General features: G+C 43.1%; 823 protein-coding genes, 10 tRNA genes, 4 pseudogenes and 1 riboswitch (2 of these 838 only partly in view). Of the genes and pseudogenes, 271 read left to right on the forward strand and 566 right to left on the reverse strand.

What is annotated here, in order from left to right:
* The 10 genes from B9A91_RS01630 to B9A91_RS01675 form a co-directional block, all read left to right on the forward strand.
* Nucleotides 1–1,113 carry the 3' portion of a choice-of-anchor I family protein gene (locus tag B9A91_RS01630; RefSeq protein WP_084236681.1) on the forward strand. The gene continues 432 nt to the left of window position 1, outside the view, so 1,113 of the gene's 1,545 nt are visible here — the last part of the coding sequence; its start codon lies beyond the left edge, outside the window; it ends in the stop codon at nucleotides 1,111–1,113.
* Nucleotides 1,114–1,239: 126 nt separating this feature from the next.
* On the forward strand, nucleotides 1,240–1,977 hold the full coding sequence (locus B9A91_RS01635; RefSeq protein WP_084236682.1) for a FadR/GntR family transcriptional regulator: 738 nt from the start codon (nucleotides 1,240–1,242) through the stop codon (nucleotides 1,975–1,977).
* A gap of 31 nt (nucleotides 1,978–2,008) precedes the next feature.
* Entirely contained in the window at nucleotides 2,009–4,144 is a 2,136-nt protein-coding gene (locus tag B9A91_RS01640; protein ID WP_084236683.1) for a heparinase II/III domain-containing protein, read from the forward strand.
* Between the two features lie 6 nt (nucleotides 4,145–4,150).
* The gene (locus tag B9A91_RS01645; protein ID WP_084236684.1) at nucleotides 4,151–4,492 is read left to right on the forward strand and encodes a cupin domain-containing protein; all 342 of its coding nucleotides are present in this window, start codon (nucleotides 4,151–4,153) and stop codon (nucleotides 4,490–4,492) included.
* A 19-nt stretch (nucleotides 4,493–4,511) separates the two neighbouring features.
* Nucleotides 4,512–5,396 carry an alpha/beta hydrolase gene (locus tag B9A91_RS01650; RefSeq protein ID WP_084236685.1) on the forward strand — a complete coding sequence of 295 codons (885 nt, stop codon included), beginning with the start codon at nucleotides 4,512–4,514 and terminating at the stop codon, nucleotides 5,394–5,396.
* The gene (locus B9A91_RS01655) at nucleotides 5,393–6,679 is read left to right on the forward strand and encodes an MFS transporter (protein WP_084236686.1); all 1,287 of its coding nucleotides are present in this window, start codon (nucleotides 5,393–5,395) and stop codon (nucleotides 6,677–6,679) included. The genes B9A91_RS01650 and B9A91_RS01655 overlap by 4 nt, the downstream gene beginning before the upstream one ends.
* 11 nt (nucleotides 6,680–6,690) lie before the next feature.
* Nucleotides 6,691–7,443 carry an SDR family NAD(P)-dependent oxidoreductase gene (locus tag B9A91_RS01660; protein ID WP_084236687.1) on the forward strand — a complete coding sequence of 251 codons (753 nt, stop codon included), beginning with the start codon at nucleotides 6,691–6,693 and terminating at the stop codon, nucleotides 7,441–7,443.
* A gap of 61 nt (nucleotides 7,444–7,504) precedes the next feature.
* Nucleotides 7,505–10,552: a SusC/RagA family TonB-linked outer membrane protein gene (locus B9A91_RS01665; protein ID WP_084236688.1), complete on the forward strand. Its 3,048-nt coding sequence runs from the start codon at nucleotides 7,505–7,507 to the stop codon at nucleotides 10,550–10,552.
* 10 nt (nucleotides 10,553–10,562) lie between these two features.
* Nucleotides 10,563–11,957 (forward strand): RagB/SusD family nutrient uptake outer membrane protein, encoded by a 1,395-nt coding sequence (locus B9A91_RS01670; protein ID WP_159451609.1) that lies wholly within the window; start codon nucleotides 10,563–10,565, stop codon nucleotides 11,955–11,957.
* On the forward strand, nucleotides 11,957–14,185 hold the full coding sequence (locus tag B9A91_RS01675) for a chondroitinase-B domain-containing protein (RefSeq protein ID WP_084236690.1): 2,229 nt from the start codon (nucleotides 11,957–11,959) through the stop codon (nucleotides 14,183–14,185). The genes B9A91_RS01670 and B9A91_RS01675 overlap by 1 nt, the downstream gene beginning before the upstream one ends.
* A 31-nt stretch (nucleotides 14,186–14,216) precedes the next feature.
* Here the strand turns inward: B9A91_RS01675 and B9A91_RS01680 are convergent, their stop codons facing one another.
* Nucleotides 14,217–16,427 carry a beta-N-acetylhexosaminidase gene (locus tag B9A91_RS01680; protein ID WP_084236691.1) on the reverse strand — a complete coding sequence of 737 codons (2,211 nt, stop codon included), beginning with the start codon at nucleotides 16,425–16,427 and terminating at the stop codon, nucleotides 14,217–14,219.
* A 124-nt stretch (nucleotides 16,428–16,551) separates the two neighbouring features.
* On the reverse strand, nucleotides 16,552–18,684 hold the full coding sequence (locus tag B9A91_RS01685) for an ATP-binding protein (protein ID WP_084236692.1): 2,133 nt from the start codon (nucleotides 18,682–18,684) through the stop codon (nucleotides 16,552–16,554).
* 194 nt (nucleotides 18,685–18,878) lie between these two features.
* On the opposite strand from B9A91_RS01685, the gene B9A91_RS01690 reads away from it, so the two are divergent.
* Entirely contained in the window at nucleotides 18,879–20,144 is a 1,266-nt protein-coding gene (locus B9A91_RS01690) for a dicarboxylate/amino acid:cation symporter (RefSeq protein ID WP_084236693.1), read from the forward strand.
* Here the strand turns inward: B9A91_RS01690 and B9A91_RS01695 are convergent.
* The 17 genes from B9A91_RS01695 to B9A91_RS01775 all read right to left on the reverse strand — a co-directional run bounded on the left by B9A91_RS01695 (nucleotide 20,062) and on the right by B9A91_RS01775 (nucleotide 34,881).
* Nucleotides 20,062–20,628: a GNAT family N-acetyltransferase gene (locus B9A91_RS01695; RefSeq protein ID WP_084236694.1), complete on the reverse strand. Its 567-nt coding sequence runs from the start codon at nucleotides 20,626–20,628 to the stop codon at nucleotides 20,062–20,064. The two genes, B9A91_RS01690 and B9A91_RS01695, sit on opposite strands and share 83 nt — an antisense overlap.
* 115 nt (nucleotides 20,629–20,743) lie before the next feature.
* Nucleotides 20,744–21,367 (reverse strand): peroxiredoxin-like family protein, encoded by a 624-nt coding sequence (locus B9A91_RS01700; RefSeq protein WP_084236695.1) that lies wholly within the window; start codon nucleotides 21,365–21,367, stop codon nucleotides 20,744–20,746.
* 2 nt (nucleotides 21,368–21,369) lie between these two features.
* Nucleotides 21,370–22,221, reverse strand: coding sequence for a helix-turn-helix domain-containing protein (locus B9A91_RS01705; protein ID WP_084236696.1), 852 nt, complete (start codon nucleotides 22,219–22,221; stop codon nucleotides 21,370–21,372).
* Between the two features lie 168 nt (nucleotides 22,222–22,389).
* Nucleotides 22,390–23,685, reverse strand: a complete 1,296-nt coding sequence (locus B9A91_RS01710) for a spondin domain-containing protein (protein WP_084236697.1) — start codon at nucleotides 23,683–23,685, stop codon at nucleotides 22,390–22,392.
* Nucleotides 23,686–23,907: 222 nt separating this feature from the next.
* Nucleotides 23,908–24,381 (reverse strand): VOC family protein, encoded by a 474-nt coding sequence (locus B9A91_RS01715; RefSeq protein ID WP_235012391.1) that lies wholly within the window; start codon nucleotides 24,379–24,381, stop codon nucleotides 23,908–23,910.
* A gap of 72 nt (nucleotides 24,382–24,453) precedes the next feature.
* On the reverse strand, nucleotides 24,454–24,750 hold the full coding sequence (locus B9A91_RS01720; RefSeq protein WP_084236698.1) for a hypothetical protein: 297 nt from the start codon (nucleotides 24,748–24,750) through the stop codon (nucleotides 24,454–24,456).
* A gap of 90 nt (nucleotides 24,751–24,840) precedes the next feature.
* A complete protein-coding gene (locus B9A91_RS01725; protein ID WP_084236699.1) occupies nucleotides 24,841–25,236 on the reverse strand; it encodes an SET domain-containing protein-lysine N-methyltransferase in 396 nt (131 codons plus the stop codon).
* Nucleotides 25,233–25,646, reverse strand: a complete 414-nt coding sequence (locus B9A91_RS01730; RefSeq protein ID WP_084236700.1) for an SET domain-containing protein-lysine N-methyltransferase — start codon at nucleotides 25,644–25,646, stop codon at nucleotides 25,233–25,235. The genes B9A91_RS01725 and B9A91_RS01730 overlap by 4 nt, the downstream gene beginning before the upstream one ends.
* Entirely contained in the window at nucleotides 25,646–26,158 is a 513-nt protein-coding gene (locus tag B9A91_RS01735) for a hypothetical protein (protein ID WP_144008824.1), read from the reverse strand. The genes B9A91_RS01730 and B9A91_RS01735 overlap by 1 nt, the downstream gene beginning before the upstream one ends.
* Before the next feature lie 2 nt (nucleotides 26,159–26,160).
* On the reverse strand, nucleotides 26,161–27,447 hold the full coding sequence (locus B9A91_RS01740) for a hypothetical protein (protein ID WP_084236702.1): 1,287 nt from the start codon (nucleotides 27,445–27,447) through the stop codon (nucleotides 26,161–26,163).
* Between the two features lie 23 nt (nucleotides 27,448–27,470).
* Nucleotides 27,471–28,772: a hypothetical protein gene (locus B9A91_RS01745; RefSeq protein ID WP_084236703.1), complete on the reverse strand. Its 1,302-nt coding sequence runs from the start codon at nucleotides 28,770–28,772 to the stop codon at nucleotides 27,471–27,473.
* A 10-nt stretch (nucleotides 28,773–28,782) separates the two neighbouring features.
* A complete protein-coding gene (locus tag B9A91_RS01750) occupies nucleotides 28,783–30,867 on the reverse strand; it encodes a tetratricopeptide repeat protein (RefSeq protein WP_144008825.1) in 2,085 nt (694 codons plus the stop codon).
* An 8-nt stretch (nucleotides 30,868–30,875) separates the two neighbouring features.
* A complete protein-coding gene (locus B9A91_RS01755; RefSeq protein WP_084236705.1) occupies nucleotides 30,876–31,328 on the reverse strand; it encodes a lipocalin family protein in 453 nt (150 codons plus the stop codon).
* Nucleotides 31,325–31,906, reverse strand: a complete 582-nt coding sequence (locus tag B9A91_RS01760; protein WP_084236706.1) for a hypothetical protein — start codon at nucleotides 31,904–31,906, stop codon at nucleotides 31,325–31,327. The genes B9A91_RS01755 and B9A91_RS01760 overlap by 4 nt, the downstream gene beginning before the upstream one ends.
* A gap of 47 nt (nucleotides 31,907–31,953) precedes the next feature.
* A complete protein-coding gene (locus tag B9A91_RS01765) occupies nucleotides 31,954–32,727 on the reverse strand; it encodes a hypothetical protein (protein WP_144008826.1) in 774 nt (257 codons plus the stop codon).
* Between the two features lie 186 nt (nucleotides 32,728–32,913).
* On the reverse strand, nucleotides 32,914–34,149 hold the full coding sequence (locus tag B9A91_RS01770; protein ID WP_084236708.1) for a hypothetical protein: 1,236 nt from the start codon (nucleotides 34,147–34,149) through the stop codon (nucleotides 32,914–32,916).
* Between the two features lie 12 nt (nucleotides 34,150–34,161).
* A complete protein-coding gene (locus B9A91_RS01775; protein ID WP_235012402.1) occupies nucleotides 34,162–34,881 on the reverse strand; it encodes a M48 family metallopeptidase in 720 nt (239 codons plus the stop codon).
* 248 nt (nucleotides 34,882–35,129) lie between these two features.
* Here B9A91_RS01775 and B9A91_RS01780 point away from each other — a divergent pair, with 248 nt between their 5' ends.
* Together B9A91_RS01780 and B9A91_RS01785 are read left to right on the forward strand one after the other, a co-directional pair.
* Nucleotides 35,130–37,070: a tetratricopeptide repeat-containing sensor histidine kinase gene (locus B9A91_RS01780; RefSeq protein ID WP_084236710.1), complete on the forward strand. Its 1,941-nt coding sequence runs from the start codon at nucleotides 35,130–35,132 to the stop codon at nucleotides 37,068–37,070.
* 9 nt (nucleotides 37,071–37,079) lie between these two features.
* Entirely contained in the window at nucleotides 37,080–37,694 is a 615-nt protein-coding gene (locus B9A91_RS01785; protein WP_084236711.1) for a response regulator, read from the forward strand.
* A 313-nt stretch (nucleotides 37,695–38,007) separates the two neighbouring features.
* On the opposite strand, the gene B9A91_RS01790 is transcribed toward B9A91_RS01785, so the two are convergent.
* The 4 genes from B9A91_RS01790 to B9A91_RS01810 all read right to left on the reverse strand — a co-directional run bounded on the left by B9A91_RS01790 (nucleotide 38,008) and on the right by B9A91_RS01810 (nucleotide 40,155).
* Nucleotides 38,008–38,199: an SRPBCC family protein gene (locus B9A91_RS01790; protein WP_084236712.1), complete on the reverse strand. Its 192-nt coding sequence runs from the start codon at nucleotides 38,197–38,199 to the stop codon at nucleotides 38,008–38,010.
* A 19-nt stretch (nucleotides 38,200–38,218) separates the two neighbouring features.
* Nucleotides 38,219–39,064 (reverse strand): SRPBCC family protein, encoded by an 846-nt coding sequence (locus B9A91_RS01795; RefSeq protein ID WP_084236713.1) that lies wholly within the window; start codon nucleotides 39,062–39,064, stop codon nucleotides 38,219–38,221.
* A gap of 5 nt (nucleotides 39,065–39,069) precedes the next feature.
* On the reverse strand, nucleotides 39,070–39,426 hold the full coding sequence (locus B9A91_RS01800) for an ArsR/SmtB family transcription factor (protein WP_200815594.1): 357 nt from the start codon (nucleotides 39,424–39,426) through the stop codon (nucleotides 39,070–39,072).
* A gap of 653 nt (nucleotides 39,427–40,079) precedes the next feature.
* Nucleotides 40,080–40,155 (reverse strand) — tRNA-His (locus B9A91_RS01810).
* A gap of 177 nt (nucleotides 40,156–40,332) precedes the next feature.
* On the opposite strand from B9A91_RS01810, the gene rnhA reads away from it, so the two are divergent.
* Nucleotides 40,333–40,806: a ribonuclease HI gene (gene rnhA / locus B9A91_RS01815; RefSeq protein WP_084236715.1), complete on the forward strand. Its 474-nt coding sequence runs from the start codon at nucleotides 40,333–40,335 to the stop codon at nucleotides 40,804–40,806.
* On the opposite strand, the gene fbp is transcribed toward rnhA, so the two are convergent.
* From fbp to B9A91_RS01830, 3 genes are read right to left on the reverse strand one after another with little or no spacing between them, the layout of a single operon-like run.
* The gene (gene fbp / locus B9A91_RS01820; protein WP_084236716.1) at nucleotides 40,803–41,852 is read right to left on the reverse strand and encodes a class 1 fructose-bisphosphatase; all 1,050 of its coding nucleotides are present in this window, start codon (nucleotides 41,850–41,852) and stop codon (nucleotides 40,803–40,805) included. The two genes, rnhA and fbp, sit on opposite strands and share 4 nt — an antisense overlap.
* Before the next feature lie 22 nt (nucleotides 41,853–41,874).
* Nucleotides 41,875–42,366, reverse strand: a complete 492-nt coding sequence (locus B9A91_RS01825; RefSeq protein WP_084236717.1) for a metallophosphoesterase family protein — start codon at nucleotides 42,364–42,366, stop codon at nucleotides 41,875–41,877.
* A gap of 9 nt (nucleotides 42,367–42,375) precedes the next feature.
* Complete coding sequence (locus B9A91_RS01830; RefSeq protein WP_084236718.1) at nucleotides 42,376–43,080, reverse strand: tRNA1(Val) (adenine(37)-N6)-methyltransferase; 705 nt, start codon at nucleotides 43,078–43,080, stop codon at nucleotides 42,376–42,378.
* A gap of 135 nt (nucleotides 43,081–43,215) precedes the next feature.
* Here B9A91_RS01830 and purL point away from each other — a divergent pair, with 135 nt between their 5' ends.
* The gene (gene purL, locus B9A91_RS01835) at nucleotides 43,216–46,878 is read left to right on the forward strand and encodes a phosphoribosylformylglycinamidine synthase (RefSeq protein ID WP_084236719.1); all 3,663 of its coding nucleotides are present in this window, start codon (nucleotides 43,216–43,218) and stop codon (nucleotides 46,876–46,878) included.
* A 12-nt stretch (nucleotides 46,879–46,890) separates the two neighbouring features.
* Here the strand turns inward: purL and B9A91_RS01840 are convergent, their stop codons facing one another.
* From B9A91_RS01840 to B9A91_RS01860, 5 genes are all read right to left on the reverse strand, one after another.
* Nucleotides 46,891–48,210 (reverse strand): M56 family metallopeptidase, encoded by a 1,320-nt coding sequence (locus B9A91_RS01840; protein ID WP_084236720.1) that lies wholly within the window; start codon nucleotides 48,208–48,210, stop codon nucleotides 46,891–46,893.
* Between the two features lie 7 nt (nucleotides 48,211–48,217).
* Complete coding sequence (locus tag B9A91_RS01845) at nucleotides 48,218–48,589, reverse strand: BlaI/MecI/CopY family transcriptional regulator (RefSeq protein WP_084236721.1); 372 nt, start codon at nucleotides 48,587–48,589, stop codon at nucleotides 48,218–48,220.
* 41 nt (nucleotides 48,590–48,630) lie between these two features.
* Nucleotides 48,631–51,273, reverse strand: coding sequence for a peptidase associated/transthyretin-like domain-containing protein (locus B9A91_RS01850; RefSeq protein ID WP_084236722.1), 2,643 nt, complete (start codon nucleotides 51,271–51,273; stop codon nucleotides 48,631–48,633).
* 41 nt (nucleotides 51,274–51,314) lie between these two features.
* Complete coding sequence (locus B9A91_RS01855; RefSeq protein WP_159451610.1) at nucleotides 51,315–52,193, reverse strand: GLPGLI family protein; 879 nt, start codon at nucleotides 52,191–52,193, stop codon at nucleotides 51,315–51,317.
* A 177-nt stretch (nucleotides 52,194–52,370) separates the two neighbouring features.
* Nucleotides 52,371–53,642 (reverse strand): NUMOD1 domain-containing DNA-binding protein, encoded by a 1,272-nt coding sequence (locus B9A91_RS01860; protein ID WP_084236724.1) that lies wholly within the window; start codon nucleotides 53,640–53,642, stop codon nucleotides 52,371–52,373.
* A gap of 293 nt (nucleotides 53,643–53,935) precedes the next feature.
* Between B9A91_RS01860 and B9A91_RS01865 the strand changes: the two genes are divergently transcribed.
* The 5 genes from B9A91_RS01865 (at nucleotide 53,936) to B9A91_RS01885 (ending at nucleotide 61,663) form a co-directional block, all read left to right on the forward strand.
* Complete coding sequence (locus tag B9A91_RS01865) at nucleotides 53,936–54,598, forward strand: head GIN domain-containing protein (RefSeq protein ID WP_235012404.1); 663 nt, start codon at nucleotides 53,936–53,938, stop codon at nucleotides 54,596–54,598.
* Between the two features lie 52 nt (nucleotides 54,599–54,650).
* Nucleotides 54,651–57,158 carry a DUF2339 domain-containing protein gene (locus B9A91_RS01870; RefSeq protein WP_084236726.1) on the forward strand — a complete coding sequence of 836 codons (2,508 nt, stop codon included), beginning with the start codon at nucleotides 54,651–54,653 and terminating at the stop codon, nucleotides 57,156–57,158.
* Nucleotides 57,148–58,050: a hypothetical protein gene (locus tag B9A91_RS01875; protein WP_084236727.1), complete on the forward strand. Its 903-nt coding sequence runs from the start codon at nucleotides 57,148–57,150 to the stop codon at nucleotides 58,048–58,050. The genes B9A91_RS01870 and B9A91_RS01875 overlap by 11 nt, the downstream gene beginning before the upstream one ends.
* A gap of 158 nt (nucleotides 58,051–58,208) precedes the next feature.
* Nucleotides 58,209–60,395, forward strand: a complete 2,187-nt coding sequence (locus tag B9A91_RS01880; RefSeq protein ID WP_084236728.1) for a glutamine synthetase III family protein — start codon at nucleotides 58,209–58,211, stop codon at nucleotides 60,393–60,395.
* 86 nt (nucleotides 60,396–60,481) lie between these two features.
* Nucleotides 60,482–61,663: an AIR synthase related protein gene (locus tag B9A91_RS01885; protein WP_084236729.1), complete on the forward strand. Its 1,182-nt coding sequence runs from the start codon at nucleotides 60,482–60,484 to the stop codon at nucleotides 61,661–61,663.
* Nucleotides 61,664–61,722: 59 nt separating this feature from the next.
* Here B9A91_RS01885 and B9A91_RS01890 read toward each other — a convergent pair whose 3' ends face one another.
* The 16 genes from B9A91_RS01890 to B9A91_RS01965 form a co-directional block, all read right to left on the reverse strand.
* The gene (locus B9A91_RS01890) at nucleotides 61,723–63,156 is read right to left on the reverse strand and encodes a Gfo/Idh/MocA family oxidoreductase (protein ID WP_084236730.1); all 1,434 of its coding nucleotides are present in this window, start codon (nucleotides 63,154–63,156) and stop codon (nucleotides 61,723–61,725) included.
* Complete coding sequence (locus tag B9A91_RS01895; RefSeq protein ID WP_200815595.1) at nucleotides 63,153–64,037, reverse strand: SGNH/GDSL hydrolase family protein; 885 nt, start codon at nucleotides 64,035–64,037, stop codon at nucleotides 63,153–63,155. The genes B9A91_RS01890 and B9A91_RS01895 overlap by 4 nt, the downstream gene beginning before the upstream one ends.
* 346 nt (nucleotides 64,038–64,383) lie before the next feature.
* Nucleotides 64,384–66,567 carry a S46 family peptidase gene (locus B9A91_RS01900; protein ID WP_144008828.1) on the reverse strand — a complete coding sequence of 728 codons (2,184 nt, stop codon included), beginning with the start codon at nucleotides 66,565–66,567 and terminating at the stop codon, nucleotides 64,384–64,386.
* A 46-nt stretch (nucleotides 66,568–66,613) separates the two neighbouring features.
* Nucleotides 66,614–67,504, reverse strand: coding sequence for a hypothetical protein (locus B9A91_RS01905; RefSeq protein WP_144008829.1), 891 nt, complete (start codon nucleotides 67,502–67,504; stop codon nucleotides 66,614–66,616).
* A 104-nt stretch (nucleotides 67,505–67,608) separates the two neighbouring features.
* Nucleotides 67,609–68,835, reverse strand: a complete 1,227-nt coding sequence (locus tag B9A91_RS01910; protein WP_084236733.1) for a n-acyl-d-glucosamine 2-epimerase — start codon at nucleotides 68,833–68,835, stop codon at nucleotides 67,609–67,611.
* Nucleotides 68,836–68,842: 7 nt separating this feature from the next.
* Nucleotides 68,843–69,781 (reverse strand): DUF4434 domain-containing protein, encoded by a 939-nt coding sequence (locus tag B9A91_RS01915; RefSeq protein WP_084236734.1) that lies wholly within the window; start codon nucleotides 69,779–69,781, stop codon nucleotides 68,843–68,845.
* The gene (locus B9A91_RS01920; RefSeq protein ID WP_235012417.1) at nucleotides 69,778–70,482 is read right to left on the reverse strand and encodes a GDSL-type esterase/lipase family protein; all 705 of its coding nucleotides are present in this window, start codon (nucleotides 70,480–70,482) and stop codon (nucleotides 69,778–69,780) included. The genes B9A91_RS01915 and B9A91_RS01920 overlap by 4 nt, the downstream gene beginning before the upstream one ends.
* Nucleotides 70,472–71,173 carry an SGNH/GDSL hydrolase family protein gene (locus tag B9A91_RS01925; RefSeq protein ID WP_235012424.1) on the reverse strand — a complete coding sequence of 234 codons (702 nt, stop codon included), beginning with the start codon at nucleotides 71,171–71,173 and terminating at the stop codon, nucleotides 70,472–70,474. The genes B9A91_RS01920 and B9A91_RS01925 overlap by 11 nt, the downstream gene beginning before the upstream one ends.
* Nucleotides 71,170–72,459: an MFS transporter gene (locus B9A91_RS01930; RefSeq protein WP_235012428.1), complete on the reverse strand. Its 1,290-nt coding sequence runs from the start codon at nucleotides 72,457–72,459 to the stop codon at nucleotides 71,170–71,172. The genes B9A91_RS01925 and B9A91_RS01930 overlap by 4 nt, the downstream gene beginning before the upstream one ends.
* A 17-nt stretch (nucleotides 72,460–72,476) precedes the next feature.
* Entirely contained in the window at nucleotides 72,477–73,865 is a 1,389-nt protein-coding gene (locus B9A91_RS01935) for a DUF5009 domain-containing protein (RefSeq protein ID WP_084236736.1), read from the reverse strand.
* Between the two features lie 10 nt (nucleotides 73,866–73,875).
* Nucleotides 73,876–74,802, reverse strand: a complete 927-nt coding sequence (locus tag B9A91_RS01940) for a DUF5017 domain-containing protein (protein WP_084236737.1) — start codon at nucleotides 74,800–74,802, stop codon at nucleotides 73,876–73,878.
* Nucleotides 74,803–74,825: 23 nt separating this feature from the next.
* Nucleotides 74,826–76,637 carry a RagB/SusD family nutrient uptake outer membrane protein gene (locus tag B9A91_RS01945; protein WP_084236738.1) on the reverse strand — a complete coding sequence of 604 codons (1,812 nt, stop codon included), beginning with the start codon at nucleotides 76,635–76,637 and terminating at the stop codon, nucleotides 74,826–74,828.
* An 11-nt stretch (nucleotides 76,638–76,648) separates the two neighbouring features.
* On the reverse strand, nucleotides 76,649–79,834 hold the full coding sequence (locus B9A91_RS01950; RefSeq protein WP_084236739.1) for a SusC/RagA family TonB-linked outer membrane protein: 3,186 nt from the start codon (nucleotides 79,832–79,834) through the stop codon (nucleotides 76,649–76,651).
* A gap of 36 nt (nucleotides 79,835–79,870) precedes the next feature.
* Complete coding sequence (locus B9A91_RS01955; RefSeq protein ID WP_084236740.1) at nucleotides 79,871–81,730, reverse strand: FAD-dependent oxidoreductase; 1,860 nt, start codon at nucleotides 81,728–81,730, stop codon at nucleotides 79,871–79,873.
* A gap of 5 nt (nucleotides 81,731–81,735) precedes the next feature.
* Nucleotides 81,736–82,755 carry a phosphodiester glycosidase family protein gene (locus B9A91_RS01960; protein WP_084236741.1) on the reverse strand — a complete coding sequence of 340 codons (1,020 nt, stop codon included), beginning with the start codon at nucleotides 82,753–82,755 and terminating at the stop codon, nucleotides 81,736–81,738.
* Nucleotides 82,756–82,870: 115 nt separating this feature from the next.
* Nucleotides 82,871–84,802, reverse strand: a complete 1,932-nt coding sequence (locus B9A91_RS01965) for a beta-N-acetylhexosaminidase (RefSeq protein WP_159451611.1) — start codon at nucleotides 84,800–84,802, stop codon at nucleotides 82,871–82,873.
* A 157-nt stretch (nucleotides 84,803–84,959) separates the two neighbouring features.
* Between B9A91_RS01965 and B9A91_RS01970 the strand changes: the two genes are divergently transcribed.
* Nucleotides 84,960–86,180 (forward strand): ROK family transcriptional regulator, encoded by a 1,221-nt coding sequence (locus B9A91_RS01970; RefSeq protein ID WP_084236743.1) that lies wholly within the window; start codon nucleotides 84,960–84,962, stop codon nucleotides 86,178–86,180.
* A 23-nt stretch (nucleotides 86,181–86,203) separates the two neighbouring features.
* Here the strand turns inward: B9A91_RS01970 and B9A91_RS01975 are convergent, their stop codons facing one another.
* On the reverse strand, nucleotides 86,204–87,397 hold the full coding sequence (locus B9A91_RS01975) for a copper amine oxidase (protein ID WP_084236744.1): 1,194 nt from the start codon (nucleotides 87,395–87,397) through the stop codon (nucleotides 86,204–86,206).
* Between the two features lie 20 nt (nucleotides 87,398–87,417).
* Nucleotides 87,418–88,245 carry an alpha/beta hydrolase gene (locus B9A91_RS01980; RefSeq protein ID WP_084236745.1) on the reverse strand — a complete coding sequence of 276 codons (828 nt, stop codon included), beginning with the start codon at nucleotides 88,243–88,245 and terminating at the stop codon, nucleotides 87,418–87,420.
* A 293-nt stretch (nucleotides 88,246–88,538) separates the two neighbouring features.
* Between B9A91_RS01980 and B9A91_RS01985 the strand changes: the two genes are divergently transcribed.
* On the forward strand, nucleotides 88,539–89,765 hold the full coding sequence (locus B9A91_RS01985; RefSeq protein WP_084236746.1) for an ROK family transcriptional regulator: 1,227 nt from the start codon (nucleotides 88,539–88,541) through the stop codon (nucleotides 89,763–89,765).
* Nucleotides 89,766–89,866: 101 nt separating this feature from the next.
* Here the strand turns inward: B9A91_RS01985 and B9A91_RS01990 are convergent, their stop codons facing one another.
* The 14 genes from B9A91_RS01990 to B9A91_RS02055 form a co-directional block, all read right to left on the reverse strand.
* A complete protein-coding gene (locus B9A91_RS01990; protein ID WP_235012430.1) occupies nucleotides 89,867–90,415 on the reverse strand; it encodes a C40 family peptidase in 549 nt (182 codons plus the stop codon).
* 12 nt (nucleotides 90,416–90,427) lie between these two features.
* Entirely contained in the window at nucleotides 90,428–90,703 is a 276-nt protein-coding gene (locus B9A91_RS01995) for a hypothetical protein (RefSeq protein ID WP_084236747.1), read from the reverse strand.
* 147 nt (nucleotides 90,704–90,850) lie between these two features.
* Nucleotides 90,851–91,492, reverse strand: a complete 642-nt coding sequence (locus tag B9A91_RS02000) for a DUF6266 family protein (protein WP_084236748.1) — start codon at nucleotides 91,490–91,492, stop codon at nucleotides 90,851–90,853.
* Nucleotides 91,493–91,607: 115 nt separating this feature from the next.
* Entirely contained in the window at nucleotides 91,608–91,967 is a 360-nt protein-coding gene (locus B9A91_RS02005) for a hypothetical protein (protein WP_084236749.1), read from the reverse strand.
* Nucleotides 91,968–92,043: 76 nt separating this feature from the next.
* Entirely contained in the window at nucleotides 92,044–92,886 is an 843-nt protein-coding gene (locus B9A91_RS02010) for a hypothetical protein (protein WP_084236750.1), read from the reverse strand.
* Nucleotides 92,887–92,961: 75 nt separating this feature from the next.
* Nucleotides 92,962–93,228: a hypothetical protein gene (locus B9A91_RS02015; protein ID WP_084236751.1), complete on the reverse strand. Its 267-nt coding sequence runs from the start codon at nucleotides 93,226–93,228 to the stop codon at nucleotides 92,962–92,964.
* Nucleotides 93,229–93,403: 175 nt separating this feature from the next.
* The gene (locus B9A91_RS02020; protein WP_084236752.1) at nucleotides 93,404–93,844 is read right to left on the reverse strand and encodes a MauE/DoxX family redox-associated membrane protein; all 441 of its coding nucleotides are present in this window, start codon (nucleotides 93,842–93,844) and stop codon (nucleotides 93,404–93,406) included.
* Nucleotides 93,813–94,109 carry a hypothetical protein gene (locus B9A91_RS02025; protein ID WP_084236753.1) on the reverse strand — a complete coding sequence of 99 codons (297 nt, stop codon included), beginning with the start codon at nucleotides 94,107–94,109 and terminating at the stop codon, nucleotides 93,813–93,815. Before B9A91_RS02025 ends, B9A91_RS02020 begins: the two co-directional genes overlap by 32 nt.
* A gap of 3 nt (nucleotides 94,110–94,112) precedes the next feature.
* On the reverse strand, nucleotides 94,113–94,718 hold the full coding sequence (locus B9A91_RS02030) for a hypothetical protein (RefSeq protein ID WP_084236754.1): 606 nt from the start codon (nucleotides 94,716–94,718) through the stop codon (nucleotides 94,113–94,115).
* A gap of 21 nt (nucleotides 94,719–94,739) precedes the next feature.
* Nucleotides 94,740–96,008: an aminotransferase class I/II-fold pyridoxal phosphate-dependent enzyme gene (locus B9A91_RS02035; RefSeq protein ID WP_084236755.1), complete on the reverse strand. Its 1,269-nt coding sequence runs from the start codon at nucleotides 96,006–96,008 to the stop codon at nucleotides 94,740–94,742.
* Nucleotides 96,009–96,318: 310 nt separating this feature from the next.
* Nucleotides 96,319–96,612: a hypothetical protein gene (locus B9A91_RS02040; protein WP_084236756.1), complete on the reverse strand. Its 294-nt coding sequence runs from the start codon at nucleotides 96,610–96,612 to the stop codon at nucleotides 96,319–96,321.
* Nucleotides 96,613–96,851: 239 nt separating this feature from the next.
* Nucleotides 96,852–97,064: a helix-turn-helix transcriptional regulator gene (locus tag B9A91_RS02045; protein WP_144008830.1), complete on the reverse strand. Its 213-nt coding sequence runs from the start codon at nucleotides 97,062–97,064 to the stop codon at nucleotides 96,852–96,854.
* Nucleotides 97,065–97,091: 27 nt separating this feature from the next.
* Complete coding sequence (locus B9A91_RS02050) at nucleotides 97,092–97,301, reverse strand: hypothetical protein (RefSeq protein WP_084236758.1); 210 nt, start codon at nucleotides 97,299–97,301, stop codon at nucleotides 97,092–97,094.
* Between the two features lie 224 nt (nucleotides 97,302–97,525).
* Entirely contained in the window at nucleotides 97,526–99,496 is a 1,971-nt protein-coding gene (locus B9A91_RS02055; RefSeq protein ID WP_084236759.1) for an alpha-L-arabinofuranosidase C-terminal domain-containing protein, read from the reverse strand.
* Between the two features lie 314 nt (nucleotides 99,497–99,810).
* On the opposite strand from B9A91_RS02055, the gene B9A91_RS02060 reads away from it, so the two are divergent.
* Complete coding sequence (locus B9A91_RS02060) at nucleotides 99,811–100,284, forward strand: hypothetical protein (protein WP_084236760.1); 474 nt, start codon at nucleotides 99,811–99,813, stop codon at nucleotides 100,282–100,284.
* Complete coding sequence (locus B9A91_RS02065; protein ID WP_084236761.1) at nucleotides 100,274–100,801, forward strand: helix-turn-helix domain-containing protein; 528 nt, start codon at nucleotides 100,274–100,276, stop codon at nucleotides 100,799–100,801. Before B9A91_RS02060 ends, B9A91_RS02065 begins: the two co-directional genes overlap by 11 nt.
* Nucleotides 100,802–100,808: 7 nt before the next feature.
* Here the strand turns inward: B9A91_RS02065 and B9A91_RS02070 are convergent, their stop codons facing one another.
* From B9A91_RS02070 to B9A91_RS02140, 15 genes are all read right to left on the reverse strand, one after another.
* Nucleotides 100,809–102,335, reverse strand: a complete 1,527-nt coding sequence (locus tag B9A91_RS02070) for a P-loop NTPase fold protein (RefSeq protein ID WP_084236762.1) — start codon at nucleotides 102,333–102,335, stop codon at nucleotides 100,809–100,811.
* A gap of 28 nt (nucleotides 102,336–102,363) precedes the next feature.
* The gene (locus B9A91_RS02075; protein WP_084236763.1) at nucleotides 102,364–103,968 is read right to left on the reverse strand and encodes an AAA family ATPase; all 1,605 of its coding nucleotides are present in this window, start codon (nucleotides 103,966–103,968) and stop codon (nucleotides 102,364–102,366) included.
* A 30-nt stretch (nucleotides 103,969–103,998) separates the two neighbouring features.
* On the reverse strand, nucleotides 103,999–106,623 hold the full coding sequence (locus B9A91_RS02080; protein ID WP_084236764.1) for a KAP family P-loop NTPase fold protein: 2,625 nt from the start codon (nucleotides 106,621–106,623) through the stop codon (nucleotides 103,999–104,001).
* A 46-nt stretch (nucleotides 106,624–106,669) separates the two neighbouring features.
* On the reverse strand, nucleotides 106,670–107,059 hold the full coding sequence (locus tag B9A91_RS02085; RefSeq protein WP_084236765.1) for a helix-turn-helix domain-containing protein: 390 nt from the start codon (nucleotides 107,057–107,059) through the stop codon (nucleotides 106,670–106,672).
* A 135-nt stretch (nucleotides 107,060–107,194) separates the two neighbouring features.
* Entirely contained in the window at nucleotides 107,195–107,641 is a 447-nt protein-coding gene (locus B9A91_RS02090) for a hypothetical protein (RefSeq protein WP_084236766.1), read from the reverse strand.
* 4 nt (nucleotides 107,642–107,645) lie between these two features.
* Nucleotides 107,646–110,543: an alpha/beta hydrolase family protein gene (locus tag B9A91_RS02095; RefSeq protein ID WP_235012558.1), complete on the reverse strand. Its 2,898-nt coding sequence runs from the start codon at nucleotides 110,541–110,543 to the stop codon at nucleotides 107,646–107,648.
* Nucleotides 110,544–110,633: 90 nt separating this feature from the next.
* Nucleotides 110,634–112,031, reverse strand: coding sequence for a DUF255 domain-containing protein (locus B9A91_RS02100; RefSeq protein ID WP_084236768.1), 1,398 nt, complete (start codon nucleotides 112,029–112,031; stop codon nucleotides 110,634–110,636).
* Nucleotides 112,032–112,054: 23 nt separating this feature from the next.
* Nucleotides 112,055–112,732: a DUF4397 domain-containing protein gene (locus B9A91_RS02105; RefSeq protein WP_084236769.1), complete on the reverse strand. Its 678-nt coding sequence runs from the start codon at nucleotides 112,730–112,732 to the stop codon at nucleotides 112,055–112,057.
* A gap of 46 nt (nucleotides 112,733–112,778) precedes the next feature.
* Nucleotides 112,779–114,245: a RagB/SusD family nutrient uptake outer membrane protein gene (locus B9A91_RS02110; protein ID WP_084236770.1), complete on the reverse strand. Its 1,467-nt coding sequence runs from the start codon at nucleotides 114,243–114,245 to the stop codon at nucleotides 112,779–112,781.
* A gap of 35 nt (nucleotides 114,246–114,280) precedes the next feature.
* The gene (locus B9A91_RS02115; RefSeq protein ID WP_159451613.1) at nucleotides 114,281–117,592 is read right to left on the reverse strand and encodes a SusC/RagA family TonB-linked outer membrane protein; all 3,312 of its coding nucleotides are present in this window, start codon (nucleotides 117,590–117,592) and stop codon (nucleotides 114,281–114,283) included.
* 331 nt (nucleotides 117,593–117,923) lie between these two features.
* Nucleotides 117,924–119,066: a FecR family protein gene (locus B9A91_RS02120; RefSeq protein WP_159451614.1), complete on the reverse strand. Its 1,143-nt coding sequence runs from the start codon at nucleotides 119,064–119,066 to the stop codon at nucleotides 117,924–117,926.
* A gap of 95 nt (nucleotides 119,067–119,161) precedes the next feature.
* On the reverse strand, nucleotides 119,162–119,746 hold the full coding sequence (locus tag B9A91_RS02125) for an RNA polymerase sigma factor (RefSeq protein ID WP_084236773.1): 585 nt from the start codon (nucleotides 119,744–119,746) through the stop codon (nucleotides 119,162–119,164).
* Nucleotides 119,747–119,924: 178 nt separating this feature from the next.
* Entirely contained in the window at nucleotides 119,925–120,215 is a 291-nt protein-coding gene (locus B9A91_RS02130; protein ID WP_084236774.1) for an HU family DNA-binding protein, read from the reverse strand.
* 61 nt (nucleotides 120,216–120,276) lie between these two features.
* Nucleotides 120,277–120,711 carry a hypothetical protein gene (locus B9A91_RS02135; RefSeq protein WP_084236775.1) on the reverse strand — a complete coding sequence of 145 codons (435 nt, stop codon included), beginning with the start codon at nucleotides 120,709–120,711 and terminating at the stop codon, nucleotides 120,277–120,279.
* Nucleotides 120,712–120,862: 151 nt separating this feature from the next.
* Nucleotides 120,863–121,258 (reverse strand): hypothetical protein, encoded by a 396-nt coding sequence (locus B9A91_RS02140; RefSeq protein WP_084236776.1) that lies wholly within the window; start codon nucleotides 121,256–121,258, stop codon nucleotides 120,863–120,865.
* A 330-nt stretch (nucleotides 121,259–121,588) separates the two neighbouring features.
* Here B9A91_RS02140 and B9A91_RS02150 point away from each other — a divergent pair, with 330 nt between their 5' ends.
* Together B9A91_RS02150 and B9A91_RS02155 are read left to right on the forward strand one after the other, a co-directional pair.
* Nucleotides 121,589–121,891, forward strand: coding sequence for a JAB domain-containing protein (locus tag B9A91_RS02150; protein WP_159451615.1), 303 nt, complete (start codon nucleotides 121,589–121,591; stop codon nucleotides 121,889–121,891).
* 603 nt (nucleotides 121,892–122,494) lie between these two features.
* Nucleotides 122,495–125,287 carry a PIN domain-containing protein gene (locus B9A91_RS02155; protein ID WP_084236779.1) on the forward strand — a complete coding sequence of 931 codons (2,793 nt, stop codon included), beginning with the start codon at nucleotides 122,495–122,497 and terminating at the stop codon, nucleotides 125,285–125,287.
* A gap of 177 nt (nucleotides 125,288–125,464) precedes the next feature.
* On the opposite strand, the gene B9A91_RS02160 is transcribed toward B9A91_RS02155, so the two are convergent.
* From B9A91_RS02160 to B9A91_RS02185, 6 genes are all read right to left on the reverse strand, one after another.
* The gene (locus B9A91_RS02160; protein WP_084236780.1) at nucleotides 125,465–126,709 is read right to left on the reverse strand and encodes a TlpA disulfide reductase family protein; all 1,245 of its coding nucleotides are present in this window, start codon (nucleotides 126,707–126,709) and stop codon (nucleotides 125,465–125,467) included.
* Between the two features lie 11 nt (nucleotides 126,710–126,720).
* Nucleotides 126,721–127,989, reverse strand: a complete 1,269-nt coding sequence (locus tag B9A91_RS02165) for a TlpA family protein disulfide reductase (protein ID WP_084236781.1) — start codon at nucleotides 127,987–127,989, stop codon at nucleotides 126,721–126,723.
* 46 nt (nucleotides 127,990–128,035) lie between these two features.
* Entirely contained in the window at nucleotides 128,036–129,475 is a 1,440-nt protein-coding gene (locus tag B9A91_RS02170; RefSeq protein WP_084236782.1) for a RagB/SusD family nutrient uptake outer membrane protein, read from the reverse strand.
* Nucleotides 129,476–129,485: 10 nt separating this feature from the next.
* Nucleotides 129,486–133,154 (reverse strand): SusC/RagA family TonB-linked outer membrane protein, encoded by a 3,669-nt coding sequence (locus tag B9A91_RS02175; RefSeq protein WP_084236783.1) that lies wholly within the window; start codon nucleotides 133,152–133,154, stop codon nucleotides 129,486–129,488.
* Between the two features lie 118 nt (nucleotides 133,155–133,272).
* Nucleotides 133,273–134,445 (reverse strand): FecR family protein, encoded by a 1,173-nt coding sequence (locus tag B9A91_RS02180; protein WP_084236784.1) that lies wholly within the window; start codon nucleotides 134,443–134,445, stop codon nucleotides 133,273–133,275.
* A gap of 75 nt (nucleotides 134,446–134,520) precedes the next feature.
* The gene (locus B9A91_RS02185) at nucleotides 134,521–135,081 is read right to left on the reverse strand and encodes an RNA polymerase sigma factor (protein WP_084236785.1); all 561 of its coding nucleotides are present in this window, start codon (nucleotides 135,079–135,081) and stop codon (nucleotides 134,521–134,523) included.
* Between the two features lie 200 nt (nucleotides 135,082–135,281).
* Between B9A91_RS02185 and B9A91_RS02190 the strand changes: the two genes are divergently transcribed.
* The 4 genes from B9A91_RS02190 to B9A91_RS02205 all read left to right on the forward strand — a co-directional run bounded on the left by B9A91_RS02190 (nucleotide 135,282) and on the right by B9A91_RS02205 (nucleotide 142,348).
* A complete protein-coding gene (locus tag B9A91_RS02190; protein ID WP_159451616.1) occupies nucleotides 135,282–135,890 on the forward strand; it encodes an RNA polymerase sigma factor in 609 nt (202 codons plus the stop codon).
* A gap of 62 nt (nucleotides 135,891–135,952) precedes the next feature.
* Nucleotides 135,953–137,158 carry a FecR family protein gene (locus tag B9A91_RS02195; protein ID WP_084236787.1) on the forward strand — a complete coding sequence of 402 codons (1,206 nt, stop codon included), beginning with the start codon at nucleotides 135,953–135,955 and terminating at the stop codon, nucleotides 137,156–137,158.
* 131 nt (nucleotides 137,159–137,289) lie between these two features.
* The gene (locus tag B9A91_RS02200; RefSeq protein ID WP_084236788.1) at nucleotides 137,290–140,934 is read left to right on the forward strand and encodes a SusC/RagA family TonB-linked outer membrane protein; all 3,645 of its coding nucleotides are present in this window, start codon (nucleotides 137,290–137,292) and stop codon (nucleotides 140,932–140,934) included.
* A 10-nt stretch (nucleotides 140,935–140,944) separates the two neighbouring features.
* Nucleotides 140,945–142,348: a RagB/SusD family nutrient uptake outer membrane protein gene (locus B9A91_RS02205; RefSeq protein WP_159451617.1), complete on the forward strand. Its 1,404-nt coding sequence runs from the start codon at nucleotides 140,945–140,947 to the stop codon at nucleotides 142,346–142,348.
* Nucleotides 142,349–142,431: 83 nt separating this feature from the next.
* On the opposite strand, the gene B9A91_RS24510 is transcribed toward B9A91_RS02205, so the two are convergent.
* The 5 genes from B9A91_RS24510 to B9A91_RS02230 all read right to left on the reverse strand — a co-directional run bounded on the left by B9A91_RS24510 (nucleotide 142,432) and on the right by B9A91_RS02230 (nucleotide 150,868).
* Nucleotides 142,432–143,550: a redoxin domain-containing protein gene (locus B9A91_RS24510; RefSeq protein ID WP_084236790.1), complete on the reverse strand. Its 1,119-nt coding sequence runs from the start codon at nucleotides 143,548–143,550 to the stop codon at nucleotides 142,432–142,434.
* A 26-nt stretch (nucleotides 143,551–143,576) separates the two neighbouring features.
* Entirely contained in the window at nucleotides 143,577–145,112 is a 1,536-nt protein-coding gene (locus B9A91_RS02215; RefSeq protein WP_084236791.1) for a RagB/SusD family nutrient uptake outer membrane protein, read from the reverse strand.
* An 11-nt stretch (nucleotides 145,113–145,123) separates the two neighbouring features.
* On the reverse strand, nucleotides 145,124–148,726 hold the full coding sequence (locus B9A91_RS02220; protein WP_084236792.1) for a SusC/RagA family TonB-linked outer membrane protein: 3,603 nt from the start codon (nucleotides 148,724–148,726) through the stop codon (nucleotides 145,124–145,126).
* Between the two features lie 131 nt (nucleotides 148,727–148,857).
* Nucleotides 148,858–150,033: a FecR family protein gene (locus B9A91_RS02225; RefSeq protein WP_159451618.1), complete on the reverse strand. Its 1,176-nt coding sequence runs from the start codon at nucleotides 150,031–150,033 to the stop codon at nucleotides 148,858–148,860.
* A gap of 244 nt (nucleotides 150,034–150,277) precedes the next feature.
* Nucleotides 150,278–150,868, reverse strand: a complete 591-nt coding sequence (locus tag B9A91_RS02230; protein WP_084236794.1) for an RNA polymerase sigma factor — start codon at nucleotides 150,866–150,868, stop codon at nucleotides 150,278–150,280.
* Between the two features lie 437 nt (nucleotides 150,869–151,305).
* On the opposite strand from B9A91_RS02230, the gene B9A91_RS02235 reads away from it, so the two are divergent.
* From B9A91_RS02235 to B9A91_RS02250, 4 genes are all read left to right on the forward strand, one after another.
* Nucleotides 151,306–152,214, forward strand: a complete 909-nt coding sequence (locus tag B9A91_RS02235; protein WP_084236795.1) for an Rpn family recombination-promoting nuclease/putative transposase — start codon at nucleotides 151,306–151,308, stop codon at nucleotides 152,212–152,214.
* A gap of 389 nt (nucleotides 152,215–152,603) precedes the next feature.
* Nucleotides 152,604–152,939, forward strand: coding sequence for a cupin domain-containing protein (locus B9A91_RS02240; protein ID WP_084236796.1), 336 nt, complete (start codon nucleotides 152,604–152,606; stop codon nucleotides 152,937–152,939).
* Between the two features lie 107 nt (nucleotides 152,940–153,046).
* A complete protein-coding gene (locus tag B9A91_RS02245; protein WP_084236797.1) occupies nucleotides 153,047–154,627 on the forward strand; it encodes a tetratricopeptide repeat protein in 1,581 nt (526 codons plus the stop codon).
* Nucleotides 154,628–154,637: 10 nt separating this feature from the next.
* On the forward strand, nucleotides 154,638–154,874 hold the full coding sequence (locus tag B9A91_RS02250; RefSeq protein ID WP_262497607.1) for an Rpn family recombination-promoting nuclease/putative transposase: 237 nt from the start codon (nucleotides 154,638–154,640) through the stop codon (nucleotides 154,872–154,874).
* On the opposite strand, the gene B9A91_RS02255 is transcribed toward B9A91_RS02250, so the two are convergent.
* Nucleotides 154,860–156,008, reverse strand: a complete 1,149-nt coding sequence (locus tag B9A91_RS02255; RefSeq protein WP_084236799.1) for a DUF3095 domain-containing protein — start codon at nucleotides 156,006–156,008, stop codon at nucleotides 154,860–154,862. The genes B9A91_RS02250 and B9A91_RS02255 overlap by 15 nt on opposite strands.
* A gap of 92 nt (nucleotides 156,009–156,100) precedes the next feature.
* Between B9A91_RS02255 and B9A91_RS24550 the strand changes: the two genes are divergently transcribed.
* Both B9A91_RS24550 and rhuM read left to right on the forward strand, forming a co-directional pair.
* Entirely contained in the window at nucleotides 156,101–156,256 is a 156-nt protein-coding gene (locus B9A91_RS24550) for an RNA-binding protein (protein ID WP_394334671.1), read from the forward strand.
* A 117-nt stretch (nucleotides 156,257–156,373) separates the two neighbouring features.
* Nucleotides 156,374–157,348, forward strand: coding sequence for a virulence RhuM family protein/type II toxin-antitoxin system death-on-curing family toxin (rhuM, locus tag B9A91_RS02260; RefSeq protein ID WP_084236800.1), 975 nt, complete (start codon nucleotides 156,374–156,376; stop codon nucleotides 157,346–157,348).
* A gap of 157 nt (nucleotides 157,349–157,505) precedes the next feature.
* Here rhuM and B9A91_RS02265 read toward each other — a convergent pair whose 3' ends face one another.
* Entirely contained in the window at nucleotides 157,506–158,285 is a 780-nt protein-coding gene (locus B9A91_RS02265; RefSeq protein ID WP_084236801.1) for a MerR family transcriptional regulator, read from the reverse strand.
* Between the two features lie 201 nt (nucleotides 158,286–158,486).
* On the opposite strand from B9A91_RS02265, the gene B9A91_RS02270 reads away from it, so the two are divergent.
* The 4 genes from B9A91_RS02270 to B9A91_RS02285 are packed head-to-tail and all read left to right on the forward strand — an operon-like array spanning nucleotide 158,487 to nucleotide 161,647.
* A complete protein-coding gene (locus B9A91_RS02270; RefSeq protein WP_144008831.1) occupies nucleotides 158,487–158,852 on the forward strand; it encodes a hypothetical protein in 366 nt (121 codons plus the stop codon).
* 1 nt (nucleotide 158,853) lies between these two features.
* Nucleotides 158,854–159,777: a CE1 family esterase gene (locus B9A91_RS02275; RefSeq protein WP_084236803.1), complete on the forward strand. Its 924-nt coding sequence runs from the start codon at nucleotides 158,854–158,856 to the stop codon at nucleotides 159,775–159,777.
* A gap of 42 nt (nucleotides 159,778–159,819) precedes the next feature.
* Nucleotides 159,820–160,878 carry a sensor histidine kinase gene (locus tag B9A91_RS02280; RefSeq protein WP_084236804.1) on the forward strand — a complete coding sequence of 353 codons (1,059 nt, stop codon included), beginning with the start codon at nucleotides 159,820–159,822 and terminating at the stop codon, nucleotides 160,876–160,878.
* A gap of 1 nt (nucleotide 160,879) precedes the next feature.
* Nucleotides 160,880–161,647: a LytR/AlgR family response regulator transcription factor gene (locus B9A91_RS02285; RefSeq protein ID WP_084236805.1), complete on the forward strand. Its 768-nt coding sequence runs from the start codon at nucleotides 160,880–160,882 to the stop codon at nucleotides 161,645–161,647.
* Between the two features lie 616 nt (nucleotides 161,648–162,263).
* On the opposite strand, the gene B9A91_RS02290 is transcribed toward B9A91_RS02285, so the two are convergent.
* Both B9A91_RS02290 and B9A91_RS02295 read right to left on the reverse strand, forming a co-directional pair.
* Nucleotides 162,264–163,253: a serine hydrolase domain-containing protein gene (locus B9A91_RS02290; protein ID WP_159451619.1), complete on the reverse strand. Its 990-nt coding sequence runs from the start codon at nucleotides 163,251–163,253 to the stop codon at nucleotides 162,264–162,266.
* 49 nt (nucleotides 163,254–163,302) lie between these two features.
* A complete protein-coding gene (locus B9A91_RS02295) occupies nucleotides 163,303–164,247 on the reverse strand; it encodes a PDDEXK nuclease domain-containing protein (RefSeq protein ID WP_084236807.1) in 945 nt (314 codons plus the stop codon).
* A 201-nt stretch (nucleotides 164,248–164,448) separates the two neighbouring features.
* Between B9A91_RS02295 and B9A91_RS02300 the strand changes: the two genes are divergently transcribed.
* The 4 genes from B9A91_RS02300 (at nucleotide 164,449) to B9A91_RS02315 (ending at nucleotide 167,291) form a co-directional block, all read left to right on the forward strand.
* Nucleotides 164,449–165,609, forward strand: a complete 1,161-nt coding sequence (locus B9A91_RS02300; RefSeq protein ID WP_262497578.1) for a serine hydrolase domain-containing protein — start codon at nucleotides 164,449–164,451, stop codon at nucleotides 165,607–165,609.
* 172 nt (nucleotides 165,610–165,781) lie between these two features.
* On the forward strand, nucleotides 165,782–166,237 hold the full coding sequence (locus tag B9A91_RS02305; protein ID WP_084236809.1) for a response regulator transcription factor: 456 nt from the start codon (nucleotides 165,782–165,784) through the stop codon (nucleotides 166,235–166,237).
* 143 nt (nucleotides 166,238–166,380) lie between these two features.
* Nucleotides 166,381–166,890 carry a DUF4199 domain-containing protein gene (locus tag B9A91_RS02310; protein ID WP_084236810.1) on the forward strand — a complete coding sequence of 170 codons (510 nt, stop codon included), beginning with the start codon at nucleotides 166,381–166,383 and terminating at the stop codon, nucleotides 166,888–166,890.
* Between the two features lie 2 nt (nucleotides 166,891–166,892).
* Nucleotides 166,893–167,291, forward strand: a complete 399-nt coding sequence (locus B9A91_RS02315; protein ID WP_084236811.1) for a VOC family protein — start codon at nucleotides 166,893–166,895, stop codon at nucleotides 167,289–167,291.
* Between the two features lie 252 nt (nucleotides 167,292–167,543).
* Here B9A91_RS02315 and B9A91_RS02320 read toward each other — a convergent pair whose 3' ends face one another.
* From B9A91_RS02320 to B9A91_RS02395, 16 genes are all read right to left on the reverse strand, one after another.
* A complete protein-coding gene (locus tag B9A91_RS02320; protein WP_159451620.1) occupies nucleotides 167,544–168,095 on the reverse strand; it encodes an RNA polymerase sigma-70 factor in 552 nt (183 codons plus the stop codon).
* Nucleotides 168,096–168,278: 183 nt separating this feature from the next.
* Nucleotides 168,279–169,922 (reverse strand): FAD-dependent oxidoreductase, encoded by a 1,644-nt coding sequence (locus B9A91_RS02325; RefSeq protein WP_084236813.1) that lies wholly within the window; start codon nucleotides 169,920–169,922, stop codon nucleotides 168,279–168,281.
* 54 nt (nucleotides 169,923–169,976) lie between these two features.
* Nucleotides 169,977–170,291, reverse strand: a complete 315-nt coding sequence (rhaM, locus tag B9A91_RS02330; protein ID WP_084239544.1) for an L-rhamnose mutarotase — start codon at nucleotides 170,289–170,291, stop codon at nucleotides 169,977–169,979.
* Nucleotides 170,292–170,315: 24 nt separating this feature from the next.
* Nucleotides 170,316–172,628 carry an alpha-L-rhamnosidase-related protein gene (locus B9A91_RS02335; RefSeq protein ID WP_084236814.1) on the reverse strand — a complete coding sequence of 771 codons (2,313 nt, stop codon included), beginning with the start codon at nucleotides 172,626–172,628 and terminating at the stop codon, nucleotides 170,316–170,318.
* 4 nt (nucleotides 172,629–172,632) lie between these two features.
* Entirely contained in the window at nucleotides 172,633–174,762 is a 2,130-nt protein-coding gene (locus B9A91_RS02340; RefSeq protein WP_084236815.1) for a hypothetical protein, read from the reverse strand.
* Complete coding sequence (locus B9A91_RS02345; RefSeq protein WP_084236816.1) at nucleotides 174,763–175,995, reverse strand: right-handed parallel beta-helix repeat-containing protein; 1,233 nt, start codon at nucleotides 175,993–175,995, stop codon at nucleotides 174,763–174,765.
* A gap of 37 nt (nucleotides 175,996–176,032) precedes the next feature.
* Nucleotides 176,033–178,006 (reverse strand): heparinase II/III domain-containing protein, encoded by a 1,974-nt coding sequence (locus B9A91_RS02350; protein ID WP_084236817.1) that lies wholly within the window; start codon nucleotides 178,004–178,006, stop codon nucleotides 176,033–176,035.
* A 22-nt stretch (nucleotides 178,007–178,028) separates the two neighbouring features.
* Nucleotides 178,029–179,447, reverse strand: a complete 1,419-nt coding sequence (locus B9A91_RS02355) for a sialate O-acetylesterase (RefSeq protein ID WP_084236818.1) — start codon at nucleotides 179,445–179,447, stop codon at nucleotides 178,029–178,031.
* Nucleotides 179,448–179,454: 7 nt separating this feature from the next.
* Nucleotides 179,455–180,615: a glycoside hydrolase family 88 protein gene (locus B9A91_RS02360; RefSeq protein WP_235012432.1), complete on the reverse strand. Its 1,161-nt coding sequence runs from the start codon at nucleotides 180,613–180,615 to the stop codon at nucleotides 179,455–179,457.
* 72 nt (nucleotides 180,616–180,687) lie between these two features.
* A complete protein-coding gene (locus B9A91_RS02365; protein ID WP_200815598.1) occupies nucleotides 180,688–182,445 on the reverse strand; it encodes an alpha-L-rhamnosidase-related protein in 1,758 nt (585 codons plus the stop codon).
* 24 nt (nucleotides 182,446–182,469) lie between these two features.
* Nucleotides 182,470–183,627: a right-handed parallel beta-helix repeat-containing protein gene (locus B9A91_RS02370; protein ID WP_159451621.1), complete on the reverse strand. Its 1,158-nt coding sequence runs from the start codon at nucleotides 183,625–183,627 to the stop codon at nucleotides 182,470–182,472.
* Nucleotides 183,628–183,721: 94 nt separating this feature from the next.
* Nucleotides 183,722–184,666 carry a DUF5017 domain-containing protein gene (locus B9A91_RS02375; RefSeq protein WP_144008832.1) on the reverse strand — a complete coding sequence of 315 codons (945 nt, stop codon included), beginning with the start codon at nucleotides 184,664–184,666 and terminating at the stop codon, nucleotides 183,722–183,724.
* 41 nt (nucleotides 184,667–184,707) lie between these two features.
* Nucleotides 184,708–186,588, reverse strand: a complete 1,881-nt coding sequence (locus B9A91_RS02380; RefSeq protein ID WP_084236821.1) for a RagB/SusD family nutrient uptake outer membrane protein — start codon at nucleotides 186,586–186,588, stop codon at nucleotides 184,708–184,710.
* Nucleotides 186,589–186,598: 10 nt separating this feature from the next.
* On the reverse strand, nucleotides 186,599–189,994 hold the full coding sequence (locus B9A91_RS02385; RefSeq protein WP_159451622.1) for a TonB-dependent receptor: 3,396 nt from the start codon (nucleotides 189,992–189,994) through the stop codon (nucleotides 186,599–186,601).
* A 184-nt stretch (nucleotides 189,995–190,178) separates the two neighbouring features.
* Entirely contained in the window at nucleotides 190,179–191,330 is a 1,152-nt protein-coding gene (locus B9A91_RS02390) for a FecR family protein (RefSeq protein WP_084236823.1), read from the reverse strand.
* A gap of 126 nt (nucleotides 191,331–191,456) precedes the next feature.
* On the reverse strand, nucleotides 191,457–192,875 hold the full coding sequence (locus B9A91_RS02395; protein ID WP_159451623.1) for a BNR repeat-containing protein: 1,419 nt from the start codon (nucleotides 192,873–192,875) through the stop codon (nucleotides 191,457–191,459).
* A 276-nt stretch (nucleotides 192,876–193,151) separates the two neighbouring features.
* Here B9A91_RS02395 and rsgA point away from each other — a divergent pair, with 276 nt between their 5' ends.
* Nucleotides 193,152–194,081, forward strand: coding sequence for a GTPase RsgA (gene rsgA / locus B9A91_RS02400; protein WP_144008833.1), 930 nt, complete (start codon nucleotides 193,152–193,154; stop codon nucleotides 194,079–194,081).
* On the opposite strand, the pseudogene B9A91_RS24555 reads toward rsgA, so the two are convergent.
* The 3 genes and pseudogenes from B9A91_RS24555 to B9A91_RS02415 all read right to left on the reverse strand — a co-directional run.
* A pseudogene (locus B9A91_RS24555) lies at nucleotides 194,026–194,595 on the reverse strand (M949_RS01915 family surface polysaccharide biosynthesis protein); the annotation flags it as partial. The gene rsgA and the pseudogene B9A91_RS24555 overlap by 56 nt on opposite strands.
* Nucleotides 194,585–195,187: a tetratricopeptide repeat protein gene (locus B9A91_RS02410; protein WP_084236827.1), complete on the reverse strand. Its 603-nt coding sequence runs from the start codon at nucleotides 195,185–195,187 to the stop codon at nucleotides 194,585–194,587. The pseudogene B9A91_RS24555 and the gene B9A91_RS02410, both read right to left, overlap by 11 nt.
* A gap of 117 nt (nucleotides 195,188–195,304) precedes the next feature.
* Nucleotides 195,305–195,679, reverse strand: coding sequence for a hypothetical protein (locus tag B9A91_RS02415; protein ID WP_084236828.1), 375 nt, complete (start codon nucleotides 195,677–195,679; stop codon nucleotides 195,305–195,307).
* Between the two features lie 427 nt (nucleotides 195,680–196,106).
* Between B9A91_RS02415 and B9A91_RS02420 the strand changes: the two genes are divergently transcribed.
* Together B9A91_RS02420 and B9A91_RS02425 are read left to right on the forward strand one after the other, a co-directional pair.
* Nucleotides 196,107–196,742, forward strand: coding sequence for a DUF6266 family protein (locus B9A91_RS02420; protein WP_144008834.1), 636 nt, complete (start codon nucleotides 196,107–196,109; stop codon nucleotides 196,740–196,742).
* A gap of 318 nt (nucleotides 196,743–197,060) precedes the next feature.
* Nucleotides 197,061–197,951 (forward strand): RpnC/YadD family protein, encoded by an 891-nt coding sequence (locus B9A91_RS02425; RefSeq protein WP_084236830.1) that lies wholly within the window; start codon nucleotides 197,061–197,063, stop codon nucleotides 197,949–197,951.
* Between the two features lie 69 nt (nucleotides 197,952–198,020).
* Here B9A91_RS02425 and B9A91_RS02430 read toward each other — a convergent pair whose 3' ends face one another.
* Nucleotides 198,021–199,175: a hypothetical protein gene (locus B9A91_RS02430; RefSeq protein ID WP_144008835.1), complete on the reverse strand. Its 1,155-nt coding sequence runs from the start codon at nucleotides 199,173–199,175 to the stop codon at nucleotides 198,021–198,023.
* Nucleotides 199,176–199,185: 10 nt separating this feature from the next.
* The gene (locus B9A91_RS02435) at nucleotides 199,186–201,771 is read right to left on the reverse strand and encodes a TonB-dependent receptor (protein ID WP_084236832.1); all 2,586 of its coding nucleotides are present in this window, start codon (nucleotides 201,769–201,771) and stop codon (nucleotides 199,186–199,188) included.
* A gap of 327 nt (nucleotides 201,772–202,098) precedes the next feature.
* Here B9A91_RS02435 and lpdA point away from each other — a divergent pair, with 327 nt between their 5' ends.
* From lpdA to B9A91_RS02460, 5 genes are all read left to right on the forward strand, one after another.
* A complete protein-coding gene (gene lpdA, locus B9A91_RS02440) occupies nucleotides 202,099–203,487 on the forward strand; it encodes a dihydrolipoyl dehydrogenase (RefSeq protein ID WP_084236833.1) in 1,389 nt (462 codons plus the stop codon).
* 191 nt (nucleotides 203,488–203,678) lie between these two features.
* Nucleotides 203,679–204,518 (forward strand): MBL fold metallo-hydrolase, encoded by an 840-nt coding sequence (locus B9A91_RS02445; protein WP_084236834.1) that lies wholly within the window; start codon nucleotides 203,679–203,681, stop codon nucleotides 204,516–204,518.
* A gap of 95 nt (nucleotides 204,519–204,613) precedes the next feature.
* Nucleotides 204,614–204,943, forward strand: coding sequence for a YegP family protein (locus tag B9A91_RS02450; protein WP_084236835.1), 330 nt, complete (start codon nucleotides 204,614–204,616; stop codon nucleotides 204,941–204,943).
* A gap of 368 nt (nucleotides 204,944–205,311) precedes the next feature.
* Nucleotides 205,312–206,172, forward strand: a complete 861-nt coding sequence (locus B9A91_RS02455) for a sigma-70 family RNA polymerase sigma factor (RefSeq protein ID WP_008242129.1) — start codon at nucleotides 205,312–205,314, stop codon at nucleotides 206,170–206,172.
* A 138-nt stretch (nucleotides 206,173–206,310) separates the two neighbouring features.
* Nucleotides 206,311–207,759: a glyceraldehyde-3-phosphate dehydrogenase gene (locus B9A91_RS02460; RefSeq protein ID WP_084236836.1), complete on the forward strand. Its 1,449-nt coding sequence runs from the start codon at nucleotides 206,311–206,313 to the stop codon at nucleotides 207,757–207,759.
* Nucleotides 207,760–207,834: 75 nt separating this feature from the next.
* Here the strand turns inward: B9A91_RS02460 and B9A91_RS02465 are convergent, their stop codons facing one another.
* Nucleotides 207,835–208,818 carry a potassium channel beta subunit family protein gene (locus tag B9A91_RS02465; RefSeq protein ID WP_084236837.1) on the reverse strand — a complete coding sequence of 328 codons (984 nt, stop codon included), beginning with the start codon at nucleotides 208,816–208,818 and terminating at the stop codon, nucleotides 207,835–207,837.
* Between the two features lie 126 nt (nucleotides 208,819–208,944).
* Here B9A91_RS02465 and B9A91_RS02470 point away from each other — a divergent pair, with 126 nt between their 5' ends.
* A complete protein-coding gene (locus tag B9A91_RS02470) occupies nucleotides 208,945–209,904 on the forward strand; it encodes a M28 family peptidase (RefSeq protein WP_084236838.1) in 960 nt (319 codons plus the stop codon).
* Between the two features lie 3 nt (nucleotides 209,905–209,907).
* Here the strand turns inward: B9A91_RS02470 and B9A91_RS02475 are convergent, their stop codons facing one another.
* The 5 genes from B9A91_RS02475 to B9A91_RS02495 all read right to left on the reverse strand — a co-directional run bounded on the left by B9A91_RS02475 (nucleotide 209,908) and on the right by B9A91_RS02495 (nucleotide 213,566).
* Nucleotides 209,908–210,174, reverse strand: coding sequence for a hypothetical protein (locus B9A91_RS02475; protein WP_200815599.1), 267 nt, complete (start codon nucleotides 210,172–210,174; stop codon nucleotides 209,908–209,910).
* Between the two features lie 139 nt (nucleotides 210,175–210,313).
* A complete protein-coding gene (locus B9A91_RS02480) occupies nucleotides 210,314–211,945 on the reverse strand; it encodes a S41 family peptidase (RefSeq protein WP_084236840.1) in 1,632 nt (543 codons plus the stop codon).
* A 33-nt stretch (nucleotides 211,946–211,978) separates the two neighbouring features.
* Complete coding sequence (locus tag B9A91_RS02485; protein WP_084236841.1) at nucleotides 211,979–212,587, reverse strand: HAD family hydrolase; 609 nt, start codon at nucleotides 212,585–212,587, stop codon at nucleotides 211,979–211,981.
* An 11-nt stretch (nucleotides 212,588–212,598) separates the two neighbouring features.
* Nucleotides 212,599–212,913, reverse strand: a complete 315-nt coding sequence (locus B9A91_RS02490) for a hypothetical protein (RefSeq protein WP_084236842.1) — start codon at nucleotides 212,911–212,913, stop codon at nucleotides 212,599–212,601.
* Nucleotides 212,913–213,566 (reverse strand): ABC transporter ATP-binding protein, encoded by a 654-nt coding sequence (locus B9A91_RS02495; protein WP_084239547.1) that lies wholly within the window; start codon nucleotides 213,564–213,566, stop codon nucleotides 212,913–212,915. Before B9A91_RS02495 ends, B9A91_RS02490 begins: the two co-directional genes overlap by 1 nt.
* 111 nt (nucleotides 213,567–213,677) lie before the next feature.
* Here B9A91_RS02495 and B9A91_RS02500 point away from each other — a divergent pair, with 111 nt between their 5' ends.
* From B9A91_RS02500 to asnS, 6 genes are all read left to right on the forward strand, one after another.
* Entirely contained in the window at nucleotides 213,678–214,322 is a 645-nt protein-coding gene (locus B9A91_RS02500; RefSeq protein ID WP_084236843.1) for a hypothetical protein, read from the forward strand.
* Nucleotides 214,322–214,618 carry a winged helix-turn-helix domain-containing protein gene (locus B9A91_RS02505; protein ID WP_084236844.1) on the forward strand — a complete coding sequence of 99 codons (297 nt, stop codon included), beginning with the start codon at nucleotides 214,322–214,324 and terminating at the stop codon, nucleotides 214,616–214,618. The genes B9A91_RS02500 and B9A91_RS02505 overlap by 1 nt, the downstream gene beginning before the upstream one ends.
* A gap of 181 nt (nucleotides 214,619–214,799) precedes the next feature.
* Nucleotides 214,800–216,410, forward strand: a complete 1,611-nt coding sequence (locus tag B9A91_RS02510; protein WP_084236845.1) for a DUF4153 domain-containing protein — start codon at nucleotides 214,800–214,802, stop codon at nucleotides 216,408–216,410.
* A gap of 19 nt (nucleotides 216,411–216,429) precedes the next feature.
* A complete protein-coding gene (locus B9A91_RS02515) occupies nucleotides 216,430–217,185 on the forward strand; it encodes a ferritin-like domain-containing protein (protein WP_084239548.1) in 756 nt (251 codons plus the stop codon).
* A gap of 40 nt (nucleotides 217,186–217,225) precedes the next feature.
* On the forward strand, nucleotides 217,226–218,416 hold the full coding sequence (sucC, locus tag B9A91_RS02520; protein WP_084239549.1) for an ADP-forming succinate--CoA ligase subunit beta: 1,191 nt from the start codon (nucleotides 217,226–217,228) through the stop codon (nucleotides 218,414–218,416).
* A 504-nt stretch (nucleotides 218,417–218,920) separates the two neighbouring features.
* Entirely contained in the window at nucleotides 218,921–220,369 is a 1,449-nt protein-coding gene (gene asnS, locus B9A91_RS02525; protein WP_084236846.1) for an asparagine--tRNA ligase, read from the forward strand.
* Nucleotides 220,370–220,442: 73 nt separating this feature from the next.
* Here the strand turns inward: asnS and B9A91_RS02530 are convergent, their stop codons facing one another.
* Entirely contained in the window at nucleotides 220,443–222,113 is a 1,671-nt protein-coding gene (locus tag B9A91_RS02530; protein ID WP_084236847.1) for an FMN-binding glutamate synthase family protein, read from the reverse strand.
* Nucleotides 222,114–222,191: 78 nt separating this feature from the next.
* Between B9A91_RS02530 and B9A91_RS02535 the strand changes: the two genes are divergently transcribed.
* Nucleotides 222,192–222,812, forward strand: a complete 621-nt coding sequence (locus B9A91_RS02535) for an L-threonylcarbamoyladenylate synthase (RefSeq protein ID WP_084236848.1) — start codon at nucleotides 222,192–222,194, stop codon at nucleotides 222,810–222,812.
* Between the two features lie 29 nt (nucleotides 222,813–222,841).
* On the forward strand, nucleotides 222,842–224,026 hold the full coding sequence (gene nhaA / locus B9A91_RS02540; protein WP_084239550.1) for a Na+/H+ antiporter NhaA: 1,185 nt from the start codon (nucleotides 222,842–222,844) through the stop codon (nucleotides 224,024–224,026).
* Here the strand turns inward: nhaA and trpA are convergent.
* From trpA to recR, 6 genes are all read right to left on the reverse strand, one after another.
* Entirely contained in the window at nucleotides 224,016–224,783 is a 768-nt protein-coding gene (gene trpA, locus B9A91_RS02545) for a tryptophan synthase subunit alpha (RefSeq protein ID WP_084236849.1), read from the reverse strand. The genes nhaA and trpA overlap by 11 nt on opposite strands.
* Nucleotide 224,784: 1 nt before the next feature.
* Complete coding sequence (gene trpB, locus B9A91_RS02550) at nucleotides 224,785–225,966, reverse strand: tryptophan synthase subunit beta (protein WP_084236850.1); 1,182 nt, start codon at nucleotides 225,964–225,966, stop codon at nucleotides 224,785–224,787.
* A complete protein-coding gene (locus tag B9A91_RS02555) occupies nucleotides 225,963–226,595 on the reverse strand; it encodes a phosphoribosylanthranilate isomerase (RefSeq protein WP_084236851.1) in 633 nt (210 codons plus the stop codon). Before B9A91_RS02555 ends, trpB begins: the two co-directional genes overlap by 4 nt.
* A 27-nt stretch (nucleotides 226,596–226,622) precedes the next feature.
* Entirely contained in the window at nucleotides 226,623–227,612 is a 990-nt protein-coding gene (gene trpD, locus B9A91_RS02560; RefSeq protein WP_084239551.1) for an anthranilate phosphoribosyltransferase, read from the reverse strand.
* A 217-nt stretch (nucleotides 227,613–227,829) separates the two neighbouring features.
* Entirely contained in the window at nucleotides 227,830–228,645 is an 816-nt protein-coding gene (locus B9A91_RS02565) for an SDR family oxidoreductase (RefSeq protein WP_084236852.1), read from the reverse strand.
* Nucleotides 228,646–228,650: 5 nt separating this feature from the next.
* Complete coding sequence (gene recR, locus B9A91_RS02570) at nucleotides 228,651–229,268, reverse strand: recombination mediator RecR (RefSeq protein WP_084236853.1); 618 nt, start codon at nucleotides 229,266–229,268, stop codon at nucleotides 228,651–228,653.
* 86 nt (nucleotides 229,269–229,354) lie between these two features.
* Between recR and B9A91_RS02575 the strand changes: the two genes are divergently transcribed.
* Nucleotides 229,355–230,833 (forward strand): sodium:solute symporter, encoded by a 1,479-nt coding sequence (locus B9A91_RS02575; RefSeq protein ID WP_084236854.1) that lies wholly within the window; start codon nucleotides 229,355–229,357, stop codon nucleotides 230,831–230,833.
* An 18-nt stretch (nucleotides 230,834–230,851) separates the two neighbouring features.
* Nucleotides 230,852–231,559: an LOG family protein gene (locus B9A91_RS02580; RefSeq protein WP_084236855.1), complete on the forward strand. Its 708-nt coding sequence runs from the start codon at nucleotides 230,852–230,854 to the stop codon at nucleotides 231,557–231,559.
* A 199-nt stretch (nucleotides 231,560–231,758) separates the two neighbouring features.
* Here the strand turns inward: B9A91_RS02580 and arsC are convergent, their stop codons facing one another.
* From arsC to B9A91_RS02595, 3 genes are all read right to left on the reverse strand, one after another.
* Nucleotides 231,759–232,106 (reverse strand): arsenate reductase (glutaredoxin), encoded by a 348-nt coding sequence (gene arsC / locus B9A91_RS02585; RefSeq protein ID WP_084236856.1) that lies wholly within the window; start codon nucleotides 232,104–232,106, stop codon nucleotides 231,759–231,761.
* Nucleotides 232,107–232,316: 210 nt separating this feature from the next.
* Nucleotides 232,317–232,910: a DUF502 domain-containing protein gene (locus B9A91_RS02590; RefSeq protein WP_084236857.1), complete on the reverse strand. Its 594-nt coding sequence runs from the start codon at nucleotides 232,908–232,910 to the stop codon at nucleotides 232,317–232,319.
* Between the two features lie 20 nt (nucleotides 232,911–232,930).
* Nucleotides 232,931–235,384 (reverse strand): bifunctional UDP-N-acetylmuramoyl-tripeptide:D-alanyl-D-alanine ligase/alanine racemase, encoded by a 2,454-nt coding sequence (locus B9A91_RS02595; RefSeq protein WP_084236858.1) that lies wholly within the window; start codon nucleotides 235,382–235,384, stop codon nucleotides 232,931–232,933.
* Nucleotides 235,385–235,700: 316 nt separating this feature from the next.
* Here B9A91_RS02595 and B9A91_RS02600 point away from each other — a divergent pair, with 316 nt between their 5' ends.
* The gene (locus tag B9A91_RS02600; RefSeq protein ID WP_159451624.1) at nucleotides 235,701–236,468 is read left to right on the forward strand and encodes a GNAT family N-acetyltransferase; all 768 of its coding nucleotides are present in this window, start codon (nucleotides 235,701–235,703) and stop codon (nucleotides 236,466–236,468) included.
* Here the strand turns inward: B9A91_RS02600 and B9A91_RS02605 are convergent.
* The 7 genes from B9A91_RS02605 to sufB are packed head-to-tail and all read right to left on the reverse strand — an operon-like array spanning nucleotide 236,454 to nucleotide 242,490.
* Nucleotides 236,454–236,930 (reverse strand): RrF2 family transcriptional regulator, encoded by a 477-nt coding sequence (locus tag B9A91_RS02605; RefSeq protein WP_084236860.1) that lies wholly within the window; start codon nucleotides 236,928–236,930, stop codon nucleotides 236,454–236,456. The two genes, B9A91_RS02600 and B9A91_RS02605, sit on opposite strands and share 15 nt — an antisense overlap.
* A gap of 16 nt (nucleotides 236,931–236,946) precedes the next feature.
* Nucleotides 236,947–237,261 (reverse strand): iron-sulfur cluster assembly protein, encoded by a 315-nt coding sequence (locus B9A91_RS02610; RefSeq protein WP_084236861.1) that lies wholly within the window; start codon nucleotides 237,259–237,261, stop codon nucleotides 236,947–236,949.
* On the reverse strand, nucleotides 237,254–237,709 hold the full coding sequence (locus tag B9A91_RS02615) for a SufE family protein (RefSeq protein ID WP_084236862.1): 456 nt from the start codon (nucleotides 237,707–237,709) through the stop codon (nucleotides 237,254–237,256). The genes B9A91_RS02610 and B9A91_RS02615 overlap by 8 nt, the downstream gene beginning before the upstream one ends.
* A complete protein-coding gene (locus tag B9A91_RS02620) occupies nucleotides 237,709–238,923 on the reverse strand; it encodes an aminotransferase class V-fold PLP-dependent enzyme (protein WP_084236863.1) in 1,215 nt (404 codons plus the stop codon). Before B9A91_RS02620 ends, B9A91_RS02615 begins: the two co-directional genes overlap by 1 nt.
* Nucleotides 238,923–240,227, reverse strand: a complete 1,305-nt coding sequence (sufD, locus tag B9A91_RS02625; protein ID WP_084236864.1) for a Fe-S cluster assembly protein SufD — start codon at nucleotides 240,225–240,227, stop codon at nucleotides 238,923–238,925. The genes B9A91_RS02620 and sufD overlap by 1 nt, the downstream gene beginning before the upstream one ends.
* Before the next feature lie 12 nt (nucleotides 240,228–240,239).
* Complete coding sequence (gene sufC, locus B9A91_RS02630) at nucleotides 240,240–241,010, reverse strand: Fe-S cluster assembly ATPase SufC (RefSeq protein ID WP_084236865.1); 771 nt, start codon at nucleotides 241,008–241,010, stop codon at nucleotides 240,240–240,242.
* 34 nt (nucleotides 241,011–241,044) lie between these two features.
* The gene (sufB, locus tag B9A91_RS02635) at nucleotides 241,045–242,490 is read right to left on the reverse strand and encodes a Fe-S cluster assembly protein SufB (protein ID WP_084236866.1); all 1,446 of its coding nucleotides are present in this window, start codon (nucleotides 242,488–242,490) and stop codon (nucleotides 241,045–241,047) included.
* Between the two features lie 118 nt (nucleotides 242,491–242,608).
* On the opposite strand from sufB, the gene B9A91_RS02640 reads away from it, so the two are divergent.
* Genes B9A91_RS02640 through B9A91_RS02650 form a run of 3 tightly spaced genes read left to right on the forward strand, consistent with a single transcriptional unit; the run spans nucleotide 242,609 to nucleotide 245,378 of the window.
* The gene (locus B9A91_RS02640) at nucleotides 242,609–243,946 is read left to right on the forward strand and encodes a GntP family permease (RefSeq protein WP_084236867.1); all 1,338 of its coding nucleotides are present in this window, start codon (nucleotides 242,609–242,611) and stop codon (nucleotides 243,944–243,946) included.
* Nucleotides 243,946–245,082, forward strand: coding sequence for a glycerate kinase (locus B9A91_RS02645; protein WP_235012435.1), 1,137 nt, complete (start codon nucleotides 243,946–243,948; stop codon nucleotides 245,080–245,082). The genes B9A91_RS02640 and B9A91_RS02645 overlap by 1 nt, the downstream gene beginning before the upstream one ends.
* Before the next feature lie 47 nt (nucleotides 245,083–245,129).
* Complete coding sequence (locus tag B9A91_RS02650) at nucleotides 245,130–245,378, forward strand: hypothetical protein (protein ID WP_084236869.1); 249 nt, start codon at nucleotides 245,130–245,132, stop codon at nucleotides 245,376–245,378.
* Nucleotides 245,379–245,895: 517 nt separating this feature from the next.
* Here the strand turns inward: B9A91_RS02650 and B9A91_RS02660 are convergent.
* The 7 genes from B9A91_RS02660 to B9A91_RS02690 all read right to left on the reverse strand — a co-directional run bounded on the left by B9A91_RS02660 (nucleotide 245,896) and on the right by B9A91_RS02690 (nucleotide 256,094).
* Nucleotides 245,896–246,600 carry a hypothetical protein gene (locus B9A91_RS02660; protein ID WP_144008837.1) on the reverse strand — a complete coding sequence of 235 codons (705 nt, stop codon included), beginning with the start codon at nucleotides 246,598–246,600 and terminating at the stop codon, nucleotides 245,896–245,898.
* A gap of 34 nt (nucleotides 246,601–246,634) precedes the next feature.
* Nucleotides 246,635–247,726: a TlpA disulfide reductase family protein gene (locus B9A91_RS02665; protein WP_084236872.1), complete on the reverse strand. Its 1,092-nt coding sequence runs from the start codon at nucleotides 247,724–247,726 to the stop codon at nucleotides 246,635–246,637.
* Nucleotides 247,727–247,753: 27 nt separating this feature from the next.
* Nucleotides 247,754–248,887: a TlpA disulfide reductase family protein gene (locus B9A91_RS02670; RefSeq protein WP_084236873.1), complete on the reverse strand. Its 1,134-nt coding sequence runs from the start codon at nucleotides 248,885–248,887 to the stop codon at nucleotides 247,754–247,756.
* A 40-nt stretch (nucleotides 248,888–248,927) separates the two neighbouring features.
* Nucleotides 248,928–249,821 carry a BT_3987 domain-containing protein gene (locus B9A91_RS02675; RefSeq protein WP_235012436.1) on the reverse strand — a complete coding sequence of 298 codons (894 nt, stop codon included), beginning with the start codon at nucleotides 249,819–249,821 and terminating at the stop codon, nucleotides 248,928–248,930.
* 58 nt (nucleotides 249,822–249,879) lie between these two features.
* Nucleotides 249,880–251,241, reverse strand: a complete 1,362-nt coding sequence (locus B9A91_RS02680) for a RagB/SusD family nutrient uptake outer membrane protein (RefSeq protein WP_084236874.1) — start codon at nucleotides 251,239–251,241, stop codon at nucleotides 249,880–249,882.
* 11 nt (nucleotides 251,242–251,252) lie between these two features.
* A complete protein-coding gene (locus B9A91_RS02685; RefSeq protein WP_235012443.1) occupies nucleotides 251,253–254,771 on the reverse strand; it encodes a SusC/RagA family TonB-linked outer membrane protein in 3,519 nt (1,172 codons plus the stop codon).
* 195 nt (nucleotides 254,772–254,966) lie between these two features.
* Nucleotides 254,967–256,094 carry a FecR family protein gene (locus tag B9A91_RS02690; protein WP_084236876.1) on the reverse strand — a complete coding sequence of 376 codons (1,128 nt, stop codon included), beginning with the start codon at nucleotides 256,092–256,094 and terminating at the stop codon, nucleotides 254,967–254,969.
* 112 nt (nucleotides 256,095–256,206) lie between these two features.
* Between B9A91_RS02690 and B9A91_RS02695 the strand changes: the two genes are divergently transcribed.
* On the forward strand, nucleotides 256,207–256,800 hold the full coding sequence (locus tag B9A91_RS02695; protein ID WP_084236877.1) for an RNA polymerase sigma factor: 594 nt from the start codon (nucleotides 256,207–256,209) through the stop codon (nucleotides 256,798–256,800).
* 66 nt (nucleotides 256,801–256,866) lie between these two features.
* Here B9A91_RS02695 and B9A91_RS02700 read toward each other — a convergent pair.
* The 20 genes from B9A91_RS02700 to B9A91_RS02805 all read right to left on the reverse strand — a co-directional run bounded on the left by B9A91_RS02700 (nucleotide 256,867) and on the right by B9A91_RS02805 (nucleotide 275,702).
* Nucleotides 256,867–256,939 (reverse strand) — tRNA-Gly (locus tag B9A91_RS02700).
* A gap of 557 nt (nucleotides 256,940–257,496) precedes the next feature.
* A complete protein-coding gene (locus B9A91_RS02710) occupies nucleotides 257,497–257,898 on the reverse strand; it encodes a hypothetical protein (protein ID WP_084236879.1) in 402 nt (133 codons plus the stop codon).
* Nucleotides 257,899–257,917: 19 nt separating this feature from the next.
* Complete coding sequence (locus tag B9A91_RS02715) at nucleotides 257,918–258,145, reverse strand: hypothetical protein (RefSeq protein WP_084236880.1); 228 nt, start codon at nucleotides 258,143–258,145, stop codon at nucleotides 257,918–257,920.
* A gap of 1 nt (nucleotide 258,146) precedes the next feature.
* Complete coding sequence (locus B9A91_RS02720; RefSeq protein ID WP_084236881.1) at nucleotides 258,147–258,746, reverse strand: glycoside hydrolase family 19 protein; 600 nt, start codon at nucleotides 258,744–258,746, stop codon at nucleotides 258,147–258,149.
* A gap of 218 nt (nucleotides 258,747–258,964) precedes the next feature.
* Nucleotides 258,965–261,067, reverse strand: a complete 2,103-nt coding sequence (locus B9A91_RS02725; RefSeq protein ID WP_084236882.1) for a hypothetical protein — start codon at nucleotides 261,065–261,067, stop codon at nucleotides 258,965–258,967.
* 2 nt (nucleotides 261,068–261,069) lie between these two features.
* Nucleotides 261,070–262,278, reverse strand: a complete 1,209-nt coding sequence (locus B9A91_RS02730; protein ID WP_144008838.1) for a hypothetical protein — start codon at nucleotides 262,276–262,278, stop codon at nucleotides 261,070–261,072.
* A 4-nt stretch (nucleotides 262,279–262,282) separates the two neighbouring features.
* The gene (locus tag B9A91_RS02735) at nucleotides 262,283–262,801 is read right to left on the reverse strand and encodes a hypothetical protein (protein ID WP_084236884.1); all 519 of its coding nucleotides are present in this window, start codon (nucleotides 262,799–262,801) and stop codon (nucleotides 262,283–262,285) included.
* The gene (locus B9A91_RS02740; RefSeq protein ID WP_084236885.1) at nucleotides 262,798–265,218 is read right to left on the reverse strand and encodes a hypothetical protein; all 2,421 of its coding nucleotides are present in this window, start codon (nucleotides 265,216–265,218) and stop codon (nucleotides 262,798–262,800) included. Before B9A91_RS02740 ends, B9A91_RS02735 begins: the two co-directional genes overlap by 4 nt.
* Before the next feature lie 3 nt (nucleotides 265,219–265,221).
* Entirely contained in the window at nucleotides 265,222–267,087 is a 1,866-nt protein-coding gene (locus B9A91_RS02745) for a SprB repeat-containing protein (protein WP_084236886.1), read from the reverse strand.
* Complete coding sequence (locus B9A91_RS02750; RefSeq protein ID WP_084236887.1) at nucleotides 267,084–268,229, reverse strand: hypothetical protein; 1,146 nt, start codon at nucleotides 268,227–268,229, stop codon at nucleotides 267,084–267,086. Before B9A91_RS02750 ends, B9A91_RS02745 begins: the two co-directional genes overlap by 4 nt.
* Entirely contained in the window at nucleotides 268,229–270,253 is a 2,025-nt protein-coding gene (locus tag B9A91_RS02755) for an ANIS5 family metal-binding protein (protein ID WP_084236888.1), read from the reverse strand. The genes B9A91_RS02750 and B9A91_RS02755 overlap by 1 nt, the downstream gene beginning before the upstream one ends.
* A gap of 288 nt (nucleotides 270,254–270,541) precedes the next feature.
* A complete protein-coding gene (locus B9A91_RS02765) occupies nucleotides 270,542–270,919 on the reverse strand; it encodes a hypothetical protein (protein WP_084236890.1) in 378 nt (125 codons plus the stop codon).
* 2 nt (nucleotides 270,920–270,921) lie between these two features.
* On the reverse strand, nucleotides 270,922–271,404 hold the full coding sequence (locus B9A91_RS02770) for a phage tail tube protein (RefSeq protein WP_084236891.1): 483 nt from the start codon (nucleotides 271,402–271,404) through the stop codon (nucleotides 270,922–270,924).
* A gap of 199 nt (nucleotides 271,405–271,603) precedes the next feature.
* On the reverse strand, nucleotides 271,604–272,038 hold the full coding sequence (locus B9A91_RS02775; protein WP_084236892.1) for a hypothetical protein: 435 nt from the start codon (nucleotides 272,036–272,038) through the stop codon (nucleotides 271,604–271,606).
* Nucleotides 272,035–272,454, reverse strand: coding sequence for a hypothetical protein (locus B9A91_RS02780; RefSeq protein ID WP_084236893.1), 420 nt, complete (start codon nucleotides 272,452–272,454; stop codon nucleotides 272,035–272,037). Before B9A91_RS02780 ends, B9A91_RS02775 begins: the two co-directional genes overlap by 4 nt.
* A complete protein-coding gene (locus tag B9A91_RS02785) occupies nucleotides 272,451–272,822 on the reverse strand; it encodes a phage head completion protein (protein ID WP_084236894.1) in 372 nt (123 codons plus the stop codon). Before B9A91_RS02785 ends, B9A91_RS02780 begins: the two co-directional genes overlap by 4 nt.
* Nucleotides 272,823–273,299: a head-tail connector protein gene (locus tag B9A91_RS02790; protein ID WP_084236895.1), complete on the reverse strand. Its 477-nt coding sequence runs from the start codon at nucleotides 273,297–273,299 to the stop codon at nucleotides 272,823–272,825.
* A gap of 3 nt (nucleotides 273,300–273,302) precedes the next feature.
* Nucleotides 273,303–273,482 (reverse strand): hypothetical protein, encoded by a 180-nt coding sequence (locus B9A91_RS02795; RefSeq protein WP_084236896.1) that lies wholly within the window; start codon nucleotides 273,480–273,482, stop codon nucleotides 273,303–273,305.
* 107 nt (nucleotides 273,483–273,589) lie between these two features.
* Nucleotides 273,590–274,801, reverse strand: a complete 1,212-nt coding sequence (locus tag B9A91_RS02800) for a phage major capsid protein (protein ID WP_084236897.1) — start codon at nucleotides 274,799–274,801, stop codon at nucleotides 273,590–273,592.
* Nucleotides 274,802–274,808: 7 nt separating this feature from the next.
* Nucleotides 274,809–275,702, reverse strand: a complete 894-nt coding sequence (locus B9A91_RS02805; RefSeq protein ID WP_084236898.1) for an HK97 family phage prohead protease — start codon at nucleotides 275,700–275,702, stop codon at nucleotides 274,809–274,811.
* A gap of 83 nt (nucleotides 275,703–275,785) precedes the next feature.
* Here B9A91_RS02805 and B9A91_RS02810 point away from each other — a divergent pair, with 83 nt between their 5' ends.
* Together B9A91_RS02810 and B9A91_RS02815 are read left to right on the forward strand one after the other, a co-directional pair.
* On the forward strand, nucleotides 275,786–277,138 hold the full coding sequence (locus B9A91_RS02810; RefSeq protein ID WP_084236899.1) for a glycosyltransferase family 2 protein: 1,353 nt from the start codon (nucleotides 275,786–275,788) through the stop codon (nucleotides 277,136–277,138).
* On the forward strand, nucleotides 277,138–277,692 hold the full coding sequence (locus tag B9A91_RS02815; protein ID WP_084236900.1) for a glycosyltransferase family 2 protein: 555 nt from the start codon (nucleotides 277,138–277,140) through the stop codon (nucleotides 277,690–277,692). Before B9A91_RS02810 ends, B9A91_RS02815 begins: the two co-directional genes overlap by 1 nt.
* Here B9A91_RS02815 and B9A91_RS02820 read toward each other — a convergent pair.
* The 25 genes from B9A91_RS02820 to B9A91_RS02935 all read right to left on the reverse strand — a co-directional run bounded on the left by B9A91_RS02820 (nucleotide 277,685) and on the right by B9A91_RS02935 (nucleotide 290,392).
* The gene (locus tag B9A91_RS02820) at nucleotides 277,685–278,071 is read right to left on the reverse strand and encodes a hypothetical protein (protein ID WP_084236901.1); all 387 of its coding nucleotides are present in this window, start codon (nucleotides 278,069–278,071) and stop codon (nucleotides 277,685–277,687) included. The genes B9A91_RS02815 and B9A91_RS02820 overlap by 8 nt on opposite strands.
* 16 nt (nucleotides 278,072–278,087) lie before the next feature.
* The gene (locus tag B9A91_RS02825; protein WP_084236902.1) at nucleotides 278,088–278,897 is read right to left on the reverse strand and encodes a structural protein; all 810 of its coding nucleotides are present in this window, start codon (nucleotides 278,895–278,897) and stop codon (nucleotides 278,088–278,090) included.
* On the reverse strand, nucleotides 278,897–280,306 hold the full coding sequence (locus B9A91_RS02830; RefSeq protein ID WP_084236903.1) for a phage portal protein: 1,410 nt from the start codon (nucleotides 280,304–280,306) through the stop codon (nucleotides 278,897–278,899). Before B9A91_RS02830 ends, B9A91_RS02825 begins: the two co-directional genes overlap by 1 nt.
* A 46-nt stretch (nucleotides 280,307–280,352) precedes the next feature.
* Nucleotides 280,353–281,666 (reverse strand): phage terminase large subunit, encoded by a 1,314-nt coding sequence (locus tag B9A91_RS02835; protein WP_084236904.1) that lies wholly within the window; start codon nucleotides 281,664–281,666, stop codon nucleotides 280,353–280,355.
* Nucleotides 281,632–282,144: a terminase gene (locus B9A91_RS02840; protein WP_084236905.1), complete on the reverse strand. Its 513-nt coding sequence runs from the start codon at nucleotides 282,142–282,144 to the stop codon at nucleotides 281,632–281,634. Before B9A91_RS02840 ends, B9A91_RS02835 begins: the two co-directional genes overlap by 35 nt.
* 213 nt (nucleotides 282,145–282,357) lie before the next feature.
* A complete protein-coding gene (locus B9A91_RS02845) occupies nucleotides 282,358–282,909 on the reverse strand; it encodes a recombination protein NinG (protein WP_084236906.1) in 552 nt (183 codons plus the stop codon).
* Nucleotides 282,906–283,277, reverse strand: a complete 372-nt coding sequence (locus B9A91_RS02850; RefSeq protein WP_084236907.1) for a hypothetical protein — start codon at nucleotides 283,275–283,277, stop codon at nucleotides 282,906–282,908. Before B9A91_RS02850 ends, B9A91_RS02845 begins: the two co-directional genes overlap by 4 nt.
* A 51-nt stretch (nucleotides 283,278–283,328) precedes the next feature.
* Entirely contained in the window at nucleotides 283,329–283,712 is a 384-nt protein-coding gene (locus B9A91_RS02855) for a DUF7694 domain-containing protein (RefSeq protein WP_084236908.1), read from the reverse strand.
* Nucleotides 283,713–283,865: 153 nt separating this feature from the next.
* Nucleotides 283,866–284,087, reverse strand: coding sequence for a hypothetical protein (locus B9A91_RS02860; RefSeq protein ID WP_084236909.1), 222 nt, complete (start codon nucleotides 284,085–284,087; stop codon nucleotides 283,866–283,868).
* A complete protein-coding gene (locus B9A91_RS02865) occupies nucleotides 284,084–284,560 on the reverse strand; it encodes a hypothetical protein (protein WP_084236910.1) in 477 nt (158 codons plus the stop codon). The genes B9A91_RS02860 and B9A91_RS02865 overlap by 4 nt, the downstream gene beginning before the upstream one ends.
* Before the next feature lies 1 nt (nucleotide 284,561).
* Entirely contained in the window at nucleotides 284,562–284,987 is a 426-nt protein-coding gene (locus tag B9A91_RS02870) for a hypothetical protein (protein WP_084236911.1), read from the reverse strand.
* Nucleotides 284,988–285,005: 18 nt separating this feature from the next.
* Nucleotides 285,006–285,236, reverse strand: coding sequence for a hypothetical protein (locus B9A91_RS02875; protein ID WP_084236912.1), 231 nt, complete (start codon nucleotides 285,234–285,236; stop codon nucleotides 285,006–285,008).
* A 209-nt stretch (nucleotides 285,237–285,445) separates the two neighbouring features.
* Nucleotides 285,446–285,709 carry a hypothetical protein gene (locus B9A91_RS02880; RefSeq protein ID WP_084236913.1) on the reverse strand — a complete coding sequence of 88 codons (264 nt, stop codon included), beginning with the start codon at nucleotides 285,707–285,709 and terminating at the stop codon, nucleotides 285,446–285,448.
* The gene (locus tag B9A91_RS02885) at nucleotides 285,709–286,119 is read right to left on the reverse strand and encodes a hypothetical protein (RefSeq protein ID WP_084236914.1); all 411 of its coding nucleotides are present in this window, start codon (nucleotides 286,117–286,119) and stop codon (nucleotides 285,709–285,711) included. The genes B9A91_RS02880 and B9A91_RS02885 overlap by 1 nt, the downstream gene beginning before the upstream one ends.
* A complete protein-coding gene (locus tag B9A91_RS24560) occupies nucleotides 286,112–286,366 on the reverse strand; it encodes a helix-turn-helix domain-containing protein (protein WP_084236915.1) in 255 nt (84 codons plus the stop codon). The genes B9A91_RS02885 and B9A91_RS24560 overlap by 8 nt, the downstream gene beginning before the upstream one ends.
* Before the next feature lie 198 nt (nucleotides 286,367–286,564).
* The gene (locus B9A91_RS24060; RefSeq protein ID WP_159451626.1) at nucleotides 286,565–286,717 is read right to left on the reverse strand and encodes a hypothetical protein; all 153 of its coding nucleotides are present in this window, start codon (nucleotides 286,715–286,717) and stop codon (nucleotides 286,565–286,567) included.
* 130 nt (nucleotides 286,718–286,847) lie between these two features.
* Complete coding sequence (locus B9A91_RS02900) at nucleotides 286,848–287,342, reverse strand: hypothetical protein (protein WP_084236917.1); 495 nt, start codon at nucleotides 287,340–287,342, stop codon at nucleotides 286,848–286,850.
* Nucleotides 287,339–287,578 (reverse strand): hypothetical protein, encoded by a 240-nt coding sequence (locus B9A91_RS02905; RefSeq protein ID WP_084236918.1) that lies wholly within the window; start codon nucleotides 287,576–287,578, stop codon nucleotides 287,339–287,341. The genes B9A91_RS02900 and B9A91_RS02905 overlap by 4 nt, the downstream gene beginning before the upstream one ends.
* Before the next feature lie 3 nt (nucleotides 287,579–287,581).
* Entirely contained in the window at nucleotides 287,582–288,016 is a 435-nt protein-coding gene (locus tag B9A91_RS02910; protein WP_084236919.1) for a hypothetical protein, read from the reverse strand.
* The gene (locus B9A91_RS02915) at nucleotides 288,013–288,447 is read right to left on the reverse strand and encodes a hypothetical protein (protein WP_084236920.1); all 435 of its coding nucleotides are present in this window, start codon (nucleotides 288,445–288,447) and stop codon (nucleotides 288,013–288,015) included. The genes B9A91_RS02910 and B9A91_RS02915 overlap by 4 nt, the downstream gene beginning before the upstream one ends.
* Before the next feature lie 37 nt (nucleotides 288,448–288,484).
* Entirely contained in the window at nucleotides 288,485–289,141 is a 657-nt protein-coding gene (locus B9A91_RS02920) for a Dcm methylase (protein WP_144008839.1), read from the reverse strand.
* A gap of 44 nt (nucleotides 289,142–289,185) precedes the next feature.
* The gene (locus B9A91_RS02925; protein ID WP_144008840.1) at nucleotides 289,186–289,491 is read right to left on the reverse strand and encodes a hypothetical protein; all 306 of its coding nucleotides are present in this window, start codon (nucleotides 289,489–289,491) and stop codon (nucleotides 289,186–289,188) included.
* 254 nt (nucleotides 289,492–289,745) lie between these two features.
* A complete protein-coding gene (locus tag B9A91_RS24445) occupies nucleotides 289,746–289,880 on the reverse strand; it encodes a hypothetical protein (protein ID WP_262497579.1) in 135 nt (44 codons plus the stop codon).
* A gap of 72 nt (nucleotides 289,881–289,952) precedes the next feature.
* Nucleotides 289,953–290,159 carry a hypothetical protein gene (locus B9A91_RS02930; RefSeq protein ID WP_084236923.1) on the reverse strand — a complete coding sequence of 69 codons (207 nt, stop codon included), beginning with the start codon at nucleotides 290,157–290,159 and terminating at the stop codon, nucleotides 289,953–289,955.
* Nucleotides 290,159–290,392: a hypothetical protein gene (locus B9A91_RS02935; protein ID WP_084236924.1), complete on the reverse strand. Its 234-nt coding sequence runs from the start codon at nucleotides 290,390–290,392 to the stop codon at nucleotides 290,159–290,161. The genes B9A91_RS02930 and B9A91_RS02935 overlap by 1 nt, the downstream gene beginning before the upstream one ends.
* Nucleotides 290,393–290,536: 144 nt before the next feature.
* On the opposite strand from B9A91_RS02935, the gene B9A91_RS02940 reads away from it, so the two are divergent.
* Nucleotides 290,537–290,749, forward strand: coding sequence for a hypothetical protein (locus B9A91_RS02940; RefSeq protein WP_084236925.1), 213 nt, complete (start codon nucleotides 290,537–290,539; stop codon nucleotides 290,747–290,749).
* 1 nt (nucleotide 290,750) lies between these two features.
* On the opposite strand, the gene B9A91_RS24450 is transcribed toward B9A91_RS02940, so the two are convergent.
* The 12 genes from B9A91_RS24450 to B9A91_RS24330 all read right to left on the reverse strand — a co-directional run bounded on the left by B9A91_RS24450 (nucleotide 290,751) and on the right by B9A91_RS24330 (nucleotide 296,324).
* On the reverse strand, nucleotides 290,751–290,876 hold the full coding sequence (locus B9A91_RS24450; RefSeq protein WP_262497580.1) for a hypothetical protein: 126 nt from the start codon (nucleotides 290,874–290,876) through the stop codon (nucleotides 290,751–290,753).
* 82 nt (nucleotides 290,877–290,958) lie between these two features.
* Entirely contained in the window at nucleotides 290,959–291,228 is a 270-nt protein-coding gene (locus B9A91_RS02950) for a hypothetical protein (RefSeq protein ID WP_084236927.1), read from the reverse strand.
* A 5-nt stretch (nucleotides 291,229–291,233) separates the two neighbouring features.
* The gene (locus B9A91_RS02955; RefSeq protein WP_144008841.1) at nucleotides 291,234–291,506 is read right to left on the reverse strand and encodes a hypothetical protein; all 273 of its coding nucleotides are present in this window, start codon (nucleotides 291,504–291,506) and stop codon (nucleotides 291,234–291,236) included.
* Between the two features lie 19 nt (nucleotides 291,507–291,525).
* Nucleotides 291,526–292,323, reverse strand: a complete 798-nt coding sequence (locus B9A91_RS02960; RefSeq protein ID WP_084236929.1) for a hypothetical protein — start codon at nucleotides 292,321–292,323, stop codon at nucleotides 291,526–291,528.
* Nucleotides 292,304–293,155 (reverse strand): DUF6291 domain-containing protein, encoded by an 852-nt coding sequence (locus B9A91_RS02965; protein ID WP_084236930.1) that lies wholly within the window; start codon nucleotides 293,153–293,155, stop codon nucleotides 292,304–292,306. Before B9A91_RS02965 ends, B9A91_RS02960 begins: the two co-directional genes overlap by 20 nt.
* 6 nt (nucleotides 293,156–293,161) lie before the next feature.
* Nucleotides 293,162–293,914, reverse strand: a complete 753-nt coding sequence (locus tag B9A91_RS02970) for a hypothetical protein (protein WP_144008842.1) — start codon at nucleotides 293,912–293,914, stop codon at nucleotides 293,162–293,164.
* Entirely contained in the window at nucleotides 293,914–294,786 is an 873-nt protein-coding gene (locus B9A91_RS02975) for a hypothetical protein (protein ID WP_084236932.1), read from the reverse strand. The genes B9A91_RS02970 and B9A91_RS02975 overlap by 1 nt, the downstream gene beginning before the upstream one ends.
* A 136-nt stretch (nucleotides 294,787–294,922) precedes the next feature.
* Nucleotides 294,923–295,132: a hypothetical protein gene (locus tag B9A91_RS02980; protein WP_084236933.1), complete on the reverse strand. Its 210-nt coding sequence runs from the start codon at nucleotides 295,130–295,132 to the stop codon at nucleotides 294,923–294,925.
* Between the two features lie 117 nt (nucleotides 295,133–295,249).
* On the reverse strand, nucleotides 295,250–295,408 hold the full coding sequence (locus B9A91_RS24065; RefSeq protein ID WP_159451627.1) for a hypothetical protein: 159 nt from the start codon (nucleotides 295,406–295,408) through the stop codon (nucleotides 295,250–295,252).
* A 59-nt stretch (nucleotides 295,409–295,467) separates the two neighbouring features.
* Nucleotides 295,468–295,695, reverse strand: a complete 228-nt coding sequence (locus B9A91_RS02990; protein WP_084236935.1) for a hypothetical protein — start codon at nucleotides 295,693–295,695, stop codon at nucleotides 295,468–295,470.
* Nucleotides 295,696–295,884: 189 nt separating this feature from the next.
* Nucleotides 295,885–296,100 carry a hypothetical protein gene (locus B9A91_RS02995; RefSeq protein ID WP_084236936.1) on the reverse strand — a complete coding sequence of 72 codons (216 nt, stop codon included), beginning with the start codon at nucleotides 296,098–296,100 and terminating at the stop codon, nucleotides 295,885–295,887.
* A gap of 2 nt (nucleotides 296,101–296,102) precedes the next feature.
* Nucleotides 296,103–296,324: a hypothetical protein gene (locus tag B9A91_RS24330; RefSeq protein ID WP_084236937.1), complete on the reverse strand. Its 222-nt coding sequence runs from the start codon at nucleotides 296,322–296,324 to the stop codon at nucleotides 296,103–296,105.
* Between the two features lie 102 nt (nucleotides 296,325–296,426).
* On the opposite strand from B9A91_RS24330, the gene B9A91_RS03005 reads away from it, so the two are divergent.
* The 5 genes from B9A91_RS03005 (at nucleotide 296,427) to B9A91_RS03025 (ending at nucleotide 299,048) form a co-directional block, all read left to right on the forward strand.
* Nucleotides 296,427–297,194, forward strand: a complete 768-nt coding sequence (locus B9A91_RS03005; RefSeq protein WP_084236938.1) for a S24 family peptidase — start codon at nucleotides 296,427–296,429, stop codon at nucleotides 297,192–297,194.
* Between the two features lie 16 nt (nucleotides 297,195–297,210).
* A complete protein-coding gene (locus tag B9A91_RS03010) occupies nucleotides 297,211–297,594 on the forward strand; it encodes a hypothetical protein (RefSeq protein ID WP_084236939.1) in 384 nt (127 codons plus the stop codon).
* Nucleotides 297,595–297,603: 9 nt separating this feature from the next.
* Nucleotides 297,604–298,158 (forward strand): DUF4468 domain-containing protein, encoded by a 555-nt coding sequence (locus B9A91_RS03015; RefSeq protein WP_084236940.1) that lies wholly within the window; start codon nucleotides 297,604–297,606, stop codon nucleotides 298,156–298,158.
* A gap of 6 nt (nucleotides 298,159–298,164) precedes the next feature.
* Complete coding sequence (locus tag B9A91_RS03020; RefSeq protein ID WP_084236941.1) at nucleotides 298,165–298,359, forward strand: helix-turn-helix domain-containing protein; 195 nt, start codon at nucleotides 298,165–298,167, stop codon at nucleotides 298,357–298,359.
* Nucleotides 298,360–298,421: 62 nt separating this feature from the next.
* A complete protein-coding gene (locus tag B9A91_RS03025; protein ID WP_084236942.1) occupies nucleotides 298,422–299,048 on the forward strand; it encodes an NUMOD4 domain-containing protein in 627 nt (208 codons plus the stop codon).
* Here the strand turns inward: B9A91_RS03025 and B9A91_RS03030 are convergent.
* From B9A91_RS03030 to B9A91_RS03060, 7 genes are all read right to left on the reverse strand, one after another.
* Nucleotides 299,001–300,209 carry a tyrosine-type recombinase/integrase gene (locus tag B9A91_RS03030; protein ID WP_084236943.1) on the reverse strand — a complete coding sequence of 403 codons (1,209 nt, stop codon included), beginning with the start codon at nucleotides 300,207–300,209 and terminating at the stop codon, nucleotides 299,001–299,003. The two genes, B9A91_RS03025 and B9A91_RS03030, sit on opposite strands and share 48 nt — an antisense overlap.
* A 95-nt stretch (nucleotides 300,210–300,304) precedes the next feature.
* Nucleotides 300,305–300,377 (reverse strand) — tRNA-Gly (locus tag B9A91_RS03035).
* Between the two features lie 37 nt (nucleotides 300,378–300,414).
* Nucleotides 300,415–300,499, reverse strand: a tRNA-Leu gene (locus tag B9A91_RS03040).
* A 66-nt stretch (nucleotides 300,500–300,565) separates the two neighbouring features.
* Nucleotides 300,566–300,638 (reverse strand) — tRNA-Gly (locus B9A91_RS03045).
* Nucleotides 300,639–300,766: 128 nt separating this feature from the next.
* Complete coding sequence (locus B9A91_RS03050; protein WP_394334665.1) at nucleotides 300,767–301,273, reverse strand: regulatory protein RecX; 507 nt, start codon at nucleotides 301,271–301,273, stop codon at nucleotides 300,767–300,769.
* 24 nt (nucleotides 301,274–301,297) lie between these two features.
* Nucleotides 301,298–302,053, reverse strand: a complete 756-nt coding sequence (locus B9A91_RS03055; protein ID WP_084236944.1) for a hypothetical protein — start codon at nucleotides 302,051–302,053, stop codon at nucleotides 301,298–301,300.
* Nucleotides 302,054–302,055: 2 nt separating this feature from the next.
* Nucleotides 302,056–303,039, reverse strand: coding sequence for a hypothetical protein (locus B9A91_RS03060; RefSeq protein WP_084236945.1), 984 nt, complete (start codon nucleotides 303,037–303,039; stop codon nucleotides 302,056–302,058).
* A 123-nt stretch (nucleotides 303,040–303,162) separates the two neighbouring features.
* On the opposite strand from B9A91_RS03060, the gene B9A91_RS03065 reads away from it, so the two are divergent.
* The 3 genes from B9A91_RS03065 to B9A91_RS03075 all read left to right on the forward strand — a co-directional run bounded on the left by B9A91_RS03065 (nucleotide 303,163) and on the right by B9A91_RS03075 (nucleotide 304,271).
* A complete protein-coding gene (locus B9A91_RS03065; RefSeq protein WP_235012446.1) occupies nucleotides 303,163–303,465 on the forward strand; it encodes a hypothetical protein in 303 nt (100 codons plus the stop codon).
* 151 nt (nucleotides 303,466–303,616) lie between these two features.
* Nucleotides 303,617–303,687, forward strand: a tRNA-Cys gene (locus B9A91_RS03070).
* Nucleotides 303,688–303,878: 191 nt separating this feature from the next.
* Nucleotides 303,879–304,271: a VOC family protein gene (locus B9A91_RS03075; protein WP_084239555.1), complete on the forward strand. Its 393-nt coding sequence runs from the start codon at nucleotides 303,879–303,881 to the stop codon at nucleotides 304,269–304,271.
* On the opposite strand, the gene B9A91_RS03080 is transcribed toward B9A91_RS03075, so the two are convergent.
* From B9A91_RS03080 to B9A91_RS03150, 15 genes are all read right to left on the reverse strand, one after another.
* Entirely contained in the window at nucleotides 304,261–305,277 is a 1,017-nt protein-coding gene (locus B9A91_RS03080; protein WP_084236946.1) for a WD40/YVTN/BNR-like repeat-containing protein, read from the reverse strand. The genes B9A91_RS03075 and B9A91_RS03080 overlap by 11 nt on opposite strands.
* On the reverse strand, nucleotides 305,277–305,708 hold the full coding sequence (locus B9A91_RS03085; RefSeq protein ID WP_084236947.1) for a DUF2147 domain-containing protein: 432 nt from the start codon (nucleotides 305,706–305,708) through the stop codon (nucleotides 305,277–305,279). The genes B9A91_RS03080 and B9A91_RS03085 overlap by 1 nt, the downstream gene beginning before the upstream one ends.
* A 59-nt stretch (nucleotides 305,709–305,767) precedes the next feature.
* Nucleotides 305,768–306,331 (reverse strand): DUF3347 domain-containing protein, encoded by a 564-nt coding sequence (locus B9A91_RS03090; protein ID WP_084236948.1) that lies wholly within the window; start codon nucleotides 306,329–306,331, stop codon nucleotides 305,768–305,770.
* Nucleotides 306,332–306,352: 21 nt separating this feature from the next.
* Nucleotides 306,353–307,585 carry an efflux RND transporter periplasmic adaptor subunit gene (locus B9A91_RS03095; RefSeq protein WP_084236949.1) on the reverse strand — a complete coding sequence of 411 codons (1,233 nt, stop codon included), beginning with the start codon at nucleotides 307,583–307,585 and terminating at the stop codon, nucleotides 306,353–306,355.
* A 13-nt stretch (nucleotides 307,586–307,598) separates the two neighbouring features.
* A complete protein-coding gene (locus B9A91_RS03100; RefSeq protein WP_084236950.1) occupies nucleotides 307,599–308,810 on the reverse strand; it encodes an efflux RND transporter periplasmic adaptor subunit in 1,212 nt (403 codons plus the stop codon).
* A complete protein-coding gene (locus B9A91_RS03105; protein ID WP_235012447.1) occupies nucleotides 308,788–310,056 on the reverse strand; it encodes a TolC family protein in 1,269 nt (422 codons plus the stop codon). Before B9A91_RS03105 ends, B9A91_RS03100 begins: the two co-directional genes overlap by 23 nt.
* Complete coding sequence (locus B9A91_RS03110) at nucleotides 310,022–311,959, reverse strand: efflux RND transporter permease subunit (RefSeq protein ID WP_084236952.1); 1,938 nt, start codon at nucleotides 311,957–311,959, stop codon at nucleotides 310,022–310,024. The genes B9A91_RS03105 and B9A91_RS03110 overlap by 35 nt, the downstream gene beginning before the upstream one ends.
* Nucleotides 311,956–313,254: an efflux RND transporter permease subunit gene (locus tag B9A91_RS03115; RefSeq protein ID WP_084236953.1), complete on the reverse strand. Its 1,299-nt coding sequence runs from the start codon at nucleotides 313,252–313,254 to the stop codon at nucleotides 311,956–311,958. The genes B9A91_RS03110 and B9A91_RS03115 overlap by 4 nt, the downstream gene beginning before the upstream one ends.
* Before the next feature lie 29 nt (nucleotides 313,255–313,283).
* Nucleotides 313,284–313,634 carry a heavy-metal-associated domain-containing protein gene (locus tag B9A91_RS03120; protein ID WP_084239556.1) on the reverse strand — a complete coding sequence of 117 codons (351 nt, stop codon included), beginning with the start codon at nucleotides 313,632–313,634 and terminating at the stop codon, nucleotides 313,284–313,286.
* 160 nt (nucleotides 313,635–313,794) lie between these two features.
* Nucleotides 313,795–314,193: an HYC_CC_PP family protein gene (locus B9A91_RS03125; protein WP_084239557.1), complete on the reverse strand. Its 399-nt coding sequence runs from the start codon at nucleotides 314,191–314,193 to the stop codon at nucleotides 313,795–313,797.
* A 76-nt stretch (nucleotides 314,194–314,269) separates the two neighbouring features.
* Nucleotides 314,270–314,482 (reverse strand): heavy-metal-associated domain-containing protein, encoded by a 213-nt coding sequence (locus tag B9A91_RS03130; protein WP_084236954.1) that lies wholly within the window; start codon nucleotides 314,480–314,482, stop codon nucleotides 314,270–314,272.
* Between the two features lie 30 nt (nucleotides 314,483–314,512).
* Nucleotides 314,513–316,735, reverse strand: a complete 2,223-nt coding sequence (locus B9A91_RS03135) for a heavy metal translocating P-type ATPase (RefSeq protein ID WP_084236955.1) — start codon at nucleotides 316,733–316,735, stop codon at nucleotides 314,513–314,515.
* Between the two features lie 111 nt (nucleotides 316,736–316,846).
* Nucleotides 316,847–317,452: an ankyrin repeat domain-containing protein gene (locus B9A91_RS03140; protein ID WP_235012448.1), complete on the reverse strand. Its 606-nt coding sequence runs from the start codon at nucleotides 317,450–317,452 to the stop codon at nucleotides 316,847–316,849.
* A gap of 148 nt (nucleotides 317,453–317,600) precedes the next feature.
* A complete protein-coding gene (locus tag B9A91_RS03145) occupies nucleotides 317,601–318,437 on the reverse strand; it encodes an AraC family transcriptional regulator (protein ID WP_084236957.1) in 837 nt (278 codons plus the stop codon).
* Nucleotides 318,438–318,460: 23 nt separating this feature from the next.
* Nucleotides 318,461–319,342: an NAD(P)H-binding protein gene (locus tag B9A91_RS03150; RefSeq protein ID WP_084236958.1), complete on the reverse strand. Its 882-nt coding sequence runs from the start codon at nucleotides 319,340–319,342 to the stop codon at nucleotides 318,461–318,463.
* Nucleotides 319,343–319,424: 82 nt separating this feature from the next.
* Between B9A91_RS03150 and B9A91_RS03155 the strand changes: the two genes are divergently transcribed.
* From B9A91_RS03155 to B9A91_RS03170, 4 genes are read left to right on the forward strand one after another with little or no spacing between them, the layout of a single operon-like run.
* The gene (locus B9A91_RS03155; protein ID WP_084236959.1) at nucleotides 319,425–319,781 is read left to right on the forward strand and encodes a winged helix-turn-helix transcriptional regulator; all 357 of its coding nucleotides are present in this window, start codon (nucleotides 319,425–319,427) and stop codon (nucleotides 319,779–319,781) included.
* The gene (mnmH, locus tag B9A91_RS03160; protein WP_084236960.1) at nucleotides 319,778–320,809 is read left to right on the forward strand and encodes a tRNA 2-selenouridine(34) synthase MnmH; all 1,032 of its coding nucleotides are present in this window, start codon (nucleotides 319,778–319,780) and stop codon (nucleotides 320,807–320,809) included. The genes B9A91_RS03155 and mnmH overlap by 4 nt, the downstream gene beginning before the upstream one ends.
* Nucleotide 320,810: 1 nt before the next feature.
* A complete protein-coding gene (gene selD / locus B9A91_RS03165) occupies nucleotides 320,811–321,860 on the forward strand; it encodes a selenide, water dikinase SelD (protein ID WP_084236961.1) in 1,050 nt (349 codons plus the stop codon).
* A 31-nt stretch (nucleotides 321,861–321,891) separates the two neighbouring features.
* Nucleotides 321,892–322,257: a DUF2200 domain-containing protein gene (locus B9A91_RS03170; RefSeq protein WP_084236962.1), complete on the forward strand. Its 366-nt coding sequence runs from the start codon at nucleotides 321,892–321,894 to the stop codon at nucleotides 322,255–322,257.
* Here the strand turns inward: B9A91_RS03170 and B9A91_RS03175 are convergent, their stop codons facing one another.
* From B9A91_RS03175 to B9A91_RS03215, 9 genes are all read right to left on the reverse strand, one after another.
* A complete protein-coding gene (locus B9A91_RS03175) occupies nucleotides 322,258–323,745 on the reverse strand; it encodes an arylsulfatase (protein ID WP_084236963.1) in 1,488 nt (495 codons plus the stop codon).
* Between the two features lie 4 nt (nucleotides 323,746–323,749).
* The gene (locus tag B9A91_RS03180) at nucleotides 323,750–325,252 is read right to left on the reverse strand and encodes a sulfatase family protein (protein WP_084236964.1); all 1,503 of its coding nucleotides are present in this window, start codon (nucleotides 325,250–325,252) and stop codon (nucleotides 323,750–323,752) included.
* A gap of 41 nt (nucleotides 325,253–325,293) precedes the next feature.
* Nucleotides 325,294–326,670 (reverse strand): sulfatase-like hydrolase/transferase, encoded by a 1,377-nt coding sequence (locus B9A91_RS03185; protein ID WP_084236965.1) that lies wholly within the window; start codon nucleotides 326,668–326,670, stop codon nucleotides 325,294–325,296.
* 4 nt (nucleotides 326,671–326,674) lie between these two features.
* Nucleotides 326,675–328,333, reverse strand: coding sequence for a RagB/SusD family nutrient uptake outer membrane protein (locus tag B9A91_RS03190; RefSeq protein WP_084236966.1), 1,659 nt, complete (start codon nucleotides 328,331–328,333; stop codon nucleotides 326,675–326,677).
* Between the two features lie 17 nt (nucleotides 328,334–328,350).
* Nucleotides 328,351–328,854, reverse strand: a complete 504-nt coding sequence (locus B9A91_RS03195; protein WP_144008843.1) for a hypothetical protein — start codon at nucleotides 328,852–328,854, stop codon at nucleotides 328,351–328,353.
* Between the two features lie 137 nt (nucleotides 328,855–328,991).
* A complete protein-coding gene (locus B9A91_RS03200; protein ID WP_084236968.1) occupies nucleotides 328,992–331,727 on the reverse strand; it encodes a TonB-dependent receptor in 2,736 nt (911 codons plus the stop codon).
* Nucleotides 331,728–331,938: 211 nt separating this feature from the next.
* Nucleotides 331,939–332,814, reverse strand: coding sequence for a FecR family protein (locus tag B9A91_RS03205; protein WP_159451628.1), 876 nt, complete (start codon nucleotides 332,812–332,814; stop codon nucleotides 331,939–331,941).
* Nucleotides 332,801–333,109 (reverse strand): hypothetical protein, encoded by a 309-nt coding sequence (locus B9A91_RS03210; protein WP_084236970.1) that lies wholly within the window; start codon nucleotides 333,107–333,109, stop codon nucleotides 332,801–332,803. The genes B9A91_RS03205 and B9A91_RS03210 overlap by 14 nt, the downstream gene beginning before the upstream one ends.
* A gap of 52 nt (nucleotides 333,110–333,161) precedes the next feature.
* Complete coding sequence (locus tag B9A91_RS03215) at nucleotides 333,162–333,731, reverse strand: RNA polymerase sigma-70 factor (RefSeq protein ID WP_084236971.1); 570 nt, start codon at nucleotides 333,729–333,731, stop codon at nucleotides 333,162–333,164.
* A gap of 82 nt (nucleotides 333,732–333,813) precedes the next feature.
* Between B9A91_RS03215 and B9A91_RS03220 the strand changes: the two genes are divergently transcribed.
* Nucleotides 333,814–334,791 carry a GlxA family transcriptional regulator gene (locus tag B9A91_RS03220; RefSeq protein ID WP_084236972.1) on the forward strand — a complete coding sequence of 326 codons (978 nt, stop codon included), beginning with the start codon at nucleotides 333,814–333,816 and terminating at the stop codon, nucleotides 334,789–334,791.
* A gap of 14 nt (nucleotides 334,792–334,805) precedes the next feature.
* Here the strand turns inward: B9A91_RS03220 and B9A91_RS03225 are convergent, their stop codons facing one another.
* On the reverse strand, nucleotides 334,806–335,096 hold the full coding sequence (locus B9A91_RS03225; RefSeq protein ID WP_084236973.1) for a hypothetical protein: 291 nt from the start codon (nucleotides 335,094–335,096) through the stop codon (nucleotides 334,806–334,808).
* Between the two features lie 77 nt (nucleotides 335,097–335,173).
* Here B9A91_RS03225 and B9A91_RS03230 point away from each other — a divergent pair, with 77 nt between their 5' ends.
* The 3 genes from B9A91_RS03230 to B9A91_RS03235 all read left to right on the forward strand — a co-directional run bounded on the left by B9A91_RS03230 (nucleotide 335,174) and on the right by B9A91_RS03235 (nucleotide 337,286).
* Entirely contained in the window at nucleotides 335,174–336,475 is a 1,302-nt protein-coding gene (locus tag B9A91_RS03230; protein ID WP_084236974.1) for a TlpA family protein disulfide reductase, read from the forward strand.
* 206 nt (nucleotides 336,476–336,681) lie between these two features.
* Nucleotides 336,682–336,834: a lmo0937 family membrane protein gene (locus B9A91_RS23930; protein ID WP_015808438.1), complete on the forward strand. Its 153-nt coding sequence runs from the start codon at nucleotides 336,682–336,684 to the stop codon at nucleotides 336,832–336,834.
* A gap of 131 nt (nucleotides 336,835–336,965) precedes the next feature.
* On the forward strand, nucleotides 336,966–337,286 hold the full coding sequence (locus B9A91_RS03235) for a YtxH domain-containing protein (protein ID WP_159451629.1): 321 nt from the start codon (nucleotides 336,966–336,968) through the stop codon (nucleotides 337,284–337,286).
* Between the two features lie 16 nt (nucleotides 337,287–337,302).
* On the opposite strand, the gene B9A91_RS03240 is transcribed toward B9A91_RS03235, so the two are convergent.
* From B9A91_RS03240 to B9A91_RS03270, 7 genes are all read right to left on the reverse strand, one after another.
* Entirely contained in the window at nucleotides 337,303–337,599 is a 297-nt protein-coding gene (locus tag B9A91_RS03240) for a hypothetical protein (protein ID WP_144008844.1), read from the reverse strand.
* 66 nt (nucleotides 337,600–337,665) lie between these two features.
* Nucleotides 337,666–338,103 (reverse strand): Hsp20/alpha crystallin family protein, encoded by a 438-nt coding sequence (locus B9A91_RS03245; protein WP_084236977.1) that lies wholly within the window; start codon nucleotides 338,101–338,103, stop codon nucleotides 337,666–337,668.
* 252 nt (nucleotides 338,104–338,355) lie between these two features.
* Nucleotides 338,356–338,679 (reverse strand): low molecular weight protein tyrosine phosphatase family protein, encoded by a 324-nt coding sequence (locus B9A91_RS03250; protein WP_084236978.1) that lies wholly within the window; start codon nucleotides 338,677–338,679, stop codon nucleotides 338,356–338,358.
* Between the two features lie 44 nt (nucleotides 338,680–338,723).
* Nucleotides 338,724–339,167 carry a GNAT family N-acetyltransferase gene (locus B9A91_RS03255; RefSeq protein ID WP_084236979.1) on the reverse strand — a complete coding sequence of 148 codons (444 nt, stop codon included), beginning with the start codon at nucleotides 339,165–339,167 and terminating at the stop codon, nucleotides 338,724–338,726.
* Nucleotides 339,168–339,173: 6 nt separating this feature from the next.
* A complete protein-coding gene (locus tag B9A91_RS03260; RefSeq protein WP_084236980.1) occupies nucleotides 339,174–339,713 on the reverse strand; it encodes a YfiT family bacillithiol transferase in 540 nt (179 codons plus the stop codon).
* A 92-nt stretch (nucleotides 339,714–339,805) separates the two neighbouring features.
* Nucleotides 339,806–340,348, reverse strand: a complete 543-nt coding sequence (locus B9A91_RS03265; RefSeq protein ID WP_084236981.1) for an NADPH-dependent FMN reductase — start codon at nucleotides 340,346–340,348, stop codon at nucleotides 339,806–339,808.
* Between the two features lie 41 nt (nucleotides 340,349–340,389).
* The gene (locus B9A91_RS03270) at nucleotides 340,390–340,689 is read right to left on the reverse strand and encodes a hypothetical protein (protein ID WP_084236982.1); all 300 of its coding nucleotides are present in this window, start codon (nucleotides 340,687–340,689) and stop codon (nucleotides 340,390–340,392) included.
* Between the two features lie 371 nt (nucleotides 340,690–341,060).
* Here B9A91_RS03270 and B9A91_RS03275 point away from each other — a divergent pair, with 371 nt between their 5' ends.
* Nucleotides 341,061–342,344, forward strand: coding sequence for a TlpA family protein disulfide reductase (locus B9A91_RS03275; RefSeq protein WP_084236983.1), 1,284 nt, complete (start codon nucleotides 341,061–341,063; stop codon nucleotides 342,342–342,344).
* Nucleotides 342,345–342,428: 84 nt separating this feature from the next.
* Here B9A91_RS03275 and B9A91_RS03280 read toward each other — a convergent pair whose 3' ends face one another.
* Nucleotides 342,429–343,127, reverse strand: a complete 699-nt coding sequence (locus tag B9A91_RS03280; protein WP_159451630.1) for an energy transducer TonB — start codon at nucleotides 343,125–343,127, stop codon at nucleotides 342,429–342,431.
* A 186-nt stretch (nucleotides 343,128–343,313) separates the two neighbouring features.
* Between B9A91_RS03280 and B9A91_RS03285 the strand changes: the two genes are divergently transcribed.
* Both B9A91_RS03285 and B9A91_RS03290 read left to right on the forward strand, forming a co-directional pair.
* Nucleotides 343,314–346,409, forward strand: a complete 3,096-nt coding sequence (locus B9A91_RS03285; RefSeq protein WP_084236985.1) for a DUF6493 family protein — start codon at nucleotides 343,314–343,316, stop codon at nucleotides 346,407–346,409.
* A gap of 3 nt (nucleotides 346,410–346,412) precedes the next feature.
* Nucleotides 346,413–347,738: an SWIM zinc finger family protein gene (locus tag B9A91_RS03290; RefSeq protein WP_084236986.1), complete on the forward strand. Its 1,326-nt coding sequence runs from the start codon at nucleotides 346,413–346,415 to the stop codon at nucleotides 347,736–347,738.
* 150 nt (nucleotides 347,739–347,888) lie between these two features.
* Here the strand turns inward: B9A91_RS03290 and B9A91_RS24070 are convergent, their stop codons facing one another.
* From B9A91_RS24070 to B9A91_RS24460, 4 genes and pseudogenes are all read right to left on the reverse strand, one after another.
* The gene (locus tag B9A91_RS24070; RefSeq protein ID WP_159451631.1) at nucleotides 347,889–348,062 is read right to left on the reverse strand and encodes a hypothetical protein; all 174 of its coding nucleotides are present in this window, start codon (nucleotides 348,060–348,062) and stop codon (nucleotides 347,889–347,891) included.
* Between the two features lie 578 nt (nucleotides 348,063–348,640).
* Entirely contained in the window at nucleotides 348,641–348,850 is a 210-nt protein-coding gene (locus tag B9A91_RS03295; protein ID WP_084236987.1) for a hypothetical protein, read from the reverse strand.
* On the reverse strand, nucleotides 348,838–349,551 hold the full coding sequence (locus tag B9A91_RS24515; protein WP_317043332.1) for an ATP-binding protein: 714 nt from the start codon (nucleotides 349,549–349,551) through the stop codon (nucleotides 348,838–348,840). The genes B9A91_RS03295 and B9A91_RS24515 overlap by 13 nt, the downstream gene beginning before the upstream one ends.
* A gap of 174 nt (nucleotides 349,552–349,725) precedes the next feature.
* Nucleotides 349,726–349,884: pseudogene (locus B9A91_RS24460) on the reverse strand (AlbA family DNA-binding domain-containing protein); the annotation flags it as partial.
* A gap of 318 nt (nucleotides 349,885–350,202) precedes the next feature.
* On the opposite strand from B9A91_RS24460, the gene B9A91_RS03305 reads away from it, so the two are divergent.
* Nucleotides 350,203–350,673, forward strand: coding sequence for an SRPBCC family protein (locus tag B9A91_RS03305; RefSeq protein ID WP_084236989.1), 471 nt, complete (start codon nucleotides 350,203–350,205; stop codon nucleotides 350,671–350,673).
* Here B9A91_RS03305 and B9A91_RS03310 read toward each other — a convergent pair.
* On the reverse strand, nucleotides 350,665–351,033 hold the full coding sequence (locus B9A91_RS03310) for a hypothetical protein (RefSeq protein WP_144008845.1): 369 nt from the start codon (nucleotides 351,031–351,033) through the stop codon (nucleotides 350,665–350,667). The genes B9A91_RS03305 and B9A91_RS03310 overlap by 9 nt on opposite strands.
* A gap of 215 nt (nucleotides 351,034–351,248) precedes the next feature.
* Between B9A91_RS03310 and B9A91_RS03315 the strand changes: the two genes are divergently transcribed.
* Nucleotides 351,249–351,707: a JAB domain-containing protein gene (locus B9A91_RS03315; RefSeq protein WP_159451632.1), complete on the forward strand. Its 459-nt coding sequence runs from the start codon at nucleotides 351,249–351,251 to the stop codon at nucleotides 351,705–351,707.
* Between the two features lie 132 nt (nucleotides 351,708–351,839).
* Here the strand turns inward: B9A91_RS03315 and B9A91_RS03320 are convergent, their stop codons facing one another.
* From B9A91_RS03320 to B9A91_RS03375, 12 genes are all read right to left on the reverse strand, one after another.
* The gene (locus B9A91_RS03320) at nucleotides 351,840–352,961 is read right to left on the reverse strand and encodes a TlpA family protein disulfide reductase (RefSeq protein WP_159451633.1); all 1,122 of its coding nucleotides are present in this window, start codon (nucleotides 352,959–352,961) and stop codon (nucleotides 351,840–351,842) included.
* 8 nt (nucleotides 352,962–352,969) lie between these two features.
* Nucleotides 352,970–354,379: a RagB/SusD family nutrient uptake outer membrane protein gene (locus B9A91_RS03325; RefSeq protein WP_159451634.1), complete on the reverse strand. Its 1,410-nt coding sequence runs from the start codon at nucleotides 354,377–354,379 to the stop codon at nucleotides 352,970–352,972.
* 11 nt (nucleotides 354,380–354,390) lie between these two features.
* Complete coding sequence (locus tag B9A91_RS03330) at nucleotides 354,391–357,975, reverse strand: SusC/RagA family TonB-linked outer membrane protein (protein ID WP_084236994.1); 3,585 nt, start codon at nucleotides 357,973–357,975, stop codon at nucleotides 354,391–354,393.
* Nucleotides 357,976–358,103: 128 nt separating this feature from the next.
* The gene (locus B9A91_RS03335) at nucleotides 358,104–359,309 is read right to left on the reverse strand and encodes a FecR family protein (protein ID WP_084236995.1); all 1,206 of its coding nucleotides are present in this window, start codon (nucleotides 359,307–359,309) and stop codon (nucleotides 358,104–358,106) included.
* Nucleotides 359,310–359,357: 48 nt separating this feature from the next.
* A complete protein-coding gene (locus B9A91_RS03340; protein WP_084236996.1) occupies nucleotides 359,358–359,927 on the reverse strand; it encodes an RNA polymerase sigma factor in 570 nt (189 codons plus the stop codon).
* A gap of 103 nt (nucleotides 359,928–360,030) precedes the next feature.
* Nucleotides 360,031–361,461 (reverse strand): sialate O-acetylesterase, encoded by a 1,431-nt coding sequence (locus B9A91_RS03345; RefSeq protein ID WP_084236997.1) that lies wholly within the window; start codon nucleotides 361,459–361,461, stop codon nucleotides 360,031–360,033.
* A gap of 13 nt (nucleotides 361,462–361,474) precedes the next feature.
* Nucleotides 361,475–362,869 (reverse strand): alpha amylase family protein, encoded by a 1,395-nt coding sequence (locus tag B9A91_RS03350; RefSeq protein WP_084236998.1) that lies wholly within the window; start codon nucleotides 362,867–362,869, stop codon nucleotides 361,475–361,477.
* Nucleotides 362,870–362,891: 22 nt separating this feature from the next.
* Entirely contained in the window at nucleotides 362,892–364,568 is a 1,677-nt protein-coding gene (locus B9A91_RS03355) for a DUF5018 domain-containing protein (protein WP_084236999.1), read from the reverse strand.
* Between the two features lie 23 nt (nucleotides 364,569–364,591).
* Nucleotides 364,592–366,223 carry a RagB/SusD family nutrient uptake outer membrane protein gene (locus tag B9A91_RS03360; RefSeq protein WP_084237000.1) on the reverse strand — a complete coding sequence of 544 codons (1,632 nt, stop codon included), beginning with the start codon at nucleotides 366,221–366,223 and terminating at the stop codon, nucleotides 364,592–364,594.
* Between the two features lie 18 nt (nucleotides 366,224–366,241).
* Nucleotides 366,242–369,739: a TonB-dependent receptor gene (locus B9A91_RS03365; RefSeq protein WP_200815600.1), complete on the reverse strand. Its 3,498-nt coding sequence runs from the start codon at nucleotides 369,737–369,739 to the stop codon at nucleotides 366,242–366,244.
* A gap of 156 nt (nucleotides 369,740–369,895) precedes the next feature.
* The gene (locus B9A91_RS03370; protein ID WP_084237001.1) at nucleotides 369,896–371,062 is read right to left on the reverse strand and encodes a FecR family protein; all 1,167 of its coding nucleotides are present in this window, start codon (nucleotides 371,060–371,062) and stop codon (nucleotides 369,896–369,898) included.
* 85 nt (nucleotides 371,063–371,147) lie between these two features.
* Nucleotides 371,148–371,726: an RNA polymerase sigma-70 factor gene (locus B9A91_RS03375; RefSeq protein WP_084237002.1), complete on the reverse strand. Its 579-nt coding sequence runs from the start codon at nucleotides 371,724–371,726 to the stop codon at nucleotides 371,148–371,150.
* 538 nt (nucleotides 371,727–372,264) lie between these two features.
* Between B9A91_RS03375 and B9A91_RS03385 the strand changes: the two genes are divergently transcribed.
* Nucleotides 372,265–372,996: an SRPBCC family protein gene (locus tag B9A91_RS03385; protein ID WP_084237004.1), complete on the forward strand. Its 732-nt coding sequence runs from the start codon at nucleotides 372,265–372,267 to the stop codon at nucleotides 372,994–372,996.
* A 17-nt stretch (nucleotides 372,997–373,013) separates the two neighbouring features.
* Nucleotides 373,014–373,748: a DNA-formamidopyrimidine glycosylase family protein gene (locus B9A91_RS03390; RefSeq protein WP_084237005.1), complete on the forward strand. Its 735-nt coding sequence runs from the start codon at nucleotides 373,014–373,016 to the stop codon at nucleotides 373,746–373,748.
* Nucleotides 373,749–373,752: 4 nt separating this feature from the next.
* On the opposite strand, the gene B9A91_RS03395 is transcribed toward B9A91_RS03390, so the two are convergent.
* The 10 genes from B9A91_RS03395 to B9A91_RS03440 form a co-directional block, all read right to left on the reverse strand.
* Nucleotides 373,753–374,502 (reverse strand): LytR/AlgR family response regulator transcription factor, encoded by a 750-nt coding sequence (locus B9A91_RS03395; protein WP_084237006.1) that lies wholly within the window; start codon nucleotides 374,500–374,502, stop codon nucleotides 373,753–373,755.
* A gap of 1 nt (nucleotide 374,503) precedes the next feature.
* Nucleotides 374,504–376,120 (reverse strand): sensor histidine kinase, encoded by a 1,617-nt coding sequence (locus B9A91_RS03400; protein WP_084237007.1) that lies wholly within the window; start codon nucleotides 376,118–376,120, stop codon nucleotides 374,504–374,506.
* Nucleotides 376,121–376,310: 190 nt separating this feature from the next.
* The gene (locus B9A91_RS03405; RefSeq protein WP_084237008.1) at nucleotides 376,311–376,805 is read right to left on the reverse strand and encodes a DUF6691 family protein; all 495 of its coding nucleotides are present in this window, start codon (nucleotides 376,803–376,805) and stop codon (nucleotides 376,311–376,313) included.
* A 7-nt stretch (nucleotides 376,806–376,812) separates the two neighbouring features.
* Entirely contained in the window at nucleotides 376,813–377,376 is a 564-nt protein-coding gene (locus tag B9A91_RS03410; protein WP_084237009.1) for a YeeE/YedE family protein, read from the reverse strand.
* 1 nt (nucleotide 377,377) lies between these two features.
* Nucleotides 377,378–377,689, reverse strand: coding sequence for a thioredoxin (trxA, locus tag B9A91_RS03415; protein ID WP_262497581.1), 312 nt, complete (start codon nucleotides 377,687–377,689; stop codon nucleotides 377,378–377,380).
* A gap of 47 nt (nucleotides 377,690–377,736) precedes the next feature.
* The gene (locus B9A91_RS24335) at nucleotides 377,737–377,964 is read right to left on the reverse strand and encodes a rhodanese-like domain-containing protein (RefSeq protein ID WP_317043333.1); all 228 of its coding nucleotides are present in this window, start codon (nucleotides 377,962–377,964) and stop codon (nucleotides 377,737–377,739) included.
* A 376-nt stretch (nucleotides 377,965–378,340) separates the two neighbouring features.
* Nucleotides 378,341–378,424, reverse strand: a tRNA-Leu gene (locus tag B9A91_RS03425).
* A gap of 21 nt (nucleotides 378,425–378,445) precedes the next feature.
* Nucleotides 378,446–379,210 carry an MBL fold metallo-hydrolase gene (locus B9A91_RS03430; protein WP_084237011.1) on the reverse strand — a complete coding sequence of 255 codons (765 nt, stop codon included), beginning with the start codon at nucleotides 379,208–379,210 and terminating at the stop codon, nucleotides 378,446–378,448.
* Nucleotides 379,211–379,249: 39 nt separating this feature from the next.
* Nucleotides 379,250–379,900: an outer membrane lipoprotein periplasmic chaperone LolA1 gene (locus B9A91_RS03435; protein ID WP_084237012.1), complete on the reverse strand. Its 651-nt coding sequence runs from the start codon at nucleotides 379,898–379,900 to the stop codon at nucleotides 379,250–379,252.
* Nucleotides 379,901–379,918: 18 nt separating this feature from the next.
* On the reverse strand, nucleotides 379,919–382,465 hold the full coding sequence (locus B9A91_RS03440; protein ID WP_084237013.1) for an FtsK/SpoIIIE family DNA translocase: 2,547 nt from the start codon (nucleotides 382,463–382,465) through the stop codon (nucleotides 379,919–379,921).
* A 113-nt stretch (nucleotides 382,466–382,578) separates the two neighbouring features.
* On the opposite strand from B9A91_RS03440, the gene B9A91_RS03445 reads away from it, so the two are divergent.
* Nucleotides 382,579–383,223, forward strand: coding sequence for an ankyrin repeat domain-containing protein (locus tag B9A91_RS03445; protein WP_084237014.1), 645 nt, complete (start codon nucleotides 382,579–382,581; stop codon nucleotides 383,221–383,223).
* On the opposite strand, the gene B9A91_RS03450 is transcribed toward B9A91_RS03445, so the two are convergent.
* The 3 genes from B9A91_RS03450 to pyrF form a co-directional block, all read right to left on the reverse strand.
* Complete coding sequence (locus tag B9A91_RS03450) at nucleotides 383,224–383,445, reverse strand: PspC domain-containing protein (RefSeq protein WP_084237015.1); 222 nt, start codon at nucleotides 383,443–383,445, stop codon at nucleotides 383,224–383,226. It lies immediately after the preceding gene.
* 65 nt (nucleotides 383,446–383,510) lie between these two features.
* Complete coding sequence (locus B9A91_RS03455) at nucleotides 383,511–384,410, reverse strand: DMT family transporter (protein WP_084237016.1); 900 nt, start codon at nucleotides 384,408–384,410, stop codon at nucleotides 383,511–383,513.
* Nucleotides 384,407–385,237 (reverse strand): orotidine-5'-phosphate decarboxylase, encoded by an 831-nt coding sequence (gene pyrF / locus B9A91_RS03460; protein ID WP_084239559.1) that lies wholly within the window; start codon nucleotides 385,235–385,237, stop codon nucleotides 384,407–384,409. Before pyrF ends, B9A91_RS03455 begins: the two co-directional genes overlap by 4 nt.
* A 261-nt stretch (nucleotides 385,238–385,498) precedes the next feature.
* Between pyrF and rho the strand changes: the two genes are divergently transcribed.
* Entirely contained in the window at nucleotides 385,499–387,313 is a 1,815-nt protein-coding gene (gene rho / locus B9A91_RS03465) for a transcription termination factor Rho (protein ID WP_084237017.1), read from the forward strand.
* A 24-nt stretch (nucleotides 387,314–387,337) separates the two neighbouring features.
* On the forward strand, nucleotides 387,338–388,021 hold the full coding sequence (gene pssA, locus B9A91_RS03470; protein WP_084237018.1) for a CDP-diacylglycerol--serine O-phosphatidyltransferase: 684 nt from the start codon (nucleotides 387,338–387,340) through the stop codon (nucleotides 388,019–388,021).
* An 8-nt stretch (nucleotides 388,022–388,029) separates the two neighbouring features.
* On the opposite strand, the gene B9A91_RS03475 is transcribed toward pssA, so the two are convergent.
* Together B9A91_RS03475 and folK are read right to left on the reverse strand one after the other, a co-directional pair.
* On the reverse strand, nucleotides 388,030–388,410 hold the full coding sequence (locus tag B9A91_RS03475) for an Hpt domain-containing protein (RefSeq protein WP_084237019.1): 381 nt from the start codon (nucleotides 388,408–388,410) through the stop codon (nucleotides 388,030–388,032).
* Nucleotides 388,411–388,427: 17 nt separating this feature from the next.
* Entirely contained in the window at nucleotides 388,428–388,922 is a 495-nt protein-coding gene (folK, locus tag B9A91_RS03480) for a 2-amino-4-hydroxy-6-hydroxymethyldihydropteridine diphosphokinase (protein WP_084237020.1), read from the reverse strand.
* A 30-nt stretch (nucleotides 388,923–388,952) separates the two neighbouring features.
* Here folK and sppA point away from each other — a divergent pair, with 30 nt between their 5' ends.
* The 5 genes from sppA to B9A91_RS03505 are packed head-to-tail and all read left to right on the forward strand — an operon-like array spanning nucleotide 388,953 to nucleotide 394,580.
* Nucleotides 388,953–390,725 (forward strand): signal peptide peptidase SppA, encoded by a 1,773-nt coding sequence (sppA, locus tag B9A91_RS03485; RefSeq protein ID WP_084237021.1) that lies wholly within the window; start codon nucleotides 388,953–388,955, stop codon nucleotides 390,723–390,725.
* A 17-nt stretch (nucleotides 390,726–390,742) separates the two neighbouring features.
* Nucleotides 390,743–392,419, forward strand: a complete 1,677-nt coding sequence (locus B9A91_RS03490) for a DNA polymerase/3'-5' exonuclease PolX (protein ID WP_084237022.1) — start codon at nucleotides 390,743–390,745, stop codon at nucleotides 392,417–392,419.
* A gap of 19 nt (nucleotides 392,420–392,438) precedes the next feature.
* On the forward strand, nucleotides 392,439–393,047 hold the full coding sequence (locus B9A91_RS03495) for a DUF4254 domain-containing protein (RefSeq protein ID WP_084237023.1): 609 nt from the start codon (nucleotides 392,439–392,441) through the stop codon (nucleotides 393,045–393,047).
* Nucleotides 393,044–394,084 carry a glycosyltransferase family 9 protein gene (locus tag B9A91_RS03500; RefSeq protein ID WP_084237024.1) on the forward strand — a complete coding sequence of 347 codons (1,041 nt, stop codon included), beginning with the start codon at nucleotides 393,044–393,046 and terminating at the stop codon, nucleotides 394,082–394,084. Before B9A91_RS03495 ends, B9A91_RS03500 begins: the two co-directional genes overlap by 4 nt.
* Nucleotides 394,077–394,580, forward strand: a complete 504-nt coding sequence (locus B9A91_RS03505; RefSeq protein WP_084237025.1) for a SixA phosphatase family protein — start codon at nucleotides 394,077–394,079, stop codon at nucleotides 394,578–394,580. The genes B9A91_RS03500 and B9A91_RS03505 overlap by 8 nt, the downstream gene beginning before the upstream one ends.
* Here B9A91_RS03505 and B9A91_RS03510 read toward each other — a convergent pair.
* The 5 genes from B9A91_RS03510 to B9A91_RS03530 form a co-directional block, all read right to left on the reverse strand.
* Entirely contained in the window at nucleotides 394,577–395,440 is an 864-nt protein-coding gene (locus B9A91_RS03510; RefSeq protein ID WP_084237026.1) for an AMP nucleosidase, read from the reverse strand. The two genes, B9A91_RS03505 and B9A91_RS03510, sit on opposite strands and share 4 nt — an antisense overlap.
* A 60-nt stretch (nucleotides 395,441–395,500) precedes the next feature.
* Nucleotides 395,501–396,742, reverse strand: a complete 1,242-nt coding sequence (gene clpX / locus B9A91_RS03515) for an ATP-dependent Clp protease ATP-binding subunit ClpX (RefSeq protein WP_084237027.1) — start codon at nucleotides 396,740–396,742, stop codon at nucleotides 395,501–395,503.
* A 3-nt stretch (nucleotides 396,743–396,745) separates the two neighbouring features.
* A complete protein-coding gene (clpP, locus tag B9A91_RS03520; protein WP_084237028.1) occupies nucleotides 396,746–397,438 on the reverse strand; it encodes an ATP-dependent Clp endopeptidase proteolytic subunit ClpP in 693 nt (230 codons plus the stop codon).
* A gap of 210 nt (nucleotides 397,439–397,648) precedes the next feature.
* Nucleotides 397,649–398,995 carry a trigger factor gene (tig, locus tag B9A91_RS03525; RefSeq protein WP_084237029.1) on the reverse strand — a complete coding sequence of 449 codons (1,347 nt, stop codon included), beginning with the start codon at nucleotides 398,993–398,995 and terminating at the stop codon, nucleotides 397,649–397,651.
* Nucleotides 398,996–399,066: 71 nt separating this feature from the next.
* Nucleotides 399,067–399,148, reverse strand: a tRNA-Leu gene (locus tag B9A91_RS03530).
* Between the two features lie 358 nt (nucleotides 399,149–399,506).
* Between B9A91_RS03530 and B9A91_RS03535 the strand changes: the two genes are divergently transcribed.
* Both B9A91_RS03535 and map read left to right on the forward strand, forming a co-directional pair.
* A complete protein-coding gene (locus B9A91_RS03535) occupies nucleotides 399,507–399,761 on the forward strand; it encodes a hypothetical protein (protein WP_144008846.1) in 255 nt (84 codons plus the stop codon).
* A 66-nt stretch (nucleotides 399,762–399,827) separates the two neighbouring features.
* Complete coding sequence (map, locus tag B9A91_RS03540; RefSeq protein ID WP_084237031.1) at nucleotides 399,828–400,592, forward strand: type I methionyl aminopeptidase; 765 nt, start codon at nucleotides 399,828–399,830, stop codon at nucleotides 400,590–400,592.
* Here the strand turns inward: map and B9A91_RS03545 are convergent.
* From B9A91_RS03545 to B9A91_RS03585, 9 genes are all read right to left on the reverse strand, one after another.
* On the reverse strand, nucleotides 400,589–401,386 hold the full coding sequence (locus B9A91_RS03545; protein ID WP_084237032.1) for an ABC transporter substrate-binding protein: 798 nt from the start codon (nucleotides 401,384–401,386) through the stop codon (nucleotides 400,589–400,591). The genes map and B9A91_RS03545 overlap by 4 nt on opposite strands.
* 49 nt (nucleotides 401,387–401,435) lie before the next feature.
* Nucleotides 401,436–402,704, reverse strand: coding sequence for a glucose-1-phosphate adenylyltransferase (locus B9A91_RS03550; protein WP_084237033.1), 1,269 nt, complete (start codon nucleotides 402,702–402,704; stop codon nucleotides 401,436–401,438).
* 11 nt (nucleotides 402,705–402,715) lie between these two features.
* Nucleotides 402,716–404,122: a glycogen synthase gene (locus B9A91_RS03555; RefSeq protein WP_084237034.1), complete on the reverse strand. Its 1,407-nt coding sequence runs from the start codon at nucleotides 404,120–404,122 to the stop codon at nucleotides 402,716–402,718.
* 369 nt (nucleotides 404,123–404,491) lie between these two features.
* A complete protein-coding gene (locus B9A91_RS03560; RefSeq protein WP_084237035.1) occupies nucleotides 404,492–405,739 on the reverse strand; it encodes a sulfate adenylyltransferase subunit 1 in 1,248 nt (415 codons plus the stop codon).
* Nucleotides 405,739–406,644 carry a sulfate adenylyltransferase subunit CysD gene (gene cysD, locus B9A91_RS03565; RefSeq protein ID WP_084237036.1) on the reverse strand — a complete coding sequence of 302 codons (906 nt, stop codon included), beginning with the start codon at nucleotides 406,642–406,644 and terminating at the stop codon, nucleotides 405,739–405,741. The genes B9A91_RS03560 and cysD overlap by 1 nt, the downstream gene beginning before the upstream one ends.
* Nucleotides 406,645–406,656: 12 nt before the next feature.
* Entirely contained in the window at nucleotides 406,657–407,361 is a 705-nt protein-coding gene (locus B9A91_RS03570; RefSeq protein WP_084237037.1) for a phosphoadenylyl-sulfate reductase, read from the reverse strand.
* Nucleotides 407,358–407,954: a precorrin-2 dehydrogenase/sirohydrochlorin ferrochelatase family protein gene (locus B9A91_RS03575; protein ID WP_084237038.1), complete on the reverse strand. Its 597-nt coding sequence runs from the start codon at nucleotides 407,952–407,954 to the stop codon at nucleotides 407,358–407,360. The genes B9A91_RS03570 and B9A91_RS03575 overlap by 4 nt, the downstream gene beginning before the upstream one ends.
* A 4-nt stretch (nucleotides 407,955–407,958) precedes the next feature.
* Nucleotides 407,959–408,729, reverse strand: coding sequence for a uroporphyrinogen-III C-methyltransferase (gene cobA, locus B9A91_RS03580; protein ID WP_235012450.1), 771 nt, complete (start codon nucleotides 408,727–408,729; stop codon nucleotides 407,959–407,961).
* 17 nt (nucleotides 408,730–408,746) lie between these two features.
* Nucleotides 408,747–410,837 (reverse strand): HEPN domain-containing protein, encoded by a 2,091-nt coding sequence (locus tag B9A91_RS03585; protein WP_084237040.1) that lies wholly within the window; start codon nucleotides 410,835–410,837, stop codon nucleotides 408,747–408,749.
* Between the two features lie 436 nt (nucleotides 410,838–411,273).
* On the opposite strand from B9A91_RS03585, the gene B9A91_RS03590 reads away from it, so the two are divergent.
* From B9A91_RS03590 to B9A91_RS03600, 3 genes are all read left to right on the forward strand, one after another.
* A complete protein-coding gene (locus B9A91_RS03590) occupies nucleotides 411,274–412,464 on the forward strand; it encodes a metallophosphoesterase (RefSeq protein WP_084237041.1) in 1,191 nt (396 codons plus the stop codon).
* A 100-nt stretch (nucleotides 412,465–412,564) separates the two neighbouring features.
* Entirely contained in the window at nucleotides 412,565–413,293 is a 729-nt protein-coding gene (locus B9A91_RS03595) for a CDP-alcohol phosphatidyltransferase family protein (RefSeq protein WP_084237042.1), read from the forward strand.
* Nucleotides 413,293–413,727 carry a GtrA family protein gene (locus B9A91_RS03600; RefSeq protein ID WP_084237043.1) on the forward strand — a complete coding sequence of 145 codons (435 nt, stop codon included), beginning with the start codon at nucleotides 413,293–413,295 and terminating at the stop codon, nucleotides 413,725–413,727. Before B9A91_RS03595 ends, B9A91_RS03600 begins: the two co-directional genes overlap by 1 nt.
* On the opposite strand, the gene B9A91_RS03605 is transcribed toward B9A91_RS03600, so the two are convergent.
* Nucleotides 413,724–414,233, reverse strand: coding sequence for an ExbD/TolR family protein (locus B9A91_RS03605; protein WP_084237044.1), 510 nt, complete (start codon nucleotides 414,231–414,233; stop codon nucleotides 413,724–413,726). The genes B9A91_RS03600 and B9A91_RS03605 overlap by 4 nt on opposite strands.
* Nucleotides 414,234–414,368: 135 nt before the next feature.
* On the opposite strand from B9A91_RS03605, the gene B9A91_RS03610 reads away from it, so the two are divergent.
* A complete protein-coding gene (locus B9A91_RS03610) occupies nucleotides 414,369–414,983 on the forward strand; it encodes a Crp/Fnr family transcriptional regulator (protein WP_084237045.1) in 615 nt (204 codons plus the stop codon).
* Between the two features lie 244 nt (nucleotides 414,984–415,227).
* Nucleotides 415,228–416,163 (forward strand): NAD-dependent epimerase/dehydratase family protein, encoded by a 936-nt coding sequence (locus B9A91_RS03615; RefSeq protein WP_084237046.1) that lies wholly within the window; start codon nucleotides 415,228–415,230, stop codon nucleotides 416,161–416,163.
* A gap of 12 nt (nucleotides 416,164–416,175) precedes the next feature.
* Here B9A91_RS03615 and B9A91_RS03620 read toward each other — a convergent pair whose 3' ends face one another.
* The 13 genes from B9A91_RS03620 to B9A91_RS03680 form a co-directional block, all read right to left on the reverse strand.
* Nucleotides 416,176–418,062 carry an ulvan lysase-like protein gene (locus B9A91_RS03620; RefSeq protein WP_084237047.1) on the reverse strand — a complete coding sequence of 629 codons (1,887 nt, stop codon included), beginning with the start codon at nucleotides 418,060–418,062 and terminating at the stop codon, nucleotides 416,176–416,178.
* Between the two features lie 13 nt (nucleotides 418,063–418,075).
* Nucleotides 418,076–420,829, reverse strand: a complete 2,754-nt coding sequence (locus B9A91_RS03625; RefSeq protein WP_144008847.1) for a tetratricopeptide repeat protein — start codon at nucleotides 420,827–420,829, stop codon at nucleotides 418,076–418,078.
* Nucleotides 420,830–420,834: 5 nt separating this feature from the next.
* Nucleotides 420,835–422,556: a glycoside hydrolase family 88/105 protein gene (locus B9A91_RS03630; RefSeq protein WP_084237049.1), complete on the reverse strand. Its 1,722-nt coding sequence runs from the start codon at nucleotides 422,554–422,556 to the stop codon at nucleotides 420,835–420,837.
* Between the two features lie 12 nt (nucleotides 422,557–422,568).
* On the reverse strand, nucleotides 422,569–423,336 hold the full coding sequence (locus tag B9A91_RS03635; RefSeq protein ID WP_317043317.1) for a glucosamine-6-phosphate deaminase: 768 nt from the start codon (nucleotides 423,334–423,336) through the stop codon (nucleotides 422,569–422,571).
* 2 nt (nucleotides 423,337–423,338) lie between these two features.
* Complete coding sequence (locus tag B9A91_RS03640) at nucleotides 423,339–426,170, reverse strand: TonB-dependent receptor (RefSeq protein ID WP_084237050.1); 2,832 nt, start codon at nucleotides 426,168–426,170, stop codon at nucleotides 423,339–423,341.
* 39 nt (nucleotides 426,171–426,209) lie between these two features.
* A complete protein-coding gene (locus B9A91_RS03645) occupies nucleotides 426,210–427,463 on the reverse strand; it encodes a pectate lyase (protein ID WP_084237051.1) in 1,254 nt (417 codons plus the stop codon).
* On the reverse strand, nucleotides 427,450–429,954 hold the full coding sequence (locus B9A91_RS03650) for a beta-N-acetylhexosaminidase (protein ID WP_084237052.1): 2,505 nt from the start codon (nucleotides 429,952–429,954) through the stop codon (nucleotides 427,450–427,452). Before B9A91_RS03650 ends, B9A91_RS03645 begins: the two co-directional genes overlap by 14 nt.
* A complete protein-coding gene (locus tag B9A91_RS03655) occupies nucleotides 429,951–431,504 on the reverse strand; it encodes a glycoside hydrolase family 28 protein (protein ID WP_235012451.1) in 1,554 nt (517 codons plus the stop codon). Before B9A91_RS03655 ends, B9A91_RS03650 begins: the two co-directional genes overlap by 4 nt.
* 13 nt (nucleotides 431,505–431,517) lie before the next feature.
* Nucleotides 431,518–432,810 (reverse strand): glucose/galactose MFS transporter, encoded by a 1,293-nt coding sequence (gene gluP / locus B9A91_RS03660; RefSeq protein WP_084237053.1) that lies wholly within the window; start codon nucleotides 432,808–432,810, stop codon nucleotides 431,518–431,520.
* Nucleotides 432,811–432,813: 3 nt separating this feature from the next.
* Nucleotides 432,814–433,629, reverse strand: coding sequence for an N-acetylmuramic acid 6-phosphate etherase (murQ, locus tag B9A91_RS03665; RefSeq protein ID WP_084237054.1), 816 nt, complete (start codon nucleotides 433,627–433,629; stop codon nucleotides 432,814–432,816).
* A 35-nt stretch (nucleotides 433,630–433,664) separates the two neighbouring features.
* On the reverse strand, nucleotides 433,665–434,957 hold the full coding sequence (locus B9A91_RS03670) for an MFS transporter (protein ID WP_084237055.1): 1,293 nt from the start codon (nucleotides 434,955–434,957) through the stop codon (nucleotides 433,665–433,667).
* Nucleotides 434,954–435,754 carry a sugar phosphate isomerase/epimerase family protein gene (locus B9A91_RS03675; protein WP_084237056.1) on the reverse strand — a complete coding sequence of 267 codons (801 nt, stop codon included), beginning with the start codon at nucleotides 435,752–435,754 and terminating at the stop codon, nucleotides 434,954–434,956. The genes B9A91_RS03670 and B9A91_RS03675 overlap by 4 nt, the downstream gene beginning before the upstream one ends.
* 154 nt (nucleotides 435,755–435,908) lie before the next feature.
* Nucleotides 435,909–436,682 (reverse strand): phytanoyl-CoA dioxygenase family protein, encoded by a 774-nt coding sequence (locus B9A91_RS03680; RefSeq protein ID WP_084239562.1) that lies wholly within the window; start codon nucleotides 436,680–436,682, stop codon nucleotides 435,909–435,911.
* Between the two features lie 131 nt (nucleotides 436,683–436,813).
* On the opposite strand from B9A91_RS03680, the gene B9A91_RS03685 reads away from it, so the two are divergent.
* Entirely contained in the window at nucleotides 436,814–437,686 is an 873-nt protein-coding gene (locus B9A91_RS03685) for an AraC family transcriptional regulator (protein WP_084237057.1), read from the forward strand.
* Nucleotides 437,687–437,751: 65 nt separating this feature from the next.
* Nucleotides 437,752–438,768 (forward strand): GntR family transcriptional regulator, encoded by a 1,017-nt coding sequence (locus B9A91_RS03690; RefSeq protein WP_084237058.1) that lies wholly within the window; start codon nucleotides 437,752–437,754, stop codon nucleotides 438,766–438,768.
* A 6-nt stretch (nucleotides 438,769–438,774) separates the two neighbouring features.
* Here the strand turns inward: B9A91_RS03690 and B9A91_RS03695 are convergent, their stop codons facing one another.
* The gene (locus B9A91_RS03695) at nucleotides 438,775–439,092 is read right to left on the reverse strand and encodes a helix-turn-helix domain-containing protein (RefSeq protein ID WP_084237059.1); all 318 of its coding nucleotides are present in this window, start codon (nucleotides 439,090–439,092) and stop codon (nucleotides 438,775–438,777) included.
* 192 nt (nucleotides 439,093–439,284) lie between these two features.
* Here B9A91_RS03695 and B9A91_RS03700 point away from each other — a divergent pair, with 192 nt between their 5' ends.
* Nucleotides 439,285–440,244 carry an energy transducer TonB gene (locus B9A91_RS03700; RefSeq protein ID WP_084237060.1) on the forward strand — a complete coding sequence of 320 codons (960 nt, stop codon included), beginning with the start codon at nucleotides 439,285–439,287 and terminating at the stop codon, nucleotides 440,242–440,244.
* 13 nt (nucleotides 440,245–440,257) lie between these two features.
* On the opposite strand, the gene B9A91_RS03705 is transcribed toward B9A91_RS03700, so the two are convergent.
* Entirely contained in the window at nucleotides 440,258–442,633 is a 2,376-nt protein-coding gene (locus tag B9A91_RS03705; protein ID WP_084237061.1) for a PDZ domain-containing protein, read from the reverse strand.
* A 184-nt stretch (nucleotides 442,634–442,817) separates the two neighbouring features.
* A complete protein-coding gene (locus tag B9A91_RS03710) occupies nucleotides 442,818–443,579 on the reverse strand; it encodes a hypothetical protein (RefSeq protein WP_084239563.1) in 762 nt (253 codons plus the stop codon).
* 115 nt (nucleotides 443,580–443,694) lie between these two features.
* Here B9A91_RS03710 and B9A91_RS03715 point away from each other — a divergent pair, with 115 nt between their 5' ends.
* Nucleotides 443,695–444,114: an OsmC family protein gene (locus tag B9A91_RS03715; RefSeq protein WP_084237062.1), complete on the forward strand. Its 420-nt coding sequence runs from the start codon at nucleotides 443,695–443,697 to the stop codon at nucleotides 444,112–444,114.
* Nucleotides 444,115–444,193: 79 nt separating this feature from the next.
* Here the strand turns inward: B9A91_RS03715 and B9A91_RS03720 are convergent, their stop codons facing one another.
* Both B9A91_RS03720 and B9A91_RS03725 read right to left on the reverse strand, forming a co-directional pair.
* A complete protein-coding gene (locus tag B9A91_RS03720; protein WP_084237063.1) occupies nucleotides 444,194–444,841 on the reverse strand; it encodes a peptidase M16 family protein in 648 nt (215 codons plus the stop codon).
* A gap of 223 nt (nucleotides 444,842–445,064) precedes the next feature.
* On the reverse strand, nucleotides 445,065–445,493 hold the full coding sequence (locus B9A91_RS03725) for an SRPBCC family protein (RefSeq protein WP_084237064.1): 429 nt from the start codon (nucleotides 445,491–445,493) through the stop codon (nucleotides 445,065–445,067).
* A 140-nt stretch (nucleotides 445,494–445,633) separates the two neighbouring features.
* Between B9A91_RS03725 and B9A91_RS03730 the strand changes: the two genes are divergently transcribed.
* Nucleotides 445,634–446,122, forward strand: a complete 489-nt coding sequence (locus B9A91_RS03730) for a DinB family protein (protein WP_084237065.1) — start codon at nucleotides 445,634–445,636, stop codon at nucleotides 446,120–446,122.
* On the opposite strand, the gene B9A91_RS03735 is transcribed toward B9A91_RS03730, so the two are convergent.
* Nucleotides 446,098–447,255: a cysteine desulfurase family protein gene (locus B9A91_RS03735; protein WP_084237066.1), complete on the reverse strand. Its 1,158-nt coding sequence runs from the start codon at nucleotides 447,253–447,255 to the stop codon at nucleotides 446,098–446,100. The genes B9A91_RS03730 and B9A91_RS03735 overlap by 25 nt on opposite strands.
* Nucleotides 447,256–447,313: 58 nt before the next feature.
* A riboswitch (SAM riboswitch) is annotated at nucleotides 447,314–447,414 on the reverse strand.
* Nucleotides 447,415–447,627: 213 nt separating this feature from the next.
* Here B9A91_RS03735 and B9A91_RS03740 point away from each other — a divergent pair.
* Genes B9A91_RS03740 through B9A91_RS03750 form a run of 3 tightly spaced genes read left to right on the forward strand, consistent with a single transcriptional unit; the run spans nucleotide 447,628 to nucleotide 449,836 of the window.
* Nucleotides 447,628–448,863: a sterol desaturase family protein gene (locus B9A91_RS03740; RefSeq protein ID WP_235012453.1), complete on the forward strand. Its 1,236-nt coding sequence runs from the start codon at nucleotides 447,628–447,630 to the stop codon at nucleotides 448,861–448,863.
* Nucleotides 448,864–448,906: 43 nt separating this feature from the next.
* Nucleotides 448,907–449,566: an HAD family hydrolase gene (locus B9A91_RS03745; protein WP_084237068.1), complete on the forward strand. Its 660-nt coding sequence runs from the start codon at nucleotides 448,907–448,909 to the stop codon at nucleotides 449,564–449,566.
* A 3-nt stretch (nucleotides 449,567–449,569) separates the two neighbouring features.
* A complete protein-coding gene (locus B9A91_RS03750) occupies nucleotides 449,570–449,836 on the forward strand; it encodes a hypothetical protein (protein WP_084237069.1) in 267 nt (88 codons plus the stop codon).
* Between the two features lie 7 nt (nucleotides 449,837–449,843).
* Here B9A91_RS03750 and B9A91_RS03755 read toward each other — a convergent pair whose 3' ends face one another.
* A complete protein-coding gene (locus B9A91_RS03755) occupies nucleotides 449,844–450,323 on the reverse strand; it encodes an SRPBCC family protein (RefSeq protein WP_084237070.1) in 480 nt (159 codons plus the stop codon).
* Nucleotides 450,310–450,651 (reverse strand): ArsR/SmtB family transcription factor, encoded by a 342-nt coding sequence (locus B9A91_RS03760; RefSeq protein ID WP_084237071.1) that lies wholly within the window; start codon nucleotides 450,649–450,651, stop codon nucleotides 450,310–450,312. The genes B9A91_RS03755 and B9A91_RS03760 overlap by 14 nt, the downstream gene beginning before the upstream one ends.
* A gap of 137 nt (nucleotides 450,652–450,788) precedes the next feature.
* On the opposite strand from B9A91_RS03760, the gene B9A91_RS03765 reads away from it, so the two are divergent.
* Nucleotides 450,789–451,661: a pirin family protein gene (locus tag B9A91_RS03765; RefSeq protein WP_084237072.1), complete on the forward strand. Its 873-nt coding sequence runs from the start codon at nucleotides 450,789–450,791 to the stop codon at nucleotides 451,659–451,661.
* Between the two features lie 8 nt (nucleotides 451,662–451,669).
* Here B9A91_RS03765 and B9A91_RS03770 read toward each other — a convergent pair whose 3' ends face one another.
* Entirely contained in the window at nucleotides 451,670–452,608 is a 939-nt protein-coding gene (locus B9A91_RS03770) for an oxidoreductase (RefSeq protein ID WP_144008848.1), read from the reverse strand.
* A 79-nt stretch (nucleotides 452,609–452,687) separates the two neighbouring features.
* Between B9A91_RS03770 and B9A91_RS03775 the strand changes: the two genes are divergently transcribed.
* The 8 genes from B9A91_RS03775 (at nucleotide 452,688) to B9A91_RS03810 (ending at nucleotide 463,437) form a co-directional block, all read left to right on the forward strand.
* The gene (locus tag B9A91_RS03775) at nucleotides 452,688–453,287 is read left to right on the forward strand and encodes an RNA polymerase sigma factor (protein WP_159451635.1); all 600 of its coding nucleotides are present in this window, start codon (nucleotides 452,688–452,690) and stop codon (nucleotides 453,285–453,287) included.
* Nucleotides 453,288–453,378: 91 nt separating this feature from the next.
* Complete coding sequence (locus tag B9A91_RS03780) at nucleotides 453,379–454,581, forward strand: FecR family protein (protein ID WP_084237075.1); 1,203 nt, start codon at nucleotides 453,379–453,381, stop codon at nucleotides 454,579–454,581.
* Between the two features lie 115 nt (nucleotides 454,582–454,696).
* Nucleotides 454,697–458,056 (forward strand): TonB-dependent receptor, encoded by a 3,360-nt coding sequence (locus B9A91_RS03785; RefSeq protein ID WP_084237076.1) that lies wholly within the window; start codon nucleotides 454,697–454,699, stop codon nucleotides 458,054–458,056.
* Nucleotides 458,057–458,067: 11 nt separating this feature from the next.
* Entirely contained in the window at nucleotides 458,068–459,792 is a 1,725-nt protein-coding gene (locus B9A91_RS03790; protein WP_084237077.1) for a RagB/SusD family nutrient uptake outer membrane protein, read from the forward strand.
* 123 nt (nucleotides 459,793–459,915) lie between these two features.
* Entirely contained in the window at nucleotides 459,916–460,215 is a 300-nt protein-coding gene (locus B9A91_RS03795) for a DUF3817 domain-containing protein (protein ID WP_084237078.1), read from the forward strand.
* A gap of 44 nt (nucleotides 460,216–460,259) precedes the next feature.
* Nucleotides 460,260–460,339: transfer RNA gene (locus B9A91_RS03800), tRNA-Leu, on the forward strand.
* Nucleotides 460,340–460,590: 251 nt separating this feature from the next.
* Nucleotides 460,591–462,018, forward strand: a complete 1,428-nt coding sequence (locus tag B9A91_RS03805; protein WP_144008849.1) for a sulfatase family protein — start codon at nucleotides 460,591–460,593, stop codon at nucleotides 462,016–462,018.
* A gap of 93 nt (nucleotides 462,019–462,111) precedes the next feature.
* Nucleotides 462,112–463,437, forward strand: a complete 1,326-nt coding sequence (locus tag B9A91_RS03810; RefSeq protein ID WP_084237080.1) for a sensor histidine kinase — start codon at nucleotides 462,112–462,114, stop codon at nucleotides 463,435–463,437.
* Between the two features lie 201 nt (nucleotides 463,438–463,638).
* Here B9A91_RS03810 and B9A91_RS24075 read toward each other — a convergent pair whose 3' ends face one another.
* The 7 genes and pseudogenes from B9A91_RS24075 to B9A91_RS24470 all read right to left on the reverse strand — a co-directional run.
* Nucleotides 463,639–463,800 (reverse strand): hypothetical protein, encoded by a 162-nt coding sequence (locus B9A91_RS24075; protein ID WP_159451636.1) that lies wholly within the window; start codon nucleotides 463,798–463,800, stop codon nucleotides 463,639–463,641.
* A gap of 223 nt (nucleotides 463,801–464,023) precedes the next feature.
* On the reverse strand, nucleotides 464,024–465,457 hold the full coding sequence (locus tag B9A91_RS03820) for an AAA family ATPase (protein ID WP_084239564.1): 1,434 nt from the start codon (nucleotides 465,455–465,457) through the stop codon (nucleotides 464,024–464,026).
* Nucleotides 465,458–465,703: 246 nt separating this feature from the next.
* The gene (locus tag B9A91_RS03825; RefSeq protein ID WP_084237082.1) at nucleotides 465,704–466,591 is read right to left on the reverse strand and encodes a PorP/SprF family type IX secretion system membrane protein; all 888 of its coding nucleotides are present in this window, start codon (nucleotides 466,589–466,591) and stop codon (nucleotides 465,704–465,706) included.
* An 11-nt stretch (nucleotides 466,592–466,602) separates the two neighbouring features.
* Nucleotides 466,603–468,573: an MBG domain-containing protein gene (locus B9A91_RS03830; RefSeq protein WP_084237083.1), complete on the reverse strand. Its 1,971-nt coding sequence runs from the start codon at nucleotides 468,571–468,573 to the stop codon at nucleotides 466,603–466,605.
* A gap of 8 nt (nucleotides 468,574–468,581) precedes the next feature.
* A complete protein-coding gene (locus B9A91_RS03835; protein ID WP_084237084.1) occupies nucleotides 468,582–468,983 on the reverse strand; it encodes a putative Ig domain-containing protein in 402 nt (133 codons plus the stop codon).
* Nucleotides 468,984–468,992: 9 nt separating this feature from the next.
* On the reverse strand, nucleotides 468,993–469,523 hold the full coding sequence (locus B9A91_RS24465; RefSeq protein WP_262497609.1) for an Ig domain-containing protein: 531 nt from the start codon (nucleotides 469,521–469,523) through the stop codon (nucleotides 468,993–468,995).
* Nucleotides 469,524–469,547: 24 nt separating this feature from the next.
* Nucleotides 469,548–469,955, reverse strand: a pseudogene (locus B9A91_RS24470) (putative Ig domain-containing protein); the annotation flags it as partial.
* Here B9A91_RS24470 and B9A91_RS24565 point away from each other — a divergent pair.
* Nucleotides 469,939–470,118, forward strand: coding sequence for a DUF6266 family protein (locus B9A91_RS24565; protein ID WP_394334672.1), 180 nt, complete (start codon nucleotides 469,939–469,941; stop codon nucleotides 470,116–470,118). The pseudogene B9A91_RS24470 and the gene B9A91_RS24565 sit on opposite strands and share 17 nt — an antisense overlap.
* A 94-nt stretch (nucleotides 470,119–470,212) precedes the next feature.
* Here B9A91_RS24565 and B9A91_RS03845 read toward each other — a convergent pair whose 3' ends face one another.
* From B9A91_RS03845 to B9A91_RS03865, 5 genes are all read right to left on the reverse strand, one after another.
* Nucleotides 470,213–471,769, reverse strand: coding sequence for a RagB/SusD family nutrient uptake outer membrane protein (locus tag B9A91_RS03845; protein WP_084237086.1), 1,557 nt, complete (start codon nucleotides 471,767–471,769; stop codon nucleotides 470,213–470,215).
* A 9-nt stretch (nucleotides 471,770–471,778) separates the two neighbouring features.
* Complete coding sequence (locus tag B9A91_RS03850) at nucleotides 471,779–475,369, reverse strand: SusC/RagA family TonB-linked outer membrane protein (protein ID WP_159451637.1); 3,591 nt, start codon at nucleotides 475,367–475,369, stop codon at nucleotides 471,779–471,781.
* Nucleotides 475,370–475,548: 179 nt separating this feature from the next.
* On the reverse strand, nucleotides 475,549–476,673 hold the full coding sequence (locus B9A91_RS03855) for a redoxin family protein (RefSeq protein ID WP_084237088.1): 1,125 nt from the start codon (nucleotides 476,671–476,673) through the stop codon (nucleotides 475,549–475,551).
* Between the two features lie 44 nt (nucleotides 476,674–476,717).
* Nucleotides 476,718–477,956 (reverse strand): FecR family protein, encoded by a 1,239-nt coding sequence (locus B9A91_RS03860; protein WP_084237089.1) that lies wholly within the window; start codon nucleotides 477,954–477,956, stop codon nucleotides 476,718–476,720.
* 74 nt (nucleotides 477,957–478,030) lie between these two features.
* Entirely contained in the window at nucleotides 478,031–478,609 is a 579-nt protein-coding gene (locus B9A91_RS03865; protein ID WP_144008850.1) for an RNA polymerase sigma-70 factor, read from the reverse strand.
* A gap of 243 nt (nucleotides 478,610–478,852) precedes the next feature.
* On the opposite strand from B9A91_RS03865, the gene B9A91_RS03870 reads away from it, so the two are divergent.
* The 8 genes from B9A91_RS03870 (at nucleotide 478,853) to msrA (ending at nucleotide 490,146) form a co-directional block, all read left to right on the forward strand.
* Nucleotides 478,853–480,007, forward strand: coding sequence for a heparin lyase I family protein (locus tag B9A91_RS03870; protein WP_084237090.1), 1,155 nt, complete (start codon nucleotides 478,853–478,855; stop codon nucleotides 480,005–480,007).
* A gap of 71 nt (nucleotides 480,008–480,078) precedes the next feature.
* The gene (locus tag B9A91_RS03875) at nucleotides 480,079–480,684 is read left to right on the forward strand and encodes an RNA polymerase sigma factor (protein WP_084237091.1); all 606 of its coding nucleotides are present in this window, start codon (nucleotides 480,079–480,081) and stop codon (nucleotides 480,682–480,684) included.
* A gap of 80 nt (nucleotides 480,685–480,764) precedes the next feature.
* Complete coding sequence (locus tag B9A91_RS03880; RefSeq protein WP_084237092.1) at nucleotides 480,765–481,949, forward strand: FecR family protein; 1,185 nt, start codon at nucleotides 480,765–480,767, stop codon at nucleotides 481,947–481,949.
* A gap of 214 nt (nucleotides 481,950–482,163) precedes the next feature.
* Nucleotides 482,164–485,637 carry a SusC/RagA family TonB-linked outer membrane protein gene (locus B9A91_RS03885; RefSeq protein WP_084237093.1) on the forward strand — a complete coding sequence of 1,158 codons (3,474 nt, stop codon included), beginning with the start codon at nucleotides 482,164–482,166 and terminating at the stop codon, nucleotides 485,635–485,637.
* 7 nt (nucleotides 485,638–485,644) lie between these two features.
* The gene (locus B9A91_RS03890) at nucleotides 485,645–487,201 is read left to right on the forward strand and encodes a SusD/RagB family nutrient-binding outer membrane lipoprotein (RefSeq protein ID WP_084237094.1); all 1,557 of its coding nucleotides are present in this window, start codon (nucleotides 485,645–485,647) and stop codon (nucleotides 487,199–487,201) included.
* Nucleotides 487,202–487,238: 37 nt separating this feature from the next.
* Nucleotides 487,239–488,798 (forward strand): DUF5689 domain-containing protein, encoded by a 1,560-nt coding sequence (locus B9A91_RS03895; RefSeq protein ID WP_144008851.1) that lies wholly within the window; start codon nucleotides 487,239–487,241, stop codon nucleotides 488,796–488,798.
* 24 nt (nucleotides 488,799–488,822) lie between these two features.
* A complete protein-coding gene (locus B9A91_RS03900; RefSeq protein WP_084237096.1) occupies nucleotides 488,823–489,623 on the forward strand; it encodes an endonuclease/exonuclease/phosphatase family protein in 801 nt (266 codons plus the stop codon).
* A 31-nt stretch (nucleotides 489,624–489,654) separates the two neighbouring features.
* Nucleotides 489,655–490,146 (forward strand): peptide-methionine (S)-S-oxide reductase MsrA, encoded by a 492-nt coding sequence (gene msrA / locus B9A91_RS03905; RefSeq protein ID WP_084237097.1) that lies wholly within the window; start codon nucleotides 489,655–489,657, stop codon nucleotides 490,144–490,146.
* On the opposite strand, the gene hscB is transcribed toward msrA, so the two are convergent.
* From hscB to B9A91_RS03960, 11 genes are all read right to left on the reverse strand, one after another.
* A complete protein-coding gene (gene hscB / locus B9A91_RS03910; RefSeq protein WP_084237098.1) occupies nucleotides 490,138–490,665 on the reverse strand; it encodes a Fe-S protein assembly co-chaperone HscB in 528 nt (175 codons plus the stop codon). The two genes, msrA and hscB, sit on opposite strands and share 9 nt — an antisense overlap.
* 5 nt (nucleotides 490,666–490,670) lie before the next feature.
* Nucleotides 490,671–492,005 (reverse strand): RIP metalloprotease RseP, encoded by a 1,335-nt coding sequence (gene rseP, locus B9A91_RS03915; RefSeq protein WP_084237099.1) that lies wholly within the window; start codon nucleotides 492,003–492,005, stop codon nucleotides 490,671–490,673.
* A gap of 36 nt (nucleotides 492,006–492,041) precedes the next feature.
* A complete protein-coding gene (locus B9A91_RS03920) occupies nucleotides 492,042–493,193 on the reverse strand; it encodes a 1-deoxy-D-xylulose-5-phosphate reductoisomerase (protein WP_084237100.1) in 1,152 nt (383 codons plus the stop codon).
* Nucleotides 493,190–494,722: a GH3 auxin-responsive promoter family protein gene (locus B9A91_RS03925; RefSeq protein ID WP_084237101.1), complete on the reverse strand. Its 1,533-nt coding sequence runs from the start codon at nucleotides 494,720–494,722 to the stop codon at nucleotides 493,190–493,192. The genes B9A91_RS03920 and B9A91_RS03925 overlap by 4 nt, the downstream gene beginning before the upstream one ends.
* Before the next feature lie 5 nt (nucleotides 494,723–494,727).
* On the reverse strand, nucleotides 494,728–495,513 hold the full coding sequence (locus B9A91_RS03930) for a hypothetical protein (RefSeq protein WP_084237102.1): 786 nt from the start codon (nucleotides 495,511–495,513) through the stop codon (nucleotides 494,728–494,730).
* Nucleotides 495,510–496,478: a glycosyltransferase family 2 protein gene (locus tag B9A91_RS03935; RefSeq protein ID WP_084237103.1), complete on the reverse strand. Its 969-nt coding sequence runs from the start codon at nucleotides 496,476–496,478 to the stop codon at nucleotides 495,510–495,512. Before B9A91_RS03935 ends, B9A91_RS03930 begins: the two co-directional genes overlap by 4 nt.
* 3 nt (nucleotides 496,479–496,481) lie before the next feature.
* On the reverse strand, nucleotides 496,482–497,435 hold the full coding sequence (locus B9A91_RS03940) for a glycosyltransferase family 2 protein (RefSeq protein WP_084237104.1): 954 nt from the start codon (nucleotides 497,433–497,435) through the stop codon (nucleotides 496,482–496,484).
* Between the two features lie 111 nt (nucleotides 497,436–497,546).
* Nucleotides 497,547–498,794 (reverse strand): TlpA family protein disulfide reductase, encoded by a 1,248-nt coding sequence (locus tag B9A91_RS03945; RefSeq protein WP_200815601.1) that lies wholly within the window; start codon nucleotides 498,792–498,794, stop codon nucleotides 497,547–497,549.
* A 27-nt stretch (nucleotides 498,795–498,821) separates the two neighbouring features.
* Complete coding sequence (locus tag B9A91_RS03950) at nucleotides 498,822–500,156, reverse strand: RagB/SusD family nutrient uptake outer membrane protein (protein ID WP_159451638.1); 1,335 nt, start codon at nucleotides 500,154–500,156, stop codon at nucleotides 498,822–498,824.
* Nucleotides 500,157–500,167: 11 nt separating this feature from the next.
* Nucleotides 500,168–503,695 carry a SusC/RagA family TonB-linked outer membrane protein gene (locus tag B9A91_RS03955; protein ID WP_159451639.1) on the reverse strand — a complete coding sequence of 1,176 codons (3,528 nt, stop codon included), beginning with the start codon at nucleotides 503,693–503,695 and terminating at the stop codon, nucleotides 500,168–500,170.
* Between the two features lie 199 nt (nucleotides 503,696–503,894).
* Nucleotides 503,895–505,076, reverse strand: a complete 1,182-nt coding sequence (locus tag B9A91_RS03960; RefSeq protein WP_084237107.1) for a FecR family protein — start codon at nucleotides 505,074–505,076, stop codon at nucleotides 503,895–503,897.
* Between the two features lie 149 nt (nucleotides 505,077–505,225).
* On the opposite strand from B9A91_RS03960, the gene B9A91_RS03965 reads away from it, so the two are divergent.
* Complete coding sequence (locus B9A91_RS03965; protein WP_144008852.1) at nucleotides 505,226–505,474, forward strand: hypothetical protein; 249 nt, start codon at nucleotides 505,226–505,228, stop codon at nucleotides 505,472–505,474.
* 6 nt (nucleotides 505,475–505,480) lie between these two features.
* On the opposite strand, the gene B9A91_RS03970 is transcribed toward B9A91_RS03965, so the two are convergent.
* On the reverse strand, nucleotides 505,481–506,107 hold the full coding sequence (locus B9A91_RS03970; RefSeq protein WP_235012454.1) for an RNA polymerase sigma factor: 627 nt from the start codon (nucleotides 506,105–506,107) through the stop codon (nucleotides 505,481–505,483).
* A 1,057-nt stretch (nucleotides 506,108–507,164) separates the two neighbouring features.
* Here B9A91_RS03970 and B9A91_RS24570 point away from each other — a divergent pair.
* Nucleotides 507,165–507,836, forward strand: a complete 672-nt coding sequence (locus tag B9A91_RS24570) for a sensor histidine kinase (protein ID WP_394334673.1) — start codon at nucleotides 507,165–507,167, stop codon at nucleotides 507,834–507,836.
* Nucleotides 507,837–507,893: 57 nt separating this feature from the next.
* A complete protein-coding gene (locus B9A91_RS03980; protein WP_084237110.1) occupies nucleotides 507,894–508,517 on the forward strand; it encodes a GyrI-like domain-containing protein in 624 nt (207 codons plus the stop codon).
* A gap of 50 nt (nucleotides 508,518–508,567) precedes the next feature.
* On the opposite strand, the gene B9A91_RS03985 is transcribed toward B9A91_RS03980, so the two are convergent.
* Genes B9A91_RS03985 through B9A91_RS04005 form a run of 5 tightly spaced genes read right to left on the reverse strand, consistent with a single transcriptional unit; the run spans nucleotide 508,568 to nucleotide 514,715 of the window.
* Entirely contained in the window at nucleotides 508,568–509,143 is a 576-nt protein-coding gene (locus B9A91_RS03985) for a DUF4199 domain-containing protein (protein ID WP_084237111.1), read from the reverse strand.
* A gap of 14 nt (nucleotides 509,144–509,157) precedes the next feature.
* The gene (locus B9A91_RS03990) at nucleotides 509,158–509,829 is read right to left on the reverse strand and encodes a hypothetical protein (RefSeq protein WP_084237112.1); all 672 of its coding nucleotides are present in this window, start codon (nucleotides 509,827–509,829) and stop codon (nucleotides 509,158–509,160) included.
* Nucleotides 509,822–511,081: a dihydroorotase gene (locus tag B9A91_RS03995; protein WP_084237113.1), complete on the reverse strand. Its 1,260-nt coding sequence runs from the start codon at nucleotides 511,079–511,081 to the stop codon at nucleotides 509,822–509,824. The genes B9A91_RS03990 and B9A91_RS03995 overlap by 8 nt, the downstream gene beginning before the upstream one ends.
* Nucleotides 511,078–513,123, reverse strand: a complete 2,046-nt coding sequence (locus tag B9A91_RS04000; RefSeq protein ID WP_084237114.1) for a BatA domain-containing protein — start codon at nucleotides 513,121–513,123, stop codon at nucleotides 511,078–511,080. The genes B9A91_RS03995 and B9A91_RS04000 overlap by 4 nt, the downstream gene beginning before the upstream one ends.
* Nucleotides 513,124–513,143: 20 nt before the next feature.
* The gene (locus B9A91_RS04005; RefSeq protein WP_235012455.1) at nucleotides 513,144–514,715 is read right to left on the reverse strand and encodes a L,D-transpeptidase family protein; all 1,572 of its coding nucleotides are present in this window, start codon (nucleotides 514,713–514,715) and stop codon (nucleotides 513,144–513,146) included.
* Between the two features lie 303 nt (nucleotides 514,716–515,018).
* Between B9A91_RS04005 and hisG the strand changes: the two genes are divergently transcribed.
* Genes hisG through B9A91_RS04050 form a run of 9 tightly spaced genes read left to right on the forward strand, consistent with a single transcriptional unit; the run spans nucleotide 515,019 to nucleotide 522,998 of the window.
* Nucleotides 515,019–515,870 (forward strand): ATP phosphoribosyltransferase, encoded by an 852-nt coding sequence (gene hisG, locus B9A91_RS04010; RefSeq protein WP_084237115.1) that lies wholly within the window; start codon nucleotides 515,019–515,021, stop codon nucleotides 515,868–515,870.
* Between the two features lie 57 nt (nucleotides 515,871–515,927).
* Nucleotides 515,928–517,226: a histidinol dehydrogenase gene (gene hisD, locus B9A91_RS04015; protein ID WP_084237116.1), complete on the forward strand. Its 1,299-nt coding sequence runs from the start codon at nucleotides 515,928–515,930 to the stop codon at nucleotides 517,224–517,226.
* Entirely contained in the window at nucleotides 517,213–518,274 is a 1,062-nt protein-coding gene (gene hisC, locus B9A91_RS04020; protein ID WP_084237117.1) for a histidinol-phosphate transaminase, read from the forward strand. The genes hisD and hisC overlap by 14 nt, the downstream gene beginning before the upstream one ends.
* Nucleotides 518,271–519,404, forward strand: a complete 1,134-nt coding sequence (gene hisB, locus B9A91_RS04025) for a bifunctional histidinol-phosphatase/imidazoleglycerol-phosphate dehydratase HisB (RefSeq protein ID WP_084237118.1) — start codon at nucleotides 518,271–518,273, stop codon at nucleotides 519,402–519,404. The genes hisC and hisB overlap by 4 nt, the downstream gene beginning before the upstream one ends.
* Nucleotides 519,404–519,997, forward strand: coding sequence for an imidazole glycerol phosphate synthase subunit HisH (gene hisH / locus B9A91_RS04030; protein WP_084237119.1), 594 nt, complete (start codon nucleotides 519,404–519,406; stop codon nucleotides 519,995–519,997). Before hisB ends, hisH begins: the two co-directional genes overlap by 1 nt.
* Before the next feature lies 1 nt (nucleotide 519,998).
* Nucleotides 519,999–520,748 carry a 1-(5-phosphoribosyl)-5-[(5-phosphoribosylamino)methylideneamino]imidazole-4-carboxamide isomerase gene (hisA, locus tag B9A91_RS04035; RefSeq protein WP_084237120.1) on the forward strand — a complete coding sequence of 250 codons (750 nt, stop codon included), beginning with the start codon at nucleotides 519,999–520,001 and terminating at the stop codon, nucleotides 520,746–520,748.
* Between the two features lie 4 nt (nucleotides 520,749–520,752).
* Nucleotides 520,753–521,508: an imidazole glycerol phosphate synthase subunit HisF gene (hisF, locus tag B9A91_RS04040; protein WP_084237121.1), complete on the forward strand. Its 756-nt coding sequence runs from the start codon at nucleotides 520,753–520,755 to the stop codon at nucleotides 521,506–521,508.
* Entirely contained in the window at nucleotides 521,505–522,095 is a 591-nt protein-coding gene (hisIE, locus tag B9A91_RS04045) for a bifunctional phosphoribosyl-AMP cyclohydrolase/phosphoribosyl-ATP diphosphatase HisIE (RefSeq protein WP_084237122.1), read from the forward strand. The genes hisF and hisIE overlap by 4 nt, the downstream gene beginning before the upstream one ends.
* A 3-nt stretch (nucleotides 522,096–522,098) precedes the next feature.
* The gene (locus tag B9A91_RS04050) at nucleotides 522,099–522,998 is read left to right on the forward strand and encodes a WD40 repeat domain-containing protein (RefSeq protein ID WP_084237123.1); all 900 of its coding nucleotides are present in this window, start codon (nucleotides 522,099–522,101) and stop codon (nucleotides 522,996–522,998) included.
* Here the strand turns inward: B9A91_RS04050 and B9A91_RS04055 are convergent.
* Both B9A91_RS04055 and B9A91_RS04060 read right to left on the reverse strand, forming a co-directional pair.
* Nucleotides 522,988–528,834 carry an alpha-2-macroglobulin family protein gene (locus B9A91_RS04055; protein ID WP_084237124.1) on the reverse strand — a complete coding sequence of 1,949 codons (5,847 nt, stop codon included), beginning with the start codon at nucleotides 528,832–528,834 and terminating at the stop codon, nucleotides 522,988–522,990. The genes B9A91_RS04050 and B9A91_RS04055 overlap by 11 nt on opposite strands.
* Before the next feature lie 37 nt (nucleotides 528,835–528,871).
* Nucleotides 528,872–529,654, reverse strand: a complete 783-nt coding sequence (locus B9A91_RS04060; protein WP_084237125.1) for a C40 family peptidase — start codon at nucleotides 529,652–529,654, stop codon at nucleotides 528,872–528,874.
* Nucleotides 529,655–529,761: 107 nt separating this feature from the next.
* On the opposite strand from B9A91_RS04060, the gene B9A91_RS04065 reads away from it, so the two are divergent.
* A complete protein-coding gene (locus tag B9A91_RS04065; protein ID WP_084237126.1) occupies nucleotides 529,762–530,217 on the forward strand; it encodes a universal stress protein in 456 nt (151 codons plus the stop codon).
* Between the two features lie 55 nt (nucleotides 530,218–530,272).
* Here B9A91_RS04065 and B9A91_RS04070 read toward each other — a convergent pair whose 3' ends face one another.
* Nucleotides 530,273–530,623: a 4Fe-4S dicluster domain-containing protein gene (locus B9A91_RS04070; RefSeq protein WP_084237127.1), complete on the reverse strand. Its 351-nt coding sequence runs from the start codon at nucleotides 530,621–530,623 to the stop codon at nucleotides 530,273–530,275.
* A 77-nt stretch (nucleotides 530,624–530,700) separates the two neighbouring features.
* Between B9A91_RS04070 and B9A91_RS04075 the strand changes: the two genes are divergently transcribed.
* From B9A91_RS04075 to B9A91_RS04100, 6 genes are all read left to right on the forward strand, one after another.
* Entirely contained in the window at nucleotides 530,701–531,720 is a 1,020-nt protein-coding gene (locus tag B9A91_RS04075) for an acyl-CoA reductase (RefSeq protein ID WP_084237128.1), read from the forward strand.
* Between the two features lie 41 nt (nucleotides 531,721–531,761).
* Complete coding sequence (locus tag B9A91_RS04080; protein WP_084237129.1) at nucleotides 531,762–531,965, forward strand: fructose-6-phosphate aldolase; 204 nt, start codon at nucleotides 531,762–531,764, stop codon at nucleotides 531,963–531,965.
* A 2-nt stretch (nucleotides 531,966–531,967) separates the two neighbouring features.
* The gene (locus tag B9A91_RS04085) at nucleotides 531,968–532,651 is read left to right on the forward strand and encodes a cell division ATP-binding protein FtsE (RefSeq protein ID WP_084237130.1); all 684 of its coding nucleotides are present in this window, start codon (nucleotides 531,968–531,970) and stop codon (nucleotides 532,649–532,651) included.
* Nucleotides 532,652–532,779: 128 nt separating this feature from the next.
* Nucleotides 532,780–533,376, forward strand: a complete 597-nt coding sequence (locus tag B9A91_RS04090) for a nucleotide exchange factor GrpE (RefSeq protein ID WP_084237131.1) — start codon at nucleotides 532,780–532,782, stop codon at nucleotides 533,374–533,376.
* A 7-nt stretch (nucleotides 533,377–533,383) separates the two neighbouring features.
* On the forward strand, nucleotides 533,384–534,541 hold the full coding sequence (gene dnaJ, locus B9A91_RS04095; protein ID WP_084237132.1) for a molecular chaperone DnaJ: 1,158 nt from the start codon (nucleotides 533,384–533,386) through the stop codon (nucleotides 534,539–534,541).
* Between the two features lie 95 nt (nucleotides 534,542–534,636).
* Nucleotides 534,637–535,554, forward strand: coding sequence for a Ppx/GppA phosphatase family protein (locus B9A91_RS04100; protein WP_084237133.1), 918 nt, complete (start codon nucleotides 534,637–534,639; stop codon nucleotides 535,552–535,554).
* On the opposite strand, the gene B9A91_RS04105 is transcribed toward B9A91_RS04100, so the two are convergent.
* The 13 genes from B9A91_RS04105 to B9A91_RS04165 form a co-directional block, all read right to left on the reverse strand.
* Nucleotides 535,540–536,109, reverse strand: coding sequence for a Maf family nucleotide pyrophosphatase (locus tag B9A91_RS04105; protein WP_084237134.1), 570 nt, complete (start codon nucleotides 536,107–536,109; stop codon nucleotides 535,540–535,542). The two genes, B9A91_RS04100 and B9A91_RS04105, sit on opposite strands and share 15 nt — an antisense overlap.
* Before the next feature lie 78 nt (nucleotides 536,110–536,187).
* A complete protein-coding gene (locus B9A91_RS04110) occupies nucleotides 536,188–536,592 on the reverse strand; it encodes a hypothetical protein (RefSeq protein ID WP_084239569.1) in 405 nt (134 codons plus the stop codon).
* 124 nt (nucleotides 536,593–536,716) lie between these two features.
* Nucleotides 536,717–537,244, reverse strand: coding sequence for a KdsC family phosphatase (locus B9A91_RS04115; protein WP_084237135.1), 528 nt, complete (start codon nucleotides 537,242–537,244; stop codon nucleotides 536,717–536,719).
* Nucleotides 537,245–537,250: 6 nt separating this feature from the next.
* On the reverse strand, nucleotides 537,251–537,493 hold the full coding sequence (iscX, locus tag B9A91_RS04120; protein WP_084237136.1) for a Fe-S cluster assembly protein IscX: 243 nt from the start codon (nucleotides 537,491–537,493) through the stop codon (nucleotides 537,251–537,253).
* Nucleotides 537,494–537,517: 24 nt separating this feature from the next.
* Nucleotides 537,518–537,850 (reverse strand): 2Fe-2S iron-sulfur cluster-binding protein, encoded by a 333-nt coding sequence (locus B9A91_RS04125; protein ID WP_084237137.1) that lies wholly within the window; start codon nucleotides 537,848–537,850, stop codon nucleotides 537,518–537,520.
* A gap of 41 nt (nucleotides 537,851–537,891) precedes the next feature.
* On the reverse strand, nucleotides 537,892–538,650 hold the full coding sequence (locus B9A91_RS04130) for a Rossmann-like and DUF2520 domain-containing protein (protein WP_084237138.1): 759 nt from the start codon (nucleotides 538,648–538,650) through the stop codon (nucleotides 537,892–537,894).
* A 38-nt stretch (nucleotides 538,651–538,688) separates the two neighbouring features.
* Complete coding sequence (locus B9A91_RS04135) at nucleotides 538,689–541,154, reverse strand: heme lyase CcmF/NrfE family subunit (RefSeq protein WP_084237139.1); 2,466 nt, start codon at nucleotides 541,152–541,154, stop codon at nucleotides 538,689–538,691.
* Between the two features lie 5 nt (nucleotides 541,155–541,159).
* Nucleotides 541,160–541,570, reverse strand: coding sequence for a cytochrome c maturation protein CcmE domain-containing protein (locus tag B9A91_RS04140; protein WP_084237140.1), 411 nt, complete (start codon nucleotides 541,568–541,570; stop codon nucleotides 541,160–541,162).
* A 264-nt stretch (nucleotides 541,571–541,834) separates the two neighbouring features.
* Nucleotides 541,835–543,256 (reverse strand): Glu/Leu/Phe/Val family dehydrogenase, encoded by a 1,422-nt coding sequence (locus tag B9A91_RS04145; RefSeq protein WP_084237141.1) that lies wholly within the window; start codon nucleotides 543,254–543,256, stop codon nucleotides 541,835–541,837.
* Between the two features lie 149 nt (nucleotides 543,257–543,405).
* Complete coding sequence (locus B9A91_RS04150) at nucleotides 543,406–543,624, reverse strand: CcmD family protein (RefSeq protein WP_084237142.1); 219 nt, start codon at nucleotides 543,622–543,624, stop codon at nucleotides 543,406–543,408.
* A gap of 2 nt (nucleotides 543,625–543,626) precedes the next feature.
* Nucleotides 543,627–544,286, reverse strand: a complete 660-nt coding sequence (gene ccsA / locus B9A91_RS04155) for a cytochrome c biogenesis protein CcsA (RefSeq protein ID WP_084237143.1) — start codon at nucleotides 544,284–544,286, stop codon at nucleotides 543,627–543,629.
* A 68-nt stretch (nucleotides 544,287–544,354) separates the two neighbouring features.
* A complete protein-coding gene (locus tag B9A91_RS04160; protein ID WP_084237144.1) occupies nucleotides 544,355–545,017 on the reverse strand; it encodes a heme exporter protein CcmB in 663 nt (220 codons plus the stop codon).
* Nucleotides 545,018–545,045: 28 nt separating this feature from the next.
* Complete coding sequence (locus B9A91_RS04165) at nucleotides 545,046–546,431, reverse strand: polysaccharide lyase 6 family protein (protein ID WP_084237145.1); 1,386 nt, start codon at nucleotides 546,429–546,431, stop codon at nucleotides 545,046–545,048.
* 102 nt (nucleotides 546,432–546,533) lie between these two features.
* Between B9A91_RS04165 and B9A91_RS04170 the strand changes: the two genes are divergently transcribed.
* On the forward strand, nucleotides 546,534–547,031 hold the full coding sequence (locus tag B9A91_RS04170) for a methylated-DNA--[protein]-cysteine S-methyltransferase (RefSeq protein WP_084237146.1): 498 nt from the start codon (nucleotides 546,534–546,536) through the stop codon (nucleotides 547,029–547,031).
* Nucleotides 547,032–547,034: 3 nt separating this feature from the next.
* Nucleotides 547,035–547,550 carry a DUF421 domain-containing protein gene (locus B9A91_RS04175; RefSeq protein ID WP_084237147.1) on the forward strand — a complete coding sequence of 172 codons (516 nt, stop codon included), beginning with the start codon at nucleotides 547,035–547,037 and terminating at the stop codon, nucleotides 547,548–547,550.
* Between the two features lie 3 nt (nucleotides 547,551–547,553).
* Here B9A91_RS04175 and B9A91_RS04180 read toward each other — a convergent pair whose 3' ends face one another.
* The 4 genes from B9A91_RS04180 to B9A91_RS04195 are packed head-to-tail and all read right to left on the reverse strand — an operon-like array spanning nucleotide 547,554 to nucleotide 549,931.
* On the reverse strand, nucleotides 547,554–547,967 hold the full coding sequence (locus B9A91_RS04180; RefSeq protein ID WP_084237148.1) for a hypothetical protein: 414 nt from the start codon (nucleotides 547,965–547,967) through the stop codon (nucleotides 547,554–547,556).
* A gap of 3 nt (nucleotides 547,968–547,970) precedes the next feature.
* Nucleotides 547,971–548,306, reverse strand: a complete 336-nt coding sequence (gldC, locus tag B9A91_RS04185; protein ID WP_084237149.1) for a gliding motility protein GldC — start codon at nucleotides 548,304–548,306, stop codon at nucleotides 547,971–547,973.
* Nucleotides 548,306–548,584, reverse strand: a complete 279-nt coding sequence (locus tag B9A91_RS04190; RefSeq protein WP_084237150.1) for a hypothetical protein — start codon at nucleotides 548,582–548,584, stop codon at nucleotides 548,306–548,308. Before B9A91_RS04190 ends, gldC begins: the two co-directional genes overlap by 1 nt.
* A 15-nt stretch (nucleotides 548,585–548,599) precedes the next feature.
* Nucleotides 548,600–549,931 (reverse strand): DEAD/DEAH box helicase, encoded by a 1,332-nt coding sequence (locus B9A91_RS04195; protein ID WP_084237151.1) that lies wholly within the window; start codon nucleotides 549,929–549,931, stop codon nucleotides 548,600–548,602.
* A gap of 73 nt (nucleotides 549,932–550,004) precedes the next feature.
* On the opposite strand from B9A91_RS04195, the gene B9A91_RS04200 reads away from it, so the two are divergent.
* From B9A91_RS04200 to B9A91_RS04215, 4 genes are read left to right on the forward strand one after another with little or no spacing between them, the layout of a single operon-like run.
* Nucleotides 550,005–551,339, forward strand: coding sequence for a dihydroorotase (locus B9A91_RS04200; RefSeq protein ID WP_084237152.1), 1,335 nt, complete (start codon nucleotides 550,005–550,007; stop codon nucleotides 551,337–551,339).
* Complete coding sequence (locus B9A91_RS04205) at nucleotides 551,339–552,406, forward strand: DUF3810 domain-containing protein (protein ID WP_084237153.1); 1,068 nt, start codon at nucleotides 551,339–551,341, stop codon at nucleotides 552,404–552,406. Before B9A91_RS04200 ends, B9A91_RS04205 begins: the two co-directional genes overlap by 1 nt.
* Before the next feature lie 12 nt (nucleotides 552,407–552,418).
* Nucleotides 552,419–554,269, forward strand: a complete 1,851-nt coding sequence (gene hscA / locus B9A91_RS04210) for a Fe-S protein assembly chaperone HscA (RefSeq protein ID WP_084237154.1) — start codon at nucleotides 552,419–552,421, stop codon at nucleotides 554,267–554,269.
* Nucleotides 554,270–554,308: 39 nt separating this feature from the next.
* Nucleotides 554,309–555,178, forward strand: coding sequence for a zinc dependent phospholipase C family protein (locus tag B9A91_RS04215; RefSeq protein WP_084237155.1), 870 nt, complete (start codon nucleotides 554,309–554,311; stop codon nucleotides 555,176–555,178).
* On the opposite strand, the gene B9A91_RS04220 is transcribed toward B9A91_RS04215, so the two are convergent.
* The 7 genes from B9A91_RS04220 to B9A91_RS04250 all read right to left on the reverse strand — a co-directional run bounded on the left by B9A91_RS04220 (nucleotide 555,175) and on the right by B9A91_RS04250 (nucleotide 562,325).
* Nucleotides 555,175–555,867 (reverse strand): DedA family protein, encoded by a 693-nt coding sequence (locus B9A91_RS04220; protein ID WP_084237156.1) that lies wholly within the window; start codon nucleotides 555,865–555,867, stop codon nucleotides 555,175–555,177. The genes B9A91_RS04215 and B9A91_RS04220 overlap by 4 nt on opposite strands.
* Nucleotides 555,868–555,962: 95 nt before the next feature.
* Nucleotides 555,963–556,655 carry a DUF4397 domain-containing protein gene (locus tag B9A91_RS04225; RefSeq protein ID WP_084237157.1) on the reverse strand — a complete coding sequence of 231 codons (693 nt, stop codon included), beginning with the start codon at nucleotides 556,653–556,655 and terminating at the stop codon, nucleotides 555,963–555,965.
* Between the two features lie 80 nt (nucleotides 556,656–556,735).
* Entirely contained in the window at nucleotides 556,736–557,860 is a 1,125-nt protein-coding gene (gene dnaN, locus B9A91_RS04230) for a DNA polymerase III subunit beta (protein ID WP_084237158.1), read from the reverse strand.
* A gap of 35 nt (nucleotides 557,861–557,895) precedes the next feature.
* Entirely contained in the window at nucleotides 557,896–559,575 is a 1,680-nt protein-coding gene (gene gldG / locus B9A91_RS04235; RefSeq protein WP_084237159.1) for a gliding motility-associated ABC transporter substrate-binding protein GldG, read from the reverse strand.
* The gene (gldF, locus tag B9A91_RS04240; protein WP_084237160.1) at nucleotides 559,569–560,297 is read right to left on the reverse strand and encodes a gliding motility-associated ABC transporter permease subunit GldF; all 729 of its coding nucleotides are present in this window, start codon (nucleotides 560,295–560,297) and stop codon (nucleotides 559,569–559,571) included. The genes gldG and gldF overlap by 7 nt, the downstream gene beginning before the upstream one ends.
* Nucleotides 560,298–560,304: 7 nt before the next feature.
* A complete protein-coding gene (locus tag B9A91_RS04245) occupies nucleotides 560,305–560,826 on the reverse strand; it encodes a hypothetical protein (protein WP_200815602.1) in 522 nt (173 codons plus the stop codon).
* 8 nt (nucleotides 560,827–560,834) lie between these two features.
* Nucleotides 560,835–562,325, reverse strand: coding sequence for a glycine--tRNA ligase (locus tag B9A91_RS04250; protein WP_084237161.1), 1,491 nt, complete (start codon nucleotides 562,323–562,325; stop codon nucleotides 560,835–560,837).
* Nucleotides 562,326–562,430: 105 nt separating this feature from the next.
* On the opposite strand from B9A91_RS04250, the gene B9A91_RS04255 reads away from it, so the two are divergent.
* The 3 genes from B9A91_RS04255 to B9A91_RS04265 all read left to right on the forward strand — a co-directional run bounded on the left by B9A91_RS04255 (nucleotide 562,431) and on the right by B9A91_RS04265 (nucleotide 564,732).
* On the forward strand, nucleotides 562,431–563,141 hold the full coding sequence (locus B9A91_RS04255) for an ATP-binding cassette domain-containing protein (RefSeq protein WP_084237162.1): 711 nt from the start codon (nucleotides 562,431–562,433) through the stop codon (nucleotides 563,139–563,141).
* A 132-nt stretch (nucleotides 563,142–563,273) separates the two neighbouring features.
* Complete coding sequence (locus B9A91_RS04260) at nucleotides 563,274–563,807, forward strand: outer membrane beta-barrel protein (protein ID WP_084237163.1); 534 nt, start codon at nucleotides 563,274–563,276, stop codon at nucleotides 563,805–563,807.
* Between the two features lie 307 nt (nucleotides 563,808–564,114).
* Nucleotides 564,115–564,732: a porin family protein gene (locus tag B9A91_RS04265; RefSeq protein ID WP_084237164.1), complete on the forward strand. Its 618-nt coding sequence runs from the start codon at nucleotides 564,115–564,117 to the stop codon at nucleotides 564,730–564,732.
* 4 nt (nucleotides 564,733–564,736) lie between these two features.
* Here the strand turns inward: B9A91_RS04265 and B9A91_RS04270 are convergent, their stop codons facing one another.
* The 5 genes from B9A91_RS04270 to B9A91_RS04290 are packed head-to-tail and all read right to left on the reverse strand — an operon-like array spanning nucleotide 564,737 to nucleotide 570,680.
* Nucleotides 564,737–565,483 (reverse strand): succinate dehydrogenase/fumarate reductase iron-sulfur subunit, encoded by a 747-nt coding sequence (locus tag B9A91_RS04270; protein WP_084237165.1) that lies wholly within the window; start codon nucleotides 565,481–565,483, stop codon nucleotides 564,737–564,739.
* Nucleotides 565,484–565,493: 10 nt separating this feature from the next.
* Nucleotides 565,494–567,410 carry a fumarate reductase/succinate dehydrogenase flavoprotein subunit gene (locus B9A91_RS04275; protein WP_084237166.1) on the reverse strand — a complete coding sequence of 639 codons (1,917 nt, stop codon included), beginning with the start codon at nucleotides 567,408–567,410 and terminating at the stop codon, nucleotides 565,494–565,496.
* On the reverse strand, nucleotides 567,401–568,084 hold the full coding sequence (locus B9A91_RS04280) for a succinate dehydrogenase cytochrome b subunit (protein ID WP_084237167.1): 684 nt from the start codon (nucleotides 568,082–568,084) through the stop codon (nucleotides 567,401–567,403). The genes B9A91_RS04275 and B9A91_RS04280 overlap by 10 nt, the downstream gene beginning before the upstream one ends.
* An 11-nt stretch (nucleotides 568,085–568,095) precedes the next feature.
* Nucleotides 568,096–569,526: an anion permease gene (locus B9A91_RS04285; protein WP_084237168.1), complete on the reverse strand. Its 1,431-nt coding sequence runs from the start codon at nucleotides 569,524–569,526 to the stop codon at nucleotides 568,096–568,098.
* 29 nt (nucleotides 569,527–569,555) lie between these two features.
* Nucleotides 569,556–570,680: a porin gene (locus B9A91_RS04290; protein WP_084237169.1), complete on the reverse strand. Its 1,125-nt coding sequence runs from the start codon at nucleotides 570,678–570,680 to the stop codon at nucleotides 569,556–569,558.
* A 137-nt stretch (nucleotides 570,681–570,817) separates the two neighbouring features.
* On the opposite strand from B9A91_RS04290, the gene B9A91_RS23940 reads away from it, so the two are divergent.
* The 8 genes from B9A91_RS23940 to B9A91_RS04325 all read left to right on the forward strand — a co-directional run bounded on the left by B9A91_RS23940 (nucleotide 570,818) and on the right by B9A91_RS04325 (nucleotide 579,056).
* A complete protein-coding gene (locus tag B9A91_RS23940) occupies nucleotides 570,818–571,012 on the forward strand; it encodes a hypothetical protein (RefSeq protein WP_144008853.1) in 195 nt (64 codons plus the stop codon).
* A gap of 19 nt (nucleotides 571,013–571,031) precedes the next feature.
* On the forward strand, nucleotides 571,032–571,709 hold the full coding sequence (locus tag B9A91_RS04295; RefSeq protein ID WP_084237170.1) for a CAP domain-containing protein: 678 nt from the start codon (nucleotides 571,032–571,034) through the stop codon (nucleotides 571,707–571,709).
* A gap of 178 nt (nucleotides 571,710–571,887) precedes the next feature.
* On the forward strand, nucleotides 571,888–573,423 hold the full coding sequence (locus B9A91_RS04300) for an FMN-binding glutamate synthase family protein (protein WP_084237171.1): 1,536 nt from the start codon (nucleotides 571,888–571,890) through the stop codon (nucleotides 573,421–573,423).
* 57 nt (nucleotides 573,424–573,480) lie between these two features.
* Nucleotides 573,481–575,409, forward strand: a complete 1,929-nt coding sequence (locus tag B9A91_RS04305; protein ID WP_084237172.1) for an LTA synthase family protein — start codon at nucleotides 573,481–573,483, stop codon at nucleotides 575,407–575,409.
* A 3-nt stretch (nucleotides 575,410–575,412) separates the two neighbouring features.
* Nucleotides 575,413–575,898 carry a GtrA family protein gene (locus B9A91_RS04310; RefSeq protein WP_084237173.1) on the forward strand — a complete coding sequence of 162 codons (486 nt, stop codon included), beginning with the start codon at nucleotides 575,413–575,415 and terminating at the stop codon, nucleotides 575,896–575,898.
* A 63-nt stretch (nucleotides 575,899–575,961) separates the two neighbouring features.
* Nucleotides 575,962–577,752, forward strand: a complete 1,791-nt coding sequence (locus B9A91_RS04315) for an aromatic amino acid hydroxylase (protein ID WP_084237174.1) — start codon at nucleotides 575,962–575,964, stop codon at nucleotides 577,750–577,752.
* Nucleotides 577,753–578,454, forward strand: coding sequence for an SDR family oxidoreductase (locus B9A91_RS04320; protein WP_084237175.1), 702 nt, complete (start codon nucleotides 577,753–577,755; stop codon nucleotides 578,452–578,454). It abuts the gene before it with no gap.
* A gap of 62 nt (nucleotides 578,455–578,516) precedes the next feature.
* Nucleotides 578,517–579,056 (forward strand): C40 family peptidase, encoded by a 540-nt coding sequence (locus B9A91_RS04325; RefSeq protein ID WP_084237176.1) that lies wholly within the window; start codon nucleotides 578,517–578,519, stop codon nucleotides 579,054–579,056.
* A gap of 17 nt (nucleotides 579,057–579,073) precedes the next feature.
* Here the strand turns inward: B9A91_RS04325 and B9A91_RS04330 are convergent, their stop codons facing one another.
* The 3 genes from B9A91_RS04330 to B9A91_RS04340 all read right to left on the reverse strand — a co-directional run bounded on the left by B9A91_RS04330 (nucleotide 579,074) and on the right by B9A91_RS04340 (nucleotide 582,364).
* The gene (locus B9A91_RS04330; RefSeq protein ID WP_084237177.1) at nucleotides 579,074–579,961 is read right to left on the reverse strand and encodes a flavin reductase family protein; all 888 of its coding nucleotides are present in this window, start codon (nucleotides 579,959–579,961) and stop codon (nucleotides 579,074–579,076) included.
* Between the two features lie 3 nt (nucleotides 579,962–579,964).
* Entirely contained in the window at nucleotides 579,965–580,963 is a 999-nt protein-coding gene (locus B9A91_RS04335; RefSeq protein WP_084237178.1) for a fumarylacetoacetate hydrolase family protein, read from the reverse strand.
* Nucleotides 580,964–581,032: 69 nt separating this feature from the next.
* A complete protein-coding gene (locus B9A91_RS04340; protein WP_084237179.1) occupies nucleotides 581,033–582,364 on the reverse strand; it encodes an anaerobic C4-dicarboxylate transporter family protein in 1,332 nt (443 codons plus the stop codon).
* Between the two features lie 394 nt (nucleotides 582,365–582,758).
* Here B9A91_RS04340 and B9A91_RS04345 point away from each other — a divergent pair, with 394 nt between their 5' ends.
* From B9A91_RS04345 to B9A91_RS04355, 3 genes are all read left to right on the forward strand, one after another.
* Complete coding sequence (locus B9A91_RS04345; protein ID WP_084237180.1) at nucleotides 582,759–583,925, forward strand: homogentisate 1,2-dioxygenase; 1,167 nt, start codon at nucleotides 582,759–582,761, stop codon at nucleotides 583,923–583,925.
* Nucleotides 583,926–584,115: 190 nt separating this feature from the next.
* A complete protein-coding gene (hppD, locus tag B9A91_RS04350; protein WP_084237181.1) occupies nucleotides 584,116–585,246 on the forward strand; it encodes a 4-hydroxyphenylpyruvate dioxygenase in 1,131 nt (376 codons plus the stop codon).
* Between the two features lie 116 nt (nucleotides 585,247–585,362).
* Complete coding sequence (locus B9A91_RS04355; protein ID WP_084237182.1) at nucleotides 585,363–586,283, forward strand: YihY/virulence factor BrkB family protein; 921 nt, start codon at nucleotides 585,363–585,365, stop codon at nucleotides 586,281–586,283.
* A 3-nt stretch (nucleotides 586,284–586,286) separates the two neighbouring features.
* On the opposite strand, the gene B9A91_RS04360 is transcribed toward B9A91_RS04355, so the two are convergent.
* Nucleotides 586,287–586,562 carry a hypothetical protein gene (locus B9A91_RS04360; protein WP_084237183.1) on the reverse strand — a complete coding sequence of 92 codons (276 nt, stop codon included), beginning with the start codon at nucleotides 586,560–586,562 and terminating at the stop codon, nucleotides 586,287–586,289.
* Between the two features lie 113 nt (nucleotides 586,563–586,675).
* Nucleotides 586,676–587,263 (reverse strand): porin family protein, encoded by a 588-nt coding sequence (locus B9A91_RS04365; RefSeq protein WP_084237184.1) that lies wholly within the window; start codon nucleotides 587,261–587,263, stop codon nucleotides 586,676–586,678.
* A 137-nt stretch (nucleotides 587,264–587,400) separates the two neighbouring features.
* Between B9A91_RS04365 and B9A91_RS04370 the strand changes: the two genes are divergently transcribed.
* The gene (locus B9A91_RS04370; protein WP_084237185.1) at nucleotides 587,401–589,167 is read left to right on the forward strand and encodes a sensor histidine kinase; all 1,767 of its coding nucleotides are present in this window, start codon (nucleotides 587,401–587,403) and stop codon (nucleotides 589,165–589,167) included.
* Between the two features lie 30 nt (nucleotides 589,168–589,197).
* On the opposite strand, the gene B9A91_RS04375 is transcribed toward B9A91_RS04370, so the two are convergent.
* Nucleotides 589,198–589,497, reverse strand: coding sequence for a hypothetical protein (locus tag B9A91_RS04375; protein ID WP_084237186.1), 300 nt, complete (start codon nucleotides 589,495–589,497; stop codon nucleotides 589,198–589,200).
* Nucleotides 589,498–589,679: 182 nt separating this feature from the next.
* Between B9A91_RS04375 and B9A91_RS04380 the strand changes: the two genes are divergently transcribed.
* The gene (locus tag B9A91_RS04380; protein ID WP_084237187.1) at nucleotides 589,680–590,825 is read left to right on the forward strand and encodes a tetratricopeptide repeat protein; all 1,146 of its coding nucleotides are present in this window, start codon (nucleotides 589,680–589,682) and stop codon (nucleotides 590,823–590,825) included.
* Here the strand turns inward: B9A91_RS04380 and B9A91_RS04385 are convergent.
* From B9A91_RS04385 to B9A91_RS04395, 3 genes are read right to left on the reverse strand one after another with little or no spacing between them, the layout of a single operon-like run.
* Nucleotides 590,822–591,406 (reverse strand): riboflavin synthase, encoded by a 585-nt coding sequence (locus B9A91_RS04385; protein WP_084237188.1) that lies wholly within the window; start codon nucleotides 591,404–591,406, stop codon nucleotides 590,822–590,824. The genes B9A91_RS04380 and B9A91_RS04385 overlap by 4 nt on opposite strands.
* A 10-nt stretch (nucleotides 591,407–591,416) precedes the next feature.
* Nucleotides 591,417–592,907 (reverse strand): acetyl-CoA carboxylase biotin carboxylase subunit, encoded by a 1,491-nt coding sequence (accC, locus tag B9A91_RS04390; RefSeq protein ID WP_084237189.1) that lies wholly within the window; start codon nucleotides 592,905–592,907, stop codon nucleotides 591,417–591,419.
* An 11-nt stretch (nucleotides 592,908–592,918) separates the two neighbouring features.
* On the reverse strand, nucleotides 592,919–593,953 hold the full coding sequence (locus B9A91_RS04395) for a threonine aldolase family protein (RefSeq protein WP_084237190.1): 1,035 nt from the start codon (nucleotides 593,951–593,953) through the stop codon (nucleotides 592,919–592,921).
* Nucleotides 593,954–594,273: 320 nt separating this feature from the next.
* Between B9A91_RS04395 and B9A91_RS04400 the strand changes: the two genes are divergently transcribed.
* Entirely contained in the window at nucleotides 594,274–595,131 is an 858-nt protein-coding gene (locus B9A91_RS04400) for an N-acetylglucosamine kinase (protein WP_084237191.1), read from the forward strand.
* An 84-nt stretch (nucleotides 595,132–595,215) separates the two neighbouring features.
* Here the strand turns inward: B9A91_RS04400 and B9A91_RS04405 are convergent, their stop codons facing one another.
* Nucleotides 595,216–595,905: an NUDIX hydrolase gene (locus tag B9A91_RS04405; protein ID WP_084237192.1), complete on the reverse strand. Its 690-nt coding sequence runs from the start codon at nucleotides 595,903–595,905 to the stop codon at nucleotides 595,216–595,218.
* 117 nt (nucleotides 595,906–596,022) lie between these two features.
* On the opposite strand from B9A91_RS04405, the gene pfkA reads away from it, so the two are divergent.
* The 5 genes from pfkA (at nucleotide 596,023) to dcp (ending at nucleotide 601,979) form a co-directional block, all read left to right on the forward strand.
* A complete protein-coding gene (gene pfkA, locus B9A91_RS04410) occupies nucleotides 596,023–597,009 on the forward strand; it encodes a 6-phosphofructokinase (RefSeq protein WP_084237193.1) in 987 nt (328 codons plus the stop codon).
* Nucleotides 597,006–597,848, forward strand: a complete 843-nt coding sequence (locus tag B9A91_RS04415; protein ID WP_084237194.1) for a hypothetical protein — start codon at nucleotides 597,006–597,008, stop codon at nucleotides 597,846–597,848. The genes pfkA and B9A91_RS04415 overlap by 4 nt, the downstream gene beginning before the upstream one ends.
* A gap of 9 nt (nucleotides 597,849–597,857) precedes the next feature.
* Nucleotides 597,858–598,859 carry a type I glyceraldehyde-3-phosphate dehydrogenase gene (gene gap / locus B9A91_RS04420; protein WP_084237195.1) on the forward strand — a complete coding sequence of 334 codons (1,002 nt, stop codon included), beginning with the start codon at nucleotides 597,858–597,860 and terminating at the stop codon, nucleotides 598,857–598,859.
* Between the two features lie 128 nt (nucleotides 598,860–598,987).
* Nucleotides 598,988–599,788, forward strand: a complete 801-nt coding sequence (locus B9A91_RS04425) for a hypothetical protein (RefSeq protein ID WP_084237196.1) — start codon at nucleotides 598,988–598,990, stop codon at nucleotides 599,786–599,788.
* Nucleotides 599,789–599,834: 46 nt separating this feature from the next.
* A complete protein-coding gene (gene dcp / locus B9A91_RS04430; RefSeq protein ID WP_084237197.1) occupies nucleotides 599,835–601,979 on the forward strand; it encodes a peptidyl-dipeptidase Dcp in 2,145 nt (714 codons plus the stop codon).
* A gap of 51 nt (nucleotides 601,980–602,030) precedes the next feature.
* Here the strand turns inward: dcp and B9A91_RS04435 are convergent, their stop codons facing one another.
* The 7 genes from B9A91_RS04435 to B9A91_RS04465 form a co-directional block, all read right to left on the reverse strand.
* Nucleotides 602,031–602,498 (reverse strand): QcrA and Rieske domain-containing protein, encoded by a 468-nt coding sequence (locus tag B9A91_RS04435; protein ID WP_084237198.1) that lies wholly within the window; start codon nucleotides 602,496–602,498, stop codon nucleotides 602,031–602,033.
* Between the two features lie 18 nt (nucleotides 602,499–602,516).
* Nucleotides 602,517–603,455 carry a DUF5777 family beta-barrel protein gene (locus tag B9A91_RS04440; protein WP_084237199.1) on the reverse strand — a complete coding sequence of 313 codons (939 nt, stop codon included), beginning with the start codon at nucleotides 603,453–603,455 and terminating at the stop codon, nucleotides 602,517–602,519.
* 7 nt (nucleotides 603,456–603,462) lie between these two features.
* Nucleotides 603,463–604,023: a YceI family protein gene (locus B9A91_RS04445; protein ID WP_084237200.1), complete on the reverse strand. Its 561-nt coding sequence runs from the start codon at nucleotides 604,021–604,023 to the stop codon at nucleotides 603,463–603,465.
* Nucleotides 603,998–605,194: an outer membrane beta-barrel protein gene (locus B9A91_RS04450; RefSeq protein WP_084237201.1), complete on the reverse strand. Its 1,197-nt coding sequence runs from the start codon at nucleotides 605,192–605,194 to the stop codon at nucleotides 603,998–604,000. The genes B9A91_RS04445 and B9A91_RS04450 overlap by 26 nt, the downstream gene beginning before the upstream one ends.
* On the reverse strand, nucleotides 605,191–605,724 hold the full coding sequence (locus B9A91_RS04455) for an RNA polymerase sigma factor (RefSeq protein ID WP_084237202.1): 534 nt from the start codon (nucleotides 605,722–605,724) through the stop codon (nucleotides 605,191–605,193). Before B9A91_RS04455 ends, B9A91_RS04450 begins: the two co-directional genes overlap by 4 nt.
* A gap of 161 nt (nucleotides 605,725–605,885) precedes the next feature.
* Nucleotides 605,886–606,635, reverse strand: coding sequence for a tetratricopeptide repeat protein (locus tag B9A91_RS04460; RefSeq protein ID WP_084237203.1), 750 nt, complete (start codon nucleotides 606,633–606,635; stop codon nucleotides 605,886–605,888).
* Nucleotides 606,632–607,204 (reverse strand): RNA polymerase sigma factor, encoded by a 573-nt coding sequence (locus B9A91_RS04465; protein WP_084237204.1) that lies wholly within the window; start codon nucleotides 607,202–607,204, stop codon nucleotides 606,632–606,634. Before B9A91_RS04465 ends, B9A91_RS04460 begins: the two co-directional genes overlap by 4 nt.
* Nucleotides 607,205–607,378: 174 nt before the next feature.
* On the opposite strand from B9A91_RS04465, the gene B9A91_RS04470 reads away from it, so the two are divergent.
* The 3 genes from B9A91_RS04470 to B9A91_RS04480 all read left to right on the forward strand — a co-directional run bounded on the left by B9A91_RS04470 (nucleotide 607,379) and on the right by B9A91_RS04480 (nucleotide 613,287).
* Nucleotides 607,379–608,368, forward strand: coding sequence for a hypothetical protein (locus tag B9A91_RS04470; protein WP_084237205.1), 990 nt, complete (start codon nucleotides 607,379–607,381; stop codon nucleotides 608,366–608,368).
* A 126-nt stretch (nucleotides 608,369–608,494) separates the two neighbouring features.
* Nucleotides 608,495–610,579: a PKD domain-containing protein gene (locus tag B9A91_RS04475; RefSeq protein ID WP_084237206.1), complete on the forward strand. Its 2,085-nt coding sequence runs from the start codon at nucleotides 608,495–608,497 to the stop codon at nucleotides 610,577–610,579.
* Complete coding sequence (locus tag B9A91_RS04480; RefSeq protein ID WP_084237207.1) at nucleotides 610,567–613,287, forward strand: CHAT domain-containing protein; 2,721 nt, start codon at nucleotides 610,567–610,569, stop codon at nucleotides 613,285–613,287. The genes B9A91_RS04475 and B9A91_RS04480 overlap by 13 nt, the downstream gene beginning before the upstream one ends.
* Here B9A91_RS04480 and glgB read toward each other — a convergent pair.
* The 3 genes from glgB to B9A91_RS04495 all read right to left on the reverse strand — a co-directional run bounded on the left by glgB (nucleotide 613,265) and on the right by B9A91_RS04495 (nucleotide 620,727).
* A complete protein-coding gene (gene glgB, locus B9A91_RS04485) occupies nucleotides 613,265–615,175 on the reverse strand; it encodes a 1,4-alpha-glucan branching protein GlgB (protein ID WP_084237208.1) in 1,911 nt (636 codons plus the stop codon). The two genes, B9A91_RS04480 and glgB, sit on opposite strands and share 23 nt — an antisense overlap.
* The gene (locus B9A91_RS04490) at nucleotides 615,175–617,637 is read right to left on the reverse strand and encodes a glycoside hydrolase family 31 protein (RefSeq protein WP_084237209.1); all 2,463 of its coding nucleotides are present in this window, start codon (nucleotides 617,635–617,637) and stop codon (nucleotides 615,175–615,177) included. The genes glgB and B9A91_RS04490 overlap by 1 nt, the downstream gene beginning before the upstream one ends.
* A 165-nt stretch (nucleotides 617,638–617,802) precedes the next feature.
* On the reverse strand, nucleotides 617,803–620,727 hold the full coding sequence (locus B9A91_RS04495) for a TonB-dependent receptor (RefSeq protein ID WP_235012456.1): 2,925 nt from the start codon (nucleotides 620,725–620,727) through the stop codon (nucleotides 617,803–617,805).
* A 188-nt stretch (nucleotides 620,728–620,915) separates the two neighbouring features.
* On the opposite strand from B9A91_RS04495, the gene B9A91_RS04500 reads away from it, so the two are divergent.
* Genes B9A91_RS04500 through B9A91_RS04510 form a run of 3 tightly spaced genes read left to right on the forward strand, consistent with a single transcriptional unit; the run spans nucleotide 620,916 to nucleotide 624,718 of the window.
* On the forward strand, nucleotides 620,916–623,351 hold the full coding sequence (locus tag B9A91_RS04500) for a penicillin acylase family protein (RefSeq protein WP_084237210.1): 2,436 nt from the start codon (nucleotides 620,916–620,918) through the stop codon (nucleotides 623,349–623,351).
* Between the two features lie 4 nt (nucleotides 623,352–623,355).
* The gene (locus B9A91_RS04505; RefSeq protein ID WP_084237211.1) at nucleotides 623,356–623,706 is read left to right on the forward strand and encodes a hypothetical protein; all 351 of its coding nucleotides are present in this window, start codon (nucleotides 623,356–623,358) and stop codon (nucleotides 623,704–623,706) included.
* Between the two features lie 28 nt (nucleotides 623,707–623,734).
* Nucleotides 623,735–624,718 carry a LuxE/PaaK family acyltransferase gene (locus B9A91_RS04510; protein ID WP_084237212.1) on the forward strand — a complete coding sequence of 328 codons (984 nt, stop codon included), beginning with the start codon at nucleotides 623,735–623,737 and terminating at the stop codon, nucleotides 624,716–624,718.
* Between the two features lie 14 nt (nucleotides 624,719–624,732).
* Here B9A91_RS04510 and tyrS read toward each other — a convergent pair whose 3' ends face one another.
* The gene (gene tyrS, locus B9A91_RS04515) at nucleotides 624,733–626,019 is read right to left on the reverse strand and encodes a tyrosine--tRNA ligase (protein ID WP_084237213.1); all 1,287 of its coding nucleotides are present in this window, start codon (nucleotides 626,017–626,019) and stop codon (nucleotides 624,733–624,735) included.
* Between the two features lie 103 nt (nucleotides 626,020–626,122).
* On the opposite strand from tyrS, the gene B9A91_RS04520 reads away from it, so the two are divergent.
* From B9A91_RS04520 to dapA, 3 genes are read left to right on the forward strand one after another with little or no spacing between them, the layout of a single operon-like run.
* Nucleotides 626,123–626,800, forward strand: a complete 678-nt coding sequence (locus B9A91_RS04520) for an ACP phosphodiesterase (protein ID WP_084237214.1) — start codon at nucleotides 626,123–626,125, stop codon at nucleotides 626,798–626,800.
* A gap of 17 nt (nucleotides 626,801–626,817) precedes the next feature.
* Nucleotides 626,818–628,830 carry an NAD-dependent DNA ligase LigA gene (ligA, locus tag B9A91_RS04525; protein WP_084237215.1) on the forward strand — a complete coding sequence of 671 codons (2,013 nt, stop codon included), beginning with the start codon at nucleotides 626,818–626,820 and terminating at the stop codon, nucleotides 628,828–628,830.
* Between the two features lie 10 nt (nucleotides 628,831–628,840).
* Nucleotides 628,841–629,722 (forward strand): 4-hydroxy-tetrahydrodipicolinate synthase, encoded by an 882-nt coding sequence (dapA, locus tag B9A91_RS04530; RefSeq protein WP_084237216.1) that lies wholly within the window; start codon nucleotides 628,841–628,843, stop codon nucleotides 629,720–629,722.
* 52 nt (nucleotides 629,723–629,774) lie between these two features.
* Here dapA and B9A91_RS04535 read toward each other — a convergent pair whose 3' ends face one another.
* The 19 genes from B9A91_RS04535 to B9A91_RS04625 form a co-directional block, all read right to left on the reverse strand.
* Nucleotides 629,775–629,951, reverse strand: coding sequence for a hypothetical protein (locus B9A91_RS04535; RefSeq protein WP_015809123.1), 177 nt, complete (start codon nucleotides 629,949–629,951; stop codon nucleotides 629,775–629,777).
* A gap of 258 nt (nucleotides 629,952–630,209) precedes the next feature.
* The gene (locus B9A91_RS04540; protein WP_084237217.1) at nucleotides 630,210–631,451 is read right to left on the reverse strand and encodes an aminotransferase class I/II-fold pyridoxal phosphate-dependent enzyme; all 1,242 of its coding nucleotides are present in this window, start codon (nucleotides 631,449–631,451) and stop codon (nucleotides 630,210–630,212) included.
* A 165-nt stretch (nucleotides 631,452–631,616) separates the two neighbouring features.
* Nucleotides 631,617–633,275: a cell division protein FtsZ gene (gene ftsZ, locus B9A91_RS04545; RefSeq protein WP_084237218.1), complete on the reverse strand. Its 1,659-nt coding sequence runs from the start codon at nucleotides 633,273–633,275 to the stop codon at nucleotides 631,617–631,619.
* Nucleotides 633,276–633,404: 129 nt separating this feature from the next.
* Nucleotides 633,405–634,766, reverse strand: coding sequence for a cell division protein FtsA (ftsA, locus tag B9A91_RS04550; RefSeq protein WP_084237219.1), 1,362 nt, complete (start codon nucleotides 634,764–634,766; stop codon nucleotides 633,405–633,407).
* A gap of 24 nt (nucleotides 634,767–634,790) precedes the next feature.
* Nucleotides 634,791–635,705: a cell division protein FtsQ/DivIB gene (locus tag B9A91_RS04555; protein ID WP_084237220.1), complete on the reverse strand. Its 915-nt coding sequence runs from the start codon at nucleotides 635,703–635,705 to the stop codon at nucleotides 634,791–634,793.
* Nucleotides 635,698–637,053, reverse strand: coding sequence for a UDP-N-acetylmuramate--L-alanine ligase (gene murC, locus B9A91_RS04560; protein WP_084237221.1), 1,356 nt, complete (start codon nucleotides 637,051–637,053; stop codon nucleotides 635,698–635,700). Before murC ends, B9A91_RS04555 begins: the two co-directional genes overlap by 8 nt.
* Entirely contained in the window at nucleotides 637,053–638,168 is a 1,116-nt protein-coding gene (murG, locus tag B9A91_RS04565; protein ID WP_084237222.1) for an undecaprenyldiphospho-muramoylpentapeptide beta-N-acetylglucosaminyltransferase, read from the reverse strand. The genes murC and murG overlap by 1 nt, the downstream gene beginning before the upstream one ends.
* A gap of 38 nt (nucleotides 638,169–638,206) precedes the next feature.
* Nucleotides 638,207–639,373: an FtsW/RodA/SpoVE family cell cycle protein gene (locus B9A91_RS04570; RefSeq protein WP_200815603.1), complete on the reverse strand. Its 1,167-nt coding sequence runs from the start codon at nucleotides 639,371–639,373 to the stop codon at nucleotides 638,207–638,209.
* A gap of 2 nt (nucleotides 639,374–639,375) precedes the next feature.
* On the reverse strand, nucleotides 639,376–640,719 hold the full coding sequence (murD, locus tag B9A91_RS04575) for a UDP-N-acetylmuramoyl-L-alanine--D-glutamate ligase (protein WP_084237223.1): 1,344 nt from the start codon (nucleotides 640,717–640,719) through the stop codon (nucleotides 639,376–639,378).
* Nucleotides 640,719–641,966: a phospho-N-acetylmuramoyl-pentapeptide-transferase gene (gene mraY, locus B9A91_RS04580; RefSeq protein WP_084237224.1), complete on the reverse strand. Its 1,248-nt coding sequence runs from the start codon at nucleotides 641,964–641,966 to the stop codon at nucleotides 640,719–640,721. The genes murD and mraY overlap by 1 nt, the downstream gene beginning before the upstream one ends.
* On the reverse strand, nucleotides 641,966–643,423 hold the full coding sequence (locus tag B9A91_RS04585; RefSeq protein ID WP_084237225.1) for a UDP-N-acetylmuramoyl-L-alanyl-D-glutamate--2,6-diaminopimelate ligase: 1,458 nt from the start codon (nucleotides 643,421–643,423) through the stop codon (nucleotides 641,966–641,968). The genes mraY and B9A91_RS04585 overlap by 1 nt, the downstream gene beginning before the upstream one ends.
* A 1-nt stretch (nucleotide 643,424) precedes the next feature.
* Nucleotides 643,425–645,527, reverse strand: a complete 2,103-nt coding sequence (locus tag B9A91_RS04590; RefSeq protein WP_084237226.1) for a penicillin-binding protein — start codon at nucleotides 645,525–645,527, stop codon at nucleotides 643,425–643,427.
* The gene (locus B9A91_RS04595; RefSeq protein ID WP_084237227.1) at nucleotides 645,517–645,936 is read right to left on the reverse strand and encodes an FtsL-like putative cell division protein; all 420 of its coding nucleotides are present in this window, start codon (nucleotides 645,934–645,936) and stop codon (nucleotides 645,517–645,519) included. The genes B9A91_RS04590 and B9A91_RS04595 overlap by 11 nt, the downstream gene beginning before the upstream one ends.
* Complete coding sequence (gene rsmH, locus B9A91_RS04600; RefSeq protein WP_084237228.1) at nucleotides 645,933–646,838, reverse strand: 16S rRNA (cytosine(1402)-N(4))-methyltransferase RsmH; 906 nt, start codon at nucleotides 646,836–646,838, stop codon at nucleotides 645,933–645,935. The genes B9A91_RS04595 and rsmH overlap by 4 nt, the downstream gene beginning before the upstream one ends.
* Nucleotides 646,828–647,301, reverse strand: coding sequence for a division/cell wall cluster transcriptional repressor MraZ (gene mraZ / locus B9A91_RS04605; protein ID WP_084237229.1), 474 nt, complete (start codon nucleotides 647,299–647,301; stop codon nucleotides 646,828–646,830). The genes rsmH and mraZ overlap by 11 nt, the downstream gene beginning before the upstream one ends.
* A gap of 201 nt (nucleotides 647,302–647,502) precedes the next feature.
* Nucleotides 647,503–648,696: a phosphoglycerate kinase gene (locus B9A91_RS04610; RefSeq protein WP_084237230.1), complete on the reverse strand. Its 1,194-nt coding sequence runs from the start codon at nucleotides 648,694–648,696 to the stop codon at nucleotides 647,503–647,505.
* 42 nt (nucleotides 648,697–648,738) lie between these two features.
* Nucleotides 648,739–649,170, reverse strand: coding sequence for a GNAT family N-acetyltransferase (locus B9A91_RS04615; protein WP_084237231.1), 432 nt, complete (start codon nucleotides 649,168–649,170; stop codon nucleotides 648,739–648,741).
* Nucleotides 649,163–650,158: a type I glyceraldehyde-3-phosphate dehydrogenase gene (gap, locus tag B9A91_RS04620; protein WP_084239573.1), complete on the reverse strand. Its 996-nt coding sequence runs from the start codon at nucleotides 650,156–650,158 to the stop codon at nucleotides 649,163–649,165. The genes B9A91_RS04615 and gap (B9A91_RS04620) overlap by 8 nt, the downstream gene beginning before the upstream one ends.
* A gap of 123 nt (nucleotides 650,159–650,281) precedes the next feature.
* Nucleotides 650,282–651,862 (reverse strand): M1 family metallopeptidase, encoded by a 1,581-nt coding sequence (locus B9A91_RS04625; protein ID WP_084237232.1) that lies wholly within the window; start codon nucleotides 651,860–651,862, stop codon nucleotides 650,282–650,284.
* 93 nt (nucleotides 651,863–651,955) lie between these two features.
* Between B9A91_RS04625 and B9A91_RS24475 the strand changes: the two genes are divergently transcribed.
* Together B9A91_RS24475 and B9A91_RS04630 are read left to right on the forward strand one after the other, a co-directional pair.
* Nucleotides 651,956–652,081, forward strand: coding sequence for a hypothetical protein (locus tag B9A91_RS24475; RefSeq protein ID WP_262497582.1), 126 nt, complete (start codon nucleotides 651,956–651,958; stop codon nucleotides 652,079–652,081).
* Between the two features lie 7 nt (nucleotides 652,082–652,088).
* Entirely contained in the window at nucleotides 652,089–652,301 is a 213-nt protein-coding gene (locus tag B9A91_RS04630; RefSeq protein ID WP_084237233.1) for a hypothetical protein, read from the forward strand.
* Here the strand turns inward: B9A91_RS04630 and B9A91_RS04635 are convergent.
* From B9A91_RS04635 to B9A91_RS04650, 4 genes are read right to left on the reverse strand one after another with little or no spacing between them, the layout of a single operon-like run.
* A complete protein-coding gene (locus tag B9A91_RS04635; protein ID WP_084237234.1) occupies nucleotides 652,298–654,208 on the reverse strand; it encodes an AAA domain-containing protein in 1,911 nt (636 codons plus the stop codon). The genes B9A91_RS04630 and B9A91_RS04635 overlap by 4 nt on opposite strands.
* Nucleotides 654,208–657,030 carry an FAD-binding and (Fe-S)-binding domain-containing protein gene (locus tag B9A91_RS04640; RefSeq protein ID WP_084237235.1) on the reverse strand — a complete coding sequence of 941 codons (2,823 nt, stop codon included), beginning with the start codon at nucleotides 657,028–657,030 and terminating at the stop codon, nucleotides 654,208–654,210. The genes B9A91_RS04635 and B9A91_RS04640 overlap by 1 nt, the downstream gene beginning before the upstream one ends.
* 26 nt (nucleotides 657,031–657,056) lie before the next feature.
* On the reverse strand, nucleotides 657,057–658,040 hold the full coding sequence (locus B9A91_RS04645) for a GlxA family transcriptional regulator (RefSeq protein WP_084237236.1): 984 nt from the start codon (nucleotides 658,038–658,040) through the stop codon (nucleotides 657,057–657,059).
* A 59-nt stretch (nucleotides 658,041–658,099) separates the two neighbouring features.
* On the reverse strand, nucleotides 658,100–658,396 hold the full coding sequence (locus B9A91_RS04650; protein WP_084237237.1) for a hypothetical protein: 297 nt from the start codon (nucleotides 658,394–658,396) through the stop codon (nucleotides 658,100–658,102).
* Between the two features lie 237 nt (nucleotides 658,397–658,633).
* Between B9A91_RS04650 and B9A91_RS04655 the strand changes: the two genes are divergently transcribed.
* The 5 genes from B9A91_RS04655 (at nucleotide 658,634) to B9A91_RS04675 (ending at nucleotide 663,643) form a co-directional block, all read left to right on the forward strand.
* The gene (locus B9A91_RS04655) at nucleotides 658,634–658,888 is read left to right on the forward strand and encodes a hypothetical protein (RefSeq protein ID WP_084237238.1); all 255 of its coding nucleotides are present in this window, start codon (nucleotides 658,634–658,636) and stop codon (nucleotides 658,886–658,888) included.
* Between the two features lie 61 nt (nucleotides 658,889–658,949).
* Nucleotides 658,950–660,122, forward strand: coding sequence for an HlyD family secretion protein (locus B9A91_RS04660; RefSeq protein ID WP_084239574.1), 1,173 nt, complete (start codon nucleotides 658,950–658,952; stop codon nucleotides 660,120–660,122).
* 7 nt (nucleotides 660,123–660,129) lie between these two features.
* Nucleotides 660,130–662,295: a peptidase domain-containing ABC transporter gene (locus tag B9A91_RS04665; protein WP_084237239.1), complete on the forward strand. Its 2,166-nt coding sequence runs from the start codon at nucleotides 660,130–660,132 to the stop codon at nucleotides 662,293–662,295.
* A 197-nt stretch (nucleotides 662,296–662,492) separates the two neighbouring features.
* Complete coding sequence (locus B9A91_RS04670; protein ID WP_084237240.1) at nucleotides 662,493–663,131, forward strand: DUF6266 family protein; 639 nt, start codon at nucleotides 662,493–662,495, stop codon at nucleotides 663,129–663,131.
* Between the two features lie 86 nt (nucleotides 663,132–663,217).
* Entirely contained in the window at nucleotides 663,218–663,643 is a 426-nt protein-coding gene (locus tag B9A91_RS04675; RefSeq protein ID WP_084237241.1) for an SRPBCC family protein, read from the forward strand.
* Nucleotides 663,644–663,648: 5 nt separating this feature from the next.
* Here the strand turns inward: B9A91_RS04675 and obgE are convergent, their stop codons facing one another.
* The 3 genes from obgE to B9A91_RS04690 all read right to left on the reverse strand — a co-directional run bounded on the left by obgE (nucleotide 663,649) and on the right by B9A91_RS04690 (nucleotide 666,525).
* Nucleotides 663,649–664,653, reverse strand: a complete 1,005-nt coding sequence (gene obgE, locus B9A91_RS04680) for a GTPase ObgE (protein WP_084237242.1) — start codon at nucleotides 664,651–664,653, stop codon at nucleotides 663,649–663,651.
* Nucleotides 664,654–664,661: 8 nt separating this feature from the next.
* A complete protein-coding gene (locus B9A91_RS04685) occupies nucleotides 664,662–665,231 on the reverse strand; it encodes an adenylate kinase (protein ID WP_084239575.1) in 570 nt (189 codons plus the stop codon).
* A gap of 211 nt (nucleotides 665,232–665,442) precedes the next feature.
* A complete protein-coding gene (locus tag B9A91_RS04690) occupies nucleotides 665,443–666,525 on the reverse strand; it encodes a calcium:cation antiporter (protein WP_084237243.1) in 1,083 nt (360 codons plus the stop codon).
* 125 nt (nucleotides 666,526–666,650) lie between these two features.
* On the opposite strand from B9A91_RS04690, the gene B9A91_RS04695 reads away from it, so the two are divergent.
* Entirely contained in the window at nucleotides 666,651–667,070 is a 420-nt protein-coding gene (locus B9A91_RS04695) for a hypothetical protein (RefSeq protein WP_144008855.1), read from the forward strand.
* Between the two features lie 4 nt (nucleotides 667,071–667,074).
* Here B9A91_RS04695 and B9A91_RS04700 read toward each other — a convergent pair whose 3' ends face one another.
* The 11 genes from B9A91_RS04700 to B9A91_RS23945 all read right to left on the reverse strand — a co-directional run bounded on the left by B9A91_RS04700 (nucleotide 667,075) and on the right by B9A91_RS23945 (nucleotide 683,892).
* Nucleotides 667,075–667,719 carry a peptidylprolyl isomerase gene (locus B9A91_RS04700; RefSeq protein WP_084237245.1) on the reverse strand — a complete coding sequence of 215 codons (645 nt, stop codon included), beginning with the start codon at nucleotides 667,717–667,719 and terminating at the stop codon, nucleotides 667,075–667,077.
* A complete protein-coding gene (locus B9A91_RS04705) occupies nucleotides 667,716–668,180 on the reverse strand; it encodes an Lrp/AsnC family transcriptional regulator (RefSeq protein ID WP_084237246.1) in 465 nt (154 codons plus the stop codon). The genes B9A91_RS04700 and B9A91_RS04705 overlap by 4 nt, the downstream gene beginning before the upstream one ends.
* An 80-nt stretch (nucleotides 668,181–668,260) precedes the next feature.
* Nucleotides 668,261–669,415, reverse strand: coding sequence for a cysteine desulfurase family protein (locus tag B9A91_RS04710; RefSeq protein ID WP_084239576.1), 1,155 nt, complete (start codon nucleotides 669,413–669,415; stop codon nucleotides 668,261–668,263).
* A 189-nt stretch (nucleotides 669,416–669,604) separates the two neighbouring features.
* Complete coding sequence (locus tag B9A91_RS04715) at nucleotides 669,605–672,064, reverse strand: glutaminase family protein (RefSeq protein ID WP_084237247.1); 2,460 nt, start codon at nucleotides 672,062–672,064, stop codon at nucleotides 669,605–669,607.
* A 35-nt stretch (nucleotides 672,065–672,099) separates the two neighbouring features.
* Nucleotides 672,100–673,101 (reverse strand): DUF4973 domain-containing protein, encoded by a 1,002-nt coding sequence (locus B9A91_RS04720; RefSeq protein WP_084237248.1) that lies wholly within the window; start codon nucleotides 673,099–673,101, stop codon nucleotides 672,100–672,102.
* 15 nt (nucleotides 673,102–673,116) lie between these two features.
* Nucleotides 673,117–675,195, reverse strand: a complete 2,079-nt coding sequence (locus B9A91_RS04725; RefSeq protein WP_084237249.1) for a RagB/SusD family nutrient uptake outer membrane protein — start codon at nucleotides 675,193–675,195, stop codon at nucleotides 673,117–673,119.
* Between the two features lie 10 nt (nucleotides 675,196–675,205).
* Nucleotides 675,206–678,268: a SusC/RagA family TonB-linked outer membrane protein gene (locus B9A91_RS04730; RefSeq protein ID WP_084237250.1), complete on the reverse strand. Its 3,063-nt coding sequence runs from the start codon at nucleotides 678,266–678,268 to the stop codon at nucleotides 675,206–675,208.
* A gap of 20 nt (nucleotides 678,269–678,288) precedes the next feature.
* Nucleotides 678,289–679,668 carry an IPT/TIG domain-containing protein gene (locus tag B9A91_RS04735; protein ID WP_084237251.1) on the reverse strand — a complete coding sequence of 460 codons (1,380 nt, stop codon included), beginning with the start codon at nucleotides 679,666–679,668 and terminating at the stop codon, nucleotides 678,289–678,291.
* 345 nt (nucleotides 679,669–680,013) lie between these two features.
* Nucleotides 680,014–681,171, reverse strand: coding sequence for an aldose epimerase family protein (locus tag B9A91_RS04740; protein ID WP_084237252.1), 1,158 nt, complete (start codon nucleotides 681,169–681,171; stop codon nucleotides 680,014–680,016).
* Nucleotides 681,172–681,192: 21 nt separating this feature from the next.
* Nucleotides 681,193–682,326: a glycoside hydrolase family 130 protein gene (locus B9A91_RS04745; protein WP_084237253.1), complete on the reverse strand. Its 1,134-nt coding sequence runs from the start codon at nucleotides 682,324–682,326 to the stop codon at nucleotides 681,193–681,195.
* A 3-nt stretch (nucleotides 682,327–682,329) separates the two neighbouring features.
* Nucleotides 682,330–683,892 carry a family 43 glycosylhydrolase gene (locus tag B9A91_RS23945; protein WP_159451640.1) on the reverse strand — a complete coding sequence of 521 codons (1,563 nt, stop codon included), beginning with the start codon at nucleotides 683,890–683,892 and terminating at the stop codon, nucleotides 682,330–682,332.
* A gap of 287 nt (nucleotides 683,893–684,179) precedes the next feature.
* Between B9A91_RS23945 and B9A91_RS04755 the strand changes: the two genes are divergently transcribed.
* The gene (locus B9A91_RS04755) at nucleotides 684,180–687,368 is read left to right on the forward strand and encodes a ligand-binding sensor domain-containing protein (RefSeq protein WP_084237254.1); all 3,189 of its coding nucleotides are present in this window, start codon (nucleotides 684,180–684,182) and stop codon (nucleotides 687,366–687,368) included.
* 2 nt (nucleotides 687,369–687,370) lie between these two features.
* Nucleotides 687,371–688,144, forward strand: a complete 774-nt coding sequence (locus B9A91_RS04760) for a response regulator transcription factor (RefSeq protein ID WP_084239578.1) — start codon at nucleotides 687,371–687,373, stop codon at nucleotides 688,142–688,144.
* 51 nt (nucleotides 688,145–688,195) lie between these two features.
* Here B9A91_RS04760 and B9A91_RS04765 read toward each other — a convergent pair whose 3' ends face one another.
* Genes B9A91_RS04765 through B9A91_RS04775 form a run of 3 tightly spaced genes read right to left on the reverse strand, consistent with a single transcriptional unit; the run spans nucleotide 688,196 to nucleotide 692,559 of the window.
* Nucleotides 688,196–689,278 carry a glycoside hydrolase 5 family protein gene (locus B9A91_RS04765; RefSeq protein WP_084239579.1) on the reverse strand — a complete coding sequence of 361 codons (1,083 nt, stop codon included), beginning with the start codon at nucleotides 689,276–689,278 and terminating at the stop codon, nucleotides 688,196–688,198.
* Between the two features lie 22 nt (nucleotides 689,279–689,300).
* Nucleotides 689,301–690,917 carry a glycoside hydrolase family 43 protein gene (locus B9A91_RS04770; RefSeq protein WP_084237255.1) on the reverse strand — a complete coding sequence of 539 codons (1,617 nt, stop codon included), beginning with the start codon at nucleotides 690,915–690,917 and terminating at the stop codon, nucleotides 689,301–689,303.
* Nucleotides 690,907–692,559: an FAD-dependent oxidoreductase gene (locus B9A91_RS04775; RefSeq protein ID WP_084237256.1), complete on the reverse strand. Its 1,653-nt coding sequence runs from the start codon at nucleotides 692,557–692,559 to the stop codon at nucleotides 690,907–690,909. Before B9A91_RS04775 ends, B9A91_RS04770 begins: the two co-directional genes overlap by 11 nt.
* A 167-nt stretch (nucleotides 692,560–692,726) precedes the next feature.
* Here B9A91_RS04775 and B9A91_RS04780 point away from each other — a divergent pair, with 167 nt between their 5' ends.
* Entirely contained in the window at nucleotides 692,727–693,089 is a 363-nt protein-coding gene (locus tag B9A91_RS04780) for a DUF1304 domain-containing protein (RefSeq protein ID WP_084237257.1), read from the forward strand.
* Here B9A91_RS04780 and B9A91_RS04785 read toward each other — a convergent pair.
* From B9A91_RS04785 to B9A91_RS04805, 5 genes are all read right to left on the reverse strand, one after another.
* Nucleotides 693,082–694,236, reverse strand: a complete 1,155-nt coding sequence (locus B9A91_RS04785) for a TlpA disulfide reductase family protein (RefSeq protein ID WP_235012457.1) — start codon at nucleotides 694,234–694,236, stop codon at nucleotides 693,082–693,084. The genes B9A91_RS04780 and B9A91_RS04785 overlap by 8 nt on opposite strands.
* Nucleotides 694,237–694,244: 8 nt before the next feature.
* Nucleotides 694,245–695,678 carry a RagB/SusD family nutrient uptake outer membrane protein gene (locus B9A91_RS04790; RefSeq protein ID WP_084237259.1) on the reverse strand — a complete coding sequence of 478 codons (1,434 nt, stop codon included), beginning with the start codon at nucleotides 695,676–695,678 and terminating at the stop codon, nucleotides 694,245–694,247.
* A 22-nt stretch (nucleotides 695,679–695,700) separates the two neighbouring features.
* The gene (locus B9A91_RS04795) at nucleotides 695,701–699,174 is read right to left on the reverse strand and encodes a TonB-dependent receptor (RefSeq protein ID WP_084239580.1); all 3,474 of its coding nucleotides are present in this window, start codon (nucleotides 699,172–699,174) and stop codon (nucleotides 695,701–695,703) included.
* A 210-nt stretch (nucleotides 699,175–699,384) separates the two neighbouring features.
* A complete protein-coding gene (locus B9A91_RS04800) occupies nucleotides 699,385–700,467 on the reverse strand; it encodes a FecR family protein (RefSeq protein ID WP_084237260.1) in 1,083 nt (360 codons plus the stop codon).
* A gap of 76 nt (nucleotides 700,468–700,543) precedes the next feature.
* A complete protein-coding gene (locus B9A91_RS04805; RefSeq protein WP_084237261.1) occupies nucleotides 700,544–701,113 on the reverse strand; it encodes an RNA polymerase sigma-70 factor in 570 nt (189 codons plus the stop codon).
* 206 nt (nucleotides 701,114–701,319) lie between these two features.
* Here B9A91_RS04805 and B9A91_RS04810 point away from each other — a divergent pair, with 206 nt between their 5' ends.
* Nucleotides 701,320–701,577 (forward strand): hypothetical protein, encoded by a 258-nt coding sequence (locus B9A91_RS04810; protein WP_084237262.1) that lies wholly within the window; start codon nucleotides 701,320–701,322, stop codon nucleotides 701,575–701,577.
* A 40-nt stretch (nucleotides 701,578–701,617) separates the two neighbouring features.
* Nucleotides 701,618–704,776: a beta-galactosidase, LacZ type gene (locus B9A91_RS04815; protein ID WP_084239581.1), complete on the forward strand. Its 3,159-nt coding sequence runs from the start codon at nucleotides 701,618–701,620 to the stop codon at nucleotides 704,774–704,776.
* Here B9A91_RS04815 and B9A91_RS04820 read toward each other — a convergent pair.
* From B9A91_RS04820 to B9A91_RS04875, 12 genes are all read right to left on the reverse strand, one after another.
* Nucleotides 704,752–705,942, reverse strand: coding sequence for an NRAMP family divalent metal transporter (locus B9A91_RS04820; RefSeq protein WP_084237263.1), 1,191 nt, complete (start codon nucleotides 705,940–705,942; stop codon nucleotides 704,752–704,754). The two genes, B9A91_RS04815 and B9A91_RS04820, sit on opposite strands and share 25 nt — an antisense overlap.
* A complete protein-coding gene (locus tag B9A91_RS04825; protein ID WP_084237264.1) occupies nucleotides 705,939–706,697 on the reverse strand; it encodes a LamB/YcsF family protein in 759 nt (252 codons plus the stop codon). Before B9A91_RS04825 ends, B9A91_RS04820 begins: the two co-directional genes overlap by 4 nt.
* Nucleotides 706,690–707,646 carry a 5-oxoprolinase subunit C family protein gene (locus B9A91_RS04830; protein ID WP_084237265.1) on the reverse strand — a complete coding sequence of 319 codons (957 nt, stop codon included), beginning with the start codon at nucleotides 707,644–707,646 and terminating at the stop codon, nucleotides 706,690–706,692. Before B9A91_RS04830 ends, B9A91_RS04825 begins: the two co-directional genes overlap by 8 nt.
* Entirely contained in the window at nucleotides 707,636–708,349 is a 714-nt protein-coding gene (gene pxpB / locus B9A91_RS04835) for a 5-oxoprolinase subunit PxpB (RefSeq protein ID WP_084237266.1), read from the reverse strand. The genes B9A91_RS04830 and pxpB overlap by 11 nt, the downstream gene beginning before the upstream one ends.
* Before the next feature lie 48 nt (nucleotides 708,350–708,397).
* On the reverse strand, nucleotides 708,398–710,635 hold the full coding sequence (locus tag B9A91_RS04840) for a GH92 family glycosyl hydrolase (RefSeq protein ID WP_235012458.1): 2,238 nt from the start codon (nucleotides 710,633–710,635) through the stop codon (nucleotides 708,398–708,400).
* Between the two features lie 3 nt (nucleotides 710,636–710,638).
* Nucleotides 710,639–713,251, reverse strand: a complete 2,613-nt coding sequence (locus B9A91_RS04845; protein ID WP_084237267.1) for a glycoside hydrolase family 2 protein — start codon at nucleotides 713,249–713,251, stop codon at nucleotides 710,639–710,641.
* Nucleotides 713,252–713,253: 2 nt separating this feature from the next.
* Complete coding sequence (locus B9A91_RS04850; protein ID WP_235012459.1) at nucleotides 713,254–714,957, reverse strand: alpha-L-fucosidase; 1,704 nt, start codon at nucleotides 714,955–714,957, stop codon at nucleotides 713,254–713,256.
* 19 nt (nucleotides 714,958–714,976) lie between these two features.
* Nucleotides 714,977–716,422 carry an alpha-L-fucosidase gene (locus B9A91_RS04855; RefSeq protein WP_084237268.1) on the reverse strand — a complete coding sequence of 482 codons (1,446 nt, stop codon included), beginning with the start codon at nucleotides 716,420–716,422 and terminating at the stop codon, nucleotides 714,977–714,979.
* Nucleotides 716,423–716,483: 61 nt separating this feature from the next.
* Nucleotides 716,484–718,394: a SusD/RagB family nutrient-binding outer membrane lipoprotein gene (locus B9A91_RS04860; RefSeq protein ID WP_084237269.1), complete on the reverse strand. Its 1,911-nt coding sequence runs from the start codon at nucleotides 718,392–718,394 to the stop codon at nucleotides 716,484–716,486.
* A 44-nt stretch (nucleotides 718,395–718,438) separates the two neighbouring features.
* Nucleotides 718,439–721,558 carry a SusC/RagA family TonB-linked outer membrane protein gene (locus tag B9A91_RS04865; protein ID WP_084237270.1) on the reverse strand — a complete coding sequence of 1,040 codons (3,120 nt, stop codon included), beginning with the start codon at nucleotides 721,556–721,558 and terminating at the stop codon, nucleotides 718,439–718,441.
* A gap of 42 nt (nucleotides 721,559–721,600) precedes the next feature.
* Nucleotides 721,601–722,785, reverse strand: coding sequence for an ROK family protein (locus B9A91_RS04870; RefSeq protein WP_084237271.1), 1,185 nt, complete (start codon nucleotides 722,783–722,785; stop codon nucleotides 721,601–721,603).
* A gap of 170 nt (nucleotides 722,786–722,955) precedes the next feature.
* Nucleotides 722,956–723,594 carry a hypothetical protein gene (locus tag B9A91_RS04875; protein WP_084237272.1) on the reverse strand — a complete coding sequence of 213 codons (639 nt, stop codon included), beginning with the start codon at nucleotides 723,592–723,594 and terminating at the stop codon, nucleotides 722,956–722,958.
* 137 nt (nucleotides 723,595–723,731) lie between these two features.
* Between B9A91_RS04875 and B9A91_RS04880 the strand changes: the two genes are divergently transcribed.
* Both B9A91_RS04880 and B9A91_RS04885 read left to right on the forward strand, forming a co-directional pair.
* Nucleotides 723,732–724,313, forward strand: coding sequence for a YceI family protein (locus tag B9A91_RS04880; RefSeq protein WP_084237273.1), 582 nt, complete (start codon nucleotides 723,732–723,734; stop codon nucleotides 724,311–724,313).
* A gap of 120 nt (nucleotides 724,314–724,433) precedes the next feature.
* Nucleotides 724,434–725,678 (forward strand): TCR/Tet family MFS transporter, encoded by a 1,245-nt coding sequence (locus tag B9A91_RS04885; RefSeq protein ID WP_084237274.1) that lies wholly within the window; start codon nucleotides 724,434–724,436, stop codon nucleotides 725,676–725,678.
* A 7-nt stretch (nucleotides 725,679–725,685) separates the two neighbouring features.
* Here B9A91_RS04885 and B9A91_RS04890 read toward each other — a convergent pair whose 3' ends face one another.
* Both B9A91_RS04890 and B9A91_RS04895 read right to left on the reverse strand, forming a co-directional pair.
* Entirely contained in the window at nucleotides 725,686–726,159 is a 474-nt protein-coding gene (locus B9A91_RS04890) for a YdeI/OmpD-associated family protein (protein WP_084237275.1), read from the reverse strand.
* 40 nt (nucleotides 726,160–726,199) lie between these two features.
* Nucleotides 726,200–726,958 (reverse strand): HEAT repeat domain-containing protein, encoded by a 759-nt coding sequence (locus B9A91_RS04895; protein WP_084237276.1) that lies wholly within the window; start codon nucleotides 726,956–726,958, stop codon nucleotides 726,200–726,202.
* Between the two features lie 86 nt (nucleotides 726,959–727,044).
* Here B9A91_RS04895 and B9A91_RS04900 point away from each other — a divergent pair, with 86 nt between their 5' ends.
* From B9A91_RS04900 to B9A91_RS04940, 9 genes are all read left to right on the forward strand, one after another.
* The gene (locus B9A91_RS04900; protein ID WP_144008857.1) at nucleotides 727,045–727,920 is read left to right on the forward strand and encodes a class I SAM-dependent methyltransferase; all 876 of its coding nucleotides are present in this window, start codon (nucleotides 727,045–727,047) and stop codon (nucleotides 727,918–727,920) included.
* Nucleotides 727,921–727,946: 26 nt separating this feature from the next.
* Entirely contained in the window at nucleotides 727,947–728,747 is an 801-nt protein-coding gene (locus B9A91_RS04905; protein WP_084237278.1) for a GNAT family N-acetyltransferase, read from the forward strand.
* Between the two features lie 64 nt (nucleotides 728,748–728,811).
* On the forward strand, nucleotides 728,812–729,402 hold the full coding sequence (locus tag B9A91_RS04910; protein ID WP_084237279.1) for an RNA polymerase sigma factor: 591 nt from the start codon (nucleotides 728,812–728,814) through the stop codon (nucleotides 729,400–729,402).
* A 48-nt stretch (nucleotides 729,403–729,450) separates the two neighbouring features.
* On the forward strand, nucleotides 729,451–730,608 hold the full coding sequence (locus tag B9A91_RS04915; protein ID WP_084237280.1) for a FecR family protein: 1,158 nt from the start codon (nucleotides 729,451–729,453) through the stop codon (nucleotides 730,606–730,608).
* Nucleotides 730,609–730,767: 159 nt separating this feature from the next.
* Complete coding sequence (locus B9A91_RS04920) at nucleotides 730,768–734,106, forward strand: SusC/RagA family TonB-linked outer membrane protein (RefSeq protein ID WP_235012460.1); 3,339 nt, start codon at nucleotides 730,768–730,770, stop codon at nucleotides 734,104–734,106.
* 17 nt (nucleotides 734,107–734,123) lie between these two features.
* Nucleotides 734,124–735,596 carry a RagB/SusD family nutrient uptake outer membrane protein gene (locus tag B9A91_RS04925; RefSeq protein WP_084237281.1) on the forward strand — a complete coding sequence of 491 codons (1,473 nt, stop codon included), beginning with the start codon at nucleotides 734,124–734,126 and terminating at the stop codon, nucleotides 735,594–735,596.
* Nucleotides 735,597–735,608: 12 nt separating this feature from the next.
* Nucleotides 735,609–736,454 carry a DUF4843 domain-containing protein gene (locus B9A91_RS04930; RefSeq protein WP_084237282.1) on the forward strand — a complete coding sequence of 282 codons (846 nt, stop codon included), beginning with the start codon at nucleotides 735,609–735,611 and terminating at the stop codon, nucleotides 736,452–736,454.
* Nucleotides 736,455–736,478: 24 nt separating this feature from the next.
* Nucleotides 736,479–738,023: a PKD-like family lipoprotein gene (locus tag B9A91_RS04935; RefSeq protein ID WP_084237283.1), complete on the forward strand. Its 1,545-nt coding sequence runs from the start codon at nucleotides 736,479–736,481 to the stop codon at nucleotides 738,021–738,023.
* Between the two features lie 25 nt (nucleotides 738,024–738,048).
* Nucleotides 738,049–739,167 (forward strand): TlpA disulfide reductase family protein, encoded by a 1,119-nt coding sequence (locus tag B9A91_RS04940; protein WP_084237284.1) that lies wholly within the window; start codon nucleotides 738,049–738,051, stop codon nucleotides 739,165–739,167.
* Between the two features lie 85 nt (nucleotides 739,168–739,252).
* Here B9A91_RS04940 and B9A91_RS04945 read toward each other — a convergent pair whose 3' ends face one another.
* Together B9A91_RS04945 and B9A91_RS04950 are read right to left on the reverse strand one after the other, a co-directional pair.
* On the reverse strand, nucleotides 739,253–739,543 hold the full coding sequence (locus B9A91_RS04945; RefSeq protein ID WP_084237285.1) for a hypothetical protein: 291 nt from the start codon (nucleotides 739,541–739,543) through the stop codon (nucleotides 739,253–739,255).
* A 76-nt stretch (nucleotides 739,544–739,619) separates the two neighbouring features.
* Nucleotides 739,620–739,823 carry a hypothetical protein gene (locus B9A91_RS04950; protein ID WP_084237286.1) on the reverse strand — a complete coding sequence of 68 codons (204 nt, stop codon included), beginning with the start codon at nucleotides 739,821–739,823 and terminating at the stop codon, nucleotides 739,620–739,622.
* Between the two features lie 241 nt (nucleotides 739,824–740,064).
* Between B9A91_RS04950 and B9A91_RS04955 the strand changes: the two genes are divergently transcribed.
* Nucleotides 740,065–740,271, forward strand: coding sequence for a hypothetical protein (locus B9A91_RS04955; protein WP_084237287.1), 207 nt, complete (start codon nucleotides 740,065–740,067; stop codon nucleotides 740,269–740,271).
* A 56-nt stretch (nucleotides 740,272–740,327) separates the two neighbouring features.
* Here B9A91_RS04955 and B9A91_RS04960 read toward each other — a convergent pair.
* Nucleotides 740,328–740,516 (reverse strand): annotated as a pseudogene (locus B9A91_RS04960) (sigma factor); the annotation flags it as partial.
* Between the two features lie 121 nt (nucleotides 740,517–740,637).
* On the opposite strand from B9A91_RS04960, the gene B9A91_RS04965 reads away from it, so the two are divergent.
* On the forward strand, nucleotides 740,638–741,147 hold the full coding sequence (locus tag B9A91_RS04965; protein WP_084239585.1) for an anthrone oxygenase family protein: 510 nt from the start codon (nucleotides 740,638–740,640) through the stop codon (nucleotides 741,145–741,147).
* A 62-nt stretch (nucleotides 741,148–741,209) separates the two neighbouring features.
* Here the strand turns inward: B9A91_RS04965 and B9A91_RS04970 are convergent, their stop codons facing one another.
* The 17 genes from B9A91_RS04970 to B9A91_RS05050 all read right to left on the reverse strand — a co-directional run bounded on the left by B9A91_RS04970 (nucleotide 741,210) and on the right by B9A91_RS05050 (nucleotide 766,180).
* Entirely contained in the window at nucleotides 741,210–741,506 is a 297-nt protein-coding gene (locus B9A91_RS04970) for a hypothetical protein (protein WP_144008859.1), read from the reverse strand.
* 93 nt (nucleotides 741,507–741,599) lie between these two features.
* Nucleotides 741,600–742,742, reverse strand: coding sequence for an SGNH/GDSL hydrolase family protein (locus B9A91_RS04975; RefSeq protein ID WP_084237290.1), 1,143 nt, complete (start codon nucleotides 742,740–742,742; stop codon nucleotides 741,600–741,602).
* A 22-nt stretch (nucleotides 742,743–742,764) separates the two neighbouring features.
* Nucleotides 742,765–744,105: an MGH1-like glycoside hydrolase domain-containing protein gene (locus tag B9A91_RS04980; protein ID WP_084237291.1), complete on the reverse strand. Its 1,341-nt coding sequence runs from the start codon at nucleotides 744,103–744,105 to the stop codon at nucleotides 742,765–742,767.
* Nucleotides 744,106–744,130: 25 nt separating this feature from the next.
* Nucleotides 744,131–745,087, reverse strand: a complete 957-nt coding sequence (locus tag B9A91_RS04985) for a hypothetical protein (protein WP_144008860.1) — start codon at nucleotides 745,085–745,087, stop codon at nucleotides 744,131–744,133.
* 15 nt (nucleotides 745,088–745,102) lie between these two features.
* Nucleotides 745,103–747,523, reverse strand: a complete 2,421-nt coding sequence (locus B9A91_RS04990; RefSeq protein WP_084237293.1) for an alpha-L-rhamnosidase-related protein — start codon at nucleotides 747,521–747,523, stop codon at nucleotides 745,103–745,105.
* Nucleotides 747,524–747,526: 3 nt separating this feature from the next.
* Complete coding sequence (locus B9A91_RS04995; protein WP_144008861.1) at nucleotides 747,527–748,555, reverse strand: hypothetical protein; 1,029 nt, start codon at nucleotides 748,553–748,555, stop codon at nucleotides 747,527–747,529.
* A 35-nt stretch (nucleotides 748,556–748,590) separates the two neighbouring features.
* Nucleotides 748,591–750,210, reverse strand: a complete 1,620-nt coding sequence (locus tag B9A91_RS05000) for a RagB/SusD family nutrient uptake outer membrane protein (RefSeq protein WP_084237295.1) — start codon at nucleotides 750,208–750,210, stop codon at nucleotides 748,591–748,593.
* A gap of 10 nt (nucleotides 750,211–750,220) precedes the next feature.
* Nucleotides 750,221–753,679, reverse strand: coding sequence for a TonB-dependent receptor (locus B9A91_RS05005; protein WP_084237296.1), 3,459 nt, complete (start codon nucleotides 753,677–753,679; stop codon nucleotides 750,221–750,223).
* 136 nt (nucleotides 753,680–753,815) lie between these two features.
* Nucleotides 753,816–754,916: a FecR family protein gene (locus tag B9A91_RS05010; RefSeq protein WP_159451641.1), complete on the reverse strand. Its 1,101-nt coding sequence runs from the start codon at nucleotides 754,914–754,916 to the stop codon at nucleotides 753,816–753,818.
* 144 nt (nucleotides 754,917–755,060) lie between these two features.
* Nucleotides 755,061–755,660 (reverse strand): RNA polymerase sigma factor, encoded by a 600-nt coding sequence (locus tag B9A91_RS05015; protein WP_159451642.1) that lies wholly within the window; start codon nucleotides 755,658–755,660, stop codon nucleotides 755,061–755,063.
* Nucleotides 755,661–755,923: 263 nt separating this feature from the next.
* The gene (locus B9A91_RS05020) at nucleotides 755,924–756,292 is read right to left on the reverse strand and encodes a nuclear transport factor 2 family protein (RefSeq protein WP_084237299.1); all 369 of its coding nucleotides are present in this window, start codon (nucleotides 756,290–756,292) and stop codon (nucleotides 755,924–755,926) included.
* A gap of 51 nt (nucleotides 756,293–756,343) precedes the next feature.
* Nucleotides 756,344–757,546: a PQQ-dependent sugar dehydrogenase gene (locus tag B9A91_RS05025; RefSeq protein ID WP_235012461.1), complete on the reverse strand. Its 1,203-nt coding sequence runs from the start codon at nucleotides 757,544–757,546 to the stop codon at nucleotides 756,344–756,346.
* A gap of 17 nt (nucleotides 757,547–757,563) precedes the next feature.
* Entirely contained in the window at nucleotides 757,564–758,433 is an 870-nt protein-coding gene (locus tag B9A91_RS05030) for a sugar phosphate isomerase/epimerase family protein (protein WP_084237300.1), read from the reverse strand.
* 31 nt (nucleotides 758,434–758,464) lie between these two features.
* Nucleotides 758,465–759,811, reverse strand: a complete 1,347-nt coding sequence (locus B9A91_RS05035; protein ID WP_084237301.1) for a Gfo/Idh/MocA family protein — start codon at nucleotides 759,809–759,811, stop codon at nucleotides 758,465–758,467.
* A gap of 25 nt (nucleotides 759,812–759,836) precedes the next feature.
* Nucleotides 759,837–761,486, reverse strand: a complete 1,650-nt coding sequence (locus tag B9A91_RS05040; RefSeq protein WP_084237302.1) for a RagB/SusD family nutrient uptake outer membrane protein — start codon at nucleotides 761,484–761,486, stop codon at nucleotides 759,837–759,839.
* 11 nt (nucleotides 761,487–761,497) lie between these two features.
* Nucleotides 761,498–764,830: a TonB-dependent receptor gene (locus B9A91_RS05045; protein ID WP_159451643.1), complete on the reverse strand. Its 3,333-nt coding sequence runs from the start codon at nucleotides 764,828–764,830 to the stop codon at nucleotides 761,498–761,500.
* A 207-nt stretch (nucleotides 764,831–765,037) separates the two neighbouring features.
* Complete coding sequence (locus B9A91_RS05050; RefSeq protein WP_084237304.1) at nucleotides 765,038–766,180, reverse strand: FecR family protein; 1,143 nt, start codon at nucleotides 766,178–766,180, stop codon at nucleotides 765,038–765,040.
* Nucleotides 766,181–766,436: 256 nt separating this feature from the next.
* Here B9A91_RS05050 and B9A91_RS05055 point away from each other — a divergent pair, with 256 nt between their 5' ends.
* Complete coding sequence (locus B9A91_RS05055) at nucleotides 766,437–767,027, forward strand: RNA polymerase sigma factor (protein ID WP_084237305.1); 591 nt, start codon at nucleotides 766,437–766,439, stop codon at nucleotides 767,025–767,027.
* Nucleotides 767,028–767,052: 25 nt separating this feature from the next.
* On the opposite strand, the gene B9A91_RS05060 is transcribed toward B9A91_RS05055, so the two are convergent.
* From B9A91_RS05060 to B9A91_RS05110, 11 genes are all read right to left on the reverse strand, one after another.
* Entirely contained in the window at nucleotides 767,053–768,774 is a 1,722-nt protein-coding gene (locus tag B9A91_RS05060; RefSeq protein ID WP_084237306.1) for a TlpA disulfide reductase family protein, read from the reverse strand.
* Nucleotides 768,771–770,042 carry a TlpA disulfide reductase family protein gene (locus tag B9A91_RS05065; protein WP_084237307.1) on the reverse strand — a complete coding sequence of 424 codons (1,272 nt, stop codon included), beginning with the start codon at nucleotides 770,040–770,042 and terminating at the stop codon, nucleotides 768,771–768,773. Before B9A91_RS05065 ends, B9A91_RS05060 begins: the two co-directional genes overlap by 4 nt.
* 61 nt (nucleotides 770,043–770,103) lie before the next feature.
* Nucleotides 770,104–771,582 carry a RagB/SusD family nutrient uptake outer membrane protein gene (locus B9A91_RS05070; RefSeq protein ID WP_084237308.1) on the reverse strand — a complete coding sequence of 493 codons (1,479 nt, stop codon included), beginning with the start codon at nucleotides 771,580–771,582 and terminating at the stop codon, nucleotides 770,104–770,106.
* Between the two features lie 24 nt (nucleotides 771,583–771,606).
* The gene (locus B9A91_RS05075; RefSeq protein WP_159451644.1) at nucleotides 771,607–775,137 is read right to left on the reverse strand and encodes a SusC/RagA family TonB-linked outer membrane protein; all 3,531 of its coding nucleotides are present in this window, start codon (nucleotides 775,135–775,137) and stop codon (nucleotides 771,607–771,609) included.
* 261 nt (nucleotides 775,138–775,398) lie between these two features.
* Nucleotides 775,399–776,538, reverse strand: a complete 1,140-nt coding sequence (locus B9A91_RS05080) for a FecR family protein (protein ID WP_084237310.1) — start codon at nucleotides 776,536–776,538, stop codon at nucleotides 775,399–775,401.
* Nucleotides 776,539–776,599: 61 nt separating this feature from the next.
* Nucleotides 776,600–777,175, reverse strand: a complete 576-nt coding sequence (locus tag B9A91_RS05085; protein WP_084237311.1) for an RNA polymerase sigma factor — start codon at nucleotides 777,173–777,175, stop codon at nucleotides 776,600–776,602.
* Between the two features lie 55 nt (nucleotides 777,176–777,230).
* Nucleotides 777,231–777,488 carry a DUF6266 family protein gene (locus B9A91_RS05090; RefSeq protein WP_084237312.1) on the reverse strand — a complete coding sequence of 86 codons (258 nt, stop codon included), beginning with the start codon at nucleotides 777,486–777,488 and terminating at the stop codon, nucleotides 777,231–777,233.
* Nucleotides 777,489–777,558: 70 nt separating this feature from the next.
* On the reverse strand, nucleotides 777,559–777,837 hold the full coding sequence (locus tag B9A91_RS05095; protein WP_144008862.1) for a hypothetical protein: 279 nt from the start codon (nucleotides 777,835–777,837) through the stop codon (nucleotides 777,559–777,561).
* Between the two features lie 209 nt (nucleotides 777,838–778,046).
* Nucleotides 778,047–778,120, reverse strand: a tRNA-Arg gene (locus tag B9A91_RS05100).
* Between the two features lie 108 nt (nucleotides 778,121–778,228).
* Nucleotides 778,229–778,693, reverse strand: coding sequence for a redoxin domain-containing protein (locus B9A91_RS05105; RefSeq protein ID WP_084237314.1), 465 nt, complete (start codon nucleotides 778,691–778,693; stop codon nucleotides 778,229–778,231).
* 20 nt (nucleotides 778,694–778,713) lie between these two features.
* On the reverse strand, nucleotides 778,714–779,619 hold the full coding sequence (locus tag B9A91_RS05110; RefSeq protein WP_084237315.1) for an SDR family oxidoreductase: 906 nt from the start codon (nucleotides 779,617–779,619) through the stop codon (nucleotides 778,714–778,716).
* Between the two features lie 219 nt (nucleotides 779,620–779,838).
* Between B9A91_RS05110 and atpD the strand changes: the two genes are divergently transcribed.
* From atpD to ilvA, 15 genes are all read left to right on the forward strand, one after another.
* Nucleotides 779,839–781,344, forward strand: a complete 1,506-nt coding sequence (atpD, locus tag B9A91_RS05115) for a F0F1 ATP synthase subunit beta (RefSeq protein WP_084237316.1) — start codon at nucleotides 779,839–779,841, stop codon at nucleotides 781,342–781,344.
* A 24-nt stretch (nucleotides 781,345–781,368) separates the two neighbouring features.
* Complete coding sequence (gene atpC, locus B9A91_RS05120; RefSeq protein WP_015809219.1) at nucleotides 781,369–781,611, forward strand: ATP synthase F1 subunit epsilon; 243 nt, start codon at nucleotides 781,369–781,371, stop codon at nucleotides 781,609–781,611.
* 519 nt (nucleotides 781,612–782,130) lie between these two features.
* Nucleotides 782,131–783,021: a branched-chain amino acid transaminase gene (locus B9A91_RS05125; RefSeq protein WP_084237317.1), complete on the forward strand. Its 891-nt coding sequence runs from the start codon at nucleotides 782,131–782,133 to the stop codon at nucleotides 783,019–783,021.
* 50 nt (nucleotides 783,022–783,071) lie between these two features.
* The gene (ilvD, locus tag B9A91_RS05130; protein WP_084237318.1) at nucleotides 783,072–784,769 is read left to right on the forward strand and encodes a dihydroxy-acid dehydratase; all 1,698 of its coding nucleotides are present in this window, start codon (nucleotides 783,072–783,074) and stop codon (nucleotides 784,767–784,769) included.
* A 37-nt stretch (nucleotides 784,770–784,806) separates the two neighbouring features.
* On the forward strand, nucleotides 784,807–786,546 hold the full coding sequence (gene ilvB / locus B9A91_RS05135) for a biosynthetic-type acetolactate synthase large subunit (RefSeq protein ID WP_084237319.1): 1,740 nt from the start codon (nucleotides 784,807–784,809) through the stop codon (nucleotides 786,544–786,546).
* Nucleotides 786,547–786,554: 8 nt separating this feature from the next.
* Nucleotides 786,555–787,169: an acetolactate synthase small subunit gene (ilvN, locus tag B9A91_RS05140; RefSeq protein ID WP_084237320.1), complete on the forward strand. Its 615-nt coding sequence runs from the start codon at nucleotides 786,555–786,557 to the stop codon at nucleotides 787,167–787,169.
* Nucleotides 787,170–787,178: 9 nt separating this feature from the next.
* Complete coding sequence (locus B9A91_RS05145; protein ID WP_084237321.1) at nucleotides 787,179–787,643, forward strand: DinB family protein; 465 nt, start codon at nucleotides 787,179–787,181, stop codon at nucleotides 787,641–787,643.
* A gap of 36 nt (nucleotides 787,644–787,679) precedes the next feature.
* Nucleotides 787,680–789,161, forward strand: coding sequence for a ketol-acid reductoisomerase (gene ilvC / locus B9A91_RS05150; protein ID WP_084237322.1), 1,482 nt, complete (start codon nucleotides 787,680–787,682; stop codon nucleotides 789,159–789,161).
* 6 nt (nucleotides 789,162–789,167) lie between these two features.
* Entirely contained in the window at nucleotides 789,168–790,643 is a 1,476-nt protein-coding gene (locus B9A91_RS05155) for an ATP-binding cassette domain-containing protein (RefSeq protein WP_200815604.1), read from the forward strand.
* Nucleotides 790,644–790,655: 12 nt separating this feature from the next.
* The gene (locus B9A91_RS05160; protein ID WP_084237324.1) at nucleotides 790,656–791,819 is read left to right on the forward strand and encodes a 2-isopropylmalate synthase; all 1,164 of its coding nucleotides are present in this window, start codon (nucleotides 790,656–790,658) and stop codon (nucleotides 791,817–791,819) included.
* Between the two features lie 38 nt (nucleotides 791,820–791,857).
* Nucleotides 791,858–793,282 (forward strand): 3-isopropylmalate dehydratase large subunit, encoded by a 1,425-nt coding sequence (leuC, locus tag B9A91_RS05165; RefSeq protein WP_084237325.1) that lies wholly within the window; start codon nucleotides 791,858–791,860, stop codon nucleotides 793,280–793,282.
* A gap of 17 nt (nucleotides 793,283–793,299) precedes the next feature.
* Nucleotides 793,300–793,896 (forward strand): 3-isopropylmalate dehydratase small subunit, encoded by a 597-nt coding sequence (gene leuD, locus B9A91_RS05170; RefSeq protein ID WP_084237326.1) that lies wholly within the window; start codon nucleotides 793,300–793,302, stop codon nucleotides 793,894–793,896.
* An 18-nt stretch (nucleotides 793,897–793,914) separates the two neighbouring features.
* Nucleotides 793,915–795,432, forward strand: a complete 1,518-nt coding sequence (locus B9A91_RS05175) for an alpha-isopropylmalate synthase regulatory domain-containing protein (RefSeq protein ID WP_084237327.1) — start codon at nucleotides 793,915–793,917, stop codon at nucleotides 795,430–795,432.
* A gap of 23 nt (nucleotides 795,433–795,455) precedes the next feature.
* A complete protein-coding gene (gene leuB / locus B9A91_RS05180; protein ID WP_084237328.1) occupies nucleotides 795,456–796,514 on the forward strand; it encodes a 3-isopropylmalate dehydrogenase in 1,059 nt (352 codons plus the stop codon).
* 74 nt (nucleotides 796,515–796,588) lie between these two features.
* Nucleotides 796,589–797,833, forward strand: a complete 1,245-nt coding sequence (ilvA, locus tag B9A91_RS05185) for a threonine ammonia-lyase IlvA (RefSeq protein WP_084237329.1) — start codon at nucleotides 796,589–796,591, stop codon at nucleotides 797,831–797,833.
* Between the two features lie 6 nt (nucleotides 797,834–797,839).
* On the opposite strand, the gene B9A91_RS05190 is transcribed toward ilvA, so the two are convergent.
* Nucleotides 797,840–800,113 (reverse strand): tetratricopeptide repeat protein, encoded by a 2,274-nt coding sequence (locus tag B9A91_RS05190; protein ID WP_084237330.1) that lies wholly within the window; start codon nucleotides 800,111–800,113, stop codon nucleotides 797,840–797,842.
* Between the two features lie 200 nt (nucleotides 800,114–800,313).
* Between B9A91_RS05190 and B9A91_RS05195 the strand changes: the two genes are divergently transcribed.
* From B9A91_RS05195 to B9A91_RS05210, 4 genes are all read left to right on the forward strand, one after another.
* Nucleotides 800,314–800,580, forward strand: coding sequence for a hypothetical protein (locus B9A91_RS05195; RefSeq protein ID WP_084237331.1), 267 nt, complete (start codon nucleotides 800,314–800,316; stop codon nucleotides 800,578–800,580).
* Between the two features lie 5 nt (nucleotides 800,581–800,585).
* Nucleotides 800,586–800,900 carry a hypothetical protein gene (locus B9A91_RS05200; RefSeq protein WP_084237332.1) on the forward strand — a complete coding sequence of 105 codons (315 nt, stop codon included), beginning with the start codon at nucleotides 800,586–800,588 and terminating at the stop codon, nucleotides 800,898–800,900.
* Nucleotides 800,901–800,938: 38 nt separating this feature from the next.
* Nucleotides 800,939–801,667, forward strand: a complete 729-nt coding sequence (locus B9A91_RS05205; RefSeq protein WP_084237333.1) for a hypothetical protein — start codon at nucleotides 800,939–800,941, stop codon at nucleotides 801,665–801,667.
* Between the two features lie 83 nt (nucleotides 801,668–801,750).
* Nucleotides 801,751–802,161 (forward strand): hypothetical protein, encoded by a 411-nt coding sequence (locus tag B9A91_RS05210; RefSeq protein WP_084237334.1) that lies wholly within the window; start codon nucleotides 801,751–801,753, stop codon nucleotides 802,159–802,161.
* 46 nt (nucleotides 802,162–802,207) lie between these two features.
* On the opposite strand, the gene B9A91_RS05215 is transcribed toward B9A91_RS05210, so the two are convergent.
* A complete protein-coding gene (locus B9A91_RS05215; protein ID WP_084237335.1) occupies nucleotides 802,208–802,915 on the reverse strand; it encodes a M949_RS01915 family surface polysaccharide biosynthesis protein in 708 nt (235 codons plus the stop codon).
* A gap of 306 nt (nucleotides 802,916–803,221) precedes the next feature.
* Here B9A91_RS05215 and B9A91_RS24080 point away from each other — a divergent pair, with 306 nt between their 5' ends.
* Together B9A91_RS24080 and B9A91_RS05220 are read left to right on the forward strand one after the other, a co-directional pair.
* Nucleotides 803,222–803,377 carry a hypothetical protein gene (locus tag B9A91_RS24080; protein WP_159451645.1) on the forward strand — a complete coding sequence of 52 codons (156 nt, stop codon included), beginning with the start codon at nucleotides 803,222–803,224 and terminating at the stop codon, nucleotides 803,375–803,377.
* 6 nt (nucleotides 803,378–803,383) lie between these two features.
* Nucleotides 803,384–803,779: a GreA/GreB family elongation factor gene (locus B9A91_RS05220; RefSeq protein WP_084237336.1), complete on the forward strand. Its 396-nt coding sequence runs from the start codon at nucleotides 803,384–803,386 to the stop codon at nucleotides 803,777–803,779.
* A gap of 314 nt (nucleotides 803,780–804,093) precedes the next feature.
* On the opposite strand, the gene B9A91_RS05230 is transcribed toward B9A91_RS05220, so the two are convergent.
* The 17 genes from B9A91_RS05230 to hemA form a co-directional block, all read right to left on the reverse strand.
* The gene (locus B9A91_RS05230) at nucleotides 804,094–804,984 is read right to left on the reverse strand and encodes a bestrophin family protein (protein ID WP_084237337.1); all 891 of its coding nucleotides are present in this window, start codon (nucleotides 804,982–804,984) and stop codon (nucleotides 804,094–804,096) included.
* Between the two features lie 45 nt (nucleotides 804,985–805,029).
* Nucleotides 805,030–805,338 carry a GNAT family N-acetyltransferase gene (locus B9A91_RS05235; RefSeq protein WP_084237338.1) on the reverse strand — a complete coding sequence of 103 codons (309 nt, stop codon included), beginning with the start codon at nucleotides 805,336–805,338 and terminating at the stop codon, nucleotides 805,030–805,032.
* 6 nt (nucleotides 805,339–805,344) lie between these two features.
* Nucleotides 805,345–805,848: a GNAT family N-acetyltransferase gene (locus B9A91_RS05240; protein WP_084237339.1), complete on the reverse strand. Its 504-nt coding sequence runs from the start codon at nucleotides 805,846–805,848 to the stop codon at nucleotides 805,345–805,347.
* 17 nt (nucleotides 805,849–805,865) lie between these two features.
* Nucleotides 805,866–808,382, reverse strand: a complete 2,517-nt coding sequence (locus B9A91_RS05245; RefSeq protein WP_084237340.1) for a DUF5686 and carboxypeptidase-like regulatory domain-containing protein — start codon at nucleotides 808,380–808,382, stop codon at nucleotides 805,866–805,868.
* Nucleotides 808,383–808,549: 167 nt separating this feature from the next.
* A complete protein-coding gene (locus B9A91_RS05250) occupies nucleotides 808,550–809,548 on the reverse strand; it encodes an ABC transporter ATP-binding protein (RefSeq protein WP_084237341.1) in 999 nt (332 codons plus the stop codon).
* Nucleotides 809,549–809,626: 78 nt separating this feature from the next.
* Nucleotides 809,627–810,454: an outer membrane beta-barrel protein gene (locus B9A91_RS05255; RefSeq protein ID WP_084237342.1), complete on the reverse strand. Its 828-nt coding sequence runs from the start codon at nucleotides 810,452–810,454 to the stop codon at nucleotides 809,627–809,629.
* Nucleotides 810,455–810,479: 25 nt separating this feature from the next.
* Nucleotides 810,480–811,193 (reverse strand): hypothetical protein, encoded by a 714-nt coding sequence (locus tag B9A91_RS05260; RefSeq protein WP_084237343.1) that lies wholly within the window; start codon nucleotides 811,191–811,193, stop codon nucleotides 810,480–810,482.
* Complete coding sequence (locus B9A91_RS05265) at nucleotides 811,174–811,740, reverse strand: RNA polymerase sigma factor (RefSeq protein WP_084237344.1); 567 nt, start codon at nucleotides 811,738–811,740, stop codon at nucleotides 811,174–811,176. Before B9A91_RS05265 ends, B9A91_RS05260 begins: the two co-directional genes overlap by 20 nt.
* 75 nt (nucleotides 811,741–811,815) lie before the next feature.
* Complete coding sequence (gene hemJ, locus B9A91_RS05270; protein WP_084237345.1) at nucleotides 811,816–812,364, reverse strand: protoporphyrinogen oxidase HemJ; 549 nt, start codon at nucleotides 812,362–812,364, stop codon at nucleotides 811,816–811,818.
* 1 nt (nucleotide 812,365) lies between these two features.
* Entirely contained in the window at nucleotides 812,366–813,388 is a 1,023-nt protein-coding gene (hemE, locus tag B9A91_RS05275) for a uroporphyrinogen decarboxylase (protein WP_084237346.1), read from the reverse strand.
* Nucleotides 813,389–813,406: 18 nt separating this feature from the next.
* On the reverse strand, nucleotides 813,407–813,922 hold the full coding sequence (locus B9A91_RS05280) for a hypothetical protein (RefSeq protein ID WP_084237347.1): 516 nt from the start codon (nucleotides 813,920–813,922) through the stop codon (nucleotides 813,407–813,409).
* Nucleotides 813,922–814,626, reverse strand: coding sequence for a response regulator transcription factor (locus tag B9A91_RS05285; protein WP_084237348.1), 705 nt, complete (start codon nucleotides 814,624–814,626; stop codon nucleotides 813,922–813,924). The genes B9A91_RS05280 and B9A91_RS05285 overlap by 1 nt, the downstream gene beginning before the upstream one ends.
* Before the next feature lie 2 nt (nucleotides 814,627–814,628).
* Nucleotides 814,629–815,495 (reverse strand): sensor histidine kinase, encoded by an 867-nt coding sequence (locus B9A91_RS05290; protein WP_084237349.1) that lies wholly within the window; start codon nucleotides 815,493–815,495, stop codon nucleotides 814,629–814,631.
* A 71-nt stretch (nucleotides 815,496–815,566) separates the two neighbouring features.
* Nucleotides 815,567–816,940 (reverse strand): glutamate-1-semialdehyde 2,1-aminomutase, encoded by a 1,374-nt coding sequence (hemL, locus tag B9A91_RS05295; RefSeq protein WP_084239587.1) that lies wholly within the window; start codon nucleotides 816,938–816,940, stop codon nucleotides 815,567–815,569.
* A 54-nt stretch (nucleotides 816,941–816,994) separates the two neighbouring features.
* Entirely contained in the window at nucleotides 816,995–817,963 is a 969-nt protein-coding gene (gene hemB / locus B9A91_RS05300; RefSeq protein ID WP_084237350.1) for a porphobilinogen synthase, read from the reverse strand.
* 7 nt (nucleotides 817,964–817,970) lie between these two features.
* Nucleotides 817,971–819,551, reverse strand: coding sequence for a hydroxymethylbilane synthase (gene hemC, locus B9A91_RS05305; protein ID WP_200815605.1), 1,581 nt, complete (start codon nucleotides 819,549–819,551; stop codon nucleotides 817,971–817,973).
* A gap of 24 nt (nucleotides 819,552–819,575) precedes the next feature.
* The gene (gene hemA / locus B9A91_RS05310) at nucleotides 819,576–820,805 is read right to left on the reverse strand and encodes a glutamyl-tRNA reductase (RefSeq protein WP_084239588.1); all 1,230 of its coding nucleotides are present in this window, start codon (nucleotides 820,803–820,805) and stop codon (nucleotides 819,576–819,578) included.
* Nucleotides 820,806–820,976: 171 nt separating this feature from the next.
* On the opposite strand from hemA, the gene B9A91_RS05315 reads away from it, so the two are divergent.
* Nucleotides 820,977–821,795, forward strand: coding sequence for an alpha/beta hydrolase family protein (locus B9A91_RS05315; RefSeq protein ID WP_084237352.1), 819 nt, complete (start codon nucleotides 820,977–820,979; stop codon nucleotides 821,793–821,795).
* Here B9A91_RS05315 and B9A91_RS05320 read toward each other — a convergent pair.
* The 11 genes from B9A91_RS05320 to B9A91_RS05370 all read right to left on the reverse strand — a co-directional run bounded on the left by B9A91_RS05320 (nucleotide 821,792) and on the right by B9A91_RS05370 (nucleotide 831,968).
* Nucleotides 821,792–823,030, reverse strand: coding sequence for an MFS transporter (locus tag B9A91_RS05320; RefSeq protein WP_084237353.1), 1,239 nt, complete (start codon nucleotides 823,028–823,030; stop codon nucleotides 821,792–821,794). The two genes, B9A91_RS05315 and B9A91_RS05320, sit on opposite strands and share 4 nt — an antisense overlap.
* A gap of 14 nt (nucleotides 823,031–823,044) precedes the next feature.
* Nucleotides 823,045–823,269: a hypothetical protein gene (locus B9A91_RS05325; RefSeq protein ID WP_084237354.1), complete on the reverse strand. Its 225-nt coding sequence runs from the start codon at nucleotides 823,267–823,269 to the stop codon at nucleotides 823,045–823,047.
* Nucleotides 823,270–823,292: 23 nt separating this feature from the next.
* Nucleotides 823,293–823,883 (reverse strand): TetR/AcrR family transcriptional regulator, encoded by a 591-nt coding sequence (locus tag B9A91_RS05330; protein ID WP_084237355.1) that lies wholly within the window; start codon nucleotides 823,881–823,883, stop codon nucleotides 823,293–823,295.
* Nucleotides 823,884–824,249: 366 nt separating this feature from the next.
* Nucleotides 824,250–824,948 (reverse strand): hypothetical protein, encoded by a 699-nt coding sequence (locus tag B9A91_RS05335; protein ID WP_084237356.1) that lies wholly within the window; start codon nucleotides 824,946–824,948, stop codon nucleotides 824,250–824,252.
* A gap of 45 nt (nucleotides 824,949–824,993) precedes the next feature.
* Entirely contained in the window at nucleotides 824,994–825,347 is a 354-nt protein-coding gene (locus tag B9A91_RS05340; RefSeq protein ID WP_084237357.1) for a hypothetical protein, read from the reverse strand.
* Between the two features lie 53 nt (nucleotides 825,348–825,400).
* Nucleotides 825,401–826,819, reverse strand: coding sequence for a Gfo/Idh/MocA family protein (locus B9A91_RS05345; protein WP_084237358.1), 1,419 nt, complete (start codon nucleotides 826,817–826,819; stop codon nucleotides 825,401–825,403).
* Between the two features lie 140 nt (nucleotides 826,820–826,959).
* On the reverse strand, nucleotides 826,960–828,897 hold the full coding sequence (gene ispG, locus B9A91_RS05350) for a (E)-4-hydroxy-3-methylbut-2-enyl-diphosphate synthase (RefSeq protein ID WP_084237359.1): 1,938 nt from the start codon (nucleotides 828,895–828,897) through the stop codon (nucleotides 826,960–826,962).
* A 46-nt stretch (nucleotides 828,898–828,943) separates the two neighbouring features.
* The gene (locus tag B9A91_RS05355) at nucleotides 828,944–829,558 is read right to left on the reverse strand and encodes an RDD family protein (RefSeq protein WP_084237360.1); all 615 of its coding nucleotides are present in this window, start codon (nucleotides 829,556–829,558) and stop codon (nucleotides 828,944–828,946) included.
* A complete protein-coding gene (locus B9A91_RS05360; protein WP_084237361.1) occupies nucleotides 829,558–830,496 on the reverse strand; it encodes a LiaF transmembrane domain-containing protein in 939 nt (312 codons plus the stop codon). The genes B9A91_RS05355 and B9A91_RS05360 overlap by 1 nt, the downstream gene beginning before the upstream one ends.
* 2 nt (nucleotides 830,497–830,498) lie before the next feature.
* Nucleotides 830,499–831,257, reverse strand: coding sequence for a PspC domain-containing protein (locus B9A91_RS05365; RefSeq protein ID WP_084237362.1), 759 nt, complete (start codon nucleotides 831,255–831,257; stop codon nucleotides 830,499–830,501).
* Nucleotides 831,258–831,278: 21 nt separating this feature from the next.
* Complete coding sequence (locus tag B9A91_RS05370; RefSeq protein ID WP_084237363.1) at nucleotides 831,279–831,968, reverse strand: SDR family oxidoreductase; 690 nt, start codon at nucleotides 831,966–831,968, stop codon at nucleotides 831,279–831,281.
* Between the two features lie 169 nt (nucleotides 831,969–832,137).
* On the opposite strand from B9A91_RS05370, the gene B9A91_RS05375 reads away from it, so the two are divergent.
* The 4 genes from B9A91_RS05375 to B9A91_RS05390 all read left to right on the forward strand — a co-directional run bounded on the left by B9A91_RS05375 (nucleotide 832,138) and on the right by B9A91_RS05390 (nucleotide 835,892).
* Nucleotides 832,138–832,872 (forward strand): MlaE family ABC transporter permease, encoded by a 735-nt coding sequence (locus B9A91_RS05375; RefSeq protein ID WP_084237364.1) that lies wholly within the window; start codon nucleotides 832,138–832,140, stop codon nucleotides 832,870–832,872.
* Complete coding sequence (locus B9A91_RS05380) at nucleotides 832,869–833,621, forward strand: ABC transporter ATP-binding protein (protein WP_084237365.1); 753 nt, start codon at nucleotides 832,869–832,871, stop codon at nucleotides 833,619–833,621. The genes B9A91_RS05375 and B9A91_RS05380 overlap by 4 nt, the downstream gene beginning before the upstream one ends.
* Before the next feature lie 12 nt (nucleotides 833,622–833,633).
* Nucleotides 833,634–834,515: an RsmD family RNA methyltransferase gene (locus B9A91_RS05385; RefSeq protein WP_084237366.1), complete on the forward strand. Its 882-nt coding sequence runs from the start codon at nucleotides 833,634–833,636 to the stop codon at nucleotides 834,513–834,515.
* A gap of 324 nt (nucleotides 834,516–834,839) precedes the next feature.
* Nucleotides 834,840–835,892, forward strand: coding sequence for a hypothetical protein (locus B9A91_RS05390; RefSeq protein ID WP_084237367.1), 1,053 nt, complete (start codon nucleotides 834,840–834,842; stop codon nucleotides 835,890–835,892).
* A 73-nt stretch (nucleotides 835,893–835,965) separates the two neighbouring features.
* On the opposite strand, the gene B9A91_RS05395 is transcribed toward B9A91_RS05390, so the two are convergent.
* Complete coding sequence (locus tag B9A91_RS05395) at nucleotides 835,966–836,355, reverse strand: hypothetical protein (RefSeq protein ID WP_144008863.1); 390 nt, start codon at nucleotides 836,353–836,355, stop codon at nucleotides 835,966–835,968.
* Between the two features lie 163 nt (nucleotides 836,356–836,518).
* On the opposite strand from B9A91_RS05395, the gene B9A91_RS05400 reads away from it, so the two are divergent.
* The 4 genes from B9A91_RS05400 (at nucleotide 836,519) to B9A91_RS05415 (ending at nucleotide 838,523) form a co-directional block, all read left to right on the forward strand.
* Nucleotides 836,519–837,037 (forward strand): EcsC family protein, encoded by a 519-nt coding sequence (locus tag B9A91_RS05400; RefSeq protein WP_235012462.1) that lies wholly within the window; start codon nucleotides 836,519–836,521, stop codon nucleotides 837,035–837,037.
* Nucleotides 837,038–837,141: 104 nt separating this feature from the next.
* Nucleotides 837,142–837,372, forward strand: a complete 231-nt coding sequence (locus B9A91_RS05405; protein ID WP_084237370.1) for a DUF4287 domain-containing protein — start codon at nucleotides 837,142–837,144, stop codon at nucleotides 837,370–837,372.
* Between the two features lie 3 nt (nucleotides 837,373–837,375).
* A complete protein-coding gene (locus B9A91_RS05410) occupies nucleotides 837,376–837,966 on the forward strand; it encodes a Crp/Fnr family transcriptional regulator (RefSeq protein ID WP_084237371.1) in 591 nt (196 codons plus the stop codon).
* Nucleotides 837,967–838,034: 68 nt separating this feature from the next.
* The gene (locus B9A91_RS05415; RefSeq protein WP_084237372.1) at nucleotides 838,035–838,523 is read left to right on the forward strand and encodes a hypothetical protein; all 489 of its coding nucleotides are present in this window, start codon (nucleotides 838,035–838,037) and stop codon (nucleotides 838,521–838,523) included.
* Between the two features lie 100 nt (nucleotides 838,524–838,623).
* Here B9A91_RS05415 and B9A91_RS05420 read toward each other — a convergent pair whose 3' ends face one another.
* The gene (locus tag B9A91_RS05420) at nucleotides 838,624–839,100 is read right to left on the reverse strand and encodes a DUF6702 family protein (RefSeq protein ID WP_084237373.1); all 477 of its coding nucleotides are present in this window, start codon (nucleotides 839,098–839,100) and stop codon (nucleotides 838,624–838,626) included.
* Between the two features lie 63 nt (nucleotides 839,101–839,163).
* On the opposite strand from B9A91_RS05420, the gene B9A91_RS05425 reads away from it, so the two are divergent.
* Both B9A91_RS05425 and B9A91_RS05430 read left to right on the forward strand, forming a co-directional pair.
* A complete protein-coding gene (locus B9A91_RS05425; protein ID WP_084237374.1) occupies nucleotides 839,164–839,751 on the forward strand; it encodes a HupE/UreJ family protein in 588 nt (195 codons plus the stop codon).
* A gap of 22 nt (nucleotides 839,752–839,773) precedes the next feature.
* On the forward strand, nucleotides 839,774–841,825 hold the full coding sequence (locus tag B9A91_RS05430; RefSeq protein ID WP_084237375.1) for a M1 family metallopeptidase: 2,052 nt from the start codon (nucleotides 839,774–839,776) through the stop codon (nucleotides 841,823–841,825).
* Nucleotides 841,826–841,830: 5 nt separating this feature from the next.
* On the opposite strand, the gene B9A91_RS05435 is transcribed toward B9A91_RS05430, so the two are convergent.
* Nucleotides 841,831–844,731, reverse strand: a complete 2,901-nt coding sequence (locus B9A91_RS05435) for a DNA gyrase/topoisomerase IV subunit A (RefSeq protein WP_084237376.1) — start codon at nucleotides 844,729–844,731, stop codon at nucleotides 841,831–841,833.
* Between the two features lie 221 nt (nucleotides 844,732–844,952).
* On the opposite strand from B9A91_RS05435, the gene B9A91_RS05440 reads away from it, so the two are divergent.
* From B9A91_RS05440 to B9A91_RS05450, 3 genes are read left to right on the forward strand one after another with little or no spacing between them, the layout of a single operon-like run.
* Nucleotides 844,953–850,073, forward strand: coding sequence for a translocation/assembly module TamB domain-containing protein (locus B9A91_RS05440; RefSeq protein WP_084239589.1), 5,121 nt, complete (start codon nucleotides 844,953–844,955; stop codon nucleotides 850,071–850,073).
* The gene (gene tamL / locus B9A91_RS05445) at nucleotides 850,057–852,402 is read left to right on the forward strand and encodes a translocation and assembly module lipoprotein TamL (protein WP_084237377.1); all 2,346 of its coding nucleotides are present in this window, start codon (nucleotides 850,057–850,059) and stop codon (nucleotides 852,400–852,402) included. The genes B9A91_RS05440 and tamL overlap by 17 nt, the downstream gene beginning before the upstream one ends.
* An 8-nt stretch (nucleotides 852,403–852,410) precedes the next feature.
* Nucleotides 852,411–853,436 carry a YihY/virulence factor BrkB family protein gene (locus B9A91_RS05450; RefSeq protein ID WP_084237378.1) on the forward strand — a complete coding sequence of 342 codons (1,026 nt, stop codon included), beginning with the start codon at nucleotides 852,411–852,413 and terminating at the stop codon, nucleotides 853,434–853,436.
* Here the strand turns inward: B9A91_RS05450 and B9A91_RS05455 are convergent.
* Together B9A91_RS05455 and B9A91_RS05460 are read right to left on the reverse strand one after the other, a co-directional pair.
* Nucleotides 853,433–855,451 carry an ATP-binding protein gene (locus B9A91_RS05455; RefSeq protein ID WP_159451646.1) on the reverse strand — a complete coding sequence of 673 codons (2,019 nt, stop codon included), beginning with the start codon at nucleotides 855,449–855,451 and terminating at the stop codon, nucleotides 853,433–853,435. The two genes, B9A91_RS05450 and B9A91_RS05455, sit on opposite strands and share 4 nt — an antisense overlap.
* A 228-nt stretch (nucleotides 855,452–855,679) precedes the next feature.
* Entirely contained in the window at nucleotides 855,680–857,593 is a 1,914-nt protein-coding gene (locus B9A91_RS05460; protein ID WP_084237380.1) for a DNA topoisomerase IV subunit B, read from the reverse strand.
* A gap of 91 nt (nucleotides 857,594–857,684) precedes the next feature.
* Here B9A91_RS05460 and B9A91_RS05465 point away from each other — a divergent pair, with 91 nt between their 5' ends.
* A complete protein-coding gene (locus tag B9A91_RS05465; protein WP_084239590.1) occupies nucleotides 857,685–859,061 on the forward strand; it encodes an MFS transporter in 1,377 nt (458 codons plus the stop codon).
* Between the two features lie 85 nt (nucleotides 859,062–859,146).
* Nucleotides 859,147–860,460, forward strand: coding sequence for a DEAD/DEAH box helicase (locus tag B9A91_RS05470; RefSeq protein ID WP_084237381.1), 1,314 nt, complete (start codon nucleotides 859,147–859,149; stop codon nucleotides 860,458–860,460).
* Between the two features lie 32 nt (nucleotides 860,461–860,492).
* On the opposite strand, the gene B9A91_RS05475 is transcribed toward B9A91_RS05470, so the two are convergent.
* Nucleotides 860,493–861,353, reverse strand: coding sequence for an OmpA family protein (locus B9A91_RS05475; RefSeq protein WP_084237382.1), 861 nt, complete (start codon nucleotides 861,351–861,353; stop codon nucleotides 860,493–860,495).
* Nucleotides 861,354–861,566: 213 nt separating this feature from the next.
* Nucleotides 861,567–862,019, reverse strand: a complete 453-nt coding sequence (locus B9A91_RS05480; protein WP_084237383.1) for a VOC family protein — start codon at nucleotides 862,017–862,019, stop codon at nucleotides 861,567–861,569.
* Between the two features lie 197 nt (nucleotides 862,020–862,216).
* On the opposite strand from B9A91_RS05480, the gene B9A91_RS05485 reads away from it, so the two are divergent.
* The 4 genes from B9A91_RS05485 to B9A91_RS05500 all read left to right on the forward strand — a co-directional run bounded on the left by B9A91_RS05485 (nucleotide 862,217) and on the right by B9A91_RS05500 (nucleotide 863,984).
* Nucleotides 862,217–862,444 (forward strand): hypothetical protein, encoded by a 228-nt coding sequence (locus B9A91_RS05485; RefSeq protein WP_084239591.1) that lies wholly within the window; start codon nucleotides 862,217–862,219, stop codon nucleotides 862,442–862,444.
* A gap of 105 nt (nucleotides 862,445–862,549) precedes the next feature.
* A complete protein-coding gene (locus B9A91_RS05490; protein WP_084237384.1) occupies nucleotides 862,550–862,927 on the forward strand; it encodes a hypothetical protein in 378 nt (125 codons plus the stop codon).
* Between the two features lie 128 nt (nucleotides 862,928–863,055).
* Nucleotides 863,056–863,544 (forward strand): BON domain-containing protein, encoded by a 489-nt coding sequence (locus tag B9A91_RS05495; RefSeq protein WP_159451647.1) that lies wholly within the window; start codon nucleotides 863,056–863,058, stop codon nucleotides 863,542–863,544.
* Nucleotides 863,545–863,561: 17 nt separating this feature from the next.
* Nucleotides 863,562–863,984, forward strand: a complete 423-nt coding sequence (locus B9A91_RS05500) for an SH3 domain-containing protein (RefSeq protein WP_084237386.1) — start codon at nucleotides 863,562–863,564, stop codon at nucleotides 863,982–863,984.
* Nucleotides 863,985–864,032: 48 nt separating this feature from the next.
* Here B9A91_RS05500 and pdxR read toward each other — a convergent pair whose 3' ends face one another.
* Entirely contained in the window at nucleotides 864,033–865,490 is a 1,458-nt protein-coding gene (gene pdxR, locus B9A91_RS05505) for a MocR-like pyridoxine biosynthesis transcription factor PdxR (RefSeq protein ID WP_084237387.1), read from the reverse strand.
* Nucleotides 865,491–865,578: 88 nt separating this feature from the next.
* Between pdxR and B9A91_RS05510 the strand changes: the two genes are divergently transcribed.
* Nucleotides 865,579–866,025, forward strand: a complete 447-nt coding sequence (locus tag B9A91_RS05510; protein ID WP_084237388.1) for a GNAT family N-acetyltransferase — start codon at nucleotides 865,579–865,581, stop codon at nucleotides 866,023–866,025.
* A 12-nt stretch (nucleotides 866,026–866,037) separates the two neighbouring features.
* Here B9A91_RS05510 and B9A91_RS05515 read toward each other — a convergent pair whose 3' ends face one another.
* From B9A91_RS05515 to B9A91_RS05525, 3 genes are all read right to left on the reverse strand, one after another.
* A complete protein-coding gene (locus B9A91_RS05515; RefSeq protein ID WP_084237389.1) occupies nucleotides 866,038–866,769 on the reverse strand; it encodes an acyl-CoA desaturase in 732 nt (243 codons plus the stop codon).
* Complete coding sequence (locus tag B9A91_RS05520; protein ID WP_084237390.1) at nucleotides 866,769–867,266, reverse strand: cupin domain-containing protein; 498 nt, start codon at nucleotides 867,264–867,266, stop codon at nucleotides 866,769–866,771. The genes B9A91_RS05515 and B9A91_RS05520 overlap by 1 nt, the downstream gene beginning before the upstream one ends.
* A gap of 73 nt (nucleotides 867,267–867,339) precedes the next feature.
* Nucleotides 867,340–867,930: a hypothetical protein gene (locus tag B9A91_RS05525; protein ID WP_144008864.1), complete on the reverse strand. Its 591-nt coding sequence runs from the start codon at nucleotides 867,928–867,930 to the stop codon at nucleotides 867,340–867,342.
* A gap of 228 nt (nucleotides 867,931–868,158) precedes the next feature.
* Here B9A91_RS05525 and B9A91_RS05530 point away from each other — a divergent pair, with 228 nt between their 5' ends.
* Nucleotides 868,159–869,073, forward strand: coding sequence for a DUF6268 family outer membrane beta-barrel protein (locus tag B9A91_RS05530; RefSeq protein ID WP_084237392.1), 915 nt, complete (start codon nucleotides 868,159–868,161; stop codon nucleotides 869,071–869,073).
* A 19-nt stretch (nucleotides 869,074–869,092) separates the two neighbouring features.
* Here the strand turns inward: B9A91_RS05530 and B9A91_RS05535 are convergent, their stop codons facing one another.
* Together B9A91_RS05535 and B9A91_RS05540 are read right to left on the reverse strand one after the other, a co-directional pair.
* Nucleotides 869,093–869,809 carry a LytR/AlgR family response regulator transcription factor gene (locus B9A91_RS05535; RefSeq protein ID WP_084237393.1) on the reverse strand — a complete coding sequence of 239 codons (717 nt, stop codon included), beginning with the start codon at nucleotides 869,807–869,809 and terminating at the stop codon, nucleotides 869,093–869,095.
* Nucleotides 869,806–870,852 carry a sensor histidine kinase gene (locus tag B9A91_RS05540; RefSeq protein ID WP_084237394.1) on the reverse strand — a complete coding sequence of 349 codons (1,047 nt, stop codon included), beginning with the start codon at nucleotides 870,850–870,852 and terminating at the stop codon, nucleotides 869,806–869,808. The genes B9A91_RS05535 and B9A91_RS05540 overlap by 4 nt, the downstream gene beginning before the upstream one ends.
* Before the next feature lie 122 nt (nucleotides 870,853–870,974).
* On the opposite strand from B9A91_RS05540, the gene B9A91_RS05545 reads away from it, so the two are divergent.
* From B9A91_RS05545 to B9A91_RS24575, 3 genes are read left to right on the forward strand one after another with little or no spacing between them, the layout of a single operon-like run.
* Complete coding sequence (locus B9A91_RS05545) at nucleotides 870,975–871,400, forward strand: acyl-CoA thioesterase (RefSeq protein WP_084237395.1); 426 nt, start codon at nucleotides 870,975–870,977, stop codon at nucleotides 871,398–871,400.
* A gap of 10 nt (nucleotides 871,401–871,410) precedes the next feature.
* Nucleotides 871,411–871,806: an acyl-CoA thioesterase gene (locus B9A91_RS05550; RefSeq protein WP_084237396.1), complete on the forward strand. Its 396-nt coding sequence runs from the start codon at nucleotides 871,411–871,413 to the stop codon at nucleotides 871,804–871,806.
* 20 nt (nucleotides 871,807–871,826) lie between these two features.
* Nucleotides 871,827–872,015, forward strand: a complete 189-nt coding sequence (locus tag B9A91_RS24575) for a VOC family protein (RefSeq protein ID WP_394334666.1) — start codon at nucleotides 871,827–871,829, stop codon at nucleotides 872,013–872,015.
* A 9-nt stretch (nucleotides 872,016–872,024) separates the two neighbouring features.
* Here B9A91_RS24575 and B9A91_RS05560 read toward each other — a convergent pair whose 3' ends face one another.
* The 16 genes from B9A91_RS05560 to B9A91_RS05635 all read right to left on the reverse strand — a co-directional run bounded on the left by B9A91_RS05560 (nucleotide 872,025) and on the right by B9A91_RS05635 (nucleotide 885,214).
* A complete protein-coding gene (locus B9A91_RS05560) occupies nucleotides 872,025–873,362 on the reverse strand; it encodes a PAS domain-containing protein (RefSeq protein WP_084237397.1) in 1,338 nt (445 codons plus the stop codon).
* Between the two features lie 105 nt (nucleotides 873,363–873,467).
* The gene (locus B9A91_RS05565) at nucleotides 873,468–873,902 is read right to left on the reverse strand and encodes a class I SAM-dependent methyltransferase (RefSeq protein ID WP_084237398.1); all 435 of its coding nucleotides are present in this window, start codon (nucleotides 873,900–873,902) and stop codon (nucleotides 873,468–873,470) included.
* Between the two features lie 91 nt (nucleotides 873,903–873,993).
* Nucleotides 873,994–874,668 carry a DUF6266 family protein gene (locus tag B9A91_RS05570; RefSeq protein ID WP_084239592.1) on the reverse strand — a complete coding sequence of 225 codons (675 nt, stop codon included), beginning with the start codon at nucleotides 874,666–874,668 and terminating at the stop codon, nucleotides 873,994–873,996.
* Between the two features lie 102 nt (nucleotides 874,669–874,770).
* Nucleotides 874,771–875,364: a C40 family peptidase gene (locus B9A91_RS05575; protein WP_235012464.1), complete on the reverse strand. Its 594-nt coding sequence runs from the start codon at nucleotides 875,362–875,364 to the stop codon at nucleotides 874,771–874,773.
* Nucleotides 875,304–875,684: a hypothetical protein gene (locus B9A91_RS05580; RefSeq protein WP_144008866.1), complete on the reverse strand. Its 381-nt coding sequence runs from the start codon at nucleotides 875,682–875,684 to the stop codon at nucleotides 875,304–875,306. Before B9A91_RS05580 ends, B9A91_RS05575 begins: the two co-directional genes overlap by 61 nt.
* Nucleotides 875,685–875,898: 214 nt before the next feature.
* On the reverse strand, nucleotides 875,899–876,543 hold the full coding sequence (locus B9A91_RS05585; protein WP_084237400.1) for a DUF6266 family protein: 645 nt from the start codon (nucleotides 876,541–876,543) through the stop codon (nucleotides 875,899–875,901).
* A gap of 114 nt (nucleotides 876,544–876,657) precedes the next feature.
* The gene (locus tag B9A91_RS05590) at nucleotides 876,658–877,017 is read right to left on the reverse strand and encodes a hypothetical protein (RefSeq protein ID WP_084236749.1); all 360 of its coding nucleotides are present in this window, start codon (nucleotides 877,015–877,017) and stop codon (nucleotides 876,658–876,660) included.
* 76 nt (nucleotides 877,018–877,093) lie between these two features.
* Nucleotides 877,094–877,930 (reverse strand): hypothetical protein, encoded by an 837-nt coding sequence (locus B9A91_RS05595; protein WP_084237401.1) that lies wholly within the window; start codon nucleotides 877,928–877,930, stop codon nucleotides 877,094–877,096.
* A gap of 53 nt (nucleotides 877,931–877,983) precedes the next feature.
* Nucleotides 877,984–878,250, reverse strand: coding sequence for a hypothetical protein (locus tag B9A91_RS05600; protein WP_084237402.1), 267 nt, complete (start codon nucleotides 878,248–878,250; stop codon nucleotides 877,984–877,986).
* Nucleotides 878,251–878,403: 153 nt separating this feature from the next.
* On the reverse strand, nucleotides 878,404–878,850 hold the full coding sequence (locus B9A91_RS05605) for a MauE/DoxX family redox-associated membrane protein (protein WP_084237403.1): 447 nt from the start codon (nucleotides 878,848–878,850) through the stop codon (nucleotides 878,404–878,406).
* Nucleotides 878,847–880,346, reverse strand: a complete 1,500-nt coding sequence (locus B9A91_RS05610; protein ID WP_084237404.1) for a TetR/AcrR family transcriptional regulator — start codon at nucleotides 880,344–880,346, stop codon at nucleotides 878,847–878,849. The genes B9A91_RS05605 and B9A91_RS05610 overlap by 4 nt, the downstream gene beginning before the upstream one ends.
* Nucleotides 880,347–880,382: 36 nt before the next feature.
* A complete protein-coding gene (locus tag B9A91_RS05615; protein ID WP_235012465.1) occupies nucleotides 880,383–881,666 on the reverse strand; it encodes an aminotransferase class I/II-fold pyridoxal phosphate-dependent enzyme in 1,284 nt (427 codons plus the stop codon).
* A gap of 267 nt (nucleotides 881,667–881,933) precedes the next feature.
* Nucleotides 881,934–882,227 carry a hypothetical protein gene (locus tag B9A91_RS05620; RefSeq protein ID WP_084237405.1) on the reverse strand — a complete coding sequence of 98 codons (294 nt, stop codon included), beginning with the start codon at nucleotides 882,225–882,227 and terminating at the stop codon, nucleotides 881,934–881,936.
* Between the two features lie 209 nt (nucleotides 882,228–882,436).
* Nucleotides 882,437–882,676, reverse strand: a complete 240-nt coding sequence (locus B9A91_RS05625; protein WP_084237406.1) for a helix-turn-helix domain-containing protein — start codon at nucleotides 882,674–882,676, stop codon at nucleotides 882,437–882,439.
* Between the two features lie 225 nt (nucleotides 882,677–882,901).
* A complete protein-coding gene (locus B9A91_RS05630) occupies nucleotides 882,902–884,401 on the reverse strand; it encodes a DEAD/DEAH box helicase (RefSeq protein WP_084237407.1) in 1,500 nt (499 codons plus the stop codon).
* Nucleotides 884,402–884,434: 33 nt separating this feature from the next.
* The gene (locus tag B9A91_RS05635) at nucleotides 884,435–885,214 is read right to left on the reverse strand and encodes an Fpg/Nei family DNA glycosylase (protein ID WP_084237408.1); all 780 of its coding nucleotides are present in this window, start codon (nucleotides 885,212–885,214) and stop codon (nucleotides 884,435–884,437) included.
* 303 nt (nucleotides 885,215–885,517) lie between these two features.
* Here B9A91_RS05635 and B9A91_RS05640 point away from each other — a divergent pair, with 303 nt between their 5' ends.
* Together B9A91_RS05640 and B9A91_RS05645 are read left to right on the forward strand one after the other, a co-directional pair.
* Entirely contained in the window at nucleotides 885,518–885,811 is a 294-nt protein-coding gene (locus B9A91_RS05640) for a type II toxin-antitoxin system HigB family toxin (protein ID WP_084237409.1), read from the forward strand.
* Nucleotides 885,812–885,853: 42 nt separating this feature from the next.
* Nucleotides 885,854–886,237 carry a helix-turn-helix domain-containing protein gene (locus B9A91_RS05645; protein ID WP_084237410.1) on the forward strand — a complete coding sequence of 128 codons (384 nt, stop codon included), beginning with the start codon at nucleotides 885,854–885,856 and terminating at the stop codon, nucleotides 886,235–886,237.
* Nucleotides 886,238–886,265: 28 nt separating this feature from the next.
* On the opposite strand, the gene B9A91_RS05650 is transcribed toward B9A91_RS05645, so the two are convergent.
* From B9A91_RS05650 to B9A91_RS05660, 3 genes are all read right to left on the reverse strand, one after another.
* Entirely contained in the window at nucleotides 886,266–886,718 is a 453-nt protein-coding gene (locus B9A91_RS05650) for a hypothetical protein (protein ID WP_084237411.1), read from the reverse strand.
* A gap of 194 nt (nucleotides 886,719–886,912) precedes the next feature.
* Nucleotides 886,913–888,013, reverse strand: a complete 1,101-nt coding sequence (locus B9A91_RS05655; protein WP_144008867.1) for a hypothetical protein — start codon at nucleotides 888,011–888,013, stop codon at nucleotides 886,913–886,915.
* Between the two features lie 218 nt (nucleotides 888,014–888,231).
* Nucleotides 888,232–888,642, reverse strand: a complete 411-nt coding sequence (locus B9A91_RS05660; protein ID WP_084237413.1) for a hypothetical protein — start codon at nucleotides 888,640–888,642, stop codon at nucleotides 888,232–888,234.
* 824 nt (nucleotides 888,643–889,466) lie between these two features.
* On the opposite strand from B9A91_RS05660, the gene B9A91_RS05665 reads away from it, so the two are divergent.
* From B9A91_RS05665 to B9A91_RS05680, 4 genes are all read left to right on the forward strand, one after another.
* Entirely contained in the window at nucleotides 889,467–891,338 is a 1,872-nt protein-coding gene (locus tag B9A91_RS05665) for an ATP-dependent nuclease (RefSeq protein ID WP_084237414.1), read from the forward strand.
* 4 nt (nucleotides 891,339–891,342) lie between these two features.
* Nucleotides 891,343–892,929 (forward strand): UvrD-helicase domain-containing protein, encoded by a 1,587-nt coding sequence (locus B9A91_RS05670; RefSeq protein WP_084237415.1) that lies wholly within the window; start codon nucleotides 891,343–891,345, stop codon nucleotides 892,927–892,929.
* 286 nt (nucleotides 892,930–893,215) lie between these two features.
* Entirely contained in the window at nucleotides 893,216–893,839 is a 624-nt protein-coding gene (locus B9A91_RS05675; protein ID WP_084237416.1) for a hypothetical protein, read from the forward strand.
* A 22-nt stretch (nucleotides 893,840–893,861) separates the two neighbouring features.
* Nucleotides 893,862–894,932, forward strand: a complete 1,071-nt coding sequence (locus tag B9A91_RS05680; protein ID WP_084237417.1) for a helix-turn-helix domain-containing protein — start codon at nucleotides 893,862–893,864, stop codon at nucleotides 894,930–894,932.
* Nucleotides 894,933–894,975: 43 nt separating this feature from the next.
* Here the strand turns inward: B9A91_RS05680 and B9A91_RS05685 are convergent, their stop codons facing one another.
* The 16 genes from B9A91_RS05685 to B9A91_RS05760 all read right to left on the reverse strand — a co-directional run bounded on the left by B9A91_RS05685 (nucleotide 894,976) and on the right by B9A91_RS05760 (nucleotide 912,781).
* Entirely contained in the window at nucleotides 894,976–895,662 is a 687-nt protein-coding gene (locus B9A91_RS05685) for a hypothetical protein (RefSeq protein ID WP_084237418.1), read from the reverse strand.
* Nucleotides 895,659–896,564 (reverse strand): hypothetical protein, encoded by a 906-nt coding sequence (locus tag B9A91_RS05690; RefSeq protein WP_084237419.1) that lies wholly within the window; start codon nucleotides 896,562–896,564, stop codon nucleotides 895,659–895,661. The genes B9A91_RS05685 and B9A91_RS05690 overlap by 4 nt, the downstream gene beginning before the upstream one ends.
* Before the next feature lie 251 nt (nucleotides 896,565–896,815).
* On the reverse strand, nucleotides 896,816–897,580 hold the full coding sequence (locus tag B9A91_RS05695; protein ID WP_084237420.1) for a methylamine utilization protein MauJ: 765 nt from the start codon (nucleotides 897,578–897,580) through the stop codon (nucleotides 896,816–896,818).
* A complete protein-coding gene (locus B9A91_RS05700; protein WP_084237421.1) occupies nucleotides 897,577–898,746 on the reverse strand; it encodes a HEPN-associated N-terminal domain-containing protein in 1,170 nt (389 codons plus the stop codon). The genes B9A91_RS05695 and B9A91_RS05700 overlap by 4 nt, the downstream gene beginning before the upstream one ends.
* Before the next feature lie 528 nt (nucleotides 898,747–899,274).
* Nucleotides 899,275–899,643: a helix-turn-helix domain-containing protein gene (locus B9A91_RS05710; RefSeq protein WP_084237423.1), complete on the reverse strand. Its 369-nt coding sequence runs from the start codon at nucleotides 899,641–899,643 to the stop codon at nucleotides 899,275–899,277.
* Between the two features lie 17 nt (nucleotides 899,644–899,660).
* Nucleotides 899,661–899,888: a hypothetical protein gene (locus B9A91_RS05715; protein ID WP_084237424.1), complete on the reverse strand. Its 228-nt coding sequence runs from the start codon at nucleotides 899,886–899,888 to the stop codon at nucleotides 899,661–899,663.
* Nucleotides 899,889–899,894: 6 nt separating this feature from the next.
* Nucleotides 899,895–900,122 carry a hypothetical protein gene (locus tag B9A91_RS05720; protein WP_084237425.1) on the reverse strand — a complete coding sequence of 76 codons (228 nt, stop codon included), beginning with the start codon at nucleotides 900,120–900,122 and terminating at the stop codon, nucleotides 899,895–899,897.
* A gap of 170 nt (nucleotides 900,123–900,292) precedes the next feature.
* Complete coding sequence (locus B9A91_RS23950; protein ID WP_144008868.1) at nucleotides 900,293–900,664, reverse strand: hypothetical protein; 372 nt, start codon at nucleotides 900,662–900,664, stop codon at nucleotides 900,293–900,295.
* Nucleotides 900,665–900,723: 59 nt separating this feature from the next.
* A complete protein-coding gene (locus tag B9A91_RS24580) occupies nucleotides 900,724–901,149 on the reverse strand; it encodes a MauE/DoxX family redox-associated membrane protein (protein ID WP_084237426.1) in 426 nt (141 codons plus the stop codon).
* A 21-nt stretch (nucleotides 901,150–901,170) separates the two neighbouring features.
* Nucleotides 901,171–901,617, reverse strand: a complete 447-nt coding sequence (locus tag B9A91_RS05730; RefSeq protein WP_084237427.1) for a protein-disulfide reductase DsbD domain-containing protein — start codon at nucleotides 901,615–901,617, stop codon at nucleotides 901,171–901,173.
* 5 nt (nucleotides 901,618–901,622) lie between these two features.
* Nucleotides 901,623–904,190, reverse strand: a complete 2,568-nt coding sequence (locus B9A91_RS05735) for a zinc-dependent metalloprotease (RefSeq protein WP_084237428.1) — start codon at nucleotides 904,188–904,190, stop codon at nucleotides 901,623–901,625.
* A gap of 11 nt (nucleotides 904,191–904,201) precedes the next feature.
* Nucleotides 904,202–905,671, reverse strand: coding sequence for a TlpA family protein disulfide reductase (locus B9A91_RS05740; protein WP_084237429.1), 1,470 nt, complete (start codon nucleotides 905,669–905,671; stop codon nucleotides 904,202–904,204).
* Between the two features lie 37 nt (nucleotides 905,672–905,708).
* Nucleotides 905,709–907,094 carry a RagB/SusD family nutrient uptake outer membrane protein gene (locus B9A91_RS05745; protein ID WP_084237430.1) on the reverse strand — a complete coding sequence of 462 codons (1,386 nt, stop codon included), beginning with the start codon at nucleotides 907,092–907,094 and terminating at the stop codon, nucleotides 905,709–905,711.
* A gap of 4 nt (nucleotides 907,095–907,098) precedes the next feature.
* Nucleotides 907,099–910,626 carry a SusC/RagA family TonB-linked outer membrane protein gene (locus tag B9A91_RS05750; RefSeq protein WP_159451648.1) on the reverse strand — a complete coding sequence of 1,176 codons (3,528 nt, stop codon included), beginning with the start codon at nucleotides 910,624–910,626 and terminating at the stop codon, nucleotides 907,099–907,101.
* 286 nt (nucleotides 910,627–910,912) lie between these two features.
* The gene (locus B9A91_RS05755; protein WP_084237432.1) at nucleotides 910,913–912,085 is read right to left on the reverse strand and encodes a FecR family protein; all 1,173 of its coding nucleotides are present in this window, start codon (nucleotides 912,083–912,085) and stop codon (nucleotides 910,913–910,915) included.
* A 105-nt stretch (nucleotides 912,086–912,190) separates the two neighbouring features.
* A complete protein-coding gene (locus B9A91_RS05760) occupies nucleotides 912,191–912,781 on the reverse strand; it encodes an RNA polymerase sigma factor (RefSeq protein WP_084237433.1) in 591 nt (196 codons plus the stop codon).
* Nucleotides 912,782–913,062: 281 nt separating this feature from the next.
* On the opposite strand from B9A91_RS05760, the gene B9A91_RS05765 reads away from it, so the two are divergent.
* On the forward strand, nucleotides 913,063–913,914 hold the full coding sequence (locus tag B9A91_RS05765; RefSeq protein ID WP_084237434.1) for an Rpn family recombination-promoting nuclease/putative transposase: 852 nt from the start codon (nucleotides 913,063–913,065) through the stop codon (nucleotides 913,912–913,914).
* 106 nt (nucleotides 913,915–914,020) lie between these two features.
* Here B9A91_RS05765 and B9A91_RS05770 read toward each other — a convergent pair whose 3' ends face one another.
* The 6 genes from B9A91_RS05770 to B9A91_RS05795 all read right to left on the reverse strand — a co-directional run.
* Nucleotides 914,021–915,220: a TlpA disulfide reductase family protein gene (locus B9A91_RS05770; RefSeq protein ID WP_084237435.1), complete on the reverse strand. Its 1,200-nt coding sequence runs from the start codon at nucleotides 915,218–915,220 to the stop codon at nucleotides 914,021–914,023.
* A 20-nt stretch (nucleotides 915,221–915,240) separates the two neighbouring features.
* Nucleotides 915,241–916,590: a RagB/SusD family nutrient uptake outer membrane protein gene (locus tag B9A91_RS05775; RefSeq protein WP_084237436.1), complete on the reverse strand. Its 1,350-nt coding sequence runs from the start codon at nucleotides 916,588–916,590 to the stop codon at nucleotides 915,241–915,243.
* 12 nt (nucleotides 916,591–916,602) lie between these two features.
* Nucleotides 916,603–920,253 carry a SusC/RagA family TonB-linked outer membrane protein gene (locus tag B9A91_RS05780; RefSeq protein ID WP_084237437.1) on the reverse strand — a complete coding sequence of 1,217 codons (3,651 nt, stop codon included), beginning with the start codon at nucleotides 920,251–920,253 and terminating at the stop codon, nucleotides 916,603–916,605.
* Nucleotides 920,254–920,419: 166 nt separating this feature from the next.
* Nucleotides 920,420–921,658, reverse strand: a complete 1,239-nt coding sequence (locus tag B9A91_RS05785; protein ID WP_084237438.1) for a FecR family protein — start codon at nucleotides 921,656–921,658, stop codon at nucleotides 920,420–920,422.
* 71 nt (nucleotides 921,659–921,729) lie between these two features.
* Nucleotides 921,730–922,314, reverse strand: a complete 585-nt coding sequence (locus tag B9A91_RS05790) for an RNA polymerase sigma factor (protein ID WP_084237439.1) — start codon at nucleotides 922,312–922,314, stop codon at nucleotides 921,730–921,732.
* A gap of 58 nt (nucleotides 922,315–922,372) precedes the next feature.
* Nucleotides 922,373–922,746: the final stretch of an AGE family epimerase/isomerase gene (locus B9A91_RS05795; RefSeq protein ID WP_084239595.1), read on the reverse strand. The gene runs 841 nt beyond the window's last position; 374 of the gene's 1,215 nt are visible here — the last part of the coding sequence; its start codon lies off the right edge, out of view; it ends in the stop codon at nucleotides 922,373–922,375.

Genomic DNA, 922,746 nt, shown 5'->3' on the forward strand with positions numbered 1-922,746 from the left:
AGTCAGGTTACAGTAGGTGCCTTGCCGGATATGGTTACTTTCTCGCCGGATGGCAAATACATCATGAGCGCCAACGAGGGCGAACCAAATGCAACATACACCATCGATCCGGAAGGCAGCGTATCCATCATTTCAGTAAATGAAAATTACGCCGTCACCACAGTAAACTTCTCCTCCATGGCCAGCCAGCAAAATGCACTGATGCAGAAAGGCTTTCGCATCTTTGGCCCCAACAGTACATTTGTGAAAGACATAGAACCGGAATACATCACTATATCTTCAGATTCCAAAACCGCCTGGGTAACCCTGCAGGAGAACAACGGCATCGCTAAAATAGATATCCCTTCCAAAACCATCAGCAATATTTTTCCGCTAGGCTTTAAAGACTATAGCCTTGATGGCACTGAAATAGACCCTACCGACGACAACAAGGCCTATGCTGCAGCAAAATGGCCAGTAAAAGGAATTTATATGCCAGATGCCATTGCTGTATTGGAAAGCAACGGCATTCCATATTTGTTTACAGCTAATGAGGGCGATGCCCGTGAGTACGACACTTTTGTAGAGGTAAAACGGGTAAAAGACAAAACCATTACGCTAGATCCAACTAAGTTTCCTGACTGGGCCGAGCTGAAGAAAGATGGCAAACTAGGAAGGCTTAACATAACCACTACCCTAGGTGATATTGATGGAGATGGAGATCTGGATGAACTGTACTCGCTTGGTGCCCGGTCTTTCAGTGTATGGAACGGAAGCAACGGCAGTCTGGTATTCGACAGTAAAAACGAGCTTGACAAGAAAACAGTTGAAGCAGAAACCTATGATGATGGCAGAAGTGACGATAAAAGCGTAGAGCCTGAAGGCATAGCGATTGGTACAGTCGGTAATAAAAAAGTAGCCTTTGTAGGCATGGAACGTGCAGATGCAGTAGCTGTTTATGATCTGACAAATCCTGCCAGTCCGGTGTTCCTTAAACTGTTGAAATGCGGAGATGCACCTGAAGGTTTACTCTTCATCCCGGCCAAAGACAGTCCGACCAAAAAAAGCCTGCTTGTGGTCAGTAGCGAAGGCGATGGGGTAGTAAAAGTATACACACCTAAAACGATCGGTTAATGCAATTAAAAAGCCATGACATTCATCATGGCTTTCTTTTTTAAATCTGCCACAAAAAATCTTTTGGATAATTCATTTTAATCCCTATATTTGGTTAACCAATAATTGGTCGACCAAATATAGCATATGAAATCATTTATAGAGACCATCCGGTCCATAGAAGTAGAATCACCGGTAGACAAGATCATAGGTCAGCTGAAACAACTGATTACCAGCGGACAATTGCAGCCTGGCGATCGTTTGCCAGCTGAGAGAATCCTTGCCGAAAAATTCGGTGTGGGTCGCAGCTACGTACGTGAAGCCATATTAAAGCTTGAATTTTACGGATTGCTCAGAACAAACCCTCAAAGCGGAACGTATGTATCTGGGCTGAGCATTAAGGTACTGGACAACATCATTACCGACATCATCAAGTTTAACAAAGAAGATTTTAACGCACTCTTGGAAGCAAGGTATTATCTGGAACTGGATGCAGTAAAATTGGCCGCAGAAAGAAGGACCGAGCAGGACCTCATTAACCTGAAGGAAGCCATGCTTGATTACGAGACCAAAACCAATAACAACCAGGATGCAGTTGAGGAAGACATGCTTTTCCACATCGCCATAGCCAGGGCATCAAAAAATTCTGTGATTGAATCCATGATCCTGATCCTGATACCAGACCTCATTAAAAGTATTGTAGAAAGTAAAATTTGTGGCGACAACCGTGGCAAACTGGCCATGGCCGAGCATAGAAATATATTAACAGCCATAGAAAACCAGGATATTGATGCTGCCGAAAATGCGGTAGCCGCACACCTTAACGATATGTTCCAGATTAGCAGAGCCGGATTTTCTGCTCAAAGAATAATTAATGACCAGTAAGTAAGAACGATTCCCTTTTCTTTAAACAAATATGAACTACTTAAAAAAGTTGGTAATGGCATTGTTTTGTCTGATGTTATCCCCGTCCTTGATGGCGCAGGAACATCCGGGCATCATGCTGACCAAAAAAAATATTGAAGCTGTTAGAAAGGGAACACTAACCTACCCCCTGCTCAAAAAGTCATGGCTGAAAGTAAAGGCCGATGCAGATAAAGCTTTAACTGAGACCATTGAGGTACCTACCCCTAAAGATGCAGGTGGCGGTGCTACACATGAACAGCATAAAAAAAACTACACCAATATTTTGAACTGCGGTATTGCCTACCAGATCTCGGGTGACAAAAAATATGCCGCATATGTAGAAAACATACTGCTCAAATACGCGGCCGATTATAACAAATGGCCGCTGCACCCCAAAAGAAAAGAGAACCACCCGGCCGGCAGAATCTTCTGGCAAAGCCTGAATGATTTTGTATGGCAGGTGTACACCATACAGGGTTACGATATGGCTTACGATGCCATCTCTCCTAAAAACAGGGAAACCATTACCAAAGGCCTCTTTGAGCCCATCCTTAAGTTCTTTACTATAGATTGTAAAGATACCTTCGACAAGATCCATAACCACGGTACCTGGGACATTGCTGCAGTAGGCATGACCGGCTATGTACTGAACAAGCCTGAGTATGTAGAAAAAGCGATCAAAGGTTCTGCAAAAGATGGCAAAACAGGTTACCTGGCCCAGATAGACCAGCTGTTTTCAACCGATGGCTATTATACTGAAGGTCCTTATTACCAAAGATATGCCCTGCTGCCCTTTGTCATTTTTGCAAAGGCCATCAACAATTTCCAGCCGGGCTTAAAGATATTCGAATACAGAGACCAGCTGCTGGCCAAAGCCATCAACACCTCCCTGCAACTGACCTACACCGATGGGACGTTTTTCCCAATCAATGATGCGATAAAAAGCAAGACCTACGAAACTGCTGAATTGGTATATGGGGTCGACATTGCCTATGCCGACATCAAAGCGGCTCCAGACCTGCTGGATATAGCAGAAAAACAGGACGAGGTGGTTGTATCAGATGCGGGACTTAAAGTAGCGGCCGATCTCCAGGCCGGCAAAGCCAAACCTTTTGCTTACCGGTCGCAATTGATAAAAGATGGTTCAAAAGGTAATGAAGGTGGTTTGGGCATACTGCGTTATGGCAGCAACGACGATCAGCAGGCCCTGCTCATCAAAGCCGCTTCGCAAGGGATGGGACATGGGCATTTCGACCGCCTTAACCTCCTTTATTACGACAACAATACAGAAATATTTCCAGATTACGGAGCCGCCAGGTTCATCAACATCGAATCAAAAAAAGGGGGCGACTACCTGCCAGAAAATAAAACCTGGGCCAAGCAAACGGTTGCTCACAACACTCTGGTGGTCGATCAGACCTCACACTCCAATGGCAATCCGGGTGTAGCACAGCAAAACTATCCTGAGATCTTATACTTTAAAAGCGACAAAAACCTGCAAGCGGTTAGCGCTACCGAACGCCAGGCCTATCCGGGTGTACAAATGACCAGAACATCCGCCCTGCTAAAAGTAGATGCGCTCAAAAAACCGCTTGTAATTGATATTTTCCAGGTACTATCAGACCAGCCCCATCAGTACGACCTTCCTTTCTGGTACAAGGGGCATATCATTGCCTCATCAGAAAAGATCAGCGCTTTTACAGATCGGCTGATACCCCTTGGCACTAAGGATGGTTACCAGCACATCTGGCTCAATGCTGAACAGCCTGTTGCCCAAAATACGGGTTACCTGGGTATTTTGAATAACAAAAGGTTTTATACGGTCCATTTTGCCAGCGAGAGCAAGTTGAATTTAAAGATACTGAGCCTGGGTGCAAACGACCCCGACTTGAGCCTGATCGAAAGTAAAGCCTTTATGCTTTCGGTCCCAGAGGCCCAAAACCAGGTCTTCTTCAACATCGTAGAAACCCACGGCAATACCAATACCATTAGCGAAACCACTACCGGGGCTACCGCTATGGTTAGCGAGTTAAGGGTCATCAGCAGCAGTAAAGAACAGGTCAGGGTTTCTTTTAAAGTGAAAAACAAACCTTATACTTACCAGATCAATTACAAGAACAAAGAGAATTTTATAAAACTTAATTAATACGCCATGTTACAGAACAATTTATTTCAAATAGATGAAGAAACGCCCTGGGAAGATTTGGGTAACGGGATCAAAAGGCAGATTTATGGTTACGACGATCAGATCATGCTGGTGAAGGCAAAATTTGAGGCCGATGCTGTAGGCGTGCTGCACGAACACCGCCACTCGCAGGTCACCTATGTAGAGAGCGGGGTATTTGAAATGACCATTGGTGATGAAAAAAAGATCATCAAAAAAGGCGATGGCTTTTACGCACCCCCGCATGTATGGCATGGCTGTGTATGCATTAAACCTGGAATTTTAATAGATGTTTTTTCTCCGCACCGCGAAGATTTCCTTAAAAGTTAACCTTATAAGCTAAAATAAGATGAAACATATTACATTAATTTGCTGGCTTTTTTTGGCCAGTCAGACCCTTATTGCCCAGGATTCCGCACAGGTAATCAAAAAAGTAAGCTACCCTGCAGGCTTTACTGAACAGCTTAATGTAGTGTATACCAGGGTAAATGGCTGGGAAGGCAAGCTGGACCTGTACCTGCCGCCGGTAAAAAATGGCGGCAGTCCGCTGGTCATCAATATCCATGGCGGCGGCTGGAACAAGGGCAACAAAGAATCCCAGACGGGCTTTGGCGACTTCTTTAAAAGAGGCTACGCAGTTGCCAATATTGCCTACCGCTTAACCGGTGTAGCTACTGCTCCGGCGGCTGTGGAAGACACCCGATGCGCCCTGATCTACCTGATCAGCAATGCTAAAAAACTGAACATTAACCCCAATAAGATCGTCATTATGGGTGGTTCTGCTGGTGGGCACCTTGCCTTAATGGGTGGGTTGCTCGAAAACGACCACATTTTTGATACCAATTGCAGGGGCATAGAAAACATTAAAGTTGCAGCCATTATCGATAAATATGGCATAACCGATGTGTGGGACTGGGGATATGGCCCCATAAAAACCAGCAAATCGGCCACCGCCTGGCTGGGCGATAAGGCAAAGGATAAAGACTTCGCTAGGTCTGTCTCCCCACTTTACCAGGTTAAGAAGACAAGTCCGCCGGTATTTATTGTGCACGGCGATGCCGACCCCATTGTACCTTACCAGCAGTCTGTTGCCCTTAAGGCAAAACTAGACGAGCTGGGCGTAAAAAATGAGTTCATTACTGTGAAAGGCGGACAGCATGGCAAGTTCTCTTCTGAAGACAACAAGATGGTGAACGCTAAAATTATGGACTTTCTGAAAGGGCTTGGCTTATGAAAGTTCAAGGACTAAGGTGGTATATCATAGCGTTGATTGCGGTGGCAACGGTGATCAATTACATTGACCGCAGCGCCATCAACATCATGTGGCCCTACATCTATAAGGAATTTGGCATTGCAGATGCCGACAATAAAAGTGCGCTTGCCCTCATTACCACTTTTTTTATGATTGCCTATGCACTGGGGCAAACCTTTACCGGTAAGCTGATGGATGCGGTGGGCACACGACTGGGTATGACCATTTCTATCATCAGCTGGAGCGTTTCCATTGCCCTGCATGCCTTCGCGCGTACGCTTTTGTCATTCAACATTTTCAGGTTCCTCCTGGGCTTTTCAGAGGCGGGCAACTGGCCTGGTGCCACCAAAAGCAATGCAGAGTGGTTCCCTCCTAAAGAAAGGGCTATAGCCCAGGGCATCTTTGGTGCAGGTGCCTCACTCGGTTCAGTGGTATCGGCACCTGTTATTGCCCTGCTGTATATAGCCTTTGGCTGGAAAATGACCTTTGTGCTGATTGCGGCACTGGGACTGATCTGGGTGATCCCCTGGTTGATGATCAACAAGGCTGCCCCAGATAAACACCCATGGCTTACTGAAAAAGAAAAGCAGCACATTTTGGATACCGACCTGCAGGACAGCAAACAAGCCGTAGCTACAAAGGTGCTGAGCTGGAAAGAACTGCTGAAATTCAGGAATACCTGGGGCATCATCAGCGGCAGGTTTTTTATAGACCCGGTATGGTGGCTGTTCGTGACCTGGCTGCCTACTTTCTTAAAAGAGCAGTTTTTGTTCGATATCAAACAGATTGGTGCCTTTACCTGGCTGCCCTACCTCTTTGCTGCCATAGGCAGTCTGGCCGGTGGCTACCATTCTTCCCGGCAGGTAAAACGGGGCCTTAATGCGGTGAAGGCCAGAAAAAATTCCATTACGCTGGGTTGCATCGTTATGCTGGCTTCACTAACGGTCATTGTTTATTTCCTGGACGGATTGAAAGATAGCCCTACACTGGCTATGGTGCTCATAGGTACTACCCTGTTTGGCTTTCAGTTCCTGATCGGCAACATACAGACCCTCCCCAGCGATTATTTCCATGGCAAAAACGTGGGTACTGTAGCAGGCATGGGCGGCACTGCAGCGGTAGCAGGCACATTGCTCACTACCTGGGCTGTCCCTATCATCACCAAAACAAGTTATGTATCCTTTTTTGTACTGGCAGCAGTGCTGGTACCCATCACATGGATATGCATCAAATACATCACAGCTAAAAAAGTAATTCATCAATAAATATTCAGAATATGCGTTTAAAAAATAAAATTGCAATAGTAACCGGCGGGTCAAGGGATATCGGCAGGGCAGTTTCAGTCCAACTGGCCCAGGAAGGGGCCAAAGTGGTCATCAATTACCACAGCAATGCTGCCAATGCAGAAGAAACCTTAAAAATGATAAAGGACAATGGCGGCGAAGCCATTATTGTTAAAGGCGATGTAACCAGATCGGCCGATGTGACCCAGCTGGTAGCCGCAGCAAGGGAAGCCTTTGGCGATGAGATCCACATCCTGGCCAATGTTGCAGGCGGCATGGTGGCAAGGAAACCTACCCTTGAGCTCGACGAAGCCTTCTGGGACGAGGTGATGGCCCTGAACCTGAAAAGTGTATACCTGGCCTGCAAAGCCTGCATTCCCTACATGACATCGGGCGCAGCTATAGTCAATCTTTCTTCCCTGGCGGGAAGGGACGGCGGCGGACCAGGCGCCAGTGCCTATGCTACGGCAAAAGGTGGGATCATGACCTATACCCGTTCCCTGGCCAAGGAGCTCGGACCTAAAAATATCCGCGTAAATGCGGTACTGCCGGGAATGATTGCCACTACTTTCCACGATACTTTCAGTAAGCCCGAGGTAAGGGTTAACGTAGCCAACGCTACCTTGCTGAAGCGGGAAGGGACGGCATCGGAAGTGGCCGACCTGGTGGTGTACCTGGCTTCCGATCAATCCAGCTACATTACAGGTGCCAACATTGACATCAATGGCGGCCTGAATTTTTCTTAACCTAAAAATACTTGCAGGAGGTCTAAGCCTCCTGCATTACCAAATATAAATCCATATCGTTATGAATTCGAAAGTTTACTTACGGGGTATACTCCCCATTGTATTGTCCTGTTTTTTGTTTTTGGAACCGGCATTCTCTCAAACCAAAGTAACTGTTCAGGGTATTGTTAAAGACGAACAGGGCGGTGTACTGCCCGGTGCATCTGTTACCGTACAAGGCAGCAAGCAAGGTACTGTAGCCGACGAGAAGGGCGCATTTTCACTGAGCGTGGAAACCGGTCAGATCCTGCTTATCAATTACCTGGGTTATCAGCCCAAAACCTATGCTGTAACCAAAACCGAAAACATTACCATCAGCCTGGAACCACAGGAAAATACCATGAACACTGTAGTAGTGATTGGTTATGGAACGCAAAAGAAATCTTCGGTTACCGGCTCGGTTGCCAAGCTCAACAACGACAACCTGAACCAGATTCCGGTTTCCAGGGCCGATCAGGCGCTGGCCGGTAAACTTGCCGGTGTGCAGATCCAAACTACAGACGCCACCGCAGGTGCTGCTCCGGTCATCAAGATCCGTGGTGCCGCCTCCATTACTGCGGGTACCAATCCGCTCATCGTCATTGATGGTTACCCGGTACCTACCGACCTCTCGGCAGTTGACATGAACAATGTGGAAAGTATAGAGGTATTGAAAGATGCGGCATCGGCAGCCATCTATGGCTCGCGCGGTGCAAATGGGGTTATCCTCATCACTACTAAATCCGGTAAAAACGGTAAAACGGTAGTGGGCTTAAATACTTCCGCCGGTTTTAAAGATGTGTACCGCAGGCTCGACTTTCCTACCCTTTCTCAATGGGCAGCTCATGTCAAATCGGTTAACAATGGGAACCTGTCGGCCGAAATTATTGCTGCACAGCAATATGATGTACCGCTAGATCCTCAGGATATTGTTTTCAGAAAAGGGGCTTTTCAAAACCTGCAGGCCAATGTAAGCGGTGGCAGCGACAACGTTAAATACTACGTTTCGGGCGAAGCAGTTCTGGATAAGGGCGTTATTGTAACCAACGATTACAAACGCTACGGCGGACAAGCCAATGTAGACATTACGCCGAACAAGAAATGGAAGATCGGCATCAGCCTTACCCCTTCCTACACCGTGCAGCAAACCCCGAATTATAAAATACACGACCTGCTGCGGAGCTTTGCTACCTGGCTGCCGCTCTATGCTACGGAAAGCATATCGCAGGCCACCGGTTTACCGGTAGGTAACCTGGTACACCAGCGTGCATTTGACCCCGCGGCCAATACCCGCTACAAAGGCATTAACCTTTCGGCTACAGCCAATAACAACGGCTACGCCAATTTGTATGGTATCGACAACACCACTTATACCGTAAAAACGCTGGCCAATGCCAATGTACAGTACAACTTTACCGAAGCGCTTTCCCTGAAAGTATCGGGTGGTGCATTCATCAACAATTCCAGAAATGAGTTCTTCCAGAAATCATGGGCAACGCGCGATCCTTTCCTGCAGGGCGCAGCAGTGGCACAGGCCTCTACCCGGGGCACACTCGCCAATACACAGACCATCGATGTATTGAACGAAAACATACTGAACTATACCAAAAGCTTTGGTAAGCATGATCTCAATGTAATTGCAGGTTTTACCGCACAATCTACTAAAATCAGCAGCAGCAATTCTGCAGCTACCAATTTTGCGACAGACGATATCCCTACCCTTAACGCCGGAACCTTAAGCTCCCTGAGCTCAACAGAAGAGCGTAGTGCGCTGGCCTCGGTGCTGTTCAGGGCAAACTATGCTTACGACAACAAATACCTTTTGTCTGTAGGCTCCCGCTGGGACGGCAGTTCCAGGTTTGGGCAGGACAACCGCTGGGGTTACTTCCCTTCAGCATCCCTGGGATGGCGGGTAAGCAATGAAGGTTTTTATCCTGCAGCAGCTTTTGTGAACGATTTAAAAATAAGGGCAAGTTATGGTGCCACAGGCAACAACAACATCGGGAATTACAGGGCCTTTGCCAACGTAAATACCGTAGGTGCCATACTGGGTGATGCCACCAGCCTGGGCTTCAACTCCAGCTTTTACGATAACCCCAACCTGGGCTGGGAACGCAGCTTCAGCTTCAATGCCGGTGCCGACCTCGCCTTCATGAAAAACAGGTTTACCTTAACGGTAGATGCCTACCGCTCTACCACCAAAGACCTGCTCTTCTTCCTGCCCATCAACACCATTACCGGAAGCAACGGAGTGTGGACCAACGTGGGAGAAGTGGAAAACCAGGGACTGGAAATTGAGCTGGGTGCAAAGATCATTGATCAGGAAAACTTCAAATGGAGTGTAAGTGCCAATGGGGCAACAAACAAAAACAAAGTAAAAGCCCTAGGCAACAGCAATTCTATTATTGGTGTGGGCGATCCAAAAAGGCCCAACTATTTTCTGGCACAGGTGGGCCAGCCGCTGGTCCAGTTCTATGGCTATGAGTACGACAGTGATATTGAGGTAGGGGGAAATTTCTGGCCTACCAATGTGCACTCCGACCGCGTCATTGCCCGCGACATCAATAACGACGGTGTGGTTAACGATCTGGACCGCGTGGTACTTGGGCAACCTACCCCGAAGTTTACCTGGGGACTGACCAGTAACCTCAAATACAAAGATTTTGATTTGAGCTTTGTATTACAAGGGTCGCAGGGCGCCAGTGTGTTCAATGCTGACCCTAATTATTACGAAACCCAGTTCTCGGCCACGGGTACTTCGGCTTATCTGAGCCTTCCTGCCAACCTGCAGGCCAAAACCAAATACAAAACCGAAAGCCGTTATGCCATAGAAGATGCTTCATTCATCGCCCTGCGCAACCTAAATGTAGGTTATACCCTGAATGCAAAATGGTTGAGCGCCATTAAGGCCAGCAACCTGCGGGTTTACGTATCTACGGCCAACCTGTGGTACAAATTTGCCAAAGGTTATTCCAGCTACAACCCTGAAGGAGTGAACGAATATACCGACGACCCTTTAAAAAATGGCTATCAGCGTGGATCGGCGCCGGTGACCAGAAACATCACTTTTGGTATCAATGCTAACTTTTAAACTTACGGAAATGAGATACAACATATTAACAGCCCTGGTAGTCGTATTGAGCTTTACCGGCTGCAAAAAGTTTTTGGATGAAAAACCAATCTCCAATTTGATAGAGCAGAATTATTACCGCAATACCGAAGAGGTGGAAACTGGGGTAATTGCCTGTTATGATGGATTGCAAAAAGTATACGACATTGAATTTAAGCTTACAGAAATACGGGCCGATAATACCTCTGGAGTATCACTGGAGGGCGACTGGGGCGCTATTAAGTTCTTCAGGGATGGCCCTTCCAACTTTTTCCTGCTCGATTACTGGCAGCGCGCTTATAACACCATAGCCCGCTGTAACCTGGTGCTCAAATACATCGACAACGTAAGCGACCCGGTTAAAAAGAAGTATTTTGAAGGCGAGGCCAAATTTATCCGCTCGCTAATGTATTTTAACCTGGTGCGGCTGTATGGCGATGTGCCTTTACTAACCGCATCCATTAAATTCGACGACTTCGATAAGTTCAAGCGCATCAGCAAAACAGAGATCTATAATCAGATCAAGACCGACCTGCTGACTGCCGTTGATTACTGCCCGCCATCCTGGCCAACTGCGCAGGTAGCAAGGGTTAGCAAAGGTGCTTCACAGGCATTGTTAGCCAAGGTTTACCTCACACTCAGGGACTATCCGAATGTTAAACTGCAGCTGGCTTCATTGGTCGGCAGCAATTTTAAGGGCAGCACTTATCAGCTTAACCCATCTTATGCTGCCATTTTCAGCACAGCCTCTGAAATGAGCAAGGAAATCGTTTTTGCAGTGCGTTATAAAGCCAGTGCCAATGGCGAAGGCAACTCCTTTTCTTACGAATACACCAATAATGGCGATGCCAGGAACGTCAAAGCTTCGGCCCCTTACCAGGCGCTTTTTGAGACCGGTGATGTAAGGAAAGCCAGCACCTTTAATGCAGCAAATGGCCTATGCACCAAATTTCTGGATCCTACAGCGCCGCAAAGGGATGCAGGTAACGACTTCCCGGTAATCCGCTTTGCAGATGTGCTCCTGATGTATGCAGAAGCATCAAACGAATTGCTTACGGCACCAAACAGCGAGGTATTGACGCCTTTAAACGAAGTTCGGTTAAGGGCAGTAGCCAGCACATACAACAGTGTTGGTCTCAGTACTAAAGAAGCAGCCCGGGCTGCTATAATCAAAGAAAGGAAGCTGGAATTCGGCTTTGAAAATGAAAGGTGGTACGACCTTGTAAGAATGGACCAAAGCAGTACAATTGCCATTCTAAATGCTTATCTTGCTGCTACGGGGAACCCGAATATCAGTGTGCCAGCTTATAGATTAATCTTCCCCATCCCTCAGACAGAGATTGACCTGAGCAAAGGTAACTTAACGCAAAACCCAGATTACAACTGATGAAAAAACTCCTTCTCCCACTTTTATTGTTCAGCCTGAATGCCTTTTCGGCTTCCGTTATTGTAGATAACCCCGCGGCGCTCACAGCAGCTGTAGCCAAAGCAAAACCCGGCGATGTCATCTATCTGAAAGACCAGACCTGGATTGATGCGGGCATACAGCTGCAGGGTAAAGGCACGGCCAGGCAGCCTATCAGCATCCTTCCCCAAACGCCGGGAGGGGTGGTTTTCAGCGGACAATCTTACGTGCAGCTTGGCGGGGAATACCTCTTGTTTAAAGGTTTTCATTTTAAGCGGGGCCATAGCCCAAAAAGGGAAATCATCTCCTTTCGCATCAATAACGATATACTGGCCAGCAACTGCAGGGTCAGCAATATCGTAATCGAGGATTATAGCCAGCCCGAACGCTTTAAAACCGACAGCTGGGTTACCTTTTACGGCAGGCACAACCGGGTAGACCACTCTACTTTTGTCAACAAACTGAACGCAGGTCCGCTCATTATAGCCGAGCTGGACGATGAGCGCAGTCAGCAGAACTATCACAGCATAGACAGCAATTATTTTAAAGGCAGGCAGCGCTTTGGTGCCAACGGCGGCGAAACCATACGCATTGGTGTCGCCAGGTATTCCTTAAGTGCTTCGCGCACCAGCATTACCGGCAATTATTTTGAACGCTGCAATGGCGAGGTAGAAGTGGTATCCATTAAATCGGGTGAAAACAAGGTCAGCTTCAACACCTTTTATGAATGTGAAGGCGGACTGGTATTGCGGCATGGCTCTGGTAATGTGGTAGAAGGGAATTTTTTCATTGGCAACAACAAGGCGTTTACCGGTGGCGTAAGGGTCATTAACCCAGAGCAAAAAGTCATCAACAATGTCTTTTACCAGCTTAAGGGCATCAATTTCAGGGCTACCCTGGCCGTAATGAACGGCGTACCCAACTCGCAGCTCAACAGGTATTTCCAGGTAAAAGATGCACTGATCGAAAAAAACAGCTTTATCAGTTGTGAAAGCATCCTGTTTGGCACAGGCAAAGATGCAGAGCGGACGCTGGGGCCGGAAAACGTTTCGTTCAAACGCAACCTGATCGTTACGGACGGTGATCAGGCCTTTACCGATGCCAATAACAACGGGGGTATCCATTTTTCGGAAAATGCTTTGGGAGTTGATTTCAGAGGAAAAATACCTGAAGGCTTCAGTAAGATAAAACCGAGTACGATATCTGTACAAGGCATTGAGCTGCCTTACGATGCACAGTATGGGGCCGAGTTGAAACGGATGCCTTTCATCAGGAAAGAACAGACCGGGGCAGCCTGGTATAAACCTGCGGTTGCTGTACCGGCAAGAAAACCACAGCATTTTCTGGTAACTGCAGCACGGGCCGGGTCTATACCCGACCTCATCAAAAAGACCATTGCAGGTGATACGCTTATTTTAACCGAAGAGGGGACTTACAAAATGCTTGAAGAAATAAGGGTAAGTAAACCACTGGTGATTATGGCAGCTAAAAACCTCAAAGGCAGACCGGTATTGGTGAATGCGAGCTTTAAGTCCTTGCCGGCCTTTATCTGCATAGAAAATGGCGGCGATCTACAACTGAATGGTCTGGCTTTTAAAGGTACTTATCAGAGTTATGCAACAGCCGACGGCGGGATCAGGTCTACCGACCTGCCCATGAACAGGCCTTACAAACTGACAATAGACAACTGCGAGTTTTCAGACTATAACGAAAGCAACAACGGGGCTTTCAGGGCGGGAAAAAGCACATTTGCAGACAGCCTGGTAGTAACCAACTCGATATTTCACAACATGTCGGGTGCCGGTCTCGATCTTTCCGCCGAAAAAGACGATAAAGGTTTCTACAATGCGGAATACACCATCGTCAGAAACTGCAGCTTCAGCAATATGCTGAGTGGCGCCATTAATATCTATCGTGGTGGAAATGACGAAAGTACTTTAGGCCCCTTTGTAACCATAGACCATTGTACTTTTAATGAAGTGGAAAACCGCGAGCAGGGCACAGTGATCAAACTGGTGGGTGCACAGCGGGCTTCCATTACCCATTGCAGTTTCTCGCAAAGCGGGCAAGGAGGCAGATCTATACAGTTCCAGGAATACAGGTGGGACAATATCCTGGTAGATTATTGTAATTTCTATGAGTCGGGCAAAGTAGAATCCTTTTATAACAAAGCCATGGGCAGCAACAATACCTTTAAAAAATTGCCATAAATACCGGCCGGTCCTGCGACCGGCCGATTGTCTATTCTTTCCTCAAAAACACTGCACCGGCAGCATCATTACTGATCTCTCCACGCACCTTAGCTTTTACGGTAAAGGCCGCACCGGTTTCGTAATCATTTATTTTGAACTTGTAAATGTTGTCTTTAGCGGCCTTACCGGTGTAACCTTCATGTATATCCTCTCCTATTTTCACGCCGTTCTTAAAGACCTCTATGCCCTGTATATCCAGGCGTGAAGCTCCCTGGGTATACCAGAACGAAAGTTGATAAGTTCCGTTGCCTGTTACCTTTCCGGTAGCATTGATTTCCAAATCAGCATATTCCTTTCCCTTGATCTGCGATGGAACCCACTCCCGCAGCAACTGCCCGTAAGGTTTAAACCTGTCATACTTTTCAGGGAAATACAATGGCAGCGAGTACTGGTTGCGGTTCACCACCGTAATAGCATAAAAGTCGCTCAGCTTAGCTACCTTAACCGAACCAGTATAAACCGGCGAAAAAGGTGTAGCCCTGTTGCCATCTGTGCTGTAACGGATTTCAGCACCTTCAACCAGGTTTTCCAGTTTCAGCACATAGCCATCCGCAGTTTTTTCATTGCTGGCCAGTTTAGGCACTGGCACACGATAGCCATAACCTGCGTAATCGTAGCGCTGGTAGTGCGTCCGGATTCGCTGTTCAAAATCCGGCCAGTTTTGTTTTTTCACCGGGGTCCAGCAAACCTCGGCCAAAGCCGCCATCCTTGGAAAGGCCAGGTAATCAAAATATTTCTCCGAGCGGTTTTCATTCAGCAGCCTGAGCTCCTGCAACACGGTGCCGTGAATAAACTGATCGGACCATAAAGAGCCTTCTGCACCCAATATCTGCGGACGGTACTTTTCATCCAGTCCGTTTAACATAGGGTTTAAGGAATAAGCTTTTTCCAATGAAATGGGCTTGATCCAAGTGGCTGCTTTCAGCTCTCCGGGGATGTCACTTTCAGGCGCATCAAAATAGCTGTAGTCGGACAGGTTCATCACCGAATAATGCCCTGCACTTACAGCTTTCAGTGCTTTTTCTTTATTGTGCCAGATCATACCCACAGCTTTATCTTTCAGGCCGTCTTCAATGATCTCGTCCCAGCCCACAATGGTTTTACCGTACTTTTTAACCATTTGCTGTACCCTCGCATTAAAATATACCTGCAGCTCTTTTTCTTCTTTCAGGTTCAGCTCTTTCTTGCGTTTCTGGCAATGCGGACAAGCCTTCCAGCGGTCATATTTTGCTTCATCACCACCAATGTGAATGTACTTTGAAGGGAACAGCGCAAAAGTTTCGGCAAATACATCCGCCAGGAAATCGAAAGTCGACTCCTTACCAACACAATACAGTTCCCTGCTGATGGAATGCTGGGTCTGCACAATATACTGTTCGCCCGTACAGCACAGATACGGATAAGATGCAACGGCCGAAAGCACATGCGCCGGAAGTTCAATTTCAGGAATCACGTCTACATTACGCGCAGTAGCATAGGCCACAATCTCTTTGATGTCTTCCTGCGTATAATAACCTCCCTGACGCTCAGCCCCCACACCGCTCCAGGCGCCTACCGAAGTGAGTTTAGGATATTTTTTGATCTCCAGCCTCCAGCCGGAATCGTCTACGAGGTGAAAGTGCAACACATTCAGTTTGTACATAGCCATCATGTCTATGAACTTCAACACATATTCCTTACTGAAGAAATAGCGGGCCACGTCCAGCATCATGCCTCTCCAAACATACTGAGGGGCATCTTCTATATCAGCTCCTTTCACTTTCCATACTTGTTGCTTTTGCAGGTGTGTATCGAAAATAGCCGGTGGCAGCATTTGCAGGAGCGTTTGAGTTGCATAAAATACACCTGCCTGGGTAGCCCCGTTTATACTGACCTGATTATTGCTTACACTTAGGCGATAACCTTCTTTATTGGCGGCAAACGACTTATCAAAACGCATTACAATACCGTTTTGCATGGCACCTGTTAGTTCAGCAAGCTTAAAACCGAAACCGGTTGCCGGTGCCAATGCAGCCTGAAGCAATTCGGCCTGCTGTTTAAGGCCTTTTTCGTAATAAATTTTAGTGGTGGCATTTAAGGTAAATGAACTGCCGTTTGTTTTGATGTTTTTGGGAAGGGGGATAATATCTGATTGTGCAGTTGAGCGCAGTACGCCAAACAATAACGTAACAAGCAGCAGCCATTTATTTAGTTTCATCATTTGGTTGTGTTTTGTTTAGTGGTAAAACAATATTAATGAATTATTTAACCAAAAAACATCCGCTTAAAATCGATAAGGTTTACACAACCGTTTGCATCGCACAAAACAACCGTTTGCGCAATTTTTACACAATGTAATCCAGTATTTTCTCTTTCAGCTCCATTTCTGAGATCGGCTTGATGAGGTAATCGTTCAAACCCGCAGCAAGGTACATTTCATGGAAATCGGGAGAAATCTGCCCGGTAATTGCAATCACTGGTATTTTAGATTTTTTAGGATCGGCATTTGCCCTGATCCTTCTGGTAAGTTCCATTCCATCCATTTCCGGCATTTGTATATCGGTAAGCACCAAATCGTACCTTTTCTTTTCTATATGCTGCAGTGCATCCGCTCCACCTTCAGCCGTATCGTAACTGATCCCCAGCTTTTTAAAGATCATCTTGATCACCAGTAGGTTCATCTCAGAATCGTCGACCACCAGTACATGAATATTTTTAAAGCGGTCGCTGTTGATGACCTGTTCCTGCTGAAGGTCCAGGTTTTCTTCTTCTTCAGGAGCAATCCAGTAGGGCAGTTCGACGCTAAAGGTAGTCCCCTTTCCGAGTGTGCTTTGCACTTCAATTTTACCTTTATGCAGGTCTACCAGTTTTTTGCTGATGGTTAGACCCAGCCCTGAACCGGTTTGCCAGTCATTCCGTTTAGAATGGATCACCTGCGAGAATTCATTAAATATCAGCGGGATATTTTCTGCAGCTATGCCGATGCCGGTATCCTTTACTTTGATCAACAGCAGTACATGCTTTTCCTCCGTTGGCTTTACCTCTACCTCAATGCTCACCTTCCCTTTGTCTGTAAATTTAATGGCATTCGCTGTCAGATTGGTCACAATCTGTTTCAAACGGTAGGGGTCGCCATCCAGCAGCAGATCGGGAGCCCCCTCCTGCAGCAGTTCCAGGCTTAGTTTTTTCTGATCGGCCAATACTTTGGTGGTGCCCTCAACTTCATTTAAGATCCGTTTATACCGGAAAGGCGTTTTGGCCAGCGAAAGTTTCCGCGTTTCCAGCCTGGAGAAATCAAGCACTTCATTTACGGCCGATAAAAGCATGGACGAAGAATTATCCAGCAATTTAGACATCGCACGCTGGTCTTCATTTAACGGGGTAGATTTCAACTGCTCTGACACCCCCATGATAGCATTTAAAGGGGTGCGCATTTCATGGCTGATGCTGGTAAAAAACCTCGATTTGCTGGCCACCTGCTCTGCTGCAAGCTGGTTGGCCTTAATGGTTTTATCATATGCACGGTAAAGCTTGTACAGCATAAAGATGATGCCAAGGTAAGCCAGTACACTGATCAGGAAATTGAGTTTACCCGAACGGTCTATGGTATCCAGCGAATTTTTGGCCTTATTTTTAAGTGCCAGCTTTCTCGCGTCGTCAACTATGGCAGAATTGTCTTTATACTCCTTAAACAATTGTTTGATGTGTTCAAAAATACGCTCATTCAATACCAGAATAGTCTGCTCTTTATCCGTCAGCCGGGCATGATTGCGTTTTTGATCCTCCAGTAAGCCTTTGTAATAAGCGCTTATCCGCTCTACCTGTTTCTTATTGTAAGCCTCAATGCCCGCTTCTACAGGCTCATAGGTGGTTTCCGTTTTCCGGATGGTAGCAGTATCTTTAGGCTCCTGTTTGTTCAAGATGGCATTTTTCAAACGCTGAAAAAATTTCTTCTTTTGAACAACGGGTTCAGACTTGATCTCCTCTACTTCTACGGTTTTCTTTACCACAGGTTTTGGAAAGGTTTTTACAGGGAGCAGGCTTTTGCTAATATTGGCCGTACTCAACTGCAGGTTGATATTGGTGATCGAGTCGGCCAGTTTTTTTATTTCCCCGTAAAGCAGCATTTGCCGGCGTTTGCTTTTCAAATCGCCCACAATACCCGAAATGTTATCCTGATCTTTTACGGCCAGTTCAGACAACAGGCCCGATATATGCTTTATTTCTGTGGTATATTTCAAAAAATATTCAGGGTTCCACAAGGCAGTGTACATCCTGAAATTGTTCTCAGCTGCCTGCAAGCTTAAGGTAATCGTATCCAGTTTTGAGATCTGCTGGTTATTGATCTCCAGTTCACTGAGGGTATTCAGGATTTGCTTTTGTTCAGCTCTCTGCAGAATCGAATTCCTGAAAAGAAAACCAATAAAAATTACAATGACTGCAAATATGATCAGAAAAGAACGTTGTTTTATTTTCATTGAGTATATAAAAAAGACCTCATCTATAAATTAATAATTTTAACCAGCTATGTTCAGCATCGCGCCAATAAGCATGCCAAAAAAACCTGTTTTTTTACTTTTTCATGAACACCTTGGCTATCAATTAATATTTGATATATTTAAAAAAGAAATATTTTTTTTCTGAAACAAACCTGATGTCTAAAAAATAGCCAATGAAAGGGAGCTTAAAGAACTACAGCGGGATCATCTGGTTACTCAGTGGCATTGCACTGGGCAGTATTGCGGGTCTGGCATTTGGGAAAAAGGTGGAAATCCTAAAACCTGTAGGCGATATATTCCTGAACCTCTTGTTTACCGCAGTTATTCCGCTTGTTTTTTTCGCCATTGCCTCTGCTATTGCCAACATCAAACCTTCTGATAAGCTGAGCCGCATGATGGGCGTTACTGCCATCGTATTTTTAGGCACCGTACTTGTTTCGGCCACACTGACCATAATAGCTGTTAAAATATTTCCCATCCATGAATCCTTAAGCAGTGTACAGCTTACAGAAAAAGTAGAAGAAAGCCCTTTTGCGGAGCAAATCACCAAACTGTTTACCACAACAGAATTTTACGAGCTGCTTTCCAGGAAAAGCATGCTGGCCATGATCATTTTTTCGCTCATAATAGGTTTTGCTACTTTAAGGGCGGGTAAAGCTGCTGATCAGTTTGCAGGCTTTCTGCATTCAGGAAACGAGGTTTTCAAAGGGGTATTTGTCCTGATCATGAAACTTGGCCCTGTTGGACTAGGCGCATATTTTGCCTACCAGGTAGGCGTATTTGGCCCGCAGCTGTTTGGCACCTATGCCAAATCACTGGGACTGTATTATGGCTTCGGCGCTTTCTATTTTATTGTCTTGTTTAGCGCGTATGCTTTTATTGCGGGGGGCATTCAGGGCATCAAAAGATACTGGAAAAATAACCTTATCCCTTCTGCAACTGCGGTGGGCACCTGCAGCAGTATTGCTACCATTCCGGCCAATCTGGAGGCCTCAAAGAAAATGGGCATCCCAGAATATATCGCCAATGTAACCATTCCCCTTGGTGCAACATTACATAAAGATGGTTCAAGTATATCTTCCATTGTTAAAATGGCCGTTGTTTTTGCCCTGTTTGGCAAAAGCTTTAATACAGCCGATGCCATCATCCTTGCCTTGGGCATGACAGTTCTGGTGAGCATTGTAGAAGGTGGCATCCCCAACGGAGGATATGTGGGCGAATTGCTCTTCATCTCTGCCTATGGCCTGCCTATAGAGGCGCTGCCACCGGCCATGATCATTGGCACTCTGGTAGACCCGATGGCAACCCTGCTCAATGCCACCGGAGATACGGTAGCATCTATGCTGGTAGCAAGGTTTACCGAAGGGAAGAAGTGGATGCAAGCAGACCATAAATCTCGCTATCCAGAAACTTTCCTTCAAAATAATAGTCTTCCTTAAAATAAGCCTCTTTGATAAAGCCATGTTTAAGCAGCAGCTGTCTCGACGCATCATTTTCCGGATTGATGTTTGCACAGATGGAATTCAAGCCAACTGTATTGAACCCGAAATCAATAACAGCCCGCAGCGCTTCAGAAAGAATGCCTTTACGCCAGTAATCCGGGTGCAACATATACCCCAGCTCTGCCCTGTAGTTGGCCAGATCGGTACGCCAATAGCCCAGATTGCCAATTAAATGTTCCGGGTCTTCCTTAAGTGTAATGGCCCAGACCAGGCTCATGCCTTTACTGAAATTCTCATTAACGGTTTGAACAAATACTTCCGATTCTTTGACATTTTCGGGGCGCGGCCGATCGATATAACGCATCACATCAGGATTTGTACGCAGCTGGAATAAGGCTGGCGCATCGGAAAGCTGCTGCTTACGCAGTAATAGTCTATCGGTTTCAATATCCGGAAGTTTAGGGAGTTTGATCTGTAACATGCCACAAAGATATGATCTCTCGGCTTAACTATTTTCTTTACGTAGATTTCCTAATGGTTTTCCAGGCTGTCGCAAAAACCGAAGGTGGCCTGCCTTGTCATTTGAACCCACTACTCTACAAATCCTTATACAAAGCCTTCGCAACAGCCTTCAACAACTCCGGACTAATGCGTTCCTTAAAATTAGGCTCAATATATTCAAAACGGATCTCTCCGCTTCTGTTCAGGATAAATATCGAAGGTACGGGCAAAAGCATATCTGTATCTTTTCCACCAGTTGTTCCGACCAGCATTTTCTGATAGGCCTCAGGCGCTTTAAACGCAATACCAACCTGTTTGGCAAGGTTCAAATCAGCGTCAGAAAGCAGAGTATAACTCAGTTTCCCTTTTTCCATACTCTGCTTCAGATTGTCAGGTTTATCAGTACTAACGGCAATTACCTGGTAACCGGTGTTTTTCAGCCCTTCTTCTATCTCTTGTAGGCCCGACAGTTGCAGATTACAATACGGGCACCAGCCACCCCGATAAAAAATCAATATGGTAGGTTTGGCAGCAAGCGCCTTATTCAGTTCAAAAATACTGCCCGCGGCATCCGTCAAATAAACAGAAGGAAGCTGCTCACCAATAAGCAACGGGCTTATGTCCTCGGCTTTAGCCGGATAAACGTTCTGGGCTTTTGCCGCACCTATAAGGGCAAATACAAGCGTTACAGCCCCTGTTATAAATTGTTTAATGTTCATTGTTATCTAAATTTATGTTTTACTTCAGTTCCCTTAAAAGCTAAAATATTTTCCCCGGTATGTTGTTTAAAGAAACGGCTGAAATGCGCAGGACTGGTAAAGCCCAGTGAATAAGCTATTTCTTTCGCCGATTTATCTGTGTATTGCAGGTAACGCTTCGCTTCCAGGATGATCCTGTCTTTTATCAATTTAGAAGGCGCACCTACACCCAGCAATGCAAATAGATTAGATAGGGTTTTGGGCGATTTATTTAAAGCCTGAGCATAAAACTGTACCTCATGTTCATTCTTATAATGACCTTCCAGCAGCAGGTTAAACATACGTACCAGATCCAGCTTTTCATCAGAAAGTTCAGGATTGTTGCAGGCCTTCCTGGCAATCCGGGTAATACTGATGATCAGGCGCTTTAGCATGGTGCGAAGCATCTCCCCCTGCATCCGGTCTTTGGTTTTCATATCTGCAATACACAGCTTTTCAATTATCCCTATCTCCGTTTTGTCTAAATCAGACAGCGCTGTAAAAAGCGGCTGCCTGGTACCATAAAAAATAAATCCTACGCATCCTACCTCCACATCATGATCTACAATACAGTAAAATTCGCGATTAAACTGCCAGGCCGTCAATAAATCAGGTCGTTCAAACACAAAGTGCTGATTGGCCATAAGGGTAAGGACTGTGTTGCTATTAAAAGTATAAGGTACCTCATCTATTATTACCTTTTGGGGGCCGTTCTTATTGTAAACAATACTATTGATGGTCGTGCTTTTCAGAATACCCTCTCCTTTTAAACCGGGGCTTTCTTTATTCATTATCAGAAAGCCACCGGTTTTTTTATCTTCAAATAATAGTTCCATTTTTTGGAGTCATAACGGTTATAGTGCTTATACGTAAATATAACACTAATAAAGCATCCTATGCTGCTTTAGGTTTTTTAGGCATAGGCATTTCTGCCTTTTTACAGGCATCAGTACATGCATGTCCTTTTTCGTCATGCGCATAAACATGGGTCTTAGAAAAACCTGTTATTTATTTAAGGTTACTTTTATGAGTTGATTGATTGCCGGAAGTGTAGTATAAGCATTGGGGTTTGGCACTTCCTGTATCGCTTTACTTTCTGCAAGAGCTGCACCACCGGCTCCGGGAAATAGATCAAGTGCGGTACCGTTATCGTACAGGGCTACTAAAGAAGTTACATCACCGCTAGCCATCGCATCAATGCCATTGTCTTTAGTAGCAAAAAACCAATCCTTACTAAATCCATACATGGTTGCAATGGCTATCCGGTCGCCAGGAGCAACGGTAAGCTGTTGTGTTACCTTGCCGCCCATAGCGGCTCCAATTTTAGGTAATAGTACAGTAGAGGTAGGCTCTTTAAGCACATATACACTTTTTACACCAGCTTTTTTGCGCAGCACTTCAGCCAAAATATCTGCATTCCCCATCTGAGCCAGATTTTTCAACCCCTCTCCGCGATCTTTCTCGCCAACTTTATAGAACGGATTTTCGTTTCCTTTGTAAACTACTATCAGTACTGGTGAAAGCGGTGTAAAAATACCGGTGATTCCGGTCAGGTAGGTGCTGGATACTGAGTTGTCTCCCATTTCAGCGATATTGGTAAGGCCATTGGCAGTCAGTTGTCCTTTTGTATATATAGGCATAGCATTTTGCAAGGTGCCCCCCAAATTGTAAGAAATAGTCCATACACCGGGACTTAATGGTGTTTCATTGGCTGTTCCGCCCGATTTATTCGTTAATCGAATCGTAAACTTTGAATTACCATCATAAGCTAAAGTTGCCATTATCAACTGTGATGCGGCCAAGTAAGTATTCCCCTGTGCATCCGTGCCCACTACTTCCGTTATGTTTTTAGGTGATGTCTCAGCCACACCTGGATGGGTTACCACCATACCCGGTACCTGGTTGATGCGCGTACCGTTGTCCCACAGTTTTATTTGCGAGGAAACATCTCCGGTGATGGGCATACCTGCATCATCATACAATTTGATACCGGGGTTTTCGGGAGCAAAAAACAGATCATTGCTCCAACCGTACATCGTGGCAAAGCTAAGCGACTGGCCCGGCCCCGCATAAAAGCTAAAACTTACAGATTGCCCCGGAAAAATCACCGGAGGCGTACCACTTCCCATAAAAGTTCCTGATTGCACCAGAGGCTTGCTGGCTAGCACATTTTCTATGGTAATGCTGTTAGGTTGCATTTGCTCCATTTGAACATCCCTTTTCTTACAGGATGTAAAGGACAATAAAGCAGTAGTAAACACCAGCATCCCACTTATTTTTCCAATTGTTGCGTTTTTCATTGTCGTTTTCAGTTTTATTTCGATTCTATTGCTTAAATCACAATACAAACCTACCGGGAATGAGAGAGCGTATCAATGTCCCTACTTCCCGTTGAGATGACTATATTTCCCGAATGCTGTTATTTAATATATATTTTTATTGGAAGAAATGAAGGATTAGGGCCTTTATATACAGATTTTCAACTGTAAAAGTAGTGGATGTGGTCTATTTTCATCTCCTGATCATTTATGATCGTCATTTACCTCGAGCCAGTGCCCGTCCGGATCCTTGAAATAAATCTGTTTGATACCGTCTACCCTTTTTGTGATCGTACCCCGAACGCCTGCCCAATTCTCATAAGCTATGCCCAAGTCCGTTAATTTTTGTGTAAATTCTTCTATAGAAGCCACACTAAAACAAAGGTGGTCATTTCTATCGTACAGAATATTTGTTTTTGCGCCCTGAATGATATGCAACTGGCCCGCTGCCCCTAATGAAAACCAGGTATGCCGGCCGTCCTTAAAAGGTTCCGGAATCAGTTCCAGCCCAAATACAGCGGCGTAAAAATCAGTAGCGCTCTTCAAATCTGCCGTATAAATGGCAATGTGGTTCAATACTGCAATGTTTTTTTTCTTTTCTGTCGCCTGTTGTGCCATCGTTTTTTGGAGCGGATTTAAGATCACTGATAATATGGCCAAAATAAATATTTTCTTCATTATTTTTAATATCTATGACAATTGCATACAATATAGCTTTAAATTCATCAAATAATCTATAATAATCAGTGTTTATGGTTTAATGGCTACCTTACTGGTATCAGGAATTGCAGGTGCCACAGTGTCTTTGTTTTTCTTGTTTTTCTTTTTAAACAGGTTATTCAATTTTTCGCCTACCTTGTTTATTGCTTTGTCTGTAGCATTATCAGCTGTCTTATTTACAGCCTTGTCTACCACTTTATCGGTTGATCGGTCTACCGAACTTCCTACAGCAGTTTTCGTTTTTTCTTTGAGCTTGCTCAAAATCTGTGCTTGCGCTATCCCTCCTACACCAAGGGTGAGGAAAAAGATCAAAATTACTTTTTTCATGGGGTTTAATTTTTCATGATTTGTTTTTCTGCTAATAAAATTAGGCCGAATTCACGCGCTGGTCAATCATTAAAAAAGATGATTTTTAGGCTAAATTGGGTCTATTCCCCTGTCTACAAACCATCTGCTATAATCCCTACCATACTCGCCCCCATAATTGATGCTTATTTCCGTATGTGCTTCTATCTGCTCATGAGCAGTAAATACCATCTGTTTTTCTGCTCTATCGAGTATATAAGTGGCATTGGGATATTGCTTGTGGTTATACATAGAGCCAAAGCCCATGGTTAGAGACAGCGTATTTGCTTCTTTATCAAAATAAAAGCTATAATCCATCAGCGCAGTGGCATTTAATGCCGTAAATTCTTTGGCCGGGACCACAATAACAGGACAAACTTCTATTTCTTCTCCCTCAGCAAGGGTTGCGGTGCAAAAGACACCTCTACCCTTTCCTTTTATTGTTTTTAGGTATAGTTTCTTCTTCATGGCTCATCAGAATTGGGAAAATAAACCTCGCTTTTATCGTTAGGTTTACCATTGTAGTTAATCGTGATCTCACTGCCGGCTTCTATTGTTCTGTAAGCATAAAAGTTAAGGGTATTTCTATTTCTGGAAAATGCATAAAAGGCATTGGCCTCAGCCGAATGGTTGTAAAATGAAGCATAACCAAAACTAAATGCAGTTTGTTTTTCAGGATTGCCTAACAAAAAATAATAATGATAAATTTTGGTAAACCTTAAGGTTTCTTTTTCTTCTTTTGATAAGAAAATAACAGGAGCCTGTTCTATAAGAACCCCTTTTCGTATTCTGCTTTTGGCAAATACCCCACGTCCATGAAGCAGGCTTTCCCTTACTTCTATATGCAACGGTTGATCAATATTTCTATTGAACAGCATTAGTTTCCCTTGTGTTGTGTATTGGCATTTTTAGCTGCTCTTTCTGCGGCTAACTTAGCCTCGGCTTCTTTTTTTGGATCAACACGATCTGCTTTGGGGTCTTTAGCGGGCATGCTCTTTGGATCGGCTTGTTGTGCCATTTTCGCGTCTTTAGCCGCTCTTTCTGCAGCCAGCTTGGCTTCGGCTTCTTTTTTTGGATCAACACGATCTGCCTTGGGATCTTTAGCGGGTATGGTCTTTGCATCGGCTTGTTGTGCCATTTTCGCGTCTTTAGCCGCTCTTTCTGCAGCTAACTTAGCCTCAGCTTCTTTTTTTGGATCAACACGATCTGCTTTGGGATCTTTTGATGGGGCAGAACTGCTGGTGGTTTGGCTACTGCCCGGATTTACCGTTTCTTTTTTAACTACGGTCTGTGCTTTCACTGCCGTTACAAATAACAATGAGCCTAAAATTGAAAAGATTTTTTTCATGATTTTTTTGATTATTGAGTAAAACTTAATAGCAGGATACATTCCTACTCTAGCATATTCCTTATGGCATCGAAGTCGAAATTTTGGGTAAAGTTTTCTACCAGATTTTTCCCAAGTGTGGTCTTTACATACCTGTATGTAAGCGCTATCATATAAGGTTTTGCCGGTTTTTTTTCTGAGCCCTTAAAATAATCGGGATTATATTTGTACAATACTGCACCACCTTTGTTATCCCAAAAACCACTAAAAGTGAATGCACCCGTTCTTTGCGCATCCTCTTTGGTATCTGCATTGTAAGTATCGATAGATACATTTTCATTCTGACCTGGGCCATAATTCTTTTTCCAAGAAAATACCTCTGCCTTAGGTTTTACTACGGCAGGCTGAGCCAACCATTCGGCTGTATTTTCTTTCAATGCCTTTTGTACTATGGCTTTTTTTGTTTCTATCCTTTGTTGCCAATCGGGATACTTAGCCTTTCTTACAATCAGGTTACGTTTGCCGTTTTCATAAAGCTGAGGGTATTTGCGAGGGTCTTTCATCATGCCTGCACATTCCACTTCGATCTCCTTTATTTTATCAGCTATGAGCAGTCGTTCTCTTTCATAATAAACCAAAAGGGCTTCCAGGTATTCTTTACGCGTAACAGGCACAAAAGATAACATGCCGGGCTTGTTAAAATACCAATGGCGGGTCATGTATATACTCCGATCACCGTCTTTTACGCTTGTCTCCGGAATATCCTGATAAAAGCCTTTGCCACTGTTCACGTTTTTAGAGGCACCCATTTTGATAAAGTTGTACAAAGCAATGAACTGCCCATTGTATTTTTTGGGAGTTTCATAATAATAAGCCTCATCCTGAAAAGAAAAAGCAGTTTCTATCCCTGTATAACGGTTAACGTACGCACGAAAAACATTCGCATATTCACTGTTGACAATCATTTTATTTTTGACACAGATATATTCATAGCAACCCAAATTAAGGTCATAGCTTGCCAATGGATATTTGCCAGCAATCAAAGTAGGGGTATTACCCGAAAAAGCGGTTTTGAGCACACAGCCCCTTAGGTTATAATGGCTACGGCTTTGTTTTTCGAGCATTTCAATTTTTGTAAGTATGGCATTGGCAGCAGATTTATTAGCTGCCGTACCCAGGGCATCCAGCCAATGTGCTTTTTCTTGTGGCCATTCGCAATGGGCAGCATCTATTTGTTTTCCAGGAAGCGTTTCCAGGTCTTTGGACGACTGGCAATCTTGTGCATTAACCTGTTGCGTTAAAGCAAGCGTTGCAATTAATGTGGCAAAGATCAATGTACATATTCGTTCCATAGGTTGAATTTAATTTTAGATAATTATTCCAACATTTTTTTTAATGCCCCAAGGTCAAAGTTCTTTTCCCAATTATTGAACAGTCTTGATGAGTAGCCATAATCTTTCGTGATTTCATAGCGAAACTGTACTTCTATCAACAATGGTTTTGCAGCTTGCCCGTTATTAGATACAAAATAGGCTGGGTTTAGAACATACAGGGCACATTTATACTCTCCTTCTTCATCATAAAACCTACCCAAAGCTTCCAGAATTTTATTTGCATCTTTTAGCAATCTATCCTGATCTACCACCGCAGGTTTTTGTAACCATTCCGGTTTTTGCCTGGCAAGCAGGTCGTTCACTTTCGCTTTTTTTGCTTCATAAATTTTGGGGTAAGCAAGTTTGTCTGCTTCCAAAGCTGCCATTGTTCTTTTTGCAGACTCAGAATTATTATTTCCTATATTTTTAATTTTTTTTGCGTTGTCATACTCAAAATTGGCTTTCTCTATTTCAAAATATTCCAGCATATCTTGTAGGTATTGCTTTCGGCTAACGGGGATCAGTAAAGGCACCCCCGGCTTGGTGAGGAAATAACGGCGATCTATAAATTGATACGAATTGGGGCCATGATTATCATACCTGCCGCCCATTTCCCAGTGTTCAACATAACCGTTACCATTGTTGAGTTTTAAAAAATCGCCATGAAAATCTTTATAGTTATCAGAGCGTGCAACCATCAACGTTGCTTCTGAAATATATTGCGATACGTGGCTGGGATTGTTGCTTTTGTCTTTTTCAAAATTAGGGCCCGCTTTTGCTTCTATAGGAATTTCATACATCGGATTTCCATTTTTCATATTAAATTCACCCGTACCTACAGCATGTACGTTCCCCGGCATTATTGTAGGATTAAACTCAACCCTGAAAACCGTTCTGTATTCATCTACTATTTTGGTAACGTGTTGGGATACATTGCAAACAAAAGCATATACCCCCATATTGTACCCATAGCTGGCATAAACATTTTTGCCGTAATTACTGCTGCCGTGCCTGGCAAAACTTACCCTGGCGGCACATCCCGTCAATTTAAAATCCTTACGGCTGGCTTCTTCCAGTTTTTCTGCTGCGATGAGGTTTTTCATCATCGTAGTTTTTTCAGCGGGTGTGCCGTTTAAAGTAAATCCATATTTTGTATTGTCATGGTCGGTATAAATGCCAGGCATAGCGTCAACATCTGCACGTGAACCACAGGGTGTTAGTGGATCGGCTATTTTTTTTATTCCCTGCGAAAAAGCGGTAATGCTCCCCAACGCTATTACTGAAAAAATCAAAAACTGTTTCATCGTTTGTTGTTTATTTAAAGATACCTGTTCCGTTTAGTGAGCCTGCGCCGCTATTAAGGCTCATTCTTCCTTCCATGCCTGCGCTTGCACCAGCAGAGCCAACCTCTGCTGCAGCTTCTACACCTCCCACCACCACTACATCAGTTACACCAGTTCTGTCAATTTCAATATCTGCACCTACACCAGCGCTTACACTTGCCTGTAGTGGTCCCAGTTTACCGCCGGCACTTACTTTAGGTCCAATACTAACTGTGCAATTCTTAAAGGAATCGCCAAAACCTGCATGATCCAGATCCTGGTTCAGCGTACCGCTGATCACACCTGCATTAACAGTGGTCGTTAAGCCACTGCAGGTAAGCGTCATGGTAAAGCCGAGCCTGGCACTGCCAAATTCGCTGTTGATGGTGCAATTGGGATCTTTAAACTCGGTAAGCTTACCTTCTTTTATTTTACCCGGACTTCCACAGCCGTAACTTACCTGAAGCACTTCGGCCTTAAAGGCCAGGTCTTTTAGCCATTGTTGTTTTAGGCCAGCGTTGATACCAGGAATTAATTCGGGATAAGTAGTGTACAATGATAAATAAGACATTTCATTCAAAAACTGCTTTTGCGCCTCCAAATATTCTTTGTACAATTCTTCGCACTTTGTATTGTATGCACTCAGGTAAACATCTATTGCTTTTATAGATTCGTTGCAAAGCACCTCATTATTTTCTGTTCCGCCCTGTCCAACGTCTTTCCACCTTTCGTTGATCTTTTTCATAGTGGCTTCATACTCTTTTTTGTAAATGGCACCATCTCCTTTTGCGAAATCGGCCATTTTTTGCAGTACCCTATCCTTTTTTAGCTGAAGGTTTTGCAGCACTATTTTCTCTTTGGCATTCATTTTTTCCGAAAACATGGGTATACCCATAGTTTGCATGGCACTACTTTGGTTTACTGAGCCAGGATTGACCAACGTTTTGTTCATGACGTTCATAAACTGTTTTTGCTGCTCCTCCAAACGCTTGACCGTTTGCTTATTCGACTCTTCGCTAAGTTTTTGTAAGGGCTTTATTGCCTGATCAATAGCTGCTCTAAATTGTTTCCATTGCGTTTCGTACATTTTCATTGCCGCATAAGATTTTGGAAATTCCATTGGCGAAAAATTACCGAGATTCAATAGATCGTCGCTTTTGCTAGTACGAGGAAAACCAGTATAATCTTCTGCTCCGGGTGTATAGCCTAATTGTTTTAACTTGTCTTTTCTTGATGCGGTGTTTCCCCGCTTAAATGCGGCTTTGGCATATGCAAGTGCTGCTGCTTTATCACCTTTGTGCTCAGCTATCAGACAAAGGGTTTGGTTGGCTTGTGCATGGGTGGCAGCAATCAGCAAAGTGCTGTCCAGGTATTTTTTTGACTTGTCTATCTCCCCTAGCGCAAACCATGCCTGCCCCAGGTTATTAAGGATGGTACTGTTCTTTTTAAATCGTGCATTTAGATTATTGAGCACAGGTATGGCCATATTGGGTGCGCCCATCATCGTTAACATCGCTGCATAATTATTTAAGTTGTCGGCGTTATTGGCATCGTCTTTACATACCTGTGCCATCAAGCTCAATGCGATCTGTGTACGGCCGGCCACCCACAGCGCAACAGCTGCGTTGCCCATTTCTTCGGTGTTTGCTCTCTTTTGTTTAAGGTCTTTATAGATATCACTGGCTTTATTTTTTGCAGCAGGCATTACAGCAGCAAAAGTTGTATTCCCTGTATTGCCGATAAATGCACTCATATTTGCATCGGAAGGTGTACCAGCAATGGCTTTGGTGTTTCTTGCAGGAATAAGACCGTTGGCAACACCGCCATTTTTTGCTGCCTGACTTTTGTTTACCTGTTTTATGGCATTGTCCATCTTTTGTCCAACACCGTATTGATTGAGCAGACTGTCGTAGCCCTTTTTGGCTTTAGGGTCCATTTTAGAAGTCGTTTCATTGAGCTTTTGCATGGCTTCAGCCAATCGCTTTTTATCGGCTTCCATTTGTTCTTTAGAAGGCCTTTGCGCAAAAGCAACTATCGATAGGAGCGCGCATAAAAAGAAAAGTGATATTTTTTTCATGGTTATAATTAGTTGATTCCGACAGGAAGTTTTACCGGATTACCTCCTGTCATTTCATTATAATAAGAGATTTTTCCTTCACCCTCTCTTTCCGTACGTCTGCTGCGCTGCAGGATGAGCGCATTTCGATCTCCATTTTTGCCAATACTAAAAGTGTAGGTATAAGTTTCTAATTTTCTTGCAGTGGTTTTTATTTTCGTGTCCCATGTTTCATTAATTGCCCGGTTACTTGCATCGCTATTACCGTTTGATGTTTTGCCCACTTTTGTCCATTCTTCATTTTGACCTTTTATGGGTTTGATGGTGAGCTGGTTGCCGCTAACGGTATAAGTACCTGTTTCGTATTTATATGCTTTGGTATCGGTATAAAAAGAAGCCAGCACATCAATAAACCTGTAAGTACCATCTGTATTAAATTGATATTGTGATGAGGAAAAACCGCCAGTATAATGCCCCGTCATAGCACCTGCTCCTGTAAATTTCTCTGAGGATGTGCCTTCCCATATTTTCCCGACAATAGGAGATGAAGCACCACCACTATTTTGCAAAGCCTTTGATAATTCCAGAGAAGTAATAAAGCTGACAGATCATTCTGATATTGCTTTGTATTGGTCATCAGAACTACACTTACCGCTTTATGATTACCTGTAGCGGTTAATAAGGTGGCCACCCCCCTAGTGGCACCATCGGTATAATTTGCATTTCCACAAATAACATCCCAGCCGTTTTCCTTTGTAGGTTTTTGCATTGTGGGTTCACTATTTACCTGTACCGCGCCTTTTACCAACTTAAGCCAATCGTTATTAAAATTTTCGTTTGCAGTTGCATTAGACAGCATAGATTTGGTGATCACCACTATGGCGTAGACACCCGTTTTTTTATCGGTGGTTGACAACTGAATGCCTGCCTCGCCTTGTTGCTGTTGCCAACCTTTCGGAAGAGCAAAAGAAACCACATCAAATGCTTGTTTTTGGGCAAAGCTTGTACAGCTCAATAGCAACAACTGAGAAAGCAGAAAAATATTTTTCATCAGTTTCATATCAATTTTGTATTTACCAATTCAGCCACCTATAAGTATAATCTGAATTATTGAACATCAATATTATCCATCGTAAAGTATATCGCATTGTTGCTTAGGTTCTGATCACCAATTTTATTCAAGGGATCAATTTTAATGCTATACATTCTGTGTGCCCCGCCAGAACCATTAGTTTTATTCCAAACTAACCGATCAATTGCCATAGAATAAGCATATTCTCCCGGTTTAAGAATAGTGTTATTGTATAAGGTTTCTCCGATGTTAACATTTGGATCTCTGCTAAAACAAGCAAACCATCCGGAAGCCTTCAGCCAAAAGCTTCTTCCATTTAAAGTATAAATTCCGCCACCTGGCAACTCTGTCTCTAAATCAAAAGGAAAATTTATATCGGGAGGATATGTTGACGTATTCCACAAATTGGGATCATTACTGGTTACTTCAGTAAGTAGATGATTAGGTGCACCTGCAACGGCATACTTCAAAAGATTTAAATCTATATCGGTAGTGCCGGCATTAAAAATTCTACATTTAAGAATATAGCGCTTGTTTGCAGGCTCAAAAGCAATAGAAATTAATTCTATGGCAATATCTTTTGCGAACCTTTGATTAGCAAGTACCTGAGGATTCAACTTCATTTTTAAGGATTGTACCGGTATAACCTTTGCTTCTACTAGTCCAACCTTCATTGTTCCTACTGGTACTCTAATATCTATGGTTTTGCCTTTATTTTGCTCCTTTGTTATCATAGTATTTGTTTTTGTTTGTGCGTTTACTGCTATTGTATTTACAACAAACAAGGATAAGATGAGTAGTTTTTTCATTGTCTTAAATTTTATGATATAAAAATAGACCATCTAAAGAGCCGATTTACTCATTAAAAAAGATGATTTTTTTGAAATTGCAACTTGCCAGACCAATACCATCAGTTGCAATTATTTCAAGGATTTCTATATGCAGGTTGCCCAACTGCGGATGCCATTGGCCAACGTAATTGATTGGAATGTGTTTTAATGATGTGGAACAAATGTTTTGTTTAGTCTCCAAAACAGCGTATTGTTGATGATGAATCCGCCATTGTCTGCATTGATGGGGTTTGCATCTAACACAGGGGTAAATGCAACCTGTAGCTTTTTTCCACTTTGTGTTGCTAAGATCAATGAATAGTTTACGATTTCGTAGGTACCTTTTCCAATTGCAAAATCGTCACCACGGGTAATGTTGCTGAATGTTATGCCTTCATTGATATAGGTACCGTCTTTTTTGAAGAAGATAATAGGCCGTTTGTTCGGGTCTATCTGTCTTGAAATGATATCTGTCTTTCCATTGTAATAAGAGAGTTCAGGCGAATAAGCGCCTTCAAAACGCAACCCGTCCACAGCTTTTACTTTTTTGTAAATACTGCTTTTTGAGTTAGGATACCTGCTCCTGGTATTAGCGTCTATCTTGTACAGTTCCATTTTACCGTATTTATCATTCACAAGGCTTAGCACATTTCCTTTATCGATAACGTTGCCCCAGCTACCCGTTTCATTACTGTTTTGCGGGGTAATACCATTTAGTCCATTTTCAGGCATGTATGTTAAGTATTTACCATTGGGAGATATTACGATCGTATTTAGTTTTGTTGTTATCAGCGTGTTTGTTGCAAGGTTGGGACAATTACATTCCCAAACTTCGTATTTAATATTACCAGATAATGAGGTAGGTGAATTTGTTTTATTAGAACCGTTCGATATTGACTTATCACCTATGGTGGTGACTTCCCTAACCATATCTACCGAAGCTATAAAACTTTCAACATCGGCCTTAAACTTATCTGAATTGGAAAGCACACAAACACCTTGCATCTTGTTTTCGCCACTAAAAGTGATGAGCATGGCCAAGGTGGCAATTCCGTTATCGGCATATTTTGTAGTGCCAATTAAGAACTGCCAGCCTTTTAAAACTGCCATAGGTTGCTTATTTGCAGCCCCAGCAACTTTAAAAGGCTTTTGTACCAAGTTGGTCCAGGCGTATTCGAAATCGTTTGATGTGCTGCCATGGCCGGGCATGGTATTGTAAATGAAAAAATTGCAATAGGCACCAGTGCTTTTATCTTCTTTGTAATAGGTAAGCACATTATCTTGCTTTAACAATTCGTATGCTGCCGGAGCGGTATAATTAACAATACCAAATTTATCTTTTTGCGCAGAAGCTTTCAATGCAAAAAACAGAAAAAACAGGCCTAAAAATGATTTCTTCATCGCTTTTAAATTTTATGGTTGATTGGAATATTTACTTTTTATTTCAGGAACTAATGTTGCCAGTTTTTTGATCCTAGTTTCATTAGAAGGATGTGTAGATAGAAATTCAGGCACTTTGTTTTTGCTGCCAGCATTCATCCGTTGCCAGAAGGGAATAGCCTCTGCAGGATCATAGCCTGCCATAGCGGCGAATATCAAGCCTAACTGATCTGCTTCGCTTTCCTGCGCACGGCTGTTGGGAAGGGAAAATGCCAAATTTGATCCCACCACATACAATCCCAGAAACAAGGCCTGCGTTTCAGCCTTCTTTTCTTTCAAGGCGTCCTGAAGAATCATGCCTCCCAAACTGATCAACAAGCCTTGGCTCATCCGTTCATTACCATGATGGGCGATGGCATGCGCAATTTCATGGCCCATTACCACCGCCAGCGCATTTTCGTTTTGGGTATAGGGTAACAAGCCAGTATAGACCACAACTTTGCCTCCAGGCATGCACCAGGCGTTAACCGTAGCGGCATCAATGGTATTATAATCCCATTTAAAGTTTTTCAGGTCTTTGCCCATCCCATTTTGTTGCATATAAGTTTCTACCACGTGCTGAATTTTTGCACCTACCTTTTCTACCAGCTGCGCCCTCTCATCATTTTTGCCAAGTGTGGTACTGTTTCTTAAAATCGTATCGTAAGCTGTAAATGCCAAAGCGGTAAGCATAGCATCAGGTACTAAATTCATTTGCTTGCGACCAGTAACAGGTACGGTTTTACATGCCAAAAGGCCTATGCATACGACAAATACAATACAGGTGAAGGCTTTTTTCATTTTAGAATTTACAATACAAAAGTAGATTAGGCAACAAGACAGGGCAATCATTAAAAAAGATGATTTTTTACCTGTGATTTAAAAAAACCATTAAAAAAGAGGATAGGAAAAGGGGGCCAAAGGTTATTTCTTTGCCTTAAAGAAAAAATGTAAATTTAAGAATGAGAAAGTTATTGCTGATACTGTTAACGGGGCTTGCAAGCCTGGTTTGCAGGGCACAAGACGATATAAACAAGGATAGTCTGTTAAGACTATTGCCCGCTGCAAAAGAAGATACTGCCAAGGTTCTATTGTATCTGGATATCGGTAATGCTTACGAAATGAATGATGTAAAAACTGCTCAAAAATATTATTTACTGGCAGGCAACCTCAGTAAACGGCTCAATTACAAAAGAGGCACCTTAAAGTTCATATCAAACTATACAGGGATTTTAAATGCAAAGGGATCCTTTGACAGTTCTTTACTGCTCAACAAGCAGTCAATTCAAATTGCAACAGCACTTAACGATGTCGTAAGTATTGCAAAAACAACAGCCAATACCGGTAACAGCTATAACTTTCTTGGCCAATATGATAAAGCCGTTTATTATTACGAAATAGCTAAAAAGCACTTTGACCAGATAAACAACCCCTATTTGTCTGCACGGATGAACGACCTGATCCAAAACGTCTATCTCCACTTAAACCAGTATGAAAAAGGGGCACGCTATGGTAGAGAAGCAGTTCATTATTTTAGGGCAGCAGGAAAGGAAATGGAATTGGGTCAGGCTTTACTCAACCTGGCTAATAACTATCAATCGCTAAAGTATAACGATTCTGCTTTGGTTTGTTATAAGGAAGGCATTACCATTGCAAAAAAGACTGGATATAAAGCGCTGGAACTTGCCAGCCTGATCGGAATCGGTAATATCTATTTTCACCGCTATGATGCAGATGGGATGAAAAAATACCATGAAGCAGCATTGAGCCTCAGCAGGCAGATCAACGACGCTGAAGGCGAGGTCATAGCCGGAAGGGGCATGGCACTTCACTTTCTCTTAAAAAAGAATTTTAAAACCGCAAAAAACTACATTTCAGCATCCCTTAAGCTGGCGGATAGCCTTGACTTAAACCTGGAGAAATTTGAAGGTTTGAAGGTGATGTCTAGTATTTTATTTGGCTTGCATGATGTAATTGCAGCTGAGAAATATTTAGATAGTTCATCTGTTATCGAAAACAAATTGAGAGGAGAAGAAATTCAAAATAAAACGCTCCTTTTAGAAAAAAGGTTTGAAACAGAGAAAAAAGAAGCGCAACTCAAGCTCCAGCAAGCCCAGCTCCGGCAGAAAAGCAGCCTTATTTATTTCCTGATTGCAGGGGCAATAGCATTGCTTGTCATTACCCTACTCTCTTACCGAAATTACAGACACCGCAGGAAATTGCAGCAGGCAAAAATTGATGAACTGGAAACCGAAAAACAGCTTACTGCTACAGAAGCGGTACTAAAGGGGGAAGAACAGGAACGTACACGTCTTGCAAAGGACCTTCATGACGGACTTGGTGGTATGCTGAGTGGCATAAAATTCTCATTAGGCAACATAAAAGAGAATTTAGTAATGACCCCGGACAATACCCATGCTTTTGAACGCAGTATTGATATGCTTGACAGTTCTATTCAGGAGATGCGCCGGGTAGCACATAATATGATGCCCGAAATGCTGGTAAAATACGGCCTGGACACGGCATTGAAAGAATTTTGTACCGAAATGGACCGTAGCGGGGTAATCCATATCAACTATCAGTCAATAGGAATGCACAACGGCGACATCGCACAAACTACCTCAGTTACCATTTATCGCATCATACAGGAGCTGGTCAACAATAGTATTAAACACGCACAGGCTAAAAATGTACTGGTACAGCTACATCAGTCCCAGCAGGAAAATTTATTGGCCATAACAGTAGAAGACGATGGAAAAGGCTTCAACACTAATCAGTTGAAGCAAGCAAATGGAATGGGCTGGCTGAATATCCAAAACCGTGTTGAGTTTTTAAAAGGGAAAATTGATCTGCAGTCCTCGCCTGGTAAGGGAACCTCGGTAATGATAGAAATTAATATTTAAGTGCAGGCGATGAAAATAGGCGTTTTTGTGGTAGACGATCACTATATGGTAATTGAAGGCATTCGATCTTTGTTGCAAAACGAAAAAACGATCGATTGGATGGGCCATGCCACCAATGCCGAATCCTGCTTAAGTTTCCTGAAACTGCAGGAGCCTGATGTGATCTTAATGGACATCAACCTCCCAGACAAAAGTGGCATAGATTTATGCAAGGAAGTTAAACAGTTATACCCCGCAGTAGCGGTACTTGGACTGAGTACGTTTAACCAACAAACGATCATCAAAAACATGATGAACAATGGTGCTTTGGGCTATGTGCTAAAAAATGCCACCAAAGAAGAATTGTTGGAAGCTATCAACAGTGTGCTTAGAGGAAAAATCTATTATAGTTTGGAGGTTTTTAGCGCTTTAAGAAAACCAGTTCCTGATCAGCTCTTGATTACCCGTAGGGAAAAAGAAGTATTGTTATTAGTGGCCGAAGGACTGACCAATGCCCAGATCTCCGAAAAACTCTTCATTAGCGTACCCACAGTAAATACCCATCGCAAAAGCCTGCTAGAAAAGTTCGATGTAAAAAATACAGCCATGCTCATTGGTAAGGCTACGAAGTTGGGGTTGATTTAGTTTGCTATAGTTTCTAACTCCTCTATTTGAAACTAAGAAATTTAGGTGAGTAAACTTATTAGACTAAAATTCAACCACATCGAACCAAAAATCGGCTTTATTTGTTTAATTCTGATTGTAGGAACAGACTAAAAATCAAAAAGCCCTTTAAGATATCTTAAAGGGCTCACGGGTGTCTGATGGTGCCGATAAATTCTCGGTTTGTGGCTGATTTAAAGCGGTTGGCCGATTTGAAAAGAAATATGGATGAATTTGATGAGCTTGGAAAACGGATGAAAGCCAATAATTCCCGTCCACGAAAATGATCTGAATGTCAATTGAAATTTATCACTACTAGGGATATCCAAAACATCGCTCCCCATTCCCAGGTCACCCTGGCACCCGAGCTAAGCCGGCCACTGCCTTTAGTGAAGCAGAAATGTTTGGTGATCTCCGGATCGATGAAAGCTTCAAACACGAGGTTAGTGGGTTTTCGAATCAGCATATTGCCCTTCCACCAGGACATAGTTCAGCCGGATGGTGGATTACCGTTTTTCCGATAAATCCTTAATGATCTCTAAGGCCTGGTCCCACATTTTTTCATGCTGAGGGATATATTTTTTTGCCAGTGGCCCCGATTCGATTCTTAGTTCATAGGCCCCGCTTTCAGCTTTTACCAACCGGTATACCTCCGAATATTCTCCGGTCTGTGCATCAGCGGCCGGGTTAAGTTCATCGTACATATCTACCTGTAAATACTCCTGCGGCCTATGCGCTTTGACCATACCCCTGGCGCCAATGTCCCCACTGGTGTCCGTCCAGATCACTTCAGAGCCAGTTTGCCAGTCCGTCTTTACAAACGAGCCTTCACCAAAAGCCTTGCCCCACTGGTCTGCAGGATGCAGTAAAATATCCCAGATCGCTTCGGCCGCAGCCGAAATGGTGATCTGCTTGCTGATCACTTCTGTTTCCACAAATGAAACCAGGCCTTCGTTGACAAAATAATTCCAGCCCCCTGTAAAGCTTTCTATTCTGAAGTTCGGATTATCCTGAGGGAAGCTGTCCAAACCGTCATGCGTGAGTTTCAGCCGGGTTCTGTGTTTGCCTTCTTCAAAGAGCTCCCAGGTTAAAACCGAATAACCCTTATAATCCGGATACCTCCAGGAATAGCTCAGTTTATGCGGGGGATCCACCACCAGGACCTCGCATTCGTGCAGGTATTGCACATTTTCATCCCCGCCGGTAAACTGAAACTTGAAACCCACCTCGGGTTTAAATTCTTCGAAGTCGAAATACCATGCTTTCATCTGGTCCCGGTCGGTTATCGCCTTCCAGACTTTCTCAATAGGGGCATTGTAAACACGTTCTACAATCAGTGATTTAGTTTCCATAGCTGTTATTTTTTTGGTTGATTTTTATTCTTTAAGACTGAATCTTCCGCATTATCCCTTTCCAGAAATTCCCCGAGGGCATCCAGCTTCCTGTTCCAGAATTTCCTATAATGGCTCAGCCATAGGTCTACTTCCTTCAGCTTACGCATATCCGCGCTGCAAAAACGCTCCCTTCCTTTCTGCGACACCATGATCAGCCCACACTCGGTCAGAATCCTAATGTGCTTGGAGATTGCAGGCCTACTCACCTGAAAATGACCGGCCACAGCATTCAGGTTTAAGGAACGCTCACTGAGCAAACCAATAATTTCCCGGCGCGTCGGGTCTGCAATTGCCTGAAAAACATCTCTTCTCATTTCCATAATATGATACCATTTGGTTACAAATATAAAAGAAACCACTTGGTTACACAAATTTATTTTAAATTCATGTTTTAGGCCCTGCCATTGGAAGAAATCAAACAAAAAAAGCCATCCGGAAAAATCCGGATGGCTTTGTCAGCAAATGCGAGCATAATCGGATAACCTGCTAATCTTTCGGTTTGGAATAATTGAATTTCAATCCCAGTTCCAGCGAGAGGAACGCAAAGAATTGATAACGGAAATCAATAAGTTTGACTAAGCGAATGGAAAACGCCCAGGAATTGTTGTTGAACAATGACATCGAGTCCGCAGATTACCGGGCGATAAAATAACAGTGCAATTAGAAAATTACTAGGCTGGAGGCCAAATTGAGCGATCTGAAAGCGCAAAACGATGTGATTTTAGACATCCGACCCATAGCAGAAGAGGCGATTAACAACCTGCGAATGTTAGATGAATTCTACGAAAAAGCGGATATAGAGGGTAAAAGGTATCTACTAAGGATGCTATACCCGGAAAAATTGATCTTTGATGGAGCCCTGTATCGAACCACTTCCATGAACAAAGCGGCTGAGCTTATTTATTTGAAAAACAAATAGTTACAGGTAAAAAAAATGGGACAAAAATCTGTTTTAAAGACCTCGTCCCATAAAGGGTGGAATATGGGGCTCGAACCCACGACCTCCTGAACCACAATCAGGCGCTCTAACCAACTGAGCTAAAACCACCGTGTTTTTTCGTGTCGACAAAAGTACGATTAAAAACCTATTCTTCAAATATTTTTAAGCATTGCGGAAAACATTTTTTTTAATCCTTTAAATTTCAATAGTTTGAATTTCAACACCAGGATAAATTACGCCCTAAAAATTGCTTTTCTGCCTTAAAAAGCTAGATTTGTTGCGCATTATGATAGAAATCTATACAGACGGAGCAGCGAGCGGAAACCCTGGACCAGGAGGTTATGGCGTAATTTTACGTGCAGGCCAGCATTATAAAGAACTGAGTGCAGGCTTCCGTTTAACCACCAATAACAGGATGGAACTCCTGGCCGTTATTGTAGGTTTAAATGCATTGAAAACACCCGGACAGGAAGTGACAGTGTTTTCTGACTCTAAATACGTAATTGATTCTGTAGAAAAGAAGTGGGTATTCGGCTGGCTCAAAACCGGCTTCAAAGGTAAAAAGAACAAAGACCTCTGGATGCAGTTCCTAAGCATATACAAACAGCACCATGTTAAATTTGTATGGGTAAAGGGCCACAATAACCACCCTGAAAATGAAAGGTGCGATCAGCTTGCAGTGGCAGCCTCCAAAAACAGGATTGCCCTGGGTGTCGACTCAGAATTTGAGGCAGAAAAAAGCAGGACTTCCCTACTTTAAACTTTTACTGCCGTTCCGTTTACTGCTTTGTTGTTCTTTTCCGCCGAAAACTCTGCCATCAGGTCCTCAGCCACTTTTACCATAGCTGGAGAACCAATAAAGATAGAAGTACGCTGATGCAGCTCTGTAGGTTCAATTTCCAGAATCCTGTTGAAACCATCAGAAGCTACCCCCCCTGCCTGCTCTACAATAAAGGCCATAGGATTGCATTCGTAAAGCAACCTCAGCTTCCCGTTAGGGGAACTTGAAGTAGTAGGATAAATATATATGCCGCCTTTGATGAGGTTACGGTGGATATCGCCTACCATAGAACCTATATATCTTGAAGTATAAGGTCTGTGTGTAGCCTTGTCTTCTACCTGGGCATATTTAATATATTTCTTCACTCCCTCCGGGAAGTGTACATAGTTTCCTTCGTTAATAGAATAGATCTTTCCTTCTTCCGGGATTTTCATATCCGGGTGCGACAGGCAGAACTCCCCTATGGATGGGTCGAGCGTAAAACCATTTACGCCTTTTCCGGTGGTGTATACCATCATGGTGGATGAACCATAGATCACATAACCGGCAGCAACCTGCTGGGTTCCCTTTTGCAGCACATCCTGCAAAGTGGCTACACCATCTACAGACTTGCGCCTGTAGATCGAAAAGATAGTTCCCACAGCAACGTTCACATCTATGTTCGAAGAGCCGTCAAGCGGGTCAATACAAACAATGTACTTCGCGTTTTTAGAAACCGGTGAATCGATAGGTACAAACTCATCTTCCTCTTCTGTAGCTACAATACAGCACTCGCCACCACTTGTTAACGCACTGATAAACTGCGTATTGGCAAACACATCCAGCTTCTGCTGCCCCTCACCCTGTATATTTGTGGTACCTGCATCACCGAGTATATCTGCCAGGCCGGCCTTATTTACCTCCCTGTTTACAATCTTTGCGGCTATGCCGATATCCCTGAGCAAACGGGAAAGCTCTCCTTTTGCATAAGGAAAATCTGATTGTTTTTCGATGATGAATTGCCCCAGTGTTTTTATACCCGACATACTACTTAGTGTATTTTATACGTTATCTATTACCTATTTCTATGGCGGCTAAGGTATGTATTTTTTCTTCTGAAATACAAAATCTAATCAAAGTTTTTATTCTGTGCCAGCCGGAATTTCCAGCCGCACCGGGATTTATATGCAGACAATTGATTTTTTTGTCGTACATCACTTTCAGGATGTGCGAATGTCCGCTAATAAACAACATTGGAGGCTTAGTGTAAATTTCTGGTTTCACCTGCGGAGCATATTTACCCGGATATCCGCCAATATGCGTCATCCATACATCTACATTTTCGCAATGAAAGCGCAGATGTTCAGGGTATACTGCACGGATCTCCTTATCGTCAATATTGCCATAAACACCCCGCAAAGGCTTAAACGCCTCAAGTCGCTCTGCAACATCAGGTCCAAAATCCCCCGCATGCCATATTTCGTCGCAACCGTCAAAGTGCTTAAAAACGGCATCATCCAGAAAGCCGTGCGTGTCCGATATCAATCCTATCGTCTTCATCTGTATGTATTAAAAGGCTAGAAAAAAATCTTTCAGCAGCAATTTATAGGCATCCGTATAAACACCCATTGCTGCGTAAATGTATAAACTCTGGTGTTGCACAGTTTTATCTGAATAATCCAGACAAACAATCTGCCTGATCTCAGGTTTTTGCTTATCAGAATGAACGTGTATCACCACTCCTGGCTTTAAGCCGTAAGTAGCAGCCAGCTCAATGATGTTCATAGACTGCTTTACCGGCAGTATAAACCAGAATCTGCCATCCCTGCTCAGCAACGCATCAACCCGGTTCAGCAACTGCTCAAAGAAAATTGCATCCGTATGCCGCGCAATTCCTTTCCGGTGTTCTGAATTTTTAAGGTCATTCACAAAATAAGGCGGGTTGGAAACAATCAGATCGTAAGGCTCCTCAGCAGTATAAGTTTCTATGGATGAGTGAAAAACTTTCAATCTACCTGAAAAAGGGGATCCTTCAGCGTTCTTTCCGGCGGCACGCGCAGCCTGCTCATCGATTTCAACCGCATGCACAACTGCCCCGGCAAAGCGCTGTGCCAGCATCATCGCAATCACACCTGTACCCGTCCCTACGTCCAGCACCCTCAAAGCAGCCGGTTTATCGGCCACAGCACCAAGCAAAACCCCGTCTGTATTGATTTTCATCGCACAGCCGGTCTGGTCTATTTCGAACTGTTTAAATCTAAAAGCGTTCTTCATTCTGTCAGGCTTGTGTTAAATGATGGTATATCGACTTCCACAAAGATAGGAGAAATCCCAGATTCGGGAATTTATTCATTCTATAATAGGGCTTTTAAAATTTTAACGCTAAATTTGCATCTTCAAAAAAAAAGCATGATTTATTTCTTTTCCAGCCAATCCAAAACAGTTTTCGCATTACAAACAGAACGGGAACTGAACGCTAATGATATTACAAAACTAGAATGGTTATTTGGCGGCGCAAAACTGCAACAGGAAACTACATTAAATGATTTTTTTGTTGGGCCGCGCGCAGCAATGGTAACTCCATGGAGCACCAACGCGGTAGAAATTACGCAGAATATGGACATCCAGGGCATCATCCGCATCGAAGAGTTCCACAAAGTAGAGGAACACGCTTCAGACTACGATCCGATGCTCTCCCAAAAATACAATAAACTGGATCAGGACCTGTACACCATTAACATACAGCCTGAGCCCATCCTTGAAGTTACGGACATTGCCGCCTACAATAAACAGGAAGGACTTGCCTTAAGCGATGAAGAAGTTGCTTACTTAAATGACCTTTCTGCAAGACTGGGCAGGGCACTTACCGACTCAGAAGTATTCGGCTTTTCGCAGGTAAACTCTGAGCACTGCCGCCACAAGATATTTAACGGAAAATTTGTAATTGATGGTGTTGAACAACCAACTTCACTCTTTAAACTGATCCGTAAAACTTCAGAAGAAAATCCTAACGATATTGTATCGGCCTATAAAGACAATGTAGCCTTTATTAAAGGGCCAAAGGTACAGCAATTTGCACCTAAACGTGCCGACCTGCCTGACTACTATGCCCTGAGCGACTTTGAATCGGTGATTTCGGTAAAAGCCGAAACCCACAACTTCCCGACCACCGTAGAACCTTTTAATGGTGCAGCAACAGGATCGGGCGGCGAGATCAGGGACAGGCTTGCAGGCGGACAAGGCGCTTTACCACTTGCAGGTACTGCAGTTTACATGACTGCTTTATCACGCCTGGAAGAAAACCGACCATGGGAAAAAGGCGTAGAAGAAAGACAATGGCTGTACCAAACGCCAATGGACATCCTGATCAAAGCTTCCAACGGGGCTACCGATTTCGGAAACAAATTTGGCCAGCCCCTCATTACCGGCTCAGTGCTCACCTTCGAACACGAAGAAAACAACCGTAAGCTTGGTTTCGATAAAGTGATCATGCTGGCAGGTGGTATAGGTTATGGCAAGGCCAGTCAGGCACAAAAGCACAAACCTGCCGAAGGCGACAAGATCGTTATCCTGGGCGGCGAAAATTATAGAATTGGAATGGGCGGTGCCGCAGTTTCCTCTGCCGATACCGGCGCCTTTGGTTCTGGAATTGAACTCAACGCCATCCAGCGCTCAAATCCCGAAATGCAGAAAAGAGCAGCCAACGCGGTGCGTGGAATGGTAGAAAGCGAAAACAATACTATCATTTCTATACACGACCATGGCGCGGGCGGCCACTTGAACTGCCTTTCCGAACTGGTTGAAGAGACCGGCGGTAAAATAGACCTCGATAAACTGCCTGTAGGCGACCCTACCCTTTCTGCCAAAGAGATCATCGGCAACGAATCTCAGGAGCGTATGGGATTGGTGATCAGCCAGCAGCACATAGATACCTTACAGAAAATTGCAGACCGCGAGCGCTCCCCTATGTATACTGTAGGAACAGTTAGCGGCGATCACCGTTTTACTTTTGAATCGGCCAGCACCGGCATTAAGCCGATGGACCTGGAATTGAAAGACATGTTTGGCAGCTCACCGAAAATGGTGATGGAAGACAAAACTGTAACCAGGGAATACCAACCGGTAACTTATGATGCAGGCAAACTGCAGGAATACCTGGAGCAGGTACTTCAGCTGGAAGCTGTTGCGGCTAAAGACTGGCTTACAAACAAGGTAGACCGTTGTGTAGGTGGGCGGGTTGCCAAACAACAATGCGCAGGCCCACTGCAACTGCCTTTAAACAATTGTGGCGTAATGGCTTTGGATTTCCAGGGCAAAGAAGGCATCGCTACTTCCATTGGCCATGCACCCCTGTCGGCATTAATTGATGCCGCAGCAGGAAGCCGCATAGCCATTGCAGAATCCCTTACCAACCTGATTTGGGCCCCATTAAAAGATGGATTAAAAAGCGTTTCACTTTCGGCCAACTGGATGTGGGCCTGTAAAAATGAAGGTGAAGACGCGCGCTTATACGAAGCTGTAAAAGCATGTTCAGACTTTGCCATCAGCCTGGGCATCAATATCCCTACAGGTAAGGATTCCCTGTCGATGAAGCAGAAATACAAAAATGATGAGGTCATAGCCCCCGGCACGGTAATCATTTCTGCAGCTGGTAACTGTAACAACATCACCCAGGTTGTTGAACCTGTACTCCAAAAAAATGGTGGTGCTATCTATTACATTAACTTGTCTGCCGACAGTTATAAACTAGGAGGCTCTTCTTTTGCACAGATCCTGAACAGGATTGGCAATGAAACACCAGATGTGAAAGATGCAGCACAGCTTAAAACAACATTCGATACACTTCAGCAACTTATAAAAGAAGGTAAAGTGCAGGCCGGACATGATATCGGCAGTGGCGGTTTAATTACCACCCTGCTGGAAATGTGTTTTGCAGACCGCGATTTGGGTGCAACCCTTGATCTTTCGGCACTGGGCGAACAAGACAGCATCAAACTTCTTTTTGCAGAAAACATTGGTATCGTATTCCAGGCAGATGCTGCTGTTGAAGCCAGCTTTGCGGCAAAAGGCATCAGCTGTCATAAAATTGGCGAAGTAAGCAATACAGCTACTTTAACCATTAAAAACGGTACAGCTGAAACTTTAAATTTTGACATTGACCACCTGCGCGATGTATGGTTCAAAACCTCTTACCTGCTCGATAAAAAGCAAAGCGGGCCGGTTAAAGCCAAGGAACGTTACGACAACTACAAACACCAGGTATTAAAATACAAATTCCCGGCACAGTTCGACGGTAAAAAACCGGTTATCGATACTTCGAAACCTAGGCCAAAAGCTGCGATCATCCGCGAAAAAGGAAGCAACTCCGAACGCGAACTGGCCAATGCCATGTACCTTGCTGGTTTTGATGTAAAAGACGTGCACATGACCGACCTGATCTCGGGCAGAGAAACGCTGGAAGACATCCGCTTCATCGGTGCAGTTGGTGGTTTCTCTAACTCAGATGTTTTGGGATCGGCCAAAGGCTGGGCAGGTGCATTTATGTATAACGAGAAAGCCAGGATAGCACTCGAAAATTTCTTTAAAAGACCAGATACCCTTTCCGTAGGGATCTGTAATGGTTGTCAACTGTTCATAGAACTTGGCCTGATCAACAGCGGCCATGCCGAAAAACCTAAAATGCTGCACAATGAAAGCCATAAGCACGAGAGTATCTTTACTTCTCTGACCTTGGCAGAAAACAATTCAGTAATGTTGTCTACGCTGGCAGGAAGTACACTGGGCGTATGGGTTTCACATGGCGAAGGCCGGTTCCAGTTCCCTTATGCGGAAGACCAATACCGCATTGTAGCCAAATATGCTTACGAAAACTACCCAGCCAGTCCGAATGGGTCTGACTATAACACTGCTATGATGTGCGATGAATCTGGCCGTCACCTGGTAATGATGCCACACATAGAGCGTTCCTTGTTTCAATGGCACTGGGCCAACTATCCGCAAGGACGTAAAGACGAAGTCTCTCCATGGATGGAGGCATTCGTTAATGCCCGCAAATGGGTTGAACAGCAATAAGCTTAACAATATTTAGTCTGTGCGACTGTCAAGTCCGGTTTTCATCAGAAGGCCGGACTTTTTTGATACAATCCGGATTACCCCGTTCCTGCCCCGCTCTCCATATTCAGCTATCGCCATTGCTCCCTTTAATACATGAATTGCTTCAATCTCTTCAGGTTTGATACTGGCCAGACCAGCATGAAATTCTATTCCATCCAGCAACATTAAGGGCTGAGATTTTGCCGGCAAACCATTCAGCACAAAAGATTGCACTCCGCGCTTCTCTGCAGAATCTGGAACAGCGGTAGGTTGTACCGTCTTTTCGTACTCTTTTTGCCACAAAACTGGCTTTTTTCTTACCGGTTTATTTTTAATGATAACGGACCTGCCCACTTGTTCATTGGCCATAACAGGCTTTTCATTAACAAACTTTGGGCCTTTGGCAGGTTTCTGCTGTTTGTTCTCTTTTCGTTTTTCCTTTACGACCTGCTGTTCTACAATAAATTCAGGCTCTGCAAAGGCCCATAAAAAAAAAGCAACAGCAGGTAACATCAGTAGCACCGAAAACTTCCTTACAGCCGCAGAGGCTGGTTTCATCATCATGTTAACCCGTTTCAAATGATCGTAACGCGAAAAAGAACTGGCCAGCGCAAAAACCGGAACACCAAGGCTGTGGTTAATAAGGGCAGCGCGATAAAGCGCAGCCGAATTTCCTTGTTCCAATACAGCCTGATCTGCCAGGTACTCATGGTTTTGTTTAACCAGGTTCAGGTATACCCATGCCAGGGGGTTAAACCAGTGAAAAGTACAGAACAACTGGCAGATCAGCAGATCTGCCCAATGGCGCTGCTGCACATGCGCCAGTTCATGCTCAAGTATCAGTCTTTTCTCGGCTGCCGAAGTATCCGCCGAACTGTTGATGATGATGCAATTGAATACCGAAAAAGAAGAGCGGAATACCGGGGTCTCAACAATCAGGCAGCCCTTTAACACAGTATATTTATGCGTTAAGGCAGTTCTTCTTATTTTATACAGTCCAATGATGTGACGAAGCAGCAAAAAGCAACCCCCGGCAATATAAACCATCAGCAACAGACTTGCCCAGTTAGAACGATCAGGCATCGCCAGCGCAACCGGAGCAACATTTGCCACAGCGGTTTCCATAGGCAGCAGCTTTATCTGGTATGTAAAAGTATAAAGAGGCAGCAGAACCGAGCAGCTCAGACCACTCAGTAAAAAAATACGGTTAAACCTGTAAAAAGTTTCATTCTTTAAAAAAAGCCAGTATACACTGGTAAACAAAGCCATGTATAAGGCTGATTTCAGAAAGTAAATAGCCAGTGCTTCCATAACATCCTTATTTTTCTTTTTTTAATTCTTCTTTGGTATCCCTGATCAGCCGGTCCAGTTCTTCAACGGTATAATTGCTTTCTTTTGCAAAAAAAGAGGCCATAGAAGAAAAGGAATCGTTAAAATAATTCTTCAGCAAGCCGAACAGCTGTGTTTTTGAATAAGCTTCTTTTGCGATAGCCGGGAGGTACACATTGGCACGTCCAACACTATTGTGTTTCACAAAGCCCTTGTTTTCCAAAATGCTCAGTACTGTTGCAACAGTAGTCCGTGCAGCTTTGGGCGTTTCCATTTTTTCACGTATATCCTGTACCGTACCCTCGCCCAGGGTCCACAGCACCTGCATAATCTGCTCTTCCGCTTTTGTTAATTGTACCATTTTCTTAATAAATGTATGAAAATTTCATAGATTAAAGACTGCTATCTGATTTTAAAACGTAGTTTGAGTAAAAGCTGGGCCGGCCGCAGGTTATAAACAGAATAAAAGGTGCTGATATCATTGTAAGCAGCCGCAATGTACTGCCGGGTATCAAATACATTGGCATACTCCGCACTGAGTTCTACCTTTTTAAAGACATACCGCATACCCAGATCTGCAAAATTCATTCCCCGGCTCCCTGAAACTATCGCACCGTTATAAAAATTCTCATAGCCCAGGTTAATGGTTAAGGCCTTCACCGGAAAAAAATTCAGTTGCGCCTGCTGCCTGCTGCTATTTATCGGTTTGAAGTCACCCGCGTTATTCCTTACCCTATTTCTACTCTGCGCATATTGAAAGGTATAAGATAAACTAGCCCATTTGCCCAATTTAGAGGAGATTGCAGGCCGCAAATTAAAATTCTCAGCGGTAAAATCGATTATCTTATCCTGGCTGATCTGCGATGCCGAACTGCTGCTGTAGTCGGCATCCAGACTAAGTGTTGAAGCAATAGCATCTATCCCCTTACTTAGCCGGGCATAAATACTGTACCTGTTACTTCCGTTAGAAATAAAATAGGCTTTTTTGAAACTCAGTATATCCTGATAAGCATAGCCGTACAACAAATTCATACTGCTCCGGCCATGCCTTAAACCCAGGTTAAAAAATACAGCATGCAGCGGGTGGCGGTAACCTAAATCCAGGGAATAAGATTGATTTTTCTGTTCAGACAGCTGCCCCTCGTTCCGCTGCAGGCTACGGTACGACTGCATCATATAACCGGTAAAGCCATTTTCAATTCCCCCTTGCTCATTGTTATAACTGACTGCGGCAGTCATATTCCAAAACAAATTCAGCTCATACCTGATGTTAATACTTGGATTAAAGAGTAGCCTGTTGATGTGCCTTTCGATCTCATTTCCGTTGTCATTATTTCTGTACAGGTAGTTGTATACCAATGGAAGTTGTAACGTTACTTTAATTTTATCCTTTGCATAAGTATAATCAGGCTGAAAAGAAAGGCTGTATTTATTCCAGGTCAGACCGTTACTTAAAGAATCTACTGCGGATGTGAAATTGCCTGAAGCTTCCTGTCCCTGCAATTGCGTGTTTAACTGCTGCAGGTTAAGATCTGCAGCAAGTGTATAGTTCTGTTTCCAGCTTCCCTTTGTTAGCCCCAATGTAAGGCGGTTTGCAGAGGAAAACTGCCGCTGTCCTACCGATTGCCTCAATGCGGTTAAGCCCACAGCATTACCAAACAGTGCATCATATAGGAAGGGCTCTACGCTAAGCTCCTGGTCGGTACTGCTGTAACCATTATAGCTGTACAGCTTTAAGCTCAACCGTTTGTAATTCCTGATGAGGCTAAAGGTATTGTCTACTTTAAACACCGGCTGTTTTAAATCCTGAAAGATATTTTGCCAGTTGGATGTACCCGCCTCCTGCGCTCCGCTTCCGGAACGCTCTCCGCTCTCTGAAATTCCGGATCCACGGTCCCATTTCCCGGAAAACCTGAAGGCATTGTCAAGGTAATAACGTTCGGTATTCCTGTTCAACTGCAGCCCCGTTTCCAGTAAATCTGTATGGGTAGTAGCCGCCAGATTTTCCTCAATGGCCAGTACACTATCGGCAGGCAGATAATAAACGGAACGGGAAAAGTTCTCTTTTTCCTGCCTGTCATTTAAATAAATAACATTGGCATTTAGCTGATAATCTTTGCCCAGGCTCCATAAATTGTTAGCAGAAGCCGCATTGGCCCTATTGTACAGGTAACGCTTCTGGCTTATGGGTGGGGCCGAAGGCGATTGCAAGGTCAAAGCACTATAAGGGCTCAACTGGTTATCTCCCGGATAGTACGACTTCAATTCTGCCCCTGCATCATTTCCAGTATTGTTACCCTTGTAGGTATTGATGTTCTGTCTGCCTTTGTTAAAGTAAGTAGAGGTAAGCTCGTTATTCCATAAAAAGGGCGACAGCCCTGTACCAAGCTGGGTATTTGCCGTCAGCACCCCCTTCGCACCATCTTTCAGTTTTAAATTGATAGCTGCTTCATCGGTAAACTCCCGGTTTTTAAGCGCTTTTACCGGCTGATGATTTTCCAGTACCTGAACAGTGGCCACATCCTTCGCTTCCACATTATTGGTAGCAATACCATAACGCCCCTTCAGCAGGTCCAGGTTTTCAATATAAAAGCGGTTAATGGGCTTGTTGTTATACGTTATGGAACCATCGTCGGCTACCCTTATTCCTGGCATCTTTTTTAGCACATCCCCTATGGTACGGTCATTTTTATCTGCAAAACCATCCACCAGGTAATTTAAGGTATCATTCAGCTTGCGAATTTTGGGTGGATTGACCTTGACCTCCTTTAATTTGATCACTTCGGCATCCAGGCTAAAATGGTACGTGCCGCTTCTATTGTCTATAACCTGTGCCAGTTTTTTAAAACCGAGACCGGAAACGGTAACCACTACACTATCCGCCTTGCTGCTAAAGCTCAGTTTGTACGCTCCTTTCTGATCAGTAAAGGCATAAGCCAATACTGATGCTGCATCTTTTTCCTTTACAGTTACATTTACCCCTGCCAGCCCTTTTCCATCCGCCTTGTGCCCCACCACACCCTGGATACCCGTCTGTGCTTTCACAAAGTAAACTTGACAGCACAACATAAAAGCTAAAAATCGTATCATTCAGTTTCCATTGGAAGGTAGCCGGTTTTGCGGGGCGATTGTGCAATGACTACAGCCCCTCCGTTTATGTTAATGAGCATACCGCCTGTCTGCTTCTTTTTTTGCTGTTCAAACTCTGCACGGGTACATTTTATGCTCCTGCTGTCGTCGACCTTTATGGGCAAGGGGGCCGACGCTGACAATTGCTGCAAGCCGATCATCCGGAAAGCAAATAAACCCTGAGTATCCTCAACCTTTAGGATCAGTCCCGGTAAGCCCCAGAATTTCCAGGGACCATCCGGTACCGGAACATCAGCTGCGAACCATGCCGTATACTCCCTTCCCCTGAAGCTTAGTGTGGCTTTCTGACAGGTATAACCCGCAACAGTATCCGTTTCATTTGACATTTTCCATGGCAGTGCACCCGTTTCGTCTTCATACTTATACCTGTCGCCAATGGCGTCAATATAATCCAGTACCGTGATCTTTTGGGCCCTTTTATCCTTAATGATCTGGTAGCTTTCTCCTTCCAATGTACCGGTATAGGTAGATCCGGGCATGCTGGAAAAGTCTCTTCCAGAATCGCTTTTGTATACGTTTACAGATTTAATGGTTTGCGGGTCTATACTGGCCAGCTTTGCATTCAGCATAGAGTCCCTACCCAGTCTGGCCGGGTCGTAGAATTTAGATACAGCAGGGCCAATGTCGAGTACCATCGTATCCGTACGATGGACTTTGTCTGCTCCCTCCGTCTTTTTGCTGAACAGGTAGTAACAACGTAAAGAAGCGGTATCAATAGTCTTTTGCACACGCCCGGTATTTTTACCCAAAAATCCCTGTGCCGATGCTGAAAGGCCCGCACATATACCAATAATAGTCAATAGTTTTTTCATCATCTGCCTGTTTTTTCTAAAAGGTTCAACTGGCTCAATAGCCATTGTTACCGCCAATCTACGTCTATATTTTTAGACAAACAAGAGAATTGAAAAATTTCGTCTAAATAATTAGACAAAAACGCTCTAATACGGAAATGATAGGGCAAAAAAAAGCCCGGAAAAACCCGGGCCTATCTATTAGCTTTCCTCTGCAACAAGGTTCATCATCTTCTTTTTCTTCATGTGCCTGGCCAAAGCAGAGCGATCGTAATGCGGGTGTTTACGCAGGGTATTTACATTTAACCTAAGCGCAGATCCTCTCCGCCATAAAAAACCTCCGGCAGTAATTTTACGGTAATTATTTACTACACTATAAATATCGCCTTCAGCAATGCCTGTAACCCTCGAAGCTTCAGCTGCGGTGGCATAGGTTTTAATCCATTTGCCATCAAAGTCGTACTGAGATACCTGTTTATCTTCAGGCAAATACGCCATATTGGAAACCCCAACCTGATTTCTTAAGGACTTAACAGAAATTTTTGCCTTGGTACTTTCTTTCCAGATAAAACCCGCCGAGGTAAAGGCTTTACCACTGATGGCACGGTGTATATTCTGCGGCCTTACGTTAACCGCTTTGGCCGCCTCCTTAACTGAGCTGTAAGCATTGATCAGTTCTCCTTCCAGGTTATACTGCCCGATATTCTTTTGCAGGGTGGCAAATGGTGAAGGATACTGCCAGCGTTTCTCCAGGATAGGCTTTACATCCACATAAGGGTCTTTTCCGTATCTCCATAAATATCCACCGGCGGTAAGCATACGGATATTGCCCCTTAAGGCAGAAGAGATATGAGAAGCACTCAGCCCCATGGCAGTCGCAGCTGCCTTGGTGCCGGGATAAGTCTCGAGTAATTGTCCGGTAAGCGAGTAACGGCTTACATCGTTCACCCCCTTTTGCTTGGTGGAGCGTACAATCTTTTTCTGGTACTGCTCCCTTTTTTTGGCAGTCATACGCTGCGCCTGTCCCCTTCTCCCGGCAGCGTCCATCAGGGCCGCTTTATCTTTCTGGGTTCCAAGCATCAGGTTTTCCGGGCGCAGGTTTAGTCCGTCACCATCTTTGTATAAAACAAATAGCTCTTTGTTAGCCAGTTCAAACTGTTCTACAAACGAATAGTAAACCAGGCGCGCCGGGCTATAAGTATAAATTTTGCTATCCCTTAGAATGCCGATGCGCAATAAACAACGGTAATCACCAGTTGTAGTGTTTAACGAACGATGAACAGTAGGCTTCAAAATAAGGGGCTTGATAATATAGGTAACCTTTCTTTTATCTACCCCGCCTCGTTCAAGTCGTTTAATTCTGCCAAAGTTGGAGATCATATAATACCCTTCATGGCCGGGAATATCCTTCCATAGTTCTCCGTTAAGATCATCAAGTGACAATTGCTGATACGGGTAATTTTGCTCGTGCATATAAATTTATATTAAGAGGTTAAATAGTTACGTTTAATATTATTAACGCTAAAATAAAAAGTAAATTGTCACACTTAATACCTTATCTGTCAAAAATAATCATCAAGGTACGCATAACAAAATATTTCGTCAAGTATATGCAACAATCTTTCCATTCTTTCGTCTAATAACTGTCAATTCTATAAAATCGTATAATTTTTAATACTATTATATCAATCATCATGAAAAAGTTACTTTCATTCTCCTTTTCAGCACTCTTTTTCTTGTCTTTTTTTACAAAACCTGTCTTTGCAATGACGACTTTAACATACAATTCGAGATCAATATCGGATGAAAGGACAGTAAAAAATTTCGATAATGTGGTAGCGGGCGGTCCAATCCAGGTCATCATTAAAATGGGCAGTACAGAAAGCCTAAGGTTTGAAGGCGATGCAGAAGCAATCTCTACCCTGGTTGCCGAAGTTAAAGGCAGCACACTGGTTATCCGGCCAAAGACCAGCTGGATCAGCTGGGCAAAAAAATATGAAAACAAAAAAATAATAGCCTATGTAAATGCAAAGCAACTGACCGCGCTGACCATGAGCGGCGATGGTAGCATTACGGTATCAGGAACAATTAAGACAAACGACTTCAGCCTTACCTTAAGCGGCTCGGGCAGCATCAGGGCAAATGTAGCTGCAGATGAGATCGAAGCCGTTGTAAGTGGTTCAGGCAAAGCGCTGATTGAAGGAACAGCTGCCGAAGCAAGTGTTACTTTAAGCGGTCCAGGCACCTTTGGCACCAAGGCGCTTGAGGTTGACGAGCTCTCTGCCCGAATCAGCGGAAAAGGTAGCATAAACATCAGCTGCAGCAAGAAAATAAAAGCTTTTATTAGTGGGTCAGGACACATCAACTACCTCGGATCACCCGAAATACAGAAGACGGTAATTGGCACCGGTGGGGTAAATAAGCTGTAAAAAGGTTTGGGATTTTACTACCTTTAAATCCTAAACCTAACATCTGACCCCTATGTTTTTAGAAACGGTTATATTTATTCTTGTCATCATTCTGCTCATCATTGTACTGCAATTGAGAAAGAACTTAACAGAAAAACTTGAATTTCTATATCTAAAGATCGAACACCTGTCGGCCCAGCTGGCAAAAAAAGAAGCCCAGTTGCCCCAGGCCGAACCTGAGCAAAGAGTTGCTGAACAGCCAACAGTTCAGTCAGAAACATTTAAACCCTTTACCGCCTATCAGCCAAAGGATATTGTCCAACCGGAAGCACCCGTTGTTCCAGAGCCCCAGGAAAGCATTTTAGTGCCGGCAGAAGAAATAACAGCCCCTGAGCCAAAAGTTGAGGCCATTGCCCAACAACCGGCAATTACAGAACTCCCTAAAACTGTACAAGAACCTGTAGCACCGGTTATGCCATCTCAATTCGTTCCTCCTGCGCCAAAACCTTCTTTTAGCGAACGTAATCCTGATCTGGAGAAATTCATCGGCGAAAACCTGTTCAATAAAATAGGTATCGTCATCCTGGTTTTAGGTATGGGCTTTTTCCTCAAGTATGCAATCGATAAAGACTGGATCAACGAAATTGGCCGGGTAAGCATCGGTTTCATCTGCGGGGGCATTTTAATTGGTCTGGCGCACAAACTGCGAAAATCATTTACCACCTTCAGCTCTGTGCTGGTTGGGGGCGGTGTAGCCATCCTTTATTTTACAGTAACCATAGGCTTCCATCAGTACCAGCTTTTTAGCCAGACAATGGCCTTCATTCTTACCATACTCATTACCAGTTTTACGGTCTTGCTTTCCATCAGCTACAACCGCATGGAGCTTGCCCTTTTTGCCATACTGGGTGGTTTTGGCGCACCATTTATGGTAAGTACCGGCCAAGGCAATTACATTGTGCTCTTTACTTATATATTGATACTGAACATAGGCATGCTCATATTGGCCTACTATAAAAAATGGCCGGCCATTAATATCGTATGTTATATATTTACACTTATCCTCTATGGTGGTTGGCTATACAGCAAAGTGCTGGATGCCGACAGCAAAAACCCACCATATGCCGGGGCGCTCGTATTTGCCTCTTTATTTTACCTGATATTCCTGCTTATGAATATCATCAACAACATTAAAGAAAAAACAGAGTTCAATGCATTCGAGATTGGCATTTTACTCAGCAATACGTTTTTATATTATGCCGCAGGGATGCTGGTGCTGAACCATATTGGCGGCGGCGACTACCGCGGCTTGTTTACCGCTCTTATTGGGGTAGTAAACCTGATATTTGCCTATGCCCTGTTTAAGAATGATAAGATTGACAGGAACCTGATCTACCTGCTGATCGGCCTGGTGCTTACTTTCATCAGCCTGGCCGCACCAGTGCAGCTCAAAGGCAATCAAATCACCTTATTCTGGACAGCAGAAAGCGTTCTGCTGCTCTGGCTTTCGCAAAAATCAGGTATCACCCTCATCAAACAATCTTCAATAATTGTATTGGTACTCATGGGCATCAGCCTGGTCATGGACTGGCAGCAGGTTTATGGAAGCAGTATTTACAACACCACAAACCGTTTGTACCCCATTGCGAACAAAGGCTTTATTACCGGACTGGTGGCTGTTATAGGATTGATCCTTTACTCAACCTTGCTTAAAAAAGAGATCAAATCCATTCTTTTCCGCGAGGTTAAAACCTCAAGGACCATCCTCGCCGTGGCCGCGGTACTTATTGGCTACCTGGTCATTGCTTTTGAACTCAATCACCAGGCCTATAATTACTTTCCCTTATTAAGGGTACTGGCATTGGCTTGTTACAGCTATTTATTCATTACCATATTGCTTATTGCGGTTCGCAATGCAGAGAAAGAGGAATTCAAATTTGTGGTAGCTGCACTTGCCGCAGTCTGCCTCATTTGTTATCCACTGCTTTTCAACACCGAGACCATCTTTTTAAGGGACAGTTACCTGGAAAGCCGGGCTTCCAATCTGAACAATTACCTGTTCCATTACCTGATGGTGGCGCTGGCAGCATGGAGTATTTACACCCTGTACCGTAATGAAAAGCAGATCCGTTCAGAAAAAAGCTTAATTGCGTTCCAATGGTTCGCTGCTTTTATTGTCCTTTATATAGCCAGTGCAGAACTGGACCACCTAACAGTAATGTCGCAGTACAGCAAAGAAAAGAACATTGACGCCATCATCAGTAACACCCATAAAACCGGTTTTGCCATTTTATGGGGATGCTTCGCCTTACTATGTATATATATAGGCATGAAATGGAAATCGAAAAATGTAAGGATCATTTCTATTACCATTCTGGCCATTACCCTGCTCAAATTGTTTATTTTCGATTTAAGAGGATTGTCTGAAGGTGGAAAAATAGCCGCATTTATTTCACTTGGTGTTTTGTTACTCGTCATCTCGTTCATGTACCAGCGCTTAAAGAACCTGCTCCTGGCCAACGACAAGGAAAGCACAGCGATAGTAACAGCATCCAAACCAGATATTGAAGATGAGGCTTAAATTATATATAGGTATAGCCTTGCTTTTAGGGAGCCTGGTTGTCAACGGACAGTCCTTTAAATGGCAGGCCCCGCTCCAACAAGTGGCAAAAAGCGGCTTTTACAATATTGCCCTGACGCCCGACCTGATTGCCAAAACCGAAAGCGAGGAACTGGCAGACATCAGGATATTTGAAAAGAACAGGGAAATTGCCTGGCTGCTCAGAAAAGCAACGGACAGTACAGACACCGCCGGCACCCTTAATTTAGAACATTACAGCAACATACCCGGCGGTACAGTAAAAGTACAGGAACTAAAAGGCAGCAAACAATCGTTAATCACCCTAACGTTTAACAAGGCCTATCAGGTTAATAAATTAAGGTTAACTGTTGAAGGGTTCCGCTTTTATCGTCGCGAAGCCTGGCTGGCAGAACCAAACCCCAATTTCAAACCCGGCAGAAACAGGGAGCCCTATAACAGGATGCTCAGCTTTGTAATCTTATCAGGTAAACCTGCAATAATTGAGCTTACGGGCCAAAACAGGTATAGAAAACTATACCTTATCATAGAAAATGAAGACAACACCCCATTAACTGTAAAAAAAATTGATGCTTTTCAGCAAAATATGCATTTAACTGCTTATCTTGAGAAAGATAAACGATATATCATCAAAACCGGAGGGTTAGACATGAGTTTTCCCAGATATGATCTGGATTACTTTAATGATAGCATTGCGAAAAGTCTGCCTTACATTAAAGTTGGGAATTTTAGTCCGGCCCAGACCTTAACAAAACAGCAGTCCAGCTTTTTTATAAGCAAAAGCTGGATCTGGGGCGCTTTAACGGTATTAATTGCATTTATCGGCTATTTGTCCTACAGAATGATAAATGAGATGCAAGGAAAGAAAAGGTAATTTCCAACAAATTCTGTAAAATTCATCTCATTTTATCCACAAAACACTCCAAAAATCAAATATTTCTTTGAAAAATTATCCACTTTAGTATTTTTGCAGAGAATTTATTGAAATCTATCAATAAAAAACCTATTTTTGACCAAACTTTAAACAAATAGATGAAAAGCTTAAGAACAATTGCATTAAAAGAGGCGCAAACAAGAATTTCTCCAGAAGTAAAGTCTCCTTCGACTAAAATTTCTGAGTTTTTTGGCGTGAATGTTTTTGATAAGAGGAAGATGAAAGACTACTTATCAAAAGAGGTTTATGAAAAACTGGTATCTGCAATAGAACATGGTGAACTGATTAACCAGGAAGATGCGAACCACATTGCTACAGCCATGAAAAGCTGGGCAATGGGTAAAGGTGCTACACACTACACCCACTGGTTCCAACCCTTAACAGGTACTACTGCCGAAAAACACGATTCATTCTTCGAGCCTAGCGGTGATGGTGCAATTGAAAAGTTCGCAGGAAGTGCACTGGTTCAACAAGAGCCTGATGCTTCCAGCTTCCCTAATGGCGGTATCCGCAACACTTTCGAGGCACGCGGTTATACTGCATGGGATCCTTCTTCTCCGGCTTTCATTATGGAAAGCAAAGCAGGTAAAACGCTTTGTATCCCTACTGTATTTGTTTCTTATACCGGCGAAGCCCTTGATTATAAAGCACCTTTATTGAAAGCACTTGCTGCAATGGATAAAGCTGCTGTTGATGTTTGCCAGTATTTCGATAAAAGCATTACCAAAGTAAATGCATCTTTAGGTATAGAACAGGAATATTTCCTGGTTGACCTTGCCTTGTACAACGCCCGTCCGGATTTGGCTTTAACCGGTCGTACTTTATTTGGTCACATGTCGGCCAAAGGACAGCAGCTGGAAGACCACTATTTCGGATCAATCCCTGAGCGTGTATTTACGTACATGGTAGATTTTGAAAATGAAGCTTTGAAGCTGGGTATTCCTTTGAAAACCCGTCACAATGAGGTTGCACCTTCTCAGTTCGAGTGTGCCCCTATTTACGAAGAGATCAACCTTGCAATTGACCACAACCAACTGCTAATGGACTTAATGGAAAAAGTTGCTTTAAGACATAACTTCAAAGTGCTTTTACATGAAAAACCATATGCAGGCATCAACGGTTCAGGTAAGCATAATAACTGGTCGTTAATTACAGATACCGGCAAAAACTTGTTGTCGCCAGGTAAAACACCTAAAAACAACCTGATGTTCCTAACATTCTTTGTGAACACCATTAAAGCGGTTCATGAGCATGCAGATCTGTTAAGGGCTTCTATTGCTTCTGTAAGCAACGATCACCGTCTGGGTGCAAACGAAGCGCCGCCAGCCATCATCTCTATCTTCCTGGGCTCTCAGCTTGCTGAAGTACTGGATGAGATCGAATCGTCAAGAAGCATCATCAAAAAAGTTAAAAATGAAGATTCTTTATGGTTAGGTATCCCTAAAATCCCTCAGATTTTGCTGGACAATACCGACCGTAACCGTACTTCTCCTTTTGCCTTCACTGGTAATAAATTTGAGTTAAGGGCGGTAGGTTCTTCTGCCAACTCATCTGCACCTATGACGGTATTGAATACCATCGTTGCAGATCAGCTGACCAAGTTTAAAGTTGAAGTAGATAAACTGATCAAAAAAGGCGAGAAAAAAGACGTAGCGCTTTTAACCATCCTTAAAAAATACATCAAAGAATCTAAAGATATCCGTTTTGAAGGCAATGGTTACAGCGACGAATGGGCTGCAGAAGCTGAAAAACGTGGCTTATCCAACATCAAGACCACACCTAAAGCTTTAGATGCTTACGTAAGTGAAAAAACAACTGAGCTGTTCACCAAATTAAACATTTTTAATGAGCGTGAACTGCATGCACGTCATGAGATCCTGCTGGAAAGCTATTACAAAAAACTTCAGATCGAAGCCAGGGTAATGGGCGAAGTGACCAACAGCATGATCATACCTGCTGCAATTGCTTACCAGAACTCACTGATCGAAAATGCAAAAGGCTTAAAAGACCTTGGCTTATCTGGCGATGCCCTGGCAACACCGATGGCCATTATCAACAAACTATCTGAGCACCTGAACGTGGTTAAAACCAGTATCGATGCCATGCTTGAGCAGCGTAAAAAGGTTAACGCTATTGAAGATAGCCGCGAAAAAGCCATCAATTATGACGAAAAAGTTAAATCTTACTTTGATACTATCCGTTACCATACGGACAAATTAGAGCAGATTGTAGACGACAGCGTATGGCCTCTGCCTAAATTCAGAGAGTTATTGTTCTTAAAATAAACCAAACCTCAATACGTAAACTATTTTTTAGTTTTTATAACCTCTGTCTGAATTGGCAGGGGTTATTTTTTTATCTTTGCAGCAACATGAGTGATAACAGGTACAACCAGCGTGGCGTTTCTGCCTCGAAAGAAGATGTGCACCAGGCCATCAAGAACATAGATAAAGGTATTTTCCCGCAAGCCTTCTGTAAGATTATCCCCGATATTTTAGGTAATGACGAAGCTTTCTGCAACATCATGCATGCAGATGGCGCAGGCACCAAATCTTCCCTGGCTTATGTATACTGGAAAGAAACAGGCGACATTTCGGTATGGAAAGGCATTGCACAGGATGCGATCATCATGAATATCGACGATCTGATCTGTGTTGGGGCTACCGACAACATCCTGCTCTCCTCTACCATTGGCCGTAACAAAAACCTGATTCCTGGTGAAGTAATTGCTGCCATCATCAACGGTACAGAAGAAATCCTGGCAGAATTGCGCGAACAGGGCATTTCCATTTATTCCACAGGCGGCGAGACTGCCGATGTGGGCGACCTGGTGCGTACCATTATTGTAGATTCTACAGTTACCTGCCGTATGGAGCGCGATAAGGTCATCAGTAACGACAACATCCAGGCCGGCGATGTGATCGTAGGACTTTCCTCTTCCGGACAGGCTACTTACGAAAGCGAATACAATGGCGGCATGGGCTCTAACGGACTTACCTCTGCACGTCATGACGTGTTCGATAAATCTGTTGCCAACGCCTACCCTGAGAGCTATGACCCTGCCGTACCGTTTGACCTGGTCTTCTCTGGCGGAAAAAAGCTGACAGACCAAGTTCGTATCAACGAAAATACGGAAGTTACTGCTGGCAAACTAGTATTGTCGCCAACCCGCACCTATGCGCCCGTGATTAAGAAAGTACTGGAAGCATTCAGGCCGCAAATTCACGGCATTGTACATTGCAGCGGTGGTGCACAAACCAAGGTATTGCATTTTGTAAACAACAACGTACACATCATTAAAGACAACCTGTTCCCTGTTCCTCCCCTGTTTCAATTGATTCAAGAACAATCAGGTACCGATTGGAAAGAAATGTATAAGGTATTCAATATGGGGCACCGTATGGAACTTTATGTCCCTGCTGCCATCGCTGAAGATATCATTGCCATCTCTAAAAGCTTCAATATTGATGCACAGGTTATCGGTCGCGTAGAAAGCGCTTCACAAAAACAGGTAACCATCAGCAGCGAAAAAGGAAACTATACCTATTTCTAAAATTAATTGATCACTATAGAACAAAGGGCGTATCCTCATGAGGATGCGCCCTTTGTTTTTTACACTTTGTAATACTGTTCCCAGCCCCTGCGTGGCGGCGGGCCAACCAGCAAAGCATTGGCAGTTTTGTTATTGGTAATGACCTTCTTTTTGCGGTCAAATTCCAGTTTCGTATTTAACTTCTGCGCCAGCACCCCCAAACAGAACACCTGGCTCAGCGGACCAGCCACAGAGAACGGCGATCTTGTTTTTTCTTCACCTTTACAGGCCTGCAGGAAATTCTTAAAATGATTGGAAGGACTAACAGGCACTTCCGGCAAGGAAGAAGCCATCGCCAAAGCTTTTTCCTGAGGAATAATAGACAGCGTACTGCCATGCGAACCGCCCTTAAAAGTCAGGTCCTTGCTGTAAATGATCTTTCCGGGATTCAGCTTTGCAGGCTCAATTGCACCGGTGCTTGGCGGCGGGATGTTCGGATCCAAACCAGAAACACCATAACCGTTCGGGATTGGCGGCAGGTTATTTACACCGTCGTACCAGTTGATATCCAGCGCCGGCATACCGCCGCGTTTTGGAAATCTAAAGCAGAGGGTAGATGACATTGGATAAAAGAAATTGTTGTGCCCATCCAATTTAACCGCATTCACCTCATGGGGCAAACCAAGTTCCAGAAATTCATGTGCAGTATCCAGTATATGTGCACCCCAGTCGCCCAGCGCACCCATTCCAAGGTCAAACCAGCAGCGCCATTGACCGTTCACAAAATCCTTATTGTAATCGTGCCCAGTTGTGGCCATCTGCCAGATGTCCCAGTCCAGCGTCTCTGGAACTGGCTGTGCCGACGGGAAAGCGCGCATGCCCACATCCCAGGTATGCCAGCGTCGCGGCGAGTTCATATGTGCAGTTATGGACGTCACATCTTTAATGATACCGGCTTCCTTCCAGGCTTTAAATTGAAAGTAATTCGCTTCAGAATGTCCCTGATTGCCCATCTGCGTAACTACTTTATTGTACTTGCGCGCGGCTTTCATCATCAGTTCTACTTCATTAAAAGTACGTGCCATTGGTTTTTCTACATAGACATGCTTGCCCAGGCCCATAGCCATCATGGTGATCGGAAAATGTGAAAAATCGGGTACACCAACACTTACCGCATCAATCTGGTTGCCCACTTTATCAAACATCTTCCTGAAATCCTGAAAGCGCGGCACATCCGGGAACTCTTTTAAAACGGCCTGTGTATGTATAGCGCCCATATCCACGTCACACAAGGCCACAATGTTCACCAGTCCTGTTTTATACAAATCACGGATAATCTCCGCGCCCCTGTTGCCTATACCAATGCAGGCCAGGTTTACACGTTCATTGGGGCTGGCCAATCTAATGTCCCCTTTGCGCATACCCATCAGCATACCGGGGGCTATTGCAGCGGCCGCCGACAACATTGCTGTCTGCTTCAAAAAATGTCGTCTTGAAAAACCTTTTGTACTCATTCTTGTTCCTTTGTGTTTTTATTGTTGATCAATATATCAATTTGCCGGTCTATTTCAGCAGCTTTTCCTTTAGCTTCCTCCAAAGGCAAGCCGGTTTTCATCGGGCGTTTATGCCCTGCCGCAGTCAGCCAGGCATTTTTCATCAGCGCCTGCTTCTGGCCCACCAGCCTAAAAATATCTTCTTTCTTCGGATGCCGTATTGTGGCCAGCACCTCAGATGCCGGGGCAATCTGCTTTTCACCCAAATAGAGCAGCAACGATTTGGCCATGATCCAATGGCCCAGCTCTGCAGGATGTATACCGTCTTTAGCAAGCGTAATGCCCTTCTGCAGGTATTTTTTCATGGGATAATGCAGGTCGGCTACATCCCATTTTTTGCTTTTCCGTTGCTTCAGCAACCAGTCCGAATACTTGTCCAGTACCTCAGCATACCCCTTTTTACCACCCTTTGTTTCGTCGTAAACCGGCGGGGTAACATGGATGATCCGTACGCCCTGAGCTGCATATTTCTCATGCAGCCAGTTGATTCCATCCTTAAATTTTTGAAAACGTGCTTTATCAAAAGGCAGATATATACCATCATTCATGCCATAGCAGGCAAAAACAAGATCTGGTTTAATCACATTCATCACCCTGTCCAGGCGTTCGTGCAAATCCGGACGTTCAAATTTACCGCCCGCATGCCCGGGCTCCGATAAACCCGACACCGTTTCGCTGGGCAGTCCCATATTGATGAATTCAATCTTCTGTCCCGGATAATTCAGTGTACAATAGGTTTCTACATCAACAATATATTGCCCTGCATATGTAATGCTGTTCCCCAGGAACAAGACCTTCTTTACAGTGGGCGGAAAAGGCTGTGCAAATGCTGCCGTTGCCATGTGAAATAAGAACAGTAAACAGGTCAAAAAAATCCTCATCTCACTAAAATAGGCATTTCAAATTAAACCGGATTGTTTATCTGTTCAGCAGTATTGGCTATTTGTTCAGCAAAATTGTTTAGCAAAAAGCAATAAAATACTTTTTCGACACCATACAGGTTAGGGCGCAAGAGCAATCCGGTATGCCGGAGAGAATGCCTTCGTCAGGCTTGCGCAGCTTGGCTGTCGGCAGCATTCGACCGGCTACCGGATTGCCTAAGTCCCTTTCCCGCCATAATACTTCAACCTGAATTAACAAAAAAGGCCGCAAAACAAATCTGCGGCCTTTCAAAAACTCAAAGCAATATTATTTCTTTGCTTTTACTTCATTTTTCCTGATGTCAAGTTCGTTGATAATGTTTTTGGCTCCGCCCAACACATCAATACACCAGAGTACATATCGTACATCTACGCAGATGGTACGTTTAAATTTCTTGTCAAAAGCAATGTCACCACTCATGGCTTCCCAGTTTCCGTCGAAAGCAAGACCGATCAGCTCGCCATTGCCGTTGATTACAGGAGAACCTGAGTTACCACCGGTAATGTCATTATTGGTAATGAAACCTACCGTCAATGTACCATCGTTACCATACTGACCGAAGTTTTTCTTATTGTAATTCTCGATCAGGTTCGCAGGCAGATCAAACTCACTATCGCCCGGAATGTATTTCTGCATCACACCATCAATGGTAGTTGTAGTTTTATATACCATTCCATCTTTAGGTGAATAATCCTGCACATTTCCATAAGTCAGCCTCATCGTCGAGTTCGCATCAGGATACATAAGTTTACCGGAATTCTTTTCTAAAATGGCTTTCAGGTATAAATGATCCAATTCTGCTTTTTTCTTTTCAAAATCTGCCACCAGCGAACCAAAATTGGTCCTGATGTACTCAGCAGGTACAATGTTCAGTGCGTACTGGTAGCCGGGGTCACTGTTTACCGCATCTGCCGATGGGTTAGAAGCAATAAAAGCTTTCAATTTCTCCGGTTTGATGAAATTACTGTTCTCCCACAAATAATTGGCATACTTGTCGAAAGTAGCCTCAGGGTTGCCCGACCAGTATTTCTCCGCAATCTCAGCAAAGAATTTAGGCTGCGATTTTACAGGCACATCCTTATAGAAGGAAGCCAGGATCTGTGAAAAGATTTTTTTATCAGCCGTTTCATTGTAAGTTTCTTCATAAGCAGCTAAAGCATTGCTCAGATTGCCCTGAACCTGTTTTACATAAGCTGCATCGTCTTTTTTCTTGCCCAAAGCAATCAGAGCCTTGCCCATTCCCGAGGCATTGGCAGCCCATTGGGAAGCCATGAAACCTTCGTTAATATAGGTACGCTGTACAGAAATCGGATCAATTTCCTTATAGATCTGATCGTATTGCTCCATCAGACCTGCAAATTCTGTTTTCTGAGCAGCCCATTGGGTAAAGGCTTTCTCTTCTGTTCTTTTGGCGTCCGATACCTTTAAACGTTTCAATTGCTCAGTCTGTCCGATGAAATATTTCCAGTAATTGGCAATCTGTGCATATTTCGAAGACAGTTTTAAACGCAAGGCCACATCTTTATCCATTTCTGCTTTCCATGCTTTCAAGCGGATGTCACGCAATTTAACGATAGTAGGGCTCACCTTTTCCGTGGCCAGATCTACCCCGTAAGAGGTCAGGTACCTGTCGGTACGTCCGGGGAAGCCATAAACGATAGAAAAATCACCGTTCTTTACGCCTTTGATAGAAACCGGAAGGAATTTTTTAGGTTTATAAGGTACATTCTGCACATTGTATTTGGCAGGTTGGTTACCTGTAGAAGCATACACGCGGAATACCGAGAAATCGCCCGTCTGGCGTGGCCATTCCCAGTTATCGGTATCGCCACCAAATTTACCGATGTTCTGCGGAGGGGTACCTACCAGGCGCACATCGTCAAAACGCTCGTAAACAAAAAGGATAAACTGATTGGATTTATAAAAATCCTTTACGTTTGCTTCGATGGTAGGGCCTGTAACCGCAGCCTTAGCTATGGTATTGAACACCTCGGTCATTTTAGCATCCTTTTCAGCACCGGTCAAACCTTTGGTTGCTGCATTCACCTTAGCGGTCACATCTTCCATTCTTTGCAGAAAACGGACAAACAAACCAGCAACAGGTTTTTCCTCGCCATAATTCTTTGCATAAAAACCATTGTCAAGGATGTTGTTTTCCGGTGTAGAGTTGGAAGCAATCGCATCGTAACCACAATGGTGGTTGGTAAAGATCAGGCCTTTATCAGAAACAATCTCGCCGGTACAGAAGCCACCGAAATGCACAATTGCATCTTTTAAGCTGGAACCATTGGCATTGTAAAGGTCTTTGGCTGTAAGTTTAAAGCCTTGCTTTTTCATTTGCTCATAGTTTTTCCCTATCAGCATCGGGATCCACATCCCCTCATCTGCCTTCAGCCTGAGAGAGAAGGACAGTAACATTAAACACAACAGCAGATAAACTGTTCTTTTCATATTGATCATAATTAGTTAGTGTGCCGTAAAGGTAATAAATATCGGCTTAACGGGCACCACCATAAATGCTGATCGTCTCTGCTCCCAGCTCTTCCTGCCTGGTATCTGCGGAAATTTTGAAATATTTTACATCCGGACAACGCATATCCGTAAACCGGCCCTTATGCATGGGCACAGCAATGACCTTTCCTTTATGCATTCTGAAAAAAACTGTTTCTTTCCATACCGCATTTTCCACCCGTGTTAAGGTAGGCTGTGCCGGCCTGCCCTCGTTCCGCACCTGGTCGATGGCATTTACGCGCTTAAACTCTCCAACACCACCCATCTTATAACCATCGGCATCAAAATCGGCTTCATAGCGTTTCCCTGCTCCTTCAACCAGCATCCTGAGCTTGCCATCCTTTACCACACGGAGCGACATCCTCACCTCTTCCCCCGGGTACCAATAGTATTCCCTGGAAGCCGGGGCATTCTGCCAGATGTCCTTCTGTCCGGTAGAAGTATAGGCCGTGCGGCGAAAAAATGGGCGGAAAGCTTTACGCTCCGTACTGATCCGGCCCTGCTCATCTTTGGTTACCGCCCAGGTAAGGCCCACGTCGGTTTCCTGCCCGTTCATATTTCCACCCATATAAACGGATGGATTGTCCAGAAACTGCCCGGGCTGCCTGTCATTTTTCCTGCCAGCATCAAATGTGATCTTCGGCAGCACCACCGTACCTGCAATGCCCAGCCATACATCCTTAGAGGACACCGCTTTCCTGTAATAAGCGCCGTTAAAGCAGGGCGTGTTTTTTTCAGGCCTCACTTCCCCTTCAAAAAAAGCAGGCTTACGCACAAGCGTATCCTTCCAGCCACCAAACGATGAACTGACTTCCCGATCAGTGCCATGCAGCGTAAAAAATGGGGCTATCATCAGCCCCAATAAAAAATGTTTCATACCCTATCTGTTTGTCAATGCGCTCTACTGCACGCTAAACGCGCCCAATGCTCAATACCCCTCACCTCCCTGCTTAACAGGAAAATTACCTTCTCAGAAACGGCCTAGCGTCTTTTCAGTTTTTCCGTAGAAAAACTGAAATTATGCAGCCGTTGAAGAGAACGGTCATTTTCCTCTTCAATTGAACTAAGCGTCCTGGAAACTTGGAACAGCGCCCTTGGCACATGAAAACAACACTTCCATTTGCCACCTTTCAAGGGCAGCAATACCTCTCCCCTGCGGTTCAGGTAAGCATACCACTCTCCATGCTCCTCGTCCCTGAAATGCTTCCAGCTATACTCGTGCAACCGTATAAACCATTCCTTACAAGCAACATTGCCCGTAAGCGCATAACCTTTGGCCATGCAAACCAATGCTTCCAGGTGTACCCACCATAATTTCTGGTCCCATTCCAGTTGCTGCACCGGATGCCCCTTAATGTCCATAAAATAAAAGATGCCGCCATATTCCTTGTCCCAGCCATACTCCAGGGTACGCAACGCGATTTCCACACAACGGTCAATCAGCTTAGGGTCGTTCAAACGCACACCCAGGTCCATCATAAACCACATGGCCTCTATAGTATGCCCCGGGTTAATGAGCCTTCCATCAAAAGAGTCAGAAAAAGAGCCGTCCAGGTTCACATTCTCCAGAATCAGGCCGCTATCCTGCTGGTAAAATATATCCATTACCTCATGGATAACTGCTTTAAGCAGGTCATCTACCGTCTGTTTGTCCAGCAGGTGCTCCATTTCCAGAGAAAGGTTGCTCAGGATCATCGGCAGCGCAAAGTTTTTAAGGTCACGGGTGCCCGGATAAGCCTTGTTGTACTTTCCTTTTGGGTTTTGCCGGCGCTTTAATATGTTCTGAAAAGTACCCTTAGCGATCTGCGCATATTTCTCCTGCGGATCCGCTTTATACAATGCAGCAAAGGCCATACTGGCAAAGCAGTCAGAAAAAATATTGTAAGGCTGCACCAGGGGTTTGCCAAATTGTTCCAAAGAGAAATACCAGTTCCCTTCAGCATCACGGCCATGCTTCTCCAGAAAATCGGCCCCATGCTTTGCCATCTCCAGCCATTCCGGCCGGGCTTCCTGTTCGTTATAAAGGGTGGCAAAGGTCCAGACTTCACGGGCCTGCAGCCACATAAATTTATCGGTATCAAACACGTTTCCAGTGCGGTCCAGGCAATTGAAATATCCCCCTCCCTTTTCATCCTTCGAATGTTTCATCCAAAATGGAATTACATTGCTGATCAGTTCCTGTTCGTAAATTTCACTGTAATTCTTCATCGGTAGCTCAAATTGTTAATCCTTGTAGGTATTCTTTATATCGGTTAAATAAATGTCCGGCCTGCAGATAGGCAGACTGCGGACTCATAAAATGTGAAAACTCAAAAGTAATGGCCTTATCGTAACCTGCCCTGCGTGCCGCTTCCAGCTTCAGTCGCAGCTTTTCGAACTTGATGGGCAAAAATTTAATGGGCATGTCCCGGTCAAAACTCTCGGCATTGGTCCAGCATTGCAGTCCATAGCGGTCGGCCATACGTTTGTTCACTGCAAAAAAGTCATCCAGCTCATGGTAGTCAATGTGTCCATCCTGAAAGGCTACGGCATCTACAGCACCCTGTATGCCCTCAAAGATCTCGCCCCATTCACGCTCATGCTCCTGCAACGATACGGCATCCTGTTTGGTCAGCTCGGCAGAGGCAGCCATCACCGCCTTTTTACCATCTATCCAGGGAGAGATGAAGGTGGGCAAACCATTACTTACGCCCTTGCATTGCAGCCCGAGTGTACGGAAAGCCTCGGTAGCCCCTTTTGTGCGCCTGCTGATCTCCATGCTCAGGTACCAGCCGCCAAAACTCTTGTAATGCCCGTATTGCTGCCAAACCTCATCTATCACATAGCGGTTGGCATCAATCTCGTGCTGCAGGTTGCCCGTATCCCAGTACTCGCCACTGTCGTACAAGCCAAAGTAAAACTTCATGTCGTATTTATCGGCCAGCTGTAAAAAGAGCTCCACCAGGTCTATTGGTGGGTGGTAACAGCCAAAACTATCCTTCAGATAGGTAGAAGGATAAGTAATGAAACGCCGATAGCCGCTCCTGATTAAAATCACGGTATCTATCCCAACCGATTTCATGTGTGCAAAATCCCTGTCCCATTCTGCCCTGCCCCAGTTCTGGTGCGGGATGTCGTGCGAGATCTCGTCAATAAATGTCCCTGTAATCCTCATAAATATTTCTGTTCCTGTAGGTATTTTACCCAATCAATATAGGCACTCGCCTTAAGATGTACACCATCCGGACTGATGTCCTTTCTCAGGTTTCCCTGCTCGTCTGCAAAAAGAGGAACGATGTTGATATAGGTGATGTTTTCTTCTTTTGCCAGCTGCTGAATGCGCGCATTTAATTCCGGCACCTTTGCATTGCGTCCTTTAGCATAGGCAGCTGTGGTCATACTTTCATTAATGGGCAAGGCGCTTTCTATATAGATCTTTGTTTTTGGCGATTCCCGCTTAATCTTACGGATGATCCTCCTGTAATTATGGATGCTGACCTCATAAGGCAGGCCCCGAAACAGGTCATTGATCCCGTCCATCAAAAAAATGGCCCTGGGCTTTGCGGCAAGCACCTCATCCATTCTGGCCAGGATGCCAAAAGAGTTGTCGCCCCCTACGCCACGGTTTACCACCGGATAGCGGTAGCCCGCCAGGATTTCCTGCCACTCTCCCCTTTCGGTAATGCTATTGCCCAGAAAAACAACCTCATTTTTTACATGGGGCATTTTATTAAAATATTCTACCCTTTGCTGGTAATAGGAATTGGCATAATTGCTGTCAATCTTCAGCGTATTTTGTGCTTCAGCAGTCAGCGCTGCACAAACGGAGCCACACAAGGCTATCCATAATTTAACTGTCCCCATTCTATATTGCATGTATTTTCTTTAAAAATCCGGCCCATAAAATATAGGCTGCCGAACGCAGGTGCAGCCCATCAATGCTCAGTTCCTTTTTCAGTTCCCCATCCTGCCCGGCAAATACCTGGTGCAGGTCTACATAATTCAGCTTTTCCTGTTTACACAGGGCCAAAAGCTCCCTGTTCATAGCCAGTATTCCGGCGTTCGACAATTTTGAATAGGTAGCGGGGAGCATGGCCTTGTTTACCGGCAGGATGCTTTGCACGTATATTTTAGTGCGTGGCGATTGTGCCTTCACCCCGGCAATGATTTTACGGTAGTTGTTCAGGATCACCTCCTGCGGTGTGCCGCGCTTCATGTCATTGATACCGATCAGGATAAAAAGTTTAGCTGGTTTGGAGGCCAGCACCTCGTCCATTCGGGCCAGGATGCCATAGCTCACATCACCGCTGATGCCCCTGTTCACTACAGGTTTACCGGGTATCAGTTCCTGCCACTTTCCGCCCTCGGTAATGCTGTTGCCCAGAAACACAATTTCATTTTTCTGGTCGGGCATGCGCTTAAAAAATTCGAGTCTCTGCAGGTAATGCCCGTTGGCATAGCTACTGTCTATTCCAGCCTGTGTTTGTGCGCTGCCTAAAAAAGGTAAAGCCAATAAAGCAGCCCCGGCAAACAGGCATTTGATGCAATATTTCATTTCGTTCCTCATTCAACAATGTCTTCAGCCTCTTTTTCTACTGGCAGCAAAGGCACCAGCCAGGTCACCACAAAAGCCGGGATGGTGGCAATGAGCACCCAGATAAAAAATTCTTTATAGCCCAGGTAATCGCTCAGCAAACCGCTAATCATAGAAGGGATCATAAAGCCCAGGTTCATCAAACCACTTCCAAAGGCATAATGCGCCATTTTATATTTGCCCGGGGCAATGTTCTGCATCATAAATAAAATGAGGCCAACAAAACCATAGCCATAGCCAAAATACTCTATGGCCACTGCCGATGCGATGATGTACAGTTCCTGCGGCATGGCTACAGCAAGAAAAGCATAGGCAGCAAAGGGTAGGTTAAAAACAGCACACAAGATGAGCAATGTACGCCTGGTGAGGCCCTTATTGGATACGTAATAACCCGCTACTATAGAGCCCAGTACAAAAGCAATGGAACCAAAAACGCCATACAGCAAACCTATTTCAGAGGTACTCAGGCCCAGTCCGCCCGAAGCCCTTGAAGCCTTAAAAAACAAAGGCACAATTTTAATGGCCTGACCTTCTGCAAAGCGGTAAAAAACAATAAAACAGAGGCTATACCAGATGTTTTTCTTTTGAAAAAAGGTAATGATCACATCTTTTAGGGTAGCAAAGCCCTCTTTAACAGAGCTTAGCTCCTGCGCTTTACCTCCTTCGGGAAGTACCCGCATATTGTACAGCCCCAGCAAAACCATGATGAGGCCGTAGGCAAACATTACCGCCATCCAGGCGTTGTGAATCCCGATTTCTTTTTCCAGCTGACCGGCAAAATACACCAGTACCCCGCCCGAAAAAACCTTGGCAATGTTATAAAAAGCGCCCTGCCAGCCTACAAATTTAGCCTGCAGCTTGGGTGTTAGTTCATTCAGGTACACCCCATCGGCAGCCGTATCGTGTGTAGCACCACTGATGGCAATAATGGTCAGAATGGCAATGGAGAAGCTGAAAAAATGGTTCATCTGTAAGGTTAAAGCCAAAAGGCCAAACAATACACCGGTAAAGATCTGGGTGGTGTACACAAAGAACTTCTTGGTTTTGTACATCTCCAGAAATGGGCCCCACAACGGCTTGATGGTCCATGGAAACATGATCAGGGAAGTCCAGAAAGCAATCTGTGTATCAGAGATGCCCATGTTTTTGTACATGATGGAACTGGCACCCGAAAGGGCAACAAAAGGCAGTCCCATAGCAAACCAGGTGGTCGGGATCCAGTATATAGGGTTTAAAGTTTTCTTTTCAGGTGTTGGCACTGTCTCTTTTTTTAAAATTAAGTTTTCCAGAACAATTTAGCACGGGTACAATATAAGGTGATTAAGGATACGATGCCTGTAAAGATCAGCCCTCTTAAAAAGCCGCCTGCAGGTAAACCCGAAAGGCTGTCTAAAAGCGCATCCCCATCTGTAATTTTCAACAGTGGGATCAGCAGCAGGTTACCGGCGGTATAGGCCACCATCGGATTTTTCCCATTATTGCCCAGATAGGTAATGAAGCCGGTAAAGCGGCCTGCTTTTTCGAAAATAACAAAGGACAATAAGGTCAGAAAAGCCAGTCCGGTGGTTACAAAGTAATAGCTGAAGGTAGAAATATCTTTCTTAATGCCGCCTTCAAAGGCCTCAAAAAACAAACCCAGCATCAGCAGGTAAACACCCGTTTGGGCAAAGTTGCGGTAAAGCACCTTATCTGCACCTTCGGTAGAATTTTTCAACAGCTGTAAAAGCAAAAGCGACAAAGCAGCACTGATCAGCAGATTGGGTACCAGCCACCTGTTGTATAAACAAACCACATTGCAGAGCATAATGAGCAGACACAATAGCGCAACCAGAACAATTCCTTTGCTTTTTAAGATCTTCTGATCATCACTTTTAGCCCTGGCCAGCAGCCATTCTCCGGCAAAAGTTCCCGGCAGTACAATGAACAGGTATTTCAGGTAATAGAATTTGTACATCCAGGGTAAGGGCGACCAGTTAAACAGTTCACTGTTCCAGCTACCCGTGTCTTTTGCGGTCAGCAATATGGCCATCACCAATGGTAAAATTCCAATCCTTAACAACGGACGGTTACGGGTAAGCCACCAGATGAAGGTACCAAACAGGGCCATATTGGCCAGCACAATAATGATGATGTCGCTGTTCGCTAAATTAAAGCCATTTTTAAAGGGGTAAGTATACAGAAATAGCCCAGCAAGAACAAAACCGGCAATTTTTATCCCTATGGCAAGCGCTTTACGCTGCAGCTTGCTGAAATGTGCATACATCAGGAAGAGCAGCAAAAAGCAACCTACAGATAATAGCTGGGCTTGCCACCCGGGCTCAGCATCCATTACCCAGGCACGTGCATAAAAAGTAAACAGGGCAAATACCACCAGCAGCAGGTAACGCTGAACAATTTGCCCGGCTGTTTTAAGTACCGGCTGTTCTGTGATTTTCTTTTGCATGGCCAGGGGGATGGCTGCCCCCATGGTAAACAGAAAGAAAGGAAATACCAGGTCTACCCAGGTAATACCGGGTAGATCTGGTTTAAAAACATGGTATGGCGGCGGTACCTGCGCGTGGTACATCCATGCAGGCAAAACCCCAAAGGAAACACTGCTGGAAAGCACCATGAGCAGGATAGCCAGTCCCCGCAAAGCATCTAAAGCCTGTTCTCTTTTCTTCATTTCAGGCCCGCTATTTAACTACCTTAATCTTAAACTCCTTAATTACCGATTTCTCGCCTGTGTAATTCACATTCGAACCCACGAAGGTAACCGTATACTCACCCTCCGCTTTAAAAGCATAGGCGTAGGTATTTCTCCTCTGGGTATAATCTTTAATTGGCGTTCCTTTGTCGGGCGACATATTGTCTGGTAAAAAACCTTTTGTAATGTACCAGCCTTCAGATTCTACCAGGCTGCTCATCGGGTCATAATAAAACATATCCGTAGTGTAGATCCATTTACTGGTCCCGGCGGCGCTTACTGCATCCAGAATATTTACCGGGTTCCATCCTGCATTGGTACGTGAAGCCAATACCGTAGAGGTACCATCCGGGTCGGTAGTGGTCAGGTCAAAGTTATAGATCCGCCAGCCCCTCTGTGTAGAGGTAGTTCCCGGAGATGCAGCGCCAACAAATTTAAAACCAAAGAACACGGGTTTGCCCGCAACAAGCTCGTCCGTAATGTCCACCTTACCCGAGGATACCTTAGGCCCCAAAACCCCGGCAGGCGAAACCGATAAGGTAAATTTGCTGGTGATGTCTTTCCAGCTCGCTTTTTTAACGGAAGCCTCATCATAAGTTCCCGTAAAATCATTGGAAACCATCAGCTTAAGGTTGTCGGTCTGACTGCCATATGTTACCTGTGTGTTAATGGACAGTTCTTTTTTCCGTCCCTCTACTACAACGCGGTCTTTGTATTTATACTCCTTGTTCTTCTCTCCAGAGTAAAAGGTGATCACGTCCGGTGCATCTTTGATGATGAACCTTACCGAGTCGTTAACTTTATATTCCCTTGCTTCAACAGTAACATCAAAAGCAGGGGTTACCACATCATCTTTGGTACAAAATGCCAGGAAAGGCAATAAGGCCAGACCTGCAAGATATTTTTTATTCTTCATGATTATTGATCTATAAATATGAATTACCAGCCTTTATTTTGAACGATCAGTTTATTGAGCATCATCTCGCTCGATGGGATCGGCAGCAAAAGGTTACGCTCGGCCGCTGCATTCTGTGCAAACACCGCAGCAAACTTATAACTTGCCGGGGCCGACAGCCTGATCACATTCGCTATGGATTCCATCGTTTCCTGGTAAATGCCCCAGCGGATCAGGTCAAACTTTCTCAGTCCTTCATAACCCAGCTCCAATGAGCGCTCCTTTCTGATCGCCTCGCGCAGGTCCTCTTTGGTACCTACATCCTGAAGCACATACTCTGTTGCCGAAGAGATCGTGGCAGTTGCCACCGCTCCGCTGCCGCCCCCACCGCTTAAAGTTATGGTAGGCGCAGTGGTAAATTTGCTTCCTCTTGAAAGGATATCGATACGGATTACCCTACCACCAGAAATAACCGGTAAAAGCGAAGCATTTGTTCCGCCACCACCGCTGATCGTCAGCGTTGGCACAGCGGTGTAACCCGAACCCTGGTTGCTCAGAGTAACGCTTTTGATCACCTGTCCGTTCAGGTCCATGCCATAGGCCCGCTTTCTCACCAGGTTAACCGCATCAATAGCCGCTTGTGTTGGTCCGTTAACTTCATTTTCTGCCTCGGCAAACATCAGCAGTATGTCCGAATACCTCAATATCGGGAAATTAATAGGTGTTGTACCCACGTTTTTAGGCAGCGCAATTTCATACTCCCTTCTCCATTTTGCACTAAAGCGGTTGTAAATCTCTGCGCTGGTAAACAGCACCTTACTGTTTGGCACCGAGTTCACAGTAGCGTACCGGTACGGACTGATAGACCAATCCCTCCTGTTGTCCAAAGGGTCAAAAGCATTATAATAAGTCTCAGTAGCATGTGGCACACCATAGCTATAGCCAAAATTTCTGTCGGTATTTCCTATTCCGTTAATACTGCCTATAGAACCTTCTTCCTCCTGCCCGCCGGTAGCCAGTTTGTTAAATTCAACCTCCCACATGCTTTCCCTGTACTGGGTATCATATTCATCCCTGCACATTTTAATGAAAATATTGGAGTAATCCGGGTTCAATTTGTGCGAACCATCATCCATCACCATCTTGGCCCATTTTCTGGCTTCCGCAAAACGTGCTGTTTCTTTTAAAGGCGCTCCGGCCATCTTCAGGTTTACCCTGGCCAGAATACCCCACACCACCGTTTTGGTAATCCTGCTGTTGTAAGAATAAGCACTGCTTTCGCTCACCAGTCCCGCAGCCGTTTCCATATCCTTCACAATAAAATCAAAAATCTCCTTTGCAGGTGTATTTTTAAAGCTCACATCCTTTACAGAAGATGTAGAACTCAGGCGCAAAGGCACATCCCCCCAGTTGTTAGACAACAGGAAATAATAAAAGGCCCGCAAAAACATGGCTTCGCCTTTGGCTACAGATTTTTTCTTTGCGTCCATCTCTGCCTTGTCCACATTCTCCAGAAAAAGATTGGCCCTGCTCACCCCATTGTAAAGTACCTCCCATGAGGTATTTACTGTACCATCTGCAGTAGTGATGTTGCTGATCTGCAAGCCGGTGGTTACCGTGCTTCTCGATTCAAACCATTCATCGCTCTGGTCATTATCGAAATAAAAAGTCCGCCCGTAAGTACCTGTTTTACCCAAAACATCATAAACCCCTGCAAGCGCGGTGTTGATGTCGGTTTCAGTTTTAAAGTAATTTACCGGCGATATAAAATCAGTTGGACTGGTATCCAGAAATTTAGTGCAGCTCCCTAGCGACAGTGCAGATACCAATAGACTATATGTTACAATACGTTTCATTGCTAATTCATTTAAAAGTTTACATTTAAACCCAGTGTTGTAGTAAATGCCCGCGGATAAGCCGAATAATCGAATCCGGGCGTAAGCGCCGTTCTTCTGACAGAGACTTCAGGATCGTACCCGGAGTAATTGGACCAGGTAACAATATTCTGAGCTGCCATATAAACCCTGGCGCCTTTCACCTTTATCCGTTTTAAAAAGGCCGAAGGCAACGAGTAAGACAGCTGTACTGTTTTTAACCTGATGAAAGAACCATCCTCCACCACACGTGTCGAGTAAGCCATATTGGTAGTCCCCTTTACGCCGGGCATATTGGAATCCGGATTTTCGGGCGACCAGCGGTTGGCGTAGGAAGCAAACTGATTGGTATTGATGAGCATTCCGGTTTCCAGGGCCAGGCGGTTGGCATTGTAAACCTCATTGCCGTAAGACCACTGAAAGAACACGTTCAGGTCAAAATTCTTATAGGTAAAATTATTGGAGAAACCACCGGTATGAATAGGAAGCGGGTTACCAATTACCGTTCTGTCGTTCGCATCAATCACCAGGTCCCCATTCAGGTCTTTGTATTTGATATCGCCCGGCTGTACATTGGCCCTGGTCTCGCCATTTGCCGTAATATTGTCTTTAAGGATATAGCTATTGGGGCCTAACTGGTTAAAATCCTCGTACTTATAAACACCTTCCCATAGGTAGCCATAAAATTGTGCTACCGGTTTGTTCAGTTTTGCGATATAGCCGGGTAAGGTTTCCCAGCCTGCACCCCAGGCCTGAACAGAGGTTAGGCTCAACTCGTTTTCGGCCAGTTCCAGAACCTTGTTCCTGTTAAAGGAAATGTTAAAATTGGTAGCCCATTTGAAATCCTTGCCACGTATAGGGGTGGCATTTATTGTAAGCTCCAACCCCTCGTTTCTAACCTTGCCGATGTTGTTGAACTGTCTGGTGTAGCCGGTACTGGAAGGCAGACTGGCATTGAGCAGCAGATCACTGGTATTTTTGCGGTAAGCATCTATTTCGAAGCTGATGCGGTCTTTCAATATCCCAAAGTCCAGACCAATGTCCATTTGCTCTGTTTTCTCCCACCTCAGGTCGGCATTGCCCATGCTGGCCGAGTAACTGCCGTTTACCAATTGGTTCCCAAACGAATATCCTGCAGACAATGGTACAATGTAATTAGAGAAGGCCGAAAAATCCCCGGAGCCATTGTTTCCGGTAAAACCATAAGAGGTCCTTAATTTAGCTGAGGAAATGAACTTCAATTGTTTCATGAAAGGCTCAGCGCCAATCTTCCAGGCAAAAGCACCCGAAGGAAAATAACCCCATTTCTGGTTAATAAACCTGGACGATCCATCGGCCCGGAACGAAGCCGTAAAAAGGTATTTAGACCGGTAATTGTAATTAACCCTGCTCAGGAAAGAAGCAAGTGTATTATTGGTTGTTGTAGATTGTATGGCCAATGGAACACCCTCGTCCAGACCGCTAAGCCCAAGCCCCTCGTTGGGCAGCAATTTTGCCGTCGCACCAAAAGACCTGCCTTTCCCGGCCTGAATGGTAAATCCGCCAACAACATCAAGGATATTGTCGGCATTAAATTTCTTATGGTACGAAAGGGTATTTTCATTTAGCCAGTTCATGGAATTGAAAATGGTAATACCCCCGTTTATTTTGTTGTTTGTGCTCGGATTGCCCGTTCTGCTGCCAGAATTGTTGAAAACATTAAACTGCGTAGTACCTTTTGTGGCCCCGCCGCTAACTTTTAGCTTTAAGTTGGGCAGAATGGCATACTCTGCATACCCGTTTACGATGAAAGTTTCTCCTACATCCTCACGCAATTCATTTTTGGTGGTGAATATCGGGTTAAACCTGAATTCTGAAGGCCCCTGCTCAATCTCCGGATCCTGCGGAACTTCAATAAGGTCTACCGATGAACCAAACTGTGGAATTGGCCGGTAGGCCCATACACTGTACAGCAGGTTTAACTGGTTCTGGTATGTACTTTGAGACGGTGGTGTACCAAAACGTTTTAAAGTAGAGTAACTGGTGCTCAGTCCTACTTTAAGACGTTTGTTCACTTCCTGATCGAGCGTAAGTCTGCCCTGCAAACGGTTAAAGCCAGAGTAAATAATGATCCCGTCCTGATCAAAATAAGAAAGGGAAGCACTGTACTTTGTTTTTTCTGTACCACCTACCAGGCTAAGGTTATGGTTCTGCATGGGTGCGGTACGCATGATCTGGTCTTCCCAGTCAATCCCTTTAACGCCTTTGTAATAATCCAATGGGACATCGTTATTTTCAATATCGTTCAACTTGGTAAGGTAAAGCCTTTTGGTGGTAACCGGGTCTATCTCATACTGAAGTTTAACATACTCGTAAGGATTAAGCAGCTTCATCCGCTTGTTGTTGTTCTGCAAGCCGAAATAAGTATTGTAACTGATGGCCGGGGCACCTATTTTACCACGTTTGGTAGTAACAACCACTACACCATTTGCACCCCTGGCGCCATAAATGGCGGTTGCAGAAGCATCTTTTAAAACATCTATAGATTCAATATCTGCCGGATCTATGGAGGAAAGCGGGTTTGAAGCATTCAAGGCAGAATTGTTCACGTCTTCCATCGGAAAGCCATCTACCACAAAGAGCGGGGAATTGTTCTGGGTGATGGAGTTCCCGCCACGGATCACGATGTCGACCGTACCGCCCGGCCCACCTTCAGAAGACACTACCTGTACACCTGCTACCCGGCCGCCCAGGGCTTCATCAAATGACTTTACAGGAGCCTTGGCCAGGTCGGCCACATTTACGCTGGCTACAGATCCCGTCAGGTCCTTCCTTTTCACCGTACCATAACCAATCACCACCACATCGTTCAGCTGGGATACGGACTCTTTCAGCGTTACCTTCATTGGTCCGCTGCCAACTGTGGCGGTGGCATCTTCAAAACCAATGTAACGGAACACCAGGACTGAGCTGCCCGAGGGTACTTTGATCTGAAAGCTTCCTTTAGAATCGGTGGTGGCCGTAATTTTCTGGTCCCTGACCTGAACGACAACGCCAGACAGCGGTTCACCCTTCAGGTCGTTCACCTGCCCGTTAACCGTTCGGTCCTGTGCCATGGCCATTAAAGAAATACACATAAGCAGGGCAAAACACCCCCCTCCGCGTAGCCAGCCTTTAACCTTTGTAAAAATTTGTTGCATAATGTGGTTTGGTTAGAATTTATAATCTTGTTCGGTTTATTTGTTTTTAAGCATGCCGTTAAAATCGACCGCAATAGAGAAGGGATCTAAAAAATGATCCATTAAAATAGCCAGCTGCCTTCTGCTCAGGCTGCTGTCGGCATTAACCTGTGCAGCCATCCTTGCATTCAAAACCTCAAGTAGCTCTGCTTTACTGATCTTCCTTTTTGCAGCTGCAGAGAAAAGCTCCGCAGCAAAACCTGCATCGGCAAGTTTACCTGAAGCATGCAGCTGCGCAGGAATAGCATAATATGTACGCATGCCATTGGCCAACTCATATTCGTTAATAGGTTGCTCAGGGTAAAACCAGGTTTGGTTGGCCCATTTATAAGGAATACCAGTTCCTTTAAGGATGCCTGTAGCCCCTATTTTCTGCAGGGTTTTAAAATCTTTATCGGCCGGTTTTACATCTATAAAGGGCATAACATAGGCTTTGCTGTCCAGCAAGGCCAGCTGCACCTCCCTGATGTTTACTTCGGCAGGCTGCAGTTTATTTTTTATAGCTACTGCCGCCAGTGCACCTGCCGCCTGCCCTATGGTAAGTACTACCGGCTGCAGTCTGCTTGCACCTGCAACAATATTGGTTACGCTAATGCTTTTCTCGGCCACAATAAGGCCCTCGCCAGTAGCTGGCACTAAAGCCCCCAGTGGGATATTGTAGGCGGGCACTTTGATGTTGATGAAATCTATCTGCGGGGCATCCGGATTTTTAAGATGATGGTGATCAATCGGATAATCGCCTATGGCAATTCCTGTACGATATAAGTTGTTCTTTTGCTGATAAGGGGCCGTAACATCATTTACATTTAAAGTTACCATACCCTTTAGGCGTCTGGACTCCCTGTGGTAAGGGATCATCGGCAGTTTATCTTTGGTGGGGAACTCGTCATCGGCAATGCCAAGGTGCTTAAAGCCCAGCCGCGTTTGCAGGTGGTAAACAAATCTTAAGCTATGCAGTTTGGCGGCTTTCAGGGCTGCCTCACGGTCTTTCTTTCCCATTTCAATAATGTTCAGGTATATGTCGTTGCCGCATTTAGGCCAGTTGATCATGTACTTGTTGTTGGGCAGCTTACCGTAAGTAATCATTTGGCTGCAGTCAATGGCCCTCTTGCTCTGGTCGGCCGCCGGATCGGTAATGTCGCAGCAGCATTCAAATTCCTTAGGGTCGTAGCCCTCAGGTTTAGGGATGGTTTTATCGGTGCCCTTACCATAATCTTTCAGCACTACCACATAGGTCAGGTCCTGAATAATGTCATTCGCCTTTTCAGGGGCAAAAGACTCGCCCGTATCATGGCGGCTGTCCATTCCCACCCGGTAAGGGATTTTCAGGAAAGCCATTACATCACCAAGTTCTGTAGCATCTATGATCAGATCTGCCGTAATTACTGCAGTTTTTCCATTTACACTTACTTCGGCCTTCCATTTTTTACCAGCGCGACTTATATTTTTCCATTCTGTTTTGTACCATATGGTCAGGTTCGGATGGCTGGCCAGTTCTTTTAATTTTTTATTGCCTATCGATGGCTCGAACAGGGTATTGCTTACCCATCCGGTTTCCACCGCTTTAGGGCCGCCATAATAATCATAAAGTTTCTGTCTGAATTCTCCCCAAAGGCCCGAAGGCATCTGGTGATTGCCGTCAATAGCCGAAACTCCTGCCGAAGTGAGCATACCGCCCAGCCATTCGGTTTCTTCAATAACCAGCGTTTTTACGCCCATTCTGGATGCCTGGATGGCAGCGGTAGTTCCGCTGGCCCCACCCCCTATAACCAACAGCTGCGTTTGGTATTCTTTGGCTGCTGAAGGCAAAACCGGAACAAGAAAGACGAACAGTAAAAAACGGAAAATATACTTCATGATAACTAAGATTTCTTTTTAACGATCAGCGCTGTCATAACAGGGCGCTCTGCTCCATCCGAAGGCTTAACAGTTTGCCTGGCCCTTACAGTTAAAGAAGTAGAACCACCACCATCTAAATTCACGGCACCAACACAGCCCATATCTTTCATCAGCTGTGCCAGTTCAGCTAAATTTAAACCCGTCCCTCCGGTACTGTTATTTCCCTCTACAGCCAGCAGAACAATCATATTGTTTTTGGTATAACCGATGGCCGAACGGGCGCGCGACGAGGTATTGTCGATATCAATCAGCTCTTCCCCGTCAGTAATATTGATCTTATCATCTTTAATCAGCATCGGCGAACCGCCTATTGCAGCTTTAACGTTCCACATAACGCCACCCGCCGGAACTGTGGCCGTTGGTACGGGTTTGGCCGGTGTATTGATCAGGTTGGCGGCCGGGGCCGGATAAGAATAAATGGTCCCGTTTCCAGTCCCTACATGGTAAATCCAGGTTACATCAGGCACACCCTCTGCTGAAATTCCAAATGCAGCCCTGGTAGGATAATAAGTAGTGTTTACCCCGTTTAATGGCCGGGTTAAAGATTTAATATTGATGGCGTTTACCACTCCCTGGTACATGGCAAGACTGTAAGACGCATTTGTTCCAAAAAAACCTCCATTAATGCAGGCGTACCTGAAACCCTTTTCTTCTGTATAAAAGGCAGAAACCTTTTTATTCGTGGTAGCCAGTAATGGCTTTAGCTCCAGATCAGATTTAGGGTCAAAAACAACGCAGTAGGCCACAAGTGGTTTTCCATTAAATGCAGTTGTATTCTGATAAACCTGGATGCCATTAGGAAAATCAGCCATCAGGTGTATTGCTTTTTTCCAGGCTGGCGACAAACTGATGAGCGGAGTGGAATCAACCACCACTACAGGCGCTTCAGGATCGGTTTCAACACCCTTTTTAGATTTACTGCAGGCAGCCAACACTACTGCTCCCGCCATAAGAATACATGCAAAGTTTGATTTTAAGTTCATAATGGTTTGGTTATGCAGTAAATATAGGAACTTTATTAAATAAATTAAAAACTTTAAGAACGTTTTGTTAAAATATTTTTAAAAGACCCTATATGTTCCGAATAAACCATAAAAACTATTTAGCCGGCATTCTCCGCTGCAGCTCGGTTACCGGCAGCTTAAGCAGGCGCCCTAACTGCTGCCCTTTCCGGTAGGTAACCACACGAATACTTTGCGCGCCTTTAGGAATAGACAGTGGTGTGCCTTTATAAACAGGGTAGTATTGATCGGGATCTGTATCGTCAAATGAATAATGAATATCCAGTCCTTCCACTTCGGTTGAAAGCTTCACCAGCATTTCTTTGTTCAGTCCAGGTGTTGCAGTAACGATCGCATCATAAAAGTAACGTGAACAGGCCACCTGCTCGCGGTCCAGCAGCGGCAGGTGGCTTTCCACCCGCCTTATAAAATTGTTCCAATCGCTTTTATTACCGGCAGACCACAGCACTTCACTTAGCGCAAAAGCCCTTGGCCAGGTCATCGACTGCAGCTTACGTTCATTGGGTACCTGCTCTGTCCACAAGCTCCCTTGTCCGCCCAATACATTTTTCGCATTTATGCCTTCTGGCAGCGGATCAAACTGAAAAGTAGTACTCAACCGGTTTACCGTAAAAATGGCATTCTCCAGGTAAGGGTCGCCCTGGTAAAAATCCAGGTAAGTAAAAAATGCAGGGGTCATCACTACCTGCTGACCTTTATTGGCCGATAACAAGCCACCTTTACTGTCTTTCCAGCTCATTACCGCCATTTCATCCGGCAAACCTCCAGGCAGGTTCTCATACCATCCCATCGGCTTTTTTCCTTTCGACAGTACAATCTGCGCTACCCTTTTCAGGAAATAAGACTGCAGTTCCTCGGCACTTCCCAAATGCTCATCTTTGATCTTCTGCTGGCATACCGGGCATTTATCCCAATACGCCCTGGAAACCTCATCGCCACCGATATGTATATATTTTGAGGGGAAAAGCTGTGCAATCTCACCGATCACTTTATCAAGCGCTATAAAAACCGAATCACTGGCAGCACACAGCACATTGGTGCGTGAAGCATTCCAGGGATCTCCTGCCAGGACCTGCTGTGGCTTTTTGGTGCAAGACAATTCGGGATAGGCCGCAATCATGGCCAGACTATGCCCCGGCACATCAATTTCCGGCACAATTTCAACAAAACGCTGCTGTCCATAAGCCACCAGCTCCCTGATATCCTCCTGTGTATAAAAACCTCCGCTGGTAGCTTTTTCATTTGGCTCTGGTGCTTTTTGCCCCCTCCAATAGCCGGTCCTGGGCACACGCCAGGCCCCAACATCCGTTAATTTTGGTAAAGAACTGATCGCTACACGCCAGCCCTGGTTATCGGTCAGGTGCAGGTGCAGCGTATTCAATTTATACTTTGCCATCTGGTCTATATAGCGCTTAATCACATCTTTGTTAAAAAAGTGCCTGCTCACATCAACCATCAGCCCCCTCCATTTAAACCGCGGATAATCCTCAATAAAAACAGCAGGGATAACATAACCATCGCCCTTTTGATTTTGCACAAGCCCTACCGACAGCAGCTGCATAAATGTTTGCATGCCATAAAACCAGCCTGCAGACCTGGCAGCCCTTATGGTTACCCCAGCACTGTTTATTTCCAGTTCATAAGCCTCATCACCCTTACTCTTCAGGCAGTTTTCATCCTGTACCAGTCTTATTACATTGCGCGCGCCAGGTTTCAGGTGCTTTAAATGCGCTACAGGTTCCCGGCCCAGGCTCCTGGCAACAGCAAGCGGCAGGTTAAAACCGGTAGCCAGCTTTAAGCGTGCCGCAAATAACGAAGCAAAACCTGTATCGGTTGCCGCAGGCAAAACAATTGAAGTCCTGGCATTCAACACAAAATTCCCCTCGCCCGGCTCAAGCCTTACCGGCTTCGGAATAAGATTCAGACTTTGCGCCCGGGCATTAAAAAACAAAACTGAAAGCAAAGCAGCAGCAAGGACCGCCTTAAGGGAGGCCAATTTGAATAGCATTTTAAACATGAGTATAACTTTATAAAGAGAACCTTAGCATTTTTTATTTAACTTCGCGATAAATCTATAAGTTTTTAATAACTTTCGAGATATATATTAATTATTTTTAATAAGATTCTGCACAGAACTGTTAAATTCGGTACAAAAGATATTTTAAATGAAAACAGCGCTTTTTGAAGAACCAAATGATATCCTAACGGGGGTTGCCTATAAAAATATTCACATCAGAAAAACCATTGTATCGTATTTTGCTGATGCAGGCAATGCCACCATAGCAGACCTTTGCAGGGAAACCAATTTAAGCGTACCCAAAGTAACTGCTCTAATTACAGAGCTTATTGCCGATGGACTGGTGAAAGACTTTGGCAAAGTGGGCTCTACGGGTGGCCGCAGGCCTAATATATATGGGCTCGTGCCAGATTCCGGTTTCTTTTTAGGCGTAGATGTAAAACACAACCACCTCAACATCGGTTTAATAGACCTGCAAAAAAAGCCGATCAAAATATCCAGAAACGTACCTTATAGTTTAAACAATACAGCAGAATCGCTGGCCTCGCTTTGCGAGCTGATCCGAAATTTCATCAGGGAAGCCAACACTTCAAGCAGCAAGATCCTGGGGCTCGGCCTCAACCTTTCCGGCCGTATCAATTACGCAACAGGCTACAGCTACAGCTTTTTTCATTTTAACGAAGACCCGCTGAGCCAGGTCCTGGAGCGGGAACTGAACATTAAAACCTACCTGGAGAACGATTCCCGGGCCATGGCCTACGGAGAGTTCAACTGCGGTGTAGTCAAAGAAGAAAAGAACGTGCTGTTCCTGAACCTGGATTACGGTCTGGGTATGGGCGTAATGATCAATAACGAGCTGTACTACGGAAAATCGGGCTTTGCCGGCGAGCTTGGTCACATTCCCCTCTTCAACAACGAGATCATTTGCCAATGCGGTAAAAAAGGCTGCCTGGAAACCGAAGCCTCGGGGCGCGCACTGATCAGCATGTTCAAAGAAAAGCTTTTGGCCGGATCATCTACTGTATTGAACAAAAAAGCTACCGACGACATACAAATGCAGGACATTATCAATGCAGCAAATAATGACGATGTGCTTTCCATAGAACTACTGGCCAAGATCGGCGAAAAGCTGGGCCGGGGCATTGCACTGCTCATCAATATCTTTAATCCCGAGCTGGTCATCATCGGGGGTGCACTGGCCGCCACCGGCGAACACCTGCACCTGCCCATCAAAAGCGCAGTCAACAAATTCTCTTTAAGCCTGGTCAATACAGACACCCAGCTAAAAACTTCTAAGCTTGGCGAAGATTCCGGTGTAATGGGCGCCTGTTTGCTGGTTAGAAAAAGGCTTTTAGAGTACCCACTCTAAAAGCCCCATATTTTTCATTTTTACTATTTAACAGCGGCCATATCAACCGGAATAAATACCAGTGGGGTTGGCAAACAAGAAGCACCCGGCGGCGAATAGGTTAGCTTAATGGTTTGCTCCTCCCCGTTTTTTGCCGGAGGAAAAACCTGCACCAATATTGCTTCTGGCGCAGCTTTGGTTACCAGTCTGTCGTTAGGCAGCTGGATAATCCCCTCGTTAAATTTACCTTTACTCACCACCATGGTTGCTGCCATTCCGTTGCACCATTGGTTATCGCCAGAACGCGAGTTCCAGGTAACCAGGGCCAGGCCTTTGCCGTCTGTACTCTTCCATTTCAGTTCAATCTCGTACATTACCCCGTAATTACCGGCCAGGGTAGATTCCTTACCACTAACACCCTCTACACCAAGCACCCATGGATCTTTGTCACCATCGGCCAGCACCAGCTCAGCCACCCCGTTTTTCGTATCCAGCACCCCTGTTGAAGTAACCTTGTAATTGCTTACGCCAAACAAACCGCGGCCAGCATTTTTATGTCCGGTAGGAATCACCGATTTTATCCTGCCCAAAGCCACAGGGCCAGGGGTTTTCAGGTCTGTCTGGATTACGCTGATCTCGCCCGGCTGGTCTATAACAAACTCATAAAAGCCATGGGTCAGCTCATCAAATTTCACCACATTGCGTTCCAGCTGCTCATCAATGGCAATGGCCTGCCCCGGTGCCACTTCCCGGATCTGCTCTGATCCTTTCGAAGCAAAATAATCGGCGAGCCCCTGTTTGCCAATAAGAAAATAGTTTGCACTTGGCTTTTGCGAGGAATACTTCAGCATGCGGATGTGCATTTTCTGCTTACCGGTATTTTTAATTACAGCGGTTATTTTGCGGTCTATTTTTGCCGGCTCCTTTACGCCATTTACATTATATACGTACAACCTTACCGCGCCAGGTGCTACCTGCTCTTTCAAAGCAATCCCTTCAGGGATGCGAATGTATTCCGGATCGTCTGAAATGATGAACTGCGGGCCAGGCAATACCACTTTCTGGTATTTGATATCGGCAGGTTTGATGGCAAAAAAATCCTTCATCAGTACAACATTTCCCTGCTTTGCTTTCAATAAAGCCGCGGCATCTTCGGGTTTCAGCACCTGGGCATTTAGCTGCAGCGTAGCGCAAACCAGTGCCAGGCCAAGTGTAGTTTTTAAGTTTTTAAGGTTCATATTTTATTTGTGTATTGGTGTCAATTGATTTCGTTTTTGGCCAGTTCCTTAAAAAACCGGAAATGGGCATGAATGCTTTTAGACCAGTAGCCTCCGGTATGCGCACCGGGCTGGGCAATATAGGTAGCTTTAATTTTCAGCTCGTCACATTTTTGCCTGAACTGGTTATTGGCCTTATAAAGGTAATCTTCCGTTCCGCAATCAAAAATCAGGGTTTTATTTAAGCCTTTGATCTTTTCCAGCCGGTTTACCGGCGAATACTCATCGAATGCCCTGTTCTCTTCCGAATAAGGCCCCAGCAGGTTGGCAATGGTGGTTTTCTTGAACCCAGAATGCCTCAGGTTAAGCACACCCGATGTACTGCCTGCGCTCAGAAATACATCAGGATGGTTCAGAAAAAGGTACATGGCCCCAAAGCCACCCATACTGGCCCCGGTAAGGAACAGCTTTTTCTGATCTACCTGGTAACGTGCAGCCATTTCAGGCAGCAGCTCTTTCATAAAAAAATCCTCGTACTGCAAGCTATCGGCCTGCGGCGAATTCAGGTACCAGCTTTTTTTGAGGCCATCCGGGCAAACCACTATAAAATTATAGGTATCGGCCAGCTGCTGAATGTCGGTAAGCTTGCTCCATGACCGGTAATTGGCCGAATGCCCGTGCAACAGGAACACCACAGGATATTTATGCGCTTTTAAATAGTTAACCGGCTTATACACCAGCACACTGTCGGCCGTTTTAAGGTAACGCGATTTTAATACCACAAGGTCTTGCGCATTGGCCAGCGACAAATGAAAAAGCATCAGCAGAAAAAAACAACAAACCTTACTTATTAATTTAAACAGTTTCATTTTTAATTTTTATTACAAAGTTGATTAGCCAGCAGTCCACTTTCCTATAAAACAAGCACATTAGCCCAAAAACCCGGCTATACGCATGGGTACCGCCCATCCCAACTTTTCTGCGGAAACCTCTCCCAGCAGCCAATCAGTTTGTGAATATAAATATATTTTAATAACTTACATATATATATTATTATTTTTAATAAAGTTAACCTGTAATGCTCTCACATACACAGCTAGCAGTTCCCTCGATTACAAATAAATAGTTTTAATTTGTAGAGGATTTTTGCACAGCATAAAAAATGGGAAAAACTTTTTTTGAAGAACTAAACAGTGAAAACGTAACAGGGGTTGCCTATAAAAATGTAAGCCTCAAAAAAAACGTGCTCAGTTATTTTGCCCATGTGGGCAATGCCACCATTGCCGATCTTTGCAAAGAACTGAACCTTAGTGCGCCAAAAGTAACTGCCCTTCTAAGCGACCTGATACAGGACGGCCTGATCAAAGATTACGGTAAAGTGGAGTCTACCGGGGGCCGTAAGCCCAATTTATATGGGCTGGTACCCGATTCTGCCTTTTTTATAGGTGTAGACATCAAGCAAAACCACATCAACATCGGCCTGTCAGACCTCCAGAAAAACCTGATCAAGGTATCGGAAAAACTAACCTATAAATTAGACAACAACAAAGAATCACTGGAAGCCTTATGCACACTGATCAACGATTTTGTGGGCGAGCTAACCGTTCCAAAAGAAAAAATACTGGGCCTGGGCATCAACCTGTCGGGCCGCATCAATTATGCAACCGGTTACAGCTACAGCTTCTTTTATTTTAATGAAGAGCCCCTCAGCAAGATCATCGAATCAAAAACAGGCATCCGGGTGTTCCTTGAAAACGACTCCAAAGCCATGGCCTACGGAGAATTCTCGGCCGGAGTAGTGGGTACAGAGAAGAATGTGCTGTTCCTGAACCTGGACCACGGCATAGGCCTGGGCATATTGGTAAACGGGCAACTTTATTACGGCAAATCCGGCTATGCCGGTGAGTTTGGCCATATTCCATTGTTCGACAATGAGATCATCTGTCATTGCGGTAAAAAGGGCTGCCTGGAAACCGAGGCTTCGGGCTGGGCACTCATCCGAATGTTTAAAGAGCGCCTGCAGGAAGGCTCATCCTCCATCCTAACCCAAAGCCATAGCAATTTGGCCGAACTGGAAATGGACGATATCATTGCTGCCGCCAACAACGATGATGTACTGGCCATTGAGCTCATTGCCAGGATCGGTGAAAACTTAGGCCGTGGCATTGCACTGCTAATTAACCTGTTTAACCCAGAGCTGGTTATTTTAGGGGGCAGCCTTGCCGCCACAGAAGAGTACATCAGGTTACCTATAAAGAGCGCCATCAACAAATATTCTTTAAGCCTGGTAAATCAGGACACCATTCTAAAAATGTCTAAACTGGGCGAGCGCTCCGGCATCATTGGCGCCTGTTTACTGGTGCGGAACCGCTTATTGTCTTTAAATTAATTTGAATAATTTGAAAAATAACCGTTCTCTTTGAAGACTGGGACACAGCTGCGCAATGTTCCGAGGTCTTCTCTGAGAAGGTAATTTTCTTTTAACCCGTATTAGTCAAGCCAATCGGCATACCTATATATCGTACGCTTATGTCTTATTTTTCGAAAAACACCATCGCCCTCTCTAGATCCGGCTAAATTGGTGTTCCCCTCCAGGCCGTAAACCAGGTCGTTTTTTACAAATTCAACCAAACCACAATGAGCAATACGCTTAAGGCTGGCAAAATAAATCCCGTAAACAACTCCCGGCTTAGGCTCCTTTACCAGCCTGGAGGCCGGGAACAAAGAAGGGCTCCAGGCCGTTCGGGGTTGCTTGTACCCAGCCTGCCCAAAACAAAAACTCAGGTACGCCGCGCACCACGCTGCATGCGATTTAATATAACAGTAACCAAGATACTCCCTAATTCTTTTACCATCGTTTTGACGAGCTCCTTCCACCACGCCGATTTCTTTGGCGGCAATTCTGATAATTCTTTCATAATCTTCTGTTTTAAGTTTTACAATTCTCTCTCCTCCTTCTACAACACCGCAACCAAAGCCCCAATTGCCGCCAGCAGCAACAAGGCAAACAAGCACAATACAAATTTTAACTGCTCCCATATTTTTAATGAATCAAATTGTAAAACCACATCCGCCAGATGCGGCAGGTTCAAATAAACCCATATGCGCCTTAATAACCACCAGCACAAACACACCAACATCAAAAAACAAATAATGGCCAGCAATACCAGTAGCCAGATACTCTGATCTATCTGGCCAGCGGTAGCGTCCATAAAATTCGGGGCAGTATACCATACCATTATCAATACTATTGCAATTAAGTAAGGTTTTATTTTTTGAACCGGCACACCTACCGGCATTTTTAAACTCATTGTTTTCATAAATCAATTTTTAAGTCTAGAATAGGGGCCGTGCGGTTAACCAGCACAGCCCCTTGTTGTAGGCAGAAATTTTGCGTTCTCAGAGAAGGCCTAGCGTTTTCGCGCTTTTTCAGCGCGGATATGCAGCCTTCGAAGAGTAATGCTAAATTTCCCCTTACAACACAGTAAACGGCCCTACATAATAAGAGTCGCTCACCAGCTTACCATCAGCCGATACCATCGACAGATAAGCCTCTACCCCGTCACCACTCCAATCCGGTGGCAGCTGCAGGCTGTAAGCCAGTGCAGATCTAACCGCTCCGCCTTTCAGCGTCACAAACTTGTTTTTAGCGGGATTATACACTGCAAAGGTTACTTTGTCTGTGGCCAAACCATTGGTATCGCCGCTTACTGCTCCCCAGCTGTAATCCAGTTTGGCGCCAGCAGCAGGGGCAATCTGCGGGGCCTGCGGCAAATCCAGCAGCCCTTTGCTGTACACCACATTTGCATAATCAATAGTGTAGTTGGGGCTTGCCCCTGCAATGGCATTTTTCAGGTTCCAGGAAAGTGCCGCATTACGGGGCGACATCTCTGCATCGTACTCCTGAAAGCCTACATTAATTACCGCTGCAAGCCGCCTTAGCCAGCCGGCCATCAGCGCAAACTTCAGTCGCTGGTTTAGTTGTGCCTGTGTAGGCGGTTTGTTTGATTTTGCCGGGCGCATGGCAATGATGTTCTCACCCTTAGTACGGCGACCAACGTGGTTACCTAACAGACCGATCATGTCGTAATCGATCCCTCCTGTTAATTTTCCCATTTCTGTAAATTTTATGGGTTTATTGGCGTTTGCAACCTTTTTTTAGCTGTGGTTAGCAACGATAGCAGCTATGTCATTCAGCGCACAGTTTGTCATCCAGAGTGAAACGAAGGATCTAATAAAACTTTGGCAGCCGCGCTATCATCCTGTCTACCGCAGCGGCAAACTCCCGGGCGCTACCTTCCCATTTCATTCGGGCCTGCTGTTTAAAACACAAATCCAAACCAACCATCGCTTGCACAAATCTGCATTTCAAAACCCGCTCTGCGGTGTCCAGGCATTTCAGGTGGTACTTACAGTTCTGGTCGGCCCCGGTATCTATAGCTATGCTCAGCTGTTTCATCCAGCCTACAAAATGCAGGGGCTCTGTTATATTCAATATTTTCAAGGGCTTGCCCTTTACAACCATTACCAGGCAACCCCGGCGGTCATTCATCCGGTAAATGTTCATTACCAGTGCATCATCCTTACGCATTTAATTACTATCGTAAGTCTGGATAAAGGCCCTGCACTTTTGCGGGCCTTCTCTTCTAACCTAAGTTAAAAGCAGATTATCTTGCCTGCCTCACCTCCTTTCCTGTTAGCTGGTAACTAACCAGATACCTGTCAAAAAGGGCAATCAGCAAATTACCCCGAACGGCAAAGTCTGTCAACTGCATCTTCGGATGCCTGGGCACGTAAAGGCTATAGCTATACTGGCCAGTATCCAACCTGTATACATCAAATACCTCGTGCCGGTTAAAATCATCCGGGCTTTCGTTATCAGCAGCCAGTGCAGTGTGGTTGTAAAAATAACCTCCATCTACATAACCCTTTTTATTAACCACCAAAGCCGGTTTGGCCATGGTAAGTATGGTCTTATTACTGCCAGCTTTATAGGTGCCCAGCTCTATTTTAGCAACACTATTGGTGTCAATCAACCTGCCGGTACTTAATACGTTAAAGCCGGTATCCAGGTATACAAAAGCATTACGGTAATAATAGGTGTAAACCATACGGCCTGTGCTTTCATCCAGGTTCACAAAACCATCGGTCTTAAAAACATCTTCGCCCGGGTTCAGCTTTCGTACAATCTGCGCTTTCAGGGCATCCCGCCTCAGGCGGCTGCCATCAGCAAAGCTAAGCCTGCCGTAAACCGAATCCTGCAAATTATAATCACAGCTAAACAGCGCCAGCAAAGCTCTGTAGTTACTTAAATAAATGCGGCTTTCGCCTTGCCAGGTAATATACCAGCTGCCAAAGTTCAGTTCCAATGCGTCCAGCTTTTGCACGGCGTACCTATGCCCGCGCTTAAAGCCGTTCTTTTGCGGTTTAGGTTGTATATAGTAGAGCGTAACCACAGCTGCAATGCTGAGGCTTATCACCAGAGATAGGGTAATGTAAAGATTCTTCATAGCGTTCTTATATAGTGCGTTGAGCGTTCTTGGTTTAAAATCAGGGGGCAGGCCTGAGCTGCCCCCGAAAGTTAATTACTGTGGCCTTTTGCCCAGCACAGTAACTACTTCGTGGCCCGAAACGCAGTTCGGCGCGTCGTAAACGGTTATGCCGTCATACTCAATGCTGCAAGCCGTTCCGTTAAACTCAGTATCACAAGTTACCGGTGTATTACACTCGTTTTCCAGGTAATACGTGTAAGCTGTAGCTGTTTTTTTAGTGGTTACAGCTGAATTCTGGAACGCAAAGGCTCCCCCAGCTACGGCTAATAAAGCCACAGCAGCAAAAATTGCTTTTCTCATGTTTATAAAAATTAAAGATTTATGCCTACTCTTTTTCTTACGGGATTTTCAGCATACTCCCGATCCATTGCGCAGTTGAATATTTTTATACTAGTGTGTATTTATATCCCAGATCCCTCCGGAGTCGGGATGACAAAGCAAGTGTTGTTTTCTTTTTGTCATCCTAGTGCTGTTGTCATCCCGAGTTTCGAGGGATCTTTTCTAGTATCAGCCCCACCGCTGCCATAACCAAAAACACTGTATTAAACACCATATGCCAACCCCATCCCAATGCTTCTATTGCAGCCCCGCAACCACACAACTCCTTTTCCATTACATCCAGTACTATAAAAATGTAAGTGGTAAACATCGTCATCAGGCTTAAAGAACCATACAGGCCAGCCAGCCTAAAACGAGGAACCATCAGCATAAGCACCAGTACCAGCTCAACCACCGGCACTGCCCAGCTTAAAAACCCTGCATAAGGCGTTAACATCCCGCTTTGCCCCATCGTAATTACAAACCTGTTTAGCGCAAATAGCTTATCAAAAGCCGCATAGCCAAACAACACAAAATAAGCCCAGCAAATTATTTCAATAACCAGGCTATGCCAGCCCTTCCTGTAAAAATCCTTCATATAACTCATTTAAAATTTCAATCAATACTGCCAGTACAATCAGCTGTTCCATATATCTATAATTCCTAAAACTGCCCAGCAAGCCAGCTTCCAAATCCTTGCAGCGCAAAAGCAAAGCCCCGCACCATTCCTTATAACACCTGCCTGCCTTTTTAACGCGCCGGGCCAATTTGTACAACTCATCCGTATCAACAGGCGTACAAATGTCATAAGCACCCTGGTGTATCGTTTCAATTATGGCTTCGTAATATTTCAGTTCAAACATATTTTATTCAATTAGCCAAAGCTTTTTAATGATCTCTTCAATCGTCTTCCGCGCCATGTTTCTGTGGTCTGGCCGGTTGATATCCCTGCCTACTATCGTGCTTTTGTTGTTGCTGGCATGGTTCATCATGTAATAAGTACCGCCCAGCACATACATTACCACTGTTCTGAAATCTGTTTTACGCCCGGTAAAAAACTTGTCCGTTAAGGCCAAAAACGGGGCACCATCTTTTTCCCTCGCTTCAGATATCCGGCGCATCATCGTACAGTTCTCACCCGCTTGCCGCCATATCACATGCTGCATACCTTTATGTGCAAAAAGTTTGTCAAAGTTGGCCTGCAATATATCAATGAACATTTGCCGCACTTCCTGCTCTGCCGAATCCTGGGGCATGGTATACTGCTCAAACAGTTCTTTCCAGTAATCCTCACTAATAATGTAGGCCTTAATCAGGTTGTTCATGCCCTGGTAAACCCGCTGCACCACATCGTGCTTCATGTTTACCTTAATACTTAGCTGGTTAGAGTTTAAACCTTTAAAGCCGTACTTATTAATGTGTTCTTTGGCAGCCCTTAAGAGTTTGCGCCGGGTATTTTTATTGTTCCTCATTTATAAAAGCGTTAATTTTTCTTACTTACAATTGTTAGTTCCCAATTTCTTTTTCACATATGCCCAGCCTTCCAGCACCCGGTCCATCTGTGGTATATCGTGCGTGGCCATTACGCTCTGGCGTATTACCGCGTGTTTTTTAGGTACCGCAGGGTAACCGATCTGGTTGGTGTACACCCCGGCATAGAGCAGCCATTTGCATATCTCTGCATTCATGGCCGCGTTGCCTGTTTTTACCGGCACTATGGCGCTGGCCGAAGTTCCGGTATCAAAGCCCATGCTGTGCAGCCCATCCTTGAGGTGACGGATGTTTACCCAGAGCTTTAGCCGGTTTTGGGGCTCTTCATCAATCAGGTCTATGCTTTTCAGCAAACAGGCCGCCGCCGGTGTTGGCGCTACCGAAAATATGTGCTGCCCGGCCTGGTACTTCAGGTAAGTAATCAGCTCTTCATCACCCACCACATAGCCCCCAACATGGCCAAAGGTTTTGCTAAAGGTGCCGGTAATCACATCTACATCCTGCCAGGCATCATACAGCTCTATTACGCCCCGGCCGGTTTCGCCCAGTACCCCAACGCCATGCGCATCGTCCATCGCCAGTTTGGCACCATACTTTTTACAAAGGAAAACCACATCCTTAAGCGGGCAAATATCTGCAGGCTGGCTGTACACCCCGTCTACTATCACCATCATGGTATCGTACCTGCCGCAGTTCTCTTTCAGCTTGCGTTCCAGGCTCTCCATATTGTTGTGGTAAAAAGGCACATATTTTATTCCCCTTATGCCCTCGTACATGCTGGCATGTATACTGGCATCTACTATAGCAATGGCCCTATCCCCTTTTAGCAAGGCCATTATGGTGGCCGTGTTGGCGGTATAGCCGGTAGTAAACAATATGGCCGCCTGGCGCCTAAAAAATGCGGCTGTCTTTTCTTCCAGTTCCCTATGGAAATCCATATGTCCGCCTATGGCAGGACTGGCGGCTACGCCCATCCCATATTTTTGCATATACTCAACCCCCTTTGCTATTACCTTCGGGTGGATGGCATGGCCCAGGTAATCACTAAATACCATGGCCACATAGTTTTTGGGGCCTTTGCCATCCAGGTTTAGCAGCACTTCGGACCCGCATCCGCTTAAACATTCCTGGCGGTAGTTCCAATGCCCCCGGCTGCGCCAGTTGTCTACATATGCGGCAAAGTGCCGGGCCCACTGGTAAAAATTCTGCCCGGGTATGTATTCGTAATCTTTAAAACTCGCATTCGGAAAATCTAAATAAGGTATGTTCATATTTGTTGGTTTGGTTAGTTTGATGAGCCAAAGGTAATGGCCAATAAAGGGGCAGTGTTGCCCTTTTAGAAAAAATATTTTTAATTAAACAATTGATTTACAATGTATTAAACCAATAAAACAGGCATAACAATTCCATCAGCTTTGGCGTTATACCTGCTTTATTGCGCTAGTGGCCAGAAAGGCCGTATGCGCAAAATGGGTTTTAGAAGAGAGCTGTGAGATTTACGTTAAGTCATGGTTTAATTTGGTTGGTTTTTTTATGGTTTAAAATTTAGTTGTAGGTTAATACAGGGATAGTTTATACTATTTAATCTTTAAACAGGTTATAACTGGCTTTGCCAGCTGCAAACAGCACCAGCAGCAAATCCAGGTTTATTTCGGTTACATCTTCCAGCAGCTGTGTTTCCATTTCGGTAATGAAATCATCCAGGCTAAACTCTGCCTTAAACTGTAAGGTATAAGGGTAATGCCCCACGTTGCGCAGCAGGGTAGAAAGCACCACCAGGTCATCATTGTGCAGGTCTATTTCCACACCATCAGGCATTACCAGCTTATTTGCATTTGCCCAGAAATGGGCCAGTATTATGTTTTTGTCTATCATAGATTTGTTTTATATTTTATCCTTATTTCTGTCTTTCTTTGAAAAATTTTGATGACCGGCGAGCTTAAAAAAACCGGAAGCAGACCAAGCTCCCGGTTTCATAACTAAACTTTATTCATGAAATTGAGATGCGTTAAACCTTTCATATCATAACACTGAAATTGCTTACTTCGTAGCGGCCTAGCGTCTTTCCCGATTCTTCATCGGGAATTATGCAGCCGCCGAGAAGTACAGCTATTTCATTCCTCTCCAACATCCAGCACTTCCTGATAGCTCATCCCATAAAACTTCCCCAGTCTGGTAATCTGGTTATCGTTAGGATATATAAAATCGTCTTCCATCTTAACGTACGTTTCTACATTCATTTTCATATAGTCTGCAAGCTCCTCTGCGGTTTTACCGGCTTGTTCCCGTAGCCTGGCCATCTTCTCGCCTATGGTCATCTTCATCATATGTCTAATTACATTTAAATCAGCCAATCAAGCTATGCTCATTTTTCCAATACCTATTGCACCGGCCTTCAGGGTATCCACCGTTAATTCAACCTGTGTGGCCAGTATTTCCTGCTGCTGGGCCAGCTGGCGCAACAACACGCCCCTGGTTTCCCACCGCTCAAGCTGGTCTTTCAGGTTCTGTATTTCCAGCTGGGCCATTTCATAAAGCAATTTAAAGTCTGGTTCCTGTTCCATATTTATGTTCTGCTATTCCATCTCCTTTTTTCGTTTCAAATAAACCCAACCACTCCAATCCTGGCAGGGGCTGGGTTTAACCTAATTCTTGTGTTACACACACTAAACAGATCTGAGCAAAGTACTTAAGCTCAAATCCTATCGCCGCCCAAAGGGAAAAAAGGCGGCAATACTATCGGGGCAAGGTCAAATCCCCATTACTAACCACTTATTAAATCAAATCTTTATTTCATTTTCAGCCGCAGCACCGTAAAAGAATGCGGTTCCAGTTTTACCTCCAGCTTTTTTCCTTTAGCCACAAAGGCTGATGTTACAGGCTTTACCAGTTCTGGCATTTCAATGCTGTTTACCGCATTCAAATCCCCCTTTAGCACTGTCATTGTACCTTTAGCAGCTGCTTTCAAACCAGCTGCCTCAATAACTTTCAGTTTAGTAGTCCCTGATGGGTTTACCATTTTCAAGATCAGCTCTCCAGCCTTGCGGTCAACCGCGGCACTGGCCCAAACACTGTCCTGCCCGGCAATGCTTTCCCCGTTAACAGTTAAGGGCAGCACCTCCGTTCCGGCATTATCAGCAAACAACTGCTGCACATAATAACTCGGTGTGGCATAAGATGAAACATTGTCAAACCAGATCAGGTTGGGTGTCCATTGCCAGTCGTTTACATGGGCAAATAATGGTGCATAAGCAGCCATGGTTACCACATCTGCATTCCGTTCCAGGCCTGTCATCCAGGCCGCTTCGGCCAATGCACATAACATTGTATTTTTATTGCCCGGATTGCCAATCCGGATGCTATGGCAGGCATATTCACCAATAAAGATCTTTGGTCCTTTGCGGTCGTAACTGTCGTACTTGCCTGCATTCATCAAAAACCAGTTGGGCGTTTGGTAATAATGCTCGTCAATAATATCCACCTTCATTTTGCGCAATACCGAATCCATGTATTTAAACTGGGGGTTAGGCGTATAACCGGTGCTGGTAATCAATTGTATATTAGGATAACGGGCTTTTATAGCTTTGGTAAACAATTCCAGGCGCTCTACATATTGCGGGCCCCAGTTTTCGTTGCCAATACCCAGTAGTTTCATATTAAAAGGTTCCGGATGCCCCAATTCTGCTCGCCGTTTTCCCCAGGCAGTACTTACCGCACCATTGGCAAACTCAATCAAATCCATTGCATCCTGTACATATTCATCCATCTCATCAGCAGCCACCACCTCACCGGCCCCAAACTGGCAGCTCAGGCCACAGTTTAGTATGGGCATAGGCTCACATTTCATATCAGCACACAATTGGAAATACTCCATAAAGCCCAGGCCATAGCTCTGAAAATAATCCGGCATGGCCCTGCCCGATGCCCCGCCATCTTTCCATTGGTTGGATATCAGTTTTCTTTGTTCCAAAGGCCCGATTGTTTTTTTCCATTGGTAGCGGGTAGTCAGGTCATCACCTTCTACAATACAACCGCCCGGAAAGCGCATAAAACCAGGTTTAATGTCTGCCAGCTTCTGTACCAGGTCGGCACGCATGTTTTGTGCGGAACCTTTCCAGGTATCTGTTGGCATCAAACTTACCCTATCTATATCCATTTTTCCCGTTCCCTCAAACCGCAGCACCAGCCTGCCATTTACCGTGGTATCAGTTGGCGTAATGGTGCCTTCCAGCAGCTTAAATCCAGCGTCATTTCGAGCATCTCGAGAAACCTCTTGAACTGCGCTCCCTACAACACTACCCTTGCTATTAACAATTTCAACCTTCACCTTCAACCCCTCAATATGCTGTCTAACACGCAAACCAACCTTATACCCCAAGCCTTTCTTCACCGTTACCCCGCCAAATCCCTCATTCTGCAGCAACACATTTTCTGGCTTTGTTACCGTTACCTGTAAATACTTCGGGTTATCCGCATTTACCGTAGCCTGGTTAATGATCTGGAACACTTCGTTCCGGCCATAACTTTGCCTGGAAGGCACCGTTTTCCAGCCCATAAAAGCATCCGGAAAATCAAACGAGCGGTTCTTCACCAGTTCGGCATATAAACCCCCATCGGCACCACGGTTAATGTCTTCAAAAAACAGGCCCCACATGGTAGGCTGTATTTTCGCTTTAACCTTGTTCAGGTTTACAATATAATTCTGGGCTTTTGTAAAAAAAGGAAGGGCTAATAACAGGATCAGCAATAGTCGTTTCATGGTTGGTAATTTGGTTAGTTTTATTAAATGTCAATCTTACGTTTAAATGAAATAGTAAGGTTGATCAACTAACACAAATCTCAGTAACGCTGCTTTTTTCAGATTGCACTATATGGAATTATCATAGCACAATTTGTATTTCAGTAATTATATCCTCAGATCTTCAAACTCAAATGAAATATATTTCCTCATTTCTGACCGCCAAAGTGTCAAAACCTTATAAGTTTACAAATACCCACTAAACTTAAAACCAATTATGATAAACAACAAAAGTAAATTGACAAATTACGTCAACTTTTTTATACATTTGAATTATGTACCTGTTGCATAGCGCCAGCCAAATAAAAAAGGCTGCTGTGGTTAAGAGAATCGCACCTGCAGATCTGGTCCAAATTAATAACGAACGATTTGTATTTGATTGGAGTAATATGGCAAAGGATTGTGAGTTGTACCAGCTCAATTTAATTAATGATGATGAAATTTTAGGCATTATGGCAATTAAAGATTCTTCTGAACAACACTGGATTGAAATTAAGCTGCTTGAATCTTCCATGGAAAATGTAGGTAGGCAAAAAGAATATCAAAGAATTGCAGGTACCTTAATGGGCTTTGCTTGTCGGGAAGCTGTTAAAAGACATGCACCATTTCCTTGTGTTTCTTTGGTACCGAAAACAATACTCAAAGAATATTACATACTTAAATATGGAATGCTTGATGGATCTAAGTTCTTATACCTTGATGAAGAGCCTTTGTTACATATGGTAAAAAAATACTATTATGGCAGTTAAAAAGAAAGTTTTAGAGACCTTGACTCCTGAAGAGATTGCTGAGTCATACGTATTACCTTCTCACCTAACGGAAAAGGAACGTGAAGGGGCCGAGGCTGAATTTATCGCAACCATTAATAAACGCAGGTCCTTACACAATCCTACGTTAAACCTTAAATTCAGGTTACTTCAATTTAAACTTCTGATAGAAGATTACATTTCCGGAAATCATTATAACCCTGACTATAACTTCGGTTATTTTTTGAAGTTGTATATGGAAATTATCAATAAAACCCAACAGGATTTTGCAAATGATATTGACATCAGCAAATACCAGCTCAATCATTATTGTCACAACAGGCGGGAACCAAACGATAGTATAATGATCCGATTAGAAATTCATTCTAACAATGCTATACCTGCCGTAAGCTGGCTTAAGGTAGTTGAAAAACAAAAAGAACATTGGCTAAATACCAATCAGTTGCTCCGAAAATCTGAAACCAAACATGTTAGCAATAGGCTACAAGTTATCCTCTAATTACTCGTCAAACAATCATCCCATCTCCCATACACTTTTTTAACGTTTCATATAAAATATGAAAAATATTGAATTCTACATCCGGCCCACCATGACCAGGTCTCGTCCCAAACTTTGTAGCAATCGGTTTGTTATAATTTGAACGAGCCTCCACTCGATAGTAAATATAACATTTATCCGTAAATGGGTAGTAATAACTATTTTCGCTGCTATCTCTATTATTCGCAAGTTTGTTTGACGACAGGAGAAAAGTTAGACATACGCTTGCTATATATAAGTCAATTGCCCCCTTCTCATAAATATGTTTGTTTACTTCCGGGTTATAATCTGCAGAATAACTCTCCGACAACATCAACAAGTTCATTAATAGCGTTTGGTTATCAGGAAACAAGGTCTTTAAATATTCTATCAAAATTATAAAATCAAACAAAAAAGCCGGATAAGTTCGGGAAAGATCTCCGGCAAAAGAGATGTGCCTGCTTTGGTCAAATACAAAATGCGGTGAATGGTCCAGGTTACGTAAGGTTAACAGGCCTTTATCAATTAATGCAGAAAGAATGAAATTCAAACTACGCTTAAATTCTGAATGACCTATATGCTCTTTTATGGATGAATCAGTAATCCACCGCTTTGAGTTAAAAAACTCATTCAGCTTCCGTTTAATCACTTCTTTGGTATCTAAAACAAATGGCTTAACGGAGTAAAATTTATTCATATAGCCCCCGTAATCTACATCCTTCCCATACCTATGTTGATACATCTTTCTCACATTATCAATGTCACATACAAATACCACCTTGTCAAAACCAAACTTATTTTTTTCGTTTATTGAATCAAAATGAGCGCTAAAAATGTTAAACAACCTAAAAATATGGTCAGGATCTAGCCTATCCAAATCATCAATAACCAACACATTTTGGCTGCCTTCTTTTTTCCCTCGCAAGTCAGCTAGGCAGTTACTTATGATGATAGAAACGTCATCCATTTCACGAATACTCCCCTTTAATTTATCGAACTGTTTCAGGTATTGTTTTATCGTCATTTCATTAACGTTCTCTACCTTGTCCGAATAATCCTTAAATTCAACCCCTAGCTTATCCACGCTTTCTAGTACCTCGTGAACAGGCTTACCAATACCGCTCATTGCTGCTATTAATGGCTTAAGCAAACTGTTAATATTAACAGAATTATTATGCAATAAAAAGGCTTGGAGTCTAAGCGCTAGCGAAAACTCCTGGCTCTTCAAAGTTTCAACATCATCTTTATAATTTACAAGTAGTTCTGCTATGATGTCAAATTTGATCAGTTCAAAAATATCCTGGTTAGTAGCCACCGAGTAGTGAACCGGATATAAATTAAACGTATTGTATTTGTGGCTATACTTAGCAAAAAAATCTCTCAAAAAAGTTGATTTTCCTGAACCAAATGGCCCTGAAACCAAAATTCTAGAATTAACTTCTTCAGACAAGTGGTCAAAAAAAACTTGCTGTAGGTCATTCGATTCTATAATTATATTAGATATTCTTTTTCGCATTAAATAAGCCGTTTTAATCTTTTAATTTTTAAAAAATGCAACCTTCTAATTCCTTATACACATTCATATCTTCCTTAACATGCCCAGAAAGTGTTATCTTAAATTTATCCGGATTAATGGAGCTAGTTATTCCGCAAAAATTCCTGATGTGATTTACCAGACCTTTAACATCTTGGTTATCTATATCAGTCACTATCTTATCGTACTCTGCTTCATTAAATTTATGACCTATTGAATCGCAGTAACATATCAATACTTCTTTATCAAACAGATAGTTTTCTATCTCCCACCTTTTCATCATTCTATGGTTAGCGGGATTATTATCCAGATAGACCTGACGATCAGCTAAAGTATTCGTTCGACCAGAAGAAACATCCCTGTCTTTAAAAACCAAGATCTCGATATCAGAGAACACTTTTGTCAGGATGGCCAAGGCTATTCCACTTCTTTGATCTAATTCTGTGTTTCCGCCACTTGAAACAAATAGTGTATCGTGGTATTTTTCGTTAAAAATGTTGTTGAAAACAGTGGCGTCCATACCTTTCTCAAGGCCTCCAGTTCCAGGGTTGTGTTTTCCCTCACAGTAAACGATCCTTTTAGGGCTTATTAGCCCAGTTAAATCATCCAAAGCCGTTTCAAATATTTCCAACCAATTTGCCCTGGTATTTTTCATGGGTTTAATCACCTGAGGTTCTGATGCCCACTTCACTCCTTTTTTGAACTGAATAACCTGGCACTCCTCCTTAAGTTCTGATTGTAAAGCTCTTAAAAACCCGATACTATGTGTAGCAATCCATATTTGGCAATTCTTCCCTACTAACTTATTTATCTCAAGTAACAATTTTTTTTGGATAGACGTGTTTACATGTAATTCAGGTTCATCAATCAGGAACACTGTATCATTGTATTCATCCTGTCTTAAATACAAATCCAGTAAAATGTCCACCACTTCCTTCTCGCCCGATGACAATACATTAAATTCGAAAGGTTTTGGATGATCAGCTTTTTTAAAGTATAGAGTTCCCTGTCCTGATTCTATGTTACCAATGTTATCTATCTTAAGGTCCAGACAGTTCTCAATTGAAGCATTTAAATCTCCCACAATCTTTTCTTTTGCCTCGCTCGGTCGGCAATCCGTATCATTTAAATACTTATTAAACTTGACATATAAGCGTCGATAATTTTCCTCCATTTTATCGTCAAGGTCAGAACTAACGGTTGCGCCATAAGTGTTAAGCTTAATATCAGCAGTGGTTCGTGTTTCATCTACTTTTAGATTGCTGTTATAGCGATATGGACTTCTAAAAGAAAAAATTGTGTTCTGCAAACGATTAACCTTTCTGGCTTCTCTTATTTGATAGAAAGTACCCGCTATATCAAATTGTATATTAATATTTTCAGAATCAAAGTTGGGTAGTTGATTCATAGAATGATATTGGGGGCCTTTTTTTTGCTTGGCACCAACGATTTCAAAACTATTGTTACGGTATAACATTCCATCTAATACACTACTTTTCCCACATCCGTTAGGCCCTATTAATGCAACAATTCTCTTCGGGCTTTCCCCCAGATCAATTGTCAAATCATGAAATCTTTTATAACCGTTTTTAAGCTGTAGTTTTTTTATTCTCATATTCAATCAATTTCATTTACTAATCGAAGTTTAAGTCTGTTCATTATTGTCCAACATGTCATTCATAATCATAAGCTTTTCAATTATTCGTTTATGTCCACTTTCTATTTCTATAGGTACTCCCGGCCGCATATGATCTATTTTATTAATTATTTCAAGCTTTAATACCTCATAAATTTCCTCGTTAATTCTTTCAAAACGGAACCCTTTCAATTTTTCTTTAAAAGTTTCCAAATCAGAAAAGATCTCATTGAAAAAAGGTTCAGGTACAATGTCACCGAGATATGGAATACCTAAGGGTCTGAAAAAACTTAAAATATAATCCTCAAAATATTTATTATCATGCAATAACTTATCTTTCATCAATTTCAATGCAGGCTGGTATATTGTAACAATATGCGTTTTAGCATCTATCGATTCATAGATATACTTAAGCAAAGACATTGCACTATCATTGGTTGATGATGCATCTGCAAATTCGTCTTTTAGCAATTGTATCTGGATCTTTTGGATTTCAACTTTGTCTTTAAAAATTCGCTCATAGTTAGCAACTTCATCAGTTAAAAAGAATAATGTTAAGAATTGATGTAATAAATACGACCGTGAATGTATAGGGATATTCGAGTCTTTAAAGAACTTAATTAGATAGGTTTTATAGCTATTTCTATGCTCTTCAAAATATTGCTTGACTGTTTGCACTCTTGACGTGAAAATCTTTTCTTTTACAATCTCAAGCCAAAAGACTCGATCTTTGTCTATATTAAGAAAAACGGTAAGTATTTTATTTAGTTCGTTATTATTTTCAGGTACAATTTCCTGTAATAAGTTCCGCAATTCACCATATTTAACTGTTTCAGACCAGTTGTTAATTGTCACGATCATTTCTTCAGCGCTCTTAGTCAACAATACATTAAATTCCGCGAAAGAAATCTGGTCAAATAGTTGGTAAGAAAAGTAAAGGTGAAAGTTGCGAAGTCTAGAAAATCGCCGTTGATTTTTGCCGCTGCTGCTTGCAAGAAAAGTAAACGCCGACATTGCGTACTTGTTCACATTTACATCGTAACCGTTTTCCAAAAAAAATTTGGATATAACACGCTCATCCTTTAATTCAATCGATTCTCCTGCATTAAAATCAAACGGCTCTCTGGATTTCACATAATTATATACCTCAAGATATTTATTTTTAATAAGTTCCAGAACAAAAAGATCGGATATCTCTACTTCGTCTTTAAGGATTTCAAATGCAACTTTAAAGGAATTACAAAAACGCTTAAGCTCTCTAACATTATCTATATAATTCTCAAATATGTCTTTTAAATCATTAAAAGATTCTGATGATAACTTTTCGACTACTAACTTTAAAATTCCAGCTTCTTTTTGCCTTGTTTCACCAGTAATCAATAGCCTTTCAAGTTCTTCAACAAAAATCTTTTTTCTAAATGCTGGAAGCGTGATTGTAAGCTGAAAAATTTTTCTCAAATACTCTTTTTCGTTTGCAAAATCCTTTGTATTAACCAAAGTTTTAACAATATAATCCTGATCTAGAGTTACTATAAAAAAAGTGTTGACAAAATTTGCGGTGTTTCGTATTATCCTTAGCACCTCCATCACTTCTTTTCCGGTTAACCTATCTAAATCATCAATTAGCACGACGATTCTCTTTCCCGATAACTTAATAGCAGAATTAATTTCTTCCTGTTTCTTTTTAAGGGTGTCATCGTCAGACCAGTTATTAACCAGTGTATCTAAAAATCTATACTCGATTTCCTTGCCTGTCTGAAGTATCCTCTTAGAGTATTCTTTAAGATCTGCAGTTATAGATTTATTAAACGGCTTCAAGTTAACAGATAATGTTTTAAAAAATTCATCAACGATAGCATCTGATTTAACTCTCCAGGGATTAAATTCAAAGACCAGATTGTCTTCATTCAAAATCAAGTCCTCTTCTAACCGATTCAGATAATCCGTTTTCCCACTACCCCAACTCGCAAATACACCGATTCCAAAAGCATTTACAGTGGTCGTTGCATTTATATGGGCAGCTAGTTTTTTAGCATATCCGCCATTTCCATACAAGTCTGCATAGGTAGCTATTATTGGTGCATCCTCAATAAACGATAAATGTCTCTCCAATACATTAATTGGTAAGCTATAAACTTTATAGGAGGCAAGGCGCAGCATCATCGCCAGAATTACAAGATCAAGGTAAGAAATCCATGCAAGGCATAATAACTTTAAATGGTAAAACTCATATTCCCCACTCTGTCTAAATACACCAATGTATATTATTGAGATCCCTAACATTGTCACAAGAGATGAACCTGTAGGAATTAACAATTTAGACATATTCAAGATCGTATACCTAATTGAATACACCAAAAAAGCGATTAAGACACAGTCTATCCAATAAGAGTCGTTCGCACAAAATTGAAGTATGGGTTCAACGAGGATATCATTTAAAACTTTTTTAAAAGGAACAGCGAATAAAAAAGATAGAACAACGCCAATTAGGCACTTATAAAACCACGCCAACTTGACATCACTTTTATAACTTTCACGATCAAACTTCCCAGACTGTATTTCGGTTTTTTTTTTCACTATAGGCTGAACTTCATCGTCAGCCTCATCAGATTTATTTTGTGATTGAGCGCTCATTTTAAATGCAAAATGTAATAAACATTAAATATATAAAAATATTATATCAAACCAGTTCACGTTTTTTCTTCCACTCCGCTACCGTCATCCCGGTCTCTTTTTTAAAAAACCGGCAAAAATATGTCGGGTTGTTAAACCCCAGTTCATAACCTATAAGCTTAACCGGCATGGCGGTACTTACCGCCAGCCGCTTAGCCTCCAATAAAATCCGGGCCTGCACCAGGCCAAAAACGGTAATGCCTTCGTGCAACCTGCACAGATCATTCAAAGTACGTAAACCATACCCCAGTTCATTGCTGTAAAACAGCGGATCTTTCCTGTCTTTGTAGTTCGCTTCAATCAAAGCTTCCAGGCGTTGTAAAACCACCTGCGGCGATACATAAGCCTGCCGCAGGGTAGCTTCAATATTTTCGTCGTATAGTGGTTTGCTAAACATTTACTTATTTCCATTTTAATCCCCCTGCCGGGAAGGTGGCTATAATGGCTGGTGCCACCTTCCCTGTGCAAGAGTTTAGCTGCTGTACTTCAATAGCCAAATATTCATATCAGCAGGATTGCGTTAATATAAAATTTATTCCTTGGTATAAATCCCCTTCGTTTCCCAACTCTCACTGTTACTCTCTATACTTTTCCGCTGCAGCACCAGTTCAACCCCTACCATACTATAGGTATCTTCTCGGGTCAAATCTATTTCCTTGTCGTTGCCTGGCATATAAATCACAGTGGTTACTTTAAAGGATTTCTTGTCTGCAGCCCAGGAAAAGCTTTTCACCATTTTCCTGTTTTCATCTCCAAAAAACACCAGTTTCGTACCGTTCATCGCCAACCCTCGTTTACCAGTCCAAACCGAATCTGCGGTTTGTTTGATCACCAAAGCCTCGGCCATGGCATTGCTGTATTCAGGCCCGGCAACTTGCAGTATCTGTTTCAACTTCCAGCTGCCGGTAAAATTGGTTTGCCCATGCAGGGCGATGGCGATACCCAGGCATAGTATAAGCAGTATTATTTTCTTCTTCATGATTTTACTTTTTAAATTTCACATCAGCAGGGGTCTTAATTTCCTGGTCAAATTCATACCCTGTCTCTATCCCTTTAAATTGTGCCCGCACCCCCCGTGTCATCCAAATGGGTGCCAGTGCCCCTTTTAAGTAATGGTCAAAAAATTGGGTAGCGCGAATAGTTAGGTCCCGGCAATCTTCTGGCGTATCGGTAGAATGCCCGCCATGGTCATATTGTAACAACCATGCTCTTTTACCCATACGTCGCATAGCTACAAACAACTCAACCGCCTGTTCAAAGGGAACGCCGCTATCATCCTTGCAATGAAACATCAATAGCGGACTGGTCACCTCAGCCACATGCAGTATGGGGTTATCAAGGTATTTCTCATTATTCAACCAAATGTCAGCGCCTTTTTCCCCACTATAATAAGAAACCCCCAAGCGACTCATGCCATCATCTTTGGCCAGCTGTAAGGCAGAACTTACCCAGTCAGTCACCCCAGCTCCCATAAAGGCAGCGGCAAAACGCTTGCTATGGGTCAAAATATAACTGGTCAAACCGCCGCCCATGCTGTGTCCCGCTATTCCCATTTTTGTACTATCTACATAAGCTTGTCCAGCCAGCCAGTTTGCCGCGCCTTCCACAGCATTCAACGCCGCCTCTCCATAAGGAATCTTTTTCTCCTTCATTCCCGGATTTCCATCCGCCCCCTTATTGAAATAAATATCTGGCAAAAACACTAGGTAACCCCTGCTCACAAACCAAGGGATATTGATATAGCCACTAACTGTGTAATCATTAACAGGATATTGGTTCAGACACATCGAAAACTGATCATAGTAATGTATCAATACCGGATATTTCTTAGCTGGATCAAAATTCTCAGGCTTGTACAATATTCCTTTGCTTGCGCTTCCATCCTGCTGTTTAAAATTCACCAGTTCAGAATTTAACCAATTGTAATCTTTATGAGGATTTAAATTGGTTAAAGCCTTAAAAGTTTTTAATCCCTGTGAAACATAAAAGTTAGGCGCTTCGGTAGTGGACTGCCTTACCACTAACCACATGTCTGCGTCCCTGGCTTTTATGGGTCTGCGTCCTCTAGAATAACGGCCCCAAAAGGTTCCACCATATTCCAACCGCTCTAAATCAAACATGTAAGGCCCTATAGCTAAACATTCGGCACCTTTATGCCTTCCTAAATTTAAAGCGTAAAAACCATTGTCTTTGTTCTCCATATTCACAGCTGTCAGGATCAGCCGATCATAGGCATTATAAAACATTTTCTTGTCACCAAACTCATCAGGTGTAATTTCAAAACGGATCTTATCCTTGCGGCCATTGGTTAAATTTACCGGCTCCTTTTTTCCGCTTATATCCAATTGCCAGATGTCATAATGATCATATACCAATAAGCACTTACCATTATCTAACCAACCAACAATTCCACGGGGTAATCCCGCCTGTTTGCCTGTGCCATCAAACTCAATCTCCCCACCAAAATAGACAGCAGCCTTTGCGGACAGATCTGTATACTTCTCCGATCTCATATCGTAACGAAGGTATTGACCTGTTATACGGTCATAACACAGCAGCCAAGTCCCATCTGGTGCAAATCGAGTCAACATAATCCCCTTCTTTAATCGAATTCGTTTGCCATCCAGGAGGGACACTATATGCACTTCTGGTACAGCCCAATCCTCCCAGAACCTGTCTGTCATTACCCGCCTTTCTATTATGCCGTATTCCCTTATCCCTTCTAAATACAAGGTCTCATGTTCTCCTGATAAATTGCTAATCTGCCCCCTCTCTTCAGAAGGCATCGAAAATTTATAAATGATCTCACCTTGCCACTTGCTCAAACGATGATCGCCTCCTGCCAGCTGTGCTGACATCAAAAAAGTATCCTGGTAATTCCACACATTTACCTGTACGGCGCCTACCCGTGCTTTCCGACCATCGACCACGGATTTCCGCATAGAAACAATGATATAACGGCCGTCATCTGTAAACGTCGGAACGCCGCTTAATGTCAGCTCTTTTATCTTATTTTCCAGATCAGAAGGCTTTTTTTGAACTGCCAGATTCATTCCTTTTTTATAATACCAGATCGAACTATTATTACCTCTTGACGATTGAGTTTGTAGTATAAAAATCAGTTGCTGAGCAGCTTTATCAAAATTCTTACCGATCACCATCTCATCTTTATTACCTTTCCATATTGTGGTTACTTTTCCATTAGCAGCATCTATCCATTGCAATCTTTTTTTAGCTCCTTCCTCAGTTTGTAAAATCAGTACCCGTTTGCTTTCATCGAAACTATAGGCCGTAACATGAACATAACTGTTCAGCTTGCCATTTGCCAAATTTATGACAGCCAGCTCTTTATCCGCGTTGTCCAATTTGCAGCTAAACCATTTATTCCCCATGGAAAATACAGGATTATTAGCCCTGTTAAACTGATATTCCTTACCGGTTAGCAGATTTCTCAACAACAGCTTTTTGTCCATTAACAGAATCCCAAGCCATTCATTGCGGTTATCATTATGGGGCAATTGATAACTGGCTACTCCTGTGATTACTTTTATTGCTTTTCCGTTCAAAGGCAAATAACAAAGGCTGTCACCAGTTTGGTAAATGTAATAACGGTTATCTCCTGAAAAGAAACCAGGCTTCATCCCCTTCAATTTATGCTTCCATTTACCCTCAATGGATTGTACGATCGTATAGTCTTTAAGTCCATTGATCACATAACTGCAATAACGCCCATTCCTGCTGATCGCAGAAAATTCGCCAATCTGATCCACTGGTGTAATTAGCGTATTCATGCTCATCGCAGGCTTACCACTTACTGCAATAGCTTTAAATAAATATTCCTCGCCATTCTGTGCAATGCCATTAAGTGAATAAACAAGCATCACCAAAAAACAGGTTACATGCCTAATCAAATTAATACGCTTTATCATATTTTTAGTTATTTGTGTGTTTATCAATACAGTTATTCCTAATCATGGCCAGGTCTTTTCCCCCGTTCTCATCTTCGTCAGCACTTCTTTGAAATTCTCAATATCTGTCTGATACTTATATTTTTCAGCCAATCGCAAAGCTTTTTCTTCCCATACCATCGCCTTATCCTTCTCGCCGGCCTTATACAACAAATTGGCATAGGTATCTATATGACTAGGGTCTAATGGTGTTCTTTTTATTACTTCATGCATCCATTTGGCTGCTTTGGCTAGCAGCGCTTTATCAGTAATCCGCTCGAACAACTGCCAGCAATTCATATTGATATCTGAGTAAATCGCCAAACCAATCGAACTCAGCGTGTCTATCCCGTACTTATCCAGTTTCTGCAGGTAGGTATTATAATAATTCGGATAATTGTAATGTTGTTCATACCAGGCTAATTTCGCATTCAACAGGCCCCTTTCGGCATAAGGTTTGGGATACTTCTGCAGGATTTTTTGATACAATCCAGGCCAATCCGCTTCAGCCTTATCTGTTGGTGCGGCAACACCATTCAAGTAAACCGGTGTAGCCACGTTGCTTAGTTTTAAAAAAGGACTTATAATTTCCCTAAACACCACCCTGTTTACCATTCTATCAGCAAATCCAGGTGAACCTGCCGCCTTGTCCGCTTTTTTGCCATCAGGGTAAAAAATAGCAAACAGCTTTGCGTCGCTTTTAAGCTCTACAGCATTCAAAAATTCCATATTCGCCTTGGTATACAACTTCTTATCGCTTGCTTTTTCCAGGTATTGTAAATAATCCTGTATCAGTAATTTTTCAAATGCTTCCTTACCCAATTCTTTTGCCGATCGCATCATGTACAAGATTTTGCTGTAATCCTTTTTACCCTTTTTGTAATCTGCCTCCAACTCATCGAATTCGATGTAAGGATCAACATAGGCCTGCCCAGGTTTTAAAGCTGCTACAGCTTCGGCAATAAAAGCTTGCGGGGTTCTGTAGCCAATGGTTTTGTGTACTACCTTTCCATCCGGGCTTAGAAAAATAAAAGTAGGCAGTGATAGTACCCGGTATGCTTTATTGATCTCTTTGGCATCATCATACCATTTTTGTACTTCCGGGTTGTCAGCTTTAGTCTGATCTGTCTGTACCTTTACGGCAATAAATGCTGCATTGATAAAGTTACCGACACTGTCATTTACGTACACTGTTTTATCCATTTCTTTGCAGGGCCCGCACCAGGTGGCAAATACATCCAGGAAAATATATTTATTCTCCTTTTTCGCTTTTTCTTTTACCTGTGTCCAGCTTAGGCCAGTTGTCCATTGAATACCTTCCTTCATGGTCAACTTAGGTTTTGTTGCGCTGACTATCACGGGCAAAAGCAACAGGCATAACATGGCCTGTCCTATCCCAGGATTTTTCATTATAAGTTTCATTTGTGTGTTATTTAGTTGATTGATTAATTGTGCAATACAAAGGTTAAACCGGGCTCCGGCGAGCCTCCTAATATTCCTCCCAGTACCAGCGTTACCTTGTTAAACCCGGTTACAATGTAGGGGTACAGCGTAAACGTAGCGATGATTTCATTAGTCACGGCATTTCTGACCTCAAAATTGTAGGTAGGATCAGTCCCCGATTTTGTAAATGCTTTAAATTCACTAATCTGTTTGTAACCAATATTCAAAAATTCATTTACCGCAGGGGACGAAGCCAACGTAACGTTAATGGCCGGCCCACCCGGAGACAGGTTCAGAAAACGCACCCGGATGTTGTTGTCCTGCTTGGTATAAGTTTCGTGCACCAGCAGGCTGCTTACGGCATCGGGTGTACCACCCAAGAATAAAGAGTAAGACTGACCGGCATCCATTACCACCTGGTTGTTGCCGTGATAATAGGGCCGCAAAGAATCGGTTACTGGGTAAATATACAGGTCTTGTTTGCCTGGTAAAACGGAAAGAAAAGAAAAACCATTGTTTAAAAAAGTATAAGAAGGTACACCACGTAATTTAACATCTGTACCTCCTGTAACCGCATTAACAATATTGAGGGAAGCTAACGGAGTACTAACAACCCCTTCCTTTTTGCAGGAAATCAACAGCATGTTCAGCAGCAGGAGTATGGTGAATGTTTGTTTCATAACTTAATATTTTATGAGTTGAATTCTTATGATTTAAAGGACTGTATCAGTAGCCCTGGTTTTGGAGCAGGTTCTTAGCCTTGTTCAGATCGGACTGTGGCAAAGGAAAGAGTTGCTGGTAAGATTTCCATGCAACAAGGCCTTTGGATTTGATTGGGGTAACAACCGACATCACCGCATCAATAGTACCGGTACGCTTCAGGTCAAACCAGCGTTGTCCTAATTCCGTAAACAGTTCCACCTGCCTTTCGTGAAGAATAGCGGACAGTAAAGTATTTTTGTCGTTCGCTGTTAAGGTGCCGTCTGCCAATCCGGCTCTCCTTCGTATCGCCAGTAAATCCTCTCGCGCTCCTGCTATGTTGTTCAATTGAGCCCTGGCTTCTGCACGGATCAAATATTGTTCTCCTAGGCGCAGCATCATCTGATATTCTGTCATAGCGGCAGCACCCGTTATATTTAAATTGCCCAGGTTAATTTTATACTTATAAGAATAATGATAAATCGTTCCGGCTACATTAACCGCTCCAATCCAATTACCCAAATCTTTGCGCTGATCATTAGTTTCAAAACTGGCTAACAACTGTGAACTCAAAAAAACAGGATTTCTAGAATCAGTAGTTGGTCCACTAGCACGAATTATGAAAGTGCGCGCATCTTCCGTATTAAAGAAAGAAGTAGTAGGCTGCACCTGCCAAATCGCTTCCTTGCTATTTTTTAGAAATACTTCATTCAGGGCTGGCAAGCTAAATAAGAAACTATTGTTAATAACAGCAGTTGCTTCCTGTTCTGCATTTGCGTTATCCCTGGTATACAGGTATGCCCTGGCCAGTAAAGCCTGCGCAGCCCATTGCGTAGGTCTTACGCGTTCATTACTTGTTTTCAGCAAACTTTCATCAGGATAATTATCAGCCAATAAATCCCGTGCTTCTTTCAAATCACTAATGATCTGCTCGTATACCTTAGCCTGAGGAACACGGCTCAGTAGCATATTCACTTTATAATCGGTAGTCATGGCCATTGGCAGATCCCCATACAGGTTTACCAGGTAGAAATAAAAAAAAGCACGCATAAATTTGGCCTCTCCCAGTAATTGTTTGCGAACAGCGGGAGTCAATGCATCAGCAGCGGGCTCATTCAACCCTTCAATTGCGGCATTACATCGGAACACAAAATTGTATAACGGGCTCCAGTACTCATTACCTGATCCCTGAGCAGCCAAAATGTTGGTATAATAAGCAACATAGTTAGCCCCTGTAGTGTATGAAGTTAATTCATCCGCCGATAAGCCCAGCATTAAACTTAACCCCCTGGTGCCTACAAAACATCCGGCATTATCAATTCCTTTACCCACATCACTATATAGGCCGCTAAGCACAGCGATTGCAGTCTGGTCACTGGTAAAAACATTAGCTGAAGAGATCACATTTACTGGAGCCGGTACTTCTATAAACTTTTTGCAGGAGCAAAGCAATAAGATTGCTAACAGCCATCCATATCTATATATCTTTTTCATTGTTTTTTCTTTTTATTAAACATTCTGATAAACAATTATAATCCTACCGTAAAACCAACGGTCCACATTTGAAGAGGCGGTAAGGTTGTAGAATTCTGCGTTTCCGGGTCCAGGCCGGTATAATTTGTAATGGTAGCCAGGTTTTGCCCCCTGAAATAAATACCGGCATTTTGTATCCGGGCCGATTTCAGCCATTTTTCTGGAATTTGCCAGGACAGTGACACGTTTTTTAAGCGTATGTAGGAGGCATCATAGGAAAACCAAGCATCAGTTTCAGTAACGGGTAATATCCCACCAGTAGCAAATCTTTGGATCAGATTATTATCACCAGGCTTCTGCCAGCGGTTCAGCACAGTAACCGGCTGATTACTGTATTGGGTAACAAATGCACCGGGTAGATTGTCTGATCCATTCCAAAAAAACAGCTCCCGCGGCCCTTTTTGCCTTACAAACTGAAAAAGTAAATCGAGAGAAAACCCTTTGTAATTAAGTGTATTGCCAATACCACCGTAGAACCTGGGTTGTGTTGAAATAAGAATATTTCTATCTGCGTCTTGCGAAAGGCCTACTGGTTGATTATTTTCATTTGCAATGGAATAATAGCCCGAATTGGGATCAATTCCTAGAAAACGGGCATAAGGACGGGCACCCAGCGGTTGACCGATAATCACCCCATCCAGGCCTTTTGCATAACTGCTTTCTTCAATACCGGGAAAAGCAATCAGCTTATTACGTGGAATCGTTAAATTCGCGTTTATTGTCCAGGCAAAATCCTTCGTCTTGACAGTATTTGTCACAAGAGAAAATTCCCAGCTGGTATTTTGTACTGTAGCCGGAAAATTTTGTAAAAGTGAGTAGGAGCCAGTTACACTTGGCAATAGGTATTGGATCAATTGGTTTGAACTGCGGTTGCGGGCATAAGTTAAATTAAGTAAAACCCGGCCTTTAAAAGCCCCTAGATCAAGTCCACTCTGCATCTTTCGCGTTTCTTCCCATTGCAGATTAGGATTATTTAATCCGGAACTGGCAAGAACTGCGCTATTTTGGTAAGGAAGCCTAGACTGCGGTGTATAGTAGTTATTAAGGTATTGGTAATTCCCGATCTGATCACTTCCTGTAGTACCATAACTGGCTCTCAGCTTACCAAAACTCAGAAAAGGTAAAACATTCCCAATGATTTTTTCTTCTGTGAAGATCCAACCAGCGCCCGCACTCCAAAAATTGTGAAATAGGTTATTCTCCCCAAATCTGCTGCTGCCATCGCGCCTTATGTTTAAATTAATTACGTATTTCTGATCGTAAGTTGCATTCAGTCTTCCAAATACAGCACTATATTGGTAAATCGTATTATCGTATCCGGCACGAACGTTTGTCGCCGATCGAATGCTTTTAACTAGAAGGTCGCTGGTAAAACCATATGCTTGAGTAAAATTTTGTTCCGCCTTATTTTTCTGAAAAGTACCGCCTGCCAGCGCATCTATTGCTATTTTTCCAATTAGCTTAGCATAAGTTAATTGCGGCTCCGCTATCCAGGAAAAGGAACCCAGATTATTAAAAGATGAGTAGCGCTGATCGCTTGTCCTGTCTTCAGGAGGATAACGTTCGGCCGAAGTGCTTAAAAAAGAATTCCCCTGAATATTGTTGTAGCCAAAACTACCTTTTACGGTCAATCCAGGCAAAATCACATAACCAACCTGAGCGTTACTGTTTAAAGATTTTACTGCATGTTCATATGCTCTGTATGCGGTTTCGGTTAGAGGATTATCAAAGGTTGAAGATCCTGAAGCATTGGGAGCCCAGTTCAAAGTACCATCCTCATTATACAGTGGAGGTGCATTGGGTGCAAGAAAAAGCGCAGCTTTTGTCAGATCCGTGCCCGGAACCCCATTCCCATTTACCGCATAACTACCTGTTAAGCTAAATTTAAACCGCTGATTTGCTGAACTTGTATTCAGGTTAAAATGTAGGTTCCCCGTTTTACTGGCAAAATCGCCCGGAAAAACGGTTCCACTCTTATTGAATGTTGCACCAACCAGGTATTGAACATACTCTGTCCCTCCGGATACGGAAGCATTGATGTTGCTGTACTGAGCAGTACCCCCAATCAATTCTTTCTGCCAGTTGGTGTACCTGGTAGTGTCCCAAACCCGGAGGTCATAATTCGGGAAATCGTTAATATTCAGTCCATCATTTTTTATTCCTTCATAACGCATTTCCAGGTATTGCCGGGTATTCAGCATTTCTACCTCATGGCCCACCCTGCCCCAGCCTTGCTGGACACCTACATCTATTTTAATTTTACCAGGTTTCCCCTTTTTTGTAGTAATCAGTAGAGCACCATTGGCTGCACGGCTACCATATATGGCCGTTGCATCCGCATCTTTTAAAATTGAGATAGATTCGATATCAGATGGATTAATAAAATTAATCGGGCTATTAACCGGATTCAGCGGAGATCCTCCATTCAATGGATCAAAAGAATCCATATTCGATCCAAGCAGTTCAAAAGCTAAAGGAACTCCGTCCACCACAATCAAAGGATCACTCCCTCTGCCAATACTATTTTGCCCTTGTATCCTTACTTTAAAAGCCCCATTGGCCAATCCAGTACTTTGGGTTACAACTAATCCCGGTACTCTGCCTTGCAAGGCAAATAAAGGATTTTGCACCGGTTGCTGTTCAATCTCTTTTGCGGTTATCATCGTCACATTACCCACGCTCAAGCGTTTGGTCTGCGTACCATAAGCAATAATCTGTACCTGGTCTAAAGGATTTTCTGAAAGCAAAAGCGTAATGCTACCCATGTTTTGTTTTGCAGGTAATTCTTTAGTCACATAACCAGTATAGGATATCACCAGCACAGCATCATCCTTCACATTCTCTATCAAAAACCTACCCTGTGCATCCGTCATCGCCGCACCCTTTCCATCTTTCACCTTTACCGTTGCTCCCGGCAAAGGAGCACCCTTCTCATCCACAACCCGACCAGTAATATCAATAAGATTTCTCCTATCGTTCGAAATGACGGATGCAATTTTGTCCAGAAAGGAAGGCTCTTTTTCTTTAATCAGTATGTTCTTATCTACAATGGAATATTCCTGTCCCGGTGTATCCAGTATGCTTTTGAGTACCTCTGTAAGGTCTGAGTTTTTAAAATTTACGTTAAGTTTCCGGCCTGCATCTATCTGATCTGGTGAGTACAGTACATTATAGCCTGTTTGCAGCTTTATCGCCTTAAATATTTCGCTCAGGCTGGCACCCTGCTTACTAAAGGTAAGCTTTTGTGCAAAGCTGGAGGCACTAACCTGCAGCAGGCAGGTGGTCATTATGATTACAACAAGCTTCATAATCAGTATTATTTTCTTCGGGAGCCCACTTTTAAATAAAGCATCCCTGTTAAAAGCAGATAATTTCATACTTTTGTGGTTTGGGTTAATACGTTAAACACTACTCAAATTGTTTCATTAGGTTGGCCCAAATATGGCGTAGAGGTGTTAGAGCACTTCTACGCTTTTTTATTAAGCTCCCTTTCTTTCCCTGGTTTTAACTCCGCTGTCGTAAAATGTTTTGCATCAGTTTTTTGGTTTAGTTTTTACTCTGTTAATTATCCGAAAGCGTTATTTACTTTTCGAGAGCATTAACAGCTATAATGATGGGATTGGTTAGGCCCCGATGATCCTATTTGCTAACTACTACTTGCTGTCCTTCTATTTTAAATTTAACCCCCGCTGTATATTCAAGGGCTTTTAATAAAGCCGATAGGTTATCATACCGTGTTACCGAACCGCTTAGTTTTTTGTTTTTCAATTCTGGTTCCTGATAAGCAACAGTTACATTATACCATCGGGCAACCTGCCGCATCACCTCATCCATTGTGGTATTGCTATAAGTAAAGAGACCGTTTTTCCAGGCCACAGCAAGTTCCACATCAACTTCCTTCACTTTTATCCCCGCGCTACCCGTGACAAGGGATTGCTGGCCAGGTTTGAGGGTTATTGCGTTAAGATCCTTCGCATCCGCTCTGGATGACAATACAGGAGTAACCCGCACACTACCCTCTAACAACGTAGTCCTTATTCCACTCTCGTCTGTATAAGCATTCACATTAAAATGTGTACCCAATACTTCCAAACTTTGCCCTGCAGTTTCTACAACAAAAGGCCGTGTTTTATCCTTCGCCACTTCAAAATATGCTTCGCCACTTAGTTTAACCCTTCGCACAGCCCCACGCTCTTTTAAGGCAGCGCTATAGGTTAAACTTGAAGCAGCGTTTAGCCATACATGGGTACCATCAGGAAGTGTAACCTGGTACGTTCCGCCACGCGGGGTAACAAGGGTTTGCTCACCGGCAGTGTTTAGCGCATTAATTTTAGTCCCATCGTTATAGGCCAGTTCTTTATCAGTTATGGTTATTCCGGTTTTGGCATCGCTTAAGCTTATGGTTTTGCCATTGCTGGTTAAAGTGGCATGGTTACCACCAGGGGCAATGTCATTTAGGTCCTTCGCATTCGCTCTGGATGACAGGGAGGTGTCAGGATTACGTGATGTATAAAACCAGATGCCGAAAGCAATTGCAGCTACTGCCGCGGCTGCGCCAATATAGTGTGGCCATAGCCTCGCTTTTTTTACAGGAGCACCAGCCTCTGAAAGTGGCGCTAAATTGGCCTCCAACTCTGCCTTAACCTGTGCCAATTCCTGCTCAGAAAGTAACGGCTTGTTTCCGGCATAAAAAATCTGGGCCTCAAGCAACTCCAGTTCGGCTGCCGAACACTCACCTTTACGATAGCGGTTTAAAAGTTCTTCTAGTTCAATGCGGTTCATTTTCATCCCTAATTAAATACAAGTCGATTTAAGGTTAAGTTAGTTCTCAAAAAAAGTTAAATAATTGTTATAAATATTTCTGAAGGCACCCCGGGCTACAAAAACAGCATAAGAAATACAGCTCCCAATTTGCCTTTCAATATTTTTAAGGCCCTGTTCATATTGGTTCTAACAGTAGCTTCGGGCAGCCCCAGATGTTCGGCAATTTCTTTCCGGCTCATGTTGTTTTTGCGCGCCAGCTCAAATACCAGGCGCATTTTTTCGGGCAGGGCCGCAATCTCCTGTGCTATTAGCGCCTCCAGGTCATGCTTTCGCACCAAATGGTCGGTGCTATCGGCCGGGGTCTGTGTAGGCTCGTTGTAGTGGTCAAGGTAGCGCTGTACTACTTTTTGGTGCTTGTACCGATCAAATACTTTATTTTTTACCGCAATAAAAATAAATCCCCTGAAATTCTTTTCGATGTCCAGATCTGAACGTTTTGTCCATAAGTCTGTAAAAAAATCCTGCACAACATCGCGGGCATCATCCCTGTCGTACAAGTTCCTGTAAGCAAATGAAACCAGCAGTTCGGCATAACGGTTAAACAGTTCACCAAAAGCAAGCTTGTCACTTTCTTTTACAAAAGCAACCAGTTCTTCGTCCCTATATCCGCTGTAATCAGCCATGGCATTTGTTCCCATATCAATTTACGAATTATAAATGTAAAACTATGTATGTTGAAACAAATAAACCACAACTTACGAAGTGACAATCAGGCACTTTGGTATAAAAACAGGCTTCAAAGCTATCGGAAAGCGGTAAATTATTTTCTTTTTACAAGAAAAATTATTTCTATGAATTTTTTTGGTTTGGTCATTATTATTCTACCCTAACGTTCTCCTTAACCCTTTTCACAAATTCAGGAGCCGGTTTAAATTTAGGCGCAACATGAGCTGGCACATTTACCAGCGTATTTGTAGAAATGTTACGGGCTGTTTTTGCTGCCCGCTTTTTGGGCTCAAAACTGCCAAAACCTCTTATATAAATGGTCTCCCCGGCGGTTACAGATTCTTTAACAACTTTAAAAAAGCGCTCTACGATTTCTAGAACATCGGCTCTTTCTATTCCGGTTTTGCCGGCAATCTGCTCAACAATTTCTGCTTTGGTCATTATGGTTTTAGTTTGGTTTAATAATTGGTTTTGTTGTTGCAAGGGGTAGCCAGATTAATTGCTAAACACTTCCGTTTTGCTTTGCATACAGCTGGTTGGCATTTAAAAAGATTAGATCAGCGTAAGCTTGTAGGTATAATTTTGATTGCCCCTTTTCCTGCGCATGGTTCAGCAAAATAGCCAGCTCGTTCATTTCACTCCGTAAGGCTTCGGTTAAAAGCATACTGATTTGGCCCCGAACTGTGTTGCTTACCAGTGCATGGTTATGCAGATCAGGATAACGCTCCAGATAGTCCACCGCAAAATGCTGGTTAAATTCCAGTACCCATCCGTCCCCTGCAAATTTATCTTCTTCAAATACTGATCCGGCCGGAACGAAAACAAGTTCATCGCCAGCTGTAAACCATAGCAAACGGTTCCATTCATTAGTTGAGAGCGTGGTATTGTGGTTAGCCCTATCGAACCGGCCAATACTTACGCTTAAGTCATTTTCCATACAATTGCAGGCAAGCACCTGCGCTACAGTTATTTGTTTATATTAAGTTAGGCTGCGAAGGTATTTAAATATCAGTTACCGCGCTTCATATTTTAAAAAACATTTCAAATTTTGTGGATGGCGCGGGTTTAGATGTTTATGGCCTTAGTTATTACGGCCGGGCCGCCATAATGGTTTTATACTTAACGCAGTTATCGGGCCCCAGGCTGAATTTAAAAATAAAGCTATGCGCATCATGCTGTATTTCACTTAAAAAGCTGGCAAATACCGGTTCCAGCACTGCAATAAAGTTATCGCAGTACTTTTGAAAATCAACTATGATGAATTTAAACTGGTACTGGGGCTTAAGTTCATTAAGGTTGATATAAATTTCAGAATTCCTGATCTGTAAAAACTTCGATTTTCGGTCTATGTTTTCCCTTAGCCTTGCATTCAGCCTGATAAAGTTCTGCAGTTTTTCGTGCAGTAATGCGGTTACATCATTGTAATCATTTTGCCAATAAGGCCTTTCTGATGTTATTGCCCGGTAGTTTCTTTGGTAGCCCATAATTGTGTTTTAATCCCCTTTGCAAAGCTAGGTTATTGAGATATTTATTTGCAAATAAAATGCTAAAATTATTAGTGTTTAATCAGTGGTTTTAGCACTTTTGTTTTAAGCGTAAATGCTTTAAACAGAACTTATTATTTACTCAAAAAACTGAAATATGTACCAAACAATTGAATTTTCTACCAGCTATGTTAACGAACCTGAAAATATTTATTACAGCCGCAAGCCTGCCCCGCGCAGATATATGCCCGGCAACAGTTATAACACTTATTGCATGGTAAAAGAAGCTATTGCTTTTAGGCAGGGCTACTGGTTAATGATACTGGTGCATTGGCACATACTGAAAAGCTGGGCAATGATTTGGAAGGCTTTGGTGATATAGGTGTTATTTTGCGCACTGCGCTAGAGCATCAGTGTTTGAATATAGTGCTGGTAAATTTCGTTGATGATTATTATCAGGCCAACCGCAAGGATGTAACTTATAATATCAATTTGATTGCTGCTGCCGCTGGCATCAGCATGGTTCTGGTAGATCATATAGTTATGGAACCGGATGGATATTACAGTTATAGGGATAACGGGTTGTTGAATTATTTTGGGAAACTGACGAAAATAAAAAACCGCAGGAATTGACACCTGCGGTTAACCTAAATTTTTTATCCATTTTGCAATGCCGCATCCACGCACATCGCATTAAAAAATGTATTCCAGTCCTCGTACAAAGGCCTTCCTACTGAGATCAAACTAGCCAAATCTTTTGAAAATTACCCTGCTGAACGAGTAAACACCCATGCCAGGAAATAGATTTGGTTGATACTTGAGCGGCAAAATTCATTATTTGCCATCAATTGAACACACACTTTTAGCATTTCCGCAAATATTGCGGTAGAGATCAAATTCCTCAAAACTAAATTCTGTTTAGAGCGCATATCTGCTGTTATAAACCAAATAAAGTTTTTACTGGGATATCTTTTGGATCGAAGCCTTGGTAGTCTACAGGACTAAATAGGGACAGGTAAATATCAAATCAAGGTCTGATTAAAGTCTGCTTCGAAACTTATTGGGATAAAAGGTACTTTTCCCCTTCAAACCTTAAGGAATCCTAGATCAGTCCTTAATTTGCCCAATAGTTGGTATTTGGTTGGCTGCAACCAAAACTATAAGAGAATTGACTATGATTCACTATATTAGAAACCCATACAACATATAACCAACTCATTAAACGTTCATCACCAAATGATTTTATTAATCGATAACTGCTCTTTACTTCAGCTGGTCAATTCTCAGGGATATGGAAAATTTTTACTAGACCTGACTGACCATATTAACAATGGCAATATAACATTGATTACACATGAATTGCTGATTGAGGAATGGGATAAACATAAACTGAAGGACAAAACACGAAAAGAAAAAATTCTAAGGAAAAAATTAGGAACAACTGATGATGCTGCACAAGGTACTACCCAAGCTTTGGAAAGAATTGACGTCATACATCTAGACAAACAAATTGCTCAAATTGATGAATTATTAAAAAAAGCAGAGGTCTTACGCACACCACAAGTAATTACAAATGAATTTTCCGATCGATATCGGCGTAGGCTAGCACCGTTCCATAAAAAGCTTGATGGTCAAAACGATTGGGAAATTATTGGAACAGCATGTATCTATTGTGAACAATATAACAGAGCTCAATTATATTTTATTTCATCAAACTATAGCGACTTTGCTGATCCCGGCCAACCACTCAATAAAATTCATGATGATCTTCAAGGCCGTTTCCAAAAAGTAAAAATCAATTATTTTCAACTCTTTGCTGATTTTTTTCAAGAGCTTAATTTTTCCATTGATCGGCATAATCTAATCCCTGGAAATATCACCAAAAACGAAAAATTTTCCTTCAAATCTTCAATGAAGAAAAATGTTCTGGATAGTTTATATTATTTGTTTCACGATCTATATGCAGAAATTTCATTTATACCAGTACATCTGCTTAAAAACTATTATCCTTTCCGAGAATCTGAGAATATCCATCCATATTATAGTTTATTTGCCCTATATGAGATTAACAGCAAACTCATAACCCTTTTCGAGCAGATTAAGATCGACACTACCCACAACGATTATAAGATTGTTAACCATGCATATTTTAATGGGGTTGAAAATCATAAAGAAAAGCTAGATTTTGTACTACAAAAACTAACCAACAACCTCATATTTAATCTGGAAGGAAACCTCCGTGATAATTTTAGCAGGGTAAAGGTTTATTATGCTAAACAGGAATTCTGTACCTGCGCGAAATGTTCCTACTCCAGGTTCGATTTTATGTCAGTACTAAAAAGGCTGGAAGTAGCGCCAAAAAATCTTGACGAAAAATTTAAACATGCCTACATCCAGTATCAATTAAAAAACTATAAGGCAACTTATAATCTTTTATTAGAAATTCGAGATGAGGCCTACGTCAGTAAAAAGTATATTCAGTATTTCATATCTCAGCATAACCTTAGCCATCTGGGGGTTTTCTTATCGAGCCCATTCTACGGAAGGATGATGTCAGACCAAGATAAGAAGTCATTAAAACTTATAGACCCAATTGAAGAGTGTGTAAAATTGAAATCACTTACAGATTATGATTTACTTCATTACATTGCGAAAGGTGATTTTTTTAGCTGGGCTTTTCAGGACATTTCTAATGCAACAGAACAAATTGTGCAACATTATAGAAGCCAACTGTTGGGAGGCTGGAGTTCGAACAATTTTGTATGGAAATTAATAGAGTCTTTTACCAATCTCGAATTCTTTATCGGCAACAATTTTATAATGTACGAACATTATTCAAATTTTGATGAGTTATTTAATTTCGTAACTAAAGGAATTTTGGCATCTCATGCAATGAATTTGGAACAGGAGGGAGCGTACCGTGAATTCGACAATACATGGATAAAGAAGTTTATATTTTATGGAAGTACAAAAACTATTCTTAAATACTTCGGAAAATTTGAGCTTAGACAATTAAAATATGACAAAAAGAGCCCAGGAATTAACTTTATTGACCTGGCGAAGAACTTATTAAACAACAAGAGGGGCTTTCAGAAGGAATTTGAAAAGGTTGCAGACGAAGACAATGATTTTTTAGGAACAACGCTTGATAAGTATGTCGAAAATTTGATCACGATGGCAGGCTTAATTGAATTGGAGAATAAAGATGTCAATCAATTTGCCAATATTTTACTGCGATTCATAAAAGCTAATCATATTGATCATATTACACAAAATGCAATTACACAATTTGTGGCTAGAAAAAGCAGTGCTTTTACGCAGCGACTGTTAACTAAATATATTACCCTCTATAATGGATCAAAACTCAAGGGCAATACAGTTCTTGCCTTTTTACTTTCTAATTTGACCGAAAAACCTGCAGAAATAATAATTCCTGATATGGTTGCAGGATGTTTGGACAGAAATAAAAAGGGCAACGAACCAATTGATTATGAACTATTATTTCAATTACATAAGATGGCCGATGCCGACGAAAGGATTAGCATTTCCAATATGATTAACCAGCATTTAGAAAGTCATTTCAATATGCGGTTATATCACGTCAGTGTGATAAGTGAATTCATTCCTTTCGACGAAAAAATGTTATTTAAACGCTTGTCAAAAATTGACACTACTCGAAAAAATCCCACTAACAGGCTCTTTTTTAAAGAAAAAGATTACAGAAATGTTGATTTAGACGCGTTAATTAATATTTGCTTTAAGTTTAACATCAACACCCGCACAAAGCGATTTCAAAAATTCTCGGAGAAACATGATTACTACAAATGGCTCTTAAATATGGACCAATTCGATTATAATCACTTCGATATTGATTGGCCGAGCAGTTACCGCACGTTTTATTATTTCAGGGAAATGGCTAAATCCAAAAATTTAATTTCACACTTTATTGACTATATGGAAACCAATAGCAACCCGCTCCTTCAAGATACTTTTGTTAAAATTAATATGCATAAAAACAGGCCAAAATAGATTAATCAAAATGACCCCAACTGTCTTAAAAAAAACCGGCGGCGGCATGACTTCCTCCTGTACCATCTAAGCATCCGTTTTCACATCTTGAAATAATTAGGCAACCGGAACGTTCAAAACGTTTATCTCAACCGATTGCCTTGCAAATTTTAATATTTACAGATGAATAAATAGTGGCTATTTGCCGTTTACACTTAACTTATTCCCATAAATCTCAATTAGCTTTTTGTCCAGGTATGAACCATGTGCATTTCGGTCAACAATGGTTCCGTCCGGAGCGATAAGTAAATAAAAAGGAATTGCCCAATAAGCATATGCCTTCACTGCATCTTCATTTTTGAAATCAAATGGATGTTTTGGATAAGCAAGATTCTGGTATGGTAAGTTCTCTTCCTGCATGGCCTTTGGCCATCTATCTTTGTGGTTATCGACAGAGATAGCAATGATTTCCAGTCCTTCCGGATGGTACCTCTTATAGGTATCTTTTACGTAAGGAAACTCTTTGCGGCAAGGTGCACACCACGGCCCCCAGAAATCAAGCAGCACATATTTGCCCTTCCCAACATAATCAGAAAGCTTCACTTGCTTGTAACCGGCATCTACCAAATCCAAATCAGTAAACTTTTTGCCTACAGCATATTTTTTTGTTTCATTGGCAATTGCTGCTGTACTCTTAAAATATTGAGTAGCTTTAATTGCTGAAGAAAAAACAGCCAGCAAATCGTCTATTTCTGCTGTAGTGAACATGCCTTCGTTAGAGGACATGATTGCTTCTCTGAATGCATAAACCGAGATGGGGTTATCCTGATACTTGTTCACAAATTTTTTGACAAAGTCCTTTATCAAAAAATCTATTGAATCGATCTGTTTTATGGCTGATAGTCCTTCAGACACAGGAGCATTAGGTCTTTTGGCCAGATAGGCTTTGTAAGGAGCTTCAAATGTCTTTTTTGCGTTCAATAAACTCATCATTTTCTGGATATACTCCATGTACCCCGCATTCACGCGGGAACCTGTAACATGCACTTTACTAAAATCATAGCCAAAAGTTTTAAGCGCTGTCAGCGGGATGCTATCAAGTACTGCTTCAATTCGAATTGTTTCGTTACTCAGGAACAGTGGCACATATGGCCTGCCGATCCATACCAGATTTTCTTTGAAATTACTTCGGTCAGCTGTCTGATAAATTTTGACCGCAAAAGGCCCAGGCCTTTCCACGGTTCCTTTAAACTGGAACTTACCACCCCTAATTATAGTGCTATCCACAAGTTTCCTACCTCCTTCGTTCCCCCCGCTTAATAAGTGAACAGTTCTACCTTCAACATTACCAGATATAACGCCATCTATTTGATACCGATCCTGCGCATTCACTGTTGCGCAACCTAAGAGCGTTAACAATAAAAATACTTTAATATGCTTCATTATTTCTTTTATTATTTAACAAGTTCAACCATTGCCTCTATTTCTTCCATCAGGTCGGCATCGGAGCTGAAACCTGCTGCTCTAAAGCGTAGTTTTCCATTCTTATCAATGACGAACTTTGCGGGAATATTTTTTGCTTTGTAATCCTTGGCCACCTGGTCAGTATTATCCATCAGCACCCTGAACGTGAATTTCTGCCCTGTAATATAATCTCTGGCATTCTTCTCTTTAGCGTCACCACGTTCATAGGTATCGATAAACAGGAACTGAACATTGGGGTCGTTTTTATATTTGTTGACCATGGCTTGCATGGCTGGAAAAGACGCTTTGCAAGGTCCGCACCAGGTTGCCCAAAAGTCGAGTATTACAGTCCTGCCTTTTAAATCTGCCAGGTTTACTGTATTTCCGTTCAGATCTTTAAGGTTAAAAACCGGAGCTGTTTCGTCTAACATAGTTTTTCGTAGCGATTCCATTTTCTCTTTGACCTTATCCTTGTTGAAAGCTGCGAAATAGTGATCAAAACCAATCTCATTACCTTTTCGGTCCACATATATGGTCTTTAATCTGGTTATGATTTCAGCAGTGGTCATACCGTTTTCCACTAACTTTTCTAATTCTTCTTTCAGTTCCTTTTGTGAAAGGAATTCAGTAGCCACGGCTAAATAGGCATTGGTAAGGTCCGCATCTTTCCGATGCTGGTTGTACTGCATTGCCTCTTTATAAAGTTCAAGGGCCTTATCTTTTTCTCCCCTCCGATACAGCAGTTCTGCGTAATCCGCGGTAAACATCGCATAGCCAAATGCCCTATCCGACTTTGCGGCATCGGCTTCTTCCATCTTTCTTCTTGCCCAGGCCCGTTCTTTCTGGATCAACTCGCTGGCGAAATCCAGATCAATTCCTTTTTTTACTACCCGGCGTACATATCCGGCAGAAACAAAGTGTATCCTTTCTGTTCCGGTAACATCACCTAATTTAGCCAACAGTTTTTTGAAGCCTTTAAAGTCCTCTGCATTCAGATACGCATATAATGGATGCACGCGATACATATCACGTTTAGCTGCTTCCCCTTTCCATAAAGGATTGGTGTCTATGTTTTTCACAATTTCAGCAGAAATCAATTCTGCTTTTTTCCCGTCCGTTTCAGCATACAACTTTTGGATAAGCTTTTGTGCCTCAGATTCATTTTCAGCATGTGCCTGAATTACTGTTTTTGCCTCCTGGGCAAAAACAATAACAGACATTAATATAGCCGTGAAGGCAAATATTAGTTTCTTCTTCATCGTTATTCATGTGTAATTAAAAATATTCAGTATTTAGGGTAAGGCATTAGGGGTTATCCTGCATTCCCGGGTTTTCCGCCAAAACTTTAGGTGGAATTTTAAACGTTAACCGTTCTGGCCTCAATGTAAAGGTACTTGATACCGCTCCACCGCTTGTATACAGCGTATGCGAGTATTTTACCGTCGACTGGAATTCAGCATCGACAGATAAACGTCTCATATCAAACCAACGATATCCTAAGGCTGAAAATTCCCTGATGCGTTCATCAAGAATAAATTTAACCATAGAAACCCTGTCCGAAGCAGTTACACCTGGTACCGGGGCATCAACGGCAGGCATTCTTTTAACTCTAAGTGCCTCAACATCGGCTTTCGCTCCCGGAAGATCGTTTAACCTGGCCTTAACCTCTGCACGCATCAGATATACATCAGGTACCAGCATTCCGATAATTGGAGAAAATGGCCCGGCTTTTCTTACCATTCCCAAAGGGAAAGCAGCCCCACTTGGATATGGAGTGTTTTTCATAAAGTTTCTACGCAAATCTGACGAACCGTATAGAGACATTGTAGCTGGAGATAACAATAATGCATTTGATGCTGATGTCCAATCTCCTGCGGTTTGCCTTGAGTATAAGCTTTCTTCATAATTATATAAATTAGGTAAGGTAGGGCCAATTACAGAATTAGGCAAGAACGCACCTCCGGTACCGAAAGTAACGTTGTAATCATAAAGACGGACCGGGTAGGTTGAGTTGCTGATATCTGTCATCGCTGTATTTAAGTGCGGAAGCGCTTCGTTATATAGTGCCATAGACAGGTAAACTTTGCCTAATAATGCCTCAGCAGCAGGTCTCGACATACGAAAGCGGTGAATAGGAGTAGCGCTCAGGTTGGGAATTGCTGTTTGCAGATCTTTAATGATAAAATCATAAACCTCTTTAACACTTGCTCTCGTGAAATTATTTAATGTCACGTTGGCCCTGTCAATTATTGGAAAACCTGGATCGGATGAAGCTGTTGCTGCAGCATAGGGTTTAGCGAAAAAATTAATAAGCTGAAAATAGGTCCATGCCCGGCCTGCCAGTGCTTCGGCTTGTAAGGCATTTTTTTGTACATCACTACCGCCCGAAGAATTAAGCACTTCGTTAATCACGATATTGTATATGTACAGTGCCTTGGTAGGATAAGTTACTTCCGGAGCATCTTCATTTTGTTCATAGATAGTATTTTCCCACTTAAAAGATCTCTGTTGCTGCAAAGTGGTGCCAGCAAAATAAGGTTCAATTGCTGCCATTTCATCACCCATTGCCTGTGTGTAAGTCATAAATTGGTTTCCAAGCGTAAGGCTATTTAGCAGCAAATCATAGTCTGAGGTTTTAGTGGCTATCAGTTTACCCGCAGGGGTTACTTCGAGAAAATCGCGCTTACAGGCCATCATTGAAAACGATAACCATAGCAATAAAGCAAAATTGAAAATTCTTTTCATGTCCGTATTTTTAGAATGACGCGTGTGCGCCAAATGTTACCATACCCTGCATACTTCTCATAGCACGGTTTACACTAGAAATTGTTTCAGGGTCGCCCCCACTTGCAACACCAAGATTATAGCCTTGAAATTCAGGATCTATGCCATAACGGTTTGCTTTCCACAGCATCAGGTTTGAAATCTGCATTCTCAAGGTAATGTTACTTGCTTTCAGGTTACTTATTACCGATTTAGGCAGGCGATAGGATAAGGTAATATCTCTTAATTTAATATAGGATGCATCCAGCACATTCAAATCTCCATAGGTATAGTAATTGATGTCGCGTCTGCTATTGGAAAGAGAACTATTGCTGACATAGGATGGTACATGAGTACTGTTTTCATCACCAGGTTGTTTCCACCTTTCCAGAAATATAGAATTGACATTGCCCTGAGCAAGATTAACGCCTGAGGTATATCGGCCAGCCGCCAGAACAAGTGCGTTGGCACCAACTAACCTGCCGCTGAAATAACTTCCAACATCGCGTCTCATTACATGTCCCAGATTAAACACTGCATTTAAACCCAATGAAAACCCTTTGTAAGAGAATGTATTTGACAAACCTCCGCTGAAAGGCGGCTGGGTTGTTCCCATATAACGCATATCATCTGGTGTAGATACATTTCTCGATTTTGTAACAGTTCCATCAGCAAGTCTAATCTGTGGATCGCCTAGACCATCCAGTCCTGCATACCTGTAAGCAAACAACGCAAAGGCTGAATAACCAGGGAAAAACCGCTGACTAATCATCTGTTGTCCGATAGTAAGCGGAGTGAGGTATTTAATAGACGTGATTTCGTTTTTATTATAGGCTAAATTTAACGAAGTCGTCCATCTGAAATTAGAAGTATTAATATTTAAGGAATTGACAACTGCTTCAATACCTTTATTTTTCAGACTGCCGTAATTCCCTACTATTACTGAATACCCCGTAAGTGTATTTACCGGAAGTTGTCCTATCAGGTCGTCCGTTATTTTACTGTAATAATCCAAAGATCCGGAAACACGGTTGTTCAGGATACCAAAATCAAGCCCTACGTTTGTTATTTTGGTACGCTCCCAGGTCAAACTCGGGTTTCCTGGTGTGGCTACAGAGAAACTCCTTCCGCCGGGTAAGGACGCGGAGGTGGCAGATGACAGGATATTGTATGAAGATGCAGTTCCGGGAACAGGGGAATTTCCGGTAACACCGTAGGTTGCCCGTAATGACAAGTGATTTAAAAAGGACATAGGTTTCATGAAATTCTCTTCAGATATGATCCATTTAGCCCCTGCACTCCAAACCGGCTTTCCCTGCGCGCCTTTATCTAACCCAAAAAGATTGCTTTTGTCAACGCGCCAGCTTGCATTCACTGAATATTTTTGGGCGTAAGTATAGGCACCGTTTGCATAATAGGATGAAAATCTGGTTTGCGACTCGGTTTCTGAATAGAAATCAGACGAAAGTACACTTCTGTTCAGGTTATTCGGAACCACCGGATTTTGGATCCCAAGCGAAAGCACCGCGTAATCTACGGGAATAGCATTACGCAGTTGCTGATCGTAGCCCCTGGCAATGCTTTGATTTAGCGTTAACATTTGCTCCTGTGCCTCCTGTCCGGCCAGCACGGTCAGTTGATGAAGCGACTGTTTCCAGGAGTGGTCAAATATAAATTGGTTACGAATTGTCCATTCCTTTTGTAATATGTTATTGGTAGAATACTTACCGCCTGCTACTGGCAGGTAGTACACAGGCGTTACCGATGGGTTAGCAGCCACAGTGAAGTTTACAAGTTCGTTTCGCTGTACAAAGCTGGTATTGTCATCGTACAAACTCGTCTTGTTATGCCCACGTATATATCCAAATACTCCTTCGTACCTCAGGAATTTTATTGGTTTTACAGTAAAACCTCCTATAACCCTGTTCAATAAACTGTTCCCCTTGGCAGCTGCCAGGTTCATGTCATCCAAAGGCTTATAATCCAAACTGATCCGGCTTCTGGCCTCAGAAGCCTTACGGGTCGAATCAGTTAATGCCCCAACATAAGGCATGGCAAGTGAATTCCCATTTGCATCCCTGAATAATTGATAAGGATAGAACCTGGTATCAATGCTTACATTTCTTGGGGCAGATGTGATGTTATTTGTCAGATCTGTAATCAGATAAACTTTTAATACTTTATTAAAGTTGAAGTCCTGGCGCAGGTTCACTTTGTAGCTTCGGTCTTGCGTACCGGGACGGTTTGATTTTGTATCCGTATATGCGGCAGAGCCGTAAAATGAGTGCACCTTTCCTCCGCCGGTAAGGGAAATGGTATGGTTCATCAGGGCGGCGTTACGATACCACAAATCTTTGATCTGGTCGCGGTTGTTCATCGAGGCCAGGCTATCTAAACTCTTATTGGCTTGTGCGGAATTGATCAGGCCGCGGTACTTGTTATACAATATCATTTCATGTGGGGGCATACCTACTGATCCCAGGGCAAACGCCGAAGTCACATTCCAGGGGTAAGTTACCGGATCAAAGACCTCTTTAGCGGCCTGGATATATTGCTGACTGTTCAGTACTGGTAAATAGCCAAGATCTGGCTTACCCTGAAAGCTGATAAAACCATCATAATCTACTTTGATGCCTTCCGAGTTTGTGCCTTTCCTTGTGGTCACTACCACAACACCATTAGATGCCTTTGCACCCCATATTGACGCCGCAGTAGCATCTTTCAGTACAGTAATGTCAGCAACATCCTGAGGATTAATAAGACTGATATTGGAAGTAGGTATTCCGTCTACAACGATCAGCGGCGACCTGCTGGAATTGATCGAATTTAATCCTCTGATCAGTATTGATTCAGATCCTGGAGCATTATTAACGGTTAATCCAGGTACAAGGCCATCTATACGCTGCAGCACGTTCATGCTTGTTGAGCGGTTGGCCAGGATTTCCTGATCCGGCTTGGCAAAAGAACCCGCACTCCTTTCTTTGGAAAGGGATTGATAGCCGGTATTTACAGTTACATTTACCTCTAAAAGGTTCCCTGCTTCTGGTAATAAAGTTACCGGTCCAATATCTTTTTTAACCGTTACTTCAACTGTCTTGTAACCCAGATAAGAAATAACCAGTGTAGCATTTTCATCTACATTTTGCAGGATAAACTCACCATTACTATTTGTTAAAGCTGTTTTGTTGTTTCCTTTAACTTTAACAGTAGCACCGGGCAGCCCTTGACCCTTCTCGTCCAGAATACGGCCCCGCACATCAATATCAGCAAAAGCATTAACAAGCCTGTCCAGAAAGGAAGGCTCCTTTGCCTTTATAACAATAGTGTTCTTCTCTATGGTATAACCTAAAGATTGATTACTGAGACTTGTTTTCAGCACATCATCAAGTGCTGTATTTATAAAGTTGACATTGATTGGCCTGGCAGCGTTTAATTCTGCCGTTTTCCATACAACATTGTAACCGGTTTGCTTTTTAATTTCAGTAAACAACTGCTTCAATGATCCATCTTTTGACCTGAAGGTTACCCTTTGGGCAAAGCCGGATGCACTGACCTGCATAATGGTTGCAATTAATATTACGGTGGTAAGTCGCATAATGAGCAGGATTTTCTGGAAACACGGTAATTGCATACCCCGTTTCCTGGTATAAATTTTATACATTTGCTTTAGTTTGGTGTTAGTTGATAGTCCAAAAATTTATTAAATAATGCCAGGCATTGGCCAGCAGTGTTCCACCACTTCTGGCCCTTTTTTATTCAGGCATTTACATTGCGGGTAGTTATCTGTTCACTATTATCCTCCTTCCTTCAATTTTAAAATGCACGCCCCCTGTTAATTCCAGCATTCTTAAAACGTCAGATACATTTCCGAACTTGGTTATAGTTCCTCCAAATAACTGAGTTTGCATATTTTCATCCTGATACCGTATTTCCAAATCATACCATCTGGCTATTTTCCGCATGATGATCCCCAATTGCTCATCATTGAACATAAATTCTCCATTTTTCCATGCAACAGCTTCCTGTGCATTAACCTGGTTTATTTTTATCTTTCCACCCGCCACTACCGCTTCCTCATTAGGGCTTAATATAGCAGCGTCATTTACCTTTACCTTACCTTCAAGCAAGGTGGTTTTTATGTGAGCCTCATCACGATACGCATTGACATTAAAATGCGTCCCTAATACTTCCACTTCCTGACCTGCACTTTTTACCCTAAATGGATGTAATTTATCCTTGGCTACTTCAAAATAGGCTTCGCCACTCAGCTCAACAGTCCTGCCAGGTTGGCCAGAGAAAGTTTTGGGGAATTTAAGGGTGCTGGCAGCGTTAAGCCATATTTTGCTCCCATCCGGAAGAGTAAGTTCATATTGCCCTCCTTTTGGTGTATTGATCTCCATCAACTCATCTTTCACATCTCCTGTCAGGTCGTCATTTAATGGAGATCCATCATTATAACTAAGTTTTCCAGCATCTATTACCACTCCACTTTTAGCATCACTTAATGTAATGGTCTTTCCATTGGCCAGGGTTAAGGTTGCTTTATTCCCCCCCGGTGCAATGTCATTAGCTGAATAGCTGTTCTTGTTTGTTCCGCTTTTGCCTGTACCAGGCCCCGCATTGTAAATCCACAGGCCTATACTCAAAACGATAAGCACAGAGGCTACCGCCGCCATCTGCCATTTTTTTGCATTGGTAAAGAAATGATTAACCTTTAATTTTAAAGGCTTTACATCAACCTTCTCAAGAACCCTCTGATAAGCCAAGTTCAGTTCCTGATCAGATAAAACAGAATTGAATTCATTGCTGTTTAAATCCGCTTCAATCAGCCCATCCAAAACCAAATCATTTTTTACATCAGTAACTGCTTTCTGAAACAAAGCCCATTCCTTGCCCGTCATTTTGCCTTGAAGCCATAATTGATAGAGTTCCTGAAATTCTTTCTTTTCCATCTGGATAGTTGATAATATGCCCTTGATATGTAGTAGACGCACTCAAACGGAAAAAGGGGGGGATGGAGAAAAAAATTAATAAAAAATATTTGAGAATAATATAATGGAGATGAGCTCGTTTTTATGCGTTATCAAATATTGCCTGATTTTAGCCAGGGCAATTTGTATGTACTCTTTGACCGTATCTTTACGTATGCCAAGTTCAGTGGCTATTTCTTCATAGGTTTTTCCATCCTGCCTGCTTAGCTGGTAAACCTGTTTTTGTTTAGGGGACAGGCCTTCCAGAGATTTGTCGAGCAGTTCAGCCCTTTCTATATTTACTACAATATCTTCCGGGCTCTCGCTATTGCTTTCCAGCAATTCCATGGCAAATGTAAGGTATTTATCTTCTAAAAGTTTTTCACGAAAGCGGCTGGCAATCAAATTCCTTGCAATCTGGAACAACCAGGCTTTCGGGTTCTCAACTTCGGCCAATTGCTGGCGGCGTTCCCAAACATTCAAAAATACCTGCTGGGCAATGTCTTCGGCAATTACCTGTACCTTAACCAGTCTAAGCGTATTGCCATAAATCTGCTTATAGTATTTCTCAAACAACGATGAAAACTCGCGATCTTCTGATGAATCTTTCCCTGGCATCAACACTGTTTTGTTATTTTCTACTTGACAATCGCTTGTTGTAAAACAATAAATGATCTGCTAATTTGGCAAAAAAAGGTGAAACAACAATAAGTTTTCAAAAAGGCCTGCCAAAGGTGCTTGTAGTTGTTCTTCGAAAATAGTTACATTTGACAATCCCACACTTCAACCTGCAAACTGATAAATAGAATTATATAACTGTGGCAATTGACCAGCATCTTGACAATGAACAGTTGAAGTCTCGGCTTGCAGCCGGGGATTCACTTGCATTTAAAATTCTGTTTGATAAGTATTATAAACAGCTGGTTTATTTTGCCAACAGGTTTACCGGTGATATGATTGAGGCTGAAGACATTGTAATGGATGTTTTTGCTAAATTCTGGCAAAAGAAGGCAACAGTTATCTCCATTACGAACCTCTCCTCGTTTTTATTCGGTAGCGTAAAAAATGCCTGTATCGATTTACTTCGGAAGGAGGCCCGCTTTCCTATGCTTTTTCAAGAGCTGCAGGACGAACTCCTGGACCAAAACGCCATTATAGAAGGTGAAGAAATCTTTGCCCGCCTACTTCAGCAGGTATATGAACAGATAGAAAGCTTGCCCGACCAATGCAAATCAATTTTTAAGTTGATTTATCTGGAAGGAAAATCTACCAAAGAGGTTGCCGCTATGCTAAATTTATCTGTTCAAACGGTCCGCAATCAAAAAACAAGAGGTTTGAGCCTGATCAGAGCTAAAATAACTCCTCAAAACCTGCTTTCTTTTGCATTATTACAGATCGCTATGCTCTATACCCAAGCCATGCGTTAGTTTTTATTTTATTTTTTTGGTTGTTTTTTTCTTTTCAACGTCTTCAATTAAAATTAATTTTGATGGGCTATCTTCCCGAACATATTGCTGGTTTACTTATTTTGCATTTAAAAGGCACTATTTCCGCCGAACAGCAAAAAGAAGTAGAAAAATGGATTGTACAAAATCCTCATAATAAGCGTGTTTTTGAACGCATTCAAAACAAAGATACGCTGACTAAAGAACTGCTAAAGTATGAGAATATCTCTAAAGAACGTGCCTGGAATAATCTTCAGAAGATAATTGAAGACAGCACAGTGGAAATTGAAATGAAACCGGGCAGCCGAAAAATTAAAAAAGTAATTACCTGGTGGGCCGCAGCATGCCTGGTTGCAGGATTATTTTATTTCTTTTACAATAAGGTCTATTTAAAAGAGGGGAATGACAAAAACACATCTACTGCTTCGCTGAATATAGCACCTGGAAAAGAAGGGGCCATATTAACCCTGGCTGATGGCAAACAGGTATCGCTTGACAGCTTAAAAAATGGCTACATAGAAATACAAAAGGGTGTGAAGGCAAAAATAGTTAATGGAACGCTGGTATATGAAACGGAAACAGCTAATCCGGTATATAACACCATTAATACCCCAAAAAGCAGACAATATGAGTTAATATTGCCAGATGGGACAAAAGTGTGGTTAAATTCGGTCAGTTCAATTCGCTTCCCAACCCAATTTGTTGGCAATGAGAGAAGGGTGGAGTTGCATGGCGAGGCCTACTTTGAAGTTTACAAAAACAGGAACATGCCGTTTAAAATTGTCACAAAAAATAAAGCCGAAGTCGTTGTACTGGGAACACATTTCAATATCAATAGTTATGATAACGAAGAAAATATAAATACAACCCTACTTGAAGGATCAGTGAATGTGTTGTATAGTGGCCAAAAAGTTACACTTAAGCCCGGACAACAGGCCCAAATTTCGCAGTTAAAACGCTCAAATAACTTTTCAGGAATAAAAGTTGCCAATAATGTGGATGTAGAAAAAGTTACCGCCTGGAAAAATGGCACATTCAACTTTGAAGGAATGGAACTGAAGGAAATTATGCGCCAGTTGGAACGATGGTACGACATTGAGGTCAAATACGACGGCACTGCACCGAAACTAAGGTTCTTTGGAGAAATTAGCAGGAAAGAAAACCTGGCAGACGTACTTACCGCATTGGAAGAGGCACACGTTCGTTTCAGATTAGAAGAAGGAAGGAGGTTGATCGTTTTAGCAAATTAAATCCTATCCGTCAATTACGGAACTTAATAATCTGGTAAAAAAATACCGGAAGTGTTATCACCACTTCCGGAAGAATTGGCCTGATTACAAACGTCATAACACATTTTACTAAACCAAACCATTACAAAAGTATGCAAAAAAACTTTACTTTGGCCCAACCAGCCCTGCCATTTCCATGGCATGTGAAACCAGTAAAATTACTGGCAGGAATTACAAAATATCTATTGATTGTCGTTTTGTTTTGTACAGCTAAAACTGCGGGTGCACAAACTGTAACCATTTCCGCAAAAGACATTTCTATGCAAAAAGTGATCTCGGAAATTAAAAAACAGACCGGTTACTCGGTATTTGGTAATATGGACCTTCTGGATAAGGTAGATCCGGTTTCAATTACCGCCAAAAACATGCCTCTGGCAGAATTTCTGGCCGCTATATTCCGCAATCAGCCAATAAGCTACCGGGTGGCAAACCGGACCATCTTTCTTTCGAAAAAAAACAGCACCCAAAAAGATGATAGCGGGCAAAATCCCAGTCCCGGTAAGAGCATTCAGGGCCAGGTTCTAGACTCCCTGGGAAGACCGCTTTCCGGGGCAACAGTTGCAATCCGGAATCGAAGCCAGGTAAAACTCACGGATAATGAAGGTAAGTTTACACAAACGGTAAACGAAAACGATGTCCTGGTGATATCTTACCTGGGCTACACAAATTCCACAATTATTTTGAATGCTAAAAACCTGCCAGCTTCCGGTAACCTGATCATTAATTTGAAACCAACTGTGAACCAGCTGAACCAGATCAACGTTACCATCAATACCGGTTATCAGAATATTGCCAGGGCACGAAGTGCCGGGTCGGTGTCTAAACCAGATATGAAGGTCTACAACGACAGGGTTGGAACGATGAATGTGATTCAGCGTTTGGACGGTTTAATTCCGGGGCTTACGGTTAACAACGCACCATCTGCCGATCAGTTTCAAATCCGTGGCCTTACAACTGTTGGAACAACCATTAATATTGGTGGTTTTGCAGTACCAACCACAAGCCGTTCACCACTCTTTGTTGTAGACGGTGTCCCTTACGATGACATTAACCTGATCAACCCTAACGATGTGATGGACGTGAATGTGCTGAAAGATGCCACTGCAGCATCTATATGGGGTACAAGAGCAGCAAACGGCGTAATCGTGATTACAACAAAAACGGGTAAAGCCGGAAAGCTAAAAGTCGATTACAATACCTTTGTACGGTTCCAGGCCCGTCCCGATCTGAGTTATATGCCTGTTTTGAACAGCCGCGAATATATCCAGGCCGCAAGGGAAACGTTTGACGGCAATGTGGTTCCCTGGGCAACAGTTAACGGAAGCACCTCTCCTATTGTCGCCCCTCACGAGCTGGTACTCTATAATTTAAACAGAGGGCTGATTACACAGGATGTGGCCAATGCCAAACTCGACAGCATGTCTAACCTCTCTAATCTGGATCAGATATCGGCCCTGTTTTACAGCAATAGCCTGGTCACCAACCATTCCCTTGCTGTTAGCGGTGGTGCAGACAGATATACGTTCTATGGTTCTTTTAATTATACCGGAAACCGAGGAAATGGTAATCGTCCCGACAATTCAGGTGACAACTTTAAATTGAACCTGCGCCAGGATTTTAAATTAAATAAAAGTATCCAGGCTTACCTGGTAACAGACATCACAAACAACCTATCGAAATCCAGGCCCTGGCCATCATTTAACGCTCAGTTTACACCCTACCAATTATTTCAAGATGCTTCTGGCAATAACCTGGATCTGTCCTGGAGGTATCTTACCGATGAATTAAGGGCCTCTACAGAATCAAAAGGTAAAATAGACCTGAGTTATGTACCTGTAGACGAAGCTGGCTTTGGCTATACAAACAGTAATGCACTTTCGGTAAGGTTGAACTCCGGTTTAAATGTCAATATTTTTAAAGGTTTGAAATTTGAAGGTACTTACAGTTATGTCAGAGGCAAGAACGATACCAGACAGTTTGAAGATCAGAAAGCATTTGTGGTTAGAAGGGAGGTTCTGAGTTTTGCTACATACAATACTGCTTCGGGTGTAGTGACCTATAATTTTCCAAAAACCGGTGGACGGTTGACTACAACAAATAGTTCCAGGGAAGACTGGACGATCAGGAACCAGTTGACCTATAATAAAAGTTGGCTCGAAAATAAGCATCAGCTTACCGTTCTGGCGGGAAATGAAGCACAGTCTTCTACCGTAAAAAATACTACCGAACTAACAAGGGGATTTGATGACAACCTGAATACAGTACAGCTGATAGATTATAAAACACTGTCTTCGGGAATCTCAGGAACAATTTATCCCACTACCGGCGGCTTTGGCAATTATTTCCCAGACTTGTTGTATGTGCAGGGCATAGATACCCGATCGCTTTCTTACTATTCCAATCTTGCCTATTCGTTCTTAGAGAAATATGGCATCAATGCAAGCTGGCGGATTGATCAGTCCAATCTTTTTGGCAAGGACAAATCAGCACAGAATAAACCCGTATGGAGCGTAGGCGCCTTATGGAACATCACCAGGGAAAACTGGATGGAAAAAATTACCTGGGTTAACGAACTCCGGCTACGTACAACTTACGGATTAACCGGAAACTCACCCTCGCCAGGAACAGCAGCATCATCAGATATCTTGCTTGCAAGTGCCCCTTCAGGATTTACTGTACCTGGAGGAACAATTTATAGGATTAACAGCCCTGCGAATAAAAGGCTGACCTGGGAATTGACAAAAACCAATAATGTTGGCCTGGATTTCAGGCTGCTCAATAGCCGCGTAAGTGGTTCATTGGATATGTATTGGAAAAAAACGGAGGGTCTCCTGGATCAGTTGCTGGTAAATCCATTCGCGGCTGCCACCTCGACAACTATATTCGGGAATGCCGGTGTTTTAAAAAACCGTGGTGTGGAATTGTCTTTAACGACGGTGAATATCAGCACCCCGGGTTTTACCTGGCGAACCATGCTGAATGGCGCTTACAATACCAACAAGATTATCAAATCCTATGCTGCAGCGTCTAATAGTGGTGCTGTACGCAGTACTGCAACGGTAGTTCAGGGATTTTCTTCCTATCCGCTATTTGCATACGACTTTGAGGGTTTGGACGCTTTAGGGGATCCCTTAATCCGTTTAAGCGATGGACAAATTGTTAAGACACCGAATATTACAAAACCTAACGATCTCCTGTATATGGGCACCACACAGCCTAAATGGTCCGGCGGCTTTAATAACAGTTTTCGTTACAAGTCTTTTGACCTGCAGATGAATATCATATTTAATGCTGGCCATGTGATGCGCAGAGATGTCAACAGCAGATATACCGGTGTAAATGCCCAGAACAATAATTTCCATGCAGAATTTAAAGACAGATGGAAACAACCCGGTGATGAAAACTTCACTGATGTCCCTTCGTTCGTTCCTGTATCCAGCCTCAATTCCTCGCGCAGGTCATCGTTCTATTATATCCTGGGCGACCGAAATGTACTGGATGCATCATTCGCAAAAATCAGGGACATAACCCTTAGCTACAGTTTGCCAAATGGTTTATTAAACAGATGGAAGATCAACCAGTTAAGGGTATTCACGCAAGTTGGCAACATCTTGTTGTGGCGTGCAAATAATGCAGGGATTGATCCCGAGTTTCAAACCGTTGGCAGCTTTGGCGGCCTAAGGACTCTCAGAACAGGTCAAAACACAATTTCAATTGGCGCAAACCTTTCATTTTAGCATTATGATTATGAAGACTTTAAAGAAATATCAGTTAGGATTATTTATTATATTGTTACAGGCATCCTGTGGCAAAGACTTTTTGGAAGTAGCTCCAAAAGGGAGTTTAATTGCAAGCCGAACAGTAGAATACGAAAACATGATGTATAACTCACTGGCCATCGGGGCAGACGTTCCAACGGTTGCACTCGGTGATGATGCAGCTACCCTCAATACTTATTATGAGTCGTCGCCCTTAAGGCTCCAAAGAATATTTCGGTGGGATAAGGATTTTTATGAACCTGAACAAACTGCGGATGAGCTTCAGTCGCCTATCGCAAGCATCTACATCTACAACAAAATCATCAATGAAGTTATGGGGTCTAAGGAAGGTGACGAAGCCTATAAATCGCGGGTACGTGCAGAAGCAAAGGCATCCAGAGCATACTTTAATATGTTATTGGTTAACTATTACGGGAAACCTTATAATCCAGCTACAGCCTCGTCTGATCCTGGAATCCCATTGGTCAAAGAGGCAGACGTTTCAGCCACTTCATTTACAAGGGCCAGTGTTAAGGAAGTTTACGACAACATGATTTCGGACCTACTGGAATCCATTCCTCTAATCCCGGTTGACCAGCCACACCGTCAGCGGATGACAAAGGCTGCTGCAGAAATGACTTTGGCAAAATTATATTGGTACAAAGGTGATTATTCCTCTGCATTAGAATGGATTAAATTGGGTAAAACACATATGCCCACAAGTTTTGAAGCGGCAATTTATGACTATAATCAAACCTATACTGTGCCTACCTGGTCTGTTCCTTCCGGAAGCAATAATACGGAAAGCCTGCTGGCAAGAACCAGTTTCAGTTTTCTGGTCAATAGTTCCAATAATATACTGTTAGCCCCCTGGGTGCACGAATTGTATACTGCAACGGACAAACGACTGAAGGCATTCTCAAACGTACCCTACGGGGGCACAGGCATATTTCCAGCAAAATTATATAGACGTATCGGACCGTTTGGCCTCCAGGTAGCACAAGGCGTTAGCCTGCCCGATGTGGAACTAATGAAAGCGGAATGTGAGGCCAGGTTAGACAAATTAGCTGAGGCAAGGGCTACATTAAGCGCTTTCAGACTGAAAAGAATGGCGTTGGCAGAAGCTACGGTTACAATAAATGACAAAGATGAACTGATCAGGTTTATCATAGATGAACGTGTTCGGGAGTTTGCACTTTATGGATTCAGATGGTTTGACATAAGAAGGCTTTCAAACGATCCTTTATTTAAAGATAAGGTGTATAAACACATCAACTACGATGCGGTAACGGGGCAACCCGCTACAACCTACACCCTTGAAAACAACCGCTTAACGTTAAGGTTCCCTTTAAACGTAATGGCAGCAAACCCTGGGATGCAAAATAATCCTTAGGCCTTATACCTAATAAAAAAAAGCTGGACAAGTCCAGCTTTTTTTTATTATCAGTTTTCGGGATGTATAAATAAAGACAGGTCTTATTTTAGCACGCTTTTTAACTTTTCTTCCAATGCCTTTGGGCTCAACCTTCTTCCCAAAACGGTACCATCCGGAGCAATTAAAAAGCTATCAGGAATAGGCTGCACCCCATAAAGTGCTGCTACCGGGGCCTGCCCGTTTTGCAGGTCGCAAAGCTGGGTCCAGGTTAGTCCATCCTGCTTGATTGCATCTTTCCATTTGCGCTCATCCTTTTTTACATCCACAGAGTATTGAACTATCGTGAAGCCTTTGTCGTTAAATTTGTTATAAACTTCCTTTAGATGTGGGTTTAAGGCCCTGCAGGGAACACACCAATTGGCCCAAAATTCGAGCAGCACATATTTGCCTTTAAAATCGCTTAGCTTAACCTTTACCCCACTTGTATCCGTTGAGGTAAAATCTGGTGCTTTCTTCCCAACTGCTACAGCTTTATTGGCCTGTAGTTTGGAATAGATCCCTTTTCCTTCCTGAGAATTTTTCCATGAAGAAGGGAAGCTATTATAAATACGCTCTGCAGTAGCAGTAGGAAGACCATCTTGAAGTACATATAAATAGCCATAGCTGATCTGGGAGGCGGGATGGGTTTCCATAAAGCGAATTTTATAGGCGTTTATTGAATCTGTTTTACTTTCCGCTTCCTTAACCAACTTTTCAGCCTCGGCAGAATTTTCACCTAAACTTCTTCTCTTTTGAAAAAGTGCGGATCTACGCTCGTAAATAGGCGCGAGATAACGTTGCGCTTCAGTAAGCTCATCGTTTGTTTTAGTGCCTGTTACGGTTACATAATTCAACGAATCGATGTTTCCGCGAACCTGGATCTTTCCTGGCTCCACATATACAACAGCCTCCTTACGCAAGCGCGGCTCACCAAAATATAAAGAAGCCCTGCGCAGCTGTTGAACTTTACCTGCAAACTTAAATTTGCCCTCAGCAACCGCAGTGATAAGGGTATCAAATTTCCGGCTAGCTTCCGAAGGATGAAGGATCAGGTAGGCCTTGTCATTGTTCAACCCCTTAATTGAGCCATTAATTTCATAAGTTGTTTTTTTTGGGACCTGAGCAATACTGCTTATCGACATCAGCAGCAGACCGCTAAAAACATAACAAAAATTTTTCATGTGTATAGTATTATAATGATTTATGGTTAATAGGTATTTTGCTGGATTGCGCCATTGCTCGAAATAATTTCCGGTTTAGGGAGCGGAACAGCAAACCTTCTCGAATTTTTCGGCAAAGTATAAGTTACAGGGGCCTGATTAAAAAGTACACCAGCTCCGGTATATGGATAAAAGGTCCTGCTAAGCGCCACATCATCATCAGGATCGTCATTGTTGTTGTAACGTCTGATGTCAAACCAGCGCTGAATGAAAGGCATTTCTCTCCTTCTTTCTTCCAGTACTTTCTTAATCGCATCAGCTTTATCTGCTGCAACCAGGTTCACCGGTCCGCCTGCCTTAATCCTTTTCGCCCTTAATATATTTACCGTTGCCATTGCCGCTGCAGGATCATTGGAACGGGCTTGTGCTTCGGCTTTCGTCAGCAAAACTTCAGCCACTGTAGGCCCAGATGGTATCCATTGTTTATAGAAGAAAATGTATCCCGGATAATCATAAGATGGATTGGTCATTCGGCGATCGTAAGAATAATTCTCCACAACATGGTACTGATATCTTAAATCATTGGTTTTATCATAAAGGTTTAAAAGTTGCTGGCTTGGAATGTACCACCAGTTGCCATTACTTAGAACGCGATAGTAAAGGAATTCTTTCCATTTGATCAGGTCTGTCTGGTCTGGGTTATCATGTGTATAGGGGTATTTGATAGCTACTGTCTGCGCTTGTGGCGTGCCCGGATTAATATTCACAACGCCATCTCTTCCATAACGCATTTCCGTGTTGTAATCTACCAGCACATTATAGTCTGCCAAAGCAGCATTTGCATGTTCAATCGCCTTCCCATAATTGTTCCTGTTTAAATAATAACGCGCAGCAAAACCATTCACGCCAGCAATGCTGGCGCGCCAATGGCGGGGCTTGCCAGATTGGGTTAGGGAAACCGGGGTCTTGAGGGCTTCGGCCAAATCAGCTTCAATTAACTGATAAACTTTTTCAAGAGGTTGCCTTTGAATGGGCTCCTCAAAGCTCGTACTGGTTTTTATGGGAAGTCCCAATTCATTTTTATTCGCTTCCGTATATGGAAGACAATAAGTATTGGCCAATATCCAATAGCTATAGGCGCGAATAAAATGTGCATCGGCTTTTATAATTGCTTTTTCTTCTGAAGTTCCCGATACCGTTTCCAGGTTAGTCAGCGCCAGGTTGGCGGCAAAGATTTTTGCATACTCACCATTCCATAAATCATCCCTGCTGGCATCAGGAATATACTGGGTATCCCAGGTGGCAAACTGTATGGTATATAACGTACTAAATGTATTTCTTCCGCCATTATAGAGCTCAACTGTAAATCCGCAATCATCTGTTCCGTAAGTTTGCGTACGGTTATCTTCTGAATAAAAAGTATTTTGATTATCCAATAGCGCATTAAGTTGTGCTGTAGTTTTGACAACCAGCGAGGAAGTCTTAGACGGCGGCTCTTCCAGAAATTTCTTACAGGAAAAAAGCAAGGTGGAAAGTGTAGCTAAAATTAGCGCTATCGGTAAGTACCTGTATATTTTTTTCATTTTCTTGATTTTTAAAATTCACATTTGATACCTAAGGAGATTCTTGGCTGTGGTTTCAACGTTCCCAATGGGTACTCCGGATCTTCTCCTGCCTTATTGGCCACAACGGTAAAAAGATCATTGCCCTGGGCAAACACCTGGACCCTTCTCATACCAACTTTTGAACCCAATGCCGCCGGCAGGTTGTAACTTAGGTTAACTTCCTGCATTCTGATGTGTGAGGCATTTTCGATCAGGTAGCTCAGGCTTTCGGTAAACCTGCCCCAGAAATAATACCTGGGTTCATTTTGGTTCAAAGGAAGAGGCACAATCTTCATCGGATCGCCATTAAGTACTTCAGTTACTTTTTTATTCGGCAATATCTTACTATTAAAACTTGGCGGATAGTTAAATCCTTGTCTCTGGAATTTGTGACCGAACTTTCCGGTTACGATAAATGACAAATTAAAATCATAAACCTTAAAAGAGTTCATAAAACCAAGTGTATAAGGTGCTACTTCAGTTCCCATTTTCAACAGAAAATCCCTTCCATCTCCAGGCGGATAGGCCGAGAAATCATACTGGTCACCATTTGGACCATACACAGTCGGCTGGTTATTTTTAACCCCAGCATATTGAAATCTCCAGATTGTGTTGGCATCCTGTCCCTCAACATAAGCTATTGACCCTCCCGAAGTAAGCCATGAAGGATGATAGTTTGCTACAAACAATTTGGTGATTTTGTTCTTATTGTACGAGAAATTGAGGTTTCCACGCCAGGTAATGTCATTTCCTTTTATCTTCTGTATGGTTCCCAGTTCCACCTCAATGCCCCGGTTAGTCATTGCGGCATTATTAAGGTTCTGCCTGGTAGTTCCGTTAGCTGCAGGGATTGAAAGGGTAGCGATAAGATCTCTGCCGGATTTATTGTATACATCTACTTTCCCATAAAGCTGTCCCTTAAACAAACTATAGTCCAACCCCAAATCCCAGGTACCGGTCTTTTCCCATCGTAATGTTGGATTTCCAAAACTAGAAACGGTTGCTGTCACATCGCCGGTGTAAATGTTAGGGATAGCTCCCATGCCCAGTAAAGGTCGGAATGATGTAGATCTGTCCACATTTCCATTGTAGCCATAAGTCGCCCTTAAAGACAAGCGGTCCACCCATTCAACTTGCTGAATGAATTGCTCCTTTCCCAATTGCCAACCCAGGCCTAATGACCAGAAAGGTGCGTAACGATAAGAAGGGTCGTCTGTAATTAAATTGGAAGCATCAGTACGTATGCTCCCGGAAAGCGTGTATTTATTTTTATAGCTATAAGATGCATTGCCAAACAAAGAGAAATACCTGTCAGTAGTGTAAGAAAATCTATTAGCATAGGAAAAAACCTGAGGGTACCCTGTCCAGTCCAGGATCGGGGCAAATTGACCGCCCGATCCATTCGGAAAAGTTCCTACACTAAGCGTCTCCTCATTATAACCATAAGTTTTTGGATTCTCAAAAGTTTGATATACAAAGTTATTGATCTCCGATCCTCCTATAAAATTGATTTCATGGTCCTCGCCTATTTTTTTGTCAAAATTAATTTGGTTCCTAAACACATAAGCTTCAGTCCGCGCCCTGCTCTGCTCTAAGGTGCCACCTTTTGGCAGGTTTGGAGTAATGCGATTAGTGACCATATTCCAGCTTGCAGCCGTATTCACTGCATTTCTTACTGCAAAGGTTTTGTCATTATTGTAGTTGCTGTTAAAAGTATTAGCCAATTCATATTGAACCTTGGTATCGAAAGATAAACCTTTGATAATTTTAAACTTCAATCCCGCCTGCAAACGCAAATTCAAGTCCTCAGTTTTATACTTGCGATTGGCAATTTCCTGTATAGGATTATAAGACCAATCAGCATAAGGAAATAAGCCAGTCGGTACAGAACGTTTCAGAACTGGCTTGTAGTAAGGTGAAAGGTCCGTCAATGAGCCGTCTTCATTTCTCAACATCTCATAAGGGGCCAACGCAGCGATATCTGCAAGCGGATTGGGAAGGCCGTATGGATTTACATTATAATTCACCCCATTTCTATTGATTTTGTTATAATTAACTAAGCCACCAAAACTTAGCTGCAGCCATTTAAAAATATCAGCATCTGAATTATAGTTTACCATATATTTTTTGTTGTCCGAGCCTTTAAAATTTGATTGGGTGTCTTCATAGAGTAAAGACAGTCTATTGTTCATCTTTCCGGTTGAACCCGATAGGTCCAGGTTGTACTGCTGTACAGTTGGGTTTCTAAGTAACTCATCGCGGATCTGATCCTTGTTACTCATTGTCCGGTACTTCGCCAGAAGCGCGTCCCTTTGCGTTTCTGAAATAAACCCTAGCTTTTGCTCAGTCAGCGCCACTCCTGCCGGTGCCCAGGAAAAATAAGCAGCAAACGGAAGGCTGCCATCGTTAATATCCCCACCCCACTTTTCAAACGATTTAACCTCATAATCAACAGTTTCCGCAGAAGTTGCCAACGGATTCACATAGTCTAGATCCAGTTTCCTGGAAATCCTGGTGAAAGCTGAAAAGTTTACATTTAAAGGTGTTCCTTTTTTTGCTTTTTTAGTTACGATAACGATAACACCATTGGCTGATTTAGCCCCCCATATAGAAGCAGCGGCTGCATCCTTAAGTACCGTAACACTTTCCACGTCGTTTGGATTGATTGTACTGAAATCACCTTGTATTGCAAATCCATCCACTACTACCAAAGGAGCTGCATTCTGGTTCCGGATTCCGAAATCGTTCCTGATATTCAAAGCTGTTTGCCCCCTGATCTCAAATCTGGGATTACCATCAGCATCCAATGTGGCCTGCATGCCGGCGGTAGTACCAATTAACCTTTGTGCAATACTAGTAGATGGTTTTTCCAACTGTTCCTGGCCTATTGTATTGAAAGACCCCGTTGCTCTTTCCTTCGGAAGTGTCTGATATCCGGTACTCACTACTGTTACCTCTTCCAGATCGGAGCTACCCGGTTCCATTTTAACTGTAATAATGCGCGACTGCCCAACAGCTATTTCTTTTGTTTTATAGCCTAGAAAAGAAACCTGTAAAACTGCATCTTCGTTAATTCCGTTCAATTGAAATTCTCCGTCAGAATTAGTGGTAGCTACTCTTTTGGTATCTTTTACCTTTACTGTTGCTCCAGGTAAAGGCAGGCCCTTTTCGTCAAGTACAGTGCCCCGAACATCAATGGCAGTAAAAGCAGACATAAGCTGATCCAGAAAGGAAAAGCTTTTCTTTCTGATCATAACAGTCTTATCTGTCACCTCATAAACCAAAGGCTGGTTGGCAAAGCAAACTTGCAGCGCTTTCTGAATACTTACATTTTTAAGGCTAACGCTTATAGGCTTAAGGTTTTTAAGGTCCTTATCCGAATAAATGAAATCATAACCGCTTTGGGTACTAATTTTATCAAGTACTTTTTGCATCGATATCCTGCTCTCGTTCAATGTAATCTGCGCTTTGCTGATTGCGCTTACCTGAAGTAATGATACCATCATTATGATTGTGGTGAGTTTCATAATCATCAATAATTTCCGGGGGATTTCCGCATACCGGTATCCGCCCATTTTTTCATTAATTTTCATTAATTTTGAATAGTTTGGTTAAGTTGATATTAATTCTCGCAATGAATTGAAAAGGCAGGCCAGACTACATAGAACGGGGGTAGATCGAAGCACTCCCGTTTTTTTGTTAAGCTACCTTATAAAAGGTATAACTATGGCATAACGGTAACCCTCCTTCCTTCTACCTTAAAGTGTACAGCCTGGGTAAACGTAATTTTTTCTAAGATCCTGGAAATATTGTCGTAACGGCTGATTGAACCTGTAAAAGTTTCATCACTAAAATCCCCTTTATAAACTACTTCAACATTATACCAGCGGGAAAGCTTTTTCATAATACTTTCGATACTTTCACTGGTAAACACGAACTTTCCGTTTTTCCAGGCTACTATTTTCTCCGTATCAACAGGCATGACGCTGATTTTATTATTCTCAAGAACAGATTGTTCGTCAGGTTTCAGTAAAACACTATTTACCTGGACTGACCCCTCCAATAATGTTGTTTTAACGCTTTTTTCATCAGAATAGCTACTGATATTAAAATGGGTACCCAGCACTTTTACCTCTTGCCCCCTACTACTTACAACAAAAGGATGGGCTTTATCTTTTGCAACTTCAAAATAAGCCTCACCATCCAGGCTAACCCTACGCAACCCCTGTTCGTATATGCTTGCAGAATACCTTAAACTCGAAGCAGCATTTAACCATACCCTTGTTCCATCAGACAATGTAATCTGATAGGTTCCACCTTTAGGTGTAGTAATGGTTTGGATCCGGCTACCTGCCGGATCCACTTCACCATCAGCTAACGCACCAATTGCAGCGCCGTCATTATAAGTTACCATGCTACCTTTTATCAAAACGCCGGTTTTAGCTTCACTCAGGTTTATGGTTTTCCCGTTAGCTAAGGTTAAGGTGGCTTTATTGCTGCCAGACGGGATATCGTTTACCAGTGTCAGTATATGGAGAGATCCTGAACCCCGCTGGCTTTTGCTGTACATCCAAACAGCCATCATAATTACAGCTACTGCCGCTACTGCTCCGGCAACATACCGCCAGAGTTTAAATGTTCTGGCATTAGATTTTACCGATATTGGTTCAGCGTAAACCGGATTGGAAATGATTTTTTGAAATAGCTGTTCGCTTTTTAATTCAGAAAATGGAAATTCATCACTAAGCTTTTTCCAATCCCGGTCCATAATCAATTCCAAATCCTCAGTTGCCCTATGCTTTTTAATGTAAGCCAAAAGCTTATCGTACTCTTCCTTGCTGATCTGATGGTCAGCATACTTTTGAAGAAGATTTTGGATGATAATATTTTCCTTATTCATTTTCCTTCGTAGCCTAAAGCGGCACTTTTTATACATTACACCTCAAAATGAAATAGGGAGTAGTAGAACTAAATTTTTCTTAACTACAACCATTACGATGCCCACCTCACAAGATCCATATGCATGGTGTAACGCTCAGCCATGTTGTGCAAGTATCCTCTTGTTAACTAAATTTAGGGTATATATTACCATATATCCTAAGTTTAAAAAGATTTGAAGTGTGATTATTAATTTGTTGCAACAATTACATTTTGTTTAAAAAAATCAAAAACAACCAAGAAAAACCATAAGTTTCAAAATGAATACGTAGCGCCTTAAGCGCTTCGGCACTGTGTTTTTTCACAGTTTCTTTCGAAATATTTAGTTTATCAGCTATTTCCTGTTGACTTAAACCTTCGTACCTGCTCATTCTGAAAACAAGTTGTTGTTGTTTAGATAATTTTTCAACTGCTTGTTCAGTAAAAGCCTCAAGTTCCGCCAGATTAAGAACTTCCTCTGTGCTGTGACTGATATCCTGGTACCTGGCCCATAACTTTTCTGCTGCAGCATGGAACCTGGCAGCTTCCCTGATCCTGTTTAAGCACAGTCGTTTGCAAATGGTATAAAGGTATGCCCCGAGGGGTTGGGTTTCGTCAATTTTTTCGCGAGAAGCCCACAAATTAATTAAGGCGTCGTGCACAGCTTCCTCAGATTGTTCCCGACTATTCAAATAACGCAGACTAAAATGATAGAGCTTTTTGTGCCAGGCATCAAAAATAAGTCGAAAAGCAGCTTCATTATTTTGCTTAAGCAAAACAACCAGTTCCTGATCGGTGTACCCCCCATAAGCCCTCATTATTGATAATCCTCTTAATTAAAGTTACTCTTTTCCGCAAGTATATACAAATCTCATCAAAACAGGAAAATCGTTTTTGATGTGTATTGTACAGGTGATCAGGATGAAAATTTCATCGTAGAGTACTGAAAATATCCTTTTCCAGGCAAACATAGGGATTTAACTGTTGCAGCAAACTTACTTATCTTCTACTTTCATCAAAACCGTCTTTCGTTTTGTATACTCATCCGGTGCTAACCTGAACCTGAAAAACAAAGCCATGCCCCCCAGGATTAAAGTGTTAAACAGAATATTGTTTGTTACAGCTTCCTCCTACCCCATGTAAAACAAAACTATATTTTCTTTTACCCCACCATTTCCGGACAGCTTCCTGAAATGAACAGAGTTCTTTCAACTTAAAAAATACCTGTTTAGGTTTGTGGTATAAAACCCAAACTATGCAACAAGAAACCAGCGTAAGCACCACAACAACTACAACGGAAGAAGTTACCTCCAGATACATAGATTTTAAGCTCGATTTTTCCTTCCACCACTTCTTTGCCAAGGAAGGGCATCTTGACCTTTTGAGAGACTTTTTAAACAGCGTGTTTGAAGGCCGTAAAGTGATTAAACAGGTAAGGTTAGGAAAAACCGAACGCAAAGGCGATCAAAAGCAAAACAGAAAAACCGTATTTGATGTGTATTGCACCGGCGATAACAATGAAGACTTTATCGTAGAAATGCAAAAAGGTAATCAGGAACATTTCAAAGACCGCATCTTATTTTACACCGCAAATCTTGTACAGGGGCATGGCAAATCCGTTGAAGCCAATTGGGATTATAAACTCCCCGAGATTTACTTTGTTGCCGTAATGGACTTTGTATTGGATGAAAGCCCAAACGAACACCACATACACGACGTTCTGCTGGTAGAGATGCGTACCAAAAAGCAGTTTTACGACAAGCTTGGGTACATTTATATTGAATTGCCAAAGTTTACCAAAACGCTGGACGAGCTGGAAACAAACGAAGACAAATGGCTGTACTGCTTAAGACACATGACAGAATTTGAGGAAATACCTGTATCTTTGAGTAATAACTCAACATTCAAAAAACTATTTGAAGTGGCAGAAGTAACGAATTTGACCCCCGAAGAAATGGATGCTTATCAGCGGGAGCTGAAAAGAAAACGTGACAATTATAGTCACGAACAGTATATTCTTGGAAAGGGTATTGAGCAGGGCTTGGAAAAAGGAGAGCATAAGAAAGCTGTAGAAATGGCGTTAAAACTAAAAGCCAGGAAGATGCCTGCCGAAGAAATAGCTGAATTAACTGGCCTGTCAAAAGAAGAAATCGAATCCCTTTAATGAGCATCAAACTATTTGTCGCCAACTTCCCGTTTAGCATGACAGAGATCCAGTTGCTGAAACTTATTGACAACCCGATCAGCATGCGACTGGCCGAAAGTAAGCGGCTTAAGTTATAATTGAAAAACCCGGCCATCAGCCGGGCTTTTCTCCCCCTCTCATCAAATCCACCTTTGCGTGTTCACCCTCAACTCAACCTCACAAATCTGTCTCTCCGTGTTCTGTTTAATAAACGAACGAGGATCCTAAACAGATTTAATATAATTTGTTAATTACCTGTAAATGACAATATAGCGGCATGGGTGGTAGTTACTCAGTTTGCGCCACCACAATAAATTACGAACTATAAACCATTCCTTCTATCTGGCTGTTAACATAAAAAGAACTTTATGAAACTGCTGCCAATTGATATCAACCAGGTTAGCCAGGCCGCTACTGGCGACTATACCAACCTAGCGCTTAGCGTGGTAAATGATCAGGTGATACGCATGAGTGTAATGACCCGTCCCTACTACTGGCATTATCATCCCAATTCAGATGAAAGCTTTCTGGGCTTGGAAGGTATATTGATCATAGAATTGGAAAACCAGACGATTGAATTGTATCCCGGCCAACTCATTACCATCCCTAAAGGCATGCCGCACAAAACCCGGCCAAAAAACCAACGTTCAGTTAACCTCACCTTTGAGCATCAGCACATGGAAACCTCTATAATAGGCGAATAACTTTTGTACAAAGACGATGGAATTATAAATTGCCAGAAATTTATTTTAAAATAAAATACCTAATGCTAGCTATTTACACGAACTCGTATAATACTTAGCTTAGATTGATGAAAAAGACCCTGCTGCTACTTATCTGCTGTTTGCAATTAACAAGTATACTCGCACAATCTACCAGCTGGGGGCCATGGCAAACAACCGCATGTTTCAAAGGCATACAGTTCAGAACAAGGCCTATGGACAACGATGCATCCAATTTTACCAAGTACATACAATTCAGAAATACCTATCCTAAAAAGATTGCTTTTAGTTTTGTGGTAAAAACCGGGAGCCAGGAAACGGATGAATACATTAAACAAAACGGCGGGCAGTACAGAACCGAACTTAAAGCAAACTCAACCGATGACGGTATGATGCTGGTAAGGCTTACCAATGGCAACACACCCTACTTAGCTGTAGGTTATTTACGAATGCTGGGAAACGACGAAGTAGAGGCCTCACAACCTTATGAAGGTTGTGATGACAACAGGTATAATACCTGTTTGCTTTGCAAGTTAAAACCCAGGCCTTCCTGCATTAATTATGATAAATCTAAAAAAGAAATAATTAATAACACGAACCCTTCATCTGCCATCAGTTCCGAAAATTTAATAAAAAATAATATCAAATCATTCCTTAAGGAGGAAATACATTTGATTTATCCCGGTTTAACTGTAAACACTCCAAATGTTACCATCGGAAACAACAATTTAGAATTTTCTACCGAAGTAATTGACCAATTACCCCAATACCCTTGTCCAAGTTCTAAAACATTTTTCAGCTATTCTATTCCGCTTACCAATATCATTTTAGAAAAAATTGATAAGGAAGTCTATGCCGTGGGGAACAAAAAAGTACTCAACATTAGAACAACCCAAAAACTTAGAGTAGTTGGAAAAAAGTACCGGCAAAACCCTTCTGAGTGTTCAGCATTGACCGAAGACAAAAACTATGCAGAAAATAAATTGGTTTCAGAATTCCAATTTGAATACAACTTTGGCCCAAATGACGAAAACTTTATTCAACTTCAAAACGCTATTGAGGCATTAAAGAACCCAGGGCATCAAACAAGTTTAGCTTCGCAAAAAGTACCTGCCGGTAAAGAGCAGCCAGAACCGATTAATAATGTCCCGGTTAAACAACATATAACACAGGAAAATATTATAAAAGCGATCGAAACCTACAACATAGGCGCAAAAGCAACAGCGCAGGAAGATTGGGAAACCGCCGAAAAACAATTCAGGGCCGCCCTGCTCATCAATCCTGAATTACAAGAGGCAAAAAAAGCACTATCAGATCTGATTACCTACAAAACCGTACTATTTTACAATGAAGGCATAGCCGCCTTTAACAACAAAAATCTGGAACTGGCCGAGGAAAAGTTAAATCAGGCCTTAACATTAACGGCTAACCATTTAGAATCTTATCTTGGTTTATACAGCGTTCTGGCGGCTCAGGACCAAATCTTAACAAGTAAAATGAATGCCCTGGGTAATACAAAACAGGGTGATGCTACTTATGTTAAACTAAAAAACTCAAAAAAAGCGCTGTATAAAAAAGTAATACCTGTTTGCAAAAAATTGATCGTGCTTGACCAGGAAAATCAACAGCAACACAAAGTCAACTTAAAAACAGCATTGGAGTTTAATTGATCCGCGAACTATTTTATATTGTACCGGCGATAACAATGAAAACTTCATTGTAGAAATGCAAAAAGGTAATCAGGAACATTTCAAAGACCGCATCTTATTTTACACCGCAAATCTTGTACAGGGGCATGGCAAATCCGTTGAAGCCAATTGGGATTATAAACTCCCCGAGGTTTACAAATTGTTTGTAGCTAATTTTCCATTTAGCATGACAGAAATACGGTTGCTGGAACTATTAGCCAGCATGTAGTTTCATTTTAAGCATTCTTGCTGCCTGGGTATAGCCCCCATTTGCACCATCAACAAAATGCACATGGTCGTCCTTAAGGTCGCGTACATAACACGACATTACCGAGGCCCCGCTCAGGTGCAAGCCGTATGCCAGTTCTCCGGCAGCTTCCAGCTCATCCAAGAAAAGTTGCAAGGCCATCCTTTGCACGGCTTTTCCAGAAATAACTGTATTGATCTTACCATCTATAACTAGTGTGTCCGACCGCTCAACTAAACTTTTCAGGTACATTTTTCCATCTCTGGTAAGAAAATAAACCCTTCCGTAAAGGTTAAGAAGCCAGGTCTGCAGCAGACTAAGCCATTTTATTTTGCCTAACTGCACCCGCATTTCTAGCTCTATCTGTTTAAAAGAACTTTTCAGTTTTAACCTCGAAACAGATATGGGCTGTCTTTGCTGCAATGGCCCGTATAGTTCATCAATCTTATCCATCACCTTTTTAAAAGGTACCGACTGTAATATGCCCTCACGGGCTACAACCAGCAGGGTAATTACCTCATCCCGGTTCTCGGGCGCTGCAATTTTGTCCCAACGGCATTGCATTCCGCTAAGATCGGGTTCCACTTCCGGCAAAGGTTCTTCAGCAAAAAGAGATGTTGCCCCTTTAACCAATCTCTCTGCATAATTCAAACCATTGCCCAATACAACAGGTATGGAAAAAGACGTACCGCTGCTAAACCTGGTAATATCCAGCTCATGCCCCTCTGCATAAATCTGTTTAACCGGAACAGTTCCGGTGCGCAGCTCCAGGCCAAAATTAATTGATATGTTTGCCCGGTAAGATGACAGGGCCTGTATGGCCTTATCCATAACCGATGGCGGAACAATAAAAGTTGCCCCGTCTCCGCCAAAAAAGAAAGGTATACTGATGCCCATGCCGAAGGCTATATTAAGTACAGCAACAATGCTGCCCGCTGCAATCAGGTTAATATTTTGGTGCCCACCGCTCAACACTACCTGCGTAGAACTTTTGATATCTGTAATAATGACGTACCAGTTTGAAGGGACCTGCCGGAACAGGTCTTTCCGGGTTAAAAGGTCGCCAACAGGCATCCGGTGTACCGGCAGCGAATCATAAAATTGCTCATCAGACATTAAAGGTAATATACGGGAAAATTAAATATTAACCTGTAGTTATTTTTGCGGGGCTCCTGAAATCGGAAGGGGGACATGTACTGGTAAAAGAAATCAGCATCGTAAAAAAAGGGGTAAAAAGCCTGGGCTATGGTTTTGTGTTGTTGCAAGACCAAACTGCTGCAGGCAGGGCCATTTATGCCTTAGATGGCAAACATCACAAACTCAATCCCGCAAACTGTAGAACATCTCAAAATATTGATTTTTAATCCAACATTTTGCTGATTATCAATTTGTTAAAAAAATAAATTTTAATTTTTATTACCAGCGAATATTGTTTTTTGTAGATAATTCCGTCTTGAAATAATCTTTTAAAAAAATCAATTATGCAAACGGAACAAATTACCATTTATCAAGCCGGAGATGGCACCACAACTATTGATGTAAAACTTGAAAACGAAACGATTTGGCTTACCCAGGCACAGATCAGCGAACTTTTTAGAAAGGACAGATCTGTAATTACTAAACACATCAACAATGTATTTAAAGAAGAAGAAATAGATGAAAAAAGCAATGTGCAAAAAATGCACATTGCAAATGCAGACAGACCTGTCGCTCTATACAGTTTAGACGTTATTATCTCTGTAGGTTATAGAATAAAATCCCCTAGGGGCACTCAATTCCGCATCTGGGCCAATAAAATTCTCAAAGAACATCTTGTTAAAGGTTACACCATAAACGAAAAACGTTTAAAAGAACAGGAAAAACAGTTAAAAGACCTCAAAAAAACTGTTACGCTGCTAAGCAATGTACTTGAAAACAAAGAACTAAACTCCGATGAAGCCACTGGTTTGCTAAGGGTAGTTACAGACTACGCCTATGCACTGGATATACTGGACAAATACGACCATCAGGAACTAACTATTGAGCATACTACTACTGAGGAACTCTTTAGCATCAATTACCCTGAAGCAATAAAAGCCATTCAGGATTTAAAGAATAAGTACGGAGGCAGCTCATTATTTGGGAATGAAAAAGATCAATCTTTTCAGGGCTCTCTTGCCGCAATATACCAAACCTTTGGCGGCATTGACCTGTATCCCAGTGTAGAGGAGAAGGCTGGCAACCTGCTCTATTTTGTAGTTAAAAACCACTCTTTTTCTGATGGTAATAAACGCATTGCAGCCTACCTGTTTGTATGGTTCCTGGAAAAAAACGGGATACTGTACCGGCCAGATGGATCAAAAAGAATTGCAGACAATGCATTGGTGGCTTTAACCTTAATGATTGCCGAAAGTAAATCAGATGATAAGGAGATCATGGTAAAGGTGATTGTGAACTTAATCAATTCAAACAACTAGAAAATTGCATATTGATCGCTACGCCAGCTCACCTACATGTTCTGTAAAGTAAATAACCTTACAAAACATGTAGGTTCGTGGAGCTGCCATATCATTTGTTGTACTTTTTGAGCCTGACTGCTAAGAAAGAGCACCTTTTTTCAGCTGCCCGGGTTTGCTATCTCAATTTACTATTTACATAAGCCGCAATGGCTTCGCTAATAAATGTCCTGAACTCTGGCCCGAAAACACCAGATTCACTGGTAAACCTCTCATCACTTAAATAAAGCTGCCCCAGCCCGTAATAAGCCTCGGCCTGTTTATCTGATGCATCATGTGTTCCCCAGAGTTTGCGGGTATTGAGGTAATGCTCATGTACCAATCCCTGTACCCGGTCACTATCAGCAGGCAGGTCTTTCAAAAGCAAGATGGCCTTTCCCAGCTCTTTTTGCCGCAATACCAATACCTGCATATCGCTTTTGCTTAAGCTTTTCAAATGTTCTTCGGCATGTATTACCACTTCTTCTCCGTAGCTGTCAATAGCCTGGTCTCTGTATTTTTTGGCCTCATCTGCTGAAAGGCCTTCGTATAGATCTTCTAGTTTTAACATGGTTTTGTTTTTTATTGAATGTATGGTGTTGTCAATTGTTTTCATTAGCGTACCTATTCTGGCCTTTCTAGCCTGCAGCATACGCTTATGCCCCTGCAGCGCTAAAATCAGATCAAAATCCGGGTCATCTAGTATCAGCAGGATCTCTTTTAACGGAAAGTCCAGTTCTTTGTAAAACAGGATCTGCTGCAGGCGTAAAAGTTCTTCTTTCCCGTAAAGCCTGTAGCGTGCATCTGTTCTTTCTGCTGGCTTAAGCAAGCCAATCTTATCGTACAGGTGCAGTGTTTTTACAGTAATTCCGGATAGTCTGGCCAGTTGTTTTACAGAATAGTATACTTGCTTTTTCATGCCAATTATTATTTATTGAGCAAAGGTAGGCTATGACCCAAGGTAAGAGTCAAGAACTATTTTCAAATAGTTTGCAATTGGAGATCTGTCAAAATTTCGGCCGGTATAATTTCAGCTTTAGACCCGAAAAATACAGGCTCAGGCTATTCCTGATTGCCAAAATGTAAACAGACGGTTTTCTTTGGTAAAAAATATAAAGCAATGAAAAGAAAACTGATATGCACAATGGTAGTAGCGATGGTAATTTCGCTCGCAGGCCATGCCCAATCTAAACTGACAGAAACGCAGAAAAAAGAAATGAAGGAAAAGTATGAAGCCTACAAAGCTCAGCTAAACCTTAGCGAAGAGCAGGCTGTCAAAATGGAGGAAATCAATACCGCTTATTTTGAAGGACTTGCCGGCCTCAGGCAATCCTCTGGCTCAAAGATGTCAAAATACCGGAAATTTAAAAGCCTGAGCAGCGAAAAGGATGAAAAGGTTAAAAAAATATTGGATGAGGAACAATATCAGCGATACAAAGCACAGCAAAAAGAGATGAAGAGTAACCTGAAATCTAAAAAACAATAGCATGAAGCCCTTATTTAAAACAATCATTGCCGGAATATGCCTGTTTATTTTTTTAGGCTGCGCAAAAAACGAGGAACCTGAAAAAATTTACCGGATAGCCGGAAAGATGACCATTGAAACCCGCAACCGTACTTATTTGCTTAACCTGCCCCCAGATTATTACAAAAATGAAAATACAGTGCCGCTGGTCATCGCATTGCACGGCGCCGGGGGCAGTGCCGCTCAATTTGAACAGCACTACAACTTTACCGAACAAACCAACCGCAGCGGGTTCGCGGTAGTTTATCCCGAAGGTGTACGAAGCGATGGGGTATTAAAACTCAGAACATGGAATGCTGGTACCTGCTGCCACTATGCCTACGAACAAAATGTCGACGATGTGATGTACATCAGCAAGCTTATCAACCATTTGGTCAGTACCTATAAAATCAATAGTAAAAAAGTATATGTTACAGGGATGTCCAATGGCGGTATGATGGCTTATAGGCTGGCTGCTGAAATACCTGATAAAATAGCCGCAGTGGCACCGGTAAGTGCCAGCATGGTTTTGCCTGGGCCCATTCATCCTTCGCGTCCCGTACCAATTATGCACATCCATTCAATAAAAGATACCATTGTGCCCTATGCAGGGGGTGTAGGAATAGGCGGTTACACTTTCCCACCTGTAGATTCTGTCCTGAAGATCTGGGCAGCGAAAAACGGGTGCACAGCAAATCCGCAGGTCATTGTTAACGATCAGAAGTATAGACTAACAGCCTGGAAAGACTGCAGCAATGCCACCACTATACGTTGTTACCTGACCATGGATGGTGGGCATTCCTGGCCAGGCGGAAAGAAAAGCAACCCGCGCGGAGATGAACCATCAACTGCAATTAATGCTACTGAGCTCATTTGCAATTTTTTTCAGGGCTACAGCCTGCCCTGAAAAATTTTGTTCAAAATTGAAAATTCGTATATTATCTGAAGCATGAAATCAAACAGCATATATCAGGTCCCTTCAAAAACGAAACTGATAGTTTTAACGGCCCTGGCAATAACTATTTTGTTCTCACTGCCAAGGCTGGCGGTTTTCCGTCACATGAAGTACAGCTTGAACATCGATTTCAGATTTTACGAATTCGCCGCCAGGTCCCTGTATTCCTATATCATTGCCATCGCTTTTTTAGCGCTGAATTTACGCAGCCGGAAACTGATATGGGGCCCGGTTAATTATAACCCAGCTAACATATACCAGAAAGTAATTTACAATATCGTGTTATTGGCCTTCTTTTATGTAGTGCTGATCCCTTTACACCTGGCACTTTTTGAACCTTACCTGCGCGAACGGCTTTTCAGGTTTTTCTTTAATCTGCATCTCTTTTTAGAGTTCTTGTTAACCCTGCTCATTTCGCACATTTACAAGCTGGTGTTTTACAACCAGCAGATCAAACTTGCAAACGAGGCATTGTTAAAAGCAAATGCAGAGACCAGATATGAGGTGCTGATGAACCAGGTAAACCCACATTTTCTGTTTAACTCTTTTAATACCATTAATGCTTTGATCAACAGCAATAAAGAAGAAGCGGTTGATTTTGTAAACAACCTCTCCGACGTTTACCGATACGTACTGGAAAGCAGCAAAAAAAATTTAGTTACAGTTGCTCAGGAAATCGGGTTTGTACATATTTACGTTAAAATGTTAAAAGCCAGGTATGGAAATAAATTACAGGTTGATTTTGCAATAAGGGATTATGCTTTGGATTTGTTTGTTCCTCCGTTGGCCATCCAGGTCCTTATCGAAAATGCAGCGAAACATAACATCATTTCCACAAAATCACCACTCACAATTTCTGTTTTTATGACCGATGAGACAACATTGACCGTGGCCAATCCCATCCAGGAGAAATTAATGCGCCAGCCATCTACCGGTATCGGACTTTCCAATCTGGATGAGCGTTACAGCCATTTATCGGATAGGCCCATTGTTATCTGCAAAAAGGACAACCAGTTTATGGTTACCATTCCTTTGTTAAAAAATATTGAATAAGATGGAGATACTGATCATTGAAGATGAAGAAAATGCCGCATCACAACTATCAGGGATGCTGCTTGAATACTATCCGGCCGTAAGCTTTGCCCCGGTAATTGACAACATCACCGATGCGAAAGCCTACCTGTCATCCAAACCTGATATTGACCTCATTTTCCTGGACATCAATCTTTCCGACGGAATTTCTTTCGAAATATTCAAAGATGTTAAAATAGACATCCCGGTTATATTTACCACAGCCTACGATCAATATGCGGTACAGGCTTTTGAGCTAAACAGCATTGACTACCTTTTGAAACCGATCCGTAAAGAGAAGCTGATCTCCGCGCTGGAAAAATTCAGCCGGTTAAGCAACAGACAGCCAAACCTTGCTAACGCTATGGCTATTGAAAAAATAGCTGCGCTTTTGCAGTCTAAAATGTCCTATAAACAGAATTTCTTAATCCCGTTTAATAACCGTCTTGTTCCTTTAAACGTAAACGATATCTCCTGGTTTGAGTTGTGTAATGGTTTGGTAAAGGCAGTTACCTCAAATCACACCACTCATATTCTGGAAGAGAAAAGTCTGGATGAACTGGCAGAGCTGCTTGATCCCAAAATGTTCTACAGAGCAAACAGGCAATATCTCATCAGCCGCAAAGCAATTAAAGATGTACATTATTATTTCAATGGCAGGTTACAGGTAAATATCGTTCCTGAACCAGAAGAGAAAGTGGTAGTGAGCAAGGTCAAAGCTGTACAATTTAAGAACTGGCTTAAAATATGAAGTCCACCGGTGTTACAATAGAAGCATTAACAAACAATCAACATTTTGCATGAATTTTAGTCAAAAATCATGCAAAAATTCACTATAAATTCGTAGCTTAGTGGTTGAAAGGAAAATATGATGTCAAAATTAGATGAGTTAAAAAGTCATTTAAAGAAAGGAAATATCTATAAGAGGGATGAACTACAAAAGTGGTCAAGCTCTGCTGCAGAGAAAGGCATAATCGAAGCCCTTGTCGAAAAAAGTTAGGCTAAATGGCCACAGCCCATCATTTTCCATCATTCGTTTTATTAGACCTATTCAATGTCAATTCCTCCCCGGTAAGCGCAAAGCATAGATTTTATCATTTATAGTAATAATTCCGATTTATCTTTTATCCGGAATTATTAATAAATTCGACCTATACTAAATCATATGCTCCAATTGAAAACCCTGCTACTTGGAACTTCTTTTTGCCTCGTCTTTAACCTTGGCTATGCCCAGGAAGTAAAAAACATTTCCAACAAACGGAAGAACGATTATTTTACCATCAATGAAAAGTTCAGTGTACTGAAAGACAAGCCTGAAAGACAATCGGAAGGTGGTAAATTATTTTCTTTTTACAAGAAAAATTCTTTTATCTACATCCCTCCAAAATTGCTACGGTTAGTCTGTAAAGATCCTGTCCAGCTTTATCGTCATTCTTGTTGCTCAGCAGTACAATCCCTATACGGTCATTTGGGTAAAGCGAAAAAAAGGTCCTGAAGCCTTCCGTTCCCCCATCGGCCCGGATGTAGTAATCCCAGTTCCGGGTTTTTCCTATGGCCCATTGAAAACCATACGCCCCCTGCTCTACATTACCGTATATTACCCGGTGGCTAAGCTTTACAGCAGCATCGGCTTCGGCTAGCTGATAGTCCATATACTTCAGCATATCTTCAAGGGTAGAAGAAAGCCCGCCAGCAGCAGCCATTTCCTTTTCACTGTAAGTAACCCTGGTATCGATCATTTTAAGCTTATTGAGGTAAGTGCCCAATAATTTTGCATAAGCCTGCTGATATACATTTTCCAGCGCATAACCCAGCAATTTGTACCCCGCATTAGAATAGGCATAGCTGGAGGGTTTTATTGAATCCAGCTTAAATGCCCGTAATTCTTTCATAAACCCCGATTTATCAATTGCTGTAAAATTGTTGGGCAATTGAGCAGTATGGCTTAGTAAATAGCCCACTTTTACCGGCTCCCCGCCGCTATAATGCAGGTTTGGAAAACTGCCCGGAAGATATTGGCAAATGTCGGCATTGAGTTTCATTTTACCTTCGGTAATGGCCTTGGCAACCAGCAAACCGGTAAAGGTTTTGGTTATGGAACCGATCTCATAAAGAGAATGGTCATTAGGCAGCTTTGCCGTTCCGGGAGCAGTTTCGCCATAATGATATTGGTACTTTCCCGAAGCTGTAACAACACCAATAGAAAGACCCAACCTGCCTTTCTCTGCTATATACAGCTTTGCTGCTTTATCAACTACCATATCCAGTCTGGATTTCATGGGGTTGGCGCTTAGGACCTGCCCGCTAACCAACTTACTACCAATGAGTAAAACAAACAAAATGAGTATTTTTTTCATATCCATAAGACGCATTTTAAACAGAATAGTTTCAATGGAAAAGACAGCGCTAATTTTCTGTGCCTTGTAATTTAGCTAGTTCTGTTTTATGATCCATTTTATCTTTTGCCAGCTCAACTGCCTTATGGAGTTGTTGTTGCAATAATTTCTGTGACGGTAATACAGTTAAATAGTCAGAGACTTTAATATTACTTTGGTTCAGCTGCATTAACTCCACATGCTCTTGCTTTTTACCCGTACATAAGATTAAACCCACGGGTGCATTTTCTCCCTCCAGTTTATCATACTTTTCGAGATAACGTAAATAAAGTTCCATTTGCCCCTTAAATCCAGCCTCAAATTCTCCAATTTTCAAATCAATCACCACAAGACATTTCAACCTTCTATGGTAAAAAAGCAAGTCAATATAATAGTCGCGATCATCAATAGTTATTCTTTTCTGGCGTGCCATAAAAGCAAAGTCGTTTCCAAGTTCAATAATAAACCGCTGTAATTCTGCGATAATAGCACACTCCAGATCCTTTTCCGAATAAGTATCAGCCAAACCCAGAAAATCTAAAAAATATGGATCTTTAAAAATCAGATCTGTGCTCAACTTCTTTTCGCCCTTAAGCTTTTCCAGGTCATTTTGAATAGTTTCTTCAGGTTTCTTGCTAATCGCTGTCCGTTCAAACAACATAGACTGGATACGTTCCTGTAGCTGCCTGGATGACCATCTTTCCAGTTTGCACATTTCTATGTAGAAATCGCGTTTTAAGGGGTTTTCAATAGGGATTAGTATTTTTATATGAGTCCAACTCAATTGTCGCCGCAGTGTGGCGACAATTTGCTCCTCAGGAAACAACTGTGCAAATTGCATAAATCTCCTCAATTGTTTTTCATCCCAACCCCTACCGTATTCTTCGGTTAGTTGCCTAGATAACGAAATCACAACCTGCTTCCCGTACTCTGCTCGCTCATTCCCTAGCACCTCTTCATTAATTCTCTTCCCAATCTTCCAGTATCATGGATATAATATTTTGCGGCCGCTTCTCTTCTCAAAAAGCAGCTTCTCCATCAATATTTACGCACCTGAAAAACTCAACCCTTCCTTACATTGTTATCCCTGTAGGAAACAGCGTTACCTTTTAGCTAACCTGTTCATTTTGTTGAAATGAAAGCTATTCTCACTTGTTGTTCAACTGTGCTATTGGCTATGTTGCTACTGGGACCAGCATGCCCTGCTCAAACCATTAAACGCCTCGATGCAAAGCATCTTAAGGCAACAGACCTAACCACATATATCAGGCAGCTAATGGATACGGCAAAGGTTACCGGCCTTGGAATTGCTGTTTTTAACAACAACAAACAGGTTTATTCCAAGACATTTGGCTATGCCAATTTACCTCATAAAAAGAAGTTAACAGCCAGCGCTTATCTTTACGGTGCGTCTTTCAGCAAAGCGGTTTTTGCATACCTTGTAATGCAGCTGGTTGGCGAAGGCATCCTGGACCTCGATAAACCACTGGTGCAGTATTTGCCCAAACCATTGTTATCCTACACCTTTCCTGGAAAACTAAAGGACTACCGGGACCTGCAAGGTGATAAGCGGTACGAAAAAATTACCGCACGGATGTGCTTAAGCCACACTACCGGTTTTCCAAATTTCCGCTGGTTCGAACCCGATAAAAAACTCCGTATCAAGTTTAAACCGGGAACCAGATTCAGCTATTCCGGAGAGGGCATGTACCTTTTGCAGGTGGCTGTTCAGGAAATAACAAAAACAGGTCTTGAAACGCTAGCCCAGCAAAGGGTATTTAACCCCTTAAACATGTTCAATACCAGCTACAAATGGCAGCCAGCTTTCGAGGAAAACCTGGTAGCTGGCCATGACAGTGACGGCAATACCATCGATTTTCCAAGGCGTATTGATGCAAATGCCGCCGGATCCATGGTTACTACTTTAGATGATTATACTAGGTTTTATACGGCCCTTTTACAAGGCAAAAGGTTAAAGCAGGCACAATGGAAAGAAATGACCAGCCCGCAAATCCGCATACATTCTATCAAACAGTTTGGTCCTTTATCCTGGAAAGACAGTACATTGAACGATCATATACAACTTTCTTATGGGCTGGGTTTCGGAATCATCCAGACACCCTATGGCCGGGCTTTCTTTAAAGAAGGCAATGATCGGGGCTGGGGCCATTATTCAATCGCTTTTCCAGATCAGAAAACAGCTATAGTGATCATGACCAATTCCGACAATGGCGAAAGCATTTTTCGTGATCTGCTGGCTTATGCCATTGCTGATATTTATACGCCCTGGCAATGGGAAAACTACATTACCTGGCAAGAGAAACAAGCAAACCGCTAAACCCAAATACAGCCCCAGGGTTATGACAAATGGTAATAAGCGCTTGACAATTCAAGAAGCTTTTAATAATATTTGTAAAGAACATTTTATCCCTTGTTTAAGAATTCTGTTATGGGATTAGTTTACCGATATAAAAAATATTTTTTTGAAACTGATTGTTAATGATTAGACTATGCCGGGATTAAAGGATTTTAAACACGTAGTCCTGTACGGATTTATCTTAGCGGTCCTTGTTTTTTTGCTGAAATGGCTGCAATGGGAATTCCTGATTGTAGAAAATGCTATTGATATATATGCTGGCCTGCTGGCCGTATTTTTTACGATTTTAGGTATATGGATAGCCACACAGCTTGTAAAACCTAAACTTCAGACCGTGGTGGTTGAAAGACCGGGCGCCGGGCAATTTTGCAGGAATGAAGCTGAACTGGAAAAACTAAATCTGAACCGCCGGGAACTGGAAGTCCTTGAACTGCTGGCCAGGGGTTACAGCAATTCCGACATCGCAGATAAGCTGTTCCTTTCATTAAGTACCATTAAAACCCATGTATCCAACCTCTATGCTAAAATGGAGGTAAAAAGCCGTACACAGGCTGTTGATAAAGCAAAGCGGCTAAAAATCATCGAATAACTGCCTCATACTTTAGTGCCGAACATGGGCAAAACTCCCTTTTGGTACTAAAGTATGATAACAATTTTCGGCAGCTATATTAGCTTTGTCCAATGGATACAAGGTGTTACCGACCGCTGTTCCAATAACAAACATATAGACACATGAAAAAAATAGTATTGATTTTTGGACTGATCATAGGAACCATCTTATCGGCGAACATGCTAAATATGGTAACGATGATCTATAATGGAAAGGACTTTAAAGGAAATGATGTTGTAGGCTATGTAGCGCTGGTTGTTGTTTTTTCTATTATCTTTTTTGGGATTAGAAATTACAGGAATAAGCGGCTTGAAGGTCAGATCACCTTTGGCCGGGCATTTAAAACAGGCGCCCTGATTGCCTTTGTTGGCTCCACAGTGTATGTAATAATATGGCTTTTTTATTATTACCTGTTTGTCCCGGATTTTATAGATGCTTATACGGCATGCGTTCTCAAAAACTGTACAGCTTCTGACCTGCCAGCTAAAACAGCCCAGATGGCAGAATTTAAAGAGATGTATAAAAACCCAGCGTTTGTGGTGCTGATTACCTATTCGGAAGTACTGCCTGTTGGTTTGGCAGTTGCCTTGGTAAGCGCCTTGATCCTAAAAAATAAAACCGTAAATAAATAGATATGAAACAACAGATCACAACATTTTTGACCTTCCAGGAGAACAATTCCGAACAAGCCATGAATTTCTATGTAGGCTTGTTTGAGAACTCAAAAATAATTGATATCCAGCGGTACGATAAAGCAGGCCCGGGCAAGGAAGGCTCAGTTATGAAAGCCACATTTGAACTGAACGGCAAACAATTTATTTGCAGCGACAGCTTTGTGAAACACCAATGGAACTTTACTCCTGCCATCTCCAATTGGGTAGAATGTGAAAATGACAAACAGCTTGAAACACTGTTTAAAAAACTGTCTGCAGGTGGAAGTGTTATGATGCCGCTAGACAACTATGGCTTTAGCAAAAAATTTGCCTGGGTTGCGGATCAGTTCGGCATCTCATGGCAGTTAAACTTTCAATAACAGGAATTGCACTATTCTATTATTATACTTAGAACTGATGCTGCTCCGCAATGGCAAAGAAGAGTGGATATTCGTTACTTTTATCCACGCACCAGTTAAAATACAACAGGCGAGATCACCAAAATTGCGGTGTGGATATTGGAAAACACCAAGCAGGTTGTGGAACCAGCGGGCATATGCATCCTGCATGTGTGGGTCTGCGCGAGAATCTGAACTTGAAGGGTGTGAAGAACTTCCGAGAGTAGCGCAATTTCAGCGCATAAAGTATAACACCACGCTCAGCTCTATTACTTTTCCCAGGGAGCTTCTAAGTTTACTAATGGCTTTTCTGATGTGTTGCTCCACAGTGTTTTCTGATATGTTTAGCTTTGCGGCGATCTCTTTATTGGATAGAAACTCTTTTCTGCTTAAGATAAATACCTCCCGACATTTTAAGGGTAGCTGATCAATTTCCTTATTGATATGGATTTCTAACTCTTTACTTTCTATCTGTTCAATGACCGAATAATCATCAACCTGCGTCTGCTTTGATATATGCATTTCATATTTATTGCGTACAAGTTGATTTCTGTAATGATTCAGGACCTGGTTTTTTAAAATTACATATAGATAGGCACGGATCGAAGTACTGGTTTCAATAGATTTCTTATGCTCATACAATTTTACAAACGAATTTTGAACCAACTCTTCAGCTATTTCCCTATTGTTTGTTTTAGAAATTGCCAGTCTCATAAGTGGTATTATATGCGTTTTATAAAGTACGGAGAAAGCTTGGTCGTTTCCCTTTTTCCAGGAATCAATCAAATCGGCTTCGTTATATATTGTATGATCTTTGATGGTTTAATTTATTTGGTTTTCATCTAAATATATAAAAAATAGCTTTATTTTTTTTGATCGGTATTTTTATCCTATATTTTTTGATAAAAGTATTGATCCGGCAAAAGAAATGCAGATGAAAGCAAATGATGGGACGAATGGTAAAAATGTTTAGAATGTCAGTACCTGATGCCTGGCCTTCAGACGTTCTGTAAGTTTGGTTAAATTTATCTTTTGCACCTCCACCTTTTCTTCCAGAGCTATGGCTGCAGCTATACCCGCACTTTCTCCCATCACCATCCATGCAGGCTCAACCCTCAAAGAGGAAAAAGCTACATGCGAGGACGAAGCGCATACTGGAACCAGCAGATTGTTGCATTCTGTGGCCTTAGGGATAATGCTCCTATAAGGAATCTGGTATGCTATGCCTCGTCCTTCAACCCTGGTCTTAGCCGGAAAAATCGTTCCTTCGTTAATGAAACCACCATCCGGTGTGGCGATGCGCTGGCAGTCATGGGAGTCGATCGGGAAGGATCCAATCCCGATAGGGTCGGGTTTTTCACGTTTTTCCAGAATATCCTTTTGCGTTAAAAAATATTCGCCAACCATCCTCCTGGCTTCCCTGACATATAGTACCGGTGGAAAATGACCATACTGTGCAAACTCATTTTTCGCATAACCGAGCTGTGCCATTCGTTGTCTTACCGTTTCCGGAACTGCCGGATCAGTCATCAGGAAGTACAAAAGGCCTTCGGTATACAGGCGGTGTTTGTCCCATATTTCCCGTCTGCGTTTTGGATTGGCATCGGGGTAATCCCAGTTTTCTCCAACCAGCCCCGTCGATAACTGTCCGCCGATGCCATTATTCCCATCTAATTTATTGCCGGGAAGCGGATAAAGGTCGAAAGGGATGCCACTTTTGGGCGACAATTTATAGAAGCGCCTGAATAGTTCATATTGGTTAGCATTATAGCCTTCAGGCTTGGTAAAAGGAATCCTGTTGCTCGGGTCTTCCGACAGGCACAAACGAAAACTGTAGGTCATGATACGGTGGTCGCCCTGTCCTTCTGGTGTTATACTTGTTCCGCTGATCAGGGGTAGCTCTTGCTGCCGGGCATCCAGGGGGGATACCGCCACCGCTTTTTTCTGATAAACAGCTCCGGCAAAGGATTCTCCAAATTCATTTCTGCCTTCACGGCCTACACGATAACTTACACCAGCAGCCGCCACAAGATCCCCCTCATAACTGGCATCAATAAAGACACTGCCTGCAAACACTTTTCCAGACCTCATCTTAACGCTCTGGATTGCCTTTTGCTTTAATTTTGCAGATTTCAATGTTTCATTGAGCACCACCTGAACTCCGGCTTCTTTTAACATGGTGTTAAAAACAAGCTCAGCAACGTGTGGCTCATAGGTCCAGTGTTTGGTGTCTTTCTCTGCTACCCGGTAGTTCAGCGTTATGCCGCGGTCTCTATATATTTTTTCCACGCGTTTATGAAATTCTTCAAAAAGACCACCTAAGGTGGATCTGAACATCTGGTTTGAATCACTAAAACCCAGCCCTCCACTCATCATTCCGCCCGCTATGCCAAGGGGCTCAATCACTACCACAAATTTTCCTTCACGCGCGGCTGCAATAGCCGCCGTAATTCCTGCAGGTGTAGCTCCATAAACCACCACATCATATTTTTTTTCGGGTTTCCAGGAACAGCAAAGGGAGAGTAACAGTATAGCTATATAAACTCGTGATAAAATAAGCCCATCTTTACGACCCAACCAGTACCTGCTTCTTAATTCTTTATTTTGATCCATAATTTGCTAGTTGTATTTCTTATGATACTATGTTTACATCAAAAGCCCCCCACGTTATTCTATTTCAAATAGTTTTTCGAGTGGAGTTATTATCGGAGAATAATCAGGATTTGTATACATGATATCAGACATATATTTCCACCATCGCTGCACAATTGCATTACTTCCTAAATCCTGAGATGAATTTGTACCAGAAATTTTCTGAACCCCAAAAAGGGTATTTGATTCTTCATCAAAAAAGATAGAATAATCGCTAACACCATTATTTTTCAACAGGTCGACCAAGTCTTCCCAGATTTCTTCATGTCGCTTTTTATATTCAGCTTTAAAACCGGGCAAAAGTTTCATTTTGAATGCTATTTTTTCCATATTTTCAGGTTTGTTTAATAACAATTAATTTATAAATGCGGATAGATTGTATGTGCCTTTGTTGAGTTCAAGCCAGCCTTTTTTTCTGAATTTAAGCATTAAGGTTTCGGGCAGTCTTTTATTATTGACCGTGATTTTTTTAATCCGGTTAACCTCAAATGGAAAGTAAATTTTTAATGGCGAGGGGGATTCAATAAGCTGATTAAACTCCTTTTTACTTATGAAAGTATTTTTAACCGATATTAAACCTGCAACACTGCTTACTGTTGCGCTACAACTGGTTAAACCACCCATCTGAGGCGCAATTTTAATGGTGTCAAAAGCTAACGAAGCAGGTGCTATTCCCGCAACATATTGAGACATCAAAATTAGCCCGCCACCACTCCAGGCATGATTGTAAGAACCTCCTCCAAACCCATTTGCCCCTATCTTCCATCCTTCCCACAGCGTAGTTAGTCTGCTGTTAACCATTGACGTATAACGTTTCTTTAGCCGCGCTAATGCGGTCTCTGCATATCCCATTTTAAACAGGGCTTCCAAAACATATTTTTCCATATACGGACTGGCGTGTTCTTGCGTTAGAAAAACGTTCTTCAATAGTGGGTACTTAGCTGGTGCTGCCAGGGCTGCCAGTACAACCAGCGCATTTGACCTGTCATCTGTTTTTCCTGTGTAACCGGGAGAGCGATAAGCTTCGCCTGTCCAGAAATAAGCATTAAAGTTTTTTTCAATTACAGTCATTTGATTTTCAGCCCACTTTACTTCTTCTGGTTGATTTAGGGTTTTTGACATTTCTAAATAACCTTTGCAAGCAAGGTAATACCAGGCATTGGACATCAGATCTATATCAATGTTGCTCCCCCAGTCTCCCCAGTTCCACCCGCCTTTCCGGGAAATAACCAGACCGTTGTCGCCAATTTTCCATACATTTAGATATGCCTTTACACCGGGATACACTGCTTTTATAGTATTCAGATCTCCGGAATAAAAACAATAGGTCCAAAAGCCATAATATCCGACACTGGTCAGCATTTGTATGGGAAGTTCCAGGTCAAAATTACCGGCGGGCATCGGAGAGAACAACGTTCCGTCAGATCTCTGCCAGCCCATCAACTCATCGATGCCTTTTTTGGCCAGCAAATTTGCATCGGGATCTAAAGCATAAAAGGACTGGGTTAATTCAGCTACCTCATCTCCCCACCATTGGGCGCGCTCACGATCCGGACAGTCCATATAACTGTCCCTCATGTTCAGATAAAGTGTCCGTGATGACTTTTCCCAAAGCCGGTTGTAAAACGGATCATTACAGTTAAAGCTACCCGCAAATGTGGTATTATATCCTGTTTCCCGGTATCCCAACGATAGTACTTTAACCGATTTTGGGATCACAAACATCAGGATATGCCCATTCATCCAGCCCAAAGATTCATACACCTGTACACCTGCTTTCGTAGTATATGATGCTCTGACATTGTTTGCGGAACCTCCAAAATAATTATCGGTAAACATTTCAATTGTTTTTCCAGATACAGCTTCTACTTTTAAACAAGGCGTAAACTGCATATTGTAAGGCAACTTAATTTTTATTGTATCCCCCGTTGCATAAAACGGAAAGTTCATATTAAAGTTCATAATGCCATAATCTTTCCATTGAGGAATTGGCCGTTTAACCAGCTTATTCCAGGGCAAACAACCTGCCTGACCAATTACAAGAGGTTTTCGCCAGGCCTTATCGTCATAAGAAACAGCAGTCCAATTGCCCAGTTCTAACCGGGCGTCATAAATTACATTAGACTCTGACAGGCGATAGTTGGGCTGACTGCCATGATATGCCTTGAGATAAGCTGGCACAACAGTACATTTCCAGGATGCATCAGAACAAACCTTGGCCTGTTTGTCCATATCAAGTTGAAAAAGCAGACCAGCTCGGCCGCTGGAGTTATGAGAAAAACCATTTTTACCAAAGTACCAAAGCAATACAGCAAGGGTATTGGTACCCTTTTTTAAGTATTTTGTAAGGTCTACCTGGTCATAATAGGTATCCCTGGAGTTTGGGCCTCGCTTTAAACCGCCCTCAAATACCACTAATTCTTCGTTGATGTACAACCAGTATTTAGAATCTACACTAATATTTAAGATTGCCTTGACAGGTGTTTCATCTAATTCCACCATTTTTCGGAAAGCGATCCAGGAATTACTTTGGTCTTGCGCTATATCACTGGTGATCCAGCTCGTCTTGTTACTAAACTGTGTTAAATCCTGCGATACGGCGGTAAAACTGCAACAGGCCAGCAGGCAGACGGTGATAAAACTAAATGGAAAATTCAAATTCATCATCAAATTATTTATTACTGATTAGCTGACCATTGATGATTTTTACAGGAGTAACCGTTCCCTTTTTTAGGGTCAATTGCTTACCGTGTAAATCAAACTGACAGTCTTTCCAGGCAGTAAGACTCAAATTTGCATCTCTGCCATTAATTTCACCATCCAGGTGTACGCCCAGTATTGAGTAAACCCGTGTTAAGTAAACACTTCCTTTCCAGGGATTACATTTCGAGATTTCCAGTTTATTGAACCAGTCGTCTACCAGGTTGCAGATTAAAGACTGCACTACAAGTGCATTTGTAGTCGTATAAAAACTGGCACTATAAGCACTGCTGGTTTCATACAATTGGATCCATTCCTCATCTGTATAATCGGCTTTTCTTAGATTGCCCCAATCCTTTTTCCATCCATCTACATCACCTACCCTTGAACCCGCCAGCAAAAACGTTCCAAGGGTCCATCCATAAAAATGGGGTTTACCGGCATCCTGGGTAATTTCATATCTTTTCTGATATGCAGTTAGTGAAGCCGGATCGGCCTGTTTGTTAACAGGTAAAAAGACTAGATCATTCAACTGAACAGGATGTTTTTGCTTGCCCAAATCTTCATCTCTGCCCGCTTTATTGGTAAAATATACCCCTTTAGCCGATTTTAATGTCGGGAATGAAAGGCCATCCAACAATATCTCCCTGTAAATCCCATCAGGATCTAAATTGAGTTCTACTGCTTTTTGAAAACAATATTTAGCGCTAAAAAGGGCACATAAATAATCTTGCTGATTGGCCCCTCCCATTTCATCCTGTCCCATTGAAGGTGTGATGTACAAATGCCAGTATCCATCTTTTCCTTTTTTTGCTATATTCTTGTAGAATAACGCAGTCTGTTTAATCAGTTCCTGGGCGTATCTCCTGGTCCAGACTGTGTCGTTCACAAATTTTGAAGTTTCATAAGCCATCCTGCATAAATATCCCGAATTATGAACCTCGTAATTAAAAATATTTGGTGGTGCTGGTGTGTGGTAACCTTTAAAAGTACCATAAGGAAAAACCCAGGGGCAAAATACACCATCTATGCCATAAAGCCGTTTGGTATAATCCTTCATGCCTTCAATGTCCGCGGCAAACTGTTCTACCCAGGCTTTTGCAATCTGGATATTCCCGGTGCTGAGTAAAGCTGAATGGATATAAGAAAGGTCTTGCGGAAAAGAAAAAGGCCACAAGTTCCCAGTAAAGCCCATAGGAACGGGAAATCCTTTTTTATCCTCATTAACAGTAGAAAGTATCAATCCCATAGACCTTACCCATAACTGCTGCGCATTTTCATCTGGCAGCATGATTGTACTGGTTTGGGCCCATTTGGTATTCCACCAGCTTACTGTTCTGCTTTTTGACACTCCTATACCCGCTGAAGCGGGACGACCATAAGCAAGCTGTATCCAGTTTCTTCCGGAATGTAATTTTACAACCAACTTGTTCCCTTTTACAATTGTGCTGTCATTTGTCGATAAAAAAACAGAAGACCTAATGTCCATACAGTTTAGTTGGATCTCGATATACTTTGCATGCTTAATGATCCTGGCTGTCTGGATTACTTTTTGACCATAATGCACACTTAGGTTTTCCATGGGATCAATAATGACATCAGCAGTCTTACCTTCAACATCAATTGTAAAACCTGACAAGTCCCTGTCGAGCTGATCAAACCAGGTTTCAACAGCAACTTTACCTTTGTCAGTCTCAAAACTTGTTTTAAGCAAGCCATCGTAAAATGACTGGCACTGATGATAACCAACAACAGCGGCAGGCTCTTCATCCCAGTAAATTCTAACTGTAGGTATTAAATAGTCAGCATTAAATTTAGCCCGCACCCAATGGCCAATGTGCATATGCTGCGTTTGTCCAAACTTGTTGGTATGCTTTACATGATTTGGATTATTGTGCAAACCCAATGCGCCATATGAACTGCCAAACCGGCCGTTTCCCTGGTAAAGATTAACCCTGGCTGTATCGGTAAAACTTGTCCGGATTACGTTCCCCGCGGCAATCATTTCTGCAATCCTGCCATTAAATTTTTGTGCATAACTGCTAAGCATCCACACCGGTGCCAGTAAAAAATAAACCGCCGTAAGTTTTAAATATTTCATTTAATTACAGGTCCCGCTTATCAATTTGTTGTTGTTACAGATATTGCCGGTTTGGATAGTTGTTGAAGCACTATGGTAGTTGGTCACCTTAAATACATAACCGCCCCCTAGTGAACAACCAATTTCATTGTTGGTAATGGTACTATTACCGCTACAATCAAGCGGGGTTTTATAATCACCCAGCCAGATATTTGCCCCCATATGGCTACCAGTGTATCCACCTGTAGGGCCGGAATAGCCTGCATTATATACCTTATTCCACATTATCGTATAACCATAGCCAGAAACATGTATGCCATGGTTACGGTTGTTATAAATCAGACAGTTGGTAATAACTATATTCCGGTTGGTCGTACCTGTACCTACGTGGTAAGAAGTAATGGCATCCTGGGTTGCAGCCGCCCGCCCGGTATCATAAATGGTGTCTTTATTTATGGTAATGTTTTTCGCAGAAGCTTGTATACCTATTCCTGCCTGTGCGGATACGGCCATATTATTGTGTGAAATCTCAATATCCTGACCGTAAACAGATATCATCTGTCCTCCCTGAACGGTGTTTTCTTCAGTCGCATCGCAACCGGCACGTCTCAACTGACATCTGGTTACCGTCACATTGTTGGCTACTATATAAATCAGCGTTGAAGTTCCTCCAGGTATCCGCTTGCCGTTCTGAACAGTGATGTTTATCAATTGTGCACCATCTGCTCCGGTAGGTATAAAAATGCCATTGGTTGGCATCCACTTCAAATCAATATTAAAATGCAGTAAAATGGAATTTGACGACATGCGGATAAACTCATGGTTACTTCCCGCATCATTATAGCTGGCGGCGTCAATTTTAACCAGCGCTTGTGTACCCGTGCCCGTTTGGGATATCCGTGCATTGGCCGGAATAAACAAACGTCGCTTACACATGTATGTAGAACCTTTTTGCAAATAAAAAGTATTTGGCTGAGCAACTGACCCGCCAGAATACGTGGCCAGATACCAGGCAATACTACCTGTAGTGGCGGCGTTCCCATGGTCGGTAATCGTATCCGCGGGTATGGTATAGCTTGATCCAACCGTAGCCAAACTTGAGGTGCTTCCGGTTAGCAGTTTAGCCAACTTTCCCCCCTCGGCTAAGGGCGTATCGGATTTAAGATTTGCTAGTTCACGCTTACAGGAGCAGAACACTGTAGCTGCAGCCAGGAGCACTACGGCTACTGACCCATTGAAATGGTTTGTTTTCATATTTTAGGTTTATAATTGGTCAGACAGATTCAATATATTATCTATAAAATCGGATACTATGCTTTGCCTTTAATGCGTTCTTTTTTGAGCGTAAAGACAGATGATAAATTGTTTTACCCCAAATCACCAGACCGGGGTCTGTGTTCGGCTGTTTTTTTACAACTGCTTCAAAAATTTGAGGATCAAACTTGATATGCAATGCACCTGAATCAGCGAGAACCAGTGTTAATAAGCCCGGGCTCATTAAGCGCGCAGGAACTGCTGTAACGAAGTTGAGCTCAAATGGCACCCGATATTCTTTTAGCTCATATTCCTCGGTTAAATCAATACTGCTGTCAGAAGAATTAAATTCAAGTTTTCTGATCCATTTGTTAACCGCAGCGGCTTTGGGATAAGCAGGTGCCAGGTCCATTGCCAGGGTATTGCGATGTCTGTTACCCGTAAATGATACATTTCTGGCGCTAAATGATGTTCCCGGACTTTGTACACTTCCATTAATACTCGGGCAATTGTGCCAGTCTGAATTGTAAACCCACAGTTTGTACCGCTCCGGGGTAAATGTTTCCCTGGTATATCTTGCAGCTCCTAAATCAACTAAGGCAGGTAATCCATTCAGATATATGATAAAACTGCCCACATCATTGTGGTTGTGGCTTTCTCCATTATTTCCAGCCTTAGCAGCCATAAACAGTCCATTTTTACTGCCAGGCATTTCCCTTGTAAACAATACCTCCAGATTTGGCAACCAATTATTTTGAACCATGGGTGCCCTGGCCGGGATGCCTTTCAAGTAATTGTGTAAAGAAATGTTATTTAAAAATACATTGAGCTGGTCAAGACCAAAGCCCTGTTCGTCCGAATTGGAGAGCTGAAATAAGTAAGCAGCAAACTGTTGCAGCTTTTCATCCTTAAAAATAAGCCCGCCTGTAAAAACGATTGCAGGGTCAGGAACCAAATTTGCAGGCGCATCAGCAAAGTTAACAAACCAGCGGTCAGCGATGTGCGCTTTATAGATATATGCAGTAATGTTGTGCATGAGTTCGTTATTGCTCCAGTTAAGCCTGTTTTTTGAAACTTCAGTTAACAGGTTAACATATTCAATTAACCTCCCCCCTGCAGCGCCCCAGTACCCCGGTCCTTCATCGCAACCACCATCAGCAGGATAGCTGTTGATAAACTTATCGGCGCTATTTATATTCTTATCGATGACTTGCTGACGTTTTACCGGATCTTCAATGGCCAGCAATGCTGTCAGGAGTATATTGGTATTTATCCATATGTTCCAATTGTTCATTTTACGTTTGGGATCCTGAAAGCCCATCCACCAGAAATCGTTACGCTGTAAATAAGGAATGAGGATACGTCGGTTTAACTCATAGTCTATCCGTTTGATCAGAATTGGCGAAATTTCATTTAGTTTTGGCTTCATCAAAAACTTTATCCAGGACAATAACATTGATGTTTCTCCGGCAAACAGGTCGATTACATCCTCGTTAGGATCGGGTAAGCCAGCTCCCTCTTTTTGTAAATACATGTGCGCAGGCAGGGCCCAGGAACTCTCTTCCAGGATCAGCCACAATCCGTTTACAATTTCAGGAAGATACCTGCCTCTTCCATCTATCAGCTCTGCAATAACCAATCTGTTCAGCTTTTTTCGCCTCGTAAAATAAAGGGTCTCATATATCGAACGGTTACCAGCCGTATTGAACAGCAGATAATCAGTTGCTTTAGCTACTTCCCATGGTGTTTCCAGCACTTTATGTGCAGTGGATAGGATATGCGCTTTTACTGCATCCGGAACTGATGCCAGATTCCTGTCAATGTTTATTTTTCTAAGCGCTTTCCAGGAACTTACATCCAGGCTTGCAGCCCCACCTTTCATGCGATATACCTTATCTAAAAAATTTCGCTGCACAATTTGCGCATAGGTTACATTACCGGTAAAAAGACTCCAAAAAAGTGCAGCGATGATACCGACAAATCCTTTCCTTAATTGCATAATATTGTTCATATAGCACAAAAAGTTAAAATAACTAATTAGTTACAGGCCAATCGTCTGTACGAAACGAGGAAGCGGGAAACCCACTGCTATTAAATAAATCCCCGATTACAAAATCCATAAAAGCATAACGCACGGCCACTGGTTTTTTGACCATACTACTGCGCACTTTCACACCCTTATCTGTAATAGTAGCCTGGGCTGGAAAAAAAAGCCTGTCTGCTCCAGCAATTTCAAATAACCTCAGCTCCTTGCCGTTTGAGGTCAGTCCCTCCTCAGCATGTTTGAAAGTGAGAAATGCAGAATTGCCCCTGATGGTCATCGCTTTGTATATTGGTCCCGTATCAGAAATCTCTTTCATCCCATACGATCTGCTTAAAGCCAGATAGGCAAGTCTTGTACCAGCACTTTTCTTATCCCCAGGGTGGATCATTTTCTCTTCACCCACATCCATGAGTATAGCCATCCCAGTATTGGGAACCCTATCTTCCGCTTTCATCTGGGCTTCCCTGATGTAAGCCGAACTGAGTCCTTTCCCTCCCTTCGGAAAATAGCTGAAAGGTGCAATCTGTAAATAATAGAAAGGAAAATCACCTATTCCCCAACGTAGCCGCCAATCCTTTACCATGCTTTCAAATAGCAAAGGGTACTGCACCGGATTGTTTCTGTTTGATTCTCCCTGGTACCAGATTGCACCTTTTATACGATATCCAATCAGGGGGTACAACATATTGTTAAACAATATGGTCGGGGTTTGCTGGGGTAATTTTATGGAGTCTGCTGTCTTAGGGATTTTAACGCTTTGAAAAGCTGAGAGTGCCTTTTCACTCATCCAGGTTTCAATGGTGCTCCCCCCCCAACTTGTTGTGATCAATCCTACAGGAATACCCAGTTTCTCCTGAAGCGTTTTTCCAAAAAACCAGGCGGTTGCACTAAAATTGGCTACTGTAGCTGATGAAACTTCTTTCCAGCTCCCTTTTACATCATCCTGGGTTCCCAATAAAGCAGACCGCCCTACATCAAAAAGGCGGATCTTATCATTCTTTGCATGCTCAATTTCCGCTGCCGAATCCTTTACAGGATTATCTGGAAAACCTTTTACCGGCATGGTCATATTGGATTGCCCGGAACAAATCCAGACTTCTCCAATCAAAATATCCAGTATGGTTAAAGCACTGCCATCACTAATTACCATAGTATATGGCCCCCCTGCAGTGGGTGTAAGTACAGGCAATCTCCATCTCCCATCGCTGCCAGCCCTGATGCTATTTTCCTGCCAATTCCATGAAGGTTTAACAGACACCACACTTCCCGGCTCTGCCCAGCCCCATATAACAATCTTTGTTTGTTGTTGCAGCACCATATGGTCTCCAAAAACCCCAGCCAATCTAACTTTTGAAGCGGCATTTATCTTTAACAACAAGCAGAAAAACACCAATAAACAGACTCTCATAACTTTATCATGTTTTAAGTTTGCGATACCTCAGCATAGCCTCCACATAATAATAATCAGCATAGCTTAATGGCACATCCACTTCATTCCCTGCCGGTAAAAAACCTACGCTATGCTTTAAAATGAATCCGCCATTGGTGCCTGGCTGAGCGAGATATTCCGGTGATGACAGCAGCCGGATCATATCTTCGGCCGCCTTTAAGTAAGTCTTGCCCATATCCCCTTCGCTAAATCCACTCAATTCTATCAACGCAGAACTCATTACAGCAGCTGCAGAAGCATCCCTGGGCGCAGCAGGTATGTCAGGCGCATTAAAATCCCAGTAGGGAATTTTATCAGCCGGCAGGTTCGGATGCTTCAAAATATAATCTGCAATATGCATGGCCATTTCCAGATATTTTGCGTCTCCGGTTTCCCTGTACATCATAGTATAACCATACAGGGCCCATGCCTGCCCTCTCGCCCATGCCGATTCATCACTATACCCCTGCTCGGTAAGTTTATTCAATACCTTTCCGTTTTGCGGATCATAATCTATGACATGGTATGTGCTGTAATCGGGCCGGAAATGATTTTTAATGGTCAGGTCAGCATGTTTTTTTGCAATTTTATAAAACCTTTGATTACCTGACAAACGACTGGCCCAGGTAAGCAGTTCAAGATTCATCATATTGTCGATGATCACCGGATATTTCCATGTTTCAGGCTTATGGTCCCAGGACCGGATCAACCCTACTTCGTCATGAAATCGCTGAGACAATGATGCAGCGCTGTTCAACAGAACAGGATCATATGCTTTGGTTTTAAACAATCTTTTTGCAGTCCCAAAACTACAATACATCATGAAGCCCAGGTCATGTGTCCCGGTATTGAACTGCTCCTTTTTCAATACTTCAAGTTTTTTCAAAGCCTCTGCCTTCAACTTTTTAACGCTATTGAATTCGTATAAAAGCAGTAGTGTACCCGGATAAAAACCGCTGATCCAACTGGGAGAAGTAGCGGTTAACAGCCTGTTGTGCTGATAGGTTCTGGGAAACAAGGTATCCGGGACCGTTTTAATCAGGTGCAGGTATTGGCTTGCAGCGCGCGATAAAGCTGAGTCTGTGATTTTCAATAATTCAGGATCGGCCTTCAGCACCTTGCCCTTTTGTCCCTTTAAGTCTGTCACATAAAAAAAGTATAATAAGGAGAGCAGACAGCAGGCACTGTTTATTTTATTTACCATCATCTGATTGAATATTTATTTAATGATTTTAACCTGCTTCGGGGCATCAACTGATGTTTTGATTTTCCCGTCAGGCATTTTTAAATGATTTACTTTTATTAATCCAAAGGGCGTAGGAAAGCTGCCCCTTACTGATTTCAGATCGCCAAGATGCGGCTCAATCTTAACAACTTTACATCCGGGAGCCATAACTTTTATGCCCAGTACATGGGTAGTAAGCCAGGAAGTGGGTCCAGCAGCCCAGCCATGTGCCAAACTGTGTCTGAGGTTTTTATAACAATAAGCCCCGTATGTTGCATGAACATCAATTTTATCTTTAGGAACAATTTCATCGATCCTTCCGGCATTTTCTTTCCAGGAAAGATCAAAATCCTCCCAGAAAGTAGTGGCACCTAAGTCCAGCATCCCGCCCCAATAGTCCCTGATATTATTTATAGCACCCTGATAGTCGCCGGCCATTGCTTTAGCCTGGAGCATATAGTAGCCATAAAAAGTGGAGAATCCCCCGGTATTGCTTTTTGACAGTACAGCATTAGCCTGTTCAGCCGGCAAAAGACCGGCTAAGGCAAGCAATGCAGCCGCTTGTTTGCTTTCAGCTATATCAGGGACATTTTTCTTTAAAATTGCAACAGCTTCATCACAACTTCGGGCAGTTTCAGTTTCCTTTAAAATATGGCACAGCTCCGATCCCGCCGTTAAGGTCATCACCAGCATGGCCTGCAGACCGGCATGTATAGCCGGTTTATTCTCAGAGGAAGGCCAATCCAGGAAACGATTGCCATCCAGGGCTTCCTTCCCGTCTTTTATTTTAGTCATCAACTGCTTCAAAAGCCCGACCAGGTACTGCCTTTGCAACTGCAGGTATTTCATATCTCCCTGATGAAGATACCAGTCGCGCTGAATAAGGACCCACCACATAGAATAAGAACTGATTCCATTCATCCATGCCGGAAGTGGTGTAGCCGCTTTAGCCAGATCCAGACTCATTGGAACAACTTCATTATAACCAAACACACTGTTGATCACCATCATCTCAGGGTGCGTATCCCCAATCCATACCAGTTTGTCACGTTTAATGCCATCCCATAAATATTGCTGCATATTTAAATGAACAGTATATGCCCCGGTTGCCCAAATTTGGTTTAAACGTTCGTCATTAGAATGAAAAGATCCCAGATAAGGAATATCCCTGTACATGAATATCGCATTTACTTCCTTTAACAAAAGTTCAGCATCAGCCTCGAGCAGGTCAATTCTAACAAATCTAAAGCCTGTGTTACCTACTTCCAGACCTCCCAGCCATGGCAATTCTATCATAAAGTCACGCATGGCATGATCATTAGTTGCACCGTCAGTACCACCTACATCAGACATGGCCTCAGTTACAGATTCTCCAAAACGAACCCTTACTTTCACGGGTGTTTTCGTTTTCATCAAACCAGTGGTAATTTGGAGGCCGCCAAAAATTTCTTTACCAAAATCAATTAAAAAACCTGTTTTAGAGTTTTTATCGTTTTTCAGCACCGTTAAATCTTTGTTGATCAGCTCGGCCTGGCCATTGCCAACTTTTAGCAGCCTGTCTGCATGCTGAAGGTATTTTCCCGTCGTGTCAGACTGCCATACCATCCTTTCCGGAGGTAAATAATAACGAACTCTCGGATCTTTTTTTATACCTTCCTTGTCTGACTTCTTAAAGGCCGGAGGCAACTGGGCATTCGTTGCACAGACAATGGCGCAGTTCAACAGCACAAGGAATACAGCATATTTATTCATTTGATAGTTTTTAATGGTTTATTGTTAAATACAAGAGGGATCTGTATAGTTTGTTGTCAAACAGCCTGTGTTTCCAGAAATAACAACAGATGAAGGTTGGTAGTGCTCCAGTCTTATGGAAGCTCCGCCACCCATAGGACAACTATCTACTCCATTTACATTCTTGAAGATATTGTTCTTTATCGTACAATCGGCAGAACAGTCTTGAACAGGATCCTTCTTGTAGTCACCAAGATAAATATTGGATCCTCCTCCGTTTTTACCTGAATTGTAGATTCTGTTGTTCTCTATATGAAAGCCTTTGCCGCTAACATGTATGCCATGATTCTGGCTGTCCCTTACGGTATTGTTGGTAATCCAGATGTTACGGTTTATCGGACCTGTGGAGGCTTCATTATGATAAGATGTTATTCCATCTGAAGTATATCCTGCAATTAGCGCCCGCCCCGTATCATTGATATAATTGCTATCAATAGTAACGTTGGTTGAGGAATGGATGCCTATTCCTGAAGAAGGCGAAATGGCCATATTATTTTTTTTAATCATGATATTACTTCCACCCTCTAAAATGATGAGATACCCCCTTCTGGAAAAATTAGACTCGTTGCCATCACAACCTGCCCTTCGCAATAAGCAGTCCCTAACAGTCAAATTATTACTATTGACTGAAGAGATCAACCTTGACTGTTCAATTTTTTTACTTTGATGAATGGTGACATCGATTAGTTGCACATCATTGGCATCTTTGATATACACGCCTCTTTGTGGTTTCCAATTAAGACGCAATTCAATGTGTACAAGTATAGAACCAGTATTCATTTTGAAAAACTCATTATCTGCGCCAGCAGCTGTCCAGTTTGCCGGATCAGCTTGTACTACGCCTTGGGCACCTGATTCACTGATCCGACCATAGGCAGGTAATGTAATCCTTCCCAAACAATTGTAGACCGTATCGCTTGTTAAAAAATAGGTTACAGGAGCAGCCGCGGTACCACCTCCATAGGTAGCAAGATACCAGGCAATACTGTATGGTATATCAGGGTTGGAATGGTTACTGATGCCTCGGTTTGAAATATAATGGGTATTGGAACTTAAAATGTTGACCAAACTTCTTTTATCCGAAATTTTCAGGGGACTCCCATTTTCCTGCATCAAATCTTTGCAGGAAACCAAACCAATCATTACTAATAAGTTAAAGCAAAATAACGGCATTTTATATAAATGATTTTTCATACTTTTTTCTTTAGCTGTTGCATATTTAATGAATGAACATAACCTATGGAAGAATAGTAATCGTCATTTCCTTGATTATACCTGTCTTTTCCGCTACATCCTGGTTAAATGCATGAAAAACTACCTTATAAACTCCAGGAGCTGTAAAAACATACTTATAGTCTTTTGGTGGGGATAGGGTAGTTATAGAGATGATTGGAATGCCATAATCAGAAAGCGATACCTGGTTTAATTTTACCGGTACTGAAACGATCCAGTCCTCGTTAGCCGCGTCGCCTATGTTACCTGCAGCCACCGTTACGGCTGTAGGGCTAAGTGCATTTGGTGTAAATGCCCATTGAAAAGATGGATTTATGACATCAACACCTTTAAACCCTGCCAGCCCTAAATTTGCGACTACGTTATTAACCGTACCGTCAGCAAGTGTATTGCTTACCACAAAACTGCTGATTGTCCACTGTCTTGGTTTCAAGGCATTACTCTCCGAAGCGTATCTGAACGCAAAATATACCGGTGTATTTTCGGCTGTTGCCTGGTCACTGATGTTAACGCTCCCTGACGCTGTTGCTGCTCCTGCCGCACCCGTGGCAGGATTAGGAGCAAGTACCGCTCTCGAGGTAATATCTGTCCAGGATGCTTTGGCAATGTTCGCCGGATCGTAGATTCCATTAAAATCCCTGGAAATCTTTAAGGATAAATTGTTATTCTGTGTACCCTGCCCGGCTGCAGTTGTAAATTGCAGGGTTTGTAAAACACCCTTTTCTGTCGCCCGGTCCCTATAAGCGTAATTACGTCCCTTTTCGCCACTCCAAAAAACAACATTTTCTGCATTCCCGCTAAATTTAAAGGTAACTTCCTCACCAGCTTTATAACTGACCGCATCTGTCTGCACATCAAACCGTGGAATTTCTATATCTTTTTTTTCGCATGCCAATAAGAACATCGTTAGTAAAAGCATGTTTAATCTTATACTTTCCTGTATTTTCATTTCCTGATATTTAAATAATTTCTTTCTCACCACGCAGCTGGCTACCAACCTGGATTTTGGACAATTAAAGCGTTTGTTGCAATTTCTGCCGGAGGTATCGGCAGGTATAAATGTTTGGCTGTAATGTTAACAGCAGGCGAGGTATAGCCATTACGGATAACACCACCCGGTACCGATGGGCCTATAGCTGCTAAAGTCTGCATCGTAGAGACCAACCTCCCCCATCTTCGTAAATCGTGCGACCTTAAGGCTTCGTAAGCCAATTCCCTTGACCTTTCATCAACAATATGCTCAAAGAACTGCGCTTTAGTTAAACCGGCTGGCAAATCAGCCTCAGAAACCACTATAGGGCTTACTGTGGCAGTTGCAGTCGCGCCAGAGCCTGCGCCATTTGCGCTGGTGATGGTAACCGTAGGTGGTGTTGCAGTATAAAATCCGCCCATATTTACCAGGGTTAGCTGAGTTACAACGCCATTTGTAACTGTAGTATAAGCTTCTGCGGTACTCGCTCCATTTGGATCACCGCTGCTCCCGATGGTAACAACCGGTGCAGCAGTATAGCCTGTTCCCCCACTGGTGATGGCAATTTCACTTACCCGGTAACCTGTACCATATGCACGCTCCCGCACTTTATTCATCGCGTCGTAAGCAGCCGCAGTTGGACCATTTATATGATTTTCAGCCTCAGCAAACATCAGTAAAACATCGGAATACCTTAACAACGGAAAGTTGGTCCCGTTACCGTTTTGAAACCTGGGTAAACGCAACTCCTCATCCCTTCTCCATTTACCAGGCCAGCGTTGATAAAGGTTTCCGTTTCTGGGCCAGTAACTTTTTGTCATAACCTGTACTGCCGCAGTCCCCCCAACCCATTGATAAGGTGCAACGTTTCTTTCGCGCCGCAAATCTTTAGAAAGACTGGTCAATGGATCCTTCTGGTATTTATCATACAACAATACCGAAGCCTGCAAAAAATTGTACCCAAAACCCGGAAATGTCCTTCCGTTTGCGGCTTGAATACCATTCCGAATTCCAACATAGCCCTGTTCTCTATAATTGTCCGAAACATTGCCGAAAAATTCAACCTCCCACATATTTTCTTTCACATCATACTCATCACGGGCCTGTTTGACAAAAAGATCAGCATAACTTGGGTTTAACGCATTCTCTCCGGTGCTGATTACCTTTGAACTCCAGGCCAGAGCATCTGCATATTTCGATTCATCATTTAAAGGGAATCCAGTCATACTCAGGCAAACCCTTGCTAAAATACCTTGTGCAGTGTTTTTTGACAAACGGCCACTCGAATTGGCACCAAGTACCGAGGCCTGGGGTAAAACCGCTTCTGCGGCGGTCATATCTTTGAGTATCTGCTCGTAAATTTCGGCTATTGAAGAAGCTGCCAGATTAACATCAAATGAACTTTTTACGGGAGCTAGCATCATCGGGACTTTACCCCATTTATCTACAAGAATAAAATGATAATAGGCCCTTAAAAATAAAGCCTGCGCACGGATATTGTCTCTCACGGCCTGGCTTACCTGGGCCTTTGGGTTGCCTGCAGCTTCAATAATAATATTGGCATTGTTAATGCCCTGGTACAATACATTCCACATACCAGTAATGTTAGGATCACTGGATGAATAACTAAAATTTGACGGAACAATCAGTGGGGCTTGGCTAAATACAAAAACAGCCTCATCATTATTGTGGGACATGTTATGTAATAAGGCATCCTGATACAAATAGGAAGAACCTAAAATGCTGTATACGCCAGCCAAACCACCATTAAGCTGTTCTTCAGTAGTGTAGTAGTTTACCGAAGTGATAAAATCTGTAGGTAAACTATTCAATTGCTTTTTACATGAAGTAAAGGCAAATAATATGATAATTATTAACAACAAATAAGCTCTGTGTTTCATATGTCAATATTTAAAAAGAAAAATTAAGACCAAAAGTCATCGTAAAAGAGCGTGGATACGCAGCGTAATCAAATCCCTGCGTCAAAGCGCCGGGACGTGTAGATACTTCGGGGTCTGAACCTTGATATTTACTCCATACAGCCAGGTTTTGTGCCGAAGCATAAATCCTGGCATTTTTTACTTTGATAGATTCAGACATTTTTTTTGGCAGATTATATCCCAGGGAAACGGTCTGCAGGCGTAAGAAAGAGCCATCTTCAACCACCCTGGAAGAAACAGCCGGAATTGTGGTTGCACCGCCAGCTCTGGGATATAAGTTAGTCTGATTTTCTGGTGTCCATCTGTTGGCATATGAAGCAAACTGATTGGTATAGGAGTCCGGCATACCTTCAAAGATCAACCGGTTTGCATTCAGGATATCATTTCCATAAGAATAGGTCAGCAGTATACTCAAGTCAAAATTTTTGAAATTAAAATTATTGGAAAATCCTCCGGTAAATAAGGGATTGGGATTCCCGATCACTACTTTATCGGCATCTGTAATCGTACCGTCCTGGTTGATATCCTCATATTTAATATCACCTGGTTGCATTGCCGTCCTTGCAGAACCATTTGTTGGCAGATTGCCTTTTAGAACATACGCGCCATTAGGAAGCAGATCAAAATCTTCATATTGGTAATTGCCCAGCCATTTAAAGCCTATAATCTGCGAAATCGGGCCTCCTACAATAGCAACGTAAGGAAAAGCCGGATTAATATTGTAGGAAACCTGAGAAATCAACCCTCTTTGGCCACTGCTTAACGCCAGTACTTCATTCCGGTTAAAGGATATGTTAAAATTAGAGGACCATTTCAAAGCCTTATCTGAATTCACCGTATTCAGTGAGAACTCCCAACCGGAATTTCTTACTGAACCTATATTCTGAATCGCAGAAGTATAGCCTATATGACCTGGTGTCGTTGCCTGCAGCAGCAGGTCAGAGGTTATTTTACGATAGTAATCAACTGTAAGTTCAATACGGTTCTTTAAAAATCCAAAATCTAAGCCCAGATCTGTAATAGCAGTGGTTTCCCATTTCAGCTCCTCATTGGCCAGACCGGATTGATAGGAACCTTTCATATAAGTATTACCAAAGGTATAGGTACTGGAAATATCACTTTGGTTGATGGGCGACAGGTAGGCATAGTCACCAATTCTGTTGTTACCTGAAGTGCCATAACTGGCCCTGAACTTTAGTGCCGAAACTGAACTGATATTTTTCATAAAATCCTCACGCCCAATATTCCACGATACTGCTGCAGATGGAAAATAACCCCACTGGTTACCAGGAGCAAATTTTGAAGAACCATCTGCCCTGATCACCCCTGAAAAATAATATTTAGATTTATAATTGTAGTTTACCCTGGAAAAGTAAGAACTTAAAAAATTCTGTGTTGAACCTGATGAAATGGCATAAGGAGTTCCTTCATCAAGTCCACTTACACCCAAAATATCATTCGGAACTTTGCTGGCCAACGCTCTGCTAGTGGTTAATTTAGCTCCCTGTATAGAAAAACCACCAAGCAGATTAACCGAATGGTACCGGTTAAAAACCTTTTTATAATTCAGTGTATTTTCATTCACCAGATTGGTGAGCGCATAATTGTCAATAAAGCCATTAGGTCCAAGTACACTGCTGGGGCTACCCTGATAGGTAAGTGCAGAATAATAAGCATTGCTAAGTCTTTGTGTATAATTGATACCACCTGTTACCCGGAACGTCAATTCGGGGAGGATTTTATAATCTATGCCAGCATTAGCAACCAGATTGTTCAGGTGCGCATTGATCGTAGTATTGTTGTTCTGAACAATAGGGTTAAACGAATAGGCATTCTGTCCATCAGGATCGATGGGCAGGTTAAGCTGGTCTTCTACAGAAGACGAAGGTGAAACGGCCGGTCGGTAACCCCATATCCCATATAATAAACTCAATGATGCAGAGCCATTAGTTGGTATATTTGAAGGCGATGTCCCGGTTGTCCTGGTACGGGCGTAATTTACATTAAGGTTAAAGTCTGTTTTCTTGTTCACCTCCTGGCTGAAAACAAATCTACCCTGATAACGCTTAAAATTAGTTTGTAAAATGGTCCCGTCCTGATCTGTGGTAGACCCTGAAATTAAATATTTACTTTTGTCTGTTCCGCCGGAAAGTGACAACGAATAATTTTGAAAAGGTGCAGTCTGGAACAATTTATCCTGCCAGTTTGTATAAGGCTGAGTTTTATAATAATCAATTGTCCTTCCACCAGGAACATAAGCGGGCCGTCCGTCAAGTTCAGGATCACCTGGTGTGTAACGCTCTTTTGCAACCAACCCGTTCCGTTCAATTACAAGTTGTACATATTCATAAGGTTTTAGCAGTTCCATCAATTTTAAACTTCGCTGGAAGCCATATGAACCATCAAATGCCACTACCGGACTTCCAGACTTTCCGCGCTTAGTGGTAACAAGTATAACACCATTAGCGCCCCTTGAACCATAAATAGCGGTAGAAGCAGCATCTTTTAATACAGTAATTGTTTCTACATCAGCGGGGTTGATCGTATTGTTATTAGGATTTTCAATTGGGAATCCATCAATCACCCATAGTGGGGAATTGTCTTGCGACAAGGAATTGTTACCCCGCACTACAATATTGGTGGTGGCCCCCGGTCCGCCTTCAGAAGAAGTAACCTGAACACCAGATACACGACCCGCCAGCGCCTCTTCAAAAGATTTAACAGGGGCCTTTTGTAAATCTTCCCCCTTAATAACACCCAATGAACTGATAACATCCGATTTTTGCGTAGTACCGTATCCCGTTACAATAACGTTATCCAAATCAGTAGGTGAACTAATTAATCTGATCTTTAATGCAGCATCATTCTTTATCACCATTTCTTGGGTTTTATAACCGATAAAACTCAAAACAAGAACATCTCCAATATCAGCACTAATAGTAAATTGCCCGCTGTTGTTAGTCGCAGCTGATTTATCTGTTCCTTTTATCCGCACAATCACACCAGGTAGCGGAAGCCCGTCATCACTCGATAATACCAGCCCGCTAATCTGTATCCGGTTATTGCTTTGATCATCGGCCTTTGCTACAATAATTGTATTTTCCTTTATCTGATAAGTAATTGCCTGGTTCGCAAAACACTTGTTAAGTACCTCTTTAAGGGTAGCACCAACAACCTTAATGGTTACCGGTCTGGCATTCTGCAACATTTGAGAGTCGTACATAAACTCATAGTTACTTTGCCTGGTCAGTATAGAAAATACTTCCTTTAAAGAGGTATTTTTAACATCTATGCTAATATACTGTGCATGTACAGCAGCATTTAACTGGAAAGCGCCTAAGAATATTAAAACTGATAATAATTTCATCACAAGAAAAAATTTGGGTAGGTTCCGGTGGGGCATACCACGCTTATATGCAAAATAATTTTTATACATTTGGTTTGTTAGGTTTTAACTGGTTCAAAGATTTAAGATCTGGCGATGCCTTAGGGCAGAAAACAGGGGTGTTTCAGCACTCCTGTTTTTGTCTGATGTGAAATAGAGGTAAAAATTATTTCATTACGAAAACCCTCCTTCCCTCGATTTTAAAATGAATCCCTTTTGTACTTTCCATAATATTCAACAAATCTGTTATTTTCTTAGACCTGGAAACGTAGCCTCCAAACCGCTTATTATCAAACTTGGCCATGTAAACAACATCTACATTATACCAGCGCGAAATCTGGTTCATGATAGCATATATATCTTCATCTTTAAACATGAAGTATCCGTTCTTCCATGCCATCGCTTCCTTTAAATCAGCTTTATCTACGCTTATGTGGTATCCATCAAATATTGCCTGCTGTCCTGGTGAAAGGATCTTACCATCATGGGAGTGCTCAGCACTTACGATTACACGCCCCTCTAATAAAGTCGTTTTAACAACAGGTTCATCGGGATAAGCATTAATATTAAAATGGGTACCAAGCACTTTAACCGTCTGGTTATTACTGACCACAAGAAACGGTGATTGCTGATTGCTCGAAACTTCAAAGTACGCCTCTCCTTTTAGTTCAACTTTCCGCTCATTTCCCGAAAATGCTGTTGGATATTTTAAACTTGATGCAGCATTTAACCAGACACGAGTGCCATCTGTTAAAATGATCTGATATTGTCCGCCGTTAGGTGTGCTGATGGTATTGCTTTCGCCTGTAGAATTTATGCCAGAAATGGCGTTATAAAAAACTTGCCCATCAACTGACTTTTTAATCTCTACTCCACCAATTTGTGCCAGTTGGCCATTCGAAGCAGTTTCCAGATTAATTTGCTTTCCGTTTGACAAGGTAAGTACCGCCTTGTTGCCTCCAGGTTTTATCGCTACAGTTTCCACGCCTTGCAAAACTGGCTTTGCCGGATTAACTGAATAAGACAAATAGAAATATAAGGATAATGAAAGCACCAATACTATGGAAGCTGCCACAGCAACCAATTTTGTTCGCCAAATAGATTTGGTTTTTACCTGTTGATGATTTCTTTGTTCAAACTTTTCGTAAAGATGGTTCACAATCACATCCTCTCCACCAGCTTCCAGTATCCACAGATCCAGTTGCTGCTCTCCATAATTAATTTGATTATACCAGTCTTCCAGTTCAGCTAGCTCTGTCTCAGATAACCCAGCAACCGAATAGTTTTTTAATAGATATTTAAGCCTATCTTTTTGCATGAATACACGATGTTATATTTGGCATTATAGATAGTAAGACACCTTAGATCTACTTACCCGTTACTCCCATCACGAGTTTTTTAAAAAATATTTAAAAAAAACTGGAAATTTTTGATTGAAAAAATCTCATGGATTCAAGTGCTTGCCCTCAATCTCAAGCACATGAAGTGCTGAGGGCTGTCCTTCAACTGCCGGCGGAGACTGGAGCATTACGGATAAGATGCCCGCATTAAGCCACCTTGCTAAATCAAGCTGGGGTTCATTAAAATATGTTGCCTTTGATACATACACCTCTTTCCAATCCTTCCACCCTGATTTGTAAGTTGCCCTTACCACCACCAGTGGTGCTCCCTGGTTTTTGGCCTCAAAATGATCTTTACGCACAAAAACAAGAAAAAGGTTATTATTTCGGTCGCATATCAGCTTTGGCCTGTTACCCATAAAGGGCAATTGATTTTGTTGCCATATGCCTTCCTTCTGATAATAATGAAAGTAAGCACCATTTTCCATTAATGCCCAGCCAGGGCCTCCATGACTCTTTTTATGGTACATTACAATATGTGGTTTCAAACGTTTATCAGCAACCTGTGATTGTTGATTCATCACACCCCATCCCCGATCAAGATGCCGTACAGTTATTCCAGCACTCAAAGCATCAATTGACTTTGACTGACCGGCACCATGAACTGCTATCAGATCATTTCTGTGGTTACACCAGGAATTTCCATTATCCTTACTGTACGCATAACAGATGTCACGATTGCCTAATGTTGCAACGTTTTCTCTCCACGTCCAGCTGATGTGCAGCACACCTTTATGATCATAGCTCAGGTTATTCAGGTAAGCATTTCTATTTTTACTATCACCTTTAAACGGATCCTGGTAATTACCACTCCGCGAAATAAATACATGAGGGTCAGTCCATTTACCAGACGAAGCATCATACTGTCCGATTAAACAATCTCCGTTACTACTATACCCATTTCTGTACGCAAACAAAAGATTGCCCTGTGGCGTACTGATAAAAGTGGGATACGAAACAACAGGTATAGGCTTTCCGATTTCAAGGTAGTTAACTATCGGTTTAAAAAGCTTGCTTGTCCATTGTACACGCTCCGGATTATCGAGAATATCCTTTATTGATACGCGGTAATGTAGTGGTCCGGCATGCTGATCAAAAGAAAGATGTATAGTTCCGTCTTTTGTACAAAGTCCGATACTAATAACATTGTGCGTATTGTTATCCTGATTTTTTAGATAAGAAAAACGGTAGTCATCAAAATTAATCGTTTCCCATTTGTAATCAGTCAATTTTCGTCTGCCGAGACAGACCTGACGCGCCCCATTGTAATAGGCAATGTATTGCCAACCTTTGTAACTGGTCAATGCATCTTGTTGAAAACTTTGCCCGTTAATGCTGTTACCATAGGTACCTTCAAAACAAGTCAGGGCTTTCTGATCTACTATCATGGTAGCATCATTATCCTGGGCAAAAACGGGCTGGACCTTGAATATGACAATCAGGTTAACCAGAAAAAAAAACATACACCAGCTGATATGGCCTTTTGGATAAATAATCATATTCTTATTATTTCATTTGTAACAGTAAGACACTTTGGTCAGACTTTACCGTTAGTCCATCTTACTTAAAAAAAATAGATCACTAAGAATTGCTAAATCAACAGCATGCAAATCCGGGTGCCTTGTTTTTAAGCCTTTCAGATTGGTATCTCCTACGGTACCAGAGGTGATTTTTATGTATCAAGCCATTCGGATAAGAAAGAATTAAGCAATCTCATTTTATCATTTAAATTACTAGAAGTGAATAACTTATCATTATATAGTTGGAGCAATATGCTGTTCCAGCTTAAGCAAAACTCTTTATACAAACATCGTTCTCCTGGTCGCGTTTCGGCGGTAAACAGGACTAATTACGAGGTCGTCTCGGAGCATGGACTGCTATTATGCGAACTGACCGGCAATTTACTTTATGGAAAACCATCGTTCGAACTTCCCTGTACAGGGGATTGGGTTATTTTTCAATCTTTTGATGAAGACAAAGGGCTGATAGTAGATATTCTACCCCGCGTTCATACTTTATACCGAAGAAAAAGCGGTACAGTATCAGATAAACAGGCAATGGCCGCTCATGTAGACAAGGCTTTTATCGTTCAAAGCCTTGATGCCAATTTCAATGTTCGCCGGATAGAACGTTTCATGGTTCAGGTATTAGAAGAGCGCATTCAGCCCATCTTGATATTTACCAAGTCGGACCTCGAATTTAGCCGGCATCAGGTAGATCAGTCATTGGAGCATCTTTCGCTCCAAATGCCTGTATTCTTTACCAGCATCCATTCTCCCGAAACCCTGCTTCCTGTACGTAAATCTGTTGCACAAGGACAAACGGCAATATTTGTGGGCTTTTCCGGTGTAGGAAAAAGCTCCATAATTAATGCTTTGTGCGAGCGGGAAGTTTTTACCACTTCCGAAACGAGCAGGTCCAGCGGCAAAGGACGGCACACTTCAACACGGAGAGAAATGGTACTGAGTCTTTTTAATTTTCATCAAAGTATATCTTATGGGCTTTCATGGCTTTTTGCCATCCGTAAGGAAAAATCGCATGGCCATCGCCCGTCATTTTCTGCATTATTAATTTCACATGCTCCTGAATTTTCACAGGAAGCGTGTAAAATGCTTTATCAACCCGCGTATTCCGCTCAAAGTCAAGCGTCCCGTTTTGATGACGGATAGCAAATTTCTTTCCCTTATAGTAAGTTAAGATTTTAATTCTCCCGTCATCGGTATGGTTCAATCCACTTGTTCCATAAACCATGACGGGATCGATCAGACCATCATTGTCAATATCTTTAAGCGCTGTATACTTTGTCCAAAACCAAATGGAATTTTCCATTTCATCATTGCCAGGTTGTTTAATAATGGAATCGTCTATTTCCCACTTCTTTATAAGTCCGTTTTTTTCCGCCTGGAAGTTAAGCGCCTTTATGTGGTGATGGAGTGTGTCTGTGCGGGGGGCTTTAACATTAGTGCTTTCGGTAAGCACAATAAAAAACTGCCCTGAGCTGTCTATGCACCTGTAAACCCTGCGAATAGGGTAATTGATGCCGGATTGTTTATTTAAACGGTCGGTAAAAATCTTCTTCGTCTCCTGTTGTGACAGCATTTCGCTGTTCAACACTTTACTCTGCCCAAAAGCCAGGATTGTGGAGAAGAAAAGAAGCAAGGTCAGGGTTATCCTACTCATCATCCAGCAACGAGGCACATTCTCCGCCAAGCTTTTTTAAACGTTCGTCTAGAGTTAAAAGGGCCTGAGGGTTTTTAATGCTGTTATATAAATTGGTGATCATTGCCAATGTTCTTTCATCCGGATCACAGGCTTGTGATTTTTCAAAATAAGGCAGTGTTTTGCTGACCTCATTCTTATAAGCACTAAAACGCTCGGCATGTAATTTAGCATTTTTTGCTTTCGCTGCTTCTGTTACTGTACGACCAATTGAATCGCATTTTTTAAGGTAAATAAACCCTAATGCCCTGTAAGTAACATAGTAAGCAGGAGCCAGCTTAATGGCCTGCTCATAATGGGGAACTGCCTTATCAGGTTCTTTGATTTCTTCATAGATACGGCCAAGGTGGAAGTTCACATTGGCAAGCTGTTTTTCTGTAAGCTCTGTTGAGCGTGCCAGTAGCGCAAGGGCTTTATCTTTAGCCTGGGTACGGGTTGCAGGATCCATTCTCATTTGCGAATAATCCCAATAAAGATCTTTAATGGGCTTTGTTTGCGAAAGTGCTACCTGACCTACAAAAAGGATAAGCAAAGTAAAAAAATAGGTTTTCTTCATAAATAAGAATGGTTGAACGTTAATAAATTGGCATTCACCAAACCTAATAAAATAATTGTATATAAAAAAATGCCCCCCCCTAGCCAGCCATCTGGCTGCAGCAATGCGAACTGTTGGTTACTTTCTTACAAACCGAAGTCCGCAACCTTCGATACAGGGCGGGTTAAGTTCCAGTTTAGTGGACGTGACTTTATACCGATAAATGAATGGTGATGTCTGGTTACCTGATTTAACTTCCATTGTAACGCTGTCCAGAATTTTAAAGCTTAACAGATCGGTCACAGCATCGCCTTTTATAGTTCCATCTCTATTAAAAGTAGCGTATTTATCTTCTTTCACCTTACGGTATACGCCGCTGCCATCACCGGGATCCATCCAGGTTTCTGTCAATTTCCAGGTTCCGTAAATTTCTTTACTTCCCTTGCTTTCCTTTTTACAGGAAGCAAAACTTAAGATCAAAGCTGCAAATAGCACAATTTGTAATTTCTTCATGTTCGTTTCAGTTTTGAAATAAAGACGAGCGTAACGAGGGAAATGCTACAGCTGGGGCGATATTTAGATAGGTTATTTATTCAGATTCACAAATTAATACCAGATACGGGGGTGAAAAACATCATTCAGCAGATCAGGGGTAGCTTAGGGTCGATATGCGTTCGAAATGCGTTTTATTTTGAGTTCGCGTTGAAAGGGTATTGACAAGGGGTTGTGAAGGCCTTGACAGCGCCTTTTGCCTTATCAATGCGGTGTAAATGACTGTTCAATCAGCTATAAATCTTTAGCGCAGCACAAACGCAGCACAAACCCAACTACACATTTAAAGTGTTTGGCAGATTTATTGTTTGTTTTAAATTTTGAGAGCTTTAAATCTCTCACATTCGTTCCAGATGACGAATGTACCTTAATTACATTTGATAATAACATGGCCAGATTTAATGGTCTCTTTGATGGTTTCAATGGCAAACTGGGTAATCTGGTAAGCTACAACCTTAAGGGAAAACAGGTGATCCGTAAAATAGGACGGACAACCAAAGCACCAAGTACTGCCCAATTGGCAGTAAGACAGAAACTTTTAGCAATCAATACTTTTTTAAAACCTATTCTGCCCTTTATTAACGTAGGCTTCGAGTTGGAAGCGGCCGGCACAGACAAGAATCCACACAACATTGCTACAGCTTATAACGTTAAACATGCCCTGCAGGGAGAGTACCCCAACATCAGCATAGATTACAGCAGGGTAATGGTGAGTATGGGCGCATTGCCATCTGCCCTTACCCCTGCTGCTAGCGTAACAGGTACGCTGTTAACCTTTACCTGGGGTGTAGCTGCTGATATGGATTGGAGTATTAAAAACGACAGGGCTATGCTGCTAATTTACTGCCCGGAACTAGGCAAAGCAGTTTATTCTTTTTCCGGTACGCGCAGAAGTACCGGTACAGACGGATTGGAACTACCACCCGCGTATCTGGGCAAAGCGCTGCATTGCTACATTGCTTTCAAAAGCAGTAATGGAAAAAAGGTAAGTGACAGTGTTTGGATAAACGGGGCTTTCAATTAAAGCAATCGAATCACTAAAAGTAATCAAGTAAAAAATCCCTGCTTCATTGTGTGAAGCAGGGATTTTTTTATAAGTGCTTCTTAATGAGTAAAACAAGTCTGATGTATAAACTCAAATAAAAAGACTTGCTCCAGGGACATCATTTTTAATGAAAAATTTCTAGCTCCAAACAATGTTTGGAATTGCAGATCAAAGAAACCAATAGACGGAACTAAATTCCAAAAGCATGTATCAAAACCGGACGCGTTCCTGAAGTGAACAGAGTTCTGGGATTTGAAAAAACACTGGTGTAGGTTTGTAGTCGTCAAAACCGAAACTATGCCAGAAGAAATAAGTCTGATCCCCAACAAAGTCACCGTTAGAAAAAAGCCGCATAAAAAGAATGATGAGCTATTAAAGGGCGCATTTGAAGAGAATTTTTATGATTTCCTGCGCTTTATGTATGCAGACGCTGACGAGGTCATAGATTTTGAAAAGGGAATTGAGTTTATGGACAAAGAGCTTCATACGATTATTCCCTTAAGAGAAAGAAGAAAAGGCAAACGCCAGGCTGATCTTTTGGCAAAGCTTTACCTTAAAGACGGTACGGAAAAATGGATATTGTTAAACGTAGAAATAGAAGGAAGTAACGATCGTTACAACGTTTCTGTAGCCACAATTGCTGTATTTACAGGCCCGGAAAACCAATCCAGGCAAACGGCGTATAAAGATCAGCTTTTAGGGACAACCCTCTCCTTTACCTATTTAACGTATAACATTTTTGATCATCCCCAGCAAACACTTATTGCCCTGCGAAACCCATTTGCTTTAATAATTCTGGCTTGCCAAAAAGCAATCCTCGAAGGGAAAATACCGGATGAAGAGCTTGGCCAGGAACGGCTTACCATCGCAAAGGCGCTTCTGGCCCAAAATTATGACCATGACCGCATCATCAGTTTTATGTGGTTTTTGAAGAACTTTATATTTATTGACAATCAAGATATTAATTGTAATTTTGATCAGCAGATCGAAACACTAACCGGAGGAAAACTCGATATGGGAATTATAGAAACGATAAAAATGCAGGAAAGACGGGAAGGAATAGCTGAGGGCCGCCACGAAGAAGCTTTGGAAATTGCCCGTGAAATGAAAAAGGATAAATTTCCAACAGAAACAATTGCAAAACTGACCAAACTTTCAATCAAAGAAATCGAGGAACTTAAAAAGTAGGTAAATAACCCCAAATAAAAAAATCCCTGCTTCATTGAAGCAGGGATTTTTTTTAAAAGACATTTGCTATTAATTTGCCGGAGCAAGAACAAATCCTGTTGGTGTTTTAACAAAAGATTTGCTGTCTGTTGGCGTTGCTCCCCGGAAAAGTGCATACGTAACTTTATATGGAATCGTAGGATCTACCGGAGCGTTCGGATACTTAGCATTCAAGACTACAATTAATCCATCAGCTATTTGAGCTTCAGTCCAGTTATTAGCCCCACCCGTAACATCAAATGAACCAAACTGCGCTAAGTTGGCACGGCCATTTGCTGTTCCGGCGTTACTTGCGCCTATGGTATTGTAATCGTTTCTTACCAAGGTATAATAAATAGTAGGGTCAGGTATCCATTTACCATCTTTTTTTAGAAAGGCTAAAGTTAACGATGGTACCCAGTTACCCGTAGCATCATAGCTAAGGGCATAAACCTTTTGATGCATCAGCGTACCAGATTGCATATACTTGTAAGTAACGTACCTCACATCACCAACTTTTGGAGAGATGATGTTCGGATCTGATTTTAACATCGTATTAAAATAAGAAGGTAGATTTGCTACATCAGCTGAGGTAAACCCATTGTTAATGCCTCTTCCCAAAGCGGCATATTGTGCCGGCGAAACAAGGTATATCTTTTGCCATCCGTTTGGCATTAGCAGGAATGCCTCAGTTACTGTAACACCTGCCGAAGGGGTAGCATTGGATTGGAAAAACTGATAAGTAAGCAATACCAGTTTGTACGCAGGGGTTGTAGCCTGAGGATACTTCCATTCTAAAAAAGATGCAGCCTGCGCAACACTATAAGTATTAAATATAGTAATAACACCTGTAGTAGCATTAGTACTGAAATTACCTACTACCGGTGCTCCAGTTGTATAATCATTTGCAGTTACCGTATATTGTATATTCGCATAAACGCTATCAGCTGGTTTTATGGTATTTGTTTTAAAACTGTAGGTTACGTTAGCTTTAGAACCATCTGCCAATTGCGGATAGGTAGAATTGAGCATTGCAGAGATGCCTATATTAGCAGCATCAGCAGTTCCATAAAGTGTTGTTGTGCTTATAGTTAATGTTTTCTCAGCAGCAACTGGCTTTATGTTATTGATTTCATCCTTTAAAGGATTACAGGCAACGAATACCATGCTAATAAACGCTACCAGATATAATATGTTCTTTTTCATGATCATCATTTTAGAAATTAACTTTTAACCCTACAGTCCATGTTCTGCCAGCTCCATAATATACGCTTGCATTATTAACATCACTGATGCCATTATTAAATTGAGCATTTGAATCTGAAATGTATTCCGTACCCAATAGATTATTCACATTTGCAAACATGGATGACTTGATGCCTGCGAATTTGAATTTGAATACCGCATTTACATCAACCAGCGAATAACTAGGCACTTGCCATGGCACTAAATTTTCTGAGGTTATCAAAGTAGGTACAAAGGAAGAATAATAACGACCAAAATAGTTGTAATCGGCACCAATCCTTAAATCTTCAGTAACATCAAAAGATGCACCCAAAGCTAAAGTTGTTTGTGGCTGATCACCAACCTTAAGACCTTTCATATAAAGAGGACCGATGGAACCACCCGCTAAAGGGGCGCCGTTAACATCCGTGATGACCGCCTTTGGCACATTGCTGTCCCATTTCCAGTCACCAACAGAAAGCATACCGTTAATGGTCAGGAAGTGCACCGGTGAATATTTAAAATCAACTTCTACCCCTTGGTGTAAGGCATCTACGCCACTTAAGTTGGCAGTATAAAATTGTTGTGTTGCCTGATCATAAAATGGATTTACAGTAGATCTGTCTTTCCAGGTGGTACGGTATATATTCACATTTCCAGAAAACTTGGTGCTTCTGTAACCATAGCCTAGTTCGTAGCTAAGAATCTTTTCACTAACAGCATCAGCATTCTTTTTATTCTGATAGCCTGCAAATACAGCTTCGAAAATAGGGGCCTTTTCAAAATAGCCAACGTTACCAAATACATTATGGTGCTGATCGATGTTGTAGTTTGCACCACCTTTAGTCTGGTAGCCAAAATAGTTCACTTTTGCACTCTTACGCGCCGGATCTGAATCTAAGTACTTAAAATGATCAACACGCTGGTAGGAAGTATTGGATCCGGACAAAGATATGAATGCAGAAAGATCGCCATAACTGTATTCACCTTGTACGAAAGCACCCTGCCAGCCTACTAAACCATCATAGTAAAACCCGATTTTATCACCGGTTTTAGCCATATTAATAGGGTTGTTAATGTTACCAGCACCTCTGCTTGTAGTAGGTGCACCATTGTACACTTCCAGAACATATTCAGCACCCAATAAATTCCTCACGGAATTGTAGTGAATACCTTTATATTGTCTTAAGTCAACTCCACCCAGTAAATCAATTTTATCATTCAGCTTTTTCTTATAGGTACTCATTAAACCGCCCCAAACGTGGTCATTTCTGTAAGATTGCAGGTAAGCAACCGCTTTACCATCTTGTGCAGCAGTATTTAAATCTACCAGGGCATCAATATCAACAGGGGTATATTTATTACCTGTTCTTGTATTAAGGAAAAGACTTGCATTGTTGGGGAATTCGTTTCCTCCCCTACCCATTGAACCATAAAGTGCGGTTGACAATGAAGAAGTCTGATCTATAATCCAGCTGTGGTTTAAAGAAACCTGTGGTTTGTGATAGTAGTTACCACTGATTGTTTTTTCTTTTCCATCCAGGATACCGTAGTTGGGGTTGAATTTATTGCCCTGAGGAGCATCCTGATAATAAGCCAGTGTAAAACGCTCAAATCTGGAAGCATGATACTGAGGTGCCCCAAAACCTGTTAACGATAAGGTATGTTTATCGTTGATTATTTTTGACACATTAAAGAAATAGCTATACGCCTCATAAGCCAGGCCATTTACATAACCATCGCCCACATTTCTTGAACCCATGGCCGAAAATGCCCATCCTTTGTCGGTTAAACCTGTTGAATAAGAGAAGGTAGTTTTGTTGAAACCGTAACTTCCCAGTCCCTGGTAAATAAAACCGCCTTTTTTAACATCTGTAGTACGTGTCTGGATATTGACAGTTCCCCCTAATGAAGGCACGGCTACTTTGGAGGCACCTAAACCTCTTTGCACCTGAATGGAGCTGGTTACATCATTTAAACCTGCCCAGTTAGACCAGAATACGCGGCCATCTTCCATGTCGTTTACAGGAATACCATTGATCATTACCGCAATATTGGCACTCTGGAATCCCCTCATGTTGATCCTGGAATCTCCGAAACCACCACCGGTACCTTTGGTAGCATATATACCTGGTACCGATTTAAGCAGTTCTGGAAACTCCTGCTGACCACCTTTTTCGGCGATTCTCTCGGAATTGACAACAGAAAGTGCAACCGGTGTTTTCCTGTCGATAGCAATGCTATTCGCTACGATCATTACCTCATCCATGGTGTTTGAACTTGAAGTAAGGGTAATTTGGCCCAGGTCTGTCTTTCCTGCAGGAACCACAACTTCTTTGCGGTTATAGCCGATGTAAGAGATCACCAGTACATTGGAGCCATCCTGTTTTTTGATAGAAAAATTCCCATCTGATGTAGTAGATGTAGATATTCCCGCGCCTTTTAGCGTAATTACCGCTCCTGGCAATGATTCTTTTGTCAATGAATCGATCACTTTACCCCGGATTGTCTGCTGGGCAAAAGCACCGAGCGCAACAAACTGTAACAGTAAAGAGAAAACAAGTAAAGATTTCTTCATACTTTTTTAGTTAGTTAATAATGTTTTGTACGATATCTAAAAATATCGGCACAAAGTTAAATATTTATTATGCTTGCATTTCTTTTTCAATGTTAAATAATTATTAATAATTGCAGTATTTTTCAACATTTAACATTTAGATTAACAAATACAACTTACAGTTCATCAGTTATTTACATTAATTCTATATTAACTTATAATTTGGAAATAAGTGTTATTCGTGGTATTAAGCGTCAAATCTGACATTCATCTTTGCTATGACCGATTTAATGAACATTTTTTTATAATTTTGGCGCGTACTAAAGTTAAATTCCTTTTAATAAAGATATGAACTACGATGTAATTGTTATAGGCAGCGGTCCGGGTGGATATGTGGCTGCGATCAGAGCTTCTCAGTTAGGTTTGAAAACTGCAGTAGTTGAACGCGAATCTTTAGGTGGAATATGCCTGAACTGGGGCTGTATACCAACCAAAGCATTATTAAAAAGCGCTCAGGTATTTGAATACATTAACCATGCTGCTGAGTATGGAATTAAAACTGCCGAAGCTGAAGCAGATTTTGCTGCTGTGATTAAACGCAGTCGTGGTGTTGCCGATGGCATGAGCAAAGGTGTTCAGTTCTTGATGAAAAAGAACAAAATTGATGTGATCATGGGTACCGGTAAAGTGAAGCCGGGCAACAAGGTAGAAGTTAAAGCTGCCGACGGATCGCAAAAAGAATATACAGCTACCAGTATCATACTGGCTACAGGCGGAAGGTCAAGAGAATTGCCCAACCTGAAACAGGACGGTAAAAAAGTAATTGGCTACAGACAGGCGATGGTATTGCCGGAGCAGCCAAAATCTATGGTTGTAGTAGGCTCTGGCGCTATTGGCGTTGAATTTGCCTATTTCTATGCCACATTGGGTACCAAGGTAACCATCGTAGAATTTATGGAAAATGTGGTGCCGGTAGAAGATGAAGATGTATCGAAACAATTGCTGCGCAGCTTCAAAAAAGCTGGCATCGAGATCATGACTTCTTCGAGCGTAGAATCTGTTGATACCAGCGGTGCCGGATGCAAAGTTCAGGTAAAAACTGCTTCAGGCATGCAGACACTGGAATGCGACATCGTATTGTCGGCCGCCGGAGTTGTGGCCAACATCGAAAACCTTGGACTGGAAGAAACAGGTATCAAAACAGAAAAAGGTAAAGTTGTTGTAGACGAGTTCTACAATACCTCTGTTAAAGGCTATTATGCAATTGGAGATATTGTTGGCGGGCAAGCGCTTGCACACGTAGCTTCAGCCGAAGGCATTATCTGCGTAGAGAAAATTGCAGGTCATAAACCAGAGCCCCTGGACTACAACAACATCCCAGGATGTACGTACTGCAGCCCGGAAATCGCTTCTGTAGGTTATACCGAGAAAGCAGCCAAAGCTGCTGGATATGAGCTTAAGATTGGTAAATTCCCATTCTCTGCTTCGGGTAAAGCCAGTGCTGCCGGTGCAAAAGATGGTTTTGTAAAACTGATTTTTGATGCCAAGTATGGGGAATTGCTGGGTGCACACATGATTGGTGCTAACGTTACAGAAATGATTGCTGAAATTGTGGTGGCCAGAAAACTGGAAACTACAGGCCATGAAATGATCAAATCGGTACACCCGCACCCAACCATGAGCGAAGCCATTATGGAGGCTGCTGCTGATGCATATGGCGAGGTGATCCATTTGTAAGGGACAAATTAAGTGATCTGTTTTCGGGCTGCATAATTGCGCTGAAGCGCGCAAAGACGCTATGCCCTCTCCCAGACACTGAATTTGTTGCTAAAGAAACTCAGAGAGAGGTAGTTTTCAACTACCTCTTTTTTTATGTTTATATTTACAATAATTACAGAACTAATTTACTATAAGTACAATAACTGGAAATGAACTTACATACCATAAATACCGGCTTTTTTAAACTGGATGGAGGCGCAATGTTTGGCGTGGTACCCAAGTCTATATGGCAGCGGAGCAATCCGGCAGATGCCAATAACCTTTGCACCTGGGCCATGCGCTGCCTGCTGATAGAAGATGGCGACCGCCTGATATTGATAGACAATGGCATTGGCGATAAACAGGACGAGAAATTTATGGGCCATTACTACCTGCATGGTGAGGATACGCTCGATAAATCGCTTGCTGCAAAGGGCTTTAGCCGCGACGACATAACCGATGTATTTTTAACACACCTGCATTTTGACCATTGCGGCGGCTCTATTGTACGTGTAGGTGATAAACTGCGGCCTGCATTTAGAAATGCTTTTTACTGGAGCAATGCCAAACACTGGAACTGGGCAGTAAACCCTAACGAAAGGGAAAAGGCTTCTTTTTTAAAGGAAAATATCCTCCCCATCCAGGACAGCGGGCAGCTCAGGTTTGTGGAAGACAAAGATGGTGTGGCTTTTCATGAGGGCATCAGCATACGCTTTGCATTCGGGCATACCGATGCCATGATGCTGCCGCAAATCCAATATAAGGATAAGACCATTGTTTATATGGCCGATCTGCTGCCCTCTGTAGGGCATATACCCCTGCCCTATGTAATGGCTTACGATATGTTCCCTCTGCAAACGCTGAAGGAGAAAAAAGCCTTTCTACAGGAAGCGGCCGATAAGGAATACATCCTTTACCTGGAGCATGATCCTGTTAATGAATGCTGTACACTGCAACACACCGAAAAAGGTGTGAGATTAGATAAGACCTTTGATCTGGCCAGCCTTTAAACAAAAAATAATCCGCAGGTTTTTTTGTTTAACATTTGTTTTACTAAATTGTGGTTATTATCAACCTAAGTAAAAATTAAATTAAACAAACGATCATGGGTAAATTTGAAATTACTACAAGAAAAAACGGTGAATATCAATTCAATCTAAAAGCTGGTAATGGTCAGGTTATATTGGCGAGCGAAGGCTATTCGAGCAAAAGTGCATGCCAGAACGGTATTGAGTCTGTAAGGAAAAATGCTTCGGACGACAGTAAGTTTGAGAGAAAAACATCAACTAATGGCAAGCCTTATTTTAACCTGAAAGCCTCAAATGGTCAGGTAATTGGCAACAGCGAGATGTATGAAAGTGAAGCCAGCAGAGAAAACGGCATTGAATCTGTTAAAAAGAATGCACCTACGGCCGACGTGTCGGACTTGAGCTAAGTGTCAATAAATTGCCTGTCAGTTTGCCTGAATGGACACTGACAGGCCTTCTATACAGGTTCTGCTAATTAGATCAGCTAATGTTGTTTTTACTGACAGAATTATCCGGATAAAATAATATTTCTTTTAAAACGCTTATAATGTAATGGCCGTTTACGGCAACAAAAGATTGATTCATAGAATTTTAACGCTCATCATCCTCTTTAGCGCTACATGCTGACAAAAGTATTTTGGAATAATTTTTGCTGCAATATTACCATGCAAATCAGGGCTGTAAAGTGTAACATTTTCAGGAATTTATGTTTCAATGTTGCCTTTAAATTCTTACTTTTGCACGTTCAAAACATAACGAGTACCAAAACATATAGATGAGACAACTCAAAATCACGCAATCAATTACCAATCGCGAAAGTCAATCATTAGACAAATACCTTCACGAGATTGGTAAAGTGGATTTAATCACTGCAGAAGAAGAAGTAATATTAGCTAGGAAGATACGGGAAGGAGATCAGGCTGCATTAGAACGCTTAACAAAAACAAATTTACGTTTTGTTGTTTCAGTTGCCAAGCAATATCAGAATCAGGGTTTAACTTTAGGAGATTTGATCAATGAAGGTAACCTGGGTTTGATTAAAGCGGCAAAGCGTTTTGACGAGACAAAGGGTTTTAAATTCATTTCATATGCAGTTTGGTGGATTCGTCAGTCTATATTACAGGCTATTGCAGAGCAGAGCCGTATTGTACGTTTGCCTTTAAACCAGGTTGGCTCTCTAAGTAAAATCAGCAAAGCATTCTCTAAGCTGGAACAGGAATATGAGCGTGAGCCTTCTCCTGAAGAACTGGCGGATATTTTAGAAACTACAGTAGATAAAATTTCGGACACACTGAGCAATTCTGGTCGCCATGTATCTATGGATGCCCCTTTTGTTCAGGGTGAAGAAAATACGCTGTTGGATGTACTGGAAAACCATGAGCCGAATACAGACAGCAGTCTGATCAATGAGTCACTTTCTGAAGAGATTAAACGTTCTTTGTCGACTTTAACTGAGCGTGAGCGTGAGATCATTGTTTTGTTCTTTGGCTTAAGTACCAACCACCCCCTTTCTCTTGAAGAGATCGGCGAAAAGTTTAACTTAACCCGCGAACGTGTACGTCAGATCAAAGATAAGGCATTGCAACGTCTGCGTCATACTTCAAGAAGCAAAATCTTAAAATCTTATTTAGGCTAAGGCGAAAAAACCGATCACGATGCCTGAAACGATGGCAATGTGTTGCTATAAACACAGATCAAAATTATAAAGTAAAAAAGATTGGGTACTCGCTCAATCTTTTTTACTTTTGCAGCATTCTAACCAAAAATTCATCAAATGTTAAAAAAGTACCAATCTGAGTTCCAAAACTGGATTGAAAAAGAAAAAAAAGCGATTGAATTGATCAATATTGTCGGACAGCTGTGGTTCGACAGATCTGTTGAACTGGTATTGTTCCGTAAACCTTTATTTGATGTTGGCAGCAGCGAGATCCTTGCACACCACCAATATGCCAAAGAGATCAGCGGAAAAGACATCAGCATTTATACTACACTTGAGCTGGCCGCCACAATTGCAAAATGCAATCTTGCCCCTTCAAGAGTAGATGTTGGTCGACTGGCTTCAGAATGGCTGGAAGACAACAACAATTATCCTTCTATTCACGACTTTGTAGTGAGTAAACTGAGCAAGCACATAGGAAAAGACAAAATAAGCTTAAAACCGGTAGATGTAGTCTTGTTTGGTTTTGGCCGCATTGGCCGGATTGCCGCACGTGAACTGATCTTACAAGCAGGGAAAGGGGAACAACTGCGCTTAAGGGCGATAGTAACCCGCAGCTATAGCGACGAAGAGTTGATCAAAAGAGCTGAACTATTGCGTACAGACTCTATACACGGCCCTTTTAATGGCACCATTATAGAAGATTTTGAAAATAAAGCCCTCATTGTAAACGGACAGACCGTGCATTTTATCCAGGCCTCATCTCCTGAATCGGTAGATTATACCGCATACGACATCAACGATGCCCTGCTGATAGACAATACCGGAATTTACCGCGACCGTGAAGGCCTTGGCCGTCACCTTAAAGCTAAAGGGATCAGCAAAGTATTACTGACCGCACCTGCCAAAGGCGACATTCCTAATATTGTTGCGGGCATAAATGATACGGCAGTAGATTTTGAGGCTGAAAGCATTTTATCAAATGCCTCTTGTACCACAAATGCCATTGTACCAGTATTGAAGGTGGTTGATGATGCTTTTGGCATTGAAAAAGGACACATAGAAACCGTACACTCCTATACCAACGACCAGAATTTGCTGGACAATTACCATAAAAAATACCGCAGAGGCCGCTCGGCTGCCCTAAACCTGGTTATTACCGAAACTGGTGCAGATAAAGCCGTAGCCAAGGTAATCCCGCATTTGGGTGGTAAATTAACCGGAAATGCCGTACGTGTACCTACGCCAAATGTTTCGCTGGCCATACTGAACCTTTCTTTAAGCAAGGTAACCTCTAAAGAAGAGATAGGTGAAGTTTTAAAGCAGGCTTCGCTGTTTGGCGACTTATCTGAACAGATTGAGTATTCCATCTCCAATGAGCTGGTAAGCACCGATTTAATTGGCAACAGCCATGCTTCTATTATTGATGGCCCGGCCACCATCATTGCAAAAGACAACAAATCTGTAGTACTTTATGCCTGGTACGACAATGAGTATGGTTATACCAGACAGGTGATACGCCTGGCCAAAAAGATGGCCGGAGTAATCAGGCTTACTTACTATTAATAATATTGGCTTATACGACAGCGGCCCGTTTATTTTGAATAAACGGGCCGCTTTGCTTTGTTGCCGATCTAAAGCCTAGAACTGAACAATTTTTGGCCTGGTCTGCACAATATCCTCTATCTTACCCATTACCTCATCAGTTAACAAAGGCACAACTTCCAAAGCTGTAAGGTTTTCTTTTAGCTGGTCTGGTTTGGAAGCGCCTAAAATAACCGTACTTACATTCGGATTTTTAAGACACCAGGCCAGGGATAATTTGGCCAGCGAGGTATTCAGCTTATCTGCCAGTTTCTGCAGCTCCTGTGCTTTTTTCAATTTGTCTTCATTTAGAACAGCATCTTTTAGCCACTCCATCCCCTTAAGTTCCAGCCGGGTGTCTGCCGTTTTTTTGGCAGTATATTTACCCGACAACAGTCCGGACGCAAGCGGCGACCAAATTGTGGTGCCCAATCCGTACTCCTTAAACAGCAGCAGGTATTCGTTTTCCAGTTTGTTCCGCTCCATCAGGTTATACTGTGGCTGTTCCATGGTAGGGCCAATCAGGTTGTATTGTCTGGCCACCCTGATGGCTTCCATAATTTCTGCAGCACTCCATTCTGAAGTTCCCCAGTACAGGATTTTGCCTTGTTGCAAAAGCGTATTCATGGCCCAAACGGTTTCTTCTATAGGTGTATTTTTATCCGGACGGTGGCAAAAATAAAGATCCAGATAATCTGCCTGTAAGCGGCTCAATGCACCGTTGCAAGCTTCTATAACATGTTTACGGGAAAGACCTACCCTATTCGGGCCTTTATTTTCAGTACCAAAAAACACCTTACTGGAAACAACAAAAGATTCCCTTTCCCATTTATGGGCTTTCAGTATTTTACCCATTACAATTTCCGACTTACCGGCGGCATAGCCTTCGGCATTGTCGAAGAAGTTTACGCCTGCATCATAAGCCATCCCCATCAGTTCATCAGCGGTCTTATCGCTGATCTGTTGTCCGAAAGTAAGCCAGCTGCCCAAAGACAATGCACTTACCTGCAACCCTGATTTTCCTAAACGTCTGTATTCCATTTAAAATCTTTTTATAATTAATAATGCCCCAAATTAAGGGGATATAATGAAAACAGTACTTTCCGGCGTAAGTTTTTACAAAAGGAGGATTGTCTGAATATCGCCGCATATAATTACCTTTACCATATGTTGAAATCTATGACCATGAATACCTGCCTGACGATATCGATGGGATTATTGCTTTGCTGCAGCTCCGTTAAAAATACCGGCGGCACGGCCGCAGATCAGCAATTGTTAAAGGATGTGGAAATCTTGTCCTCAGATGCTTACGAGGGAAGAAAAACGGATACCAAGGGTGCGGAAATGGCCCGAGCCTATCTCATTAAACGCTTTGAGGCAGCAGGACTGAAAACTTTCTCGCAATTGCAGGGTTATGAGCAGCCTTTCTCCTTTAAAATGAGTAACGATAAACAGGTTAATGGCAAAAACTTAATCGGCTATATTCAGGGAAAAAGTGATAAGGTAATTGTAATTTCTGCGCATTACGATCATATTGGTGTGATAAAAGGACAGGTATACAATGGTGCAGATGATAATGCTTCTGGTGTTGCGGCCCTACTTAAATTTGCGACTTATTTTGCACGCAACAAGCCCGACCATACGCTGGTCTTTGCTGCCTTTGATGCTGAAGAAATGGGCTTACAAGGGGCAAAGGCTTTTGTAGCCAATCCGCCCGTTGGCCTGGATAAGTTCAAACTGAATATCAATATGGACATGATCAGCCATAACGACAAGGGAGAACTGTATGTGTGTGGCACATCCAAATACCCTGGTTTAAAAGATTATTTCTACACGAGCAAACCTACACCTAAGCTGTTGTTTGGGCATGATGATCCTGCATCGGGCAAAGACGACTGGACCAACCAAAGTGATCAGGGCGCATTTAATGCCAAAAACATTCCTTTCCTTTACTTTGGCGTAGAAGATCATAAGGACTACCACAAGGCTACTGATGAATATCAGAACATCAACAAAACTTTCTTTATCGATGCCAGCAATGCCATTTTAGAGGTCATCATTAACATTGATAAAGAACGTGATGCACAAAAGCTTTTCCACGAAAAGGTACGCATGAAAAAGCAGTAAGACTTAAAAATCTATAGCTAAAAGACTGTTTGTAGGAATAAGTATTCCGTTTTTTAACTGAAGATATTTCTCTGTAACGGCCCATACGGTTGTGGAGACCGTTTTTGCCCCTTCCCTGGTATTGAAAGTAATGTCTGCTTTGGATTTGAACTCATTGCCAAGTCGCTGCGCAGCATTCAATTTATCTTTTAACTCTTCAGTATGGTTTTCATCAGCAGGTATGATCTGGCTGACATCTATTGCTTCTTTCTCAATTAATTCCCCTAACATAATATATTGGCTAAAAATACATGGTTAAACATCGTTTAACCAAACTCTATACCAATAAACAAAAAAAGCGCCACAGTTCAAAGCCAGACACACAATTGTCAATAAAATTTCTGATACATGACAAAGCTTTGCCAGCGGCTTATGGTCTGGCAGCAGGACGGTTTTCGATCATCCCTACAAACTCTTTATTCTGATCAAATTTTCCTAAGCTGAATACCCCTTCACTACCCGGAGAGACATTGAGCACCTTATTTCTGGAAACGGCTGAAACTGCAGCTCCCTGCTGTGTCAGCTGGTTTATTGCTGCAGCTAGTAATTGTTCTGATGGATCACCAAAGTCATAATCACCAAAATCCCTATCCAGGCTTACATCAGGTGCCATACCTGTATAATAGCCTCCAGCGTCCTGTGAATTTTTGGTTTCAAACATGGAAAGAAAAACATCATACTTGTTCTGAATACGTACAGGAAAAAAGCCTATAGGTTTGCCGTAGGTTTGCAAACCTACCAGTTTCACATTCATTTTTGGTTTTAAACTATTGATCACGAGCTCACTCGCTGAAGCTGTATTGCCAGAAACAATAAATACAATATTGGTTACCCCGGTTAAATTTCCGCGTTTACTGAACGAGCGGGTATTGCGTGCAACAGAGTAGTCGATATCTTCATAATAATTCATCATCCGCCCGTTTTTATACTGCACTTTGTCGTTGGCATCTAAATAAGGTTGATTTTTAAGAATGGTGGCTTTATTGTTCTGCATCATGGAGTTGTAATACTCTTTATACATTACCCCTGTGGCCGTGGCAGGTGCAATCAGGTTTACCAGGCGCTCAGCAGTATTTACATAGCCTCCTCCATTATACCTTAAATCAACTACCAGATCTGTAACCCCTTTACTTGAAAAATCGGTAAAAACAGCATCCAGTGCTGCAAATGAATTGTCCTCGTTAGAAAACCGTGCATAGGCCAGGTAGCCTATTTTTTTTGCACCTACCGTAATTACGTTGGTCTTAAGGACCGGGCTGCTTTTATAGGTTTTCTTTGTTAAGGTTGTTGCAAATGTTTGTCCGTTTGTTTTTACACCTTCAATAGAGATACTGGCCGGATCACCATAGATGGTAGCATTGATCACTCCCCGCTCTACGGTTTCAAAACTGGCCCTATTGCCAATTGATGTGCTGTTTATTTTGGTGATGTATGCCCCTCTGGTCAGTCCGAATTCATCAGCAGGCGAACCTTTGTCGACCGCGAGGATAAATAACTTATAGGCTGTAGTACTTACCGCAACAGCACTCACAGAAAATATACCTATATCATTTCCATTTCCTTCCAGGTCAACGTCCGATTGCTCATTTGGTAATGCAGCAACAGGGTTTCGTGTGGTAATGTCCTCTATATAGGAGTATTTTGAGGCATTAGGGTTGGAAGTCCTGAATTCATAGGGCTTGCTGGTTGTAGGGTCTATTTTATACCTGGTGATGGCAAATAATTCGCCATTAAGGTTGCTGCCATATTTTCTGGGTTCAAAATCGTCATAAGATGGCAGCGCATCGTTCCAGTAATACACTTCTTTTGCGTAAAGGAAGAGCGAATCACTGGTTAGCTGTGTTCTGTCGGTGGTAGGTGTCTGCTTAACGTTTGAGCCCTGTGAAGGCGGCTCAGGCGCAGGATCTGGCTTAACTTTGGACTTTTTGCAGGCAGCGAAGGCCGCGATAACAAGCATTGCAAAAAGGAATGCAGACTTCCTCTGCCACATATTGGTCTTCATCTTATTTATTTTTATATGTAAATATAAACGGAATTAGTTAACAAACAGATCATCAACCTGTAAATAAGAGACTTTAACATTTGAAGCGGCCTCCTTTGCAAAATCGGTTTTACCCACCATCAGCATATCTTCTTTTTTAAGCGCATGTTTATCTGCTATAAATTCCAGGGCATTTAATGCCGGGTCCAGTTCTTCAGTAAAATAAACGGTCAGGTATTTTTCCAATCCGTTCCAGTCTGTTTGTTTGATCTTATTGAGCTGCATTGCAGGATTTCCGCTAACCAGCAGGAACAGCTGTTTGCGTTCCAGTACAATGCTTTGTAAAGAATTTAAAACTTCGTTAAACATCAATAGTTTAAGCGGCAAACGCACACTATGCAGCAGCATTTCAAAATTTACGCGATACTTTTCATCTATATTGAACTTTGCCGCAGTTTTATCGAAAACAGCCTCCGCACCTTCCGCAGTAAAGACCTGCTGCATATAATGAAGTACGTCAGCAGCATTTAACTGCTCGCCATATTCCATAAATTGCGAGAACAGATAATAGACTTGCAGCAGATAATCCTTTTCGGGATAAATTACATTGTCGAGTTCAAAAATAAAGGCTTGTTTTTCTTTAAGGTAGTGCTCCGGAATCATGGATGTGCAATTTAGATGACCTGGTTGTCTTCTGGTGTTAAAACATGAATGCTAAATTCTTCGAAGAGTACCTTCGATTTGATAACTTCTGCCAGCTCGAAAGCATAAAGTGGCAGAATAGCCTCTACTCCTTCATTAAGGGAGTGGTTGAGCAAGTTATGGGCAATGATGTCGTCATTTCTTTCTCCCAGGGAAAGAAAGGTATATTTTTCGGAAGGAAAGAGCGGGACCTCGCCATAATCGGCCAGTACAATGGTATCAGTTGGGTAAGCTGCAAGCAGCTTTAAAGCCTGGACAGATTTTCCGGCGGTAATTAAGATTTTCATTAATATAAAATTAGACCATCTTTCATGGTTACCACCCTATCGCTGATCTTGGCCAGGCCTTCATTATGGGTAACAATGACAAAGGTTTGCTTAAAGTTATCGCGAAGGGTAATAAAAAATTCGTGCAGGGAATTGGCATTGGCAGAGTCGAGGTTACCTGAAGGTTCATCGGCCAAGATAATTGCCGGGTTATTGATGAGCGCCCTTGCTACGGCAACACGCTGCTGCTCTCCACCAGAGAGCTGATTGGGTTTATGATCTGCCCTGTCTTTCAGGCCCAGCAAATCAAGCAGTTCCATTGCACGTTGCTCTGCTTGCTTTTTCCCTGTTTTAGCTATGAAAGCAGGAATACAGATATTTTCCAATGCCGTAAACTCGGGCAGCAGATGATGAAACTGAAAAACGAAACCGATATTTCGGTTGCGGAAAACACTCAGCAGTTCGCCTGTAAGTCCGTTTACCTTAGTGCCTTTAAGTTCTACTGTACCCTGGTCGGGTTTATCCAATGTACCCAGGATGTGCAAAAGGGTGCTTTTCCCCGCTCCTGAGGCACCAATAATACTTACAATTTCTCCCTTTTCAACTTCAAAATCAACACCTTTTAATATGGGCAGATTTCCGTAAGCTTTTTTTATACCTGTTGCTTTTAGCATAAATGCAAACTTACAAAAAACCATCATAAAGCGCTCTGCAGAAATTTCCTTAAATATTAATTTGGAAATTAAGATTTATCATTTAACTTTGAAATACAAAGTACTTTAAAAATGAGCAAGCAGGAAGAACAACTCAATGCACTGAACGACATCAAAAAGCTGATGGACCGTTCGTCCCGATTCATTTCGTTAAGCGGACTGTCAGGAGTTTTTGCCGGGGTTACAGCATTGTTAGGTGCCTATCTGGCGCATGTTGAAATAAACAACTACATGACTACAAGCGGTCAATACAGTGCATATCCTGTTGGTTCTTCCCTTTTGGACCTGGAGTTTAACCTGCTTAAAATAGGCTTGGGTGTACTGGTAGTTGCCCTTGCAGGAGGCTTGCTGTTTACATTAAGACAAAGCAAAAAAAGAAACCTTCCTTTTTGGGACAGGACCACTAAAAACCTGCTCATTAACCTGGCTATTCCTTTGTTTTCGGGAGGACTGTTCATCATTGCATTGCTTCTTGTTCATCCGAACACCTATGGCCTGATTGCCCCATCCTGCCTGGTATTTTACGGACTTGCACTCATCAATGCCAGCAAATACACTTACAGCGACATCCGTTATTTAGGGCTTTGTGAAATTATACTGGGCTTAATTGCGATGTTTTATATAGGTTACGGACTCTATTTCTGGGCTATCGGTTTCGGCATATTGCATATTTTTTATGGCATGCTGATGTACTTTAAATACGAAAGGGCCAGGTAATGAAAAATCCTATAGAGGCACTAAACAAGATATTCGACAGCAGGATCAGGCTGGGTGTAATGTCTGTATTGATTGTTAACGACAGCATCAGCTTTAATGAGCTGAAACAATTGCTGGAACTTACTGATGGCAACCTGGCCTCTCATTTAAATACTTTAGAGCAGGCGCAGTACCTGAAAGTATATAAGGCCTTTATCGGTAAAAAAACAAATACAACATATAGCATTACAGAACTAGGCAGACATGCCTTTAAAGCGCACCTGGATGCTTTAGAAAAGATGATTAAAGGCGTCTAATTTTTTTTTCACTATCACTTTGAAATACAAAGCACTTTAAAATAAATAAAAATGGAAACAAATTCAGTTCAACAAATGACAACCATAGTAAAACCTTGGCAAGCAGGTATCATGCTGGTTAACCTGCCTATTGCCTATTTATACTTTTATTTAGTAACAAAACTAGCCTAAATACAATACCATGAAACCAAAAATAAATTTACAGCTAACGGCAACCCTGGCGGGTGGCTTGCTGTTCAACTATCTCTTCTGGATGGAAAAACAGGCCATCAATCTCCTGATCTATGCCATCTTTATACTGATCATCCTCTTACTGGACAAAGAAAAGGGCAAGAACACAAAAAGCTACTTAGCAGGTGCCGGTTTACTGCTGGCCTCCCTGTTGGTCGTTTTCAATAAATCAGCCCTTAGTGTGATTACCTGGTACATCAGCCTGGCAATTATGATTGGTATTACGCATTTCCAATTGCTCAGAAGCATTTTTACAATTCTCCTGGCGGCAGCTTTACAATTTGTAACAGCTCCAGTAAATCTGGCCAGAAAAATACTGGGTGCACGCTTTAGCGGGATATTTTTTAAACCTGTACTTAGATCTTTTAAATACGTTATCATCCCCCTGATTGCCATTACTTTTTTCATGATCCTTTACAGCGCCGCCAATAATATATTTGCCGGCTACGTTGAGCACTTTTTTTCGGGCATAAGCACCTTTATTAATAACATACTCAACTTTCTATTTGCCGATTTAAGCTTACCACGCTTTCTGCACATTATTTTAGGAATTGTGCTTGCTGCTGCAATTTTTATCAGTTTAAAAGACCTTGAACTGGAAAAAGCAGAAGCCGGCTGCCACGAACAACTTGTACGCGAACGAAGGAATAAGAAAAACAGCTCTGTGCTATATGAACTCTTTGCCGTTTTTGCTGGCAGTTTGCTGAAACGTAACACCGCGCTGAAAACCGAGAACATCATTGGTATCATCTCTTTTTCGGCCTTAAACCTTTTGATACTTGCATTAAACATAATTGACCTTAGCACGTTATGGTTTGGAGGCACAGCGGGTACAAACTATAGTGAGGCATTGCATGATGGGGCTGAAGCATTGATCTTTAGCATCATCATGGCCATGTTGGTTATTGTTTATTTTTTTAGCGGGAACCTGAATTTCTACCCCAAAAACAAGGCACTTCGTTTACTGGCGTATGTATGGATTTTTCAGAACGCCTTCCTGGTTGCTTCTGTACTGCTCAGGGACCTGCATTACATCCATGCGCTGGGTTTAACCTATAAACGCATTGGCGTAATGGTTTTCCTGTTGCTTTGTATCATTGGCCTGATTACGGTATACATTAAGGTATCCAGGCAAAAATCCTTTTTTTATCTCTGCAAAATAAACGGCTTTGCCTGGTACGTCCTGCTGCTGGTTTTTAGTTTTGTGAACTGGGACGTATTTATTGTGTCTTACAATATCAACCATAAGGAATCGATCCGGCCCGATTTTGATCACTTAACCGGTTTTTCAGATAAAACCCTGCCCTTATTGTACGAGAATAGAGCATTGCTTAGCAAATACCTGGACAAATCGGTCTATGCTACCCGGCTGGAATACGATCGGCAAACACAACGCAATCAATATGTAAAAATAAGTGATGAAGAACAACGGCTGGCTTTTGAAAACGGTTTAAAACAAAGGATCAACAGGTTCAAAGAAGAATACAACCGCACGAGTTGGCTTTCCTGGAATTACCGAGATTGGCAAACTCAACAATACCTTTTTAAAAAGCAGTTATAACCCCTAAGCACTTATGGCTATGCACAATTCATTGTATTGGATAAATTATTTCAACAATAACCTTAAAAACCAAAGGATCGACTGGAGTATTCAACCTGTTTTGTCTGTCTCAGAAAAACAAAACATCCTAAAATCTTTACAGGCCTGGCAACTGGGCGAAACATCGGAAGGTACCAGCCTTGTAAAAGCTGCCACCAAACATGCAAAACAACTTAACGACCCCAATTATACCAATGCCATTAAACTCTTTATTAAAGAAGAGCAAAAACATGGAAACAACCTGGGGCGTTACATCGACCTTATTGGAGAGCAGAGAATTAAAAAAGACTGGGGTGACAGTCTGTTCAGAAAAATAAGGGGTTTAAATACCAATATGGAATTCTGGACCATAGCTGTTATTACCGTTGAAAGCGCTGCACAGCTATTCTACCAATGTTTAAAAGATGCAACCAGTTGTCGTTTGTTAAAACAAATCTGTACAGACATACTGATTGATGAGGCAGCACACATTACTTTTCAGATTGAACGGCTAAGCCTGATCTATCAACATAGAAATCCGCTATGGAGAACTGCAACTTATTACTTTTACACCGTTTTCTATTTTTCAACAGCGTTTACGGTTTGGATAGCACATAAACGGTTGTTTAAAGCCGGCCGGCTTGATTTTAAGCTTTACTGGAAGAAGATGAAATTAAAATTCAAAAAGACCATAAAAAAGCTAAAACCCGATCAGGAAAATATAAAGGTCGAAAATACCTGCGGTCATTTGCTATAAAGCTTTGGAAATTGTAGCTTTGGACAAATTTTTCAGCATAATGAATATCCACGAATATCAAGGTAAAGAAATTCTTAAAAGTTTTGGTGTAGCCGTACAAGAAGGCATTGTAGCCGAAACGGTTGAGCAGGCTGTTGAAGCTGCTAAAAAAATGAAAACCGACTACAATTCTGACTGGGTTGTAATTAAGGCTCAGATCCACGCTGGTGGACGCGGCAAAGGTGGTGGTGTAAAGCTGGCTAAAAACCTTGATGAGGTTAAGGAAAGAGCTACTGCCATTTTAGGTATGCAGCTGGTAACCCCTCAAACTGGTCCTGAAGGTAAGAAGGTACATAAGGTTCTGGTTGCCCAGGATGTTTATTACCCGGGTGCATCTGAAACCAAAGAGTTTTACATGAGTGTTTTACTGGATCGTGCAAAAGGAAGAAATATCATCATGTATTCTACTGAAGGTGGTATGGACATCGAAGAAGTTGCGGAACACACTCCTCATTTGATCTTCAAAGAAGAGATTGACCCTAAAGTTGGTCTGCAAGGATTTCAGGCACGTAAAATTGCTTTTAACTTAGGTTTAAGCGGTGCAGCTTTTAAAGAGATGGTGAAATTTGTTTCTGCCCTTTATAAAGCTTACGACAGCACAGATTCATCTATGTTTGAGATCAATCCTGTGTTAAAAACTTCTGATGATAAAATCATCGCTGTTGATGCTAAGGTTGATTTAGACGAAAACGCATTGTTCCGTCATCCTGACTATGCAGCCATGCGCGATAAACTGGAAGAAGATCCAACTGATGTAGAAGCAAGCGAATCAAACCTGAACTATGTTAAACTTGACGGTAACGTAGGTTGTATGGTTAACGGTGCCGGTTTAGCTATGGCTACTATGGACATCATTAAAATTGCCGGTGGTGAACCTGCAAACTTCCTTGACGTTGGTGGTACGGCAAATGCACAAACTGTAAAAGCTGGCTTTAATATCATCCTTAAAGATCCTAACGTAAAAGCAATCCTGATCAATATTTTTGGTGGTATTGTACGTTGTGACCGCGTTGCACAAGGTGTAATTGATGCTTACAATGAAATTGGTGATGTACCGGTTCCGATCATTTGCCGTTTACAAGGCACAAATGCCGAAGAAGCTAAAAAATTAATCGACGAATCAGGGTTAAAAGTTTATTCAGCGATTGCTTTGAAAGAAGCATCTGACCTTGTTACAAAGGTTCTGGCTTAATTAAGACTTACTTTCTATATAAAAGCGCCCTGGTTAGCCAGGGCGCTTTTTTTTATGTGATTATTTTTTGATACAAAATTAAAAAATAAGAGGCCTGTATCCATCCAGATGCAGGCCTCTCTAACCAAATATAAATTAAACGAGCAATACAAACATAGAGATATTTTTCAATTAAACCCAATAAAAAGTAAAATAATCTAATAAAAATTTAAAAAACCATAAAACACACTACAAAATTTCATGAAAAACACATCAAATAGCAAAAAACACATAAAACAAACCGACAAATAATTATGAAAAACAATAAAAAAACAAAAAACAGTAAATAAAACACGTGAATAACGACTAAATACAATTAAAAAATCAAATAATACCTTAAATAAAACATAAAAACATAAATAAAATCCAATAAAAAACTAAAAAACATCAAAAAGTAACACACAAATATTAAACTGTTATTTATTGGCAAAATTCCTTAATTTTGACGCTCTCCATAATAAAATCATGATACACAGAGAAAAAGTAAAAAGTCTGCTCGAGACAGAAGAGTTTAACAGGGAAGTAACAGTTATGGGTTGGGTACGTACCTTCCGTAACAATCAGTTTATTGCTATAAATGACGGTTCCTGCATGGGAAACCTCCAGATCGTGGTTGATTTTAATAATACCGATGAAGCTTTGTTAAAACGCATTACTACTGGTGCTGCAATTGCAGTAAAAGGTATTGTGGTTGAATCTGTAGGAAAAGGCCAGAAGGTTGACATCAAGGCCACCTCAATAGAGATACTTGGTGACAGCGATCCGGAGAAATACCCCCTGCAGCCTAAAAAACACAGTCTGGAATTTTTAAGGGAAATTGCCCACCTGCGCTTCCGTACAAATACCTTTAATGCCGTTTTTAAGCTGCGTCATGCACTAGCATTTGCCATACACCAATTCTATAATGAAAAAGGTTTTGTTTACATGCATACCCCTATCATTACCGCTTCCGACGCTGAAGGGGCAGGAGAAATGTTCAGGGTAACAACACTTGACCTGGAAAATCCTCCGCTTACTGAAGATGGCAAAGTCGACTATTCGGAAGATTTCTTTGCACGTTCTGCCAACCTAACCGTTTCAGGACAACTGGAAGGTGAGCTGGCTGCAATGGCATTTGGACAGATCTATACATTTGGCCCTACATTCCGTGCAGAAAACTCGAATACCACACGCCACCTGGCTGAGTTCTGGATGGTAGAGCCTGAAGTTGCCTTTGCAGACCTGGAAGACAACATGCAGCTGGCAGAAGACATGCTGAAATATGTCATTAACTATGCATTGGTAAACTGTAAGGAGGAAATTGACTTTTTAAACAACCGCTTACTTGAAGAGGAAAAAACCAAGCCTCAGAATGAGCGCAGTGAATTGTCGCTGATTGAAAAACTGAATTTCTGTCTGGCCAACGACTTCGAAAGGTTAACTTATACAGAAGCCATCAAAATCCTGAAAGCGTCAAAACCAAACCAGAAAAAGCAGTTCAAATACCTGATTGACGAATGGGGTGCCGATCTGCAGTCGGAACACGAACGTTACCTGGTGGAGAAGCATTTCAAGAAACCAGTAATCCTTACCGACTACCCTGCCGACATCAAATCGTTCTACATGCGTCAGAATGAGCCTGACGAACAGGGCAGAAAAACGGTTGCTGCTATGGATATCCTATTCCCTGGTATTGGCGAAATGGTAGGCGGATCGCAACGGGAAGAACGCATGGACAAATTGGTTGCCAGAATGGAAGAACTGAACATTCCACAGGAAGAACTCTGGTGGTTCTTAGACACCAGACGCTTTGGTTCAGCACCGCACTCTGGTTTTGGATTGGGCTTCGAAAGACTGGTACAGTTTGTAAGCGGCATGGGCAATATCAGGGATGTAATTGCATTTCCCCGTTTCCCGAAAAACGCTGAATTTTAATTTTAGAAAAACAAACATATCAGAAAGCCGTAAGCAAATGCTCACGGCTTTCTCGTTTCAGACTATCATTTTATTAAGGGTTTGCACTACCTGAATTCAGGCTATCTGAAAAAGAATTGGCCTGCGCATAATCGACCATAGATACTTTATAATCTGTAGGATTAAAACTGGAAGATACGCTAAGTGCCATGCCCAACTCAAAACGCATCGGATAAGGGGTTTGCAATAAACTCCCTTCAGGAATATAAGGAAAACTCTCCATATAAGATTGCATGACATTAGGCGCAATACGCCTGTTTATGTAGGCCCTGGTCAGCTGATAGGGATGGTGCAATCCGGCTGCCCCCAGCAGTTCTACCGCACTAGCTATGGTAAGGCGATGAAAATTAAATACCCTTACTTTCTTATCTTCGACCACCAGGCCCTTCATTAAGCTCGGGTCTTGTGTAGCCACCCCAGTAGGACAGGTGTTGCTGTTACACTCCAAAGCCTGGATACAACCCAATGCAAACATCATCCCTCTTGCCGAATTACAGAGATCGGCTCCCAGTGCTATATTTTTTACGAGGTCAAAACCCGAAGCGATTTTTCCGGAAGCGATGATCTTAATGTGCTTTTTCAGATCAAAACCGGTAAGGACATCGTACACAAAAGCAATGGCTTCCCGTAAAGGCATCCCGACAGCATTGGAGAATTCCTGCGGTGAAGCCCCTGTCCCACCTTCGCCCCCATCAACCGTGATAAAATCAACATAGATACCGGTTTCAACCATGGCCTTACAAATGGCAAAAAATTCACTTCTGCGGCCAATACATAATTTGATACCTACAGGCTTTCCGCCCGACAATTCACGCAATTGCTTTACAAAAGCGATCAACTCCAAAGGCGTTTTAAAAGCGGAATGTGCAGGTGGTGATATCACATCAAAACCTTCCTTAACCAGCCTGATCCTGGCTATCTCCGGGGTAACTTTCCGTGCGGGCAAAATACCACCATGACCAGGCTTTGCACCTTGCGACAACTTGATCTCGATCATCTTTACCTGATCGGACTGAGACCGCTCCGCAAAGGCCTGCGGGTTAAAAGAACCATCATCATGGTTGCGGCATCCGAAATAGCCTGTCCCGATTTGCCAGATCAGGTCCCCTCCCGGGTTTGCATGGTAATCACTAATCCCTCCTTCTCCGGTATTGTGCGCAAAGCCGCCCAATTTCGCACCGCCATTTAAAGCTAAAATGGCATTCTGGCTCAATGAGCCAAAACTCATTGCAGAAATGTTATATATACTCGCAGAATAAGGCCTGGTACAATCGGGCCCGCCAACCAGTACGCGTGGATTTTCATCCAGCTCGTGATGGCTGATAGCCGATATGCTATGACTTAGCCATTCGTATCCATTTTCATATACGTCAAGCTGGGTACCGAACGGGATTGTATCGTTCTCCATTTTGGCCCGTTGGTAGATCAGTGAACGGTTTAAACGGCTAAAAGGCTTTCCATTCGTGTCACTTTCCACAAAATACTGATATACTTTAGGCCGCAGATCTTCCATAAAATACCTTAAACGCCCTACAACCGGATAATTTCTTACAATGCTGTGTTTGGGCTGATACAGATCGTAAATACCTAACAAAACAACGGGACCTGTAAAAATGAACAGCCACCATAGAGGCGGATAAGTAAGGCCTAACATTACGGTAAGCGCTACCAAAAATGCTGCAATAGCGATGAATGCTTTTCTCATACGTATCAATTTACTAAAAAACATGCCAATAGAATAATAATTATCCGATTTCGGTCTAAGATTTGTTTAATTTTACATATGCTTATCAAAATCTATCCGGAGAACCCAAATCCAAAAGCAATTGAACAGGTTGTTGAAGTCCTGAAAAAAGGTGGACTGATCATTTATCCTACCGATACCGTGTATGGTTTGGGTTGCGATATTACCAATCAGCGAGCGATTGAAAAAATCTGCCGAATCAGGGGCATCAAGCCAGAAAAGGCTAACTTCTCGTTCATATGCTCTGATTTAAGACATATTTCCGATTACATCAAGCCTATTGATACGGCCACATTCCGGGTATTGAAAAAAGCTTTGCCAGGGCCTTTTACTTTTATTTTTAATGCCAATAACAATGTTCCGAAACTATTGAGTTCCAACAAAAAGACAGTAGGTATAAGGGTACCGGACAATGATATTGCCCGCGAAATTGTAATGCAGCTAGGTAACCCCATTCTTTCTACATCCATTAAAGACGATGACGAGGTGATCGAATACTCTACCGACCCGGAATTGATCCATGAAAAATACGAAGACAGTGTAGACCTGGTAATAGATGGCGGATATGGTGACAATGAAGCTTCAACGGTGGTAGACTGTACCTCCGGAGATTTTGAGGTTATCCGTGAAGGTAAAGGCGATCTGGAAAGCTTCATGTAATTTTATTGAAAATGGCTATATTTACAGATATGGCTAAATTACTCAACCTACAGGCATTTAAAGATTTTTTTCGTTCCGGTCAAATTGGCGGCATCATTCTACTAGTTTGTGTGGCCATTTCCCTGTTTATTGCAAATTCATCTCATGCAAATGCATTCTCTGCTTTCCTGGCCACCGACTTTGGCTTTACTTTTGGCAGCCAAAGCTATGCATTTACAGTTTCGGCATGGATAAATGATGCTTTAATGGCTGTTTTCTTTTTATTGGTAGGCCTTGAAATTAAACGGGAGATGATTGAAGGTGAGTTGTCTTCTGTTAAAAAAGCATCGCTGCCTGTGGTTGCCGCATTGGGCGGAATGCTGGTTCCGGCTTTTATTTATTTTGTTTTCAATAAAGGGCAAAGCACTGCCTCGGGCTGGGGCATCCCTATGGCTACCGACATTGCCTTTGCACTGGCCATCATTTCTATGCTTGGAAAAAGCGTACCCACGTCGTTAAAGGTCTTTCTGGCTGCACTGGCTATTGTAGACGATCTGGGTGCAATCCTGGTTATCGCTATTTTTTACACCAATGAGGTCCATTTCGATTATCTGCTGATGGCCGGGGGAGTAATTGCACTGCTGCTCGTGTTTAACCTTTTCAACATCAAGGCACTTTATTTTTACCTGATACCGGGTGTATTTTTATGGTATTTTATCCATCATTCCGGTATACACGCTACCATTGCCGGGGTATTACTGGCCTTAACCATTCCAACAAACAGTACCAATATAGAATCGCCCCTTGAAAAGCTGGAACACCTGTTAAACGGGCCTGTAAATTATTTCATTATGCCCATTTTTGCACTGGCCAATACCAATATCACTTTTCAGAAAGAAATGATCGGTGGCCTGGCATCGCCGTTGGGCCTGGGCATCATTATAGGTTTATTTGCAGGGAAGACACTCGGGGTAACTTTATTCTCCTGGCTCGCCGTTAAACTTAAGCTGGGCAGTCTTCCTTCCAGGTCTGGCTGGAAACACATCATTGGCTTAGGCATGCTGGCCGGCATTGGTTTTACCATGTCAATTTTTATATCCCTGTTGTCCTTCGACGATCAGCTTTATGTTACAGAAGCCAAATTTGCCATTCTTTGTGCTTCTGTAATTTCAGGTCTTGCAGGTTTTATGTTCCTTAAATCGATCCGCAAAAAACAAGCAGCTGTTAAGGCTTAAACTGCTGCATAAATGAACGGATGCTGCTGCTCAGGTCATTGGCATTTAGCGCCTTTACAAAAGCGCTGCCTATAATGGCCCCATTGGCATATTGACAAGCCTTATCAAAGGTCTCTTTGCTGTTGATGCCAAAGCCAATCATGGTGGGGTTATTCAGCTTCATGTCTGCAATTCTGGAGAAATAACTTTCTGTATTTTCAGATACCTGTAAATGCTGCCCCGTAGTAGCTGATGAAGACAACAGATAGATAAAGCCATTGCTTAAGCCGTCTATTTTTCTGATCCGTTCCGGAGAGGTTTGCGGTGTTACCAGAAAGATGTTACTCAGCCCATGCTGGGCAAATACCCCTTTATACAATTCTTCATACTCGGTCATAGGCAAATCGGGTACAATACAGCCATCTACCCCCACCTCTGCACAGGCCTTACAGAAGTTCTCTACTCCAAACTGCAGCATCGGGTTTACATAACCCATCAGCAATACCGGAACAGTAACCGATTTACGCAGGTCTTTCAGTTGTTCAAAAAGCAGTTTAAGGTCCATTCCATTGTCGAGCGCCTGTTTGCTGCTGGCCTGAATGGTGGGCCCATCGGCTACAGGATCTGAGTAAGGAAAGCCTATTTCCAGTAAATCGGCTCCTGAGCGTTCCAATTCAGCTGCAATGGTAACCGTATCTCCCAAATTGGGATAACCAGCGGTATAGTATATTGATAATATATTCTTTTTCTCCTGAAATAGTTGTTGTAACCTGTTCATATTATAAATTAAAATATTTCATATAGGTATCCATGTCTTTATCCCCTCTTCCGGACAGGCATACCACTACATTTTCTTTACCGCTAAAGCTCATTTTTTCGAGGTAAGCCAAAGCGTGCGCACTTTCTATTGCCGGTATAATCCCCTCCATCTGGGTAAGCAGCAAACCGGCCTGCAGCGATTCATCATCTGTAATAGAGACATACTGACCCCTGCCTGTTTTGAAAAGATGGGCATGCTGAGGGCCAATACCAGGATAGTCCAGTCCTGCGGATACGGAATGTGGTTCTACCACCTGGCCATCATGGGTTTGCATTAAAATGCTCCTGCTGCCATGCAAAACCCCCTCCTTACCCAATGTTGTAGTCGCCGCAGAAAAGCCGCTATCTACGCCTTTACCTCCGGCTTCAACCGCGATCAGTTTAACTTTCTCATCGTCAATAAAATGATAAAACATGCCCATCGCGTTGCTGCCACCACCTACACAGGCCAGTACGTAGTCGGGCTGATCACTACCGGTCTGTTCTATGAGCTGTTTTTTGGTTTCCTCAGAAATGATGGATTGAAAAATGGCCACCATATCGGGATAGGGATGCGGACCAACTACAGAACCAATAATGTAGTGCGTATCTACAGGGTTGTTGATCCAGTCGCGCATGGCCTCATTGGTTGCATCTTTTAAGGTTTTACTGCCCGAAGTGGCAGGCACTACTTTAGCGCCCAGCATCTTCATCCTGGCCACATTTGGCGCCTGGCGCTGAATGTCAATTTCGCCCATATATACCACACATTCCAGTCCGCGCAAAGCACAAACCGTTGCGGTGGCCACGCCATGCTGCCCTGCCCCTGTTTCGGCAATAATTCGTTTCTTCCCCAGCTTTTCGGCAAGCAGGATCTGGCCTATGGTGTTGTTAATTTTATGTGCACCGGTATGGTTCAGGTCTTCACGTTTCAGAAAGATATTGGCATTGTATTTTTGAGAAAGACGTTTGGCAAGATACAATGGAGAAGGCCTGCCCACATAATCCTTCAGCAATTGATGAAACTCCTTCTGGAACGTTTCATCTTCAATTATTCTCAGGTAGTTCTGCCTCAGCTCCTCCACATTCGGATACAGCATTTCGGGAATGTAAGCTCCGCCGAAATCCCCATAATAACCTTTTTCATTTACAAAGTAGTTCATAATGATGTCTTAAATTCTATCAATTTATCTATGTCTTTCAAGCCTGGCGCAAGTTCAAACCTGCTGTTGATGTCAATGCCATAAAGACGGGTATCTTCTATATTTTTTATTTGCCCGATACTGTCAAGTCCTATTCCACCGCTCAGAAAATAAGGTTTATCGAGTGTGTACCTGTTGAGCAAGGCCCAGTTAAATGTTTTGCCGGTACCGCCATGGTTGGGGCTCTGTGTATCAAAAAGAAAGTAATCAACCACTCCAGCATAATTTTTTAGCTGGTCAAAATCGAAATGTTCATCTATACCAAAGGCTTTGATTAGCTGTACGCCATGATCGGCAAGCAGGCCTCTTAAGGCTATACAATACTTTACAGGCTCCGAACCATGTAATTGTACTGCATTTAAACCATATAAAGTGGCAAGTTCTGCAACTTTATTCAGTTCTTCATTCACAAACACACCGGTCCGTTTAATTCCGGCCGGAAGGTTACGGACAAATGAAGGAGTTAGCCCATCGATAAACCTTTTGGAGCCCCTGTAAAAGATGAAGCCTAAATAATCCGGCTTTAACGCAGCTACTGCCTGAACGTTTTCAGGAAGCTTCATGCCGCATATTTTCAATTTAGGTTTCATGTTTCTTAATTTTTTAAGCTGAACAATTTATCTGCCTGTTAGTTTTTTAAAGCTTTGCAATGCCATTTTCCCCATTAGGGAAGCTTCTGCTTCATAAAAACAATCTGCAAATGTTTTAAACGGAGTAATGGTTTGAATAGCCAGGGCCGCATTACACAGCACCACATTGTTTTGTTCTTCGGTGCCTTTCCCATTTAGTACATCCATAAAAATTTCAGCCGATGACTCAACAGTATCACCACCCTTGATCTTATCTTCCAGGATCTGCTCAAAGCCAAGATCGCTCACTTTGATCAGCGCTTCCCCTTTTTTGCTAAAGGTCTTGATGTCGCAGGTCAGGGAAACCTCATCAAAGCCATCCACCGCATGAAGGATGGTATAATTTTTATCTGTATCCTGGTACAGATAGGCATATAAGCGGGCAAGTTCCAGGCTAAACACCCCTACAATCTGATTTTTGGGCTGCGAGGGATTAACCATTGGCCCAAGCATATTGAAGAATGTTTTCACGCCGAGTTCTTTACGGATTGGCGCTACAGTTTTCATTGCCGGATTAAACAATGGAGCGTGAATAAAACATATACCCGCATGGTCAAGGCTTCTTTTTAAAACATCCTGTTCATTGGTAAAAGTATAGCCCAGGTACTCCATGACATTGGAAGATCCGCAGCCTGAGGATACACCATAGTTGCCATGCTTGGCCACCTTATGGCCTGCCCCGGCCACAACAAAGGAAGCCAGCGTAGAAATGTTAAAGGTATCTTTTCCATCGCCACCGGTACCACAAAGATCAACCAGTTCAAAATCAGAAAGGTCGAGTTTTATACAAAGGTCCAGCATGGCATCGCGAAATCCCTGTAACTCTTCTACGGTGATGTTGCGCATGCCATAAGCGGTAATGAATGCAGCAATCTGCGAGGTATTGAATTCCCCCATTGCAATGGCAGTTAAAATCCTTTGCGCCTCGCTCCGGCTAAAGGTTTTGTTTTCAAACAGGTGGTTAAGTATCTTCTTCATATCAATGGTTCCCAGCTGGGATTTCAAAAAGGTCGTAAAACAAAAAAGGTTGCCTTAAGCAACCCTCAAATATTATTATATAAAATAAAAACGTTCAATACAGGGTTACACTACGCATTTGCGTTGTGCCACCACCAGTTATTAAGTCCGTTTGTTAGTATCATTACGGCAAATATGGAATTGTTTTTGCAAAGGAGCAAATGTTTTTTAAAAAAAATTATTTTATGAGGGCGTTTTTCTCCTTTGTGAAGTGCTTGAATACCAGTTTATCAGCCAGTGCCGGAAACAATTTGTTGATCCATACGGTCAGCTTGCCCTGTCCGGTCATCACCAAAGTACGTTTACGTGCCGCAATGCCATCCACGATGTTCGAGGCCACTTCTTCTGCACTCATCATCTTCCCTTCTTCCATGCTGGTTTCGCCATGCGATGCGCCATCTTTGGCCAGTGCGGCAACACGGATATTTGAGGCCGTAAAACCTGGACAGGCAACCATCACATGCACCCCTGTTTTCAGGAGCTCTGTTCGCAATGACTCCATAAAGCCGTTCATAGCAAATTTTGAAGAAGAGTAACCTGTACGCCCAGGCAATCCGCGGTAACCCGCAATAGAAGACACCCCAACTATGCTGCCTTTTGTTTTAAGGATTTCGGGCAGTGCATATTTTGTGCAATATACTGTACCCCAGAAATTCACATCCATCAGGTTCTTCAATACAGACAGGTCCAGTTCATTAAACAATGCCCGCATAGACAAACCTGCATTGTTAATGAGCACATCAATTTTACCGAAGGTAACCAGGGCTTGTTTAATGAGTTGCTGGCAATCTTCTTCCTTACTCACGTCGGCCTGTACGGCCACGGCTTGTATGCCATAACGCTTTTCCAGATCAGCAGTGATTTCACAAAGGGTAACGTACTGACGGGCCGCCAGTACCAGGTTGGCCCCGCGCTTTGCAAATTCTTCGGCGCAGGCTTTGCCAATACCCGAAGAGGCACCGGTAATGATGATTACTTTATGCTTAAAATCCATGCTGGTTATTTGATTAATGAAGTTTGGTAAGGCACTCGGGTTACAATAGATCTGCCCAGGGTGATCTCATCTGCGTATTCCAGTTCTCCGCCAAAAGCGATGCCCCTGGCAATAGTGGTAATCGGGACATGAAAATCTTTAAGACGTTTGTAAAGGTAAAAAAGCGTGGTATCCCCTTCCATAGTGGCACTTAACGCAAGTATAACTTCCTTAACAGGGGTTGTTGCTACACGCTGTACCAAAGAGTCTATGAACAGATCTGAAGGTCCGATTCCATCCATGGGCGAAATGAGGCCACCCAAAACATGATAAAGACCGAAGTATTGCCCGGTATTTTCAATCGCCATGACATCCCGGGTATCTTCCACCACACAAATCACCTCTTTTTCCCTTTTAGCAGCCGCACAGATGTTGCACAACTGGTTGTCGGATATGTTATGGCAAACCTGGCAGTGTTTGATTTCTTTTCTCAGCCTGATCAATGCATTTCCGAATAGCTCTACCTCTTCCTGCTCTTTGTTTAACAGGTGCAATACCAAGCGGAGTGCAGTCTTCTGCCCTACGCCCGGGAGCTTGGAAAATTCATTCACAGCATCTTCAAGTAATTTGGAAGAAAAGTTCATCTTACAAATTTATGTTTATTTTTATTATTTATACCTGTAAACTCATGATGGTTTCTTACATTTAACCGCTTTAATTAAACCATAATATGAGTCCAATTATTCTTTTGTCCTTTCTTCTCGGCTACTTTTTATTGTTAATCGGCGTGGCTTATCTTACTTCAAGAAACAATTCTGATAATGCCTCGTTTTTTATTGCCAACAGGAATTCCAAATGGTACCTGGTTGCTTTTGGGATGATTGGAACGGCCCTATCGGGTGTAACCTTTATATCTGTACCGGGCGCAGTTGGCAAGAGCGATTTTGGTTATTTTCAGTTTATACTGGGAAATGCCGTCGGTTTTATCATTATTGCCACGGTATTACTTCCACTCTATTACAGGTTAAATATCATTTCTATTTATACTTACCTTGAGCGGCGTCTGGGCTTCTGGAGTTACAAAAGCGGTGCGGTCATCTTCCTGGTATCCCGAACCATTGGATCGGCCTTCAGATTATACCTGGTAGCTATTGTATTGCAAAAATTCATTTTTGATGCCTGGAATGTACCTTTCTGGCTAACCATTGTCATTTGCCTGGTACTGATCTGGCTGTACACGCATAAAGGTGGCCTCAAAACCATCATCATTACAGATACACTTCAAACTGTTTTTTTACTACTTTCAGTGATCTTGTCTATTATATTTATTGCCCGCTCTCTAAACCTAGATGTAGCGGGTACCTTTGAGGCCGTTAAAAACAGCAGTTACTCCAAGGTATTCTTCTGGGAAGATTTTCTGGGTAGCAAGACCCACTTCCTCAAACAGTTCCTGGGCGGTATTTTCGTAACCATTGCCATGACCGGTCTGGATCAGGATTTAATGCAAAAAAACCTAAGCATGAAGACCATTGGCGAAGCACAAAAAAACATGTTTACCTTTACCACTGTATTCGTGATCATGAACATCTTTTTCCTGAGCGTAGGTGCTTTGCTGTACCTGTTTGCGGCCAACAACGGGATTGATGTTGCAGCTCTAAAAACGCCCGACCACTTGTATCCTGAAATTGCATTGAACCACCTTAATGTCATTCCGGGGATCATTTTTATGCTTGGCTTAACTGCCGCAACTTTTGCGACTACAGACTCGGCCTTAACGGCACTAACCACCTCTTTTTGTGTTGACTTCTTACATTTCGATAAGAAGGAAGACCAGAATGATCCGGTATTGGTACGTAAAAGACACCTGGTACACATCGGCTTCTCTGTACTGATGGTACTGGTGATCATGATCTTTAAAATCATTAATGATGACTCGGTTGTGAACGCCATATTTAAAGCAGCAGGCTATACATATGGACCTTTGGTAGGTTTATTTGCTTTTGGCATGTTTACCAAAAAGGCTGTTACAGACCGACTTGTGCCTTATATTTGTATACTTTCCCCGATATTATGCTTTATTATTGACATGAACTCCGTGGCTTGGTTTGGTTATGCACTGGGCTTTGAGTTGATTATATTGAATGGATTGATTACTTTTTTATTACTTTGGGTTACCGGAAAGACATCTACCGGGCAGACCAAATTTTAAGACCCTAATACCTATAGAATGACAAGTGAAGAGAAAATAAGAAGCGCTTTTGAGAATAAAAACTGGCAGGAAATAAAAGTTACTGATTCCTGGCAGATCTTCAAGATCATGGCCGAATTTGTTGACGGCTTTGAAAAACTGGCAAAAATAGGGCCTTGTGTATCCATCTTCGGATCGGCAAGGACGGCAGAAACCAATAAGTACTACGAAATTGCTGTTGAATGTGGCAGACTGCTGACAGAGCGGGGATATGGTGTAATTACCGGTGGGGGGCCAGGGATTATGGAGGCAGGTAACAAAGGCGCACACTTGAATGGCGGTAAATCGGTGGGATTGAATATAGACCTTCCTTTTGAGCAGTTTCACAATAAATACATAGACCACAATAAGCTGCTTGAATTTGATTACTTTTTCATCAGGAAGGTGATGTTTATGAAGTATTCGCAGGGCTTTATTGTTTTACCTGGCGGAATGGGAACTATGGACGAGCTTTTTGAGGCCATTACCTTGATCCAGACCGGAAAAGTTGCCCGTTTCCCAATTGTGCTGGTAGGAAAAGAATACTGGGGCGGCCTGGTAGAATGGATCACCAATACCATGCTGCAAAAGGAGCACAACATTCATGCAGAGGATTTGAACCTGTTCAGGTTAGTGGATACCGCGGCTGAAGCAGCAGAACACATTTTCAGGTTCTACGACAAGTATGTGCTGAAACCGAATTTTTAAGTACTTTTCAAGCAAGATCTGGTTATTTAAAGGTCAAATATTGTTCGCCTCAACCCTTTTGCTAAAACCGGATTTTTAGTTTTTTATATAAAGTCAAACATTGTTCGCCTCCTCAAACTTTTTGCTGAAGGGCAAAAAATTTGCATGTCGGCTCACAACATTTGACTTTTTTCGTGTCTTACCTTTTACAACTTATAAATCACAAACCAGGTATCTCATGAATTTTTTCGGTTGGTCTGGCAATTATTGCCTTGTCGCCCGAAACCACAATTGGCCGTTCAATCAGGATGGGGTTTTCGACCATGGCCTGTATCCACTCCTCATCGCTAAGGTTTTTTCCTTTATATTTTTCTATATAAACCATTTCGGTTTTACGGATCAGCTCATGAGCCTTAATCCCAAGTTTGTTTACAATGGCAGATAACTCGGCTACCGTTGGCGTGTCCTGTAAATAATTTACAATCTCAAATTCTTGTCCGCTTTCTTCTAAAATGGCCAAAGCACATCTGCTTTTGCTGCACCTGTTGTTGTGATATATCTGTATCATTTACAAAAAATTAAAATCTGATAATTGCGGCTTTTAACCAATTACATCCTCCACTCACTTTACGCCGAACCCTTCCTCAATTTATTTCAATCCCCCCTTCATTCTGGCTGGCTGTTGATTCGTTTTGGAAAAATTTTTATTGTTGTGAGCCGACATGCAAAATTTTTGCCCTTCAGCAAAAAGTTTGAGGAGGAGAACAATATTAAAAATTTACCCAAAATGGCTAACACCACCAGATACCACCAACTTCATGGCATCCGCAGCGCTCATATTCAGTGGCTTTATTTTTTCATGTTTCACGATGTAAACCTGTCCTGCAAAAGAATAAGAAAAGGGGAAATAAACGATAGACTCTCCGGGCAGCCCAATCGATTTCAGGTCATTTTGTGTAAGGAACCCTATTCGCTTCAGGTCTCCCTCAACATCTACCAGAACTGGGTTATTGAATTTTTTCTCATCGCCAACAAAAGCCTCTGTAAGGTCTTTGATAGACGAATAAATGAACTTTAAGAGTGGAATCTTATCCAGTAAGCGCTGAAACCAGTTGTACATGGGTTCGGTAACAAAGTAGGTCACAAAAATCCCTGCCAGCATGATCAGCGAAATGACCAGTGCCAGTCCCAAACCCGGAATGTTACGGCTTGCGCCGGTCTTAGGGTCAACCCCTAGAATATTGTTTACATTTAACCAGCTATCGACCGTAGTTACTGCCCAGATGACGATAAAAATACTTAATGCAATAGGGAGTACAATTAACAATCCTTTGATCAGATAATTCAGTAATGCCCTGCCAACTCTATTCATAGCGCAAATTTAGCTAAAAATTACTCATAAAAATAGACCCGCTTAACCCTTTGCGAAACGTTGGTCAATATCTCGTAAGGAATGGTGCCAATCTGACGGGCAAGCTCTGCTATGCTCAGCTGATCGTTAAAAACAATGGCTTCATCGCCTGTTTTCACGTCCAAGCCCGTTACATCCAGCATACACATATCCATGCAGATCACGCCTACAGTAGGGGCCTTTTTTCCATGAATAAGCATTGCACCTACCCCGTTGCCAAAAGCACGGCTATAACCATCGGCATAGCCAATTTTTACCGTTGCAATTGTACCCCCTTCGGGCAACAGGCCTTTACGCCCATAACCTACTGTTTCATTTGGCTTGATTTGCTTAACCTGTGTAACAGTGGTTTTTAATACGGCAACGGTCTGCAAACCAGCATTGCCCTTTAACCCTCCGTCGAAGCCATACAAACCAATACCAATCCGGACCATATCCAACTGTGCCTCCGGATGCCGTGAAACCCCTGAGGTATTGGAAATATGCCTTATAAAAGGGTAATTAAGTTCCGTACCGATCACATCTGCCATAGCCTTAAACCGTGCCACCTGGTGCCGGGTAAATTCATCATGCAAGCCTTCTTCACTACCTACCAGATGAGAAAAAACGGAGGCTACCTTTACTTTATCTGTTCCTCTTAACAGGTTCAGCAGTTCCGGCAGATCGGGTTCTTCAAAACCAAGCCGGTGCATACCGGTATCCATTTTAAGGTGCACCGGGTAATGGTCTTCCTTCACAAAGTCTATAAAGCGCCGCAAAATATCGGCATTGTAGATCTCGGGCTCCAGCTTATAGCGAACAATGGCATCAAAGGCGGAAGGCTCAGGGCTCATGACCATAATTGGCATCTTTATCCCCCCTTTTCTCAATGCAACCCCTTCATCGGTATAGGCTACAGCCAGATAATCCACTTTATGGTATTGCAGCAGATTGGCAATTTCAAAGCTGCCGCTACCGTAGGAAAAGGCCTTTACCATAGCCATAATCTTAACACCTGGCTTCAGTTTGGCCCTATAGAACTGAAGGTTGCCGGCCAGGGCATTCAAATCTATTTCCATAACGGTATCGTGTACCTTCTGGGCAATCAGCTTACTGATCCGTTCAAATTCAAATCTCCTGGCCCCTTTGATCAGAATGGTTTCACTATTGAAATGTAAGGCCGGAAATTGTTCAATGAAAGCCTCAGTACTTTCAAAAAAGGTGTTTTCCATCTCAAAAAGCTCAGCCGATGAGCTGATATGTGGTCCAATACCGATCAGCCGGTCTACATTTTTTTGTTTCAGCAATGCGGCAATTTCTGCGTACAATACCTCCTCGCTTTTACCGGTTTCAGAAATATCGGAAAGGATCACCGTCCGCTTAGGATACTGGTTCTGCAGGTTTAAAAAATCCAGTGCTATGGCCAGCGACGAGATGTCGGCACTATAAGAATCATCTATCACAGAGCATTGGTTAATCCCATTTTTTAATTCCAGGCGCATGCTAACCCGGGTCAGTTTTTCTAATCGCACATCGGCTTCTTCGGGTGTATAACCTAATGCAAGTAAAGTAGCCCAGCAAATGATACCATTTTCTACGGCAGCTTTATCACTAAAGGGGATCAGGCATTCAATTTCCGTTCCTTTATAACTGGCGCGGATATAATTTTTACCGTCAATGGGTTCTATGAACAAAATCTGCAGGTCTGCCTTCTCTTTTAAGCTCCATGAAAATTTTGATTTTCCAGGCAAATCCCCTGGATTTAAGCCCAAAGTGTATTCAGGTGAATAAATAAACAGCTCTGCCTCTTTAAACAGTTTCAGCTTTTCGAGCAGCTTTTCTTTTTGTGAGGCAAAACCTTCGGCATGTGCCTCGCCCAGATTTGTAAGCACTCCAATGCCCGGCCTGATGATGTCGGCAAGCAGTTCCATCTCCTCTACTTTTGAAATACCGGCTTCAAAAATACCCAAAGTATGGCTATCGGAAATTTCCCAGACAGAAAGCGGAACACCAATCTGGGAGTTAAAACTCTTTGGGCTACGTACAATGTTAAAATCTGCTGCCAGCAATTGATACAGCCACTCCTTAACTATGGTTTTGCCATTGCTTCCCGTTATGCCCAACACCTTTAGGTTATGCTGCTGCCGATGGTATTTCGAAAGGTTTTGTAAGGCCATCAGCACATCAGCTACCAGTATAATGTTTGCGTCAGAAAATGCGTTCAGATAGCGATCATCACTAATCACAAAATTTCTGACCCCATTCAAATAAGCATCTTTCAGATAGGTGTGCCCGTCTCTTTTTGCATTTAAAGCAAAAAAAAGGGAATGTTCAGGATCAATAACGATCCTGCTGTCTGTTACCAGTTTGCTGATCAGGGCATCTTGTTTTTGATTAAAGGATTTTGCATCCAGAATCTCTGCAATATGGCTTATGGTATATGGGAAACCGTTCATTCAGCAAAATTAAACTTATACCTTCAAAATACTGTTCCCTGTCCATTTATATTTTTTCATTTCTGATGGTTTTATATCTTCAGGAATACCAGCTGGCCGCTGAACAAAAAGAACAGAAAAAAACCATTAAAAAGTTAGCAGGTTTGATCTATCTTATATAGATTTACATTAGAGAGCGTTAATGGTGTCCCGGAGTAACTTCCGGGGCGCTTTTTTTAGAGAACAAAGGATGTTAGAATTCAGCAACTTAGAGCACATTTCAAACAACGCCCTGCTCCACACCTTCAATGAATCTTTTTCAGATTATTTAGTAAAGATGCAGTTGACAAAAGAGCAACTGGAGCGAAAGTTAATAGCTGATTCCATAGACCTGAAATTATCGGCAGGGGCTTATGAAGATGGAAAGCTTGTTGGTTTCATTTTACATGGTCTAGATGTGCAGGGAAATGAAAAGCTAGCCTATAATGCCGGCACTGGAGTAATTCCCACAAAAAGAGGCCGGAATTTAACCAGAGAAATGTACCGGTTCATCCTTCCACTGCTGGAAAAGGAAGGCATTACAAAATGTATGCTTGAAGTGCTGGAGAAAAACCTCCCTGCGATAAAAACCTACAAAACTATTGGCTATACCCTAAACCGGGAATTGGTGTGTCTTAAAGGAAAGTTCAAAGGAACTTCAATAGATCCAAAGGTTCCGAGGATTAAAGCCTTAAAAAAAATTAACTGGACCGAGGTCAGTACCTTCTGGGACTGGCAGCCTTCCTGGCAAAATTCGGTTACAGCGATGCAAAACCTGGGCGAATACAATAAAATTGCAGGCATTTACGATGGGCGCAAACTGGTGGCCTACATCTGTTACAATCCGGACAGCAACAGAATAGCTCAGTTTGCAGTTCACCAATCGTATCGGCGCAGAGGTTACGGAAAAGCATTGTTTAAACATGTAGCCGGGCACAATAACACAGAGCTTTCTGTAGTCAATGTAGATATAGATTCTGGGCCAACCATAACCTTTCTGGGCTCTGTAGGACTGTTCCCCTACATTTATCAATACGAAATGGAGAAGCCGTTATTTGTTTTCTGATAAAGCGTGTTGCATTAAAATAGATTCCAGTATCCGGCCCGACTCCTGCTCCCGTCCAATCAGATCCTGCAAAGTAACCTTATCCAGCAGCTGGTCTACCGTAAGCTGGATCATTTGCCATAAAGAACGTATAGAACAATCTATTGAATTGGTACATAGTTTCAATGCCCCGGTGTAGTCTTCACAAAATTTCTTGCTGTAAAGGGCACCGCCCAATACCTTCATCACCTGATTGATGTTAATCTGGGCAGCAGGCTGCGCCAGTACATAACCTCCTTTGTACCCTGGTGTGCTATTGATATAACCTGCAATCCGCAGCGCACGTGTAAGCTTTCCTACATAAGCCGCTGATATGCCCTCTGCCTCGCTAATAGCCGGAATGCTAATCCCTTCGCGATCATTATGCTTTCCAATACGAAGCAAAATCCTTAATCCATATTCTTCCTGTGCAGTAATTTTCATCCGATATCCTTTTTTATCACATCATTCCCAATTCCAGCCTTGCCGCCTCCGACATCATATCCTTGTTCCAAGGTGGGCTCCAGGTTACTTCTACCGTAACTTCATTTACCCCCTCAATAGCTTTTACTTTTTCTTCAACCTCCAGGGGGATGCTTTGCGCAGCAGGACATCCGGGAGCAGTAAGCGTCATTACAATCTGCACATTGTTCAATGGCGGCATAATCTCCGTTTCATAGATCAAACCGAGTTCATAGATGCTTACCGGTATTTCAGGATCATAGATGGTCTGCAGACAATCTATGACTTTTTGTTTTAGCGCTTCTTTATCCATCAGCTTTATTATTTTCTGCCCCTTCCATCATTTTATAGGCAAGGGCATAGTTTTTCATTTGTTTAATCATAGCCAGCAAACCGTTGGAGCGGGTTTGCGCCAGGTGCGTCATCATTCCAATACGGGCAATGAAATCCATTTGTGCATTCAGGATTTCTTCGGGACTATGGCCAGACAATACCCTGATAAGCATACTGATCAGCCCTTTAACAATAACGGCATCGCTATCTGCTTTAAAATACACTTTCCCATGCTCAAAAAAAGCAGTTAACCAAACAGTTGACTGACAACCTTTGATCCTATTGGCCTCTGTTTTATATTCATCTTCCAGCAATTCCAGCTTCTTCCCTAAATCTATGATGTATTCATACTTATCTTCCCAGCTGTCAAACAGGGCAAAATCTTCGACAATCTCGGCTTCAATCTCGGTTATTGGCTTTACATTCATTACTGCAACATTTTTAAGGTTTTTTGTAAACCTGCAATAAACACATCTATTTCTTCCTGCTGGTTATATAAGGCAAAAGATGCCCTTACCGTTCCCGGGATACCAAAACGCTTCATCAATGGCTGGGTGCAATGGTGCCCTGTCCTCACTGCAATACCCATATTGTCCAGCAACACCCCAATATCCTGAGGGTGAACACCTTTAACAACAAATGAGACCAGACTGGCTTTAGCCTTTGCTTCTCCTACAATACTGAGTCCTGGAATGGCTTTTAACCGGGTAGTTGCATAAGCAAGCAACATGGCTTCGTGCTCCCTGATCTCTGCCTTACCTGCCTGTTGAATAAAATCAAGGGCAGTTTTTAACACAATTGTATCTGCAATATTAGGCGTTCCGGCTTCGTATTTATAAGGCAGATCGTTATAGGTTGTCCGCTCAAATGTAACCTCTTTGATCATTTCCCCACCTCCCTGAAAAACAGGCATATCCTGCAACAGCTCCCGTTTACCATACAAAACACCAACCCCCGTTGGTCCGTACACTTTATGCCCGGAAAAAGCAAAAAAATCACAGTCCATCTTCTGTACATCTATGTCTAGATGGACGGCAGACTGCGCACCATCTATCAGCACTCTGGCGCCAACAAGATGTGCAGCAGTAATGAGTTCGTTTACAGGATTTATAGTACCCAGGGAGTTCGACACATGCACAACGGCAACCAGTTTGGTTTTAATGCTCAACAGTTCTTTAAAGGCCTCCAGTGATAGTTCACCCTCCTCTGTAACCGGTATTACCTTTAAAATGGCTTGCTTTTCTTCGCATAGTATCTGCCAGGGAACAATATTGGAATGGTGCTCCATACCGGATATGAGTATCTCATCACCCTGCTGAACATTTGCCCTGCCCCAGGTATAGGCTACCAGGTTAATGGCTTCTGTGGTCCCTCTGGTAAAGATGATCTCCTCTGTGCTATCTGCCCCGATAAATTCTTTTACAGCTATACGGCTTGCTTCATAAGCCAGGGTGGCCTCTTCTGCAAGCGTATGTATACCACGGTGTATATTGGCATTATAATGCGAATAATAATGGCTCAAGGCATCAATTACACATTGCGGCTTTTGCGAAGTTGCGGCATTATCAAAATAAACCAAAGGCCTATCTTTTACCATCCTTTGCAGTATTGGAAACTGCTGTCTTAAATCTGTAATTGCCATTACCTGATAGATAAATGTTTATGGATCAGTTTTTCTACATATTTACGAAGGGGAGCTGGCTTAATGTGCTCCAGTATATCGGAGGCATAAGCCTGTAACAACAGTACTTCCGCATCTGCCTTTGGAATTCCCCTTGCCCTTAAATAAAAAAGGGCTTCATCATCCAGCTGGCCTACTGTACAACCATGTGAGCATTTTACATCATCCGCAAATATTTCCAGCTGAGGTTTGGTATTGATGGTTGCCTGGTCGGAGAGTAAAATATTCTTGTTGGATTGATAAGCATTGGTTTTCTGCGCCTCGGGCTGTACCATGATCCTGCCGTTGAATACGGCAGTTGAAGCATCATTGGCAATGCCTTTATAGAATTGATTGCTAAAGCAATTGGGCTGTCTGTTATCTATCAGCGTATGGTTATCAACATGGGTTTTACCCTTCAAAAGGTAGAGGCCGTATAAATGGGTTTCATTGCCGGCAGCATCAAGCACAAGGTTCATATTGTTGCGAACGATACCGCCGTTGAGGCTTATGGTTACCGTATGCACATGACTGCGTCCGATTTGGGTAATGTGGGTTGTATTTACCTGGCTGGCGTTGCTACCGTCATTCTGTATCTTGTAATACTCCACAAAGGCATTTTCGGCAACCACTATTTCCATCACTTCGTTATAAAAACTATCCGAACTGCCCAACGTAGTATAAGCTTCTGCCAATTGTACCCTGCTGTTTTCCGCAGCATAAATCAGGCTTCTGGGCTGAGACATAATGTGCTGGCCCCGGGCATCTGAAAGGTGATATAGGTAAATGGGGTGTTCGGGCGATTTGCCTTTGTGTACGTTGATAAAAATCCCATCATCCATAAAAGCGCCGTTTAAAGCATGGATCCCATCCTTTACATAATTGCTGCTTTGGTTTAAATGTGCTGTAACAAGGGATTTATAATTGCTGCTAAGTGCCTCTTTTAAGGATAATATTTCGAGTTCTGTACTGGAAGAACGGATATCGGACAGCGCAGGATTAAAATGCCCGTTTACAAACACCAACTCATTTGCTTCGGCATAACCCGGTAAACGCATGACATCCACATCGGCTCTGGTAACTTTGCTTTCTGTTCCTGAAAGATTGTATGCTTTGTCAAACAGGCCGCTGATGCCGGTGTATTTCCACTCTTCAGTGCGAAAAGTAGGTAGGCCGGTTTTTGTAAAAGTATCAAAACTATCCGACCTTATTGCAGCCATGCCATCTGCTGCTGCTGCTGGCTGCGACTGGTCAAATTGTTCTTTAAAATAAGTTAAATCAATCATGGTATAATTTCTTTAGTCAACACCAGGAATTGTTAAATCGGCCTCTTCTGTAATAAAATCGTACCCTTTCTCTTCCAGTTCAAGCGCAAGTTCTTTGGTTCCGGATTTAACGATACGACCGTTATAAAGCACATGCACAAAATCTGGCTGAATATAATCCAGCAGGCGCTGGTAGTGTGTAATCACCAGCACGGCTTGTTCAGGATTGTGCAGTTTATTGATGCCATTGGCCACAATGCGAAGGGCATCAATATCCAGACCCGAGTCTGTTTCATCGAGTATGGCCAGTTTAGGTTCCAGCATCGCCATCTGAAATACTTCATTGCGTTTCTTTTCGCCTCCGGAAAAACCTTCATTGATGGAGCGGCTAAGCAGCGACTGGTCGATCTCCACCAGTTTCATTTTCTCTTTCATGGTTTTCAGGAAAGCCACTGAATCCAAGGGTTCCTGTCCATGATACTTGCGCTTTTCATTTACCGCGGCCTTGATAAAATTGGTGGTACTTACACCCGGAATTTCTACCGGGTACTGAAAAGCCAGGAAAAGTCCTTCACGTGCCCTGTCTTCGGGTTCCAGGTCCAGCAGATTTTTCCCCAGGAATGTTACCTTGCCTTCTGTAACCTCATATTGTTCCCTTCCGGCCAACACAGATGCAAGTGTACTTTTACCCGAACCATTCGGCCCCATAATGGCATGTACTTCTCCTGCTTTGATCTCCAGGTTAATCCCCTTTAAAATTTGTTTGCCTTCTACGTTAGCGTGTATATTTTTTATTGACAACATATGCTTATAATTTATTTTGTGCAGACAGCTGGTCTTAACCCACACTGCCTTCCATGCTGATGGTCAGCAGTTTTTGCGCTTCTATGGCAAATTCCATAGGCAGCTGGTTCATTACTTCTTTGGCAAAGCCGTTTACAATCAGGGCAACTGCAGCTTCAGGGTCAATTCCCCTTTGCCTGCAATAAAAAAGCTGGTCTTCACCAATCTTGGATGTTGTAGCCTCATGCTCTACAATTGCCGTTTTATTTTTAACCTCTATATAGGGGAAAGTATGTGCACCACATTTATCGCCCAGCAGTAAAGAATCACATTGTGAGTAATTACGTGCGTTCAAAGCCTGTTTACTTGTTCTCACCAGTCCGCGGTAGCTGTTTTGGCTATAGCCTGCCGAGATGCCTTTGGCCACAATCCTGCTCCTGGTGTTTTTACCCAGATGGATCATTTTTGTTCCGGTATCGGCCTGCTGGTAGTTGTTTGTAAAGGCGACAGAATAGAATTCTCCTATAGAGTGATCTCCTTTTAAGATCACACTTGGATACTTCCAGGTAATGGCCGAACCGGTCTCTACCTGCGTCCATGAGATTTTGGAGTGGTTACCCTTGCAAATGCCGCGCTTGGTTACAAAATTATAAATGCCACCTTTACCTTCTTTATCGCCAGGGTACCAATTCTGTACCGTGGAATACTTAATTTCTGCTTTTTCCATGGCGATCAGTTCTACGACTGCAGCATGCAGCTGGTTTTCATCGCGCATAGGCGCAGTACAGCCTTCAAGATAGCTTACATAGCTTTCATCTTCGGCAACAATTAAGGTACGCTCAAACTGTCCGCTGTTTTCTGTATTGATGCGGAAATAAGTAGATAGCTCCATCGGACAACGCACCCCCTTAGGGATATAGCAAAAAGATCCATCTGTAAAAACGGCTGAATTTAATGCAGAGAAATAATTGTCTGTCATAGGGACTACTGAACCCAGGTGCTTTTTAACCAGCTCAGGATGCAGTTGTATGGCCTCACTAATGGAGCAAAAGATTACCCCTATTTCCGACAATTGTTCTTTGAAAGAGGTAGCTATGGAAACACTGTCCATCACCACATCTACAGCCACCCCTGTAAGCCTTTTCTGCTCGGCAATAGAGATACCCAGTTTTTCAAAAGTGCTCAGCAATTCGGGGTCTACCTCATCCAGACTGTTCAGCTGCTGCTTAGGTTTGGGGGCCGCATAATAAATAATATCCTGGTAATTAATTGGCGGGTACTTTACATTAGGCCAGGTTGGCTCTACCATAGTAAGCCAATGGTGATATGCCTTCAGCCTCCACTCCAGCATCCATTCAGGTTCGTTCTTTTTGCTGGAAATCAAACGGATCACATCTTCATTCAATCCTTTCGCAATCGTATCGGTATCTATATCGGTCACAAATCCGTATTTGTATTCATTCAATACGGCATGATCTATGGTGTCTTGTTGTTCTTTCATGGTGTTAATGAATTGAAAGATTAGAATAATAACACAAAGATACCCCGTTTTGCTTGTTTATACAAAATAGTATAAACAGAGAATTGTAAGATTTGCAGCATTTTAATATATTTAGTGCATGGCACCAGACACTTCATTTGTATACCTGCTTGCCTGCCTGCTGGCGGGAATAGCCCTGATTGTTTTACTCACCACCAGGTTTAAGGTGCCTGCAGCCTTCGCTTTAATCATAGGCTGCTTTTTTGTGGGTATAGGCGCCCATTTATCACTAACGGAAGTGGTAACCATTATGAAAGATGGTTTTGGCAATATTGTCAAATCCCTTGGCCTGATCATCTTGCTCGGCACCACATTGGGCATTCTGCTCGAATACACCGGCAGCACTTCAGTAATGGCGGCTTACATCTTAAAAAAACTTGGCGAAAAACGCACGGTCTGGGGAATCAGTATTACTGGTTTTGTAGTAGGCCTCCCTATCTTTTGCGACTCCGGATATATAGTACTTAGCGGGCTCAATAAAACACTGGCCAAAAAGGCGGGCATTTCCATCGTGATCATGTCTGTATCACTGGCCACAGGCCTGTATTCCGTTCACTGTATGGTGCCTCCGCATCCGGGCAGTGCCGCAGCTGCTGGCATTATTGGTGCTGATATTGGCAAACTGATACTGATTGGCGCGCTCGTAGCTATACCCGCCATGATTGTTGGCAATATCTGGGCAGGTTATGCGGGTAAAAACATTCCGCTTCCAATTGTAGAGGAAGAAATTGCCCCCGATGCCCGGCAGCATCTGCCCTCGGTTATCCAATCTTTTTTACCCATTATAGTTCCCATTGCCCTTATTGCATTAAAAGCATTTGTCACGCTGGAAGCTACGCCAGATAATGCCTGGCTTACTTCGTTGCTTTCCATTGGCGATCCGGTTATTGCCTTAATCATCGGCATACTGCTTACTTTTTTTTGCAGGAAATCATGGAAAAAGGCTGAACTGGGCCATCTGCTGCAAGATTCGGCCGAAAAAGCCGGGGGCATCCTGGTCATCATCGGCGCAGGCGGAGCTTTCGGGGCCATACTTGCAGCCACTAAAATAGGGACGCATCTGAGTCAGTCATTGGCACTCGATAGCCTGGGCCTGTTTTTCCCATTTCTGCTTACTTTTATGCTAAAGACGGCGCAAGGTTCTTCAACTGTTGCTATCATTACCGCAGCATCCATTGTACTGCCGTTATTGCCTGTATTAGGACTAGATAATGAAACCGGAAAACTGCTGTGTGTACTGGCTATGGGTGCAGGGTCTATGATGATCTCTCATGCCAATGATGCCTATTTCTGGGTAATTGCAAAATTCTCGGGCCTCGACATGAGGACCATGCTCAGGGTTTATACGGTGGCCAGTATTTTAATGGGTGTCACTTCATTTGCTATGGTTTATATTTTATCCAAATTCATATCCTGATGCACATCCTCATTGCCCCAAATGCGTTTAAAAATAGCCTGACCGCGCTGGAGGCAGCAGCAGCCATTCAAAAAGGCTTGTATTCCAGTCCCCTTAAATGTACCAGCACCTGTTTCCCTATAGCCGATGGCGGCGATGGTACTGCTGCTTTAATCATCGAAAAATTCAAGGCCAGGCGGGTTGAGCTGAAAGTGCAGGATGCCTTGGGGCGGGCAATCAGTTCTTCGCTCGGGTTCATTGACAAAGGCCAGACCGCTGTAATAGAGATGGCAGATGCTTCCGGATTAAGGCGCTTGAAAACTACTGAACTGAATCCCATGATGGCCTCTTCTTTTGGCACGGGTCAACTGATCAGCGCGGCTCTGGATGAAGGTGTAAGCAAGATCATTATTGCCATGGGTGGTTCTGCAACGGTAGATGGTGGATGCGGAATTTTAAGTGCTTTGGGTTTTGCTTTTCTGGATGAAGGTAACAGGAAACTCCGGCCTGTTCCTCGGGACCTCATACGTTTAAATAGAATAGACGCTTCCAAAGCAGATCCCCGGATCGTAAACTGTGAGTTTATTGTCCTTTGTGATGTGGATAACCATTTACTCGGACCAAATGGCGCTGCTGCTGTTTTTGGTCCGCAAAAGGGTGCAGATACGAAAGCAGTAGCTCAGCTGGATCAGTTCTTAAGCCGGCTAGCCCGTATTGCTGAGGCGCAATCTGGAAGAGCCATTGACAAGCTCAGCTATAGCGGCACGGCCGGTGGTGCAGCAGCAGGACTGCATGCTTTTATAAATGCAAAACTGGTTAACGGCATAGATTATTTTTTAGACCTTACGGGTTTTGATGAGGAACTGAAAAAAGCCGATCTGCTGATTACCGGAGAAGGGAGCCTGGATGCACAAACCCTTCAGGGTAAAGGCCCCTTTGGTGTGGCAAAGCGGGCTTTGATAAAAAATATACCAGTTATAGGTCTGGCAGGAAAAGTGCCCCTAAGCCCCCCGGCAGAACTGTTAAAGTATTTTAAAGCCCTAATGGCCATCGGAAATGAACCCGTACCGCTTAGCGAGGCCGTTCAAAATACTGCCATTAACCTGGAACGTACAGCCAGGAATATTGGCGATTTACTTGACTCTGCAAATACTTAAATCCAAAAAGGATCCTGATTGTTTACAATATATAACAACAAGATCTTATGGAAACGAAAGACGAAAAATCAGCTCCAAGGGAAATTGGTTCAAATTTAACTGGAGCAGCCCTTAAAGGTAAACCAGGACATGAAAGGGACATTCCTGCTGCAGCGTTTAATGACGATGGTGAAGCAAAGGCAACTGACAAGCCCAAAGAACATATAGAAAACACGGATGCCTTACTGGGCGACGTACATCCAACAAAGCGGCATGAGAAGTCGCAGGAGCAGCACAATGCAGATCAGGAAGAATAAAAAAGGCCCGGATTAGTGCCCGGGCCTTGACATCCTTCGGAGCTTTGCCCTACCATGGCCTCAAAAAGTCCCTTTTCTTCGAAGCGGCTCCAAACCAGCAGAGAACCAGTTCCAAATCAGTTCCCCAGGGAAACTGGTTCAAAGTTAACAGCAACAAAACAATACAGCCCCTGAAAGAGCAGAAAGGCCCCGGTTAAATCCGGGGCTTGCACAAGCTAGATCAGATTAGTTATCAAAACATATTCCATATATTTGATCATCAGTTAAAATAATGAGTGAACTCAAATTTAATATCAGAGTATGAAACCACAGCACATCTCCTTGGCATATTTAAGACTATTGGCTGCCTTTCTTGTTTGTACTATAGCAGGTTCATTGCTTAAAATTTTTCACATTGGCGGTTTGTTTGGTAACGTCCTGATCGGTATGGGAATGCTTATTGCATTAATTAGTATTTTTCTTTTAGTATATAACGCGTTCTTTCGTGGTACGACTAAATAATAATAGCCAAATTATATTAGGAATTAACCTCTGTATAAACAATTGTTGCCTGCACTGCTCCTGGCTGAGATGTTACTGGTTGTATTGTTACACTTGCAATAAAGGACCTACGGAAAACCTCTACCGGACCAATTGTTAACTCCTGTACGAAAGAATGATTAGAATAAATAACCCAGCTTGACCCACCAAGCACATAAGTCCAGTTATTGGTAACAGTACTAGTTGGCCCTGGAAATATTTCTGATGAGACGAACAGACCATTATAAAATGTTCCACCTCCGGAATGGAAACTACCGTTACATAAAAGCCTGCTCGGAAAACCTTCATTTGCTGCAATAGGAAAGTTAAAAGTCCAGGCTATGTAACCACCTGGCGGCGGAAGTTCGAATATACCTGTAACTTCATCGTAAGTAGACGTCATTAAAGAGGACACTTTTTCTTTTGAAGATGAAGAACTTTTTATAGGTGAAAATTTCGCCACCGCAGAAGAAGCAATTATAGTTCGTTCAGTAACTGTATCTGTGGTGCCAAACTTTTTAGTTCTTTTTAAGTAATTGTCAAGCTCTTGCCGTGTAGCGAAATTTTTCCGAATTACTTGCTGGTCTTCCCTGGCAGTTTGAGGCTGCATCTCATTATCTGTGTCTTTGGAACACCCTGTCAAAAATCCTATAAAAAGGATGGTTATCAAAAATAGCCTTGATGTTAATTGAGTTGATTTCATAGTCATTTTTTTTATAGATATTGGTTAGAAAAATTTAATGCTTAATAAACTTTGCAATCTGCTCATTTACATTTTCGCCCCTCAGATTTTTCGCAACAATTACACCCTCCGGGTTGATGAGGAAGTTCTGAGGAATAGCACTAATGCCATATTTTACAGCAATATCGGTTTTAAAGCCTTTCAGGTCGCTCACCTGGATCCATGGCATGCCATCCTGCTTTACCGCGTTCAACCAGGCAGCTTTGGTTTCATCCAGGGAAATGCCTACGATCTCAAAACCTTTATCTTTTAGTTCTTTATAAGCTTTCAGCAAATGTGGATTCTCTGCGCGGCAAGGCGAGCACCAGCTGGCCCAGAAATCAACCAGAACATATTTACCTCTTAAAGATGAAAGTTTAAACTCATTCCCTTTATCGTCTGGCTGTGTAAAATCAACCGCTTTTCCAACTGCAAGCTGTTTTGCTTTCTCATATTTCGCCGTAAGCTTTTGTCCGGTATGACTGGCCAGTACCCTTTTGCTGAGGGGATCGTAATACTTACCAAAAGTTGCCGGATCAATCACCATGGTCTTGTTATCGTTGATGGCATCCAGGGCTACATAAGAATCGGGGTGACTAAAAATAAAGGAATCCAGCGCAGCCTCAATACGCGCCATGATGGGCTTGATCTGGTTTGCCAGCTCGTTCATTTTTGCGGTGTCTTTGGCCGAACGTGCCTTCATATAAGGATTTACCAACTCCTTGTATTGCCTGTGCGGTATGCCTACCATGCGATCATACACCAGGTAGTCGGCCTGGGCCTGGGTACCGGTAATCGAGGCCTTTGAAAGGTTGTCGGTACCTACTACCTTGTATTTTCCCTTCTCCAGGTAGAAAGTCTGGTAGCTGCGCGCTATGGACAGATCGGCCCTGTTGCCAAAAGCAGTGGTTCCGCTCAGCGAAAACTTACCGTTTTTGACTATGGCACTGTCCTTTACATTTTTCCCTTCGCTGTTTACATAGCTCAGGATTACCTTTTTATCGCTTCCTAAGCCAGGTAAGTTACCCGAGATCTCAAATTTATCTTGTGCCATGCACATACCTGCAGGCAACAGTAAAAGCATAGTTAAAATGTTTTTTATGTTCATAAGTGTTAGTTTTCAGTACTTGTTGAATTATTTAATCAGGGCCTTCAGTTTTGCTGTCAGGTCCTCTCCTCTTAAGTTCTTGGCAATGATTATACCTTGCGGATTGATCAGGATATTCTGTGGAACGGAATTAATGCCGTACATCACAGCAACCTCATTTTTCCAGCCTTTCAGATCGCTCACATGAATCCATGGCAACCCATCCTTTCTAACGGCTTCTGCCCAGGCCGCTTTGCCTCCCGGATAATCGAGCGATACCCCTACAATCTCAAAATTTTTACCTTTAAGTTCGTTATAAGCTTTTACTACATTAGGGTTCTCTGCACGGCATGGGCCACACCAGCTGGCCCAGAAATCGACCAAAACGTACTTTCCTCTTAAAGAAGAAAGGGTAAAAGGCTTATCATTCAAATCATTTTGTGTAAAGTCGGTTGCTTTGGCCCCAGCCTGGCGGCGCTTGCCGATTTCAATCTTTTCGGCTGTACGCAGGCCAAGTGGCGAAGATTTCAGTGCGGCAGAAAAACGATTGAACAGTGGTTCTACTTTTGCGGCCTCAAAATGACTATCGAGTACATATATATTGAAGGTATAAAGCCCCATAAAAGAATTCAAATGGCTTTCTGCAAACTTCCAGTTGATCTGTTTATTTGTGGCAACCAGTTTTTGAATGCTGTCCCCTGCTTTTTTACGTTCTTCCAATGATTTTACATAGGCCCCGTCAGCAGTCTTCTTTCCAAATTCGTCCTGTATTTTTATGATCCGGGCAGTAACCGGCTTCATTAGCGCCTCCCGTTCCCGGTTTTCCCGGTCTGCAACAGAACCAGTAATTTTTGCATTACTGATCGAATCTGTGCCAACCATGGTGATTTTAGAATTCTCTATAAAAAAGCCCTGCGTATCACGCTGTCTACCCGAATCTGCCGCACCATTACGCCTGATGGCGATCAACGCATTCTGGGGTTCATCAACGCTTCCAGTGAATTGGAACTCTCCGTTTTTAACAGCAGTCGAGTCGACTTCCTTCCATGCATTATTTTTTAAAAGGACCAGGTAAGCCTTGGCCGGACTTTTTAGAGCAGGCAATTTCCCCGATATGGTGTAGCTTTTTTGCGCTGCTGCCATAAAAGGCAGCAGCAACAGTGCAAATAGTATTTTTTTCATTTTATGCTGTTTACTAGGTTAAGATTGTATCTTTCAAAAATTACGGTGTAAGCATAATACCGCTGATAAAGATAGCATCGTATAAATTGCTGTATTTTGCCGATGCAAGTACCGTAAAGCGGAGATATCTTGCTGTGGTTTGCCCTACATCTATAGTTTGCATTTTATTGACAATATTACCTGCAAATACTCCTTTGTTAACCCAGGTTGTACCATCCATACTTGTTTCTATTCTCATAGATGTTGGATAACCTCCCTGTGTTGGATATACTAATATGGTGGGTAAATAATAAGTTAAGGAAATAAAAGAAACCTCTTTACCAAAATTAATCGATACCCACTGCGGCATTGACTGCTGTATGCTACTTGCCCAATAAGTTGCCAAATTATTAGCATCGATCAGCATTCCGGCAGCATTAGTTGCGCTGTTCTGTGATGAAAAGCCAGCAATCGTCCAGCCTGTTCTATTCACAAACAGCGGTTTTCCTGTTTTAAAAACATAGTATATTACCCTGTTTGTTGCAGGCCCTTCTATTTTGCCATCCACCGATTTAATTACAACAGGTAGTACGTAAGTAGTATATTCCGTTAATTTTGTCTGCTGACCAATATTTAGAATTGCGGCCTCAGATTTAGTAGCACCTGCCGGTAGGGTTACTATTGATTTATAAAAGAGATAAGCGCTGGTAGGGAGTACAAGAGCAGGTCCGTACTTCGCTGTATAACCGCTTATTTTGGTAGTATCTATAGCAAAAGTTACGTGGTGATCCTCATTGGCTGCATTGCCGGTCAAGGCGGCCTTTATTTCTAATGTGGTGGTTGCATCCGCCAAAATGGAAACAGGCATTTCAATAACATCGCTGGATGCAGGCAGGTCAAATGAAATACTACCATCAGGCAAATCTACCAGGGTATCGTCTTTCTTGCATGACATTAATACTACGATTAATGAACATATTGCTAATAAGTTAAATTTACGCATGATTAATTTTTTAATATGGGTTTTGTTGCATACCCGGGTTAAAACTCATAACCTGATAAGGAATCTGTAAAGTGTATTTATTGCTGTGCGGCGGTAAAGTAGCTACAACCCCACCCTGTGCATTATACCTGGTTACTGTACCCATCCTATTATCCTGATCTAAACGGCGCATATCGAACCAACGGAGTCCGTTGTAGGGTAACTCATGGCTTCTTTCACTTAAAACTTCTTTCAAAACATCTTCCTGAACAGCAGAAGTGTACTTCACATAACTTGCAGTTGCAAAACGGTTTACCCGAATTTCATCCAGGTAGCGTAATGCAGTGGTCAAATCATTGGACCGTGCTGCCGCTTCAGCCGCAATTAATTTCATTTCTTGTACTGAAGTACCAGTATTAACGTTGCCCAAAACAGGTGTTATCAATGTTGGAATAAAAAGAGTTGCACCTCTTGTGGTAAATGCATAACCATCAGAACTGCGGTACAACATTCTAACACGGCGATCGTTACTTGCAAATGAGCGCATAAAATCAAGCGAAGCCGTTATATTACCAACAACATATCTTCCATAAATCACTTCAGAATGAGTACTTATCAAATTTGTAAGTGGTAAAGTGCCATTATAATTGATCATTACCGCTTTGGTATTTGCCAAAGCCAGTTCAGCATTTATTTTGGCAGCTGCATAATTCCGGCTATAAAAATACACCCTGGCTAAAACACTATACCCTGCAGCAACAGATCCACGGAAGCGATTGATACTGTTATCTAATGGAAGATCAGGAATAGCTGCATTGATATCATCAAGAATATGCTGATAAAGTTCGGCCAAAGTACCACGTGAGGGAACTTTTTCTGTTACATCATTTGAAGTGACGAATGGAACTCCTGGATTTTGTACTGCCGTTGCAGCATCGTAGGGCTGGCAGTATTCATTCATCAAATAAAAATACTCCAAAGCACGTCCTAAAAGTGCTTCTGCTTTAAGGCTCTTTTTTTGAGCAGTAGTTCCACCTGTGGCTTTGTCAATACCAACAAGTACCGTGTTGTACAAGTTTATCTTTGCGTAATGATCTCCCCAGAATAAAGGCGCTTCGCTAACATTAACTGAATATTGTTCTCCCCAGGTATACACAAATTCTTCGCGGATGGTTGGAGGTGTTGTGATGCTAACAACATCAACATTATCATTCAGATAACTGATAGTCCCCGCTCCTTCAAAAAAAGCATTGTCATTTAGCCACTGGTCGTAATGCGTAACTGTAGTTAGCAGGGTTTTCCCTTTCGGTGTTATATCCAGATATTTATCGCAACCAGTTAGTACTAAGGACGAAAACACTAATTGTATAAGTATATATTTAAAATTTTTCATCTGTTTATCGTCTAAAAGTTAGTAAATAAAGCCAGGGTATAAGTAGGTGTGATATAGGCTTTTTCGAAATTTCCGATAGCTCTGCTATAGTTGTAACGGTTAAAACCTACGGTATATATATTGGACGCCTGGACTTTGATTTCGAAATTTCTAAAACCTGCATTCTTAAGAAACTTAAGATTCTCCAGACTATAGGAAGCTGTTAAATCGCCCAAAGTCAAATAATCACCGTGTACAACATAACTTGATGCATAATTGTAAGCATTGTTCGAATTGGCACTGCTAAAAGCTGCCAACGCCATAACATCGGTAGTAAATTCATCACCAGGTGCTTTCCAATAGTTACCTGCGCCTTGCAATGGCCTTGTGGCCCTAAGATCCGGACGAGGTACTCTTACCTTAAACCCTCCGTAATAATTAATCATCGCAAAGAAATAAAAATTACCTACATCAACCCTGTTACTCAACCCAGCATTTACAGTAGGTAGAGAAGAGCCTGCATAACGAACAAGTCCTGATGTTTCACTGGCCATCGCGGCTGTTTGCGGGGATCCCAGGGAATTATTATTCGTTTGGATAATATTTCCGTTTGCATCTTCCAATATCGGATATCCTGTATTGTCCAATCCCACAGTATTATAAGCAAACATAGCGCCTACAGGATAACCCTTCACATAGCCCAAAACATCTAATGTTTGTGGATTAAAATCTCCTTTTCTGAATACGTCCAAAACTTTACTGCTGTTGCGCGCCACAACAATACCTGTATTCCAGTTGAAATTTCGTCTGGCAATCCAATCTGCTTTCAGGCTAAATTCCAAACCATTATTTCTAATTGTAGCCTGGTTAATTAGAGTCGGACTTACACCAAGCGTTGGATCAATTAACGAATTGCCTAACAGATCAGTACTCTTTTTCGTATAATAGTCTATACTACCATTGATGTTTTTGAAAATGCTAAAATCTAAACCTGCGTTAAAATTTTTCGTTTGTTCCCAACGCAGACTGCTATTGGCATAAGATACAAGCCCCAATGCCGGGACTACTGGTGATGTATTGATATTAAACCGGGCCTGTGCTATAACTTCCGGAAGAGACAATTTGGCCACATTCCCATTAAAACCATACGCTGTGCGAAGTTTAAGTTGATTTACCCAAACCAGGTTTTGCATAAAAGGCTCATTATGAATATTCCATGCCGCCCCCAGCGACCATAATGGTTTATATTTGTATTTTGGATTGGTACCAAAAAGATTTGACTGATCAATACGAATACTACCAGTAGCCGAATACCTGTTTTTATAAGCATAAACGAGATTCGAATAGCCCGACAGGAACCTATCTTCTACATATTTTTGGTTAAACAACGCATCGATTTGATTTTGTAGTGAAGATCCCATTCCATAGGTTCCCCTTGTGGCTACTGCATTTGAAACTATTGAGCCATAGTCTACTCCTTGCTGTAGTAAGGTTTCATCATTGTAGCCAAAGGAAGTTGTTAGATTGCTTCTATCTATTAAACTTCTTGCTTCTCCCCCAAGAATGGCATTAATAGAATGGTCGCCAAATTTTTTGTTGTAATTCAATTGTGCACGTGCAGTATAACTTGAGGTATTCAGGTTCTGCTGGCGCAAATATCCACCTTTTGGAATGTTGAATTTCAATGTTCCATCTGCCTGCCTTGCCGCATAATCATTAATATATCGTTTAACTACCGATGAACGTTCAGAAGCCAGATATTTAAGTTCTGATCTCGAAGTTTCATAAATGCCACCAAAATTCAGATCGAACCCTTTACCCAAATCATATTTAAAATTAGCCGTAAACTTGTTATTAACACTGCGTGTAGTATTCCTGATTTCGTTCATGTCTATCAAAGGATAAATGGCGTCATCCTCTAAACCCTGCGACATGATAAAAGTATTGTATGGAGCTGAAATGCTGGCCCCTATAATCGAGGTAGGTGCCCCGGTTATATCCTGAAAACGCTCATAAGGGTTATAGGTAGCTGGCCCAGGTGTTGGAGCATTGTTAAACCGCTGCTCATTATAATCTGTAGTCAATTCAAGCGCTAACTTTCTAGACAATTTTATTGTACTGCGGGCGGAAAACAGAATCCTGCTGTTATCATCTAAAACTTTATTATTGCGGTTTCCAGTATAATTTCCGGTAATATAATACAGCGCATTTTCATTCCCTCCCGAAACATTCAAATTGTGTGTTTGTGTTATGGCTGTTCTTTCAAACAACCTGCTATAATCATCTATATTATCATAGCTGGCCAATTCGGCATAGGCGCTTTCAGCCTGTGCAGGTGTAATCATTCCGGCCGCAGCCTGTGCTGCTATATAGTAGGGTGCCGATCGGTTTATTGCTCCTGCACTGGCAGTAGATAACAATCCCCATGACGTAGCATTTACAATTGCACTTTGTGTAGTCCGCAGATAATTAGTAACTACCGATGATGCATTATCATCCCACCTGTAGCGAGCGTAATCTTCTTTAGGTTTAAAACCTAAAGTTGTCCTGTAGTTAAATTGCGGTTTGCCTGCAATAGCCTGTTTTCTCTCAATTACAATTACTCCGTTAGATGCCCTCACCCCATACACAGTGGCAGCAGCGGCATCTTTAAGAATGGTTACTGACTTGATCTCATTCGGATCGATCATATCGAGAGTCAAAGTAGTTGGATACCCATCTACTACGATCAACGGGCTTTGATTGGCCGACATGGTAGAAATACCCCGGATATTGAATAATGGCCTGGAAGATCTGCTGCCATCCGGTGCCGTACTGGTAAAATTAACATCATTGTTAATCATCAGTCCTGGTAACCTGTTTACCAATCCGTCAAGGAAATTGGAACTTACCCTTGATTCATATTCTTTGGTACCAATCTGCGCAACCGCACCTGTACTCTGCTCCGGCTTGATGCGCTGGTAACCGGTATTCACGGTTATGCCTACCTCTGCCAGGTCGCCCACTGCAATTTCCATCCGGATGGTTCCAAGATCGCCTGAAGCGGCAATCTCCCTGGTTTTAAATCCTGTATAAGTGATGACCACTATTGCACCCTCTTTCACATTTTGCAGGGCAAACAATCCATCTGCTCCGGTCCTTACACCTTGTTTTTCTCCCTTAACTGTTACCGTAGCACCGGCAAGTGGTGTCCCTTTTTCGTCTACCACCCTTCCCTTTACCGTAAGATTAAGCATAAAATCCATGAGGACAGATTTTGCCTTATCCAGTACCGAAGGGTCCTTCTTTCGCACCACTACAAATTTGTCTTCAATAGAATATTCCAGGGGCTGATCTTTAAAAATAGCCTTCAATACCTCCGTCAGCTGCACATTACGCACATTGATATCTACGGGTCTGGAACTTTTGAGTATTTCGGTGCTGACCACAAAATCTATCCCTGCCTGGGATTTGATCTTCTCAAAAACACGTGAAAGGCTACTGCCCTTTTCGGACAGGGATATTCTCTGGGCCAGGCTGCTGGCGCTCACCTGCATAAGAGATGCTAGCAATATAACGGCGGTTAGTCGCATAATTAGCAATATATTCGTATAAAATCTATACATTTAATTTAGGTTTGGTAATGCAGAAAGCTTATGTTTCGAAGCTCAGCTTCCTGCGGTTCTGTTGATAAATAAATTAACTTGGCCAAACTCCGCCAGTTTCCGACTCCAATCGGGGACTGGCTTGTTTGTTTTTTCAGGTAGCTATTTCTTCACAATTATCCTCCTTCCTTCTATCCTAAAATGAACTTCATTGGTTTGTTCCATCTTCATCAGCAACTGGCTTATGTTCCTGTTCCGCGATATGAATGCATCCAGGCGCACGGCAGACAGGTCGCCTTCATATGCCACCTCTACATCGTACCATCTGGCTATCTGTTTCATAATATCTGTAATCAGCTGGTCCTTAAACCGAAAATCACCTGTTTTCCAGGCTACAGCCTCGTTTACGTCCACCTGGCGTACCGCGATTCCCGCACTTCCGGTAAGGCTGGCCTGTTCACTGGGCTTAAGCACAATCTCGTCCTTGTGCAGGTTTGAGCGCACCAGAACTGATCCTTCCAGCAATGTTGTTTTTACCGCACTTTCATCAGCATAACTGCTGATATTGAAATGTGTGCCCAAAACTTTTACTTCCTGGCCTTTGCTGTCAACTATAAATGGCCGGTCTTTATCCTTTGCTACTTCAAAATAGGCTTCACCTTCCAATTTCACCCTACGTATACCTTCTTTATTTAAGACTGGTGAATAAGTTAAACTGGATGCAGCGTTAAGCCATACCTTAGTCCCGTCAGCTAAGGTAACCTGGTAAGTGCCCCCGCGCGGGGTGGTAATTGTTGCTTCCTCAGCACTGTCGTCGGCGGATCCTCCAGCGGTTGCCTCCACCGGAGTATGGTCATTGTATTTAAGCTCCTCTCCAATAACAACCCCGCTTTTCTGATCACTCAGCTTAACTACTTTACCATTTGCAAAGGTAATAGTAGCCTGGTTTTTGCCGGGTTTGATGTTATTCGCATATTTTATATAATCCGGTTGTGTTGCTGAATGCCGGGAGGTGTATAACCAGGTCCCAACTACAATCGCTGTTAAAGCAGCTGCAATTGTTGCTATGCGCGGCCAAAGTTTAAATCGCCTGGTTTTCCCCGGAACAACTTCATTCCCTTCCTCAAAAACAGCTTCTTCCTTTGCCCAGCTTTCAGCCATATGGTCCATCAGCAACTCATCCAGTTTTGCTTCTCCGATCAAATGGTCTATAACTTCCAGTTCTTCGGCCGTTGCGGTATTGTTCACATACCGTTCCAGGAGTTGTTTGTAAAATGTGGTTTGATCCATAACGTAGACTGGTGCTTGTACTGTACCAGACAATTAACTACCAGCCCCCGGGCACCCCTTCAATAAAATATTTTTATGAGGTACTAACGAATAATCTCTATTATTGTAAAAAATGACGGTAAATACGGTATTAGCGAATGAAACAGAATTGCTGCAGCAGGCTGCCAATGGGGATGCTAACGCGTTTGCTTTACTTTACAGTCATTATCGCTCGCTGGTTTACCGCTTCATTTACAAATACCTCAAATCGCCTCAGCTTACGGATGACCTTACGCAGGAAATATTTTTAAAAGTGTGGAAAAATAAGGAAGCGCTCACAGACAGGCAGGCATTTAAATCGTACTTGTTTACCATATCCAGGAACCACACTTTAAATTTCTTAAAAAGGGCCTCCATAGACAACACTGCAAAAAGTGTGATCATTAACAGCTATAGCCCTTCAGGTTCACTTGAGGAAGAGCTGCAGACCAAAGATTATCTGGCTTACCTGCAAAGTATACTGGTTACACTTACCCCGCAAAGCCGTGAGGTATTTCGTTTATGCAGGCAGGAATATAAAAGTTATGATGAAGCTGCAGAAATACTGGGCATCTCGCGCAGTGCAGTAAAGAAGCACATGATCAAATCCATGAAAGTATTGGGTGATGCCGTGAAACGCGACCTGGGAATTCCCCTTGGCATTTTTCTTACAGTGCTGCTGAAATAGTTTTTGCAGCACCGCTCTGGGTAGCCTATAAAATAAAAAAGCCCTCCTTTTCAGGAAGGCTTTTAGAGCGAAAAACGAGATTCGAACTCGCGACCCCGACCTTGGCAAGGTCGTGCTCTACCAACTGAGCTATTTTCGCATTACCATCAACCGCATTATCCACTGCGGCTATTTTGTACTCAGAGCGGGAATCGAATTCGGACGAACTATTTTTCTTCTTTCTTAAGGCCATTTTTGACTCATTTAACGGTGTTTTTATGCGGGAATTTTGGTACTGTTTTTGGTGCGGGAAAAGATAGGGTGAATGTTTGTTTTCCCGCGAACAAAGTAATGATTTTCCAATTACTTTTTAAAGTAATCTTCAATATTCAAAACTTTCAACCGGCATTTGTCGATCAATCCTGCCTGGAATAGCCGGATCAATATAGAGTCTTTTTGTTCTTCTGTAAAGTAATGATCATGTTGAGGTACTACAGCCCATTCATCCAACCTCTTTGTCACAACACCATAGTATAGGTTATCTATGTTAATATGAAACCCACCTCCTGCGCCTGCCGGTTGAGATATTTCAACATTTACTAGCTTACCTTGATAGGTTGTTGTAAACTTTAAGCTTACCATATCAGTAAAATTGGACAACAAAATTACTAAAACAATTAGCAAGAAAAAAGCCCCTCATTTCTGAAGGGCTTCTGTCTAAGCTGCTTTTAAATTTTGGTATGCGACCTCTGTAGTGAGCGAGGCTTGTCCAAAAGATAAACCCGTTGCCTCTTTATTAATGTATGTAGCCAATAAATGAAGATGGCCCGCTTCGGATGGGAGGTATTTATCCAAGTCAATCCGTTCCAATAAATCCCTGAGCCATTCCTTAATGTCATCATCATAATGCCCAGGAATAATGGCAGTAATAACATCTGCAGTCGGACTATTTACAAGGTTTTTAAATAACTCAACGACCTCTACACCTATTTTTATTTTACTCTGCAAGTCGGCCGGGACTTTTGTCCATAGTTTTGCAACAAATGATTGCCAGTTGCTCGCAAAAACACTTAAAATAGCGGCGATGATTTTTCCAAAAATGGTTTTCTCTGTACTCATAATATATTGTTTTAAATTGTTACTTGTTTTGATTGATTGCATCAGATATGATCTGATCCTTCTTATTTGCGCCCTGAGATGAACCAAAGTAGTACTGCTGAGTAGTACTCAATGCAGCTACTATCGCTATTATCACTTGCGGATCTGCATTCCTTTCAAAGAATGTGATTACAAAGAAGTAAGCGAAAGAGCATAATACCACTACCGTGGCCAGTATGCCCTTAAAATTGTCTGGATTCCATTTCATATCAAACGATTATTAATGCCTTGTAGAATTTCTGAGCTATATCGGCGATTTTCTGCGCCGCGTCTGTTCCATTGACTATACGCCTGGCGTTATACCAGTCCGATCTATTTGGAGTAAAATAATCTTCAAGAGATTTACCGGTGAAGTCCCCGAAATTCGACTGCCCTTTAAGCATACCTTCAAACAACACCTTTACCGAAACATCCATAGTGAGCATTAATTCTGGCTTATTTAGAAGGTCCACCCCAAGCAGCTTACCCATTGCTTGGTAATTCTCATACCAGGTTAGCTGCACGTGTCCCCGGCCATAATATAGCTTATCAGGAATGGTATAAGGGACTCGCTTCCCGGGGCCACCCCCCATTTTAAATTTCTTCCCGTAAGGCAGCCCGCCGCCTTTGGTATATTCTTCTATAGGTTGCATGGTTTTGTCTGTTTCGTGGAAAACAGTACCCAAGATGTAAGCAAGTTTACGCAGGTCATTTACACAAAGCCTATTATATTCTTTAATTATAGCCTCTATCCCTTCAAATTGCTTTGGACTGATTGACCCGGCAAAAATGTTTGCCCGTATGTTGTCATAAAATGCTTTAGAGTTCATCCCTTTAGTTTTTTTGTTGAATAGTAGTAATGCCTAATTGCCATGCAGCCAGAGGCGATCGCCACCATTCCAGCGGTTATTGAAATGTATGCTTGCAAATCAGATGTTACTATAGTAATTGCTGCTGATATTAGGGATATTGTTGATCCGATTGTTCCTGCCGTCTGATGTTCCATTTGTGCCATCGCTGTTTTATGTGAGCGCCTTTTGTTTATTGTTTACCAAGTTGATAATGCAGATCTTACCCATGTATTTGTAGCAGTACAGACATATATATGTGTAGATGTAATCCTTATTTCTCCGGCAACTCCGGTATCCGAAGCTGATGAAGGAGCTGTGTTTAAGCTAGATAGTTTATATTGAGCAGATATAGTAGAGCCATTAACCTGAAGCTTGTCTCCGGATTCAGTCGTGGTGTTTATCAATAAATTACCATACCTGGTAATTATCGCTCGTACTGTTGGGGATGTATTATCAGAACCGCTAAAAAATCTAATATTACCTTCGTCCTGATTCGCAGATATATCTAAAGACCCGTCGTTACCATGAACACCAAAGCCATATTTGGTAGACCCGCTCTCATACAAAGAAATATTAGAAACATTTCCGGGATAAAAAGATAAAACTCTAGTACCTTGTGACAGCCTCCCCGACAAACTCAAGCTACCAAAGAACTGGTATTTTGAGCCAGTGCCATCATCAATCCCATCGCCGAACCACACATTGCCACCATAAGGATTAATAAAGGTTTGTTTAGGCGTTGTAAATGTTGAGTCATAGCCCTGCATAACAGGATTTCCCGCTAAGTCGGCACCTAAAGCTACTATATTCCCGCTGGATTTACCAGTTGCAACAAAAGAAAACGTTTCAGTGGGATTGCCAGATTTTGTAAGCTTGTTAAGTACTATGTTATCATCCTTACTTATGTACGTAATTGGTGCAGAAGAATTTACAATAGTTGTATTTCCTGAGAGCTTCATTGACTGCCCACTTATTCCGTAATACGCAGCGGAAGACCAGTCGTTAATACCGCAGTTGTTAAACTCTCCACCATTAAAAGTTACGCTCCCCTCTATTGAACCAGAACCGCCGGAAAATTCGTATATTATTTGGTCAAAATTCTCTGCATAATTATCAGCATAAACCAATCTCCCCACCCCAATATGAGCAGGCAAGCTACTAGTAGAAAAAGCCCCTAAGACGGCTTCCCCGCCATTAAAAAACCTATTGCCTGTAATCGTTGCATTCCCTCCATTAAAGCTATTTGTAATTACTCCCTCAGAATGTCCGGTGATTAAAGTTGAAATGATATTTGAATTATTCACATAGTTATTTTGTATATACATATTCTCTTGCTCGAATGCATGAGTTTCTATGTCTGCTTGCCCAGAGATATGAACAAATGATCCATTAATGTTATAGGCAAAATTTCCTATTACGTGCGCTCCTTGAGAAACTATGGTTTCATTTGGGGAGTCAAAAAAATAGCAATTAGAAATCACTGATTGAAATCCACGTATGACTACCGCAGGGTTTGCATACCAATAATAATTTTGATTGTTGTTTTCTTTGTTCCCCTGAAATATTACGCCGTGAACGCTAAACGGCGCATTGACAGAATCTAATAAGTGTTTTGAGCTTATTAATGAATAGATTTTTCTAACATAGGCCCCCATAGGCCATACTGTTATTGTGCCGTCAACAGACGAGTTAACCGGCCTGGATAATGAAATTACATTCCCTGCTATGGATAGTATTCTTAAATTCAAACTACTACTTTTGCTTGCTGTCGTATCGGTATATAACTGCAACTGATCACCAGGCTTCCATCCGTTAGGGACACTCGTAACCGTTATACTATTGGAAGAAGCTCCAGCAGAGCTTGATAGTGTTGTGAAAATAGAATTACCCCTTTTTAATACTGACTTTTTACCAATCAAAGCTTGATTGCTATCTAAAAGCAGTGAATTGACAATATTATAAACTATGTTACTGCCAAGCACTATTAATGACCCCTTACCTCCGTAGTCTATAGCATCTTGAATGATTTTATCGTCAGTAAGTCCTGGCTTTCTGAAAGACTCTACGTTTACTGATGTGCTAAACTTTTTCAAACTATCTCGCATCTCATTAAACCGAACGCCCTGGTAATAAAATGACGGAACACCTGTGGCGCTGATCCTCCACCAGATCGTGCTGTCAACTGGGTTGATGTAACCTTGATTAGTTGAAAGCTGCTTTGTGCCTGATGGCGGATTCCCCTGCCCAAATGCGTACGCATTGACCAGGATAAAAAGTATAAGTAATTTTAAATGTTTCATAATTATTGCGCTCCTATTCCTTTGATAAGTGATTTAAAATTTATTGTATCGGTAACGGCTTCTCCTGCCGTGTTGAAATACCGATTGTTTTCGTTACGGATGATATTTGGAGAACCTCCAACATAATTTATCATATCGGTGATGCCGGTTGTGATACTTGGGCCACCTATCGACCGGTTCATTTCAAAGCCCAGGTTATTGAAATACTCCAAAGTGCCTCCGGTGTTATACACATCCAGCATCTGTCCATGCCAATCTTTAGAGGTATTTAACTTGCCAGCTGTGTTATTGTAAACCTTTGCATTGGCTGGTCGGAAGTTATTATCATGAAACTCTGGCGCGGCTTGTAACTCAAAAGGCCCATACTTTTTGCTGTTATAAGCTATGTTGTTAAATATTTCCACTACATCAGGCGTGCTATTGTGACTAAATAACCATGCGCGCATAAATGTACCCTGGTAATTGGTCGCTTTGTTACCATAGAACCGGCCATTGCCCCGAAGCATAAACAATCCATTATGAACTGTATCATCGTGATTAAGATTGTCAATCAGGTTGCCTGAAATGTCATACCCCATTGCGCTACCCAGGTAAACTACCATGCCGGGCTTAGCGCTATTCTTAACTGTACAGCCGCGCATAGTAAACCCTTTGATAAGGCCCCGGTGTGTCCCTTTTTCTAAAGCGCCGTTGGCATGGAACAGGTTTCCTCCACCTTCGGAGTGGATGTTAATCAGATTTACACCATCTACAAAGTCGCCTTGGCCGTCTTTCCACCGTTTTTCGTGAATGTCCTCCATAGATATTTGCTTGTCCGAAACATCCTTCGTGCTGAAGTTTGCCAGGGTTAGGCCTGAGATAGCTCCTAGAATATCTATAGCATGCGCGCCGCCTTGAAACAACACCTTCCCGGCCCCATCAATCGTGACGTTTTTAAGGTTCGCTATCCTGTTCGAACCTGTATAAATCCCAGGCTTCAATTTGAAGATCTGGTTTTCTACATCTTTTAGGTTAACCAGATCAGCAGGGCCAATCTCCTTTACACCTGGCGTAATGATAACCGGGCCAGTTGGCTTTGACGCTGTTTTATAGGCCTGCTTTGGATCTATGTTATATACCGACGGTACAGCAATCTTTCCATCCGAAAATACCAGGTTTCCATCCTGAGCTTCGTAATTTATCCTTTTTCCGTTTTCTACTATGTATGCCATAAATTTAAATTGTATATCCGCTACCAACCAAGTCGTAAACCCGCTCAGAAGTATCGTAAAATGTTATTTTTGGGTAATAGGGTATATTGAGTTGAGTAAGTGGTGATATTATTGGGTTCCACGTTGCCTCGCCGTCGTTTGAGTATTCAAAGTGTACTAAGCTTCCATCAAGCCTTATCTGTACGATAATTGTCCCGGCTACAGGCCCTGTTTCACTACTGACATTGTCGTTGTAAGTTGAAGGTTTGTCTCCGTTGGTCCATACCCCAAAGTCTATACTCGCATATCCGATCTCACCTGATTCAGCAGCAAGACCAAAAACGGCGTATTCAGATCGCCCCCGTATGATCCCAGTACCACCAGATGGTATGTAGTAGTCAGTCCATGCGTTACCTTCCATCATTGACGGCGCAAAATCATTGACATTGGTAATGTTTACCCCATCAGTTTGCCATCCTGGTATTGGCGATAATACTGGCGCTAGATTGTTTTTAAGGCTCGACATCATCATCCTACGTATCATGCCGATTGGTTTATGGAGTAAACAATATGGGTTGCATCTATATACTGGCAATAGATGTAGTTCACCTGGCCAGTCACATAATCACCTGAACCTGATAGCTTCTTGAACTTGCTGTCAAAGGTTGGCTCAGTTCCATTATTATGGATAACCAGTACTGTTACACCAAGTTTAGCCCCTGTAACGTCTCCTGTTAAGTTTCCAGTTATGGGTGATGATATTGTTCCGGATACACTGTCTGATGTAAACGTTAACGCTGTAAGCGTGACCTGAGCTGCCGCTATGTTGGCTTTATCTGCTAAAGCTACATTAACAGCCGTAGCGCTCGGAGCAACAGTAGTACTTGAGGATAAGCTGTTTTGCACCTTTCCGTCTGCATAGCTATTTGAAGTACTATTTGTAGCATTGTCCCCTGTATTAGTTCCTGTTATCGCAGCTAATTTTGTTTTCTCCGTGGCTGTATACGCCTTGTTTGTCGTACCATCACCAATATCATCTGCGTCCAGGATTACAGCGCCGGTTTGACCGTTTACGGTTGTTACTGATCCAGGATTCCCCGGAACCCATTCTGCATCTGTTTCGTCCCATATGTAAGTTATGGCATCCACACCGACGGTGTCAACCGTGGCGTAATCCCCATCTTCACCAATAGGAAAAGCAGATTGCAGAGCTGCCAAGGATGCATATCGACCTTTAAAGTAATCAGACAGATTTGCCAGCTTGGTTTTCTCTGCGTCGGTATAGTCGTTTTCAGACAAGCCTTTCCCAATTTCCTTATCTACCTTGTTATCCAAAGCTGTATCGACGTATTCAGTTGTAGCGATCTTTGTACTGTTGTCTGAAGGAGATTGTGTTGGAGCGGTTGGTGTCCCCGTTAAAGCAGGCGATTCCAAAGGAGCTTTTAAGGCTAATCCTGGAACAGTAGGCGCATCAGCTGTTCCAGCCAAGTCACCGGCCAGCTTAATTTTACCTTTAACTGTAGTCGTAGCATCCGGAGTTTCGCCCCCGGGCGTTGGCGAAACTCCGGCATTAGCCCCGGTAAACCTGATCATCCCCCCATCCTCTCCAAAGTCAACCTGAATGCTGATCAGCTTGCCATCTGAATCCTTTGTGGTGATCGGGGTTATGTCTGGATAGAATGTTTCTACTGTGTTTCCTGCATCATCTGATGTTACGTAGGCAGATACTGCAGGGTCATTACCTATTAAAGCAAGTTCCTCATCAGTGAAGGTGTAAACGCCAGTAGGGTTGTCTAAGTCTCCTGTTGATGGTTTATCTACTGAACCTATGTTTGAGCCAGAGTTTTTAGCGCCTATAACATTCCATGTTGATGCACCAACAACATCAGTTAGCGGCTGCTCATTGTCAGGAATATTTGATATGTAAATCCTGTTGCTTTCAGACGCAGCAATTACTACATCCCCATCATCGTAAATTCCTGGATTATAAAAACCCTTATATACACCTACATACTCCCAGTAAGCTGTACTTACACCGCCAGACGGTATGTTTCCAGCATTTCCAGACACTTTAGACTTATAGACCTTTGTATTTGCATCGCCAGTTACTAATGATCCTTCATTATAAGGGACAAAACTTGACCACGTACTTATAAAACCGTAAAAGTTTGTTTGTATCCATGCTCCTGATGATGCTTCGATTGACGGCTGAGAGGTGTTTCCCTCAACCAGACTTCGGAAAAAGTATTCAACATCATCAATGATAAATGATCTATATCCATCCAACGGAGTAGGTTCGGACGTCCAGGGTTTAGGCACATCGTAAATAGGTACAGGAGGCGAATTACTGTCTGATATATATGGTAAATCCCCGCTTGAAGAAGATGGAATATACACGTATGCCACCACAATAGAATTTGCTGGTAAAGCTGCTGGGTTTGGATTTGAACTGGCTACACCGTTTAAAAGGTATATTGCACCCGTTGCGTCAGCAACAATAGTATCGATCCTATTAAAGTTTAAATCTGCGGCAGTAAGGTTGAGTTGAGTTTGCGTTGCCTTGCTGTAGATAATATTGTTTATTCCCCAGCTGCCAGCAGAAACAGTAACAACCTGCTCGTTTACGCTTGCCTGAAGGGTTATATTACCGTCTACTATCTGTATTCCTAATTCAACAGAAGCTTCCGCTACCCAAATACCGCTACGTTTTCTCCAAAAAACAAGCGATGTTCCGCCTTGAATATATAAGTCCAAATCGATGCCATTGACATTGTTTGGCGGTAATGTACCACCCGTTATACCAAAATCATTTATCGTATTTATAATTGGCAACAGCATGTCAGCAATTTGAAGCCCAATAGATGCAACATCTCCAGGGTCTATGCTGTCTTCTGAAACCTTGCTGGCAACCGCTTGAATAACCAGTTTTTTATATGCGTCTATTTGCTGTTGATAGTTCATCTTTTAAGTAAATTCAAGTGTAAATTCATCTGTAAATATTCCATTGGCATCTTCTCCGTTAGGGTCCTGCACAAATACAGGTGACTCTGATCCTGGATAATTAGGTACGGTAACATCATTTGATTTGGCGGGCTTATCAAACACCTCAGCGAGTTTTACATTACTGATTGTGTTGTTTTTTAAATCTATCTCGCCTCCGAGAAGAGCAAACACTTTGCTGCTGAACTTGTCCTGACCAGGAACATCGAAATTAAAAGTGTTTAAGTAGCTAAATTCCGGCGCAAGCGGCTTCAACTTTAAATCGCCTAACCAAAACCTGAATGGCTTCTGATAAGCTTTTAATATTGATTTTGCTAACATAAGACCAAACGCTACTGGTGAACTTGTAGTTCCGTACTCATACCAACCAGAAGTATAAGAGTTGCCTACTTTCATCGCGTATAGGTTACTCAATGCACTTGCTCCAGCTGATGAATTAAAATAATCTCCAAACAGTATTTTAAACTGATCAGGTTTCTCTGTATAGTACCTTAAGTTTTCCGAAACAGACAGCAAGCCTACAATATCGTTGTCTCCACTCTGGCTGCTTTTTGACAAAGAAATATCATCCATAGTCACCGGCTGATACTCGTCTAACACAGTATAATTCGTTCCTGACCCCACACTTCTGACAGGGCTTTCCCAGGAATCCATAATCACCTTTTCAAATCCATATAACTGGATGAAAAGGTTTCCTGTTTCCGGACACTCAGGCACCTGGAAGCTAATTGAGTAAGTATTAAGATCGCCGGTTTTGTTATCAATAGGGATACTTACTGTGGCCAAATTTGTTGTCCAGGTAAATGACGAACCGTAATTTTCATTATACAAGTAATAATTGCCGATCTTGAACCGGATTTTGGCAGCGTAAAAAGTCTTTATATTATGTCCAACCGGATATGGAACCGGGCCGATATACCTGGTTTCTATATAGCTGTATTCCGTAACATCAGTTACCTTGCTTACTCTAAATTGAACTTTTGCCTGGTCTCCTTTTTGAAAAGGAATTACAGCCGACTCAAGGTATTTCCCGCTATTTGCCTTTACATTAAACCTGATCGCGTGGTTTTGAATAGGTATAGTTTCTCCTTTGGTATTTGTTACAGTTCTCTGTACTCTGGTAAAATCAAGTCCGCCGTACCTGGTCCAGAAATTAAAGTTCTGGCCATCCCAATCTTCAAAGTTTCCATTGTACAGTAAGGAAGGTACTTTCCCAAACTCAGACAATACCTCTACTCGTTTGTATGCGTTTTGTATGTTTATTTCACCGCCAGCAAGGACAACTACGTCTTTAATCGCAGGATCTATAGGTGGATCTACGTATGGTGCGGCAGCAATAGTGAAACTACCAGAGGTAACAGGGTTTACTGCGCTTTTAACGAAAACGGAATACGTTCCAGGAGCCAGGCCTGCAAATACGTTACTTGATTGGTAATCGACTCCATTAATCGAATACTGATATGGTCCCGTCCCTTCGCTGGCATTAACCGTGGCGGTTCCATCGTTAGTGCCAGGAACAGTCTGAGGCGTAACCGTTATGCTATTGATCGTAATAACTTCTACTGGGGGATCAGGATCAACTTCCGTTGTCGCATAGCCAAACGGAAAATAAGGCGTCCATTTTACTGAAACAATATTACCGCTAATAGTACTTCGCCATAGTTCATCACCTTCGGCTTTCGCTGGTGAAACATTTTCGTAAACAATTTGCGGGAAACTTCCAACGCTTGTAATAGCTGATACTACCCCAGCATCCAGATCGTAATCAATCAATACGAAATCGCCAGATGCTCCACCATTATAAAAACCGTCAAATGAGTAAACTATCATACTGCAGCCCCCGCAATTCTATTGTTATCCAAATTGTCAGCATATAAAAACAGTCCCTTGTAGTTATACGTCCTTCGCCTTATTGATGCCTTGCTCAGCTCATCTATCCTTACAAAATTCCATTCACCATTAACCTGCACTATGAATGCTCCCCAGGCTATTGCAACTTGTTCAAGAACTTCATATACAGTCATTGTTGTCCCGTTGTCTTTTGAAAGTCGCAACGGGTTAACAGTAGCCAGCGAAAGCGGGTCATCGTTTAATCCCGTCGGCATCAAAGGATCGTATACATTGCAAATTGTAACTATGTTCAAGTTTAAATTTGTCATTGCAAAGCAGTAAGCAAGGATATCGACGAATGACTGTCGTATCTCAGAAAGACTGCCAACTGGCACAGGGTATGTAACTGATTTAAGCCCGCCCAAAGCGTCGGTGGCTCTTATTGATACCGGATAAGGAGGCGCATTAAAAGGCGCAGCACAACTATCAGGTATGATGTACCCTCTGAACTGTATTTTACTGTTCTTTAATGCTGTAACCCTGAATGCCCGTTCATCCCCGTTGAAAAACTCATCGAGCACAAAATTATTGGTTTCAATAAATGACAGCTCAGCTTCTACAGGGCGAATTGGATCGAACTTATTGTCAACCTCTTTGTAAGACAATACGACCGGGCTTTTACCTCCTATCTCAATTGGGAAAACATCACCGTCATAATTCTTAGCTTCGATGACAACTTCTACCAGCTGCCCTTCAATATCGCAATAGTCGAAGGTTCTATATGGACCATAAACAGGATTTCCGAAAGGATTAACCGGAACCGCTGGCTCAGGTAAAGGCTCTTGATATCCGCATTTTGGTTGATTAATGTCAGTTTCCACGTAAACGAATGGATTTTCGTTCTGCGCATATACCCTGAAAAAGGTGTGGGTGTTGAAATTGCAGAATTCGGTCACCAAATCACCTGGTCGGAACCTTCTATCAGTATACTTGTAGTCATTGATTGAAAGATTAAAATCCCTCTGGCCTGGTATACCTTCGGCATAAACTTCGCCATTTTCATCTATCACAACGCGCTTGTAGGCCCACTTTGAAAAAGCACCGCTTGCTCGAACTCCTATTCTTTCTATCTCCCAAGCCATTATCCGAGCCTCCCTAATAGTTTTTCTTCCCGGCGTAAAGCCACTACAAGTTCCCGCATAGAAATACGCATTTCACCACCTACCACAACAGAACTGTTGCTGCCTCGCATCATTCGCTCTGTACGGCCGGTAGGTATTACACTTGATCCAGTTGGAAGGTTTACAAGCTCTGGTCCCCGCTCTCCTACCAATGCCAAGCCGCCCCCGAAATTCTGAACCCCCGACGCAAACTGAGGGATGGATTTTGAGTCTGTTTTTCCAGCGCCGCCCGAACTATTACTTTTACCAACTTTACCACTGAATGCTTTAATAGCAGACCCAATGGCTATCAATGCCGCACCGGCACCAATGGCTAGCGCCGCATTCGCTGGGTTTAATGGATTTCTAAGCGCCTGACCTAAAGCTGTTGCTGCAACCCCCGCTGCCAGGGTAAGTTTTCCAAATTCAACCAAAATACCCCCAAGTGACGACAATAATGATTGACCTGCAGCTTCTAATATATTTGATCCATTAGCAAATGACTCACCTATAGCTGATCCAAGTGAACTTAACGTATCTGTTATACCACCAAAAGCTATTTGGTTGAAATCGCTGTTAAATTTTTGCGCTATGTCCAATAATTCAACGGCGCTTCTCCCGTACTTAGATACAAAATCTTCAATTTGTTGACTTGTATAGTCAAAATTACCCTTAAGAGCCGCGACGGCAAACTCGGTTTCAGTTCTAATTTCTTTTAAAGGCTTGGTTATAATTGATAAATTAATATTTTCAAAAGCCTTAAGGCCTAAATCTCCGAAAATACCCCCCGTACCAAGTTTTCCAATTTTAGGCGCCTCTATTTTAACTTTCTTCAAATCACCTACTTTGCCAGCAAGGTCAGCTCCCTTCTTAACCTCTTTGGTTATTTGTTCTGTAAGTCTTAAATTTTCTTGATCTAGCTTGTTATTTTCAGCTTTGATTTGCCCCTGTTCCTTTATAATTCCTTTTAGCGATTGACTGGCCTTAGCAGCTGCAATCGCGTCTGCAGCACTGCCAGTTTGAATATCGCTGTTTCCCACATTTTGGGCTTCCCTTTTTTTAGCTAGCGCCAGCTCGTTTGCTTTTTTAACTCTATCACTTTCAAGGTCAATTAACTTCTGTTCGTTCTCTAATTGCTTGCTGGAATTTTTTGTGATTAAATCCTGAGCGGCTCTAGCTCTTGCAGTAGCTATAATTGCAGTAGTAAGCCTGTCATAAGCCTCTTTTGCACCGCCATTAAGAATAGTTTCATCTTTGATATTGGCGAAATAAGCTGGGTATTGAGATTGTAGTTCGTCAACCGCATCTTTTCTTTGCCTTATTGATATGGTAGCATCTTGAGATATCTGATATAAAGAAGCGAGTTCTGTGAGCTCCCTCTGCGCGTTTTGTGCACCTTTGAGTTGAACCTGAGACAACTGATCCAATGTATTGATGTAATCGTCAGTTGTCTTTTTGGCATTTTCAATAGTCTTGTTTGCCCTCTGTTGATATTGTTGATAAAGAATGATTGCAGAAGAAACTACTGACAATGCTATGCCTATTCCTGCAGGGCCTATTAAAGATTGACCCAATGCTTTTAGTGCTGCTCCGCTACTTCCAGTTTCCGCCTTTAACCTTTGGAATGACTCCAATAGAGGATTTAGATTGTTTTGTATCCCTATAAATCCAAATGGCGCATCTTGAGCCACTCTACCTAGATTTGTCAACGCATTTGCAGCTTGATCTGAACCTGACTTTATAGATTTACCCCCAGCTGCCGTTGCTTGGGCCGCCTGGGCAAGACTCTTAGTGATTTGTGATGAAGCTTTACTCGTTGATACAGAGGCCGATGACATTGCCTTATCAATATCATTAGCCAATTGGGCAAAACCTTTATCAACAGATGCTAACTTAGCTTTAGTTTCTTTGTCATATGAATTAACCTCACGGATCGCTTGATTAAAGCTATCCCTGAGTCCATCGATTTTCGCGGTTAATTCTATGGAAAGTTTTTCGTTAGCCATTTTTACCTAGGTTTCTAAATTGTTGTTCAAGTTTTGAAAGTTTAGCTTTACTTGGGACTCTTATTTTCCGCTCAACCTCATCTCCTATTTGCCACCACTGCTCCATTGATTGTGTGAACTTTTTAGGATCAGCCCAGCCTTTCACAATGTGATAGTTCAATCTTCTTTCAGATGCTTCTAATCGGCGTGACTTATCTATATGACCTATACACAAAATCACATAATCCTTATGCGAAAGCCTTGCAAAATCCCAGGGCTTTAACCCTAACTCACCAAAAGCAAACGCCTTTATTTCATTCCAGTTTTCTGGTTTTTGCCTGGCTGTTTTCCTGCTTTTTTTTTATTTGAGTTTAGCCTATCCATCAATTCTTTATGAGGTTTGCTTTCTTGCCAGGCTGAATATATTTTAGAGGTCAAATCATCATCCCCGGCAATTACCTCAGCAAGTAAATAAGCCTGCTCAAAATCCGGGTTAGCTTCGTCAACCAACTCAGCAGCATTACACAGCCCCCCAAACAAAATATAAGCAAATGACTTTACGTTGCTTTTTTCCTGTGACGCAGCAGCTTTAATTGATTTTTCGGTTATAATTTGAGTAGCCACCATACCAAAGTATAGGGAGTATTTCACCCCTTCAACCTCGAATGTTATCCTTGGGTTACTCATAACTAAGTCGTTACTGGAGAAATATCATCCTGATCTCCAGGCTGGCCGACTCCAGTCAGTGAAATACTGAATGTTTGAGCCTCATTGTCAGGTGCAGAATCACTGAATGAGTCTATCCTTGCCAATCCATAACGCATTGTAACCACAGGAGAAGCCGTGTCCATCATGAAAACCCAGACTGTTGCCCCAGATCTCCATAGCTTGAACAGGGCGTTGTGATTAAGTCTTTCATCGCCTGGCCCATCAAGAGAAATGGCCTGACCTTCAGCAGACATCGTCCATCCCTTTTCGCCATCAAGCGATTCGGCGAATGATCCTGAACACTTTGATGTAGTCGCAATAGCTGAAGTTGTACCGTCGAAACCGTTTGAAGTTAAACAGGCGACTAGTTTTGCTTCTGCGGTGGTCACGTCTTCCAGATCCGTTGTTATCGGTGTGTCGGTGTCAATGAACAGTAATACTGTCCTTCCGTTTAAAAATCCCATAGTTTAAATATTTTGTATAATCAAATGTAACATATATGTTACAATATATAAAATATTTTAGGCTTTTGTTTTGTTAACTATTTACTATTGGCGATCTGCTCCTTTATCCACTTTTCTCTCTTCCATAATATTCTTTTCTTATTCCAGGGACATGCTTTTGGCGGCATAGGGAATTTTATTTCTGCTTGTTGTTCTAACGTCATGATTCAACAAGCCTTATCCTGTACCTTATAAGCTGCCTAAAATATGTCTCGGTGTCCGTCTGACCATCCAATCCACTAGAGCTTTCCAGCTCAATATCTCTATAAACTTCAAATCCTCCATCAATAGTAAAATCAACCATTGATGAAATTACCTTTTCTTCAATATCATTAAGTAATACCCTACTTCCGGTATTTCCTATGCCCGGATACCTGGTTATAACGTCTAGCAATATTGAACAATCCCACTGCTTCTTGCATTTGTTTAAATTAGCCTCAACCTTAGTTTGAGTACTCATGGCTACGTAGTACATTGGTTGAGTTTCACCAGTAAAATTAACATCAACACATGGTATTATGTGGCCAGCAACGTCCACGTTATTTATCCTGGCGCTTACTTCCTTACGTATCCATTTGTCAGGGTTCTTGTTCATTTTGTAAGTTGTCTAATTTTAGCTCTTAATGATTTAATAAACATATCTCTGCCTTTAACAAAGGCTGGATACATGTATGGATGCGCCCTTAACCTGCCTTTGCCATTGACATAGAATTGCCATGCCATATCCCTCCATTCATCAGCAACTTTCACATGCCCTCCGGTCCCAAACTCAATATACGCACCCATTGGTAAAGAATTCTGATTTATAACGGCAGTCAGGCCATTGTTTATCACTGACCTGCTGATCAATTGAACAACTTCAGGCGGAGCATTTGTAATTGAACTTGCGTTTTGCTTAGCATCAAATTCAATTTGAAAAGACGCAGCCGCTATTTCTGAGCGAACAAAGTCTGCTTTGCCTAATTCATTTAGGCGTTTGATAAGCTTTTCTGCGCCACTTAAACGGCTCATGTTGTTATTACTCCTATATATGGAACAGTCAAAGGATCATCCTTTGTACAGAAAATCTCAGTGTCCACATCACGTAAGTTTTCATTTCTTATTCCCTGTATTATGTACTTATCTCCTTTATATACCAGAAATAAATTCCTTCCGTTGTAGGGCAGGTCATTACGTCCCCTAACAAGAAATAGCAAAGGATCTTTAAACTCTATTATTCCGAAGCTATAAGCTTTCCGGCCCAATCCCTCAGTTACAAGTTTTGCCCAGGAACGAGAAATTAATTGAGGCGATCCTGCTATATATCCCCCAAACCCATCAGAAACTCGTTCCGTAGTTTCCCATACCTCAATTCTTTTATTGTATTCCCTGGCTTTCATTTATACGAACCTTCTATAGGTATCTAATACCTGTTTAACTGAAACCGGTATCAACGTTTCATTAACCTGCTTCTCTGCCTCGAAATACCAGACCTTGATGATCTGTAAAGCAGCCTGTATAAAATCTTCTGGTACATCTTCAACATTGACATATCCTGCATTAAAATTCACTAAAACCGGCCGTGATGAAATATTCTCCTGGCAATAATAATCAAGGTTTCTCTGGTAGTAATTATCCCAATCATCCTCTGTAACGCCGGATATTGAATTAATTGGGTACTTGTAGATCTTTGGCGGCACCAACTGAGACAAGTCCCTGGAGCCAAACAAATGGCAGGTATACCGCTCTATGAAAGTGAATGAGGCTTTAATCATTGACGTGATTTCGTCGTCATCCTCATTCATCATATCATCCACACGCAAATATGTCCTTGCGCGGGCCAGACTTATAATGTCAGTATATTCGGTAATAATCATGCCTTACTTTTTTTCGAGCTTTGCCTTTTGCTCTTTTGTTTGCTTCTGAACATTTGGCGCTACATAGCCTTCGGTATAAGCAGCAACTTTGCAACTAACAAGGTAATTAGCTCTTTCCGGCGTAACATCAATAACGCTTCCCGCATTATTTCCGTCATGTGATTTTAGCAGTATTACTTCCATAGTATAAAAGTAATACTTTTCCAATACAAAGTAACATATATGTTACAAATAATAAAACCCCGGAAATCCATCCGAGGTTTTAACCAAATATAAACCGTATGAAAAAATTACGTTGTTTGAGCTAACGAACCTTTAACAATGGCGTTATCATTGAATATCGCCAGAGTAATCCTTTCTTCAATCCTGAACATAACTTTATTTTGTTTAGCCAACGCTGCGTCCTCAAACATCCTCAATTCAGGAGCAAGGCGATTCACAAGCAATGTTGCCATCCTGTCAAAAGCGAGGAAGTTATTAGCTCCCAACTGTGTGGTGGTAGCTATATTCAAACCAGCTACGGATAGTTTTCCAGCGGCATAGGAAACAGACCCAGCAGGCAAGTCATACTCGCCAGACCCAGATGCTTTATTCAAACCGATAGCAACGGCATCACGAACATTAAAGATCGCTGTGTTACCTTGATAGAACTCAAAAGTGTCTACTGGTATCTGTCCATAGGCGGCATCAACAATCTTATCAACCGCGGCTGTATAATCTCCGTTGTAAGCAGTGGCGACATCAAGAAGTCCGTCAACAGGGTTACTATCGGACGTTCCGTTTAGGATGAAGTTGTTTTCTGCAACCTTCAAGCTAATTAGCATTTTTGATTGGATGTAGCTGGCAATCCACTCTATATCATCAAGCATTTCACGATCAACAATAACAAAACCTGCAATCCACTTAACAAATGCACTTTGCGACGTCAAATCAAAGTCCATTTGGGCCTTGTTTCCTGATCCAGTTACCCAGGTAGCTGCACCGCCCTCTCCACCATTCTCTTTTGGATAAATGATAGATCCTTTGGTCGTACTACCCTGTGGCAGATAGTCAGAAAGCCAAACCCTATCATACGGATTTTGTATTAAAGCGTTCCGAACTTCCTGATTAAACGGAGTTGATCCAGGGAAGTTGGCTGCGATAGACATATCACCAACCGCTTTTAATTCCATTTTTAGGATTTCGCCTGTTTTATGGTTTTTGATTGCATCAGCATTTTCACGGATAGTTTCTCCTAAAATCTGATTAAAGGTTTTTGTTTCCAGTTTTTCGCCTTTTTTGGCTTCCTGCAATCTGATGTCAAGCTTATCCAGATGCTCCTGCATAGCAGCAGATTTAGCCTCGAAATCATCCTTAATGCTTTTTATTTCAGCGTCATAAATGCCTTTTGATTTCGTTTCAAATTCAGTGATTGCAGCTTGGATGTCTACCTTAGACTTCGTTTCAAAATTCTTACTCAAATCAGCCTTAAGCGTTTCGAGCTCTTGTTTTAAATCTTCCATTATATGGTTAATTTTTTAATGTGTTTCTAAATGATTTAATTATCTCTATTGCTTGCGGCTCTGACGTGATTAGAGTGGTTTTGTCCGGCTCTGATTTAGTTTCGAGTGCTTGTTTGCCTAATTCAAAAGAATAAGCCTGTAATTGCTTGAGGCCTATTTCTAATTGTAAAAATGTTTCGTCTGTTACATTTCCAGTTCTCAGGAACTTCATTATTTTAGATACCTGGTCCTTACACTTTTCAATGGTCATACCTTTAAATCCGGTGAATTTTGCATTCTTATTCATCCCTACCGCAACATTTGACCCCTCACCAAACACAACCTCTTTAAGTCGGCGTACAGTCACACCCTCTTTCTTTTCAAATACCTTCTTTACCGCATGAAAACCATACGATTGATCAGTTAATACACCGGCATCGTAAAGCCTAAGCGTATCCATAGAGTAAGAAACATCTTTGATCATCTTAACCTCGAAATAGAGGCCGAAATCATCCTCCTGAAGTACACTAAACTTATTGTGAGGCTGATCGAAATTGTGGAAGTTCAAGAACAAGTGCTTGCCTTTACCCTCCAAAAGCGTCTTGGTAAATGCTCCTTTTTCGGTTATATCATTACCGTAATCAACAGACCCAAAGTGCGCCAGATATCCCGTAATGGTCATGTCAGCTAAAGAAACATCTTTGACTGACCCTACATTGTCTTTTTCTTCCAATAATCCGATCATGTTATGGCTTTTTATCCAGTTGGCGTTACCATGTTCCACAGTTAACAAGAAATCATTTGCGCCATTCTCACCCATTGCTTCGCTTGCTAGTTGCCTAGCGTGATTTTCGTCATCAGCCAATAAAACAGATTGCTCTGACCTGTCATCAAACTCATAAACAACATCAAACTCTTTCATTGTAACATATATGTTACAAGCAAATATATACAATATTCGATAAAAGCAAGAAAAATAGTAACATATATGTTACTTTTGAATGTATGAAAATTTCTATAGCCATCACAACACATAATCGCTATGAAGTGTTTAGCGATACTTATAAAAACATCAAAAAGCATTTACCTAATGGCGCAAAACTGATTGTTGTCGATGACGGTTCCGATAATCCAGTAAAAGAAGCTGATTTTAGATTTGATAATGCACAGGGAATAGCGACTGCAAAAAACAAATGCCTGGAACTTATGGGCGATGCTGATTATTACTTCCTGTTTGACGATGATGTTTATCCAAGAGTTGACTACTGGCATTTAGAGTACATAAAGACTGGATTAAACCACCTGTGTTTCTCATTCGATAAGTTCAGCAATGGCACTTCAAATGGCCGTAAAAAAACTGGCCAAACCGGCAATATTATAAACTGGCATGAGCCATGTGGTTTGATGTTATTCTTAACAAAGAAATGTATTGAAATAGTTGGGGGTATGGACCCAGCCTATGGCAAATGGGGCTATGAACATGTAGGCTATTCAATGAGAATCCACAATGCTGGGTTAACGCCTTCGCCGTTCATGGACGTGGCAAACAGCCTTGATTTGTTTTACTCATACGATTGGGACCAGACATCCAAGCGAAGTGTGCCCGGTCCTGACAGAGCGAAGTGTATCGCTCCAAATGAACGAAAGTATAAATCAGAGAAAGGAGCGTCTCATTTCATACCATATAAGCCTCTTGAAAGAATAGTTATATCCACGTATTTTACCGGCGTTGTAGATCCGCAAAGAAATGCACACTATGTAACTGACCTGGATGTTTTGCAGCCGCTTATAAAATCGTGTGTTAAAAACAAGTGTCCAATAGTTGTGCTCAATGATTGCTTTAAAAACACTGTATCCTTTGTAAAAACAAAAGCACAGATCAACCCATATTTCCAGCGCTGGTTTGCTATACATGATTATCTGTTGGAACACCCAGAAATTGAACAGGTGTTTTGTGTTGATGCTACTGATGTAGAAATGCTTAAAAATCCATTCATGGAAATGCACAAGGGTTTTTTATATGTAGGCGATGAGATTGGAAATACTGTCAATAATCTTTGGCTAAAAAAACATCACACTCATCCAATTTTCAATGAAACATACAGGCAATTCTATCATGCGCCATTGCTTAATGCGGGCATTGTTGGCGGATTCAGAGACGAGGTACTTGACTTCTGCGATAAAATGATGCAAATGTACGCTGCAACTGAAGGAAAATGTCAGATGACTGATATGGCGGCTCTACAACATATATGTTATAGTTGGATAGGATATGAAAAGATAAAACACGGGCCTAAGATTAATACCAGGTTTAAAGCCAACGAAAGAAACAATTACTCATATTTTAAACATAAGTAATGGAGATCAGATACATCACACCATTTTCAACCGATAGCCACAGACATGGTTATCCAAACATAGGAGGTGAATATAACCAGGTAATTTCCGAACTTCCAGATGACTGCTGGATCGTGCTTAGAGACGGTGACACCATGTTTCTAACGTCCGATTGGGGGCGGCAGATAAGGCAGATAATTGAGGCTAACCCAGATTATGACCTTATCGGCTGTATGACAAACAGGGTAGGCGTAAAAGAACAGCTATGGTATGGAGAATTTACAGAGGGAGACATAAGTAAGCACATATTTATGGCTTATACCGCATGGAATGACCACAATGTTACTGTAAAGCCTACAAATTTAGTTGCAGGCCTTTGTATGATGTTTCATAAATCAGTATGGGCAAAAGTTGGCGGCTTCCCGGCGCACGATATCATATTTGACCGTGTGTTTTGCAGTAAAGTATTAAAGTTTGGCGGTAAAATAGGTATTGCTCAGGGACTTTATATTTTTCACCTTTACAGATGGGGTCAGAACAACCCACAAATCAGTATTAATCATTTAATTAAGTAGTAAGTCCAGTATAGATCCCCACACCAGAAGCTAAGGCCCCTATTGCTTTTGTAATTATATCAAACTTATCAGCGGGCAGGTCTTTTTCTAATTTTTTTATTTCTAAATCTAGCTTGGTCAAATTATTAATGAATATTTCCTCTTTGAACTTATATCCTCCACGGTTTAACAAGTCGTGTGCGTTAGCCTCCACTTGGATTATTCTCATGCCATTGCCAAATTTCTGTCGTACAGAAACAAGCCCATGAGAGACAAACTGGTTAATAATTATTTCAGCGTTTGTTGTTTTGTCTTTCAAAAAATCGCGATCTATAGTTACTGGCTGTTCGCTGTTTATTAGCGATATTAGCAGTATATCTTTTTCTTCTGGCGTTATCATAATCAAATATAAATAGTTACCTGGTAATAACAAAACCATTCTCATCGCGCCTTGGCCTATAAGCTACAGCGCATCTGCAATTGATTACATCCCCTGCTGATCCTTTTGGGTCGCAAGGGTTATCAAGTAATTCAATACCAAGTTTAGAAGGAACCTCAAACTTTTCGTATTGGCCGACCGAAACGCCATCCATTTGAACATGATCGAACTGATCCTCTGGTATTCTCCTGGTCCTGTTGTCTTTTCTTGATATCCATACCTTATCCAACATTATACCCGACTCATCTGCAGACACAGCCGCACCGTGATTAGCCGCTCCACCTACTACGGTTCTGGCAATCCTAGTGGCCTGGTATTTGGTAAAATTTGGATCATCCAACTTTTTACGCAGGTAAGCCTGCATCTTCTGAACACTTAGTCCTTCATCAAGAGCAACTTCAACAAGCCGCTGTATTCGCTTGGCCATTGTTTGTGTGGTGCTAACAATCTGGACCGCGCAGTTATCCCTAACCCATTCTATGATATTTTCCAGAAATTTAGTAGAAAATAAATCATAGCTGAACCGTTTTATTTCACGATTAATCCCGTTGCCTACCCTACGACCATGAGTAAGGCCAACTCTTTTATAAATCAGCAAATAGGCCTCGTAAATAGGCTTCTGTTGAATGTTTAATGGTATCTGTATTCTAAAGTTGTCGTAGGTGATATTGTCAACATTTAACCCAGCATAAGATTGAGACAATGATCGCTTGAATACACGATAAGCATACCGCTCGTATGATCCCTGCCATTTAAGCCATTGCGATCGGTATTCATTGTTAGTCATTAGTCAATGTTAAAGGCTTGTGTAGCTGGCTCCGGTGATATGATCGCATCTGCCAGAGGTGTTAATCCGGTCTTAAGGAAATGGGTTTGCATTTCTGGTGTCCCAACGCCCGGGTATTTTAATGCAATCCTGAACTCGTCAGGTGTTATAGCCCCATTATCTAAAGCAATAGCCATCCATTCACACAACTCTTTCATGTCCCCTTGCATTTCTGGCAACTCGGACACATCAAAATGAATCTCAGCGTTTCTAAGCTCTTTAAATCGCGGATAGTAGTAAGTGTTCAATCCATCTTCGTAAATGGCGAGATCGGGAGATATTCGATTTGATATAGCCATTTGCCATGCGGCTTCCAGATTGTCGTACTTAGCATCTGTATTAAGCAATAATGTTGACCAGCCTAAACAGTTTGCAATATGCTTTTGTGCTGCATCTGAATATGTATGTGGCTGCATTTTGTCGGTATCAACACTTACTTGGGTAAATCCAAGCGGAGCAGACGCACCGGCAATACGGCCTAAAATTTCCTGAGCTGATTGCATCTGAATAAGCCTTGATTTTAATTCGGTAGCCTGTGTCTCTGTTAATGGAGTTTGTCCGTCTTTAGCGTGAATAAACCCATACACACCCCCGTTTTTCATCGTACTATTGTTATGATCTATCGTTTGATTACTCAACTGCACATCACGATTTGCAGCCTGTAAAGGCGATAAGCCATACAAATGCGATCCAGACAAATCGTAATTCGGATTAGGGAATTTAGAATGAATAACATCTGTAGCTTTAAACTCTATGTATGAATTCCCTATAACCAGCATGTAATAATCAATAGGGCTCTCTAAAGAGTCTAAATCAGCATCTTTTTTTAGCACTATCCGCATCAAGTGAGAAGGCAGCAAGAATCTGGACAGCGGACGTCCGGCATTAACCCCATCTTCCGGGCAAAGCATCCATTGGTAAGCATTTCCAGTAGTTAACATGAATGTTTCCCATAGGGCCTTAAATTCTGTTTCTGATTGGTAGTAATTTGGTCTTTCAAGTGGATCTTCGATTTCCTCCATATCAACCGAAAAAGCCTTTGTTTCAAGTCTTATCTTTTTTATGGATTCCTGTGGCGTTAATGGTTTTCTATAAAGACTTTTTAATTGCCTAGATGCCTTTTTATCCTTAACCTCTTTTAAAACACCAGGAACAGAACTGAACTTTCTGGCTATCTGACTAACAATCGCAAATACATCAGGGTTTTCGTTATATCCCTTATCAATGTAGGTTATGCCTTTTGCATCATATTTAGTCCATCCAGCACCAAGCAACGAAAAGAACGCCTCATTAAATGCATTTGTCAATGCTTTTTTAGGCGCGACAAAGTTTGATATTGCCGTCCTAACGTTGTATAAAAGATTAGCCATGATATAAATGTAAAGCTTTTACCACAAATGTAACATATATGTTACACTAAAAAGTAAAAAAGTTGTGCCTGGTAATAAGTTCAAACCACATGCGCATCATTATCATGTCTGAATAATCTGGTGACCGGCCGAGCAGTTCTTTTACTTTATCCTTAGGTATAATCTGCTTTTTGCCATCCTTATCCATATTATGCTGCTTCACCTGTTCAAGTTCTTGAATGATTATGTCACGGAAAGTATGATCTTCAATGAACAATTCATTCTTGTTTACCAACTCAGCCATTTTGAAATAACACTGCGATTTAAGGTGATTATAGTTCTCAGGCTCCTTTGTTTCTTTATTGGGCAGCGGGCTGCTATTGTTAACAAAACCTTCGCATCCAAGTATATCCACAACACCGCCACCCACTCCGTCATCATCTACAATCACATTACTAATTGGCACGGAATAGGTATTACAAAGTTCTTTAATCTTGTCTGCTGCCTCGGTTACCTTATTTTTTGCAATAGTAACTATTCTGATCAACCTCAATCCGGACCATACCCCAATGACTGTATTATCAGAACCAAACCTGGCGATATCCGCTGTTATATACTTTTCTCCTGGTAAAACAAATGTATTAGTAAACACATCCATTATTTTGTTAAACGTCATCAAAGCAGCTGGATCATCGTCATACTCCCAGTTGCCGTGCAGCAAACGTTCTAAGCTGTTTTTATCAAGCTGAAGCAGGTTGTCACGATAGTGTTTTGATATGTGCGGATTGTCGCTTAATAAAGCTTGTATGAATTGTCGATTACCGGGCAGCGAACCGTCTTTATACGGCTTATAGAAATCACCATACACCCAATTCTTCGCAGGATTGCACGATCCCATCATTTTAGGGATCAAGCCATAATCATCAAGCTTATACCTTATCCTTGATTTAGTAATGTCCCATGCCTTTTTGCTTATCTGGTTTGTCTCATCAACAAACGCATCTGTGATCTCAAGGGAGCCAAGTTCATCGAAGTTTGGATCAGAGGGATAGGTCGCAAGGTCTTTTAATATTATTTCGCTTTCAGTTGAGGGGAAAGTTATTATTCCACGCTGAGCGTTATAGATGTAATGGTAATTTGATTTTAAGCCCTGTAAGGAAGCTATCTGAAAGAATGTATTTAAGGTGGTATCTTTAAGAGTTTTTAAAACAGCCCTACCTATTAAACCTCTGGTGCCTGGATATTTAAGCCGCCTCTTTATCTGCCAGTAACAACCAAAAGCAGACTTGCCCCCGCCTGCTCCGCCACCAAACAATAAATCATTGGTTACATCATCTTCCAGGAAATCAATCGCCCTGGTTTGTTTCAGGGTTAGCTTCATATGTTTTTTCCTCTTTCCAAACTATACCTAAGTCCCCTGAATGTTCAACCTCCTGCTTTTCTCTCCACTTTCCAGGCTGTCTATTTTTTAACCAGAATATTCCGGCTGTAGTGTCAGGAGGATAATGCTTAATTAACTTAGTGGTTATAATTTCACCAGCAAACATCTTTATATCAACATCTTCATGTTCGTATCCGCTTGCCCTATGATACAGTTTTGATGCAACCGTTGCATCCGCAAATGTTTTGCCTCTTTTTATGGACTCCGAAAACTCGTCATGTTTTAGCTTCCATAAATTCAAAGTAGATTCTGTTACATTAAAAAAATCAGCTATTTCTTTATCTATAGCCCCTAATAAACAAAGCTTATAAACCTGGTCAGCATATTCTGGCTTATAAGGTGATGGTCTGCCTCCTTTATTTTTTTTACCGCCATTCTCCTTGGGAGCGACTGCCTTTTTCTTAGGTTGTTTTGCCATAGTTTACCCTATTTGTTTAACCTTATACCCTTCCACTCTCCAAGAAACATTCTTTGTAAAGTGAATAATCACATAATAACCATCAGGAGTAACATGATGGCAGTTACACTCTATAACTCCGTTTACTTCTGTTTTGAATTGAACATTTATCATCCCTTGTTTTATTTAGCTAACTCAAATGTACGGATTAGTAACATATATGTTACCGATTGGTTACAAAAAATCAGTTTTACATTTATTCTTATACAATTGAATTATAGCTATGACCTGTATCTTATCCCATTTGTGGCTGAACTTACACCAAGCTTCGAGTTTATCTACTTCTTCCTGTCCTATCTTTTTGATAAGGTTCTTACGGTAGTTTAAGAGGTTAGCATGCTCATGGCAATTGCATTTGATACATTGCCCGTGGACGTTCTTTTCATTGAACCTGAGGTATGAATGTCCTCCAACCGAATAGAAGTGACCAGCGTTAAGCTGATCGTTTGATTTAAAAGCTCCACATGATATGCATTTAAACATTCCGTTCTTACTATCTCTTAGCCGGATGTACTTGTTAAACCACTCTTGAGCGCTGTTAAGCAACCAGGGTAAAGGTCTATCCATCAAACTTACCGATCGTGGCTTAGCGGGCTTTATTTTGATTGCTTTGATCTTCACTGGCCTGGCAGCTGACTTCTTGATCGGTTTCTTTAGCTGGTAGTAGCAGGCGATTGAATGGTGCTTATCTACAGCCTGGCAATGTTTACATACGACTGGTTTCATAGCTTAACCTCCAGCTCTTTGCCAAGCGATGCACAAAAGTTCTGGATATGGTGTACACCAGTAAACAGCTGGCCCAGATACGTTTCATTGAACTGGAAGAACCACGCCCCAGAATTTGCCCTGGCGTACAGCTTGGCTGCGCTGATGTTTAGCACGAAATCAAAGCCGTTTTCCTGTTTAGCCTCAAACCCAAGCTTTAGCAGCCATTCTTCGGTCATGGGGATTGACTCGTACAGGGATGATTTTCCCAGAGGCCTGTCAAATGTACCTATCTCATCAGTCCGATAATTCAGGCATGAAACTACCTGTATTTCATCTACTCCTTTGAACTTAATCAGGTTACCCGATCTTAAATCTGTTGCTTTCATATTTAAAGTTAATTTATTTTTTATCTGCCCCGTGGCAAATGTGCATTTCAGTTAAATTATTGTGGGAATTACACCCTGTTTAAAGATGAACATCCAGTAAACGTTAGCCTGATCGGTTAATTCTGATTGAGAAGGATAATATTCAATTGCCATTGTTTCCTCTCCGAATATCTTATTCTTTATATTCTGCATTTCAGACCAATGATTATGTATAGGTAATGCGTCATGCTTTTGGACCATCGCCCTTATTGCAATGTGTCCGCCAGTCATTTTGCAAGCATCGTTAATCATTACAGTAAAACGATTATTCCGGAAACATCTTGTCATCCATGAGGGATGTTCTTTATTGCTTAAATCAATTTCAACAAAAGGCGTAACGTTAAACTTGAACAGCTTGTTTGCCTCTTTCTGTCTCAATTTATCAACTTTATTCATGTCTTAAATTATTATATAAAATACGGATTATTTATGAATTAAACAAGCTTTTAAAACTCTCCGAATAAAAACTGCCAGCCTTGCCGGCCGGGAACTGGATGCAGTCACGCATGCGAAGGATACCTACTGCCAGGTGTATGATCTGGTGGGGTTTCATGGCTGTGCCTCCCAGAGCCAATCATAAACTGCTCCCTTAAAAATATTCTTGTCTTTTTCAGTAAGGCATGTTTGCTTCTCGATGTATTCTTTGAATTCTGCACGGAGATTAATCTTGCTTTCTGACCTACAAATCCTCACAATCTCCTGAAGTTCATTTTCCATGAGCATCACTCCATGTTCCTCGAGCATGTAGTTGAATAGTTTTTGGTGTTTCATGGCTTGGTCCTTTCTGTGTTCCCCCCCTCATCATCGCTAAGAATTTCGTCTGTTTCGTTCAGAACATTTCTTATCCAATCATTATAATAATCTGGTAATTCAACATGGCTATTTATATTCTGCAAACAGCCATGTAACTTCTGCCCGGCGATTTTTAGGTCTATTTCTTGTTGCTCCAACTCCTTCACCCGCTGATCAGCCGCTTCTGCCCTGGCTTTGAATTGCTGAGTATGTAGGTAATGAGATTCATCATACATTTTCGATATAAAAGCTACCCGTACATTGCCACCTATCATCTGATGATAAAATTCCGACCAGCTATTATAATTATATTGTCTTGCAATTGTTTCCTTAGCATCGTTTACCGTCATCACCTCTCCGGTGGGTGTGTGTGGCATCTGCGAATTACCGGATGCAACTACTGGAGTATTGTTAGTGTATGCTGTTAGTTGTTTAAATGGTTGATCTTTCATCTTAATAAATTGGTTTAGGTTCTTCAACTATGGGTTTGTAGTGGGTAATCACCTTATACTTAAAATATTCGCATACCGCGTCAGCAGAAAATGTTTGAGCCAATATTAATTTTGACTCTTCTGATAAATCCAATTTATCGATATTACACACTTTAAACCGTCCGCAGGCAGGCAAATTACTTCCGTCCGGTTCTATCCTTGTCCAGCCGTTGTTCGATTCCAGATTAGTTAATTCAATGGGCCTCCAAGATTGATTTCCAAAAGGATTAGAAAAATCTATATCTTCAAATTTTCTACAATAATCTGAATATAATTTATCACCACCATTTATCCACCCATCTGGGCCTATATAAGGTTTTAACTCATCATAGTATTTGCCGTAAGCAGCTTTTATAGCCTCCTGCTTGGCTTGGTCGTTTGTTTTCATACTATAATATCTCCTAACTTACCAGCCTATTTTAATGCTACCAGCTTGCCTATCACCGCAGGTATATCCTAATAGGCACAATTCCCGCTTAAACCTTTCTTCATGTATTCCTGAAACAGGCAAATCCACCCATGCGTAGAATTCGCCTTCTAAACATTGTTCTTTTATCTTTTTAATAGCTCCAGTGATTGCCATTTTAAATGCCCCCTCGCTTTCTTGGGACAATTTTCTTGCTTCTTCTGCTTTCATCTTGTTTATTGTTTAATTGGTGTGGTTAAATAACCCCGGCCGGTATCCGATAGACCCTATTTGTGTAGCCTGATGTGCCTTGTGTAACTCGTACATTGGCTGGAAGCACACGGATTTTACAACACTGCGACCAATTGCCTTATGTATTATTCATGGTTAAGGGTATCTACGACGTTTGATCAGCCGATCCGGGGCGTTTATTTTGCTTTTTACTCTGTTGGCGCTTCTGGTAATAGTATTTCAGCCCATTTTAAAGGGGGCAATCCTCCAAAAGTCCCATCATAGAATTTCCATTGGCCTCCATTTTCGGTGTCTACGTATTTTGATATATAACGTCCATATATTCCACACCAAACAATTACATTTTTACCATACTCAGGCGTTCTTTTACTTACATCTATCCATTTTGGTGACAAATCAATTATTGCATTATTATACCCATCATTATAGCCTATCATGTAGTCTGTCTCCATCACTCCCCCTCCTTTAATCTGTAAACAATTGCGAACGTGCCAGTTCTTTCCAGCTGCTCTCTCCTTAGAAGGGATTGCATGGATTCAAGGGCAGATTTATACCTTGCGTTAAAACCACGTGGCACAAACCCATTGTCACGCCAGTAATGCTTATAGCCTCTACGGTCTTTCGGAACCACCAGCCTACACTGTTCCTCTGTGAGGCCTGTGTTTAAGCCTAAGAGTGTCCAATCACCATCTGGTAGTTTTTCGTGAGTCCAGCCAAACGGCATAGGTTTAGCGCCAGGCTGTCGATAAGAAAGGTTATACCATGCGGCATTATGACTTATGCAAACCTTGTCTGCACCCTCTGGCACCCTTATCGCTGCCAGATAGGCAACAGGTGTATCAAATTGGTGGATGTTAGTCATTGGTGGCCTCCTTTGTTATGGTAATGGTAAAACCGTAGTAAGTCAGTAATTTGCTCACGGTTTTGAAAGATAGGTTGACTATCTTGCCTGTTTCAATTTGCGATAAATACGGGTTGCTTATACCGGTGTCCGCGGATACTTGCCGCAGTGTCTTACCTTTCATAAGTCTGAGTTGCTTGAAGTTCATATCCGACAACTCGAAAACAAAATCTAAGTTTATCGGTATTGTGGTGTACTTCTTATCCATTGCTCACTCCTTCCTGCAATAGTTCTGGGTTTTCTCTAAAAAACCTCTGACAGATGTAGACTATATCGCATATAGTTTGATTTGTACTTTTCCCAGATATCGTTAGGAACCCTATTTGCATACCAACTTTATTGATAAGCGGATCCAATTCGTCAGGCACTTCAATTATTCCTTCTGGGGTAGGTTTATTCCAACTACTCATGACTGACCTCCTTCTTTTTTCAAAGCATTCAACTGATTTTTGTACCTGGTAGCCACACCGCGCGCAGAAGAAAGCTGCTTTTCAAGTTTGGCTATTCGTGTGGCTCTCGTTCCGCAGGTGGATTTATACCATGCTAAATCCCTTTCCATTTGCAGACGGTCTTTTGCCATTAGTTCGCAAGCATCTGCAATTCGTTGAAGCGATCCGGTGTTAATGGATTCGTTCGAACTTTGGTTATTTGATGGAGCATATTGCGTCTTGCTATGCTCTCTGAATGTTTTATTCACCTTGCACCTCGCTTTCCTTTGGGGCTTCTGGTAATGCACATTCCGGCAGGTAATAAACGATATTTCTTGGAAGATATGCCTCGTCATAACCACCACCTATTTGCTCACAGCATTCATACCATCCTTCAGGCATATAACTTCTATCAGGCTTGTGGTTAAGATGATCTTCATCGCCGTCAGCATCTACCTCTAAATCCCAACCGGAAGTATAAACAGCAACACACTTTATAAAATTTCCATTAATTGCCCTATGCAAGGCAAAAACGTGCTGTCCGGTTTTAGGAAGGGTACCTGGTGTTACCGGCACCAACTGCGGGGTAAGCTGCTTGATGGCCTCATTAAAGCCTGACTTATAGCCATCAGCAAATCCAGCTGCGCTTTCAAGTTCTGAAGAGAATGCTGGTAGATCCTCTAAATCTTTTCCGTACCTCTGTTTTACTGCTTTAGAAGTAAATTCGGATACCTGCTCCTGTTTTATTTCTTTCATGGTTTAGCTCTTTTATATGTTTTGAACTTAACTTCTTTCTTGAATGCCTCAATCAAATCGGCTTTATCCTTTTCTGGACCACCCACCCACAGGCTATCGGCAAAATCATGAACACCTCCGTCCATATCTTTGGTTACAATATCATAGACTTGACATCCCATATCTGAGCGATAAGTTTTATAACTGATAATATCGGCTCCAATTTCTTTTGCAGCTTTATAAAATCTCTGTTTCATGGTTTAATAATCTCTGTTTCTAATAAGCACTCTATTAATTTTTGATGATCTATTTACTGTAGGTAAAGATTTAAGGTACTTTATGAACCATTTTCGGCCCTTGTATACAAACAGTGATTCTCCCCATCCGCCATTCTTGGCATAATCTTCACTGCCTACCACCAGGTTAGTCCAGTGCAAGCCCTCAATCATCTCCGGAACGACAGCGTGTTCGTCACACTCGCCCCAGTAGTCGCGGGACCAGTGATGTACTTCCGGTAAGTAGTCGTGGAACTTGTATTTTTTAGGATACCTTTTGCGTTGCCTCTTGCCATGACGATAATACCCCCAATACAACTCGGTTATAGCCGGGAAATTCCGATCCATAAAACCTTTTTGGAATAGAAGCTTAATTATCTGCTTCTCTTCTTTTACCCATTGTTTGACGTATTTTTTCATGGTTTCTCCTGGTTCAGTGAATTAATGTTTATTGCAAGGCCCTGTTCGATAAGGCCAAAAACGTCGAAGTGCATTTGCAGTAACTCAACTATTACACAATGTTCAATGAAGCTGTTGGCTAACCCATTTTTAAAATGATACCTCTTAACCTTATCATCAGAAATGAGATAATCGAAGTTTGGTGTATTCGGATATGTACTCTTGATGCCATAGATATCAGTTGGCGACAAAATATCCATTGGGTAAAGGATTGGCTTAAGTTTATCACTTTTTACGCTAAATATATGGCCGTTTTCAGCCCTAACCTTTACACCCTTTTCTTCGCAAGACATAGTAATTACCTTTGCAGTGCCTGTGTATTGCTGTATATCTACGTAGACAGTCAGCCCATAAGGCAAATAAGGCGCGATGTGTTTTAGTTCTAGTTTCATATTCCTGTTTGGGGTTAAGTTTGTTCGGTTATGGGGTCTATGCTATTTTTAAGTTTGATTTATAATTAGCAACAAACACTGCTTTTGCGAAACCTTCCGGCGTAACAGATCTGATCTCTTTGGTCCTTTCAGACTTACCGCCTAATTTGGCCCAGCCCGGATAATCATTACTTACTGGAGACACGGGTATCTTAACAGGCGGAACGAACCCATTACCGCACCATATCCAAGTTTCCTTATTGTAAGCATCACGGCCCGGATATATTTCCGGAAACAAGCAGTGTTGATGCCCTTCCGGCAGATAGCCGCCAAAATCGCAGGGATGAAACTTGAAGTCTGGTTTGCGGTCATCCAGTGTAGTGATCATTGTTTTTGGGTTCTCACAGAAGTAAGGTATGTTAAAGAAGTCTGCAAGGAAAACCCCATGCCAGTACAGGCCCATAGCAACTGCCCAGAACATTGAATCATTAAGGGCTTTCTTTTCAAAGTGACGGGCACCGGCAACAGCCAAATCAGTACAAGGCGAAAAACAAGCTATCACCAACACATTGTTGTTCCTGCAAAGCTCACCTAATTGTTTACGCCTCATCCGTAAATCCCCCCCCCATTTGATGATATTTCCATTACGGCTGTCTGGCATCCCCATATCAAATAAATGACACTCAATACCGGAGTCTGCCCACGGCTTAGCCATTATCTCTGATTTGCTGTAAAGGAATAGCGCTATGTCTTTCATTTCTAGTCAATATCTAAAATTCTCTTTAACTCACTTTTAACCGCATTTTTACCATTCTTTACTCCTTCTATATAAATAGCGTTCGCTAAATAGTCAAAAAGCTCTTTAACAGTAGAGGGTTCGTTTTTTAAATTCTTTGGATCCAGCGTGATTGGAAAACTCAATTTTCCTGCTGTTACAGAACCTGGAGTCGGAAGAGCGGATTCATTGTTGAAATAATAACCACTGTAATACCATCTTGGCTGTCCGCCTACCGATGGTTCTTTTTTGAAGCCAAATTGCTTCCATAATTCATCTGTTAATTTCATAATCGTATCGTCTTTTACCACCCCAAGCCCGTACATCGCTGTACAGGCTTCCTTTTCGCTCGCCACTACTGGGGATGAAGGGGGATGGGGGAATGTTATTAAATGATATTGCTGTACGCTCCTTTATATGCCTTTTCACCCGATGCTATCCTGCATATAACTGTACATCTATCATAAATTTTCCAATCGGTTTTTGTAACCAATAGAGCTGTTTTTAATCTGTTGAATCTGGTTGCGTTCATATCCTTTAGGTTTTAATTGTTATAAAAATCCTCCACCTCTTGTTGGCTTATTCCAGCCATAAATTCAGTATAGAACCGCTCACCGTTACCCCATACTAACCACTCGTCTATGTTGTGGTGTGTTCTGATAAATTTTGCTCTGTACATTTTGATAAGTTTTAATTGCCATACCCTGGCACCTCAAATCCCCGCCTTTGTTTCAGGGCGGGGCGGGTTTTATTATAATTCTTTTTCTATATCGAATCCTGAGTTCGGATTATCAAGACTGTAAATTCCAGTTTCAGTAAAGAAATCTGAGCCCCTTCCTTCTATTATTCCGCCATATGGACGGACATTATATTTAAATCCCATTTCATTTGAATTGTATTTTATGTGAACTATGCAGCCGTTCTTTGTAACATAGCTCTTGCCGACTTCAATCTTCATTAGTTTAATATTGATTGTATTTGCTCTTGTTTAGCTTGAATTAACGCAGCAGTATTAAAGTCATACCATAATTTTTTAGCAGAAGCAACTTTGTTGGTTAATCTGATGAACTCAGCATCTTTTTTTAAAGATTTTAGTGATTTAGATCCAGCGTACAATTTGGCCGAGTCTAACGCGATAACATATTCAATTCTTGCGTTTTCTGCTTCTGTTAAAAAATATTGAGTATTCATCTTCTTTTTCCTTTAATCAAAAGCTTCATTGCTTTTGATAGTTCAAATGTAGAATAAACATTCTACATTTCCAAATATTTTGTATTATATTTATTCTACATTTTGTAGTTTGTTTATTCTACATTTATTTCATAGGTTTGTGGAATGGATTTGAAACAGTTCCTTACAGACAACCCGATTATCAAGCAAGCAGTACTTGCCAGGCTTATGTATGGCGTAGACCATGCAACTACCAAGCTTGCAAACAAATTGACTGGCCTTAACAAGCAGCGTATTACGCGAGATGATGAAGAACTCGCTTTAAAGGTTTTACAGGAGTTAGGTGCCAACATCTCAAAACTTAAGGTTAGCGAATAATTCAGCTGCATAACCACCAGGTAATTAAAGCCAGCGCCACAACAACCACAATCACAGTCGGCATGCAGCCACCCCATCCTTTCTCAACAGACACTATTTCTCCGCCTTGCTGAGATATTATCTGCATAGCCTCTTGCTTTGTATAAAGCTCGGTTGTAAGTCCTCCGCTTGAGTGCCTTACTTTGTATAGTTTCTTGTTAAATTCCATGTTAGTAGCTTAGTTTTGCGTTTATATCCTTTATTCTTCTTTCGGCTATGTCGACCAGTACACCTGACTTTCTTTGTAAAATGAACTGAACCAAAGCGTATATTTCTTCCTTGGCAGTGATTGTCAGTTTTACTGGCAACTGCTGTGACTCTAAACTCAGCCTTGCCTTTCTGGTCCTGACAAATTCATCTGACACACCCAATTTATCAGCCATTTGCTGGTTGTTCATTTCGTCTCGGTGGTCAAGTATGTACTGGTCAACGATTGTCATGTTATTTATGCTACGGCCGTGGTAAATTCACATACAATCCTTTGCCATATGGCTGGTACAGGATGTAAACCTTTGGCTTCCCTCTGATCTACAACCTCAGTGATAACAATAGTTTTGTTATTGTATTTTAGTTCATCACCTATCCTTGCAGGCTCATCATCTGTGAAATCAATAGTTCCTGATCCGTAGTACGTTCCAGTTTCTTTATCGCGCTTAGTGACCTTAAGGTCGAGTTGTAATAGCATTGGATACCCCTGCCTGTTAGATAAATTTTTCATGTTTTGGTTTTTTTATTGATTAATACTCTATTTCGTCTCTTATTTCCCTGTCGAATGCTTTCAGGTCGTCAAACCACTTTAAAAGCCCCAGGTACATTGCATATCGCTTAACCTCGTTACCTTCGACTCCTGCGCTTAAAAAGCTATTGTACACCGTTTTCAGCTTATCGTATTGATCTTTGGTTTTTGACAGCGTTGGGTTCTTAGCTGCAGTAAGGTGTTCAAATGCTTTTCGTTTCAGCTCATCCTTCTGCTCTTGTGTGAACCGGATGACTTTTGCCTCCCAGAGCTTTTCAAAATAGTGTGTGGCCTCTGTTTGAAGGATGGTTTTACCGATTATGTGCAGGATGTAAAGCATTTCCAGGCGCTGAATGAAATCCCTTTTCTGTTCTTCAAGCGTTGGCTCTGGCTTTGTTTCTTTGGGTTTATTACGCTCTGCAAGAATTTTAATCCTTGATTCCTCTGCCAAGTATGATTTTACAAACCAAGTAAACGATTTGATGGACAGTCCCATGAACTCACCATATTCACCTAAAACACCTCTTGTTATAGCAATAGTTACTTCATTTTCACGTATGGTGCCATATGTTTTTTTGCATATTCGCATAACTTGGTCGATCATTACTGAGTACTCTACACCTTTTGGAGCCGTAAAATTGGCTATGGCGTATGCGGCAGTCACAGCTGATTTGAATATTTCAAACAGTTCAACATCCGGGATAACATTTATCATTCTGCTATCCAGTGCCTCGCTGATTTCCAGTTCCCGCTTCGGGATTCCGGCTAGTCCATTTTGGTTATAAAGCTGAATTTCCATTGATGTAAGGGTTTTCTACTTGATTAAAAGTTTCTGACAGCTGTTCAAATTTTGATACCGGCTCAACCTTTTTTCCCGAAACTTTTTTCTTTTCCTCTTTCAATTTCTGTTTCCAGTTCTCAGCATTCCATTTCCCATTTTGGTACAACTGCCCGGCATCCCCGATGAAATTTGAAAAGTTGTGCTTAAATTTTGGATCCAGAGTTTTGAATTCAGTGTAAGCTTCGAACTGCTCCCGGAAGTAACTTTCCTTTTCCTGAACCATAAGGCATTTAAGAAAATCAGCTATGGCGCGCATCTTATCAAAATTTGCCGTTTCTGTAAACCCGAACCAAATCATTATTTTTTTTAAAAGTTCCTTGTCAACATCTGATGGGAGGGGGATTTCTTTTTTTACTTTTTCTTTTATAACAGTATCATTAACATTAACAGTATCATTAACATTAACAGCGATGTTTGCGATAGTCGGCGATAGCTGACTATCGGGGGGCGATGCTTTGCGACTGTTAGCGATAATTTCTGCATCTTCAAGCGTAATTTTTTTAGTCTGAACCTGAATATAAAGATCATGATTCCAGCGCTTTAAGTTCCCAATCCTACCGTTTCTGCTCCTATCCTCCTTCGTCGACTCATAGCTCTTCAAATCTCTTTTTAGTTGCTGCTTTATTGGCTCAAACACTAATTGCAGCAACAAATCTTCTGGCTGTGGGTCTTTGTCATTGACATACTGGAGTATAGTCTTGAACAATTGTCCTGCATTTGCATCCGGCATTTTTTCTACCGTATGCAGTAGGTCTGCGTATAAAAGAAATGATGCTTTGCCCTCTGCCATGATAAATTAATGAACTGTTATTAACTGATTGTTGCTGATTACTTCGTTAAGAATTGAAATCTGTTTTCTAGCTTTTAAAACCTTGTCTTTTATGCTTTCTATAGCCTTATCATCCCTATCGATGTGAAACTCTAAAACACGCTCGTTTAAAGGCACATCGTCATAAATTGCTGCGAGTTCAATGTGCGCGCACGCTTCTCGGTATAAATCGTTTTCCTCTGTCAAGCAGGCCATTTTGTAGAATAACTTTTTCTGCTCATCCTGGATCATCATTTCTGGAGTATTTACCAGGCAGTATGCCAGAACAGACGATTTTGCACCGGTTAACCACATATATGTTTGAAGCTGCCAGTAGTATTGAGCATTAACCTTTTTGCCGAAGTTTCGGAAGTAGGTAAATATGTCCCAGCTGCTCTTTATGTCTATTATGGTGTCCGCCTCAAATATGCTTTCGCCAGTGTACAGATCAGGTGTCCCTTTTACAAACTCATTTTCAAGGTGTTCTTCATTCTTTTGAAAGAATGTCTTTTTAACCCTGCTGTAAAGAGTGATACTATCTTCTTCAACAGCCAGCCCTTTTTCAATAAACTTGTTTGATATATCAGTCTGCCGGCCATATTTCTCGCGGATGAACACATCGGTAATGTGTGTTAAAGCTGTTTCTGAAAGGTTCCCAGCCTCCTTATCAGCTTTCAATTTTGGTTCAGTCATCAAGTATCCAATACTTGAAGCACGAAATAGTATGTTTGAAAAATCCATTATGCAGGGGCGTTAAGTTCTTCCAGTTTATTGTTGAATAGCTGCATTTGAGGCTCTTTTACATTTTTCTTCAATGCCATTAGATCTTCTACTGACTTGGCATCGTTGATCAATGCGATCATGCGCTCAGCCTCCTTATCTACAGAGTCTTTCTTTGGCTTATGGAAAATATCCTGAATGGTGCTTTCTCCGTTTTTTATAAGCGTCACCATACCTCTGAGGGTATAAAGTTTTTCAAGATCTATATCCTCTACCCTTTTAATGCTTAACACCTCGCAGATTTGATCTTCTTTTACGCCCTCATCCTTGAAATACTTTATAGCTTTATCCCTACGTTCAACAAGGGTCTCGGCTGTGCCGATGGCAACTTTTTTGGCTGCATCAAAGACCTCAAAAACCAATGCAGAAGGAATAACTTTAAATACAGCGTTCCTGAATGCTATGGCGCAAGCGGCATTACCAGTGACAACCTGCATATCCTCACTGAATGTTTTGCCATGCTTGTCGGTAATTTTCCTTTTTACCTCTACCGTCACACAGTTGTTGGTTTCAAGATCATGGCACACGCCCTGAGCAGTTATTGTTTTGCCATCATTGGAAATAACCCTGGCACCAGATCTCACGTTGCCATAAGTTGAGCATACGATCTCTGCAAGCCTAACCGATGGACCATCCAGAGTTTTACCAGACCTTGGTAATGAATAGGAACAAGATGCAGCAACATTATCGTTTACTGTGGCTATGCTGATTGCCTTGTCGATAAATGTTTTGATTGATCTGGGGAATGCCTTTGCTGTGGCAATCTGCGTGTCTATTTCCGCTTTTACCAGCGTTGCAAGTGAATTTTCACTTATTACTTCTACTACTTCCATTATTTTATATTTATTGAGATTATTGTAATAATGATTAATACTGCTGCAGTTATCCCTGCAATTTTCAGGACCCGGATAAAGTCTTTGCGCTGCACATCCGATGTGGGCACCTGAAATTCTACCTCTTCAAATACTTTCATCTTCTGTCGGCATTAAGTTGTTCCATACTTACTGGCTCCGGCTTGTCTTTGCACATCTTTACACAAATCACAACGCACATTATGACAAGGATGTAAAGAAATACCTGGACGAACGGGAAAGGCTTATCGTTGTGGTCCTGCCTGTATTCAAGCCCCCTTAGCGGGTCTTTCTTGAACTCGTTTTGTTTGTCGGTTTTAAAAGTCATAGCCAAGTTGAATTGATAATGTTAAATCCCTGTACATTGCGGCTCCGATTGCATAAATCACCAGGCCAGTGATAAGCACCAATCCTATGGTGCGTACCAGTTTTTCAGTTTTCTGTGTCATGCTGTTACTTCTTGGTTTAGTAAGAAATTAATTCTGGCCTGCCTGCGAAGTGTATCCTGAGCCATTTCCAAACGCTCTTTCGCTTCCTCTGCCCGGACGTGTGCGCCTGCCATACCATAGCTACAAGCTTCCTCAGCTGTTCTATATGCTGTCATTGCCAACTCAACATTTACGATGCACTGCTTAAGGCTGTTCAGCTGCTTTTTGTATGGTGTTAAATCCATGATTTAGCCTCCTTTACTTTTAATGACCGTAGATAATTCACCAGCCTTTCGGTTACCTTGTTTTGTTTATCGGTTTCAATCTTTCTTTGAGCGTCCGGTTCAAACAAGCCGTAGTAACTGCTACAAGCTATATGCTTAGCTTTGTCTGCCGATCGTTTGATAAGGCTTATTACGGCCTGTTGACGGCATAAATCCATTTCCAGTTGATCTATATTCATGACTTGCGTGTTTTAATTTTAGCTAGTAAAATCCTGATAGCTTCTTTAGTCAGCCGACCATGAAGGGATATTTCATCAGTTTTGAAATTTATTTGGCGGTGAATTGCAAAGTTTTTCATACCTTCGTTGTTGATTCAAAAATTTATTATTTGAGTACTTAGGCCAGTTTCCGCACGATTCTGGTCTTTTTTATTTCTTAATTGGTCTGTCTGGAACCCATTCTGGGAACACCTCTCTTACAGCTGATATCCTATCTGCATATTTCTTTAGGAACGCCCTGTAGTTTCGCTGGCTCTGTATTTCTGCCCATCTTGAAGCCCTGGCTAAGGCAACCTCTTTTTTAGAGGGTTTACGCTCCTTTTTCTCAGGCTTCTGAACATCGGTATACAGGTAGGCTATTTTCATGGCTATGCAGACGCTAATTGATTTTTATGAACCAATGTGATGCCCCTAACTTCAATTCTTGCTATGGCCGCGTTAATAACCTCGTCAGGATACTCATCCTTTAGCGTGGTCAATTCACGATTTACCTTAGTTCTAAGCAACCCAACCTGAGTTGCTATACTTTGTACGTCCCCATGTTCAAGATGCCCGTATATCTCAGCTAATAGTTCCGGTGATACTTTCATTGTCTTGATTATTTATTTATATTCGTTTTATTGTTTCGTTGAACAAATATAATTAGAATTTTCTAACATTGCAACAAAATATTAGAAAATTCTTACATAAAAATGGAAATAACTGAAAATCAAAGACTTAAAATTCTAATGAGAGAACTGGAATTTAAAACCCAGAAATCTTTCGCAGACGCTCTAAAATTACAACCAGGGACGCTTTCTGATATATTTAGAGAAAAACCTGGCGTAGGCGTATCTTCCAACACCAAGCGTATATTAGAAAATTCTTACAATGTAAATATCCACTGGCTAGAAACCGGCGATGGAGAGCCGACTATAATCTCAAAATCTGGCTCAAATAGCGATATAAACAATATTGAAACACCGACTATAGACATATCGGAGCAAGACACATCATCACCTAAAGAAAAAAGTTATGTAACAGAACGTAAACTTTACCCCTTAGTCCCCATGTATAATTTTCCTGCTTCTGCCTCGGTAATTGAAATGTATAATGATCCCAACGATATAAAGGTCGTAGGTCATCTATCCATTCCAGGATCCACAAAGAAAAGCTTTGCATTGCCTGTTTATGGTCATTCCATGTATCCTACGTTAGAAAACGGTGCGTGGTGTGTTCTAAGGCCAATAGAAAATGCTAACGACATTCTGTGGGGTGAAATATACTACATTGAATGGGGTGACTATCGAAACTTTAAAAGACTGTTGGCCTCCGAAAATGAAGAAGATGTTATTCTTTGGAGCGATAATCAAAGCGAAGTTGTGAATGGACGACCGAAATATTCACCTGTCACTATAAAAAAAGAGTCAATACGTAAGCTTTGCCTACTTACCGATATACTTAAAAAGCCCAATTATTAGACCATAAAATTAACAAATGAAAACGCTAGTCATTATTCTATTTTATTGTTTTTTATTGGCCTCTTGCAAGCCAAAACCCACTCCATTATTAACATATGAGATCAAGATATTTCAAAAAGAATTAGATGTAATTGGGACGGAAATGATTGATAATGTCAAATCGGACACTATTATGGCTATTAATGACACGTCTGCTTATGATAAGGCGGTATTAGCATTTATAGCACTCAAAGAAACGGAGGCCATGCTAAAAAATAGCGTATCGAAATCAGATTATTTTAGTTTGACAGATTCATTGGGTACAGATGTCAAAAGCAGACTATCAGTCAATGTAATTGATAGCTTAAACAATAAATGGCTGTCCTTAAGGCCTGAATTAAAAAAGTATTTAACCAAATAAATTAACGTTATGAATAAATTGATTTTAGTTTTATTGTTATTTCCTGTAGTCTGTGATGCTCAATTAGATACGGCAAACGCTACACTGCCTTATCGTGATGGAAAAATAATTTACGAGCAGGTCAACGAAATGCCTAACATATCAAAATCAGAGATGTTTGGAGCTTCAAAAAAGTGGCTTGCTGACGCTTTCAAAAGCGCGAACTCGGTTATACAATCGGAAAATGAGCCTACAGGTCAATTAATAGGAAAGGGATACACTACAATTTCTTATTTCAAAAAAGGCTCTATGATGGGAATATTGCTAGATATAAAATTTACTGTTCAAATTGACTGCAAAGATGGTAAATATCGAATTAGGTTTTACGATTTAGGTAATGAAACAAGTTCTACAAGATATACCTCCGGATATACAACCCCTTTAGAAACTGTTGATAGTAATTATAGGAAAAAGAAGAACAAAGAGAAATGGGAAGGAACAGTAAAAGTGATAAATAATAAATTTATTACTTTTTTGGATAGCTTCAAAGATAGTATAGTTAAGTCAAAATCCGATTCTTTTTAAATAATAATGACCCCTGGAGAAAAACTTAAAATAATCCTTGATAAAGCAGACTGGACTGCGGCCGACCTGGCTCGAGAAGCAAAGATAACCAGAATGAGCGCAAGCCGCATGGTACGGGATATGCAGGACTTAAACTTTGAGGTGATGATGGTATTAAGAAAGAAGTTGAAAGTGAATATAAATCAGTTCTTTGATAGTTAATTACGCCCATCCTAATGTTTTACCTTTCATAGCTTTAGTGGATTTTAATTATCTTTATAAATATGAAAGAGGAAATCTGGAAGGACATAAGAGGATTTGAAGGATTTTACCAGATAAGTAACCTTGGTAGGGTTAGGAGTTTAGATAGGGTTATTCATTATAAAAATCCAGATCAAAAAGGCACAACTTCTGGACTTTATAAAGGGACAATAAGAAAGATTAGAATTGGAAGGTCTGGATATCCAGAAGTTTTACTTAGTAAAAATGCTAAAAAAATACTGAAACGAATACATTCTCTAATCGCAATTCATTTTATCGACAATCCACACGGCCGCAAAGAAGTCAATCATATTGACGGAGACAAGTCGAATAATAGTATAGAAAATCTGGAATGGTCAAATAGGTCTGAAAATACTGCCCATTCATATAAGATGGGACTTAGAGTAAACAGGAAAGGAGACGATAATCCTGTGGCGATACCAGTAAATCAGTTTGATAAGCATGGGAATTTAATACGTAGATATTCAAGCTTAAAATCTGTCAATGAATATGGCTTCAATAGCACATGTGTGAGATTATGCTGTCTGAAAACACCTAAATACCATACACATAAAGGTTTCATTTGGAGTTTTGCGATCAAATCACCAACTAATTGTCTTGCCGGTCATTACGGTATGATCGACAACTAAGTCTCTCTTATAAGCCATAAAGGCCTGATAATCTTTATGGCCTGTGAGCTTCATTACTTCTTCATCTTTAAACCCAGCGCTTACGAGTGAAATGACGCGGGTATGCTTCCACCCGTACATAGTGTAAAGATGAATATCCAGCCCCAACTTTATCTTTATCTGCTTGTACAGATCAGAAAACCATGTCCTGCCAAACATGATTTCTCCTGGCTCCCCGAAACGGCCAAATAAATAAAAGTTCAACGGCAACTTGCTAAAGTTCAACTCTTCAAGCAAAGCCAGCAATTCATCGGATATTGGTACAAATCGTTCCCCGGTCTTTCCGCTGGGGCCAATTACTTTTATTTGTCGGTTCTTAAGATCTATGTTTTCAATACGGAGTTCGCGTATTTCTTTGGGACGCATACAGCTCAGGTAAATGAACTTCACAAACTGTTCAATCTTGCTGTACTCTGGACGAGCTAACTCTTGTTTTACACGCTCGGCCACGAGGTCGGTATACGCCTTGTTCTTCTCGGCTCTGTCTTTTTTATATTCGAGTTCGTCAAGGTTAATTTCATATTGCAGGGCGCGATCAATCTTCCTTTCCAAAATTTTAACCCTGTTAAAAAACGTAGTTAAAAACGATAGGTGATTGTTATATGTTCTGGCTGACCAATCTTCTGCATCATAGTAGCTGTTAATGAAATCGTAATAATCAGCTTCAAGGTACTCACACGCCAGGGTATTTAATTTTTCCGTATCACGCAGCCAATCTGTGAAATTGTTTATGAATACCTTGTACGTCCTTACCGTATTATTTGAGAGATTTTTTGCCTTGCAGTATAGCAAGAAATTCTCCATGGCCTTTTGCATGGTAAACCGAGCAGCCGAGTCATTTTGCTTCCTGATTTTAGCCTCCGCCTTTTCCAGTGATTTTAAAGCCGTACCTTCATCTTCAAACGGATTGTGCTTGCCAGATATCAATGCCATTTCAATATCCTCTGCGAGCTGCTGAATGGCGGCCTCCTTTTGGCTATGGTCATGGATATAGTTTACTCCATCCCTTACCCGGAACTCCTTAAACTCTCCTGGCCTGCCTGGATATTCAAACCAGTACTTTACAAACCAGTCACCGTTCTTTGATCTTACAATAAGAGGGCCTTTATAATTTTGTGTCATAGTGAACCTTTTTCGGTACTTTTTAGCAAGTACGGGTTTTGGTACGGGTTTTTCTTGTAAGCAAAAAAAGCCCTCCTTTTCAGGAAGGCTTTTAGAGCGAAAAACGAGATTCGAACTCGCGACCCCGACCTTGGCAAGGTCGTGCTCTACCAACTGAGCTATTTTCGCATTACCATCAACCGCACTATCCACTGCGGCTATTTTGTACTCAGAGCGGGAATCGAACCCGCACGCCTGTTGAGGGCACAGGATTTTAAGTCCTGCGTGTCTACCAGTTCCACCATCTGAGCATAATCGTTATCAAACAGATAAGATTAATTCTTTAAAAACCCTTCCTGGTATGAAGGATTTTTCTGAGCGAAAGACGAGATTCGAACTCGCGACCCCGACCTTGGCAAGGTCGTGCTCTACCAACTGAGCTACTTTCGCATTGCTTAGCACCATCCGATGCCTCCTTTCAGGTCTTCAGGTAATTCACATACCTTGTTTCCGTTTGGGATTGCAAATATAAATACTTTTAATTTAACGTCAAGTTATTTTTAATAAAAATGAAGCCTTTACGGTAAGTCATTGGCCTTCAACACCTCTAAAATCAAATCATTTTCAAAACCCTTGCCCAGCAAGTAAGACACCAGCTTATATTTCCGTTTATAAGGGTCAGTTTCCTTTATGGCCGGCAATTTTTTCAGTGCCAGGTTCAGGATGGTCTTTAAATATTCATCATAATCGATAGCCTTAAGCGCATTCGAAATCATCTTATCCGGCACCCGCTTCAACTTTAATCCCTGCCTGATCTTTACCTTGCCCCAATGTTTGATACTGAACTTACCCGATACATAGGCCTGTGTAAAACGCTCTTCATTTAAAAAATTGGTTTGTATCAATTCCGAGATCAGTTCTTCAACTTCATCACTGCGCAGTCCCCATTCATAGAGTTTATCACGAAGTTCCTGCTGCGAACGTTCCTGGTAAGCACAGTAATGTTCTGCCCTGGCCAGAGCGGCCTTTTTATCCAGTTTTATTACTTTCTTTTCAGGGATATCCATTATTTTCAGTTCTATCAAACGAAGCTACTTAAAATAAAATTATTAATCCTGCCTGTAGCTTTTCAAAGTTCCATCCTGATTGAATTGTATGGAATAACGCTCACGGCTCCCGTTAATTGTGCCAGGAAACCAGCGAAGCTGGTTATCCCAGATAGAAATATAGGTAGTAGTACTCAGCTTTGCCCCTTCCACCTCTGCGGCTTTTTCGTTGTAGGTCCGCGTTACCTTCGCTACGTCAGAAAAACTAAACTTATCTAATGACAGCAGCCGGCTTTGTACCTGATCACGAACAGACAGTTGCTCTGGCTTAGGACCAGACCATACACCTTCACGGTATTCATAGTTATCTACATATTTTGGGTTATCAGGATGCCTCAACGAGGCAACAATCCTGCCATCATCATAAAAATATACAGCCGAATAAAATAAGATCTCTTTTCCGGCATACTGCGGTAGTTTTTTCAATGCCCGCTCGGCCTGGTCCAGCCGCGATACATCAGTTAAAAACCCTGCTTTTTTATGTTCCCTGTATTTTCTGGTATATACACTGGTATTGATGGTCACTTTTCCTTTGGTAATGCTTTTTACCATAGCCTGTACACTGCTGTCCACCATTTTTATATTACTGTCTATCAGTGCATCTACATCTACGGGTTCAGGAACCGTAGGTATTTGCTTTTCCGTTCTTTTCTTAACTAAACTATCAACAGGGTGCAGTGTTTCATCAATGCTTTTATTGATTTGCCTGCAGCTAAAAAAAATACTGCTGCACAGTATGGCAAGGGCTAGCTTCTTCATAATTAACTGATTTCATCCAGATCGCTGGCAAAAGCGATGCGTTCCGGATCTTCCTTAAGGTAAAAGATTTCTATAAATTCCTGTTTCGTAACCGATAGGTCCAGCAGGTCAACAATCTTTTTTAAACTTTTCCTGTATACCCTGCGTTGATCATCAGTATACTCGAGTTCAAAACGGATCATAGGTTGTTCGTTGATATAAGTTCCGGTCTGGCCCGCACCTAGTAATTTTGCAGAAGTGCGGATACCTTTGAATTTAATTAGTGGCGCATCATCTACAGTGCCACTCAGCTTACCCAGTAAAAAACCTAAAAAGAACCTGTACGACAGCAGTACCGCGGGGCAAATGAGCAATGGGTGCCCAAAGCCTATAAAACGCCAGCCCATGCCCTGACTTTCGGTTTGATAAGCATACACATAATAGGCAGTTACTGCTGCAGCAAGCGCCAGCCAGCCTAAAAATATCATGACGAGCCTGGGGATTTTAATACTGGCCTCTGAAGTTGCAAAAATAAAATAAGGGACACGTTTCATTTCCCTGTCGATCAAAAGATTTACCTTTTTACCAACTTCAAAACGTCTTTCATGTGGCTTCGCATCATTTATATCCATCTTCTGCACAATATCGGTACCTACAAGATTTTTAAAAGCAAGGCTCAATTCGTAAGTATCATAAGCTGCTCCCGGCTTGGACAGTTTAACAGCAGTCAAAATTTTTCCTTCACGTGGCTCCCCTTCAGTTTTCAACTGTTCTATATTTCTTTTGGCTATAAAAACCATCCATACCCATTTCCTAAAATAGCCAACAAGCAGGATCAGCCACAATACAATAGATACAGCAAGAATACCCAGTGCAAGCCATGGATTCTTGTCTATAAGTGTGCTTGTATCAAATTCACTATTAATATTGTAATACAGGATCATTGGAAAAGGGACGGCAAAAAAGAGCATGTAAAGTCCCCAAAATATCATGTAACCTTTTTTCATTTAAGCTGGCATTAATTCTTTCAATTGATTACTGTTCAGGCTTGTCCTGTGTTTTTGAAAACCAGCACAAAAACCGAGCCGCTAAAGCTTGTATTTCTGACAGCGCGAAATACATCTTTAAGCTTGAAATTCCATATTTTTTTGCATTTTGCATTTAACATCAAAGATCAGGAGCATATCATGAGTAAATACCAGCAGGAATGGAAAAAAGCCATCCAAAAACACATCAAATTGAAATGGAAGGTAAAAACAAGTGGAGGCGACATCATGATCCGGGTACCTGCCGAGACCGACATGGAAAAGCTTGAAAGTAATTTTCCTGATCTCATGGCACCTATTGCACCTACCATCCTCTCTCCCAAAACCAGGCTTACAATGTATGTCGGCAATTCTGATCAGGCCGATTTCAAATTCATTCTCAGTTAGCAATTAAAGAAATAGCCACTACAGCTGTCATTTTTTATCCCTGAATTACAGACAATTACAATAAAATAAAATATTTATTCAATAAAAGTCTAGTAATTTAGTAGACTTTATATATATTTGTATCAGCAAACGGTTAAACGTTAAACAATATAGTCATGTGGCCGAGTGGTTAGGTGAGGGTCTGCAAAACCTTTGACGGCGGTTCGAATCCGCCCTTGACGTCAACAGTGCAATTTCTATATTGACTGCGATTAGATGTTTGGTTAGATCTAAGTTTTGTTTGAAAGCCAGGTTGGATGACCTGGCTTTTTATTTTTGTCGCAGTTCCCCCTCCATTATGGCGTAATCTCCCATATCAATCCAGACAAGTTTCCCTTAAATTTGAGGAACAAAACAATTTAAACTCTACAGACATGAATCAAAACATTATCTGCTGGTTCGAAATCTATGTTAAAGACATGGAGCGCGCAAAGAAATTTTACAACGCCGTTATCGGTACAAATTTTATAGACAGCCCTATGCCGGGCAACTCACCAGACGGCATGAAGATGTCCTTTTTCTCACCCATGGAAAATCAGGGTGTATCGGGGGCTCTAATTGAAATGCCTGGTACCAAAGAAGGTGATGGACATTGTGTAAACAGCATGGTTTATTTTCCATGCAAGGATTGCAGTGTAGAAGAAAGCCGAATTAAAGCTGCCGGCGGTATTGTTAGCCGCTCAAAATTCTCTATCGGGGAATACGGTTTTTGTGCCATCTGTGTAGATACGGAGGGCAATCCTTTTGGTTTGTTTTCTATGGAATAACAAACCTGTAAATACTGCCTTTATTTCCGGCAAGCAACACAAGCTTGCCTTTTTTTGCTTTCTGGACCACGTTAAAACTCAGATCAGAAATGTGATGCCAGTTTAAGCCTCCATCCTGCGAAACATCTGTACCGGAAGTCCCTGTTGCAACCAGCACCCTAGGGTTTACATAAGCCACACCCGAGCGGTAGCCGCTTACCGATTTAACAGGTCTTTTCCAGGTTTTACCCCCATCAGCTGTTAACAGCATATTGTTGGAATTGTCTTTGTCCTTTAAATAATTGCCCCCAACCACAACACCCTTCTTTTTGCTGTCGAAAGCCATAGAAAAAGTGCCGGTACTGGATTCGCCCTGCATGATAGGGCATTTGAACACCTTCCAGGTATAGGCATAATTGTCGGAGTAATAAATATTTGCCACAGCGCCTCCGGTAGCAATCCAGGTATGTCCACCAGGCAGGGTTCTGATGGTTGTACCACTGGCTGCAAATCCGGCCTCACCTATCGCCAGCTCCGGTTTCAGGTTGGCCGAAATATCGCTCCAGCTTTGTCCGCCATCCTGAGTGCGCAGCAACTGCATTTTATGCAAAATGGGATCACCAAAGATGATCCCATTTTTAGCATCCCAAAAATCCATTCCATCCAGGAATATAGCAGAATCCAGGTTTTTATATTGTTCTGTCCAGGTTTTTCCGCCGTCAACAGTGCGCAGCACAAAAGCCGGCGAGCCGGCATTTACCACCACTGCCTTCAGCTCATCAAAAGCTTCAATATCCCTGAAGTCCAGCCGCTCATAACCTGCAGGCTGTGTCCAGGTCCAGGTTTTGCCGCCGTCCAGCGTTTTGCCGATATAGCCATTGCTACCGCTTACCCAGGCCAGGGCATCCGAAACAACCGACATACCCCTAATACTCGTATTTGTTCCGGTTGCCAGCGGCACCAGGTTATACGTTTGGCTAAAGCCAATAAAAGGGAGCAAGGCCAGTAAACAGATCAGGGCCCTCATTACTTCACGCGTTTCCAGGTTTCCGATCTGCCGATCAGCGAGATACCGATATAGCCCCTCATGTTCAACACATCATTTCCTTTCATGCTCATGTTACAGCTATAGGTTTTACCCGATTTCGGATCATAAATTTTCCCATCTGTCCATTTGCCATCTTCATACACAAAATCCTTGAGGATTTCCAGGCCAAGGATTGGCCTCGACTGCAAACTCTTTTCCGGATTTTTCACATCCGTTTTTACTGTTCCCTTTTCATCTTTAGGTTCTTTCAACCATACGATCTTGCCATAATATTTTTCACCTTTTTTGGTGATGTCCACATGGGCCTCGCCCGATGAATTGATCCATTTACCAATTATGGCATCTTTGTTCTGGGCAAGGCCCGCAAACGAGATTGCTGTAAGCAGCAATATAAAAGAAAGTTTTTTCATAGTTACCTGTTAGTATATCTCTAAATATACTAAATGGCCTATACAAACAAAAAGTTTTATTACTTAATGGTTTCTTTTACTTCTCCGCAGGTCAGCATGCTATCGCCGAAATAAGGGTTTTTAATGTCTTTCTGATTGCTTAACCAGCTGGCTCCCTTGTCGTTCAATGCCATCGGACAATACTCTACATATACTTCTCCTGAATTCAGTCCTGCTGCTTTAACCCGGGCAATAAAATCATTGCTCAGGTCAGAGAATATTGTTCTTTGTACTTCCAGATCTGTGGCGGCAGCAATTTTGGCTGCAAGTGCGGTCAGCGCACTGCCGTTGCTCAGCCCTTTGCCGCCCAGCTCTATTGCGCTGGCCGCTATTTTGGCTTCGGCCATATCGCCTTTTACCAATGCTGTGGTCAAATGAATGTAGTGCTGATAAACTGCATTTAGCTTGTCGTCTTTAATGCTTACCGCAGCAACAGATTTTTCTGTGCCGTGGTCATGCCCCTCTCCGGGCGCATGGTTATGTCCTGCATGAGGATCATTTGCTGCTGGTTTCTGGGTGTTTCCGCAGGCTGCAAATAAGGTAATACCAGCCAATGCGATCATTGAATAAATTGCTGTTTTCATTTTTCTGTTTTTTTATGATTACTAATTAGATTGCATTTTAAGTCCTTCGGCAGGGTTCTTCCCTTTTTTAAGCACATATTCGCTATACAGCAGGTATGCACCGGTAACCACTACCCGATCGCCATTTTTAAGCCCTTCAGTAATTTCAACCTGGTTATTGCTTTCCTGTCCGGTTTTCACCAGCCTTGGCTCAAAGGTATCTTTTCCACTTTTAATCCATACGTGCATCCCCTTCCCGTCTCTAATTACGGCATCAACGGGTAAACTCAGCGCCTTGCTGCTGTTACCGGTTGGCAGGAATACATTCGCCTGCATTCCGGGCTGCCATTTGTTTCCCGGGTTCGGAATACTGCCCCTGATCTGGGTAAGCTGACTACCAGCACCCAGGACAGGGGTAATAAAGGCAACGCTCATTTCCTGGGGCTGATCTTCCCAGCCTGCCACTACTACTTTTACCCTCTGCCCCTGCTTTACATTTTTTGCCTCGGCCGGATAAACATCGGCCTCTACCCACAATTGCCCATAACCCTCCAGGCGGATAACCGGACTGCCCTCTGTTACATACTGCCCCTGAGTAACCGATACCTCGGCAACCACCCCGCCTTCGGGCGCATAGAACAGCACAAAGGGATCTTTTTTCTGCGTTTTGGCCAGCTGTGCAATCTGGCTGTCTGATTGACCATACAAGCGAAGCTTTTGCCTGGCCGAGGCCACGATCTGCTGTTCTATTTTGTCGCCCTTAAATTGTTTTTCCTGTGCCAGGGCCATCAGGTATTCCTGCTGAAGTGTAGCCAGCTGCTCTGAATACAGTTTATACAAAGGCTGCCCCTTGGCTACCTTAATCCCTGTTTCCCTTACATACAGCTGTTCTATCCTGCCGGCAATCCGGCTCGATATATAACTGCTTTGCTCCGGGTTAACCACCAGACGGCCATTCAGCTGCTTGGCTACTGAGAGACTGGCGTCTCCTACAGCCAGTGTGGTAATGTTGGCCAGGGCCTGCCGCTTTTCATCTACTTTCAGCGCCTTATCGTTACTGTTCTTTTCAAAGGGTACCAGGTCCATCCCGCAAATAGGACAGGTACCCATTTCATTTTTAATGACCTGCGGGTGCATAGGGCAGGTAAAAGTCTGCGTTTTCTCCTTGGCCTCCCCTGCTGCTTCGGGCTTTTTGCCGCTGCTGCAGGCAGCAATAAATGTTGAGGGCAGAAGTGCCATCAATGCTATGTTTTTTATAAATATTTTTCGCTCCATGATTGTGATATTTTTAACGCTCTCTGATAAAACTTTCGCTATCTACCAGGTAAGCGGCATTTTTACTCACCTCCCAATTGCTGATGTCTTCCTTAACCTGCACCATTCCGGCAATGGTAATCCCGGTATGTACCGTTTTAGGCACCACCACATTGCCTTCCTTTTTAAAAAGCACGGATTTGCCACCCAAGGACACAACAGCAGCTTCCGGCAGCCACCAGGATTCCGGCAGCAATACGGGAATCCTGGCTGTAAGCAGTTCACCAACCCTGAAAGCCGGTTTGTTAAGATATACCCTGGCAATGGTAAAGTTTTCTCCGTTCTTAAAAACAGGTTGTATCAGGCCTATTGAGGCCTGCTGTATCGTACGCTTGTCTGCCGTCTTGTAAAACATAAACTTATCTCCTTTACCAAGTAATGCGGCAAGGGCCGGTTTAAGGGAAAATTCGGCAACAAGCCTGTCGGCATTATAAACCGTGAATACAGACTGGCCCGCACTTACATACTGGCCTTCGCGCAGCATTACCGGACTACTTGCAGGTGCCGCTGCTGCCGGAGCTGCTGCTGGTGTAGCGGCAGCAGCGCCCATCCCGCTCATGCCATCTCCTCCCGCCGCGGCTGGCATCGATGTGGCAGGAGCCGAAGCTGCAGGTGCAGCTGCCGATTTCTCCAGGATATAACCATCAGCATTGCTGTATACCGGGATGCGGTAATTCACCTTTCCGGTATTCAATACCTGGTTAATGGCAGCAGCACTCATGCCCAGCAGCATTAAACGTTGTCTGGCACTTTGCAGCATAGCAGGGTCGGCACCTTTTAAAAACAACAGTTCCTGCTGTGCGGCAGCCAGATCGGGTGAATAGACCTCCATAATCAGCTGGCCCTTTTTTACAGGCTGGTAATTGTATTTGATCAGCAAACGTTCTATCCTTCCACTTACCCTGCTGGAAATATTGTTTTCATTACGTGTATCGTAGCTGATGATGCCCTGTGCCTCTTCGGTGAATATCTTAGTACCGTACTCTGCCTTAATTACCGGCAGTCTGGATACCACCTGCTCGTTCGATGGCTTTAACAAGTGGGACAGGTTACTGTCTATTTTTACAACCGCAGGGTCCTCATGAGCAGCCTGTGGATCTGCTTTCTTCTGCTTGCAGGCACTGATCAGCAGAACCGCAGCAAGGGCAATGTGCAAAGGGCCCTTAACGATATAGTTCTTTTTCATAATCAGCAATCATTAAATATAATTTCAATTTCTCATCAAGCACATTGGTCTGCATCATGGTCAAAGCTTCCCATGCACCAATCACTTCTGGCAGCTCCATTTTATTTTCCCTGTAGCTCAAAAAACTTACATCAAGCGTCTTTTTCAGGGCAGGCACAATCTTGTCTTCCATCGCATCAATGCGCTTCTGCATTGACTGGATCTCGAACTGCATGCCGTACAGCATACCCTGGGTTTCCTGCAGCATGGCCGCCTTTTCTTTACCCATAGCCTGTACTTCATACTCCATTCCTTTCACTTCAGACTTATACATTTTCGACGACCATGGGGCTATCGGGATGCTCACCATTCCCATTACACTGAACGCTTTGGGCATCATTTTGGTTAAGGGCGACATGTGGTCGAACCTCAGCTTAAAGTCGGGGCGACTTTGTTTTTTCATCGCCTCTATGTTCAGCTGCATGGATTGTATGCTGTAATCCATTTTTTTAATGTCGTTCCGCGCCAGGGCCAGGCTGGCGGTATCTATAGCTGCTTCCGGCACAAACCCGGGCTGATAGGCCGTATCAATGGCAAAGCCTGCATTTCCCTGCTGGTTCATCAGGCTGTTCAGCCAGGCACGGGCACGCGCTATATCACCTTCCTGCATCCTGATCATGTTGTGGTTCTCTTCCAGCTTTGATGCCGTTTTGTAAACGCTGCCCAGTTTAGACTGGTTGTAGGGATACCTGATCTCTTCGATCTTTTTCATGGTCTCCATGATCTTCTGGTTTTGCTGCAGCACCGCAATTTTCTGCGCTGCTACCAGCCAGCCAAAATACAGGCGCTTGGCCTGTGCCTTATACTCATTTAAGGTTACGCCCCGAGTCTCATTTTCTACTTTTCCTTTCGATTCTATGTAACGCCTGTTCGCATTCAGTTTTACCGGATTGGGAATGTCCTGTTCCAGCTGCAGCATAACAGAGCCTTTGTCCCTGTCGTCCATCAGCATTTGTCCGGGATAGGGTGTCATAAAGGTACCCACCCCTACCATCGGGGCCATCCAGGCAGTTGCCGCCTTTGCCGTATGTTTAAAACTTTCGGCTTTCAAACCGTACGACTGCAGCAACAAATTGTTCCTGTCTATCCGCAATAAAATGCTGTCGAGCGAAAGAACCGGCTGCTGCGCTATGCTCTGTAAGGGCAGCAGCAATAAAATCCATAATATTTTCTTAATGATGTACATCGTGCACCTCCAGTTTTCCATATTTCCTCAATTCATACTCTTTAGACATTAAAAAGATCAGCGGGGTAACCAGCAGAATGTGTGTAGAAGAGGTTAGTACCCCGCCTATCATGGGTAGCACTATAGGCTGCATCACATCCACGCCTACCCCTGTTGCCCAGAGTACAGGCACCAGTCCAAACAACGATACACATACCGTCATCAGTTTTGGCCTTAACCTTTTCGCTGCACCATGGATCACATATTCCCGCAGCTCTTCTTTAGTAATTGTCTCACTCGAGTTTCCTCTCAGTTTTACCAGCTGATGCATGGCATCGTTCAGGTAAATGACCATCACAATCCCGGTTTCCACTGCTATTCCAAACAAAGCAATAAAGCCTACAGCCACACCTACCGATAGGTTAACGCCCCAGAAATAGATCATATAAGCACCACCTATCAGGGCAAAAGGAACGGTAATAAGGCTTAAGAAGGCTTCCCTTACAGAGTGAAAAGCAAAATAGAGTGAGAAAAAGATGATCACCAACACAACCGGGGCAATCCACATCAGGGTCTGCTGTCCGCGAATCAGGTTCTCGTATTGCCCGCTCCACTCCAGGAAATATCCTTCGGGCAGCACCCCTTTTTCTTTGTTCAGTTTCTCCATTGCATCCTTTACGGTGCTGCCCAGGTCCCTGTCTCGCACATTAAACATTACCGCACCACGTAAAATGGCGTTGTCGGAACTGATCATTGGCGGGCCATCCTCAAATTTCACATCGGCTACAGCCGATAAAGGAACTTCGCCAAAACCGGGCGACTGTATCGGGATACGCTCAATACGGGCTACGCTATTACGGTATTCCTGCGCCAGGCGCACGCTGATGGAAAAACGCTGCCTGCCTTCAATGGTATTGCCTACGGGCGCGCCGCCCAATGCACTTTCTACCACCTGGTTCACGTCATCCACATTCAGGCCGTAGCGCGCCAGCTCTTCTCTTTTAATATTGATTGACAGGTATTTTCCACCTGTAATGGGCTCTACAAACAAATCGCTCACTCCCGGAGTACCTTCCAATGCCGCTTTCACCTTTTCAGATACGGCCGCAATGGTATCCAGGTTTTGCCCGAATACTTTAATGCCCACATCGGTACGGATACCCGTAGCCAGCATATTGATACGGTTAATGATGGGTTGCGTCCAGCCGTTTACCACGCCCGGAATCTGCAATTTGGCATCAAGCTCGGTAACAATATCTTTTTTAGTGATGCCCTCGCGCCATTCGCTTTTCGGCTTCAGCGTAATGATGGTCTCGATCATACTGATCGGCGAGTTGTCGGTTGCCGTACTGGCACGGCCAGCCTTTCCCAGCACTTTATCTACTTCAGGTACCGATTTGATGATCTTGTCCTGCACCTGCAAAATCCGCTTTGCCTCGGCATTGGATACATCCGGCAAAGTTACCGGCATAAACAGAATGCTCTGCTCATCGAGCGGGGGAATGAACTCTGTACCCAGGTTTTTAAGCAAAGGAATGGTAATCAGCAAAGCAATCACATTCACAGCTATCGTTGTTTTTCTCCATTTCAGCACTACCCTGATAACCGGTTCATAAACCTTTTCCAGAAAGCGGTTTACCGGATTGGCATTATCTGGCTTGAACTTGCCTTTCATAAAGAAAGAAATAAGTACAGGCGCCAGGGTAATGACCAGCAGGGCATCCACAATCATGATGAATGTTTTGGTAAAGGCCAGCGGGTGGAACAGCTTGCCCTCCTGTCCGGTTAACATAAATACCGGCAAAAAGGAGGTAATGATAATAACTGTTGCAAAAAATACCCCTCTGGAAACCTGCTTGCTCGACTTGGTGATGACCGCCAGGCGGTCTTCTTCTGTAATCCAGTCGGGCGATTTTTTAAATATATTTTTAAACCACTTGATCATGATGTTGTCGTTTTATTTTGGTTCTTTTCCCACAATTCGTACCGTTCGGCCAGGTGTTTATAGGCATTTTCGCTCATGATGATCCCATTGTCCACAATTACGCCTATGGCCAGGGCAATCCCAGTGAGCGACATGATGTTGGATGAAATACCGAATGCATTGAGCAGGATAAAACTGGCGGCAATGGTTATCGGGATCTGGATAATGATGCTCAGCGCACTGCGCCAGTGGAACAGGAATATAAATACGATGATCGATACCACAATCATCTCTTCAATGAGCGTATTTTTGATCGAGTCGACCGATTCTTTGATCAGCTCGCCCCTGTCGTACACAATATCAAACTTTACGCCTTTGGGCAGGCCTTTGGCCACTTCGTTCATCTTGGCCTTTACTTTGTCAATCACCTCAGCGGCATTTTCACCGTAGCGCATCACTACAATACCACCGGCCCGTTCACCCTCACCATCCTGGTCAAATATGCCCAGCCTGGTCTCGCCGGTCATTTGTACCGTGGCCAGGTCTGAGACCTTGATAGGAGTTCCGTTCTGGTTTTTAACCGGGATATTGGCTATTTCTTCCAGCGATTTGAGATAGCCTGAAGTTTTGATGATATATCCGATATCGCTCATTTCGAACTTGCGGCCGCCCGATTCGTTGTTGTTGGCCCTTACTGCGGCAATCACCTGCGGCACGGTAAGTTTGTAATAGAGCAGTTTATTCGGATCTACGGTGATCTGGTATTGTTTCTGGAAACCGCCAAACGAGGCAATTTCACTTACCCCCGATACATTTTGCAGGGCAAACTTCACATACCAGTCTTGTATGGCCCGCTGTTCGCCCAGGTCCATATCCGGAGCATCGAGTGTATACCAAAGCACGTGGCCTACACCTGTACCATCTGGTCCCAGCTGTGGCGTTACCCCATCGGGCAGGGTTTTCGAAATGGTGCTGATCCGTTCCATTACCCGCTCCCGGGCCCAGTACACATCTACATCGTCTTCAAATATGACATAGATAAAACTCATACCGAACATAGAAGAGCCCCTCACATATTTGATTTTAGGGATACCCTGTAAATTGGTGACCAGTGGATAAGTTACCTGGTCCTCTATCAGTTGCGGCGAACGTCCCATCCATTCGGTAAACACAATAACCTGGTTTTCCGAAAGGTCTGGAATGGCATCTATCGGGTTCTTTTGTACGGAGAATACGCCCCATATAAATAAGCCCGCAGAAAGCACCAGTACAATAAACCGGTTCTGCATCGACCATTCTATAATTTTATGTACCATAATATTTTATAATAACCAGCTGCCTTTTTTTAGTGTGTTTCGCCTGCTTTACCTGTACGGTCGTACTGACAGCAGTCAGGTAATTTTTCGTAGGCCTCTTTTGTAGCTTTTACCTTCTCGGTATCATAGCCTACCGCAGCTACTTTCTGCTGTACCTGCTGGTTGCTGATTTTTGTAGAATCGTAACTTACCGTAAGCACTTTAGTGGTTTTATTCCAGTCGGCCGCACTTATACCGGGTACTTTAAGTGCAGATTCTATTTTCTTTTTACACATGCCACAGTTACCCAATACTTTAATTTTGTCTGTTTTAGTCTGTGCAAATACAGCACTGCCAAGGAAAGTCAATACGACTACCGAAAGAATTCTCAATGAGTTCATAAAATTGTTTTTAAGAAAATGTAAATAATTGTGTTTTAAAGCGGGATCGCTTCGGGCTGTTTTGAATGCCTGGTGCAGGTTCCGGTTTTTGGAACACAGCAAAATGCACGCAATACAGCGTCAGGTACAGGAAGTACCTGTTAAAAAAAGACAGCTGGTATTATATTCTGTAGGTACAGTTTTTCAGGTAAACAGGGACTCTCGTTCCATCGGGGGGTGCATTGCTCAATGCTTCCCTGGTAATTTTTACAGGTACGGCTGGCTGGCAGTTTACAAGCAGCTCCGGAAGGACAACCACTACAGGAAGCTGATCAAACTTATAACTGATCTGACCCGCCTTCTGGGATTTTTCAACCTTGGCTTTTTGTTCGATGTCTTTGCAGCACGATTTCTTTTTGGACTCCGTTTTAGGCATTCCGCAGAAATCACAAACCTTCCGGGATTCTTTTTCAAAGCCCCAGCTAACCAGTTTGCCCATGCAATAATGAAAATGCACACTTGCCCCGCTGGCTATGCCCAGATAAAAGATGGCAAGAATAGTAAGCAGTGTTCTTTTCATGATCATTCAAAGGTTATAAAAAGAACGGAATTATTTTTACATAATTCCGTTCTTTTTTTACATCGTATTGTTTCTTTTACAATTCCCTTGCTGCATAGCCCGCTTTTTCAATGGTATTTACCACTGTTTCTGCATCAAGGCTATCATTTCCTTCTATAGTAAGGATTTTATCAGGGTTATTGGTATCTACTTCCCATTTGGTTACCTCAGGCAGCTCGTTAAGGAAGGGTGTTACCGCAGCAATACATCCGCTGCATTTGATATTTGTTTTAAATTTTAGTGTTTCCATGATATTTTATTTTAAAGAGTTTTATAATGATTAACTAAGTTTTGCAAGTTTAAGCCTCAGGCTATTGCCTACTACCGATACAGAGCTCAATGCCATTGCGGCCCCGGCAATCATTGGGTTCAGCAGGAAACCATTGATTGGGTACAACAGCCCGGCAGCGATAGGGATTCCGATCAGGTTGTAAATAAATGCCCAGAACAGGTTCTGGCGAATGGCCTTTACCGTGAGTTTAGATAGGCGCAGGGCTTTAGGCACCTGCTGCAGATCGGAAGATACCAGTGTCATCTTGGCCACATCAATGGCAATATCCGAACCTTTGCCCATGGCTATAGAAACATCGGCCTGTGCCAGTGCCTGGCTATCGTTAATACCATCCCCGATCATGGCCACCACCTTACCTTTGGCCTGCAACTCTTTTACAAAGTCCGATTTATCTGAAGGCAGTACTTCGGCTTTAAAATGATCAATACCAGCCTGTGCTGCTACAGAAGCCGCCGTCTGCTCGTTATCGCCGGTGAGCATGTACACAGCTATACCTGCCTCTTTTAAAGCACTGACGGCCTGGGCAGAGCCGGCCTTGATCTGATCGGCTATGGCCACAATTGCGAGTACCTGCGATGAGCTGGTAAAATAAATTACGGTTTGGGCGAGTTGCTGCAGTTCCGTTACTTTGGCCTGCAAGGCCTCCGGAACATGCTGCCCATTTAAAATTTTATGGCTGCCGGCCCAGTATTTTTCTCCTTCGGCCACTGCAACAACACCTTTACCGGTCAGGCTTTCAAAATCGCTTACTGCAGCACTTTTAATGCTTTCTGTTCTCAGCTTGCGTACAATAGCTTCTGCCAGCGGGTGCTCTGAAGCCTGTTCCAAAGCCATTAATATGCCCTGAAGCTGTGGCTTATCTTTAGGCAGTTCAGCAGCCCATTTTACATGGGTTACCTCAGGTTTGCCTTCGGTAATGGTACCGGTTTTATCTAAAATTACAGCATTTACTTTATGACCCAGTTCCAGAGCTTCAGCATCTTTGATTAAAATACCACTTTCTGCACCTTTTCCAATACCCACCATGATTGCCGTAGGTGTTGCCAGCCCCAACGCACAAGGGCAGGCAATAACCAATACGGTAACCATAGCAAGTAATCCCTGTGTAAAGGCATGCTCGCCTCCAAATACCATCCATGCACCCAGACTAATGAGCGCAATCAGGATCACTATAGGCACAAATATGCCCGCAATTTTATCGACCAGTTTCTGCACCGGGGCTTTAGATCCCTGGGCTTCCTGCACCAGTTTAATGATCTGCGCCAGCATGGTCTCACCACCAACCTTCTCTGCCCTAAACTTAAAGCTGCCTTTCTGGTTAATGGTTCCGGCAAAAACCTTATCACCCGCCTTTTTGGCTACAGCAACCGGCTCACCGGTAATCATACTTTCGTCTACAAAAGAACTGCCTTCATACACCACACCATCTACCGGCACTTTCTCTCCGGAGCGTACCAATAGCTGATCTGCAATCTTTACATCGGCCACCGCAATTTCTTTTTCTCCGGCATCGGTCAATACAATTACTGTTTTAGGCTGTAAGCCGATTAGCTTTTTAATGGCTGAAGACGTGTTTGATTTTGCCCTTTCTTCCAGCAGCTTACCCAGCATGATAAACACAATTACCACTGCTGCGGCCTCAAAATACACGTGTGGGTGCAGGCCCCTGTTGTGCCAGAATTCGGGATTAAAGGTGTTGAAAACACTGAATACATAAGCAATACCTGTACTTAAAGCCACCAGGGTATCCATATTGGCCTTCCCATATTTGGCCTGCTTCCAGGCGTTCACAAAAAAATTACGGCCGAAGATGAACAAAACAGGTGTGGTTAAGGCCAGCATATAATAATTACCATTGGGCATATCCATAAAGAACATACCAATAATAACAACCGGAATGGTAAGGATCAGCGACCAGATCATCCTTTTTTTGAGCGACTGGTAATGGTTTCTTTGCGCTTCTTCCTGAAGTTCTTTGGCGCCTTCCTGCTGTACAATCAGGTCGTAGCCTATAGACTGAACTGCCTTTTGGAAAGCTTCAGGCTGAACTACAGCAGGGCGGTAGCTTACCTGTACAGTTTGCGTGGCATAATTAACAGCAGCTTTATCTACACCCTCTTGTGCAGCTATAATAGATTCAACACTTACGGCACAAGCAGCACAGGTCATCCCCAGTACCGGCATCGAAATTGTTTCTACATTGTTGTTCATGACTATCTTTGTTTAATTAACAATACAAAGGTAGCACGGCAACAACCCCAGATTTTTACAGGATTATGCGAATAGTTTATAAAATTTTGTACAGCGCCATAGTATTTTGGGTTATCCTTTATTCCTTAAAACATTGGCTGTGCCAGAAAAACCCATCGAAATGGCATGCTGCAAGGCAGTAACCCCATTTTTGTCGGGGATGCTGGTATCACATCCTGCCTCTACCAGGTTCTGAACAATTTCTACATATTTACTGCTGCCATTCCCCAGCACAACGGCTTCCATCAGGCCTGTCCAGCCTAACCTGTTCACATGGTTAATGGGAAAGCCTTTTATGTTGCCCAGCAGCCTTACAGCTTCAACATGTCCTCTTTCACAGGCCGGGATAAGTGCTGTCCCATTATAACGGTTAAAAATATCGAAACGCGCTCCATTTGCCAGAAAAAGTTTGAGCAAGGCTACATTTCCCGAGGCACCTGCATATAAAAAAGGGCTGTCGTGTATGTCATCCTGCTGGTTTACATCAGCTTTATAGGAAACCAGTAATTTTGCCATCTCCAGATCGTTCAGCTGCGTTGCAATCAGCAACAGCGATTTGCTGTTTTTGGCTTTGGTATTCACGTCTGCGCCTTTTTTTAGCGCAGCGGATACCACTTCCAGCTGTTTATTTTTTACGGCCTCAATAATTGTGATTTGCTCAGTAGCTAGATTTGACATATCTGTAGATGCTTTGCAGCAGTTAAAAAAAATCATTGAAAAAATTAAGATCAGGTTTTGCTTCATGTCATAACATTCGATTTCAAAGTTAGCTGCACTAAAATTTAAAAAGATGGAGTATTCCTGTCAGAACTTGGACAATTTATAACTATTCCCTGAATTGTCTTGGGGATGTACCTGTTTGGGCCTTGAAAAACCTGGAAAAATAAGCCAGATCGTAAAAACCCAGTTCAAAGGCAATCTCTTTTACAGATTTTTCTGAAGCATGCAAAAGACGTTTGGCTTCCAGTATTACCCTGTTCTGGATCAGCTGGCTAGCCGATGCGTTAAAATGCCTTTTGCAAAGGATGTTCAGGTAATTAGCCGTGATGTTGAGTTTATCGGCATAAAAGGTTACTGATTTTTCTTCTTTGAAATGTAGGTCAATCAGCGAAAGGAACTTAAACAGGCCTGGTTTTGCCTTATAAACTGTCAGATCGTTAAACTTAATTTCTGCTTCATGATTTACCAAACCGGCAATAATCCTGCTTCGTAAGTTCACAATATCCCACAACACGGGCTTTGCATTAAGCTCGTGTTGTATGGCTTTGAACTCGTACAAAAGCTTTTGAAAAACTTCCGGGTTCAGGTGAATTACCGGATGGTTTCTATAATGTGCAAAGGAGAACATGAGGGAGTTTGCAAAGCTCTCAAAAACACTTCTGCTGATCATCAGCTGATAAGCAGAAGTGTCTGCTCCCAATTCCCAGCGGTGCACCTGATCTGGAAACAGCAGGTGCATCTGGTGGTTCCTTACTTCATGATCCAAAAAATCAATAGAATGCGTTCCGCTTCCCGTTTCAAACAGCAGGAAGACAAAAAAGTCGTGTTTATGGGGCTTTTCAATGAACCGCTCCCCATGTATCTCATGATAAAGCAAAGCATCATCCGCAGCCAGGTCATACTGAAATTCCTTTATACCAAGTACCGGAAAATGCTCCTTCATAGGAGAAAGTTAGGAAAATTATCCTAAACGAATGCTTTTGCAAATTCCTTTGCAAAATCCTCCAGCTTTATTTTTCCCAATGAAGCCGGTCTGTTGTTAAAATAATGTGCATATAGTATACGGCTCCGGGTAGCTGCCCCCATTTCTACATAACTTTTGGCCATTACCTCTGGCAAACCTGCTTGCAGCATGCCCTGTAAAGCATCTTCGTCGTTAAATTCTACCCATGGCAGTTCTGGTTTGCCAATAGCAGTACCCAATACCTTAGCCACATTGGCTGCAGTGGTTTCATCACTGGCAATATAGCGCACACTCTTACCTGCAAAACCTTGCTGCAATTCTTCGGCAGCAGCAGCGGCAATATCGTTAGGATGTACCAGCACCAGCGGCGTTGCTGCATCATAATTTGAGCCCAGGATGCCAGCATGCTTAATCATATCCACATTTCCATAAAAATTGGTGTAAAAATAGGCGGGGCGCAGGTGCTTAACCGCTACGCCATCCAGCTCACTATAAGCTTGTTCTACATCATGCAGGCCTGAGATAGGGCCGCTACCGCCATCCAGGTGCGCGCCGATACTGCTCAGGTTAACTACCTTTTTTACACCAGAAGCCTTAATGGCCTCTGCATATTTTTTGCCTGTTGAACCAATAAAATCCCTGATGTTTGAAGCCCCAAAATTTGGTGGCACCATGGTGTAAATAGCATCTTTACCTTTAAAGGCTGCCGTAAGGAAATCCACATCTTCTACAGAGCCGATGGCCGCGGTTGCGCCCAACGCTTCAATAGCCCGAGCTTTATCTGGTTTGCTACTGATGATGGTTACCTGATGTCCGGCGACGATTAAAGTTTCTGCCAATGGTTTACTGATATTTCCTAGTGATCCTGTGATTGTAAAATTCATAATGATATATTTTTAAAATGTTGAATACAAAGGTATATTTGTACTTACTTTTATACAAGTACTTACCCCAAAGTATGTAACAATGACAGCGATTAAAGAAAGCTCTACGCGTAATTTCAACAAACAGGCATCTGCTACCTATTGCCCTGTTACTTATGTAATGAACAAAATTGGCGGACATTGGAAGCCCATTATCTTATACCATCTTTCAAATGGCCCAAAACGCTACAGCGAATTAAAACGCGCCATTCCTGAAATTACAGAAAAAATGCTCATCCAGCATCTAAAGCAGCTGCAGGAAGATGAACTGGTGCTCAGAACCGCAGAACCCGTGATACCTCCCTTTGTAACCTATTCTTTAACGCCTTCGGGTGCCGGGCTGCAGCCAGTATTAAACGCAATGGCTACATGGGGGCTGGATGATATGAAGCGGAGATGATCAGATCCATTGCCATTCAGGATTTCCTGTCTATGCAGGAACCTGTCCCTTTAATTGATGTAAGAACACCCGCCGAATTTGCCCAAGGCAAGGTTCCGGGCGCATTCAACATCCCAATATTTACCAATGATGAGCGTGTTCAGGTGGGCACCACCTACAAGCAAATCGGTAGGGAACAGGCCATTCTGCTGGGGTTTGACCTTACAGGAAATAAATGGTCGGGCTTTATTAAACAGGCCCTGGAAATTGCCCCCGGTAAAAAAATTGCCCTTCACTGTTGGCGGGGCGGCATGCGGAGCGGCGCCATGGCATGGGCTTTTGACTTGTATGGCTTTGAAGTATACCTGATTTCGGGCGGTTATAAAAACTACCGCCGATGGGCCCTGGAACAATTTAAAAAATCATATCCACTGACTGTTTTAGGAGGCATGACGGGTTCTGGCAAAACCAGAATACTGCAGCAACTACAGGCCATGGGAGAACAGGTTATCGACCTGGAGGCACTTGCACAGCATCAGGGCTCATCCTACGGCACAATGAACAAAATGGTTCAACCAACCCAGGAGCAGTTTGAAAATAACCTGGCCCTGCAGCTGCACCTGCTCAATCCGGAACGGCCGGTATGGGTAGAAGACGAAAGCCTGACCATTGGCAAAAGATGTATCCCTAAAACATTCTGGGACCAAATGCGTACAGCCTGTTTATTTAAGGTTGAGGTCCCTTTAAACCACCGCATAACTACATTGGCGCAGGAATACGGAGAACTGGATAAAGATTTCCTTGTTGAATGTACCGAACGCATCTGGAAAAGACTGGGGCCAGAACAAACCAGGAATGCGATAAATGCCATCCGGGAAAACCGTATGGAAGATTTTGTAAGCTATGTGCTGGCTTATTACGACAAGACCTACACCACAGGATTAAATAAGCGCAAACCGGAAAGCATCATTTCAATACGTGTTAACGGCAAAGATATAGCTGCCGATGCCGCAAGTGTCCTGGCGGCAAAACACCATTCAAAAAATTAATATGGAACACAACGATATCAAACTTACCCAATACTCTCACGGTGCCGGGTGCGGCTGTAAAATCAGTCCGGCTATACTGGACAAAATTCTGCACAGCAGTGTACCCGCCACTACGGATCCCCGTTTACTGGTGGGGAACGACAAGCGCGACGATGCCGCGGTCTTTGATCTGGGCAATGGATCCGGCCTGATCTCCACAACTGATTTTTTTATGCCTATTGTAGATGATGCCTACGACTTCGGGCGAATCGCTTCTGCAAATGCAATCAGCGATGTGTATGCTATGGGCGGAAAGCCTGTAATGGCAATTGCCATCCTCGGCTGGCCCATTGAAAAGTTACCGGCAGAGGTAGCCCAACGGGTACTGGAAGGCGCCAGGGCCATCTGTGCAGAGGCCGGCATAACGCTGGCCGGCGGACACAGCATCGATTGTCCTGAACCGGTCTTCGGGCTTTCCGTTAATGGCCTGGTCGACATTCCAAAACTCAAGCAAAACTCCACAGGCACCAGCGGATGTCGTTTATACATCACCAAAGCCCTGGGTGTGGGGATATTATCTACTGCGCAGAAACGTGGCCTGTTACGGTCCGAAGATGCAGCTATAGCGCTTAAAAGCATGACTACGCTCAATAAACCGGGCGAGCTATTTGGAAAACTGGATTGTGTAAAGGCAATGACCGATGTAACCGGTTTTGGATTGCTTGGGCACCTCAGCGAAATGTGCGAGGGCAGTAACCTGTCGGCTGTAGTTGAATTTGATAAAGTTCCTGTTATCCCTTCCCTACCCTTTTACCTCGAGCAAAACTGCTATCCGGGCGGCACCCAAAGGAACTGGAACAGCTATGGCCACAAAGTAACTGAGCTTACAGACCAGCAAAAATACATACTGGCAGATCCCCAGACCAGCGGTGGCCTGCTTGTGGCGGTTAGCCCTGAAGGCGCAGCCGAATTTGAGGCTATATTGAAGCAACAGGGCCTTGCAGACAATCAGCTTGTTCCTTTCGGCTGGCTGGAAGCTCCTTCTGCGGGGCCACTAATTAAGGTCATTTAGCATATTTATCAGATAATATGTAATTTTAGGCATGAACAATTCCAGTGCACAACAAGAACGCATTGCAAAAATGACTTTTGCCTCTGTTTACCCTCTGTATGTGGCAAAGGTGGAAAGGAAAGGCAGAACAAAAGCGGAACTGCACCAGGTTATAACATGGCTAACCGGTTTTGACGACAGGAAACTGCAGCAACTGATTGAAGAAAAGGCAACTTTTGAAACTTTCTTTCAGCAGGCCGTTCTGAACCCCAATGCAACACTCATTACCGGACTCATCTGCGGGTACCGCATTGAAGAAATTGAAGAGCCTTTAACCCGGAAGGTACGCTACCTGGATAAACTGGTAGACGAGCTGGCCAAGGGCAGAAAAATGGAGAAAATATTGAGAAGTTCCTGATCATTTCAGGAGCTTCATTTTATTATCCAGAAATTCCCATTCATTGATGTGGGCTTTCTGGTGTTCTTTCTTTACAATCTGGTCAAACTTCTCAATTAAATCAGGATGCTGAGCGGCAACATCCTGTGTTTCCGAAGGATCATCCTTTAAATTAAAGATCATCCAGCGGTTATCCGGGTTTTTACGCAGTTCTGTTTTTACGCCTTTCCAGTCGCCATACCTGATCGCCAGCTGTCCTCCTTTTTCAGGATATTCAAAATAAAGGTATTCCCGTTGTTTTTGCATTTTTTCATTCCCTGTTAAGGTAGGCAACAGTGAAATGCCATCTGTCTGATTTGTTTTGGCACCGGCGATTTCTGCAAAAGTGGCCATCATATCAAACTGGGCCGAAATAAAATCATTTTTCGAGCCAGGCTTTATTTTGCCCGGCCAGCGTGCAATAAAAGGCTCACGGATCCCTCCTTCGAATACATCCATTTTTAATCCGCGCAAACCGCCATTGCTGTTAAAAAATACGGGATCCACCCCTCCGTTAAAGGTAGGGCCGTTATCGCTCGAGAACAGGATGATCGTATTTTTATCCAGCCCCAGTTCCCTTACCTTCTTCATTACGATGCCTACCTGCTCATCCAGAAAAGTGATCATTGCGGCATAGGTAGACAATGGATATCTGCAGGGCGAGTAACCGCTTTCTCCGTAATACGGTTTTTCGTCAGGGAACTTACCTATATACTGGTCTACATACTGCTTCGGTGCCTGCAGGGCCACATGTGGGATGGTATAGGGCATATACAAAAAGAAGGGCCCACCTTTATGCTGATCAATAAACCTGAGCGCTTTTTCCGTCATTTTTGCCGGCGCGTAATCCGTTCCCGAAAACCGCTCAAAATCCTTTTCTGTTGCCCTGGCTTGGTCCAGTCGCTGGTGAACTAAAAATGCAGGGTTGTTGAGTTTGTCCCAATGGTCATTTTCCCATAAATGTGTAGGGTAATAGTTGTGGGCCTGCTTCTGATCGGCATAACCATAAAAGTAGTCAAAACCCTGCAGCAAGGGATTGCCGGTGGTACCTGCCATTCCCAATCCCCATTTTCCGGTGATGCCCGTGGCATAACCTGCCAACTTCAGCATTTTAGGCAGGGTAAATGTACCCTCCGGCAGCGGCATCTGTCCGCCCTCACTTTCATCAGTAAAACCGCCCATTTCGTAATTACCGCGGATATAGGCATGCCCGCCGTGCTTGCCAGTCATGAGCATACATCGGGCAGGCGCACAAACGGGTGTTCCGGTGTAGTGCTGCGTAAAGGTCATTCCTTCCCGGGCCATGCGGTCCAGGTTTGGGGTTTTGATCTTTGTCTGGCCATAAGGCCCTGTTTCCCCATAGCCCAGGTCATCCGCGTAAATATAAATGATATTGGGTTTTTGAGGTCTCTGCGCAGACGCTGCCAGGCCAAGCATCATCAATGCCCAGGATAAGATCACTTGTTTCATGATGTTATTTTTTTTCTTTGATCTGCTGTAAAATGGTCGATAATTCCTTCACTTTTTCAGGATATTTCACGGCCAGATTATGCTGTTCAGCAATATCCTCATTTAAATTGTAAAGCTGCGGGCTTTCCAGGCTTCCTGATTCAATTGCCACCAGTTTCATGAATGCAGGACCATTCGAAGGACTGATGTATTTCCAGCCATCTTTCACAACAGACAGTGCTCCGCCCTGCTGTACCAATACCGAACGCCCTTTTTGCGACTTTCCGGTTAGGGCGTCTATCAGGTTTTCGCTGTCAGGAGCTTCCCCTGCTGCAACTTTTTGTCCAAGCAATGCGGCAAAGGAGGCCAATAAGTCCATTTGGCTTACCAAAGCTTTAGAAACCTGCGGTTTAACCTGGCTTTTCCAGCTCAATATAAAAGGCACACGGGTACCGCCTTCAAATGCGCTGTACTTGCCTCCCCTTAGCTTTCCGGCAGGTGTATGTCCATTAAGCCTGGTTACAGCTTCATCCTGGTAGCCATCATCCAGTACAGGCCCGTTATCGCTGGTAAATATAATCAAGGTATTTTTCTCGATCCCGAGTGCAGCCAGCTGCTTCGTGATTTCCCCTACAGTCCAGTCGAGCTGCAAAATGGCATCACCTCTTAAACCCAGGCCACTCTTACCTTTAAAACGTGTAGCTGGCATGCGGGGTACATGCGGCTCTGTAAGGGAGAAATACAGGAAGAAAGGCCTGCTTTTATTTTCTTCAATAAAATGCTGGGCCGTAGCCAGAAAGGTAGTCGATACCTCTTCATCAACCCATCTGGCCATCTTACCCCCACTCATGTAACCTATCCTGCCAATTCCATTTACTATGGTCTGGTTATGCCCTTGTCCGGGTGAGGATTGCAGTTTTAACAGTTCAGGGTGCTCTTTTCCCGTAGGTTCATCGCCTACTTTCTTTACATAATCAACCGCTATCGGATCATTTGCATCAAGCGCAACCACCTTATGGTTCTCTAAAAATACGGTAGGCACCCTGTCTGCAGTAGCCGGAAAAATGAAAGAATAATCGAAGCCAACTTCATTCGGTCCGGGCTTTACCGCTCCGTTCCAGTCCTTGGCCACGGCCTCTCCCAGGCCCAGATGCCACTTACCTACTATTGCAGTTTTGTAGCCTGCCGTCTTAAACAGTTTTGGCAAGGTTAGTTTATCCGTTGGGATAATCAAGGCCGCATCCCCAGGCAAAACACCGGTTCCCTGTTTGCGCCAAGGATATTGGCCGATCATTAAAGCATAGCGGGAAGGGGTACAGGTTGCCGATGTACAATGCGCATCGGTAAAACGTATTCCCGAGGCGGCAAGCCTGTCCAGGTTAGGTGTTTTTATTTTCTCGGCACCATAACAGCTCAAATCCCCATATCCCAAATCATCTGCATAAATGTAAATGACATTGGGTTTTTGGGCGTTGGCAGCCAGGGCAAATACAAGCATGCAAAGGGTTAACCAGGTTCTCGTTTTCATTTGTGTTTTTTTTTGTGATAGGCGTAAAAATAAATTAACCATTATTGAATATCAAGCTGATCTGCTGTTTTCAGGGGAACCCAGCCGGGCTTGGGCAGGCTGTCCTTCCATTTGTAAAAAAGGGTGTACAGCTGTTTTGCAATTTCTGGCTCCGTAGTGTAAAGATCCTGGTTTTCAGAAATGTCTGTAGCCAGGTTGTACAATTGCGGTGCTTTGCCGGGTACAAAGTCCATTTTCCAATTTCCTTTTCTGATGGCCCCATGATCTTTAGCAATATACCAATAAAAAGTCCTTTCCTTTTTTTTCAACCGGCCATTCACCAGTTTTACAATATCCGTACCTTGTAATACTGCATATTTTCCGGCTTTATCGCCTGCTGCATTGATAAAGGCCGGCAGCAGATCAAGCGTTGATACGGGTGGTTCGTACACAGTTCCTGCCTTTACCTTTCCTCTCCACATCAGCGCCATGGGCACCCTGACCCCCCCCTCATACACCTGGCCTTTTAGCCCTCTTAGCGGATAATTGTCGGCAAAACTATGGATTACCTGTCCGCCATTGTCGTTGGTAAAAACAACAAGCGTATTATCCAGCAAATGGCAGGCTTCCAGTTCCTTTAGTATCTTACCTATATTTTCGTCCATACTTTCTGTCATGGCAGCATTCAGTTCCCGGCCTTTTGAGCCAAACTTACCTTCATACTTCTGCAGCAATTCTGGCTTGGCCTGCATTGGGGTATGGGGTGCATTAAAAGATACATACAGGAAAAATGGCTTTCCTGCATTGCGGCGTATAAAGCTTACGGACTGGTTTCCGATGGCATCCGTCATGTAGGGAATGTCTTCTGCGGCTAGCGGCCTTTTGTTTTCTTCAACCTTTTTAGCTGTACCGGCAGTATAATTATTACTACCCCATAAAAAACCCCAGAAATAATCGAAACCACGGCTGTTCGGATGAAAACGCGCTGCAAAGCCTTCATGCCATTTACCCACAATACCTGTAGTATAGCCCAGAGGTTTCAGGTACTGCCCAACGAGTTTCTGGTTCACAGGCAAACCAAAGCTGTCTACCGGAATGGTATATTTTACATTTTGCACAAAATTATATACCTGCCCAAAGGTAGCCTGGTTTACTCCGGTCAGTATCCCTGCCCGCGAAGGGCTGCATACCGCACCGGTAACATAGGCATTGCTGAACTTTACCCCTTCCGCTGCAATCCTGTCAATATTGGGTGTAGGGATAAGCCTATTACTCTGGAAACCAAAATCTGCATAACCGGCATCGTCGCTTAAAATGAAAATAATGTTTGGCCTGCCCGTTTTTTTCTGCGCCCCTGCGGGGGTCATGATGCCGGCAATCAGCAGCATCATGACTATACATCCAAACCGGGCCATCAGCTTATCTGAACGGATCATCATACAATTATTTAAGGTTTGGGTTGTTGTTTACTTCCGACTGTGGAATTGGCCACAGCTCGTCCTGCCCCGCCCTGAATGCTTTTGAAGTTACATACCAGCGACCATATGGATCAGTAGCAGTCCCTTTTTTACGCAGGTTTGTTGCTCCAGGAAAAGGAGCCCCATAAAAATCGCCATTCAGTACCTGGGCTATATTTTTCCAGCGCAGCAAGTCCCAGTAACGGATGCCTTCAAGTGCCAGCTCATTCCTGCGCTCCCTGCGTAAAATCACTCTTAACAGGGCCGGGTTTGTTTCGGTTACCTTTGGCATATTCACCGTACTTCTACCCCTCACCAGGTTTATCGTAGCATCCAGCAGGCCCATATCTATAGCGTCACCTTTTTCCAGTTTGGCTTCCAGGTAACTGAGCAATATTTCCGCGTAGCGGATGATGGGCAGGTCTATACCTGAATTTTGCAGGTCGCCGCCACTAAAAGCCTCACTGTTGAACTTTTTAATGCAGAACCCGGTACGCGTAGCCTGTAAACTGGTAGACAGGCGGTCTAGCGAAGCCATATTATCAGGGTGACTGATATAAGTGATATTTTTAAATGGCTGGCCATTGTACAACACGGTAAATTTTAAACGAGGATCGCGGTTCTGACCCAAATCTGCCGCATTGTAACGGGCATCTGTGTACGAAAATGGTGTTCCATCTTTAAACTCATAAGACTCTACAAGGCTGCCCAGCGGGCAATGGAGCACAAAACCACCCAATGTTCTTGGGTAATTGTGCTGCATCATGGCATTGGGTGCCAGGTCTTGAAGGTACTGGGTAGCAAAAATAATTTCCCTGCTGGTTTCGTTGGTACCGTTAAACAGGCTCTCAAAATTAGGGTCAATGCTGTTGTCGTTAAAATCTATAATCTGCTTATAGGTGGTTACCGCATCGCTCCACTTTTGTTCAGCGAGGTATAACCTGCCCAGAAAAGCCAGCGCAGCCTGGGCTGTGGCCCTTCCGCGTTCTGCAGCCGCCAGCTGTCCAAAACGCGGCAGCGCCGGTGCAATGGCTTTTAGCTCAGCTTCAACAAAGTCCTGTACCTGGTCTTTAGTGGCTTTAGTTACTGTATTTGCTTCTGGCAGGGTAAGTGTTTTGGTAACCAATGGAACTGCACCGAAATACTGCGAAAGGTAAAAATACTGACAGGCCCTGATGAATTTCACTTCAGCCGTCATCCGGTTAACCTTGGCCCCATCAATGGTAGCTTTGCCTATATTTTCCAGAAAAAAATTGCAGCGGGCAATTCTTGTATAGCTTGCGTTCCAATAGTATGACAAATAAATATTATTTGCCGTATGCGTACCATTAGTCATTATATTGAACCCCGAATTATCGCCCCTGCGGTCATAGGCATTGTCTGTAGCAAATTCCAGGTACAACAGGCCATGGTATGACCACCAATCCGTAGCTGAAAACTCTGCGCCCGTAGGGTTGGCCAGCATTTGTATATTACCTCGGTATACCCCCGTAAGTGCCTGCATAATGTTTTGTTCGGAAGTCCAGAAGGCCTCGTTTGAAAACTGATCCAAAGGTGTTTTGTCCAGCTCTTTGCGGCAGGCAGAAGCCAGGGCTACCAATATCAGCAGGAACGGTAAAAATCTATTTAAATATGAATTTTTCATCTCTTCTATCTTTATGATTAAAAATTAACATTTACCCCGAGCGTGTAATTGGCCAGGATAGGGTAATAACTCCCTCCGGTATTGATTTCCGGGTCCCAACCTTTCGGATATTTGGTAAAGGCCAGCGGGTTCTGTGCCGTAGCGTAAATGCGGATGTGCTGTACACCCGCTTTTTTCAATGCAGCATTGGCCAGCTTATACCCCAGCTGAACGTTCCTTACCTTAAGGTAATTTCCGTTTAGCAGCCAGAACGAAGATGGGAGTGTATTTGGGGTTCCCTGATTGGTAATTACCTCCAAACGGGGATACTTTGCGTAACGGTTGGGATTGTCTGCACTCCAATGGTCGTCCATCTGCCAGCGCTGAATGTTTCCGTTCTGATAAAAGGCATACCCGGCATAGTCTGTTAACCTTCCGCTTACCTTGGCAACGCCTTGTAGCAATACAGAACAATCAAATCCTTTATAGCTTCCGCCCAGGGTGATGCCATATGTATATTTTGGGATTTGGCTTCCTATCACTGTTCTGTCGTAAGCTGCGGTCACTTTTCCGTCAGGAACACCATCAGGGCCGCTGATATCCCTGTACCTGATATCTCCCGGCTTAGGTGCCGGATTAATGCTCTTCTGATCAGGATAGCTCGCAATATCGCCTGCATCTACAATAAGCCATCAGCAAGGTAACCATAATAAAGGTTCACAGGATAACCGTTAAAAAGGGAGCTGCCATTACCCACCATACCATTTGGCTGAACAACGTTTCCAACACCCAGATCCAATACCTTGTTATTCACAATAGAGAAGTTGGTATTGATATTAAAAGAAAAATCCCCAAAATTTTCCTTATAAGCAGCTGTAAATTCCCAGCCTTTGTTGCTCAGTTTACCTGAATTCTGCACCCCAACATTCAGACCAAGTACAGTAGAAACACTGTTTCCCGGGCTTACCAGGATGTCATAAGTATACCTGTCGAAATAAGTAGCGCTCACATTCAGCTTCCCTTTAAATAAGGTGGCATCAATACCTGCATCCTTTGTTCGGGTAGATTCCCAGCGAATGCTGGCGTCTGTAAGTGTGGTATTAGCCACTCCGGTTGACAATGCACCGCCAAAAGGATAATTGAAATTTGGAGACAGCATGCTCTGGTAAGGATAATAGTCCTGTTCCCCGTTTAGCTTACGTATGTTCTGATTCCCTAAAGTCCCCATTGAGGCTTTTAACTTCAAATCAGTTAACCAGCTGAGTTTATCTTTCAAAAAACCTTCTTCTGATAACCTCCATCCAACTGCTACTGCAGGAAAGGCTGCATACTTGTTTTCACTGGAAAAACGCGAAGAGCCATCATACCTTACAGTACCCTCTACCAGGTACCTGTTTTTAAAGTTATAATTCAGCCTTGCAAAGTAAGAATCAAGGACAAGCTCGCTGCTTGTGCTACCGTTCTTTTGTGTACTGGCATCTCCGGCGGCCAGCTCTGTAAGCGAATTACTATTATACCCGCTTCTGCTCGCCGAAAACGAACCGTTCTTATAATATTCGTAGGTATGTCCTCCCAGAATACCCAACTCATGGCCACCAAAGTTCCGTTTGTACTCTGCCAGCTGCTGCAATGTTTTATAGGTATTTAAAGCATTGCCCTGATTCAGGGTACCCGGCCCAAGGGTTAAAGTTGCATTGATCCTTTGATTGGCCAGGAAACGCTGTGAGTTGTCGTTCAATTGGGTGTAACCGCCAATAACTGACAGCTTAAGCCCTTTAATGACATCCCAGTCCAGCCGCAAATTAGCCAGCAAATCCGTTTGTTTATCTTTATAGAAAGATTCGTTATCGGTGTAAGAAACCGGTGTTCCCTTAGCCACCACGCCCAAGCCGTAATCGCCATTGCTTAGTTTATTTACATAAACGGCCGGTACACGGATCACCTGGCTAATATTCGTCAGCATGTCTGTCCAGTCTAGCGTTGCCGGAGGGGCAGGCTGGTTATCTATATACTGTGCGCCCGATAAACGGGTGGTCAGCTTCAGGTTTGGCAGGAAATTGTTGACCAGGTTTAACCTGATGTTGTAGCGGTTGTAATTGTTCTTCTTAACAATTCCGTCCTGGTACATATAACCTAAAGACAACAGGTATTGTGTTTTATCATTTCCATTGGAAATAGACAGGTTATGGCCGGTCTGAAAAGTAGATTTTTTAAGGGCCAGATCAATATAATTCACATTCGGAAAATTATCAGGATCTGAGCCATCTTTGAATTTCTGAATAGCCTCTGCAGTATATGCACCGGGCTGGGCCTCATTCATTAAAGTGGCGTATTCCCATGAATTTACAAATTCCGGGTACTGTGTGGCCCGTTGTGTACCGGTATACCCATTGTAACTGATGTTCATTTTCCCGTTTTCATTGACCTTTCCTGTTTTAGTAGTCACCAGGATTACCCCGTTGGCAGCCCTGGATCCATAAATTGCTGCTGTGGAGGCGTCTTTAAGTACCGAGATGTTCTCCACATCATTAGGGTCTATATCATTGAATGAATTAACGGGTACCCCGTCAACAAGGATAAATGCAGCAGGATTTGCGCCAAAAGAGCCAACACCACGGATCTGTATATTACCACCGGCCGATCCAGGCTGGCCGCTTCTTTGTATAATGGTAACCCCAGGCAGCTGGCCGGTAAGGGCATTAGAAAGCGACGTTACAGGCCTGTCGTTAATTTCTTTGGCTGAAAGCTGCGCCACCGATCCAATCAGATTGGCCTTTTTCGTTGTACCGTAGCCTACTACTACTACCTCACCCAAATCTGCGGGTTTAGGCACCAGTTTAATAGACAGCGCTGCGCCCTTTGTGGCTGTAACCTCCTGGGTTACATAGCCCACATAAGAAATTAACAAAACAGCGTTTTCAGTTACGTTTTTTAATAAAAAGTTCCCGTTTGCGTCTGTAACCGTACTTTGGTTGCTGCCTTTTACGGTTATTCCTGCGCCAGGCAGGGGCTGCCCGTTTTCATCGAGCACCTTACCTTTTACTTCGATTACAAAAGGAAGGTTCCATAAGTTTCCACCGAAGGGTGAAAACTGCTTCGCCCTGAGCACAACGATCTTGTCTTCAATAATATAATTCATCTGCTGGTCTGCCAGGCAGGCACGCAGTGCTTCTTCTATGGTAACACCTTTAAGCTCAATGCTTACCGGCTTTGCTTTTTTTACCAGTGAAATATCTGCAATAAAATCATAACCACTTTGTTTGCTGATCTTGCGGATTATTTTTTCAAGAGAAGCGTTCCGCTCAGACAGGGTGATCCGCTGTGCAAATCCAGCAGCACTGACCTGGAGCAGGCAGGTGGTTATGATGACGATGGTGAGCTTCATAATCCGTAAAAATAGATTCAAAAATTTCATACATTTGGTTGTTTGGGTTCATACATAGCAATCCTGTTCCGCAGCAATTGGGTAGGGTTTGCCGGTTAAATTGTTTGTTAGCTCAAAGATTTTAGCGTAACCCAGCAATTACTGCCGGAAGTGTTCCCGCACGTCCGGCTTTATTTTGAATGGATTAGCTGCTAACCAGGTTAAGGAGGTACCATTTTGTTCATACGCTTGGTTTTTGTTGTTAATATTTGGTTACATATACTTTTTTTCCTGTTATTTCAAAACGCACATTGCCCGCAGTTTCCAGGGCTTTTAATACCGCAGAAATATTTTTAGACCTGGATACCCTGCCCATAAACTGTATGCTTTCCGGCTTGTCTTTATACTGCACGTCAACGCCATACCAGCGCTCAATTTTTTTCATGATGCTTTCCAGGCTCTCCTCATTAAACAGGAAATAGCCATTCTTCCAGGCAACAGCCTCTTCAGTATCTACCGCAAGTACTTTATTAGCCTCATCCGATAAAACGGCCTGCTGCCCTGGTAAGAGCAAAATACCACTGCCAGGCGTTTCTTTTTTCTTTGCAATAGCATTTATCCTGACCGATCCTTCCAAAAGGGTGGTCTTACTCAATGCTTCATCCCTGTAGCTGTTCACATTAAAATGCGTACCCAGCACTTCTACTTCATATTTGGCCGTAGCTACAACAAATGGCCGTTTTTTATCTTTCGACACTTCAAAATAACCTTCACCACTCAGCTCCACCCTACGCTGTGCTTTGTCAAACATAACCGGATATTTTAATGAAGAGGCTGCATTTAACCAAACCGATGTGCCATCTGGTAAGTTTATTTGATACTGACCACCCGTTGGGGTTTCAATGGTATTGAATTGCGTGGCCAGTTTTTTGTTAAAGGCATCCGTTTGTCCAAGCAAGGTGTATACCAGCTGGCCATTGGCTGTTTTGGTAATTTTTACGCCCAACTGCTCGGTAATGGTGCTGTTTTCTGCATCTGTTAAACTGATCTTTTTACCGTTCGCCAGTGTTAAAGTGGCCTTGTTCCCGCCCGGCTTTACATCGCTGGCGTAGGTACTTCTCTTTTTACGGGGCTTCAAATTGTTTTTCAGGACTGAAAATAACGACAGACAAGGCGCCAACAATAAGGATTAACGCTGCGGCACTGCCCCAATACCACAAACGATGTAATTTTTTAACTGGTTTTACCTGGTGTATCTCACGAATAATATCATTTAAAAGCCTTTGCTCTATATCAGCAGCATTGTACAGCTCATCCTGGCTTGCCGTTTGTTCCAGCACTTTATAATAAGCGTTGTACAGCGCAATTTCATGGGCTGTTGCGGTGCCTGTGCTTATTTTTTCTGTCAGTTTTAAAAATTCGTCCTTTTCCATTTCGGGGCTATATACTATAAGGCACCTAACAGGCGCTTATCCCCTAGTCGCATTAAAAAAAAATTATCGACCATACATTCAGGTCGTTCATTTTTTTGCGAAGCTTTTTTAGCGCCACTGTAAGGTGGTTTTCTACCGTTTTTTCTGAGATGCCCAATTTTAATGCAATCTCCTTGTTGTTCAGGTTTTCGTGCCTGCTCAGCTCAAACACTTCCCGGCACCTTTCAGGCAAATCAGCAGTAAAATCCTTTATAAATTCAATCAGTTCTTTCACTTCCAGTGAAGTGTCATCAAAAGTCCGGGCAACATCTGCCAGCCTTATCCTTTCATAAAAAGCCCCCCTTACTTTTTCCTTTCTAATGTAATTGGCAACTTTATATTTAACGGCTACAAATAAATAGCTTTGAATCGAATATATTTTAAGGTCGGCACGGTGGTTCCAGAACCATACAAAAACCTCCTGTACAATATCAAGGGCAGCATCATGGTCGTCCAGTACATTTAAGGCAGATTTGTAAAGCTTCTTCCAGTTTCTTTTGTAAATTTCGCTAAAGGCATGTTCGTTATCGGCCTTCATCAGGTCGAGTAGTTCTTTATCTAAAAGCGTCTGATAAGCATGCATAGCTAATTTCCTTTAACGAAGGTAGCAAATAGTTCATCACAAAACTATTTTCGTAGCTTAGTAGTTTAACTTTATAATCGACATGCGAATTTCAGTTTTTGTACCTCAGTACGGGGTAATTGAAGCAGTTACGCCCGCTTTTAGAAGCTTTCATACTGCCAATGAGTTTTTAACTGCATCTGGCAAAAAATCAATTTTTGAGGTAGAGTACGTGGGTTTGGATCACTACGTACCGGCCAACAACGGGGAATACACCATTAAAACCAACCGGTTGATCAAAGATGTTCCAGAAACAGACTTGCTGATCATCCCACCTGCATTTGGCGACATCCTCAAAGGGATACACAGCAATGCAGAGGCACTGCCCCATTTTAAAAGGCTGTATCAAAATGGCTCTAGTATTGCCAGTTTATGCCTCGGTGCTTTTCTTTTAGCCGAAACAGGTTTACTCGATGGTAAAAAATGTTCTACCCATTGGGCCCATATTAACGATTTCAGGGAAAGGTATCCTGAGGTGGAAGTAGAAGATGGCGCCATCATTACAGAACACGAAAATATTTACAGCAGTGGCGGGGCAAGCAGTTTATGGAATTTAATATTATACCTGGTCGAAAAGTTTGCAGACCGGGAAACAGCTGTAACGATCTCCAAATATTTTGCTTTAGATATCGGCAGAGACAGCCAATCGCAGTTTGCGATATTCAAAGGCCAGAGAAACCATGGAGACGAAGAAATTCAAAAAGTACAGGACCATATCGAAAAACACTACGACAATAAAATATCGATAGCATCATTAGCCTGTTTAATTAACACAAGCCGCAGAACATTCGAAAGAAGATTTAAGGATGCGACCAACAATACCTCCATAGAGTATATACAAAGGGTAAGAATAGAAGCAGCCAAAAAATTCTTTGAAGCAACAAGAAAGAATATATCCGAAATCATGCTCGATGTAGGCTATACAGATACAAAAGCCTTTAGAGATACTTTTAAAAAAGTTACCGGGCTTACCCCAATTGAATACAGAAATAAGTTTGCAAGGGTTGCCTATGAGGTGTAAACTTTATCCTGTTTCTATTGGGTATATTCCCTAACCAGCATTTCCCATTCTTCTTCCAAGGAAAACTGAGGCCTGATCTTTCCGGCTCTTTTATACCAGTAGTCAGCATTCCAAATGTCACCTTCCTTGCGGTGCAGGTAAGCATGAATATGTGCAGACCGCTGGTCTGTCAGCCTGTCAATCAAATCATGGGCAGTTTTCCAATCACCTGTTCCGTCATACCACAGCGCCTGCAAGTACAGGGGCAATTTATTAGGGAAACTTCGGTCAATTACTGACTGTTTGAAATCAATTACATCAATCATATTTCAAATATATAAAACTAAATATTTAGTTTTATTTAACTAGCAGTGTAGTTATATTTGATTATAACCTAAACATCATGAAAAAACTTTGCTTACTACCGCTGCTAACCATGTTCACGGCTGTTTCCTCATTTGCCCAAGCGGATAAGATTAATGAAGAAAAAAGTACTGCCTTAAGCTCTGCTATAGCTGAAATAAGGGCAATCAAAAAGGCAGATGAAAAAGAAAAAATGCTGAATAAGGTATTGACAGAATTTAATCTGGATATCGATAAAAAAGCTGACGCAGCGAAAATCGAACGAGTTTTTCCTAGTATTGGAATGGCCTTTTATAGGGAGAAGAATTATCCAAAGACTGAATTTTACATTGATAAAGTCGAATCTAAGTTGACGCGCGCCGCCTTTTACTCTTCTTTTTGTAGGAATAAACAAGAAATAAAAAACGATTTGCCATTTCACGCTAAAATTTCAAAAAAATCCCTTGAGCTGGTTGAAATGGCTAAACTGGACAAAGAAGACCCTAAATATTATAAGTCAAGAGCGGAATATTTGAGCCAGCTAGACGCTAACTATATTATGTATGGAACAGTATATGCGGGGGTGCTGGAAACAATGGGCAAAAATTCGGAGGCTTTAGCTTTAATGGAGGATATTGTCAATAAAAATAACTTCTCAGATTTGGAAACAAACATGAGTTACGTTGAATTGCTGGTAAAAAACGGCAAAAACAAAGAGGCTAAAACTGCTGCCGAACGATTTGTGAGAGCAGGTCAGGCAAATGAACAGTTAAAAAACATACTAAAAGCACAGTACTCAGGTCCTGAAAACTTTGACACCTACTATGAAAAACTGGAAAAAGAAGCGGACACTAAGCGAAATGAAAGTTTTGCCAAAAAAATCATCGATGTTCCGGCACCCGAATTTGCTTTAAAGAATTTGAAGGGTGAGGTGGTGAACCTGGCAGCATTAAAAGGTAAAACCGTTATTATTGATTATTGGGCAACCTGGTGTGGCCCATGCATCAAATCTTTCCCAGGCATGCAAATGGCTGTCGAAAAGTACAGGGATGATCCGAGTGTAGTTTTCCTGTTTATCAATACATTTGAATACGAAAAAAATAGAGCGCAAGCGGTAAAGGATTGGGCATTAGCCAATCCAAAATACACCTTTAATATTCTGATGGATACCCCAACAGCAGGTGATTTGGGGAAATTTGATGTTGCCAATAAATACAAAATCACCGGCATTCCCACAAAATTTATTATAGACGGCCGCGGGAATATCCGGTTTAAAATGACTGGCTTCAACGGTACACCTGAAGCGGTTGTAAAAGAACTGGACATTATGATTGCGCTTGCCAAAGCTGGAGCCGGGAAATAAGTAATTTACTCCTAGGCCCAGCCTGCTGCTTACATAAACCTTTATAGCCTCGGTTATAAAAGGTATTGTCAATTCAGATGATCTGCTAAGGGCATAACAAAGTGATATCAAAAGGAGTGCTGGCAAAATAAACTATAAACAAAAAAACAAAACAAAAACTGACCTTGTTAAGTTGTAGACACACATATACCTTAAAAAACACTATCATGGGGAACTTACTTTATACCATCGCAGTCATTTTGGTCATCATTTGGGCCATTAGCTTTTTTGGCGGTTTCTACACCGGCGGCATCATTCACATCCTGATTGTTATTGCCATCATCGCAGTCGTTCTGGGTGTAATCAGAAGGGCCGCTTAGTACATCTTACAAAAAATCTCCTGGCCTGGCCTTAGAATGAACAAGGCTGGGCCAGGAGAACAAAAAACAGGTATTGGCTACAAGAAGGAGCCGGTAACAGGTATGGAATGTTAACGAATAAACCAATTACTATGAAAACTAAGAAAATAATCGAGTCTTTGTTGACCCCAAGATCGTCAGACAAAACAAAAGCCATCACATTACTTATCGGCGGACTTGCAGTAGGCGCCGCAATAGGTGTCTTGTTTGCAACAGAAAAGGGAAAACTGATGCGACAAAAAATCTGTGATACCGTAAATAACCTATTTGACCATCAGGAAACGGATGACTGTGCAGAACCTGTTTCAAATCAAAAAGATCAGAATGCAGGGAAGAAGCCAAAGTCTGACATTAAAAGCATTATCCACAATGCACATGCAGCTACAGCACATACCGAACAAAGCCTGAGCTAAAAGCTCAGCAAAATACTTATTCCTTTACCCCTTCTAAATTCAAGTATTTAAACCACTCTTTGGTAATTAGCTTCACATTATAGGCTAACTGCTCGTAATTACAGTGGCGTAAACCAAGCGGAAAAGGCACGCCCTTTTCCCTTTTAATCAAATCAACCGTAATCACCGAGCTGGGAAAAACCAGATCCTCTCCCTGTAGCAATCCAAAAACAGACCGGGCAAAGCCCTCATCCCTTCCCAGCGGAAAACACCCATAAGTCTCCATCCCTTTCAGTGTCTTTATATTCAACGAAATCTCATAACTTGTTTCCATAATCCATAATACAAAAGAGCCACCCCAAAGGGCGGCCCCAATTAACCTAAATTTAAAAACAATCAATTACTTAATCTCAATTTGCCGAGACTGCACTTTCGCCTCCTCACGCTTTGGAATATCTATACACAATACCCCATCGGTATACTTGGCCTCTATTCCGTTCTGGTCTGCGCTTTCAGGTAAAGTAAATGAACGCACAAACGAGCTGTAACTATATTCCCGTTTGGCATAATTGCGTTCCTGCTGTTGATCATCACTCACCTGCTCTACCGAAATGCTGAGCACGTCCCTTTCCAGCTTCAGCCTAAAATCCTCTTTCTTTAGTCCAGGGGCAGCCAGCTCTACATGAAAATGGTCAGCACTTTCAGAAATGTTAGCCGCAGGAACCTTAGTCATCATGCGATCAGAAAAAAAAGTGTCATTTAAAATAGAATCGAAAACATCATTAAAGCCCGGCATTAATGATGTGTTACTTTTTGGATTAAATTTAACCAGTGTCATAGGTTTTTCCTCCTTAATTTGATTTAATGATTAAAACTTATAATTAATTAAACTTTTGAACCTTACGTTCCCAATCCTTAGTACAAGCAAAATGCCAATGCCAAAAACACCCGTTCAGGCTGAAAAAATTTCAGCTGGAATGAAAAATTTTCAGTTTCAGAATGTCAAAAATTCATTTGGGCTGCTATTTCAGCTGGCATGCATGGTAATTATTTCAGACATGAGTTATTGAATCAAAACACTCCCCTATAATCAGATCTCCAAATACGTACTTACAGATGCTTTGAGCAATTCCACAAGTTCATCATCCATGTATCCGTATTCATCCGGGATATTCAGCACAATGATTTCCTTTTCATTTAAAACCAATGGGAACCTGGATTTCAGTTGTTCACGGTGGCGTTTCTCCATCACAAAAATAACCTCAGCCCAGGAAACTAGCTTCTCAGATACCTTAATGCGGGCAACGGGAGCTGTGCCGGCCGACCGTACATTATGAAAATTACTGTCTTTAAACAAATCTTCAGCGGTTCGGCTACGCCATTTATTACGGCTACAAACAAATAAAACATTCATACATTAATCCTAAAAAGTAACCTCATCTCATCTATAATTAGGCTTTATTTTAAAGGATAATAAAAGTGTACCACATCTTCAGCAGTTGCACCGGTAGAACGATAGAAATCCAATGCATAACCGTCTGCCACGTCTGCCTGTACAAATACTTCTTCAACGCCTATCCCTTTGCAGTAGTTTTGGATGTCTGCTATCAGCATCCTGCCGATACCTTTGCGCTGGTATTCAATTGCTACTGCGAGGTCGTAAATATACACCAACGGCGATGTGGAATAATACTGGCGCAAAGTATAACTTGTTAAGCCGCCGATTACCTGACCGTCCAGGAGCGCAACAAAAACAAAAAAATCATCCCTGGCCAGCAATTTCTCCAGATGATCTGCCGGGGGCATAACAAAGTCTTTCATTTCAAAAACTTCTTCAAACAGCCTTATCAAAGCATAAAAATGAGTAATCTCCGTTGTTTTTTGTATACTACAATTTATCATAAGTGTTCACCACCCCATTCTTTTCCTTAATGAAATAATCTGCTCCGCATGGTGCGCACCATGCCAGCTGTACTGGTTGGTCATTTGCCATACCGGCATGTACGCCTTATTTCCCGGATGGTAATAGGTTCTTGTCCAATCTTCTTCTTTTAAGTTTTCCAGCAACATTGCCCATCTGCTGTGCAGCGCATGCAGCAAGGTTACCGATACATTCAATGGCACAAGCCTTACGTCAGGCAGTTCGGCCCAGGCATTTTCGTCATAAGGGCTAATGGTGGGTGTATCTTCTGTCAGTGCCAGCTTCAATCTCACATAAGCATTCATATGGCTGTCTGCAACATGATGCACTACCTGTACCACATTCCAGCCACCCGGCCTGTAGGGCGTATTTAACTGTGCCTCATCCAGGTTTTCGATGCAGTAATCGAACAGCAATGGTGCCGATCTGATACCACCTATCCAGGACGCAAGCGTACCCGGGTTATATTGCCTGGCAGGAACAAAGCGGCCAATTGGATATTTAAGATCTTCTAAGTCGTTTTCCATCGTTTAAAATTAGCTATAAAAACCATAGGGCTTCATTTTAAGATTTAAAAAACTAAGTATACAAGAAACGCAGTGAAATTTGCTATATATATTCACCTCTTATCCTCTAACAATGAATTATAAGCCTCAATAAAATTTATCAGGTCCTGAAGTGTTTGGCTATCCGTTATTTCGCCGCTGCCACTAATTTTCCCTTTCACTCCTTGAATCAGTAAAGTAGTTTTTTCTGTGAACCTGGCCATTAAGGTTTTCATTATCAATTGCAGTTCCTCATGCCCCTTTTCTCCATTTGCAGAGGCGGTAATTAACCCTATTGGCTTATCCGAAAAAACAGTTGTCGAAACACACCATTCAATTGCGTTTTTTAGCCCGCTCGGAATGCTAAAAACATACTCAGGAGTACATATTAAAATTCCGTCTGCGTTTTTAATGTTATCTCTAAGCGTTAAAATGGCTTTGGGCGTGTTTTCTATAGAACTTTCCGGATCAAAATGAGGAAGGTCCTTCAACCCATTAAAAATTGTCAGGCAAAAAATTTCTTTGGTTAAGCGGGCAAAGTTATCGATCAGCTTCTCATTCGATGAGTTTTGACTTGCACTTCCGTTAATTACGAATATATTTTTATAGTTTGCCATTGCTGGTATGCAATTTATGAAGATATACTAGACTAACAAATTCAATCACAATAAGCAATCAATCCGCATTTATGATGCTTCGCGCTATCCAATAGCACAACAAGAGTTTTTACGCAACTGTCGGTTTTGAGATCGCTTTCTTGAATATGCTCATGAATTTGTTTTGATAAAGAAGTATCCCACCTGAAGTCAGTATAATAATCAAGGTTCCCGGGTATAATTTTTTTATCCTTTAGCACTTTAAAGCATTTCTCATCAAGGCCACCAACTTGTTCAAGGCCACCCTGTTCAGGATATTCTGGTGTTGCCTGGTCATCGTGTATTAAATAAAAGTCTAACATAATATTTCAAGTCTGTTTTCCGGAGCATTCATACCCTCTCAGCTTCTGGCCATTGGCCCTAAGTAAGGATATTAATGTACGTTTATTCTGAACTGCTGTTTGCATAATACAAAAATCCTCAATTATAACAAATATTACATTTTTTGCTTTAATTTCCCGCCCGGATTAATATTGAAACCCGATGCAGCAAGTTATGCAGTTTCTTTTGTACTATGCGAAGGATCATGTATTGCTACCGACGGTTATGCGGTATTGAGTGGATCTCAGCAAAAAAAATGTAGCGACCTTGATTACGGGACTTACTGCTATAATCTCGATATTTGAGGCATGCAACTCAGCCCCGGACTTACATCCGGGGCGAAAATAAATAGATGAAAAAATTTATTTTACTGTTTCTTGTTCTAATTAACCTTTGCAGTTTTGCTCAAACTGTAAAAATACCCCTATCCAATAAAATAGGCGAGTACGGAATCGGTAATTTATATCGTCCGGCATGGAAAGTAACCGGCATTTCGGAGTACAAAGGTTACGATACAACCAGATACGAAAAATGGGCAATTGCGGAGATTAAATTTAATACAATGCAGGCCTATCTTGAAGATATGATCAACAAAAAGATACCCAAGGCAACTTATGAGTATTTTTTAAAAAATGACCATGCTATTGACACAAGCTATTTGTATAAAAATACTATTTCCAGGAATTTAATTGGGGTTTTTATCGGCCTGAAAGATCATTTGAAATATGTGATCGTGGACAAAAACGGTAACAAAAATTTCAACGATGACAGCATATTAGTTTTCGATTTAGATAAGAAAAAAATATACCCGGAAACTGAAGTTTACATAGATTATTTTGATGGTGAACAAATCAGGCAAGCCCAAATCCCGTTTACAGTTGATGCGTATAATGAGGGATCTTCAATTGATGATGCATTAAAACCAACTATAGCTTTTGTAGATAGGTCTTATAAACAGGGGATATATAATGATGGGCATTCCAAATGGACAATCACCGTAGATAATCCACACTTTTTTCTTTATAAAAATGAAATGTTCTCGTTATGCATAGACCCCGCAGGCAAACCTGAGTCTGTAAATGACCGTTATATACACAGCAGAAGGGATTCTATACCAATTGGGAAGAAGTTATATACTGTAAAATCACTAATAAATGATACGCTGTGTCTTTCATATATAGCGCCCTACCTAGAAAGTATGGGACAAACCAACACAACAGCACCAGAAATAACCGGTAAGGACCTACTTACCAACAAAAAAATTTCATTAAATAAAAAAAGAGGGCAATATGTGTTGCTGGATTTTTGGGGAAGCTGGTGTAAACCCTGCATTGCTGCATTACCAAAGCTCTTAGAGATTCATAATAAATATAAGCGCTCGGGGCTGCAGGTCGTAAGTGTGGCATTTGACCATAAAAAAGATTTGGATAAAGTAAAAATGCTAATAAATGAACACAATCTGATGTGGGAACATTTATTTGTAGATAGGGCTGGCGCACAGGAAATAACTAAAAATTACCGGGTGCAGATATATCCCACTACTATATTGATAAATCCAAACGGTAAAGTAGTCTTTCGCGGAACGGGAGAAAAATCATTGATTGAAATTGACAAGTTTCTTAAAAAGGCCATTTAAACATAATTTTCCATGGTCTAAATATATCACCATGCTTCTTATCGAAGTATGCCACAGCCAAGAAGCAGACCGATCTATTAACGCCTAATTGAAGTTAATTGGTAATGAAAGTGTAATTACTACTGGTTTGCCGTCTTGCTTACCGGGTTCCCAATTGGGCATTTTATTTATTAAGTTAATAGCCTCGCGGTCGTATTCCGAGCTTAAACTACTGATGACAGTCGGATTTACTGCTTTGCCTTCAGTATTAATTTTGAACCGTACAATTACCTGCCCTTTTACAATCGGAATACCTTCAGGATGTTTAACATGCTTTACTATAAATTCATTCAGCGCCGATTTCCCTCCTGGAAACCTTGGTGCACGCTGAATTACCTTAAATTCTTTTACCGGCTTTCCATTCTCTATCTTAAACACAGGCACTAACTCCCATTCGTTGGTAATTTCTCCTTTTTCATCGTATTGGCAAACTTGTGTCTCTTTGCTGTCCTCATAGGTAACATCCATTTGCTTTTTCCCGTTTCTGTACCAGTACTTAAACTCCCCATTTTTTATATCTGGATCTAGAGAACTATAAAAGCCCTCCATTTGTAAAGATCCGGTTTCGTAATAGTCCTTTACCCTGTAGTTGTTTATATCTAATTTTTCTATTACCCTGGAATAATGTCTTTCACTGACGTGCTGCGTTTTTTCCCATTTGTTATTATACCAAATGGTGTCAGGTTTTTGGGCGAGAGCCTGTTGACCAAGAGAGAGTGCTAAAAAAGTAATGATCATCTTCATATCTACAAATCTAGTATTAAGAATATATTTCCAACCATACGATTTTGTGGTACAAAGAGATAGAATTCTATTTCGATCATGCATTTTTGTATTGTCCTCATAAGTCTTAAATTGCAGTTACAACTTGACAAGCGCTTTTATCTCCCGATACTTTATTTCTGGTTTTAACTGACGAATAATGGAAATATGAGAAAACACCTGAAATATATTGATGGGAACTCCGACAAATTCTGGCAAATTGAAGTAAATGGTTCCGAATATACTGTTACCTATGGCAGAAACGGCACAAGCGGAACCTCACAAACCAAAACTTTTACAAGTGGTGAAGAATGCCTGAAAGTGGCAGAAAAGCTATTGAACGAGAAAATAAAAAAAGGGTATTCTGAAAATGGCGAGGTAGTGCCTGGTTCTGCCATTAAGAATAACAAAAAAACATCATCATCCTCTTCCGCCAATATAAATGAGGTACTGGCCACTTACGATGCTCTGGTTAAATCCGGAAATGTGGCCGAGCTCCTTCCCTTTTTACAAGAACATTCAAAGGGAAATCTTGAAGCGCTAAAAAAGCAGATCAGGAAAAACAAAAAATATTGGATGGATTTTATTGACCTCAGTAAAGAACCAGGGGCTAAATTTAATCATTCGCGATGGGGTATCCGCGCCAATGATGCACAAAAAGAAGTCATCGTACTTAGCGCCCTAGCCCTGTTCAATAAAACCGAAATAAATCCCTGGCATGAAGTTTTCCAATTCCTGGAAAAGGCCCACGAACCTCAGATTATGGCAGTGCTGGAATGGTCTTCCCCCGGCTGGATAGCAGACTTCATACTCCAAAAGTTAAGACAAGATGAATGGCGAAAGTTCGACTACCAGGCCTTACGTCTCCTTGAAGCCAGGGGATTTGTAAGCTGGTCGCCCGAATTGTATGCGATGTGCATCTCATGCTTTACCCAGTGGGCCTCAAAAATTACTGTAAGAGATTACATCAGCTACGTTACAACAGATACCCTGGCGTACCAGCGTGATGTGCCTGAATTGTTTAATTATGAGACAAACTTACACAACCTGCCCTTTAGGGATAATGATCAGCAGGATTACAATATATTCAATGCCTGGGAAATTATCTATCAAACATTGCTTCAGGAAGGTAAACTGGACCGCAAACAATTCATCTCACAAGCCATCCTCATACAAACCAAAGACTGGAGCAATAACCTCAAATCTTTCTTTAGAAAAAGGTTAACCAGCCTGAACCCGGAAGCAGAAGAATTAATGGTACACCAGGAGCATATTTTTGCCTGTTTACAATACCCTTATGCCCCTGTAGGCAATTTTGCAATGGAACTGCTCAAAAAGATGTATGAGCATAAGAAATTTAATGCCACTTCATTTTTGGATTGGCTGGAGCCTGTGATGATGGGTAACGACAACAAAACGGCCATCAAATCTGCGCTTCCTGTTTTGGAAAAAATGACCAGGCTGTATCCAAAACTAAGTAAAAAAATAAGCTCGCTTGTTGCAGATGTATACCTGATCCCTGATTTGAACCTGCAAGAACGGGCTACCAAAGTACTGCTAAAAATCACTTCTGCAAAGGATAAGGACCTGCAGGAAAAGCTGGCGGGCTATACTTCACTCATGCAGGGGAGCATTTCGGCAAATTTGGGCGAGTTACTACCCGGAGGCGCACAAACCGAATATACAGCGGCCACAGAAACCTATCATTTTACACCTGAGACAAGAAAAGTACTGCTCGAAGAAGTTGTACTACCTAAAGACTGGAACGACATCATTTACCTGTTTGGAAGCTTTATCAATTCGGATGAAGTCCTGGATACAGAAGTCCTGCTGAATACTTATATAACCCAAAAGCATCTTTTTCCGGCCGATTATGCTACCCAGCTCAATCCTTATAAAAAACAGCTGGAAAAGAAATATTTTGACAGCATCCATAAGGCTTATACCAGCGTATTCCTGCAACAAAAGATGTATGATATGAATTATGCATTAAGGATAAAAGATAACAGTTATCATAAAACCCGGACTTTATTACTGATTAAGCCTATGTTATATGCTGTGCAGGAACAAATGAACAACACTTCAAGCCTATCGCTACTATCATTTCCAACGCACAAACCTTATTGGATAGCACCAAAAGTTTTAATGGAAAGATTAATTGCCCGACAAAATAATAACATCAAGATCAATTACCTGGATCTGAACATTGCCATAGGGCGGATGCCGCGCGAACAAACAAATGAAGCCATTCCGTTGTTGGATCAACTCACAGGTGAGCTAAAAAACCTGATGGCATTTTGCCTGGGTACCACCAAAGAAATTACTTTTAAAACCAATTCCCTACTGGGCAAGCTGGTCTCAAAAGTAACTGGAGATGACACCGATTACAAGGCTATAAAGAGTGTAGCTGCACGGACCTATTATCCGCAGGAAATATTCCCGCAGTTTGAAGACACTTACCTTAAAAATTATCCTTTTGTTGTTGCCCCTTTTAAACCGGAGCTGGAAATTAAAGAACAATGGAATGAATACATGAATTATAACACCAAGCAAAAGGAACGGTCACCTTCCTGGTACGAACTGAGCTTTAAGGTTCCGGGGTATCAAAATGTACCTGACTATTGTTTGTTCGGTATCGACATGTATGGCAGGAAAAATACCTGGGAATATCATATGGGCAGTGAAGGAAATGTTTACTACTGGCACAGTCTGATGCCGCAAAATGCAGATGCGCTTGCCTGCTTCCTTATTCACTCTTCCTGCTCAAATGCAGACAAAGGTGGAAATGAGCTAAAAGGCTTTTTAAATTTGCTAAACAACGGGGGCTTTCCTTTTTCCGACCTGAGCACACTGGTATTTGCCTGTACCTTTTTCCAAAGTAAAAAAGAAATTCGTTTAATGGCTGCCGAAGTGCTTATCAACCTGGTAGAGCAGCAGACCATTGATATAACCTTGCTTGCAGAAAAACTGGGTTACCTTGCCTTAAATAAATACGGTGCATTTCTACGTTTGGTAGAAGGCATCGGGACTTTGAAAGATGTATCTTCCTTGCACAATTCCGCCTATCTGCAATTGTCGGAAGGCATATTTAAACAACTTAACAATGCCGAAAAGCTACCGGTTAACTTTAAAAAAATGGCAGAGCACTACGTTGATGTATTGTATAAAACCAATCAGCAACCCTCAGCAATATCAATAACATTCTACAGCAAATGGAAAGACAATGCCTCATTAAAGGCTTTGATTAAACAAATCATTAAATAAACCATGACAGATTTACAAATTCAATATAAAGGTATATCTACCTATACAAAATCTAAGGGCATCAGCAGCCTTGTTCTGGCTCACCAAACGGAAATAGAAAGTGTGAACAATATTCCCTGTTTCTTTTGGGGCAGTTTAACCGACCCATATGTAACCGCCAAATGCTGGAGTACAATTGCTAAAGTGGTAAGGTCAAGCTTCGGCCCTATCCCGCCCAGCCTGCGAGATCCTATTGCTTCTGCGGGAACAGAGAAGATCCGTTTTGAAGGTTTCTCTTCCTGTAACGGGGTATATGTAAGGCTGGATATGAAGCCTGAAGCAATTGATGGCGACTTTATCGCCACCGGTACTACCAATGTAGACTTTAATGACCCGATGCTCAATGCCCTGAACAGCATCCAGAAGAATGAGAAGGTTACGCTGGCTGTTGGCCAGCAGGAGATGCAGGTAATCACCTCTACCACTAAAGTTACAGAGAAGAAGGTAACCTTACCAATGCGCTGGATAAAGGGACTAACCTGTGTGCAGCTTTATCTTGCAGATATGGACCTTAAATTTGAGGCGAATAAAATCCAGACCATACAGCTTTTCCAGACCTTGCCGAAAGGAAGTGTAAAAGGGGATTTTTTCATTACTAAAAGAGCCGGTAAATTTACGTTTTCAACCCTTGCAACTGCAGACGGTGTGCGTATAGGCGGGATACAAAGATTACGCCTGCTGGAGGGAATTCTGGCTATAGTGGAAAAAATATTTGTTTATGAATCTGCAGACCGGGAAACCTGCGCCATTGTATGCGAGTTTGGTAAAATGCAGTTGCTGATGGCATTTTCGCCAGATGCCTACCGCGGGTTTTCCGGTGAAGGGAAAGCGCTTGAGCACATGACCGGGAACCTTCCGGTTGAATGGATACATGGATTGAACAGCCTGCTCAAATCTAATGAAACCTTTGATCCTACCTTACTGTCCATTGAACACGACATTGATTTTGGCACTATGGACCAGCTCACTTCCAACCTGTCATCTATCGGGCTTCTGGGCTACGATGTTACGGAAAGAAACCATTTTTACAGACAACTACCATTTAAAACAGAACGGATCCTTAGTTTAAATCCAAGACTTAAGAATGCAAAAAAGCTGATTGAAAATTCAGATGTTACCATTGTAGATAAAAAGGATGGATACGTAGAAGCAAATGTTAAAGGATCTGGCGTGGTGCACAAAGTAATTATAGACCACAACGGCTACAGGTGTACTTGTGAATGGTTTACGGCATATCAAGGTAAAAGAGGGATTTGCAAACATGTTCTTGCTTTAAAAATTGCTTTATGATTTCTCCTACCCTCTCTAAGCGTCACCCCCCGACATCTGATCAAAACACCAGATAGAGTATGCCAGATCACATACCCTCAACTCAGGCTGAGCTCCCTAGCAGCATCAGCGGAGATTATAATATTGTTGTGAGAAAGGGGGGAGTGTGGTTTAGTGTCCCTTCAGAAATTCTAAAGCCTCTTTAGGGAAACCGTGTTTCCTAATATCTTCGGCAGCATCTTTTGCTTTCTTTACAAAATATGGATCATTGCTTCTGCCATTAACCTTGTGGCTAAACGTTCCTCTTACTTTTCCGAAATAAGCATTGTTTGAATTAATCTTCATTTTAACCTCCAATTTATACAAAAATAATTATTATCTCCTACATGCTATATATGCCTCACTACGAGAATAACAAATATTCCCTATCTGGCTAATAAGGCCTCTTTGCTTATTAAACTAAACCCCGCCAAATAAATACTATCTGCAATAGCCTTCCTATCCTCTGTTATAAAAGACATATACGCTTCCATATACGCGTTTATCATCCCCTTCCCTATTTTCAGAGTCTCTGCACAGGCCAGTCTTTTTACGCCTAGTCACAAAGTAACATCTATTGAAGCAAATGCTGAAAGAGAAGGCTTTTGGCTAATGCTGTTTGATGGTACAGGTGCATTGGCGCATACCGAGCAGCTTCAAAGCTATCGAAAGGCGGTGAATTATTTCTATGAAAATTTTTCTTGGGAAAGAGAAAGACGGCATCATGAACATTCTGATCTGTAAGGAAATCTCGCAAAACTAAAGTTTAACTTTTGATTTTATAAAGGCTAACTTTACTTTTACAAAAAAAAGCAAATGAAAATAATACCCGGTGCATTACAGCTAAACTCGCGGCAGCATTAAAAGTTAGCCCTATTGTATTCTTAAACGGTACCCGGCAATCGGGAAAAAGCACCATTTGCCACCACAAAGTCGATCGCCTCTTTATGGTTCAACAGCATAACCGTATCATCTTTCGGCTTGCCGGCTGCAGTTTGTTTTTCCTTAAGTAAACGTTCCGTTTCAAGTAAGGAATAGGTATTTCCCTCAATTTGAGATGATTTCCAACTGAGATCAATGGCTAAAGGCTCCATCTCCTTTCATAAAGGGTTGGTGAAAGATTTACTACCTCATTTACTCCGCCATTTACTCCCTCACTTACCCTGCTATCCATTTTTGTACTGATCTTTTGCTCCCTATAACTTAGCTTATTCATGAAACCGTTTGGCATTTCGCCAAATTCCATTTTCATTGTAGGGTAAGTGGCAATCTCTTTTCTCATCCTTAAGAAACCACTTCCATACTTTTCTATACCACCTATTAAATAAAAAGCTTCAGCAATAAGTTTATTACGGGCATGCGCCTTATAATTGTCTTTCTTTAAGTCTTCAACAGTTAAGCTACCCGCCAGGCCCCCGGGGTTGTAAAATTCAACATAATTGTCAAACAGGCATATCTGCACATCTATAGGACTTAGGTAATTTCTATGTATAAGGCAATTTAACGCCATTTCCCTTAGGGCAGGCAATGGGTATTCAAATATTTCCGTTCGCTGTGTAGGCATACCCTTAATCTCAAAAGCCACCTTAATCTGCGATATCAGGTACCTCATGATCTCTTCAACCATGTCAAACAATGTCCCGTTATACATCCTGTCATCAATAATATAAGACGGGGTTTTAAACCTGCCCAAATGAACGTTGTAACCGGTACTTCCTTTATCAAACAGCAGCCAGGCAGCATTGGTTACCAGTTGCCCTTTAACCAGGCTCAGCTTTTCCAGGCTTTCCAGCATGCTTCCTGCTAACGCAAACCGCCCCACACTGTTCACTTTATCTAAAAAGCGCTCAACCTTCTTAAAATCCAGATCGTCCAGTGTTTTGCTATGCGCTATGCAGGAATCCCAGGAGATCTGCAATGACTGTAAATTTAAATCCGTTATTTCCAGAACAGACAACTGATGGTTTGAGTTGTTAACCCATTTCTGTAAACTCTCCTGCCCCACACTAAAACCCTTCAACGGATTCCCCTTATCATCTAGCCCAATTATAACCTGCCCGCCTTTTGCATTTGCAAATGCAACCAGGCTTTCAATGGCCGATTCAGAAAAACTCCGTTTAAACTCTGTGTATTTGTCTTCCTTATTTGTGTTGTATGCATATCCATTTACGCATCATATGAGATGCAGGCTAATCTAAACATATCTCACATCACCAGCCACAAAAAACAGAATAAATATTTCTATATCTAACTAATTATCAACACAATATACTGTGAAACAATCCAAAAAATTGCGAGCAAAATCAGAAATTAGTTCATCAGCAGATCAGGTGGATAAATATGGCCATTTTGCCCAGGGCATCTAGAAATCACGTTATATAGTCCGTAAGCTGTACTTAATTTTCCGATATTGTCAAAACCTTAAAAATTACTAAAGAATCTGTTTATGGGAAAGATTTATCAACTTAAAAGGGAGCAGCAATTGTATTGTGACATTCAAACTGCCTGGGATTTCTTTTCTTCCCCAAACAACCTTTCACGTATTACGCCCGAAGAGATGGGCTTTGTTGTGTTAAGCAAGCTGACCGAAGCAGAGATTTATAAAGGCATGACGATCGATTATACAGTTTCCCCCGTGCTGGGCATCCCACTCCGGTGGCAAACCGAAATTACAGAGGTAAACTACCAAAAAAGCTTTACCGACTTCCAGAAAAAAGGTCCGTACAAATTGTGGAGGCATCGTCATGAATTTATCCCAAACCAGAGGGGGGTTATGATGATAGATACTGTAGATTATGAATTGCCCTTTGGCATTATTGGCCAAATAGCGCATGGCCTGTTTGTAAAGAAAAAATTAAACACCATTTTCAACTTTCGCCATCAGGTACTGGAACAGTTATTCAATCCGTTAAGGTAGAAAAAGATTTGTTCCATAGCTCCCTACCTTTTCCATTTTACTCCAGGTCATGTCCTGTAGCAGAAATACACATTGAAAATCGTATGATCTAAATCCCTCATTTTTTAAGAACACCTGGATCTGCGGTTTAACCGCCAGAAACAGTTGTGTGCAATACAGCTCAAAATTGTTCAGTATAAATTTTTCCCGGTAGGCCTTTGAAAAATTCGCCAGGTTAAAGCAGATGGTGTTTCCATCTACCAAAACAATTAAATCCCCGTTGTGCTGCATCCCTCTTTGGATGCGGTCATTCGCCATTACCCAGCCCCGCATTATCCGGTTAAATGAAGCTTGCTGCTCTAAGTTTAAAATTACCCTCATTACTTCATACATTTTGTTTTTCAATCTGCTTTGCTTACCAGAACGGATTTTGTTTACTCAACGTTTGCTCCGGGTAATACAAAGCTAGGTTATAGCGGCGTTTATTTGCAAATAAAATGCTAAAAATATTAGTATTTAACTGGTGGTTTTACTATATTTGTTTTATGCGTAAAGCATTTACTTACAACTTATTATTTAACTATAAAACTGAAATTATGTACCAAGCAGTTGAATTTACTACCAGTTATTTGAACGAGCCAAAGCACAATTATTACAGCCGCAGGCCTGCTGTTCGCAGGTATATAACAGGGAATAGCTACAATACTTACCAGATGGCAAAAGAGGCTATTCCTGAACGGCAGGGTTACTGGTTAATGTTGTTTGATGGCACAGGTGCCCTGGCACATACAGAAAAGCTGGGCGATCAGACTTCTGGTTTCGGCGAGATCGGAACCATTTTACATACTGCTTTGAGGCAGGAGTGCCTTTCTATAGTGCTGGTAAGTTGTGCCAATGATTACTACCAGGCTAACCGCAAAGATTTGGTTTACAATATAAACCTGATCGCTGCTGCCTGTGGCATCAGCATGGTGTTATTGGATCATATTGTTATGGAACCGGATGGGTATTATTCGTACCGGGATAATGGGTTGTTGAGTTATATGGAGAATTAGTGATTAAATATAGAGGTAATATAGTTTCCATAGTTCCTTTTTATCTCAGTTTAAACAGGGTTCCACTTCAGTTACAACTGAATGAAAACTGAAGTGGAATTGAAATGAAACTGAAATAAGCGGTAATTATAGTTATTTTACGCTCTCTTTATAGCTTTTCAATCTGCTTTCATATGCAGCAACGGTCTCAGTTGTAATGTCTTGATCCTTGCTTCCTGCCTTCAGCATTTTTTTAGCCAGCTCCAATGCCTTTTCCTCATTGACAATAGCGTTCCTGAAATCGCCTCCCTTGGCAAAGCAACCCGCAAGTTCATCAAGCAGCTCCGGATTGGTTAGTGCATTGGTATCACCAAAATTTTTTGCTGTCCATAAATAGGTTTCATGGGATAGCTGCTTGTTTTTTTCTTTGCCTACTATCTGCAAAATTAACGACGGGGCCGCTTTATCTTCGCTCTGCCATACCTTTCCAAATTCAACAGCTTTTTTCTCATCAAGATAAGCCAGCAATACTTTAAATTTCAATTGGTCCATCATCGTTTTCAGGTCTGGCTTTTCTTTTTTAACCGCCTCGGTCAGCTCAACTACCTTTACATAATTTTTCGCCTTAAATGCTTCTTCTATCGGGTTCATAAATGAGCTGTAATAGGCACTTTGTTTTTTTGAGGTCTCCGTCATCTCTTTAAACCGGGATTTAAATGCTTCCATATCGTAGCGGTTTTCAAGGATCTTCGGAATGATCGTATCCAGCGCCTGCGGCCCTCCAATCCATACTACCTTATTGTCTTTCACAATAAAGGTAGCAGGAATACCATTTTGTCCGGAAGCTTTAAGCCAGTTGTGGTACATAAACTGCGCGTTGTTATCGGCAATTACGGAAAAGCCTATTTTCGCCGCATTCGTTTCCACAAATTGCACTACAGCAGGCAGCGATGAATCGTAAGGCTTATCTTCATCAACCCGCTCAGCTATATTTACACCTATAAAATTCACTTTGTTTTTGTACTCCTGCTGCAGCTTTGTTAAATGCGGCATGGCTTTTATACAAGGCACGCACCAGGTAGCCCAGAATTCTAAAACATACAATTGATTGCCGGTTAATGACACAACCGGCTCACCTTTAATCCATTTACCGTACTGCAGCGCCGGGGCCTGGTCTCCAATAGTTAAGCCCTTAGCTTGCTGCGCAAATAAATTGCCAGTGCTAAAAAAAGTACAGGTGGCAATAGCCATTATACCTGTTGTTATGATCTTCATTTTCATCTTTAATAATTTTGAGTCAGGGTTTCATTAAATTGTGTGGCACTTTGCGGGAAGGGGAAAACCCATAATTTAGAATTGGCAGGCAGTACATACTTTATGCCGTTAATGGTCCTTTCAACAGCTACAGGATACAAGCCTTCCCTGTTCCATCTTTTGATGTCTGCAAAATTTCTCCAGGTAAACAGGAACTCAATCCTTGATGTCCGCTGCAAATAGGCCATGGCCTGTGCCGCGGTTGTTGCACTCCAGGGTGTATAAACCGCAGGATCAATCCGGCGGATCCTGATTTTGTTGACTTCATCCATCCCCCCTCCTATGTTATTGGTACGGATGAGGCATTCTGCTTTCATCAGCACCAGATCGGATGTAGTGAGGCCGCCGGCATTACCCTGATAGGTCATGGCAAACCACATTGGGATGTTTGGCAATCCGGTAAGATATAAGCCGTATGGATAATTATAAGTATCTGTATGGTCTTTAACGATGTTCCCTGCCTCATAATAGTTATTCAGGATTTCATAGGTTGGTAAACTTAAGCCCGGATCGGCAGCATCAAAAGCGGCATAAAAAAGGTTATCCGGAGCGGTTAGTCCGGCACGGCTTAACACCCGGTTTGCCCTGGGTGTAATGTTCATTAATGGCCGGTGGTCTTCCAGCGTACTGTTTATGGTCAAGGCGGTATTCACTGCTTCCAAAGCGCCAGTATAATTTCGCATAAACAACAGAATTTTTGCTTTCAGGGCATAGGCAAAGCCTTTTCCCACGCGCATGGCATTTTTAGGCCGGTCTGGTAAGGCATCAGACGCCATTGCCGCATCAATATCTGAAAGCATGTGGTCATACACTTCTTTTACCGTTCTTTTAGCGTTCAGCCGCTCAAAAGCCACATCATCTACATAGGGTACCCCGCCATCTGTTGCTGCAGTAGCTGGATCATAAGCTTTAGCATACACATTCACCAACAAAAAATGCAGGTACGCCCTTAGCGTTAAAGCCTCGGCCTTAACCTGCTTTAGCAACTGCGGATCGCCAGAAGCCTTATCACTATTGGCGATCGCAATATTTGCAACGGTTGAAATGATTTTGTAAAGTCCTTCATAGGTGGCATCGGTTGTGGCCAGCGCTGCCCTGTCTGCCGTTTCATCATAAGTCAGCAATACTTTGTCCCAGTTCCTTACTCCTGATGAGATGGTATTTGGCACATTACTGCCAATGATATAAGTATCATTTACCAATATGCTATGGTTTCTGAAGAGGAACGCTGGGCTGATATAGTTTACGTTCATCAACATATCCAGATCGCCGGCGCGGTTAAGCAAGTTCTTGCCCTTTGGGGTAACGTCTGTATACTTGGCACATCCGGTTACCAGGAGTACCACAGTAATGGCCAGAAAAAATATTTTATTGCTCATGGTCGTCATAGTTAAAAATTAGCATTGATACCCAAAACATAAGAAGTAGGGATCGGGACCCCGTTCGCTGTTTCAGGATCAGCATGTACATCTTTCTGTCTTACCCAGACAGATTTAGGGTTGTTGACCTGGAAGCGGACTTTCAGGTTGCTTGCCTTTATTTTTGAAGCAATGGCATTTGGAATGGTATACCCCATAACAATGTTCCTGATCTTGATAAAATCTGCCCTTCGCACCAGGTTGTCTGAATAGTAATACTGATTGGTAGCAGGTGGCTGATAGTACTGGCGGCTTCCGGGAATATCTGTATCTGTATTTGAAGGGGTCCAGCTGTTCAGCAAATACGATGGCAGCTGGCTATAAGTGGGATAAGGATAAGGCACTGGTACTGGTCTGGCCCGAAAATAATGTCCTCCGTAGTAGATGGCAAAAATACTCAGGCTGATCCCTTTGTAACTGAGGTCATTGTTAAAAGAAAGGTTCACTTTAGGGTCTGCACTGCCCGAAAAGACCATAGCATCCGCATCATTTGGCCCTAGCATAGTTGCTGTCGGAACCCCTGCGGTATTGTACCATTGTGGTATGCCCTCATTACTGAGCCCTGCAAACTGAAATGAAAACAGGGAACGTACCGGATAGCCTACCCTGTAAGCACCGCCGGATGCCAGGGTTTCCGGATTTCTTGTCAATTCATCCACATAGGTAATCTTATTTTTGTTCCAGGCACCAGATACGCTTGTTGACCAGCCAAAATTTCCAGCCGCCAATGGCCTGATCCAGTCGTATGCCAGGTTCAGTTCCAGGCCGTTATTGACCATACTTGCGTTATTGATCACCATCGAAGTAAACCCTTCTGAAGAGTCAAAACGTTTCAGGGCAAAAAGGTCAGTCCCTTTACGTCTGTACATATCAATGGTGCCCCGCAGCCTGTCATTCAGCAACCTGAAGTCCAGGCCAATATTACTGGTTGCGGTTTTCTCCCAGCGCAGTAAAGGGTTGGGCGGATTGGTTACTGTTGCCCCCGGCAATTGGGTAATCGGGTTTGTTTCACTAATGGCACTCAGAACGGAGCTTACATCGGTGCGGATATTGCCGGTAAGTCCGTAAGTGGCCCTTACTTTCAGGTAATTCAATAAGGTAAAACCTTTCAGGAATTCCTCGTTAGAGGCCAGCCACGATGCACCGGCAGACCAGAGTGGTTTACCCCGGTACTTTTCATCGCTGCCAAAAAGATCGGCATAGTCTTTCCTCAATGAAGCAAGAAGGTTATATTTTTTATCGTAGGTATAGGTCAGGTTGGCATATCCCGAAGCAAAGCGGTGCAGCTGATCGGGTACCAGGCCCAGGGTTGAAATCTCTGTTAAAAAATGGCGCCGCTGCACCGGGTAATTGGGGTTCCAGAAAGTGGAGTTGACATTGTACAAGGCATTAAAATTAAGCGTATTGGTTAGCTGGGTTTGCAATTGATCATCGTAACCCAGCAAAACGCCCCGTTCTCCATACACCCGCGTTTGGCGCAACTCCATGCCCGCCAAAGCTAAGAATCCATGTTTTCCAAATTCCCGCTCATAATTTGCCTGTAGGCGTCCGGTATAATTGGGGCTCCTTTCTTTTGTGGTTGAAAGTTTTCCGCCAACAGGCAGCAAATTGGTATAGCTGTAGTTGCCAGCTGTGCCCGAACGGGTAGTGTAAACGTTTTGCAGCCATCGCATGGTATAACTTTCGGCTTCAGAATAGGCAGAAACATCGCGCCGGAGGTCTTCATACTGAAACATAGGGTTTATGGACAGGCCTTTCAGTACTTTGAAATTCAGGTTAACATAATACCTGGTATTTAAAACAGAGGTATTGACAAAATCGCGCTCCAACTCGTCCAAATGGTTAAACCTGGTGCTGTATAATTTGGCTGTGGTTTCGGTTATGGTATTGTAGCGGTTAAACTGGCTTGTGCTATAGTATGCCCTGCTGCCATCGGTATTTAAAAGGCTGGAATAAGCAGGAACATTAAAAGGATTGGTTGCCAGCGTACTGTTATGCGATCTGATTTTGCCAATTACACTGTTCACACCATAGTCAATATCCAACCAGCGTGCTATAGCATAACTTCCTTTATAGAAAAGATTTAACCGCCTGTTATACGCATTGATGATGCCCCCGTTATCGGTTGTATAGTTGAGTACCAGGCTATGCTGGGACTTGCCGTTATTTGTGCGCAATGCCAGGTTATATTGCTGAACGGCCTGGTTTTTCAAAGCAAGGTCCTTATACGCATTGGCAAAATCATGGGTTTTATATTCAGCAAGCCTATCATTTAGCTGGGCCTGGCTAATCTGTCCCTTTTTTAACAGGTAATGATCGTATTGTACCGGAGAAATAGCGGTACCTATACTGATATCATTTTCAAAAGCGGCTACAGGATTTGCAACCGTACCATCACCTCCGTTAAAATACCAGCTGTAATAATCACGTTCCCAATCTACCTGCTGCGCCGGTGTCATAAAGTTCCGGTAACTGTAATCGGGTTTATCCGTGATGGTGAAATTTCCTGAGGCCTCAATAATGGTTTTTCCTTTCTCCCTGGCTTTTTTTGTAGTCACCACGATTACACCGTTTGAAGCCCTGGCCCCATATATAGCTGATGCAGCGGCATCTTTTAGTACGTTGATGCTTTCCACATCATATGGGTTAACATCCGCTATACTGCCCTCAATCGGAAGTCCGTCGACCACCACTAAAATATTGGCGTTGGTCTGAAAGGTGCCTACCCCGCGAATGGTGGCATTATCTCTGTAAAGTACAAGTCCGGGTACCGTGCCTTCCAGGTTTTGTAAAATATTGACAGTATTCCGTTTTTCAAGTTCCTCTGACCCTATTGTAACTACCGATCCGGTTATTTTTTCCCGGCTGACTTTCTGATATCCGGTGTTTACAATAGCCACCTCGTTCAACTCACCTGTAGCTACGTTCAGTTTAATTTCCAGGGGCATCCCTGCACCCTTTACGGCAATTTCAAACGTTTTATAGCCCACATAGCTCACCTGCAATACGGCTTCCTCGTCTACACCTTTAAGCTCAAACTCTCCATCCTGATTGGTATTCGTAACAGCGCTTTTCCCTTTTACCCGGATGCTTGCGTTTGGGAGGGGTTTACCGTTTTCATCTGTTACCCTGCCTTTTATGGTAAGCTCTTTCATGATCTGCTGAATGACACCGGAAAGGCGATCCAGGAAGGAAGGGGTTTTCCTTGTTACGATAATGACCTTATCTTCCAGGCTAAAACTCAATGGCTGGTTTTTAAACAGCTGTTCCAGTACGGTTTTAATTTCCTGGCGCTGTACGTTAATGGTAACCGGTTTAGCGCCGGCCATAATTTCATTGGTTACAATAAAGTTAAACCCGCTTTGTGTGCTTATCTTTTCAAATACGCTGATCAGGCTGGCATCTTTTTCACTCAATGAGATGCGCTGTGCAAAGCTGGATGCACTTACCTGCATTAAACAGGCGGTAAGGAGTAAAAGCAATACCTTCATAATCCTAAAAAATTGTTTGGCATAGCCCGGCGGTACACACCAGGTTCTTCTGTTTTTTTTGTACATTTGGTTGTTCGGTTGTTGATTTTTGTTACAAGCAATACTTTGATAAACTGAGCGTATAGGCCAAAAGAGTCTCCAGCTCTGTTGGCCTTTTTGTTTACCACATTATTTTCAATAGGATAATGAAACAGTTATCTCCAGTCTGTTACAATAAGTTTCCTCCCTTCTATTCTAAAATGAAAAGTTTGTGTTGCCTCAAGCATCTTTACCATTACCGATAATGGACTGTCCCGTTGTATTGCACCGTTAAAGCTACCATAGTTCTTTTTTGTGGTTTGATCTATAGTTTCCACATCGTACCAGCGCGATATTTTGCGCAGTAACGAGGGCAGGTTCTCGTTTCTGAACATGAATACCGGCTTGTCTTTTATACCTGCCCAGGCTATGGCATGTTCCGCATCCAACAGGGTTTGCAGGCGTATTTTAAAGGTCTTATCCAGAGTGGTCTGCTGCGAAGGCTTCAGGACAACGGCTTCGCTGTTTTTGTCCTCATCTTTCACAGATCCCCCGGTTACCCGGGATGATGGTGTTGGGCCGGATGGTGTAACGCGCACAGTGCCTTCCAATAGTGTAGTTTTAATGGCCTCGCCCTTGTACGCGCTAATGTTAAAGTGCGTACCCAGTACAGTTACTTTCTGCCCCGCACTTTGCACAATAAAAGGCCGTTTCGCATCTTTGGCTACTTCGAAATATGCCTCTCCTATGAGTTTTACAATTCTTTGTGCTTTGTTCCAATAATTGGATAAAAACTCCAATTTACTATCAGCATTTAACCAAACTTTTGTGCCATCTTGTAAAATAATGGAGTAAGTTCCACCTCGTGGTGTAGCGATATTAAGGGCAAGCTCCTTCTCATTCGCTGTGGACAATGGGTGGTTAATGCCTAGAGCCGATGGATCTATCTTCGTTCCATCATTGTATTTTATTTCATCGCTTACAGCAATACCTGTTTTTGCAGCGCTAAGGGTTATGGTTTTACCGTTGGCTGCAGTGAGGACAGCACGGTTGCCTCCCGGGGCAATGTCTTTTTTATATTTTGCGAGTGCGGGATCCTGACCTGCGCCAGGATGATATGACCTGTAAAGCCAGGTACATAAGGCAATACCTATTACCGCAGCGGCTATGCCAATACGGGGCCAGTTTTTAAACCCTTTCCCTGCCGGAATGGTATTTATCCGCTTATGTAGCACCTGCAGATCGTCATCAAGTTCTGCCTCCGTTAAATCCAGTTTTGTTGCCTCACCAAAAGTCAGCCAGTTTTCTACCACAGCCTTCTCGTCCGGGCTGCAATTTCCGGATTGGTATTTTTCAAATAAACTTTTGGCCTTGTACTTCATGTTATGTTATTGGCTATATAGACATAACGATTTCGTGTTGGGTCGGGGTTAAAAAAATATTAAAAAACTTTTTGTTCCCAGCTTGCCCTTTAAAATTTTTAAGGAATGGTGCATTCTGCTTTTTACGGTTTCCTCTGGCAGGCCCAGGCGCTCTGCTATCTCTTTACGGCTCATATCGGTATTACGGCTCAGCTCAAAAACGATCCGCATCTTTTCAGGTAGGGCAGCTATCTCCTTTTCTATCAGCTCTGCCAGGTCCTTGTGCCTAACCCGGTAATCGGCAGCTTCCGGCTCCACATCCAGGTAATCCTGAAAAGTATCCAGGTAACGCTGGCTCACCTTTTTATGCTTATACAGATCAAAGATTTTGTTTTTCAAAAGCGTAAAGAGGTAGGGCGCCAGATTCCCTGCAACAGACAGGCTTTCCCGCTTCTCCCACAGCATTCCAAACAAATCGTGGATCAGGTCTTTCGCCTCTTCCCTGTCGGCAGTTTTTTTATAGGCAAAAATATACAGCAGTGATTGGTAACGTGTAAAGATCTCTGTAAACGCGTCTTTATCGCCCTGCTTCAACAAGCCGGCCAACTCTGGTTCCGTATATGCGCTATAGGCAGTCATGGTTTTTCATTCCCCTGATTAAAAGTACTAAAAATTGCTGCAATTGTAGGTATAAAACCCTATTGCCCGGTAACAATTCTAAAAATTTATCAGAAAGTAACTTTTATTTGTTAATGATGGTGCGGAAAGGGGCAGCAGGCAAACCTGCATTATTGCATAAATTGCCAATTTTATAATTCCTGAAGCAATAGCGTACCTCCACCGGCTCCTTAACCTGCTCGCACCACACTTTAACGCGGTCCGAACCATTCAGTATAAATGCTTCAGCAGCCTTAAAAACACCATCTTTACCTGCAATTTCAAATCCTGTGATTTTTTCGTTCTCAGGGATTAACCCATCCTTCCCGAAATCAAATGTCAGTTCTGCAACGGCATCTTTCAAACTGACCGATTTAAATATGGGCCCCGAATACGAAAAACCTTCTTTGCCATATGTTTTTGCCAATGCCCAGTATGCCAGCCGCTGTCCTACTTCAATTTTATGAGGGGGATGAATGAAAACCTCGCTTCCCAGATCAGCGGTTACCGCCATGCCCACATTCGGAATTTCATTCATCAGTTCAAGTTGTGCCTGCCGGAAATATGCCCAGTCCGTCAGATCTTTCCCGCCCGATTGCCAGGGTGCTAGCTGAACGTAATAAAATGGCATTTCAGGAGCCTGAAAAAATATTCTCCACTGCTTTGTCATTGCAGCGAACAATTGCTTATACAAGGCCGGATTGGCAGTATTGGCTTCTCCCTGGTACCAGATCACGCCTTTAAGCGGAAATCCTTTCCATGGGTTTACCATGGCATTCCATAAAAGTGTGGGCGTTCCTGCGGCCCATTCAAATTCCTTTTGATGGATATCCGGAAATCTTATGCCCCCTACGCCGGCCAGGCTTTCCTTATCCATCCAGGCTTCAATTTTTGACATACTCCAGGAGCAATTGACCAGACCAATGGGGGCACCGAGCGATTGCTCCAGCATATCGCCAAAAAAATAGGCCGTTGCAGAAAACTCTGCCAGGTCTTTTGCCGACAGCTCTTTCCATTCGCCTGCAATTCCTTCTGCCTGCGGCATGGTGTTCCAGGCACGTTTTACCGTATACAGCCTTATCTTTCTGTTTGGATTGGCCGTTACAATGTGTTTTAAGGTACCAAAAACCGGCTGGCCACGAAAACCTTTTACCGGCATTTCCATATTCGATTGTCCGGAACAAAACCATACTTCACCAATAAGCACATTTTTTAACAGCAATTCCTCGCCGTCATTAAAACTAATCTCATATGGTTTTGCAACAGCCTTAGGCGTGGGCACCGTAATTTCAAAATATCCGGATGCATCAGCTACAACCGCATACTTTTTTGTGTTCCAGCCAGGCGTAACTTTTACGCGTTTATTTGCATTAGCATAGCCCTTAAAGGTCACGTTTGACAGCTGCTGCAAAACCATATGATTTCCAAATACTGTACTCAACTTAATTTTTGCTTCCAGCCGTGTAACAACAGCGCATAAAAGTACAATAGTGAAAAGATTAGTTATTTTGTTCATTGATTAAATCCGCTTATTTTTTTATACTGTTCAGATAATTGTCAATCCCCGTTTTTAAGGCTGCAAAGTAATTGTACCTTTTAACATGGACCATGTCGAAAATGAAATAGCCGTCGCATGCGTTTATTGCGGCATCAACAGTTTTGGTTACCGCAGCGTCCATACCACCGTTTTCCCAGCCAGCCCCGTTTCCAACATCGGGCCCTCCCGAAACTTTGGTATCTCCCTGCATTAAAGTTTTGGCGTTTTTGCAGAAACCTTCTACAGTCCACTCTCCGGAACCATAAATGCGGTCAGTTGGTGCATATGCACCAATCAATACAAAGTCCATATGATCGGCATACCCAAAATCTTTGTAAGCAGCGCTTGCCCAGGCCGGATAAAACTGCGCGGTATTGTATTTAGGACTGGCCCAGTTTACCCCTACATCATAATAGGTAGAATACCAGCCCCCTACATATACCCCAAACTGGATTTTATCATTTACCGATTTTACACGTTCCCTGGCCTTTACCATAAAATCGTGTATCGTTTTTACCCTGAATTCCATCCATTTCTTAAAATGTTTGGGCATGGTAGCTGGCAAAGGATAAGACGGTGTTCCCGGAACAATGACATCATTTGGAAAATTTACAACCGTTTCTCCAATGTATTGTTCAAACTTCTGTTTGGTAACGGCAGAAAAATCGCAGACAAAATTATTGTACCTACATCGGTCCAGAATGAGCCCATCAATATTATACCTGGCCAGGTCGCCGATAATGTTGAGCATATACTGTTGCACATCATCGTTGGCAGGGTTCATAAATTTGGTTCCATAACTGTTATCCGGATCCTGGGCAGTGGTAATATCCATTACATTTACCAGTCCTCCGGGTAGGTTTAAAGTGGTTGCCCATTCTTTTTTAGTCCCTTCCCTGAACAGCATTCCCTGCTGCCCCAGGGCATATGCATAATTGTTACCTGCAACAAAGGTATTGATAGCGGCATGGATTTTAAGCCCTACGGCATGCCCTTCATCAATAAAGGCCTGCAGATAATCCCATGTTACCGTACGTTCCACAAATCCATATCCACCCGACAACCAGACATCCAGTTTTTTCACCTGTTGTACCTGCGAAGAGTTGAAAAGCACATCTCCCATACTTGGGCGTACATCTACCACCACATCAGTAATGCCGGCATCGGCCAATTTCCCCAGGTCCCTTTTAATATTTTCCCTGCTGTTTGCATAGTCAGGAAAATTTGCGGCAGCATCAATCCAGATGTACCTTGGTTTTTCGGACTGGGCGGGATCATTTGGTTTATCCCATATCCATTCTATTGCTGCATTATCTTTTTTACAGGACGAGGCAAAGCCAAACAGGCCCAGGCCAGCTGTAGCCATCAAAAAATTCTTCCTATTCATACTTGGTCAGTTTTATGCTTTGTTATTTTACGTCAACACAATTAAATTCGTAACAAGCCAGGTTGCCCGCATTAAAATCAATGGTAAAGACCTGCATTTTATAGCCATCTGCGCTTGGGGCAATTAAGACATCGCCACTAGCTGAAACTGCATTCCCTACAGCAGCATATTTGGCAGAAAACACCAATGCACTGGTTTTATCTACATTGCCTTTAAAATTCCCCATTGAAGAAACATCATAAATGTATAGCTCCGAAGAAATGCCCCATCCCGGGAAATGACTTGGGCAGTAGAAGGCCAGGTATTTAGCATTGTTGAATTCTTTGGCATCGGCTAAACTGTTGTTAATGCCCCATCCATTACCCGAAGTCTGATCGGCCAGGCTCAATGCCTTGGTGTTGTTTCCATCCAGGTAATACAGGTTGTTTACACCGCCATCGTAAAAGCCGGCAAAAGATCCGTCGGCAATGTCGGCACTTCTTGAAGTTACTTTAGTACCGTTTACGCCTGCACCCCAGAAAGGAATACCACCGGCAGTAATTACTTCGGCACTTCCTGCCACACCATTTGTTATTACCCACCTCACAAACCTGTTAGAACCCGAAGCAGAAGTCCCCTCACAGGTGGCAATAAGAATTGCCTTTTCGTTCAGATTTCCATAAACAGACATTTTACTTCCTACAGGAAAACCTGAGTTGTTTGTCCAGCTGATGAAAGCTTGAGGCGCAGTTGTTACCGCATTGGTTTTGTATATTTTTAAGGTTTCACCGGCATTGGCATAATCTGCCAGGATGATATTTCCGACAGCATCACTGGTAACAGTGCCATTACCTTTTGCAGCGCCTAAATTCATCAGCCCAACATACTTGCCGGTACTTCTGTTGTAATATTTAGGTGCCTGCCCGTTGGCCGTAGAAACCACCAGGAAGTTGCCCGATGCCGCTAAACCTGGCCTGCTGCCATCGGTATACCCTAAAGTACCCAGGTTAAGGTTAAAACTTAAATTTTCAGAACCACTCCTAAAACCATAGGTAATTTTAGCCGGAGCCGTTTTCATAATAGAGTAAGTTGTTTTGGTTAGCCCATCATGCGCGGTTACGGTAAGCTGGGCAGGGGCATTCAGGTTCATGCCTTCAAGGGAACGATCTAAAGTAGCATGTGCAGACATGGTGACCTCTACATTTACGGCCGACAGGTCTTCGACTGTAATTAAGGAAATCGTTTTCTTATCCTGATCAATGAGCCCGGTTACCCCTGCCGACTCGATGTTAAAGAAAGTAATGCTTGATTTTTTAGATTTGGTACGTTCTCCCCTGATAGAAATCCGCTTCTGGTTGCCAAGCTGATCTGTAAAAGTAAAGAAGTTTTCCTTCGTAAGGTCCAGTATGCCCAGTTTTGGCTCGATTTTGCAATTGTTGGCAAGGTTGGCCTCAATCTTCATCGCCTTCATATACGGTGTAGTTTCATGATCGCTGTCTTCCGGGAAAAACCAGGGCACGGGGATCACAAACTGATCGGTTTCAGCTCCTGTTATATCAAACTTAACGGCTTCCGTTTCTTTAAGATCGCCGGTAGCAAACTTGGCCACCAGGCTGTTGATACCCCTGGCATCGTTTGTTGGCTGTACATACACCGCTTTTTTACAGCTTGTGAGGATAACTACAGCCACTATAATGATATTGAATATGTGCTTTCTCATATTTACATTTCTTAATAATGCAATTAATTCCACTCAGGAAATTGTTTTACCGCTCTGTTGTTTGTGATTTCAACCGTGGGCAACGGAATACGGTACATCTTTGCCGGAAAATTACGGTCCTGTTTGTCACAGTCTACATAAGTGTACTTAAACCCGGCCCCTGCTTTCTCTATCTTCAGTCCGTGTACACGCTTTCCGGTAAACGCGCTTTCGGCCAGCTTCCAACGTTTCATATCCCAGTAGTAGAACCCCTCAAAGGCCAGCTCTACTTTTCTTTCCTGCATAATGGCGGCCATCAGGTCGGGGCCGCTTTTATCGCGGTAGGGCAGTCCTACCCTGGCCCTTACTTTACGTACTGCCGCATTGGCATCTGCAGTGGCATTAGAACGGTAACAGGCCTCTGCATAATTCAGCAATACTTCGGCTAAACGAAAGGCCGTCCAGGGTTGTGTTGATCCATCTTTGCTCAGATCGATATTTTCATCCAGCAGCTTTCTTAAAAAATAGCCGGTCACGGTGCGCCCTGCGGGTACAGCATCGTCTTTCCAACTTGCCCAGCCATCTGTCCCATCAATAAAAGGCTCTATTTTACGTCCTTTCCAACTTGCGCCATTATATAAGATGCTGGCCTGAAAACGAGGTTCCAGATTTGCATAAGGTGGTTCATCCGTAGTTCCGGAGGTATTGTGCCAGGCAGTCCAGTCCGGGAAACCGCCAATTGTTTTCAGCTCATAAGACTCTACCATTTCCTGTGTAGGAGTGCCCATGGCCCCAGCTCCCTTGCGGTCGCCGCCAGGTGCATAATTTGCGTCAAAACTATGTGTAAAGGACGCCTTATTGTAACTGTACTGAAGAATAGCTTCGGTATTTCCCATTTTAAATGCATCAGCATAATTGCCTGTCAGTTCATAGCCTATTTCCAATACTTTGGCGCCTGCAATCTTTGCTGCTTCCCAGCGTTCGGCATACAACATTGCTCTTGACAACAAGGCGTAAGCTGCCCCGACTGTTACCCTCCCATTCGGATTTTTACTGTTCAGCAAGTGTTGTGCAGCAAAATTTAAATCGGCCTGTACAAAATCCCAGCCCTGTGCTTCAGTGCTCAGGCCGGTACTTTTATTGATTTTTGAAAGGTCCTCATCGTAAATGATGACTTCCTTATAGCGTTTTACCAGATCAAAGTAAAGCTGGGCCCGGAAAAACCTGATTTCAGCCTCCAGCCGGTTGCGGTCTGCATCTGCAAAAGTGCCATACTTTTTAAGATTGGACAAAGCTTCGTTAACACGTCTCACCTGCTCATAAACTTCTGCCCAGTTGCCCAGGTAAACAGCCACATAGTTGGGTGTGAGCACACTGCCACCGTAAGCAATTTCATTAGGGATATACATAAAAGCATTGTAGGTCATTGATGAATATTTAAATGCATCTGTAAAACCATCGGTCATGCCTGCAATTGATTGCCCCTTGCTGAAGTTGCCAAAATAATTCAGGTCATGATAAAAGCTGTTGATGGCCAGCTCAGCATATTCGACCTTGCTCCATACCAGTTTATCTGAGGCTGCAGAAGTAGGTGTCATGTCCAGGTACTTTTTACAGGAAGAAAAACTTAAAGCGGCCAGGCCAATCAAAGCAGCTTTGTAGATATATTTTTTCATTTGAATCAAAATTTAAGGTTAAAAAGAGAGTGTTGCACCGGCCATAAATATCCGCTGCTGCGGATAATAGCCATTGTTTACACCAGGCGACTCGGGATCGACACCTTTTGGCAGTCCCGACAGGGTAAATATGTTAGAGCCCTCAACAAAAAAACGCAGTGTGCCCAGCCCCATTTTATCCATCATCTTTTTAGGTATGGAATAGCCGATCTGTGCAGACTTTAAGCGGATATATTTTCCATCCCTGAACCAGAAGGTTGAAGCCAGTCCATTATCGCCCCCATGTGTAGTGGAACTCAGGGTCATTCTTGGAAATGTTCCGTTAGGGTTATCTATGCTATAGGCGTTCTCTACCAAAAATAACGGAGAGTTTGCCCCCTCTTTAAAGGTTTGCGTCCAGATGGTATTGTCATCGTAATAATTGTAATAGGTACCGGTTAACGATACGTCAAAAAACATCCCCCCGGTGAGCTGGGCATTGAAGTCAAAACCATTCCATTCGGCAGCCAGGTTAAGGCCATAAGTAAGCTCGGGCCTGTTTGGCCTTCCGATCAGGCCCCTGTCCTGATAATCAATTTTACCATCTCCATTCAGGTCCCGGTATTTTACATCCCCCATATTCGGACGACTGCCATACCAGGCCGAATTATCGATTTCCTCTTCTGAGCGGAACAAACCATCCGCAATCCAACCAGAAACTATTCCTGTTCTTTTTCCGGTAATCTTTTGAATTTCGGGCGCATTCTCACTATCCGGATATTTTATCCAGCGGTTTCTGGCAAAAGTAACATTAGGGGATATGCGATAATTAAACGCTTTTCCGCCGAGGTTAAAACTCTTACTGTGTTTCAACAACAGTTCAAACCCTCTTGCATCTGTTGCGCTGAAGTTCTCATAAGAAAAGTAATAACCACCCATTGAAGGGGGATATCCGGCCGACATACCCGTCAGGATATCATAGGTATAAGTATAAAAGGCATCGAACTCCAGCCCTAACAGCCCTTTCCACATCGTCATATCGACCCCGACATTATAGGAAAGTGTCTTTTCCCAGGACAGGTTTGGATTGGCAATAACACTGGTATATAATGAATTTTGCAGGGCGCCATTTACCGGCAATTTGCTGCCAAAAGAGTAAGTACTCAGGAAAGCAAAATCGGGCACGCCGTCATTTCCCAGCAAACCTGCAGAGGCACGGATTTTCAAATCATCAATGCTGGTCTGGTTGCGCATGAAATCTTCTTTGGACACCCTCCAAGCCAATGAAGCCGAAGGGAAGAAACCCCATCTTTTGCCTTCAACATTGCCTGCAAACTTATAAGAGCCATCATACCTGCCTGTAAATTCAGCAAGGTATTTTTCGTTGTAATCGTACTTTAAACGGAACACATACCCCAGGCTCCTGGATCCGGCACTACTTCCGCCAATCGGACTATCTGCCGGTGTATTCAGGCCCAGTTCGGGCAGTTCCGGGAAGGCCACATCTTTGGCATAGGCCGATAACGAGTTCGACTTATTGTCGCGGATCTCTACCAGTGCCAGCACATCAAAATTGTGTCTGGCAAAAGTGTTTTTATAACCCACACTTCCCTGTCCTACCAGTTGTCTATTCTGAGACTGGCCTTCGCCCAGGAAATTGAACGACCGTCCTCGTGGATCGAGCATTTTATTGAAACCCAGCTTACTGGTTGCATCTGTTAACCTTACCGCATTTACCGAATAGTAAGTATCCAGGTTTTTATTGTGTGAGGTGCTGTAATCATAAGCTCCTGTAGCTTTAAAACTTAGGCCCTTTAACCAGGGTGTTTTGTATTCAAGGGATATATTGGTCTGCAAATCTACAGCACTTGTTTTTTTGTAGCCTGATTCATTGATTGCAGCAAGCGGGCTATTTGGCGCACCCGAATTGTTTCTTGGGGTAATACCGGTATAAAGACCATTGTACTTAACCGGCAGGTAAGGGTGCATTCCTATAGTTTGCTTGGCAATGGAAAACCATCCCTGTTCCCCTAAACTCGGACTGCTGTCTGTACCTCCTGAAAGAAAACCAGGTGTTTGCCTGTATCCTGTATTACCGGCTACACCAAATTCCATGTTCAGGTGCTGTGCAATCCTGGTACTGATGTTACTGCGCAGGTTATAACGGTCGTATTCAAAATTTTTGATGTTACCTTTATTGCCCAGATAGCCCAGCGATACAAAATAATTGGTATTGTCTTTACCGCCCTGTACGGAAAGGTTGTGTTTGGTGGTCCGTCCGGTTCCAAATACTTCATCGATATAGTTTACATTGTCCCAGCCGTCGTTAGGGTCTCCGTTCAGCATCGCATCCACATCCGCTTTCAGGAAAATCGGGGTATATTCATTTCTGTTTTTGATGGTGCCATTTGCCAGCTTATCCATCATGTCGGCCATGTTGTAATAGTGGGCAAACTGAGGCCCATCCATAAATTCCGGGAAATTGGCATTTAGCGAAACACCGGTAGCGCCACTGTAATTTAAAGTTGGTTTTCCCGAAAGTCCTTTTTTGGTGGTGATGATCACCACCCCGCCAGCAGCTTTTAAACCATAAACTGAAGCTGCAGCACCATCTTTCAATACCGATATGCTCTCCACATCATTTGGGTCCAGATCATTGATAGAACGCGGCATTCCGTCTACAATATAGGTAACCGCATAATTGGAACCACGTATCCTCAATGAGGCCTGGTCAACACCCGGCTCGCCCGATTCCTGTACCGATGATATACCCGGAAGCCGGCCGCCCAATAAACTGGATAGGTTGGTAGATGGCCCCTTCAGCAATTCCTCGCCTTTAATAGAGGATACCGCACCTGACAGGGAAGACTTCTTCTGGGTTCCATACCCCACTACCACCACCTCGCTCAGCGCTGTCATGTCAACCTTCAAGACCAGGCTGATCGTTTTTTCGGCTTTTACTTCCCTGGTTTCATAGCCCATATAAGTAACCACAAGTATGGCATTTTCATCTACTCCGGGAATAAAGAACTCTCCTTTTTCGTTTGTTCTGGCTACCCTGTTGGTCCCTTTAACTGTAATAGAAGCCCCTGCAAGGTCATTTCCCGTTTCTGTCAGGACCTTTCCGCGTACATCAATTGCCTGCAAACCTGCAATAAGGTTATCCAGAAAGTTTTTTTCTTTGGCCCTGATCAGCACGGTTTTTTCGTCAATGGTGTATTTCAAAGGCTGCCCTTCAAATATTTTCCGTAAAACCACATCAATTTCAGCATCCTTAACATGGATACTTACACTTTTCGCGTCTTTCAGTATAGCAGAGGTGAATAAAAAATCGTAACCGCTCTGGGCCCTGATCTGATCAAAGACCTTCCTTAGCGGGGCGTTCTTTTCAGACAGGGTTATTTTTTGCGCATAAGAACTTGCGCTAACCTGTAAAATGGCGGTGAATAGAATTAGCAGGGTAAACCTCATAATCAGCAAAATTCTTGCGATACAGTCTGGCGGCTGTACCATTTTCTTTGAGTAAAAATTGTACATTTGATAAGTTTGGTTAGGCGATTTTACCTTTTCATTTTGCAAGATGGCGAAGGTAACCGCAGTGAGTTGATATGTAATTAATGTATTGGCAATCCAGACTTAGTCAGGATTCCGATTGCCGTCGGTTTCCTGGCTTATCAAGGACTATCTTTGTGATCAGTTTTTGATGACGATAATCCTCCTTCCTTCTATTTTAAAGTGAACTACTCCGGTTGATTCCAGCATTTTAAGCATCTGACCGATGTTCTTTTCGCGCGAGAGCGCACCATTAAATCTCTCTCCGGAAACATCGCCCCTGAATTCCACCTCTACATTATACCAGCGCGCAATTTTGCGCATTACACCCTGGATATCTTCATTATCGAAATCAAAGGTTCCGTTTTTCCAGGCAATAACCTGTGTAATGTTTACCTCTTTTACCAAAAAACCCTCAGGCCTGCTCAAAGCCTGTTGCCCTGGCTTTAAAACCGACGAATGCTTTACCGCCCCCAGGCCGGCAACCTTTACCATTCCCTCTACCAAAGTTGTTTTTGTATCCGGCTCATCGGCGTAACTGTTCACATTAAACTGCGTTCCAAGTACTTCTACCTGCTGCTTGTCTGTTGCCACAATAAAAGGTTTCCGTTTCCCGGCAGTATTGTTTGCTGCACCTGCAGGCTGTAGCATCACTTTTGCAACCTCGAAATAAGCTTCTCCCCGGAGCGCGACCCTACGCTCGTTAACCCGGTTTAAATTGGTTGGATAGGTTAAACTGGAAGCGGCGTTAAGCACTACCAGTGAACCGTCTGGTAAACGGACCTGGAAAGTTTCTCCGTTCGCTGTAGAAAGGGTATTGTAAGTTGCCGTAGCTGATGGAGCAGCTTGTGTGACCTTGTAAATGATCTGTCCATCTGCTGTCTTCGAAATGGTCACGCCCGACTCTGTAGCCAGCTCTCCTTTATGGGCATCAGATAAGGTAATCTTTTTTCCGTTTGCCAGTGTAAGAGTTGCCGAATTTCTTCCGGGCAACACCTCATCGGCACTGAGGCTGGAGGGCTGATGTTGGCCAAACGGCCGGTACTCTGCTTTAAAGAAATAAAGGAAGCCGAGCATTAATGCTATGACCGCAGCAATACGGGGCCAGTAACTGAATTTCCTGGCATTTACAACGGGGCCAGGCAACTGGCTAAACACTTCGGCCTTTATTTCTGCAATTCTTTCAGCAGACAGATCAGCAGTTGTATTGTGGAATTCAAAAAGCCATTTCTCAACTGCGGCCTTTTCGGCTTCAGTACATAGGCCTGCATTGTATTTAATAAGTAATTCTCTCTCTTGTTCTGACATAGCTAAAAGCGGATAGTTCCCGTATTTAAAGACATTACGGGGAAGTACATGCTATACGTGCAGAAAAAAATGAAAATTATTTTAATTAAATTTTTGTCAAGAGCATCAGGAAAACAAAAAGCCCAAGCTTAGCCCTCAGGCGCATCAATGCATTCGACATCTGGCGGTGCACTGTTTTTTCGGAAATAGACAGTTCGTCTGCTATTTCTTTATAGGTATAATTGGATTTCCGGCTCAATTCAAAGATCTTCCGCATCTTAACGGGCAATGCCTGTATTTCTTTATCGATATAAGCCATGAGTTGTTTTTCCCTCACCAGATGATCTGTTTTGGCCTCCTCCTGTTCCGTAGGAAAAGAAATAGAGCCCATATACTTATCGGTTACCCGCTTATGCAGAAAAAGATCTATAATCCTGTTGTTAACAGCGGTAAAACAATAGGCCGAAATTGCACAGTTAAAATTCAGTGTACCGCGTTTAACCCAGAGTACAGTAAAAAAATCCTGCACTACATCTTTTGCTTCGGCCTCGTTTTTAAGACGTTTAAATGCATAGACAAAAAGTAATTGGAAATAGCGGTCGTATAAGCGGGCATAGGCCGAGTGATCGCCTTCTTTTAAAAGCGTAATTAACTGTTGATCGGTATAACCATTATAACCTGTCATTTGCCCAGCCGGTCCATTGATATGATTTACAGCACATCAATGGCTGCATCATTATTTAAATAAAAAAAAACACCTCCTTATTAATAATAAATGAATGTAGATTATATTTTAATAAGATCAAAAAAGTTTTTAATATTTTTAATTAACTGATTTCAAACATAGCCGTTGTCTATTTTAATCCTCTTTACAGCTTATGCTCATCTCACTAGTGGGCCAGGAAGTGATCTCCTCGCTAAGCACTAAGTTGCTGGCTTCTTGCAATGTTTTATCGCATACAGTTCTTGTTTTTTCCGATCCTGTTTTTTTAATGGTACATTTCCAGCATCCTACTTTATCATCTTGGGTACAGGAAATCAAGCCACAAATGATCAGAGTCAGGGTGCAGCGTAAAAAAATATTGGTCATTGCAGCGAGTTTGTGCGAATATAGAAATTTTTAGATCGCCCCTGCTATTTTTCATCATCACGAAAACTAAAGCAGCAGGTCTTTGTTCATTAGGCAAATAGTACTACCTAACAGATACATAAATCATTTACACATGAAAAACCAGTTTAGTAATCAGATGATAGAACGTTTGACCAATTTCGGATTAGCCAGTACAGGAAAAGAGAATATTGACCAGGGCGAAAGGATCATATCCCTTATTGTCGGGGGATGGTTGCTCTGTAAAAGTATTAAGAACATCAGCAAACACCCATTTCTTGGACTTCAGGGTGCTGCAGCGGGCGGGCTCATGCTCTACCGCGGAGCAACAGGAGTATGCCCTTTGTACAAACAGCTCGGTAAAGACACTACGGATCCGCAAGCCATCAATATTACTGAGGATATTGTTGTAAATGCACCCAAAGAAAAAGTTTATGCTTTCTGGCGCGAGCTTTCCAACCTGCCCAAATTCATGAAACACCTTAAAAGCGTAGAAGAGGTAAGCGATGAAGTATCCCTTTGGACAGCCAATACCCCCGGGGGATTGATAGATCTGAATTGGAATGCCGAAATTACCAGGGAAGATGAAGGATCGTACCTGGGCTGGCAGTCACTGGAAGGCTCTATGGTAGACAATGCGGGTAAAGTAGAATTCAGGGATACCTTGAACGGGACAGGCACAGAACTCCACATCGAAATCGACTACTTTCCTCCGGCAGGCAGCGTAGGCAGGGGCATCACCACACTCTTTAATGGCATATTTGAACGTATGATCCGTGAAGACATACAACGCTTCAAAACCTATGCAGAGGAAAGTGATTTTAAGCAATATGCAGGGCTGGTTTAAAAAGTCTATAATAGGATATGCCTGAAGGACCATCGATTGTAATTTTAAAAGAACTTATCGACGCCCAACATTTAGAGGGGCAGCGGGTTATAGCAGTAACCGGCAATACAAAAATTGATAAGGAGAGAATGCTTCATCAGCAGGTAACTGATTTTAAAAGCTGGGGCAAGCATTTCCTGATTTGTTTTGAAGGTTTTGCACTCAGAATACATTTTTTAATGTTTGGCAGCTACAGAATCAACGAACAGAAGGGAACCCCTGTTCGGTTGGGCTTATCTTTTGAAAATGCGGAACTGAATTTTTACTCCTGCTCGTTGAAATATGTTGAAGGGGATATCAACGCCAGCTACGATTGGTCTGCAGATGTAATGGCTGAGGAATGGGATCCGAAAAAAGCATTAAAAAAAGTGAGGGCAAAAGCTGCAGCATTCATTTGTGACATTTTGCTGGACCAAGACCTGTTTTCTGGCGTAGGCAATATTATAAAAAACGAGGTCCTTTACCGTGTAGGCCTGCATCCATTAAACCAGGTAGAAAACGTGCCGCTCGCTAAACTCAAATTATTAATAGCAGCGGCACGGGACTATAGTTTTGATTTTTTAAAATGGAAAAAAGCCTATGTGCTCAAAAAACACTGGCTGGTAAATACCAAAAAAAATTGCCCCCTGGGGCATCCCCTGCAGAAGGCATATCTGGGAAAAACAAAAAGAAGAACTTTTTTTTGTCTGGCCTGCCAGAAGTTATATGAATAGCTGCTTACAGCTGCTGTAAGGCCTGTTTTACGGTGTCTTTGTTGGGCTTGGAAATGGGTATCTTTTCTCCGGACATTAACAGCAGAATACCGCCATCTTCTTTTAACCAGCTTTTTACATATTTTGGATTAACCAAATGGCTTTGGTGCGTTCTTAAAAATCCGTTGGGGCGCAGCAAATCTGCATATTCTTTAAGGGGTTTAGAAACCAGTATTTTTTCGCCACCGGAAAGGAAGAAGTGGGTATAAGTATTGTCTGCTTCGCAACGTATAATTTCTGATAAAGTAACATACCTTATTTCGCTTTGCATCTGCAGGGCAATTTTGCTTGCGTTGGTTTCCGGCTTTTTTAGTTGCTGCAGTAAAAAATCGAGCTGCGGGTTTTGTATTTGCACCGCCATTTTTTGTCCGGCGTTGTTTACCGCATTGATCAATTCTTCAATATCAATAGGTTTTAAAAGGTAATCCAGGGCGGCAAATTTTACAGCTTGTATGCCATACTGGTCATGAGCGGTAACAAAAATAACTTCGAAATTACGCTTTGGAAGTAGTTTTAGTACATCAAAACCTTTTTGCTCACCCATTTGAATATCCAGGAACACCAAATCCGGCAGATATTTTTCAATGGCATCAACCGCATCATTTACGTTTTGTGCCGTTGCAATTATAGCTACCTGCGGACAGTGCTTTTCCAGCAAAGTCCGCAGGTTTTCCAGGTTCGAAATTTCATCGTCTATTAAAACTGCTCTAATCATATTACAGCCAATCGGTTAATGTTAAGCTTATTTTAGTGCCGTTACGGGTTGATTGTATGGCTAAGGTAAATCGATTTTCTTTATAAATACTATTTAACAGGGCTATTCGGCTGTTACTTAATTGCAGCCCCAAACCATTAGTCTTTTTTTGTGGGTCAAACCCATTTCCGTTATCGGAAACGGTCAACACCAGGTCGTTTCCCTGCTTCATTAAGCCGATAACAATTTTTCCGTCGCTAGCTTTTTGTGATATGCCATGCTTCACCGCATTTTCTACAAAAGGTTGCAGCAGCATGCTTGGTATTTCTATGTTATCTAAATCTAAGTCTTCGGAGGGGTTAATTCCGTACTTAAAGCCGAACCGCAGCTGCTCCATTTGCAGATAATCGTCTAGCAAAGTTTTTTCCTGCGATAAACTGATCAGCTCTTTATCATCAAGCACGTTACGGGTTAAGCGGGCAAATTTAGAAAGGTATTTATTGGCATTGTCTGTTTCGTTTTTGTTCATCAAATTTTGAATGCCAGAGAGTGCATTAAACAAAAAATGAGGGTTTAACTGAGCACGGATGGAGTTCAACTGAAGCTTTGCGGTGTTCTTTTGCTGCTCTTTTTCTGCCAGCATTTTTCTGTTTCGTTTTTTGTTGAAGTAAAGGATGACCAGGAAAGCCAGTCCGATAACAAGTGCGACGATAAGGGTATAGCTCAGCAATTCTTTTTTGGTATAGTTTTCCTCTGCCAATGTTACAGAAAGCATATGTCTGGTAATGTATTTTTCTATGTCTTTTGCTGAAAAATCACAATTGCGGCATCCTTCCCATTTAATCAATGGCTGAATGATAATTTCATAATCACCCGATTTTTTGAAAATGCTTTTGTCAAACACTACGTACGGCAAAGCCTGATGATCTTCACTTATTATGCCACCATATTTCCAGGTAGTAGATTCAAATACGGTCTTATTTGTTTGCTTGTCTTTTATTGAGATGGAGTAGAGGTAATCGATATCCGATTTGTTTTTAACAATGGTTAGTTCATCGTCCTTTTCAGTGAAAGTAAGGTCTGTTCGTTCCTTTGGGTCGGTAATCCATCTGTAATCAACCCCTTTGTCAATTCTAAAGCGCTGTGAAAAACCCTGAATTTTAGCTCTTGGAATAGGCTTTCCGTAAAAGATGGTTTTGTAAACATCCTGAGGCTTTTGGATATCGTAGGTGATGATGGTAATGACTTTATCTTTAACAGCAAACACACCAAAATTGGCAGAGCGGAGTATTTCGTCCTCCCCTATGTCAGCAGCTTTCAACTGTGTCAGGTCTATCGATTTATTAAGCGCTATCGGCTTGTCATCCTCCAAAATTGTATACCTGTAGTTCGCTGGCTTGTCCTGCTTTCTAAAATAGATTGCAACACTTACGTTGTAAACCTGGGGTAAGAAATTGAAGGCTGTATTTGGCTGGTTTTGGAATACATTCGCGTAAAACACATTTTTAGCTGAACTGTCTACAGACATCAGCATTTTCCCTCCTGTAGCGGTCTTGCTGAAAAAGTTGATGCCTTTTTGTGCATTTGCCGACGATAATGCAATAATGAAACTGAGAAATGTGAATACGATCTTTTTCATAATGTAAGTTTAATTTTCATCAAACTTGTGGCAATAATAGCAAAACTAAAACCATAAAACAGGAAAGGCTGTGCTCGAAATAGCAGATGTATGGTTTTGTACAGTATTTGAGATGAATAAGAAAGATTGCCCAACGGTTCAAACAAGCATAATAAAGGTTGGACAGCAAATTTCACATTGGGAAACGAACTTAATGCGGCAATTTATCTCTTAACAAACCATAAGTCCAGGTACCTGCGATGGCACTTAAAAGCGTAACTAATATTACGGTTGCTCCGGTGCCAATTTGTGCAAAAAGAGGGCCCGGACAGGCGCCGGTAATTGCCCAGCCTAAGCCGAAGAGTAAACCGCCGTATATTTGTCCTTTATTGAATGTTTTGGAGTGGAATTCGATGGTTTCGCCATAGATGGTTTTAATATTGAATTTCTTGATGAGCCAAACCGAAATTACGCCTACAACCACAGCACTACCAATAATACCGTACATATGAAAGGATTGTAAGCGGAACATTTCTTGAATACGGAACCAGCTAACTACCTCTGATTTAACGAAAACTATACCAAATAACACCCCTACAATCAAGTATTTAATATTATGATACCACCTATGGTTTAAATGACTTTCGTTTACGCACATGGCATCCAGAGAACGAACTTCAAAATCTGTGTTTGTATTTTGCTGCATAATGATTTTAAAGAGATAAAATGTAAGGTAAAATTAGGTTGGCCATAATGAAGCCGCCAATCATAAAGCTGATTGTTGCGATTAAAGAAGGCCATTGCAGGTTAGATAGGCCCATAATGGCGTGTCCGCTGGTACAACCGCCAGCATACCGAGTGCCAAAGCCGACCAAAAACCCACCTACAACCATTAGCATGAAGCCTCTAAGGGTAAACAGCGAGGCCCAACTCATCACATCAGTTGGTACCAGATGATCGTAGTGAGTAATTCCATAACCGGCCAATTCACTAGCCAATTTTGGGTTTACTTCTATAGGATTAGGATTCGACAAAAAGCTAATTGCAACTACACCGCCTAAAAATATTCCAAAAACAAAAAAAAGGTTCCATACTTCTTTTTTCCAATCGTACTTAAAAAAAGGGATGTTTGCAGGGAAGCACGAAGCGCATATATGTCTTAACGACGAACTAATCCCAAAAGATTTATTGCCCAGTATCAACAGCGCGGGTACAGTTAATCCAATTAATGGCCCGGCTATGTACCAAGGCCAGGGTTGTTTTAAAAATTCTATCATTTTATAGGTTCTCGTTTATTAATTTCTCTAAATCAGAAACTGGTATTACACCTGATTGCCTCCATCGTATTTCTCCTTTTTTAAACAAAATGAGTGTTGGAACACCACTTATGTGGTAAGCGGCAGCGGCATTTTGATTTTTATCTACATCGATTTTTATAATGCTGGCTTTATCGCTTACCCTTTTTTTTAAATCTTCCAACATTGGCGCCATCATTTTGCATGGACCGCACCATTCAGCAAAAAAATCTACTAAAACCGGTTTGTCTTGATTGATGATTTCTTGAAAAGTCATATCTTTTATTTTTATCATTAAAATCAGCTAATTACGTACCAAACAGTGATGTAACAAGTTGCGTTTTATATTGTTTTACCTGGGTTAGCCAACCATTCCTTCATTCCGCCCGAATAGTTTTTTATCGTATCAAACCCGTTTCTTCTTAAAATAGCGTAAGCAATTGCAGCCCTGTCACCACCCTGGCAATGGATAACCACTTGCTTGTCTTTACTAATTTTATACAGGTTATCTTGTAAGGTACCTACAAATACGCGTACTGCACCTTCAATATGACCATTATTATATTCGATCTACTTTGTTACGCGTGTCTATGACTTTGATCCGATCGTTATACGCCTGTAAAAATTCTGCTGAACTTAGCTCCTTATGCTTTGGTATTTCGACCAGAAGCGGACGGTTTATTTTGTTCAGGTAATTCATCATGGCAAAGTATTTTGGCACCTCAGGTTGTCCAGCTAATAAGTAGTCTATAAATCCCTTCTCGTCATTTTGATAACGGAAGGCCCAATTTCTTATTTTTTCGTAAGCAGCACTCAAATTAAATTGGGTACTATCCGTACTTTAGTTAAAAAATCCTATTTGAAATCAAAAAAGCTGCAGAAATTAACCTACAGCTCCTTTAGTTTATTATCATTTTAACACGACACTAACCCTGAGTTAGACATGTACCCGGAAGCAGATTCGAACTGCCACGCCGTTTCCAGCGCCACCCCCTCAAGATGGTGCGTCTACCAATTTCGCCACCCGGGTATTTATTCTGCAAATATATACTTATTCAAATAATATCGTCAAGCCATCGTAAGCTAATTTTATATTGGCAGGCAAATCTTTTTCCACATGCTCGTGAAGACCCAAATTATGACTGATGTGTGTGAAATAAGTAGTCTCAGCACCAACCTTTTCTGCAAATTCAATGGCTTCTGCCAATGTGAAATGAGAAATGTGCTGTTCTTTCTGTAAAGCATTCACTACCAGCACCCGTGTTCCTTTTATTTTTTCAACTGTGGCATCGGGTATGGTTTTGGCATCGGTTATATATGTAAAGTCTCCTATCCTGAACCCCAGTATAGGCAACTTATAATGCATAATGTCCAGTGGCACTATAGCAGTATTTCCTATATAAAAGGTTTCATTGTTTATGGTATGCAGGTCTATCTGTGGCAGCCCCGGATAATGTGCTTCCGCAAAAATATAAGAGAACTCCCTCTTAAGCGCATGCTGTACCCGTTCAACAGCATAGATATCAATGTTCTTTTTTAACAGGTAATTGAATGGGCGGATATCATCAAGCCCCGCCACATGGTCCTTATGCTCATGTGTAAATATGATGGCGTCCAGGTCTTTTACACCAGCCCTCAGCATCTGATAACGAAAATCGGGACCACTGTCTATCACAATCGTCTTATCCCCGGTTTCCACCAATACAGATACCCGCAGGCGTTTATCCTTATGATCTGCCGAACGACAAACTACGCAGTTACAGGTAATAACAGGAATACCTTGTGATGTGCCCGTGCCTAAAAATGTAACCTTCAAAATATATGTATTGCAAGCATGATGATCAAAAATAACAAATTACCTTAAATCAACTACTTCTACTCCCGGATATTTCTTACCGTCGAAGGTAAAGGTTGATTCAGGTACTTTTGCATTGCCTGTAAATGTTTTAACATTATAGGTATACTTGTTTCCGTTCTTTTCAAAAATAAGCGCAGTGGCAATTTGCCTGGCGTTCTTGTCAATGCTTAGCCTGATCTTAAAATAGGGGTCATCGCTGTTTAACGGTGTAAGATCAATGGTTTGATAAACTTTAGTACCAGATTTCTTCTCACCTGTGTATAAATACTTATATCCTTTTTCGTAAAGTGTGAATATTTTGGCCGGGTTTAAGGCATTGTTGTTGTTACCAACAGTGGTTACCTGGACTTCCTTTTCTTCTTTCAGGTAAGTCCAAAGGGTCTTGCCATCGCTGATCAGCTCCTGCGTGCTGGTATTTACCCTGTATTTATTGGCGTTGGCTTTTACATACAAAGTTCCCTGTTGGGTTTCATTGACATTGCTTTGCCTGGCATCAATTACCAGGCTAAAATCAGCCTTTACTACGTCATAGGAACGGTATTTTTTACTTACTGCATTCAATATGGCCTTTGCCTTGGTATCGGTTTGTGCAAGGGCGGTACATACATATCCGGTTGCCAGCATCAGCAACAACACAATTTTCTTCATGGATCTCTCTGTTAAATGTTAATCGTTGTTCAGATCGTTCAAGAACTGTTCCAAAGCATAATCGTCAGGGATCAGCACTTCACGTGCTTTACTGCCTTCAAACGGACCAACTACGCCTGCGGCTTCCAATTGGTCGATGATCCGGCCTGCCCTGTTGTAACCCAGTTTTAATTTTCTCTGGATCAGAGATGTGGACCCCTGCTGGTGCATTACAATTAACCGCGCTGCATCTTCAAACATGGAATCACGCTCGCTTAAATCAAAATCAGCTTTTGCATTTTCTGCTGCTTCATCGATGTATTCAGGCAGCTGATAAGCTTCGGGATAACCTCTTTGCGCCCCGATAAACTCCGAAATGCGGTCTACCTCAGGCGTATCCACAAAAGCACATTGCAGCCTGATCAGGTCGTTTCCGGTTGAAAGAAGCATATCACCCCGCCCGATCAGCTGATCGGCACCACCGCTATCCAGAATGGTACGGGAGTCAATTTTAGACAATACCCTAAAAGCCAGCCTGGCCGGGAAGTTTGCCTTAATGGTACCCGTAATGATATTTACAGACGGACGCTGCGTGGCCAGTACAAGGTGAATACCCACGGCCCGGGCAAGCTGTGCCAAACGGGCAATCGGTGTTTCCACCTCTTTGCCTGCCGTCATCATCAAATCCGCAAACTCGTCCACAATCAGCACAATATAAGGCAGGAAGCGGTGTGAATTATTTGGGTTCAGCTTGCGCTTAACAAATTTATCGTTATACTCTCTTAAATTCCTTACCTGGGCATCTTTCAGTAAATCGTAACGCTGGTCCATTTCAATACACAGTGAATTTAAGGTATTGATTACCTTCTTGGTATCGGTAATGATGGCATCGGCCTCACCCGGCAGTTTGGCCAGGAAATGTCGTTCTATCTTGTTAAACAGGGTAAGCTCTACCTTTTTAGGATCTACCAGTACAAACTTAAGCTGCGAAGGGTGCTTTTTGTAAAGCAGCGACACCAGGATGGAGTTGATACCCACAGATTTACCCTGTCCGGTTGCTCCCGCCACCAGTAAATGTGGCATTTTAGAAAGATCGCCGATATACACCTCATTGGATATGGTCTTGCCCATAGCAATCGGCAGATCCATTGTGGTTTGCTGGAACTTCTCTGTAGCCAGTATACTGCGCATGGAAACCATTTCAGGATGCATGTTAGGCACCTCAATACCGATCGTTCCTTTACCAGGCATTGGGGCAATGATACGGATTCCAAGGGCCGCAAGGCTCAATGCAATATCGTCTTCAAGGTTTTTGATCTTCGAAATCCGTACCCCTGGCGCGGGAATGATCTCGTAAAGTGTTACCGTTGGCCCAATGGTAGCCTTGATCTTATCAATTTCTATATTGTAATGGTTCAGGGTCTCAACAATCTTATTCTTATTGGCTTCCAGTTCCTCAGCGTTTACAGATATTTTATTGGAGCCATAATTCTCCAGCAAGTCAAGGTGTGGATATTTATAACTGGACAGATCGAGTGTTGGGTCATAGTTTCCAAATTGCTCCACCAGCTCTTCCGACTTTTTATCTTCCTCGGTCTTCTCAATGGTCAGCTCCGGTTCGGGCTTGGCCGCCGTAGTTTCCAGTGAAGGCGAAAGTACCACCGGCGGTGGTGTCATCACATTAACTGCAGGGGTAAATACAGGTGGCGCCTCCTCTTCATCGATTTCCTTATCCTCGAACCTGGATGGGGTAATGACTATATTTTGCTCCTGCCGGCGCTGTTTTCCTAATTTATCATTCAGGGTAAACTCCACCGGTTCTGAACGCACTTCGCTTTCCAGTTCTACATTTTCAGGGACATCCGGTATAAAGGCTTCTTCTTTCTTTTTGCGTTCTGGAATTTTAAAATCGATGTTATAGGCTATGATCAATACGGTTAAAGCCAAAAAAGCAATTAAACCGCCTACCCCGGCAACACCAATCTGGGCCACCAGCAATTTGTTGGTCCAGTAACCAAACTCACCTTCAATATAATGGGGTGTATTGCTGAAAAAAGAATGCGCAAAACCCAGGGTAAGTGAAATGAACAATAAAAAGAACAGACTGTAACCCAGTGTTTTTTCTATTGCAAAAATCTTCACTTTAAATAACAGGCGATAGCCGATTACAAAAAAGACAAAAATAAACAGGAAGGAAGCAAGGCCAAACCATTCGTAAATAAACTGATGTGACAACAAAGCACCTATTTTACCCAGCCAGTTTTGTACAACCGGCGGGATGTTTACCTGCTGCAACTCTTCATAGGTTTTAAAAAGATTGCCCCATCCCCCGTTTGCGTCTATAACATAGCTATAATCTTCCTGCCAGGTGAACAGGTACGAAGTAAAAGCGATAAGGAAATAGAGCGATAGGATGACGAACAGTAACCCTACAATTTTTACAAATCTGCCATCCTGAAAATCAAAACGAGGCAAGATTTCGGTTCTTTCCTTGAACTGTCTGGTAGCAGATGATCTTGAGTTTTGCTTATCTCCTGCCTCATTTTTAAATGAATTGGACTTAAATTGGTTTCCCCTTACCGACATCTTTCGTTACTAATATTAATAATAAAACAAACTTAAATAATTTTGTGCATTTGTTCCCCTATTTGCCATTATTAAATAAATTACCCAATTTTAACCTAAATTTAACAAAGCAAATGGCTGATCTGGAAACACTCATTGAAACAAACAGCAAACAGGAAATTTTTGATCTGCTATCACAAAATCCTGCGCTGGCGGGCAAGGATACCAGTCATGGTATTTCCCCGGTTTTGCTGGCCTGTTATTATAAGAAACCAGACATCGCCGCTTTGATTGCCGGTTTCGGGCCCAAAATTAACCTGTTTGAAGCCTCAGCATTGGGCAGACTGGAAGAGGCCGCACTTTTAATAGATCAGGCCCCTGATGCGGTAAACGCATTCTCCAAGGATGGCTTTACAGCCCTGGGCCTGGCTGCCTATTTTGGGAACGAAGAAATGGCAAAGCTGCTCATTTCCCGTAATGCAGAGGTAAACATCCCTGCCAACAATGGCTTCAATGTTTTTCCTATACACTCTGCCGTTAGTGCAAGAAATTATAACATTACAAAAATGCTGATTGACGCCGGTGCAAATGTAAATGTGGTACAACAGGCTGGCTTTACTCCCTTGCATGCCGCAGCACAGCAAGGCGACATAGAACTGATTATTCTGTTGCTTGAAAATGGTGCTGAAGTAGATATTGCTATGGAAGGTGGCAAGGTGCCTGCCGATCTGGCCAGGGAAAAAGGTTTTGTTGAAATTGCCGAAATATTAAAAGTCTGATCACACGTCCCAGATGCTCATCCTGATTTTTTTGATGTAATGCCTTACATCGAGCACCAGCGCCGCCAGTACATAAAATACAATAGGGAAGCCTACCGCAAGGAATGAGGAGTAAATAAAAAACAGTCTTATTTTACTGATAGATATATTAAAACGCTCGGCCAGATAAGTACAAACACCAAAACTCTGCTTTTCAAAAAAGGTAATGATCCGTTGGAACATGTTATTTTTTTAAGATTTTAATTTCTATACCACAATTTAAGCATTTTTTCTGATTACACTAGTATTTATTTAAATGATTTTCCTTTATAGTTGGTAATGAAAACCCCGATAATGATCAGGACCGTTGCAATGAGGATATCCTTTGTAATGATCTCGTCTAAAATAAGCCATCCAAGGAACAATGCAATTACTGTATTGAAATAGGTAAGTATGGAAACTTCTGTTGCAGCCACCTTTTTTAAGGCATAATGATAACAGAAAAAAGCGACAACAGATCCAAAGACAGCCAGATAACTTACGGCAAGCATACTGTTAAGGCTCCATTTGGCAACGTTATGATCTGGAGAGAAAAGAAATGCCAGAACAAATTGTACAGCTGCAGAAAAAGCGAACTGGTAAAAAAGATCTAAAAAAATGTGGTCAGATTTATGGTTGTTCTTTTTGATGTACAGGGTACCAATGGTCCAGCCGCTGATGGCAAAACACAAAAACATAATGCCGGTTTTATAATTCGGGTCGAGCAATTCGCTTAGCCCCTCCCTGAATATAAACACCACGCCCAGAAAACCAATGGCAACACCAACAAACCCTTTTAATGAGGGCTTTTGCAAGCCTATTGCCACACAGGCCAGAAATACGATGAGCGGATTTAATGCATTTAACAATGAGGTTAGGCCGCTTGGTATGGTCTGTTCCGCTACAGTGGTCATTCCGTTTGCAACCACAATCATGAGCAGTGACAACAGCATCTGACGCCTTAAATAAGGCCAGTCTTTCCATATCAGTTCTCTTTTACGGAGCAAAATAACCAGTAGTACAATGGCTGCAATAGTTTGACGAATAGCCGCAACAAACCATGGAGGTATGGTTTCTACAGCTACACGGATGCCCAGGTAAGTGGTACCCCAGATCAGTGCCACTCCTGTTAAAGCAAAAAGCAGCCTTACATCCAGCTTCCTGGTCATACCAGACCTGCAGCCTGCAGGATCTGAGCCATTTCCTGTTGTAGCCTCAGCGCTTCTTCCCTTGCTTTTTCGGCAAAGTCTTCGCCATTACCGGCGTAAATGACAGACCTGGCAGAATTGACCAGCAGTCCGCAGGTTGAGTTCAAGCCGTACCGGCAAACTTCTGCCAGGCTTCCGCCCTGTGCACCAACACCTGGCACGAGTAAAAAATTATCAGGAGCCAATCGCCTGATGTTTTCAAATTCTGTACCCCTGGTTGCACCAACCACATACATCAGCTGGTTGCTGTCTGCCCATTGCGAAGAAATACGGATCACCTCTTCATAAAGTTTACCTTCCAGTGTCTGGTGCAATTGAAAATCACTATGCCCGGCATTCGAGGTCAGCGCCAGAAGGATAACCCATTTATCTGTATAACTTAAAAAGGGGCTTACAGAATCCTTACCCATATAAGGGGCTACAGTAATGGCATCAAAGCCCATTCCCGATTTGTCTTTGTTAAAAAATGCATCGGCATACATTGCTGAAGTGTTGCCGATATCTCCCCGCTTGGCATCGGCTATCGTAAAAATATCTGCCGGAATATGCTCCCAGGTGCGGATTAACGTTTCCCAACCCTTTAACCCCATAGATTCATAAAAAGCCGTATTGGGTTTATAGGCCACACACAGGTCTTTTGTAGCATCGATTAGCTGTTTATTAAACTCCAGCACAGGGTTTTCATATTTAAGCAGGTGTTTGGGGATCAGCTCCATAACGGGGTCCAATCCAACACATAAAAAAGATTTTTTATTTTTTATTTGCTCAAATAGTTGTGTCTTATTCATCAGGGGGTAAATTTTTGGTGCAAAGATGCCAATTTCTGCGCTCATTTAAAGGCGCTTCTAAAAAATTAATTATCTTTGTTATAAACAATTTCATTTTTTTCTTGGAGATTAGAATTCAAATACATACAATTGCACCATAATTCTCTAAAGTTTATCTGATCATTCCAGAAAATTTCTTAAGATTTTGTTCAATAACCCCATCAATAAATGCATTTTTTTGCACTGTTTACTTGATTAAAAAAAATTCTCCACATCCATATAATGTTTAATAAAACAGAATTAAATGAAAAGCTCACGGCTGAATTACGTGAGATAGCAAAAACCCAGGGCATTTTAAATGCTGACGAGTTACGTAAAGCCGAACTGGTTGAAATTATTGCCCAGATTAGCGAGCAGATGACTGAAGCAGAACCTGCTCCCAAAGCAGCACCGGCAAAAGCCGCCAAAGCAAAATCACCAAAAGAACGTGCTGCAAAAGCAAGTCATGAAACTCCTCAGCCTGTTGAACAGGCTGCTGACACCGAGGCTTCAGCAGACGCAGCTACCACAGCTGAAAAAACTACAGCACCTGTAAAAGAGCGTTCTGTAAAGGCGGATACCAATAACGATACTGTAAGGGACAATCAAGGTGAAAAGCCTGCCCGAAAAAGAATTCGCATTGCAGCCAAGGAAGTAGCAGAAGAAAACGTGCAAAGGCCATTTAACCGTGCCTCGTTATTCGATCCGCAGCCTGCAAAACAGGAAACACTTTTTGAAGCGCCTGTAGAAGTTGCGCCCCAGGAAGAACAGGTTTCGGCTCAGAGCAATTCTGCGGCACCTGCAAACGAGCCTAAAATTGCGGCACCTAATGCCGACAATAAAAAGCACCGTCCTCAGGAAAACAGGCCAAAGAACCCGAATAACAATAACAACGGGAACGCCCAACACAAACAGAATGAAAACAGTTACTCCAATCTGGACTTCGACAATACCATTACCAACGAAGGTGTACTGGAAATTATGCCCGACGGATATGGCTTTTTAAGATCTGCCGATTATAACTACCTGTCGTCACCGGATGACATTTACGTATCCCAGTCTCAAATCAAATTATTTGGCTTAAAAACAGGAGATACAGTAAAAGGAAGTATCCGCCCACCAAAAGAAGGCGAAAAATACTTTCCATTGGTAAGGGTAGAAACCATTAACGGACGATTACCTGCTGATGTAAGGGACCGCGTTCCTTTTGATTACCTTACCCCACTGTTCCCTACAGAAAGGTTAAACCTTTTTACAGAAACAAATAACTATTCGACCCGTATCATCGACCTGTTTACCCCTATAGGTAAGGGCCAGCGTGGTTTGATTGTTGCCCAACCTAAAACCGGTAAAACCAATTTGCTGAAAGAGGTTGCCAATGCCATAGCAAAAAACCATCCTGAAGTTTACCTGATCATTTTATTGATTGACGAACGCCCGGAAGAGGTAACTGATATGGCCAGAAGCGTAAGGGCCGAGGTAATTGCATCTACTTTTGATGAGCCTGCCGATCGGCATGTAAAAATAGCCAATATTGTACTGGAGAAAGCAAAACGCCTGGTTGAGTGTGGCCATGATGTAGTTATTCTTTTAGACTCAATAACAAGGCTTGCAAGAGCCTACAATACCACAGCCCCCGCTTCAGGAAAAATCCTTTCAGGTGGTGTGGATGCCAATGCATTACACAAACCTAAGCGCTTCTTTGGTGCGGCACGGAACATTGAAAAAGGTGGCTCATTAACCATACTTGCAACTGCACTAACCGATACCGGATCGAAAATGGACGAGGTGATCTTTGAAGAATTCAAAGGTACAGGTAATATGGAGCTGCAGCTGGATCGTAAGTTATCTAACAAACGTATCTTCCCTGCTATCGATATCACTGCTTCAAGTACACGCCGCGACGACCTGCTGCACGACAGAGATACCTTGCAACGTGTATGGATCTTGCGTAACCACCTGGCCGACATGAACGCCCAGGAAGCAATGGAGTTTGTTCAGGCTCAAATAAAAGGTACCAAATCCAATGAGGAATTCTTAATTTCGATGAATAGCTAATTCAAAGAAGGGAATTCTTTATCCATGATAAAAAAACACATTCCAAATGCCATTACCTGTGCCAACCTGTTTTCGGGTTGCATAGGTATTGTGCATGCTTTTAATGGCGAACTGGAAATAGCGGCCTACTTTGTACTGCTATCTGGCATATTCGATTTCTTTGATGGTTTTGCAGCAAGACTGCTGAATGTTAAATCCAATATCGGCAAAGAGCTGGATTCATTGGCCGATGTGGTAAGTTTCGGTTTTTTACCGGGTGTGGTTATGTTTCAGTTGTTAAGTCAAAGTATTCATACTTATGCCTACCTGCCCTATGCGGGTTTTATCATTACCGTATTCTCTGCATTAAGATTGGCAAAGTTTAATGTAGATACCAGGCAGACCGAGGATTTCATTGGATTGAACACGCCGATGAATACCCTGTTTATTGTATCACTGCCTTTTATTCAGAAAGACTATCCATTACTGATTGGCTCAGTGCCTTTCCTGCTGGGACTTGTTGTATTGCTGAGTTGGCTATTGGTTAGCGAGATCAGAATCTTCTCGCTCAAATTCAGTTCGGCAGGATGGCAGCAAAATAAAATAAAATACCTTTTCCTTATCTTGTCTGCAGTGCTTGTTCTTTTTCTTAAATTCCTGGCCGTACCCTTTATACTGGTTTTATATATAGGCTTATCGCTGATTCATTTCAGGAATATCCCTAAATAAAGCACAAATTAAAGCTGTTTTTCCAGATCAGCTTTAGCTTCGTCAAGCTGCGCATATAAAATTTCTACAAAAGCGCTGATCTCTTCAAATGCTGCAGGTAGCTGATCAATATTTTTAAGCTCGCGGGCATTGTTCTCCATCATCTGCATATGATCTTTGGCGTCTTCACGCCCCACGTAAGCAAATGTAGGCTTTATTTTATGTGCACAGTTAGAGGCCCGGGGCCAGTCTTGGTCTGCGATTGCCTTCCCAAGGTCTGAGATATACAAAGGAGTTTGCATTTTGAACATATCTATCATCTCTATGATAAATTCTGCACTGTCCCCAGACATATCTCTTAAATAAGAAAGGTCTAAAGGCTCATTATTCTTTTGTAAGTTTATCATCATAGACAAAAATAACGAATTTATATTTTTGATACTGACAAATTATCACTTAATCTTTCTAATATTTCCGATACAGAACGCCTAAACACCGGATGAATGTAATCAGGGACGATTTCGGCCATTGGTTCGAGCACAAATTTCCGGTCCTGCATATGCGGATGGGGAATATGAAGACGCTTGCCGAGGTCTATAATTTTATCTCCAAAAAAAATAATATCGATGTCAATTAGCCGGGAACCCCATTTTTCGTGCCTTACCCTTCCCAGGTCCAGCTCAATGGCCAGTATTTCTTCCAGTAACTGCAAAGGACTAAAAGCCGTTTCCACTACAACCGCCCTATTCAGAAAAGAAGGCTGGTCTTCCCTTCCCCATGCTGCAGTTTCATACAAAGATGATTTCAACAGGATAGGACCAATCCGCTTTTCAATTTGCTCCAGCGCCGCTGTCAGCAATTTATTCCGTTCACCCAGGTTACTTCCCAGTAACAAATAAGCTTTTTCAGTATCCAAATGCATATATTTACAAATTAAATATTTACCTGGCACATGAGAGAATTTTTTAAGTATGTTTTTGCAACAGTTGTTGGCGTAGTCATTTCACTGGTGTTACTTTTTGTGTTTTTTATCGTGCTCATTGTGGGTATCGTAAAGTCCTCATTAAAAGAGGACAAGGTTAGCATCAGCAGCAATTCTGTCCTGTACCTTAACCTGGACCAGGTGATCACAGAACGTACCCCAGACGATCCGCTTTCTAAACTTCCTATAATTGGCTCAGATGAAGACAAAAGCATTGGTTTTAACGATGTGATCCGTGCTTTGCGTGCTGCTAAAACAGACAACAACATCAAGTGTGCCTACATTAGTGTAACCTCGCCCCAGGCAGGCTTTGCCACTATGCGTGAAATACGGGATGCACTGCTGGATTTCAAAACCAGCAAAAAGAAAATCATAGCCTATAGCGAGGTGTATACCCAGGGCGCTTATTACCTGGCTTCTGCTGCTGATAAAGTTTATCTTAACCCTGAAGGTGCATTGGAGTTTAAAGGACTGAAATCTGAAACCATGTTCTTTAAAGGCGCATTGGATAAACTGGGCATTGAAGCCCAGATTGTAAGGGTAGGTAATTATAAAAGTGCTGTTGAACCCTTCTTTGCTGATAAGATGAGCGATAAGAACCGCGAACAGGTAACCGTTTACCTGCAGGGGTTATACCAGACCTTCCTGGATGGCATTGCCAAAAGCAGGAACATCAGTGCCGAAACCTTAAACCAGATTGCCGATAATTATAAAATACAGCAGCCTAAGGATGCGCTGGATTATAAAATGGTGGATGCACTCAAATACAAGGACGACATCATTGAAGAATTGAAAACGCTGAGCGGAAAAGATAAAAAACGTAACCTGAGCACCGTTACAATTAATGCTTATGCCAGAAATATCGTTAAAAATGCAGGCAGCACATCAGACAATAAGGTTGCCGTAATTTATGCCAATGGCGATATTACCGGCGGGGAAGGTTCGGATGAACAGATTGGCTCTGAACGCATTTCCAGAACCATCCGGAAAGCCCGCCTGGACGACAACATCAAAGCCATTGTTTTAAGGGTAAATTCGCCAGGCGGCAGTGCACTGGCTTCAGACGTGATCTGGAGGGAAATTGTGCTAGCTAAAAAAGTTAAGCCTGTTATAGCCTCTTTTGGTGATGTAGCAGCCTCTGGCGGTTATTATATTGCCTGCGCTGCAGATTCTATTATCGTTCAGCCCAATACCATAACCGGATCTATTGGTGTATTCGGGGTGATCCCTAACTTCCAGAAACTTTTCAATGAGAAGCTGGGTATTACCTTTGATGGTGTAAAGACAGGTAAATATGCAGATATCATGAGTACCGACCGGCCAATGACACCTGGTGAAAGACTGATTGTACAAAACGATGTAAACCGTGTATACGACAGTTTCCTTACCCGTGTGGCCGATGGCCGAAAAAGAACCAAAACCTATATCGACAGCATTGCCGGTGGCCGGGTTTGGGTGGGTACCGACGCGGTTAGAATTGGTTTGGCCGACAGAACCGGCAACTTTAACGATGCCATCCTTGCTGCCGCTAAAAAAGCCAAAATAAAAGACTACCAGGTGGTTGAATATCCTGAAATGCTCGACCCTTTTAAATCCCTGATGGAAGGTACTACAGATAAGGTAAGAGCGTATTATACCAAACAGGAACTGGGTGCAAATTATCCCATTTATCAGCAATTGAAATCGGCCTTATCGAGATCCGGAATACAAACCAGGATGCCTTTTGACATTAAAATACAATAACCCATTCCCAAAGTAAAATGGAGAACAAAACCATCGCACGTACACTGCGGCTGCTTTCGCAATTGATGGAGCTGCACAACGAAAATCAGTTTAAGATCAAATCAGTAGCAAATGCTGCTTTCAAAGTGGACAAACTGCCCTATGCGGTTAAAGGAAAGACACTGGAAGAGATTGCCCAGATCGATGGATTGGGCAAAAGTATCTCTGCAAAGGTTTGGGAACTGCTCGAAACCGGATCAATGGCCGAGCTTCAGGCCATACTGGCCGAAACCCCGGAAGGCATTGTAGAGATGCTTGGCATTAAAGGAATAGGACCTAAAAAGATAGCCGTGATCTGGAAAGACCTGGGTATAGAGAATATAGGTGAACTCTATTATGCCTGCAATGAAAACAGGCTGATTGAAGCCAAAGGCTTTGGTCTTAAAACCCAGGAAGAGATCAAAAAGATCATCGAATTTAAAATGGCCGCACAGGGTAAGTTCCTGTATGCGCAAACAGAAAGCCTGGTTAATACGCTCTATGCCGACCTTGCTGTTTGGCTAAACACCGTTAGTGGCGAACCACTGTTGGGTATAGGAGGTGATTACAGGCGCTGCGCAGAGATCATTGAAGAAATTGAACTGCTTATCGGTGCAGAAGACCTGGATGAATTGCAAGAAAAAATAACTGCATTTGCCCCGCTTACTTTTGAGCCTCAGACAGAAGGATACTACCTTGCAGATAGCCCCTTTGGCTTAAAAATAAAACTTTACATCGTTCAAAAAGCCGATTTCTACCTGAATTGGTTTAAACTCACCGGTAATGCACAACATGTAAATATAGTACTCGAACTGGCCGGAACCGGACCTTTTACCTCCGAAAATGAGATCTACCAGAAAGCAGGCCTGGCTTTTGTTGAGCCCGAACTGAGGGAGGGCCTGAACGAGATCCAGCTGGCAAAAGAAAATAAGCTCCCGGTACTGATCACAGATGCTGACCTGAAAGGCAGTCTGCACAACCACTCTACATGGAGCGATGGTGTGCATACCCTTGAAGAAATGGCTGTTTACTGTAAAGATAACCTCAAGCTGGAATACCTTGGCATATGCGACCACTCCAGGTCCGCATTTTATGCCAACGGATTAAATGAGCAGCGTGTATATGCGCAACACCAGGAAATCGATGCCCTGAATGCAAAACTTGCCCCCTTCCGTATACTTAAGGGGATAGAAAGCGATATTCTCAATGATGGATCGCTGGATTACAGCGATGATATCCTTAAAACATTTGACTTTGTGGTGGCGTCGGTACACAGTAACTTAAGGATGGACGAAGAAAAAGCCACTGCAAGACTGATCAAAGCTATTGAAAATCCTTTTACAACAATACTGGGGCATCCTACCGGAAGACTATTGCTGAGTAGAAAGGGCTATCCAATAGATTATGCCAAAGTAATTGACGCCTGCGCTGCCAACCATGTGGTCATAGAAATCAATGCTAACCCATTGCGGCTGGACCTGGATTGGCGCTGGCACCGTTACGCCCTGGAAAAAGGTGTATTGCTTTCCATAAACCCTGATGCCCATAGAAAAGAAGGATTCCATGATATGCATTACGGTGTTTTGATTGGCAGAAAGGGAGGATTAACAGCAAAACAGTGTTTAAATAGTTTTTCATTACAAGATATCACGCAATACCTCGGCAATAAAAAATAGTTATCCTTACCTTTGAGCTATGATTAGTAAGCTTTGCAATAAAATATTCGAAGAGGCCATTAAAGATTATCACATCCACAATAATATAGATCAGCCCATTGAAAATCCTTATCCGACAACCAAAATAGAACATCTGCTTTATTTAAAATGCTGGATTGATACCGTTCAATGGCACATGGAAGATGTGGTCCGCAATCCTGAAATTAACCCTGTTGAAGGGCTGCAATGGAAAAGACGTATAGATGCCTCCAATCAGGAAAGAACTGATGTAGTTGAATATATTGACAGTTATTTTCTGGAAGAATATAAACACATTCAACCCAAAGCCAATGCCAGGATTAATTCTGAAAGTCCGGCCTGGGTTGTAGACAGGCTATCTATTCTTGCTTTAAAAGTCTACCACATGAAAGAAGAAACAGTTCGTGCAGATGCTACAGAAGAACACAGAGAACTTTGCACACAAAAGCTCAATATCCTGTTAAACCAGCAAACAGATTTGTCAACCAGCCTGGATGAACTGATACAGGACATTGAAAATGGATCTAAATACATGAAAGTCTACAAACAGATGAAAATGTATAATGACCCCAACCTTAACCCTGTTCTTTATAACCCAAATAATGGATGACAGGTAGCGGCAAAATACTGGTGATCCGTTTCTCAGCAATGGGAGATGTAGCCATGACAGCACCTGTATTACGCGAATTTACACGTAACTACCCGGAAATAGAGTTTTTGGTAGTAAGCCGCGCGATGTTCAAACCTTTTTTTGAGAATATTCCTAACCTGATCTTCTATCCATTTGAACCTAAAAAAAAGCATAAGGGCTTGCTTGGACTGGTTAGATTGTTTATTACACTTAGAAAGCAGCACATCACCGCAGTTGCCGATTTGCACAACAATCTTCGGAGTAAAGTGCTTTCCTTCCTTTTTTTTCTGACGGGTATAAAAATAGCCACACTAGATAAAGGCAGGAATGAAAAAAAACAACTTACCCGGAAAAAGGATAAATTACTCAGGCCACTAAAACTTACCGTAGTTCGTTATGCAGAGGTATTCAATGCCCTCGGTTACCCATTTGAGCTAAAGAACCAGCTCACCTCGCCCCTTGCTGAACCTTTAAACGCAGAGGCCTTCTCTTTTATCCCCTATCCAAAAACAAAAAAGTGGATCGGGGTTAGCCCTTTTGCGCAGCATCAGCAAAAAGTTTATCCGCTGCAAAAAATGGAAATTGTACTGATGGCCCTGGCTGGTTCAGGACATCAGCTTTTTATATTTGGTGGTTCAGAAGCCGAAAAAGAAATTGCCTGTCAATGGGAACAGAAACACGCAAACATCACTTCAGCAGTTAAAAAGCTCAACCTTGAGGATGAACTGAAACTCATTTCAAACCTCGATATCATGTTAAGCATGGACTCCTCAGGTATGCACCTTGCTTCCTTAAAAAATATCCCTGTTGTTTCCGTATGGGGTGCTACGCATCCTTATGCTGGTTTTCTAGGCTATGGACAGTCTGAAAAGAATGCAGTACAAATAGATTTATACTGCAGACCCTGCTCCGTATATGGAAACAGACCCTGTTATCGCGGCGATTTTGCCTGCATGAACAATTTATCTGAATCAAATGTTATACAAACTGTATTAAATAAGCTTAGCGATGCCTAAAAAACTACTATTGGTCAGACATGGAAAATCAGAATGGGGAAATGTACATCTGGCCGACTTTGACAGACCATTAAACCCCAGAGGGCATAGAAATGCGCCGGAAATGGCAGCAAGGCTGCTGCAAAAAGGCCTGGTCCCTCAGCTTATGGTGAGCAGTCCTGCCGTAAGGGCCATCAGCACAGCCAGACATTTTGTTCAGGCCTGGAAAAAATCAGATGAGCAAATCATGGAGGAAGCATCAATTTACGAGGCGAACGTCAGGACCTTATTAAAGGTCATTAATAACTTTGACAATAAGTTCGGCTATGTTGCTGTTTTCGGGCATAACCCTGGCTTTACAGATTTGGCCAATTACCTGAGTGATGCCAATATCTACAACATCCCCACCTGTGGAACTGTGCTGATCGAATTTCCATTTGAAGACTGGAAACTGGTAAGCCACCAGACGGGCAGGTTGCTCCAGTTTGACTATCCCAAAAGTATCAACGACGATTAGAAATGCAGGTGCTTAACGGTAAGCCCGTTATTGATCAGCTGTTTTAAAGAATCAATTCCAATCCTAAGGTGTGTTTCTACATAGGTAGAAGTTACATTGCTGTCACTTTCAGTAGTCTTAACCCCCTCAGGGATCATCGGCTGATCAGATACCAGCAACAAAGCACCGGTAGGTATTTTATTTGCAAATCCGGTTGTAAATATGGTTGCCGTTTCCATATCTACAGCCATTGCCCTCAAAGTTTTAAGGTATTTCTTAAAGTTCTTGTCGTGCTCCCATACCCTGCGGTTAGTCGTATAACAGGTTCCGGTCCAATAATCCCTGGAGTGGTCGCGTATGGTAGTGGAAATGGCCTTTTGCAAAGCAAAAGCAGGTAAAGCAGGGACTTCAGGAGGCAGGTAGTCATTAGATGTACCCTCTCCTCTGATTGCTGCAATAGGCAGGATCAGGTCGCCCAATTGATTTTTCTTCTTCAATCCACCGCATTTACCCAAAAACAGCACAGCTTTTGGATGTATCGCTGTAAGCAAGTCCATCATAGTAGCAGCCATCGGACTTCCCATTCCGAAATTGATGATGGTGATACCATTTGCAGTAACGCTCTGCATCGGCTTATCCAACCCCATGACAGGTGCATTGTCATTCCATTCAGAAAACATCTGAACGTATTTGCTGAAATTCGTCAGCAATATATACTGTCCAAACTCCTCCAGCGGCCTTCCGGTATATCGCGGCAGCCAATTCTGCACAATATCTTCTTTTGATTTCAAACCCGCTTTTACAGGAGATTCAACTTCTTTTACACGCTTTGTCTTTGCCGATTTACTTTCTTCTTTTTTTACATCTTTTTCTTCGTTCATATGTTCTCCTTTCAAAATAACAAGTTAAAAAAAAATCCCCGGTAAACCGGGGATTAAATTCTAGGCAGCTTTCAGCTTTTTAAAGTCGGCCTTTTCAAATTTCTCCACCGCATAATCGAGCGTAATACTCAGTTCCTTGACACTCGCATCCGAGGGAATCTCAAACATTGCATCCAGCATAATGGCCTCACAAATGGAGCGCAGTCCTCGTGCACCGAGTTTATATTCCATCGCTTTATCTACAATAAAATCCAGCACCTCTTCTTCAAACGTAAGCTTAACATTTTCCAGTTCAAATAACTTCACGTACTGACGTACAAGTGAGTTTTTAGGTTCTGTAAGAATATTACGCAGCGCCTGCTTATCCAGCGGGTTCAGGTGCGTTAAAACAGGTACACGACCAATCAGTTCCGGTATCAGTCCAAAGGACTTCAAATCCTGTGGTGTAATGTATTTATACAGGTTTTTAAGATCCAGTTCTGCATCTTCCTTTTTTACCTTATAACCTACCGCCTGAGTACGCAGCCTATTCGCTATTTTGCGCTCAATGCCATCAAAAGCACCGCCGCAAATGAACAGGATGTTGTTCGTGTTTACAGGGATCATTTTCTGGTCCGGATGCTTACGTCCACCTTGCGGCGGCACGTTTACAATAGTACCCTCCAATATCTTCAACAGGGCCTGCTGCACACCTTCACCAGAAACATCCCGGGTAATGGAAGGATTATCGCTCTTGCGGGCAACTTTATCTACCTCATCAATGTATACAATTCCGCGCTCAGCAGAAGCAACATCGTAATCAGCAGCTTGCAACAAACGCGTAAGTATACTCTCCACATCCTCCCCTACATAACCCGCTTCGGTAAGTACCGTTGCATCACAGATACAGAAAGGCACATGAAGGATTTTGGCAATAGTTTTTGCCAATAAGGTTTTACCTGTTCCTGTTTCACCTACCAGCATGATATTCGATTTTTCAATCTCGACTTCATCTGCTTTGTCCACCTTCTGACTCAATCTTTTGTAGTGGTTGTATACAGCAACAGAAAGCACTTTTTTGGCATCATCCTGACCAATAACATACTGATCGATATGCGCTTTAATCTCCAATGGCTTCAATAAAGTAATTGAAGTATCCAATGGTTTCGATTTCTTGCTCCCAAGCTCCTGCACCAGTAGCTGATTGGCCTGGGTCACACATTTATCACAGATAAATGCATCCAGTCCTTCGATAAGCATTAAGGTATCCTGCTTACCAGAGCCACAAAAAGAGCAACGGGATTCTTTACTTTGTTTTGCCATTTTTTAGTCTTTATTGCTAGCACCTAGCACCTCATCAATCATTCCGAAGCTCTTTGCTTCGTCGGCTTTCATCCAATAATCGCGGTCTGAAGCCTTTTCTACCCATTCGTAGCTTTGTCCGGAATGGTTAGAAATAATATCGTACAATTCTTTTTTCAGTTTCAGCATCTCTCTCAGGTTGATCTCCATATCTGAGGCTACACCCTGGGCACCACCCGAAGGCTGGTGTATCATCACACGTGAATGTGGCAAAGCTGCACGCTTACCTTTGGCACCAGCAACCAGTAATACCGCACCCATTGAGGCAGCCATACCGGTACAGATGGTAGCTACGTCAGGCGTAATGTACTGCATGGTATCGTAAATACCTAAACCAGCATATACAGATCCTCCCGGCGAGTTGATATAAATCTGGATATCCCTGTTGTTATCTGTAGATTGTAAGAATAACAATTGCGCCTGGATGATATTTGCATTCCCATCATAAATTGCATCCCCTAAAAAGATGATGCGATCCATCATCAAACGGGAAAACACGTCCATCTGCGCCACATTTAATTGACGTTCCTCAATGATATAAGGCGTCATTGCTTTTGGTGAATTGTTGGTAGCACCGATATAACGATCTACGTTTAAACCATTTATACGGTGATGTTTAACTGCGTATTTTCTAAATTCGTCTTTATCTATCTTCATGATTTCTAATTGTTACTTTAATCTTTCTGAAGTCTTGTTTTCTCTTACAACTTCATTTTATCTTTTCTTCACCAATAGTAATAAATCTAAATTGGTAATTTATTGTGGTATTGTAAAATTTGAATTCGTTTTTATATAAATAAGGCGGCCTTTTTCAAAGCCGCCTTATACATTTATATGATTAAAAAACTTTGCTGTAAAGCGCGTTTTCTATTTCAATTCTATAAACTTATTATAAGCTATTTCTTTTTGGTCCAAAGTAGCCGCCGACTGGATGTATTCAAAAACCTTCATGGCTTTAACTTCATCAAAAATACGGTTTGCGTTGTCTTTCTCTTTCAGGAAGGTAGCAGTATACTGCGCTAGTTGATCTTCCGGCATCGGACTAGGGCTATACATTCTGAACTGTGTATCTAAACGTTGTTTAGCAGTTTGGAACACATCTTCATATTTAATTTCGATGTTGTTGTCCTTGATCAGTTTGTTCTCAATCAAAGTCCATTTCAGGTTTTTTGCAAAATCATCATAACCTTCAGCCAATTCCTCATCCGTCAGTTTCTCGTTAGTAGCTTTTAACCACTTACGTAAAAACTCATCCGGCAAGTCCATTTTTACACTTTCAATCAGCTTGGTATAAATGTCATTCTGCAATTTACGGTCTGCATCCTGTTTAAACATGCTTTCTATTTCCTCAGTGATCTTAGTGTTAAAGCCAGCCTCATCTGTCACTACACCTGCACCAAATAATTTATCAAAGAACTCCTGGTTTAAATCAGCCTCTTCCAAACGGTTTACATTCTTAACCGTTACACGGAATTTAGACTGCAGGTCTTTAGCATCCTCTTCGCTGATGTTTAACAATTTGGCAATGATCACCTCATTCTTATCAAAAGCTTTCTGAACATCAAGCTCTGCTACGTCATCCTTTTTTAAACCGATTAAAGATTTTAATATCTTTTTATCTGTTACCTGATCTAAACGAACAGATCCGGTTGATGTAATACCACCTTCAAAAACTGAACCATCTGCCGAAAGTTGTGTTAATTCAGCATAAAGCACATCACCATCTGCCGAAACTTCAGGGTTTGTCATTTTGCCATAGCTTTTACGGATATTTTTGATACGTGAGGCCAATGTCTCTGCGTCAGCTTTAACAACATATTGTGTAAACTTGTCTTTTGAAGTTACTGCAACATCAATAGCCGGAGCAAGCCCCAGTTCATAATCAAACTCAAATTCATCTGTGTAATCCCATTTGAACTCTTTGGTATCATCCATTACAGGAAGTGGCTGGCCAAGTATCTCAACCTTATTATCTGTAAGGTGCTTGTTTAAAGTTTCACTCAACAAATTATTGATTTCTTCTACCAGGATACTTCTGCCATACATCTTTTTGATGTGGGCTGCAGGAACCATTCCTTTACGGAAACCTGGAAGGTTTGCTTTTTTAGCTTGTTCCTTTATAGATTTATCAACCTTTTCAGTATAATCCTCAGGCGAAATCTTAATTTTTACAACTGCATTTAAGTCGTTAATTTTTTCCTGTGTAATGTTCATCTTTCTGAATCAATATTTGTGTTAATGTCTTTATATAAAAATTCCCCCGTGTTGCGGGGGAATTTTTGTAGTGCGGAAGAAGGGACTCGAACCCCCACGCCGTGAAGCGCCAGATCCTAAGTCTGGTGCGGCTACCAATTACGCCACTTCCGCAGTTAGGATTTATTTAGGACTGCAAAGATAGGGATTGTTATCAAAAGTCAAAAGGCTTTTCAAATTATTTTCAGACGGGATACTTAACCCACTGGTTTACAGCAAAACATTTTTCAATAAGAATGTCCAAAAGCGCATAGGTGAAAAGCACCTTTATTTCATAATCTTTACGCTGGGCCTTACAGCTGTTCGCGCAATCTGAAGGCTCCTTAGCTCATTTTAAATCATTTTTTAAACGAAAACACCGATTAAAGATTAAAAAGGGACATTATAGTTACAAAATTTAATTACAACAATATTATACATATTATTTTGTTAATTATTTATATTTGGTGTCATGGATGATGGCAAATATTTAATGAATACTAAAGGTTTATTTGAAAATTATGGCAAAGATGAAATGAAAGCCCTCTTATGGGAGATGTATAAGGGCTGGTTTTTGCATAATGCAACCGAAGTAGACAGTGACCGGATGATTGACATGCTATTATTCTACGATGAGTTAAAGGATTTACTTGGAATGGTAGGCTGCCATGCAGAGGATGCCATTTCTTCAAATGAAATTCAGCAAAGTTCTATTCCTATGTCAAAAAACACTCCTTCGCTGGATTGAAATGGAACAAGAGAAATAGTTTTTAGGTATCTTGCGACTTTATTCAGAACTATATTACAGGTAAGTATGTCTATTACATCAGAATTCGAGTTAGAGGGAATGGAAATGATCAGCGAAGCTGTGGCAATAACCTTAAAGGAAATGCGGGCCTGGGCAAAGCCAGGAATGAGCACCGGAGAACTCGATGATTTTGGCGGGCAGATACTCAGCAGCTTTGGTGCCAAATCCGCTCCTAAACTCACTTATGGTTTTCCGGGATGGACTTGCATCAGTATCAACAATGAAGTTGCACATGGTATCCCTTCCCAAGAGAAAATCCTGATGGAGGGCGATCTTGTGAACATTGATGTATCGGCTGAATTAAATGGCTTTTGGGCAGACAATGGTGGTTCTTTTGTACTAGGTAAAGACCTTTACAATCGTCAACCCTTAGTAGATGCTTCCAAACAGATCTTATTTAAAGCAATAAACCAGATTAAAGGAGGTGTAAAAATTGCCGACATAGGAGCACTCATTGAAAGCGAGGCAAGAAAATCAGGTTTTAAAGTCATAAAAAACCTGGCCGGGCACGGTGTTGGCCGCAGCCTGCATGAGGAGCCAAGCGAAATCCTGAACTGCTATAATCGCTACAATAAGCAACGTTTTAAAAAGAACAGCGTGGTAGCTATCGAAACATTCATTACTACAGATTCAACGTATGCGGAACAGGCAAAAGATGGCTGGACACTCTTAGGTAATAAAGGCGGGTTTGCGGTACAACATGAGCATACCATTATCGTAACCGATGGAAAACCCATTATACTTACCGCAGCCAACGAGATCTGGTACTAATACAGTTCTTTTTGCAATTGAAAAAGGTATTGTACGGCCTTAACAAGTCTGCTCCCATACCAGGAAAACATTTCTCCATCAACAAGCATTACCCGGGCCTCAGGAACTGCATTTCCGATTTCTTCCAGGTGTTTCTCTTTAAAAGGGTAAGGTTCGGAAGAAAGAAAAACCAAATCTGGTTTTAACAATTTCAGTTCTGCCAAATCAAGCTCAGGATAGCGGCTTTCAACAATCACATTCTGCAATCCATTCCAGGTTAAAATATTGTCTATGAAAGTATCCCTTCCCGCCAGCATATAAGGTTTCCTCCAAATCAGGTAGGCAACTTTTTTATGGATGCCATTCTGCAGTGCCAATGTTTTCAGGTCCGTAAAACCTGCATAAATTAAATGATTCAAATAAGCAGCTTCCGGTTCCCGGTTTATCAGCATCCCTATTTCCGCAATAGTTTTCTGAGCATCCTCCAGTGTATAAATATCACTCATCCATATCGGGAACTCACTCATCAGGACCTCAACCTGTTCTTTTTCATTTTCTTCCTTATTCCCAATAATCAGATCCGGCTTCAGGCTTCTGATTAACTCCAGATCCAGACGCTTTGTACCACCTACCTTTGCCCTCGAAGCAAACTTATCTATCGGGTGTATACAGAACTTGGTAATACCGATCACCTCAGCATCCAGCCCCAGGTCAAAAAGCAGCTCTGTCTGAGATGGGACAATAGACACTATTCTTTTTGGAGGATAATTAACAACGATTGTTCGCCCAAGCTGATCTGTAAAACTACGTTCCATTCCGTAAATATAAACAGACTCAGCCAGACCAACTGCTTTTCTGGAAAAATCAACTAATTACAGTTCCGTTAGGGATAATCGCACCTTTTTTCACCACAACAATCCCATCTTTAACTGTATACAAAGCGTGGTCGCCATCCGTTAAATGGCTACCCCCAATGATCTGGACATTATCACCAATACGACTGTTCTTGTCAATAATTGCATTTACGATCTTACAGTTGTCGCCAATCCCGATCAGTGGTTTTTCTCCTTTCTCCTTTTCAATCTCTATCAGCGTCTGATACTTATCACTACCCATAATATAGCAGCTTTCTATTTCTGTACCTACACCTATTCTTGCACGAATACCGATAACCGCATGTTTAATGCTTTTGGCCTGCAAAATACAACCTTCGGCAATAATGGTCTTATCCAGCGTAGTTCCAAGAATTTTTGATGGCGGCAGCATGCGGGCACGGGTAAAGATGCTGTGGTGACTATCGAACAGGTTAAATTTAGGAATCTCATCTGTTAGTCCAAGGTTGGCCTCAAAAAATGAAGAAATGTTCCCTATATCTGTCCAATAGCCTTCGTATTGATAACTCAGCACTTTGTGTTCTGTTAGCATTCTCGGAATGATCTCTTTCCCGAAGTCTTTCTCCTCTGCATTTTCTGCAAAAATCTTGATCAGCAAGTCTTTGTTGAAAATGTAGATGCCCATTGAGGCCAGGTAATTCCGTCCCTCTGCCTGCATTTCATGGCCCGTATCAGAAACCCAGTCTTCCAGGTTACTCTTCGGCTTTTCAATAAATGATGTAATGATATTCTGCTCGTCTGATTTAAGGATTCCAAAATCAGGGGCATCTTTGGCATTCACAGGAATGGTAGCAATACTGATCTGCACCCCGCTGTCGATATGTGCCTGCACCATATCCTTAAAATCCATCTGGTAAAGCTGGTCGCCCGAAAGGATCAGCACATATTCAAATTCATGGTTTAGCAGGTGGTGCATAGTTTGCCGCACGGCATCTGCAGTGCCCTGGAACCAGGTTGGGTTATCAGGGGTCTGTTCCGCAGCCAAAATATCAACAAAAGCAGAACTGAAATGACTAAAATGATAAGTATTTTTAATGTGCTTATTCAGGGATGCAGAGTTAAACTGCGTTAAAACAAACATACGGTGAATACCTGAATTTAGACAATTTGAGATTGGAATATCCACCAATCTATATTTTCCTGCAATTGGCACAGCAGGTTTTGAGCGTGTTTGTGTAAGAGGGGCTAACCTGGAGCCCTGGCCGCCGCCAAGAATTACACCCAATACTTTATCGGTCATAGTTTTCTGTTTTACATTTGGTATAGATCTATATATTGTTGCGCTGCCCTATCCCATGAGTGGTCCAGCTGCATGATAAACTTACGTATTTCTTTTATACGTTTTATATTTTCGTACAATTCAACTGCACGACCGATGGCATGCCCTACATCCCAGACACTGCTCTGGTCATGACAAATGCCAAAACCGTCATCTCCAATATCCGTAACTGTATCTTTTAACCCGCCTATTCTTCTTACAATTGGAATGGTGCCATATCTTAAAGCATACATCTGGTTCAGGCCACAGGGTTCTACCCTGCTTGGCATCAGTAAAAAGTCGGCTCCGGCATAAATCTGGTGCGACAGTTGCTCATTGTAGCCGATATACACATTATAATTCCCAGGGAATACCTCTTTCAGATGCGATAACCTACCCTCAACCTGCTGATCTCCAGATCCCAGCACCAGTACATTAACCTGGCTGTTATAGGTAATCAGCGTATTATAAAAGATATCGGGAAGCAGGTCCGCCCCCTTCTCCCCTACAAGCCGTCCAATGAAAGTAAAAAGTGGTTTTTCAGGATCAAGTTTAAATATCTCACATAACGCTTCCTTATTAGCCTTTTTACCAGCATCTACCGTACGTAGTGTATAGGTTTTATCGAGCATTGGATCCGTTTGCGGATTCCACACATCGTTGTCTATCCCGTTAAGTATCCCCACCGATTTGCCACGTTCTTGTGCCAAAAGGTCTTCAAGGCCATTTGCCTTAAAGCTGATTTCATCCAAGTAACTGGGCGAAACAGTGGTTACCCGCCAGGCACATTTTATGGCCGAAGCCAAGGGATTAATGGCACCTTTCCAGTCCAATTGTCCGGATTTCCATAAGTCAAACGGCGGAATGTAATGCAATTTGTCCCAGCCAAATTGGCCCTGGTATTGTGCGTTATGTATCGTTAAGACGGTAGGCACCTGGCTCAGGTGACGGAATTGCTGGCAATAAGCCATCATAAAAGGTACCAGTCCGGTATGGTGATCATGGCAATGCACCACATCGGGTCTGTGTTCCCATTGCGCCATCCAGTCCAGCACCGCAATCTGAAAGGCCAGGAAACGCTCGGTGTCATCTTCATATCCATATACTTGCGGCCTGTCCAGTAAACCCGCTATATGTACCAGATAAAGGTCAAAGCCCAATTTATTGGTCTTTTCCCTGAATATCCTTACTGTAAAATTATGAAAGCCCAGTTTGCCCCAGCCATCGTAAACCGCTTCAAACTCATTTTCCTGCATAAACCTGGTCTGGTAGGCAGGCATTACTACCTTAGCCACCTGCCCAAGCTTGTTCTGGTACTTCGGCAAAGCACCTACCACATCGCCCAAACCACCAACTTTAGCAATCGGATAGCATTCTGCACTGAGGTGTATAATCTCCATAATCCCTGGGTTTAAAAAGTACCTCAAAATAGGGATTAAGAAACGTAAAGCAAATATTTGCAGAAAAATATTTTACAGGCCCTTTGGTTTTAAAAAATGGTATGCTGTTCCGAAACTGGAACCTTTTGTCCGCTTCGCTAAATGGGCAAAAGTTCCTGGGTTTCTCCACAGCACAACCATTTTCTTTAACAAAACGCTCAAACTGCACGTGTAAAACATTGCACCAAACAGGTATGCGCCAACAAAAAAGGATATACTATGAAGCGGCCTAGGATTCATTTACTTTTTCCAAAAGGAAAAAGTAATTTATTCCAGCCGCAGAATAGTGTATCCTTTTTTGTAAAATATATATTGCTTACAAACGAGAGGCTACTCCGCTACAGCCCTGAACATCAATGCTGCAACCGTTAAATTCGTCCTGCTGTCAATTAAAATAGCCGCACCATTGGCTTTATTGTCACCGTAAAAATCAAATGCCAGCTCATCAGCAGTTTTCAGAATCACCCTGCCGATGTCATTTAATCGGAACTCATAAGCTTCCTGTTTTTCCAGGGTATTGATGTCAACCTTATGAAGTACCTCTTTGATTTTACATTTCGTCAGCTTGCTATTGTGCTGCAGCAGGTAGGTAATGCTGTCATCCAACGGACGTGTATCCATCCAGCAAATGTCGGCCTCGATAAGCTGCGCACGCTGGGGCAGGTGAGCTGAGTTCACCAGCACATCACCCCTGCTGATGTCGATATCATCTTTCAGGTGTAAGGTTACCGACTGCCCCGCATGGGCTACCGAAGGCTGCTGGTCAAATATCTCAATGCGTTCAATCACTGAACTGTTACCCGAAGGCAATACCGTTACGCGATCGTTCACATTAAATGATCCACTCAATACCCTTCCTGCATAACCCCGATAATCATGCAGGGCTTCTGTCTGAGGACGGACCACCCATTGAACCGGCATCCGGGCCAGCCCATAATCTTCATCCGCAACGTCTACAGTTTCCAGAAAGTGTAGCAGGCTCCTGCCCTGGTACCAAGGCATGTTTTCCGACTCATTCACCACATTGTCACCTTTTAAAGCACTAACGGGGATAAAATTCACGTCTTTCAGGTTTAGCTCTGCTGCGAGGGCTTTATATTTTTCGGTTATTGCATTGAACAGGGTTTCACTATACCCCACCATGTCCATTTTGTTTAAGCACACCACCACATGCTCAATGCCCAATAAGGATACCAGATACGAGTGGCGGATGGTTTGTTCTACCACTCCATTGCGCGCATCAATTAAAATAATGGCCAGCTTAGCTGTCGATGCACCGGTAACCATGTTCCTTGTATACTGAATGTGCCCAGGTGTATCTGCAATAATGAACTTACGTTTATCTGTTTGAAAATATTTATAAGCTACATCAATGGTAATGCCCTGCTCCCGCTCTGCCCTCAAGCCATCCGTCAAAATGGCCAGGTCAATTGTTCCGTCATCATTTTTACGGTTCGATTGCTGTAAAGCTTCGAGCTGATCGGCAAGAATAGAATCTGTATCGTATAATAGCCTTCCAATTAGCGTGCTCTTGCCATCATCAACACTGCCGGCTGTAAAAAATTTAAGTATGTTCATTAAAAGTATCCTCCTTTCTTACGGTCTTCCATTGCTGCTTCCGAAACTTTATCATCCATGCGGGCCCCGCGTTCACTGATTTTTGATGCAGTGATCTCGGCAATGATGTTATCAATCTCATCCGCGTCAGATTCAACAGCAGCCGTACAGCTCATGTCACCTACGGTACGAAACCTCACTTTCTTATGTTCGATCACATCCTCCTCATCCATATTTAAAAACGGTGACGCAGCCATTAACTGACCGTTCCTCGTTATCACATCCCGGTAATGCGCAAAATAAATGGTCGGCAAATCAATATTTTCTCGTCTGATGTAGTTCCATACATCCAGCTCAGTCCAGTTACTGATAGGGAATACCCTAACATTTTCTCCCTTATGGATCTTTCCATTGTAAATGTTCCACAACTCCGGACGCTGACGCTTAGGGTCCCACTGACCAAATTCGTCCCTTACTGAAAAGATACGTTCTTTAGCTCGTGCTTTTTCCTCATCTCTTCTGGCACCGCCAATACAGGCATCAAAGCCATGAAAAGCAATGGTATCCAGCAATGTAACCGTCTGCAAGGCATTTCTGCTCGCATTCTTGCCCGTTTGCTCTACCACCTTTCCCTGGTCAATGGAATCCTGCACACTGCCAACGATCAGTTTTTCACCCAGCCGCTGCACCATATTGTCGCGGTAAATGATGGTTTCCTCAAAATTATGCCCGGTATCAATGTGTACCAGCGGAAAAGGGAACTTACCCGGCCTGAAAGCTTTTTCGGCCAACCTCACCAGCGTAATGGAATCCTTTCCACCCGAAAACAGCAGCGCAGGCTTCTCAAATTGCCCCGCCACTTCACGTAAGATGTGAATGGCCTCGGCCTCTAACTCGTCTAAATAATCTAAATTATAGGTACTCATATTTCTGTTCAATTATTGAGTGGCATGTAAACCACATTCCTTTTTTGACTGATCTTCCCACCACCAGCGACCAGCCCTGAAATCTTCTCCTTCACGGACCGCCCTGGTACAGGGGGCACAACCTATACTCGGAAAGCCTTTATCATGTAAGGTGTTGTAGACAATATTGTGTTTCTTGATATAGGCTTTTACCTCATCCAGCGACCAGCCGAATATCGGATGGAATTTGATCAGTTGGTTTTGCTCGTCCCACTCCAGGTCAATCATATCTGTACGGTTCAAAGACTGCTCAGCCCTGATGCCGGTCACCCACAGCTCATTTCCTTTTAAAGCCCTTCTCAATGGTTCCAGTTTTCTGATACCGCAGCACTCCTTCCGGTTCTCTACTGATTCATAAAAGCTGCTTGGTCCTTTGCTATCTACCATTTTCTGCAAAGCATCTGCCTGTGGGAAATAAGCGTGGATCGGCTTTTTGTAAACCTCAAGCGTACGGTTCCATACGTAATAGGTTTCCGGAAACAAGCGACCTGTTTCCAGGGTAAACACTTCTATAGGCAGATCGTTCGCAAAAATCATGTGCGTAATCACCTGGTCTTCCCAGCCAAAACTTGTTGAGAATACGATCTTTCCCGGATAAGCAGCTGCAAGATATGCCAATGCCGCTACCGGGTCAAGCCCTTTAATTTTTTCTCCTATAGCTATAAGCTTCGTATTCATTGTTGTTCTTTATCTAAAGGCTTCATCAAAATTTCTGTTACTTCATTCAGGCGCTGCACCTTTGAGCTAAAATCGCCCTTCAGCATATTTCTCAATATCTGCATCTGTTTTAGCGTAATGTTCAAACTATTGGGCAGACTATCGGTGAGCACTTCCTTTAGGCGCTTGGCAATGGTTGGCGATTTGCCATTGGTACTTATGGCTATCTTCAGGTCGCCCTTCTGCACTACCGACCCGAGATAAAAATCGCACAATTCAGGTTTATCAGCCACATTAACCAGTAAACCACGTTTATTGGCTTCCCTTTTTACCTCTGCGTTCAGCTCATTGTTATTGGTAGCGGCAACCACAAGATTGATCCCCTCCAGATCCGATGCTTCAAAACTTTTCTGCACCACGTCAACTGTAGGAAATCCTGCAGCAAAAACACTTAGTTCGTCAATTACCGTTTCAGCCAAGACAGTGACCCTGGCATGGTTGCTATTGTTCAGCAATGCCATTAATTTCTCTAAGCCAACAGGCCCAGCCCCTATAACCAGGGTATGCAGCTCGTTTAGCTTTATGAAAACCGGAAATAACTGATTGCCTTCCATTGCGTTAAAGTTCTTCTTTTAGTGCCTGATAAAAATCCCTGATCGGCTGAAACGATGGATGCAATGAAACCACTTCTCCAAAAACCAGCAACGCCGGCGCCTTGATTCCCTTTTCTTCTACCAGTTCAACTATGGTGTCTACTATGCCAATAGCCAGCTTCTCATTTTCGGTAGAGCCGCTTTGTATAGCGGCTACAGGCAGTTGGTGTTTACCTTCATTTTTGAACAGTTTCACAATCTCTTTAAGCTTACCTAAGCCCATCAATACCACTACAGTAGCTTTAGATCTGGCTGCTTCATATAAATCGTTGGAGATCTGCCCAGAGGCTGTTGTACCTGTAACTACCCAGAAGCTTTCACTAAGGCCACGATGCGTTACAGGAATCTGCTGCAGGCCGGGAACGGAGATGGAACTCGACAAACCAGGAACCACCGATACCGGGATGCTATATCCCGCAGCAAAATCCAGTTCCTCATATCCTCTGCCAAAAACAAAAGGGTCGCCGCCTTTCAAGCGCACTACGTGGCCATAGTTTAAAGCATAATCTACCATAAGTTTGTTAATGGTATCCTGCCCGTAAGAATGCTCGCCCGATCTTTTGCCCACGTATACCTTAATCGCTTCAGGCTGGGCATAGGCCAGCACATCCTCATGCACCAGGGCATCGTACAGCACCACATCAGCAGCTTTAAGCGCATTTACTGCTTTTATGGTCAGCAGTTCCGGATCACCCGGCCCAGCACCTACCAAAGTTATTTTCGGTTCTCTTATCATTGTATTTTTCTCCCTGATCATGACACTTTTTCGGCTCTGGCATTTTTAATGCCTGTATAAAAATCTTCCGCCAGCTTCAAATAAGCTTTCGCAAATTCTTCTGTAGGCTCGTTCTTGTTAATTTGTAATACCCGGTCGTTAAACGATCCATCCAACTGTACTTCCCCGGTCTGCACATAGTGATTGTCAAACTCCCTGATCACGCCAATCTGCGTGCTGCTGTTCACACCTTTGTCCAGCAGCAATGCCTTGGCCGCACTTACATATACCGCATAGGTATGGTAAATGGCGTCGGCCCAGGCGCCATTGGCATAAGATGCCCTTGCCCATTCCAGCTTTTCATCCGATTCCAGCAATAACGTAGCTACCAGATCTATCACCACCCCTGCACATTCCCCTACACCAATTGCGGTTACAAAAGTTTCCTCATGGCCCCAGTCTACAAACTCTTCATCTTTCAAATTTGTGAGGTCAGCCAGTGGTTTCAGCAGCTGATAAAAATAATCCTTAGTCTGCCTGTCATAATAAGCATGAAAAGTCTCGGTATCACCGCTGTTGGCAGCAAAATCATTCAGCAATACTCTTAATACATCGGTTGCACGTTTTGAAGGCGCCTTGATTACCCTTTCAGCTACCCGGCCTTCGCCGTCGCCAACAGTACCACCTCCAAGCATCACCTGTACAGCCGGCACTACTTTGCCATTGGCTTTTACAGAGCTTCCGTGGAATCCAATATGTGCAAGTCCATGCTGTCCGCATGAGTTCATACAGCCACTGATCTTTATTTTGATGTCTTTCTCGTAAACCAGTTCCGGATATTCTTCATACACCAGTTCTTCCAGGGCTACCGAAAGCGACATAGAGTTCGAAATCCCCAGGTTACAAGTGTCTGTTCCGGGACAGGTAGTCACGTCGGCCACACTATCAAATCCTGGCTTGGCAAAGCCGAGCTCATTAAGAGCTACATACAACCCTGGCAATGCGGTTTCATGTGCAAATTTCAGCATCAATCCCTGGTTCTGGGTAACCCTTATTTCATCCGCCACATAGGGAGCAATAGCAGCTACCAGTTTGCGGGCTTCTTCTGTAGGGATATCCCCTTTGGTTACTTTAATATAAACAGCAAAATAACCTTCCTGCTTTTGCGGCACCACATTGGTGGCACGCCAGTGTTTGTAAGCCAGGTTATCTGTCACTTCCAGCGCCGGATAATCAATCCGTTCAGGCAATGCCGGCTGTGGCACTGTGTTGCGGTCTATTTTAAAAGATTTCACTTTATTGGCAATCCGCTCCTCTTCAATTAAACGCAGTACTTCTTCCAATCCAAGCTTCTGCACCAGGTATTTTAAGCGGGCCTTATTGCGGTTGGTCCTTTCGCCATAGCGGTCGAATACCCTTAACATGGCTTCCGCATAGGGAATGATCTGGTCTTCATGTAAAAATTCATGTACCAGTTCGGCCAGGAAAGGCTGTGCGCCTAAACCGCCACCCAATAAAACCTTAAAGCCTCGTTCGCCCTGCTCACTTATTTTTGGAATAAAACCAAGGTCATGTATATAGCTGAAGGCCGTGTCCCTGTCGTCCGAGGAAAAAGCGAATTTGATCTTCCGTCCCATTTCCTGGCAGATAGGATTGCGCAGAAAGTAGCTGAAAAAGGCATGGGCATAAGGCGATACATCAAAAGGCTCGTTCGGATTGATGCCCGCATCAGGAGAAGAAGTCACATTCCTAACCGTATTGCCGCAAGCCTCGCGAATGGTCACGTCGTCCTGTTCCAGTTCTTCCCAAAGCTCCGGGGTCCGGTCTAGGCTCACGTAATGGATCTGTATATCCTGACGGGTAGTGAGGTGCAGGTTCCTGCTGGCATACTTATCAGACACGTCCGATATCCGCAGAAGCTGCTTAAAAGTTACCTTACCAAAAGGCAGTTTAATGCGGATCATCTGGACCCCCGGCTGCCTTTGCCCGTAAATGCCACGGGCCAGGCGCAGGCTTCTGAATTTTTCATCATGGATTTTACCTTCGCGAAATTCCCTGATCTTTTTTTCCAGATCAATGATATCTTTTTCGACAACAGGATTCTCTAACTCTGTCCTAAAACTTTGCATACTAATTGGTCTTATCTAAAAAAAGCCCCTCTGTCTGTAAGACCGGAGAAGCTTCAATATTTCATCTCAACAGCCTATAATCTTACCCGCACATGCAGTACATGTCAGGGCAAAAAAGGCTGTTGTTCGTTCTGTTCATAAAGCAAATATATAAAGTATACAGGAATAGTAGTATATTATTTTATAAAAAACATACAAAACACTAAACATCAATACATTAATTTAACAAAACCCAAAGTAAAAAATGCCATAATAAAATTTCACACCTGCAATACCTCCCTGCTTCAAAGAAAATATACCCGCTCAGAGCGTGTATTTTCTCTCTAAAAATTCCATGCAACAAACACTACCCGTTTTATTTTCTAAATGTCATATAATGTAACACCGCAAACACTTTAGCATCCAAGCTGTACTTTTAAAAATTCTAAAAAAATAAATGAAGCGAAAAATAAACCTGCTGCCCTTTGCCATCATCACTATACTGTTCTTTCTGTTAAACAGTTATGTATTGTCCGGCATTCATACCCTCAGCAGCAATCCCATCATCACCCCCCTCTTCTGGACTTTTATATTTGTGGTAACTGCCGCGCTCATCTATTCGATTGTCCGGATGCGCGACAATGGCATGGACCTTTTCTTCAAAATAGCCACACACGTTTTTCTCGTCTTATTTGTCAGCGAACTCATTTTCATCCTGGTACTCCTCCCTGGGGATGCCTACCACCTGCTGCTGGGCAAGCCCCGCAACATTTACTGGGTAGAGTTTGCACTGGCCCTTTTTATATTCAGCATCCTGATTTTTGTTTACGGCATCATCAGGGGCAAATATGCCTATCGCATCATTAAACATACACTGTTTTTTGATGACCTGCCGGAAAATTTTGATGGTTTCACCATTACCCAGATCTCGGATGTACATGCGGGCAGCTTTCAAAGCCCCCGGTCTGTACAAAAAGGGATCAACCTCATCAAAGCCCAAAAATCAGATCTGTTTGTTTTTACCGGCGACCTGGTCAATAATAAAGCGGAAGAGATCACACCCTGGATCGGTCATTTCTCACAGATCAAAGCGCCATACGGACAATTCTCTGTGCTCGGCAATCACGATTATGGCGATTACATCAAATGGGAAAGCGAAGCTCTAAAGCGCGCCAACCTACAGCAACTCAAAACCTACCATGCCGAGCTGGGCTTCAGGTTACTGCTGGATGAGCATGTGGAGCTCTACAAACATGGCGAAAAAATTATCCTCGCTGGTGTAGAAAACTGGGGACTTGGCTTTGGCGAGCGGGGCGACCTGCAAAAAGCCCTGACAGGTGTAGACCCCAATGATTTTAAGGTCCTCCTTTCCCACGACCCCACCCACTGGGATTCAGAAGTGAAAAAGCTGCCCTCAAAAGTTCATTTGACTTTATCCGGCCATACCCATGGCATGCAGTTCGGCATAGAGGCCTTTGGCATCAAATGGAGCCCGGTTAAATACCGCTATGCCCACTGGGCAGGAATTGCTTCCGAGAATGGCAGGTTCCTCAACATCAACCGGGGTTTCGGCTTTCTTGGTTTTTCCGGCCGTGTAGGCATCTGGCCCGAAATTACTGTTATTGAACTGAAGAAAACCCGTAACTAATTTATCACAGAAAGGTTGTTTTCCAACAAAATGGGTATTGAATTGTTTAAATTCTATACTTTTGCACGCATACACTCAAAGTGTATAGATAAAGCCTTAAATGGAAGAGAACAAACTAAGAGAAGAAACTTTGACCACATCTGCCGGTACTGACGATTTAAAAAGAGTATTTCAGGATAGAAAGCGAACAAATATTTTAAACACGGCCGAACAAAAAACCATCTCTTACCTGGTCACAAGGGTCCCCGGTTTCATATCTTCCAACATGCTCACCTTTACCGGCACTTTTGGTTCTGTATTGGTTCTGGCAGGATTTATCCTGGCCACCTATCTGTTGGACAGGAACTATCTCTTATTAGGTGTGCTGGGTCTGGCCATCAACTGGTTTGGTGATTCTCTGGACGGTCGCATCGCTTATTACCGCAACATTCCGCGCAAATGGTATGGTTTTTCTCTAGATATCATTATGGACTGGGTGAGTACTGTGCTGATTGGCCTCGGTTATATGGTATATGCCCGTGGCAAATATGAACTGATAGCCTTTGTTTTTGTGGTGCTATACGGCTGGGCAATGATCATTTCGCAACTTCGTTACAAGATCACCGATATCTACAGTATCGATTCCGGGGTGGTAGGCCCAACAGAGATCAGGATAATTGTAGCCATCATACTCGTCCTGGAAGTGGTATTCGGACACCTGATCGAGTACTTTGCCGGCGGCATCTGTATCACTCTTTTTATGATCAACATTATTGATACCAGGAAATTATTAAAACTGGGAGACATTAGAGATAGTTTGGAGCGGAAGGCTAAAAAGAACGCTGCTTAATGAGTAAAAGGAAATCTGTTTTTGTATTTGCCAAGGCACAGGTTTCTGCTTTTACAGGCGGGTTGCTCGATTACGGTGTAATGATCTTTTGCACTGAGCTGCTGCACATCCATTACACCATATCTATAGCCATTGGCGGAATCATTGGTGCTGTGCTTAACTTTTCGGTGAACCGCTACTGGACATTCAATGCCAACCAGGCCAACCACTCGCCGGTAGGCTTCCAGCTTGTTAAATTCATATTTGTTGTTGCAGGCAGTATTGCCCTCAAATCATCCGGCACCTGGCTGGTTACCAACGGCCTGCACATCGATTACAAGATCAGCCGCATCATGGTCGATATCATCGTATCCCTCGGATTTAATTACGTCCTGCAAAAGTATTGGGTGTTCCGGAAACAGCCAACAAAAGAATTACACCAGACCGATTTCTAAAAGATCTTGTGTGCTTTCAGGAAATGCTGCTCTTCCGCAGTGATGTGGTCATCATCTATTGCCGGTGCAGCAGTAATTTTAGCAATCCGCAACTCATCCATAATGTCCACAAAATTCTTATAGCTGGAACCACTTGTAGGCTTAACGATAATAAACAGTGTTTTCTTTGCATCATTGTTGTTCTTCAGCGCAACCATATCCCTGTTCCGGATAATGGACTGCCTTACCTGACCAAAACCCTCTATAACCGGCTGGTTCTTGCCTGCCTCTCCCATATACCAGGCCAGTTTATTATTCTTTCCCAATAAAATGGTCATGCTCCGTGATGCTGGTACAGGCTCCTGATGGCCATCTTCAGATTCATCTGGCTTGGCAATATCCATTGCAACAGGTTTCGACAAGGAAGTAGTTAACATAAAAAATGTAATGAGCAGGAAAGCCAGGTCTACCATTGCGGTTAAGTCTACCCTGGGCGTTGCTTTTCTGATGGTATTTAATTCTGCCATTATCTCTTGTTTTTAAGGTTTATACCTGATGATTTAAACAGATGATGCGGGGCTTGCAGCAATTCCATATGCATAATATCAATTTTAAAAGTTTAATTTTACTGTTAAAACCGATATCCTTAAAAGAGGCATTTTATGATAACGACAGATATTTCCGAAGCATCCTTAAAAGTTTTCAGGGCAGGACTGTCCAGGTTTGCCAGTTTCAGCGAAGCGGAATGGGTAGAACTCCTGCCTTACCTTAAAGCAATGAGGCTCAAAAAGAAAGAGCATTTCTCCGTACAGGGCGCGATTTGCAAATATATCGGTTTCATCATTACAGGCTCTGTCCGTTACTATCATGTTAAAGATGGTTTGGAAATCACCGGCTATTTCAGTTTCGAAAACGAATTTGTCAGTTCCTATAAAAGTTATGTTACCCAGCAGCCGGCAGCCGGTTATATACAGGCGCTGGAGCAGACTGAGCTGATCGTTATTTCCCATAAAAATATGCAGCTGATGCTCAGCCATCCCACGCTGGCTTTCAAAATGGAACGTTTTGGCCGGCTGGTCGCCGAGTATTATATCTGCTGTTACGAAGACCGCATTGCCTCCTTCATTACCCAGACACCTGAAGAACGTTACATGCAGATGCTGGAAAAGCAAGGCGATATCATGTTGAGGGTACCGCAGCATTATGTTGCCAACTTTTTAGGCATTACGCCTGTTTCGTTATCAAGGATAAGGAAAAGAACCTTACTGATCTATTAGAAAATTTCCTTAAAGTTTAACATGCGTCCTATAGAGGTCCGGACTGAGCCCACCTTCAGCCCACAGTGAGCCCACGTTGAGCCCACGTTGAGCCCACGTTTTTCTCGAAAAAAGGTGGGATCCCTATGGGTTAACCTAAGGTTAATCATGGGCTGAAATAAAGGCTAACTGATTCCTTATCTTTTGTTAACGTTTTTCGTCACAAACCTGCCCTATTTTTGTCTTAAATAAAAACGGAGAAAATATGCATACCATACTTGGGGCCGGCGGGCCTACAGCAAACGCACTTACCAGGGAACTGCTGTTCAACAATCCAAATGAAACCATTCGGCTGGTTAGCCGTAGGCCGGTAAAAACCGAAGGTACAAATATTAGCTGGCAAAAAGCAGACCTGCTGAATTATCACGAAGTATTGGAAGCGGTAAAAGGCTCAAAGGTAATTTACATGTGTGCAGGACTGGTTTACGATAAAAAAATCTGGCAGCAGCAATGGCCGGTTATCATGCAAAATTTAATTAATGTAACAAAGGAAACCCAGGCCAGACTTATATTTTTCGACAACGTGTACATGTATGGCCTTGTTGAGGGGCCTATGCTGGAAACTACACCTTACAACCCGGTCAGCATAAAAGGTGAGGTGAGGGCGCGTGTTGCTGCAAAACTTATGGATGAAGTAAAAGCGGGCAACCTGCAGGCCACCATTGCACGGGCTGCCGACTTTTATGGCACCGACTCGAAGAACAGTTTCCTGGATATGATGGTACTCGATAAATATGCCCTCAAACAAAGTGCACAATGGATTGGCGATCCTAAAGTATTGCACAATTTCACTTATATTCCCGATACAGGTAAGGCCATGTACCTTTTAGGGCAAAATCCGGATTCGGGCAACCAGATCTGGCACCTACCAACTGCTGCCCCGCTAACCGGAAAAGAATTTATTGAACTGGCCGCCAGCATATATAACGTAAAACCTGCATACAGCACCATCAACAAATTCATGTTGCAAATGGTTGGCCTGTTTAAAAAAGTAGTGGCCGGCACCGTAGAAATGTACTACCAGTACAACCACGATTACCATTTCAACTCTTCGAAATTTGAAAGCACTTTCGGAATAAAACCCACCGCATACGGTGATGGTATAAAACAAATGTCTGAAACCCTGTACAAAGCAAGGTAAGGGCCCATGTGGTTATCTGATGATGGAAAATTCGTACTGAATTTCCTGCTTAAAAACCCCTTCTACCGTATGCACTTCCAATTCCAGGGGAAACGCTTTTAATGCCGGGTATGGTGCCCAGTAACGTTCTGCTTCTTTTCCAATGTTTAATATTGCATTGCCGGAAAGCAGTTTGAATTTGAATTGTTTATCACCTGCTGTAATCAATACCGTATGGGCATCAATCCTGGTAAATACGGTTCTTTTATAGTTGACAACAGGTTCTATGATTTTTACAACCGGACTGCTATCGTGGTAAACCAGATTAATGGTTTTTATTAATGACCTGTCGGAAAAGAGATAGTCTATACTATAACCAACACCTCCTGCCAGCCAGTTCTTATCTTTCAATTCGCCTGTAGCCTTAACTTCAAACCTATCGGTTCCAACCTGTGCTCCTTCTATCCTGCTGTCAAACTCAAAAAGATTGGTAAAATACCCCAGGCTGTCAGTATACTCAATTCTGGGGGTTAAAGATTTTATGCCCGGGGCCTCGGGAAAACTCATGGGCTCTGGCCTGGAATATTCCGTTACGCTTGAAGCCGTTAAATAACCGTGATCTTTTACCCATAAGTTGGAGATGGCCCCACCTGCAGGACGGTACATGTATTTGCTTTTTGCACCTGCCTTGTAATCCTTGTATCCATAACCGGTAACGGTTGCCATAAAATTTGCGGTGCGGAGCTGGATGACATCCATGGTCTTGAAATGCTTCATCCAGCCTGTTTCTTCTGTAGGTAACCGGGCCAGCACGCGATTGGCATGTGTTTCCAGTTCCCAGGCCATAGCTAGGTTTTTCGCTTTGGTAAAGGTTGGATAGATACAGGGTGGCCGGGACATCACTGCTTCGTGATGGGGACCGTAGGCGACAAGCCCGCCGGGCAGGATGTTTTTGCGCAGGTACTGCAGGTTTTTTAAGGACGCCTTACCATACCGCGGGTCTTCATCGGCATACAAGGAAAACAAAACCTGGCAGCCATCGGAGGTAGCACCGCCGTAGGTGGTCCATTTATTGGAACGGATACCCCATGAATTGTCCAGCGAACCATCAGGGTAAATGAAATATAGATGGGATTTAAGGGCGTGCTTAACGGCATTGTTAACCACCGTATCGTTGTTTAATTTCGCATAAAACCCCAGCCCCCATAACGACATCTCCATGCTATAGCCCAGGTCGGCCCCGAGCTTATTGGCATGGGTTCGTCCGCCTTCTCCGTTTAAAAAGCCATCCTCATCCATTTTTGAGACCGTACGGTGCGCCATCTCTTTCGCCCTTTTCATGTACTTTTCATCTTTAAAAAACAGAGCTGCCTTAGCCAGGGTAGCGCAGGTGGTGGCTACGTAATTGATGCTGGCAAACTCGGGTGTCATTACCTGGTACAAATAATCGACCGCCTTGTGGATGGCCATGTTCCACATGGCCTTTTCGGCTGCATTTAAATGGGTTTCCAGATGGCCCCAGGCCAGCATTAGCATGAGTACCTGATCTGTAGTTGTACCTGTCCATTCTTCGGGCGTTTCTTTCCAGCTGCCATCGGTTTGCTGCTGTTTAATGAGCCAGTTACCTGTACGAACGGCAGCCTCCAGGTATTGGCGCTTACCCGTAATTTTATAGGCGATGGCAAATGGATATACCGCCTCCGAGGCCCGGGTATGCAATACCTGGTCGTAGTCGCATTTCAGTGCGCCAAAATCCTGTTTTTTCTTGTCCTTTAGCTGGTGTTGCAGCAGTACGTCTGCCAGCCCAACAAGCGTTGTGGCATATTCCTTTTTAAGATCTGTATTTTGCGCCTTACTTTTTAAGGAAAAGACAAGGGCAATCAAAATGAGAAATGGCAATTTTAATCTAAATCCTGTCATGGTCTATATGGCTTTATTTCCTTAAATGATAGGATGCGGTATTGTTAAAAGTAGTGATTTCGGGCTGATCTGTAAACACTTTTACAGAGATGACCGAAGGCAAGGCCGCCTGATCTAGTCTAAAACTGATCGTTTTCCAGCGCGGCTGCAGGTCATTTGGCGCTGCTATATTTGTTATTACGCCAGAACTGACCTTTTTTTTGCCATTCCAGAGTTCTACGGTAATGTTCCTGGCATCTGCATTTCCCACATTGTGCACCCTAACATCCAACTTTCCGTTTACAAAGAAAATATCACGGGGCGAAATCGCAACATCGGCCGCAATACCAGGCTGTGCACCGGCTTTTAGCTGTTCAATACTGATGGCCAGCAGTTTCCCTGAAGGAGCCTGCAATTGCACTTGGTTTACCCTTTCTTTAAGTACAATGATGCGTTCGGTTGCGTCAGCATCTATTGCTCCGTCATCATCAAGGTCTGTTCCGCTCCGTAACCGGTAAACTCCGGGTTCCAGCAGCCAGGTCTGCATGGTTACGGTACGCGCTGCCCCAAAATTGTAAAGGGAAACAAATGCAGATCTGGTATCACCCTGTCTGACAAACACGCCCATATCCGGACCGGTATTTTTCCAGGTGGCCACAGTAGAGGGGTATTCGTATCCCGAGCCGAAATGCCCGGTATACATCCCGAAAAGTAAGTCGCTTCCGGGCACATACACCCTGTCAGTATATTTAACTTCTGTAGTTAAAAGCGGCAGGTTGTACCTCAATGAACCCAGTACTTTTTCCAGCCCTTCGTTAACAACCTTTATGTTTTTACTAATGCTGTACTTGTTGTAAGAATTGCCATAAAGCGCGATCAGCTGGTTGTATTTAGCGGTATTGCCTAGCTGCGCAGCCATGGTAAATACATCGGCCATGGGGTTATCCGTTGCACCCTTGTCTACCCCACCCCGCAGCAGCACTTTCTTTGCCCAGTTTAAAGAACCGGGTTCAGGATTTTCAGGCAGCTTTTCGAGGGCTGCCTGCTCCATCAGTTTATAACAAAAATCTACAGGCTTTAAAAAAGCGGTATTACCGGTTATACCGTACATGCCGATGAGCTGAGCATACATTTCGTTGATATGGCCCAGGCTTTCCCATTTATAGTAGTCGTACTCCAGGCCCGGATCATACCATTTGCCGGTATGTGCGCCTATGCTGTCATCGGCAAAAACGATGGCCGCAGGCATCAGGCCTGCGGGTTTGCCCCCATCAGCACGAGCTGCATCTTCCAGCCAGGAATTGCCCCATTCAGTAAAAAGTCTCATGAGTGTAGGATTGCGGTTATACCAGGTCACCCATAAACCCGGCAATACAGCCCTTGCATTTAAAGGTACATCTACATTCATAGGAGCCTGTTCCAGTACTTCGCTGGCCGAAAGATAACATGACTTAAAATGCCGGTGCCCTTTGGGCGTGATGCCAGTCCACACCTTTTCGAAATTCTGCATACTGATCATGCAACGTTCTATATATTCCGGATCGCCATAGCTGATCATGAACATAGATGGGTGGGTATCCCTGAACAGTTCGGCCGAGTGTTCTACATCATCTATTTTTTTCGCAAAGCCCCGTTCCAGGATCCCACTGTTCCAAACACCATCTGCCAGTCTGATGTACCCCTTTTTGGCAACGGCGTCATCCGCACCCAGAATGGCAGGCAGCCACCAACGCAGAATTTCGACATCATCGCCATATTTACCACCCAATTCGCCATTTGGTGCCTGCCTTTCATTTACCCACCAGTGGATGATCTTCAGCATTCTTTGCATAGCTTCTCGCTGTTTAACGGCCCATTGGGGCGCTCCTTTCGGATGAGGGAGCTGTTGAACTTCAAAAGGCACTTTTTCGCCCAGGTACATCCTGATCAGTGCGGCATCGGGATATTTCTTTTTAAGAATACTGAAATATTTTTGGGCGGCTGCCTCATGGTATGGATCATAATCCTCACGGTTTAACCAGTAGTGGATTTTTGCAAGTAAGTAAATGGCTTTGTCGTATAAAGGGTCGCTTTCTGAAGCTGCAATCTGTTCCAGCAGGTCTGCCGCCAGGTACATTCTGAAGGTAAAATTAATACCGGAACTTTTGGCTGAGGCCGACCAGGCCCCCAGATTGTAATAATGTGCAGCTTTTAAATACCTTGCAACAAAATCGCCTTTGAGCTGCTTCACAGCTACAGTGTCCTGTTCAAAGCCCATATTTTCGCCTTCATTTTCAGGACTTAAAGGCCTGAATTCAATATTCTGAACCGCGATCCGGGTATCGGAAGTAACCTTTACAACCGCTGTTCCCTTACTGACATTTATGATCTTGTTTACGCTTTTTATAGGAATCCGGTACCATGGCGTCACAACTGAACCTGCGATCAATTCATTATTGCAGTAAACCGACTGCTTCAAAGGTTTTTCCGAATTGTCGCCCAGTGTAAGGGTTAAAAGGTAATCCCCATTGGGCAAATCAGCCCTAAAAATAAGGCTGTCTTTGGCCAGCACCCCATCCCGGTTCAGGTCATTGTTCCATTTTCCGGCCAGGGTATCAAAAGCAGCTTCGGGCTTATTTATCCATCCATAACCCCTTTCTTTGCTATATATTGTGGCAGGCTGAACACCGGTATATCCTTTTTCTACCGGCGAACCTGCAGTGCCCATATCGTATAGGTAGCTGTTTTTCACTGCAGGGCTACAGCATAGCAGTCCCGACAGAAATACTGGTATTATGCTCCACTGCATCCTCATTATTTAAGTCTTGAAATCTCTATTCCTGCCGTGATGACCGCGCCTAAACCGCGCGGGTCATTGTCTATGGTTTTTCTTTTCATATAAAATTCATCATCGTCGCCAAGTTCTGTGCCCTGACAAATGCCATGTACTACCCCCTTATCATCTATTTTGGATTTAACTGCCGCCCATCCAGCAAAGGCGTTTTTTCTGTAAGCTGCCCCTAACCAACCTTCCTTTACGCCCCTGGCCAAGGCAAGGGTAAACAGCGCCGTACAGGAAGTTTCTTCATAAGAATCGGGTCTGTTGAGTACCTGGTGCCAGAAGCCGTTCTTGTTCTGATAACTGACCAGGATCTTCATCTGCTGTTTAAAATTGCTGAGCACCTGTTTATAGGCGACATGTGTTTTGGGCAACTTTGCCAGCAGTTCCGCATTGGCCCAGGCAATCCAGCCATTGGCACGCCCCCAGTAGGCGGCTGATGGCTGTTTTTTATGGTCGAACCAGGCATGTTTATATAAACCTGTTTCGCTGTTAAGCAGGTACTTTCTGAAGTTCAGCGCCTGTTTGGCCGCATCATCGTAGTACTTATTATCGCCAGTAATTTTGGCCATCTGCAGCAGGAAGGGTACGCTCATGAACAAATCGTCGGCCCAAACCGTAAACTCAACAGGTTCAGGCCGGCAAAAAGTACCGTCTTTCAACCGTGCCTGCCCCTGGGCCACATACTGTGCTACAGGCATAACGAGCGCAGCCACCGCTTGGTCCTTTTCTTTTAAATACCATTCTGCAAAGGGCAGGATAGGCGCGCCGGTATCATCCAGCATGGTGCGGCGGAAGACCCGATGGTAGCTGCCCCGCCAGGCAAAAAGGGAATTGTACTGATAGCCGAAATAAGGAAGTTGTTGTAGGGTAAAATCAATATACTGCTTTGCAAAGTCGGTATATTTCCCGGCCCTATCCAGCGCCATGATGCTCCATACCATTGTCCCGTGCGAATAGTGCCAGTCGGTATAAGGATCACGCTGATAGGCAGCAGTAGGTGGGGTTTCCAGCTCAGGGATAAGGCGCTGCGGGCTTTTAACCCAGTTCAGTACGGTATTTCCGTTCATGAGGTAATCAGGCATTTCGTTTTCCGGGGTTGTCTGCGATCTGCTGTTGAGTGGGCCCAGTAGCATCCAGGCACTGTTATGATTGTCTTCTTTAACCAGAGAACCGAATTTTGCGGAAGCGTTCAGATCGCCCAATCCTGTTACAGGCATTAAAAATACTACAGGAATTGCATTTACAGGCAGATTGTAAACAACTGTCACCTCATTATCACCCTTTTTCAGGTCGGCTGAGAAACGTGTATTAAAAGTAAAACGGTTATAGGAAATCTCTTTAGGGATCTGAATGGCGGAACTTTCGCCTTTGTATACCTGCTTTTTATTGATCCAAATGCTGATGTTCCCCGCGTAGCTTAACCCAAAACCTATTGTAGTATCCTTAATAGCGGTAAGCCAGCTCCTGGCGTAAGCCTTTTGACCAGATAAGACTCCCAGGCTTCTAAAATCTATCACCTGCATCCCCAGCGCCTCTTTCTGCAGAACCAGGTCGAAGGCAAAACGGGTATCGGCAATGATCTTGTCGGCCACCTTTCTGGCCACAGAAAGGCCATCGTTCTGCTGTGCATGAGATGGTAAGGCCATCGCCATCAGCAATCCTGTTATTGAAAATATCCTGCTCAATACATTCATAGGCCGGGCAATTTAAAGGACAAGTGAAGCACTATCCTGGTCTAAAAATAAAGTCGCATCTGCGTGATTCCTCAGGCAAGTAGAAGGGTATCTGGCACTGACATTTTCGGTAAGTGTATACTTTACTGCCTGAGCCTTATTTTTACCCGGTACCATGCAAAAAATATATTTAGAGTGCAGCAAGGCTGGAATGGTTAAGGTGTAAGCCCATGAAGGCACATCGGCAACCGTTGGGAAACACCCGTCGTGTACTTGCTGCAGTTTGCAGGGCTCGTCAAGATCAATAATCTTAACCAGCACCGGATCATTAAAATCGGCCACATGGGGGTCATTGAATGCCAGGTGCGTATTTTCGCCGATGCCCATAAAGGTAACATCAGGAGGCATTTGCTGCAGGAGCGCTGCATAACGCATGCTTTCAGCCTCTGTATCGTCGCCGGTTTCATTCAAATAGTACACTTTTTTTAGTGGCAGCTTTGAAAAAATCTTTTCATTGAGAAAGTTTCCGAAACGCTGTGGATGGTTTACCGGTAAACCGGTATACTCATCCATATGAAACGCATTTACACGGTCCCATGCGATGCCTTTTTCCAACGCAATGGCTTCGAGGAATTCCAGCTGAGAAGCAGCAGCGGCAAAAATGATATTGACTTCATCTTTGTGCTGCAGCAATTCCTTCAGGCAATGCGCTGCCATTGCGGCAGCGCTGTTCCCCATTTCCCTCCTTGTTGAATAAATTTTAACTTTTAACTGGTCTTTTAAAAATTCATGAATCATCATATTTAATAGCGGTATTTTAATCCGGCACGTGCCGAAAAATCATAAAATGTATTGGTATAAACGCGGGAACGGTCACCAAAATACTCTACCTGAGGTCTGTTGGTCAGGTTCACCCCTTCCGCATAAATGGTAAGCCCCTTTGTAATGCGGTAAGATGCATTCACATCCAGCTGATAGCGTGCTGCCCTGATCACGTCAGTTGCGTCATCTGTGCCCAGTGTTGAGGTATAGGCACCATTATAGTTCAGGTTACCCTGCAAGGTAAAACCTTTTAAAGTATAGGAAACAGATCCATTTGCGGTATGGTCTGCCTGTCCTGGCAACCTCAGGTCTTTTCTATCCTGGGCATCAGCTTTAGAATGGGTAAAAGTGTAATTGGCGTACAAGGAAATACCTTTCAGTATGCCTGGCAAAAAGGTCAGGTTAGTCTGTGCATTCAGCTCTACCCCAAATACCTTTGCAATATCACCATTATAGGTTTTGTAGTACAGATAATCTTTGTAAGCTGCTGCGTCAGGAAATTCACTGCCGGTAAGTCTGATGACACTGTTGTACTGGAATTTGTCTATGTTTTTATAAAATGCACCAATGGAAAGGATACCCAGGTTGCTCAGGTATTGCTCTACAGAAAAATCGTAATTGGTAGCAAAAGCAGGCTTCAGATCCGGATTACCATCTGTTAAGGTGGTATTCAGGATGCTGATTACACGGCTTGGCATCAGATCGTTAAAGTTTGGTCTCGAATAACCGAAGGATACCGCACCACGCATTACTGTATTTTTAGCAACATCATATTTACCCTGCAGGTTAGGGAGGAACTTGGTATAGTTGTATTTGGAATTCACAGGCACCGATGAAGTAAGGTTGCCCGCTGCATCCTGGTTTACTACTTTTGCATCATAATCTACGCCTGTCCTCTCCATACGTAAACCACCCAGTAACATAAACTTATTGAACTGGATACGGTTCATTAAGTATGCCGACGATACATTTTCTACTGCGTCATAGAAATAGGAATCTATAGACACTTGTGTGAGGTTGGTGCTGGTGTTGAACAAACGGGGATTGTTGCGATAAAAGTCTATGGTACCTTGTTTGCTTACACCCAAACCAAAGGGGATATGACCATCCAGAAAATCAGCCGACACCTCTTCATCACCTTTGAAATTGTTCAGGTTTCCTACCGCTGCCGTGCCTGCATAGGTGGCTACAAAAGTACTGTTTACGGGTCTGAAGCGCTCATTGTGCATGCGTTTCATTTTAGCCCCTACTTTAAAGCTGGCATCGTTATTACCAATTTTGTACGGCAGGGTCAGATTTAAACGGGCTACCAGGTTTCGTCCCTCGGTATTAAAGTTGTTCGCCTCAATGGTATTGTAGGTGTACAAAGCTGCGTTGTTTTTAGGATCAGTAGCGCCCGTTGCCTGAATGTAATCACCAGAGATCTCAGAAATGGTCATCGGTACATTGCCGGTAATGTAGTTGTACGCATAAGCCTGCTGGTCGAATTTAGATGCTGTATAAAAAAGCCCTCCGTCCAGTTTGGCTTTTCCAAGCATGGTCTCGCCTTCCAGGCTTAAATTGATATTGTTATTGCCTGTTTTACGGTCAAGCACTTCGTTATATCCCCTGCCTCTTGCAGTGGTATACACTCCATTTGCAAAGGTGGTATTGGCGGTTTGCATACGGGTGCGTTTGCGGTAGCGTGTTGCATCATTGTCCAGACTATTAAAAGTTACGTTGGCCACAATGGAAGTAGTTGGGCTAAAGCTATAGTCAATAGTTGTAGTTGCGCCCATGCGGGTACGTTCATTTTCAAGATAAACCAGGCGAATGTCAGTCGGAAAATAAATACTTCCTTTTCCATCAGCAAAATCCTTTAACTGCCACTGCTGAGCGTTGATCTCATCATAACCATTAATAGTCTTATAATAACTACCCGAAACAGTAATACCCAGCCTGCCGTTTGGCAGGTCATCTGTTGCACCATAACGACGGCCAAAGCTTATATTGCCAATGCCATTCGACTTATCGCGCAGTTTGTTATAACCGCCGCCCAGATCTACCGATAATTGCGGCTTTAAACTAATGGCGGTTGGGGTTTTCAGGTTGATGGCCCCCGCAATTGCATCACCATCCAGGTCAGGAGTTAAAGTTTTAATAACTTCCATAGAAGCCAGTACGTTGGCCGGAACCAAATCCAGCTGTGCATTACGCTGTCCCTGTTCCTGCGTACCCATGATCTGCTCTCCATTGATATTGATATTGGTATAACCACCAGGTGTACCGCGCAGCTGAACTGTAGAACCTTCGCCTTGCTCCCGGCCTATGGTTACGCCTGGAAGCCGTTGAAGCGATTCGGCCACGTTCAGGTCAGGAAAGCGGCCCATCAGGTCGGCAGAGATCACCTGCTTGATGTTATCTGCATTTCTTTGCTGGTTGAGTGCTTTTTGCTGGCCTTCCATTACGCCCGAAACAGTTACCCCTTTCAGGGCCACACTGCTGCTTACCAAGCGAATATTGTGTACCAGTGTTTGCCCTGCCTTGAGCTCTACATTGCTTTCAACCGGGCTAAAGCCCATATAAAATACAGTAACCGTATAATTACCTGGCTTAAGGTCGTTCAACTGAAAATCGCCGGTAGTGCTGGTAGAGACCCCTTTATTGCTGCCTTTGATTTTAACCGAGGCGCCCGGCAGGGCACCCCCCTGGTCATCAATTACTTTACCCCTGATGTTGCCCGCGGTTTGTGCATATGCAGGAATGCCGGCGGCCACGGTTGAAATGACAGCCGCAAATATCCACATGAGATACTTAAAAATAGTTTTTTTCATAACAAGTTCTTTTTGAGTTTGGCTTTGGTTGATATATGGTTAGTTCTGGAATGATTTAAATTTGTAATAGTCGCTTAAAAAACGGAGGGCAAAGCTGGTCCCGATATCGCGGTTAACCAGCCATACCTTACCTTTGGACCGCGTTCGGGTTTCTATGACCTGGCCCCTCAGGTTCTTATCAGGATGGTCTTCCGCAAAACGGTTATGCACCAGCCAGTAGGCCGATTTTTCTATATTGCCGTCGAACTCCTGATAGCCGTATTTAGACAGCTCCATCCATACAATGCCCGACAAGGCCACTTCAGATCCGGTTACAGAACCTTTATCCGGAGCTTTACCATCAGTGTAGTTATCGTAATACATGGTCCCATCCTTTTGCTGGGCTTTCGCATGTGTACGTGCAGTTTTAGCCGCAGCTTCCAGGTACTTTTTATCTTTGGTTAGCTCATAGGCTTCTATCAGCGATTCGGCATACCAGAGGTTAAAACGGGGATGGAAAGAATGGACATCCTTGAAGTTGGGCATAAAATCAGACCAGATCCCATTTTCATCCTGCAATTTCAGCAGGCTGTTGCATAAATTGATAAAGGCATCCTTAAAGGCCGTATTGCCCGAAAATTCATAGGCATCTTTAAATAGCGATCCTTCGGTATTGGGACGCGAAACGTCAAAGAGTGTTTGCTCTCCTACTTTTTTATCTTTCCAGAAAGGGCTGTACTCTTTTTGTACTTCACCGGTTTTAAGGTCTACATTGTCATAGCATACACCCTTTTCTGCATTGTACATGTTTTTTAGCATCCATGCTGCAGCCTCGGTAGCTGTTTTTGCATATTTTTTGTCTTTGGTCACCCTACTCAGTTCATAAATACCGGGTGTACCATCTGATATTGTAGCAAAAACGATGACATCATCTCCAATAAAATCGCCATGCGTAGCACCTAGCATACCTTTCAGTTTAGGATGGTCTTTGATCTGCAGCCCTGTCCAATAATCGCCGGCCTTTTTGGCGGCCGTCAGCAAGCTTTCATTGCCCCTGATCTTATAGCCTGCCAGCAAGGCATTGATGGCCTGTCCGGTATGCCAGGGCACTTCATAAGGATACCATCTGCCTTCGGTAAGGTTATAATCGCAACGCGATTTTCCATGTTCATCCAGAATGATATTGACAATGCAATTGGCCGTCTGATCAATTGCCTGTACAACTTCTTCCTTTTTAACCTGGGAAAAGGCAGGTGGAGAGGCGCTAACTAGGGCGACCAGGATTAAACCGGTCAGGATCTTAATCTGCTTCATGACTGTTCTGGTTAGCATTGATGGTATATTTATGTTTATGGTTGGTTACTGGTTCTGTGGTGTCTAGCCTGAAAGTAAATGCAGCACCGGCAGCACCGCTTTTTACTTTCAGCAGTATATAATTTGTACCTGCCTTCAAAGACAGGTTGTAAATTGTTTCTTTTGGCAGGGCCTGGTGCTGCACAGTTTCCCTTTCGGATGCAGCAACCTGTTTATCGTTACAGAAAAGCGCTACGGCACTATTGTTCCCTACAAGGGCTGGCATTTGCCGGGCTTCTTCGGTAGTGATGGTACAGAAAGCAAAGACATAAGTATCTGCAGCCGTTTGTTTAAATTTGTTTACGATACCGCCATTATCGGTATTGTATTTCATCCAGCGGAACTGCTGGCCCTGGTACTGTGCAAAATCACCTGGCTTAGGCGGATGGTTGGTCTGAGGATCTTCAGAATAGCTGAAACCTGGAAATTTGCCACTTTTAAACGGCCCGGTAAGCAGCCAGAAATTGAAATAAAAATGATCGCTTTCTACTAAGTTTAACCCTATATCTGCAGCCTTAGGCAGCGGAGCACTTAGAGAAAGGCCTTTCAGCTTTTCTTCCAGTGTGCTTAAGGCAGCGATGCGTGTACGATAGGGCTTCAGGGCGTAATCCAGTGTGTAGGGCTGGTTTTCCTGGTTCCATTTGTTCCGAAAATCTGCTTCCATCACCACGTACCTGTTTTTAAGGGTTTGAAGTTTGTTGATCTGCTTGTTTATGGATAACAACTTTTTACCCTCCTGCTGTGCATACCAGTTTGCCAATGCCGCAATTTGTGTTCTAGTTTCAAAAAGCAGTTTATAGCGGGCTACAATGTATTTCAGTGTGGCCAGGTCTGACAGGTTCCTCACAGGTTTTGCCGACTGCAGCAACTGTTCAGCTTCATTTACCAGCCTCAGCCCCTCTTGCACATCTTTATTGTTCAGGATCAGGGTTTCACCATTTTGCGGCAATATGTGCTGCCACCAGATTTCGTGGGTCATGTTATAGGTTAGCGGCAGGTCCCTCAGCTCCATTAGTTTGCCAATTGCTTTCACATAGCCTACGTTACTGCCGTATGCTATTTTTTCATAGCGCTGGTCAAAGTTTTCATCAAAAACAGCCTTTACGTTCCAACTTTTCTCGGACGCCATGTAAACGCCATACCAGTCTTCCGAAAACAACTGGTCGCCCCCTTCATCCCAAATGGTGGTGTAAGCACCAGTGGTTCCTTTTTTATAACCTTCGTTGATAAAACCATTGATATTAGCCTTGGCAATGGCCAGATCAGGAAAAAGCCTGTTTGTGTTCAAAATGCCTGGACAAACCATAAAGTTCAGGTTACGTTTTACAAAAGGATCTATCCATTTGGCATAAGATTGCGGATCCCCATATTCCCAGGTCATGTAAACAATGTCTTTGGGCAGCATGTCCAGTATTTCCTCGTGCTGCAAGGCAATATCGCCCCACATCATTAGTTGCTTGCCATTCTTTTTCACTACGTCATAGAGGAATTTCAGATGATCGGCATAAAAACGGGCTAGGCCTATACTGTCGGTATATTTTTTAGATTTTCCTTTGCCAAGGTCGAAGGTCTCATCACAGTTTACGTTAAAGTATGGCGAACTGAAGGCCCCGCACATCTCGGTAATCACACTTTCCAGAAAATGCCTTGCCTTAGGGTCCAGTGGCGAAATCATCGTAGAGGTTTCTCCCATAGATTGATATTGCGGCAGAGAAAGGATGTTGCTGAAATGCCCGAACGACTGGAAACTACCGATCAATTGCATGTGGTGCTTTGCCGCATAGGCATCCAGTTCTTTTACATCTGCAATGGTCAGCTTACCATCCACAGGTGCAAAATCAGGGTAAGCGCGGGTCTGGATTACATGCTCAATATAAAAGGACAAGCCATTTACTTTTAATGACGCCATTCTTTCTATCTGCTGTTTGATATAGGACACTTTTGAAATGGGACCGCGACTGATATCGTCGAATACCACTCTGTGCTGCAATGAAGGCCAGTCGGTAATCACCAGTTCTTTGTTCCAGCCGGCATCTGTTAACTGTTTCAGGGTTTGTAAACCATAAAATAGACCAGTTTCCGTATTGGCCACCAGGAGCCTTTCTTTATTGTTCAATACCAGTACATACCCTTCTTCTCCAATCTTTGTGTTCCAGTCGGGCTGCCTCGTATAGGTTTTTATCAGGGCATCAACAGTATGGTTCTTTCCTGAAAGGCTTAGTTTTATAGCAAGCCCCTTTGTGGCCGCCGTACTGGATTTAGTTACCTCGGCAAGGCGTTTTAACATCGCCTGGTCTATGCCCGCAGCTTTAAGAAAATTGCCTGCTCCCGGTTTGAAGAAGCTTGTCCCCTGCTGCACCTGCTGAGGGTAAGGTATCACAGGCACATCTGCTGCAAACAAACGAATGTTCAGCAGCAAAAGCAGAAAAGATATATATATTACCTTCCTCATTTTTTTACGTTCTGGTTACTGGCCGATTTGATTTTCGGATGGTTGTTATTGTTTACAGCTACATTAGTAACCGTACCTTCTTTCCAGATGAAATGTTTTGCAGGTGTATATATTGAATTCCCTGTAACAAAACCATTTGCAGTATTTTTCAGGTAAAGCGGGGCCTTAGTATTTACAGTGCTTTGCATGTTTAAACCTTTAAGTTCAAAGTCGCTGGTATTTTCCAATGCAATTGCCGGACGCTCATCCGCCCCACTAAAGGTGCAATTGATATTGCTTAGCCTGATGCCTTTTACGTGTTTTACAAATAAGCCGTAAGCGGGCAGTGTACCAAACATAGTAGCTTCAGGGTAGTGGTCGGCCAGCGTTTCCAAAGGCCTGAACATGGCATCTGCCTTTGCGCCACCTGAACCAGACAGAGAAATGTTGCTCAGGGAAACATTTTCTATAATCGCATTTTCCAGTCCAATTATGGAACTTCCGGTCACATCTGCCCCGGTTGCTGTAACATTGGAAATATGAATGTTCCTTGCTATACCTATGCCTGGCTCAGGTGCGCCATCGGTATGCTTCCTTGCCCTATTCCCGAGGCGGATAAAAAGTGGTACCTGCGGTCCCTCTATCACTACGTTGCTGATGCTGATGTTTTCCATAACACCACCATCTACCATTTCCAGGGAAATGCCGCTGGTCCCCGCTGGTTTGCCATAAATAGTCGTGAGCTGAGCAGAGGGTTTGATCACGATATTGCTTACGGTTACATTCCTGAAACCACCAGTAGATTCTGTCCCGAATTTCAGGCCGTTGCAATGGCTGCTGAATACACAATTGCTGATCACGATATTCTCTGAAATGAGTTTGGAAGTGCTTTTTAAAGTCAGTCCATCATCATCAGAATCCCCGGTTACATTGGTGATGCGCACATTTTTGCAGCCATCTATATCGATCATGTCGTTGTTCTTGTTGGAATGGTTCCAGATGGAGATGCCATCGATCACCACATCTTCACAGCCCAGGTAATGCTGCATCCAGAAGGCGGAGTTGCGCAGGTGTACCTGTTTAACCTGCACGTTTTTGCAGCCCACAAACCAGATCAGGTAAGGCCTGTTCATGTAACGGTCTGGTTTTTTAATGGTATTGATCTCAAAACTAGCGCCTTGTCCGTCTATGGTGCCTCTACCTTGAATACCTGTATTTTCAGCCTTATTGGCATAAATGAGCGCCTGTTTTGCCCAGTTTTCGCCATAAAAAGGGATTCCCGCCTGCTGGTATGGATAGTTTGAGGCACCCTTAACTCCTGTAAGCGTGCAGCCCTCCGAAAGGTGAAGAACTACATTACTTTTCAGTACGATGGTTGCACTCATGAAGTTACCTGCAGGAAAGATCACCTTCCCCCCACCCGATGCAGCACAGGCATCGATGCTTTTTTGAATAGCTGTGGTGTTTACAGTAATGCCATCACCTTTGGCCCCATGGGTGGTCACGTCAACATCTGCAGCGCGTGTAAAGCCGGCAATACCTGTTAGTACAAGGAATAGAATATTGCGCATATTTAAAATTGGTTTAAGCATGATATACTTGTTTTTTGGTCCTGGAGATTTGGTAGTACACATTAAAGAGGTAACAGGGTACAAGCAGCAGGTAGGCCAGCTGGTTGTTGGAAATATGTGCAAGCCAACTGTATACCAACGGCAGAATGGCACCACCGGCAATACCCATAATCAATATGGCCGAACCGCGGTTGAGCAATTCGCCACTTAATCCACGTAAGGCAAGCGGCCAGATGGCCGGCCAGAGCATGGCATTGGCAAAACCCAGCAGGGCAATAAATACAATAGAGGCCTGCCCCGGCACAAATACGGCAAGCAGCGTAAGCAATATCCCTAGTAATGAAGAATATAAAAATGCCTTTTCCTGGGTAATGAGTTTTGGGATGAACAACGCACCCAAAACATAACCGGTAAGCATAGAGGCCAGGGTATAGGAGGTCAGACTTTTGGCTACGTCCAGCCGTACACCATGATAAATACCATAGTTACTGATGGTATCACCGGCAATAACTTCTACAGCAACCGTTACAAATATAGCCGTGAAACCCAGCATAAATGCCCCGTTATGGCTTTTGCCCGCATTGGCGAGTTCTTCTTTTTCGTTTACGGCGCGTTCTTCACCTGAAGGCGTAATTTCTGGCAGATGGGCATATTTGATACCAAATGCGATGATGCAAAGTCCAATCGTTAACACGATATAGGGCATAATCACATCCCGGGCCAGTTCATCGAGCCGTGCCGTCCTGGCCACAACATCCAATCTTTCCAGTTCGGCCAGAAGGCCGTCTGAATTTTTAAGGATAATAGCGCCTAAGATCATAGGGGCAAGAATACCTGCAAATTTATTGCAGATGCCCATGATGCTGATGCGCTGTGCAGCCCTGGCCGGATCACCCAGTTTGGTGATGTACGGATTCACTGCTGTTTGCAGCAACGTTGTCCCAGCGCCCACTACAAATAGTCCCAACAAAAAAAGCGGGTAATAACGCAGCATTGCAGCCGGAACAAACAGCAAGCAGCCTGCAGCCATGATAAGCAGTCCTACCTGCATACCTTTAATGATTCCGGTAAGCTGTAAGATTTTACTGGATGGCAGGGCCATAAAGGTATAAGAAATATAAAAAGCAAAAGTAACCAGGTAAGCCTGCCATTCCTGTAGTTCACATGCAATGTGCAAGTAAGGGATCAGCGTCCCGTTTACCCAGGTTACAAAGCCAAAAATGAAGAAGAAAAAACCAATGGTGATGACCTGTTTGATGTAAGTTCCGCTTGATGTTCGTTTAGCTATATTTACTGCTGCCTCCATAAATTACATTTTTAGTTTTTCTATTGCATTCTTCACGTTACCATATTTCAGCAGACTGGCCTTCGCCTGTTCATAATTTGTGATCCCGGTTTTTTCCATCAGCATTTTCACACCTCTGTCTACCAGTTTTTCATTGCTAATCTGCATGTTCACCATCCTGTTGTCTAGTATTTTGCCCAGGCGAATCATTACAGCTGTAGAGATCATATTTAAGATCAGCTTTTGTGCAGTACCGCTTTTCATACGGGTGCTACCCGTTACAAATTCGGGCCCTACTACTGCCTCGAGCGCAAAATCTGCATACTTTGCAATGGGAGAGCCTGCATTGCATACAATACAGCCTGTAAGAATTCCCTGTTGCTGTGCTGTCTTTAAAGCACCAAGTACATAAGGCGTGGTACCGCTTGCCGCAATACCGATCAGGATATCTTTAGTGTTAATTTTATATTTTTCCAGATCGAGCCAGCCCTGTTCTTCGCTGTCTTCAGCATCTTCTATCCCAAAACGCAAGGCTTCATCGCCTCCGGCCATAACACCGATCACCACATCATCTGCCACGCCATAGGTAGGTGGGCATTCGCTGGCGTCCAGCACACCCAGTCTGCCACTCGTACCGGCACCAATATAAAATAACCTGCCTCCTTGTTCCATGCGCAATGCAGCAACATCAACCAAAGCAGCAATAGCAGGTACCAGACGGCGCACAGCCGCTGCCACTGTGGCATCTTCATCATTGATATGGTTCAGCAACTCTTCGGTCGGCATCTTTTCCAGGTGACGGTAGACTGAAGGCATTTCGGTTGTTTTGATAAAACTCATTTTATATATAATGCTTTGTTATTTTTTATTCTTATTTAAAGCTTCACCTTTTCCATTTTAGGTGCCAGCAGGTGTATAACCAGCCATGCGACCAGGAAAGAGCAGCCGCAAACCAGAAAAATGATATTATACCCGGCCACTATGTTTCCTGCCCCTTTATAAAAGTCGAGGACAAAACCAATGAACATCGGGAACAACACGCCCCCTATTGCACCGGCCATTCCTCCTAAACCTACTACGGAGCTTACGGCCTTTTTAGGGAACATGTCTGAAACGATGGTAAAAATATTGGCACTCCAGGCTTGGTTTGCGGCAACTGATAAGCTGATGAGCGCAATTACAAACCACATGTTGGTGGTATAGCGTGTGGCCATTACCGGCACTACACAAACCGCGGCAACCATTAACGCAGCTTTCCGAGCTTTATAAACTGGCCAGCCCTTTTTGATAAGCCAGGAAGAAAGGTACCCGCCACCTATACTACCAATCATGGTACCGGTATACACGATAACAAGCGGCAAGCTTGGTTTCTTAAGGTCCAGGTGAAAATAGGTAGCAAAATAGGAAGGCAGCCAGAACAGGAAAAAATACCAGATTGGATCTGTAAAAAATTTTCCCGCTATAAATGCCCAGGTTTGCTTAAGGCCCAGTAGCTTTTTCCAGGTTACCGTACTGGTATCATTGTCCTCTCCCGCTTCATCTTCGTCACTGTTGATGTACTTGAGTTCTGCGGGGCTTAGTTTCTTTTGTTTAACAGGAATTTCATAAAAAGATACCCAGGCGGCCAGCCATATAAAGCCCAGGGCACCGGTAACAATGAAGGCCATCTGCCATCCATATACCGATAGTATCCAGGGCACCAGAATAGGTGCCACGCAGGCACCAATGTTAGAGCCTGAATCAAAAATACCTACAGCCAGGGCACGTTCTTTTTTAGGGAACCATTCGGCAACTGTTTTAACACCCGCAGGGTAATTGCCCGATTCGCCAATGCCAAGCAGCGCACGCATGGCACCAAAACCAAAAGTTGTCCTTACTGCCGCATGCAGCATGGCTGCAATGCTCCATACCGTAACTGATATGGTATAGCCCAATTTTGTACCGATCTTATCAATTACCTTTCCATAAAGTAACTGTCCAAGGGCATAACAGGCAGTAAAAGCCATTACAATATGGCTATAATCAGTTTCTGTCCAGTTGAATGTTTTTTCCAGTCCGGGCTTTAAAAGCCCAAGGATCTGCCTGTCCAGGTAATTGATGGTTGTAGCGGCAAAAAGCATAAAGCAAATGAACCACCTGTAGTTTCCGGTTTTTGTTGCGCTGATCATAATTGGTTTGGCTGGTATCTTTTTTTTAAAAGGTTCATGATATATAAGTTATTCTCCCATTGCTGGCTGGCCGGCTGGTTAGGGGGCATATAAGGCGCAGGGCCGAATTCAGGAGTAATGGTCAGTACTTTATTTTGATGTTTTTCAATCACTTTATCCCAGCAATTCAAATGAAACGCCAGAGCTTCAGCACACTCAGGAAGCGAGGGATTTACCACCTGTGGCCCTTGTGCATGGCCCACACGGGCATGGATATGTGTAGTATGCGCAATAGCCAGGTCAACCGCCTCCCGCTGGTCTTCCAGCAGGCTTTCAGATACAACACACCAATGCGAGACATCAAGCGCAAGCTGCAATTCAGGTCGTTTTTCCAGATAAGGCTGGGTTACATGTGCAGCATAGGCAAAACGGCCACGGTGAGTTTCATGTACAATCTTAATGCCTGTATCCTGGGTAACGGTATCTGCAACATTCAGCAAACTGCTGTTTTGCGCTGTGTTAAAAAAATCCTTACCGGTATGTGAGTTGATGAACAGAGGCTTTAAGGCAGCCAGTTCGCGTAACCTTTTTTCATAATTTTCCCGGTGCAGGTCAACAATTGCATCTGTTGTTTCCCAATGCTGTGCAATAAACTTCAGTCCGTATTGATCCAGTCCTTCCATAAACTCGCTCCTTTCTGCTTCTACAGGCAGGTCAGTCTCTATTCCCTGGTAGCCACAGGAGACTATCCTGCTAAAAAAATCTTTCCAGCTGCCTTTTTTTTGTCCCCATGTTGTGCAAAAGTAAAGTATACTCATAAGCGCGTATTTTGATTGCCCTCAAATAATAAAGGAAGGAATTATCCCTAACACCGCCCCTTATTCAAAACATAAACTGGTATATACTGGTACATAAATATAAACAACATATTTATCAGTTCCAAACAGGACCTGAATTTTAACATTCAGGACTTTAACTTTTAAAGTCGTCGTTTTTCACTTTGCGGTCCCCTGCATTGTTCTTTCCATGGTCAAAGCCACGTTCACGCTCGTATCTGATCATTTCGGCAGGCCTGAAATTCAGGATAAAGGCCCTTCTGTTGGTTCCAGTGGAATTTCCCCTGCTGTAATGTAAAGTACGTCCCTGATGAAAGGTACAGGACCCCGGCTTCAGTTCTATATATACTCCTTCATCTTCAGTGGCATCGCAGGTTAATGCACCACCTTCCTTGCCTGCAAAACGGTGCGGTCTCACCTCCTTTAAATTGGACCCTGGTACAAACCACATGCATCCATTATCCAGGGTAGCTTCATCTAAAGCCAGCCAGCAGCTTGCTGCCCGCTTATCCGGTACATTTAACCAGTAAGCTTCATCCTGATGCCAGGGAGTAATGGTATTGGAATATGGGGCTTTATTGATCAGCATGTCGAAATCCATTTCTGAGTCTTCGCCAATCAGTTCCCGGCTAATGGCCAGTGCCCGCTGGTGATAAGGCATGTGTACCAGTTCTTCTACAAAATCACTCGGCCACATGATCTGGGTAATGTTTTCCTTCGTCTTACTGCTGCCCAACCCATCCCCCAGGTCAGACCGATTGGCCCCCACATCTATTTTTTCCGAAAGGAAATCATTATAAATAGACTTATAATGCTCAACTTCCTCGGGTGTGATGATGTTTTCAACGATCAGGTACCCATTGGCATTAAAAAAAGCTACCTGATCGGCAGATAGATATGATCTTTCCATTGGCTTACATTTGGTTTTATAATCCGGCATCCAGAACCGTCCCCGTATTTGATTTACTGAATTATTTTATCAAATTTAACCTTTGAGCTGCTGCATAACTTTCAATTTAGTACGAACATACAATTTTATACATGTCAGATTTTGATACCCGCTCCACTACAGAAAGGAGCATTATAAATTTCGGCAAGTTTGACCTTGAAGGAAAAGTAAAACTGGGCCGGTATTCTTATAAACATGTCCATGGCAAACTGGAAACTCATTTTCATGACGGGATGATGGAGATCTGCTATTGTGATAAAGGCATGCAGGTATATGAAGTGGAAGGCAAGGAATACCAGCTAAAGGGCGGGGACGTTTTCATCACCTTTCCTAATGAACCACATGGCACAGCAAGGCACCCTGAAGAAAAAGGTACTTTGTACTGGCTCATTATTCAGATCCCTGAAAAAGAAAGCTTCCTTCACTACAGCGACAAAGAGTCGGCTGTTTTTACAACAGAACTTATGGGTATAAAGGAGCGCCACTTTAAAGGAGCGGAAAGCATGAAAAAAATGCTGGACCAGATTTTTGCACTTCATGATGAGCCTATACAACAACCTTTGCACAAACTCCAGGTACTGAACCTGATCAGCAACTTTTTGCTGACTGTAATTGAATACTCAGGAAAGAAGGTGATCAGAACGCAGTCAGACCGCATCGCAGACATTAAGAACTACATTCACAGCAATATTTATCAGAACCTGCCCATAGAAGTGCTGGCAAAGGAATTATACATGTCTGATTCCCATTTTAAAAGCTGGTTTAAAAAGGAGTTCGGGATGCCACCTGTTGACTATATCCTTCGTACTAAAGTAGAAGAGGGAAAAAAACTATTGTTATTGCCAGATGGGGAATCAGTAACCGCCATTGCATTTAAACTCAACTTCTCTTCTTCACAGTACTTCGCTACTGTGTTTAAAAAATATACCGGAATAAGCCCTGCTGAATTCAGGCAGCGCAGCTAAAAACTTAATACTATAATTTAATAGAATTATGGCCTATTTTTGTGAGAGAAAAATGAACAAAGAAGATGGGCAACACTAACGCTGCAATCATAAAAATTGATAATGCCCTGGCGCTGCCATTGTATAAACAGATCGTGGTTTCGGTTTATGACGCAATTGCCGATGGCCGGTTGAAGAACGGCGATATACTCCCCTCTGTAAATTCGATTGCAGCAATGCATTCACTGGCCAGAGGTTCAATATTTAAAGCCTATAACGAGTTAAAAACAGCGGGAATTATTGATTCCACACCCGGAAAGGGGTATTTTGTAACCAGCACGAATGTTCAGTCCAAGAAAAACATTTTCCTGCTATTGAGTACATTTAATCCTTACCGTGAAGTATTGTACAATGCTTTTATTGAACAGATCAGGAACCAGGCCACAGTAGACCTGTATTTTCATCACCATAACATCAGTGTTTTTGAAACGCTCATTAAAAACCATGCAGCCTATTACAATACATTTGTGATCATGCCCGAGATCAATAAAAAAACTGATGGGATATTAAAGCAGCTCGATCCCAAAAAACTCTATATACTCGATTCGGGCCTGAATGAGTTTGGAAGTGAATATCCCTGTGTGTGCCAGAACTATGAAAAGGATATCTCTGGAATATTGAAAGGGCATTTTGAGCGGCTGAAAAAATATAAACGCATCATTTTATTGTTTCCGGATAACATCAAAACAGAAGGCGTTGTAAATGGCTTCAAGGCAGTATTTAAAAAAACAGATTTTCCGGCTGAGGTAATACGAAATACCCAGGAATATGAGCTGACGCAGTTTGACTGCTGTATTATTATGGATGACATAGACCTGGTGAAGCTCATGCGCTCGGCAAGAAAAAACAAATGGAAACTTGGCACAGACATAGGCATTCTTTCCTATAACGAAACCCCACTTAAAAGCATCATTGCAGATGGAATTACCACCATCACTACAGATTTTGAGCAAATGGGCAAATCAATGGCAGAAATGGTCATTAAGAGCAAACCAAAACGGATTGAAAATCCTTTTCTGATGATAGACAGGAAATCTTTTTAACAGGCTTTACCTTGTTTCGTACATATCGATCAGCTTGGCCTGCAGGTGCATCATTTCCCTTTCTATGCTCTTGATCTTTTCTTTCAGCCTGCTGTTTTCCTGAAGCATCAGTTCATCTGCATTCTGACCAGGCAGTAAGGAACTGGCCTTTACACCCAAAACCGTTGCTACCTGCATTAACCTTGTGATGTTGATGTCTGTAATTTCGCATTCAATTTTACTATATGCAGGAACAGAAATTTCCAGCATACCTGCCATTTCTTTTTGTGCCCATTTTTTCTGGCGCCTTAGCATTTTAATCTTTTTACCAGTACTCTCGTTCATTTCCTTGGTTTTATTATCCCTAGAGTTAGTTTAGTTTGCTTCGAAGATAATTATGTTAAACCAAGATAGGCCTGTTCACTTTATTCATTTGGTTCAGCATTTCCGAAAGCGTAAAAAATCAAAATTTCATGCAGAGAATAGCTATCTTGGTAAAAAATAATTAAAATTTAAACGCTTATTCTTCTTTCAACAATGCTAAAGAAATTATGGGTATTCGGCGCGTTGATCTGTGTATTGCAACAGGTAAATGCACAAAAAAAACAGGATGTTTATTATTATAAAAATAATGGACAGCTGGTGTCTGATAAAGACAGTGCTGATTTTATCAGGATTATTCAGGAGCCAGACAGTGGCGAGACCAATTTCAATCTGATAGAAATTTACCCTGACGGCAAGAAAAAAGCCATAGGCAAAGTTTCTTCGGTGTTATTTTCAATGCCTGTCTATGAGGGTCAGTATTTATCCTACCATAAGAATGGAAAAAAAGAAAGCACCCTTTTCTATGAGCGGAACAATTTAACAGGTCAGGCTTACTACTTTTTTGAGAATGGCACATTGCGACAAATCATTGAGCATAAAAAATCCGAAACAAATGGGCCTGCAAAGATATTGGTCAATTATCAAGCCGATTCCCTGGGCCATGTAATGGTAAAAGACGGAAATGGGCATGTATTAGAACATACCTCATCTTTTAATGGAGCTACTATAGAAGGTGATTATAAAGACGGCTTTAAACAGGGTACCTGGATCATGAAAGCCGATATGGGAGATAAAGGGTACAAAGAGCAATACGAAAGTGGCCAATTCATTTCTGGCGAAAGTGAGGAGAACGGGGTCAGATACAGCTATTCAGCAATTGAAAGCTTACCAATACCCAAAGGTGGCATGCAAAGATTTTACTCCTATCTGAAAGGGACAATGAAGTACCCGGCAGACGCCAGAAAGAACAACATTCAAGGAAAGGTATATATCAGTTTCGTTGTTGACAAAGATGGCTCGCTGGATGACATTAAAGTAGAACGTAAATTATACCCTTCAATGGATGCAGAAGCGCTAAGGATAATAAGGCTTTCGGGAAAATGGATGCCTGGCATGCAGCATGGCTTTCCGGTTAGGGTAAAATACAGCATTCCTATCTCATTTTCGCTGTAAACCCCTACTGGTTTCAGGGCCTTAACTCATAAAATAAAGACTTCTGATTCCGGATAACTTCTACTTTATAGACACCGTTTTGCGATACAGGGACCTTCAACAGCCCATCCACATCTTTCACTGCTTTTGAGTTGACAGAAACGATGACATCGTCTTTTAAAATGCCGCTTCTAACAACAGGGCTACCATGGGGCACATCCAGTACCAATACCCCGACCTCACCTGCCAGGCCATATGCAGACATCTCACCCTGCCCTAGGATATTCCTTACACTACTGCCCAACCAGGCATAAATGGCTGAACTTCGGCCGTATGTTTTCGCTTGCGGAACCGGCTTTGGAAGTTCTGGGCTCCGCGCCAGTTTTCTTAACGCAGGGCTTACTACACCAAAGCCTGTCATCGGAAAATTTCTGAAGCCCGTTTTCAATGCAGGTGAATCTTCCCTCACACGGTAATCTCCTTTTCCCGGATCAACAAACAGTGCATTTCCCATCAAGGAATGCTGATCCTGTCCGCTTTGCTGCTGAAGTTCTGCCGCAGCTGCAGACATTGCTCCTGTATAATGGTAAAAATTAGAATCTATCTGGTTACCCCAAACCTTCGGCATGCCAATAGGCTTATAGGAAGTAAAAACTATGTTTCGCTTAAAAACATCATTGCTGTTCTGGTACCATACATGGGGGTGAAAAGAATTATTTACCATGATATTATTTTCTACTACCCTGTTATAACCTTCCCGGTTTTTTAACCCTCCGTTTAAGCAAAGATTGTTCTGAATGAGGTAATTTGTTGAGCCGTCATCAAGGTCTATATCCCAGCCATGGTCGCATCTCCAGCGGTTATTCCGGATGATAACGGTTTTAACAGCTTCCAGAAATGGCAGTTCCGGTCTTTCTTTAACCCAGCTGTCTACTTCTTTACGGTTTGGTCGCCAAAAACGGTCTCTCCCCCAGGAATTGAACGAACCATGATCACCCGTTTCCATTACCGTATTAAAAACATCATTCCATTCTATCAAATGCCCGCCCCATGCACCGCTTCCAATATTAATTCCTGCCCTGGGCACGTCATAAATAGAACAATGCCTAACGGTGATCTGCTGCGCCATTTCTATCTGAACCCCTGCCGTTTGTTTTTCTACCCGGCCCGATTCATGGATCAGGCAGTCTTCTACCAGGCAATTTGCAGGGTAATTTACCGTTTTTGGACCAGCTTCTTTTTCCATTGTAGTCAGTTCCTGTACCTGGTTATATTCAAACAGCGGGTTACGTACGGCTTTGGGATCACCTACAAAAGCCACCCCGCTTGATCCCGCCTTATCAATATGGCAACCGGTAATTTTTATCCGCCGGCTGTAGTTGTTTACAAATATGGCATTGCCTCCAGCCTGGTCTAAAACACAATTTGTAATTCCGCAATCTTCAGCACCATTTATCAAAAACATGCCCCCACGATAAATGGTCCAGTCGCTCCGCAACAGGGGTTCCTTATTTTCCATGAAACTACGGGCCGAATGTTTAAAGGTTATTCCCCTAAACTGCAAAAATTTAACCGGATGCTGTTCATTGCCGTTCAGCTCTACCAAGTGCTTTAAACGTACAGTCTCAATCAGGGCGGTCTTTAAATCCAATCCTTTTTCCGGATAAAAATACAGTTCATTTTTCTGCTGGTCCAAATACCATTCGCCGGGAGCATCCAGCTCTTCAAATATATTTTCAACATATCTTCGTTCGGGGTCCATCCCCATTTGCCTGTTGTTTTGCCAGCCTCCGGTATAAGCTATATTCCCCGAACTGTCCTTTCCTGTAATCAGGTAATGATAATCTCCCCACATGGCTTTATGCATGGCGTGGATATACCCTCCTGCCGGCTTATTCCACCTGCCAGCCCGTTCTTTACTGAATGCATCGGCAGCAAAGCCGTTATAATACTTTGCCTTCAGGTCAAAATTAGGGTACCTGGCCATATGCTGCCTTTTTCCATTGATAAAAAGCTGGTCCGATTGCAAACCTGCCGGAACTCCAGCTTTAAAGATCCCCTGCTTATACGCTGTCCATTGAAGCCGCAGGCGCTGTCCGCCACTAATTACCGGGACCTCATTTTTGTAAGCCGTGAATGTAACTGGCTTACCCAAAGCTCCGGAATACTGAGCGGTAAATACCAATGTTTGCGGCAGATAATAAGTGCCGCCGCGTAAATAGAAGGTGATGGCTTCCGCGCCCTTAATCTTTACAATTTCCTTTTTGGCCCTTTCAAATGTGGCAAAAGGCAGTTTAAATGTACCTGGATTTTTATCATTGCCCAAAGGCGAAATGTAAAAATCAGCAGCTTTAGCCTGAAAGACAAACCCTGTAAACAATACAGTGCATAGGAGTAGCTTTATGTTCATATCTGGTAAATGAACTGGAAAATTACCACCTTATTGCTAAGCTTTCTTTCATAATTTTGGCCTAACATTCAGCGTTTTTGGCAGATTTTATACCCGCTGTTATCGGACTAAAAACCGGGTTAAGCTTATCCTTCAAAATTAGAAGAGGACATGAGGCAATATCTGTTGGAGGTTAGAGGAGTTCCTAAAACTTGATCAGCAGCTTTTCAGAAATGAACTTATCGTTGCTGTAATATTCAAAAAACCATTCCCCGTTCTTTTTCAGTACTATTCCTTTCGACTGGCCATTGTCGGCAATAAAGTAATCCTGCGCTGAGGTTTTAAAAAGAGTAAGCACCTTTTTAGGCGTAGTGTCTATCAACTGAAATCCATTGGCCGTAGCCTGTGCGTACAATGTTCCGGAGGCCTCTGTAACTTCAGTTGCTACAGCAGGCTGGTTAACAGGAACTGGTGCAGATGGCACACTTACAGGCACCTCAACTGCTGCTGTTTTCATAACAGCAGTTCCCGTTGCTTCACCGGTAAAAGCATACGGCAGTTCAGTCAGGGAAGCAAAAGCATTTCTTAAAGCTTCATTATAGGAAGCATTGAACTCCTTTTCCCGGCTTTTGCCTTCTTTACTTTTAAATACCACATTCCCCTGGCAATCCTTCAGTATTAGGGTAAGTGTTGTGGTAAACATTCCTTTTTTTTCTATCAGATCAGCATTCATTGCCCTGCATTTGTTATTGGCTATTTCAGCAGGCAAATCCTTATTGTCAAAATAAACGGTAAAACCTTTTTCTTCCAGCAATGCCTTGGTCAGGTTGTTCAAGCCATACTGGTCTATCTGTTTAAAAAAGCTAAACTGTTCAGGCACCAATACATACTTATAATTGTTGATGGTATTTTGTGCATACCCGGACAGTGCTGTACAAACAAGAAGTAATAAAAGATATCTTTTCATAATGTCATAAAATTCTGCGTTTATAAAGATAAAGGATTTGAATTTGAAACGAGGCATCAATTTCTGTAATTTAGTTACAAAAATGTAAAGTCCCCAAAACACGATAAAACAACGAATGAAAGTAGAATTAAAAAGAATAAATGATGCCGTTCATTTTGAAGCATCAAGCCCATCTTCGACAGTAAAAGTTAACATCGACGGCTCGCCCGAAATCGGGGGCCTTGGTCTGGGTGTACGACCAATGGAAATGGTATTAATGGCGCTTGGCTCCTGCAGCTCGCTGGATCTGATCAGTATCCTTAAAAAACAGAAACAGGTGATCAGAGATTTTTCAGTTTCTGTTGAAGGGCAGCGAAGAGAACAGATCCCAACAATATTTACTAAAATTCACATGACATTTACACTTACCGGAGAGATCAACGAAGATAAGGCCGCACGTGCAGCAGAACTGGCAGTAAGAAAATATTGCTCTGTGCATGATATGCTTGTAGCTGGCGGTGTTGAGATCAGCTACTCAGTTAATATTAAACCTTAATAAAATAAAAGGTGTCCTCGGCAAAAGCCTCAGACACCCTATTGACCTGTTTGTATAAGTTTGGTTAGGTTTTCAAAAATTAGTTGTTTGAAACCAGGTAGGTTTTATTCGTTTCAGCTACTGGTTTTTGCTGGTTCATTGCTTTTTTAGTGTAATTTTTAGCAAGTCCGGCTGTGATGTTTCCGGCAACTGTCAAAACAGTTTGAGCAGGATTGTTGATCTCCTTATAATAAACATTCACATCGTCAAGTGTAAGTTTGGCCAGGCTGTTTTTATTTATGGTTGAAGGGAAATATTTGTCCTGCGCAGTTAAATGGGCCAGCACTGTATTTTTTGCCTTGTCAAATGCATCTTGGTTAAATGCAGGTGCACTGATATAAGCACACAAGGTCTGCAGTGCGTTTTCAAACTGATCGTGTTGGGTCGCCAGGTTCACGCCTTTGTCGCTATAGCTAAGGCCCGCGTCCATTGCAGTAAGTTCCTGGTTCAACAATGTTGTTAATACTTCTTTCGCCACTGCTTTCTCTGCCTGGTATTTGTCGGCTGCTTCAAAGCTCAGGTTTGCAAAAACCTTAGGTGTAGCTTCATTTTCAGCAATGATGATGGTCATCCCGCTTTTTAACTTATAACTTACCGGATCTTTCATTACTGAAGATTGAGCATAGCTAAAAGAAGTGCCAGTTAAGAGCGCGAATACAGTTGCAATTGTTTTTAATTTGTTGTTCATAGGGTTTGTTCTAATTTTACTTTTGTTAATTGTTGGGTCAAAAGTAGAATCAGCAGGCCAGCCCTGAAATGAACAATAGGCAGAAAGGCAGTTCTACCCGATGAAAAGGAAATTCTGCCCGACGGCGATTTTCTTATTTTTCAGCTCCATAAGCAACAAAGGGAATAGTAACTACTATCCCCTTTGTATAAAGCTAATTATAAATCAATTGATTCGCAAGCAGCTATTTATGCTGCTCCGCATATCTTTTAAAGCTGTTCATTATGGCCTGCCATCCGCCTTGCTGCATTTCAATGGAGTTGGTCTCTTCTGCCTCAAAAATCTCAGTCACCTCCGTTGTATCTCCATTTTCCGAAAAAGTAATCTTTACTTTCCTGCCGTCGCCGAGCGTATAGGCAATGAGTTTATGGGTTTCAACCTCATCATAAATACCTCCGAAGTCAAAGCCAAAACTACCGTCCTTGGCTTCCATACGTGAGGAAAATGCCCCGCCAACACGCAGGTCATTTTCTGCTTTTGGGGTATGCCAGTCATCAGAGGCACTACACCATTTTACAATGTGCGCAGGAGCGTTCCAGAATTCCCATACTTTTTCAACTGGTGCATTCACTGTAGCTGCTACGGTGATTTTGGTTTTATTTGCTGTTTCCATATTTCTTTGTTTTTGTTTATGATGTAAAGATAGGTCGCATTTTTACAACCGGTGATGGGGAAAAACGACATTTACCGGGTAGATTGCGACAAAGAACTTTTAACCCCAGCATTTGTTTAATATTAACAAAATGAACATTTATGGATACATTAAAAAAACAAATCATACAGGAGTTAACAGTGTTTTACAGCGGCGACCCCTGGGTAACTGAAAACTTTGAATATAAAGTAGCTACGCTGAATGCAGAAACGGCCTTACAAAGGATTTCCGCTTTTAACCATAACATTGCAGAAATTGTGGCACATATGACCGCCTGGAGAAACTTTGTCATCAAAAAGCTTCAGGGAGATATTACGTTTAACATCGTAGACAATACCAAAGGCGACTGGCCCGACGCAAATTCATGGGAAGAAACATTAAGCAATTTCCGTCTATCCCAAGCTGATCTTATCCGATCATTAAACAATTTCTCTGACAATAAGTGGAAAGAGACAGTTCCCACCAGGTCATATGATTTTATATACCTCGTTAAAGGGATTGTTCAGCACGATTACTATCATTACGGACAAATTGGCTGTTTGATTGCAGCACAAAAAAAATTACATCAATCTACCACTTCAACTTCATGAACAATTTCTTTTATAAAAAGACAGGCAAGTTGCTCAACTGCATAGTCGATCTCTTCGGCAGTATTGTACCTGCTAAATGAAAACCTGATGGTATTGCTGTCGGAATTGATGTGCAGCGCATTCAACACATGTGAGGTTTTGCCAGAATTACTGTTACAGGCGCTTCCACCAGAAGCACAGATACGATGTTGATCGAGATAGGTTAAGGGCGAGCCCCATGTATCTGGCAGCGCTACACTGAGCACCGTCGAAAGGCTTAGTTCTTTCGATGATGAATTCCCATTAAAACTTATACCAGGGATTTTGTTGGTCAGCTTATAGATCATTCTTTCTTTTAAACCTGAAATGTGGGCATGGTTAGACTCCCTGTTGCTGTAGGCCAGTTCTAGCGCCCTGGCCAACCCAACAATACCCGCAACATTTTCAGTGCCGCTGCGCTGTCCACCCTCTTGCGCACCACCATTTATAAAAGGGTTCAAACGTTCGGTCGATTTCTTATACAAAAAACCAATGCCTTTAGGCCCATGAAATTTATGGGCTGAGCCAACCAGAAAATCAATACCTAACTTTTGGGTATCGTATTTATACTGCCCCATGGTCTGAACTGTATCAGAATGAAAAATAGCACCGTAATGGCTGCAGATTTTAGCGATCTGATCGATGTCGTTTAAATTACCGATTTCATTATTGCCATGCATTACCGATACAAAAGCGCTTTCGTTTGCCGCCAGCAGCTGATCCAGATGACTAAGGGAGGGTACTCCCTTTGCATCATGGTTTAGGTAAACCAGCCTGATCTCCCCTCGCTGCTCCAGTGCTTTTAAAGTATTCAATACCGCATGATGTTCCAATGCCGTAGTGATAGCAAGCTTTATATTGTTGCCGCAAATTGCAGAAACAATCGCTGTATTGTCAGCCTCTGTTCCCCCAGAAGTAAATATAATATGATCGGAACTGGTGTTGAGCACATCAGCAACGATACCCCGCGACTGGCAGATTGCAGCCCGGGCCTCACGGCCAAAGTGGTGTGCTGAGGACGGGTTGCCAAAATTTTCGAAAAGATAAGGCTCCATAGCCCTGAATACGGCTTTGCTTAAAGGTGTGGTTGCTGCATTGTCTAGATAAATTCTCATATCCGTTAAAGTTTAAAATGATCAAATACACTTATCCGGATAGCACTGAGCTGAAACGATCTTATCTTTCCGTCAACCTGACGGTAGGAATTAGCACCTTGCAAAATACAGGTTGCCAAGACTTCACAGGGCCTTTCCCTCAGTCTTTCTGGATAAGTAAAATAAATTTAAGAACTGTTATTGAGTGCAAATATAACAATAGACTACAAAAATAGTATACTTTATTTTAAAATACTACTAAATTAGTAGATTATATTTATATCTTAGCAAAAACTTTAGATTATTTGGTACATCTTGGTTTTGTTCATTTAAGCCAGACTGGATGGTCTGGCTTGTTTAAACCTTAAAAAATGCAATTTCCTTAAATAATAAATGACGATGATCCAGCTCAATTATTTGGCTTTTGCCATACCTGCATTCTTTATCTTTCTTTTCCTGGAGTATCAGCTGGCTATCAGGATGAACAGGATCGGCATATTTAAATACGAAGGTTCTGTAGCCAATCTCAGTATAGGAATTGCCGAGCGATTGCTGAACCTTTTTATTTCGGCAAGTTTTTACAGTTTGTTTTATTGGGTATATGAGAACTATGCGCTATTCCAAATCCCTAACAAATGGTGGGTATGGATATTGCTCCTCCTCACTACAGACCTGGTATGGTATTGGTACCACCGGCTGGGGCATACTATTAATTTTTTATGGGCTGCCCATATTGTACATCATCAAAGTGAAGAATTCAACCTTACTGTCTCTGCAAGAATTACGGTGTTCCAGGCATTGATACGGAACATTTTCTGGTGTACCATCCCTTTTATGGGTTTTCATCCCGCAATGGTTATTACCATCCTCCTGGTACATGGTGCCTATTCTTTCTTCACCCATACCCAACTGATCGGAAAACTTGGCTGGCTGGAGCATATCTTTATCACTCCCTCCCTGCATGGTGTACACCATGCCAGCAATGAAAAATACCTCGATAAAAATTACGGTGACGTTTTTGTGTTATGGGATAAACTTTTCGGAACTTTTCAAAAAGAAGAAGAAAAACCGAAGTACGGTTTAACCCATCCCATTAAAAGCTATAGTTTCCTCTGGCAGCATTTTCACTATTATCTTGAAATAGCAGAAGCCTGCAAACAGGCCAAAGGTTTCCGGGCTAAAATCAGGATCATTTTTGGCAGTCCGGCACAATTGGACCAGGAGATTAGGCCATTGCTCGAAAAACGGTACCTGCAGCATAAACCGGTTGTAACCTACCGATTTAAATTCCGGACCTATCTGGACCTGCAGCTTACCCTTTGTATTGCCCTTTTAACCTTTATTACTGCAGCTTACACTGGCCTGGCCCTGTACGATAAGCTTTTTATCGTAGCTTTTATATTGCTTACGCTGATCAATTGCGGGGCCCTCATGGAGCAAAGAAAATGGATCTATTACCTGGAATGCATGAGACTGATCGTGGTTCTGGCCTTTGCTTTCTGGAAACTGGATATTCTTGAACTACTTATTTTGCCAGCTGTAGCATTGATAGTGCTGGAGAGTGTTTTCAGGTTAAGCCTGCATTACCGGAATTATGTGCTGAGGTACGAAAAAATATATACAGAATAGTGCAGTAATCTATTCTGTCCAAAAAACCTGCTAACTTTGCAGCATGAATAAACAAGTAGCCGTCATTTTTGACATGGATGGTGTCATTTGCCATACAAATCCCTATCACTCCCTTGCCTTCAGAGATTTTTTTTCAACCCGCAACCTTAATCCAACTGATGAAGAGTTTGCCCAGCATATGTTTGGAAAAAGCAACAGCTATATTCTATCACATTTCTTAAAAAGGCCTATTACCGGCAATGAATTACTGAAGATGGAAGAGGAAAAGGAAAGTCTGTTCAGAAAAATCTATGAGCCCCATATTGAGCCTATTGCAGGCTTTGTAGCATTTGCAAACGATCTAAAAAACAATGGTGTAAAGTTGGGCGTTGCCACTTCTGCACCCTATGCAAATCTCGACCTTATCCTGGGTAAAATCAATATCCGTGAAATGCTGGGTTCTATAATGGCCAGCGAAGATGTCAAAAAACATAAACCCGATCCGGAAGTGTATATCAGCTCCGCAGCTAATCTAAACGTGCAGGCGCAGCAATGCCTGGTTTTTGAAGATTCCTTTTCCGGTATTTCAGCTGCATTAAATGCCGGGATGCAGGTAGTAGGCGTATTGAGTTCACACACCAGGGATGAACTTCCACCATGCCATTTATACATTAACGATTATACTGAGCTTTCTTACGACAACATCAGCCATTTATTTAAATAACATATGGAAAATGAAAATAAGAACCCCTACGTTCAGTTTAATGCTCAGATACTAAAAGATTGGATAGACAACGGGGTGAAATACATAAAGCTGGTTGAGCTGGATACAGACCTGCCAGTAAAGTTCTTTGAACTGGTTCCCGATTCAGAAATTCCGGATAGCGGAGAAACCATTTATCCTATCGGCTCCGAAGACATTGCTGAACTCCTGGAGCCGATAAAGGGCATAAAATTCCTTGTTCACGAGATTTATCTCGAAGAAGAAGAATAAATAGAGCCTAAGCTTTCACTAAGGTCTCCAGGCGGTTAAACATCTTGATCCAGCTTTGGTATGCACCGCTTTGTTTTGCACTCTCCTCAGATACCGTCTGATGCAATACCAGCTTGGTTTGCCCTCCAACCGGGCTTAACGTAACCGTGGTAATGATTTCTTTTGGCCATTCTTCGGGTTTACCAGTCTGCGCTGCTGTAACATCATCCCCTGCCTCATTGGTCAGGACCATAGAAAACACCAGCTCTTCAGAGGGGCTTACCGTTTTATAGGTGCCCATTACCCAGCAATCGCCATGAACAGGATCATGGATGCAGGAATGAAAAGTACCACCTTCCTTTACATTTATAGCTTTAAACTCAATGGTACAGCCATCAGGGGCATACCATTGAACCAATTGCTCAGGATCAGTCCATGCCCGAAATACCAGTTCCATTGGGGCATCAAAAAGATGGCTGATTTTAAGTTCCTTTTTAGCTTGTTCCATCGTCTTTGCTTTTAGTTTGTATTTTCTTTAAATAATTATCCAGTTTGTCAAATTTGCTCACCCACTGTTTTCTCGATTGCTCAACCCAATCGGTTACTTCAACCAGCTTTTCCAGCTGTACCTCGCAAAACCGCTCCCTACCCTTCTGGGTAATCACCACCAGGCCACACTCCGTTAAAATCTGGATATGTTTTGAAATGGCCTGGCGGCTAATCTCGAAAGACTCGGCCACGGCATTCAGGTTCAGCGGCTCAGGGGCCACTCTTTGTATAATCTCCCTACGCACAGGATCGGCAATTGCCTGAAATACATCTCTTCTTATCTTCATTATGCAACTATATGATTGCAAATATAAGCGCAATCATTTAATTGCGCAAGTGTTTGTTAAAATACTTCTTATCCTACATCAATGAACAGTGCAAAACTGCGGAGTATCTTTGATGTACTTAAAAAGGAGAAAATAAGATGAAAAAGTTAATTGAAAAAATTGTGGCAAATCCTGGCCGTCCGCATATGGTTGGCGATGGCTTCAGGGTATTTAATTATATCCCCGGAGCTGGTATTCCTCAGGAAAGAATCAGTCCGTTTTTAATGTTAGACTTTAATCCTGAATATGACTTTGGTCCTTCAGCCCACCTAAGGGGTGTTGGTGTCCACCCTCATAAAGGGTTTGAAACTGTAACCATTGCCTACAAAGGAAGTGTGGCGCATCACGACAGCACCGGAAGCAGCGGAATCATTAACGCTGGTGACGTTCAATGGATGACTGCCGGGAATGGAATTTTGCATAAAGAATACCATGAAGAAGCCTTTTCTAAAAAGGGAGGCCCTTTCGAAATGGTACAGCTTTGGGTAAACCTCCCTAAAAAAGACAAATCTACCACACCACATTACCAGGAACTGGCAGCAGCCGGAATGGGTAAAGTAGAATTGCCCGACAATGGAGGTGTGGTCAATGTAATTGCAGGAAATTTTAATGGCGTTGCCGGCCCCGCAGAAACCTATAGCGTAGTAAACCTGTTCGACATTAAACTGAATGCCGGAGCAAGCCTAAGCACCAACATTCCATCTGGTCATAACACAGCCTTACTGGTGGTTAACGGCAGCATTGCAGTAAATGGTGAAATTGCTACAGAACACAGTTTCGTATTGTTCGAAAACCAGGGCGAAGAAGTATCCATTAAAGCCAACCAGCAAAGTGTGGTGCTTTTGTTAAGTGGCGAACCATTAAATGAACCGATAGCAAGCTACGGACCTTTCGTAATGAATACAGAAGCTGAAATCAAACAAGCTATCCTTGATTTCAACATGGGAAAATTTGGGGTGCTGGAAGATTAGGCAAATTTTCAATGCCTGTTATCGCAATTGATGTAAATCTCTTTAACAGGCTTGCCTAAAATTGTAATGCCGGGGCAACCGAACGACTGGTATTCAAAACCAAAAATAACTGTTGCCCCATTCTTAAAAAGCTTACCTGTCCATTGGTTTATTGAAGTATCCTTATCGTTGTCTACATAATTAAGGGGAGCCAGTGAGACGCCTTCACTTTCACTGTAAACCTTTTCGAAAATTATCTTTTCTGTTTTTGATTGAAGTACAACTAAACGTCTTGCAAACACATGATCATTCTGTAAATAATCGCGTATAAAATACTGAAGTCCATCCCTTTCAAACCTATAAGAGGAACCTGCTATGTATTTCCCAGGCTGTAAAGCAACATCCTTTTTTATCGCTTTTTTCGGGTACTCGCTTGCTTTAATTTTCTTCCATACAACAGGTTTTAGCGCCTGCCCTCCAAAGGGGTTCTTTTTGCCCGGAGCCACCAGAACAGTATTAAAATCATCCCCGAACCCTTTTAGCCTGTCTGTCTGTATTTCAAAACCAATCATATAGTCTTCCTGAGCATAGGGCCAGTCGCTTTCATCAGAATAAAGATTAAGCACAGCAACCACATTCAGGTCTTTTACTGCAAAAGCAGCCAGTGCATTGGTAGCATAATCATATATAAACACCTGGTCTGTTTCGGCAGTCTTTGTTCCGGAAAGAAACCTTTTCCGGTAAGTCTGGTCAAGCTTAAAATACTTCGCAGATTTTGGCCCTTTAGCCTTTATATCGGGAATCGCCAAAGAGTCGGGATGACTGCTTAAAGGATAGTTGTCTGATAGGGAAACAAAGCCTATATTACTTTTTTCGAGAGCAGATAACCTGTACAATACCGGTTCCTGGGCATTTACCCCAATCGCTAACAACAAACAAAAGCTTATAAAGCAGCATACTTTTCTCATAGAACATTATTTTCATGCTATTAGTGCATAGAGACGAAATTTAATTACATTAGCACAATATTAAAATTGTAATATTTTAGTGACCAAAGTGAAAATCATTGAATCAGATCTTATTCGTGCAGTTGCAGATGGAGATGAAAAAGCATTTGAAACTTTATATTCACTTTATTACCAAAAATTACACAAATTTCTGCTAAAAACCGTTCGTGGTCAGGAAGAGTCTACTTTAGATATCTTACAGGAAGCATTCTTAAGGGTATGGCTCAACAGGGACAGGTTAATGGAAATAGAAAATTTCCAGGCCTGGATTTATAAAGTAGTTAGCACAGAGGCTTTAACCCAGATCAAAAAAGAACTTCATATCAAAACAAAGGCCGACAGGTTAAAATCATCGTTAGAAAATGATGAACAAATATTTGCACCAAGACACCTGGAAATTGCCGAAATAAAAACAATAGTTAACCAGGCTGTAGAGCGGCTGCCCCATCAACGCCGGACTATATATATTTTGAGCAGAGAGGAAGGCCTTAGCCCGCATGAAATTGCAGTTAGATTGAACATCTCCATCAACACCGTTTACAACACCCTTACGGTAGCCTTGAAGTCCATACGCGAGGACCTTTCTAAATCCGGATATGGAATTCACCTGGGCATACTCTTAATATTACAAATTCTTTAAAAAAAAATCTCCGCACAATAGTAGTGGTTTCAAAAAGTGTATTCACACCTATAATCGGGATGAAAATCCTGAGTAACCAAATTACAACCACGTGGACAAAAAAAGAATCCTCTATTTACTGCAGCAGTATTATAACAATACCTTATCTGTTGCCGAGACTACCGAGTTGTCTCAGCTTATTGACCAAATCGGGCATGAAGACGCAATAGCTGTACTGACCGAAACCATAAATACTTTTTCAGAACCTGAAAATGGAGCGGTAAATATTGATGAAACTGAAATCAAAGCCAAGGTCAACCAGATATTATCTGTAGACAGGCGTTATCCGGTCAAAACAATTAAACATCCAAAAACGAGGTTATTGAAGTATAGCATAGCAGCTGCGGCAGCCATTATTGCACTGGTGGGATCATACCTGGTTTTTCAAAATTTTAGCAATCTCATCCGTGACAATCCTATAGCCGAAGCAAATCAGAAAGATGTTCAGCCCGGGCAGGCTGGAGCAATACTGGTGCTGTCGGATGGAAGGGAAGTTTTGCTGGACAGCGCGGGCAGCAGTCAGGTTATCATTGACCACAATGGTTCAAAAATAAAAGTCAGTAACGGGCGCGTTGTTTATCTGGACGGTAAAAAAACTACTGATCCTGAACACAACCTCAACAGCATCCGTACCCCTGCCGGGAGACAATACCACCTCACCCTGTCAGACGGAACTGAAGTTTGGCTAAATGCTGCCAGTAGTATGGAGTACCCTGTAGCTTTTAGTGAAAAAACAAGAAAAGTCTCTATATCAGGAGAAGCTTATTTCGAAGTAGCAAAAAATGCAAAGCAACCATTCATTGTAAGCATCAAAAATTCAAAAACCAATATCGAAGTTTTAGGAACACATTTTAACATAAACTCCTATGCCGATCATGGCAGTTACAAAACTACCCTGCTGGAGGGAAGTATAAAATTAAGTACCGGAAAACGGCAGCTGCTTTTAAAGCCTAACCAGCAAGCTGTCAGCCAGCCAGATTCAGAGCAGATAGAACTCATTAGTAATGTAAACGCCGAAGATATTTTAGCCTGGAAGAACGACTTATTTCATTTCAACCAGGCCAGCATAGAGGATGTAATGCGAGAGCTGGCCAGATGGTACAACATTGAAGTTGTATACGAAGGGTCCAGACCTACCGGCACTTTTACCGGAAAAATACAAAAAGGTCTGACACTGCGGCAAGCTTTAAAAATACTGGGCGCCACACGTGTTCAATATGAGTTAACAACAGATAACAAACTACTAATTCAATAATTATAAACCTAAACCAAACACTATGAGAAACAACTAACCCTCTAACCCATGCAGCAAGCTGCACCAGCAAAACCAACAACCAACAAAATGTTTAAACCTGAAATTTCTATTTCAAATGAAACAAAAAACTAACCAAAGAAACGAACAACCGCAGCGCATAGAAAGGCAAACTACCTATCGCCATTTTTTTGCGATGATGACAGTTGTTACCTTATTAACCATTTGTATCTCAACGCTTGCAAATGCCAACACTTTTTCTCAAACCATCAGGTTAAATCTAAAATCTGTACAAATTTCTGACGCTTTAAAAGCAATTGAGAAACAATCCGACTATACGTTTTTCTATAAAACAGAAGACCTCAAAGGGCTAAAAAAAATTGATGTTAATATTAACGAAAGCTCAATCAATACTGTACTCGAACGGCTATTAGAGGGCCTTTCGCTAACGTATAGCATCCAAGGCAAAACCATTGCTGTAAATAAGATCCTGAACAAGCCAGATAAAGTAACCCTTTGGACTACAATAGAAAGCATCATCAGGCAATCTGTTTCCGGTACCGTTAAAGATGCAGCCGGCATCCCTATTCCGGGAGCAACAGTAAAACTAAAGGGCACCAATCGCGTTACGTCCACCAATGCTTCGGGGCAGTTCAGCATAGAAGCAAATACCGGTGAAGTCCTGGTTATCAGTTCCATTGGCTTTACAAGCCGGGAAATTACAGTTACAGGCCCATCATTAGGAGACATCTCATTAAGTGAAGCACCTGAAGTACTGGGCGAACTGGTAGTTGTGGGTTATAGCGTTCAGAAAAAAGAAAGCCTTACCGGTGCCTTAAGTACCATCAACGGCGATAAGCTTAAAAACGTGACCTCACCAAACGTACAGAACCTGCTTGCCGGTAAAGCGCCAGGGCTGTTTGTTGCACCTGGTTCCGGAAAGCCGGGAACTGTGGGGGCCGTGGTCATCCGCGGGCAGGCTACCCTAAGCGGTACAACCAGTCCGCTTTGGGTTATAGATGGGGTAATTGTAGGCTCAAGTCCGGGAGAAGTAAATCCGGAAGACATTGAATCATTAACGGTGTTAAAAGATGCTGCATCAACTGCAATTTATGGCTCTCAAGGTGCCAACGGCGTCATTGTTGTCACTACAAAAAGAGCCAAATCCGCAGATATGACAGTTGATATCTCATCAAGAACAGGTTTTACCCAGCTTACCAACGGTAACCTGCAAGTGATGAACGGGGCTGAACTGTATGACTACTACGCTTCTTTTGCCAATGCAAATGCCATTAACTTTCCGCGCTGGAATCCGGAATTACGTAACAGCAACTTCGATTGGTGGAAACTGGCTACTAAAAATGGTTTTAACCAAAACCACAACATCTCTTTGCAGGGTGGAACTGAAACACTTCAGTCGTACCTTTCGGTAGGCTATTACGATGAATCGGGGGCCGTCAAAGGATACGATTACGAACGCTATAACTTCAGGTTAAACACAGTTTACAAGCCTTTCAGCTGGCTAACTGTTAAACCATCATTGGTTGGTTCACGCCGTGCAGTTGCTGATAGACAATATTCTGTAACATCAATGTATTCCAATCTTCCCTGGGACAGCCCTTACGATGCTGATGGCAATTTAGTGGGCCACCGTTCCAGCTTATGGGTAAATAGCGCAAGTACCAACTATCTTTATGACCTCCAGTGGGATAAATCTGCAAACACCAATTATGAGTTCATGGGTAATTTAGACTTTGATATTAAATTAACCAAAACCCTTACCTTCTCTTCTGTTAACAATTACCGGTACAATAGCTACGCTGCTGCTGGTTATGCTGATCCCCGCTCAAATGGTGGAGAGAGTGTAAATGGACGGGTTACCGATTACAGATCAGAATATACCCGGCGTTATACCAATCAGCTCCTGCGCTACAACAATACCTGGGGAAAACACAGTCTGAATGCCTTGGGTGGTTACGAGTTCAATGACTACTGGGGTAAAACATTAGATGCATATGGTACTGGTATAGTACCGGGCTTTGAGGTTCTTGATGTAGTATCAAAACCTGAAAGGACCCGGGGGGGCATAAATGAATGGGCAGTACAATCCCTACTCTTTAACTCGAATTACTCATATGATAGCAAATACCTGGCGCAGGTATCGCTTCGTAGAGACGGTGCCTCAAATTTCGGAAAAAAATACGGTAACTTCTTTTCTGTGAGCGCCGGATGGAATATCCATAACGAGACCTGGTTTAAAGCAAGTTACATTAATACACTTAAACTTCGGGCAGCCTATGGCACCGTTGGTAACCGCCCTGCCGACTTATACCCTCAATACAATTTATATAAGGTAGACCCAACAGCAAGTTACGATGGTATTCCGGGCCTTTTAATTGACAAAGTTGGTAACCAAAACCTTACCTGGGAACAAACATATACCAGCGGACTAGGGTTGGATGTTAGCGCCTTTGATAATAGGGCGAGGCTAAGTTTAGACTATTACATTAAAAACACAGATAACATTTTATTTTCTGTACCAATATCAGGTTTAACAGGTGTAACCAGCACATCGCTAAATATAGGCAAAATGAAAAACCAGGGTATAGAAATAGCAATTGGTGGAGATGTTATCCGAACCGAGGATCTATTGTGGAGTCTGGATGCAAATATTGGCCACAACAAAAATAAACTTACAGATATATTCAAAACCAGAAATCCGGACGGCACTTACTCAGCTAAACCAATAATAAGAGGTGATGATCTGGGTATAGCCGGATCTGCAAGCAGGATTTTAGAGATTGGGCGGCCTGTTGACACCTATTATATGCCAGAATGGGCAGGTGTTAATCCCGATGATGGAAAACCGCAGTGGTATAAGGTAACCAGGGATGCCAATGGTAACGAAACAGACAGGATAAAAACTTCCAGTTATGCACAAGCTACTCAGGAAAAGCTGGATAAAGCTTCCCCGGATGTATTTGGCGGAATTACTACTTATCTGAAATATAAGAATTTTGATTTGAATGGGGTATTTGGCTTTTCAATAGGTGGCAAGCTATATAATTATTCGCGCCAGGAGTACGATGCTGATGGAACTTATACAGATAGAAACCAGATGAAATTAATGGACGGCTGGAAGAGGTGGGAAAAACCCGGCGACATTGCCACCCATCCTGTAGCCCGGTACAATAACCAGGATAAGGGAAATTCTATGTCTTCACGCTATTTAGAAAGCAATGATTTTTTCAGAATGCGTTCGTTGGCCCTGGGATACAATTTCGATCTGAAGAAGTATAAAGTCAGGAATTTAAGGGTTTACCTATCCGGCGAGAATTTATTTGTGATTACAAAATACTCGGGAGTAGATCCGGAAATACCTGTTAAAGAAGATAATGGTGCAATCCTGTTTTCTGCAGGGCCATCCGTTTACCCTATGGCCAGAAAATTCATGCTTGGACTTAATGTTTCATTCTAAAAGATAATAACATGAAAAAAATATTAGTTATAATTTTTGCTACAATAACCCTTTCGTCCTGTGAGCTTGACAGGGAACCTTTCGGATTGATGAAATCAGAAAACATTAACAATAGTCCTGAAGAATCTATAGACGCATTGTTAAATGGGACTTATGGCCAGCTCAAAGCCTGGTCAGATCCTATGCACCGTTTAGGAGAATATGCTGGTGACAACATCATGATCAGAGGATCTTCTACCGATTCATTCTATGAATTTATTTCCTTTGCCAGAACACCTAATAATGGCAGGTTAACCACTTTTTGGAACAGTAGCTATAAAGCAATTGCACAATCATCGAATATCATCAACTTAATTCCGCAAGGCAAAAGTGCAGCCCTTGATACCAAGTTAGGCGAATGCTATTTCATTCGTGGGCTGATGTATTTCTACCTGGTACGTGCCTACGGACGTCCGTACTATCAAAACCCGGAAACTAATTTAGGGGTACCGATTGTTAACGGAACTCCGGAAGACGTTGTTAATGCAACCTTTCCTGACAGGGCAACGGTTAAAGCAACCTATGAACAGGCAATTGCAGACCTTAAAAAGGCCGAAGAGTTAATAACAGTAAATAAAGGGCCTATTTTTGCCTCCAAAGCAGCTGCCCAGGCCATCCTTTCGAGGGTTTATTTGTACATGAGCGGAACTTATGAAAACCCTAACCCTACTTATGCCCAGCTGGCTGTAGATTATGCAACAAAAGTGATCGATCAATCTGGAACCTATAACTTACTGCCGAGAGCTGATTTCATGAAGTACAATACATTTAAACCTGAAGACAATAAAGAAACCATTTTTGCCATTAAGCGTGTAGCATCTGAGTTTTCTGGTGATGAACATTATTATGGTATTGGTGGTATGTACTCCAATATTGGCGGCATGGGTTGGGGAGAGATGTATGCCAGCGCAAAATACATCAGCCTTCTAAACGAAACCGGCAGAAATGACTGGAGACCGGATAAGTACAAAATAGTGGACGCACGGGCTGCTTTTATTGAGCCTACCTATTCAAAAACTCCTGCAGGAGCCTACACTGAAGTTTTCAGGTTCATTAAACAAGATGCAGGCCCCCTATTAAACTATGCACAATTAACCATCAGCCGTAACGGCGGTGTAATTACCTGTGTAGAGGGTACTGCTCCAAATCAGGTATCTTATACCCTTACGCCCGTTGATGCTGCACAGGATATCTATTCCATCAATTACAAGGATGGCAAAACTTACACCGGGGTAATAGACTATTTCATTACTTTAAATCGTGTTTATCCACAGTTTTACATTGTTAAATGTTCACGTGAAGGAGAAGATTCCCAATTGCATTCTCCGGTAATCAGCAGGTTGGGCGAGGTATACCTGAACAGGGCCGAAGCCTATGCTAAATTGCAAAACTATGCCTTAGCACTTCAAGATTTAAATAAAATCAGGACCCGTTCTATTGTTAATGGTGGATATACTGCTTTAACCGCCGCAAATGCGGGCCAGCTAATTGACAAAGAAAGGCAATTAGAACTGGCTTATCAGGCAGAGCGCAGTTTTGATGTATTCCGTAACGGGAAACCACTTTCCCGTCAATATCCGGGGCCTCAAAATCAAACCACTGATATAGCTGCCACCGATTTCAGGGTTGTTTATTACATCCCTCAAAGTGCCATTAATTCCTATCCGGGAAAATTAACACAAAATCCAACCAATTAAAACAAAAACGACGGGCGATTATATGAATTGCTCGTCGTTTTTTTAGTTAAAGCTTTGTAAAAAAGCCCTTCTCTTCTTTTTTATAAGGTTGGTTTAAGGTATTTTCGGGCCAAAATCAATTGTATGGATACATTATCTATTTTCAGAAAAGTGGCAGTTGCCGAAGGTATTTCTTATGTATTGCTGGTATTTATTGCTATGCCTTTAAAATACTGGGCCGAAATGCCCCTGGCAGTTAAATATACCGGATGGGCACACGGCCTCCTGTTTATGCTATATGTAGTGCTGTTAATTATGGCTTGGGTAGAATACAAATGGAGTTTTAAAAAATCAGCATTAATTGGTGTTGCTTCGCTCCTTCCTTTTGCCCCTTTCTGGGTAGATAAAAAGTTAAAAGAAGATAATTCAAATAAATCTTGGTAATTAGTTATTCAATTTATACATTTGCAACCCGCTAACAAAGCAATGCCCAGCTGGCGGAATTGGTAGACGCGCTGGTCTCAAACACCTGTGGGAAACCGTGCCGGTTCGACTCCGGCGCTGGGTACGAAAAAAGCCTTAGAGAAATCTAAGGCTTTTTATTTTTCGTCTCTATCTCAATTATTCGCAAACATTCCACAACATACCAAAATCAGACACTATTTTGCTGATATAGCCGAATTTATTTGATTTTGTATTTGGTATCTTGTTTCCAAACCTATCCCCTCCTGTATGTTAAAGCTATCAATATTCCGTTATCAAAAACAGCTTAAGTTAATCGCACTGCTTTTATTGTTCGTTTTAACAATTAAAAAGGGCATGGCTCAATCAACACCAGAAAAACCCAATATCATTTATATTTTAGCTGATGACATGGGTTATGGCGACATAAAAAAGCTGAACAAAAATTCCCAGGTCAAAACTCCCAATCTGGATAAGCTGGCAGCCAAAGGAGCTATCTTTACCAACGCCCATTCGGGCTCTGCAGTCTGCACACCAACCCGTTACGGGGTATTGACAGGTCGGTACGCATTCCGTACATCATTAAAAAAAGGGGTATTAAATGGCTTCTCTCCTGCGCTCATTGAGCCTTCAAGATTTACTGTAGCCGATCTTGCAAAACAAGCCGGTTACCAAACAGCGATTATAGGTAAGTGGCACCTGGGGCTCGATTGGACACCACTCGATCCATCAAAGCGCGCAATAGCACCCTCCAAAGAAACTCCAGACATATCCAATGTGAATTTCGAAGTACCACTAACTGTTGGCCCAAATCAGGTTGGGTTCGATTATAGCTACATTATTCCGGCATCTTTGGATATGCCACCTTATACTTATCTCGAAAACGGGAAGCCCACCAGCCTTCCCCTTGTTCCATTTCAAGGGAAGAACAATCCAAGAGGTGTTTTTTGGAGATCCGGGCCTGCCTCCAAGGACTTTGTAATAGAAGAAACGCTGGATGTCTTTATCGGAAGGGCAAAGGACTACCTGGCTAAAGCAAGTACCGGAGACCAACCGTTTTTCTTGTATTTGCCACTCACAAGCCCACACACGCCATGGTTACCTTCCAATAAATTTAAAAATAAATCCGGTGCCGGTACTTATGGGGATTTTGTAATGCATACCGATGATGCAGTTGGCAAGATCATGAAAACACTAGACAGTTTGGGAATTGCAAAAAATACACTAGTTATTTTCACATCCGATAACGGTGCCGATTGGAAACCCGGAGATGCCACGGCTTTTCCCTTGCATCAGGCCAATTATATATTCAGAGGCGAAAAATCTGACATTTGGGAGGGCGGACATCATGTTCCATTTTTGCTGAGATGGCCGGCGGTAGTGAAACCCAATCAGAAAATTGCTCAGCTTACGTGCCTCACAGATCTGATGGCAACAATTGCAGATTTTACAAAGCAGAACTTACCTGAAGGTGCTGGCCCTGATAGTTATAGTCTGTATCCAATGATTTCCGGTAAAAACAATCAGAACAGACCTGATATTATTCATCATTCTATAGACGGGATGTTTGCAATCCGCAAAGGAAAATGGAAGTTCATTGACGGAAAAGGTAGCGGTGGCTGGTCAATGAAAACCGGAAAACCAGAAGATCCCGAAGGTCAGCTTTACCAAATGGACATCGACGAAAAAGAAACCACCAACCTGTACACGAAATATCCGGAAGTAGTAAAAGAATTAAAGGCTTTACTCGAAAAACATAAGCAGCAAGGCTATAGCAACAGATAAGATGGCAATGAAACTTGGCTAAAAAGTGAGTAAAAATTCGTACAGAAAGTTAAATTTAGGCAGTATATTGAAAATGTTTTATTCTCAACGGATATGCCTAAACCAACTCACATTTCATCCAGACTAGCGTCTGTTAAAATTAAAAGCAAAACGCTTTGGGCAGATCTGATAGGCAGTCCTCAACAGTTGTCGTTGGAAAGCAGGGTTTTTCATTCTATTTGCATTGCATTAATGCTACTTGTTAGCCTGTACATTCCCTACAATTTGTATGCAGGGCTGTACGTAGGCTCTCTTTCTGCCTTGATAGTCGGTTTGTTTTTCTTTTATCAGTATTACCTGTCCAGGTTTAAAGGCAAACCACATAGCACCACCATATTTGCCTTAACCGGCCTCTTCATTTTTGGCATAAATTATTTTACCAACTCGGGCATCCATGGCTCCACAGATTTGATATGGCCTGCGTATTTACTGCTGGTACTGGCAATTTCTCCGTATCAACATCACCTGAAATGGCTGATTATTTACCTGGTCAGTTTCCTGATCCTCCATTTTATAGCGTATAAATACCCGGCTTTGGTGCAATATCCTTTCAAGGCGGGCCAGGGACAGTTTATTGACCGGATCACTGCATTTCCAATTCCGGTCTTCGTCGTTTACATCATCATCAGGTTTATCAGAAAGAGCTACGACGCCGAACGACAAGCAACAATAGAAAAAACACAGGCATTGGAATGGAGCAACAGCGAAAAGACCAAACTGATGTCCATCATCTCTCACGACCTGCGTTCTCCGCTAATCAATATTCAAAATTATTTACAACTGCTCAACGAAAACCAGGTTGATGACACCGAGCGCCCAATGCTGGAAAAATCATTAATGCAATCTACAAATGGGGCGGTACAAATGTTATCCAACTTCCTGCACTGGTCAAAATCTCAAATGGAGGGTGCTGGTACCAATATGGTATTGATAAATTTAAGCGCTGCGCTGCATAGTACCCTCGAAATGGAAAATGTGACCGCTGCTAAAAAAAATATTATACTAAACGTCAATATCCCCGACCAGCTAATGATTTACGCGGATGTGGACATGCTGCAGCTGGTTGTCCGCAATTTAATTAGCAATGCCATTAAGTTTACACCTGCAGGCGGAAAAATCGAAATCAGTGCCGAACAATTGAGCACTGAGTGCAGAATTACTGTTGCCGACAATGGCTGTGGTATATCCGCAGAAAAACAACAAAAACTCTTCTCTGCTCATACAGAATCTACTTATGGAACTGATAACGAAAAGGGCGTAGGCCTGGGGCTTGCCCTATGCAAAGAGTTTATAGAACGCCAGGGCGGAAGAATAACTTTTGAAAGCACTTTAAACCAGGGATCCAGCTTTTTCTTGTTTGTGCAACTCAATCAAAAATAGCATTAAAAGTAAAGTAAAAAATTACCATTCTCTTCAGGGGGGGGGCATAATAGGCAAAATAGCCGTACTCCTCGGAGTCTGCATAATTCAGTTGTTTTCTTGATAGAAAAAAACTGAAAGACGCTAAGGACTCCTCTGAGCAGGCAATTTTACTGGTAAAGGCGACCGCCATGTTGACAGACATCTTTCAAATTGTGGTTTTTATTTAAGCCAGTTTGCATAGCGATAAATGGTATGCCTGTTATAGGTAAAGATGTAAACCAAAGCCTCATAATGGTTACAAATTTCGGTGTAGGCATACGCATCTCCCCGCTTTAGCAAAGCAGCGAGTTCCTGGTCTGTATATACAGTGTAATCAGCCATGATGATTTTACTTTCCCTCTATATAAATTTACAAAAAGTATTTATGTAAACTTATATAGTTTCAAACAAATAACCACATACTAACAATTGACAATCAATCGGTTTGGCACAAAAACGATGTTTAAATACTTAAAAACCAATATGATTAACACAAAAATAATTTAGGATATATACGTGGCTGTGCAAAGTAAAAATAACTAAAGCCGGCAAGGCAGCAGGTAGGTTATTCAAAGAGGTCTTTGAGTGTTACCTCGTTTTGTACCATAGATAATTTGTAGGGATTTTGCATTGTGCCGAATGAGGTCACCAATACAATAAATATCGATTTCTTAGTTTTTGTCTCCTGCCTGAAAACATCTACTTTATTTTGTAGATCTTCCGCATACCCCTTGTCAATCGAAAACTGGCCTGTGGAGAACTTCATTTCGCAGATGCTTATGCAAAAGTCATTTCTGTCCAGTAACAGGTCAATCTGTGCTCCGGTTTGGTTCTTTCGACCAACGAATCTCCATACAGATTCTTCTGTATAAATCCCCGAAATCCCTAGAGCCTTCTTTATTTCGGAAGTATGTTTCAGACAAATACTTTCAAATGCGGTTCCACTCCAACTGCGCCAGGTTGGCGCTGTTGAAAGTTTAATCCAGGTTCCTGATCCACTAGCCCTTCCGCTTTCTATAAACTTTAGATAGAATCTCGAGTATTCATCAGATAATTTATAGACGCTATCTCTAAGGTTTTTCTCAAAAGGAATGTAGGCCGAAATAAAGCCTGATTCTAAAAGTTCTTCGAGCAGCAAGGTCGCAGTGCCGCCACTTGAGAGGCCACAGGCATTGATGATCTCTTTCCGTGTTAAACCAGCAGGCTTTGCAGCTAAGGCTTTTACTACTGAAATGTGTTTGTCTGCCTCAGCAAATAGGGATTGGTACAGGTTTTTAAATTCAGACTGCAATGTTCCGTCCTTGGTGAAACACATTCTGTCAATATTTTGCGCTGCGCTTTGCCCTGGTGTCACTTCCTTTAAATAATGAGGGATTCCGCCCATAGCCATATACAACTGAGTGATCTGATATAGATCTAACTTAACATTCCTGCTTTCCAGGTAGTGTTTAGTTTCAACAAGTGAAAATGGCAAGAGGCGGATTTTTTTTGTTATTCTGTTGTGTAAGCCGCCTTTATTATTAACTACTTTTTGAATCATCCACGACGCTGCGGAACCGCATATCGCAAGTATTAAATTGTCCTGCTTTGTACCCCAGGAATTCCAAAAATATTCGAAGGCCGATAGGAAGCCTGACTTAACGGTATTTAGCCAGGGAAATTCATCAAGAAAGATTACGCACTTGCGCTTCTTCAATAGGGGCTCGCTATATTTTTTAAGCTGTTCAAAGGCCTCAACCCAATTTTTTGGGGTTTCCTGTAAAATGCGAAGTTCCATTTCTTCCGCTAATTTGTTCCTGAAATTGATCAGTTGCTCTTTTAGCGTAGCATTATGCACACCTGAGAACTCTAATATGATGTTGCTTTTAAATGCCTCTCTGATCAGGAAGGTTTTCCCTACTCTACGCCTTCCATAAATTGCGATCAGTTCTGCTTCGCGCGACAGCAATGCTTGTCCGAGTATTTTTTGTTCTTCCAGTCTACCAATGATTGTTTTCATATACGCTTCTATTTCATAATCACTCCCATTCACCAACTTATGGCTGGATATAAAAAAATATACTCAGCCATAACTATACAAATATACATACTTATGGCTGGATATAAAAAAATATACTCAGCCATAACTCTCCAACTTGCATCTAAGAGAACTGAAAAGAAAGCGTGCCCCTACCTTATTTATTGTAAGCCACCAACACAACTACCACAATGAATGAAAGCAGAATCCTGCCTGGTTTAATGGATTTTACTTACTCAGGTTTAGCCTCAAATTCAGTTCAAAACTACCATTGGTATAACCACTCAAAGCCGATGTTTGGGTGGTATAAGTGCCACTGATCAGGTATTTTTTTCTGAAATCCATCCCCAAACCAAAGGTTGCATTCTCTGTACTGTGGTACATGGCCATCAAAAACACCTGTTTACCCGCAATACTGAACTGCGAGCCGGCATCCCAGATGTTGTCAAAGCCCTTTACTCCCCTGTAGGCAACCTTAGGCTCCATGTCTATGCCTTCCGGCCCTTCGCTGAGCTGGATCTTATAACTTACCGCTGTATAAAAGGTAGCCACATCGGCCAGTTTGATCACGTCCTTTTTCAGCACGCTTTTTAGATTGGGCACTGAAGCCTGAATGTTCAGCTTATCTGAAGTATAGGCTATCCCGAAATCACCATCCAGGTAAGTTTTGCGGTCGTTGTACTGCCCTACCATGGGGTCGTTCGGATTTCCATAGATGTCGGCATTTTCCAGCCTTTGGCTCATGAAACCCAGGGAAACACCAAAGTGCAGTCTATGGTTGCTTTCGCTTAACATCAGGTGATAGGCATAACTGCCCACTACCCGGGTTTGCCGCTGCAAGCCTGCACTTTCGTTATTTACAGAAAGTCCTATCCCCACTTTGCTGAACCCATAATCTGCTGTCAGGTTCTGGGTTAGAGGTGAGCCAGGTACATTGCTCCAGAGCTTACGGTAGGCACCGTTCAGTTTCAAGCCCTCTCCTGCTCCTGCAAATGCAGGATTGATGAGGTACTGGTTGGTATAATATTGCGCTGATAATGGATTTAATTGCGCTTTTATGGATACACTGGCAGCCATTAAGGCTGTCAGTGTAAATAATTTATGATATAAATTCATTGGTCTGATGGTTAATCGTTTCTAACAATAGTGATGTATCCTTTAAATACCCTTGTTCTGTTGCCAAAATCAACAATATAGTAATAAGTGCCTTCCGCCAGTGGCACACCGTTATAGGTACCGTCCCAGGTATTGTCATAAGCTTTTTTGCCAAACACCAAACGTCCCGCCTTGTCAAATACCTTCACCTCATTATTCGGATAAAAATCAATGTTATCAATTACCCATTTGTCATTATACCCATCATTGTTCGGTGTAAGCAGGTTACTGCCTTTAATTTTTGCATAATCTTCCAGCACCGTTATCGTGAAACTTTGTGTCTGCTCGCATCCGCTGGCATTTTTTGCAGTTACAGTATAGGTGGTGGTCTGGTTAGGCCTAACCGTAAGTGCCGCATTTCCTGTAGCGCCAACTATTCCACTATTATTAGCCCAGGCATAGGTACTTCCGCCAGTTGCAGTAAGCACTGCTGTTTCACCTTTGCTTAAGGTTGTACCTTTATCGCTGCTAATAGAAACCACAGGCAGGGCGTTTATGGTAATTACAAAAGTTCTGCTGTAAGTATCTACGCCTCCATTGGCAGTGCCGCCGTTGTCTTTTACCGTTACCGTAACTGTTGCAGTGCCCGCAACCGCGTTTGCTTTTATGCGGTAGCTCAGGGCACCAGTAGCACCAGAGCCGCTAACTGTTAAGGCTTCAAACAGGTTTGTGTTGTTGCTGGTTACTGTTAATGTGGTAGTTTGTGCTGTTTCCGGCCCTGCACTGATACCGGTTAGGGCCACAGTTTGTGCTGCAGTGGTAAAACAAATGGTTTGGTTGTTTATAGCGGCCAGAGTTGGTATTTCATTCACATCACTCAATGCAATTGTAAAAACGCGTTCCAGGCTCAAACCATATTGCGTGGTGCTTTTTACCCGCACACTATAGCTGGCTTTGTTTTCAAAGTTAAGTGCTGCTGCAGTATTGATCTTGTTGCCGCTAATAGCAAACTGTGCATTGTCGGTATCACCTGTACCTGCAACCAGCGTATAAGTAAAGGTAGCACTCGGATCGTCTGAAGTGCTGCTCAGGGTACCGGCATTGGTACCACCAGCACTGTTCTCATAAAGGGTTATCCCTGCCAAACTGATATTAGTTGGTGCACCAGCTTTTACTTTCAGGGTGCCCGTCACATAGTTTATCGTGTAATTGGCTGCAGCAGCCCCGCTGGCCGTGATCGGGTAGTCTCCTGTCGGGCTTGTGGTAATGGCGGTAGTGCTAACTGTTGGCTGGGTAGTCAGTACGGTATTGCTTTCACCATTTGCAAAGCCTGCATAGCTTACTGTTAGTACCGGATTTGCAGTTCCTGCAAATTTTTCCTTGTTATCGGCTGTTATGGTCAGCGCTCTCCTACCTACCGTTAGCGCACCATTTGTATAACTGATCGTATAGTTGTTTAATCCTGTTCCGGTTGCCGCCGATGCCACAATTGGATAAGCCCCACCTGCAACGCTCGCTGTAGCTGCAGCACCAGTACTGGTCAAAGTTACACCAGTTACCGTATTGCCATTGATCAGGCCTGTTGATGTAAATTCAGTGCCTGCAAAGATTAACACATCGCCATAGGTTTTACTGTGGTTATCAGCAGTGATGGTTAGTACTTTCGGATTTACAGTAAGTGCACCGTTGTTATAGCTAATGTTATAATTGGCCAGTCCGGTGCCTGTTGCCCCTGAAGCAACAATCGGGTAAGCAGAGCCCGCAACAGTTGCTGTAGCGGCAGCGCCAGTACTGTTTAGGCTTACACCTGTAACTGTGTTCCCGTTAACCAGCCCTGCTGCTGTAAATTCAGTGCCTGCAAAGGTTACTGCATTGCCATAAGTTTTACTGCTGCTGTTTGCGGTAATGGTTAATGGCAATTTGCTGATGGTTAAAACCTGCTGAGCCTGAGCTGCAGCATCAAATAGGGTATTGCCACTTTGATTGGCGTAAATCGTAACCACACCTGCGTTTAAATACGGACCTTTCCGGCAACGATAGTGGCTATGGCCGGGTCGCCGCTGGTATAAGTTACAGGCAGCCCGCTATCGCTTGAGGCTCCGGGGACAAGATCTGCATCGCCATAGCTTGCTGTGGCAGTGGCTGCCATGGTAATAACCTGCGTTTTGCCTGCAACTGAAATGCTGTAGGTTTTATCGGTACTGTACGGACCGCTGCCAACGGATGAATCGGTACTGCGAACGGTAAAGGTATAAGTACCTTTGGCGGTAGGTGTACCGCTAAAAACACCGGCGCTGCTAAAGGCCAGGCCTATTGGCAAGGCTCCAGACTGAATGCTGTACGTGTATGGGGCAACACTTCCACTGGTGCTTAAATTCTGGCTATATGCTATACCTGCCGTTACCCCGGGCAAAGTTGCCGGTCAGATGGCCAGTAACGGTGCTGCAATGGTTAAAGTATAAGCTTGTGAGCTATTCTCTCCGGCATCATCTGTACTTCTGACTACAAATGTAAAATTACCTGCCGATACAGGTGTCCCGCTTATTACACCTGCACTGCTAAATGACATCCCTACAGGAATGGCTCCTGATATGAGTGAATAGGTATATGGCGCAATACCCCCTGAAGAAGACAGCGATTGGCTATAAGCTACACCCAATACCGGATGTGGCAAGGCCGTGGGGCTAATTGCAATTACCGGCGCAGCAATGGTAAAGGTGTACACTTTTGATATGGAAACCCCTATATTATCTGCAACCCCAACAGTAATTGAGAAATTTCCTGGAGTTCTCGGCACACCTGATAACACCCCCGCCGAACTGAAGGACATACCTATAGGCAGTGCCCCCGCCAAAAGGCTGTAGCTATAAGGTGCCGTTCCTCCAGTTGCGCTAAGGCTTTGATTGTAGGATTGTGCGTACACCGGATCGGGTAGGCTTGCCGGGCCGATCACTATTGGATTATTAACCGTCAACGAATATCCTCTGGGGGCACTGGTGTATGGCCCTGAGCCGGTTGAAGCATCTGTAGCTGTAACTGCAAAATTGAAAGTTCCGCTTGCCGTTGGAGTTCCGGATATTACACCACCGGCACTTAACGCAATGCCTGCCGGTAAAGCCCCGGCTGTTAGGGCATAACTATACGGTGCTGTTCCGCCACTTGCAGGGTTTAAAGTTTGGCTGTAGGCTGTGCCGGCATTTGCATTTGCCAGGCTGCTGGCAGGCAATAAAATTGTTGGCGCAGCAATTACTAAAGTATAGGCCCTTGAACCGGTATGAGGCGCTCCCGTTCCTGTAGAACTGTCCATCCCCCTTAAGGTAAAGTTAAAGGTACCTCCGGCAGTAGGTGTTCCACTGATTACGCCTCCGCTGCTTAGGCTTAATCCTGGCGGTAAGGCAGTTTATGTGTTAAACGGTGCCAAAAGAAGCAGCGGGCAGGATGAAATGGAATTGCCTGCCAGTTATGCTGGCAAGGAGCTGCATTGTTACATTGCTTTTAAAAGCAGCGATGGCAAAAGGGTAAGTAACAGTGTTTGGGTTGAGGTTTGAGTACCAATAGTGCATAAAATAGAATTGCCTGCCAAATTGTACTGGCAGGCAATTGCATTGTTAACGTACTTTTTTAAAAGTAAAGTTCTTTCCCCTACCTCGAGGCCGGGTCATAAGCTCCTTCCCAAAGGGTTAAACCCCACTGTGGGTTCAGCTGGATCACATTATTGGAAATCCTCATCGTAAAATATGTGTTGTTAACATCACCTTTATACACTTTAGAACCAATGGTATGTGTAATACTGGTCTTGCTCCAGGGTTTGCCAGTATCGAAAACATAACGTTTAATATCAAACACACGCTGAAAAGTACCAATTGGCATCTCTCTGCGCCGTTCCTTCAGTATTTCAAAAAGTAAAGCATCCTGCCCCAAAGTACCTCCATTTGCGAGATCAGTACTGGTGCCGGAATAACGGTATTTGCGCAAAAGGTTCAGGTCGGCCAAAGCCCCTCCCAGATCATTCAAACGGGCACTGGCTTCTGCTTTCATTAGCAACAGCTCAGGATACGTTATCCCCTGACTGCCCAGCATCTTTGAATCACGGTAATACCTCGTCACGATACCATCATCGTATTTTACGCCTCCAACTGTAGTAGAATAGCCCAATGCCTTAAGGGCGAACAACTTGTACCTCCTGTCTGTTGTTTTATCAAACAGGTCCAAAAATTCCTGAGAAGGATAGTGGGTGGTGCCCTGTGGGGCCAACCTGAAGAAAAGGTTTTCCCGGTTATCAGCTTGGCCCAATAACAAATCCGGTCCTTGCAATTCCAATACCACTTCTACATCTGTACCCGGGGTAGGCGATGCGTTCGGGTTTGGTTTATAGGAAAAAGCATTCAGGTTATAGATCATATTATCTACCCCACCTTTAACAGCCATTGAGCGGCTCCAGGCTTCTTTTGCATGCTCCAGCATTTTTGGCCAATCCCTTTTGTACATATACAACTGTGCCATTAAGGCGTGAACCGCCGAAATATTAGCGCGGCTTGGATTACCTACATTATCAGACGTAGCTGTAAGCGCGTCTTTTAAATCCTTTTCTATAAGGTCAAGTGCCTCTGCTGTGGTAGACAGGTCCGGATTAGGGTCCCCAGGATTTGCCGAGGTACGATAAGGCAATACTTTGGTATTGTTTTGCCCGCTGGGATCATACATAGGGCCATAACCCAGTGTACCTACCAGCATAGACCATGCACGGCCAGCCTTGGCCTGGGCAGTAATGCGTTTGCCCAGTTCGGAGTCAGCAGCGCCCGGCAACTCCTTTACCCCTTCAATTACATTGTTAAACAATCCCAAGGCCCGGTAAATTCCCCAGTCCCAGGCATATTGAGGGTTTCTGGGGTTTTCGTATGGCTGGTAAAACGTATAGGCCGCATAACGGTCTATATTAGGGTGTGTACTTACATAAGAGTACTTCGCCTGATTTTCACTGATCTGAAAGTTATCTCCCAAAAGCGGATAGTAGCTTCCCCGGTTATTATCAATAAAGTGATAATCCAATGTGTTGCTGTTATTTAAAAGATTCTCCAGTTCTTCCGCCTTTTCAGGGATCAGTTTCCCTACGGGTTTAACATCCAGAAACTTTTTGCAGGAAGCGGCCAGCACCATCAAAGATGCCAGCAATATGGTATTTAAATATTTTGTTTTCATATTTTCTTGTTAAAACGAAAAGGTCAGACCAAAAAAGATTTCACGTGGTAAAGGCAATGAGGTAAAACCCTGCTCCGTAGCGGCACCTGTACCACCAGTAGTATTTACTTCTGCGGTTTCAGGATCAATATCTGTTCCTTTAGCCGTAATCCTGAAGAGGTTGCGTCCCTGAACAAATACCTTTGCATTGCTCATTTTAATCTTTTTTGCAAATCTTTCGAGATTATACGATAAAGTGAGATCCCTGAGCTTTACGTAACCAGCATTACCAATCAGGGCATCTACATAAGGAAAAGTGAACATGTCCATATTCCACTCTCTCAATACCGGATAAATGGTATTCAGTTCATCCCCAGGTTTCTGCCAGCGCTCTGCAACGTGCCTGTTTAAGTAGTTAGAGCCGCTAAAGTTGTCTTTACGGTACTTATGCCCAAGTTTTGAAATAAAGAGCATGGTTAAATCCCAGTTTTTGTACTTGAATGTATTGCTCAATGAAAGGTCAAATTTAGGCCGCAGCGTACCCTGATACACCACATCTGCTGTCGTAGCATCGCCAGGCTTAATGATGTTGTTGGCAGCATTATAAACCTGGGCCTCGCCTAAATTATTCAGCCCCGCAAAGCGATAGCCCCAAAGGCCATCTGCTGGGTATCCGGCTACCAGGATTCCATTCGCCGTTGCATAACTGCTGGCATAGTTACGCACAACATTGTATGACTTTACATTGTTGTAATTGTAGGAAAAGTTAGGCCCTATATTCCAGCGGAAGTTCCTGTTCCTGATCAGGTCTGCATTTAAGGCTATTTCAACCCCACTGTTCGACATTTTGCCCGCATTTTTTGTCACTGTAGCAAAGCCCGAAGTAGGATCTGCTGCTTCAGCCGCCAGAAGATCCGTACTGTTTTTGGTATAGTAATCTATACTTGCGTTAAACCGGCTGTTCCAGGCAGAAAAATCTATTCCTAAGTTAACAATCTTGGTACGCTCCCAGCGCAACTGGTTGTTAGGTGGGGAAGCTACACCATAAGAAACACCCCCGGTAGTATTGTTAAAAGCTCCGGTTGATAAAATTAAAAAAGGCCCCTGATTTAATGAGATATTACCACTAACCCCATAAGAAGCCCTGACATTTAACCTGCTTACCCAATCGTTTCTGAAGAATGCTTCCTCAGCCATTTTATAAGTACCTCCGATAGACCATAACGGACGATACCTGTATTTAGGGTCTGTACCGAAGAAGTTCGTAAGATCCATACGGATACTTCCACTTAAAATAAAACGGTTGTCGTACTCATAAGAAGCATTGCCGTACCAGGAAACAAAGCGGTTATCCCTGTATTGATAACTACCTGGATTTAGTGAGATATTCCTCCCCATCAGCATATCTGCATTATACTGTCCGGCATTGTAGTCCTTTAAATTCATCGGTACAAAGGAACCTGCAATGGCATTATAGCCAACACGTGTTTCTATCCGGTTGTTATCAAAGGTCAGTTTCCGTACCTCGTTACCTACCAATGCCGTAATGCGGTGTTTGTAATTATTGAAGCTACGGTTATAATTTAACTGCGATCTGAGGGTCCAGTTTTGGTTAATGTTACGGCTTTCGTCGATAATACCACCATCAGGCAAATAATGATTGGCTATATTTTTAAGTGAGGTTGCATCGTTGTAGGCAATCCGAACCCCATAAGAATCTGCATCCCTCAGTTCTTTTACCTGGGTACTACCACGCTGCCAACTGCCGCCCAACTCAGCTGTAAGGCCTTCAAACAATTCAGCCCGTAAAAAACCACCAATCCGCGTTTGAAAATCAACATTCCTTCTGGTTTCTTTTGAAATATCATTTAATGGAACGTTTGTCCAGTCCTTCATTCCCGGCGTTTTCTTATAGGTATCCTGTTTATACTGGCTTAGTCCCCATACCGCTGCCGGGTTGCCATTACCATTTAAAAGTTCAGTATAGGGTTGCAAAACAGATGCTGAATTATAACCGATTAAGCTGGTATAGTCTCTATAAGGTGTTAAACGGTTATTGTAAACTGCATTGAGTAAAACCCCTGCGGTAAGAAATTTAAATGGTTTCCATTCATTCTTAATGTCAAGAATAAGTCGGGTGCTGTTGCTTTGAATAAAATTCTCCCTTGTATCTAACAGATTAAGTGCAACATTGTAATTGTTTTTTTCAGTTGCACCCGAGATGTTAATGTTGTGCTGGTTACTAAATTCAGGGCGAAAAAACTGGTCTTCAAACTGTTTAAGCCCATTCACATTTCGCAGCCTGTTAATTTCTGCCATAGCCTCTGCTTCAGAAATTTTATTTTCCCGCACCTGCATCATCAGGTAGGTTACCCTACTCATGTTACCCTTACTAACGGTTGAAGGACCGTTGGGGTTCTGCCTGAACAAATCCAGTTCAGCATCAATATAATCGGACGTAGAAGCCCTGTTCAAGTCGTCCAGATTAGGCATTGAAACAAAATTGACCAATCCGTTGTAAGTTAATTTTGGCCCGCCTGCAGTACCTGTTTTTGTGGTAACCACGATTACTCCATTTGCAGCACGCGAACCATATATTGAAGCGGCAACACCATCTTTAAGCACAGTAATGCTGCTTACGTTCAAAGGGTTTATATTCTCTATACCGCCTTCAATCGGGTATCCGTCAACCACCACAAGGGGGTTCTTTTCCGCGGCAATAAAAGTAGACACTCCCCTGACCTCTATATTTCCCTTCTTATCCAATACCACCCCGGTCAGTTGTCCTTCCAAAGCCGACCTCAGATCTGTCGCCAGCCTGCTTTCCAACCTTTCGGTTGTAACCACTCCATACGAACCTGTTGCACGTTCCTGCGATAGTTTCTGATAACCTGTGTTGATCACCAGGGCAACCTCAGCCAGCTCCGACATAGACATCACCAATTTGATATCTCCTAGGTCCTGAGGCCGGTTCCCGAGTCTGATCTCTTTGGTTGCAAAACCTACATAAGAGATGACCAGGGTCGCATTATCTGGCAGATCTTTTAAACTGAATTCTCCCTTTTTGTTGGTGAGCACATTGATTTTATAGCCCTTAACCTGAACGTTAGCGCCTGCCAAAGGCTCTCCATCCTCGGCCAGGACCCTGCCTTTCACGTCAATAGACTGGGCAAAGATTTCACGTATCCGTTCCGTAACAGTTTTCTCCTTTTCCTTGAGGATGATGGTCCTGTTTTCCAGGGTGTAAGTAAATAACTGATCGATGAACAGCTGATTAAGGACATCTCTAAGCATTTCATTTCTTGCCTGTATAGACACCAATTTAGAGCCTTTAACCAGGCTCTTCGGGTAGATGAAATCGTAGCCGCTTTGTTTCCGTATGTCGTTAAAAACAGATTCAATAGATGCGTTCTTATATGACAAATTAATCCTTTGACCTCTGGTGGCCAGTGCAGATTGCATAAATGCAAAAAGCAACATAATACAGGTAAAATTAATCCGCATAAGCCATTTTTTTAGTTCGGTTCTCTGTAGCAAAGACGGTTGCTGTTGTCTATTTAAAAGACAGGTATTCAGCACAGTATTGTTTTCTACAGCATAGTTGTAGTAAAGTTTATACATTTGCAGTTCTGGTTTAGTTGATAAATATGTTCCTAGCATGTTTCAAGGAAACCTGATCTTAAACCGGAGACGCGCCAACGTTTCCGGTTCTTTACAATCATTGTCCTTTTATGAATTTGAAAGCCGTTAATTAAAGCATAAAGTTCACCTCCTTTCTTTCCAACAATGACATTGTTTCATTAACTGTTTGGCAATGTGCCGCCCGACTTATAAATTTTCATCACATCCTGGGCATTGTCTTTTACCTGTTGCTTTTGTTCTACAAGCGAAGTATCATTTAAAATATCAATTACCCTTTGCTGGGTTTCAATTGCCTTTGTCAACTCACCTGCTTTGTAGTAGGCCTTTGCCAGATTGGCTACAGCGTACGGGTCCTCGCTATCACATTTTGCTGCCGCCTTTTGCATCAGCTTCAATGCCAGCTTGTAATCTGTACCGATTTGCCCAGAAATAGATTGAAGTGTAAGTGGATCATTCTCATAGGTTTTCAACGCTTCCAAAGCATAAGCATGCGCCTTTTTCACGTCACTTTGCTCCAGATACTTGTATTTTTTTGCAGCAAGGTAGCCCGAACCCGGCGAAGCAGCCATCAACTGGTCCACTATATTTGCAGCTTTTTTATAATCTTTTGCCTCCTCGGCGGTTTTAAGCGCTTCATTCATACCTTTCACTTTTTCTTTATTCGCTTTCACTTTCTCGGCAAGTTGAGCCTTACCTTCTTCGTTATAAGTACCTGCAATTACCATCTCCAAAGGATCTTCCAATGAGGCAGGGTGACCGATCCAGGCAATTCTACCATCCTTATCTATGATGTACGCAGCGGGGATGCCATACATTCCGGAAGCCGCCAGCCAGGTATCCCACATTACATTTTCACGCACATCCGCAGCAACAGCATAATCCATCCCATCTCCCAAACGTTTTACAAAACGCTCTACTTTACTGATGTAGTCTCCATCCTTATTTTTTGCAGCAATCAGCTCTTTCACGTTAAAGCTAATTACATCTGCATCTTTTTTATACTTACGTGCAATTTCAGATAAATGCGGCATGCTGGCCCTGCAGGGGCCACACCAGGTTGCCCAGAATTCCATCACATAGACTCTGCCCTTTTCAAATTCCTTAACCGGGTTGCCTTTTATCCATTTTTCTGCTACCAATGCAGGTGCCTGGTCTCCAACTTTTAACGTTACCGGAGGCCGGCTGTTTTGCCTGGCAGGCCCGGTTTGCCCATTTACCGGCGATAAGCTCAAGGTAACTGCACTCAGCAATGCCAATACCCCGGATTTAATAAAATGATTCATTATTTTGGTTTTTAGGTTTTTATGATTGATAATTTCTATTTAGTTCAAGGCATAACCACAACTCTTTTTGTCTGTCCGGATGTCGCTATATCTTCAATTCTGAAATGCACCTTATTGGTTTTCTGCAGTACATTCAACACTTCTGCCAGGTTTTTGGATCGCAGGATCCTTCCAGTGAACTCTTCTTTTGTAACCTCTCCTTCATACGCTACTTCTATATTATACCACCTGGAAATCTGACGCATAATGGTTCTGATATCCTTATCGAATATAAAATCGCCATTTTTCCAATCAATAACATAAGCAGGATCCACCTGGAGCACTTTAATGTCCTCATGGCTATTTTCAATTATACTTTGCTGATTAGGCTTAAGCAACCGGGTATTAAATGTACCCTGCCTAGAAACACGGACTGCACCCTCCATCAATGTGGTCCTGATTGATGTTTCGTCCGGATAACCGCAAATATTAAAATGGGTGCCCAATACTTCAACCTGCTGTGTTGCTGTTTTCACAATAAAAGGCTTCTTTTTACTGGGGGATATATACTGTGTAGCTACTTCAAAATAGGCTTCGCCAGTTAACTTTACCATCCGTTCACCTTTTTCAAATGCAGGAAGATAAGTAATCTCCGAGGCAGCATTTAGCCATACTTTTGTACCATCTGAAAGCACAATCTGATATTGTCCACCTTTTGGCGTACGTAGTGTGGCATACTGATCGCTTGTCTTGCGCAATTGTTTAGCTTCAGTTTTGCCCTCGTTCATTACAGCGGTACCATCATCATAAACCAACTCATTTGCCTTCATGATCAGACCATGCTTATCTCCGCTCAATTCAACGGATCTCCCATCGGCAAGCGTTAATGTGGCCCTATTACGCCCGGCAGCAATGGTCTTTGCAGCTATTAAACTTTCTGCAATTTCATTTCCCCTATGATAAGCGGGACTATAAAAATAACCTGCTATCGACACTACCGCAATCACAGCAGCTGCCGCCGCACCCCATAAAAAATACTGCTTATTTTTACGGTTCCTGTGATCAGTGGCAATTTTTGTTTTCAGGTTTCCGAAAGCAGCATCAACATTGTATCCTCTCATCACCTCCAGTGCCTTGTCTTTTTTTGCAGCACTTTTCAGCTCATTAAATAGAGCCAAATTTTCCGGATCTGATTTAACCCAGTTTTCCAGTTCTTGTTTTTCAGATTCAGAAAGTGTGCTTTTTTGATCAGCTGTCACTAAATAAATTATCCGTTGTGCCTTTTTAACTTCCCACTGGTACATAAATCCTGATTACTCGTTGTTTTCTATATATTACGACAGCGTTAAAAAAAAGTACCGAAAAAAATCTATAATTTTTAAAAGGACCGATAAATGATGAGCAACAGCAGCATAAATCCTTCCCGGGATAGTTTTTGTTTCAGGACCTTGAGCCCCATGCTTTTTTGATTTTTAACGGTCTGCAATGAAATGTCGAGCTGTCTGGCAATCTCTTCATTTTTTAACCCCTCCAGGAAACTCAAACTAATGACCCTTGAACATTGCAGCGGTAATTTATTTATTTCACGGTAAATCTCAGCCCACACCTCCGTACGAATCATGTCTTCCATAAAACTCTTAGCTGTTGCAGAACTGTCTGCAACCAAGATATGCCTGTCTTCCGCACGTTTTGTCACCTTCAAAAAATCCAGACAGGAATTTCTGGTTGACACGTATAGAGATGCCTGAACATGTGCGATATTTTCAAATGTTTCTTTTTGGCGCCAGAGTTTAAGGAACAGATTATTAATTACGTCTTCTGCATCTTCTTCTTCAATATACTTTTGCGCAAAATAACAAAGCGGAGCAAAATAGCTGCGGTAAATCTCTTCGAACACCTCCGGTTCTCCCATGCTTACGGGCATCCCCTCTTTTATTGAAGATATATCTGCTTTCACTTAAGGATAAATTAGCTAAACGAATATACGTATAATTCCAGTACTTCCTGTCGCCAGCTTAAAATACGATCTCAATTCTACACGATTGCTACTTCTTTGCAGCGCTTGCTTAACAGTAACAGACTCAACAAAAGTTAAAGCTTTTAGCACAATACCAAAACCCCTTACCATTCTGCAATAGTATGTTTGTTTAGATTTAAACCTAAAGCAACAACAACACAAACCAATTATAAACCCATTAAAATGAAAATACGGAACCTATACCTGTTAGCCTTATTACAATTGTGTCTTGGTGCAGCCTATGCCCAGAACAAAAAACCGGTCCCCATCCCATCAAGGGTAAATGTGCAGGCCGATACCGCCAAACGGCAACAGATTATTGATAAGGAATGGGTGGCCGTTGGAATCAACAAACCTTATAACCTGCAATACGACCCAAACATTCCTTTTAAGGGAAAACCTTCATACCGTTTTGAGCTAAAAGTTGACGACAACTCACTGGAAGGCTACGCCGAAGGGGAAACCAAGGGGCGTGTAGAACTGTCTTACAGTTATGCCACTTCAAATGATTTTAAAAAGTTTCCGCCAAGTATGTACCAGAATGCACAAAAACTAAAAACAGTTTACCACTATGGTAAAGGCATCTGCGACCAGGGAAGTTCCCGCAGCTATACTTTTTCTGTGTACATCCCATCTTCACTCGAAAAAAATGTTTCTACCATTTTTGCCCAATGGCATGGTGCTCCCAGCAGAACACTGGTGCAAACGCCCGAAGGGGAAGTGAAACTTTTAAGCACAGAAGAATTCCTTGCCATTTACGACCGCATGATCTTTAAAAAGAACATTGCCCACGATAAAGTAGAAAAGAAAGGAAAAGACGGAAAGGTAAGCTATGTTGCCGGCAAGCCCAATGGATGGCTGGTAGAGCAAGGCGGCTACCCCCCACTGGCGTTCGGCTTTTCCAAAGGATATTTTTACATTAAAGCCAACTCAGACCGCCAATGGCTGAGCGACAAAACCGACCGCAGCAATGCCGACGTAGAAAAAACCCCGATCATGAAACCGCTCTCTTCTGAATACAAAACTTCTACCATAGCCTATAAAATGTCTTTTGAAGAGTTCCCGAAAGATTGCTGGATTACATTTGAAGTAAATATTGACTGGACAAAATATGGAAAAGAAGCACAAACCGTCCTTAACCCCGGCAAGCTGGATGTAATGATGAAATACACCAAAGACAAAAAACAGCTGACAAAACATATCGTCAATCAGCAGGAAATCCTTATCGGCCGTAACGACGAGGATGGCTATTATTTTAAGTTCGGCATTTACAGGGTAGGCAACAGCACCGTTCCGGTTGTTTATAACCTTGCCGGATATAGTGAAACCGCCCGATAAGAAAGTTAATAATTTGAAAAAATTTAGTTAATATTGGGTATGTTCCTTTGCACAACAACAGGGGAACCGCTATGCATCGGGAAGAGCTAAATAATTCAGGAGAAATACAACTGCTGATTGCACTGAAATCAGGAGATCGTTCTGCTTTTGAAAAAATTTACCGGATCTATAGCCCCAGAATTTTTCTGAACATCCTTAAAATGGTTAAATCGGCAGAAGATGCCCAGGAAATTTTACAGGATGTATTTATCAAAGTATGGGAAAAGCGCGACCTGATTGATCCTGAACAAGCTTTTAAAGCCTATTTATTTCAGATTTCAAGATTTACCGTTTACAATTTTATACGGAAAGTTAACCTGGACCGGAAACTAAAAGCCTACCTTGCTCAGGAGCATTCAGAACTCTATACCCATATAGAAGAAGCCATTGCATACCGCGAAAGCGACCGCTTTATTCTGGATGCTATAGAAGAACTGCCTACCCAGCGCAAGCACATTTATAAATTGTGCAAACTTGAAGGCAAGAGCTATGCAGAAGTCAGTAACCTGCTTGGCATTTCGGCTTCTACCATTAACGATCACATTGTAAAAGCCACCAAATTCTTAAAAGAACGCCATACTTCTTTTGGTACGGCCATGACCTTAAGCGCCATTTCAGTCCTGTTAAAAAACCTCTGAAAAAATATTTTTTCATTATTTCATTTCCGGAGCAGATGTACATCGGTTTTCAGGTGTATTAGCAATAAACGGATGAAAACTTGGAAAACTCAGCGCAAATAAAGCAGGCCTTTTACAAATACCTGAACAATGAGCTGGACGAGGCCGAAGCACGTGTTTTTATGGAGCACATGCAGTCGGGCCGCGATCAGCAAACCTTTTTATCATTAATTGAAGAGAACCTGGACAGTCCGCTTGCCAGCCAGCTGCTGCAGAAACCTGAGCTCCTTTTGCTATTGAAACAGTCTTTCACAAAAATTACTGATACCATTGATGCCAAACCACAACATCGCCGCATAGGCTTATGGCCTCGTGTTGCTGCTGTATTGGCCTTAATTGCCATTGGCATTTATTTTTTCAATTACCGCAGTAACCAAGGTCCTGAACAGCTTCAGCAACCGGCTGCCACTGTTGCCGATATTACACCAGGAAAAACCGGGGCAACATTAACACTGGCAAATGGCAAAAAGATCAGGTTAGCGGATGCAGCAAATGGTCAGATTGCCCGGGAAGCAGGTATTATTGTGCGTAAAACAACCGATGGGCAGCTGGTTTATGAAATGAGTGCAAGTGATGAGGCCGGGAGCAGCGCAGCAAAAACCAACACCCTGAGCACCGCCAAAGGTGAAACCTATATCGTAACCCTGCCCGATAAATCCAGGGTCTGGATGAACGCAGCTTCAAGCCTTACCTACGCAGCCGGCCTAAACGGACAGGAACGCAGGGTAAAGCTGGAAGGTGAAGCTTATTTCGAGATCGCTAAAGATAAAACACGTCCATTCATTGTAGAAAGCAGGGGGCAAAAGATTGAGGTACTGGGTACACATTTTAATGTGAACGCTTATGCAGATGAAGAAAAAGTAACCACTACCCTTTTGGAAGGAAGTGTGCGGGTATGGGGCAAGGCAGGATCCAGAATTCTGAAGCCTGGCAACCAATCGAAATTAAACGATAACACGATAACTGTAACCCAGGCAGATACAGAACTTGCCACAGCCTGGAAGAACAACAAATTTCTTTTTGAGAACGATGACATCCGCTACATCATGCGCATGATTGAACGCTGGTACGATGTAGAGGTGGTTTATACCGGAGAAATACCTGTAGAGCGGTTTGGTGGTGGTGTATCCCGCTTCGGCAATGTTTCACAGGTATTAAAAATACTGGAATCTACAGGCGGCGCCCATTTTAAAATTGAGGGCAGAAAGATCCTGGTATCCAAATAAAAACAATCAGATAATGTACAGCATGTTAAACTCAAATTAAAAATGGAAAAATGTTTACGAAAGTATAATTAGGCCCTGGGTATGCCATAAAAAACCAGAAGTGTAAAGGCACCTCTGGTTCAATGTTCGGTCTACGTCAATCAAAATTATTGTTAACCGCAGCTGCCGGGAGTTTTCGAGGCAACAGGCAGGCTGCTCAACCAAACAAATACTAATGTATAGATTTTATACGAAAAAACCGGCCGTACCAGAGCGGTATGCCTACAATTTTTTGCTGATTATGCGATTAACCACCGTTATATTAATAGCATCCCTAATGCAGGTCAGTGCCTCAACGCTGGCCCAGAAAATCAGTTTATCTAAAACTAATGCCCCTTTAAAAACAGTAATCAAAGAACTCAGAACCCAAAGTGGCTATGAATTCATTTACACCGAAAGTGTCTTTAAAACCGCAGTCCCCGTAACCATCAATGTTAAAGCCGCCAGTTTTAACGATGTACTGGCCCAGGTATTTAAGAACCAGCCGCTCAGCTTTTCCATCGACAGTAAAACCGTCATCATCAAACAACTTCCTGCAACGGATATCCGTGGCCGTGTGCTCGACGAAAACGGCCAGCCGATGTACGGCGCTACCGTGAGGGTAAAAGGCAGCACCCGCGTGGTGACAACAGATGCCGAAGGGGTATTTATTCTGAAAGGGATCGAAGATAATGTGGTACTTGAGGTTTCCTACCTCGGATACCTGGTAAAGGAACTGAAAATAACGAAAGAAACCCGAGATGTTACCATCAGACTGGTGCTGGCAGACAGTAAACTGAATGAAGTAGTGGTTACTGCATTGGGCATCAAAAGAGAAGAAAGGGCCCTGGGTTATGCCATTACAAAAATAGACAGTAACCAGATCAACAATGCGCCATCCGGAAACTGGATTGACGCCCTTTCCGGAAAAGTTGCCGGTTTAAACATGATCAGGTCTAACGGAGGCCCTGCGGGTTCAAATAAGATCATCCTGCGCGGAGAAAACAACCTTACAGGAGGGGCAGACAATGAAGCCCTGATTGTGATTGACGGGGTGGTGGTAAACAATGGCAGCGGCAGGCGTACAGCCACCGGAGGATCTGCCGCCGGCCCATCAGACGGGGTTCAGCCAACCGATTTTGGTAGCGGCATTAACGACCTCAACCCTCAGGATATTGAAAGCATCACTGTCCTTAAAGGCCCGGGTGCCGCTGCATTGTATGGACAGCGCGGTGCAAATGGTGCCATCATCATCACCACCAAATCTGGTAATGCAAAACGCAATGCCATTAGCATTACCCTGAGTTCCAACGGTGCCATAGAAAGCGCTAACCGCTGGCCAGACCTGCAATATGAATACGGACAGGGACAAAGCGGTGCCGATACCTACGGTTATGGCGTAAACAGTGCAAGCAGTCTGGCCTATGGCCCAAGGTTCAACTGGCAGTCTTTTGTGCAGTACGATCCCCTAACCCAGGCCGCAGCAACTGAAGCTACGCCCTGGGTACCTTATAAAAACCAGATCAGGGATTTTTTTGAAACAGGAAAGACCTTTACAAATTCCATCAGCATTAGCGGAAACCTGCATAAAAATACAAGCTTCCGGATATCTGCAAACCATGCGAACAACAGCTGGATCATCCCAAATACCGGCTACCAGCGCAGCAATGTTTCGTTCTCTGTCAATAGCAAGCTGACTTCAAAACTCAGCTTATCTGCAAAAGCAGGCTACACCAACCGGGAAAGCGAGAACTTACCGGGCATGGGCTATGGAAACCAATCGGTAATGTACTGGTACGTGTTCTGGGTACCCAATGCCGATATCAACTGGCTGCGCAACTACTGGACAAACGGCAAAGAATACACCGAGTTGAAAGATGTTTTTACGGCATCACCAGAAAACCCTTATGCCATCTCGTACGAGTTCATCAACAGTTCAAAACGCAATGGCATAACCGGTAACGTTCAGTTGAATTATGCTTTTACCAAAGAACTGAGCTTACAGTTAAGGGCAACCTTAGACCGCACCAGCGATGACAGGGCACAAAAAAGGCCCTGGACGGCCGCACGTCTGGCCACCGGTTCTTACCGTACCCAGGATATCATATCTAAAGAATACAGTGGTGATTTCCTGTTGAAATACAATAAAAAACTGAACAACGATTTTAACATTACCGCAACCTTTGGCGGCAGTATACTTAAGAACCGTTATTCCAAAAACGAAACAAGGGCCGATGGATTGGTAGAGCCAAATGTTTACAATTTTGACAATGCAGCAAATCCCCTGGTATATGTACCGGATACCTCGCGGTTCTCTTTGAACAGTATGTATGGTTTGTTCTCGGCCTCCTATAAGAATTACCTTTACCTGGATTTGACCGGACGTACAGACTGGAACAGTACCCTGGCCAACCCGTTCAGGGAAAAAAGCACAGGTTTCTTCTATCCATCTGCCAACCTCAGTTTCATTGCTTCCGACTATTTTAAACTGCCGCAAACCATCAGCTTTGCCAAGCTAAGATTTTCTGTTTCTCAGGTGGGCAGCGGGGGTACCATACCTTACCGCACAGCATACCTGTATGGTTTGGCAGCTAACGGCACCTATCCGAATGGATCATTGCAAAACCCGACCACCATACCCAACCCCGATCTGCAGCCACTGAAAACTACAGCCTACGAAATAGGCGCAGACATTAAGCTGTTCAAAAACCGTTTGGGTATAGATATTGCCGCCTACAAAGGGAACACCAAAAACCAGATCCTGGAACGCATTGTAGACCGCTCCTCGGGTTATTCCCGTCAGATCATCAATGCCGGACAGATAGACAATTCAGGTCTGGAAATTGCCATCAATGCTACCCCTGTTCAAACCAAAAGCTTCAAATGGACCACCTTTATGACCTTTGCTACCAATAAAAACAAGATCATTGCCCTGGCCAACAACGACACTACGGTATTGCTGCGTTCCAGCGCCGTAGGTGGTGCGCAAATCATAGCCAAGGTGGGTGGTAGTATGGGCGATATGTATGGCACAGGTTTCCTGCGCGCACCTGACGGACAGGTAATCTACAACGCCAGCACTGGTATTCCCCTAACTTCTGGAACACCGGTTTACCTGGGCAATACCATCCCTAAATACAAGGCAAGTATAGGTACTGAGTTCAGCTATAAGCAGTTCAGGTTAAACGTGCTGTTCGATGCACAAAAAGGAGGTGTGGCACACTCTTACACCCATGGGCGCCTGGCCGATTTTGGTAAACTTTCGGCTACACTGCCAGGCCGTTACAGCGGCATCACCGGAAAGGGCGTGGTAGACAATGGTGATGGTACCTTTAGCCCAAATACCACCATTGCTACCGACATTACCTCCTTTTACAACACGGCAATGGGAACCCTGAATGGCGAAGGCGCAACCTATAAAACAGATTTTATCAAATTCAGGGAAGCCAGGCTCGATTATACGCTACCAAAGTCTCTGCTGAAATCCATAAAGATCTCCAGGGCAACAATAGGTGTTTACGGTCGTAACCTGGTGATCTGGTCTACCTGGCCAATGTTCGATCCGGAATTTGGTACCCTGAGTGGTACCGACATTGTACAGGGCTTTGAGATCGGTCAGTTCCCCTCTACCCGTACTTATGGTTTTAATTTAGTGATAGGCATTAATTAATACAGCAATGAAACAAATAACATACATCATCACCCTTTTGGCATTTATATCAGTTTTTTTGGGCTGCGACAAGGGTTTTGACCGCGAGAATACCGACCCGATAAACATCATCAGTTCCTCGCCGGATAAGCTATTGGCACCGGCACTGGTTAATGTTTTAACCGGCAACATGGTACGTAACCGTAATTTTAACAACGAGTTGATGCAGGTAACGGTAACACAAAGTGAAGATGATTTCACTGTCTTCAGGTATAATTTCAGGCCAAATATTGCAGATTACACCTGGAACATCTGGTACCCCGAACTGACCAACTTCAGGGACATCTATGAGATCGCTTCCAGGCCGGAATACCAGAACGATTCGTATAAAGGCATAGCACTGGTATGCGAAGCCTGGGTTTTTTCTTTGCTTACCGATACCTATGGCGATGTGCCCTTTAAAGAGGCCAACCAGGGAAAATCTGGCCTGGTAGAACCGTCATTTGATACACAGAAGGAAATTTATACCGCCTTGCTGGCCAAACTGGAAGAAGCAAATACCTTGCTCACTGCAAATGTTGCCATTGAAGCAGCAAGTGATCCTGTTTACAAAGGCGACATTGCACTTTGGCGTAAGTTCTGCAACAGCCTGCACCTGCGTTTACTGCTGCGTTTATCGGGCAAACAGGAAGTGGCAGGTACCATGATCGCCAAAATTAAGGAGATGGTAGATACCAATCCTGCAAAATACCCGGTCTTTACTTCAAATGCCGAATCTGCAGTACTGAAATGGAACGGAACAACTACCACTACCGATCCCTATACCAGCCCTTATGTGATCAACCTGCGTGAAAATGATTTCATCATCCCTTCCATGTGCAACTTTTTTATCCTGAAACTGGATGAGTGGAAAGACCCCCGCATAGACATAGGCGCTCCATACGGCGTTAGCGCACGCAACCGGCTTGGTATAGCACCAGGGTCAGGAGGTTTTATTGGCATAGACAGTGGTTACGAACCTGGCAGTAAGGAGCTGCGCCAGGCCTATTTTTATTCCTTCGGCAATTCAGAATTCTCTTTACAAAAGAATCCGCTTACGGGTATGATCATGACCTATGCGGAACTACAGTTTATACTGGCAGAGGCTGCAGCCAAAGGCTGGATTTCGGGTTCGGCCCAGACCTTTTATTACACAGGTATTGCCAACGCAATTAATTATTGGGTACCTAACTTTAGCACCAACATTGCAGGCACGGCATTTACCACCTACGTTGCCCATCCGGATATTGCCTGGAACAACAGCCTGCCTTTAGATGCAGCCACGGGCGACAGTAAAATGGAGCGCATCCATATCCAGAAGTATTATAGTCTTTTCCTTACCGATTTTCAGCAGTGGTTTGAATACCGCCGTACCGGGCACCCGATATTGCCTAAAGGCGCAGGCCTTAAAAACGGTGGAAAAATGCCGGCCCGGATGAACTACCCGGTTTACATACAATCGGCCAACCCTAGCAATTACAGCAAAGCTGTAGCCAATATGGGTGGAGATGACATGAACACCTTGGTTTGGTGGCAAAAACCTTAACGAATAAGATCTGATGTATTCTAAAATATTTATAACGATGAAAACGCTAATACTCTATAGCTCATTGCTGTTTTCAGCTTTGTTTCTTTTAGCCGGCTGTGATAAAACAGGGAATTTCCCCGGTGCAGAGGTTAACCCCCATATTGCCATCTACGATTTAAGGAGCTTTTACAAGGGAACCGATTATCCGCTTACCCAATCGTCTATGCTTGGTGCCATTGGTGTTACCGGCGTAGTGGTTTCAGACCATAGTGGTAAAAACATGACCTCGGGCCTGCTCATGGTGCAAAACAAATGGAGGCTCAACGAGCTCCGGGGCATTGCCATCAATATAGGTGCCGATGCTGCAAACTACGTGCCCGGCGATTCGGTGACCGTAAAACTGCTTGGCGGTACCATGAAACGAGTAGATGGCATGCTCCAGGTTACCGGACTAAACGGCTCGGCGGTATTTAAAGTTGCTTCGGGCAAAAGCATTCCGGTTAACCGTGTGCCCAGCAGCTACATACTGACGAATCCCGAAAAATATGAAAGTACCGAAGTGGTGATCGTAAAGGGAGGCTTTGATCCGGTGCCAGCACCAACAGATATTTATAGCGGCGATAAACTGGTAAACGACGGCTTCGGCAATTTCACGCTGCATACCGAAACGGCAGCAACTTTTGCCAATACCTCTCTACCCGGTATGGCCAATTTCTTTGGTGTGGTAGAATACGCCCAAAGCACAGCTGGTAAATACACCCCTCAGTTGCGCATCCGCAGGCCACAGGACATTACCGTGCTCAGCTCTACCATCACAAAAGCCGCTATTGTGATTTCCGGGTTCCTGGCCATGCCAGAGGGAACGCCTTCAACCAATGGGGAGTATGTGCAATTCCTGGCAACCCGAGACATTGATTTCGCCCTGACGCCATTTTGTGTGGTAACCCACAATACCAATTCTGCCTATCAGCCAACGGGCGTGCCGCTCAACGGATGGGCCACAGGTGGCCGGCGTTCCTACAAGTTCGATTTAAAAAGCGGAAAGGTAGCCAAAGGCCAGTACTTTTATGTAGGCGGAAACTCTAACAAGCTCATTAACGGAGTAGGCTCTACCAGCATTGCGAACGGCAAATGGATAGTTGCTAAAAACACCGGAAGCTCGGCTGGTGATGGATTGGGCGACATCAATGCCGACCTGCTGCTGAATGGTACCAGCGGTTTTGCCGACGGTATTGCCGTGTTTGAAGGACTCACAGTGACAAAAAATACGACCCCGATAGATGTGATCATTACCGGGGCCAACGGCGCCATTTATAACCTGGCACAGGAAGCAGGACTGCGCATTGCGAATACCGATTGGTATGATATTGTAAACCCGGTAACCCTGGAGCCACAGCCATTGTACAAACAAGGCTCAAACACCATTTGTTTAAGCAGGCCGGCGCCAACAAATGCAGGTTTTTTCTATAAATTAGGCGGCGAATACAATATACGTTTAGGCCGATGGGTAACGGCAAGGGCACAGAACAGGGTAGATCTGGAAATTACCTCGGTGCTAGATGAGCTGGAAAAGGAATTCCCTGCAGGTATCATCCCTACAAAAGTGGTTGAGTAGTTTTATGAAAAAATACAATAAAAGATGAAATACTTAAAGTTAGCTACACTGATTTGTTTGCTGGGTTTGTCGGGCTGTGCCGTTAAAAAAAATAACGCACAAAGCCTTAACCTGACCGGGCTGAAAATATTATGCTACAATATTCACCATGCCAATCCGCCATCAAAACCTGATGTGATCGATATTGATGCAATTGCCCGGGTAATCAATAACAGCAAGGCCGATCTTGTGGCCTTACAGGAAGTGGACAAAAACACCAAACGCAGTGGTCATATTGATGAAGCAAAACTTTTAGCGGAAAAAACCGGCATGAACTACCGGTTCTTTAAAGCAATAGACCATGACGGGGGGGAATATGGACTGGCTATATTGAGCCGCTATGCCCTTGATGAGGCAAAGCACTTGCCGCTGCCTCAGCAAACAGAGGCTGAAAAACGGATACTGGCCTATGTTAAAGTTAAAGCCGGAGGGCAGGAACTTATCTTTGCCAATACGCATTTGGATGCCACGCGCAGCCATGAAAACCGTAACCTGCAAATGAAATATATCCTTGATCATTTTAAGGATGTTACACAGCCCGTTATTTTGAGTGGCGACCTGAACAGTGTGGCGGGTTCTGAGGCCATCAATTTGCTGGATCAGCAGTTTAAACGTACCTGCATAGACAACTGCCCGGGTACCATCCCTGTAATCAACCCTAAACGTACCATAGATTTCATTGCCACAAAAAATGTAAAATGGCCTTTGCTGGAATACCAGGTAATTGACGAGACCTATGCTTCAGATCATCGCCCTATAGCAGTAAGCTTTAACATATCCGAATAATGCGTAACTTTATTGCATTAAAAAAAGCGATATGAATATTGAAAAAGCGATACTGGCTGGCGGTTGTTTTTGGGGAGTGGAAGAGCTCATCAGACATTACCCTGGCGTGATCTCAACGGTAGTTGGATATACAGGCGGAGATGTTCCCAATGCAACCTACCGCAATCATGGGACACATGCCGAGGGCATAGCCATCGAGTTTGATCCGGCACAATTGTCTTACCGTAAACTGCTGGAATATTTTTTCCAGATCCACGATCCTACCACCCGGAACAGGCAGGGCAACGATATTGGCACCTCCTATCGATCTGCCATTTTCTATCTTGACGAGGCCCAGAGAGAAACTGCAGCAGCACTCATAGCAGAAATGGATGCCTCGGGCATATGGCCGGGTAAGGTTGTAACCGAGATTGTACCTGCCGGTGACTTCTGGAATGCAGAAGTTGAGCACCAGGATTACCTGCAGAAGAACCCTTCAGGCTATACCTGTCACTTTGAAAGACCGGACTGGAAACTAGGATAGTTTATCTATGCTTTCCCTGATGCGGATTAAATATTTATTGCGGTAGTACAGCTCTTTGATCACCAGAAGTGAATCATCCTGTGCTGCCGCATTTAAGTTATCAAACAAAACGGTCTGTTTCAGGATTTCAGCAGAAATTGCTTGCTCAATAGTTGCAACCTCCGCTTTCAGTGCAGCCAGTCGGGCTGCATCGGGCTCAAACTGTAAATCCATTAAAGCCTCATTCACCTCCATCATTTCCATCAAAAAACTTTGCGGAAGGGCGTAATTTTCGCCCTCCTTTAAAATCCCTTTGAATTCCAGAATGTAATGCAGGCGCTTTTGCGGATCACTCAAAACCTGGTAAGCGTTGTTGTTAACCGTGCTCAGTTCCAGCACCTCTGCCTGTTTTTCCTGGCTTTCATTGATGTAAAAATCAGGATGGTATTTTTTACTCAGCGCGTAGAACTGCTGTTTTACAACTGCCATATCAGGGTTAAAGCTAAGTGGCAGGCCGTAAAAGGCAAAATAATCGGTCATACGCTTTAATGCTTAAAGAAAGCCTTAAAAATATCGTTCCCCAGCACAAATACCATGAGCGACAGCAGCATAACGAAACCGACAATCTGGGCCCGCTCCATAAACTTATCGCCCAATGGTTTTCCTTTGATCATTTCAATAATCAGGAATACAACGTGGCCGCCATCCAGGGCAGGAATTGGCAAAAGGTTCATAAAGGCCAGGGCTATCGATATAAAGCCCGTAGAAGCCCAGAACCTTGCCCAGATCCACTCGCCTCCATATACCTTACGTGCAATCTCAACCGGACCAGAAAAGGCCTTGTTGGCTTTAATTTTACCAGTAAGTACTTTCCATATGCCCTTTGCATTATCGCTAAAAGTTTTCCAGGCCTGGTCTACCCCAATCGGAAATGCAGCAAACAAGCCATATTTAATGGTCTCTTCTTTAACCTCATTTAAATTGAAACCTATGCCAATGGTACCTGCGGTATCAACAGGAACCTGCAGTACCAGTTGCGCTCCCCCACGGTTAATGGCAAAATCAGCAATTTTACCTTTGTATTTTGGGATAGCAGCTTTTACATCTACATCGTAATTAACCGGAACATTATTGATGGCTGTAATTCTATCGCCTTTTTTCAATCCAGCCTTGTAAGCTGGTCTGCCCGTAGTTACACTGTCTACCGTTGATGACAACAAGGGCATGCGGCTGATGAATGCCTCAACCCCCAGGTCAGAAACTTTATTTAAAATATTATCAGGAACCTTAATATCGATGGTTTTATGGCCACGCACAACTGTAAGGTTGGTATTGCCCAGCAAAACTTTAGAACTGGTCAGTTCCTCAAAACGGATCACTTTATTGCCATTTACCGCAATAACCCTATCCCCTTTCTGGAGACCTATTTCTTTACCGATACTCCCTGGATTGATGCCGCTTAAAACAGAACTGTTGGCAATATAGGTTTCACCATACTTGAAAGTCATCATCCAGAAGATGAAAATACCTACTATGATGTTGACAATCACTCCCCCCAACATCACAATCAGACGCTGCCATGCCGGTTTAGACCTGAATTCCCAGGGTTGTGCAGGCTGCTTCATCTGTTCGGTGTCCATAGACTCGTCTATCATTCCCGAAATCTTTACATAGCCGCCCAGGGGTAACCAGCCAATGCCATACTCACAATCGCCGCGTTTAAAGCTGAACAGCTTAACACCCCAGGCATCAAAAAACAGGTAAAATTTTTCTACTTTAATTCCGAAGGCACGTGCCGCCAAAAAATGTCCAAGTTCGTGTAAAATCACCAATATCGATAATCCCAGGAGTAACTGGGCCGCCATAATCAATCCACTCATATTTTTAGTTTAATTTTCTATTTAGATGCTAAAATTCTATTTTGTTACTAATTGGTCTGCTAATATACGTGTATACTCATCCGTTTCTAAATAATTGTTCAGGCTTGGCTTTTCAATAAAGCCAATTCCCTCCATACAGGCTTCAATCACATCACTCATTTCCAGGAAGCCTATCCTATCCTGCAGAAAAGCATTGACCACTACCTCATTGGCAGCATTAATGATACAAGGCATATTTCCTCCTTTAAGCAGGGCTTTGTAGGCCAGGTCAAGGTTCCGGAAGGTTTCCATATCTGCCTTATAAAAATTCAGTTCAGGATAATCAATAAAACTGAAACGCTTAAAATCGCTGCTTATTCTATCCGGATAAGCCAATGCATAATGAATAGGCAGTTTCATATCGGGTAATCCCATTTGTGCTTTCATAGATCCATCGTTAAACTGGACCAGCGAATGTACAATAGATTGCGGATGTACAATCACATCAATCTGTTCTGCGTCCAGATCAAAAAGCCATTTGGCTTCGATCACCTCCAGCCCTTTGTTCATCAGCGAGGCCGAGTCAATCGTGATCTTTGCCCCCATTACCCAATTGGGATGTTTCAGTGCTTCGTTTTTGGTAACCCCCTTTAAAAAGGACTGGTCTTTACCCCTGAATGGTCCACCTGAAGCGGTAAGGTATATTTTTTCGATAGCACCGGCAGGCTCACCCACCAGGCACTGAAAGATCGCCGAATGTTCAGAATCTACAGGAATGAGCTGCACCCCGTTTTCCCGGGCCAGTGTGGTAATCAGGTCGCCGGCCACAACCAGGGTTTCCTTATTGGCCAGAGCAATGTCTTTCCCTGCCTTTACGGCCTCAACCGTTGGTCTTAAACCTACCGAACCTACCAAAGCGGTAAGTACCATGTCTGTCCCCGCTAAAACTGCAGCCTCACATAATGCGGCTTCTCCGGCCAGAACCTTTATGCCGCTACCTGAAAGCGCATCCTTTACGGCCTGGTATTTACTTTCATCAGTAATCACTACCAGTTCCGGCTTAAATGCCAAAGCCTGCTCAACCAACAGGCTGGCGTTAGACTGGGCGGTTAAGGCCTTCACCCGGTATAAATCCGGATTACTTTGGATTACCGCTAAGGCCTGGGTACCTACAGAGCCTGTAGCCCCTAAAATGGTTATATTTTTCAATTAAAATCTCCTCTGTTCTTCGTCTGTGCGACGATTATAAAACCACTTAAATCATCCGCAATCTTCCTGTCATTGGCCAGGCGCGGGACTTTGTTTTGCCCCCCCAGCTTACCCTGAGCCTTCATGTAGTTCACAAAAGCATCTTTCTGTAAAGAACGGATGACCAAAGGTTGCAATATTTTCCCTTCGATAAGGTCAAAATAGTAAATATTCTTCTTTTGCAAGGCCTCGTCTACTTTTTTACTGAAGGAGGCCATATCTGCCGGAGGAGTAGAAAACTCCACAAACCACTCATGGTAAGGAAGTTCAGCCGCTGCAGGGTTTACCTGTGGGGCAACCGTAAATTCGGTAATGCCTACCCCCTCTTCATTTGCAACCGAAAGCAGTGCATGTTCCACTTCTTCGCCAATCACATGTTCGCCAAAAGCCGATATAAAGTGTTTTATCCTGCCCGTAACCACAATCCGGTAAGGATCTTTAGATACAAATTTTACCGTATCGCCAATCACATAGCCCCAAAGACCTGCATTGGTATTCAGTACCAGTACATAATTGGTATCCAGTTCTACTTCGCCCAGACTTAAACGTGTGGGATGATCGTTATAAAATTCATCTGCCGGGATGAACTCATAAAATATACCTGCCTTAGCCAGCAACAGCAGCCCCTTGTTGTCTTGCTCGTCCTGGTAAGCAATAAAACCCTCTGATGCCGGATAGGTTTCTATCGCATCAATTTTACGGCCTATACTTTGCTCTATTTTAGCCCGGTAGGGTTCAAAATTAACACCGCCGTACACAAAGAGCTTAAATTCGGGGAAGATGTCTTTGATCTTTTTACCACCCGATTTTTCGGTCAGCCGGTCGAAATACATCTGTACCCATGGTGGTATGCCTGAAATGAGGGTCATGTTTTCATGGATCGTTTCCTCAACTATCGCATCTACCTTCTCCTCCCAGTCTTCAATACAATTTGTGGCATAAGAAGGCAAGCGGTTTTTCTGCAGATAAGCCGGCACCAGATTGGCCACAATGCCCGAAAGCCGCCCAACATTGATCCCGTTCTTTTTGCTCATTACCGGACTCCCCTGCAGAAAGATCATTTTACCGTCTATAAAATCTACATTTCCGGTTTCATGCACATAGGTAAGCAATGCATTGCGTGCAGCTTTGATGTGCTCGGGCATGGATTCTTTGGAAATGGGAATGTATTTGATCCCTGAGGTGGTTCCTGATGTTTTGGCAAAATACTGAGGTTTGCCTTTCCACATCACATTCCTTTCACCGGCTACCACGCGGTCTATATAAGGTCTTAATTCCTCATAGTCTTTTACAGGCACCAACCTTTTAAAATCAGCATAGCTTTTTATGGAAGCAAATTTATGGTCTTTACCAAAAGCTGTATTTTTTGCAGCCCCAACAATTTTCAGGAGTGTATCCTGCTGCGCCTTTACTGCATTTTTTTTCCATTTGTTGATACCTTTTACCACAAGGGCAGCAAATGGCCTGCTCAGCGACGCTTTTAATCCCATAATACTTAAACTATATTATGAATGATATCAGGTTCGCCCTCGCCCTTATACTCGCTCATCATTTTACGGTAGGCAATAGTGAGTGCCACACTGGATAGCGGAACAATGATAAAAGAGCTGAGCACATTGATGAAAAAAGCAATTACCGGCCATTTCAGGTAACTGAAAAACAGGTATAGTACATGAAAACCCCCAAGTACCAATAAAAGGAGCAGGATCTTGGTAAAATTCCCTTTGGTTGTGGCCAGACTGAATTTAATGGACAAAAAGGGAGGAAGGTTCTTATCGATAATGAAGAACGGAAAGAAAGAGATCCTGATCCAGGTAATGAATATGGCAATGATACCAACGGAAATCGCGATATTGGTAATGATTTCCATCCTGATCCCGGTATAAATAAAAGGAAAGGCCACCAGGATTACCAGCGAGTAAACCCCGATGATGCAAAGCATAAAATACAGCATGGCCACCAGGAAACGGATGATCTGCTTCCTTGTTGGTATCGTATCTACAATACTTACGTTAAACTCATCATCCAGCAGATGAAAAATGTATTTAAACAGCGACAGGTTAATGGTGAAATAGAACATCACAAAAAAGAATGCCATAAGCACACTCAGTCCCTTATTTACATCCTTCAGAAAAAAGGCCATTAAACCCGATGCGTTCGAGGTAATGAACATCAGGAAGCAAAGCGTTGCGATAGAAAAGTAATTCCTTTTGGTCACTGTCCAAGCTTTGCCAATTACCTCATTTACAGCAAATGTACTTTCCTTTAAAAACTCTATCATTGTTGTTTTAATACTACTCTTTTAAAAAAATCCTGCATGAATCCCAGGCCGTAGGCCGTAAGCTGGATAAACGCAGCAATAATACTCAAAAATGCAACTTTTAACGATTTATTAACCTGCCATGAATGAAAAAATATCAACATCAGATATAACAATAGCATAAAGTTACATAAATACGCTAAAGGCCAATAAAATATGTTCACAAGCAGGGTAAAAATTACGCCGCAGGTAAACACTGCCGGAAAAAAGTGAACAAGTTTAAGTTCTGCCGGAAAATGTTTATAAATATTTATCCGTGCACGGCCAAAAAAATGAAGCTGCTTATAAAATTGTGCAAAGCTGGTCCGTCTTTTATGGTAAACCTTTGCATCAGGGATCAGGCCTATTTTAAATCCCTGTTCATGTATTCGTATGCTGTATTCAATATCCTCGCCTAGTCGGGTCAGGATAAATCCACCCACCCTTTCCCAGACCTCACGCGATATGCCCATGTTAAAGCTGCGCGGGTGAAACTGACCTATGTGTTTTTTATTGCCGCGGATCCCCCCGGTCGTAAACGGAGAGGTCATGGCATAACTGATGGCTTTCTGTACAGGAGTAAAGCTCTCGTGCGCTGCATCAGGACCGCCATAAGCGTCCAGCTTGTGTTCGTACAGGTAATCGCTAACTACCTCCAGGTAGTTTTCGGGGATGAGGCAGTCAGAATCAAAGATTACAAAGTAGTCCCCTTTCGCCCTTTCAAAGCCATAGTTGCGGGTAAAACCCTGTCCTTCATTGGCTTTAAAGAAGTACTTTACATCCAGCTTATTGGCATATTTGGCTACTATGGCCTCTGCATCATTTACCGAGCCGTCTTCTATCACCAGGACTTCAAACTGGGTATAGGTTTGCCGGGTAAGCGTGTACAGCAATTCGTCTATTTCCTGCGGACGGTTATATAGCGGTATAATTATAGAGAAGAACATCGCTTACAGGATCTCCTTTTCAATCAGGTATTGGTTTCGTTCAGGCGCGTTGCGGGTAACCAGCTCGGCCACAAAACCCGTGAGGAACAGTTGAGACCCCACAATAATGGCCACCAGGGCAATGTAAAATAGTGGCTGATCTGTAACATCCCTTTTATAAGGTATAGCCATAGAGATGTGGTACAACTTAACACCTATAAGCCACAGGGCCATAAACGTTCCGACCAGAAAGCTCAGCACACCCAGCGAACCAAAAAAATGCATAGGCCTTTTACCAAACTTGCCCACAAAAAAGATGGAGAGCAAATCAAGAAAGCCATTGATAAAGCGGCTCAGCCCGAATTTGGTTACCCCATATTTCCTTGCCCTGTGCTCTACCACCTGCTCGCCTATTTTTTTAAACCCGGCCCATTTGGCAATAACCGGTATATAGCGGTGCATTTCGCCGTATACTTCAATGGTTTTGACCACGTCGCTCCGGTAAGCTTTTAAGCCGCAATTGAAATCGTTAAGCTGTATGCCCGACATGCGCCGTGTTGCTGCATTGAACAACTTTGTAGGTATGGTTTTGGTGATCGGGTCGTAGCGTTTTTTCTTCCAGCCCGATATGATATCGAATTTTTCTTCCTTTATCCTGCGGAACAGCTCAGGGATCTCGTCCGGACTGTCCTGCAGATCGGCATCCATAGTAATGACCACGTCGCCCTGCGTAGCGGCAAAACCCACATTAAGGGCTGCGGATTTTCCATAATTCCGTCTGAATTTAATGGCCCTGACGGTATCATATGTTTTTTTTAGCGCTTCAATAACGGCCCAGGAAGTATCTGTACTGCCATCATCAATAAAAAGGACCTCATAGGAAAAGTTATGCTCCCGCATTACCTTAACAATCCATTCCGTTAATTCCGGCAGAGATTCATCTTCATTAAATAATGGGATTACAACAGAAATATCCATGTGTGCTTATGAGCTAAAAAACAATTTGCAAACTTAGAGAAATTGTTCAACAAACAAAAGGCCTGCAACAGGATGCAGGCCTTAATTTATTCATAGGTAGCTAAAAATGATTTATTTCAACAGCGCGTCCAACTGTTTTCTCAACAAAGGATCGGAAGGCCTTTTGGCATCTCCTGAAACAATTTTTCCGGCCGGGTCAATCAGGATAAATCTGGGGATCGCATTGATGTTGTATTTTTTCACAAAATCAGAATCAAAGTCCTTGTCGGCCAGCAGCTGTATCCCGCCCAGTTTATTGTCTTTTACATAACTGGTCCATTTGCCCTTATCTTTCTGCTGGTCTACCGATAAACTCACAAAATGGATGTTCTTTCCATGATAGTCTGCCTCAACTTTAGTCAAATGGGGGATTTCCATCTTGCAGGGGCCACACCAGGTAGCCCATACATCTATATATACATATTTGCCGCGCAGGGATTTTAAACTTACCGTTTTGCCATTTACATCTGTATAGTTGAAATCTGGCGAAAATGCATTTGCCGTCATCATTTTATAATTGGCATATACTTCTTCCATCTCTTTTTTATAATCGGCATTGCTGGCCTTCGCCATAAAATTACGATAGGCCGCTTCTTTGGCTGCATCATTTCTCACTGTTTTGATCACAGTACCCGTACCTTTATAAAAAAGATAATCTTTAATATAGCCTGCCGGCAATTCATTCTCTATTACCTTTAGCTTCACCACATAATTACCTTCATAGCCTAGTGTGGTATCCGATTTGTATTTCGTATTTCTGAGCTCGCTGATCTTATCGTCCAGCCAGGCCCTGTAGGATGCCGACCTTTTAAAAAGCGCTTCATCGTTTAATGTAGCTTTTTCATCGATAATTTCCCTCATGCGTTTTCTTTCTGCCGGTTCCATACGTTTGATAAAGGCCTTTTTATGCGCTGCATCCATCAACTCGTTAAATTTAGGATCAGTTCTCCGCTTCTCCATGAGCTGCATCAGGTTGCTCATGCCTACAGAATCCATACCATACACACCCACATACCTGTCCAGTACCCGGCCGGCATAAAATTCTATATCCTTTAACATCAAATCTTTAAGCTCGACATTCTTTTCTGCACCGGCCTGTTTGTTCATCTCGGTTTTAAACCCGGCCAGCCGGGCCAGTACTTCTTCTGAAGGCATCACGTAAAGCTTGTGCAGATAGTCGCCATTGGCCATAGGTATGTATTTAGCAAGCACCTTTTGCTTGTCTTTTACCAGGTCATCAGTAAGTTCTTTTTTGTTTTGGGCAAAGCTGTGCAGGCTCGATATACCTGCAAGCAATACCAATGCTATTGTTGTTCTCATTATTTCGGTTATTGTTTGTGAATTCTGTTAGGGATGATTTTTCGCCATACCGGGATTGAACTTTAAAACTCTTACAGGGATCTCAAAAGTGTAATTTGGACTATGGGGTGCCAAAGTTGCTTCAACCTTTCCGGTTTCTTTGTTGATCCTTTTCAGTTCCGGCATCCGTCCTTCCTGGTCCAGCCTTTTCATGTCAAACCAGCGCATCCCACTATAGGCCATCTCCCTTCGGCGCTCGGCCAGGACTTTTTGCAGCGCTTCTTCTGGAGTACTTGCAGATTGACCGGAATTAGCTGCTTTAAACCTTTTGCTCCTGATCATATTCACCAGCGCCATGGCGTCATTTGTTTTCCCTTTTCGGGCCAGCAATTCGGCTTTGGTCAGGTACAGCTCGGGGAAAGTGATCCCGAAATTATAAAACACCATAAAGCCGATACGCTGCATCCCGGAATTGCTGGTTACTGTTAAAAATTCCAGTCTGATGTCATCTGAAGTATAATATGTTTTAAGGTCATCTGAATACAGCATGTTATCCGGTCCATCGGCATTTACCCCCATACGGTACCAGAGTACTTCCGGACTGAGGTCATAAACGGGAACCTCATAGGTGTCGGCATAGTTATTATAGTCCAGCAAACTGTGGGGAGCCTGCAAAGCAAGATCAGTATATTCCTCTGCCCTGGCATAATCTGCCATATACAGGTAAACCCTGCTCAAAACGCCGTAGGCAACATGTTTAGTGATGCGCGTCCGGTTGATATTGGTTAAGGGCAGAACCTCAACAGCAGCTTTCAAATCTGTAATCATAGATTCCAGCGTCTCCTTTATTGAAGAACGTGCAGGTGCTTTTCCGGTTACATCTGTGTTTACTGGCATAGGCATGCCTGGGTCTGTAGCTGCTGTAGCCGGATTGTAGGCTTTTGCAAATACAGTAAGCAGGTCCAGGTAATAAACGGCACGGTGCACCAGGGCCTCGCCATACACCCGCTTTTTATCTGCTTCCGGTGCATCGGTAGTTTTTAACACCCCGTTGATAATCACATTTGCATTATAGATGCGGTTATATAAAGGTCCCCATACATCAGGCTCCTTTTTTTCATCCACTGTAAGCTCTGGCCTCCAGTAATATCCATTCGCATCAGGAGTTTGAGTCAGATCACCAAAAGTGCCATCATAAAAATCATCGGTAAACCGCAACATATTTACCGGAAAAGTGCCGGTCATTTCCCTTGAATTGAGCAGCCCCTCGTAATCTGACATCTTTTCCGGAATAACCACACCTTTGGGTTTTACATCCAGGAATTTACCGCAGCCCATCAAGACTGTACTTAGCAGCAGGCCTATCATAAATTTATTTTTCATGTGCATTATTCTTAAAAATTAGTAGAAAAAGTGAGGCTGTAAAAAGGTTGGGTTTCCAGTCTTCGCGCACCGGTAATCGGATTTATAGCTTCCGGATCAATATCATTGCCGCTAAATGTGTAACGAAAAACATTCTGAGCCTGAAAGCGCAGCTGGGTATTGTTAAGTCCGGCTTTCTTTAGAAAAGCTGCCCTGGCATGATAGGTCAGCACCACATCCCTCAAACGGATGTAATCAGCTTTCCTGACAAACTCTGATGCAAATCTATAACCATTGAGGGCATAGCTCTGGAAGTACCCCGGGGCAAGGGAACTCGCCCTCACATAGCCTGGAATCCGGGTGTACTGTTCATCTCCCGCCTGTCGCCAATAATTAGAGGAACCCTTAAGCGGATTATTTGAATACGAACCAATATTGTTTGGATCGGGTTGTTCCACCCGCATTACATGTCCGCCATAATACATAAACAGAAAGGAAAGGTCAAATGCACCCAGGCTAAACTGGTTATTCAGGCCCAGTACATATTTTGGTACAGTGGTTCCATTGTAAACCATATCGTCCATAGTTACGTCTACCGCCGAACTTCCAAATGAGGCCAGTATTTTTCGGCTGCCATATTTATCGTACACAAAAGGCTGTCCTTTTTCGTTCAGCCCTCCATAATTGTAACTATACAGGGCACCAATTGGCATATCCTTTACCTTCTGGGTCCCCTCGGTAATTTCTCTGGATGAAGAAAACTCTGTTGCCTTAACTGCCAGGATCTTATTGTTATTTAAAGAGGCTGTCAGTTGGGTACGCCATTCAAACTTACTGCGCTTCATATTAAGGGTGTTAAACAGGAACTCAAGCCCCTTATTCTGAATAGAGGCCGTATTTGCCAGGTACTGGTTAAAACCCAGGGTCGGATCGGCATCAAATTCACCAAACACATCTGTTGATTTTTTTATGTACCAGTCAACAGAGCCCGACAAACGCCCGTTCAGTAAAGTATAATCCAGTCCAACATTATAATTTCGGGTGGTTTCCCAGCGCAAGGATTGGTTTTCAGGACTGGAGATCCTGTTGTAAGGAACTGCTACATCCAATAGGGTATTCAATCCATTTTGGAGGATCAGGAATGCCCCGCCCTGGGTTATCGGTATATTTCCATTGAAACCGGTGGCAGCACGCAATTGCAGGTTATGTATCCAATTGTATTTCTTAATGAATTCCTCTTCTCCCAGTCTCCAGTTTAAACCAGCAGACCACAGTGGTTTGTTCCTGAATTGAGGATCGACCCCAAAAAGATTGGACTTATCAATACGGAAGCTACCCGTAGCCACATACTTACCTTTAAAAATATAGGTTCCCTGTCCATAATAAGACATAAACCTGCGGTCGTCTTCAGTCTGATTAAAATAATCTTTCAAGTTAAAGATGTAACCTATACCATATTGTGAAAATGCTGGAGAAAATACAGAACCTAAAGCATTCATATCAATTGGCCCTGAAACGAGGGTCTGGTCATTATAACCAAAAAAACTGGTGAGATAACCCCGGCTAAGTGTCTTCTTTTGCTCCACCCCGAAAATCCCGGAAAAGTCATGGTCATCACCAAACCTATGGTTCAGATTAAATTGTCCTCTGAGGGTATAATTGTTCAGCTTCTGATTGGTCTTGCTCAATACATCACCCTTGGTCATGCTCTTAAACACTGCCCTTCCTGCATCATCCTTTAATGCGCTCATGTTCAACATCATCCTTACCTTATAGCTGTCTTCCAGGCTCAGTTTATCCAATACTGCATTCTGGCTTTCATAATTCCCGCCTATGTCCATGCTTAGCCAGTTCGTAAGTTTTGCATTAAATCTCCCCTGCAGTCTTATGGTTGAGCCCTTTGCTGTATTGGTATTACTGGTCAGTTCCCGATAAGGGTAATAAAAAGCGTCATAAAGCCCAAGGCCCATAAGTTGCTGATTCAATGCCGGACCGATATTTCTGCCAGTGCTGGTGCGGTTGGGCAGCAGTGAAACAGGAAGGGCATTCCCGTTCGCATCTGCCAGACGTTCGTACGGAAAGAAGTCCATGTAATTCGGGATGTTACCACTTTGGTCTGTATAATTGGTATAGGTAGCTTTAAAATCGAAATTAAAGCGGTCCGAAAACTTGAAGGTATTGGCCAGGTTAAGAATGAACTGCTGGCTTTCCGAGCGACGGGCAACAGGCCGTTCCCTTACATAATTCAGGCCAACCATATAGGTACTTATTTCATTACCTCCGCTGGCATCAAAGTTAACATTCTGAGCCTGCCTTCTTTGAAAAAACAATTGTTCGTATTCATTAAGGTTGTCATAAGCGCCCAGTTCTTTCAACTTCGCATCTGCCTGTGCCTGGGTAAGCAGCGGATTGGAAACTTCCAGTCGTGTTAGCCCGTACATAATTTCCTGCACAGGATCAAGTTTGGAAAAGGAACTGTATCCTGCTTTTGCGACATTAAACTTCTCTACCTGCAGCTGTACAAATTCATTTCCGGGCGCATAGCTCAGGTAACTGAAATCCGGCTTGTTCTGTATGGCGTAAGTACTGCGCAGGTTAAATATAGGCTTGCCCGATTTGCCCCGCCGTGTTTCTACAATGATTACCCCGTTGGATGCCCTTACCCCATAAATGGATGCCGCGGCGGCGTCACGCAAAACATTCACCGAAACAATATCGTTCGGATTAATGGTACGCAAATCGATCTCGGTAGGGAAACCATCAAGCACAATGAGCGGCTTTTTTACCGCATCGAAGGTAGACACCCCACGGATCGTTAGTTCGCCCGTCTGTGAGTTGTATACCAGACCGGGTACCTTGCCTTCCAGACTTTCCAGAAAGTTTCCTGTTACGGCAACACGTTGCTGGTATTGCTCTTCGTTCATGGTAGAGGCCGCCCCGGTCAGCTGATCTTTTTTGATCTTCTGATAACCGGTACTGATTACCCCTACTTCCTCCAGGTTGGCATTTTCAGGTTCAATGGAAATGATGAGCTGAGGTTTAGCCCCCATCTCTTTGGTCTTGTAGCCCAAATAAGAGATTACCAGTATGGCCTTTTCATCAATTCCCTTTAGCATAAAACTACCATCGGCACCGGTAATGACCAATCTGTTCTCATTTTTAACCTTTACCGTTGCACCCGGCAAAGGTTTTCCGTTTTCATCCAGCACTTTCCCTGCCACATCGATCCTGGCCAGGTAACTTTTCAGGGCATCAAAAAAACCAGCTTCCTTTTTTGACACAATTACCGCCTTGTTTTTCAGCACGTAAACCAGTTCCTGTTTTTCAAATATGGAATTGAGCACAACGCCCAAAGGCTGGTCCTTTACATGTATCGTTACCGGCCTTGCCAGCTTCAGGATTTCGTCGGAGTACAGAAAATCATACCCTGTCTGACTGCGCAGCTGGTTAAACACCTGCAATATAGAAGTGTTATTTTCCGACAAGGATACTTTCTGTGCTGTGCTCCTGGCACTTACCTGCATCAGCAACATAGTCATTATGACGATGGTTAATCTCATAACACGCATTATTTGACTCCCGTAACGGACTTTTCGCCCATGAGGGGAGAGATCATAAAAATTCATAAATTTGTTCTGTTTGGGTTATTAGTTGATGTTGTTATCGCAATTTTGCTAATTCGACGCCCGAACGCATAAGCCAGGGGCCTCTCACCGCCTCTGGTTTTTTATTTTCTATCGGGTCATGATCTGGTAGATTTTATCTCACTATCACTTTCCTCCCTTCCACTTTAAATGTGACCAGCTTGGTTTCTTCCAGCATTTCCAGCACCTCCTTAATGTTCTTGCTCCTGCTGATGGTACCAATTATGCGGCCTTTGCTAATTTCAGCTTCATAAACCACCTCCACATTATACCAGCGCGAAAGTTTCCGCATGACTGATGGAATACTTTCTCTGTTAAACTTGAAAAAACCGTTTCTCCAGGCCAGGGCCTCTTCTATATCTGCAGGATTTACTGCTATCTCCTGGTTTGAGACCATAGCCTGCTGTCCAGGTCTGAGCAGTGCTGTCCTGCCCATCCTGTTTAAACCACCCAAAGAAACGCGTACACTGCCTTCAAATAAGGTGGTTCTTATACTGCCCTCTTCGGTATAAGCATTAATGTTAAAATGCGTGCCCAGTACTTCCACCTCCTGTTCACCGGTTGCCACAATAAATGGTGAGTGCCTTACTTTTCCGGCCAGCTTAGCTTCTATCTTGGCAACTTCAAAATAAGCCTCGCCTGTAAGCTCCACCCTGCGCGCATTCACACCATCAAAACGTGCCGGGAATTTAAGTACCGATGCTGCATTAAGCCAGATTTTTGTACCATCAGGTAGTACTACCTGGTATTGTCCGCCTTTCGGTGTGCTTACCGTCAATTCGCTGGATGCTTTCCATTCCGCCCTGCGATTTCCGCCCAGGGAATCCCCATCGCTGTAAGAGACACCGGAAGCGTTGATTACCAGAGCTGTTTTTGATCCGCTTAAATTTACCTTCTGGCCATTGGCTAAAGTCAACACTGCAGTGTTGGTACCTGCGCTTATCATTTTCGCATCGGCAAACCGCCTTTCTGTATCAAAGTTTTTATGGGCCAGGAAAAAATACAACGCCATCCCAGCTACAAAAAACAAACTAGCCGCCACAGCAATTTTTGGCCATAGCTTAGCCACAGCCGTTTTTTTACCGGCAGGCATCATCAGTTTTTGCCTGATATTCTGGTACAGCCTGGTTTTTATAGCTTTGGCATCTTCAGGCTCAGTAGTAAATACCAGCTCTTCCTCAGGCCCTTCTGCTAAACCGGAGGTATACCAATGGTTAAGGGCTGCCTTTTCTTCTGCTGAAGCAGTACCCTCTAAAAACTTTTTTGCCAGATACTTCAGGTCTTCTTTATTCCTCATAACAGCATGCTTTTGCGCACATTTAAACCTATAGAGTATAATTGTACAGTTTTACCCTTAGTAGGATTCCCATTTTTTATTGTTTTTTCAAAAAAAAAGCAAAACATTCTATAAATCAACTTGTTAAACCCATTACCAATAGCAGCATCATGGAACAGTTTAGAATAGAGGTGGCCGATAATGATGGATACGGACACTTTTTTAACATCAAAATGCTCGACATGGAGCATTTCCAGATTTTTGACGACCGGCAGCAACGGATGGCAACAATCGAAATAGAGCAGGAAGAACCACACCATTACCGGCAAAGCCTGGATTGTAAAATAGGCCTGCCCTTATTGGATGCCATTAAAGACAGCATCATGCTTCATGAAGAACTTACGGAAAACCAGATTTAAATTGCATTAAAACAGCAGGTGCATTGCATTTCCCATATTTCCTCTAATGGTCTTCAAAGCTTTTGTAAGGTGTGCTTCTGCTGTTTTTTGTGAAATGTTCATTTCCTGCGCTACTTCGGCCAATGGCCTGTCCTGCAATTTCACATATTGAAATACCAGCCGGCATTTTTTGGGCAGCTGGTTGGAAAGCTCAGCAATAATTTCCAGCAACAGCTTATGTTCCAGGTCTGCATCAAATGAAACCTGATCTCCAAGCTGGCTCTGGTAATCTACTGCGTTGTTTTTATCACGCTTATCTTTTGCAAGGTAACGGTAGACCTCGTATCGGGTCATGGCAGCCAGATAAACGGCCAAAGATTGGATAGCCAATTCTGCTCTTTTTTTCCATAGCAATACAAAAACATCCTGCACTACTTCTTCAGCGGCTTCCTGCTGCTTCAGCATCCTGTGCGCAATGTAATAGAGCTTGTCCCAATACCTGTTGTAAATTTCCTTATATACGGCTTCACCCCCCGCTTTTAGCAAAGAGGCCAATTCATTATCGTTCAGCTCCGTATAAACAGTCATACCATTAATTCCCGATTCAAAAATAGGGAAATTCGTCCAGCTTTCCTGCGCTCCGCTTTGCTTCATAAAAAATACTTATTTTTGCAGTTAAATGAAATCTACCCATACCATAACCCTGGCCAGGAAAATGCTGCTGGCTTTTCTGGCATTTGTTATCGTGCTTGCGATAGCTGCCATTATGGTACGCAATACCATCACCCAAAAATTAGCGGACATCTCTAAACTGGCCAGCAATGTAGAAAACAGGCTGAAACCAGAACAGGCGCTTTTGCTGCTGCACCAGGCCGAAGATGATTTTCAGGAATCGCTGCTGGATGTAAATGGCCCCAAAAGCATTGAATATAAAACCAAACTTACACAAGCCTTTAACAAAATAGATACCCTCTTAAAGACCCAGACAGATACTACACAGCTAAGTGCCGCACAAAGTAACCAGGTGAAAGCATGGTACCAGAAAAAGCTGGAGTTATCCGACAGGCTCTTTGCCCTCAAGCATAATTTTGATTCCCTGCTTACGGTGTATTCGGAATTCAACAAACAGGCTGACCAAAATAAACAGCCGGTAGTTACCACGAATGTAAAAAGCAGGAACAAAACCATAAAAAGCAATACCGACACGGTGCTAAAAGCCATAACCGTAGAAAAGAAAAGCCTATTTAGCCGCTTAAAAGATGCCATTTCCAATAAAAACAGCAATCCCAATGGTGTCATTGAAATTACCCATAACAACAACACCAATATTTCCGATCGGGCCACCCAGAAAATCATCGCGCGCGACCGGTTGGACAATGCGAAAAAACTACGTGAGCTGCAATTGCAAAATGTAAAATTACTGAGCATGCAACGCGAACTGATTGGACTCAATACCCGCATTAGCAACGAATTGGAACGCATTGTAAATGACCTCAAGGAGCTGAATTACAACATGGCCGACCAGCTGAAAGGAATGGCCTTTAAGAATTACCAGGAAACCACAGCCCTGCTGAACAAATTTTATCTGGCCTCGCTGTTCCTGGTATTGGCATTTGCGGCACTGCTCATCCTTTTTATCGTGCAGCTCAACAAGGCAGAACTATTGCTGCGCAAAGAAAACGACCGCGCGGTTAATATGGCCCGGCAAAAAATGGAGCTGCTGACCCACATGACGCACGAGATCAGAAATCCGCTTACTGCCATAAAAGGCTTTTTATATGTGTTCGCCAAAACTACGCTCACCCAACGGCAGACAGACATGCTGGAATCGATCAAAGGTTCCTCGGAAATGTTGCTGCGTACTTTAAATGACACACTGGATGCCGCAAAAATGGAAAACAGTGAACTGAAGATCAATGCCGAACCTTTCCAGCCCTATACTACTTTGAACCAGGTTGTGGAAAGCATGAGCTATAGTGCTGCAAAAAAACAGTTGAACTTGAGTTATAACTTTAAAGGCGAGCAGGAAGCAACTGTAATTGGAGATGATTTCAGGCTCAAGCAGGTGCTGGTTAATTTGCTGAGCAACGCCATAAAATACACCAATGAGGGTAGTGTAACCATAAATGCCGAATTGCTTTTGGGTGAAACCAATACCCTCCAGGTAGATGTAGCAGATACCGGTAAAGGCATCAGTGCCGATCAACAGGCTAACCTCTTTTCAAAATACTACCAGACCAGCTCTGCCAAAGGGCAGGTGGGCACAGGCCTGGGCCTGTTCATCTGCAAGCAGCTGGTAGAAATGCAGGGTGGAAAGATCAGCGTAAAAAGCAGCCCCGAAGCAGGGTCTACTTTTAGCTTTTACATTCCATACAAAAAATAAACACTGCCATAGGGTTGTCAGTGCTCCTCCATTTATTTGCCTAAAATAACCGGAACAATGGAAAAATTAGATCTGACAAAACAGCACAAAGCGTATTACAGCGCTACCAGCCAACCTCAGCTGCTGGATATACCAGCTGCACATTTTTTAGCGATAAGAGGCAAGGGAGATCCCTCAGGTAAACCCTACCTGGATAGGATTCAGGCCCTCTATGCTACCGCGTATACGATAAAGTTTATGAACAAAGCTTTGAGCAAAGATTTTGTTGTGCCCAAACTCGAAGGTCTCTGGAATTTTGATGAGGAAAAATATGCCGGTCTCCCCATTCATGAAACGCCTTTGACTGTACCCCGCAGCGAGTGGAATTACCGCATGTTGATCCGTATGCCCGACTACGTGACCAGTGAACAGCTGGCGGTTGCAGTACAACAGATCATCAGCAAAAAACAAATCCGGCTGGCGGCCGATGTAGAACTTTACCAGATGCATGAAGGTAAAGTTGTGCAAATGCTGCACACCGGTCCTTTTGCCAATGAACCGGAGACCCTGCAGATCATGATGGATTTTATGCTGGCCAGAGGCTTAAAGAAAAATGGCGACCATCATGAGATTTATCTCTCCGACTTTAACAAGACTGCCCCGGAAAAGTTAAAAACCATACTTAGGGAACCTGTTAAATAAAAAAGCCTTCTTTCTGTTTAGAAGGAAGGCTTTTAATGCTTTCATGAAGTCTATTCTTCAAATACAGCCAGCGGGCGTTCTTTTTTGAAAATGGCACCAAACAAGAGCGCAAATACAAAAACGATGATGATACCGATCACATGTCCCTGTATATTCTGCATCACTGTACCATGTGCTTTCTTTTCAAAATCAGCATTCATCTCTTCTATTTTTTTATCAATAGCTTCCTGCTCCATTCCCTGTTTTTGCATCATTTCGGAGGTTGCATCAATAACGGTAGATTGGATGCTTGTTGCCATATCTGGTTCAATAAATTTGGTAAAAACCAGGTTTCCTGCTGTGGAGATCACATAGGCGATCAAAAACATGATAAATATACCAGAGGTGGCTTGCCGCAGGTTCCAGAAACCACCGATCTTTTTCCTGAGGTCTATGCAGAAATATATGGCCACGCCAAGGGGGATCAGCAGGCCAACCAGGATGGGGATCAGAAAAATGGCCATCATAGAAGATGCATTTACCAGCAGGTAGGCAGATATTACACCCAGCACCAGTGAAATAAGTCCTAATCCTATTCCATTTTTGGCCGCCTCGGGCTTTAAATTTTCTAAAGTTTGCGTCGTCATGGTCTTGTTTGGATTTAAGCTACATTAAATGCAGCAATTAAAGTATAAACTGCAACATCAAATTCCTTATTGGCACTATAAACCTCCAGGTCTTTCAGCACCTGATCGTTGGCCTTTGGCTGGTGAAAGAAAACCATGAATGGCACAAAAAGTTCTTCCATCTCTTCACCCAGTTCAATCATTCCGGCATGACTGCAAATGTCCTCAACACTGCTGTCTACCAGCTGCTGGTTACTGATCAGGTCTTCATAAATATGAAATTCGTCCTGGAACTCATCTTCTTCTACCAGCAGGAACTCTTTAAGAAAATCGTCCAGTTCTGGTTTGATCTTTTCATCATGGCACTCGTTGATATATAGCAGCAAGTTCAGTAATTCCGTTCCCCGGTCAATCGTTTCTTCTTCTATATCCGCCCATTCTTCAGAATCCAGATAATCTTCTTCCAGTTTTTTGACATCGTTGGCGAAGAAATTGATCATCAGCAAATCAAAAAACACTTCTCTTAACTCCTCAAAAGCCGGATGTTCATCAAAAGCCCCGTCAAACTCTTCCACTTTTTCCAGAAAGCCGATGTCTTTGCTGAACACAGTTATCAAACTTTCCTCCAGCGCAAGCGGATCCTTACCAGAAACGGCACCAAACCTATCTAACGACGCAATTAGCGCTGTTTTTACATGATTATCCATACGATTGTATTTGTTTATTATTGTATACCAGTCTTACTTTACCGGTTAGTTTTTTATTCAAAAGTGGAGAATTACCCGATTTAGAGAAATTGTTTTCTGCATTGTACAACCATTCTTCAGCCGGATTATACAGGGTGAAATTGGCTTCAGCACCTTCTTCTATTACAGGTACAGGCAGGCCAAGTAGCTTGCGCGGATTTATGGAGAGTTTCTCGGCAATTTGCCCCGCATCCAGTCCGGCTTTCAGCAACAAGGGCAGCACAGTTTGCAGCGCGATTATCCCATAGGCCGCAATCTCGAATTCCACATCTTTCAATTCTATTTCATGCGGACGGTGCTGCGAGCTTATGGCATCGATAATCCCCTCCTTTAGGCCACTTAACAAGGCTTTAACATCCGCTTTACTACGCAATGGCGGCTTTACTTTATAGTTGCTGTCAAAATCGTTCAGCAGGTCTTCGGTAAACACCAGCTGGTGTGCAGCCACATCACAGGTAATTTTTACTCCGTCTTTTTTGGCTTTCTTAATCAGTGCTACCGATCCGGCTGTAGAAATATTGCTGATGTGGACAGGGGCATCATGGTATGTGGCCAGGAATATATCCCTGCTGATGTGCATTTCCTCGGCCAGGGCAGGCAAACCTTTCATCCCAAGCAGCACACTGTTTTTACTTTCGTTGATCTGCGATTTACCGGCTATCGACTTGTTTTCAGGATAAACCATCAACAGGGCATTAAAGCCTTTGGCATATTGCAGGGCACGGCTCATGAAGCCATCATCTGAGATGGGTTTGGTCCCATCGGAAAAGGCTACCGCACCCGCCTGTTTCATGTCATAAAGTTCTGCCAGCTCTTTACCTTCCAGTTCCTGACTGATGGCACCCACCGGGTGTACATCCACCAAGTTGTTTTTTGCCTTGTTCACAATATAAGCTACCTCAGCCTTAGAATGCACTACCGGTTTGCTATGCGGCAGTACTGCCAGGCCGGTAAAGCCTCCTGCCATTGCAGCGGCAGTACCTGTAGCGATATCCTCTTTAGTTTCAAATCCCGGATCCCCTATGGCACAGTTCAGGTCAAAAAAACCAGGCGAAAGTACCATGCCCGAGCCATCAATTTCCAAAGCAGCCTTTGCAGCCAAGCCCTTACCCATTGCAGCGATCTTTCCCTGTTCTACATGTACATCACATTTTTGCTGATTAAACTTGCTGCCGGGATCGGCAATGGTTACGCCCTTGAGGAGAAGATTCATGTTGTTTGTATATTTTTTTTAGTATTAAAAAATCTGATCAGTAATATTTCAATGGCCAAGAAAACAACAGCCAAAATTAGGCAAAGTTTCCATAACTCGCTGCTGTTATTTTTCAACCCTATATTCATGGTCTGTGCGTCTTTTTTAGCATTGTAAAATGCAATATCCTGTTTGGCAAACAGGGCTTTCAATTCCGCTTCACTGGCATAGTGCATGTCCGATTCCAGGCGGTCATCATTAAAGGCAACAACCGACAAAACGGAATCAGCCTTTCTTAACTCGTAAAAGCCTGCTTTTTTTACCTGGTCGGCCACATACAATAACGTCTTTCCCGGCGTTTGCCTGATCTCTGGGATGACCTCAAACTGATCAGAGACCAGCTTTAAAGATTGATTGGCAGCCAGATTTATTTTTGCATTTTCCAGCACCGTACTTTTTCCAACCGTATAATAAAAAGGCTGCTCCCTGCTGCTGGCAAATGCGATTTTAAACATTAAGGGCACAAACACCGGATGCCGGGCCAGGTTCCCGTCTTTGGCATCCAGAGAGCTCGCCGCTAGATAAGCCCTGCCCTCGCCCAGGTCGTACCTGGCAAAAAGGAATTTGTTTAAAGGCAGTTTCAAGATTTGCTCCTTGCTCCCTATATTCCGTTCAGCATAACTAAAATACCGGTTTACCAGAGGCAGGTCCATTTGTTGGGGTACCTGCTCAAAGACGTCTTTAAAAACAGCATTTTTCAGTTCTATACTGCTGGCAATAGGAGGTCCTACATTAAGCTGCTGTACCGCCGGCAAGTTCAAGGATGTTAAAAACGAGGTGTAGGCAGCAGCATTTGCATCCAGATCCGGAAATATCACCACCGAACCACCGTTTTGCAGATATAACTTCAACTGCTGCGCCACGCCGGATGAAGGTTCTTTTAATCCATTCAGCACAATAAGACTGTACCGCGGAAAATCGATATACCGGATATTTGACTCTGGCATTTCTGTCAGCTTAAAATAGGCATCTGTTGCAAAAACAGATTTAATGGATTTTTCGGCCGGGTTACCATTAATGCTAAGCACTTTCAAATCCTGCGCCACCTTAAACGTAAAGTTCAGCTCATCATCAAAGGTTAAAGGAAAATCCTTAATGCTCAGGTGCCCTTTCTGCCAGCCCACTTTAAGTCCGCTGAACGAAAGCGTATCTTTTAAAGACTTACCAGCCGGGATGTTAACATTGCCTATTGCTTTTTGCTGTGCATTAATGTTCAGCTTTATCGGCAGATCTGAGGCATCCTCATCTCCATAATTGTGCAGTTGCACCACCAGCTGCTCTGCCTGGTTGGGTAAGTGAACAGGAGAAAGGCTCCATATGCTATCTACGGCTATATTGGGTAAGCTGTTTGCATTTAACCTGATAAAAGAATAATTCACTGCAGGATTGGTCTGCATTGCCCTGGATCCCACAAAACTCTTCTGGAAGTCGGAAAGCAGGTAATTCATTTCATTTTTATTCGCATCCAGATCTGTTTCCATCCGGTTAATAATCTGCTGCAGTGACCTGGTTGCTGCACTGATTTTGATATCGCCGAGCAGACTGATGAATTCTTCACGGTTCACCGCCCGTTGGTGCCTGCCTTCAAAATCATTGGTCAGCAGTTTAAACTGGTCGGTCATACCGTAGGCATTGGCTATCTCTTTTGCTTTACGTTTGGCCTCATCCAGCAGGTTACCTTCTTTGTTCAGGCTTTCCATGCTGTAAGAATTGTCGATATAAACACTAACCAGATTGCGGCTGCCCTGCTGTTTATTTTTAGCCGATGGGATAAAAGGCCTGGCAAAAGCCAATACAAGAAAAATGATGGCCAGCATACGACTGAAAAGGATGAGCAGGTGCTTCAGTTTTTCCCTGGAAGAATTTTGCTCCTGTACCTCTTTTAAGAATTGTACATTGCTGAAATATACTTTTTTGAATTTCCTGAAATTGAACAGGTGGATTACAATAGGAATGGCTATTGCTAACAGCGCAAAAAGAAAACCTGGATATAGGAAATTCATTAAAAAACAAAGTTAGCAATTTACATGAACTTCTTCATAGCTGCATACAAAGTTTCATCTAAACTGTAAACATCAGGGCGGAACTGAATTGTTCCGTTTTGCGACCAGGCTGTAATGTAATTGATGATCAGCGGTACCGGCTTTTTGGTACCAAACCATTTGGGTTTCAACTGAAAAACATTTAAGGTATCGGCCTTTTTTGCCATTTTTTTACGGTACACATCCATTTTAGTGGTATCAATTGGCGGCAGGTTCACCTCCATCCGCAGTTGATCGTACTGGTATTTGTCTTTAACCAGGTTTTGTGCAAACTCCAGCGGCTTCTCTACCCGTACACAACCATGGCTGATGGCCCTGTTGCTCCTGGCAAAACCGCTTTTATTATTGGTATCGTGCAAGTAAATACTTGAACCGTTATCGAATATAAATTTAAACTTACCCAATGCATTCCCCTCACCAGATCCCTGCTTAAACTCAAAAGGTAGCTTTTCGCGTGGGTACCTGTTCCATTGAATCGTATCAGGATCGCTCACCAGCTTACCTCTATAATAGACCCTGATGTTGTTATTGGATAGATAATAAGGATCTCTTAGGGCCTGCCAGTAAATTTCGCTCCTGGCAATGCTTACCGGTATGTTCCATATAGGGTTTACCTGTATCGAATTCAGCTTGCTGTACAATATAGGCGTTTCATGGTTTTTAGGTTTATCATCCAGGTTCCCCGATTTTAGGTAAAGTTTTATTTTTTCGGCATAGTCCTTCTCACGTGAAGCACCCACACAAACCTTCATATGGCTCAGCGTATCTTGTCCGCTAAACCAGGTCAGGCTAAAATCTGGTATATTCACTTCAACGTGTTCATCTCCAAGATCGGGTAATTTCCACCTCATTCTTTCCATATTGACCAGGATGGCCTTCAGCTGTTCCGGGCTCCGCTTATACGCACCGCTCAGCATTGCTGCCTGCAGGGCTTTGTATTGAACTGAGCTGGGCTGGATATCTGCAAGCAATTTTTCCAGATCGCTGGTAGCCAGTACGGCAGTCATGCTTACGCTATCTGGTCTTTTTACGGCAACATAGTACCTGGACAATAGCTTTCTTGGATTTAAAGCACCATAGTTTACGAAATTGTTATACTTGATCAGGCTCTCTGCCGCATTTAGTTCCAGATCGGCCACCACAGGATAAACCTCGGCGATATCTTTAAATTTATTGGCCGATAATTTATCCAGCAGCCCTTTAAGTTTCTTGTACCCGAAAATCTCCGGATTGAAACCATGCTGTTCACTTCGGCTGATGTAATTTTTGAGGGTATCCAAAGCACCACCAGCAAAAAACCTGGTCACCAGGCCAGGTTCACTGTTGTGGTGCTCGTAAAAGGCCTTTAATGTATTGGGGTTTGAAAAATTACCTTTCAGTGAATCAAAGTGTCTCTTAAAAATGACATTGTACTCGGCGGTATCAAATTTCTTGTAAAGTTTATTGTCAAAATGCTCTGCCAGCTTAAGCCCTACTTCAGGAGTTTCTTTAAACCAGTTACAGGCATTGAACAGCAAGCAAACGGGGATGAGTAAAAGGAATAGTTTTTTCAAGGGTGATGTTCTGTATTAAATAACGCTATTTAGAATTATTAAGCCACTAATCAAATTAAGTGCCATAAAATAAACCAAATTTTATTTGGATTTGCAATTTCAATGGCTATATTTGCCGCATCTTCAAGATGCTAGCCATTATTGATAAAAGAACTTTATAGGATTTATGAACTTTGTTTTGAACCATCACTTACATTTCCATCATCGCCACCTGGCGATGTATATGTAATGTTTTGTACTTCAAAACTTGTTTCCGACCTTATTTTCTTGTTCAATCAATAATCATCAATAGCAAAAGCAAAATTGAAAACTCTTAAAATAGCTATCCAGAAATCGGGTAGATTAAACGAAAAATCAGTAGAAATTCTTAAAAATTGTGGTTTATCTTTTGAAAACTACAAAAGCTCATTAATATCAACAGTTACCAACTTTCCTTTGGAGATCCTTTTCCTGAGAGATGATGACATTCCTGAATATGTACAGGATGGGATTGCCGACCTGGGTATTGTGGGTGAAAATGTAATTGTTGAGGCTGGTGCGGAAGTCAATTACCTTCAAAAATTAGGCTTTGGAAGATGTACACTCAAAATTGCCATCCCCAACGAAAGCCAGATTACGGAAATTGCGCAGCTGAGTGGCAAAGCCATCGCTACCTCCTATCCTGTGATCCTGGAAAAATACCTGAAAGAAAACCATGTAAATGCTGAGGTGCGCACCATTTCCGGATCGGTAGAGATAGGGCCCGGACTAGGGCTAAGCGATGCCATCTGCGACATTGTTTCTACAGGTGGCACACTAAAAAGCAATGGATTAAAACCTTTCTCTGAAGTGATGAAATCGGAAGCAGTCCTGATTGGAAAAGAAGGCTCAGACCTGCTACCCGAAGTTCAGGAACTGCTGCAACGGATCCGCTCTGTATTGCGTGCAAAAGAGACCAAATATGTGGTGCTGAACGTGGCGAAATCAAACCTTAAAAAAGTGGTCGACCTCCTGCCCGGCGTAAAAAGTCCGACGGTAGTTCCGCTGTTTGATGAAGACTGGGTTGCCGTACATTCGGTAATTGCCGAACACGATTTCTGGGAAAAGATCAATCGGTTAAAAGCTGCCGGCGCCCAGGGAATCGTAGTAATGCCGATCGAAAAAATTATAGCCTAAACCTCTTTTTTTCTTAAAAGAACCATTAACCAATAGTTAATATAAAATCATAAAACATTGAAATTCTATAACTATACAGATTTAACTAAACAAGAAGTTGAATCCCTATGTTTACGACAGCTGGAAGACGACCTGACTATAAAGGAGCAGGTAAAAACCATCGTAGAAAGGGTAAGAGCTGAGGGCGACAAAGCCTTGTTCGACTATGCCCTGAACTTCGACAAGGTGAACCTGGAGCAGCTTTTTATAGATCCGCAGGAAATTAGAAATATTGCCTCGGCCATCCCATCCGAAGCGAAGGCAGCAATCGACACTGCGTACCGGAACATCAAAGCTTTCCATGCTGCCCAGCTATACAGGGAAGGGAAAATAGAAACCATGCCCGGTGTTACCTGCTGGCGCGAAACACGGGCCATAGAGCGGGTAGGATTGTACATACCGGGAGGCACTGCCGTGCTGCCCAGTACTTTTTTAATGCTGGGTATTCCAGCGGTTCTTGCAGGCTGCAAAGAGATTGTGGTGTGCTCCCCGCCTCAAAAAGATGGCAAGACCAATTGTTACCTGGCATATGTGGCTACATTGCTGGGTATTGAAAGGATTTACCTGGCGGGTGGAGCCCAGGCCGTTGCTGCAATGGCATGGGGTACAGCCAGCATTCCTAAGGTAGACAAGATCTTTGGCCCGGGCAACAGGTATGTAACCCAGGCTAAGCAACTGGTACAGGGAACAAGCATGACTGCAATAGACATGCCGGCAGGCCCTTCAGAGGTTTTAGTGCTCGCAGATGAGACTGCCAATTCGTCATACATCGCATCTGACCTACTTGCACAAGCAGAACATGGAATTGATTCTCAGACCATTTTAGTAGCCACCTCAAGTAAAATTATAGATGAGACACTCACTAAGATCGGGGTACAACTGAAAGCCCTGCCTAGGCAGGACATTGCTGCCGAAGCCATCAAAAACTCTTATGCAGTGCTGGTTGATAGCCTGGAACAGGGCATGGAATTCAGCAATGTGTATGCTCCGGAACATCTGATCATCGCATCCGATAAGTTTGAGCAATTGATTCCTTTGATCAGCAATGCGGGCTCCGTATTTTTGGGTAACCTGACCCCTGAAAGTGCAGGCGATTATGCTTCTGGAACCAACCATACCTTACCTACCAGCGGCTTTGCTAAGGCTTACTCGGGTGTTTCGATGGATTCCTTTCTGAAGAAGATCACCTTCCAGCACATCACGCCAAGAGGGCTAAAGAACATTGGAAATACCGTAGAAGTACTGGCTGGAGCCGAAGGTTTGGAGGCACACAAGAATGCTATAACTATTAGATTGAAAGAAAATGGATATCAATAAATTACAAAGGGAAAATATCAAAAACCTTCGCCCCTACTCTACTGCGAGGGACGAATACAAAGGGCAAGCGAGCATTTTTTTAGATGCAAATGAGAACAGTTATGGCTCTCCGTTGACTAAAGACACTCCTGAAGCTGTTAATTATAACCGTTACCCTGATCCGCTGCAGCTCGACCTGAAAGATGCGATCAGCAAGATCAAGGGGGTTCCTATCGAAAATACCTTTCTGGGCAACGGCAGCGATGAAGCCATCGATCTTCTGTTCAGGGCTTTTTGCGAGCCGGGCCGCGACAATGTGGTCATCCTTCCGCCAACTTATGGCATGTACGAAGTCTCGGCGGGTATTAACAATGTAGAAACACGCAAAGTAAACCTGTTGCCCGGCTTCCAGTTAGACCTTGAGGGCATTGCTGAAGCGATTGACGAAAACACCAAGCTGATCTTTATCTGCTCGCCAAACAATCCTACAGGAAATTCCATTATCCGCACAGATATTGAAACCGTACTGGCCAATTTTAACGGCCTGGTGGTGATAGACGAGGCCTATATCAATTATGCCAAACAACATACTTTCATCAGGGAACTTACAGAATATCCTAACCTGGTGATCCTGCAGACTTTCTCCAAAGCCTGGGGCCTGGCCGCATTGCGTTTGGGAATGGCCTTTGCAGCACGCCCGGTAATTGATGTGCTGAATAAAGTGAAGCCGCCCTACAACATTAACCAGGCTACCCAGGACATCGCCTTAGCTGCTTTGAAGAACATTGAGCAGGTAAATGAATGGATTAAAATAACTGTTGCCGAAAGGGAAAACCTGAGCAGGGAACTGGCAGCATTGCCTACGGTTAAAAAGGTTTACCCTTCGGATGCGAATTTTATACTAATTGAGGTAGAAGAGGCGTTGAAAACATACGATTCATTAGTTGAAGCAGGAATTATCATCAGAGACCGCTCTAAAGTGACGCTGTGCGAAGGATGTCTACGTATTACAATCGGAACCCCGGAAGAAAATAAAACTTTGTTAGAAACGCTTAAAATGCTTAAATGAAAAAAATACTTTTTATAGATCGTGACGGCACGCTGATTACCGAACCGGAGGATGAACAGATCGATTCCTTTACCAAGCTCCAGTTTTATCCAAAGGCCTTGTTTTACCTTTCAAAGATCGCCAGGGAACTGGACTATGACCTGGTGATGGTCACCAATCAGGACGGCCTGGGTACGACTTCGCATCCCGAAGAAAACTTCTGGCCAGTGCACAATTTCATTATGAATACTTTTGCAGGTGAAGGCGTAACGTTTACCGAAGTGATCATCGACAAAACCTTTGCGCATGAAAACGCCCCGACGCGAAAACCCAATACCGGATTGCTGCAGCATTTCTTGACAGAAGGGTATGACCTGGCGAATTCATTTGTTATAGGAGACCGCATCAACGATGTGATACTGGCCAAAAACCTGCGTGCTAAAGCCATATGGCTGCGCAACAATGATCTGCTGGGTGCAAATGAAGTGCTTGAAAAAGCGGAGACACTTGGAGAGGTTATTGCCCTGCAAACCCAGGACTGGGTAGATATCTATACTTTCCTAAGGGCGGGCAGTCGCTCAGTACACCATGAGCGCAACACCAATGAAACCAAAATCAGTATCGAGATAGACCTGGACGGAACGGGAAAGGCCGACATTCATACGGGGTTAAACTTCTTTGACCATATGCTGAACCAGATTGCCCGTCACGGCAGTATCGACCTCCGCATCAAAACAGATGGCGACCTGCATATTGATGAGCACCATACTATTGAAGATACGGGAATTGCCCTGGGGGAAGCTTTTGCCAAAGCCATTGGGAATAAACTTGGCCTGGAACGCTATGGTTTCTGTTTGCCTATGGACGATTGCCTGGCACAGGCGGCCATTGATTTTGGCGGCAGGGCCTGGATTGTGTGGGATGCTGAATTTAAACGCGAAAAGGTGGGTGATATGCCTACAGAAATGTTCTACCATTTCTTTAAGTCATTTAGCGATGCAGCCAGGTGCAACCTGAACATTAAAGCGGAGGGCGAGAATGAGCACCATAAAATTGAAGCCATTTTTAAAGCTTTTGCAAAAGCCATAAAAGTGGCCATTAAACGCGACCCTGATAAGTTAGTCTTACCCAGTACTAAAGGAATACTGTAATGATTGGAATTGTAAATTACGGGGCCGGCAACATCTTTTCGCTGACATCGGCCTTGGACAGGCTGAAACTAGCTTATGGGATGGTAAACACCGAGACCGACCTGGACAAATATACCCACATCATCATTCCGGGTGTAGGCCATGCAGGTGCGGCCATGCAAAAGCTGGAACAGACCGGTTTGGTAGCCCCCCTTAAGGCTTTAAAAAAACCGGTGCTGGGCATATGCGTGGGCATGCAGCTGCTGACCCAGCATTCTGAAGAGGGCAATGCCCGCCTGATGGGCATTGTACCGGTAAAAACACGCTTGTTCAATAAAGATCAGGGGATTAAAATCCCGCACATGGGCTGGAATAATATCAGCCATCAAAACAATTTGTTGTTTGAAGGTGTTGAAAATGATGCACAATTTTACTTTGTGCATTCGTACTTTATTGAATATAACGCTACTTTTGACATCGCGACTGCAAACTATGGGATGCCTTTTTCTGCAGCCGTACAAAAAGACAATTTCTACGGCGTTCAATTTCACCCGGAAAAATCGGGTGTCGCCGGAGAGCGTTTATTAAAGAATTTTTCAAACTTAAAACAATAAAATGTACATTATTCCTGCAATTGATATTTTAGATGGAAAGGTTGTCCGCCTTACAGAAGGCGACTACAACCAGAAGACAGTTTATGATGTTTCCATCGCTGAAATGATAGAGACCTACCGGTCTAATGGTACAGAATTTATACATATCATAGATTTAAATGGTGCTAAAGGTGACTTCAGCAACCAGGCAGCACTGTTTGAAGTGATCAAAAAAACAGATATGCGCGTGCAGTATGGCGGCGGTATCCGCACCATTAAACAGGTAACGGACCTGCTGGATGCCGGCATTCACAGGGTGATTGTGGGTACACAGGCCATTACAAATCCCGATTTCTTACAGGAACTGAGCAAGGAAGTAGGCAAGAAATACGATTATGCCAACCGCATTGTAATTGCTATTGACGTACTGGACGAAGTAATCAAATACTCGGGCTGGATGGAAAGCTCGCCGATTAAGCTGATGGACTATGTTGACAAATGCCTGCAGCTGGGTTTCTTCAGGTTCCTGTGTACAGACATCAACAAAGACGGTAAGCTGGGCGGTGCGGCCATAGAACTTTATAAAAAGCTTCTTGAACACTCGCCCTTCATTAAACTGATTGCCTCGGGGGGTGTAAGTTCTATGAAAGACATCGAGGAGCTGGATAAATACGACATCCGTTCCGTTGTGGTTGGAAAGGCCATCTACGAAAACAGGATCACCATTGAGCAGATCAAAGAGTGGAATTTAAAACAAATGACCTCGCTGTAAACAGATGCTGAGCAAACGTATCATTCCATGCCTGGATGTTAAAGACGGGCGGACCGTTAAAGGCGTAAACTTTGTAGACCTTAAAGATGCCGGCGATCCGGTGGAGCTGGCCTGGCAGTATGCGCAGCAGGGAGCTGATGAGCTGGTTTTTCTGGACATTACCGCTACGCATGAACGCAGGGGCACCACCATAGAAATGGTTAAGGCCGTTGCCAGACAACTGAACATACCCTTCACCATTGGTGGTGGCATCACAACCATAGCCGATGCCGAGGCCCTGTTAAATGCAGGCGCCGATAAGATCAGCATCAATTCCGCAGCAGTAAGGAACCCTGCGTTAATTGAAGACTTAGCCAGGGCTTTCGGAGTTCAGTTTGTGGTGGTTGCTGTAGACACTAAACTGGTTGATGGACGCAATATGGTGCACCTGAACGGCGGCAGACTGATTACAGAACTGGAGACGGAAGACTGGATACTCAGGGCCGAAAACCTGGGTGCAGGCGAGATCCTGCTGACCTCTATGGACCATGATGGTACCAAGAATGGTTTCGACTGTCCCTTATTGGACAAGGTTTCAAAGTCGATCAACATACCTGTTATTGCTTCCGGGGGCGCAGGAAAAGTAGCCCATTTTACCGAAGTATTTTTAGGGACAGGTGTTGATGCAGCCCTGGCAGCGTCTGTTTTCCATTTCGGGGAAATCCCGATTCCACTTTTAAAACAAGAATTAAAAAAACACAACATACCGGTAAGGTTATGAACATAGATTTCGAAAAAACACAGGGTCTGGTACCTGTAATTATACAGGACGTGCAGACCCTTGAGGTTTTAATGCTGGGCTATATGAACCAGGAGGCCTGGGACAAAACACAGGCCGAAGGCAAGGTTACCTTCTTTTCGCGCAGCAAAAACCGGCTGTGGACTAAAGGGGAAGAAAGCGGTAATTTCCTTTTTGTAAAGGAGACCCATATTGACTGCGATAATGATACGATACTGATTAAGGCCAGTCCGGTTGGCCCTACCTGCCATACCGGCTCCCGCAGCTGCTTTAAAACAACCTATAACCAGAACTTTATTTTTGAACTGGAACAGATCATTGCCGACAGGTATGAAAACCCTTTAGCAGAATCGTATATCAACAAACTGCGTGGCAAAGGTCTCAATAAGATTGCACAGAAAGTTGGTGAAGAAGGCGTGGAAACTGTAATTGCTGCGTTGAATGAAACCGATGAAGATTTCGTCAACGAGAGTTCCGACCTGGTATTCCATTTACTGGTGTTGCTAAAGGAAAAAGGAAAAACCCTTGCCGATATTGGTTTGAACCTGGAAGGCAGACATAAAAAATAAGCCATGATTACACATCTGCATACCCTTAGCGGTCATCAAAACCCCGTTTATGCATTGGCAAATGCAGCTAAAGAAAATACATTCTACAGCGCGGGCAATGACAAGGGTGTAGTAGAATGGTCGCTCCAAAACATGGCCTTTGTAAAAGTATTGGTAGCCGTACAAAGCTCGGTGTACGCAATTCACCGGTATGAGAACCTGCTTTTTGTTGCGCAAAGAAGTGGACTGATCCTGGTGTTCGACCTGAAGCTTGAAAAGACCATCGCAACATTACACCATCACCAAAAAGCAGTCTTTGACATCAAGACCATTACCGGCAAAAATGAGTTGCTCAGTACCGGCGAAGATGGAACACTTGCGGTATGGTCATTGGCCGACTTCTCCTTATTGTACCATTTTACTGTAATCCAAAACACGGTAAGGGTAATTGCTGTAAACAACAGCGAAACTGAAATTGCGCTGGGCTGTAAAGATGGGTTGATCCGGATTTACAATTCTGAAGATTACAGCCAGATTAAGGAGCTACAGGGGCATAGCTTACCTGTTACCTCCCTACAATATTCGCCCGACGGGACACACCTGATCTCTGGCGGTCGCGATGCGCAGCTAAAAATATGGGCTTTGCCCGGTTATGAGCTGGTCAACCAGGTTGCTGCCCATATGTTCAGCGTTTATGCCATCGCCTTCCATCCCACCGCTTCTTATTTTGCTACTTGCAGCCAGGATAAAAGTATCAAACTTTGGGACAGCAAGAATTTTAAACTCTATAAGATATTAAGCCTGGAAAAACAAACGCCAGGCCATTTCCATTCCATCAATAAACTGATCTGGAGCACCGATGGCAGATACCTGATCTCGACAGGAGATGACCGCCAGGTGATGGTATGGGCTGTTAGTTTATAGCTATATCCTTCATGCCCTCCCTGCCATAAAATACCGGAAAATACATCATTTCGGCTTTTGCCGGGTTCAGGATGTAATTACCGGAGTACCTTGGCATCAGTTGAATGTTAAACATATATTTTCCTTTTTTTAGTTTGCTGCAAAAAATAGAGGTTTTATGTTTAAAATACTCCCGGTGCGTTTCCGTCCCCCAGAAAGTCTGCATTTTGTTCTCATACGAGCAACCTGCCGGAATTGGCACTTCTACCATTACATAGTCGGCATCAGCGCGTACCTCAACCTCTACCTTTAAATCGGTTAAAGTACCTGCTTTTAGCTTTCTAACCGTTTCACCATTTTGATCAAACCAGGTTTTTACTGTAAAGTCTTTACTTACTTTCTGCGGACTTGGGTTATGGAATTGCTGGTAAGCCGTGAAATAAACAGGAGTTTTACCTTTCTTGATGAGCGTTAACGCCGCAGGTTCGATCACCTTGTGATGTGGAAAAACAGTAATGTTCTCGTTGTTGAGCACAATGGCAGCAGGTTCTGCTTTCCTGCCATCAGCCATCAGTTCAGGCAGTATGGTTTGAAGAATAAGGGATGACTCATAGGTGTTGCGCCATTGCCCGTCTTTGCGCTGTTCTAAAAAATAACGCTGAATACCCTCCATCTCCTTTTTATGCCCTCCATTGACTTTAAATACCTGGTAAGCCATTAAAGTGTTCTGGATGCTGTTGTCCCAAAAGTAACGGTTTTCTTCTCCCCAGTAAAAATTACCAAACATCGTTTCCTTTTTCAGGCCCATAAGCCAGCTTATATCTACCGGCATACCCGCTTTTTGCTTCAGATGCATCAGCTGAAGTTTTTCGTATAGCGGTTGTTTAGGCAGCAATGGCACATCGGAATTTGCCTTCCTTTCGCGGGCATTTTTTGCTTCCAGATCGACCCTTCTCTTCTCAATGGCAATAATCCAGTCGTTGGCATAGTATTTTTCATTAAGCAAACTCAATAATTTTATGCCATAAATCTGATCAAAATGAACATCGCCTGTCATTTTATCGAGTAGGTAACTGTACAATTTGTTTTTATCAAGCACTACTTCATACCCCTGCTTCTGGGCTTCCAGCAAAGTTTCTACCACATGTAAGCTAATCCACAATTCTTCACCGCTGTTTTGCCACCAGCCCCAGGTACCTTCAGGGCGTCTATTGTCCTGCAGTTTTTTCAGCAGCACTTTGATCTGCTTTTCTCCTTTGAAATCCTGCCCCAAGTATTTTCTGACAGATTTTTCGAGCAGCAGGGCTCTTAGTTTAGAGGCGAGTTGTTCGTTGCAAAGGTATTCGTAGTTTCGCAGCTTATCAATCTCATCCAGCAAAACCGGGAATACCGAAGCCTCGGCCCTGAGGATAACCTTACCTAAAGCCGGATCGAATTTATAAACGATGGTGGTATCGCTGCCAAGTGCATTAAAAAGGCCCTTTGTTTCCGTTATCCCAGCTTTGAATACAGGGATTTTGCGAAGCTCCCCATCAGAATAACCATTGTCCTGTTTCATCGTATATTCAAAACTGAGGCTGTCTGCGGCCATTCCTTTATATCCTCTGGCTACAATCGGTACGGTATCAATTTTTGCATGCTTAAAAGTTAGTTTTCCATTTAAGAGTTCCGTTCCATTGTAACTGAACCTGCGGTTTACCGTTTCATCGGCATTGCTATAGTTCATCAACTTTCCGATTACACCAATGCTGTCGCCTTCCAGGGCGAACTGAGGCGAGACAAAATTGGCGCTCAGCATTTTAAAGGATTTGATTGTAGTTTCGGCAACACCCGCCTGCTTGCGGCTGTTCATGGCCACAAGCCTGGTTGTCCAGCTGGTTACATCGTCAGGAAATTTAACGGTAAAACCAGCTTTTCCATCCGCGTCAGTGAATAATTTAGGCTGCCAGATGGCATAGTCAGAGAAATTGCTACGCAGGCTTGACTGCTGCTGTTCCGGCGTACCGGCCGCATTAAGCACGGTATTTCTACCTTTGGTCTTAACAATGATCACCCCTCCGGCAGCGCGTGCACCATAAATTGCCGTTGCCTCTGCATCTTTCAAGATATTTAAAGAAACAATGCTGGACTGATCCAGCGCGCTGATATCTCCGGTAAATGGCAGGCCGTCGACAATGAGCAATGGCTTTTGTCCGCCGGAGCTTGTTGACAGTCCCCTGATCACCATCCTGGCATCCATTTCCTGTTTTTGGGCAGCTCCAGAATAGCCAAGCTCCTGACTGGTAATCGCACTGATTGCTCCCGTTAAATTCTGTTTTTTCTGCACACCATAGCCCACTACAACGACCTCCTCCAGCAATGCCGTTGCAGCATCAAGCTTAATTTCGCCAGCATCGCCATTGATCACATTAATTTCCCTGCTATCGTAACCTATAAACGAGACGATCACCTTCCCGCGTTTGGGCACCTTAATTTCAAAATACCCATTTGCACCTGTATTTACCCCATAGCTTGCACCTTTTATTTTTACTGCCGCAGCTACTATAGGCAATTTGGTTTTCGCATCAATTATACGACCATTCATCCTGCCGGTAAGTATGGCAGGGTTAAAGTACCTGTCGTTGATGTTCTGAAGGATATTTTGCTGGGCATCGGCAGGCCTTGGACTATTGCTGCCAATATTTACAGATTTGATCTGCAGGTCTATTCCTGTACTCATTCGATCCGCGGCCTGAATTTTCACTCCCTTCCACTCAAAATAATTTATGCCCCCCGCTTTAATGTCTACATCTTCGGCTACGAAATACCGGTTGTCTTTAAACAGGTAAATGATCCGGTAGATGCTCTGCTCAAGTACATTAAAATAGCTTGCATTACCTGGGTATACCTGCAGAAAATCGGGTTCATCGTATTTATAGATCACAATATTTTTCAGGTAAGGCATTTGATTCGAAATGCCCGTATCTAGTTTCATTACCAGCTTACCATAGCTTCTTCCTCTGGGATAGGAATTGTTGATCAATGATGTTGTCCTGCTCCTCAAGTCCAGATAATTGTTCCAGATACTATCCAGCTCTCCACTTTTCAAAGGGTACTGCCTGTAGTCATCGCTGCCATTAAATGCGGTTAAAGTTGTATTGAAACCATAAGGAGTACCATATGATTTTTGTTTGAGCAATCCCGGCAGAAAAGTATAGGTATACCCTGGCTCCTTCATAAAGGTCTGTTTCAGCGAACCGGATTCAATGGTAAGGTAATTTTCTTTAATCGGGCCTACCAAAAGACCGGAACTGAGGGCGGGTTGATCCTGGCTGAGGCTCAGAAAATATGCGGCACTGTCGCCCCTGCGCTCATTTACAGGCGTCAGTATGGCCTTATCGCCATTAAAATTATTCTCTATCCTGATCATGTATTTTGTAAGGAAAGCAGATTCTTCGGCACTGAGCAATGGGGTTAATTTACTTACACGAGCCTTTGTGTTCTGCAGGTCGGCATTTACGCTTAATATTGTTTTTTTGCCTTTTGCAAATTCATAATCGTCCAAACTCACCAGGTATCCCGAAGTGCGCATCTGAATGTTGTGTTTACCTGGACTAAGCCGGAATGCATAACGCTGAAGTTGATTGGCCTGGCTAAAGTACACGGGTACATCATCAATATAAACGATATGGGCGGGTGTTATTGCCCCGTTTTTTACCACAAAGGGGGCAACAACCGCTAAGGCCGTATCCGGCCCCTCTTCCTGTATCGCATACAAATCTTTTGTTTGTGTAAAGCGATAATATTCAATGGTATCCAGGTTTAACGCTTTCCCCCATCTTTCCCAGGTCAGGCTCATCTCGCCCTGAAGGTCTATGTCCTCAGCCTCGAAGCCAGGGCTTATTTTGCGCGCAAAGAATGGCTTGCCAAAATAAGGGATACCTGGCGAATACCCGTTTTTAAATTTGCTGGTATAGGCATATGCGGTAACATCTGTTGAGGCAACCGGCAGGTCATTTGCATCGGTTACCTTAACCTGCATGTTTACCGTTTGCCCGGGGTAAACAAGATCGGGGCTCAGCAGTTTTACATTCAAAATACCAGGCCGGTAAAAAGCGCTGGTTTCTGTATCCAGTTCCTTTTCGCCCCAGCTGTAATTGAGTTTTACATGTGCTGCCTTTGCTGAAGTATGCCTGATTGTGGTATCCAGACGGGTACCATAACCTCTTAAAAACACCTTGTTGCCTGAAAAGATGGTGTACCAGAAAGGTATTTTATGCTGATTATTAACCAATACCTGCAAAGAATCTTTACCCTGCACCGCATCTACTTTTATTTCCGGCTTCAGATCTTCCATGAAGATATAATCGTCGTAGCCATCGTTGGTTTTCACATAGTAACCGCTGGCGGAATAATTCATTTTAATGGCAGCGGGGAGTTCAACCTTCAGGACTTCTTCTTCATCGCTATTGGGGAAACTGAGCGACACGCTAGCTTTTTGCCTGACGGAATTGCCCCTGACCTGGTAGTCGAGATACAGGCTATCCTTTTTAAATTCGACCTTAACATCCTGCTCTTTAACACGGTATTTTAGCGATTTGCTGGCTGTACGCCGTTCGTTGTTGCTGTTTAAAAATACAAATGACACCTCGAAATCAATGTCGGCCTTCGGAAAAATACTGTCGGGAAGCAAGAGTTTGGTCTCCCCTACGGGATCAAGCACAAGGCTGGTTTTCCAGAGGGTATCCTTAACAAAAAGCCGGGGACTGTAAAACTTTGAGGCGGTATTGGTCCGAACCAGTACCTCTACCCGCCCATCGGGTACGGCAAGTTCATTTTCGTCGGTTGCCTTCATAAAAATGTTCGCCGGGTTGCCTGGGCTGTATTCGTTTTTATCTGTCCTGACCGTAAAGTTGACAGACTTCAATTCGTAGTCTTCATACCTGAAATTGCCCTGATAAACCTGTTCCCATTCTTTTCGCTGTTGCTCCTTTAAGACGATAGTGTAGTTCCTGTCCAGCTTTAACTGTAAGCTGTCTGCTAAAACAAAACTGAATTCATAACCACCATCCCGGTAAGGATCTAAAGTAGTAAGCAGGCTGCCCGGCGCATTATAATCTTTATTAAGCTCAACTCTTAAGGGTTTGTTCCCGATGCTCTTCCCTTTGGATGTAACCAGATAGGCTTTAAATTTCACCGTATCCAAAGGTTTATACATGGGTTTATTGAATACCATATAACCTGAATACCCTGTTTTAACACCCCGTTTACGGTCCCCCAGACCACGCTTTTTTTCAAATATTTTCTTAAACAAAGAAGGATCGTTTTTAGCATAACGGCCATAGCTTTCCTGTTCCTCATAAGTAAAAAAATTGCTGACGCCTTCATACCGGACCGTAATTACCCCTTCTTTTGATCCCGATCCTGCCACATACAGCTTAGCCGTTGCATTATACCGTATGCGTTTGCCTTTACCCACTGTCACCTCTGCAGTGCTGATTTGGCGGCCTTTAAGATCGATAATAGCAAACTGAAAGTTTTTCCTATTGTTGATGAACTGCAGATTTACATTATTTTTTGGCGTAAGCCGATATACGAGCTGGTTTTTTACAGCCTTTACATATAAATAATTGCCAAAAGGAAGATTTTTGCGGTAAGGCTTATTGGATGCATGATAAAAAGAATCGATCCTGGTATGCAAAAAAGCATCATTTATAACCGTTTTACCTTCGGAAGCGACGGCATAAGCTTCTTTATCACTTAGCTTGTAGATGTAGGTGAAGTTGTCCGAAATGCGGCTGTTCGTTAATTTTTTTTGCCCAAAAGCTGCCTGCACAGCAAAAAGCAGCAAGAAGAGGGAGCGTAAAAGATGCTTCATAAATATTTGATTTATAAATAGGATGCAAATGAATTGCCTATTCCATAAAGCGTTTCACAATTCTGAGCTTGTGGGTATATCTCCCCAATTCAGCATTGTAAATTCCTTCGTTATCCATCGGGTCTATCCTGACTTTTGAAGAAGAATGTATAATTTGTGTCGGGTCGATCATGATGCCCACGTGGGTAATCCTTCCTTCGGCATTGTCAAAAAACGCGACGTCACCGGGTTTGATTTCCGGAAGGAAGTCGACAACCGTACCTTCTTCTGCCTGCTGGTAAGCATCCCGCTTCATTTTTAAGCCGTTTAATTTAAAAACGGTCTGTACAAAACCAGAACAGTCCATTCCAAAGAGGTTTTTTCCGCCCCATAAATAAGGCACATTGCGAAAAAACATGGCTGTTGTAACAATATCGGCTGTAAGTCCCTTCTGTGTATCGAGGGGTTCGAACAACACTTTAAAGGGCTGATCGCCAAGAAAACAGTAACCATCTTTGTAACCTGGCAGATTACTGGACGGCGAAAGAAGATAGGTACTACCTTCGGTATCGCTAAGCAGGTTATTTATTTGCGGCGGAGCAATATAGCGGCAATGCTGATTTTCAAGAAATCCGGAAGCTGAAATGGCTGTAAGCTGCCTGAAATCCAGCCAGCCCTCATAGTTGTCGTAGGCATTACGGACCCGCCACCAGCGCTCAGTTTTTTCAAGTATTTCTACATGATCACCAAACAGCAGCTGGGAGGCAATCTCAGCTTTATCCGAAGGCTCAGCCCTTAAGGGTGCTACAGCTATCCTGCAAATTCCATATTGTTGTTCCATATCTATAAATCAATGTATAAAAATAAACTTTTGCCTGGTTAAATTGTTATTTTTATAGTATAGAAATCGTTATTCTATTGCATAGTATAAACCTTAATCTAAATACCATGAACCTCAAAAAGATTTTAATTGCTGTAGATAACAGTACCTGTTCTGAAAAAGCGGCAAAAACAGGATATGAAGTAGCAAAAACCTTTGGGGCTGAGGTTGCGCTGGTTAACATTATAGAGCCTATACCCGCGAATATCAATCCGGACCTTACACTGGCGCCGGTATTTTTAGAAGCATATGACAATAGTGAGGAAAACAGCCATATTTTATTGAAGGAGATAGAAACAAAGTTTAGTCAAGGCATTCGCACCACCTATCTAAGTGTGATTGACAGTGCTGCACATGGTATCATTAAGCAGTCTGACGAATGGGGTTCGGACCTGATAGTTATCGGAACTTATGGCCGGACGGGCATCTATCATTTCCTGATGGGAAGTGTGGCAGAGCACGTGGCCCGGAAGTCGGCCTGCCCGGTATTGATTGTACCGAACAAGTACGAAGAAAAATCATAAACATACAAAAGGCGCCTAACAGCGCCTTTTGTATATCCTATAAATAGCCGGAAAACTATCCTTCCTGGTGTAACCAGGCTTTTTTGGCCAGCAATTCTTCTTCTGTTTCACGAACGTCTTCATCATCCACGCAGCAGTCTACCGGGCAAACAGCCGCACATTGAGGTTCATCGTGAAAACCTTTACACTCTGTACATTTGTCGGAAACGATGTAATAAACTTCATCAGATACTGCTTCCTGGGCAGCTTCTGCGTCGATTTCTTTACCTCCAAAATCAATGATACCGTTTAAATTGGTACCATCAGAAAATCTCCAGGCTGTGCCTGCATCATAAATTGCATTATTTGGGCATTCAGGCTCACATGCTCCGCAGTTAATGCATTCGTCTGTTATTTTAATAGCCATGTCTTCGTCTATATCTATTGCTAAGTTTACCTTTGCAACAGCAAATATAACACATAAACTTTAAAATCTTCGGAATTATGCCAATCCTTAACAGCGAAAAACTAATTATTGCATTAAAAAAACTTAGCGACTTCATGGCTGGGCCCGATCAGGACTTTAAAAACCTCATCTCATCGGCAGCTAACGGCAATGCATGGTTTACAGCTGAAGAGGTAGAAAAAGCACTGAAAGCATTGCAGCGTATGCTAAACCCCGAAGATCTTGAAAGCTGGTTTAGCGGCATCCTGGTAAGCAACACCCCCAAAAAAATAGGTTTGATTTTAGCCGGAAATATCCCCCTGGTTGGCTTTCATGATGTCATTTCGGTACTGGCAACAGGGAACATCGCCCTGATAAAACTATCATCATCAGATGACAAATTACTGCCTGCCCTGTTGACTAAGCTGGTTGAAATAGAACCGTTGCTGGCAGAAAAAATAATTTATACTGAGCGGTTAAAAGATTTTGATGCCGTTATTGCTACCGGTAGCAACAATACCTCCAGGTATTTTGAGTATTATTTTGGTAAGGTACCCAATATCATCCGAAAAAACAGAAACAGCGTTGCTGTAATTACCGGAAATGAAAGTAAAGCCGAACTCTCACTGCTTGGACATGACATATTTGATTATTTTGGCCTGGGATGCAGAAATGTATCCAAGCTTTATCTTCCTGAAGGTTACAACATCAAAAACTTCTTTGAACCCATTGAACATTTCAAAGACATCATTAATCATTTTAAATACAACAACAATTACGACTACAATAAATCTATTTACCTGGTAAACCTGAAGCCTCATTTCGATAACGGTTTTATATTGCTCACCGAAGAAAAAAGTCTGACATCGCCCCTGGCTGTACTGTATTTTGAATATTATAAAGATATAGCTACAGTACAGGAACTATTAAAGGCTGAGCAGGAAAATATCCAGTGCGTGGTGAGTGCAGCGCCACTCCAGCTGGATTCGCCGGTATTGGGTTTTGGGCAAAGCCAGTCGCCCAGACTTTGGGATTATGCAGATAACGTAAATACAGTCGACTTTTTAAATGCTTTGTAAGCCCTTACCTTTTTCTCATTTTGAAATACTATTTTTGAGCGATGTATGTTATTAAAGTAAAAGGTATTGCCAAAATTCCCGATTATGTACAATTGCGGGATGATAAATTTACCCTGCTGGCGTATTTCAGGGTAGACAGGCCCGACAAATCGTTGGAGAAGCTTGGGCTGGGAGATAAACAAGCATACATTATGAATTTTGTAAATGATTTGCCTTTCGGACAAATTGCTAAATTAGAGATCTAAACATGACAGGAAACACAGTTATAAATTTAAAAAATGTAGATGTTTTTCAACAGAAACATTTGGTTTTGTCTAACGTAAATTTAAATGTGGACAAAGGTGAATTCGTTTTTTTAATTGGTCAGACAGGTTCTGGAAAAAGTAGTTTGCTTAAAATCATTTATGGCGACCTCCATATCGGAAATGGTGAAGGGCAGATAGCCAGCTTTGATTTAAAAAAGCTGAGCAATAAAGAGGTTCCTTATTTGCGCCGGAAATTAGGTATTGTATTTCAGGACTTTCAATTGCTTACCGACAGAACGGTTGAAAAGAACCTCGAATTTGTGCTTAAAGCTACAGGCTGGACCGACAAGGCCCTGATCAGTGAGCGGATCAAGGACGTTCTGGAAAAGGTAGGTTTACGTTCAAAAATCAAAAAGATGCCGCATGAACTTTCCGGCGGAGAGCAGCAACGTGTGGTGATTGCAAGGGCATTGCTCAACAACCCGGAAATTATCCTGGCTGATGAGCCTACAGGGAACCTGGATCCGGATACTTCTGAAGAAATTGTAATGTTGCTGAAGCAGATCAGTCAGAGCGGCACAGCGGTACTCATGGCTACACATGATTACCACATCATCCGCACTTTCCCTTCAAGGATCATCAAGTGTGAAAGTGGTATTGTTCATGAAGATGCGCAGATCGTTTAAGTCCCTCGTCTGACAAAATTTTCTTATTCAGTCATTCGCGACAGTCTTTTTTACCTAAAACTGACAGCATGACTGACAATTCCCTATTGGCAAAGCTTTTGAGTTTATAACCAAAATTCTACTATACTATGTTTAGCAAGAAGAAGAAACACGATAAAGAAGATACAACTATGCAAAATCAGGATCCTGCAGCAGAAAACAATGCTGAAGAGCTATTGATAAACGATACAAATGAGGCGCAGGCCGAAACCCCTGAAGAAAGCGCAGCAGAACTTTCTGCAGAAGAAAAGCTTCAGCAGGAAAACGCAGCTTTAAATGACAAATATTTACGCTTATTTGCTGAATTTGACAATTTTAAACGCCGCACCCAAAAAGAAAGAATAGAATTGCTACAAACAGCTGGCAAGGATGTCATTGTTTCCTTATTGCCGGTACTGGACGATTTTGACAGGGCTGACAAAGCCATGGAAAATGCCAGCGATGTAAATTCTATAAGGGAAGGCGTAAATCTGGTACATACCAAATTAAAAAGCATATTAGCCCAGAAAGGGCTGAAAGAAATTGAAAGTATCAATACCGTTTTTGATACGGATAACCACGAAGCCATTACCAAAATACCTGCTCCTACTGAGGATATGAAGGGAAAAGTAATAGACCAGCTGGAAAAAGGGTATACCTTAAACGACAAAGTGATCCGCTTTGCCAAAGTAGTAGTAGGTAGTTAATATTTTTATGAGCAAAAGAGATTATTATGATGTGCTTGGGGTATCCAGAAACACATCTGCTGACGAGATTAAAAAGGCTTACCGTAAACTGGCCATCAAATATCACCCGGATAAAAATCCGAATGATAAAGCTGCTGAAGAAAAATTCAAGGAAGCAGCCGAGGCTTATGAGGTTTTAAGTAACCCTGAAAAGAAACAACGCTATGACCACTATGGTCATGCCGGAGTTGGCGGTGCAGCAGGCGGTGGATTTGGCGGCGGCGGAATGAACATGGAAGATATCTTCAGCCAGTTTGGAGATATCTTTGGTGGAGGTGGCAGTCCTTTCGAAAGCTTTTTTGGCGGTCAGCAATCACGCGGAGGCCGCCGGGTAGCTAAGGGTACCAACCTGCGTATTAAGGTAAAGCTTACGCTTGAAGAAATTGCCAATGGTACAGAGAAAAAGATAAAGGTAAACAAACAGATTACCTGTAAAACCTGCGATGGCACAGGTGCTAAAGACCGGTCATCGGTAAGTACCTGTAAAACCTGCGGTGGCAGTGGCGCTGTACGTAGGGTAACCAATACAATATTGGGACAAATGCAAACCACCTCTACCTGCCCTACCTGTAACGGAAGCGGATCCCAGATCACAGCCAAATGTGGTTCATGCCACGGCGAAGGTGTAGTAAGGGGCGAAGAGACCATTACCATTAACATCCCTGCGGGAGTTAGTGATGGCATGCAGCTGAGCATGAGCGGAAAAGGAAATGCAGCGCCCAATGGTGGTATCCCTGGTGATTTGATCATATTGATTGAGGAAATCCCTCATGAAAGCCTGAAACGTGAAGGCAATAATGTGGTTTATGATTTACATGTATCTATTGTTGATGCGGCATTAGGCTATAGTGCCGAGGTACCAACCATTGATGGCAAAGCCAAAATTAAAATTGAGCCAGGTACCCAGAGCGGCAAACTGCTGCGTTTAAAAGGTAAAGGCATTCCGGAAATTAACTCCTACCATCGTGGAGATGAGATCATACACGTGAACATCTGGACACCGAAGATCCTGAGTTCCGAAGAAAGAAGCATCCTGGAAAGACTCCGGGACTCTCCGAACTTCAAACCTCAGCCGGGAAAGAATGACAAGAGTTTCTTCGAAAAAATGAAGGAATATTTTGAATAATTAATTTAATACTTTTGAAAGGCCGCCCGCAAAGCGGCCTTTTCCATGTAACAAAAACCGGCTTTTTTCGTCTAAAACCAAAAAATACATTCAAAATGACCGCAGCTGTTATCGATCTTGGCACCAATACCTTTCACCTTATCATTGCACAAATTTCTCCGGATAACATTGAGGTCCTCTACAAAACCAATATTCCCGTAAAATTGGGCGAAGGCCGGATTAACGACCACATCATTATCCCTGAAGCTTATGAAAGGGGCTTGCTAGCCTTAGAAACATTTCAGGACGAGATCCGCAAACACCAGGTCGATACAGTAAAAGCAATCGCCACCTCTGCCATACGCAGCGCCGGTAACGGTGAAAACTTTGTGAAGGCAGCAAGATCCTATGCAGGAATAACCATTGAGGTAGTCAGCGGGGATCAGGAAGCGGAATACATCTTCAATGGCGTAAAAGCCAGCGGTGCAATCCGTGAAACTTCATTGATCATGGATATCGGGGGCGGAAGTACAGAGTTTATCATTTGCAACGAAGACGGGCTCCTCTGGAAAAAAAGCTATAACATCGGAGCAGCGCGGCTAATGCAGGCTTATTTTAATTCTGACCCTATAAGCCAGACCGACATGCAGGCCATTATCAGTCACTTAGATAACGAACTGGCTGATCTGAAAAAAGCCTGCAGCATTTACAAACCAATACAGCTGATCGGCTCGGCTGGTGCCTTTGAAACTTTTATGGCAATGATAAACGGGCAGTTAGACTTGAACAGTATACCCAGCCACCCTATTGATCTGGAGGCTTACCGGTCTATATCAACAACCCTGCGGCATTCCAGCCATTCAGAAAGAGCAGCGATGCCAAACCTGATCCCACTAAGGGTAGACATGATTGTGATTGCGGCAATTTTAACCGACTACGTGATTGCATTGAGCGGAATTGAAGGCCTGAGCTTATCCACTTACGACCTGAAAATGGGCGTACTGGAAAGCCTCAGGCAATCAGAAGCGGGATAAAGCCCGATATAGTTTTTCGGTAGGAAGTCCCATTACATTGGTATAAGAACCGATGATCTTTTCGACAGCAATAAGCCCGATCCAATCCTGTATCCCATAGGCTCCGGCTTTATCAAAAGGATTATAGTTGCTGATGTAATGCGCTATCTGGGCATCGGTAAGTACGTTAAAAAAGACTTCCGTCCTGTCGTAAAAAGAATAAAGCTTATCCCCATAACCCAGACTCACCCCTGTATAAACCTGGTGGTTGGTACCAGATAGCTTGCTGAGCATTTCTCTTGCATGCTTAGCGTCTGCGGGCTTACCCAAAATTTCGTCGTTATAGGCTACAATGGTATCCGCAGTTATGATGATCGCTTCTCTGCCGTCTTCAGCAAAGGCTGCAGCTTTTTTTTCGGCAATGTAAACGGCTATATCTGCAGGCAGGAGTTCAGCAGGGTAGCTTTCATCCACTTCCTTTAGCATCACCTTAAAATCAAGGTTCATGGCACTCAATAGTTCCTGTCTGCGTGGAGATTTTGAAGCAAGTATGATGGGAAGGCTTTGCTGATACATATATAGATTAATTTATCGTAGCGCTAAAATAACAAAAGCGGCCCAAGACCGCTTTTATTATTGACAAATATTTTTAGGTTATTGACCACCGCCACCCTGAGGACCACGGCCTTCCATTCTTTTTTTCATGTTTTCAGCTCTTTCCTTTTTCCATTCTGCAAAGGCTTTTTTCTGATCCTCATTTAACAAAGCATTGATCTTTACATCATTCTCATCGTTCACGGCTTTCATTTTAGCCATCATAGCTTCCCTGTCGGCCCCCTTGTTTTCTTCACGGGCCTTTTTCATTGCCGCAGCCTGGTCAAGGAAAATAGCAGCTACTTTTGCTTTCTGGTCTTCAGACAGGTTCAGCTTCTTGGTCAGCTGTTCTGCATTTTTTTGCGCTCTTTCTTCAGGAGTTGCCATTTTACGTCCCCCGTCTTGTGCCTGTGCAAATGTTACTACACTAAATAACAGTCCGCAAATCATCAATAATTTTTTCATCTCTTTTCTTTTTTGTTTTACTTTATGGTTGCGAGTTATGCTTAACTCAGAAATTAGAGAGTAGGCGGTGGCAATAGGTTTAACCATCAAAACGTAACATGCGTGTTACAAAAAAGATTTGTTGTTATTTACCAGAATCAGCAGCAGATGGGTTTTCATCGAACCATTTGTGCTGTACCCTAAGGACTTTCTCTATGATGTCCCTGACAGCGGTTTTACCTCCTGAGTAAGGCGAGATGTAGTGCGAGATGGCTTTGATCTCGGGAACGGCATCTTCCGGACAGGTAGGCAGGCCTACCAGTTTCATTACTTTAAGGTCAGGAATATCATCACCCATATAAAGAATCTCTTCAGCTTTAAGCTGATATTTTGCCAGCAGATCGTTGTACACCGCAACCTTATCGGAAACGCCCAGAAAGATGTTGTTTATCCCCAGTCCTTCAAAGCGCTTTTGCATGGCTGCGCCCCTTCCTCCGGAAATGATACAAACATGAAAGCCCTTTTTTACAGCCAGCTGAAGTGCATAACCATCTTTGATGTTAAAGGTACGTAGAAACTCACCCGAATCGGACGCAATGATATCACCGTTGGTCAGTACACCATCAACATCAAAGATAAAAGTTGTAACCTGCTTTAGCTGTTCAAGAAACATGAGTGCCTATTTCTGGTTATCCCTCCACTCATAAACCCAGGCCGACTGGATTTGCTCCAGATGCCCTTCATTGCTTTCTTCACGGGTACCTTTAAAGTTAGGGAGCTCCAGGATCCAATCCAGCAGTTCTGTAAACCTAATTCGGTATATCCTGGCTTCACCAAATTCGTCACCAAATTTCTCGTACAGTTCCTGTGCTATATCTTCGTGGTCATTCCAGTAAATGGGTAGGGCAAATTTATCCTGCATGTTATTTTCTATTATCTGTTGTTATTAATGACCTAAAAACTCTGACTGATCGGGAATGGTGACCTCAATATCTCCGCTGATCACTACACACTGACAGCCTAAACGGGAACTGATCCTGGGACGGACTGCCCTGTCAATGAAATCCTCTTCTTTGTCAGAAATCTCCTGGATATCGTCCATACCCCGGGTTACATATACATGGCAGGTACTGCATCCGCAAACCCCACCGCAATTGTGCTGCAATTCTATTCCATGGTCCAGGCAAACATCCAGCACAGATTCACCCCCTGCAATAGGCAATTCCACGGTTTCTTTTCCCTGTTCTTCAAAATTTATCTTTAACTTAAAAATACTCATAATCGGGTTCAAAAATACGCACAAAAACCACAATTACATGATTATCGTGTTTTTTTAATGCTATTACTTAAAATTGCATAGATTTCCTTCAGATGAGGGCTCTTATGCAATAGTTCTTCATGTTTTAATAGGGTTTGCCTATCGTTCCGTATGGCCGGACCGGTCTGCACATTTTCAGGCAGGGCATGCTGTACTTTTACTGCGGTTTCCATGATCAGCGGCCTGAGGATCTCAAAATCGATTTCGTTCTTTTCAACGATCTGCTGACTTAACCTGTACATATGGTTAACAAAGTTACAGGCAAAAACGCCCGCCAGGTGTAATATTTTACGTTTCTGGGTGCTTACTTCGTAAATGAGCGGGCTCAGTTTAACGGCAATGAGCCTCAATGCACTCAGGTTTTCCGGACTGTTGGCCTCCAGACATAAGGGTACATGAATGAAATCTATAGGCTCTGCTTTGGAAAAGGTTTGCAGCGGATAAAACACACCATAATTTTTTATACCAGCCAATACTTCCATATCTGTGGCACCCGAAGTGTGTACAACCAAACCGTTGACCTCTTGAAGGGCCCTGACCACCTTTACAATCGCATCATCTTTTACCGCGATAAGGTACAAGTCTGCGTCCTGGTCAATCTCTTTCAAATCGGCCACAGCCTGGGCACCGGTTTCAGCTGCTAAAGCTAAGGCATTATTAAAATCCTTACTCCAAACCTGAACAATATCGGCTTCATTTTCTTTGAAGGCATTAGCCATATGTGTGGCTACATTACCAGAACCTATGCAAACAATCTTCATTTAGTATCTCATTAAATGGTTACAAAGTGTCAGTACAATTAAACTGCTTTAACTTCTTTTTGTCTTCTAAATATAGAAATTAAGAATCCAATAACCATTACAATTGTGCCTACCCAATAAAGATTAATATAAGGAAATTCAATAGATTTAAATACAACCCAGTCTTTGGCCTGCTGTGGTTTTTCATAAACCTGCAGTTCAACCTTCTTCTGCTCTGGTAATACTTTCGTAAACCTTAGCCTCAATCCAAGTTCATCAAGGTTACGCGCAAAATCAAAGGTATTGTTCCCTTTAATTAAAAATATAGGCTCGGTTTTATATATTTTGCCGTTCACGTTTATTTCCAACGGAAGCCCTACTGCCAGGTCGCCCGGAGCAAGCACCAGGCTTTTCGCTTTAGGCTGGCTGTTTAAAGCACCTACCGTTAGTACGCCGCTGCTGGTATGAAGGGTATCGCCGGTACTCACATTCACAATCCTTGGCGCTTTATAGTTTTCTTCTTCACTATGGCCTTCATGATCTTCATGGGTTTCCTTTTTATCAGGTGCGCTGGTAATGTGTGTATAGATGTCGTAAGTAAGGTAATGTTTGGTATCAGGCGAAGCGATCAATCCCATTTTTTCATTGACCTGCACATGCGGGTTCAGTTCAAAATCTTCCTTTATTTTACCTGTCTTTTCGTCTATCACCTTAAAATTAAGCTTATAATAGGTATTAGGCGCAATGGTCGTATCGCTGGTATAGGTAACGGTATAGCGGCCCATTTTTTTAGGCTCATTTTTATACAATACAATATTTTCGCCGGGTTTCTCTACTTTTTCAAAATCCTTTACCGGGATAAAGTTAGCGGCATTTAAGGATATTGGCCTGTTTGTGGCTGCTGCTACCAGGGCACCTAAAAGCAATAAGGCAAAGCCGATATGCGCTACTGCAGCACCTATGAGCTTGCGTTTGCCACCAAATGCCTGCCCTAATATTTTGGCATTGCTCAGTATGGCAAACAGACAGCTGAAGGTCAGCAGAATGTACATCAGGTTATGGTAAACACCAGTAAGGTATACAAAACCTGCAGTGATGACGATGGAAAATACCAGCGAGGCAAGCAGGCTGCTGTAAAACCTGCGGGTATCTGTCCTTTTATATTTAAGGAATTGTGAAAAACCGGAAACAATGGTAACCAGAATGGCAAAAGGTGCCTGCCATTGATTGTAATATTTAACGGCATCAATCGGTGGGGCAAACTTGGTACCAAAGGCCTGGTTAAATACCGGAACTGAGGTAGAGAAGATCACCTGTATACAGGCCACGGTAATCACCAATGCCCCAATAAACATCCAGAACTCCCTGGAGTAGGTTTCTTCATCCTTATTGGTGATCGGCAGTTCCTTCCAGCGCAGCACCAGCAAAATAACCGATATGGCCAGGAAAACCAGGATATATAAAACCAGGTGCCAGAACATACCCAGATCCGTAAAGGAATGCACCGAAGTGTCGCCAAGCACACCACTCCTGGTCAGGAATGAGGCATAAAGCACCAACACAAAACTGATCAGGATCAATGCAATCGCAGTAAAAAAGGCATGTCCTGTATTTTTAAAAGCGATCATTACGTGTACACCTGCAATAAGGGTAAGCCATGGAATGATGGAAGCATTCTCTACCGGGTCCCAAGCCCAGAAACCGCCAAAGTTCAGCGCTTCATAGGCCCAGAAAGAGCCCATGATGATACCCGTTCCCAAGATCATTACGGCAAATAGGGCCCAGGGCATAGCGGGTTTTACCCAGTCCTTATAACGTTTCTGCCATAATCCGGCGACTGCATAAGCAAAAGGAACAACCATACTGGCAAAACCCAGGAACAAAGTTGGCGGGTGGATTACCATCCAGTAATTTTGAAGCAAAGGATTTAACCCTTTTCCATCAGTAATGAACTTTAGATAATTTTTATAATTTTCAGGGTCAGCGAATATAGGAACCATTTCTTTCAGGTTCATTCCATCTCTTAGCAAGATGAATGGGGAACTACCAATGCGTTCGCCAAAAATCTCTACACCGAGCATCATGGAAGTCAAAAACACTTGTGAAAAGGCTACCACCGTCATGACCCCGTTCTCCCATGATTTCGCTTTCCAGATCAGAATAGCTCCTAGCAACGACTGCCAGAAAGCCCAAAGCCAGAAACTGCCCTCCTGACCTTCCCAGAACGCAGATACGATATAATATACAGGCAGTTCTTTGGAAGAGTGCGACCAGACGTAATAATATTCATTGTAATGATTTAAAATGAGGTAAAAGAGGGTTGAGCCTATACCAATAATACTGGCCCAGTTGATCAAAAAGGATATACGGCCTAAGCGTGTCCAGGAACGGTCGGTAAGGTCTTTATTTTTCGTCGCAAAAAAATAGGCGATAGTAGAGAGCAGCGAAGCGGCAAATGCCAGCACAATAAAAAACTGACCGATTTTACCGGGTAGGAGGTTCTCTCCAATAAATTGTATATCCATTAAAATTATTTGTATTTTTCTACTTTACCGTCCTGCTTGACTTCAACAAGTTCGTTGTTATATTTAGATGGGCACTTCATAAGTATCTTAGAGGCATAAAAAGTATTGTTCTCCATCTTTCCGATCAGTACCAGCTTTTCCGAGCGTTCGAAATCCTGAGGTTTGGTTCCGGCATATACCACTTTATTGACCATGCCTTTTTCATCTTTCATAAAAAATTCAAAGCGGTTTGCATCTTTAAGCGCATCGTAGTGCATCCCTTTAGCTTTTTCCCAGTGTCCCATTACATGAAACTCCCTGGAGTCTTTTGCGGCTTCACTAAAGGTTGAATAGGTATTTGTATCGGCGTTAAGGCTGATCAGGAAACCTACACATAACGCAATAGTTATTAAACCAATAATTGCACTTTTTCTCATCGTTTTTTATATAATTTCAAGTTGATGAAGCTATTCTGATTTTTAAATTCATGTAATCTGAGTTTGATAAAATCATGATGGCCTCATAGATGTAAATAAAGTTTTAATGAAAACACCACAAAGATAAAAAATATAAGCACCGAAAACCCATTGCAGGTATTCAAAACGCTATGATGACAGTTTATTGATAGTTCTCTGACAAAAAGCAAAAAAAATCCGCGATATCTTTTAAAATATCGCGGATAAAAACGAATTACTTGCTGATTATGGCCAAACACCCAGGTTCATATAAGATACGGCGATCTTATCAATTGAGCCTACAAATGCCGCTGTCCTTAAAGTTTTAACACCAGCTTTGGTCATTAGGGTCTCCCTGATCTCATGATAAGAATGGATCATGGTGTCTTCCAGACCGGAGTTTACCAGTTCCATCTCAGATGCGCCTTTAACAATCATCAGGCGATGTTCAGCCGGAATGCTTTTACCGGTAAGACTTTCCAGGGTATTGATCAGGTTTGCATTTGAATTCTCAGCATAACGGTTTTCCATACGGCCAAAAGCAACGTGAGAAAGGTTCTTCAACCATTCGAAATAAGAAACCGTTACACCACCCGCGTTGCAATACATATCCGGAATGATGATACCGCCCATTTCTGTGAAAATCTCTTCTGCCTCTGGAGTAGTAGGGCCATTGGCACCTTCTGCAATAATCTTTGCTTTGATGTTCCTGATATTTTCTACAGTCAGCTGGTTTTCAAGCGCAGCAGGCACTAAAATATCGCATGGCTGCTCCAAACCTTCCATAGAGTTTTTAAACTCTGTGGCTCCAGGGAAACCTAAAATTGAACCCGTCAGCTTGCGGTGTGCAAATACCTCATCGATATTTAAACCATTTTCGTTGTAGATCGCACCTTCATATTCGCAAAGGCCCACTATAGTTGCGCCAAACTCTGCAAGGAATTTAGCAGCATGGTAGCCTACGTTTCCTAACCCTTGTACAATGACACGTTTATCACCTAAACCGGCTTTAAGACCAATTTTAGCCATATCTTCAGCTACGGTAACACATTCTCTTACTGCATAGGCCACACCACGCCCGGTAGCTTCCTTACGTCCGCGGATACCATGTAAGGCAATTGGCTTACCGGTAACACAGCCCAGGGCATCAAGCTGACCAGGGTTCATGGTCATATAGGTATCGGCAATCCAGCTCATCTCGCGCTCTCCGGTTCCATAATCAGGAGCCGGCACGTCAATACCAGGGCCAATAAAGTTCTTTTTAATCAGTTCAGTAGTATAACGGCGGGTAATGTTTTCCAGTTCGCTAATGGTATAGTTTTTTGGATTGATACAGATACCTCCTTTTGCACCACCAAAGGGTACATTTACGATCGCACATTTGTAAGTCATCAAAGCAGCCAGTGCCATCACCTCATCCTCATTTACCATATCGCTGTAACGGATCCCCCCTTTTGTAGGGTTCATGTGCTGCGAATGTTCTACCCTCCAGGCATCAATTACCTCGAAACCATTTCCCCTGCGTATCGGGAACTGGAAACGGTACACACTGTTACAAGCTTTAATTTGGTTCAATAAACCTTCGGGGTGGGCGGTAAACTGCGCGGCACTGTCAAAATTCTTGCAGACATCTGCAAAGAAATTCGTCTCATTTGCTGTATTAGCCATTATTTGTTTTTTATGAATTTGAAATAAGTTCTCAGTTACAGATGCAAAATTGCACTAAAAAAAACGATTAATACAAATCAGAAATGACTTAGTGTACAGGAAACACTACCCCGGATTACAGCGAAAAACAGGCGCTAAAACGTTTAAAATTAGTTTTTGCCAGCAGATTTCTGTTCTAATTTTTTTAATCTTTTTTCAATAGAGAATAAAAAGAAAAGCAGGCCAAACAGAATTAGTACAATACAAGCTACGACCACATATATCTTACCCGAGGCATATACACTGTCAGAAATAGACTGACCTTCATTTTGAGCGAACAATTGAAAGGTAACCAGCAGCATTAAAAGCGTAAATGAAAATTTCTTCATGACTATAGTGTATTGTTTTTTTCTAATGAACGTACTCTGTATAAAATGGTATAGATCCAGTAACCGATCAGTATCCAGCCCAGGCAGGCAGGATAAAATACAGCACGCATACGGCTGTCGAGATCGTAGGAGTTGAAACCAGGATTGCCCCCGTTGCCCGGATGCAGTGAATCGGATAAGCGCGGCAGTACAAAAAGCAGCACCACCATTATCGGAAAGGCAAAAATGTTGTAAATAGCAGATATTTTGGCACGTTTCTGTTCTTCGTCTATCGCATTACGCAATACCAGGTAAGCAAAATAAAGAAGCAGTGCAATGGCGGCAAAGTTTTGTTTTACATCAAAGCTCCAGGCCTGCCCCCAGGTAAATTTGGCCCAGATGGCACCAGTTACAATACCTAAAATCCCATAAACTACCCCTACATTGATACTTTCTACGGCCTTAAGATCGTGATCAGGATTATTACTGCTCAAAAATTTAATACTGTGATAAACGGAAACACTGAAAAGAACGATCATCCCAAACCACATGGGCACATGAAAATAAAGGTTCCGGATGCTTTCGTGCAGGATAGGTAATTTAGGTACGTCAGACAAAAAGCCCCAGATGGTTGAGTAAGTAACCAATATTGCGCCTAAAATTTTCCACCAGTTCTTATTCATGCTTTAGATTTAATGGCGACAAATATAAGCACTGTGCTGTGCATTTTTATCATAAAGATGTAAATGCCCTAATCGCGCCATAAATAGGGGAACAGCAGCAGACTTACAGCAGCCACCAGGCCATTGATCACCAGCAGCAGGCCTATTTCGTCCATGCTCACACTTCTATCCAGGCCATCTATTGCATTTTTAGTGAGTTTGATCAGTACAATGATTACCGGGATCACTACCGGAAAACTCAGGATCGCCATCAGCATACTGCCATTGCCTCCGGCTTTGGAAGCTATGGCCGAGATCATGGTAAAAACGGTAGAGAAACTGAGGCTTCCCAGAATGGTTGCCAGAATATACAAGCCAAAATCCTGTGGTTCATACCTAAATACCAGTGAATAGAAAAACAGTGCAATCAGCGTCAGCACCATCATCAGCAGGATATTGTAAATCGTTTTGGAGATGATGAGTGCAATGGGGCTAGCTATGGTATAAATATACAGCTGCCTTCCACGGCTTTCCTGTAAAAAACTTTTTGACACGGCATTGATGGAGGCAAACAGCATAATGATCCAGAACAGCGCGTTCAGGGTAATGGGCGCCGCACTTACAAAAGAAAGAAAGCACACAAATACCGTGGATACCACATACAGTAAGACACCGTTCAGCGCATATTTTGAGCGCCATTCCAGCAGGAGCTCCTTTTTGATCAGATATTTTACCTGGCTTAGTAAATTCATTCAGCCGCAAAGGTAATTTAATGATCTGTTATTTCAAATCTGCGCGGTGGCCAACCATTTCGGGTGTTAAAACCCTTGCCGTTACTTTAGCCTTTGATGGTTGGTCGGCGCCCACCTGGAACGGTGCGGTGCGCGCTTGTCCGTCCATATCAACATCTGCTGCAGGATAATTGCCTGAGGCATTTAAAGCAGGACTGGCCGCCGAAAGGTGATAAATACCTGTAGCATCACGTTTAAGCTTTGGGTCTATGATTTTAAATGAGCCCTCCGGCATATTTCCCGCCCCTTTGACATTAAAGATCACATTGCCCTCCCATTTGGGGTTGGTAAATGGGCCCTTGATTGCGGCAGCTTCCTCACCACCCTGAATAAGGTTGTTCACAATGGTAATATCTATTGCACCCAGTCCTACTGGCGTTCTGGGATTTAAAGTGATGTTACTCTTATTGTTGACTAAGGTATTAAAAGCAATCAGTACCCGGTCCGGACGGTCATGTGAGGTGAGCGGGGCTCCATCGGCCACTTCGGCACCGCCATTGCCTATGTTAATGGCCGAGTTGCAATTCTCAAAATAATTACTGTGGATCACGTGATCGTCCCCAAAGATCCTTAAGCCCGGGGTATTGTTGAAATAGTTGCCATATACCTTGTTAAAATTACCATGACGCAAGGTAAACTGCGCTTTGCAATCGCGAATGGTATTGAAACGTATGGTTACCGCAGAAGATTTTACAGACAACAATTCATTTTCCCCCTCGCAATTCTCGAACAGGTTGCACTCAAAAATGCTATTGCTGTTCGACAGGCTGAACCCGCTAAGGCCAAACTGAACAGCCTCTGCCCCATTTCCTGTTTGCTGCGAAAAATTATGGAAATAATTGTGATGGATCCATAAGCGCTCGGCAATCTGTTTACCCGTACCCCTTACACCAATAAATTTACCCATGGAATTCTTGTTCTGGAAAGTATTGTAGTCAACCTGATGGTCGTTTCCAACGATGCTCAGGTAATTGCCATCACCTTTTGCTTCAAAAATATTCCGGGTCCACCGGCTAAAGCTGCTTCCCGCCCCTATCTCGTTTTTATTGGCTGCATTGCTGAACTTAAACCCGCGTATGATGACATGCGCAGCCGGACGCTGAATCCGGAGCCCTCCGGCACCTTTTATTTCTGCACCTCCAATGCTTTCCGAAGCGATAGTAACCGGCTTTCCTGTAGTTCCTATACATTTCACCACAATGTCCTCATCAGCAGTATATACACCATTTTTCAATACAATCTCATTTCCTGCAATGGCCTTATCAATGGCTTTTTGCAGTTCCGGTATAGAGCCTACTGTAATGGTCTGTGCAAAAAGGGAAACAGGCTTAGCCAGCCATAAAATAAAAAGAAAGGCGGTATGTTTTAACTTCATAATCGGGTGTTTCTAATAACAGGATGAAGTTAGGCCTTCTTTATGGAGATATTATAAACTAAATATTCATATCATTGTATTATAATGGCAATTTAAATAGCAATGACGCATCAATATTGTACTATCCTGGATAGCCCCCTGGGCAAGGTCAGCATCTTTGCCGATGATGAATTCGTGAACAGCATCACCTTTAAAGATAAAGCGGATAAAACAACTGGATTACGGGAGAACGAAATTTCGAGAATGGCGGCAGCGCAGCTCAGTGCTTATTTTGAAGGCACATTGCAGGTCTTCTCTCTCCCCACCTCGCAAAAGGGCACTCCCTTCCAGCAAGGTGTATGGGAGGCACTCTGCTCCATTGACTACGGTAAGACCATTTCTTATTTAAAATTTTCTGAACAACAAAATAACATCCTTGCAATAAGGGCTATCGCTGCAGCCAATGGGAAGAACGACCTGGCCATTGTAGTGCCCTGCCACCGGGTAATTGGCAGCAATGGAAAGCTGGTCGGCTATGCCGGGGAACTGTGGCGCAAACAATGGCTACTAGACCATGAACGGTCTGTAAGTCAGCAAGGACAGATGACCTTAAAATTCTAAAAGATGAATGCATACCTCGACATTACCCTGAGAAGCCTGGCTGTTTATGCCTTTATGCTGGCAGCCATCCGTTTAACCGGTAAAAAAGAACTTTCCCAACTCAACACCACTGATGTGGTTTTAATTCTCCTGATCAGCAATGCCGTACAAAACGCGATGGTAGGCAGCAATACGAGTTTGCTGGGTGGGCTTGTAGCTGCCGCAGTGCTGTTTGTCCTGAATTTTGTACTTAAAAAAGCGATGTTCAAAAGCCAGTGGTTCAGGGAACTACTCACCGAGAAACCTGAAATCCTGATCCATAACGGCAACCTGGATTTTGCCATGCTCAGCAAATTGGGCATCACCAACGAGGAATTGCGCGAAGCCATCCGCGAGCATGGGGTAGAAAAATATAAAGATGTTAAACTGGCCATTCTGGAAGCCGATGGGAACATCAGCATCATTACCGGAGATGAACACCTCAAACAGAGTCAGTACAAACGTAAAAGAAAACACAAATCGCTGGGCGACCTGAACTGATCACTAGGCTACCTTATAGCCCTCCTGTACAATCACAGCCTTGGGTTTTCTTACCGTGATCATGATCAGCGTTCCTGCAAGGATCACAAACCAACCCCATTTGTATTTCACCAATCCGGATGCAAAACTGACCAGCTTTTTAAAATGAAGGAAGCCAAATGAATCCTGTGTTTTAAAATGGATGCCATATAGACTAAGCAGTACCAAAGCAATACCTGCCCAGCCGGCAAACTTTACCAACCCAGCTTTTTCGGTAAAAGCACCAATCATGCCTATGACCACCAATACGTAAAAAGTAATGGCCAGTGTCTGGTCTACCTCAAAATAATTCCAGTTACCTAAAATAGGAACCCGCACCAATGGGCACATCCCTCCCGCAGCCATCAGTGCAGCGCCAATAATTCCTTGTATTTTCATGGCCTATCCTTTAGGGTTGATGCCCATTTTATCTGCAAAATGCGCACAATAGTCGCGCAGATCCTCTACAATCAGTGTCTCCCCGGTAGCTTTCAGGAAGCTGTCGCCCATGGTTTGCAGGGTCTCGTAGAAAAACCTTTTCATCTCATCAACAGGCATATCTTTGGTCCAGAGGTCTATGCGCATGGAGTTCTTATAATTATGGTCCCATAGGGCCAGAATCATAGATTTTACAGGCACCTGATCTTTGGTTTCGGCATCCGTGGATTCCCAAAGGATATTATCCGGCACATTGTTATCGTCTAACTGGACAGTGATTTTGATTTCGGCTTGTTTCATTATAGTAAACTGACTTTTAATATATAGATCAACAGGACCGTAAAAATGAGGAGTACACCTTCTACAATCCATATTTTTTTTAATTCGGGGATAAACTTTCTAAAGATAAGGTCTGAAATAAAGGCGATCACAAAGATCAGAAAACCAAAAGTGATGGCCCAGCCGGTCATGTCAACATAACCAGGCTTATGTGCATCATTTTTACCCGTCAGCAATACTACCGCAGTAACCAGACCTATGGCCGAAACAATGTTAAGTGGCGTTAGCTTTATTTTCAATTCCTTTTTAACCTTTTACTTTTTAAACTTCTTTTTCTTCCAGGCGGGCTGCTTGTTTGTTTTTTTTCCTGAAGCCCTGGCTGCCGCCGCTATTGCAGCTGCATGTTTTTTTTCATGGAATGCGCCTTTAAAATCCGGATTTTCTTTACGTTTCTGATCATCTATGGCTCTGTTTATGGCCTGTCTTTCTTCATAAGGTGTATCTTCTACAAAAACCTGGGCCGGCAAAGGTACAACAGGAATCTGTTGCCTGATCAGCTTTTCTATTTTCTGAATGTAATATTTCTCGGCCGGGCTGCAAAAAGTCAATGCATCACCTTCACTATAGGCCCTGCCTGTCCTGCCTATACGGTGAACATAGTCTTCAATTACAATAGGTACATCAAAATTAATGACATGGCTTACCTCCGATACATCAATTCCCCTCGATGCCACATCAGTCGCTACCAGCACCCGGATATTCCCTTCTTTAAAAGCATTGATGGAATTGATCCTTGTGTTCTGGCCTTTATTGGCATGGATCACCCTCACCGCATCTTCCCCAAAACGACGTTCAATAAAACTAAAAATATTGTCGGCAACTGTTTTGGTCTTACAAAAGACAATGACACGTTTGAAGTCCTCATTGTCTTCCATCAGGAAACGCAGCAGATTGATTTTGGTCTTGAAATTAGGCACCTCATACAGCGATTGCGTCACTGTAGTTGCAGGAGTGGCCTGCTCGGCAACCTCAATAATGGTAGGGTGCTTTAAAAAATCGCCGGCAATTTTTTGCACCAGGCTACTCATGGTAGCCGAAAACAACAGGTTCTGCCTTTTCCGCGGTACTATTTCCAAAATCCGGTGTATGGAACCAATAAAGCCCATATCCATCATTTTATCTGCTTCATCCAATACCAGGAACTTTAAGTATTGGGTATTGATATGACCTGCCAGGTAAATGTCTAAAAACCTGCCGGGTGTAGCGATGATGATATCCACTCCGGCTTTGATCTGCTCCGTTTGTGTTTTAGGGCCAATGCCCCCAAATATAACCACCGAACGCAGGTCGGTATAGGTTGAGAATAGCTTTACATGTTCGGCAATTTGCATGGCCAGCTCCCTGGTCGGGGCCAGGATAAGCGCACGTGCCGAATCGCCCTGCGCATACTTTAACTGCATGAGTATCGGCAAAACATAAGCTGCTGTTTTTCCCGTACCAGTCTGGGCAATGCCAAAAATATCCTGTCCCGATAACACAGGTGCAATCGCTTTTTCCTGTATAGGGGTAGCGTGGGTAAAGCCGGCATCGGCCACTGCGTTTAAAATCTGCCTGTTTAAATTAAATTCTTCAAAGCTTTTCGCCATATCGGGCAAAGGTAAGGAATTCCTTTATCTTTTATCCTTGCTCCTTATTCCCTAAAAACATAGATTTGGAGGCATGAACACCATTCTGATAAAAGCCGCCTCTATAGTAAACGAGGGACAAATTACTGTTGCAGACATAATCATTAAAGGAGGATTTATTGAAAAAATCGCACCTGAAATTAATATAAAAGCAGATCAGGAGATCAATGCCGAAGGTTTACACCTGTTTCCGGGAATGATTGACGACCAGGTGCATTTTCGCGAGCCGGGCCTAACACATAAGGCAGATATTTTTTCAGAAAGTATGGCCGCTGTGGCCGGTGGCATCACTTCTTTTATGGAGATGCCCAATACCGTTCCCAATACACTTACACAGGATTTACTGGCCGATAAATATGCCATCGCCTCCGAAATGTCGCTGGCCAATTACTCTTTTTTCATGGGTGCCTCCAACAATAACCTGGAAGAGGTACTCAAAACAGACCCCAAAAACGTGTGCGGCATTAAGGTATTTATGGGTTCTTCTACCGGAAATATGTTGGTTGACAATGAAAAAGTACTGGAAAATATTTTTAAAGATGCCCCCATGCTGGTGGCTACCCATTGTGAAGATGAACATACCATACAGCAGAACCTGGCCGCCTATAAGGAAAGGTATGGCGACAACATCACTATCGATATGCACCCACTGATCCGTAGCGCAGAAGCCTGTTATAAATCATCATCACTGGCGGTTGAGCTGGCCAAAAGGTATCAGACCCGGCTACACATCCTCCACATTTCCACTGCACGTGAGGTAGCGCTGTTTGATAACAAATCCCCGCTTAAGGACAAAAGAATAACGGCCGAAGCTTGCATCCACCATTTATGGTTTGATGACAGCGACTACGCCACCAAGGGCAACTGGATCAAATGGAACCCCGCCGTTAAAACCGCTGCAGACAAAGCGGGAATATTGCAGGGAGTACTGGACGGACATATAGACGTGATAGCTACAGACCATGCCCCGCACACCATAGAAGAAAAACAACAGCCTTATTTGCAGGCACCTTCTGGAGGGCCATTGGTACAGCATGCCTTACCGGCACTGTTCGAAATGTACCACCAGGGCAAAATCTCGCTCGTACAAATTGCTGAGAAAACAGCCCATAATGTGGCTACCTGTTTCGATATTGACAGAAGGGGCTTCATCAGGGAAGGCTACTGGGCCGACCTGGTGCTGGTGAACCTTAATGATCCCTTTACGGTAACCAAACTCAATGTATTATACAAATGTGGCTGGTCGCCTTTTGAAGGACAATCCTTCAAGGCCGAGGTTACACATACCTTTGTGTCTGGCAACCTGGCTTACCAGAAAGGGAAGTTCACCACACAGGAAACCGGAAAACGCCTGGCTTTTAACAGATAATGAACCAGGCCCACAAACCTATACTCAGGCGGTTTGCAGTTCTGTTTACCTTATCTGCGCTGGTTTATGTTTTTGGCTTTTTTTCGCATGCGGTTGAGCGCGCGTATGCACATGGTTTTTATCCTATTACCTCGGTAATTCAGCGTTTTATCAGCGGTCTGGTTCCTTTTGCACTGGGCGACTTCCTGTACCTGCTGCTGATTCTTTATGTGATCCGCAGTCTGTACCTTTTCTACAGGAAGTTGGTACAAAAACGTTTAGGCCCGCCTGACCGGCTGAACATCCCCCTGCAGGCATTAAATTTTGTATTGATCCTTTACCTGGTTTTCAAACTTTCCTGGGGGCTCAATTACTCCCGCATTCCTGTGGCCAGGCAGCTGAGCATTGGCAGTGAGAAATACCATACTACAGAACTGGTGGCATTGGGCAGGTATTTCGTTGGCCGGTTAAATCAGCTGCAGCACATCAAAAGGACTGATTACAATATCGGCCAATTGCAGTACCATGCAAAAAAAGCATACGATAAGATGCGGCAGCGCCATTCTTTTTTTGCTTACCCTGTTCCTGCTGTTAAACCCGTGCCGAACAGCTGGGTCATTACAAAAATAGGGATAGAGGGCTATTATTGTCCGCTTTCCGGCGAAGCCAATGTAAACATGCTTTTACCTGAGACCTCGCTTCCCTTTGTAACCTGCCACGAAATTGCACACCAACTGGGTGTTGCCCGGGAAGACGAAGCAAACCTGGTCGGTTACCTTACAGCGATCAATAGTGATGAACCCGATTTTAAATACTCGGCGGCATACAACATGCTCAAAAGTATTCTATTCGAGATCCGGATCAAGTCGCCCGAAGATTATGAAAGGCTGTACAAAACCATCAATCCCATGACTTTAAAGGACATTCAAAACGACCGGGATTTCTGGCAGAAGTACAACAGCGACATGTACCGCTATTTTGGCCTGGCATTCGATAGGTTTTTAAAGCTGAACAACCAGCCCAAGGGAACTGACAGTTACCAGGATATAGTACTTTGGCTTTACAATATCCATAAAAAAGATTTGTAAATTTGCCGCACTATGGCAAAAATATCCATTAACCTGGCTACAGGTTCACTGCAAAAAGAAGAAATCATTGTTGGAATTGACTTAGGGACTACCAATAGCCTGGTGGCCTTTATCAACCCGGATAAAAACCCTCAGGTCATTAACGATACTGGCAAAGGGCTTCTGGTGCCTTCTGTAGTACATTTTAACAAACAGGGCGATACCCTTGTTGGAAATGAAGCCAAAGACTTCCTGATTACAGACCCTGAAAATACCATATTTTCAGTAAAACGTTTACTTGGCCGCTCTTATAAGGATGTAGCGGCGCATCAGGATACTTTTTCCTATAAAATTATTGACGACGAGAACGACGCACTGGTAAAGATCAAAGCAGGAGATAAATTTTATACCCCAATAGAACTCTCGGCTGAGATTTTAAAAGAGTTGAAAGGCCGGGCCGAACATGCACTGAAAACCCCTGTAAACAGGGCCGTGATTACGGTACCTGCCTACTTTAACGACAGTCAGCGACAAGCCACCCGCGATGCCGGACGTTTAGCAGGCCTGGATGTATTGCGGATCGTTAACGAGCCTACGGCTGCCAGTCTGGCTTACGGGCTCGGCCTAGACCCTACCCAGCAAAAAACCATTGCAGTATATGATCTGGGTGGCGGAACATTTGACGTCTCCATATTGGCAATACAAAACGGGATTTTCGAAGTCCTGTCTACTAACGGGAATACTTTTTTAGGAGGTGATGATTTTGACCGTGCCATAGTCCATTATTGGATAGAAAAAAACAAACTCAATACAGAAACGCTTACTGCGGCTTTGATGCAGTCGCTCCGCTTAAAGGCCGAAGAAGCCAAGAAAGCCTTAACCACGCAAAACCTGTTTAACGAAAAGCTGGATGAAATCTGGTGTACACTGGACAGGCAGACCTTTGAACAACTCATTGCCCCGAAGGTAGCGGAAACCATTAATTCCTGTAAACAGGCCCTGGCCGATGCCAGACTGGACGTTCCCGCCATTGATGAAGTGGTGCTGGTGGGTGGCTCAACGCGCACACCTTATGTGAAACAACAGGTAGCTGCCTTCTTTAACCGGGAACCGCACGATAAGATCAACCCGGATGAAGTAGTTGCCCTTGGTGCGGCCATACAAGCCGATATCCTTGCCGGAAACCGGTCCGACATCCTCCTGCTCGATGTTACCCCGCTCTCCCTGGGCATCGAAACCATGGGCGGTCTGATGGATGTGATCATTCCAAGAAATACCAAAGTACCCACCAAGGCAGGCAGGCAATACACCACATCGCTGGACGGACAGGTAAATATGAAGATCACTGTTTTCCAGGGCGAGCGCGACCTGGTGAAGGAAAACAGGAAATTGGCAGAGTTCGACCTGAAAGGAATTCCGGCCATGCCTGCGGGCCTGCCGAAGGTAGACATCAATTTTATACTCAATGCCGATGGAATCCTGACTGTTCAGGCCATTGAACTTCGTTCTGGCGTTAAGCAGGAAATCGATGTGAAACCCAGTTACGGACTTACGGACGACACGGTTGAAAAGATGCTGGTAGACAGCATTACCCATGCCAAAACCGATATAGAGCAGCGTATGCTCATCGAAGCCCGCAGTGAAGGCGAACAACTGGTCTATACTGCCGAACGCTTTATTGAAAAACATGCGGTATACCTTACCGCCGAAGAAATTTCGGAAACCCAAAAATATATAGCTGCGCTAAGAGCAGCCTTATCCGATCCGGAAAAGGATGTTATCCTTAAAAAAACAGATGAACTGAACGAATTTACACGTCCTTTTGCAGAACGGGTAATGGATGTAGCTGTTTCTTCGGCCATGAAGGGAAAAAGTATTGAATAAATAACCAGGCAATACTCCTGTTTGCATACGTTTACAATAATGAAGACAACATTTATTATGGTAAGCCTTTGCGGAGCATTGCTGCTCTGCAGCTCCTGGGGCTTTTATGCCCATATGCACATCAACCGGCTGGCGGTTTTTACCCTGCCTGGGGGAATCAACTCTTTTTATAAAGCAAACATCAAATACCTGTCAGATCATGCGGTAGACCCGGATAAACGCAGGTATGCAGATACAGCCGAAGCAGCGAGGCATTACCTCGATGTTGAATGTTATGAGCCCCATATTGATAGCATACCACACCGCTGGCAGGATGCAGTAAACAGGTACGGTTTAAAGAAATTAAATGAGAATGGCACCCTTCCCTGGCAAATCCTGAAAAGCTACTTTCAGCTGGTCAATGCCTTCAAAAACCGGGATTCCATTAAAATACTGATTTACTCTGCCTATATAGGACATTATGTTGCAGATGCACATGTTCCCTTGCATACCACTCAGAACCACGACGGTCAACTGAGCAATCAGACAGGTATACACGCCTTTTGGGAAAGCAGGCTGCCCGAATTGTTTGCGAAAAATTACAACTATGTAGTAGGGTCAGCGGCTTATATTGAAAACCCTTTAAAAGAAGCCTGGAGGATCATCAGCAATACCCATAAAAAGGTAGATACGGTGCTCCGTTTGGAAGCGGCACTGAATGCAAGCTTCCCTGCCTACAGAAAATACAGCTATGCGGAAAGAAATAACCTGGTCAGCAAACAATATTCTCTTGCTTACTCAAAAGCCTATCATAAAGGCTTGAACAATATGGTAGAACGACAGATGCGGGCTTCCATTCTGGCTATTGGTTCTTACTGGTATTCTGCATGGATAGATGCGGGGCAGCCTGAACTTAGCACAATGAACTAGTTCACCTTCTCCTCTTCGGTCAGCACTTCTTCCGTTACTGTAGCAGCTTTTTTGCTGAATTTAGATTTAACAGCAGCAAATATGGCCGGGAAGAAGGTAACTACGGCAATGACAACAATCACAATGTCGAAGTTTTTCTTTACCACAGGGATCTGCCCGAGTAAATAACCTGCCAGCAATAAACTCGCAATCCAGGCCACACCGCCAATTACGTTAAACATAGTAAACCGGCCAAAAGGCATTTTGGCGATACCAGCAACAAAGGGTGCTATTGTTCTGAAAATAGGCAGGAAACGACTGAATATGATGGCCTTTCCACCGTGTTTCTCAAAAAACTCGTGCGACTGGTTATAGTATTCCAGTTTAAGGATTTTGTTATTAGGTTTAAATACTTTAACACCAAAATATCCGCCCAACTTATAATTCAGGGAGTTGCCCAGGATAGCAGCAGCAATCAGCAGCAGCATCATTACCCAGATGTTCAGTCCTGTATTTCCACCGGCAATCAATGCGCCCATGGCAAACAATAAAGAATCACCCGGCAAAAATGGGGTTACCACGAAGCCTGTCTCGGCAAAAATGATTAAGAAAAGAATGGCGTAAGTCCAGTTCCGGTAATCTCTGATGATCTCTTCCAGGTGCTTATCAATGTGCAGCAGGAAGTCAACTATAAAGCTAAAAAATTCCAAGTGTCTTAAATTAAGCCCAAAAATAAAAATATCATGGCAATAACCATGATATTTTTATGATTAGAATTGTCATAATATCTGTTCGGCAATCTAAATTAGTTTTGAACGATCACGTGACCGGTTAAAGTAGTAGCATTGGCACCGTCAATCCATATGGTATAATTTTTACCCGCCTGAAGTGCCCCGTCTACAGATGCTGAGGTAACTGCACCGGCAGAAAAGGTAAATTTAGTACCAGGATCAACCTGAATATAATCCGAAAATGATTCGTATTGTACGGCCGGTATCAGGTTTACCCCTCCGGTAATCCCAACTGCAACGTTGGCGGCTAGAAATCCGTTCAGGTTAATAAACCTCACTTTGGCTTTACCTGTAACTGTGGTCATATCATCACCCAGCAAACCCATTGCAAGTGTACCTCCCGATTTTTTGTAATAAAGCGCAGTTATATAGGCACCAATAGGAACTGACACCTGCTGCGAAGTTGCATTTGCAGTAGTAGTACCTGTGTTCATCGAAGCGAAAACATTTACACCAGAAGTGAAAACGAGGTAGTCAGAATTCGACCCATAAGCAACTGCTGTAGTTGTTTTTTTTGTATCGTTGATATACAAATCCTGCGCCGCAGAGCCTTCAACACAATTCACATGTTTAACCCTTGCCTCTCCTACCGGCTCCGGTTGTGGATCATTTTTCTTGCTACAAGAGCTTAATAATATTACAGCACTAACGCTGGCTATCGCAAAGGCCATCCAGGCCTTTGAGGATAATAAAAATGTTGGTTTCATATCTTCTATTTTTTTATTCGGTCAAAAACAAAATGGCTCGGTCAAAAACCAAGCCATTTATCGTTATTTTGTTTATAAAACTAGTTGTAATTGTTTAACATAACCGGCATTACCAGCATCAGTACGTCTTCATGCTCATTGTTGGTCTGAGGGATCAGCAAGCCGGCCCTGTTTGGACTGGATAGTTCAAGTGTCACTTCCTCTCCGCTTAAATTGCTCAGCATTTCGATCAGGAACTTTGCATTAAAGCCAATTTCAAGATCTTCCCCTTCATACTGACAGCTTAAACGCTCATGTGCCTCATTTGCAAAGTCGAGGTCTTCTGAAGAGATATTCAGTTCGCTTCCACTGATCTTCAGCCTTACCTGGTGTGTGGTTTTGTTTGCAAAAATAACCACACGACGTAGGGTATTCAGGAATAAAGCCCTGTCAATTACCAGTTTATTCGGATTATTGGCAGGAATAACCGCTTCGTAATCCGGATAGCGTTCGTCAATTAAACGGCAAACCAGGTTAATATTCTCAAATTTAAAGAAAGCACTTGTTGCATTGTAATCAACGGATACATTGATATCTGTTGAGGGCAATGCGGCTTTTAATAAAGTCAGGGCTTTTTTAGGCAGTATAAAAGATGAACTCTTATCTGCTTTGCTGTCCATACGCCTGTACCTTACCAGTTTGTGTGCATCTGTTGCCACAAAAGTGATGTATTGCTCAGAAAGCTGACAAAAAACACCCGTCATTGCCGGACGCAATTCGTCACTGCTTACTGCAAAAATAGTTTTGGTAATGGCTTCGGTTAAAACAGAAGCCGGTAAATTTACAGATGAAGCATTTTCAACCACGGGAATCTTCGGAAAATCATCTCCGTTCTCTCCGCTCAGTTTATACTTACCATCACCTGCGCTGATCTCAATAGAGAAAGTACTGTCATCAATATTGAATGAAATCGGCTGATCGGGCAATGTTTTTAACGTATCTAATAATATTCTGGCTGGCACAGCTACTTTTCCGCCCTCTTTGGATTCTACCGCTAAAGATGTGGTCATGCTGGTCTGTAAATCTGTAGCAGAAATCGTTAAATTCCCTTCCTTAATCTCAAACAGGAAATTTTCCAGTATAGGCAAAACAGTGCTGCTGCTCGATGCACCGTTAACTGTTTGCAAATGTTTTAAAAGCGTTGATGTGGATACAATAAATCTCATAGTTATGATCTAGTCAGTTCTCAAAAATATAAAAATTACCTTGCATACTTATGTTTACGGTAATAATGTTGAAAAATTGCGAACGATATTAACAATAATAATGGAACGAGGATATTAACCAGCTGCCACTGCAGCTTTTCGTTGCGCAAACGTGCCTTATCCAATAACCTGATTTTAACCTCTTTATTGCGTAGTTCAATTAAATTGTCATCATTCGACAAATAATCGGCAATATTTAACAACAATGCCTTATTTCCATAATTTCGCTGCGTATATCGGTCGAAACCAAGTGGAAAAGCTGAACCATCCCGACTGCTAACCTGGTTTTTGAAGACATCACCATCGGCGATGACCACCATTTTTGAGGGCTTTGCCACAGCAGGTAACGGATAGGCTTCATCAATACCTGCAGGTAATTCCCTGTTCAAAAATACGGAAGGGAAAACCCCTTCCAGCAGTACCCCGGTTGCCTGCGGCACACTCGCATAATCACGCGGGTCCGGCTGCTCGGCCACCATTTGCAGGGAAAGCATTTTTGGCGCATTAAAAACCTTATTGAAGGGCGAACAGCGCAGGATCACTTTTTTACGGATACCTTTTACCCCTATGGTATCCACTGTACTGACAAACTCACTTCTGATACCGTCGATGTTCTTTACCAAGGCAACAGCAGTATCAGGCATCAGTAAGGGATAATATACCCAGGGGGCCATTTGAATTTGTCCCTGCGAACCGCCCATGGCTAAAGGGATCTCGGCACAGTTGGCATCGGCAATGAGGTTATAATTTACCCTGGCCCCATAAATAAAGAGCATATCGTCCAGGTTCAGTTTCCGGTTAAAGGCCAACTGCTCGGTCTTACCCTTCAGGCTGTCCAGATCGGCACTCACCTGGTCTATACACCACACCACACGCCCACCGTTCATCACAAAGTAATTGAGCTTATATTTTTCGGCTTCGGTAAATTCTTTCTGGGGTTTGGCAATCACCAACAGTTTGAGCTTATCCAATCCAGAACGGTCAATCAGGTTCAGGTTTACCCTGCCAACTTCATAGCTGTCAGACAGGCTTTTGATGGCATCGTTCAGATGCAGGTCAGACAACTCTCCATTGCCTTCCGTAAAGCCTATTCGGGGATGCTGTCCGCTCAATACTTTTTGTATGGCAGAGGTAAATACATATTCCAGGCTTTGGATGGAATTGTTGATATTCTCTTCATAGCTTCCCTCGGCATTCAGGTTTTGCAGCAGCTTTACCGGAAAATGTTTTTCTCCGGCCTCAACTATAGCCATTGGGAAAATGGTTTTCTGGGCAAAGCCATTGTCGTTTTTGATGTTGAGATTGGTAGGCTCCACCCCCAGCTGGAACAGCTGATTGATGGCTGTATCCTGTTCCGCTGCAGATAAACCGCTCATGGGATCTGTAAATATAACCTTAACCTCTTTATCTGAATAAGCCCGGTAATCGGTCAGCAGATCTTTGGTTGCCGCTTGCAAACGTTTAAAGGCTGCCGGTAAATCGCCATCCAGAAAAACGGTGATCACAATAGGCTTTTCGTTTTTTTTTAAGATAGATTTGGTCTTATCGCTAAGTGTAAAACGTTTTTCCTTCGTAAAATCTATCCGTGTATAAACGTACTGAGATGCGATATTGGCCAAAACAACCAGGGTAAGAACAATACCTGCATTCAGCCAGTTTTTTTTGTTGCTTACCATTTCCGACCTCCTATAGCCAGCCGTGCTGCCGTAAGAAAGAGCAATACAAAGCTGATAAAGTAGATGAGGTCCCTGGTGTCCAGTACCCCCCTGCTCATCGATTGATAGTGTTCATTTACACTCAACGCGAGCAGTGCCGTTTCAAAATACCTGATGGCAAACACCTGGCTCATGGCATCAAAGCCCATATAACAAATAAAGCAGGTAAACACGGCTATGGCAAAAGCAGTAACCTGGTTTTTGGTGATGGAAGAGGCAAAAACACCTATTGCGGCAAAGGCAGCCCCTAGCAACAGCAAACCTATGTAGGAGCCAGTTACTGCGCCGGTGTCTATGTTGCCTTTAGGCATACCCAACTGGCTAACAGCACAATAGTAGATCAGTGTGGGCAGCAAAGCAAACAGGATAAGCAGCAAGCAGGCAAAGTATTTGGCCAGTAAAATCTGCCAGTCGCCAAGCGGTCTTGCAGCCAGTAAAATATAGGTACCCTCTCTTCTTTCTTCTGCAAAAGAACGCATGCTAAGTGCAGGGATCAGGAACATAAACAGGAAAGGCGCCAGGCTAAAGAAACCGGTCAGTTCAGCATAGCCGTAATCCAGTATAGAGGTGTCCGGGAAAAACCAAAGCAGCAAACCTGCAGCCAGCAGGAATACCCCAATGGTGATATAGGCCATCAGCGAATTTAGCTGGCTGAACAATTCCCTTTTAAAAACGGCGTACATGCATCCTCTAAAAATTATACCCTGCCCGTATTCCGGCAAATGAACGTGTACCGCCGCTTCTTGCCCAGTTCTCATACCTGAGCCCGATATCCAGGCTCCCGTTTTTACCTACAGGCCATGTGGTGCCCAGGCCTGGCACATAAACAAAGGAAGTACCCGATCCGGAGCCGCTGGCAGTAGATATGGAAACACCCAACTCCGCAGCAGCATAAACCTTGCTGCCAAAAAAATACCTGGCACCTGCTTTTATGGGTACAAAACCTTCCTTGTATTTGATGTTGGTAAAAACATCGGGGCCATGAAACCTTAAATACCCCACATTACCGGTAATACTCAGGTTATCGGCAACCGGTTTTTGATACAGTAGTGAAACGCCGATCGCATAATCGGCCACATCCTTAAAACCGCCAACCGGAAAAGCGCCATCCAGACCAAGGCCAATCTGCGACTCCCTTGATTTGGTTTGTGCATTCAACTGGTTAAGCATTAAAAAAAAGGCCAGCGACAGGAATAAAATTTTCTTCAGCATATGGGTACTTATAGATCTTTTCTCAACAGGGTTTTCCAGCTGGTCTTGCTGGCAATCAGTTCATCCAGGTGTTTAATCTCGATGCGCTGCTGCTCCATGGTATCGCGGTGGCGGATGGTTACGGTATTGTCTTCCAGGGTCTGATGGTCCACGGTAACGCAGAAAGGCGTTCCAATGGCATCTTGGCGACGGTAACGTTTTCCAATGGCATCTTTTTCTTCATAAATGCAATTGAAATCCAGTTTCAGGTTATCCATAATTTCCCTTGCTTTTTCAGGCAGTCCGTCTTTCTTGGTTAAAGGGAAGATGGCCACTTTATAGGGAGCAAGACAAGGATGCAGGCGCAGCAGTGTTCTGCTGTCCTGTTTTTCTGACGTGCTCAGATCTTCCTCTTCAAAAGCATTGATCAGGGTAAGCAGGAACATACGGTCTAAGCCGATAGAAGTTTCAATTACATATGGCACATAATTGCCATAAGGCTTGCCTTCTTCGTTAAGATCGTTGTCAAAATACTGCATCTTCCTGCCTGAGAATTTCTCGTGCTGCGAAAGGTCAAAATCAGTACGGCTGTGGATACCTTCTACTTCTTTAAAGCCAAAAGGAAATTCAAACTCAATATCTGTTGCGGCATTGGCATAATGCGCCAGTTTTACGTGATCGTGATAACGGTATTTTTCAGCTGAAGTACCCAAAGCCTTGTGCCATTTCAGACGCGCCTCTTTCCAGTAGGCAAACCATTTCTGGTCTTCGCCCGGTCTTACAAAGAACTGCATTTCCATCTGTTCAAACTCACGCATCCGCATAATAAATTGACGGGCAATCACTTCATTTCTAAAAGCTTTACCAATCTGGGCGATTCCGAAAGGGATTTTCATACGTCCTGATTTTTGTACATTCAGGAAGTTCACAAAAATCCCCTGAGCGGTTTCAGGGCGCAGGTAAACTTCCTCAGAACCCTCTGCCATGGCTCCAAACTGCGTACTGAACATCAGGTTAAACTGCCGTACCTCTGTCCAGTTTTTAGTTCCGCTTACAGGACAGGCGATCTCATGCTGTTCAATTAAAGTCTTTAGTTCCTGCAGGTTTTCGGCTTTAAGCGCCTCATCCATATCGGCCTGCAGTTTGGCCGCTTTATCTGATTTACCGTCTTTTTCATAACGGGCAATTTTATCTTCCAGTAGCTGGTCGGCACGATAGCGTTTTTTGGAATCCTTATTGTCGATCATCGGATCGTTAAAACCATCTACGTGACCGCTGGCCTTCCATACTTTAGGGTGCATAAAGATGGCAGAATCTATCCCTACAATATTTTCATGCATTTGCACCATGGCTTTCCACCAATAGGTCTTGATGTTGTTCTTTAATTCTGCACCCAGCTGTCCGTAATCATAAACTGCGCTCAGTCCGTCATAAATTTCGCTGCTTTGAAATACAAAACCGTATTCCTTGGCGTGTGATATTACATTTTTAAATTGTTCGTCGTTAGTATGTTTTGCCATAATGATGCAAACTTAGAGAAAATATTTTAATGGTTTTCATGAATAAGAACCTGTTTTTCCTACTTTTGAAAGTGATCTCCGGTGCAAACCTAAAAATTAAATCAATTGAGCATTAAAGTACAGCAGTTAGCCAAACATTTCGATAAACAAAAAGCAGTTGACGGGATTAGTTTTGAAGCAAAACCAGGAAGGATACTGGGCTTCCTTGGGCCAAATGGCGCGGGCAAGTCGACCACCATGCGTATGCTTACCGGTTATTTAAAACCTACATCGGGCACTGCCAGTCTGGCGGGCTATGACGTACAGGTGCAGGCACTGGAAATGAAAAAGATCATGGGCTACCTGCCCGAAAATACCCCTTTGTATACCGACATGTATGTAAAGGAATTCTTATTATTTGTAGCCAACACTTACAAGCTGAAAGATGCCGCTTTAAAAGTCGAGGAAACGATCAAAAAAACAGGTTTAACTGCGGAACAGCATAAGAAGATCGGAATGCTGTCCAAAGGCTACAAACAACGTATAGGCCTGGCTCAGGCCATAATACACGATCCGGAAGTACTGATCCTGGACGAGCCTACCTCCGGTCTCGATCCGAACCAGCTTAACGACATGCGGGAACTGATCAGGAACCTGGGCAGAAACAAAACCGTTATCCTTTCCACACACATCATGCAGGAGGTAGAAGCTGTTTGCGACGATGTGGTCATCATCCACAAAGGAAGCATTGTAGCCAATGACACCATTGCAGGCCTTAAGGCGCAGCATTCGGGTGCCACATTGGAGGAGATTTTCAGAACACTCACCTACAGTTAAATTTTCTACCCTCTGAAGGGGGATTTTTATGACATCTGATATTTTATTTAATTTTTTAGAATATTCCCTTGTAACAATGGCAAAGTTTTTGTGTCTATGGAATAAATCAATTAGAAATTAAATAAAAAACACATGAAAAAATTATTTCTACTAACAGCTATCGCAGGTTTATTTGCAATTTCAAACGTAAAAGCACAGGATGCAGCAATGTCTGGACCTAAATTAGGTATTGGTGCAGAGTTTGCATTCCCAATGGGAGATTTTGGAGATGGCTACAAATTTGGTGTAGGTGGTTCTTTACAATACCAACACCCGATTGCCAACAAATTGAATTTGACAGGAAGCGCAGGTTACCTAAACTTTACAGGAAAAGAAGTTACTGTATTAGGCACAACTTTTAAAAATGAGGCAATAGGATTTATTCCTGTAAAAGCAGGTTTAAGATACTTCCTTGCTGAAAACATCTTTGTAGGTGGTGAACTTGGTGCTGTTTTCGGGACTAAAGACGGTGTAGGAACAGCTTTCGCTTATTCACCAGGTGTTGGTGTTGAGTTTCCGGTTGCAGACAAATCGACTATTGAACTAGGTGGCCGCTATGAAGGATGGTCTAATGACGGAACTTCCTCGTTCATCGGTTTAAGACTGGCTTGGAACTTCGGTTTGTAGTCAAAAACTAAAATCATTAAAAAGCCTGTTTGAATAAATCAAACAGGCTTTTTTTATGAATGTTAAACAAAATACTTAAATTCACCTGCTGCTTGAAGAGAATATTAACAGGCAGATTGGGCTTCTTGGCAACCTTTTCGCATCTGCATCATAAGAATTAGCAAATCAAATTTATTTCATTTTCGAGAGCAAAATTAAATCTGCCTGTAATTTCTGTTCAAAAAGAAACCAGCAAAAAAATACCCAACAGTAAAATTATTTAACACATATTTTTATCTTCGCGCCATCTTAATTAACGAAAAAAAATATGAGAAAATTATTTATCATTCTACTATCAGTGAGTACTTGTTTAACTGCTTTTTCGCAAGAGAAAGGTAGTTTTGAATTTGGATTTAACGTTGGTTATAATCTTTCTACAGTAACAAGCGGATCAACTACCAACAGCACCTTCAGAAGTGCATTTAACGCCGGAGGCTTTGGTGATTATTATTTTTCAAACAGGTGGAGCATTAAAGCGAAATTAACTTACGATCAAAAAGGTTGGAACGATGGTTTTATAACCAACTTAAACAATGGACAAAGTTTTAAAACCGATTATCGCATTGATTATTTAACGATACCAGTTATGGCAAACTGGCACTTTGGAAAAAAAAGAAACTGGTACCTGAATTTTGGCCCCTATGCCGGTTTTTTGTTAAATGCTAAAGAAACCATGTTCAACACAGACTTAAAAGAGATTATGAACAGTACCGATTTTGGCTTAGCCGCTGGAATAGGTGTTAAAATTCCAGTAGCTAAAAAATTAAAAATTCTATTGGAATTAGATGGGCAAAGCGGTTTTACAGATGTGCTCAAAAACAATCAAGGCAGTACCATCAACAACTCCAGAAGCAGCTTTAATACAGGTTTAGTTTTCGATCTTTAAAATTTCACTTCTTTAAAAGACTGCTCAAAGTATATTCCCAGTTCATTCTGGCAATATTTAATACCGATATGCTTTGCGGGCATTCCACCTCACAGGCTTCTGTATTGCTGCAATGCCCAAATGCTTCGGCATCCATCTGCCCTACCATGGCCAATGCCCTTTTACGGGATTCTACCTTGCCTTGCGGCAGTTTGGCCAGATGTGCTATTTTAGCAGAGGTAAATAAAGCAGCACTGGAGTTTTTGCAGGTAGCTACACAAGCCCCACAACCAATACAGGCTGCAGAATCAAAAGCAGATTCTGCAGCTTCATGATCAATTGGAATGCCATTGGCCTCGGGCGCCTGTCCGGTATTTACCGACACAAAGCCACCAGACATGATGATCCTGTCGAAAGCCGAGCGATCTACCTTCAAATCGCGCTTTACCGGAAAGGCCATTGCCCGGAAAGGCTCCACATAAATGGTATCCCCATCTTTAAACTCGCGCATGTGCAGCTGACAAGTGGTCAGATGTGCTACAGGACCATGCGCCCTTCCATTGATCATCATTCCGCATTGCCCGCAAATTCCCTCCCTGCAATCGTGATCAAACTCTACAGGCCTCTCGCCCGCCAGCACCAGCTTTTCGTTCAGCGTGTCCATCATTTCCAGGAACGACATATGGGGAATCACCTCATCCAATTCATAATCAACCAGTTTACCTTCACTTCCGGCATCGTTCTGCCTCCAGATTTTCAGATATATCTTCATCACCTTGTTGTTATTTATAACTCCTTACTGCCAGTTCAACATTTTCAAATTTCAAAGGTTCGGGCACCAGCACCTCTTCCTTACCTTCTCCCTGGTATGCCCAGGCAGAAACGAAACAAAACTTCTCGTCGTTCCGTAAAGCCTCGCCCTCCGGGGTCTGATATTCTTCCCTGAAGTGCGCCCCGCAGGATTCCTCCCGGCTAAGCGCATCCCGGCACATTAGCTCGGCCACTTCCAGATAATCGGCCACCCGGCCCGCCTTTTCCAGCTCTCCGTTCATCTCATCTTCTTCGCCCGACACCTTTAGGTCGCTATAAAAGTCGTCACGCAACTCACCAATGCCTTGTATGGCTTTTAGCAATCCTTCCCTGCTCCTCGACAAGCCGCAATAATCGTAAAGCAGCTTACCCAGAGTTTTATGGTAATGATCACAGGTTTTACTGCCCTTAATTTCCAGCAAGCTGGAAAGCTGCGCCCTTACACTTACCTCAGCGTCTACAAATTCCTGCCTGTCCAGATCCAGCCTGGGTGCTTTGATTTCTCCCGAAAGGTAATTGGAAACTGTATATGGGGCCACGAAATACCCATCCACACAAGCCTGCAGCAGGGAATTTGCCCCCAGGCGATTGGCCCCATGATCGGCAAAATTGGCTTCGCCCAATGCAAATAACCCCGGTATGGTGGTCATCAGCTCATAGTCAACCCATAAACCACCCATAGAAAAATGTGCTGCCGGCGAGATCATCATTGGCTCGGTATAAGCATCTGTAGCTGTAATTTTGCGGTACATATCGAACAGGTTGCCATATTTTTCTTTGATTTTTTGTTTACCCTGTTCTTTTATGGCTTTAGAAAAATCAAGATAAACCGCATTCTTTTGCGGTCCAACTCCAAAGCCTGCATCTATCCGCTCCTTTGCCGCACGCGAAGAGATATCGCGCGGAGCCAGGTTTCCGAAAGCAGGGTAGCGCCTTTCCAGGTAGTAATCACGTTCGGCCTCCGGGATGTCATTTGGCGCCCGCTCTTCACCGGCCCTCAATGGCACCCATATCCTGCCATCGTTCCTTAATGATTCCGACATCAGTGTAAGCTTAGATTGGTAAGCTCCAGACTGAGGCAAAGAGGTGGGATGTACCTGTGTCCAACTCGGGCATGCCATAAATGCCCCTTTCTTATGCGCCCGCCAGATGGCAGAGGCATTGCAGCCCATGGCCAGGGTAGATAAGTAATAGATCTTGCCAAAGCCACCTGTAGCCAGAATTACCGCATGCGCAGTATGTCTTTCGATCTCCCCAGTGTCGAGGTTGCGCACAATTATCCCTCTGGCCTTTCCATCCACAACAACCAGTTCCATCATTTCATGCCGCGTATGCAGCACCACAGCTTTGGCAGCCACCTGCCGCATCAGCGCCTGGTAAGCGCCCAGCAGCAGTTGCTGTCCGGTTTGTCCCCTGGCATAAAAGGTGCGGCTTACCTGTACACCTCCAAAAGAACGGTTGTTCAAATAGCCACCGTACTCTCTGCCAAAAGGCACACCCTGTGCTACTGCCTGATCGATCAGTTGTCCAGAACATTCTGCCAGCCGGTATACATTGGCTTCACGCGAGCGGAAATCGCCACCCTTAATCGTATCATAAAACATACGATAAACGCTATCGCCATCATTTTTATAATTCTTGGCAGCATTAACCCCGCCCTGAGCGGCTACAGAATGGGCACGCCTGCCTGAATCCTGAAAGCAGAAAGCAGTAACGTTATAGCCCATCTCTGCCAGTGATGCTGCAGCCGAGCTTCCTGCAAGGCCAGTTCCCACCACAATCACATCCAGCTTTTTACGGTTTGCGGGGTTCACCAGCTTTGCATGGTCCTTATAATAATTCCATTTATCTTTTAGCGGACCGGGAGGTATTTTTGCGTTCAGTTCCATAAAACATATTGGCTTAGGTAAATATAAAGTGGAATAATGGCAAAGCCGATGGCAATGGTATAACTGTACCAGATACCAAAAACCCTGACCCACCGAACATATTTGGGGTGATAAACGCCCAGACTGCGGGCCGCGCTGAAAAAGCCATGTAAAAGATGAAAGCCCAGAGCGAACATCGCCAGCATATACAACAAAACATACCACCAGTCGCCGTAAACACCAATGACTACCCCATACAAATCTTTTTGCCCATGCTGATCTACCGGCAAACTGCCGAATTTATACTGATACCAGAAGTCCTTAAAATGAAAAACCAGGAAAACCAGTATGATGGTACCCAGAATACCCATATTGCGCGAATACCACTTGCTCGTTACGTTACGTTGATCATATAGGTACTTACCTGGTACTTTTTTATTTTTCAGGGTGATGAGCAATGCATCTATGCAATGGATAACAATAGATGCGTACAGCACATAAGATATGATTTTAATGAAAATATTTCCGGATAAAAGCTGGGAGTAGCCGTTAAAGCTTTCCCGCGCCTGCGCTGCAGGCAAGAGCAGCTGCAGGTTGCCCAGCAAATGGATAACCAGGAAAAAGCACAGGAACAATCCTGTGAGCGCCATCAGGGTTTTACGCATCAGGCTAGAAAATGTACCATTCTGATCCATGGATAAAAAAATTAATAAACACCTATTGCCTTCCACCACAGGCCACCTATCCCCATCCAGATTACGATAAAAATGATACTCAGTATAAAGCCGCGCGACCACCATTCTTTCACTTCAACAAAGGTGCTTCCAAAAAATACCGGTGCAGGGCCATGGCCGTAATGGGTTAAAGTACCATAAATACCACCGCAAAAACCTAATGATAAGGCGAGCAGCATAGGCGGGATACCCACCGAAACACCAACCCCGAGTAAAGCGGCATACATGGAGGCTACGTGTGCGGTTGCGCTGGCAAACATATAATGACTGTAAAAATAAACCAGGATAATGATGGGAAAGGCCATCGTCCAGCTCATATGGCCTATTTTAGCTTTTACCAGTTCGCTAAACCAGGGGATTAAGCCCAGCTGGTTTAGCGCGCTACCCATCATCACCAGGGCAGAAAACCATACAATGGTGTCCCAGGCATTTTTCTCGCTCTTCACATCGTCCCAGGTCAGCACCTGCGAAAGCAATAAAAACACAAGGCCTATAAATGCCGTGGTAGTGGCATCTATCTTAAAAATATCACCGGTGATCCACAGGAACAGCAATACAAAAAAAGCGGTCAGCATCAACCACTCATTGCGGGTAACCGCACCCATTTCTTTCAGCTTTTCGGTGGCCATCTTTGTAGCGCCCTGGGTCTTTTTCAGTTCAGGCGGATAAATCTTGTAGAGGACATAAGGGATCGCTATTAATGATACGATCCCCGGTATCAGTGCAGCCCACATCCATGACATCCAGGTAATGTGTATGCCCAGGTCGGCCGCAAATTTCTGGCACATCGGGTTACTTGCCGTGGCAGTAAGGAACATCGAAGAAGTAATAAGGTTGATGTTGTAGCAGTTGAGCGACAAATAGGCACCCAGTTTACGGTGCGTTTCGGGCTGTTCGGGAACAGAGCCAAAATTAAGCGCCATAGATTTCATAATGGGATAAATGATCCCTCCCCCCCTGGCCGTATTGCTGGGAATGGCCGGAGCAAGCACCAGATCTGCGAGGCCAAGGCCATAACCCAGGCCCAGTGAACTTCTACCGAATATCCGGATGAAAAGATACGCAATCCTGCTACCCAGTCCGGTTTTGATGAAGCCCCGGGCAATGAAAAAAGAAATGCCGATAAGCCAGATCACTTTATCACCAAAGCTACTCAGGGCCAAAGAGATGGACTTACCCGGATTACCCGGGGCAAGCACGCCTGTTAAGGCGACTACAGCAATAGCAATCATAGACATGGTACCCATAGACGCAGCTTTAAGGATAATGCCCAGAATGGTAGCCAGGAAAATGGCCAGCAAATGCCAGGCTTCAGGCTTTACACCTTCTGGCACCGGAATGAACCAGATCAGTAACCCAAAGGCCAGGGTCACCAGAATCATTTTGTAGTTGATCTCTTTCATGGGTATATTCTATTGTTTAGTTTCGACAATTAAAATCTGGCCTGTACCTGGCAAATCAGCCTGTTGGTATTGTACTGCGTGGTATTCGGTATATTGTTTTGATACCTGTCCATAAGCAGGCCAAGCTGCACCCTTATGGCGTAAGCTTCTGCAAAAGAAGCACTCACCATAGGGATATAACTTTGCCTGGCATTGCCCTGCTGTTTAAAGTCGGCATCCAGGTATTCATACCGGAAAGCAAACTCCAGGCTCTTCAGACGTGTGTGCTTAAAGCTATATCCAGCATTTGGCTGCAGATAGATGCCTCTCATCCCAAAATGGCTGACCGGCACCAACGGGTCGGCCTGGTCAAAATAAGCTACACTGTTTACCCCCTGTTTATATTCTGAAACCATTTCTATGTTCCACCTTTCATCCAGCTGCCTTTTATAGTCGATATCGGCACCCCAGGCCCATATTTTCTGCCCCATATTTTTACCTGCACCCGCGCTGATTCCCAGCTCTGTGCTTTTCCCCAGGCCAAATACCAGTCGCGCTGGAACAATTTTGCCATCGTCATTATCACCGGTCTGGTTCCGGTTATTGCCATTGTAAACACCGATATAATATTTTATGGCTATGGGGAGGTCTTTGATTGCCCCAAAATAGCTGGCACCAATCTGAAAGCTCTGCCAGCTGTTGGCACCAAACAGATAATATCCATTGGAATAATCTATGGAGCGCACAAAATCCACAGGATAATTGTCTTCCTGTCCAAACTGTGGCCTGAACTGACCAAACTGAAAATTCACATAATCGTTTATACTGTACTTGATAAAAGCATTTTCCAGTACCTTGTTTTGGGGGTTGCCGGTAAAATCGCCAAAGTTTACCAGGATAACGGCATTGATCCGGTCACTGATGGTCGCGTTCAGTTGAAGCCGGGCACGTTTTACAGAAAAAGAATTTCGTGAAAAATACTCGGTTCCGGTATGGTGTTTTCCGGCTATGTCCACATCCTTGTCCAACGAATAGTTAAACTGCGTTTGCAGCATTCCGGAAAAATTGATTTTGCTTTTTTCAGACAAATTCACATTTATTCCCTGGGCATTTATCATCACCGGTGAAAACAGCAAAAGGTAAAAGCAGGTTTGTTTGAAGTAAGAGAGCTCCATGGGCGCTTTAATTAGGTGAGTCGTGGTACACTAATATAAACAAAATTTTCTTCATTTAGTTTTGTGTTTAACTTAACCGTAAAAAACAGCATATCTGCTGACTTCCTGCAAAATAGGAGATAGCTTACACAACCGGTATGGGTCATCTTGTGCTCCCCTATAATAAAACGCTACCTGCTCCGGTATCGGGCCGTACCCACCTCGGCCTTTCCTCGCTCCGAACCGAACAAGGTCCGAAGAAAGTCCGAAGAAACACCGAGGAAGAAGCGAAGCAGGTAAAGTGTAACACCAGAACAACAATAGTACTACAGCGGAACATCAAACTGGCTTAAGTTTTGCTCAGCTGAGCCTATGAAACCCTTATTAGCATTTACCTTTTTTATCCTGTCGGCCTTGACTATAAAAGCCCAAAATACCAACGGCTGGACCAAAGAAGAATTGAGAATGGCCAATACGGCCGGGAATGCCGACTACCTTACCGGTGAAGAGAAAGATATGGTAATTTACATGAACCTTGTGCGAATGGACGGAGAGCGATTCTTTAACACCTTTTTGCAGGACTTTATTGATGCACACAACGAACAGATGAAACAATACAGCAATTACGAGAGGTTAAAGATAGACAGAAAGGATAAATATTATCTCAGCCTGAAAAACGACCTTAAGAACATCAAACTGTTGCCTGTTTTCTGGCCGGATGAAGCCCTGAGCCAGGTGGCAAAACTGCATGCAAAGGATTTGGGCAGGAACAATTTTGCCAAACATAACTCCAGCGATGGAAGAACACCAAAAGACCGGATCGGGAAACTGTACCCAAAAAGATCCAGCGGGGAAAACCTTGCATTTGGTTTTTCGAGCGGACTGGGCAACATCTGCCTGCTCCTGATCGATAAAGGGGTACCCGACCTGGGCCACAGGAAACTCATTCTGAACACCTCATACCAGTTAAATACGGTCGGGTTAAGCATTCAGCCGCACAAAACCTACCGCTATTGCGCAGTGATTGACTTTGTTAGTCTGCCAGATTAACATATAAATAAAATACCTAGCCATATTTTTTGATTTTGATAAAAATGTATCGAAATTTGCGTCATGAATTTCAATATCCATAATGACTTCAGTCAGTAAGCCCCCGGTCAGCTAAAAAATCACCGATCCGGGGGACACATTTTTATTTGTTTCAAATACCCAGCTCATTTATTTTATCATGGAAAATCAGAAAATCACCAAGGTGATTGGAAAAATATTGCTTTGGTTAGCATTAACCGGAACCCTTGCCCTTATTATAGCAGCCTTTTACCAGGCTTCCTCATTTTACCTGCTCATTGCCCTGCCATTGATCCTGATCACTGCGATAGGCTACGACCGCTTTCAATCTAAACACGCTGTATTGCGGAATTACCCCGTTGTGGGCAGATTACGTTATTTCTTTGAAGCCATAAGACCCGAAATGAGGCAGTACTTTTTTGAGTCGGACCTCGATGGAAAACCCTTTAACAGACGTCAGCGTTCTATTGTTTACCAAAGGGCAAAAAACGAAAGGGAGACTGTTGCCTTTGGGATGCAGGTAGACCCTTACCAGCAAGGCTACGAATGGGTATCGCACAGCATTTACCCCAAAAAACTGTCCGGTACCGATTTGCGGGTTATGGTGGGTAACCATCAGTGCAGCCAGCCCTATAGCTTAAGTATACTCAATATCGGCGCAATGAGCTTTGGTGCCTTAAGCCGGACAGCCATTATGGCTTTGAATCATGGAGCGAAATTAAATGGCTTTGCACACAATACAGGTGAAGGTGGCATCAGTCCACACCACGTTAAGGGTGGTGCCGACCTGATCTGGCAGATTGGGACCGGTTATTTTGGTTGCCGCGATAGCGAAGGCAATTTTGACCCCGCCCTGTTCCAGAAGAATTCCAGGCGCAGTTATGTAAAAATGATCGAGATTAAATTGTCGCAAGGCGCCAAGCCTGGCCATGGTGGTATTTTGCCAGCTGCGAAAAACACAGCCGAGATTGCAGAGATCAGAAGCGTCCAGCCCGGAACAACCGTCATATCGCCCCCTGCCCACAGCACCTTTAATGATGCAACCGGGCTGATGCATTTTGTAGCCCAGCTACGCGAGCTTTCGGAGGGCAAGCCTGTTGGCTTTAAACTTTGTATAGGAAGTAAACAGGAATTCCTGGACATCTGCACAGCCATGCTGGCCACAGGCATTTGTCCGGATTTTATCACCATAGATGGTGCTGAAGGCGGCACCGGTGCTGCTCCGTTGGAGTATACCGATTATGTAGGAATGCCATTGCTGGATGCCCTGGCGTTTGTCAGTTCTTCGTTAACAAAACTGGGCTTAAGAAAGCAGGTAAAAATCCTGGCCTCAGGAAAGATCATTACGGGATTCGACATCATGAAAGCCATGTCGCTGGGGGCAGATGCCTGCTATAGCGCACGTGGTATGATGATGGCCCTGGGCTGTATACAGGCTTTAAAATGTGACAGTGGCAAATGCCCTGTAGGGATTGCCACGCAGGACAAAAGCCTTTATAAAGGAATTGATGTGACCGATAAAAAACACAGGGTAGCCAATTTTCATAAAAATACCCTGCACGCTACTGCAGAACTGATGGAAGCTTGCGGGTTTGGCAGCCTGGAAGGCATTAGGCCTGAACATTTTCACCGCAGAATTGACACTACCCGGACCATGAATTTCAAGGACATCTACTTTGGAGCTGTAGCAGGTTAATTTATTTTGAACAATGATGACCAAATTACTTAAATTGGCAGCCTCAAATTAAAGCCATTGAAAAAAAGACATACCATTACCCTGAACCTGTATGCTGCTCTTGCCTACAGGTTTTTGCTAATAATGTTCCTGTATACGCTATGCCGGCTGGGCTTTTACTTTTTTAACCACAGCCTGTTTCAGCATGTAACCTTACCCAAATACCTGTACATGTTATGGGGTGGTTTAAAGTTTGATGTATCGGCACTGATTTATATCAACCTGATATTTATCCTGCTGCAGATCATCCCTTTCCCTTTCAGGTATAAGGAAGGTTATCAGCGTTTCTGTAAATGGCTTTTCATTGTCAGCAACAGCCTGGGCATCCTGGCCAATTTTGCAGATTTTGCTTATTTCAAGTATACCCTTAAAAGAACTACGGCAACAGTATTCAGCCAGTTCGGTAACGAGCAGAACAAGATGAAACTGTTGATGGATTTCCTGGCAGACTACTGGTACCTCTTCCTGCTGTATGCCGTGTTCATCTGGGTATTCGTCTGGCTTTACAAGCTGGTGAAGGTTAAGAAACCTGTAAGCTACAAATGGCCTGCATATGTGCTGCACACTGTATTGCTGTTTGCCATCGCACTGGTATGCCTTACCGGGGTGCGTGGTGGCTGGGGTTTCGGGACACGCCCCATTACCCTGAGCAATGCCGGTGAATTTGTAGATACGCCAGATCAGATGAGCCTGGTACTGAACACCCCGTTTTGTATATTCAGGACATTGAAGGCTTCCAAATTAAAGCCGGTAAATTATTACGATGAACAAACACTGAACAGCCTTTACAATCCTGTTCATACACCTTCGGACACGGCAAAATTCAAACCCCTTAACGTAGTTTTTCTGATCATTGAAAGCCTGGGTAAAGAGCATGTAGGAAGTTTAAATACCGACCTGCAAGGCGGGAAATACAAAGGCTATACCCCATTTATTGACTCCCTGGTTTCGCAGAGCTATACTTTTACCAAGACTTATGCCAATGGGCGTAAATCCATTGATGCCCTGCCTTCAGTCATTACCAGTATCCCCGGCATCAGGGAGCCTTTTATATTGTCCATTTACTCGGGCAACAAAACCACCAGTATAGCCAAACTCCTGGGCGATAAAGGCTATGAAACGGCATTCTTTCATGGTGCACCTAATGGTTCCATGGGTTTTTCTTCCTATACGCACCTGGCGGGAATTAAACATTACTTTGGACAGAACGAATATAAAAATACCGGCGATTCGGACGGCACCTGGGGCATCTGGGATGACCCCTTTATGCAGTACATGGCACATACCATGAACACCTTCAAACAGCCCTTTTTCTCCAGCTTCTTCTCGCTTTCCTCTCATCACCCTTTCCGGCTTCCGGATAAGTATGTAGGCAAGTTCCCTAAAGGGCCGCTGCCGGTACAGGAAGTGCTGGGTTATACCGATATGGCCCTGCGTAATTTTTTCAGAACAGCAGCAGCCATGCCCTGGTACAAAAACACGTTATTTGTACTTTGTGCAGATCATGCAACGGTCTCTTATTTTCCTGAATATCAGACAACACCGGGTTATTTCTCTATCCCCATCATCCTGTATTATCCTGGCGGAAACCTGAAAGGGAAGTCGGACAAGGTGGTGCAGCAACTGGACATTATGCCTACCGTACTAAACTACCTGCATTACGATAAACCTTATTTCTCTTTTGGCTTTGATGCTTTTGCAAAAGGGAATGATAATTTTGCCATCAACAATAACGACGGGAATTTTAACTTTTACCAGGGCAATTACATGCTGGTAAATGATGGTAAACTGAACGTTGCATTGTATAACTTAAAAACAGACCGTCTAACCAGGAACAACATTTTGACCAAAGAACCGTTAATTGCGGAGCAGATGGAGAAATACCTGAAAGCTTTTATACAGCAGTATACCAACAGAATGATTGATAATACCTTAACAGCACCATAATCCATGCGAAAGGCCTTATTAAAAATAATAGACTTTTTTTATACTCCTTTTTCGCGCTGGCTCTCCCTGCATACTTTCAGGTATATCGTTTCTGGAGGCTCCACGGCCGCAACCGGAATCGTGGTTTATTACATCGCCTACAACTGGATTTTACACCAGAAAGATGTACACATTGACCTGCCCCCACTGCCAGGTTTAATTACCGCCCCCACTGCCGCACTTGCCATCGAATCGGTCATTACCTTTTTTATCGGCTTTATGCTGAATAAATACCTGATTTTCACCAAATCCAATTTAAAGGGACGTATCCAGCTGTTCCGTTATGGCTCGGTTGTGGTGACCAATATTTTGCTGAACTACGCCATGCTTAAGGTACTGGTAGAAGCATTTGGTTTTTACCCCACCATCTCCAAAATCATCATCACTGTATTCCTTGCTGTTTTCAGCTATTTTTCGCAGAAACATTTTTCTTTTAAGGTACGAAAATAGGGCATTTATTGGTGGTCGCTTAAGTATTGAGTATATTAGTAGCGTTTTTAACGACGACTTATCATGAGTGATTTTAATGACTTTAATAACCAGCAGGTGGCCAATCTGCCCCGTCATCTCCGACAGTTTATTGTGGAGCAGCATTACGAAAAATACACACCGATAGATCAGGCTGTATGGCGTTATGTAATGCGCCAGAATTATAGTTATTTAAAGCAGGTCGCTTTTTATCCTTACATCAAAGGCCTGCAGCGTGCGGGTTTAAGCATAGAATATATCCCCGATCTGCAAACCATGAACGATAATCTTGGGAAAATCGGCTGGGGTGCTGTTACTGTAGATGGGTTTATTCCACCCGCAGCCTTCATGGAATACCAGGCTTACCGCGTGTTGGTGATTGCTGCAGACATCCGCCAGATCAACCACATCGAATATACACCAGCGCCCGATATTATCCATGAATCGGCAGGCCATGCACCAATTATTGCCGATACAGATTACAACAATTACCTGAGTTACTTTGGCTCCATAGGTGCAAAAGCCATGTTCTCTTCCAAAGATTTTGAATTGTATGAGGCGATCCGCAACCTTTCTATCCTGAAAGAGGCTGTAGATGCAAACGAAGAGGAAATTGCAAGGGCCGAACGCCTGCTGCAGCAAATCTCAGAAAATATGGGCGAGCCCTCAGAAATGGCCTTGCTGAGCAGACTCCACTGGTGGACGGTAGAATATGGACTGATCGGTACACTTGAGGACCCGAAGATCTATGGAGCTGGCTTACTTTCTTCTATCGGCGAAAGTTCGACCTGCATGAAACCGGATGTGAAAAAATTATGGTATAACAAGGATACCATCAACTATACTTACGACATTACCAAGCCGCAGCCCCAGTTATTTGTAACAGAGACCTTTCAGAACCTGATCGATGTTTTAGAGGGCTTTGCAGATACCATGGCCTTCAGAAAAGGGGGAACAGAGAGTATCATAAAAGCGATAGAGTGTAAAAATCCTTCTACCGCAGTATACAGCTCTGGATTGCAGGTAACCGGGGTATTTACAGATATGGGCGTGGATGCCAATGACGAGCTTACGTTTATCAAAACAACAGGTCCGTCAGCCCTGGCTTTTGGAAATAAAGAATTGACGGATCATGGCAAACATTACCATAAGGATGGGTTTTCATCGCCGGTAGGCAAACTACGCCAGCTAGTTACCCCGCTGGAAAATATGACTGCGCAGGAGCTTCTGAATTGCGGTGTAGCACTTTACAATACTGCCACACTCGAATTTGAAAGCGGCATTACCGTAAAAGGTACCGTAAAATCCATTTTGCAGAAAGCAGGAAAAACCATCCTGATCAGCTTTAGTGATTGTACCGTAAAAGAAAGCAATGGTAATGTCCTTTTCCAGCCGGAATGGGGCATGTACGACATGGCCGTTGGCGAAAAGATCGTTTCTGTGTTTAACGGGGCGGCCGATAAAGATGCGTATGAAGAGCTGACCCACATCAGCAACAAACATACCCATAAAGTGGTATACGACAATAAAACACAGAAACTGCATAGCATTTATAAAACCGTACGGGAGATCAGGAACAACGGAACAGGCTATGAACAATTACAGAACCTGTTTGACACCTTGAAAACCGAGTATCGTTACGACTGGCTGGCAACTATGGAGATCCTGGAGATTTTATACCATAAGCAGCTTTACCCTGAACTGGAAAAAGAGATCAGGATTTACCTGCAGTTGAAATCGGCAAATGAGCTTGAATATACGAAACTGATTAACGATGGGTTACATGTCATTGAAAACCCGGTTACACAATTGATTACTGAGGAGGAAACAAATTAAATGAATATTGTATTAACAGGCGCAAGTAGTGGAATCGGATTTGAAGCCGCGCTGGAATTTACACTGAACAAAGAAAATAAAGTAGTTTGTATCGCCCGTTCGGCCGACAAACTCCGCAAACTATTGGAAATAGCCAAAGGCATTACGCCAGATTGCACTCTGCTGCCGGTGGAGTTTGATATTGTAAATGACGACTACGCTGCACTGGTTCCTTTTTTAAGGGAGAAGTTGGGCACTATTGACATCCTGATCAATAATGCCGGTTCCCTTATCAACAAGCCTTTTTCGGAAACCACCGCGGCCGATATGGCGGATATGTTTGAAAGCAACGTACTGGGGCATTTCAACATGATGAAAAACCTGCTCCCGCTGATGGGCAGCGATAGCCATGTGGTTAACATCGGCAGTATGGGCGGTTTTCAGGGTAGTGTGAAATTTCCAGGGCTATCGGCCTATTCGGCCAGTAAGGCGGCCCTGCACGCCTTAACAGAATGCATGGCCTTTGAACTGGTAGATACCGGTATAAAAGTAAACTGCCTGGCCCTGGGATCGGCGCAGACAGAGATGCTGGAGCTTGCATTCCCGGGTTACCAATCGCCGGTTATGGCCTTTGAAATGGGTAAGTATGTGGCCGACTTTGCACGTACAGGCCATAAGTTTTTCAACGGAAAAATCCTTCCTGTTGCGGTAACAACACCATAATCAACAAATTATCAACATTTTTAGGGCTAAAGTATTATTTTAATATCTTTATCATCCGAAATATGAAGAAGTACCCTATTGTATTCTTTCTTATTCTTTTTGTTGCTTTTGCGGCCAGATCGCAAACTACTATGCCGGTGCAGTATCAGGAACTGGTGAAAAACCTGACCAAACAGGGGCCGGTAATAAACAAACCACAGAAAGTTGAATCACCCAACCGCTTGCTGGACTTTGCCAAATCTATGCTGGGCATCAGGTACCGGTCGGCATCCAGCAGTCCAAGCCGGGGCTTCGATTGTTCAGGTTTTGTTAACTATGTATTCAGCAATTTTGGGTTTAAGGTACCCCGCTCGTCCAGGGATTTTGCTACAAGCGGTGAGGCCAAGAAACTGGAAGATGCCAAAATTGGGGATGTGATTGTTTTCACTGGCACCAACAGTCGTTCCAGAACACCCGGTCATGTGGGAATTATCTATTCCATTGACGGAGATGAGATAAAATTTATCCATTCCTCTTCAGGCGGCAGAAAAGGAGTCACCATTTCCAGTCTGGATGAAGGCTTTTATAAAAAGCGCTTTTTAAAAGTCATCAGTATCTTATAAGGCGGTTAAAAGTGGCACTAGAGCAGCACCACTTTTAAAGCATCATTTACGTTTCCTTTGCCCAGCCATTGCTGCGCAAGCTGGTGCAATTCCCGTTCGCGGTTAGCGGCATCACCTATAGTTGCGTCCATAATTTCTTTCACTTCGGGATTACCTGCAATAGCGTCAACGTCTTCTGCTGAAGGCAGCTGTTCTATATTTCCCAGCATGCCCAGGTCATTTCCGGTTAGCACTCTGGAATTCCTTACGCCTGCAGGCAAAGCATCTACCCCTATACCTAAGGTTGTTAAAGGTTTGGCCACCTTAAACAGACTCTCGGGTGTAACACGGCAATACCAATCGCCACCCAGCCTGGCCACCAGATCTATTTTGGCCTGGTCTATCTTCCCCTCTGCATCCAGAATTTCTTCTTTGATGTGGATCAGCTTTACTTCAGCCAGGATCAGGTTCCCTGCACCGGGGTTATCACCAAGATGGATGACCTCTTTAATGGTACATTCCATCTGTACAGGAGCTTCTGCAACCCTTGGCGGCGTAATCAGCTCGGAAGGTAGCATGGTAAAGCCGGCCTTCTCAAATTCGTTTATCCCTTTAGCATATTCAGTACTGGCCAGACTGGTTTGCTGCACCATGGCATAGTTCACTATATTGATCACACATTCCTTTACCTCCAGCACATTTTCCAAAGTATGTTTGGTGGTATTGTCACGCACCCGCCTCGCAGGTGAAAAAACACATAGCGGTGGATTGGTACTGAACATATTAAAGAAGCTGAAAGGGCTCAGGTTAACATTGCCCTTCGCGTCTATGGTAGTTGCAAAGCAGATGGGCCTTGGCGCAATGGCATATTGCATATAGTTTTGCAGCTGTGCAGGGCTAAGGTCTGAAGTTTTAATGGTCAGCATTTCCTACTTTTTCTTGAGTGCCAGAATAGAGAAATCAGTATCCACCCTTTTTATCGTGTTCACAAGACGACCCAGGCCGGTAATTTCCATTTCTACCTCATCGCCGTCCTGCAGCCATTGTGGTTTAAAGTCAGGATCATTTAAAAGACCTGTTCCGTTTAGTTCCAGGAAACAGCCGGTTCCTACAGTACCGGAACCAATCACATCACCGGGCAGGATATCCACTCCATATGCACAACGCTCAATGATCTCAGCAAAAGTCCAGTCCATGTCTGCAACACTACCTTCAGACACCTGGATGCCGTTCACGGTGCAGGTCATTTTTAAGTCGTAGGCATTTCCGGTGTGTCCGGGTTTAGGGGCAGTTTTATATTGTTCAAGTTCATCTGGTGTAACCAGCCATGGGCCTATTACCGTAGAAAAATCCTTTCCTTTTGCAGGGCCAAGGTTCAGCAACATCTCCTCCATCTGTAAAGTCCTTGCGCTCATGTCGTTCATCACCATAAAACCAGCGATATAATTGTCTGCCTCGGCAGCTGTAATGTTACGGCCTTTTTTACCGATCACCACCGCAACTTCCAGTTCAAAATCCAGTTTCTGGAAATGATCAGGCATGCATGCAATTTCGCCAGGACCCTGAACGGCATTGTGGTTGGTAAAATAAAAGATCGGGTACTGGTCGAACTCGGCAATCATCTCTACCTTACGGTTTCTGCGGGCCGCAGCAACGTGCTGTCGAAAAGCATATCCGTCACGGCAGGAGCTTGGATGAGGCACCGGTGCCAGCAATTCAAAAAATACTTCTTCTTTAGGGGTGATCTCTCCTGCTTTTATCTGCACATCGATTTTCTTAGCGCGCTCCATCAGCACTTCACCACCTTGTAAAAAAGCATTCATTTCATCCGGCAATTGTTTATCGCAGGAGTTTAGATTATAAATATGTCCGTTTACAAAAACACCCAGGTGTTCTCTGTCTTCTGTTTTATAGGATACCAGCTTCATTACCTTTACGAATTTTAAGTTTTGCCAAAGCTATATAAAATTAAACAAACAGCTGTAACAAACGGGGAGTTAAAGCACAATAGAAGCAATAAGGAAGCCTGTGGCAATGGTGACAATAACCGTGGTAAGGCCAGGTGGTGTAAAGGAGTGGTTGACCAGGAAACGGCCGATCCTGGTGGTACCTGTCCTGTCGAAACCCATTGCAGCTACGAGGGTAGGATAACTTGGGATCACAAAATCCCCATTCACGGCCGGAAACATCGCAATTAATGCCGGGGCCGGAATGCCCAATGAAATACCCAGCGGCATCAGTGCCCTTACGGTTGCGGCCTGGCTAAATAACAGGATAGACATAACAAACAGCGCAATAGCAAATGTCCATGGATGGTCGGTGACAAAAGCACTCAGGTGTGTTTCAAAGAAAGGCATATGTGCCTGCAGATAGGTATCGCTCATCCAGGCCACCCCGAATATACAAACTACAGCTTCCCCCCCTGAGCGGAAAATAGTAGACTGTGATACCTTTGAAGCCGGAATCCCGGAAACCAGGACAATAGCTGCTGCAGCGGCCAGCATCAGGAGTTCAATCATCTCGACCATGCGAAGCGGCTGCATCTTGCCATCGGTTAAAAAGGACGGCCTGAGGGATGGGATTGCCGCAAACAGCACCACACTCAATACTGCCAGCAGAAATACATATACCGATCTTTTGGCGGCTTTACTGAATGTCTTTTCTTCATGATTTGTCGTATTTTCACCATCCAGCAGCTTCACAAATTCAGGATCTTTTAACCTTTCCAGAAATTCGGGATCACGCATCAGGTCTTTCCCCTGCCGGCTGGCTACCATAGCACCGGCCAATACACCTATAATTGTTGCCGGAATGGCCACAATAAGAATATCTGTAAGCTCAAAGCCCTTTGGGGCAAGCAATGAGGTTAAGGCTACCGTTGCTGCAGAAATCGGGCTTGCCGTAATGGCCATATGTGCAGCAATAACCGAAATACTTAAAGGGCGCTCTGGCCGCACACGTTTTTTTGTAGCGACCTCGGCAATGATGGGCAGCAAAGAATAGATGATGTGTGCCGTACCGGCAACCAGCGTAAACGTATAGGTAACAAAAGGCCCCAGCCATGTGATGTGGTTTGGATTTTTACGCAATATCTTTTCGGCAATACTCACCATGTAATCCATACCACCCGCGGCCTGCAGTGAAGCGGCAGCTGTGACTACCGAAAGGATAATGAGCATTACGTCTATAGGGGGTGTGGTGGGTTTAAGACCAAAGCCAAGGGCAAATACCAGGAGGCCAACAGCCCCCATTACGCCCAGTCCGATTCCCTTCATCCGGGCACCAAGCAATATAAGCAGGATTAAAATTACCAGCTGAATCCAAATCATTGTCGTCTGTATTAATTTATTTTTGTTGGTTATTTTGTTTTTCGGTTACGTCCTAAGGGCGTTTGTTGGCTGTACAAACCAAGAAGCAAATTATTAAATAATTTTAAAAAGACTCTACAAACAGAAAAATAAATATCTGCCTGAATATTTTGGTGGTTATTAGATTTAATACTTAATTTAGCAGGCGTAAACGAAAATGATCAACAGCTGTTTCACATATCAGAACCAAGTAGCCACGCAAGCCCTGGCCGCGTTTAGGTATGCCATGCTTTCCAAAATCATTTTTGCCCAGTATTCCGCATAAACCCACCCTTTTTTGTGCTTTAAATAAAACGTTTTCTGCGTTTTATCGTTATTATCTTATTATTCTAACCAATTTAAATGACCTGCTGTTATGCCTATTTATCATACCTTAGGAACCATCCCTGCTAAACGCCATACGGTTTTCAGAAAACCGGACGGAAAGCTCTATGCAGAAGAACTGGTTTCTACTGAAGGGTTTTCAAGTCTGTACTCTCTTGTTTACCACTGCCATCCCCCTACCATCGTAAAAGCCCTGGGCGAGCCTTACTCGGTAGAGCCTAAGATAGCACGTGAAAAACATTTGCGACATACCAGTCTGATTGGCTTTAACATTAAACCTGAGGACGATTATCTGAAAAGCCGGAAAGCCGTGCTGGTGAACAACGATCTGCACATTTCGCTCGCCGCACCAAGGAAATCCATGACAGATTACTTTTACAAGAACAGCCAGGCCGATGAGGTGATCTTTATTCACGAAGGCAAAGGGACTTTAAAGACAGGCTTTGGAAAGATCCGTTTTGAATATGGGGATTACCTGGTGATCCCGAGGGGGACCATATACCAGATGGAATTTGAGGATGAAAAGAACCGCTTGTTCATTGTAGAAAGCTTTAGTCCGATCAGAACACCAAAGCGCTACAGAAATGCATTCGGACAACTGGAAGAGCATTCCCCATTCTGCGAGCGCGATATCAAACGCCCGCAGGAACTGGAAACCATTGATGAAATCGGTGATTTTAAGGTCCTGATCAAAAAACAAGGCATCATGTACCCTTATGTGTATGGAACACATCCTTTCGACTTTGTGGGTTGGGATGGCTTTCATTACCCATGGGCATTTTCTATACATGATTTTGAACCGATTACAGGCAGACTGCACCAGCCGCCACCAGTACACCAGACCTTTGAAGGGCATAATTTTGTGATCTGCTCTTTTGTTCCGCGTAAATACGATTATCATCCACTTTCTATACCTGCACCATACAACCACAGCAATGTAGACAGCGATGAGGTATTGTATTACGTTGACGGCGACTTTATGAGCAGGAAAAGTGTGGTAAAAGGACAGATTACCCTGCATCCGGGAGGTATCCCGCACGGGCCGCACCCGGGTACGGTAGAGAAGTCTATTGGTAAGGAAAGTACAGAGGAGCTGGCCGTAATGATAGATCCTTTCCGGCCGCTGATGCTCACAGAGGATGCCGTGGCCATCGAAGATGAAGGGTATCATAAGAGCTGGCAGGAAAACGTAGAGTAAAAATACAGCTGCTCTTCACTTCCTCAAACTTTTTGCGAAAGGGCAAAAAATTTGCATGTCAGCTCTGGGCACTGAATTTTTCAGGAAAGCAGGGAGAAATAGTACAGCATGTTTTAAAAGCAGCGAGCGGAAAAGAAGCATTGTAGCACTGATATAGAGAACTGAATTATTATCATAAATAAAAACTAAAATGTCAACACAAACATTTGCAGAAAAGATTGCCAAAGCGCAGGATTTTCTTCCGATAAATGGAACAGATTATATAGAATTTTATGTAGGCAATGCCAAGCAGGCGGCGCACTATTACAAAACAGCTTTTGGCTTCCAGTCGCTGGCTTATGCCGGTCCGGAAACAGGGGTTCGTGACCGTGCTTCTTATGTATTGCAACAGGGAAAGATCAGGCTGGTACTGACCACTGCCCTGAAATCTGACAGTCCCATTGCACAGCATGTTAAACAGCATGGCGATGGGGTCAAAATCCTGGCCTTGTGGGTAGATGACGCTTACAGTGCTTTCGAGGAAACCACAAAAAGAGGTGGTAAGCCATACATGGAACCGCTTACCCTAAGCGATGAGCATGGAGAACTGCGCATGTCGGGTATTTATACTTATGGCGAGACCATACATATGTTCATAGAACGCAAAAACTATAAGGGAAGTTTTATGCCGGGCTATGTAGACTGGAAGAGCGATTACGCCCCAACGGAGACAGGCTTGCAGTATATAGACCACTGTGTGGGTAATGTGGGCTGGAACAGGATGAACGAAACCGTGAAATGGTATGAGGAGGTGATGGGTTTTGTCAACATCCTTTCATTTGACGACAAGCAGATCAATACCGAATATTCCGCATTAATGAGTAAGGTTATGAGCAACGGGAACGGCTATTCCAAGTTCCCGATCAATGAGCCTGCTGAAGGAAAAAAGAAATCACAGATTGAAGAATACCTGGAATTTTACGAAGGCGAAGGGGTGCAACACATTGCTGTAGCAACAAAAGACATTTTGACTACGGTAAGGGAATTAAAAGCTCGAGGGGTTGAGTTTTTAAGTGCACCCCCTGAAGCCTATTACAATATGATGCCAGACCGTGTTGGAGCAATTGACGAAGAGATTGCGCAGCTTAAGGAACTTGGCATATTGGTTGATTGTGATGAAGAAGGCTACCTGCTGCAGATTTTTACCAAACCTGTAGAAGACCGGCCTACTTTATTCTTTGAGATCATACAGCGCAAAGGTGCCCAATCATTTGGCGCCGGTAATTTTAAAGCCTTATTTGAGTCTTTAGAGCGCGAACAAGAGTTAAGGGGAAATTTGTAAAAGCCCCTTATTCATTTAAAAACGGGGAGGGCATTCATTATATGGATGTCCTCTTTTTTATGGGGTAAACCATCAGGATTTAAAAAAAATGGTTACTTTCGGGCATTACCTTGGGCATGAAAATAAACATCATCAAGCACACAAGACTTTTTTTTATCCGCTTTGGAGCAGCATTCAAGCTATTCCAGAAAAACGATCCCCTACGCCTTGCTGGGGCAACGGCCTTTTTTACAAATTTCGCGCTTCCTCCTATTTTACTGATCCTGATCCGGCTGTTTGGTTTTTTTATGGACAGAAGAATGCTGGCTTCCAGACTGTTTGATCGCCTTGAAAATATCCTAGACAGCGAAAGCACCCATCAGATCAGGCATACCCTGAGAAATATAAGGGGGGCCGAACACCAATGGTACGTGACGTTGATCAGTTTTGTGTTTTTCCTGTTTGTAGCCACCACCTTGTTCAATGTTATTAAAAACTCAATGGACCAGATCTGGTCTATCGGAAAAAAAGACAAGGCCGGATTTATGTTTACCATGAAACTTCGCCTGCGCTCAATGATAATTATTCTATTGGCCGGCATATTGTTCCTGTTTGGTTTTGTAACAGACAGCATTCAGGCATTCATAGGTGTATACATCAACAATGCCTCCCCCACCTTCGGCAAAATATTTTTATCACTGCTTAACCAATTGCTCTTCGTGGCCATCGTGATGATCTGGTTTACGGTATTGTTCCGCTTTCTGACCAATGGGCGGCCTACCTGGAAAGCAGCGATGCATGGCGGGATACTGACCGCAATTTTGTTCACTTTGGGCAAATATATCCTACGCATACTTTTACCGCTAAGCGGAATAGGCAATGTGTTCGGTGCATCCGGTTCTATTGTACTGATTATGCTTTTTGTATTTTACTCCTCCTTTATATTTTACTTTGGGGCCTGTTATGTGAAAGTGTTGAGCGACTACAAAGAAACCCCGATACGCCCCATTAAGGGCGCGTTCAATTACGAGATAAAAGAAGTTGTAAAACCGGGTTGAAGCTCACCTTACCGAAGCCACCTGTTCAAAACCCTGCATTTCAAATACAGCAAGTTGGTTGAGCAGGTTATAGTGTAAAGTGCCAAAAAAGTTTATGATCCCGTCTTTGTTCTTTCCTTCAATACAAATACTCTCCTTCATTACTTCCTGGCGCGTTGATTCCTGTTGAGACAGGATCATAGCTTCATCCTGGATCTTTACGTCTGAGGCATCAATTGAAAACTGTTTGAGGAGCTCCAAAAAGCTCTTTCCGTTTAAAAGCAACTCTTTAATATTCATAGCCGTATCTGAATTAAGTTAGGGAAGAATATAAGATCAATTATAAGGCCAAAAACAAAGGGTAAACCACTAAGATTTACCCTTTTACACAAAATGTGGAAAACTTTTACTTGCTAGAATATCCTTAAGCCCAATCCAAAAGTAAACAAACTTAATTTGGTATCGTTGTAGCCATCCTTTCCTATTTTTGAAAGGCCTGTTTCATACCTTAAATCGAGGCCCAGTTTACCGATATCCAAACCTGCGCCAAACTGCCACGCAAAATTCTGTCCTTTAAAATTGCCCTTAAAAGCATTACTTGCAGCATCGCCGAAAGACTGTTCATCATCCAGTACAAATGATACCACAGGACCGGTATTTAAACGGATGCCTACACCTGCAGCGCCAATTTTTGTACCTACCAGAATAGGAACGTCCAGACTGGTGAACTTCACTTTATTTTCTTCCCCCGCAGTAGTCTTAAGCGTAGTATTTTTACCGCTCAGGTACAACTCTGGCTGAAGATGAATGCCTGCAGCGCCAATGCGTGTCCACAAACCGGCATAATAACCAGCGCGGTTGTCGCTGCTAAAAGTATTATCAGTGCTTAATTTAGATAGGTTTGCCCCCGCCTTTACCCCCAACTGGAAACTAGGCAGGACCTGACTGAATGCTGCCAGATTAAAAGCAACGAACAATGCTGATAGGATGATTTTTTTCATATGATTATTAATTATCATTAAATTATATGTAAAACTAAGAATATTTTCAATTGAAAACTAAATTACGTAGTTTTATCTTTACACCTTTTATAATGCTTCATATACTTTAAAGAAGTTAATTATCATCACCTATTTGAATGGATTTTACTTTTAATTCCTACGCCATCACCTTGATTATTTGCGGGACGATTACACTTTTGTTCTCTTATAATCTGTTCAGGAGAAAAGGTGAAGCGGTGCGGTTATTCGGGTTCATGATGCTCTCGAATGCCGTCTGGTCGCTGGGATATGGACTTGAACTTGCAGCAAACACGCTGCCCCTGATGAAATTTTTCATCAACATTGAATACCTTGGCATTACCACACTTCCCTTAGCCTGGTTTTTATTTTGCCTGCAGCTGGCCGGAAAAGATTACTGGTACAAGAAAGCGCTCAACCGCAGGGCTTTATTATTCATTTCGCTGCTGACGCTGCTGTTGGTTTGGACAAACGACTACCATCATTTGCATTATAAAAGCCTGAGCGTAGACACATCAGGGCCCTTTCCTATACTGGAAATAAGCCCAGGCATATGGTACAGGGTTTTTACGGTATATTTTTATGTACTGCTGGGACTGGGCAGTTATCTGATCCTGATGAAATTCCGGAAAGCTGCTCCTATTTACAGAAGACAAAACTATACCATACTTTTTGCGGCTTTAATTCCATGGATGGTTAACCTGGCCTATTTGCTCGGTTTTCGTCCGCTCAAAAACCTGGATCTTACTCCTTTTGCTTTTATTGTAGCTATTTTTTTGATTGCCATTGCCATTTACCGTTTTAAGCTGTTCGACATTTTACCGGTAGCCAGGGAAAAAGTCCTTGACCTGATTCAGGATGGCTACCTGGTGCTAGACGGGATGAACAGGGTTATTGACTACAACCCCGCCTTTAAAAAATATATTCCTGCAGCGCAGCAGGATAAGATCATAGGCAGCGCTATTGAAGACTTATTTCCAGGACAGACCACATTGGCTCAGTTTTTAAACACACACAGTTCAGGCAAAATAGAACTGAATATCGTCACGTCCGAAGGGAGTTTTGACCTGGAGGCAGATGTGATGTATCTGAACGAAAATCAATTGAACAACGAAGCTACAGTGCTCAAACTACAGGATCTGACGGCCGTGAGATCCGAGGCCTTAAAGTCCAGAACGCAGGCTGATGAACTTAAAAAGTTAAATCACCTAAAGGACCGGATATTTTCTATTATTGCACACGACCTGAGAGGGCCATTGGTAAATTTATCTGAGGTACTGAAAATGATCAATACAGGCATGATCACTTTAGAGGAATTTAAGGCCCTTTCGCCCAAGCTAAGCAGTGATATTTTGTATACTACAGATCTTCTGGAAAATATCCTGCACTGGTCCAGAAGTCAGCTGAAAGGCTATGGAATAAATAAAACTTATTTTGAGCTGAGGGGGATGATCATGAATGAGGTCAATTACCATATGCCTTCGGCGGCGATAAAAAAGATCAATATTATCCACGATGTGTTCCCGGGTATTATTGTATATGCAGACATGATCATGATACAGATTGTTGTACGCAATATCCTGAACAATGCGATTAAATTTTGTGGTGAAGAATGTGAAATAGACATCACTGCCGTTTATACCAACAGCCGCATTATGGTTTGTATTGAAGACAATGGCATGGGCATGTCGCCTGTCGCCCTGGAAATGATTTTTAGTGGCTCGGGCAGTTCAACACGAGGCACAATGAACGAAAAGGGCACTGGATTGGGCCTGATGATCTGCAAAGATTTTATGGAGCGCAACAACGGAAAAATAGTTGTTGAGAGTGAACCTGGCAGAGGCACCCGCTTTTACCTGTACCTGCCGGTAGATGAAGATAAATAATCAAGGCCCTTTTGAAAAGGGCCTTGATTATTACTGTCCGGTTGCATTGTTGATGGCCTGCTGTTCTTTCAGGGCATCAACATTGTTCTTATCTCCAAAATTTTGGGTTTTATCAGCAAAATAGCCCAGTATCGCACCTATGGTATCCAGGTTGTCCGCTACACGCTGGTGCATATCAGAAAGATCCTGATCAAGCCGCTTGTCGCCCAGTTCTATATTGTCAACTTCAATTTTCCCGATCTTCTGAATAATCGCCTGTTGTGAGTGCTGCAAATCGTTCAGTTCCCGCACAATCTTTTCCATTAATTCAAATTTTTTCAACGTATCCATATGCTCTATATTAAAATTAACGTTCTGCTTATTGTACTAAATCAACCAATTACCTTGCCAATATGTTTTTGATCTTTTTTCTTTAAACCCAATAATGTCCATTATTCTGTTAAAAATAAAGCCTCGATTTGTATTATTAACAAATAACTAATACTTTAGTTTGAACATACAGACATACATTCATGAAACATTTTCTTCTGCTTACCGCTTCCTTGTTCAGTTTTTGCTTTTCCAACGGACAAACCATAGGTCCTGACAATGAAAAATTAATTAATTATTATCAGTCGCAGCAATATGGAGAAGCAGCAGCGTATCTGAAAGGCATATATAAAGAAGATACGGAAGATACTAAAGAACTCTCGCAACTTGCCTATGTAAACCTAATGGCAGGCCGGTTAACAGAAGCTGAAATCCATTATTTAAAGCTTTACAGCAAGTTACCAAAAAATGTATCCGTTTTGTTCAACCTGGCAAACCTCAGTATAAGACGTGGGAATGACGAAAAGGCGAAAGGCTACTACAAGGAAATCCTGAAAATCGACAGTACCAGTTTTAATGCCTACAAACAACTTGCGGCCTTGAGCAGTGAAGGCAATCCGGAAGAGAAAATGGCCTACCTGATCAGCGCCAACAGGCTGAACCAGACAGAAGGCGATGTTGCCTTTGACTTATGCGAAATCTATTTCAGGATGAAACGCGTTACCGATGCAAAAAAGGTTTTGGACCCGGCTTTAAAAGCAGATAGCCTGAACCTCCGACTGCTCAAAATGAAGATGCCGATAGATATGTCTATGCTAAATTACAAAGCTTCCATCCAAACCGGACAGCAGCTTTTGAGTTATGGGGATAGCTCTTCCTTCGTGTTAAACAATCTGGCCAAGTCTTACTACCTGATGCTCGATTATCCTAACGCGCTTAAATACTTCCTTATAGCCGAAGAAAAATCAGACGGCAATGAAACCCTTTTCTACAATATTGGGTTAAGCTACCGGGGAATCAAAGACTACAAAAATGCAATTCCATATCTGCAAAAAGCCATAAAAGAGGGCATATCACCAGGGATAGCAAGTTATTATGGACTGCTTGGTGACTCCTATGAAATGACCAGTAAAAACGATGCGGCCAATACGGCCTATAAAAAAGGACTCCAGTTTGAGAACAATGGGACCCTATTGTATAATATTGCTTTGTTACACGAAACCAGGTTAAATGATAAAAAGAACGCAATAAATTATTACGAACAATACCTGAAAACCATTGATCCGGTAAAACAGCCCAGACAGGTTATCTTCATTAAAAACAAGATAGCAGAACTTAAGAAATTTTAACGGCCAACTAAGCGGGCAACATATTTACCAATAATATCAAATTCGATATTCACGGTATCGCCAACATTTACTTCATGTAGGTTGGTATGCTCAAAAGTATAGGGGATAATGAACACAGAGAATTCGTCATCTGCAGAACCTACAACGGTTAAACTAATGCCATTTACACATACGGAGCCTTTTTCTACCGTTACATTACCAGCAGTACTGTCGTATTTAAAACGATATTCCCAGCTGCCGTCCAGTTCTGCCCTCTTGATACATACAGCGGTCTGGTCTACATGCCCCTGAACAATATGCCCGTCAAGCCGGCCGTTCATCTGCATGCAGCGCTCAAGGTTAATCTTATTGCCCGTTTTCAGTTGCTTCATGTTCGACTTTTCCAATGTTTCCTGTATTGCAGTCACGGTATGGGTATCTTCTGTCAGCGCCACTACGGTCAGACAAACACCATTATGGGCCACGCTCTGATCTATCTTCAGCTGGTTACTGATGGCAGATTGTATGGTAAAATGCAGATTGGTATCCTCTGCCGTTATATTTTTTATTTCTCCGAGTGTTTCTATTATTCCTGTAAACATTTCAATCTTTCTATTTAACCAACCTGTTCCTTCTCCAGTTATTTGTGCTGTCTAATTTATCCTGTAGTACACCCAAGGCAGCACTGTTTTCTTTTTTGTAAAACACCGTTCCCATCAATGCAGCCAGCAGGGCTTCATCATCCTGATGTGTTTTTAATTTCCCCGCGCTAAAGTGTTTGGCTACAAAATGGGTATCAAAATTACCAGACCGGAAAGCTTCATGTTCCATTACAAATTTACCAAAACCCAGGGTAGTTTGTATACCAGTGATCTGGTATTCGTCTATGGCCCTGATCATCCTTTCAATCGCTTCCTCCCTGTCTTTACCATAGGTGATCAGCTTGGCGATCATCGGATCGTAGTAGATAGGGATTTCCATGCCCTGCTCAAAGCCATCATCTACCCTAACCCCATTTCCTTTTGGGGTTTTATAGGTTTGCAATACCCCTATATCGGGCAGAAAATTGTTCTCAGGGTCTTCCGCATAGACCCTCAGTTCCATGGCATGTCCGCTGATCCGAAGCTCGTCTTGAGTATAAGCAAGCTTTTCTCCACGTGCAATCTTAATCTGCTCTTTTACCAGGTCAAGGCCGGTGATCATCTCTGTAACCGGGTGTTCTACCTGCAGGCGGGTATTCATTTCCAGGAAAAAGAATTCCAGGTTTTCATCCAGAATAAACTCTACCGTACCTGCACTCACATAATTTACAGAACGGGCCACATCAACTGCGCATTTGCCCATTCTGGCCCTTATTTCCGCGGTCAATACACTTGATGGCGCCTCTTCGATCACTTTCTGGTGCCGACGCTGAATGGAACATTCCCGTTCAAAAAGATGTACAATATTGCCATGCGTATCGCCCAGCACCTGGATTTCTATATGCCTTGGAGACGAAACATACCGTTCAATAAAAACAGATCCATCACCAAATGCAGAAGTGGCCTCACTTACTGCAAGTTGCATCTGCTCTTCAAAGTCAGCAGGTTGTTCCACCACACGCATGCCCTTACCTCCGCCGCCGGCAGCCGCTTTTATCAGAATAGGAAAGCCTACTTCCAGCGCCCTTTTTTTTGCTTCCTCTACATCGGTGATTGCTTCTTCGGTACCTGGAACCATAGGGATCTGGTATTTTAAAGCAGCTGCTTTTGCCGACAGTTTATTGCCCATAATCTCCATGGCTTCCGGAGTCGGTCCAATCAGAATCAGGCCTGATTCTTTTACCAGCCTGGCAAATGCAGCATTTTCGGACAAAAACCCATAACCAGGATGAATGGCCTCTGCACCAGTGATTTTACAGGCCTCAATAATTTTTTGTCCAATCAGGTAAGATTGATTTGAGGGAGCCGGCCCAATACAAACAGCCTCATCTGCATACAATACATGGAGTGAAGCCCTGTCGGCCTCAGAATATACCGCTACTGTTTTTATTCCCATTTCCTTTGCAGAACGCATGATACGCAATGCGATTTCTCCCCTGTTGGCGATAAGAATTTTCTTCATTAATGCTGAATTTATTTATGTGCTGATACCTGCAAATGTATTATGTTTTCAATAGCCCTGTCTATCATTTCTGAAGAAATATTTAAATGTGTCACCATTCTTACCGTTTTTGGGCCAGTGGCGTTACAGGCTATTTCTTTTTCAGCAAGCAGATGCACCAGGTGGGCTGGTCTTATCCCCTCAGCTACTTCAAAAATGACAATATTGGTTTCAACAGGTAATACCGAAGCAACATAGTTTACACTGCTCAAGGCATCTCCCAGCGCCTTGGCATGCTGATGATCGGTAGCAAGTTTAGTGATGTTATGGTCTAAAGCATAAATACCCGCCGCGGCCAGAAATCCGGCCTGGCGCATCCCTCCGCCAAAAGCCTTACGGATACCGGTTGCTTTTTTAATGGTTTCTTTTGAGCCCAGCAGCACAGAACCGACAGGCGCACCAAGTCCTTTAGAAAGGCATACTGAAATGCCATCAAAGTAGCGACCGTAGCCAGAAGCATGTTCCCCTGTAGCTGTTAAGGCATTGAATATCCTTGCCCCATCCAGGTGAAGCTTTAAGCCTTTTATATTGCATAAGGTATGAATGGGCTCAATCTGCGAAAGCCGGTAACATGCACCGCCCCCCTTGTTCACCGTATTTTCCAATACCACCAGGCTGCTGTGCGGATAATGAATGTTTTCTTCGTTAATTTCAGGTTCTATCAGTTCCGGTGTCAGAATTCCTCTTTCTGCATTCAATAACCTTACAGAGGCCATAGAATGATAGGCAATTCCGCCTCTTTCGTAACGGTATACATGAGCGGTCTGATCGCAGATCACTTCATCCATCGGGTTGGTAAAACACTTGATGGCAATCTGATTGGTCATGGTGCCCGAAGGACAGAACAGACCTGCTTCCATATGAAACATGGCAGCCAGCTTATGTTCCAGCTGCTTTACAGTCTCATCTTCACCAAAAACATCGTCCCCAACTTGAGCACTCATCATCGCATCCAGCATCCCCTGATCGGGCGTTGTTACCGTGTCACTTCTAAGGTCTATCTTCATCTGCGTTATTTTTATACAATATTACTTAAGTGTATCCATATTATGTACATTTACCCTTTAAACTTAGACAAATACCCGCTAAAAGAGGCCATTCCGGGAGCTCCGGAATTTTAAATTTGGATTTTAAAATAACAAGTGTAATTTAGCTTAGTGTTTATTTAACAATAACCTAACCTAAAAAATCAAATAAAACACCTTTTAAACACATCTAAAGGCAGAAAATCAATTAGCTAACCAAAACAAGAAATTTAATTTTATGAGCAGAACTTATACAAAAGTGGCAGGATTATTTACTTTTATCCCGAAAAAAACGAATTAAGATGATACTAATTGCAGACGGAGGATCGACCAAAACAAACTGGTGTTTAATTAATGAAGCGGGTAGAAAAATCCTTTTCAACACCGAGGGATACAATCCATATTTTTCCAAAACCGACTACATTATTGAGTCTTTAAAAAAATCGATTCCTGATTACCTGGAAACAGAAAAATTAACCGAAGTAAACTATTACGGTGCAGGATGTTCAACAGAGGGCAACAGGAAAATAGTTTCCGACGCCATGCAGCAGGTATTTCCTAATGCAAAAATCAATATCGGACATGATCTTCTGGCTTCATGCCGGGCCCTGCTTGCTGATGAAGCTGGCTTTGCGGCCATTTTGGGTACAGGTACCAATACCTGCCTGTATGATGGCAAAGACATTACACTCAACATCGATTCCCTAGGTTATTTCCTGGGTGATGAGGGCAGTGGCTGTTTTATAGGAAAAAAAATACTGGGTGACTACATGAAAGGTTATATGCCAAAAGGTCTGAGAGAGAGTTTTTACGATAATTTTGCGCTGACAAACGAAGATATTTTCGATCACATTTACAACAAACCATTGCCTAACCGTTTTTGTGCGGGCTTTAGTAAGTTCCTGTACGACTTTAAGGACAACTATGAAGATTATACCTTTACGACGATAGATCATGCATTTACCGCATTTTTCGACAACCTGGTAACACACTATCCAAACTATAAGGATTATAAATTAAACTGCGTTGGTTCTGTAGGTTATAGCTTCAGGGACATCCTGAGTGTAGTAGCAGACCGTTATGAAATGGGCATTGGTAAGATCATCCGTTCCCCAATAGATGATCTGGTAGATTATCACCTGCATATTGCCGGCAAATAATGCAGGGGCAAATCAAAAAAAAATCCCGGAAAGCCAGGCTTTCCGGGATTTTTTTATTACTCAAATTTTTGTTACTCAAAGTGCTCAGAAAGAAATTTCCTTACCAAACAATTTGGCATATTTCCTTTTGTCAAATTTATAAAGGGTTGCTGCCCTGAACGACACGCCATATTGTTTTTCGTTAAGGTCCCTGAGCACTCCGAAGCTCAGCATCTTTTTCCTGAAGTTCCGCTTATCCAGCTTTTTATTTAAAATAACTTCATAAACATTCTGCAATTGGGTGAGGGTAAATTTTTCAGGCAAAAGCTCAAATGCAATAGGCTGGTGCTTGATCCGCCTTTTGATCTTTTCCATTCCTTTCTCAAAGATCTGCTGATGGTCAAAAGCCAGCTTAGGCAAATCCTTCACATTCCTCCAGTAAGCCTGTTTTGCATAATTGCTGATCGGCTTTACCACCTTATCGCCCCCCAATCTTAAAAGCGCATAATAGGCTATGCTCACCACCCTTCCCTGGGGGTGCCGGTTTACATCACCAAAGGTATAATACTGCTCCATGTAAATGTCGCTCAGCCCGGTAAGCTCATGAAGAATTCTTGTAGCAGACTGGTCCAGGCTCTCATCCTCTTCAACCAGGTTTCCTGGTAAGGCCCACCAATCCTTAAAAGGCTCCTCGTTCCTTTCAATTAAAAGAATTTTCAATTCTCCTTCATCAAATCCGAAAAGCACACAATCAATCGAGAAAGTGGAATTAAATTTTGGTAAGACTTCTTTCAAAACATTAAATTTTTAAATATTAAAGCAAATAAATATACTTGTTTCCTCTTAACCTAGGAAAATAAAAAATAAATTACTTAGTGTAAAAAATACACGCTATATTCGTAAATATAAATCATGAAACCAAATATCAAAAATATCGCCGTATTAACCTCTGGTGGAGATGCTCCCGGAATGAACGCCTGTATCAGAGCTGTAGTCCGAACCGGAATATACAATGGTATAAATATGTTTGGAGTTTTGCAAGGATATCAGGGATTAATCAGTAACAATATTAATCCTATGGATGCAAGATCCGTAAGCAACATCATTCATCTGGGTGGTACTATACTGAAAACAGCCCGCTGCCTTGAATTTAAAACCGATGAGGGTATGCAGCTTGCTTATGACAACCTGAAAAAACACGACATAGACGCATTGGTGGTTATTGGAGGTGACGGCACTTTCACCGGGGCCAAACGTTTCGGAGAGAAATTCGGCATCCGCGTGATGGGTGTACCCGGAACCATCGACAATGACCTTTATGGATCTGACTTCACCCTGGGCTATGACACTGCCATAAACACCGTGGTTGAGGCCATAGATAAGATACGCGACACTGCGGATTCACACGACCGTTTGTTTTTCATTGAAGTAATGGGCCGTGACTCGGGCTGCATTGCTTTGAGAAGTGCAATTTCAAGTGGCGCCGAAGCTGTGCTTCTGCCGGAAAAAGACACCAGCTTAAATGAGCTCATCGCTCAGCTGGAAACAGGGGCATCAACCAAAAAAACTTCAAGCATTGTAATTGTGTCTGAGGGACATAAAGACGGAGGCGCATATGATGTTGCAAAAAAAGTTAAGGAAAGATTTAACCATTATGATACCAAAGTCACTATCTTAGGGCACCTTCAGCGTGGGGGCAGTCCCAGCAGTTTCGACAGGATACTGGGAAGCAGGCTGGGCTTTGCCGCTGTAAATGAACTGCTAAAGGGAAATACCATGCAAATGGTTGGCCTGAGGGGCAACGATGTGCAAACCACCAGTCTGAAAGATGCGCTGACAACGCACAGCTTTAAACTGGAAAGTGATTTATTGGAAATGACTAAAGTTTTATCGATATGATAGCAGTAGTGTACAGCGGATCGAAAACAGCCTTCTGGAAGATTGCCCGCGACGGGAAGACCATTGCCGAATGCAGCATGCCTGGAATAAACCCCTGCTTTAACGATCAGAAATCCATACTCCAGTTCCTGAACAAAAAATCAGTCTTGGTTAACCATGCCGAAAGCCTTAAAAAGATCTATGTTTTTGCTGCCGGGGCTTCTTCAGACGAACGAAGGGATGAACTGGCCAAAACACTGGGCATGTTTTTCAGGTACAGCAAGATAACAGTTAAAGACGATCTTTATGGTGCCGCTATATCGGCCTGCTTTAACCACAGTGGCATTGTGGGCATTTTGGGAAGCGGGGCCAACTGCGCCTATTTTGATGGTAAAAAACCAGAAAAGAACAATTATGGCCTGGGCTATGTTTTTGGGGACGAGGGTTCTGCAAATTACCTGGGCAAGACGATTTTAAAACGCTTTTTACAGGAGAAGCTTCCTGCAGACCTGCAGAAGGAGTTTGAATTGAAATATAACCTCGACAGGCCCCAGATCCTGGAAAGGATTTACAAAAAGCCCATGGCCCAGCAGTTCTTAAGTTCTTTCTTCGATTTTTTTCTAGAAAACAGGGAACATAAATACATCCTGGGAATCATTGACCAGGCATTTGAGCGCTATTTTCAGACCTATATGCTGCCCACGGTAAAACTTCACCCGGGCAAAGAAATACACTTTGTAGGCCTGGTTGCCGGGAACTTTCAGGAGCAACTGCGGACCGCTGCAAAAAAACATGGACTGGAGATTACATCGATAACCAAGGAACCTATATATAATTTACTAAACTACTATTCAAATTAATAATTTAAGATGAGCAAAATTGGAATTAACGGCTTTGGCCGTATCGGCAGACTGGTTTTCAGAGCTGCTTTAAAAAGAGGATTGGACATTGTTGCTATTAATGACCTTGTAGAGCCGGATTACATGGCTTATATGTTAAAATACGACTCAACACATGGTCGTTTTGACGGCACCATCGCAGTAGAAAACGGTCACCTGGTGGTAAACGGAAAAACCATCCGCATTACTGCTGAAAAAGATCCCGCAAATTTAAAATGGAATGAAGTAGGTGTTGAGACCGTTATCGAATCAACCGGTTTGTTCCTGACCCGCGCTGATGCTGAAAAACACATCGCCGCCGGCGCAAAAAGAGTAGTATTCTCTGCTCCTGCAAAGGATGCCGATATCCCTACTTATGTAATGGGCGTAAATCACCATAAATTAACTCCAGACCAGACTATTGTTTCAAATGCGTCTTGTACTACAAACTGCCTTGCACCAATCGCAAAGGTTTTAAACGATAACTTCGGTATTGTTGAGGGTCTGATGAGTACTATTCACGCCGTAACAGCAACCCAGAAAACAGTTGATGGCCCTTCTGCCAAAGACTGGAGAGGCGGACGCGGTGGTTTCTCAAACATCATCCCTTCTTCAACAGGTGCGGCAAAAGCCGTTGGTATGGTATTGCCCGAACTGAAAGGAAAATTAACAGGTATGTCATTCCGCGTTCCTGTAGCTGACGTTTCGGTAGTAGATTTAACTGCCCGTTTAGAGAAGCCAGCTACCTATGAGCAGATCAAAGCGGCAATGAAAGCTGCATCGGAAGGTGAGCTTAAAGGTGTGCTTGCTTACACTGAAGATGAAGTAGTTTCTTCCGATTTCATTGGAGATGACCACGCTTCTATCTTTGACGCAAAAGCAGGTATTTCACTGAATGATAACTTCGTAAAAGTAGTTTCATGGTATGATAACGAATGGGGCTATTCTTCTGCATTAGCTAAATTCGTTGAATACTACGGAAATTTAAAGTAAAACCCGTTCATACAGGTTTATATTTGGTTAGAACAAGGACGCTTCCGGATGGAGCGTCCTTTTCTTTTTGGATATTTGTTCGCAAAGTTTAATTTTGCATGGAAGTATAACAACCTTCCTATAACCTAATGAAAAACTTATTGTACGCACTCAGTTTGTCCCTTATTTTATTGAGCTGCCAGAAAAACCAGGAAAATGGTGTAACCTATACGCCCAGAGTATTAACAGCTACTGAAAAATTCAACGAATCGCAGCCGGCTGCAGACAGTGTTTTTACCATTTACAATTACAATAGCGGAAATGACAAGGAAACCAGCGGAGAGGAAGCATTTCGCGTAAAATTCAGGGATACTGTTGTCAGCATTCAGAAGAGCAAAGCTGATTCAGCATCAACTGATAAGTTTGCCTTCGCTCAGTTCGTAAACACCCAAAAAACAGCACTTCTTGTGCAAGCATCCGACAGTACGGGCTTAAACTCACAGTTTTATCTGCTTGCTTTGAAAGGTGGTAAACTAGACGTTGTGAGCCTTGACAGGCCTTCGGCGGCAAAACAGGAAGCTGCACCAGGCTTAAGTAAAGTTGGAAGAGCAGGCTACCTGGTGAACAACGATTTTTTCATTACCAATGTTAATGCTCAAGCTTATTTAATTAAAAGACAGAATGCCGACGAAAGGATACAGGGTGAATTCATTCTGAATTCACCAGATAAATCGACCCTGATATTTCTTTCACCAAATTCACTTTACCAGGTACATTATCCTAGTGATGAATCCTTTACGGAAAAACTATCAAAGCCAGCACCGCAGTCGGCCGCTGCTGTATCTGACTGGATCAGAGAGAATTTCACCTGGGAGAAAAACAAAAAAGGCATTACCTATTTAAAGTTCAGCGATAGCAACAGGATTGTAGACATCAGGGAATTCAGCTAATCCCTGCATTTTTTGTACATTAGGGTTAACAAAAACTATTATTCTCATGAAAAAATCGTTAAAGTTACCCCTCGTGGCTTTACTGGCTATTTTTTCTTCCTGTGAAAACGGGAATAAAAAACAGGCAGCAGACAATACAGGTATTTCCCCTTCCAACCCTTTTCTTAAAGAGAGCACACTTCCGTACCAGGTTGCTGATTTTGACCAGATAAAGGACGGTGATTTTGCCCCTGCTATTGAAGAAGGGATGAAACAGCACCTGGAAGAGATCAGCAAAATTGCAGACAATCCGGAATCGCCCAGCTTTGAAAACACACTGCTGGCTATGGAGAAAAGCGGACGGATGCTGGCCCGTGTAAACCAGGTATTCGGACTGCTAACCGGTGCAAACACCAATGACGATCTGCAAAAGATACAGGAAAAAATAGCACCGAAACAGGCAGCCCATCAGGATGCAATCTACCTGAACGAAAAATTATTCAAACGCATTGAATCCATCTACAATAGCCGGGAACAGCTAAAACTGGATGCGGAATCGAAAAGGTTAATTGAGTACCAATACCAGAAATTTGTACTTGCCGGAGCAAAACTTTCTGAAACGGCTAAAACGGAACTCAAAAAATTGAATGAAGAAGAAGCTTCATTAAGTGCCAAATTTTCGAACCAGCTGATTGCCGCGGCAAAAGCGGGAGCGCTGGTGGCCGACAAACAGACTGACCTCGCTGGTTTATCTGAAGGTGAACTAAGTGCAGCTGCCCAGGCAGCCAAAACCGCAAAGCTGGATGGAAAGTGGCAGCTTCCACTTCAAAATACCACGCAGCAACCTCTGCTGCAGACTTTAACCGTACGCGCAACCCGCCAGAAATTATTTGAAGCCTCCTGGAACAGGGCCGAAAAGGGAGATGCCAACGATACCCGCAAAACGATTGTCCAGATTGCTAAAATACGGGCCGAAAAAGCAAAGCTCATGGGCTTCCCCGACTATGCAACCTGGAAACTACAGGACCAGATGGCCAAAAGCCCTGTTGCTGTTGATGCATTCTTTGCCAAATTGGTGCCATCGGCAACGGCGAGGGCAAAATCGGAAGCAGCTGAAATACAAAATTTGATAGACCGGCAAAAGGGAGGCTTTAAACTGGAGCCTTACGACTGGAACTTTTACGCTGAACAAGTGCGGAAAGTCAAATATGACCTCAACGAAAATGAGATCAAGCCTTATTTTGAGTTGTACAACGTGCTGAAGAATGGTGTGTTTTACGCCGCTACCCAGCTTTATGGCATTACTTTTAAAGAGCGTACAGACCTCCCTGTATACCATAAAGACGTTAAGGTTTTTGAATTGTTTGACAAAGACAACAGCACCATAGGCCTGTTTTATTGCGATTACTTTAAGCGCGACAATAAAAATGGCGGGGCCTGGATGGACAATATGGTTGGGCAATCCAAATTACTGGGCACAAAACCCGTTATTTTTAATGTCTGCAATTTCACGAAGCCAGCCAGCGGTCAGCCTGCATTAATTAGCTTTGATGATGTGACCACCATGTTCCATGAGTTTGGACATGCCCTTCATGGCTTTTTTGCAAACCAGCAATACCCGAGTTTGTCGGGTACCAATGTTGCACGCGATTTTGTAGAATTCCCATCGCAGTTTAATGAACATTGGGCTGTAGACCCTATGGTCTTTAAAAACTACGCTGTGCACCACACTACCGGACAAGCTATGCCAAAGGCGCTGGTCGACAAGATCAAAAAAGCAGCAGATTTTAATCAGGGATACGCCCTAACAGAAGTGCTGGCTGCAGCGGCATTAGATATGCAATGGCATAAACTCCCCGCAGATGCCGCCTTACAGGATGCAGATCAGTTTGAAACAGCGGCATTAAAAAAAACTGGGCTAAGCTTAAGCTATGTACCTCCAAGATACCGTTCCAGCTATTTCCTGCACATTTGGGGAAATGGTTATGCAGCAGGCTATTATGCTTACCTGTGGACAGAGATGCTGGACCACGATGCTTTTTCCTGGTTTGAAGAAAATGGCGGGCTCACAAGGGCCAATGGCCAGCGTTTCCGCGACATGATCCTGTCCAAAGGCAATACAGAGGACTATGGCAAAATGTTCCGCGATTTCCGCGGACACGATCCAAATATCAGGGCCATGCAAAAATACCGCGGTTTGCCGCAAAAATAAAACCTATACAAAGCGCCGGGCCAAAACCCGGCGCTGTTGGTTTAGCTTCATTTAGGCTATAGTTGCAGTTAAGGTGGTTCCGCTTACCGCCGTGCTATAGATTTTAAGGGTACGGGTAGTTCCGGTTGTATTTTGAGGTTGCTGCAAAACGCCACCATTTGAACCGTACTCAGAAAAATGGGTCTGGCACTGGATCCTGCTCTGAGCCTGTTTCCACACCAGACTCCCTCCCTGATGCGGGCAAATAGATTCTGTAGCCACAAAGGAAGCAGGCATATTACCTGCAGCTATCCTAAAAAACAGTACACCATTTGCTGTAGCCTGATCGCCTATGGCCATCAGCTGTGTAGAAAGATTAACTGAAGCGGTATTGCCACCGCCTCCCCCCCCTCCAGGAGGATTAGGTCCGGGATCAGGAGTACCTGTATCACCTTTTCCTCCGCATCCGGACATACAAGATCCGGTGCATATCAATGCCAGGCCAAGTCCTAAGGACTTGATGAATTCTTCACGTTCCATAATTTTTAGATTTTAGTTTTAGTAAATTTTAGATGTTTTATCCGGGTCTTTATTTTTTGATTTAAAGAGTGTAAAGTTTCTGGAAATGGTAAAGCCAAAACGCACACCACCGTCCTCCCACGATTTTTTGGTACCAGGAATAAAGTTGTTCTCTACAATGTATTCGGAGTTCATGAAATTTAAAGAAAAGATATGCCCGCCGGTTTCTATTTCCAGGCCTACACCAAGTGGATTGTAATAAGCCTGTGCAAGGTCTTTTGGCCTCGATAGTCCATTGACCAGGGTATAATCGGCAACAAAAGACAGCCTTTTGGTCAGTTTCATTCTGCCCGCAAAGCCAAGCGAGAAAAGCTGCTCAGGATCCCTGCTATCTGCAACATTTTTCCGCATCAGTAAACCTGGCATCGCCTGCAGCGACAACCTTGACGATATTTTTCTGGAGATGATGGCCTGCAGAAAATAAGAGAACCGGTCTGCATAACTTGAAAATTCAGACTCAGAAAAAGGCTCCCTGGCTATCCAGCCCATTTGTGCCATTAAGGTTAAGTTCACCGGCATGATGTTGTCGGTTCTTTGCTTAAGTAATTTGTATTTCCCAGAGAAATTAAAAAGTTCATCTTGTTTACTTCGCCCCACGGCAACAGTAAAATCATCGGTCACACCATAATCCAGACCTATAAAAAGATCTGACGCAACGTCAAGCCCATACAAAGTATGGGCATTACCGAATTTACCTCCGATATCTCCGAAGTGATGCCGGATCCGCAGATCCAGGTCATGTTTCTTCTGGGTTTCGGTAGAATGTGACAGCACTACGCGGGTAGATTTAAACACCGCATCCACTTTAGTCCCCATACTGCCACTATCCAATGCATTTAATAAAGAATCCGCTTTCTGGGCTTTGGTTATTGTCAGCACAAATAAAAAGGGGATAAGAAACAAGCTGATTTTTTTCATGTCGAGATTATTTTATCTGGTTAAGCTTACCATCAACTTTCACTTCTATCACTTCTGCAACCTTGGTAATGATGAGTGTCGGGATTTTTATCTTATGGTCGGCACAGGCCACCTTAAATGTGGTCTGAATCTGTAATATTCCATCCTTCACTATTATTTTTCCTGTTATACTTCGCTGCTTATCCACCCCGTGTACCGAAAGCGTACCATTAACCGTTACATTGTATTCGCCCTCTTTGGTAAAATCCACCTCCTGATCTATTGTTCCTTTAAATCTCGCCAGCGGGTATTTATCGCTCTCCATATAGTTCTCATTAAAATGCTCCTGCATCAGTTTCCGGTCGAACTCAAGGCTTTTAATGGGCACCTGGGCCACTAACTCCCTGGTTTTGGCAAGCAGTACTGCACTCCCCTTTAAACTTACGGCCCTGATGTCTTCCACCGGAGTAGAAGAAAAAATGGACAGTTTTATGCTTTTCCCCATGTAATTCTGCGCAGTTGCATCGAACTGCAGCAGCATACATGCTAAGCCCAACAGCGGCCTAATTATTTTTTTTACCCAGGTCATAACGCAGTTTTAATGAAAGTCCGCTCGATTTTAGATTTACCTTACCTTCTCCAACACCTGTCAGCGGTAGCTTAACATAAGGTTCAAGGCCCAGCTGCAGCTTTTCTTTTTTAAGCTTTATGTAATAAGTTGCAGAAAGGTCGGCTACCCCAAAATAATGCTGGTTCCTGTTGTTGTATTCCTGGTAACGGTCACCGATACCCGAACCCTCGGTATACCGGTAGGTATAATCCTCTTTGAGCATAAAATAGCTGGATACCCCAACATTAACATCTATGCTTTTGCCCGCATCATCCCAGAAAGTATAAGAGGCCTGCAAAGGGACCTCCAATACGGCACAGGAGGCATCTACTTTGGTAACCAGGTCTTTTATTCTGGGGTTTCTGAATTGATAAGCATAATTATCTGCGGCATAATCTTTCCTGCTGTATTTTACACCTGTTTGCAGGGTAATCCGCCTGGCTACGCCCAAACTGAAACCCAGGCCTGCACTAAAACCCTTTTTCCCACCAATCAATGCCGCTGCTGAATTAAATTCCGGTCCTATACTTAGCGATAGGCTCATGGGCAATGTCCTGTTTCGCGAAGTTTTCGTTTTTTTAGCCACCGAAGCTACTGCTGCTGGTAAAACACCAGTCCCTGCTGAGGCGGTGACCTCAGCATCTGCCTGATTTAAATCGCTGTGTGGTTTAACCGGTTCCTGCTGTACCAGTAGCTGCTGAGCTCCTGGCTGAACCAGACTATCCCTACGGGCACTATCAACAGAGGCTTTCCCAAGCAAAACATTAGCCTGCAGGCGATTGGTTCTACCTCCGCTTCTTTTTGTATAAGTCAATACCGGAAGCAATTCAGACTGTTCAGCTGAGGTACCTTCAATAGCTTTAATACCAGCTTCAGGCACTGCAACTGCGCCTGTTCTGGCTGGCCCGCTGCTTACCATTTTACCTCCCCCATCTTTAGCAGGATTGGAATTCATCACCAGGTACCCAGCAAAACCAATTAAAAGCAACAGACAAATAGCACCGGCTTTTCTAAAAAACACTACCCGGTCCCTACGCCGCAGCTTTTGTTCCATCTTATTCCATGCCGCTTCTTCAAACTGGAGATCCGCATCAAATACCTTTTTCCTAAAGGCAGCATCAAATTCACTATCGTTCAATTCTTTTTTCATGCTGTATTTTTTAGCATCTTTTTCAGCTGCTCCCTGGCTTTAAATAAATTGGATTTAGATGTACCTACCGAAATGGAGAGCATTTCCGAAATCTCCTCATGCGTGTAGCCATCAATTGCAAACAGGTTAAAAACAGTTCTGTAAGCTACAGACAGCTTTTGAACCAATCTGATCAGGTCTTCATAATGGATATGCGAAAGGATACTCTCTTTGTCTTCCATCTCATGCCTTGCATTTAGCTCTTCCATTTCTATACGCTTTATTTGCTTCCTGTAATGATCAATGGAGGTGTTGATCATAATTGTACTTAACCATGCCTTAAAAGGCCGCCCTTCCTCATAGCGATGAATATTGATAAATACCCGCATGAACCCATCGTTTACCAGTTCTATGGCTTCGTCTTTATCTTTTGCGTAACGGATGCACATGCGCATGGCATAGCTGTAAAAGAACTGGTAAAGTCCTTTCTGACATTTCCTGTCTTTTTTCTTACAACCGGCTATTAACTGCTGAATGTTTAACTCGTCCACGTATTTTCTTTAATTCATCTATACTTGCAGGTACGCAGATTAGTGGGGGAAGGTTGCCTGCCTATATGAATTTAATAAAAAATCCGCATCTGGTTCGCTTTTTAATAGTAAAAGACGGTCCGGATGCGGAGTAAAAGCAGACTAATCTGCAAAAAAATTAACTACTGAAGTTGTTGAATCAGTTCGCGGGCCTTGCCGTAATTTGTACTGGCTTCAGGAATTTTTTCCAGCCATTCCAATGCTTTCGGATGGTCTTTCTCTTTCACATAGCTCAATGCGATACCATAAGCTGCGTCATATTTGAAAACCGATTCGCCTGCATATAGTTTGCCTAGCACAGTTCTGGCTGTTGTTGCCTTTCCCGTTTCCATAAGGGTAAGCCCATAATAATAAGCCAGCATGGCATCTTCAGGTGCAGCAGCATATGCTTTCTCCAGGATTTTATTGGCCGCGGAGAAATTCCCTGCATTATAAAGCGCTGAGGCCTTTTGCAAGCCATCTCCCGCCCCGTCTCCCCGCTCGGCTACCGACATTTCCCGACTGATACTGTATTTTTCATACAGACTGGCCGACCAGGGTGCCCAAACCAGCAATCCGATCAGCAGCACCGCAGCAATACTGATCCATTTGAGATAAGGTTTGAAGGAAACGACCTTTGCAGTCGCTTTATTTTCGGCCATACCCTTAAAATACTCCTGGTTAAGCAACGATAAAGTGGACGCTACCTGCTGATCTGCCTCCGAAGGTGCAATTTTCATCTTCAGTGTTTGATGGACATTTTTATATTCGGCCAGCAGTTGCTGTAATTCGCTATCCGTTTGAAGCAAGGCCTCAAATGCACTTTTTTCCTGAAATTCCATATCGCCTTCAAAGTAGCGGGCAACTGTCAATAATTTTTCCTCGTTCATCATTGTTCTTCCGTTTGATTTGACTGAACTATTTTTATCAGAGATGCCATGCATTCAGACTTCTTTTTTCGCAGGTAGCCATAAGTAACACCAAGGGCTTCTGCCACTTTTTCCTGGGCCTCACCTTTCATGCTCCATGAAATGATTTCTTTACAGCGCTCGCCTAATTTTTCAAACGCCTTTAAAAATAGTTTCGACTGTGCTTCCTGCTTTTCCAGTTCATCTGCATTTGCAAAAGTATCTTCTCCGATATGTAATAAATCATCCTCGTTATTTGTTACCGGTAGAATTGATCTTTTTTTAATTTCATTTAACCACTTGCGTTTACAGATCAGTAATATATAGGGCTCAAAAGGGCAGGTCAGTTCCAGCGATTTATATTTTGCCTGCCGATAAATATCCATCAGCGCTTCCTGAAATATATCGCCGGCATCATCTTCAGTCCCATTGTTAAAGGTGATCCAGGATTTCACCTTACCCGCACAGCGTTTATAAATTTCGTTGATCACCGCGGTATCGTTATTTACCAGACCGGTAATAAAGCGCTGATCTGCATGTATGTTTTTAGCCATTGGCGGTTTTATAAGGAAGCATATGCCACTAATTTAAACATCTTTTTATTCCACAATAAAAAAAATTGAAACAAGGGGGTAACAATTTTTGACTGCAGCTGATATCTATTCGAATCATCCAAGGGCGAAAGCTGAAAAGCCATAACAGAGTAAGCAATTTTAAAACTAAAGAACATGAAAACATTTAACTTAACATCAGTATTATTCGTCGTTTTAATCGCACTCAGCGTAGCATGTAAGAGACAGAACTCCGGAGACGATAACGGAAGTACAGTGAATAGCGCCAAAGAATTTACAGCTAAGTTTGGGGCGCAGAAACAGGCTAAAGAAATCAATGCCTCCAGCCTGCCGCAAACCCTTACTTTTATAGATGGGACAAAGATTACCTTCCCTGCAGGCTCGCTGACCAAAGCCGGTGTACCTGTTACCGGAAATGTAACCGTTGAAGTTTATGAAGTACTGAAAAGAAGCGCGGTAATCCTGACAGGAGCAAACACGAATCACATTTCAGGTGCTCCGCTTGTTTCTGACGGATTTATATTCGTTGACGTAAAAGCCAATGGTGTAAGCGTAGACCAGAACCTGGCTGTACCTATCAAAATCGCCGTACCCGCTAAAAGAGATGGTTTTACCCAACTTTGGCAGGGTGTAGACCAGGCCGAAAAACCCCTGGTAGCTGCAGCCAATAACCAGATGGCCTGGGCCGCTCCAAGAAATGCAAACGGCGTGGGCATGAAGGAAGTGGGTGCAGCACAATCTGCATTTACTTTCGACTTCGGAAACCTGGGATGGGTAAACTGCGATACATTTTACAGCAATGCCAGCCCTAAAACCACCGTTCGTGTAGAGGTGCTGAACAACCCTGGTTCTATGGCCAGCTTCCATGCCTATGCAGGCGAAACCTTTGTATACTTCTGCGCAAAAGGGGCTAATGTGGTAGCCCAGTTGTACACTCCCGATGGCGCCAATAAAGTGAAAAGCTATGACAATAGTATGCCTGTAGGTGCACAGGGCCGTATGTTCGCCTTCTCTATAAAAGACGGAAGGTACTATTATGCCGCTCAGGACATTACCATCACTGCAAACCATAGCATGAGCTTAAACCTTACCGAATCAACAGAAACTGCTGTACAAGCTGCAATAAGCAGCCTGGATAATTATTAAGCATCCCAAATCCATAAACAATGAAGATAAGGCCCTCAACATGGGCTTTATCTTTTTTCCGTTTTTAAGTATTTTAATTGGAAAAACATACCGATTATAAATATATTGTTAATTTTATTAGCAGATATGAAAAGAGCGCTACACCTGACTTTGCCTGCTACAGGAATTGTTTTCCTGCTGGTATTTACATGTACCGTTCTTTACGGACAGCTGAAACAACCTTCAGCAACAAAACTGGTTGAACCTGCAATTGTACCGGCCGATACGGTACCCGCCATCATCAACCATACTATAGAAAATGGCCTGGTATCGTTCAGCTCTGTTTTACGCCCCTTGCGACAGATCGCAGGAGCACCTGAACCTTTTTATACTTATTTCTGGGAGTTTGGCGACGGGCAGTTTTCTTTTGAAAAGGAACCACAGCATATCTATCCTGATATAAAGTCTTACGATGTACGTTTGTTTGCCACCAACAGCTACGATGATGGCAAACGCCCGCCAACAAGACCCAAACCCATAAGACCGGGCGGCAGCAGGCCTGTTCTTGCCGCAGGAAAAAAAACCGAAAACTTAAACTTCTTTAAGTCAGGCGGTGCTGTTGAACTCAAAACCAACTGTATGCCCAAGCCCGGTGATGACATGATGCTGGTATTTGGCTACAGGAACAAACCTGAGAATGGTCTGGCCAGTCTTGCCGGAACCGTTGCCATTTTGTATAATGACAGAGAATTTAACAAAGACAATTTTGAACTGGAAGAAACAAGAGCGTACCACGCCGAGAAAAAAACAACGCTGGATAAATATGGGAGCCTTGCTGCTTTAAAGGTAGGCAATTCCAATCCCTACTACGCTGCGCTCAGAGGTCCTGCAGTTGCTGAACCTGATGTGATTTTTGACCCGGAGGGTACTGCCCTGATCAAGGAAAAAATGGCTGCTTACAGAAAAGCTGAAAGCTGGAGGTTTGAGGACCTGAAATCCGGGGAAGAGAAATTCCTGTTCATGCAGTTTAAGACTACGCCGGAAATGATAAAGGACACGAATGCCGTGGTAAAACTTACCGGTATGTTCATTCCCGACAACCCTTTGGCCCTAACGGAATTCTTTACCATAGAGCTTCAGATCGTGGCTTCGCATGACCCGAATAAAATGATGCTCAGGAACAGCAGGATGAACTTTCGTTTCACCGGAAAAAACAAAAGGCTAAGCTATAAGGTAAGGTTTCAGAATACAGGTAAAGGCCCTGCCAAAAAGATTGATGTAGGTGTGGCCATTGCGGAGGTATTGAATAAAGGATCCGTAGAGATTATAGATTCCAAGCCAAAGGTAGGCTTGTGCAATGCTGCCTATGCTGGCCAGAGTTGTCTGGATACCATAAGCCGTGCAGATAGTTTACATTTTATATTTAAAAACATTTACCTGCCCGGCCTGCAGCAAAAGGGCGTGAATGATGCCGATTCTACAATGGGTTTTATAGAGTACAAGATTGGCTTTAAAGAGAAACCAAAAAAGCTGCCGTTTAAAAGCGGTGCTGCTATAGTTTTTGATAAGAATGAGCCTATCTATACCAATAGGGCTACAGGCCGGTACAAAATGGGCTTATCACCAGGAATCATAGCCGGTTATGGTTTTCCTTTTAAAAATGGGAATACACCTTTTTCCGGACAAAAAAACATCAGCTTCGGTGTAAGCCTGGCCCCCTTTGCCCCGCACCGGTATTACTGGCAGGTAGAACTCTATGGCAGCTCCTATGCCGAAAAGGAGTATCTGGTGGGAAGAAAGGAAGGAAACGACCGCCTGATACCTGTAGTGATTGATGGTAAACAACGGGAAGGCCGGTTGAAATATGCGGACAGTACTGTACGCACCAAGGTAATAACGATCAATATTGTCCCGGCACAGATCAGGTACAATTTCAACAAGTACTTCGGTGCAGGCATTGGCACTTTGGTTTCTTTCAGCATTGACGAACAATCTACCCCTGGAAAAACTGCTTTATATGAACTGCCAACTGCCGTCGGCACACTGGAACAGGCCAGTATCCAGCAGTCTTTCAGCAAAATCTCCAGGCAATTCAATAACTTCCAGAGTACTTTATTTGCCGATGTGCAACTGGGCAAGGTACATGTTGGACCGGCTATTGGCTTCAGGTACCTGTATACTTTCCAGGGGTCAAACAACAGACTGGTTACCTATTTAACATGGAAATTTTAGTCAGGTTTTGGATTCTGCTTGTCTGCCTTTCATTTTCAGGGTCCATTATCGCCCAAACAAACAAGCCTGCACCCCCTGGTATAGTAAAATCACTCGATTCACTGGAAAAACTGGATAATCTTTCGGAGTGGATCTATACCAGAATAGACTATAGCTATCAGAACCCGGGGCAAAGTCTTTCCTTTTTGATGGAGTCGGAAGCACAAAGCTGGCGCAGTCCGAAGTCGGTGGCCGAAAAGGAAGCATGGTTAATGCTGCTCAGCAATCAGGCCTACAACCAGCTGTATAGTGGAAATATCTTACAGTCCATCAATTGTTACGAACAGGCCTACAATTACTATACAAAGCATAAACTGAATGTAGAAGGTATTGCAGAATATGTTTTGAAACCCTGGGCAAACAATTACACCCGTTTGGGCGACTATGAGAAGGCGCTCTTTATACAGCAGAAAACGCTGGATTTTGCAAAGAAAGAACATAATGATGTATTAACAATAGCTGTTTACAACAACATGGCAATCTCCTATCGTTCATTGGGTGATTTCCAGAAGGCCGAAGCCTGTATCACGCAGGGTACAAAAAAGAGCAAACCATCTTCCGCCGGGCTCATCCTGCTCAGCAACACCCTGGCCGACATCCATAGCGATAAAAATGAGCTTGATCTTGCCGAAAAGGTAATCACAGCAAACATCAATCGCCAAAAAAACAGGAAGCCTGATTTTGAATCTGCATATTGGTTGTTGAGCAGCTACATTACCGCAGGCGATATCCAGCTGAAAAAGCAGCTGTATGCCAAAGCCAGAACTTATTACCAGCAGGCGCTTGTCATTAACAACAAGTATTATAAAGGCAACCGTTTGAGGGAAAAGGCTTATATCCTGATCCAGCTTGGAAAAATAAACCTTGACCTTAAACAAGCCCGCCCCGCCCAGAACTTGTTTAATGATGCCCTCGCTTTATTTGGCTTAAGGGACCCTGAAGGAAAAATAAGGCCGCAAAGAATATTTGGCGACAACCGCCTGATTGACGTATTTTACCAGCGTGCCCTTGCATTTGGTATGGCGGGCATGGAAGAAGAAGCCTTGGAAAGTATACGTTTTTCCCTGCTCTCGGCAGATAAGATCCGTTTTGAACTGGCAGATGTAAAAACCAAGCAGCGTTTCCAGCAGCAGACCAGGCTCATGGCCGAAAAAGCAATGGATATGGCCCTGGGCCTGCTCCAAAAAACCGGACGGCATCAATATGCAGAAGCAATTGTTCAGCTCATCGAACAAACAAAAGCACGTATCCTGCTCGACGATATCCGTAAAAACCAGCAACAGCTAAGCCTGAGTATCAAAGACCCACTCTTTCAGGAAAGGGCCAGGCTTGAGCAGGCCATGGCCTATAACGAAAGGGAGATCCTGCAAAACCCTGAGGCAACAGCCAGGCTGGAAGAACGTAACGCCGAGCTTAAATTTAAACTGGAAGACCTGGAAAAAAATATGCTGAAACAGTACCCCTCATTTGCCATCAGTAACGACAATCCGGTTGCAACCGATTTGCTACAGTTGCCATCCAGGGCTCATTTTGTTGAATTTTTTATGGGGGCAGCGTACATTTATGTTGTAGAAATTGCAAACCGACGGGTAAAACACGTTAAACGCATCCGTCATGCAGAAAACATAAAAAAACAAATCAGCAGTTTTGTCAGATTGTATTACCAAAACGGACCAGCAGCGATGATGAACCAGCCAAAAGCATTTTTCCTGGCTTCCCATCAGCTCTATAACACCCTGCTTGGTGGCTTTAATTTTCCTGAAAACAAAAACCTCATCATTATCCCCGATGAGGTTACAGGTTACCTTTCCTTCGATGGCTTAATCACCCGTGGCAAATATACAGCTGAAATTACCAGATGGCCCTTTCTGATCAACGCCTGCACCATAACCTATGCTTTCTCTATCCAGACCTGGCTAAACCAGGCGGCAAAAAAAATCAATCCGGGCAAAAAATTTGAAGGACTATTTATCAGCCATCGGTATAAAAGCAGGCAGTTCATTCCCGCTGTAGCCAGGGAAGCAAAGGCTATGGAAAAAATTGTAAAGGGAAAATTCAGAAGCGATGAGGCGGCTGGTGTAAATGACTTTTTTAAGGCATTCGACAATACCAATGTATTGCATATCAGTACCCATTCTTACCTCTCGGGTGCACAAAAAGAGCCTACGCTAGCTTTTAATGATAACGAAGTATACCTGTTTGAGCTATCGTCAAGGAAAACTGCGCCCGACCTGGTTGTACTGAGTGCCTGCCGGACCGCAGATGGTGCTATGAGTAGCGGGGAAGGGATCATCAGCATGAGCAGGGGCTTTGCAGCTTTAGGTACAGGTGGTACCATTGCAGGGTTGTGGAATGTAAATGACAGGGCAGCTTCAGAAATTACCGCAAGCTGCTATAGCAATATGTTGGCCGGACAGAAAATAAGCACAGCATTGCGGCACGCAAAACTGCAATGGCTGCATCAGCCCCAGCGTGCGCCACAGGAATACCTGCCCTATTACTGGGATGCCCTGATCTACATGGGCTACGATAGGAAAATAGAACTGAGGCCCGCGGGAAATATACTTGCAGATTACGGAAAATTAAGCATACTGGTAATTACTGCCCTATGCGGCATTTACTACCTCATCAAAATCAGAAGAAAAACTATTTCTCCTGCTTCAGTATAGTAGCCGCCAGAGGTGGAACATTCAGCACAATAGAATAATCCCTATTGTGACAAGCTTCTTTTTCAGGCAACAAGGCCTGCTTATTGTGCTTTCCGCTACCAAAAAATTCTTTTGCGTCGGTATTGAAGATCTCTTTCCATTTTGCTTTGAAAGGCAGGCCTACACGGTAATTTTCCCTGTACACCGGCGTAAGGTTTAAGATCACGATAAGTGTATCCTTTGCTTTTTTACCTTTCCGGATATAAATATAGATGGAATGTCTGGCATCATCTGCATTGATCCATTCGAAACCTTCTGGAGAAAAACTATGTTCATATAAGGCCGGCTCGGAGGTATACAGTTTATTAATTGCCCGCACCGTTTTTTGCATGCCTCTATGTGGTGCATGCTCCAGCAGGTGCCAGTCGAGCGAGTTCTTGAAATCCCATTCATGGGTTTGCGCAAATTCATTGCCCATAAAAAGCAGTTTGGTTCCAGGTTGGGTGAACATATAGGCATACAATACCCTAAGGTTGGCAAATTTCTGCCATTCATCTCCAGGCATTTTATAGATCATGGACGATTTGCCATGTACAACCTCGTCATGCGAAAAGGGCAGCATAAAGTTCTCGCTAAAAGCATAGGTAATGCTAAAGGTAAGCTGGTAATGATGGTACCTTCTGTTGATGGGATCATTCTTGAAATACTTTAAGGTATCGTTCATCCAGCCCATCATCCATTTCATGCCAAAGCCCAAACCGCCATTGTGCACTGGGCGCGTAACCCCCGGATAGGTACTACTTTCCTCGGCAATGGTATGTACGCCTTCAAAGTCACGGTAAACAGCAACATTCAGTTCTTTAAGGAACTGGGTAGCCCCCAGGTTTTCGCTGCCCCCGTATTCATTCGTCGCAGCTTCGCCAGGCTGACGTGAAAAGTCGAAATAAAGCATAGAGGCCACCGCATCAACCCTTAGTCCGTCTATATGGAATTTATCCAACCAGTAAATGGCGTTGCTGATCAAAAAAGAGCGCACTTCATTTCTGTCGTAATTGAATATATAGGATTTCCAATCTGGATGAAAACCCTTGCGCATATCTGAGTGCTCATATAGGTGTGTACCGTCAAAATGGTAAAGGCCATGTGCATCTCCCGGGAAATGCGAAGGTACCCAATCCATAATTACGGCTATATTGTTTTTATGCAGCTCGTTGATCAGGTACATGAGTTCCTGCGGAGTGCCATGCCTGGAACTGGCCGCAAAATACCCGGTAATCTGATAACCCCAGGATGGAAAATAGGGGTATTCCATTACCGGCATAAATTCTACATGGGTAAAGCCCATATCCAGTACATAAGGTACCAGGCTATTGGCTATTTCTATATAGGTTAGCACCCGGTCTGGCTCAGTCGGATCGCGCTGCCAGGAGCCTAAATGCACTTCATAAACCGACATCGGCTTGTTCAAGGCATTCAGTTTGGCCCTCTTGTTCATCCAGGTTTTATCTTTCCATTTGAAATCGTTATCCCATACAATAGAAGCCGTTTTTGGCGGATGTTCCCACCTTTTTGCATAAGGATCACCCTTTTCTAACTCTTCCCCTCCGAAACCTTTTATCAAAAACTTATAGACCTCGCCCTTGCCCACACCAGGAATGAAACCTTCCCATATGCCCGATGAATCCAGCCGGCGGTTCAAAGGATGTGAAACTTTGTTCCAATCGTTAAAGTCGGCAATAAGATGCACAGCCTGTGCATTTGGTGCCCATACAGAAAAGTAAGTGCCTGTCAGCCCATCCACACTGATCAGGTGGGCGCCAAACTTTTCATATAGCCGAAAGTGCTTGCCGGATACAAATAAAGAAATATCAAAATCACTGAATAAGCTATGAGCAAGCACTTTTTCCATTAGTTATATATTTTTATACTGGTAAAATTCTTATTTGATCTGAAACGCAAACAATTATTTTCTAACTGATAATCTGTCACATCCCTATCATCAACGGTGATCTTATTTACATTAAAAGGCAGGCCTATAACCTTGTAATTGTACCATTCGTAATTTGGTGTATACAATCCTTCAACACTTTGTTCTATGGTAAGTTGGTAACTGGTTCCTTTTACACTAAACTTCTTCTCCGAATAAATATCCTGTTCATAGGCAAAAGTATCGCCATGGTCTTCGTAAAGGAAGGAATTTACTTCATATTCGCTGTAATATACGTTTAATAATACTTCATCGATGTTCTTTTCTCCAACATATTGCATCACCGGATATTCAGGAATAACTGAGCCGGCCCTTACAAATAAAGGCATATGGTCTAAAGGTGCCTGAATGTTGTGTTCACTTTCGCCGGTAAGCACTTCGTGTGTCCAGAAGTTGAACCATTTGCCTTTAGGCAGATAAACCATTCGCGATACAGCACCCTGTTCCAGTACCGGACATACCAATATCTTATCGCCAAAAGTAAACTCATCCTGGCGGTAAGCATTGCCCGCATTCTCCTGCTCCAGCATTACCAATGGCCTTAGGATCGGGAAGCCGTAACGGTGGTGCTCCCAGAATACCGAGTACAGGTAAGGCATTAAGCGATATCTCAGTTCAATATAGGTACGGTTAATGCTGGTATAAGGCTCTCCGAAACTCCAGGGTTCCCGCTCGGCAGTATCGCCTGCGGAGTGCGCGCGCATAAATGGCGAGAACGTGCCCAACTGAATCCAGCGGGTAAACAGTTCTCCATCTGGCTCACCACTAAATCCACCTATATCCGTTCCGCAAAAAGGCACGCCCGAGATAGACATGCGCTGACACTGGATATTGCCAATTTTCAGGTGCTCCCAGGTGGCCACATTATCGCCTGTCCACACACAGCCATAACGTTGCATGCCCGAATAACCTGCCCGGGTAATGGTAAACGGACGCTTATTGCGCATCAGTTTTTTAAGCCCATCATACGTAGAGCGAACCATCTGCATGCCATAGATGTTGTGTGCCTTACGGTGTGAACCCCTGTACCCATCATAGTTGTGGCGCACGTCGTTAGGGAAAGTACCCGATCCAAATACGGCAGGTTCATTCATGTCATTCCATACGCCTGCAACACCAATATCTACCAGTTCTTTATACAGCTTGCCCCACCATTCTCTTACTGCAGGATTGGTAAAATCGGGGAACTGGCACCTGCCCGGCCATACATGGCCTTCCATAAAGTAATCATCGCTTCTGCGGCAGAAATAATTGTTTTCTTTACCCTCTTTGAATACCCAGTAATTGTCATCTACTTTAATCCCCGGATCGATCATCACTACGGTTTTAATGCCTTGGTTGGCCAGTTCCTTGATCATTCTTTTAGGGTCAGGGAAATGGCTTTTATTCCAGGTAAAACAGCGGTAACCATCCATGTAATCGATATCCAGGTAAATGGCATCGCAAGGGATATTCCTGGACCTGAACCCGTCGGCAATTTCCTTTACCTTCTTTTCAGGATAATAGCTCCACCTGCACTGATGGTAACCCAAAGCCCATTTTGGTGGCATGGGATGGGTTCCGGTAAGGCTCTGGTACCTTTTTACCACATCCATCAAATGCGGTCCATGAATATAGTAGTATTGCAATTCGCCACCATCCGCCCAGAAGCTGGTTTTCGAATTGTCTTCTTTCCCAAAATCAAAATAAGAACGGAAGGTATTGTCGAAGAATATGCCATAAGCTGCCCCATGATGAACCCCGCTGTAAAAAGGAATCGTGCGGTATAAAGGATCCTGGTCCCAGCCAAAAGAATAGGCATCAGTGTTCCAGTTCTGGAAATGACGGCCCCTAAGGTTCATGTTGCCGGATTTATCGCCCAGTCCATAAAAGTTCTCTTCCGAGAGGCATTTCTTGGTGGCATATACATAATAGCCTCCGAATTCTATATTCTCTTCCCAGTGCATCGGCGATTCGTCTTCGCTCATGACCATCTGGCTCTGGTTTTCAATAAATGAGATATGGAAATCGTTTTTACTGATCTTACAGGTAATGGTATTGGTAGATATCAGGTACTGCAACTCCTGTTCCTCCATTTTGAAGGTAGTTACCTTTTGATCTACCACGGGCACAGCATAGGAGAAATCATCCAGAAAAACACCATGAGGTGCCAGTCTTATCCTTATGATTTCATCACTCACTACCCTGACCTCTACCCGCGCATCGCCATCAGAAAAGTAAAATTTGTTCCCTTCTGCATGTATTTGCGTTACGGTGCTCAAATATTTTTTAACAATTGGCTTAGGCCCTGAAACCGGATTATTCAAATGCTGGACAATCTCTTCGACCACTTCCCCGGTATTTATATCGTTTGTTTCTTTGTTCTGTTTGTTTAATTCTTCCATGAAAACCCCCTTAAGTAAAAACACGAACTCATTTACTTCGTGTACTTTGTACAACTAAGGTGTTAAAATTTCTCTTAAAACCAAAGGATTATTATGAGATATATTGTAACAAAAAGAAAGGCCCTGGCGTACCTGCCAGGGCCTTTCGGCGCTAAGAAAAAGGTTTTATGGGTTAAATGTATAGGCAATATAATACAGCGCACCTACCGCCGGGTTACCAAAAGAAGTAACATAATATTTATTCAAAATATTTGCTCCCCCTATTTTGACCATAGAATTTACAGAAGGGATTTTCAGGTTGACCTGTGCATCAAATGTAGAGAATGCAGGTACATTTCCTGCCGCAAAAGAAGAGAACCAGTAGTATTTATCCTGCCAGCGGTATTGAACATTAAAACCCAGATTTTTAATGATCTCTCTGTTTGCCAGGCCTAAATTGTAGCGAATTTTCGGGGTATTGAAATCATTGTCATAGTCGTTGGGAAGATCACCAATCTCGTTATAAGACACGTTTCCGCTCAGGGTATATTTGCCCAGTAAATAATCCAGTCCCAATGCGGCACCATAGGTATCCACATTTCCCTCGGCATTTACCGGAATACTAAAAGTACTTCCATCCCTGAAAAGGGTAACGGCAGTGATGAAATCCTTGTAAGTATTGTAGTAACCATAAGCATCAACCAACAGTTGCTTACTGATCAAACCTTTGTACCCCAGCTCGTACGATTTTACACTTTCCGGACGAAGCCCTTTAGGATCGAATGTATAGGGAACCAGCAAACTTGCATCACCGGTATTGGTTGGGCTTGCTGCAGCTGACGCCAGGTAAGCAATATAATTCTTCCTCAGCACACCGGGCCTGCTATACAACTCATACTTTTCAATGCTACCCGGCAAACCGCCTATCAGCCTTGTTGCACCGCCAAGTACAGAAAGGTCGATGTACTGATTTTGAGTAGTAGGGTTTCTATATCCTGTTTGATAGGAAACCCGTATATTGTTGTTCTGGGCAACGGTAAGGACGCCGGTAACCCTTGGTGTAAACCTGCCTTCAAAATTTGTGCTCTTGTCGTAACGGCCTGCAAGAGTCAACTTAAATTTTTCATTGAACAGCTTTTTACCCAGTTGGGCAAAAGCACCATATTCGTTGATGTTTAAGTCTTTACCAATATCGTCGAAAATTGTCCCTCCCGAACGTAGCTGGTACAATCTTGATGAAGCACCAACCTGAAATTCCACAACATTATTCAAAACATTTGTAAAATTGTACATTCCTTCGTAGTGGTACAGATTGGACTTGTCGTCAAATCTAGCTCCGTAAACGCTTTTAGAAGGATCTGTTGCGTTAATAGAGGTAGCACTGATATTCGTATTCATGATTTGTCTTTTCGCATTTTCAAACTCGGCTGAGCCTGGCAAAAAGCGTCCTCTTCCGGTTTTATTAGCCGCTGTCCTGGCAATCCCATGAGATGCCTCCGGAGTTTGATTGGCCAGACGGGCGCCAATGTAATTTCCGATATACGCTGGAAACCAGGTACTGTTCGGACTCGAAACTTCGTTAATAGAAACCCCTAAAATTGAAGAAATATAAGAATCACCCGATCGTTCCTGAGTGGTATAACCCCTTAAGAAGAAGTCCTCTCCTTTTAACTCCAGCTTATATTGACCAATACTGAAATTACGCAATGAGTACCTGTCTGTACCCGTATAAACAGAAGTACCACTACCCCAGGTCAACTGCGCAATTGCTTCGATTGTACTGGTGATCTTGTAATTAAGTGAGCCCGAGGTTTTCAATGATTTCGTATTGTAATCTACCAGGTTAACTTCATCATAGCCATCTCTCGAAATGGCCTGATTAGGGAGAACAGATGGATTTTTCAACCCAAAATAAAAGGGAAGATACTGGGTACTTGCGGCCTGCTTTAATGCTGCAGGAATCGGAAGCCCGTTTATGGTACTCAGGTAGGTTGCATAACTTGCTCCCGCAGGAACATTGTCCAGCACTGTTTTAGGGTTAAAAGCACCGCCCGAAGCTGCCAGAATTCCAGCTCTTACAGCAGGCTCAATACTGCCTTGTACCAGGTTTCGCATGTTCTGGCTTACCTCATCCCCATAAACATTTACCCCATCATAATTAGGATCTGAAAGCCTGTCCCCAGGGATTACCGTATTGTTGATCCTGTCGAAATTTCTTGCATCACTTCCATACCAGTCTTTAGCCTGTAAATAAGAAAACGTCGCTTTAAAACCAAACCTGTTCCAGGCTTTTGCCACACGTACATCCAACTGGTTAAACTGCTGAACCGCCGAATTGTCATCGTTCACGTGATTTACGCCAGTTTTAAACTGGAAACTTGCACCAGGATACTTAAAGGGATTTTTTGAGGTCATCAACAAAGTACCATTAATACCTCCCGCACCATATAGTGCAGATGACGCACCCGGAAGTAACTCCACATTATCGACATCCAGTTCTGACAGACCGATAATATTGCCTACAGAAAAGTTTAGCCCCGGTGCCTGGTTATCCATTCCATCAATAAACTGATTAAAACGGGTATTCCCGTTAGAATTAAAACCGCGCGTATTGATAGATTTAAACGTTAAGCTTTGGGTGCTTGCCTCTACACCTTTCAGATTGGTAATCGCATCGTAAAAAGATGCGCCCGGCAATTCCTTGATTGCTGAAGCACCTATTCTTTCAATGGTCACCGGCGACTCCAGGATACGTTCCGGCGTTCTTGAAGCTGAAATAACCACCTCCTGCCCTAAAATAGCTGTAGGCTCAAGTTCTGTGGTTATACCATTCGTATTTCCGGTAATTTCCCGCTCAACCGAGGTATATCCTACAAAGGAAATAACAAGGGTAAAAGGAGCTTTCTGACTTGTACTAAATGAATACCTGCCATTTGCATCTGTCGCAGTGCCACTGGTAGTGCCTTTTACTGTGATCCCAACACCTGGTATTGGCTGTTTGGTTAGCTTGTCTGTAACGAGACCGCTAACCAAAACACTTTGCGCATGCGCCGATAATCCGACAATACATAGCAACAGTGCAAAAATCGCTTTTGTAAACATTTTCCTCATATGTTATTATATTTAGTTTGATTTTAACATAAACTTAATAAATTTTTTGACATTAACAAATTGTATTCGCTTAAATATTCAAGCCATAAAAACTATTTTTCATTGTGTTTCAATTGAGTTTTATGTTAAATTGCCATAGTGAAATTTAACCCGTTTAAATTTAACTGACTTTACACTGCTAACCAGATATGATAAATAAAATAAAGGCTTTCATTTGCATACTCATACCCATAGTACTGGCCTATGCGCTCAATACCAAATTTGGCGATCTCCCTCCCACACTCAAATTCCTGAACCCCTTTACAGGTTTCTGGCAAAACGCAGAATCTACATCCATCAAAACCGACAAGAAAATAACCCTAAAGGGAACCCACCAAAATGTCGATATCGCATTTGATGATCGAATGATCCCGCATGTTTTTGCACAAAATGACTATGATGTTTATTTTGCACAAGGCTATGTTACCGCCATGCACCGTTTATGGCAGATGGATTTCCAAACCCGGTTTGCTGCTGGAAGGATCTCAGAAGTTGTCGGCAAAAAAGCAATTGAACTGGATAAATACCAACGCCGCATGGGTATGGTTTTCGGCGCAGAAAATTCTCTGGAAGGAATGATGGCCGATCCTAAATCTAAAGAAATGATTCTGGCCTATACCGCTGGGATCAATGCTTACATCCATTCCTTATCACGTTCACAGCTCCCGATAGAATATAAAATACTCGACTTTAAACCGGAAGACTGGACGCCCATTAAATGCGCTTTACTGCTAAAACAAATGTCGGCAGTGCTGGCCATGGGCTCCGACGAATTTTACATGACCAACATCAGGAATAAATTTGGCACTGATGTGGTTAAAGATCTTTTTCCCGATTACCCCTTCAAAGAAGATCCGATTATACCTGTAGGTACAAAATGGGATTTCAAGCCGCTGCCCATACCAGCCGAACCTCCTGTTTTTACTGATTCCAGAACAGCCAATATAAAAACAAAGCAGAAGGAAGAGGGCATTGGCAGTAACAACTGGGCCTTGTCTGGGGCAAAAACAGCCTCAGGCCATCCGATACTGGCAAACGACCCGCACCTTGACCTTACACTTCCATCTATCTGGTACCAGATCCAGTTACATGCCCCAGGAATAAATGCTTATGGTGTCTCTCTTCCCGGGGCACCAGGCATTATCATTGGCTTCAACAAAGACATCGCCTGGGGGGTAACCAATGTGGCTGCGGATGTCCTTGATTTTTACCAGGTTAAATTTAAGGATGATACCCACAAAAGTTACTGGTACAACAATGCATGGAAAAATACCAGCAACCGCATGGAAAAAATCGTGGTCAGAGGGGAGAAGAGCATTACAGACACGGTTGTTTATACCCATCATGGCCCGGTAGTTTACCTCCAGAAAACCAATTTTTCCAAAGCCGGCAATATCCCTGTTGGCAACGCTTTAAGATGGATCGCCCACGAAAAGTCAAACGAATTGAAAACTTTCTATCTTTTAAACAGGGGAAAAAACTATAACGATTACCGGAAGGCGCTGACCTTTTTCACGGCACCTGCACAAAACTTTGTATTTGCATCTGCAGACAATGACATTGCAATAACTGCAAATGGGAAGTTCCCCCTGAAATGGAAAGACCAGGGTAAATTTATACTGGATGGAACGGCAGCTTCTAACGACTGGCAGGGCTGGATACCGGCATCAGAAAATCCAACTGTCAAAAACCCGCCACGCAATTTTGTAAGCTCAGCAAACCAATCTTCTACAGACTCAAGCTATCCTTACTACATCAACTGGGAATTCAGTCCTTATGAACGGGGCAAGCGCATCAACGACAGGCTTGCGGCTATGAACAATGCTACGGCCGACAGCATCATCAATATGCAGACAGACAACTACAGTATCCATGCCCAAAATATACTGCCTGCCATCCTGGTAATGGTAGACCGCAACAAACTAAACGCCACACAAAAAGAAGCGCTTCGCATCGTTTCTTCCTGGAACAAACATTATGAGGCAAAATCACTTGCGGCCAGCGTTTTTGACCTATGGACCAAGCGCATTCAATTTAACATATGGGATGATGAGTTTACTATTGCCGATATCCCAATGCGGTACCCATCCCGAGACAGGACGGTCCAGCTGATCCTGCATGAGCCAAATGCCAAATGGATAGACAATGTGAACACTCCGGTAAAAGAAAGTTTGGCCGATCTGATCAATGAAGCTTTTAAATACAGTTGCGATAGCCTGGAAAGAAAGTTTGGCCCAATCGGCAAGCTTTGGGAATGGGGCAATTTCAAGCATACCAATATACCTCACCTGGCAAAAATACCTGGATTTGGCTCTAAAACTTTGATGACAGGTGGCGGAAAAATGACCATCAACGCATTGAACGAAAGCAATGGCCCTTCCTGGAGAATGGTGATAGAACTTGGAAAAATGCCTAAAGGCCATGGCGTATTCCCAGGCGGGCAATCGGGCAATCCAGGCAGTATCTTTTACGACAACATGATCGACACCTGGGCAAATGGAAAGCTTTACGACCTGTTTTTTATGCAATCCGCTAATGATGGCAATGCCAAAATAATTTCCCGATTAAAAATATCAAAAAAATAACGACATGGTTTTTATAGTAATCGTTGTACTCTCTTTTTTACTCCAGATGATCCTGCCCTGGTGGATCATCGTTGTCATTTCTTTCGCTACCTGTGGCCTGATCGGTAAAACCGGAAAAATATCCCTCTGGGCTCCCTTTTTTGCCATTCTACTGTTATGGACAGGCACAGCCCTTTTCAAGAGTATCCCAAACAATCATATATTGGCCCAGCGGGTTGCGCAAATGGTAGGCGCCCAATCGTGGTTGATGGTATTGCTCTTTACTGCTGTACTTGGCGCCTTTACAGCAGGCATCAGCGGCTTTTGTGGCTATCATTTCAGAAAAGCAGTGCTCCTAAAGAAAACGAAGCCTTAATTAAAAAATAGTTGTTTATTTTTGCAGGGTGACCGATCTGACCCAGCAAATCTTTTCCATCAGCAATACCCTTGAATTTGAACAGGCCTGCCTTGCTGTTTTTAAGCACCAGGCTTTCAACTGCCCGGTTTATGCTGCTTATATACACCACCTGGGCATACAGCCCGAGGATATCAATACCCTTACCCGCATTCCTTATCTGCCTATAAGTTTTTTCAAAACGCAGCCCGTGCTCAGCTCAGGAGACAAGCCTGAAATCATATTCAGCAGCTCAGGAACAACAGGCATGGTGCAAAGTCAGCACCTGGTGACGGATGTAAGCCTTTATGAGCAAAGCTTCAATAAAGCATTTGAACAGTTTTACGGAAAAATAGAAAACACCTGTCTGCTTGCATTGCTCCCCTCTTACCTGGAACGGGAGGGATCATCGCTCATTTATATGGTTGATGCCCTATTGAAGCAAAGCAAACATCCCGATAGCGGTTATTTTTTACACAATCACAAAGACTTATACAATAAGCTTCAAAAGCTTAAGGCAGCTGGCCAAAAGACCATTCTGATTGGTGTTACCTATGCTTTACTTGATTTTATAGAAAAATACAAGGTAGACTTTCCTGAATTGATTGTAATGGAAACCGGGGGAATGAAAGGTAAGAGAAGAGAAATGGTGCGCGAAGAGCTGCACCAATTGTTAACAGCTGGTTTTGGTGTCAGCAACATTCATAGTGAATATGGCATGACAGAACTTCTTTCACAAGCTTATTCTTACGGAAATGGCGTATTCAACTGTCCGCCCTGGATGAAAATCGGTCTGCGTGACACGAACGATCCTTTAAGCCCTGCTCCTGACAACAAAACAGGCGGCATCAACATCATAGACCTGGCCAATCTGAACTCCTGCTCATTTATCGCCACGCAAGACCTGGGACGGGTATTTCAGGATGGTTCTTTTGAAATCCTGGGGCGTTTTGACAATGCCGACATCAGGGGCTGTAACCTGTTGGTAGGCTAATGCAGCCTAATACATTAGCCTGCGATTAAAAGGTAATAATTTTTCTTCCCTTTCTGCACGATAATAAACTGATCGTTTAAAAGATCATCTATGGCCAGTCTATCTGAAGGCTCCTTCAGTTTTTCTTTATTTATGGATACACCCCCGCCCTGGATCAATTTTTTCGCTTCTCCTTTTGATCCGAATACACCTGATTTTTCGGCCAGCAAAGTTGCAGCGTCTATTCCTTCAGCAAGCTCGGCCTTCGAAATCCGGAATTGTGGTATGCCTTCAAATATTTCAAGTACCTGGGCTTCAGATAGTGTTTTAAAAAATTCCAGAGAACCATTTCCAAACAGGAATTCTGAGGTCTTCACTGCAGTTTCAAGCGCCTCAGCAGAATGCGTCCTGATCGTAATATCTTCTGCGAGGGCTTTTTGCAACACACGCAGGTGTGGAGCAGCATCGTGCGCCACCTCGAGCGCTTCAATTTCCTGCTGAGTTTTCAGCGTAAATATTCTGATCCATTTCTTGGTATCCTCATCTGATGCATTTAACCAGAACTGGTAAAACTTATAGGGAGAGGTTTTTTCAGGATCCAGCCATACTGCACCGCTTTCTGTTTTCCCGAACTTGGTCCCATCCGCTTTTTTTATCAGTTGGGTGGTAATGGCAAAGGCTGTCCCGGCATCCTTACGACGGATCAGTTCTGTTCCGGTAACAATATTCCCCCACTGGTCTGAGCCGCCCATCTGAACCATGCAGTTCTTGTTCTTCCACAAATAGTAAAAATCATATCCCTGGATAAGCTGATAGCAGAATTCTGTAAAGGAAAGGCCTGAATCGCCTTCTAAACGCCTTTTGACGCTATCTTTAGCCATCATGTAGTTCACAGTAATGTGCTTGCCGATATCCCTGATAAAGGTAAACAGGTTCATGTCCTTAAACCAGTCGGCATTGTTAACCATCACCGCACCGTTGCCCCCTTCTTCAAAATCCAGGAACTTGGCGAGCTGGCGTTTCATTCCCGCAAGGTAAACATCAATGATCTCTTCGGTCTGAAGATTACGTTCGTCCGATTTCCCTGAAGGGTCGCCCACCATACCAGTGGCCCCGCCTACTAAAGCATAGGGTTTATGTCCGGCCCGCTGGAAGTGGATAAGGGTCATGATCTGGGTAAGATGACCAATATGCAATGAATCTGCAGTGGGGTCAAAACCGATATACCCCGAAGTCATTCCTTCATTTAATTTCTCCTCGGTGCCAGGCATTATATCCTGTAACATGCCTCTCCAGCGTAGCTCTTCAACAAAATTGGTCATCGTAATCTAATTTGTGCGCAAATATAGGAAAACCTGCGTTATCCTTAAATTTGAGCCCAGGCTAAAAACAGCTTATTGAACAAAAATCGCTACTTTTAGCCTCATGAACTTCTTATCCCATTTTTATTTTGAACGAAATAATCCAGATGAAAATATGGTATTGGGAGTTGTATTGCCTGATTTCATAAAAAACGCACATAAAGACTATAATCTATATCCTTTAAAAACCAGGCATCTTTTTCAAAAAAATCCCCAACAGCTTTCTATCCTTAAGGGCTGGGAAAAACACATCGACGTAGATCAGCGCTTTCATTCTTCCGTTTTTTTCCAGCAAAAAACAAATGAGCTGAAACAATTGATATTACCAGCCTGTGAGCACAGTCCTGTTAAACCTTTCTTCTTGGCCCATATCGGGCTGGAGCTAACGCTGGATCACCTGCTGACTGTCAACGGCCAGATCAACATCAATACGTTTTACGATCAGCTTATAAGTGCTAATAAGACTGCATTAAACGACTTTCTTCAGTCCTGCTCACTAAACGACACCTCGGTTTTCTTTAACTTCTTAAACAGCTTTATTTCCAGCCGCTACCTTTTCAGCTATCAGAAAATCGAAAACATTACCTATGCGCTGAACAGGATCTGTACGCGTTTATGGAGCAATCCCTTCACAGACGAGCAGCTGCGCTACCTGACGCTCCAGCTTGATGCATTCAAGAACAATCTCCAAAGCGATTATCGCTCAATTTATGATGATATCGAAAAAGAATTAAAAGCCTAATTTGTATCTTCGCCTTCATGTCAGTATCTGAAATAAAAGACAAAATGAATGCCCTGGTTGAGGAGCTTAACCAGCACAGTTACAACTACTATGTTTTGGCAATGCCGACCATTGCAGACTACACTTTTGATCAGAAGTTAGCAGAACTTGCAGAGCTGGAACTGGCATATCCTGAATTTGCCGACCCGAATTCACCTACCCAAAAAGTTGGCGGCGACATCACCAAGACCTTCACCACTGTACCCCATAAGTGGCCAATGCTGTCGCTGGGCAATACCTACAATGAACAGGACCTCCGCGACTTTGATGAGCGCATAAAAAAAGCAATAGGCGAAAACTTTGAATACGTTTGTGAACTGAAGTTTGATGGACTATCTATAAGCCTTACCTATGAAGGCTCAAAACTGGTAAGGGCAGTAACCCGTGGAGACGGTGCAAAAGGGGATGATGTCACTACTAATGTTAAAACGATACATACCATTCCGCATCACCTGAAAGCAGACGATATCCCCCCGCTGTTTGAAATAAGGGGAGAAATTTTTATGCACCGCGCAGCTTTTGAACGCCTGAACAGGGAACGCGAAGAGCTGGGAGAAATACCATACGCCAACCCAAGAAACTTTGCCGCGGGAACAATAAAGATGCAGGATTCAAAGGAAGTAGCCAGACGCCCGCTGGATTGTTTCCTGTATTCCTTAAATACCGACAAAAACTATTTTAAAACACACTGGGAAAGCCTGCTGGGTCTAAAAAAATGGGGCTTTCATATTTCTGAGCACACTAAGCTCACCAACAACATTGAAGAGGTATTGGACTTCATCAAATTCTGGGAAGATGAGCGCTTTAAATTGTCTTATGACATAGATGGGATTGTAATTAAAGTGAATAGTTATGCACAACAGCAGGAACTGGGTTTTACAGCAAAATCTCCACGCTGGGCCATTTCCTATAAATATAAAGCAGAGGAAGTTGAAACCATACTTGAAAAAGTAACCTACCAGGTAGGGCGTACCGGAGCTGTTACACCGGTAGCGAATCTGAAACCCGTTCAACTTGCAGGTACTACAGTCAAAAGGGCAACCCTGCACAATGCCAACGAAATTGAAAGACTGGACCTGCATGAAGGCGATAGTGTATTTGTTGAAAAAGGGGGCGAGATCATCCCTAAAATCATCAATGTAAACCTGGATAAACGTAAGGCTGATGCCGTTAAAGTAATTTATCCTAATGCCTGTCCTGAATGTGGAACCTCACTGATCAGGAAAGAAGGTGAAGTGGCCTTTTATTGTCCGAATGACGAAGCCTGCCCTCCCCAGATCGTGGGAAAAATTCAGCATTTCATCGGCAGAAAAGCAATGAATATTGACGGCCTGGGCGATGAAACCATAGAAACGTTCTATCAGCGGGGCCTTGTAGCCCACATCAGCGACCTCTATACCTTGCATGAGAAAGCCGAGCAACTGAAAAAGCTGGAACGTTTTGGTGAAAAATCTATTGAAAACATGCTCAAAGGGATCGAGCTTTCCAAACAAATGCCATTTGAAAAGGTACTGTTTGGCCTTGGTATCAGGTATGTCGGTGAAACTGTTGCCAAAAAACTGGCATTTGGCATCAAAAACATAGACAACCTGGCGACTGCAAGCCTTGAAGAACTCACCGGCATAGACGAAATTGGTCATCGTATAGCAGAAAGCATCATTGAATATTTCAGCAAAACTGAACATATACAGCAAATTAACCTGCTAAAATCCTATAATTTACAGTTTGAAGCAGTAGAAACGCAAATTACATTACAAAGTGATAAGTTAACTGGAAAAACATTCGTAATTTCGGGCGTTTTTGAGAATTACAGCAGAGAAGAGCTCAAAAATATGATAGAAAGTAATGGTGGTAAGATTTTAAGTGGAATCTCTGCAAAACTTAATTATCTTGTAGCCGGAGATAATATGGGCCCATCTAAACTCGAAAAAGCTAAAAAGTTAAATGTCCCGCTTATTTCGCAGGAAGATTTATTAGAGCTATTGAAGTAAAGAATAACAAATGAACAAATTTTATGGAACGGGTGTTGCCTTGGTCACACCTTTTAATGCAGACGGAACGGTAGACTATGATGGGCTGCGTAGCCTTATCAATCATTTAATAGACGGACAGGTGGAATACCTTGTATCCCTAGGTACAACGGGAGAAGCCTCGACATTGAATAAAGAAGAAAAGAAGAAGATCTGGGCGTTTACAGCTGAAGTTAACAATGGCCGTTTACCGCTTGTTGCAGGCATTGGTGGAAATGATACCGCTGCCGTAGTAAAAAGCATCAAAACCTTTGAGGCCAACGGTTACGATGCCATCCTGTCGGCAAGTCCATATTACAATAAGCCTTCCCAGGAAGGAATATATCAGCATTATAAAGCCATTAGTGAAGGCAGTGCATTACCCGTTTTACTGTATAATGTTCCTGGCCGTACAGCCAGCAATGTAAGTCCGGAAACAACCTGCAGACTGGCAGCAGACTTCAAAAACATCATCGGAACAAAAGAGGCTTCAGGCAATTTTGATCAGTTTAACCAGATCATGCGCGATAAACCAGCTGATTTTCTCCTCATCTCTGGTGATGACCCCGTTGCCATGCCTATGATTGCATTAGGTGCCGTAGGCGTGATCTCTGTAATTGGAAATGCATTGCCTAAGCAGCTGTCGGATATGATCAGACTGGCATTAAATGGAGATTATAAAGCAGCACAGCCAGCACACCTTAACCTGATAGAATTTACCAGGATGATGTTTGCTGAAGGCAATCCGGCCGGCGTAAAAGCGGCCTTAAAACACCTGGGCGTATGTGACGATCATGTACGTTTGCCGCTTGTTCAGGTATCTGAGGGACTGAGAAAGGCCATCATTGCCGAAACCAATAAAATCACAGCATAAAAAAGCGTCCCGATAAATCGGGACGCCTTTTTCATCAAAACAATTTAAGCAGTTAGCCTTTGTTTTTAGTGTCCTGGATCTCCAGACGAATGGATTGAGCCAGATTTTTAAGGTCTTGCATCCCTTTACGTACACGGGTTCCTGCTGCGCTGTTTGCTTTGTTGTAGAATTTGTCAGCATCTGCTTCCAAAGCAGCAACAAGCTCTTTTACTTCATTGAATTTTTTCATCGTTAATTTACTCCTTTTAGTTTTTTAAGGTTTTGATTAATACTCTGTTACTAAAATAAGATGTTTATTTTAATAAAAGAATTTTTACAATAACAAATAACAGGCAAAAAACCTCTTTTTTTCCACATTCTGCGGGTTTATAAACAATCAAACCCACTTTTCAGCAAGCAAATAACTAATTACCAAGCAATTACAAATCAACAAAAATAAAAAATGCCCTTTACTGCTTGTAAAGGGCATTTTTTATTTTTACAAATATTAGGCGATTGAAAACTGGTTTTCTTTGTAGTATCCGCTTTTCAATTTGTCTGAAACTTCACTGAAAGCATCCAGTGTACGCTGAACATCTTCCATGGTATGAACGGCAGTTGGGATAAGCCTTAGCTCTATGAGTCCCTTTGGAATAACAGGATAAACAACAATAGAACAGAATATACCATAGTTTTCGCGCAGATCCATTGTCAAAGCAGTGGCTTCCAGCAATTCACCTTTAAGAAAAACAGGTGTAACCATGGTATTGGTAACGCCCAGGTCGAAGCCACGGTCTCTCAGGCCTTTTTGTAAGGTAGTAGCTACGTTCCATAGCTTTTCCCTCAGCTCGGTATTGTTCTTAAGCAATTCCAGCCTTTTTAATAAGCCGATAACCATAGGCATTGGTAAGGCTTTTGCGAAAGTCTGGGAACGCATGTTATACCTGAAAAAGTTGGTCATTTCCTCTGTTGAAGCCACAAAAGCACCGATACCGGCCATAGATTTTGCAAAAGTACCAAAATAAACATCTACGCCATCTATACAGTTCTGCGCCTCATGGGTACCTGCACCTGTAGGCCCCATCGTGCCAAAACCATGTGCATCGTCAATCAGTAAACGGAAATTAAATTCCTTTTTTAAATCAACGAGTTCTTTTAATTTACCCTGGGCACCCGACATTCCAAAAACACCTTCAGTAATCACCAGGATACCACCCCCACTTTGCTCAACCAGCTTGGTTGCTCTTTCCAGCTGTTTACGTGCACTTTCAATATCATTATGTTTGTATACAAAACGCTTGCCCATATGCAGACGGAGACCATCTATAATACAGGCATGGGATTCCGCATCGTATACAATTACATCATTTCTATCTACCAGACTATCTATTATGGAAACCATGCCCTGGTAACCATAGTTTAGCAAAAATGCATCAGGTTTACCCACAAAAGCGGCAAGCTCCTGTTCCAGTTGTTCATGGTACTTAGAGTTACCAGACATCATTCTGGCGCCCATAGGATAAGCCATTCCAAAATCCTTTGCTCCCTGCTCATCAGCTTTTCTTACTTCCGGGTGGTTGGCCAAACCCAAATAATTATTCAAACTCCACACCAAATGCTCTTTACCACGAAAATTCATGTGAGGAGCAATATCGCCTTCTAATTTAGGAAATGAGAAATATCCATGGGACCATTTGTGATGTTGTCCTATCGGACCCATGTGTTTTGCTATCTTTTCAAAAATATCCAATGTTATATGTATTTTAAGTTATTATTCTTTTGCAAAGTTAGGCTTAATCTGCCTGATATACAACAACTAACCATCGTAAGGGGCTGTTCTACCTACAGAATACATTGATGCCAAAAAGCCTTAACAGGTATTGTTAAGGCTTTTTATCTTTATTGTAATGTCATATTAATCCACATTATCATGCAGAAAAGAGTTGTTTGGTCTGATTTCAGTAGAACCATCTTCGTCATTGCTCAGGGTAAACCTGGACACCTGCGATTCTGATGAATGCTGAACCTGTTGCAACTGCATTTGCTTGCGCTTGTAAGCAGGTTCATTCTCTAATTCCTGCAAGCCATTGCTGGTGCGTAATTTCATACTCAGATCTTTCAGCCTCAAAATCCTTTCCTTCGATTTTTTCAGCTGATCTTCTATCGACTCATCACTTTTATCATCGTCAGCTCCAGCTTCGATGGTATCTTCTTTGTGCGGAACAGAATCGTTGTTAAAGACTACAGCAGGTGTTTCAAACACAAAGTCTGTTTCTGCAACCTTAATTTCAAATTCAAATCCTGAATCCTTTGGCGTTTCATCAATAGGAGCTTCATCTTCTATTAATGTATGCCTTACAATTACACTTTCCTTAGCGCTTTCTTTAATGTTTTCCGGTTCCTCTGCGCCACGGCCCTTGCTCAGGTTGAATAAATCACCAAACAGATCAGATTGTTTTGTCTCTTCTTTGGCTTTCAATACCGGTTCTGCAGAAAAAGCAGGAGCCTTAGGCTCAATAAAAGAATTCACAGGTTCTACCGGCCTCACCAAAGGGGCTTCCTCGGGTGTCAGCATAGAAATCTTTTTCACGTTCTTCCGCTCTTCATCGCGCTGTTCGGTAGTCTGGAACCCGGTTGCAATAATGGTTACAGACAATTTATCTTCCAGGCTCTCATCTATACAGTTACCCCAGATCAGGTCAGCAGAAAGGCCCGCTTTGTCCTGAATATAATCAGTAATGATCGTCACCTCGTCCATTGTTACTTCACGTAAACCTGAACTGATATTTAAAAGGATATACCTTGCACCTTCAATTTCATTGTCTTTCAATAATGGCGAGGCCAATGCACCTTCAACGGCATTTAAGGCTCTGTTTTCGCCATCACAGGCAAAGCTACCCATAATAGACACCCCACTGTCTTTCATCACCGTACGCACATCTTTAAAATCCACGTTGATGTATCCCGGAACAGTAATGATCTCAGCAATGCCCTTTGCCGCAGTGGTCAATATATCATCAGCCTGCGCAAATGCAGAACCCAGGGTAAGGTTACCAAAAATCTCCCTTAACCTGTCGTTAGAAATCACCAGGTAGGAATCAACATATTTCTTCAGTTCGTCCAGACCGTCATTGGCCTGCATTTTACGTCTTTTACCTTCAAAAGCAAAAGGCGTAGTTACGATAGCAACAGTTAAAATATCAAGCTCTTTAGCTGCTTTGGCAATAATAGGACTGGCCCCCGTTCCGGTTCCGCCCCCCATGCCCGCTGTGATGAACAACATTTTTGTTGTACTTCCAAGCATTTGCTTAATATCATCGATATTCTCTATAGCCGAATTCTTACCAACTTCAGGTATAGAGCCTGCGCCCATGCCTTCAGTTAAACTGGCACCTAACTGTACCTTATTCGGAATAGGACTAAATTCCAGTGCCTGGGCATCCGTATTACAAATAATAAAGTCTACACCAGTAATTCCCTGACGGTACATATGGTTTACCGCATTACCTCCACCGCCACCAACACCAATTACCTTGATGATTGACGACTTATCTTTTAACATTTCGAACTGCATATCTTTATGAATCAGTTATTTAAAAATTCGTTTTTCCTGTTCATCTCGCTATGTAATATTAACACTTTTTTAACAGGCGTTTTCCACAATTGTTAAGAATGTGGAAAAATCACATATTGTGGAAAAATATTACGGTTTAATATAATCTTCGTCGCTCACATTCATGTCGTCTTTGATAAAATCCTTTGTTTTGGCAAGTAATTTATCAAACAATCCACCACCCGAGCGCTTTGTTTTTTCTTTCGCTTCTCTTTGTTTTTCCACAAAAACTCCGGGTTGTTTCATTTCTTCCAGCATCTCCTCAGCCTTCTGGATCCCCTTAATCAGCAAACCAACACTCGTTGCGTACATCGGACTTTTCAGGTCGTCATATACCGTTTTTGCCATATCCTCATACTTAGACAAATGTTCATTCGGATAACCAACGCGGCAGTCTAAACCGGTTACATATTCCACCAGCTGTGAAAGGTGTTTCAACAAGGCACCCCCTCCGGTGATCACTACTCCGCCGATCAGTTTCTTTTCATAACCAGAGGATTTGATTTCGTAGTACACATGCTCAATGATTTCTTCCATACGGGCCTGGATAACGTAAGCGAGGTTCTTCACCGAAATCTCTTTTGGCTCCCTGCCACGCAGGCCCGGAACACAGATGATCTCATTCTCTTTATTCTCTTCTGCCAATGCTGATCCGAAACGTGTTTTCAGCAGCTCGGCCTGATTTCTCATCACAGAGCATCCTTCCCTGATATCTTCCGTTACACTATTGCCACCAAAAGGAATAACGGCAGTATGACGGATAATGCCTTCATGAAATATAGCAATATCAGTCGTGCCACCACCAATATCAACCAATGCAATACCAGCTTCTTTTTCTTCCTCGCTCAACACCGACTCCGAAGATGCCAAAGGCTCCAGTATCAATTCCTGCGTTTGCAAGCCTGCATTGGTTACACACCTCATGATATTTTTCACTGCGGTAACCTGACCTGAAATGATATGGAAATTTGCCTCCAGACGTACACCTGCCATACCGATTGGGTCTTTTACACCAGGTTCATTGTCTATGGTAAATTCCTGCGGCAGCACATGAATAATCTCTTCTCCGGGAGGCATAACCAGCTTGAACATATCGTCAATCAGCTTGTCAATATCCTTCTTGCCGATCTCACTGTTCAGCTCACGACGGGTCAGGATCCCACGGTGCTGTAAACTCTTGATATGCTGTCCGGCAATACCCACATTCACCACGCGGATTTCAACATTAGACTGCGAGCTTGCCAGCTCCACCGCCTGTGCTATACCTTGTACTGTTTTTTGAATATTAGAAACAACCCCACGGGTAACCCCTGCTGATTCCGCTTTCCCTATTCCTAATACTTCTATTTTCCCATGCTGTGTTCTACGACCAACGATCACACAGATCTTAGTAGTACCGATGTCTAATCCGACTACTATTGGAGATTGAATGGTAGATTTTTCTTTGCCCATAACTATATCGATTTGTTGAGTTTATTAATTGTTATTCCTGGTATTTGTTTCATTTTTAAGGTCTGTTTCTATCTGGTCCCGCACCATAGAGTCAATCACCTGCCTGTATTGTTTTGCCGTATCTGCCACACGGTCCTTTATTACTTTTCCTGTCAGCGAGTCAATTTTGTTCTTTTCGCACACAATCTGGTTCACATATTTTACATTGATGGTTTTGTAGGTATTCCAGCCCACCTTAGGCAAAGCTTTCTTGTAAAAGATCAGCAGGTTTTTCATTTTAGTCTCCAATGAATCTGCTCCACCTAAAACAATCCGCTGGTTACCCACCCTTGGGATCAGTTCTATATCTTTCTTATCGTTCACATACAGCTGCTCTATCTGCGCATTAAAAAAAGTATCTTTCTTCACATACAATGCCACTTTGTACAGGTCTTTCGCCAGCCGTGTAATCAGTGTGTCCACCCTGCCGCTAAAATGTTCCATGATATTTCCATTGGCAGCCAGTACATTTGCCGTAAAGTTTGGCGACACCGGCATCTTTAACCCGTTGCTGTCGATGTAATAATCCTGACCGTTGGCATTGATCATCCTCAACACAGGTTCGCGTTGTTTTACCCTGATCTGGATAACACCATTCATATCTGCATATACTGTGGCATAGGCAATGTATGGATTGGCGATGATGTTCTTTTCGATACGCTGCAGGTTGATGGATTCCAGCTGCTGTCCAACCAAATTACCCTGGCTTTGTCTTAAAATCGCATCTACTTCTTCCCGCTCTATAAAGTTATCCGCCCCCGGAATCAGGATCTTCACATTGGTACACACTACGGTCTTCTTTTTTACACTGATAAAACTCATCAGCACAACCGTTCCGGCCAGACAAACGATCCAGGCAAAACATTTAAAAACCGACCTCCAGTTAATCCTTTTAAGCATGGCTCATAATGGTTTTAAGTGGCTGTACCAATGTATCTATATCACCCGCACCTACTGTTAAAAGTAACTCAGGTTTTTTATTTTTTATGTGTTCCTGCACCAAATCTTTTCCACATATCTCCTTATCTGTCAGCGTGATCTTATCCAGCAAATACCGGGAATTTATGCCCGGCAAAGGCAGTTCCCTTGCGGGATAAATTTCCAGCAGCAATAAATGGTCTGCCGTGCTTAAAACTTTTGCAAAGTCATCCGCAAAATCACGGGTACGCGTAAAAAGGTGCGGCTGAAAGATCACCGTCAACTTTCTGTCCGGGTACAATTGCCTTACCGCATCAAAGCAGGCCCTCAATTCTTCCGGATGGTGTGCATAATCATCAATATAAATATGCCCGGGCGTGTTTACTATATATTCAAACCTTCTTTTAACGCCTTTAAAACTGGCTATCGCTGCCTTTATTTTTTCCTGATCTATCCCCAGCTTTAGCGCTATCGCAATCGCTGCCACTGCATTTTCTACATTGTGTTTTCCCGGCAGCATCAGTTGGATGTCCCGGATAACCACATCAGCATCCGAATAGTCAAATACAAATTTCGAACCCGCTACCCGGATGTTTTCCGCTTTGATTGCAGACGACAAACCGGCACTATAACCAATTCCACCTTTTAAAGGTAAACCCTCCTTCACAAACAAGGTTCCCGCTGGCTTTAACTGCCCTGCAAACATCTTAAAAGACTCCTGCAAATGGCCTGCGTCACCATAAATATCCAGGTGATCGGCGTCCATTGAAGTTACCACAGCGATATCCGGATGAAGGGTAAGGAAAGACCTGTCATATTCGTCGGCCTCTACCACTACCACATTGTTGTTCCCAATGATAAAGTTACTGTTGTAGTTACTGGCAATTCCACCCAGAAATGCCGTGCAGCCATAGCCACTGTCAATCAAAACATGTGCTACAATAGACGAAGTTGTGGTTTTACCATGTGTACCTGCCACAGCAATACAATACTGTCCTTTACTGATGATCCCAAGTACCTCCGAGCGTTTCTTTAAAACAAAACCTTCATTTTTAAAGTAGTTCAGGATCTCTGAATTTTTAGGGATCGCAGGAGTATATACGATCAGTGTGTGTGGATCCTTTTCCAGAAAACACACAGGCAGGCTCGCATCATCATCCAGGTAAGAGATCAGTATGCCCTCCTGTTCCAGCGCTATCGTGAGGTTGGTACGTGTTTTATCATAACCGCAAACCACAACTCCACGTTTGGCAAAATAGCGGGCAATGGCGCTCATGCCAATGCCACCTATCCCCACAAAATAAACCCGTTTAATGTGATCCAGCTCCATCAGCTCTGCCCCTCCTTTCCTGCCAGTAGCATTACCTGCCTGGCAATCAGGTCATCCGAATCCGGCAAAGCCATTTTCGAAATATTGTCCGAATACATTTTACAGCGCTCTTTATCGTTCAGCAGCGCCAGCGCTTCGGGAACAAGCATATCTTCAGCCGAGCGGTCCGCAATCAGCAACGCGGCATTTTGCTGTACCAGGGCCATCGCATTTTTGGTCTGGTGATCTTCTGCCACATTTGGCGAAGGCACCAGGATTACCGGCTTTTTGATCAGGCAAAGTTCTGCGATAGTACCCGCCCCGGCCCTGGAAATGATCAGGTCGGCAGCAGCATAGGCAAGATCCATTTTATTCAAAAATTCGAGAATACGTATGTTCGGATGAAAATCAAGCCCAAGCCTTTCTACAATATCCTTATAATAAAATTTACCGGTCTGCCATATCAGCTGCACATCAGCATCCAGCAATTCCAGAATGTGTTTTTCAATGCTTTTGTTCAAGGTGCCTGCACCTAAACTCCCCCCGGTTACCAGAATGGTCTTTTTCAGCGGATCCAGTCTCAGCAGCTCAGCCCCTGCGTGGTGTTTATTTAAAATATCGACCACATCCTTCCTGACCGGATTACCGGTTTTAAGGAGCTTTGATGCCGGAAAAAATTGTTCCATCCCATCAAAGGCCACACATACTTTAGCCGCATTTTTACCCAGCCATTTATTGGTCATTCCTGCATAAGAATTTTGCTCCTGGATCAGGTAAGGTATTTTTTTCATGGATGCCGCAAACAGTATCGGCCCCGAGGCATAACCGCCAACCCCAACTACCACATCAGGTTTAAAATCAGCGATTAACTGCAGGGCTTTACGCATACTACCCATTAATTTAAATGGCAGACTTAAATTTTTGGTAATAGAGCCCCTTTGTATACCACTGATGTTTAAACCAATAATTTTATATCCGGCAGCCGGAACTTTTTCCATTTCCATTCTGCCTACAGCCCCAACAAATAAAATCTCGCAGCCAGGCTCCATGCGCTTTAGCGCATTGGCAATAGATATCGCCGGAAATATATGTCCGCCGGTACCGCCTCCTGAAATAATTATTCTTGTTGGTCTCATTTTCTTTTCTTCAATTTTTCTGTCTTTCGCACCTTATCTTAAGCCATTGCCGGGATTTCCCCAACAATTACTTTTTTACTTCCCTTCTCCTCTACATCCCTGCTTACACTTAAAATTATGCCAAAGGCAATACTTGTAAATATCATCGATGTTCCTCCCATACTCACCAGCGGCAAAGGCACGCCCGTTACAGGGCCCAGACCTACCGCAACCGCCATATTCGCAAAAGCCTGTATCGTTAAACTAAAGCTCAATCCGGCAGCCAGCAAAGCGCCAAACGCTTTAGGGCTTTGCGTCACTATCCGCACACAACGGTACAGCAACACCAGGTACAAAACCACTACCGTAAAAGCCCCCAGCAAACCGTATTCTTCCACGATGATGGCAAAAATAAAATCGGAATACGGGTGCGGTAAAAAGTTCCGCTGCGTACTGTTTCCAGGTCCTTTACCAAATACACCCCCTGTAGCAAGGGCTATTTTCGACTGATCGGCCTGATAAGTCTTGTCTGAATGCTGCTTTTCCGGATGCAAAAATGAATTTACCCTCGATTTGTAGGTCTCAGCCCTTGGCCCCAAAAACACGATAAAAGTCAGCAGTACTGCACCGCCCGCACAAACCATTCCTATCTGCTTAATGCTGATCCTGCCGATGATCAATAGCAGGATACTTACACCAAAAAGCATCAATGCGGTAGAAAGGTTCGCCCATGCAATCAACACAAATACCACGCACACCGATCCCATAATGGGGATGAAAGCCTTTTTCACATCTTTGATATTCTCCTGTTTCCTGGTCAGCATCCTGGCCAGAAAAGTGATCAGTGCAATCTTGGCCAAATCTGAGGTCTGAAAGGTCAGCCCGATCACCGGTATTTTAACCCAACGGGATGCATCATTAATATTGGCCCCAAAAATTGCAGTATAAAATAAAAGCGGAATGGTAATGATCATCAGTATTTTCGAAATCCCCGCATAATATTTATAATCCAATAAATGCGCTATATAGATCATCCCAATCCCCATTACCACAAAAATCAAGTGCTTGGTCAGCAAAATCTTTTCCACGGTTTTACCGGTCTTATAGGCATAAGTACCCGTAGCACTATATACGGTAAGTATAGAGATCATGGATAAAAGGATAATGATCAGCCATATCCAGCGATCCCCTTTTGTTTTATCTAATAGCCTGTTTATTGCAACCATATTTACAATTCTTTAACTGCCGCCTTAAACTGGTTACCCCTGTCCTCATAATTCCTGAACAAGTCAAAACTTGCACAGGCTGGCGACAGCAGTACCGTATTTCCTTTTTTTGCCAGGTGATAAGCCACCTGAACTGCTTCATGTGCCGAAAATGTATTCACAATAATTTCCACATCTTCTTCAAAAGCCTCATGAATGCGTTTATTGTCCTTGCCCAAACATACAATTGCCTTCACCTTTTGCTTCACCAGGTCCTTCAGCATATCATAATCATTACCCTTATCAACCCCGCCCATAATCAGGATCACATCCGTACCCATACTTTCCAGGGCATACCAGGTGGAGTTCACATTGGTCGCTTTCGAATCGTTGATGTAGTCCACCCCCGATATCTTGGCCACATGTTCCAGCCTATGTTCGATATTTTTGAAATCCCCCATACTCTCACGTATAGTCTTATTTCTGATATCTAATACCTTAGCCACTATGCCCGAGGCCATAGAATTGTAGATATTGTGTTTTCCCTGCAGTGCTAGATCTGTAATAGACATGGTTAGTTGATCGTTTAGGTTTATATTTACGTGTATGTTGTTGCCTTCAAGGTATGCTCCCGAATCGATTTTCTTTCTGATGGAAAAAGGATATCGTTTGGCATTCACTTTAACATTTTTCATTGCTTTCAAAGTTTCTTCATCATCAGCGCAATAAATGAAAACTTCTTCGGCGCCCTGGTTTTGGGTAATCCGCATCTTCGATGCGGCATAATTCCCAAGTTTGTAATCGTAGCGGTCCAGATGATCTGGAGTAATGTTTAACAAAACGGCTATATCCGCCTTAAAATCATACATATCATCCAGCATAAAACTAGAGATCTCCAATACATACCAGTCAAAATTTTCTGTGGCCACCTGCGCCGCAAAGCTATGCCCGATATTGCCGGCCAGCCCCACATTCAATCCTGCATTCTTCAGAATGTGATAGGTCAGCATTGTGGTTGTGGTCTTGCCATTCGACCCGGTAATGCAGATCGTTCTGGCATTGGTATATCTTTTTGCAAATTCAATCTCCGATATCACCGGAATTTTCTTTGCCTTTATCGTTTTGATGATCCCGGCCGTATCCGGTATACCCGGACTCTTGATCACCTCAACCGCCTTTAATATCTCAGCTTCTGTATGCTGGCTCTCCTCAAAAGCTATGTTCAGCTCCTGCAATTTCTCTTTATACTGGGACGGGATCTTTCCAAAATCCGACACAAAAACATCAAAACCCTGTTTTTGCGCCAGCATCGCAGCCCCAACACCGCTTTCTCCTGCTCCAAGAATTGCCATCCTTCCCTTTTCCATTACCGTAATTTTAAAGTGATGATGGTGATGATGGCCAGCAATATGCCGATAATCCAGAAACGTGTTACAATTTTAGCCTCATGATAACCCTTTTTCTGGTAATGGTGGTGTATAGGCGACATCAGAAATATCCGTCTGCCTTCACCGAATTTTTTCTTGGTATATTTGAAATAGGAAACCTGCATGATCACTGAAACCAGCTCAATCAGGAATATTCCGCAGAGGATAGGGATCAAAAGTTCCTTACGGATCATAATCGCAAAAGCCGCGATAATCCCTCCGATGGCCAGACTTCCGGTATCTCCCATAAAAACCTGCGCCGGATAGGAATTGTACCAGAGAAAACCAACACAAGCCCCCACAAATGCCCCGGCAAAGATCATCAGCTCACCCGAGTTAGGGATATACATGATGTTCAGGTAATCGGCAATCACTGTATTACCCGATACATATGCCAGCAAACCCAATGTAATCCCTATGACAGCCGATGTGCCCGTCGCCAGACCATCAATTCCGTCTGTAATGTTCGCCCCATTGGAAACCGCTGTAATGATAAACACGGTAAAAGCCAGGAACACCAGGAATGCATATTTCTCATAACCAGGGCCTAAAAACTTCAGTACCTTGGCATAGTCAAATTCGTTATTTTTATAAAAAGGCACATTGGTTAAGGTCGATTTCACATCCTGTGTGTAATAAAAACTCTCGCCTTTCTGACGCAATACCATTGGTGCGGTAGCTTTCGAAGCACCAGCTTCGTCAACCGTTTGCCTCACCACAATGTTCGGGTTATAATACATTGTCCAGCCAATAATCAAGGCCAGCCCCACCTGCCCTACAATCTTAAACCTGCCGGCCAGGCCTTCTTTATTTTTTCTGAATACTTTGATGTAGTCATCCACAAAACCTATCACGCCCATCCATATGGTCGTCACGATCATCAGGATCACATATACATTGGTCAGGTTCGCAAACAGTAAGGTAGGTATCAGGATACCGAGCAAAATAATGATCCCACCCATCGTAGGAGTGCCCTGCTTCTGCATCTGCCCTTCCAGCCCAAGGTTCCTCACGGTTTCCCCCACCTGCTTCTTCTGCAGGTAATTGATCAACCTCCTGCCATAAACAGTGGTGATGATCAGGGACAGGATAACCGCCAGTGAAGTACGGAAGGTAATGTACTGGAACAACCTTAGTCCGGGAAAATCGTAATGCTGATTTAAATATTCAAATAGATAGTATAACATTAGCTGATTAAGTTTAATTGTTCCGTTAATATTTCCTTATCATCAAAATCATACCTCACGCCATTTATCTCCTGGTATTTTTCATGTCCTTTACCCGCAAGCAATATGATATCACCTGGTCTGGCCAGATGACAGGCCGTTTTAATGGCTTCTTTCCTATCCATTATACTTAAGGTTTTGCGTTTATTGGTCGGTGATACGCCGGCTTCCATTTCTGCTATTATGGTTTGCGGATTTTCCGTTCTTGGATTATCGGAGGTAAGGATCACCTTATCGCTCCAGTCGCAGGCCACCTGCGCCATAACCGGGCGTTTGGTTTTGTCCCTGTCACCACCGCAGCCTATAATCGTAATTACCTGTTCTGTTCCTTTCCTGATATCCTGTATCGTACTCAGCACATTCTGCACTGCATCAGGTGTATGCGCGTAGTCTACTATTCCAATAATCTGCTGACTTGAAGTGATATAGTCAAAACGTCCCTCTGCACCGCTCAGGTTACTCAATTGGGTCAGCACATGGAGCTGGTCCTGGCCCAGCAATATCGCGGTGCCATAGGCGGCCAGTAAATTATAAGCATTAAAGGAGCCTACCAGTTTAAAGAAAACATCGGCACCATCTATATCCAGGTGCAAGCCATTAAAGCTGTTTTCAATTACTTTGGCTTTAAAATCTGCCAGTTGCTTTAGTGCATAGGTCTTTTTAGCTGCTTTTGTATTCTGCAGCATTACCATACCGTTCTTATCGTCCAGGTTGCTCAGCGCAAAAGCCGAGGCCGGCAACATATCAAAAAATGCTTTTTTTGCCTTTATATAGTTGTCAAAAGTCTTATGAAAATCCAGGTGGTCATGCGTAATATTCGAAAAAACACCGCCAGCAAAGTTCAGTCCCTCAATGCGGTGTTGTACCACAGCATGCGAACTCACTTCCATAAAACAGTAATCGCAGCCTGCATCCACCATGTCCTGCAGCAAGGCATTTAAAGCTACCGGGTTGGGGGTAGTATGCGTTGCCGGAACAATCCGGTCATTGATGTGGTTCTCAACTGTAGAGATCAGCCCAACTTTATAACCCAGTGTCCTGAACAATTTAAAAAGCAGTGTAGCGATGGTGGTCTTACCATTTGTTCCGGTAATGCCTACCAGCTGTAAGCTCGAAGAAGGGTTACCATAAAAGTTGGCCGCCATTTTACCCAATGCTACTGCACTTTGTGGCACTACTACATAAGTTACTTCAGCACTCAGCACCACTGGCAATACCTCGCAAACCACTACCCCTGCGCCGGCTTTCACCGTCGCCTCTATGTAGCCATGTCCGTCAGACAATGTGCCTTTGATAGCAAAAAATACAGCTCCCTCCTTAACCTGGCGCGAATCAAACACCAAAGCACTCACCTCCCTGTTGGTTGTTCCAACCAGATCAGTTACCGTTACCCCATATAAAACATCCTGCAGCTGCATCTTATTGTAAATCTATTTGTACCAACAATCCTCTTCCTATTTTATTTCCTGCCGGGATAGACTGGCTCACCACCCTGCCACTTCCCCTTACTTTTGTTTTCAGCCCTGCATTCCCCAAAAGGTACAATGCATCCTTCAGGCCCATTCCATTTACATTTGGCATCAGGCCCTTAACCGAGCTGTGTTCCTCATAGCTCACACCATTGTTGGTATCTATGCTATTGAAATAATCCGATTTAGCTGCATAAAGTGCCTTTACGCCCAAAGCTTTGTATACCGCTTTTACTGCTTTGCTTTCCCCCGCTTTAGCCTCCGGATTGGTGGTGTTACCTGCCAGATGCTCCGGAATGTTGTTGTACATTTCCATGTCGCTGGCATAAATACGGTCCGCAATCTCTTTAAAAACCGGCCCGGCAACTGTAGCACCGTAATAGCCGTTTTTAGGCCCGTTAATGGATACCATAATGGAGTATTTCGGTTTATCCGCCGGAAAATATCCGCAGAAAGAAGCCTGATAACTCCGCTTTTGTTTATAACCTTTATTTCCGTCTGCTACCTGGGCCGTACCTGTTTTGCCGGCAACCCTATACAACGGAGAGCCCATCAGTTTGCCAGTACCTTTGGTCACCACCGCTTCCAGCATAGCCTGTAGCTTTTTAAGCGTTTTTTCGGAACAGATCTGCTCCGAAATCACCCTGGCCTGAAACTGCTCTATCGGATTGCCCAAACGCCTGATCTCCTTTACAAAAATGGGCGCAATATACTTTCCATCGTTAGCCACCGCGTTGTAAAAGGCCAGCATCTGTAATGGGGTGATCTGCATCTCATAACCATAAGCCATCTGCGGCAGGGTCATGTTTTTGTTCCAATCTTTAAACTTCGGGTTTTTAATGACCGGCCTCGTCTCTCCAGGTATCTGCAACCGCAATCTTTCATTCATATGAATATCATACAGATGATCCGTAAACTGCGAAGGATTGTCCTGATAGTGCTGATTCACCAGCTTGGCAACCGCCGTATTGGCCGATTGCTCAAAAGCCTTCATAACCGTAACCGTTCCAATACCTCCATGCGAATCTTTAATGGTATGCCCCGGAATTCTGTATGTTCCATCGCCGGTCGCCACCATCGTATTTGTATCCACTTTCTTATCTTCCAGCAAAGCCATATAGGAAGCCAGCTTAAAGGTCGAACCAGGATCCTGGCTGCCGCCTATCGCATAGTTAAACTTCTCTTCATAAACCCCTTTGCTTACCCTGGTATAATTGGCCACTGCGCGTACTTCACCGGTTTTCACCTCCATCAAAATTACCGTACCATGGTCCGCATCACTCAAAATCAGCTGCCGCTCCAGCGCACTCTGTGCCAGGTCCTGCATATTGATATCAATGGTCGAAATAATATCGGCACCCTCCTTAGGCGCCACTTCAGCTTCGTCGTTCACCGGCATCCAAACCCCACCTGCAATGCGCTGCACCAGCCGTTTGCCGCTCTCGCCATTGATGTAATTGCCATAAGCGCCTTCCAGACCAACGCCGTTAGCTACATTTTCATTTTTATAGCCAATGGTTCTCGCAGCCAGAAATTTAAACGGACGTATCCGTTTGTTCTGCTGCACGGCAATCAGCCCGCCAGTATACTTTCCAATATTGTACAACGGAAAAGTACGTATGGTTTTCAGCTCCTGGTACCCTACTTTACGTTTAATCAGCAGGTAACGGGCGCTATCTCTTCTTGCCGAACGCAGGTAACGCGAATACTCTTTAGGCGTCTTGTCTTTAAAGAATTGTGAAAGCCGGTAGGCCAGCGAATCTACTTTCTCATTAAAAACCTCATCATCCTCTATCCCGCCGGCAAACATATCCATCCTCAGTTCATACTCAGGAATAGATGTGGCCAGCAGACTGCCGTCTACCGAATATATATTACCACGTGCTGCTTCAATATTGATATACTTTGTAGAGAGACTATCGGCCATGGCACGCCATTTATGTCCCTCCACAAATTGTACATCGAATAGCCTGATCAGTACTGCCACGGCAAACAGTACAATCAGCCCGAAAGCCAGATAAACACGCAATAATATGTTGTCCCTAATATTCATTACTGTTTATTACAATTTTTTTTGGTGGCTCAGTTAATTCTTTAATTCCCAAAGTATCTACCTTTTTAGCTACCTCGGTCAGCTTACTCTTAAACATTAAATCCGCTTTAAGCGACTTATATTCCCAGCTCAGTTCTTTTACTTCTTTATTTAACTTGTCTATATTCCTTACATTCTTAACTGCCATATGGCTGTTCGCGATGTACAGCATACACAAAACCGACAGGAAAATCAAAAATGGCAGCATCTCCGTTGCCGCCTCCTTACTCACCACACCCTCAGTAAACAACTTCCTGAAAAAAGCATTACTATTTTCAGGCTCTTTTTTCTTTAGCCTCGGCTGCTCATCAAGTTCCTCCTCCTCCAGTTCAGGCTCCTCTTCTATCCTTGTTCTAAACTGGTTATTCATAACTTTTCCCCCACTCTTAGTTTTGCACTTCTTGCCCTGCTGTTCCGCTCCAGCTCCGCCGCATCAGCAACAATCGCTTTCCTGGTCACCGCCTTAAAAGGTTTCTGCTCATTGCCAAAAAAATCCTTCTCCACTTCCCCCCTGAATTTCCCTTTGGCAATAAAATTCTTAACCGGCCTGTCCTCCAGCGAATGATAAGACATCACCACCAATCGTCCGCCCGGCCTGATCACCTCTGCCGTCTGGCTCAGAAAATCCTCCAGCACCTGCATTTCAGCATTCACCTCAATCCGCAAGGCCTGAAAAACCTGCGCCATATATTTATGCTCTTTTCCTTTCGGGATATGTGCCGCGGCCACTGCCTTAAAATCTGCAAGCGTCAAAACCGGCCGATCAAGCCTTCCGGTCACCACAGCCTTAGCGAGCGATTTTGCATTTTTAACCTCTCCATAAATGCCGAAAATTTTATGCAGCTGATCTTCAGTGTAGGTATTCAGCACATCCGCAGCAGTCAGCTTACCCTGCTTGTCCATACGCATATCCAGCGCCGCATCAAACCTGGTAGAAAACCCACGTTCAGGTTCATTAAACTGGTGCGAAGAAACACCCAGATCGGCCAGAATACCATCTACAGCTTTATAACCCAGCAAACGCAGGTTATTTTTAAGAAAAGCGAAGTTCTGATCTACAAAATGGAAACGCGGATCATCAATCCTGTTCCTCTGGGCATCCGGATCCTGATCAAAGGCAATCAGCACACCATCTTTTCCTAAATTTTTAAGTATCTCCCTCGAATGCCCGCCGCCCCCAAAAGTAACATCTACATAAACACCATCAGGCTTGATATTCAAACCATCAATACATTCTTGCAACAGCACAGGAACATGGTAATTATTTTCCATCTTCCCCCCTGTTTTTATTTCCCATTACTTCCTGCGCAAGGAAGGCAAAATTTTCCGGCTCTTTATCAAACAAAGCTTCGTAAGCTTTTTTAGACCACACCTCCACTTTATCAAACTGACAGGCCAGCACCAGATCATCACTGATCTCGATACCTGCAGACTCCAGCAAGGACTTTGGTAAATTCACCCTCCCGGTAGCATCCAAAGCCAGATGCGTCGCACCGCGGGTAAAATATCTGATAAACTCTCTTGTTTTTGGTTCGTACTGATTCAGTTTACTCAACTCCTCCACTATCCCTTCCCACACTTTCCTGGGATAAATCACCAGGTGTTTCTCAAAACCCCGGTTAATCACAAGTCCCTCAGTCTCAACATTAGGCAATTGTTTCTTCAGATTCGAAGGAACCATAAGGCGGCCTTTCGCATCCAATTTACAATCAAATTCTCCTAACAGCTGAATCATTTTTATACGTACACTTTTTATGTAGTGTAAAAATAGATATTTCTACCACTTTTTACCACATTCTACCACAAAAAATTATCAACATATTTCATACCAGTATTTTTCTGCCCTAACGCTATCAAAAACACAGAAAATCCGGTGGTAAACAAAAACAGGCGTTTCGCAAAAACGAAACGCCTGTCCTAAAAATTATTTTTTTTCTTAGTCATTAATTGCCTTAACACCAGGCAACTCCTTCCCTTCCATGTACTCCAGCAACGCGCCCCCACCTGTAGAAACATAACTCACCTTATCTTCCAGGTTAAACTTCGCAATTGCCGCAGCAGAATCGCCGCCGCCAATCAGCGAGAAAGCGCCATTGTTTTGTGTTGCAGCTACCACAGCCTCTGCAACAGCACGTGTTCCCTGCTCAAAATTAGCCATCTCAAAAACACCCATAGGGCCATTCCACAACAAGGTTTTCGAATTTGCTATGACCTCCGAAAACAACTTCACTGTTTTCGGGCCGATATCCAGCCCCATCCAGTTCGCCGGGATCTTGCCGGTATCTACAGTATCTTTACTGGCTTCATTGTCAAACTTATCTGCAATCACGGTGTCCAAAGGCAAATACAAATTCACACCTTTAGCCTTCGCTTTTTCCATCAGCTCCAGGCACAAGGCCATCCGGTCTTCCTCCAGCAGCGAAGTACCGATCTCTCCACCTTGTGCTTTTGCAAATGTATAAGCCATACCACCGCCAATGATCAGGTTATCCACCTTCTCCAGTAAACTTTCAATCAGCAGGATCTTATCCGATACTTTCGCACCACCCATGATAGCCGTAAAAGGTTTATCGGCGCCATGGTTTACTTTCTCTGCATTTTTCAGCTCTTCCGCCATCAGGTAGCCAAAATATTTGTTTTCCGGGAAGAACTCCGCAATGACCGCTGTTGAAGCATGTGCCCGGTGCGCCGTACCAAAAGCATCGTTCACATATACATTCCCCAGTTTAGATAATTTCTCTGCAAAGCCCCTGTCACCCTGCTCTTCTTCTTTATAAAAGCGCAGGTTTTCCAGCAGTAAAACCTGGCCTGACATCAGGTTCTTTGCCTTTTCTACCGCCTCAGCACCAATACAATCGTTGGCAAATTTCACCTCCAGGTCAAGCATCCTCGATAGGTCGCCCAAAATGTGCTTTAACGAATATTTATCTTCAGGGCCTCCTTTTGGCCGCCCAAGGTGCGACATCAGGATCACTGCCCCTCCGTCGTTCAATATCTTATTAATAGTAGGCAATGCAGCACGCATCCTTTTATCATCGGTAATGTTAAAGTCTGCATCCAGGGGCACATTAAAATCTACCCTGATTAAAGCTTTCTTATCTTTGAAATTGCATTGATCTATTGTTTTCATTCTTTTTTGTTTTATACTAATGGTTTGGTTGTGTGACTACAGCTACTCAATGACACTGATCATTTTAAAATGCGGACCTATACCAGGCACTTCAAATTCCTCCGAAATGACTTCAAAATCCAGCTTTTTATAAAACTGAACAGCAGCACTTCGCGCATCGCACCAAATATAAGAAGCATTAACAGATCTCAGCTCATTAATTGCAAATTTTATCAGCTCAGATCCATAGCCCCTGCCCGAAAATTCCGGATCAGTAGCCATGCCACGCAGCCGGAAACCACCTGCTCCGCGCCCGGGGTATTCCTCCGAAAAAAAAGTTGCAACAGACACAACCCGTCCTTCTGCAAGGTATCCCAAATGAAAAGCACCGGCAATTTCATCTGCAGGAAATACACACTGGTCCAGGGGCGCTCCTTTTCTCAGCACCAGGCTTCTCAAGGGAAGCACTTCGGCAGCACTAATGTATTTAACCATGATGCTGACTGATTTTCCCAACCAGATCCGCCAGTCTGGATGAATAACCCGATTCGTTGTCATACCAGCCAACCACCTTTACCAGGTCGCCAACTATAGAGGTCAGTTGTGCATCAAATATACAGGAATGCGGATCATCAAGGATATCCACCGAAACAATCGGGTCTTCTGTATAGCTCACAATTCCTTTCATCTCATTTTCAGCAGCCTGCTTAAATGCCGCATTGATCTCCTCCCTGGTCGTTTGCGTTTTCAGGATACAGGTAAAGTCTGTTAGCGATCCGTTCAATACCGGAACCCTGATCCCGGCCCCGCCAAGCTTGCCTTCCAGCTGGGGAAAAATATTGGTAATTGCCTTTGCCGCCCCCGTACTTGTAGGTATAATAGATGCCGAAGCTGCCCTGGCCCGTCTCAGGTCCTTATGCGGCGAATCGTGCAGGTTCTGGTCGCCCGTCATGGAATGGACAGTAGTGATATAACCATCTAAAATCCCCCAGTTATCATCCAGTATCTTTACCATCGGCGCCACATTATTCGTCGTACACGAAGCGTTCGACAATACCGGCGCAGTTAAATCTATTTCATGATCGTTTACACCCAGCACAACCATCGGCACATCCCTATCTGCAGAGGGGGCCGAAATCAGCACCTGCTTTGCACCAGCCTTTAAATGGAGCGCTGCTCCGGCCCTGGCGGTAAAACGGCCGGTAGATTCCAGTACCAGGTCAATCCCCAGCGCTGCCCAGGGCAATTCCTCCGGTTGAGCCTTACCATATACCAGAATTTCTTTTCCATTAACGATCAGTGCATTTGCGGTATGGCTCACCTCTCCTTTAAAGCCCCGGTGAACGGTATCGTACTTAAAAAGATGGGCCAGGGTAGCCGGATCCCCCAGGTCGTTTATAGCTACTACATTGATGTTTTTTTCAATCGCAGTCCGCAAAAAAGTACGGCCTATTCTTCCAAAACCATTAATCGCTAATTTCATTTTGCTCATTCTAAATATGGCGCAAAAGTACCTATATTCTTTTAGGTAGCGGTAGTAAAAAACGTCATAATGTTATCAAATGACAAAATACACCTGGGTTTGTCATGATGCCCAACAGGAAGGCTATTGAAATTTTCCTTCTTTATTCAACAATTGAAAGTAACGGTCCAGATTGGTACCCAGCGACTCTTCAAAAGCAGCCTTCAGATCAGCAGGCTGCGGGTGCTTACCGCTCCATAGTTTAAAGTAGTGTTTAAAGGCGGCATCCATCTTATCCCTTCCAACCCCGCTCTCCAGCACGTACAGCCACAGGGCCGCTTTCAGATAAGAGGCTGTGCTGTAATCGTCAGAAGAGGTAAATTTATCCGAAGGCACATCGATAGCCGATTTCATCGGGATCCCGCTTAAAGCACCATAAATGGCATTCAGGAACTTATCCGGAGGCAAAGCCCGCACCTCTACCGGAATTGCATCTCCGAAGATGGAATTCGACCTGTATTTTTCAGCCTCATACCTGAACTGGAAATAAGTGTTCAATCCTTCATCCTGCCAGGCATGCTGTCTTTCGTTGCTGCCCAGCATGCTCATAAACCAGTTGTGCCCTACTTCATGTGCAATTACCGCATCCAGCGATTCCTTTTTGGCATCCGGACTCGTGATCAGCGTAATGGTAGGATACTCCATGCCACCGCTCGAATTATTTTTTGGCCCTTCAACCACCTGTACCACCGGATATTCGTAATCCCCTATCCACTTGCTGTAACTTTTCACCGCATCCTTTGCATAGTCAACACTGTAATTCCACAATGTACTGTCCTTGTTGTGGTAATAAGTAAAGGCATCTACAACCTTACCCGATGCCAGCTTTGCCGTATCGTACTGGATCACAAAATCCTTATCGGCAAACCAGGCAAAATCCGGTACATTGTGCATCTTATAGTTCAGCTTCTTTATACCCTTTTTGTTCTTTGCCGCATACAATACAGGCTTTGCAGCCCTGTTCGCTGCATTTTTTGCCCCTATCCTTTTATACTCAGCAAGTTCATCTGCATTCTGCAAAACACCCGTAGCCCCAACTACATAGTCGGCCGGCACGGTAATGTTCACATTAAAAGAGGCATAATCACTATAATATTCGCCCATATCCAGGTAAGGGAACTCATGCCAGCCGTTTTTATCAAACACTGCAGGCTTCGGATACCACTGGCAAACCATAAATTCCCCATCGGCAAAACCCGACCTCGAGAAATACGATGGCAACTTCACCTTAAAATCTGTACTGATCTTTACGGAATCGCCCGGTTTTAAGGGCGAAGCCAGCTTTACCTTTATAATATCTATATAATCCGGGTTGGGATGCGGGGCTGTCAGCGCAACTTTCCCATTTACCTTAAAATTCAAACCTTCAATACTTCCTGGTGTATATTTGTCCAGCTTTCCTGCCCTTGCAGTATCATTTTTCAACTGTTTAAACAAGGCTGTATTTTCATTTTTATAGGCATTGGGCCAGATATGAAACCAGATAAAATCGAGACTGGAAGGGGAATTGTTTTTATACGTTACCGTTTCAAATCCCCTGAGTGATTTTTCCTGGTCGTTCAAGACCACATCAATGTCATACCTTACCTGCTGCTGCCAGTATTTTTCCTGTCCAAAAACAATCGTACTGATGCATACGAAAACGAGGGTCAAAATGTTCTTCATGGTGCGAAAGATAATCATTTTAATGCTTTTTCAAAACCTATTGCAGTGCTATGGTGTTCTTAAGCTACAACAGAACCATTATAAAACTACCGTATGAAAACGCCTAAATCAAAAACAGAAAAAGCAGAAGTAGCGGATCAGAAAAAGCCTAAAGGGGCCGAACCGGAAAATGCAACTTCAGCAAAAGATGCAAAAAAAGTAAAGACCACAAAAAAATAACCCAGCCATGAAAAAGCCAAAAGCCGCAGAAAACCGTCCCGAGAATGCAACACTGTTAAAAAAACACGAACACCCGGATGGAATAGACAATTGGAACGACCGCCTGGACCAGAACCTGGAAACCGAACACGAGGGAAACGAGCTGGCCGACGAACATGCCCGTGATTATTCAGAAAAATATGGCAGTGGCGATCAATCTGATGAAAACAAGGACAGTTAGTCCAGCTCCGCGAACTCCCATGCACTCTGGTACGCATTGATCTGCTCTGCATAGGCAATAAAATCTGCATAAAAGGGCAGACGGCAAAGTGTGGCACTGTCGCCTATAACCACCAGCTTTTTTCTGGCCCTGGTCATGGCCACGTTCATCCTGCGGATATCAGCCAGGAAGCCTATTGTCCCTTCATGGTTGCTCCTCGTCATCCCGATATAGACAATGTCCCTTTCCTGCCCCTGGAAACTGTCTATCGTATTCACCGAAATTTTATGGGCATATTCCTGCAGTACAGGATGAGCTTCCAGCATTGCTTTCAACACCTGAACCTGCTGTTTATAAGGGGAGATCACTGCTACCGTAGGAAAATCCCCGGCCGTATAGCTGGCAGCAAGCTGTCCGACCAGCAAATTGAGGTGCTTCACTAAAAAGCCGGCTTCATCGGGATTCGTTGTGCTGGTGCCTTCTGTTTTTTCCTCAAAACTACAGCCGGCGGTATCCACAAAAGCCAATGCGCTATTTTCCCCTATAAGCAAATGTCCGGCAACAGAACCATGGGCTTTCAACCTGTTCTGATAAAATACATTTGATGAATACTGCATGATCTGCTGATGCATCCGGTATTGCTCCTCCAGTAAGACCACAGCTTCGGGATGAAGTGCCTGACATTTTTCCAGCAGGGTTGTACTTAAACCGGCCCTGGCGGCTTCATTTGACTTTATGGTTGGTGGCAGCTGGCAGTGGTCGCCCGCAAGCACGAGCTTCTGCCCTTTCAGCAGGGGAATCCAGCAGGCAGGTTCCAATGCCTGCCCGGCCTCATCTATCACCACTGTCCCAAATTTTCTGTCACGTACAGTATAATGACCTGCACCCACCAGGGTTGCAGTAATCACCTGCGCTTTATCCATCAGGTCATCCGCAATGTACTGCTCAGTGTCTGCCACCTCTTTCATCAGCTTATGTGCTTCATCAAAAAGGGCTTTGCGCTGTTCCTTTTCTGCCCTGCCAAAATTTCTTTTGTATTTATGGGCCATATGTTTATACTCGGCTGCCTGCTTTTTCAGGGCCTTTACAGCCTTCATGCCATCATGAGCAGTCATTTTCCCATCCAATGTAAGGGAAAAAAGTTTTTCCGACACCCTTGCCGGATTGCCGATCCTCAACACCCCCAGTCCCTCGTCGGCCAGCTTTTCAGTTAGCAGGTCCACTGCTGTATTGCTGGGTGCCACCACCAGCAGCTGCTGTCCGTCCTGCTTAGATAAAGCCTTAATGGCCTGCACCAGGGTAGTGGTCTTACCGGTTCCGGGCGGGCCATGCACAATGGCCAGCTCCCGGGCCGCAACAATACGGTCTACCGCCTGCTGCTGCATTTCGTTTAAACGGGGGATAACGTATCCGGGAGCAAGCTCGGTAAAAGCAGGCTTCATGTTGCCCAGCAGCACTTTCAGCAAACTGCTTTCCAGTCCCTGATCTACCAGGGCCGATGCACGCTTCAGGGCGCCCTGCATCTCGTCGTAGCTGTTGTTGTCAAACAACACATCTACACCAAGTTTGCCATCCCTGGCCCAGTCGGGCAGTTCATCTGTACGCAAAGTCAGTTTCAGGCGGTTACCGCCCTGGTAGGCAATCGTCCCCTCCAGCCGGTCATTCTTAGGATCATGGTTCGAAAACAGTACTGCCGGTATGCCAAACCTCAGCTGGTGCGGCAGCTCCTGATGTGTAGTCCGTTCCAGCTCTACGGTCAGGTAATCGCCCCGGCTCATTTCGGTCCCGCGTATGGCAACGGGGTACCAGCTCAGTCCATTCGCCCTGCGTTCTGCAACAGATAAGGTTTCCGTTTGCCTGATGTATGCATTCAGGTCTTCTTCCCGCTCGGTTTTAAGCAGCTCGAGTAACTTTTTAAAATAAGGCATCAGCAGCACTCGTCTACCAGGTACAAAATGGATTCATAGTTTTTACCAACTGCGTCAGACATGGCCATCTCGCAGGTCTTGGCGGTAGAATAGTAGCCCGAGCATTCCTGCCCTTTTACCTCTCCCGCCTCGGGTGCCGTAGCAGATGCCGTAAGTTCAGGGAACAAAAAGCCCCTGTCGCCCGCCATACCGCAGCAGCCCGCATGCAGGGGCACCACCACATTCCCGGCAAAATGGTTCGCCAGCTCAAACAGCTTTCCTTCCAGTCCCATCTTTTTCAGGGTGCATACCGGGTGCAGTACAATCCGGTCTTTCTTGCTGATCTCCGGCAGTTTCGGAAGCACCACATCATACAGGTAATCTATGCTGTCAATGATCTGCAACTGGTCAAAATATCCCTGATGCTCCGCTGTAAGTACCGGCCGGCAGCTGTGCAGGGTATGTGTGCAGGAACTCACGTCGAGCACCACCGGAAAACGGCCCTGCGAGGTCCATCTCCACAGCTGCTCAATGGTCTGATTGGCGGTATGCGCAAATGCAGCGCTGTACCCTTTAGAAGAAAACAGCTGTCCGCAGCACATGCCATGAATGTCATCCGGTACCATCACCCTAATCCCGGCCTTGGCCGAAACGCTCATAAAAGTCTGGGCAGTACTTTTCTTGCCCTCCTTTGCGCCACCCATCATCCGGCTGATGCAGGTAGGAAAATAAACCACGGTACCGTTTCTTTCGTGCTCAACGCCCGCAGCGCTCTTGAGGCTTCCGGCAGGTGCCTGCAGCTGGTTGCTCCACAAAGGCATGGCCGGAATGATCTTTTTGATCCCTCCGGTGATGTTCCGCATGGCAGATGCACCAAAAATATGGTTTACCCCATTGCCAAGTTTCACGGCCAGTCCTGCTGCAAAAGCAGCGCCACGGAAATTCCTGGCCACAATCACCGCAAGCCCGTTCGCTGTGCGGCTATGGCTTTCCCTGCGCAGCCGCTTTACCAGGTCGCCCGTATTGATATCTACCGGGCAGGCCGTGGCACAAAGCCCATCCACCGCACAGGTATCCAGTCCGTCGTATTGATATTCCTTCACCAGCTGGTCAAAAGTAGCTTCATCGCCCTTTGCCCTTAAACCTGCCAGTTCCCTGCGCACCACTATCCTTTGCCTTGGGGTAAGGGTAAGGTTACGGCTCGGGCATTTATGTTCGCAATAGCCACATTCTATACAGCGGTCCACCTCCTGCTCTACGGCAGGCAGGGGCTTCAGGTCGGCAATATGTGCTTTTTTATCTTTATTGATGATCACTCCAGGGTTCAGCAGGTTCTTCGGATCCACTACCGCCTTCAGCCTTTCCATGATCTGATAGGCTTCTGCCCCCCATTCGGTTTCTATAAAGGGCGCCATGTTACGCCCGGTGCCATGCTCGGCCTTTAAGGTCCCATCATATTGCTCCACCACCAGCTTCACCACATCCTGCATAAAGCTATCGTAGCGTGCTATCTCTGCCTGGGTATGGAAGGCCTGGGTCACCACAAAGTGGATGTTTCCATCTTTGGCATGACCGAAAATGATGGCCTCATGGTAACTGTATTTCTTAAACAGCTCCTGCAGGTCAAGGATGGCATCCCCAAGCTGCGCTACGGGAAAGGCAATGTCTTCCAGGATCACTGTGGTGCCGCTGGCCCTTACCGCACCAACCGCCGGGAACATTCCCTTGCGCAGTTTCCAGTAAAAAGCCTGCTGTTTCGCATCTTCTGTAAACACCGGTGGTTCCAGCATCGATAAGGATCCGGCCGAAGCCAGGAACACATTGCGCTTGGCATGCAGTTCCCCGGGTGTATTGGCCTGAAATTCGACCAGCAATGCAGCCGCAGTTTCAGGTAGGGTCTTTAACCGTTCAGGCACACCCTTTAAATTGTCTATCGACCGCAAAGAAGCCCTGTCCATCAGCTCTACGGCCTCAGCACCGGCTACAGTTAAAGGGATGATGGCCTGACAGGCCGCATAGATATCCGGGAAATAGATAAAGGCTGTACTCTTACAGGCAAAATCAGGCACCGTTTCCATCACCGCCTCAGCAATGAAACCCAGCGTACCTTCGGCACCAATTAAAAGGTGTGCCAGCACATCCAGCGGATGCTGGTGGTCTATAAAAGCATTCAGCGAATATCCTACCGTATTCTTGGTCTGGTATTTTCTTCGGATCAGCTCATACAGTTCAATATTCCCTGCAAGCTGCTCCTGTATATTTTTTATGGCATCAAATAATTGCGGACAATCCCGCTCGAAGTTTTGATAATCCCCTGCTTTCTCGGTGCTGAAAGACTTCCCGTCGGGTAAAATGAACCGGATATGCCGGGTAGTATGGTACGAGTTCAGCTTTACCCCGCAGCACATCCCGCTCGAATTGTTGGAAAGGATCCCGCCCATCATTGCAGCATCAATACTGGAAGGATCCGGACCGATCTTCCTTTTGTATTTCTTTAAATGACCGTTCACCATGCTGCCTGTTATGCCGGGCTGCACCCTTACCAGTGCCCCCTCCTCCTCTATGCGAATCCGGTTCCAGTACTGGCTGAGGTCTACCAGAATACCATCGGTAATAGACTGGCCAGACAAACTGGTACCACCGGTACGAAATGTCAGCGGAACCTGGTGCTGATGTGAAAAACCAAACAGCGCGATGATCTCCTGTTCGGAGACGGGCTGTACCACTGCCTTAGGCCGTAAATAGTAAAAACCTGCATCGCTGGCGTAGGCAACCAAATCTATTAAACGTGTCTTGATCCGATCCTTTGGCAGGATAGCTTCTAAAAGAGTCCCGATATTCATGTAGGACAAAAATAGTAATTCCCTTTCTAATACAGCGCTGTTTCTCTGCTATACTTATTGCGATATTCAACGGGCGAAAGCCCCGTGATCCGCCTGAAAGTTGTCCGGAAAGCCTTGGTATCTGTATAACCCACCTTGTACATCACCTCGTTCACATTCTCGCGCGAAGATTCCAGGCTAATTTTAGCCGCTTCAATTTTCACCCGCTGCATGTATTCGGCAATGGTGTTGGAAGTAGCTTTTTTAAAGCGCCTTTCGAGGTTCCTCCGCCCCACGGCAAGCATCAACGCCAGCTGGTCCACCGTAATTTTCTCCCCGAAATTCTGTTCAATATAGGTCTGGGCCATTCTTACCGGCTCGTCATCATGTTCCTTCTGGCCTTCAAAAATGATAAAGGGCGACTGGCTGCTCCTGTCGAATTCTATCTCCAGTACCTTGGCACATAATATCGCCAGATCGCGTCCCACATATTTTTCTACCAGGTATAGGAGCAGGTTCAAAAAAGAATAAGCGCCCCCGCTGGAATAAATGCCTTTTTCATCGGTAATGATCTTCTCGGCCACCAGGTTTACTTCCGGAAACATCTTCCGGAAAGGGGTGGCCGACATCCAGTGCGTTGCGCATTTCCGTCCTTTCAGTAAACCTGTAGATGCCAGTAAAAATGCGCCTACACATAAACTTGCCACCTCGGCACCCCCTTTATACTGACGGCTAATCCAGGGCAAAAAATCCTGGTTCAGGGCTATGGCTTTGGCCATATCCCCGCTTGGTGCCGGTATGATCACCAGATCGGTCTTCCCTGCATCTTTCAGCACAACACCAGGCTTAACCGTAAAAAGTCCGTCATACAATGCGCTGCTGTCATCCAGGCCAACCAGGTCAACCTTAAAAAACGGCGGCCTGCCCATTCCGGCCAGGAGCGTATTCACCGTATTGAATACTTTATAAGGGCCAACAATACTGCTCAGTACAGCTTCTCCGCGGGGTACAAGAATTGATATGTGCTTCATACCCAAAGTTAAGCTTAAGTAATGTCGCAATCAACCCCTTGTATTGCCGTATTCACACCCTATACCCCGGCTACAAAATTCAGCACTTCTATACTGGGCTCGGCTTCCAGGCCGCTTTCATCGCGCTGCTGCTGAAATGCCTTAAAAGATTCCATATCCAGAAATTGCTCCTGGGCGGTTTCAGTACTGTATAAAGAAATATGGGTAAAGGTCCTGCCATCCTCGCCCAGGTAAATGCTGTACCGCACATCAGCATTCCCAGACTCCTTAAGTTCATTGATAAATACGTTGATATTTGCTTTGTTCTGCTCTACAAAAGAGGATTTTACGGTGTAGGTTACTTTTACGCTTTTCATAATTGTTGTTTCTTCCCTATCAGACGAGCAGAAAAGGCGAAATGTGACAAAACCAGTAAAAAAAAATAATCATTTACGACAAAGAAGACTTCAGTCACGTACAATGAATTAAATGAACAAACTGAATACAGACAGCAAAACCTGCTTTTATTACTTTCGCTCCATGTTTGGCCAAACATAGGCGTAACCTGAAAAGCCTCAACAGAGTAAGGATTGAAATCTTATCTTATTCCTATTATGAAAAAATTAGAATTAAACAACCTTGAGGTTCAGGAACTGAACACAACAGAAATGACAAATGTTGAAGGTGGCGGCCTGCTTGACGGTTTGTTGGGCGGCGTTGGCGGCGGACTGTTAGGCGGTCTGGGTTTAGGTAACCTGACCGGCAGTCTGGGTGTGGTAACTACCCCGGTTAAAACCATCTTAAACGATACTTTCTCGTTCCTCAACAAACAGTTAAGCAATGTTCAGAGCTTAGTTAACGGCTTGTAAGAACTTAATCACAACCGTTATCCTGAAATCAGGATAACGGTTAATGTTTACCAGCCAGCAGATGTCAATCCCCCGCTACGCCACCGAAACCATTTCAGGCACAGCCCTGGCTTACCGCGCCAAAATCAGCAGGTCTTCCCAGCTGATCTACGTCGTAACCTTGGTAATGGTGCTGCTTATCTTAACCGCACTACCGCTCATCAAAACCCCCATCAGTGTAAAAAGCACCGGGTTAATGCAGTCGGCTGTCGAAAAATCAGAACTCATTGTACCCGTAAACGGACGCCTGATTGACCTGAAACTCAAAGACAATAAAAGGGTAAAGCAAGGTGAAACCCTGCTGATTATTGACGCGGCGCTGGCCAAACAGCAAGGTGCCATTGTACAGAACAGGCAGGGGCAGATCGGCCAGTTCCTTCAGGATATCCGCATGCTCCTCATCTACATGAACAGGAACGGGTATAGCTACCCGCAACTGCAAACCGGGCAATATACGGCCTCCTGGCAGCAGTTTGCCCAGGAACTGGAAAATGCACGGATCGTAAAAAACCAGGCCGAAAATACTTTCAGCCGCTATAACCGGCTTTTCCAGAACAAAGCCCTTACCGAATCAGAATACGAACACTACAAATTTGAACTGCGGCAGGCCGAATCTGCCTACCGTATGGTCATTACCAAATACAAAACACAATGGCAAACCGAAGCCAACAACCTGCGCAATGAACTGCAGCAGCTTGGCGGACAGCAGGTAGAGCTCAACGAGCAAAAAAAGCAGTACACACTTAAAGCGCCCATAGATGGTTCGATACAGAACCTGAGCGGTGTCCAGGTAGGCGCGTACCTGTTTGCCAATCAGAAAATCGCTGAAATATCGCCCGATGGCGGACTTACCGCCTTTTGTTATGTCAGGCCTTCAGACATCGGACTGATACGGAAGGGACAGCGGGTGCGCCTCCAGATCGATGCTTATAACTATAACCAATGGGGACTGGCAGAAGGCAAAGTACTCGACATCTCCGACGATATCATTATCGTGAACAACAACCAGCCCGTATTTAAGGTCAGGTGTGTCCTGAATAAAAATTACCTGGCACTCAAAAACGGCTATAAAGGTTACCTGAAAAAAGGGATGAGCTTTACCGCGCGCTTTACCGTAACCGAACGCAGCTTATACCAGCTGCTTTACGACAAGGTAGACGATTGGGTAAACCCTAACCTGGGTACAAAAATATAAAGGGCCCATGAGCAAAAATGTAAAACAACGCGACATTACTGATTGCGGGGCCGCATGCCTGGTCTCCGTTGCAGCACACCATAAACTAAACCTGCCCGTTGCCCGGATCAGGCAGTTGGCGGGAACAGATAAAAAAGGCACCACCGTGCTGGGCATAGTAGAAGCCGCCCAAAAACTTGGCTTTGAGGCCAAAGGGGTGAAAGGCAGCTTCGAAAGCCTGTTTAAAATACCAACACCTGCCATCGCACATGTGGTGGTCAAGGGCATCCTGCAGCATTTTGTGGTCATCGAAAAGGCCGATAAAAGGTTTATACACATCATGGACCCTATAGACGGACAAGTGCACCGCAAAAGCCATGAGGAATTTAAAGCAATCTGGACGGGGACCATGGTATTGCTGCTGCCTGCCGAACAATTTGAAACCGGCGACCAGGAGGTATCTGTACAAGGCCGTTTCTGGAACCTCATCAAACCCCATAAAAATGTCCTGGTGCAGGCCCTTTTTGGTGCAGTGGTATATACCATCCTGGGCCTGTCAACCTCCATATTCGTACAGAAGCTGGTCGATTTCGTATTGGTCGACAGCAACCGCAACCTGCTGAACCTGATGGGGCTCGCCATGGTCGTTATTCTTGTCCTGCAACTTTTCATTGGCACGGCAAAAACTGTTTTCACGCTAAAAACCGGGCAGATGATCGATGCCCAGCTCATACTGGGCTATTACAAACACCTGCTCAAACTGCCCCAGCAGTTTTTCGATACCATGCGCGTTGGTGAGATCATCTCCCGAATTAATGATGCGGTCAAAATCCGGGCATTTCTAAACGATGTCAGCATCAATTTCCTGGTCAATATCTTCATCGTGGTTTTTTCTTTCGTCATGATGTTTACCTATTACTGGAAACTGGCGCTCATTATGCTGTCTGTCATCCCGGTATACCTGGTCATTTACTTTTTCACCAACAGGCTCAACAAAAAGGCACAGCGAAAGCTAATGGAAGACTCTGCCGAGCTGGAATCGCAATTGGTGGAAAGCCTGAATTCCATTGGCACCATCAAGCGCTTCGGGCTGGAAGACCATGCCAATGAGAAAACCGAACTGCGCTTTGTTAAACTGCTTCAGACGGGATATACCTCCAACATAAACTCACTGTTATCCGGCACATCAGCCGAGCTAACCTCCCGTCTGCTAACCATCGTTCTGCTGTGGACCGGTGCCGGCTTTGTGCTCGAAAACATGCTTACCCCCGGCGAGCTGCTTTCCTTTTACACCCTGATCGGTTATTTTACCGGCCCGGTCTCTTCCCTTATTGGAATGAACAAAATTGTTCAGGATGCCATGATTGCGGCCGACAGGTTATTTGAGATCATGGACCTGGAGCGTGAAAACGACGAAAACCAGATCGAACTTAGCGCCGATAAAATCGGCGACATCCGTTTCGAGCATGTAGATTTCAGGTACGGTACCAGGCTCCATGTTTTTGAAGACCTGAGCCTGAGTATCCCCAATGGGAAATTCACAGCAATTGTTGGCGAAAGCGGCTCCGGAAAATCTACACTGATGGCCATACTTCAAAACATCTACCCCATTCAAAAGGGCAATGTGAGTATTGGCAAATACGATTTAAAATACATCAGCACGGCCTCCCTGCGTAAGGCAGTAGCCGTAGTACCTCAGCAAATTGATCTTTTTGCCGGAAATGTGATCGACAATATTGCCATTGGCGACTATGAGCCGGATATGCAAAAGATCCTTGATATTGCAGAACAGCTGGGCATTCTGGATTTCATAGAAACCCTTCCGGCCGGATTTCAGACTTACCTGGGCGAGAACGGAACCGCACTATCCGGCGGACAAAGGCAGCGCATAGCGATAGCCAGGGCTTTATACCGCAATCCTGAAATCCTGATCCTGGACGAGGCTACGTCCTCTCTGGATTCAGCATCAGAACAGTATGTACAACGGGCGATCGAACTTTTAAAAACCCGCAACAAAACCGTTATTGTCATTGCCCACCGTTTAAGCACCCTCAACAATGCAGATAAGATCATCGTACTGGATAAAGGCAGGGTGATCGAACAGGGAACGCATAATGAATTGCTGTACCTGCCGGGTTCAGCCTATGCTGCACTCTGGAAACTGCAGATGCCGCAGCTGCTGGTCAAAAACTAAATCAATTCAGCTGAATTACAGTGGGGAAGGCTGCCACCTCGCTTAAAAATTTTCCACTGGTTATCCAGTAATCGTCCAGTGATCGTCCAGTGATTGTCCAGTCTAAGCTGAATAATTACTGTTTAATTTTTAAACAATTAACAGTTGATTGTTGTTTTTTTAGGAACAGATGTGTCAGCTAAATTAAACTAATAAGTATGGGAATTTACAAAAACGGCCCACTAGGGCCATTCAAGGGCAAGATCGGCCCGCTTTTCGGTTATATTCTGCGAGGTAAAGGTGTCCTGCGGGCAGCACCTCACATTACCAAACCCCGATCCATTAAACAACTGGCTGTTCAGGAACGAATGGTTGTTTTGAGCCCGTTTTTAAACAGAATAAAAAAATACCTGGCGGTGGGCTTTGAACTTTCGGCCATTAAAAACGAAAACTCAGCCAACAATTCGGCAAAGTCCTACAACCTGAAACATGCCATTAAGGGAGTATACCCGGAACTGGAAATTGATTATCCCCAGGCCAGGCTTACAGAAGGCAGCCTTGAAATTCCGGAAAACGCAAGGGTTGAAGCTGTGGAAAACGGGTTTAAATTCAGCTGGGATTTTGATGAACTTGCTGAAAGGGGGCATTTCAACGATAAAACTATGCTGATGGCCTATTTCCCGGAATTGAAAGGGAGTGCTTACATGATCAGTGGGGCTGGAAGGCATCAACGCCAGGAAATTCTGGAAATAAACCCTGCTTTAAAGGGAAAAACAGCCGAGACCTATATCTCTTTTATAACAGACGACAGAAAATCCATTTCAAACAGCGTTTATACCGGCAGCATTACTTTTTAGCATGAATTCATTTTATTGAAAACCCTTTGCTTCTTTTTTCAGTTATTAAACTGATAAAAGATTGTCTGTATAATCAGCATAAATAGATGAAAGCAAATCCTTTTTTAATAGAACGGAACTTTAATGCTCCGATAAGCAAAGTTTGGGAGGCCATAACCGACACCGGTAAAATGAAGCACTGGTATTTTGACCTGGAAAAATTTAAACCGGAAGCAGGTTTCAATTTCCAGTTTCTTGCCGGCGATGACAAGAAAAAATACCTGCACATCTGTAAGGTTACCCAGGCAGAGGAAGGCAAGGTACTGGAATACAGCTGGAGTTATGACAATTATCCGGGGCAGTCCTGGGTAAAATTTGAATTGTTCGAAGCAGGCACAGGTACCAGGCTAAAACTTACCCATACCGGCATCGACAGCTTCCCTAAAGACGATCCTGCTTTTGCAAAAGAGAGTTTTGCAGCCGGCTGGACAGCCATTATCGGAACAAACTTAAAGAATTTCCTGGAGCAATAAATCGTTTAAACGCTTACATTGATGGCTTCCCAAAGCATATCTTTAAGCTGGGTGATCCCCTTTTGGGCTACAGAAGAAATAAAGATTGCAGGGATATTTTCAGGAAGTTCTTTTTTCATTTCTTCCATCAGTTCTTCATCCAGCATGTCTGATTTGGTAATGGCCAGCAGGTGCGGCTTTTGCATCAGCTCCGGATTGTAATCTTTCAGTTCCGATTTCAGGATTTCATATTCTGCTGCGATGCTCCGGTGCGTATCTGCAGGAACCATGAACAACAATACAGAATTGCGTTCTATATGGCGCAGAAACCGGTACCCCAGTCCCTTTCCTTTGGAAGCGCCTTCAATGATGCCGGGAATATCGGCCATAACGAACGATTTGCCGCCGCGGTAAGATACAATGCCCAGATTGGGTACCAGCGTGGTAAAAGGATAGTCTGCAATTTCAGGCTTGGCAGCAGAAAGCACCGACAACAGCGTAGATTTACCTGCATTTGGGAATCCTACCAGACCAACATCGGCCAGTACCTTAAGCTCCAGCACAACCCATTCTTCCCTGCCCGGCTCTCCGGGTTGGGCAAAGCGGGGTGTTTGCAGCGTAGGTGTTTTAAAATGCCAGTTGCCCAGTCCGCCACGCCCGCCAGGGGTAAGGATTTTGGTTTCCCCATCCTCGGTGATTTCAAAAATGGTGTGCCCGGTTTCGGCATCTTTGGCGATGGTACCCAGAGGTACTTCAAGGATTTCATCTTTACCCGATTTACCGGTTGATGTTCCGCTTGAACCAGGCTGCCCGTCGGGCGCAATAATATGTTTGCGGTATTTCAGGTGAAGCAGGGTCCAGAACTGGGAATTGCCCCTCAGGATGATGTGGCCACCGCGACCGCCGTCACCACCATCCGGACCGCCCGTGGCAGTCCGCACATCGCGGTGCAGGTGTGCAGAGCCTGCCCCTCCTTTACCGGAGCGGCAACATATCTTAACGTAATCTACAAAATTGGAACCCTGCGACATCGGTGGAATTAGTACTTATCTACTACTGCGCACAGATTGGCAAAGATATCTTCGATCTTACCGATCCCGTTTACCTTACTCAATTTCTGCTGTGCTTCGTAATAGGGCAAAACATGGATTGTTTTGTTGAAATATTCTTCAATACGTTTCTGCAGTTTATCGGCCTGGTCGTCTGCACGACCGGTTTCCAGCTGACGTTGTGCAATGCGTTTGGTCAGTTCTTCCTGGTCAACGTCCAATGCAATTACACCAGCTATGGCACTGCCTTTGCTTTCTAAAAACGCATCCAAAGCCTGCGCCTGCGGCACAGTACGAGGGAATCCATCAAATATAAATCCTTTGGCCTGTGGATTTCTATCCACTTCTTCCTCCAGCATAGCGATGGTGATTTCATCGGGTACCAGCTGTCCGTCGGCAATTAAAGCACTTACCTTTTGTCCAAGCGGAGTCTGGTTTTTAATGTGTGCCCTGAAAATGTCGCCTGTAGAGATGTGGAGCAATTGATATTTTTCAATCAATTTTTCAGATTGGGTGCCTTTGCCTGCACCCGGTGGGCCAAAGAGAACAAAATTCAACATTTGGGTTGTCTTTAAAGTTAAAAAGCCTTTAAGCATTGGCTTAAGGCCGTACAAATCAATTCATTATAACACTTCTATTTTCAATTCCCCCAGTCGAAAAAAAGAAAAAAAGCAGGTTAGTTTTGAGGCTGCAAATATATAACTATTAATTTATTATCTCCTTTTTTTTACAAAATACTCCCCTGCTGTCGCGTCTGAAGTTTTAAATATCTTAAGGCGCAATAATGGTAAACAGGTAAACTGCAAAAATTACCAGCAGTACAATACCCTGTAAAATATTGGTACGCCCGGTGGCCAGTGAAAGCATAATGGTAAACTGTGCCAGGAGCAGCAGTACGGTCGCTTTCATATCAATACCCAGGGTAATGCTCATGCCTGTAAAAATAGAAACAATAGCTACTGCCGGAATGGTTAAGCCAATACTGGCAAGGGCCGAGCCTAAAGCAAGGTTCAGGCTGGTCTGCAAGCGGTTCTTTTTAGCCGCCCTGTAAGCCGCAAGCCCTTCCGGCAGTAATACTACCGTAGCAATGATGATCCCTACCAATGATTTTGGTGCCCCAAAATTGACCACCGCATTTTCGATCTCAGGTGCAAGGGCCTTGGCCAGCAGCACAACTACCCCCAGGCACAGCAGCAACAAAAAGGTACTCAGCAAGGCCGTTTTGGTTGTTGGCGGCGCCGCATGGGTTTCTTCATTTCCATCTGCATCTGGTGGCAGGAAGAAATCACGGTGCCTGATGGTCTGCACCATCACGAAGGCACCATACAGCACCAGGCATATGACAGCTACAAAGATGAGCTGGGCCGAAGAATATTGCGGGCCCGGTGTAGTGGTGGTATAATTGGGCAGGATGAGTGTAAGTACCAGAATGGCCGTAAGCGTAACCAGTGCTGCACTTACACCGGGCAAACTAAATACCTGTTCTTTGAACCTGGCACCACCAGCCAGCAGACACAAACCAATGATCCCTGTCAGAATGATCATGACCGCGGCAAGGACGGTATCGCGGGCAAGTACAGCCACATCCGGCCCGCCTGTAAGCATGAGCGAAACAATCAGTGCCACCTCTATAATGGTGATGGCCAGTGCCAGGAGCAAAGTACCGAAAGGCTCACCTACCCTATGGGCAACAACCTCTGCATGATGTACCGCAGCAAGTACAGCGGCAATCAGCACGGCGGCAAGAAAAAAAGTATAAAAAATGCCCAGATCTAATGAGATTGCGAAATAGGCAAGCCATGCAATTACCGGGGCAATAATGGTCCATAAAGGCAGGGGTATTTTTTTTATCATCAGAAAGGGGGTTTAAGTAAAACTGGAAATCGCTCCAAACGCTGCAATTATTATGCTAAATATAACAACCAGACTGTAGCGTTTCATAAATTTTACACGTCTTAAGCTAAAAAAACCAAATGATCATGTATAAAATTGCTTACGTCCTGTTTTGCGCTATCGTATTTATTGCCTGCCATAAAAAAGAAGACCCTTCCGAATGTGAGCCAAGGATGTGTACTGAAGAATTCCGTTCACTGCTGATCAGCTTTACCGATAAAGATGGAAAAGGGGTTGCCGTGAAAGATTACAGCGTGATCAACATGAGCACCGGGGAACTGATCAAAACCCGGGTAGTGGCCAGCCTTACCCTCATTGCCGGAACCTTTGTGGTTATAGACGACACTCAGCGCAGTAAAGTATCAAGCGCAGGCGATGAACTGAAGATTACGGGTACTTACGAAGCCACCGGGCAGACCAAATCAGCTATTGTTAAAGTTTCAGGCGGAAAATGTGCCTGTCATATAGAGAAAATTTCAGGACCTGAAAAGATCGTTTTCGATTAACTGATCAACGTTTTTTGGGCAATACAACCACATTAAAAATAACCGGATTTAGCGGCACGTCATTTTTATCTGCAGCCACCGAATTAATGGCGTCCGCTACTTCCATTCCTTCCGTAATTTCGCCAAATATGGTATAATCGCCATCCAGATGCGGCGTACCCCCTGTTTTTTTATAAACCTCACGCTGCGCTGCCGGGATTTTCCGGTTCTTTTTCTTTTCCAGGGCATCCAGCTGGGCATCGCTCTGTTTTTTACCAGCCACCAGATAGATCTGTGTAAAATAGGAAGCCTTTTCAGGGTTATCGTCGCGCCCCGCACCTAAAGTCCCTTTTTTATGGAACAGGTTGGGTTTAAGCTCGGCAGGAAACCGGGGTGCCTGTTTTTTAGGGTCACGTTTTTCCCGGTTCAATATGGTATCGTCCAGCTCTCCGCCCTGACTTACAAAATCTTTGATCACCCTATTAAACAGGGCATTTTTATAGCTTCCTTTTTTCACTTCTTTCAGGAACATGTCCCTGTGCCTGGGCGTTTCATCATACAGCATTACGGTAATATTGCCTTTGTTGGTCACGAAACGCACTGAAGTGGATTGTGCGGAAAGCATTTGCGATAAGCACAATAAAGCAGGTAAAAAGAATAGCTTTTTCATAAGGGGTATGCGGTGTCGCTTTTAATTTCCGACATCACGAATGAAGTCTGGATGGTACTGATACTCGATAAGGTGGCCAGCTTCTCATTATAAAACAGGTTATAATCGTCCATGTCACGCGTTGCAATCCTCAGGATAAAATCAAATGCCCCCGTCATCTGAAAGCACTCCATTACTTCCTCGAATTTTGCGACTTCTTCTTTAAACTCTTTTAAGCACTCTTTGGTATGGGATTTCAGCAGCACCTGCGAAAATGCAATATGGCTCCTTTCTATTTTCCTATTGTCCAGCACGGCAACAACACGCTTGATATAGCCATTTTCTTTTAACCGCCTGATCCGTGCATGCGTTGTGGCTATGGATTTATTCACCTTGCCTGCTACTGCTTCATTGCTTTGAGCAGCATCTTTCTGCAAGATCTGTAGTATTTTGATGTCAACTTCATCTAAACCTGTAGCCATGAAAGTAGATTCTAAATTTTAACGTATCAAACAAATCTACGGAAAATCAGCACAGTCCCGGCAGATAATATGAAGGAATATTATACCGCTGAAACTTCCTTCTTTTGTAACAGTGATGCTGTAATCTCTACTGCCCTGGTAATTTCTGCCTCGGTAGTGTACTTACTGAAAGAAAAACGCAGGGTAGCACAGGCCCCGGCTTTACCAATTGCTTTCATCACGTGAGAACCGCCATCACCACTGGAACAGGCACTTCCGCCAGACACGCACACACCTTTCATATCAAACAGGGTTACCAGGAAATCGCTTTGCTCACTTAATGGGAAACAAACGCTCAATACGGTATATAGTGAATTTTCAGGATTGTTAAAAGAAACGCCCGGAACCGCTGCAGCCAGTTGTTTCCTCATCAGCTGATTCAGTTGCGCAATGTATTGGCTGTCCTGTGCGTAATTGGCTGTGGCCAGTTCAAGCGCTTTGGCAAATCCGATGATGCCAGAAACATTTTCTGTTCCTGCACGCAGTTTCCGCTCCTGCCCGCCTCCAAAAATCAAAGGATAGGCCTTGATCTCCTCACTCACATACAGCAAGCCTGTACCTTTAGGTCCGTGAAATTTATGTCCTGTTGCCGAAGCAAAATGTACTCCGCATTCTTTTAGATTGATGGGGTAGTGGCCAATGGTTTGCACACAATCGGAATGGAACAAGGCATCATTTGCCTTGCAAAGCTTGCCGACCAGAGAGATGTCGAGCAGGCTTCCAATTTCGTTATTGGCATGCATCAATGTCACAAGACACTTTTTACCCAGTTTGGATTGGGTGGAAAGCTGCATTTCCAGGTTCGCATAATCTACCTCACCACTTTCGGTAAGTTTCACATACGAAAATGTGATGTTTCTGCTGTGCGCATAATGCTCAACCGTATGGAGCACAGCATGGTGCTCAATAGGAGAAGTGATGATGTGTGTACAGCGCAGTTCGTTCACCGCCATGGCTATTGCCATGTTGTTGCTCTCGGTTCCTCCGCTGGTAAAAATCAATGTTGATGGTTTTACGCCCAATATCGTACCTATATTCTTTCTGGCTTCCTCGATGGCCGACTTAACGTTACGGCCCAGGGAATATGCCGAAGAGGGATTTCCAAAATGCTGCTGCATATAAGGCAACATGGCGTTTAAAACTTCGGCATCCAAAGCGGTAGTTGCAGCATTATCAAGGTAGATTGGTTGTTCCATATTTTTGCAAAAAGATTTTTTAACAAAAATCGCTGCAATTAAAAAAAACATCAATACTACAGCAGTATTCCGTAAATTATATGGAATTTTAACCAATCAGTAGCATAAATTCCAGAAACAGCGCTGCGTTTATGCGATTTAGCTGAAAATCTACGGGACATAATTACAAAGCGGCTTCAGATAAGCGGGTTAATTTGTCTGCTGCCTTTTGTTTAAGAGGGCTTCCAGGAGTTTAATGGCATAGCCGCCAACTACACTGCGCGCCTGAAACCCTACCTGTTTACCATTTGTCGTTTCATACCAGTCACTTAAAGGGACCCGGCTTGGCGACTCCAGGACAAACTTCTCAACTGGCTTTATAAAGCGCTCAAAATCCGCCTGGTTATCGGCCAGTGTTGCGGTCCACACGATCCAGTCAGATTTGGTATACGTTTTCCGGCTGTCTAAAGGCAAGCCGAAAGCATTTTGCTTTTCCAGGTAAAAATCGATTTCCTTTTTATAAACCGATTTTGGAAAAATATCCATTTTCAATAGTTTGTCCCATACCAGGTTATACTTTTGGCTCCAGGTGTTTTTCAGGTCGAATGTTAAGGCATAATGATCTCCGGCATCGGCCATTTCCATCCATTTTTTTGCCATTTCTTTAGCCATTGAACTGTACTTTGCCGCTGTTTCCCTTTCTCCCAGTTGCGCGGCAAGCATGCCATAGCCTCCCAAAGCAACAATTGCCTTTACCGATAAGTTCGTGTTCCGGGCAAGGTGGCCTGCAAAATCATCCGTACACAATTGGTTTGCAGGATCAAAACCATTTTTACTCAGGTAATCGGCCCATAGGGAAAGTGTTTTCCAGTGTTTTCTGGCGTAAGTGGCATTGCCCTCCACCCTGGCTATTGCGGCAGTAAGGATCAACATATTGCCAGCCTCTTCCACAGGCATATCTTCACCATATGTTTGTCCGTTAGCCAAAGGGTATGTGCCTAAATCGTGGGCAGGAAAGGGCTTTTTCCATTTTCCGCTTTCGCTGTAATAGAAGATCCCGTTTAACATTCCTTTTAGCAGACCAGTATTGTATACCAGGAACAACGGCGCCGATGGGTAGGTTACATCTACCGTATTGATAGAGCCATTGCTGAAGTTCTCTTTAGAGAGAAACAGGATTTCGCCCTGTGGACTTTCGACTAATTTATGTGCGGAAATGGCCTGGCGATAGGAAAGATCTGAAAGATCAGCATAGGCTTTGCCCCCGGCTTTTAGGTTTGCCGCATGGTATTGTTTATTGAAGGCACGGCATTTTTGTAAAACAGCTGCCTGTTCATTGACAGCCAGTGTCAATTGCCGGTCTATGGTCTGGTTGTTTTTCCGGTTCCACCAGGGTTTAAGGTTGGTGCCAAAATACTGAACAGATTCGATGTCATCGTAGCCGATCAGTACTGTTTTTTCTGTAGCTGCGGCACCCACGTTAAAAGGCATTACCGTGACCAGTGTTAAGTTTTTCCCTTTAGCCGGGCCAGTTGCGGCTTTTCCGTTTATAAAAGATGAGCGGGCGGCTGCCGATGAAGCCACATATTGTTTTCCGCTGTTCCGGGCCACCGCAATATGTAAGTAGCCCCAGTCGATACGTAGGTCATCACCTCTTTTTTGAAGTACGGGCTGTGCTGTGGTACCTGCTTTAAGTACGGAAAGTACCCCGTTCCTATAGCCCGATGCCGCTACTTCCTGAACCGGATTATTGGTAGCGATTGCTGTTGAGGCGCCAAAATAAACCTCTGCAGGGTGCTTTTTTCCATCATTGGCTTTCAGCTTAAACGACACGTAGGAAACAGGCCTGGCCAGCAGGTCCAGGTTATCCATCAGTAAAGGCGATGTGAAGGTCAGTTCGAGGTTGACCTTACCTGCGGTAAACTGATAAATGGTTTGTGTGGCATTTATGGTTACACTGTTTTGCCTGGCCTGGAGTACCTGCTTCCCTTCGGAGGCGGGCTTTTCAACCACTAACCCAACATCCAGCCATTGACCGCCCGCCGTATTTTTAATGTAGGCGGCGAGTACATTTTTGCCTTTTTTCAATGCACCCTTTGCTTTTTCATCAATGGGGATATCAATATACTTGCCGGTCCAGCAATTACAGCTGTAAACTTTAACTCCATTTAAGAACAGCTCAATGTTATCGTCATGATTGATCCTTAGGTTTAGGCCTTTAAGCTCAATATGATCAAGGTTAAACTCGCGACGCATCCAGAGCTGATCACTTTTCCATTGGGTTTTGGCCTCCCCATCACCAAAGGGTGCATTTCCGGTTTTCCAGTCTTTATCGTTATAATCTGCTTTTTCCCAACCGGCAGCGGGTGCGCTTTCTGTATATTTTGCAGTATAACGCTGATCTTCCGCTGTTGGCAACAGCACTTCAAAGTGTTTTTCCGCCGTACCTAAAAAGCTGTAAACCTTTCCCTCAACTTTAATCAGACCAGACAAGCCCTGGCTTGCACCTGTCCAGTGTTTTGTCGGGCTTGCATTCAGCTGATCGGAAAATGACCAGATGCTGAAATAAGGATCCTGCGTAACCAGCGGGTAGGCCGGCGCTTTGCGCTGCTGGGCAGATACGGCCAACGCTGTGGCCAGTAAGCCTAAGGAAAGCATAAACTGTCTCATTGTTTTTGTGTTAAGTATTTTCAGAAGGGTTCATTTTACCATTGAATCTGCTGATCTTCATTAGGTATCAGGGTGTTCAGATCGCGCTGCATAGACAAGGTACCCTCTACCCTATACTTGAGTCTTTGTCCGGGAATGGTGGTGTAATCCTCAAACTCGTAAGACAAATAAAGTGTGATATAAATGTGTTTCAGGTAGGGCAGTTTCGGGTCCCAGGCTTCATCCTTGGTGTAGTAGGATTGCGTTGCCCCTACCTTGAATTTGTTGTTCTGCGTGTTGTCGCTCCAGATTTCCAGTTTTTTCTTTTGAATGTCGATCTTCTCGTCTGTAAACCTGACAAATACCCTATAATTTTTGCGGTCCAGATAGTCGATGTCTCGGATTCCGGCGTAAAGAAAGACCGTTTTGTTATCCACTACATAAGCCCGATGGTTATTTAAAGTTAATGGCTCGGCATCCCCGTCAAGAAATATCTTATACAAAGTGCCCCCGTATTCACCAGAATAATCGTTAAATGGCGTAATACGCAGCATGGCCCTTCGATAGTTTTTGTTCGGGTTCGCTTTATAATCGTACGATGGATCGTCTAAAATCTGCAAGGGCAAAACCCATTTGTCGGACTGGTCCAGGTCACCCATCGTAAAATCGATAGGCAATGTGACCGTACTTTGCCCCTCAGGGACGGTGACCGTTTGGGGCAGGTTGTAATATTTGCTGTCCAATTGCCGGAAATAGAGTTCCTGACGATGGCCGTATTGCTCCTGGTTTAACCTGGCCAGGGTATCCGGATCCAGGCCGATGTGGACGGTACGGCTTTTGTTGTTTGTTGTGGAACCGCTCATGATCACCGGGAGTTCGAAGCGTACTTTTCCATCGGGACTGTAACGCAGGTAAGTCCAGGTTACCCCTTGAGCGCCAGGAATTGCTTTAAATGAGGCCATTTGGCTAAACTGCTCCTCTTTCCATTCATCTTTACAGGAAACAAAGCCCAGGGCTGTTGTCATCACTAAAAATAATAGATATATGTTCTTTTTCATAATGCTAAGTATAGGTTATTCAGGGTTTGTCCAGCCCGGGTTTTGTGTCAGATACTTGTTGCGTTTCAATTCATCAAAATGAATTGGCCAAAACCACATTTTAAGTGTAAAAATGGAAGGCAGTGAAGGGGTCTCCACCGGTGTATGGAAAAGGTCTGCCTGAGCCTTGGTGGCATAAGAATTATATCCGTAAACAGGAGCAGACTCCTCTGCAGGGGCATCCGTCCAACGACGCAAATCAAAATAACGGTGTCCTTCGGCAAATAGCTCAATCTGGCGTTCTCTTTTTAATTTTATACGGAATTTTCGCTGATCAGCATATACGTCGTTTGTATAGTCAGCTAAGCCAGCACGGATACGAATGGGTTGGATTCCCTGTTTCATCTCCCCTACATTACGTGATATAGCGTGTGTTTTACTGCCGTCCCAGGAAGGGATATTATAAGATCCATTCAATTCATTTAAAGCTTCAGCATAAATCAGCAGTATTTCCGCATAGCGGATGGCGGGATCAACTTTCTGTTTCATCCGGCTCTGATCGTAGGGGGTAACGGTCACATTACTGATGTCATCCGGGTGTACATACTTCTTTATACCAATTCCCGTCCGTGTCCAGTATGTGGTATTTTTATAGCCATTAGGGTCTCCCCGATAATAAAATATCTGTACATTTCTTTTTTCATCTCTTGTTATATCTGCGTTCAGGAAATTCCAGGTAGCACCATTATAGGAAACCGAAGCATAAAAGCGAGGCTCACGCTTTGCGAACTGTTTACTTACATCTACACCCAAGGGACCCAATTCAGGGTAATTGGTCAATTCTGCTGCTTTCACAAAACCTGTTGTACGCTTCTGTGTATTGTAGCGATCCTGATAGCCCTGTCTCCCTGCATACATGTCATTCATTCCCGGTATATCACTACCATCATTCATGTAATAGGCATCGATCTGCTTTTGTGTCATGCCATGTGAATTGTAGCCCTTACCTTCCAGACGCGGCAACTGGTGCAGCACCATCACATTAATACCTTCACCGCCCTGGTTCTGGCCGCGGGTAAAGATCAGTTCCGGGTTCTGATAAGCAGGAACGGTTCCATTAAATAATGCCCGATAGGATTCAAAAGGGTCGATGTTTCTCCAGCCTCCTGGCCAGTTGTTGTTAGAAAAATTATTGTCGGCAGGAGGCGTTACAGTTACCGGATAGGCTGCATCACCGGTTTCCTTTTTGTAAGCCACATACAACTGGTATTGCCCCAGGTCCATGACATCTTTTGCTGCCGCAGCAGCTTTTGCCCATCTGGATTCATCATATGTTGGGGAAAGCAGTGGTTTACCTTCCTTATCAACCATTGCTGCCGCTACCTCTGCCGGGGCTTTTCCATTGGCTAAAGGGCTTGCCGCATACAGCAGTACTTTGGCGCGAAGCGCCAAAGCAGCACCACGGGTAGGCCTGGCAATCTCCTGTATCCCCTGCTGAAGCGGAAGCGCCTTCGCTGCTTCCACAAGTTCGTTAGACAAATAAGTAGCACATTCTTCATAGGAATTTCGTGGTTGTGCGATTTCATCATACTCTTTTGTATAATCAATGCCTTCATCAGGTACGATGGGCACCGGGCCATAGGTCCTTAATAATATCCAATAGTAATAAGCTCTTAGAAACCTTGCCTGCGCCTTGAGGTTTGCAATTTCCGCTGCGTTAAACTCTTTATTGATATCGATATTGTTCAGGAAAATAGAAGCCTGCCGAATTCCCTGGTAGGCCAGGACCCATATTGTTTTGCTTTCGCCATCCAAACCGTTTTCAGTATACTGACCATTTTTCCATCGCTTATATTCATCATTTTCATCCCCATAAAACATGTCATCTGCAAAATTAAAGGGCACGGCTTTCTTACTGCTTACATCCTGCAAATGGTTACTGCTCAGAAAGGAATAAGCCCTTGCCAACCACCTGTTTGCATAGTCGGTATTGGTAAAAACGTCCGTTGTGGTCATTCGTTCATCAAATAGATAGTCCGAATCGAGGTATTTTTTACATCCGCCAATTATTACAACAGACGCTATAAGGATTGAAATTATAGCTATTTTTTTCATATTCTTTTTCTTATAGATTAACTGATAATCCCAATGAAAACGTTTTACTTAGCGGATAAACTTTTCCATTCGGGTTTCCTAATTCCGGGTCCCAAAGCTCGAATTCTGAAAAGGTCAGCAGATTTGTGCCTACGAAAAACAACCGGGCATTACTCAGCCGCATTTTATTGACAAAAGTCTTTGGAAAAGAATACCCAATATCCAGGGTTTTCAAACGCATATACGCCCCGTTTTTGAGCCAGAATGTGGACCTCCTGTAATTGTTCGAATTTGCACCATAGGTCAGACGGGGATATTCAGCATTTGGGTCTTCATTCTTGCCCAGGATCCAGCGGTTGCTGTTGGCCAGCGCATTCAGTACATTGCCCCATCCATCACCACCCTGAAACATATAAACAGAACTGCCATCGATAAAATAACTTGATTTCCCTACTCCCTGAAAATGCACATTGACATCTATTCCTTTCCAGCGGGCAGCGAGGCCAAATCCATAGGTCAGATTAGGCCTGGTTGTTGCCCCAATCGCAACAATATCATTATTGTCTACCTGACCATCTCCATTGATATCTTTGTATTTGATATCGCCAGGCATGACTTCACCAAATGTTTGCAGGGCACTGTTCCTGATGTCATCGTAGTCTTTAAACAGTCCTAAAGCAACCAGGCCCCGGGCCTGGTTTATCCGGTGCCCCTCCTCCAGTTTATATCCGTAGATGGTATTTTCTTCGTCTCTTTCGAGGATTTCATTTTTACTGAAAGTGATGTTGCCACGCAGCGTAAAATCTATTCCATACAGCTTTTGATTGAACGAAAAATTACCGTCAATCCCCTCTGCTTTTACTTCACCTACATTCGCAGATGGGTTACTTTCCAGACCTACAAATCCTGGAAGGAAATTACGGCCCATGTAGATTCCTTCACGACGCTCGCGAAAGAAATCTATGGCCCCGCTGAACCGGTCCTTGAAAAAGGAGTAGTCGATACCCAGATCTTGTTTAGTTGCAATTTCCCAGGTAACATTAGGTGATGCTATTGAGGAATAACGGATACCATCCCAAAGATTTGTAGACTCATAATCGCCGAAGTTATACCCGCCACCGGTCATTTGTTCAATGGTATAGAGGTAAGGGAACCTGATATCGCCCATATTGTCGTTTCCTGTTCTTCCATACGAATAGCGGAGTTTGAACATGTTCACCCATCCTAATTTTTTAACCAGGGGCTCCTCTCCAATGTTCCATGCACCCGATATGGCCGGAAAAAACCCAAACCTGTAATCTTTATGGAAATTCTCTGAACCGGTATATCCGAAATTGAAATCAATAAAGTACCGGTAGTTCCAGTTGTAATTTACACGTCCGGCCATGCCCTGGTTGCGACGGGCTATTCCATTTTTAAGGTCGGTTCCAATGTTCTGGGTAAATACTTTGGAAGCTTGCGTGTATTTTGCCACTGCTCCGAAATGGTGGTTCCCCAAATCTTTATTGTAATAAAGGTCCCACTCAAAAAAGTCTCTTCGGTCTCCGTCTGAACCAGCCGATTGCGTCATTTTTTGTTCTTCTGCTACGCGTGTAAATACAAGTGCGCCATCTGTGTTGCGGTACCGGCTTGCGTTCCACAATTCCGGGCGTTTAAAGCGCTTCACCCAATTGTTGTTATAGGTATCATACCCGTACCTTCCGATAAAACTAAGTCCTTTGGTAATAAAATCCAGTTTTTGCTCCAGGTTTAATGTGGTCTGGATGTTATTGGTCCAGCTTTCATTGTAACCGGTCATTGTCCCCTGCACCCAGGGGTTGAGGTTGTCATTTTTCCCTGTCCACGACGGTATTTTTCCATCTGAATACCGCATCGGCATCATGATAGGATTATATCCCATCAGCGAGGTCCAGATGGCATCAGTCCCTACTCCGGGATCATTCTGTTTTCGCAACGAGCCGGAAACGCCTACCCTCAGCAAGGTAGACCTGGTAATGTCCATATCTACGCTCAAACGATAGGTATATTTTTTGAAATCTGTATTGGTATTGTAGTCACCCAAAGCCTCGTCTACCTTATACATGCCCTGCTGGTTCTGGTAGCTCCCCGATACATAATACCGGGCTGTTTTTCCTCCTCCGCTTAAATTCAGCAGGCTACGTTGACTTTTTGCCCCGCCCCGCAGCAAAACGTCCATCCAATCCACATTGGGAAACATATCCGGATCCAGTCCCAGGCGCAGTATTTCCATTTCAGACGCAGAATAAAGCGGTTGCTGGTTACGGGTAACCTTAGCCTCGTTGGCAAGCGATGCATAGGTATATCCATCTACAAAATCGGGAAGTTTTGTTGCTGTGCTGTAAAATCCCTCAACCTTGGCATTGATATCGACCTTCCCTTCTTTTCCGCGCTTGGTCGTAATCAATATTACCCCATTGGCACCCCTGCTACCATAAATAGCCGTTGCAGAAGCATCTTTTAATACGGAAAAGGAGGCTACATCTTCTACATTGATTTCATTCATATCACGCTCAAAGCCGTCTATCAACACCAGGGCAGAACTATTGGCCCCAAAAGTGGAGATGCTGCGGATCCAAAATTCAGACACACTGCCCGGCCTCCCCGACGTCTGCATCGCCTGAATGCCTGGTACAACTCCAGCCAGTGCGTCGGCCATGGAAGTAGAAGGATTCGACTTGAGCCGTTCCACATCTACTGTAGTAATCGCACCGGTTACGGCTATCCTTTTCACCGTACCGGTAGAAGTAACTACGACTTCATTCAGTTTGCTGGCATCTGTTTCTTTCATGGTCACATTAATGACCCTTTGCTCTTTCACCAATACCTCTTTCTTTTCATACCCGATATAGGTAAAGATCAGGGTTTGGAAGGGCCGCATCCTGATGCTGTATTTTCCGTCTGTAACTGTCGTAGTCCCCAATCCGGGCATATTACTTACGGATATGCTTACCCCGACAAGGGGTAGCTTTTGTTCGTCGAGAACAACTCCTTTCACGATCACCTCTTCCTGCGCCAGCGCAGTAAAGAAAATCCCAAGCAGCGCCATGCCTGTTAGTAAAATAAATTTCATCATTTATATCGTGTATTAGTTATCTATTCTTCTTTAGCTATTTTTCGAATCAGCCAGTTTCCGGTATCACCGATGTAGAAACATTTCTTCGTTTCATCGTAGGCTATCGCCTGGGGGCCATTAAAACGGGCTTCAGTACGCAAATCTCCGTCGGCGTATCCGCTTGTACCATTATTTCCACGTCCGGCGAAAGTGCTTACCCTTCCCTGTGGTGTTAAAATACGTATGGCATGATTTGCTCTGTCGCAGAAGTAGAAATCGTACTGATCTCCACCCGTCACTTCATAATCCGGATTTTTCACGAATACCCCCTGAACAGGGTTGTTCAATCGGGCATTTGTACCTATTCCGTCTGCATAGCCCGAAGTACCAGCAGCACCACAGATCGTATATGGCGTTTTAAATGTTTTCTTTTCACGGTCATAATCTGTACGCATGATATAATGTTTATCATATTCCATTAAATAGGCATAATCTCCGGAAGGATGTACCACCAGATAAATAGCTACCGGATTATATGGATTTGGGAAGGCTAATTTGTCTTCCCTGGTGATAAAATCATATCTGCGTACGTCTCCCCCTCTATACCTCGAATAATACAGTTCCCCATTTTGCGGATGAACCATGGTGCCGTTCACGCTCCTGGCATAAACTTCTATGGCCTGCTTCTGAGTAAAGTTCGATTCACGGGAAAATATATAGTTACCATATTTGGTATCGCTGGTATGGTCATGAGAAACGATCATATCCTGATTTCCATCAATCTTCCAGTTTATTATAGATACCTTGTCGAGATTAGTTCTAAAATAACTCACATATTTTCTATCGAAATCGATCAAACGACTACTATTGGTGCCGGCTGTAAAATAGAGATGGTTGGGATTTTTCGGATCAAAAGAAAGCCACAAAATTCCTTTAAAGGCACCACAATCATCAAACGGCCCTTCTTTCTCTTGAAAATCGGTTCCTACCTGATAATATTTGCCCAGAAACGTAGAAACAAGCCATTTTTTCGTGTAGGAAAGTACATCTTTTGCTGTAGCCTGTGCAAGCTCCGTCTGTTTGTCATCAAGAATGCTTACCTTAATATCTCCGGCATAAGCCCCATCTGGAATAATACAATACAAACTGCCATTTTTTACACCTACAACTTTGGCCGTTTTTCCACCGATGGTTACTTTTATTTTAGAAAGGTCATTCCCGAAATTATCTCCGTATAAGACCAGGTTGTTCCCTACGCCCCCCTCTTTAGGGAAAAAATCTGTGATCACTACAGGTTTAGCAGGATCGTATCCTTCTTCTTTTTTTACTTCATCCCGCTTACATTGGGTCAGGCAAAGCATCATCAATCCGAGCAATATCCAATGGATTTGCCAGCGTCTGACATCGTTTTTAGTTTTCATATACAAATTGCTTTTATCCGACAGGCGTCGGGTTACGTTACATTTAATATTCACTATAATTTAACCGGCAGGCCATAGGATGCACGGCACTACCCGGGCGGTCCAAAAAGCCACACTGGAAAAATATATTGACAAGAAGATTATTGTTTATCCTGGTTAGATTAAGCTAACCTAAGCAACTGAATTGCAGCAAAGTAAATTTCTGTTCATATGGTTGGTGGTTGTGCTGCCCTTGCTATCATTGCTAGCCAGAAGAGCGCAGGCAGCTGGTTTATATTTGGTTTGTTACTATCAAATTAAACGATTATGCTTTACATTATCTGTTCAACTTTTTGTCGAATTATCTCAAAGTTTATTGGATTGTGCCGCCTTTTTGCGAACAGAAAATGCGTAAACCGAGTGACTTTCATATACCTGTCCGGGCTTTAAGACTGTGGTTGGAAAAGCAGGCTGGTTAGGACTGTCCGGAAAATGTTGTGTCTCCAGGCAAAATGCAGTCCGGAACTCGTCCACTCCTTTACGCAGCTTATTTTTACGCTCCATAAAATTGCCCCCGTAAAACTGCAGTCCGGGTTCTGTGGTATAGATCTGCATGACAATCCCGCTTTTCTCGCCTTCAACTTCAGCAGCCAATGTGTTCAGGCCAGCTGCATCCAATACATAATTGTGATCATAGCCCTTACCAAAGCGGAGTTGTTCATCTGGCAGGTCCAGCCTTTTACCAATGCTGAGGGGCTTGCTGAAGTCAAATGGTGTACCCTCTACCGGCTTTACCTGCCCTGTAGGAATTAATGTGCTGTCTACCGGGGTATAGTTTGCAGCATTGATCTGCAGTAAATGATCATTTACAGACCCGGAGCCTTCACCGTTCAGGTTGAAAAAAGCATGATTGGTCAGGTTTACAACCGTAGTCTGATCGGTCTGGGCCTGGTAATCCAGCTTCAGGCGATTGTCACTGGTCAGGGTATAAGTAACACTGACCTGCAAATTGCCGGGGAAGCCCTCCTCTCCATCAGCAGAATGATAGCTAAGGGTCAAAACAGAATCGCCCTGCTTCACCGCATCCCATACTTTGTATTGAAAGCCTTGTTTTCCCCCGTGCAGGGTATTCGGGCCATTGTTTGCAGACAGCTGGTAATCCTTACCTTCCAGCGTAAACTTCCCGGCCGCTATCCGGTTTCCATAACGCCCGATTGTTGCGCCAAAATAGGGCTCAGTACTGTTGATATAACCGGCCAGACTGTCAAACCCAACCACTATACTGGTTAAATCCCCTTTTTGATCAGGGACCAGCAGTGATACGAGCCGTCCGCCGTAATTGGTTATAGCGGCACACATACCAGCGCCATTTTTTAAAAGGTACAATTCAACCGGCTTCCCGGCTATCACCTGTTTAAAATTCCCCTGGCTGGGTATCAGTTGTTCATTGTTTTTATGATTTACAGCACATCCGCCAACTATCAGGGCCAGGCAGCAATTCATTAACAGTAAGTTTTTTTTCATATTTGGTTAATTAGTAGGTACTTATTTTTTTAGGTCAGGACTATATATGGCAACACCAACCTTTGAGTCGGCACAGCCATAATAAAGAAACCACTTGTCGTTAAACCAGGCCATGCCTTCAATAAATACGGTACCATTACGGTATTGCCCGCTTTTTTCAAAGGGCTCGGCAGGCCAGAAGAAAGGCACATCAAGACGGTCCAATAACCTGGTCGGATCAGTTTTGTCAAATAACATCTGGCCTGCGCAATATGCGCCCCCGTTATACCGCTTATCACCTCTGTCGCCAGGATGGTTTCTGCCATTGTAAAGCAGCACGATCCCTTTTTCAGTCCATATTGCCGGGGGACCACATTCGGTCATATCGCTATCGAAAAAACCCGGTCGTGGTGATGCCAGCCTGAGCAGTGCCCCCTGCATATCCACCAGAGGTTTCCAATCCACCAGGTTTGATGAAACTGCACCATATATATGCCGCTCGCCCCAATACATAAAATACTGGCCCTTCCATTTCACAATAACCTGCCGGCCGCCCTTTACCTGTGTTAAAATGGATGCTGATTTTGTAGGGATATTAAAAAATTTCCCTTCATACGCGTCCTGAAATATCGGGCCATGCTTTGTCCAGTGGATAAGGTCTTTTGAGGTCGCTGCTCCCAATCTTGGTACCTTTCGGTCCCATTGCGTGTACAACATGAGGTAAGTTCCATCTTCAGTTACGGCTACCCGTGGATCTTCGCATCCCCCAGGCCATTCAAAAGCTTTCTGATCGTCATTGTCAGGGTAAAGAACAGGCTCGCTCCTGCGGGAAAAATTCAGGCCATCCCTGCTGACGGCATACCCCAGTCTTGAAGTACGACTGCCAATTTTAATCCCGCTCTTGTCTTCTGAGCGGTAAAGGACAATAATTTTTCCATCTTTTACTGCGGCTGCCGGGTTAAAGGTATCGTTTGCCTGCCAATGAATCCTGGAATTTGTCATTGGATCCCGGAAACTCGTAGCTGAATCGGCAGAAATTACTGGATTTACACCTTTGGGCCTCACAAAGTCGCCGAGCGCCCAGCCGGGAAATGTGTTTTTATTTTGTGCCGGGCTGCTGATACCGGTACAAAATAAAAACATTAGGGTAAGGAAAAGAGCATATTTTCTGTTCATCTGTTATTCTCCTACAGGAACAGGTATATCGACCCCGGTTGCCGTGGCAATGCCAAAATTCGGTGAGCCGTCAGCGTTCCAGCTCATCTTCTGCATTCTTGGGCTTCTGGCACCGTTCGTAACATTAGGAACGCTTCTGGCATGATATATAAACCAGTTTTCTTTTTTGACTACCCCATTAGGATCGGTATAAGTGCTGGTGAAAAAGCCATTGTGCCCCGGCCCGTACACCGCGTTGGCATCATTCCTCACGAAAACCTGTTTCTTATTGATCCAGTCGGCAGCAACCGTAGGATCGCCCCCGCTTTTCAACTGTATTTGTGCGAGGCAATAATCGTCGCTACTGTAGCGACTGGCGGAATAGATGATAAATACCGGGCTGCCGGCATCTTTTTGTAACATGATCGGGCCTTCGTTCACACCCGCACCGATAGAGCTGGGTTCATGTTTTTCCCAGGTATTGGTAGGTGATGAAATTTTGATCCTTGGGCCGCTGATGGTCCAGGGATTTGACATGGTGGCCAGATATAGATATTGTTTGTACCTGCTGGCGGTACTTTCCCATCCTGACCAGATGAAATAATTGGCTGACCCTATAGTGAGGACCGAGCCGTCAATTGCCCATTGATCACTGGGATCAAATATCTTTCCCTTAAAGGTCCAGGTTCCTATCATTGGGTCAGCATTGGCATTTTCCAGCACATACATGCGATGGGTATCTCCCGTCCCATCATTTGCTGCAAAATAGATGTACCATTTTCCGGAAAGGAAATGCAGTTCAGGCGCCCAGATGTTCGATGAATATGCTGTTCCCGTGGGAGGAGTCCAGATGACGCTTTCAGGAGCTGTAGAGAGCAAAGACATGGAAGCGGTTTTTCTAAGACCTATCTTATTGCCCCTGGTGTACATGAAATAATAATAACCGTCCTTTTCTGCCACATAAGGGTCTGGCCTGCTGGCTTCAATCAAAGGGTTTTGAAAATAGACATTATGGAAATTGAATAGGTCCTGTGTGCCGGAGACGCTGCTCTTTTGCCTTATTTTTGTTCCCGAGGTACTGTTATCGGGATCCACCACCATTTTCATCCCCGTCGCTTTATTGGTCAGCGAAAATACATTGTTGCTGCCGGAATAAGCTATCGACCAGCTCTGGGCATCGCTGCCATCATCGGTGGCCTGCTGTAAAATATCACCCGAAGTGGATGAGGGCGATTCAAGGCACTTGTTGCTGGTCACATTAACCAGTTTATAATAAGTTGGATCGATTTTAAGCAATTTCCATTTCTGTCCATTATTGGGAAACCAGGGCCATTGCTGGATTTTGGCATTTTCAGCACCGGAGTTGCCAGTTACTTCAACTGCAGGTCCACCTGAAAAGCTGGAGGATATCCCTCTGATGCGGTAAATTGCCCCATCAATCAGCGTACCTAATGGTGGCGCGGCACTAATCACCTGATCAGGCCGTAGCAATTCGACAGCTGTGCCCTCTTTTGGGGCTTCTTTTTGACAGGCCGTCAGCAACAACAGAATGACGGCAATCCATTTAGTGAATGATCTGATTTTCATAAAACATTTCTGTATCCTGCATAGGCATTTCATTTGCCAGGGAAAAGCGTATCTGCAGTATGGTTTACAATTGGTTAATTCCTTCAAAGTAAAGAAACCAAGTCTGTAATATCTGATCATATTTTTGTCGATTTGTCTCAATCCTATTGGTACCGCCCTCCCAAAAACAACATAAAACTCTAACTATCAAATTTATACAGCAAAAACTCGAACAAATACAGGGCTCAACCAGGTACCTAAGCACTGATATAACGATGTGATTTATCTATATTTGATCAAACCAAATTATGCAGCGCCTGGCCCAAGTTTTTTTTGTTCAGCTGATACTGTTCTTCGCAGTTTTTACCTGTGAGGGGCAGTCCTACTATTTTAAGCACTACCAGGCCGACGATGGCCTGGCCCATAATTCGGTAGCCTCCATCATTCAGGATAAGAAAGGCATGATCTGGATAGGTACGCGTGCCGGTCTGAACCGCTTTGACGGCTATACTTTTAAAACCTACAAAAACGGGAACAACAAATTTGGCAATATCGGGAACAATGTGATCAACACCCTTGTTGAGGATAAAAATGGAATGCTCTGGGTTGGTACCGGCTGGGGGATTTTTAAGTATGATCCCTATAAAGAAGTTTTTACACCACTTAGTGCGGCACCGCAAATTTATATCAACCACATTGTGGTGGATGATCAGAACAACCTGTATTTTCTGGCGGAACGAAAGCTGTACAAATACATTCAGCAGGAAAACAAAGTTGTTGACCTGAAAATCCGGGCTTCCTGCCTGGCTTTTGACAGCGACATGAATTTATTGATGGGTACCGACGATGGCTTCATCCGGACCTACAACATGCAGCGCAAATTAACGACAAGTGTGAGGGTCATTGCCCCGCATGTTCCCTCAAATCTCCGTTCCATCAGCAGAATACTTCCGGCAAAAAACAATGAATTGCTGGTCGGATGCTTTAAGCAGGGCCTGAAAAGTTACAATACCAAAACCGGACTGATCAGGTCATTGCCTTTGCGTAACAGCAACAACACCGATATCTATGTGCGCGATATTACAGCTGCCAACGACAGGGAATACTGGGTGGCTACCGAATCGGGCATTTACATTTACGATCTGGTAAGCAACACCAGCCGCAACTTGCGTAAACAGGCGGGCGACCCCTATTCTATTGCCGACAATGCCGTTTATACGGTTTGCAGGGATAACCAGGGCGGGATGTGGGCAGGCACCTTTTTCGGGGGACTAAATTACTATTCAAAAGAAAATGCAAGATTTGAAAAATATTATCCCCTGCAGGGTGGAAACTCCATATCGGGTAGTGCGGTACGGGAGATCTGTTCGGACAACAAGGGGAACCTGTGGATTGGGACAGAAGATGCCGGCATTAACAAACTCAATTTAAAAACAGGGAAGTTTACCCATTATACTTCGACAGGAAAAAAAGGAGATGTATCCTATCCCAATATTCATGGGTTATTGGCGCTGGACGATCAACTGTTCATAGGGCCATTTTTACATGGCATGGAAATCATGGATATCAACACTGGCCTAATAAAGGAGCGGTTTAAACTGATCGGCAGCAAAGGTGACCTGGTCAGTGACTTTGTCCTCTGCATTTACCTGACAAAGGACAGTACTCTGCTTATTGGTACCGCCTACAGCGGCTCAGGTTTATTTAAGTATGACAGGAAGCGCAGCACCTTTACCCGCATTCCGCAAATCCCCTATAATTCCTATGTTTTTGACATCGAAGAGGATGAGAAAGGGAACATCTGGACCGGCAGTGTAGCGCAGGGCGCATTTTATTATAACCCTAAAACGGGGAAAAGCGGCAATATCCGCTTTGGCGACAAGGTTAAGGGGAAAATTGTAAATGAGTTTCCTGTATATGGCATACTGGAAGATAGTGACCATGCCATGTGGTTTACTACCGAAGGCGGCGGGATGATCAGGCTGAGCCCCGACAGAAAGACCTTAAAAAAATTCACCACTGAAAATGGCCTGCCCAGCAACGTTCTGTTCCGCATGCTCGAAGATGACGACAAACGGCTCTGGATAAGCTCACTAAAAGGCCTGATCTGTTTTGACATGCGTACAGAACAATTCAAAATTTACACGCAGTCCAATGGATTAATTACCGATCAGTTCAATTTCAACTCGGCCTATAAAGACCGCAATGGTAAAATGTACTTCGGTTCCGTAAAAGGTATGATTGCTTTTGACCCGAAAACATTTGAACAAAAAAATGCGGGTCCGTCGACTTACATTACCGGCTTTCAGATCAACAACAAAGAGATCGGGCCTGGCCTGGACGACAGTCCGCTCCGTAAATCCATTTTATATACCGACACCATCGTCCTCCGGCACGACCAGAACAATTTCAGTATCGAATTTGCTGCATTAAACTACTCCTCGCCCGAGGTTACCCGCTACACATATTTAATGCATGGGCTGGACAAAAACAGGACTTATCTGAGCAGTAACCGCAAAGCTTATTTTACGGACTTATCGGCGGGCGATTATACCTTTATTGTTCAGGCCAAAAGCAATATAGGCAGCTGGACAGGCAAAGAGCGCCTGCTTTTCATTAAAATCCTTCCGCCCTTCTGGAAAAGTTACCCTGCTTATTTCTGCTATGCACTGGTATTGGCACTCGGCCTGTTCTGGTCAGTGCGCTACTACCATCGTTACCTGGAACGCAGGAACCAGAATAAACTGCAGTTGTTTGAACATGAAAAGGAAAAAGAGATCTACCAGGCCAAGATCGAGTTCTTCACCAATATTGCCCATGAGATACAAACCCCGCTGACGCTGATCTTAGGACCGGTTGAGCGGATGATTAAAAAGGTGGCGGAGCAAGAGGGATTGAAAAAAAGCCTGTTAATGGTTGAGAAAAATGCGAAACGTTTGGCCGAACTGACCAGTCAGCTCCTTGATTTCCGCAAAACCGAAATGAACCAATTTGGCTTAAACTTTGTCAATATCGACATCAACCACCTGTTGAATGAGCAAATTTCGGCGTTCAGACAGGAAGCCGAAAAAAACCATATTTCACTGGGTATGGAGTTGCCCAGGAACAATGTTACCGTCTTTGCAGACAGGGAGGCGTTGGTAAAGATTTGCAGTAACCTGATCTCAAATGCCATAAAATACGCCGCAAGTACGGTGACAGTAGGTCTGGCCCCTGTTCAACCCGGCGCCGAAGAATTTACCATCAGCTTTAGCAATGATGGCCGGGGAATACCGGACGAATTCAAGGACAAAATATTTGAGCCGTTTTTCAGATTGTACAGTAAAGATAAGCCAGGTACAGGCATAGGGCTTTCACTGGCCAAATCCCTAACGGAACTGCACAATGGTTCGCTCAAATTGGTATCTGGCAACACCAATATGATCGTTTTCGAATTAACTTTACCCATACATCAGAAATTTGAATTTAAATTAAGCAGCTGGAAAAAGATAAAATGAATATGAGCGATAGTATCCTGATTATAGATGACAACGAGGATATCCTGGAATTTTTATCAGAAGTTCTGGGCGATACCTATAAATTGCACCTGGCCGAAAATGGAGAAGTGGCACAAGAAATTCTAAACGCAGAAGTGGTAGACCTGATTGTATCAGATATCATGATGCCCGGGATAGATGGATTTGAAGTTTGCCGGATGGTCAAATCAAACGTAGAATATTGCCATATACCGGTAGTGCTGCTAACGGCCAAAAACACTTATAAGGCGCATATAGAGAGCCTGGAGGTTGGGGCCGACATCTATATTCAAAAACCATTTTCTCCGGAGCTCTTACAACTGCAAATCGCTAATCTGCTGAAGAACCGCTTAAACATAAAAGCCCATTTTGCCAGCTCGCCTTTTGAAGATGTTCGTGTGATGGCACATTCCAAAACCGACGAGGCATTTCTGAAAAAACTGGATGAATATATCCGAAACAACATTAAAAATCCGAATATTGATATTGATCAGCTCGCGGAACACATGAACATGAGCAGGCCAACTTTTTACCGCAAAATCAAATCCCTTTCCTCCTTATCTCCAAAAGAACTGATCGACATTACCCGCCTTAAAAAAGCAACCCGAATGATTGCACAAAACGAATTTACCCTGTTCGAGATCGCCAAAGCGGTGGGCTACAGCAGTCAAAGCCTTTTTAATAAAAATTTCCAGAAATATTTTAACGTTACCCCATTGGAATACACGAATTCGCTGGCTAAAGATGTAAACCTTTAAAAATGAATAAAACCGGTACTGTCCTTCCTTCTGCAGCCACAGGCAAATCAATTATTTGACACCTGTTACTTTTCTGATCAGCTCTGTTTCTTCGTTTTTGTAGGGGCTCCCATCAGCCTTAAAAATCTCGTGAAACCACAATGCAGGTTCTCCACCATCTGCCATTGGCGTATCCCAGGCATATTTGGTATTGGTTTTTCCATCTACAAATCCCCAGTTTATGGCGACTACATTTTCCTTTTTCAGCAGTGGCAGGATATTCGTAAAAGTACTGTTGCGCGTACGCGCCATGTATTCCGTACATATCAAAGGTTTGCCATGGAACTTGAGCAGTTCAATGGTGCGTAAATGCAATTCCGGATTGTCGTAGCAATGGTACGAGATCACATCCGAATTGGCCAGCTGGAAGCGGTTAAGTTCATTAAATTTTTCGCCCCAGTTCCAAAGACCGGCCGTTATCGGCTGCTCCGGATTAACTGCACGTGCCCAGGTGAATATATTGCTCAGCAAGGTCATACTGGATCCGGTTTTGCCACTGTTACCGGGCTCATTGTAAAGGTCCCACAGCAAGATCCGCTTGTCATGTGAAAAGGATTTAAGGATATCTTTTACATAAGTTTCCAGGGCCGGATAGTTTGCAGGGTCTTTGTATGCAGGATCACCAGGGTCCTGCATCCAGCCTGAATTGTGTATCCCGATCTTTTTTTCAGGCTGTTTTCCAATTTGAGGTACTTTATTCCAGCAATCGTCAAAAAACACGAACATTGGTTTGATGTGATGTTTGTCTGCAATCGACAAAAATTGATCGATACGCAATTTAAAGCCTGCAGGGTCTGCTTTATAGGCCAGGCTATGCAGAAAGACCCGCATCGTTTTCATTCCGATATTTTCTGCCCAGCCCAGTTCTTTATCTATTGTCGCCGGATCAAAGGTGTCGGCCTGCCACATTTCCAGCTGATTTATAGCGTTTGCGGGGATGTAATTGGCACCAACCAGGTAAGGCTGGGTTTTATACCAGTCGGCCGCCTTTTTGGCCGACCATACTTTTTCAGGGGCGATCGTTTTTACCTGGGCAAAAGCGCCTGCATTAAAAAATAAGCCTGCGATGATCAGCATAAATAACCTGCACTTCATTTTTTGATCGGTTTGTCTCATTTCAATTGTTCTTTAGTTCAAAATTTTTAAAAAGCCCGCTTTCCGAAGGCTTACCTTTCACCACTATGCCAGCCCTGTAGCCCATTCCCCAGGGTACATACTTGTCGGCATCAAATTCCAGGGTATGGAACTTTTTCCAGCCGGAAGCACCGTTCCTGTAAAACATATCCATTAACTTTCCTCCCCCGCTGATCTTCACTTTTAACGTGCTGATCCCCGTCAATGGTTCATTCAGTTGCTTCAGCACCGTATATCTTCCATCTAAATTACTAAAAACTATATATCCTTTTTTCGAAGCTGCAATGCCAATTCCCCCCAGTTCACCAGGCCACTTACTGTTGAGTATTGCACCGCCCAAGCAGATTCCCGCGGCAGCATTGCCCGGTTCAACCTGAGCAACAATATCAAAGTCGACAGATTTAATGAACTGCCCAAGGAACGTCCCCAAGTCCCGGTTACCGCCTGAGGCACTCAGTTTAAGACCATTATCAAAAAGCATTGCGGGCCTGTGCAACTTTGAGGGCCATTGCCAAACCAGATCCAGTTTTTTCTTATTTTCAAAATCGTCAAAAAAGTCGAGTTCCGCTTTCGGCCGGTTGGCAACTATTGCATTGTGGAGTACCGGCCATCCGTCTGCGCCCTGCTTTAATTCTTCAATAATGCCTTCACGGCCAACAAACACGTCATAATTTTTGTTAAAGGCATGGTAAAGCATAAATAGCCTGTCGTCTGCGGTCCGGACAACAGTACCGTGACCAGGGCATTTCCACCTGTCGTTACTTACCATAACCGGGTTTTTATCGTATTTCTCCCAAACCCCGCTGGCCAGGTTTTTGGTTCTGGCAATTCCTGTTTTATAATTACAGCGGGCATCGCAGCAGCCCCCAACAGCGTAAAGGCTATAGATGTAATCTCCCATTTTGAAAAAACAGGCCCCTTCTACCAGCGCTGTTTCCCAGGGCTGGCTATTTGTAAATACCTTTTTTTTCTGGCCCAATAATTTTGTGCGGCTTTCATTGATTTCCTGCATCCATATCCAGCTTTCTTTTCCACAGCCATTACCATCGTTTTTCCAAAAGGCATAGATCTTCCCATTCTCCTGGAGTTCAAAAGCATCTATAGCGCCGCAATCGTCTTCAATGATAACCGGCCCATTATCGCTGAATTTACCGGATTCAATCTGATCTGCATCTATCCAGGCCACACCACATTGCAAACCCGGATTTCCTTTAACTTCACGGTTATGCGCAGTATAATACACATAAATCCGTTTTTGTTTTGCATCATAAGCCAATTCCGATGCCCAGAAATTATTTTCCCCCCATTGGTTCTTCATGTCCTTAAACCCTTCAGGAAATACGTGATTGATCAAAGTCCAGTCTTTGAGGTTGGTTGACTTGTAGATGGTAAAATAAGGTGCCCATTCGTTTGTTGTAGAGGTAGCATAATACACGTCTCCGATCCTTATAATAGAGGGATCAGGATTGTCGCCAGGTAAAGCCGGGTTAACAAGCGACGTATGAACAGCGGCATCTGAAGTGACAGCGGCATTTTTTTTAGCAATGCCCCAGGAGAGCAGCGTTAGACCGAGTAACAGGTATAGTAGTTTAGTATTCATTTATAAAAAGACGCTGTTTCTGTTTCAGCAACAGTTTTTGCAGTGCCGAATAGTTTACTTTTTGGACAGTTGTTGCGCCATCTATTGCCAGCGCCGCAGCTGTGGCTGCCGATTCCCCCAGGATCATAAATACCGGCTCCATACGTACCGAACCATAGGCAATGTGTGAAGCAGACAGGCATACGGGCACCAGCAAATTGCTGCATTCTTCAGTTTTAGGGATTATTGCATCATAAGCAATGCCATACGGTTTGGGTGCCTTGACCCCTATATCGCCTTCATTCTGCACAAATCCCTCATCAGTTACATAACGTTGGGTATTGTGGGAATCCAGGGCATATGATCCCATACCAATAGAACGCTGCACGTTTTTTTTTCCCAGAATTTCATTTTCGGTCATCACATAATCACTCACCATTCTTCGCGCCTCCCTAACATAAATCTGATGTGGCCAGCCTCCATTGTCTTTGAACTCATCTTTAGCCAGGCCCCAGCTGCTGAGCCCCCTGCGAATCTCTTCCGGGACTTTTGGATCGTTGGCCATGTAGTACATCAGGCCTTTCTGATAATCCTCATGCTGCTTAATGATAGCCCGGCGTTCTTCATAGGAGGCTTCAGGATAAGTATAATTCATCCCAATGAAATCAGTACTAAAAGGACCATGGTTGTTGGTATCTGTTTTCCGGTTAGGTACCGGATCAAATTTATGGAAGACTTCTTTCCATCCTGAGGCGAACAGCCTGGCTAAAAGTTCGTAATTGGCGGGGTTATAATTATCGGGTTTAGGAAAGGTAATCCTGTTATCGGGATGATTGGACAAACACATCCTGAAACAATAGGCCTGCAGTTTATGGTCGCCAGCTCCTTTCTTCCCCGGCCCATCTGCTGATATCCCCGCAATCAGGCCACTGTTTTTATCCCCGGGAATAAGATAAGGGTCTATGGGATGGGCAAAATGGTGTCGGTGCTGAAAGACCCCTGTCTGAACCCCGTTCCATTGTTCGTTGTATTGTGCATTGGACTCCCGACCTACGTGATAACTCAGCCCCGCTGCCGCCATCAGGTCACCCTCATAGCTGGCGTCAATAAATACCTTGGCCCTGTAGATTTTACCACTCAGGGTCCTGATGCTGGTAATTCTGCCGGACTCCATTTGCACACCTTGCTTCCTGTCCAGCCATTCGTTCCGGTAAACCGGGATTTGGTGTTCCTGTACAAAATCTTCCATGATCTGCTCTGCCACATGCGGTTCAAAAATCCACATCGTCCGATCCTTGCCATCTATAGCGGCTGTTCCCTGCCCTTTGTTACCATATTCCTGTTGCTTTTGCCATTTCCAGGCGGCATTTGTCTGGTAATGCTGGTATACCCGGTGATAAAATTCCCGTGCCAATCCCCCAATTACCTCCTTGTTACCGGTATCTGTAAAGCCAAGACCGCCGGCAGAAAGTCCGCCCAGATGCAGGTCGGGTGAAACGACAACCACCCTCTTACCTAACTTAGCGGATTGTACTGCCGCTACAATGGCTGCTGATGTACCCCCATAAATGACAATATCGGCCTGTTGGGCTTCAGTAACTGTCTGTGCTTTAACCGCAATAAAAGGAAGAATGGTAAAAAATAAAGCAAGTAGTTTCTTCATATCTGGCTAAAATCAAAGTAAAGCAATAACTACTGCCGGATTTGTTCATTTTTTTGTCGAATTGTCTCATTTGTTTCAGCAACTCCAAGATTCAAATGGGCTGTGCTTTAAAAGGGATATCTTTCGTAAATTAGGATATTCATTTGGGATATCAACAATAAAGAACTATGGAAATTATAGCAAAGATCGTAATCGGGATTGTGGCTTTGGAACACCTGTACATCTTATGGATAGAGATGTTTGCCTGGGAAACAATAGGTAAAAAAACATTCCGGGCCTTGCCAGGGCATCTATTTCAGGAAACAAAGACCCTGGCGGCCAACCAGGGTCTGTATAATGGTTTTCTGGCAGCCGGTCTGATCTGGTCATTGCTGATATCAGACCCGGGCTGGCAGTGTAATGTTGCTTTATTCTTTTTAGGCTGTGTTGCTGTTGCCGGTATTTTTGGAGCGGTTACAGCCGCCAAAAGTATTTTTTACAAGCAGGCATTACCTGCTCTGATAGGCATCATATTGGTTTTGATTAGTTAAAAATCTCTGCTAATTTCTTATCCATTGCCTCATCATTGTCTCCGCCACCACCGTAACGGCCTACAATAACACCTTCCTTATCGATCAGAATTTTGGTAGGCAATGAATGGATACCATAACCTTTGGTGATGTCATTGGACATATCATAATCCTTACCGGATAGCTTCACCCCTCTTAAAACGTGTTTCCACACCCCGATCTGGTCCTTTTCAACAGCTTTTTTCCAGGCTGCAGGATTGCTGTCATCGTCAGATATCCCAACAATTTCCAGTCCTTTATCCTTGTATTTACCGTACAAGGACAGTAAATGTGGGTTTCCCTTTCTGCAAGGTACGCACCAGCTGGCCCAAAAGTCCACCAGCACATATTTCTTACCTTTAAAATCGGCCAGGCTCAGTTTTTCACCGTTGATGTCTGTTGCTGAAAATGCCTTGGCTACACTTCCCGGCGATCCGCTTTCCAGTTCAAGAATTTCCTTGTAAACATCTATACCCGAAGCGCTGTTCTTTATCCGCTCTGTCCAGTTATTGTAAACAGCTTTTGCCTCTGCAAGCTTCATCGAACCTATTTTGAAACGCATCAGATAGGCTGAAATATACGAATCCGGGTGTGTGCTGATAAAAGTTTCATCTATTTTATCCATACGGTCATTAAAAGGCTCAAACTGCTCGCGGATAGCGGCGGCTTTTTCATGGTCCTTTTCTTTTCTGTATGCAACAAGCACGGGCTCCATTTCTTTCCGGATGGGTTCTTTTTGCTGGTTTAGGGCAACATACTCGTCATTACTTAATGATCCTTTCAGCACAGCTTTTTTAAAAGCGCCGTAAGTAACCGACAGGCTCATATTGCCTGGTCCTATAAAAATTTCGCCCATATTGGGATCATCGCTGTCCCTGATATGCTTTGAAGCAGCAATACGGCCCGCAACAGGTTCTGTCAATTTCCCCTTAAATAAAAAAGCGCCGTTGCGGATAGCCGCACTGTCTGTTTTATAGGCTTCACCCATCGGATAGAACAGGTATACATACCCGGTCTTTTTGCCGGTAATTTTTCCGCTGATGCTGAAAGGGGAAAGCACGTTTTTCTGTGCAAAGCCTGGCAGGCTCAGAAATACTGCCAGGCTGTATAACAATAGTTTTTTCATCATGTAATTGTTTAGTTTCTGCTGTATCCCGGGTTCTGATCTGCCATGTTATTGGTATTAAGTTCAGTAGAAGGAAGAGGCAGAATGAGTGAAGTTTCCGATTTAATTTCTGGCCTGAACTCTGGTTGCTGAATCGTAACAAAAGGAAGTCTGCGTAAAGCCAGCCAGTCCAGCCCGTTCTCACCCACAAAATTTTTCATGTTTTCCTTAACTACCAGCACCTGAAAGGCGGCTGCATTGGATGCAGCATCAACCGCAGTAAAATCGGTAATACCTGCATGGCCCATTACGGTTTTGAGCAGGGCTTTGGCTGGCGTCAGGTTTGCGCCCGATAAGGCGATGGCTTCGGCCCGCAGCAGATAGGCTTCTGTTAAACGAAAAGCGTAGGCATTGACCGACAATGGCGTAAAACTGATGGTGGTCGGACTTGCTGAATAGTACTTTGTAAAAGTATTTATAGTAGCCCCTCTTTTTACAATAGGCTTAAAGGTCCATGCTAACCTGGGATCGTTCTCCATCATTTTGGCCAGTTTCGGTGAGCCCACGTACTGAGTGTAATACTGGTACTGCATGTATTTATAGGTATCATTAGGAAAGGCCTGTGCGGTCATCATCACCTCTTCGCTTTTGGCACCCAGGGACAGGAATATATCCCTTGTCAATCCTTCCAGTTTAAACGCACTGTTTTTAATAATATCGTCTGTAAGACTGATTACAGTGGCATAATCGGTACCAATTCCTCTATTCATCAGGACACGTGCCTTCAGTAACCTGGCCACCCATACATTGACATAACTCAACTGGGTATTTCTTGGTGGAAGTCCTGCTATAGCCGCATCCAGATCGGCAATTATGGCATCATAACATTCCTTAACACTGGAACGGGGCAGGTTAATGTTATCAGAGTTTACAAAATTATCCCGGAGGATAATCCCGTATTTACTGTTAATATCCCTGTACTGCCCATAATGAAAAAGCAGGTCGGCATTGCCAAAGGCCCTTAAAAACCTGGCCTCGGCCTGCATCTGTTTTTTGGTAACATCCGCAATAGCAGTAACCGGTTCAATATTCTTCAGAAAGCCATTGGCTGCATTAATCAGGTTGTAACCATATGCCCATTTATCAGCCGTAATATAGCTATTTCTATTTACGGTAAAATCACTCAGGCCATCAGGGTTGTTGTTCAGCAATAAACCGCTCAACTCAGAAGGCGTAATTTCAAGAACACCCATCCATTTAATGACAGGTATACCATTGTTATCTGCCGATGAATTTGCAAAACGATAATAAACACCATTGAGTACTGTAGCCGCACTTTTCGCGTCAATGATCACATTCCCGTCAACCTGACGGTCGGTAGGAAGTACATTCAGCTCTTTTTTACAGCCCATAAAAATACAGGCCGGTAAAAGAAGCATTAACCATTTTTTATATGAAAATTCCATGTGAATAAATTTAAATTGAATGTTAAAAACCTAGCTTAAACCCTAATGAGAACGACCTTACTGTCGGGTAGTTGCTCACGTCAAAATACCCTCCGCTTACACTATAAGTATCATTGGTAGTTTCAGGGTCATTTCCCGGATATTTGGTGATGGTAAACAGGTTAGTAGCCGATGCAAATAATGAAGCATTTAGGAGTCCGGCCCTTTCCATCCATTTGGTTTTACCCAACCTGTAATTCAGGGAAACTGTCCTTAACTTAATGTAAGCTGAGCTGAAAACATTCATATTAGATATTGGAGAAAACCCATCTCCGTACAATAAACGAGGTTGGTTTGCGGCCGTGTTACCCGCATGATACCTGTTAAGCATCACGGCATTTGCGTTGGTAGAACCGGAGAACTGCATACTGCCAATATGGTCGCCCCATAAAAGGCTTCCTCCCTGCGAGAAAGTAAAATACAGTTGCAGATCAAAATTCTTATAGCCAAATCCCTGGGTAAAGCCACCATAGTATTTAGGTGCAGCCTGGGCAATGATCTCTTTTCCTTTCGGGAAAGCGCTGTCAAATTCCCTATATTCATCATAATCCAGTTCATACATTGGATCGCCAATATTTATGTAAGGAAGTATAAGCGTTCCGATAAACCCAAGTGCTTTCTTATAAGCATCAAGTTGTTCCTGGGTCCGGATGATATCAATAACTTTATAGCCTGTAATCAGACCAAGTGGTTTTCCTTCAATCAATGTAGTGTTGCCACCCAGTTCCAAACCAGTTAAACTTCCAATCTGTTCCAGGTTTGCCGTGGCATCCAGTTTGGTTACCAGCGATTTGTTCCAGGTAACATTCAGGGAAGCATTCCATCTGAAGTTCCTGGTACGGATGATATCGCCCTGTAAGGAAACTTCGAGTCCGGTGTTTTTAATATCAGCAGTATTTCTAAGCAGCGAAGAATAAGAACTGCTTGAGGCAACTGGCAAGGCCAGTAAAACACCCTCAGTTTTTTTGTTGTAATAATCGACAGTAGCCTGCAAACGGTTACCAAACAAAGAAATATCGAGGCCGGCATCAGCTTCTCTTGTACTCTCCCATTTGATCCTCTCATTTCCCAACTGGGTTGGTATAAGAGCGTTACCTCCCGAATAAGAAAACGGGCTATACAGGGTACGGTACATTTGATCGCCAATATTCTGCGTACCTGTTAGTCCATAACTGCCCCTGAACTTGATGTCGTCGATCCATTTTACGTCTTTAAGAAAGTTTTCTTTGGAAATCCTCCAGGCAACTGCACCTGAAGGGAAGTAACCGAACTTGTTGTTCGGTCCGAATTTTGAAGATCCGTCGGACCTGCCGGTGAAGGTAAACAGGTATTTATCCATCAGGGAATAATTTGCCCTCAGGTAAAAAGACAACAAATAGCTTTGCGGTTTACGCGGGTCATCACCCCTGGTAATCAGAGGGGTGGTAGCAGATGAAAGATTGTTCAAGACCTTGTCATCCGGATACCCGGTAGCTGTTGCACTAAAAAAGCTGTTTTTTATGGTCTCATACGACGTACCGGCAAGCACGGTTATATCATGTATATCATTAAAAGTTTTATTATAGGTTAGTGTATTTTCCAGGAACCAATTGGTTAGCCTGCTGTTTGAATTGCTGCCAATCCCGCCGTTGTTGTCTACATTTCCGTAGAAACTCCCGATACTTAAAAAACTTGGGATATAATTGCGCTGGTTATAAGTCTGCATATTTAAGGATACTGTGCTTTTAAACTTAAGATCCTTGGTAATATCATATAAACCTGAAGCTGAGCCCATCAGGCTAAAAGTTTTCGCATTATTGGTAGCCTGGAGCAAGCCTACCGGATTCTGAAAGCCCATATAGGAGTAAGCTACTGTTGAGAAATCAGTAGGTTTACCTGTTTCATCATAAGGTGCAAGATCAGGGCGGGCCCTTAGTGCCTGTCCGTAAGCCCCATCGCCAATATTTTGGTTGGTATATCCCATCAACATATTTGTAATGAACCTGAACCGCTTGCCAATCTCATTTTCGAGGTTCAGCTTACCGGTTACCCTCTGGTAGTCGGTACTCTTGATCACACCCGGAGTACTGTTGAAAGAGATGGAACTGAAATATTTGGATGCAGCCCCACCACCCTGAACAGATAAGTCAGCATTGTGCGAAATCGTATTCCGGATAACCTCTTTGATCCAATTGGTATTGGCTTTGCCGAAAAAAGCAGAAGGGTTGTTAACGATAGCGTCTACCTCAGCCGGCATATAGTCATCAGCAATGGTATGTTCATCAAAATCGTTTTTGGCAGCTTCCGCAATCAGCATCTTGTACTGGTCTGCGTTCAGCAACGATGGTGTAATGGCCCGGGTTGCGGTACTGTAGTAGTTGGCTACAATCTGAGGTTTCATATCCTTTTTGCCGCTTTTTGTAGTAATGATCACTACCCCATTTGCTGCTTTAGAACCGTAAATTGCCGTTGATGAAGCATCTTTAAGGATACTGATGGATTCAATGTCATTGATGTTTAATCCGCCGATGCTGTTCAGCCCATTTACAAAAGAGGAAGAAAGGCCCGCACTTACACCGCCGGCATTGTTGATATCATTACCTACAGGACTACCTACATCAAATCCTGGACTGATAAAATTACTGCGGACCTGTACCGGTACTCCATCAATGATATACAAAGGGTCGTTACCACCCAACAATGAACTTGAACCACGGATCCTGATCTTCACGGCACCTCCAGGGCTGCCATCGGCCTTGGTTACCTGTACACCCGCGGCTTTACCGGCCAAAGCATTGTCGACCGTTGCAAAAGGCAGGTCCTGAACGTCCTTTGCGCTTACCGTTGAAATGGAACCGGTAAGGTCTTTCTTTCTGCTGCTACCATAACCGATAACCACAGTTTCTTCCAGTTTATTCTGGCTCAGCTGCATGGTTACCGTCATGTTGTTGCGTGCGGGCAATTCACGGCTTGCATACCCTACATAAGAAAATACGAGTACGGCATCTTCGGGCACATTCAGGATAAAATATCCCTGATCGTTGGTGCTGGCAGCATTCCTCGCATTGTCTTTTACCTTGATACTTACGCCCGCCAGCGGCCTTCCGTTCTCATCCAGCACACGGCCACGGATATCAGCAGCAGCAAAAACAGTTTTAAGCTTATCCAGAAAGGAAGGCTCCTTTCTCGAAACGACAACGGAATTGTTGCCGTCAGATACCGAATATTCAAAGGGCTGCTTGTCAAATACCAGTTCAAGTACAGATTTCAGGTCGCCATCTTTAACATGAATGGTAACCGGTACAGCGTTTTTAAGATCGGCCGAAGGGAACAGGAAGTTAACGCCGCTTTGTTTACGGATCTTATCGAGTACAACTTTAATAGGTGCATTCTTTTCAGACAAACTTATCCTTTGTCCGTAAGAGCTTGCATTAACCTGCAAGATTGCGGTGATCAGGAGCAACGTGGTGAGCCTCATAATCAACAAAATTTTAGACATACAGCCAATGGGCCGCATCGTTCTTTTGGTATAAAAAATGTACATTTGTTTAGTTGGTTTTAAAGTATCAGGTCCTTCATTTAGCGATGGAGCGGGCCTGACACCGGTTTAACTTTAAATATTTTGACGGAACCAATTTAAGTTGCCCCGGTTCCTACACCGGGGTAACTTTTTTGATTTTGTATAAATTTAATTCAAGACGATAACCCTCCTTCCCTCAAGTTTAAAGTGAATAATTTTAGTTCTTTCCAGCATGTCCAGTACATCGCTGATGTTCGAAAACCTCGAAATGGCACCTGTAAACACCTCACGGGAAATTTTCCCCTCATACCTGATGTCTACATCATACCAGCGCGATATCTTTTGCATGATTTCCGGGATACTTTCTTCATTGAATCTGAAGTAGCCATCCTTCCATGACACCGCGGCCTCAACATCTGCTTTTTTTACCGTCAGCTTATCGCCGGTAAGATCGGCCTGCTGGCCCGGAACCAGTATTTTCTCTTCCGCACCCGCGCTTACACTTACACTGCCCTCCAGCAAAGTTGTACTGGTTATGCCCGAGTAGCTGTTGATATTGAAATGGGTACCCAGCACTTTTACATTTTGTCCGGCTGTTTTTACGATGAAGGGCATGCCCATATTTTTTGCGACTTCGAAATAGGCCTCTCCTGTCAATTCTACAACGCGCTCAACACCGTCGAAAACCTGTGAAAATTTCAGGCTGCTCTCCGCATTAAGGATGACCAGTGTTCCGTCAGAAAGTTTGAATTTATAGGTCCCACCGCGTGGGGTGCTTGCGATAAGCATCGCTGATGTACCGGCTACTGTCTGCCTGGCGACCGTACCATCCTCATACACCAGGGCACGACCGCTTACACTAAGCGTATGTTGCGCATCACTCAACCGTAAGGTATCTCCATTGGCCAATGTAACAACCGCAGTATTTTTACCCGGTGGAATATCCTGCGCAAGGCTGATCTGTTCCTTGATCCCCTTAGGGGTACCGTTATAAAAGAATAAAGCGGTAAACAAGGTAAGCAGAACAACTGCTGCAGCAGCACTCCAAACCAGCAGCAGGTTTCTCCTGCGGGTTATGTAAGCATCGAGCTGCTTTAAACCCAGCTCGTGTTCCTGTTGAAGTTCAGCAGTGCCCAATGTTTCACCAGTTTCCATTTTCAGGTACCAGCTTTCCACCAGCCTGGTCTCTTCCGGTGTAGCCATTCCTTTATTGTATTTATCAATTATTTGCCAGGCATTTTTGTTTTCCATATCATCAAGGCAAAAAACGCCTTATACCATTAAGACACGCCTGAGCATGCCATGTACTAGATGAAATTGAAAAAAATTAAAATAAGGTTAACAAATTGTTATTTCCAAGCTTTGTACGCAGTATCTTAAGTGCATTGTGCACCTGGTTACGGACCGTATTGGGAGATATACCCAGTTCATCAGCGATTTCGCCGTGGCTCATATCACGGTTGCGGCTCATCTCAAAGACAATTCTCATCTGCTCTGGTAAGGCTGCAACTTCTTTCTCTATCAACATCCTCAATTCCTTTTCCCGCAGCTGGTCTTCTATTACATTTTCACCCGCATCAATAAACTCCTGCAGGGATGCTGCAAAGTTATCGCGCACCTGCCTGTTCCTATACTGGTTAAGTACCCTGTTCCTTACCGAAGCATATAAGTATGCAGACAGGCTGGTTTTAAATTGAAGTTGCCGGCGGTTTGTCCAAAGGTATACGAACAATTCCTGTATGATATCCCGCACCTCCTCCCGCTCGGGTAAGCGGCGATAGGCATGGCTGTACAACACCCCCTGGTAACGGGCATAAATTTCTTTAAGTGCCGTCTTGTCCCCCGCTTTAAGCAAAGCAACAAGATCGGTATCAGCATATGAACTATAAACGGCCATTTAATTCCCTCTAAAGTAAAGGTACAAAAACTGTCTCCTATGTTGTCACTTAATTTGTCCTAACTTCAGCGGCTCCTTCAGCACATCAGACCTCAAGGTATTTTATAGTTGAGCATATTTATTTTTATGCTGTTTTGGGAGAAAGCCATTGTCATGCTCGTCAGAATCCAGAGCCATGCCCCGCGGCACCTAAAATTGTTTACCGTTTGGCGAAGCTGACACAAGCAAACCGGGCATCCGATTCGGCCCTGGCACAAGGCACAACCAACAGGGCCATTGCTATGATCAAAAGTTTTACAAGAATGTTCATACCATTTAACTTTAGTTACATTAAAGCTATTGTACTTTTAAATGACCTGAAACAAAGAATAGACAGAAAGGCAAAAAGTAACGATGAAAGGGAAAAGAGAATCGTTACCGCACCGCAAAAATCAGTCAAACGTTTGCGCAGCTATTTTAGCTGAAATATAATTATGTTCGATGCTGAATACAACCCACACAAACATGAAATGCATTTTTTCTGCTTTAACTTTAGCGTTGGCCACATTAACGGGCTTTGCACAGGAGCTACCCCCTGAATTACAAACACCAGAACTGGTATCGGTAAACAGGATGCCCATGCGGGCCTCAGCTTTTGCTTATGAAAACAAAGCGATGGCTGCAAAAAGGGAAAAAGAAAAATCGGCTTACTTCATGAGCCTGAACGGGCAATGGAAATTCAACTGGGTGCAAGACCCGCGTAAAAGACCTCAGGACTTTTATAAAAACACCTTCGATGATACCAAATGGGATAACTTTAAGGTACCTGCCAACTGGGAAACCAATGGATATGGTACCCCAATTTATGTAAACCAGCCCTATGAGTTTGCAGGCCGCAAAAATACGGGGGCAAGAATGAACCCTCCATTTGACATACCGGCCGATAATAATCCTGTAGGGTCTTACCGGAAAAAGTTCAATATCCCCCAAAACTGGGAGGGCAGACAGGTGTTTATCCACCTGGGTGCTGTAAAATCAGCTTTTTTTATCTGGGTAAATGGTGTTAAAGTTGGTTATAGTGAAGACAGCAAGCTGGCTGCCGAATTTGACATCACCAAATATGTAAAACCAGGCGAAAACCTGGTTGCCCTGCAGGTGTACCGATGGAGTGATGGCAGTTACCTGGAGTGCCAGGACACGTGGCGCATATCGGGAATAGAACGCGATGTTTACCTCTATGCTACCCCCAAACTTGACATCCGCGACTTTAAAACCGTTGCCACATTGGATAAGACTTACAAAAACGGATTGCTTTCTGTGAATGCAGAAATCAACAACTATAAAATCGACAAGAAAACCAACCACAGCCGTCCTGATACGTTTGCAGTAGCACTGGAACTCATAGACCCTAAAGGGAAAACCATTTACCAGGAAGAAAGCAACGGTAATAAGGCAGTTTTGGGCAATTACAAAAGTACGGTTACTTTTAATACAGAAATCAGGGATGTGCTGGCCTGGACTGCCGAGACACCAGCCTTATATACCTTATTCATTACCCTTAAAAACAAAAATGGAGAAGTTTTAGAGGTGATCCCACAACGCATTGGATTCCGCAGTGTTGAGCTTACCGGCAATAATTTCCTGGTAAATGGAAAAAGGGTTTTCTTTAAAGGGGTAAACCGCCATGAACATAATGCCACGCAGGGCCATACCCTGAGCCATGCCGACATGCGGAAAGACATGGAGATGATGAAGAAACTGAATGTGAACTCGGTAAGACATTCCCACTACCCGCCTGATCCTTATTGGATGGAATTGTGCGATGAATATGGCCTCTATGTAGTGGATGAAGCAAATATAGAATCTCATGGCCGGTATTATGACCTGGCCTATACTTTGGGCAACGACAAGCAATGGAGGCTACCCCATCTGGAAAGGATCAAACGGATGTACGAACGTGATAAAAACCATGCATCGGTAATTACCTGGTCATTGGGCAACGAAGCCGGCAACGGAGTTAACTTTTACGAAGGCTACGACTGGCTGAAAGCCAATGACGGGCGACCGGTACAATACGAGCGTGCAGAACATGATTACAATACGGATATGATTGTGCCCCAGTACCCTGATCCGAACTGGTTAAAAAGGTATGCAAACAGCAACCCGGACAGGCCCCTGATCATGAGCGAGTTTGCACACATCATGGGCAATAGCCTGGGAAATTTCAAAGAATACTGGGATGTAATTGAAAGTCAGCCTAACCTGCAGGGTGGCTTTATCTGGGAATGGATAGACCAGGCCATCGACACCGTAAAAAACGGCAAACGTATCAATGCCTATGGGGGTGATTTTCCTTTAGCCGGACCGGTAAATGAGGATTTCAGCGATAATAATTTCTGTGTAAAGGGTGTGGTTACCAATTACAGGGGCATGACCCCGATGGCCGTTGAGGTTAAAAAGATCTATCAATACATTAAAACTACCTATGCTGGTAACAATGAGTTAAAAATCAACAACTCTTATTTCTTTAAGGGTACAGGCCATCTGAGACTGGAATGGGAACTTCTGGCAGAAGGTAAGGTTGTAGAAAAAGGCGTGATCAGCAACTTAAGCATCGATCCGAGAACAGAAAAAGAATTCCTGCTGCCCATTAAAACCAAGGTAAAAAACAATACGGAATACTTTTTAAATGTATACTACAAGCTGAAACAGGAGGAGCCATTTTTACCGGCAGGTTATACCATCGCAGCTGAACAGTTTGCCTGGAACGGTGCCACTCAGATATTTAAGCCTGCCATGGCCAGGGGCAAGCTGAGCCTTGAAAAAAAAGCCGGCAAAACCCTTATTCAGGGAAAGGATTTTAGTATGGATTTTGACATGGTCAAAGGACTGATGACTGCCTATACTTTAAATGGTTTACCTGTTCTCAGTGCGGGCCCCAGTCCGGCATTCTGGCGTGCGCCGACAGACAATGATATTGGCGCCGGCTTCAACAGCAGCTTAAGAAAATGGCGCAATGCCTATGATGAAGGCAAATTGATATTGGCTGATGCAAAACAGGATGCACAAAGTACAGTTACAGTTAGCTTTAAAAAAGAGCTGCTGGATGGGAATGCCGCTGTTGAACAGCTGTTTACCATTTTTGCAGATGGCAGCGTTAAAGTTGACAACCACTTTCTGGCCAATAAAGGAAAATACCCGCTGATGCTGCGTATAGGGAACGACCTGCAGCTGAACCAGGCTTTCCACAAGATCAGCTATTACGGACGCGGACCGGGCGAAAACTATTGGGACCGTAAGACAGGCTCTTTTGTAGGCCTATACCAGCAAACCGTAAATGAGCAGTATTTCCCTTATGCCAGACCTCAGGAAAGCGGGAACAAATCTGAGGTGCGTTGGGTGAATTTCACCAACAAAAACGGTAAAGGTTTGAGCTTTGCCATGGGCGATAGCCTGCTTAACTTTTCGGCACTGCCTTATGCACTGGACGATCTTGACCCTGAAACGGAGAAAAAGCAATACCACTCGGGCGAACTGGTTAAACGCGACAACATATACCTGCACATGGACCTGATCCAAAGTGGAATGCAGGGTATAGACAGCTGGGGTTCCATGCCTATGAAGGAATACAGGGTACCTTTTGCCAAACACGAATACAGTTACTGGATTAAGCCGCTCAGGTAACCAATCAGTACACTGCAACTCATATAGGTCATGATGCCTACAACCAATAATCCGAAAATGGCCAGCCATACAGGATGCTTATAAGTACCTACGATCCTGGTTTTATAGGCGGCGAGCAGGATTACGGCCAGGGTTATGGGCAGGATAATCCCATTCAGGGCACCTGCGACAATTAGCAGGCTGACCGGCTTGCCCACAAGCACAAATATCACTGTAGATATCAGGATGAAAGCAATGATCACTTTGTTTTCATGCTGGTTGATCCTGGGGCTGAAGGATTTGATAAAGGACACAGAGGTATAGGCAGAGCCGATAATGGAGGTAACTGCTGCTGCAAACATAACCAAACCAAAAAGCCTGTAGCCTATATTTCCGGCGGCAAGCTGAAAAACCGAGGCTGTAGGATTTTCTGCATCTATAACCAGGCCCTTTCCAATAACACCAAGCGAAGCCAGGAACAAAAAGATGCGCACCAATGAAGCTACCGATATTCCCATTACGGCGCTACGGCTAACCTGCCGAACAGCGCCTGTACCTTTAATTCCTGCATCAAGTAAACGATGCCCACCCGAAAAAGTAATGTAACCGCCAACGGTACCCCCAACCAGGGTAAGGATGGTAACCAGATCCAGTTTCAAAGGCACAAAAGTCTGGAGTGCAGCTTCAGCAAGGGGTGGAGCTGAACTGATGGCAATATAAATGATAGCAATGATCATGACGAAGCCCATCAGCTGTGCAAACCTGTCCATTGCCTTACCCGCCTCTTTGATCAGAAAAATAGCAATGGCAATACCAGCAGAAAGGATGGAACCTGTGATCACATCCATACCCAGCAATGCCTGAAGGCCCAGGCCTGCCCCGGCTACATTCCCGATGTTAAAGGCCAGTCCGCCAAAAACAATGAGCAGGGAAATAAAGCCTCCCAATCCGGGCAATAACATATTTGCAATATCCTGTGCCCTTTTTTCTGAAACGGCTATTACCCGCCAGATGTTTAGCTGCACACCAATATCGATAATGATAGAAGTGAGGATCACAAACCCAAAGCTAGCGCCAAGCGACTGGGTAAAAACGGTGGTTTGTGTCAGAAATCCCGGCCCGATAGCTGATGTAGCCATTAGAAAGGCTGCGCCTATCAATACTGACCGGTTGTTTGCCTGTTTCATTTAAAGCGGATATTTTCTTTTTGAAAGGTATGATAAATCTGTTCAGCAAATGTAAAGGCCGATGTCCCATCGCCATGGATGCATATGGTATCGGCCTGGATGGCAACCTCGGTACCTTGTTGTGAAACTACCTTGCCTTCCTTCACCATTTTAAGCACCTGGGCCAGTGATTCCTGGTGATTGGTGATCAAAGCACCAGGTGACTTTCTTGAGGTCAGCGTTCCATCTGGCTGGTAAGTGCGGTCTGCAAATACTTCATTGGCTACCTGAAGTCCAGCTTTTTGTCCTGACCGGATCAGTTCGCTGCCCGACAGGCCGTATAAAACAAGGCTGGGATCGACCTTATAAATGGCTTCTGCAATAGCATCGGCCAGACTGGGCTTAGTGGCGGCCATATTGTACAATGCACCATGAGGTTTTACATGGTGCAACGTACCGCCCTCCGCTTTTACAAAAGCAGACAATGCGCCGATCTGGTAAACGACCATTTCGTAAGCCTCTTCGGCTGTAATGTGCATGTCCCTTCTTCCAAAGCCCTGAATATCGGGCAAGCCCGGATGCGCACCAATAAACACAGCATGCTGCAATGCCAGTTTTACCGTTTTTCTCATGATAGCCGGATCGCCTGCATGAAAGCCACAGGCGATATTAACAGAAGAAACAAATGGCATAATGGCGGCATCGTTTCCCATGTTCCAAGCCCCATAGCCTTCTCCCATATCACAATTCAGGTCAGCAACAAATTGATCAGCCATATTTTAAAGTTATTGTTTGCCGCAGCTGGTTAATTTGCTGTGTTCTTACGAGCAGCAAGACCTGCGCCTGTTCTAAGGTAATCAATTCAAATGTAATTTGCTGCCCTGGCTGCATTTGCGCCAGCAATGTTAAATCGGCACTGATCACCTGGGCTATGCGCGGATAACCACCGGTTGTCTGGTGGTCGGCCATTAACACAATGGGCATTCCCTGACCGGGTACCTGTACCGTTCCAAAAGTAACAGCAGCAGAAAGCAGTTCTTTATCGGTATTCCACTGTAACGAAGGGCCATTTAAACGATAACCCATTCTATCGGCCTGGCTGCTGATGGTAAAGGGTTCATTAAAAAAACTGGAGATACTTTGTGGGGTAAACTGCTCAAATTCGGGTCCTTTAATTACCCTTATGGCCCGAACAGACAGATCCGGATAAATATTTCTGCCGGCCGACCAGCCAATTTTCCTGGATGGGCCATGATAGGATTTTTTAAACGGAATATGATCATCCGCTTTCAGGGCCCTGCCCTCCCAGCCTCCAATTCCTGCCCGCAGGTAAGTGGACTGGCTGGATAAAACCTGGGGAACGTCAAAACCACCGTAAACACAGATGTAGCTGCGACAGCCGTCTACAGCTTTTCCGAAGGATAATGTTGAACCCTTTGGCACATACAATGGCCTCCACATCTCAACGGCCTCACCATTCAGTTTTGGAGATAGATTTCCACCGGTAATGGCAATCATTTGCTGCACTTCAAAAACAATTACAGGCCCCGCAAGGGTACATTCCAGACTGGCCTCATGAACAGCATTGCCCAGTAGTAAATTACCTATCTTTAATGCAAGGTCATCCATAGCACCACTTACCGCCATCCCTGATTTCTGGTAGCCATACCGGCCCAGGTCCTGCAATGTGGTCAATAAACCCGGTTTCAATATGCTAATTCCCATCCCCCTCCGATTTAATTTTTAACCACTCTGCTGCAGTAACCGGACTAAAGCGTACCCTGTCACCAGCCTTAAGCAATGCAGGTTCTTCCTTTCCGATGTCAAATAGTTCTAATGGCGTTTGTCCAATGAGCTGCCAGCCACCGGGTGTTTCCATAGGGTACACGCCTGTCTGACTTCCCGCAATGCCCACTGCTCCCCTTGGGATCTTTGGCCTGGGGTTTTCTTTCCTTGGTGTTGCAATCCTTTCGTCCATTCCTCCAAGATAGGGAAAGCCAGGTGCAAAGCCTATCATATAAACCAGGTATTCGGGTTGAGTATGTAGGGCTATGACCTCATCCATACTGATATGATGGTAGTTTGCCACATATTCCAGATCCGGCCCCATTGCCCCGCCATAATGAACCGGAATGATCCGTACTGCTGATTGCTCCTGCATTTCAGTATCGTCTATAGCTCCTGTCATTTCCTGCAGCAGTAAAACTATTTCATCATATTTGAGCAACCAGGGTTCATAATAAATGGTAATGCTGGTAAATGCAGGCACATACTCCACAAAACCTTCAAAAGTATATTCATCCAACCATGCCGCCACAGCCCTTACCTGAAGATTGATCGTTTTACTGATCACATCACCAAACTGCATCACTACAGCTGAATCACCCAGCGGGTAGTATTGAACAAGGTTTTGCTGCGTTAAACTCATCCTGATTAATATGAACTAAGATGAGCAATATTTTCTTAACTACGCATATTATTTTGAAGGCTTGTCTCCCATTTCTATACGCATTTCACCCCCATTTGTAATGGTTGAATGCAACAGCGAAGACGTAGAATGATTTTTTCCATTCCATACCACCTTTTGGATGTATTTATTCGCAGGGCTGTTTCCTATAACCTTTATATGGAACTTTTTGGCGCCTGGCAAACTGATCACTGCTTCGTTAATGAGCGGTGAGCCGAATACATATGCTCCACTGGCCGGGTTCAGCGGGTAAAATCCCAAAGCCGAGAACACATACCAGGCACTCATCTCCCCTGCGTCGTCATTGCCACAAAGGCCATCGGGCTTATTGGTATAAAACTGCTGGTCAATCTTCCGGATCAGCTCAGCCGTTTTCCAGGGCTGCCCGGCCAGGTTGTATAAATAAGGGATATGGTGATTGGGTTCATTGCCGTGGGCGTACTGACCAATTAAACCGGAAATATCGGGCGAGGTTTTGTCATCCAGTACCGAAGAAATGCTAAACAGGGAATCCAGCTTGTTTAAAAAAGGCTGCCTGCCGCCAAATTCCTGAATAAGACCGGGGACGTCCTGGGGCACCAGCCAACTGTATTGCCAGGCATTGCCTTCGCAGTAATCGTTCTGACGGTGTACCGCATTGTAAGGGTTAAAAGGGCTACGCCAGGAACCATCGGCCATTCGACCACGGAAATGGCCGGTACCTTTATCAAAGTATTGCTGGTAAAGTTTACTACGTTCAGCAAAATACCGGTAATCTTCGTTCTTATTTAAGGCTTTGGCCATTTGTGCAATGCACCAATCGGAAATGGCATATTCCAGGGCCTTGGCCACCGATTCCTCTACCTTCTCGGCAGGAATGAACTGCAGCTTTTGGATATATTGGATGCCATTGGTATCCTGCATGGCCGAATGCCGCATGGCCTGATAGGCCAGTTCAGTATCGTAATTCCGGAACCCCTTTAACCAGGCATCGGCAATAACAGGCACTGCCGGGTAACCGATCATACAATTGGTTTCATTGCCATGCAGGTGCCATACCGGCAATTTGCCCTGCTGCTGGTAAATGGCCAACATGGTTTTAACCATGTCATTTACCCGATCTGGGTGTAAGATGGTCATTAAAGGGTTCAGCCCACGGTATGTATCCCAGAGGGAAAGCGTGGTATAATTGTTAAAACCTGCATTTTTATACACCTTTTTGTCGGCACCCCGGTAATCACCGTTCACATCATTAAACAATGACGGAGCAATCATGGTATGGTAAAGGGCGGTATAGAATTTTGTTTTTATAGATGAAGGAGCCTCGATCTTAACTTTGGATAAAGCTTTTTCCCATTTGGCATCGGCTTGTTTCACACAGGCATTAAAATCCCAGCCCGGCAGCTCTGTATTCAGGTTGAGCAGTGCATTCGCCGTGCTTACAGGCGAAATGGCCACTTTTACTTTTAACAGGGGCTGTTTTACCGCATCGAAAAACAAAGCAGCCTTTATTTCTTTACCGCTGGCTTCTGCGCCCGGAAGCGGGGCCGAACCATTGTAGAGTTCTGTCCTGGTTACAGGTGCGGAAAGCCTGATGACGAAATAGATCCGCTGGTCTGCTGCCCAGCCTTTTGAAAAGCGGTAACCTTCAAAGGTAACTGCATCGAGCTGGCGGATATGTGTCTGGGCTGGTTCATCCCAGCCCATGCCAAAGCCCAGGTCGACCATCAGGTGGGCATTGTCTGTTTTTTGATAGGTATACTGGTGAAAGCCTGTCCGCTCGGTAGCCGTTAGTTGGGCCTTTACCTTGTATTTCTCCAGGTACACCTGGTAATAACCCGGTTTGGCTATTTCCGTTTTTTTGGAAAAAAAAGAACCGTAGCCACTTTCCATATCATTGAATTTAGCCCGGGTAACCTGTGTCTTCCCATTGGCAGGCAGGAGTAAAATATCATTGAGGTCGCCTATACCGGTACCACTGAGGTGGGTGTGCGTAAAGCCCAGGATTTCGGGGCTGCTGTAATTGTAGCCGCTGCACCAGTCCCAGCCATTGAATTTATCCCAGCTCTGTATGATCTGCGAAGGGCCAAGCTGTACGGCACCGAAAGGGACGTTGGCACCAACAAATACATGACCATGACCCGCAGAACCTATAAAAGGATCAACAAAGCCTGTAGCTTTGTTTTGGGCAAAAATACCATTGCTTAAAATTATCAGGCCAAGTATAAAGCCCGGTTTTCGCATCATCATCACTTCTCTTCTTTTCATGGTTTAATTTATTGGGAACAGCTGGCTTTTAAGGTTCCAGCCGTATACTTCTATGCTTAAAGGAGTGTTGCCCTGCTCAGGAAATTCGATGCTCATGCTTTTTTCCCCGCCCGGCAGTATGGTAAAATAATTGTCGGAACAGAAGGCGGGCAATATCCTTTCCCCGGTAGCGGTATTCACCAAAGCTACGCGATTAAAAAAGGCAACAGGGCCGGCTGCATCGTTGTTCAGCAAAACTTCCAGCTGGCCTTTCCCTGCTTTACGGCTGCTCACGTTCAGCTTTGCTGTTTTCATGTGCTGCAGTCCGGTGTATTTACCGTCAGGTGCAGGCATCCAGTACAGGTTTTCGCTCAGCACCTTTTGTGTGGCATCCAGCAGCTTCAGCAACACAAAACAACCTGTTTTGGCATCCAGCTTTTTTAAGCCCTCATTTACCGGGAAAGTACGCTGACTGGTAGAGGCAGCTATCTCGGTAAAAGCCTGGATCTGTTGCTGCAGCTTACCTTCCATATCATACAGACTGGCTTGCACCATAACGTTTCGCACCACCCCCAAACCATTGTTAACTATCGTTACCATGCTGTCCAGCGGGTTCATCATGATGTGCAGGGGCGCTGAACCTTTGCGCAATCCGTACAAACAGGCATTGGGGTCCAGGTAATAATCGTACATCTGCCCGCGCATGGCCGTCCAGGGGTTCTGTGTTTTCCAGATGATGGTGCCCGTATACCAGTCCCACATCCTGGAAGAAAAGCCTTCCATCAATGCGCGGTATTGCTCGTAATTGACCAGCTGCGCCTTCATGGCAAAATCTCTGGCATCCTTTGCTTTCCCATAGGGCTCAATGTGATGGTCGTAAGGAATGTACTTGTGGTAGGCCCATACCGAATCCGGCTGCTGCCCGTTCTGTGGCGGGGCCATGTTCCCTTCAGGGATAAAACGTTTCAGTGAAGCATAATCACCTACCCCAACCGAGCCCACTTCTGAGTTATAGGGATAGGTACGGAAAGACCAGAAGCTTTTCGGGTCCTGAATGGTATAAGGTCCATCGCCATTACCGCCCAGGAAATTGTAGGACATGTCGTTGCTGTTGGAATAATCAAAGAAATAGCGGGTACCATCCAGCTCGGGAAGTATTTTTTCTTTGAGTGGGTATAGGATATCATCGGGCGGGGTGATTTCGTTGCCCCCGCACCAGAAGGCCAGTGAGGGATGGTTCCGGATCATTTTGATCTGATCTGCAGCAGCGGTAAGGACCAGTCCGTGATCATCAGGGTACTGCCTGCGGGTCCATTGGTCGTCCTTTTTCAAAGGGTCCTGCCATTTGCCATTGCAATCGCCGCTGAACCAGAAGTCCTGGAACACCAGCATCCCATATTTGTCGCAGGCCTGGTAAAACTCAGGCCTTTCAATGATAGCCCCACCCCAGATGCGGATCAGGTTCAGGTTCATCTCGCGATGGTAGCGCACTTCCGCATCGTAGCGTTCATCTGAAAAGCGGAGCATGGCATCAGAGATGATCCAGTTGCCCCCTTTGATGAAGATCTTTTGCCCGTTGACCAGGTTTTCACGGCTCCGGGTACGTTCGTTCCAGCGGGTGCTGATCTCCCTTACCCCGAACTGTACACTTTCTTTGTCGGCCAGTTTCCCTGCTGCGTCTACAAAGGTAAAGCTGATGGTATACAAGGGATGTTCACCATAACCGTTGGGCCACCAGAGCCTGGGGTTTTGCAGCTGAAAATCGGGCAGCTTCACCAGCTTTTTCTCGCCGGCCTTTAGCTGTACCGCTGCTTTGACCACTTTCCCTTCCAGGCTGTACTGCAAATAGCCGCTTACGGTTTTGTTCAGCGCGTTTTCTATTTCACAGGATGTGCGGATCAATGCTGGTTCCTGTTTGCCTGATGGCAAACGTTTGCCCGGAACCAGCGTCACCACATGGGGATTTTCGAGGTTCAAGCCCCCGGTTTTCTCCACAAATACCTTGTCCCATATGCCCGTATTGCGGTCGCGTATGGGCTGTATCCAGTCCCAGCCCGCGGTATAGGGCGTGGTCAGTCCTTTGGCAATGGTGCCATCGCCGCCTTGCCCGCCATTAGCTGCACCAGGAAAATCAGGTGGCTGAACCAACAAAGCCAGCCTGTTTTTCCCGTTTGGTGCAAGTAAGGACGTAATGTTGTACTGCTGGCGCAGGTGCATCCCCTCATGGGTCTTAAGGTTTACCCTTTTGCCATTCAAATAAATGTCGCATTTATAGTTCACCCCACGCAGCTTGAGCCATACCTGCTCATCGCCTTTGGCGGTCTGCTCAAAGGATTTCACAAACCAGTAGGTGTAATGGGCATTGCCAGTATCGTAAACATCTTTGATGAGTTTGTTGTTCATCCCATAAAAAGGATCGGGAACTTTTTTATTGTTCAGCAGGGTAGTCAGCACCGTACCGGGTACAGTGGCCGGCATCCAGCCGTTAAGTGCGGTACTTTCCAGGGAAAGCTGTTCTCCCTTACGAAATTCTTCTGTGATGGCTTTACAGGCCCAGCCCGAGTTCAGCTCATAACGCTGCTGGGCAGTTAATTTAACGCCAGCCAATAAAAAAAATAGGATCAGGTAGTTCTTCATTTTTACATATTACTTTCAATGGCACCAACTTTTTCCCTGTACAGTTCAATTGGACCATCCAATAAAACTGCAATCACGGTAAGCTGTTTATCCAGTTTAACTTCTGGTACAGGTATGTAAACTATGCCGGGTATTTTACTCCAGTATAATTTATTGTAAATTTCATAGGGCAGTATGGTGCCCTCACCCACTACGCGGACCCGGCTTATGTTATTTTTAATGCCTTTCAGTACAATTGGGCCTGTTGGTTTTCCTTCCACAAAAAGGTACAAGGTCTGACGGTCTGCAGATAATAAGGTATTCCCCTGGTAATGCCCTGCAGGAATTCCCGGAAGGGTATGGTCAAATATTTCTGTATGTTTGAACACCCAGGCTTCATCAGTTGGCATTGCTATAGCTTTTGCAGCAGTTGGATCACTTGTTTTTAAAGGTTCATCAAACCTCAGGTGTAACACGGTTACATCTTTGTCGTATGCAGCAGGCAATACCTTCAACAGATAACCATCGCTGCCAAAAGATTTATAGCTTAGCCCCGAACCTTTATATCCAACTACATTGGCTTCTACAATTTTTGATTGGATCCCTTCGAGCACAATTCCGGCATTTTCCTGATAGTCCAGGTATATAAATAAGTTCTTTTTATCTTTCGACAATGCAGTTTTTGCATTTACATGGCCTGCCGGGATACCCGCCTGGATGCCATATATGGCTGCTGCGTGTTTTTTGGTCCAGCGGCCCAGGTCTTTCAGTAGCTGTACCTGCTGGTAAGGTATGGTTCCATCAGCTTTGGGGCCGATATCAAGCAGTAAATTACCGCCCATACTGATGCAATCCACTAAAGTGCGAATGATCATATTAGACGATTTGTATTTGGTATCAAAGGGCTGATAGCCCCATGAATCGTTCATGGTATAACAAAGTTCCCAATAATCGGCTGCAGGTCTTAATACCGGAACACCCTGTTCGGGGGTTTCATAATCCCCATGTTCATCCAAACGGGAATTGATGATGATATTGGGATTGTGTTTTTGAAGCAACTCCCTCGTTTTTTGGGCCTCCCATTCTGTATTGCTGTGTTCCCAGTTCCCATCAAACCAGATAAGGTCTGGCCGGTAATTTATTGACAGTTCATTCAGCTGCTGCTGGTAATAATTCAGGAACGTTTTCCAGCGTTGCGGTTCATCTTTAAGCGCATACCTTTTACGGTCTCGGGTAAAAACGTCATAATTCTGGTAACTCCAATCGGGCAGGGAATAATAAATGCCTGTTTTTAGTCCTGTAGACTTGAGCGCAGTAATGAATGGCGACAGCACATCGCGCCTGGCTTTGCTATGTGCCAAGGTGGTGGTAGCACCCGGTGCCCTGGTATCCCAGAGCGAAACACCATCGTGATGTTTCGAGGTAATTACCGCATATTTTGCACCGCTTTCTTTAATTAAATTTGCCCATACGGCCGGATCATACTTTGATGCGCTGAAACCTTCGAGCTGTTTCATGTACAGCTCATGAGGCGTATAATTGTTAAAAAAGGCCCAGGATTCGGAAATACCATTTACAGCGTAAATGCCCCAATGGATAAAGATGCCCAGTTTGGCATCGGCAAACCATTGCATTTTTTTGTCCCTGGCGTTTTGTGCCCTGGCATTAAAGGCCATCAATAGCATCAAAACAATTGGCAGCTTTCTCTTTGTTATCGTTCTGATCATAGTATGGTTAATTTAAGTATCAATTTTCAGCGTCTGGCATAAACTCAAAAGCCAGTGCGATATTTGCCTTATCTCCCGAAAGGCCCTCGGGCAATTCGATTGTAGTTTTACCATTCACATCTTTCCAGTCTACCTTTTTACCAGTTGAGATTAAGGTAACCGGAGTTCCCTTTGCAGGAGAATTACCTTGCCAGCTAATTGAACGCATAGGTTTTTCATCAGTATTAAGGCAATAAATGGCATAGCGTGTTTTTCCATCTTTGCTTTGGGTAAACCAGGTTTGCCCGCTGTTGTAATTTTTAGTTATCCTGGTATTGTAAATGGCTTTACCGTTTAAAGCAGTCCAGGCCCCGATATCCTTTAACCGGTTAAATACCTCATCCGGCAATGTGCCGTCCGCTTTCGGGCCGATGCCTAAAAGCAGGCTTCCCCCTTTTGCTACAATTTCTACCAGTTTATGTACAACAATTCCTGCCGGTTTATATTGATCGTTAGGCACAAAGCCCCATGCACCGCCCAATGTCATACAGCTCTCCCATGGATGGCTGAGTTGCGCATCAGGAATCTTTTGTTCCGGGGTCTGGTAATTTTCAAACTCACCATGTACGGTACGGTCAACCATCAACAGACCAGGCTGCGCCTTTCTGGCCATGCTGGCAATTTTGGGCATGTCAATATCCTGGCTCCATTTTGGAATATTGGCACCCCAAGACAATACTTCTGCATTTACAGTTTCCAGTGGCCTTACCCAGCCTCCATCTAGCCATAAAATATCAATACTGCCATAGTTGTGCATCAATTCCCCAATCTGGCTAAAAGCAAAATTTTTAAACTGGTTCCATCTCCATGGATATTTTCTGATATCGTAATTGTTGTTGCGGTCGGCCGTAGCATATTTTGACCACCAGTAGTATTGCGAATGCCAGTCTGGTTTAGAGAAATAGGCACCTATCATGAAACCTTCTTTTCTAAAAGCATCGAAAACATATTTTGCTACATCGGCTTTAGGATTCGTTGAAAATGGCCCCTTAGCTATGCTAAAATCAGATACTTTGGTATCAAACATGGCAAAGCCATCATGATGTTTGGTTGTAAAAACAAGGTATTTCATTCCGGCCTTTTTACCTGCCCGGGCCCATTGTCCGGGTTCAAATTTTATGGGATTAAATTGCTTATTCAGGCCCCAATACCACTTTTTATACGCATCGTAACTTATCGTACTGTCTCTATCAATCCAGTCTTCCGAACAAAGGGTCCAGGATTCCATAATACCAGGTACGGCATACAGCCCCCAATGTATGATCATCCCAAACTTTTTATCCTGCCAGTTGTCCAGTTTATGCTTTACCAGCATATCTTTAGGCCATTCATAAACTGTTGACTGCTGATGAACCCCATTTTCCTGTGCATTCAGCTTAATGCAAAGAAAAACCAGGAGGATTACGATAGTGACTACTTTTTTCATGCCCAAAAAAATAACAGGAATACCCCCTCATGGGCATTCCTGTTTAAAGCTAATTATTTTATTATTGTTTTTTAGCCCACCACAATGGGGTCAGCACTGCATCGGCACCGCCCAATGCAGCTATAGCCTGATTGTAACCATTGGTATTGGTATTCGCCAGCTTGGAAGGGTATCTTAACCGCTGAGGGAAGAACTTCACATTGCTGGTCATATAATTTGATGGTGTTAATGCAGGTAAGTTTGGCAGTACCGCTTCGATAGCAGGGTTCTCAAAGAAAGGTAAGCCCAATCTTCTCTGGTCGCTCCATGCTTCCAGTGGCAACCATGGTGTTTGGGCAATAAACTTCTGTGTAATGATCTTGGTCAAATGGTCATTTTTAACGGTTCCATTTTTGTAAAGGTCATTTTTCGGATACAATACCTGGGCAGTTCCGGCAGCATTTGTATAACCATTTATAAAATTCATGGCATGACTTGCAGGAGGTTCAGTGGTATGGTCCCAGCTTACAGAAGTACCTGTTCTGCTAAAATCAGTCGATGATTTATACGCATTCAAATAGGCTGTTACCCCCCAGTATTCAAAACTTGAAGCAATACCTGCCTCGTAAGCTGCTTTTCCTGTCATTGGCACCGTCCAGTTACGCTCAGCGGCTTCAGCAATCAGGAAATAAGATTCCCATGCTGCAAAGAAAATACGTTTGCTTTTGCTGGCCCTGAACTGATTGGACAACCGTGGCATGGTACCTTCGTAGGCCCTCAATTGATTTTTAGTTCCTTTTGCCTGCCAATCGCCCGTATTCGATGCATTCCAGTTGAATTTAGCATCAATCGTTTTTACCGTGCCACCTGCTGCATCCAATAAGTTTCTCACTGTATTTTTTGCATCTGTAGTCCAGCTTGGATAAGTATTGAAATTAGGATCTGTAAAATCCCCGGGAATGATAAAGGTCTTATAAGCCCGTGGGTCGATGCTGTAAGGCAATCCATCAAACCAGTAACCAGCAGATGGATTGTTGGTCATAGAGGTAAAATGATCGTCCAGTTTCAAACCTATGTAATCAGCCGGTTTAATATACGATTGATAAGCAGCCCCTAACTGATCTGCCGATTTTACACCACCCAGGCCTAAGTAAAGGTTATTTAAGGTAGCAGAAATAAACTGTGGGTTCCATTCACGGCTCATTACACCGGTAAGTGAATTCCATCCGTCTTTTTCCTGAACCTGGAAGGTTTCATCAGTTGCTTTGATAAAATTACCAGCAGCTACAGCATCCTCAAATTCAGACTTTGCTTTTACAGCATCAACTTCGGACAGCCTCATTGCCAGGCGCATGCGCAGGGAATTGGCATATTTTTTCCACTTGGCGTAGCTATAACCGTAAGCAGGATCAAGAGCTACTATACTTGCATCTACAGCAGCAGCCTCATCAATATTGGCAACCGCATCTTTCAGTTCAGCCAACGCAAAATAATAGATGGTTTTTACATCCGAAAAATCCGGATTGGTGCCTTGGAAAGAATTTACCGGGACTGGCCCGAAATTGTCAGACATCTCTGTCATCAAATATGCCCGCCATATCCTGGCAATCTGCATTAAATTTTTAGTATACACTTTATTGGTACCTTTAGCGATTTGCTCATTTCCAATCTGAATACCAGTGTTGGCTGCATTCAGCCAGCCAGATACCTGATCGTAGTAAGCAACCGTCCAGTCATCATTGTAAGAACCGGAAGAAATCCCCCCATTGCTGTGCTGATGCCCGGCCGTTTTCCAGTACAGCACAAACGATCTTTCTGCTACATCCGGGTTCATTTGTGCATCAATAATAGATTTATTGATAAAGTATTCTACCTGAACCTGGTCTGCACTGGCTGCAGTGGGGTTCACATTCAACTCCTCAAATTTTTTGCATGAGGCCAGCAGCAAAGCTGTAGCGACAAACATGCCTGATTTTTTTAATATTGTTTTCATCAACGTATATTTTTATAAGAGGAAACCCTCTATATGTTCATTCTTTAGAAGCCCAGTGTTAAATTAAACAAAAACGTACGGCTTGTTGGGGCACTGCCATTCTCAAAACCATTCGCAGTGGTATTTGTGCTGTAAACCGATTCTGGGTCAATTCCATTCATATCCCCTGAAATCAACCAAACGTTATTGCAGGACAGACCTACCTTAGCCCTTTGGATCGGGGTTTTGCTTAAGAATTTAAGCGGCAGGTCGTAGCTCAGCTGAACGTTTCTTAAACGTACATTGGTGGCATCATAAATATTGGCTTCACCAATACCCACGTTTCCGTAACCTGCAAGCCATGTATAATAACGCTCAGGCGTAACCTCTTTGGTATTTTCTGTATAGCCACCCGATCCATTTGCGATAACCCCAGGTACCACCATGTTGTTCCTTACACCACCAGGTGCAGTGATGGCAGCTGTACCATTAGATTGCATAAAGAAATTGGTCGAAGAAAAAATCTGACCGCCAATACGTGCATCAACCAGGAAAGAAAGACCAAAACCTTTGTAGTTAAAACTGTTGGTTACACCTAACAGACCTGTTGCTTGCTGGTTTCCAATACGTACCCCTTGCTCTCCCCTTGTTGGCAAACCATCTGCAGTTAACAGCAATTGTCCGTAATATGGACTGCTCTGATCGGTAACACGAGTGAATTTACTGCCATAAATCTCTCCGAATTTCTGCCCGGTTATGGCATTGATCCTCACATCGTCATAACCACCCAAAGTATAAAGTTTAACATCATCAGTAATGGATTTGACAGTATTTGTATTTGCCGCCCAGTTTACCAGCATGTTCCAGTTAAAACCATCCTGATTGTTCAGTATCTTGCCATCGAACATAATCTCATAACCTTTATTTTCGAGGTCGCCGGCATTGATCTTACGGAATTTATATCCGCTTAAAGGATCCATCGGCAGATCGATCAATTGGTTGGTGGCGTTAGATTTATACCAGGCAGCATCTATACCTATACGTCCCTGGAAGAAACGCATTTCCATGCCTACTTCAAACGATTTGATCAACTCGTTTTTAACATCAGGATTAAACAATACGTCATTTCGTGAAGCTGTGGTATTGTTATTTGGATCTTTCTCCAGTTTATAAGTATTGTAGATCTGATAAGGCCACATGTCGTTACCTACCTGGGCATAAGAAGCCCTTAATTTTCCATAAGACAACCATGAAGGCAATGTACCGCCGGTTTTGGTAATCATTTCAGAGAAAACGACAGAGGTGGTTACTGAAGGATAGAAATAGGAACGGTTTGCTTTGCTTAAAGCCGATGACCAATCATTTCTAAAGGTTGCATCCAGGAACAGGTAACCGTCCCAGTTTAATTGTCCTGATCCATATACTGAATTGATTTTTTTTCTTTCATCAATTTCAATAGGATTCAACGGATCTTTAGCATTTTTTAAAGAGAAGAAATCCGGCACTACCATCTCACCAGTACTAATTTCGCTTCCCAACCTTCTTTGCGACATGAGGTTACCACCTAAAGTCAAAGCTCCGCCTAATTTTCCAAAAAGGTTATCCTGTTTTGCGGTAAACAACGTACTGAAATTGGTTTCAGAGAAAGAAGACCGGTTAATGCTGTACCGTCCTTTATTGATGATCGGACTTCCATCATACAGTTTTTCTTCGCCATTGGTGGTGTAAATATCAGCTCCTCCTTTAATCTCTGCAGTCAGCCAGCTGTTAAACTTATAACCCAATGACCCATTCATCATAAACCTGTTGCGTTCATCCTGGTTGGTATTGTATAACCTGCTCCAGTACGGGTTTACCATATTACTTGTACCAAACCACAGCATTTTACCCAGATCATTCTTTGCTGCCCTGAAGTCGCGCAGGTCAAGTGACCTTGGCAATAAATAAATGGAACGGAATGCATTGTCATTTCTTGCGCCTCCAACCGGACGGTTTTGCGCGAAAGTGTTGCTATATTGAATTTTGGTATCAGTAGTCCACCTGTCGTCCGCACCAAATTTGGTCACAGCCCTGGCCATTAAATTGTTCCTGGTTAACTTCACCCCCGGAACCATACTTTTTTCGTCTGCCCTGTTATAGGAAGTATACACCGAAATGGCTTTATATTGCTGCTGGAACGAGACACTGTTGTTTAAAGAAACCCCATTACCAAAATAATTACCTATATTATCATATGCGGTCAATGGAACGGCACTTCCATCCCATTTTTTTACAGATTGCCCTTCAATTTTTGGCCCCCAGCTACTTGTCTTAAGCGGCTCATAAATTCCAAGTTCTCCCTGGCCATAGGCATTCTGCATTTCAGGATTGGTTAAAATGCTTTCGATACCCATTGATGAAGATACGGTAATGCCCAATCCTTTCTGCGCCCTTCCGGATTTGGTAGTAATCAGGATTACCCCATTACCTGCCCTTGAGCCATATAATGCGGCAGCGGCAGGGCCTTTTAATACAGACATGCTTTCAATGTCCTCAGCACTAATATCGGCCAGGCCATTTCCCATGTCTAATGAAGGGTTGTTAAAGTCATTATTACTTGCCCCTGTAAAGTTGTCCATAGGCACTCCATCTACTACGATCAGTGCCTGAGGTACATTTTTCGTGTTTAAAGAGTTATTTCCTCTTAAAGTAATTCTCGAAGAACCACCCGGCCCGTTATTTGAACGGGTAATCTGTAGACCAGCTACCTTACCAGAAAGTGCGTTTACGAGGTTCGGTTCTTTTGCGGCGGCAAGGGTTTCACCTTTTACTTCCTGTATGGCATAACCCAGGGCTTTCTTTTCCCTTTTTATACCAAGCGCAGTCACTACAACTTCGTTCAAACTGTTGTCTTCTTCTTCCAGTTCAATATTTACGGCACCAGAAGCACCCACCGTAGCTTCCTGGCTTTTAAAACCGAGGTAACGAAAAACAAGGACATCGCCCTGTTTTGCAGCGATAGCATATCGGCCTGTAGCATCTGTACTGACCCCATTTTTAGTGCCCTTTACCAGCACGCTAACCGCCGGTATCGGCGTGCCTGCTTTGTCCTTTACGGTTCCCGTTATGTTTTTTTGTGCATAGGCGGCAATTGTTAATAAGCTTAACAACAGCACGCTCAGGCACCGGGAGTAAAACTGTTTCATGTTAATTAAAGTTTAGTTAATAATTGGATATTTGGATTTTAGTTATTCAAATGTGCTGTGCTCAATAACCAGACTGGCCGCCGCAAGCAACTCTGCATCTGCCGCCAGTTCTGAGATCACAATAGTTGTTTTATCTGCAATTCTTGGTATGCAAAATTCATTGACTGCCTGCTGTATGGGGGGCAGTAATATTTTCCCGGCAATGGCACCGCGTCCGCTCAACACTATACGCTCCGGGTTCATGATATGAATTAAAGTGGCCAGGCCTTTTCCAATCAGAAAAGCGGCATCAGAAAGAATAGAAACTGCAAGCGGATCATGGTTACGTGCTGCTTCCAGAAAAAGCTCCCCAAGATTCCGCTTATCATCTTTAAACGACTGCGCCATACTTGTTGCCGCGCCCTTTTCTATCTCTGCTTTTGCCTTTTTTGTCATCACCAGCAATGAAGTTTCTACTTCAAGGCATCCACGCTTACCACAAGAGCATAAATTATCTGTATTAGACAGGGGAATATGACTGAACTCACCAGCATAACCACTGCTCCCCCTATACAACTGCCCGTTTACAATCATACCCAAACCTGTTCCCCAGCCTATATTGGCAACCATCACATCGCGTTTACCTGCTGCTGCACCAAATTGCATCTCGGCAAGTGCAATTAAACTGGAGTCGTTGTCCATAAATACAGGCAGTCCCAGTTTTTTACCCAGGTATTTTCCAAGATGAGACCCATCTTTGGTTTTTAAATGAGAATGATCGGTACCGTTTTCCACATCTATAAAACCCGGAATACCAATACCTACCCCCAAAAGCTTATCCGGATCAATTCCCGAAGCCTTAATGTTACGGTCAATAAAAGAGATCAGATCATCTACAGCACCATTATCGGCAGGAATGCTCAACTCAAGTGTACTTACGGGCGAGACAAAGTTTCGGGCCAGGTCATAAATCACCATGCGTGTGGTAAACTGGTCCATAGCTACTGCTACGAGATATTTCTGCATATCAGGGTTCAGTAAAAATAAAGACGCCCTGCGCCCGCCGGTTGAAGGCGCCAGTCCCTGCTCTTTGACATACCCTTCTGCAACAAGGCTGTTGACAACCTTGGTAACCAATGGAAGACTTTTACGTGTGAGCTTACTTAATTCAGTAAGCGACAAGGGGTTTTTATAATAAAGCTGCTTAACAATATCCCCCCTTAAAGCCTGGCCCTTTTCTATTAACATAGTTTATTCTGGTTAGTATCTAAGAACAAACTTAATAAATAATTGAAATACTTCATAAATCTTTTTAAATTATTTATTAAGTTGATACATGTTTATAAAACAAAATAAAACATAGGCACAAAAAAAAGCGCCATAGGGCGCTTCAATACCAATTTAACTTATTAAAAAATTCACAATCTGGTTACAGCCAACTCCCGGCTATTTCCTTTTACAGAGCGGATTTTCCCCCGCAAGGATTCCACATCGAATTTATTATAGTAAGTGATTTTAACCGGTCCTACAGATTTTACGGTTCCTTTGATTTCATGGATATCAAAAGCATTGTTGTATTTAATACTGATATTGCCAACAGACTTCAGGGTACCAGCTTTCTCATGAATGTCAAAAGCATTGTTATAGCTGATCTTTTCATCCCCTATAGATTTCAGCTTACCCTTACCATCATGAATATCAAACCTGTCGTAGTAATTGAAGAGAACACCCTCTACCGATTTTATCTTCCCCTCCTTGTCCCAGTCAGTGCTGCCATAATAAGTCACCTTCAAATTACCGATCATTTCAATACCGGAAGCGCTGTGGTCCTCAAAGTCGCCCCAGTCTGAAGAACCATTGTAACCACGGGATTTCAGGAAGGCAATATTCCCATTCGTATCCATACCTATCACAAATTTCGGGTAGGTAAGCACCGTGTGCTGTATACCCGTTTTGTAGTCGGCAATAACGAAATTAGCCTTTAACAGTTTTTGCGCTTTACCCCCTAGCGTAAGGACCAACATTAAGCTGGCCATCAACAAGATTTTTGTTTTCATAAGTGTGTATGTGTTTTATTGCAGTCCTAACACTGCACAGGCAATGTAGGCAAAGTATTTTTTTTTCTTATCATAGATCAATAATTTACCATTAGCAAGTTTGTCTATTTGCATCCAACAAATAGAATAGAAAACATATGAAAAAATTATTATTAGCGGCAGCAGTTTTAAGTACTGCTCTTTTTGCCTTTAAATCTGCAGCGCCAACAACATGGTCGGCAGACACTTCACATTCCAAACTTGGTTTTGTGGTTACCCACCTGATGATTACCGATGTAGAAGGATCATTTAAAAACTTCCAGTCCACCATCACTTCTTCAAAGCCAGATTTTTCTGATGCTGTAGTAGAATTGACTGCAGATGTGAACTCGGTAAACACAGATAATGAAAAAAGAGACGAGCATTTAAAAGGTGCTGATTTCTTTGATGCTGCCAAATATCCTAAACTGACTTTCAAAAGCACCTCAGTAAAAAAAGTTTCAGGTAACAAATATAAAGTAAGCGGTAACTTAAATTTCCATGGTGTAACCAAACCGGTGGTTCTGGATGCTACTTTAAGAGGTGTTACCACCAATCCAATGTCTAAAAAACCTACTGCAGGTTTTAAAGTTAGCGGCACTATAAAAAGAGCTGATTTTGGTTTTGGAACCAAATACGGCAACGCCATGCTAAGTGATGAAGTAACTTTAAATGCAAATACAGAGTTTGTACAAAACTAAAAGATAACGAGATATACCAATTAAAGCGGCAGGGTACTCATATATCCTGCCGCTTTATTTTTTCAAGGCAACTCATCTACAGTATAAATCTTAGCGGAAGATTTCCTACTTTCGCTAATTATGCAGACATCCAAGAAAGCCGCAATCAGCTTCATTTTTATCACATTACTGATCGATGTAATGGGGTGGGGCCTAATTATTCCAGTAATGGCAGATCTTATTGCCCAGCTTAAAGGTATCCCCATTAACCAGGCCAGTACGTATGGCGCTTTTTTGCTTTCTGTTTTTGCCATTACCCAATTCCTGTTTGCCCCGGTAATCGGAAACCTGAGTGATAAATTTGGCCGCCGGCCGGTGCTATTGCTTTCCCTGCTCGGTTTTGGTGTAGATTATATTATCCTAGCACTGGCACCAACCTATGCCTGGCTGTTTTTAGGCCGGATTATTGCCGGTATCACAGGGGCCAGTTTTACTACTGCTACAGCCTATATTGCCGATGTAAGTACCGATGAAACTTCGAAAGCCAAAAACTTTGGCTTAATTGGTGCAGCGTTTGGACTTGGCTTTGTACTTGGCCCTGCGCTCGGGGCTCTTCTTGCAACCTGGGGGATACGCGCTCCTTTTTATGCAGCGGCAGTGCTTTGCCTGGTTAACTGTTTGTATGGTTACTTCTTTTTGCCCGAATCCTTAAGTAAGGAAAACCGCAGGGAGTTTGACTGGAAAAGGGCAAATCCATTTGGCTCTTTAAGATTTTTAACCAGAAATTCCAAGATCGGGCAACTTGCATTTGGTTTTTTTCTGATCTATCTGGGCAGTCAGGCCGTTCAGGGAAACTGGAACTTCTTCACCATCTACCGCTTCAACTGGAGTGAAAAAATGGTAGGTATTTCCCTTGCCGTAGTTGGTGTGTTGGTCGGTGCTGTTCAGGGTGGATTAACACGCATCATTGTGCCTAAAATAGGGAATGAAAAAAGTATTTACATTGGTCTGGGATTATATACCCTGGGACTGGTTCTGTTCGGGTTTGCGACGCAGGGCTGGATGATGTTTGCCTTTCTAATCCCCTATTGTTTGGGCGGGATCTGCGGACCATCCTTGCAATCGGTCATATCCGGGCATGCGCCTGCAAACCAACAGGGAGAGTTGCAGGGCGCACTAACCGGACTGATGAGCCTTACTGCCATTATCGGACCGCTCATTATGAACGGTACTTTTGCTTATTTTACCTCAAGCAAAGCACCTTTTTATTTTCCAGGAATACATTTTTTAATTGGTGCTGCATGCATGTTACTTAGTATATATATGATATATAGAGTGCTCAGCCGCGAGCGCAAAGAACTGTCGGTTCCTGAAGCCAGTCAATAGCTTCCGGCTACTTTTTCTGTTTACTGAGCAGCATATCTATAGTCCGCGCAATTCGCTGAACCCGCGTTTCATCTTGTGTTGCCTGCCCTATCCAGTCTAAAAATGCCTTTCTTTCGGCTTCGGTATAGCTCATGAAGGTTTGATGCGCTTCTGGTTCATCTTGTAGGCACAACAACAAATCTTCAGGGGTAGCTATTGAAATTTTCTGCCCTTCGGCATACAATACAATCCGTACATGGTCGCCCTCCTGTTTACCGGTTTTTTTCCTGATCTCTGCTTTTATAGGTAGAAATAAGCTCCCATCCTTTATAGGTATCAGGTTGTAGGCTTTCAGTTCATATTCATCTATAGTACCACTCACCCTAACCGTTCCCCATTTACCTTTATGATCTGAACTCACGCCGGGAAGCCTTACGTAAGACCAGCCACCTTTGCCCGGTATTTTTTCGATTAAGAAAGTTCCTTCAATCAGCAGTTCCATGCAGTTTAATGATATTGATTCAGCTTATTTTAGGATAAAATTAAGCAAAATTATCTGCGATGTATTGCCTGGCCTCGTCTTGTGTTAAAACTGCAAAATCCTTGTAACGGTCGTGTACATTAATAATTTCTTCAAGCGCATCTTCAACCAGCTGTCTGTTTTCCCATAATTTAAGGTTTGCAATTACGGTCTCTATGCATCCTTTTTTATAAGCAATTTGTCCAATTACGTGCACCAGTGTATTCCTTACCCTTGCAGTTTTATCATGCTGCAATTCTTGTAACATGGGTAAAATATCCTGCGGGTATTTGCGTCCTCTGAGTTCTATTCCATGACAGATCTCCCTGCGGATCTCTTTGTCTTCATGGTGCAGATATAATCTTGCCCATTGCAATACCGGAACAGGATTTACTTCTCCCATTTTCTTGATAGAGCCAATTACTGCATTCCTTGGCGAATGATGTTCATCAAACAGCCCCCTATCAAAGAAATGCCGCACACAGTCAAAATCGGCTTTGCCAATCTCGCCCGCGGCATTGATCACCGTTTGCCTGATTTTGAAATCCTCATCTGGGAATAACCGTTCCAGGAGGTTTATTATTTTAGGTCTCAAATCTGCATTGGCCTGGTATATTTTACCTATGGCCAGATAGGCCGACTTCCTGATATAGGTATCCTCATCGGCAAAGTACCGGGTTGTTTGTTTAAAAATCCCCGTCCCCAGTTCAGTCAGGATGTTTTGGTGAATACCGGCTACAACCTGTACACGTTCCTCTTTATTTAGATTGTAAAATCCCATACGCAATATTAGCACTTATTGCACTAACTTTACAGCTTCACCTCTAAAGTGATGATCAATAAATAAATTCGCAATAACAAATCACTATGACGCAATCGCATAAAGATTTTACAAGCATAAGCCCCTCAGCGAAATCACTATTGCTGATGAAAAGCTATACCAATATTCCTTTTGCAAAGGACACCGGTGCGCTGATGCAGGGCCCTGAGGCCTTTGGGCTCAATTTTGACGATAAGGATTTCTGGTTTTGGATACGTGTAATGCATTTTGAAAACCGTTACTGGAGCATTGATCAATTGCTCAGTCAAACCAGCAGCAAAAATATTCTTGAATTATCTTCCGGATACTCCTTGCGTTGCCTCGACCTCTGCCTTAAGCATGCCAATATTCACTGTATAGATACAGACCTTATAGAGGTAGTGACAACAAAACAGAACCTGATTGCTACGCTGGGCGCAGACAGGGGTATAAAAGGTAAATTTGAGTTATTGCCGCTCAACACCATGGATGAACAGGAATTTCACAAGGTTGTTTCGCGATTTGATGATGGGGAACTGACTATAATAAATGAAGGACTGTTGATGTACCTGAACCATGATGAAAAAAAGCAGCTTTGTGAGACAATACATGCCATTTTAAAACAAAAGGGTGGTTGCTGGATCACTGCGGATGTATATGTAAAACGTAGTCCTGAAATGCAGGCTAACTTGCCTCAAAGCCGAAAAGAAGCTGCTTTTTTTGAGCAACACCATATTGAAGACAATAAATTTGACAGTTATGAAGCTGCGCAGGCTTTTTTTAGTGATCAGGGATTTGAACTGGTGCAGGAAGCTATCCCCGACTATAAAGCATTAAGCGTAATGCCATATCTGATTAAAGCACTGCCAGAGCACCTACGAAACAGCAAAGAACCGCCACCAAAAATACAGGCAACATGGATGCTAAAAATCAAAGCAACTTAACACGCAAAGGATAAAATTGTAGATATATGCAAGTACTGGATTTAAAGTATGAGGAATTGGATTTGGTATCGGACCTACAACCTGAGGGCTGGAACGATATTAAACCGAGTTTTAGTTTTTACCTGCAATCGTCCTTTTGTTTTCCAATTAAAGTGATGATTGACGATAGGATTGTTGGTTTGGGGGCTGCAATTATCCACAACGACGTAGCCTGGTTTGGCCACATTATAGTCCATGCTGATCAAAGGGGGAAGGGAATAGGGAAATGTATAACACAATCCCTAATTGATATTGCAAAACAACATACATGTGAAACCGTTTATTTGATTGCTACTCAGCTTGGGGCGCCGGTATATGAAAGGCTGGGATTTATTCATGACACAGAATACCTGTTTTTTAAAGACCTGAATTTTGATGAAAAAGAATTGATTTCAGCTCATATCATACCTTATGAACAGGATTTTAAAACGCAAATTTCAACGATTGATAAAATAGCCAGCGGAGAGAACAGAATGATGCACCTTGAAGCCGCGCTTGAAAGCGGATTTGTATATATGGATAACGATAAGATTGAGGGTTTCTATTTACCTGCCCTGGGCGAAGGGCTAATTGTCGCAAATAATTCTTCAGCCGGGCTTGAGCTTTTAAAATTGCATTTGAGTTCAAATGAAAAGGCAGCCTTTCCGGCAGATAATTTATTTGCCAGAGATTTTTTGTACGGCAAAGGTTTTAAGGAGTATTATACTGAAAAACACATGAGACTGGGAAACATCAGACCTATCCAACTAGGGAACATTTACAACAGAATTGGAGGAAACACCGGGTAATTAAAAGTTTTAACGTCCTATAAAACTCTGAAAATTATATATTTGCAGAGGAGAACACACAGTCATGGGGCAATATCATTCATATGAAGATCAGGAGTTAGTCCAGTTTATGCAAAATGGCGACGAACGTGTGTTGGCGGAAATTTACAATCGATACTGGGACAAAATGCTTGCTGTAGCGTTCAATCGCTTAGGCAATCAGGAAGAAGCCGAAGAATGTGTTCAGGATGTGTTGTACAAATTCTGGAAATTACGTACCGATTTTTCACTGACAAAAGTCGATCTGTCAAATTATCTGGCCCGTGCCATACGAAACCAATCCTTCAATATTTTAGACCGGCGCTATCGGGAGCGTATAAAATCTGAAAACTATGCTCCTGTAAAAGACATTAATCTTCTATCGCCCGAACGGCAGCTGATGATACGTGAATTGCAGGAGCAGATCGACAACTCCATAAACGCACTTCCCCCTCAGTGCCAGATCATTTTTAAACTTAGCCGTCAGGAAGGCCTTTCCAATAAAGAAATAGCCGAAAAATTAAATTTGTCAGAAAACACGGTCAAATCGCATATCAAAAAAGCAAACCGGGACATACAGGGAGATATAGAATTGCTGACCACATTGATCTCATTTTATATTTTTTTTAAAAATTAATTACCCCAACTCACCCCTCGCCCATGTTTTTCTGTCTATACAAGTAGAATGGACATAGCATATTTAGTTTTTAAATTTAACAACGGCAGTATTACGCCAGAAGAACTGCAGATTTTACTGGATTGGTACAATAGTCATGACGACCAGAAAGTTACTATTCTGTCAAAAGAAGATGAATCTCTTGAAGCAGTAAAAGCACGCATGCTAGCCACTTTACTGGCAAAAGTAAATCACAGCAGGGATCAAAAACCAGTAAAGATTATGTCTAAAACCCGCTGGATCGCAGCCGCAGCAGCAGTAATTGTCATTACATTTAGCACCTGGCTGGTATTGAACCACAAAACACAGACTAAAACCTCTGCTCCATTACAGACAGGCATAATAAGGCCTGGAGGAAATAAAGCAACGCTTACACTTTCCAATGGCCAGACCATCCAATTAAAAGACTCCCAGGCAGGTATTGTAGCCGGAGATAAAATTACCTATACAGATGGCAGCCTTGTAGAAAACACGGCTTCAGCCCAACCTGCCGATGCTGATAAGCTATTGTCGTTACATACCCCACGCGGTGGTACCTACAAAATCATATTGCCTGATGGTACTCAGGTTTGGCTCAATGCTCAGACTACCATAAAGTACCCGCTGCATTTCAGCACTGCAAAACGTGTTGTTGAACTGGAAGGTGAGGCTTTTTTCCAAGTAAAATCCATATACAAGCCAGATGGCGGGAAACTCCCCTTCAAAGTCATCAGCAAACACCAGGAAGTGGAAGTACTGGGTACGCAATTTAACATCACGGCCTACCCTGAGCAGGCAACTGGTAAGACAACGCTTGTTGAAGGAAAAGTTGAAGTTAGCGATCAGCAACGACATGTTGTCCTCAAACCAAATGAGCAGGCCATTACCCTTAACGGAAAAACTACAGTAATACCGGTAAATCCGGCAAATTATACCGCCTGGCGCGACGGCAAGTTCAGCTTCGACGGGAAGACATTTGAAGAGACCATGGATGAAATCGGCCGCTGGTACGACCTGGATATTGTATATGCCGGAAAAATGCCAAAAGAACAAGAACTTACCGGCGATGCCTACCGCAATCAAAACATCAGGTTTTTATTGCGATTATTAGGTACGGCTGAAGTTGATTATAACCTCGATGTAAACCATCGAAGACTAACCATAAAAGGGAAAAAGAACAGAATCTAACACATAAAACAGCAAGCATATGAGATGATACAGACCTAAAAAAGAGCACCTGAGATCAGAGAAGGGAAAGGACCGTCATCCTTCCCCTAAGGCCTGATCAGTGCAGCCTACCCAAACGTTTAAGCAGCCATTTGCACCAACTAAACCAACGTAAAATTAATGAATTTATATTACTTTATACGAGTGATGAAAATCATCATGTTCCTACTTATAGCCGGATTAACCACCGTAAGCGCTTCCAGCTATTCACAACAAATTACACTTAAAGGGAAAAACATCCCCTTTTTGTCTGTAATCGAAGCCATCAGAAAACAAAGCGGTTACACTGTCTTTGGCACGAAAAAGGTCATAGAAGCAGCCAGCCCGGTTACCATCGATGTCAGAAATATGCCATTGTCAGCATTTTTGAAAAAGATCACAGATAATCAGCCCCTAACCTATCTTATTGAAGACAAGACCATATCGATATCCGCTTCTACGCGCCCCGAGCCTGAGAAACCGGTCTCCAATGCGCAGCAGCAAACACTAAGCGGAGTCATCCGGCATGCTGAGACAAAAATACCCCTTGAAGGTGCAACCGTTAAATTAAAAGGCAGCAGCTTAAGCAGTGCTACCAATGCGAAAGGCCAATATCGGATCATTATCCCTGTTTCTAATCAGAAACAGACACTGGTATTTAGCTATGTGGGAATGAAACCACAGGAAATTGCCTACCAGAAACAGGAAATACTGAATATAGAACTCGAACCTGGAGACGAATCTATGAATGAGGTTGTAGTTACCGGCATTTTCCAAAGGGAACGTCAGGCATTCACCGGATCTTCGGCCAGGTTTACTGCCAAAGACCTGCAGATTGTCGGTAACCAGAATATTTTGCAGAGCCTTAAAACGCTGGATCCTTCGTTTGCCATTATAGACAACAATCTGTTCGGATCAGATCCGAACCGTATGCCAGATATCGAGATCAGGGGAAAAAGCAGCGTAATCGGACTTACAGATGAATTTAGTACCAACCCTAACCAACCGCTGTTTATCCTGGATGGTTTTGAGAGTACCCTGGCCATCATCAGCGACCTGAGCATGGACAGGGTAGAAAGCATCACCTTGTTAAAAGATGCTTCTGCAACGGCCATTTATGGCTCCAAGGCCGCCAATGGTGTAGTCGTGGTGGAAACTAAACGCCCAACTGCGGGGCAGCTGCGCATCAACTACAGTATGAACGGAACTGTTGGCTTTGCTGACCTAACCGATTATAACCTCATGAATGCGGAAGAAAAGCTGCAGTTTGAGCTATTGTCTGGCTTTTATGGATTGCTCAATGCCGATGGTCAGATTATCCCGGGTTCAAACCTGCAAAGTGAGGCCAATTATTATAACCGCTTAAAAGAGGTTCGGCGTGGTGTAAATACCTATTGGCCCAATGAGCCGCTGCGCACTGCTTTTACACAAAGACATACCTTATTTGCCGAGGGCGGCGATGCTAACCTGCGCTATAGCACATCTTTTAACTATGGCAATACACAAGGCGTAATGAAAGGATCTGACAGGCAAGCTACCAATGGGAATATACGCCTGCTCTACAGAAAAGGTAAATTTTCAGTAAACAATTCATTGAGCATAGACAACGTTCGAGCCAATAAGGAAACTTCATCTTTCTCCGGTTTTTCAAGGGCCAATCCGTACTATCGTAAGTATGATGAACAGGGCAATGTGCGGAAAGTGCTGGAAGACTTTAAGGCTTATGGCAATTCAACCCTACCCCCGATATACAGTCCTTTGTACGATCAGAGCAACCTGAATACCAATGTAGAGGAATCACAGGGATTTACCAATAACCTCGAAATGGAATGGCGTATCAGTGAAGCACTACGCGCACGTGGGCGTTTTGGGCTTCGTAATTTCACTACACACGATGAGGTTTTCCGCTCGCCTTTCAATGTCGAATTTGAAGGAACAGACGTACTTCAAAAAGGGCGTTATAATGAGGCGAACGGCAAGAACATCAATTACGATGGCGACTTCAGCTTAACCTTTGGAAAGCTACTGGCCGGCAGGCACATGGTAAATGCCGTTGCGGGTGTGCGTATGGAGCAGGCCACAAGAGCGCGCAGCGGCTTCCAGGTGCGTGGCTTTCTTGACGACGAATTTGCCAACCCGAGTTTTGCATTACAATATCCAGAAGGCAAGCGTGCCGATTACCAGGAATCTAAACGAAGGGGTGCCAGCTTCTTCACCAATATGGGCTATGCTTTCGACCAACGTTACCTTATTGATGCCACATTACGTTCCGACGGTTCTTCGGTATATGGTTCTGACAAACATTTTTCGGTCATTTGGTCGCTGGGTTTAGGTTGGAATATCCATAATGAGACTCTGATCAAGGAAGGCTTTAAATGGATAGACCAGCTGCGGTTGCGCGGATCAATAGGCAACCCCGGCAATCAGAATTTTGACGATTACATTTCCATGCGCATTTACCGTTACAACAATGAAAACCGAAACCCATTTGGGGCCAGTACCATCATCAGCAACATGGGCAACAGCAACCTGAAATGGCAAACTACACTCGACCGAAACATTGGCCTTGACCTCAGCACGCTCAACAACCGCCTGCGGTTCACTGCCGATTATTTCGTTAAGGATACAGATCCTTTGCTGGTATTTGTAACTCTTCCTTCCTCTACCGGTGTTACCCAGGTGGCCCAAAATATCGGCGGGCAGGTTACCCGTGGTTTTACCATAACTACAGATTACAGCCTGATCAAAAAAGATCAGTTCAACTGGCGGGTAAACCTCAACATGCGTCAGCTCAAGGCAGAATACCGTAAAATGGGCAATCAACTGAACAGCTTTAACCAGGCCAACAGGAGCCGTAACCTGGTAAGGTATTACGACGGCGGAAGCCCTTCGGACTTATGGACCGTGCGTTCGGTGGGTATAGACCCGGCTACCGGAAGGGAAATCTTTTTAAACAAGAACGGCGAGCAAACCTTTGTGTACAATTTCCAGGATGAGGTGATTGTAGGCAACAGTGACCCTGACCTGGAAGGAGTAGTGGGGACAAACTTCTTCTATAAAGGTTTTACCGCGTCCATTAACCTGAGGTACCGCATCGGGGGCCAGGCCTTTTTACAGACGCTTTATGAGAAAGTAGAAAATATTTCTACAACAGGTGTTGCTTTAAACCAGGACCGCCGGGCCCTTTATGACCGCTGGAAACAACCTGGAGATAACGCCCGGTTTAAAGCCATATCACGCACGGAGGCCACACCGATATCTTCACGTTTCGTGGCTGACAACAATATGCTGGTAGGCGAAGCCTTCTCTATAGGTTACGAAAACTCAACTGCTCCCTGGCTAAAGCACATTCGTGCCTCATCCATAACCTTCAGAGCCTATATGAACGATATTTTTTACATCTCTACGATCAAGAATGAGCGGGGCATAGACTATCCTTTTGCAAGGTCGGTATCTTTCTCTGCAGCAGTTCGATTTTAACATTAATACGGAAAAACATGAAAATGATAAATAAAATATACATCTGCTTCTTTTTAAGTCTGTTTTCCTTTTCCTGCAGCAAATGGATAGATGTAAAACCTACTGACCGCCTGGATGAAGACCAGCTTTTTGCCAATAAAGAAGGTTATCTGAAGGCTTTGAATGGTGTATATATAGAAATGACACATAAAGACCTTTATGGCGAAAACATGGCTACCGGTGCAATAGATGTGCTTGCACAGTATTATTACCTCAATAACTCTGTCCATTCGTTTTATAACCTGACTACTTTTGTTTATGGTGATGCCAATGTAAAAACCACTTTCGACAACACCTGGCGCAAAGCCTACGAGCTTATTGCCAATTGCAATGTTATTCTGGACAAATGTGGAGACGCGCCAGGCGAGAAACTACCTGAGCCATACTATGGCATCATTAAAGGCGAAGCACTTGCCTTGCGCGCTATGCTGCATTTGGACATGCTCCGTCTGTTCGGGCCCATTTATACAGATGCCAGCAAAACTAAGCCCGCTATACCTTATGTAGATAAAGTTGGGTACCAGGTTTCACCGCTGCTGAGTTCTGAACAGGTAATGCAACGGATAGTTACAGATCTCAAAACTGCATTGGCATCGCTGGAAAATACCGACCCTGTGCGAACGGAAGGTGTAAGAAACGGTGCCAACCCGGCAGGGCCTAACGACCTGTACTACCGCCAGTACCGCTTAAATTACTATGCGGCCAAAGCGCTACTGGCCCGAGCCTATCTTTGGCAGGCTAACAAGGCCGAGGCATTGGTGCAGGCGGAAGAATTGCTGAACGAAGTACAAAGCCCTAGTAGGAATGTATTTCCGTACGTTACTTTTGCCAGTGCCACAAGTGCAGATAAGCCAGACCGCATGTTCTCAACAGAAGTGATGTTCGGTTTGTGGGACATCAGGCGCATTGAAATGTACGACAGGCTTTTCAATGTGAACCTAAACGAAAATACCAAGCTATCATTTAGCGCGGGAGATGTGAACACAACCCGTATCAGTTCGGTATATGACGATGACAACGATTATCGCCGCAGGATATGGCAAAGTGCTTCATCAGGTACCATCACTGCAACCACCAACATGAAATATGCAGATGTAGTAGATGGACCTGGCCGGTATATGATTCCGCTGATACGCCTATCGGAGGTATTATTAATTGCCGCAGAATGTCACCCTGACCTAACAACTGCGACTGCTTATTTTAATAAGTTAAGGACTGCACGCAACTGTGTAAGCCGTAACGCTGCAACTGCGGCCGAATTAAAATTACGTATCGGCGAAGAATCCAGACGCGAGATGCTTGGCGAAGGCCAGCAGTTCTTTTTTTACAAGAGAAACAGCTATCAGTCGGTTCCGAACCATGCTACACCATCCATCAACCCTGAAAAAACAATGGTGCTTAACAACTATACCGTTCCGCTTCCTGACAGCGAAACTTCACAAAGAAACTAACCCGATAAGAAGATGAAAAAAATACTAGTTTACATCCTGCTATTCCAGCTGGCCATGGTATTTGCAGGCTGCGAAAAGGAAATTATGCCCTATAAGGGAAAAGAAGGTGTGTACTTCTCCGTTCGCAACGGCAACAAATACCTGGAAAGTTTATGGCCCTATGTGCCTTTCAGCAGTGTAGAGTTTGTGCGTATCGGTAAGGATCTGGTCGAATTTCCGGTGATGGTTACGATTACCGGACCGGTAAAAGATTACGCCCGCAGCTTCCGCATAGAAGTGAACCCCGATTCTACTACGGCCATCGCCGGCGAGCATTATGAACCTTTACAAGCGGATTGGACGATCCCGGTGGGTGCAATAAGCACAAATATCAAGGTACGTCTGAAACGTACACCAGATCTGGAAGACAAACCTGTAACCCTGGGCTTGCGTCTGGTAGCAACCAAAGACTTTGAACTGTCATTCCCTGAATGGGACGCCATTCCAACTTTAACATCAGGTACTGTTGTACCAGAATTTGATGCCAGCCTGCACACCTTAAGGATAAACGACATCATGGTGCAGCCCGCAATCTGGCGGGGATCCCTTCAGCCAGGCAATAAGGAGTCAGGATTATTTGGTGTCTTTACCCGAAGAAAAATGGAATTCCTGATCGAAAACCTGGGATTAAAGTACGAAGACTTTGAAAGTGAAGAGTCTATGCCCCTGGCCCGTTCTATATTGGTTGGCGCTGACGCCTCTGCAATTTTGATCAAACGTTTCAATGAAAAAAAGCCAGTACTGGAAGAAGACGGCAGGCTGATGTTTATCGGTTCTGTACCATGGACATCCATTATTGGTGTACCCTATGTTCCTTAACCATTACTTAATTCAGAAAATCAAATGAAACGATCATTAAACTATATCATCAGTCTGCTTTCCATTATTGCAGTAAGCTCCTGCAGTAAGGATCTGGGCAACTATGAATACAATACAATAAATGAGCTCAATATAAAAGGTGTAAAAGGTGACTATATTGTAAAAACAGGCATAGATACACTGCGCATTAAGCCAGATATTGCTACCAGTCTTGACCAGGCAGATGCAAACCGTTACACCTACTTCTGGGTTCTAAAAACAGGCACACTCAGCTTCGATACCATTGGCCGGAAAAAAGACCTGGAATATGCGGTAAGGGTAAATCCTGCCACATACGACCTCTTTTACCGGGTGCGTGACAAGCAAACAGGTGTTACCTGGACAGCCAACACCAAAGTTACCGTAAGTACAGGCTTTTCACGGGGTCTGCTGATTATGGGCGAAGATGAGCAGGGGTATGCAGAGGCCGAGATGCTTTCGATGATCACAGACACCGTCTATATACCCCATATTCTGTCTACTAGCGGGCTTCCACGCTTGCGGGAGCCGATAAGCCTACTGCATACCGGGGGTAACAATAACGAAATGAAACTCTGGGCATTCACAAAAACGGGTTCCTATTATCTTGACCGTGCCACCATGACCGGCACCGTAACCAACAATTTCAGCAGGCTGCTGTACATATCCGAGCCCATTAACCCTGAAACATTGCAGCCCATTGCACTGGCCCCCCAAATCCGTACAGCGGCAGGTGCCGTGGGCAGTACTTTTTACCGCGCCATGCTTACTGTAGGTGGAGATGTTTTTGCTGCCTCGCCTTTTTTAACCGGGGGAGATTTTTTCAACAACCCGGTGAACAGGGTTGCACCAAACCTGGAAACCCGGTTGCCCGCGGCCCCATACCTGCTCTATCCAATTGGCAGCATGAGTTCATTTATGTGGTATGACACGCAAAATCAGCGTTTCCTCATGTTTACCAATTTTGCAGGAAATGTTTCCAGCGTGCTTACAGATGCGCCTAATGCCATCTTCCCCTGGAACCAGCCGGCCGGACGAAGCCTGGTATATGCAGAAAACACACGTAATACCGATGGCGGATCAACCCAGGGCAATTCTTTTGCCATCATGAAGGATGCTGACAATACACACCATATTTATAAATTCTATGCAAACGGTACAAACCCTGCCAAAAGAAATTATTACATGATGAAACCCATGGCTACAGATTTTGCCAAAGCAGATCATTATGCTTTTTCGTCTAACCGTACCGTGGTCTTCTACTCGGTAGGCAATAAGCTTTATGCCTACGATTACAATCCGGGCAACGAAAAGAGCTATACCATTAACAATATAGGTAACGATGTAATCACGATGATTAAGTTTGACACACAGATAGACCACTTGACCAACAGCCTGTATGTCGCAACCTACAACAGCACTACCAAAGGCACGCTACGCCGTTTCAGGTTAGGCTCAGACCCCAATACAGTTGACCTGCTTCCACAAGAAAACAGCACCTGGAGCGGATTGGTAAAGATAAAAGACATCAACTGGCGTGCAGTTAACTAATGAAAAACACAAAAAATTTAAAAAAATGAACAAAAAACAAATAACAACCATCCTGGCACTGTTGCTCCTGCCCTTTTCCGTATTCTCGCAATCCGGGAACTTTAGTCTCCAGGGAAAAGTAAATAGCAAACTGAATGGCAAATTCATCAAACTTTATTACGAGGACGCAAAAACTAAAAAAACAGATAGTACAGCTATAAAAAACGGAACCTTCAAATTAACGGGCCAGGTAAGTGCGCCAACTGTAGGAAAGCTAAGCCTGGGTAATGAAGACGAGGGCGACGGAATAGACCTGTTCCTGTCTGAGGGAATAATCCGTATTTCGGCCAAAGATTCTATCCATTATGCCAGTATCAGCGGTACAAAACTGACCGAAGAGCACGAACTGCTGGCTAAAAAGCTGAGGCCAGCCGACGACAAAGTTTTCGGTGGTTTCAGGGCCTTCAAAAAAATGCCCGAAGGGGAAGCCAAGAAAGGCTTTATGAGTAAAATTCTGGCAGGTATTGATGCATACCATTTGTACAAGCGGGAAACGATTCACCAGTTTGCTATTGAACATCCGGCTTCCTATGTATCGCTTTATTATTTAGATAAAAATGCACCAGGCAGTCTTATCAACTACGAAACCACTTATCCTTACTACTCAAAATTAAGCCCCGAACTCAAAAGTACCCCGCTAGGGAAACAATTGGGAGAAAGGCTTATGGCTGTTAAAGGTAAGCTGACAGGGCAACCCTATATAGATTTTGTTTCAACTACCCCCGAAGGAAAGCAACTGACCCTGCAAGAGGTAATCAGCAAAAACAAGTATACCCTGGTAGATTTCTGGGCCAGCTGGTGCGGCCCCTGCCGCAAAGAAAACCCGCATGTGGTTAAAACCTTTAATACTTTTAAAGACAAAGGCTTTACGGTACTGAGCGTATCCCTTGATGATAAAGCAGACAAATGGAAAGAGGCAATTGAAAAAGATGGGATGCCATGGTACCATGTTTCCAGCCTTAAAGGCTGGAAAGAGCCTGCTGCCGAATTATACGGCATCAGGGCCATTCCACAAAATATACTGGTGGACAATAAGGGGAAAATTGTAGCTACCAATCTCAGGGCAGAAACACTTTTTAACAAGATTAGCGAACTTACACGTTGATGCACACCCAATAGTTTCAGCAACAAAAAGCCTTAGATTTCTCTAAGGCTTTTTGTTTATTGGCAAGAAACCTGAAGGCAGAAAATCAGATCTTCTTTTTTAACTCCTGTATTTTCGTCTTGTACCCTTCTACTGTATAATCAAAAACACAGCCTTTATAGCGCTCATCTTTGAGTTCTTCCTGACCTTTAACAAGGGCTTGTTCCATTGCTGCAATAGCACTTTTAAAGTCAGCAATTTTAATGTAACCGTCCGCTACTTTATCAACGATCAGGGAGTTTGTGTTAGCTTCGCCATTTGAGGATATACTTCTGCATGCCGTACCTACCCATCCTACTTTATCAATAAAATGTTGCCAATTATTGTTTTGCCACAATTAATAAAAAAGTGATTTACTATTTTTTTATTAAAGAAGAGGTAAGTAGACTAGCTTACTTACCTCTAAAATTTACTTAGTTTCCAACAGGAACGCAATACCCCCAGTCATCCCCATCTAAATCATCGACACAAGTTAAATTAGGGCAGCATCCTGCGTTGGGACCTAAAAAACATTCCTCGTTTAAATCTAAACAATAATCAATGGAACCTCCAACAATTACTTTCTGTTCAGCTCTACTTAGGGTTACACCCCCAGCATTCTCTTTTAACTTTTTCATAACTAAATTTAAAGATTATCAAATACCCTTGATAATTTTAAGACACCAAAGGATAATGTCTTTAAATGCACTATACTCAATGTCAGTACAAAAAATAGCGATAAGATGTAAATTATGAATTATAATTGACTTTTCAAGACGCCAAAAAAATTCCATAACAAAATGAAAATTAACTTGTTAACCAAAATTTAATTCATTTACTTCAATTTAATTCATCTATTAACACTTAAACCAAAGAAAAATGACAAAACAAAAATCTAATTCTGCTCAATTGATTGGTAGAAAATTGAGCAGAGAAGAGTTAAGTAAAATTAGCGGGGGAAATGACCAAACTTGCGGTTGGTTTAATGACATTTTCCTTCTCCAGCCCGTAGGTGAGCAAGGAAAATGTTGTCGTGATCTTACATGTATTCCCGAAGGAAACCCAGAACAAGAAGTTTGTGCATGAGATAACTTAACAGCGGGCTTATCGTAGTAAAATAAGCTCGCTAAACTTTAGACTTTTTAGACATATAATTTCACACCGAGCACAGTAATTTTTAACTTTTGGTCATTAAACGTATGATTGCGAACCAAACGGTTTAGATAGGCCGAAAACTGCTCAACTTCCGGCAACTTTTTCCGTTTCTCCCAGACTTTCAAAAAACTTTCCTGAACAATATCTATAGCCAATTGCTCGGAATGTGTCAGGCTACGGGCAAAAGTGTCCGCATTATCCTGACGGTTGCGAAAATGCTATTCCTTTATTTTTAAGTTTAATGTTTACCTTAAATGCGTAACTTAACATAGGTTACAAATAATTAAGATGAAAAAAATGACAATATTTGTTTTGATACTAACAGCTGTCGCAATGGCATTGATTGCGGGGTTGTTCTATGCTTACAGCTGTTCGGTAAATCCAGGTTTGGGAAAATTATCAGATGAAGTATATATACTTGCCATGCAATCCATTAACAGGGCAATTCTAAATCCGGTATTCTTTGCCAGCTTTATGGGCACCTTACTGCTCTTGCCCCTCAGTACATGGCTGCTATATAGATCAGGTGGTGCATCAACTGTTTTTTATTTTTTATTTGCAGCAACTATTATTTATGCTGTTGGCACATTTGGCGTTACCATGGTAAAAAATGTACCCCTGAACGAAGCCCTTGATAAGTTTAATGTGAGATCTGCCAGTCTTGAAGAAATAGCAAAACAACGCCAGCTGTTTCAAATCCCATGGAATAATTTCAACAATATCCGCACAATAGCAAGCATTGTGTCCTTGGTTCTGGTGATTATCGCCTGTATTAATGTATCCACCGGTCAAAATCAGAATGGTTGAGCGATTTCCAATCCGCCGACCGATGCGCTTAACTGTACCAGTCTGTTGGCTACTTCCTGTGGTTATTTGAATGTTTTTATCTTTTCTGCCAGCATTACCAGCACGGGCTGCCTTGCAATCAGGTTAAAACTCCAGATATCGTCTGTAATAAAAACATGGTTGCCATCAAAACTATAAATATAGTCCCCTCCTTCAATTCCAATGATCCAGTCTTCTTTTTTTAGCTCGGGATAACTGCGCAGAACCTGCCAGCAATACGCTCTGATTTCTTCTTCGCTGAAATCATCCAGCATCGGCAAAATGCTATTTTCATCACGCAATCCATACACCGATAACATTTCATCAATCTTATTTTTCATAGGCGTATCAGCATTAGTTCTTTGGAATCTATTGGCCATTCAAAATTTAGACCATACCTTAACGAAGGTAGAAATTTTGTACGGCAGCTGATCTTACATCTTCAGAATTTCAGAAATAATCTGGGCATACCATCTTGACAGGTAATCATTAGGATGGTTCACATTGTTGCCAGTCATATCCTGATAAGTTTTATGTTTCAATAGCTCTTGATGAGTTCCGGTTAGATCTGCCAATACTACGCCCTTTCTTGTTAGTTTTTGTAATTCGGCTTTATACAAAGATTGAATTTTGCTCTGTGTCGCGTACGGATTTGCCAGCATTGGAGAAATAAGAATGAATTCTGCCTTTGGATTTTCAGCGAGCACGGCTTTCATAATTCCCGAAACCTGAGCCCGGTAAACTTTAGGCTGTACTCCAAAGGTACCATCATTCATTCCAAAACCTATGATGACCAAGTCAGGATTTTCTGGTAAAACTGCCGTTGCTACATTTTCTAAACCCCATCCAGCCAATTTTCCACCAACAGACTGGTTGCTATAGCCAATCTTTCCCGCGTATGTTTCTCGCAAGTTGTAAATAATAAGCTCTGGCCAGGAAGGCATAAAAGGTGACTGATTCTGAAATCCACTGGAATTTGCGCCAGTTTCAATGCTATTTCCATAAAAAACAATTTTAAGGTCCTCCTTATTGTTTAGCTTTTGCAAGGTGTACTTTAGTGACTGTCCTGAAAATTCAGGTATTGGCCCCAGCCATTTTTTAGACCGATCTGGCAAATAGGTGATTGAAATTTGCATAGACCTGAAATAAGTCCCTTCATTAAAAAGAACAAACTCTCCTTTCCTTTTACCCTCCATAGACCAATCTTTCTTCAATATTTTGAATACCAGGTCTTCCTGCCTGATAAATGGAATATTAGAGTGATTTGTCAGTTTAATCCTTCCATTTTCATAGATCCAGTCCTTATCTTCCAGAAAGGTTTTTGATAAGTCTGCAGATCTTACAGATAATATCTTTCTAGCCTTAAAGAGAAGCGGCCCGCTAGCGATATCTCCATCCTTTATGATCTGTACAATTTCGTCGGTAATTGTATCAGTCTTCCAGAAAGGGTTCAGATAGGATTTTAAGCTAATATGGTCTTTCCATCTAGCTTCTATAGCCTGGCCATATGTCGTTGAAATACCAAGTGTAGCAAAAAAAAGTACATTTATTATCTTAAAAAAAAGAGGTTTATCCATAACACAATGATTATTTATTTAGTTAAAATTCTGCAATTACCGGCCTGCCTTCTTCCTCTGCAATGATGTTGAGCACAAGGTAATTCCAGTTTTGAAATCCTTTATTTAAAATAGGCTCTCCGGATTCCGGTTCATAATATTCATGTAACGCACCGTTTTTAAGGATATCTTTTCCAAACAGTTGTATTGTTTTATTAGCCAGTTCAGAAGCTTCGCTTCGGAAACCATACTTTACCAGTCCTCTATACACCAGGTAATTAGAAATTCCCCAAACCGGGCCTAACCAGTTTGATGGATTGCCGCTGGCCCTTACACTGTACATCTTTTCTAACTTTGAAAGTGTACGTATCCCATAGGGAGCATTAAATGTAAGGTCGTTTTTGTAATGTTCTAAAACCATACGTTTGGCCTGCTCTGGACTAGCAATGCCGCTCCACATCGCAAGAAAACCAGGCCATGCCCCAATCCTTTGGATCAGACCATCATAACTTCGTGGGAAACCACTATGAATAACCATATCTAATCCCAATACCCGGCTTGGCACCTCTTTAATCGGCATCAAGTTTAAGTCTACCGAATAAAAGAAACCATCACGTTCGTCCCAACAATTTTTTTGTACAGCTGCTTTCAGTGCAATCGCATCCTGGTCAAATTCGTTTGCAACCTCTGCCTGATTTAAACATTTTGCCAGATAAACCATGGAGAGTAGTTCTTTATACATTAAACAGTTTAAGTAAATTGAAGCTGAACTTCCTGGGGGACGAAAAAAAGTACTCGGATCATTATCTACCCCAATTGCCACATCATTTTGCCAATAGTATAAACCTGTCGCCTTGTTGCGGTGATGCATTTTATAATTGGTCATAAAGGCCTGCATAAAATAAAATTTTTCGCGAAGCCATTCTGCGTTCCCATTATCCTGCTTAACGAGAAAAGCCGCATGTTGTGCCAGTACAGGTTTATGCATGTTTTCTTTATATATGTTCTTAGGTATCTGCGCTCTGGGATTGGCATTCTTCCATATTACAATTGGGATATAGCCATCGGCACCACCATAATCTAAAAAGTTTAAGATGCATCCGCGTTCATAGGCCAAGGCTTCCTTTTGTTCTTTTGCATTGCCTTTATCTGTTAATATTTGTCGCAAAGCGATATTGGTCAGCCAGGAATCCCAGTCCCATAAATCGTTGGCATATTGATCACTGCCCGGCGTTATAAAAGGGTATTTGAGCATGCCGCCTGCAGGGCGGAACATGCCTTTATAGTCGCTGTAAAGATTTTTTTTAATCAGTTCAGTCAGATTCTGTGCCTTACCAATTTGAGATAGAATTACACAGATAAGAATGGATATTATTGATTTCATAATTATGGTTTTATAGCATAGGAAATTATTTTAGGATTGCAGTAAGGCTTAGATTTTTAAACTGTATTCCGCAATCAAATGTACCCGGGACTTCCCAACCGAAATTCATGCTTCCAATACCCAGATCGCTTAATTGTGTCCCTTTTAAAAAACCTCTTTCCTGTGCTTTCTTAAAAGCGTCAAGAAGCAAAGGGTAAATGTCTTTTTTTATGATTACCCATTGCTTATCTTGTAAAGAACCTGTAAATAAGTCTTTTGCAGCAACATTCAGTATAAATTTTTTCGTTGCATCAGCTTTCCCTAAATCCTGCTCTGCGTATTCTTTAATATCACGATAGCGATAGTCGTACAGCGGTAAACCAAACCAGAAAAAGTCTCCATAACTAGCAGATTTTTCATTAATATTTTGAACAGCTAAATAAAAGGATACTTGTGAGGTATGTAGTTTAGGGTTTAAAGTACTACCCATTTTGTTCTCATCATACATCAAGAGCGCATCGATGTTATACAGCAGGTTTTGAATTTCATTTAAGCGTACCTTGCTTTTAACCTCCTGGGCAAGTAATAGGTGAGGCCAATCCTGATTATCCTTTCTGGGCGAAGGGTATTCATTAGATCCGTTGATTTCCATACTTACCAAAACGGTCTTGTCCTTTGCTTCAAAAGAAATGCGCTTGCCTAGATTTTCATAGGATGTCTTTCCTGACACAACTTTGGGTTTAACATCAATCAGGTTAAAATTGCTTCCCCACTGGGCCAATGTCCAACTGGGTTCGGCACCCGTTTTCCCAAATGGATACAATTGGGAGATAGGGCTGGCATTGGCAGAGTTTGTACCTAGTAAATGGATGCCATTGGTGAAATTCTTGTCGGTTATTACCTCGAGTTTTTGAACCTTGAGATTGTGTTTATGCTGTTGGGAAAAAGCCATGCAGAAGCTATATGAAAGCATGGGTATTAATAATAATGTCTTGAGTTTCATTGTTGTTTTTGTAAATTAATTGATATCTGTATCCGGTTGTAAAACATGTATTTGTTTGCCTGCATGAAGTTGTACAGTTTTACCTTTCCATGTCAGGGTTCCCGTAAGTTGACCGGGCAAACTAATATTGGCATACAGACCATCTTTACCCCTTTTTTTGAAGCTGACTATAATGTCGCCATTTGGATGTGGAACTTTTCCCTCAACGAAATTTAAGGCACCCAGATGAGGTGTTATCTTTACGGTTTTGAAGCCCTGACTTCCTGGCTTAATGCCGCAAACAAGGGCCAGAAAATCGTAATTGGGACTTGCGCTCCAGGCATGACAATCAGACCTGGTTGGCTCGGGTGTTTCGGCAAATGTGGTTAAGCCCAGGTCTATCATGCGCTGCCAGGGCTTCAGTTGCAAAAGGTAATCATCTCCAAATCCGGCCCTATCCATCGCACGGAACAGGTAAAATTTATAGTACAAGGTACATTCAGTCAATTCTTTATGATGTAGGATCTTGATCATTACCTGCTTTTCTTCTGTTGCATGGAACATACCCGTGAGCATGGCCATGATATTAGCATGTTGACTATAACTATTTTGCTCGGGAGAATCGGCCAATAACCTTTTTTGTATGTTCCAGCACAATTGTTTGGTCTTTTCCAATAACAGCTCACTTTGCCTGATGTAAATTTTTGCCTGATCATCAAAACCATTTTGATCAAAAAGTTCTGCGGCAAGCCGTAGGGCATATACATATTGCAAGGTTAAAATCGCAGAATTTCCTTTTTGAATTCCCTTCGGGCTTCCACCTAGTGGATGTTGATTATCCCAAGGCTGGAAAGACCAATCTATGAAGTTCCACCAATCTGATGGCCCAAGCATTCCATTCTGATCAACTTGCACTTCATACCAGGATAGTACATTCCGGATGCCATTGAATTGTTGCTTTACAAAATTCACATCGTTTCGGTGCATCCAGTAATCGTGTACCATAGCTATCCAGTACAAAGAGAAGGGCGGTATAATTTGGGCTTGATAAGCAGGATAACGACTTTGAGTTAAGCCATTGGGAAGCATAGATTGCTGAAATTGACTTATTGCATTGCGCATCAGGCGATCATCACCAGATACATACAATGATATGAGCGATTGAATCCTGGTGTCACCAATATATTGCAGCTGCTCATAATATGGACAATCAAAATAGGTTTCTCCTGCGCATAAACGTGCAGTACGCCATCCAGTATCCCATATCTTCTGCAGGCGCTGGTCACTGCTTTTAAAAGAGGCATTTTCCTGGAAAGGATAGGCCGTAAAGTACGCATACAAATCGTTCAGCACCAAGGCTTCCCCTTTCGTTTTTATACTGAGCTCCATATACCTAAAAGTCCTAAACCAAAGCGTTTTTAAATGAATGTCTGATCCCCCATCGAGTATAAAACTATCCAGATAATCACTATTAACAGTTTTTCCGGTAATGTCATTTCTGTTTCCCTTCGTACCGTTCCCATCTTCAAGGGCTTCGGCATATCCTAAGGTAATTGTGGCACCTTTGCCTCCAGAAACGACTAGTTCCGGATATGCGGTAGTCAAAAAGGCCTGGTCTACCAAAATTTTGACCTGTTGGTTTGCCGGAATATAAACAGGAGACTGTCCCTTTAGAAATTGTGGCCTGGCGGTAATGTTTTCTGCCTTCCGGATACTTGATAGCCGTTGTAATTTGTGTTCCATGAACGGAATTGTATTAGGCACCAACATCCATTCCCAGTCACCAAATTTACCATAAGGAATTCCTTGTCCCAGCAATTTAGGCTTCAACCAATGCGAATCGTTGTAACCTGGATGCTCCCATCCATTCGGGTAAAGTGCCATATGAAGTACTTCCCCCTGACCAACGACTGTGCGTAACGGTTTCTTTTTAGGTCTGACATAAGCCTCATTTTTGAATATGAGCCAGCTGCTATTGGTATTGATTTGCATTTCCTTAGCCGTATTGCCCTGCACAATGAAAGCCGTTTTGTTGCTCATTTGTGCCAGGGGCGCATACTCAGCAAAATTCCAAACCACTGCTGCAAGCGTGTTTTTCCCTTCAATAAGATAAGGGGCAATATCGATAGTATCGAATTTCCAATGGTTAGGATCGGATCTCGCGGGACCTGCGCATACTTCTGCCCCATTGACATATAACCGGTACCGATTGTCGCCCGAAACGTGAATGACAAAACTTTCCGGGAGGTTTTTCAGATCAAAGGACTTTCTAAAATGAAATATCCCATAATCTTTCAATGATATGTCCGGGTAGCTGATCCATTCTGCCTGCCATTTGCTGTTTAATATTGCCGGGTTAATGCTTCCATTAACCTGGCACTTTAAACATATTGAATTAAATGAGAGTGTACAGAAGAAAATCAGGACGAATAATGAAGTTTTCCTGCTGATATTCATTTGTTAATTGGCTATTAAACTTAAATTCTTCACCTGCATCGTTAGTATGTTCAAACCAGGGCATTCAATACCCATGGTAAACAAAGAAATTTTATAATCGCTGTAATTTTGTGATTCTGTAAGTATACCCCTGCTCCATGCCTCAGTTAATCCATTTTTAATCAATGGAAGTAGATCGCCATTGATGTTTTTCCATTGGCCAACGGTGAGCCCTGTAGAACTGAATGGGGTAATTCCAACATCATAAATCAATTTTCCTGTAAATAAATCCGTGGAAATAGACTGTGCCGGAACCGCGTAACGGTCATCATATAGCATCACCAGGAAATACATTGATTTTCCATAACCTGGGTTCGCCGGGTTTAGGTTTTGGATCAAAAAAGTACAGCTAAATTGAACCGCATGTATGGCTGAATCATACCCCGTGCTTTGGTTACGCGCATGGTACAGCAATTTGGCATCTATATTGAACTGTACATTACTGAGGCTTCCCAAAAATGGAGTGCTGCTGCCGAGCCATCCATCTGGATCCGCGATTTTTAAATCGGCCAGCATGGCGGGAAAAGGATCTGTTGCGCCCCTGTAAATGTTATTGAATTCGTGTTGTCCATTTATGGCAAAAATCAGGCTGCCGTCAGTAGAAGTTGTGGGGCCGATTGTGACTGCCTTATCCGGATTTGCAAATTGCTTAGATCCGGAGGCTAATGTATTCGGACTCGCGCCATAAATACTCGACTGACTATACCATTGGGCTAAATTCCAGATTGGACTTCCATTAGCGGTCGTGTACTGCAGCCCCCCCTGAATGGCGCCCGTTCCCGGATGCAATACATTAAAACCTTTCTGAAAATTCTGATCAGTTAACAATTGAAGCGGAGCAATTAAAGTATTGGGTTGATTGAGCCCTGATTGCCTTGTAGCAATTTTAATATTGTTTTCAGGTTCCGGATTCTGCTGTTTGCAGCTCATTAAACTAAAAAACATGGTCAATAAAAGCATAGCAAGGCTATTTACTCTGTTTAAAAGTATCATAGTTTTAGGTTTAAAAGGTGAATGGATTTCTACAATTAGTATTTTGGGTTTTGATCTATAGGGCTCAGCTCTATCTCTGTTTTCGGAATTGGAAACCAGATTTTATAAGGCTTCACATTACTCTTCAATAATGGCACAATCCGGTTCCAACTACCCAGATAGTCCGTTAAGGAATTGATGGCCGACTCGTACTTTCCAAAACGGATCAAATCAATCCTCCTCCAGCCTTCAAAACACAATTCCCTGGAACGCTCATCTAGTAATTCATCTATAAAATTTGCTTTTAAATACGCCGTAGTTAATACATCAATAGCCGTTGGATTGGAACGATAACGAACCTCTTTCAAACGACTTCTTGCTCCAGCCTCGTCACCAGTGTAATATTTGGCCTCTGCATTTAACAACAAGATATCAGCAAATCGCAACAGTGGTACATCAGCATCAGACCAGGCGGTACCATTGGAAATGGACTTGCTGATCGGATCGCGGTAGCGGAATTTACCTACGCAGTAGTTTCCATTTAAAGGGTCGGTACAAGGCAAGGGTATGAAATAGTTTATTCCTTCAATATTTTCTTTTTGTCCCTGTGGATCAACATATAAGGTCAAGTTGTTTTTTCTGCGCTCATCAGCATTGTTATATTTAAAAAACAGCTCACCTGTAGGTCTAAACCAGCCGTAACCACCACCGGCAACTGAGCTACCAATAGGTATTTGCCAAAACAGCCATAAGTTGTAATTGCCATTGGCCGAATTGGTTTTTGATTGAATACTGAACAAGGATTCCTCTGCCAATTGGGATTTGGTCGTTTCTCTAAAAAGATAACTGTAGTTTTTTGTTAATTCATAACCGCTTTCAGCAATGATCTCATCCGTAATTGACTTGGCATTGGCATACATTTCTGTTTTGTTTACCCAATCAAAGCTGTTTAAGGGATAATTCAGTGATTTACCAACAGCATTTTCATTGCAGCTACCCAAATACGTATAGACTTTCGCCAGATAGCCTGCTGCCGACCATTTGTTCGCTCTTCCTTCAATACCCGCACGGTTAGGAAGATTTTGATAAGCATTGTTAAAATCGGCTAGAATCAGTTGATATACACTTTCCAGTTTACTACGCTGTGCTTTTGGATCTTGCTGTGATGCCTCATATACAGGTACACCGCCATAAAACGTCGCCAGATAAAAATAGAGCAAGCCTCTTAAAAACCGGGCTTCTCCAATAATCTCTTGTCGTCGGGGCGAAGGGACATTGGCTTTTTCTATGTTTTCCAATAAATAATTGCAGCGGTTAATGCCCGCGAACAAGAAGAACCAGTTGTTCCTGATGGTTTCATTCTGACTACTTACCTCTGCAGTCCCAAACGGTGCATAATTGGGGTCCGTAAATCCATCCTGAGTAACCAGTTCATCAGTCCCGGCATTCAGCATGATGGGCATTTTAACAGTAAAAGACTCCCCAAAACCGGTACCTTGTACATTGGTAGCGTTCAAAATACTATAGCATCCCGTAAGTCCGATTTCAGCATCTTGCGGTGTTTTGTATAAATTTTCTACAGTATTGAAAGAGTAAGGCTCGGTATCTAAATAATCTTTGCAGCCACTGCTCAGTATAGTGATACCTATGATTGCAATATATATGTGTCTTTTCATGTCTTAATAATTAAAATCCAACGTTTAATCCAATTGTATACACCCTGGCACGAGGATAAGATATCCTGTCAAAACCGGCCAACAAGGCATTTTCAGATTGTATTTCAGGGTCATAACCTGTGTATTTGGTCCAGGTGTGTAGATTTGAGCCGTTTACATATATCCTTGCACTGCCGACGCCAATTTTTTTCATCAGGTCGTCTGAGAAGCGGTAGCCTATAGAAACATTTTTCAACCTGAGGTAAGAAGCATCTTCAACAAAATAACTGGATGTTAGCGTTGCTGTTTTATTTAGGTCACCAAAGTCCCCATAAGTATTGCTTGGGCGCTCGGTCGTCCAGCGATTGTAGAAGAAATCTTTATTGATGTTCATCCAGGTACTAGAAACACCACCTTCAAGTCTGTATTTCGATTCATTGAAGATCTGGTTGCCGTAAGCGCCTTCCAGAAAAATATTAACATCAAAGTTCTTGTAGCGGATGGTATTGTTTAGTCCACCAAAAAATTTAGGTGTACTTCTACTAATGGTGGTTCTGTCATTGTCCAGATCGACAATGCCATCGCCATTTAAATCTTTAAATTTGGAGGATCCAGGTCTGACATTTACGCCTGTAACCTGTACCACACCAGATTTCGGCACGTAGAAGCGCTTGTCGTGTGGAATCATTGGGTCACTATCGTTATCCCAGGTGAAATCACTGATCTGATAAACTCCATCAAAAACATAACCATAAGCGGTGCCAATTGGCTGTCCAACAGTTACGCGCCCAACGTTGGTAATCCAGCCACCCCCCATCGTAACAGGAATATAGCCAATATTTCCAATGTCCTTCACTTCGTTCCTGTTGCTACTGATGTTAAAAGATGTTTCCCAATTGAAATCCTTAGATTTGATATTTTTAGTATTGATTTGGAATTCTATTCCTTTATTGTCTACACGGCCAACATTCTGCCATTGCTGGTTATAACCCGTTCTGCCAGGCACATAAACAGGTAAGAGCATATTTTTAGTTTGTTTACTGTAGATATCCAGAGTAAGCTCAATCCTGTTGTTAAACAAACCCAGGTCTATTCCGGCATTGTATTGAATGGTGGTTTCCCATTTTAGATCAGGATTTGCGCTTGAAGCAGGCGCCTGGCCCAGCTCACCATTGTAAAAGGCATTCTCAAGTCTAGCTAGGTACCTATAAGATTCTATACGCTCGTTTCCTGTCTCTCCATAGCTTAAACGCAACTTAAGGTTACTGATCTGTTTGCTATTTTTCAGGAAGGGCTCTTCTGAAATTAACCAACCATAAGCAAAAGAAGGGAAGTAGCCGAACCGTTTTCCTTTTCCAAATTTATCCGAACCATCTGCTCTGAAAGTGCCTGTGAATAGGTGTTTGGTAAGTAAGGTATAATTCACTCTTCCAAAATAGGACAACCTCCTGTTTACATCTTTGTAAGAGGCAGACCCCTTGGCAATAGTTCCCTTAGCGATGTCATCTATACCAGTAGATTCATCGGAAAAATTAGATTTTTGTACAGAGAAATACTCATAGGTATACTGACTGATCTCTGTAGCGATCATGGCATTAAGGTAATGATTTTTGTTAAACCATTTCTCGTAAGTTAATTGGTTGGTATTAAATATAGAAGCCGCTTTTTGATCCTGGATAATGCCTAGTCCGTTGTCACCTACGCCCCAGCTTGTTTTTTTACCGTAAAACTCCTTGGTTTTTGAATTGGTCAGAATTCCACCACCGGAAATGTTCAGTGTTAATCCCGGAATAAATTTGTAATTCAGATAGCCACTAATGTTATTTTGTACGGTAGCTGCAGATTTATAAGCATCGTCAATCATGGTTAGCGGAGAGATGTAGGCGCCAGCCCTGTCCCAGAGTGGATCGTAAAATTCTATGGGTTTGGAAATGACAAGGTTTTGGACAATACCGTTGAATAGCCCGTCACCACCACCGCTTTGACTGGCTCCATCTTGCCCGGTTTGTGATAAACTGATGTTTAAGCCAATTTTGAGTTTAGTATTGAAATCCTGATCGACCTTTAATCTGGCTGAATATCTTTTAAAGTCGTTGTTTCTGACAATCGCGCCCTGATCAAGATAACCAATGCCACCGGCATAGGAGGTATTATCTTTTTTGACACTAAAAGAAACATTGTGATTTTGCGAAACACCAGTTTGCAAAGTTTCGTCTTGCCAATCGTGTTTTTCCAGCTCGCTTAAGTCCACTGGTTCATCAAGCTCATTGTACAATCCATCTTTATTGGTGTCTTTATAAAATAAAATGGTATTCGGGCTAACAATGCGGCGATAATCCAGATATTCATCCGGGCTAAGCACCCCTAGTTTTTTTGTAGCATTAGAGAAGCTCATGTATCCATCATAGTCAATTTTCGGGGCACCCAATTTTCCGGTTTTTGTAGTAATGATCACAACACCATTGGCACCTCTTGATCCATAAATGGCGGTAGAAGACGCATCTTTAAGCACATCTACAGATTCTATGTCGTTTGGATTCAGGCTGGACAGCGGATTCGCAGATGTTTTATTACCTATACTTGCCGTACCCACCTCGTTGGCATTGGCATCATAAGGAACTCCGTCAATCACAAACAGGGGGCTGGTGCTACCATAAATGGTGTTTGCACCGCGTATGGAAATATTCATTGCCGCACCAGGCTCGCCAGAGCTGGAAGTGATTTGTATGCCTGCCATTTTACCCTGTATCGCTTCCTGGAAAGAAGTTACTTTACTTTTAGAAATTTCATCGGCTTTAATGCTGGAAACAGAACCGGTCAGGTCTTTTTTATTTACAGTCCCATAACCAATTACCACCAGATCGTCCAATGATTTTACCTCTTCCATTAAAATCACATCTATTACTTTCTGGCTACCAACTAATAGTTCTTTTACATTATATCCTATAGATGTAAATACCAGAATGCTTGTTGGCTCAGGCGCATCGATAGTGTACTTACCATCCATATCTGTGGAAGTCCCTTTATTGCTGCCTTTAATCCGGATGCTGACTCCAGGAATGGGACTTCCTTTTGAATCGGTCACTTTTCCTGTAACCCTTGTTATCATAATTGGGACCGGTGCATTTAGTTTCCTACGGACTACAATGGTGTTCATCGAAATGATGTAATCCAGATCAAGGTCTCTCAAACATCTATTGAGCAGTGTTTCAATAGATACATCTTTTACTGTCAGACTAAATGGCTTTGTTGCTTTTATAATTTTGGAATCATAAACGACGGTAAAGCTTGTTTGTTTTTCGATCAATTGAAATACTTCTTTTAAAGAAGTATTTTGCTTATTGATAGAGATGTTTTGAGCCCTGGTACTGGCCCCGACTTGTAAAAATACGGCTGTTAGTAAAACAAACGTGAGTTTCATAGTTAAAATGAATTTGGAAGGAATAGAGAAATTCCTCCTGCACTTTAATGCAGCATAAATTTTATACATTTGGTTAGTGGTTAATTAATATTCGGTTTTTAGAAGAATTGTCGTTTTTTAACCCATAGCTTTTGAAAAAAAGCTTCAGTCGGGGGCGTGTGAGAAACGCTCCTGACTTTTTTATTGGCTCGTTGGAATAGTAGAACTATTGTGTCACAATGATCCTCCTTCCCTCGAGCTTAAAATGGACTGACCCTGTAAGTTCCAGTGGTTTCAGGACATCCAAAATATTTTCATAACGTGAAATTTTTCCACCAAATTCTCCTCCGGGAATAGATTCTTTGTAAACAACCTCAACATCATACCAACGTGCGATCTTACGCATTACACTTTCAATCCCTTCATCCTGGAAAAGGAAATAGCCATTTTTCCAGGCCAGATCCTCATCCGGTTTGGATTCGTTAATGTCAATTGCACTTTGGTTCTTGTAAGTAACCGCTTGTTGCCCCGGTTTAATCGTCTTTGTTGCTGTATTTGTATTAACCTGAACCGATCCCTCAAATAAAGTGGTTTTTAGCAGGGGTTCGTCCTCATAGGCCATCACATTGAAATGTGTACCGAGCACTTTAATTTCAGTCCCGTTTGCGCTTACTTTAAACGGTTTCTTTTTGTTTTTTGCAATTTCGAAATAAGCTTCCCCCTTAAGCACGACATTTCTTTGGGTGGCAGAGAAGACTGTTGGGAATGTGAGTGACGAATTAGCATTTAAAAATACTTTACTGCCGTCTGCCAGAATAATTTCGTACTGCCCACCTTTAGGTGTTGTAAATACATTGTAACTTGAAGCTAATCTGGCATCAGTACTGTCTGCGATTACCTGATAGATAATTTGCCCATGGCTATTCTTTTTGATCTGGATATTTCCATAATTGGTTAAGCTGGGTTCAGCAGAATTGTTCAGGTTTATTGTAGAACCATTTGCGAGCCTTAATGTTGCTTTGTTGGTACCTGGCTTGATATGATATTTTACCGGCTTGGCTAATGCGGTAAACTGATCAAGAGCTTGGCTACCATTGAAACTGTAAAATGCAATACACAATAATACAACTGCAGCTACTGCTGCTGCCAAGGGTTGCCAAAGCCGGTTTTTTTTCGATTTAGGGAAGTCTTGCGAAGCCATGATTTGCGCATAGATCTTTTCCTGATCAATTGGGGGAACCTCGTCCTGATCGTTGAGGCCGTTCCAGAGATTCCGTAAACTCAGTTTAAGATCTTCGGTTGACTCATTTTGGCCAATTAAACTCATTAATTCCAGGAGTTCTTTTTTTGAACATTGGTTTAAGGCATATTGGTTCAATAAATATTCTAAGCGGGAAAAATTCATTTGGTTAGCTTGCTTATCTACATGACGAAGCAAAGTTGAAATCGTACTGCCTGTTTTTTATTTTTTTTAATCAAGCAGGTTGATCAGCATAACCAATAATAAAAAGCTTCTGCCTGATTCTGGATCTACCTGCTTTTTTAAATGTTTAAGCGTTTCGGAAAGGTGATTTTTTATGGTGCTTTTTGAAAGCTGCATTTCCGCGGCTATCTCGTCGTAGCTGTAGCCCTCTTCTTTGCTCATTCTGAAAATCTTTCTTTTTTGATCAGAAAGTTGTGCCAAAGACTGTTCAATCAGATTTTTGAGGGCGGTCGCATCGAGTTTTTCTTCAATCTCATTATGAGATTCCTGGATTTGAGTAGTTAATTCTGTAATCAGGCTGCTATCTTTTGCTAGTTTACGTAAATAATCAATGGCCTTATTTCGCGCCATTGCGAAAAGGTAGGCTTCAAAAGATTCGATATGATTTAGGGAGGATTTGTTTTTCCAGATTTTCAGGAATACATCATTAACCATTTCTTCCGTAGCATCGTTCGACTTACACAATTTGTATAAGTAAGCAGATAGCTTTTTGAAGTAAGCATCGTAAATGGTTTTGAAAGCAATTTCATTTCCACTGGCGATTGCCTCCAAAAGCTCCTTTTCATTTGGTTTTTTTTTGATATGCAATTGATCCCCGATTTGATAGCTAAACTAACAAAAATTGATTAAAACAATCTTTTATTTGAATTTTTTTAGTTATGAAACGGGAAACTTAAGCCAGAAGAGGGAATCTAACCGCCCGGTATTTACCATTTTTTATTAAATCGAGAATTTTACTCTACTAGAGATATTTATTTAGTTCGACTCTTTTTAACTTAACCTTCTCTAATATTAAATTTTAGTCACCCTTTGTTCATATAACAGAGCGGCATTCAGATTGCATAAAAGATCTAACCCACATGCAACGGCACACTGCTTACTGCTATGACTTTCCAGCTCCCGTTAAACGACTTCCAGATCCTGGTGAATTTCAACTTGCTATCAAATGGCTGGTTCAAATAACTCCCGCTGATATCTTTGTTGACCACGACCACGCAGGTATCTCCGAACAACTGCAACTGACGGTCTGAGGCCACTAACCCGGTAATTTTTAAATCCCCGGTGATGTGTGGGCTCAGATCTTCCTTTTTGGAGAGGGTCATCCCCAGATGGTTAACAAATACCAACTGATCGTGAAGCATCTGATCCAGTACTTCCACATCGCTGCTTAAGATAGCAGCAACAATTTGTTCTTCTAACTTTAAGATTTCGCGCTCCATAGTTGTTTTTTATTTTGCTAAGATATCAAAATTTAAAGTTACCCATTTTGATCACCTCTTGCTTATTTTATACAGCTTGCCACTATCAGTACCTGCGTAAAGGTTACCGTCTTTACCAATGGCCATGCAGCGCCAGCGTTCCTGCCTGCTCTCCAGCAAACGCTCCTCGCCTAAAACTTTATTGTTCCTGATAACCAAACGGGCAATATGCACACCACCCAGGCCGCCTATTAAAATATTATTTTTCCACTCAGCAATGTTGCCCGTGTAAAATATCATACAACCCGGCGAAATGCTGGGATCCCAATAATAAACCGGCTGTATGGTACCTTTTTTTTGCTGTATACCTTCATACACTTTCTCACCACTATACTCAATACCATAAGTTACCACAGGCCAGCCGTAGTTCCCTCCAGGCTTGATCAGGTTAAGCTCATCTCCACCACGCGGACCGAACTCAGCTTCCCACAGATCTCCTGTAGCAGGATGAATAGCCAAACCATCCGGGTTTCGGAACCCCAGGGCGTATATCTCGGGTTTGGCATTTGCCTTTCCAACAAATGGATTATCGGCCACCGGCTTGCCCTGTTTGGTAATATGGATGATCTTGCCTGTCGTAGCGCTCAGATCCTGTGCTTTTTGACGAATGTTTTTTTCGCTACGGTCGCCCGAACTAACAAAAATATTGCCCTTTTTATCAAACACTAATCGCGAACCATACTGGCCGCCGCCTTTATGGCGAGGCACAGCTTCAAATATCACCCTAACGTCCTCTAAGCTGGTCTCATCAGCAGATAGCCTGCCTTTCGCAACAGCTAATGCAGCACCGTTTTCACCCGGCTGGGCGTAGGTCCAATAAACCATTCGGTTCTTTTTAAAGTTGGGGTCAATGTTCACATCCAGCAAACCACCCTGCCCCTGAAAATGTACTTTAGGGAAGCCTGTGATCGTTTTCACGATCTTACCCGTGGTGGTCAATATTTGCATGGTGCCCGGCTTACCACTGATCAATAAACGTCCATCGGGCAATACGCAAATACCCCAGGGGCCTTTCAGGTTAGTGTTGATCACCTCGTCTTTATAGGCAGTTTTGCTTTTAACGCTACCTATGCGGGTTTGGCCCTTAAAAGCGGGTTTATAGTCGGTATTGGCTTTATTGGTCTCTACAGGGGCGCCTGTCTGAGCCATGCCGGAAATGGTCACTGATGTTAGCGCAATGCCCAAAGCCAGTGGTTTATAAAGTTTTAATAACATAAAATGGTTCGTTGGTCTTAATCTTTTTTTAAGCTGTTGAGATATTTTATACTTTCAGGCACTTGCGTAACGGATGAACTGCTTTCATCCTCAATGTAATAATGTTTCACACCGGCTTTGCGTGCTGCCTTTATCACGGCCGGAATATCAATCTGGCCGGTGCCTAAAATCACATCGTTATCCTTCGGGGTAGTACCCGAAAGGCTGCCACGTTCAACACCTTTCTTTAAATCTTTCATGTGCAGGGCTTTATAGCGGTTACCGTATTTAGCCAGTAATTGCGCCGGGTCCTGCCCCGGCAAAAATGCCCACAGGATATCCAGTTCCATGCTTACATATTTAGGGTCGGTATTTTTCAGCAGGTAGTCGTACAGCGTACCATCCTGATAAGGCTCGAACTCAAAACCATGATTATGATAGATGAAGGTAAGGCCATATTGATCTTTCAGCAGCTTCCCATACTTATTAAAATCAGCAACCGTCTGTTTGGCATTGTCTAAGGTAAAAGCGCCTTTGTGAGGAATACTGGCTACCCTAACAAAGGCTGCGCCCAACGCAACAGCCGTTTTTCCTACTTCATCTGTCTTATTTACCAGGTCTTCATAACTTACCCCGTATGATGAACATTTAATACCCCTTGCATCGCACATTTTACGCAAATCCTCAGGGCTTTGCTTAAACAGGTTTGAAAATTCAATATCAGTTATTCCGTTGTTTTTTATCATATCGAGTGTGCCGGGCACATCTTTGGCAAACTGGTTACGATAGGTGTACGACACGATACCCGGAGCTTCCGGAAATAGCTTTTTCTGGGCTACAGCCTGGCCGCTAACCAGGGCTCCTATTAAACCCAGGCCTAGCAGGGCTTTTTTTAATTGATAGATCATATTTGAAATTGTTATTTAAACAGGCAGTTCATTAAATTTTCGGTTCCCATCCCGGTTCGTAGCTCCGTTTCCATAGCTTTTGCGCCTCTGGATCATTAAGAATATGACCATTTTTCGGATCGAGATGAAGTTCCCGGCCTACGCGCCAGGCAATATTGCTTAGCTGCATCCCAATAATGCTTTTATGTCCAATCTCCACATCGCAATTTGGTTTGCGGTTACTGCGTATCGCATCCAGGAAATCAGCTACGTGCATGCTATCCAAACTCAGGCTAACGCTGGCAGTATTGCGTCCCTGTACCGCTTCTTCTTTAGTTTTCGGGCCAACGTCTTTCACCAGTTTGCCTTTCAGATCAAACACTTTATAAGCATCAGTCCCGGTGCTCAGGCTTCCATTCTCGCCATAAAAAATAATCCCGCGCTCATCACCTTCTATTCTTCGGCCATTCGCACTGCTGCTTTCCCACATAATCATTTTCCTGTCGGGATATTCAAGCGTTACCACCTGCGTATCCGGCGTTTCCCAATTGTCCTTATAGGCATAACGCCCGCCGGATGAAGTTACTTTTACTGGATAATCCACACCTAAGCCCCAGCGGGCTATATCAACCTCGTGTGTACCATTGTTTAGCGCCTCACCGGTTCCCCAATGCCAAAACCAGTGCCAGTTGTAATGGATTAACCCATCCTGATAAGCCAGGCGCGGCGCGGGGCCTTGCCACAGGTCGTAATTTAACTCTGCGGGCGCTGTGCCAGCTTTCAAAAAAGTAGGCTTGCGATCATTCGTGTACCAGGTTTTTGCATAATAAACCCGGCCAATAATTCCTTCATGCAATTGCTGTATGCCCTCGGTCAGTATCGGGGCCGAACGGCGCTGCGCCCCCATTTGCACTACCCGCTTGTATTTTCGGGCAGCAGCAACGGCCAGTTCGCCCTCGTGGGGGTTATGGCTTAAAGGCTTTTCTACATAAACATGTTTTCCGGACTGGCAACCCATAATGGTAAGGGGTGTGTGCCAATGGTCGGGCGTGGCAATGTAGATCGCGTCAATATTCTTATCCTGCATCACCTTACGGCAGTCGCCTTCCGTTTTAGGGACGTTTTCCTGACGGTTATCGGCTACAGATTTTAGCGCTTTGGCAAAAACGCGGGTATCAACATCGCAAAGTGTAAGTATCTCGGCACCCTTTTGCCGCGCGAAAGTACTTGCCATGCTGGTGCCACGGCCGTTTAAACCGATGATGGCGACATGGATACGTTCGTTGGCACCAATAATATTGCGGTAGCTTTTTGCACTCATACCAAACAGACTGTTGCCTGCCATAACTCCGGCCGACGTAATAGCTAATTTTTTAATAAAATCTCTTCGTTTTTCCATAACATGGTTAAATTAGGGTTAAAAATTAAAATCCATCATTTTGCGGATATTTATCACCGGTAATGATCCGATCTATTTGATTTTGGGGTATCGGCCGTAGTATATGTTTCTCTTTGATGTTTAGGCCTGCATCAGGGTTATGCAGTTTAACACGTTCTATCAGTTTATTTGTTCTGACCAGGTCCAGCCATCGGGTTTGTTCCCCTGCAAGCTCACGCGATCGCTCATCAAGAATAAAATCCAGTGTTACCTGGGCAGGCAGAATACTCATGGCAGCCAGGTTTCCGTTAGGAAAAGCAGCCCTCTCCCGCACTGCGTTGATGTATTTTGCGGCGTTAAGGTTATCGCTCAGATTAAATGCCGCTTCTGCAGCCAGCAGATAGGTTTCTGCAAGACGGTAAGCGATGATGGGACGTATGGACGGGTCATTGATGCCCGCTCTTTTGGTATCCTGATATTTGAGCATCGTAGGGAACAGTTGCAGGGTGTAGTTCCGTGGAGGAACCAGTAAGTAACGCGATGCATTGATTTTAGCGTTCGTTACGTCAACCCCGGGCATATAGATAGCTGTATCACCTAAGGCGTATTTAGGCACGCCGTTTACCTTCGGTATCTTATCTGCAGAATTAGACAGCCAAACAGATTGAAACGTTTTAAAGTATCGCGTGTCGTTGGTCTTATCTGCAAAACAGGTATCACTCATCCACCTGGTAAGTTGAACACGCGCAAACGGGCGGCCATAGGCCATTGAGCGGACCAGGCCTGGAAAATTCTCATAGCCCATAACGTAGTGGAAATTCAACTCGTTGCTGTTGTTATTATAGGTTAGGTTAGGGGTGTGCTGCACGCTCCAGAGCACTTCCTTGTTGGCTTCATTACCTTCAGCAAACACTGAAGCAAAATCGGGGAGCAGCCCCAAACCTAAACTGCCGCTGGCGTCAATAAGGGCTTTGGCTGTATTGTAGGCATTTTGAAAATCATCGGGCAGTTTAGCCGAAGAATAAGCCCTGGTCAGGTATACTTTAGCCAGCAAATGGTGTGCTGCGGCAGCGGTTGCTTTGCCGGGTAAAACGCCATTTTGTACCGGACTTGCAGGTAGGTCGGCAATAGCATCCTTCAGATCTTTAACAATAAAATTATATACATCCGCAATCGGTGCCCGGCCTGCGCTTGTGCTTGGTTCGCTGATAAAGTGTTCGTTGAGTGTAACCGGCCCCCAGAAACGTACCAGAATAAAGTAGAAGTTGGCCCGCAGAAACTTGGCTTCTGCAACGGTTCGTTTCACTGTAGCGGCATCCAAGCCTTTCACTGTTGATCCGTTGTCGATAACGCCGTTGCAATTATTGATAAAAGTATAACAGGTGTTCCAAACATTTGTTACCCAGCTGCTGCTGGCATCAAAACTGGTAGAATAAATATTAAAATCAATGTTACCGCCACCGCCAGACTTAAATTCATCAGTTCCGGGTACGGTCATGGTCATAAAATTTTCGTTGCCCCAGATGTTGCGATTGCCGGCGTAAGCCGCGTCGAGACCTGACCGGAATCCCTGAGCTGTGCTAAAGTATTGCGGGGTGAGTGAAGAATGTGGCTCTTCTATTAATTGCTTTTTGCAACTCATGCTCACCAACATCATGATGGAAACTGCAATAAGTTTATTTATGATAGATTTCATACTGTTAAAAATTAAAATGAAACATTCAATCCAAATAGAACCGACTTGTTCGGCGGCGTATCCAGGCCAAGTGTACCAGCCGATTCGGGATCGGCGCCATGGAACCGGTCATGTAATGGCGAGAAAAGAATTATTGCATCATTAAGGGTGGCATAGAACCGCAGGGATTTTGCCGTTATTTTGTTGCTGATCCGTTGTGGAAGGGTGTAACCTAAGCTGATTGTGCGGATTTTGAGATAGGTAGCACTATAATAGCCCAGCAAATCGCCATAGGTTGGTGTGTTGGAGCCAAAAATGGGCTTCGGATAGGTGTTTTCCTGATTGAACGGTGTCCAGTAGTTAACATTTAAATTGTTCGTCTTGCCGGTCATCGCATTGACGTTGCTGCCCGGCTGGAGCCAGTAAGCTATTTGCGTACCGCCTACACGGTAAGTACCAACTACTGTCAGATCAAGTCCACGGTAGTTGAACCTGTTCGTAAACCCACCTAAAAACTTGGGCTGGCGGTTACCTACAATGGTGCGGTCATTTGAATTGATCACCCCATCGCCATTAAAGTCAGCAACTTTTATACTTCCGATTACCGAACCTACTCCGGTCATCGTTAGGTTATATTTTTTGGCTAGGGCTGAATCTGCTGCGGTATTTTGCCATATACCCAGCCTCACATAGTTGTAAAGCGAGTTGATCGGGGCACCTACAAAACGGTTATTGCCAATGTCCTTTGTTACACCATTTTGCAGCGCCAGGATCTTATTACGGTTAAAGGTGATGTTAAAATTGGTTGTCCAACCGAAATCTTTCCGGTCGGTTGCCTTGATGTTAACGGAGTTAACATTAATTTCCAGCCCACGATTTTCGGTTTTTCCCACATTGGCCAGAAACTGCGAAGTATAGCCTGTGGTAATGGGTAAATTCTGCGGCAGGATCAGGTCACTTGTACGTTGCCGGTAAACATCTACGTTACCAGAAATCCGGTTATTCAACAGCCCGAAATCCAAACCCAGATTAAGGGTTGCGGTGTATTCCCAGCCAAGCTTTGGATTGGGTACATTATTGGGATAAGTGCCGGTTACATTGGTACCCCCGTAATTGTAATTGATAGATGCCAGGCCTCCGAGTGTTTGATAAGGGTTTACCGCGGCATTGCCTACGATTCCATAGCCGGCCCTTAATTTCAGACTGGATATCTGCCGGATACTTTTCATGAATTTTTCTTCTGTGATGTTCCAGCCAATAGCTGCTGAAGGGAACAAATGATATTTATTTCCGGGAGCCAGTGTTGAAGATCCGTCAGACCGCATGGTCAGCGTAGCCAGATACCTGCTCTTGAAATCATAATTGAGGCGGCCCATAAAAGAGACAATAGTAAATTTGGCATAGTTGCCCGAACCATTGAGGTTTGCCCCTAACGAAGGATTGAAATATTGAATATAATCAGCTAAAATATTGTTGTAACCGAAACTCGTTGATGCTTTGTAATCGTTCTGATAACTAAATAGCCCCGTTGCTGTTAAGTGATGCTTTTCTGCAAAAGTATTTTCGTATACCAAAAGATTTTCCAGGGTGTAGTCGTAGAAATCGTAATTGTTGTTTTTCGCAGTAGAAGGCCCGCTTAAATTCTGGTAGGTTGCGCTTCCATAAAATTCACCATAAGTTTCGGGCGTAAGCTCTAGACCACCATTGAAACGGTACCGTAAATGGGGCGTTAACTGTGCCTCGACATAAGCGGTGGTAAAAGTATGGTACCTGGAACGTTTCTGAACAACCGAGCCCGGCACGAGATTAGCAAGGGGATTGTAGATTAACGAGCCACCGCCCGGAAATGGAATCAGGTTGCCATCGGCATCGTAAGGAACGGTAAGCGGACTGGAGGTCAGCGCTTGTCCTACCGGATTGATGCTCTCCCCGTTGATCTTGCTGACCGTATTCAGTGAACTTATTCCGACTTTAAATATTTTACCCAACTGCTGATCTACACTCACCTTAAATGTATAACGTTGAAATGACTGTCCCGGAAAAACGCCGGTCTCGTCAAAAAAACCGGCAGAGATGGCGTATTTGGTCATTTCTGTACCACCGGAAACACCGAGTTGATGATTGGTTTTCAGGCCATTTTTAAAGATCAGGTCCTGCCAGTCTGTAGCAGTTCCGTTTTTTATTCCGGCCAGTTCAGCAGGCAGAAAAGTAACGCCATCTGTGTAGAACCTGGGATCATCAATACCGCTGTAAGGGTGGGCCGCACCAATTGTATTCGGATTGTTTGCGTTATAAACCCCCCATTTTTTGTAGGTCTCATAGGTTTTCGGATCCATAACGTCATAATGGCCCAATGCTTTTACCTGGCCTGCATATCCGCTGTAGGTGATGGACGGAGCACCTGTTTTACCTCTCCTGGTATTGATCAATATCACACCGTTTGCGCCCCTTGAGCCGTAAATGGCGGTGGCAGAGGCATCTTTCAATATTTGTACTGAAACGACATCGTCCTGGTTGAGGTCGTTGATGTAGGTGCCGTTAAAAGGTATACCATCTACTACATATAAGACGTCATTTGTTGCACCGTCAGCTAAAGAACGCTGTCCCCTGATCGCGATGGCCGGTTTTGCACCGGGGTGGCTGTTACCACCTGCTTTTTGGATGTCAAGGCCAGGTGCCTGGCTTTGAAGAGCGCTAACTAAATTGCTCACAGGCACGCTTCTCAATGCCTCTTCATTTACCGAGGCAATGGAGCCCGTCACATCGGCTTTTTTCTGGGAACCATAACCCACTACCATCACCTCATTCATTGCAGAAACCTTTTCCTTTAAGGTCACATCTATTTGAGTTCGGTTATTAACGGTTACTTCCAAAGTTTCATACCCTACGGCCGAGAAAATGAGGGTTTGGTTGCCGTCTGGTAATTTTAAAGTATACCCACCACTGGAATCACTGTTGGTACCGTTGGTGGTACCCTTAACCCTTACCGTAATTTGCGGGAGGGTTTCACCTTTGGAATCCCTGATGGTACCTTTTACCACAATACTGCCAAGCGCTGTATAGACTACAGGGGGCTTTCTCTTAATAACAACTGTTTTCTCATAAATGGTATAGGTAAGTGGTTGGTCAGCAAAACATTTATCGAGAAAATCTTTCAGTTCTGCTTTTTTCACTGAAATACTTACCGGGTTGCTTTCGCTAATCATAGCTGAGTTGTACAGAAAAGAATAGCCGGTTTGTTTATGAAGTAATTCAAAAATTCGGGATAAGGGGGTATTATTTGCAGATATGCTTACCTGCTGGGCATAACTTGCCGCGTTAACCTGCAAAATAGCTACCAGTAAAAATGGAATCGTAAGTTTCACTATCAGACCAATTTTTGATAACATACAGGGTTCAGTCCTGCATGAAAATGCGTGGAAAAATTTATACATTTGGTTAATGGGTTAATTTATAATTGATCGTTTGAAGGATTATTTAAGTTGCTCAAAGCCTGATTGGGCTAAAAACCGGTGGCGCGCCAACGCTTCCGGTTTTTTTATTTCAGCAAATCTTGTCTGGAGGTTGTAGAACTACGGCATAACGGTTATCCTCCTTCCATCAATTTTAAAATGAACGGTACCCGTTAATTCAAGTGTGGTTAATAGTTGCGAAATGTCCTTAAACCTTGGTACGTTACCGCCGAAGTTTTGAGGTTTCAGATTGCCTTTATAAGTGACATCTACATCATACCAGCGCGCCACCTTGCGCATAATGGTTTCGATATTCTCGTCATCAAATTTGAAAAAACCATTTTTCCAGGCTATTACATTTTCTGTATTTACTGCGCGTACGCGGAAATTTGAAGCGCCGTTGTTTAAAACGCCCTGCTGGTTAGGTATCAGCATAGTGCTGCTGCCATCTTTTGTTAGCTTTACCGAGCCCTCGAGCAGGGTTGTTTCGATAACATTCTCATCATTATAAGCCATTACATTAAAATGAGTACCTAAAACCTCTACTTTCATGCCGTTGAGCACTACGCTAAAAGGCTTCTCTTTGTTCTTTGCAACCTCAAAATAAGCCTCACCAGTTAACTCCACTTTCCGTTCTTTGCCCCTGAAGCTGGTAGGATACTTTAATGATGAGCCGGCATTCATCCATACTTCTGTGCCATCGGCCAGCGTAAGCTGATATTGACCGCCCCGCGGTGTTTCTATAGTATTATAAGCAACAGCATTTTTATCTGACCTATCTGTATTGGTTCCGTAGGCCAGTTTGCCATCAGCAGTTTTGCTTAATATTGACGCCCCCTGCCTGGATATAATTCCCGTGGCAGCATCGTCAAGATCTAATTTTTTACCATCGGCGAGCGTTAAAATGGCCCGGTTCCGGCCGGGTTTAATTATGGTGGCACCTGAATCAGACCGAACGATCTGATGCTCATCTTTTGTATTTACCCAAAACCATGTACCAGCGGCCAGGAAAATCAATACAGATGCAGCTGCAACCCAATACCGGAAATTACTGCGACGTTTTTCCCCTTCGGCCGATATTTGCGACCGTAGTTTTTCAAGAATCTGCTGCCTGACTTCGTCGGAACTGCCCATTTCTGCCGACCATTCTTTAACAGTAAGCTCGAAATCGTCCTGATAATTTTCCAGCTGTGCCAATTCTTCAGCGGTGCAATATCCCGACGCGCATTTCTCGAAAAGTACTATAAATTGCTCTTTGGTCATAAATGGTTTAATACGTTATACTTAAGCTATAAAAGGTACAGCGCCTGGCTGTTACAGCTTAGTTAAAAGTATAGAGACATTTTTTAATGCCCAACTCACATACTATTTCATTTTTTTTACAGATGAGTGCGATTAGCCGCGTTACCTGTACGCGCTTTAATGGATGGGCGTAACCTAACTGCCAGGGGGTGCTTCTCAGTATTATAAAAGAGTATAAACTTTAATATTTTTTTTGTTAGATTAGCATTTACCAAATATGCTCGACAGAAACAACCCCGATGATGAACTATGGGAAGCCATAAAGTCTGGAAGCGTCAGTGCTTTCGAATTGCTTTTTGATCGGTACTGGCAGGCAGTATATACTACAGCTTTTTCTTTTTTAAATGATGCAGAAGCGGCAGCTGAAATTGCCAATGATACCTTCCTGAATATCTGGAGAAAGAAAGACACGCTGGATATTGGCTCATTCAAAAATTACCTGACCACCAGCGCCCGCTATCATACCTATAAGGTACTGAAGGCGAAGAAAAAGATGCGCCTGGCCTATGTGGAAAATTACGACCAACTCCCGGTTTCCGAAATACTGGTGCAAAATGAGGGTGAAGAAAAAATCAGGTATCTTAACCTGCAGGCAGATATAGAGAATGCTTTACTTGACCTGCCTAAACGTTGCCGCGAAATTTTCCTTTTAAGCAGGATAGCAAACCTTACCAATGTCGAGATAGCCGAAAGACTCTCTATATCTAAACGAACAGTAGAAAACCAAATATGTATTGCTCAAAAATATCTGCAGCGCAATATCAAAGACATTGCACTTACGTTGTTGCTTGCTGGTATTTTGAGATAGTTGTCTGGATTATTTCCATAAAAAATTATAGACGATTTACATCCACACCTAAAACCTCATTCAATTTATCGTGTAGTGCGCTGCCATTTAAAGTTTTTCCGATAATAACGCCATTAGGATCAATTAAGAAATTCTGCGGAATGGCCTGAACACCGAACGATTTTGCCGCCACACTATTCCAGAATTTCAATTCAGATAACTGAGTCCAGGGAAGGTCATCTTTCCTGATGGCTGCCAACCATGCAGACCTATCTTCCAACTTATCCAGCGCTACACCCACCACTGTAAAATTCTGATCCTTATATTTGTTGTAGGCTTTAACGAGGTTAGGGTTTTCTGCACGACAAGGTCCGCACCAGGAGGCCCAAAAGTCAAGGAGTACATATTTCCCCCTGAATGAAGAAAGCTTAACCAGCTTTCCCGCTGTATCAGGAATCTCAAAATCTGGTGCTATCTTACCAATTGCGGCAACAAGCATTCTATTTATGTTCCCCTCTATTTTTTTCCCTTCTTCGGTATTTTTAAGCGTTGCTGACAACCCATCAAACAGCGGCTTAACCATCTCATACGGCAGAAAATAGGCCACTTTAGGAAATAACTCGAGGCTCAACTTTGAATCGGGATGCGACTTTATAAATGAAGTGTACACCTTCACATTCATCTCGCTGAACCTTTTTCGAAAGCCTTCCAGTTTGGCCTCATAATCCGGTGTATTTTTCGGAGATAGCTTTCCTTCCAAAAATTTCTTATCATCACCAGTCAATTTTTCGTATTCTGCACCTTCCAACTTATCGAGGTCATCATAATCATTCTTTGCAGTATCTTTCGGGATAGCTGGGGCAAAAAGCTCAATGAGTTTAGCTTCAAGTTCCTTTCCATGCAAATCCATGGCAACTATGGCACCTGTACTATCAATAAGAAAGTTTCTGGGGATGGCTGTTATCCCATATCTTTTCACCATTTCAGAGTCAAAGCCTTTCCTATCGCTCAGGTTTGTCCAGGTATATTGATCTGCCTCAATGGCCTTTTTCCAGGCTGTTGGATTTGTATCCAGTGAAATGCCGATCACACCAAAACCCCTGGCTTTGTATTTTTCATATAGGGGAATTAGCTCGCGTCCTTGTTTTCTGCAAGGCACGCACCAACTGGCCCAGAAATCTATAAAAGTGTATTTATGCTTAGATGTGATTTGCTTGGATGCCACCAACTTTCCATCAGGGCCCGGCATTACAAAATCCTGATATATCAAAGCTTTTTTTTGTGCAGATGCTACTCCGGAAGCATTGCTTTCTACAGCATTGTTATCTATATCATTTATGGCTACTGTAAACGCTTTCTTTGAAGGAGGAAGGCACATCTGGTCATTACAGGCCATGTATTTGATGACGAAAGACAAGTCTGTCTTTTTCTCAGATTTCAACTTCACAATTTGTGTAAAGCTGACCCCTTTTGCATAATAAGCCACCTCTTCGCCCTTTTTTCTATCCAATCCCTGCTCGCTTACTGGCCCTGTTAATTCTACATTGTCATTGCTGGCAAATATAAATTCAGTAGGCATGCCCAATCCGCCATCCGATGACTGTGGGTAGATGTGAAATGGCTCCTGGATAATAGCCATAAACTTTATTTCATAAGTTAAAGGAGCAATCTTTCGACTGCCAAACTTCCAGGAAACCGGATGGTTATCCTGAGCTAATGCCAGGCACGTTAATGTACTTAGTATTAGAAAAAGCACTATTCTTCTCATTGGTTTCTATGTTTCGTAATTTCTACCATTGCTTTCAGCTTATAATACTCTCTATCTGTAGAACCTGCATAACCTGAGCTGAAAAACCTGATATTGCCCATCGGATCAAAGATGATTTTGGTAGGAGTAGCTGTTACAGCATATGCTTTATTCTCTTCATCCTGTAATATTTCAAGCTTAACCGGCTTTCGTGCAGCAAATACTTTTACCTCTGCCTGAGGCTCAAACAGGTTGACCACAAATAGTTGAAATTCACTTTTCTTATATTCGGCCACTACTTTTTCAAAGCCGGCAAAAGCCGCTACACAAGGTGTGCAGCCGGTAGACCAGAAATCAAGTACCAAAATTTTACCATTATAATCACCGAGGTTAACTGGCTTGCCATCAAGAGCATTCAGCGTAATTTCTCTCAGGGGTTTATTAGCCAGAAACGTGTTTAGAAACTTGTCAGGTTGTTTAGCATGGGGCATAGTGCCAGTAAGTGGTAATGTTGGAGATTCAACATACATTTTTTCTACCTTATGGTAATATTTTTGATAAGCCTCGTCCTGTAGAGATTTTAGATATTGGTCGAACCCCTTGTCTGATCCTCTAACTTGCTTATAGATATCTTTAAAGGTCTCGACCATATATGGGTTGGAATCGGCTTCCCTAAAAGCTTTGCTCAAAGTGTCGAATGCAATTTTAGGCTCACCAGCAGCAGACATTACTATGGCATAGCGGTTTAGATAGTTGGATTTGACATCTTTAAAGTAACCATTGTCACTAGCGGAAGCCACCTTTTTTCCGGCTGAATTAGCGATCATCGCTTTGGCTGCTTCAATGTTTCCCAGTTTGGCATTGGCCGCCGCATTCAAATCCATTAAAACATGAGCTCTACCAACAGCATCGGTCAAAGTACCTTTTTTCAATTGCTCCAAAAATTCATTGGTATACCTGGCAACAGCAGCATATTGCTTTTTCTCATCAAACAATTTCTCGAGTGCATAAGTTAGGTTTAAAAATTGAATGAGGTTGTATTTAGGTTGGGCCGCCTGATAATGGTTGTACTTCTCTAAATTCCCCTTGGCTAACCAGTTCACAGCGAGTTCAGCACGAAAACTATTGTCTTCTTTTTCGGCTAACTGTGCCTTATTTTCATTGTAATATTTATCCTGGTCTTCAACTTTTTCAATCATCATAAAGTCTTGAAGGCCATATTTTTTTACGGGTGTCTGCTGCGCCCAGGCTGAGCCGGAAATCAACAGCAATAAGATTAGTTTTCTCATAAGTGTTATTTTTAAAAGCTAAATGCTATTGTAACAGCATTTAGCTTAGGTTATTTAATTGTTATGGATTTTCCTGTAGACCTTGACTCGTTCCCAACACAACTTCTCCAAATTTTAGTGCAAATCTTTCTGGTTTTAGGATATAACTTTGTGCTAAAGTTCCATTTTCATTAAATGTTTTATGGGTATATTTGACGTGATCTCTATATATAGGATCTTGAGATAAACGGCGCATATCTAACCATCTACTCCCAGAGAAGAAGAGTTCACGAATGCGTTCATCAAGGATAAACCTCACTAGCGCTTGTTGATTTCCCGCAATGCCAGCAGGCACAGGAGCCGCTGCTGCGGAGGTTCTTTTTACGCGCAATGCCTGCACATCCTGCACAGCTCCGGCGAGGTCATTTGTACGAGCCCTTGCTTCAGCACGCATCAAATATAAATCGGGCAAAGTAGGCCCAACATCATCTGTAAATGTAAATAGAGGCCTTCTCATACCCCTGGGATATATAGCCGTTTCATTAAAATCATAGACATCGGACTTATACAAACGCCTATCTGATGAATCAAATAGATTAACCGTTTCTTCTGAAAGCACGTAGGTATCAGGTGCGCTAAAGGTAATCTTAATGGCATCAATGTTAAAAATGGTTTCTGTATCATTGATGACCTGAGGTTTATTTGCGGAATAACCAAATCCGGTATGGGGAAGCCATGACTGGGCCCCTCCTGCAGGATTTAAAACTACGTTATAATCATACAAGCCAAGTGGAATATTAGCTTTCTGAATTTCCAAAAAAGCCAGGTCAAGGTTAGTCTTTGCCTCAGTATAATTATTCATGGCAAAATAAATACGCGCCAAAAAAACATACGCAGTGAGCTTACTGATTTTACGACGGTGGGTCAACACGCCTAAATTTGGTATCGATTCCGTGATATCTTTGATCATCAGGTCGTAGTTTTCCTTCTGACTCAGACGTACAAAATTTGTCTGATTTACATCAGATTTGGTAATGTCTGGGATACCAAGATCTGTGGCAGCAGTAACTGCATTATAAGGTTTCGAATAATCACTTAAGAACATAAAATTACAGATTGCCCTCAGCACTCTGGCTTCTGACCTGACAGCCATCTTTTGGGCCTCAGTGCCACCTTCAGAATCCATTACATTATTGATAACCTTATTAAAGACATAAAGTCTCCTGATGTAAATGGCTTCATTTGAAGATGCAGAACTGAATTCGTCAGGGGTAGCCCCCGCATCATAAATTCGATCTGCGTACTTAAACAGACGTTGCATCCGTGTTGGCAGTTCATTAAAAAAAGGCTCCATTGCTGCCATCTCATCGCCCATGTAAATATTTGCAGGCAAAAAGGTCTGAATATTCGAAATATTCAATACCTGTTCATAGTCATTTGTTGTCTTCAAGACCTTTTGTCCCTTTGGCACTATTTCCAGGAATTCTTTTTTACAGGAAAATTGGAACAATAACACCAGGGCAAAAGCAGAACCCAGCATATATTTTTTAAAAGTTGTCATAACTTGTCATTTTAGTGTTGATGATTAAAATGTAATGTGCGCACCTAATGATATCGTCCCTTGTGCAGGCCTCACATTAGTTATCTGCGAATTGTTCCTGTTAACTTCCGGATCAAAATCTAAGTCATTGGCCGTCCATAGCAGCAGGTTGTTTACGTTAACACGGAAGGTAATTGATTGTGCATTTATCTTATTTGCTACCAATTGTGGAAGTGAGTAGCTTAAACTAATATCCCTGATCTTTAAATAATCGGCGGACAAAATTCTTGCACTTCCCAAATTGTAATAATTCAAATCTCTGGAGGCAGCAATTGTTGAATTGGCGACATATCTTGGGATGTCTGTACGAGCCTCATCACCGGGAACCTTCCAGCGCTCTAAAAATCCGCGTTGGAAATTGTTGCCATAAATCACGGCATCTGTTGCCGTATTAACCCTCGGATCACGTATGACATGACCCGCATTGAAAATCATATTTATGCCTAAGTTGAAAGCTTTATATTGGAAATTATTGCCAAAGCCACCAGACAAAGGAGCCTGGGTTACGCCCATCCTAAGAATATCAGCAGGTAAGCTTACATTCGGAGCAGAGGTAACCGTTCCATCGGCAAGTCTGATTTGAGGATCTCCTGAGGCATTTAGCCCGGCATAATTGTAAGCATACAAAGAATAAAGTGATTGACCAACGATTGAAGTTGTTCCTTGAGAAAACGATGAGCCCACCAATCCTGCTCCGGTAGTAGCCACATTATTAAGGTTCAATTTGGTTAGCTTGTTTTTATTATAGCCTAACATTAAACTGCTGCTCCAGGTAAAATTCCTTGCCCTTAAATTAACTGAATTCAAGCCTATATCTATTCCCTTGTTCTGCATGGCCCCAAAATTGCCAGTTACGCTTGCATAACCTGTTAATGGAGAAGTAAGCACAATACCAATAAGGTCGTTGGTCTTTTTCAGGTAAACATCAACCGTAGCACTTAACCGATTGTTAAGCATAGCAAAGTCTAAACCTGCGTTATAGTTTTTAGTAAGTTCCCAGGTTAATTTGTCGTTGGCAGGAGTTCTTAAAACTAAACCAGATCCATTTACGGCATTCAAATTAACCTGAGCTGCAAAGATGTCAAAAGAAGCAGCTTGTCCAGGCAACGGCACATTTCCTGTAATTCCATAGGTTAAGCGAAGATCTAAACGGTTTAACCAGTTAACCGGTTTCATGAACGCTTCGTTCCCCAAACTCCATTTTGCGCCTACGCTATATACAGGTTTGTTTTGGGCAGATTTATCAAAGCCAAAGAGATTGCCCTGATCTATCCTAAAGCTACCATTTAACGAATACTTTCTGGCAAAGGTATAAGCAGCACTGGCAACATAAGAAGTTGTTCTTACAATGGGTTGTTCTTTGATATCAGGACTAAGCGTTAATAAAGTTTGACCAGATACCGAGCCTGCTACTCCGGCTATTGTACCGGATGATAATCTAACAGCATCAACAAAATTGGAGGTTTGCGCATCCTCATCCCATCCATAAAAATATCCGTTGCTGTTGATACCTTGTTCGCTTCTAGCTTCTTGTGCGAACATCGCGGTTAGCTGGTGTTTATCCCAGTCACGGTCATAGGTTAGCTGGTTTCTTATCGTCCAACTCTTTGTTAAAGAGTTTGTTGTTGCTAATGTTCCACCAAACTGAGGCAAATTATATACCGGTACAGAGGTTAAGGTAGGGGCAACTGTGAACCGTGTTTTCAATACCCTCACATCATAGTTGCGCTCATCTCTAACAGATCTGCCCACATTTGTCGCATAGTTGTAGCCATAAGTCCCCGTAAACCTTAAGCCTTCCAGGATATCTATTGTTCCCCCGGCTTGAAATCTTGTGTTTAATAAATTTGTATTTGATTTGGCCCTGTCTTGTTCCAAAATTGGATTATAATCCAGGTTTATCCGGCTTCTTGCCTGAAAATCCAGGCGTCTTGCCTCAACAAATGCACCTGCCCAATTCACATTTAACGGATTACCATTTGAATCTTTCAGCAATTGGTATTCATTATCTGCGATATTGCCAGGGATCGATACATTTTTACTATTAGTAATTCTATTATTAATTTCAGCATTCAGGTTTATTTTAATTCTTTTGCTCACGGTAAACTGATTATTAAGAAGAAGCTGATATGCATTGTCATTCTGACCAGGGGTATTGCTTACCCTGCCAACATGCTGGGCTAATCCATAAAATGAATGCACCTTGCCACCTCCTGAAACCGATAGCGTCTGATTTAGAATGGATGCATCGCGGATCAAAAGATCGTTGATCTGATCTAAATTGGATAATTGTGATAAACTGTCCAATTTAAAATTGGCCTGCGCCTGTGTAATCACATTTCTATTTGCATCATACAAAATCTGCAGATGTGGAGGTATCAAACCAATATTTTGTAATGCACTATAACTTGTTGATGCGGAAAATAGAGGGAATAACTCTCTGGCAAGGGCTATATGTTCTGCATTAGAAATTCTCGGTATATAATAGCGGTCCGGGCGCCCGCTAAACTCATAATAACCATCATAATCGATCTTAAGTTTATCCCCGCCTTTCCCCTTTTTTGTCACAACAACGATTACCCCATTTGCAGCTTTTGCACCCCAGATAGATGAGGCTGTAGCATCTTTGAGTATGGTAATGTCTTCAACGCTCTGCGCATTTAAATTGTCAAAAATTTCTCTGGAAACCTGGATACCGTCTACTACATATAAAGGTTCAGTATTAAGGTTAATAGAGGTAGTTCCCCGAATCACAATGCCACCGTTACCACCCGAACCGCTGGATAAACCAGGTACCAATCCTTCCAGGCGGTTAAGCAAGGTTGGTGAGCCGGCAGATCTGTCCAGCATCACTTTCAGGTTTGGCTTAGAAAATGAACCAGTACTACGCTCTTTAGAAATCTGCTGATAACCGGTATTATAGGTGATCTGAACCTCAGAAAGATTGCTCGTTGACAGCGTCATTCTTACCGTTCCCATATCGGTTTTGGCAGTTAAGTTAAGCGGCTCGTACCCCATATAAGCAATGATAATGGTAGCATTTGCTTCAACGTTCAGTAAAATAAACTCGCCCCTGAGATTGGTGCTGCCCAATATTTGTTTGTCCCCTTCAACAAAGACAGAAGCACCAGCCAATGGCTCCCCTTTTTCATCCAGTACCTTTCCCCGAACGGTAATCTTATCCGTTAGAAAAGACGCCTTATTTAAAGGAGCAGAAGTTTCCTGCTGCTTTCTGATAGATATTGTCTTACCTTCTATCTCATATTTCAGGTTAAGTCCCTTAAGTGCCGAGCTTAGTACCTCCTCAACGGTGGCATTGGTAACTGCAACCGACACCTTCTGATTGCTGGAAATCAGCTTATTTTCATAGAAAATATCAAATCCACTTTGTTTTCTGATTTCCTTCAGCACATCCTTAAGCGGAGTATTGGTTTGCGTCAAAGTTATGCGCTGGCCAAACGTTGCCGCGCTCAGCTGCATAAGGGATGCTATTAATATCACGGTGGTTAATCGCATAATTAGCAAAATTTTATGGTATAGCGGCAGGGATATACCGCATTTCCTGGTATAGTTTTTATACATTTGTTAGGTTCGGTTAAGTAGCTGGCCTTGTGTCCTCGAAAAACGCTGGCTAGCTACGGTTTAACAGTTGATTTTTTAATTGTTCCGAATACAACCAGGAGTGTTAACGCACTTCTGGTTTTTTTTATCCGGTACGCTGGCGCTCTTTATTGTAAATTTCTATCCATCCTATTGTTTTAAAGGTGAAATAATCTGTTATTTTGAAACGTAAATTTTTCTTCCATCTACTTTGAAATGTACAAACCCTGATTTTTCAATTAGCTTAAGTACATCTTTTAACTTGTTGTTTCTTGAAATCCAGCCCCCGGTCTCTATACCCGAAGGTGTCGAAATTTCGTAAATCACCTCTACATCGTACCATCGGGCAATCTTTCGCATAGCCGCTGTAAACTCAAGGCCATCCAAATTAAAATCTCCATTTTTCCAGTCAACAATGTTTTCTATATTGGCTTTATTCACCTGAATGGAATTTCCATTATTTACCGCCTCCTGGCCAGGCTTTATGATCCGTCTATTTTCCCCTTCAGTTACATTTACCGATCCTTCCAAAAGCGTGGTTGCAACCGTTGGCTCATCTCCGTAGGCATTCACATTAAAATGTGTACCCAGCACCTCTACCTGCTGTCCTTTGCTTTCAACTACAAAAGGATGCGTTTTATCTTTAGCGATTTCGAAATACGCTTCTCCCGTAAGTTTGACTTTACGTTTTCCGCCTTCGGTTAAGCCTGCAGTATAGGTTAAACTCGAAGCAGCGTTAAGCCATACTTTACTTTTATCGGGTAGGGTTACGATATAGGTCTCTCCCTTGGCTGTACTTAAAGTGTTGATTTTATTCGCTTCAGCACTTCCCTTTATTTCGTAGACCAGCTGTCCATCGGCAGATTTACTGATCTCTACCCCTGCCTCTTCGGCTAACTGTCCATTAACTGCATCTGTTAACCTGATCTTTTTACCGCTGGCAAGGGTTAAGGTTGCACCCTGTTTACCCGGACCAATGTCGTTTTTTGCATAGTCCGCAGATCCTGAAATGAATTCGGAATGGCGAAGCCCAGAGAAAAACCAAATCCCGAAAACAATCGATACCAGCGCAGCAGCAGCTACTGCAATTCGAGGCCACAATGGCACAGGTGAAATACCAGCACCGGAAACTGATGCCGGAAGTTTAGCCCAGATCCGCTCTCCTATTAATTGTGCGTCTACGGCCGTATCGTCATCTTTGGCAGCATCCGCAAAGCGATTAAATGCCTGTTCAACCTTCACGTTATCATCATGGGTGGTTAAACCCTCGTGATATTTGTCTAACAAGACTTTTGCTTGCTTAAAGTTTTCTTCCATGGTTTAGTTGCTGGCTGTATAAAGGTAAAACGGGCAACTAAACAAAGAGTACTAGATGAAACTAAAAAATAATTAGAAAAATATTCAGGGAGTCGCCCATTTTATCTTTTAGGGTACGAATGGCGTTGCTGATCTGGTTTTTTACCGTTTGCTGGGAAATGCCCAGTTCATCGGCAATTTCCTGGCTACTCTTAAACTCTTTGCGGCTCATTTCAAAAACCTGTCTCATTTTTTCGGGAAGGCGCTTAATTTCACGTTCAACAATGTCGTACAGTTCTTTTTCTATATACAGCTGATCGGGCATTACTTCTCCCGACTGGATGATCTGGTGGAGTTGCTCAAGATAACGGTTTGCCACATGGGTATGCCTCACCAAATCCAGGATCTTGTTTCGTGTTAACTTGTATAAAAATCCTGCCAGGGGCATTTCGGCAACCATCTGGTCCCTTTTATCCCAAAATACTACAAATACATCCTGTACCACGTCTTCCGCGCTGGTGCTGTCTTGCAGCAGCTTTCTGGCAAACCGGAACAGCAGCTGCCAATAACGGTCGTAGATCGCCCTGTAAGCCAGGGCATCACCTTTATTAAACAACTTGCTCAGCTCTGTATCGGTATATTTACTGTATGCAGACATGATTTGCGAACTTAATTAATAATTCGGGCACAACCATACATTGCACAAGAATAATTTACCATCCTACCCAAACACTATCACTTACATTTTTCCCATTACTTGCCTTGAAGGCAATATAACAATGCAGATCCTTGCCAGCAAAGCTGGCAGGGAGTTCTAAATCATCCCGACCGGCGCTTCTCCTGGCGCCGCTTAGCACATATACGGCTTTAAAAAGTTCCGGGCAGTAAACCAGCAGCATGGTCCTGTCGTTTTTAATGCCCCAATCCATGTCGACATCTACAGCCCAGGTGCAGCTGTTTTTTCTCTCCATTTTTCTCTTACAAAAATCATAGTAGCATAAAGTGTTTCTTTAGCTTCAGGAGTTAGAAATATGGCTAAACTCATATGCCCTTTAATTCCGTAACAATCTGTTCGAAAGGAATTAATTGGCCATCTTTTGCTTGCTTACGACTTCTTTCCAAACCCTGTTTTACGTGTTTGGGCAATTCCGTTAAAAAATCTTTTTTCTCTGCATTAAATAACGCCCTGATCTTCTGAATAATGGTTTCATCCTCCGTATCAAGCAATAATTTAATCAGTTCAATTTTTTCGGTCTGCAAGTCCATACCCAAATTTAGTGAAATTCTTTTAAATAACATCTGCGTTCTGTATCTGTTCATAAACATTGTTTTTGTGAACTTAAGTATATCACATACTCAACCCACAGAAACAGCCAAATTTATTTTTAATTAGGGAGAATGTTTATCCGATCATAATGGTGTTCAGGCACACTTTTATAGCTAATCTGCTAATTGTTAAAAATATACGGATTGAATTGAGCAGCGAGGCCCGAAAACAAAAAAGCCTCAGATTTCTCTGAGGCTTTCAGTGCACTGGTAGGGATTCGAACCCCAAACCTTCTCATCCGTAGTGAGATGCTCTATCCAGTTGAGCTACAAGTGCATTTTTAACGTTCTCCCGTTTCGTTAACGGACTGCAAAAGTAATGCTTGAAATTGAATTTCGCAATTTTTTTTGAAATAATTCTGTCCAGAACGTTAAAAAAATATGGTTATGCTTCTATAGATTTTTTAATTGCATCAAAATCAGGCATGTTACCTGCATCTTCCAATACTTCTGCATGGATAATTTTTCCTGCTTCATCAATCACAAAAGCTGCCCTCTTCGAAACCCCTTTTAAATTAAAGACGAAATCTTCATAAAATGCGCCATACGCTTTTGATATTTCTTTATTAAAATCTGAAAGCAGAGGAAACTGATAAGCCTGGTCTTCTTTAAATTTCGCAAGTGTAAACGGAGAATCCACTGAAATGCCTACCACATCAGCATTCATTCCTTCATAATAGCCAAAGCTATCTCTCATGGTACACAACTGTGCTGTGCAAACTCCTGTAAATGCCATAGGAAAAAAATGTACTACCAATTTTCTGCCTTTATAATCCGAAAGTGATACTTCTTTCAACTCAGAACTGAATAACTTAAAATCAGGGGCCTGATCACCAATTTGTAATGCCATATTGAACTCTTTTTATATGATTAATGTTGTTTTAATTGCTCATCTATTATCGCTAGCCCCTCGTTAAAACTATGTGGGTGATAGCCCAGATCCTTAATAGTTTTATCCAGAATGAAGCCGGTCCTTACCGGTCTTTTTGCGGCCTGGTTTAAAGCGGCGCTGCCAATCTCGCTGATCAGGCTTTCATCCAGGTTCCAGAAAGCGGCAACCCTTCTAACCAACTCAACAATACTCATCATATCCTTACCCGATGCATTATAAACACCACGTGCATCTTTTTCTACAGCAAGCAGACAACAATCTGCCAGGTCTTCCGCCAGGGTAGGCATCCGCCACTGGTCGTTCACCACATTTATAGGACTTCCTTTTTCAAGTGCCCCTTTTGCCCACAAAACGATATTGCTTCTACTCATATCGCTTACAATACCGTATACAATAATGGTACGAAGAATCGCCCAGCGACAGGCAGAACCTTTGATCACTTCCTCTGCCTCCAGTTTTGTAACCCCGTAATAACTTAACGGATTTGGTGCTGCCAGTTCATCATAAGGCCCATGTGCACCGTCAAAAATAAAATCGGTAGACAAATGCACCAATTGTATATTGTGCAATTCGCACAAAGACACCAGGGTTTTAACAGCACCTACATTTAACTGGTAAGCAAGCTTCTGCTTCAATTCACAAGTATCTACATTGGTCATTGCAGCTGTATGGATAATGGCATCAGGCTGGTATTTTTCCACAACTGCTTTTACATTGTCCGGATCAAGTATATCCATTTCTGCATACAGATAGCCCGCTTTCAAAGGGTACCTGTTGGCCCCTTTGGAAGTTGCAACCAGGTTAAATTGATTTGTAACCAGCAGTCTTTCTGTAATTTTCTGACCTAAAAGGCCGTTGCTTCCTGTTACCAGTACTGTTTTCATTAGCGTCTAATTTATTTATAAACAGCTGTTTTGGTCGGCTAAAACCAGAGAATTCAAGCTGCTTTACCTTCTGCGAAAATACCATTTTAAAAACTGTTGAAAAACTTTTTATTTATGTGTGTAATTCTTGTATAAAAATTTTAACTTTGCAAACCAAATTGTAAGCTCATAAAAGGGCCTTTAACAAATTGATATTTATAATTTTACCCAAAACAATATATGCCTAACATTGGAAAAATAGCGCAGATTATAGGACCGGTAGTTGACGTGAGTTTTGCCGACGATGCTCATTTACCTCAAATCTTCTCTGCATTAGAGATTGAAAAAGAAAACGGACAGAAGATCGTTTTAGAAGTTCAACAACATCTTGGTGAAGACCGTGTACGTGCAATTGCAATGGACTCGACCGATGGTTTAGTTCGTGGAATGAAAGCACTGGATACCGGCGCTCCTATCAAAATGCCGGTTGGTGATCAGATTAAAGGTCGCTTGTTCAATGTTGTTGGCGAAGCTATCGACGGCATCAACGCAGTTGATAAAACCGGCGGTCGCCCTATTCACAATGCCCCTCCTAAGTTCGACGACCTGTCAACCGAAACAGAAGTATTGTTTACAGGTATCAAAGTAATCGACTTATTAGAGCCTTATGCTAAAGGTGGTAAAATCGGTTTGTTTGGTGGTGCTGGTGTAGGTAAAACGGTATTGATTATGGAGTTGGTAAACAACATTGCGAAAGCATATGCTGGTTTATCTGTATTCGCCGGTGTAGGTGAGCGTACCCGTGAAGGTAACGACCTTTTACGTGAGTTCATTGAGTCTGGTGTAATCAACTATGGTGATGAGTTCCTTCACTCCATGGAAAAAGGCGGTTGGGATTTAAAAACTGTAGATACTGAAAAATTAAAAGACTCTAAAGCAACATTGGTATTCGGTCAGATGAACGAGCCTCCTGGTGCACGTGCCCGTGTAGCACTATCTGGATTAACAGTTGCTGAATATTTCCGTGACGGTGATGGCGAAGGCGCTGGAAAAGACATCCTTTTCTTCGTTGACAACATCTTCCGTTTTACCCAGGCAGGTTCTGAGGTATCGGCACTATTAGGCCGTATGCCTTCTGCGGTAGGTTACCAGCCAACACTGGCAACTGAGATGGGTTTGATGCAAGAGCGTATTACTTCAACAAAACGCGGATCAATTACTTCTGTACAGGCGGTTTATGTACCTGCGGATGACTTGACCGACCCTGCTCCGGCTACAACATTTGCCCACCTTGATGCTACAACCGTATTGTCTCGTAAAATTGCTGAGTTAGGTATCTATCCTGCGGTGGATCCATTGGATTCTACTTCACGTATCCTTTCTCCTGCCATCTTAGGTGATGATCACTACAATACAGCTCAACGCGTAAAAGAAACTTTACAACGTTATAAAGAACTTCAGGATATTATCGCCATCCTTGGTATGGACGAATTATCTGAGGAAGATAAACTGGTTGTATCGCGTGCACGTCGTGTTCAGCGTTTCTTGTCTCAGCCATTCCACGTAGCTGAGCAGTTCACCGGATTAAAAGGTGTATTGGTTGACATCAAAGATACCATCAAAGGATTTAACATGATCATGGATGGTGAGGTTGATGAATATCCTGAAGCAGCATTTAACCTTGTAGGCAGCATCGAAGAGGCTATTGAAAAAGGTAAAAAATTATTAGCTGAAGCCAACGCTTAATTTTAAAGCGTATATACTATATATATGACACTAGAAATATTAACACCAGACAAAAAAGTTTTTGAAGGCGAAGTAACTGCAGTTACTGTACCAGGAACAATGGGCTCTTTCCAGATTTTGAAAGACCATGCTCCTATTATTTCTACTTTGGAAGATGGCCCGGTGATTATTAAAAGCAAAACCGGCGAAGATACCTTTATTATTAAAGGTGGTGTCGTTGAGGTCCTGAAAAACAAAATTATTGTTTTGGCCGAAGGGGTTGCTTAATATTTAATCGTACAATATTGAAAAGCCCTTTGAAATTTCAAAGGGCTTTTTTTATGAGTATTGTTTTTAGTTTTTAATCAACTTTTTTAGCCGGTTAGCCCGTTTTAGGAAGAAAATGACAAAAAATACAATGCAGGCATAACAACTATACCGAATACCGAAATCATAATTGGTATAACAACAACCAATTTAGATACCAAAAACAGGAAAAATAAAGAATAAAATATCGAAATATTAAAAATTAAAAGAATCATATTTTTTTTCAATTATTTTTACCCAGCTATTGATAGTTTAGATAGCAAGCACTAAATTGGATTTATAAAGCAACAGCAGATAAAAAGTAAAATGAACCATTCAATTACAGCCTTATTTAACGTCATTATTAACGGAATTCTTCTTCTGATTATTCAGAAGGATAAGGCGCTGTAAATGAATATTTAATAAAAAATATACGCAAGCGCCCCCCAAAAGTGGCGCTTTTTTAATGAAACATCTAAAACAAAACATACCTGGAACCAAATGCAATACTTTAACTCAAATACCGTGCTTTACTTAAACGGAAAGTTTCAGAAAGCCAATAACACAACTGCCGATATATACGGACAGTCACTACATTATGGCTATGCTGTATTTGAGGGAATAAGAGCATACAATACGCACAATGGCACCCGGGTTTTTAAAGCCAGGCAGCATTTTGAACGCTTAAAACGTTCGGCGGAGCTGGTTCATATGCCTTTTCCATGGGATGTTAATGACCTGATCAAACAGACCTACAAGCTACTTGAAATCAATAATTTAAAAAACGCGTATATCAGGCCTTTGGTTTATTGTGCCCCTAATATGTCGCTCGTGGCCGGTACCAAAACATCCATCATGATCTGTGCCTGGGAATGGGGCGCTTACCTTGGCCACGAACAGTTGAAGGTTTGCATCAGCAGCTACGAACGGCCCAACCCGAAATCTACTCCTATGGAAGCCAAAGTGAGCGGAAATTATGTAAATTCTATACTGGCCACTACAGAAGCAAAAAGCAAAGGTTTTGATGAGGCCTTGTTACTGGACATGAACCAGAACATAGCCGAAGCACCGGGAGCAAATATCTTTATTGAAAAGAACGGCCGGTTATACACCCCACCTAAAGGCCATATTTTACCAGGAATTACCCGTGCTACTGTAATTGAGTTATGCCATATACTGGATATTGAAATTATAGAAAAACACCTGACAGAAAGGGATTTGAAACATGCTGACAGCGCATTTTTCTGCGGAACAGCAACAGAAATAGCAGGCATTGCCTCGGTAGATGAGTACAAGTTCCCCTTGAGATGGACAGACAGCCTTGGCGCAACAATACAGCGTACCTATAAATCGCTGGTCCTGGAAAAACAGAATTACGAAGTTATTATATAAAGAACCAAAGCATATAAATTACACACAACGCCTAATCACCAAAACAAAATATGTCACAAACACCAGAAATTAACCGATACAGCAAGACTTTTACCCAAGACCCTACCCAGCCTGCAGCGCAGGCCATGCTTTATGGGATCGGATTAACCAAAGAAGATATGGATAAAGCCCAGGTTGGTATTGCCAGCATGGGATACGATGGAAACACCTGCAATATGCACCTGAACGGGCTTGCACAGATCGTTAAAGAAAGTGTCTGGAAAAATGATATGGTTGGCCTTACTTTTGGCACGATTGGCGTGAGCGACGGCATGTCGAACGGAACCGACGGCATGCGTTATTCACTGGTATCCAGGGATGTAATTGCCGATTCTATAGAAACCATTTGTGGCGGTCAGTATTATGACGCCCTGATTACTGTGCCCGGCTGCGATAAAAACATGCCGGGTTCGGTTATGGCGATGGGCCGCTTAAACCGACCTTCCATTATGGTGTATGGCGGAAGTATCCACTCCGGAAAATATAAAGGCAATTCTTTAAATATAGTTTCTGCCTTTGAAGCCTTAGGTCAGAAACTTGCCGGAAATTTGGATGAAGAAGATTTTCAGGGCGTAATTAAAAATGCCTGTCCGGGTGCCGGTGCCTGCGGAGGTATGTATACCGCCAACACTATGGCTTCTGCCATAGAGGCTTTGGGAATGAGCTTGCCTTACAGCTCCTCCTACCCTGCCACAAGCGAAGAGAAAAAGAATGAGTGTATAGCCGCCGGTAAGGCCATCAGGGTTTTACTGGAGAAAAACATATTGCCTTCAGACATCATGACCGAAAAAGCATTTCACAATGCCATTGTAACGGTAATGGTGCTGGGCGGATCTACAAATGCAGTATTGCACCTGATTGCGGTAGCCAAATCTGTAGGCCTGAACCTGACGCTTGATGATTTCCAGAAAGTAAGCGACAGCACCCCTGTTCTGGGCGACCTGAAACCTAGCGGTACTTACCTGATGGAAGACTTGCATGAAATTGGCGGTGTACCTGCAGTATTGAAATATTTGTTAAAGGTAGGTCTGGTACATGGCGACTGTGTGACCGTTACTGGTAAAACCCTGGCAGAAAACGTTGCAGGTGCAGCCGATCTTGATTTCGATAAACAAAAGATCATTTTTCCGGTTGAACAGCCAATCAAAGAAACGGGCCACCTGCAGATGTTGTACGGTAACCTGGCCACCAAAGGTGCAGTAGCCAAGATCAGCGGAAAAGAAGGCGAGAAATTTACCGGTCCGGCCCGCGTGTTTGACGGTGAACAGAACCTGATTGCTGGTATCCAAAGCGGAAAAGTAAAAAGCGGAGACGTGGTGGTTATCAGGCAGGTTGGCCCTAAGGGTGCCCCTGGTATGCCTGAAATGCTGAAACCCACTTCTGTAATTATTGGTGCCGGTTTGGGCAAATCGGTTGCATTGATTACCGATGGCCGCTTCTCTGGCGGAACACACGGCTTCGTTGTGGGCCACATTACCCCTGAAGCCTGGGATGGCGGAAACATCGCCTTGGTACATGACGATGATATCATCACTATAGATGCGGTAAACAACAGCATTGATGTTCACCTAACCGATGAGCAGCTGGCTACCCGCAGGGCGGTCTGGAAACAGCTTCCACCACCCGTCACCAAAGGCGTGCTCTACAAATACATTAAACAAGTGAGTAACGCCAGTGAAGGTTGTGTTACAGATGCCTATACTGAATAAATAAAAATTAGAAACCCCAATACCTAAATATATAACAATGGATACAGCACAAGAGGAAGCAAACACCTTAACAGCGCCAAAAAAGACAGTAAATGTTTCTGGCTCTGTGGCTTTATTGGAAGGATTAATAGCCGAAGGTACGGACACCGTTTTTGGCTACCCTGGCGGCGCCATTATGCCCATTTATGACGCCCTATACGACTACAACGACAAATTAAAACATATACTGGTACGCCACGAGCAGGGTGCAACCCACGCTGCCCAGGGCTATGCCAGAACATCGGGTAAAGTTGGTGTTGCATTTGCAACCAGCGGTCCGGGGGCTACCAATCTGGTAACCGGCCTGGCAGATGCACAGATAGACAGCACACCTATGGTTTGCATTACCGGACAGGTTTTTGCACACCTGCTGGGTACGGATGCGTTTCAGGAAACCGATGTGATCAACATCACCACCCCCGTTACCAAATGGAACTACCAGATTACCGATGCCTCGGAAATTCCATCTGTACTTGCAAAGGCATTTTACATTGCCCGCAGCGGCAGGCCAGGCCCGGTATTGATAGACATCACCAAAAATGCACAGCTGCAAATGTTCGATTATGAGGGCTACACGCCATGCGAACACATCCGCAGCTACCGCCCAAAACCGGTAATCAGAAAAGAGTATATAGAACAGGCCGTAGCGATGATCAACAGCGCCAAAAAGCCTTTTGTACTTTTTGGACAGGGGGTGTTATTGGGCGGAGCCGAGCAGGAGTTTAGGGCTTTTGTAGAAAAAAGCGGTATCCCTTCTGCATGGACCATTATGGGCGCGGGTGCAATCCCTACCGATCATCCTTTAAATGTTGGGATGCTGGGCATGCACGGAAACTATGGCCCTAATGTACAGACCAATGCCTGCGATGTTTTGATCGCTATAGGAATGCGTTTTGACGACCGTGTAACCGGCAGGCTCGATAAATATGCAAAACAGGCCAAAGTAATTCACCTGGATATAGATCCGGCTGAAATTGACAAGAACGTAAAGGCCGATGTGCCGGTTTGGGGCGATTGTAAAGAAACTTTACCCTTATTGACAGCATTAATTGAAGAAAAACAGCACACGGAATGGCTGGCAGAATTCAGGGCCTTTGATAAAATTGAACAGGATACCCTGATACAGAAAGAACTGAACCCTTCAGAAGGTGAAATGACCATGGGTGAAGTAATCCATCAGTTAAACACACTGACCAAAGGCGATGCTGTGATTGTAACAGATGTAGGCCAACACCAGATGGTGGCCTGCCGCTATGCCAAATTCAACAACACCAGGAGCAACATTACCAGCGGGGGGCTCGGCACCATGGGTTTTGGTTTACCTGCGGCAATAGGTGCTAAATTTGGCACACCAGACAAAACGGTGGTTGCTGTAATAGGCGACGGTGGTTTCCAGATGACCCTGCAGGAACTGGGTACCATTATGCAGAGCGATGTAAATGTAAAGATCCTGATCCTGAACAACAGGTTCCTGGGTATGGTACGCCAGTGGCAACAGCTGTTCCACGAAAAACGCTATTCATTCGTAAACATTACCAGTCCTGATTTTGTAAAACTGGCCGACTCTTATTACATCGCCGGTAAACGGATTTCAGAAAGGGAACAATTGAGTTCTGCGCTGGAAGAAATGCTGAACCACCCAGGCTCCTTCCTTTTGGAAGTAATGGTAGCAAAAGAACACAATGTATTTCCAATGGTACCACAAGGCATGAGTGTAGCCGAAATCAGACTTAAATAATTTAGATCATGAGCAATTCCAACGAAATAGAAAACGGAAAGCAGGAGTTTACGATCACCGCCTATACCGAGAACAGGATAGGTATACTGAACCGTATCGCCATTATCTTTTCCAGAAGAAAAATAAACATAGAAAGCTTAAACACCTCTCCTTCAGAGATTGAGCACATCCACAGGTTCAACATCCTGATCCATGAAACGGAGGAAGTGGTGCGTAAGCTTTGCCGCCAGATAGAAAAACAGGTAGAAGTACTTAAAGTATATTACAATACCAACGAGGACATCATCTGGCAGGAACTGGCCCTTTACAAAGTACCTACCGATACCATCGCGGAGAAAGTTTCCGTTGAGCGTTTACTCCGCGAATTCGGTGCCCGTGCCGTAGTGATCCGTAAAGATTATACCGTATTTGAAACTACCGGTCATAGGGAGGAAACCGATAAGCTGATAGAAGTTCTGCAGCCCTACGGACTGATTGAATTTGTACGTAGCGCAAGGGTAGCTATCATTAAAGACAGCGACGGTTTTAACCGCAAGCTAAGGGAATTTGAACGCAGGGAACCAGGTGAAGAGGTGATTGAAAACGAATTTCTGGACAAGGAAAAGAACGTATTCAGCATGTAATTCAGGCATATGGAATATCTTTTAAATGTAACCAGAAAAACCAGGGAAAATTTCATAACGCTTGTTGAAAGCCTGACAGTCGAAGAACTGAATGAAATCCCTGCGGGTTTCAACAACAATATCATCTGGAATTTCGGGCACATTATTGCCAGTCAGCAAGGCTTATGCTACAGGCTGGCCAATGTTAAGCCGGTGATAGACAAAAGGTACATATTGCCCTATACCAAGGGCACAAAGCCGGAAAGCTTTGTAAGTGCTGATGAAGTAGACATCCTGAAAGGGTTCATGCGCAGCACAATTGACCAGCTGGAAGAGGACCTGAAGCAAGGCAAGTTTACAGACTACCACGCATTTACAACCGATTATGGTGTAACAGTAAAAAGTGAAGCTGAGGCCGTACAGTTTTTTGTTGTACACGATGCCCTGCATTATGGTATGGCCTCATCCATTAAAAAAGTAATAACAAACAAATAAGTATAAAACCAACCTTAATAATCAAAACAAAAAAAGATGTCAAATTATTTCAACACATTACCTCTTAGAGAACAACTAAACCAATTGGGCGTTTGCGATTTCATGGACAATTCAGAATTTCTGGATGGTGTAAATGCATTAAAAGGGAAAAAACTGGTGATTGTAGGTTGCGGTGCCCAGGGCCTTAACCAGGGTTTAAATTTAAGAGATAGCGGCCTGGATGTTTCTTACGCCTTGCGCAAAGAAGCCATTGAAGGGAAAAGGGATTCATGGAAAAATGCTACAGACAACAACTTTAAAGTAGGCACCTATGAAGAACTGATTCCTTCGGCCGATGTGGTGATTAACTTAACACCTGACAAACAACATACTTCAGTAGTAGCTGCAGTAATGCCATTGATGAAACAAGGCGCTACCTTATCTTATTCGCATGGTTTTAACATCGTTGAAGAAGGCACACAGATTCGTAAAGACATTACAGTAATTATGGTTGCACCTAAATGTCCGGGAAGTGAAGTAAGAGCTGAATATGTAAGGGGCTTCGGCGTACCTACGCTGATTGCGGTACACCCGGAAAACGATCCTGAAGGAAAAGGTCTGGCACAAGCTAAAGCTTATTGCGCAGGCACAGGTGGTCACAGAGCTGGTGTATTGAAATCATCTTTCGTAGCTGAAGTAAAATCAGACTTAATGGGTGAGCAAACCATTCTTTGTGGTTTATTGCAAACGGGTTCAATCCTTTCATTCGATAAAATGATTGAAAAAGGTATTGATGCAGGTTACGCTTCAAAACTGGTTCAGTATGGTGTTGAAGTAATTACAGAAGCCCTAAAACATGGCGGTGTTACCGGTATGATGGACCGCTTAAGCAATCCTGCCAAAATCAAAGCTTTCGAAATTTCTGAAGAACTGAAAAACATTATGCGCCCATTGTTCCAGAAACACCAGGATGACATCATGAGCGGAGAATTTAGCCGAGTGATGATGGAAGACTGGGCCAACGGTGATAAGAACCTATTGGCTTGGCGTGCAGAAACCGGTGAAACTGCTTTTGAAAAAACACCTGCTGGTGATGTTAAAATTGCTGAACAGGAATATTTTGACAACTATACTTTAATGGTAGCTTTTGTAAGGGCCGGTGTTGAGCTTGCTTTCGAAACTATGGTTCAGGCAGGTATCAAACCAGAATCTGCTTACTATGAGTCGCTGCATGAAACCCCGCTGATTGCCAATACCATTGCACGTAAAAAGCTTTTCGAAATGAACCGTGTGATCTCTGATACTGCAGAATATGGCTGCTACCTGTTTGACCAGGCTTGTAAACCTTTACTGGCCGATTTCATGAAAAAAGTAGATACCGACCTGGTTGGTAAAAACTTTAACGAAGGAAAAGATGCTGGTGTTGACAACAGAACACTGAACGCAGTAAACGAAGCCTTGCGCACGCATGAAGTAGAGATCATCGGTGCAAGGCTTAGAAAAGCAATGACTGCCATGAAATCTATCAAAACAGCTTAATTTATTATGATACAACCCGTCGTCCATATCACAAAGCTGAATTTAAAGTACCGGCATAAACCTGTACTGGAGGATTTGTGCTGGACCATAAACCGCGGGGAGAACTGGTTGCTTTGCGGAGCAAGCGGAACAGGAAAAACATCATTAGCTAAGGCCATTGCCGGTCTTACGCACAGCTACGGGAATATAGCCATCAGCTTTGACCCTGAAAGCAGCTTGCCGGCAATGGTTTATTATGTGGCCAACTGGTTCCAGTTTAAGGACCTGGAAGGCCAGTCCAATTTCTACTATCAGCAACGCTACAACAAACAGGCTGTAGAAACTACGGCCACTGTACAGGTGGAGCTGGAAAGCTTTGGCAAAAAATATGGACTTGAGCTCAATACAGCTGAGGGCATTTTAACTGCCCTTGGTTTTTCAGGGCTTAAAAATGCTACACTGATCCAGTTGTCTAGCGGGGAACATAAAAAACTGCAGCTGGTTAAAGCCCTGTGGCTTAAACCCCAGCTGCTGATACTGGACCTCCCCTACAATGGTCTGGATACCCTTTCGCGTCAAAACCTCAATACCCTGCTTGAAGAAATCACCGAATCCGGCACACAGCTGATCCTGATCAGTAATGAGCCTGACCTGCCGGTATGCATAGACCGTATAGCGGTAATAGAGGCGGGTAAGCTGGTAGAAATTTCTGCTGATCAACGTAACCAGAATGAGCCTGAGCATTTGATGAAACCCGTTCCGGCCTTTCTGAGTGATGTGCCTGTCCCTTTTTCATCTGAACAGGTTGTAAAAATGGTAGATGTCAATATCCGTTATGGCGACAAACAGGTATTAAAGAACATCAACTGGGAAGTTAAGGCTGGCGAAAAATGGGTATTGCACGGCCATAACGGTTCAGGAAAATCTACCTTGCTGAGTTTAATCTGCGGAGATCACCCGCAGGCCTATGCCAATGATTTCCACCTTTTTGGAAACAAAAGGGGCAGCGGCGAGAGCATCTGGGAAATTAAAGAACGGATTGGCCTGATATCCCCTGAGCTGCACTGGTATTTTGATCCCTCGGCAACGGTATGGCAAAGCATCGTCTCCGGCTTTTACAACAGCTCTGGTTTGTACTGCGATCCGGGTTATACCAAGAAAGCACAGGCAGATGAATTGATCCATTATTTCGGACTTGAGGAATATAAAGATACCCTGATGAATGAGCTTCCGCTGGGTAAACAGCGACTGGCCTTACTGGCCCGCACGATTGTAAAAAACCCGGAACTCCTGATACTGGATGAACCCTGCCAGGGCTTAGACCAGCAGCAGACCAGACATTTTAACAAGCTGGTAGATGACCTGTGCAAAAATGGGACTACGTTGATCTATGTTGGCCATTTTGAAGCCCAGGTACCAGAATGTATTGAGAAAAGAATATTATTAGAGAACGGCGAGGTAAAATCCGTCAAAACTATTGCACAAAAAACCTATACTAACTAAAATTACAACATTATGTTACACGATCCGAATAGAGTTTATGTGTTTGACACCACCCTTCGTGATGGTGAACAAGTACCAGGTTGCCAGCTGACAACCCCAGAAAAAATTGAGATTGCCAAAGAGCTTGAAGCCCTTGGTGTGGATATCATTGAAGCCGGCTTCCCTATTTCGAGCCCAGGCGACTTCCAAAGTGTAGTAGAGCTTTCAAAAGCGGTATCAGAGCCGATCATTTGTGCACTTACCCGTGCCAACAAAGGTGATATTGATTCTGCCGTTGCTGCATTGAAATATGCCAAACGACCAAGGATCCATACGGGTATCGGTTCGTCTGACATGCACATTAAACACAAATTCAACAGCACCCGCGAAGAGATCCTTGCCCGCGCCGTTGATGCGGTGAAATATGCAAAACAGTTTGTAGAAGACATTGAGTTTTATGCCGAAGATGCCGGCCGTGCCGACATCAATTTCCTGGCGCAAATGGTTGAAGCTGTTATAGGTGCCGGTGCTACCGTGGTAAACATTCCGGATACCAACGGCTATTGCCTTCCAGACCAGTATGGCAGCAAAATCAAATTCCTGAAAGAAAACGTAAAAAATATTGATCAGGCCATTATTTCTGTACACTGTCATAATGACCTCGGTCTGGCCACCGCAAACTCTATTGCCGGTCTGCAGAACGGTGCCCGCCAGATAGAAGGCACTATTAACGGCATTGGCGAGCGTGCAGGAAATACATCCATTGAGGAAGTCGTCATGATCCTGAAAACACACCAGACCTTAGGCCTGCATACCAATATCAACACGAAGAATTTTTATGAACTGAGCCGCATGGTAAGTTCGCAGATGCGGATGCCTGTGCAACCTAACAAAGCTATAGTGGGCAGCAATGCCTTTGCCCACAGTTCTGGTATCCACCAGGATGGTTTCCTTAAAAACCGTGAAAACTATGAAATCATACGTCCGGAAGATGTAGGTTTCCCGGATGCCAGCATTGTACTTACCGCACGCAGCGGCAGGCATGCTTTAAAATTTCACCTAGAGCGCCTGGGCTTTAGCCTGAGCAAAGAGGAACTGGCAGATGCCTATCACCGCTTCCTTACGGTGGCAGATAGTAAATTAGATATTAACGACCAGGACTTATTGCTGATGATGAACAAACAGCAATTGGCATAAGGGTCATCTTTTATAACGAATTGATAATAAATAAAGAAATGAGCAAGACATTATTTGATAAGGTGTGGGACACGCACGTAGTACGTAAGATAGAAGGTGGCCCGGATGTACTTTTTATAGACCGCCATCTTATTCACGAAGTTACCAGCCCTGTTGCCTTTTTAGGCTTAAAGAACAGGGGCATAAAAGTGTTGTACCCGGAGCGTACTTTTGCTACTGCAGATCACAACACCCCAACCATTAACCAGCACCTGCCGGTTGCAGATCCGCTTTCTGCCAACCAGTTAAAAGCTCTGGAATCAAATTCCAAAGAATATGGCATCAGTCACTGGGGTCTGGGCCATCAGAAAAACGGCATTGTGCACGTTGTAGGACCGGAGTATGGCATTACACAGCCGGGTGCTACCATTGTTTGTGGCGACTCGCATACCTCTACCCATGGGGCTTTCGGTGCCATCGCTTTTGGCATAGGTACCTCAGAAGTAGAGATGGTGCTTTCTACGCAATGCATCATGCAGCCTAAGCCTAAAAAAATGCGCATCAATGTAAATGGCAAACTAAGCGCCGGTGTTACCCCTAAAGATGTGGCTTTGTTTATCATTTCCCAGCTTACCACTTCTGGTGCAACAGGTTATTTTGTTGAATATGCGGGTGATGTTTTTGAGCACATGAGCATGGAGGGCCGGATGACTGTTTGCAATTTAAGTATTGAAATGGGTGCCCGTGGCGGTATGATCGCTCCTGATGAGACCACCATCAATTACGTAAAGGGCCGGGAATTCAGTCCTAAAGGCGAAGCCTGGGACAAAGCCCTGGCTTATTACAAAACTTTAAAGACCGATCCGGATGCTGTGTTTGATAAGGAACTGACTTTTGATGGTTCCAAAATTGAGCCAATGATTACCTACGGTACAAACCCTGGAATGGGAATAGGTATTTCTCAGGAAATCCCTGATGCCGCCCAGGTAGAAGGTGGTGTAGAAACCTATAACAAATCTTTAAACTACATGGGTTTCCATGAAGGCGATTCTATGATTGGCAAAAAAGTGGACTTTGTTTTTGTGGGCAGCTGTACCAATGGCCGTATCGAAGATTTCAGGGCCTTTACTTCAATTGTAAAAGGCAAGCATAAAGCCGATGATGTAACCGTTTGGCTGGTACCTGGCTCCCATATTGTTGAGGCACAGATCAAAGAAGAAGGATTGCTGGACATTTTAACAGCAGCTGGCTTTACTTTACGTCAGCCCGGCTGTTCGGCTTGTTTAGCCATGAATGACGATAAGATCCCTGCTGGTAAATATGCAGTAAGTACTTCCAACAGGAACTTTGAAGGCCGCCAGGGCCCTGGTTCGAGAACCATGCTGGCCAGTCCGCTTGTTGCTGCTGCCGCTGCCGTTACCGGTGTGGTAACCGATCCGAGAACTTTGATTGAGAACGTTGAAGAAACAGCACAGGCTGTATAACACAAAAAAATATTAAAATGGCTTACGATAAATTTAATGTATTAAGAAGTACGGCAGTGCCACTTCCGATTGAAAATATAGATACCGATCAGCTGATCCCCGCACGTTTTCTGAAAGCAACAGAACGTGTTGGATTTGGCGATAACCTGTTCCGCGACTGGAGATACAATGCAGACAACAGCCCGAAACCGGATTTCGTATTGAACAACCCTGTTTACAGTGGCAAAATACTGGTTGGCGGCAAAAACTTTGGCTCAGGGTCATCAAGAGAGCATGCTGCCTGGGCAGTTTACGATTATGGCTTCCGTTGTGTGATTTCCAGTTTTTTTGCAGATATCTTTAAAAACAACTGCCTGAATATTGGCGTATTGCCCGTACAGGTTAGTCCGGAGTTTGCTGAAAAGATCTTTACGGCCATTCATGCCGATCCTAAAACAGAGCTGGAAGTAAACCTTCAGGAACAAACCGTTACCCTTTTGGCCACTGGTGAAAAAGAACGTTTCGACATCAGTGCCTATAAAAAAGATAACATGATGAACGGCTTTGACGATATCGACTATCTGCAAAGCATCAAACCTGAAATAGAGGAATTTGCAAAGCACCTTCCACTTTAAAAAAACCTGCTCCTATACATGGAAAAAAGGAAAATAGAGATTATGGACACTACACTCCGCGATGGCGAACAAACATCGGGAGTGTCGTTTTCCATATCAGAAAAATTAACCATCACCCAGCTGCTCCTGGAAGAGCTCCTGGTAGACAGGGTTGAGATTGCCTCTGCGCGTGTCTCCGATGGCGAGTTCCAGGCTGTAAAGTCGGTAATGAACTGGGCAGAAGCACATGGCTATGCCAATCGTATAGAAGTCCTGTCTTTTGTGGACAACGGCGTTTCCATTGACTGGATGATCAATGCAGGGGTTAAAGTGCAGAACCTGCTAACCAAAGGTTCTTTGAACCATTTAACCCACCAGCTAAAGAAAACACCTGAGCAGCACTTTGCCGAAATCAGGCAGGTGATTGAACTGGCAGGTAAAAATGGCATTGAAACCAATGTTTACCTCGAAGACTGGAGCAATGGCATGCGCAATTCTCCGGAATATGTGTATCAGTATCTCGACTTCCTGACCACCCAACCTGTGAAAAGGATCTTGCTGCCCGACACACTGGGCATCCTTACCCCTGCCGAAACTACAAAGTTTATCACTGCGCTCCTGGCGAAATATTCGGGCATCCATTTTGATTTCCACGCCCATAACGATTATGACCTGGGTACGGCAAATGTACTGGAAGCGGTAAAGGCGGGTATCAACGGCTTGCACCTTACTGTAAATGGTATGGGCGAAAGGGCTGGAAATGCGGCAATGGCCAGCGCTGTGGCGGTCATCAAAGACTTTGTACCCGAAGTAGATATACAGATTAAAGAATCGTCTATTTACAAGGTAAGCAAGCTGGTTGAAACTTTTTCGGGTGTAAGGATCCCTGCCAACAAACCGATAGTAGGCGACAGCGTGTTTACACAAACTGCCGGTATCCATGCAGATGGGGACAATAAAAACAACCTGTATTTTAACGACCTGCTGCCGGAACGGTTTGGCAGAAAGCGGAAATACGCCTTGGGAAAAACCTCTGGCAAAGCCAATATTGAGAAAAACCTGCAGGAACTCGGCTTAAAGTTAAACGATGCCGACCTTAAAAAGGTTACCCAGCGTGTAATTGAGCTTGGCGATAAAAAGGAGACCGTTACCAAGGAAGACCTGCCCTATATCATATCTGATGTGCTGGACAGCAGCTTGTACGAAGAAAAGGTTACTGTACAATCTTATGCGCTAACCAATGCCATGGGCTTACGACCTTCGGCCACCATTTCGGTGCTGATTGAAGGAGAGAAATTTGAAGAGCATGCACAGGGTGACGGACAGTTTGATGCGTTTATGAACGCACTGACTAAAGTATACGCCAAGAAAAAGAGGGACCTGCCAAAGCTGATCGACTATACCGTGCGCATTGCACCGGGCAGTAACTCGGATGCCTTATGCGAAACCGTGATTACCTGGGAAACAGAACAGAAGGTATTCATTACCAGGGGACTGGATTCTGACCAGACCGTTTGTGCCATAAAGGCCACACAAAAAATGCTGAATATTATTTAAAAATAAAACAAAATCTAAGACAAATGAAGCTAAATATTGCCTTGCTGGCAGGAGATGGAATCGGTCCAGAGGTTATAGACCAGGCCGTTAAAGTATCGAATGCAGTAGCAAAGAAATTTAACCACGAAATTGTATGGACTTCAGGCATTACCGGTGCCGCTGCAATTGACGCTGTAGGCGAGCCTTATCCGGATGCCACGCACGAAATTTGTATGGCAGCTGATGCAGTACTCTTTGGCGCCATTGGCCACCCACGCTTCGACAATGATCCTAAAGCTACGGTTCGTCCGGAGCAGGGACTGCTGAAAATGCGCCAGAAACTGGGTCTGTTTGCCAATGTGCGTCCAACCTTTACTTTCCCTTCACTGATTGACAACTCGCCATTAAAAAGAGAGCGTATTGAAGGTACCGACCTGATCATCCTGCGCGAATTAACAGGTGGTATCTACTTTGGTGAAAGAGGCAGAAAAGACGATGGCAATACCGCTTTCGATACCTGTACCTATACCAGGGCAGAAATTCAACGCCTGGCCAAACTGGGTTTTGAAATGGCCATGGCCCGCAGCAAAAAGTTATGCTGCGTAGATAAAGCAAACGTTCTGGAATCATCCCGACTGTGGAGGGAAACCGTACAGGACATGGAAAAAGAGTACCCTGAAGTTGAAGTTAGCTACGAGTTTGTAGATGCAGTGGCCATGCGCCTGGTACAATGGCCAAGTGCATATGATGTACTGATCACCGAGAACCTGTTTGGCGATATTTTAACCGATGAGGCTTCCGTAATTTCAGGTTCTATGGGCCTGATGCCATCTGCTTCAATAGGTGTACATACCTCCCTGTTCGAGCCAATCCACGGTTCTTATCCGCAGGCAGCAGGAAAAGACATCGCCAATCCTTTGGCTACCGTATTGTCTGCAGCTATGATGTTCGAAGATGCATTCGGATTGAAAGAAGAAGCAGAATTGATCAGGGCTGTAGTAAACAAATCACTTGCTGAAGGGATTGTAACTGAAGACCTGGCCGGAAAAAACAAGGCTTACAAAACCAGCGAAGTTGGCGACTGGCTGGCAGCCAATATTTAATGCATTGCCGTCCATAACGGCAAACTAACCAGACCGTCATCTGTTTAACAGGTGACGGTTCTATTTTCATAAAAATGACTGACTTAATTCAACTGGATTCCGAAGCTGCCTCCAGGCGGCTTACGGGTATTGTAAAGCGTACCCCACTCATCTACAATGCCAAACTATCTGAAAAATACCAGGCCGAAATTTACCTGAAACGTGAAGACCTGCAGGTGGTGCGCTCCTATAAACTGCGTGGGGCCTACAACATGATCAGTCAGCTTAGTGCTGATGAGCTGAGCAGGGGCATTGTGTGTGCCAGCGCGGGCAACCATGCCCAGGGTGTGGCTTTTTCCTGTGATAAGCTGAATATAAAAGGCGTCATATTTATGCCTGAAATTACACCCCGGCAAAAGGTAAAACAAACAGAAATGTTTGGTAACGGCAATGTGGAGCTGGTATTGGTGGGCGATACTTTTGACGACTGCCTTGCCGAGGCCTTAGCTTATACCGAAAAGCACAACATGACCTTCATCCCTCCATTTGACAATTATAGCATCATTGAAGGCCAGGGAACCGTTGGCGTAGAGATTCTGGAAGACCTACAGGCTACTGAAGTAGTAATTATGCCAGTTGGCGGCGGTGGCCTTGCGGCTGGTGCGGGCACCTATCTGAAAGATAGAAAACCAGAGATCCAGCTGATTGGTGTGGAGCCAGAGGGCGCCCCATCTATGCTGCAGGCTCTTGAGCAGGGTAAGCCGGTAACCTTAGCAGAGATCAACCGTTTTGTAGATGGTGCAGCTGTTAAACGGGTAGGCGAATTGACTTATGCTTTGTGTGCAAAAGCACTCGACCAGATGCTGTCTGTTGCTGAAGGACAGGTATGTACGACCATTTTGAAGCTTTATAATGAAGATGCCATAGTTGTTGAGCCTGCTGGCGCTTTATCGGTTACCGCACTGGAAGCCTGTGCAGAAATCATAAAAGGAAAAACCGTAGTCTGTGTCATTAGCGGGGGCAACAATGACATTGAACGCATGCAGGAAATCAAGGAAAAATCCTTGCTATACGAAGGCTTAAAGCATTACTTTATTGTCCGTTTCCCGCAAAGGCCAGGTGCATTAAAGTTATTTGTAAACAGCGTACTAGGCCCGCACGACGACATCACCCGCTTTGAGTTTATAAAAAAAACAAATAAAGAAAATGGCCCGGCACTTGTTGGAATAGAACTGGCCAACAAGGCCGATTATGAGGCATTGGTACAACGGATGAAAGAATTTAAGTTCGACATTATTGAGCTGAACAACGACCAGACCCTATTCGAATACCTGGTTTAACAACGTTTACTTAAAAAAGGAGAAAAGCCCTTTGGGTTTCCACTCCTTTTTTCTTGTCAAAGCGTCCTGATTTCGCGGGTATACTTCCAGAATGGTATTTAGAGTTGCAATGGCCACCTTGGTTTCTCCGATGGCATGACAGGCATCGGCATAATAAAGTGTCATTTGCACCCGTGCTTCATCCCAGCTCCATCCGTTTTTGTTATAGCAATCAATGGCCTTCCAGGCAAAGGCCATACAGTGTTTCCATAATCCCTGCCTGGCGCAGCACTCGGCCAATCGCAGATTGGCATCACTGATGATGCTGTCCTCAGCCTCAGTGCCCAGTTTGCAGGACTGTAGCAGGATGATCAGGTTTTCTTTTGCCTTATCATAGTTTTCGAGGTACAGATAAGACATACCCCGCATAAAATGTACTTTTTGTATAGAGTCTAGCTGCATGGCCTTACCTTTTATTGACTGATAATTGTCTGCACAGGCAATGCACTGCCGGTAATCTTTCATCTGGTAAAAATTCTGCATCAGCATAAACCAAGATGAATTGTCGTCTGGATGCTTATCCAGCTGCTCCTGCCAGGCTTTATTGGCTTCTTCCAGGCTTCCTTCCTTTAGCAGGTCAAGCCTGATGTTCTGAACGGTGATGTACCTTTCATTCAGCAAAAAAAGTTCTTCCTCAGTAAGTTCAGCCCTGTTTTCTTTGATAAAAGTATGATATTCCTGATCGGTAGTACTCAAGAGCGCTTTGGTTTCTTCTACCCTGTCCAGCTTAAAGAGTACCTCCAGAATCTCTCCTTTCAACTCAATGTAACTGCTAAAACTAAGGTAGTCTCCGCCGTAAGCTACCGCAGTATTCAAAACATCCAGGGCTTCTTCGTACCTTCCCAGCCTTTTAAGTGCGGTTCCCCAGCTGCTCAATTGTTCCCAGAAAGGCGACAAGGAGTAGCCCAGTCTATGCACCTCAACTGCTTGTTCCAACTGCCCCTGTGCGCTAAGTGCAATTCCATAGTTATTGCAGCACATGGCAAAAATATGCGGATCAGTATCGTAAGGACCTTTTCTTTGTTTATTGTTGTAAAACAGATCGTAGAAGCCATCATAGGATTTTTTGTAGAATTCCGTTCTGATTTTTAACAGTTCACCGCCAATTTCAGGGGTATAAACCTCCGCTTCAAATTCAGCAAAATTTACACCGGCATTGTAATAATCAGCGGCGGCATCATCAGGCCATTTTTCTGGTTCCGGCAGGCTGCCTTTTACCCGGTACACAGACTCGAAATAACGCTGCAGACCAAATGCCCGTCCGCCAAGCTGCAGACTTTTTTCCAGGTAAGGCAAGCCTTCGGCGTAACTTTTAGCATCGTATAATGCTGCGCCTGCATAATGGTAAGGAATGTACCAGTCGGGATACAGTTTTATATATTGTTGCGCAAAATTCAGCATTTCTACCGTATCAAAATCCAGTTCGGGGGCAAATATCCTGAACGCTACAAACCTGGCCTCTGCCAGTGGTTTATTCTCAATACCCTTGCTGCTCAGCTCTTCCAACCTCTTCTGCAAGGCCATCAGTTCACTATCGGAATCGGCATTGTTTTCAAGTAAAGCCATTGTGGCCGCCTTTCCGCCCAGTTCATATTCCTGATTATCAAAAGCCAGCCTGGCAATAGTATTGTAAGTGAGGGGGTCGGGATATAGGTAACCAAGGGCTTCTGTAAAGGCCCCCATTGCCTTCTTTTCGTCCTGCTGATGTTCCAGATACAGGTCTGCCTTCTTCATGTAGATCTGTCCCAGCTCATATTCGAGTGCAGTCCGGTTGTCTTTATAAAAATCTCGGGTAAGGCCAATCAGACTATCTGCATCTTCCAGAGCCTGGGCAATTGCCCCCCTCATGCTGCATGCTTCCATGCGGTAGCTAATGGCCTTAATTCTTGTAGCAAGATCGGCAGATTTTGAAAGCACATCACAATAGGCGATGGATTCAGCCAGATTTGCCCTGGTAAGGAAGGTATTGATATAGGCCAGGTACAACATGGCCTCTTCATTTGAAGGGTCCAGATCTAGTACCATTTTGAAGCTGTTGTAAGCCGGCTCCAGCATATTCTCGTTTTCTTCCTCTTCTTCATTCAAACCTTCATTAAAGGCTGCCTGATATTCGCATTTGGCCTTAAGCAGCAATGCTTCTGTATTTTTATCGTTTACCAGCAGGAACAGGTTTACTGCGTCCAGACAGGCTTCATGATCGTTATTGTTGTAAAGGGAGTGTAAGTATTCCAGATCTACCATGTAGCGTTAACTTTTTTTGTTCTGGCTTACAGCAAATTTTCTGCCAGATATTACTTCACTGTAACATCATCTTTACAGCTGATATAGGGATAAATCATTCACGTAATATGGTATCCATTCACGTAGTAGAAAACACAGTTCACGTAAATTGGATTTTTAGCAATTGATCAATAAGTACCTTAGTCAAAAAATAAAAACTTATGATAAAAACAATTCAAAGAGCTGTGCTAGGCATCGCTATCCTTCCCGTGATGCTAAGCTGCGCAAAGCAAACACTGGAACTACCGGTTGACGAAACAACTAAAAAAGTTGAGATCTCAGTATTAAGAGTCTACATGGCGAAATTGATCGATGTTAAACCAGAAGAAATCGAATACAATGAGAAAACGGAACAGTTTTCTTTACTCGGTGTAGACCAAATTAGCCGACAAAAATTAACTACATTTTATGAAAAATCAATAAAATAGCCGATATGAAATACATACAATGCATAATCCTTTTCACTTTTTTTTTTATTTCGTACAATACCAAAGCACAGCACGTAGGCACCATTAGTGAATTTGAAATATTGCCTGCTTATCTCACAAATGGACAAGTTAGAATATCTAGTGGTACAACTACCACACTTAAATATAAAGTAACCTTTGTTAGAGAGACGGCAACCACCTATCCTACCCTAACCTGGAAGCCATTTAACATGACAGTGGGATTAAGTACCGCTGACGCCAATGGGAACATTGTAGTATTAGAAGATGGCACTAAAATTTTTGGAGACAACTTAAGCTAAATGAAACTTCGCACCCTATATATTCATATAATTCTAAAGTGTATTCTTTAACTAACGCCACGCCACCGGATCCAACATTACCGACAGATTCAATACCGGTATACGCAATATACTATGCATCCAGTGGAGGCACAGAGTTAACACAGGATTTACCTTCTTCTGGCGGAACTATAGCTTTTTACGCTCCCCGTTTTAACCAAAGAGGTAGTAAGCCTGTTTTTGGTGACTGGATAAATTATTCATCAGGATTTCCAACCGTAGACTATACCTACAATTTTATTGGTACTTATCCCAATTATTATGAATTCTCGGCATTCAATTATCCGGCGCCAAATACCGCACCAATTTATAAAATATCAGATTTAAGCGGAAAGAATATATTTTATGGATATCGACTAGACCGTACGGCTAACCAGAAAATACATGAAGTAGCCTTTTATGCCTATCCTTACTCACGGAGAGGACCTATAGGTCAAGAGAAATGGAGACGGTTTGAAGCAGCTCCCCAAGAGTGGATAGCACTGCCAGGCGGGAATGGTTACTCTGTTAGCTTGAAGTCTGTTTTTCCAGGTTTAATAATAAATGGGGTTACTTCCGCATCTATTTTAGTACAAACTGGCCCTCGTGGAGGAAAGACTCCACTAAGTTTACCTCAAACCTTTGACACCCGCAACTTCAACTTTGAATATATTAATGGTGATATTATTGTTACAACCGATGGCAGTCAACCCGATAAGGTCTATGAATTCAATATCGACTACTTATAGAAGCCTTTATTCATCTTTACTTTAGATTATGTATTTGTTGTTTGGCAATAAAATTGCTCTGTAAAACAAAAACACACAAACACATGAAAAAGCTAATATTTTTACTCTTATGTACGGCCACCCTGGGGCTGGTATCGTGCAAGAAGGACACTATTGTTCAGAATATTCTTCCAAGGACAATCCTATATGATATTCAGCCTAGTAGCTGGAAAACGTCAGATGCCGGCCGGACTTATTATACAACCATAAATGTTCCTGAAAATAATGACAGTTTCAATCAATCAGGTGGAGTAATTGTATCGCTATCTTTTGATTCGCAAAGAAAAGTTTTTGATGCACTGCCAAATGTAGTTGATGGTTTCTCTTATAATTTCACATCAGAACCTGGATATATAACTATTTTCATGGAAGATGTAAATCGTCAGGTAATTACCCCTCCTACAGGGACAATCAGGAGTAAAATTGTATTGGTAGATTCAGAAATTATCGATTAAACAAATCAATAATTAAAAAGTCGGTACTGAGTAGAACGCCGGCTTTTTAATTTTCATCAAAAAATATCTTATGGGCTTTCATGGCTTTTTGCCATCCGTAGGGAAAAATCGCATTGCCCTCATCTATCATTTTCTTCATGATTAATTTTACATGCTCCTGAATTTTCACGGGAAGCGTATAAAATGCCTTATCAACTCTTGTGTTCCGCTCAAAGTCAAGCGTCCCGTTTTGATGACGGACAGCAAATTTCTTTCCCTTATAGTAAATTAAAATTTTAATTCGCCCGTCATCTATATGGTTCATTCCGCTTGTTCCATAAATGATAACCGGATCAATCAGACCATCATTGTCAATATCCTTAAAGTCTGTATATTTTGTCCAAAACCAAATGGAGTTTTCCATTTCATCGGTACCAGGTTGTTTGGTAATAGCGTCAACTATTTCCCACTTCTTTAAAAGTCCATTCTTTTCCATATGAAAATTATGCGCTTTTATGTGGTGATGAAGTGTGTCTTTACGGCCGTTTTTAAGATCATTACTTTCCGTAAGCACAATAAAAAACTGTCCTGACCTGTCTAAGTACCTGTAAACCCTGCGAATAGGGTAATTGATGTCAAACTGTTTATTTACCAGATCGGTAAAAACTTTCCTTGTCTCTTGATGTGATAATATTTCACTGCTCAAAACCCTGTTCTGTCCAAAACTCACAGCTGTTGAGAAGAAAAAAAGTAAGGTTAGGGTTTTTCTGTTCATGGCTTCAGATGGCTATTCTTGGTTTACCAGGTAAATATAGGAAGCTTCCTCCAGATCCGGTCATTTTGAAATTGACTTACTCGTGTATTTTGCCTATCTTGTGATGATGCATTTATCAGGCCGAAACCTATTATTGAACCTTACACAGCAACTGCTTGTCACAGCAAGGATGTTCCGTCGTGTCTTGAGCCTTCAATTTAGCCTGGGTGATTCATTCCTCAAAAGCAGTAAAGACTTTATACATTAAGCCCTGCCTTTTCAGGGCAGGGACCCCCTTTCATTTTTGTACACATTAAATTTTTCGTTATGCGCTGGATTGAGGCTGGCTTTGTGCTGCTTATTGCACTAGACTTAATCATCATATTCCTGGCAATATTCCTGTTAACACCTTTATATGCCTTAGCTGCTATACTGGTTACAGCAGGACTAAAAGGAATACATAACAATGTAAGGATTAAATAAATTATTATGACTAATTCAATTCAAATACTTGATACACCGGTTATATTAACCACAGGAATATACGATCTGCTGAAGGACCATATCAGGCGTAAAAAACTGAGTAAAACAAATGAGGCCGCTCTGGATGCACAACTAAAGAAAGCCAGGCAGGTTTTAAGAAAGGACCTTCCGACAGATGTGGTCACTGTAGATACGCTTGTAACTGTGAAAGATCTGGAAACAGGGGATACACAGGAATACAAATTTGTAGGCCCGGACTCGGCGAAGAAAAAAAATGGCACAGTGTCTATCCTGTCTCCTATGGGAATTGCTATGATAGGCTACCCGGTAGGTGCGGTAGTTGAGTGGGAGTTTAATGCAGAGATTAAAAAGAACCAGATCATTGGGGTTACGCCCATTTAACTGGCTTTTTGATTTTTCAGTAAACGGATGCTTCGGTATCCGTTTACTAAAAAAGTTAAACACAGGTTAAAAACGGTTAAAAAAATCAATGTATTAACGCTTTATCTCGCCAACACCTATTTTTAGCAAAACAAAATAAAAATCATGAGAGCAATTAATCCCTGGATCAATTTTAATGGCAATGCCGAAGAAGCATTCACTTTTTACAGATCAGTTTTTGGCGGCGAGTTTACAAAAATTATCCGTTTTAAAGACCTATCAGGCCCTGAGTTTCAGGTAGCAGAAGATGAGGCCAATAAAATCATGTACATTGCCTACAGCACATACTCGTCATTTATTGGCTTCACTGGCTCAGGAATATCCTTTTCGCCAAGCATTTGCAGCAGATTAATTTCAATGGTACGGGTAATCTGGTTCAATGGAACCCCGGCCGAATTATTTTCAAATGGATTAACCATGCTCATCCCATTAATCTGGGTAGAAACAAATACAAATCCGATTAACCAGCCCAGGAAAATAGAGTACACCCCGGTAGTATGACTGATGACCAGGGTAAACGTAACCACAAAAAGCCATATAAACACTTTTGTGAGGTAGCTATAGGTAGTAGGGAATACCGTATTTTTAATGCGTTCGCTCATGCCCATCGAGTCAGAGAACCTGACCAGCATCTCATTGATTTCTATAAACCGAAAACCATCGATGTGATTTAATTTTGATAACAGCTGTAAATCCCGGGATTGTATGCTTAAAATGGCATTATGGGTATTGCTGTGTGTTTTGATTTCCCTCAAATCTTCCTCATTCAGGTACTTGATGTAGATTTCATCCACTGTACCTCTCAAATTTGCCTTTAAAGCATATAAAAAAGCAATGTGCCTGAGCACCATCCTTCTTGCTATCATGCTATCCTCATCCACATAGTTGATCAATGCACGGGTGTAAGAGCGTGAATCATTTACCAGGGCACCCCATATTTTTCTGGCTTCCCACCACCTGTCGTAGGCCTGGTTATTATTAAATCCAATAAAAAAGGCAATTGCTGTTCCCAGAAGTGTAGGAATAATGGAGGGGATCTCGATATGCTGCACCACCAGGTACTCCCTGGCCAAATAAGCAACAGTGCAGGAAGCAATCATAATCAGATCGACCTGCCAGGTATTAATTAGAATTCTGCTTAAGCGAATATTCTGAACCAGGAGCATATTGTTTTTTTAATCAAGATACAAAATGAATTTAAAGTTATCGCTTTAAAATGGTTTTGCACTTTCGTCCAGAATGCGCTCCCATTCCGGATGCCTTTTCAGGTAGGCAGCAACCAGGGGGCACAGAGGGATTAATTTATAGCCATTGTCTTCAATATAAGCCAGTGTCTTCTCTATTAAAGCCGTAGCAGCCCCCCTGCCCTGTAATTCAGCAGGGGATTCAGTATGGATCAGCCAGATCTTCCGGCCGTGTTCCTTATAATCGATGAATGCGATATAATCGCCTACCTTTAATTCAAAACGTCTATCGTCCGCATTTTTTACCAGCGGCAGATTTACATATTCTTCATTCATAGTAAATTATTTAATGATTTCTTTTTCCATAACGGCATCTTCCATTAAAAAGCCATTGCCAATATCTATATCTTCCTGCCCAACTTTGCTAAAGCCTATGGCTTCGTAAAACTGAATCGCCTTATTGTCCCTGTTCACATTTAAGGCCAGTTTATTGTTGTTGTGCTGTAACGCAATACCTTTGATGGTATCCATCAGCTGCCTGCCCACTCCCTTTCCCTGCCCTTCCGGAACCACATAAATTTTATGGATTTTTGTTTTGTCCTGCCCCTTATAATTTAACTCGTAAGAGGCATAGCCGAGGTATTCGTTCCCCTCCCTAAACAGTAAAAAGTGGTGGTTCTTTTGGTTTACCTGTTCTGTTAAAGAAGAAATGCTGTACATCATTTCCAGCATGTAGTCAATCTGCGCTTCGGATAATATACTTCCAAAAGTTACCGGCCAGGTTTTGAATGCAATGGAACGGATAATAGGGAATTCTGCCTCAGTAGCCTTAATAATCTGTGTCATGAAGCCAAATTTAGAATTTAAAAATCAAATTTCACTCTTGCGCGGATTCCCCAGGAAGAAACATTTGGATGATCGAGGTAACTAAAGCGTTTTACAGCGTCTACCCGCAATACTTTAAAAATATTGCCTATGCCCACACTTCCTTCCATGTAAGGACCATTGTCCAACGCATTGGTAATCTGCAGGCCATTCTGGTTGCGCACAAACTGCAGGGCTTCCGGGTTTTTCGCAGGGTTATTCTCATCGCGCAAACCTCCGTAAAGTGCCTTAAACGACATGACCTCTCTTAATTTCAGTTCCCTTAGCAAAGGGATCTTATTGAAAAAGAAACCATTAAAATTTTGGTCTATATTGATGCTGGCGTAATGATCGCTTACAAATTCCAGGAAATTCATCAGGTTATAGGACTGCAGCTGGTAAGCATAAGTCTGGTTGGCCCTGTGAATAGACAACAGCGGAAAAGGAAGCTTACCTGCATTGTAGCCACCTTCAACAGTGACATCGGCATAGCCAAGCTGCGACAAATAAAAACGTTTGTCTATACTGCCCAGAAAATTGTGATAGCTGTATTCCCCACCCAAAACACCTTTCAGACCAGCCGTATACCGCAGGTTAAAAATCGGATACTTATCTACGAGCGGAGTCCGGTAGACCTTGCCCTGGTAAAATTTTTCATGTGGAGCATATCTTAGCTGTAAGGTAACTTCAGAGGTATTGATCTCATTGATCCTTGAAAAAACATTATCTGCAGAATTGTTAAAATACAAAGAACCGGCCGGGCTTTGTTTCCATTTACGCAAGCCTAAACTATAGGAGAAATGATTTTCAAACTCGTGTACATAATCGAGTCTGTAAAAATCATTGTACAGCATCATGTTGTTCTCCCCCCTTTTGAAAGACAACAGGAAATTATCTTCCTGTACAAACTGAAGTTCCTGTCCCGGAATCTTGGTATCGCGCTGGAAACTGGCTCGCAAATAGTTTTGCGGGAAGGCATAGATTGACTTGTTATTGAGGGAATAAGTCCCGCTCAGGAAATATTTCCATTTCTGATCCTCAAAACCATAGGCGGCATACGTCTCAAAATAATAGCGTTTGCTCAAGTCAGTTGTTGTCCTTCCGCCTAAACGCAAACGAAAACCTTCTACATTATTGAAACTATAAAATGTACTTACAGGCCCCATCTCGAAAGGCCCAAAACTTTTATAACCAGCAACAAAAGTGGTTACGATGTCCATCGTCCTTTTAAAACCGGGCATGCGCTGCAGGGTATCCAGGTTGCGGTATACTTTGGCATTGGCAGCACTTAATGCTTCCGGCCGGTTTTCTGCCCAGAATTGTTCAGACTTCTTTTTGGCATCAGGAACCACCACCAATGTACCCCCATTTAGGTATAAACTGTCTGTAGGTGGCTGGTTAATTTTATAATCCGTAAAAGTTACTGTCCGCTCACCTGTAAACCCGGCACCATTTTTTTTGCTGATCCCGAAATCTACGATCAGGTTACTCTTACTCAAATGATAGCGGCTATCCGGATTCTGTTCAAATTCCAGCTTCGCCTCCAATGCCCTTACAAAATTGAGGTTGATGTTCTTATTTACACTCAGATAAGCATTCTGGACTGCATAATTCCCGTCCATAGTGACATACAACTTACCTTCAAACAGCAGGTCCATCTTGTTTCGGGGCGTAAAAGAAAGCTCGATCAGTTGTGGCTGGTGCGTTTTTATGGTATCGGTAATAAAGAACTTATAAAAGCCAGGTGCACCATCTGCTATAGGACTGAGCAGCAAATTACTCACGACAGATATGTTATTGTCATAAATGTCAATATCCTGGTACATCCGGTCAAAGTAAGAACTCAAACCCTGGTTGTCTACAAAACGCTCATCAAAGTTTACCTGTTTATCCGCAACCACTACCGTTTTCATTTTTTCTGGATTTTTACGGAAATAGTTATTGGAAAGTTTTTCCTGCTGATAAACAGGCAACATGTTTTTACCTCCAATTTTTGTGGAATCCTGTTCCTGGAAAAGGAACTGGTAATTGCGGAATATTTTTTTGTTTTTGAACTTCTCTGAAAGGTTGCTCATAGAAAACAACATCCTTTCATATTTCTGGTAAGCTACATAATCATAGCTTTCCATTCTGTTTTTTGGTTTATTGGCGATCACCTTACGGATCAATTCAACTGCCGGGTTCTCTTTATTTCTGTAAGGTGGCTTTTTGCCCCCTTTAATCACCACCTCGTTCATTTGCATCGCCTCGCTTTGCAGTTGCACATTAACTACCTGCGCAATGCCAGGCTTAATGGTTTTAACCTGGGTTTTGTAACCTACATAGCTAAATGTAAGCTGGCTGTAGTTTCCACTAATGGTAATGTTATATTTTCCATCGGCATCTGTCCTGCCACCTTTACTACTACCGGTAATCATAAAAGACGCGTAAGGAATCGTTTCTTTTGTAGTAGCATCTGTAACCGTGCCACTCACAACTGTTTGCTGGGCGTACGCACCAATGCTGAGCAAAACCATAGCCAGCAAAGCGATAGTATTTAATATAATTGAACGGCCGAATGTGTAAGGCACCACGTCTATTGTCTTTTAATCCTTTAGCTTAAAAATAATTAAGCGCCACAAAGTTAATACTCAACTTCTGAATATTCTTGTAAAAAAGTCAGGATAAAGCTTAGAAATAAATGTTATGACACGAAAGTGATGAAACGACTGATATTTGCCTGGATATGATCATGTTTTTTATGCTCACCCCTGTTCAGTTGAATGGCCCTTATTTTAACCGAGTTTCTTTCCAGCAGAAGCTCTTCATAAAATCCTTTGTAGTAAATATCCTTTACTTCAAAACGCCGGCTGTTCCATGAACTTTTCAGTTCTACCCATTCGGGATAGAATACAGCATGCCCGTTTTTAACTTCCAGTCCTAATTTTTCAGCCTCTTCATGGCCAAGTACCACCGCATTGCCCAGAAGCTGGGCAGTATAAATATGATTTGGATGCTGGTATACATCAGCTGGTTTTCCCTGCTGCAATAATTTACCGTCCTTTAAAATGAGGAGCTCATCGGCAAGGAACAATCCATCTGCCGGATCGTGCGATACCATTACTACGGTAACACCAGTTTCGGCTGCTATTCTTTTGATATCGGCCCGAAGCTGGTTTTTGAGTAAAGCATCTACCTGGCTAAAGGGTTCATCCAGCAGCAACACTGCTGTATTGCTAACCATAGCTTTGGCTATGGCCACCCGCTGCTGCTCACCACCGCTCAGCTGGGTAATTTTCTTATCTTTCAGCTGCGCTATGTGCAGGTGCTGCATCATTTCGGTTGTTTTCTCCTGCTTGGCCTGCACATTGGTATTGGAAAGCATGGAGGCAATATTGTCGTAAACCTTGGCGTAAATGTTCAGGGAAAAATCCTGGGTTACCATTTTCATTTCCTTATGCCCTGGAATGAGTTGCTCATCAGGGCCTAAAATACGCTTTCCATTAAACTGCACCTCTCCGGTGTCTGCCTTTAGCAGACCATATATACATTTCAGTAAGGTAGATTTTCCGCTTCCGCTCTCGCCCAGAATAGCGATCACATTTCCTTTTTTAATATTGAAACTGATGTCAGTGATGCCCCCCTGCTGTTCGGCCTGGTATTGTTTGCTAAGGTTTTTAACGCTGATGATTGGTTCTTCCACCCGGTAAAGATATCGAATTCTATAAAAAAATCCTGTAATGATGCATTACAGGATTTATAATATTCAGGTATTTGTGTTCTAATTTAAGCCTAAGGTAACTCCGAATGACATATTCCTTAAACCTTTCTGAGGTGCGCTGTCAAACATGTCGCTGAAATAATATTTGGTAAAAATCCCAAGCCCTCCATAACCGATCCTCAATGTACCGCCATAACGGAAGGGCTGGAAGTTATAATCGTCATTAAATTTCTCTTTGCCTTTTTCCTTACTGATCTGCTTCACCTTGGCATTGGTCAGGAAAGCGATTTCCGGACCAAAGACAAAGTAAAAACGTTTGCCATTGTCGTTTTCTTTGGTGCGCAACTCAAAATTTAGCGGCACATGCACATAAAAGCTAGAAAATCTGTTTTTCGAAAACTGTATATCTTCAGTATCGTAGTCCAGCACCGGATTGTTCTTTTTCATGGTGATGTTCTTTTTTAAACGGATATGTGTCCAGTCGAAACCACCTGCAACATAAATCTTAAAATGCTGGTTAAAACGGTAGCCCATCTGCACTACATCCAGGGAAACAGTACTGGTTTTACCGGCTTTATAATCCAGGAAATCATTTTCCGGAGACAAAGAAAAGCTTCCGTTGTCAATCAGTTTTGAAAACCCTATATCCAGCCTCGTTAAAGTGATACCGCCTATAAAACGGCCATTCGAAGCATCAGTTTTTCCTGTGGAATCCTTTTTACCAATGATGACACCCACGCCATGGTCCATATCGAACTTCTTCATCTTACGTTCTTTCTGGGCTCCACGCTCTCCGGTTAATGTGGTATCTGCTTTTGTAATTGTACTCTGGGCCTGGGCACCTGCAAAGCTGCTGATCAGAAGTGCCGTTAAAAATAGATATTTCATGATGTATTGATTGTGTGTTTAAATATTATTTGTCTGATTTCCTGTTAAATTTTATAAATCCAATATTGAGTGCAACGATAGAAGAATTGTCGTCATCTGTTTCAAATTGTATCACTTTTTTCTCGCGCCGGTCTACCTTATTCACCACAAAGTTGATCAGATCGCCTACATTTCTTATGCCTTTACCAGCCGTCTCGTCTGTTTTTGCTACAACGACATCTGGTTGGTTGTCCTCCTGTACGTTTGCGCTCGCAATCATGGCCTCATTTACAGGCTTCGGGGATTGAACCGGCTCCTTAACGACTTCTTCCTGCTTATTTGTCAGACGGTCGGAAGCCCGTTCAGGTTGCATCTTCTGCTTGTCAGGTTTATTTTCTGCATCTGCTTTTAGGCGGGGGGCAATAACCAATGGTGTGCTGCTATAGTTTGTTGTCGCAGTTTCCCCTGCGTCTGGTAAATCAATGGCTACCCGCGCAACTGGTACAACTACACCGTCATGAACAGCCAGTTTAATCGGTGCCTGCAGCCTCACTTTTTCTGTATCCGGCATGAGTAATCCAAGCCCAACAACGACCAGTGCCAAAGCAGCGGCCATCCAGTATACCGGTAACCTGCGTTTAGCTGCAGGCTGCAAACCTGCAGCAATATTGCCCCATAAGTCTGCAGATGGCTGTAGTTCAGCATTTCCAAGCTTTTCTTTAAACAACTCATCAAATGCCTTATCCTGTATATTTTGCATAATTTATGCCCTCCATTTTTATAATTTCTTCCCTTAATATGGCCCTTGCCCTTGAAAGCTGCGATTTACTTGCACCTTCGGAAATACCAAGTGTTTCCGCAATTTCTTTATGTGAATAGCCCTCAATGGCATACATGTTAAATACCAGTCGATAACCATCCGCCAGCTTCTGGATGATTTTCATCAGGTCCTGCATCCCTAAACGGCTAAAATCAAAGCCAATTGAGGCCTGTTCAGCAGCATCTTCAATCGGCGCCACATTCATGCTGCGCAGATTTTTCCGATAGTTTTCAATAGCCGTATTTACCATGATCCTACGGATCCAGCCTTCAAAAGACCCCTCACCACGGTATTCCTTTACCTTCTGAAAAACTTTGATATACCCGGTCTGCAATACATCTTCTGCCTCTGCCATATCCTTTACATAGCGCAGGCAAACTGCCAGCATCCGGGCACAGGTTTGCCTGTACAGTGCTTCCTGCATTTTCCGGTTGCCTGACCTGCATCCTTCCAGTAGTTCTTCAATTCTATATTGCGTCAACTTCATTGATGTGTTTGGTATATAGAAGATGCGACAACTAATGTAAAGGTTGCAGGGATATAAAAAAAAATTTGGGATGAATTAGCAGTTGTGCTTTTTCCTGTAATGCTTGTACCACTTTACCGCTGCCATGATGACTATCGCAAAGACAATAAGGCCTATGAGGCCGTACACCCAGTCTACCGCATTTTTGAGCACTACTGTAAATACTATAGCCACAAGCAGAATGGTTGCCACCTCGTTCCATAAACGAAGTCTGAAGGAACTGACCTTGCACAGGCCCTGCTTCAGCTGCTTCATGATGCGCTGACAAATGAAATGGTAAATGAGCAGTAAAACCACAAAGCCCAGCTTTACGTGCATCCAGGGCATCTGTAGCAGCACGGGCCTGATGCAAAGCATCGAGATGCCCGCAAGCACAGTGAGTACCATTGCTGGAGTAGCGATGATGTACCATAATTTATGCTCCATCTTTTCATACTCCTTTTGAAGAATGGCTTTTTCCGGTTCGGGCCGGTCGGCCGCTTCGGTATGGTAAATGAACAAACGCACACTATAAAACAGCCCCGCCATCCAGCTCACCATAAAGATGATGTGGACAGACAGGACGTAGTAATAGTATTTATCCATATTAATATTTGAATGCTTTGATGACTTCTATGGCGTATTTCACATTATCAAAAGGGATATCTGGCATAATGCCATGACCCAAGTTAAAGATAAATCCGTTTTCTCCGCGCATGCGCTCAAACAACCTGAGGATTTCTTTTTTAATTACGGGCTGGTCTGCATAAAGTATATGCGGGTCAAGATTTCCCTGTACAGCAATACCAGCAGGCAGGCTCTTCTTGATGTTTAAAAGGTCAGCATTCCAGTCTATCGAAACCACATCTGGTTTTGCTTCTGCCATAATCGGTGCAAACACAGAACTACCCTTACAGAAAGAAATAACAGGAATGTCTTTCCGGTTCAGGTTGGCAATAATTTCATTGATATAACGGTGCGAAAATTCCTGATAATCATTCCATGAAAGGGCCAGTGCCCAGCTGTCAAATATTTGGATCGCATTAACGCCCGCGGCAATCTGAAGGTTCAGGTAATCTGCCGTTACTTTTGCAATTTTAGCCAGCAGTTTATGAGCTACATCGGGCTGATTGTGCATCAGCAGTTTTGTCAGTTTAAAATCTTTTGAAGAACCGCCTTCCACCAGGTAACTCATTACCGTAAATGGTGCACCTGCAAATCCAATTAAAGGAATACTGCCATTTAAACGTTGCTGAATAACTTTAATTGCGTCAGCTACATATTGCAGTCGGTCCACTACATCTACCTCTAACGCGTCCACATCTTTAAGTGTACGTACCGGATTGGCAAACTTAGGACCTACACCTTGTGTAAAGCTCAGGTCGCCACCCATAGCTTCACCGGTAACCAGGATATCGGAGAACAAAATGGCCGCGTCAATGCCCAGCAAATCAACCGGCAGCATCGTTACATCAGCTGCAATTTCAGGCGTTTTACACATTTCCAGGAACGAGTATTTGTTTTTGATTTCCCAATACTCGGGCATAAAACGACCTGCCTGGCGCATCATCCATACCGGCGGACGTTCTGTTTGTTTTGAAAATGCTGCATCTAAAAATAACGTGTTCATTTGTTGTTGTTCTTTTTGTTATAAGCTGTTTGCTTCTTTCTCTATTTTTGTAATGATATCCTGGGCTTTGCTGCTTACAGCAAGCTCTTTTGCTTTGATCAAATAAGCTGCACAACGCTCTTTGTCTTTTTTCCTTAAGGCCAGGTTGGCCAGATGGATCATCACAAAGGCTTTATCGTTTTTACCACCTAAAGGGAAACGGCTGGCGATCTGAAAGTGATATTCTGCCTGATCGTAATCTTCTTTTTTCAGGGCAATGTTGGCCTTCATAAATTCGTAATACCCCCGCCTGTTCTTTGCCAATCTGTCAGGATTGCCTACTTCCGCCAGAACCCGTGCTGTACGTTCATGGTCCCCGTTTTTGAAATGTTTGGATGCCAGCAATACAGAACTGTGTTTAAAATGGCTCCATATAACGAAGGCAAACAAAAAGCCGGCAAGTGCTGCCAGCTGGTATTGATCATAAAAAAGGCATGCCAGTGCTGCGATGGCAAAAAGGGCCATCAAGGCATACCTGCCCTTTGCATTATACATTAATGTGTATCCGTGAATTTATAACCTACTCCCCTGATGGAATGAAAATAAACCGGGTTTTTCTGATCTGGTTCAAAATACTTACGGAAGGTTAAGATAAAGTTGTCAATAGTCCTTGTTGAAGGATAAACATCATAGTTCCACACTGTTTCCAGGATTTGCTCGCGCGATACGGCTTCGTTCTTGCGCTCAATCAGCAATTTCAGGAGCATCGTTTCTTTTTTGGTAAGTGGCACAATCACACCATCGTCCTGTTTCAGTTCGAAGGAATTGAAATAGATTGTTTTATCACCAATTTTATAGGAATTGATTTCTTTAAGGTCATCCGCTTTCATGCTGCGTTTTACCAGGATACCAACCCTCAAGATCAGTTCTTCAAGGTTAAATGGCTTCACCAGATAATCATCTGCACCTTTTTTAAGGCCCATAACCCTGTCTTCACTGGTATTTTTTGCGGTTAAGAAAAGAATAGGCACTTCTGTATTTTCCAATCTGATAGTTTCACAAACCTGGAAACCATCCATTTCCGGAAGCATTACATCAAGAATGATCAGATTAAACCGTTCTTCTTTAAAAACTTTCAATGCCGTTTTACCATCCTTTACGGCATGCACTTTATAGCCTTCAAGTTCCAGGTTTAATTTAATGGCATCCAACAAGTGGTCTTCATCTTCAACCAGCAGTATTCTTAGTTTCTGTTGCATAATCAACTAAATGTTATTTCAAAAATAGCACCATGTGGTACGTTATCTCTAACGCTGATATCAGCGTCGTGGCTTTGTAATACTTCCTTAACAATAAACAGGCCTAAACCTGTGCCTTTTGATTTTCTGACATTCTCATCACCAACACGGTAAAATTTATCGAAAATAAGCATCTTTTCAGCGTCAGGTATACCTGGCCCTTTGTCAGATACCCTAAGGAATGGATGTCCGTCTCTTTCTGTCAGTTCAACTGACACATCTGCACAGGGCCCGGAATACTTCACTGCATTTTCAACCAGGTTGGTTACTACAGACGATAAGGCAAACTGATCGCCCATTACTTTTATGCCGGGTTTGATAACTGGAGTGATCAGTTGTTCGCAGCCGCAGGAATGCACCTGCAGCCTGTCGGTAATCCGGGTTACCAGCTCAGAAAAATCAAATTGCTCCTTTGGGAACGAATAAGAACGGTTTTCGATCTTGGTGGCCAGCAGCATATTCTCTACAAGATCGTCCAGACGTTCAATGTCTTTCAGTGAATTACCTAATAATGCGGTTTGCCTGGCCCTATCCAGATCACGTTTGATGATGGTCTGTATAGATAATTTTATCGCCGCCAACGGCGATTTCAATTCATGTGTTACCGAAAGCAGGAAATTTTGCTGCTGCTCACGCAGACGTTCTTCTTTTTTTATAGACTGGTGCAAAAAATAGGCACCGATGCACAGTAAAAATAAAAAGACGGAACCTTCGCCCATCACCATTGCCATTCTGGCAGGTTCTAATTTCACGACCAGTGTTCCCCAGGAAATGAGCTGCACCAATGCATACAGCAGCATGAAATAAAATATAACGATTGACTTCTTCAAGATTACCAGTATTTTAACTATATAAACTTAGCTAAAATTGTTTACATAACAATTCAGCCTGCTCTCATGAATTACTTGTTCCTGAAAACAATATCAAGACTCTCAAATATGGCCCTTTTTGCCTTTTCAAGTTCAATTTTTGTGTGGGCTGCCGAAACAAAACCAACCTCATAACCTGATGGACCAAGGTAAATGCCACGGTTCAATAACTCCCTGTGCATCACTTTAAATTTCTCCATACTGCTATGGTCAATATCAGCAGCGCTCTGGATCTTATCTTTATCTGTAAAAGCGATCCAGAAGATAGATCCAATATGGAACACCTTTACCTTATAATTTCTGGCCGCAGCAAAACGTTTAATGCTTTCTACAAATTCTGTCGCCTTTGTATTCAGTTCTTTGTAAAAACCCGAACGCAGCAATTCTGTCAGCTGTGCAATTCCTGCCGCCATAGCTACTGGATTACCTGATAAGGTGCCTGCCTGGTAAACTCCTCCGTCAGGAGAAATATGTGCCATAATCTCTGCAGAAGCACCGTACATTCCTACGGGCAAACCTCCACCTATAATTTTACCATAGGTAACAATATCGGGCTTAATGCCATAGTGGGCAGCAGCCCCTTCAAAGCCTAACCTGAATCCGGTGATCACTTCATCAAATATCAGCAGCGATTTATTTTCCTTGCAAATGTTTTGCAGGAACTCCAGGTAGGCCTCATCCTGCATCAGCAAGCCATTATTTGCGGGTATTCCTTCAATAATAACTGCTGCTACTTCATCCTTAAACTGCTCAAAGGCCTGTTTCAAAGCCTCAACATCGTTTAAAGGCAAAACGATGGTTTCCTGGGCAAAGGCCTTAGGCACACCAGCCGATGAGGTTTCACCAAAGGTAACCAGTCCCGATCCTGCCTTTACCAGTAAAGAATCGCTATGTCCATGGTAGCAGCCCTCAAACTTAATGATCTTATCCCTGCCAGTATAGCCGCGTGCCAGTCTGATGGCCGACATCACCGCCTCTGTACCAGAACTGGTAAAACGTATTTTTTCTACAAACTTATTGTTCTTAATGATCAGTTCGGCCAGTTCATTTTCCAGTACGGTCGGAGCACCGAAACTCATGCCGTTCTGCATCACCTCAGTTACTTTTTCCCTTACTTTGGGGTGGTTATGACCTAAAATGAGTGGCCCCCAGCTGCCGCAAAAATCTATAAATTGGTTGCCATCAGCGTCCCATACAAAACAACCATCCCCTTTTTGAATAAAAAGAGGTGTACCGTATACCGACTTAAAAGCGCGTACCGGTGAATTTACTCCTCCGGGGAAGTAATTTTTTGCCTTTTCGTACAATTCCGCTGATTTTTCTCTGGAAATGTCAGGTTTACTCCCTGTATTTACAGGTACCTCACCTTCATTTCCCGAAAACATTTTCTTTAAAGATTCTAACATAATTTTTATTTCAAGTCCCAGGCTGTTCCTTTCATCGAAAAGAACAGCCACCCATTATATCCAGTTCTTTTCAACCATATCCCTGATGTGATAGGTTGTGATGATACTTGCCCCTGCGCGTGCAAAGCCGTGCATGGTTTCCATCACTACTTTTTGCTCATCTATCCAGCCCCTTTGTGCAGCTGCTTTCACCATAGAATATTCTCCGGATACATTATAGCAGGCGATAGGCAGATCGGTATGCTGTTTAAGCTTGCTGATCACATCCATATAAGCCAATGCCGGCTTTACCATCAGCACATCGGCACCTTCCCCTTCATCCAGCAAAGCCTCTCTTAAAGCCTCCTCACCATTTCTGAAATCCATCTGGTACGCTTTCCTGTCGCCCTTGCCTGGGGCGCAATCTGCGGCTTCCCTGAATGGCCCGTAATAGGCCGAGGCGAACTTGGTGGCATGCGACATGATTGCGGTATTTACATAACCTGCCCCATCCAGCACACTCCTTATGGCACCTATGCGGCCGTCCATCATATCAGAAGGGGCCAGCATATCGGCTCCGGCCTGCGCATGGGTAAGCCCCATCTTGGCAATGACAGCTACCGTTTCATCATTCTGCACATAATCGTCCTTTAATATTCCGCAATGACCATGTGTGGTGTAAGAACACACGCATACATCAGTTACCACATAGAGATCCTCACCAAAATTCTTTTTTAAAGCACGTACTGCAGAAGGCACCAGGGAATGATCGTGATAGGCAGAGGCTGCATCTTCACTTTTCTCATCTCCCACACCAAACAGCATGATTTTGTTTACGCCCAGCTTCAGGCCTTTTTCCACGTCATTCAGCAGCGTATCTTCCGAGAAGTGACTGATTCCGGGCATGGCATCCAATGGATGAACTACATTCTTTCCCGGCACCACAAAGTACGGGTAAATGAACATGTCTTTAGACAACCGGGTTTCGGCTATCATTTCTCTCACAATTGGGTTTTTCCTTAATCTGCGTGGACGGTGCAACATCATCTTTCTATTTTATGTCTATCCCAAAGACAGCCTCGGCCAGGCCGATCTCATCCGGAGAGTAGGGCAAAATACATTTTACGCCCATTTCTTCGAATTTTTTAGCGGTAGAGTTGCCAATGGCAATTACCTGCTGCCCGGGTTCTAATAAATTATCTACAAAATAAGCCTCAACATTAGATGGACTGGTAAATATCAGTACATCGGCATAGGTCTGGTCTATATTTTCTTCAATAACAGTTTCATATATCGGCAGATCTACCACTTTAGTGTCCGGCTTTAAGGCCTTTTGGATACTCAGCAGCGAGTCCTGCGCCCTTGGGAACAATACGGTCTTGCCCGCCACTGCTTCGGCAAACAGTTCTGCTACCTCTTCAATATCTCCACCTTCGCCAACATAATCAGCCAGGTGGCCTGCCCGTCTGAGCGAATCTTCAGAACCACGGCCTGCCACACCAAATTTTACATGTTTAGGCAGCATAGGTTTCAGGTTGAAGAAATAGTCTACGCTATTTCTGCTGCTGAAAAAGATCCAGTCAATGTGCTTCAGGTAAAAAGGATCCAATACCGTTACGATAGGAAAAGTACGGATCAATGAGCGGGCATCTATTTCTATATTGTGTTTTTCAAGTGCCTTTCTGAAATAATTGTGCTCACCTACCTCACGCGAAATAAATACTTTGGCAGGGAACTTTCTATCGGCACTGAACTTGGTTACAATCTTTTCTGCCAGTCCGTCCAGTTTATCTACTCTGTAAAATAAACGGTCAGGAAAATCCTCATCCGTCTCCGCCTTAGAAGTCCAGATTTCATACTGTCCGTCTTCCTTTTTACAATAACAGCCCAAAGGCATATGGCAGCCTCCTTCAAACAGGTTTAAGACCTTGCGTTCAACTGCAATTTCCTCAGCCGTTTCTGGATGGTTGATCTGTTGGAGTATTTCAAATAATTCAGCATCGTTTTCCCTGATCTGGATGGCCAGCGCACCCTGCGCAGGTGCCGGCACCAATTCGGTAGTATCTACCACTTCAACGTGAAATTCCGACAGGTCAATGTTTAGACGGTTTACGCCGGCCTTTGCCAGTAATATGGCATCGTAATCCTCATCCCTCAGTTTCTGGATGCGGGTAGGAACGTTACCTCTTAAATCTTCTATGTTCAGATCTGGGCGTAGCGCCAGCAGCTGTGCTTTACGCCTGTTGGAAGAGGTACCTACCATCGCCCCTTTTTTTAAGGAAAGCTTATGGCTGATGCTGACACAATCTTTCAGGATAAGCAAAAGCTCTGACGGATCTTCACGCTCGGTTACTGCAGCAATAGTTAAACCGGCAGGATGCACAGTCGGCAGGTCCTTATGGGAATGTACCGCAATGTCAATAGTGCCGCCCAAAAGCTCTTCTTCCAATTCCTTGGTAAAAAAGCCCTTGCCTTCCAGTTTGTCCAACCTGAGGTTTAAAATCTTGTCGCCCTGTGTTTTGATGATTTTCAATTCAGCCTCAACACCGATAGCTGCTAGTTTATCTTTAATGAAATTGGCTTGCCATAAAGCCAGGTCGCTACCTCTTGTACCTATAATAAGTCTTTTCACGTTGATGCTAATTTTTTCGCAAATTTAGCTATTCTTTACCAATATCTCCTTTGCCATGACCATTGGTACGCTGATGTATTTTTTTTCCATGTAATTCATCACCTTTTCCAATAATAACCTTGAATTCTCATCAAGCTTATCGATCTCATCAGCAAAAATACCATTGATGGCAGTATGCTTAATCTCCTTAATTTTCTGCGGAACGCAGCTCATGGCAATTTCAATTTTGCGTTGGCGCAGTACCAGCTCAAAATCCTTGATATTTTCTTCAATGATGTGCTCAGCATTTACCAGTTCATCATAACGTTCCTGAATATTTTTACGGGCAATCTCTTTTAAAGACTCAACTTCGATGTAGTGTACAGGAAAGTTCTTTACTACTTCGGCAGCGGTATCATTTGGTATAGCAAGGTCAACGATTACTTTTTTTGAAGTATCGCCGTTCAGCAGTTTTTTATAGACAGCTTCAGTTATGATCGCTTCCGTAGATCCGGTACAGGTAATAATCACATCAAAACCCTTATCGTAATTTTCAAGTGCAGTAAGCGGGTAAGCTGTGCCGTTCAGTTCCTTAGCCAGGGTCTCGGCATTTTCCAGCGTTCTGTTAAATACAGAGAAATTGGTGTATTTGTGTTTTTTAAGATATTGGGCCAGGTTCCGGTTGGTTTCACCAGCGCCAATGATGAGTAGCCTTGCTTCGCTTGAGCACATTTTAAGGTCGCGTAGCTTGCGATAGGCCAGGGAAACTATAGACACCGGGTTTTTGGAGATATTGGTGTGTGTATAAACTTCTTTCGCTGTTTTTACCACCCGGTTCATGATCATCCGCATATAGTCACCGGTAAAGCCGGCAACCCGGCAGGCTTCATAGGCCTTACGGATCTGCGCCAGGATCTCCTTTTCCCCAACAACCAGACTTTCCAGCGAGCAGGATGTACGGAGCAGATGGTTAAAAGCATCCAGCTGTTCGTATGCCGATACGTTTTCCACAAACTGTTCCATGTACTGCGCAGGCAGCCCCATGTCCAGCACTGTTAAAAAACGGGTAATAAAATCCTTGTCCAGACTGCTTGGTGAAGTAAATACAAATTCAACCCTGTTACAGGTGCCTACGTAGAATATTTCTTTAACACCTAACTCAGATTGAATGTTCCTCAATCTGTCGTCCAATGTCTGCTCACATATTACCAATTTACCTAAAGATTTTAAGTCAATCTGTTTATGCGTAAAAGCAATGATCTTTAAATATTCCAAAATAGTATTATCCTGTTTTTTTAGCGAAACAAAAGTAATAAGACCAGACTGTTCCACTGTCATTATGCTGTAATTAACAGCTATTTAGAAAGATTTTAAATAAACACACCCTCCTAAACAAGCAGATTTTATTTTTGTTATATTGGGTAAATACCATATTTGTAGACACATATGATCATTAATGAATCTTTTACACTGGATGGATCAGCCGGAAAACCCATATTTGGCGATTATACTTATGACGATAAAAACACAAAATCCTGCACCATAATTTTCATTCATGGCTTCAAAGGCTTTAAAGACTGGGGTGCACATAACCTGATTGCATCCTTTTTTGCTGCTCAGGGATACAGATATGTGAAATTCAACCTGTCGCACAGCGGGGTTACCGCAGCAAACATGAACGACGTGACCGATATGGAAACCTTTGCTGCTAATACCATCAGCAAGGAACTTGCTGATGCAGAAACGGTCATTGATCATGTACTGGACAGATGGCCTGAAAGTCCGGTTTACCTTATCGGGCATAGCAGGGGTGGCGGATTGGCCATTATCCTTGCGGCAAAAGACCAGCGCATCGGTAAACTCGTAACCTGGTCGGCCATTTCTGATTTTTCAAGCCTCTGGAAAAAGGAACAGGAAAAAGAATGGGCTGCAAGCGGACAGATTTTTGTTGAAAATACGCGCACTAAAGAAAAAATGCCTTTGAACAGCACTCTACTGGACGACTTCAACCAGCACAAAGCAAAGTTCAATATTATTGAAGCAGCAAAAAAAATATCTGTACCCTGGCTCATTCTGCATGGAGATGAAGATGTTAACGTGGACTTCAGTGTAGCCCAGAAGCTCGCGCAGCAACAACTCAAGGCAAAAATTCAGAAGATTGCCGGTTCAAACCATGTTTACGGTGCATCGCATCCCTACCTATCCGATTCCCTTCCGGAACACCTGCAGGAAGTTGCCGAAAAGACACTGGATTTTATTCGTTAAGCCTCTTTCTTTTTTACCATTACGCTTACACGGTAAACTAAAAATATGCATAAAAGTATGAGTACAGATACGACAATACCTAAAATATCGTAATGCGCTAAGGGGCTGCTCTTGGTTTTCTGAGTCACGATCAGACCTGCGCATAAAGCGGCTATACCTCCTGCAACCTGCTGAAGTGAGGCATTTACACTCATAAACGCACCCCGGTCTTTCAGATCAGGCACGCTCATCGTCAATGTGGTTGCCGGGATGATACGGCTCATAACTCCCATAAACAGTACCACATTAATGACGATAACCTGCCACAAGGGTACGGGCGTCAGATTGGTATATATCAGGATCAGGACAATCGCCAGCAGCGAGCCACCCGTGAACACCCAGAATTTATCGGTCTTATCACTCAGTTTTCCAATCAGTGGCATAACCACAATAGAAGCCAGTCCGGTAAACATAAAAACCAGGGGCAGCTGCTCTTCGGTGATATGGATGTTATTGATCAGGTAGGCACTGCCAAAAGGCATCAGCATAAAACCACCCACACTCATAAATGCCGTAGCAATAAACCCGGTCTGATAAGAACGGTTGGAAACGGCATGCCATAAATGTAAGAACGGGTTCTTGTCCGACTGGATCGCCAGGTGTTTGTCAATAGGTTTTACTTTAAACAGGATGGCAATGGCAATCAGGACGGCCAGCACCACAATCATTAAAAATGAAGAGTGCCATCCCCAGATATTGGCAAAATATAAGCCTATGGGGATACCCAGCACCTGACTTGCGGCAAAACCCATTTGTACAATGCCCATCACCCTTCCGCGCTGATGCACTTCAAAAACGTCGGTAACAATGGTCATGGAAATGGCACCTATCACACCGCCAAATAAACCGGTGACGATCCTTGCGCCCAGCAGCATTTCATAATTGGTGGCCAGAGCGCAGCATAAAGTACCTACGATAAAGCCGGTATAGAAAAATAAAAGTATTTTTTTACGGTCAAATTTATCAGCAAAACCTGCAGCGAGTATACCAGAGGCACCAGCGCTGAAAGCATAGGAAGAAACCACCAGACCAAAACCTTTTGGGGTCATAGAGAGCGATTTCATCAGATAATCGCCCAGCGGTGCCAATACCATAAAGTCCAGCACTATAGTAAATTGCAGCAGGGCCAACAAAGCAATTACCAGTATCTGATAAGAACTGAAGGGCTCGGCTATGTTCTTTTGGGGTTGTTGCATTTAATTTTGTTTTTTTAAGTTAATTCTTCGCATTGATAGCCGTTATCTTTTACCAGGGTAATGACATCCTGCAGCTTTAATGTGGGCGATACGATCCTCAACACGCAATCTATATCCTGCAGGTCTACAGTCCACTGTTCGATCTGGTTTTCGGCCATAACCTTAGCGATATAGCGTTTATCACCTTCCGTACGTATGTCGGTTTTAAAAAGCAGGATATGTTCAATAATGATGTCCATAATTTTTAGAGGTTAAGGTTGTTTTATTTTTTCAGGGCTTTAAGCACAACATCAAAAGCGCTCCAAAGCACTTCGTCTGTTAACACAAAAGGCTTTCCACTCAGACTTTTTCCTTCGTTATGAAAGCGGAGCAGATTGTACAGCGGCCCAAAAGCTACACACCAGTAGGCTTCAAGCGGCATCGCAATGATCTCTCCCCTTTCAATTGCATTGTGCATAAATTTTCCGAGGGGTTCTCTGAATACCTCTCCGAAAGCTTCAAAAATCTGGTCCTGGTAAGTGGAACTCCGTAATTGCTCTATCATTTGTGCTGTTAATGGATTTTCCAGCACGCATTTTGCCCGGTTTTTCCATTGCTGCCGCAACCCTTCAGCAAAAGAACAATCGGGATCAAAATTTTCAAGCATGATCCTGCTCATCCGCTCTACCTCCTCTAAACCAATTTTCAGGATCAGATCATCCTTATCCTGGTAATAGATATAAAGTGTAGCTACAGATATTTTACAGGCCCTGGCCAGCTTGTTCATGGTAAAACCTTCAAAACCCACCTCGACCAGCAACTCTATGGCCTTTTGCTTAACCAGTTCTACCTTATTGACATCTCTTGCACGCATGACAATTCAATTGTTCAGCAAATATAAATGAATATTCATTCACTTATATAAAGATGTAATTATTTTTTTATTTCCATATTCAGTCCGATCCATTTACTCATCGTATATCACTAAAAGCATTAGACAGGTGAGGCTTGAATAGGAGTGATGGATAACTTAGTTTTGTGTGATCCTTCCCGTATTCCCCTCCCATTTCAGTTCCTGTTCAGTTGCAACTGAACAGGAACTGAAATGGGACTGAGATAAGGGTTAAGTTACAAGCCTGGCACAACAGAAGAAGTTAAGCTACGCAAATACATGACAAAAAGAAAGCGGCGAACAAACCACGAATGGCTGTCCCCGCTAAATTAACACTATAGTCTCAGTTTAATGCGCGTGCCCTTTTTCTACATGCACTTCAAACTTCAACTTCAACACATCCTGTCCGGCAAACCGGCTTGCATAATCGATATCGTTCCAGTCGCTCCTGGTAATTTTAGCTTTCAGGCCTGGCTCCAGTTTCCGCATCACATAAGTGATTTGTTTGGTCGGCCCCTGGTTATCAGCCCCTATAGTCAGGTAGCTCAGCACCCCGGTAGTTTCGTACTGACCGGTCACAGCCGTTCCATCGGCATAGGTCGTCTCCCTTGGCTGAAAGATTGCCCCGCTTTCGGTTTTGGAATCTTTGTTCAGGATAAAGTTTCCGCCTGTCAGAAAAGCCTTAAACTGATCTGCAGCCGCTTTACTTTCGATGAACTGGTTCTGCACTTCTTTCCCCGTATGGTCCCAGGCTTTCAATTCCAGTTTGTAAATTGCATCTGCTTCCAGGTGCAGGTGCCCGTTTGCTGTTGCCTTTCCGTTTTCGTCAAATTTGATCACTACAGTTGTGCCTGCAGTCAGATCCGTCAGACCATGGAAATGATCGCCATGCGCCTCAATGGCTGCGCCGCTCATTTCTGTAAGGATGATTTCTGAACGTTGAATGCCGTCTTTTACGACTTTATTATTGTCTTTTTTACATGAACTTGCAAAAAGTATTACTGCGCCTATTAAGGCGATTGCTATTGATTTAAACTGATTTGTCATTATTTTAGATTTGAAGTTAATTCCGGGAGCGTATGTTAAAATTGCTTATGAAATTAACATCGGCGGCCCCCTGGTGGAGAAACCTGACAGCACAAATGAATAGTTACCACAAGGCACCCAGGCATCCAGATTAATCACTTCGGGATGAATTATAGGCAGAGATAGGGTGCCGGGCAAAAGGACAGGCTGAGCCTGAACATGATGAAAGTAATCGCAGACTGCGCACTTATCTGTAAGCTGTATCTTTTCGGTGTCATCGCAGCTTAAGTGTCTGCAAACGGGATTTTGCCCGTGGTGATGAAAAACCGGAACAATAGCGATAAACAGGAAAAGCGATGCAAACAATACCAGAAAGGTTTGTCTGAGTTTTGAGTACAAAATGTTTGCATCAGCTTTCATATGAAACAAAGTTGCATATTACAAAACACAAATGCAACTTTGTTTCATATTGTTTATTTCATGCTTCTTACTTTGGTATTTCCACCTCCCTGCAAAGTTAGGCTATGAGGTTTGTTACCGGTCCAGCCTCCCCTTGTAAAATCGGGAATATCTATACTTGAAGATCGTTTGGAAACAGATTTTTTGCTCAACGGTACAATACAGCTCCAGGCAGCAGCATCATAAACATCCTGATCTAAAGGCAGTCCGTTTCGCAGACAATCGATCAGGCGCCAATCCATCATAAAGTCCATTCCTCCGTGCCCCCCTACTTTTTTCGCAATCTCTCCAACATGTCTGATCAGTTCTGGAGTATAGGTATCATACAATTTCTTCATCTCTTCGGGCTTTAACCATTCTTCACCAAAGGCAATGCGCTCCGGTTCAGGCCATTTACTGGCAAAACCTTTCGTTCCGCTTAATAAATGAATCCTGGAATAAGGTCGCGGCGAGGTTACGTCGTGCTGCAGCATCAGGGTTTTTCCTTTATTGGTCCGAATGGTCGTGGTATTCATATTGCCCCTGTAGTTTCTTCCCACAAATTCATTATAAAAAGGATCATTTTTTGCCTTTTCTTTAGCCTCATTCCCCATCATAAAATCATTGGACGACATGGAGACAAGATAATCCATTTTATCGCCCCTGTTGATGTTCATGCATTGCGCAATAGGTCCTAAGCCATGTGTAGGATACAGGTTACCATTGAAATCAATGTTTTCCTTCAGTCTCCACATATTTTCATAGCCTTTTTTATTGAAATTGAGGCCAAGCAAATCATGTATATATGCGCCTTCGGCATGGATCAGTTCTCCGAACATGCCCTGGCGTACCATATTCAGGGTTAGCATTTCAAAGAAATCATAGCAGCAGTTTTCCAGCATCATACAATGCTTACGAGTCTTTTCAGAAGTTTCTACCAGCTTCCAGCACTCTTCTATCGTCAGCGCCGCAGGAACCTCAGTTGCAGCATGTTTCCCATTTTCCATGGCAAAAACAGCCATTGGTGTATGCAGATGCCATGGCGTACAGATATAAACCAGGTCCAGTTCCTCCTTAAGGATCATGTCTTTCCATCCGTTTTCGCCAGAATATTCTGTGGCTTTAGGTAGCCCTTTCTGTACCAGGTGTTTTTGTGCGGCGGAAGCCCGTTCCGGGAGTTTATCACACAGGGCTTTGATCTCGACCCCCTCAATAAAAGACATACGGCTTACGGCACCTGGACCACGCATTCCAAGGCCGATGATGCCAATACGTACCTTGTCGACCTTAGGCGCCGCATAACCACACATGTTGAATCTTGGGGCGCTCTGCCCTGGAGCATAAAAATCTTCTTCCTCTAATGCACGATCTTTCGCAAAGCCAGGCAATCCGATGGCCATAGCTCCGGAGCCTATAGCCAGTGTTTGTAAAAATTTTCTACGGTTAGGTTTCATATGGTTGTTCTGTTTAGTTCACTGAATATAAGAAATCATATTTCTTGCTTGCTACCTGCATGCTGCGCAAACGTTTGACTGATTGTCGAGAAGCGGCAAGTGTAAAATAAACAGAACAATTTTATATAATAAAGAAGGTTTTATTCACCCCTTTGCACCCAGTTCCCGTCTTCTCTGATCAGTTCAATCAGATCATCCAATGCATTTGCTGCATTTACATTTTTCTTTACCACTTCCCTGCCACGGTACAAGGTTATTTTATCCGGTCCGGTACCCACATAGCCATAATCGGCATCTGCCATTTCACCAGGCCCGTTTACAATACAACCCATGATGCCAATTTTGATCCCTTTCAGGTGATCGGTACGGGACCTGATCAGCTGAGTAGTTTCCTGGAGATCGAAAAGTGTCCTTCCGCAACTTGGGCAAGAGATATATTCTGTTTTTGATATTCTTGTACGTGTGGCCTGTAATATACCGAAACTGATGGCATTTACAGTCTGCAAACCTATACCCGCATCCGCTTTTATCCATACACCATCACCCAGTCCGTCTGTTAGCAATGCGCCCATATCGGTAGCAGCATACAACATCAGATCGCTGGCATTCAGCCCTTCGTAACTTCTGCTGATGATGACCGGTAGCTGCAGGTTCTTAGCCATTAATGAAACAAAGAAATTCCGTTGTGCAGCTACTCCATGCAAAGCCGAAGTTTCCAGCAACAATACCACATTATCTTTCAGAACAGATAAGTCTTTACCTGCGGCTTCTTCTGCATTGAGCCTAACCAGGTTTAAATATTCGTCTTTCTGTCCTGCATTGAGGTACTCTTCGTAAGAAAACAAAGGATGACAATTGTTTTTGATGTGCAATGCCAGCCAGGTCTTGTAATTGTATAATTGTTTCAGGTTGCCAGGAAAAGAGAATGACGGCAACTGATCGCCAAGGTACACCATATCACAGGCCTGATCGGCCATATTGTATTTATCAAGCACAGCACTGTAATTGTAGCCCGCTGCAGCCAGAAAATAAGGGTCTTTCAGGTTCTCCTTGCTTACATCCAACAGCACAACCGGGTGGTGATGCCCGCCTATATGCTGTACCGGAGCGGTAAGCCTGCGCTTGTACTCAAAAGGGTTATAGGAAAGTTTTTCCGCATCAATAGTTTTGGATTCAGTGAACAAGGTTTTACCATACAGATCGACAGCACGTTTTTCATACCTCGCAGCCAGGGCTTTGGCTACGGGCGCTTCAAATTCTGGGTCTTCAGTTAAGGATACCCTGATCGTATCGCCCAGACCATCTTCCAGCAGGGTGCCAATGCCTACTGCCGATTTGATGCGGCCATCTTCACCATCGCCTGCCTCAGTTACACCAAGGTGTAAAGGATAATTCATCCCCTCCTTTACCATAGTTTCAACCAGTAAACGATATGCTTGCACCATTACCTGCGTATTGCTGGCCTTCATGGAAATCACCAGGTTATAATAATTCAGGTCTTCACACATACGGATAAACTCCATGGCCGACTCCACCATTCCGCGGGGAGTATCACCATAATGGCTCATGATCCTATCGGAAAGCGAACCGTGGTTGGTACCGATGCGCATCGCAGTCCCATACTCCTTGCATATTTTTACGAGAGGGGTAAATTTCCTGTATATGCGTTCCAGCTCAGCCTGGTAAGCCTGCTGGGTGTATTCAATATTCTCAAACCGTTTTTTATCGGCATAATTGCCCGGGTTTACCCTTACTTTTTCCACAATACGGGCAGCAGCTTCTGCCGCATTGGGCGTAAAGTGAATATCGGCTACAAGCGGCACACTGTAGCCCCTTGCCCGCAATTCCTTTTTGATATTGGCCAGGTTTTCTGCTTCCTTCATGCTGGGCGCAGTAATGCGCACATACTCGCAGCCAGAATTTACCATTCTGATGGTCTGCTCTACGGTTCCAAGGGTATCCATAGTATCTGTAGTGGTCATAGACTGAATACGTATAGGGTTTAAACCACCCATAGGTACATCGCCGATATTTACTTCCCTTGTTAAAAACCTCGAATACAATTGTGCTGCTTCCATGAGTTACAAAAATCTGTTGCAAAGATAAAGATTATGTTGATAACAATCAGATCAGGCGCTCTTTTGTCACCAGCGTTTTGGCCAACACATCATGAAAACATTGCTGTTTTTTATTGAGGAAGCTATACAGGTAGCCAAAAAAGAACGGCGCAGCAGACACGACTTTGCCCATGTTCCGGCCAAAGGCATTGGCCAGGCTAATCCGGCCACCGTTCAAATCGGTTACCTTAATGCTCATCAGGCGTTTCCCGATTCCCGCCTGCTGTGCAGAAGCTTCTGTTATACTGCCATAGACCAGCTTGGCAAGTAAAATCAGTGGAATACCTGCAAAAGCAACAGAAATACGTGCAGCCTGGCCTTTAATGAAAATAAAGCTGAGCAGCAGGAGCAGTACATAAGCCAGTATGATAAAGAAAAGATCGATGACCATGGCCAGCAGGCGCTGGTCAAATGAAGCAAAATACTGGGGTGCAGTTTGCTGATGGGTAAAACCAAGAAGCTCACGCAGTTCAGGGAACTCGTGAGCTTCTTTATAATCGTCCATCCCCGGTTTCCTAAGGAAAGTACCAGCCTGGACACCCAATTCTTTTAACTCATGCAACTGGTATGGCCCTTCTGGTTTGCCGTTAATGACAACTGTATATTCCGTATGGCTATCCATTAATAACGATTTACCTCAAAGCTACTTAATCCTCCGTCAAGAAAAATAAATATTTTGTTGGCAGATGTGCTGTAATTTGGGGTCTCATAAGTTCCATCTGCTTTTTTTATGAAACCACTGAATTCTTTGGAAGACAAGCCTGTCTTGGCTTTAATCCTGCAGCCAGATGCAGTAGGAATGTTCAGCTTTACATCGGCAATCCCCGTTTTTACCCTTACATCGGTAATGGGCATTAAGCTTCCCAGCTTAACATCCAGTGCAGCGGCACCACCATCAAAACTAAACTCCCTTACTTTGTAGGCCGACAGGTCAAAATTAGCTTCGCCCGCCCCCATATTCATATGAATTTCCCATTTAGGATTGGTATTCAGCATTAAATCCACATCATTGCCACCATCACCTACATTCCAGCTGTTTTTACCTTTCATCTTGAAAGATAAAGTCCGTACACTGTCCGAAATCTCATTTTTTAAGGAAAACGCTCCTCCCCTTCGCTGAACAGTTGCACTGATCAGGCTATCGGTCGGTCCCTTAAGATCAAACGTTGTACCCCCTGCAGATAGGCTCAGAATGGTTCGGGTAGGAACAGAGTCGGTATAAGGCTGAGTAAAAGTGCTTTCCTCAAAGCCTTCCATATCGTTATCGCTCCTGCCATCTATGCGCTGTTCTGTAGTAATCCTTTTTTTGTGTACCGGCACCTCCTGCCCTTTAATAAACAGCAAGCCTAAAGTCACAATTAAAATTCCGATAGACACAATACTTCCTATCTGCGATTTGCTCTTGTTAAATAGAATGTTGACCCCGGCAATGATTAGAAAGATAGGCCAGAAACGCCATACACTCCACCAATAAAAATCAATAACATTAAAATTTTCCAAAAGAAGTACCCCACCTATAAAAAGCAGAACGATACCCCACATTATTCTATCCAGCTTCATAACTATATGTCTTTTTTGGTAAACTGATCATTTGTTTCAGTACCGGCATTTTTGCCGGCATCAGGTGCATCTGCCGGGCTTTCCGTTACAGGATTTGCTGTACCCGGCTCAGCCGAAGCAGCAGGCGATACCGGTTCGGCCGGAACATTAGGGGTATTTAACGGATCCTGAAAGTTCTGCTGGTTCTTCCAATTTTCCCAGGCACTCTTGTTTTTTGATTTTATGATAAAACTTGCACCTATGGCAACAAAAACAAGCGGCCACAGCTTCGTCAGCTGAAATCCGAACGGAATGAGGTTAAACTCATCCATTAAAAAATACATCCCAATAACCAGCAAAAATAAGCCGGCAACGGTACGCCCTGTTTCACTACTGTTCTTTTTGTACGGCTTAAAATCACTTGTCTTTTTCCAGCTGTCAAACCCGCCTTCATTTACTGTCGATGAAGCCCAGTTCTGGAAAGGTGCAGTATTTTCATTTGTCCTTTTTGGTTCGGCAAATGGGTTTGAAGATTGAAAAGGGTTGTTTTGCCCTTTAAAAAAATCATTGAATTTTGAAAACCTTGCTGCCGGATCATTATTAACCGGTACTACAATCCACATGATGATGTATACAAGTATTCCTGTACCTACCAAAAATATAGTTGAAAGCACAAATAGCAGCCTGATGATAGTTACATCCACCTCCATGTACTCGGCAACACCAGATGATACGCCTGCGATTACCTTATCATGCTCATTCCTGAATAATCTCTTTTCCATTATAATTCCCTCCTGTTATTTTTAAAATTGTACCGGCTTTAAAACTATCTCATCAACATTTACACCTTTACTTAAATTTAAAATTGTGTAAATCGTGTTGGCTATATCTTCAGGTTGTACAAAACGTTCAGCGGGGATTTGTGTTCCCTCCCATGATGAAGTTAATGTAGAACCAGGTAATATTGCAGTCACTTTAACATTGTATTTCGATAGTTCCTGTCTCAATACATCATTAAGACTAAGCAATGCCGATTTAGTTACAGAATAACTGCCTGCATTTTCTACAACAACCTTCGAGGCTATGGAACAAATGTTAAAAATATGCCCTGATTGCTGCTCGCGCATGATTTTACCAAAATATTTAGCGCAATAATAAGCAGCCTTCAGGTTTAAATCCAACTGTAAATCAAACACATCGTCCGCTTCATCAAGCAAAATCCCGGGAATAAAAGTCCCTGCATTATTTACTAAAACATCAACGGCACCCATTTGTTCGGTAGTAGCCCGGCAAAAAGCGTATACTTCTTCTTTAATGCTGCAATCAGCTTTAAAAGTAAACACCCGGGCGTTGGTATGCTTCATTTCATGGGCAAAACTTTCCAGTTCTTCTTCGTTCCTTGCACAAATGGCCAGGTTATAGCCATGCTGGGCCAGGTTAAGGGCAACGGCCTTTCCAATCCCCCTGGTGGCCCCTGTTACAATTGCATTCATGTTACAACATTTAATGGGCCGCAATATTACAAAAAAGGGCCACACTCAAAAACTTAGGTGCCAAAGTTTTGTTAGAAAGTTGAATTCAATCCCCTTATATAAAGGTTTCAACTTTTTATTGTTTCTTTGTAGTAATATTGCGTAAATAGTATAGCTAATTTATCATTGAATGAATTTTACCAATTTTGGCAGATACCTCCTCTTGTTAAAGGCCGTATTTAGAAGACCTGAGAAATTTAAGATTTACCTGAAGGCCATTTTCAAACAAATGGATTTTATTGGTGTAGGCTCTTTAGGCCTGATCGCCATTATATCTACCTTTATTGGTGCGGTAATGACCTTACAGATCGCTTTCCAGCTGGTTAGTGATTTTATCCCGAAAACCATTATCGGCTCTGTAAATCGGGATTCAAGTATATTGGAGCTTAGCCCAACCATCAGTGCTATTGTGCTTGCTGGTAAAATTGGTTCTGCCATATCATCTGAAATTGGCACCATGCGGGTAAGTGAACAAATTGATGCACTTGAAATTATGGGCATTAACTCTCCCGGATACCTGATCTTGCCTAAAATTATTGCAGGTATTACCATGGTACCCCTGTTGGTAATTATGTCTATGTTTTTAAGCATCACAGGTGGTTATATTGGCGGAACTTTATCCGGTGCGGTTTCCCCGGCTGAATATATACAAGGTATCACTACAGATTTCAACCCTTATACGATTACCGTTGCCCTGATTAAAGCTTTTGTTTTCGGGTTTATCATTACTTCTGTACCTGCTTATGAAGGTTTCTATGTAAAAGGGGGCGCATTGGAAGTTGCCCAGGCCAGCACCAGAGCGGTAGTTGTAAGTTGTATATCCATTCTGGCATGTGATTACATTGTAACCCAGTTATTACTATGATCGAAATCAAAGACATCCATAAATCATTTGGCGACAATGAAGTACTGAAAGGTATATCTGGCAAATTTGAGGCTGGCGTAACCAATTTAATTATCGGAGGCTCTGGTTCTGGTAAAACAACCCTGCTGAAATGTATGATCGGGCTGCACCAGCCTGAAGAAGGCAGTGTGGAATACGACGAGCGGGAATTCACTACCATGAACTTTGAAGAAAAGATCGAAATCAGGAAAGAGATCGGCATGCTTTTCCAGGGTTCAGCACTTTTTGATTCCATGACCGTAGAAGAGAACATCATGTTCCCTTTAAATATGTTTACAGAGCAAAGCAGAAAGGAAAAACTGGAAAGGGTAAACTTTTGCCTGGAAAGGGTAAACCTGGAAGGTAAAAACAAACTCTACCCGGCCGAACTTTCTGGAGGGATGAAAAAGCGTGTAGGCATTGCCCGGGCCATTGCCATGAACCCGAAGTATTTGTTTGTAGACGAACCCAACTCGGGTCTGGACCCTAAAACCTCCATCGTAATTGATGAACTGATTAAGGAACTGACCGAAGAATACAATACCACCACAATTGTAGTTACACACGATATGAACTCGGTAATGGGTATAGGCGATTATATCCTGTTCCTCCATGAAGGAAAAAAATTCTGGGAAGGTTCCAACAAAGAAATTGCCCATACCGATGTTCAAGAACTAAACGACTTTGTTTTTGCCAGCCGTTTTATGAAGGCTGCAAAAGGAAAATTTTAAGATATCCATTTTATGATAAGCCTATTAACACCCACGCACTGGAAAGATTATGAGTTAATTGATTGTGGTGACTTTGAAAAATTAGAACGTTTTGGCAATCTGGTCTTGTCTCGGCCAGAGCCCCAGGCAGTCTGGAAAAAGACCTTATCGGATCAGGAATGGAAAAAACAGACCCACATCCGCTTCAAAGGACGCTCAGCAACATCAGGTGAATGGATCAAAAGTTCACCTAAGCTTCCAGACCGCTGGAATGTGGAGTACAGCAATAACGAGGTAAGTATAAACCTGCGTCTGGGACTTACTTCCTTTAAACACCTTGGTGTATTTCCTGAACAGGCGGTAAACTGGGATTATATTTCTTTCTGTGTTAAAAAATTTAAATCGCCAAGTCCGAAAGTTCTAAACCTATTTGCCTATACAGGAGCGGCCTCATTAATTGCAAAAGCCGCCGGTGCAGATACCACACATGTTGATTCGATAAAACAAGTGGTAAACTGGGCCAATGAAAACCAGGAACTCTCTAAACTTAAAGATGTGAGATGGGTGGTTGAGGATGCACTTAAGTTTGTGAAGAGAGAACTTAAACGCGGCAAAAAATACAATGGTATTATTCTGGACCCACCAGCCTATGGCCATGGCCCCAATGGAGAAAAATGGAAACTGGAAGACCATATCCAGGAAATGATGCTAGACGTAGTACAGCTGCTCGATCCTCAGGAGCATTTTTTAATCCTCAATACTTACTCGCTAGGGTTTTCATCAGTAATTGTAGAAAATCTGATCAGAACCTCTTTCCCTAAGGTTAAAAATCTGGAAACCGGTGAACTCTATTTACAGGCTACTTCAGGTGTTAAATTGCCTTTAGGGGTTTTTGGCAAGTTCAATAGCTTTTAACCGGCCCTAAACGGTTTAGGATAAAAAATAAGGCGCCGGATACTCAAACCGGCGCCTTTTCTTTAAACACACTTAAACCCAGTAACACCTTACTGACCAAGTTTCTTTATGGTCTTTGTTTAAAAAGAGGAGCTTCCGGAGGGCTCCGGAAGCTTGTCCTCATCAACTAAACTAAACCAAATAGTTTCTTTCAGACTCATTGTTTAGAATCATTTTAAATAACACTACAAGTATAGCAACTTATTTAGAATAATTCCAAACAATATTAAAATAAATTTATAGCTAGCTTTTCTTATACTTGTACAAAAAACAAATTCTATACTTATGAAAATACCTCACCTGGCAGGAATTATTCTAATCAGTTCATTAACAATGGGTTTATTTACCAGTTGTGCTACTGATGGAAAGAAAGCGAAAGGACATACTAAAGTAACGGCCAATGGCGATACGGTAGTTGTTGAAGAAGAAAAAGAAGACACCACCCGCCAGCCGATAGACACCGCTAAATACAATGCACTGGTACGGAAGCTGGCCAATGGAGACTCCACAGGTAAGTGGCCGGTTAAAAAACAGCCATACCCCCTGGATGGTGCAATTCTTCCTTTTAAACGCATTGTCGTTTATTACGGAAACCTGTATTCCAAAAAAATGGGTGCGTTGGGCGAATATGCACCTAAAGAAATGCTGGCTAAATTGGATGCTGAAGTTAAGCGTTGGGAAAAAGCAGACCCATCTACCCCAGTTCAACCAGGATTACATTATATTGCAGTAGTAGCAGCCGGAGATCCTGGAAAAGCGGGAAAATACCGTACAAGGATGCCTTTCAAACAAATCGACTCTGTAATGACCATATCCAGAATGCGTAAAAACATGATCGTATTTCTTGACATTCAGGTTGCTCTGGGAACGATACGTGACGAACTGCCTCAGTTGGAACAATATCTTAAATTACCAAACGTGCACCTGGGCATTGACCCTGAGTTCTCTATGAAAGACGGTTCTCTTCCTGGTCGTAAAATTGGCACCTATGATGCTGCAGATATCAACTATTGCTCAGATTACCTGGCTAACCTGGTAAAAAAATACAATCTGCCGCCAAAGGTATTTGTGGTTCACCGCTTCACGAAAAAGATGGTAACCAATTCGCAGAACATCAAATTACGTCCGGAAGTTCAGGTGGTAATGCACATGGATGGATGGGGCGAACCGGAGCTTAAAAAAGGCACATACCGTCACTTTATTTATTCTGAACCGGTTCAGTTCACCGGCTTCAAATTGTTCTATAAAAACGACCTTAAAAAGGCACCAAACAGGTTGATGACACCAGAGGAGCTGTTGAAATTAAAACCAGCGCCAATCTATATTCAATACCAGTAATTTTAAAATAGCTGTTTATAAAAAATGGCTTCTGATCTGTTGTCAGAAGCCATTTTTTTATGCGGGTTTATGCCTACTTCAAGTTTAAGGCTATACCTTCTCCTTTCAATAGTTTATTCAACAAAGCCACCAGGTTGCTAAGGTTCTGTTTCAGCAGGGCATAAATATTCAACCTGAAAGTATCCAGATCATCCATTTCGTCTTTCAGGTAGTTTTTGAGTTTAATCTTATTCTTTAACCGTCTAGCCTCAGCCAGGTGGAATTCCAAAAAATAAGCCAGCCCTATCGGCTTATCGGCCCATACACCTGTAATGGTTTCCGATATCCTTTTGAATTCGCTTTCTAAAAACTCAAGCTGCTCATGATCTATCTCAAAATCCAGATTTCTGTCCATATCAATTAACAACACTCCTATCCTGATCAACTGGTTGTTTACAACCGGACTGCTGGCCCTTTCCATCATAATTTTGACTATAAATTTATATTTCGGGATTAATATGTGAAATTTTGATGGATAAAACACCAGTTTTCCTATTTTTTGTTCTGGCATGAAAGTAGTGTAGTGATTAGTAACAAATCAAAAGCACATGAATTTACCATCATTAAAGCGGGTTAATTTTAAAAAAATGAGAGCAGACCTAAGCAAAGGCTTCAAAAGCCTTGCTGAAGGTGGATTTAAACAGATCTTTAATCAGATAGACCAATTGGGCATCAAAAAAGGTGTTGATACCATGGGCATAGATAAATTTGTAAACCAATGCGCACTCTTTGCTGCAGGCTCCGGAGTTGTAACCGGCATAGGCGGTATGGGTACCATGCTGGTGGGTACACCACTAGATGTGATTAACCTCATTACACAGCAATTCAGAGTAACTTTAGCCATTTCCTACCATCATACCGGGCAGTATAAAATCAGTTTTGAAGAGTTTTTCAAAATTGTAGCTTCCTCCGTAAAGGCAGATACCAAACTGGCCATCAGTAAAAATGTAATGGAAGAAGTTGCCGAGAAAATCCTAATGAACCTGGGCTCCAAAGCAACCCGGCGCCTGGTTCCCGTTATCGGTGGTGTAATTGGCGGAACCGTAAACTATCTATTTATAAAAGGTGTTGCAAATGAACTGAAGTCCAAATCTGGTAAAATATAAGTCTCTGATTGTCGCAAGCCTCGTTTAATTGTCTTTTTACAGCGTTCCGCGCTGAGTTTTTTGCAGTTATATTTGTGCAATTACAATTTTTAAATCCATAGATCATGTCATTTCAAGCTTATTTAAAAACAATAAAAGAAAAAACAGGCTTAGGTCCTCAGGAATTCAGGGCCAAAGCTGAAGAGAAAGAGTTTACAGAAAATGGACAGCTCAAAGCAAGTGTAAAAGCTGCTGAGATTGTGAAATGGATAAAAGAAGAATACGACTTAGGCCATGGACATGCAATGGCTATTTATGCACTGCTCAAGGCTATAAAGAACGAGAACAGCCAGTAATGTATGCCTGAAGTTAATTTTGATTTGATCCTTGAAAATGTAGGCAGGCACATCCGGCTTGAAAAAGCGGAAGCAGATTTTTTCATATCCCTGCTGCAGTACAGGTCACTTAAACGCAAGGAATTTCTGCTTAGGCAAGGCGAAATATGCAGGTATGAGACCTTTATCATTAAAGGCTGCCTGCGCGTTTATACCATCGATGAAAACGGTGATGAACATGTGGTTATTTTTGGTGTAGAAAACTGGTGGGTGGGCGATTTTGCCAGTTTTATTACACAAACACCTGCGACCTACGCTATTGATGCGCTGGAAAATACTGAGGTATTGCAAATCACAAAAGAAAATCTGGAAAAGCTTTATCAAAAAGTCAATAAGTTTGAACGTTTTTTTCGTCTCCTTCTACAAAATGCCTATGCGGCACAACAAAACCGCATCAATCAGAACTTGTCCTTTACCGCTGAGCAAAGGTACTTTGACTTTATAAAGAAGTACCCACAGCTGGAACAGCGCATTTCTCAAAAGCAGGTCTCTTCTTATCTGGGCATTACCCCGGTGTTTTTAAGTATGATCCGCAGGAAACTGACCGGGAAGTGATTTATTAAACTACTTTAACGTTTTTCACTTCTTCAGGTTGTTGTTTTGTAGTGTAAAAACAACAGAAAATGAAAACCAGTATTACACAAACAAAAACAGGCACCATTGTGTGGGCCACTATAATTTCAGGAGTGCTAGATGCCCTTGCCGCAATTGTTGCCTATAAGCTATTTTACAATTACAGTCCTGTCCAGATCTATCAGTTCGTAGCCAGTGGCGTATTGGGGCCGGATGCTTACACAGATGGTTTAGCCACAGCATTACTTGGCCTTGCGTTCCACTTTTTGATCGCATTTTTTGCCAGCTATGTTTTCTATCTGCTATTCCCAAAGCTCCCGCTTTTAAAGCACAATAAAATTATTACCGGTCTGCTGTATGGATTTACCATCTGGGCAGTCATGAATTTAGTGATTATCCCAATGAGTAAAATCCCTGCTGTCCATTTTGATGTACTTGCGATAATAGCCATTATCTGGCACATGCTTTTAGTGGGCTTACCCATTTCGGTGATCGTTAGCAACTATTATAAACATTCCAAAGATACCGAGAATCGGTAAATGTACCGGAAGAGCTGATGATGGTTGTTCCTATTTTGCCCTGCACGAGTCTTAACACGCAAAAACCGAGAAACTTTGCAGCAAGCTTTGCCTATAAGTTTTAGTAGGTAAAAGCGACCTCGCTTTTCGGGTTATCCAGCTTGGTACTTTTACGCTGACCGCTTACAATGGCATGGATCATATTACTTTGTGACTCATGCTGCTCGAAGAGGATGTCGTTTTTAATACTCAGATGTTTTATCGATCTTACCTCTATTGTCTCGAAATAACACCAGGCGGCATCCTCTTCTATCTCATAACCCAGGTACTTCAAATCGAGGGCCCTACCATTGGCACTGATCTTCAGGTGTGCTTTAATATACCTTGCAATCAAAGCATCCGCCTGTTTCCTGTCGGCAGGCTTTAAAATATTTACCTGGGTTTTATATTCCCTTTCCAACGCCCGTTCCAGGTCGTCAAAAAAAATCCTGCTGCTCACCTGCACTGCCCCATTATTTTTTTGCTGCACAACCTCTGTTACACTCACATAAAAAGGATGAAATATATTTAACCAAAAAAATAATAAACACTGCAACATTTTGTTTTTCTTAATTTAAATGAGGATATTGCTATTCCAATAGCTAAGGTACAAATTAATTCAATGCAGGAATTCCCTCTTTATTTTCAACTAGGCTGGCAACATATTTTAGACTGGCAGGGATACGATCACATTTTATTTGTTATGGCGCTATGCGGCACTTATATGCTGGCAGACTGGAAAAAGGTCCTGATCCTGGTTACTGCATTTACCGTTGGGCACAGCATCACCCTTGCTTTAAGTGTATTCAAGATCATTAGTGTCAATACCGCGCTGATTGAATTCCTGATTCCGGTTACCATCCTGGTGACTGCGGCATCCAATATTTTCAGTAAGCGAAAAAAGCCAAAAGGACAGACTTTTAAATACCTCATGGCACTTTCTTTTGGTCTGATCCATGGCTTGGGGTTTTCAAACTACCTGAAAAGCCTGCTGGGCAAAAGCAGCAGCATCACCGCTGAACTGTTTGCCTTTAACATCGGACTGGAATTTGGCCAGGTATTGATCGTGGCTGGAGTTCTGATCCTTTCCTTCATCCTGATCTGGATTGTAAAAATAAAGCGATGGGATTGGAATTTCTTTCTTTCATCGGCTATATTTGGAATATCCTTTGTTATGGCGGCCGAACGTTTTCCGGCATTACTCGGATAATACATTCAAACAACTAACACCAATGAATAAAAACCTGCTGTTTTTTATTGCGCTTATATTTAGCACCAATGCGTTCAGTCAGCATGTTGTGCACAATCCGGGTTCCAATCACGGAAATAAATTCGAACAGCTGGGTACCATCATCAGTAGTCCGAATATGTACCGTTCCGCTTCGGGGGCCCCTGGCCCGGCTTACTGGCAGCAACGTGCCGATTACGAGATCAATGCCGAACTGGACGAAAAGAACCTCAGGCTGAATGGATCTGAGACCATTACCTACTACAACAATTCGCCCGATCCGCTAAGCTACTTATGGGTACAGCTGGATGAAAACCAGCACAAGGCCAGTAGCGATAATAAGCTAACCGAAAGATCTAAAATAACAGATCAGATGAACAATAAGGCTTTAGCCGACATCATCAATGCCGAAAACAACCTGGGTGTTAAGATATTAAAAGTTACGGATGACAAAGGAGCAGCCTTACCTTATACCGTCAACAATACAATGATGCGTATAGACCTGCCCCAGGTTTTACAACCTAAACAACAGTATAAGCTTAAAATTACCTGGAATTATAACATTGCCAACCGTATAGCTGATGGTGGAAGAGGGGGTTATGAATATTTTCCTGAAGATGACAATTACCTGTTTACCATGACCCAATGGTTCCCCAGAATGGCAGTTTACTCCGATTTCCAAGGCTGGCAAAACAAGCAGTTTGAAGGAAGGGGAGAGTTTGCCCTGGTATTTGGCAATTATAAAGTAAACATGACTGTTCCGGCAGATCATGTAGTAGGCGGAACAGGGGAATGCCAGAATTATGCGCAGATATTAAATGCAACCAGCTTACAGCGCTGGAATGCGGCGCAGACAGCTGAAGCACCCATCGAAATTGTAAACCTTGCAGAGATCAAATCCGGACTTTCAAAAAAGTCTGCCGCAAAAAAGACCTGGATCTACAAAGCCGAGAACGTAAGAGACTTTGCCTGGGTATCGTCCCGGCGCCTGGTATGGGATGCCATGGCCACGCACATTAATGGTAAAAAAATCATGTCCATGTCGTACTACGGCCCTGAGGCATATCCACTCTATAATAAGTATTCAACCAAAATAGTAGACCATACCTTAAAGGAATACTCCAAACACACCATTCCTTACCCTTATCCAGTGGCCATTTCTGTAGAGGCAGCAAACGGAATGGAATACCCGATGATCTGTTTTAACTATGGCCGTGCGCAAAAAGATGGCACTTACACCGATGCCATCAAATATGGTATGATGAGTGTAATCATTCACGAAGTAGGACATAACTTCTTCCCGATGATCGTCAACTCCGACGAGCGGCAATGGTCATGGATGGACGAGGGTTTAAATACCTTTTGCCAGTACCTAACCGAACAGACCTGGGAGAAGAACTATCCCTCGCAGCGCGGGCCTGCACATAAGATTGTAGATTACATGAAGATGCCTAAGGATCAGCTGGAGCCGATCATGACCAATTCCGAAAACATCATCAATTTTGGGCCTAACGCCTATGCCAAGCCGGCTACAGCCTTAAATATTCTAAGGGAAACCGTTATGGGCAGGGAACTTTTCGACTATGCGTTTAAAGAATATGCAAAGCGATGGGCATTTAAGCACCCTACCCCGGCCGATCTGTTCAGAACAATGGAAGATGCCTCAGCAGTGGACCTGGATTGGTTTTGGAGGGGTTGGTTCTTTGAAACTGATCCGGTAGACATTGCCCTGAATGACCTGCGCTTCCGTCAGACAGTCAACAAGAAGAACTTCTATGAGCTGGATTTCACTAATGTCGGCGGGCTGGTGATGCCAATCATCATTGAATGGACATTTAAGGATGGCAGTAAAGAGGTGGAGCGGATTCCAGCCTATATCTGGCGCAAGGATGAAAATAAGGTAACCAAGGCATTCGCCAAGGATAAAGAGGTTGCATCTGTGCAACTGGATCCTTACAGGGAAACTGCTGATATCGACGAGAGCAACAATTCATGGCCAAGAAAAGCACAGCAATCCCGGATTGACCAGTTTAAACAGCAATCCGGGCAGCGGTAGGAAATTTAAAAGAAGCCCAGCTGGCCTTTATCATCAATCTTGATGTCATCAGGATTGGTGATTTCGAAATCAACCTGCTTAGCTGGTTTTGGTCCTTCTGCTTTTTCCTCCTTTTCAGGTTTGGCACTTTCAGTGGGCTTGGCCGATTTGCTGCCCCATGCTTTTTTAGGCTTTTCTGCAACAGGTTCTGGCTCCTCTTCCTGAACAGGACTTCCCTGAGGTACCTCATCCGCTTCTGGTAAAGGGACTTCCTCTTCGTCCGCATCTTTACTCATCGCCGGATCAATCAGTTCTTCTTCTCCCTCCAGGGCTGTTGTTGTATTGTTTTCCTCATCAACAGGCATATCATCTCCTGTCTCTGCAGCGGCAGATGCCGGTGCCGCCTTTATCTCTTCTGTGGGCTCTATCTCTTTATTGTTGCTGATCGTAATATTTTTAACCTCATGGGCAGTCATCCTGTTTCCATTGGCCTTAATCCCTTTCACATCAATGAATTCCGTCAGTACAATTTCAAGGGTTTCCGGAACCCTGGTCTTGCCCTTCAGCACATCAACAGTCAATACCGCAGCGGGGTTGCTGGTAATGTAAAGGAATTTTGAACCACTTTCTTCACTGATCAGGCTGAACTTTTTGCCCACAGCAATAGCTTCGAACAGGAACCTTTTGATAAAATAGTTTTTAGCCTTTCCTTCGTACTGCACTACGGCAAAAGGTTTCTCGGGATCAAATTTCTGGATCAGGACCAGGTCATCATCAAAGTGGTTGCTCAGCTCAAAAGTACTCAGTTCATACCAGCCATCTTTATGTACCTGCAAAATCTTATCATCGCCGTCAAATTCACCAAGATATTTGCCCCGGCCATCTACATTCAATCTCCTCAGCAGGTCATCATACCAGATCTTCAACCCGGCCAATGTAGAAACCCCTTTACTCTTCAGCAGCACCTTTTTAACTGGGTATTTAGAAACGATATTTCCCTGGGAGCCACGGCCTTTTATGGCAATTTCCGCAAAGTCCAGGTCGAACTGCAGTTTCTTTAATTTAGCATGCGGCTTAAGCTGTACAGTCACAACCTCGGCCTCTCCATTAGGATTTGCGGTGAAGTATAGCACTTTAGAGCCTTTGCTTCCCTTGGTCAGGTCGTACTCCTTATCGCGGGTAACCCCAACCACAGCAAAGCGCTTGATATATGATGTACCACTTGCACCATCTTTGTAGATCATATTGTAAATGGTCCGTTCATCGCCTTTTTTAAACACCTGCGCATGCAGGATACCTTTACCAACAAAAGTTTTATCCGCTACCTTGGTAATGATACACTTTCCGTCTTCCCTGAAAACAATGAGTTCATCAATATCCGAACAATCGGCCACGAATTCATCCTTACGCAAGCCCGTTCCGATAAAACCATCTTCACGGTTCATGTATAATTTTACATTGGCCAGGGCAACCTTAGAAGCTTCTACCCTGTCAAATAATCGGATTTCCGTTTTACGCTCCCTGCCCTTACCATACTTGTCTTTCAGTTTCTGGAACCAGGCAATGGCATATTCAGTAAGGTGACGCAAGTGGTTTTTAACAACTTTGATCTCATCAGAAAGCGCTTTCATCTGCTCGTCAGCTTTCTTCACGTCGAAACGTGTAATGCTGCTCATCGGCTTATCGATCAGCTTCTTAAAATCCTCCGGGAGTATCTCTCTGTACAGGTCCGGTTTAAAAGGCTCAAACAAACGGTTCAATACCTCTACCACTGCTTCAAAAGTACCGGAGTTCTCATAATCGGCGTTTTTGTACATCCCTTCCTGAATGAAGATCTTTAACAAAGAACTAAAGAATATTTTTTCCTGTAATTCATGCAGTTTAATCTCAAGTTCCTTTTTCAGCAATGCTTTAGTGTGCATGGCATTCTGGATCAGAATGTCGTTTACACTCAAAAACTGCGGTTTCTCGTCTTTAATGATACAGGTATTCGGAGAAATAGAAACCTCGCAGGAGGTAAAAGCATACAGTGCATCAATGGTCACATCCGGAGAAATACCGGGTGCAAGCTGTATCACGATCTCTACATTGGCGGCTGTATTGTCTTCGATCTTCTTGATCTTGATCTTGCCTTTATCGTTGGCAGATAAAATGCTGTCGATAACTGATCCTGTAGTGGTGCTGTAAGGAATTTCACTGATCACCAGCGTTTTTTTATCCTTCTCGGTAATCTTTGCCCGTACCCTGATCCTTCCGCCACGCATCCCTTCGTTATAGGCAGAAAAGTCGGCCATACCACCGGTAAAAAAATCAGGCAAAATATTAGGCCTTTGCCCCTGCAGTGCCTCAATAGAAGCATCCAGCAACTCCACAAAGTTGTGTGGCATTACCTTGGTGGCCAAGCCAACCGCAATACCTTCAGCTCCCTGCGCCAGTAATAAAGGAAATTTTACCGGCAAGGTAACCGGTTCATTATTCCTGCCGTCGTAGCTCAGCTGCCATACGGTAGTATCACCGTTAAAGACAACCTCATTTGCAAATTTTGAAAGACGGGCTTCAATGTAACGCGGAGCGGCTGCATTATCGCCAGTAACCGGGTCTCCCCAGTTACCCTGGCAATCAATCAGCAAGTCTTTTTGCCCGATCTGCACCATCGCGTCACCAATAGAAGCATCACCATGAGGGTGGTATTTCATGGTATTTCCGATCACGTTGGCAGCCTTATTGAAACGTCCGTCATCCATTTCCTTAAGAGAATGCATGATACGGCGCTGAACAGGCTTCAGGCCATCATTGATGTGTGGAACAGCACGGTCAAGAATTACGTAGGAAGCATAGTCGAGAAACCAGTTTTCATAAAGTCCGTTAATAGGGATTACCGTATGTTTATTTTCTTCGTTTATGTTGTTTTCTAATTCTTCGCTCATCAAAAAAGGATTGTATGCTGTAAATATAAGGCATGAAAACGAAATTTAAGAACCGAGTTTTTAACAGTTCCTGCCCGCATGATCATTTTTAAGGGATTTTTAACATTGTTTTAAACAATTTAATTATTTAGATTGTAGATGTAAGGTACAGCCTGAATTATGGCACAGATGGCATGATTTTGGTTGTTTATCGAGTTAAAGAAATCTCAACTTTTATTGGTTTGAATAAATATATACGCAAGAGTCTTAAAGTTGTACTCTGGATCATCGCAAGTGTTATCTTGCTTGTGGTTCTGATTGCCCTTTCCTTAAACATTCCATTTGTTCAAAATTTTGTGAAAGACCAGGTTATAGGCTATTTAAAAGATAAAACCCAGACCGAGATCCGCCTGGAAAGCATTAAAATAGGTCTCCCAAAAGACGTTATTCTGAACAAGTTTTATATTGAAGACAAAAAGGGAGATACCCTGCTTTATGCGCAAAAGCTGGCAGTCGACATTAGCCTTTTTGAGCTGCTGAACAATAAGGTTGAGATAAATAACATCACACTGCAGAAAATAAGGGCAAATGTAACACGCATAAACCCCGACACTGCCTTTAATTTTTCCTTCCTGGCTGATGCCTTTATGTCTGAGCAGGAAAAACCCGAAGAAGAAGTAAAAAAAGACAGCACTTCAACCCTCAAGTTTTCGGTGAATAAGGTCAATCTGGAAGACATCGGCATTGTATACCGCGATGATGTGGCGGGTAACGACATGAAGTTGCAGCTTGGGGAGTTCAAAGCCAATATCAAAGATTTTGACCTGGATAACCAGCGATATGTCATCAAAACCCTTTCTTTAAAAAACACAGCGGTAAAATACCTGCAGCAAAAACCTTTAACACAACTTAAAGCGCATCTGGAAAACAGTATAGACACTGCTAAAACCGAATCTGGAAAACTACCACAGATTGAAATACAAGACTTTATTTTCAATAACATTAAGATAGGATTCGATGACCGGCTCTCCAGGACCAGTGCTAATGTGGATTTAAACAGCCTTGCGGTAACCAAACTTTTTGTTGACCTGACCCATAACCAATACAAATTGGACGAAGCCAGACTCAACAACAGTAAAGTAAATTTCAGCTCCGGTGAATCGGACATGAAAGCAAATGTTGACCTCAGGGAGCTTTCTCTGGCTAAGCTGATTGCAGATGTGCAGCATAGCAAGTACCAGCTGGAAAGTGCAGCATTGAACAGATCGGAAATTGCTTTTTCTTTCAAACCTGCCCCGGTGGCCAAAGCTACTGCACAATCAGACACTGCAGCAAAAACACCTGGAATCGCCTTTCAGGTAAAAAAGCTCAACCTGGCAGAGAACAGGGTTAAGTTTGACAATTTTGCAGAAAAACCGGCTAAGGGCATGGATTTTAACCACCTGCTGATCAATAGCCTGGGCATACAGGCAGAAAACCTGGCCTACAGCGATGCCGGTATAAAGGTGAAGGTGAAATCGGGTTCGATGAAAGAAAAAAGTGGCTTTGAACTCCAAAAACTGCAAGGCGATGTAGCCTATTCAGAAAAGCAGACCAAAGCAAATAACCTGCTGGTAAAAACCCCTAATACCTATATAGAGGGCAATACCCAGCTGGATTATACGGCTATGGAAGACCTCACCAAACACCCGGAAAAGGTAAAGATATACCTGCAGGTAAAGAATACTATCATTGGTCTAAAAGATGCGGCCTATTTTAGCGATGCTGTACCCGCCAGCTACCGGAACGAAAAGATAAAGCTCAATGCGCTTGCACATGGCTATATGAATAATCTGGTCATTCCAAAATTACAGGTAGATGGACTGAAAAGCACCCATATTGACATCACTGGAACAGCCAAAGGCTTGCCGGATGTAAACAAAACGGTACTTGACCTAAACATCAAAAGGTTTGCACTCACTAAGAGCGATCTGTTGGTCGTTATCCCTAAAAAGTCGTTGCCTGCCAACATCATCCTGCCCAATACCATTAACGCAAACGGTAGGTTTAAAGGCTCTATGACCAATTTCAATACCGGCTTTAACATCAATACCGACATGGGCTCTGCAAAACTGCTGGCCAGTATGAAAGGGGCAAAAGGCAAAGAAAGTTACAATGCAGATATCAGCCTGAACAATTTTAATGTTGGCCGCCTGTTAAAAATGGAATCACAGCTGGGCAGAATAACTGCAAAGGCAAATGTAAAGGGAACGGGGCTCGATGCCAAAAAGGCCAGTGCAACCCTAAACGGACAAATCATCAGCGCCTATTACAATAAATATACTTATCGTAATTTAAACCTCAGCGGCACCTACAAACGTCAGCAACTGAATTTAAAAAGCAGCATGGCCGATACGAATGCCAGCTTTGCACTTACAGCCCATCTGGATATATCAGGTAAATATCCCGCTGTAAAGGCAGATGCAGACCTGAAGCAGATCGACCTCCAAAAACTGAATTTCAGTGCCACAGAGTTTAAACTGGCAGGCTTTGTTAAGGCAGACATTCAAACCGCAGATCCGGATTACCTGAATGGTGACATCACCATCAACGGGATGCAGGTAGTGAAAGAAGGGCAGCGCTTCAATGTAGACACCATTATTGTCCACTCAGAGGCTTCGGCCGACCACAACCTGCTGACTTTAAAATCGGAATTCCTGAGGGCCAGAATAGATGGTAAGTACCAGCTCACCAACCTGGGCAGCGCCATGATCAACCAGATCAATAAGTATTATCAGTTTGGAACGGTAACCAAAATCCCTGATCAGCGGTTCCGGTTTTATGTTAACTTTTATAACCCCAAGATCTTAAAGAACTTTGTGCCGGAACTCACAACCTTTGCACCCTCGCGCATGTGGGGATTACTGGATACCCAAAAGGACAGCCTGGTAATGAATGCAATGTTCCCTCAGCTGGTGTATGGCAGTTACCGTGTAGACAGCACCCGCCTGAACATCAACAATACGGATCAGAAACTAAACTATAAGTTTACCATCAAGAGCCTGCAAAGCCCTGCTATCTCCTTCTACAACAACGAGATCAGCGGAGCGGCCTTAAACAACAATCTGGATTTGAATGTATTCTTAAGGGACAGCAAACGCAAAGATAAATATGTACTGGGCGGTCAGTTCAAATCTATAGACAAGAACTATCGCTTTAGTTTCGACCCGCAGAAGGTACTGCTCAACTATGACAAATGGACTGTAGCGCCAGAAAATTACTTGCAGTTTGGGGCCTCAGGTATCCTTGCCCATCAGTTTAACCTTAGCAATGGCGGGCAGCTCCTCAGCATCAACAGCGAAAGCAATACCCCTAACGCCCCGCTTAAGGTAACGTTTAAAGATTTCAGGATTGAAACACTCACCAGGTTTGCAGAGGCAGACAGTGCGATGGCCGGCGGGTCCATCAATGGGACGGTAAATGTGAAAGACCTTGCAGGCACACCTAAATTTGAGGCCAACCTTACCGTAGATGAGCTGCGCTACCAGAAAGACATGCTGGGCACCCTGCGCATTGCAGTGAACAACAACACCGAAAATGCTTTTGAAACCAATATTGCCTTATCGGGCATACATGAACTGCGTGCAAATGGCTTTTATTATACTGCCCCCCAGAGCGCAATGGATCTGACGCTGAATATTGATAAGATTGATTTAAAAGCTGTAGAAAGCCTGTCTATGGGACAGATCAGGAAAGGGACAGGAACGGTGAGCGGACACCTATCTGTAAAAGGTAGTCTGGATGCCCCAAAAGTTCTGGGCGACCTTAAATTTAATCAGGCAGGTTTTAATGTGGCTTATGTAAATTCTTTCTTCAGAATGCCAAACGAGACCATTAGTTTTACTGAAACCGGTATCAACTTCAACAGGTTCAACATACTGGATTCCCTGAATCAGAAGGCGGTGATCACAGGCGGTATCCTGACTACAAACTATAGGGATTTTAAATTCAACATGGACATCCGCACCACCAATTTCAGGGCCTTGAACTCGACCGCTGAGGACAATGAGCTAATTTACGGAACGGTGTACCTGACCAGCACCATTAAAGTGCGTGGCGACATGAACCAGCCTAATGTAGACATGAATTTAAGAGTAGAAGACAAAACCAAATTCTTCTTTGCCATGCCAGCTGATGACCCCACAGTAATAGACCAGGAAGGTATTGTGCAATATGTTGATTTTGACGCCCCTCCTTTCAATGGAAAAAAGGCACTTTCGGTGGCCGATTCCATTAGTAAAGCCCCAATAAAAGGGTTTAACCTGAGCGCTACCATCAATATAGATGAAAATGCTGAATTAAACGTAGTTGTAGATCCTACCAACGGCGATAATTTGAGGGTAAAAGGTCAGGCTACCCTGGCGGCTACCATGGACCCGAGTGGAAAAACCAGCTTAACCGGGCGTTACGAGATTTCTGAAGGTAGCTACAATTTAACCGTAGGACCGGTGAAAAGGGATTTTAAATTGCAGCAAGGCAGCAACATTGTATGGACAGGTGAGCCTACCGAAGCCAACGTTGACCTTACTGCATTGTACGAGGTAAATGCCGCGCCTATAGACCTGCTCAATGAGCCGGACAACGTTCAGGCAAAAACCAAGCTGCCCTTCCAGGTATACCTGATGATGACCGGTCAGCTGATGAAACCTATCATTAAATTTAAAGTAGACCTGCCGGAAAACGAACGGGGTGCGCTAAGTGGCCAGGTCTATACCAAAGTACAGCGAATCAATGCCGATGAAGGTGAACTGAACAAACAGGTATTTGCGCTGTTGGTGCTCGAACGCTTTATTGCAGATAACCCTTTCCAAAGCCTAGCGGGCGGAGGGTTGAATGCTTCAAGTATTGCGCGGTCCAGCGTAAGCAAACTGCTTACCCAGCAGCTGAACAATCTGGCATCCGACCTTATCAAAGGGGTAGACATTAACTTCGGTGTCAATTCATCCGAAGATTATTCGACAGGCAAAATGGAGCAGAAAACCGACCTGGAAATCGGGCTTTCCAAAAAACTGCTGAGCGACAGGCTGATTGTTACTGTGGGCAGTTCTTTTGGGCTGGAAGGCCCACAGCAGCAGGGACAAAAATCGACCAATATTGCGGGCAACGTAAACATAGAATATCTGCTTTCCAGAGACGGCAGGTACAGGTTAAGGGCCTACCGCCGTAACCAGAATGAAGGGGTAATAGAAGGACAGATCATTGAAACCGGCTTGGGCTTTGCGCTGGTGGTCGACTACAATAAGTTCAGAGAGGTATTCCAGAAATTCTCTAAAAAGAAAAGATTAAGACAAGAACAGCGAGCTAACGATGAGACAACGAATTAAATACGGGTTATTTATACTTACATGCTTTATCTGGGCAGGCTGCAGCAGTACCAAAAGTCTTAAGCCCGGACAGGTCCTGTATACAGGTGCAGAGATCAACATCAATCCCGATTCATCTGCAAGGATAGACAACCAGAAAGATGTGAAGGCCGCTCTGGAAGGAAAGACCAGACCAAGGCCAAATAAGTCTCTTCTGGGCATTAAATTTAAGCTCGGATTGTACAACCTGGCAGGCCAGCCCAAAAAGCCTAAGGGTGGCTTAAGAAACTGGCTCCGCAAAATAGGAGAACCGCCTGTATTACTTAGCGAAGTTAAGATCCCTTACAACAACGCTGTATTAAAAAGTTATTTAATCAGCCAGGGATATCTGCAGGCAGAAGTTACAGGCGACACAGTAGTCAAAGGCAAAAAGGGCAAGGCTGTTTATACCGCAAACACTGGCAACAGGTATAAGCTCAATAATGTTACCTTTCCAAAAGACAGTACCGGTGTAACAGCTGTAATTAATGAAACGAAAGAAAATACCCTGCTCAAAACAGGAGAAAACTACGATCTGGATGTTTTTAAAAATGAGCGTATCCGGATAGACAACGACCTGAAGGAAAAGGGCTATTTTTATTTCAGTCCGGATTACCTGATTCTGCAGGTAGACAGTACTATTGGAAAAAACCGTGCCGACATCAGGTTGAAAGTAAAAGACATTGCACCCGATGCAGGCCTGAAACCCTACACCATTAATGACATCAACATCTATCCGAACTATAGCCTGCGGCGCGACAGTGCGTTAAGGGCATCAACCCCGGAACTGTACAAGGATTTTAAAATTTATGACCCAAGGAAAACCTTTAAAACAGGACTGTTTGACCGCCTTGTATTCTTTCAAAAAGGCGAATATTACAGCCGGGGAGACCACAACAAATCGCTGAACCGCATGGTTAACATCGGTGTTTTTCAGGCAGTAAAAGCAGAGTTTTTACCGGTAGACAGCTTTAAGAACAACCAGCTGAACCTGAATGTATACCTCACTCCATTAAAGAAAAACTCACTCAGTTTTTCTGTAACCGGAACCAGCAAGTCCAATAACTTTGTGGGTTCGGAAATCAAAATAACACAAACTACCAGGAACTTATTCAGGGGTGCAGAGCAACTCGATGTAAGTGCCAGTGGGGGTTTTGAAACGCAGGTTAGCGGTGTAGCCAAAGGACTTAACTCCTATTCCTTTACCACAGAGGCCAAGCTAACCTTCCCCAGGTTCATTACCCCATTTAAGGGCTTAAACAGCACCAATAATTTCATTCCAAAGACCATAGCCTCGCTTTCTTACCAGCTACTAAGCAGGGGCTCACTTTACAACCTGAATTCTTTTAAGGCAGAATTCGGTTACAACTGGAAAGAAAGCCAATACAAAGAACATACTTTTAACCCCATCTCTGTCAATTATGTAACTTCCAGCGTAGACAGTTTAACAAGGGACAGTCTTTTCAATGCCAATCCCGGATTGCAAAAGAACCTTGAAAAACAGTTCATCATTGGCAGCAACTATAGCTTTACCTACACCGATCAGATGAATGAATCGCAAAGGAACAACATTTATTTCAATGGCACACTGGAAACGGGCGGAAACGTATGGGGGATGTTTGCTTCAAAAAATAACGAAGGCAAAAAATCCGTTTTCGGCATTCCCATTAACCAGTTTATCAGGGTTGAGGCCGATTTAAGAAACTATTATAAGATCACAAAAAACATCATCTGGGCAAACCGTTTAAACCTTGGCTATGGCTATGCATACGGCAACAATACTTCCATCCCTTTTGTACGTCAGTTTTTCGCAGGGGGCACAAACGATATCCGTGCTTTTCCGGCCCGTTCTTTAGGCCCCGGAACATATAACTACAGGGATAACCCCGGCGCTACAGAAAACAGGACCTATACCGATCAGAGTGGCGACATCAAGGCCATGCTGAATACAGAGCTCCGTTTTAAACTGGTCAGTATATTACATGGGGCGCTTTTTGCGGATGCCGGTAATGTGTGGCTAAGAAAGGAAGACATGGGCAGCCCCGCTACGCCTACCAGCGAGGCCATTCCCGGCAGGCCCGGCTCTGGCTTTAAATTTAAAAATGCCTTGAGCGAGATGGCAGTAGGTACCGGTGCAGGCCTAAGGATAGACGCCACCATTTTCGTGATCAGGCTGGATGTGGCCTTCCCTGTCCGCAAACCTTACCTCCCTGCAGGACAGCGCTGGGTAATTGACCAGATTGATTTTGGCAGCAAAACCTGGCGTAAAGAAAATTTAATTTATAATATTGGAATAGGATATCCTTTTTAACCGTAGTCATGACCATTTTCAAGAAAGCCAAGCACTTTGTTAAAGCAACCCTTCACTTGTTTATAGCAGCAGGAAAAGGTTTTATGGAAGACCGTGTGATGAAACTCAGCGCAGCACTGGCCTATTACACCATTTTTTCACTCACCCCGCTCATCATTATCGTACTTTCGGCCGCCAGTTTATTTTTAGGCAATCCCGATCCCGGCAGTCTGGAACTCAATCCCCGTGAAGAGCTTTTTTCTGAAATCCGTGACTTGGTAGGCCCTGATGCGGCAGCACAGCTGCAGACTTTTGTGAACAACGCCAATACCACTGGTAAAAGCACCATCGGGCTGATCATCGGAATTGTAACCCTGGTCATTGGGGCTACAGCTATTTTTATAGAGATCCAGGACAGCATCAACCTGATCTGGAAGGTGAAGGCCGTTCCAAAAAAGGGCTGGAAAAAATTGATCACCAACAGGTTGCTTTCTTTTTCGCTGATCGTATCACTTGGCTTTTTACTGCTGGTATCACTGGTCATCAACAGCGTGGTAGTAGCCATTGGCGATAAACTGGGTTATTTTATATCTTCCAGCAAGATCAGCGAGTATATACCCCTGGCCACCGACACCACCACCCTGCTCATCAACATCTTAAACAATGCCATAACCCTGGCCGCTGTGACGGCCGTATTTACCATTATATTTAAGGTCTTGCCCGATGTTACCCTCAAATGGAAACCGGCAATTGTAGGTGCCCTTTTTACTGCTTTACTTTTTAGCCTGGGCAAATACCTTATTGGCATCTATATAGAAAAAGGCAACCCCGGTTCTGCATTTGGCGCTGCAAGTTCACTCATTGTAATTTTGCTATGGGTATACTATACGGCTATTATCCTATATTTCGGTGCTGAGTTTACACAGGCCTATGCCGAAAGGTATGCCAAAGGAATTATGCCAAGCAAATATGCTGTGCATACCAAAATTGTGGTCATCGAAAAAAAGGTAGATGTGCTGCCCCCTCAGCATCCGGAAGATACAAAGATCGATTAAATGTATTGGGTAATTTTGTCAATCAGTTCCTGCTCCAGGAAAGGCTTCAATACCAGGTCGTTCATTCCCGCCTTTAAATAAACGTCGCGATCTTCCTGCAGCACATGGGCAGTTATGCCTAATATAGGAATGGTAGACTTTGTAAAATCCCCATTGTACCTGATTTCGTGTGTAAGCTCTACCCCACCCATTACCGGCATCTGGATATCGGTAAGGATCAGGTCGTACTCATTCTTTTTGTACAGGTCGAGCGCCTCTTTACCATCATAGGCACAATCGTATTGCATTTCCCATTTTTTCAGCACAGTCTGGGCAAGTAGTACATTCATCTTATTATCGTCTACCAGCAAGATACGTTTTCCACTAAGCTTATGGGAAGGTTGCAGCTCCTCCGTCACTACAGTCTGGGGCTCTTTAATTTTTGAGATCTCATAAGGTATTTCAAAGCTGAACACAGAACCTTTGCCCAGGGTGCTGCTCACATTTATCTTCCCGCCCTGCAGCTCTACAATTTTCTTGCAAATGGCCAGTCCCAATCCCGTTCCCTGCTGCCTGGATCTTGCAGAAGAATAGACCTGTGCAAATTCGTCAAAAATAAAGCCCAGATCTTCGGGTGCTATACCTATGCCGGTATCCTCCACCTGCACTTTCAGCTGTCCGTGTTTTTTCCCATGAAGCACAAGCTGAACTTTTAAGGAAACCTTTCCGCTACTGGTAAATTTAATGGCATTGGTGAGTAAGTTCATGAGCAACTGCTTCAGGCGCAGGCGATCGCCCAGCAAGCAAACGCCTTTTTCCAGTGTCACCTTATTTTCCAGCAGAAGATTTTTATTTACCGCCAGCACATTCATGCTGTTAAACACCTCCATAATCTCATCCTGTGGCATAAAGGGCGCATTCTCCAGGTTTATTTTACCCACTTCATACTTAGAAAAATCAAGGATCTCGTTCACCAGCGCCAGCAGCATTTCGGAAGAATTGCGGATGGCCTCTACCTGATCGGATTGTTCGGGTGTCAATTCGCTCTTGCTCAGCTGTTCAGAAAAACCCACAACCGAGTTTAACGGGGTACGGATTTCATGGCTCATATTGGCCAGGAAGCGACTTTTGGAATGTGAATCCTGCGAAGCCCGCTTACCCAGATTGATCAACACCTTCTCATTCTTGTACAGTTTGATGATGTTGTAAAGAATAATGATAACAAGAACCGTCAGCAACAAGACGTTCACGAGCGTAATGCCATCCAGGGCCTCAATATCTGCGGCAAGTTCGGCCCCCAGCAACGCCCGCCCATCCACAACATAAGCGATTTCATTTTTCTTAAAAGTCTGCAGAATGTTAATGATCTCTGTCACCAGTTTACTGTTCAGCAACAGTATAGCCTTTTCATCACTTTTTAATTTGTTTGCATTTGCATAAAGACGCTTATAATACTCCTGGATCTTTTTAATCTGCTGCTTGTTAAAACTCCTTACATCCTGCTTAACTACAATATTCTTTTCCGTCTTGATAATAGTTAGCGAAGTGTCCTTTTGTTTGCTTTTTCCGGAGAAGGCATCGGCCAGCCTGCCAAAGAATTTTTTCTCCGGGGCCGGGTTATGTTTAATGGTGTCAAAGCTGGTGATTGTTTTTACCTCCTGCTTTGCTTTCGGTAAACTAAGTACAGTTTCGGCCTCGTGCTCCACCAGGCCAAGTTGTGAAAAACCCAGTACCAGGCTATCTGTAAGTTTCCTTAGCTTCAGGTAGCTTTCCGTTTTCTGCTTTTTTTGCTTTACCAGCCGGTCTATACCTGGCATCAGCACATCATCGTCTACATTGATATTGAGTTCACCCAAAAATGTAGATACTTTCTGTATCTGGGCAGAAAACTTTTTAATGTATTCCCTGTCAGCCGTAACCGCATATAAACGCGAATTGTTCTCGGCCTGATATAAGATATAAATACAGCTATCAACCTTCGAATAATCTTCCCTTAGCTTTACCAGCTGCGTAACATTCTCCTTTAGTGCATTCATCTTATTATACCTCAGGTATAGAAAAAATGCAAAGAGAAACAGTACCAGTATTAAAAATACGAGCAAATAGTATCGAATTGGCGATCTTTTAGTGGCGTTAAGCGGCATAAAATTTTTTAATTTAACTGCTGTTTTAACTACAGAGCATTAAACTATTCTATCAAGAGGGATTCGATCAGAATACAAGTATATCAAAAATTTTATATATCCGCGTAGATTGCCTAAATATTAAGCAACATCCAGATTGTCGCCAACTGGCTCATCCCCGGCCGCGGCATCACTTTCTACGGCTTTCAGGTCTTCAGGGTTTACTTCGTCTTTCTCTATTCTAAGGTTTTTAATAATGTGCTGCTGTCTGTCGGGTGTGTTTTTGCCCATATAGTATTCCAGCAGGTGTTTAATGGTCTGGTCTTTAAGGATCACAGGATCAAGCCTGATGTCTTTACCAATAAAAAGCCCGAACTCATCCGGAGAAATCTCTCCCAGCCCTTTAAAGCGGGTAATTTCAGGTTTACTGCCCAGTTTTTCAATAGCCTTTTTACGTTCCTCATCGCTATAGCAGTAAATGGTCTCTTTCTTATTGCGCACCCTAAACAACGGCGTCTGTAAGATGTAAACATGCCCTGCGCGTACCAGATCAGGAAAGAACTGCAGGAAAAAGGTCATCATCAGCAAGCGGATATGCATACCGTCTACATCGGCATCCGTGGCAATTACAATATTGTTATAGTGCAATCCATCCAGTCCGTCTTCTATATTGAGCGCATGCTGTAAAAGATTAAATTCTTCATTTTCATATACCACCTTTTTGGTGAGCTCATAGCAGTTTAAGGGTTTGCCCTTAAGACTAAAAACGGCCTGGCAATCCACATCACGTGATTTGGTGATGGAGCCAGAGGCCGAGTCTCCTTCGGTGATGAACAAAGTCGTCTCATACCTTTTATCGTGGGTACTGTTGAAATGGACTTTGCAATCCCTCAGCTTCTTGTTGTGCAGTGAAGCTTTTTTTGCACGGTCATTGGCGAGTTTCTTAATACCGGCAATATCTTTACGCTCCCGTTCCGATTGAAGTATTCTTTTTAACAAGGCGTCGGCAACATCCGGGTGCTTGTGCAGGTAATCGTCAAGTTCCTTCTTTACGAAATCGTTGATAAAAGTCCTTACCGATGGCCCGTCTGGCCCCATATTCTGAGAACCCAGCTTTGTTTTGGTCTGCGATTCAAACACAGGTTCCTGCACACGTACCGAAATGGCCGCAATGATAGAAGACCTGATGTCTGAAGCATCGTATTCTTTCTTATAAAACTCGCGTATGGTTTTTACCACAGCCTCCCTGAATGCGGCCTGGTGCGTACCCCCCTGCGTAGTATGCTGTCCGTTCACAAAAGAGTGATAATCTTCGCCGTATTGCTGTCCATGTGTCATGGCTATTTCGATATCATTCCCTTTCAGATGGATAATCGGATAGCGCACGCTCTCTACATCCGCATGCTTGTGCAACAGGTCATATAGCCCTCTTTCAGAAAAATACTTCTGATTGTTAAAATTAATGGTGAGGCCAGCGTTCAGGAACACATAATTCCAGATCATGCTCTCTACAAAATCAGGGATATAATGGTAATTCCTGAAAATGGTTTCATCCGGATAAAAAGTAATGGCAGTACCATTGCGCTGGGTAGTGTCAATTATCGGGTGATCGGTTACTATTTCACCTTTAGAAAACTCTACTTTTTTGGTTTTGGCATCGCGGTAAGACTGTACGGTAAAATTGGTAGAAAGGGCGTTTACAGCCTTTGTACCCACGCCATTTAAACCTACAGATTTCTGAAAGGCCTTACTGTCGTATTTACCCCCGGTATTGATTTTGGAAACACAGTCTATTACCTTACCTAATGGAATACCCCGCCCGTAATCGCGCACATTTACCTTTTGGTCAGAAACCGTAATTTCAATGGTACGGCCCGACCCCATTACAAACTCATCAATAGAGTTGTCTACAATCTCTTTCAGCAATACATAAATCCCATCATCCTGTGCCGAACCGTCGCCCAGTTTTCCGATATACATACCGGGACGTAACCTGATGTGTTCTTTCCAGTCAAGAGAGCGTATACTGTCTTCGTTATAATTCGGTTCTGCCATGATGTAATATGAGTAGAGTGGATATACAAATTTATACATTTTGATGTATATTCAGCATCAAAATGAATCATATTCATTTCAAGACTGCCAGATGCCCATAAAACAATTGCCCCTGAAAAAAGAATTTGCCTATGCCGCCGGCATGATGGGCTGGAGCATCATGACCAATATCATCATCGGCATGCTGCCGTATTTTTACCTGCCACCCAACAATTCCGGGCTGCCGCCCCTTGTGCCCCAGCTACTGGTGTTCGGGGCCTTCAATATCCTATCCATTATTGCAGCCTCGGGGCGTTTGTTTGATGCACTTTACGACCCTTTTATCGCTTCTGTAAGTGACAGCAGCAAGAACCCGAAAGGCAGGCGCATCCCCATCATGAAGTACGCAATTTTACCAGCAGTAATCTCCTGCTGCCTGGTTTTTTACCCGGCTACTAAAACCGAGAGCATGGCCAATGCCTGGTGGCTTGCCATGGCACTGTTGTTTTTCTTTATTTCAGTAACTACATACATCATCCCTTACAATGCCCTGCTGGCCGAACTTACCCATAGTGCAGACCAAAAAGTAAAGCTTTCCACCTTTCAGCAGGCAGGATTTGTTTTGGGCATGGTACTGGCCGCGCTCTGCAACAATTATGCAGACCTCATACAGGCGGTTTTTCTGGTCTCCAACCGTAGCCTGGCCTTGCAATATGCCATCTGGGGGCTCAGCGTTTTTGCAGGAATGGTGATGGTCCTTCCTGTTATTTTTATTAATGAGAAAGAGTTTATCGACGTTAAACCGACGCATATCCCCCTGCTCCCGGCAATAAAAAACACCTTCAGGAATTCAAACTTCAAGTATTACCTCATCTCCGACTTTTCCTTTTACATAGCGCTGAGCATCATTTCCAGCGGCCTGCTTTTCTTTGTTACGGTGCTGCTTGGATTGCCAGGCTCAGATGGTGGAAAATTCATGAGCACCATGGTGATCTTCTCCCTGGTATTTTACCCATTCATCAATTATGCTGCAAAAAGATTTGGCAAAAAGCCGCTGGTACTCATTGCTTTTGGCATTCTAAGCTTAATATTTGTTACCATTTATTTCCTGGGCCGCCTGCCTTTTAGGCCTGCCACACAAATGTACATCCTGGTTATCTGCGCCTCTTTCCCCCTGGCATCTCTGGGTATTTTACCGAATGCCATTCTGGCCGATATTGCAGAGAAAGACACCGTTGAAACCGGGGAGAACCATGAAGGGATGTTCTTTGCCGTAAAATACCTGTTTGTAAAGCTGGGCCAGACTTTAGGCATCGCCATATTTGCCATGTTTACTGTTTATGGTAAAGACCCGGGCAGCGATTATGGCTTACGCATGAACGGTGTTGCTGGCTTTATTCTATGCATATTGGCACTGTTCTTTTTCAGCCGTTTTAAGGAAAACAAAAGCACTAATACAGAGCCAATTATACATCCGGCAACAGATTGAGCAAAAGCCCGATTTTATATGTACCTTTGTGCCCGGAACAATATTCTTTTGTTCCTTATATATTACACATTAAAATACAGATACATTGTTATTCAAAGAATTAAACCTGATTGAGCCCATCTTAAATGCGCTGCAAACAGAAGGCTATACACAGCCTACCCCGATACAAGAACAATCTATACCATCCATATTACAGAACAGGGATTTATTAGGCTGCGCCCAAACAGGCACAGGAAAAACTGCCGCATTTGCTATTCCTATGCTGCAGCTGCTCAGTAAACCGCATACCAATACCAAGGTCCACAAAGTAATTAAGGCCCTGGTATTGACACCAACACGCGAACTGGCCATACAGATTGAAGAGAGCTTTAAAGCTTACGGCAAAAACCTGCCTTTAAAACACCTGGTTATATTTGGCGGTGTAGGCCAAAAAGCGCAAACAGATGCCCTGCACAGAGGGGTTGATATCCTGGTAGCTACCCCAGGCAGGCTATTGGACCTGATGAACCAGGGCTTTATTAACCTCCGAGACATCGAGATCTTTGTGCTGGATGAGGCAGACAGGATGCTGGACATGGGCTTTATCCACGACGTAAAAAAAGTAATTGCAAAATTGCCCGCCAAAAGGCAAACGCTGTTTTTCTCTGCAACCATGCCTAAAGAGATCCAGGCATTGGCAGACACCATCCTGACCAATCCGGTTAAGGTTGAGGTTACCCCTGTATCCTCTACAGCCGAGAAAATCCAGCAGCAGATCTTTTACGTGGAAAAGAGCGATAAAAAAGGATTGCTGATGCACATCTTAAAAGACAAGAGCATCGAAACTGCCCTGGTATTTGCCCGTACCAAACATGGCTCTGACCGTATTGTGAAAGACCTGGTAAAAGCAGGCATCAAAGCAGAGGCCATCCATGGCAATAAATCGCAAAATGCCAGACAAAGGGCTTTAACCAATTTCAAAGCAAAAACCACACGTATCCTGGTTGCTACAGATATTGCGGCCCGTGGTATTGATGTGGATGAGTTGACACACGTGATCAATTACGAATTGCCTAACATCCCCGAAACTTATGTACACCGGATTGGCCGTACTGGCAGGGCAGGCTTAAGCGGAACAGCACTGTCATTTTGCGATGCGGAAGAGAAAGAATTTTTAGATGATATCGAGAAACTGATCGGACTTAAACTCCCGGTAACGGAAGATCATCCCTATGCCATGAGCTGGCAAAGCCTGATGTCTGGTGCTGCTGCTGCAAAAGCAAATGGTAAATCAAAGCCATCGCGTGGCGCAAGAAACGACAGAGGCCCCCGTCCTGACAAAACAGAACGTCAGCCCAATTTAAGTGGTGCTAAAAAGAAACCCTATGGCGGCAACCGCCGCTGGGGCAAGAAGTCATAAAAAAGGCCCCGAAAACATCGGGGCCTTTGTGTTTATTCCTTTTTCGGCTCCGGCGCCTTTTCTATCAGCTCCATAAACTGATCCAGTTTAGGTGTAATGATAATCTGGGTACGCCGGTTTTTTGCCTTTCCGGCCTCCGTATCGTTTCCTGCCAGAGGATTGTACTCACCCCGTCCACCGGCGGTTAATCTTTTCGGATCAACACCATAGGTATTTTGTAAGGACTGAACTACTGATGAAGCCCTCAAAGCACTCAAATCCCAGTTGTTACGGATATTGGTTTGAGAAATAGGCACATTATCTGTATTTCCTTCAATCAAAACGTCATAGTCGCGGTAATCTTTAATGATTTTTGCAATTTTGCTTAAGGTCTCTCCAGCTTTGGGCAATATTTCATAGCTACCCGATTTATACAGCATATTGTCTGAAAGGGAAATGTATACCACCCCCTTTAGTACCTGTACATCCACATCTCTTAACTCTTCGCGGCTTAAAGAGCGGGTAAGGTTATTGGTCAGTACCATATTCAGGGAATCACTTTTATTTTTGGTGTTAACCAGGTGCTGGATGTATTTATTAGATGAATTGATCTCATCAACCAGCTTGGAAATATTTACATTTCCCTGCTTGGTAGATGACAAACATTTATCTAACGCAGCTTGTAGTGCAGCAACATTTTTACGCTCGGCAGCAATCTGCTCTTCCAGGCTCTTTACACGGGCCGAAGAGCCTGACAGATCCTGCTGGCTGCCCTGATATTTCTGGTTCAGTTCGCGCCCGCGTTGCTGCAGATCGGCATATTTGGCTTCAAGTTCCTTATACTTTTTGTTACTTACACATCCCTGGAACAATATCGTCAGGGCAAGTGTACCCATCAAAAGATAATATTTCATGACTTAATAATTTAAATAAACAATAGCGAAAGCATCGCTGTTATAACGCCTGTCTTTCGAAAATGTTTTGCTGGTCCAATAGGCAGCCTATCATCAAACAGTAGCTAATACCCAATAAAAAAAGCGGCAAATGATCTTTCAATCATTTACCGCCATCTAAATTAACGCTCTCTACATTAAAACAACTCTTGCTTCAGATTGTTCGGGTAAATGTTAATTTTTTTTCAACTGTTCTGCCAGGCCAACCAGCAGCCCCTCGGTTCCACGTATGTAGCAGAGCTTGTAAGAATCCTGATACTGTACCACTTCCCCAACAAGCTGAGCGCCTCGTTTGATGAGTCTGGATACCAGTTCATCAATATCCTCTACCGTAAACATCACGCGTAGATAACCCAGGGCGTTTACCGGAGCATTCCGGTGGTCCGAAACCGTAGGCGGATCCAGAAATTTCGAAAGTTCGAGCCTGCTGTGGCCGTCCGGGGTAACCATCATGGCAATTTCTACGCGCTGGTTGCCCAGTCCGGTAACCTGGCCGGCCCATTCTCCTTCAATCATGGCACGGCCTTCAAGTTTCAATCCTATTTCTGAAAAAAAAGAGATGGCATCATCCAGGGATTCTACAACAATCCCCATATTGTCCATTCGCAGTAAGCTATTTTTTGCCATAGTTTTATATTTTAAGATGTTACGCTATTATTTTCAAGTGCTCAATTTCTCAATTAATTCGCATATATAACAACAAAGCCCAGATGTTGTTCCAAAAGCCCATCAAAACAATTGTGGAAAACCAGCAGAATGTTAAAATCTATTTTAAACAATTGCCTGCCTTCCGGAATTATACAAACATTAAAATTATCAGACTTATGCAAAAAACTACAAACAACAGCACAGACCTTCAAAAGTTTATAGAGAAATTTGAACCAAACAAATTTAAAATGCTGTCCAGGGGCATCGAGATCAGAGGTAATAACGACCTGCACCGCAGCATAACTTTTGCAAAAGAACTGATTGAGCGGATGAAACTGAAGCTCACTGTTCATCATTCTGCCGAGATGGCCTTATACGGGGGATTTGAGGTTGTTTACGCGTAAACGATCCTAACTTCCTTTTCGCCGGGCCAAATCGCCTTTCTGCCTATTGTTCATTTCATGAGGCAGGCATTGTCGCTATTTTTGAGGGTGTCTGAACTAAAATCTATGGATACCCTCTTAAAAAAGACAATGATCAATTTTGAATGCCTTTATTTCCTGAACAGTCCGCAACTCTGCATTATTGAAATAAACGCCACAGATTTGCTCACCGACATCCAGGACCACCATCAATGGCTATTGATCAATAAGCTAACACTGGATGTAAAAGAACTCCAATTCAAGGCTATGGATGCCTCGCATGAGATTGAAGAACGCTTCTTCGACCTGGGTTACCTGAAGTTCGGCACCGAAAAAGGGGTCTACATTTCTAAAGAACCTGCAGTGCAATACCCACTCCAAAATACGAATTGCGATGAGATACCTGGCCATATTATGGAGGCCATCGCCCGGCATTTAAACGGGAACAGCATAATCTTCCTGTAGTATCCCTTTACATTAGGCCAACACCATTTATTAATCATTTTTTAATAGAACCTATGGTTATTTTTTAATAACTTGTATAGGGCAATGAATTAACATTGCTTAAAAACTCTACTGAGACTATGAAAAAAATGATGAACAGAACAATGGCCATCCTGATGGCCTTTACTGTAATTGCCGCAGCATTCGCAGGCTGTAAAAGCAAACCAAAAGACGCCGATGTTAAAGCTGCTGTAGAAACGGCCATACAGGGAAATCCTGCTGCTTCTGGCACCACTGTAACGGTTGACAAAGGTGTTGCCACACTTAGCGGCGAAGTTGCGACCGAAGCTGCCAAGGAAGAACTGGGCAAAACCGCGGCTGCCATTGCAGGTGTAAAATCGGTAACGAACAACCTAACCGTTGCCGCCCCGGCCCCTGTGGCCATCACAATGAATGATCCCTTAGCTGCAGCAGTAAAAGATGCCACCAAAGACTTTCCTACAGTTGCCGCTACAGTATCAGAAGGGGTAATTACCTTAAAAGGAGAAATCCAGAAAGCTAATCTTCAGAAACTAATGATGATGCTGCAGGCTTTAAAACCTAAAAAAGTAGACAACACGCAATTGGTAATTAAATAATCAGGGGAGGAATAAAAATGGCTTTACAAGAAAAATATAAAGAACTGATAGACGCAGCCAATACTGCAGGCGTTTCTGATTTAAATGTACGCGAGCAAGATGGTGTACTGTATATAGATGGTGCAACTACTGGCACCGTAAAACAGCAGCTATGGGATACCTACGAACGCCTTGACCCGAACTATGCATCGGGCGACCTGGTGATGAACATCAACAGCGTGGCTGGTGTTACTGAAGGTACCAAACTAAAAGTAACCACCAACAGCTCCAATTTAAACATCCGCAAAGGGCCAAGCACCAATGATGACATTGTTGGAAAAGCAGCCCGGAACGAAGTGGTAACCCTGGTTAGCAAGGCCAGCGATCAATGGTGGCTGATCAGGACTGACCAGGGAGAAGAAGGGTATTCCTTTACACAATATCTCACTCCGCTGGCCTAAACAACAAATAAGGGTTCTTTTCAGAAAAGAACCCTTATTTGTTAACTGTTATCTATTCTTCATCTTTTGCAGCCCGTCTTTCAATGTCTCAACAACCTGCCTCAGTTCTTTTTCATCCATAGATGCAAAACCAAACCGGAATGCATTTTCTTCCTTATCCCATCGGAGAATTTTAATCTGACTATTTACTGCAAGTCCTGCAATAGGAAAACCGGCCTTTAGTTTTATCCAGATTGCCATTCCACCTGTAGGCATCGTATAGGAAACGTATTCATTTAATTCTTCTTTCATTAGTGTATCCAAAAAATCCCTGCGTTGATGGTAACGCTTCTTTGCTTTTTTCAGATGCCTTTTAAGCGCTCCTTCTTTGATCAAGGTGGCCAGCGCATTCTGCATATAACCATCTCCGCCAACATCTACTATTCTTCTCAAAGCGGCACCTTGTTGAATAAAATTTTTCGGGGCAACCATAAAACCCATCCGCAAAGAAGGATCCAGCATCTTGGAAAAGGAACCGATATAAATCACGTTTCCATTGTGGCTGCCACTTGCCAGAGGCAGGTAAGGAGCGGATGTATAGTGATACTCGTAGTCGTAGTCATCCTCAATAATGACAAATGAGAATTGCCGGGAAAGCTCCAGTAACTTGACCCTCCTTTCTACAGCCAGCGTTGCGGTGGTCGGGTAATGGTGATGTGGTATAACATATACTGCATCAATTTTTTTCTGCTTACATATACGCTCAATGGCAGCGGTATCTATCCCTTTTTCGTCTACATTTACCTCCATCATTTTAGCGCCGGCTTGCCCAAAAGCCGCATTTGCAGCAGCATAACCAGGTTTGCCCACAATAATAATAGACGAAGCACTTAAAAGCAGCTGAGCAGCCAGATAGATACTCATTTGCGCACCGTGTGTAATCAGCAGGTTATCAACCGAAATATTCAACGCTCTGGTTACAGACAGATAATTAGCCAATTCTTCTCTTAGTTTCAGCGTTCCCTGAGTTGTTCCTATATGGGCACTTTTAATTGTGTATTTTCTGGAGGCGAGGAAACGATAAGTTTTCAGCAAGTCATCAATTGGCGATAACCGTACATCCGGGTGGCCGTCATCTATGATAACATCGGAATAGGAAACCGGATTTTCATCCGTCAGGTCCTCTTCCATAATCCGGAATGGGACATCCAGATCATTTTCATAACTGGCCCGTATGCCGGGTTCGCTCCATTTTTGAGGTTTAAACAAAGGAATATCCTCAGAAACGGCAACCTGTTTTCTCGGAACAATTCTAATCCATCCCTGTGCATCCAGTTCCTGATAAGCTGCGGTAACGGTCTTGCGATGCATACTTAGCATTTTAGCCAATTCACGGCTGCCAGGCAAATGCATTCCGGCTTTCAAAGTACCATTCCTGATTGCATCGCTCACCGAAATGGCAATTTGCCTGTAAACAGGAATTTTACTTTCTCTATTAATACGTATGACCTGTTGATAAGGAAACATGCTGGACTACCTTTTATATCTGAACTGGACCACAAAGGTAGTCCTATTAAAAAATAAATTTGCGCCATCACTCAAATAATTTAAAGTTATGAATTACAAAATCAGAAAAGCCGGTCTGGAAGACTTAGAAAGAACATCAGAATTGTTCAATCTGTACCGGGTCTTTTATCGCCAGGCAGATGATTACGAAAAGTGCAAAAAATTTATACAGGAACGGTTAAACAATGAGCAATCGCATATCTTCCTGGTATATGCTGGAGACCAGGCAGTCGGATTTGTTCAATTGTACAAGCTTTATCATTACATTAAGCTTGAAAAACAATGGCTGTTGAGCGATTTATTTGTTCACCCCGATTACAGGGGCAAAGGGCTTTCGGTAGCTTTAATAGACCGCAGCAAACAATGGTGTAATGAAACAGGGGCTTGTGGTTTGATGCTTGAAACCGAAAAAACAAACGATGTTGGGAACAAGCTATATCCACGTTGCGGTTTTGAACACGACGGTTTGCACAATTACTATTATTGGTGGAATTAGGGCAGTATTGCCCTAATTCGTTTTCCTGATCGTAATGATCCGCATCCAGTGCATCAGCTTCATTAAAGGATAGGTCGGATCAAATTCAAACCAGCGGGTAGCAAAATTTGGGTTATTTGGTTTTTTATGGTGATTGTTCTGAAACAGTTCTCCCAACATCAGAAAATCAAATGGCAGTGAATTTTTGCTGTGATCGTTGTTGTCATGATTGGAATAACCGTATTTATGACCGCACCAGTTCACAATGGCGCCATGTATAGGCCCCATTAAAAAATGGATGGGCAACAGCAGAAACATCCACCATGCGGTGGCAAAGGTAACATAGAACCATACATAAAAACTGATAAAGACGATCCTTGTATACCAGGAATCCCCAATCTTATCGATCAAAGGCCAGGAAGGATATTTATCCCTGAACTGCTCTTCAGGCTCAAGATTATACTTTGAGTAGTTCAAATATATATTCTTTGTCTGTATCATCATGCCCCATACATCTTTTACAAAATGGGGCGAGTGCGGATCTTTTTCCGTGTCGCTGAAAGCATGGTGCATGCGGTGCAAAATAGCATATGCACGTGGGTTCAAAAAAGACGAACCCTGCGACAAAAAAGTTAAAATGTAAAAAAATTTCTCCCAGAACGTATTCATTTTAAACATCTTATGCGAAGCATAACGGTGCAGGAAGAAAGTTTGTGAAAACAGGGAAAGGAACCAGTGTAAAAGAAAAAAGGCTAGTATGATCATTATCTTCCGAAATCGTCCTGAACCCTAACAATATCGCTCTCATCTGATGGGTTCTCCAGGTCGGTATGCTGCCATATTTCCGAAACAATGCCCCAATCGTCAAGACCGATCAGGCGGTGGCGTTCCCCTTGCTTCAATTTGATGGTTTGCCCTGGCGAAAACTGCTCTACAGGTCCCTGCTCATCATTGTCGCTTCTGCTTACCCCAACCGTTCCGTTTACCACTCTCCAGATTTCTGCACGACGGTGGTGATATTGCCATGAAAGCCTGGTATTTGGTGCAACAATTAAAATTTTAGGGCTCAGTTTACCCGAAATCTTCAGGTCATCTATGTTCAGTTTATCAAAATATACATTTGCAAACTGCTGTGCCTGATTTTCATCTATTACAAAAAAACCTCCCCATGGGCGGGTCTCATCACGGTTAACAACATTAAAACCTTCAATTTTTAAACGCTGTGCTACACTATCGAATATTTCTTTTTTTTGATCTGACATTTTATTTTCAGTATTTTCTAATCCCCAAACTTAGATAAAATGCTTGGGCATTCATGAATACAATTGAAAAAAATTAAGATATTTTGTCGATATCCAGCAGGTCGGTATTTAAATCTGCGATAAGATCATACAGCAGGTCTACATTTTTATCATTTGCCTGCAGGCTTTGGTTTAGCAGTTCAGTATATTTATCCAGGAACTCATCATCGTAAAACTCATCCGGAAGTTCAATCTGTCCCGTTCTTAACTGGGTAGCAGTGTGGTACAGGAGCCTGGCTATGGTAAAGTAAACCGCATTGAGGTTCACGAGCACATCGTCGTAATCTTTATTTTCCCAATCAATAATGTAGATATAATAGTTATCAGAAGCCAGCTGATTGTATTCCTCATTTTCCATCACCTCAAGTTCATCAAGGTTATTGATCAGGAAGAAGGTTTTTGAACAGTTGATCACTTTATCAATAGACCTAAGCAGCAATTGCACCACCTCATCGTCAACAGCTTCCAGCAGTTCAAAATCTTCAGCGGCAAGGGAATCCGGTTCAATAAGCCCCTTCAAATCAGACAAATCCTTCTCATATGCAAGTAAAAAACCATACTTACAAAATTCGCTTACAATAAAGCTCAGCACATGGGGCACAAGCCCCTTAATCGCATCTTCCAAATTCTTTCCGTTAATAATGACATTGAAGTTAATTACATCGCACGACTTTACAAAATCTATTGGGCGGCAACCTGACCAGAAGTTTCTCGAAAACGGTACCTGGCCATAATACAAAAGGAAAAATAAAGATGCCTTTTGTCAAAACATCCCTGCAACTGGTCAATTAATTTTATTTAAAAGTCAGCTTCATCCTTTCTTCGCAGAGATTATAAATCACAACAATAGCACATGAAGACTTTAAATTATTATCTGCTCCTGGCGGGGTTAGGATTCGGCATCACAACAAGGGCGCAAACAGGTTTTTCGGGTCATCTTAAAACGGAATACGTACCTTTTTCCAACTACGTAAGACCAGCAGACAGCGTTAAAACAGGATCTACCAGCGATTTCAAACGCATACAACTCGGTTTTAACCTTCCCCTTTCCTTTAAAGTGGATACAACAGGCAGACCAAAAATGTGGACCATAACCACCGAAGGTTCCTATGCAAAAATGACCAATCGAAATTATGAGGAAACACTATTTCCAACAAAAATGCTGAACGCCCAAATTGGACTGGTAAACATGCGTCCATTGGGTAAAACCTGGTCTATATTGACAATGGCCTCTGTAGGGATATTTACGGATACCGAAGAAATCAATAAGGATGACATCCTGGCCCAGGGCGGGATTTTATTTATTAAACACTTTAACCCCAGAACAGCTTTTGGCTTTGGTCCGGTCGTGACCAACACTTTTGGTGTACCAATGGTACTCCCCGGAATTTATTTCAACTGGGTTACCCGTGGCAAATACCAGCTTCGTGTTAATTTTCCGGAAGGCATAACATTTGGCATGCAAATGACACCTTCAGTCCGGTTAAACACAGTGGTAGAACTAAGCGGTATGACTGCCGAAAGAAATATTGACAACAGGTCGTTTTTACTGGGCTATCAGCAGATTATTGCGGGCTTACGTCCTGAAGTTAAACTCGGCAGATCGTTAAGTCTTCAACTCACCGGCGGAACAACCCTGGCCAGGTCGTTTTCGACAACCAGTAGAAAACTGAAAGACTTCTTTAAATTCAAGGATGAGGCCGATCCAAGGTTTACCACTACTTTTTACGGATCTGTTGGCCTTAAATGGGACTTCAGTAAAAAATAAACCATCATTACCAGGCTGTTTAACGGCTAAGCAGCTTGGTATATACTACTTCCTTTAACAGCTCTTCTCTGCGGTTCCTGGATATAGGAAGCTCATTTCCATTGATAAAAACCCTTCCCCCTGAAACTGAATCGATATGCGCAATATTGATGAGGTATGACTTATGGATCCTGAAAAAGTTATCGGCCGGCAAGGATGCTTCCAATGAGATCATGGTTTGATGGATAACCAACTCCCTGTCTTTAAAATATAGCTTTGCATAATTCTGCATCCCCTCAATGAACAGGATATCAACCCAGGAGATCTTTTTAAAACCATCTCCCTGCCGGATGTATAAAAAGGTATCAACCGGCTGCGGTAATTTAACGCTTGCTGTAGCCAGGTGGAGTTGCCGGGCTTTTAAAGCTGCCTGATAAAAACGTTTAAAAGCAATTGGTTTCAGTAAATAATCTACAATTTGTAAGCGGTAACCTTCCAACGCGTGCTCGGAATAGGCCGTTGTCAAAATCGTAAGTGGTGCATGTTCCATAGACTCCAAAAATTCAAGACCCGAAAGATATGGCATATTGATATCCAGGAACAGCAAATCTATATTCCCCTTTTGTATATATTCAGCAGCTTCCAGGGCGGTGCCACAGGATCCGGCAACCTTTAAAAAATCAAGTTGTGCGCAAAAATCAATGATCCCTTCCCTTGCCAGGGGCTCATCATCAATAACCAGACATTGTAAGTTCATAATTCTATGTTAAGTTTTACACTAAACAACTCAATTGTTTTCTCTATGTTCAACTCATGTGAAGCTGGGTACAAAAGTTCAAGCCTTTTTCTAACATTCTCTAATCCCAGACCATGGTTATTGTGCTTTCTGGGCTGTTGAGCAGAGCTGGAATTTTCTATCACAAAAACAAGTTCCTTCCCAAGCTGCTGTAAATTCAGGTTTACGAAACCTTTTTTTGAAGGAAGACGAGACACATGCTTAAATGCATTTTCTACAAAAGGCACCAGCAAAAGCGGTGCTATCTGCATGCGTCCATCATTAACGTTCCAGCAGCAATCTACCTGCAACTCCCCGCCCCATCGTATTTTTTCTATGTCTACCAGATCTTTCAGGTATTTAACTTCGCGTTCAAGTCCTACGGACTCGCTATTGCATTCATATAGCTGGTACCTCAGGATATCAGAAAATTTGATTAGCAAGGTGCCAGCCAGGCCCACATTTTTTTGCATCAGAATATGGATATGGTTCAACACATTGAACATCAGGTGCGGATTAATCTGATCCTGCAACAAACGCAGCTGTGATTCCAGGTGAGCCTGCTGCAGCAACGCATGGTTCTTTTCAATTTTCTCATGTTCACGGTAAAAAGTCAGGCCGCAGGCAGCGCCGTTAATCAGGATAGCCAGCGGAAGCGTACCTGTCAGTTTAACCCAGAATATACCATTATCCCTCATTAAAGCAGCATTGTCGTAAGCAGAACCATGCACAAAAAACCAGTAAAGCCCCACCGTGCCACCAGCAAGAATAAATGCCACAAACAGCGTTACCAAGACAAAACTAACGACAAAAAAACGCATACCGCCATTTGCTATGGCCCTTGGAAGCAATACATCGCTAAGCAAATGGGCGCAAACCATAGAACTCAATATAATCAGACAAACAGTATAAAGCGTTGGCAAATGTGGATAGTCGCGCATCACCTGCGACCAGAACGTAAGTCCCAGCAATAACCAGAATATACCAGCAATCAGCCAGCGTTTTTTTAGTGCAAATGTTTTCATCAGACAGGTCAATTCATTAACGCAATAAAAGTACAATCAAAAAAAACAAATTTACCCGCGGCAAAAGAAACAATTTGACAAAGTGCAGCTATGGATTGACAGATGGTTGTATATTTGTTCTAATGAAGAACCTCAGCCTAAGGTGGTCAGACCTGGACCCCAATTTTCATCTGCGTCACAGCAGCTATTACGATCTTGCTGCTCAGGAAAGGATAGAGATCCTGCACCAGTATGGCATCACCATTGGTTTGTTGCAGGAAACCCATATCGGGCCTGTCCTTTTTAAAGAGCAATGCGAATTCAGAAGGGAAATCCACCTGAACTCAAAAGTACACATCGTTACCAAATTACTGAGGATGCGCAAAGATGGTTCACGATGGGTCATCAGGCACGAATTCCTTTCAGACGAAAACCAGCTTCACGCCACCATACAGGTTGAAGGCAGTTGGATAGACACCCTCAGGCGGAAAATAGCCAGGCCAGTACCGGAAGCTATTCTTAGCGGATTGGAGCGTTTCCCTAAAACCGAAGACTTCGAATACCTGTAATTGTACAATCATGCCAGACTATCTTTTTGAAATTGAACTAAAAGTAAGGGATTATGAATGCGATCTGCAAGGTATCGTTAACAATGCCGTCTACCAGTCGTACCTGGAGCATGCCCGGCATGAATACCTGGCTACCAAATCTGTATCGTTTAAAGAACTGACAGACAAAGGTATTTTGCTCATGGTTTCCAGAATAGAAATGGACTTTAAAAGATCCCTTACCAGTGGCGACAGGTTTACTGTAAAACTAAGAACTGAAAGACAGGGATTGAAACTGGTATTTTACCAGGACATTTTCAGGCTTTCCGACAATGCCCTATGCCTGAAAGCAAAAGTCGATGTGATTGGCCAGATCAATGGTAAGTTAAACAGGGGCGATATTTTTGACACGCTTAATTTCAGCTAAAGCCGGCCGGATATTGTTACTTGCCGGGAGAAACGAGAAAAAAAGCATTTTTATTTGCCATCTATGAAGAGTTGAAAGCCAAAGGTGTCGAATTTATAAAGCCCCCGTCCAAAGAGTCCGATGGAACAGAAGCATTGTTTAAAGATGATTCTGGAAATTATTTTTCCTTAAAACCCTTAAACAACTTCGACCATAAAAACAATGTTTGATAAGGCTGTTCATCCGGCGTTTTTTGAGATGTTGGCAATTACTTCATCCAGTTCTGCTGAAGATTCAGACAGATATTTCAATAAAACCTTAGTTTCTTCGTCTTTGCAGCTGTACTGTAACAACTCTGCAAGTGACATGATTTTAGTGAGCGGTGCGCGTACGGCATGCGACTGCAGCCAGGCTATCTCCTTCAGTTTTTTATTCTGTTCCTCTATGGCCTTCATCTGCATTTTGTTCTGGGTGATGTCCTGCATCGCACCAATCATCCGGTAAGGTTTCCCGGTTTGATCAAACCCCACATAGCCCCTGTCCATCATATACCGGTACTCACCGTCACCGCATAAAAATCGATATTCTTCCGTCCAGAGTTTAGCGCCTCGCATGATATGCCTGTTAATCGAGGCCACCACTTGCCCGCGGTCTTCGGGATGAATGTTGTTTTCCCACCAATGGGCATCTGTTATGTGGCCAATAGATTTGTACTTCAAAATCCCACTTATGCCCCTGTTCCATGTAATCTTCTGGTTCCGAAGATCATAATCCCAGATTACATCACGAGTGGCGCGCGCAACAATATTGTACCGCTCTACATTTTCCATGATCTGCTTTTGGCTTTCAATCCTATCGGTGATGTCGCTGGAATTGCATACAATCCCCTGAACGGAAAGGTCCTCCGTCAAATTGGTTGCACAGGTTTCAATCCATCTCCACTCTCCATTACCATGACGGAACCTGAAAGGCGAAAACTTAACCTGAGGCTTTAAATTCAACCCCCCAGCTTCTGCAACCACGGTCTGAACATCATCTTTGTGGATATATTGCAGTGCATTCTGCCCGATAAATATATGTGGGTCTATTCCAAGTATCCTTCGCGAGGTTGGGCTTACATATTTATAATTCAGGTCAATGTCAACGATGGCAATAAGCTCAGACCCTTCCTGCACCAAGGCTTTAAAGCGTTGTTCACTAAGTGCCAGCTGCTGCTCTGCAATTAATTTTTCAGATATGTCCTGGGCCAGCACTATCCTGGCCTGCCTGCCTTTAAACTCAATCAGGTTACTTTCTATTTCAACAAATATCAGATCGCCGTTCTTTTTAACATGCCGGAAAATATTTTTAAAAAATTTACCAGTCTTTGCATTATGCTCTACAATGTTTTTCACGGCGTCAATCTCATCAGCAGGCCTGATATCGCTAATGCTCATGGTCAAAAACTCGGATTTTGAATAACCATAGTTTTCGACGGCAGCAATGTTTACATCCAAAAAAAGTAAGGTCTGTATATCAAACACCCACATTGGAAGGGGCGACTTCTCAAATAAATTATAAAAACCAGTACTTTCCATTCTTTGATCGCGCAATATAATTTGTTGAACGAAATTTAGTATTAATTCAACAACTTTGCAAGTTTACCACAGTCTGTTTTAATATTCTAGAATGACGAACACAAATCAAAATGGGTCAAGTGGTATTTCCCTTAAGGGATTTCCACCATCAATAAATAATTTTCCACCCTTCTTCAATGCTTTTGCAATATTTGTCAACGATTGATCTTCAATTTGAGGGTGTCGTCCATCCAATGCCCCAACCCTTATTGCAACGGCAATATCGAATAATCCTTCGTTAGGTTCAAGCTCAAATTTTTCTACGGCAGCTTGTCTAAAGAAGAGTTTCCCTGTTTCCATTTCAGTTTGCGAGCCTGCTATTGCCTGCTCGATCGCTTTTGCCGAGCGGTCTATGCCTAGAATATAGCCGTTACCAATTCGCCCTGAAATTTCCCTGGCCATAGCACCTGGGCCACAACCGATTTCCAAAACCCTGATATTTTCTTTCAAAGGCAATGCATCAACAATATCGGCAAGTCGTTTAGATAATTTTTTGTTCATGTGTTACAATTACTACAGATCAGAGGATTACTTTAATTAAAGTTATCATAAAATGTAAATAATTAAAACACAAATGAAAGTGAAACAGAGGCTATTTAAAAATCGGCCCGGCGCTCCCCTGCCCAACAACCAAAAGCTCCCCCAAATAAACACTTGTACTTACCATATTGCCATTGGCATTCACAAAATGCTGCCAGCAATGCACGGTATCGCCTGCATACCCTGCCGGCAGCCGCAGCATAACTTCTTTATCTGCACGTTGCGCCACATCTTCAAAACTCACAAAAGCCTTTTTAGCAGGATTATATACTACAATGGTGGCCTTATCGTCTTCATTGTTAAAAATTGATGCACTGGCGTTCTCCCACTTAATGTGCAATACGGCATCAATAAGGCTCAGTACCTCCCTGATCAGCGGAATCAGCAATTCCCCTCTGCTCAGTATTACTTTCGCAAAATCAATCATATATTCCAGGGGCGAATTGCCCTCAACTGCATTTTTCATATGATAAGACACACAGGCATTCATCGGTGTTTTGCCACTCATAATGGCCTGGTAACCTTTTTCTACAATAAGCTTTAAAGGTTTTAACCAGCTGCTCACCAAACCCATTAAAAAATGCTGGTTCTTCTGTTTTTCAGAAAAAGTCTTGTTACTGGTATCGGGCAAGCTGCGCAAATAATCAATTCCACGCCAGCTCCCACCCACCACATTGCCAATTTTACCGGATACCGGTCCATTTATTCCGTTTTTATATCTTGCCATAATATTTGTTTTTTGATTTTTAATTGGCGGCTTCGGCAATCCATCGGTAACTGCGCCTGAGAAGCTGCGCAACCCCGCCAATGTTACCTCATGGATATGCCTTCATTGCCCTGAAACCCAATCTGCATATTTATATACTGTTCGTTTGTGTCTCATGCGGGCATAAACGCCATCACCATTTCTGCTTCCGCTGTTGTTGCTGTTAGCCTCGTATGAGACCAGCCAATCTCCTTTAATCTCAGCTACCAAACCAACATGCGCAATGCGCCCCAGTTCCGGAAACCATACCCCAAACACATCCGCAGGCTTAGGCTCTTTTACTATCCTTGATGCCGGAAACATGGCAGGGCTCCATGCCGTCCGGGGCCGATCATAACCAGCTTTTCCAAAACACCAGGAGATATAACTGGCGCAATAAGCCGCCGGAACTTTAATTCCGGTGTATAGCAGGTACTCTGCTATTCTTTTACCATCATTTCGCCCGGTCAGTTCTCTTACCCCAACCTCTGCTCTTGCAATGCTAAGCACCCTGCCTCTCTCGCCCCTCTGGGGAGAGATGTCGCTCGCGACAGAGAGGGGCTCGCCTCCCTTTGTCATCCCAACTCCCTTTGTCATCCCGACTTCGGAGGGATCTCCTACACCACCGCTACCACACATCCCAAGCCCACCAATAGCACCAAACAAAACGATGCCCATAAAAATGCTAGCTTTTGCCATACCTGTAAATCGTCAAAGTGTAAAACCATCCTGTCCATTCCCGGCAGTCCCATTCTCAGCCAAAACCTCATGAAAAGCCACCAGCTTAATTCCAGCAGCAGTAAAAATGTAACCAGGCTTAGCACCACCATTAACGGTACACTCTGGTTTATCCCGGTAGTCATTTCCGGGCTGTCCAAAAAGCTGGTTATCCCGCCCCATATCAGCATCAGCAATACAAATAGCCGATGTTCCTTCTTGGCTTCGTTTAAAAAGCCTATAAGGGTCATACCCCAATGTTTAATATCTATAGTTTTCATTTTTTTCTTTTTTAAATGAATGATAACAACCGGTAGTCCGTCAAGGGCTGCGCCTGCGAAGCTCATTTCATTCGCAACCCAGCCAATGCCCTCTCATGGACATACCGATTGTTCTTTGAGCAGAAATTTTGCGTGCTCTGAAGCGGCCTAGCGTCTTCGCGCTCCTTCAGCGCGATTGTGCAGCCGCAGAAGAGTCCATGCTAAATTTCCCAAATTAAAGAACCGTAAACTCCCCAATGTAGTTGCTATTGGAAACTTCTTTTCCAAGCGCATTTACAAAAGAAATCCACGTATGCACGGTATCACCACTCCAATCGGGCGGCAGCTGCAATACATAAGCTTCAGCTGATCTTGCAGCAGCCGATGGCAGCATCGTAAACTTATCCTTATCTACATTATAGGCCATCACTGTTGCCCTGTCTGTACCACCGGAACTGGCAGGTAAAGAATCATCAGTCCAGCTAAAATCAAGCCTGGCCGCAAGCGTAACTGCCACCAGTGGGTGTACTGCTTCAGGCAAATCACCCTCGCTAAACATCACCTTGGTGTAGTCAATGGCGTAATCCATAGAACTTGTTCCGGTAACTGCATTCTTCAAATGATAAGAAGTTGCTGCGTTCATGGGCGTTATGCCCTGGTTGAATTGCTGGTAACCTACATTGATCAGCGGTTTAAGCCGCTTCAAAAATGTGGTAACCATGGCCAGCTTAAACCTTACGTTCAGCTGTGCTTCAGTGGGGGTGTAATCCCCAAAATCAGGAACACTTTTCAGATAGTATTCACCCTGCCAGCTCGATCCTACAACCGTGCCGACTTTTCCTCTAAACGGGCCGAGGATGCCTTTTTTGTATTTTCCCATCGTTATAAATTTTATGGGTTTATCGACGTTTGCAACCTTTTTTAGCTGTGGTTAGCAACGATAGCAGCTATGTCATTCAGCGCACAGTTTGTCATCCAGAGTGAAACGAACGATCTAATAAAACTTTGGCAGCCGCGCTATCATCCTGTCTACCGCAGCGGCAAACTCCCGAGCGCTACCTTCCCATTTCATTCGGGCCTGCTGTTTAAAACACAAATCCAAACCAACCATCGCTTGCACAAATCTGCATTTCAAAACCCGCTCTGCGGTGTCCAGGCATTTCAGGTGGTACTTACAGTTCTGGTCGGCCCCGGTATCTATAGCTATGCTCAGCTGTTTCATCCAGCCTACAAAATGCAGGGGCTCTGTTATATTCAATATTTTCAAGGGCTTGCCCTTTACAACCATTACCAGGCAACCCCGGCGGTCATTCATCCGGTAAATGTTCATTACCAGTGCATCATCCTTACGCATTTAATTACCATCGTAAGTCTGGATAAAGGCCCTGCACTTTTGCGGGCCTTCTCTTTTAACCTAAGTTAAAAGCAGATTATCTTGCCTGCCTCACCTCCTTTCCTGTTAGCTGGTAACTAACCAGCACCTTTTCATAAAGCGCAATCAGGGTATTTCCGCGTACAACAAAATCTGTAAGCTTTCTGCCGGGATATTTCGGTAAATAAATGCTGTGGCTATAACCACCAGATAACAGATAAACATCAATTACTTCCCGTGCATCAAAGGCCTTTAAGCTTTCATTATCGCCAGCTAAGGCTGCATGGTTATAAAACAAGCGGCCATCTGTATAGCCCCGCTTATTTACCACAACAGCGGGGGCGCTTACCGTACGCATCCAATACCTGCCGTCCTTAACTTCAGCAACCTCTATTTTGGCTACGCTGTTGGTATCTATCAACTGTCCTGTATGCAAAACGTTCAGGCTGCTGTCCAGGTACACAAAAGCATTTTTGTAGTAATAGGTGTAAACCATCCTTCCGGTGGTTTCATCCAATGTTACATAGCCGTCGCGGCTAAAGCTGTCCTCCTTTGGGTTTAGCTTGGCCACAATCTGGCTTTTCAGGCTTTCCAGCCTAAGCCTGCTGCCATCTGCAAAGCCCAGCTTCTGGTATAGGGTGTCCTGCAAATGGTAGTTGCAGCTAAAAAGGTTCAGTGTGGCCTTGTAATTGCCCAGGTAAACCCGGCCTTCGCCCAGCCAGGTAATGTACCAGTAATTGTAGCGCAGCTGCTGCTCGTTCAGCTTTTTTACGCTATACATATGCCCGCGGTCAAAACCGTTCTTTGCCGGGCCGGGCTGTAAAAAGTAAAGGGTGGCCACAGCGGTAACGCTTAAGGTAAATACCAGTGCTATAGTAATGTAAAGTGATTTCATTAGTTTAAGTTTTAATATGGGGAGGCCCCCATTGTACCTCCCCAAAAGGTTAATTATGGTTGTTTTCTACCAATGATGCTGGTAGTTTGATGCACGGGTTCACAGCCCGGGGCATTGTACACAATTGAACCTTCAAACAGCTCGCTGCATACCGGGCCGGTATATTCCGGGCTGCAGGAAATAGGATTATCGCAGTCATTTTCCAGGTAATAAGTGTACACATTCTCCGCTTTGGGAGCTGCTGCTGTTAAATTTTGGGACGCATAGACCCCACTTGCTATCAGCACAAAGGCCGTAGCAACAAAAATTGCTTTTTTCATATTTTATTAAATTTTAAATGTAATTGCCTACTATATTTACAGGTGTTCGGCATTTCCTGATTCGTTGCGCAATTGAATATTTTTATGTCGAACAAAATTACCTTCTCAGAGCAGGCATAGGATTCATTTACTTTTTCCCCGAGAAAAAGTAATTTATTCCAGCCTGTGATGAGAACGGTTATTTTGTGTTTGTAAAACGAGCCCTGCAATAGCCAGGACCAGGAAGAATATATTCAATACCAAATGCCAGCCCCATCCCAGCGCTTCTATAGCAGCACCACAACCACAAATTACATCCGGCAAAAAATAAAGTACAATTACTATATAGGTGGTAAACATGCTCATTAAGCTAAAGGAGCTAAACAAACCCAAAAACCGCAGCCTGCCGTTATTCAATACCAAGGCCAAAGCCAGCACAATTTCAACCACTGGTACTGCCCAGGCCAAAAAACCTGCATAAGACGTTAACATGGCAACTTTTTTCATCGTAAGCTCAAACTTGTCAATTTCAAACAACTTGCTAAAAGCAGCGTATACAAACAGTATAAAATACGCCCAGCAAATCATTTCAATAAGCAATTTCTTTCTTTTTGTTTTCATATAGTTTTTCTTAAAACACTCCCTTTTTTCCTGGCCAACACTTCCAGTTCAGCATCAACCCATTTAATCAGTTCATCCACCACCGGCCGTTTATAGTTGTCGAACCGCATTTTAGTAAGCTGCACTACCTGTTTAATTGCGGCCCTGTATTTCATCAGCAGCTCTTCCCTGCCGCCAATGTTTTCTGCTACGGCAATCTTACTGCGCATTTGCTGAAAACAATAGTGTATAAAAGGCGTATCGTTAAAGCCAAGGCCCAGCAAAGCATTTAAAACCAGCTCTTCGTTTACATCAGGCTCTTCTATACACAGCTGCATCCGTTTGTTAAACTTACGCAGGTACTTAAAATCGCCCCATTCCATACGCAATTTCGGGTCGCCAAAGCGCAGGTAGGGTTTTAGCAGAAGTTTTACCAGTGCATCATTTAGCTTTACCGCATTCAGTTTAGCCTTCAAAATACCCAGCTGTCGTTGAAATACCTTGTTCTTGCTATCCCGAAAAATGCGCGGTACAATCAAATCGTCTGGTATGTAGCCGTTCAGTTGCTGCCGTACCTTGTCCAGCAAATTCAGCACGGTATGGGCATCGGGGTTGTGTTTTCGTAAAGGGTCGTACAGGCTGTCACATACCGAAACCAGCGTATGCAAATTAATGTACAGGTAGGTTTTAATGCGCGTTTTGCTTTTCAGTTTCAGCAGGTGCTGCGCCATAACCATATCCAGGTTCTGGCATTCAGTTTCCAGCGCCGCATTCACTGCGGTGCTGTTGTCATCGGCGGGGGGTCTTAGTGCTATTGCGGCAGCCAGGTTCCTTAATTTTTCGAAAGCGTAATTCATATTTAGTTCGGGTTCGGTTTCTTCCTGTGTTTCACACGCTTCACGGGCTGCTGCCTGCCATACCAGTTCTATCAGCTGCCCGTAGGTTTTGTGTATCAGCCACCAATCTTCCTGCTGGTTCAGGTCTATGCTGGCTACACTGCTTTTGTTTTTACTGGCATGTATGCCCAGGTAATAGGTAGAGCTTAGTATTATGGCTATCAGCGCCCTAAAGCTGTAACTGCTCTGGGCAAAGTAAGGGTCGGTCATGTTTAGCAGGGGCGCTCCCTGCTCTTCCCTTTTCTCGGATATGCGGCGCGTTAGCGGATCCAGCTTGCTCATTTGCCATAAAATGATCTCCTGCATGTCTTCCTGGTCTGTAAAATACTTCAGGTTGTTCTGCATCATTTCTATAAAGGTATCCTGTACCTGCTTTTCGGCGGGCTGGCCCTGCAGCTGGTATTTTTCAAAAAACAGGGTCCAGTAATCTTCGCGTTCTATAAACAGCTTAAGCAGGTTGTGCAGGGTTTTAAAGTAATAATATATGGCCTTACGGTGTACCCCGGCCTGCGTGGCTATGGTACTTACATCCAGCCCGGCATACCCCTTGTCCCTTAAAACTGTACCTACAGCCTTTAATATCAGCTCCATTTTTTCTTCACGGTTTCTTTTCTTTCCCATTTGCTAACCAGCTAAAGCTTTACATGCGCCGGGGCGCTATTCAAAGTTTTTAATGTTCATTTTCGTTTTTACCCATTCCCAGGCATTCAGCACCCTATCCATATGGTCTATGCTATGGGTGGCCATTACACTCATGCGTATACGTGCCTTGTTTTTGGGCACTGCGGGGTAGCCAATCTGGTTGGCATATACCCCGGCTTCCAGCAGCCATTTGCATACCTCGGCATTAAGCCCTGGGCTGCCCGTCATCACGGGCACTATGGCACTGGCGCTGCTACCTGTATCCAGCCCTAAATCCTGCAGGCCCTTTTTAAGGTAATTGATGTTTTCCCAAAGCTTGCTGCGCCACCAGGGCTCATCATCTATCAGGTCTATACTTTTAAGGATGCAGGCCGATGCGGGGGTAGCCGTTACCGAAAAGATGTGCTGCCCTGCCTGAAATTTCAGGTAGTTCACCAGTTTTTCATCGGCCACCACATAGCCTCCTAAATGGCCAAAGGTTTTGCTAAAGGTGCCCGTTATCAGGTCTACATCCTTATAGGCATTGTGCAGTTCAATTACGCCCCTTCCGGTTTCACCAACTACGCCTACCCCGTGTGCATCGTCCATTGCCAGGTATGCCCCATGCTGTTTGCACAGCTTAATAATTTCGCCCAATGGGGCCAGGTCTGCAGGCTGGCTGTACACCCCATCTACTATAACCCACATACTACGGTGCTTGCCCTGGTTTTCGCGCAGCTGCCGTTCCAGGTGCTGCATATCGTTGTGCATAAAGGTTTTTACTTTGGTACCCTGCACCCCTTCGTACATGCTGGCGTGTACACTCATATCTAAAATGGCCAGGTCATCTTTTTTCAATAAAGCCTGCATGGTTGCGGTGTTGGCGGTATAGCCGGTAGTAAACAGGATTGCCGCATCACGCTTAAAAAAAGCGGCTATCTTTTCTTCCAGCTGGCGGTGGTAACGCATGTGGCCACCTATGGCGGGGCTGGCCGCAGCGCCTGTACCAAATTCCTCTATACCAGCTATAGCAGCAGCTTTTACTTCAGGGTGCTGGGTAAAGCCCAGGTAATCGTTAAATACCATCGCTACAAATGTTTTGTTGGCATTGCCCGGCAAGTTCAGTTCTACCTCGGGCATACAGCCACTCAGGCTTTCCTGCCGGTAGTTCCAATGCCCCCGCTCCAGCCAGTTCTTTATATAAGCATCAAAATGCGCTGCCCAGCTTATAGCATCTTTACCGGGCATATCCACAAAATCCTTAAAGCTTGCATTCCGAAGCTCAACCGCCGTCATTTTAATTACATCTGTTATCGTCATAATTTTTTCTGTGTTGTGTTATTTGATAGCGAAGGTAAAGCGGCGTTTTCAGATCAGGTGTGCAAAAAAACGACTCCCAGAGGCCATTTTGTGCAATTTCGTTTTGGCAAGCAGCCACAATTTGGCGCAGCAATTCCACTTCAATTTTGCAGCTGCTTTTGTGGCCTTAAAAGGGCGTTTTTGCAACCTTAAATTGTGCACCCGGCTAAGGGTTTTTGAGGCGTTATATTATTGCATTTTGTGCAAAATATTTTTTACTGAATTACATTATTGCTTAAAAATTGAATAAGCGGCCTTTCCCGCTATCAATAATGCAAACAATAAATCCAGGTTTATTTCTGTTAAATCATCTACCAATTGGGTTTCCATTTCTTTAGCAAAAGCATCAAGACCAAACTCTGCCTTAAGCTGCAGGGTATATGGGTAATCTTCCACATTGCGCAGCGTTATAGAAAGCACCACCAAATCATCGTTGTGCAGGTCAATTTCCAGCCCATCAGGCGTTACCAGCTGGTTGGCATTTGCCCAAAATTGGGCCAGTAAAACGTTTTTATCCATCATAAAAATTTCTCTTCGTCATCCTCAATTATTAAGGTATGTCACAAAAACTGTATTTTTTGTCAGAATTTTTCTGACAAAAACACAAAAAAAAACGGAAAGGCCACACTTGCACCCTCCCGTTCAACTTTACCTAAATGAAACTAATACAACGCCGCTAGCTCCACACGGCACCAGATAGGTACTATCGCAGCATCCGGCAACTAATCCTTTCAATAACAATCGCCCTCACCAACCGTCATCACCTCCTCATAACTCAACCCATAAAAATATCCAATTCTTTCAATCTGCAGGTTGCTGGGGTAAACAAAATCCTCTTCTAACCTCAAATACGCCGAAACCTCCATTTTCAAATACGCGGCTATCTCTTCTAAGCTCTTACCGTTTAACTTGCGCAGCAAGGCAAACTTTTCACCAGGCGTAAGCTTCATGAATTTTATATTTTGTTTCATATTTACCGGTTAGCCAATTGCGAAAGTAACCACAATGGCTATCCGGTAAATTGCAGGCAAGTGCGGTTTACTTGTGTAATAAGGCAAGGATAGAAAACTATGAATCCATCAAAATAGAAAAAACGCCCTGGACTACAATCGATCTTTAAGTTCCATAGCATACCCTGCTCGCTGCGCATGTTTTTGTATAAAGAACAACCGGTAAGGGAAAAGTTTAAATGATCTTTATACCGCAGCCTTTAACAATACGCGCTTTGCCATGATCTTTTCAATGAGCTTTTTAAGCCTGGCAAGATAATCCTCCTTTAACCAATCCGTATAATTTTTGGTCACTTTCCCAAGGCATTTGCCATACTGCTTAATCCTCCAGTCAATCTCTTTATCCAGCTCAGCGGTTAACTCCAGTGCCTGGGCAACCGAGCTGCTATTGTCAACACACATCAGTGCGTGCTGACGGATGGAGTCCCGTATCACCACACGGGCTTTCTTTCCGCTTTCCAGCGCTACCTGATGAGCCGCCTGTACATCAAAAGAGATTTCCTTACTAGCCGGAAATTTGCCACGCATGTCAGATGGTATCTGATGCGCCTGGTAACTGGTTCTGCTGTTCAACATTTCATGATAGGCCTCCGGATTTTCAAATACATGCTGCCAGTCAATCGGTGAAGCCCATTCACCAAAACGTTCGGTGTTATTTCCCAGGTCTATTATCGAAAAGGTTTTTTTCTGTGGTAACCTCCGTGAGCCCCTGCCAATCATCTGGTGGTAAAGGGTAATTGAAGTAGTGGCGCGGTTCAGGATCACGGTCTGAATTGTTGGTTCATCAAAACCCGTAGTTAAAATAGACACAGAAGTAAGAATCGCTCCCTTAGTCTTTTTCAGCCACTGTAAGATCTCCGTCCTTTCACCTGCACTGGTTGTATTGTCCAGATGCCGGATAGGATATCCCAGGGCTTTGAAAACTTCCTCTACCTTACGGGAGGTAAAAATTCCATTATTGAAAATGAGCGTTTTCTTATTTTTAGAATGACTTTCATACGCGTGCACCAGAAGGTCCAACATTACCTGCGAACTATAAAGCTCATCAGTAGTAGCCACCGTAAAATCTCCATGAATCCCAATTTTGAGCGTATTGAGCTCAACATCGTATCTCCAGGTGGTGGGCTTTGCCAGATATCCCAAATCAATTAGCGAACCGATCGGTGCACCAACAACCAGCTCGTCGTAATTTCTGCGCATAGGCAAATTAACATCTGAACTGAAGGGGGTAGCAGTAACGCCTATAACAGACGCATTCTTAAACTTACCAAGCAGCTTATGAAAGGAGTTGTGATGCGCCTCATCCACTATAACCAGGCCCACATCATCAATGTTAACGAGTTTATCATTTATCCGGTTTTTCAGTGTTTCCACCATAGCTACATAACATTCGTAGCCTTCGCGCCTGGAGATTTTTTTCACCGAACTGTTGATCACTTTTGTGCTGATCGCACTCAGTTTCATTGCGGTGGAAGTTTGATCGCACAGTTCTTTACGGTGGGTCATTACGATTACCTTTTTATTGTACTTTTTAATAAACCTCATGGCGAGTTCAGCAAAAACTACAGTTTTGCCGCCCCCAGTAGGCAATTGGTAAAGCAAACGGTGACTAAACGGTCGCTGTTCCAGCTTGTTAAAAAGCTGTTCAACATCACTTTCCTGGTAATGGTATAATTTTCTTCTCATATAGCACAAGAACTATCCTTTTAACATCATATTCTACTTGTACAATTGCTGCTCCTGGGTATAATAAGATTTACGCCCGCCAATCTCCTCTACCAGTATCTTTTTACCCGTCGGGCTCTCTTTAATCCCGGCGCCATGGATTTTTAAAAAATCCTTAATCTCACCACCCAGCTCATCAGGCAACATTTTACCGATCTGCTCAATTTCCTTGCGCAGCAACTTTCCAATCACCTGGTGTAATTCCTTTACTTTAGCTTTTGGAATCGCTTTAGAGATAGAGAACGGAGAAATTCTAGCTTCCCATAAGATCTCATCGGCATAAGTATTGCCTATACCCCTGATGATGTGCTGATCCATCAATACCGTTTTTATCGGCGCGCTCTTTTTCGCCAAAACCCCTTCCAGATAGGCTACAGTCATTTCTTTGGAAAGCGCATCCGGCACATCAGAAACCACAGGATTTAACGTTGGCGTAGCGGCTTTTTGAAAATCTGACAATGCGAAACCATCCCCTGCTTTAAAATAAAATGAGATAATAGGATATTTTACCTTCTCCTGGGCTTCAATCAGCTTCAATTCTCCATGCAGCATCAGGTGTAAACCCAACACCCTTTCAGCTCCAAAATGCAGCTGAATGGTTTTCCCTTCGCGTTTTACCGCAGTAAGCTGATGTCCTTCCAAGGTTTCCTTTAGCTCCTTTTCGGGCACATTCAGCTTTTTATCAACCTGCACTTCCAGGCGCTCCAGGGTTTTATGCTTGAACCGTTTTTCCAGGTTAGCAGCGAAGACTTCAAGGTCAGGTAATTCCGGCATATGTACACGTATTAAATTAACAACCTAATTAACAACATTGAAAAGATAAAGTTTCCGTGCATATAGAAGCTACCAGCCTGATTAAATTTATATTCATTTTTTTACCAATGTATACTTCATTTTGTTGTACTTGGACAAAAAGTGTCAAGCATCTTACACGGGTTCATTTTAAATGAGATCAGAAAAAACGATGGAGAAAGATTTTTTAAAGTTGGCAAATTACCAACATATAATTATCTTTGTTTAAATTTTAATTTTCTCTTGCTATGACACAAATTGAATTAATTTATAGCATTTCACCAGATGAAAGTTATCTTTTTGAAAAAGCTGGATGCGTTTGCAAAAAAGCATGCAGATTCAGCTAAAAGTTTAAGCGTATGGAAAACGGTTACTACAAAAGCTGCTTGGAAAAAAAGTAAGGATGTTTTACACGATTTCCCGAAAGCAAAGATCATTAAGAATGACCGGGCAAGATTTAAGATCGTTGGGAACAAGTACCGCCTAATCGTCGAGGTGGATTATGACGACGAAATTGTAGAGATACGGTTCATTGGAACCCATTCTGAATATGATAACATTGATGCCGAAACCATTTAAAATATGTTATACGGTGAAATTTAATAATTATAGAAAACACTTATGAAAGTCCTAAACTGGTTTTTAATTGAAACTGAGCAAGAGTACGAGCGTGCTACTGCGCGGTATGAAGAAATAAAGGCTGTATCAAAAGGAACTCCACAACATAAGGAAAAACTTCTTTTGGCACACTTGATTTCCGAATATGAAAATAAAGAATCTGAACTTCCTGATGTTGATCCAGTGGAAATGATCAAAATCCGAATGGAGGACTTCGGATATAAATCGTCCGATTTGGCGGAAGCCTATGGTGATAAAGGAACAATAAGCAAGGTATTGAATTATAAACAATCCCTTTCTTTAACCATGATCCGCAAGTTTAGTAAACTACTGCATATACCTGCGGAAGCTTTGGTTAAGGAATACGAATTGAAAACCAATATCTAATTGCCATCAGAGCGAAAATATTGCTCCATCATTTCCTTATTGCCCTGGCGCTTACTTCCCAGTCCTGGTTCATACCTGCATCATACAATTTAAACAAAACCAGCCATTCGTCCTTCAGCAGGTGCGGAATATAGGCGGTAAATATTATCACAAACCTTTCAAAATCAATTTCAGGTTTAGCGATAACAAGATATTCCTCATCGCCTGAAGGAATCACCTCCTGAACCTGAGCTGGCCAGTGTAATTTAATATCGCTAGGCAACTTGTTGAAATGCTGCGCATCAATGAGCCTGCCTATATTTCCGATCAATTCCTCAGCCAGCTTGGATCCTTCACGCCCCCGCCATACGCCATTCAGCTTTTCCACACTACCCAGCAACTCCCCATCGCGGGCAATACGCCAGGATTCTCCAGCCCTAAACTGGATCACCTGGTAGGCCTCAGTCACTGCATTTCTATCAAAATAAACCAATTCAATCATAGTAAACCACTTTCCTTAGATAAAGACTTAGGTCTAACAAAGCTACGCTAATCAGAAATAAAATACTAATATTTTTAGCTAAATAAATCTTAAAGAAAGTATTTCAACCAGGGTATAGGTTGTACCCTAATAGCAGACAAAATACATATCACTCCCCACGAAGCCAGATCTCTTCTTTTTAAATGACCGATATCTCAATCCTGAAATATCAATTTTTCAACTTCCTTTTTAATCTCTACCTGGCTTTTACCGGTTATTTCGCTAATCTTTTCCATAAAGTTTTTTGTAGTGATTTCCTTATTGTAGTATAGTTTATAAAAATAATCCAGGCCGTAATTATCGATCAAATATTTACAAAAAACCGCAGCAAACGCATATGTTAAATTGCTATTATATTTCTGTTGTACTTCTCTGGAGTATAAATTATCAAAATTACATTTACCGGATGCATAACAAGCCTTTAGCTCTGCTCTGCCCTGTTCATAGCTTTTCAATCCTTTATCCATTCCGCCATATAACACAGCGATCCCTTCCTGCATAAAAAAACAGTTTGCACTCGATCCTAAAACCGCATGTACAAACTCGTGCTTATAAACAGGATTGTCATTTATTGCTACGATAAAACCCTCAGGAATATTAGTATAAGCCCCTAAACCCCCATTCCAAATCACTATATTAGAAAGATTATTTAGCTCTTCCTCATTAGCGCACATATAATAATCAATCCGTTTCTTTGGTTTTGGTCTCTTCAGCTCAAGATATAACCTTTCAAGCTCCTCACTTGCTTTGCGCATAGCCTTTAGATCAATTTCATAAAAAGGCGACACATAGAAATTCAGGTTTTCAGTCTCATGTTTTTTAAATCGGGCCGAATCATATTCCTTGCAATTATCAAGGTAATATTTACCGTTGATTTCAACGATATAGTATTTATATACATTAGAAAAATCATCATGTAACTGATCGGGTTTACTTTTTGCTAAAATTTTAAAGTAAGAAAGCGTGTCATTTACCCTTTGCAATTCAGCAAGCTCCAGATCAAATAATTTAGCAAGCTTTTTGGGGCTATTTGAACTCCAAAGCCAGTCCATTGTATAATTATAAACGATTTTGTTTTTGTATTTTGGATGCCACATCGAATTATTTACAGCATCCTGTTGCATATAAAGATCTATAAATTTATATAGTCGTGATATTGAATTTTGGGAAGTGTCTATTTTAACGGGGACTTTTATCTGTCCAATACACTGAAAAAAAGTTAAAAGGATAATTAAGACACCAAAAATATTTTTCATAACTCCTGTAGTAAAGATTTAAAGCTTTCGGATTGTTAAGGTACGCTTTTGTGAAGAATTCCTTTAGTATTCTAAAATATACTATCCGTTATCCGGCATAGGCCTATAAAAACAATAAACAGGGCCTGGTAATTATTCAGGCCATATTAAATAAGCAAGGTAAATTAACAGAACAAAAAGCAGTAACCTAAAAATGGTTTTGGTTTGGAAGAGGATACTTATTCTGACCTTTCACCCCATGGCTCAAAGTATTGCAACTGCCCTTCAATATTCTCATATGGCAAATAATAAATTTCAGCAGAATCATCATGAATGCCTTTAACCATCGCGACCACAACATCAATTCCTTCTGGATAAATGGTGTTCCTAACCTTGGCATCATAAATTATTGAATATGCTGATAAGCTTCTCGATATCAGTTGAGCATCAAAATCTTTTTGAATGACATCAATAAGCACATTGCTAAGCGGATAGTTGTCGCCGTCGTGAACCAATCGCTGTTTAATGTTTCCTTCATAATCGATGCTTACTCCAAAGGGGAAGAATTCCTTTTGTTCTTTGAGAAGTGCTTTTGCTATTGAATAGCCATAATTCAGCAGTTCCGTAACCTGAATAGGGATTGAATCCATAGTATAATTGAGTATTCCAAGATAACAGTTTGTTTCAACTTACCAGCATGAGATAAGCCATCTTTCTATCAACCTGCAAGGCAAGTTTCAGACATGACTTTTAGGGATTTACTAATATGGTATATCGAAGGAAAATATATCCCTGAGGGGGATGTAAAGTATGTAATAAAGGACCGTTGAAGATCAAATATCCGGTGAACTTAAGGAGATTAAATGTCTGCCGAATGGTTGAAGTAAAAGATTATGAGTCTTCTAGACTGACCGACCTTATACGAGGCAAAATGTGCTTTTCTGACTTACAGAAGCAATTTACGGAGTATTTTAGAAACTTCAAAATTTTGCTCCGTTACGTATTTGTTACGGTTTTATTTTGCTTTACGGCTTCCCCAAAAACTCACGAACGATATCATCATTATTTAATATCCTATGTCGACAATCCAACCAGCCGAAATCACTCTCTAATTTACACGAGGGTCCCGGACGTTTGTTTTAGGAATATCAAAACGAACACCAAGGGGTAGTAAAATGTCATCATTATCGTCACCTATGGCATGTGGACTTCAGTAACTGTTGCATAGACTTGAAACGCTCCCCCCGAATCGCTTGAAATCCATTTTTCGGAAATTATCTTCTACTCTACACTAAAATATATATCGTTCACGGAGTGTTAAACTCTATCAAAAACTGATTTTCCAAAACCGTAGGGCTTGGCCTTGGTTGACAATGCTGCTGATTTCGCTTAACGTGCCCCCACCGTTAAAACCAATATTTCAATAAATCAGAATTATACTTATATTGTTTTTTTATCTAAATTCTAATCACTTATGTATATTTCGCGCCTCTCAATAAAAAACTACAGAATCTTTAAAGATTTCACCATTAAATTGAAACCGCTAACCCTTATCATCGGTGAAAATAATGTCGGGAAATCGAACCTACTTGATTGTATCGGCTTAATATTTGGCCAAGAAGTATCTTATTTCAAAAGGAGGGTACTCGAGGTAGCGGATTTCAACTATGATGTGGTCACAACTTTCAAAAAAGAAATTTTAGACTTTAATATACCACCAGATAAAATCCTATTTCCGGAAATAACCATATCGGTAGATCTTACCGAATGGGATGATGACCAGGAAACCGTAATAGCGGATTGGTATAGCACTCCCGATTTTAGAATAGCGACACTAACTTATGTATTTGCACCACATGCAAAATTTGAACGAATCAATGAGATAGTGCAGCAAAGGGAGTTTATCGAAAATTACAAAAAGGACCCCACGACACAGGACTTCGATAGTTTGCCTGAAAGTGCACAACTCGATCTTATTAATTTTCCAGTATCAAAATATCATTATAATATTTATGGCGGCAGCGGCACAAATACTATAGCGGGTGGATATCATCTCAATCAGCTGAGGTTTGAATTGTTGGATGCACTGCGTGACGCGTGCTCAGAATTAGTAGCCAGCCATAACAATAAATTGCTTTTTAGAATCTTAAATGCCAAAGATGAAGCTGAATACCAGGATTTAAAGAGCCAATTAGTTGGCCTTCAAAAAGCAGTTGATGAAAATAAATCGCTTCAGGACATCAAGGAAGGAATTTCCAAGCAACTTGATAAGATATCGCTCGTCACGGACGAGACCTCCAACCTTGTTAATCTGATTTTTACCTTGCCCGACGTTTCAGACTTGTTAAAAAAGATAAGTCTGATATACGGCGACAATCCGGTTAAGATAGAACGGAACGGTACAGGTAGGAATAATTTATTGTTTATATCATTGGTTTTGTCTTATATAGAGGATGTAACCAGGGCACAAAGCGCCTATTTTCGCATTGTAGGCATAGAAGAACCAGAGTCACACCTTCACCCGAATTTGCAGGATCACCTAGCTCACAATATTGAAACCTTAATAAAGGTCGAAGGAAAACAGGATTTAAGGAAAGATATACAGCTGCTCATTACATCGCATTCCACTCATATAACAACCAAGGTTAACTTTGAAAACACCGTTGTGCTTTACAAGAAGGACGGGCATGTACAATCACATTATATTTTAGACGGGTTTAGTGCAACTGCAAAAGGCCAACGCCAGGTTAAATACCTAAATAAATATTTGGATGCCGTAAATACCAACTTGTTTTATTCGTCCAAGATCATATTAGTGGAAGGCATTTCGGAAAAATTGCTTATTCCTAAGTTTTTTGAGATGCTAACCGGGCATTCCGTGGAGCGTTCAGGTTGTGCGGTAATTAATGTGAACGGGTTGGCATTTAGTTATTTTCTGGAGATCATACGGAATGGCTACTTTCAAAAATGTCTGGTGCTTACCGATCGAGATTCGGACACTAAGACAGAAGATCGAGCAGATAACTTGGCGGCAAATTATGCCGGTAGCGCGGAAATTCATGTTGGAATTACGATTGATACAACATTTGAGAAAGACCTGATTGCAGCTAATGCAAAAGGCCTGGGTAGAGCAATACTTTTACAAGTTATAGCGGAAGTCAGACCAAATTCCGGTAAGGCACTAGTTGGAGCTCTTGGAACTAATGATATTGTCGTTGCCGATTACTTCTCACTAATTGAGGAATACAAATCTGAATTTGCGTATTGTTTATTGTTGCAGTTGGAGAGTGGCAGTACTGGATTTTCCATTCCCACATATATCGTGACCGGATTAAATTCGCTCTAATAGCATGGCAAAATCGGGATCTAAAGGGACGATTATCATTGCAGGACCAGGCGCAGGTAAAACACATAATATGGTCGCAAAGATAATTGATGCCTTACCGCTTCTTTCCGGTTGTAGATATTTGGCAGTCATCACCTATACCAATAGTGCAACAAATAACATTCTAGACAGGCTTTCCAAGAAAATTGTCATTCCTAATAATCTTTTTGTTGGCACAATACACTCATTTCTGAACAGGTTTATTGTTGTGCCATTTTCATCCTTTAATCCTGAACCAGTTGGACAGGAAAAGATTTTTATGCAATGTGGGATTGACGATGTGTTCTTGCACGTAGAAAAATCAAAGGCAGCAGACAAAAGGAGCAAAACTCCGGAAGCAATCAGTAAAGCTAAAGCTGGAATAAAGAAAAGGCTCAACACCCTTGGTTATATCACGTTCGACCAAACCTTGTCTATAGCGGCCGAATGCATGAGCAATATCGAAATCGCACGGATAGTTGCTAACCGTTTACAGTATTTGTTTGTAGATGAGTTTCAGGATTCTGGCAATGCTGTTTTTAATATAATTGAAGCCATACGGAAGCAAAGTAAGACTACAATTTACTGTGTGGGTGATCCTGAACAGTATATACAAAGCTTCGATAGTTCAATTCGGTCATTTTCGAATATTCCAATATTAAAGGCAGCGGGAAGTTCTGGATATCAGGTTGAGATCAATAATTGTAATTATCGCTCGTCAAAAAACATAGCTGATTTTCTGAACAATTTTAATGGACGCCAATTTGGGGGCGAAAAGTTTTCGCAAATTGCCCTGTCGAAAGAAACTTCCGAACCCAAAATAGCATCTGAAGAATTAATATACTTTATTGCGGGTAACAACACAGTAACTCCCATCATAACGGTCTTCTATAAGTTATGTGAACAATGCGGTGTTGAATTACCTGACCGATGTATTATCGCCAAGAAAAAGGACGTAATAAACCGAATCATTGCCGCTGTTGGAAACCGCTATAAAGATCCTAAGAAAAGCACATCGGTTTTACCTATAAGAGCGATTCAAGATACACTGCTTACGACCCTCCAACTGGACACCTCTAAGTTCTGTGCTCAGTATAGCTCTGATGTCAACACACTAAGAAAGTATTCAATTGCCATTTTCAAGGCAATCAACAATGGGGCGATCAAAGATGAAAATACTTTTGGCAACTTTGTTCAGGATGTGTTAGGGTTAAAGATAAAGGCAGGACTCCCTGTCAAAATTGAGAATTTGAAATTCGATATCAGGCACGAGCAAATTGGCAATGCTGTTACAGTGGCAACCATTCATACCATCAAGGGGCTGGAAGCTCCAGCAGTACTTGCCATAGCAAAAACAGAAGAGGAACTGTTGCTATGGATTGAAGCTAGCCAATCCGAACGTGATAAAAAGAGAACTAACGAGACAACGGACTATCCCAGGTTGGGTTATGTAGCGTTCAGCCGGGCTGAAAAATTACTTTGTATAGCCTGTCTCCAACCAGTAAGCACGGAGACATTAAAGAAATTGGAAGATTTAAGCGTCTTCATCCATTCACAATTCAGTGGGAGTTGAAATAAATCAATTAGTTAGTCTTTTCGTGTGTAAAAGATTAATAACCTCATTCAAACCATATTGCTGAATATAGTTTACATAATAAAATGACTGGGGAGAGAAGCGTTAGCCTAGTTATTGCCAAATACTATCAGCTCTTGGCCGGCATGAAAGTTGTATTGAAAGCTTTGATAAACAAACATCTTTTAGCTATTTTAATGGTTAACACATTTTTTTAAAAAAAATATTCACATAAATTTTGAAAAAATATTCATAGTTGTATATTTGTAGTATAGTATAGCACGATATGCAAACACAACTATTTGATTTGTCGCAGTTCCGGAAAAAGAAAGCTCCTGCTCAAGAAGAATTCGAAAGCAATAATTTAGATATTTTATTAGCCTTCAGAGACATTGTTCCAAGATGCTTTGAAAGATTGCATAAAGAAATTTTCGGTGTTATCGAGCCTGTTAGTCAGGATAAGAACCTTCCTGCAGTCGTTATGAGTGGCTTTATGCGTGGAGAATTGATAAAGCTATTCCCTGAAGCATGTCGAAACGCTACAACACAAAGATTTCAGTTAGCTGGCACAAAAAATGAACAAATTTTCATAAAAAAACTGGATGAACGTAGAAGGCCTTCTAACATACCTACCGTAGATTCCGTTTTAATATACAATCAGCGTTCCAAATCGATGGCTGATACCACACCTAATATATTTTTAGGTTACACTGCAACTGATGATTGGTCTGGTTTCACTGGAACTTATGCGGTTTGCATTGATGGTGATAAGACGGTTTGGGAAAGTGATTTATCGATGCTTTGTGATAATAGAGGCTCTCTTATTGTTAAAATGCCAGTTGAACCAGTGGCACCTAAGACACCGAAAATAAAAGAAGGTGTAGTTAAAATCAAAAAGAAAGCTGAATAAACTTCGTACTTAATTTATTTTTATGCAACGTTTTAATCCTAAAATGTTAGAGTTAGCTCGTACCTTTCGGGAATTGACGCAAAAACAGTTGGCAGACTTATTACCCAAAATAAACCAACCGAATTTATCGAAGATTGAGAAAGGTGAGCTTTTGGTTTCTCCGGCGACGGCAGAAATGATAGCTGATGCGTTGAATTATCCTGTATCTTTTTTTTACCAGAATGAACCGCGTACGCATGTTGCAAACATATATTTCAGAAAACGTGCAACCGTTCCGCAGAAAAGGTTGGACAAAATACTTTCCGATCTTAAACATGTATTGAAAGGTATAGGCCATTTTATGGAGGACATTGAGCTACAGGAGTTCCCTAAGTACTCGTTTGATCTTTCCCACGGATGGACGCCTGAAGCTGCCGCCTTGCGTATGAGGGAGATTTTAAATATTCCACCTGGGCCAGTAAAAGACCTTGTCAAGCGCATAGAAGAAACAGGGATCATTGTTTACTTTTACGATGCAGAAGACGAGAAGTTTGACGGCTTAACGGCTTACACTGATACCGGCACCCCCGTTATTTTTGTAAACAAAAATATGTCGAATGACCGACTTAAAAACACCATTTCACACGAATTAGGGCATCTAGTGACCCATATTCCATGTTCTATTGAGCCGTGGCGGGATGTTGAGGCAGAGGCAAATGCATTTTCAGGGGAGTTCTTAATGCCTAAGAAAGATTGTTATAGAGATTTGCAGAACTTGACGTACAACAAGCTATCGATTTTAAAATCGTACTGGGGTGTCTCAAAAGCTTTTATTATAATGAGGGCTAGGAATTTGAGCTTGTTAACTGAGTCTACTTATAAGTACTTGATGATTGAATTAGGCAGGCGCAATGAAAGAAAAACCGAAACGGGTTACGTCGATCTTGATCAGCCTCAGGTTTTACCTGAAATTATCAATATTTTGAAAAAGGAATTTACATACTCTAATCAGGACATTGCTAATAATTTAAGCTTTTCCCTTGAAGATTATGTGAACCTTTTTGAACCGTCCCCATTCAAATTAAAGATCCGTTCTTTGCGGCGTACAGTATAGCTTCATAGTAGTAATTGCATCAGCGCTATAAAAAGCACGAAGTCTACCCAAGCACGTTATGTTTCAATTTGGGCGCGAAATTTTCAACTTCTTTTATGTTATGTAATTTAAGCAGCGAGATGTCAGCCGGCGGCGTATAAGACTGACCATTAGTAATGAGACAATTGCCAAGCATATCCGCAAACCTCTTAAAATTAATAGGTACGGATGGCGCTCCTTTGAGATTAAATAGATTATAAGATATGGTAATAAACTTGTAAACTTCTGATTTAGGCAGCACGGTTTTTGGATCTTCTTTGAATTTGGCGTCCATTATGAGGATGATGTCGTCTTCATTCGGATTTTCCGAAGCATCTGGTTTTTGGAACGAAATGTCTGGATTGTTATCCTCTTCTAGCGCAATGGAACAATTGATTTTTGTTCCGGCACATATCTGAAACTTTAACACCCCATTTTTCAGAGCATGAAAACGAGGTTTTCCTTTTTTTAAAGCCGCTTTTCGCGGGAACTTGTACTCGAATTTTCCTATACCCTTTACGAATTCTAAATCATAATTATTCATTAAATCGATGACCAGACAGATGTAACAATAAAACTCATAGATGTAGTCGTCTGCCCAGGTGTCTGTCTCCGATAAAACCGGTGCTAACGGCTCGTCATCGGTTTCCCATTTCGCACCCTTTTTGAGAAGATCAGAATACTCGTTTATATAGTCCAAAAAATCACTCATATCCTTAGATCTATTGGCCAAGTTTCCCTTTTAAACATAGTATCAAAATGAGCTTCAATTTCAGGAACAGATTGAATCGATTGTGATAAGTAATCTTTAAGTGATGTTTTATTTTGCAAGGAAAGCAATTTCTGAAATATTAATGCCTGTGTGTGGATGTTCTTTTCATTGCCACTGATTTCATCAAAAAAACCTACCTGTTTTGGGTCAAGATGTGTTTTTAAGTTATTTGCAATCAACTTATCTGTTGCGACCAGTAATTTACCGCGACTTATTATACGACGATTAACGTAGTCATTCAAAAAGTCAATTCCCTCTAATAATGGCACTTTCACGAAGTCGATTGTTCCGAAGTTTTCCATTGCCTGTAGCATAAATTCCAGTCGATTTTGCTTAGGCAGTGCGTTTACAACTTTGCCGAATGCAGTGCGGGCTGTATATATCCAACCATTTACAATGGTCTTGTAATCTTCGGAATTAATTTCTCTGAACTGTTGACTAAAGTGACTTTCAGGCTTGTAAAAATTATACACAACTCTTAAACTATACTTGAGATCATTCAAGTAATTATTTTTTTCAAGTGGTTTTTCAATTTTATAATTAAAGGTGTGTCTATAACGATCCTTTGGTGGAGGTAAATTATTTCGCCGGGCTTTAGTGATTTGATCTGCTGGCGTCGGTAATTTTATTATGGTTGCTCCAGTAGTAATCACACCGTCATTAGTAAATATTAGTTCGTCTTTATCCGTCCGGATAAATAAAAAATGATTGTTCTTTCTTATTGGCAAATGTTGCAATTCGCTTTCTATCGAAAAGTGACCCGTATCGCCTTTATTAAGATGGCGCTTTTGTTTCAATTCCGGGAGATCGACATATTTAGTATTTATTGCAAATGCTGCCACTTATATTTAGGTTATATATACAAATATGAAACTAATATACACAAACCCGACAAATCTCCCGTGCGCACCGTCAAATTAGGAACACCAATATTTAATGGTTGGCAAACGCGTGCGTACAACGGGAGACTTTGCATATAGTTCAAAAGCCCATTTTTAACCTTTCATGACTGTTGTATTTTATTAGAGCCAAGGTGGCAGGTTAGTTTGGCGTATATGGGGAGTATGTTAGTGATGATGTTATTTTGTTCGGGCTATAAATCAAGGTGGTAATTTAACCGATCTCTGCTCCACTGTGTGATGAACCTATAAGCAACGTCTTGTACTGTATTCAAGCGGTCGAGTACATTTGTAATATGGTTAATTTCAATGGTGATTAGGCCATGTGCAATATCATTTCTGATCCCGTTATTATCATTAACCCAATTGACATCGCCATTAATAACTGGCCAGCTATTTGGATGTTGGCCCCATAGGGTAATAAAACAATTCCATATCTGATTTATAATTCCTTGAACAGTCCTTTCATCAGGAGTATGATAACCACTAGCTACCACACAAATCGAGTTCCAAAATGCAAGAAACTTGTCGAATGGGTCATCTGTGTACAAACCCTTTCTATACCAGTTGAGGGCTCTTAGTATCTTCGTTTCGTTTAAATTCAAATTCCTTGCTATACTAAAGCTATTGCGAAAATCGTCATCGGTCAGGATCGATCTTACTGTATTGCGTTCCAACGCAGGTTTTATATCAAGCATGTGTATGCTCAAAGCAGTATTGATCTTTATTGCGAGTACGTCAAGCATCTTGCCAATGAATAGCAATGCCACTTGATAGGCTCTATCCTTGTCAACAGTAAATACAGTGACCGAGATTGTGACGCCAGCAGCGTTTTTCTTTATTTCTACATCACTAGTAAAAACATTACCTAACTGAAGTTCTTTATCAGCCTGGAATCTAATCTGTCGTTGAATGGTTATTGCACCCGTAACGGTTAGCTCAACTTGATATGTTCTCATTCAATTGCAAATTTTATTTTTTTAGTGGTTAATAATGGATTGAATTTTAATGCTCGCAAACTTTCATAGTGATCCATAAAGAGCACACATGCTTCTTGACCATGATCTTTTGATGATGGGTAAACAATTCCGTCAATACTAATTTGACTTTTTTTATTGAATTCGTACCTGAAATATTCTGTGATAATTTGAGTTGGGACATATTCGGTATGTTCACGGCCATCTCTATCAATGGGTTTTGCAAAATCATCTAGAAACTCCTCTAAAAAAGACACTATGTAATAAAGGTCTCTATTATCCTTATCAAATGCACTCGACCGCGGTAACGAAGTTAAATCTATTACATTAAATTCTTTCTTAGTACTAAATTCTGCGATTGTATAGTATTTTTTTGTGCTGTCAGATCTATCTAAAGTCTCCATTGAAGCTGTTTTAATATTAAATCCTGCATAAAACATCGATATTCCCGAAGGACTCATTCGATTTGGATAAATAGCATATTGTTCCTCGGGTGCGCAAATGTGTTCAGCTTCTGTTACTTCGTTCTTAATTTTGTGCTGTCTACACCGAAACAGTTTAGTCCCGGCTGGAATCACCTTCATCATTTTCCGTCTCTTAATTTCTGCACCAAGCTCATTTAAAAATTGCTTAGCAGTAATATTTCTGCCGCCGAATTTAAAATTCTGTTTGACAGAAAACATAAATCTAGATTTGTGCTGTACCGTATTTTTGAAGCTCAACCAATTTTCGTAGCGATAGTCTTTTAAATTTCCATATTCTTTAGCCCATCCATTGGAAAGATCGAGACTATTGAATATATCGTCATTGAGTTGATTCTCCTTGATTCGTAATCCCATACCATCTAAAAGATCCCATGCGTCTGATACGTCACCCTGATAGCCGCCTTCTTTAGAATCATGGAACATGAAGTTTGCGGGATCTGTGTAAAAATATTCCAGAGAATCAGTTAAAAAATCAATCAATGCATCTAAAGTTATTACATTACGGTATTTCTCGCAATAGTCACATTTGCCTCTGTCTCCTGTCTTAATAATGAAACGCCTTATAGCATAGTCATCAATATGACTACTGCATACATTTTTTGCAGCCGCTTTAAATATTCCTTTTTCCATTCTCCGCATTTCTTCATTTTTTGCACCTCCCATATTAGTCCATAAATTTTGTGGTTACTCGCTAAAAAGCTCCCCTAAATTCGGAATAATATGTTGAGATACTTGCATCATGTAATCTGATGCTATGAATACCATTGACCCAAAAAGTAGGAAAGTAACAAACAAAATGGTAATTGCAAAACTTAAATAACATGGCCAAATGGTTAATAAAACAAAAGCGAAAATAATTTTTGGATTTTCGAACCGATGAGTCAAAGATTCTAAGTCTTCTACTTATTTATCGGAATAAGCGATTGGCTCGATCCTAATGGGTCCATACCCCCTACCGCTGACAGAATCGAAATCCTCAATTCGGCTTCTGGCGCAGCCATACATTCCTCCTGCTTTCTTTCCGTTCTTCGTAATGCGTTACCACACTACGGGCAAAAACTTTCATTTCGGGCCAGGTTTCGTAAATATCTTGCATGCATACTATATTAACCCTCCCCAGTACGGTATCACGCCCCGCATGGATATTAACCGACGAAACTTTCTGGGTTAAAAAGCTCCTGAAAGCCACAATCATGTAGACACAGCATTATTAATCAATTTTCTCCGGACATTCCTAAACTCACTCGGCGTCACCCCTTCCATCAGCGTAAAACTCCTGGTAAAGTGCGCGGGGTCACATACCCCAAGCTCATAGCAAATCTCCTTAGCCGTCATCGTAGTTTCCGAAAGCAGAAATACCGCCTCCTTATGAATGCGGTCTTGCAAAAGCTCGTATAACGTTTTCTTAAAATAGAACCTGGTAACCTTATTCAATCTTCTTATGGTTATACCCAATGCTCCGCAGTAAAATTGAAGATCATGCTTTTCCCTGAAATTGCCTTCTATCAATTCCTGAAGCCGGTTCATCATTTTCCAGTCCGGAGGGATATAATTTTCCATGGCTTCTTATCTATCTTTCAATTTACAGTATAACCTTTATTTACATAACAGAGTTCCTGCATTTCCGGCAGCCAGGCAATTTCTACCCTACCGCTCCGGTACAGGTACTCCAGTAGCAATTTTGCATTTGCTTCACTAATCTTCCATTCCTGGGCATAATCAACAGTAATAGGCCTGCCATGCAGCCCCTGGGCAATAAAATCAAGGTTATCGGTAAAGCTCTCAGGCAGTTTATTTTGTTCCATAAGTTCCTAATTTATACCATCATTTACTGGCGAAGCCTTTATAAAACACAGCTTTCCTTTTTCTTCAACCCACTTCAACAAAATGAGGCGTTCATCATGCAGCTGCTGCAAAATATCCAGGGCTTCTTTCTGCCTCATGCCCATCGCCTGCATAAACTCTTCTGTTGTAAAAGAATCCCTGCTGCGGATGAATGTCCAGGCACGGGTGCTGATGGTGTTTTTTCCTGTTTTCATAGTAGATAATCTATTTCATTCTTTAAAGAAGCCGAAGCAGCACGCTCTTAAACTGCTCCGGACTTCTTTTGAGAAGCGTTAACATCGTTTTGTTGATGCGGGAGTGATTAACTAACCTGCACCTCGCGATCAGCTTTTATGGATGATGGAGCATTTATCCACAGGATCTTTTATTCTTTCAAATAAACTGTAACTTGTCTTCCCCCATTGGAAATTGACTGACCATGAAGAGGTAAGGTTCCATGTGCTAATTGATAATTTGAAAGAATCTGTCTCGCTTCACTCGGTGTCATTTGAAAATTATCAAAACAAATTGCACAAAGAAAATCTCCATCATTACAAAAAACTCCTGGATTTGAAAGCATACTGCTCCAATTAATAGGGTCTAAGATTGAAATTGGGGTTGCAGGTTGAACACCTTGATACCTTAAACATTCAGTTGTAAGGACCGATTTATGATGCCCTTTGTTAGACAATGCTAGTACAGTAAGTGTTCCAACTAATAAAAACACAAAAACCAATAAGAATTTAATTCTTTTCATGTAATTTAATTATTTTAATTTGTTTTCATTCCGATGTTTCCATAGGCCATCGGTGTAACCTATCCACGCGCATGAATATTTTTATCTGGAAAAAGCACAATCATGATTCCAGCCAGTACTGCAAAACTTATTGTAAACCATAAATGTCCATTCCAAGACATGAAGGGTATTACTCCAGTACAAAAACAAGGTATATTGTTCGAAAAATGAATCATTACATAGAGGTAACTACCTAAAAATGACAGCAGAAAGAATACTCCATATAGACCAATTAGTCTTGTTCGATTAGAAAACAATAATCCTGCGAAAACCAGTTGAAACGTCATGAGTAGCCAAAACACTAGTTCGTGGTATTCTTTCACGAAAGGGAAAAACTCAAATCCAATTTTGGATTTTGCATAACTCCAAAGTTTAATGCCTGATGCATAAAGAAGAAGAGTAGCCAATAGTAAACTTGATATGAGTGTAATTCTATGTAAGTTCATATTATTCAACTAGGTAATTGATTATTTAACTGAAATGGAAAATCCCAACTCCTCGGGCGACAGACAGCGTTCATCAGTACAGGCCATAAATTCCACCCTCCCTTTTATTATAGGACGTGGCTTTTTCAGTTTAATACTCTGCTGAAACACTACTTCATTTTCAAAGTAAGATACCTGGATTCCAAAGGTTTCATTAAATTTGGAAATCGGCATAGGCTCCTTTGTAGGCCCATTTAATATAAAGTCTCGTGACGGTGAAAAACTAAATGTAGTTTTCAATGGACCACCTGGTTTCTGGTTTACGGAATAAATATGCCAGCCTTCCTCTATCGTTGCTTTTAAATAAATTACCGCTTCTGATCCTGATATTTTTTTAGCTGAATAACTCCATTTCGCAGGGCTATAAATTTGAGCCTTGCACAAATTGCAAAAAATAAGCAAACCAATAAACAATTCTAATATCCTCATACTTTCTACGGATTAAATTTGTTGCTCCAGCAGGTTTCAGGTTGACTTTCCCTAGATGGGGCCTTTTCCCCAGCTGAAGATGTTACGACTGGGGCCGATATTTTAGGATCAAGAGCATTCCTCAGCTTTTCCTTTAAGTTACTTAGGTGGAGTCTAGATGCTTTATCTGGATAATTAAGCAATGCTTTAGAAATTCTTTTTAATAGATCTTTTACTTCTTCCTTCATGATAATCTGATAATCCCCAGGACTTTTAACACTTACTGAATAAATCAAGCGCTCCGCATAGGCCTTTTGAAGATTCCGCCTATGAAAGCTAATAGGATCATTCCTAAATAACTCCTTCCAAATCCCTGCATTCAAATCTTCCAATAAATTGGAAAATGAATAAACTTTAGTTTTTGTGTAGTATTCAGGCCACACGGAGAGGTTTGCATAAGTTTGCACTGACAGTAATTTAGTCAATATTGGGATTTGCAACGTCACTGGTTGCAACTTTCCATCCATCCCAACTTTTAAATTAATATCTTTATTATATATCCAATCAGGCGTTTCAAATAACTCTCGGTTTAAAAAACTGACAGCCGACTTGGTCTTTTCTGGATTTGGAATCGCCACTACATTACCTTGATCATCCACAGTCTTCTCCGTCCACATATACAGCCCAATATTATTCGATACGTGTCCAATGTAACGCTGATACTGTGAAACAACCTCATTTCTCATCGCTTTCAGCTGAGTATAATCTCCATTGGGTTCCCTTGTCCAGTCTTGCAAATTTCTCATCGTTCTTTTCAAGTTTAATATTCCGTAATAACTTGCTTTCATTGCATCATCTCCAAGATCCTCTGATTGAGCTCTCGGGTCTTGTATTGCCCCACCCGTAAACGGCTGTTGTCCAAACCAAAATCGCTTATCCTTTTTTAATTGACTAGAAACCCATTGGCTCATGTATGACTTTTCAGTTTTGGGAGAAAGAAATGCTGGGAACCATCGATATCCCCACTCAATAGCCCATTCATCATAAATGCCAATTCGTGGGAAAATGCCTCTCTCACTAATGCTGTCTTTTGGTTGTGCGACATAGTTGAATCTTGCATAATCCATAATTGATGGCGTATGACCATTAGCCTCAACCCAGGCTTTGTCTCTCAATTTTTCAACAGGAATAGTAGATGAGGCTCCAAAATTATGCATCAAGCCCAAAGTATGACCTATCTCATGCGAGCTCACAAAACGAATCAATTGTCCCATCAACTGGTCGTCAAAATCCAATTTTTGTGCACGTTTGTCATTTATACCGGCCTGTATCATATACCAGGTCTTTAACACTTCCATAACATTATGGTACCAGTTTACGTGGCTTTCCAGAATTTCACCAGTTCTTGGGTCATGAATGTGCGGGCCGCTTGCATTAGCCATCGTAGACGGTTTATAAACAATGGCGCTATGTCGTGCATCATACAGGCTCCATTCCAAATTATCTTTTGGGGCTTCCAGCGCATAAATTGCATTTTTGAACCCGGCTTTTTCAAACGCCTTTTGCCAATCGTTAACCCCCTGAATTAAATATGGAACCCACTTTTTTGGTGTAGCGGGATCTATATAAAATACAATAGGCTTTTTTGGCTCAACCAATTCGCCTTTCAAATATTTCTCTATATCTTCTTTCTTTGGTTCTAAGCGCCAACGCGTGATCATTGGTCTCCATTTTACTTCTTGTCGTGCATCAAAATCCCGGTAACTTTCTGCAAAATAACCAACTCGAGCATCATAAGCTCGCGGTTCCATTGGGTCAGTTGGCAACAAAATGAATGAACTGTTCAATTCAAAACTTGCCGTACCACTTTCATTCTTGTTGAAGGTCTTTAAGGCCTGTACTTCAACATTCAGTGGAAATGAGTTGATTTTTGTTATATAAGACTTGTCTAACTGGATACTTCCAATCGTATAAGCCTTTTTAGCAGAAGGTGAAAAGGAAAAACCCAAATTATCCCCATTGATATAATCCGTTAGATCGATGACGACACCATTAGAATCCGGAGTATAGGCTTTGATATCGAAACTTGCAACAATAGGTTGCAGACTGGAATTCTTAAGGGTTCGGTACATTCCATTTTCAGTTGAGTCCTTAGATTGCTCTCTGTATGAAATTGACTTAATAAACAATTTATGATTGGGTCCTTTTTCAAAGCGCAAAATTTGACTACCAATTTCGTCACCGGAAAAGCCACTAAATCCATTGCCCGGACGAATATCTGCCGCTGCTTTGCTAATTCTATTTACCACCAGTAAATCCTTCTCAAGAATTGCCTTAGACAATTCAAAAAAATATTTGCCGTCAATGAAGTGAACAATAAATAATCCTGAATCGGTTTTCGCCTTACTTGTAATTATCTCATTAAGAGGTCTAGGGAAGCTCCCTTTTTTCGAAGGATCAGGTATTTTTTTTGTACTATCAGGAATTATCAGCTTAACATTTGTTTGTCTATTATTTGACTGTGCACCATATTTAGCGAGCCAGCAAGATGATAGAAACACTGAGCAAATAATCAAAACACTTATATATCTCATTTGAATTTAGATTATATGGATTTATCACTATTATCCGTAATCAAAATGAATTGAATTTCTCGTTTTGCTAACTGTATGTCGAGGTCATAAGGTTGAAGCGCCTTTCTTAAATCATCAATGGTTTTCAAGTCCTTGCTCTCAGGCAGGATCAAATCAATAGATTTGCTTTGCATAAAACCTGTTTCATTTAGCAACAGAGCGGCCTCCCCCTTTTTTGCATTTTGAATAAAATAAGAAGCAAGGACATGGCTATCCCTAATCACATCACCTAACAATCCTAAACCTGTCAAATCATATTTAACTAGTGACATGCCATTCTTATTGTATTTTACTATACTTCTGTTTTTTGCTTTTGATTCCAATTTGTCCTTTGTGGAAGTTCGAACTAAAACATAGCAGGGAACTATACGCTTTTCCATTTTAGCTTCTGTTCCGTACAGGAATCCAAAATATCTGTTAAGGTCCTGTTGCATGTAAACTTTCCAATGCTTTTCCGAGATGCCTCTTGGTACTATTTGCTCATAACAGAATCTATTTTTTACATATTCTGTTCCACTACTTATTTTCCTATGAAAAGTGTCTGAATACCTTGCAGTATCTTTTGGAATAATTAAATATGGCATTAATCCAGAAGATTGACGATTGTGGTAGTAAATAATTTCTGTTTTCAGACCTGTTAAAAGTTCAGCTCTGAATGCGTTCTCATAAAGATCTAAGATTGGATAATTAATATATGTATTTCTAATAGTACCGGATGCTTTATCTATTATATTCTCTGCTCTGGCTTTACCATCAGCTTGGTATTCATTATTAAAAGTAGTAATAATTGAACTGTACTTAACAGAGGTACTTTTAAAATCACCGAGTAGCTTAGAATAAGGATAATTTGGGTCAAATCTGGGAACAACAGAATTATCTTTGAGAATATAGATATCCTTACCATTCAGAAAATCACTGATATTCTTTGCAGTATTGTTGAGGGCAGAACCTCTCAAAGCAATTACTCCTTCTTTGTCTATCCAAATCTGATGCCCCAAACTGTTAGGCAAAAGGCTATTAAGTATTTCTATATTACCTGCATCATCTTTCATAATAGATGGAAGGTCAGGCAATTTTAACTCTGGATATTTCTTAATTACCCCTTCAATATTTTCAGTGGTGTTCACAAGAATGATCTGTATCTTATCTCCAAATTCTTTTTGTAATTTTTCCATTTTAGGAAAGCCTGCAATACAAGGCTCACACCAGGATGTCCAAAAATCAAGAATAACTAGTTTGCCCTTAAATTCTGAGAATCGGGTTTTCCCGGTTTTATTGTTGTATACCTTTCCCAAAGGCAGGTCTGGCATTTTATCGCCAAGTTGAAGGCCTTTACTTCGTCGGTCATGCCAATCAGGATCGTTGATTTTATTTGTCCATTCTTGGGCATAGCTAGTCAGACCTGCACAGAGCAGGTATAGTAAGAAAACTTTTTTTTTCATGTTTGTGTGTATTTAATATTTATTAGATCGTCTCAAATCACCTTGGATTTTGAGCAATTCCTGCACGATTTATCACATCATATGGAATTAGCATTTGCCAACGTGGATCATCAGGAGGTAAAGTATAAGTTGTTCCACCTATCACTCTTTTTAAAGTTATGTTGGCACCCTCTGAATTAAACCTTTGCAAATCGGACCATCGCAATCCTCTAAAAACTAACTCCTTTCTACGTTCTTCAAGAATTTTATTCAGAGCCTCGTTTACATTAGAAGCGGTGATTTCCGTATATGGGACATTTTTATTCCATCGTTTTTTCAACAGTACGTTCAAATCTGCTAATGCCAACTCTACATTTCCTTTTCTAGCATGACATTCAGCACGTATTAAATACATTTCAGATGTGGTAAGTCCATTGAAAATAGTGCTTTGCCCTCGATCTCCATTATAACTTCCTTGAAAAAAATAAGTTCCGCGATTGATTCCAGTATTCTCTTTAAAGAAAACGGTCTTTCTTAAATCATTGGCATCATAAGTTTTATATAAATTAGAGTCGACTCTGGCATTTCTTGATTGCAGAACTGTTGGGGTACCAGTAACATTATGAAATAAAACTTCAGAATTGAATATGGTAATCGGGGGGGATTTTAAAGGTATAAGATCATTGAAATCGATCAAAGTGCCTTTTTGCTGCAGACACAGGTTAGAATACATTCCGGCACTTTCATAGTCACGCATAACAAGATACACCCTTGCTAAAGCACCGTAAGCAGCAATCTTACTTGGTGTAGAAGGAAATGTAGTATTGCTTGGTAAAAGATCACTTGCGACTTTTAAATCAGAAATTATTTGCTCATAGGTTTGCGCAACATTGGCTCGAGATGATTTTGAGTTTATATCTGAAGTCATACGTAAAACAATTCCTGCATCTGTTGAAGAATTTATACCAAAGGGTTTACAATATAGCTGTGCAACTTCATAAAATGCAAAGGCACGATAAAATAGAGCTGAACCCTTTAGAATTTTAGATTGAGCCTCATCTCCTGCCTTTAGTTGCACATCAGGTAAATGGTCCAGTACAATATTTGAGTAATAGATAGGATTTTGATACACAGTATTCCAACTATTGTTATAAGGTACAGCCTCTTTAACCCAGTTATAATTTAGAGCAATATCAGGTGAACTGTTTAAGGTCGTCTGAAAAGTTGCATCTGTTATATAGTAATTATCAGACAACATCTCTAAAAGGCCAGGGCCACTAGTATTCATAATGGTATAACTGTCTAGCAATGCTTTGAGGTCGGCTATTGTATTTGGCACAAACTGACTTTGCTCCGATTTTTTTTGTAAGAATTTTTTACAAGAAATTTCGCAGCTACCAACAATAATTAAAATAGCTGTAAGGTATTTTATTTGAATTTTCATCTTCTTATAAATTAAAATTAAGACCAAATGTCCAGGTTTTTGGAATGGGGGCAGCACTAGGGTTAGTACCCCCACCCGAAAAATCCGGATCAAAAGTAGATTTGTCTGCTCTCCAAAGAATTACATTTAAATTATTTGGATAGAAATAAGCGGTAATAACCTTAAATGGTAAGCGTCCTCCTTTGTTATTCCATCGATATTGCAATCGAATATCTTGCAATCTGATGTTATCCCCACGAAGGACATGAATTTCAGAGTTTTCATAGAAATAAGAACGGTAAGTCTTGTCTGGATAGATTAACGAAGGAACATTTGTTATTAATTCATCTCCGGGCCTCTGCCATCTTTTATAATAATCAACAGTATATGAATTACTAAAAAACGAGCCATTATGTGTAAGCCGCAAAGCGGGCCTTCTAAAGTAATAATTAAATCGACCAGTGATATTAAGTGAAAATGAAAAATTTTTCCAGCTAAAAGAGTTACTTAAAAATCCTGAGAAAAGAGGAACTGAAGAACCGTGAAAAACTTGATGAGAAACTAAATCGGTAGATAATGCAATATAGTTTTTACTTACCTGCCCGTTAAGAATGCCTTGTGGGTCTCCTGTTTGCGCGTCTAATCCAGCCCATCTAAAGCTTGAAACCCCATTTAATATTTTACCTTCGGAGGGATTAATTCCATACGATAAAAAATCACCTATAGTTGAACCACTGACATATGATTTAGTAACTAAGGTCTTAACATAACTAACGCCAATTCCTGTATTCCATTGAAGAACACCACTTGTATTTTGAGAATTTAATTGGATGTCAAATCCTTTACCTTGTAAATTAGCTGAATTAATCGGATATGAATTTACCCCTGAACTCGGATCGAAAGGATAATAAGCTATCAAATCATATGAATTTTTCTGAAAAAAATCAACATTCCCAGTCAATCTGTTTTTAAAAGCACCGAAATCAATTGCTAAATTGATCTGTCTAACCTCCTCCCATTTCAGATCAGGGTTATTAGCAGCAGTTACTGTTGCTGTTGGCAAATTTGTAGGAGATCCCAGAGGAGGTTGGTATATTATAGTCAGTTTTCCGGACCCAGTGTTATTAACATTTCCAGAGTAACCAATAGTTCCACGAACTGCAAAATCAGAAAGCCAATTGATATTATAGAATTTTTCCTTTGAAAGATGCCATTTTCCTCCTAATGACCAAAGAGGCTTCCATTTATTGTTGGTATTTACCCCAAAAACATTTGCGCCATCTCTTCTAACACTCCCATATATAGTGTATCGTTCTTTTAATGTATATGAAGCATTGCCATAAAAAGATATAAAACGATTATAAGGTTGTTCGCGATACGAGCTTTTAGATTCAATGTTTATAGTTCCTCCCGGAAATTGGCCAAAAGTTTTAGGATAATAATTAAAATAGTCCATGTTGGATCGATAACTTCCATTCCTATTAGCATAGCCATACAGCCGGTTGCCACTTGCGAAGCCACTGCTTTCTGATAACTCATGCCCCAACAGTGCACTTATTCTATGGCCTCTGCCCCAGCTTTTATTAAAATTTACGATGAACTTGATGCCTTGCCCCTTGGAATCTGTATTTGATAGGTCCAAGATACCTTCCACTGGGATTGGATAACGCAACTCAGGCGAAACATTGGGATCAGGATTAAAGAAAGTGTTAACTAAATCTCGTGTGAGATAGCTTTCTGGACTATTATGATTTCGAGAAGAACTAAATTGACTTCGATAATTGTATTCCAGGTTTCCACTCAGCCAGGAAGTAAAATTATAAGATCCAATAAAATTCAAATTGATAGCTTTACCTGATACTCTTTTATCAGCAATACGAATTTCGTCAAGGGGGCGGTATCTCCAGTCTAACAATCCGGGATAATTTAAAGTATCTAAATAGGCAGTTCTAATTCCATAAGGAATTGCCAAGTTATTCCCTTTCTCATCAACTAATTTTATATATGGGGAAGTCGTTGAGGGTAAAGAAAAAGGAACTGATTGATCTAAGTTCTGATTGTAGTTGATTCCTGCCTGAATTGTCAAATTCTTAATAGGTTTGAAACCGATAAAAGAACTAACGGTAAACCTGTTATCTCCTTTATCGCCTTGTATATTGGACTGACGATAATTATATCCGGCTGAAAAAAGGTAATTAATGTTACTGCTTCCACCGTTAAAGCTCAAATAATGTTGTTGTCGTATGCCTTTCTGATAAACATGTTTATTTAATTCATCTCTAAGATCGATGTTTCGAAACTTATTGATTTCTGCATCGGCTTGTGTTTGTGTGAAACCTTCTTTACCCACTCTACTTAAAAATTCAACAACAGGAGACAGTACCGGCCAGGAAAAAGAATCATTTATACTATTGTTGTAGAATCCCCGATTAAACAAATCTGTTTCAATATCTATATAATCTGTACTGCTTACTCTTGGAATATAAAACAAATCAGGTTTGTCTTCAATTGTAATGTCTGATCGTAAGGATACCTCCATTTTTTTATTATACTTCCCTCTTTTTGTGGTTATTACGACAACCCCATTTCCAGCGCGTGCTCCCCATATTGATGAAGCTGCCGCGTCCTTTAGTACGGTTACATTTTCAATATCGTTTGGATTGATGCTATTGATATCAAATCTTGAATCCATCGGAAAATTATCTACGACAATTAAGGGCTCTTGTAATGATGTAATTGTACCAAAACCACCACCAAGACTACTGGCACCTCTGATTTGTATCGGGGAGATACCAGAAAATTCTCCTTTCTTATTAAACAACACCCCCGTCACCGTTCCATCCAATCTCTCCAATATCCCCATACCAGCACGTCTATGAAACGCAGCACTATCCAATTGACTATATGATCCAACAAATCTTTCCTTGCTAATCTTCTCGTACCCCGTATTAATTCCTACCTCTTCCAACTGCACCAGCCGCGCCTTCAAATTCAAATTAATATTTTTATCATCCTTCACTACATATTCAAAAGTTTCAATAGCTACTCCAGTAAACACCAGCACATCACCTTTCTTTACCTCTTTTAGCAAAAATTCTCCCTTCTCGTTGGTTCTGGTCCCCGCTTTAGCGCCCTTAACCATCACCGTAATCCCTTCCAGCGGCTCACCCCTTTCATTGCGCACAATACCACGAATATCAGCAATAAGATCTCTCCTATCGTTCGAGATGACATCGATAACTTTATCCAGAAAGGAAGGCGTTTTCTCCTTTACTACAACCGTTTTATTGTTGATTTCGTAGGTTAGTGGCTGTTGCTCAAAAATTTGCCCAAGCACTTCGTCCAGTTCTGCGGCTTTCACGTTAATGGTTACCGGTGCCGCTTTTTGAAGCAGTACATCGGTATACACAAAATTGTAGCCGCTCTGCTTCCTGACGTCTTGTAAAATGGTTTTAAGCTGTACCCTGCTTTTTTGCAAAGTAATTTTCTGTGCAAGGCTGCTGGCGCTAACCTGCATTAATGTAGCTATCAATATGGCGGTGGTTAGGCGCATAATTAGCATTATTTTATGGTATAGCCGTTTAGGCCTACCAAATGGTGATATAATATCGTACATTTACACTATAAGTTTGGTTTCAGCAGTTTGCCCTCGTCGTCGAAAACATGGCATTCTGCAAGCTTTAGTTGATTTTTTAATTGGCTAAGCCAAACGTCAACCAGGTCTTTCCAAAGGTCTGGTTGTTTTTTTATCTTATTTTATCTCTTCGCCAAGCGTTTTAACTTATCCCTTTTTTAAATTCATACCCTGTTAATTAATCATTTTATAGGTTTGATGAATGTTATTTACTTACATATACTTTACGGTCTTCTACTTTAAAATGCACCCTGCCTGTTGATTCCAACACACTCAGCACTTTTGATATTTTATCAAAACGTGACACCACGCCCCCAAATTTATCTGCAGGTTTATCACCCTGGTAAATTACCGTTACGTTGTACCAGCGCTCTACCATTTTCATTACTTCTTCTATAGGCTGGTTTTCGAACATAAATTCGTTGTTTTTCCAGGCTATGGCTTCATTTACATCTACCTGCTTTACGGTTACCCGCCTATCCAATGATATTTCAGACTGCTGGCCCGGCTTTAACATCAATTTCCCCTCAATTCTAACCGATCCTTCCAGCAGTGTTGTCTTTATAACCTCAGCATTATAAGCACTGATGTTAAAATGAGTACCCAGCACCTCTACCCGCTGGCCTTTGCTCTGTACTATAAAACGCTGCCTGGCCCTGGTGCCTTTTATGGTTGTGTAAGCGGGTGCTACTTCAAAATAAGCCTCCCCTGTAAGTTTTACAATTCTTTGGAGTTTATTCCTGTAATTTGATAAAAACTCCAATTTACTATCAGCGTTTAACCAAACTTTTGTACCATCCTGCAAAATTATGGAGTAAGTTCCGCCTTTTGGAGTGGTAAGGGTTTTAAATTCCCCCTCTCTGGCTTCGCCATCTCTCCCCATAGGTGAGAGAGAACCCACCGCACTGCCATCGGTGTATTTGATATCATCGCCCACAACTACCCCGGTTTTAGCACCGCTTAAGTTTATGGACTTTCCATTGCTGGTTAAAGTAGCGCGGTTGCCACCGGGTGCGATGTCATTAGCATAACTTAAGAGATCTCTCCTGTCGTCGAGATGACGGGCGGTGTTATTGGCAGTATAAAACCAAACGCCAAAAGTAATTGCTGCTACCGCAGCCGCTGCGCCAATAATGCGCGGCCAGAGTTGAATTGTTTTTTTGGCTGGTGTATTCTCTGCTGCAAGTTCATTAAGCAGCTTGTTCAGCATGCGTTTTTTAATGGCTTCCGGCGTTGCAGCATCATTTGGCAATACCAGCAAATTATCCAGCTGGCTGGCTTCCCAATGTGCCAGGTATTGCTGCTCTGCCTCGGTTAGCTGCTTGTTTTTCCACTTGTAAGCAAGCTCCTGTAAATATGCCCTATCAAAGTTATCCATTATTATTTTGCCCTGTTTCCTATATAGACGGCAAAAAAAGCAGCTACCCTATGTTGGTGTTAAAATATTTTTAAGAAAATGTTTTGTTGGGGTTAATTCAGCCTTTTATTGTCCTATCAGCCATAGTGCAATTGGCCCCGCCAGGGCCAGGTTGCTTCTTATGCCTTTAAAGGCCCTGGAAAGGTGGGCTTCTACAGCTTTTTCAGAAACGTTCAGTTCTGCGGCAATCTGTTTGTTGCTTAGCCCCTGCTCCCTGCTCATTTGGTATACCACCCGGCATTTATCGGGCAATTGCTGTACAGATTGTGCTATCATATCCATTAATTCCTGTTCCAGCAGGTGCGCATCGGCCAGGTCGGCATCTGCAATATCAGCATCTACACCGGCCAGGTCTTGCGTGGCCTGCCTTTGCTTACGGTATTGCCCAGCCATTACATCGTAACTGCGGTAGCGGATGGCCGCAGCCAGGTAGGTGCTTAAACTATATTTAAGCTCCAGCTTTCGCCTTAGCCGCCACAACTTTAAGAAAACATCATGCACACATTCTTCGGCCTCTTCCAGGTTTTCGAGCCGGTTTAACGCCACTGCCAGCAGCTTGTCCCAAAACCGGTTATAGATTTCGGTAAAAGCATGCTGGTTGTCTGTTTTGATGAGCTCAACCAGTTCAGAATCAGTATATGTGCTGTAAGCAGCCATTGGTGTTACCCCCCTTATATAAAATTAACTATTTTTTAGTAAAACTAGATAAGTTGAAGTTAAAAACCACACATCTAAAGTTGACAATCAGTTGGTTTAGTTCAAAAACTGCGTCTAACCATTAAAAAACAAGATATTTTATACAAAATAAATTTAGCGCACAGTAGTGTGCGGAAAGAAGGAAAGCCCAATTAGCACGTTATCAATAAATTTTACTTTTTTTACCAACGTATAGGTCAACTTGCTGTAGTTTGTTCTCATTTGAACTAAACCCAATTACAATGACAACAACAACCAGCCGCTATATCGACCCCTTAACAGACTATGGTTTTAAACGCCTGTTTGGCAGTGAGCCAGACAAAGACATCATGATTGATTTTTTAAACGCCCTGTTTGAGGGCGAAAAAGTCATAGCCGACATTAGCTACAGCCCTACGGAATACAGTGGCGAAGATGCAAAAGAGAAAAAGGTGCTTTTTGATTTAACTTGTACCGGTGCCGATGGCGAGAAATTTATAATCGAAATGCAGCGTGCCGATCAGGAGTTTTTTAGGGACAGGTGTGTATTTTACATGTCCCGGCTTATCAGTGGACAGCTGCCAAAAGGCACATCTAACTGGGATGTTCCGCTTAAAGAAGTTTACCTGATCGGCATTATGGAGTTCCAGTTTAATAACATTAACAGCAATTACCTGCACAACATTGCATTGATGAACAAAGAAACCGGTAAGGTTTTTTACAAAGGAATGGGCTATAAGTTCTTAGAATTGCCTAATTTTGATAAAAAGAAACACGAACTGGTAACACATCTGGACAAATGGTTTTACCTTTTAAAGAACCTGAGCCGTCTGGATAAGATCCCTGATTTTCTGGACAAAAGAGTGTTCCAGAAAGTATTTAAAATTGCGGAAATGAGTAAGATGACTAAAGAAGAACGTGAATTGTACCACTCAGATGTGAAAGCAAAATCTGACTGGAATGCCGGTATTCGTTACGCAGAGAAAAAGGCAGAGGAAAAGGGCAGACTTCAAGAGAAATTGGAAATGGCCCGTAAAATGCTTGCTGATGGTGAGCCAATAGCGAAGATTGTTAAATATACTGAGCTTTCTGCCGAAGAAATAAAAAAGCTATAAAACTTACAGCCCTGGAAATTCCAGGGTTTTTACCTGGCTGCATTGGCACAAAGCACAGAAAAAAGATCAAGGGCGGTTAACCCCGCCCTATAACCTTCTTACCGAATTATTTTTTAAAAACTTCGGCCAGTTTCTTTTCCAGGTTCAGGCCCCTTAAATCGTAGGCAATGATCTCCCCTTCGGGGTTGATCAGCAAACTTGAAGGGATTCCCTGTATCTTATAAATTTTTGCTGCTTCATTTTCAAAACCCTTAAGCGCACTGATCTGCGTCCAGGGCATGGCATCCTCTTCAACTGCCTTTAACCAGGCTTCTTTTTTATCATCAAACGATACGCCCAATACCTCCAGGCCAGCACCTTTGTACAACTTATAGGCCTTCAGTACATTGGGGTTCTCTGCCCGGCAGGGGCCGCACCAGGAAGCCCAGAAGTCAACAAACACATATTTTCCGCGGTAGTCATTTAAGCTTACCGCCTTGCCATCGGCAGTATGCTGTACAAAATTTACGGCCTTTACATTGGCTTTCTTTTTTTCCAGCACTTCGGTTAAGCTATATTTAACAGATTCGGCCAGCGTTTTTGTTTTCAGGGCCGGCGCAAGCTGGCCATAAGCCTCTTTTACCAGTAGCGCGTCCCGCTGCAGCTTTGCATCTTCTATTCTTCTAGACCTTTTGTCGGCACCAGAAAACACACTGTTCAGGGCTACCAGGGCATAAAACTTTGCCGGGTTTCTTTTGGCAAACAACACACATTGTTTGGAATAGGCGGCTTCGGCTGCATAAAGCCCGTTTAACACCTGCACATCTTTAGAAAGTTTCCATGCGGTATTCAAACTGTCCATTTGTTGTTTTTCCGTTTTTACAAAGGTTTCGAACAACCTTCTTTCCAATTCAAGTTTTGAAGGTGCTATCACTGCATTGGCCAGCAAATCAGCTGAACTGATCCGGTTGGCGCCATTGTCTACATACATGACCAGCTTGTCCATATGGTCCAGCGTTTCATCAATAGCATAAGAGCTGTTCATCAGGGCCGAAAGGCTTTTGCCCTCAGGGCTCAGCACCATTTCTACACTTAAAGGCTGTTTCAGCTGGATTCCCCTGTAGCTAAAGTTACCGTCTTTCAGTGTAACGGTATCCTTTACCATTTTTTGTTTTTCATACAGGTAATAACTGATATATATTTTGGCCGGCGCATTAAGCCTGCCTATTTTGCCCGATAGGGTAAACACCTGCTGGGCAAAGCCCAGTACAGGTAAAAATAAGGCAAAAGCAAGGCCTGCCCACGTCATTTTTGTGGTTTTCATCATCGTATAAATTAAGGTTAAGGTTATTTTTTGTTCAAAGGCATGCCCGCGTTAAAACTCTGTACCATTAAGGGGATCTGGAAAGTATAACCCGCACTGCCCGGGCTTAAACTGGTTAACACTGCAGTGCCGCTTTTATCCATCCGCGCAACAGCAGGCATCCGGCCTTCTTTATCCAGCCGTTTCATGTCTATCCAGCGTACCCCTTTAAAGGCCAGTTCCCGCCTGCGTTCATCAAGCACGGCCCTTATGGCCGCTTCGGTATTTACCGCTGTAAGCGCAACATATTTATCGGTTGCAAAACGCTTTTTACGGATCACGTTGTTTACAATATCCAGCGCATCGTTAATACGCCCGGCACGCGCCAGGCATTCGGCCTTGTTTAAGTAAATTTCTGCATAGGTAATGCCCCTGTTGGGGTTATACAGCTGCTGGCTGCCATAGTTATAGCTGCCATCGGTCCGCCTGCTGGCCAGCAGCCTTATCCTTAAATCGTTGTTCAGGTCAAATTTGCTCAGCAATTCATCCGAATACCGGAACGATGTATTGTTGCAGTACCTTACAAAAAGCTCTTCCGGGCTGCTATTGGTAGCCGGCAGCTGTGCACCTGCATACTGGCCATAGTCCAGTATAGCTGCTTTGCCGTTGCCCAATGCCAGATCTGCATATTTTAAGGCATTTTCGTAATCCATCATACTCATATACAAGCGGCTCAGCAGCCCATAAGCCACATACCTGGTAACCCGTGTATTGTTTACGTTGCTTTCCGGAAGCTCCGGAACTGCGGTAAGCAGATCTGCCAGTAACCGATCATACTGGGCCTGTAAAACCGGCCTTTCCGGTACTGCATCGCTCACATCTGTACTGGTTACATAAGGCACGCCAAAATCGGCCCCGGCAGTGGTTTTGCCATAAGCAGGCGCAAAAAATGAAATCAGGTGCTGGTAATTGTAAACCTTGGCTACCACAGCTTCGGCATACAATTGCCTGCGCTGCTGCTCCGTGCCATCGGTAGCATTCAGCACCCCTTCTGTTACCACATTTAAATTGGCAATCTGCCGGTAAACATCGGCCCACAAATCGGGCCTCACGCTGGTGTTGTTAATGTACTCGTACCAGAAGTAGGCATTGCCTTTGGGCGATGACTGGCTTTGCAGGCTAAAGGAAGGGTCGCTCAGGTCATCCGTTGGGTAAATGATCAGGTTATTGAGCCCAAATGGGTTTACAACAGCAGTAGCATTCAGCAAACCTTCAAAATCGCTCAGGGTTTCGGCAATAATTACCCCTTTGGGCTTTACGTCCAGAAATTTTTTACAGGAGGTGGCCAGCAGTAAAGGAATGGCCAGCAGAATGATATATTTTAAAAGTTTCATGTCTGTTTGGTGTTAAAAGTTGGTGGATAATGAAAAGGTAAATGCCGGAACCACGGGTAAGCCCCTGCTACCCGAAATATAACTCAGGGTTTCAGGATCGATATCGTTTCCGCTGAACACATATTTGGCCGGATTTTGCACCTGTAAGATCAGCCGGGTTTGCTGCAGCCCCATTCTCCGGCTGATTTCGTTTTTAAGGTTATAGGTCAGCGTAACGTTTCTGAGTGCCAGGTAATCCATTTTTCTTACAAACTGGCTGGCCTTATCGTATCCGGTCCGCGTATTGATGTATCCCGGCGTACCAAAGGCGCCGCCAAAACCAGGGATGTTCGTATGGGCTTCATCGCCCGGCTGCCTCCAGAAATCCTGGATCCCGTTCAAAGGCCGGTCACTAAAAATAGAAGGCGGGGCAATCAGTGCTACATGGCCCCCGTAATACATCAGCAGCGCTGATAAGCTAAAGCTGCCCAGGCTAAACTGGTTGTTAAAGCCCAATGCATATTTAGGGTCGTTAACCCCCGCAAACTTTAATGCACTTAAAGGCACATCTACCTGCGGGCTAAAACTCAGGATAACCAGATTGCCCTGCTCATCGCGCACCATGGGCTGCCCATCGGCATTTAAGCCTGCATAATCCAGTACCAGCACCGAATTCATCGGATGGCCTTCAATGTTCTCTGCCCCACCGGCCCTGGTGAAATTAAAGAACCCGCGGTAGGTGTTCCGCACTTTTAGCACCCTGCTGCTGTTAAATGAACCGGTTAACTGGGTTTTCCATGAAAACTTGCCTTGTTTGATATTTACACTCGACAGGTTTAAATCAACTCCCCGGTTTTCAATTGATGCATTATTGGTAAGCAGGTTCGAATAGCCCCTGGTAGGGTCTGATTCAATATCTGAAAAAATATCTGTTCCCCTTTTGATGTAATAATCTACCGCGCCGGACAGCCGCCCGCCCAGCACTGAAAAATCTATCCCAGCGTTTAAGTTAAGTGTCTTTTCCCAGCGCAGGGCCTTATTTTTTGGCGCAAGGATGCTGTAACCGATTAAAGGGTTTTGAGGGTAGTTGTTTACCGCAGCCGACAGGATATTAAAAGGCCCACTGCCCTTTTTGATATTGCCGTTGTAACCGGCAGCAAGCCTCAGCTTCAGCTCATCAATCCAGCCCGCAGCCTTCATAAAATCCTCGTTCCGCAGGTTCCAGGAAAGCCCTGCAGACCATAATGGCGTGTAGCGGAATTTAGGGTCGGTACCAAAAAGGTTAGACTGGTCTATCCTGAGGCTGCCCGTAACACTATAGCGCTGCTTATAGGTATAGGCCCCGTTGGCATAATAAGAAAAGAACCGGTCATCGCTAAAGGTCTCGTTAAAAAATTCCTCAAAGCGGGTTTGATCAAATGCAAAGCCGCTTAGCCCGGAAACAATTTCGTTCATATAATCCGGAAAGTAATTGCCATTGCCCAGCAGGCCCAGATCGGCAGGTTTAACGGTAAGGGTATTGTTGTTGTAACCAAACACAGTGGCCAGCCTGTTGGCACCGGTATATTTTCTTTGTTCTATACCCCCAAGCAAGCTAAGGTCGTGCATGCCGGCCAGCAACTTATTGTAGTTTAGCTGGGCACGCAAGGTGTAAGCCGTAACATCGTTATCGTAATTCTTTTTTACACCACCCTGCGGCATGCTAAATACCGGTTTTCCGGTAAGCGGGTCTTTTTTCGCAAAATAATTGAGCATCAGGCGGGTCTGGTAAGCCTTTTCGGATGCCAGGTCTGTAATTTTCTGCTCTTCCTTTTCATACACCCCGCCCAGTTCCAGGTTCAGGCCCTCTATAAGTTTAAACTTCAGGTTTCCCTGTATACGGTAAGCACTGGATTTTGTTGTGTTACCCGATTCGAACAATTCCTGGTAAGGGTAATACATTTCGTCGTAAAGCCCCAGGGCCATGTTTTCCTGGTTACGCGCTGCACTAATGGTTCCGTAGCTTTGCCCAAAACCATAATAGGCCTCGTTAAAAGGTGCAAAATAGGTGGCCAGCGCCTTGCCATCGGCATCTAAAAACCGCTGGTAAGGTTTTAGCTGAAAATAGTCGGGTATAACCGACTGTTTTGCGGTAGATACCGCATACACGGTCTGCACATCCAGGTTCAGCCGCTTAGAGAACTCAAAAGTTCCCCGGTAATTGATACTGGTTTTATCGAAACCCGAAAAACGGGAAAGCCCTTTATTGTCCTGGCGGTTGATGCCCAAAAAATAGGTAGCGCTGGCCCCGCCCCCGCTTACATTCAGGTCATAGCTTTGAAAAAGCTGGTTTTGAAGAAACAGCTTTTTGTAGTCAGCGGTATTGTCGTAAGCCGCCAGCTCATTGTATAATTTATCGGCTTCCTGCTGGATAATTTTACCATTGTATAAATCGTCGGTAATGCTGTACACAGGGGTATAGGTGCCATTAAGCATGTCAATAAAATCTTTAGACATGCCATTGGCCTCAAAATCGTTTCTGGCTACAGCACTTTCAAAATCAATAAAATCCCGGCCTTTTAACAGGTTCAGCTTATTGTAATCGGGCCGGGGCTTATAGGTAAATGCCGTAGTAAAATTAACTGCGGCACGGCCTAAAACGCCTTTCCGGGTATTGATGACCACCACACCATTTGAAGCCCTGACACCATAAATTGCTGCCGAAGCCGCATCTTTTAGTACCGTTACCGATTCGATATCGTAAGGGTTAATGGCTTCAATATCAATCTCTGTAGGGTAGCCGTTTAATACTATGAGCGGTTTTTTGATGGCCTGGAAGGTAGAAATACCCCTGATGGTGAAAGGGCTGGTGTTGTTAGGGTCGGCCCAGGCATTGCGCGATTGGTTAACATTAAGCATAAGCCCGGCCAAACGCCCTTCCAGGTTATCGGTAATGTTGCCCGCAGCAGGTACGCTTTGCTGGTAGGTACTTCGGTCTATGGTAGCGTATGCGCCGGTTAACTGCGATTTTTTCAGGGTCTGGTAACCGGTAGAGATGATAGATACCTGCTCCAGGCTTTGTTCGGCAGGCTTTAAATTAATGGTTAGGTAAGCCGCCCCTGCCGCAACTTCCTGCTCCTGATAGCCCAGGTAAGTAACAACAAGTACCGCGTTTTCGGGCACATCGTTTAATGCAAACTCGCCCTTATGGTTGGAAAGCACTACTTTGCCTGTGCCTTTTACTTTTATGGTGGCCCCGGGCAGGGCTTTCCCTTCTTCATCTTTAACTACTCCTTTTACCTCCAATAGCCTTAAAAAGTTCATTACACGCTCCATAAGCGTCTTTTCCTTTTGCTGTATTACAATGGTATTGTCTTGTATGGTATAGCTCAGGCCGCTTCCTTCCAGGCATTTGCCAATTACCTGTTCCAGCGGTGTGTCTTTAAATTCGGCATGTATGGGCGCTGTTTTTTTCAGCACATCACGTTCCCAGAAAATATGGTATCCCGTTTGCCTGCGGATTTCCTTAAAAACCTGGTTAAGTGTGGCATTTTTTTGAGATAAAGTAATTTTCTGCGCAAAACTTGTTGCACTAACCTGCATTACAGTAAGGAACAATAAAAAGGTAGTTATTCGCATAGCCAGCAGAATTTTGGGCATGCAGCCTGGCATCCCCTTAAAGGTTCTGATAAAATTTATATACATTTGATTGGTTTGTGGTTTAATTGATAATCCTCGAAAGTTTATGAATGATAGCCCAGGCCATTTACAGCATCAGATAGCCGTCTGGTGCTGTTTTTTTGGATGTATGGGCCCATTTGTTTTTTTATGGATCTTTGATGTAGCAGTTTCTCATGTTCGTTTGTTTAGGTTAATATGGATATACAGTAATTAGCTTGTCGGTAAGGTCAAACCTGGCCGCCTTTGTCAGTTCTATTTTTTGCAATGCTTTTGAAATGTTTGAAAAACGCGAAAAACTGCCGTTAAACACTTTGTGTTTCAGCTCTGTATTACTAAAACGCACACTTACGTTATACCAGCGGGCAATTTTTAGCATAATCTGTTCCAGGCTTTCGTCTTCAAACATAAAAAGCCCCGCTTTCCAGGCAATGGCCTGGCTGGGGTCTACAGTTGTTACGGTTATAGGCTGGTTAGTAGTAACAAGGGATTGCTGGTTGGGTTTGAGGGTAACAGATCCCTCATTTCCCCGGGATGACAAGTTATGAGATACGCTTACGCTACCTTCGAGCAGGGTAGTTTTAATGGCTTCGCCATTGTACGCACTCACGTTAAAATGTGTACCTAATACTTCTACCTGCTGCCCGTTGCTTTCAACAATAAAAGGAACCCGTTCCGATCCAGGGCCGTTCCTGGTCGTAGAGAACACGCTGGCTACCTCAAAATAGGCCTCTCCTGCCAACTTCACAATTCTTTGGCTTTTGTTTTTGTAATCGGATAAAAACTCCAGCTTACTGTCAGCATTCAACCAAACTTTAGTACCATCCTGTAGGGTAATTTGGTAGGTGCCGCCCCGCGGGATACTTACAGTGAGTAGCTGTGCGGCATCTCGGTCATATGGGAGGGACCTCTTGTTTGTGCTATTCAAGAGATCTCTCGCTTCGCTCGAGATGACGGCAGTGCTATCGTTGTATTTAATTTGGGCAGCATCAAAGACTACCCCGCTTTTGGCAGCGCTCAATTGCAGGGTTTCTCCGTTGGCCAAGGTAAGCCTGGCGGTATTTTTTCCCGGGGCCAGGTCATTTTTAGCTGTAATCTGCATGGCACTGTATTGCGCCCCCCGGTTCACATAGAAATACAATGCTGCCGTTAAACAAAATAACACCGCAGCTGCAGCGGCAATACGGTACCATAACCTGGCTGCCCGGGCAGGGGTACTGGTTTCGGCTGCTTTGATGCGTTCATCAATCCTTCGCTTTAATTTCTGTTCCAGTTCATCCAGGCCAAAGCCAGCTAAGCGGTCCAGCACCGCAGGTGCAGGCGAAAACAATTCGTAGTAACCCTCAAGTATCGCTATCTCATCTGCTGATGCGGTACCATCAAGATATTTATCTTTAAGTTCAAGAAATTCTTTTTTTGCCGGGTTCAACATAAAGCAAGCTGTCTTTTATATACAGTATATCTTTTTGCCGCACACTCCTATGGCAATTGAAAATATTTTTTTCAATGTTGTTTCATGGCCATTAAAATAGCAGAAACCGTTACAATTTTGCCCAATGCTGCGCGAAGGCTTGATGTAGCGGTAAGCAACTGGTTTTGCACGGTTTTTTGAGAGATGCCCAGTATTTCGCTGATCTCGCGTGTGCTCAGCTCCTGCATAAAGCGCATCCTGAATATTACGCTGCGTTTTTCGGGCTGCAAGGTAAGCCAGGCCTCAATAGCTGCTTTCAGCTCTTTTTCCTGAAAAAGAGAATCGGCCTGCAATGTTTCTTCTGCCATATGTTCCAGCGGCTCCTCAAAAACAGGCATGGCCTTGCCTTTTTTATACAGCATAAACACCTGGTACCGTACTGCAGTAAGCAGGTAAGGAAAAAGATGCAGGATTTCCTTTTGTTTGCGTTTTAGCCAAAGGTCTGCAAAAACATCCTGGATCACCTCTTCGCAAAGTTCCGCATTTCGCAGGCGCTTGTAAGCTTCATTGTATAATTTTTTCCAGTAGCGTTTATAAGTTTCGTCAAATGCCGCTACATCGCCTGTACAAATCAGATCAGCAAGTACTGTATCGGCATGTGAAACATAAGAAACCATGGCATTTTCCCTTTACACAAAGATACCGATAAATCAGCAATGTTGGAAGCTATCGGTATTAATGCGCTGTATTGGCGGCCAGCTGTACAGCATCTTGCTGCAGGTACTCATTTAACAAAGTCATGCAATACCATTCCTGCCGGGGCAAATGAAAGGGGCCTTTAAATAAATTGCCTTTTGCACTTTGCGCCAGGCTTCCGTCTTTGTGCAGATAGCCAAACCACTCACCGTTTACAGTATCATGAAAATGCTGATAAGCATAATCATGCACCATTTTATGCCATTTTGCATACTTTTCATCGCCCGTTAGGGTATAAGCCAGCAAGGTAGCAATGATCACCTCATTGTGCGGCCACCAGAATTTCATGTCCTGCCAGTATTCCTGCACCGGTTTGTTGTATACGTCTCGAAAGTAAAGGATTCCGCCGTGCT

The organism is Pedobacter africanus (assembly GCF_900176535.1).
GTDB lineage: Bacteria > Bacteroidota > Bacteroidia > Sphingobacteriales > Sphingobacteriaceae > Pedobacter > Pedobacter africanus.

Excerpts from the sequence above, each read along its gene's own strand:
- B9A91_RS01635 (WP_084236682.1), top strand. The coding sequence starts at position 1,240 with ATGAAATCATTTATAGAGACCATCCGGTCCATAGAAGTAGAATCACCG.
- B9A91_RS01640 (WP_084236683.1), top strand. The coding sequence starts at position 2,009 with ATGAACTACTTAAAAAAGTTGGTAATGGCATTGTTTTGTCTGATGTTA.
- B9A91_RS01645 (WP_084236684.1), top strand. The coding sequence starts at position 4,151 with ATGTTACAGAACAATTTATTTCAAATAGATGAAGAAACGCCCTGGGAA.
- B9A91_RS01650 (WP_084236685.1), top strand. The coding sequence starts at position 4,512 with ATGAAACATATTACATTAATTTGCTGGCTTTTTTTGGCCAGTCAGACC.
- B9A91_RS01655 (WP_084236686.1), top strand. The coding sequence starts at position 5,393 with ATGAAAGTTCAAGGACTAAGGTGGTATATCATAGCGTTGATTGCGGTG.
- B9A91_RS01660 (WP_084236687.1), top strand. The coding sequence starts at position 6,691 with ATGCGTTTAAAAAATAAAATTGCAATAGTAACCGGCGGGTCAAGGGAT.
- B9A91_RS01665 (WP_084236688.1), top strand. The coding sequence starts at position 7,505 with ATGAATTCGAAAGTTTACTTACGGGGTATACTCCCCATTGTATTGTCC.
- B9A91_RS01670 (WP_159451609.1), top strand. The coding sequence starts at position 10,563 with ATGAGATACAACATATTAACAGCCCTGGTAGTCGTATTGAGCTTTACC.
- B9A91_RS01675 (WP_084236690.1), top strand. The coding sequence starts at position 11,957 with ATGAAAAAACTCCTTCTCCCACTTTTATTGTTCAGCCTGAATGCCTTT.
- B9A91_RS01680 (WP_084236691.1), bottom strand. The coding sequence starts at position 16,427 with ATGATGAAACTAAATAAATGGCTGCTGCTTGTTACGTTATTGTTTGGC.
- B9A91_RS01685 (WP_084236692.1), bottom strand. The coding sequence starts at position 18,684 with ATGAAAATAAAACAACGTTCTTTTCTGATCATATTTGCAGTCATTGTA.
- B9A91_RS01690 (WP_084236693.1), top strand. The coding sequence starts at position 18,879 with ATGAAAGGGAGCTTAAAGAACTACAGCGGGATCATCTGGTTACTCAGT.
- B9A91_RS01695 (WP_084236694.1), bottom strand. The coding sequence starts at position 20,628 with ATGTTACAGATCAAACTCCCTAAACTTCCGGATATTGAAACCGATAGA.
- B9A91_RS01700 (WP_084236695.1), bottom strand. The coding sequence starts at position 21,367 with ATGAACATTAAACAATTTATAACAGGGGCTGTAACGCTTGTATTTGCC.
- B9A91_RS01705 (WP_084236696.1), bottom strand. The coding sequence starts at position 22,221 with ATGGAACTATTATTTGAAGATAAAAAAACCGGTGGCTTTCTGATAATG.
- B9A91_RS01710 (WP_084236697.1), bottom strand. The coding sequence starts at position 23,685 with ATGAAAAACGCAACAATTGGAAAAATAAGTGGGATGCTGGTGTTTACT.
- B9A91_RS01715 (WP_235012391.1), bottom strand. The coding sequence starts at position 24,381 with ATGAAGAAAATATTTATTTTGGCCATATTATCAGTGATCTTAAATCCG.
- B9A91_RS01720 (WP_084236698.1), bottom strand. The coding sequence starts at position 24,750 with ATGAAAAAAGTAATTTTGATCTTTTTCCTCACCCTTGGTGTAGGAGGG.
- B9A91_RS01725 (WP_084236699.1), bottom strand. The coding sequence starts at position 25,236 with ATGAAGAAGAAACTATACCTAAAAACAATAAAAGGAAAGGGTAGAGGT.
- B9A91_RS01730 (WP_084236700.1), bottom strand. The coding sequence starts at position 25,646 with ATGCTGTTCAATAGAAATATTGATCAACCGTTGCATATAGAAGTAAGG.
- B9A91_RS01735 (WP_144008824.1), bottom strand. The coding sequence starts at position 26,158 with ATGTATCCTGCTATTAAGTTTTACTCAATAATCAAAAAAATCATGAAA.
- B9A91_RS01740 (WP_084236702.1), bottom strand. The coding sequence starts at position 27,447 with ATGGAACGAATATGTACATTGATCTTTGCCACATTAATTGCAACGCTT.
- B9A91_RS01745 (WP_084236703.1), bottom strand. The coding sequence starts at position 28,772 with ATGAAACAGTTTTTGATTTTTTCAGTAATAGCGTTGGGGAGCATTACC.
- B9A91_RS01750 (WP_144008825.1), bottom strand. The coding sequence starts at position 30,867 with ATGAAAAAAATATCACTTTTCTTTTTATGCGCGCTCCTATCGATAGTT.
- B9A91_RS01755 (WP_084236705.1), bottom strand. The coding sequence starts at position 31,328 with ATGACGGGGCATTATACTGGCGGTTTTTCCTCATCACAATATCAATTT.
- B9A91_RS01760 (WP_084236706.1), bottom strand. The coding sequence starts at position 31,906 with ATGAAACTGATGAAAAATATTTTTCTGCTTTCTCAGTTGTTGCTATTG.
- B9A91_RS01765 (WP_144008826.1), bottom strand. The coding sequence starts at position 32,727 with ATGAAAAAACTACTCATCTTATCCTTGTTTGTTGTAAATACAATAGCA.
- B9A91_RS01770 (WP_084236708.1), bottom strand. The coding sequence starts at position 34,149 with ATGAAGAAATCATTTTTAGGCCTGTTTTTTCTGTTTTTTGCATTGAAA.
- B9A91_RS01775 (WP_235012402.1), bottom strand. The coding sequence starts at position 34,881 with ATGAATTTAGTACCTGATGCTATGCTTACCGCTTTGGCATTTACAGCT.
- B9A91_RS01780 (WP_084236710.1), top strand. The coding sequence starts at position 35,130 with ATGAGAAAGTTATTGCTGATACTGTTAACGGGGCTTGCAAGCCTGGTT.
- B9A91_RS01785 (WP_084236711.1), top strand. The coding sequence starts at position 37,080 with ATGAAAATAGGCGTTTTTGTGGTAGACGATCACTATATGGTAATTGAA.
- B9A91_RS01790 (WP_084236712.1), bottom strand. The coding sequence starts at position 38,199 with ATGTCCTGGTGGAAGGGCAATATGCTGATTCGAAAACCCACTAACCTC.
- B9A91_RS01795 (WP_084236713.1), bottom strand. The coding sequence starts at position 39,064 with ATGGAAACTAAATCACTGATTGTAGAACGTGTTTACAATGCCCCTATT.
- B9A91_RS01800 (WP_200815594.1), bottom strand. The coding sequence starts at position 39,426 with ATGGAAATGAGAAGAGATGTTTTTCAGGCAATTGCAGACCCGACGCGC.
- rnhA (WP_084236715.1), top strand. The coding sequence starts at position 40,333 with ATGATAGAAATCTATACAGACGGAGCAGCGAGCGGAAACCCTGGACCA.
- fbp (WP_084236716.1), bottom strand. The coding sequence starts at position 41,852 with ATGTCGGGTATAAAAACACTGGGGCAATTCATCATCGAAAAACAATCA.
- B9A91_RS01825 (WP_084236717.1), bottom strand. The coding sequence starts at position 42,366 with ATGAAGACGATAGGATTGATATCGGACACGCACGGCTTTCTGGATGAT.
- B9A91_RS01830 (WP_084236718.1), bottom strand. The coding sequence starts at position 43,080 with ATGAAGAACGCTTTTAGATTTAAACAGTTCGAAATAGACCAGACCGGC.
- purL (WP_084236719.1), top strand. The coding sequence starts at position 43,216 with ATGATTTATTTCTTTTCCAGCCAATCCAAAACAGTTTTCGCATTACAA.
- B9A91_RS01840 (WP_084236720.1), bottom strand. The coding sequence starts at position 48,210 with ATGGAAGCACTGGCTATTTACTTTCTGAAATCAGCCTTATACATGGCT.
- B9A91_RS01845 (WP_084236721.1), bottom strand. The coding sequence starts at position 48,589 with ATGGTACAATTAACAAAAGCGGAAGAGCAGATTATGCAGGTGCTGTGG.
- B9A91_RS01855 (WP_159451610.1), bottom strand. The coding sequence starts at position 52,193 with ATGATGAAAAAACTATTGACTATTATTGGTATATGTGCGGGCCTTTCA.
- B9A91_RS01860 (WP_084236724.1), bottom strand. The coding sequence starts at position 53,642 with ATGCACGAGCAAAATTACCCGTATCAGCAATTGTCACTTGATGATCTT.
- B9A91_RS01865 (WP_235012404.1), top strand. The coding sequence starts at position 53,936 with ATGACGACTTTAACATACAATTCGAGATCAATATCGGATGAAAGGACA.
- B9A91_RS01870 (WP_084236726.1), top strand. The coding sequence starts at position 54,651 with ATGTTTTTAGAAACGGTTATATTTATTCTTGTCATCATTCTGCTCATC.
- B9A91_RS01875 (WP_084236727.1), top strand. The coding sequence starts at position 57,148 with ATGAGGCTTAAATTATATATAGGTATAGCCTTGCTTTTAGGGAGCCTG.
- B9A91_RS01880 (WP_084236728.1), top strand. The coding sequence starts at position 58,209 with ATGAAAAGCTTAAGAACAATTGCATTAAAAGAGGCGCAAACAAGAATT.
- B9A91_RS01885 (WP_084236729.1), top strand. The coding sequence starts at position 60,482 with ATGAGTGATAACAGGTACAACCAGCGTGGCGTTTCTGCCTCGAAAGAA.
- B9A91_RS01890 (WP_084236730.1), bottom strand. The coding sequence starts at position 63,156 with ATGAGTACAAAAGGTTTTTCAAGACGACATTTTTTGAAGCAGACAGCA.
- B9A91_RS01895 (WP_200815595.1), bottom strand. The coding sequence starts at position 64,037 with ATGGCAACGGCAGCATTTGCACAGCCTTTTCCGCCCACTGTAAAGAAG.
- B9A91_RS01900 (WP_144008828.1), bottom strand. The coding sequence starts at position 66,567 with ATGAAAAGAACAGTTTATCTGCTGTTGTGTTTAATGTTACTGTCCTTC.
- B9A91_RS01905 (WP_144008829.1), bottom strand. The coding sequence starts at position 67,504 with ATGAAACATTTTTTATTGGGGCTGATGATAGCCCCATTTTTTACGCTG.
- B9A91_RS01910 (WP_084236733.1), bottom strand. The coding sequence starts at position 68,835 with ATGAAGAATTACAGTGAAATTTACGAACAGGAACTGATCAGCAATGTA.
- B9A91_RS01915 (WP_084236734.1), bottom strand. The coding sequence starts at position 69,781 with ATGAGGATTACAGGGACATTTATTGACGAGATCTCGCACGACATCCCG.
- B9A91_RS01920 (WP_235012417.1), bottom strand. The coding sequence starts at position 70,482 with ATGCAATATAGAATGGGGACAGTTAAATTATGGATAGCCTTGTGTGGC.
- B9A91_RS01925 (WP_235012424.1), bottom strand. The coding sequence starts at position 71,173 with ATGAGGAACGAAATGAAATATTGCATCAAATGCCTGTTTGCCGGGGCT.
- B9A91_RS01935 (WP_084236736.1), bottom strand. The coding sequence starts at position 73,865 with ATGAAGAAAAGAGAACAGGCTTTAGATGCTTTGCGGGGACTGGCTATC.
- B9A91_RS01940 (WP_084236737.1), bottom strand. The coding sequence starts at position 74,802 with ATGAAGAATAAAAAATATCTTGCAGGTCTGGCCTTATTGCCTTTCCTG.
- B9A91_RS01945 (WP_084236738.1), bottom strand. The coding sequence starts at position 76,637 with ATGAAACGTATTGTAACATATAGTCTATTGGTATCTGCACTGTCGCTA.
- B9A91_RS01950 (WP_084236739.1), bottom strand. The coding sequence starts at position 79,834 with ATGCAACAAATTTTTACAAAGGTTAAAGGCTGGCTACGCGGAGGGGGG.
- B9A91_RS01955 (WP_084236740.1), bottom strand. The coding sequence starts at position 81,730 with ATGAAGTATATTTTCCGTTTTTTACTGTTCGTCTTTCTTGTTCCGGTT.
- B9A91_RS01960 (WP_084236741.1), bottom strand. The coding sequence starts at position 82,755 with ATGAACTTAAAATCAAACTTTGCATGTATTCTTATGGCGGGAGCAGTA.
- B9A91_RS01965 (WP_159451611.1), bottom strand. The coding sequence starts at position 84,802 with ATGCTATTCAAATTGGCCTCCCTTAAGGCGGTCCTTGCTGCTGCTTTG.
- B9A91_RS01970 (WP_084236743.1), top strand. The coding sequence starts at position 84,960 with ATGAAAACAGCGCTTTTTGAAGAACCAAATGATATCCTAACGGGGGTT.
- B9A91_RS01975 (WP_084236744.1), bottom strand. The coding sequence starts at position 87,397 with ATGAACCTTAAAAACTTAAAAACTACACTTGGCCTGGCACTGGTTTGC.
- B9A91_RS01980 (WP_084236745.1), bottom strand. The coding sequence starts at position 88,245 with ATGAAACTGTTTAAATTAATAAGTAAGGTTTGTTGTTTTTTTCTGCTG.
- B9A91_RS01985 (WP_084236746.1), top strand. The coding sequence starts at position 88,539 with ATGGGAAAAACTTTTTTTGAAGAACTAAACAGTGAAAACGTAACAGGG.
- B9A91_RS01990 (WP_235012430.1), bottom strand. The coding sequence starts at position 90,415 with ATGGGAGCAGTTAAAATTTGTATTGTGCTTGTTTGCCTTGTTGCTGCT.
- B9A91_RS02000 (WP_084236748.1), bottom strand. The coding sequence starts at position 91,492 with ATGGGAAAATTAACAGGAGGGATCGATTACGACATGATCGGTCTGTTA.
- B9A91_RS02005 (WP_084236749.1), bottom strand. The coding sequence starts at position 91,967 with ATGCGTAAGGATGATGCACTGGTAATGAACATTTACCGGATGAATGAC.
- B9A91_RS02010 (WP_084236750.1), bottom strand. The coding sequence starts at position 92,886 with ATGAAGAATCTTTACATTACCCTATCTCTGGTGATAAGCCTCAGCATT.
- B9A91_RS02015 (WP_084236751.1), bottom strand. The coding sequence starts at position 93,228 with ATGAGAAAAGCAATTTTTGCTGCTGTGGCTTTATTAGCCGTAGCTGGG.
- B9A91_RS02020 (WP_084236752.1), bottom strand. The coding sequence starts at position 93,844 with ATGAAGGATTTTTACAGGAAGGGCTGGCATAGCCTGGTTATTGAAATA.
- B9A91_RS02025 (WP_084236753.1), bottom strand. The coding sequence starts at position 94,109 with ATGTTTGAACTGAAATATTACGAAGCCATAATTGAAACGATACACCAG.
- B9A91_RS02030 (WP_084236754.1), bottom strand. The coding sequence starts at position 94,718 with ATGAGGAACAATAAAAATACCCGGCGCAAACTCTTAAGGGCTGCCAAA.
- B9A91_RS02035 (WP_084236755.1), bottom strand. The coding sequence starts at position 96,008 with ATGAACATACCTTATTTAGATTTTCCGAATGCGAGTTTTAAAGATTAC.
- B9A91_RS02040 (WP_084236756.1), bottom strand. The coding sequence starts at position 96,612 with ATGATAGACAAAAACATAATACTGGCCCATTTCTGGGCAAATGCAAAT.
- B9A91_RS02045 (WP_144008830.1), bottom strand. The coding sequence starts at position 97,064 with ATGATGAAGATGACCATAGGCGAGAAGATGGCCAGGCTACGGGAACAA.
- B9A91_RS02050 (WP_084236758.1), bottom strand. The coding sequence starts at position 97,301 with ATGGAACAGGAACCAGACTTTAAATTGCTTTATGAAATGGCCCAGCTG.
- B9A91_RS02055 (WP_084236759.1), bottom strand. The coding sequence starts at position 99,496 with ATGAAACGACTATTGCTGATCCTGTTATTAGCCCTTCCTTTTTTTACA.
- B9A91_RS02060 (WP_084236760.1), top strand. The coding sequence starts at position 99,811 with ATGTACCTGTTGCATAGCGCCAGCCAAATAAAAAAGGCTGCTGTGGTT.
- B9A91_RS02065 (WP_084236761.1), top strand. The coding sequence starts at position 100,274 with ATGGCAGTTAAAAAGAAAGTTTTAGAGACCTTGACTCCTGAAGAGATT.
- B9A91_RS02070 (WP_084236762.1), bottom strand. The coding sequence starts at position 102,335 with ATGCGAAAAAGAATATCTAATATAATTATAGAATCGAATGACCTACAG.
- B9A91_RS02075 (WP_084236763.1), bottom strand. The coding sequence starts at position 103,968 with ATGAGAATAAAAAAACTACAGCTTAAAAACGGTTATAAAAGATTTCAT.
- B9A91_RS02080 (WP_084236764.1), bottom strand. The coding sequence starts at position 106,623 with ATGAGCGCTCAATCACAAAATAAATCTGATGAGGCTGACGATGAAGTT.
- B9A91_RS02085 (WP_084236765.1), bottom strand. The coding sequence starts at position 107,059 with ATGTTTAGCAAACCACTATACGACGAAAATATTGAAGCTACCCTGCGG.
- B9A91_RS02090 (WP_084236766.1), bottom strand. The coding sequence starts at position 107,641 with ATGAAGAAGAAAATAATACTGCTTATACTATGCCTGGGTATCGCCATC.
- B9A91_RS02095 (WP_235012558.1), bottom strand. The coding sequence starts at position 110,543 with ATGCTTGTTTATTCACTTAATGGCATTGCACAGAATGGCGAGGAATAT.
- B9A91_RS02100 (WP_084236768.1), bottom strand. The coding sequence starts at position 112,031 with ATGAAACTTATAATGAAAAATCCTGGGATAGGACAGGCCATGTTATGC.
- B9A91_RS02105 (WP_084236769.1), bottom strand. The coding sequence starts at position 112,732 with ATGAAACAAACATTCACCATACTCCTGCTGCTGAACATGCTGTTGATT.
- B9A91_RS02110 (WP_084236770.1), bottom strand. The coding sequence starts at position 114,245 with ATGAAAAAGATATATAGATATGGATGGCTGTTAGCAATCTTATTGCTT.
- B9A91_RS02115 (WP_159451613.1), bottom strand. The coding sequence starts at position 117,592 with ATGAAGCTTGTTGTAATCATAATGACCACCTGCCTGCTGCAGGTTAGT.
- B9A91_RS02120 (WP_159451614.1), bottom strand. The coding sequence starts at position 119,066 with ATGAACCGCATTGAACTAGAAGAACTTTTAAACCGCTATCGTAAAGGT.
- B9A91_RS02125 (WP_084236773.1), bottom strand. The coding sequence starts at position 119,746 with ATGGGAACAAATGCCATGGCTGATTACAGCGGATATAGGGACGAAGAA.
- B9A91_RS02130 (WP_084236774.1), bottom strand. The coding sequence starts at position 120,215 with ATGACCAAAGCAGAAATTGTTGAGCAGATTGCCGGCAAAACCGGAATA.
- B9A91_RS02135 (WP_084236775.1), bottom strand. The coding sequence starts at position 120,711 with ATGGAAAATGACTTAAGCGTAAGTATTGGCCGGTTCGATAGGGCTAAC.
- B9A91_RS02140 (WP_084236776.1), bottom strand. The coding sequence starts at position 121,258 with ATGGGCTACCAAAGAAACTACCGGGCAATAACATCAGAAAGGCCTTAT.
- B9A91_RS02155 (WP_084236779.1), top strand. The coding sequence starts at position 122,495 with ATGATTTTATTAATCGATAACTGCTCTTTACTTCAGCTGGTCAATTCT.
- B9A91_RS02160 (WP_084236780.1), bottom strand. The coding sequence starts at position 126,709 with ATGAAGCATATTAAAGTATTTTTATTGTTAACGCTCTTAGGTTGCGCA.
- B9A91_RS02165 (WP_084236781.1), bottom strand. The coding sequence starts at position 127,989 with ATGAAGAAGAAACTAATATTTGCCTTCACGGCTATATTAATGTCTGTT.
- B9A91_RS02170 (WP_084236782.1), bottom strand. The coding sequence starts at position 129,475 with ATGAAAAGAATTTTCAATTTTGCTTTATTGCTATGGTTATCGTTTTCA.
- B9A91_RS02175 (WP_084236783.1), bottom strand. The coding sequence starts at position 133,154 with ATGTATAAAATTTATACCAGGAAACGGGGTATGCAATTACCGTGTTTC.
- B9A91_RS02180 (WP_084236784.1), bottom strand. The coding sequence starts at position 134,445 with ATGGAAAAGAAAGAATTTCAGGAACTCTATCAATTATGGCTTCAAGGC.
- B9A91_RS02185 (WP_084236785.1), bottom strand. The coding sequence starts at position 135,081 with ATGCCAGGGAAAGATTCATCAGAAGATCGCGAGTTTTCATCGTTGTTT.
- B9A91_RS02195 (WP_084236787.1), top strand. The coding sequence starts at position 135,953 with ATGGGCTATCTTCCCGAACATATTGCTGGTTTACTTATTTTGCATTTA.
- B9A91_RS02200 (WP_084236788.1), top strand. The coding sequence starts at position 137,290 with ATGCAAAAAAACTTTACTTTGGCCCAACCAGCCCTGCCATTTCCATGG.
- B9A91_RS02205 (WP_159451617.1), top strand. The coding sequence starts at position 140,945 with ATGAAGACTTTAAAGAAATATCAGTTAGGATTATTTATTATATTGTTA.
- B9A91_RS24510 (WP_084236790.1), bottom strand. The coding sequence starts at position 143,550 with ATGAAAAATTTTTGTTATGTTTTTAGCGGTCTGCTGCTGATGTCGATA.
- B9A91_RS02215 (WP_084236791.1), bottom strand. The coding sequence starts at position 145,112 with ATGAAAAAAATATACAGGTACTTACCGATAGCGCTAATTTTAGCTACA.
- B9A91_RS02220 (WP_084236792.1), bottom strand. The coding sequence starts at position 148,726 with ATGAAAATTAATGAAAAAATGGGCGGATACCGGTATGCGGAAATCCCC.
- B9A91_RS02225 (WP_159451618.1), bottom strand. The coding sequence starts at position 150,033 with ATGAATAAGGAAAATATTATCATCCAAAATCTTCTTCAAAAGTATGCT.
- B9A91_RS02230 (WP_084236794.1), bottom strand. The coding sequence starts at position 150,868 with ATGAGGGCTTATGGGGGGTACACCGATCAGGAACTGGTTGTTTTGCTT.
- B9A91_RS02235 (WP_084236795.1), top strand. The coding sequence starts at position 151,306 with ATGCAACAAGAAACCAGCGTAAGCACCACAACAACTACAACGGAAGAA.
- B9A91_RS02240 (WP_084236796.1), top strand. The coding sequence starts at position 152,604 with ATGAAACTGCTGCCAATTGATATCAACCAGGTTAGCCAGGCCGCTACT.
- B9A91_RS02245 (WP_084236797.1), top strand. The coding sequence starts at position 153,047 with ATGAAAAAGACCCTGCTGCTACTTATCTGCTGTTTGCAATTAACAAGT.
- B9A91_RS02255 (WP_084236799.1), bottom strand. The coding sequence starts at position 156,008 with ATGTCTGATGAGCAATTTTATGATTCGCTGCCGGTACACCGGATGCCT.
- rhuM (WP_084236800.1), top strand. The coding sequence starts at position 156,374 with ATGCAAACGGAACAAATTACCATTTATCAAGCCGGAGATGGCACCACA.
- B9A91_RS02265 (WP_084236801.1), bottom strand. The coding sequence starts at position 158,285 with ATGAAAAAGCAAGTATACTATTCTGTAAAACAACTGGCCAGACTATCC.
- B9A91_RS02270 (WP_144008831.1), top strand. The coding sequence starts at position 158,487 with ATGAAAAGAAAACTGATATGCACAATGGTAGTAGCGATGGTAATTTCG.
- B9A91_RS02275 (WP_084236803.1), top strand. The coding sequence starts at position 158,854 with ATGAAGCCCTTATTTAAAACAATCATTGCCGGAATATGCCTGTTTATT.
- B9A91_RS02280 (WP_084236804.1), top strand. The coding sequence starts at position 159,820 with ATGAAATCAAACAGCATATATCAGGTCCCTTCAAAAACGAAACTGATA.
- B9A91_RS02285 (WP_084236805.1), top strand. The coding sequence starts at position 160,880 with ATGGAGATACTGATCATTGAAGATGAAGAAAATGCCGCATCACAACTA.
- B9A91_RS02290 (WP_159451619.1), bottom strand. The coding sequence starts at position 163,253 with ATGAAAAAAATACTCATTTTGTTTGTTTTACTCATTGGTAGTAAGTTG.
- B9A91_RS02300 (WP_262497578.1), top strand. The coding sequence starts at position 164,449 with ATGTTGCTACTGGGACCAGCATGCCCTGCTCAAACCATTAAACGCCTC.
- B9A91_RS02305 (WP_084236809.1), top strand. The coding sequence starts at position 165,782 with ATGCCGGGATTAAAGGATTTTAAACACGTAGTCCTGTACGGATTTATC.
- B9A91_RS02310 (WP_084236810.1), top strand. The coding sequence starts at position 166,381 with ATGAAAAAAATAGTATTGATTTTTGGACTGATCATAGGAACCATCTTA.
- B9A91_RS02315 (WP_084236811.1), top strand. The coding sequence starts at position 166,893 with ATGAAACAACAGATCACAACATTTTTGACCTTCCAGGAGAACAATTCC.
- B9A91_RS02325 (WP_084236813.1), bottom strand. The coding sequence starts at position 169,922 with ATGGATCAAAATAAAGAATTAAGAAGCAGGTACTGGTTGGGTCGTAAA.
- rhaM (WP_084239544.1), bottom strand. The coding sequence starts at position 170,291 with ATGGAAAAAATAGCATTCAAAATGAAACTTTTGCCCGGTTTTAAAGCT.
- B9A91_RS02335 (WP_084236814.1), bottom strand. The coding sequence starts at position 172,628 with ATGATGAATTTGAATTTTCCATTTAGTTTTATCACCGTCTGCCTGCTG.
- B9A91_RS02340 (WP_084236815.1), bottom strand. The coding sequence starts at position 174,762 with ATGAAATATTTAAAACTTACGGCGGTTTATTTTTTACTGGCACCGGTG.
- B9A91_RS02345 (WP_084236816.1), bottom strand. The coding sequence starts at position 175,995 with ATGAAAACAAACCATTTCAATGGGTCAGTAGCCGTAGTGCTCCTGGCT.
- B9A91_RS02350 (WP_084236817.1), bottom strand. The coding sequence starts at position 178,006 with ATGAACAATATTATGCAATTAAGGAAAGGATTTGTCGGTATCATCGCT.
- B9A91_RS02355 (WP_084236818.1), bottom strand. The coding sequence starts at position 179,447 with ATGAGAGTCTGTTTATTGGTGTTTTTCTGCTTGTTGTTAAAGATAAAT.
- B9A91_RS02365 (WP_200815598.1), bottom strand. The coding sequence starts at position 182,445 with ATGAATAAATATGCTGTATTCCTTGTGCTGTTGAACTGCGCCATTGTC.
- B9A91_RS02370 (WP_159451621.1), bottom strand. The coding sequence starts at position 183,627 with ATGATTGGTTTGGTTTCCTGCAAAGATTTGATGCAGGAAAATGGGAGT.
- B9A91_RS02375 (WP_144008832.1), bottom strand. The coding sequence starts at position 184,666 with ATGAAAATACAGGAAAGTATAAGATTAAACATGCTTTTACTAACGATG.
- B9A91_RS02380 (WP_084236821.1), bottom strand. The coding sequence starts at position 186,588 with ATGAAACACAGAGCTTATTTGTTGTTAATAATTATCATATTATTTGCC.
- B9A91_RS02385 (WP_159451622.1), bottom strand. The coding sequence starts at position 189,994 with ATGAAATTATTATCAGTTTTAATATTCTTAGGCGCTTTCCAGTTAAAT.
- B9A91_RS02390 (WP_084236823.1), bottom strand. The coding sequence starts at position 191,330 with ATGCAAAAAGATAGGCTTAAATATCTATTAAAAAACTATTCGGTTGCT.
- B9A91_RS02395 (WP_159451623.1), bottom strand. The coding sequence starts at position 192,875 with ATGTTTTTTTTTCTGGTTAACCTGATTGTCATATTCAAGGTCCAGCCC.
- B9A91_RS02410 (WP_084236827.1), bottom strand. The coding sequence starts at position 195,187 with ATGAAGAAAACCTATTTTTTTACTTTGCTTATCCTTTTTGTAGGTCAG.
- B9A91_RS02415 (WP_084236828.1), bottom strand. The coding sequence starts at position 195,679 with ATGAAGAAATTACAAATTGTGCTATTTGCAGCTTTGATCTTAAGTTTT.
- B9A91_RS02420 (WP_144008834.1), top strand. The coding sequence starts at position 196,107 with ATGGCCAGATTTAATGGTCTCTTTGATGGTTTCAATGGCAAACTGGGT.
- B9A91_RS02425 (WP_084236830.1), top strand. The coding sequence starts at position 197,061 with ATGCCAGAAGAAATAAGTCTGATCCCCAACAAAGTCACCGTTAGAAAA.
- B9A91_RS02430 (WP_144008835.1), bottom strand. The coding sequence starts at position 199,175 with ATGAAAAAGAACATATTATATCTGGTAGCGTTTATTAGCATGGTATTC.
- B9A91_RS02435 (WP_084236832.1), bottom strand. The coding sequence starts at position 201,771 with ATGAAGAAATCTTTACTTGTTTTCTCTTTACTGTTACAGTTTGTTGCG.
- lpdA (WP_084236833.1), top strand. The coding sequence starts at position 202,099 with ATGAACTACGATGTAATTGTTATAGGCAGCGGTCCGGGTGGATATGTG.
- B9A91_RS02445 (WP_084236834.1), top strand. The coding sequence starts at position 203,679 with ATGAACTTACATACCATAAATACCGGCTTTTTTAAACTGGATGGAGGC.
- B9A91_RS02450 (WP_084236835.1), top strand. The coding sequence starts at position 204,614 with ATGGGTAAATTTGAAATTACTACAAGAAAAAACGGTGAATATCAATTC.
- B9A91_RS02455 (WP_008242129.1), top strand. The coding sequence starts at position 205,312 with ATGAGACAACTCAAAATCACGCAATCAATTACCAATCGCGAAAGTCAA.
- B9A91_RS02460 (WP_084236836.1), top strand. The coding sequence starts at position 206,311 with ATGTTAAAAAAGTACCAATCTGAGTTCCAAAACTGGATTGAAAAAGAA.
- B9A91_RS02465 (WP_084236837.1), bottom strand. The coding sequence starts at position 208,818 with ATGGAATACAGACGTTTAGGAAAATCAGGGTTGCAGGTAAGTGCATTG.
- B9A91_RS02470 (WP_084236838.1), top strand. The coding sequence starts at position 208,945 with ATGTTGAAATCTATGACCATGAATACCTGCCTGACGATATCGATGGGA.
- B9A91_RS02475 (WP_200815599.1), bottom strand. The coding sequence starts at position 210,174 with ATGTTAGGGGAATTAATTGAGAAAGAAGCAATAGATGTCAGCCAGATC.
- B9A91_RS02480 (WP_084236840.1), bottom strand. The coding sequence starts at position 211,945 with ATGAAGACCAATATGTGGCAGAGGAAGTCTGCATTCCTTTTTGCAATG.
- B9A91_RS02485 (WP_084236841.1), bottom strand. The coding sequence starts at position 212,587 with ATGATTCCGGAGCACTACCTTAAAGAAAAACAAGCCTTTATTTTTGAA.
- B9A91_RS02490 (WP_084236842.1), bottom strand. The coding sequence starts at position 212,913 with ATGAAAATCTTAATTACCGCCGGAAAATCTGTCCAGGCTTTAAAGCTG.
- B9A91_RS02495 (WP_084239547.1), bottom strand. The coding sequence starts at position 213,566 with ATGCTAAAAGCAACAGGTATAAAAAAAGCTTACGGAAATCTGCCCATA.
- B9A91_RS02500 (WP_084236843.1), top strand. The coding sequence starts at position 213,678 with ATGAGCAAGCAGGAAGAACAACTCAATGCACTGAACGACATCAAAAAG.
- B9A91_RS02505 (WP_084236844.1), top strand. The coding sequence starts at position 214,322 with ATGAAAAATCCTATAGAGGCACTAAACAAGATATTCGACAGCAGGATC.
- B9A91_RS02510 (WP_084236845.1), top strand. The coding sequence starts at position 214,800 with ATGAAACCAAAAATAAATTTACAGCTAACGGCAACCCTGGCGGGTGGC.
- B9A91_RS02515 (WP_084239548.1), top strand. The coding sequence starts at position 216,430 with ATGCACAATTCATTGTATTGGATAAATTATTTCAACAATAACCTTAAA.
- sucC (WP_084239549.1), top strand. The coding sequence starts at position 217,226 with ATGAATATCCACGAATATCAAGGTAAAGAAATTCTTAAAAGTTTTGGT.
- asnS (WP_084236846.1), top strand. The coding sequence starts at position 218,921 with ATGATACACAGAGAAAAAGTAAAAAGTCTGCTCGAGACAGAAGAGTTT.
- B9A91_RS02530 (WP_084236847.1), bottom strand. The coding sequence starts at position 222,113 with ATGAGAAAAGCATTCATCGCTATTGCAGCATTTTTGGTAGCGCTTACC.
- B9A91_RS02535 (WP_084236848.1), top strand. The coding sequence starts at position 222,192 with ATGCTTATCAAAATCTATCCGGAGAACCCAAATCCAAAAGCAATTGAA.
- nhaA (WP_084239550.1), top strand. The coding sequence starts at position 222,842 with ATGGCTAAATTACTCAACCTACAGGCATTTAAAGATTTTTTTCGTTCC.
- trpA (WP_084236849.1), bottom strand. The coding sequence starts at position 224,783 with ATGAACAGGTTACAACAACTATTTCAGGAGAAAAAGAATATATTATCA.
- trpB (WP_084236850.1), bottom strand. The coding sequence starts at position 225,966 with ATGAACTACTTTGTAAATGAAAAAGGTTATTATGGGGATTTCGGCGGA.
- B9A91_RS02555 (WP_084236851.1), bottom strand. The coding sequence starts at position 226,595 with ATGAAACCTAAATTGAAAATATGCGGCATGAAGCTTCCTGAAAACGTT.
- trpD (WP_084239551.1), bottom strand. The coding sequence starts at position 227,612 with ATGAAGAAGATACTTAACCACCTGTTTGAAAACAAAACCTTTAGCCGG.
- B9A91_RS02565 (WP_084236852.1), bottom strand. The coding sequence starts at position 228,645 with ATGGATTTTAAGCATAAAGTAATCATCATTACCGGTGCCTCTTCGGGT.
- recR (WP_084236853.1), bottom strand. The coding sequence starts at position 229,268 with ATGAACTTTTCTTCCAAATTACTTGAAGATGCTGTGAATGAATTTTCC.
- B9A91_RS02575 (WP_084236854.1), top strand. The coding sequence starts at position 229,355 with ATGAGTCCAATTATTCTTTTGTCCTTTCTTCTCGGCTACTTTTTATTG.
- B9A91_RS02580 (WP_084236855.1), top strand. The coding sequence starts at position 230,852 with ATGACAAGTGAAGAGAAAATAAGAAGCGCTTTTGAGAATAAAAACTGG.
- arsC (WP_084236856.1), bottom strand. The coding sequence starts at position 232,106 with ATGATACAGATATATCACAACAACAGGTGCAGCAAAAGCAGATGTGCT.
- B9A91_RS02590 (WP_084236857.1), bottom strand. The coding sequence starts at position 232,910 with ATGAATAGAGTTGGCAGGGCATTACTGAATTATCTGATCAAAGGATTG.
- B9A91_RS02595 (WP_084236858.1), bottom strand. The coding sequence starts at position 235,384 with ATGAACGGTTTCCCATATACCATAAGCCATATTGCAGAGATTCTGGAT.
- B9A91_RS02600 (WP_159451624.1), top strand. The coding sequence starts at position 235,701 with ATGCAGTTGACAAAAGAGCAACTGGAGCGAAAGTTAATAGCTGATTCC.
- B9A91_RS02605 (WP_084236860.1), bottom strand. The coding sequence starts at position 236,930 with ATGAAAATTACTGCACAGGAAGAATATGGATTAAGGATTTTGCTTCGT.
- B9A91_RS02610 (WP_084236861.1), bottom strand. The coding sequence starts at position 237,261 with ATGGATAAAGAAGCGCTAAAACAAAAAGTCATAGATTGTCTGCAGACC.
- B9A91_RS02615 (WP_084236862.1), bottom strand. The coding sequence starts at position 237,709 with ATGAATGTAAAGCCAATAACCGAGATTGAAGCCGAGATTGTCGAAGAT.
- B9A91_RS02620 (WP_084236863.1), bottom strand. The coding sequence starts at position 238,923 with ATGGCAATTACAGATTTAAGACAGCAGTTTCCAATACTGCAAAGGATG.
- sufD (WP_084236864.1), bottom strand. The coding sequence starts at position 240,227 with ATGATTGATTTAACTTATTTTAAAGAACAATTTGACCAGTCGCAGCCA.
- sufC (WP_084236865.1), bottom strand. The coding sequence starts at position 241,010 with ATGTTGTCAATAAAAAATATACACGCTAACGTAGAAGGCAAACAAATT.
- sufB (WP_084236866.1), bottom strand. The coding sequence starts at position 242,490 with ATGAAAGAACAACAAGACACCATAGATCATGCCGTATTGAATGAATAC.
- B9A91_RS02640 (WP_084236867.1), top strand. The coding sequence starts at position 242,609 with ATGGCACCAGACACTTCATTTGTATACCTGCTTGCCTGCCTGCTGGCG.
- B9A91_RS02645 (WP_235012435.1), top strand. The coding sequence starts at position 243,946 with ATGCACATCCTCATTGCCCCAAATGCGTTTAAAAATAGCCTGACCGCG.
- B9A91_RS02650 (WP_084236869.1), top strand. The coding sequence starts at position 245,130 with ATGGAAACGAAAGACGAAAAATCAGCTCCAAGGGAAATTGGTTCAAAT.
- B9A91_RS02660 (WP_144008837.1), bottom strand. The coding sequence starts at position 246,600 with ATGAAATCAACTCAATTAACATCAAGGCTATTTTTGATAACCATCCTT.
- B9A91_RS02665 (WP_084236872.1), bottom strand. The coding sequence starts at position 247,726 with ATGAACATAAAAAACATTTTAACTATGCTTTTACTGTTGCCTGCAGGT.
- B9A91_RS02670 (WP_084236873.1), bottom strand. The coding sequence starts at position 248,887 with ATGAAAAAAATACTATTTGCACTGTTGCTGCTGCCTTTTATGGCAGCA.
- B9A91_RS02675 (WP_235012436.1), bottom strand. The coding sequence starts at position 249,821 with ATGTCATGCAAGAAAGACGATACCCTGGTAGATTTGCCTGATGGTAGT.
- B9A91_RS02680 (WP_084236874.1), bottom strand. The coding sequence starts at position 251,241 with ATGAAAAATTTTAAATATATACTTATACAATTAGTGTTTTCGTCCTTA.
- B9A91_RS02690 (WP_084236876.1), bottom strand. The coding sequence starts at position 256,094 with ATGGATCAAACCACATTTTACAAACAACTCCTGGAACGGTATGTGAAC.
- B9A91_RS02695 (WP_084236877.1), top strand. The coding sequence starts at position 256,207 with ATGACGGTAAATACGGTATTAGCGAATGAAACAGAATTGCTGCAGCAG.
- B9A91_RS02710 (WP_084236879.1), bottom strand. The coding sequence starts at position 257,898 with ATGAGTACAGAGAAAACCATTTTTGGAAAAATCATCGCCGCTATTTTA.
- B9A91_RS02715 (WP_084236880.1), bottom strand. The coding sequence starts at position 258,145 with ATGAAATGGAATCCAGACAATTTTAAGGGCATACTGGCCACGGTAGTG.
- B9A91_RS02720 (WP_084236881.1), bottom strand. The coding sequence starts at position 258,746 with ATGAACTCTAAAGCATTTTATGACAACATACGGGCAAACATTTTTGCC.
- B9A91_RS02725 (WP_084236882.1), bottom strand. The coding sequence starts at position 261,067 with ATGAAACATTTAAAATTACTTATACTTTTTATCCTGGTCAATGCGTAC.
- B9A91_RS02730 (WP_144008838.1), bottom strand. The coding sequence starts at position 262,278 with ATGGCATACATAGTAGAAAACGGAAAAAGGATAAATTACGAAGCTCAG.
- B9A91_RS02735 (WP_084236884.1), bottom strand. The coding sequence starts at position 262,801 with ATGATACGTAGGATGATGATGTCGAGCCTTAAAAACAATCTAGCGCCA.
- B9A91_RS02740 (WP_084236885.1), bottom strand. The coding sequence starts at position 265,218 with ATGAACTATCAACAGCAAATAGACGCATATAAAAAACTGGTTATTCAA.
- B9A91_RS02745 (WP_084236886.1), bottom strand. The coding sequence starts at position 267,087 with ATGATAGTTTACTCATTTGACGGTTTTTATAATGGTGGAGCATCTGGC.
- B9A91_RS02750 (WP_084236887.1), bottom strand. The coding sequence starts at position 268,229 with ATGGCTTGGGAGATAGAAAGAATAGGAGTTCGAGCAAGCGGTGCTTTT.
- B9A91_RS02755 (WP_084236888.1), bottom strand. The coding sequence starts at position 270,253 with ATGGCTAACGAAAAACTTTCCATAGAATTAACCGCGAAAATCGATGGA.
- B9A91_RS02765 (WP_084236890.1), bottom strand. The coding sequence starts at position 270,919 with ATGAGTAACCCAAGGATAACATTCGAGGTTGAAGGGGTGAAATACTCC.
- B9A91_RS02770 (WP_084236891.1), bottom strand. The coding sequence starts at position 271,404 with ATGGGATTTTTAAACGGAAGGACAGTATTACTGTTCATTGACACCGAC.
- B9A91_RS02775 (WP_084236892.1), bottom strand. The coding sequence starts at position 272,038 with ATGAACAAGAACCCTGACAAATGGATACGTAAGGAAGTAAGCGCCAGG.
- B9A91_RS02780 (WP_084236893.1), bottom strand. The coding sequence starts at position 272,454 with ATGAGCCGTTTAAGTGGCGCAGAAAAGCTTATCAAACGCCTAAATGAA.
- B9A91_RS02785 (WP_084236894.1), bottom strand. The coding sequence starts at position 272,822 with ATGAAAGCCAGGGAATACAATAAAAGAATTGAGGTATGGGAAACTACG.
- B9A91_RS02790 (WP_084236895.1), bottom strand. The coding sequence starts at position 273,299 with ATGATTATTACCGAATATACTGACATTATAAGTCTGGCCCGCGCAAGG.
- B9A91_RS02795 (WP_084236896.1), bottom strand. The coding sequence starts at position 273,482 with ATGGAAGTAATACTGCTAAAATCACATGACGGAAATAATGCGGGAAGC.
- B9A91_RS02800 (WP_084236897.1), bottom strand. The coding sequence starts at position 274,801 with ATGGAAGATTTAAAACAAGAGCTCGAAACGCTTAAGGCTGATTTGAGT.
- B9A91_RS02805 (WP_084236898.1), bottom strand. The coding sequence starts at position 275,702 with ATGAAAGAGTTTGATGTTGTTTATGAGTTTGATGACAGGTCAGAGCAA.
- B9A91_RS02810 (WP_084236899.1), top strand. The coding sequence starts at position 275,786 with ATGAAAATTTCTATAGCCATCACAACACATAATCGCTATGAAGTGTTT.
- B9A91_RS02815 (WP_084236900.1), top strand. The coding sequence starts at position 277,138 with ATGGAGATCAGATACATCACACCATTTTCAACCGATAGCCACAGACAT.
- B9A91_RS02820 (WP_084236901.1), bottom strand. The coding sequence starts at position 278,071 with ATGATAACGCCAGAAGAAAAAGATATACTGCTAATATCGCTAATAAAC.
- B9A91_RS02825 (WP_084236902.1), bottom strand. The coding sequence starts at position 278,897 with ATGACTAACAATGAATACCGATCGCAATGGCTTAAATGGCAGGGATCA.
- B9A91_RS02830 (WP_084236903.1), bottom strand. The coding sequence starts at position 280,306 with ATGGCTAATCTTTTATACAACGTTAGGACGGCAATATCAAACTTTGTC.
- B9A91_RS02835 (WP_084236904.1), bottom strand. The coding sequence starts at position 281,666 with ATGAAGCTAACCCTGAAACAAACCAGGGCGATTGATTTCCTGGAAGAT.
- B9A91_RS02840 (WP_084236905.1), bottom strand. The coding sequence starts at position 282,144 with ATGGCAAAACAACCTAAGAAAAAGGCAGTCGCTCCCAAGGAGAATGGC.
- B9A91_RS02845 (WP_084236906.1), bottom strand. The coding sequence starts at position 282,909 with ATGAAACCAGTCGTATGTAAACATTGCCAGGCTGTAGATAAGCACCAT.
- B9A91_RS02850 (WP_084236907.1), bottom strand. The coding sequence starts at position 283,277 with ATGAAAGCAACAGATTTAAGATCGGGTAACCTGATTAAGTTCAAAGGA.
- B9A91_RS02855 (WP_084236908.1), bottom strand. The coding sequence starts at position 283,712 with ATGAATAAAGTTGATAAATTGAGACAGAAAGAGGCAAACAAGCTGTTC.
- B9A91_RS02860 (WP_084236909.1), bottom strand. The coding sequence starts at position 284,087 with ATGAAACACCAAAAACTATTCAACTACATGCTCGAGGAACATGGAGTG.
- B9A91_RS02865 (WP_084236910.1), bottom strand. The coding sequence starts at position 284,560 with ATGAAAGATCAACCATTTAAACAACTAACAGCATACACTAACAATACT.
- B9A91_RS02870 (WP_084236911.1), bottom strand. The coding sequence starts at position 284,987 with ATGAAAACAAACGACCAAGCCAAGCAGGAGGCTATAAAAGCTGCTTAC.
- B9A91_RS02875 (WP_084236912.1), bottom strand. The coding sequence starts at position 285,236 with ATGAAAGCAGAAGAAGCAAGAAAATTGTCCCAAGAAAGCGAGGGGGCA.
- B9A91_RS02880 (WP_084236913.1), bottom strand. The coding sequence starts at position 285,709 with ATGGAGACAGACTACATGATAGGCTATAATGATGGGTATAATAATGCA.
- B9A91_RS02885 (WP_084236914.1), bottom strand. The coding sequence starts at position 286,119 with ATGACTAACATCCACCAATTTGATACACCTGTTGCCTATCTGGCAGCG.
- B9A91_RS24560 (WP_084236915.1), bottom strand. The coding sequence starts at position 286,366 with ATGGATAAGAAGTACACCACAATACCGATAAACTTAGATTTTGTTTTC.
- B9A91_RS24060 (WP_159451626.1), bottom strand. The coding sequence starts at position 286,717 with ATGGAAAGGGATTTAGCATGGTATAAATCCACCTGCGGAACGAGAGCC.
- B9A91_RS02900 (WP_084236917.1), bottom strand. The coding sequence starts at position 287,342 with ATGAAAGAAATAAAACAGGAGCAGGTATCCGAATTTACTTCTAAAGCA.
- B9A91_RS02905 (WP_084236918.1), bottom strand. The coding sequence starts at position 287,578 with ATGAAACAGAGATTTTATAAAGCTGCAAAAGAAATTGGAGCCGATATT.
- B9A91_RS02910 (WP_084236919.1), bottom strand. The coding sequence starts at position 288,016 with ATGAAAAAATACGTCAAACAATGGGTAAAAGAAGAGAAGCAGATAATT.
- B9A91_RS02915 (WP_084236920.1), bottom strand. The coding sequence starts at position 288,447 with ATGAAACTAGAACTAAAACACATCGCGCCTTATTTGCCTTATGGGCTG.
- B9A91_RS02920 (WP_144008839.1), bottom strand. The coding sequence starts at position 289,141 with ATGGCTAAGCCGTGGGCAGACTCCGGTATTGAGTGTCATTTATTTGAT.
- B9A91_RS02925 (WP_144008840.1), bottom strand. The coding sequence starts at position 289,491 with ATGAAATTAACAGATGAATTATGGAAGCAATTTGGCTTCAAAAAAGAA.
- B9A91_RS24445 (WP_262497579.1), bottom strand. The coding sequence starts at position 289,880 with ATGTACAGAGCAAAATTTATCAGAACACACCACAACATAGACGAGTGG.
- B9A91_RS02930 (WP_084236923.1), bottom strand. The coding sequence starts at position 290,159 with ATGAAGATTGAAGTCGGCAAGAGCTATGTTACAAAGAACGGCTGCATA.
- B9A91_RS02935 (WP_084236924.1), bottom strand. The coding sequence starts at position 290,392 with ATGAATACTCAATATTTTTTAACAGAAGCAGAAAACGCAAGAATTGAA.
- B9A91_RS02940 (WP_084236925.1), top strand. The coding sequence starts at position 290,537 with ATGGATTTGAAACAGTTCCTTACAGACAACCCGATTATCAAGCAAGCA.
- B9A91_RS24450 (WP_262497580.1), bottom strand. The coding sequence starts at position 290,876 with ATGCAGATAATATCTCAGCAAGGCGGAGAAATAGTGTCTGTTGAGAAA.
- B9A91_RS02950 (WP_084236927.1), bottom strand. The coding sequence starts at position 291,228 with ATGACAATCGTTGACCAGTACATACTTGACCACCGAGACGAAATGAAC.
- B9A91_RS02955 (WP_144008841.1), bottom strand. The coding sequence starts at position 291,506 with ATGAAAAATTTATCTAACAGGCAGGGGTATCCAATGCTATTACAACTC.
- B9A91_RS02960 (WP_084236929.1), bottom strand. The coding sequence starts at position 292,323 with ATGGAAATTCAGCTTTATAACCAAAATGGACTAGCCGGAATCCCGAAG.
- B9A91_RS02965 (WP_084236930.1), bottom strand. The coding sequence starts at position 293,155 with ATGGCAGAGGGCAAAGCATCATTTCTTTTATACGCAGACCTACTGCAT.
- B9A91_RS02970 (WP_144008842.1), bottom strand. The coding sequence starts at position 293,914 with ATGGATTTTTCAAACATACTATTTCGTGCTTCAAGTATTGGATACTTG.
- B9A91_RS02975 (WP_084236932.1), bottom strand. The coding sequence starts at position 294,786 with ATGGAAGTAGTAGAAGTAATAAGTGAAAATTCACTTGCAACGCTGGTA.
- B9A91_RS02980 (WP_084236933.1), bottom strand. The coding sequence starts at position 295,132 with ATGACTTTTAAAACCGACAAACAAAACGAGTTCAAGAAAGACCCGCTA.
- B9A91_RS24065 (WP_159451627.1), bottom strand. The coding sequence starts at position 295,408 with ATGACAGCATATAGAACAGCTGAGGAAGCTTGTAGCTATGGTATGGCA.
- B9A91_RS02990 (WP_084236935.1), bottom strand. The coding sequence starts at position 295,695 with ATGAATATAGATCAACTGGAAATGGATTTATGCCGTCAACAGGCCGTA.
- B9A91_RS02995 (WP_084236936.1), bottom strand. The coding sequence starts at position 296,100 with ATGAAAATAGCCTACCTGTATACCGATGTTCAGAAGCCTGAGAAAAAG.
- B9A91_RS24330 (WP_084236937.1), bottom strand. The coding sequence starts at position 296,324 with ATGAAAGTATCACCGGAACTATTAGCTGAGATATACGGGCATCTTGAA.
- B9A91_RS03005 (WP_084236938.1), top strand. The coding sequence starts at position 296,427 with ATGGAAATAACTGAAAATCAAAGACTTAAAATTCTAATGAGAGAACTG.
- B9A91_RS03010 (WP_084236939.1), top strand. The coding sequence starts at position 297,211 with ATGAAAACGCTAGTCATTATTCTATTTTATTGTTTTTTATTGGCCTCT.
- B9A91_RS03015 (WP_084236940.1), top strand. The coding sequence starts at position 297,604 with ATGAATAAATTGATTTTAGTTTTATTGTTATTTCCTGTAGTCTGTGAT.
- B9A91_RS03020 (WP_084236941.1), top strand. The coding sequence starts at position 298,165 with ATGACCCCTGGAGAAAAACTTAAAATAATCCTTGATAAAGCAGACTGG.
- B9A91_RS03025 (WP_084236942.1), top strand. The coding sequence starts at position 298,422 with ATGAAAGAGGAAATCTGGAAGGACATAAGAGGATTTGAAGGATTTTAC.
- B9A91_RS03030 (WP_084236943.1), bottom strand. The coding sequence starts at position 300,209 with ATGACACAAAATTATAAAGGCCCTCTTATTGTAAGATCAAAGAACGGT.
- B9A91_RS03055 (WP_084236944.1), bottom strand. The coding sequence starts at position 302,053 with ATGAAGAAGCTAGCCCTTGCCATACTGTGCAGCAGTATTTTTTTTAGC.
- B9A91_RS03060 (WP_084236945.1), bottom strand. The coding sequence starts at position 303,039 with ATGAAAAAAGGTTACATGATATTTTGGGGACTTTACATGCTCTTTTTT.
- B9A91_RS03075 (WP_084239555.1), top strand. The coding sequence starts at position 303,879 with ATGAATCAAAACATTATCTGCTGGTTCGAAATCTATGTTAAAGACATG.
- B9A91_RS03080 (WP_084236946.1), bottom strand. The coding sequence starts at position 305,277 with ATGAGGGCCCTGATCTGTTTACTGGCCTTGCTCCCTTTTATTGGCTTT.
- B9A91_RS03085 (WP_084236947.1), bottom strand. The coding sequence starts at position 305,708 with ATGAAAAAACTTTCTTTTATATTGCTGCTTACAGCAATCTCGTTTGCG.
- B9A91_RS03090 (WP_084236948.1), bottom strand. The coding sequence starts at position 306,331 with ATGAAAACAGCAATTTATTCAATGATCGCATTGGCTGGTATTACCTTA.
- B9A91_RS03095 (WP_084236949.1), bottom strand. The coding sequence starts at position 307,585 with ATGGAGCGAAAAATATTTATAAAAAACATAGCATTGATGGCACTTCTG.
- B9A91_RS03100 (WP_084236950.1), bottom strand. The coding sequence starts at position 308,810 with ATGAAAAAGAACTATATCGTTAAGGGCCCTTTGCACATTGCCCTTGCT.
- B9A91_RS03105 (WP_235012447.1), bottom strand. The coding sequence starts at position 310,056 with ATGGAAAACTGGAGGTGCACGATGTACATCATTAAGAAAATATTATGG.
- B9A91_RS03110 (WP_084236952.1), bottom strand. The coding sequence starts at position 311,959 with ATGATCAAGTGGTTTAAAAATATATTTAAAAAATCGCCCGACTGGATT.
- B9A91_RS03115 (WP_084236953.1), bottom strand. The coding sequence starts at position 313,254 with ATGGTACATAAAATTATAGAATGGTCGATGCAGAACCGGTTTATTGTA.
- B9A91_RS03120 (WP_084239556.1), bottom strand. The coding sequence starts at position 313,634 with ATGAACTCATTGAGAATTCTTTCGGTAGTCGTATTGACTTTCCTTGGC.
- B9A91_RS03125 (WP_084239557.1), bottom strand. The coding sequence starts at position 314,193 with ATGAAAAGAACACTGCTTACTATTCTTGCCATCTTTTATCTGGGCATA.
- B9A91_RS03130 (WP_084236954.1), bottom strand. The coding sequence starts at position 314,482 with ATGGAAACACTAAAATTTAAAACAAATATCAAATGCAGCGGATGTATT.
- B9A91_RS03135 (WP_084236955.1), bottom strand. The coding sequence starts at position 316,735 with ATGAACAACAATGTAGAAACAATTTCGATGCCGGTACTGGGGATGACC.
- B9A91_RS03140 (WP_235012448.1), bottom strand. The coding sequence starts at position 317,452 with ATGTCAAATCTAGCTACTGAGCAAATCACAATTATTGAGGCCGTAAAA.
- B9A91_RS03145 (WP_084236957.1), bottom strand. The coding sequence starts at position 318,437 with ATGAAGGAGCATTTTCCGGTACTTGGTATAAAGGAATTTCAGTATGAC.
- B9A91_RS03150 (WP_084236958.1), bottom strand. The coding sequence starts at position 319,342 with ATGAATTTTACAATCACAGGATCACTAGGAAATATCAGTAAACCATTG.
- B9A91_RS03155 (WP_084236959.1), top strand. The coding sequence starts at position 319,425 with ATGACAGCGATTAAAGAAAGCTCTACGCGTAATTTCAACAAACAGGCA.
- mnmH (WP_084236960.1), top strand. The coding sequence starts at position 319,778 with ATGATCAGATCCATTGCCATTCAGGATTTCCTGTCTATGCAGGAACCT.
- selD (WP_084236961.1), top strand. The coding sequence starts at position 320,811 with ATGGAACACAACGATATCAAACTTACCCAATACTCTCACGGTGCCGGG.
- B9A91_RS03170 (WP_084236962.1), top strand. The coding sequence starts at position 321,892 with ATGAACAATTCCAGTGCACAACAAGAACGCATTGCAAAAATGACTTTT.
- B9A91_RS03175 (WP_084236963.1), bottom strand. The coding sequence starts at position 323,745 with ATGAAACAAGTGATCTTATCCTGGGCATTGATGATGCTTGGCCTGGCA.
- B9A91_RS03180 (WP_084236964.1), bottom strand. The coding sequence starts at position 325,252 with ATGAAAACGAGAACCTGGTTAACCCTTTGCATGCTTGTATTTGCCCTG.
- B9A91_RS03185 (WP_084236965.1), bottom strand. The coding sequence starts at position 326,670 with ATGATGATCCGTTCAGATAAGCTGATGGCCCGGTTTGGATGTATAGTC.
- B9A91_RS03190 (WP_084236966.1), bottom strand. The coding sequence starts at position 328,333 with ATGAAAAATTCATATTTAAATAGATTTTTACCGTTCCTGCTGATATTG.
- B9A91_RS03200 (WP_084236968.1), bottom strand. The coding sequence starts at position 331,727 with ATGAAATTTTTGAATCTATTTTTACGGATTATGAAGCTCACCATCGTC.
- B9A91_RS03210 (WP_084236970.1), bottom strand. The coding sequence starts at position 333,109 with ATGGAAAAGGACGAATTTTTAAAACTGACAGAAAAAATAAGCACAGGC.
- B9A91_RS03215 (WP_084236971.1), bottom strand. The coding sequence starts at position 333,731 with ATGCATGCTTATCAGACGCTTTTAGATAAAGAACTACTCGACCTGATG.
- B9A91_RS03220 (WP_084236972.1), top strand. The coding sequence starts at position 333,814 with ATGCGAATTTCAGTTTTTGTACCTCAGTACGGGGTAATTGAAGCAGTT.
- B9A91_RS03225 (WP_084236973.1), bottom strand. The coding sequence starts at position 335,096 with ATGATTGATGTAATTGATTTCAAACAGTCAGTAATTGACCGAAGTTTC.
- B9A91_RS03230 (WP_084236974.1), top strand. The coding sequence starts at position 335,174 with ATGAAAAAACTTTGCTTACTACCGCTGCTAACCATGTTCACGGCTGTT.
- B9A91_RS23930 (WP_015808438.1), top strand. The coding sequence starts at position 336,682 with ATGGGGAACTTACTTTATACCATCGCAGTCATTTTGGTCATCATTTGG.
- B9A91_RS03235 (WP_159451629.1), top strand. The coding sequence starts at position 336,966 with ATGAAAACTAAGAAAATAATCGAGTCTTTGTTGACCCCAAGATCGTCA.
- B9A91_RS03240 (WP_144008844.1), bottom strand. The coding sequence starts at position 337,599 with ATGGAAACAAGTTATGAGATTTCGTTGAATATAAAGACACTGAAAGGG.
- B9A91_RS03245 (WP_084236977.1), bottom strand. The coding sequence starts at position 338,103 with ATGACACTGGTTAAATTTAATCCAAAAAGTAACACATCATTAATGCCG.
- B9A91_RS03250 (WP_084236978.1), bottom strand. The coding sequence starts at position 338,679 with ATGAATGTTTTATTTGTTTGTAGCCGTAATAAATGGCGTAGCCGAACC.
- B9A91_RS03255 (WP_084236979.1), bottom strand. The coding sequence starts at position 339,167 with ATGATAAATTGTAGTATACAAAAAACAACGGAGATTACTCATTTTTAT.
- B9A91_RS03260 (WP_084236980.1), bottom strand. The coding sequence starts at position 339,713 with ATGGAAAACGACTTAGAAGATCTTAAATATCCAATTGGCCGCTTTGTT.
- B9A91_RS03265 (WP_084236981.1), bottom strand. The coding sequence starts at position 340,348 with ATGGCAAACTATAAAAATATATTCGTAATTAACGGAAGTGCAAGTCAA.
- B9A91_RS03270 (WP_084236982.1), bottom strand. The coding sequence starts at position 340,689 with ATGTTAGACTTTTATTTAATACACGATGACCAGGCAACACCAGAATAT.
- B9A91_RS03275 (WP_084236983.1), top strand. The coding sequence starts at position 341,061 with ATGAAAAAATTTATTTTACTGTTTCTTGTTCTAATTAACCTTTGCAGT.
- B9A91_RS03280 (WP_159451630.1), bottom strand. The coding sequence starts at position 343,127 with ATGAAGATGATCATTACTTTTTTAGCACTCTCTCTTGGTCAACAGGCT.
- B9A91_RS03285 (WP_084236985.1), top strand. The coding sequence starts at position 343,314 with ATGAGAAAACACCTGAAATATATTGATGGGAACTCCGACAAATTCTGG.
- B9A91_RS03290 (WP_084236986.1), top strand. The coding sequence starts at position 346,413 with ATGACAGATTTACAAATTCAATATAAAGGTATATCTACCTATACAAAA.
- B9A91_RS24070 (WP_159451631.1), bottom strand. The coding sequence starts at position 348,062 with ATGAAGATTAATTCAAACAATGCTTATTTCGGAAAAGTAAGAGGAACG.
- B9A91_RS03295 (WP_084236987.1), bottom strand. The coding sequence starts at position 348,850 with ATGGAGCCTTTAGCCATTGATCTCAGTTGGAAATCATCTCAAATTGAG.
- B9A91_RS24515 (WP_317043332.1), bottom strand. The coding sequence starts at position 349,551 with ATGCTGGAAAGCCTGGAAAAGCTGAGCCTGGTTAAAGGGCAACTGGTA.
- B9A91_RS03305 (WP_084236989.1), top strand. The coding sequence starts at position 350,203 with ATGGGAAAGATTTATCAACTTAAAAGGGAGCAGCAATTGTATTGTGAC.
- B9A91_RS03310 (WP_144008845.1), bottom strand. The coding sequence starts at position 351,033 with ATGAGGGTAATTTTAAACTTAGAGCAGCAAGCTTCATTTAACCGGATA.
- B9A91_RS03315 (WP_159451632.1), top strand. The coding sequence starts at position 351,249 with ATGTACCAAGCAGTTGAATTTACTACCAGTTATTTGAACGAGCCAAAG.
- B9A91_RS03320 (WP_159451633.1), bottom strand. The coding sequence starts at position 352,961 with ATGAAGATCATAACAACAGGTATAATGGCTATTGCCACCTGTACTTTT.
- B9A91_RS03325 (WP_159451634.1), bottom strand. The coding sequence starts at position 354,379 with ATGAGCAATAAAATATTTTTTCTGGCCATTACTGTGGTACTCCTGGTA.
- B9A91_RS03330 (WP_084236994.1), bottom strand. The coding sequence starts at position 357,975 with ATGTACAAAAAAAACAGAAGAACCTGGTGTGTACCGCCGGGCTATGCC.
- B9A91_RS03335 (WP_084236995.1), bottom strand. The coding sequence starts at position 359,309 with ATGAAGTACAAGGCCAAAAGTTTATTTGAAAAATACCAATCCGGAAAT.
- B9A91_RS03340 (WP_084236996.1), bottom strand. The coding sequence starts at position 359,927 with ATGACTGCCTATAGCGCATATACGGAACCAGAGTTGGCCGGCTTGTTG.
- B9A91_RS03345 (WP_084236997.1), bottom strand. The coding sequence starts at position 361,461 with ATGAACAAAATAACTAATCTTTTCACTATTGTACTTTTATGCGCTGTT.
- B9A91_RS03350 (WP_084236998.1), bottom strand. The coding sequence starts at position 362,869 with ATGAATAGGAAGAATTTTTTGATGGCTACAGCTGGCCTGGGCCTGTTT.
- B9A91_RS03355 (WP_084236999.1), bottom strand. The coding sequence starts at position 364,568 with ATGAGAAAGCACATATTCAATATCATTATAGTGGCTGTAGTTATCCTC.
- B9A91_RS03360 (WP_084237000.1), bottom strand. The coding sequence starts at position 366,223 with ATGAAAAAATATATCTACAAAGCTGCTTTGATTGGCCTGGCCGCTTTA.
- B9A91_RS03365 (WP_200815600.1), bottom strand. The coding sequence starts at position 369,739 with ATGTACAATTTTTACTCAAAGAAAATGGTACAGCCGCCAGACTGTATC.
- B9A91_RS03370 (WP_084237001.1), bottom strand. The coding sequence starts at position 371,062 with ATGTCAGAACAAGAGAGAGAATTACTTATTAAATACAATGCAGGCCTA.
- B9A91_RS03375 (WP_084237002.1), bottom strand. The coding sequence starts at position 371,726 with ATGACAGGTTATAATGGTTATACCGATCAACAGTTAATTACGCTTTTA.
- B9A91_RS03385 (WP_084237004.1), top strand. The coding sequence starts at position 372,265 with ATGAAAAACCAGTTTAGTAATCAGATGATAGAACGTTTGACCAATTTC.
- B9A91_RS03390 (WP_084237005.1), top strand. The coding sequence starts at position 373,014 with ATGCCTGAAGGACCATCGATTGTAATTTTAAAAGAACTTATCGACGCC.
- B9A91_RS03395 (WP_084237006.1), bottom strand. The coding sequence starts at position 374,502 with ATGATTAGAGCAGTTTTAATAGACGATGAAATTTCGAACCTGGAAAAC.
- B9A91_RS03400 (WP_084237007.1), bottom strand. The coding sequence starts at position 376,120 with ATGAAAAAGATCGTATTCACATTTCTCAGTTTCATTATTGCATTATCG.
- B9A91_RS03405 (WP_084237008.1), bottom strand. The coding sequence starts at position 376,805 with ATGCAGCAAAATACAAACACAGATTTTGAAGTTCGTTCTCTGGATGCC.
- B9A91_RS03410 (WP_084237009.1), bottom strand. The coding sequence starts at position 377,376 with ATGATAGAATTTTTAAAACAACCCTGGCCTTGGTACATAGCCGGGCCA.
- trxA (WP_262497581.1), bottom strand. The coding sequence starts at position 377,689 with ATGATAAAAATAAAAGATATGACTTTTCAAGAAATCATCAATCAAGAC.
- B9A91_RS03435 (WP_084237012.1), bottom strand. The coding sequence starts at position 379,900 with ATGAAGAAAATTGTGTTGTTGCTGATGCTGGCAACCGGATATGTATGT.
- B9A91_RS03440 (WP_084237013.1), bottom strand. The coding sequence starts at position 382,465 with ATGTCGGTAAGGGGAAACCAATTTAAGTCCAATTCATTTAAAAATGAG.
- B9A91_RS03445 (WP_084237014.1), top strand. The coding sequence starts at position 382,579 with ATGGCTGATCTGGAAACACTCATTGAAACAAACAGCAAACAGGAAATT.
- B9A91_RS03450 (WP_084237015.1), bottom strand. The coding sequence starts at position 383,445 with ATGTTCCAACGGATCATTACCTTTTTTGAAAAGCAGAGTTTTGGTGTT.
- B9A91_RS03455 (WP_084237016.1), bottom strand. The coding sequence starts at position 384,410 with ATGACCAGGAAGCTGGATGTAAGGCTGCTTTTTGCTTTAACAGGAGTG.
- pyrF (WP_084239559.1), bottom strand. The coding sequence starts at position 385,237 with ATGAATAAGACACAACTATTTGAGCAAATAAAAAATAAAAAATCTTTT.
- rho (WP_084237017.1), top strand. The coding sequence starts at position 385,499 with ATGTTTAATAAAACAGAATTAAATGAAAAGCTCACGGCTGAATTACGT.
- pssA (WP_084237018.1), top strand. The coding sequence starts at position 387,338 with ATGATAAAAAAACACATTCCAAATGCCATTACCTGTGCCAACCTGTTT.
- B9A91_RS03475 (WP_084237019.1), bottom strand. The coding sequence starts at position 388,410 with ATGATGATAAACTTACAAAAGAATAATGAGCCTTTAGACCTTTCTTAT.
- folK (WP_084237020.1), bottom strand. The coding sequence starts at position 388,922 with ATGCATTTGGATACTGAAAAAGCTTATTTGTTACTGGGAAGTAACCTG.
- sppA (WP_084237021.1), top strand. The coding sequence starts at position 388,953 with ATGAGAGAATTTTTTAAGTATGTTTTTGCAACAGTTGTTGGCGTAGTC.
- B9A91_RS03490 (WP_084237022.1), top strand. The coding sequence starts at position 390,743 with ATGGAGAACAAAACCATCGCACGTACACTGCGGCTGCTTTCGCAATTG.
- B9A91_RS03495 (WP_084237023.1), top strand. The coding sequence starts at position 392,439 with ATGATTAGTAAGCTTTGCAATAAAATATTCGAAGAGGCCATTAAAGAT.
- B9A91_RS03500 (WP_084237024.1), top strand. The coding sequence starts at position 393,044 with ATGACAGGTAGCGGCAAAATACTGGTGATCCGTTTCTCAGCAATGGGA.
- B9A91_RS03505 (WP_084237025.1), top strand. The coding sequence starts at position 394,077 with ATGCCTAAAAAACTACTATTGGTCAGACATGGAAAATCAGAATGGGGA.
- B9A91_RS03510 (WP_084237026.1), bottom strand. The coding sequence starts at position 395,440 with ATGAACGAAGAAAAAGATGTAAAAAAAGAAGAAAGTAAATCGGCAAAG.
- clpX (WP_084237027.1), bottom strand. The coding sequence starts at position 396,742 with ATGGCAAAACAAAGTAAAGAATCCCGTTGCTCTTTTTGTGGCTCTGGT.
- clpP (WP_084237028.1), bottom strand. The coding sequence starts at position 397,438 with ATGAAGATAGATAAAGACGAATTTAGAAAATACGCAGTTAAACATCAC.
- tig (WP_084237029.1), bottom strand. The coding sequence starts at position 398,995 with ATGAACATTACACAGGAAAAAATTAACGACTTAAATGCAGTTGTAAAA.
- B9A91_RS03535 (WP_144008846.1), top strand. The coding sequence starts at position 399,507 with ATGAATACTAAAGGTTTATTTGAAAATTATGGCAAAGATGAAATGAAA.
- map (WP_084237031.1), top strand. The coding sequence starts at position 399,828 with ATGTCTATTACATCAGAATTCGAGTTAGAGGGAATGGAAATGATCAGC.
- B9A91_RS03545 (WP_084237032.1), bottom strand. The coding sequence starts at position 401,386 with ATGGAACGTAGTTTTACAGATCAGCTTGGGCGAACAATCGTTGTTAAT.
- B9A91_RS03550 (WP_084237033.1), bottom strand. The coding sequence starts at position 402,704 with ATGACCGATAAAGTATTGGGTGTAATTCTTGGCGGCGGCCAGGGCTCC.
- B9A91_RS03555 (WP_084237034.1), bottom strand. The coding sequence starts at position 404,122 with ATGGAGATTATACACCTCAGTGCAGAATGCTATCCGATTGCTAAAGTT.
- B9A91_RS03560 (WP_084237035.1), bottom strand. The coding sequence starts at position 405,739 with ATGAACATACTTAAATTTTTTACAGCCGGCAGTGTTGATGATGGCAAG.
- cysD (WP_084237036.1), bottom strand. The coding sequence starts at position 406,644 with ATGAGTACCTATAATTTAGATTATTTAGACGAGTTAGAGGCCGAGGCC.
- B9A91_RS03570 (WP_084237037.1), bottom strand. The coding sequence starts at position 407,361 with ATGAATACGAAGCTTATAGCTATAGGAGAAAAAATTAAAGGGCTTGAC.
- B9A91_RS03575 (WP_084237038.1), bottom strand. The coding sequence starts at position 407,954 with ATGGAAGGCAATCAGTTATTTCCGGTTTTCATAAAGCTAAACGAGCTG.
- cobA (WP_235012450.1), bottom strand. The coding sequence starts at position 408,729 with ATGATAAGAGAACCGAAAATAACTTTGGTAGGTGCTGGGCCGGGTGAT.
- B9A91_RS03585 (WP_084237040.1), bottom strand. The coding sequence starts at position 410,837 with ATGCAAAGTTTTAGGACAGAGTTAGAGAATCCTGTTGTCGAAAAAGAT.
- B9A91_RS03590 (WP_084237041.1), top strand. The coding sequence starts at position 411,274 with ATGAAGCGAAAAATAAACCTGCTGCCCTTTGCCATCATCACTATACTG.
- B9A91_RS03595 (WP_084237042.1), top strand. The coding sequence starts at position 412,565 with ATGGAAGAGAACAAACTAAGAGAAGAAACTTTGACCACATCTGCCGGT.
- B9A91_RS03600 (WP_084237043.1), top strand. The coding sequence starts at position 413,293 with ATGAGTAAAAGGAAATCTGTTTTTGTATTTGCCAAGGCACAGGTTTCT.
- B9A91_RS03605 (WP_084237044.1), bottom strand. The coding sequence starts at position 414,233 with ATGGCAGAATTAAATACCATCAGAAAAGCAACGCCCAGGGTAGACTTA.
- B9A91_RS03610 (WP_084237045.1), top strand. The coding sequence starts at position 414,369 with ATGATAACGACAGATATTTCCGAAGCATCCTTAAAAGTTTTCAGGGCA.
- B9A91_RS03615 (WP_084237046.1), top strand. The coding sequence starts at position 415,228 with ATGCATACCATACTTGGGGCCGGCGGGCCTACAGCAAACGCACTTACC.
- B9A91_RS03620 (WP_084237047.1), bottom strand. The coding sequence starts at position 418,062 with ATGACAGGATTTAGATTAAAATTGCCATTTCTCATTTTGATTGCCCTT.
- B9A91_RS03625 (WP_144008847.1), bottom strand. The coding sequence starts at position 420,829 with ATGCAGTGGAGCATAATACCAGTATTTCTGTCGGGACTGCTATGCTGT.
- B9A91_RS03630 (WP_084237049.1), bottom strand. The coding sequence starts at position 422,556 with ATGAATGTATTGAGCAGGATATTTTCAATAACAGGATTGCTGATGGCG.
- B9A91_RS03635 (WP_317043317.1), bottom strand. The coding sequence starts at position 423,336 with ATGATGATTCATGAATTTTTAAAAGACCAGTTAAAAGTTAAAATTTAT.
- B9A91_RS03640 (WP_084237050.1), bottom strand. The coding sequence starts at position 426,170 with ATGAAAAAAACTATTTTTAAGTATCTCATGTGGATATTTGCGGCTGTC.
- B9A91_RS03645 (WP_084237051.1), bottom strand. The coding sequence starts at position 427,463 with ATGAAGCAGATTAAGATCCTGACCGGTTTAATCCTGGTCGCCCTAGTT.
- B9A91_RS03650 (WP_084237052.1), bottom strand. The coding sequence starts at position 429,954 with ATGAGGAAGGTAATATATATATCTTTTCTGCTTTTGCTGCTGAACATT.
- B9A91_RS03655 (WP_235012451.1), bottom strand. The coding sequence starts at position 431,504 with ATGCGCAATATTCTATTCCTTGTACTAACAGGTATTGCCGGCTTTACA.
- gluP (WP_084237053.1), bottom strand. The coding sequence starts at position 432,810 with ATGGAGGCAGCAGTAAATATAGCTAAACGAACATCAAGCGGAACTTAC.
- murQ (WP_084237054.1), bottom strand. The coding sequence starts at position 433,629 with ATGAGTTTTATCAAAACAACCGAAATGCCTTCAGTCTACCGTCACCTG.
- B9A91_RS03670 (WP_084237055.1), bottom strand. The coding sequence starts at position 434,957 with ATGATCAGCGCAACAAAAACCGGAAACTACAGGTGGTTCATTTGCTTT.
- B9A91_RS03675 (WP_084237056.1), bottom strand. The coding sequence starts at position 435,754 with ATGAGTATACTTTACTTTTGCACAACATGGGGACAAAAAAAAGGCAGC.
- B9A91_RS03680 (WP_084239562.1), bottom strand. The coding sequence starts at position 436,682 with ATGGAAAGATCATATCTATCTGCCGATCAGGTAGCTTTTTTTAATGCC.
- B9A91_RS03685 (WP_084237057.1), top strand. The coding sequence starts at position 436,814 with ATGTCAGATTTTGATACCCGCTCCACTACAGAAAGGAGCATTATAAAT.
- B9A91_RS03690 (WP_084237058.1), top strand. The coding sequence starts at position 437,752 with ATGGGCAACACTAACGCTGCAATCATAAAAATTGATAATGCCCTGGCG.
- B9A91_RS03695 (WP_084237059.1), bottom strand. The coding sequence starts at position 439,092 with ATGAACGAGAGTACTGGTAAAAAGATTAAAATGCTAAGGCGCCAGAAA.
- B9A91_RS03700 (WP_084237060.1), top strand. The coding sequence starts at position 439,285 with ATGCTAAAGAAATTATGGGTATTCGGCGCGTTGATCTGTGTATTGCAA.
- B9A91_RS03705 (WP_084237061.1), bottom strand. The coding sequence starts at position 442,633 with ATGAACATAAAGCTACTCCTATGCACTGTATTGTTTACAGGGTTTGTC.
- B9A91_RS03710 (WP_084239563.1), bottom strand. The coding sequence starts at position 443,579 with ATGAAAAGATATCTTTTATTACTTCTTGTTTGTACAGCACTGTCCGGG.
- B9A91_RS03715 (WP_084237062.1), top strand. The coding sequence starts at position 443,695 with ATGAAAGTAGAATTAAAAAGAATAAATGATGCCGTTCATTTTGAAGCA.
- B9A91_RS03720 (WP_084237063.1), bottom strand. The coding sequence starts at position 444,841 with ATGAACAACAAATTAAAAACAATTGCAACTGTATTCGCGCTCTTAACT.
- B9A91_RS03725 (WP_084237064.1), bottom strand. The coding sequence starts at position 445,493 with ATGGAAACAGCAAATAAAACCAAAATCACCGTAGCAGCTACAGTGAAT.
- B9A91_RS03730 (WP_084237065.1), top strand. The coding sequence starts at position 445,634 with ATGGATACATTAAAAAAACAAATCATACAGGAGTTAACAGTGTTTTAC.
- B9A91_RS03735 (WP_084237066.1), bottom strand. The coding sequence starts at position 447,255 with ATGAGAATTTATCTAGACAATGCAGCAACCACACCTTTAAGCAAAGCC.
- B9A91_RS03740 (WP_235012453.1), top strand. The coding sequence starts at position 447,628 with ATGACGATGATCCAGCTCAATTATTTGGCTTTTGCCATACCTGCATTC.
- B9A91_RS03745 (WP_084237068.1), top strand. The coding sequence starts at position 448,907 with ATGAATAAACAAGTAGCCGTCATTTTTGACATGGATGGTGTCATTTGC.
- B9A91_RS03750 (WP_084237069.1), top strand. The coding sequence starts at position 449,570 with ATGGAAAATGAAAATAAGAACCCCTACGTTCAGTTTAATGCTCAGATA.
- B9A91_RS03755 (WP_084237070.1), bottom strand. The coding sequence starts at position 450,323 with ATGGAACAAGCTAAAAAGGAACTTAAAATCAGCCATCTTTTTGATGCC.
- B9A91_RS03760 (WP_084237071.1), bottom strand. The coding sequence starts at position 450,651 with ATGAAGATAAGAAGAGATGTATTTCAGGCAATTGCCGATCCTGTGCGT.
- B9A91_RS03765 (WP_084237072.1), top strand. The coding sequence starts at position 450,789 with ATGAAAAAGTTAATTGAAAAAATTGTGGCAAATCCTGGCCGTCCGCAT.
- B9A91_RS03770 (WP_144008848.1), bottom strand. The coding sequence starts at position 452,608 with ATGAGAAAAGTATGCTGCTTTATAAGCTTTTGTTTGTTGTTAGCGATT.
- B9A91_RS03785 (WP_084237076.1), top strand. The coding sequence starts at position 454,697 with ATGAAACAAAAAACTAACCAAAGAAACGAACAACCGCAGCGCATAGAA.
- B9A91_RS03790 (WP_084237077.1), top strand. The coding sequence starts at position 458,068 with ATGAAAAAAATATTAGTTATAATTTTTGCTACAATAACCCTTTCGTCC.
- B9A91_RS03795 (WP_084237078.1), top strand. The coding sequence starts at position 459,916 with ATGGATACATTATCTATTTTCAGAAAAGTGGCAGTTGCCGAAGGTATT.
- B9A91_RS03805 (WP_144008849.1), top strand. The coding sequence starts at position 460,591 with ATGGCTCAATCAACACCAGAAAAACCCAATATCATTTATATTTTAGCT.
- B9A91_RS03810 (WP_084237080.1), top strand. The coding sequence starts at position 462,112 with ATGCCTAAACCAACTCACATTTCATCCAGACTAGCGTCTGTTAAAATT.
- B9A91_RS24075 (WP_159451636.1), bottom strand. The coding sequence starts at position 463,800 with ATGGCTGATTACACTGTATATACAGACCAGGAACTCGCTGCTTTGCTA.
- B9A91_RS03820 (WP_084239564.1), bottom strand. The coding sequence starts at position 465,457 with ATGAAAACAATCATTGGTAGACTGGAAGAACAAAAAATACTCGGACAA.
- B9A91_RS03825 (WP_084237082.1), bottom strand. The coding sequence starts at position 466,591 with ATGAATTTATATCATAAATTATTTACACTGACAGCCTTAATGGCTGCC.
- B9A91_RS03845 (WP_084237086.1), bottom strand. The coding sequence starts at position 471,769 with ATGAAAACAAAATATTTAAATACCATATTGCTGGCATCTTTGATGGTG.
- B9A91_RS03850 (WP_159451637.1), bottom strand. The coding sequence starts at position 475,369 with ATGTATAAACTTTACTACAACTATGCTGTAGAAAACAATACTGTGCTG.
- B9A91_RS03855 (WP_084237088.1), bottom strand. The coding sequence starts at position 476,673 with ATGAATCATTTTATTAAATCCGGGGTATTGGCATTGCTGAGTGCAGTT.
- B9A91_RS03860 (WP_084237089.1), bottom strand. The coding sequence starts at position 477,956 with ATGTACCAGTGGGAAGTTAAAAAGGCACAACGGATAATTTATTTAGTG.
- B9A91_RS03870 (WP_084237090.1), top strand. The coding sequence starts at position 478,853 with ATGAAAATACGGAACCTATACCTGTTAGCCTTATTACAATTGTGTCTT.
- B9A91_RS03875 (WP_084237091.1), top strand. The coding sequence starts at position 480,079 with ATGCATCGGGAAGAGCTAAATAATTCAGGAGAAATACAACTGCTGATT.
- B9A91_RS03885 (WP_084237093.1), top strand. The coding sequence starts at position 482,164 with ATGTATAGATTTTATACGAAAAAACCGGCCGTACCAGAGCGGTATGCC.
- B9A91_RS03890 (WP_084237094.1), top strand. The coding sequence starts at position 485,645 with ATGAAACAAATAACATACATCATCACCCTTTTGGCATTTATATCAGTT.
- B9A91_RS03895 (WP_144008851.1), top strand. The coding sequence starts at position 487,239 with ATGAAAACGCTAATACTCTATAGCTCATTGCTGTTTTCAGCTTTGTTT.
- B9A91_RS03900 (WP_084237096.1), top strand. The coding sequence starts at position 488,823 with ATGAAATACTTAAAGTTAGCTACACTGATTTGTTTGCTGGGTTTGTCG.
- msrA (WP_084237097.1), top strand. The coding sequence starts at position 489,655 with ATGAATATTGAAAAAGCGATACTGGCTGGCGGTTGTTTTTGGGGAGTG.
- hscB (WP_084237098.1), bottom strand. The coding sequence starts at position 490,665 with ATGACCGATTATTTTGCCTTTTACGGCCTGCCACTTAGCTTTAACCCT.
- rseP (WP_084237099.1), bottom strand. The coding sequence starts at position 492,005 with ATGAGTGGATTGATTATGGCGGCCCAGTTACTCCTGGGATTATCGATA.
- B9A91_RS03925 (WP_084237101.1), bottom strand. The coding sequence starts at position 494,722 with ATGGGATTAAAAGCGTCGCTGAGCAGGCCATTTGCTGCCCTTGTGGTA.
- B9A91_RS03930 (WP_084237102.1), bottom strand. The coding sequence starts at position 495,513 with ATGATAGAGTTTTTAAAGGAAAGTACATTTGCTGTAAATGAGGTAATT.
- B9A91_RS03935 (WP_084237103.1), bottom strand. The coding sequence starts at position 496,478 with ATGTTCTTCTCTATAATTATACCGCTATATAACCGTCCGCAGGAAATA.
- B9A91_RS03940 (WP_084237104.1), bottom strand. The coding sequence starts at position 497,435 with ATGGATATTTCTGTTGTAATCCCATTATTTAATGAAGATGAATCTCTG.
- B9A91_RS03945 (WP_200815601.1), bottom strand. The coding sequence starts at position 498,794 with ATGAGAACAACAATAGCATTGGTATTGCTTGCAGGTATATCGAGCCTG.
- B9A91_RS03950 (WP_159451638.1), bottom strand. The coding sequence starts at position 500,156 with ATGAAAAATAAATTTATGATAGGCCTGCTGCTAAGTACAGTCTTGATG.
- B9A91_RS03955 (WP_159451639.1), bottom strand. The coding sequence starts at position 503,695 with ATGAGATTAACCATCGTCATAATGACTATGTTGCTGATGCAGGTAAGT.
- B9A91_RS03960 (WP_084237107.1), bottom strand. The coding sequence starts at position 505,076 with ATGAGGAATAAAGAAGACCTGAAGTATCTGGCAAAAAAGTTTTTAGAG.
- B9A91_RS03965 (WP_144008852.1), top strand. The coding sequence starts at position 505,226 with ATGGAACAGTTTAGAATAGAGGTGGCCGATAATGATGGATACGGACAC.
- B9A91_RS03970 (WP_235012454.1), bottom strand. The coding sequence starts at position 506,107 with ATGAAGCAAAGCGGAGCGCAGGAAAGCTGGACGAATTTCCCTATTTTT.
- B9A91_RS24570 (WP_394334673.1), top strand. The coding sequence starts at position 507,165 with ATGGAGCTGCTGACCCACATGACGCACGAGATCAGAAATCCGCTTACT.
- B9A91_RS03980 (WP_084237110.1), top strand. The coding sequence starts at position 507,894 with ATGGAAAAATTAGATCTGACAAAACAGCACAAAGCGTATTACAGCGCT.
- B9A91_RS03985 (WP_084237111.1), bottom strand. The coding sequence starts at position 509,143 with ATGACGACGCAAACTTTAGAAAATTTAAAGCCCGAGGCGGCCAAAAAT.
- B9A91_RS03990 (WP_084237112.1), bottom strand. The coding sequence starts at position 509,829 with ATGGATAATCATGTAAAAACAGCGCTAATTGCGTCGTTAGATAGGTTT.
- B9A91_RS03995 (WP_084237113.1), bottom strand. The coding sequence starts at position 511,081 with ATGAATCTTCTCCTCAAGGGCGTAACCATTGCCGATCCCGGCAGCAAG.
- B9A91_RS04000 (WP_084237114.1), bottom strand. The coding sequence starts at position 513,123 with ATGAATTTCCTATATCCAGGTTTTCTTTTTGCGCTGTTAGCAATAGCC.
- hisC (WP_084237117.1), top strand. The coding sequence starts at position 517,213 with ATGGATATCAATAAATTACAAAGGGAAAATATCAAAAACCTTCGCCCC.
- hisB (WP_084237118.1), top strand. The coding sequence starts at position 518,271 with ATGAAAAAAATACTTTTTATAGATCGTGACGGCACGCTGATTACCGAA.
- hisH (WP_084237119.1), top strand. The coding sequence starts at position 519,404 with ATGATTGGAATTGTAAATTACGGGGCCGGCAACATCTTTTCGCTGACA.
- hisA (WP_084237120.1), top strand. The coding sequence starts at position 519,999 with ATGTACATTATTCCTGCAATTGATATTTTAGATGGAAAGGTTGTCCGC.
- hisF (WP_084237121.1), top strand. The coding sequence starts at position 520,753 with ATGCTGAGCAAACGTATCATTCCATGCCTGGATGTTAAAGACGGGCGG.
- hisIE (WP_084237122.1), top strand. The coding sequence starts at position 521,505 with ATGAACATAGATTTCGAAAAAACACAGGGTCTGGTACCTGTAATTATA.
- B9A91_RS04050 (WP_084237123.1), top strand. The coding sequence starts at position 522,099 with ATGATTACACATCTGCATACCCTTAGCGGTCATCAAAACCCCGTTTAT.
- B9A91_RS04055 (WP_084237124.1), bottom strand. The coding sequence starts at position 528,834 with ATGAAGCATCTTTTACGCTCCCTCTTCTTGCTGCTTTTTGCTGTGCAG.
- B9A91_RS04060 (WP_084237125.1), bottom strand. The coding sequence starts at position 529,654 with ATGGAACAACAATATGGAATTTGCAGGATAGCTGTAGCACCCTTAAGG.
- B9A91_RS04065 (WP_084237126.1), top strand. The coding sequence starts at position 529,762 with ATGAACCTCAAAAAGATTTTAATTGCTGTAGATAACAGTACCTGTTCT.
- B9A91_RS04070 (WP_084237127.1), bottom strand. The coding sequence starts at position 530,623 with ATGGCTATTAAAATAACAGACGAATGCATTAACTGCGGAGCATGTGAG.
- B9A91_RS04075 (WP_084237128.1), top strand. The coding sequence starts at position 530,701 with ATGCCAATCCTTAACAGCGAAAAACTAATTATTGCATTAAAAAAACTT.
- B9A91_RS04080 (WP_084237129.1), top strand. The coding sequence starts at position 531,762 with ATGTATGTTATTAAAGTAAAAGGTATTGCCAAAATTCCCGATTATGTA.
- B9A91_RS04085 (WP_084237130.1), top strand. The coding sequence starts at position 531,968 with ATGACAGGAAACACAGTTATAAATTTAAAAAATGTAGATGTTTTTCAA.
- B9A91_RS04090 (WP_084237131.1), top strand. The coding sequence starts at position 532,780 with ATGTTTAGCAAGAAGAAGAAACACGATAAAGAAGATACAACTATGCAA.
- dnaJ (WP_084237132.1), top strand. The coding sequence starts at position 533,384 with ATGAGCAAAAGAGATTATTATGATGTGCTTGGGGTATCCAGAAACACA.
- B9A91_RS04100 (WP_084237133.1), top strand. The coding sequence starts at position 534,637 with ATGACCGCAGCTGTTATCGATCTTGGCACCAATACCTTTCACCTTATC.
- B9A91_RS04105 (WP_084237134.1), bottom strand. The coding sequence starts at position 536,109 with ATGTATCAGCAAAGCCTTCCCATCATACTTGCTTCAAAATCTCCACGC.
- B9A91_RS04110 (WP_084239569.1), bottom strand. The coding sequence starts at position 536,592 with ATGAAAAAATTATTGATGATTTGCGGACTGTTATTTAGTGTAGTAACA.
- B9A91_RS04115 (WP_084237135.1), bottom strand. The coding sequence starts at position 537,244 with ATGTTTCTTGAACAGCTAAAGCAGGTTACAACTTTTATCTTTGATGTT.
- iscX (WP_084237136.1), bottom strand. The coding sequence starts at position 537,493 with ATGCAGGATAAATTTGCCCTACCCATTTACTGGAATGACCACGAAGAT.
- B9A91_RS04125 (WP_084237137.1), bottom strand. The coding sequence starts at position 537,850 with ATGAGTATTTTTAAGTTAAAGATAAATTTTGAAGAACAGGGAAAAGAA.
- B9A91_RS04130 (WP_084237138.1), bottom strand. The coding sequence starts at position 538,650 with ATGAAGATTGTTTGCATAGGTTCTGGTAATGTAGCCACACATATGGCT.
- B9A91_RS04135 (WP_084237139.1), bottom strand. The coding sequence starts at position 541,154 with ATGGATATACAATTTATTGGAGAGAACCTCCTACCCGGTAAAATCGGT.
- B9A91_RS04140 (WP_084237140.1), bottom strand. The coding sequence starts at position 541,570 with ATGAGAAAAAGTGCAATTATTGGTTTAATAACTATTGCGTTATGTGTA.
- B9A91_RS04145 (WP_084237141.1), bottom strand. The coding sequence starts at position 543,256 with ATGGCTAATACAGCAAATGAGACGAATTTCTTTGCAGATGTCTGCAAG.
- B9A91_RS04150 (WP_084237142.1), bottom strand. The coding sequence starts at position 543,624 with ATGAAGAAATTTTCATTTACGCTTTTAATGCTGCTGGTTACCTTTCAA.
- ccsA (WP_084237143.1), bottom strand. The coding sequence starts at position 544,286 with ATGAATAAGAACTGGTGGAAAATTTTAGGCGCAATATTGGTTACTTAC.
- B9A91_RS04160 (WP_084237144.1), bottom strand. The coding sequence starts at position 545,017 with ATGAATTTACTAAGCCAGGTAAAATATCTGATCAAAAAGGAGCTCCTG.
- B9A91_RS04165 (WP_084237145.1), bottom strand. The coding sequence starts at position 546,431 with ATGAAGTTAAAACATACCGCCTTTCTTTTTATTTTATGGCTGGCTAAG.
- B9A91_RS04170 (WP_084237146.1), top strand. The coding sequence starts at position 546,534 with ATGACGCATCAATATTGTACTATCCTGGATAGCCCCCTGGGCAAGGTC.
- B9A91_RS04175 (WP_084237147.1), top strand. The coding sequence starts at position 547,035 with ATGAATGCATACCTCGACATTACCCTGAGAAGCCTGGCTGTTTATGCC.
- B9A91_RS04180 (WP_084237148.1), bottom strand. The coding sequence starts at position 547,967 with ATGAAAATACAAGGAATTATTGGCGCTGCACTGATGGCTGCGGGAGGG.
- gldC (WP_084237149.1), bottom strand. The coding sequence starts at position 548,306 with ATGAAACAAGCCGAAATCAAAATCACTGTCCAGTTAGACGATAACAAT.
- B9A91_RS04195 (WP_084237151.1), bottom strand. The coding sequence starts at position 549,931 with ATGGCGAAAAGCTTTGAAGAATTTAATTTAAACAGGCAGATTTTAAAC.
- B9A91_RS04200 (WP_084237152.1), top strand. The coding sequence starts at position 550,005 with ATGAACACCATTCTGATAAAAGCCGCCTCTATAGTAAACGAGGGACAA.
- B9A91_RS04205 (WP_084237153.1), top strand. The coding sequence starts at position 551,339 with ATGAACCAGGCCCACAAACCTATACTCAGGCGGTTTGCAGTTCTGTTT.
- hscA (WP_084237154.1), top strand. The coding sequence starts at position 552,419 with ATGGCAAAAATATCCATTAACCTGGCTACAGGTTCACTGCAAAAAGAA.
- B9A91_RS04215 (WP_084237155.1), top strand. The coding sequence starts at position 554,309 with ATGAAGACAACATTTATTATGGTAAGCCTTTGCGGAGCATTGCTGCTC.
- B9A91_RS04225 (WP_084237157.1), bottom strand. The coding sequence starts at position 556,655 with ATGAAACCAACATTTTTATTATCCTCAAAGGCCTGGATGGCCTTTGCG.
- dnaN (WP_084237158.1), bottom strand. The coding sequence starts at position 557,860 with ATGAGATTTATTGTATCCACATCAACGCTTTTAAAACATTTGCAAACA.
- gldG (WP_084237159.1), bottom strand. The coding sequence starts at position 559,575 with ATGGTAAGCAACAAAAAAAACTGGCTGAATGCAGGTATTGTTCTTACC.
- gldF (WP_084237160.1), bottom strand. The coding sequence starts at position 560,297 with ATGTACGCCGTTTTTAAAAGGGAATTGTTCAGCCAGCTAAATTCGCTG.
- B9A91_RS04245 (WP_200815602.1), bottom strand. The coding sequence starts at position 560,826 with ATGCTGAAGAAAATTTTATTCCTGTCGCTGGCCTTTTTTTTAATGCTT.
- B9A91_RS04250 (WP_084237161.1), bottom strand. The coding sequence starts at position 562,325 with ATGGCAAAACATACTAACGACGAACAATTTAAAAATGTAATATCACAC.
- B9A91_RS04260 (WP_084237163.1), top strand. The coding sequence starts at position 563,274 with ATGAAAAAATTATTTCTACTAACAGCTATCGCAGGTTTATTTGCAATT.
- B9A91_RS04265 (WP_084237164.1), top strand. The coding sequence starts at position 564,115 with ATGAGAAAATTATTTATCATTCTACTATCAGTGAGTACTTGTTTAACT.
- B9A91_RS04270 (WP_084237165.1), bottom strand. The coding sequence starts at position 565,483 with ATGAAGATATATCTGAAAATCTGGAGGCAGAACGATGCCGGAAGTGAA.
- B9A91_RS04275 (WP_084237166.1), bottom strand. The coding sequence starts at position 567,410 with ATGGAACTGAACGCAAAAATACCTCCCGGTCCGCTAAAAGATAAATGG.
- B9A91_RS04280 (WP_084237167.1), bottom strand. The coding sequence starts at position 568,084 with ATGGATCAGAATGGTACATTTTCTAGCCTGATGCGTAAAACCCTGATG.
- B9A91_RS04285 (WP_084237168.1), bottom strand. The coding sequence starts at position 569,526 with ATGAAAGAGATCAACTACAAAATGATTCTGGTGACCCTGGCCTTTGGG.
- B9A91_RS04290 (WP_084237169.1), bottom strand. The coding sequence starts at position 570,680 with ATGGAGCTCTCTTACTTCAAACAAACCTGCTTTTACCTTTTGCTGTTT.
- B9A91_RS23940 (WP_144008853.1), top strand. The coding sequence starts at position 570,818 with ATGGGTCATCTTGTGCTCCCCTATAATAAAACGCTACCTGCTCCGGTA.
- B9A91_RS04295 (WP_084237170.1), top strand. The coding sequence starts at position 571,032 with ATGAAACCCTTATTAGCATTTACCTTTTTTATCCTGTCGGCCTTGACT.
- B9A91_RS04300 (WP_084237171.1), top strand. The coding sequence starts at position 571,888 with ATGGAAAATCAGAAAATCACCAAGGTGATTGGAAAAATATTGCTTTGG.
- B9A91_RS04310 (WP_084237173.1), top strand. The coding sequence starts at position 575,413 with ATGCGAAAGGCCTTATTAAAAATAATAGACTTTTTTTATACTCCTTTT.
- B9A91_RS04315 (WP_084237174.1), top strand. The coding sequence starts at position 575,962 with ATGAGTGATTTTAATGACTTTAATAACCAGCAGGTGGCCAATCTGCCC.
- B9A91_RS04320 (WP_084237175.1), top strand. The coding sequence starts at position 577,753 with ATGAATATTGTATTAACAGGCGCAAGTAGTGGAATCGGATTTGAAGCC.
- B9A91_RS04325 (WP_084237176.1), top strand. The coding sequence starts at position 578,517 with ATGAAGAAGTACCCTATTGTATTCTTTCTTATTCTTTTTGTTGCTTTT.
- B9A91_RS04330 (WP_084237177.1), bottom strand. The coding sequence starts at position 579,961 with ATGCTGACCATTAAAACTTCAGACCTTAGCCCTGCACAGCTGCAAAAC.
- B9A91_RS04335 (WP_084237178.1), bottom strand. The coding sequence starts at position 580,963 with ATGAAGCTGGTATCCTATAAAACAGAAGACAGAGAACACCTGGGTGTT.
- B9A91_RS04340 (WP_084237179.1), bottom strand. The coding sequence starts at position 582,364 with ATGATTTGGATTCAGCTGGTAATTTTAATCCTGCTTATATTGCTTGGT.
- B9A91_RS04345 (WP_084237180.1), top strand. The coding sequence starts at position 582,759 with ATGCCTATTTATCATACCTTAGGAACCATCCCTGCTAAACGCCATACG.
- hppD (WP_084237181.1), top strand. The coding sequence starts at position 584,116 with ATGTCAACACAAACATTTGCAGAAAAGATTGCCAAAGCGCAGGATTTT.
- B9A91_RS04355 (WP_084237182.1), top strand. The coding sequence starts at position 585,363 with ATGAAAATAAACATCATCAAGCACACAAGACTTTTTTTTATCCGCTTT.
- B9A91_RS04360 (WP_084237183.1), bottom strand. The coding sequence starts at position 586,562 with ATGAATATTAAAGAGTTGCTTTTAAACGGAAAGAGCTTTTTGGAGCTC.
- B9A91_RS04365 (WP_084237184.1), bottom strand. The coding sequence starts at position 587,263 with ATGAAAAAAATCATCCTATCAGCATTGTTCGTTGCTTTTAATCTGGCA.
- B9A91_RS04370 (WP_084237185.1), top strand. The coding sequence starts at position 587,401 with ATGGATTTTACTTTTAATTCCTACGCCATCACCTTGATTATTTGCGGG.
- B9A91_RS04375 (WP_084237186.1), bottom strand. The coding sequence starts at position 589,497 with ATGGATACGTTGAAAAAATTTGAATTAATGGAAAAGATTGTGCGGGAA.
- B9A91_RS04380 (WP_084237187.1), top strand. The coding sequence starts at position 589,680 with ATGAAACATTTTCTTCTGCTTACCGCTTCCTTGTTCAGTTTTTGCTTT.
- B9A91_RS04385 (WP_084237188.1), bottom strand. The coding sequence starts at position 591,406 with ATGTTTACAGGAATAATAGAAACACTCGGAGAAATAAAAAATATAACG.
- accC (WP_084237189.1), bottom strand. The coding sequence starts at position 592,907 with ATGAAGAAAATTCTTATCGCCAACAGGGGAGAAATCGCATTGCGTATC.
- B9A91_RS04395 (WP_084237190.1), bottom strand. The coding sequence starts at position 593,953 with ATGAAGATAGACCTTAGAAGTGACACGGTAACAACGCCCGATCAGGGG.
- B9A91_RS04400 (WP_084237191.1), top strand. The coding sequence starts at position 594,274 with ATGATACTAATTGCAGACGGAGGATCGACCAAAACAAACTGGTGTTTA.
- pfkA (WP_084237193.1), top strand. The coding sequence starts at position 596,023 with ATGAAACCAAATATCAAAAATATCGCCGTATTAACCTCTGGTGGAGAT.
- B9A91_RS04415 (WP_084237194.1), top strand. The coding sequence starts at position 597,006 with ATGATAGCAGTAGTGTACAGCGGATCGAAAACAGCCTTCTGGAAGATT.
- gap (WP_084237195.1), top strand. The coding sequence starts at position 597,858 with ATGAGCAAAATTGGAATTAACGGCTTTGGCCGTATCGGCAGACTGGTT.
- B9A91_RS04425 (WP_084237196.1), top strand. The coding sequence starts at position 598,988 with ATGAAAAACTTATTGTACGCACTCAGTTTGTCCCTTATTTTATTGAGC.
- dcp (WP_084237197.1), top strand. The coding sequence starts at position 599,835 with ATGAAAAAATCGTTAAAGTTACCCCTCGTGGCTTTACTGGCTATTTTT.
- B9A91_RS04435 (WP_084237198.1), bottom strand. The coding sequence starts at position 602,498 with ATGGAACGTGAAGAATTCATCAAGTCCTTAGGACTTGGCCTGGCATTG.
- B9A91_RS04440 (WP_084237199.1), bottom strand. The coding sequence starts at position 603,455 with ATGAAAAAAATCAGCTTGTTTCTTATCCCCTTTTTATTTGTGCTGACA.
- B9A91_RS04445 (WP_084237200.1), bottom strand. The coding sequence starts at position 604,023 with ATGACCTGGGTAAAAAAAATAATTAGGCCGCTGTTGGGCTTAGCATGT.
- B9A91_RS04450 (WP_084237201.1), bottom strand. The coding sequence starts at position 605,194 with ATGAAAAAAGAATTGAACGATAGTGAATTTGATGCTGCCTTTAGGAAA.
- B9A91_RS04460 (WP_084237203.1), bottom strand. The coding sequence starts at position 606,635 with ATGATGAACGAGGAAAAATTATTGACAGTTGCCCGCTACTTTGAAGGC.
- B9A91_RS04465 (WP_084237204.1), bottom strand. The coding sequence starts at position 607,204 with ATGGCTAAAAACATACATGCAGATCAGCGCTTTATTACCGGTCTGGTA.
- B9A91_RS04470 (WP_084237205.1), top strand. The coding sequence starts at position 607,379 with ATGAAAACATTTAACTTAACATCAGTATTATTCGTCGTTTTAATCGCA.
- B9A91_RS04475 (WP_084237206.1), top strand. The coding sequence starts at position 608,495 with ATGAAAAGAGCGCTACACCTGACTTTGCCTGCTACAGGAATTGTTTTC.
- B9A91_RS04480 (WP_084237207.1), top strand. The coding sequence starts at position 610,567 with ATGGAAATTTTAGTCAGGTTTTGGATTCTGCTTGTCTGCCTTTCATTT.
- glgB (WP_084237208.1), bottom strand. The coding sequence starts at position 615,175 with ATGGAAAAAGTGCTTGCTCATAGCTTATTCAGTGATTTTGATATTTCT.
- B9A91_RS04490 (WP_084237209.1), bottom strand. The coding sequence starts at position 617,637 with ATGGAAGAATTAAACAAACAGAACAAAGAAACAAACGATATAAATACC.
- B9A91_RS04495 (WP_235012456.1), bottom strand. The coding sequence starts at position 620,727 with ATGAGGAAAATGTTTACAAAAGCGATTTTTGCACTGTTGCTATGTATT.
- B9A91_RS04500 (WP_084237210.1), top strand. The coding sequence starts at position 620,916 with ATGATAAATAAAATAAAGGCTTTCATTTGCATACTCATACCCATAGTA.
- B9A91_RS04505 (WP_084237211.1), top strand. The coding sequence starts at position 623,356 with ATGGTTTTTATAGTAATCGTTGTACTCTCTTTTTTACTCCAGATGATC.
- tyrS (WP_084237213.1), bottom strand. The coding sequence starts at position 626,019 with ATGACCAATTTTGTTGAAGAGCTACGCTGGAGAGGCATGTTACAGGAT.
- B9A91_RS04520 (WP_084237214.1), top strand. The coding sequence starts at position 626,123 with ATGAACTTCTTATCCCATTTTTATTTTGAACGAAATAATCCAGATGAA.
- ligA (WP_084237215.1), top strand. The coding sequence starts at position 626,818 with ATGTCAGTATCTGAAATAAAAGACAAAATGAATGCCCTGGTTGAGGAG.
- dapA (WP_084237216.1), top strand. The coding sequence starts at position 628,841 with ATGAACAAATTTTATGGAACGGGTGTTGCCTTGGTCACACCTTTTAAT.
- B9A91_RS04535 (WP_015809123.1), bottom strand. The coding sequence starts at position 629,951 with ATGAAAAAATTCAATGAAGTAAAAGAGCTTGTTGCTGCTTTGGAAGCA.
- ftsZ (WP_084237218.1), bottom strand. The coding sequence starts at position 633,275 with ATGCAGTTCGAAATGTTAAAAGATAAGTCGTCAATCATCAAGGTAATT.
- ftsA (WP_084237219.1), bottom strand. The coding sequence starts at position 634,766 with ATGGGCAAAGAAAAATCTACCATTCAATCTCCAATAGTAGTCGGATTA.
- B9A91_RS04555 (WP_084237220.1), bottom strand. The coding sequence starts at position 635,705 with ATGCTTAAAAGGATTAACTGGAGGTCGGTTTTTAAATGTTTTGCCTGG.
- murC (WP_084237221.1), bottom strand. The coding sequence starts at position 637,053 with ATGGAGCTGGATCACATTAAACGGGTTTATTTTGTGGGGATAGGTGGC.
- murG (WP_084237222.1), bottom strand. The coding sequence starts at position 638,168 with ATGAGACCAACAAGAATAATTATTTCAGGAGGCGGTACCGGCGGACAT.
- B9A91_RS04570 (WP_200815603.1), bottom strand. The coding sequence starts at position 639,373 with ATGGTTGCAATAAACAGGCTATTAGATAAAACAAAAGGGGATCGCTGG.
- murD (WP_084237223.1), bottom strand. The coding sequence starts at position 640,719 with ATGGAAAAGGGAAGGATGGCAATTCTTGGAGCAGGAGAAAGCGGTGTT.
- mraY (WP_084237224.1), bottom strand. The coding sequence starts at position 641,966 with ATGTTATACTATCTATTTGAATATTTAAATCAGCATTACGATTTTCCC.
- B9A91_RS04585 (WP_084237225.1), bottom strand. The coding sequence starts at position 643,423 with ATGCAGCTGCAGGATGTTTTATATGGGGTAACGGTAACTGATCTGGTT.
- B9A91_RS04590 (WP_084237226.1), bottom strand. The coding sequence starts at position 645,527 with ATGAATATTAGGGACAACATATTATTGCGTGTTTATCTGGCTTTCGGG.
- B9A91_RS04595 (WP_084237227.1), bottom strand. The coding sequence starts at position 645,936 with ATGAATAACCAGTTTAGAACAAGGATAGAAGAGGAGCCTGAACTGGAG.
- rsmH (WP_084237228.1), bottom strand. The coding sequence starts at position 646,838 with ATGGAAAATAATTACCATGTTCCTGTGCTGTTGCAAGAATGTATTGAT.
- mraZ (WP_084237229.1), bottom strand. The coding sequence starts at position 647,301 with ATGATTCAGCTGTTAGGAGAATTTGATTGTAAATTGGATGCGAAAGGC.
- B9A91_RS04610 (WP_084237230.1), bottom strand. The coding sequence starts at position 648,696 with ATGAAAACAATAGATCAATGCAATTTCAAAGATAAGAAAGCTTTAATC.
- B9A91_RS04615 (WP_084237231.1), bottom strand. The coding sequence starts at position 649,170 with ATGGTTAAATACATTAGTGCTGCCGAAGTGCTTCCCTTGAGAAGCCTG.
- gap (WP_084239573.1), bottom strand. The coding sequence starts at position 650,158 with ATGAAATTAGCGATTAATGGTTTTGGAAGAATAGGCCGTACTTTTTTG.
- B9A91_RS04625 (WP_084237232.1), bottom strand. The coding sequence starts at position 651,862 with ATGAAGAACATTTTGACCCTCGTTTTCGTATGCATCAGTACGATTGTT.
- B9A91_RS24475 (WP_262497582.1), top strand. The coding sequence starts at position 651,956 with ATGAAAACGCCTAAATCAAAAACAGAAAAAGCAGAAGTAGCGGATCAG.
- B9A91_RS04630 (WP_084237233.1), top strand. The coding sequence starts at position 652,089 with ATGAAAAAGCCAAAAGCCGCAGAAAACCGTCCCGAGAATGCAACACTG.
- B9A91_RS04635 (WP_084237234.1), bottom strand. The coding sequence starts at position 654,208 with ATGCCTTATTTTAAAAAGTTACTCGAGCTGCTTAAAACCGAGCGGGAA.
- B9A91_RS04640 (WP_084237235.1), bottom strand. The coding sequence starts at position 657,030 with ATGAATATCGGGACTCTTTTAGAAGCTATCCTGCCAAAGGATCGGATC.
- B9A91_RS04645 (WP_084237236.1), bottom strand. The coding sequence starts at position 658,040 with ATGAAGCACATATCAATTCTTGTACCCCGCGGAGAAGCTGTACTGAGC.
- B9A91_RS04650 (WP_084237237.1), bottom strand. The coding sequence starts at position 658,396 with ATGAAAAGCGTAAAAGTAACCTACACCGTAAAATCCTCTTTTGTAGAG.
- B9A91_RS04655 (WP_084237238.1), top strand. The coding sequence starts at position 658,634 with ATGAAAAAATTAGAATTAAACAACCTTGAGGTTCAGGAACTGAACACA.
- B9A91_RS04660 (WP_084239574.1), top strand. The coding sequence starts at position 658,950 with ATGTCAATCCCCCGCTACGCCACCGAAACCATTTCAGGCACAGCCCTG.
- B9A91_RS04665 (WP_084237239.1), top strand. The coding sequence starts at position 660,130 with ATGAGCAAAAATGTAAAACAACGCGACATTACTGATTGCGGGGCCGCA.
- B9A91_RS04670 (WP_084237240.1), top strand. The coding sequence starts at position 662,493 with ATGGGAATTTACAAAAACGGCCCACTAGGGCCATTCAAGGGCAAGATC.
- B9A91_RS04675 (WP_084237241.1), top strand. The coding sequence starts at position 663,218 with ATGAAAGCAAATCCTTTTTTAATAGAACGGAACTTTAATGCTCCGATA.
- obgE (WP_084237242.1), bottom strand. The coding sequence starts at position 664,653 with ATGTCGCAGGGTTCCAATTTTGTAGATTACGTTAAGATATGTTGCCGC.
- B9A91_RS04685 (WP_084239575.1), bottom strand. The coding sequence starts at position 665,231 with ATGTTGAATTTTGTTCTCTTTGGCCCACCGGGTGCAGGCAAAGGCACC.
- B9A91_RS04690 (WP_084237243.1), bottom strand. The coding sequence starts at position 666,525 with ATGATAAAAAAAATACCCCTGCCTTTATGGACCATTATTGCCCCGGTA.
- B9A91_RS04695 (WP_144008855.1), top strand. The coding sequence starts at position 666,651 with ATGTATAAAATTGCTTACGTCCTGTTTTGCGCTATCGTATTTATTGCC.
- B9A91_RS04700 (WP_084237245.1), bottom strand. The coding sequence starts at position 667,719 with ATGAAAAAGCTATTCTTTTTACCTGCTTTATTGTGCTTATCGCAAATG.
- B9A91_RS04705 (WP_084237246.1), bottom strand. The coding sequence starts at position 668,180 with ATGGCTACAGGTTTAGATGAAGTTGACATCAAAATACTACAGATCTTG.
- B9A91_RS04710 (WP_084239576.1), bottom strand. The coding sequence starts at position 669,415 with ATGGAACAACCAATCTACCTTGATAATGCTGCAACTACCGCTTTGGAT.
- B9A91_RS04715 (WP_084237247.1), bottom strand. The coding sequence starts at position 672,064 with ATGAGACAGTTTATGCTTTCCTTAGGCTTACTGGCCACAGCGTTGGCC.
- B9A91_RS04720 (WP_084237248.1), bottom strand. The coding sequence starts at position 673,101 with ATGAAAAAGAACATATATCTATTATTTTTAGTGATGACAACAGCCCTG.
- B9A91_RS04725 (WP_084237249.1), bottom strand. The coding sequence starts at position 675,195 with ATGAAAAAAATAGCTATAATTTCAATCCTTATAGCGTCTGTTGTAATA.
- B9A91_RS04730 (WP_084237250.1), bottom strand. The coding sequence starts at position 678,268 with ATGATGAAATTTATTTTACTAACAGGCATGGCGCTGCTTGGGATTTTC.
- B9A91_RS04735 (WP_084237251.1), bottom strand. The coding sequence starts at position 679,668 with ATGAAAACTAAAAACGATGTCAGACGCTGGCAAATCCATTGGATATTG.
- B9A91_RS04740 (WP_084237252.1), bottom strand. The coding sequence starts at position 681,171 with ATGAAAAAAAACTTACTGTTAATGAATTGCTGCCTGGCCCTGATAGTT.
- B9A91_RS04745 (WP_084237253.1), bottom strand. The coding sequence starts at position 682,326 with ATGAACAGAAAATATGCTCTTTTCCTTACCCTAATGTTTTTATTTTGT.
- B9A91_RS23945 (WP_159451640.1), bottom strand. The coding sequence starts at position 683,892 with ATGAAAATCAGATCATTCACTAAATGGATTGCCGTCATTCTGTTGTTG.
- B9A91_RS04755 (WP_084237254.1), top strand. The coding sequence starts at position 684,180 with ATGCAGCGCCTGGCCCAAGTTTTTTTTGTTCAGCTGATACTGTTCTTC.
- B9A91_RS04760 (WP_084239578.1), top strand. The coding sequence starts at position 687,371 with ATGAGCGATAGTATCCTGATTATAGATGACAACGAGGATATCCTGGAA.
- B9A91_RS04765 (WP_084239579.1), bottom strand. The coding sequence starts at position 689,278 with ATGAAGTGCAGGTTATTTATGCTGATCATCGCAGGCTTATTTTTTAAT.
- B9A91_RS04770 (WP_084237255.1), bottom strand. The coding sequence starts at position 690,917 with ATGAATACTAAACTACTATACCTGTTACTCGGTCTAACGCTGCTCTCC.
- B9A91_RS04775 (WP_084237256.1), bottom strand. The coding sequence starts at position 692,559 with ATGAAGAAACTACTTGCTTTATTTTTTACCATTCTTCCTTTTATTGCG.
- B9A91_RS04780 (WP_084237257.1), top strand. The coding sequence starts at position 692,727 with ATGGAAATTATAGCAAAGATCGTAATCGGGATTGTGGCTTTGGAACAC.
- B9A91_RS04785 (WP_235012457.1), bottom strand. The coding sequence starts at position 694,236 with ATGATGAAAAAACTATTGTTATACAGCCTGGCAGTATTTCTGAGCCTG.
- B9A91_RS04790 (WP_084237259.1), bottom strand. The coding sequence starts at position 695,678 with ATGGAATTTTCATATAAAAAATGGTTAATGCTTCTTTTACCGGCCTGT.
- B9A91_RS04795 (WP_084239580.1), bottom strand. The coding sequence starts at position 699,174 with ATGAGGCTCACCACGTTGCTCCTGATCACCGCAATCTTGCAGGTTAAT.
- B9A91_RS04800 (WP_084237260.1), bottom strand. The coding sequence starts at position 700,467 with ATGGAAAACAAAAATGCCTGGCAAATAATTGATAAATACAATAAAGGA.
- B9A91_RS04805 (WP_084237261.1), bottom strand. The coding sequence starts at position 701,113 with ATGGCCGTTTATAGTTCATATGCTGATACCGATCTTGTTGCTTTGCTT.
- B9A91_RS04815 (WP_084239581.1), top strand. The coding sequence starts at position 701,618 with ATGAAATGCATTTTTTCTGCTTTAACTTTAGCGTTGGCCACATTAACG.
- B9A91_RS04820 (WP_084237263.1), bottom strand. The coding sequence starts at position 705,942 with ATGAAACAGGCAAACAACCGGTCAGTATTGATAGGCGCAGCCTTTCTA.
- B9A91_RS04825 (WP_084237264.1), bottom strand. The coding sequence starts at position 706,697 with ATGGCTGATCAATTTGTTGCTGACCTGAATTGTGATATGGGAGAAGGC.
- B9A91_RS04830 (WP_084237265.1), bottom strand. The coding sequence starts at position 707,646 with ATGGGAATTAGCATATTGAAACCGGGTTTATTGACCACATTGCAGGAC.
- pxpB (WP_084237266.1), bottom strand. The coding sequence starts at position 708,349 with ATGAGTTTAACGCAGCAAAACCTTGTTCAATACTACCCGCTGGGTGAT.
- B9A91_RS04840 (WP_235012458.1), bottom strand. The coding sequence starts at position 710,635 with ATGAAAAGAAGAGAAGTGATGATGATGCGAAAACCGGGCTTTATACTT.
- B9A91_RS04845 (WP_084237267.1), bottom strand. The coding sequence starts at position 713,251 with ATGAAGAACTACCTGATCCTATTTTTTTTATTGGCTGGCGTTAAATTA.
- B9A91_RS04850 (WP_235012459.1), bottom strand. The coding sequence starts at position 714,957 with ATGATCAGAACGATAACAAAGAGAAAGCTGCCAATTGTTTTGATGCTA.
- B9A91_RS04855 (WP_084237268.1), bottom strand. The coding sequence starts at position 716,422 with ATGAAAAAAGTAGTCACTATCGTAATCCTCCTGGTTTTTCTTTGCATT.
- B9A91_RS04860 (WP_084237269.1), bottom strand. The coding sequence starts at position 718,394 with ATGAAAACAATATTAAAAAAATCAGGCATGTTTGTCGCTACAGCTTTG.
- B9A91_RS04865 (WP_084237270.1), bottom strand. The coding sequence starts at position 721,558 with ATGAAACAGTTTTACTCCCGGTGCCTGAGCGTGCTGTTGTTAAGCTTA.
- B9A91_RS04870 (WP_084237271.1), bottom strand. The coding sequence starts at position 722,785 with ATGTTAATAGAAAAGGGCCAGGCTTTAAGGGGGGATATTGTTAAGCAG.
- B9A91_RS04875 (WP_084237272.1), bottom strand. The coding sequence starts at position 723,594 with ATGAAAACAAAAATCTTGTTGATGGCCAGCTTAATGTTGGTCCTTACG.
- B9A91_RS04880 (WP_084237273.1), top strand. The coding sequence starts at position 723,732 with ATGAAAAAATTATTATTAGCGGCAGCAGTTTTAAGTACTGCTCTTTTT.
- B9A91_RS04885 (WP_084237274.1), top strand. The coding sequence starts at position 724,434 with ATGCAGACATCCAAGAAAGCCGCAATCAGCTTCATTTTTATCACATTA.
- B9A91_RS04890 (WP_084237275.1), bottom strand. The coding sequence starts at position 726,159 with ATGGAACTGCTGATTGAAGGAACTTTCTTAATCGAAAAAATACCGGGC.
- B9A91_RS04895 (WP_084237276.1), bottom strand. The coding sequence starts at position 726,958 with ATGGGATTTTACAATCTAAATAAAGAGGAACGTGTACAGGTTGTAGCC.
- B9A91_RS04900 (WP_144008857.1), top strand. The coding sequence starts at position 727,045 with ATGACGCAATCGCATAAAGATTTTACAAGCATAAGCCCCTCAGCGAAA.
- B9A91_RS04905 (WP_084237278.1), top strand. The coding sequence starts at position 727,947 with ATGCAAGTACTGGATTTAAAGTATGAGGAATTGGATTTGGTATCGGAC.
- B9A91_RS04910 (WP_084237279.1), top strand. The coding sequence starts at position 728,812 with ATGGGGCAATATCATTCATATGAAGATCAGGAGTTAGTCCAGTTTATG.
- B9A91_RS04915 (WP_084237280.1), top strand. The coding sequence starts at position 729,451 with ATGGACATAGCATATTTAGTTTTTAAATTTAACAACGGCAGTATTACG.
- B9A91_RS04920 (WP_235012460.1), top strand. The coding sequence starts at position 730,768 with ATGAATTTATATTACTTTATACGAGTGATGAAAATCATCATGTTCCTA.
- B9A91_RS04925 (WP_084237281.1), top strand. The coding sequence starts at position 734,124 with ATGAAAATGATAAATAAAATATACATCTGCTTCTTTTTAAGTCTGTTT.
- B9A91_RS04930 (WP_084237282.1), top strand. The coding sequence starts at position 735,609 with ATGAAAAAAATACTAGTTTACATCCTGCTATTCCAGCTGGCCATGGTA.
- B9A91_RS04935 (WP_084237283.1), top strand. The coding sequence starts at position 736,479 with ATGAAACGATCATTAAACTATATCATCAGTCTGCTTTCCATTATTGCA.
- B9A91_RS04940 (WP_084237284.1), top strand. The coding sequence starts at position 738,049 with ATGAACAAAAAACAAATAACAACCATCCTGGCACTGTTGCTCCTGCCC.
- B9A91_RS04950 (WP_084237286.1), bottom strand. The coding sequence starts at position 739,823 with ATGAAAAAGTTAAAAGAGAATGCTGGGGGTGTAACCCTAAGTAGAGCT.
- B9A91_RS04955 (WP_084237287.1), top strand. The coding sequence starts at position 740,065 with ATGACAAAACAAAAATCTAATTCTGCTCAATTGATTGGTAGAAAATTG.
- B9A91_RS04965 (WP_084239585.1), top strand. The coding sequence starts at position 740,638 with ATGACAATATTTGTTTTGATACTAACAGCTGTCGCAATGGCATTGATT.
- B9A91_RS04970 (WP_144008859.1), bottom strand. The coding sequence starts at position 741,506 with ATGAAAAATAAGATTGATGAAATGTTATCGGTGTATGGATTGCGTGAT.
- B9A91_RS04975 (WP_084237290.1), bottom strand. The coding sequence starts at position 742,742 with ATGGATAAACCTCTTTTTTTTAAGATAATAAATGTACTTTTTTTTGCT.
- B9A91_RS04980 (WP_084237291.1), bottom strand. The coding sequence starts at position 744,105 with ATGAAATCAATAATATCCATTCTTATCTGTGTAATTCTATCTCAAATT.
- B9A91_RS04985 (WP_144008860.1), bottom strand. The coding sequence starts at position 745,087 with ATGAAACTCAAGACATTATTATTAATACCCATGCTTTCATATAGCTTC.
- B9A91_RS04990 (WP_084237293.1), bottom strand. The coding sequence starts at position 747,523 with ATGAATATCAGCAGGAAAACTTCATTATTCGTCCTGATTTTCTTCTGT.
- B9A91_RS04995 (WP_144008861.1), bottom strand. The coding sequence starts at position 748,555 with ATGATACTTTTAAACAGAGTAAATAGCCTTGCTATGCTTTTATTGACC.
- B9A91_RS05000 (WP_084237295.1), bottom strand. The coding sequence starts at position 750,210 with ATGAAAAGACACATATATATTGCAATCATAGGTATCACTATACTGAGC.
- B9A91_RS05005 (WP_084237296.1), bottom strand. The coding sequence starts at position 753,679 with ATGTATAAAATTTATGCTGCATTAAAGTGCAGGAGGAATTTCTCTATT.
- B9A91_RS05010 (WP_159451641.1), bottom strand. The coding sequence starts at position 754,916 with ATGAGTTTAATTGGCCAAAATGAGTCAACCGAAGATCTTAAACTGAGT.
- B9A91_RS05020 (WP_084237299.1), bottom strand. The coding sequence starts at position 756,292 with ATGGAGCGCGAAATCTTAAAGTTAGAAGAACAAATTGTTGCTGCTATC.
- B9A91_RS05025 (WP_235012461.1), bottom strand. The coding sequence starts at position 757,546 with ATGTTATTAAAACTTTATAAACCACTGGCTTTGGGCATTGCGCTAACA.
- B9A91_RS05030 (WP_084237300.1), bottom strand. The coding sequence starts at position 758,433 with ATGATCTATCAATTAAAAAAAGCCCTGCTAGGCCTGGGTTTAATAGGA.
- B9A91_RS05035 (WP_084237301.1), bottom strand. The coding sequence starts at position 759,811 with ATGGAAAAACGAAGAGATTTTATTAAAAAATTAGCTATTACGTCGGCC.
- B9A91_RS05040 (WP_084237302.1), bottom strand. The coding sequence starts at position 761,486 with ATGAAATCTATCATAAATAAACTTATTGCAGTTTCCATCATGATGTTG.
- B9A91_RS05050 (WP_084237304.1), bottom strand. The coding sequence starts at position 766,180 with ATGACCAAAGAGCAATTTATAGTACTTTTCGAGAAATGCGCGTCGGGA.
- B9A91_RS05055 (WP_084237305.1), top strand. The coding sequence starts at position 766,437 with ATGCTCGACAGAAACAACCCCGATGATGAACTATGGGAAGCCATAAAG.
- B9A91_RS05060 (WP_084237306.1), bottom strand. The coding sequence starts at position 768,774 with ATGAGAAGAATAGTGCTTTTTCTAATACTAAGTACATTAACGTGCCTG.
- B9A91_RS05065 (WP_084237307.1), bottom strand. The coding sequence starts at position 770,042 with ATGAGAAAACTAATCTTATTGCTGTTGATTTCCGGCTCAGCCTGGGCG.
- B9A91_RS05070 (WP_084237308.1), bottom strand. The coding sequence starts at position 771,582 with ATGACAACTTTTAAAAAATATATGCTGGGTTCTGCTTTTGCCCTGGTG.
- B9A91_RS05075 (WP_159451644.1), bottom strand. The coding sequence starts at position 775,137 with ATGCGATTAACCACCGTGATATTAATAGCATCCCTTATGCAGCTGAGC.
- B9A91_RS05080 (WP_084237310.1), bottom strand. The coding sequence starts at position 776,538 with ATGGAAGAAAACTTTAAGCAAGCAAAAGTCTTGTTAGACAAATATCAC.
- B9A91_RS05085 (WP_084237311.1), bottom strand. The coding sequence starts at position 777,175 with ATGTCTGCATACAGTAAATATACCGATACAGAGCTGAGCAAGTTGTTT.
- B9A91_RS05090 (WP_084237312.1), bottom strand. The coding sequence starts at position 777,488 with ATGGAGAGAAAAAACAGCTGCACCTGGGCTGTAGATGTCGACATGGAT.
- B9A91_RS05095 (WP_144008862.1), bottom strand. The coding sequence starts at position 777,837 with ATGAACAGATACAGAACGCAGATGTTATTTAAAAGAATTTCACTAAAT.
- B9A91_RS05105 (WP_084237314.1), bottom strand. The coding sequence starts at position 778,693 with ATGGCATTACAAATTGGTGATCAGGCCCCTGATTTTAAGTTATTCAGT.
- B9A91_RS05110 (WP_084237315.1), bottom strand. The coding sequence starts at position 779,619 with ATGAAAACAGTACTGGTAACAGGAAGCAACGGCCTTTTAGGTCAGAAA.
- atpD (WP_084237316.1), top strand. The coding sequence starts at position 779,839 with ATGCCTAACATTGGAAAAATAGCGCAGATTATAGGACCGGTAGTTGAC.
- atpC (WP_015809219.1), top strand. The coding sequence starts at position 781,369 with ATGACACTAGAAATATTAACACCAGACAAAAAAGTTTTTGAAGGCGAA.
- B9A91_RS05125 (WP_084237317.1), top strand. The coding sequence starts at position 782,131 with ATGCAATACTTTAACTCAAATACCGTGCTTTACTTAAACGGAAAGTTT.
- ilvD (WP_084237318.1), top strand. The coding sequence starts at position 783,072 with ATGTCACAAACACCAGAAATTAACCGATACAGCAAGACTTTTACCCAA.
- ilvB (WP_084237319.1), top strand. The coding sequence starts at position 784,807 with ATGGATACAGCACAAGAGGAAGCAAACACCTTAACAGCGCCAAAAAAG.
- ilvN (WP_084237320.1), top strand. The coding sequence starts at position 786,555 with ATGAGCAATTCCAACGAAATAGAAAACGGAAAGCAGGAGTTTACGATC.
- B9A91_RS05145 (WP_084237321.1), top strand. The coding sequence starts at position 787,179 with ATGGAATATCTTTTAAATGTAACCAGAAAAACCAGGGAAAATTTCATA.
- ilvC (WP_084237322.1), top strand. The coding sequence starts at position 787,680 with ATGTCAAATTATTTCAACACATTACCTCTTAGAGAACAACTAAACCAA.
- B9A91_RS05155 (WP_200815604.1), top strand. The coding sequence starts at position 789,168 with ATGATACAACCCGTCGTCCATATCACAAAGCTGAATTTAAAGTACCGG.
- B9A91_RS05160 (WP_084237324.1), top strand. The coding sequence starts at position 790,656 with ATGTTACACGATCCGAATAGAGTTTATGTGTTTGACACCACCCTTCGT.
- leuC (WP_084237325.1), top strand. The coding sequence starts at position 791,858 with ATGAGCAAGACATTATTTGATAAGGTGTGGGACACGCACGTAGTACGT.
- leuD (WP_084237326.1), top strand. The coding sequence starts at position 793,300 with ATGGCTTACGATAAATTTAATGTATTAAGAAGTACGGCAGTGCCACTT.
- B9A91_RS05175 (WP_084237327.1), top strand. The coding sequence starts at position 793,915 with ATGGAAAAAAGGAAAATAGAGATTATGGACACTACACTCCGCGATGGC.
- leuB (WP_084237328.1), top strand. The coding sequence starts at position 795,456 with ATGAAGCTAAATATTGCCTTGCTGGCAGGAGATGGAATCGGTCCAGAG.
- ilvA (WP_084237329.1), top strand. The coding sequence starts at position 796,589 with ATGACTGACTTAATTCAACTGGATTCCGAAGCTGCCTCCAGGCGGCTT.
- B9A91_RS05190 (WP_084237330.1), bottom strand. The coding sequence starts at position 800,113 with ATGGTAGATCTGGAATACTTACACTCCCTTTACAACAATAACGATCAT.
- B9A91_RS05195 (WP_084237331.1), top strand. The coding sequence starts at position 800,314 with ATGATAAAAACAATTCAAAGAGCTGTGCTAGGCATCGCTATCCTTCCC.
- B9A91_RS05200 (WP_084237332.1), top strand. The coding sequence starts at position 800,586 with ATGAAATACATACAATGCATAATCCTTTTCACTTTTTTTTTTATTTCG.
- B9A91_RS05210 (WP_084237334.1), top strand. The coding sequence starts at position 801,751 with ATGAAAAAGCTAATATTTTTACTCTTATGTACGGCCACCCTGGGGCTG.
- B9A91_RS05215 (WP_084237335.1), bottom strand. The coding sequence starts at position 802,915 with ATGAACAGAAAAACCCTAACCTTACTTTTTTTCTTCTCAACAGCTGTG.
- B9A91_RS24080 (WP_159451645.1), top strand. The coding sequence starts at position 803,222 with ATGCGCTGGATTGAGGCTGGCTTTGTGCTGCTTATTGCACTAGACTTA.
- B9A91_RS05220 (WP_084237336.1), top strand. The coding sequence starts at position 803,384 with ATGACTAATTCAATTCAAATACTTGATACACCGGTTATATTAACCACA.
- B9A91_RS05230 (WP_084237337.1), bottom strand. The coding sequence starts at position 804,984 with ATGCTCCTGGTTCAGAATATTCGCTTAAGCAGAATTCTAATTAATACC.
- B9A91_RS05235 (WP_084237338.1), bottom strand. The coding sequence starts at position 805,338 with ATGAATGAAGAATATGTAAATCTGCCGCTGGTAAAAAATGCGGACGAT.
- B9A91_RS05240 (WP_084237339.1), bottom strand. The coding sequence starts at position 805,848 with ATGACACAGATTATTAAGGCTACTGAGGCAGAATTCCCTATTATCCGT.
- B9A91_RS05245 (WP_084237340.1), bottom strand. The coding sequence starts at position 808,382 with ATGGTTTTGCTCAGCATTGGTGCGTACGCCCAGCAAACAGTTGTGAGT.
- B9A91_RS05255 (WP_084237342.1), bottom strand. The coding sequence starts at position 810,454 with ATGAAATATCTATTTTTAACGGCACTTCTGATCAGCAGCTTTGCAGGT.
- B9A91_RS05260 (WP_084237343.1), bottom strand. The coding sequence starts at position 811,193 with ATGCAAAATATACAGGATAAGGCATTTGATGAGTTGTTTAAAGAAAAG.
- B9A91_RS05265 (WP_084237344.1), bottom strand. The coding sequence starts at position 811,740 with ATGAAGTTGACGCAATATAGAATTGAAGAACTACTGGAAGGATGCAGG.
- hemJ (WP_084237345.1), bottom strand. The coding sequence starts at position 812,364 with ATGGATAAATACTATTACTACGTCCTGTCTGTCCACATCATCTTTATG.
- hemE (WP_084237346.1), bottom strand. The coding sequence starts at position 813,388 with ATGAACACGTTATTTTTAGATGCAGCATTTTCAAAACAAACAGAACGT.
- B9A91_RS05280 (WP_084237347.1), bottom strand. The coding sequence starts at position 813,922 with ATGTATAATGCAAAGGGCAGGTATGCCTTGATGGCCCTTTTTGCCATC.
- B9A91_RS05285 (WP_084237348.1), bottom strand. The coding sequence starts at position 814,626 with ATGCAACAGAAACTAAGAATACTGCTGGTTGAAGATGAAGACCACTTG.
- hemL (WP_084239587.1), bottom strand. The coding sequence starts at position 816,940 with ATGTTAGAATCTTTAAAGAAAATGTTTTCGGGAAATGAAGGTGAGGTA.
- hemB (WP_084237350.1), bottom strand. The coding sequence starts at position 817,963 with ATGTTGCACCGTCCACGCAGATTAAGGAAAAACCCAATTGTGAGAGAA.
- B9A91_RS05315 (WP_084237352.1), top strand. The coding sequence starts at position 820,977 with ATGATCATTAATGAATCTTTTACACTGGATGGATCAGCCGGAAAACCC.
- B9A91_RS05320 (WP_084237353.1), bottom strand. The coding sequence starts at position 823,030 with ATGCAACAACCCCAAAAGAACATAGCCGAGCCCTTCAGTTCTTATCAG.
- B9A91_RS05325 (WP_084237354.1), bottom strand. The coding sequence starts at position 823,269 with ATGGACATCATTATTGAACATATCCTGCTTTTTAAAACCGACATACGT.
- B9A91_RS05330 (WP_084237355.1), bottom strand. The coding sequence starts at position 823,883 with ATGCGTGCAAGAGATGTCAATAAGGTAGAACTGGTTAAGCAAAAGGCC.
- B9A91_RS05335 (WP_084237356.1), bottom strand. The coding sequence starts at position 824,948 with ATGACAAATCAGTTTAAATCAATAGCAATCGCCTTAATAGGCGCAGTA.
- B9A91_RS05340 (WP_084237357.1), bottom strand. The coding sequence starts at position 825,347 with ATGAAAGCTGATGCAAACATTTTGTACTCAAAACTCAGACAAACCTTT.
- B9A91_RS05345 (WP_084237358.1), bottom strand. The coding sequence starts at position 826,819 with ATGAAACCTAACCGTAGAAAATTTTTACAAACACTGGCTATAGGCTCC.
- ispG (WP_084237359.1), bottom strand. The coding sequence starts at position 828,897 with ATGGAAGCAGCACAATTGTATTCGAGGTTTTTAACAAGGGAAGTAAAT.
- B9A91_RS05355 (WP_084237360.1), bottom strand. The coding sequence starts at position 829,558 with ATGGATAGCCATACGGAATATACAGTTGTCATTAACGGCAAACCAGAA.
- B9A91_RS05360 (WP_084237361.1), bottom strand. The coding sequence starts at position 830,496 with ATGAAGCTGGATAGAATAATGTGGGGTATCGTTCTGCTTTTTATAGGT.
- B9A91_RS05365 (WP_084237362.1), bottom strand. The coding sequence starts at position 831,257 with ATGGAAAAGAGATTATTCAGGAATGAGCATGATAAGGTAATCGCAGGC.
- B9A91_RS05370 (WP_084237363.1), bottom strand. The coding sequence starts at position 831,968 with ATGAATGCAATTGTAACAGGGGCCACCAGGGGGATTGGAAAGGCCGTT.
- B9A91_RS05375 (WP_084237364.1), top strand. The coding sequence starts at position 832,138 with ATGAATTTTACCAATTTTGGCAGATACCTCCTCTTGTTAAAGGCCGTA.
- B9A91_RS05380 (WP_084237365.1), top strand. The coding sequence starts at position 832,869 with ATGATCGAAATCAAAGACATCCATAAATCATTTGGCGACAATGAAGTA.
- B9A91_RS05385 (WP_084237366.1), top strand. The coding sequence starts at position 833,634 with ATGATAAGCCTATTAACACCCACGCACTGGAAAGATTATGAGTTAATT.
- B9A91_RS05390 (WP_084237367.1), top strand. The coding sequence starts at position 834,840 with ATGAAAATACCTCACCTGGCAGGAATTATTCTAATCAGTTCATTAACA.
- B9A91_RS05395 (WP_144008863.1), bottom strand. The coding sequence starts at position 836,355 with ATGATGGAAAGGGCCAGCAGTCCGGTTGTAAACAACCAGTTGATCAGG.
- B9A91_RS05400 (WP_235012462.1), top strand. The coding sequence starts at position 836,519 with ATGAGAGCAGACCTAAGCAAAGGCTTCAAAAGCCTTGCTGAAGGTGGA.
- B9A91_RS05405 (WP_084237370.1), top strand. The coding sequence starts at position 837,142 with ATGTCATTTCAAGCTTATTTAAAAACAATAAAAGAAAAAACAGGCTTA.
- B9A91_RS05410 (WP_084237371.1), top strand. The coding sequence starts at position 837,376 with ATGCCTGAAGTTAATTTTGATTTGATCCTTGAAAATGTAGGCAGGCAC.
- B9A91_RS05415 (WP_084237372.1), top strand. The coding sequence starts at position 838,035 with ATGAAAACCAGTATTACACAAACAAAAACAGGCACCATTGTGTGGGCC.
- B9A91_RS05420 (WP_084237373.1), bottom strand. The coding sequence starts at position 839,100 with ATGTTGCAGTGTTTATTATTTTTTTGGTTAAATATATTTCATCCTTTT.
- B9A91_RS05425 (WP_084237374.1), top strand. The coding sequence starts at position 839,164 with ATGCAGGAATTCCCTCTTTATTTTCAACTAGGCTGGCAACATATTTTA.
- B9A91_RS05430 (WP_084237375.1), top strand. The coding sequence starts at position 839,774 with ATGAATAAAAACCTGCTGTTTTTTATTGCGCTTATATTTAGCACCAAT.
- B9A91_RS05435 (WP_084237376.1), bottom strand. The coding sequence starts at position 844,731 with ATGAGCGAAGAATTAGAAAACAACATAAACGAAGAAAATAAACATACG.
- tamL (WP_084237377.1), top strand. The coding sequence starts at position 850,057 with ATGAGACAACGAATTAAATACGGGTTATTTATACTTACATGCTTTATC.
- B9A91_RS05450 (WP_084237378.1), top strand. The coding sequence starts at position 852,411 with ATGACCATTTTCAAGAAAGCCAAGCACTTTGTTAAAGCAACCCTTCAC.
- B9A91_RS05455 (WP_159451646.1), bottom strand. The coding sequence starts at position 855,451 with ATGAATGCACTAAAGGAGAATGTTACGCAGCTGGTAAAGCTAAGGGAA.
- B9A91_RS05460 (WP_084237380.1), bottom strand. The coding sequence starts at position 857,593 with ATGGCAGAACCGAATTATAACGAAGACAGTATACGCTCTCTTGACTGG.
- B9A91_RS05465 (WP_084239590.1), top strand. The coding sequence starts at position 857,685 with ATGCCCATAAAACAATTGCCCCTGAAAAAAGAATTTGCCTATGCCGCC.
- B9A91_RS05475 (WP_084237382.1), bottom strand. The coding sequence starts at position 861,353 with ATGAAATATTATCTTTTGATGGGTACACTTGCCCTGACGATATTGTTC.
- B9A91_RS05480 (WP_084237383.1), bottom strand. The coding sequence starts at position 862,019 with ATGGCAAAAAATAGCTTACTGCGAATGGACAATATGGGGATTGTTGTA.
- B9A91_RS05485 (WP_084239591.1), top strand. The coding sequence starts at position 862,217 with ATGCAAAAAACTACAAACAACAGCACAGACCTTCAAAAGTTTATAGAG.
- B9A91_RS05490 (WP_084237384.1), top strand. The coding sequence starts at position 862,550 with ATGGATACCCTCTTAAAAAAGACAATGATCAATTTTGAATGCCTTTAT.
- B9A91_RS05495 (WP_159451647.1), top strand. The coding sequence starts at position 863,056 with ATGATGAACAGAACAATGGCCATCCTGATGGCCTTTACTGTAATTGCC.
- B9A91_RS05500 (WP_084237386.1), top strand. The coding sequence starts at position 863,562 with ATGGCTTTACAAGAAAAATATAAAGAACTGATAGACGCAGCCAATACT.
- pdxR (WP_084237387.1), bottom strand. The coding sequence starts at position 865,490 with ATGTTTCCTTATCAACAGGTCATACGTATTAATAGAGAAAGTAAAATT.
- B9A91_RS05510 (WP_084237388.1), top strand. The coding sequence starts at position 865,579 with ATGAATTACAAAATCAGAAAAGCCGGTCTGGAAGACTTAGAAAGAACA.
- B9A91_RS05515 (WP_084237389.1), bottom strand. The coding sequence starts at position 866,769 with ATGATCATACTAGCCTTTTTTCTTTTACACTGGTTCCTTTCCCTGTTT.
- B9A91_RS05520 (WP_084237390.1), bottom strand. The coding sequence starts at position 867,266 with ATGTCAGATCAAAAAAAAGAAATATTCGATAGTGTAGCACAGCGTTTA.
- B9A91_RS05530 (WP_084237392.1), top strand. The coding sequence starts at position 868,159 with ATGAAGACTTTAAATTATTATCTGCTCCTGGCGGGGTTAGGATTCGGC.
- B9A91_RS05535 (WP_084237393.1), bottom strand. The coding sequence starts at position 869,809 with ATGAACTTACAATGTCTGGTTATTGATGATGAGCCCCTGGCAAGGGAA.
- B9A91_RS05540 (WP_084237394.1), bottom strand. The coding sequence starts at position 870,852 with ATGAAAACATTTGCACTAAAAAAACGCTGGCTGATTGCTGGTATATTC.
- B9A91_RS05545 (WP_084237395.1), top strand. The coding sequence starts at position 870,975 with ATGAAGAACCTCAGCCTAAGGTGGTCAGACCTGGACCCCAATTTTCAT.
- B9A91_RS05550 (WP_084237396.1), top strand. The coding sequence starts at position 871,411 with ATGCCAGACTATCTTTTTGAAATTGAACTAAAAGTAAGGGATTATGAA.
- B9A91_RS05560 (WP_084237397.1), bottom strand. The coding sequence starts at position 873,362 with ATGGAAAGTACTGGTTTTTATAATTTATTTGAGAAGTCGCCCCTTCCA.
- B9A91_RS05565 (WP_084237398.1), bottom strand. The coding sequence starts at position 873,902 with ATGAACAAAAAATTATCTAAACGACTTGCCGATATTGTTGATGCATTG.
- B9A91_RS05570 (WP_084239592.1), bottom strand. The coding sequence starts at position 874,668 with ATGGCAAGATATAAAAACGGAATAAATGGACCGGTATCCGGTAAAATT.
- B9A91_RS05575 (WP_235012464.1), bottom strand. The coding sequence starts at position 875,364 with ATGGGCATCGTTTTGTTTGGTGCTATTGGTGGGCTTGGGATGTGTGGT.
- B9A91_RS05580 (WP_144008866.1), bottom strand. The coding sequence starts at position 875,684 with ATGAAAACTATAGATATTAAACATTGGGGTATGACCCTTATAGGCTTT.
- B9A91_RS05585 (WP_084237400.1), bottom strand. The coding sequence starts at position 876,543 with ATGGGAAAATACAAAAAAGGCATCCTCGGCCCGTTTAGAGGAAAAGTC.
- B9A91_RS05590 (WP_084236749.1), bottom strand. The coding sequence starts at position 877,017 with ATGCGTAAGGATGATGCACTGGTAATGAACATTTACCGGATGAATGAC.
- B9A91_RS05595 (WP_084237401.1), bottom strand. The coding sequence starts at position 877,930 with ATGAAATCACTTTACATTACTATAGCACTGGTATTTACCTTAAGCGTT.
- B9A91_RS05600 (WP_084237402.1), bottom strand. The coding sequence starts at position 878,250 with ATGAAAAAAGCAATTTTTGTTGCTACGGCCTTTGTGCTGATAGCAAGT.
- B9A91_RS05605 (WP_084237403.1), bottom strand. The coding sequence starts at position 878,850 with ATGAAAACAAAAAGAAAGAAATTGCTTATTGAAATGATTTGCTGGGCG.
- B9A91_RS05610 (WP_084237404.1), bottom strand. The coding sequence starts at position 880,346 with ATGGGAAAGAAAAGAAACCGTGAAGAAAAAATGGAGCTGATATTAAAG.
- B9A91_RS05615 (WP_235012465.1), bottom strand. The coding sequence starts at position 881,666 with ATGACGATAACAGATGTAATTAAAATGACGGCGGTTGAGCTTCGGAAT.
- B9A91_RS05620 (WP_084237405.1), bottom strand. The coding sequence starts at position 882,227 with ATGATGGATAAAAACGTTTTACTGGCCCAATTTTGGGCAAATGCCAAC.
- B9A91_RS05625 (WP_084237406.1), bottom strand. The coding sequence starts at position 882,676 with ATGAAACAAAATATAAAATTCATGAAGCTTACGCCTGGTGAAAAGTTT.
- B9A91_RS05630 (WP_084237407.1), bottom strand. The coding sequence starts at position 884,401 with ATGAGAAGAAAATTATACCATTACCAGGAAAGTGATGTTGAACAGCTT.
- B9A91_RS05635 (WP_084237408.1), bottom strand. The coding sequence starts at position 885,214 with ATGCCGGAATTACCTGACCTTGAAGTCTTCGCTGCTAACCTGGAAAAA.
- B9A91_RS05640 (WP_084237409.1), top strand. The coding sequence starts at position 885,518 with ATGAAAGTTATCTTTTTGAAAAAGCTGGATGCGTTTGCAAAAAAGCAT.
- B9A91_RS05645 (WP_084237410.1), top strand. The coding sequence starts at position 885,854 with ATGAAAGTCCTAAACTGGTTTTTAATTGAAACTGAGCAAGAGTACGAG.
- B9A91_RS05650 (WP_084237411.1), bottom strand. The coding sequence starts at position 886,718 with ATGATTGAATTGGTTTATTTTGATAGAAATGCAGTGACTGAGGCCTAC.
- B9A91_RS05655 (WP_144008867.1), bottom strand. The coding sequence starts at position 888,013 with ATGAAAAATATTTTTGGTGTCTTAATTATCCTTTTAACTTTTTTTCAG.
- B9A91_RS05660 (WP_084237413.1), bottom strand. The coding sequence starts at position 888,642 with ATGGATTCAATCCCTATTCAGGTTACGGAACTGCTGAATTATGGCTAT.
- B9A91_RS05665 (WP_084237414.1), top strand. The coding sequence starts at position 889,467 with ATGTATATTTCGCGCCTCTCAATAAAAAACTACAGAATCTTTAAAGAT.
- B9A91_RS05670 (WP_084237415.1), top strand. The coding sequence starts at position 891,343 with ATGGCAAAATCGGGATCTAAAGGGACGATTATCATTGCAGGACCAGGC.
- B9A91_RS05675 (WP_084237416.1), top strand. The coding sequence starts at position 893,216 with ATGCAAACACAACTATTTGATTTGTCGCAGTTCCGGAAAAAGAAAGCT.
- B9A91_RS05680 (WP_084237417.1), top strand. The coding sequence starts at position 893,862 with ATGCAACGTTTTAATCCTAAAATGTTAGAGTTAGCTCGTACCTTTCGG.
- B9A91_RS05685 (WP_084237418.1), bottom strand. The coding sequence starts at position 895,662 with ATGAGTGATTTTTTGGACTATATAAACGAGTATTCTGATCTTCTCAAA.
- B9A91_RS05695 (WP_084237420.1), bottom strand. The coding sequence starts at position 897,580 with ATGAGAACATATCAAGTTGAGCTAACCGTTACGGGTGCAATAACCATT.
- B9A91_RS05700 (WP_084237421.1), bottom strand. The coding sequence starts at position 898,746 with ATGGGAGGTGCAAAAAATGAAGAAATGCGGAGAATGGAAAAAGGAATA.
- B9A91_RS05710 (WP_084237423.1), bottom strand. The coding sequence starts at position 899,643 with ATGGAAAATTATATCCCTCCGGACTGGAAAATGATGAACCGGCTTCAG.
- B9A91_RS05715 (WP_084237424.1), bottom strand. The coding sequence starts at position 899,888 with ATGGAACAAAATAAACTGCCTGAGAGCTTTACCGATAACCTTGATTTT.
- B9A91_RS05720 (WP_084237425.1), bottom strand. The coding sequence starts at position 900,122 with ATGAAAACAGGAAAAAACACCATCAGCACCCGTGCCTGGACATTCATC.
- B9A91_RS23950 (WP_144008868.1), bottom strand. The coding sequence starts at position 900,664 with ATGAAAAGAATTAAATTCTTATTGGTTTTTGTGTTTTTATTAGTTGGA.
- B9A91_RS24580 (WP_084237426.1), bottom strand. The coding sequence starts at position 901,149 with ATGAACTTACATAGAATTACACTCATATCAAGTTTACTATTGGCTACT.
- B9A91_RS05730 (WP_084237427.1), bottom strand. The coding sequence starts at position 901,617 with ATGAGGATATTAGAATTGTTTATTGGTTTGCTTATTTTTTGCAATTTG.
- B9A91_RS05735 (WP_084237428.1), bottom strand. The coding sequence starts at position 904,190 with ATGAGATATATAAGTGTTTTGATTATTTGCTCAGTGTTTCTATCATCT.
- B9A91_RS05740 (WP_084237429.1), bottom strand. The coding sequence starts at position 905,671 with ATGAAAAAAAAAGTTTTCTTACTATACCTGCTCTGTGCAGGTCTGACT.
- B9A91_RS05745 (WP_084237430.1), bottom strand. The coding sequence starts at position 907,094 with ATGAAAATTCAAATAAAATACCTTACAGCTATTTTAATTATTGTTGGT.
- B9A91_RS05750 (WP_159451648.1), bottom strand. The coding sequence starts at position 910,626 with ATGCGCCTAACCACCGCCATATTGATAGCTACATTAATGCAGGTTAGC.
- B9A91_RS05755 (WP_084237432.1), bottom strand. The coding sequence starts at position 912,085 with ATGGATAACTTTGATAGGGCATATTTACAGGAGCTTGCTTACAAGTGG.
- B9A91_RS05760 (WP_084237433.1), bottom strand. The coding sequence starts at position 912,781 with ATGGCTGCTTACAGCACATATACTGATTCTGAACTGGTTGAGCTCATC.
- B9A91_RS05765 (WP_084237434.1), top strand. The coding sequence starts at position 913,063 with ATGACAACAACAACCAGCCGCTATATCGACCCCTTAACAGACTATGGT.
- B9A91_RS05770 (WP_084237435.1), bottom strand. The coding sequence starts at position 915,220 with ATGATGAAAACCACAAAAATGACGTGGGCAGGCCTTGCTTTTGCCTTA.
- B9A91_RS05775 (WP_084237436.1), bottom strand. The coding sequence starts at position 916,590 with ATGAAACTTTTAAAATATATCATTCTGCTGGCCATTCCTTTACTGCTG.
- B9A91_RS05780 (WP_084237437.1), bottom strand. The coding sequence starts at position 920,253 with ATGTATATAAATTTTATCAGAACCTTTAAGGGGATGCCAGGCTGCATG.
- B9A91_RS05785 (WP_084237438.1), bottom strand. The coding sequence starts at position 921,658 with ATGTTGAACCCGGCAAAAAAAGAATTTCTTGAACTTAAAGATAAATAT.
- B9A91_RS05790 (WP_084237439.1), bottom strand. The coding sequence starts at position 922,314 with ATGGTTTCTTATGTTTCACATGCCGATACAGTACTTGCTGATCTGATT.